Raw genomic sequence first — 750,996 nt, forward strand, 5'->3', positions numbered from 1 at the left:
CGCGGTGGCCGCGATCGCCGACGCCGATGCCGTCGTGGTCACCTCACCGGTCTACAAAGCCGCCTACAGCGGGCTGCTGAAAGCCTTTCTCGACCTGCTGCCGCAGACCGCGCTGGTCGGCAAGCAGGTGCTGCCGCTGGTCACCGGTGGCTCCCCGGCCCACGTGCTGGTCGTCGACTATGCGCTGCGACCGGTGCTGGAGTCGCTGGGTGCCGATCACATATCCTCCGGCCGGTTCGTGCTGGCGCGGGCGATCGTGAAGGCCGAGCAGGAGCAGCGCGGCCACCTCGAGGAGGGCGCCGCCGCCGAGGTGGACGCGGTGACCGGTGCCTTCCTGGACTGGTTGCACGCCCAGCTCGCCTGGCGCTCCCGCGGCGAACGCGCCGGTGGTGAGGTGGTGCCGCAGCCGGAGGTCGCGCCGCGGCGCACCCCCTCGGTGGTCTTCGTCGGCGGCGGGCCGCGGACCCTTGGTGTGCTGGAACGCATGGGCGCCAGCCTCGGCGATGATGCACAGCTGCAGGTACACATCGTCGATCCGCACCGCCCCGGTACCGGACGGATCTGGCGCGGCGATCAGTCCCGACTGCTGTGGATGAACTCGCACGCCGCCGACATCACGGTGTTCACCGATGAGTCGGTCGACTGCGCGGGCCCGGTACGATCCGGACCCTCGCTGGGGGAGTGGATCACCGGTGCGGGGCGCCCGGTGCTGGTCGACCAGGGCTGGCTGGCCCCCGACGACGAACCCGACCCGCAGGCATTCCTGCCGCGCGCGGTGCTCGGTGAATATCTGGGCTGGGCGTGGGACCGGATCCGTGGACAGCTCCCGCCGGGGGTCGAGGTGATCCTGCACGCCGACCGGGCCGTCGACGTGATCGACCAGGCGGGCCGTCAGGTGGTGGTGCTGGCGGGCGGTGAACGGGTGCTGGCCGACGCCACCGTGCTCGCCCAGGGGCACCTGGACCAGCTCCTCACCGACGCCCAGCGTGAGCTGGTGGACGAGGCGCGCCAGCAGGACCTGACCTACATCCCGCCCGGGTACACCGCCGATCTCGACCTGAGCGCCCTGCAACCCGGTGAACCGGTGATCGTGCGCGGGATGGGGCTGGCGTTCATCGATCTCGCGGTGCTGCTCGCCGGTGGCCGCGGTGGCAGCTTCGTCGAGGAGAACGGTGAGCTGACCTATCGGCCCTCCGGGTTGGAACCGATCCTGTACGCCGGTTCGCGCCGGGGTGTGCCCTACCACGCCAAGCTGGGGTACGCGATCGCCGACGGGCCGGCACCGCTGCGCCACCTCAGCCTCGATCGGTTGGGTGAGAGTGGCCAGCTCGACTTCGACAGCCAGGTGTGGCCGCTGATCGAGACCGAACTCGCCGATGCCCACTACCGGCGGCTGTTCACCGCCCACCCCGAACGCACCCGCGGCGGGTGGGCCGACCTGGAGCAGGCCCTGAAATCCCACCGGGCAACCGATTCCCGGGTCACCGCGCTGGTGGACGAGCTCGTTCCCGACCCCCGGGACCGCTTCGATCTGGCCGCCATCGACCGGCCCCTCACCACCGACCGGGTCCCGGCGGCGGGGGCCGAGTCGGCGGTGGTGGCGCACATCACCGACGATCTGGCTCGGCGCCGGGACCGGGCGTACTCTCCCGACCGCGCGGTCTTCGACGCCTTCGTCAGCATCCACGGTTTCCTGTCCGGGCTGCTGGCGGAGGGGCGGTTGGCGGTCGGGGACCGGATCACCCGTGTCGAGGACGGCTGGCGGGGGCTGTTCTCGTTCGTGTGCAGCGGCCCGCCGCCGCGGCGGCTCGCCGAACTGCTGGCCCTGCACCGAGCGGGCGTCGTGCACTTCCTGGGGCCGGAACTGAGCGTCGAACTCGCCGGCGATCACTTCGTGGCCCGCTCACAGGGCCACGAGACCGGCGTGCGGACCCGCGCCCTGGTGGACGCCTTCCTCGCCAGGGTCGACATCAACGAGACCGCGGACCCGGCGATCCGCTCGCTGCTGGCACGAGGCCAACTGGCCACCGAGCGGATCCCGGGACCGGATGGTGGCCGGCTGCCCGGGGGGCTGTTGCGCACCGACCGGGAGGCCCGGGCGCTGCGCCGCGACGGGAGCGTGCACCCGAACCGCTACCTGGTCGGGCCGTCGGTCTCCGGCAGTGCCGGTGCCGGCGGGTTGGCGCGACCGGGTTTCAACGCACCGGCATTCCGGCAGAACGATCGGCTGGCCCGCACCCTGCTCGGGGGGCTCGGCCTGGGCACCGTACCCGACCGGCGCACCACCTCGATCACCCCGGAGGCCGCCGCATGAACCGGGTGAGCCGGATGGCCCGGATCGAGAACTGGCTCCGCAGCGCCGCCGTCGTCTCCGGGGTGGAGGGTGCCTGGCACTGCCTGGCACCGGTCGAGCAGGCGGTCGAGCTGGCCGCCGAGTGCCGATCCGGCCACCGCAGCACTCGAATTTCGCTACCAGTGAAGGAGAATCACCGATGAGCACCATCGGAACACCGGGCACCGCGCCGCTGCAGATCGCCGTCGCGCTCGACGGCGCCGGGTGGCATCCCGCCGCCTGGCGGCTGCCGCAGGCACGACCCGCGGACCTGTTCGGGGCACGGTACTGGACCGACCTGGTGACCGAGGCCGAACGCGGCGGTGTCGACCTGGTGACCTTCGAGGATGCGTTGCGGCTGCAGTCCCACGACCGATTCACACCCGACCGGCGCACCGATGAGGTGCGCGGTCGGCTGGACGCGGTGCTGGTCGCCACCCGGGTGGCGCCGGTCACCGATCGGATCGGGCTGCTGCCCACCGTCGTCACCTCGCTGACCGAGCCCTTCCATGCCGCCAAGGCGATCGCGACCCTCGATCACATCTCGCACGGCCGCGCCGGGGTCCGGGTGCAGGTCGGCGGGCGGAGCGACGAACTGGGCCATCTGGGTCGGGACCGGCCGACCAGCATCGAGGAACTGTTCGCCGAGGCGGGCGACTACGTCGAGGTGCTGCGCCGGTTGTGGGACAGCTGGGAGGACGACGCCGAGATCCGCGACGTGGCCACCGGGCGGTTCATCGACCGGAACAAGCTGCACCACATCGATTTCTCCGGCGCGACGTTCTCGGTGAAGGGCCCGTCGATCACCCCCAGACCGCCGCAGGGACAGCCACTGGTCGGCGCACTCGGGCACGTCCCGGTGGCGTACCGATTGATCGCCCAGGCGGCCGATCTGGCGTTCGTCACCCCGCGGGACGCGGTGGCCGCTGCCGCCATCGTCGACGAGCTCGAGGCGGAGCAACCGGTCCGCGCGCCCACGGTGTTCGCCGATCTGCTGGTGCTGCTCGAGGACACCCCGCAGACGGCCCGGGCGGCGCTCGACGAACTGGACTCGGCCAACGGCGCACCCTTGACCAGCGACGCGCTGATCGTCACCGACACCCCGGCCGCGGTGGCGGACCTGATCGAGGACTGGCGGGACGCCGGCATCGACGGGGTACGCCTCCGGCCGGCCCGGTTGCCACCACGGGACCTGGATCGGATCACCAGCGAGCTGCTGCCGCTGCTGCGCCGGCGGGGACTGCATCGCGGAGTCGAGGAACCCGTCACCCTGCGCGAGCGGCTCGGGCTGATCCGGCCGGCGAACCGGTACGCCCTGATCTGACCGATCAGCGAATCCCCACCAGCACAGCGAAAGACGTGAGAGGACCATCATGACCACGGCAAAGCAACTGCACCTCGGTGCGCACTTCCCGGGGGTGAACAACACCACCGTGTGGAGCGATCCGGCGTCGGGCAGCCACATCGACTTCGACTCCTTCGTCCGCTTCGCCCGCGACGCCGAGCGGGGCCTGTTCGACTTCCTGTTCCTGGCCGAGGGACTGCGGCTGCGGGAGCAGGGCGGCGAGATCTACGACCTGGACGTGGTGGGCCGGCCGGACACCTTCCCGATCCTGACCGCGCTGGCCGCGGTCACCGAACGGCTCGGCCTGGTCGGCACGATCAACGCCACCTACAACGAGCCCTACGAGGTCGCCCGCCAGTTCGCGAGCCTCGACCACCTCTCCGAGGGCCGGGCGGGGTGGAACGTGGTGACCAGCTCCGATGCGTTCACCGGCGAGAACTTCCGTCGGGGTGGATATCTGGAGCATTCGCTGCGTTATGAGCGGGCCCGCTCCTTCGTCGAGGCGACCCGGGTGCTGCAGGACTCCTGGGTCGACGGGGACGTCGTCGCCGACCGGGACACCGGCCGTTTCCTGGCCACCGAGCGGGCCGGGGAGTTCAGCTACACCGACCAGTTCTTCGACATCGCCGGCCGCTTCAATGTGCCGCGCAGCCCGCAGGGCCACCCGGTCCAGTTCCAGGCGGGTGACTCGGACCAGGGCCGGGAGTTCGCCGCCCAGACCGCGGAGGCGATCTTCACCCGGCACAGCACCCTGGCCGACGGGCAGGCGTTCTATGCCGATCTGAAGGGTCGCCTGCCCCGCTACGGCAGGAATCGCGACGAGCTGCTGGTGCTGCCGGGGGTGACCTTCGTGCTGGGAGACACCGACGAGCAGGCCCGGGAGCTGGCACACCAGGTCCGGCTGGCGCAGGTCAGCGGACGGACCGCGATCGCCTTCCTCGAACAGGTCTGGAACACCGATCTGTCGGCCTACGATCCCGACGGACCACTGCCCGACATCGACCCGCTCCCGGGGGACCTGATCAGCAAGGGCCGGGCCAGCGTACGCCGATTCCGTGACCCGCTCGCCACCGCCGCCGAGTGGCGGGAGATCGCACAGGCGAAGGGATTGTCGATCCGTGAGCTGATCATCGAGGTCACCGAACGGCAATCCTTCGTCGGCTCCCCGGAAACCGTTGCCCGGGAGATGAACGAGTTCGTCCAGGCCGACGCCTGCGACGGGTTCATCCTGATCCCGCACCTCAGCCCCGACGGGCTGGCCCCGTTCGTCGATCAGGTGATCCCGCTGCTGCAGGAGTGGGGCGTCTTCCGCACCGGTTACGAGCACGACACGCTGCGCGGGAACCTCGGACTCCCGGCGCCGCGAGCCGGCCACGAGCACGCCGCGCTGACCGGCTGAGACCGGCTGGGGTCAGTCGGTGGTGATGTCGGCGGGGGTCGGCCACTGCCGGTCCGCGCCCGGTGTCCACTCGACCTGCATCGAGGACAGCAGACCGTCGGTGACCTTGACCACCACCTCACCGCGCCGGTCGCTGCCGACCCAGTAGCGCCCGATCAGCGGCCCGTCGGACAGCGCCACCGGCGGCGCATCGTGCACCACCAGCGGGACCAGCCACTCGTCGTCGGAGGGCAACCGCCGGATGCCCATCAGCTGGCTGTTCAACCCGATCGTCGCCGACGGTTCGTTGCCGTCGAAGGTGCGCTCGGTCTCCAGCGCCACGATCGCCGCCAGCAGGCTCTCCTGGGCGGGGGAGAGGGGAATGGATTGCTCGGCTGTCATCGCGCCAGCGTATCCCCGGAGCGGGCGTTCCTCTCGGTGCTCCTGGGTGATGCCCGCGGGGTCATGGTCGGCATCGGGTTAGTGAAGCTGCGCGGTGTGTACGGCTGGTGATCCGGACAGGTCTCCCGACCCGGGGCACGGAGGTGTCCGATTCACCGGTTGAGTTCGCCGGGTGATCGGGACGGCCTCGCGGACGCGTTTCCCGGTGCGCCGCCCCCGGGGTGGGCTCGGTTCATCTCGACACGCCGCCCCATTGCTCCGCTTCGCTGCGCATGGCCGGCTACTCGATGAACGTGCGGGGTGGGTTCATCTCGACACGCCGCCCATTGCTCCGCTTCGCTGCGCATGGCCGGCTACTCGATGAACGTGCGGGGTGGGTTCATCTCGACACGCCGCCCATTGCTCCGCTTCGCTGCGCATGGCCGGCTACTCGATGAACGTGCGGGGTGGGTTCATCTCGACACGCCGCCCATTGCTCCGCTTCGCTGCGCATGGCCGGCTACTCGAGGAACGTGGGGACGGGAACAGCCCCGGGTCCGCCTTCGCGGAACCGGGGCTGCTCTTCGTCAGACGACCGGCGGGTCAGGCGCCGGCGCCCTCCTGCTCGACATTGGCGACGGCGGTGGGGTCGTCCACCTTGTAGCGGCGGAAGGCCTCGGCCGGGGCGTCCTTGCGGTATTCACCCTTGCGGGCCAGGGCGTCCAGGGTGGCCACCACGATCGACTCGGCATCCACCCGGAAGTAGCGGCGGGCGGCCGCGCGGGTGTCCGCGAAGCCGAAGCCGTCGGTGCCCAGGGAGCGCCACTCGTGCTTCACGTAGGGCCGGATCTGGTCCTGGACCGCTCGCTGGAAGTCGCTGACCGCCACCACGGGCCCGTCGGCGTCGGCCAGCTTGCTGGTCACCCACGGCGTCTTGTTCGGCTCATCGGGGTGCAGGAAGTTGTCGTCCTCCACCGCCATCGCCTCGCGGGCCAGCTCGTTCCAGCTGGTCACCGACCAGACGGCGGCGTCCACCGACCACTCGTCGCGCAGCATCTGCTGGGCCTTGAGCGCCCACGGCACACCGACGCCGGAGGCCAGGATCTGTGCCTTGGCCATGTTCGGATCGCCCTTGGCCGGGGAGAACAGATACATGCCCTTGAGCAGCCCCTCGACGTCCAGGTCCTTCGGCGGGCCGGGCTGGTCGGTCGGCTCGTTGTAGACGGTGAGGTAGTACATGATGTCCTCGCCGTTCGGATGCTGCTCATCCGAGCCGTAGCCATACATCCGGCGCAGGCCGTCCTTGACGATGTGCGCCACCTCGAAGGTGAACGCCGGGTCGTAGTGGACCACCGCCGGGTTCGAGGCGGCCAGCAGCGGCGAGTGCCCGTCGGCGTGCTGCAGGCCCTCACCGGTCAGCGTGGTCCGACCGGCGGTGGCGCCGATCAGGAAGCCACGGGTGAGCTGGTCGGCGGCCGCCCAGATGAAGTCACCGACGCGCTGGAAGCCGAACATCGAATAGAACAGGAAGACCGGGATCATCGGCTCGCCGTGGGTGGCGTACGAGGTGCCCGCGGCGGTGAAGGAGCTCAACCCGCCGGCCTCGGAGATGCCCTCGTGCAGCATCTGGCCGTCGGTCGCCTCCTTCCAGGACAGCAGCAGCTTGCGGTCCACCGACTCGTAGGTCTGCCCGCCGGGGTTGTAGATCTTGGCGGTCGGGAACATCGAGTCCATGCCGAAGGTGCGGTACTCATCGGGGGCGATGGGCACGAAGCGGGCACCGATCGACTTGTCCTTGATCAGATCGCGGAGCAGGCGTACGAACGCCTGGGTGGTGGCGACCTTGGGGACCTTCTGACCCTCACCGGGGCTCTGCATCAGCGGCGCGTACGCCTTGTCACCGGGCAGTTCCAGCTTGCGCGGCTTGACCCGGCGGACCGGGGCGAAGCCGCCGAGCTTCATCCGCCGATCGACCATGTACTTGATCACCTCGGAGTCCTCGCCCGGGTGGTAGTAGGGCGGGTTGTAGGCGTCCTCGAGGTCCTTGTCGGCGATCGGGATGTGGATCCGGTCGCGGAAGGCCTTGAGGTCGGCCGAGGTCAGCTTCTTCATCTGGTGGGTGGCGTTACGCGCCTCCAGGGCGTCGATCGTCCAGCCCTTGACCGTCTGCGCCAGGATCACCGTCGGCTGCCCGTGGTGGTTCACCGCCTGGTTGAAGGCGGCGTACACCTTGCGGTAGTCGTGGCCACCGCGGGACAGCATCTCCAGATCCCGGTCGGTCATGCCGGAGACCATCTTCTGCAGCCGCGGATCGTCGAAGAAGTGGCTGCGGATGTACGCGCCGTCCTCGGCGGTGTAGGTCTGGAACTGCCCGTCGGGGGTGGTGTTCATCTTGTTCACCAGGGCACCGTCGGTGTCCTTGGCGAGCAGCGGATCCCAGTCCCGGCCCCACAGCACCTTGACGACGTTCCAACCGGCGCCGCGGAAGAACGACTCCAGTTCCTGGACGATCTTGCCGTTGCCGCGCACCGGGCCGTCCAGCTGCTGCAGGTTGCAGTTGATCACGAAGGTCAGGTTGTCCAGGCCCTCGCGGGCCGCGACGCCGATCGCACCGAGCGACTCGGGCTCGCCCATCTCGCCGTCACCGAGGAAGGCCCAGACATGCTGCTGGGAGGTGTCCTTGATGCCGCGGTTCTGCAGGTAGCGGTTGAAGCGGGCCAGGTAGATCGCGTTCATCGGGCCGATGCCCATGGACACGGTCGGGAACTCCCAGAAGTCCGGCATCGACCGCGGGTGCGGATAGGAGGACAGGCCACGGCCGGGGCCGCGGGAGTGCTCCTGCCGGAAGCCGTCGAGCTGGTCGGCGTTCAGCCGGCCGAGCAGATAGCTGCGGGCGTAGATGCCGGGTGCGGCGTGGCCCTGGACGAAGATGTGGTCGCCGCCACCGGGGTGGTCCTTGCCGCGGAAGAAGTGGTTGTAGCCGACCTCGTAGAGGGAGGCCGCCGAGGCGTAGCTGGCGATGTGACCGCCGACCTCGAGGCCCTTGCGGTTGGCCTTGGAGACCATCACCGCCGCGTTCCAGCGGATGGCGCGGCGGATCTCCCGCTCCAGGTCCTCATCGCCGGGGAACCAGGGCTCGTCCTCGGGGGCGATCGTGTTGATGTAGTCACTGCTGCGCAGCGACGGCAGGCCGACCTGTCGTTGGCGTGCGCGGTCCAGCATCTTCAGCATCAGGAAGCGGGCGCGGTTCTGGCCGTCGGCGTCCAGCATCCCGTCGAAGGAGTCGAGCCATTCCTGGGTCTCCTCCGGATCGATGTCGGGAAGCTGGAAGGCCGTGCCCTCAGCAGTGATAGCGGGACGTTCTCCTGGCCTGGCCAATGCAGATCTCCTTCTGAGCTTGCTCGTCAGGCCCATTTTGCACCCCTTCGCCACACCTCACCAGCCGAGGGGTTGCGATGGGACGTGCGTCACCAGGCGCCACCGGTCTGTTCGCGGGGTACCGCCCACGCGCGGGTCATGGCACGATTCTGCACAAGGCAGAGTTCGACCTCAGCGAATGTCCGGATCAGAACAGGAGTCAGTGGGTGGCGAGTACGGCCGGGGGCAAGGCAGCAGCCGTTGCCGAGCAGTTGGGACTGTCCAAGGGGATGGTCGTCCAGGAGCTCGGCTGGGATGACGATGTGGACGACGACCTGCGCATCGCCGTCGAGGATGCTTTGGACGCCGAGATGGTCGAGGAAGCCATGGAGGCCTGTGATGCGGTGCTGCTGTGGTGGCGGGAGGACGACGGCGACCTGGCCGACGGGCTGGTCGATGCGCTCACCGATCTGGCCGACACCGGCTGGATCTGGCTGTTGACGCCGAAGGTCGGCCGGGACGGGCACGTCGATCCCGCCGAGGTCGCCGAGGCCGCGACCACCGCCGGCCTGCAGCACACCAGCACCGCCCCGATCTCGGAGGACTGGGTGGCCAGCAAGCTGGTGCGCCCCAAGGGCTCGCGCCGGTGACCGTCCCGATCGCGGACGGGGACCGGGTCGGGATCGTCGAGGCCACCAACCAGTTCGGCCAGCAGGTACGCCTGGGTGCGGGCGAGTGGGCGCTGCTGTTCTTCTATCCGTACGCCTTCACCGGCATCTGCACCGGTGAGCTCGGCCAGCTGGAGACCGACCGGGAGGCGTACGCCGCCGCGGGCTGTCGGATCGCGGGGGTGTCCTGCGATTCGATGTTCTCCCAGCGGGTCTTCGCCGAGACCGAGGGGCTGAGTTTCGACCTGCTCGCCGATCACTGGCCGCACGGCGCCCTGGCGCAGCGGTTCGGGGTCTTCGACGCGGAGCGGGGGTGCGCGGTACGCGGGTCGTTCCTGCTCGACCCCGACGGGGTGCTGCGCTGGAGCGTGGTGAACCCGATCGGCGAGGGCCGCGACCTGGCCGCCCACCTCGCCGCGGTGCGCGAGCTCGCCGCCTGACGCTCATCGAGTAGCAACCCCGACGCAGCGAATCGGAGCCGGGGTTGCGTGTCGAGATGAGTCAAGTCAGCTCGCGTCATCTCGACACGGCAGGCATTGCTCCGCTTCGCTGCGCATGCCTGCCTACTCGATGAGCGGGCGGGATCAGTCCACCTGCGTACCGCGCACGTAGGCCTTCAGCGTGCCGTACTCGGCCGAGTCACCGGCGGGCACGATCCGGTACGCCCCCACCGCCGCCGGGACCACGAAGGTCTCGGCGTAGTGCACCTCGTAGGGCTCGAACGCCCTCGTCGGCGACTCCACCCGCACCACGTCCCCCTCGACCAGGTTGAGCACATTGACCGTTCCCGCGGTGTCGTGCTCGACCGGCCCGGTGAACCAGTGCCGGCGGGTCTCGATGAACTCGAGCTCGTGCAGCCCGGTCCGCTCCTCCCGCCAGCCCTCACCCTTGTCGACCGGCTGCACCTGGTCGACCAGGTTGGCCGTCGTCCAGGCGGTATCGCGGTCGAACTGGATGTTCTTCGAACCGTGCTCCAGGTGGATCGGGCGGGGCTTGCCGTCCAGGCCGAGCCGGCCCCAGTCCCAGAGCTTGAAGGTGAAGATGTAGGGCGTCGCGGAGATCTCCAGCACCATCGACCCCGACCCGGAGGCGTGCACCGTGCCGGCCGGGATCAGGAAGTGGTCGTGCTTGGCCGCGGGGAACACGTTGACGTAGGCCTCCGCGTCGAACAGCTCCTCGCCCTCCTGGGCGCGGGCCAGTGCCGCCAGCATCGCCTCCGGTTCGACGCCCTCCTTCAGCCCCAGATAGACCTTCGCGTCGGCATCGGCGTCGAGCAGGTAGTAGCTCTCGTCCTGGGTGTAGTGCATGCCGAAGGTGCGCTGGATGTAATCGGTCAGCGGATGCACCTGCAGGGACAGGTTGCCGCCCTCGACGGTGTCCAGGAAGTCGAAGCGGATCGGGAATTCCGCGCCGAAGCGGGCGAAGGTGAGGGGGCCCAGCAGCTCCCGCGGATGGGTCAGCACCAGGTCCATCGAGGGGATCTCCACCACGGTGCCGGAAACCTCCAGCAGCAGGCTGTTCTCCTCCGGGACGCAGTCGAAGCACCAGGCGTACTTCTTGCCCTCGATGTGCTCCAGGCCGACGGTCTCCTCCATCCACACCCCACCCCAGGGGCCGGGATCGAAGAACGGCACCAGCCGGAACGGCTGCCGGGCGGCGGTGGCGAGGCCGGCGCGGACCGCGGCCCCGCTGATCAGTTTCGGCTCGTGCGTGGTGTCCAGCAGGAAGTCGATCCGCTCGATCAGCGGCCGCTTGTGGTTGTCGGCGACCCGCCACTCCACGAAGAAGCCGCGCTTGTATTTGCGCAGGATGTCCTCGTCGGGGTTGTGGGTACGCCAGTTGCTGGCACCGGCGCGGTAGCGCTGCTGGATCTCCCAGCGGGGGAGATCGGCGAGCACCAGGGCGTCGGCGTGCACCTCGGCCAGCGTCGCGCCCCAGCCGACCAGGGCGATGTCCTGTTCGGCGTCACGGACATCGGCGGCCAGGCTGCTCAACTCGCTCGAGCGATAGAAGTCCCGCAGCTGGTGATGGCTCATGATCCCGAACACCCGGTCGTCGGTGAGGTTCTGGGCGATCAGGGCGGTCAACTCGGCCTCACCGAGGGCGGCGCGTTCCTCCACGTCGATCACCCGGGCGGTCGGGTTGGCCTGCTTCAGGCCGTCGATGATGGCGGCGTTGTCGACCCCGGGGTAGCTGTCCACGACCACCAGCGCGGAGCGATCGCCGGCCGCCTCGTGGGCGTACTGCCAGATCGCCGGGTAGACCTCGGCGCCCTGGCTGGTGGCCCGCTGCTGCTCGGTGAGCGTGTCGAGCGGGACCTGGACGATGGGGGCCCGGTCGTAGTTGCCGGGAGCATTGATCTGCATGCGTGCTGTCCTCTGGATTCTCGTGTGGGCAGGATTTCAGGCTGTGGCGTGCTCGGCGAGATAGGCCATGCCGAGGGTGGCGGAGGCGTACACGTCGGCCGCCACCTCGATCCGTGGGCGACCCCAGATCGCCCAGATGCGTTCGTCGACCTCTTTGCGGATGGTGTCGATCATCAGGTCGGCGGCGTTCATCAATCCGCCGCTGAGCACCACGACGTCGGGGTCGAGGACGTGCACCAGGTTGACGATCCCCACCCCCCAGACGCGGGCGCAGTGCTCGGTGATCTCCAGGGCCAGCGGGTCTCCGGCGTACGCCTGGCTGGCGACATCGGAGAAGGTCGCCTTGTCCAGCGTGCCGAGGGGTGAGGCCTCGATACCCGGCCATTCCCGAACCACCGCCGGCATCGACCAGCCACAGGCCTCGGCCTCCAGGCAACCCCGGGCACCGCAGGTGCAGATCCGGCCAAGGAACGGGTTGATCTGCTGGTGCCCACCGAGGATGGCGCCGTGCTCGTGCGGGCCGTGCAGCGCCTTGCCGTCGACCAGGGCGGCGACACCGATACCGGTGCCGAAGGTGAGCACGAGGATGTCCTTCTCACCCCGCCCGGCGCCATAACCGACCTCGCCCCACAGGGCTGCCCGGGCGTCGTTCTCCACCGCCGCGGGCATGCCGAAGGTGTCGCTCATCCAGGTCCGCAGATCCATGCCCAGCATGTAACCGACCTTGTCGTGCGCCGACACCATCGCACCGGTGCGCTGGTCGATGATGCCGGGCAGGCTCATCCCGACCGTGGTCGGCCGCTGGTCCGGGTCCACCCGATCCATCAGTCCGTTGCAGAACTCGGTGAGCCGGTCGAGATCACCGGGTTCGGAGGTGTGGGACAGTCGGTCCTGGATGAGGATCTGGCCATCGGCCACGATCGCCACCTTGAAGCTGGTGCCGCCGACGTCGATCGCGAGCGCGCTCACTTGCCGACCTCCTCGGCCTCGGCCTCGGCCTCGGCGTGGGCGATGGTCCGCTCGCTCAGGTCCTCCAGGGTGCGGCCCTTGGTCTCCGGGACGAAGAAGTAGGCGACGAAGAAGAACACCACGCCGAAGAAGCCGTAGATGAAGTAGGGCAGGGCGCCGTTCATGACATCGACGTTGAAGCGGGCCTCGTTGATCATCGGGAAGGTCTGGGCGACCAGGACGTTGGCGAGCCAGAGCACCATGGTCGCGAAGGCGACGACCTTGGCGCGGGCCAGCGACGGCGGCAGCTCGGCGATCACCAACCAGGCAAGGGATCCCAGCGTCGCGGCGAACAGCACGATGTAACCGATGATGAAGATCATCACCCAGGTGCCGGTGCTCTGGGTCAGGTTGGCGATGCCGACCACCGAGATCATCGCGGCCACCCCGAGGGTGCCGATGATCAGCAGCGGGCGACGGCCCCAGCGGTCCACCACGAGCATGCCGAGCACGGTGGCGGCGACGTTGACCGAACCGATCAGCACCTGCTGCAGGAAGGGGTCGGCGATGTTCATCTGGGCCATCATCTCGGTGCCGTAGTAGATGATCACGTTGATGCCGACAAGCTGTTGCAGAGCGGCGATCGCCGAGGCGAGCAGGACGATCGGCAGCAGCGCCTTGGTGAAGATCTTGACGGCGTGGGCACGCTGCTCGCGGGCCAGGTCCTCCTTGATCTGCGGTACCCGGGTCGGGTCCTCGACGCCCTCCAGGCGGGTCAGCAGTGCAGCGGCCTGCTCCTCGCGGCCGCGGGCGACCAGCCAGCGCGGGCTCTCGGGGAGGAAGAGGATCAACACCAGGAAGAGCACCGCGGGGATGCCCTCGGAGGCCAGCATGATCCGCCAGGCGGTGGAGACCTGCCACGCCGGATCACCGGCGTTGGCGACCACGTTGTTGACGATGTAGACGAGCAGGATGCCCACGGTGATCGCGAGCTGGTAGACGCTGGTCAACCGGCCGCGGATGTGGGCGGGGGAGATCTCGGCGATGTAGGCAGGCACGATCGCCGACAGCCCGATACCGAGTCCGCCGACCACACGGAGCACCCAGAACGAGGTGAAGTCCCAGGCGAGCGCGCAACCGATGGCGCTGGCGGTGTAGAGGATCGCGGCCAGGAACAAGGTGGTTCGCCGGCCGAGCCGGTCGCTGATCCAGCCGGAGAGGGCGGCGCCGATGACGCAGCCGATGAGCGCGCTGGAGACCGCGAAACCGGTCTGGACCGCGTTCAGGGAGAAGTAGTCACCGAGGAAGCCGATGGCTCCTGCGATGACGGCGGTGTCGTAGCCGAAGAGCAGACCCGCGAGGGACGCGATCACCGAGATCGCGATGGGATATGCGGAACGAGTGGGCATGTGCGTGTCCTAGGTGCCAGGAGGTCCCCGATGACCTCGTGGTGATAACGTTAACATCAGGAGTGGGGGCTGGCAAGGATGGAAATTGTGATGACGCTCTCGTTACCGGTCAGGCAGGTTCGTGGCGGTGCAGGGTGACCGGCCGGACCAGCTGTCTGGGCCGGCCGCCGGGCCGTGCCAGGACCTTCAGCAGCAGGTTCGCCGCATCGGCGCCGAGGGCCACCGGGTCATAGCTGACCAGGGTGGTCGGGATGCGCAGCAGGTCGGCCAGCTCGAGATCGTCGAAACCGGTGATCAGTGGCGGGTCGGCCGTGTCGCCGTACGCCTGCAGCGCGCCGATGGTGGTCTGGTTGTTGACGCAGAAGAGGGCATCGGGGGACGCCGTGCCGCGCAGCTCCAGCACCGCCGAACGGGCATCGGCGACCGTGCGGCAGCCCAGGCGTACCAGGCCCTCATCGGCGTCGAAACCGGCATCGGCCAGCGCCGCGCGGTAACCGGCCAGCCGGTCGATGGTGGTCGGGATCCGGTCCTCGTTGCCGATGAAACCGATCCGCCGCGCACCGCGGTCGATCAGATCGGCGGTGGCGAGCCGGGCACCCTCCTCGTCATCCACGGTCACCTGGTTGATCGACCTCGTCGCGGCCCGGCGGCCGGCGAGCACCGTCGGGGTGCCCGCAAATCGTTCCTCGGCAGGGATCTCGGCCAGTGCCGGTACCGCGATCAGGCCCTCGACCCGCCAGGACCGCATATCGGCGATCAGTGCTGCCTCGCGCGCCGCGTCGTCCTGGGAGTGGCCGAGCAGCATCCGTCGCCCGTTGGCGGTGAGCACCTGATCGATGCCCTGGGCCAGCTTGGAGTGGAACGGGTTCTCGATGTTGGTGACGATCACCCCGACCAGCCCCGACTGCTGGGTCCGCATGGCGGCGGCGAGCGCATTGTGCCGATAGCCAAGGGAATTCGCGGCCGTGATCACCTTCTCCCGGGTGCTGGGGGAGACCAGTTCTGGCCGCGCGAACGCCCGGGAGGCGGTCATCACCGCGACGCCTGCCGCGGCGGCCACGTCCTTCAGGGTTGGGGCGCGCTCGCTCACCCGATGAGGATAACCGGGTGCGGGCGATCACTCAGGCATCCGGCGCGCCGATGCCCTGCACGTCGGCGGCCCCGGAAAGGGAGCGGTCCAAGGGATCCGACCACTGGCTGGTCGCGCGGTCGAGGGCCTCGAGACGAATCCGCAGCGGCGGGTGCTGATCCGGCGGGCAGATCGACAACAGGGTCTGGAAGAGGGCCCGGAGCCGACGTTCGATCTGCATCGAGGTGGTGCCGAACTGGCGGATCTCATCGGTCGCCGCCGACACCCAGACCTCCCAGGGCCGCCACCAACCGCGGGACAGACTGGCGTCGTCGGCGGTCTCACCGGCCAGGGTCTCACCCTGTTCGCGGACCAGCGGGGCGACCCGGGCCAGGATGTCCTCGATCGCGTCCAGGCACTGCACCGCCCGGGTGGGATCGTTGATCGCCGGGGAGAGTGCCTTGAGTGCGATGTCGACGATGGCCCTGATCGTGCCGTAGAGGCCGTTCGCGGGGGAGTAGGTGTCGCCGAACGCGACCGCGTTCTCGAGATCGGCCGCCCGATCCCGATCCAGGGGTGCGCTGGTGCGGAACAGTGTTCCGCCGAAGGCCACCGCGGAACCGAGGCGGGGTACGAGTTCGAGCTGGATGCCCCACTCGTTCTCCAGGTCGTAGACCCGGCGGGCATTGATCGCCTGCACCGTGTCCCCGTGCCTGACCGGGGTGGTCCGGGTGACGGGGTGCGGCAGCGGCTCGGGTGGGATCCGCAGCGGCGGTTGGTCCTGGTGGAAGGCGATCAGATCGGTCGCCAGACCGCGCTGGCCCGCGGCGACCAACCGGTGCAGCAGCATCGCCGGATTGAGGTGCTGGCAGACTCGAGCGATCAGCGCGAGCAGCATCACCGCGCACAGCACGCTGAGGAGGACCGCCAGCGCGGTCGCGGCCACCGGCTGGTAGCCGTCCTCACCGGCCGCCACGCTCACCGCGATCAGTAACACGTAGGCGAAGGTGCCGAGGAAGGTCCCGATGCTCCAGCGCACCACGTTGTCCTGTTGCAGCAGCGGCACGATCCGCACCGACATGTTGGACAGCCCGATGCTCATCGCGGTGGCGAGCGCGCTGAACGCCAACCCGGTCAGCGTCATGGTCGCGCCGGCGACGATGCCGAGGATCCCCGCGATCGCGCCGGAATCGATGCCCGGATAGGGCTGGAGGACCCGGGCCAGCAACCGGTCGACGATCGGCAGGGCCAACCCGAGAGCCAGGCCCGCCAGCAGCAGGATCAGCGGGACGCCCCACATGGTGCGGATCCGCAACCGACCGACCAGCCGTTGCCATTCCTTGCGATGTTCCTCGGATTCGGTCGCCATCGTGCACCGTCGCTCTCGCCACTGGGTCTCCTCGGAGTTGTCACCCTAACGGCCACCGCGCAGCGCTCGTGGTGTCCCCGCTCGTCGAGTAGCTCGCGCAGCGCTCGTGGTTTCCCCGCTCATCGAGTAGCTCGCGCAGCGAGCGTGTCGAGATGAGCCTGCGACGCTCAGGCCGACTCGGAGCACCCGTCGACCACCGGCCGGGTGGGTACCGAGCGGGTGGCCACCGCCAGGTTGAGCGCAGCCAACCCGGCCAGCAGATAGGTGGCGGCGACGATGGCGACGGCGAGGTGCAGGCCGGCGTACCAATCGGTGCTGGCCTGCAGCACCAGACCGATGATGGCGATCCCGATCAGTACGCCGACCTGCCGATTGGTGTTGAGGACCGCGCCGGCGTAGTTGGCGTACCGATCCTCCGCAGCGCCGACCGTGGCGGCGGTCATCGCGGCGGTGACCAGACCCGCCCCGCTGTTCGCGACGCCGAGGGCGAGGGCCAGATACCAGTAGGGGGTCGCGGGATCGACCCCGATCAGCAGCAGCGTCGCCGCGCCGGCCAGCAGCAGGCAGGCGGTCATGATGACCGGATTGCTGACCCGGTGATGGATGCGGGTGTAGAGCACGTTGCCGAGCGGGAAGCAGATCGTCATCGGCAACAACTGCAGACCCGCCTCCAGAGGGCCGGCCTGCCGGGCGTTCTGGAAGAACAGTCCCATCAGGTAGAGGCCTCCGTAAAGTGCTGCGCTGTAAAGGAATCCGATCAGGTTGGGGGTGGCGAACGCCCGGTTGCGGAACAACCGCCACGGCATCACCGGATGGGCGGTCCGCCGCTGCTGGAGGGTGAGCACGACCGTGCCGAGAACCAGGACGCCGATGGCACCGAGGATGAGCGGGGTCCCGAAGCCGCTGCTGTGTCCCTGGATGAGGACGAAGGCCGCGGCGCAGACCACCACGAGCAGGGTGAGATGCCCGCTGGGGGAGATGCGTTCGCGGCTGCCCGGATCCTGCGGGATGCAGGTCAGGGTCAGGGCGATGCCGGCGACGACGACCGGGATGTTGATCAGGAAGATGCTGCGCCAACCGAAGGTGCTCACCAGCACGCCACCGAGGGTCGGACCGATCGCCGCCGACATCGCCACCATCGCCGACCACAGGCCGAGCATCCGGGCGCGCTGGCCGGGGTCGGTGAACTGGGTGACCAGCAGAGACAGTGAGCTGGGCATGAACATCGCCGCCCCCGCGCCCTGGACCGCGCGTGCCGCGATCAGTACCAGCTGAGCCGGCGCGAGCGCACAGACCAGTGAGGCGGTGAGGAAGACGACCATCCCGATGAGATAGAGCCGTCGGCTGCCGTACGCCGTCGCCAGGCTCCCGCCGAGCAGCAGCAGGGAGGCGAAGGCCAGCACATAGACATCCACGACCCAGGTGAGCGCGGACAGGGAACTGCCGAAGTCGGTGCCGATCGAGACGGCCGCCACGTTCACGACGGTGGAATCGATCGAGGCCATCACGAACCCCGAGGCCAGAGCGGCGAGGACGAGGGCCGGATGACGCGGTGTGTTGCTCACGACAACTCCTAAGCGGACGGATGCATTCCGCTTGAACGGTACGCCAAGCGGACGGAGATCGTCCACTTGCTAGGATGGAGTGCATGACCGAGTCCTCGCATGCGCTGACGCTGCTGCTCGGGGACACGCCCCCCCGCGCGGATGCCGAGCGCAATGTGGAAGCCCTGCTGACCGCCACCCGGGAGTTCGTGCTCGCCGGGGAGCTGAACCCGTCGGCGGCTCAGCTCGCTGCCGCCGCCGGGGTCGGTGTGGGCACGCTCTATCGGCGGGCACTCGGCAAGGAGGCGTTGCTGGCTGCAGCGGTGATCGACCTGCTCGACGAGGTCAGTGCCCGCGCGAGCCGGGAGGCTACCGGTGCATCCTGGCCGGCATTCGAGGAGTTCGCCGTCGATTACCTGCGGATCCGGGAGATCACCTGTTCGCTCACCCATTCCCTGGATGGCGAGTTCGACGGCGGGGTGGCCGGGGCGAAGCGGCGCGCCCGGGCGGCTTTCGAGACCCTGACCGCGCGGCTGCATGCGGCCGGGCTGCTGGCCGAAGAGGTCGACGCCGCCGACCTGATGGTGCTGCTCGCCTCCATCGACATCACCGATGACACCCTCGGGCTCAGCCCGAACCGGAAGCGGCGGGAGCGGGTGGCGCGGCGGATGCTCGCCAGTCTGCGGGCGGGCGGCTGATCAGACCGGTTCTGCGGTCGCGATACTGGAGGGATGCCGGATCGATCCGAACTGCTGGAGTGGTACCGCCGCTATCTCGATGCCTGCAACCGCAGAGTCTGGGACGAGCTCGGTGGCCTGGTCGCGGACTCGGTGCTGGTGAACGGGGTCCCGCGCACCCGCGCCGAGTACATCGAGGACCTCACCGGGTTGATCGCGGTCTTCCCCGACTACGTCTGGGAACTGCGCCGCAGCGTGATCGAGGGGGAGTGGCTGGCGGTTCACCTGCGCAGCACCGGTACCCGGGTGGGTGAGTTCATGGGCGTACCCGGGGACGGGTCCCGCGTGGAGACCGACGAGTTCGACATGTACCGGATCGTCGACGGCCGGATCGTCGAGGTGGAAGGGACCGCCGACAACGCACGGCTGTGCCGCTGAGCGTGGTGGAGGTAGCGCGACAGTGCTCTAACCTTGCCCCATCCTTGCAGTCGGCCGTTTCCGCGCATCGCGAGATCCGTCGTCGGCACAGGACAGCAGCGGTTTCGCAGGGTTCCACGCGGCCACTCCCGAAGCCGGTTCCGCGGTTGACGGAGGAGATGCTGGATGAGGCAGAGCGCCGGTACAGGGGCGGTGAGATCCTGCGGGCGATCGCAGGCGACCTGGGCGTGAGTCGTCAACGCCTCGCTGAGCGGCTGCGAGAGCGAGGAGTACGGCTGCGTCGTGAGAAGCCATCATCGGAACAGGTACTCGAAATGTGCCGCCGCTACGAGCAGGGCGAGTCCTTAGCGAGGATCGGCGAGAGGCTTGGCTTCAATCCAAGCTCAGTTCGCCTGTACCTGCTGCGTGTGGGAATGCCGCTCCGTGATCCCCATGGCCGCGGTCGCTAGGTGGGATGAGCCCCCACCGTTGCTTCCGGTTAGCTTTCGGTCGCCAAAGTGTGGGCGGTCTCCTCGCCATCGACGACCGGTAGGAACCCGTACCGTCCCAGGTCATCGCGCTTCGTGAATCGGATGTCGCGCGCGTCGGCCCCGAGTGGGTCTAGAGGGTCAGTGTTCTCCATGACGATGACCTGACCGTCAAAGTTGGCCTGAATATCACGGTAGAACGCCCGCACAACACCTTCCGGCGGCTGATCCCCTGTCCCCGTGGACTGGTCGGGTGGGCGGTAGGTGACAAGCGGCGAGTCAAGCACAACGAAACCGGGGTGTGGCAGCTCCCGGTCAAAGCAGTATTGGGCGAGGGCGAGCGTGAATGCGGCGTGGAGGACCGCGCGTACCCCTTTGCCGTGCGCCGAGCGACGTTGGTCGCCAGCGATGATGTCGAGTTCTTTCCGGTCGTACCGTACAGACGCCGCGGACGGGTAGTCCCATTCGGCCAGGCGCTTGGAGATCTCGGCTGAGAACTCCCGTACGGCGGTGAGGCTTAGACCCGCAACTGCTGTTGCCACCTCCGCCTCAGTCTCGTCCGCGATCCGTCGGATCATGTCCTCAAAGGTCTTGACTTGTTCGTAGAGGCCCAGGTGCTTCTCGATCTCACTGCGCTTGGCAAGAAGTTCGCGGAGGTTCCCCTTTTCTGGGTCCATCTTCGCGTCGAGCTTTTCGATGCTCTCTTGCAGTGCCAGGGAGTCTCGCCGTGTTGTTCTGATCGATGTACGGAGGTCCTCGGTTCGCGCGTCCAGGCTCTCGATTGTCACGCGGAGGTCTTCTAGGAGACCCCGGGTTTTCTGAGACTCGTAGTCGGCGGAGACGCCAAAACTGGTCGTGTCTCCTTCGCACTCCAGATTTAGATGTTGGCTAGCCGGCTCCGCGCCGCAAAAGACACAGGTCCCCCGCCGAAAGTATCCGAGCAGGTTCCCGGCTTCTGCGATCATTTCGAGGCGTGCCAGATCACTCTCGTACTGCTTCTGCAAGAGGTTGAACCGCTGGCGGAGCGCCGCCGCATCCGAGTACTCGGACCGCTGGGCACTGCCCGCAGACTGAAGTTTGTTGTGATCTAAGAGGAGCTGGCCGCGCTGTTGCGTGAGGCTCCCGATCTTTGTGCTGTGCTTGTCAATCGTGTGGTTCAGTTTGCCGAGTTGCGTCGTAAGTTCTGCTGGCTCAGCAACGTCCTGGAGCTGCGACTCAAGCTGGCTGAGCATCCTCTCAACGACTTCCTGCCGGGCACCTCGCAACCGCTTCTGTTCTTGTGTCGAGGGGACCGCTGTCAACGCGGAGTCGTCTTCGCCAGACAGGAGGAGCTTGAGGACCGAGACCTCTTTGGTCTTGTTGACCACCTTGCCGCTGAGACCAGGAGCATCCTCGGCCTGCATTTCCGTTTCGCCGATGAGACACAGACGGGTCAGGTCCCGGAAGCTGAGCATGTGAGTCACGTTCTGCGCATTCTTCCTCACCTGCTTCTCATCGAGGCCAACTTGGTCGAGCAGGTACCTGGAGACGTTCTTCACGTTCGCCGCGTTGTGCTTCCAAGCGAGCGTCTCATCCGCAGGTATCGAGGGCTCAACACGGACGTCGGATCGGTAGAGGGAGACACCGCCACCATCCACCGAACGTGCGAGGGTAATGCGATCACCGCTGGGGAGCTCAAGGCCGAGCAAGACACGGCTGTACCCCTCTCGCTCCGGGATCTCCTTGAGTTCCTTGGCGCCGAGGACGAAGTCGATTGCATCGACGATGAACGATTTTCCTGTGTCAGAGGGGCCGTGAATGACGGTGACATGCGGGCTGAAGTCGACCGAGGCCGGGGCGACATTCGTGCCGGTGAACGTCAGGTGCGAAAGCGTCAGTCGTCCCATCAGATGCCATTCCCGCTCTCGTGTTGCATGACTTCGAACTCCTCGGACCAGTGTGAGGAGACCTCCCGCATCCGCTCGCGCAGACTCGCGTCAGTTACGGCGCCAAGTTCCTCAACGACCCAGTTCGCGCGGTCATGCAGGGCGTGCGCATAGTCACTTTCGAGCAGTTTCAGGAAGCCCTCGGAACTCTCGTTGGCCCAGAACTCGATACCGGATTCCTCAGCCGACATCTCGGCGAGTCCGGCTCGGATCATGACCTGGAGACCGTCTTCGATGTGCTGTCGTTTCACCCCGAGTTCGCCGACCCGTATCGGGATCGGCGGATGGAGACTCTCGGGGCCGTCGAGGTCCGCACTATGCAGCAGTCCGTGGTCGAGGAGCACCAGTCGATTGATATCAAGGTGTGCGGGGAAAGCTTCGACCAAAATCATCAAGACACGCATTCCCACTTCGAGGGGGCTATTGAGGGGGTTACTCATCAGTGGTCACCCACTTCAGTTTGTCTGAGTTGGCGAGCTGATGACAGATGCCTTGACGGTCCTTGAGGTTCGACATTGAGATGAGAGTGTGAGCGCTCAAGTCGAGTTGGCCAGACTGCGTGAGGACAGCGCGGAGTCGGTCCAGACCGCTGGGGTGGTTCGCTTCTACCGTGTCGATTACGCCAGTGTGGACGTCGTCCTGGAGCAGCTCATACGTACCGTCAGGCACCGAGTCTCTCGCGTACAGGCGCAACGCTTCGGCGGAGTAGAAGGCCTCTCGTTGCCTCTGGAGGTGGGGGCCGTGCTTGGCGTGTGCGGCGACCGAGCCGACATCGGAGCAGGACACGGGGTCTTGCTCGTTGTAGACGTCCACGAGTTTTTTGACATAGGTTGCTTCGCCCGCCGAAGGAGTCTCCGGAGTTTGTCCGACGGGAGGCCGGGCAGGGAGTGAAGTTCCGAACCTTGCGCTGTAGTACGACGTCTTGCGGTGTGTGTCGAGCATCTCGTTGAGTTCGAGTGACCGGAAGATCGAGAAGTCAGAGGATTCGGCGAGTAGACGTATAGATTGTAGTGTTTGCTCGTCGTACTGCCGCGTGGCGGGGCCTCGCGCATCGAGCAGTTCGAGGAACTTCTTCCGAAACTCAGTGGGCTTACTCAGCAGCCGGTTGAGCGTGGGACCGCACCCCTTCGGCGCGACGAACACGTACCGATCGGGAAGACAATAGAACGCATCCACCACACCGTGGAAGATCTTCAACATTTCGGGGAACGCGTCTGACATGGTGAGCGATCCATCGTAATGTTTGGCCTGGAAGCAGTCCCATGCATCTTCAAGGCCACGATCGGTCTTAAAGGCGGCAACATCGACACCGCGGTCTCCAGAGCCTCCGAGTTGCTTGATCTGTCGATACAAGACGGCGACTCCGGTTGCCCACTCGGTGATGAAAACTTCCCATTCGTCCGGCGAATAGAAGTAGATGCGATGGGCCGGGGGCACGGGTGCCCCCGGGAGTGCTGGGGCCGGTGAGTCCGAAGCAACAGGAACGGGAAAATCGATGAGTTCGGGGGCACCGCTGCTAGCGTTCGGCTGGGTTGCCAAGGACACGCGGCACCTCCTCGTTCGAGCGTCGTCTCACCCCCAATCCTACGAGACAACGCCCCTCTCCTCTGCGATCGTCAGCCAGTGCGTCGTGAGGTACCCCGCTCAGTAAGGGGTCCGGGCGGCGGGGGCTTGGCGGAGTGCACCGCGACGACCAGGCGCTACCAATAGATAAGGCCCCGCTCCAAGGGTTGGGAGCGGGGCCAATGTGACGAGTGGGCTCGGTCAGTCGTCGGGGCCGTTGCTATGCGAGTAGTCGGCAAGGTGCGAGTCGGCTTCGGCGTAGGCCTGCATGACTCCGACGAGGAGCGCACCCCGCACGTCGGTGGTCTTCTCGTTCGCGACGTGGATCGTCACTCCGGCCTCGTGGAGGCGCCGCATCGTGGCGAGGTGGTCGTTCATCTTCTCTCCGAGTCGTGCGAGGTCGTTGACGATGACCGCGCTGACCTCTTCCTGCTGGGCGAGGTCGAGCACGGTGGCGAGGCCGTCGCCGGTGCGTCCGATGTCGTAGTAGGAGCCGTCTACGGTCAGTCCGAGCTGGCGTGCGTACTGGCGGCAGTTGGTCTCCTGATCGTCCAGCCATTGGAGATTGTGGACTGCGCTGCGTCGGTAGATCAGGGCGTTCATGATGCGCCTCCCGTCAGTGCCAGGTCCGCGTCGGCCTGCTCGCTCGATGCTGCCGGGTGCCGGCGGGCGTTGCGGCGCTGGACGTGCTCGCGGTGTCGGACGCGGACGAGAGCGATGAGGCTCATCGGGCCGAGCCAGAGCATTTTGAGCGCGTTCCATGCGCACAGCAGGACGACCAGGTGGAGCCATCCCCACTCGGAGCCGGCCTGGTCGATGAAGTCGCTCAGGAGCTTGCAAGCCCCAATGTAAGGAGCGGCGAGCAGCACCGCGGGAACGCCCCATTTGAGTCCGCGGCGGGTGTAGACGGCATCGCGGATGCGGTTCGTCGGGAAGGACCGGCGGGTCTCTTCCAGGTTCTGCGCGGTGTTCTCGCTCTGACGCCAGCGGCGTCGGACGCGGTCGCTGAGGAACATCGTGGGCCTCCTTCAACACGGTCGAATGATCGAAGCGGCGTGTTGGTGGTGGCCCCTGGAAGGGGGGGCGATCCCGAAGGACCCTACAGATTGGAAGCCTGCGCTTCACCTCCTAATTTACGTCCGCGGTGCGCCAAGTGGAAGGGGCTCATCGTGGCGCCGGTGCACCTGGTCGGTAGTACCTGCGAGTAGAAGGACCCCGATCATGGTTTCTCTGGCTGACTACGCCCGCGACGAGCGGACGGCCCGCGTGATGCTCTCGATGATCGTCGAGCCCGATGACGCCAACGTCGGCCGCCTGCTGCGACGCGAAGGCGGCATCGAAACCCTCCGGCTGCTCCACACGGGCGGTCCGATGCCCGGCATCCGGCCCGAGGAAGCGGAGATCCTGCACCACACCGTCCAGCAGACCGGTACGCGGGTCGGCTTCGAGAACGATCTGGCCCACGTCCTCGACGGCTCGTATACGCCGCTGATCCCCGGCGATGCTCACTGGCCGGTCTCGGTCGACGCGCTGGGAGAACGCGCCCCCTACGTGCTGTGGGCGAGAGGGGCGACCTCGTTCCTCGCGACCCGGCGCGATGCACGGTATTGGTAGTGCGCGTTATTTGATTTGGCGCTATTTGGCGGACGGGGGATTCTGCGCGACTTTCCGTTCTCGTCGCTTGGGAGAGCCGAGAGGATTTTCCGTGAGCTACAGGTACCGGCAGACCTGGTCCGCGCTGCACGAGTCGGGGTCGGGCTGCGCGGCGTCGTGCCTGAGCTCGGCGATGGTGTCTCGGAGCGCTGTGAGCTGGGCGATCTGCTGCTCGATCTCGGCGAGGCGCGCGTCGAGGAGATCGCGCACGTGCTCGCAGGGAGCAGCGCCGCCGTCGCGGATGTCGAGGATCTGGCGGATCTGGGCGAGGGTGAGGCCCGCGGCCTGGCCGCGGTGGACGAAGTCGATCCGGGCGGCCGTCTCGGGCGCGTAGTCGCGGTATCCGGACGGCGTGCGCTCGGCCGGGGGCAGCAGGCCCTGCTCCTCGTAGAACCGCAGCGTCTTCGCCGTCGTTCCCGCCCGCTCGGCGAGTTCCCCGATGCGCATCGCAGGCCCCCTTTTCTTTCGGCAGAAGCCTTCTTGACCTTCCCCTGCACTGGAAGGTCCAGTATGGCCGAGAAAGAAGAGAAACCCAAGTGACGGGAGCTGCGATGCCCACGAAGTACGACCTCGCCATCATCGGATCGGGCGGTGGTGCGTTCGCCGCCGCGATCCGCGCGACCACGCTCGGCAAGTCGGTGGTGATGATCGAGCGCGGGACGCTCGGTGGCACCTGCGTGAACACCGGCTGCGTGCCGTCGAAGGCCCTGATCGCCGCGGCCGACGCACGGCACTCCGCGGCCGACGCCGCCGACCGGTTCCCGGGGATCGCGACGACGGCGGGGCCAGTGGACATGCCCGCCCTGATCGCCGGGAAGCAGGCGCTGGTCGAGTCGCTGCGGGGCGAGAAGTACGCCGACGTCGCCGACTCCTACGGTTGGGCCGTCCGCCGCGGCGACGCCGCGTTCGCCGGCACCCCCGACGCACCGGTCCTCCAGGTCGCCGGGGACGACGGGAGCACCGAGACGATCGAGGCCGGGCACTACCTGGTCGCGACCGGCTCTCGGCCGTGGGCCCCGCCGATCGACGGCCTGGACCAGACCGGGTACCTGACCTCGACCACGGCGATGGAGCTGACCGAACTCCCTGAGTCCCTGCTCGTGCTCGGCGGCGGCTACGTCGCCCTGGAGCAGGCGCAGCTGTTCGCCCGGCTCGGCTCCCAGGTCACCGTGCTGGTCCGGTCCCGGCTCGCGTCGAAGGAGGAGCCGGAGGTGTCCAGGACGCTGCAGGAGGTGTTCGCCGACGAGGGCATCCGGGTGGTCCGCCGCGCGCTGCCGACGCGGGTGTCCCGCGACGCCGCGACCGGGCAGGCCGTCGTCACCGCGGACGTCGCCGGCGGCCGGGAGGAGTTCCGCGCCGACCAGGTGCTCGTCGCCCTCGGACGACGACCGGCCACCGATGGGCTCGGCCTCGACAGGGTCGGGGTCAAGACCGGGGACCTCGGCGAGGTGGTCGTCTCCGACCGGATGCAGTCCTCCCACCCGCGGATCTGGGCCGCGGGCGACGTGACCGGCCACCCCGAGTTCGTCTACGTCGCCGCCCACCACGGCACCCTCGTCGCCGAGAACGCGTTCGCCGACGCCGATCGGGCCGTGGACTACGCCCGACTGCCGAGGGTGACGTTCACCGGCCCGGCGATCGGCGCGGTCGGGATGACCGAGAAGGACGTCGTCGCCGCCGGGATCCGCTGCGACTGCCGCGTCCTGCCCCTGCACCACGTGCCCCGCGCACTGGTCAACCGCGACACCCGCGGCTTCGTCAAGATCGTCGTGGACGCCGACACCGGGAAGATCCTCGGCATCACCGCCGTCGCCAAGGACGCCGGCGAGCTCGCCGCCGCCGGGGTCCACGTGCTCGGCAAGACGGTCGCCGAGGTCGCCGACGCCTGGGCCCCCTACCTGACCATGGCCGAGGGCATCCGGATCGCCGCCAAGGCCTTCACCACCGACCCGTCGCTCCTGTCGTGCTGCGCGTGAACGAACTGGAGGAACCCACGATGTCTGACCTCAGCATGCAACTGCCCGAGCGGCTCAGCCGACTGGGAGAGACCGGCCTGCTCATCCCGCTGCTGCGGCTGCTCGCCGACGGTGACCCCGTCACCGTCCAACAGCTGTCCGTGGCTGCGGGCCGCACGATCGACGAGGTACGGCTCGGACTGGCCGCGATGCAGGACACCGAGTACGACGACCAGGGCCGAATCGTCGGCCAGGGCCTCACGCTGCGCCCTACACCGCACCGGTTCACCGTCGACGGTGAGGAGCTCTACACCTGGTGCGCCCTGGACACCCTCATCTTCCCGGCCCTCCTCGATCGCCCAGCGCGCGTGGAGTCCGTCTCCCCGGCCAGCGGAGAGACGATCCGCGTCACCATCGATCCGGTTGCCGGTGTCACCGGCGTCACACCCCCGAGCGCCGTGGTGTCGCTGGTGAACCTGGAGCAGATCACCTCGATCCGCTCGGCCTTCTGCAACCAGGTGCACTATTTCGCCTCCGTCGACGACGCCACCGGGTGGCTCTCTGAGCATCCCGGTGCCGAGGTGGTGTCGGTGGCCGAGGCCTACCGGATCGGCAACGAGCTCACAACGAGCCTGCTCGACCTGCTTCAGGACGACACCCCGGTGGCCGACGACTGTCCCCGCTGCTGTTGACCCGCGACACAGAAGGATTCGAGAACGCTATGACCTCCAAACACGACGACCGAACGCGAGGCGGTGGCCTACTCCTGGGAGCCGGTGCCGTGCTCCTCATGACGATCTGCTGCGCGCTGCCCGTGCTCATCGCCGGCGGAATGCTTACTGGCATCGGCGGGCTCCTTCTCGGCAACCCGTGGGTGATCGGCGTGGGCATTGCGCTCCTCGCGATCGTGCTGCTCGTCGTCGTCCGCCGCCGAACCCGCCGCGGCCGTGTCGAACCTGACTGCTGCCCGCCCACCGAATCCGCTCACCGCACCGACCCGAAGGGCGAACAGAACCAATGATCAGCTCCCGCGCCCGTCGTTCGCTCGCCACCCTCCTGCTCGCAGGCTCGCTCATCCTGACCGCCTGCGGCACCGTTGATAAGGATCCCGTCTCTGCCGAGACTGCCACCGCCGCGACGGTGACCAGCATCGACGCTCAGCGGATCAGCCTGCCCGCCGCCGGGAAGCCCACCGCGGTGTTCTTCTTCTCCGTCGGCTGCGGCGAATGCGTCGGCGGAGTCCGATCCCTCGGTCAGGCGGCAGCCGCGGCCGAGGAGGCCGGCATCGATGCCCAGTTCCTCGCCGTCGACATGGATCCGCGCGAACCTACCGAGACCATTCAGAGGTTCATGGAGTACGTCGACGCCGTGCATGTCCCCGCCGCCATCGACGAGGGCGCGGCGCTGTCCCAGCGCTTCGGGGTCGCCGCGCTGTCTACACTGATCATCGTCGACAGTGACGGACAGGTGACCTTCCGCGCCACCGACCCCGACGCCGATACGATCGTCTCCGCGCTCCACAAGGCCGGGGCCTGAGCGATGGGCGGACTCCTCGCCCTTGCCTTCGCCGCCGGGATGATCGCCCCCGTCAATCCCTGCGGCTTCGCGCTGCTCCCGGCCTGGATCACCCATGCGCTGGGCGACGCCGCCTCTTCCTCAGCCCCGGTGCGCCTGCTGCGCGCCCTACGGGCTGGCCTCGCGCTGACGATCGGGTTTGCGGGCACGCTCGCCTTGGCTGGCGTCGCGGTAAGCGCCGGCGCACGGGGCCTGATCCAGGCCGCCCCAGCCCTCGGCCTCGCCGTCGGGATCCTGTTGGTGCTGCTCGGCGGGGCGATGCTAGCCGGACGCTCTATGTCCCTCCGGCTTCCCGGCATACCCGGCCGCGCAATCGAACGGCTGCCCAGCGCCGTGCGCATGGTCGTCTTCGGCGTCGGCTACGCCGCGGCCTCGCTGTCGTGCACCTTCGGCGTACTCCTCGCGGTCATCGCCCAGGCCCAGGCGACAGCCAGTTTCGTCGGGCTGCTCCTCGTCTTCGCCATCTATGCCGCCGGCTCCGCCACCGTCCTGCTGCTTGTCGCCGTGGTCGCCGCCGTAGCCGGTTCTGTGCTGTCCAGGCGGATCGCCGCACTGACACGATTCGTTCCCAAGGTCACCGCCGCCGTCCTGATCCTCACCGGCGTCTACCTGGCTTGGTACTGGTTTCCAGTTGTCGTCGGCGATGCCCCTTCCGCAGGGCGCACCGACGTCGCCGCTGTCTCGGCGACGATATCGAACTGGCTCCAAAGCAACACCGGCGTCATCGCCGGCCTGTCTACCACCGTGGTGCTCATCGTGCTACTAAGCGGATTCCTTCATCAACGCCGTCGGAACTCCGGACGGAGGACCGAGGAGGACTGCTGCGACCCTCAGTCGACGCACTCTCCCGGGGACCGGCCGAGCGTGCCGACCGAGCGGCATTGAGCGGCTCCTGCACGTCAAGGTCATACGACGTGGTTGACCGGAACGACGAACTCGGACACCAGACGCCCTCCCACCCGACGCCGATCATCGGACACGGCGTGGGTGTTGTTCGTGGCCTATGTCGAAGGAGAGCGCGGCCACGATCAGGACGAGTTGACCGCCGAGCAGAATCGGTGCCGCCCGATTCTCACGACGTGACATCCCTGGAAACGTCATCGTCAGATTTCAGTGCAGGACGACTGGGAGGGGCATGCCGACGCGCTCGACGACCGCGGCGGCGTAGGCGGTGCTGTTCGCGCCGATCGCGTTGGACCAGGCGATCGCGGAGGAGATGTCCAGGCCAGTCAGCCGGCTGAGAACGACGGGTGGGAGTTCCTGCGCGAGCGCTATCAGCGCGCCGGTGCGGGCAAGTCGCGGCGGGATGCCGGCAGCGCGGAGCCGGGTATTCAGCGTGTCGGGGGCCATGTGATGCCCGGCCCGGGTTCCGGGATAGACCCACTCCTGTTCGATGCTCTCCACGAACATGCGAGGCGCGGTGCGGTTGCTGGCGGCTCCCGCGGCCGCCGGCGCGAGCTCGGCGGGGAGCACGAGAGGTTCCTGGCCGAGGCGGACGACCACGGCCTGGTCCGTGACGGTGACGTCTTCCGCGCGCAACTGGACGATCTTCGCCGCCCGGACGCCGAACATGAGCATCAGCCCCGCGGCGAGCTTCGTGTGCGGGTTGATGGACGGGTCGGAGGTGACATCGGCGAGCAGCCGCCAGCGTTCCTCGTCGCTCATGGCTTGCGGGCTCAAGGCTCCTGATGGCGGGCGTGGAGCGGTGAGCGGTCGGGATGCGCCGGCCCGTGCGGTCCAGGTCAGGAAGTGGTGCAGGAACGGGCGTCGGCCGCCGGTGAGCCATTCATCGACATCCGCCTGGGTGAGGGACACGAGAGAACCTCCGCGGGTATGGATCCATTCCAGCAGTTCGATGATCCCCGCGATCTCGAGCCGCCGCCAGGACAGCTGGCCTGATCGGGACGGCATCGTGTTGCGGCGCAGTGCGCGCAGGTGTCGCCATCGCGCGTATTGGGTGACGGTGCGCTGTTCACCCGGGTCGGGGATCTCGGCAAGTGCGCTGTCGAGCCAGAGCTCGAACCGGGCGAGCAGCTCGTCCCGCGGTGGGAGCAGCCCGTGGTCGATGAGCACGGACCGAACCGCTCGGGTCTGATACTCCGAGCCGGCCTGGTCGAGGTAGGCGTGAGTGCGCAGGGATGGGGCGGTGAGCACTCGGGTGATCAGCGTGCAGGCGACGGTGCCGCGTTCGAAGGCGTAGACGATCTTCGACGGAGCACCCTGGAACCACCGCTCTCGCAGATGCGCGATGCGTGCATCGGAGGCGGCGAGCTCGTCGGGCACCATCTCCCGGATCATCTGATCGGCTCGGCAACGGGGGCAGAGCTTCGCGATCAGCCGTGTGATGGTCCCGCAGCTGGTGCAGGGGCGGAACGACTCCGGTTGGCGGGGATAGCAGAGCGGGCAGAACGGCCGGCCCTCGATCCGGCCGTTCACTATCCGAGCGTCTCCGCAGCTTGTGCAGGTCTCGATGATCGGCGGAACGCAGGCCCAGCAGAGATAGCCGGAGCCGTCTTCGGTGCGCTTGTGGCGCAGCCGGACCTCCCCGCAGCTCACGCAGGGCTGGCGAGGGTTGGAGCACTGCTCGCAGGCGGCGCGCGCGGTTCCCGGCCAGCGGCATTGCCGCTCGTTCCCGCAGATCGTGCAGGTGTCGACGCTGGCCTTGTCGGAGCAGGGTTTGCAGATCGCTTTCTCGCTGCCGTGGAACAAACAGGGCGCAAGCTCCCCGCAGTCCGTGCAGGTGTCCAGCCGGGAGGAGCTCCGACACGTTGAACACAGCGGGCCCTCCGGGCTGCGGTAGGCGATCAGTCGATGGTTGCCGCAGCTCACGCAGACGGCGTTCTCGTCGGGGAGCTTGTTCGTGCAGCGTTGGCAGAGTCGCCGCCCGTCGGAGAGCACCCGCTCCAGGTTGGTGACGTCGTCGCAGCCATCGCAGGGGGCATGGTGCGCGATCCGGTAGCAGCGTCGGCAGCTCACTCGTCCCTCGACGCGTTCGGTGAGCGTGCGCGTGGTGCCGCAGCCTCCGCAGCGTCGTTCGGGCAGACGCGCGCCGTCCGCGTGGAGAAGGTCGTAGAACGTGCCGAACAGCACAGAGCCCGCGGCCGGGTCGGAGAACCACTCCGCGCCGTGGGCCTGCAGCTCGAGCATCAGCCGCACTCGGCGGTCCCTCCCGTCCGCCGCCATCTGCTCCACCGCTCGAAGGATGGTCGCGGTCGCGACACGGCGATGGCGGCGGACTTGCTCGACGATGCGCTCGGCCGCTTCGGTTTCATGTCGACCCAGCATCGTTTGCAGTACGCGCTCTCACCGGGCCCTGTCTGCACGCGGCGGGTGTGCCCGCAACGATCACAGAGTCCGCTCCTGGAAGCGAGACGGCGACCGCATGGAGCGCAGATCCGCCCGGTCGGCGTGCGCTGCAGCAGCTTCCGCAGCCCGCCGCAGTGTGCGCAACGCGGCGGTCGGACAGTCCGCGCTCCAGCCTCGTGGAGGCGAAGCAACAGACTTGCCAGAGCCGGCGTGGTCTGCGGATCCGCCGCGGTGAGCAGCCCGGGTGCCTGCGTGACCAGGTCGAGCGTCCGGCGGGCAACCGGCAGCTGCCGGAACGAGCCGTTCACGATCTCGGCGATCCGCTCACGCGGAAGAGCCTGCTCGACGGCGGCGATCTGCGTGGTCAGCGCGGCGAAGACCGGGTCAAGCATCCGGCGGGAGAATCTGCGCCCTACGCGGCTTCAGGCCCGACTCCCGGAGTCGGTTCGTCGCCGAATCGCCCCGCTCCGGCCCAGGATCGGTCGTCCCGGTCGCTGCGACCGCGCTGCCGAGGACCACCCGCGGCGCGAGCTCCTCGAACGTGCAATCGAAGATGTCCAGCAGCGCGACCAGCGCCTGCATGTTCATCCGCTCCGGCTTCTCCGCGGCGAGCCGATATACCTGGCTCGTCGACAAGTAGACGCCCCGCTCTTCCAGCAGCGGGACCAGCTTCGTCGTGGAGAACATTCCCGCCGCCGCCATCACCTCCCGAAGCCGCCACTCAAACCCGATCAGTCTCATCGCCCGCTCTCTTCCTCATCGCGCGGCCTGTGCCGCGTCTTCTCGATCGCCTGACTCATCATCGTGTTCATGTAGTCCGCGCTCACGCCCGTATAGATCGCCGTCGTCGACTGGTGCAGGTGCCCGACCTGACGTTGCACGAACGCGGGATCGACCCCGGACTCGATCAGGTGGGTCACGTAGGAATGACGCAGCGCGTGCGGCGTCAACACCTCATCCAGCCCCAGCGCCGTCCGGTAGACGGCGAACCTCGACGCCAGCTCCCGCGTGCGCAGCCTCGTCCCGCGTTCCGAGACCCAGAGCGCCGGCGACCCGTCCCGGACCATCAACGGACGCACCTGCTCGACATACTCCTGAAGAGCCTCAACCGCCCAGCCGAACAACGACACGACCGCCCGCCGTTTCGGCGGCCCGCCCCGCGACGACTTCCCGTGCCGGATCTGCATCACACCGAACTCCCCGAACTGTGGAGCCTTCGAATTCCTGTAGAAGTCGGTCACATCAAGCCCAACCGCCTCGCTCGCCCGCATCCCCCATGCGTAGACGACCTTGAACAGCGTCGCGTCCCGGAACGCAGGCAGAGCACCCTTGCGGCGCTCGTCCAGCAACCGCGTCACCTCGGCGTCAGCATGATCCAGCAAGCGCTGCAGCTCCGACCGCGTCAACGGGCGTCGCCCCGGCTTGCCCTCGTAATCCTGCAGGTGCGCGAGCGTGTTCCATTCATGGCAGACCTGAACCGGGTGCGTCCCGAAACGCTCCATGCACTCGTCAACCCAGCCGTAGTGCGGCGAGCAGATGTAATCGCAGAACGCGCGCACCGCCCCCTGGTACGACCGGATCGTCGACGCTTCGACCTTCCGTTGCGACACCAGCAGCGCCATCCACTCGTCAAAGTCGCCCGCGGACCACTCCCACGGCTTCTTGCCCGCGTACGACTCGAACCTCCGGACCACGCCCAAAGCGCGCGACACCGAATCCTCCTTGAGATGTCGGCCACCGATCTGCTGCATCCGCCAGCCCTCGATCATCGCCTCAAACACGGCCTCATGAGCGTTGAGGAACGACACCCCGCCCGCAAGATACAGTGACGACGCACCGTGTGGAACTCGTCCCATCAACCACCCAATCCATCCACATAACGCGCTAATCGTGCATTAGATGCGAATCTATCAGCCCGTCAGACCTCGTCGCGCGGAAAATCGCGGGGCTATCGAAACGACCGATAGCCTTTCTGACGCAGACGCCCGTTCGGATCTCGCATCTGATGCAATACCGCGGGGAAGTCACGATCACCGGGTCTCGGGCCGCGACCGCCTATGGGGATCATGTCGCCGGTGAGCTCGCCGCGGATGCGTCGATAGCCGAGCAGATCGTCGTCTCCGGCGGTGCCTACGGCATCGACGGCGCCGCACATCATGGGGCGCTGGCAGCCGATGGTGACACGATCGCGGTGATGGCCAGCGGCCCGGACCGCCTCTACCCTGCGGGGCATCGCGACATGCTCGAACGGGTGTCCGATCTGGGGCTGCTGATGAGCGAGATGCCACCGGGATCGACCCCGACCCGGCACCGGTTCATCGCCCGCGGCCGACTCCTCGCGGCGCTGTCCTCGGCGACGGTGATCGTGGAAGCCGGGGCACGATCCGGCGCGCTGAACGTCGCCCGCGAAGCACACGCGCTCGGCCGTGGCGTCGGGGCGGTGCCAGGCCCGATCACGTCCGCGGCGAGCACCGGCACGCATCTGCTCCTGCGCGAGGGCACCGCTACCCTCGTCACCGGCTCCCACGACCTCGCCGCCCTCAGGACCGGCCGGCAGCAGGCTCCGGCACGAACTCAGGGTCTTGGCACCGGGCAGGACCTCGATGCCCTCGATCAGGAGCGGCCCGGCCGTTCCCTCTAATGCCGAGGTTCGCTGATTAGAGCGTGCGTCCCTGCCGGGCCTCCACCGTGAGGTCCGGCTGCTCGGTGTCCGGGGCCTGCTGGCTGAGCTGCTTCGCCCGGTTGAGGGCGGCGGCGGCGCGGGCGGCGTCGATCTTCTGCGCATCCGACCCTCCCCCTGCACCAAGGGGCTGGTCGTCGGTGATCTGGTAGCGGTCGCGGTAGGCCGCGACGACCTGCCCGGCCCGGCGCCACCGCTGCGCCGTCCGCGCGTCTACTGGCTTCGTTCCGAGCGTGGCCGTCCACGGTGCGCCCTCGTTCGTGTCCCGGTCGAAGACCGCGACCGCACGCCGCTCGATCAGGTCCTGCCGCTCCACGAGGGTGCGGTGCATCTCGGGGTCGGTGACGCCGGAGGCATACGGGATCAGCCCGGCGATGAGCCGCGGTGCCTGCCGGGTGCGCCCGGAGCCGGCGGGCCGGGCGGTAGCGCGGGTGAGCCGGTGGTGCAGGACGGAGGCGATGTCGTCGGCATCGGAGAATCCCCGCGCCCGCACCAACCTGGGGAACAGCTCGTCGAGGTCGTGATGGTTCGCCTCGGCCCGGCGCAGCTCGGCAGACAGGGCACCGTAGGCGTCGGAGCCGAGCACCACGTCGACCTGCCCCTCGGTGAGGCCGGAGACTTCGAGGAGGGTTGCCCAGCGGTCGTGCTGGCCGGCTTGCGCGATGGTCTCGTACTCCGCGGCGAGCTGTCCGATCGACCCCCACCGTTCCTGCTCGGCGGTGATGGTCTCGTGCGCGGACAGCTCCGCGCCGACGTGCTGCAGCACCCCGTACAGGACGCTGCGGGCGGTCGCGTCGGGGTTGTCGGAGGGGTGCGGGGCGACATGCGCGTCGTCTGTGGTGTCGGTGGCGACGTAGGCGAAGTTCCCGTGCCGGCCGCGTGTCATCGCGACGTAGAAGTTCTCCCGCGTCGTCGTCGCCGTGGTGACCACGTGCGAGGTGTCGACCGTCACGCCCTGGGCACGGTGCCCGGTGATCGCGTACCCCAACTCGACCTGCTCGGCCACATACGCAGCGGGGAGCACCATCGACCCGCCGAAGCGTCGCCCCTCCGGGCGGACGGTGATCGACCCGTCCTCGCCCACGGCGGTGATCGTCCACCGGTCGCCGTTGCGCACCCAGGCTCTCCCGTTCTTAGAGCGCAGACGCCGGTTGTTCTCGCGGGTGATAACCCGATCCCCTGGCGAGGCGGCCGTGCCATCGTGCAGGTCGACCTCCCGGCCCGGCGTGATCGCGCCCTCCATGATGAGGTCGGCGCGGGCACGCTCGTTCAGCTGCGTGACCGTCTCCCGCGATTCGGCCAGCAGGATCGACGCCCGACCGCTCTGGGTGTCGTGCCGCCAGGCGGCGTAGGCGGCGTCGACCATCTCCTCCAGGTCCCCGCCGCGCACGCGCTGGTGCTCGATGAGGGTGTCGATCGCGCTCGTGCGGCCGTGGCGCAGGCTCAGGGAGTTCGTCTTCTCCCACCGGGCGGAGAACCGATGCACGTCGGTGAGCTCCGGGGCGTCATCGCGGTCGTGCACGAGCATCCCGAACGCGCCGCCGGCGTCGACCGCCTGCAACTGCGACCAATCGCCCACGAGCAGCACCTTCGCGCCGGCTTGTTCGGCGAGGCCGGTGATGCGGTCGAGCGAGCCGGTGCCCGCCAGCGATGCCTCATCGAGGATCACAAGCTGCCCCCGTTCGAACGTGCGTCCCTGGAAGAGATGCATCTGCCACCAACGGGCCGTGTTGTCGGTCTCGATGCCCAACTCCTCACCGAGCACCTGCGCCGCGTTCTCCGACGGAGCAAGCCCCACCACAGAGCCGCGGCCGTGCTGCTTCTCCCACGACCGCTTCAACGCGCTCATCGTCGTCGTCTTGCCCGCACCTGCCGGCCCGACCAACACGTCCACGACCCGACCCGAGACGCAGATGCGCTGCAACGCCTCGGCCTGATCCGCCCCGAGGCGGCGGCCCTCCATGTCGGGTCTGCTCGTGATCCGCTCCACTGTCGCGAGGTCGACGGTCGGTCCAGTCGTCGTGTGAGAGCGGTCGAGGAGACGGTCTTCTGCCGCCAGCAGCTCCTCCGTCGAATACAGCACCGCCCCCGAGTGACGGAACCGGCTCGACCCGTCCGGGCGGCGGAACAACAGCGGGCTCGACGCCAGCTCCGGCGGGGTCAGCCGCAGCGACGCATTCTCGGCGGCGTCGGTCACCATCGCGGTGATCGCCTCCCGATCCTCCGCGGACGCGAACCGGACACCCATGAGCTGCCGGGAAGTCTCGGCGTGCAGGTTCCATCTCCGCCACGTCGAACGCTTCTCACCCGCCATCGCGACGACCGAGCGGCCGAGATCGGCGATCGTGTCCAATGGCACGTCGTCGGCACGCAACAAGGCCGCCGGCTCCCCGATCGCGGTGATCGTGCGCGCCCAGCCGGTCGCATCCTCACCGAGCAGGGCACTGGCACGGTTCCGCCATTCGGAGGTGAGGTCGGCGAGGGAATGCGCCTGCTTCTCCGGGCGGGTGGCGAGCGTCGCTTGCGCCCGCAACTTCACCACGGTCGTCGCCGACGGCTCCCGGCCGTGCTTCTCGACGTAGGCGTCGATCAGTCGGGTCTTCTCCTCCTCGATCTGCCGGGTCCGTGAGGAGAACTCCGTCACCAGCTCCTCCGGCACAGGGGCGAGCTCCCATGCCGGGTTGCGGTCGCGGCCGCGTTCCCGGGCTTCCCATTCGATGCCGAACGTGCCGGTGATCCGGTCGGCAAGGGTCGCGTTGTACAGCTCGGACAGAGCGACGACCGAGGCATGCACGGGCCGCCCGGCGAGAGTGCGCCACTTCTGGTCCTGCACCGTCAGCACCTTGTTGCTCACAACCACGTGCGTATGCAACTGCGGGTCTGCCCTGCGCGAGTCGTGGTGGTCGAACGCGGTTGCGAGGACACCGGCGACATCGACATGGGCGACCGCCCCCTCGGGGCCTGCGGCACCCACGCGGGTGGTCGCGACCTCTCGTTCGAGGAACGCGATCACCTCTGCAACCGCCTGATGATGCGCGTCCGCAATCAGGGATTGCGTGCCCGCGTCCGCAACTCCCCACAGCGCCGACAGAGACTTCGGCACCGAGAACGTCAAGTCATAGCCGGCGACCGCCCGGCGGGTGCCGCGCTCGGCCTCCTCCGCCTCGATCGCCGCGACCTGCTGTGCACGCGAGACCGGCCCCAGCTCGGGGTCGAGGCCGGCGACGCGCTTGTCGACGCGCTCCTGCACACTCGCGTACTGCCGGTACGCCTCACCCAAGGCCTCGCCCGTGATCGGATCGCGGCCCATGCCGACCAGGAGCTGAAGCTGCGCCTCGGACACCTGCCCGCCCTCGGCGAGCTCGCCAGTACCGAGGTATGGCAGGCCCGAGCCCATCCAAGAGCCGGGAGGAGTTCCCTCTTCCGTGTAGTACCTCGTCAACGGCGTGGACAGCGAGCGGTCGCCATCGCCCGCGGCGACCGTGCGCAGGAGGTACTGGTAGCCGTCGCCGGCCGACATCACACGCAGGGAAACCGTCATGTAGGCCAGGTGAACCGTCGGCATCTCGCATCGGTGACGCGGACGATCCCCGACGTGTCAACTTAGGTTGACGCGGCAGGCCTCTCTTGAAAGACGTGTGGCGGCTCATGAGACGGTCGGAGACGGGCACAGATCCGGGCGCGGTCTGCGGATGGCGGTCGTCTGATCAGCGGCGATCCTGGGAGGGTCGTCCAGGTTGGATGCTGGTGGTGCCGGTGGTCGTGCACCTGGCAGGTGATCCGCCCGGCGTAGGACTCCGAGAGGGGTTCGGGACCGGGTTCACCGACCTGCCGGAGCCCTCATGCACGACATCCCTTCTCCTGGCGACCGCCCGCTCAGGGTCGGCTCGCTATTCAGCGGCTACGGCGGCCTCGACCTCGCCGTCGAACACCACTTCAACGCAGAGACCATCTGGTACCCCGAACTCAACGAACACGTCGCCCGCGTCTTCTCCCACCACTGGCCCGACGCCCCGAACCTCGGCGACATAAGCACCATCGACTGGAGCACGGTGCCGCCAGTCGACATCCTCTGCGGAGGGTTCCCATGCCAAGACGTGAGCACCGTCGGCAAGCAAGCCGGCCTCGCACCCGGGACCCGCTCAGGCCTGTGGTCCTACATGGTCGCAGCGATCGAGGCACTGCAACCCCGGTACGTGGTGATCGAGAACGTGCGCGGGCTGCTCTCGGCACCTGCTGTCCGCCCCGAGAAGCCAGGAGCAACCCATGATGAACGCGACCCCCACCCCGCAACCCTCGGTGATGCAATCCACGCGACCGCAACCGTTCGCGATCTGGAACCCGACCTTTGGGGCTTGGGAGACGAGTCAGCTCGACCTCTTCGGGCACTCGGCGCCGTTCTCGGAGATCTGGCCGACCTCCGGCTCCATGCACGATGGATCGGCCTACCGGCATCCCTCGTCGGCGCTCCCCACCATCGCTTCCGCATCTTCATCATCGCCCACCGCCAAGACCCTGTTCCGAACACCGCTGGCGACGGACGCCTCTCGGGGCGGCGAGACCCTGGACCAGGTGCGAGCCCGGCGGGGCACGATCGCACTGTCGCATCAGATCATCGACTTCACCCTGCACGGGCCGACTGGCTCACCGACCAGGCGGAACGACGCGGAGACGCTGTTCAGCCTGGTCGAGAGCATGTTCGCCGATGGGGACGCTACGCCGACGCCATCGCCCGCTGGGAACACATCACCGGACGAGAAGCGCCCGCCCCAGCCCTCCTGAACGACCAGACCGGGCCACGACCGGCGCCCGCGTTCATCGAATGGCAAATGGGCCTCGAACCCGGTTGGGTCACCGACCCCGCGCACGGGCTCACCCAGAACCAGATGAGCACCGCTCTCGGCAACGGAGTCCTCCCGCTCCAAGCGATGCTCGCTCTCACCGAGATGGAGACTACGGCCCGGAGCGACCGGGGTGACCAAGGCTGTTGATCCGCGAGGGGTGCTGGAGGAGTGAGTGCGCTGCCAGGCTCAACTCGAATGGACTACCCCTGGGGTATATCGCTGGGGTTGCAGCAAGTAGTCCAGGCGTTCAGGCGGATTCAATGCGTTTGTGCTCCTAGCGCCGCGTGTTCGTCAGATGCCGGTTGCTGCTTCGTTCGAGGGGGATACCGACCTCACGGTGATCGGTCAGCCCATGCTGTATAGTTCAGTGCATGCTGACCATTGCCTCGCGCCTCGACGTCATGAACCGGCTCGGCCGGGCCATGGCAGATCCGACGCGCTCCCGTATCCTGATGACCCTGCTGGACGCTCCGAGCTATCCGGCCGTGCTCTCGCGCCAACTGGAGCTGACCCGCTCGAACGTGTCGAACCATCTGACGTGCCTCCGCGATTGCGGAATCGTGGTGGCCGAGCCCGAGGGGCGGCAGACGCGCTACGAGATCGCTGACCCGCACCTCGCTGCCGCTCTCGTCGCGCTGGTGGACATGACGCTGGCCGTCGACGAGCACGCGCCGTGCGTGGACTCGGCGTGCACGGTCCCTGGCTGCTGCGGAACTGGGGCTGACGCGTGAGCGCGGCGTGCGGTTGCGAGCACGAGCCGGTGACCAGGGTAGATGAGGAGTCCGAGGAGGCGGAACGTCCGTGGTGGCGGGATCGCGGGATCATGGTCCCGGTCTTCTCTGGTGCCGCCTTCCTCACCGGTCTGGTTCTTGAATGGTCCAACCTGGATGTCCCAGCGCTGGTGCTGTTCTGGATCGGTCTGCTGCTGGGTGCGTCGACGTTCACCCCGGGCGCGATCCGGAAGCTGTTCAAGGGCAAGCTCGGTATTGGGCTGCTGATGACGATCAGCGCGGTCGGCGCGGTGATCCTCGGCTATGTTGAGGAGGCGGCCGCGCTGGCGTTCCTGTACTCGATCGCCGAGGCGTTGGAGGACAAGGCGATGGACCGGGCCCGCGGCGGCCTGCGCGCGCTGCTGAAGTTGGTCCCGGAGACGGCGACGATCCGTCGCGACGGGGTGTCGGTCGAGATCGGGGCGAAGGATCTCGCCGTTGGCCAGATCATGCTCGTCCGCCCCGGTGAGCGGATCGCGACGGACGGGATCGTGCGCTCGGGCCGATCCAGCCTGGACACCTCCGCGATCACCGGTGAGTCGATTCCGGTCGAGGTCGAACCGGGGGATGCGGTGTCAGCCGGTGCGATCAACACTGCCGGGGCGCTGGAGGTCGAGACGACCGCGGCGGGCACGGACAACTCACTGACCACGATCGTCGAGTTGGTCGAGCAGGCGCAGACGGAGAAGGGCGAGCGGGCACGTCTCGCGGACCGGATCGCCCGCCCGCTGGTTCCGGGCGTGCTGGTCCTCGCCGCGCTGGTCGCTCTCATCGGCTCGCTGTTCGGGGACCCTGAGCTGTGGATCACCCGCGCTTTGGTCGTGCTCGTCGCGGCCTCACCCTGCGCGCTGGCGATCTCGGTGCCGCTGACGGTCGTCGCTGCGATCGGCGCGGCCAGCAAGTTCGGCGTGATCATCAAGTCCGGTGCGGTGTTCGAGCGCTTCGGTACGGTCCGGCATGTCGCCGTTGACAAGACCGGCACCCTGACACGCAACGAGCCGGCGGTCACCGCGGTTCTCACAGCGGACGGCGTGACGGAGGTTCAGGCGCTGGCATGGGCGGCGGCGCTGGAGCAGCACAGCACGCATCCCCTCGCTGCGGCGATCACTGCCGCCGCGCCGGGTGTTCCCGCAGCTGCGGGCGTGACGGAGCAGGCCGGACATGGTGTTGACGGCACCGTCGACGGGGTGGGAATCACCGTCGGCAGCCCCCGTTGGCTCGACCCCGGCAGGCTCGGCGACCGGGTTGCGGGTCTGGAGGAGCAGGGCATGACCGTCGTGATCGTTCACCGTGACGGGTCACCGGTCGCCGCGATCGGCGTCCGCGACGAGCTGCGCCCGGAGGTCCCCGAGGTCGTGCGTACCCTGGCGGCGCAGGGTATCGGCATGACGATGCTGACCGGAGACAACGCCCGCACCGCGCGCGCCCTTGCCGCGCAGGCTGGCATCGGCGATGTGCGAGCCGAGCTGCGCCCTGCGGACAAATCGACGGCGATCGGCGAGCTGTCCCAGGCGGGATCGGTTGCGATGATCGGTGACGGCATCAACGACGCCCCGGCTCTTGCGGCCGCGGACATCGGGATCGCGATGGGAGCGACCGGCTCCGATGCAGCGATCGAGTCCGCGGATGTCGCGTTCACCGGTCACGATCTGCGCCTCATCCCGCGGGCGTTCGACCATGCCCGCCGAGGGCGACGGATCATCAACCAGAACATCGTTCTGTCGTTGCTGATCATCATCGCGCTGCTCCCGCTCGCTCTGTTCGGGGTACTGGGACTCGCCGCCGTCGTCCTGGTTCACGAGGTCGCGGAGGTCATCGTGATTCTCAATGGACTCCGCGCCGCCCGTACTCGCACGCCACGGTTGGAGAGCTGATGCTTGCGACCATCGGGTCAGCGATCGGACTGTTCGCTGCGACCAACATCGACGACATCGTCGTGCTCACCGTGCTGTTCCTCGCCTCCAGCCGGGGGAAGCCGCGGCCCTGGCAGATCGTCGGGGGCCAGTACCTCGGATTCATCACTCTCGTTGTGATCAGCGTGATCGCCGCGCTCGGCCTGACGGTCGTCCCGGACGAGTGGGTGGGCTTCCTCGGCCTGATCCCTCTCGGCATTGGCATCTGGACGCTCATTCGCGGTTTGCGCCGCAACGGCGACGATGACGACCAGATCACCGCAGTGGGACTGTGGGGCGTGGCGGGAATCACGATCGCCAACGGGGCCGACAATATCTCCCTCTACACGCCGATCTTCCGCACTAGCACCCCCGGCGACGTCACGATCATGATCGTCGTTTTCCTGATCCTCGTTGCCGTGTGGTGCGCGGCCGGACGCCTGATCGGAACGCACAAGGCCGTCACCGAGATGCTCGAACGCGTCGAGCACTGGCTCGTCCCGGTTGTGTTCATCGGCCTGGGCCTGTTCATCCTGATCGAGTCCGGCGTGATTGTCCGCCTGTTCGAGGTCCTCGCATGACCCCGGATGCGGCTACCGACGTTGAGCCGGCGTCGGGAGAGCGGCTGAAGAGAGTGCGCTGGCGGCTCACGGGCTGGGCGTTCCTGATCGCCGTGGTCGTCGTCCTGATTGATCAGGGAACGAAAGTATGGGCCGAGGCCACCCTGGCGGAGCACGAGCGCATCCCGTTGGTAGGCAACCTGCTGGGCCTGCAACTCGCCTACAACCCCGGCGCGGCGTTCTCCTTAGGCGAGGGTTCCACCTGGGTGTTCGCGTTGGTCGCCGTAGCTGCCACCGTAACCGCGATCGTGTTCGCGTTCCGCGTCCGAGGCCCTGGGTGGGCGATCGTGATCGGTGCGCTCGGCGGGGCTGCCGCCTCACACGCCGGCGACAGGCTCTTCCGCGCACCAGGATTCGCCCGGGGGCACGTCGTGGACTTCCTCGCCTACGGCACCTGGTTCATCGGAAACCTCGCAGACATCGTCATCGTCACCGCCGCGATCGCCGGAGCACTTCTGATGATCCGTGGCAACGAGAGCTGAGAGGACCATCGTGGAGATCACACTGCGGTATCCGGCACTGATCCCGACGACCGCTGTTCGACCCCGACCGTTACGCCAATGCCGCCGAACGGTATACGGTTCCATACTTCCATCGACCAGGCGCACGCGGGAGCACGGAACCTCCGCCCCGGTCTCCTCAAACCGAGAGTCGCCGATAGCCGTCGGTGCTGCCCCCGCTCCAGGCCGCACAAGATCGCTGGGGCCGATATGGCGTTTTACGACCCCTTGATCGCCCGGACACGCACGATCCATCACCCAATTGGCCCGCTCGCATACGACTGCGTGAAGCTCATCGTTGTCCGCTCCGGGTCAGCCATCCTGTTCAGTGAGTTTGGCGAGCAGCCCGTCAAGTCCGGCGACGTCATTCTCCTCGGAGCCAACGTGCTGTGCGGCAGCGAGCCCGAGGGGCATATCACCATCACGACGCTCTACGCTGACACCGACTTCCTGCTGGACCAGTTGTTCTGGCAATACGCCGATGTGCTCCGCGATCGTTTCGACGCCCAGGGATTCGCCGACACGATCTACACCGAACCCGCCCAGGTGCTACACCTCGGGGAAGACCGCTCAGGGTTGTTGTTGCCCTGGTTGGATGAGCTCGTCGCGCTCAGCGTCGATGGTGCCTACCGGGATCGGTTCCATCGGATGCAGGCGTTGTGGCATGCGATCATCGACCAGGTTGCCCCGTTCATCCGTATCTCGCCGTGTCGGACCTCGCCGAACCAGCGTGCACGGGTCAGACCGACCCTGCCCCGTTATCGGCGGTTTGCGCCGCTGCGGGCCGAAGCCAGGCAGGTTCGCGATGTCCTGCGCAGTGACATCGCACGGTGCTGGGAGCTGCCGGAGTTGTCTAGGATGGTGCATCTGTCGACGAAGCAACTCGGTCGAGTGTTCGTGGATGCCTACGGGAAAACGCCGTTGACGTATCTGACTATGCTGCGGGTCGAGGAGATGGCCCGTCTGCTGCGCGAGACAGATCTGACGATCGCGCAAGCTGGGCGACGGGTCGGGTGGCGCTCTCGCAACCGTGCGTCGGCGGCGTTTCGCGAGTGCGTCGGGATCACGCCGAGCCGGTACCGAGCGATGCGCTCAGCGGGCAGCAGCATGCACACGAATGAGACATCGGTGCTCACCTAAACGACTCCATCCCGGGGCGACGCGCCCGCGGGCGCGGGTTTGCTGGTAGGCCGTTGTTCTACGTCAGGTGCCTCCGCGTTCCTGTCGGCCAACTTACCGCTCCACTGTTCGCTGACCGTCTCGACACTCTCCGGATGCACCTGGCTCACCTCGCAGGTGCAGGACCAGCCACCAACACCCCGGGTGGCTGGTCTACCGGGAGGAGGCCAGACCATGGCGACGAGGGAAGAGGCCCGCCAGAAGCGGGAAGAGAAGCTCGACGAGCTGCACGAGAAGCTGACCGGTGCGGTCGAGCGGCTCGTCACGGGTGAGGACTGGGCTGACGCGTTGCGTTTCGCCGCCCGGTTCCGGTCTCGCTCGTTCAACAACGTCCTGCTGATCTGGGAGCAGCATCAGGCGGCGTTCGAGCAGGGCCGGGTGCCCGAGCCGTTCCCGACCTATGTCGCCGGGTACAAGCAGTGGCAGCAGCTCGGCCGGCAGGTCGAGAAAGGCCAGCCCGGATATCAGATCCTCGCCCCCGTCACGGGGAGGTTCGCGTCCGCGAACCCCTCGGACCCGGCGTCCTGGTACGGGCTGAATCGGGGTGAGAAGCCGAAGCCGGGCGAGGTGGTGCGCTCGCGGATGGTCGGCGTGCGCCCCGCCTACGTCTGGGACGTCTCCCAGACCGCCGGGGAGCCGATCCCGGAACCGCCGTCTCCGGTGCTGCTGGCGGGCGATGCACCCGACGGGCTCTGGGACGGGCTCGCGCAGCAGGTACGGGCGGCAGGGTACGAGCTGATGCGAGTGCCGCATGAGGGCATGATCCACGGCGCGAACGGTCTGACTGATTTCGAGGCGAAGACGGTCGCGGTGCGGGAGAACATGGACCCCGCCGCCCAGGTCAAAACCCTCGCTCATGAGCTTGCGCATGTGCTGATGCACGACCCCGACCAGGAGGATGCCCGCCAGCATCGCGGGATCGGCGAGGTCGAAGCCGAGTCCGTCGCGCTGATGATCGGCGCCGCCCACGGAATGGACACCACCGGGTACACGATCCCGTACGTGGCCGGGTGGGCGGCGAACGTCGACGGCAAGGAACCCGTCGAGGTCGTCAAAGCCACCGGCGAGCGGGTGCGAAAGACCGCCGCGGGGATCCTCGACCAGCTCGACACCGCTCAGGTGCCCGACGGCACTCCGCCGGGCCTTGACCGTGATGCGCCACGGCCTGCGCGATCGAAGGATCGCACCGCCGCGACCGTGGCCGAACCAGAGCACAGCCGAGCCCCGGAGCCGGCGCGTGCACGGGGGCTGTGATGGCTGCCCGGACCGCGTTCACCACCGCCCTCGCCGGGTTCGGTGAGGACGCGTCGTTGCCGGTGGCTGCGCGCCTGTTCGCCCAGGCGGGGGTGCCGGTGTTCCCGTGCGCGCCGGGCGGCAAGCAGCCGATCACCGCGCATGGCTTCCACGACGCCACCACGAGCCTCGGGCAGGTGGAGTCGTGGTGGCGACGGTTCCCGGCAGCGAACATCGGAATGCCCACCGGTGTCGCCTCCGGCGTGGTGGTCGTGGACGTCGATGTGCACGGCGTCAACGGCTACGATGCCTTCCGCCAAGCGCGCCGGGCCGGGCTGGTGAATGGGTGGGAGGCGCTAGTGCGCTCACCGACCGGTGGCCTGCACGTCTACTACCCGGCCGGTGGCAGTGAGCAGCCGTCGTGGCAGGCCGGGCGTGCGGGGATCGACTTCCGTGGGGATCGCGGGTACATCATCGTGCCGCCCTCACGCCGCATCATCGACGGCGAGACGAGCCTGTATCGCCTGGCGTCGCTGAGTCCGACACCAGGCCGGGCATTGGATGCGTCAGCGCTGCGGACGTTTCTGGACCCGCCGCGTCCGCCGCGCCAGCTTCCCGAGCGGGGCCACTCGCCGGGGCGGACTGATCCGATGAAGCTGGCGCAGTGGCTGGGCGAGGAGCGCACGGATCGCAATCACAAGTTGTTCTGGGCGTCCTGCGTGCTCGCCGAGGAGGGCGTGCCCTACCGGGATGCGCTCGATGCGATGCTCACCGTCTCCCAGCCCGACTTCGGGCAGCACGAGATCGCCCGCACCGTCACCTCCGGCTACAAACGCATCCACGGCGACACACCCCGCCCCAGAGGAGCCGACGCGGCACGAGCCGGTCCCGCCCGTGATCTCGATGTGGCGCCTGAGGGTCGTGTCCCGTCGAGGGGGCTGCGATGAACCCGGTGCAGCGTCGCGGGTGGGCGGTGGTCACGGCCGCGTCGGGCACCGTGCTCATCGGTGCGGGGGCGTTCTGGTTGAGCTTCACCGCGCTGGCCGATCTCGCCATGCGGTCGGGCATCGCGGCCAGGCAGGCGTGGATCTGGCCGCTGCTGGTGGACGGGCTGATCGTGGTCGCCACGGTCGCCGTCGTCGCCCTCGACGGACACCGGACGGCCTGGTATCCCTGGGCGCTGCTGATCGCCGGAGCCATGGTGTCGGTGACCGCGAACGCCGCCCACGCCCTCGTCACCGCCGAGGCGACCGTGCCCGGCGTCCTCGCCGCGACGGTCGCCGCAGTCCCACCCCTGGTGCTCCTGGCATCCACTCACCTCACGGTCGTCCTGATCCGCTCCACCCGTATGGCCGAGACATCGACCGCCGAACAGTCGGCACCGGTGCTGCTCCGGGCGACCAGTTCCGAGGACGAGGCTCCCCACCTGTCGACTCCGGAAGCGCTGACGCTGCTGGAGCCACCGGAGACGGAGGAGCTCGCCGCCTCTGTCGCGCCTGATTCTGTTCCGTCTGAGCCGGTCGCTCCCGAGCTATCCGAGGCCGATGCGCCGCCGGCGGTGGAGGTCGGTGTGGGGCGGCGTGAGCGTGCGGCGCGGTTGCGGGGTGAGGGGTGGTCGAACAAGCAGATCGCCCGCGCCATGGGCGTGCATCCCTCGACCGTGGGCCGGTGGCTGCCGCGCCCACCTGACCCCGAACTCGACCCCGATTCGCAGGGGTCGTCTGAGTCGTCCGACCCGACAGGGGTCGGCATCCCATCCGATCGCTCCGAGGAGGAATCATCATGAACGCCGAACAGCATCCGCACGACCCGCACCAGCAGCGGCCGCCGGATCCGTCCCCGACGCCGGAGCGGCCCGAGACGTCGGCGGGGATGGCTCCGGAGGCGATCCAGGCCGCCGACGTCGACCGCGACCAGCAAGCCGAGCTCGACACGGAGAAGCCGACCCGTGGGGTCGACTGGGTGCGCCCCTCGGAACTGATGTCGCGCGCCGGCGGCGCCCTGTCGCGGCGCGGGATCGATCTCCAAGCCGACCTCTCCCACCGCGCCCGGGCCGGTATCGCCGCAGGTGCCAAGCACCTCGTCGCGTCCGCGAAGCGGTTGCCGCCGCTGTCCGCGTTCGGCCGGGAAGAGCCCGCGGTCGAGACGCGAAGCCTGAGCCGGGAATGAGGAGGGGTGATCGATCATGCACACGATCCGAGGTGCTTTCCCTGACCGCCCACCCTGTCGTGGGAGGCGCGGTGCATCTGTCTGCCAGGAGGTGCCGTGATGATTCCGCACACGATGACCGCCGATCCGGGCGGCGAGGACTACACGACCGGTGAAGGGCTCCGCGCTCTGCTAGGCCGGCTGCACAAGGACGGGCCGGGCGCGTGGCGCACCGACCCGACCGCCGCACGGCTCATGACCTACGCGGCCGACAAGTACGCGGCTCTGGCGAGGAAGCATGGGCTGGATCCGTGGGAGGCGGCGTCTGCGGCGTTCGATGTGATGCGCACCCGCTCGGCGCGGGAGGCGGAGGACCCGTGGGCGGTGGTCACGCACGCGGTGCGGATCACCTGCATCGCCGAGGAACGCGGCCAAGGCCTGCTGTGCTCGACGCATCAGGCCCGCCGCCCGCACTACTCGGTCTTCCACGACGCCGAACGCCTCTCCGACCGCGAGAACCCCCTCGATGACTACCATCCCGCGTTCCACACCACCGACCCCGACCCCGGAAACGATGACGAGGAGTCGCGGCCGGAGGCGGCGGAGCCGACCGGGGTGCGGCCTTCGGCGTTGAGTGCGGTGGAGGATGCGATCGCGTTCATCACCGTGCTGGGGTGGCCGCCGCAGACTGCCCGCGCAGCGGTCGAGCACGTCTGCCAGGCGCTGGCTCGGGCGGGGTCGCGGCAGTCGGCGTTCGAGGTGCTGCGCCGCGACCAGCACTCCCGCGCCCTGCTCGACCTCCCCGGCACCTCATGGACCGCGTTGCTGCGGGTCCTGCTCGGCAACCCCGCCCCGGGAGTGTCCGTGACGAGCGCGGGTCGGGGCATCCTGCTGCGCCTGCTGATCGGTGAGACGTTGCCGGTGCTGCTGCACGACGACGACCTCGTGCTCACCGTTTCGTTGGCGGCCCCGAAACACGGTGGTGGGCGATGACTGGCGGGCATATCGAGTTGGAGCGGGCGGTGTCCTCGATCATCATCGGCACCCGGCACCGCACCGACCTGGGCGACATCGACGCCCTGGCCGCGTCCATCGACCGCGACGGACTGCTCCAGCCCCCGACGATCACCCCGGACGGGGTACTCGTCTGCGGCAGGCGCAGGCTCGCCGCGATCCAGAAGCTGAACTGGCGAGTGGTGAACGTCTGGGTGCGGCAAGGGATCTCGACCCGGCTCGGGCATCTCCTCGCGGAGCAGGACGACAACCTGCTCCACAAAGACCTCACCCCGCTGGAAGCCGCCCTCTACCGCGAACTCAAAGCCCTCCTCGCCGAGGACGCCGCACGCCGGCAGGAAGCCTCGCGGTTCTCTACCGACCGCCAGCCCGAGGAGGAAGGGGACGGTGGCGGAAATTTTCCGGCACCGTCCTCGTCACCTGCGGGTGAGGCGAGGCAGCAGGCGGCGGCGATGATCCCCGGCGCCGCGTCGTACCGGACGTTGGACAAGATCGAGTACGTCCAGCAGGCCGCCGCCCGCGACGACCTCCCCGACGACACCCGCAGCCAGGTCTCGGACGCGCTCGCACGGATCGAGACGGGCGCACCGGTGCACCCGATCTTCGAAGAAGTCCGGAGCCTGATCGGTGACCCGGGGGCGTCGCGGGATGCGCAGTTGGACGAGCTGGCGAAAGCCGCGATCGCCCGCGCCAAGTCCAAGCCGCAGCGCCGCAAGACCGCACCGGCTCCGGTGGCGGGGCCGACGGTGTGGACCACCCGGTCGTTCCTGGTGATCTGGGGCGAACTCACCGACTGGTGGACGCACTACGACCCCACCCAGCTCGCACGAGAGCTCACCGATGAGCAGATCGAGATGTTCTTGACGATCGCCGCCGGCACGACCGCGTTCGCCGCCGCTCTCTCCACGGCGCGGAGCACCGAGCCCAGCGATGATGCCGATCCCGCCGAAGTTGCGGATGGGGAGGGCGAGGTGCGACACCTACGCGCCCTCTGACCTCTCTGGTTGTTCGCCGCCCCGGACCCTTCGTGGGTGTCGGGGCGGAGGTGTGTCTGGTGCACCTGGTGGCATGAACCCGACAGATGCTTCTCGTTCCCGTCGCCGCCTGGTCGTGATCGTCACGGCCGCCGCCCTCGTGCTGATCCTCGTCGGTGTCGGCGTCTACGGCCTGGTCACCGGCCCCCGCACTCCCGACCCACCGCCCGCCACGCCGTCGCCATCCGCGCCGGTCACTCCCGGCGGCGACCCGCGCGAGCTGGCCCCGATCCTGGAGACGGATGATCCGGAGGAGTTCGCCCGCTCCGTCGCGACGGCCCTGTTCGCGTGGGATACCGCCAGCGGGTTGATGCCGTTGGACTACACGAGCGTGCTGCTGGAGGTCGCAGACCCGACCGGGATCGAGCAGGCCGGCCTCGCCTCCGATATCGCCGGCTACCTCCCGACCCGCGACACCTGGACCGAACTCCGCAAATACGGCACGACCCAGCATCTGGAGATCACAGGAGTGTTCGTGCCCGAGGCGTGGGCGGACGCCGTGGAGCAGGCGCAGCCGGGGCAGCTGCAGCCGGGCACGACCGCGTACACGATCGAGGGCATCCGCCACCGCGCCGGGGTCTGGAACGACGAACCCACGACGAGCGCGCATGAGGTGGCGTTCACGATCTTCCTGACCTGCCCGCCCGACGGCGACCCCTGCCACCTGCTGCGGCTGTCGATCCTCGACCAGCCCCTCCGCTAACGGGCAGGCCATGATGCGGAAGGTCATCGCGGCAGTCGCCGCCCTCGTCCTGCTGGCCCCTTTGGTCGGGCTGGTGTCGGTCGGGCTGCTCATGAACCCGGCCACCGTCTCCTGCGCCGCCCCCGCCGGCGGGTTCCAGGTCGGGAATGTGCCGGAGGAGTTGACGGCGACGACGTGGAATGGGGAGACGATCACGCTCGGCCGTGCCGAGCTCACCCACGCGGCGACGATCATCGAGACCGGATCGGGCATCGAGGGGGTGGGGCGCGACGGCATCCTGGTCGCGCTGATGGCCGCGCTCACGGAGTCGCGCATGCGGATGCTCGCCAACACGAGCGTCTATCCCGAGAGCGGTGACTATCCCAACGACGGCAACGGGTCGGACAACGACAGCCTGGGGTTGTTCCAGATGCGCCCGCAGGCGGGGTGGGGCACGGTCGCCGAACTCATGGACCCCGACTACCAAGCCGCCGCGTTCTACGGCGGTCCCGGCGGCCCGAATCAGGGCTCGCCGCGTGGGCTGCTGGATATTCCGGGGTGGGAGCAGATGGGCAAGGGCGAAGCCGCCCAGGCCGTGGAAGTGAGCGCGTATCCGGAGCGGTACGACAACTACGAACCCGTCGCCGAACAGATCCTCACCACCCTCACCAGCACTGGCGCGGGCGGCCCTGTGACAGCCGACCCGGTACCGGTGCTCGCCGCGGGGCCGGTGACAGAGTCGTCGCGGGTGGTGTTCCCGCTGCCCGAGGGAACCTGGGTGGCCACCAGCCCGTTCGGACCGCGCACGCACCCGATCACCGGCGAGGAAGAGTCCTTCCACACGGGCGCGGATTTTTCAGCGCCCGATGGGACGCCGATCCTGGCCGCCGCCGACGGCACGGTGACGGTGTCGGAGTTTTCCGGTGGGTACGGCGGCCTCGTCGTCATCGAACACCAGCTCGGCGGGCAGACGGTCGCGACGGCGTATGCGCATTCGTGGGAGGACGGTATCCATGTCCAGGCCGGCGACCAGGTGCGGGCCGGGCAGCACATCGCCGACGTCGGCTCCAGCGGCATGTCGACGGGGCCGCATCTGCATTTCGAGGTCCGTCAGGGTGGCACCGACGGCGAGTACATCGACCCCGCGAAGTGGCTCAACGACCATGACGCCGCCGACCTCCCCGAAGCCGACGTGCCGCCGGCCGGGTCCGAAGACTGTGACACCGGAGCTGGGGCGCCGGGTGATCCGGTGCCGGTGGAGGGCGACCCGGATGAGCTGGTGGACGATCCGACGTCGGATGGGCAGATCACGGTGCGGATGCTCAGCGTCTACGAACAGACCTCTACGGGGTTTCCGGAGTCGACGTGGGCGTGCTACTCGCCCCGGCCCGGCTCGAAGTCGGAGCATCCGATCGGTCGCGCGTGTGATGTGGCGTTCGGGAACGCGATCGGCCAGCATCCGACCCCCGGGCAGCGCGAGTACGGGTGGCAGGTCACGAACTGGCTGAAAGACCACGCCGAGGTGCTGGGGGTGGAGTACCTGATCTGGCAGGGCAAGATCTGGTCCCTCGCCCGCGCCGACGAGGGATGGCGCGACTACACCGGCGGCGGGATGCACGACCCTACCGATGTCACCGGCGGCCACTACGACCACCTCCACATCACCGTGAAAGCGTAAGGTCCGAAGTTACATCTAATGTAAGATTCGTACCTTAGATGTAAGCCGGAATCACGCTGTTCCGCGGAACCAAAGCCGTCTCCAACCTAGCAGCGTCACCGCCGCCTGACCAGGGGTTTCGCTACTCATCTTACATCTGATGCATGATTCTTACATTTAATGTAAGGTCGTGGCATGGTGTTCTCAGACGATCAGGTACCCGGCACGGGGGTCTTGTCGTCTGGCAACGTGTCGCTTTTGCGGCCGGCGGAGCAGTTCTTCGATGAGATGGTGGCGGGCTGGTCGGCACAGCAGACCTCGCGGATGCTCGCGGTGCAAACCATCAAGACCAGGGCCTCGCAGGTACGCCGGTTCGCGGACTTCTGCAACGCCCCGCCGTGGGAGTGGTCACCGGCTGACGTGGAGGAATGGACAACCTCGCTCGTCTCCGGACCGCGGCCGCTGTCTGTGTCGACGGTGCGGGCCTATCAGAACTCCGTGGCGCTGTTCTGCGACTACCTGGTCGATCACCGCTACGGCTGGGTCGATCGCTGCGTCGATCTGTTCGACACGCATCCGGTGCAGGTCTGCCACGAGTGGAACACGGTCATCCATACCAGCGACCACGAGGCACGGCCGGACGTGCGACCGCTCTCGCGGGATGAGCTGCAGATGTTCTTCGACTACGCCGATGACCTGGTGGATCAGGCCCGCTCCTCCAAGCGCAAGGGATGGCTGACGCTGTTCCGCGACGCCACGCTGTTCAAGATGATCTATGCGTTCGGGTTGCGTCGGCGCGAGGCAGCGATGCTCGATCTGCCGGACTTCACCCGCAACCCGCAGGGCTGGGAGTTCGGCCGGTTCGGGGTCTGCAACGTCCGCTGGGGCAAAGCGATGCGCGGCTCGCAGCCGCGCCGCCGGGCGGTGCTGGCCGTGTTCGGGTGGACCCGGCCGGTGATCGAGGAGTACGTGAGCGAGGTTCGGCCTCGGTTCGACCTTGCCGACAAGACGATCCTGTGGCCGACCGAGCGACAAGGGCGCATCCGGCTCAAGCACATCGACGACCGGTTCGCCGAGTGGCGCGATGATCTCGGCCTGGACCCGTTGCTGCACCCGCACTGCTTGCGGCACTCGTATGTGACGCATCTGATCGAGGACGGCTACGACCCGTTGTTCGTCCAGCAGCAGGTCGGGCACCGCTGGGGCTCGACCACCGCCCTCTACACCGGGGTCTCCGGTGACTACCGCAACCGCACCCTGCGCCGCGCTCTCGACGGCGCGTTCACCCCACCGACAGCGATCGAGGGAGGATCACGATGACGAAGACCGTCGCCTATCACTGGCACCTACGCAAGGTGATGAACGAACACGGCATGCAGGTCACGACCGATCTGGTGCCGCTGCTGGCCGACCGGGGCGTGGTGATGACCTCCACCCAGGTCTACCGGATCGTGGTCGGCCAACCCGAGCGGCTGAACATGCAGTTCCTCGCCGCGCTCTGCGACATATTCGGCTGCACACCGGCCGACCTGATCGAGCCCTACGTCGAGTCGGCGTCGCGGCGGGGCCGCAAGACCGGCACCGCGGGTGCGGTCAAACCGCCGACGGGCGGGAGCAAAAACCGCCCGACCCGAGCGGTCATCACCCCTGCGGACGAATGACCGGCGCCGGTGGCGAACACGATCGTCCAGGGCATCTGCTTTCGCTGCGGCCGGCTGAAGTCTCTGCGCTGGAACCACACGCTGGATCGGGGTGAGTGCCGCGCCTGCCGCGCTCACCGGTCACCGATCGAGACCTGCACCGGATGCGGACGCCAGCGCAGGGTCAACGCCCGCACCGACGACGGCGGCGCGGTCTGCGTGACCTGCTATGCCCGCGACCATCACCCTGAGGATGCCTGCGACGAGTGCGGCATGATCGGCCCGCTGGCGACCAGAGCTGGCGGGAAGCGACCCGGCGCGGCGAACCTCTGCGGTCGCTGCTATCGGAACCCGTGCCGGGTCTGCGGCGTCTGCGGCAGGCTCAAACGAGTCGCCTTGAAAGCCACCGCGACCAGCCCGGACGTCTGCCCGACCTGCTACCAAGCGCCCGTGATCGACTGCTCTATCTGCGGGCAGCAGGCTCTCGGGCGACGCACGACGAATCACGGCCGACCACGCTGTTTCGCTTGCCAAGCAGCCCAGCAGATCGACGCCGCTCTCACCGGCCCGGACGGGGTGATCCGGCCAGAACTGAAACCCGTCCGCGACGCCCTCACCGAGCTCGAACGACCCCGATCGCTGCTGACCAACTGGCACGATCTGGCATCCTTGCGTCTGCTGACCTCGATCGCCCGCGGCCAGGTCGACCTCAGTCACGACGCGCTCGATGCGCGGCCACAGATGTTCTCGGTGACCTATCTGCGCGCGATGCTCGTCGCCGCGGGCACCCTGCCGCCTCGTGATGAGAACGCCGCCCGACTGCACCGATACGCCGCAGACGTCGTCGCCGAGGTGAGCGATCCCGAGATGCGCGGCGTGCTCACCCGCTACGCCCGCTGGCACGTCGTCGGCCGCGCCAAGACCGACCGGCACGACCGGATCGCGCCGAACGCGGCCGCCCGCTGCCGGGGCGACATCGACACTGCCCGCGCGTTCCTCGACCATCTCAGCTCCAGCGGCTACGACCTCGATGACTGTCCGCAAGACCACCTTGACGCCTGGATTACCACCGACCGGAGCCACCGCCTCGGGTTCGTCCGCTGGCTCAAACGAGGCGGCTACCTCCGGCACGTCTGGCTCCCTGAGCCGGTTCCGGCGAAAGACCCGGCCCACGACGTCGACCCCGAAGAACAGCTCGCCCTGGTTCGCCGGCTGCTACACGAGCCCGGTAGCGCCAGCATCGAAGACCGTGCCGCAGCCTGTCTGATCCTGCTCTACGCCCAGCCGGTCGCGAAGATCACCGCCCTGATCACCAGTGACATCGAGGTCTGCGATGGTGAAACCTACCTGCGTCTGGGCTCCGAGCCGGTGTTGCTCATCCCGCCGCTGGATGCGCTGGTGACCGCCTTGCCGGTCGCCAAGCCATTCGGGGCGGCGAGCAGGCTGGCTGATTCCCGGTGGCTGTTCACCGGCAAGAACGCCGGCACCCACTTGCATCCCGCCTCGCTCCTACGCCGGATGCACCAGCTCGGGGTGACTTCCAGAGCAAGCCGGAACACCGCCCTGCTGCATCTGGCCTCGACCACACCACCGGCGGTGTTCGCCTCACTGATCGGCGTCAGCATCGGCACCGCGACCCGCTGGGCCGGTCTCGCCGGAGCCTCCTGGAACCGTTACGCGACCCTGCCGCGCTGAACCCGTCTCAGCACGACGAGGCAGGGCCACCGTCGGTCAGGGCCTGCGGGTCGAGGGCGCTGCTGAGCATGGACAGGATCTCGGGCACGATTGCGTAATAGGCCCACTTGCCGCGCTGCTCGCGGGTGACCAGGCCGGCGTCGACGAGCTGCTTCATGTGATGCGAGACCGTGGGCTGGGAGAGCCCGACCGGTTCGGTCAGGTCGCACACGCACGCCTCCCCGCCGGACTGCGCCGCGATCATCGACAACAACCGGACCCGGGTCGGGTCACCGAGCGCCTTGAACATCCGCGCCAACCGCTGGGCATCCTCGACCGCGAGCACCCCGCCCGTGACCGGAGCACAGCACCCACCCGCATCGGCGGCGATCAGTGGCAGCGAAGTCGTCATGGCCCTGATCCTACGCCACGCATTGACAACTGTCGATGCATCGACGAACATCAATACGTAGATGACGAGTCCACCCGACCGAATGGAGCGCGCCATGAGTGAGAACACCGAGCTGCGCGAGCAGGTCCGCGCCCGCTACGCGCAGGCCGCGACCGCCGTGACCCGCGGCACCCGCAACGCCGACTTGCTGGCTGAGGAGACCCCCGCGGGCTCGTGCTGCACCAGCACGCCCGCCGTGGAGGAGGCCGATTCGGGTTCGTGTTGTGCTCCGACCGAGCGCAGCTTCGGCGCGGGCCTCTATGACGAGGCGACCGCCGCCGGCCTGCCCCTCGAAGCGATCGAGGCGAGCCTCGGCTGCGGCAACCCGACCGCGGTCGCTGAGCTGCATGAGGGTGAGCGGGTGCTCGACCTCGGCTCCGGCGGCGGCATCGACGTCCTCTTGTCGGCCCGCAGGGTCGGCCCGACCGGGTTCGCCTACGGCGTGGACATGACCGACGAGATGCTCGCGTTGGCCGAGAAGAACAAGACCGAAGCCGGGGCGGAGAACGTCGAGTTCCTCAAGGGCACCATCGAGGACGTGCCGCTGCCCGATGGGTCGGTGGATGTGGTGATCTCCAACTGCGTCATCAACCTGTCCACCGACAAGCCGGCGGTGCTCGCCGAGATGTTCCGCGTCCTCACCCCCGGTGGGCGGATCGGGGTCTCCGATGTCGTCGCCGAAGACCGCCTCACCCCCGAGCAGCGGGCCGAGCGCGGCTCCTACGTCGGCTGCATCGCCGGAGCCCTCTCCAAGACCGAGTACCTCGACGGGCTCGCCAAGGGTGGTTTCGCGGATGCGAGCGTGGAGTTCACCCACGAGGCCGCCGACGGGATGCACGCCGCGATCGTCCGCGCCACCAAGCCTGCCAACTGATCCCGAGCTGACGAGGAGACTGAGCAGCACGATGCCCGCACCCCAGAACATCACCAGCATCGCGACCCCGACGCAGGCCCCGGCCGCGAAGCGCCTGTCCACGTTGGACAAGTGGCTGCCGGCCTGGATCGGCCTGGCCATGATCGCGGGTCTCCTCCTGGGCCGGTTCGTGCCCGCCCTCTCGGACCTGCTTGCTCGGATGGAGGTCGGCGGGATCTCGGTGCCGATCGGCCTGGGACTGCTGGTGATGATGTACCCGGTGCTGGCGAAAGTCCGCTACGACAAGATCGCCGCCGTCACCGGAGACAAGCGCCTCCTCGTCTCGTCTCTGCTGCTGAATTGGCTGCTCGGCCCGGCGGTCATGTTCGCCCTCGCCTGGCTCTTCCTACCGGACCTGCCCGAATACCGCACGGGCCTCATCATCGTCGGCCTGGCCCGCTGCATCGCGATGGTCGTGATCTGGAACGACCTCGCATGCGGCGACCGGGAAGCCACCGCCGTGCTGGTCGCGATCAACTCCGTATTCCAAGTCGTGATGTTCTCGGTGCTCGGCTGGTTCTACCTCACCATCCTCCCCGGCTGGCTCGGCCTCGACACCCAAGGCCTGGACGTCTCGGTCGGGCAGATCGCCCTCAACGTCCTCGTCTTCCTCGGCGTGCCCCTGGTCGCGGGGTTCGCGACCCGCTGGATCGGCGAGAAACGCCGCGGCCGGGCCTGGTACGAAGAGCGCTTCATCCCGAAGATCGGGCCGTGGGCGCTGTATGGGCTGCTGTTCACGATCGTGCTGCTGTTCGCCCTCCAAGGCGACGCCATCACCTCCAACCCGCTCGACGTCGCCCGGATCGCTCTGCCGCTGCTGGTCTACTTCGCGCTCATGTGGTTCGCGGGCCTCCTGCTCGGCAAGGCACTGGGCCTCGGCTACGCCCGCTCGACCACGCTGGCGTTCACCGCGGCAGGCAACAACTTCGAGCTCGCCATCGCCGTCGCCATCGGCACCTTCGGCGCCACCAGCGGCCAAGCCCTCGCCGGGGTCGTCGGCCCGCTGATCGAGGTGCCCGTCCTCGTCGGCCTCGTCTACGTCTCCCTCTGGACCGCCAGAAGCTGGTTCCACACCAACCCCTACCAGACAGAAACCGAGGCATCATGACCACCCCGCAGCTCCCGATGGTCTTGTTCGTCTGCGTCCACAACGCCGGACGATCGCAGATGGCCGCCGCCTACCTCAATCGCATGGCGGCGGGTCGCATCGAGGTCCGTTCCGCCGGCTCCGAACCCGCCGACCAGCTCAACCCCGCCGTAGTCGAAGCTATGCGCGAGGTCGGGATCGACATCACCGCCGAACGCCCGAAGCTGCTCACCCCCGACGCGGTGAAGACCTCGGATGTGGTGATCACGATGGGGTGCGGGGATACCTGCCCGATCTTCCCCGGCAAGCGCTACGAGGACTGGCAGCTCGACGATCCTGCCGGGCAAGGACTCGACGCCGTGCGCACGATCCGCGACGACATCGAGAACCGCGTCCGCGCCCTCGTCGCTGAACTGACCTGACCCTGGGCCGCCCGGCGCACCTGCCGGGCATGGACCTCTCCCTCTTCACACATAGCCCCGGCCAGTCCTGGCCGGGGCTATTCCGTCATCTCCATCATCGGACCCTGCCGGTAGGTGAGGCGTGATGGACGTGTTCCCGGATTTCGACGGTCTCTCCGGCATCAGCGAGCTGCGTGAGGTCGCCGGCGCGCTGCTCATGTTCGTGCTCGTGGTGGCGGTGCTGATGCTGATCGTGTCCGCGATCTGCTGGGCCATCGGTGCGGCGAACGGCAACTACCAGGTCGCGACAAAGGGCCGCATCGGCGTGTTCGTCGCCCTCGGCGGCGCGGTCCTCGCAGGAGCCGGGGTCGCCTGGCTGAACTGGCTCGTCACCATCGGCGGACAACTCTAACGGCCTGCGCGCGGCGGCTCGGCGGGGCTCGTCACGGGTGCTTCGGCATCCCGGGGCGGGCCTTCTTTTTGTGCCCGATGGGGGCGGGGTGCACCTGGCGGTCGGAACTGTCTTCCGTCTTCTGAAAGGGCACTCATCGTGATTGACATCGACCCCAACTCCTCCGGGCTTCCGGGCATCGAGCAGCTGCGCACGATCGTCGGCGCCGTGATGACCGTCGGCCTCATCCTGTCCGTCCTCGCGCTGATCATCTCCGCGATCATCTGGGCCTACGGCTCCAACAGCAGCAACCCTCACCTCGCGGGGAAGGGGAAGACCGGCCTGCTGATCTCCTGCGGCGCAGCGATCATCTGCGGCGGATCGGTCGCGCTCATCAACTTCTTCTGGGGCGTCGGCCAGCAGGTCTGATCTCTTCTGCGTGTGAAAGGAGGGGTCTGCCGTGAGCGTGTGCGACATCCCCGTCATCTCCAACGTGTGCGATGCGGTCGGCGAGGGCACCGCGTCCCTGATCGCCGCCCCGTTCGACTGGCTCGCCTCCTCGATGGCCGGGGCGGCGGCCTGGCTGATGGAGACCATGTGGACCGTCTTCGACACCACCACCCTGGTCGACCTAACCCAGCCCGGGTTCGTGTCCGTCTACAACCTGCTGTTCGGGATCGCCTTGTTCATCGTGGCGATCTTCTTCTTCCTCCAGCTCATCACCGGGATGATCCACCGCGACCCGACCGCCCTGTCCCGCGCCGCGCTCGGGGCGGGAAAGTCGATCCTCGGATCGTTCGTGGTCATCACGCTGACGACGGTGTTGCTGGAGATCGTCGACCAGCTCTGCATCGGCCTCATCCAAGCCGCCGGCGAGACCACCGAGTCGATGGGCAACCAACTCCTGCTCCTCAGCCAGGCGCTGGCCGGGCTGAACATCGCTGCCCCAGGGGTGGGTGCGATCGTGTCGATCTTCCTCGCCGGTCTCATGATCGCCGCGATCGGGATCGTCTGGTTCTCCCTGTTGATCCGGAAGGCCTTGATCCTCGTCACCGTCGTCCTCGCCCCGCTCGCCCTCTCCGGTGCCTCTTGGGATGTCACGAAGGGGTGGATCGGGAAATGGGCGACGTTCCTGATCGCGCTCATCGTCTCCAAGCTCGTGCTGGTCGTGGTGTTCCTGGTGGCGATTACGCAGGTCGCGACACCGATTGACTCGGGACTGACCGCGGTGACCGAACCGATCGCCGGCATCGTGCTGCTCGGGATCGCGGCGTTTGCGCCGTACATGGTTTACCGGCTGATCAGCTTCATCGGCTTCGACCTCTACAACTCGATGGGTGCCGAGCAGGACGCGAAGAGTGCGATGAACCGGCCTCTCCCGATCCCGTCCAAGCCGAACACCGACGGCACCCAGAAGATCCTCGACGGCGCAGGCGACGACGGTGACTCCGGCGGCGGTGGCGGTGGCGGTGGGACGCCGCCGACCACGCCACCGCCCGCGGGGACTGAGGCCGCCGGCGCGGAGGCGGGAACGGAGGCCGCAGCCGGGGCGGGTCCCGCTGCCCCGGTCGTGGTCGGCGCGGTCGTCGTCAAGGAAGCCGCCGAAGCAGGGTCGGAGGCCGGCGCCGAGGTCGGGCAGCAGGCCGATGCCGCCGCCAGCGGCGCACAGAACGCCGGCACCACCGCACCCGGTGACAGCAACCCCCGCGACGGAGGTTCGCGTGGGGCACCGCCTCCGCCGTCGCCTCCGGTGCCGAACACCCCGCCCGACCCGAACCCGGCCCCGCCCACCGGAGGGAAGGAGTAGCTCATGTCTCGCACCGACACCACCACGGGGGCTGAGTTGGTCCCGGTGAAGTTCTCCCGGCTCACCCGCCGTGGCCTCATCCTGGGCCTGTCGCTGTCGCAGGTGATCGCTCTCGGCATCGGCGGGGCGTCCCTGGTCGGGGCGCTCTACGCCGGCGGCGGCATCCTCGTCCTCTACTCCGCCCCGATCTGGCTGCTTGCCATCACCCTCGTCTGGGTGAGGATCGGCGGGCGAGCACTGATCGAATGGCTCCCGATCTGCTCCTGGTGGCTGTGGCGCACCACCGGCGGACAACTCCTGTACCGGCGACGAATCGTCGCCCCCAGGCCGGCGGGCACCCTCGCCCTGCCCGGTGACATGGCCCGGCTCCGCGAGTACGCGGACCCGGAGACCGGGGCGGGCATGATCCACGACCCGACCGGCAACACCTTGACGGTCGTGGTTCGGGTCACGCATCCGGCGTTCGTGCTCCTGGATCCGTCCGAACAGAACCGCCGCGTCACCGCCTGGGGCCGGGTGCTTGCCACGATCTGCCGCTCCGGACGGATCAGCGCTCTCCAGGTGTTGGAGCGCACGCTGCCCGATTCCGGGCAGGGGCTGGCGGAGTGGTGGGCCGAGCACGGCACTCACGACGGCTCCTGGGCCTCGACCACCTACGCCGAACTCATCGAGCGGGCCGGCCCCGCCGGGGAACGCCACGCCACCACGCTGTCACTCTCGCTGGATATGCGGGCGGCGGCCCGGCAGATCCGCACCGCCGGCGGCGGTCTGAAAGGCGCGGCGAACGTGCTCCGGCAGGAGATGGCAACCCTGCTCGCCGCGCTCCGGGCCGCGGACCTCACCCCGTCGGGATGGCTGACGACGGGTGAGATCGCGGTGATGCTGCGCACGGCCTACGACCCCGCGATCGGCCCCACCCTGGAACGCCACGGCCAGCTCGGGCAGGACCTCGCAACCGCAGGCCCCGTCGCGGTGACCGAGACGTGGGGTCGGCTGCGCACCGACTCCGGCCACCACGCCGTCCTCTGGATCAGCGAGTGGCCGCGGTCCATGGTGTACCCAGGATTCCTTGCCCCGGTGGCGCTGTCGACGGGGATTCAGCGGTCGATCTCGCTGATCTGCACCCCGCTGCGCACCGACCAGGCGGTGCGCGACATCCGCAAGAGGAAAGTCGAGCACATCTCCGACCAGGCCCAGCGGCGGCGGATCGGGCAGATCCAGGACGCCTCCCAAACCGCCGAGTACGAAGACGTGCTCCGCCAGGAAGCCGACCTCACCGCCGGTCACGGCGTGCTCCGTTACACCGGCCTGATCGCGGTCACCGCCCCGACGGTGGAGGAGCTGGATACGGCGGTCGCCGCGATCGAGCAGGCCGCGATCCAGGCCTCCTGCGAAACCCGGCTGTTGGCCGGTCAGCAGGCCGTCGCGTTCACTGCCGCGGCACTCCCGTTGGCACGCCGCATCTGACCGGCGGTTCGTGCGCCGGTGGGTGCACCTGGGAGCACAGCGCCCCGACCCCTCTTCACCTCCGCGGGGTCGGGGCGTTGCCGCGATCCCATCCCGCGTATCGAAAGAGACCTGATCATGCCCACGTTCAACGACCCTGCCGCCGATGCCCGCGAAGCATATGAGGCGGTCCGCGGGCTCGCCCACGCCACCCAGCGCATCGAGAACCCCGAGGTGCTGTATCCGGTGATCGGCGAACTCATGGCGACCACACGGAATCTCTCGCAGGTGCTCGACCAGCTCGCCCGCGCCCAGCAGCAGCACACCGGGCGAGCGATGACCGATTCCGGTGACCGGGAGGCGGGCAGCCAGCTCACCTTCGAGGCCGCCGCCGCGCTCCACGAAGCGGCGGCGCACATCGGGCAGGCCGACACGGTGCTCGACCGGGCGTCGAACCGGGCCGGGCAGATCGCCTGGCTGCCGGAGGACCCGCGGTACCGGTGGGTGAGCGTCGTGTTCCTCCAAGGGAGCGAGGCGGAGCCGGTGATGGAGATCATCGACCGGCAGGGTCCGGATGCCGCGATCGCATACCTCGCCGGCTGGGATTACGGCGCGGAGACGGTGAGCGCTGCGATGGAGAACGGGTACGTCTACGAGACCGCCCCGCAGACTCCCGCGGATCGTCTTGTCACCGACGGCGATTACGCCCTCACCTACAGTCCCGACCTGGGTTACGTCGGCCTGTCCCGCCGCATCGACGCCCCCGACCCCGAGCCCGAGAGGCCGACCGCCGAAGCATCTCCTGCCTGGCCGGGTGCGGGGCGGCATCGCGGGTCGGAGCGTCCGGAGGGGGCGTCGTGGTTCCTGCCGGATGTGATCGCGGAGGTCGCCGAGAACCGAGGACTGTCGCTGTGACCCGGCAGCCGGAGGCCGAGCGCCTGCACACCGCCGTCCTTGTCGCCCCGTCGAAAGAACGCCGGCGTCTGCGCGCGCAGCGCCGGCGGGCCGCCGCCCGGCTCGTCGCCGAACAGCGCCAGCGCGAGATGGCCGAGGCGAAAGCGAAGAAGACGGCGGAGCGTGCGGAGCGGAAGGCGACCCGGTATCTGCCCTCTGTCGGCGAACCCGGCCCCGCCGCGCTCAGGTCACCGGGCCGGTTCCGGTTGCCGCGGCACCAGGACACCAGCGCCATGTTGGCGGGTGCGTATCCGTTCCTCGCCGAAGGCGGCCTCGGCTCCCAGGGCGTGTTCATCGGCCAGGACCTCTACTCGGGCGGCAGCTTCGTCTACGACCCGTGGGTGCTGTACGCGAACGGGATCATCACCGCCCCGAACCTGGTGGTGGCGGGCATCGTCGGCAGCGGGAAATCGTCGCTCGCGAAAGCGCTCTACACCCGCTCGTTGGGGTTCGGGCGGCGGGTCTACATCCCCGGCGACCCGAAAGGCGAGCACACGGCGGTCGCGGAGGCGGTTGGGGGTCGTGCGATCAAGCTCGGCCACGGCCTCCCGACCCGGTTGAACCCGCTCGATGAGGGGTACCGGCCGGCCGGGATGAGCGATCAGCAGTGGACCGCGACGGTCATTTCCCGACGCCGTGACCTGATCGGCGCGCTCACGGAGACGGTGCTGGCGCGGCCCATGTCCCCTTTGGAGCACACCGCGATCGATACGGCGCTGGCGGTGACGATGCGGGACAACTCGGTGCCGATCCTGCCGATGGTCGTCGATCACCTCCTCGATCCCGCCGACGACCCCGACGGCAGTCTCCGGGAGGACGGTCGCATGGTCGGGCATGCGCTGCGTCGTCTGGTGCACGGCGATCTTGCCGGGCTCTTCGACGGGCCGTCGACGGAGGTGTTCGATCCGTCGTTGCCGATGATCTCCCTCGATCTGTCGCAGGTCACCGAGAATTCCACGCTGATCTCGGCGCTGATGACGTGTTCGTCGGCGTGGATGGAAGCGGCGCTCCTGGACCCGGCCGGTGGCCAGCGCTGGTGCATCTACGACGAGGCCTGGCGGCTCATGTCCCAGCCCGCGCTGTTGCGGCGGATGGATGCGCACTGGCGGCTCGCGCGGGCGTACGGGATCGCGAACGCGATGATCTTCCACAAGATCAGCGATCTCGACAATGTGGGCGATCAGGGATCGGCCATGCGCGGCCTCGCCAACAGCCTGCTCGCGAATGCGGAGACGCGGGTGATCTACCGGCAGGAGTCCGATCAGCTCGGCCCCACCTCCGCCGCTCTCGGCCTGACGGGCACTGAGCAGGGGCTGCTCCCGACGCTCGGGGTCGGGCAGGGGCTGTGGAAGATCAAGGGTTCTTCCTACGTGGTCCAGCATCAACTCCATCCCGCCGAAAATCGGCTCTTCGACACCAGCTCGCGCGCGGCCGCGCGCACATAGGCCGGGGTGCGGTGGGTGCACCTGGCGGCATGAGACACGCCCCTGCTTCTGCCGCTGTTCCTTCGTCTGTCCCGGTTTCGGTGCCGCATCTCGTGCTCGACGTGCACGACGACGGCACCCTCACCGCCACCCTCGACACCCGCCCCGTCGACCCGCCCGACGGTGTGAGCGCGTGGCGGCGGGCCATGTTCGCGCAGATCATCGACCACGCCACGGGCGACCGGACCATCGCCGTGCGGGTGACCGTCCACGAGAGCGACGGCACCACGTTCACCGACATCCTTCCCGCCGCGAAACGCCCCGCCCCGGAACCTGTGGCCGAGGAGAAGTCGGAGCCGCGGCGGGCGGTGAAGCGTCAGCGGGGTGCTGATCCGATATCAGTGGACGGCGGCGACGGGTTCATCGCCGGGGAAGACGTCGCCGTCGCCCTCATCGCCGCACACACCGACGCGACCCCGGACGGGCGCGCACGGGCCCTCCTCGACCCCGCGGTCGTCGCGGCGGCGCGGGCGGGTGAGGTGGTGCTGGTCGGGCGGGTCTCCGGCACGATCGCTGTGCGGAGCTTGTCGTGATCGGGCCGCAGGGCCGTCCCGGCGGCAGCGGGGCGATGGGTGACGAGCTCACCAACCTGATCCTCATCGCCGTCGGCGGCCTCCTCGGGGTCGCGTTCGTCCTCCGCGCCTCCGGTAGCGTGGCGGCGTTTCTCACGGGCGCCCCGCAACCCACTGCCGGAGCGGCTGGCGGGGTCGCGGTGTTCTTCAAACCGGGTGATCCTGGCGGGCAGCTCGGCGCGGACGGCCTGAACCCGTTCGTGTATTGGGTCGTCGCCGCTCTCATGCTCGGCGCTCTCGTCACGGCCGGGTTCTGGGCGTGGGGTCTGCTGCGGCGCACGATGCGGCAGGCCGCACTGGATCCGCACCGGCAGGAGGGCACCGCGACCCGGCACGAGATCGCCCAGACCGCCTCCACCAAAGCGTTGATGCGCCGCGCCAGCACCCTGCGCCCCACGCTCGACAGCCCCGTACCGGGTGATGTCGGTTACCGGCTCGGCACCGCGCACCGACACGAGGTCTGGGCCTCCGTGGAAGACTCGATCCTCCTCGTCGGCGCCCCGAGGAGCGGCAAGGGCCTGTTCCTCGTGATCCCGGCGATCCTCGATGCCCCTGGCGCGGTGGTCACGACCAGCACGCGTCCCGATAACGTCACCGCCTGCCTGCGCGCGAGGAAGCGCATCGGACCGGTGGCGGTGTTCGATCCGCAGCACCTCGCCGAAGGTCTCCCTGCCGGGCTCCGCTGGTCGCCGATCCGGGGGTGCGAGTCGCCGCAGACCGCGATGATCCGCGCCGCCGGCCTCGCGTCGGCCACCGGCCTCAGCGCGGGTGGCGTCGAAGGCGGTGACTTCTGGGAAGGGAAAACCCGCGCCGCGCTCCAAGCGCTGCTCCACGCCGCCGCCCTCGACCGGCGCACCCCGACTGAGCTGTTCCGGTGGACGCTCGACCCCACGAGCGCGGCGGATGCGGTCGCGATCCTCACCAACCATCCGGATGCGGCGACCGGGTGGGCGGACTCGCTCGCCTCGATGATCGACGCCGACCCCCGCACCCGCGACTCCATCTGGCAAGGCGTCTCCCTCTCACTCGCAGCCCTCGCAGACCCCCGGGTGCTCGACGCCGTGTCCCCGGGAGAGGGCGAGGAGTTCGATCCGGAAGCGTTCATCCGACAGCGGGGCACCCTGTTCCTCCTCGCCACCGGTGCCGGGGCCGGGAACAGTGCCGCCCTGGTGGCGGCGCTGGTGGAGGATCTGGTCGAGACCGTCCGCCGCCTCGCGGCCCGCTCCGCCGGCGCCCGCCTCGACCCGCCGATGCTGCTCGCGTTGGACGAGATCGGGAACCTCGCGCCTCTGCCGTCCCTGCCGACGTTGATGGCCGAGGGTGGCGGGACCGGGATCACGACACTCGCGGTGTTGCAGTCGCTCGCGCAGGCGCGGGACAAGTGGAACGAGCACCAGGCCGGGGCGATCTGGGACGCCTCGATCGTGAAGATCCTCCTCGGAGGCGCCTCCAACAGCCGCGACCTGCAAGACCTCTCCACGCTGATCGGGGAACGCGACGAACTGACCGACTCCACGACAGTCGGCGACTACGGCTCCCGCTCCAACCAGCGCTCCGTCCGCAGGGTCGCGATCCTCCCACCAGACCGAATCCGCACGCTCCCGTTCGGCACCGCCGTCACCCTACTCCGCTCCGCGCCGCCGATCATCACCGACCTGCGCGCCTGGCCCAACCGCCCCGACGGCACCACGTTGAAGGCCGACCGGGCCGAGGTCGAACGCCTCCTCCACGATCCCCACGGGGACTGATCCACCGCGGGAGGACGGGTGCACCTGCCTGACCCAGCGGCCCCGACGAGAGGTGGCCGCCTGAGCAGACCGTCAGGAGCACACGATGAACGAGCAGCCACGCGACCCGGACCCGGAACTGGATAGAGCCTTCTACGGGTTCGTCGCTTCCGATCCGCAGCCGTCAGGCAGCGAGGGCAAGAAGCGTCTGTACTTCAAGGCCGGGCAAGAGCACCACGACTTCGCAGCCGACGGGTCCCGGATCAAGCTCCCCACGACCTTCCACGATGTGGTGGCGTTCCGAGGCGCTGCCGAGAGCGGCGAAGTGAAACTCGCCAAGGGCGACTGGTTCCTCGCGATCGGACGCACCCAGACAAGCACGAACCCCAACACCGGCGTCGAATCGACGGAGTTCATCGCAAGCCGGTTCGGACACGACCTCGCCCGCATGAACACCCAGGTCGGCACCCCGCGCCGCCGCTCCCAGATGGAATCCCCGGACCGTCAACGACCGGCGCGGCAGGTCGCGTTCGAGCCGCCCGTGCAGGACCAGCCCGACTATGAGCAGCCCGCACGGGCCATGTGAGAGGGGGCGAAGCATGATGAACAACGACGCCACGCTCCCACCCGACGACCTGGGCTCCGAGCCCGAGGAATGGGAGGAGGAGGACTTCGGGCGACTCGACCCTGACGATGACATTCCGGGGCCGCCGCGGCCGGTGAACTGGAACCTGCTGCTCTCCCACGACCTGGAACAGGAATGGCTCGCCCTCAACCGCTGGGTCGAATGGCTCCGCCACACCTACGCGCTGCCCGCGTCGGTCATCCCGCCGTACTGGCACCGCCACCCCGAGCTGCAATGGGAGCTGTCCGCGCTACACCTGCACTGGCTCGGCGCCTACGACCCCGAGCAGAACGCGTCCGCCGCGATCGGCTGGCACCGCGACTTCGCCGCCGCCCGCCAGCGCCTCCGCGACTGGGTCGCCGCCTCCGGCACCCGCCTGGACCGCGACCGTCCCAGTCGGCAGACCGCCTGGCCCGGCGAACCACCCGCCCCACCGGTCGAAGACACCCCGATCACCGAACGACGCGCGGACTTCGTGGCGTTCGTGATCACGCAGGTCGCCCGCCGCAAGGCCGCCGAAGACGCCGTCTTCGCCCGCCTCGATGACGCCGCGCGCTCAGACGATGGGTAGGTGACGAGCGGTGGTGCGGAACTATCAACGCAAGACCCAGCGGCCCTCCGCCGACCGGAACCTGCGAGTCACCTTCACCCGGCGCGAGCAGATCGACGTGGAGAAGGTCGCCGAAGTCCTCATCCGCGTCGCCCTGCGAGAAGCCGGCACGGGCACCAAGGCCGGGCAGGCCGGCACCCGACTCCAGGCGCTGCTGAGCAGCGAGCGGTAGAATCCCCGGTACGTAGTACGTCCATCAGGGCGCTACCGGCTTACCCCTTGTTGCCCGAACCCGTCGCGGTTCGGCAGGCCTCCCCATCTGTGTCGTGACAGCCCAACGGCGCCCGCACCCATCCCGACTGGGAATGGGTGAGCGCCCGAAAGGCAGTCACGACCATGACGCTCCTCGACCTTCCCGCCGGCCTCGACCTCAGCGCCCTGCGTTCCCTCGCCGGCCCCGCGACCCAGGCCCTCGACGTCGCCCTTCCCGATGGGAAAGTGCCGGCGATCTCCTACCTGCGGGTCTCCACCAAGGACCAAGCCACCCGCAACGGCCTCGAAGAAGGCCTGTCCATCCCCGCGCAGCGCGAGGCCGCGCAGCGTAAGGCCGACCAGCTCGGCGCGGTCATCGTCGCAGAGTTCATCGAGCCCGGCGAGTCCGGCAAGACCGCCCGCCGCAAAGCACTCCAGGAGATGCTGGACTACCTTGCCGAGCACCCCATCCGGTACTGCATCATCAACAAGGTCGACCGCATCGCCCGCAACCGGCTCGACGACGCGATCATCCACGCCACACTCCGCCAAGCAGGCGTCACCCTCGTCTCGGTGATGGAGAACATCGACGAGACCCCCTCCGGGATGCTCATGCACGGCATCATGGCCTCGATCGCGGAGTTCTACTCCCTGAACCTCGCCCAAGAGGTCACCAAGGGTCTCGTGCAGAAAGCGTCCATCGGCGGCACCCCGCACAAGGCGCCCATCGGCTACCTCAACGTCCGCCTCACCGATGCGAACGGGCACGAGGTGCGCGACGTGCAACTCGATCCCCACCGGGCCGACCTGATCCGGTTCGCGTTCACCGCCTACGCCACCGGCGACTGGTCCCTCTCCAAGCTCGCCCGCGAGCTAGAGACCCGCGGCCTTGCCACCCGGCCCACGCCGACGTTCCCCGCGAAGCCGGTCACGACCACGGGGCTGCACAAGATCCTCACGAACCCCTACTACCAGGGCATCGTCACGTTTCGCGAGGTCACCTACCCCGGCACCCATCAGCCACTCGTGACCCCGGAGACGTTCGAGCAGGTGCAGACGATCCTCCAGCAGAACCACGTCACCGGCGACAAGCCGCAGAAGTACGACCACTACCTCAAAGGCTCGATCTACTGCGGCTGCGGGAAGAAGCTCATGTTCGAACGGCCTCGCAACCACCAGGGCGTCGCCTACGACTACTTCACCTGCACCGGCCGCCGGTTCAAGCGCAACGACTGCCAGCGCACCGCCGCCCTCGTCCACCGCATCGAGCAGAGCATCGAGACCCGCTACCAGCACGTCTCCGTCACCGAGGACGAGGCCGGACAGATCCAGGCCGTCCTCGGGCAGGTGTTCGACGCCCTCGCCGAGTCAACCAGCGATGAACGGACCCTCCTCGAAGGACAGAAGATCAAGCTTGAAGCCGAACAGGTCAAGCTCCTCCAAGCCCACTACGCCGACGCGATCCCCATCGACCTGCTCAAAACCGAACAGGACCGCATCCGCGCGAGCCTCCACGCCATCACCGGCAGGCTCGACACCCTCACATCGACCTACGACAACGCGAAGGTCGGGCTCGACGCGATCCTCGGCCTCCTCACCGACATCGGTGATGTGTACGCGAAGGCCGAACCCGCCGAACGGCGGATGCTCAACCGGGCACTGTTCGACCGCATCACCATCGATGACGACGACCAAGCCGCCCTCGAACCAGCCCAGACGATCGCGACGATCCTCGACGCCATCCCCAGGCCACACAACGAAAGAACCTTGCCCCGCGATCAAGCGGGGCAAGGTTCGAACGTTCAACTTTACGTGGTCGCAGAGGGACTCGAACCCCCGACACCCTGCTTGTAAGGCAGGTGCTCTAACCAACTGAGCTATGCGACCTCGACGGTGCATGGTAGCCGAGCAGGCGGGTCCGGCACCACTTCGTTAGGGTCGGAGGCGTGACTGACAGCTACCGTTTCGGCGCCCTGACCCTGACCGACCACACCCTCACCGTTCCGTTGGACTGGGACGCGCCCGAGGACGGCCGCACGATCGAGGTGTTCGCCCGCGTGATCAGCCGCGAGGGCGGTGACGAGCTGCCCTATCTGGTCTATCTGCAGGGTGGTCCGGGCTTCGAGGCGCCGCGGCCGGGGGACGCGCCGGCAGAACCGGCCTGGCTGCCGGTGGCCCTGGAGCACTATCGCGTGGTGATGCTCGATGAGCGGGGTACCGGGCGGTCCACCGCCGTCGGTGATCGGCTGCTCGAGGGCCGCACCGCCGACGAGGTCGCTGACTACCTCACCCACTTCCGGGCCGACTCGATCGTCCGCGACTGCGAAGCGATCCGCGAGCACCTCGGCGTACCGCGCTGGAACGTCCTCGGCCAGTCCTTCGGCGGCTTCAGCACGCTGACCTACCTGAGCCGGTACGCCGACTCGATCGACCAGGCGTACATCACCGGTGGGCTGTCGGCGGTCGGTCGGCACTGCGACGAGGTGTACGCCTCCTGCTACGACCGGATGCGGGAGCTGTCGCAGGCCTACTATCGCCGCTTTCCCAACGACCGTGACAGGTTCCGGGCGATCGCCGAGCAGGCGGCCGCCGGTGAGATCGTGCTGCCGACCGGCGAAGTCCTCTCGGCGAGCCGGCTGCGCAGCCTCGGCATGCAGCTCGGCGGGGATCACGGCTGGAAGACCCTGCACTGGCTGCTGGAGCAGGACCCGACCAGCAACGCGTTCCGCCACGACGTGGCCGCCACGCTGCCCTTCTCGCCGCGGAACCCGATCTATTACGTGATGCACGAATCCTCCTACGCCGACGGCGTCGTCACCGACTGGTCGGCGATGCGCACCATGCCCGAGGACTTCGTGAGCGACCCGAGCCTGTTCACCGGTGAGCATGTCAGCAGCGAATGGTTGGACACCGTGCCGGCCTACCGCCCCTGGGCCGAGGTCACCCAGAAACTGGCCGCCCACCAGTGGCCGAAGCTCTACGACGCCGATGCGCTGGCTGGCAGCGGCGCTCGGGGCGCGGCCTCGGTCTATCTGCGCGACGCGTTCGTGCCCTTCGACTTCTCCATGCAGACCGCCGCACTGCTGCGGGGCGTGCAGGTGTGGGTCACGAGCGAGCACGAGCACAGCGGCTTGCGGACCAGCAACGGTGCGGTGCTGGACCACCTGATCGGGTTGGCGAAGGGGCATCGCGTCCGCTGAGCTCTACCGTCCGCGGGGGCCCGGTCGCGCTGTGATCTGGGTGCAACATTGCCGACCCGCGGCTGAAACAGAGCGCTGCAAGGCTTCCTGCCACACCGGGTGAACCCACCCGGAGGCAGGAGGCGCAGGATGCTGCTCACCCCACGGGAGCAGGAAAAGCTGATGATCGTGGTGGCCGGCGACCTCGCCCGGCGGCGCCGCGATCGGGGCCTGGTGCTCAACCACCCGGAGGCGATCGCCTATCTCAGCGCCGAACTGCTGGAGGGCGCCCGCGACGGTCGGTCGGTGACCGAGCTGATGTCCTGGGGTGCCACCCTGCTCAGCCGCGACGACGTGATGCCGGGCGTACCCGAGATGATCCACTCGGTGCAGATCGAGGCCACCTTCCCCGACGGCACGAAGCTGGTCACCGTGCACGACCCGATCCGGTGACGCGATGATCCCAGGAGAACTGATCCTCGGCGACGGCGAGATCGAGATCAATCCCGGCCGCGAGACCACCGAGGTGTGGGTGCGGAACACCGGCGATCGGCCGATCCAGGTCGGCTCGCACTACCACTTCGCCGACGTCAACCCGGCCCTCGAGCTGGATCGGCAAGCAGCACACGGATTCCGGCTCGACATCCCCGCCGGCACCGCCGCCCGCTTCGAACCCGGCGACGCCCGCAGCGTACGCCTGGTCGCGCTCGCCGGCACCCGGGGAGCGCAGCGGTGAACCGCCGGTTGAGCCGCGCCGAACACGCGGCGCTCTACGGTCCCACCACCGGAGACTCGGTGCGCCTGGCCGACACCGATCTGTTCGCCCGCATCGAACACGATCTCACCGCGCCGGGGGAGGAGGTCGTCTTCGGCGGCGGCAAGGTGATCCGCGAAGGCATGGGCATGAACGGCCGACTCACCCGCGCCGACGGGGTACCCGACACCGTCATCACCAACGCGCTGATCCTCGACCACACAGGGATCTACAAGGCCGACGCGGCCCTGCGCGACGGCCGCATCGACGCGATCGGTCGGGCCGGCAATCCCGACATCACCGACGGTGTGGACATCGTCATCGGTGCCGCCACCGAGATCATCGCCGGGGAGAACCGAATCCTCACCGCCGGCGGTGTCGACGCACACATCCACTTCATCTCCACCGATCAGGTGTTCACCGCGCTCGCCTCCGGGGTGACCACGATGATCGGTGGCGGCACCGGACCGGCCGAGGGCAGCAATGCCACCACCGTCACCCCGGGCCCCTGGCACCTGTCCCGGATGCTGCAAGCGGTCGACGACCTGCCGATGAACATCGGTTTCCTCGGCAAGGGACACGCCGAGCGGGTCGAACCGCTGGCCGAGCAGCTGCGCGCCGGCGCGATGGGGCTGAAGATCCACGAGGACTGGGGTGCCACGCACACCAGCATCGACACCGCGCTCCGGGCGGCCGACGCATTCGACGTGCAGGTGGCGATCCACACCGACACCCTGAACGAGAACGGCTTCGTCGAGGACACCATCGCCGCGATCGCCGGCCGGGTGATCCACACCTACCACACCGAGGGCGCCGGTGGCGGGCACGCACCCGACATCATCCGGCTCGCCGGACTCCAGCACGTGCTGCCCTCCTCCACCAATCCGACCCTGCCCTACACCGTCAACACCATCGAGGAACATCTCGACATGCTGATGGTCTGCCACCACCTCAACCCCGACATTCCCGAGGACGTGGCCTTCGCCGACTCCCGGATCCGCCCGGAGACCATCGCCGCCGAGGACGTGCTGCACGACCTGGGCATCTTCTCGATGGTCTCCTCCGACTCCCAGGCGATGGGTCGGGTCGGGGAGGTGGTGCTGCGCACCTGGCAGGTCGCCGATCAGATGAAGAAGGCGCGCGGCCCGCTGGCGGGCGATGAGGCGTACGCCGACAACGAGCGGATTCGCCGCTACGTCGCGAAGTACACCATCAACCCGGCCATCACGATGGGCATCGCCGACCAGGTCGGATCGGTCGAGGTCGGCAAGCTCGCCGACCTGGTGCTCTGGGAACCGGCCTTCTTCGGTGTGAAACCGCACCTGGTGCTCAAGGGTGGTCAGATCGCCGCCGCGGTGATGGGTGACCCGAACGCCTCCATCCCCACCCCGCAGCCGCAGACGATCCGGCCCCAGTTCGGCGCGCTCGGGCAGGCGGTGCACGAGGGGTCCCTGCGGTTCGTCTCCCGAGCGGCGTTCGAGGATGGGGTCGGGGAGCGGCTCGGCCTGCGGATGCCGGTGGTGCCGGTGGGGAACACCCGCACCCTGACCAAGTCCGACCTGGTGCACAACGGCAACACCGGCCGGATCGAGGTCGACCCGCAGACCTACCAGGTGCGCGTCGATGGCGAACTGGTCACCTGCGAACCCGCCGAGCAGTTGGCGATGACGCAGCGCTACTTCTTGTTCTGAGAAAGGAATCCCCATGCTGGTTGAGGAGATCACCGCCACCCTGGCCGAGCTGGAGCTGGCCGACCGGCACCTGGAACGTGTCCGGCTGCCCGCGACCGACCGCACCCGGGCGGTGCAACGGGTCGTCACCGACCACGGCACGGTGCTCGGGTTGCGACTGCCGCGCGGGACGGTGCTGAGCGACGGGGACGTGCTGCACGCCGACGACACACGGGTGATCGTGATCAGCTCCGAGGCCTCCCCGGTGATCGTCATCCGTCCCCGCACGATGCTGGACATGGGGCAGGTCGCACACACCCTGGGCAATCGCCATCTGCCGGCCCAGTTCGAGACGCGCGGCCCCGAGGGACTCGCCGAGATGATCGTGCCCGACGATCACACCGTCGTGCAGCACCTGGCCGCCCACGGCATCCCGCACGAGCGCACCGAACGTGTCCTCACCGTCCCGTTCCGCCATGCCGAGCACAGCCACTGACGGCTGGTGGCTGCCGCTGCAGCAACTCGCCGACTCCGCGGCACCGACCGGTGCGTTCAGCCACTCCTTCGGCCTGGAGACCGCGATCGTCGACGGCCGGGTGACCGGAGCCGAGGAGACCCTGGCCTGGCTACGCCGGGAGCTGCTCCCGGGGTTGGCCCGCAGCGATGCGCTGGCGATCCGGTTGCTGGTCGAGGATCCGGAACAGCTGGCCTGGTTGGATCGGCGGCTGCACGCGGCGATCGCGCCGGAGGCGATACGCCGGGCCACCACCACGATCGGCCGCCGGGTGCTGCGGATCGCGAACGACTGCTTCGCCGGACCGCACACCAGGGCGTACACCGTCGGTGTCGAGGCCGGCGAACTCACCGGGCACCCGGCACTCGCCCTCGCCTGCTGCGGGCTCGACCTCGGCGCGCCGTGGCAGCAGATCGCCCGGTTCTCGTTGCTGGGCACGGTCTCCAGCCTGGTGCAGAACGCCGTCCGCGCCGTCCCGCTCGGCCAGGACGCCGGGCAGCGGGTGCTCGCCGGACTGCACCGGCCACTGGAGGAGGCGATCGAGTACGCCGCGGCCGCCGAACCCGACGAGCTCGGTGCCCTGGTGCCGTTGCTCGAACTCGACCAGCTACGGCACCGCCGGCTGCACAGCCGGATGTTCATGTCCTGACCCATCACCACCGCGAGGAGCAACCATGACCAGCACGCAGACCAGGACCAGCGACTCCACCGACCGACGCGGGCCGGTGCGGATCGGTGTCGGCGGACCGGTCGGGGCCGGCAAGACCCAGCTCGTCGAACGGGTGACCCGCGCGCTGGCGGGGGAGTTCTCGATGGCGGCGGTGACCAACGACATCTACACCGTCGAGGATGCCCGAATCCTGGCCCGCAACGGAATCCTGCCGACCGACCGGATCATCGGCGTCGAAACCGGCGGTTGCCCGCACACCGCGATCCGCGAGGACACCTCGATGAACGAGGACGCGATCGCCGAACTCACCGCACGCCATCCCGACCTGGAGCTGATCTTCGTCGAATCCGGCGGTGACAATCTCTCCGCCACCTTCAGCCCGGAACTGGTGGACGCCTCGATCTATGTCATCGACGTCGCCCAGGGGGAGAAGATCCCGCGCAAGGCCGGCCAGGGGATGATCCGCTCCGATCTCTTCGTGATCAACAAGATCGACCTGGCTCCGCACGTCGGTGCCGACCTGGCCGTGATGACCGAGGACTCCAGGCGGTTCCGCGGGGACCGGCCGTTCTGCCTCACCAATCTGCGCACCGACGAGGGGCTGGATGCGGTGCTCGACTGGATCCGCAACGACGTGCTGCTGGTCGACCTCCGGTGAGCACCGGCACCCTGTGGCTCCGCCTCGGGGGAGGGGAGCGGTCGGTCACCGAGGACCTCGCGCACTCCGGGGCGTTGCGGCTGCTGCGGCCGCACCGCGGGCCCGGGGCACGCTGGCCGACCTGGACCGTGGTCAATCCCGGTGGCGGTTATCTGGCAGGAGATGACTACCGGATCCGCGTCGAGGTCGGTGCGGGCAGCGGGGCGGCCCTGGTCGGCCAGTCGGCCACCAAGATCTATCGCAGCGATACGGAGGCGACCACCACCCAGCACACCCAGGTGCGGCTGGCCGAGAACTCCTTCCTGGATTGGCGTGCCGAACCGGTGATCGCCTATGCCGGGGCGCGGTACCGACAGCACACCCGCGTCGAACACCACCGGGACGCGACGCTGCTGCTCGCCGAGATCGTCACCCCGGGGTGGGCCGCCGACGGCGGTGAGTTCGGATGGCGACAACTGCAGCTGTGCACCGAGGTCTGGCGAGCCGATCGGTTGCTGACGCTGGACAACCTGGTGCTCGACCCGCTGCCGTTCGGTGACCTGATGCTGCCGGGTACGCACCTGGGCAGCCTGCTGGTCTTCGACCGGCGGATCGACGGCGAGCTGGTCGATTCGCTGCCGCTGCCCGCGGACGGTACGTCGGTGGCGGGGGCGTCGCTGGTGGAGGGGCCCGGACTGGTGGTACGCGTGCTGGCCGACTCCACCGAGGCGGCCCGAAGCGTGCTGGACACTATCGCCGACGACCTCCGGCAGCGTTGGGGCTTCGGGCCCCGCGGATACCGCGGCCAATGGTGATCCCTCCGTTCCTCGAGTAGGTCGCGCAGCGACCCCCACACGTTCCTCGAGTAGGTCGCGCAGCGATCGTCCCATACGTTCCTCGAGTAGGTCGCGCAGCGACCGTGTCGAGAGGAACTGGTTCATCTCGACACGCAGCCCATTGCTCCGCTTCGCTCCGCATGGGCTGCTACTCGATGAACGTGAGGGAGGGCTTGAGAGGTGACCGTAACGGGGGCGTCACCTGACGGGCTTTCCTTTCACACCGGTGAAACCCGGCGGACAACCCGCGAAACACAGCAGCCATAGCTTCGTAGTCGCCGCGCAGGGACCGCGGCATTCGCCCGGTACGAAGGGAAACAACAGCTATGACGACCAGCAAGCGTCGCGGCCTCGGGCTGCTCACCGTCGCCTCCATCGCGGTCACGTTGACCATGACGGCCTGCGGGGGAGCCAAGGTGAACCAGGCCGGAGCCGCCCCGCAGGCCGCCGCGACGTGCGTGGACACCAGCGGCAGCGAGATCAAGATCGGCTTCCTAAACTCGCTGTCCGGCACGATGGCGATCTCGGAGAAGACCGTGAACGACTCGCTGAACCTGGCCGCCGAGGAGATCAACGCCGCCGGCGGCGTACTCGGGAAGAAGCTCCAGGTGGTCACCGAGGACGGCGCCTCGGAGCCGACGAAGTTCGCGGAGAAGGCGCAGAAGCTGATCACCGCCGACTGCACGGCCGCGGTCTTCGGTGGTTGGACCTCGGCCTCCCGGAAGGCGATGCTGCCGGTCTTCGAGCGCAACAACTCGCTGCTGTTCTACCCCGTGCAGTACGAGGGCTTGGAGGCGTCGAAGAACATCTTCTACACCGGCGCGACCACCAACCAGCAGATCATCCCGGCCCTGGACTACCTGCGGGAGCAGGGCAAGAAGTCCCTCTATCTGGTCGGCTCCGACTACGTCTTCCCGCGGACGGCCAACAAGATCATCAAGGCCTACGCCCAGCAGTACGGCATGGAGATCAAGGGCGAGGAGTACGCCCCGCTCGGGCACACCGACTTCTCCACCATCGTCGGCAAGGTGCGCAGCGCCGACGCGGACGCGGTCTTCAACACGCTGAACGGTGACTCCAACGTCGCCTTCTTCAAGGAGTATCGCAACGCCGGCCTCACCGCCGAGGCGATGCCGGTGATGTCGGTGTCGATCGCCGAGGAGGAGGTCGGCGGCATCGGCGTCGACAATCTCCGCGGGCAGCTCACCGCCTGGGACTACTACCAGACCGTCCAGTCCCCGGAGAACGAGAAGTTCGTTGCCGCGTTCAAGAAGAAGTACGGCGCCGACCGGGTCACCTCCGACCCGATGGAGGCGGCGTACACCTCCCTCCATCTATGGAAGGGGATGGTCGAGAAGGCCAACTCCTTCGACGTGCCGGCCGTACAGGCCGCGGCCGGGGGAGTGACCTTCGACGCCCCCGAGGGCAAGGTCACCGTCAACGGTGAGAACCACCACATCACCAAGACCGCGCGGATCGGCCGGATCAACGACCAGGGCCTGATCGACACCGTCTGGGACTCCAAGCAGCCGATCGACCCGGATCCGTTCCTGAAGACCTACCCGTGGGGTGCGAGCCTCAGCTGATCGCGCGACGGAATCCAACCCAGGAAGGAGATGCGATGGACATCATCGTCTCCCAGCTCTTCGCCGGGGTGAGCATCGGGTCGGTGCTGCTGCTCGCCGCGCTCGGTCTCTCCCTCACCTTCGGGCAGATGGGCGTGATCAACATGGCGCACGGTGAGTTCATGATGGCCGGTGCCTACACCGCCTTCGTGGCGCAGTGGTTCCTGCCACCCGGCATCTCGTTGCCCGTCGCGCTGCTGCTGGGCTTCGGCGTCGGCGGCCTGCTCGGGCTGCTGCTCGAGGTCACCCTGATCCGGCGGATGCACCAGCGCCCCCTGGACACCCTGCTGGTCACCTTCGGGGTCTCGCTGGTGCTGCAGCAAGTGGCCCGCGACATCTTCGGCGCCCCGAACGTCGACGTCGCGGCCCCCGGCTGGCTGGCCGGTCCGTTGATGATCGGCCCCTACGCCTTCCCGAAGGCGCGGTTGTTCATCACCGTGTTGGCGATCGCCTGCGTGGGGGCACTGATGCTGGTGCTGTCCCGGACCTCCTTCGGTCGGCGGATCCGGGCGGTCACCCAGAACCGTGACCTGGCAGAGGTTTCCGGGCTCTCGGCGGTGCGTACCGACCAGCTCACCTTCTTCATCGGCTCCGGCATCGCCGGGGTCGCCGGGGTGGCGCTCACCCTGCTCGGGTCGATCGGCCCCACCCTGGGCCAGAACTACATCGTGGACGCATTCCTGGTGGTCGTCGTCGGCGGCCTGGGCCGGCTCAAGGGCGCGGTCGCCGCCGCCCTCGGGCTCGGCATCATCCAGGCCTTCGTCGAGCTCAGCCTCGGCGCCTCGTTGGCCAAGGTCGCCGTGCTGCTGCTGATCGTCGCCTTCTTGCAGTTCCGCCCGCAGGGCCTGGTGCAGGTCCGGACAAGGAGCCTGGCATGAGCTGGCAACGTTTCTGGAGCCATCCGTACGCCCGGCTCGCGGCCGGTCTGGTGGTCGCCGCGCTGCTGCTGTTCGTCGTTGCCCCGTTGGCATTGAGCGACTTCCGGCTGGTGCTGCTGGCCCGCTACCTGTGTGTGGCGATGGTCGCGGTCGGGATCGGGCTGGCCTGGGGGCAGGGCGGCATGCTGGTGATGGGCCAGGGAGTCTTCTTCGGCCTCGGCGGCTACCTGATGGCGATGCACCTCAAGCTCGCCGATGCCGGCCCGGGCGGGGTACCGGACTTCATGCTGCTCTACGGCACCGGCGACCTGCCGATCTGGTGGGAGCCGTTCCGCTCACCGGCGCTCACCCTGGCGGCGATCATCGTGCTGCCGGCACTGCTCGCCGCGGCGATCGGTTACCTGGTGTTCCGCCGCGCCGTGCGCGGGGCATACTTCGCGATCCTCTCCCAGGCGCTCGCCGCGGCCTTCGCGATCCTGCTGATCGGGCAGCAGCAGACCACCGGCGGCACCAACGGGTTGAACGGATTCGTCGGCTTCCTCGGCTTCGACCTCAACGATCCGGTGAACAAGCGGATGCTCTACCAGATCTGCGCGGTGGTGCTGCTGGTGATGGTCGTCATCGTCTGGCAGCTGCGCCGCTCCCGCTTCGGCGAATTGCTGGTCGCCGTCCGCGACCAGGAGAACCGGGTCCGTTTCCTCGGCTACAACCCCGCACTGGTGAAGACGGTCGCCTTCGTCATCGCGGCGGTGTTCGCTGCCATCGGCGGCGCGTTGTTCGTACCGGTGGTGGGCATCATCTCGCCCTCCGACGTCGGGGTGGTGCCCTCGATCCTGTTCCTGGCAGGGGTGGCGATCGGCGGCCGGGCGACCCTGCTCGGGCCGGTGCTCGGTTCGATCGGGGTCTCCTGGGCCGGTACCGCGCTGTCGGAGAGCCTGCCGGGTGCGTGGACCTACCTCCAGGGCGCGCTTTTCATTCTGGTGCTGGGATTCCTGCCCGGTGGGCTGGCCCAGCTGCTGGGTTCGGTACGCCGACTCATCGGCCGCCGTGCCCAACCGGCCGCGGACCCGCCCGCGACCGGGCCCGCGGTCGGCGTACCCGAACGAGCCGAGCGAGGCGAACCGGAACGGACCGAGGAAAGGATCGAGGCATGAGCGAACTGGCGAAGGTGATCGCACCGGTCGATGTCCGGCACGACTATCTGGAGGTCCGCGACCTGACGGTCAGCTTCGGTGGTTTCGTCGCCGTCGACTCGGTCGACCTGACCGTCACCCAGGGCGACCTGCGGTTCCTGATCGGACCCAACGGGGCCGGCAAGACCACGCTGGTCGATGCACTGACCGGATTGGTACCGGCCACCGGGTCGGCCCGCTTCGGAGGGGTCGACCTGATCGGCCGGCCGGCCCATCGGATCGCCCGCTCGGGGGTCGGGCGAACCTTCCAGACGGCCAGCGTGATCGCCGAGCTGAGCGTGCTGCAGAACCTCGACCTCGCCGCCGGCGCCGGCCGCGGTCCGCTCACCATGCTGCGGGCCCGGCGAGGCGTTCCGGAGCGGATCGAACAGACGCTGGAGGCCATCGGGCTCGGTGCACACCGGGACCGGCCCGCCGGTGTGCTCGCGCATGGGCAGAAGCAGTGGCTGGAGATCGGAATGCTGCTGGTACAGGATTCCCGGCTGCTGCTGCTCGACGAACCCGTCGCCGGGATGACCGCCGAGGAACGCCAGCAGACCGGTGAACTGCTGCAACGGATCGGCGACCTGCGCACCGTCATCGTCGTCGAGCACGACATGGAATTCCTGCGCAGCTTCGCCGATTCGGTCACCGTGCTGCACCGCGGCCGGGTGCTGGCCGAGGGCAGTGTCGCCGAGGTGCAGGCCGATCCCCAGGTGATCGAGGTCTATCTCGGTCATCCCGCAGCAGAAGGAGCAGCAGATGCTTGAACTCGACGACGTCTCGGTCGGCTACGACCGCACCACCGTCGTGCACGGGGTCAGCCTGCGCACCGCGGCCGACGGCATCACCACCGTGCTCGGCCACAACGGCGCCGGCAAGACCACCCTGCTGCGCGCGGTCCTCGGCCTGCTGAAGCCGACCACGGGCCGGATCCGGCTCGACGGCGAGGACATCACCGCGCTGCCCACCCATCAGCGGGTACGCCGCGGCCTCGGCTTCGTGCCCCAGGGCCAGCAGTCCTTCGGTGACCTCAGCACCGAGGAGAACCTGCGCGTGGTCGCCGACTCGGTGACCGGTGGACGCAAGCGGATCGCGGAGGTGCTGGAACTCTTCCCGGCGCTGGCCGAGCTGCGGAACCGGTCGGCGGGCCTGCTGTCCGGTGGTCAGCGGCAGCAGCTGGCGATCGCCCGGGCGCTGCTGCGCCGGCCGCGGGTGCTGCTGCTCGACGAACCCACCGAGGGCATCCAGCCCTCGGTGGTCGCCGAGATCGAACGCACCGTGCTGCGGCTGGTCACCGAGCAGCAGGTGGCGGTGCTGCTGGTGGAGCAGCAGGTCGGCTTCGGGCTCGATCACGCCGCACGGTACGCGGTGCTGGAATCCGGGCGGATCACCCGGCACGGCCGGGGCGGCGCGGGTGCCCGGGACGAGGTGCGCGGGGCGCTGATGCTCTGAGTTAGGTTGGGCCCATGACCGACGTATGGGCCCATCGCGGCGCCTCGGCGTACGCCCCGGAGAACACCCTGGAAGCCTTCCGGCTCGCCGCGGAGCAGGGCGCCGACGGGATCGAACTCGACGTCCATCTCAGCGCCGACGGGGAGCTGGTGGTGATCCACGACGAGACCGTCGACCGGACCAGTGACGGTTCCGGCGCGGTGTCGGCGATGTCGCTGGAAACGCTGCGTGGGTTGGATTTCAGCAATGGCAAGGAAGGCTACGCCGAGGTCCCGATCCCCACGCTCGCCGAGGTCTTCGAGCTGGTCCGGCCCACTCGGATGCTGGTCAACGTCGAGCTCAAGACCAACCTGAACTTCCAGCCCGGGATCGAACCGAAGCTCGCGGAGCTGGTGGCCGCCTCGGGGATGGGGGAGCGGGTGCTGATCTCCTCGTTCAACCACCTGACGCTGAAGACGCTGCAGCAGATCGCACCCGGACTGCCGGTGGCGCTGCTGTTCGACGAGATCATGTATCTGCCCTGGGAGTACGCCCGCGACTTCGGCGCGGTCGCGATCCATCCGGCGTACAGCTATCTGCAGGTCAACGGCGCGGTCGAGCTGGCGCACGCGGCCGGGGTACGCATCAATCCGTGGACGATCGACGACCCGGCGCATCTGCGCTGGGCGCTCGGGCTCGGGGTCGACGCGGTGATCACCAACACCCCCGATGTGGCGGTACGGCTGCGCTCCGAACTCGTCGGGGAGACCTCATAGTCCTCGGGGGTTGCCAGGGTGCATAACCCCTGACATGTTCAGGACTGGAGGCGGGATTTCACCAATCCGGCGATCTTGCCGCCATCGGCGCGGCCGGCGGCCCTGGCGTTGACGGCCTTGATGATCTGGCCCATCTGCTTCATCGACACCTCGGGGCCGGCGGCGGCGACCTCCGCATCGACCAGGGCGGCGAGTTCGTCGTCGGTCAGCGGGGCGGGGAGGTAGACCTGCAGGATCTCGGCCTCGGCGAGCTCGACATCGGCCAGGTCCTGGCGGCCGCCCTTGGCATATTCGGCGGCGGAATCGCGGCGCTGCCGGACCTGCTTGGTGACGATCTTCAGCTCGGCGTCGGCATCCAGCTCATGGGCCTCATCACCGGCGACCTCCTCGGTCTGGATCGCCGTCAGCACCGCACGCAGCACCTTGGTGGTGTCCTTGTCGCGGGCCTTCATCGCGGTCGTCATATCGGCGCGCAGCCGGTCCTTGAGCTCTGCCATGGTCCTCTCCTGAAACTGTGATCCGGTCCATGGTCCCACGCCACTCACGATCCTGAGCGAGGAGCGGCCTGCGGAATCTGCGGCTCGATCGTTGAATCGGCCGATCTGGGCGCCGATCGGGCAACGAGCCGCAAATTTCGGTGGCCGAGGGCGCCGCGCTCGGGAGGCGGGGCTTCGACTCGCTCGTTCCTCGCTCGCTCAACCGGCGTGGGGTGGGTCGTTCCTCGCTCGCTCAGCCGCCGTGTCCTCGCTCAGCCGCCGTGTCCTCGGTCAGCCGGCGTCGGCGCGCAGGGGGCCGAGGCCGCGCAGGGCGAGGCCGACGGCGGCGGCGCCGAGCAGGCCGGCGTTCTCCAGTTCGGCGCGGCGCAGATCGATCTCGGGCACGAACAGGGTGCCGGTGAAGTCGGCCAGGTGGGCCCGCAGCGGATCGAAGATCACCTCACCGGCCTTGGACACCCCGCCACCGATGACGAAGACCCGGACATCGAGTTCCGCCGACAGGGCAGCGATTCCGGCCGCCAGCGCCCGCATCCCGCGATCGATCGCCGCCTCGGCCGCCTCATCACCCTCGGCCGCATCCATCGCCAGCTTGCGGGCGTCATCGCCACCGGTCCAGCCGAGCTGGCGGGCATAGGCGACCATCGCCGGCCCCCGGGCGTACATCTCCACGCAGCCGCGCGAACCGCAGTCGCACTGGGCGCCGAGGAAGTTCACCGAGGTGTGCCCGACGTGCACCGCGTTACCGGTGTCACCGCGGAACAACCGGCCGTCCAGCACCGCACCGCCACCGACCCCGGTGGAGACGATCATGCCGACCATCGAGTCGACGTCCCGGGCCGCACCCAGCCAGTGCTCCCCGAGCGCGATGCAGTGCCCGTCACCGGCCAGCCCGACCCGCACCGGCCGGTCGAGCAGGTCGGTGACCACCTGGCGTACCCGATCGGCGACCGGGAAATCGCGCCAGCCGGGGATGTTGATCGGGGAGATGGTGCCGTTGGGTTCGTTGATCGGCCCGGCCGACCCGATCCCGACCAGCACCTCGTCGGTGGCACCCCAGCCGTCGACCAGTTCGCCGAGCCCGTCGGCGATCTGGGCGAAGAGCTCCTCCGCGGCGCCACCGGGCACCGTCGGGCGGAGCACTTCACGGCGGATGCCACCGCTCTCGTCGATGATGGCCAGGGCGATCTTCGTGCCGCCGATGTCCAGGGCCAGGGTCTCCACCATCGCCTCCATGCAGGTGTTGCCGGTTCCACGTTTGGGCCATCCTGCCACCCGCTGATACTCTTGCGCGGTTGCCGTCACGACGGCCGCGGATCACCAAGAGCCCCAGCACCACCGACGCCGGGGCGCCGCGCAACGGGAAACCGGAAGGAGAGCGTCATGGACGCCGACACCAAGCAGAAGATCATCGAAGAATACGCGACGAAGCCCGGCGACACCGGCTCTCCGGATGTGCAGATCGCGCTGCTCACCAAGCGCATCTCGCACCTCACCGAGCACCTCAAGGAGCACAAGGGTGACCACCACTCCCGTCGTGGCCTGATGCTGATGGTCGGCCAGCGCCGCCGGCTGCTGAACTACGTCGCCAAGCAGGACGTCGAGCACTACCGTGCGCTGATCAAGCGCCTCGGCCTGCGTCGCTGACGTTCCACCTGCGCGGTACGCCGCTGAGGAGCCGGTCCCCATGGGGCCGGCTCTTTTCGTTGCGCGGGCGTGCAAACCGGTTTGCGCAAACCCTTGGTACCGGGCCCCTCGGCTGCCTACCCTCACCGCATCCCCAACGAGGTGGAGGTGCAGATGGCCGTCACGATCAGCGATGTGGCCGCCCAGGCCGGGGTGTCGAAGACGACGGTCTCGCACACCCTGAACCGGCCGCACCGAGTTTCGGCCAAGACCCGGGCGAAGGTGCTGGCGGTGGTGGACGCGCTCGGCTACTACCCGCACGAGCTGGCCGAACGCCGGCAGCGGGCGAGTACGCCACGGATCGCGGTCGTCGCCCCGTTCACCAGCTATTCGTCCTTCCACGAGCGGCTGGACGGTCTGCTCAACCGGGCCCGGCACGGCGACGGCGCCTGTGAGGTGGTGCTCGTCGACCACGGCTCCGCCGCCCGCAGCGCCGACCCGCAACTGTCGGTGCTGCCGCTGCAGGGCCGGGTGGACGGCATCGTGGTGATGGGGCTGCCGGTCGACGACGCCTGGGTGGAACGGGTGCAGCAGCACCGGTTGCCCGCGGTGCTGGTGGACAGCCGGCACCCGGAACTGGACACGGTCACCATGAACGACGAACTGGGCGGGAAACTGCCCGCCCAGCACCTGCTCGCCCGCGGGCTGACGGAGTTCGTCTATGTCAGCGAGGGGCAGGTCTCGAGCTATCCGTCGGCGGCGCAGCGGCGGATGCTGGGCTTCCAGCAGGCGCTGGCCGAGGCCGGGATGGGTCGCCAGCAGTTCCGGCACCTGAAGGTGCCCGACGGGCTGGCGGCCGCGGAGGAACGCGGGCTCGCACTGGCCCGCCGCGGCCGCGACGGCCTCGGCATCTTCGCCCACCACGACCGGGTCGCGGTGGGCCTGCTGAACGGGTTGCGGGCCGGCCGGGTCAAGGTGCCCGGTGATCATCATCTGGTCGGATTCGACGGCCGGGAGCTGGCCCGGGCGGCCAAGCTGACCACCATCCGGCAGCCGCTCGCCGAATCCGGCACGCTCGGGATGGAACTGCTGCTGCGCCGGATCGCCGACCCGGACCTCCCGGTGACCCACACCATGATGAACGTCGAGCTGATCGAAGGAGAGACCACATGAACCCGCTCGCCGGGCTGGTCGACCGCGTGCAGGAGGTGTTGCGGGCACGGGACCTGCTGGAACCCAGCCCGGTCCCGGTACGCCCGGCGCCCGGCCAGGGCGTACCCGAGTGGCTCGCGGCGGTGGCCGAGATCCGCGAGGAGCACAACGAACGCGCCCTCGTCGCGATCGACGCGGCCGAGGAGTTCGGCGCTGAATTCTTCGGCGGGCCACCGCGACCTGCGGGCCCCGGGGCGGGACGGGTCCGCCGGCGCAGCGTGCGGGTACCGGTGGACGACCGGTGGCTGCCGCGCGGGGAGATCGAGCTCGCCCCCGGCGTACCCGCCGCCGCGCTGACCCCGGTGCCGTCGCTCGCCCCGGCCGTCAACACGTTCCGGATGGTGGTGCACGAACCGGTCGATGGCCCATCGGTGGGTGCGGTGGTGGTGCTGCACGGCGGCGGATTCTGGATGGGTGGGGGGTCCTTGCTCGATGCCGTCGGCGACGAGTTCGCCGCCTTCCTGGTCGACCGGGCCGGGCTCACCGTCGTCACCCCGGACTACCGGCTGGCCCCCGAACATCCCTTCCCCCGTTCGACATCCGACGCCCTGGCCGCGGTGCGCTGGCTCGCCGAGCAGGGCTTCGGGCACGACCGGATCGTGCTGCAGGGCACCTCCTCGGGTGGCAACTGCGCGGCCGCCGCCGCCATCCTGGCGCGAACCATCCCGGGGTTCGCGCCGCTGGCCGGACTGATCCTCTCGATGCCCGCACTGGACCTGCCGGAGTCCATCCGGATCTCCGACGACCCCGGGTCGCGCCGCGACCTGCTGACCGCCTGGGCCGGGCCGAATCCGTTGCACCACCCGGTGCTCTCACCCGCGCTGGCCCCGGCCCTGGCCGGATTGCCGCCGAGCCTGGTGCAGCTCGCCACCGATGACGAGATCGCCCGCGGGGGAGCGGAGTTCGCGGCGGCGGTCCGTTCGGGTGGTGGCCGGGCGGAGGTGGAGTCCCATCCGGGTACGCACACGGTCGCGGCACCCGGGGTGCAGACGGCGCGCTGGGAGTCGTGTGCGGTGTTCGCGCGGCGGGTCTGCGCAGCGGCGTAGGGCTCAGCTGCTCTGGATGCCCGTCACCACCCAGCCGTCCTTCAGCCCGGGCAGATACTTCACGGTGAGCACCGTCGGGCGACCGGTGCGGCTCTGATCGACCAGCTGCCCCCACCAGTTGTTGTTGGTCCGCAACACCCCGAGCAGGTCGAGATTGTCGGTCTTGGTGGTGCCGTCGGCGTACCGGATCGTCACGTCGTAGTAGAGCGAGGCATTCCGGCGGGTCGCGTAACTGCCGGTGTTCGCGCCGACGGTGACGGTGGCGTCCTGGCCGTACGCCGCCACGGTGCGGCCGCGCAGGTTGTCGGTGAACTTCAGCTTGTCGGTGAGGAAGAGCCCCACCGAGGCCAGGAACGGGATCAGCAGGACCAGCGGGATGAACCGCAGCCGGCGTACCGCTGCTGGTCGCTTCCGGTTCGACAACACGCCCCACAGGGCGAGCAGTGCCAGCCCCAATCCGAACCCCAGAAGGAAATTCGCCTGGAACCAGGCGATGACGTAGGCGAGTACGACCATGGCGAGAACGGTATCCAGACCCGGGTTCATCGCGGTTTGTGTCAGGATGCCGGGGCGAGCAGAGGAGTGATGTGACCAGCCAGCAGGACCCCACCCAGCAGGACCCCGCCCAGCCCGGGAACGAGGCGCCGGTGATCGCCTTCGGCGCGCTCGGCGGCACCATCTCGATGGTCTCCGGGGACGAATCCGGGATCCGGCCGAGCCTCGGCGCGGAGGATCTGGTGACCTCGGTGAGTGCGGCGGCCGGGGTGCGGATCCGGACCGCGACGCTGCAGCGGGTCGGCTCCTCCTCGCTGACCGCCCGGCAGCTCGTCGAGACCCTCGCCTGGGCCGAGCAGGAGGTCGACGCCGGTGCCGCCGGGGTGGTGATCTCGCAGGGCACCGACACCCTCGAGGAGACCGCCTATCTGTGGGACCTGCTCTGGCAGCGCAGCGAGCCGCTGATCGTCACCGCCGCGATGCGCGGGCCGGAACAGCCCGGTGCCGACGGGCCCGCCAATGTGCTCGCCGCGTTCACCGTCGCCGCCTCACCCGGTGCCCGGGACCGCGGCGTACTGACGGTGCTCGATGACCAGATCCATGCCGCCCGCTGGGTCCGCAAATCCCACACCGTGCGTACCGGTGCCTTCGCCAGCCCCGGTGCCGCTGCCCTCGGCCTGCTCGTCGAGGGTGAGGTCGCCTGGACCGCGACCACCCCGCGGGATCCGGCGGTGCCCGCCCCGGACCGCGCCGCGCTCGCTGCCGCCGACTGGCCCTGGGTGCCGCTGCTGGAATTCCACCTCGGCGACGACGGCCGACTCGCCCGGGCCGCCGTGGACGCCGGCGCCGCCGCCCTGGTGGTGGCCGGCAGCGGTGGTGGGCACGTCAGCATCCCCGCCTCCGACGTGTACGCCGAGTTGGCCCGGCGGGTGCCGGTCGTCCTCGCCGGCCGGACCGCCGCCGGGCCGGTGCTGCAGCGCACCTACGGCTACCAGGGCGCGGAGATCGACCTGATCGCGCGCGGCCTGCTGCCGGCCGGCTGGCTCGCCCCGCTCAAGGCCCGCACCCTCACCCAGCTGCTGCTCGCCGCCGGGGCCGATCGCGACCAGCTCGCCGCCGAACTGGCCCGCCGGGGGAGGCTGCCGCGATGACCCAGGAGCCCCAGCAGCGCCCCACGCCCGAGCCCGAGTCCGAGCCCGAGGAGGAGTTCAAGCTCATTGATTTCGGCCGGATCCTGCGCTACATGGGCCTGGCGCTGCTGGCCATGGCGGTCCTCGGCGGACTGATCGTCGCCGTGGCGTACCTGCTCGTCAAATAGGGGAGCGCGGGTCGATCCGCTAGCCTGAGTGGTACAACCGAACAAGTATTGATCACACCAGATCGCCCGCCCGGCCGTTTCCGGGAGTCCTCGGTCCTCGGTAGTGGTCCTCGGGAGCCGCCCAGCCCATCGCTGCGCGTGAGTGACCCGCGGACCTCGATCGAAGACCGGCCTCCATCACAACGGGTCGGCTGTGTGCGGCTGCGATCGCCCACACGAAAGGAATCCCTGTGGAGGGACCTGACCTCAAGTTCACCGAGGCCATCATCGACAACGGCAAGCACGGCAAGCACGTCGTGCGCTTCGAGTCGGGACTGCTGGCCCGTCAGGCGGCCGGCTCGGCCGCCGTCTACCTGGACGGCGACACCATGCTGCTGTCCGCCACCACCGCGCAGAAGACCCCGCGCGATGCCATCGACTTCTTCCCCCTCACCGTGGACGTGGAGGAGCGGATGTACGCCGCCGGCCGCATCCCCGGCTCCTTCTTCCGCCGCGAGGGCCGCCCGTCCGAGGGTGCGATCCTGGCCTGCCGGCTGATCGACCGCCCGCTGCGCCCGTCCTTCGTCAAGGGCCTGCGCAACGAGGTCCAGGTCGTCGTCACCGTGATGGCGCTGAACCCGGACGTGCTCTACGACGTGGTGGCCATCAACGCCGCCTCGATGTCCACCCAGCTCGCCGGGCTGCCCTTCTCGGGCCCGATCGGCGGTGTCCGGATCGCGCTGATCGACGACCAGTGGGTCGCCTTCCCGACCGTCGAGCAGCTCGAGGACGCCACCTTCGACATGGTCGTCGCCGGCCGGGTGCTGCCCGATGGCGATGTCGCGATCATGATGGTCGAGGCCGAGTCCACCGAGCAGACCTGGAACCTGGTCTCCGCCGGCAAGACCGCCCCGACCGAGGACGTGGTCGGCAAGGGCCTGGAGGCCGCCAAGCCGTTCATCAAGACCCTCTGCGACGCGCAGGCCGAACTCGCCGCCCAGTTCCCCAAGGACACCGCGGACTTCCCGGTCTTCTCCGACTACGCCGACGACGTGTACGCCGCGGTCGAGGCCGAGGCCGCCGACCGGGTCAAGCAGGCCATGCAGATCCCCGGCAAGGAGGAGCGCAACGAGGCCACCCACGCGATCCGCCAGGAGGTCACCGAGAAGCTCGCCGACCGCTTCGAGGGTCGGGAGAAGGAGATCTCGGGCGCGCTCAAGGCGCTGACCAAGAAGATCGTGCGGCACCGCACGCTCACCGAGAACATCCGGATCGACGGCCGCGGGCTGGCCGACATCCGCACCCTGTCCGCCGAGGTCGGCGTACTGCCGCGGGTGCACGGTTCGGCACTGTTCCAGCGCGGCGAGACCCAGATCCTGGGTGTCACCACGCTGAACATGCTGGGCCTGGAGCAGAAGCTGGACACCCTCTCCCCGGAGACCAGCAAGCGCTACATGCACCACTACAACTTCCCGCCCTACTCCACCGGTGAGACCGGCCGCGTCGGTTCGCCGAAGCGCCGCGAGATCGGCCACGGTGCGCTCGCCGAGCGCGCCCTGGTGCCGGTGCTGCCGGACCGCGAGGAGTTCCCCTACGCCATCCGCCAGGTCTCCGAGGCGCTCGGCTCGAACGGCTCCACCTCGATGGGCTCGGTCTGCGCGTCCACGCTGTCGCTGCTGAACGCCGGTGTGCCGCTCAAGGCGCCGGTCGCCGGCATCGCGATGGGCCTGATGAGCGAGGAGATCGACGGCACCACCAAGTATGTGGCGCTGACCGACATCCTCGGCGACGAGGACGCCCTCGGTGACATGGACTTCAAGGTCGCCGGCACCAAGGACTTCGTGACCGCGCTGCAGCTCGACACCAAGCTCGACGGCATCCCCGCCGAGGAGCTGTCGAAGGCGCTGCTGCAGGCCCGCGAGGCCCGGCACACGATCCTCGAGGTGATGAACGAGGCCATCGATCGCCCCGACGAGATGAGCATCTACGCACCGCGGATCATCACCGTGAAGATCCCGGTCGACAAGATCGGCGAGGTCATCGGCCCCAAGGGCAAGATGATCAACCAGATCCAGGACGACACCGGCGCCGAGATCACCATCAACGACGACGGCACCATCTACATCGGTGCGGTCGACGGCACCTCCGCCGAGGCCGCCCGGTCGACGATCAACGCGATCGCCAACCCGACGATGCCGGAGAAGGGCGAGCGCTACCTCGGCACCGTGGTCAAGCTGACCAACTTCGGTGCCTTCGTCTCGCTGCTGCCCGGCAAGGACGGCCTGCTGCACATCTCCAAGCTGCGCGCGCTCGCCGGCGGCAAGCGCGTCGAGTCGGTCGAGGACGTGCTCTCGGTCGGCCAGAAGCTGCAGGTGGAGATCTCCGAGATCGACGACCGCGGCAAGCTGTCGCTGATCCCGGTCGTCGAGGAGTCCGACGAGGAGTCCGGCGACCAGGGCAGCGACGACCAGGTCGAGGCCGGGTCCGAGGCCTGAGTTTGGCCAGTAGCAACCGCGCAGCCGCCCGGCAGCACTACCTCGGTGGGAACTCCCGCCGCAGTGTGCTGCCGGGCGGCCTGCGTGTGGTCACCGAGGACATGCCCGGGACGGGCAGCTTCAGCATCGGCTGCTTCGTCGGTACCGGCTCCCGCTTCGAGGCACCGCACCTGCACGGGGTCTCCCACTTCCTCGAACACGTGCTGTTCAAGGGCACCCGGCGCCGCGGTGCGGAGGAGATCTCGGCCGCCATCGAACAGGTCGGCGGTGACCTGAACGCGTACACGGCCAAGGAGCACACCTGCTTCTATGCCAAGACCCTCGCCGACGACGCCCCGATCGCGGTCGACGTGCTCACCGACATGCTGTCCGCCTCACTGCTCCGCGAGGCCGACATCGACGCCGAGCGGGCGGTGATCCTGGACGAGATCGCGATGCACCACGACGACCCGGCCGACGCCGCCGGAGAACTCGTCGCCAGCCGGCTGTTCGCCGGCACCCCGCTGGAACGCAGCGTGATCGGCTCCGACGCCTCGATCTCCGCCCTCAGCCGGGACCAGATCAACAGCTTCTGGCGGCGGCACTACCGCGCGCCCAGGATCGTCGTGGCCGCCGCCGGCCGGGTCGATCACGACCGGCTGGTCGACCAGCTCGCCGAGTTCGACGAACGGCTGGCCGGCAACGGCGACCAGCCCCGGCAGCGGCCTGCCCGCCCCAAGATCGACCCGGGCAGCGTGCTGGTCCGCAGCCGGCCGCTGGAACACGCCCTGGCCGTGCTCGGCTTCCCCAGCCCCGGTGTGTTCACCGACGGACCGGGCAGCGCGGTCGACCAGCGCCGCTACCCGCTCAACCTGCTCTCGGTGGTGCTCGGCGGCGGGATGAGCTCCCGGTTGTTCGTCGAGGTGCGCGAGCGCCGCGGGTTGGCGTACGCGATCGACGCGGGGGAGTCGGCGTACGCCGATGCCGGCAGCTTCACCATCGAATGGGGCAGCGTGCCCGAGCGGGTCGCCGACGTCACCGCGGTGGTCCGCGGCAGCCTCGCCGAACTGCTCGAGAACGGCATCGGCGAGGCCGAACTGGCCCGCGCCCGCGGCCAGCTGCTCGGCCAGACCCTGCTCGCCTTCGAGGGGCCGACCGCCCGGATGAACCGGCTCGGCACCGCCGAACTCTCCGGGGACACCCGGCGGATGAGCGAGATCCTGGAGCACTACGAACAGGTCACCCCCGACGAACTCGCCACGGTCGCCGAGGAGTTGCTGACCGTGCCACCGGTGCTGTCGGTGGTCGGCGGCCGGGTGAACCGGAACCGGCTCACCGGACTCGTCGAACGGTGGCTCTGACCCGCGCCGCCCGAGGTGCCCGCACCTCCTAGAGTGGGGGCGTACCCCTGCGATGAGACCCGAGAAGTGGAGTGAGCAATGGATATCGCTGTCTTTGGAGCCAACGGCCGGATGGGCGCGGAGGTGTGCCGGGCCGTTGGTCGTGCCGAGGGACTCGATCTGGTCACCGGGCTCGACTACGGCGACTCCAAGGAGGACGCCGGCCAGGCCCAGGTGATCGTCGACTTCACCCACCCCGAATCGGTGATGGACAACCTCAAGTGGGCCATCGAGAACGGCATCCACGCCGTGGTCGGCACCACCGGTTTCACCGAGGACCGGATCGCCCAGGTCCGGGAATGGCTGGCCGACAAGCCCGAGGTCGGGGTCGTGATCGCCGCCAACTTCTCCATCGGCGCGATCCTGATGATGGACTTCTCCAAGCGCGCCGCCCGGTTCTTCGACTCGGTCGAGATCGTCGAACTGCACCACCCGACCAAGGCCGACGCCCCCTCCGGCACCGCGACCAGCACCGCCCGGCAGATCGCCGCCGCCCGGCAGGCGGCCGGGCTCGGTCCGGTCCCCGATGCCACCGAGCAGGAGGTGCCCGGTGCCCGCGGCGCCGACATCGACGGGATCCGGGTGCATTCGGTCCGGGTGAAGGGCCTGATCGCCCACCAGGAGGTGCTCTTCGGCACCGAGGGGGAGACCCTCACCATCCGGCACGACTCGCTGGACCGGGCGAGCTTCATGCCCGGGGTCATCGAAGCGGTCCGCGCGGTCCCGAACCGGCCCGGACTGACCATCGGCATCGAGGGCATCCTCGGCCTCGAGGACCCGACCCCGAACGCGTGAGTCAGCAGGTACCGCAGTCCCAGCAGACCAGGGCGCAGCGGCGGCCGCGCCGCCGCGGCCTCGGCTGCCTGATCGCCTTCCTGGTCGTCTTCGCGCTGCTCCTCGGCGTGCTGGTGGCCGCCGACCGGATCGGCCGACGGTACGCCAACGACCAGGTCGCCCAGCAGGTGCAGACCCAGCTCGGACTGGCCCAGCAACCGACCGTCGACATCACCGGTTTCCCCTTCCTCACCCAGGTGGCCGCCAACCGCTTCGACCGGGTGGTGGTGGATGCCGCCGACGTCTCCACCGGTGGTTCGAAACCGATGACCGTGCAGCGGCTGCGGCTGGATCTGGGGCAGGTCGTCACCGGTGACAACTTCAGCCGGGCCACCGCCAGCACCCTCACCGGCAGTGCCGAGATCGCCTGGCCGGAGGTGCAGCGCGCCGCCGGCGTACCGGTCACCCCGCTGCCCGACGGGCGGGTCGAGCTCAAGGTGTCCCCGCGGGTGCTCGGGCAGCAGGCCACCGTGCTGCTGCGCGGCCGGCCGGCGCTCGATGTGGCCGCGCAGTCGCTGCGGGTCACCGATGTGCAGGCCGAGGTGGCCGGGTACCAGCTGCCGGATTCGGTGGTCAGCCGGGTCGTCGAGGAGTCGGTACCGGCGGTGCCGCTGCAGCTCCCGCTCGGGGTGCGGGCCGGCGGCCTGCAGGTGGACGCCCAGCAGCTCACCCTGGACCTGTCCGGGCAGAACATCGTGCTGGCCGGCTGACACCTTCGTACCGGGGTCATCCCAACTTTCTTACCACTTGGTATTAGAAATTTCTGATACCTCCATCTGTCCCCGATTCGTATGACAGACTTTCTCTCGCAGCCCGTGATTGCCAGATCCCCCGAGCCGGCAGTCACGGGCTGTTCCACGCCCGCGCCCCGCCCCTTGCGCCCTCGATAGGCTGATCCGGTGAGTGAACCGCGCCCCGATTCCGTCCGCCTGGCCCTTCCCCGGGAGGCCCCCGAACTGGCCGCCCTGCAGCGCCGTGTCTGGGCCGCCGAGCTGGGGGAGCGGGCCGACGCCGTGCTCGGCCAGCTCGACCTGGACACCATGACCGAGGCCTGGCAGCTCTCCATCACCCGCCCGCCGCTGGCCAGCTACCGGGTGCTGGTGGCGGTCGCCGCCAATGACGGGCAGGAGCCGGATCGGGTGGTCGGGATGGCGACCACGATGCCCAGCGACGACCCGGACGCCACCCAAGGCGTCGACGGACTGGTCGGGGAGTTCCTGATCGACCCGCTGGCCCGCGGCCGCGGCCACGGCTCGCGGCTGTTGAACGCCTGCGTGGACACCCTGCGCGCCGACGGGTTCGGGCTGGCCACCTGGTGGGTGAACTCCACCGATGACGACCTGCGCGGTTTCCTGACCGGGGCCGGCTGGGCGGCCGACGGCTCACACCGAGAGATCGGCACCGAGGACGAGAGCGTACGGATCAAACAGGTCCGCCTGCACTCCGACATCTCCGGTGGTCCGGCGGACGCCGCGGAAACCGGGTCGCCGGCCGCCGACTGAGGTGGCAGGCTGCCGCCATGACTCTCCTGCACCTGCGCCCCGGCCGCGGCGCGGTCGACCAGCCGGACCTGGTGCGGATCTGGCGTCGGGCCGTCGACGCCACGCACGACTTCCTGGCCCCCGCGGACCGCGATGAGATCCAGGCGAAGCTGGCCACCGACTACCTGCCGGCGGTGACCCTGACGGTCGCCGAACGCGCGGGGGCGCCGGTGGGGTTCTCCGGGGTGGCCGGGGACGGACTCGAGATGCTGTTCGTCGACCCGGACAGCCGCGGCAGCGGGGTCGGTACCGCGCTGCTGGAGCAGGCGATCACCGAGCAGGGAGTCCGGCGGGTCGAGGTCAACGAACAGAACCCGGCGGCGACCGGCTTCTATCTGCATCGAGGATTCGAGATCGTCGGACGCAGCGACACCGATGCCGACGGCCGGGCGTATCCACTGCTGCGACTGCGCCTGCGCGGCTCCGGTCCGCTAGCCTGAAACCCATGTCTGCTGCCGGTCTGCGAATCCCCCCGAAGCTCAAGCCCGACACCCTGCGGGTGATCCCGCTGGGCGGTCTCGGCGACGTCGGGCGGAACATGGCCAGCCTGGAGATCAACGGCAAGATCCTGCTGATCGACTGCGGCGTACTGTTCCCCGACGAGGCACACCCCGGTGTCGACCTGATCCTGCCCGGCATCGAGGCGATCCGGGACCGGATCGACGACGTGGTCGGCCTGGTGCTCACCCACGGCCACGAGGACCACATCGGCGCGGTGCCCTATCTGCTGCGGTTGCGCAACGACATCCCGGTGTTCGGCTCCCGACTCACCCTGGCGCTGCTGCGGGAGAAGCTGAAGGAGCACCGGATCCGCAACACCGACCTGCGCGAGGTCGAAGAGGGTTCGATCGTCACCGTGCCGGAGTTCGAGCTGGAGTTCCTCGCGGTCAACCACTCCATCCCGGACGCGCTGGCGGTCTTCCTGCGGACCGCCGCCGGGACGGTGCTGCACACCGGTGACTTCAAGATGGACCAGCTGCCGCTGGACGGCCGGCTCACCGATCTGCGGGCCTTCGCCCGGCTCGGCGAGGAGGGCGTCGACCTGTTCATGGTCGACTCCACCAATGCCGAGGTACCGGGTTTCACCACCCCGGAGAAGGACATCCAGCCGGCCCTGCAGCGGGTCTTCGCGACCAGCAGGCAGCGGCTGATCGTGGCCTGCTTCGCCTCCCACGTGCACCGGGTGCAGCAGGTGCTCGACGAGGCGGTACGCCACGGTCGCAAGGTCGTCTACGTCGGCCGCTCGATGGTGCGCAACATGTCCATCGCCCGCGACCTGGGCTATCTCAAGGTGCCCGGCAACACGCTGATCGAACTCAAGGACCTGGAGAAGTACAAGCCGGAGGACGTGGTGATCATCTCCACCGGCTCCCAGGGCGAACCGCTCTCGGCGCTGTCACGGATCGCGAACCGCGAGCACCCGGTGATCGAACTCAAGCCCGGCGACACCGTGCTGCTGGCGTCCTCGCTGATCCCCGGCAACGAGAACTCGGTCTACCGGGTGATCAACGGGCTGACCAAGCTCGGTGCCCGGGTGGTGCACAAGGGCAATGCGATGGTGCACGTCTCCGGGCACGCCTCGGCCGGTGAGTTGCTCTACTGCTACAACATCGTCAAGCCCAGGAACGTGATGCCGGTGCACGGCGAGGTACGCCACCTGGTCGCCAACGCCGAACTGGCGCAGGCCACCGGCGTACGCCGCGACCACACGGTGATCGTCGAGGACGGCGACGTGGTCGACCTGCACGACGGCAAGGTGTCGGTGGTCGGCCGGATCGACGCGAGCTACGTCTTCGTCGACGGCTCCAGCGTCGGCGACATCTCCGAGACCGAGCTCACCGACCGCAAGATCCTCGGCGAGGAAGGCTTCATCTCGGTGCTGGCGGTGGTCAACGTGCACACCAACCAGATCGTCTCCGGACCCGAGATCAACGCCCGCGGCTTCGTCGGCGACGACGCGGTCTTCGACGGCATCCGCGGGGAGATCTCCGAGGCGCTGGTGCAGGCCATGCAGGAGGGCGTCGATGACTCGCACCGGTTGCAGCAGGTGATCCGTCGCAAGGTCGGCCGCTGGGTGAACAAGACCCACCGCCGCCGCCCGATGATCATCCCCATCGTCGTCGCGACGTGACGCTCATCGAGTAGGCCGCCATGCGTAGCGCAGCGGAGCAATGGCGGCCGTGTCGAGATGAACCCCCGATCTCTTGCGGGAGATCCCACGGTGCGCGTGCCTGGGACGGTGCATAACCCCTGACATGTTCGGAGCGGGTGTCGGGGAAACCCGACACCGAGACACCAGCCTGCGGGATACTGCGCGGTGTGACCGACGAGCAGGCTGGAGCCATGAGCACACGCCCCGCCTCCAGCCCCGTCGAGGACCAGCCCACCGAATCGCCGAAACCCCTGCCGGTACGCCATTTCCGCGGCGTGGCCGCCGGGTCGGCGTACCTGCTGCTGAGCTTCCCGATCGCGCTGATCGCGTTCGTCCTGGTCGTCAGCATCGCCCTCCTCGGCGTCGGCATGTCGATCGTCTGGGCCGGGCTGCCGATCCTGGTGCTGACCGTCCTGATCGCCCGCGTCTTCGCGGCAACCGAGCGCCGGATGATCGCCTCGGTGGACGGCCGGCAGGCCCCCGAACCGGCGTACCTGGCGCCTGGGGGTGGCATGGTCGGGCGGTTGCTGACCCCGCTCCGGGATCCGCAGTCCTGGCTCGATGTGACCTGGGTGCTCGTCCGGTTCCTGTTGTCGATCATCACCTTCTCGGTCGCGCTGACCTGGCTGGTCGGCGCCGCCGCGATCGTCCTCGGCCCGCTGTCGGCGCTGGTCCTGGACGCGGTGCTGCCGCCCGGGGACTACAATCCGGCGCTGCGCGCGCTCGGTCTGGCCGACTCGATCTGGGCCGACGCCGCCCTGCAGGGTCTGGTCGGGCTGATCTTCCTGCTCACCCTGCCCTGGGTGATCCGCGGGCTGGCCACCGCCCAGGTCGCCCTCGCGCGCGGACTGCTCAGCTCCCGCGCCGAGCACCAGCGCGAGGTCGGTGAGCTGCGCAGCTCCCGGGCGGCGGTGCGGCAGGCCGAGACCGATCAGCTGCGCCGGTTGGAGCGCGACATTCACGACGGGCCGCAGCAGCGGCTGGTCCGCCTGAACATGGATCTGGCCCGGGCCCGCCGGATGGCCGCCACCGACCCCGAGAACGCCCAGATCGTGCTCGCCGGCGCGATGGAGCAGACCCAGGAGGCGCTCGGCGAGCTGCGGATGCTGAGCCGCGGGATCGCGCCGCCGGTGCTCGTCGACCGTGGCCTGGCCGCCGCCCTCGGGGAAGCCACCACCCGATCCCTGGTGCCGGTCCAGGTCGAGATCGACGTGCCCCGGTTGCCCGCCCACGTCGAGACCGCGGCGTACTTCGTCGTCAGCGAGGCGCTGGCCAACCTGAACAAGCATTCTGGAGCCAGCCAGGCCCGGGTGCTCGCTGGTGTCGAGGACGACTGGCTGTTCGTGACCGTGATCGACGATGGGGTCGGCGGTGCCGATCCGGCCAAGGGTCACGGCCTGGCCGGGCTCGCCGAACGGCTCCGCGGGGTCGACGGGCGGCTGGAGGTGGATTCGCCGGTCGGTGGTCCGAGCATGGTGCAGGCTGTCATCCCGTGCGCATCCTGATCGCCGACGACTCGGTCCTGCTCCGCGAAGGGCTCGGGCTGATCCTCGGCGACGCCGGTCACCAGGTGGTGGCCGGCGTCGACAACGGCGAGAGCCTGTACGCCGAGGCGCTGGCGCTGCGGCCGGACCTGATCATCACCGACATCCGGATGCCGCCCTCGCACACCGACGAGGGGCTGCGGGCGGCCGTCCGGATCCGCGCCGACTGGCCGGGCGCGCCGATCCTGCTGCTCAGCCAGTACGTGGTGCTCTCCTACGCCCAGGACCTGCTCGCCGCAGGGGAGGGCGCGATCGGCTATCTGCTCAAGGACCGGGTCTCCGACATCGACGGATTCCTGGATGCGGTGCAACGGGTCGCCGGGGGCGGTTTCGCGATCGATCCCGAGGTGGTGCAGCAGGTGTTCGCGCAGCGGCGTACCAATGATCCGATCGACGAGCTCACCCCGCGCGAACGGGAGGTGCTCGAGCTGATGGCCCAGGGGCACTCGAACGCCGGGATCGCCGCCGACCTGGTGATCACCGAGGGTGCGGTGGAGAAGCACACCCAGCGGCTGTTCGCCAAGCTCGGGCTGACCAGCGAGGACGGCCGGCACCGCCGGGTCAGCGCGGTACTGATGCTGCTGAACGGATAATTGTGTCTCGCCGGCCGAGCTCATCTCGACACGCACGAGCGTGGGTGGGACGCTGCGCACGGCGTGCTGCTCGATGAGCGGGGATCAGTCCTCGTCCTCGACCCAGTTCAGGGTGCGCTCGACGGCCTTGGTCCACTTGCCCATCAGGCGCTTGCGCTCCTTCTCATCCATCGTGGATTCCCAGCGCTTGTCCTCGGCCCACTGCTTGGTCAGCTCGGCCTCGTCGTCCCAGAAGCCGACCGCGAGCCCCGCGGCGTACGCCGCGCCGAGCGCGGTCGTCTCGGTGACCTTGGGCCGGATCACCGGCACATCGAGCAGATCGGCCTGGAACTGCATCAAGGTGTCGTTGGCGACCATCCCGCCGTCGACCTTCAGTTCGCTCAGGTCGACCCCGGAGTCGGCGTTCATCGCATCGACGACCTCCTTGCTCTGGAAGGCGACCGCCTCCAACGCCGCCCGGGCGATGTGGCCCCGGTTCGCGAACCGGGTCAGCCCGACGACCGCGCCGCGGGCATCGCTGCGCCAGTGCGGGGCGAACAGCCCGGAGAAGGCCGGTACGACGTAGACGTCGCCGTTGTCGTCGACCGACTTGGCCAGCTCCTCGACCTCGGGTGCGTTCTTGATCAGCTTCAGGTTGTCGCGCAGCCACTGCACCAGCGAACCGGTGACCGCGATCGAGCCCTCCAGGGCGTACACCGGCTTGTTCTCGCCGATCTGGTAGCAGACCGTGGTGACCAGCCCGTTCTTGGACAGCACCTTCTCCTCGCCGGTGTTCAGCAGCAGGAAATTCCCTGTCCCATAGGTGTTCTTCGCCATTCCAGGCTCGAAGCAGACCTGGCCGAAGGTGGCCGCCTGCTGGTCGCCGAGGATGCCGGCGATCTCGACACCGGCCAGCACCCCCCGCTCACGCACCTTGCCGTAGACCTCGGAGGAGGGCACGATCTCGGGCAGCATCGATTTCGGCAGGCCCATCGCCTCGACGATCTCGTCGTCCCAGTCCAGGGTGTCCAGATCCATCATCAGGGTGCGGGAGGCGTTGGTGACATCGGTGGCGTGCCGGCCGCCGTTGACCCCGCCGGTCATGTTCCACAGCACCCAGGTGTCCATCGTGCCGAACAGCAGGTCACCGGCCTCGGCCGCCTCCCGCGCACCCTCGACGTTGTCCAGGATCCAGCGCGCCTTCGGGCCGGCGAAGTAGGTCGCCAGCGGCAGTCCGGTGGTCTCCTTGAACCGGTCCGCACCCTGGTCGCCGCCGAGCTCGGTGCAGATCTTGTCGGTGCGGGTGTCCTGCCAGACGATCGCGTTGTAGACCGCCTTGCCGGTGTTCTTGTCCCACACCAGCGTCGTCTCGCGCTGGTTGGTGATGCCGACCGCGGCGATGTCGGATGCCTTCAGGTCGAGCTGGGCCAGCACCTCGGCGCACACCTTGCGGGTGTTGTCCCAGATCTCCTGCGGATCGTGCTCCACCCAACCGGCCTTCGGGAAGATCTGCTCGTGCTCCATCTGGGACACACCCTTGATGGTGCCGTCGTGGTCGAAGACGATGCACCGCGTGCTGGTCGTGCCCTGATCGATGGATGCGATGTAGTTGGTCATGTCCGGATCCTCTCTGATTCCGTGCCGAGTCGGGGTGATGGACGCGTTCAGCCGCCGTACCAGTGGAACAGTAGGCCACCGAGCACACCGCCGATGATCGGGCCGACGACGGGGATCCAGGCATAACCCCAGTTGCTGGAGTCCTTGTGCGGGATCGGCAGCAGCGCGTGGGCGAGTCGCGGACCCAGGTCGCGGGCCGGGTTGATGGCGTACCCGGTCGGTCCGCCGAGGCTGGCGCCGATGCCGACCACCAGCAGGGCCACCGGGATGGCCTCCAGCATGGTTCCCCGGCCGCCGTCCCAGGCGCCGAAGCTGAGCGCGCCGAAGACCAGCACGAAGGTGCCGATGATCTCGGTGATCAGATTCCACGGCACGCTGGCGACCTGGGGTGCGGTGGCGAAGATCAGGCTGGGCGCGTCCCCGCGGGTGTCGAACTGTTTCTTGTACGCCGCCCAGGTCAGGATCGCGCCACCGAAGGCGCCGACCAGCTGAGCGATCAGGTAGACCCCGATCGTGGGCGCGGTGACCGGGACGCCGGGGGCGAACTCGGTCGCACCGGAGGCCCAGACACCGAGGGTGACCGCCGGGTTCAGGTGACCGCCGGTGCGTGCGGCGGCGTACACCCCGGCCATCACGCCGAGGCCCCAGCCGAAGTTGACCATCAGGTTGCCGCCGCGATAGCCGTAGCTCTTCGGGAAGGCATTGTTGGCGACCACGCCCGCGCCGAGGACGATCAGGATCGCGGTGCCGATCAGTTCACTGGTGAAGATGCTCCACAGGCTCATCGATGGGTGCCTCTCAATCCGGGGGTGAGGTGTGAGGGCTGTCTCGGATGTGTGACTGTATCAGTGATCCAGAGTGTTGGATCGATGATCCATTCATACCCGGGTGGGCCGATCCGAACCCCGGTCCCGAGGATTTGGATGGGGGAGTGGGCGTCGGCTATGCTCTACCGGTTGCCGATCGCGTGATCGGACCCCAATCAATGAAGTTCTGACGAGGAGACACTCCAGTGGCTGCCGTATGTGACGTGTGCGCCAAGGGCCCGGGCTTCGGCCACAACGTGCCCTGGTCGAAGAAGAAGACCAAGCGTCGCTGGAACCCGAACATCCAGCGCGTCAAGGCCGTGATCGGTGGCACGTCCAAGCGTGTGAACGTGTGCACCTCCTGCCTGAAGGCCGGCAAGGTCGCTCGCTGACCCGGCCTGCGCCTGAGGACCTGTCCCATCCGGGGCAGGTCCTTTTTGCGTGTCCCGGGGTGGCTTCGACTCGCTCGTTCCTCGCTCGCCCAGCCGACGTGGGACGTCACAGGCGGTTCAGCACCTCATCGAGCATCGCCTCGGTGAGCCGGCCGGTGAAGGTGTTCTGCTGGCTGACGTGATAGCTGCCGATCAGGCGTACCGGCCGATCGCCGGGAGCCAGCAGCGTCGCCTCGGCGCCGTGCCCGAACCGCGGTTTCGGGCGGGGTACGCCCCAGCCGAGCCGGCGGGCGGCGGCCAGGGTGGCGTCCCAGGCGAGTGAGCCGAGCGCCATGATCGAACGCAGCCGCGGTGCCGAGAGCTGCAGTTCCCGGTCGAGCCAGGGCGCGCAGGCGTCCCGCTCCGCGGTGGTCGGCTTGTTCTGCGGCGGGGCGCAGTGCACCGACGCGGTGATCCGGATCCCGGTCAGCTCCAGCCCGTCGCCGGCGTGCACCGCGGTGGGCTGGTTGGCGAACCCGGCCCGATGCAGGGCGGCGTACAGCCAGTCCCCGGAACGGTCCCCGGTGAACATCCGCCCGGTTCGGTTGGCGCCGTGCGCGGCCGGTGCCAGGCCGACGATCAGGACCGGGGCCTGCGGGTCGCCGAACGCCGCCGCCGGCCGTCCCCAGTAGGGCTGATCGCGATAGGCGGCGCGGCGTTCGGACGCCACCTGCTCCCGCCAGGCGACCAACCGCGGGCAGGCCCGGCACACCGTGACCCGGGCCTCCAGCTCGGTGACATCACCCGCGGCGGCCGCCAGCTCGACCACCTCGGCAGGATCGTGCGCCACCGGCGTACCGGCCGTCGCCGGATCACCCGGCCACCCGCTGCCCGGCGGTACCGGGGAGGCGAACTCATGGCCGGTGATCGGGTGCGGGTCCATGGTCGGCAGCGTAGGGCCAGACCCGTCGGGGCAGGTCGCTAGGGTGTGGCCCATGTGGCAGACCCCGGCGTACCGCGTCCAGGCCACCCGGCTGGAGACCGTGCTGGGGGACAAGACCGCCAAGGCGTTCGAGCAGCTCAAGGTGCGCACGGTCGGCGACGCGCTGCGGCACGTGCCCCGGCGCTATCTGCGCGGCGCCGAGTCGACCAGCCTGCGCGATCTCAAGGTGGGCGAGGATGCCGCGTTCATCTCCCGGGTGATCAAGAGCGAGACCAAGGGCAACCAGCGCTCGCTGCGGCTGGAGGTGATCGTCGGCGACGGCACCGGGACCCTGCGGCTCACCTTCTTCGGCCGCAGGCACCTGATCGACTTCTGGCAGCGCACCCTGCCCGAGGGTGCGCGCGGGCTGTTCGCCGGCAAGATCGGGGTCTTCAACGGCCAGCTGCAGCTCACCCACCCCGATTTCGTCACCCTCGACGAGGCCGGCCACATCACCGGCGGGGCGCAGCGCAACCAGCAGATGGGTGAGCTGGCCTCCCGGGTCGGCGGGCTGATCGGCATCTATCCAGCGACCGCGAAGCTGCCCACCTGGACCATCGCCCAGTGCATCGACCTGGTCCGCGAGCAGACCGGTGAGCTGCCCGAGCCGCTGCCCGCCACGGTCCGCGAGGCGGTGGATCTGGTCGCCCTGGCCCGCGCCGACCGCGCCATCGACTTCGAACCGGCCGCCGACGAGCGGTTGCCCGAGTTGGCGGCCGCGGTGCAGTACGTGCATCGCCCCGACGACCTGGCACAGGCCTGGCTGGGTCGGCAGCGGTTCCTGTTCGACGAGGCGTTCGCGGTGCAGGCGGCGATGGCCTACCGGCGCGCCGCCGCTCGGTCCCAGCCCGGTACGCCGCGGCCGCGGCAGCGCGACGGGCTGCTCGCCGCCTTCGACGCCACCCTGCCGTTCGAGCTGACCGCGGGCCAGCAGCAGGTCAGCGAGGAGATCTTCACCGGCCTGGAGCAGACCCATCCGATGCAGCGGCTGCTGCAGGGTGAGGTCGGTTCCGGCAAGACCCTGGTCGCGCTGCGGGCGATGCTCACCGTCGTCGACAATGGCGGCCAGGCGGTGCTGCTGGCACCGACCGAGGTGCTGGCCCAGCAGCACCACCAGACGATCAGCCGGATGCTCGGCCCGCTCGCCGAGGGGGAGGGCGGCCTCTTCGACGCTGGTGTGCTCGGTGACGGCCCGCGGACGAAGGTGGTGCTGCTGTCGGGGTCGATGACCGCCGCGCAGAAGAAGAAGGCCCTGCTGCAGATCGCCTCCGGGGAGGCCGGGATCGTGGTCGGTACCCATGCGCTGCTCGCCGACCGGGTGCAGTACGCCGACCTGGGCCTGGTGGTCGTCGATGAGCAGCACCGCTTCGGCGTCGAGCAGCGGGCGGCGCTGAACGACCGCGCCGAGGCCCGGCCGCACGTGCTGGTGATGACCGCCACCCCGATCCCGCGGACGGTCGCGATCACCGTCTTCGGCGACCTCGAGGTGTCCACGCTGACCGAGATCCCGGCCGGCCGCAGCGAGGTCAGCACCCAGGTGGTCCCGGAGAACGTCCGCCCCGAATGGGTCGAGCGGGCCTGGCAGCGGATCACCGAGGAGGTCGCCGCCGGCCGGCAGGCGTTCGTGGTCTGCCCGCAGATCTCGGCGGGGGAGAAGAACAGCGAACTGGTACCGCCCGATCCCTCGTTGGAGGGCAAGGACGCGCCCGCACCGCGCAACGTCACCGACCTGTACGCCGAACTGACCGACCCCGGCGGACCGCTCGAGTCGCTGCGGGTGGCCGCCCTGCACGGCAAGCTGTCGGCCGACGAGAAGGACCGGGTGATGGCCGCCTTCGCCGCCGGTGAGCTGGACGTGCTGGTCTCCACCACCGTCGTCGAGGTCGGGGTCGATGTGCCGAACGCCTCGGTGATGGTGATCTGCGACGCGGACCGCTTCGGCATCTCCCAGCTGCACCAGCTCCGCGGCCGGATCGGCCGTGGCGCGCACCCCGGGCTCTGCCTGCTGCTGACGCGTACCCCCGGTGACTCCCCGGCCGCCGAACGGCTCCGCGCCGTCGCCGGCACCCGCGATGGGTTCCAGCTCGCCGAGGTCGATCTGGCCCAGCGCCGCGAGGGCGATGTGCTCGGCGCCAGCCAGGCCGGTGCCCGCTCCTCGCTGAAGCTGCTGCGGGTGCTCGATCACGTGCAACTGCTGGAACAGGCCCGCGCGATCGCCGAGGACTGCGTCGCCCGCGACCCGGAGCTGAAAGAACCCGGCATCGCCGACGCCATCACCCAGGTGGAGGAGCAGGCCGCCGCCGAGTGGCTGGAGCGGACCTAGGTGCCGTGAGCCGGCCCTCTCCGATCCTCGAGCAGGTCGGCGCAGCGACCGACGGTCCCAACGATCCTCGAGCAGGTCGCGCAGCGACCGACGGTCCCAACGATCCTCGAGTAGGTCGCGCAGCGACCGACGGTCCCAACGATCCTCGAGTAGGTCGCGCAGCGACCGTGTCGAGAGGCCGTGACCCGCCCTCAAAACCTATCCACAGATTCCGAGAATTCCTGCCAGGGCGGCAGATCCGGGCGGAAACTGTCAGACCCTGTCTGTTGAATGACGGGTATGGATGGCAGTGCGGCCAGGTTCGTCGAGACCGTGGAGACGGTCGATGAACTGCTGCGCCAACTCGTCCTCGACGCCGATGATCGGCTGCTCACCGACGAGCAGCGTCTCCGCGTTGCCGAGGCGAACGAGCGGATCGCCGCACGGCTCCACGCGCTGTCCACCCGCACCCTGGCCGGCATCGACGCCGGTGACGCCAGCCAACACGTCCACCGAGTCCGCACCACGACCTGGATGCGGGAACGCCGGGGGTATGCGGGCAGCCAGGCCTCCGGGGTGCTGCGGGATGCGATCCGCACCGTGCGTGCTCCGGTCGTCTGGCACGCCCTCGCCGAGGCCGCCATCTCGCCTCGCCAGGCGGCCGTCATCCTGCAGTCGTTGCAGCAACTGCCGCCGGACCTCGCTCCGCAGCAGGAGATCGCGGCGCAGCGATCCATGATCGAGCAGGCGCAGCGGCTGGACCCGCGCGACCTGGCCGCGGTCGGTGAACATCTGGTCGAGGTCGTTGATCCCGACCATGCCGACGCACTGCTGGAGCGACGGCTCGAACAGGAGGAGCGTGCGGCCCTCCGCAATCGTGGGTTGCATCTGCACCACGACGGTCACGGCTCCACCAGGATCAAGGGTCAACTTCCCGCCGCCGAGGGTGAGCGGCTCAGCGCCCTGCTCGACTCCCTGGCCGATACCCATCGCGACGACGAACCGCCCCTGTGCGGGAGCTCGTGCACCGGCCCATCCTGCGGGCTGTGTGGTGGCCGTCCCTCACGAGCGATGCGCCGCGCTGACGCACTGCTGGAGGTGGCCCAGGCGTACGCCGATGCCAGACGCGCACCGGCCCGCGGCAACGACCGGGCGCGGGTGCACGTGACCGTCGATCTGGACACGCTGCGCCGCGGGATCGGTTTCACCGAGACGACCTTCGGACCGCTCTCCGCGCAGCAACTGCGGCTGCTGGCGTGCGACGCCGAGATCATCCCGATCGTCCTCAATGGCTTCGGGATCCCACTCGACGCCGGCCCGGCGCACCGGTTGTTCACCGGTGAGCTGCGCGCCGCCCTGGTGGCTCGTGATGCAGGGTGCGTCTTCCCCGGTTGCTGTCAACCTGCCCGACGCTGCGAAGCGCACCACATCAAGCCGTGGTGGGCGCAGGGTCCGACCAGTCTGGACAACGGCGTACTGCTCTGCCCACACCACCACGCCCTCGTCGAACCCGCCAGAGCCAACCTGCACAACGAAAACCGCTGGGAGGCCCGTCTCAACCCCGCCGATCGGTTGCCGGAATTCCTGCCACCACGGGGATTGGATCCGAACCGCCGCCCGCGACGCCACCTACGTCACCGAATCAGGACCAGACCGTCGGACGATGATGGGCATTGACGACCCTCGCCGCTTGGGACTCGCTCAACCGTCCGAGCAGGGCAATCTCATCTCGACACGTCGGCCATTGCTCCGCTTCGCTGCGCATGACCGACTACTCGATGAGCTCGATGAGCGTCACAGGGGCGCAGGGCCGACTGCTCGATGAGCGTCAGAGGCCCGCAGCAGGGCGTCGATGGTGGTCGCCGTGCTCAGCCCTGCCAGTGCTCCTGCTCGTAGGCGGTCACCTCACCGATCCGGCGGATGTGCCGTTCACCTTCGGAGAACGGGGTGTCCAGGAAGGTCCGCACGATCTCCCAGTGCTGTTCGGGATCCTGCATCCGGGCGCCGAGGGAGAGCACGTTCGCGTCGTTGTGCTGCCGGGCCAGGCTCGCGGTCGTCGTGTCATAGGCCAGCGCGGCGCGGATCCCGCGCACCTTGTTGGCCGCCATCTGCTCACCGTTGCCGGAACCGCCGATCACGATGCCCAGCGACCCCGGGTCGGCCGCGACGGCCTCGGCACCCGGGATGATCCAGCGTGGATAGTCATCCTCGGGATCGAGGGTGTGGGCGCCGTGGTCGATCACCTGGTGACCGGCCTCGTGCAGCCGATCGGCGAGCAGATTCTTCAGTTCCAGACCGGCATGGTCGGTGGCGAGGTGGACGCGCATGCCCTCATCGTCGCACGCGCGATAATGGCCGGGTGAGTCGGATCATCACCGGAACCGCCCGCGGCCGCAAGCTGGCCACCCCCGATCATCAGCGCACCCGGCCCACCTCCGACCGGGTCCGCGAGGCACTGTTCTCGGCGCTGGTGTCCTGGGCCGACGGGCAGGACGAACCACCCGATCGGGCACTGCGCGGGTTCAGCCTGCTCGACCTGTACGCCGGCACGGGCGCGGTCGGGCTGGAGGCGGCCAGCCGCGGCGCCGACCCGGTCCTGCTCGTCGAGTCCGACCGGAAGACCGCCGACCTGGCCCGCCGCAACGCCACCGACACCGAACTCGAGGTGGGCGTACGGACCGCCAAGGTGGAGCAACTGGCGGCGACCCCGGCCCCGCAGGGGTTCGACATCGTCTGGCTCGACCCGCCCTATGACCTGCCCGCCGAGCGGCTGGACCGGGTGCTCGCCGATCTGGTCGGCCACGGCTGGCTGGCCACCCACGGTCTGCTGGTGGTCGAGCGCGGCAGCCGCGGCGCGGCACCGCAGTGGCCGCCCGGCGTCGGCGACGGCTGGCAGCGACGCTACGGTGAGACCACCCTGCACTTCGCCGAGGAACTGACCGCGGCGGCGACCGAGGAGGTGACGCCAGGGTGAAGGCCATCTGCCCCGGCTCGTTCGACCCGTGCACCCACGGGCACCTGGACATCATTCGACGGACCGCGCACCTGTTCGACGAGGTGGTCGTCGGCGTCGGCACCAATACCGCCAAGAACAGCCTCTTCAGCCCCGAGGAGCGGGTGGAGATCCTCGACGAGGCGCTCGAGGGACTGCCGGGGGTGCAGGTGATGACGATGTCCGGTCTGCTCGTCGATTTCGCCCGCGAGCACGGTATCGGCGCGATCGTGAAGGGTCTGCGGTTCGCCTCCGACTTCGACTACGAGCTGCAGATGGCCCAGATGAACACCCGGCTCAGCGGGATCGAGACCATCCTGCTGCCGACCGCGGCCCAGTGGTCCTTCGTGTCCTCGACCCTGGTCCGCGAGATCGCGCTGATGGGCGGCGACGTGTCCGAGTTCGTACCGCCCGCGGCGGCCGCCCGGATCAGGGCCCGCGCCGCCGATCGAGGGGAGAGCTGATGAGCGCGGATCAGTTGACCGAGTCGCTGGCCGCGCTGCGGCAGGCGGTCAGCCAGGCCAAGGGCGTACCGATGTCGGCGTCCTGTGTGGTGAACCGCGCCGAGATGCTGGAGCTCCTCGACCGGATCCAGGCCGCGCTGCCAACCGAACTGGAGCGGGCCAACCGGGTGCTCGCCGACTCCGAGGGGCACCGCGATCAGGGGCGTACCGATGCCGAACAGATCGTCGCCGACGCCCGGCAGCGCGCGGAGCAGCTCGCCACCGAGCACGAGATCACCCGGCAGGCCCGGGAGCAGGCCGAGCGGTTGCGCAACGAGGCCGAGGAGGAGTGCCGGGCGCTGCGGCGGGAGACCGACATCTTCATCGACTCCCGGATGGCGTCCTTCGAATCGGTGCTGCACAAGACCTCCAGCCAGGTGGCCGTGGCCCGGCAGCGGCTGGCGGAGCGCTCCGGCCTCGACGCCGAGACCGCCGAACCCCTGCCGCCCGCCTGAGCTCCAGGTGCTGGTCAGCTGACCAGATTTTCTGGCCCGGTGGCTGTTGGGATTTAGTTGAAAGCGGTAATGTAGTCGACTGATTACAGAGTTCTCACCCACGAGCCGAGGGATTCACCGATGCCTGCCTCCCGCGCCACCACCACCGTGGTGGGTGTCGCCGTCGCCATGACGGTGACCATGGGTGCGATCAACTACGGGCTCTTCCCGGGTTCGCAGGAGCTCGGCGGGATGCTGTTCGGCCGGCAGCTGCCGCACTCGGTGGCCGACGGCCCGGTACCGGGCGGTGCGGGTCCCGGTGGGACCGCGCCCGGTGAGCTGCCCCCGGGGGAGCCGACGGGTACGCCCGAGGCGCCGTCCCCGTCCGCGCAGCCCAGCGACCGCGCGCTGGCCACCCCGCGGCCGGCCGAGGGTGTTCCGGGGGCCACCGTGGGAACCGTTGTTCCCCAGCGGCGCGCCGGCGCAGCCCCGGACGCGCGCAGCGGTGCCAGCGCCGGTGCCCCCGCGGCCGATGCCCCTGCCCCCGGTGCCGCTCCGGCGCGGCCGGGTTCCGTCCCGCAGGCCGGGACCGGGACGCGGACCGGGGGAGGGCAGCAGCCCGTGGCGCCCAGCTCGGCCCGGCAACCCGCCCCGACCCAGGCACCCACCACGACCGGCTCGACCGGTGCGGCCCCGACCGCCGCCGCACCGACGGCCGGTTCCACCGGTTCGGGTGGCGGCCGTATCGAGCGCGGTCAACCCGCCCAGGGCCTCCGCCCACCCACCAGCTCGACCATCGAGCAGGAGACGATCACCCCGCTCCCGGAGGACGAGCAGGGCGATGATTCAGACGGTGGCAGGAAGGGCGACACCGAACGGGGTTCCGGCAGCGGTGAGCCGACCGCGAAGCCGCGCCCGAGCACCGGTGCGCTGAAACCCGGCCCGAGTCACATCGACGCCCGGGAGAAGCCGAAGAAGACCCGCGTCGGGACGAGCTCGGCCATGCCGACTCCGGCACCGACGGCACCGGCGACCCCGGACCAGCAGGGTCAGCAGGACCAGCAGGGTCAGGACCAGGACGGTCAGGCCAACCGGTAGCCGCGGCCCCGCACGGTCTGGAAATACTGCGCGCCGATCTTGCGGCGCAGGTAGCGCACATAGACCTCGAGCACGTTCGAGCCCGGGTCGAAGTCCAGCCCCCACACCATCGACAGCAGCTGCTCGCGGGTCAGCACCTCACCCGGGTGCCGCAGGAAGGCCTCGGCCAGCGCGAACTCGCGGGCGGTGAGCTCGACCTCGTGCTCCCCGGCGCGGGCCCGGCGGGTCCGCACATCCAGGCTCAGGTCGCCGTGGCTGAGGACCAGCGGTTCGGTGTCGGCGGGCCGCAGCCGCAGCCGGACCCGGGCCACCAGTTCGTCGACGCTGAACGGCTTGGCCATGTAGTCATCGGCCCCCGACTCCAGCCCCGCGACGGTGTCGGTGACCGAGGTGCGGGCGGTGAGGATGATCACCGGCACCCGCGAGCCCGACTCGCGCAACCGGCGTACCACCTCGAAACCGTCGATGTCGGGCAGCCCGACGTCCAGCACCATCAGGTCGACCTCGCCCGCCGACACCCGCTCGATGGCCGCCTGCCCGGCACCGACCGTCTCGGTCTGGTGGCCGGCGGCGCCCAGGCCCCGGGCGATGAACGAGGCGATCTCGGCCTCGTCCTCGACGATCAGGATGCTGCTCATCGTTCGTCCTCGTTCTCGTTGGAGAGTTCTGCGTCGAAGGGGCGTGCTGTGGTCGCGGGTGGGCGTCTCGGCAGGATGAGACTAATGGTCGTACCTACCGAGTGGGGGGATTCGATCGTCAGCGTGCCCCGGTGTCCCGCCGCGATCTCGGAGACGATCGCCAGTCCGAGCCCCGACCCCTCGGCCTGCGCACGCCCGCGGACGAACCGCTCCCGGACCCTGGCGGCCAGCTCGGGCGCGATCCCCGACCCCTGGTCGCGCACCCAGAACCGGACCTCGGTGCCCTCGGCGCGCGAACCGATCGCGATCATCGATCCGGGTTCGGAGAACTTGACCGCATTGCGGGCCAGTTCCAGCAACGCCTGGGAGACCCGCTGCGGATCCAGCTGGGCACGGACATCGGCGACCTCGGCGAGCTGCCACTGGCGATCGCCCAGCGACCGCGCCTTCTCCAGCACCTCATCGGTCAGCGTCCCGACATCGACCGACTGCAACCGGATGAAGTCCGGCCGCTCGGCCTTGGCCAGGGTCAGCAGATCCTCGACCAGCCGGGCCATCCGGTCCACCTCGGAGATGCCGCGGGCGCGGACCGCGCGGACATCGTCCGGGTCGTCGGGGTCCATCACCTCCAGGTGGCCGCGCAGGATCGTCAGCGGCGTACGCAGCTCGTGGCCGACGTCGTCGTAGAGGTCGCGCTGCGCCGCGAAGGTGTGCGACAACCGGTCCAGCATGGCGTTGACGGTGTGGGTGAGCTGGGCCAGGTCGTCGTTGCCGCGGACCGGGATCCGGCGGGAGAGGTCGGTCTCGGTGATCTCCCGGGTGGTCCGCCGCAGCAGCGAGATCGGCTCCAGCAGTTGCCCGATCAGCAGCCAGGAGGCGAACCAGATCAGCAGCAGCGAGCCCGCGCCGACCAGGAAGTAGTTGCGGAAGTTGCGGTTCAGGGAGGCGTACTCGGCACGCGAATCGATGGTGACGACCAGCAGCCCGACCTGGCTGTCCCCGGTCATCCGCACCGGTGCGACCAGATAGCGCAGCTGCGGGGAGGTGGTCGGTACGGTGCCGAACCAGCTCGCCAGGCTCACCCGGTCGGTGGGCTGGCCGAGCACGGCGGTCAGGAAGGCGGGATCGGTGTAGGTCCTGCCGGTCGGATCGGGTGCGGACCAGGTGATCATGCCGTTGATCAACCCGAGCCGGCTCTCGTGATCCTGGGTCGGGGTCTCCAGCACCGCCGCCTGCAGCAGCTCCGCGGTGGTGGTCAGCGGCTCCCCGGTCCGCAGATCCCGGGCCCGCTCGGTGAGCGCGGTGGTGTCGGAGAGCCGGCGGCGCAGCAGGTCGTCGATGTCGCGGTCGATCCGCTGCCGCTCCAGGGCGTACGCCACCACACCGGCCAGGCTCATCGCCAGCAGCGAGAGCACCGCGACGGCGAGCAGCACCCGGGCGCGGACGGTCAGACCGATCCGCGTTCCGGCGGCGGAATCGGGCTGCGGCACCCGCACAGCCTAAGCCCAGCGGGCCGGCGGGGCCCGCGTTTGCATGGGTCTCCGGCTGGCAGGTAGTCTGGGACGTCGGTTATGGCGACGCCATGCCGTCGTGCGCGCGAGGGGGTTGGCATGAGCTCAGCAACACGCCCGCTGGACCGGAGGGATCCTCTGGTCATCGATACCCATGATCTGGGTCGTCGAGCGGGTGCGATGAGGGAGCTGCGGACCAGCACCGAGGCGCCCGAGGGCATTGGCAGCGACGTAATCGGAGTACCCACCGGATCGCCGATCCGGCTCGATCTGAAACTCGAGTCGGTCGTCGAGGGGGTGCTGGTCACCGGGACCGCCGAGGTCGAGGTGGCCGGGCAGTGTGGACGCTGCCTGGAGCCGATGGAGCAGCAGCTCGAGATCGACATCCAGGAGCTCTATCTCTACCCGGACGCCGAGCCCGACGACACCGAGGCCAGCAGGATGGAGGGCGAGCTGCTCGACCTCGAACCCCTGGTCCGCGACGAGGTGGTGCTGGAACTGCCGTTCATGCCGCTGTGTCGGCCGGACTGCGCGGGACTGTGCCCCGATTGTGGGGCCAATCTCAACGCCGATCCGGAGCACACCCATGAGTCGGCCGTCGACCCGCGCTGGGGTGAACTGGCCGGGTGGCGCGCCGATGGCGAGCCCGGCAGGAGCTGAACCGCAAGACCACCCCGCACCCGCGGGAAAGAGCCGGAACGCCCGGCGTACGACCGACACAGGAGAGAATCGTGGCCGTCCCCAAGCGGAAGATGTCCCGCAGCAACACTCGGCACCGCCGCGCCCAGTGGAAGACCCAGGCCCCGACCCTGGTCACCTGCGCCAACCCGGCCTGCCGGCAGAAGCACCTGCCGCACACCGTCTGCCCGTCCTGCGGCCAGTACGGTCCGCGCGCGGCGCGGCGACAGGTCCTCGAGTCCTGATCCCGCCGCCGGGGCGACGCCCCGGTCGGCCGTCGAGCGGCGGCCGCTGACGCGATGGCGGGTATCGAGCAACTCTGCACCGAGCTGGGGGTCCCGATGGACCCCCAGCTCTTCGTGCTTGCCCTGACCCATCGCTCGTACGCCTATGAGAACGGCGGCCTGCCGACCAACGAACGGTTGGAGTTCCTCGGCGACTCGGTGCTCGGGCTGATCGTCACCGAACACCTCTATCGGGTGCATCCCGAGCTGAGCGAGGGTGAGCTGGCGAAACTGCGCGCCGCGGTGGTGAACGCCCGCGCGCTGGCCCAGGTGGCCCGCTCGCTGGGCATCGGCCCGCAGATCCGGTTGGGCCGCGGTGAGATCACCACCGGTGGCGCCGACAAGTCCTCGATCCTGGCCGACACCATGGAGGCGCTGATCGGCGCGGTCTATCTGGCCCACGGCATGGACGGCGCCCGGCTGCTGGTGCACCGGCTCTTCGACCCGCTGATGGAGCGGGCCGCCCAACTCGGTGCCGGGCTGGACTGGAAGACCTCACTGCAGGAGCTCACCTCGACCCTGGGGCTGGGCGCGCCGCGTTACGAGATCACCGAATCCGGGCCCGACCACGACAAGCGCTTCGAGGCGGTCGTGGTGCTCGGCGAACTGCGCTTCGGCCACGGCCGCGGCCGGAACAAGAAGCAGGCCGAGCAGGAGGCCGCCGGCAGCGCCTTCGCCGAACTGCGGGAACGCCAGCAGCCGACAGCCGAGCCCGGTACGCCCGAGGCCGGCGAGGTCGGCTGAGGTGCCGGAGCTGCCCGAGGTCGAGGTGGTCCGTGCCGGGCTCACCCCATTGATCGCCGGCCGCCGGTTGAGCGCGGTCCAGGTGCTGCATCCCCGCCCGGTACGCCGGCATCTGGCCGGCCCCGACGACTTCGCCACCACCCTGGTCGGGCGCACCTTCGACACCCCGCGACGGCGCGGCAAATACCTCTGGCTGCCGTTCACCGACGGCGACGCGCTGCTGGTGCATCTCGGGATGAGCGGCCAGTTCCGGACCGCAGAACCGGGTCTGCCCGATGCCCGCAACACCCGGATCCGCTTCTCCTTCGACGATTCCGGGCACGAGCTGCGCTTCGTCGACCAGCGGATGTTCGGTGGCGTCTCGCTGTCGCTCGACGGGGCCGAACTGCCCGCCGAGATCGCCCACATCGCCCGCGACCCGTTCGATGCGGCGTATGACGTCGCCGAGACCGCCCGCCGGTTGCGCCGCCGCCGTGGCGGGGTGAAGCGGGCGCTGCTCGACCAGACGCTGGTCTCGGGGATCGGCAACATCTACGCCGACGAGGCGCTCTGGGCCGCGCGGATGCACTACGACCGGCCCGGCGAGCGGCTCAGCCAGGCCGCCGCCGTCGGCGTACTCGATGCCGCGCGGGCGGTGATGGCCGAGGCGCTGGCCGTCGGCGGTACCAGCTTCGATGCGCTCTATGTCAACGTCAACGGCGAATCCGGCTACTTCGACCGGGCGCTGCACGCCTACGGTCAAGAAGGTCTGCCGTGTGAGCGCTGCGGTACGCCGATCGTGCGGGAGGCGTTCATGAACCGCTCGGCGTTCCGCTGCCCACGATGCCAACGCGCGCCACGCGCGGCCGCTGGTTCGGTGAACGGCGGGCGCGCCGTTAGGGTGGTCCAATCGTGAAGAGAGCCGCCCACTACGTCTTCGTGCGTCACCGCCACAACTGGCTGCAGTTCCTGCGTTTCGGACTGGTCGGTGGCTCCGGCGTACTCGTGAACCAGATCGTGGTGATCATCCTCAACAAGCTGCTCGGGGGCGATTACCGCGACGTGGCGTTCCCGCTGCCGTTCTCGGATTTCAACATCCGTTGGTATGTGGTGATCACCACGGTCGCGTTCCTGGTCGCCAACGTCTGGAACTTCCAGCTCAACCGCACCTGGACCTTCAAATCCGGCAAGCATGCCGGCTGGTGGCGCGAGTTCTTCCCCTTCCTGGCGGTCGGATCGGTGGCCTACCTGGTCGGTCAGGTGATCATCCAGCTGCTGCTCTGGCACGGCTCACCGGTCGAGCTGGCGAAACTGTTCCCGGTGCTGGACGACAGCTCCGGGCTGCGCAAACCGCTCTACTGGGCCAACCTGATCCAGATCACGCTGACCATGCCGATCAACTTCGTGGTGAACAAGCTCTGGACCTTCCGGGCGGTCCGCGGCAAGCGGCTGCATCCCGAGCAGGAGCTGCCGATGGTGGCCGCGGTCGTCGCCCCCGAGGTGGTCGACGAGGAGGGCAACCCGATCCCCGAGGGCACGGTGCACGAGGACACCATCCACGACGACTCGGTTCGCGACGGTTCTGGGGACACGGAACGGGGCTGAACCGTGTACCTGAAGAGCCTCACCCTGCGCGGCTTCAAGTCCTTCGCCTCCGCCACCACCCTCAACTTCGAGCCCGGCATCACCTGTGTGGTCGGCCCGAACGGCTCGGGCAAATCCAACGTCGTCGACGCGCTCGCCTGGGTGATGGGTGCCCAGGCCGCCAAGTCGCTGCGCGGCGGCAAGATGGAGGATGTCATCTTCGCCGGCACCTCCGGCCGGGCCCCGCTGGGCCGGGCCGAGGTGGCGCTGACCATCGACAACACCGACGGCGCGCTGCCGATCGAATACACCGAGGTGACGATCTCGCGGACCATGTTCCGCAACGGCGGCTCGGAATACGCGATCAACGGCAACGCCGCCCGGTTGCTCGATGTCCAGGAGCTGCTCAGCGACTCCGGTATCGGCCGGGAGATGCACGTCATCGTCGGCCAGGGCCAGCTCGACTCGATCCTGCAGGCCACCCCGGAGGGCCGGCGCGGGTTCATCGAGGAGGCCGCCGGCGTCCTCAAGCACCGCAAGCGCAAGGAGAAGGCGCTGCGGAAGCTGGAGTCCACCGAGGGCAACCTGAACCGGCTCAACGACCTGATCGCCGAGATCCGCCGGCAGCTCAAACCGCTCGGCCGGCAGGCCGAGGTGGCGCGCCGGGCCGTGGTGATCCAGGCCGAGGTCCGCGACGCCCGCGCCCGACTGCTCGCCGACGATCTGGTGCAGGCCACCCTGGCACTGGAATCCGAGCTCGCCGACGAGCAGGCGCTGCGCGATCGGCGAACCAGCGTCGAGAACGCGCTGGCCGCCGCCCGGGACACCGAGGCCGAGGCCGAAGAGCAGTTGCGGGAGGGTACGCCACGGCTGACCGCCGCGCAGGAGACCTGGTACGCCCTGTCCGGGCTGCGCGAGCGGGTCGCCTCGACCATCTCGATCGCCGCCGAACGGGTCCGCAACGCTGACAACCAACCCACCGAGGACCGCCCGGGCCGCGACCCGGAGCAGCTCGAAGCCGAGGCCAAGGAGGTCGGCCGCCAGGAGGAGCAGCTGCGCGCCGAGGTGGCCACCGCCGACGCCGCGCTCGCCGAGGCGACCCAGCGGCGTACCGACGCCGAACAGGCCCATGCCACCGAGGAGAAGCGGCTCGCCGCCCAGCTCCGCGCGATCGCCGACCGGCGGGAGGGCCTGGCCCGGCTCACCGGCCAGGTCAACTCCGCCCGCTCCCGCGCCGAGGCCGTGGTCGAGGAGATCGGCCGACTGACCAGCGCCCGGGAACAGGCACTGGAACGCGCCCAGCGGGCCCGCGCCGAGTTCACCAGCCTGGAGACCAGGGTCGCCGGGTTGGACGCCGGCGAGGTCGACCTCGACTCCGAACACGAACAGGCCGCCGACGAACTCGAGGTGGTCGAGACCGAACTGCGCGAGCTGCAGCGCCAGGAGCAGACCGCCAACCAGGAACGCGCCGCCGCGGCCGCCCGGTTGGAGGCGCTCAAGCTCGGCCTGGAACGCAAGGATGCCTCCGCCGCCCTGCTCGCCGCCACCGACCGGGTCGGCGGCCTGCTCGGCTCGGTCGCGGCCCTGGTGCAGGTGGAACAGGGCTACGAGGCCGCGGTCTCGGCGGCCTTCGGCTCGGCCGCCGACGCGGTCGCGGTGACCGGGCCGGATGCCGCGGTCGGGGCCTTCGACCATCTCAAGGCCGAGGACCTCGGCCGAGCGGGGCTGCTGCTGCGCGGGGCGGTCACCGACGGCGAGACCTGGCCGCGGCTGCCGGACTGGGCCCGGTACGCCGCCGACGTGGTCGGCTGCGACGACGAGCTGCGGCCCTCGGTGCTGCGGGTGCTGCGCAAGGTCGCGGTGGTCGACGACCTCCCGGCCGCCCGCCGGCTGATCGGCGACCTGCCCGATGTCACCGCGGTCACCCGCGACGGGGACATCCTCTCGGCCTGGTTCGCCGCCGGCGGCTCGGGCTCGAAGCAGTCGCTGATCGAGGCCCAGGCCGCGGTCGATGAGGCCGAGAAGCGACTGGTGGCCGCCGACCACCAGGTGGAGCGGCTGCGGTTCGCGCTCGGCGAGGTGCGCAACCGGCACGAGGAGGCGCAGGGCCGCCTCGACGTGGCACTGGGCAAGCTGCACGAATCCGATGCGGTGATGGCCGCCCTGGCCGAGGACCTCGGCAAGTGGCAGAACCTCGCCAAGCAGGCCGGTGACGAGGCCGGCCGGCTCGCCGACTCGGCGCAGAAGGCCGAGGCCCAGCAGGCCGCGGACGCCGAGAAGCTGACCGAGCTGGAACAACGGCTGGAACTGGCCTCGGCCGAGGAGATCGACGAGGACGCCGACACCGGCGAACGGGACCGGTTGGCCGAGCAGGCACGCGGTGCCCGACAGGCCGAGATGGACGCCCGGCTGGCCCTGCGTACCACCGAGGAACGGGTCCGCGGGCTGGCCGGTCGCGCCGACTCGCTGCGCCGCGCCGCCGAGAACGAACGCCGCGCCCGGGCCCGCGCCGAGGCCCGCCGGATCCAGCTGCAGCGCGAGGGCGAGAATGCACGCGCGGTGCGGACCGCCGCCGAGTGGCTGCTCAAGCGCGTCGAGGCCTCCCGCGAGATCGCGGCCGCCGAACGCGCCGCCGCCGAGCAGGTCCGCGCCGCCGCCGACCGGGAACTCGCCGATGCCCGGCGCCGCTCCCGGGAGCTGGCCGGTGAACTGCAGCAGCTCGTGGACACCGTGCACCGCGACGAGCTGGCTCGCGCCCAGCAACGGATGCGCGTCGAATCGCTGACCGAGAAGGCGATGGAGGAGCTCGGCCTGGAGGCGGAGACGCTGATGGCCGAGTTCGGGCCGGAGAACGCCATCCCGGTGCTCACCCGGGCGGACGGGTCGGCGCTCACCGAGGACGACGAGCAGCCCGAGCCGGTCCCGTTCGTGCGTGCCGAGCAGGAGAAGCGGCTGCGCAAGGCGGAGAAGAATCTGCAGGTGCTCGGCCGGGTGAACCCGCTCGCGCTCGAGGAGTTCGACGCGATGACCGAGCGGCACCAGTTCCTGTCGGAGCAACTGGAGGATCTGCGGCGTACCCGCAAGGACCTGACCGACATCATCGCCGAGGTCGACAACCGGGTGCAGGAGGTCTTCGCGCAGGCGTACGCCGACGTCGAGACCGCCTTCGAACAGGTCTTCGCCAAGCTCTTCCCCGGCGGCGAGGGCAAGCTCGTGCTCACCGAACCGGGGGAGTGGCTGACCACCGGCGTCGACGTCGAGGCCCGCCCGCCCGGCAAGAAGGTGAAGCGACTGTCGCTGCTGTCGGGTGGCGAGCGCTCACTGGTCGCGGTCGCCTTCCTGGTCGCGCTGTTCATCGCCCGGCCGAGCCCGTTCTACATCCTCGACGAGGTCGAGGCGGCCCTGGACGACACCAACCTGGGCCGGCTGCTGGAGATCTACGAGCAGTTGCGGGAGAACTCCCAGCTGCTGGTGATCACCCACCAGAAGCGGACCATGGAGATCGCCGACGCGCTCTACGGGGTGACGATGCGCGGCGACGGGGTGTCCACGGTAATCAGCCAGCGGATCCGGGACTGAACCCTCGACTCCTTGATGAGATCGTGATCCGGACAACTGGAATCACACGAGTCACAGGTGTAACACTGGTCCCGCCGGAGTGGTCGACCGGCGCCTTCCCCAGTTGGACCTTGAGAAAGGTGTGCCGTGAGCAGCATCGTCCTCTTCACCCTCCTCGCCCTCGTCATCGCCGCCTTCGTCTGCGGCGCCGTGGCGATGGGCATGGCCGGGCACGGCCGCAGCCAGCACCCGAAGGTCGCGCACGGCTTCGCCCGCGCCGCCCAGGCGCTGAACGGCGACGGCGAGCCGCCGAGCGGACTGGTCAAGCTCTTCCGCTGATGCACCTGGAGAACCTGGTCGTCGACGCCCGGGATCCCCGTGGGCTGGGCGGCTTCTGGGCCGCGGCGCTCGGTGCCGAACCGATCACCGAAGGGCCCGACATCTTCGAGGCCCGGTTGCGGTATTCCGACGACCAGTTTCTCGATCTGTGCTTCCCGTTGGTCGATGAGCCGGCGGTCGGTACGCCGCGGCTGCATCCCGATCTGGCCGGTGGGGTACGCCAGGGCGAGGTCGTCGAGCGGCTGCTCGGGCAGGGCGCCGCGCGGTTGGATATCGGTCAGGGTGACGTGCCGTGGGTGGTGCTCGCCGACCCCGAGGGGAATCCGTTCTGCGTGATGGAGGAGCGGGCCGAGTACGCCGACCGCGGGCCACTGGCGGCGCTGCCGTTGGACTCGGCCGATCCGGCGCGGGACCTGGAGTTCTGGGCGATGCTCACCGGCTGGGAACAGCTGGTCGGCGGCTCGGTGCCGGCGACGCTGACGCACCCGTCCGGGCTGGGCCCGCTGCTGGAGCTGTGCCCCCAGGTCGAGCCGAAGGTACGCAAGAACCGGATGCACCTCGACCTGCGCTACGTCACCGGCGACGATCGGGACGACTGGGCGCGCCGCATCGAGGCCGCCGGCGGCAGCCGCTACGACCCCGGCTGGGGCGAACTGCCCTGGGAGCTGTGGCGCGACCCCTCCGGCAACGAGTTCTGCCTGCACGGCTGACCGCGCACCGGCCCCGGGCCACTTTCCACGATTCTCCTGGCCCACTGCTCCCGACTGATACAGGTTTGATGCTCGAGAGGCATCAAGGATTTCCTTGATGCCCGGTGAGCATCAGAGATCGTCCTGATGCCCAGGAAGCATCAAAGATTTCCTTGATGTCGGCTGGGCATCAAACATTTCTTTGATGCTTCTCGGGCATCAAACCCGTATTGGTCGACAGCTACCCGGTATGGGGAGCGCGATGGTCGGACGCAATGGGGGTGCGCCACGTGTGGGCCGGGGCCCGGTTCAGTAGGTGATCGGTTCGAGGATCAGGACCGGGATCTGGCGGTCGGTCTTCGTCTGGTACTCGGCGTAGGGCGGGTAGGCCGCGACGCAGCGTTCCCACCATTCCTCGCGCTCGCTGCCGCTGAGTTCGCGTGCCCTCACCGCGAAGGTCTCGGTGCCGTCCATCAGGTCGAGAACCGGGTTCTTCTTCACGTTGGCATACCACTTGGGGTTCTCCGGGGCGCCGCCCTTCGACGCCACTGCGGCATACGAGCCGTCGTGCTCGACGCGCATCAGCGGCACCTTGCGGACCTTGCCGGAGACACCCAGCATCGTCAGCATCACCACATCGCGATCCATCACCTGGGCGGCGCGGGTGTCGCCAGCGGCCTCGATCGCCTCAACCTGCTTGCGGACCCACTCGGTGGGGCTGGGGACATATTCACCCTTGATCGTCATGGCCCCGAGCCTAGCCCGGGACCATGACGATCACCGGTTGTTCAATCGGTGGTCGGGCGGAGCTGGCCGGGCCGCGTACCACCGCCACCGAGCCCACCCCCGCCGCCACCGGGGCGACGGCCGGCGGGTCGGGACAGCACCCCCGGTACGCCACGGCCGCGCAGCGAGGCGCCCTTGGTCTCGATCACGAAGTGCAGGGCCACCATCGCGACCGCGCAGGCGGCCATCATGTAGAACGCCGGGATCAGCGGGTTTCCGGTGGCGCCGATCAGCGCCTCGTTGATGGCCGGAGCCGTGCCGCCGAAGGCGGCTGTGGCGACGTTGTAGGAGATCGCCATCCCGGCGTACCGGACATGCGAGGGGAACATCGCCGGGAAGGTGGCCGAGATCGTACCGAGCTGCAGCACATAGATCGCGCCCAGCACGGTGAAGCCGATGACGGCCAGCACCATGCCCTTGCCCATCAGCCAGAACATCGGTACCGAGAGCACGAACAACCCGATCAGCGAGATCCACCAGCACGGTTTCCGGCCGATCCGGTCCGACAGGGCACCGGCCATCGGCAGCAGGATCATCATCACCACCTGGCCGATCAGCACCATGATCTCGGCATTGCCCTTGGACATCCCGACGGTGTTCGGCAGGTAGGTGGGCATGTAGGTGAGCAGCAGGTAGTTCGCCACGTTCAGCGCGATGACCAGGCCGAAGAGCTGCAGGATCGGCTTCCAGTGCTCCTTCAGCAGATTCTTCAGTGCGCCGGTGGCCTCGTCCTCGGACTCACCGGATTCGGACAGCTCCTGGAAGACCGGGGTGTCCTCCATCTTCATCCGCAGATACAGCCCGATGCCGCCGAGCGGCCCGGCGACCAGGAACGGGATCCGCCAGCCCCAGTCCTGCATCGCGGCGTCACCGAGGAAGAACCGCAGCACCGCCACGATGATCAGGCCCGCGGTCAGCCCGGCCAAGGTGCCGAACTCGAGGAAGCTGCCCCAGAATCCGCGCTTCTTGTCCGGCGCGTACTCGGCCATGAAGGTCGCCGCGCCGCCGTACTCACCGCCGGTGGAGAACCCCTGCACCACCCGGAGCAGGATCAGCAGGATCGGTGCCCAGATACCGATCTGGTCGAAGGTCGGCAGCAACCCCATCAGGAAGGTGGCGCTGCACATCAGCAGGATCGTGGTGGCCAGCACCTTCGATCGGCCCAGCCGGTCGCCGAGCGGGCCCCAGACCAGACCGCCGAGCGGGCGCAGCACGAAGGAGACCGCCAGGCCCAACAGGGCGCCGAGGGCCTCATGCTCACCGGGGAAGAAGTTCGCCCCGATCTCGGTGGCGAGGTAGGCGTACACACCGTAGTCGAACCATTCGGTGGCGTTGCCCATCGCCGAGGCGGTGACTGCCCGTTTGAGCAGTTTTGGACTTGCTTCTTTTGGTGCGTCGTCGATCAGCGGGACGCTGGGGGACACCCCAGCAGAGTTGGACTCCATCGTCGCTCCTTCGCGTGATCCGTCGGATCACTCGATCTCTGTACTCGCTCTGTACTCGGCCGCGTCGCTCGATTGTACTTTTGTAGACAATCGGACACGTTACATGAGTTCCTTGGGGTCTGACCACCCCTACCCGCAGTACCCCTCGGGTGCAACCGGTACGCGCCGAACCTCCTAGGATGGCGGCCGTGGACCCACTGATTCTCAGCATCATCATCGGCGCGGTCGTGCTCCTCGCCGCCGGGATCGGCATCGGGGTCGCGGTCGGTCGGCGACGTGCCCTGGAGCGGCAGCACCGGGCCGAGCTGGAGGCCGAGCAGCGGGGCGGTGCCGGTGCTGCCGGCGGCGGCGGTGATGACGACCGGGAGGGCGGCGGGGTCGCCACGCTCGACCCGGACCTCGACCCCGGTGCCGGTACCGCGGCAGGCGCGGGCCCCGACCTGCTGGACCGTCCCGAGGCACCGAGAACCCGCCTGCAGCGGCTCCGGGCCCGCCTGGCCGGGCAGAACAACGCCCTGTCCCGCGGCCTGCTGAACCTGCTCTCCGGCGGCACCATCGACGAGGAGACCTGGGAGGACTTCGAGGCCACCCTGATCTCCTCCGATCTCGGGGTCGGTCCGACCACCGAACTGGTCGACCGGTTGCGTACCCGGTTCAAGGTCGAGGGCGTCACCGACGGTGCCGAGGCCCGTCGGATCCTGCGCGAGGAACTGCTCGCCCTGGTCGACCCGAATCTCGACCGGACCCTGCACGACCAGCGGGTCGGTGACGATCCCGGCGTGGTGATGGTGGTCGGGGTGAACGGCACCGGCAAGACGACCACGGTCGGCAAGCTGGCCCGGGTGATGGTGGCCGAGGACCGCGACGTGCTGCTCGGTGCCGCCGACACCTTCCGCGCCGCCGCGGCCGACCAGCTGGAGACCTGGGGTGCCCGGGTGGGTGTGCCGACGGTCCGCGGGGCCGAGGGCGCCGATCCGGCTTCGGTGGCGTACGAGGCGGTGACCGCCGGGGTCGATCTGGAGGTCGACTGCGTGCTCATCGACACCGCCGGCCGATTGCACACCAAGACCGGTCTGATGGACGAGCTCGGCAAGGTGAAGCGGGTGATCGAGAAGAAGGCGCCGGTCACCGAGGTGCTGCTGGTCATCGATGCCACCACCGGCCAGAACGGGCTGATCCAGGCGCGGATCTTCCGGGAGGTCGTCGATGTCACCGGCATCGTGCTGACCAAGCTCGACGGCTCCGCCAAGGGCGGCATCATCGTCCAGGTGCAGCGCGAACTCGGCGTACCGGTGAAACTCGTCGGACTCGGCGAGGGCCCCGACGACCTGGCCCCCTTCGACGCCGAGGAGTTCGTGGACGCCATCCTGGGCTGAACAGGCTCCCCGCGGGGTGAAACAGGTCATACTTTGCCCGTGGGGTTGCGAAGTGGCGGACTGGCGGTGCTGCTGGTCGCGCTGACGGTGCTGATACCGCTGTTGGTCCTGGTACGCCTCGACCGCAGCGGTGCCGGGGGCCGGCGCTGGGCCGTGCACCGCTGGCGGTTGCGCGGCCGCGAACGACCCCGCAACCTCGGCTGGCTCGGGGTGCGCTGGGTGGCCATCCTGCTCGCGCAGACCCTGGCCGTGTTCGCGGTGCTGGTGCTCGCCAACCGGGAGATGCGCTTCTACATGACCTGGGGCGATCTGCTCGGCACCCGGGAGGCCAGCAACGACCTGCAACCGCGGCAGGTCGGCCCGCCGTTGGCCCCGGATCCGGCCCGTCCCGAACCGCCGCCGACCAGCACCCGGCCCACCCCCTCGGGGGCGACCCTGGTGCGGATGCTGGTCCGCGGGCAGGCGTCCGGGGTGAACAGCGAGATCCTCATGTGGCTGCCACCGGCCTATTTCAGCGCCGGCCCGGACGCCGAGTTCCCGGTGCTGTTCATGATGTCGGGGTCTCCCGGTACGCCGGAGGGTGTCTACAACCAGTTCGAGTTCGACAAGGTGGCCAGCGAGTCGATCGCCAGCGGTGACACGAAACCTTTCATCGCGGTCTTCCCGACCGTGATGACCCATCCGCCGCGCGACACCGAATGCCTCGACATCCCCGGCGGCCCGAAGTCGGAGACCTGGCTGGTCACCGACGTCCCGGCGGCGGTGAACGCCGCGGTCCGAGCCAGCGGTGATCGGCGGCAGTGGAATCTGGCCGGCTATTCCACCGGCGGCCTGTGCGCCACCAACCTGCTGCTGCGCTACCGCGACCAGTTCGGGGCGGCCGCCTCGATCGGCGGCTACTACCATCCGTGGGTGCAGCCCAGCGAGGGTGATCTCTTCGGCGGCTCGGAGGAATTCCGCCGGTCGGTGACACCGCTGTGGCAGTTCCAGAACGCCACCCCGCAGCCGACGAAACTGCTGATCGTCACCTCCGCCCGCGACAAGATGTCCTGGGACGGCAACACCTACGGCGACGGCGACTCCAAGGCGATGATCGAGGCGGCCCGACGGTGGCCCGGTACCGCCAAGATCGTGCTGGGCACCGGCGGCCACGGATTCAAGACCTACGTCCCGGCATTTCCGCAGGCACTCGCCTGGCTGGGCCGCACCAACGGCCTGTGACGGCCTCCATCTTGTAAAGTTGGTCCGCAGCGCACGCACCCGTACGCCCTCGACCGCTCGATCCCGCCCAGAACCCATTTGACCGAGGAACCGCCTTGTTCGACACACTGTCCGATCGCCTCTCCGCCACCTTCAAGAATCTGCGGGGCAAGGGGAAGCTGAGCGACGCCGACATCGACGCCACCGCGCGCGAGATCCGGATCGCGCTGCTCGAGGCCGACGTGAACCTGGCGGTGGTCAAGGAGTTCATCGCCGCGGTGAAGGAGCGCGCCAAGGGCGAGGAGGTCTCCCAAGCGCTGAACCCGAGCCAGCAGATCATCAAGATCGTCAACGAGGAACTGGTCAACATCCTCGGTGGCGACACCCGGAACGTGCGCTTCGCCAAGAAGCCGCCGACTGTGATCATGCTCGCCGGCCTGCAGGGTGCCGGTAAGACGACGCTGGCCGGCAAGCTGGCGTACTGGCTGAAGTCCGAGGGTCACTCGCCGTTGCTCGTCGCGGCCGACCTGCAGCGACCCAATGCGGTCACCCAGCTGCAGGTGGTCGGCCAGCGCGCCGGCGTACACGTCTTCGCCCCGCACCCCGGGGCCTCCTCCGCGGCCGAGGCCGCCAACCCCGGTGGCGTCGGCGACCCGGTCGCGGTGGCCCGGGACGCGCTGGTCGAGGCCGACCGCAAGCTCTACGACGTGGTGATCGTCGACACCGCCGGCCGGCTCGGCGTCGATGAGGTGCTGATGCAGCAGGCGGCCGACATCAAGGCCGCGGTGAATCCCGATGAGGTGCTGTTCGTCGTCGACGCGATGATCGGCCAGGACGCGGTGAACACCGCCCAGGCCTTCGCCGACGGTGTCGGCTACGACGGTGTGGTGCTGACCAAGCTCGACGGTGACGCCCGCGGCGGTGCGGCGCTGTCGATCGCGCGGGTGATCGGCAAGCCGATCATGTTCGCCTCCTCCGGCGAGCAGATGAAGGACTTCGACGTCTTCCACCCCGAGCGGATGGCCTCGCGGATCCTCGGCATGGGCGACATGCTGACCCTGATCGAACAGGCCGAGAAGACCTTCGATGAGGAGCAGTCGCGCAAGGCCGCGGAGAAGATCTCGTCCAAGGGCGGTTCCCAGTTCGGCCTGGGCGACTTCCTGGAGCAGATGAAGGCGGTACGCCGGATGGGGCCGCTGTCGAAGATCTTCGGCATGCTGCCCGGGATGGGCGAGATGAAGGATCAGATCGCCAACATCGACGAGCGGGAGGTCGACCGGCTGGAGGCGATCATCCTGTCGATGACCCCGGCCGAACGCGACGACCCGAAGATCCTGAACGGCTCCCGGCGGGCCCGGATCGCCAAGGGCTCGGGCACCGAGGTGTCGGAGGTCAACCAGCTCGTCGAGCGGTTCTTCGAGGCCCGCAAGATGATGTCGGCGCTGGCCAACGGGCAGATGCCGTCGGGAATGCCCGGCATGCCGGGGATGCCCGGTGCCGGCGGCGGCAAGAAGAAGCAGCAGCAGACGAAGAAGGGCAAGAACCGCAAGGGCGTCTCCGGCAACCCGGCCAAGCGCAATGCGCCGGTCATGCCCGAGCCGCCGCAGCCGGCGGCCGATCCGGCGGCCGCCTTCGGCGGGCACGGTTTCGACATGGGACAGTTCAAGGGCAACGGGGCGGGCTCCGGCAGCGAGTTCGAACTGCCGCCGGAGCTGCAGAAGATGTTCAACAACGACAAGAACGACAAGAACGACAAGAAGGACTGATGACCCCGTGAGATCGATCCTGCTGATCATCGTCATCCTGGTGGTGGTGCTGCTCTTCCTGGGTGTGGCGGTGCTGCTGCTGGTGAACCGCATCGGGCGGGCCCGGTTCCGCAAGGAGGTCGCGGCCGACGGGCACAGCTACACCGCCGACGACCCGGCGATGCTGGAGCGGTTCCAGGCGCCGCCCTTCGGCCTCGGCGGGGAGAAGCGCGCCTACGACGTGGTCCGCGGGCAGCGCGACGGCCGGCCCTTCAGCTACTGGACCCAGGACTGGTGGGCCTCCCGGGCCCTGCCGCAGTCCGGCCGGGACCGCAGTCTCGGTGACAAGCACGCCATCGCGGTGGCGGCGGTCGATCTCGACGGGCAGCGCCCGGTGCTGGACATCGTCACCCACCGGATGGGTGACGACGAGTTCGTACCGATCGGCCAGCAGCTGCCGGATCATCCCGGCCTGCCCGGGGTGTCGATCTTCGGCGACGACCCGGCGTACGCCGCCCAGGTGCTCACCGACGACCTGGTCGCCCGGATCGCCGCCCAGCCCGTGGAGGACCGGATCAATCTGCGGGTCGCCGAGGGGGCCGCGATCGCCTGGAGCGACCCGGCGAACAAGGGTTCCGCCGAGTGGCGTGACATCGTCGACGCCGCCCAGGTGCTGGCCACCCGCGCCTGAGCCGAGCCCCGCGCTCGCGGGCGGGTCGGCCCGGGGCAGACTGAGCCCATGGGACACGACCACAGCCACGCCCAGCCGCATCGCCGCATCGATCCGAACGCGCCCGCGCCGCGGCTGCACCTGGACGGGGTGCTGCTGCCCGAGGGGGAGCGCCGTGAGCTGTGGGTGGTCGATGGGCTGATCCGTTTCGAACCGGTCGCCGATGCGGTGACGATCTGTGCCGGCGGTCACATCCTGCCCGGTCTGGTGGACGCGCACTGCCACATCGGCCTCGATGAGGCGGGCGCGGTCGATGACGCCACCAGCGAGGAGCAGGCGTACACCGACCGGGACGCGGGCACCCTGCTGATCCGCGACGCCGGGTCACCGGCCGACACCCGCTGGATCGACGACCGGGAGGATCTGCCGCGGCTGGTCCGGGCCGGCCGCCACATCGCCCGGCCCCGGCGCTACATCCGCAACTATGCCGCCGAGGTCGAGCCCGACGACCTGGTCGCCGAGGTGGAGCGGCAGGCCGCCCGCGGCGACGGCTGGGTGAAGCTGGTCGGCGACTGGATCGACCGGGAGACCGGTGACCTCGGCCCGCTCTGGCCGGCCGAGGCGGTGGCCGCCGCGATCGCCCGCGCCCATCAGCTCGGCGCCAAGGTGACCGCGCACCAGTTCGGGGAGGCGGGGCTCGCCGAGCTGATCGCCGCCGGCATCGACGGCATCGAGCACGGAACCGGGCTGACCGACCAGACCATCACGATGATGGCCGCCCGCCAGGTCTCCCTGGTGCCGACGCTGGTCAACCTGGAGACCTTCCCCGACATCGCCGCCCGCGGGGAGGGCAAGTTCCCGGGTTATGCGGCACACATGCGGGACCTGTACGCCCGCCGCTTCGAGACCATCGGTGCCTGCATCGACGCCGGGGTGCCGGTGTTCGCCGGTACCGATGCCGGCGGGGTGATCCCGCACGGCCTGATCGGCCGGGAGGTCGAGCTGCTCGGCCGGGTCGGCAGCGCCGAGCACGCCCTCGGCGCCGCGAGCTGGCGGGCCCGCGACTGGCTCGGTTTCGCCGGCATCGCCGACGGCGCCCCCGCCGACCTGGTCGTCATCGACGGCGACCCCCGCGAGGATCTGTCTCTGGTGCGTACGCCGATCCGCGTCGTGCTGCGGGGCCGCGTCGTGCTCTGATCCGCGCATCATGGCAATCTTGCGACCATGAACTTCTGGTCAGCCGTCGAGCACGGTTTCGCCCGCGTGGCGGCCTGCACCCTGGGCGTACAGATCGCCGATCCGCACGCCAACGCCACCGCCACCATCGAGGTGCTGCGCGAGTGCCACCAGGAGAGCGTGTCGCTGGCGGTGTTCCCCGAACTCGGGCTGACCGGGTACGCGATCGACGACCTGCTGCTGCAGGACCCGTTGCTGGATGCCACCCTGGCGGCGATCGACGAGGTGGTCGCGGCGAGCGCCGAACTCGACCCGGTGGCGGTCGTCGGCGCGCCGCTGCGCCGGGGGACGCGGGTGTTCAACTGCGCGGTGGTGATCCACCGCGGCCGGATCCTCGGGGTGGTGCCCAAGGCGTACCTGCCGAACTACCGGGAGTTCTATGAGCGCAGGCATTTCGCGCCCGGTGACGATCAGTGGGGGCAGTCGATCCGACTCGGTGGGCAGAGCGTGCCGTTCGGTCCGGACCTGATCTTCGATGCGGTCGATCTGCCCGGATTCGCTGTGCACGTTGAGGTCTGCGAGGACCTGTGGGTACCGGTGTCGCCGAGCGCCGAGGCCGCGCTGGCCGGTGCCTCGATCCTGGTGAACATCTCCGGCAGCCCGATCACCGTCACCAAGGCCGACGCCCGGCACCTGCTCTGCCGGGCCGCCTCGGCGAGTTGTCTGGCGGCCTACGTGTACGCGGCGGCGGGGATGGGGGAGTCCACCACCGATCTGTCCTGGGACGGGCAGACGATGATCTATGAGAACGGCCTGCTGCTCGCCGAGACCGACCGCTTCGGGATGGAGTCGCTGCGCTCGGTCGCCGATGTCGATCTGGATCTGCTGCGCCAGGAGCGGATGCGGCAGGGCACCTTCGACGACAACCGGCGTACCCATGCCGATCGGCTGAATCGCTTCCGACACGTGGAATTCGAGCTCGGCCCCGACCGCGGTGACATCGGCCTGCGGCGCGAGATCGCCCGCTATCCCTTCGTCCCCGCCGATCCCAGCCGGCTCGCCCAGGACTGCTATGAGGCGTACGCCATCCAGGTCTCGGGGCTGGAGCAGCGGCTGCGCGCGATCGGTCAGCCCAAGGTGGTGATCGGCGTGTCCGGCGGTCTCGACTCCACCCATGCGCTGATCGTCGCCGCTCGCGCGATGGATCGGATGGGGCGCCCGCGCAGCGACATCCTCGCCTTCACGATGCCCGGATTCGCGACCACCGAGCACACCCGCAACAACGCCACCAAACTCTGCGAAGCCCTCGGGGTGAGCTTCGAGACGATCGACATCACCCCGGCGGCGAAGCAGCTGCTGCTCGACATGGGGCATCCCGCCGGCCGCGGCGAGGAGGTCTATGACGTCACCTTCGAGAACGTGCAGGCCGGGCTGCGCACCGATTATCTGTTCCGGTTGGCGAATCAGCGCGGTGGCATCGTGCTCGGCACCGGTGATCTGTCGGAGCTGGCGCTGGGCTGGTGCACCTATGGCGTCGGCGACCAGATGTCGCACTACGCGGTCAACGCCGGCGTACCGAAGACGCTGATCCAGCACCTGATCCGCTGGGTGATCTCCGAGGGCCTCTTCGAAGACGAGGTGGCGACGATCCTGCGTTCGATCCTCGACACCGAGATCACCCCCGAGCTGGTACCGACCCGAGAAGGGGAGCAGCCGCAGGCCACCGAGGCGACGATCGGCCCGTACGCGCTGCAGGACTTCAACCTCTTCCACGTGCTGCGCTTCGGGATGCGGCCGGACAAGATCGCCTTCCTCGCCTGGCACGGTTGGCACGACCCGCAGCAGGGGCAGTGGCCGGCGAACATCGAGCACGACGAGCGCTCCGGTTACGACCTGGCCACCATCCGCAGGTGGCTCGAGGTCTTCGGGAAACGCTTCTTCGCCAACCAGTTCAAGCGATCCGCGCTGCCCAACGGCCCCAAGGTGCTCTCCGGCGGCGCCCTCTCCCCGCGCGGGGACTGGCGGATGCCCTCCGACGCCAGCCCGGCTGCCTGGCTGAAGAACCTGGAGCAGGTACCGAAGGAGTGAGGCCATGACCGAACCACGCGATGTCCGACCCGAGCTGATCGCCGAAGCGCGCCGCACCCTCTATTCCCCGGTGATCGGCGACGTGCTGGATCAGCTGGGGCGCCTGCATCAGTTCCTGCCCCCGGACATTCGTGGACTGACCGCGGAACATCGGCTGCTCGGTCGGGCGATGCCGGTGATCGTCGGGGACGTGTTCGGTGCCAACGACCGGCCCTTCGGCAAGTTGACCCAGGCCCTCGACCAGCTGGAACCGGGGGAGGTCTATGTGGCCGCGACCGGGGTGTCCTCGGCGGCGGCCTGGGGTGAGATCCTCACGGCGGCTGCGCGGACCCGCGGGGCCGTGGGTGCGGTGATCGACGGGTATCACCGGGACACGCCTGCGGTGCTGGAGCAGAACTGGCCGGTGTTCTCGCGCGGCTCGTACGCGCTCGACTCCCGACCACGATCCGCCGTCGTCGACTATCGGGTACCGATCGAGGTGGGCGGTGTCGCCGTGCGGCCGGGTGACCTGATCTTCGGGGATGTGGACGGTGTCGTCGTGATTCCGCAGGAGATCGAGTCCGAGGTGCTCGAGCGAGCCCTGCAGAAGGCCAGTGCGGAGAACACCGTGCGAAGCGAGATCGAGGCGGGTGCCAGCGCCACCGAGGTTCTTGCTCGGCACGGGATTCTCTGATCACACGGCATTCCAGCCGGGGTCAGTCCCACCAGTGGGCCCAGTGGTGGGACCTCACCACCGGTACCCAACCCCACAGTCCGTTGGGTTCGACCGAGTCCGGGGCCAATACGCCGTGTTCCGCTGCCACCGCGAGCGCCTCGGCGTCGTCGCTGGGAGGGGTGCCGACCTCCAGCGCCCAGTCGGACGGGCCGATGATCATCAACCGTGCCTCCCAGCGCTGCTCCCAGATTCGCAACACCTCCGCGAGCTCGTCGGCCTCGATGCCGAGATTGACCGGGCCGAGATAGTCCATCCACAACGGGATGAGCCACCGACGGGGGTCGGGGAAGATCGCCACGTAACCGGAGGAAGGCGCCAACTCGGTCGATTGCGTCAACGGATCACCGGGGCGGCCCACGTCCAGGGCGACGGGGACTTTCTCGCGCAGGCGGTCGAAGATGTCGTCCGTGTCCGTATCCATGGACGCGAGCCGATCGATGCGGGCGTGGTGATCCACGAGGTCCCGATCGACCGTGAGGATGCCGAAGTAGTCCTCCGCCAGATCGTCAGCGTCGGCCACGATCACCGCACTGATACCGTCGAGCGAGGACAACTGCCGCCACACCCCCTCTGCTTCACCGGGTGCGACAGGGGTCACCCAGATCGTGCCGAGCCCGGGTACGTCCGCCAGCGGGAACACTGCGCGCTCGCCGAGCAACTGGGTGACTTCAGCGGCCAGGGGCACCGGCGCGGTCGAGGTCGCCGATTCCGGCGGTCCCGGGCGGGTGGATTCCGCAGGCTCGGTTGGAGCAACCGATCGACGCGTTTCGCTGGATTCTTCGGTGGTGGAGTGTTTCGCGCGGCCGGTCAGTCGATCCCAGAGTCCCATGATCAGACCCTATGGGCACTGATCCGACTCAACCCGCGTATCGGGGGTCGGTCGGCTCGACCCATTGGACGAGCTGGAAGATGACGCCGTTCGGATCGGCCATCTGGAAGTAGCGCTCGCCCCACGGCTCGGTCTCGATGGGGGTGACCACGTCAACGCCCTCGGCCCGCAGGCGCGTGTATTCGGTGTCGATGTCATCGACGGTGAACACCACCAGCAGTCCGTCCGCCGTGCCCGCCACCGATGCGGGCTTGAACGTCGAGAGCCCGGTGCGAAGGAAGATGAGGTTGATGCCCGCGTCCGGGTGGGCCAGCGAAGTGAACCCGTCCGCGGCCATGGCCGCAGTGAATCCGAGGTGTTCGATCGCCCACGTGGCCGATGCCTCGACATCGGGCACATTGAGGGAGATGGCGGTGCTGGTGATCTGCATGGCGCTCCTTCGGTGACCTGGCGTTGTACGTCGTACAGTGTACGGGGTATGGAGAAGCGTGGCAGACTCGTTCCCGTGACCAGGGAGAGGACCGGAGTCGGTGAGCCGAGCCGTACCCTGGCGCTGCTGTGGGGTGAGGAATCCGCCGAGCCACGCCGCAAGGGGCCGAGCCGGTCGGTGACCGTGGCCCAGATCGTGCAGGCCGCCCTGGCCATTGCCGATGAAGAGGGGCTCGGCGGTGTCACCATGCGCAGCGTCGCGGAACGGGTCGGAGTCTCGACGATGTCGGTCTACACCTACGTGCCCGGCAAGGTCGAGCTGCTCGACCTGATGGTGGACGCCCGGTATCTGCAGATGTCGCGCAAGCCGTGGCGCAGCAGGTCGTGGCGCCGCCGCGTCACCGCCGTTGCCGAGGCCAATCGCACGTTGCTCACCGATCATCCCTGGCTCACCGAAGTCGCAGCGCTGAGCCGCCCGCCGCTCGGCCCGGGGCTGCTGGCGAAGTATGAGCACGAGCTCGCGGCCTTTGACGGCACCGGGCTCGATGACGTCACCGTCGACGCGGCGCTGACGTTCGTGCTCGGCTTCGTGCAGTCGCTGGTGCGATCGACCCACGACGCCGTGCGGGCCGCCACCGATGGCGCGGTCAGCGATGCCGACTGGTGGGCCGCGAACGAGCCGGTGCTGGCGCGCGCCTTCGACCCCGCCACCTATCCCCGCGCGGTACGCATCGGTGCCGTGGCCGGCGCGGCGCAGGGCAGTGCGTGGGATCCCGAGGCCGCCTGGGCATTCGGGCTCGCGCGTACCCTCGACGGCCTCGCCGCACTCATCGATGGCCCCGGCGGTCGCGAATCGCGCGGTGTGGACAGCCGGTGAATCGGACGGTCAGAGATCGACCCGCTCGAAGCGGGTGGCGGCGATCCGGTAGGTGAGCCAGTTGCCGAGGGTGAAGACGAGTACGCCGAGCAGCAGGACTCCGAGCTGCGGGGGAAGGGCCGCCCGATCGGTGGCGGCGAGCACGGGTGCCAGCGAGGGCAGGTTGGCGGCGGCTTCGGCAACACCGAGGTAGACCATGGTCGCCAATCCCGCGCAGAGGAAGGGCAGGCCCAGGGCGTACCCGGTGCGGAAGTGCATGGTGAAGAAGATCGCGTTGAACAGGGTGTACATGATCAGCGCCGATCCGAAGAGCGCCGGGTTGGCCTCGAAACCCACCGGTGCCCCGGGGTCGAGCCAGCGGCGCAGCATCGCGAACGGTACCGCCACCAGCAGTTGCAGCACTTCCACCAGGCAGCAGAACAGCACCCGACCGCGCACCAGGTCGCGCTTGCAAATCGGCAGCAGCATCGAGAAGGAGACATCGTTGGACTCCCGGAAATGCAACTGGGTCTGGAAAATCGCCAGACAGACCCACATCAGCGCCACGTGCAGGGGATAGGTGGGGACCAGCAGCAGGGCATCCATCGCCAGGAAGATCGCGAACAGCGGCCGGTTCGCCAACCGCAGGTCCTTGCCGACCAGGACCGACATCTCTCTCATTCCCGCTCCAGATTGATCATGATCGATTCGAGGTCAGCGGCCCCGCCACCGGCTGGGCGATGGTCGGCCAGGAAGTCGGCCAGGCCGGGTGCTGGCCAGCACCCGGCCCTGCTTGATGTAGGTGATCGTGTCGGCCGACCGCTGCAGATCCGACAGGATCTGGGTGGAGAACAGGATGCTGGTCCGCCCATCGGCGACCAACCCGCGGAACAGCCGTAGCAGCTCGTCCCGGGACACCGGGTCCAGCCCCGAGGTCGGTTCATCGAGCACCAGCAGCTCGGCGCCGTGGGAGAGGGCGAGCGTCAGGGCGTACTTCACCCGCATTCCCTGGGACAGTTGGCCGAGCTGTTTGGTCGCGACGAGTTGGAAGCGCTCCAGATGGGCACGGTAGGCATGCTCGTCCCAGCCGGCGAAGAACGGTCGGTATGCGTCGGTGACCTGGCGGATGGTCTTCTTCAGATAGAAATTCACCTCACCGAAGGTGAACGAGATCCGCTCCTTGATCTCGAACTCGTGTTCCCGCATCCTCATCTCGAAGAACTCCACCTCACCCGCATCGGGATGCACGAAGCCGAGCATCGACTTCAGCGTGGTCGTCTTGCCGGCCCCGTTCCGCCCGACGAAACCCATGATCGTGCCGGGGGCCATCTCGAAGGAGACCTCGCGCAGTGCGAAGGAGGGATAGGCCTTGCTCAGCCCGCGGACACTCAGGACTGCTGCCATGGTCGCTCCATCTCGGCGCGCCGGGCGAGCTCGCGGAGCAGGTCCACGAACCGTTTCGGATCCGCGCCGTGGAAGTCGTGTCCGGTGTCGGCCTTCACGAATTCCACGCGGTCGATCGACGAACGGGCCCGCGCGGCTTCCGCATCACCCATCGCGGCCATCAGGATGCCGTCGGCGTCGTGGCGGACTCTGGTGTGCGCCAGCGTGGCCGGTACGCCGATCGCACGCAGGCTGGCCTCGAGGTCGAACCCGGAATCCCAACTCGTGGTGAAGAAGGCCTCGCCGAAGCGCGGGTCGTAGGCGGGGATCGCCCGGGTGACCTCGTCGAGCTGGGGGAGGAACCAGAGCCGGATCGGGCGGTCGGGATTCCTACGGTGATAGGAAAGGCCGGCCCTGATCAGCCGCGGGGCGGCCTTCCCGAAGAAGTGCCACATCCGCTGATGGCGCCAGTGGTACGCCACCCAGTCCTGCTCCGCGCTGGTCAGGAAGCCGTGGCAGGTGGTCGCCAGGTCGACGAAGTTCCAGGTGGTCGCCGCCCGCGGCAGCGTGGTGGTGAACAGTGGCGGATCCTCCAGCAGGACCGCATCCACCCAACCCGGTGCGTTGCCGGCCAACCAGGCCGCCAGCAGGCCGCCGGAGGAGTGACCGCTGGCCACGGCCGGCCGGCCGATCACCGTCTCGATGAACTGCGCCAGCAGCTGCCCGTGCGCGTGCGCCGAATAGCGCCCGGGATCACGGGCGGACCGGCCGTGCCCGAGACAGTCCACCGCGAACACCTGGAAGTCCCGCGCCAGCTCGGGCAGCACCGCGGCATAGGACCGCCAGTCGGTGGACTGGCCGTGGATCAGCAGCAGCGGTGGCCGCCCATTGGCCGGGCCCGCGGCATAGTGGATCGACGCACCGTCGATCGCCACGTCGTGTTCGGCGTACCCGGCCGCCCGGACCGCGGCCATCCGCCGCCGGAACCGGTGGGGTGGGTTATCGTGCGAGTGCATGACAACACGGTAGCACTATTTCGTGCGATCGCATGAGAAAGGGGGCGGGGTGCCCAAGGTGGTGGATCACGACGCGCGTCGGCGGGAGATCGCCGACGCGGTGCTGCGGCTGGTGGTGCGCGAGGGCGTCGAGGCCGTCAGTCTGCGCAAGGTCGCCGCCGCGTCCGGGATGGCGATGGGCACCACCCAGCACTACTTCACCGACCGCGAGGAGATGCTGACCTTCGCCCTGGCGACGATGAACGAGCGCCGCAGCGCCCGGGTGCAGGCAGCCGTTGCTGCGCTGGGGGAGCGTCCCGATGAACGCCGACTGCTGCGCACGATCATCACCGAGGTGCTGCCGCTCACCGAGGAATCCCGATTCGAGGCGGCCGTCGGGGCGGCGTACTACATCCGCGCCCTCGGCGACCCCGAGACCCGGGCCCTGCTCTCCGCCGGCCCACGCCAGGTGATCGACCTGCTGCGGGGCCTGCTGACCGGTGCCGCCGCCCGCGGCCGGTTGGCCGCCGGGGTCGACCCGGCGCAGGAGGCCCGGTTCATCTGGGCCCTGCTCGAACCGGCGCCGGTGATGGGTGGCTACTGGGATGCCGAGGAGGCCGTCGCGCTGGCGGACTACCAGCTGGACCGGATCTTCACCGCGGCTGACTGAGCCTGGCGCAGATTTCGCCGGTACCGGGCCCCTGTGGCAGAATGAGTCCGCTTCTGTGCCCGGTCGCGCCCTCTCATCGCGCCGGGTGTGGATCCGAACCCGAGCCCGGGTACGCCTGCCCCACAGGTCCGCCCGTGCTCACCCGCCCGCCCCGGAACGACCTGAGAATCCAGGACCGGGGCAGTCAACTAGGAGAACCACCCAACGTGGCTGTCAAGATTCGTCTGAAGCGCCTCGGCGCGATCCGCTCCCCGCACTACCGCATCGTCGTCATGGACTCGCGCGCCAAGCGCGACGGCCGGGCGATCGAGGAGATCGGGAAGTACCACCCCAAGAACGACCCCTCGGTGATCGAGGTCGATTCCGAGCGCGCCCAGTACTGGCTCGGCGTCGGCGCCCAGCCGACCGAGGCCGTCGTCGCGCTGTTCAAGCGCACCGGTGACTGGCAGAAGTTCAGCGGCGACAAGAGCCCCTCGGGCGTCGACCCGCAGAAGGAGAAGGCCGACAAGACCGAGCTGTTCAACGCCGCGCTGGCCAACAACGACGACTCCGCCAAGGTGTCGGCGTTCAGCAGCAAGCAGCAGGCCGAGGCCAAGGCGGAGGCCAAGTCCGACGATGGCGAGGCGGAGTCCACCGACACCGCCGACGAGTCCACCGAGGCCTGAGATGCTGGCCGACGCACTGGAGCACCTGGTCCGCGGCATCGTCGGCAACCCCGACGACGTCCGGGTCAGCGACAAGGACCTGCGCCGCGGGCGGATGCTCGAGGTGCGGGTGCACCCCAGCGACATCGGCAAGGTGATCGGCCGGCAGGGCCGGACCGCCGGTGCCCTGCGTACCGTCGTCGCCGCGCTGGCCGGCCGCGAACAGGTCCGGGTCGACTTCGTCGACGTCGACCGGCGCGGCCGTGGCGGCCGCCGCTGACGCGGTACCGCACCCACTGCACCCAGAACCGCCCCGCTGCTTCGGCAGTGGGGCGGTTTTCTGTCTGTGGGGTGGGGGTTCATCTCGACACGCGCCCCCGGCTCCGCTTCGCTGCGCCGGGGGCGCTACTCGATGAACGGTGCGGGCGTGTGACGGGTGACATCGGACACCAACATGGAATAGGGTTTCACAACTGCTGGGGACGGCGGTGGGTGGGCCGGGGTGGTGCGGGCACGGCAACGGTCTCAGGCGCATTACAGGTCGGCGGGAAAGGTTGACAGGCCCTGGGGGCTGACCCAGAGTGATTGCAGTTCTTGGACCTCGCGTCCGGGGAAGTGAAACGGCGTTCTGCCAGAACAAGGAGGATCTCGTGGGCGTTTCGAGGAAAGTGGCAGTCGCAGCAGCGCTGACCGCTGCGCTGCTGGCCCTGCCGGGCTGCGCGCCGGCCGGCCAGTCGGGGGGCGCCGGTGGCCAGGGCGGCCAGGGCGGCGAGGCGAACAAGAACTTCAGCTTCTACCTCTACCAGAAGGCCACCGGGATCAACCCCTACGACGCCGGTGGCGGTGCCGACCAGACCCTGGTGCACCTGGTCTTCCAGCCGCTGCTCACCTGGGCCAACGGCAAGTACGAGGGCCGGCTCGCCGAGTCCTGGGACTTCGCCCAGGACGGCAAGACGTTCACCTTCAACCTGAAGAAGGACGGCAAGTGGAGTGACGGCAAGCCGATCACCGCACCCGACCTGAAGTGGGCGCTGGAGAGCCACCTGGACAAGAAGACCGGTTCCTACATCAACGGCTACCTCGGCTCGGTCAAGGGCGCCCAGGAGTTCCGCAACGGTCAGGCGCAGGAGGTCACCGGCATCACCGCGCCCGATGACACCACGCTGAAGATCGAGCTGAACACCCCGAACGTCGGCTTCCCGGCGCTGCTCACCGAGGCGGCGCTCGCGCCCAAGCACGTCTACGAGTCGATCCCGCGGGACCAGTGGAAGGGCAACCAGGCCTTCCGCGAGCCCAAGGTCGGCAGCGGCCCGTTCCTGTTCAGCCGGTGGATCTCCGACGATCAGACCGAGTTCACCGCCAACCCGGGTTACGTCCCCAAGCCGAAGATGGACAAGGTCTACGCCAAGTACCTGACCGGGGACGTGGCGGCCGCGCAGCTCGGCACCGGTGAGATCGACGCCGCCGAGATCCCGGCCGCCGATGTGAAGTCGATGAAGTCCGACCCGAACATCACCGTGGTGCAGAAGCCGGGCAACCGGGCGATGACCCTGCACACCGTGGTCACCCCGACCAGCAAGCTGAAGGATCAGAAGGTCCGGCAGGCGATCATGTACGCCATCGACCGGCAGGGCATCGTCGACTCGGTGATCGGTGGCGAGGGCAAGGCCCTCGATGCCTACCTGTTCGCCCCCGACTGGGTGGTCCCGCCGAACAAGAATCCCTACAACCGGGACGTGAACAAGGCCAAGCAGCTGCTCCAGGAGGCCAACTGGGATCCGAACACCGAGGTGAACCTGCAGATCGTGCCCGGGCAGGCGGACCGCGACGCGGTGATGCGGATCGTGGTCGGCAATCTGACCGAGGCCGGTATCAAGGCCAAGATCACCCCGGTGACGGCGGCCGACAGCGGCAAGCTCGTCACCGACGGCACCTTCGATGTCCTGATCAGCCCGCTGACCATGGCCGTCCCCGAACCGTCCCTGCTGGCCACCCGCGTCACCTGCGCACAGCGGTCCCCGAACGGGGCCAACATCGCCCGCTACTGCAACCCGGAGCTGGACGCGCTGATGGCCGAGGGGCAGTCGACCGACGACCAGGCCAAGCGGCAGCAGGCGTACCAGAAGGCGTACATGATCCTGAACACCGACGTGATGAACTTCCCGCTCTATTCCCCGACGCTGAACTGGGGCACCGGGAAGTCGGTCAACGGTTTCGACCCATCGGCGAACCCGATCACCGCCACCGCCGCACAGTGGGGCAAGTGACCGCCTGACCCGATAACCATGATCGGCCGGCTCTGAACGGGGCCGGCCGATCACGGCCGAAACCGACCGCGGAGAAGGAGACGGATGCTCCGGTTCGTCCTGAAGCGCCTCGCCGTCAGTGTGGTGACGCTGTTCCTGATCAGCATCCTGCTGTTCCTGCTGATCCGGAACGCCCCCGGCGACCCGATCGAGATGTACTACGACCCGATCACCTTCACCGGCCCCGACCGGGAGGAGATGATCGCGATGGCCCGGGCCCGGCTCGGCCTGGACCAGCCGCTGGTGGTGCAGTATTTCGTCTGGCTCGGTGACGCGCTCACCGGCAACCTCGGCCGCTCGTTGGCCGACGGCCGGGCCGTGGCCACGGTGCTCGGGGAGCGGCTGCAGAACTCACTGGCACTGATCATCCCGGCACTGCTCCTGCAGGTGGTGATCGGCCTGCTCAGCGGTGTCTGGTCGGCGCTGCGCCGCAACAAGCCGGTCGACTACGTGATCTCCTTCGCCTCCCTGCTCTGGCTCTGCGTCCCGCCCTTCTTCGCCGGCCTGATCGCGATCTACGTCTTCGGCCTCAAGCTGCGCTGGCTGCCCACCTCGGGGATGAACGCCCCCGATCCGACGGTCTTCGAGGGCCTGCGGCACCTGATCCTGCCGGCGCTGCTGCTCGGCATGCAGGGCGCGGCGGTCTATCAGCGCTACACCCGCTCCTCGATGCTGGACGTGCTCGGCCAGGACTTCATCACCACCGCCCGCTCCAAGGGCCTCAGCAACCTGCGGATCACCTGGCGGCACGCGGTGCACAACGCGCTCATCCCGATCATCGCGGTGATCGCGGTGAACGTCCCGACGATGTTCGGCGGCGCGGTGATCATCGAGCAGATCTTCGCCTGGCCGGGCCTCGGGCGACTCGCGGTGGACTCCATCACCGGCCGCGACTATCCGATGCTGATGGGCTTCGTGATGTTCATCGCGATCCTGGTCGTGATCGCGAACCTGGTCGCCGACCTGCTCTATGCCGTCATCGATCCCCGGATCCGGGTCTAGGAGGCCGAACCGATGAGTGAACCGATCACCGGTGCGTCCGGCATCAACGACCCGACACCCGCGGTCGCCGGCGCGAGTGGCGATGCCGACGGCAGCGAACTCACCCCGCGCCAGCTCGCCTGGCGCCGCTTCCGCAGCCACAAGATGGCGATGGTCGGCGCGGTCGTGCTGATCCTGTTCCTGCTGGCCGCCTTCCTCGGCCCGCTGCTCTATCGCGTCGACCCGTACGCCGTGGACACCGCCTCCTATCGGTTGCCGCCGGCCCCCGGGCACCCGCTGGGCACCGACTCGGCGGGCCGCGATGTGCTCGCCCGGCTGCTCTCCGGCGGCCGGATCTCGCTGACCATCGGGTTGGCCGCCTCCTTCATCGCGACCGTGCTCGGCATCATCCTGGGCATCGTCGGCGGCTACTTCCGCGGCTGGATCGATGCGCTGCTGAGCCGGATCGCCGAGGTCTTCCAGAGCTTCCCGCTGATGATCGTGATCATCGTCATCGTGGCCTTCTTCGGCTCCGGGGTGCTGCGGATGATCCTGATGCTCGGCCTGCTGCTGTGGACCCAGTCCTTCCGGGTCACCCGCAGCGTCACCCTGCAGCTGCGGGAACAGGACTCGGTGCAGGCCGTCGAGGGGCTCGGCGGCACTCCCTTCCACATATTGCTCAAACACATGGTGCCGGCGGTGCTGCCGCACGCCTCGGTCACCTTCACCCTGCTCACCGCCCAGGTGATCGGCACCGAGGCCGCGCTGTCCTTCCTCGGCCTCGGCGTACCACCACCCACCCCGAGCTGGGGTTCGATGATCTCCGAGGCGCAGAGCCTGCGGATCCTGCAGTCGATGCCGTGGATGTGGCTGCCGCCGGGGTTGGCGATCGCGCTGACCGTGCTCGCGGTGAACTTCGTCGGCGACGGCCTGCGGGACGCCTTCGACCCGAAGCAGGTGCGCTGATGAGCGCGGCAGCCAACTCCGACGCCCTGCTGCGGCTGGAGAACATCACCACCGAGTTCAGCACCCTCAACGGCCTGGTCCGCGGCGTCAACGGCGCCAGCTATCAGGTACGCCCGGGGGAGACCCTCGGCGTGGTCGGCGAATCCGGCTCCGGCAAATCGGTCACCGTCATGTCGGCGCTCGGGTTGCTGCCGGAATCGGCGAAGGTCGTCGCCGGGCACGCCTGGTTCGACGGTGCCGACCTGCTGACGATGTCGCAGCGCCGGCGGGCCGAGGTGCGCGGCGGGGAGATCGGGATGATCTTCCAGGACCCGATGACCGCCCTCAACCCGGTGATGACGATCGGCGCCCAGATCGATGAGACGCTGCGCCGGCACTCACCGGATCTGCGGACGAAGGCCCAGCGTCGGGACCGGATCATCGAGCTGCTCACCGAGGTCGGCATCCCCGCCCCCAGACAGCGCATCGACCAGTACCCGCACCAGTTCTCCGGCGGCATGCGGCAGCGCGCGATGATCGCGATCGCGATCGCCAACCGGCCTAAGCTGGTGATCGCCGACGAACCGACCACCGCGCTCGACGTCACCGTGCAGGCGCAGATCCTGGAACTGCTGCAGAAGCTGCAGGACGACTACGGTGCGGCGCTGGTGATGATCACCCACGACCTCGGGGTGATCGCCGAGGTCGCCAGATATGTGGTGGTGATGTACGCCGGCCGGGTCGTCGAGGAGGCACCGGTCGACGACATCTTCCACGCCCCCCGCCACCCCTACACCGTCGGGCTGCTGGAATCCCTGCCGCGGGTCGACGACCGCCGCGAGCAGCTGCACGCGATCGCCGGCCAGCCGCCGGACCCGCGGTTCCTGCCCGAGGGGTGCGCGTTCCAGCTGCGCTGCCGACTGAGCAACGGGCGCACCGAATGCCAGACCCAGCCGCCGCTGGCCGAGGTCGGGCCGGCCCACCGCTCGGCCTGCCACTTCCACGCCGAGCTGGACGGATTGGACCCCAGCCTGATCACCCCGACCGGGACAGCACGGGAGGACGCGTCGTGAGCACCAGTGTGGCCGAACAGACCCCCACCGAGGGCGCGGGCGGGCGTACCGACGACCTGCTGCTCAGGGTCGATCATCTGGTCAAGCATTTCCAGGTCGGCGGCGGATTCATGAAGAAGCCGACAACGGTGTACGCGGTCAACGACATCTCCTTCGACCTGCGCCGCGGCGAGACCCTGGCGCTGGTGGGGGAGTCCGGCTGCGGCAAGACCACCGTCGGCAAGACGCTGATGGGCTTCTATCAGCCCACCTCCGGCTCGGTCCGCTTCGACGGCCGCGAGATCGGCGGCCTGTCGCGGCGCGAGCTGCGCAGCGTACGCCGGGACATGCAGTTCGTCTTCCAGGACCCGTACGCCTCGCTGCCGGCCCGCTCCACGGTGCAGGACATCCTCACCGAACCGCTGGAGATCCACGGCATCGGCGACCGTTCCGCGCGGATCCGCCGGGCCCGGGAACTCCTGGAGCTGGTCGGGCTGCGTTCGGCACTGGCATCGCGCTATCCGCACGAGTTCTCCGGCGGTCAGCGGCAGCGGATCGGGATCGCCCGCGCGCTCGCCCTGGAACCGAAGATGCTGGTGCTCGACGAACCGGTCTCCGCGCTCGACGTGTCGGTGCAGGCGCAGGTGGTGAACCTGCTGGAGCGGCTGCAGCAGGAGCTGGACCTGGGGTATGTCTTCATCGCCCATGACCTCGGCGTGGTCCGTCACATCTCCGACCGGATCGCGGTGATGTATCTCGGCTCGATCGTCGAATACGGCGCGGCGGGCGACATCTTCACCGACCCGCAGCACCCCTACACCCAGGCGCTGCTCTCGGCGGTCCCGATCCCCGACCCCCGCCGCAAGGGGATGGCGCGCCGCCGGCTGCTGGTCGGCGACCTGCCCTCGCCGACCACCGAGCCCGCCGGCTGCCCGTTCCGGGGACGCTGCTGGCGCGCCCAGGACATCTGCGCCACCGACAAGCCGCCGCTGGAACTCTCGGAATCCGGTGCCGAGGTCGCCTGCCACTTCCCGGGGCCGGAGCGGCCCGCCGCCTGAGGCGTGGCCCTCGGGCGTACCCCCCGACCCGCGATCCATCGAATCCAGGGTGCATCCCCCTCACCCTGCAGGATGCGCGGGGTGTACGCAGGATTCGATGGATCGCAGCAGGGGGTGGGAGGATGACCCCCATGCCGCAGGCATCGACCAACCCACCCAGCGAGGAACCGACCGTCGAGGTACGCGTCGGCCGGATCGGCCGCGCCCACGGGATCCGCGGCGAACTGACCGTGGAACCGCTCACCGACGAACCCGACCGCCGCTTCGCCACCGACACCCGGTTGCGGGAGGAGGGCGCCCGGCGCGAGTTCACCGTGACCGGCTCGCGCTGGCACTCCGGCCGGCTGCTGATCCGGCTCGCCGAGGCCGCCGACCGCAACGCCGCCGAGGCGCTGCGCGGGGTGCTGCTGGTCGCCGACGTGCCGACCGATCAACCGCCGGCCGCCGACGACGAGTTCTGGGACCGCGACCTGGTCGGCCTGCAGGTACGCCGCCACGACGGCACCCCCGCCGGCCGGATCACCCGGGTCCAGCACGGCCCCCAGGACCTGCTGGAGATCCGCACCGACAGCGGTGCGACCCGGCTGGTGCCCTTCGTCGAACAACTCGTCGTCGAGGTCGACCCGGCCGCCGGGTTCTGCCGGCTGGCCGATGTCGACGGGCTGCTGGAGGACCTCGATGAGTGAGCCGAGCCCGGACCCCGGGCTCCGCCTCGATCTGGTCTCGATCTTCCCCGACTATTTCGCGCCGCTGCAGCTCTCCCTGGTGGGGAAGGCGATCCAGACCGGCATCGTCTCGGTCGGCGTACACGATCTGCGGCAGTGGACCACCGACCGGCACCGCACCGTCGACGACACCCCCTACGGCGGCGGCGCCGGGATGGTGATGAAACCCGAGCCCTGGGGTGAGGCCCTGGACGCGCTGGCGACCGCGGGCAGCACCCTGGTCGTGCCCAGCCCGTCGGGGGAGCGGTTCAGCCAGCCGGCGGCGTACGAGCTCGCCGACGCCGGCCACCTGATCTTCGCCTGCGGACGCTACGAGGGCATCGACGCCCGGGTGATGGCGTACGCCCGGGAACGGATGCCGGTGCGGGAGCTGAGCCTGGGCGACTACGTGCTGAACGGCGGCGAGGTCGCCAGCCTGGTGATGATCGAGGCCATCGTCCGGCTGCTGCCCGGGGTGATCGGCAACCCCGAGTCGCTGACCGAGGAATCGCACAGCGCCGGCCACGACCGGCTGCTCGAATACCCCGTCTACACCAAGCCGCCGAGCTGGCGCGGCCTCGCGGTGCCCGAGGTGCTGTTCTCCGGCCACCACGCGCAGATCGCCGACTGGCGCCGCCAGCAGGCGGTCGAACTCACCCGGCGCCGCCGACCGGATCTGCTGGCCGATGGCCCCTAGGATGGCAGCGGCCCGGATCGGGGACACCGGCCAGCACCGGGAAGACCGAACCCGGGCAGACACAGGGAAGGAAGCCCAGAACCGATGCGGGAACCCATGCGCGGCCGGTTGATGCTCGCGGCGGTCGTCGCGCTCCTGCTGACCGTGGTCGGCTGCGCCCCGGTCTCACCGGAGGTGGCGGCCCGGGCCCGCGCCCCCAAGCAGGGACCGGTCGGGCAGATGGCCTTCCAGTTGCCCGAGCGGGCCACCTCGTTCAACCCCTTCGCCGGTGCCGACACCGCCGAGGGAATGCTCGCCGCGGCCCAGTTCCAGCCGCTGCTGAGCAACATCGACGGCAAGATGATGCCGCGGATGGCCGACCGCTGGCAGGTCACCGACGACGGCTCCGGGCTGGTGGTGACGCTGCGCCGGGACTGGTGGAGCGATGAGATCCGGATGTCGGCCAATGACCTGATCTGGACCATCGAGCAGCACCTGAAGCCGGAGAACCGGTCGCCGCTGGCCCCAGCCCTGATGCAGCTGGCCGGCGCCGCCGATTTCGCCACCGGGCGCAGCGAGCGGATCTCCGGCCTGGTCGCCCAGACCAACCGGGACGTGGTCTTCACGCTGACGGCGCCGAACCCGCAGTTCATCGACAACCTCACCCAGCTGGTGGTGCTGCCCGAGCACGTCTACCGCGGCAAGGATCTCAGCGACCCGGCGACCTTCGCCGAACCGAAGGTGGGCTCGGGGGCGTACCTGTTCGACCGCTGGGAGAGTGACGGCCGGGTGGTGCTGCTGCCCAACCCGCGGGTCCAGCCCTACACCCGGATGAACCAGGTGATCGGCGTCCCGGTCACCCCCGACAAGGCGACCGAGAAGCTCCGCGACGGCACCCTGCAGCTCGCCACCGCGCTGCCCGCCCCCGAGGTGGGCCGGCCGGTCGAGGGATTCCGCAACCAGCAGGCGCCCGGCAACCGGGTGCTGGCGCTCACCGGCCTGCACGGCCGGCTCGCCGACCCGCGGGTCCGGCAGGGCATGATGTACGCCCTGGACCGCGCCCAGCTGATCGAGCGCTACGCCGGCGGGAACGCTCGGGTGGTCGACTCGCTGATGTTCGCCCCCGACTGGGCGACCACCGGCGGCGACCGGTACCGGCCCGACCAGAACCGGGCCCGCGACCTGCTCCGCGCCGGTGGCTGGAAGACCGACGCGCCCTTGCGGATCACGGTGCTCTCCGCCGACCCGGATCCGGCGATCTGGGAGGCGATGGCCGACCAGCTCAGCGCCGTCGGGGTGCGCGCCAGCGTCGAGGTGCGCTCGCCGAGCCGGCGCGCGGCGGTGCTCGCCGATCCCAATGTGGACGCGGTCGTGCAGGCGTACCCGATGCCGGTCCCCGACCCGTCGATGATCACGCCCTGGGTCTCCTGCGCCACCGCCGGCGACCCGCTCGGCCCCAACCCGGGCGGATACTGCAACCCGAAGGTCGATCAGCTGCTGACCAAGGGGGCCGCCGAGATCGACCCGGTCGCCCGCGCCGAGAACTACCACCAGGTGGCTCGGTTGCTGACCGAGGAGGTACCGGCCCTGCCGCTGTGGGTTCCCGACGCCGGGCTGCTGGTCAGCACCCAGTACTCGGGGGTCAATCCGCTGCTGATGCCGGCCACCTCGATGATCGACTTCTGGGGAGTCGGCTGAGCCGAACCGACCGGGCGCGGAGCGGTTTCCGGGTCGTCACCGGGCGCCTCCGCGTGTCGGCCGAATCCGGGCGCCCGGCGCACCTAGCATGACGGCAGCGTGGGGAGTTGGTTCCACGCGGTTGGGCCAGGAGTCGGGGGATTGCGGATCGTGCGGAGGCGGCGCCACTGGTTGATCGGAGCACTCGCTCCGATCCTGATCGTGCTGACCCTGGTCACCGCCGGTTGTATCGGCGGAGACGGGGTACGCCCCCGCGGTTCCGGTGCGCAGCCGCCCAGCGTGGCCACCAGCGACCTGCCCGGGCGTTACAGCAAGGCCGACGGGGCCCTGGTCGTCCAGATGTCCACCGACACCTTCAGCGATCCCGCCCGCGGCATCCGCGCCGAGGTGCCCACCTTCGGCACCGCGCGGCAACTGACGCTCGCCGCCGGCGTGCTCCGCGACCGGGCGCTGCGGGAGGCGGCCTGGGCCGGATCCACCGACACCAGGGTCAACTGGCAGCTGCTCGCCGCCGGACAGGGCATCCTCGGCGTACTCGTCACCGCCCAGCACACCGCCGCCGACGGACCCGCCGGGGTGTCCTCGGCGATCTGGTACGACGCCCGCAGCGGCCGGGTGGCGTCCTCCCCGGTGCTGATCGAGGCCAACCAGTGGGGTGCGTTCAAGAACCAGGTCGCCCAGGTCGCCGGCGCGGTTGACCCGATCCGGCTCTCCCGCGCCCTGGACGACGCCCCCGCCCCGCAGGGCGGCGGGCCGGCGCTCGGCTTCGCGGCCAACGGTGACCTGGTCGCCACCTTCCCGCCCGGCGGTGCCGCCGATGGCCAGCTGGTGCTGCAGGTGCCGGGCCGGGCCGTGCAGCCGCTGCTCTCCGAGGTCGGGCAGCGGGCGCTGGCCGCCTCCACCAACCCCGGCGCCTTCGACGGCACCGGCCGCCCCGACGCCCAGTCCGCGCCCGGGGCCGCAGCGGCCGCCGGCGGCGACCAGCAACAGCCCGCCGGCAACCAGGTGCCCCGCCCCACCACCACGGTCGGGGTGGACTGCAGCCGGGCGACCTGTGTCGCGCTGACCTTCGACGACGGCCCCGGCGCCGGCACCCAGAAGATCCTCGACGACCTGGCCGCCGCCCGTGCCCCGGCCACCTTCTTCCAGCTCGGCGGCATGCTGCAGGCCTCTCCCGAGCTCGGCCTGCGGGTCGCCGCGGCCGGCAACGAGATCGGCTCGCACACCTGGTCGCACCAGACGATGACCTCGATGTCCACCAGCAAGCTGGGGCAGCAGGAGATCGGGCGGACCGCCGACGAGATGGCCCGGGTCTACGGGCGCCGGCCGCTGCTGATGCGCCCGCCGAGCGGGGTGCACACCAAGGCCACCGACAAGGTGATCGGGGCGGCGGGGCAGTCGCTGGTGCTGTGGAACGTCGACACCCGGGACTGGCAGACCCGCGACACCGCGAAGACCGTCGCCGAGGCGGTCAAGGGCGCCGACGAGGCCGGTTCGATCGTGCTGATGCACGACATCCACCCGAGCACCGCCGCGGCCACCGCGCAGATCATCGAGCAGCTGCGGGCCCGCGGGGTGACGCTGGTGACCGTCGGTGAGCTGGCGCTGAACACCGCCGGATTCGAGGCCGGTCAGGCATACTGCTACGTCCCGCAGACCGGTCAGCCCACCTCGGGTTGCAAGTGAGCGACACGCCCGGGACGTGACGTCTGTCTCGGTGGGCGCGTGCGCTTGGACGAGCCTCTGTCAACAGGAATATGGTGCTGTTGTGGCGACAACGACGACTCCGACCCTGACCGTGAAACAGCGGGCCGCCCGCTCCACGGTGATTCGTAAATACTGGATGGCGGCCAGTGGCCTGGTGATGATCGGTTACCTGGTCCTGCACATGTACGGCAACCTCAAGATGTTCGCCGGCAAGGTGACCGGCACCGACGTCTACGCGTTCGACGAGTACGCCGAACACCTGCGCACGATCGGCGAGCCGATGCTCCCGTACGCGGGCCTGCTCTGGGTCGTGCGGATCGTGCTGCTGGCCGCGATCCTGGTGCACATGTGGGCGGCGTTCACGCTCTGGGCCCGGGACCGCAAGGCCACCGGTGGCGCCAAGCGGTACGCCAACCAGCGCGCCATCCAGCGCTCGTACGCCTCCTACACGATGCGCTGGGGCGGGGTGCTGATCCTGCTCTTCGTGATCTACCACATCCTGAACTTCACCGTCGTGGTGATCGACACCGCGCCGGGCGCCACCTCGCCGTTCGTGCGGGTCTACAACAGCTTCCAGAACCCGGCCGTGCTGATCAGCTACGCCGTCGCGATGATCGCGGTCGGGCTGCACGTGCGGCACGGTTTCTGGAGCGCCTTCGCCACCCTGGGTGCGAACACCAGCCCGAAGACGCGCGCCTTCTGGAACACCGTCGCGGTGCTGCTCGCCCTGATTCTTGTGGTCGGATTCCTCTCCGGCCCCGTTGCCATCGCCCTCGATTGGATCAAGCTGTGACAGATGAGAACGTGATCGACGAGCCCGAGACCAGCGAGCAGACGCAGGTCGAGGCCACCTCGGAGCTGATGAACGACGCCGCCGACGACTCCTCGCGCAGCGTGCCGGCCGGCCCGGGTGCCAGCCTCGACGGTGACGACCTGTTCCGGCAGGGTGTCGACATCGCCGACACCCGCGCCCCGCTCGACGTGCCCATCTCCCAGATGTGGGAGCAGCGCAAGTTCGAGGCCAAACTGGTCAACCCCGCCAACCGACGCAAGATCTCGGTGATCATCGTCGGCACCGGCCTGGCCGGTGCCGCGGCGGGCGCCACCCTCGGCGAGGCCGGTTACCAGGTCAAGTCGTTCTGCTACCAGGACAGCCCGCGCCGCGCCCACTCGATCGCCGCCCAGGGCGGCATCAACGCGGCCAAGAACTACCGCAACGACGGCGACTCGGTGCACCGGTTGTTCTACGACACCGTCAAGGGCGGCGACTACCGCTCCCGGGAGACCAACGTCTACCGGCTGGCCGAGGTGTCCGCGAACATCATCGACCAGTGCGTCGCCCAGGGCGTACCGTTCGCCCGCGAATACGGCGGCCTGCTGGACAACCGCTCCTTCGGCGGTGTCCAGGTCTCGCGCACCTTCTATGCCCGCGGCCAGACCGGCCAGCAGCTGCTGCTGGGTGCGTACCAGGCCCTGGAGCGGCAGATCAACGCCAAGACCGTCACCATGTACACCCGCCACGAGATGCTCGAGCTGATCGTCATCGACGGCGTGGCCCGCGGCATCGTGACCCGCGACATGGTCACCGGCCGGATCGAGGCGCACACCGCCGACGCCGTGGTGCTGGCCACCGGCGGCTACGGCAACGTGTTCTTCCTGTCCACCAACGCGATGGGCTGCAATGTGACCGCCACCTGGCGGGCGCACCGCAAGGGCGCGTACTTCGCGAACCCGTGCTACACCCAGATCCACCCGACCTGCATCCCGCAGTCCGGCGACACCCAGTCCAAGCTGACGCTGATGTCGGAGTCGCTGCGCAACGACGGCCGGATCTGGGTGCCGAAGAGCGGCGAGGACGCCGACAAGGATCCGCGGGAGATCCCCGAGTCCGACCGCGACTACTACCTGGAGCGGATCTACCCCTCCTTCGGCAACCTGGTGCCCCGCGACATCGCCTCCCGGCAGGCCAAGAACGTCTGCGACGAGGGTCGCGGTGTCGGCCCGGAGCTCGCCGGGCAGGGCCGGCGCGGGGTCTACCTCGACTTCGCCGACGCGATCGCCCGACTGGGCCGCAAGGCGGTCGAGGCCAAGTACGGCAACCTCTTCGACATGTACCAGCAGATCACCGGGGAGAACCCCTACGAGGTGCCGATGCGCATCTACCCGGCGGTGCACTACACGATGGGTGGGCTGTGGGTCGACTACGACCTGATGTCCAACCTGCCCGGGCTGTTCGTCACCGGTGAGGCCAACTTCGCCGACCAGGGCGCCAACCGCCTCGGTGCCTCGGCGCTGATGCAGGGGCTCGCCGACGGTTACTTCGTGCTGCCGAACACCCTCGCCAACTACCTGGCCGACGCCGGGCACCGGGCGGTCGGGGCGGACAGTCCCGAGGTCGCCGAAGCGGTCCAGGCCGTGCAGCAGCGGGTGGACAAGCTGATGTCGATCAAGGGTTCCCGCACCGTCGACTCCTTCCACAAGGAACTCGGCCACATCATGTGGGAGTACTGCGGCATGGAGCGCAACGAGGAGGGCCTGCGCAAGGCGATCGGCCTGATCCGGGAACTGCGCGAGGAGTTCTGGCGCGACGTCAACGTCGTCGGCGACGCCGATGAGATCAACCAGACCCTGGAGCGGGCCGGTCGGGTCGCCGACTTCCTGGAGCTGGGCGAGCTGATGTGCCTGGACGCCCTGCACCGCCGCGAATCCTGCGGTGGGCACTTCCGCTCCGAGTCGCAGACCGAGGACGGCGAGGCGCTGCGCCACGACGACCAGTTCCTCTATGTGGGTGCCTGGGAGTTCGGCGGCGAGGGCCAGCAGCCGGTGCTGCACAAGGAACCGCTGGAATACAAGTTCATCGAGCTGAAGCAACGGAGTTACAAGTGAAGGTCACTCTGCAGATCTGGCGCCAGAAGAACACCGAGTCGAAGGGCCGGATGGTGCCCTACGAGGTCGACGGCGTCTCCGATCACATGTCGTTCCTGGAGATGCTCGACCTGCTCAACGAGCAGCTCACCGTCGCCGGCGAGGAACCGGTCGCCTTCGACTCCGACTGCCGCGAGGGCATCTGCGGCATGTGCGGTGTGGTGATCAACGGTGTGGCGCACGGCCGCGGCCAGACCACGTACCAGACCACCACCTGTCAGCTGCACATGCGGGAGTTCTCCGACGGCGACACGATCACCGTCGAGCCGTGGAAGGCCGAGCCGTTCCCGGTGCTGAAGGACCTGGTCGTCGACCGGTCCTCCTTCGACCGGATCATCCAGGCCGGCGGTTACATCTCCGCCCCCACCGGTACCGCGCCGGACGCGCACGCCGTCCCGGTGAACAAGGTGGACGCCGACCACGCCTTCGACAACGCCACCTGCATCGGCTGCGGCGCCTGCGTCGCGGCCTGCCCGAACGGCTCGGCGATGCTGTTCACCTCCGCCAAGGTGACCCAGCTCGGGCTGCTGCCGCAGGGCCAGCCGGAGCGCTGGACCCGGGTGCTGGGGATGGTCGCCGAGCACGACGCCGAGGGCTTCGGCAACTGCACCAACATCGGCGAGTGCACCGCGGTCTGCCCCAAGGGCATCCCGCTGGAGAGCATCTCCCAGCTGAACCGGGACCTGTTCAAGGCGGTCACCACCCGGCACTGAGGCGTACGCCCGATGCCATCCATCGAACCCGACGTCCACCCATCGCGCCCTGGAGCAGGCGCGGGGTGGAGGTTGGGTTCGATGGATCGCGCCGGTGGGTACGCCGGGGCGGTAGCCTCGTCGCCATGCGCATCCCCGCCCTGTTGATCGTGCCCTGCCTGCTGGCCGTCGCCGCCTGCAGCAGCGGCCCCGGTGCCGGCGGGCAGCCGTCACAGCCGATCGCTCCGACCGATGCGGGCGGGATCTCCCAGGCGCCCACCGCCCCGGGCACGCCCGGGGCGGTGCAGACCCCGGTGTCCGGCAACGCCAGCCCGGCACCGACGACCCGGCCGCCGGCCGGCGCGGTGACCGCCGCGGCGCTGCCCACCGGAGCCGATCTGGGCGGCTGGAGCGAGGGCCGGACCGATACCGGTGGCGGCACCGAACAGCTCAGCGTCTGCCAGCAGAACCGCTGGGAATCCACCGGCGCGACCGGCATCGTACGCCGCAGCTACAGCAGGGGCGCCGATTCGGCGGCCGCGGTGGCGATGAGCTTCGACACGCCCGAACTGGCCGACCAGGCGTACCAGTCGACCCAGCGCTGGTTCGCCGACTGCACCGCCACCTTGCAGGCCCGCGGTGGGCAGGCCAGGCAGCAGAACCGGGCCCGGCCGGTGCCGGTGCCGGGTGGGAAGGCCGAGCTCACCGAATGGGGCTGGGCCGGCAACGAGCACGAGGCGCAGGCACTGATCCAGATCGGCAACCGGGTCGAGGTGCTGGCGATGCGCGCCCCGCAGCCCTTCGACCCGCTGGAGCGGGCCGTCCCGACGGCCGCCGAGAAGCTGCCCGGCTGACCCCCTGCCCCGATTGGGCAGGCGTACGCCCGGTGTGGCAGACTGTGTCGCTGTTGCCCGCATCGCGGCTCCTGCCACAGGGGGATCGACCGCGACGGGAGACATCCAAGACATACCCACGCGACGGGTGACCTGTGGCACCGGCAAGGACACATCATGAACAAGCTGATCTCCGAGGTCAACCAGGGCGCCCTGCGCGAGCACCCGGCCTTCCGCGCCGGCGACACCATCAAGGTGCACGTCCGCGTCGTCGAGGGCAACCGCTCCCGGATCCAGGTCTTCACCGGCGTCGTGATCGCCAAGAACGGCGGCGGCATCGCCGAGACCTTCACCGTCCGCAAGGTCAGCTTCGGCGTCGGCGTGGAGCGGACCTTCCCGCTGCACAGCCCGATCATCGACAAGATCGAGGTCGACCGCCGCGGTGATGTGCGCCGGGCCAAGCTCTACTACCTGCGTGGGCTCTCCGGCAAGGCCGCCAAGATCAAGGAAAAGCGCGAGAACTGATCGCATCCGCGGGCTGGCCGCGCGGGCGGGTACCGTTGCCTCGGTGCCGCCCCACGCGGCCGGCCGGCCGATCCCGAGCTGATCGGTTCGGCCGCCATTGCGCCGGAGAGGAAGTCAGCCGTTGAGCCAGTGGTCCGATGGTTCCGGCTGGGCGGGAGATGATCCCGATCGGACCGCGCTGCGTCCGAGCAGCCCACGGCGGGCGGCCGCCGATTCCCCGTACGCCCCCGCGATGCGCGGCGGCGGTGGATTCGACACCGACGACACCCAACCGCCGCCCTGGCCCGAACAGGCCAGTCCCCGGCGGGCGCTGACCGGCGGATCCGCCGACCTCGCCGATGCGACCCGGGAGAGCCCGCGGCCCTTCGAGCCCGCGGAGATCGACCGAACCACCCGTCGCGACCAGACCCAGCCACGCGGCACCGACGGCTTCGCCCCGGGCGGTCCGGCCGGCCCGCAGGCCCCCGATCCGTGGCAGCGGCCGATCCCGAACCCGCCGACCGGTGCCCCCACCTCCCCGCCGGTGCACGGTGCCCCGGCCGCGCCGGTGGGCGGCCCGCCGCCCGCACCGGCGCCCGCTGGGGCGTACGCTCCGAGGCGGCTGGACCCGGCACCCGCGCCGCGTCCGATCGGCCAGCCCGCACCCCGGCACTCCGCCGACGAACCCGACGACAGCACCCTGCCCAGCCGCACCGACACGGTGGCGGACCGGACGGCCGGCGCGAAGTCCGACAAGAAGGCCGACAAGAAGGCCGGGAAGCGGGCGAAGGCGGAGGAGAAGGACCAACGCCCGACCAGTGCCAAGGTGCTCGGCATGGTCCGCGAGATCGGTGTCATCGTCGTCGGTGCGCTGATCATCACCACCTTGTTGCGCAGCTTCGTCTTCCAGCCCTTCGAGGTGCCCTCGGGGTCGATGGAGAACACCCTGCAGATCAACGACAAGATCATCGCCCAGCGGGTGCTCGACTTCCGCCGCGGCGACATCGTGGTCTTCTCCGATTCCAACAAGTGGCTCGACGACGGCAGCGGAAAACCCGCCCCCGGACCGGTCCGCAAGGCGCTGGAGTTCGTCGGGCTGCTGCCAGACTCGGCCGATGAGCACCTGGTGAAGCGCGTGATCGGCATGCCGGGGGACCGGGTGAAGTGCTGCGACAAGCTCGGCCGGGTCAGCGTGAACGGCTATCCGCTCGATGAGGAGAGCTACCTGTACGCCGACTCCGGTGGCCGCAACAAGCCCGCCGAGAAGCCCTTCGAGGTGGTCGTACCGGCCGACCGGATCTTCGTGATGGGCGACCACCGCGCCAACTCCGGCGACTCCCGCTGCCACCTGCAGGACGTCACCGCCGCCGGTGGCAAGGCGGGCAGTTCGGCGTTCATCCCGATCTCCGACGTGGTCGGCTCGGTCGCCCTGATCGCCAGTCCGTTCTCCCGGTTCCAACGCCTGGAGACACCGCAGATCTATGCCGGCATCCCGCCACCGCAACAGGTGCCACCCCCGGAGCCGGTGATCGTGCAGGTCTCGGAGGGCTGCTGAATGCCGCGCTTCGTGGTGCGCCGCGATGCCGGTCTCTACGGCTATGAGCGGGCGCTGGGCCGGGCCGGGCTGGCGCCGGTGGCGGGTGCCGACGAGGCCGGCCGGGGCGCCTGCGCCGGGCCGTTGGTGGCGGCCGCGGTGATCCTCGGTGAGGGCCGCTCCCGGCAGATCACCGGGTTGCGGGACTCCAAGCTGATGACCCCGCTGGCCCGCGACCGGGCGTACGAGGAGATCCGCCGCAAGGCGCTGGCCTGGGCCGTGGTCGAGGTGTCCCCGGGCGAGTGCGATCGGCTCGGGATGCATGTGGCGAACATCTCCGCGCTGCGCCGGGCGCTCAGCCGATTGGCGGTGCCGCCCGGGTTCGTGCTCACCGACGGATTCCCGGTCGACGGGCTCGGCGGACCGGGGCTGGCGGTCTGGAAGGGGGACCGGGTCGCGGCCTGCGTGGCGGCGGCCTCGGTGCTGGCGAAGGTGACCCGGGACCGGATCATGACCGCCATGGATCAGGTGCATCCGGGATACGAGTTCGCGGTGCACAAGGGCTACTGCACGCCGCTGCACCAGCAGCATCTGGACGCCCTCGGGCCCTGTCCGGAACACCGGATGATCTTCGACAATGTGGCTCGGACGGTGGGGGTGGCTCGCACGGCACCCGGTGCCGGCGGCGCTAGAGTGGCCTCACCATGAGCGCCGATGACCTTGAGCAGTACGAATCAGAGCTGGAACTGCAGCTGTACAAGGAGTACAAATCCGTCGTCGGGATCTTCACCTATGCGGTGGAGACCGAGCGCCGGTTCTATCTCTGCAATGCGGTCGATCTGAAGGTGCGCACCGAGGGCGGCGACGTCTACTACGAGGTCTCGATGGGCGACGCCTGGGTCTGGGACATGTACCGCCCGGCCCGCTTCGTGAAGAGCGCCAAGGTGCTCACCTTCCGCGACGTCTCCATCGAGGAGATCGTGCACAACGACCTCGAGGTCCCCGAGCGCTGACCCCCGCGGCGAGCGACGAGTCGAAGGGTTGTCCACAGCTCGTACCCGCCCGAAGATCCATCCACAGACCCGGCCTCGGCGCTGCACGATATCGGCGGGTCCGCACCATCGTGCGGACATGACAGGCATCAAGCAACGACTCGGCTCGCGCGGGGAGGGCCTGGCCGTGGAGCACCTCACGGCCGCCGGACTGGTGATCCTCGACCGCAACTGGCGCTGCCGCCACGGTGAACTCGACATCGTCGCACTGGACGGCCAGGGCGCCGACGCGACACTGGTGTTCTGCGAGGTCAAGCTGCGCACCGGGACCGGTTTCGGTACGCCCCTGGAGGCGATCACCGCGTCCAAGGTGCGCCGGTTGCGGGTGCTCGCCGGGGCCTGGCTGAGCGCCCACCCGGCCCATGCGGTCCGGATCCGGCTCGATGCGATCGGCATCCTGGATCGGCCCGGTCAGCGCCCGGAGATCACCCATCTGCGAGGGATCGGCTGATGGGGTTGGCACGGGCCTGCTCGGTCGCCCTGCTGGGGATGGACGGCGAGCTGGTCGAGATCCAGGCGCACACCGGTGCGGGTCTGCCGCGGACGGTGCTGGTCGGCCTGCCCGACACCTCCCTCTACGAATCGCGCGACCGGTGCAAGGCCGCGGTCGCCAGCGCCGGCTTCCGCTGGCCGGATTCGCTGCTGACCATCAACCTCACCCCGGCCACGCTGCCCAAGGCCGGCAGCCACTACGACCTCGGCATCACCGCCAGCGTGCTCGCGGCCGCCGAGGTGGTGCCGGCCGATGCGCTGGAGGGGGTGGTGCTGATGGGCGAGCTCGGCCTGGACGGACGGGTACGCCCGGTCCGCGGCGTGCTGCCCGCGCTGCTGGCGGCCCGGGCCCGACAGATCCGACGGGCCATCGTGCCCAGTCAACAGCTCGGCGAGGCCCGCCTGGTCGCCGACATGACCTGTCGCGGGGTGGCCTCGGTGGGGGAGCTGGTCGACCTGCTGCACGGCAACCCGGTGCCCCAGCCCGACCCCGCCGAGGAGCCCGTCGACGACCCGGCCGCGCCGGGGAAGGACCTCTCCGACGTGATCGGCCAACCCGAGGCGCGGTGGGCGCTGGAGGTCGCGGCCGCGGGCCGGCACCACATCTATCTGCACGGGCCGCCGGGGGTGGGCAAGACCATGCTCGCCGAACGATTGCCGGGTCTGCTGCCCGAGCTGAGCGTCGTCGAGGCGCTCGAGGTCGCCGCGGTGCGCAGCCTGGCGGGTGCCGAGCTGCCCGCCGAGCTCAGCCTGCGCGCGCCGTACGCCGACCCGCACCATTCGGCGTCCGAGGGCAGCCTGATCGGCGGCGGTGGCCGGATGCCGAAGCCGGGAGCGATCTCGCTGGCCCATCGCGGCGTGCTCTTCCTCGACGAGGCACCCGAGTTCGGCAAGAAACTCGACTCGCTGCGCACCCCGCTGGAGTCGGGGTCGGTGCTGATCGCGCGCACCCAGCACCACATCCGGTTCCCCGCGATGTTCCAGCTCGTGCTGGCCGCCAATCCCTGCCCCTGCGGGCAGGCCGACACCCCCGGCGGCAACTGCCACTGCCCGCCCCAGGTGGTCCGCCGCTACCGGGAGCGGATCTCCGGCCCGATCATGGATCGGGTCGACATCCACCAGCAGCTGATGCCGGTCCGGCGCTCCCTGGTCAGCGACGGACCGGGGGAGAGCTCGGCGACGGTGCTGCAACGGGTCATCGAGGCCCGGGATCGGCAGCAGCGGCGGCTGTTGGGCACCGGCTGGCGGACCAACGGTGAGGTGCCCGGCCCCTATCTGCGCACCCGGCTCCCGGTCCCGCCCGGCCACGAGGACCTCGACGTGGCGGTGCTGCGCGGCCGCCTCTCCTCGCGTGGGGTCGACAAGTGCCTGCGGCTGGCCTGGACGCTGGCCGACCTGGCCGGGCTCGACGTGCCCACCCGCACCGAGGTCCGGCGCGCGCTCGCGCTGCGCCGCGGGGAGATCCTGCCGACCGCGGAGGTGGCCTGATGACCGAGACCGTCACCCCGACACCGGGGACCGTCACCGATGTCGAACGCTGGGCCCGGATGGGCCTGGCCTGTGCCAGCGAACCCGCCGATCGTGCGCTGACCCGACTGGTCACCGACGAGGGGGCGGTCGCGGTCTGGCAGTCGCTGTCCGGGGCCCGCCGGGACACCGTGTGGGGCCGCCGCGCGGTCGGCGTACGGCTGACCAGGGTGCAGCGGGCCACCGACCAGTGCGGTGCCCGATTCATCGTTCCCGGTGACCCGGAGTGGGCGGACCAGCTGGGCGATCTGGCCGAGGCCGAGTTGACCATCTCCGAGAAGACGATGGGCGGTGCCCCGCTGGGGTTGTGGCTGCTCGGCCCCGGACACCTGAAGCTCTGGGCCGCCGATTCGGTCGCGGTGGTCGGGTCGCGGGCCGCCACCAGTTACGGTGAGACCGTCGCCGCCGACCTGTGCGCCGAACTCGCCGGCCGTGGCCGCACCGTCGTCTCCGGTGGGGCCTACGGCATCGACGCGTACGCCCATCGCGGTGCGATGGCCGGCGGCGGGCAGACCATCTGCGTGCTCGCCAACGGGGTCGACGTCGGCTATCCGCGCGGCAACAACCGGCTCTTCGACGCACTGCGCAGCGAGCAGCTGATCTGCTCCGAGCTGCCCCCGGGTGATCATCCGACCCGGACCCGGTTCCTGGGCCGCAACCGGGTGATCGCGGCCCTGGCCGCCGGCACCGTGATGGTCGAGGCGGGGATGCGCTCGGGTGCCCGGAACACCCTCAGCTGGGGTGAGGAGCTGAGCCGGCGGCTGATGGCGGTGCCCGGTCCGATCACCTCGGCGCTCTCGGCCAATCCGCACAAGGTGATCCGAGACCGCACGGCCGAACTGGTCACGACCGCCGCCGAGGTCTGCGAACTGGTGGCACCGATGGGCCAGGATCTGCTGCCGCTGCAGCGCGGCCGCTCCCGGGTGCTGGATGGTCTCGATGAGGTGCAGCGGTCGGTGTTCGAGGCGGTCCCGGGCCGTGGTGGATTGAGCGCGGGGGAGCTGTCGGCGCGCTGTGGGCTGGATCTGATGAGCGTGCTCGACGCCCTGACCGAGCTCGAGGACACCGGTCTGGTTCGGCGTACCGACCGCGGTGGCTGGAAACTCGAACCGGGCTCGGTCGGGTGAGGCGCATGGGTAGGCCACACTGGGGCCATGGCCCTCTATGCGCGTCCGTCGTGGAAGCTGGCCCGGCAGGTGTCGGCGGACCTCTTCGTCGTGGCGTGGACGATCGCCTGGTGCGTGGTGTCCTGGTTCGTGCACCGCACGATCTCGGCGGTCGCCCAACCGGCCCGCGACACCGCGGCGGCGGCGATCAAGGCCCGCGACGGCTTCCTCTCCGCCGGCAACAGCGCCGCCGGGGTACCGCTCGCCGGCGCGGAACTGCGCAAACCCTTCGACACCGCGGCGGCCTCGCTCAACGACGTGATCACCGCCGCCAACCAGCAGGTGACCACCATCGAACAGGTGGCGAGCGTGGTCGCGATCGTCGTCGTGGTGATGCCGGTCTCGGTGCTGCTGGCCTTCTGGCTGCCGGCCCGCTGGCGGTTCCACCGGACCTCCAGCGCCGCCAAGCGGTTCATCGACAGCGACGCCGATGTCGACCTGTTCGCGCTGCGGGCGATGGCCAATCAGCCGATGGCCGAACTCGGCCGGATCTCCGACGACCCGGTCGGCGACTGGCGGGCCGGCGATCCCGAGGTGATCCGGGCGCTGGCCGATCTCGAACTGCGCCGCAGCGGGCTGTCGCTACCGCCGCCGCGGTCCGGGTAGTACGCGCTCAGGCCAGCAGGTCGGCGTACTCCGGATGCCGATCGACCCAACTGCGGGTGTAGGGGCAGCTGGGGATCAGCTTCCAGCCGCGCTCGCGCACGTCGTCCAGTGCGTAGCGGGTGAGCTGACCCGCGATGCCCTGTCCCTGGGTCTCCGGGTTGACCTCGGTGTGGGTGAAGTCGGCGACCCCGTCGGTCAGGGTGTAGCCGATCAATCCCACCGGCTGCCCGTCGAACGAGACCAGATACTGATGGGTCTCGGGGTCGTGGTCGAACTCCAGCATTCGCCCTCCTTGGGCTGGTCGGACCGAGTTGCTCGGTCGGTCGATCGTGCCGCATCGGGCCCGCCGACCGCAATCGGCCGGCGGGCCCGATGGGGCCGTCACCGGTCAGCCGACCCAGGCACCCCGATCCCGGTTCCACAGGATCCGTCCGCCGGTGAACTGCTGCTGGCAGTTGTTCGCATCCGAGCAGATCTCATCGGTGGTGGGGTAGCCGAGCGAACTCGCCCCGCCGCCCAGGGAGAAGTACTTCTCCCGGATCGTGCCGCGGACGAACTTCGCCCCGGTCGGCGCGGAGTACATCAGGCTGCCACCGGTGAAGTCCTGCCGGCAGCCGCCGTTGGCGCAGCGCTCGTCGGTGGTCGGGTAGCCCAGGAAGCTGCGCGGGCCGTTCATCTGCAGATAACGCGCCTGCACCACGCCGCGGGTCCAGTGGCTCGCGGTGGGGAAGGAGTACCAGATCGTGCCGCCGACGAACTCCTGCCGGCAGCCGGTGCTGTCGCACTGTTCACCGGTCCGCGGGGCACCGAGGAATCCGGTACGCCCGCCCGCGGCGCGGTAGCTGTCCAGGATCGACCCCCGCACCACCTGCGCACCGGTCTGCGGGCTCCACACGATGCTGCCGCCGGTGAAGTCCTGGTGGCAGCTGTTGTTGCTGCACACCTCGTCGGTGGTCGGGTAGCCCAGGAAGCCCTGTTCGTACCCCACGCTGGCGTACTTCTCCCGGATCGCGCCGCGGTTGAAATGCGCACCGGTGTTCGCCGACCAGAGGATCACCCCGCCGCTGGTGAACCCGTTGAAGCAGCCGGTTCGGCCGTCGCAGATCTCATCGGAGTTCGGGAAGCCGAGAAAGGAGTTCGCGGTGCCCAGCGAGCGGTACTTGTCCCGGATCGTGCCCTTGGTGAAGCTGGTCCGCACGCCGGCGGCGGAGAAGATGTCGTAGTTCTCGAACTCGGTCACCCGGCCGGTGGCGACCGGCGCCTCCCCGACCCGGGGTTCACCGGCGGGCCCGCGGGCCCCGCCGAGCTGTTCCCAGCGCGTCTTGATCGGGGTCTCGAAGGAGCCCATGGCGTCGGCGACCCGCTGCCGGAAGGTGGGTAGGTAGGCGTACAGCGCATTCCCCGGACAGTCGGTGCTGTAGACGTCGCGGTGGCCGTTGATCACCTCGGAGGTGATCCCGTTGATGGTGATCCGGGCCCACGGGTTGCGGTAGTAGGCCGCGAGCCGCCAGGCGATCAGCCGGACCGTGGCATCGAGCTGCACCTCGGTCGGCATCGTAGAGGTGTAGCTGCCCATCAGCGAGACACCCATGGTGTCGGTGTTCCAGTTGTACGCGTGGGCGCCCTTGACCGGCTGGGTGATGCCGCCGCGGCGGCCCTCGAAGATCTGGCCGTACTTGTCGACCAGGAAGTTGTAGCCGACATCGCACCAGCCGTTGCTCTGCACGTGGTAGGCGTAGATGCCGCGGACGATGCCGGGTGACTGTTCCTTGGTGTAGTTGTTGTTGCCCTCGGTGTGGTGCACCGTCGCGGCCCGGACGGTGCGGTTGTAGGAGCTGTCGCAGGAACCGGGGAGCGACTCGTCGGCGCCCCAGCCGGCCCGGGTGATGATGCCGGGCGGCATCGGGGCCTGGGCACGGGGGCTGGCCGGCTGGACGGTTTCGGGATTCGCGTCGCTGGCGAGCAGCTTCGGATCGATCAGCGCGACCTTCAGATCCTGCGGCTGGGCGGCACCCTCGTCGACCAGTGCCCGGACCTCGACACCGGCGGAGTCGCCGACGAAGGTGGGCGCGGTGCCGGGGCGGGCCGTGGGGTCGTCACTCTGGGTGTCCGGATCGGCGGCCAGTTCGCGCCAGTCGCTCCAGGCCCCGTTCTGCAGCAGCCGCACCTCGATCCGCGGCGCGGTCCTGGTGCCCGGTGCCCAGGTGACCCCGAGCATGGTGAACGGTTCGGTCTCCCGGGCGGGCAGGGCGGCGGCCTGCCGGCCGGGTCGGCCACCGGATTCGATACGCGGGGCGTTGGCGCGCTCGAGCGCGGGGACCGGCAGCTGGGTCAGCGCGGTCCTGCCCGATCGGCCGCTGGCCGGCGTACCGGACCTTCGGGGGCTGGGCGTGGCGGTCGGCTTGCCCGGGGTCGGTGTGGCCGAGGCCGCGGGGGTGGCGGTCTTCGTCGGGGTGGGGGTCTTGGTGGGGGCGGCGTACGCCGGTGTCAGGCCGGCGAGCAGGATCAGCCCCGAGAGCCCGGCAAGGGGGGCGAGTCGGCGGGAGAGCATGGGGTGGAACCCTTCGGGTGGAGGAAGAAACTCTGGCCGCGCGTCAGTATGGCCGCCGGAACCGCAATTCGTCACCTGTTGACTTGAGGTTGAGGCTGAGCCTCCCGCCCGCGTCCCGTCCGTGCACCGTCAGGCGAATTCCTCGCCGGTGTCCTCGGTGATCCGGCCGCGGCGCAGCACCACGAAGGGCCGGTGGTGCAGGTCGAGCCGGACCCGGACGTTCTCGGTGCGCGCCAGGTAGATCGCGATCGCGATCCAGGTGATCGCCATCGCGATGCCGCCGATGCCGAGCGTCCAGCGGGCGCCCAGATGCTGGCCGACCCAGCCCAGTGCCGGTGCGCCGATCGGTGTGGTGCCCATGAACACCAGCATGTAGAGCGCCATCACCCGGCCCCGGTAGCGCGGGTCGGCGGTCAGCTGGAGCAGCGAGTTGCAGGTGATCATCACCGTGATCCCGGCCAGCCCGGAGGGGATCAGCAGCAGCACGAAGATCCAGAAGTTGGGTGCGATCGCGCTCAGCAGGGTGCTCACCACGAAGATCGCCAGCGCCCCCATCAGCAGCCGCAACCGCGGCCGGGCCCGGCGGGCGGCGAGCAGCGCCGCGGTCAGCGAGCCGATCGCCATCACCGACCCGAGCATGCCGTATTCGGCGGCACCCCGGCCGAAGACCATCGTGGACATCATCACGTTGGTCAGCTGGTAGTTCATCCCGAACAGCCCGACCACCGCCGCGACCACCATGATCAGCAGCAGATACGGTCGCTGCCGGACATAGCGCAGCCCCTCGCGTACACCGCCGCGCCCCTTCGCCCGGGGCGCGGGGGAGAGTTGGTCGGTGCGCAGCGTGGCCAGCGCCAGGATCACCGCGATGAAGGTGCCGGCGTTGATCCAGAACACCGGACCGGTGCCGAAGGCGGCGATCAGCAGCCCGGCCAACCCGGGGCCGACGAGTCGCGCCGCGTTGAACGAGGCCGAGTTCAGCCCGATCGCGTTGGACAGTTGCTCGGTCGGTACCAGCTCGGAGACGAAGGACTGCCGGGCCGGGTTGTCGATCGCGGCCGCGGTGCCGTCGATCATCGCGCAGACATAGACGTGCCAGAGCTGGACGTGCCCGCTGAGCACCAGCGCACCCAGCAGCACCGCGTTCAGCGCCATCGTGGTCTGGGTGCAGATCATCAGCAGCCGCTTGGGGAAGCGGTCCGCGAGCGCCCCGCCGAGGGTGCTGAACAGCAGGATCGGCAGGAACTGCAGCCCGGTCACCACCCCGAGCGCCTGGGCGTCGTGATCGGTGAGCACCACCAGCACCAGCCAGGCCTGCGCGGTACGCGCCATCCAGGTGCCGGCATTGGAGGTCAGGATGCCGAAGAAGTACTGCCGGTAGTTGGGGACGCCGAGGGAGGAGAAGACGGTCACCGGCCACCTCCGGCCGACTGCGTGGTCGCGGCGGGCCGTTCGGTCATCCGGGTCAGGATCGCGGTGGCGGCGGTGAGCACCTCGAGCTCCTCGGCGGTGCAGTCCTCGAGCTGCCGGTTCATCCAGCTGGTACGCCGGCGCCGCGACTCGGCGATCGCCTCGCGTCCGGCGGGGGTCATGGTCAGCACCCGCTGCCGGCCGTCGGTGGGATGCTCGCTGCGCCGGAGGAAGCCGAGCGACTCGAGTTCCTTGACCGTCCGCGACATCGAGGCGTTGCTGACCTGCTCACGGGCCGCCAGCCAGGTCGCCGTCCGCGGTTCGACCTCCAGCGGTGCCAGCGCGGCGAACAGGTGCGGGGCGAGGCCGCCGGACTCCTGCCGCGCCCGCCGGGCGATCCGCATGCACGCCACTCGCAGTTCATGGGCCAGTCGTGGTCGCTGTGGCACCGTTCCCTCGTCAATCGCACCCGGAATGATAGTTAGCGTAACTAACCATATCACCCGGGTGCTGCGATCCATCGAACCCTGGGTGCATCTCCCCAGTGCTGCAGGGGGAGTGGGATGCAGCGAGGATTCGATGGATCGCGGGTGGGGTCAGGAGGTCGCGCCCTCGTGGGTGCTGGCGATGAGCTGCTCGAGCTCGGCCAGGTCGAGCCCGTTCCGGCTGAACACCGCGACCGAGCGCAGCGGGGAGCCCAGCAGCATCGCCGCGGCCGCCTCCTCGTCGGGGACGATCGCCGACAGCTCACCCAGATCGGCCATCAGCGGGGTGAGCAGCTCCTGCATCCGCTCGCCGGCGACCGGATGGTCCAGCGCCTCACCGATGGTGGAGTTCCGGGTCAGCGGCAGCACCACCTCGTCACCGGCGACGGCCACCGTCACCGCACCGCGCAGGTCGCGGCTGGATGCGCCGACCTCGAGCAGGTAGTCACCGCCCTCGACGACCCAGCGATCGGCGAGCACGTGCCAGTACGCCAGGTCCGCGCGCCGGATCGTCAGCCTCACCTCCTGCGACTCACCGGCTCCCAGCGGCACCGAGGCGTACGCCTTCAGCTCCCGCGGCGGGCGCTGCACCGCCGAACCCGGCAGCGAGCTGTAGACCTGCACCACCTCGCGGCCGGCGACCGGGCCGGTATTGCGCACGCTCACCCGCACCGCGAGATCGCCCTCGGCGGTCACCTCCGCGGTCGGTGTGCCGTGCTCGAAGGTGGTGTAGGACAGTCCGTGCCCGAAGGGGTAGGCGACCTCGAGGCCCTTGGCGTCATACCAGCGGTAACCGACGAACAGCCCCTCGCCGTAGCGGACATGGGAGAAGTCACCGCCGAAGTCCAGGTACGCCGGGGTGTCGGCGAGCCGCACCGGGATGGTCTCGGTGAGCTTGGCCGAGGGGTTCACCCGGCCGAAGAGCACATCCGCGGTCGCGCCACCGCCGGCCTGGCCGAGCAACCAGCCCTCCAGGATCGCCGGTACCCGGTCGGCGAACGGCAGCGCGACCACACCGCCGTTGGACAGCACCACCACCACGTTGGGATTCACCGCCAGCACCGCATCGAGCAGCTCCAGCTGGTCGGCCGGCAGATCGATGTCGGTGCGGTCGTAACCCTCCGACTCCAACCGGGCGGGCAGTCCGAGGAAGAGCACGACGGTCTCCGCCTGTTCGGCGGCGGCCACCGCCTCCTCCCGCAGCGCGGTCCGCCGGCCGGTGTCGGCCTCCCCGGCCAGGTCGAAACCGGGTGCATATCCCACCTCGCCGGTGGCCAGGGCGCGGATCTCCGCCAGCGCCTTGTCCAACCGGGTCGGGTTGATCAGCGAGGAGCCCGCGCCCTGGTAGCGCGGCTGCTCGGCGAAGGCGCCGATCACCGCGAGCTTCGCGTCGGTGGCCAGTGGCAGCAACCCGCCCTCGTTGCGCAGCAGCACGATCGAGCGGCCGGCGGCCTCGCGGGCCAGCGCGTGATGGGCGTCGACATCGAGCGGCCCGGTCGCCGCGCCGGCACCGGCCCGGGCGCGGCGGATCAGTTCCAACACCCGGTCGGCGGCCAGATCGAGGGCTCGCTCGTCCAACGAACCGTCCCGCACGGCGGCGACGAGCTGGGCATCGGTACGCCCGCCACTGGCCGGCATCTCCAGATCCAGCCCGGCCGGCAGTCCCACCACGCGGTCGTTGACCGCGCCCCAGTCGGAGACGACCAGCCCGGTGAAACCCCATTCGTCGCGCAGCACCTCGGTGAGCAGCCACGGGTCCTCCGAGGCGTACACGCCGTTGATCCTGTTGTAGGAGCACATCACCGTCCACGGCTGCGCGTCGGTGACCACCCGCTGGAAGCCCCGCAGATAGATCTCGCGCAGCGGGCGCGGGTCGACATCGGAGCTGGAGCGCAGCCGGTCGGTCTCCTGGTTGTTGGCCGCGAAGTGCTTGAGCGAGGTGCCGACACCCTGGGACTGGATGCCCCTGACCAGCGCGGTCCCGTAACCCCCGGAGACGATCGGGTCCTCCGAGGCGTACTCGAAATTGCGTCCGCACAGCGGGGAGCGCTTGATGTTGATGCCGGGACCGAGCAGCACCGCGACGTCCTCGATCGAGGTCTCCACCCCCAGGGCCCGGCCGACCCGTTCGATCAGCTCGTCGTCCCAGGACGAGCCGAGCCCGACCGCCGGCGGGAAGCAGGTGGCGGGCACGCTCTGCCCGAGCCCGAGGTGGTCCCCGCGGCCGGCCTGCTTGCGCAGTCCGTGCGGCCCGTCGGTGACCATGATCGACGGTACGCCGAGGCGTTCGATGCCCTTCAGGTGCCAGAAGTCGAGGCCGCTGGTCAGCGACGCCTTTTCTTCCAGGGTGAGATCTGCGGCGGTCACGGGGTGCTGCTCGGTGGTCATCGTCATCCTCGGCGTCGGTGCATGGACGCCCACCAGTCAAGCAGCACCCCGTGCCGCCGGGGCACCGGCATCAGGCGACGGCGGTGCCCTCCAGCTCGACGAGCTGCCCGGGGATCGCCAACCGGGTCACCTCGAGCATGGTGGTCGCCGGTGCCACCCCGGCGGCACCGAGCCGGGCGGCGAGCACACCGTAGTGCGGGAACAGCCCGTCGACATCGGTGGTGTAGACGTTCAACCGCACCAGGTTCGCCAGGGACATGCCGGCCTCGGCCAGCACGGCCTCCAGATTGTCGGTCGCCAACCCCAGCTGGGCGGCCGGATCTCCTTCGTGCATGGGTTTTCCGTCACTGCTCATGGCGGTCTGCCCGGAGCAGTGCAGGGTGCGGGTCGGTCCGGTGACCAGCTCGCCCTGGTTGAAACCCAGCTCGAGGGACCAGCTCACCGGGTTGATCGCGGTACGTTCCATGGGAAATCTCCATTCGTGGTTCGCAGTAGTGCTGGACCCGAGCCTGACCGCGAATCACGCCACCTGTTGTCGTGATTGCTGAGAGGAAGTCCGGATGCGCGCCGATCGGTTGGTCTCCCTGGTGCTGCTGCTGCGCCAGCGCGGGCAGCTCTCGGCCGCCACCCTGGCCGACGAGCTGGAGGTCTCCACCCGCACCGTGCTGCGCGACATCGAGGCGCTCTCGGCCGCGGGTGTGCCGGTGTACGCCGAACGCGGCCGCTACGGCGGGTTCGCGCTGCTGCCGGACTTCCGCACCGACCTGACCGGGTTGACCCACGACGAGGCGCTCGCGCTGCTGGTCGCCGGTTCGCGCCGCGGTGTCCAGTCCCTGGGGCTCGGCTCCGCACTGGCCGCGGCGATGCTCAAGGTCGTCGACGCCCTGCCCGAGGCGCAGCGGGGCGCCGCGGTCGCCGTCGCCGAGCGGTTGCTGATCGACCCGGAACACGATCTGCTGGCCCGCCGCCAGGCGGTGGAGGAGGTCGACGAGCGCATCCTCGCGGCGGTGCGCCGGGCGGTGCTGGCCGGGCTCCGCCTGCAGATCCGGTACGCCGCAGCGGCGGACCGGGCGCCCGGTTGGCGCACCGTCGATCCGATCGGCCTGGTCACGGTCCGGGGACAGGGCTATCTGCTGGCCACCCGCGACGGGGCCGATCGCACCTACCGGCTGGCCCGCATCGACGACGCCCGCGCCCTCGACGAACCGGCCCGGCGCCCCGAACGGGTCGACCTGGAACGTGCCTGGGCCGAACGCAGCGAACGGTTCCGCACCGGTGGGGAGCAGCTGGTGGTCCGGCTGCGGCTCGATCCCGGGTGCCGCGACCAGCTCGCGGCCACCGCGTCGTCGGTCACCGAGTGCGGCGAGGCGGAGCTGGCGGCGAGTTTCTCCGACTTCCGGCACGCCGAATGGGCGCTCTGGCAGCTCGGCGCCGCGGCCGAGATCCTTGCCCCGACCGAGATCCGGGCGCGGCTGGGGGAGCGGGCCGCCGCGCTGGCCGCCCGATACGGCGCGGGCTGAACCGGGCAACCACGCCGCCGCCAGCAATGATCATGGAATGGTCATTCCTGGGCCGCGCGTCGCTCCACCATCCGCAGCACCAACGAGGCGAACGCCCGGGAGGCCCACTCCAGCGGCCCCTTGCCGAGCCGACCGGGTACCCAGCGATGCCAGGCCCACAGCCCCGCGGTCAGCAGGATCACCTGGGCCAGCCAGTGCAGCAGTGGGCTGCCGGGCAGCAACCCCGCGCGGACGCCCCAGCGGCCGGCCCGGACCAGCAGCACGTGCACGAAATAACCGGTGAACGTCATCGATCCGGCGATCGCCGCCACCCGCACCGCCGGACTGGCCGCACCGAGCCACCGGCAGACCGCCGCGATCCCGGCGGTGAGCACCAGCACCACCCCGGTGGAGAACAACAGGCTGGGCACCGACGGCAGATAGGGCCCGATCACCAGCAACCACTGCCAGGTCTGGGTGAGGGTGGGGAACTCGCCGTCCGAGACCCCGGGCAGCGTGTAGGGATCGGGCCGGCCGAACAGGCTCACCAACACCGCGGTGACCAGCAGCGCGGCACCGGCCAGCAGCACCCCGCCGACCGCCAACCGGCGCAGATCCGCGGGGTCGTCGAAGCGCAGCCGCCGCCCGAGCCAGACCCCGAGCACCGCGATCGCGAGCCAGGGCAGCACCGGATAGTAGGGGTGGAACAGCAGATACGGCCAGGTGCCCGGGTGCAGCACCGCCGACCAGCCGCCGGTGGCGCTGGCGGTGTCGAACCAGCCGGGCCTGTTGCGCATCAACCACCAGCCGACGGCGGTGCTGCCGAATCCGATCGCCAGCGCCACCGGCGGCAGCCAGCGATCCGGCAGCAGCGAGATCGGGGCGACCAGGGCGGTGATCAGGGCCAGCCGCACCAGCACCACCGCGACCGCACCGGCCTGCAGGTCCTCCAGGGTCCACCCGGCCGCGGCCAGCACCACCGCGCGCAGCACCGCCGCGGCGACGGCCCGGCCCCGACCGGGCCGACCGGGACCGGGAATGGCATAGGAGGAGCCGACCCCGATCAGCCAGACGAACGCGATCGCGTGCAGATCCCACAGCGCGCCGACGACCGGGCCGACGGCCCAGACATGGTTGGCCATGATGCCCAGCAACGCCAGATAGCGGGTCACGTCGATCGCCGGCACCCGGCCGTCGACCCGCCCCGCAACCTGCCGGCCGCCGTTGGTCATGGCCGCATCATGCCGCACGGCCGCGGCGGCGCGCTGAACTGCTGGGCGTAGTTTTGACCCATGAGCGAAAAGACCCGCACCGAACGCGACTCCATCGGCGAGATCGAGGTCCCCGCCGACCACTACTGGGGCGCGCAGACCGAACGCAGCAAGGAAAACTTCGACATCGGCGTACCCGCATTCGTCTGGGGACGGCCCATCATCCGTTCCCTCGGCATCCTGAAGAAGAGCGCCGCGAAGGCGAACGCCGAGCTGGGCGAGCTGGACGGTGAGCTGGCGACGTGGATCGAGCGGGCGGCCGATGAGGTGATCGCGGGGGAGCGGGACGAGGAGTTCCCGCTGGTGGTGTTCCAGACCGGTTCGGGCACCCAGTCCAACATGAACGCCAACGAGGTGATCGCCAACCTGGCCAGCGAGCTCGCCGGCGGCCGGCGCGGTGAGAAGTCGCCGGTGCACCCCAACGATCATGTGAACCGCGGCCAGTCCAGCAACGACACCTTCCCGACCGCGATGCACATCGCGGTGGTGCTGGAACTCAACGAGCGGCTCTATCCGGCGGTCCAGCGGCTGCGGGACGTGCTCGCCGCGAAGGCCGAGGAGTTCACCGACGTGGTCAAGGTCGGGCGGACCCACCTGCAGGACGCCACCCCGATCACCCTGGGCCAGGAGATCTCCGGCTGGGTGGCCCAGTTGGATGCGGCGCTGGAGGCGGTACGCCGCAGCGAGGACGGGGTGCGGGAGCTGGCGATCGGCGGCACCGCGGTCGGTACCGGGCTGAACGCGCATCCCGACTTCGGGGCGAAGGCCGCGGCCGAGATCTCCGCCGAGACCGGTTTCGAGTTCCGGCAGGCGGCCAATCTGTTCGCCGCGCTCTCCGCGCACGACGGGCTGGTCGGGGTGAGTGCCGCGTTGCGGACCCTCGGCGGGGCGGCGATGAAGGTCGCCAACGACGTCCGCTGGCTGGCGTCCGGGCCGCGCAACGGGATCGGTGAGCTGATCATCCCGGCCAACGAGCCGGGTTCCTCGATCATGCCGGGCAAGGTCAATCCGACCCAGGCCGAGGCGTTGACGATGGTCTCCACCCGGGTCTTCGGCAATGACGCCACGGTCGCCTTCGCCGGCAGCCAGGGCAACTTCGAGCTGAACGTCTACAAGCCGGTGATGGTGCACGCGGTGCTGGAGAGCATCCGGTTGCTGGCCGACGGTTGCCGCTCGTTCACCGAGCACTGCGCGGTCGGCATCGAACCCAATCACGAGCGGATCCAGCAGAACCTGGACTCCAACCTGATGCTGGTCACCGCCCTGAACCCGCACATCGGCTACGACCGGGCCGCCAAGATCGCCAAGCGCGCCCACGCCGAGGGCAGCACCCTGCGCGAGGCCGCGCTGGCCGAGGGGCTCAGCGGTGAGGACTTCGACCGCTGGGTGGTACCGGCGCAGATGACCACCAACCAGCGCTCCTGACCGACGGCCGGCGTACCCCCCTCGCGCGATCCCGCGATCCATCGAACCGTCCGTGCATACCCCTAACCCTCCAGGGGGAGCGGGATGCACCGAGGATTCGATGGATGGCGGAGGGGCGTCGCGGGAGCACCCCAAAGAACGAGAAAGCCCCGCCCGACCAGTGGTCGAGCGGGGCTCATCGATGGTGTCCGAGAGAGGACTTGAACCTCCACGCCCTATAACGGGCACTAGCACCTCAAGCTAGCGCGTCTACCTATTCCGCCACCCGGACAGGGTGTCCGCCGACTCGTCGGCACAGCGCAGAAACTATAGCAATCTTTGGACCGTGCGTCGAAGCGATAGCCGCACGCGGCAGACTGGGGGGATGAGCGATGCGATGATGCCGACCTTCTCCCTGCAGGTGCCGATGCGGTTCGCCCCGGACGAGGTCCCGCGTCCCACCCCGGACGATGTGGGTGAGGGTGAGGTGCTGCTGAAGATGGTGACCGGCGGCATCTGCGGCAGCGACATCCCCTACTTCCGCGGCAACATCGGCACCGTGGTGGTCGGCGGCCGCGACTTCGGCAAGCCCAATCCCGGTTACGTCTCCACCCCCGGTACGCCGATGCACGAGGTGCTCGGCGAGGTCGTCGCGAGCCGGCACCCGCAGCACCGGCAGGGCGATCTGGTGGTCGGCTGGTCGCTCAACTTCCAGGGGCTGCGGCCCTACCTGATCACCGAGGGTGACGAGGTGTTCGGCTACGACCGGCGCTGGAGCCCGGATGTGGCGATCAACCTGCAACCGCTGGCCTGCGTCCTGTACGCCGTCGAGCGGCTCGGCGATCTCCGCGGCAAGCGCGTCGCGGTGCTCGGCCAGGGACCGATCGGGCTGATGTTCGCCCGGTTGATCTCCGAGGCCGGTGCGGCCCACGTGACCGGTGTCGACCCGATCGACCACTCCCAGGCCGCCGCGGCCTTCGGGGTCGATGAGTTCCTGCAGCTGAACAGCCACTACTGGGCCACCCGGATCGACGACGCGGACCGCCCCGATCTGATCGTCGAGGCGGTGGGCCACAACTCCTACACCCTCAACGACGCGATCACCGCCGTCCGCAGCGGCGGCCTGGTCTTCGGCTTCGGCGTACCCGATGATCCCGCCCAGTCGCTGAACTACTTCGACTTCCAGCACAAGGATCTGACCCTGGTCTCCGGGCTGACCCGGGAGCACCAGCGGATGCTGAAGGCCGCCGATGACTACCTGGCGGCCGACCCGGAGCTGGCGACCAATCTGACCACCGACAAGTTCTCCATCGACGATCTCGAGCAGGTGCAGACCGCCTATGATCGCGCCAATGTCCCGCAGACCGGACGGCTCAAGGTCGTCCTGAGCCGCTGAGGAGCACACCACCACCGATGAACAACCAGAACCGGGCCCCCGAGGCCGAGGTCGTGCAGCTGTGCCACGAACTGATCCGCATCGACACCACCAACGACGGCACCGGCTCCGGACCGGGGGAGCGGGCGGCGGCCGAATACGTCGCCGGCAAGCTCGACGAGGTCGGCATCGGTTGTGAGTTCTACGAATCCGAGCCCGGGCGGACCACCCTGGTCGCGCACTGGGAGCCCGAGGGCTGCGATCCCAGCCTGCCACCGCTGCTGGTGCACGGGCACACCGACGTGGTCCCGGCCAATGCCGCCGACTGGCAGGTCGACCCGCTCTCCGGGGAGCTCCGCGACGGTTGCATCTGGGGCCGTGGTGCGGTGGACATGAAGGACTTCGACGCGATGGTGCTCAGCGTGGTCCGCGACCGGGTCCGCACCGGCCGGCCGACCCGGCGGCCACTGCGGCTGGTGTTCACCGCCGATGAGGAGGCGGGCGGGTCGCTCGGCGCGCTCTGGCTCGCCGACAGGCATCCCGACACCGTCGCCGACTGTTCCGAGGCGATCGGTGAGGTCGGTGGTTTCTCGCTGACGATCCGCGACGACCTGCGGCTCTATCTGGTGCAGACCGCGGAGAAGGGGCTCTCCTGGCTGCGGCTGATCGCCGACGGGGTCGCCGGCCACGGGTCGATGCGCAACGACCAGAACGCGGTCACCGAGCTGGCCGCCGCGGTCTCCCGGATCGGCGCCCACCGCTGGCCGCACCGGATCACCCCGGCCCAGCAGGGTTTCCTGGACGCCGTCTCGGAGGCGCTGGAGATCCGGATCGACACCGACAACGTGGAGGAAACCCTGTCCCGGTTGGGATCCATCTCCCGGATGGTGGGTGCCACGATGGGCAACACCACCAACCCGACGATGCTGGAGGCCGGTTACAAGGTCAACGTGATCCCCGGGCAGGCGACCGCCGGCGTCGATGGCCGGGTGGTGCCCGGTGCGGAGGAGGAGTTCCTGGCGACGATGAAGGAACTGCTCGGCGACAAGGTCCGGATGGAATATGTGATCCACGAGCCGGCGATCGAGACCGAGTTCGCCGGCGATCTGGTCACCGCGATGCAGAAATCCTTGCAGAGCGAGGATTCCGGCGCCCGGGCGGTGCCCTATCTGATGAGCGGCGGCACCGATGCCAAGGCCTGGACGAAGCTCGGCGTACGCTGTTTCGGGTTCGCGCCGCTGAAGCTGCCGCCGGAGCTGGACTTCGTCGGCATGTTTCACGGGGTCGACGAGCGGGTACCCACCGAGTCGCTCGAGTTCGGCGCCAAGGTGCTGGACCACTTCCTGGAAATCGCATGAGCCTGGAGATCGCATGAGTCTGCGTACCCCGGTCGAATACGAGGAGCAGAAGGTACGCCTGCCCGCGGATCTGTCCCGCAACGCGGTGCGCCGGTTGCTCACCGACCGCGCCGAATACGGCGGCTGGGAGCTGGTCCGGCTGCGCCGTTACCGCGACGGCACCCGCGATGTCTGGGTGCGCCGCAAGATCATCCGGGTGCGTCCGACGATCTGAAGCCCCGGCGCAGCGCCCAGCTCGCCGCCACCACCGCGAACACCGCCAGCAACCCCACACCCCACCACTGGGTGTCCACCTCGGCCAGCGCCGTGACCACCCCGCCGGCCCACCCGTGTTCGGCCGCGATCCCCGCCAGGGTGAGGATCGCGACGGCCAGTGCCGCGCCGATCGAGATCGCCGTGACGACCAGGTTGAGCCGGGCCCGGGAGCGATCGGCGACCGCGGCGGTGTAGAGCCGCAGCATCAGCAACTGGTTCACCGAATCGCCCAGGGTCATCCCCGCGGCGAACAGCAACGGCAGCGCGAGCAGCGTCAGCGGTGGGGCCCCGGCCACCCCGGCGGCCGCGGTGAGCATCAGGATCGACAGCGTCGAGGCGGTGTCGAAACCCAGCCCGAAGAGCACCCCGAACCAGTAGATGTGCCCCGCATGCCGGACCCGCGCCAGCGGCGCCCGCAGCACCCGGCCCATCAACCCCAGCGGCCGCGGGCCGGCGGCGGCTGAGGTCCGACGGTCCCGCCAGGCGGTGATCAGCGTCGGCAGATTGGCGGCGGCCACCAGCAGCAGGTAACCGGCCGACACCAGGCCGCCGATCAACCCCAACCGCCCGGCGAGCGCGCTACCCGGATCGGCGGCCTCTCGGATCCAGCCAACCCCTGCCACCACGGCGATCCCGGCGATCACCACGACCGTGGAGTGGCCACCGGAGAACGCCAGCCCGACCGCCGCCGGGCGGTGCCCCTCGGCCAGGAACTTGCGGGTGGAGTTGTCGATCATCGCCAGATGGTCGGCGTCCAGGCTGTGCAACCAGCCACGGGTGTAGGCGAACCCGGCCATGCCGAGGGTCAGCACCCCGGCCGGGGTGGTGGCCAGTCCGACACCGAGCAGCGCCAGTCCGAGCAGATGCAGCAGCGCCACCACCGACAGGGCGGCGGCAGCCCGCAGCCGCAGGGGCGCCGACCGGCGGCCGCGGCGGGTCAGCAGCGACCGCCAACCCACCGCCGGCGCCCCGGCGCTCATTCCGGATTCCGGTCGCGGCCCTGGGCCGGTCCACCGGAGACGTCGTCCAGGGCGCCGGCGATCTCGGCGGGCAGGCGTACCTCGACGGTGGTCAGGCACTCCTGCAGCTGCCGCGGGGTCCGCGCACCGAGCAGCGGTGCGGTGACCCCCGGCGCATCCCGCACCCAGGCCAGGGCGACCTGGGTCGGGCTCAGCTCGAGGCCCTCGGCGGCCCGGGCGACAGCTTCGACCACCGCCCGGGATCGCTTGTCCAGATAGGGTTCGGTGAACCAGGCGAAGTGCGAGGCGGCCCGGGAATCCTTCGGGATGCCGTGCCGGTACTTGCCGGAGAGCACCCCGCGGCCCAACGGCGACCAGGGGAACAGCCCCATCCCCGCCGAGCGCACCGCGGGTGCGATTTCGACCTCCGCACGCCGGGCCAGCAGCGAATACTCGACCTGGTTGGACACGATCGGCGTCCGGCCCGGCACGGCCCGCTGCCAGGTCGCGGCGGTGGCGGTCTGCCAGCCGATGAAGTTCGACACCCCGACATAGCGGACCCGGCCCGAGGAGACCGCGAAATCCAGTGCCGCCAGGGTTTCCTCGATCGGCGCGGTGCCCCAGGCGTGCACCTGCCACAGGTCCAGATGGTCGGTACCGAGCCGGCGCAGCGAGCCGTCGAGGTCGGCCAGCAGGGCCCGGGCGGAGGTGTCCACCGTCCGCTGTCCGTTGCGCAGCACGAATCCCGCCTTGGTGGCCAGCACCAGCCGCTCCCGGCGTACCCGGTCCCGCAGCAACCGGCCCAGCATCCGTTCCGCCTCACCGGCGCCGTACGCCGCCGCGGTGTCGATCAGCGTGCCGCCGGCCTCGACGAAGGAGTCGAGCAGCTCCGCCGCCTGCTCGGGTGAGGTGTCCCGGCCCCAGGTCATCGTGCCCAGACCGAACTCCGAAACCTCCAGCCCGGACCGGCCCACCGTGCGCGTCTGCATAGCAGTGACCCTAACGAAGTCGCCCGCGCGTCACCCCTGCGCCATCGGCTGCAGCACCCCGGCGAGCAGCAACCCGGCGACCACGGCGGCCAGCACCAGCCGGTAGATCACGAAGATGGTGAAGTTGTGCTTGCTGACGTAACGCAGCAGCCAGTGGATCACCGCCAGGCCGATCACGAACGCCAGGATGGTGGCGACGATGATCGGGCCCCAGGGTGCGGCGGGCTCGGCGAAGACGTCCTTGAGCTTGAACAACCCGGACAGGTAGACCGCCGGAATGGCCAGCAGGAAGGAATAGCGGGCGGCGGCCTCGCGGGTGTAGCCCATGAACAGGCCGCCGGCGATGGTGCCACCGGAGCGGGAGACACCGGGGATCAACGCCATCGCCTGGAAGAGGCCGTAGAGGATGCCGTCGCGCCAGGTCAGCTGGTCCAGGGTCTTCTCGTTGCGGGCAACCCGGTCGGCGACCGCGATCACGATCGCGAACCCGGCCAGCATCGCCACGGTGATCCACAGGTTGCGCAGATTCGAGTCGATCGCGTTCTCGAACAGCACACCGAGGATGCCGATCGGGATCGACCCGATGATGATCAGCCAACCCATCCGGGCGTCGGGATCCGACCGCGGCACTCGCCCGATCAGCGACAGCGCCCAGTGCTTGATGATGCGGCCGATGTCGCGGGCGAAATAGATCACCACCGCGGTCTCGGTGCCCAGCTGGGTGATGGCGGTGAACGCCGCCCCCGGATCGACGCCGCCGAGCAGCTGTCCCACGATCGATTGGTGCGCGCTGGAGGAGATCGGCAGGAACTCGGTCAGTCCCTGCACGATGCCCAGCACGATCGCGTCCAACCAGTCCATATTCGTCTGCTCCTCGATCCGGGTGTGGGCCGTCGGACACACTAGGGCCCCGTGACCACCCGGTGACCGCCATTCGGGGTTGTGGCGCGCCGAATCCGGCCCGTGGTCGCAGCAGGATCGGACCCTGGGCGGAGCGTCCTTCGCGACGGCGGGTCAGGATGGGGCCATGACGATCCACGATGAGCACCCCTTCGCCACCCCGGAACCGGACCGTGATCCGCTGCGCCGGCTGCGCGGCCGGCTGGCCGCCCCGGTGACGGTCTGGACCACCGGCTCGGGCACCGGTCGGGAGGGCTGGACCGTGTCCTCGATGCTGATCGCCGATGGGGCGGCACCCGGCGCGAGCGGACGCCCGGCCGAGGTGCTCGGCCTGTTGGACGAGGAATCCGAACTCGTCGACGCCCTGCGGCGTACCGGGACGGTGTCGGTGAACCTGTTGCCGGCGGGTCAGGAGCCGCTCGCCGAGGCGTTCGCCCGGACCATGCCGGCACCGGGCGGGCCGTTCCGAATGGGGGAGTGGCGGGACACCGAGTGGGGGCCGCGGCTCGCGGGGGTGCCGTGGCTCGGTGCCCGGGTGATCGGCGAGCCGACGTACGCCGGCTGGGCGCTGCTCGTGCGCGCGGCGATCGAGCAGCTCGACGTGGCCGGTGCGGAGCCGGCGATCCATCTGCGCGGGCAGTACCTCGACCCGTCGGTATTGTCGAAACCATGACCACGCTCTTCCTGGTCCGCCACGGCCGCTCGACCGCGAACACCGCCGGTGTGCTCGCCGGCCGTGCCGAGGGGGTCGAACTCGACGACACCGGACGCGAGCAGGCCCGCGCGACCGCCGCCCGGCTCGCCGGCGTACCGCTGGCCGCCGCCGTCAGCTCGCCGATCACCCGCTGCGTGCAGACCGCCGAGCTGCTGCTCGCCGGCCGCGAACCGGCCCCGGAGCTGATCCCGCAGCTCGAACCGGGGCTGACCGAGTGCGACTACGGCGAGTGGACCGGGCACAAGCTCTCCGAGCTCGCCGGCAACGAGCTGTGGACGACCGTGCAGCGGCACCCGTCGGCGGCCGTCTTCCCCGGCGGGGAGGCACTCACCCAGATGTACGCCCGGGCGGTCGAATCGGTGCGCAGCTGGGACCGCCGGATCGCCGCCGAGCACGGCGAGAAGGCCGCCTGGCTGGCGGTCTCGCACGGGGATGTGATCAAGTCGATCCTCGCCGATGCGCTCGGGCTGCACCTGGATTCCTTCCAGCGGATCATGGTCGACCCCGCCTCGGTGTCGGTGATCCGCTACACCGCCAGCCGGCCCTATGTGGTGACGATGAACTCGACCGCCGGCGAGCTGGCACCCCTGGTGCCCGCCGAGGACGACGACAACAACGCCGATGCCGCCGTCGGGGGTGGTCTCGGCGCTCGGGCGAGCACCCCCGAGACCGGTGAGTAGGCTTGTCGCATGGCCATCGTCGAGCATCGCTACGAGTCCCCCGACCGGTTCGTCGCCGGCACCGTGGGCGAACCGGGTGACCGCGCATTCTTCCTGCAGGCCCGCGAGGGGAACCGGCTGACCAGCGTCTCCTGCGAGAAGCAGCAGGTGTCGGTGCTGGCCGAGCATCTGGACCGGGTGCTCGGTGAGATCGGCCGGCTCTCCGGTGGCATGGTGCCGGTCCCGCCGCAGCGCGAGGTCGCCCACGACAACGAGCCGCTGGACGCGCCGATCACCGAGGAGTTCCGGGTCGGCACCATGACCATCGCCTGGGACCCCTCCGACCAGCGGATCGTCATCGAGATGTTCTCGGTCACCGACGGTGAGGAGGAGATCGAGCTCGACGACGAGACCTCCGCCGAACAGGCCGCGCAGGCCGAGGCCGAGCGCGCCGGTGAGGTGCTGGTGGTGCGGATCCGCCCGACCGTCGCCCGCGACTTCGTCGCCCGCAGCCAGGCACTGGTGGCCGCCGGCCGGCCCGCCTGCCCGTTCTGCCTGCAGCCGATCGATCCCGAGGGACACATCTGCCCGCGTGCCAATGGCTACCGTCGACCGCTCTTCTGAGGCCGGGTTCGCCGACCGGCTCGCCGGCGCCGAGCTGACCGTCACCGGCCGGCTGGTGCAGGCCTCCAACGCGACCTTCCTCTGCGAGCTGACCCCGGCCGGCGGCGAGGCCGAACTGTGCGTCTACAAGCCGGTACGCGGGGAGCGGCCGTTGTGGGACTTCCCCGACGGCACCCTGGCCCAACGTGAGCTGGCGGCGTACAAGATCTCGGCCGCGGCCGGATTCGACCTGGTCCCCGAGACCGTGGTGATCGAGGGACCGCTCGGTGCGGGCTCCCTGCAGTGCTGGATCGAACAACCCGACCAGCTCGCTGATCTGGTCGACCTGGTGCCCGAGGACGAGGTGCCCGAGGGCTGGTTCGAGGTGGTCGAGGGCGTCGACCCGCACGACCGGCCGGTGGTCGTGGTGCACGCCGATGACCCGGCGCTGCGGCGGATGGCGCTGTTCGACGCGATCATCAACAACGCCGACCGCAAGGGCGCGCACATCCTGCGTACCCCCGGTGAGGTCTGGGGCGTGGATCACGGCGTCAGCTTCAACACCGAACCCAAGCTGCGGACCGTGCTCTGGGGCTGGGCGGGGGAGGAGCTGACCGCTGCCGAACGGGAGCTGGTGACCGCCGCGCTGGACGCCTCCGGGGAACTGGAGGGACTGCTCACCGACGACGAGGTCGCCGCCTTCGAACTGCGCTGCGAGGAACTACTGTCCGAGGGCCACTTCCCGCTGCCGCACGGCGGCTGGCCGTCGATCCCGTGGCCGCCGGTCTGACGGGAGCCCGGACTCTGAGCGAATAGGTGACAGTCGCCACCCCTCGCTAGGCTCGTGCCCATGCGTGCGTGGACCGTCCCGGAGCTCCCCACCCTGCCCCCGGCGGCGGATGGACTCCCACCGATCAGCCTTCATGACACCGCCTCCGGTGAGGTACGCCCGGTCGGGCCGGAGACCGGCACCGCCCGGCTCTACGTCTGCGGGATCACCCCCTACGACGCGACGCACATGGGTCATGCCAACACCTACGTCGCCTTCGACCTGCTGAACCGCGCCTGGCGGGACCGCGGGCTCGCGGTGCGCTACGTGCAGAACGTCACCGATGTCGACGACCCGCTGCTGGAACGCGCCCGCGCCACCGGCGTCGACTGGCGCGACCTGGCCGAGCAGCAGACCGAACTGTTCCGCACCGACATGACCGCCCTCAACGTGCTCCCGCCGGCCGACTACATCGGTGCGGTCGAGTCGATCGACCTGGTCACCGAACTGCTGCAGCGATTCACCGACGAGCAGGTCTACCAGGCCAGCGAGGGGCCCGCCGACTGGTATTTCGCGGTGCACTCCGACCCGGAGTTCGGGCAGATCTCCCACCTCGACGAACGCCAGGCGCTGGCCACCTTCGCCGAACGCGGTGGCGACCCGGAGCGGGCGGGCAAACGGCACCCGCTGGACTGTCTGGTCTGGCAGCAGGCCCGTCCCGAGGAGCCGAGCTGGCCCAGCCCCTTCGGCGAGGGCCGGCCGGGCTGGCACATCGAGTGCGCCGCGATCGCCGAACGCTACCTGGGCACCGAATTCGACGTCCAGGGCGGCGGTTCCGATCTGGCCTTCCCGCACCACGAGATGAGCGCCGCCGAGGCCTTCGTCGCCACCGGCAAACGATTCGCCCGGGCCTACGTCCATGCCGGTATGGTCGGCCTGGACGGGGAGAAGATGTCGAAGTCGAAGGGCAACCTGGTGCTGGTCTCGCGGCTGCGGGCCGCCGGTGTCGACCCGATGGCGATCCGGCTGGTGCTGCTCGGCAACCACTACCGCAGCGACTGGTCCTGGACCGACGGCCAGCTGGCCGAGGCGACCGCGCGGCTGGCGACCTGGCGGCAGGCGGTCGCGCTGGAGGTGGCCCTGCCGGCCACCGAGGTGCTCGCCGAGGTGCGCCGGGCGCTCGCCGACGATCTGGACGCCCCCGCCGCCCTGCGCGCCATCGACGACTGGGCGGCCGCGTCGATCGACGCCGACGGCGACGACACCGAGGCGCCCGGTCAGGTCGCCGAGCTCGCGGATGCCCTGCTCGGCGTACGCCTGCGCCGCGAACCGGTCGCCCAGCCGGAGTCCCGATGAGCGCCACCACCGCCGGGCGGCGTACCGGCCTGCCGCGGATCCTGATCATCCTGCTCGGCCTGGCCGCCGCGCTGGTGCTGCTGAACCAGCTCGAGGGATTCCGCTCCTTCGCCGCCCCGGTCTTCCTGGCGCTGAACCTGGTGCTCGCGGTCTCCCCGCTGCAGCAGCTGCTGGTCCGGGTGCACGTGCCGCGCTGGCTGGCCGCCGTGATCGCCGGGATCGTGGTGCTGGTGATCCTGTGCGCGTTCTTCTACGCCATCGGCTGGTCGCTGACGCTGCTGGTCACCGAGCTGCCGAACTACCGCGACCAGTTCCTCGATCTCTACCAGGAGATCATCTCGCTGCTGGCGCAGTTCGGGGTCTCGGAACAACAGCTCGCCGAGCAGGCCAAGGCGATCGACCCGCAGCAGGCCGTCGGCGTGCTCACCGGGTTGCTGAGCAATCTGCAGGGTGCCTTCTCGCTGCTGCTGATCGCGGTCACCTCGGTGTTCTTCCTGATGATGGATTCGGTCGGCTTCGGCGACCGGCTCAAGCGCGCCGGGGCCTACCACCCGCAGCTGACCGACGCCCTGGTCTCCTTCGGCAACGGCGTTCGGCAGTACTGGATCGTCACCACCATCTTCGGCCTGATCGTCGCGGTCATCGACTGGTTCGCGCTGGTCGTGCTCGGGGTGCCGCTGGCGCTGGTCTGGGCGGTGCTGTCCTTCCTGACCAACTACATCCCCAACATCGGCTTCGTGATCGGCCTGGTCCCGCCGGCGCTGATCGCGCTGCTGGCCAAGGGGCCGACCACCGCGCTGATCGTGGTCGCGATCTACTGCGTCGCCAACTTCGTGGTGCAGTCGATCATCCAGCCCAAGTTCACCGGTGACGCGGTGGGACTGACCCCGAGCGTGGTCTTCATCTCGCTGCTCGTCTGGGCGGCGGTGCTCGGCCCGATGGGTGCGCTGCTGGCGCTGCCGGCGACCCTGCTGGTCAAGGCGATCCTGGTGGACGCCGATCCGGGCGCCCGTTGGGTGAACGCGCTGATCGCGGCCAACCCGGCCACCGCCGACGCCGACACCGCCGAGGATTCCCACCGCGGTGAGGACGCCGACCCCGAGGCGGCCGAGGAGCAGACCACCGCCGACCCGCGCCCGCCGGTTGAGCGAGACGAAGCCACCGAGGAGCGATCATGACCGAGCCCGCGAAGACCTTCGAGGGACTGTTCGCCGAACTGACCCGGATCGCCAGGGAGCGCCCCGAGGGGTCCTCCACGGTGCGCCGGTTGGACGGCGGGGTGCACGAGATCGGCAAGAAGGTCGTCGAGGAGGCGGCCGAGGTCTGGATGGCCGCCGAGTACCAGTCGCGGACCGAGGCGGCCGAGGAGATCAGCCAGCTGCTCTACCACCTGCAGGTGATGATGATCGCACTCGACCTCGACCTCGAGGATGTGTACGCCCACCTGTGAGCACTCCGACTACGCTGGCCGCCGTGAGTTCTGAGAACGGCGCCGACCGTCCGACCCTGAAGATCGCCGTCCCCAACAAGGGTGCGCTGTCCGAGGCGGCCACCCAGATGCTGCGCGAGGCCGGTTACCGGCAGCGTTCGGACAGCAAGGAGCTGGTGCTCACCGACGCCGCCAACCACGTCGAGTTCTACTATCTGCGTCCCCGCGACATCGCGGTCTACGTGGGGGAGGGCACCCTCGATGTCGGTATCACCGGCCGCGACATGCTGCTCGATTCCGGTGCCCGGGCCGATGAGGTGCTGTCACTGAACTTCGGCGGCACCCGATTCCGGTTCGCCGGCCCGGTCGGTCAGGGCCTCACCGTCCCCGGGCTGGCCGGTCGCCGCGTCGCCACCTCCTATCCGGGTCTGGTGGGGGCGTACCTCACCCAGCAGGGGATCGAGGCCCGGTTGATCAAGCTCGACGGGGCGGTGGAGAGTGCCATCCGGCTCGGTGTGGCCGACGCGATCGCCGATGTGGTGGAGACCGGGCGGACCCTGCGGCAGGCCGGGATGGAGGTGTTCGGCGAGCCGATCATGGTCAGCGAGGCGATCCTGATCAAGCGCGCCGAGCTGCCCGAGCCGGCCGGCCTGGACCTGCTGGTACGCCGCCTCAGCGGCGTACTGGTGGCGCGCAACTACGTGATGATGGACTACGACTGCCCCTCCGCGCTGGTCGAGCAGGCGAGCGCGGTGACCCCCGGGCTCGAGGCCCCGACGGTGTCGCCGCTGGCCAAGGACGGTTGGATGGCGGTCCGTGCGATGGTGCCGCGGGGGCAGGCCCAGCAAGTGATGGACGATCTGTGGGAGCTCGGCGCCCGCGCGATCCTGGTCACCGACATCGCCGCCTGCCGACTGTGAGCGCGCGCGACATGACCGGGAAGCAGCAGACCACCGGGCCGCGGGAGGTGTTCCGACCGCAGGCCCTGATGTATTGGGCGGTCAGCCTGTCGGCGCTGATCGTGATCGGCCTGGTCGCCGCCGGATTCGGGCTGTCGCCGACGATGCGGGTGCGGTTCACCCTGTTCCAGCTGTCGACGCTGTTCGTGATCGCCGGCGGCGGAATCTTCATCATGATGTCGCTGGCGTTGAGCCGGGTGGTGGCCGATGCGGACGGGCTGACCATCCGCAACTCGGTGCACACCCGCAGGCTGCGCTGGGACGAGATCCGCGACGTGCGCTGGGGCCCGGGTGCCTCCTGGGCGCAGCTGATCCTCGACGACGACCCGACCCATCCCAGCCGGTGGCCGATGCTCGCCCTGCAGACCGTCGATCGGCGGCGTACCGACCGGGCCGTGCGGCGGCTGCGCGAGATGCTGCGCGAGCACCGGGGAGATCAACCGAACGGTTGATGGATCGCGCCGTGGCGCGGCGTTGACTGGTCGGCATGAAGAAGTTGTACGCCTCAGCCGCCCTCTACACCGTGCTCGGCCTCGCCGCCGGCCTCTACTACCGCGAACTCACCCGCAGCCACGCCTTCACCGGTGACTCCCAGCTCGGCCTGGCGCACACCCACTTCCTCACCCTGGGCACGCTGGTGCTGCTGCTGGTCCTGGTGCTGGAGCAGGTCTTCCGACTCTCGGGCAGCCGCGCCTTCGGCTGGTTCCTCGGGTTGTGGAACGCCGGGGTGCTGATCACCGGCGGGATGATGTTGGTCCGCGGCACCTTCACCGTGCTCGGCGAACCGCTGACCAGCAAGGCCTTCGCGGGCATCGCCGGACTGGGCCACATGCTGCTCACCGCCGGTTTCGTGCTGCTGTTCGTCGCGCTCTGGCGTCGGCTGCCCGACCGGTCCCTCCAACCGGCCGATCGCGGTGCGGCGATGGCCGCGAGCGTCACCGGTCGGCGCTGATCGCGGTTCTCGCATCGGAGTTCGGTTCTCGCATCGCATACCGTGCGAGAACCGAAGTGCCGTGCGAGAACCGAAATCATTCATCGAACCCTGTGGATAACCCAGGGATCTCGGCGGCACGGGTCACCGGATTTCGCTTGGCTGGCAGCATGATCGAAACCACCGAGCAGCTCCTCGCCCGCGGATGGTCGTACGCCGAGATCCGGCAGCGGGTCCGCGACGGTGCACTGCATCGGTTGGCGCGCGGTAGCTACTCCGATCAGAACCCGGCCCGATTGAACGCCGATGAACGGCATCTGCAGCTGGTGACCGGTCTGTACGCCGGGCTGACCGAGGGCTCGGTGCTCAGTCATGCCAGTGCGGGTGTCCTGCACGGTCTCTGGCTCCCGGCCGAGCAACTCACCCGCGTACATGTCGCTCGGCCCGGCGCCCGGGACTCGCAGGGGCGACGGGTCCACATCCATCCGCTGCCCGAATGCGCGGTGGTGGACCCGGTGCAGCGACTCGGGAGTGAACCCGCCCGGATGACCGACCTGTGCACCACCACCCTGGCACTGGTGTCGACCCTGGAACTGCCGGCCGCGGTGGCGGTCGCCGACTCGGCGCTTCGGCAGGGCCTCGATCCGCAGGCCGCGCTGGACGTTGTCAGCGGATGGAAACCGCGACCGGGTCGCCGCCGAGCCCGCCTCGCCCTGGAGTTCGCAGACAAGCTGAGTGAGAGTGCGGGGGAGTCCCGGTCCCGATGGTTGATGCATGAGCTCGGCCTGCCCGCCCCGGTGCTGCAGCAGGAGTTCGCCAACGACGACGGGGAGTGGATCGCGCGGGCCGACTTCTGGTGGCCGGAGCAGGGCGTGATCGGGGAGTTCGACGGCAAGGTCAAATACGGGCGGCTGCTGAAACCGGGCCAGCGGATCGAAGACATCATCGAGGCCGAGCGAGAACGGGAGCGCGCACTGCAGAACCTCGGCCACTGGGTGACCCGCTGGACGTGGCGGACCCTCGATGCCCCGAGCGAGTTCGCCAAGCAGCTCCGGCGGGCGCTCGCGCGAGGTCGACGCTGACCTGGTTCTCGCATCGGACTTCGGTTCTCGCATCGCATACCGTGCGAGAACCGAAGTGCCATGCGAGAACCGCGGGGATCGTGCCCTACTCGATCCCGCGGTTCTTCAGGATGGCCTCGATCTCGTCCATCTCCGGGTCGGACTCGGCGGCCTGCTTCTTGCCACCTCGGGCGGGTGTGCCGGACTGCTTGCCCGCCACCGTGCTGCCGGTCGCACCAGCGGCACCGGTCGCACCGGCCGCACCGCTCGCACCACCGGCCGCCGCACCCCGCGTACCCCGCCCGACCGCCGGCCGGCCGCCCGGCTGCTCAGCACCGCGGGCCTTCTCCACCGCACGCCGGGTGCGGTTGCGGGAGGCGATCATGCCACCGACGATCCAGAGCACCACGGCCAGCGCGATCAGCCCGAAACCGGTCCAGATGGTGGTGTTGAACACCACCGACCCGGCCCAGCGGATCACCGCGACGACCGCATCCCAGATCATCCGCAGCAAGCCGGTGAGATAGAGCCCGACCGGGAGCGCGGCGAAACCGAGGGCCTGCACCGCGCGACCGCGCCGATCGCGGACCCAGAGCAGGACCGCCAGGATCAGACCGAGGACGCCGATCGCGATGCAGAGCGGGAGCAGTGCGGTGTCGGGATTCATGTCGCCATTCTCCCACGCGACCCCGCATCCGGGCCGATGCCGCGGCCCGGGTCGACCCCGGAGAAGAACCCGAGACGAATTTTCCCGGCGATCGGGGAATAGCCCCACCCGGGTGCTGGTTGCAGCAGTCGTCCCGGCTGGCGAGGAAGGCAGTCCTGCCCGCACGCTCCCCGAAGGACCCCTTCATGACCACACCCACCATCAACCGCGCCGCCCTGCGCCGCCGGCTCACCCCGCCGGCGCCCGGCACCGACCCGACGACCCTGTCCCGGCGCCGGGTGCGGGCCGCCGAGCTGGCGCTGATCATCGGCGGCGTCGCCATCGGCACCGCCGAGTTCGTCAGCATGGGCCTGCTGCCGCAGATCGCCGCCGGTGTCGGGGTCGACATCCCGACCGCCGGACACGTGATCTCGGCGTACGCGATCGGCGTGGTCGTCGGCGCCCCGCTGTTCGCGATCTTCGGCGCACGCCACCCCCGGCACCGGATGCTCCAGCTGCTGATGGGCATCTTCATCGTCGGCAATCTCGCCGCGGCGATCGCCTCCGGCTACGGGCTGCTGGTCGGCTCCCGGCTGCTGGCCGGCCTGCCGCACGGCGCCTTCTTCGGCCTGGCCGCGCTGGTCGCGGTCGACCTGGCCCCACCGGGCCGCGCCGGCCGCGCCGTCGGTCGGGTGATGCTCGGCATCCCGCTCGCCAACATCGTCGGCGTCCCGGTCGCCACCTGGCTCGGCCAGGCGCTGGGCTGGCGCAGCGCCTATCTGCTGGTCGCGCTGGTCGGGCTGATCTCGCTGGCGATGGTCGCCTGCTTCGTCCCGCGCAGCCACTCCGATCGCAGCCGCACGGTCCGCCGCGAGCTCGGCGACTTCGCCAACTGGCAGGTCGCGCTGACCCTGCTCACCGGCGCCGCCGGCTTCGGCGGCATGTTCGCGATGTACTCCTACATCGCACCGACCGTCACCGAGCTGACCCGGCTGCCCGAATCCCTGGTACCGGTCTTCCTGCTCGTCTTCGGCGTCGGCATGTTCGTCGGCACCAGCCTCGGCGGCCGGCTCACCGACTGGTCGATCGGCCGGACCATCGTGATCGGCCTGGCCGCGGCCGGGGTGCTGCTGGTCGCGTTCACCCAGCTCGCTGCATATCCGATCCCGGCCCTGCTGACCGTCTTCGGGATCAGTGTCTCCACCTCGCTGTTCGTGGTCGGGCTGCAGCTGCGGTTGATGAACGCCGCCGGCGACGCCCGCACCCTCGGCGCGGCCAGCAACCACGCCGCCCTCAACCTGGCCAACGCGCTCGGCGCCTGGCTCGGTGGTGTGGTGATCAGCGCCGGTTGGGGGTGGACCGGTCCGAGCTGGGTCGGCGCCGGGCTGTCGGTGCTCGGCCTGGCCGTCTTCCTGGTCGCGCTGCTGGTGCAGCGCCGCGGGCTGCGTACCGGCCATTCCGCTCGCTAGGCTGAACCGCGATGACTGCCGACGACCAGACCAGCGGAACCGGGCGCGACCTGGGCGGCTACTCCGAGCGCTACGCCAGCGACGACGGCGCCGCCGACCAGGGCGTACGCCATGCCATGGGGGTCGCCGAGGAGACCGGGGACGGCACCGACTACCTGACCGCCGTCGTCGCGCTCTGCGGCGCCCGGCTGCTGGTGCCGCTGCTGGCCACCGGTGACGAGACGATGAGCCCGGACCCCGGCCGACAGGCGGAGATGGCGGCGGTGCTGCTGCGCCACCCCGAGCGCGGGACCGCGATGCTCGCCTTCAGCGGCATCGACGCGCTGCAGCGCTGGAACGCGAAGGCCCGGCCGGTGCCGGCCACCCTCGACGTGGTCGCCCAGACCGCCCAGCAGTCCGGGGCGGGCACCCTGCTGATCGACTTCGCGGGGCCGCATCCGCTGGTCATCGACGGGGAGGTGCTGGCCAATCTGGCCCAGAGCCGGCGATTGGTACGCCTGCCCGACGGCTTCGGTTGGATCGCCACCGGCTCCTGAGGCGGGATTTCGCCTCCGGGGCGGTGTCGACTATCATGGATCGCGATTGATCCGCCCTCGGGTGGATCCGCTTCAAGTGGGGACCTGGTCTCCCACCCGCACGACTTCCGGTCGTCGGGTCCGAACGCACCGCCTACGCCTCCCGGCGTACGCCTCCGACGTTCCTTCCAGGCCTCCGCTGCGCGGGGGCCTTTCTGTGTTCCGGTGCACGATGCGGATCGGTCACCGAGAGCGGCAGGACAACCCAGGAGGACACATCAGCACCGAACCGCGCATCAATGAGCGTATCCGCGTTCCCGAGGTCCGCCTCGTCGGCCCCGCCGGCGAGCAGGTGGGCATCGTCAGGATCGAGGACGCCATGCGGCTGGCCCGGGAGGCTGACCTCGACCTGGTCGAGGTGGCCCCGATGGCCCGCCCGCCCGTGGCCAAGCTCATGGACTACGGCAAGTTCAAGTACGAGGCCGCGCAGAAGGACCGCAGCAGCCGTCGTAACCAGACCAATGCCGTGATCAAGGAGATGAAGCTCCGACCCAAGATCGACGGGCACGACTACGAGACCAAGAAGGGTCACGTCGTGCGCTTCCTGAAGGCCGGGGACAAGGTGAAGATCACCATCATGTTCCGTGGCCGCGAGCAGTCGCGCCCCGAGCTCGGCTTCAACCTGCTCAAGCGGCTGGCCGACGACGTCGAGGAGTTCGGCTTCATCGAGTCCGCGCCCAAGCAGGACGGCCGCAACATGCTGATGGTGCTCGGCCCGACGAAGAAGAAGACCGAGGCCCGCGCCGACGTGCAGGCCGAGAAGGACGCCCGCGCCGCCGCTCGCACCGACGAGCAGGAGGCCGAGGACGCGTACCTGGCCGAGCGCCGCCGGCAGGCGGAGCAGCAGGAGAAGAAAAAGAAGAAGAAGGGTCCGGCCGACAACATGGACCCCGACGTCGACCTCTGATCCACTCGCGATCGGAGTTCACCCGACGGCCAGGCAGCCGACCGGGACATCACGACCGCACGGTGGGATCGCCGTGCGCAGAAGGAGCGGCACAATGCCGAAGATGAAGACGCACTCCGGTGCCAAGAAGCGCTTCAAGATCACCGGATCGGGCAAGGTCATGCACCGCAAGGCCGGCAAGATGCACCTGAACGAGCACAAGCCCAGCACCCGCACCCGCCGCCTCGACGGCGATGCCGTGCTCGTCAAGGGCGACGCCAAGAAGGCCAAGAAGCTGCTCGGCAAGTGAGCATCACCGCTGGCTGAGCGAGCGCAGCGAGTCGAAGCCAGACCTACCCACCGAACCACCCGGCCGAGAGATCCCCGGCCGCAGAACAAGGAGTTATACCCATGGCACGCGTCAAGCGTTCTGTGAATGCGCAGAAGAAGCGCCGCGAAGTTCTCGAGCAGGCCTCGGGCTACCGCGGTCAGCGCTCCCGCCTCTACCGCAAGGCGAAGGAGCAGATCCTCCACTCGAACGTGTACGCCTACCGCGACCGCCGTCAGCGCAAGGGCGACTTCCGCAAGTTGTGGATCCAGCGCATCAACGCCGCCGCCCGCGCCGAGGGCATGACCTACAACCGCTTCATCAACGGCCTGAAGAACGCCGGCGTCGAGGTGGACCGCAAGATCCTGGCCGAGCTGGCCGTCTCGGATTCGACCGCGTTCGCCGCACTGGTCGCCGTCGCCAAGGCCAACCAGGGCGAGTCGACCGCCGCCTGATCTCCGCGTGAGCACAGGAGAATCATCGACCGAGCCGATCGGTGACCGACCCGGATCATCACGATCCGTTGGTCGGCTCCGGTCGGCTCGACGGTTGTTGCAGCGCAAGCAACGCCTGGCCACCGGGCTGTTCCTGGCCGAGGGGCCGCAGGCGGTCCGGGAGGCGCTGAGCGAACCCGGCCGGGTCCGCGAACTCTTCCACGTCGCCGACAACGACCGGATCGAACCGCTGCTCGCCACCGCCCGCAGCGCCGGCGTCCGGGCGTACCAGGTCACCGCCGCCGAACTGGCTCGGATCACCGAAACCCAGCACCCACAGGGAATCGTCGCGGTCTGCGAGGCCCGCGAGGGCTCCCTGGACGAGCTGTCCGCGGACGCGAAGCTGGTCGTGGTCTGCGCCCAGGTTCGCGACCCCGGCAACGCCGGTACCGTGATCCGCTGCGCCGACGCCTTCGGTGCCGATGCGGTGGTGCTCACCGCCGACTCGGTCGAGGTGACCAATCCCAAGGTGGTCCGGGCCTCGGTCGGCTCGGTCTTCCACCTGCCGGTGATCACCGGTGCGCACCTGGCCAACACCCTGGATTTCTTCCGGGACAAGGGATTCCAGGTGCTCGCCGCCGATGGCGGCGGTGCCGACAGCCTGGACGAGCTGGCCGCCCGCGGCGAGCTGGATCGGCCGACGGTGTGGCTGATGGGCAATGAGGCCTGGGGTCTGCCGCCCGAGCACGCCGTCCTCGCCGACCGGCAGGTGTCCGTCCCGATCTTCGGCCGCGCCGAGAGTCTCAATCTCGCCACCGCTGCCGCCGTCTGCCTCTACGCCACCGCGACCGCCCAGCGTTCCTGACGCTCGTCGACCAGCTCGCGCAGAACCTCAGGGCAGGTTGGGTTTCTCGTCGGGCTGGGTACGTTCGTCGTCCGAGGACGGCTCGGCACCGGCCGGCGTACCCGCCGGTGCCGTCTCGGGCTCCTGCCGGCGCCGCCGCCGGCGCAGCAACGAGTCCTGTTTGGTGGCGCGGGTGAGGGAGTGCTCCTCCACGTTCACCACGTCGTAGGGGCGGGTCTCCACCAGCAGTCCGGGGGAGCGGATCCCGGCCTCGCGCAGCACCGTCATCGCCCGTGCCCGGATCTCCCGCTCGACGCTCCACTGCTCGTTGCCCGGTGACTTCGCCATCACGGTGAAGTTCATCACCCGGTCGTTGAAGTTGCTCAACCCCAGCACGGTCGGTGTCTCCAGCAGCTGCTCGCGCCACTCGGGTTCCGCGTCCAGGCTGGCCACCACCTCCTCCAGGATCCGGACCACCTTGAACGGATCCTCGGTGATCCCGACCGGGATCTGCACATAGCTGCTCGACCAGCCCTGGGTCTGGTTGCCGACCTTGGTCACCTCGCCGTTGCGGATGTACCAGATCTCACCGCTGGCATCCTGCAACTGGGTGACCCGGAAACCGACCTTCAGCACCGTGCCCTGGACACCGTTGATCGTGACGTAGTCACCGACACCGAACTGGTCCTCGAAGATCAGGAAGACACCCGAGATCAGGTCCTTCACCAGGCTCTGGGCGCCGAAACCCAGTGCCAGGCCACCGATACCCGCCGAGGCGATCGCCGGGCCGACCGACAGGCCCAGGGTGCTCAGCACCATCAGCGCCACCACGATCACCAGCACCAGATCGAAGACCGAGGCCAGCACCGACCCGAGGGTCTCGGTACGCTGCCGGGCCCGGTCCTGGTTGCCCTGCTGGGCCTTGGCCAGCACGGCGACGGCCCGATCGGCCAGCCCGGCCCCGGCCAGCTTCCGACGGCTCGCGGCCGCGGTCTGGATCGCCTTGTTGATCGCCTTGTGCACGACCCAGCGCAGGATCAGTGCACAGACGATCGTGACCAGGATGTAGAGCGTCTTCTCGGTCAGGATGGCCTGCCAGTTCTCAGGGATCACGGCGGGAGTCACCTCTCGGTCTCGGCTTCGGCCGCCATGATGTCAGGCCCGGGCAACCCGGCCGCGACCGTGACCTGCGCACCGCGACGGTGGCACCTGTCAGTGGCGGGGGTCACACTGGAGGTATGACAGCGAATCGAGTGCACACCCTCCTGCCGCCCTATCTGCTCGAGAATCTCGCCCAGCGGGCCGACGGGCCCACCGCCGAGCGGGCCCGCGCCACCCTGGCCATCGACGCCGGATTCCGCGGTGCCCGGGCCCGGGCCGGCGCCCGGCCGACGGCCACCACCCGCCGCTCCGCGACCACCCCCAAGGGGCCCAGGCGCACCATCTCCGACGCCCAGAACACCGAGACCCTGCCGGGGGAGACCGTGCGCACCGAGGGGGCGCCCGCCACCGGCGACGCCGCCGTCGACGAGGCCTACGACGGGTTCGGCGTCACCTGGCGGTTGTACGCCGAGGCGTACGCCCGGGACTCGCTGGACGGCAACGGGCTGCCCCTGCTCGGCACCGTGCACTACGGCCAGGACTACGACAACGCCTTCTGGGACGGCACCCAGATGGTGTTCGGCGACGGCGACGGGGAGCTGTTCAACCGGTTCACCGTGAGCCTCGATGTGATCGGCCACGAGCTCACCCACGGCGTCATCGAGCACACCGCCAACCTGACCTACCAGGGCCAGTCCGGTGCGCTGAACGAGTCGATCGCCGATGTCTTCGGCATCCAGGTCAAGCAGTTCCTGGCCGGGCAGACCGCCGAACAGTCGGACTGGTTGATCGGCGCCGGGTTGTTCACCGCCAAGGTGAAGGGCCGGGCGCTGCGCTCGATGCGCGAACCGGGCACCGCCTACGACGACCCGACGCTGGGCAAGGACCCGCAGGTGGGCGACTTCGCCGACTATGTCGAGACCACCGAGGACAACGGCGGGGTGCACATCAACTCCGGTATCCCGAACCGGGCCTTCTGCCTCACCGCGTTGGCGCTCGGCGGCCGCTCCTGGGAGGCCGCCGGTCAGGTCTGGTACGCGGTGCTCACCGGCGGGAAGGTTCCCACGGACTGCGATTTCGCGACCTTCGCCGCCCTCACCATCGCCGAGGCCGAGGCCCGCGACGTGCGCACCGCGGCCGCGGTCACCGACGCCTGGCAGCAGGTCGGCGTCACCCCGGCGACCACCCCGGCACCGGCCCCCGGCACCCCCGAGCGGCCGGCCCCCAGCCCGACGGTCGACCCGCGGACCCGGATCGAGGTCAGCCGCAGCGGCGGCATCACCGGCCGGCAGCAGCGCCGCGAGGTGCGCCTGGACGACCTGCCGGGCTCCGACGGCGAACGCTGGCAGCAGCTGCTCGCCGGTGACCAGCTGCGGCAGCTGGCCGACCGGCCGGCCACCGGTGCCGACCGCTACGTCTACGGGTTGCGCTGCCCGGATGCCGATGTGGATCTGAGCATCCCCGAGCCCGACCTGCCCGATCAGGTGCAGCAGTTGTTCCGGCGCACCCTGGAGGGCTGAGGGCTCGCGGTCCGAACGCGTTCGCGCGGGCGGTGCGGACTTCCTAGACTGACCCCCGGCAGGGAGAAGGACTGCCGCACCGCCGAGCCGAGGGGAGCCCATGTCCGGGCCGAACACCAACTTCGATCCAGTCCAGGTGACACCGCTGAACGCCGACCAGGTCGACGGCTTCGTCACCGAGGCCCTCGCCGCCTTCGCTGCCGCGACCAGCAGCGCGGAGTTGAAGCAGGCCCGGATCGAACACACCGGCGAGCGGTCCCCACTGGCCCTGGCCAACCGCGAGATCGGTGCGCTGCCGCCGCAGGCCCGCAAGGATGCCGGCAAGCGCGTCGGCCAGGCCCGCGGCCGGGTCAACCAGGCGCTCAAGGCCCGTGAGCAGGAGGTGAGCGCCGCCGAACTCGAGCAGCGGCTGGCCGCCGAGACCGTCGACGTCAGCCTGCCGGTCGAGCTCACCCCGCGCGGCGCGATCCACCCGATCACCGGGATGATGGACATCGTCTCCGACGTCTTCCTCGACATGGGCTGGGAGATCGCCGAGGGCCCGGAGGCCGAGTCTGAGTGGCTCAACTTCGACGCGCTGAACTTCCCGCCCGACCATCCCGCGCGCTACCTCCAGGACACGCTGTTCCTCGACCCGCCGCAGAACCACCTGGTGATGCGCACCCACACCTCACCGGTGCAGATCCGCGCCCTGCTGGAGCGGGAGCTGCCGGTCTACATCGCCTGCCCGGGCAAGGTCTACCGGGCCGACGAGTTCGACGCCACCCATCTGCCGGTCTTCCATCAGGTGGAGGGTCTGGTGGTGGACAAGGGCATCTCGATGGCCGATCTGAAGGGGACCCTGGACCACCTCGCGAAGGCGCTCTTCGGACCGGAGGTGGAGACCCGGTTCCGGCCGCACTTTTTCCCGTTCACCGAACCGAGCGCCGAGGTCGACATCAAGTTCAACCTGGCCGGTGCCGGGGACGCCGACGGCTGGATCGAGTGGGGTGGCTGCGGCGTGGTGAACCCGCGGGTGCTGATCGCCTGCGGCATCGACCCCGAGGTCTATTCCGGTTTCGCGTTCGGCATGGGCATCGATCGGGCGGTGATGTTCCGCAATGGCGCCACCGACCTGCGCGACATGGTCGAGGGCGACGTGCGGTTCTCCCGGTCCCTGATCGGCGAGGCCCGATGACGCCCCGTCGCCACCACCCGCTCCACCAGATCAAAGGAATCGTTCGATGAAGGCCCCGCTGTCCTGGCTGCGTGAGTACGCCGAAATCCCTGCCGACATTGACATCGCGACCATCTCCGAGGCGTTCGTGCGCGCCGGCATCGAGGTCGAGGATGTCGAGGCCGGCACCGAGGTGACCGGCCCGGTCGTGGTCGGTGAGGTGTTGGAGCGCACCCCCGAACCGCAGAAGAACGGCAAGACCATCAACTGGTGCCTGGTCGACGTCGGCGAACTCAATCCCAGCGACGAATCCGGTGCGCCGCTGCGCGGCCGCGGCATCGTCTGCGGTGCGCACAACTTCGAGGTCGGCGACAAGGTCGTGGTGGCGCTGCCCGGTTCGGTGCTCGCCGGCGGCTTCGAGATCTCGGCGCGCAAGACCTACGGCCATCTCTCCGACGGGATGATCTGCTCGGCCACCGAGCTCGGCCTGCCCGAGGACGGCACCGACGGAATCATCGTGCTGGAAGGGGATCCGGCGATCGGTGAGCCGGCGATGCCGCTGCTCGGTGCCGACGAGGTGATCTTCACCCTCGAGGTGACCCCGGACATGCCGCACTGCCTGTCGATCCGCGGGCTGGCCCGCGAACTCGCCCAGGGGCTCGGCGTCGACTTCTCCGATCCGGTGACCGAGGACCACGATCCGGTCGACGGGACGGTCGGGGTCGTTCTCGACGACCCGCGCAGCAGCCGGTTCGTCGCGGTCAAGGTGACCGGTTTCGACCCCACCCGGCCCAGCCCGGCCTGGCTGCGCCGCCGCGTCGCCGCCGGTGGCATGCGCTCCATCTCGCTGGCGGTGGACATCACCAACCTGGTGATGCTGGAGATCGGCCAGCCGTTGCACGGCTACGACGGCGACAAGCTGTCGGGGCCGATCACGGTCCGCGCGGCCCGGCCGGGGGAGCGCCTGACCACCCTCGACGACCAGCAGCGGACGCTGGCCGAGACCGATCTGGTGATCGCCGACGACTCCGGTGCCATCGGCCTGGCCGGGGTGATGGGTGGTGCGGCCACCGAGCTGTCCGACAGCACCAGCACCGTGGTCATCGAATCGGCGCACTTCGACCCGGCCTCGATCTCGCGGACCGCGCGCAGCCACCGGTTGCCGTCGGAGGCGTCCCGCCGCTACGAACGCGGTGTCGACCCGGGGGCGGCGTACGCGGCCGCGATGCGCGCCGCCCGGCTGCTCGAGGGCCTCGGCGGCGGCACCATCGACGAGGCGGTGACCGTCGTCGGTGAGGTGCCGCAGCTGCCGTCGACCACGCTGCCCGTCGGCCTGCCGGACGCGATCCTCGGCATGCCGGTCGGCGCGGATCGGGTGGTCGAGTCACTCAGCGGCGCCGGCATCGAGGTGCAGCAGAACGGTGACACGCTGACCGTCACCCCGCCCAGCTGGCGGCCCGACCTGCGCGACCCCTACGACTACGTCGAGGAGGTCGGCCAGAAGGTCGGCCTGGACAAGATCGTCGGGACGCTGCCGCCGGCCCCCGGTGGCCGGGGCGCCACCGCGAGCCAGCGCGGCCGCCGCGCCGTGGCCCGGGAGCTCGCCGCGCTCGGCCTGGTGGAACTGCTGACCTTCCCGTTCGCCGCCGAGGCCGAGCTGGACCGGCTCGGCATCCCGGCCGACGACCAGCGTCGCCGGCTGGTCCGACTGGCCAACCCGCTCGCCGAGACCTCGCCGTATCTGCGCAGCACCATGCTGCCGGGTCTGCTGGCCGCGGCCGCCCGCAACGCCAGCCGCGGGCAGGACGACCTGGCCCTGTTCGAGGTGGGCGCGGTCTTCCGGCAGCGTCCGGATGCCGGCCCGGCCCCGATGCCGCCGGTGGACCGGCGACCCAGCGACGCCGAGCTGGCCGCGATCGAGGCCGCCCTGCCCGAGCAGCCCCGCCACCTCGGGGTGCTGTTGACCGGGAACTGGCTGCCGCAGGCCTGGGACCATCCGGCGCAACCGGCCGGCTGGCAGCAGGCGATGGGCATCGTCGACGCGGCCGGCCGCACCCTGGGCGTACGCCTGGAGCGCCGGCAGGCGCAGCTGCCGCCGTTCCATCCCGGCCGCTGCGCCGAGGTGCTGCTCGACGGAGCCGTGATCGGCCACGCCGGCGAGCTGCATCCGAGCGTGGTCGCCGAGTTCGCACTGCCGCACGGCGCCGCCGCGGTCGAACTGGACCTGGACGCCGTGCTGGCCGCGCAGCCCGGACCGGGGCGGATCGCACCGCTGTCGGGTTATCCGGTGGCCAAGGAGGATGTCGCGGTCGTCGTCGACGACCAGGTGCCGGCCGCGGAGGTGCAGCGGGCATTGACCGCCGGCGCGGGGAATCTGCTCGAGTCGATCCGGCTGTTCGACATCTACACCGGTGACCAGGTCCCGGCCGGCAAGAAGTCGCTCGCCTACGCGCTGCGGTTCCGGGCCCCGGGCCGCACCCTCACCGATGCCGAGGCCGCGACCGCCCGGGATGCCGCGGTCGCCGCGGCCGCCCAGGCCTGCGGGGCCGTGCTGCGCTCCTGAGCGGGCCCTCGGTCGATGCTCACCCGTCGGCCGGCCGGCTCCGTCGACCGCGGATCGCCAACCCGATCCGTTCGGCGGAGCCGACCAGCACGAACACCAGCAGGGTGAGCACCGCCGTGGCGATCGTAGAGGCGATGCTGGAGCGCTCCGGGTTGAGGAATGCGTAGGGGATCGGCGTACCCCACAGGGCACGGGCGATCAGCAGGAAGGCACCGTAACCGAGCGGGAACACCAGGGTGAGCGCGGTCTGCCGCCAGCTCAGCGGGGTCATCGGGGTACGCCGGTACCAGATCGCCAGCAGGGTGACGACCGGTGCGACCAGATGCATCGACACGTTCGCCCAGACCTGTGACTCGTCGTGGCCGAACCCGTTGTCGGGGAACACCAGCAGCCAGAATCCCAGCGAGGACACGATGATCCCGGCCACACCGGCCCGCGCCAGCACCGTACCGCCCCGCCAGCGGAACGGCCGGGTGAGCGCGGTGAGCGTGATCAGCGCCGCGCTGTAGACGCTGAAGTAGAGCCAGGCCGGGGTCGGATCGGTGGGCTGGTTGGCCTGCAGCCAGATCCCGGCCAGACCCGCCATCGGCACCCAGATGTTGATCTTGTAGCGCGGGGTGAAATAGCTCATCGCGCTGTCGGCGAAGATCGACCAGAGCACCAGGCTGAGCAGGATCGGCAGCACCACCGTCCAGGTCCGGTTCGGATAGTCCGGGTTCAACCGGGCCGCCTCCGAGCCGAGGAACCAGGTGTAGGCGACACCGATCGCGTACAGCCCGAAGAACGGCAGCCCGGCGGCGACGTAGCGGGAGATCCAGCGATCGCCGCGCTGGGTGATGATCGCGTAGGGGTTGACGATGGGGCTGCGCGCCGGGGTGCCGAGCAGGCCCCGGGCGTACGGTGCCGCCAGTCCGGCGATCTCGACGAGTTCGGCCTCCACGATGGCCGCGGACCGCGCCCGGCGCGCCATCGCCGCCATCTGCACCATCTGGAAGAACATCAGCAGCACCACCGGCAGCGGCAGGTAGGCGAGCACCTCGCGGCCATAGCCCTGGTAGACCGCGAACAGCGACACCGGCAGATAGGCGGCGATGATCCCGATCAGCGCCATCGAGGTCTGCCCGGCGTTCTGGATGCCGGTGTCCTCGGCCGACAGCAGCGCGGCGAGCGCCTCGGTCCGTTCGCGCTCGGGTTCGGCCTCCGCCGCCGGCTGCTCGGTCATGACGGCAGCCTAGGGGTGCGTGGGACGGCGCGCGGTGAAATAGATGGCGTAGGTATTCCGAGTGTGGCATAGTTATGCGCATGGTTGTGAGAGTTGCGGTGGCCGGATGCACCGGGTACGCGGGCGGCGAGGTGCTGCGCCTGCTGCTGGAGCACCCGGGTGTGGAGATCGGCGCGTTGACGGCGGGGTCCAGCGCGGGTGGCCGACTGGGTGAGCACCAGCCGCACCTGTGGCCGCTCGCCGACCGCGAGATCCAGCCCACCGACGCCGGCACGCTGGCCGGCCACGACGTCGTCTTCCTGGCGCTGCCGCACGGCACCTCCGGCCCGATCGCCGAGCAGCTCGGCGACGACACCCTGGTGATCGACTGCGGTGCGGACTTCCGGCTCACCGATCCGGCGGCCTGGCAGCAGTTCTACGGCAGCGAGTACGCCGGCAGCTGGCCCTACGGTCTGCCGGAGTTGCCCGGCCAGCGGCAGACCCTGGCGCGGACCACCCGGGTCGCGGTCCCTGGCTGCTACCCGACCTCGGTCACCCTGGCCCTGATGCCTGCGGTGACCACCGGGCTCATCGACGGCCACGATGTCGTGGTGGTCGCCGCCTCCGGGCCCTCGGGTGCCGGCAAGTCGCTGAAACCCCATCTGCTCGGTGCCGAGCTGATGGGCTCGGCCAGCGCCTACGGCGTCGGCGGGGTGCACCGGCACACCCCCGAGATCCTGCAGAACCTCGCGCTGCTCGGTGCCAGCGAACCGACGCTGTCCTTCACCCCGGTGCTGGTGCCGATGAGCCGGGGCATCCTGGCCACCTGCACCGCGCCGTTGGTGAACCCGGGGATCGGCATCGAACAGGTCCGCGCGGCGTACGCCGAGGCGTACGCGGGCGAGGAGTTCGTGCACCTGCTGCCCGAGGGGCAGTGGCCGCAGACCCAGGCGGTGCTCGGCAGCAACGGCGTCCAGGTGCAGGTCGCCGTGGACGCCGCCGCCGGCCGCCTGGTCGCGGTCGCCGCGATCGACAACCTCACCAAGGGCACCGCCGGTGGCGCCGTGCAGTGCATGAACCTGGCCCTCGGTCTCGACGAGACCACCGGCCTGCCCCGGATCGGAGTCGCCCCATGAGCAGCGGAATCACCACCCCGCAAGGATTTGCCGCCGCCGGCGTGACCGCCGGGCTGAAGCCCTCGGGCAAGTCCGATCTGGCCCTGGTGCAGAACCTCGGGCCCACCTATGCCGCCGCCGCGGTCTTCACCAGCAACCGGGTCCAGGCCGCCCCGGTGCGCTGGTCCCGGCAGGTCGCCGACGGCACCCTGCGCGCGGTGGTGCTCAACTCCGGCGGGGCGAACGCCTGCACCGGGGAACCAGGCATGGCCGACGCCGCCCGGATGGCCGAACTGACCGCCGCCGCCCTCGACTGCCCGGTCGAGGGGGTCGCGGTCTGCTCCACCGGCCTGATCGGGGAACGGTTGCCGATGCCGCTGCTCGAGGTCGGCATTCCGGCGGCCGCCGCGGCGCTCTCCACCGACGGCGGGGCCGCCGCCGCGACCGCCATCATGACCACCGACACCGTCGCCAAGCAGGCCACCCACACCGGATCCGGCTGGCGCATCGGTGGCATGGCCAAGGGTGCCGGCATGCTCGCTCCCGGACTGGCGACCATGCTGGTGGTGCTCACCACCGATGCGGTGATCGACGCCGATGCCTTGCAGGGCAGTCTGTCCGCGGCCTGTCGGCGCACCTTCGACCGGATCGACTCCGATGGGTGCATGTCCACCAACGACAGCGTGCTGCTGCTCTCCTCCGGTGCCTCCGGGATCGCCGTCGGCGCTGAGGAGTTCACCGAGGCGCTGACCGCCGTCTGCCACGATCTCGGTCAGCAGCTGCTCACCGATGCCGAGGGTGCCGCCCACGACATCGCCGTCGAGGTGGTCGGCGCGGAGTCCGAGACCGATGCGCTGGAGGTGGCCCGCTCGATCACCGCCAGCAACCTGTTCAAGTGCGCGATCTTCGGCCGCGATCCCAACTGGGGCAGGGCATTGGCCGCCCTGGGCACCACCGATGCGGCCTTCGATCCCGACCGGGTCGATGTCAGCTTCAACGGGGTGATGGTCTGCCGCGCCGGGGGGATCGGTGAGGACCGCGGGCTGGTCGATCTGGCACCCCGCGCGGTGCATGTGCTGGTGGACCTGCACGCCGGCAGCGAAGCCGCCACCGTCTGGACCAACGACCTCACCTATGACTACGTCAAGGAGAACGCGGAGTACTCCACATGAGCGAACCCGGCAGCGAACCCACCACACGGGGCGATCTGGGCCCCAGCGAGAAGGCCGCCGTCCTCACCGAGGCCCTGCCCTGGCTGGACTCCTACGCCGGCACCACGATCGTCATCAAATACGGCGGCAACGCGATGATCGATGAGGACCTCAAGCGGGCCTTCGCCGAGGACATCGTCTATCTGCGCCGCAGCGGGGTGCAACCGGTCGTCGTGCACGGTGGCGGCCCGCAGATCTCGGCGATGCTGAAACGCCTGGACATCAGCTCCGAGTTCCGAGGCGGCCTGCGGGTGACCACCCCGGAGGCGATGGATGTCGTCCGGATGGTGCTGATGGGGCAGGTCAACCGGGAGCTCGTCGGGTTGATCAACACCCATGGGCCGCTCGCGGTCGGATTGTCCGGTGAGGACGCCGGCCTGTTCACCGCCGCCCGCAAGGGATTGCTGCTCGACGGGGAGGACGTCGACCTCGGTCTGGTCGGCGAGGTCGCCCACGTCCGGCCCGAGGCGGTGCACGACCTGATGGAGGCCGGCCGGATCCCGGTGGTGGCCACCGTCGCACCCGATGAGGACGGCACCGTGCACAACGTCAACGCCGATACCGCGGCGGCCGCGCTGGCCGTCGCGCTCGGTGCCGAGAAGCTCGTCGTGCTCACCGACGTCGCGGGGCTCTACCGCAACTGGCCCGAGGATCCCGAGGTGATCACCGGGATCACCGCCTCCGAACTGCGGGCCATGCTGCCCAGCCTGGAATCGGGGATGGTGCCCAAGATGGAGGCCTGCCTGGCCGCCGTGGACGGGGGACTGAGCCGGGCCACCGTGCTGGACGGCCGCGTACCGCACGCCCTGCTGCTGGAGATCTTCACCAACGCCGGTGTCGGCACCCAGGTGGTCGCCGACCCGATCGGTGACATCCCCGCCACGCCCCAATTCGTACCGCAGAAAGGAAACCGGCCATGAGCGAGCTCGCCGAACAGCTGCCGGAGGGCTCAGGCAGCGAGCTGGTCGAGCGCTACCAGCACGCGGTGATGAACACCTTCGGGCCACCCAAGCGGGTCTTCGTCCGTGGTGAGGGTGCCCACGTCTGGGACAGCGAGGGCAACCGCTACCTCGACCTGCTGGCCGGCATCGCGGTCAACGGTCTGGGCCACGCCCACCCGGCGGTGCTGGCGGCGATCACCTCCCAGCTCGCCACCCTCGGCCACGTCTCGAACTTCTTCGCCACCCCGGCGCAGATCGCGCTTGCCGAACGGCTGGTCGCGATGGTCGGCGGCACCGGGGGCGATGCGAAGGTGTTCTTCGCCAACTCCGGTACCGAGGCCAACGAGGCCGCGTTCAAGCTCACCCGGCGTACCGGCCGGACGAAGCTGATCGCGATGGAGGGTGCCTTCCACGGCCGCTCGATGGGCGCCCTGGCGCTCACCCACAACGCGAAGTATCGCGAGCCGTTCGCACCGCTGCCCGGTGAGGTCACGTGGGTGCCCTACGGTGACACCGACGCGCTCGCCGAGGCGGTCGACGACACCGTCGCGGCGGTGGTGATCGAACCGATCCAGGGCGAGAACGGCATCATCGTGCCCCCGGACGGCTATCTGACCGCGGCCCGCGAGATCACCCGCAAGCACGGCACGCTGCTCTGGTTCGACGAGGTGCAGACCGGGGTCGGACGCACCGGGCGCTGGCTGGCCAGCCAGCACGAGGGGGTGGTCGCCGATGTCGTCACCCTGGCCAAGGGGCTCGGCAACGGCTTCCCGATCGGCGCCTGCGTCGCGACCGGCACGGCGGCCGACCTGCTGCAACCCGGCATGCACGGCACCACCTTCGGCGGCAACCCGGTCGCCGCGATCGCCGGATTGGCCGTGCTGCAGGTGATCGAGCGCGACGGCCTGCTCGAGCACGCCACCGCACTCGGCGAGCGACTCGAACAGCGGGTGGCTGCGCTCGAGCATCCGCTGATCGACCACGTCCGCGGCCGTGGCCTGCTGCGCGGCATCGTGCTCACCGAGGACATCGCGCCGGCCGCCTACGATGCGGCGCTGCAGGCCGGGTTCGTGATCAACGCGCCGCGGCCGAACGTGATCCGTCTGGTCCCGCCGCTCAACCTCAGCACCGAACAGCTCGACTCATTCATCGACGCCCTGCCCGCCATCCTCGAGCAGGCCCGCGGAACCAGCAAGGAGAACGCATGACCCCCCGGCATTTCCTGGCCGACGACGACCTCACCCCCGACGAGCAGGCGCAGGTGCTGTCACTGGCCGCCGAGTTGAAGGCCGCACCGTTCGACCACCGGCCGCTGGCGGGCCCGCGGTCGGTCGCGGTGCTCACCGACAAACCGACCCTGCGCACCCAGGTGTCCTTCAACGCCGGGATCGCCGAACTCGGCGGCAACCCGATGTTCGTCGACGGCCGGCTGGCCGGGGTCGGGGTCCGCGAGACCATCCCCGATGTGACCCGGGTGCTGTCCCGCCAGGTGGCGGCGATCGTCTGGCGCACCGGCGCCCAGCAGCGGATCGTCGAGATGGCCGAATACGCCTCGGTGCCGGTGATCAACGCACTCACCGATGACTACCACCCCTGCCAGATCCTCGCCGATCTGCAGACGCTCACCGAGCGGAAGGCCGCCCAGAACGGCGGATCCCTTGCCGGGTTGCGATTCGCCTACGTCGGCGATGGGGCCAACAACATGGCCCAGTCCTATCTGCTCGGCGGTGCGGTGGCCGGCCTGCGGGTCCGCATCGGCGCGCCCGCGGCGTACCACCCGAGCCCGGAGGTGGTGGCCCGCGCCGAGGCGATCGCCGCCCGGACCGGTGGGGAGATCCTGATCACCGACCAGGTCAGCGAAGCGGTCGCCGACGCCGACGCGGTCGCCACCGACACCTGGGTGTCGATGGGTCAGGAGGGCGAGGATTCCGAACGCCTGCAGGCTTTCGGGCCGTACGCCGTCACCGACGAACTGCTCCGCCACGCAGATGCGGAGGCGATCGTGCTGCACTGCCTGCCCGCCTACCGCGGCAAGGAGATCACCGCCGAGGTGCTCGAGGGTCCGCGATCGGTGGTCTGGGACGAGGCCGAGAACCGCCGGCACGCCCAGAAGGCGATCCTCAGCTTCCTGCTCGAGCAGTCCGGCGATCCGCAGCGATGAACGCCGTGGTCAGCAAGGCTGCTCGGCAGGGCGCGATCGTCGATCTGATCAGCGCCGGGCTGGTCCGCTCGCAGACCGAGCTGGGTGACCTGCTCACCGAGCGCGGCATCACCGTCAGCCAGGGCACGCTGTCGAAGGACCTGCTGGAGCTGGGCGCGACCCGGATCCGCACCGGGGAGGGACAGTTGGTCTATGCGGTGCCGGGGGAGGGCGGTGACCGCAGCGCGGTCGCCGGTGAGTCCCGTTCCGCGGACCAGAAGCTTGCCCGGCTGGCCAACGAGCTGCTGGTCTCCGCCGACGCCTCGGCCAACCTGGCCGTGCTGCGCACCCCGCCGGGTGCCGCGCAGTATTTCGCCTCCGCCATCGACAAGGCTGCCTGGGACACGATCCTCGGCACCATAGCCGGTGACGACACCGTCCTGGTGATCACCCGCGACCCCACCGGTGGACCCACCGTCGCCGAGCGGATGCTCCAGCTCGGCACCCACACCCGCACCGACCGATAGATTGGCCCGCATGCCTGAGCAGACCAGCAACCGCCACAACAGCAGCGATTCCAAACAGAACAGGGATTCAGGCCAGACAAGCGATTCAGGACGCAACGGCGATTCAGGCGAGGGCCGGCTCTGGGGCGGCCGGTTCACCGGCGGACCGAGCGAGGCGATGTTCGCGCTCAGCAAGTCGACCCAGTTCGACTGGCGACTGGCCCGCCACGACCTCCTGGGCTCGCTCGCCCATGCCAAGGCGCTGCATGCCGCGGGCCTGCTCACCGACGACGAGTACGCCGGCCTGCGCGACGGGCTGTCGGGGATGCTCCGCGATGTGACCGAACCGGGCCGCGCCGATGCCAGCCCGATCGGTCCCGCACCGAGCGATGAGGACGTGCACGGGGCGCTGGAGCGGATCCTGATCGAGCGGATCGGCCCGGAGCTGGGTGGCCGGTTGCGCGCCGGCCGGTCCCGCAACGACCAGATCGCCACCCTGGTGCGGCTCTATCTGCGCGAGGAACTGCGCCAGCTCGCCGGGGCGGTGGCCCAGGTGGTGCAGGCCCTGCTGCAGCAGGCCGCCCGGCACCTGGCCCTGCCGGTGGCCGGGGAGCAACCGCTGGACCGGCCCACGGTGATGCCGGGGCGCACCCACCTGCAGTCCGCGCAGCCGGTGCTGCTCTCCCACGCCCTGCTCGCCCACGCCTGGCCGCTGCTGCGCGATGTCGACCGGATGCGGGATCTGGACGCTCGGCTCGCGGTCAGCCCCTACGGTTCGGCCGCACTGGCCGGCACCTCGCTCGGCCTCGACCCGGAACTGGTCGCCACCGAGCTCGGCTTCGACACCAGCGTGGCGAATTCCATCGACGGCACCGCGGCCCGCGACCTGGTCGCCGAGGCGGCCTATGCGCTCGCCCAGGTGGGGGTCGACCTGTCCCGGATCGCCGAGGAGGTGATCCTCTGGTCCACCGTCGAGTTCGGCTTCGCCACCCTCAGCGACCAGTGGTCCACCGGCTCCAGCATCATGCCGCAGAAGAAGAATCCCGATGTGGCCGAGCTGGCCCGCGGCAAGTCCGGGCGCTTCATCGGCAACCTGACCGGGCTGATGACCACGCTGAAGGGTCTGCCGCTGGCCTACAACCGGGACCTGCAGGAGGACAAGGAACCGGTCTTCGACACCATCGATCAGCTGCAGGTGCTGCTGCCGGCGATGGCCGGGATGCTCGCCACCCTGGAGTTCCATCCCGAGCGGATGGAGTCCCTCGCCCCCCGCGGGTTCTCGCTGGCCACCGATGTCGCCGACTGGCTGGTACGCCAACGCGTCCCGTTCGCCAGTGCGCACGAGATCGCCGGCGCCACCGTGCGCTACTGCGAGCAGCAGGGCACCGAACTGTCGGAGCTCACCACCGAGGACCTGCCGCGGATCGCGCCGGAGCTCGGCCCCGGGGTGCTCGAGGTGCTCACCGTCCGCGGATCGGTGGACAGCCGCGCCGGGAAGGGCGGCACCGCGGTGGCCCGGGTCACCGAACAGCTCGAGCAGGCCGAGGCGGCGCTGCGGCGGGCAGGGGAGTGGAGCGACTCCCCGCTGCGGAATCCGCAGCCCTGAGGCGTACCGGATCGCTAAGGTTGTCGCCGTGAACGCTGTCCTTGATGAACTGCTCTGGCGTGGCCTGGTGGCCGACTCGACCGATCGGGAGGCGCTCTCGGCGCACCTGGATGCGGGGCCGGTCACCAGCTATGTGGGCTTCGATCCCACCGCGCCGAGCCTGCACATCGGGCACCTGGTCCAGCTGATGGTGGTTCGTCACCTCTACGCCGGTGGACACCGTCCCCTGCTGCTGGTCGGTGGTTCCACCGGGCTGATCGGTGATCCGAAGCAGACCGGGGAACGGGTGATGAACGGTCGCGAGGTGGTGGCCGGCTGGGTGGAACGGCTGCGCGAGCAGATGAGCCGCTTCGTCGAGCTCAGCGGCCCGAACCCGGTGCGGTTCGTGAACAACTACGACTGGACCGCCGAGCTGTCCACCCTCGACTTCCTGCGGGAGGTGGGCAAGCACTTCTCGATCAACCGGATGCTGGACCGCGACGTGGTCGCCCGGCGGTTGGATTCGGGGATCTCCTACACCGAGTTCAGCTACGTGCTGCTCCAGTCGTTGGACTACCACGAGCTCTTCAAGCGTTACGGCTGCACCCTGCAGAGCGGTGCCCAGGACCAGTGGGGGAACATCACCGCCGGGATCGACTACATCCGGCGCACCGAACGCGCCACCGTGCACGGGCTGGTCACCCCGCTGCTCACCAAGGCCGACGGCTCCAAATATGGGAAGACCGAGAGCGGCACGGTCTGGTTGGACCCGCAGCTGACCAGCCCGTACGCCTTCCACCAGTTCTTCCTGAATGCCGAGGACGCCAAGGTGGCGGAATACCTGAAGGTGTTCAGCCCGCGCAGTCGGGAGGAGATCGACGATCTCGCCCGGCAGGTGAGCGAGGCACCGCAGCTGCGGGCCGCCCAGCGGGCGCTGGCCGACGACATCACCGACCTGGTGCACGGGGAGAGCGAGCGCCGGGCCGCGGTGGCGGCGGCGGCCGCGCTCTTCGGACGCAGCGAGTTGAGCGAGTTGCCGGTGTCCACGCTGTCCCAGGTGGCCGGTGAGGTCGGTGGCGGCAAGGTCGAGGCCGGTGCGGAGCTGCCGCTGGTGGTGGATGCCCTGGTGACGGGTTCGGTGACCGACTCCAAGGGAGCCGCCCGGCGCGCGATCACCGAGGGCGGGGCTTACCTGAACAACCAGAAGGTGACCGATGTGGAGCAGCGGGTGACCGACGCCGATCTGTTGCACGGTCGCTACCTGGTGGTACGCCGGGGGAAGAAGACCGTCGGCATGGTCGAAGTGGTCCGTTGACGCTCGTGTGGGGCCCCGGGAACGGGGTCCGACCGGGTGTGACCGAGGCCACGCCGTCTCGATTTGACCCACGGCCCGCACATCCGTAATGTTCTCTGAGCCCCGAGGGTGCAAGGGACGCAGGAGAGCGGCGAAAGCCAGCCTCACGGCCCGGCCCAGGTGGGCACTCCACTGGTGCACAGGACGACCGGACGGATGTGTGTTCAAGAAGAACCCATCCACCCGGCGGCTGAGTGCTGGCTGGATCCGGAACTGACCGGTCGGTTTGACGCCGACCAGCCGGCCCGGTACGGTTGATCGAGTTGCTCCGAGCTCCGGTTCAGAGCGGCAAGTCACCCCGAATCCCCGGTTTGACAAGGGGAAACGCGGTAACTAAGATTGATCGAGTCGCTCGGGAAGCCGAGGCGGAACAGCGACTCAGGTGTGGCCAAGGTCACACCGATCGCCCCGGAAGCGGAGTTGACACCGCGGAAGGAAGCGAGTAAAGTAAGACAGGTTGCCCCAAACGAGGCCGAGAGGCTCCGGGCGGTGTGCGAACGAAACTTGAGAACTCAACAGCGTGCTTAAAAGTCAATGCCAAAGATGCACAGAAACCCCGTGCTCTGGCGACTGATCGGATCACCGATCCGTCAACGGAGGATGGATTTCTTTGAGTTGATTATTGATAGATCCAGCAATGGATCCTGTCAGGAATCAGACTCGTTGATTTTGAGGCGGACTTCGGTCTGCCGAATTTTTTCAACGGAGAGTTTGATCCTGGCTCAGGACGAACGCTGGCGGCGTGCTTAACACATGCAAGTCGAACGGTAAGGCTCTTCGGAGTACACGAGTGGCGAACGGGTGAGTAACACGTGAGCAACCTACCCTTGACACTGGAATAAGCGCTCGAAAGGGCGTCTAATACCGGATATTACTTCTTCAGACATCTGATGAAGTGGAAAGCTCCGGCGGTCAAGGATGGGCTCGCGGCCTATCAGCTAGTTGGTGAGGTAACGGCTCACCAAGGCTTCGACGGGTAGCCGGCCTGAGAGGGCGACCGGCCACACTGGGACTGAGATACGGCCCAGACTCCTACGGGAGGCAGCAGTGGGGAATATTGCACAATGGGCGCAAGCCTGATGCAGCAACGCCGCGTGCGGGATGACGGCCTTCGGGTTGTAAACCGCTTTCAGCACCGACGAAGCGAAAGTGACGGTAGGTGCAGAAGAAGGACCGGCCAACTACGTGCCAGCAGCCGCGGTGATACGTAGGGTCCGAGCGTTGTCCGGAATTATTGGGCGTAAAGAGCTCGTAGGCGGTTTGTCGCGTCGGAAGTGAAAACTCAGGGCTTAACTCTGAGCCTGCTTCCGATACGGGCAGACTAGAGGAAGTTAGGGGAGAACGGAATTCCTGGTGGAGCGGTGGAATGCGCAGATATCAGGAGGAACACCGGTGGCGAAGGCGGTTCTCTGGGACTTTCCTGACGCTGAGGAGCGAAAGCGTGGGGAGCAAACAGGCTTAGATACCCTGGTAGTCCACGCCGTAAACGGTGGGCACTAGGTGTGGGTCACATTCCACGTGATCCGTGCCGTAGCTAACGCATTAAGTGCCCCGCCTGGGGAGTACGGCCGCAAGGCTAAAACTCAAAGGAATTGACGGGGGCCCGCACAAGCGGCGGAGCATGCGGATTAATTCGATGCAACGCGAAGAACCTTACCTGGGTTTGACATATACCGGAAACATCTGGAGACAGGTGCCCCGCAAGGTCGGTATACAGGTGGTGCATGGCTGTCGTCAGCTCGTGTCGTGAGATGTTGGGTTAAGTCCCGCAACGAGCGCAACCCTCGTCCTATGTTGCCAGCGGATAATGCCGGGGACTCATAGGAGACTGCCGGGGTCAACTCGGAGGAAGGTGGGGATGAGGTCAAGTCATCATGCCCCTTATGTCCAGGGCTTCACGCATGCTACAATGGCTGGTACAAAGGGCTGCGAAACCGCAAGGTTTAGCGAATCCCAAAAAGCCAGTCTCAGTTCGGATTGGGGTCTGCAACTCGACCCCATGAAGTCGGAGTCGCTAGTAATCGCAGATCAGCAACGCTGCGGTGAATACGTTCCCGGGCCTTGTACACACCGCCCGTCAAGTCATGAAAGTCGGCAACACCCGAAGCCGGTGGCCCAACCTTTTGGAGGGAGCCGTCGAAGGTGGGGCTGGTAATTAGGACTAAGTCGTAACAAGGTAGCCGTACCGGAAGGTGCGGCTGGATCACCTCCTTTCTAAGGAGCCCATGGCACTCACTCATAGCAGTGAGTGTCCAGCGTCCGGTTCCGAGACAAACGTTCTCGGTCGGACAGGCTACGGAATGTGGAACATTGACCATTAAGCCGACCGGCGAAGCCGGCTCAAGTACAACCAGCGATCACATCAACGGAGTGGAACCAGCCAGGTGGAGCGGCCGGCCCGAGCACGCTGTTGGGTCCTGAAGGGTCGTTCGCGAAAGCGACAACTCTTCTGCGGACCACCGATCAACACCCAAGGGTGTTGGTCCTGGTACCGCCCGTATCTTGAGAACTTCACAGTGGACGCGAGCATCTTTGTAGTAACAACAAGCTACTAAGGGCAATCGGTGGATGCCTAGGCACCAAGAGCCGATGAAGGACGTTGTAACCTGCGATAAGCCCCGGGGAGCTGGTAAACGAGCTTCGATCCGGGGATCTCCGAATAGGGAAACCTCGAAAGAAACCGGAGTAATGTCCGGCGACCCCTGCCTGAACACATAGGGCAGTGGTAGGGAACGTGGGGAAGTGAAACATCTCAGTACCCACAGGAACAGAAAACAACCGTGATTCCGTAAGTAGTGGCGAGCGAACGCGGAAGAGGCCAAACCGCATCTGTGTGATAGCTGACAGGCGTTGCAGTTGCGGTGTAGTGGGGCCGCTCCGACCAGGCTGTTGACTGGTCAAAGAGTCAAAAATGATCACCGAAGACGAAGCACTTTGGGATAGTGCGGCACAGAAGGTAACACCCCTGTAGTCGTAACGTGATCACTCTTGAGCGTCACCCCAAGTAACACGGAACCCCTGAAATTCCGTGTGAATCCAGCGGGACCACCCGCTAAGCCTAAATACTCCTTGGTGACCGATAGCGGACAAGTACCGTGAGGGAAAGGTGAAAAGTACCCCGGGAGGGGAGTGAAATAGTACCTGAAACCGATTGCCTACAATCCGTCGGAGCCCGTAAGGGTGACGGCGTGCCTTTTGAAGAATGAGCCTGCGAGTTAGTGGTACGTCGCGAGGTTAACCCGTGTGGGGAAGCCGTAGCGAAAGCGAGTCCGAACAGGGCGAGTGAGTGGCGTGCTCTAGACCCGAAGCGGAGTGATCTATCCATGGCCAGGTTGAAGCGACGGTAAGACGTCGTGGAGGACCGAACCCACCTAGGTTGAAAACTGGGGGGATGAGCTGTGGATAGGGGTGAAAGGCCAATCAAACTCCGTAATAGCTGGTTCTCCCCGAAATGCATATAGGTGCAGCGTCGCATGTTTCTTGCCGGAGGTAGAGCACTGGATAGTCTAGGGGGCCCACAAGCTTACCGAAATTAACCAAACTCCGAATGCCGGCAAGTGAGAGTGCGGCAGTGAGACAGTGGGGGATAAGCTTCATTGTCGAGAGGGAAACAGCCCAGATCACCAACTAAGGCCCCTAAGCGATAGCTAAGTGGAAAAGGATGTGGAGTTGCGCAGACAACCAGGAGGTTGGCTTGGAAGCAGCCACCCTTGAAAGAGTGCGTAATAGCTCACTGGTCAAGTGATTCCGCGCCGACAATTTAGCGGGGCTCAAGCTATCCGCCGAAGTTGTGGCATTCACACAATAACCTGATTTCGATCCAGGTGTGTGGATGGGTAGGGGAGCGTCGTGTGCGCGACGAAGCGGCGGGGTGACCCAGCCGTGGAGAGCACACGAGTGAGAATGCAGGCATGAGTAGCGAATGACGGGTGAGAAACCCGTCCGCCGAATAACCAAGGGTTCCAGGGTCAAGCTAATCTGCCCTGGGTAAGTCGGGACCTAAGGCGAGGCCGACAGGCGTAGTCGATGGACAACGGGTTGATATTCCCGTACCGGCGTACAAACGCCCCTGCCGAATCAGGTAATGCTAAGCATGGAAGGTCGTGGACGTCTTCGGACTGAAGCGACTGACTCTGTGACCCAAACTTGTACTAGGCAAGCTGCGGAGGGACGCAGGAAGGTAGCTCATCCCGGGCGATGGTAGTCCCGGGCTAAGTGTGTAGGGCGAGACGTAGGCAAATCCGCGTCTCATGTGCCTGAGACATGACGGCTGGGTGGGATACGTCCCATCGAGTGAGTGATCCTATGCTGCCTAGAAAATCTTCGTGAGCGAGTTTGTAAGCCGCCCGTACCCCAAACCGACTCAGGTGGTTAGGTAGAGAATACCAAGGCGATCGAGATAATCGTGGTGAAGGAACTCGGCAAAATACCCCCGTAACTTCGGAATAAGGGGGGCCTGACACGTGACGAGACTTGCTCTTCGAGCGTTGAGGGCCGCAGAGACCAGGGGAAAGCGACTGTTTACTAAAAACACAGGTCCGTGCCAAGTCGCAAGACGATGTATACGGACTGACTCCTGCCCGGTGCTGGAAGGTTAAGGGGAAGTGTTAGCTTCGGCGAAGCACTGAACTTAAGCCCCAGTAAACGGCGGTGGTAACTATAACCATCCTAAGGTAGCGAAATTCCTTGTCGGGTAAGTTCCGACCTGCACGAATGGAGTAACGACTTTCCTACTGTCTCCACCACGAACTCGGCGAAATTGCACTACGAGTAAAGATGCTCGTTACGCGCAGCAGGACGGAAAGACCCCGGGACCTTTACTATAGTTTGGTATTGGTGATTGGTGCAGCTTGTGTAGGATAGGTGGGAGACTTTGAAGCATTCACGCCAGTGAGTGTGGAGTCAACGTTGAAATACCACTCTGGTTGCTCTGGTTATCTAACCTCGATCCGTTATCCGGATCAGGGACAGTGCCTGATGGGTAGTTTGACTGGGGCGGTCGCCTCCCAAAAGGTAACGGAGGCGCCCAAAGGTTCCCTCAGCCTGGTTGGCAATCAGGTTTTGAGTGTAAGTGCACAAGGGAGCTTGACTGTGAGAGAGACATCTCAAGCAGGGACGAAAGTCGGGACTAGTGATCTGACGGTGGCATGTGGAAGCGCCGTCACTCAACGGATAAAAGGTACCCCGGGGATAACAGGCTGATCTTGCCCGAGCGTCCATAGCGACGGCATGGTTTGGCACCTCGATGTCGGCTCGTCGCATCCTGGGGCTGGAGTCGGTCCCAAGGGTTGGGCTGTTCGCCCATTAAAGCGGCACGCGAGCTGGGTTTAGAACGTCGTGAGACAGTTCGGTCCCTATCCGCTGCGCGCGTAGGAGTCTTGAGAAGAGCTGTCCTTAGTACGAGAGGACCGGGACGGACTAACCTCTGGTGTGCCAGTTGTTCTGCCAAGAGCACGGCTGGTTGGCTACGTTGGGAAGTGATAACCGCTGAAAGCATCTAAGCGGGAAGCACGCTTCAAGATGAGGGCTCCCACTCTTTGTGAGTTAAGGACCCCGGAAGACCACCGGGTGATAGGTCGGATGTGGAAGTGCAGCAATGCACGGAGCTGACCGATACTAATAGTCCGAGGGCTTGTTCCTACAAAGGTGCTACGCGTCCACTGTGAGGTTCCCGAGATACGGTCGGGAAACCGCCGCCACAACTAGTTTGTGGCCTGGTCGGTCCGACACATCTCAATAGAGTTTCGGTGGCCATGGCGAGGGGGAAACACCCGGTCCCATTCCGAACCCGGAAGTTAAGCCCCTCAGCGCCGAAGGTACTGCACACGGGAGTGTGTGGGAGACTAGGACGTCGCCGGACAACACAACACCTCTGGGTGGCTCATTCGTGAGCCACCCAGAGGTGTTTTTGCGTCTCCGGACGCTTTGCACACAGCCGGGCGCTCCGGCAGGATTGGCAGGTGGCAGAAAATGAACGCCGTGGATCCGGCGGCAGCAGCGACCGGCCCCGAGGCCGCGGAGGGCGGCCCGGTGGGCCGCAGGATCGGCGGTCCGGTGGTGGTCGACCTGGCCGCGACGGTGATCGCCGGCCCGCCGGCCGCGGTCGCATAGACCGCCGGGAGGACGGCTCGGACGGACGCCGGGGTTCTGGTCGCCCGAGCGGGGAGCGTCGCCAGGACGATCGCCGTCGTGATGACCGCGGGCGGGACGATCGCCGTCGAGATGATCGTGGCCGGGACGATCGCCGTCGTGATGATCGTGGCCGGGACGATCGCCGTCGAGACGACCGCGGGCGGGACGATCGCCGTCGAGATGACCGCGGGCGGGACGATCGGCGTCAAGACGACCGGCGTCGGGATGACCGGGGTGACCGACGGCAGGGTGGCCGGCCGCAGGGCGACCGGGACTACCGACGCGGTGCTGATCGCCCGGACCGATTCCGCGAGGGCTCGCGCCCCGAAGCTGCCGAGAACGATCGGATCACCCGCGGTCTCGTCCGTACCCCGGAGAACGAACCCGACCTCCCCGAGGATCTCGATCTGCGTCAGCTCCCGCGCGGGGTGAAGGCCGAGCTGCGGGGTCTGCCGGCCGATCTCGCCGACAGGGTCGGTCCGCGACTGCTCGCCGCCGGGCTGCTGGTCGATGAGGACCCGGAACTGGCGTACGCCCATGCGAAGGTCGCTCGCCGGCTGGCCTCCAGGTTGCCGGTGGTACGCGCCGCGGTCGCCGAGACCGCCTACGCCGCCGAGGATTACGCCGCGGCCCTCAGCGAATATCGGGCGCTGCGCCGGATGAGCGGGGACGATGAATACCTCGCGGTGCTGGCCGACTGCGAACGTGCCCTCGGCCGCCCCGAGGAGGCGCTGAAGCTCGCCCGCCAGGGCGCGGAGGCCGACCTGGATCCCGGGACCCGGATCGAGTTGCGGATCGTCGAAGCCGGGGCCCGCGCCGATCTCGGTCAGGACGCCGAGGCGCGGCGGCTGCTGCAGAGTGAGATCGCCGCCTCCCGGGGACGGCGGGTTCCCGCCGACAGTGCGGCGCGGTTGCGCTACGCCTATGCCGACCGGTTGCTCGAAGCCGGGGACCGGGAGGCCGCGCACACCTGGTTCGCCGCCGCGGCGAAGCTCGACACCGACGGGGTCACCGACGCCGACGAGCGCGTCGCCCGGCTCGAGGGCCTGGTCATCGACTTCGACGACGCCGAGGAGGCTGACCCCGAGCCCGGGACCGGCGAAACCGGGACCGGTGATGCGGAGGATCGGCCCACGGAGACCGAGGAGTGAGCGCACTCGTCGACGGCCACGATGCGGCGCTGTTCGACCTCGACGGAGTCGTCTATCTGGGCCCGCAGCCGATCCCCGGTGCGGCGGAGGGGATCGCCGCGCTGCGCGAGCGAGGGGTGCAGATCGGCTACGTCACCAACAACGCCGCCCGCACCCCGGCCGCGGTGGCGGCCCACCTGCGCGAACTCGGCGTACCGGCCGAGACCGGTGACGTGGTCACCTCCTCCCAGGCGGGTGCCCGGATGCTCGCCGATCGCCTTCCCGCCGGTTCCCCGGTGCTGGTGGTCGGCACCGACGCGCTGCGCGATGAGGTGCTGGCGGTCGGCATGACACCGGTCACCAGCACCGCCGACCGGCCCGCCGCGGTGATCCAGGGTTATCACCCCGAGTTGCCCTGGCAGCTCATCGACGAGGCCGGCTTCGCCATCCAGGCGGGTGCGCTGTGGGTGGCCACCAATACCGACAGCAATCGGCCCACCGACCGTGGTCTGGTCGCCGGAGCGGGCGCCCAGATCGGTGCGCTCCGGCAGGCCGTCGCCGTCGACCCGGAGGTCGCCGGCAAACCGCACCCGCCGCTGCTCACCGAGACGGTACGCCGACTGGGCGCCACCGACCCGATCTTCGTCGGGGACCGGCTGGACACCGACATCGACGGCGCGGCCGCGGTCGGCATGACCAGCCTGCTGGTGTTCACCGGCGCCCACGGCAAGACCGATGTGGTCGCCGCGACCACCCGCCCCGATCACCTCGGCCTCGGCGTCGGTGCCCTGCTCGAACCGGCCGCCCGGCTCGAGACCGGCGAGGGATACGCCCGCTGCGGCGCGCACACCGCCCGGCGCACCGGTGACACGCTGGAACTGGAGGGGCCGCTGCAGAGCCCGCAGCAGCAGCTGGACGCACTGCGCGCGCTGCTGGGCGTACTGCCGCCGGGCAGCGATCCCACCGAACCCGCGGTGGCCCGGGCCCTGGCACGACTGGACCGGCTGCCATGACCGGAGGAGACGGAGGCGAGATGTCCGACGACGAAACGACGCGGCCCGACCCCACGGTGCCGCCCGCGCCGCGGACCGGGCACGACCAGGTGGACGGGGTGCTGGCCGAGCTGGACGGCCTCGCCGACCAGCCGGTCGCCGAACACCACGACCGGCTGGCCCGCGCCCACGAGGCCCTGCACGGCGTACTCTCCGACGAATCCAGCGATTCCGGGGCGCAGGGAAGCGCCTGAGGCGTGCGCCTGGATGCCGAACTCGTCCGCCGCGGGCTGGCCCGCTCCCGCGGCCACGCCGCCGAACTGATCCGCGACGGCCGGGTCAGTCTGGCCGGTGAGGTGGTACGCCGCCCCGCGGCGATCGTGCCCCACGGCATCGACCCCGTCATCGAGCACGGGGCCGGCGACCATTACGTCTCCCGGGCCGCCGAGAAACTGCTCGGCGCCCTGAACGACACCGGTGCCCGGGTCCCGCCGCGGGTGCTGGACGCCGGATCCTCCACCGGCGGGTTCAGCCAGGTGCTGCTCGAGCGCGGCGCGGAACGGGTCTATGCGATCGACGTCGGCACCGATCAGCTGCATCCGATGCTGCGCGCCGACCCACGGATCAGCGTCCACGAACAGACCAACCTGCGCGACCTCACCCTCGACCACGTCGACGGCGAACCGGTCGACCTGGTGGTCGCCGATGTCTCCTTCATCTCGCTGAAACTGCTGCTCGCCCCGCTGTTCTCGGTGCTCGCACCGGCCGGGGAGGCGCTGCTGATGGTGAAACCCCAGTTCGAGGTCGGTCGGGAACGGCTCGGCAAGGGCGGGGTGGTCCGCGACGAGGCGTTGCGCGAGCAGACCGTCGCCGCGGTGGAGTCCGAACTGGCGGCGTACCGGCGGCGCAGCCGGGGCCGGTTCCGCAGCCGGCTGCCCGGACCCTCGGGCAATGTGGAGTACTTCGTATGGGTGTCCGGAACCGTCGGGGCCACGCCCTATGCTGAGGGCCGTGACTGAGCCCGCAGCCGACCAGCCGACCCGCAGCGTCGCCGTGCTCACCCACATCCACCGCCGGGAGGCGATCGAGGCCGCGGCACGCTGCATCGCCGGGCTGACCGCCCGCGGCATCGTCAGCCGGGTGCCGGCCGAGGACCTGGCCCAGCTCGGTGAACTGCTCGCCGGTTGTGCGGTGCAGGAACTCGACCAGTCCGCCTTCGAGACCGACTGCGAACTGGCCGTCGTCTTCGGCGGCGACGGCACCATCCTGCGCGCGGCCGAATGGGCCGTGCCCCGCGATGTGCCGCTGCTCGGGGTCAACCTCGGCCACGTCGGCTTCCTCGCCGAGGCCGAATCGCACGAGCTCGACCAGGTCGTCACCGCGGTGGTGACGCGCTCCTATTCGGTCGAGGAGCGGATGACCGTGCAGGTCACCGTCCGTGACCGGCCACGCAGCGAGAACGGGCAGACCGTGTGGAGCTCGTTCGCGGTCAACGAGGTGTCGTTGGAGAAGGGCTCGCGGGAGCGGATGCTCGAGGTGCTGGTCGCGGTCGACGACCGGCCGCTGCACCGCTGGGGCTGCGACGGGGTGCTGGTCGCGACCCCGACCGGCTCCACGGCGTACGCCTTCTCCGCCGGCGGCCCGGTCATCTGGCCCGGCGTGGAGGCCCTGTTGGTGGTGCCGCTGCAGGCACACGCCCTGTTCGCCCGCCCGATGGTCCTCGGCCCGACCTCCGACATCACCATCCAGCCGCTGGTCAGCTACGACAACCGCGGGGTGGTCTGGTGCGACGGCCGCCGCTCGGTCGACATCGTCGGCGGGATGGAGGTCGAGGTGCTGCGCAGCGAACACCGGCTGCGGCTCGCCCGGCTCTCGATGGCACCGTTCACCGATCGACTGGTGCGCAAGTTCGACCTGCGCGTCGAGGGCTGGCGCGGTGCCGCGGAAGCCCGGACGCCGTGATCGGCGAGCTGCGGATCGCCGACCTGGGCGTGATCGACGACGCCGTCATCGAACTGGCCCCCGGGCTCAGCGTGGTGACCGGCGAGACCGGTGCCGGCAAGACGATGGTGGTCACCGGGCTCGGGCTGCTGCTCGGCCAGCGCGCCGACTCCGGTGCGATCCGCCGCGGCGCCCGCAGCGCCCGCGTCGAGGGCGTCTTCTCCCGGCTGCCCCAGGGCCTGGCCGACCAGGTCAGCGAGGCCGGCGGGGAGCTCGACGACGGCGAACTGCTGCTGGCCCGCCAGCTCGGCGGCAGTCGCTCCCGCGGATTCGTCGGCGGTGCGGGCGTACCGGTGGCGCAGCAGCAGGAGATCGCCGAACAACTCGTCACCATCCACGGCCAGTCCGAACAGGTACGCCTGGCGGCGCCGGCGCGGCAGCGGGAGATCCTGGATCGGGCGGCCGGGCCGAAGCTGGCGAAGGCGCTGGCCTCGTACCGGGCCGACCACGCCGCCCGCGAAGCGGCCGCCGCCGAACTGGCCGATCTGCGCGACCACGCCCGCGAACGCGCCCGTGAGGCCGACCTGCTGCAGTTCGGCCTGGACGAGATCGAGAAGGTCGATCCGCAACCGGGGGAGGACACCGCGCTGGCCGCCGAGGCGGAGCGACTGCAGGCGGTCGACGATCTGCGGCTGGCCGCGCACACCGCCGTGGTGGCGCTGGCCGGCGATGAGGACTCCATCGACCAGGGGTCCGCGCTGACCGCGGCCGCGACCGCCCGCAAGGCGCTCGAGGGGGCCGCCGCCCAGGACCCCGAACTCGCCGGCCTCGCCGACCGGTCCGGGGAGGTGATGGTGCTCGCCGCCGAGCTCGCCCAGGATCTCTCCGGCTATCTCGCCGGGTTGGAGGCCGACCCGAACCGGCTGGAATGGATCGCCGAACGGCGGGCCGCGCTGCAGGGGCTGACCCGCAAATACGGCGAGACCGTCGATGAGGTGCTCGCCTGGTCCGCCGACGCCGCCGGCCGGCTCGGCGGACTCGCCGCCAGCGACGACCGGATCGAGGCGCTCGCCGCCGAGGTGGCCGCCCTCGACGAGCGGCTCGCGACCCGGGCCGCGGAGTTGACCGCGCTCCGCACGAAGGCGGCCGAACGGCTCTCCGCGGCGGTGTTGACCGAGCTGGCCGCGCTGGCGATGCCGCACGCCCGGTTGGAGTTCGCGATCACCCCGTTGGACCGGCTCGGTCCGCACGGCGCGGACCAGGTGGTGCTGCAGTTCACCGCGAACCCCGGTTCGGATCCCCGGCCGCTGGCCCGGGTCGCCTCCGGTGGTGAGCTGTCCCGGGTCCGGCTGGCCCTGGAGGTGGTGCTGGCCGATGCGGCCGAGCGCACCACGCTGGTCTTCGACGAGGTGGACGCCGGCGTCGGCGGCCGGGTCGCTGTGGAGATCGGCCGCCGGCTGGCCCGGCTGGCCGAGCACCATCAGGTGCTGGTGGTCACCCACCTGGCCCAGGTCGCCGCCTTCGCCGACCGGCATCTGGTGGTGCAGAAATCCTCCGACGGCCAGGTCACCACCTCCGGCGTACGCCAGCTCGACGGCGCCGAACGGGAGGCCGAACTGGCCCGGATGATGGCCGGCATCGACACCAGCGACAGCTCGCTCGCGCACGCCCGCGAACTGCTCACCGAGGCCGGTCAGGCCCGGCCGGTGAAGAAGAAGCGGAGCCGGAGCGCGCGCGATGCGGACGAAATCGGCGATCCGAGATAGGCTGGAACCCCGTGGGAGCCGCCAAGAAAACCAAGCACGTATTCGTCACCGGAGGCGTCGCCTCCTCGCTCGGCAAGGGCCTCACGGCCTCCAGTCTGGGCAGCCTGCTGATCGCCCGCGGGCTGCGGGTGACCATGCAGAAGCTGGATCCCTATCTGAACGTCGATCCGGGCACGATGAACCCCTTCCAGCACGGCGAGGTGTTCGTCACCGAGGACGGCGCGGAGACCGATCTTGACATCGGCCACTACGAGCGCTTCCTGGACGTCAACCTCACCGGCGGCGCCAACGTCACCACCGGCAAGGTCTACTCCCAGGTGATCGCCAAGGAGCGGCGCGGTGACTATCTCGGTGACACCGTGCAGGTGATCCCGCACATCACCGGTGAGATCAAGGACGAGATGCTCGCCATGGAGGGTCCCGACATCGACGTGGTGATCCACGAGATCGGTGGCACCGTCGGCGACATCGAATCGCTGCCGTTCCTGGAGGCCGCCCGGCAGGCGCGCCGCGAGGTCGGCCGGGAGAACGCGTTCTTCCTGCACGTCTCCCTGGTGCCCTACATCGGCCCCTCCAAGGAGCTGAAGACCAAGCCCACCCAGCACTCGGTGGCCCAGCTGCGCCAGGTCGGCCTGCAGCCCGATGCGATCGTCTGCCGCGCCGACCGGGATCTGCCCGAATCGGTGAAGCGCAAGATCGCGCTGATGTGCGATGTCGAGGAGGAGGCCGTCGTCACCGCCTTCGACGCCCCCTCCATCTACGACATCCCCAAGGTGATCCACGCCGAGGGCCTGGACGCCTACGTGGTCCGCAAGCTCGATCTGCCCTTCCGCGATGTCGACTGGACCCGTTGGAACGACCTGCTGGACCGGGTGCACAACCCCACCGACGAGGTCACCATCGCGCTGGTCGGCAAATACATCGACCTGCCCGACGCCTACCTCTCGGTGGTCGAGGCGCTGCGCGCCGGCGGTTTCCACCACAAGGCCAAGGTCAACGTCCGCTGGGTCGCCTCCGACGAGTGCGCCACCCCCGAGGGCGCTCGTGCCAACCTCAGCGACGTGGACGGTGTGCTGATCCCCGGCGGCTTCGGAATCCGTGGCGTGGAAGGAAAACTCGGCGCCCTCCGGTACGCCCGGGAGAACCGGACCCCCACCCTGGGACTGTGCCTCGGCCTGCAGTGCATGGTGATCGAGTACGCCCAGAACGTCGCCGGGATGCCGGACGCCGCCTCCACCGAGTTCGACCCGCAGACCGAGCACCCGGTGATCGCCACGATGGCCGAACAGATCGACATCGTCTCCGGCGAGGGCGACCTGGGCGGCACCATGCGGCTCGGCTCCTACCCGGCCGACCTGGCCCGCGGCTCGATCACCGCCGGCCTCTACGGGGTGCACCGGGTGGAGGAACGGCACCGGCACCGTTACGAGGTCAACAACGCCTACCGCGAGCAGCTGGAACAGGCCGGGTTGCGGATCAGCGGCACCTCTCCCGATTCCACCCTGGTGGAGTTCGTCGAACTGCCCGCCGAGACGCATCCCTTCTACGTCGCCACCCAGGCGCACCCCGAGCTGAAGTCGCGGCCCACCAAGGCCCACCCGCTGTTCGCCGGCCTGGTCCGGGCCGCGATCCGCAACCAGCGCAGCACCCGGTTGTGGGACGAGCCGGAGCACCCGGCCACCGAGCCCGGGACCGAGGAGAGCGACGGCGCGGAGCAGACCGCCGACCAGCAGCAGACCGAGCAGGTGGGAGCCGGCAGCGGTGAGTGAGGACTGGATCCAGCGGTTCCCGCTGCGGCGCGGCGCCGAGGTCGCCGATGTCGGTGAGCACTGGCCGGTCCGCGAGCGCCGGCTGCTCGGCAAGGGGCGCCTGTTCGACTACGTCGGCGATGTCGTGGAGACCCCGTCGGGGGAGACGATGACCCGCGACTGGCTCGACCATGTCGGTGCGGTCGGTGTGATCGCGGTCGACGACGAGTTCAACGTGATCGTGATCGGGCAGTACCGCCACCCCCTCGGTCAGCGGCTCGTCGAGCCGCCCGCCGGACTGCTGGACGTGCACGCCGAGGCGTACCAGCTGGCGGCGGCCCGCGAGCTCGCCGAGGAGGCCGGTCTGGCCGCCAGCGACTGGCGGGTCCTGGTCGACATCACCACCACCCCCGGCGGGGTGAGCGAGACCCTGCGGATGTATCTGGCCACCGGGCTGAGCGCCGCGCCGGCACCGGAGGGGTTCACCCTGCAGGGCGAGGAGGCCCACCTCGACCACTACCGGGTGCCGCTGGCCGACCTCGTCGACGGCATCCTCGCCGGCCGGCTGCAGAGCCCGTCGCTGGTCTCGGGGTGCCTGGCGCTGTGGGCCGCCCGCGACCGCCTCGACGCCCTGCGGCCCGCCGACGCGCCCTGGCCGGCCCGTGACCAGGTCGCCGAACTCCGCGCGGCCGCACCGATCGAGCGCGCCCCCGATGGCGAACACCGCGGTTGAGCGGCTGATCCACGGCTACCTGGACCATCTGGTCGTGGAACGCGGCATGTCCACCCACACGGTGGCCAGCTATCGCCGCGACCTGTTCCGGTACGCCGATTTTCTCACCGAGCGGGGGATCGGTGACCCCGGCCAGGTCACCGCGGCCGACATCACCGCCCATGCCGCCGAGCTGAGCACCGGTGCCCCGGATCGGGCCGCGCTGGCCCCGGCGAGTGTGGCCCGCGCGGTGGTCGCGATCCGCAGCCTGCACCGGTTCGCCGCCGAGGAGGGGATCACCGCCGACAACCCCGCCGCCCAGGTGCAGCCACCGCGCGCCGGCGCCCGGTTACCGAAAGCGCTCAGCCTCAGCCAGGTCGAGGCGCTGCTGGCCGCCCCGGACACCGAGACCCCGACCGGGTTGCGGGATCGGGCGCTGCTGGAACTGCTCTACGGCACCGGTGCCCGGATCTCCGAGGTCGTCGGACTCGACGTCGACGATGTTTCCCGGCTCCTCGGCCCCGACGCCGACGAGGATCTGGGGCTGCGGCTGATCGGCAAGGGCAACAAGGAACGGATCGTCCCGCTCGGCGGGTACGCCCGGCAGGCACTGGACGCCTGGCTGGTCCGCGGCCGCCCCGAGTTCGCGCGCCGCGGCAAGGGGAGCGGGCCCGCGCTGCTGCTGAACGCCCGTGGCAACCGGTTGTCCCGGCAGAGTGCCTGGGCGGTGCTGCAGGCGGCCGCGGCGGCGGCGAAGCTCGAGGTCGAGGTGTCCCCGCACACCCTGCGGCACTCCTATGCCACCCACCTGCTCGACGGCGGCGCCGATGTCCGGGTGGTGCAGGAGCTGCTCGGCCACGCCTCGGTGACCACCACCCAGATCTACACCCTGGTCACCGTCGACCATCTCCGGGAGACGTACCTGACGGCGCACCCACGCGCGTACTAGGCTCGATCAGAACAGCAGTCGCACCACAGTCACGACCAGCAGGAGGAAACCGGGTGTCTTCGCTCGACCAGGATCGGCACGACCCACGGCGGGACGAGCCCGGCTTCGGCGTACGCCCGCAGCCCGTCGACGAACCGGAGACCCTCTTCGACGGAGGCGAGTCGCCCAGCGCGCCGGCCGTCGTCGCCGCCGAGGCCGCCGAGTTCGAACCGGCCGAGACCACCACCGAGATGGCCGAGGAGCAGCGGGAACGCAGCTGGCCCGAGCGGGCGGCGGACGAGCCGACCCCGCCGCGCGTCGAGGACGAGGACTCCGCGGACGAGCAGTCCGAGGACCGCGACACCGGCGCCGAGGAACCACTCGGCCCGACCGGTCGGCCGTTCCCGCAGCTGCCCGAACCCGCCCCGCCGGCCGCCGGGCCGAAGCACGCGCAGATCATCGCCATGTGCAACCAGAAGGGTGGCGTCGGCAAGACCACCACCACGATCAACCTCGGTGCCGCGCTCGCCGAGACCGGCCGCCGGGTGCTGCTGGTCGACTTCGACCCGCAGGGCTCGCTGTCGGTGGGGCTGGGGGTCAACCCGCACACCCTGGAGACCAGCGTCTACAACCTGCTGATGGACCGCGGCACCGACATCGACGAGGTGATCGACGAGACCGTCGTGGAGGGCATGGACATCCTGCCCTCCAACATCGACCTGTCCGCCGCCGAGCTGCAACTGGTCAGCGAGGTCGCCCGGGAACAGATCCTGGCGCGGGTGCTGGACCGGGTCCGGGACCGCTACGACGTGATCCTGATCGACTGCGCGCCGAGCCTCGGGCTGCTCACGATCAACGCGCTCACCGCCAGCGATGGGGTTATCATGCCGCTTGAGTGCGAGTTCTTCGCATTGCGGGGGATCGCGCTGCTCACCGATACTATTTCCAAGGTTCAGGAACGCCTGAATCCCCGACTCCAGGTCACCGGAATCCTCGGGACCATGTACGACGCCCGGACCCTGCACAGCCGCGAGGTGCTGGAACGGGTCGTACAGGCCTTCGGTGACACCGTCTTCCACACGGTGATCCGCAGGACCGTGAAGTTCCCCGAGACCACCGTGGCGGGAGAACCGATCACCACCTACGCATCCTCCTCACCGGGGGCGGAAGCGTACCGAACACTCGCGCGTGAGGTGCTGACGCGATGCCACGCAAAGTAGCAATGCCCGGATCTGCCGAGATCCTCAAGGGGAACGAGCCGGCCGACGGTGAGATGTCGGGCGACTCGCCCGACACGACCCCCCGGCGTACGCCGAAGTCCCGCACCCCGGCCCAACGGGGGAGCGGCCGGGTCCGCCATGAGGACAAGATCACCGTCTATGTGAGCCGCGAGGAACTCGTCCGGCTGGAGCAGGCCCGATTGACGCTGCGGGCCGAGCACGGTCTGGCGGTGGATCGTGGGCGGCTCGTCCGGGAGGCGGTGGCGGCCGCACTGGACGACCTGGCCGAGAGCGGGCCGGATTCGGAGCTGTTGAGCCGGCTCACCGAATCGTGACCGGACCCGCCCCGGGATCGGTCGACGAGAGCACGCCCCCCGCGCCCGAGCGGCCGCAGGACGGATTCACCCTGCGCCTGGACAACTTCGAGGGCCCCTTCGATCTGCTGCTGCAGCTGATCGCCAAGCACAAGCTGGACATCACCGAGGTCGCATTGTCCCGGGTGACCGATGAGTTCATCGCGCACATCAAGGCCGGCGGCGAGGTCTGGGATCTGGAACAGACCAGCCAGTTCGTGCTGGTCGCGGCGACCCTGCTGGACCTGAAGGCGGCCCGGCTGATCCCCAGCGGCGAGGTCGACGACCCCGAGGACCTGGCGCTGCTGGAGGCGCGGGACCTGCTGTTCGCACGCCTGCTGCAGTACCGGGCGTTCAAGGAGGTCTCCGGCTGGCTGGCCGAGGTGCTGGCCGGCGAATCGCTGCGGCATCCGCGTCCCGGCGGGTTGGAGGACCGGTACGCCGGCCTGCTGCCCGAGGTGCAGCTGACCATCACCCCCGAACAGCTGGCCGCGCTGGCCGGGCGGGCGATGGCACCCAAGCAGGCCGTCGAGGTCTCGCTGACCCACCTGCACGCGCCGACGGTCAGCGTCGTCGAGCAGGCCCAGGTGGTCGTCGACCGGCTGCGCCGCTCGCGTACCCTCACCTTCCGCGCGCTCACCGGGGATTCACCCGACCGCGTCACCACCGTGTGCCGGTTCCTGGCGCTGCTGGAGCTGTTCCGCGAACGCGCGGTCTCCTTCGAGCAGCTCACCCCGCTCGGCGAGCTGACGATCCGCTGGACCGGTAGCGATTCCGGCGATCTGGACATCTCCGCCGAGTTCGACGAACCGCCGGGGGAGCAGACCGATCAGCCGGCAGATTCCGAAGCACAGAAGGAGAACGATGACTGACGCCCCCGAGACCGTCACCGAGCAGGACGCGGCGGCCACGGAGACGGACCCCGCAGAGACCGCGCCGGAGGAGACCGCACCGGAGAACCTGAGCGGGGCGATCGAGGCGCTGCTGTTGATGGCCGAGGAGCCGATGGCGGCCGCCACCCTGGCCGAGGCGACCCGCGCGCCGGTGGACCGGGTGATCGAGGTGCTGTCCGAACTGGCCGCGTTCTACGACAGCAGCGGACGCGGGTTCGAGCTGCGGCACGTCGGCGGTGGCTGGCGCTACTACACCCGGGCCGAGCATGCCGAGCTGATCAACCGCTGGGTGCTGGACGGCCAGCAGGCCAAGCTCTCCCAGGCCGCCCTGGAGACCCTGGCGGTGGTGGCCTACCTGCAGCCGATCTCGCGGACCCGCGTCGCCGCGGTACGCGGGGTGAGCGTGGACGGGGTGATGCGTACCCTCACCGCCCGCGGCCTGATCGAGGAGGCCGGCCACGATGAGGAGACCGGTGCGCTGCTGTTCCGCACCAGCGACCTGTTCACCGAGAAACTCGGCCTCACCTCGCTCAACGAGCTGCCCGCGCTCGCGCCCTACCTGCCGGAGGCCGCCGAGCTGGAGGCCGAGCTGAGCACCCTGGTCGAACAGCCCACCGTGCCCGCCGCCAGCACCGAAACCGCGCCGGATACCGAAACCGACCCGGATACCGAAACCACCCCAGATACCGAAACCACCCCCGAGACCGAGGAGACGCCGTGAGCGAGAAGGACGAGGACGGCGTACGCCTGCAGAAGGTGCTCGCCCAGGCCGGGGTCGCCTCCCGACGGGCCGCCGAACAGCTGATCGCCGACGGCCGGGTCGAGGTGAACGGCAAGCTGGTGATCGAACAGGGCGTCCGCGTCGATCCGGAACGCGACACCATCCGCGTCGACGGGTCCCGCATCCCCTCGGCGCGCCGGCAGGTCTATCTGGCGCTGAACAAGCCGCGCGGGGTGATCTCCACCATGGAAGACCCCGAGGGCCGGCCCGATCTCACCGAGTACCTGCCCCGCGGGGTTCCGCGACTGTTCCACGTCGGGCGACTGGACGGTGAGACCACCGGGTTGCTGCTGATGACCAACGACGGGGAACTGGCCCAGCGGCTGTCCCACCCCTCCTACGAGATCGCCAAGACCTACCTGGCCGAGGTCGAAGGTGTGATGGACAACCACGCCCTGAAGCGCCTCGAGAAGGGCGTCACCCTCGAGGACGGCAAGGTCAGAGCCGACAAGATCAAGCTGGTCTCCCGCAGCCCGCACACCGAACGCACCCTGCTCGAGGTCACCCTGCACTCGGGTGCGAATCGGGTGGTACGCCGGATGCTGGACTCGGTCGGGCATCCGGTGCGCAAGCTGTCCCGGATCGCCTTCGGCCCGGTACGCCTGGGGCGGCTCCCGCTGGGGGAGACCCGCGAGCTCACCCGCGAGGAACTCGGCAAACTCCTCGACGCCGCGCAGATGTAACACCCCTTCCGCGATCCAGCGAACCTTGAGTGCATCCCGCGGGCCCTGCAGGGAGAGGGAAATGTACGCGGGATTCGATGGATCGCGGACGGGCCGCGGGGCACCTCCTGCGTAGACTCGCGGGATGGAGCAACCCTTCCTCACCCGGCGGATCTACGGTCTGGAGACCGAATACGGCGTGTCCTGTTCCACGCCGGGGCAGCGCCGGCCCAGTCCCGAGGAAGTCGCGCGTACCCTGTTCCGCTCGGTCGTCGCCTGGGGCCGCTCCAGCAATGTCTTCCTGCGCAACGGGGCTCGGCTCTACCTCGATGTCGGCTCGCATCCGGAGTACGCCACCGCCGAGTGCGATGCGCTGGCGGATCTGATCGCCCAGGACCGGGCGGGGGAGACCCTGGTCGACGACCTCGGCGTACAGGCCACCGAACGGATGCGGGCCGAGGACGCGCCCGAGGCGCAGGTCTATCTGTTCAAGAACAACACCGACTCGCACGGCAACTCCTACGGCTGCCACGAGAACTACCTGATCGCCCGGAACCGCGACTTCGCCCCGCTGGCCCGGGTGCTGATCCCGTTCCTGGTGTCGCGGCAGCTGATCTGCGGGGCCGGGAAACTGCTGCCCGGCGGCAGCTATGTGCTCTCCCAGCGGGCCGCGCACATGTGGGACGAGGTGTCCTCGGCCACCACCCGGATGCGGCCGATGATCAACACCCGCGACGAGCCGCACGCCGACCCCTCCAGGTTTCGCCGGCTGCACGTCATCGTCGGCGACTCCAATCCGTCGGAGACCACCACGCTGCTCAAGGTCGGCGCCACCGAACTGGTGCTGCGGCTGGTCGAATCCGGCGCCGCACTGCGCGACTTCAGCGTGGAGAACCCGACCCGGGCGGTCCGCGAGCTGTCCCGCGACCTCTACGGGCGGACCCCGGTGCCGCTGGCGAACGGTCGCACCATCACCGGACTCGAGTTGCAGCGGGCCTACCTCGACGCGGTCACCGACCAGGTCGAACGCACCGGTGACCCGGGCCCGGCGTTGACCCGCGTCCTGGAGCTGTGGCGCCGGGTGCTGACCGCGCTGGAGGCCCGCGACACCGACGACCTGGCTCGCGATGTGGATTGGGTGATCAAGCAACGACTGTTGCAGCGGTATGCCGACCGGCACGGACTGTCCTGGGACGACCCGCGGATCGCCCAGCTCGACCTGGCGTACCACGATCTGCGGCCGGGCCGCGGCCTGCACCAGATCCTGCGGGAACGCGGCCAGGTGAGCACCGTCGTCGACCCGGACACCGTCCGCCGCGCCCGGAGCGTCGCCCCGCAGACCACCCGGGCCCGGTTGCGCGGCGAGTTCGTCACCGCCGCCCAGGAGGCCGGCGCCGACTACACCGTCGACTGGACCACCTTCAAGGTCAACGAGCCGCCGGCCCGGAGCTGGCAGACACCCAGCCCGGTCACCGGGGCGCCGCTCTATTCACCGGTGCTGTGCACCGACCCGTTCGCGGCCGCCGACGACCGGGTGGAGTCGCTGCTCAGCGCGCTCCGCCCGCCCGCCGAATCGCCGGCGAGCTGATCGGCGCCGCGTCGGACTTCGGTCCGGGCCGGATTCTGGCTCCGATCGGGTACCGTTGGCCGCCGGGTGCCGCCGTGCGCCCAGCCGTTGCAGAGAACGACCGAAAGCCCGAGGAACTGTGATCCGTCGTCCGCGTGGACTCACCCCCGCCAAGCTGTTCGCCGCCCCCGCGCTCGCCGCGCTGCTGGTGCTGTCGGCCTGCTCCGGAAACCAGCCCGCCGATCCGGCCAGCGCGAGCCCGTCCGCGGCACCGAGCGCAGAGGCCACGCCGACCCCGGCGACCGAGCCGACGCCGACCCCGAGCGCCAGCCCGACCCCGGATCCGGTGAAGACCACCCCGGCCACGAACCTGGACGCGATCAAGGTCGAGGGTGAGCCGAACAAGGAACCGAAGGTCACCTTCCCGGCGCCGTGGGGCATCGCGGAGACGACGACCAAGGTGCTCACCCCGGGCAACGGGCCGAAGCTCAACGACAACAGCACCGTCGAGGTCAACTACTACGGCGTGAACGGCCGGACCGGGCAGAAGTTCGACGACTCGTTCTCCCGCGGCCAGACCGCCACCTTCCCGCTCGGCCAGGTGGTGCCAGGCTTCAAGAAGGGCCTCAGCGGCCAGCAGGTCGGCAGCCGCGTCCTGATCGCGATGCCCGGCAAGGACGGTTACGACCAGGCCGGCGGCAGCCAGCAGGCCGGGATCGAGGTCGGTGACACGCTGATCTTCGTCGTCGACATCGTCGCCACCCCGCTGGAGGCCGCCCAGGGTGAGCCGGTGCCGCCGAAGGAGGGCCTGCCGACCGTCGAGATGGTCGACAACAAGCCGAAGGTGACCATCCCCGCCGGCGCCCAGCCGCCCGCGCAACTGGTCACCCAGCCGCTGATCAAGGGCACCGGCAAGCCGGTCCAGCCCAGTGACACCATCACCGCTCGCTACCAGGCCGTCACCTGGGACGACGGGAAGGTCGTCGAGGACACCTACGGCAAGGACCCCGAGCAGGGGCCGCTGACCAGCCTGGTACCAGCCTGGCAGGAGGGTCTGGCCGGGCAGCCCGTCGGCAGCCGGGTGCTGATCGTCTCCCCGCCGGACAAGGCGTACCCGGCCGATCCCTCGGCCGCCACCCCGAACCCGTCCGCCGGCAAGACCGTCGTCTACGTCGTCGACATCCTCTTCGCCACCGCCGGTCAGTAGGGGGCGCGCACCCCTCGTCGACACGCTCGCTGCGCGAGCTACTCGGGGAACGTGGGGTTCAACCCGGTGAAGACCACCGGATCCAGTGGCGTGCTGGCCGGGTCGAAGCGGTCCCGCAGCAGGGCCAGGTCGACTCGGTCACCCGGTGCGGCCAACCCCAGCGAACGACCGATCCAGGCGAGCACCTCGGCGGTGTCATGGCCCTCGGCCGCCAGCTCGGCGAGCCCGACCGCGCCATCGCGCTTGGCCAGGCGTACGCCGCGGGCATTGACCACCAGCGGGACGTGCGCATAGTCCGGCACCGCACCGCCGAGGCGTTCGGCCAGCCAGGCCTGCCGGGGCGCGGAGGAGAGCAGGTCGTCGGCGCGCACCACCTGGTCCACGCCCATCGCCAGATCATCGACCACGACCGCGAGGTTGTAGGCCCATACGCCGTCGGCCCGGCGCAGCACGAAGTCGTCGACGACCCCGGAAACCTCACCGTGCAAGAGATCGCGGACGCTCATCCGCACCCCGTCGGCGCGTACCCGCAGCGCCGCCGGGCGCTCTCGGCGTCGCGCGGCGCGTTCGGGTTCGGTCAGCTCCCGGCAGGTGCCCGGATAGGGCCGGTACCCGTCCGCGTGCGGGGCGCTGGCCGCCTCGGCGATCTCCCGGCGGGTGCAGAAGCACTCGTAGACGGCCCCGCCGAGCCGGTCGGCCGCGTTGGCGTACGCGGTCAGCCGCTCGCTCTGCCGCACCACCGGGCCGTCGAACCGCAGCCCGAGCGCGGCCAGATCGGCCAGTTGCTGTTCGGTCACCCCGCCGGCGGCGCGGACCCGATCGGTGTCCAGATCCTCGACCCGCAACCGCAACGCGCGCCCGGAGGCGTGCGCGAACAGATCGGCCAGCACCGCGGTCCGCAGATTGCCGACGTGCAGCTGGGAGGTCGGACTGGGTGCATAGCGGCCCGCCCCGGACGCTGCCTCAGGCACCGCGCTCACCTCCCGGATTCGTCGCTCCACCGCTGGTAATCTCCACGATGGCGCAGGCCGGCAGTGGAGAGGGGGAACGGTCCAGCATGGCACCTCGCAAGACCGAACGCATCCTCAACCTGACCATCTGCCTGCTCGCCGCGCCCCGATTTCTCAGCAGGGAACGGATCCGCCGCACCGTCGAGGGTTACAGCGGGCTCACCGACGGCGCCTTCGAGCGTACCTTCGAACGCGACAAGGACGAGCTGCGCCGACTCGGGGTACCGGTCGAGGTGGGCAGCAACTCCGCCTTCGAGGACGAGGTCGGCTACCGCATCTCGCGCACCGACTTCGAGCTGCCGCCGGTCGAGTTCACCGCCGAGGAGGCCGCCGTGGTCTCGGTCGCCGGGCAGGTCTGGCAGCAGGCCAACCTGGCCGAGTCGACCCAACTGGCGCTGGCCAAGCTGCGCGCCGCCGGGCTCGCCACCGATACCGGCCGGCTGGCCGCGCTGGCGCCCACGGTGACCGCGCGGGAGGCCGCCTTCGAACCGCTCTACCAGGCCGTCGTGGACACCACCCGGGTCAGTTTCGGCTATCGCCGCGGCGGCGCCGGTGAGGTCGTCGAGCGGACCGTCGAACCCTGGGGAATCGTTTCCCACAAGGGAAACTGGTATCTGATCGGGCACGATCTGGATCGGGACGCGACCCGGATGTTCAAGTTGGCCCGGATCACCGACACCCCGCGCCTGGTCTCGGCCGCCGGGGCGTACACCGTGCCCGAGGTGGACCTGCGCGAGCTGGCCGGCACCCTGGAGCCGGCGCCGGCGACCCACCGGGCGGTGCTCGCGATCCGCGCCGAGCAGGCCCCCGGGCTGCGTCGCGGCGCCGAGCCGGCCGAGGTGGACGCCGCCCTGGCCGGCCGGCTGCCGACCGGTTTCGACGTGCTGGCGGTCGGGTACGCCGCTGCGGACGATTTCGCGGCCCAGCTTGCCGGGTACGGTGCCGATGTGCTGGTCCTCGAACCGGCCGAGCTGCGGGACCGGGTCCGCGGGCTGCTGGCCGCGGTCGCCGACGGGGGAGCGTCATGAGCAGCGGCACCGCGCTGGAACAGCTGACCCGCCTGCTGTCGCTGGTGCCCTATCTGCAGCGGCACCAGGGGGCCAGGCTCGACGATGTGGCGGCGGCGTACCGGGTCACGCCCGAACAGCTGCGCGCCGACCTGGGCGTGCTCTACATGTGCGGACTGCCGGGATTGCTGCCCGGGGACCTGATCGAGATCGACATGGAGGCCGTCGACGGGCGCGGTGTGATCTATCTGAGCAACGCCGACTACCTGTCGCAGCCGCTGCGGCTGGCCGCCGATGAGGTGCTGCCGCTGCTGCTCGGGCTGCAGACGCTGCGCGAGGTGGCGACCACCGAGGTGGCCGGCACCATCGATGCAGCGCTGGGCAAACTGCAGGGCCTGGCGGGGGAGTCGGCCGCGGCCGCCGACCGGGTCAGCGTCCGGGTGCAGACCGCGGCCGAGGAGATCCGGCAGGCGATCAGCGACGCGCTCGCCGAGGGCCGCCGGCTGCGGCTCGGGCACGATTCGACCAGCCGCGGTCGCAACCTGAGCCGGGTGGTCGACCCGGCCCGGCTCCGGGTGGACAACGGCTACGCCTATCTGGACGCCTGGAGCGAGGCGCCCGCGGGGGAGCCGGGGGCCGAGCCCGGGTGGCGCAGTTTCCGGCTCGACCGGGTGACCTCGGCCGAACTGCTCGACGACCCGGTGCGTGAGCATCCCGGGGAGCCGGACGGCAACGACTGGCTCGCCCGCCTCGGCGCGGCGCCCGAGGTCACGCTCGCGCTGAGCCCGGCCGCCGCCTGGGTCGCGGAGTACCACCCGGTGGAATCGGCGACCCAGACCGACGACGGGGGTGTCGAGGTACGCCTGAAGGTCGCCGACCCGACTTGGTTGCGTGGGCTGCTGCTGCGCCTCGGCCCGGACGCCCGGGTGCTCGCCCCCGCCGAGGCCGCCGACGGCGCCCGCGCCGCCGCCCGCGAGGCCCTGGACCGGTACGCCGACCTCTTCGACTGACGTCCACGCTCCTCGATTAACCCGGCATGCGCAGCGAAGCGGAGCAATGCCGGGTGTGCCGAGAGGTGTGGGGATTCCCGGTTCTCGCATCAAACTTCGGTTCTCGCACGGCACACCATGCGAGAACCGAAGTCCGGTGCGAGAACCGGCGGGCAGTGGAGTGTGGCGCTCATCTCGACACGCTGGCCCGGCTCCGCTTCGCTCCGCCGGGCCAGCTACTCGATGAGCGTCAGTTCAGCGCGAGCCAGACGGCGAGGCCGAGGCCGCAGAGGGCGACGCCGACCCGCAGCACCCGCTCCGGGAAGAGCTGCTGCACCAGCGGCCCGAGGTTCCCACCGAGCAGGCAGCCCAGCCCGAGGGCCAGCGCGGCCAGCCAGTTCACCGGGGCGACCAGGGCGAAGGTGATCGCCGCGACCAGGTTCGAGACGCCGAGCAGCAGCGACTTCCACACCATCGCCCGATGGAAGGGCATCGTGGTCAGGATCGCGGTCACGGCGAGATAGATCGTGCCCGCCCCGGCGCCGAAATAGCCGCCGTAGACCGAGATCGCCAGCATCGTGACCAGGTACACCACCGGGCGCGGCCGGTCGCCGCTGAGCCGGCGCAGCCACGGCTGGGCCAGCAGGGCCAGCGAGGCCGCCACGATCAGCAACGGCACCACCCGCTCGAAGGTGCCCTCCCCGGCGTACAACAACAGCAGTGCACCGCCCAGCCCGCCGATCGCCACCACGACCACCTGCGCAACCAATTGGCGCCACTGACCGGAGACCTGCCGTCCCGCCCGGGCGGTGGAACCGATCCCGACGCCGACCAGGCCCAGGGTGTTGCTGACATTCGCGGTCAGCGGCGACAGCCCGGCCGCCAGCAGGGCGGGGTAGCTGACCAGCGACGCCAGGCCGGTGAGATAGCCGACCAGGCCCGCACCGACCCCCGCCAGCAGCAGCCAGCAGAAGGTGGCGATCGTCATCACCCGCCGACCCTAGGCCGCCGCGCATCCGGCGGCTCGCGGTGGTCGTGGGTTGGGACGCCACACCGGCGTGTCTAGGATTGGCGTGTGGTCCCCAGGCGGGGCACGATGGGGATGCCCCGCAACGGGGCATCCGACGATGCGGGGTCGCAAAGGATCCCGCCGAACGCAAGGATGTGCGATGACTCCCATGGCCCTGTTCGGGCTCGGCGTTCCCGAGCTGCTGATCATCCTCGCGGTGGTGCTGCTGCTCTTCGGCGGCACCCGGCTGGCCGGTATCGGGCGCAGCAGCGGCCGTGCGATCCGCGAGTTCAAGGAAGAGACCAAGGGTCTCAGCGAGGACGAGAAGGCCGGCAAGGGCGGTGCGACCGCCGCGGGCGCCAGCACGCCGAAGGCGGGCCCGACCGAGCCCCGCGGGCTCGACAAGCCGGCCACCGGCCAGCGGGACGAGGTGGTCGACGCCGAGGTCGTGGACCGCAACCCGGATGACCTGCGCTGATCGGTGGCGATCAACGTGGCCGGCCGGCGGCTGAGTCTGGCCTGGCTGAAACCACCTCCCGTCCCGCCGGACGGGAACATGACGCTGTTCGAGCACCTGCGCGAGTTGCGCTACCGGTTCGTGGTGGCCGCGGTCTGGATCGTGCTCGGGATCGCGATCTGCGCGTTCTTCTACCAGACGCTCTATGAGTTCCTGCTGCAGCCGTACAACCTGGCAGCCATCGATCTGAAGGCGACCCGCCCGGACGCCAACACCGAGGTGGTGAACATCGGCGTCGCTGCTCCGATGACGCTGGCGATGAAGATCGTCGGGATCGCGGGCCTGGTGCTCACCGCGCCGTTCTGGCTCTATCAGCTCTGGGCGTTCATCGCCCCGGGTCTGCTGGCCAAGGAGAAGAAGTGGGCGGTCATCTTCGTCGGCGCCGCCACCCCGCTCTTCCTGTCCGGGGTCGCCATCGGCTACTGGGTGATGCCGAAGGGCATCTCGGTGATGCTCAGCTTCACCCCGCAGAGCGTGCCGGTCACCAACATGCTCGACATCCAGTATTTCCTCACCTTCCTGATCCGGCTGATGCTCGTCTTCGGCATCGCGTTCCTGCTGCCGGTGGTGCTGGTGGTGCTCAACCTGGCCGGCATCCTCAGCGGTGCACAGCTCGGCAAGGCGCGGCAGTACGCCATCTTCGGCTGCTTCGTCTTCGGTGCGGTCGCCACCCCCTCCACCGACCCGTTCTCGATGCTGGCCCTGGCGCTACCGATGGCCGTGCTCTACCTCATCGCCGAACTCATCTGTCGGGCCAACGACCGGGCGCGACGCCGGCGCGGTGATGTGGCCCCCAGCGACGCGGCTCCGCGCGACGCGGCCTGACAGCGGTTCCCACCCACCGACACCGACCAATAGGCTCACCGACATGCCCGCTCTGACGCGCTACGACGGCTCCACGCTGACCCTGGTGGTCAACCCGACCGCCGGCCGGGGGCGGGCCGCCAAACTGTTGCCCGCGGTCTGCCGTGAACTGCTCCAGGGTCTGCCCGGGGCCACCCTCCGCGTACACCAGACCGCCGACTTCGCCGAGGCCCGGCAGCGCACCATCGCCGCCGCCGAGCAGGCGCGGCCGGCGCACGACGGCGTACCCGCGGATGCGCTGCTGGTGATGGGTGGCGACGGCATGATGACCCTGGGGGTGAACGCCTGCGCCGGGACCGAGGTGCCGCTCGGGCTGATCCCGGCCGGCACCGGCAACGACATGTGCCGCGGCCTCGGCATCCGGGTGTTCAACCCGATCCAGGCGGCGCACTGGGTGATCGGCGGCCAGACCCGGCGCGTGGACACCCTCCGGGTGGAGGGGGATCTCGTCGGTGGCGCCGAGGTGCGCCACGTCGGCACGGTCGTCGCCACCGGTTACGACTCCCGGGTCAACCGGCGCGCCAACGGGATGCGACTGCCGATCGGCAATCTCCGTTACGCCGCCTCCGCCCTGGCCGAGCTGGCCACCTTCGAACCACTCACCTACCGGTTGCGGATCGACGGCCGGGAACGCACCCAGCCGGCGATGCTGATCGCGGTCGGCAACGGCGCCTACTTCGGTGGCGGGATGAAGATCTGCCCGTCCGCCGATGTCACCGACGGCCTGCTCGATGTCACCGTGATCCACCCGGTCAGCCGGGCCACCCTGCTGCGGTTGCTGCCGGCGATGTTCTCCGGCAGCTTCGTCCGCGATCCCGCGGTGGAACGCTTCACCGCCCGCGAGGTCACCGTCGACGGCGACGGGCTGTTCGGGATGGGTGACGGCGAGGAGCTCGGTCCCACCCCGCTGCGGATCAGCGTCGAACCCAGCTCGCTGACCGTGTTCGGAACACCGCCCGCGAAGTGAGCCGGCGTGAAACACTGCCCGGGTGAGCGAACCGACCAACCTGCCTGATCGCAACGATCGGCCCGGGGCGGCCTGGGACCGGTTCCGGCAGGACCCGCGCCGGGACGCCGCGCTGCGCGCCTCGGACAGCGACCGGGACGTGGCGCGGGAGGTGCTCGCCGAGGCGTACGCCGACGGGCAGCTGGACCACGACGAATACCTGCAGCGGCTGGAGGTGGCCGGTGCCGCCACCCGGCACGGTGAGCTGGTGCCGCTGGTCGGCGATCTGACCGTGTCGCCCACCGGATCCGAGACCACCCCGCGCCCCGCGGCGAGCGCACCGGCACCGGGCACCGAGCGCCGGCGGCGCCGCGGTCTGGACCATGCCGTCACCGCCACCATGGCGAGCTGGTTGTTCGTCGCGATCGTCACCAACCTGGTCTGGTTCCTCACCTCGGTCGGCGACGGCGAGGCCGACTACTACTGGCCGATGTGGCCGATGCTCGGTGTCGGCATCGGTGTGATCGGCACGATCATCTCCCGCGGCGCGATCCGGAACAGTCAGGACCCCGACGATCCCCGCGAGCTGGATCGGTGAGCAGACGTGACCCGCTGATCCGCAGCCGCACCGCCGGGTGGGTGCTGTTCGGCCTGCTGGCGGTGGCGCTGCTGCTGCGGGCCCCGATCACCGGGGTGCCGCCGGTGCTGCGCCAACTCAGCGAGACCCTGCAGCTCAGCCCCGCACAGGCCGGGCTGGTGTCCACCCTGCCGCTGCTCTGCTTCGGCGTCTTCGCCTTCCTCACCCCGCTGCTGGCGGCCCGCTTCGGCCTGGAATCGACGCTCTGGGCAGCCGGGGCCCTGATCGTGATCGGCATCGTGGTGCGCTGGTGGATCACCGTGCCGACCTTCTTCGGCGGCACCCTGATCATCGGGCTCGGGATCGCCATCGGCAATGTCGTCGTACCGGCCCTGGCACGGCCCTGGTTCGCCCACCGGTTGCCGCTGGTGATGGGGCTCTACTCGGTGATGCTGCAACTGGGCGGCGCCGCCGGGCCGTTCACCACCTCGACCCTGGTCGGCGCGGGCGTGGACTGGTCGGTGGCGATCGGGGTGTGGTTGTGGCCCGGGCTGATCGCGCTGCTGCTGTGGACCTTCGTCAGCCTGCGGGTCCGCCGCGACCCGGCGGCCGGTGAGCACCGCGCGGCGGTCCCGACCGGTCTGCTGCCGCTGCTGCGCCGACCGCTGGTCTGGCTGATCACTTTCGTGATGGGCACCCAGTCCCTGGTCTTCTACACCATGCTCACCTGGCTGCCGAGCATCTTCCAACGAGCCGGGCTGAGCGAGCACGCCGCCGGACTGCTGCTCTCGGCGTACTCCCTGCTCGGCCTGCCCGGAGCGCTGCTGGCCGGCTGGTTCGTCGGCCACCGGCACGCGGTCCGCAATCTGATCGCGATCTGCACCGTCTATCTGTGCGCCCTGCTCCTGCTCGCCGCCGGAACCCTGCCGACGGTGCTGCTCGGCGCCGTCGTCGGCGGGATCAGCCAGGGCGTCCTGCTGCCGATCGCGCTCACCTTCATCGCCCACCAACCGCGCCCGGCGGACGTGCCCGGGGCGTCGGCGATCGCCCAGGGCGGTGGCTATCTGTACGCCGCAGCGGGCCCGGTGCTGCTCGGCTGGCTCTATTCGGCGACCGGCGGATTCACCGCTGGACTGTTCGTGCTGGTGGGGTTGATGGTGCTGTTCGCGGTGGCCGGTGTGTTCGTGTCGCGGGCCCAGCAACCGGGCACGCCGATCACCCGCCGGTAGCGTGGGAGGCACCATGACTGAACCCCTGAACCCCGCCGACCGGTCGGACCCCGCAGCCAGCCTGCATCCGAGCGACCCCGACGCCGAGCTCTCCCCGAGCCAGCGGATGGCCCGTTTCCGTGAACAGCAGCGCAATCCGCAGCTGACCGAGTTCGCCGCCGTCTACGGTTTCGAGTTCGACGACTTCCAGCGGGCGGCCTGCCGGGCCATCGAGGGCGGCTCCGGTGTGCTGGTCGCCGCGCCGACCGGTGCCGGCAAGACGATCGCCGGCGAATTCGCGGTGTTCATGGCCGTGCAGACCGGTCGCAAGGCCTTCTACACCACGCCGATCAAGGCGTTGTCGAACCAGAAATATGCCGATCTGGTTCGCCGCTATGGAGCGGACCAGGTCGGGCTGCTCACCGGTGACTCCTCGATCAACTCCGAGGCACCGATCGTGGTGATGACCACCGAGGTGCTGCGCAACATGATCTACGCGCAGTCCTCGACGCTGGACAACCTCGGTTACGTGGTGATGGACGAGGTGCACTACCTGGCCGACCGGTTCCGCGGCGCGGTCTGGGAGGAGGTGATCATCGGGCTGGCCGAATCGGTGCTGCTGGTCGCGCTGTCGGCGACGGTGTCGAATGCCGAGGAGTTCGGCGACTGGCTGCGCGAGGTCCGGGGCGCGATCGAGGTCGTCGTCTCCGAACGCCGCCCGGTGCCGCTCTACCAGCAGGTGCTGGTCGGCCGCCGGCTCTACGACCTGTTCGAGGACGAGGCACCGACCGCGATCGTCGGCGAGGCCAGCGCCGCCGGGGGCCGGCACGAGGTCAATCCGGCACTGGTCCGGATCGCCAAGGACGAATCCCGCACGGTGCGCGACGACTCCCGCCGTCCGCGTGGCCGGTCCGGGCGTGGCAAGCGCGGTCACGGGCACGGCTCCGGCGGTTACGGCGGGGCCGCGCATCGCGATCACCGGGAGCGTTCCCGCTACCGCCCGCCGAGCCGGGCGCAGATGGTGGAGACCCTGGAGCGGGCGCGGCTGCTGCCGGCGATCGTGTTCATCTTCTCCCGGGCCGGCTGCGATGCGGCGGTGGGTCAGGTCGTCGGGGCGGGGGTACGCCTGACCAGCGCCGAGGAGCGCGAGGAGATCCTGGCGATCGCCGGCCGGCACACCGCCGGGTTGAGCAGCAGCGACCTGAACGCGTTGGGGTACGCCGATTTCCTCGACGCCCTGCTCGCCGGGGTGGCGGCGCACCACGCGGGCATGCTGCCGGCGTTCAAGGAATGTGTGGAGGAGTGCTTCGTCCGCAACCTGATCAAGGTCGTCTTCGCCACCGAGACGCTGGCGCTGGGCATCAACATGCCGGCGCGGTCGGTGGTGCTGGAGAAGCTGGTCAAGTTCAACGGCGAGGCGCACGTCGACATCACCCCGGGTGAGTACACCCAGTTGACCGGCCGGGCGGGTCGGCGGGGGATCGACGTCGAGGGGCATGCGGTGGTGCTGTGGCAGGCCGGCATGGAACCGCGGCAGGTCGCCGGACTGGCGTCGAAACGCACCTATCCGTTGCGCTCGTCGTTCGCCCCGACCTACAACATGGCGGTCAATCTGGTCGGGGCGGTCGGTCAGGATCGCGCCAGAACCCTGCTGGAGCAGAGTTTCGCGCAGTACCAGTCAGACCGTTCGGTGGTCGGGCTGGCCCGGCAGCAGCAGCGCAACAATGATGCGATCGCCGGTTTCCTGGCGCACGCCGAGTGCGACCGCGGCGACTTCACCGAGTACGCCCGGATCCGTGAAGAGATCTCCCAGCTGGAGGCCGACGCGGCCCGCGACCGCAAGGCCGACAAGCGCGCCGAGGCCTTCGAATCCCTGCTGCAGTTGAAAGCCGGCGACATCGTGCACGTGCCCAGCGGCCGGTTGCAGGGCTGGGCGGTGATCATCGACCCGGGTGTCCGCTCGCACCGTGAGGAACCGCATCCGCTGGTGATGGGGGAGGACCGGCAGACCAAACGCCTCACCCTGAACGATTTCCCGACCCCGGTGCAGGCCGTCGGGCGGATGCGGATCCCGAAGAAGTTCCACGTCAAGGAGCCGCACTCCAGGCGCTCGCTGCACGCCGCGTTCATGTCCCGGCTGAACGAGATCGACCGGTCCCCGAGCCGCTGGCGGCCCGGTGCGGTGGACGCCGAGGTGGCCGCCCGGATCACCGAACTGCGCAACGAGTTGCGCCACCATCCCTGCCACGACTGCCCGGAACGCGAGCAGCATGCCCGCTGGGCGGAGAAGGCGATGCGGTTGGAGCGCGAGAACGCGCAGATCGAATCCCGGATGCAGCGCCGGACCAACACCATCGCCACCGAGTTCGACCGGATCTGCCAGGTGCTGCAATCGCTGCACTATCTGGAGGGGGAGCCGCTGCGGGTGAGCGCCGACGGCCGGATGCTGGCCCGGATCTACAACGAGCTGGACCTGGTCGCGGCCGAGGCGTTGCGGCGCGGGGTCTTCGACGGCCTGTCCGCACCCCAGTTGGCGGCGGTGCTGTCCACGCTGGTGTTCGAGGCCCGGCGCACCGATCACCGGGCCCGCCCACCGCGGATGCCCGATGCCGAGACCGACGCGCGGATGACCACGCTGCGCCAGGTGCATCGCGAGATCTCCTTGCTGGAGCGGGATTTCCGGGTGGAGCGCGGTCCGGATCTGGAGATCGGTTTCGCGCAACCGGTGTTCGCCTGGGCGGCCGGCCGACCGCTGGCGACCGTGCTGGCCGAGTCCGGGATGACCGCCGGCGACTTCGTCCGCTGGGTACGCCAGGTCATCGACTTCACCGATCAGATCGGCGATGCGGCGAACCGGGAGGCGGCCGAGGACGAGAGCCGGGCGGCGCTGCGGCGTACCTGCCGGGAGGCGACCCGAGCGATGCGGCGCGGTGTCGTCGCCTTCGTCGCCGACGACACCGAACCCTGATCAGCGGGTGGGTCAGGGCCGCGCACCGACCGTCGGGTGGGGCGTCTCGCACTGTGACATGGCGGCCGGATGACCCCATCCCCGGCGGGGTGTTTCGTGCTTGACTGAGGCGAATCTGTCCAGCGACGGAAGGTTCTTGCCATGGCGGACGTGCGGAACACCGGCGGCAGGCTGGAGGCCGGGGCCACCCGGCAGCTCGACGAATCCGAGGCCCGGAAGGTCACCTGGGGTGCGCTGGTCGGCACCGCGATGGAGTGGTACGACTTCTTCCTGTTCAACACCGCCGCGGCGCTGGTGTTCAACAAGCAGTACTTCACCGGTGGCCCGGCGGCGGCGACCATGGCTTCCTTCGCCACCCTCGGGGTCGGCTTCGCGGCCCGGCCGATCGGTGGGCTGATCTTCGGCTGGCTGGGGGATCGGATCGGCCGGCGTTCGGTGCTGCTGACCACGATCGTCGGGATCGGCATCTTCACCGGTGTGATCGGCCTGCTGCCGAACTTCGCCAGCATCGGCGTCTGGGCCCCGATCGCGCTGGTCATCCTGCGGGTGCTGCAGGGGCTGTTCGTCGGCGGCGAGTGGTCCGGGGCGATGACGATCGCGGTGGAGAACGCGCCGCTGGCCAAACGGGCCAGGTATGCGGCGATGCCGCAGATCGGATCACCGATCGGCACCATCCTGTCCTCGGGTGGCTTCTTCCTGGTGTCCTATCTGCTCGGCCCGCAGACCTTCGACGCCTGGGGTTGGCGGATTCCCTTCCTGGCGGCGATTCCGCTGCTGCTGGTCGCCCTGTGGATCCGGGCCAAGCTGGAGGAGTCGCCGGTCTTCCGGGAACTCGAGGAGACCGGTGGGTTGGAGAAGTCGCCCCTGCTCGCGGTGCTGCGGCAGTCCTGGCTGCAGATCCTGATCGGCTCCGCGGTCGCCTTCCTCGGGGTCGGTGGCTTCTATCTGGTGACCACCTTCGTCGTCTCCTACGGCACCAACACCCTCGGCATGTCGAAGAACCTGCTGCTGCTCGGCACGATCATCGCCGCGGCGGTGGAGATCGGTGTGCTGGTCTCCGGTGGCCGACTGGGGGAGCGCTTCGGGGCCAGCAAGGTGGTGATCTGGGGTGCGGTCGCCTCGATCGTGCTGGCCGTGCCGTCCTTCCTCATGGTGGTGTCGAAACAGCCGGTCCTGGTGGTGCTCGGGATGACCATCGCGGTCGCCGCACTGTCCTATCCGTACGCCGCCAGCGGGACGGTGATGACGGGTCTGTTCCCGGCCGCCACCCGCTACTCCGGTGCGGCCATGTCGCAGAATCTGGCCGGTGTGGTCTCCGGCTTCGTCCCCTTCATGGCCACCGCCTGGGTCGCCGCCGCCGACCGGCACTGGTGGCCGGCCGCGGTGCTGCTCGCGGCGATCTCGCTGATCACCCTGATCGGCGGTGTGGTCGCCCCGCGCAACAGCGTCGACCTCCCCGGCTTCAAGCACTGACCTCGACCCACGGTCCGCATGCAGCTCGGCAGGCGCAGCGAAGCGAAGCCGCGCCGCGCCACGTGGCTGAGCGAGCGAGGTACGAGCGAGACGAAGCCATGCCCCGGCCGTGAAACCCCTCTACGGTGTGCGAAACCCCCACTGCAGTGGGGGTTTCACGGCGCCCAGGGGGGTTTCACCGACGAGCTCATCTCGACACGGTCGTTTCGCGACCTACTCGATGAGCATGGGTCGGGGGTCGTACTCGGTCAGCGCCCCGGCGGCATCGAGCCCGATGAAGCGGTCGATTCCCAGCCGGGACAGGAAATGGTGGTCGTGGCTGACCACCAGCAACCCACCGCGATAGGACTCCAGCGCAGCCACCAGTTGGTCGACGGTGTCCAGATCGAGGTTGTTCGTCGGCTCGTCGAGGATCAGCAGCTGCGCGGGTGGCTCGGCGAGCAGCAACGCCGCCAACGCCACCCGGAACCGTTCCCCACCGGACAGTGAGCCCACCGGTCGTTCCACCACCGCACCGCGCAAAAGAAACCGCGCGAGCCTGCCACGGACGTCCTGCACGCTCACCCCGGGGAGCCGATCGCGCAGATTCTGCACCGCACTGGAGTCGTCGTCGAGTCCGTCCAGTCGCTGCGGCAGATAGCCGATCCGGGCCAGGGGAGTGCCGTGGGCCGGCAGCCGGTGCGGTCGGTCGGGGTGGACCAGGGTCTCCACCAGGCAGGTCGTGCCGACACCGTTCGGGCCGGTCAATGCGATCCGTTCCGGTCCCTGGATGACGATCCGCGAGTCCGTGCCGGTGAGCTCGGCGAGCCGACGGCTCTGCGGCACGCCGGGATCGGGCAGGTCGACCGCCACCCGCTCGTCGGTGCGGACCCGTGCCTCGCTGTCGCTGAGCGCCTCGGTGGCGGAGGCGACCCGGTCGTCGAGCTGACCGCGCAGCTTGCCGGCGGAGACCTGCGCCTGGAACTTCCGGGTGTTCATCACGATCTTCGGCATCCGCTTGTTGGCATGGTCCTTGTCCGCGGCACGGCTGCGCCGAGCCAGCTTCGTCTCCGCCTCGACCCGTTCCCGCTTCTCCTTGCGCAGTTGCTGTTCGGCGTCGCGGACCGCACGCTTCGCCGCCTGCTGCTGCCCCGCCAGCTGGCGCTGCCAGTCGCCGAATCCGCCACCGGTGAGGGTGAGCCGGCCGGCGTACACCTCGGCGATGCAGTCCATCTCCTCCAGCAGCAGCGGGTCGTGGCTGGCGACCACCAGGGTGCCGCGCCAACCGCGGATCAAGGCGTACAGGTGTTCCCGGGCGGTGCCGTCGAGGTTGTTCGTCGGTTCGTCGAGCAGCGCGATCGGCACCCCCCGAAGCTGCACGCCGGCGATCGCGGCGAGCATCGTCTCACCACCGGAGAGGGTGCCGATCCGCCGGTCGAGCCCGACCGCGCCGAGCCCGATCGTGCCCAGCGTCTGCGCGCAGCGCGCCTCGAGATCCCAGTCGTCACCCAGGATCTCGTAATCGGCGATCTCGGTGCTGCCGTCACTGATCCGTCGCCAGGCCCGCAGTTTCTCCGCGACCCCGAGCAGGTCCGCCAGGCTGCGGTCGGTGTCCAGGGTCAATCGCTGCGGCAGGTACGCCACCTCGCCACCGACCTGGCAGCTGCCGCTGCTCGGGGCGAGTTCACCCGCGATCACGCGCAACAGGGTGGACTTGCCGGATCCATTGCGGCCGACCAGGCCGGTACGCCCGGCGCCGAAGGTGGCGTCCAGGTGGGAGAGTGCGGTGCTGCCGTCCGGCCAGTCGAAGCCGAGATCGGCGAGGGTGATGGGTGCGTGGGATGACATGGTGGCTCCTCGGAATCGGTGTGGGTACGCCGATCCGGAGCCGGGCTCATCGGGGAGCCGTTCGCTCGACGGGTCAGCGCGTGGGCGACACCGGGAGGTACACCAGTCGATCCTCTCGCAGGGAATGCAACGTCATCCATGATGCATCCACACCGTCACCGCGGCAAACGGGTTCTGCACCGCTCATCGAGCAGGTCGCGCAGCGACCGTGTCGAGATGGGCACAACCCGGGCGGCTCATCTCGACACGCACGCCATTGCTCCGCTTCGTTGCGCATGGCGTGCTGCTCGATGAGCGTGGGGGATCAGTGCGCCTGGGAGACGGTGGACATGTTGAAGTCCGGGACGCGGACCGGTGGCATCACGGTGAGGGTCAGCCAGTCGTTCCACTCGCGCGGGAGCGTCTGCTCGCTGCGGCCGGCCTCGGAAATCCTGCCCAGCAAGGAGATCGGGGATTCGTTGAAGCGGAAGTTGTTCACCGCACCGACCACCTCGCCGTCCTCGATCAGATAGACCCCGTCGCGGGTCAGCCCGGTGAGCAGGAGGGTCTCGGGGTCGACCTCGCGGATGTACCACAGGCAGGTGAGCAGCAGCCCGCGGCGGGTGTCGGCGATCATCTCGTCCAGTCCCTGGTCACCGCCGCCGGTGAGCAACAGGTTCCAGGTGGCCGGCCGCGCCGACAGTCCCTGGTCGGCGGCGACCCGACGATCCCGGACCAGATCGGTGAGCACGCCGTCGGCGACCCATTCGGCGCGTTCGACCGGCGCACCGTTGTCGAAGACCGACTGCTCACCGCCGGCGGAGGCGTGCGCGATCACGAACGGTGCCCGTTCCAACCCGGGCGCGGCCGGATCGCTGGCCAGGGTCAGCGGCAGCTCGCTGAGCCGCTGACCGATCCGGGTCCGGCCCACCGCGGCCGGGTCGGCGAAGGCATTGCGCCCCTCGGCGGCATCGCGCGCCGACATCGACCAGTAGGCATAGATCAGCAGATCGGCGATCGCCGAGGGTGGCAGCAAGGTCTCGTACCGGCCCGCGGGCAGATCGATCCGGCGCGCGGACCAACCCAGGCGACGCCTGGCCTCGGCGTACAACCCCGGCACCGAGACGTCGGTGAAGTCGAGGGTCGCCACCCCGACCCAGGCCGATCCGATCAGGTCCGGCAGTTTGGCGTTCAGCTCGACCCGGCCCATCGGCTGCACGTGCCGGCGCCGGGTGCCGGTGCTGGCGGCCAACCAGGTCGTCGTCAGCCGGTGCTCGGCGAACCCGAACAGCAGCTGCCCCTCGGCCACGGCCAGTTGGAACGCATCCCCCAGTTCGGCCGCGAATCCTGCCAGCACGGAGAAATCAGCCGCATCGGCAGGTTCGGCGAAGTCGGTGTCCCGGCCGCCGTCCAGCAACGGCATCGCATCAGGGGCCGCCACGGCGTCCACCAGCGCGGCCTCCGCCCGCCCGACCAGGGCGATCAGCTCCGCGGCATCGGCCAACGGGCCCGAGACCGCGGCCGTCCGCGGACCGTCGAAGGCGATCACGGTCGCGGATCGATCGTGGGTGTCCCCGTTGCTGGTGACGGCGTTGTTCGCCCAGCGCAGGTTGGCCTCCCGGGATTCGTCGACGATGATCGTGCAGTCCGGGCTCCGTGCAGCCCCCAGCGCCGCCTCGATCCAGTCGGCCACCCGCTCGCTCACAGCGCACCTCCCTCGGCATTGGTGTTGAGCACATTCACCTCGCGGAACAGGCACGCCGGCGCACCGTGCGACACCGAGGCGATCTGACCCGGTTGTCCCTTGCCGCAGTTCATCGCCCCGGCCAGCAGATAGGTCTGCGGCCCACCCACCGCCGCCAGCGAACCCCAGAAATCGGTCGTGGTCGCCTGGTAGGCCACATCGCGCAGCTGCCCGACGAGTCGGCCGTTCTCGATCGCGAAGAAGCGCTGTCCGGTGAACTGGAAGTTGTAGCGCTGCATGTCGATCGACCAGGAATTGTCTCCCTGGACAAGGATTCCGCGCTCCACCCGGGAGATCAGCCCGGCCACGTCCGGGCCCTGCGGGTCGGGCCGGATCGAGACGTTCGGCATCCGCTGCAGGGGGATGTGGGATGGCGCATCGGCGAACGCGCAGCCGTTCGAGCGGCCGAGTCCCCGTTCGGCGGCCATCTGCCGGTTCAGCTGGTAACCGACCAGCACCCCGTCGCGGATGATCTCGAACTCCTGCGCGCCCACCCCCTCGTCATCCCAGCCGACGCTGGCGAGCCCGTGCTCGGTGACCCGGTCCCCGGTGACCTGCAGCAGCGGCGAACCGTACTGCAGCGACCCCAGCCCGTCGACGGTCGCGAACGAGGTGCCGGCGTACGCCGCCTCATAACCGAGTGCCCGGTCCAGTTCGGTGCCGTGCGCGATCGACTCGTGCACGGTCAGCCAGAGATTGGTCGGCTCGATCACCAGGTCGTAGCGGCCCGGTTCGACACTCGGTGCCGCCGCGTGCTCGGCGAGCAGTCCTGGGAGTTCGGCCACCTCGGCATCGAAATCCCAACCCTCCCCGGTCAGGTACTCCCAGCCACGACCCACCGGGGGCGCCAGCGTCCGCATGGTGGCGAAGCCGTGCTCACCGACCGTCACCGCCGTCAGTGCCGGCGCGATCCGGACCCGCTGCTGGGTGGTCTCGGTGCCGGCGGAATCGGCATAGAACTTGTTCTCCCGCACCGCGTCGACGGCGGCCTGCACATGGTCGACCCCGGACCCGGCGAGCAATGCGGCGGACAGCTCGATCAACCGGGCGTCGCGTTCGGGGGCCGGCACGCTCAGCGGATCGATCCGGTACGCCGACACCCAGCTGCCGCGGTGCACCGGTTCGGGCGCGAGCTCCACCGGCCGGGAACCGGCGGCCGCCGAGATGCGGGCCACCTCGACCGCCTGTTCGGCGATCCGCGCCGCGGCCTGCGGGGTCAGCGTGATCCCGGCGGCGAATCCCCACACGCCCTGCCAGAGCAGGCGTACCCCCAGACCCAGCACCTCGCTGTCGCTGGCCGATTCCAGGGCCGCATCCCGGTAGGTGCGGTGGTCGCTGCGGGTCCGTTCGATGCGCACCTCGACGTGCCCGGCACCGAGCGCCGCGGCGCGGTCCAGGGCGGCATCGGCGAGAGCCCGCAGCGGCAGGGCGGTGAAGGTGGGGTCCAGCTCCGGCATGTGCCCACCCTAGGCCGGTAGGGTCGGTGCCCATGAGCCTGGCTGTCCGCATCATCGCCTGCCTCGACGTCCACGACGGGCGGGTCGTCAAGGGCGTCAACTTCACCAACCTCCGCGACGCCGGCGATCCGGTGGAGCTCGGACTGGCCTATGACGCCGCCGGTGTGGACGAGCTGACCTTCCTCGACATCTCCGCCTCCCACGAGGGCCGGGCCACCACCCGGGAGGTGGTCTCGCAGACCGCCGAGACCGTGTTCATCCCGCTCACCGTCGGCGGTGGGGTGGGGTCGGTCGCCGACGTGGACGACCTGCTGCGGCACGGTGCCGACAAGGTCGGGGTGAACACCGCCGCGATCCGCCGCCCCGAACTGATCCGCGAGATCACCACCCGGTTCGGCAACCAGGTGCTGGTGCTCTCCCTGGACGCCCGGCGCGAGGCCGGCCAGCCCTCCGGATTCGGTGTCACCACCCACGGTGGTCGCACCTCCGCGGGTCTGGACGCGCTGGAATGGGCACGCCAGGCGGTCGATCTGGGGGCGGGGGAGATCCTGCTCAACTCGATGGACGCCGACGGCACCAATGCCGGCTTCGACCTGGAACTGATCGAGGCGGTCCGCCGGGTGGTCGAGGTGCCGGTGATCGCCTCCGGTGGTGCCGGCACCGCGGAGCACTTCGTCGACGCCGCCCGGGCGGGGGCCGATGCGGTGCTCGCCGCCAGCGTCTTCCACTTCGGTACCGTCTCGGTGGCCGAGGTGAAACAGAAGATGGCGGCCGCGGGCTTCGAGGTCCGCGCCGAGACCGACGCCTGAGGACCACCCGACCCACACACCGGAGGTGACGATGACCGGCAAGCTCGCCTGGCTCCCGTTCCGCAGCCGCGCGGAGGCCGAGGAGAAGCTCGGTGGTCTCCCCGAGGGCGTCGAGATGGCGCCGTTCGTCGACCCCGGTGAGCCCTGGCCCGACTCGATCGCCGAGGTCGGGTTCCTGGTCGTGCCCTACCTGAGCGGGAACGCGGCGCTGCAGCGTACCGAGGAGATGACCGGCCTGGAGGTCGTCCAGCTGAACATGGCCGGGTTCGACGGGGTGCCCGAGCTGATCCCCGACGGCGTCGCGCTCTGCAATGCCGCCGGGGTGCACGACACCGCGACCGCCGAGCTGGCCATCGGGCTCGCGCTGGCCCAGGGCCGGCGGCTCGACCAGTACGCCCGGAACATGCCGTCGGGCAGCTGGGATCGCGGGCCGATGGGGCAGTCGCTGGCCGATCAGCGGGCCCTGATCCTGGGATACGGGGGAATCGGCAAGGCGATCGAGCGGCGGCTGGAACCGATGGAACCGGCCGCCATCACCCGCGTCGCCTCCCGGGCCCGCGATGGGGTGCACGGCATCGACGAGCTCGACGAGCTGCTGCCGCAGGCCGATGTGGTCTTCGTGATCGTGCCGCTCAATGACTCCACCCGTGGGCTGCTGGACGCCCGCCGGTTGGCGCTGCTGCCCGACAATGCGCTGGTGGTCAACGTCGCCCGGGGCCCGATCGTCGACACCGACGCGCTGCTCGCCGAGACCTCGGCCGGCCGGTTGCGCGCGGCGCTGGATGTCACCGACCCCGAACCGCTGCCCGCCGAGCATCCGCTGTGGCGCAGTCCCGGTGTGCTCATCTCCCCGCACACCGGTGGTCCCGCGACCGCGTTCTGGCCGCGGGCCAATGCGCTGATCGCGCGGCAGCTGCGGCACTGGGCGGCCGACGAACCCCTGGAGAACCGAGTCCGTTGAGCCCGCCGACTCGCCTCACCGACGCCGAGCGGGCCGAGGCCGCGCTGGACCGGCCCCACCGGGCGGTCCGCTGGCTGATCGAATTCCTGCCGGCGTTCGTGGTCGCGCTGATCCTGCTGCCGTGGATCATCGCGACCGGCACGGCGAGCCCGTGGCGCCCCGCCACCATCGACCTCGACGTCTATGTGGCCGCGGTCCGCGATCTGCTGGCCGGCAAGGACATCTACGCCACCCGCACCCCCGGTTGGGACCTGCCCTACATCTATCCGCCGATCGCCGCGATCCTGCTGGTGCCGTTCGCGCTGCTGCCGATGCTGGCGCTGCAGCTGGTCTGGACCGCGCTCACCGTGCTCGCCCAGCGGCTGATCCTGGCCCGGGCGCGGGTGCCGCGCGGGCTGACCCTCGGTCTGGTCAACGTGGTGCTGGTGGTGGCGTTCGAACCGTTCCGGACCACCATCGGCTACGGCCAGGTGAACACGCTGCTGATGGCGCTGGTCGTCGGCGACCTGCTGCCGCGCGCGGTCGGCGAGCGCCGTTGGCTGCCGCGCGGTGTGGCGACCGGGCTGGCCGCGGCGATCAAACTCACCCCGCTGCTCTTCCTGGTCTTCGCCTTCCTCACCGGGCGGCGCAGGGTCGCCATCATCGGGCTGCTCGCCACGGCCTTCTTCACCGGCATCGGTTATCTGCTGCAACCCGCCGCCACGGTCCGGTTCGCCGAGAAGGTGCTGCGCGGTGACACCTACGGAAACCCTGTCTATGTGGGAAACCAGTCGCTGAACGCCGTCTTCGCGCGCACCCTGGGAACCGACCCGTCCACCGTCCGGCTGGGCCTGGTGGTGAGCATGCTGGCCGCTCTGATCGGGTTGCTGGCGGCCGTCGGACTGTGGCGGATCGAGGAACGGGTGCTGGCGGTCGGGGTGGTCGGCCTCGCCACCTGTCTCGCCTCGCCGCTGTCGTGGACCCATCACCACGTCTGGGCGCTGCTGGTCGGCCTCGGGGCGCTGCAGGCCGCCCGGCAGTACCGGGATCGGGTGGCGGGCACCCGCGGGCGGGGGCGCCGCCCGGGACTGCCGAGCTGGTTGACGATCCCGTGCCTGGTGTACGCCGGCTGGGTGGCGCTCTGCCCGGTGCTGGCCTTCCTGCCCTACGGCTACGACGTCGAGCGCCGCTACACCCCGCTGCAGGCATTGGCCGGCAATTTCCTGCCGCTGTGGGGGACCGCGCTGTCGATGGCGCTGCTGGCGTACGTGATCCGGGTGCGGCCGCGGGCGGGCAGCGCTGGACGCTGACGGCTCGGATGCTGGGCGCTCATTGGGTACGCCGACCGGTGCGGGTTACGCTCGGGAGAGTCGTCCGTCCGCGAAGGAGCCGTCATGCCCGCACTGCGTTCCCGCACCACCACCCATGGCCGCAACATGGCCGGGGCGCGCTCGCTCTGGCGGGCCACCGGCATGGTGGATGAGGACTTCGGCAAACCGATCGTGGCGATCGCCAACTCCTTCACCCAGTTCGTACCCGGCCACGTGCACCTGAAGGACATGGGCCAGCTGGTCGCCGGCGCGGTCGCCGAGGCCGGCGGGGTCGCCAAGGAGTTCAACACCATCGCGGTCGACGACGGCATCGCGATGGGCCACGGCGGCATGCTCTATTCGCTGCCCAGCCGTGAACTGATCGCCGACGCGGTCGAATACATGGTGAACGCGCACTGCGCCGACGCCCTGGTCTGCATCTCCAACTGCGACAAGATCACCCCCGGGATGCTGATGGCCGCACTCCGGCTGAACATCCCGGTGGTCTTCGTCTCCGGCGGTCCGATGGAGGCCGGCAAGGCGGTCATCGCCGATGGGGTGGCGTTCCCCAGCACCGATCTGATCTCGGCGATGTCGGCCTCGGCCGACGACTCGATCGGCGAGGCGGGGATGAGCGAGATCGAGCGGTCCGCCTGCCCGACCTGCGGTTCCTGTTCGGGCATGTTCACCGCCAACTCGATGAACTGCCTGACCGAGGCGCTCGGTCTCTCGCTGCCCGGCAACGGCACCACTCTGGCCACCCACGCCGATCGCCGGGAGCTGTTCCTGGAGGCCGGTCGCCGGGTCGTCGATCTGGCCCGCCGCTGGTACGAGAAGGACGACGAGGGCGCGCTGCCGCGCAACATCGCGAACAAGGCGGCCTTCCGCAACGCGATGTGCCTGGACATCGCCATGGGTGGTTCCACCAACACCGTCCTGCACACCCTGGCCGCGGCGATCGAGGGGGAGATCGACTTCACCCTGGCCGACATCGAGGACCTGTCCCGGCAGGTCCCGTGCCTCAGCAAGGTGGCTCCGAACTCGCCGAAGTACCACATCGAGGACGTCCACCGCGCCGGCGGAATCCCTGCCATCCTTGGCGAACTGCGACGCGCCGGGGTGCTGGACGAATCGGTGCACACCATCCACTCCGACGACCTGGGTTCCTGGCTGGACGCCTGGGACGTGCGCGGCGGCAAGGCGACCCCCGAGGCCGTCGACCTGTTCCATGCCGCGCCCGGTGGGGTCCGCACCACCGAGGCGTTCTCGACCCAGAACCGTTGGGACTCCCTCGACCTCGATCAGGCCGAGGGCTGCATCCGGGACTTCGAGCACGCCTACACCGCCGACGGCGGATTGGCCATCCTGTATGGAAATCTCGCCACCGAGGGCGCGGTGATCAAGTCGGCCGGCATCGATGAGGAGCTGTTCAACTTCGTCGGCCCCGCGGTGGTGATGGAATCCCAGGAGGAGGCCGTCGAGAAGATCCTGAACAAGACCGTCAAGGCGGGCGATGTGGTGGTGATCCGCTACGAGGGCCCCAAGGGTGGACCGGGGATGCAGGAGATGCTCTATCCGACCTCCTTCCTCAAGGGGCGCGGCCTGGGCAAGAAGTGCGCGCTGATCACCGACGGCCGTTTCTCCGGCGGCACCTCGGGCCTGTCGATCGGACACATCTCGCCCGAAGCCGCCGGCGGTGGGGTGATCGGGCTCGTCCGCGACGGGGACGAGATCGAGATCGACGTGCACAACCGCAAGCTGCACCTCAACGTCGACGACGCCGAGCTGGAGCGGCGCCGGCTGGCTCAGGGCGATCTGCCCTGGCGGCCGGCGAACCGGCAGCGCGAGGTCTCCAAGGCGCTGCGCGCGTACGCCTCGATGGTGCGGCCGGCCTCCTACGGGGCCGTGCGGCACGTGGACTGAGCCGAACGAGGAGGCAACGACCTAGTCGGAGCCACCCGCGAGGCGCGGGTGGCTCCGACTCGCTGCGCTCGCTCAGCCGACGTCCGGATTTCCTAGGACGCCAAAGAATCTCACCGCCTGAGAAGATGCGTCCATTCGTTGACACAACTGGAACGATGCGACATTGTGAAGACGTGCAGCAGTACCGGATTCTCGTAATCACCTAGCGTGTCGGCCGGGGAAGACCCCCCACCACCGACACGCTCCCTCGTGCGCCTCCCGGCGGCGGGGGTTTTTTGTTGCCGGAGATCCCGGCGGCAGGAAGCGACGAGAAGCCACCAACTGTTGACCTCGATACCGCGCGGTGCGGATCGAACGTCACGATGTGTGGAGGAGACAGATGAGGGTCACTGACGAGGCGGCACCCAAGCCGCCCCGGCCGGAAGCTCAACCGCGGCCGGCTGCCCCCAGCCAGCGCGAGAACGGGGCGGAGCCGAATGCGCCGCTCCGGATGACCGGATCGCAGGCGCTGGTCCGTTCGCTCGAGTTGATGGGGGTGGAGGTCGTCTTCGGTATCCCCGGCGGCGCGATCCTGCCGGCCTACGACCCGCTCTTCGATTCTTCGGTACGCCACATCCTCGTCCGGCACGAACAGGGCGCGGGCCATGCGGCCGAGGGGTACGCCGTGGCCACCGGCAAGGTCGGTGTGTGCATGGCGACCTCCGGCCCGGGCGCGACCAACCTGGTCACGCCGATCGCCGATGCGCACATGGACTCGGTGCCCATCGTCGCGATCACCGGTCAGGTCGGCAGCCGGTCGATCGGCACCGATGCCTTCCAGGAGGCCGACATCCGCGGCATCACGATGCCGATCACCAAGCACAACTTCCTGATCACCCGGCCCGAGGACATCGCCGAGGCGATCGCCTCCGCATTCCACATCGCCGGCACCGGCCGCCCGGGCCCGGTGCTGGTCGACATCACCAAGGATGCGCTGCAGGCCGAGTTCGACTTCGTCTGGCCGCGGACCGTTGAGCTGCCCGGTTACCGGCCCACCACCAAACCGCACAACAAGCAGGTCAAGGAGGCGGCCCGGCTGCTCGCCGAGGCGCAGCGCCCGGTGCTCTACGTCGGTGGCGGTGTGGTGAAGGCCCAGGCGGCCGAGGAACTGCGTGCCCTGGCCGAGGCCGCCGGGATCCCGGTGGTCACCACCTTGATGGCGCGCGGTGTCTTCCCCGACAGCCACGAACTGCACATGGGGATGCCCGGCATGCACGGCTCGGTGTCGGCGGTCGGCGCCCTGCAGCGGGCCGACCTGCTGCTGGCGATCGGCACCCGCTTCGACGACCGGGTGACCGGTGACCTGGATTCCTTTGCTCCGTTGGCAAAGGTCGTGCACGCCGACATCGATCCGGCCGAGATCTCCAAGAACCGGGTCGCCGATGTGCCGATCGTCGGTGACTGCAAGGAGGTGCTGCGGCTGCTCGGCGATCTGGTCGGGGACGGCACCCAGTTCGACTTCAGCGCCTGGCGGGCGTACCTGGACGGGGTCAAGGCGAAGTACCCGACCGGATACGACGAGCCGGTCGACGGCAGCCTCTCGCCGCAGTACGTGATCCAGCGCATCGGTCAACTGACCGGCCCGGACGCCTACTGGGCGGCCGGCGTCGGACAGCACCAAATGTGGTCGGCGCACTTCCTGCCCTTCGAGAAGCCCGGTCGCTGGCTGAACTCCGGTGGCCTGGGCACGATGGGCTACTGCGTCCCGGCGGCGATGGGCGCCAAGGTCGGCCAGCCCGACTCGGTGGTCTGGGGGATCGACGGCGACGGCTGCTTCCAGATGACCAACCAGGAGCTGGTGACCTGTGCCCTGGAAGGGATTCCGGTCAAGATCGCGGTGATCAACAACGAGTCGCTGGGCATGGTGCGACAGTGGCAGACGCTGTTCTATGAGGGCCGCTATTCCAACACCGACCTGAAATCCTGGCGGGTGCCGGACTTCCGCAAGCTGGCGGAGGCGATGGGCTGTGTCGGGCTGCGCGCCGAATCGAAGGACCAGGTCGACGAGGTGATCAACCAGGCGCTGGCCATCAACGACCGCCCGGTGGTCGTCGAGTTCGTCGTGCACAAGGACGCCATGGTGTGGCCGATGGTCGCCGCCGGCACCAGCAACGACGCCATCAAGATCGCGCGCGACATGGCGCCGGAGTGGGACGAGGAGGTCCTGTGAGCACCGCACCCCGAACCCTGTCGGTGCTGGTGCTCAACCAGCCCGGTGTGCTGACCCGGATCGCCGCCCTGTTCTCCCGCCGCGGCTACAACATCGAGTCGCTCGCGGTGGGCCCGACCGAGCATGCCGACCTCTCCCGGATCACCTTGGTGGCCAATGTCGACGACACCTCCCTGGAGCAGCTCACCAAGCAGCTGAACAAACTCGTCGAGGTGCTCAAGATCGTCGAGCTGGAGGACAAGTCGGTGCGCCGGGAGCTGCTGCTGGTGAAGGTCCGGGCGACGCCCGAGACCCGCAGCCAGGTGCTGGAGATCGTCCAGCTCTTCCGCTGCAAGACCGTCGACGTGGCGAACGACTCGATCACCATCGAGGCGACCGGCGGTTCGGACAAGGTGGACGCCCTGCTGCGGATGCTGGAGTCCTATGGCATCAAGGAATTGGTGCAGTCCGGTGTCGTCGCGCTGAGCCGCGGCAGCCGCTCGCTCAGCGACCGCACCAGCCGGGGCGAGCGGTCCCGGCCGATCCGCATCGTCTGATGCGCTGAGACCGGGCACCCGGTGTCGACCGACCTACTACTGTCAGACCTGAATACGAAATCCAGCAAGGAGAACCAACGATCGTGGCCACCGAACTTTTCTACGACGACGCCGCCGACCTGTCGCTGCTCCAGGACCGCCACGTGGCGATCCTCGGCTTCGGCTCCCAGGGACACGCGCACGCGCTGTCCCTGCGGGACTCCGGAGTCGATGTCCGGGTCGGACTGAACGAGGGCTCGAAGAGCCGGGAGAAGGCCGAGGCCCAGGGCCTGCGCGTGGTCACCCCGGCCGAGGCCGTCGAGGAGGCCGACCTGATCATGATGCTGGTCCCCGACCAGCACGCGGCCAAGCTCTACAAGGAAGCGGTCGAGCCCAATCTGGTCGACGGTGACGCGCTGTTCTTCGCCCACGGCTTCAACATCCGCTACGGCTTCATCAAGCCCCCGGCCGGTGTCGATGTGGCCATGGTCGCGCCGAAGGGCCCGGGCCACCTGGTGCGCCGCGAATACAGCGAGGGCCGGGGCGTACCGGTGCTCGTCGCGGTGGAGCAGGACGCCACCGGCAAGGCCTGGGATCTGGCCCTGGCGTACGCCAAGGCGATCGGCGGGCTCCGCGCCGGCGGCATCAAGACCACCTTCACCGAGGAGACCGAGACCGATCTCTTCGGTGAGCAGGCGGTGCTCTGTGGCGGCGCGTCGGCGCTCATCCAGGCCGGTTTCGAGACCCTGACCGAGGCCGGCTACAAGCCGGAGGTCGCCTACTTCGAGTGCCTGCACGAGCTCAAGCTGATCGTCGACCTGATGTATGAGGGCGGCATCGCCAAGCAGCGCTGGTCGATCTCCGACACCGCCGAGTTCGGTGACTACGTGTCCGGCCCGCGGATCATCGACGACCACGTCAAGGAGAGCATGAAGGCGGTGCTCGCCGATGTGCAGAACGGGTCCTTCGCGAACCGCTTCATGGCCGACCAGGAGGCCGGCGCGCCGGAGTTCAAGAAGTTCCGGGCCGAGGCCGAGCAGCACCCGATCGAGAAGACCGGCAAGGAGCTGCGCGAGTTGATGGCCTGGGTCAAGTCCCACGACGACGACTACGTCGAGGGCACCGCCGCCCGCTGACCGGGCGGCACCGAGAAGGTCACCAGAACCACGAAACCCCTGCCTCGGCAGGGGTTTCGTGGTTCTGCGCTGTCGGGTCAGCGGCTGCGGATGTCCATGTGCACCAGGGTCGATCCGTCGGCCTGGGTGGCGCTGGAGATCTGCCACAACCGGTCCGGCGGCAGGCCACCCTCCATCCGGGTGAACTCGTTGCTCATCACGCACAGGGCGGTCAGATCGGGCACGGTGGCCAGCGGGCTCGGCTGGTTCTGCCGGCACTCGCCGAACTTCTGCTGCAGGGCCTCGTAACTGGCCTTGGCGCTCTCCTTGGGGAACACCAGCCGCGCGGTCAGTTGGAAGTCATGGGTCTGGCGCCAGGTGCCGAGCAGCACCTTGGTGTCGGCGGCCAGCGGCACGTCCGCCCGATAGGAGATGTCCTCCAGTGTCATCGGGTTGCAGCTGTGGCCGAAGAAGTCGTTGCGGCACTGGGATCCGCGCTCATTGGTGAAGCTGAACATCGGTACGCCCCAGCGGCCCGCATTGGCCGCGATCACCAGCCAGGCGATCAGCAGCACCAGCACCATCACACAGACGCCGATCAGGATCCGCAACCGGCGGCTGCGTCGGGTCCGGACCACCTCATCGAGGTGCGGGTGCGTGGTTGTCATGGCCACATGATGCCGGATGGCTGTGCCAGATCAAGTCGGACCCGGCCGGATCAGCCGACCGGGGAACTCACCGGGGCACTGCGGCGTACCGCCACCAGCACCGCGGTGTCGGGTGCCACCATCGTCTCCACGCTGGCCAGCCGCGGGTCGCTGAGCCAGTCCTGGCGCCGGGTGTTCACCCCGCTGCGATCGCAGGGCGGCCAGCTCGCGCAGGGCACCAGATCGTCGATGACGATGATGCCGCCCTCGGTCACCAGATCGATCAACTGCTCCCGCTCGGCCCGCTTCGCGGCCCCGGCGTCCAGGAACAGCAGCGAGAACGGCGCCAGCGACTCCAGCTTGGTCCAGTCGGCCTCGAAGACCTCGATGTCGTCGGTGGCGAAGACCCGTTGCGCGCACTCGGCGAGCTGCGGATCGGTCTCCGCGGTGACCACCCTCGTACCGGCCGGTGCGCCGCTGCGCAACCAGGCCGCGCCGACACCGCAACCGGTCCCGCACTCGGCGATGGTGCCCTGGCGGGTGGCCGCCAGCGCCGCGAGCAACCGTCCGGTCTCGGTCCGGGTCGACTCGACGAACCCCTGCGACAGCGAGGCGCGCAGCGCGCGGGTGACCAGCTCCGGCACCTCCGGCGGCATGCTCATCGTCGGCTCAGAACCGGGCGGCGATCGCGTCGCCGACCTGGCTGGTCGGGCGGTGGCCGGAGCGCTCGGCGATGTCCTCGGTGACCGCCTTCTCGATCCGGCGGGCATCCTCGGTCCGCCCCAGGTGATCCAGCAGCAGTGCGGTGGACAGGATCGCCGCGGTCGGATCGGCCTTCTGCTGACCGGCGATGTCGGGGGCCGAACCGTGCACCGGTTCGAACATCGACGGGTACGCCCCGGAGGGGTTGATGTTGCCGCTCGCCGCCAGCCCGATGCCACCGGTGACCGCACCGGCCAGGTCGGTGATGATGTCACCGAAGAGGTTGTCGGTGACCAGCACGTCGAAGCGTGCCGGATCGGTGGCCATGAAGATGGTGGCCGCGTCGATGTGCAGATAGTCGGTGGTCACCTGGGGATACTCGGCGGCGACCTCCTCGAACAGCCGGCGCCACAACCCGCCGGCGTTGACCAGCACGTTGTGCTTGTGCACCAGGGTGACCTTGTTGCGGCGCCGGGTGGCCCGCTCGAACGCGTCCCGGATCACCCGCTCCACCCCGTAGGCGGTGTTCACGCTGACCTCGGTGGCGATCTCCTGCGGCGTACCGGCGCGGACCACGCCGCCGTTGCCGGCGTACAGGCCCTCGGTGCCCTCCCGGACCACCACGAAGTCGACCTCCCGGCCGGCGATCACCTCGTCGGCGAGCGGGACCGGGATGCCCGGATAGATCTTCGACGGGCGCAGATTCACGTAATGGTCGAAGAGAAAACGCAGCTTCAGCAGCAGGCCGCGTTCCAGCAGCCCGGACGGGATCCGGGTGTCCCCGGGTGCCGCGCCGACCGCGCCGAGCAGGATCGCGTCCGCGCTCTTCAGCTCCTCGATCACCGAGTCGGGGAGGACCTCACCGGTACGCAACCAGCGATCGGCACCGAGGTCGTAGTCGACGGTGGTGAACGCATCGGGTCCGACCGCGGCACCGAGGACCTTCAGTCCCTCGGTGACCACCTCGGGTCCGATTCCGTCACCGCCGATCACCGCGATGGTTGGCTTGCTGGGGTTCTGATTAGTCGACACGGCCGACACCCTAACCAGCCCCGTGCTGCGGGCGGTGGCGTCTCAGATCCGTGCCGGTGGACCCGATGCTTTGGCCACCTAGCAACTGATAGATTCGCGTCCATGAGCCTGATGTTCGACGTCCGCCCGAACCCCAATCCGCTCCCGGCCGAGAAGCGCGCCGCGATCCTCGAGAACCCCGGTTTCGGCAGCCGCTTCACCGACCACATGGCGGTGGCGACGTGGACCCGCAACGACGGCTGGCACGATTCGGCGATCGTGCCCTACGGCCCGCTCACCCTCGATCCGGCGGCGGCGGTGCTGCACTACGCCCAGGAGATCTTCGAGGGCCTGAAGGCGTACCGGCATGCCGACGGGTCGATCTGGCTCTTCCGGCCGGAGCAGAACGCCGAGCGGATGCAGCGCTCGGCCCGCCGGCTCGGGCTGCCGGAGCTGCCGACCGAGGACTTCATCGGCAGCATCGAGGCGTTGGTCCGCGCGGATCGGGACTGGGTGCCGGATCCCGAGGGTGGTGAGTCCAGCCTCTATCTGCGGCCGTTCATGTTCGCCTCCGAGGCGTTCCTGGGCGTCCGTGCCGCCGAGCATGTGACCTATGCCTGCATCGCCAGCCCGGCGGGGGCATACTTCTCCTCCGGTGTGGCACCGGTGGCGATCTGGATCACCACCAAGTACTCCCGCGCCGGCGCCGGGGGCACCGGTGCGGCCAAGTGCGGCGGCAACTACGCGTCCTCGCTGGTCGCCCAGCAGGAGGCCGCCGAGCACGGCTGTGCGCAGGTGCTCTTCGCCGATGCCGGGGGCCATGAGTTCGTCGAGGAACTCGGCGGGATGAACGTCTATTTCGTCAACGCCCAGGGCGAGCTGGTCACCCCCGAGCTGAGCGGGTCGATCCTCGAGGGTGTCACCCGCGACTCGATCCTGGCACTGGCCAAGGACCAGGGCCTGACTCCGGTGGAACGGCAGGTGAAGCTGAGCGAGCTGCTCGAGGGCATCCGCTCCGGGGACATCCGCGAGGTCTTCGCCTGCGGCACCGCCGCGGTGATCACCCCGATCTCGGAGTTCAAGGACGAGCAGGGTGAGGTCTACCGGGTGCAGAACGACAGCCCCGACGGCGTCGGTGAGCACACCGCCGCGCTGCGCAAGGAGCTGCTCGACATCCAGTACGGCCGCGCCGAGGACCGTTACGGCTGGATGTACAAGGTCGCCTGATCTGCGCTCCTCGCTCAACCAAGGGGGGCGCTGCGCTCCTCGCTCAACCAACGTGGGGGCGATGTGCGTCGGCGTTCTCACCGGCTGAGACCTTTTGGCGTACGCCGATGCGGTTGCCAGACTCGAGGGCGTGACGCACGCCCAGCACACGCCGTTGTCTGCACCCGGTACCGGTTTCGCGATGACCGATCATCCCGGTCCGGAGCACTTCCACGTCTATGACACGACCCTGCGCGACGGCGCGCAGCAGGAGGGCCTGCGGCTCTCGATCGCCGACAAGCTGCGGATCGCGGCCAATCTCGACGAGCTCGGGGTGACCTTCATCGAGGGCGGCTGGCCGGGTGCCAACCCGAAGGACACCAACTTCTTCGAAGCGATGCGGCGCGGTGAGCTGAGGCTCAAGAACTCCACCCTGACCGCATTCGGCTTCACCCGCCGAGTGGGCCGCAGGGCGGCCGATGATCCGATGATCGCGGCGGTCCGCGACAGCGGCGCGAGCGTCGCCTGCCTGGTGGCGAAGAGCCACGACCAGCACGTGGAACGCGCCCTGCGGGCCAGCCTGCAGGAGAATCTGGCGATGGTGGCCGACTCGGTCGAGCACCTGGTCGCCGAGGGCCAGCGGGTGTTCCTGGATGCCGAGCACTTCTTCGACGGCTACCGTGCCAACCGCGAATACGCCCTCGAGGTCGTCCGCACCGCCGCCGAGGCCGGGGCCGAGGTGGTGGTGCTCTGCGACACCAACGGCGGCATGCTGCCGAGCTGGATGCACGACATCGTCGGCGACACCGCCGAGATCGGCGTCGACCTGGGCATCCACTGCCACAACGATTCCGGCTGCGCGGTGGCGAACACCCTGGCCGCGGTCGAGGGTGGCGCGATGCATGTCCAGGGCACCATCAACGGTTACGGCGAACGGACCGGCAACGCCGACCTGCTGCAGGTGGTGGCCAATCTCGAGCTGAAGTTCGGCTGGTCGGTGCTCGCCGACGGTGCGCTCGCCGAGGCCACCCGGATCTCGCACGCGATCGCCGCGATCACGAACGTGCCCGGTTCCCCGCGCCAGCCCTATGTCGGGTCCTCGGCGTTCGCGCACAAGGCCGGGCTGCACGCCTCGGCGATCCGGGTCGACCCGAATCTCTACCAGCACATCGATCCCGCGGTGGTCGGCAACGACATGCGCACCCTGGTCTCGGACATGGCCGGGCGTGCGAACATCCAGCTCAAGGGCGAGGAGCTCGGTTTCGACATCTCCGACCGGGAGCTGGCCGCCAGGATCACCGACACGGTGAAGGAGCGCGAATCCCGGGGTTACTCCTACGAGGCCGCCGATGCCAGTTTCGAACTGCTGCTCCGCAACGAGCTGGGTGAGCTCGCGGAACCGTTCACCGTGCATGCCTGGCAGGTGCACACCGACTACGGTGACGGCCGGACCCGCACCGGGGCGAGCGTGCGGCTGTCGGCCAAGGGTGCGGAGCAGGAATACCGTGGCGAGGGCAACGGTCCGGTGAACGCGCTCGACGAGGCACTGCGGAGGGCCCTGCTGCCGGCGTACCCCCAGGTGGCGGACTACCAGCTCACCGACTACCGGGTGCGGATCCTCGACCAGGGGCACGGCACCGATGCCTCGGTCCGGGTGCTGATCGACACCGACGACGGGGAGCGGTCCTGGACCACCGTCGGGGTGGGGGAGAACGTCGTCGAGGCCTCCTGGGAGGCGCTCAGCGACGCCTATCTCTATGGCCTGATCGCGCGTTGATCAGCGGCTGATCCGCTCCAGCACCACCGGGCCCGGCGCCACCGGTTCGTCCCCGATCGTGTACGCCCCGGTGAGCTGCTCGGTCGCCGAGGCGATCCGTTCCGGGGTGTCGGTGTGCAGGGTGAACAGCGGTTCGCCGCGGCGCACCCGATCACCGGGCCGGGCATGCCACTCCACCCCGGCCGCGGGCTGCACCGCATCCTCCTTGCGTGCCCGGCCGGCGCCGAGCCGCCAGGCCGCCAGGCCGACCGGGAGCGCGTCCAGCGTCTGCAGCACCCCGTCGGCCGGCGCGGTCAGCTGCTCGGTGTGCCGCGCGGTCGGCAGCGGGGCGTCCGGATCGCCACCCTGGGCGGCGATCATGGCCCGCCAGCTGTCCATCGCCCGCCCGGAACGCAGCACCTCCGCCGGGTCGATGTCACCCTTCCCGGCCGCAGCGAGCATCTCGGTGGCCAGTGCCAGCGTCAGCTCGACCACATCGGCCGATCCGCCACCGGCCAGCACCTCGACCGCCTCGGCGACCTCCACCGCGTTCCCCGCGGTACGCCCCAGTGGCGTCGTCATGTCGGTGAGCAGGGCGGTCGTCGTCAGCCCCGCCGATTCCCCGAGCCGGACCATGGTGCGGGCCAGCTCACGGGCACTGTCGAGATCCTTCATGAAGGCCCCGGAGCCGACCTTCACATCCAGCACCAGCGATCCGGTGCCCTCGGCGATCTTCTTGCTCATGATCGAGGAGGCGATCAGCGGGATCGAGTCGACGGTCGCGGTGACATCGCGCAACGCATAGAGCTTCTTGTCCGCCGGCGCCAGCCCGGCGGTCGGTGCGCAGATCACCGCACCGACCTCGGCCAGGATCTGCATCAGTTCGGCGTCGGTCAGCTCCGCCCGCCAGCCGGGGATGGCCTCGAGCTTGTCCAGGGTGCCGCCGGTGTGGCCCAGCCCGCGGCCCGACAACTGCGGCACGATCACCCCGCAACTGGCCACCAGGGGCGCCAGCGGCAGGGTGATCTTGTCCCCGACGCCGCCGGTGGAGTGCTTGTCGGCGGTCGGCCGGCCCAGCGAGCCGAAGTCCAGGCGCACCCCACTGTCGATCATCGCCGTCGTCCAGCGATCCAGCTCCCGTTCGGTCAACCCGCGGAAGAAGATCGCCATCGTCAGCGCCGACATCTGCTCCTCGGCGACCCGGCCGTCGGTGTAGGCCGCGATCAGCCAATCGAGCTGGTCATCGGTCAGCTCGCTGCCGTCCCGCTTGCTCCGGATCAGGTCGACGACGGCGAAGGGCTCGGTGCTCATGGGGCTCAGTCTGCCAATCCGGTGGCATCGCCGGTGCACGCTAGGCTGAGGCAATGCGTGTCGCACGGTTTTCAGTCGGGGGAGACCCCCGTTACGGCATCGTCGAGCTGGCCGAGGACAACGGCCCCCACCCGGACACCATCGGTGTCATCAGTGGGGACCCGCTGGCGATGGCGGTGCAGTTCACCGGTGAGCGGGTGCCGCTGGCCGAGGCCCGATTGCTGGCCCCGGTCATCCCGCGGTCCAAGGTGGTCGCGGTGGGCCGCAACTATGCCGCCCATGCCGCCGAGCTCGGCAACGAGGTGCCAGAGACCCCGCTGACCTTCTTCAAGCCGAACACCGCGGTGATCGGGCCGAACGAGCCGATCATCTATCCCTCGTTCTCCGAACAGGTCAGCTTCGAGGGTGAGCTGGCGGTGGTGATCGGGCGGATCTGCAAGGAGGTGCCGGCCAGCCGCGCCCAGGAGGTGATCTTCGGTTACACGATCGCCAACGACGTCACCGCCCGCGACAAGCAGGGCCCGGACAAGCAGTGGGCGCGCGCCAAGGGTTTCGACACCTCCTGCCCGTTGGGGCCGTGGATCACCAGCCACTACACGATCGAGGAGGCCGGTGATCTGATGATCACCACCACCCTGGACGGTGAGCAGAAGCAGCACGGCTCGACCGCGCTGATGATCCGCCCGATCGCGGAGCTGATCGAATACATCACCTCCTACACCACCCTGCTGCCGGGTGATGTGATCCTCACCGGCACTCCGGAGGGTGTCGGCCTGATGACCCCCGGCCAGCAGGTCAGCATCAGCATCACCGGCATGGGAACCCTGACCAACAAGGTGATCGCGGCCGATGCCGGCACCGATGACGAGAACGCCCAGCAGAACCAGGAGCAGCAGTGAGTGTCGACAACCCCGGCGCCGATTTCGACGTCCTCGGCGGGATCGAGCCCAGCCAGGTGCGGGTCCGGTTCCCACCCTCGCCGACCGGCAACCTGCACGTCGGCAATGTGCGCAGTGCCCTGTTCAACTGGGCCTTCGCGCGGCACTACGGCGGCACCTTCGTGCTCCGCATCGAGGACACCGATGCCGCCCGCAGCACCGAGGAGTCGCTGCGTGGGGTGCTGGATTCGCTGCGCTGGTTGGGAATCGACTGGGACGAGGGACCCGAGGTCGGTGGCCCGTACGCCCCCTACCTGCAGTCCGAGCGGCGCGACAAGTACGCCGAGGTGGTGCAGCGGCTGATCGAGGGTGGGTACGCCTACCGCGACCACTACACCCGCGAGGAGATCGAGGCACTGGGGGAGCAGGCGATCCACCGGGATCCGGCCAACCCGTGCCCGACGCTGTCCACCGAGGAGATCGAGATCCGGGACCGGGCGGGGGAATACGTGATCCGGATGCACGTCCCCGATCACGACATCAGCTTCGACGACCTGGTCCGCGGCCGGGTCACCTTCACCGCCGAGAACGTGCCGGACTATGTCATCGTGCGCACCGGTGGCGACCCGCTCTACACCCTGGTCAACCCGGTCGACGACGCGCTGATGGGCATCACCCATGTGCTGCGCGGGGAGGATCTGCTGAGCTCCACCCCGCGCCAGCTGGTGATGTACGCCGCCCTCGCCGAGCTCGGCGTGGGCTCTGGGCGTACCCCCATCTTCGGGCACCTGCCGATCGTGATGGGGGAGGGCAACCGCCGCCTTTCCAAGCGGGACAAGGGATCCGGGCTGGCCGAATACCAGGAGCTCGGTTATCTGCCGGAGGGCCTGCTGAACTATCTGGCGCTGCTCGGCTGGGCGATCGCCGAGGACCGGGACGTGTTCACGAAGGCCGAGATGGCCGAGGCCTTCGACATCCGTCGGGTGTCGGGGAATCCGGCGCGGTTCGATCCGCGGAAGTGTCTGGCGATCAACGCCGCCCACATCCGGATGCTCGACGACGACACGCTGGCCGCCGCGATCGTGCCGTTCCTGGTCCGGGCCGGGTTGGTCACCGACCCGCCGCAGCCGGAGCAGTGGGAGCTGGTGCGCGGGGCGACCCCGCTGATCAAGGAGCGGTTGAACACCCTCTCGGAGGCGGTGGACAAGCTGCGCTTCCTGTTCACCGCCGACGATGCGGTCGAGATCGAGGAGAAGGCCACCCTGAAACCCGAGGAGGCGTCGGTGCTGGATGCCGCGATCACCGCGGTGGAAGGGCTTCCGGAGTTCACCGATGCGCAGGTGGAGCAGGCGCTGCGGGGTTCCCTGGTCGAGGGGCTCGGGCTGAAACCCAAGCTCGCGTTCGGCCCGGTGCGGACCGCGATCACCGGATCCAAGGTCTCGCCGCCGCTGTTCGAGTCGATGGCGCTGCTGGGTCGGGAATCGTCGCTGACCCGGTTGCGGCGGGCCCGGGCGACGGTGGCCTGACCCGGTGTCGAGCACGGTGCGGGCCGACCAGCCGCCGTTCCCGACCCCGCCGCCGGGGGTTGCCTATCCGCAGCTGCTGCGGACCCCGGCCGCGACCTGGTGGCGCGCGGTGGCGGGCATCCTGCTGGCCCTGTGGGCCTGGCTGCTGCTGGGTGCGCTGGTCAGTCAGGTGGTGCTCGCCGCGGCCTGGCGACTCGGGCACAGCCAGTTGCCCCGGGAGGAGTTCTTCGCCGCCGCGCGGCGCTACGAATACTGGGAGGGGATGCTCGCCTCCCACCTGTCGATCATCACGATGATCCCGATCGTGTTCACCGTGCTGCGATTCGTGCACGGGGTCCCGGCCCGCCGGATCTGGTCGGTGGCCGATCGGATCCGCTGGCGCTATCTGGCCGCCTGTTTCGGGATCGCGGTGGTCGTCTTCGCGGGTTACGTCGCGACCATGCCGCTGCAGGGGATGCCGCTGCGGTGGCAGCCGCAGCCGGGTCTGCTGCCGTTCGTGCTGCTGATCTTCCTGCTGACACCGTTCCAGTCGATGTCGGAGGAGATGATGTTCCGCGGTTATCTCAGCCAGGCCGTCGGCAGCATGTTCCGCAATCCCTGGCCCGGGGTGATCGGCTCCTCGTTGCTGTTCGCCTTCTTCCACGGCTCGCAGAACCCGCAGCTGTTCATCAGCCGGTTCGCCTTCGGGATGGTCGTCGGCTGGCTGGTGGTCCGCACCGGCGGGCTGGAGGCCGCGATCGGGGCCCACGTCACCAACAACGTCTTCTCGTTCCTGCTGGCCGGTCTCACCGGCAGCATCGCCGGGGTGCGCCAGGTCACCGAGGTGGGCTGGCTGAAGTCCTTCTCCGATGTGATCACCTTCGCCGTCATCGCGGTGCTGGCGGCGCTGCTGGCGAAGTGGATGAAGGTGCCGGATCGCACACCGGGCGATGCGGAGGAGACCCGCGTCACCACGGCGTAACCGGTTTGGTGCGGGGGCCGCCGATACGGTAAAGTCTCTCGTCGTTGCCGGAGCGCGAGCCGAGGCGGCACCAGCACTGATCAGGTCACCGACCAGATGGTCAGTATTGGGGTATGGTGTAATTGGCAGCACGACTGATTCTGGTTCAGTTAGTCTAGGTTCGAGTCCTGGTACCCCAGCGCAGGAGCGATTCGCCCCGGCCCTCCGGTCGTGGTAATCTCATCCGGCCGCGGCCCCGTTGTGTAGCGGCCTAGCACGCCGCCCTCTCAAGGCGGTAGCGCGGGTTCGAATCCCGTCGGGGCTACAACTGCCCGGATTCCTTTCACGCAGAGGAATCCGGGCTTTTTCATCTCCGGTGCCACCCAACTTTTCGGTCGGCTCGCCACTCTCCACCGGTGTCAGCGAAGAACACTCGATGAGGAGAGAAGATCATGGTGCGACCCATTGCGCTGCTGTCCGCAGCCGCTGCCGGGCTGGCCCTGGCCGGTTCGATCGTCACCGCCGCACCGGCCGGCGCCACCGAGCCCTACGTCCCGCCCTGCACCTCGGACACGGTCAACGTCCAGGCGGTCTACAACGACGGCGGGATGAACAAGGCGAACTACCGGATCCAGGTGGGCAACCCCGAGAACGCACCGCGGTCCTGCTCGATGGTCGGCTTCCCCGGGGTCGACCATGCCGGGCCGGGTGCGGAGACCATCGGGGCGCCGGCCGGGCGGAAGACCTGGCAGCCCGTGCAGCGGCTCATCCTGGCACCCGGGGAGACCGCGTACGCCGAGTTGACGATCACCAACACCGGCCCGTTCGATCCGGAATCCTGCCAGGCCGTCGAGAGCCGCGGGTTGCAGGTCTGGCTGCCGAACACCTACGACTACACCCTCGTCGACCTGCCGCACCGCGCCTGCGCCAACCCGGAGCTCACCCTGATGAGCGTGGGACCGATGCAGCACGCCTGATCCGCCGCGCGCCCGGCTGGATGGGGGCAGACTGACACCATGCGCCAGCTCGCCCTGCAGGACCCCGGACAGCTCAACCCGCCCGCCACCGACGCGGCCGCGTTCCACCGCAGCATCCCCGGTCATGCGGCCACGCCGCTGGTCGAGCTGCCCGGGCTGGCGGCGCAGCTGGGCATCGGCCGGTTGCTGGTCAAGGACGAATCGGACCGGCTCGGGCTGCCGTCGTTCAAGATCCTCGGGGCATCCTGGGCCGCCGCGCGGGCGGTCGGGGAGCACCGGGGCCGGGCGATCGGCAGCTGGCCCGAGCTGCTCGCGGCGTCCGCCGGCCAGCGGCTCACCCTGGTCACCACCAGCGACGGCAACCACGGTTGGGCACTGGCCAAGGTGGCGCACGATCTCGGTGTACGGTGCCGGGTGCACCTGCCCGACGGGGTCGGATCGCTGGCCAGGCAGGGAATCCGGGCCCTCGGTGCCGAGCTGGTCGAGGCCGGCGGTGACTATGACGAGGTGGTCGCACGCACTGCGGCCGGCCTGGATCCGGCTGCCGGGGAGCTGCTCGTCCAGGACACCAGCTGGGCCGGTTACGCCACCATCCCGCGGGCGATCGTCGACGGCTATCGCACCCTGGCGGCGGAGGCCGACGAGCAGGCCGCCGCTCTCGGCACCCGGCCGGAGCTGGTGCTGGTGCCGATGGGGGTCGGTTGTCTGGGCCAGGCGATGGTCGAGCACTTCCGGGCACCGGGCAGTGATGCGCAGGTCGTCGCGGTCGAACCCGCGGTGGCCGCCTGCGTCACCGCCTCGCTCGCCGCCGGTGCGCGGGTCACCGTCGACACCGGGCGGGCCACCACGATGGCCGGGCTGCGCTGCGGTACGCCGAGTGCGGACGCCTGGCCGGTGCTGGCGGCCGGGTTGTCGGCCGGGGTCGCGATCACCGATGCCGAGTCCGCCGCCGCGGCCGCCGAACTCGCCGTTGCCGGCATCGCACTCGGCCCCTGCGGGGCCGCACCGCTGGCCGGATTGCGTGCCCTGCTGGCGGATCCGGGCGCCCGGGACCGGCTCGGCCTCGGCCCGGAGTCGGTGGTGCTGCTGATCGGCACCGAGGGCGCCGCCGCGAACGCCGGTCAGTGACCCGGCCGCAGCACCTCGGCCAGCTGTCCGAAGGTGGCCGGCGTGCCGAGGTCGGCCGGCGACAGCTCGGCGACCGACCCGTCGACGGCGGCCAGGTCCAGCCCGTGCGGGTGGCGATCCGGGTACGCCGCCAGCGCGGCCAGGCTGCGCTGCCGCAGCCGATCGGCGCCGGTGGCGTTGCCGCGGGCGGCATGGGTGAGCGCCACCATCAACTGGGCCAGCGGTTTCCAGAGCTCGCGTTCGCTGTCCGGGCCGGACTTCCAGGCATCCTCGAACACCTCGTGGGCGTGGAAGGGCCGACCCGCGAGGAGCTGCTCGGAGGCCTCGGACAGGCTTTCCCGCGGGCTCCGGATCACCCCTTCGCCGAGCCGCGGAACGCCCTCGGCGCCATGCGGCAGCGGCCGGCCCAGCCCGTCGCGCGGGCGGGCGTTGCGGGCGCGGCCCTGCTCGTCGCGGTCCCGAGCTCCCGACGCCCCGCTGATGATCCGATCCCTACTTGCCGGCGCGCTTCTGGATGTTGGCCCATTCATCACGCAACCCGACCGTGCGATGGAACAGCATCGGCTCCCGCGGATCGTGGGCGAAGTAACCGAGTCGCTCGAACTGCACCACCGCACCGGGCTCGGTGTCGGCGAGCGCCGGCTCGACCTGGGCATCGCGCAGCAGTTCGACCGAATCCGGATTCAGGTCGTCCATCGGGTCACCGGTCTCCTCGCCCGGTGCCTCGGCGGTGAACAACCGGTCATAGAGCGCGACCGTCGCCGGCACCGCATGCGCGGCGGAGACCCAGTGCATCGTCGACTTCACCTTGCGCCCGTCGGGAGCGTTCCCGCCGCGGGACTCGGGATCGTGGGTGGCGTGCACCGCGACCACCGCACCGTCGGCGTCCTTCTCCACCGAGGTGGCGGTGACCAGGAAGGCGCCGCGGAGGCGTACCTCCCGGCCGGGGGAGAGTCGGAAGAACTTCGGCGGCGGCACCTCGGCGAAGTCGTCGCGCTCGATCCACAGCTCGCCGGTGAACGGGACCTGGCGGGTGCCGTCGGCGGGGTTCTCCGGATTGTTGGTGAGCTCGAACCATTCCACGACAGGGTTTCCGGCCTCATCGACCGGCCAGTCGTCGAGGATCAGCTTGATCGGCCGGGTCACCGCCATCCGGCGCTGCGCGGTGGCGTTCAGCTGGCGGCGGACGAAGGACTCCAACAGTTCGATGCTCTGCCGGGCATTGGTCTTGGTGACCCCGATGTAGTTGCAGAACTCGACGATCGCCGAGGCGGGATAGCCGCGCCGGCGCAGCCCGCGCAGGGTCGGCATCCGCGGATCGTCCCAGCCGTCGACCACACCGTCTTCGATGAGTTGGCGCAGCCGGCGCTTGGAGGTGATGGTGTGGGTGAGCTCCAGGCGGGCGAACTCGATCTGCCGGGGCTGGTCACCGGGCAGCGGGAGCTGATCGAGGTACCAGTCATAGAGCGGCCGATTGTCCTGGAACTCCAAGGTGCACACCGAATGCGTCACCCCCTCCAGCGCATCGCTCTGGCCGTGTGCCCAGTCGTAGGTCGGGTAGATGCACCAGTCGTCACCGGTGCGGTGATGGTGCCGGCGCCGGATCCGATACATCACCGGATCGCGGAGCTGCATGTTCTCCGCGTCCATGTCGATCTTCGCGCGCAGCACCCGGGAGCCGTCGTCGAACTCGCCGGCGCGCATCCGGCGCAGCAGGTCGAGGTTCTCCTCGACCGGGCGATCCCGATACGGGCTGGCGATGCCCGGTTTCCCGTAGCCGCCGCGCTGCTCGGAGATGGTGTCGGTGTCCTGGTCGTCGACGTACGCCTTGCCCTGGCGTACCAGTTCCTCCGCCCACTGGTAGATCTGCTCGAAGTAGTCCGAGGCATGCCGGACCGAGGCCGGGGTGAAACCGAGCCAGGCGAGGTCTTCCAGGATCGCCTCGCCGTATGCCGCTTCCTCGGTGTCGGGGTTGGTGTCGTCGAGGCGGAGGTTGCAGATCCCGCCGAAGTCCTGGGCGACACCGAAGTCCACCGAGATCGCCTTGGCGTGGCCGATGTGCAGGAACCCGTTCGGCTCGGGCGGGAACCGGGTCTGCACGCGCCCGGAATAGGTGCCCTGCTCGTTGTCGGAGCGAACGAGTCCGTGGATGAAGTCGTCGGTCGGCCCGGGCTGCGTCATGGGCGTCAACGTAGCACGCAATCCATGGTGCCGAGCCCCGCCGGACGGCCGTCAGCGGGCGGCGGGGTCAGTCCTTGTGGGCGACGATGTTGAGCACGTTGCCGTCGGGGTCGCGGACGAAGAATCGGCGGACGCCCCACTCCTCCTCGGTGAGCGGATGCACGATCTCGAAACCCCGGCGGCGGGCCTCGGCGTAGGCCTCGTCGACGTCGTCGACCTTGACCGAGATCACCGCGTCCTCGGTGGCCGTCGCATCACGGGTCACCACCTGCAGATGGGCGCCGGTCTCGGGGGAGGTCAACCGGGTGACCCAGCCGAGATTGAATTCCTCGACGGTCAGGCCGAGGTAGTCGGCATAGAAACGTCGGGCTGCTGCCAGGTCGGCCACGGGCAGATCGGCGATGATCGAGTGCACGCGCATGGCATCAAGCCTGCTGCGGTTGTTCGACCCTGTCCAGACCTGCCGTGCGGGTCCTGCGGTCCCAGTACGCCCAGGCGAGGGCCGGGATCGCGGCCAGCGGGACCGAGATCGGCGGCGACAGATACTCCTGCAGGATGCCGGACAGCAGGAGCAGCAGCACCACGGCCAGACAGACCCGGACCACCCGTGCCGAGGGTCGGGCGAAGGGGATCACCGGTCCGCCCCACAGCACGTACCAGGGTTGCACCGCCGGCCCCAGCAATCCGAACACCAGCAGGGATCCGGCAGTGAAGGCGATCGGGCGGTGGGGGCCGAAACGGCGCAGCACCCAGATGAACGCGGCGAGCATCAGCAGCGCGCTGACCACGGTCAGGGTGCGGTCGACGATCCCGAAGCGGACCCCCCAGCGCAGCGCCAGCTGGGCGAACCAGCTCAACGGCGAGTGGTTGATCACCAGGCTGGGCGAACCCGCGTACCGACCCAGCCAGCCGAACATCAACCGGTCGGGCAGGGAGAGCAGGACCAGCACCGCACCGCCGACGGCGCCGCCGACCAGCAACCCCCCGATGGCCCGTCCCCAACGCACCGGCAGGGCGGGGGTGCGGGCGGAATGGTCGCCGAACAGGGCGAACCAGACCACCCCGGGGCCGGCCAGGATCGCGGGTTGCTTCACCGCGGCGGCGACCCCGATCATCGCGGCCCCCCAGAACAGGCCGCCGCGCAGCCGGGCCACCCATAGCGCGATCAGGATGAACCCAAGCATCAGCGCATCGTTGTGCATGCCGCCGATCAGTTGCACCTGCAGCAAGGGATTCAGCCCGATCGCCCAGAGGGCGCCGGTGCCGCTGACCCCGACCAACCGGGCCAGCGGGACGGCGGCGATCAGCATCAGCGCGACCCCGGCCAGCGCGATCAGCCGCATCGCGACGACCGACCAGTAGGGGTCGTCACCGGTGATCCAGACCAGGAAACCCTGCAGCTGCAGCGACAGCGGGGGATAGACCGCAGTGGTCTCCAGCCAGGCGGGGTAGACCCCTTCGGTGAACGGGCTCGGGAAGCCCATCGCCACCTGGTAGGGATTTCTTCCCTGGTTGAGCAACCAGCCCTGAGCGGCGTACGCGTAGGGGTCCGCGGTCATCACCGGCGGTACCGGCCAGAACGGCAGGCTCCAGAGCAGGGCGATCAACCGCCAGGGCCGCCGATGGCTGGCCTCCTCGCCGTGCCTCGGGCGCAGCGCCAGCCAGGAAGCGAAGAGCAGTACCGATCCGAGCACCGCCAGCACCCGGCTGAGGTAGCGCCCGAAGGCGTGCCGCAGCCAGGGCAGGTTCCGCTCGACGAGCCCCTCGGCGCCCTCGGGCAGATAACCGACCGCGAAGGGGAGGACGGCCACCAGGGCCGACCCGAGCATCCCCACCGCCACCCAGACAGGGGTGGGCAGGCGGCGGCTCGGCATGCCGCAATCCTAGGGGGATCGGCGCGTTCGGCGCGTACGCCGAAGCCGGCCGGGTCGGGTCAACCTTCCTGGCCGGAGTCGCGCAGCACCTCGGTCAGCCGATCGGCCGCCGCGATCACGGCCCGGGCGTGCAACCGGCCGGGCTGGCGCGAGAGTCGCTCGATCGGCCCGGAGACGCTGAGCGCGGCGATCACCTTGCCGGAGGGGGAACGCACCGGCGCCGACACCGAGGCCACCCCGGCCTCCCGCTCGCCGACCGACTGGGCCCAGCCGCGGCGGCGTACCGCTGCCAGGGCGACCGCCGAATAGCGCGAACCGCGCAGGCCGCGCTGCATCCGTTCCGGTTCCTCCCAGGCGAGCAGCACCTGGGCGGCCGAACCGGCCGACATCGTCAGCTGCGACCCGACCGGCACGGTGTCGCGCAGACCCGACATCCGTTCGGCGGCGGCGACGCAGATCCGGACATCACCCTGGCGGCGGAACAGCTGCGCGGATTCCCCGGTGATGTCGCGCAGCCGGGCCAGCACCGGTCCGGCGGTCGCCAACAGGCGGTCCTCACCGGCGGCCATCGCCAGCTCCGCGAGCCGCGGGCCGAGGACGAAGCGGCCCTGCAGGTCACGACCGACCAGGCGGTGGTGTTCCAGCGCCAACGCGAGTCGGTGTGCGGTCGGGCGGGCCAGCCCGGTGGCGCTCACCAGACCGGCCAGGGTGGTCGGTCCGGTTTCCAGGGCGCTGAGCACCAGGGCTGCCTTGTCAAGAACGCCGACTCCGCTAGAGTTGTCCATAACTTGATATTGCCGTCTCGAATCCTGGAACGCAAGTCTGTGGCCGGGGCTGCTGGCAACGATGGCGGAGACGCACCGAGGTGCGGCGATATCGACTCGGACCTGGATGGAGTCATGGCTGATAACGAAGAGATCCCCTCGACCACGAACGAGCGTGCCGACGGGCCGCTGACACTCAGCGAGAAGCTGTGGCGCGACCATCTCGTGCACAGCGCACCGGGTGAACCGGACCTGCTCTACATCGATCTGCATCTGGTGCACGAGGTGACCAGTGCGCAGGCCTTCGACGGGCTCCGGTTGGCGGGGCGGTCGGTGCGCCGCCCCGATCTCACCATCGCCACCGAGGATCACAACACCCCGACCCTGGACATCGACAAGCCGATCGCCGACCCGGTCTCCCGGCTGCAGGTCGACACGCTGCGCAAGAACGCCGAGGAGTTCGGCCTGCTGCTGCACAGCCTCGGCGATCCCGATCAGGGCATCGTGCACATCATCGGCCCGCAGCTCGGTCTCACCCAGCCCGGGATGACGGTGGTCTGCGGGGACTCGCACACCGCCACCCACGGCGCGTTCGGTTCGATCGCCTTCGGCATCGGCACCTCCGAGGTCGAGCACGTGCTGGCCACCCAGACGCTCCCGCAGGCACGGCCGCGGACGATGGCGGTCAATGTGGACGGCGACCTGCCCGAGGGGGTCACCCCCAAGGATCTGGTCCTGGCGCTGATCGCCCAGGTCGGTACCGGTGGTGGTCAGGGCCACATCGTCGAATACCGCGGCAAGGCCATCGAGGACATGTCGATGGAGGGCCGGATGACGCTGTGCAACATGAGCATCGAGTGGGGAGCGAAGGCCGGCATGGTCGCCCCCGACGAGAAGACCTTCGAATACCTGAAGGGGCGTCCGTACGCCCCCGAGGGTGCCGACTGGGATGCCGCGGTCGAATATTGGAAGACATTGCGGACCGATGAGGGGGCCACCTTCGACGAGCAGGTGGACATCGACGCCAGCGCGCTGACCCCCTTCGTCACCTGGGGGACCAACCCGGGGCAGGGCATCGAGCTGGGCGGTTCGGTGCCCTCACCGGAGGACTACGACGACCCGGCGGACCAGCAGGCCGTCGGTCGGGCGCTGGAATACATGGGTCTGGTCGGCGGTACGCCGATGCGCGAGATCGCCGTGGACACGGTGTTCCTGGGTTCCTGCACCAACGGCCGGATCGAGGATCTGCGGCTCGCCGCCCAGGTGATCAAGGACCATCAGGTGGCCGACGGGGTGCGGATGCTGGTGGTGCCCGGCTCGGCCCGGGTCCGCCTGCAGGCCGAGCAGGAGGGGCTGGACCAGGTCTTCCTGGCCGCCGGTGCGGAGTGGCGGGCGGCCGGGTGCTCGATGTGCCTGGGCATGAACCCGGACCAGCTCAGCCCGGGGGAGCGCAGCGCCTCCACCTCGAACCGCAATTTCGAAGGACGGCAGGGGAAGGGCGGACGGACCCACCTGGTCTCACCGGCCGTCGCCGCCGCCACCGCGGTCCGCGGCACCCTCTCCGCCCCCAGCGATCTCGAAGGAGCCAAGTGATGGAGAAGTTCACCACCCACACCGGGACCGCGCTGCCGCTGCGGCGCAGCAACGTGGACACCGACCAGATCATCCCGGCGGTCTATCTGAAGCGGGTGACCAAGTCCGGCTTCGAGGACGGGCTGTTCGCCGCCTGGCGCACCGATCCGGAGTTCGTCCTGAACAGGCCCGAGCATGCCGAGGTGAGCATCCTGGTGGCCGGCCCCGATTTCGGCACCGGCTCGTCGCGGGAGCATGCCGTCTGGGCCTTGCAGGACTACGGATTCCGGGTGGTCATCGGTTCCCGCTTCGGTGACATCTTCCGGAACAACGCCGGGAAGGCCGGGTTGCTGATCGCGCTGGTCAAACAGTCCACCGTCGAGGAGCTCTGGGAGGCGATCGAGCTCGATCCCAGCCTGGCCGTCACCGTCGACCTCGAGGCCCGCAGCATCACCGCGGGACAGAAAGTCTGGGAATTCGAGATCGATGACTACACCCGGTGGCGACTGATGGAGGGTCTCGACGACATCGGCCTCACCCTGCGGCAGGCCGACGCCATCGACGACTACGAGTCCCGGCGGCTCCCGTTCAAGCCGAAAACCATCCCTGCAAGGGTTTCCAGCTGATTCCACCTGTCGCCCCGGATGCTCCTCGCCGAGCATCCGGGGCGCTTTTTCATGGGGTGGCCCGGACCCCGGGGCACCGGGTCACGGGCCGTCGGCGTACCCGGAAATCGTTGCGACACGGCAGATCCGAGTACTTGACATGTTTGTGATTGCTCTCATCTTTCCCTAGCGTGGTGCCTGCAGCCACCGGTTGGCTGCGGCCAAGACCTCGACAGGGCTTGGGCACACAGGCGTCCCGAACGATCGGGACAGTTCGGAGAGAGTGACTGTGAACAAGGCTGAGTTGATCGAAGCGCTGTCGGTGAATTTCGATGGCAACAAGGCAGAGGCAGGCCGAGTCCTGAACCTGGTCGTCGACACGATCATGGTCGAGACCGCCCGCAACGGGAAGGTGTCGATCACCGGATTCGGCGTCTTCGAGAAGCGGCACAAGGCTGCCCGGATGGTTCGCAACCCCCGCACCGGTGAGCGCAAGCGGGCCAAGGCGACCAACGTCCCGGCGTTCCGCGCCGGCACCAAGCTCAAGGACTACATGTCCGGCAAGGAGAAGCTGCCGCGGGCCACCAAGGCGACCGCCGCCAAGAAGTCCGCGGCCGCCGCCACCAGCACCGCGACCAAGAGCGCTGCGAAGAAGGCGACCGCGACCAAGTCCGCCGCCAAGAGCACCGCCAAGAAGGCCAGCACCACCAAGGCCGCACCGGCCGCCAAGAAGAGCACCGCCAAGAAGTCCACCACCAAGGCGACTCCGGCGAAGAAGGCGACCACCCGCGCGACCCCGGCGGCCAAGAAGAGCACCGCCAAGAAGACGGCCACCAAGGCCGCCACCACCAGGGCCACTCCCGCGAAGAAGAGCACCGCGAAGAAGTCGACCGCGCGTCCGGCGGCCAAGAGCACCGCCAAGAAGTCGACCACCCGCGCGACCCCGGCGGCCAAGAAGAGCACCGCCAAGAAGGCGCCGGCCAGCAAGGCGACCGCGAAGAAGAGCACCGCCAAGAAGGCCACCCCGGCAAAGAAGGCGCCCGCGAAGAAGAGCACCGCCAAGAAGGCCAGCACCCGGCGTACCGCCAAGAAGGCCTGACCGCAGCACCTCACTCGATGGGGCCCGGAGCACTCGCTCCGGGCCCCATCGGTGTCTCGGGGAAAGCCGGAAGAGGCCGTGCTCAGGGCCAGAGCTGGCGGATCGTGCCGTCGCCGGCACGGGCCAGCTGGACCCGCTGCCCGGGATGCGGCCGGGGGAAATCGGGGGGCACCGCGGCGGCGCCGGCGGTGACCGCGGTGCCGTCGTCGAGCAGCAACCGCACCCCGTCACCGGTCACCTGGGCGACCACACCGGTCTGCTGCCGCACCGGGCGACCATCCTCGAGCAGGGCCGCCAGTTCCGGCGCCAGGCCCACCCCGGCGGCGGCCTCCGCCAGCTCCCCGACGGTGTCCACGTCGCGGCGCAGACCGGCCGGCGCGGCCAGCTCGGTTGCACCGGACTCCCGGTGGCGGGCCGCCGAATCCTTGCCGAACAACGGATCCAGGGCCATCCCGCGGGCGGCCAACAGGGTCGTCCCGGTGCCCTCGGCATCGGGGACGAACCAGCGTCCCACCGGTGCGGCGCATTCCGCCAGGACGGTCCGCAGCTCGGTGTCGGTGATCGCCGGCAGGTCGGCCATCGACGCCACCACCAACTGCCCGGTCGGCGCATTCACCGCGCCCGCTCGGAAAGCCGCGTTCAACCCCTCACCGGGGTCGGGGAGCACCAGCGGATGCAATCCGTTGCTGGCCAGAAAACGCGCCGACCCGGGGGATGCGGAGACCACCACGACCTCCGCGCCGGTCGCCGACCAGGTGCGGACGGTGTGCAGCAGCATCTGCTGGGCGATCCGCGCGCGCAGCGCCGGCGGCACCTCGACCAGCCGTGACTTGGCGGACGCCAGATCCTTGAACGGCAGCACCACCCGCGGGGCAGCGGTCGAATCACCAGCCATGGGGGCGATGCTGCCATACCGCGAGGAATCCCTGCCGCGGGTGTGGTCACCTCGCTACAGTGGCTGCGTCGGTCCGGTGGCCGGCACCCCCGACCAGCGGAGGATCCATCCATGGCCGACGTCAGCCCGTCCCGCGGCATCGCCGCTCGCCCGCTGCGTGCAGTGATCGACGAACCCGCCGAGCCCGTGCTGCGGCGTACCGTCTGGGCGGTCGCCGGGATCCTGCGCCGGATCACCCATCAGGACTGGCGGAACATGGAGAAGGTCCCGCGGACCGGTGGGTTGGTGATCGTGATCAACCACATCTCCAACTTCGACCCGGTGGCCTACGGCCACTACCTGACCTGGGCCGGGCGTTGGCCCCGGTTCCTCGCCAAGGATGCGATCTTCCGCGTTCCGTTGCTCGGTTGGGTCGCCTCGCATGCCGACCAGATCCGGGTACGCCGGCACGGGCCGCGGGCCAACGAGGCCGTCGCCGCCGCGGTGCAGGCCATCAACGACGGCAAGGCCGTCAGCGTCTATCCCGAGGGCACCATCACCGCCGACCCCGACACCTGGCCGATGACCGGGCGTACCGGGGCCGCACGGATCGCCCTCGCCACCGGCTGCCCGGTCATCCCGATCGCCCAGTGGGGGGCCCAGGAGGTGCTGCCGGGCAAGAAGCTGACCTGGCCGAGAATCCTGCCGCGCAAGACGATGCGGGTGATCGCCGGTGATCCGGTCCCGCTGGATGACCTGCGTGGCCTGCCATTGCGGGCACCGGTGCTCGAGGAGGCCACCGACCGGATCCTCGATGCGCTCACCGCACTGCTCGCCGAGCTGCGCGAGGAGACGCCACCGCCGGGCCGGTGGGATCTGAAACTGGGTCGCCGGGTGCCGATCAAGGAGTGGAACCGATGAGCCGGGTCGCGGTGATGGGAGCCGGTGCCTGGGGGACCGCCTTCGCCATGATCATGGCCGATGCCGGCAATCCGGTCACGCTCTGGGCGCGCCGGGCGGCGGTCGCCGAGGGGATCAACAGCGTGCGGCGCAATCCCGACTATCTCAGCGATGTGCCGCTGCCGGCCGGGCTGACCGCGGTCACCGACCCGCAGCAGGCACTCACCGATGCCGAGCTGGTGGTCCTGGCGATCCCGGCCCAGCAGCTGCGTGCCAACCTGCTGGATTGGCGACTGCCGAACGACTCGTTGCTGATCAGCCTGGCCAAGGGAGTGGAGAACGAGACCCTGCTGACGATGAGCCAGGTGGTCACCGACATCGGTGTCGACGCCGAACGGGTGCTGGCGGTCAGCGGTCCCAACCTGGCCGGGGAGATCGGGCAGCGACAGCCCGCGGCCGCCGTCGTCGCGGCACGCAGCACCGGGACCGCGGACCGCGTCGCCGCCGCCTGCCGGACCGGCTACTTCCGGCCCTACACCAGCGTCGACGTGGTCGGGTGTGAGATCGGCGGAGCGACCAAGAACGCGATCGCGCTCGCCGTCGGCATGGGGCAGGGGCTCGGCATGGGGGCGAATTCGCTGGCCTCGTTGATCACCCGCGGGCTCGCCGAGACCAGCCGCCTCGGCGAGGCACTCGGTGCCGACCCGCACACCTTCGCCGGCCTGGCCGGGATGGGCGACCTGGTCGCCACCTGCATGTCCCCCCTGTCGCGGAACCGCACCTTCGGTGAACTGCTGGGCCGCGGCCATGACGTGGCGCAGGCCAGGGCACTGTCCCGAGGGGTCACCGAGGGCGTCCGTTCGGCCGCCTCGATCCAGGCGCTGGCCGAACGGCACGACGTCGACATGCCCATCGTCGGCCACGTCGTCGACGTGCTGGCGGGCCGGCAGACGCCACGCGACGCGATCGGCACCATGATGGCGCGACAGACCCGACCCGAACGGTAGGGTCGCCCACGTGAGTGAGCCGATCCAGAGCACCGAGCCCGACCAGCGGCCCACCGTCGCCCTCGTCTTCGGCGGTGATTCCAGTGAGCATCAGGTTTCCTGTCTCACCGCGGGCAGCGTTGCGCGCGCCATCGACCCCCAGCGGTACCGGGTCGTCGGCATCGGCATCACCCGGTCCGGTCGCTGGGTCCGGGTGCCGCTGGAGCAGATCCAGCAGTTGCAGATCGTCGACCGCCAGATGCCCAGCCTGACCGAGGATCACCCGGACGCCGAACTGGTACGCACCCCCGAGGGCGTCCAGCTGCTGACCCGCGACGGGGGAACGCTGACCGACCCCGAACGGGTCGATGTCGCCTTCGCCCTGCTGCACGGACCCCACGGTGAGGACGGCACGATCCAGGGATTGTTCGAGCTGCTGGGGTTGCGGTATGTCGGCTCCGGGGTCGCCGCGTCGGCGATCGGCATGGACAAGCATCTGATGAAGCTGGCGTTCGCGGCCAGCGGCATCCCGATCGGGCCGTTCGTGGTGATCCAGCCGCACGAGTGGGAGAAGGACCCGGCCGCCAGCCTGGATGCCGTGGCAGCGTTGGATTTCCCGGTCTTCGTCAAACCCGCCCGCGGTGGCTCCTCGGTCGGGATCACCAAGGTGGACGACAAGGAGGCGGTCGCCGCGGCGATCGAGGAGGCCCGGCGCTGGGACCCGAAGGTCCTGGTGGAGCAGGGATTCGTGGACTGCCGCGAGGTCGAGTGCGGGGTGCTCGGCGGGCGCACGGGTGATCCCGGGCGGGCCAGCTCGGTGGCCGAGATCCGGATGCACAACGAGAGCGGCTTCTACGACTTCGAGGCGAAGTATCTGCCCGAGGACCAGGTCAGTCTCGATGTGCCGGCGAGGATCGATCCGGAGACCACCGAGGCGCTCCGCGCGCTCGCCGTGCGGACCTTCGACACCCTCGGCTGCGAGGGACTGGCGCGGGTCGACTTCTTCGTCGCCCGGATGGGCCGGATCTATGTCAACGAGATCAACACGATGCCCGGATTCACCGCCACCTCGATGTTTCCGCTGGTCTGGCAGCACGCCGGTCTGGAGTACCCGCAGCTGATCGATGAGCTGCTGCAGCTCGCGCTGAACCGCCCGCTCGGGCTGCGCTGAGCCCCCCGTTCATCGAAAAGGTCGCGCAGCGACCGTGTCGAGATGAACCCCCGGTGCAGCTCAGCTCATCTCGACACGCGATCCATTGCTCCGCTTCGCTGCGCATGCTCGCTACTCGATGAGCGTGGGCAGGGGCCGGCTCATCTCGCTACTCGATGAGCGTACGAAGGCTAGAGACAGGGTTTCTGGGAGGGGTTGCCGGTGGCGACGGCGGCGGCCAGGTCGACCAGGGCGTCGGCCTCGGGGGCGTACTTGTTCGGGACGCCGACCTGGATGGTCGCGGTCCGGCCGATGGTGGTGAACAGCCAACCGCCCTGGCCCTGTTCGGCGTACCAGCCGACGCCGTTCACCTCGAAGCAGCGGGTGTCGCGCTGCATCGCCTCGGGCTCGGCGATCCCGCAGACCACGGTGATCGGCGGTTCACCCCAGGCACCGCTCAACGAACCGCTGGTACCCCGCCGCTGTTTGCCGAGCACCTTGTCCGGGAGCGCGGTGATGACCTGGTCGCAGGCGGTCCGCACGTCGGCCGCGACGGGTGGATCGGTGACCTGGACGGTGCTGCCGCAGCCGGCGAGTGCGCCGACCGCGACCAGTGTGGTGAGCGCGAGCGGGAGTGGGGGAGTGCGGCGGGGGCGCACCTCAGATGTTGACGACCGGGCAGGTCACGGTGCGGGTGATCCCGGCGACGACCTGGACCTTGGCGACCACCAGGTTCCCGAGCTCGTCGACATTCGGCGCCTCGGCGCGCACGATCACGTCGTAGGGGCCGGTGACATCCTCGGCGAGCGTGACCCCGGGAATGGTCCGGATCTCCGCGGCCACTTCCGCGGCCTTGCCGACATTGGTCTGCACCAGGATGTACGCCTGGACTGTCATCTCCTGCTCCTAGCCGTCCTCGGGGACCCGGTCCGGGTGGTGCCGGGTACGCCGCTGCTCACGGTACCGTGTCGCGCAAGGTCCGCACCACTGCCGTCGGCGGCGGACCCATCGCCCACCCGACCGCCGCTGGAGGCCCGATGACCGCACCCGAGCAGCCCGCCGGAACCCTTTCCGAGGTTGGAGAATTCGCGCTGATCGACCAGCTCACCGCCGACCTGGAGACCTCCGACGCGGTCCGCCTCGGACCCGGTGACGATGCCGCGGTGATCACCCCCGACGGTGATCTGGCCGTCTCCACCGACACCATGGTCGCCGGGGTGCACTTCAAGACCGACTGGTCCCTGCCGCACGAGGTCGGCCAGCGTGCGGTGGCCGGCGCCCTCGCCGACCTGGAGGCGATGGGTGCCCGCCCGGTCGCGCTGGTGGTCGCCTTCACCGCTCCCGGGGACCTGGCCGCCAACTGGGCCAAACAGTGCGTCCAGGGGATGCGGCTGGAGGCGGCCCGCGGCCGGTGCGTGCTGGTCGGCGGCGATGTCACCTCCGGGCGCGACGTCACCATCACCGTCACCGTGCTCGGCGACCTGCAGGGCCGCCCGCCGGTGACCCGCGCCGGCGCCCGGCCCGGGCAGCTGCTGGCGCTGCGGGGCCGGGTCGGCTGGTCCGCCGCCGGGCTGGCGGTGCTGCGCCGCGGATTCCGCTCACCCCGGGCGGTGGTGGATGCCTACAAGGTGCCCGAGGTGCCCTACGGCCAGGGCGTCGTCGCCGCCGACGCGGGTGCCAGCGCGATGATCGACGTCTCCGACGGGCTGCTGGCCGACCTGGGGCACATCGCCCGCGCCTCCGGCGTACGGCTGACCGTGGACCGTGCCGATCTCGAGGTGCCCGAGGCCATCCAGGCCGTCGCGGCCGCCACCGGCGCCGATCCGTGGACCTTCCTGCTCACCGGGGGAGAGGACCATGCACTGGCCGCCGCCTTCGACGAGGGCGCCGTCCCCGAGGGCTGGCGGGTGATCGGCCGGGTCGAGGCGGTTGCCGACGGCGACGAGCCCGGCGTGCTCGTCGACGGTACGCCGTGGGACGGCGAGGCCGGCTGGGATCACTACCGGCGCTGAGCGCCGCGGGGCGCATCTCGGCTTGGTAACGGGCCCGGTGGCGGCGTGTGGGGGAGGCCCATCGGGAGCCGATTCGCTAACCTGTGGGACATGGCGAGCCGCGCGTCTTCCCCGGCGCGGACCCGAAGCTCGACTGCGAACTCGCAGTCGGGCTCCCGTCCGCGTTCGTCCGGAACGAAGAAGAATCAGACCACCCGCCCCCAGACCCGGGGCGGCAGTTCCGCTACCCGTAAGAAGGCGCCCGCGAAGCGCCCCACCGGCAAGCGTCCCCCGCAGCGGCGCGGTCCCGCGCCGCGGCCGTCGCTGCTGGAGCTGATCGGCCGCGGCCTGGCCGCCGCCTGGAACGGCCTCGCGCACGGCACCGGCAGTGCCGCCCGCTCGATCGGCAACGGTGCCCGCGACGTCGACCCGGCACTGCGCCGCGACGGGGCCGGGCTGTTCCTGCTCGGTGTCGCGATCGTGCTGGCCGCCGCGTTCTGGTGGTCCATCCCGGCGCCGGTCGGCCCGGCCATCGTCACCGGGGTGTCCACCCTGGTCGGCACCCTCGGCTTCGCCGCGCCGCTGCTCGTCGGCTGGATGGCCTGGCGCACCCTGCGGCACCCGGATCGCAACGGCCCGGCCGGCCGCCAGGTGGTGGGCTGGCTCGCCCTCGCCCTCGGCCTGCTCGGGTTGATCAACATCGCCAACGGCCTGCCGCGGCCCGAGAGCCCCGAACGGCTGCGCGCCGCCGGCGGCATGCTCGGCTTCATCTCCTCCAGCATGCTGGCCGACCTGCTCACCGTCTATGTGGCCGTCCCGCTGCTGGTGCTGCTGATGCTGTTCGGTGCCCTGGTGGTGATCGGCATCCCGCTGCACGAACTCGGCGAGCGGGCCTCCGCGCTCATCCCGCAGCGCCGCGAACGCTATGAGGACGAGGACCTCGAATACGGCGTCGATGAGGCCTACGACACCCCGCTGGTGAAGGACAAGCCACGCAAGGGTGCCGCCGTCGACCCGGTCGACGAGGATGCGGACGCCGCGCCGCCGGCAAAGCCGGCCGCGAAGCAGAGCGCGAAGAAGCGGCGCAGCTTCGTCGACGAGCAGCCGCTCGCCGGTGACGACGAGGTGTTCGATGTGGACGCCCTCGACCCCGCCGACGACGCGACCGCTGGCGACGTACCGGACAAGAAATCGAAGGGTACGCCGAACCCGTCGGCCGAGGCGGCCGAGCAGGGTGGCGACAAGAAGGTCACCGCCGGGCTGCCGCCCGAGACGGCCGGTGCGGTCGAGGCGCCTTCGGTGGAGGCCCCGAACCACTCGCCGATCCCGCAGCGGGTCGAGCAGCTGCAGCTCTCCGGCGATGTGCAGTATGTGCTGCCGGACGCCGAGTCGCTGAAGCCCGGTTCGGTGCCGAAGTCGCGGACCCAGGCATCCGACAACGTGGTCCGCGCGCTGTCGGAGGTGCTGGAGCAGTTCAACGTGGACGCCCAGGTCACCGGTTACACCCGCGGGCCGACCGTGACCCGTTACGAGGTCGAGCTCGGCCCGGCGGTGAAGGTCGAACGGGTCACCGCGCTGAGCAAGAACATCTCCTATGCGGTCGCCTCCCAGGACGTCCGGATCCTCTCGCCGATCCCCGGCAAGTCCGCGATCGGCATCGAGATCCCGAACACCGACAAGGAGGTCGTCTCCCTCGGCGACGTGCTGCGCTCCAACCGCGCCCGCAACGACCACCACCCGATGACCGTCGGGCTGGGCAAGGACGTCGAGGGCGGTTACGTGATCGCCAACATGGCGAAGATGCCGCACCTGCTGGTCGCCGGCGCCACCGGCTCGGGCAAGTCGTCGTTCATCAACTCGCTGATCACCTCGGTGATGATGCGCGCCACGCCCGATGAGGTGCGGATGCTGCTGGTCGACCCGAAGCGGGTGGAGCTGAACGCCTACGAGGGCATCCCGCACCTGGTCACCCCGATCATCACCAACCCGAAGAAGGCGGCCGAGGCGCTGCAGTGGGTGGTGAAGGAGATGGACCTGCGCTACGACGACCTGGCGGCCTTCGGTTTCCGGCACGTCGATGACTTCAACAAGGCGGTACGCGCGGGTCAGGTGCAACCACCGGAGGGGTCGGAGCGGGTGCTCTCGCCCTACCCGTACCTGCTGGTCGTGGTGGACGAGCTCGCCGACCTGATGATGGTCGCCCCGCGCGACGTCGAGGACTCGATCGTGCGGATCACCCAGCTCGCCCGCGCCGCCGGCATCCACCTGGTGCTCGCCACCCAGCGGCCCTCCACCGATGTGGTCACCGGCCTGATCAAGGCCAATGTGCCGTCCCGGCTGGCGTTCGCGACCTCCTCGATGACCGACTCCCGGGTGATCCTCGATCAGCCGGGTGCGGAGAAGCTGGTCGGCCAGGGTGACGGGCTGTTCCTGCCGATGGGTGCCGGCAAGCCCATCCGCGTGCAGGGCTCCTGGGTCACCGAGGCCGAGATCCGGCAGGTCGTCAAGCACGTCACCGAGCAGCTGCAGCCGACCTACCGCGAGGACGTCACCGCCCCGGCCGCCTCCACCAAGGTGGCCGAGGACATCGGCGACGACATGGACCTGGTGCTCGAGGCGGTGCAGCTGGTGGTGAACCTGCAGCTCGGCTCGACCTCGATGCTGCAGCGCAAGCTGCGGGTCGGTTTCGCCAAGGCCGGCCGGTTGATGGACATCCTGGAGACTCGCGGGATCGTCGGTCCCTCCGAGGGCTCCAAGCCGCGCGAGGTGCTGGTCAAGCCCGACGATCTCGATGAGGTGCTGACCAACCTGCAGGCCTCGGGCTGAGTCTGCCCGCGCCTCTCGGCACGGCCGCGGGCGGCCTACTCGAGGTGCGGTGGGTCGGTGTGGATGGTGCGGGCCTGGTCGGCGATCTCGACCATCAGGGCGCGCAGTTCGGGTGGGTCGAGGACTTCGAGCCAGTCGCCGAAGCCGAGCAGGACGCCGACCGCGCCGCGCAGCGAGGTGACCTCGGCGCTGACCCGCTCGTGTTCGGGGCCGTCCGGGCGGCGGGTAGGTTCGCCGGCCAGGGCCAGGCCGAGCTGGCGGATGACCAGGTCCGCCTGACCGCGCAGCACCCGCAGTTCGATCGGGTACGCCTCCCGCTCCCGCCAGGCGGCGCGGAGCTGCTGCCAGACCGCTGCCAGATCGAGCCCCGGTGGGCGGTGCGCGCGGGCCGAGAGCACCTCGAGTCGCTGGATCCGATCCAGCCGATAGGTGCGTGGCGAGCCGCGATGGGCGGCGATCAGATACCAGGTGCCGGCGGCCTGGACGAGGCCCCAGGGGTCGATGGTCCGGGTCCGGACCTGCTGGGCACCCCGGGAGCGGTAGCCGATCCGCAGTCGGCGGTCCTGCTCCACCGCGGCCAGGGTGACCGGCAGGTGTACCGGGCCGCCGGGGCGTACCCGGCCCCAGCCCTCGGGGTCGAACAGCACCCGGTCGAGGGTGTGGCCGACCGAGCGGACGTGCTCCTCCGGCAACCCGCTGGACAGCTTTCGTAACGCCCGTTGGAAATCCCGGTCCACCCCGAGGCTGGTGCTGAGCTGCCCGCCGACCGCCAGGAACAGGGCCCGGGACTCCTCGGCGGTGAGCGTCTCGGCCGCCGGTCGATAGCCGGGCAGCAGCGCATAGCCACCGCGCCGGCCGCGCTCGGCATAGACCGGTACGCCGGCGGTGGACAATGCGTCGATGTCGCGGACCACGGTCCGCGGGGTCACCTCCAGCCGGCGGGCGAGCTCGCTGGCACTCAGTCGCTGGTGCTGGCGCAGCAGCGCCACCAGCTGCAGCAGACGATCGGCGCGCATGAGGACGGCACCTGGCTCACGGTGCGGAGATCATCAGGGTGAGCTGGCGCAGCCGGTCGCTGCCATCGAACTCCAGATGCAGATACCGACCCTCGACCAGATAGCGCAGGAAGGTCGGCCCACTGCGTTCGGGTCGCCCACCCAGCAGGGTCTGCACCGTCGACCGGTCGGCGGCGGTGCGCAGGCCGTGGATCAACGCATCCGGGCGGGGATGGTCCTCCAGCCGGATGAAGACCGTCTGCAGCACTCCCGCACCGAATCGCAGTTCCAGCCCGGAGCGCCGCAATCGCGCCGCGCTGCGATGGGCACCCCGGGGTCCCCAGTCCGCACCCGGATCGGCCACCAGCGCGACCAGCCGCCGCAGCCGTTCGTCGCCATCGGGTGCGCCGAGCGCCGCCAGCAACGTGGTGATCTCACCCTCGACGGAGACCGGACCGGCCGCCGCAGCTGCCGTGGCCGGGGGCCCGATCGGCTCCGGCACACCCGGCGCACCGGTGGCCTCCGCGGTGCGCGCCTCGACCCAGGCGGTGAACGCATCGGATTCGTCGACGTCGTTCCACTCGTCGGGGACGGTCACCTCGAAGGTTTCCTCCACCCAGGCACGGAAATCACTCACCGCCGCGATGGACTCCTCGTCCTCGGGAGGCCCGGCGAGCTCGTAGGAGACCAGCTCCAGGTAGCCGATGGCGATCAGCCGCAGGAAGTCGATCGCGGACTCGGCCAGGATCAGCGCCTCCCCGTCGGAGCCGAGTTCCACCACCCGCAACCCGTCGGACTCATCGAGCCAGAGCGCCGCCATCGACCCGTCGCCGGCGGCCTGCGCGATCGGCAGCAGCCGGTCCTGGCCCGGCGTACCGGGCTCGAACCAACCCTCCAGGGTCTCGGTGTCGCTGAACACGATGCCCAGCTGCCGGTCACCCGGATAGGGGGTGAGGAAGTAGCCGTGTTCGGTGCGCTCGCCGAAGCCCTGGCCCTCCATCCACTGCCAGGCCCGTTCGAGCTCGTCGGGGATCCTCATCCCGACGGGGAGCCGGGGCTGCAGCAACTGGGAGAACGTCGACATGGGCCGAAATCTAGCCGTCGGATGGCCGGAAAACCATGACATCGGGTGTCTGATATCGGCCCCCAGGATGGGGGACAACCGCACCGACGAAGGGAAACCCGATGAACCTCCCCGATCTCCGACCGCAGCTCACCACCGCCCAGACCCGGATCTGCGAGCTGGTCGCGGCGACCGATCCGGAGCAGCTCGACCTGCCCACCCCGTGCAGCGAGTTCACCGTCACCGGGCTGGTCGAGCACCTGTTCGGCGTCCAGCTGCGGATCATCTCCTACGCCACCACTCGCCGGGTGGGCGACAGCCCGGCCGGCGTGCCGCTGACCAGCACCGACCCGGCCGCGATCGCCGACCAGCTCCGCGACCTCGCCGCACAGGGGCAGCGGGCCTGGGCCGACTGGTCCGCCGCGGACCTGCAGACCCAGACCGTCACCGGCCCGTTCGGCACCGTACCGGGCGGGGTGGCGCTGGCGATCATGACCAGTGAGAACGTCGTGCACGGCTGGGACCTGGCCGTCGCCACCGACCAACCCAGCGAGGGCGACCCGCAGACCGCCACCCTGCTGCTGGTGATGATGCAGCGGGCGCTGCCCGCCGAACCGCGCGGCGGGGCGGAGATCCCGTTCGCCGCCCCGGTCACCCCGGCCGCCGATGCCGGCCCGACCGAACGGCTGGCGGCCTGGACCGGGCGTGTCCGGCCGATGCCGCTGACCGGTTGAGGCCGGATCGAGACCTGCGCAGGGTTCGGCGCGGCGGCGCTGGCCGGATACGCTGGTGGGGACATGACTGAGACCACTCCCGTTCATCTGGTCAGCCTCGGCTGCGCCCGCAACGACGTCGACTCCGAGGAGCTCGCGGCACGTCTGGAGGCCGGCGGTTTCCGGCTCGTCGACGAGGCCGAGAACGCCGAGGCGGTGCTGGTGAACACCTGTGGCTTCATCGAGGCCGCCAAGCTCGACTCGATCAACACGCTGATGGCGGCCGCCGATCTCAAGGAGCAGGGCTCCGCGCGGGCGGTGGTCGCCGTCGGCTGCATGGCCGAGCGCTACGGCACCGAGCTCGCCGAGGAACTGCCCGAGGCGGACGCGGTGCTCGGCTTCGACTCCTATGCCGACATCGACGAGCGGCTGCGCGCCATCCTCGACGGGGCCCGTCCCGCCGCGCACGTGCCGCGCGATCGGCGTACGCTGCTGCCGCTCAGCCCGGTGGACCGGCAGGCCGCCGCCCAGCAGCAGGCCGCCCCACCGAAGGAATCGCCGGAGGTCACCGGCTCGATCGCCAACACCGGTGCCCGGGTGCTGCGCCGCCGGCTCGGTTCCGGTCCGATGGCGCCGCTCAAGCTCGCCTCCGGCTGCGACCGACGCTGCGCCTTCTGCGCCATCCCCGCCTTCCGCGGGGCCTACCTCTCCCGCCGGCCCGAGGAGATCGTCGCCGAGGCCCGCTGGCTGGTCGACCACGGGGTCCGCGAGGTGTTCCTGGTCAGCGAGAACTCCTCCTCCTACGGCAAGGATCTCGGCGATCTGCGCAGCCTGGAGAAACTGCTCGGCGAGCTGTCCGCGGTCGAGGGGTTGGACTGGATCCGGGTCTCCTATCTGCAACCGGCCGAGACCCGACCCGACCTGGTCAAGGCGATCTGCAGCACCGACAAGGTGGTGCCCTATTTCGACCTCTCCTTCCAGCACGCCAGCAATCCGGTGCTGCGCCGGATGCGGCGCTTCGGCGACCCGGACTCCTTCCTCGGGCTGATCGACCAGGTCCGCGGCCTCGCCCCGACCGCCGGGATCCGCTCCAACGTGATCCTCGGTTTCCCGGGTGAGACCGAGCAGGATGTGCAGGTGCTCAGCGACTTCCTCAGCGCCGCCCGACTCGATGCGATCGGTGTCTTCGGCTATTCCGATGAGGAGGGCACCGAGGCCGCCGGGATGGGCGACAAGGTCGACCCCGACGAGGTCGAGGCCCGTCGCGCGGCCGTCGCCGACCTGGCCGCCGAGCTGGTCGACCAGCGGGCCGAGGAGCGGATCGGCGAATCGGTCCGGGTGCTGGTCGAGGAGATCGACGAGGAAGGCCGGTTGCTCGGCCGGGCCGCGCACCAGGGGCCCGAGGTGGACGGTTGCAGCGAACTGGTCGGCTCCAGCGCGGCGGTCGGAACCTTCGTCTCCGGTACCGTCGTGGCCAGCGAGGGAGTCGACCTGATCGTGGAGGTGACCCGATGAACGCCCAGCCGACCCCGGCCGATGCGACCAGGTCCCAGATCAACGGCCCCAACGTGCTGACCGCGATCCGGTTGCTGGCCGTCCCGGTCTTCGCGGTGCTGCTGCTCAGCTATCCGCACGACCCGACCTGGCGGCAGATCACCACCGCCGTCTTCGTGGTCGCCATCCTGACCGACTTCGTGGACGGCTGGTGGGCCCGCCGCTACAACCTGGTCACCGACTTCGGCAAGATCGCCGACCCGATCGCCGACAAGGCGCTCACCGGGATGGCCTTCATCGGGCTGAGCATCCTCGGGGAACTGCCCTGGTGGGTGACGATCCTGGTGCTGGTCCGCGAGTGGGGCATCACCGTGATGCGCTTCGTGCTGCTGCGCCGCGGAGTGGTGCTGGCGGCCAACAAGGGCGGCAAGTTCAAGACCACCGTGCAGGCGATCGCGCTGGTTCTCTATCTGCTGCCCCTGCCCGGGTACCAGTGGGGCCAGCCGATCTCGACCGAGGTGATCCCCGAGATCGTCTCCTGGATCCTGATGGCGGTCGCGGTGATCGTCACCGTGTTCACCGGGATCGACTACGTGCGCGAGCAGCTCACCGGTCCGCGACGCGATGACGAATGAGCCCGCTCCCGGTCCGGTGGGCCTGCCCGAGTTGGTACGCCTGGCCGAGCCGGTGATCGCGGCCGCGGTGCGCTCCGGGCGTAGCGTCGCCACCGCCGAATCGCTGACCGGTGGGCTGCTCGGGGCTGCGTTGACCGGGGTCTCCGGGGCGTCGGCGGTCTATCGCGGCGGACTGATCCCCTATGCCACCGACCTGAAGGCCAGCCTGGGCGGGGTGGATGCGGAGGAGCTGGCGCGTCACGGCGCCGTCTCCGCGCAGACCGCCCGGGGGATGGCCGCCGGGGCCGCGGCACGCTGCGGCGCCGACATCGGGATCGCGCTGACCGGGGTCGCCGGCCCGGACCCGCAGGAGGGGCATCCGGCCGGCACCGTGTTCTGCGGCTGGTACGCCGCAGCGGGCGCCGAGCACCGGGAGCTGCGGTTGGCCGGGGATCGGGCCGAGATCAGGTACGCCGCAGCGGCCGCCGCCCTCGGCGTACTCACCGAGCTGCTCGATTCGGAATAATCCTGCGCACACAACGGTTCTGCTGAGGGCGGACCAGCGTGCCGGGTCTGTGCACCGCTACCCCCATTGGGTAGAGTCGGATCCATGGCCGAGGAGGAAGGCAAGCCGATGCTCTTGCGTGAGTTGCTCGGTGAGACCCTGCGCGAGGAGCGGGTCCATCAGGGACGCACGCTGCGTGAGGTCTCCGGCATGGCCCGGGTCAGCCTCGGTTATCTCTCCGAGGTCGAGCGCGGCCAGAAGGAGGCCTCCAGCGAGCTGCTGGCAGCCATCTGCACCTCGCTCGATCTGCCGCTGTCGTCGCTGTTGTCCACGGTGAGCGACAAGCTGGTCATCTCGGAGCGGCCGATTCGCCCGGTGGCCGAGGTGCGCGCCGCGGCCTGAGGCCGCTCACCCACGCAGCCGCAGCCCCTGCGGTGTCATCGTGAAGCCCGCCTGTTCCAACGCGGCGCGCAGCGGATGATCGAAGATGTGGCCGCCGTCGGCCTTCTCGATGGTGAGCCCCGGCATCCGGCGCGCCCGGATCACCTCCGCCAACGCCGTCGCGGCGGCGCCCAGGTCCGCGGCCGGATCATCGCCGGGAAAGGTGAGCACCGTGCGTACCCCGCGTTCCAGATGCAGCACCAGCCGCCCCTCCACCAGCACCACCACCGCACCGGCCTTCCGGCTGGGCCGATGCCCGTCGCGTTCGGGCCAGGGCAGCGCCGCACCGTAAGGATTGGCGGGGTCGCTGGCGGCCAACACCACCGCACCGACCGGACCCTGACCGCGGAGTCGGTCGACGGTCGCCGAGGTGGCGAACTGGGCCGCGCCCAACCCATCGATGAAATAGCCGCGCAGGCACTGGCCGGTCTCCTCCAGCCGGGACAGCGCGCGATAGCTCGGCCCGAAGGAGGCTCCGGGCTGCTCGGCGAGGACACTGCCGCGGGTCAGCACGCCGTAGCGGTCCAACTGCAGCACCAGCCGCTCGGTCGCCGCCCGCTCGGCCGCCTCGGGTGAGAGCGGGGGCGCCGCCCAGCGGCCCACCGTGGTCGGCGCGGTCGGCGGGCGCAGCTGCCGGCGGGCGGCGCGCAACGTCCCCGAGCGGGACCGGACCCGCGGCGTACGCTTCGATTTCAGCGCCCCGCCGGTGGCCAGTGCCCGCACCGGGGCAAAGGTGTCCGCACGGGCCCGGCCGGCCCAGACCAGCTCCCACAGCGCCCGCTCCTGGTCACCGCGGGACAGCTCCGGGTCGAGCAGATCGTCGAAGAACCAGCCGCCGCCGCGCTCCAGCCGGGTCAGCATCCCGGCCGCGGCGGGGGTGAGGTCATCGCCCGGTGCGATGGGCGGTGCGATCGCCAGGTCGGCCGGCCAGAACCGCACCCAGCCGTCGTTGCCACCGATCGCACCGTCCCCGGTCCAGCTGAACTCCCCGGCAGCCAGCAACTCATCGAGCATCGCCGGCTGGTAGTCCCGGACTCTGGCCGGCAGCACCATCGTCTCCAGCATCGACGCCGGGATCACCGCACCCGCGAGCTGGTCGAGGGTCTGGGCGACCGCATCGATGCCGTGGGCGTCCCCGCCGACCCCCTGCCAGGCCGGCAGGAAACGGCCGTAGCTGGCCTGGTCGACCGGTTCCACCGCGGCCCGCAGCGCCGCCAGGGTGCGCCGCCGGATCAACCCGAGCACCCGGTGATGGCACCACTGCCGCAGGTGTTCGGCACCCGGGCTCGGGTCGAAGCTGCCCTGCACCAGGGTGCCGCGGCTGGTCAGCTCGCGCAGTTCGGCGGCGACCACCGACACCCCCAGGCCGAGCCGGTCGGCGACCTCGCGTTCGGTGAACGGACCGTGGCTGCGGGCGAAGCGCAGCACCAGATCCCGCAGCGGGTCCCCCTCGGCGACGGTGACGCCGAATCCGGGCGGGGCTGGTACGCCGAGGGCGTCGGCGAGGCGGGGGAGATCCTCGACCACCGCCAACCGCTCGGCGCCGGCGACCCGCACCGGCACCACCCGCCGCTGGTCGATGAGCGCGGTGATCGCCGGTTCGGCGACGCCCTCGGCGCTGCGCTGGGCGACCTCGGCGGCCGACAGTGGGCCGATGGTGCGGATCAGGTCGAAGACCGACTCGGTGCCGGTGGCCTGCCGGCCGGCTGCCAGCCACTGCAGCTCGGCGGCGACCTCGGCGATCACCTCCGGGTCGAGCACTTGGCGCAGCGCATCGTTGCCCAACAACTCGGCCAACAGCCCGCTGTCCAGCGACAGCGCTGCCGCGCGTCGCTCGGCCAGCGGGCTGTCGCCCTCGTAGACGAACTGGCCCACATAGCCGAACAGCAACGACCGCGCCATCGGCGAGGCACGCGGGGTCTCCACCTCCACCACCCGCAGCTGCCGGGCGGCGATCTGGCGTTGCAGGGTGAGCAGCCCGGGCAGGTCGAAGACGTCGTGCAGGCATTCGCGCACCGTCTCCAGCACGATCGGGAAATCGGGATGCCCGGCCGCCACCTCGAGCAGCTGTGCTGCCCGCATTCGCTGCTGCCACAGGGGAGTGCGGGCCCTGGGGTCGCGGCGCGGCAGCAGCAGCGCCCGCGCGGCGCACTCCCGGAAGCGGGCGGCGAACAGCGCCGACCCGGTGACCTCGGCGGTGACGATCTGCTCCAGGTCCTCGGGGTCGACCACGACCAGATCGGCACCCGGCGGGGCGCCGTCGGAGTCGGGTACCCGGATCACGATGCCGTCGTTGGTGGCGGTGGCGTGCACCTCGACACCGAGCCGCTCCCGGGCCTGCCGGCCGATCGCCAGCGCCCAGGGCGCGAGCACGGGTGTACCGAGGCCGGCGTGAAGGCAGAGCTGCCAGTCCCCGAGCTCGTCGCGGAATCGTTCCAGCACCACGGTGCTGTCGGTCGGCAGGACCCCGGTGGCCTGTCGCTGCTCGTCGAGATAGGCCATCAGGTTGTCGCGGGCGCGGCGATCCAGGCCGATGCCGTTGAGCCGCTCGGTGGCCGGTTCGTCCGCACCGCCGAGGGCGCGGACCAGCTCGCCCTGGGCCAGCCCCAGCTCCAACGGCCGGCCGGGGGAATCGCCCTTCCAGAAGGGCAATCGGCCGGGTTGGCCGCCGGCGGGGGAGACCTGCACCTGGTCGTGGGTGATCGCCTCGATCCGCCAGGCCGTGGTGCCGAGGGTGAACACGTCACCGACCCGGGACTCGTAGACCATCTCCTCATCGAGCTCGCCGACCCGCCGGCCGGCGCCGCCGCGCTCGTCGCCGCCGACCAGGAAGACGCCGAACATGCCGCGGTCGGGGATGGTGCCCCCGGAGGTCACCGCGAGCCGTTGCGCACCGGGGCGGCCGGTGAGCAGATCCCGCTCCCGGTCCCAGGTCAACCGGGGCCGCAGCTCGGCGAACTCCTCGCTCGGATAGCGGCCGGCGAGCATGTCCAGCACCCCGGTGAAGGCGCTGCGCGGCAACCGGGTGAAGCCGGCGCTGCGGCGTACCAGATCGAACAGCTCATCGACCGCGATCTCTTCCCCGGCACAGATCGCGACGATCTGCTGGGCCAGCACGTCGAGCGGATTGTGCAGCTCGGCGACCTCCTCGATCAGCCCGGCGCGCATCCGTTCCACCACCGAGGCGGTCTCGATCAGATCGCCGCGATGGGCGGGCAGGAAGAGCCCGCGGGAGATCGCGTCGACCTGGTGGCCGGCGCGGCCGACGCGCTGCAGGCCGCTCGCCACCGAGGGCGGGGATTCGACCTGGACGACCGCGTCGACCGCGCCCATGTCGATGCCCAGTTCGAGCGAGGAGGTCGCCACCACACAACGCAACCGCCCTGACTTCAGCTCGTCCTCGACGATGGCCCGCTGGTCCTTCGACACCGAGCCGTGGTGGGCACGGGCGATCACCGGGGCGTCTTCGTCGGAGCCGTCGATTCCCTTGCTGACACCGGATTGCGCGAGCACGGCGGCCGGTGATTCGACATCACGGGGCACGTCGGCGCCGAGGCGTTCGGCGTACGCCTCGTTGAGCTGGGCGGTGAGCCGCTCCGCGATCCGGCGGGAGTTGGTGAACACGATCGTGGAGCGGTGGGCCAGCACCTCATCGAGGATCTGGTCGGTCAGGTGCGGCCACATCGAGCGGCGCTCGGCGGTCTCGCTGCCGGCCCCGGGATCGGCCATGTCCTCGACCGGCACGACGACCTGCAGATCCCAGCGCTTCTCGTTGGCTGGCAGCACCAACCGGACCGGGGCGCTGGCGGTCAGGAACTCCGCGACCCGCTCCGGCGGACGCACCGTCGCCGACAACCCGATCCGCTGGAAGGGGTGGTCGGTGAGCCGGGCCAGTCGCTCCAGCGACAGGGCCAGATGGGCACCGCGTTTGCTGCCGGCGAGCACGTGCACCTCGTCGAGGATGACCGTGCGGACCCCGCGCAGCGTCTCCCGGGCCGCGGAGGTGAGCATCAGGAACAGCGATTCGGGGGTGGTGATCAAGATGTCCGGCGGTGTCGCCTGCAGCCGGCGCCGGTCGGTGGCCGAGGTGTCGCCGGAGCGTACGCCGACCCGCACCTCGGGAACGTCGAGGCCGAGCCGCTCACCGGCGCGGGTGATGCCGCGCAGCGGGGCACGGAGGTTGCGCTCCACATCGACCGCGAGCGCCTTCAGCGGGGAGACGTAGAGCACCCGCGGGCCGTCGCCCGGCTCGGGGGGATCGGTGACCAGGTCGTCGAGCGCGGCCAGGAAGGCGGCCAGGGTCTTGCCGGAGCCGGTGGGCGCGACGACCAGCGCGTGCTCACCGCCGGTGATCGCCTGCCACGCCTCGGCCTGGGCCGGGGTCGGAGCGGCGAACGAATCGGTGAACCACGCCCGGGTCGCCGGCCCGAAGCCGGCCAGCGGATCGTCGGCCATGCGGGCATTCTGCCAAGGGGGACCGACAGTCACGCCAATCGTGGGATGCCACCTACACTTGCCGGGTGCGGGAGACCGAGTTGTGGGCGCGAATGGGGCAGCATCTGGGCCCGGCGTACGCCCAGGTGTGGGCCGACCAGACGACCCTGGCCGAGCTCGGGGGGCGGACCGTGCGGGAGGCGCTGGCCGCCGGGGTGCCCTGCAAGACGATCTGGCGGGCGGTCTGGTCCGCCCTGGAACTGCCGCCCGTCGACCGCTGAACCGGGTGATCCGGTGATTCCCGAGGTAATTGGCGTGTCGGCTTCGTTCGAACAGATGTTCGGGTAAGTTATCCACCGAGCTGAACGACCCGAAGCACTGTCCACAGGTCCGGGGTCACGGCCGACCGATTGTCGGTGGTGGTCCCTAACGTGTGGATGACGACTCACCCGATCCGGACCTGGTCCGGCCCAGAAAGGAAACACCATGGCTGTGGCAGATCGCGAGAAGGCGCTTCAGGCGGCACTGGCCCAGATCGACAAGCAGCACGGCAAGGGCTCGGTGATGCGACTGGGCGAGCAGACCGCCGCGCCCATCGACGCCATCCCGACCGGCTCGATCGCCCTGGACATCGCGCTCGGCATCGGCGGGATCCCGCGGGGCCGAGTGGTCGAGATCTATGGCCCGGAGTCCAGCGGTAAGACCACGGTGGCGCTGCACGCCATCGCCAACGCCCAGACCGCCGGTGGCATCTGCGCGTTCATCGACGCCGAGCACGCCCTCGACCCGGAATACGCGAAGAAGCTCGGTGTCGACACCGACTCGCTGCTGGTCTCCCAGCCCGACAACGGTGAGCAGGCGCTGGAGATCGCCGACATGCTGGTCCGCTCCGGTGCGCTCGATCTGATCGTCATCGACTCGGTGGCCGCGCTGACCCCGCGCGCCGAGATCGAGGGCGAGATGGGTGACTCGCACGTCGGCCTGCAGGCCCGGCTGATGAGCCAGGCGCTGCGGAAGATGACCGGTGCGCTGAGCGGCGCCGGCACCACCGCGATCTTCATCAACCAGCTGCGCGAGAAGATCGGCGTGATGTTCGGCTCGCCCGAGACCACCACCGGCGGTCGGGCGCTGAAGTTCTACTCCTCGGTGCGCCTGGACGTGCGCCGGATCGAGACCCTCAAGGACGGCCAGGACATGGTCGGCAACCGCACCCGGGTCAAGGTCGTGAAGAACAAGGTCGCCCCGCCGTTCAAGCAGGCCGAGTTCGACATTCTCTACGGTCAGGGCATTTCCCGCGAGGGCAGCCTGATCGACATGGGTGTCGACCAGGGCATCATCCGCAAGGCGGGTGCCTGGTTCACCTATGACTCCGACCAGCTCGGTCAGGGCAAGGAGAACGCCCGCAACTACCTGAAGAACAACCCCGAGGTCGCGCGCGACATCGAGCAGAAGATCAAGGACAAGATGGGTCTGGGCGCCAAGGACGAGGTGCCGGACGGTGTCGATCCGGTCACCGGTGAGGTGGCCTTCTGAGCCGCCGACGCGGGCGGGGGGAGGCCCCGCCCGATGACGGGCCGGACGCCGACCCGGAGGAGGTGGCCCGCCAGATCGTGCTGCGGCAGCTGACCATGCAGGCCCGCAGCCGGCACGAATTGGCGGAGATCCTGCGCAAGAAGGGGATTCCGGGCGAGGCGGCGACGGCCGTGCTCGACCGGATGACCGAGGTCGGACTGGTCGACGATGCCCGGTTCGCCGAGGCCTGGGTGGATTCCCGGCAACAGCGCCGGCATCTGTCCCGGGCCGGGGTACGCCAGGAGCTGCAGCGCAAGGGCCTGGACCGCGACCTGGTCAACGAGACCGTCGCCGAGATCAGCAGCGATGACGAGTACGCCGCAGCGCACGCGCTGGCGGAGAAGAAGCTGCGCTCGGTGCGGAACCTCGAGCCGGTGGTCCAACGCCGCCGGATCGCCGGCGCCCTGGCCCGCCGCGGCTTCGGCCCCGGCATCGCCAACCAGGTGCTCACCGACGTGTTGGACACCGATCCCGCCGAGTTCGACTGATCGCTGGCCGTGGCGCGAGCTCGCGATCGGCTTGCGATCCATCGAACCCTGGGTGCATCCGTCGCGTGCTGGAGCACTCCACGGATGAATCCACGGTTCGATGGATCGCGACGTGGGCGCGATGAACCCTGAGCATGGGTCAGTCTGGCCATCTGTTGCACCCTGAGGCGGGCCAGTCGGCCATCAGTGAACCGTGAGTTTGGGCCAGCGTGGCCATTCATGAACCTTGAGACGGGCCAGTAGGCCATTCATGAACCTTGAGACGGGCCAGTCGGCCATTCATGAACCTTGAGACGGGCCAGTAGGCCAAGCAGCGAGCCACATCTCGGGCTCCTCGTGCGATCCATCGAATCCTGGGCCCATCCGTCGCGTGCTGGAGCACTCCACCGATGAACCGACGGTTCGATGGATCGCGCGGTGGGCGCCATCACCTGCGAATGGAGCTGGATCCATGGAACTACCACGCATATTCGCCACCGCGGAGTTGGCCGCGCTCGGGGTCGGCGCCAACACGATCCGCACCCTGGTCCGCGGCGGCCGCCTGATCCGGTTGCGGCGGGGAGGGTACGCCTGGCCTGCGGACTGCGGGCCGGACGACGTCCTCCGATCGGCGGACCCGATTCCGGAGCCGGCCTGCCGGGCGAGTGATGACCCGGCGAGCGATCCTGGGTGGGCACGGCAGCCCGAGCCGCTACCGGAGGAGGGGACGCGTGCCGCCCCCTCCCTCGATATGGATGCACCCCTGCCGGTCGACCCGGAGGCCATGGTCGCGTTGCCAGGTGAAGCGCTCGGGCCAGGCTGTTACGCACCGGGGGAAGCGGAACTGCAGCACCTGAAGGAGATCGTGGCCACGGCCCGTGAGATTGACGAGGGCACCCTGTTCTGCCAGGTCAGCGCCGGTGTTCTGCACGGATTGCCGCTGCCACCCGGTTCGCTCGGCCTGGTACACCTGCTGCGCCCCGGCAGCGGTTCCGGGCATCGGACCCGGAGGGCGTTCCATCATCGTGCCCGTATCACTGCGCGGGACCGCACCACGATCGCGGGCCTGCCGTCCACCGGACTGGCGCGTACCGCGGTCGATCTTGCCCGGACCCTGTCGTTCCGCGACGGTCTGGCGGTCGTCGACGCGGTGCTCGCCCGGGGCGTACCCAAAGAAGAATTGTTCAGTCGACTCACCCGGCACCCGGGCAACCTGCGAGCGCGGGCACTGATCGAACTCGGCAATCGCCGTTCCGAGTCACCGGGTGAGTCCCGGTGCCGGGCCACGATGGCGCTGGCCGGCATCCCGGAACCCGTGTGCCAGTTCAAGATCGTGCTGCGGAGTGGGCGTGTCGTATGGGCCGACTATGGCTGGCCGGACCTCGGGCTGGTCGGCGAGTTCGACGGGCTCACGAAGTACGGCCGGCTGCTGAAGCCGGGGGAGACGGCGACCGGTGCGATCGGCAGGGAGCGGCGTCGGGAGACCGAGATCCGCGATACCGGGGTGTGGGTCACGCGTTGGATCACCAGCGACTATTATGACCTCGATCAGTTCCGGCGTGGCTTCAACGACGCGGCGCGCGCCGCAACGTCGTTCCGCGCGGCCTGACCGCTACCTACTGCGATCCATCGAGTCTTCGGTGCATTCCGCGAGCCCTGGAGGGGTAGGGGAGTGCACGCAGGATTCGATGGATCGCGAGCTGGGTTGCGATCGCGAGACTGCGGTCAGACGGCGGTGGGCAGGCCCGCCTGCTCGGTGATCTGCTGCACCGACCGGCCACCGCGCTTGGCCATCCGGCGCTGCACGAACGAGGCCAGGGTGGTCAGTGCGAGGTTGATGAGGATGAACAGGATCGCCGCGACGGTCAGGGAGGCGATCGTGTTGCCGTAGTTGGAGGCCAGCGTGTTCAGCGAGCGCAGCAGCTCCGGGTACAGCACGATCGAACCGAGCGCCGAGTCCTTGAGCACCACGACGAGCTGGCTGACCAGCGAGGGCAGCATCGCCGTGATGGCCTGCGGCAGCAGGATCGAGGTTCGGGTCTGGCTGGGTGTGAGGCCGACAGCGAGACCGGCCTCGCGCTGTCCGCTGGGCAGGGAGTGCATGCCGGAGCGGATCAACTCGGCGATCACCGAGGCGTTGTAGAGGGTCAGGCCGGTGACCACGGCGACCAGCGAGACCAGCGGGCCCTGCAGCGGTACGCCGGCGGGGATCAGCACATAGATCACCAGGCTGTAGGTGAAGAACATCATCACCAGCACCGGCACGGCCCGGAAGAACTCGACGATCACCGTGCACAGTCCGCGCAGCGGGGCGAACTCCGACAGCCGACCGAGACCCAGCAGCGTGCCGAGCAGGGCTGCCAGCACGATCGAGATCACCGCCGCCTGCAAGGTGTTCACGATGCCGGGCAGGATGGCCGAGGTCCAGGTCGTCGGATCGGCGAAGATCGCGAGCTTCTCCGGGGTGTACTGATCCCGCAACCCCCACAGGATGCCCAGGGCGATCAACACGAGCACCGCGGTGGCGATCACGCCGACGATCAGATTGCGGCGCCGGGTCTTGGGCCCGGGCGCGTCGAAGAGGACGTTCGCGGTCTGGCTCATCGCTGCACCGTCAGCTTTCGGGAGAGATTGGTGAACATCACGCCGACCGGCAGGGTCAGGATCACGAAGCCGAGCGCGACGATGCCGAAGATGGCGAACATGTAATCGGGGTTGAACTCGATCATGTTCTTCATCATCAGCGCGGCCTCGGCGACCCCGACGGCGGCGACCACGGTGGTGTTCTTGGTCAGCGCGATCAGCGTGTTGCCCAGCGGGGCGATGGCGCCTCGGAAGGCCTGCGGCAGTACCACCTGGCCGAGCGTCTGGCCGAAGTTGAGCCCGATCGCGCGGGCGGCCTCGGCCTGCCCGACCGGCACGGTGTTGATGCCAGAGCGGATCGCTTCGGCGACGAAGCTGGCGTGATAGATCGACAGGGCCACCACACACCAGGCGGCGTTCTGCGCCATCAGGCTGGAGGATTCGGGCAACAGGCGGACACCCATGAAGTTGAGGAAGCCGAAGGCGCAGAAGACGACGATCAGCGTCAGTGGGGTGTTGCGGACCAGGGTGACATACGCCGTCCCGAAGAACCGCAGCGCGGCCACCGGGCTGACGCGCAGGATCGCGACGATCGTGCCGATCAGCAGCGCACCGATGGCCGAGAAGACGGTCAGAATCAGCGTCATCCCGAAGGCTGCCAGGACGTTGTACTCGGAGAACAACTCGGCGAAACCGGACATGGACTTCCTTCCTCAGGCTTCCTCAGGCACAGCAGAACCAGCGAGACCCGGTGATCGACCACCGGGCCGTCGATGGCCCCGACCCAATCAGGATCGGGGCCATCCACGTGCGGGCTCAGGCGCCGCAGTTACCGGCCGGGGTCGGCGGGTTCAGCTTCGCGTTCGGCTTGAAACCGGCCGGGCCCAGGTTGTCGTCCAGGGCCTTCTGCCAGGAGCCGTCATCGATCATCTTCTTGATCGCGGCGTTGATCTTGGTGCACATCTCGGTGTCGCCCTTCTTGATACCGACGCCGTACTTCTCTTCGGTGAAGGGATTCCCGACGACCTTGAACTTGCCCTTGTACTGGTCCTGGGCGGCGTAGCCGGCGAGGATCGTGTCGTCGGTGGTCAGCACGTCGACGGTGCCCGAGGCCAGCGCCTCGGCGCACTTGGAGTAGGTGTCGTAGTCCTGGAGCTGGGCGCCCTGGGCGTACTGGTCCTTGATCTTCTTCGCCGAGGTGGAGCCGGCCACCGAACAGACCTTCTTGCCGTTCAGCGACTGCGGGCCGGTGATGTCGGTGTTGTCGGCACGGACCAGCAGGTCCTGGCCGGCGATGTAGTAGGGACCGGCGAAGTCGACCTTCTTCTTCCGCTCGTCGGTGATCGAGTAGGTCGCCAGGATCATGTCCACCTGACCGCCCTGGATGGCGGTCTCGCGGGTGGCCGAGGGGGTCTCCACCCACTGGATCTTCGCCGGGTCGTAGCCCAGTTCCTTGGCGACGTACTTGGCCACGTCGACATCGAAGCCCTTGTAGGTGTCGCCGACCTTCTGGCCGAGACCCGGCTGGTCGAACTTGATGCCGACCTTGACCGAGCCGCCCTCTCCACCCTGGGCGCCCGGCTGGGCGCTGGTGCCGGACTCGCCGGCGACACAGCCGGTGAGCGCCAGGGCGAGCACGGAGCCCGCTACCGCGAGAGTCGTGATTTTCATGGGAATGCCTTTCTGGATGCGGATCCTGGTGTTCAGGCGTCAGTGGCTGAGGATCTTGCCGAGGAAGTCCTTGGCGCGATCGCTCTGCGGATTGGTGAAGAACTGGTCGGGGGTGTTCTGCTCGACGATCTGACCGTCGGCCATGAACACCACGCGGTTGGCGGCCTTGCGTGCGAAGCCCATCTCGTGGGTGACCACCACCATGGTCATGCCCTGGCGTGCCAGGTCGACCATCACGTCGAGCACCTCGTTGACCATCTCCGGGTCGAGCGCGGAGGTCGGTTCGTCGAAGAGGATCATCTTCGGCTTCATCGCCAGCGCGCGGGCGATGGCCACCCGCTGCTGCTGGCCGCCGGAGAGCTGGGCCGGGTATTTGTCGGCCTGGTTGGCGACACCGACCCGCTCCAGCAGGGACATCGCCTCCTCCTTGGCCTTGCCGGCCGACAGCTTGCGGACCTTGGTCGGGCCGAGGGTGACGTTCTGCAGGATCGTCTTGTGGGCGAAGAGGTTGAACGACTGGAACACCATCCCGACCTCGGCGCGCAGTTTCGCCAACCCCGGCCCCTCGGTCGGCAGCGTCTGACCGTCGATGATGATCGTGCCGTCGTCGATCGTCTCCAGCCGGTTGATGGTGCGGCACAGCGTCGACTTGCCCGAACCGGACGGGCCGATCACCACCACGACCTCACCGCGGCCGATGTCCAGGTTGATATCGCGCAACACGTGCAGCGGACCGAAATGCTTGTTCACCGCCTGCATCTGCACCAGCGCATCGCCCGTCGGAGCGAGCTGGGACTGGGCGAGCTGCTGGTCGGTCGGTTGAACCGGGGTCTCCGCCTGTTCGGAACGCTCGACCTCACCGGGCTCGACGTTGCTCAAAGGTCCTCCTCCTTGCGGACGGGCGCGATCACGTGCTGACGCACCTTGGCAGGAACAGTAGACGACCGGCAAGCGGGCCGTGTGGGGCGAGGACGCCGACTGTCCGAATTGGTACATGTCCGTAATCGAATCGCGATCTGGCCATCCCGGTGGCCCGTCGCCGATGGCCCGCGGAGGTAGAGTTGGTCCGCCCTGTCACCGAGTGGATCGAAGGACATGTCGAGCACCGCAGAAGCCACGCGCACCTATCAGGTGCGGACCTACGGCTGCCAGATGAACGTGCACGATTCCGAGCGGATCTCGGGATTGCTGGAGCAGGCCGGGTACGCCCGGGCGGCCGAGGGTGGCGATGCGGATGTGGTCGTCTTCAACACCTGCGCGGTCCGCGAGAACGCCGACAACCGGCTCTACGGCAACCTCGGGCATCTGGCCGAGGTGAAGCGGCACAAGCCCGACCTGCAGATCGCGGTCGGTGGCTGCATGGCCCAGAAGGACCGGGACACGGTCGTCGAACGGGCGCCATGGGTGGACGTGGTCTTCGGCACCCACAACGTCGGCGCCCTGCCGGTGCTGCTGGAGCGGGCCCGGATCGAGCAGGCCGCCCAGGTCGAGATCAAGGAATCCCTGGAGACCTTCCCCTCCAACCTGCCGACCCGCCGCGATCAGGCGTACGCCGCCTGGGTGTCGATCTCGGTCGGTTGCAACAACACCTGCACCTTCTGCATCGTGCCCTCGCTGCGCGGCAAGGAGACCGACCGCCGCCCCGGTGACATCCTGCGCGAGATCGAGACCCTGGTCGCCGACGGGGTGCAGGAGATCACCCTGCTCGGCCAGAATGTGAACTCCTACGGCGTCGAGTTCGGCGACCGGCAGGCGTTCGGCAAGCTGCTCCGCGCCTGCGGCGAGATCGACGGCCTCGAGCGGGTCCGGTTCACCTCACCGCATCCGGCCGCGTTCACCGACGACGTGATCGCCGCGATGGCCGAGACGCCGAACGTGATGCCGCAGCTGCACATGCCGCTGCAGTCCGGGTCGGACCGGGTGCTGCGCGCGATGCGCCGCTCCTACCGTTCCGAGCGGTTCCTCGGGATCCTCGACCGGGTCCGCGAGGCGATGCCGGAGGCGGCGATCACCACCGACATCATCGTCGGCTTCCCCGGGGAGACCGAGGAGGATTTCGAGCAGACGCTGGAGGTGGTACGCCGGGCGCGGTTCTCGGCGGCGTTCACCTTCCAGTATTCGATCCGCCCCGGTACGCCGGCCGCGACGATGCCCGACCAGATCGACAAGGCCGTCGTCACCGAGCGCTACCAGCGGCTGGTGCCGCTGGTCGATGAGATCGCCTGGGCGGAGAACAAGAAGCTCGTCGGACAGCCGGTCGAGGTGATGTTCGCCGACCACGAGGGCCGCAAGGACGACCGGACCCGGCGGATGTCGGGCCGCGCCCGGGACAACCGGCTGGTGCACGTCGCGGTCCCGGAGGATCCGGCGCTGCGGCCGCGGCCGGGCGATGTCGCCACCGCGGTGATCGACCACGCCGCACCGCACCACCTGACCAGCGATTCCGGGATCACCGGGCTGCGCCGAACCCGTGGGGGAGACGCCTGGCAGGCGCGCACCGCACAGCCCACCGCCGCCGGGGTGTCCCTCGGGATGCCCGGGATCGGTGTGCCGACGGTGCGGCCCGCGCCGCAGACCGGCTGCCGCTGAGGCGCACCGGGGTCAGTCGCGGGGAGCCTCGCGGCGCGGGGCCGGCGGCTCATCCATGCCGGGCGTCCCGCTCGTGCCGCCGGGGGCCTGGCGGCCCGGGGTGCCGTTGGTGCCGGGGAACTGACCGCCCGCCGTGCCGTTGGTCCCGGGGAACTGACCGCCAGGGGTGCCGTTGGTGCCGGGGGCCTGACGGCCCCGGTCGCCATAGGTCTTGCGGGCCATGTCACGGCCCCGGTTGATCTGGTTGCGGTACTTGCCGCCGGTCCGGCGATCGACGGCGTCACCGACCTTGTTGACGACCCGGTCGACCTTGTCGGGGTTGCGTCGGATGAACTGCATGATCTTGTCGAGGATGCGCATTCGAACCTCCTGCTGGGACCGCGGGTCCGCGTCGTCGTGGATATCCATGTCTACCAAGTCGGGCAAACATATCCCTCGGCACCCCCTGTTCCGGACACGGCAACGCCGCCACCGGTGACCGGTGGCGGCGCATGCCTGCGGGGTGGGTGTCAGAACCCCCTGGCGCCGGTATTGGCCAGACCGCCGACGCGCTCCTTCCCGTTGTCACTCGGGGTGGGCGTCGTCGGTGCCGTGGTGACCGGTCCCGGTGTGGGCATCGGGCTCACGGTGGGGCTCGGGCTCACCGTCGGGGTCGGGCACACGGTCGGGCCCGGCGTCGGGGGCCCGGTCGGCGTCGGCGTACCTGTCGGTGTCGGCGTACCTGTCGGGGTCGGAGTGCCCGTCGGGGTCGGAGTGCCGGTCGGCGTGGGGGTACCGCTCGGCGTCGGCGTAGCCGTGGGGGTCGGCTTCGGCGTACACGTCGGGGTCGGGGTCACGGTGGGCGTCGGCGACGGGGTGGGCGTCGGGGTCGGGCTCACGGTCGGGGACGCGGTCGGGGTCGGCGTCGGCTTCGGGGTGTCCCCATCACCGTCACCGCCGGCCCTGGCGATTTTCACCGTCTGCTTGGACTCCTTGCCGGCGATCACCGCGGAGTTGTCGAAGGTGTCGCCGACCTTGGTGTCCTCGGGGGTCAGCATCTTGTACTGCATCACGAAGGTCGAGTTCGGCTCGGGATCCTTCAAGAAGGTCAGGGTGAACGCCTTGCCGGTGTCGGTGAAGGTGTAGTCGACTCCCTCGACCAGCGGCTTCGCCTGCGACAGATCCGGATTGCCACCGCGCACCGGCCATGCCGAATCCGGGACCCACCCGATCCAGAACGGGCGCTCCAGGGTGAGCCGGTCGTCGTAGTCGTCGACGATCGTCGAGCCCTTCTTCAGGGTGTCGGAGGGGGCGACGATCCGGTAGGTCAGCTTGCCGCCCTCGAGATCCTCCCAACCCGATTTCGCGGATTCGGTGGGCCGCGGAAGGTCACTGCCGATCACACCGCCGCCACCGGGCAGCGTGATTTCGATCTCATTTCCGTCGGAAATCCAGGTGACCTTGTCACCGTCATAGGCCTGGTTCGCCTGCCCCTCGAAAAACAGGGTGCCCTGCACGTTGTCATGCGTGGCGACGTAATCACCGAGCGTGCAATCGATCTGGTTCGTGGTCGCGGTGCAGGTGCCGACGACGTTCCCGTCGGGATCGCGCATGTCGAAGGTGCTGGTGTACGCCTTGATGTCGGGTCCACCCTCGGGGATGGTCAGGCTGAACGTGTCACCCGGTTGCGCGGTGTCCGGGACCGCCCAGGTGGCATCCACGCGGAGCCGGTTGTACTGCCGCAGCGGGCCGTCGGCGCCATCGGAGCGGGTGATGGTGACACCGGTGATCGCATTCGGGATGACTGCCGCATTGGCGGTGGGTGGAGCCATCAGCAAGACGCCGGCGAGCACACCGAGTGCCGCCAGCAGAGAAAGGATGCCGCGCAATGGAGTGCGCGCAGAGATCGACATTGTTGCTGTTCCCCCGGGGGTAGACGGTCGGACTGCCGTGTCGAAACTACGGCATTCCGTCGATCCAAGCAAATCTGCCCACCATTATGCAAATGCAGACATAGATTCCGTGCAAACCCATTTTCTGCACCTGCAGAATCTCTTTGCAGAAGTAATTTCACTGTCAGAAGAAGAATGCGGATCGACCCTGGTGGATTGTGCACTGCGCACAAAAAGACCGGGCCACGGCTGGTGCCGTGGCCCGGTCGGTGGATCCGGGTGGATCAGAACTGGCGCTGCTCGCCCTCACCCTGCGGGGCGTCGGGGCCCTGGTCCTGCTGCGGGGCGTCGAAGCCCGGCTGCTGATCCTGCTGCTGCGGGGCATCGAAGCCGCCCTGCTGCTCGGGCTGACCGGGAGCGTCGAAGCCACCCTGCTGCTGTTCGGGCTGACCGGGCTGACCGGGCTGGCCGGGCTGACCGGGCGCACCGGCCTGGTCCTCGGGGGCGGCGCCCGGAGCGGCCTCACCCTGCTGGCCGCCGCCGTACTGGCCGCGGGCGAAATCCTGGCCCTTGTCGACCTGCGAGGAGTACTTCCCGCCGGTCTTCTGATCGAGCATGTCGCCGGCCTTGTCGACCGCCGAATCAGCCTTGTCGGGGTTGTTGGAAGCGAAGTCCTTGGCCTTGTCGAAGATTCCCATGGATCCTCCTTGGGTTTGGGATCGGGGTGTCAACCCCCTTGGTGGGCGCCGCCGCAACGGCGCCGAGACCTTTCTACCAATGCTCAGCCGCCGCACGAAAGGGGGAGGCCGCCCCCAGTTCTGTGGGTTTGCGCGCCGACGCCGGTTCAACCCTCGAGCAGGGTCGCCACCGCCACGGTGCCGGGATCCAGACGCAACTCCACCTGGCCATCGAGCCAGGTCGTCCGGGCATCTCGCAGTGGGTCGGCGCCCGGCATCGACACCTCGCCCCGGATCGCCGTCAGCACCGTGTGTCCCGGCACTCGTACCCGGCCCGGAGAGTCGAACCGATAGGTCACCGAGCGCTCGGACGCGCACTCCAGGCGTACCCCGCGCTGGTCCCGGAGCCGGGGGGCCGGCCCGGTACCGCGCAGTTCGACCCCCAGCATCCGGATCGGCTCCCGGTTCGCCGCCGAGACCCGCACCCGATGGATCACCGGATGTTCGCGGTGGGGTTGCCACAGCACCGTCCCCGCGGGCATCCGGAGCCACCCGTTCAGCAACCGGCCCGCCAACCAGCCGGCGGTCCGCAGCGCACCGGTCGAGGCGCCGGGCCGGGTGGGGGAGGAGGTGGCGTACAGGTTGTCGCTGCGGAACCGCCCACCGCGCACGATCAGATAGACCGTGTCCTGGTGGTGCAGGTGATCCAGGGTCACCTGGCCGGGTGTCAGATCCACCTGATAGACCCGGCACCACCGGTTGGCGAAGAGCTCACCGTGGGCCGGTTCCGCCGCGACCGGCACCCAGGCCGTCCCGGTCATCGGGCCGCCGTCGGCGCCGGCAGCAGGTCGATCTCGCGCAGCCAGTCGATCGTCTGGGCGAGCATCTCCTCGATCGAGGTACGCCCCAGCCCGAGCGTGCGCCGCGCGAGCGCGTCGTCGACGACCAGATTGCCGGTCGCCCGGCGGTACTTGGCCAGGCTCAGCTCCGGCTCGGTGCGGGTCAGTGCGGCCTTCGCCGCCGATGCCGCGAACAGTGCCGCGAGCCGCGGGCGCGGGGTGGCCGCGGCGGGGACGGGCTCGCCGAGCAGGGTGGCGATCGTCTGCACGACCTCCAGGAAGGACGCCTCGGGGCCACCCAGAATGACATTCGTCCCGGTCAGCGGCGCATCGACGGCGGCCAGGTGGGCACTGACCACGTCCTGCACCGCGATCCAGGTGGCGTGCCCGGGCGGGACCACCCGCAGCGAGTCGGTGGCGATCGGCCGGAGCAGTTGGCGGGCCCAGTTCGACGCGTCCCCCGGGCCGAGGATGTTGACCGGGTTCAGGGTGATCGTCGACAGTGCCCCCGTCCGGGACGCGCGATGCACCAGGTGTTCGGCGGCGCGTTTGGAGCGGCCGTAATTGTCACCCTTCGACTGCACGTTCGAGGCGCTGTCCTCCCGGAGCCGGACGCCCGGCTGCCAGCCGTAGCTGCTGATCGAGGAGGTGTAGACCAACCGCCGCGCGCCGGCCCGGGTGGCGGATTCCAGCAGCGTCGCGGTGCCACCGACATTGTCGCGCCACTGGGCCGCCCGCTGTCTGGCCCAGGTGGTGGTGTTCCCGGCCAGGTGGAAGATCACCGGCCGGTCGAGTCCGGTGAGGGCGGTGTCGATGGAGGCCTGATCGAGCAGGTCGCCCATCGTGACGCGTACGCCGGCGGGCAGCAGGTCCACCCGATCGCTGGCCCGGCAGAAGGCGGTCACCGACCAGTCCTCGTCGCGCAGACGGGTGACCAGGTGCCGGCCCAGGAAGCCGGCGGCCCCGGTGACGAAGGCGGTGCGTGGTCCAGTCATCAACATCGTTCCTCTCGATACCGACGGTATTCAATACTTCCGGTATCGTACGCGGGTGACCGCTCGACGCAAACCAGCAGCCAGCAGACCGACCAGGGAGCAGACCCGCGAGCAGGTGCTCACCGCCGCCGCCGAGGTCTTCTCCACCAGCGGCTTCACCGGCGCCACCCTGGACCAGATCGCCGCGGCCGGTGGCCTCACGAAGGGGGCGATCTATTCCAGCTTCGGCGGCAAGGAGGACCTGTTCTTCGAGGTCCTCCGGGCCCGGACCCGGGAACGGCTGCTGGCCGCCCGGGAGATCCGCGACACCTCGGCACCCTTCTCCGGCACCGAGGTGGGCCGGTTGCTGGAGCGCTTCACCGTCGACGATCCGACCTGGCACCTGGCACTGATCCAGTTCTGGGCCACGGTGACCAACGCCCCGGACCCCGCGCGCCATGCCGAACTGCGGCGGATGCGGGGCGAACTGCGGGGCGACATCGAAGCCCTGTTGGTCGAGGGGGGAGTCCCCGCCGAGCGGGCGCGATGGCTGGCGGTCGCCATCCTCGCGCTCTCCAACGGGTTGGCCATCGAGCGCGCGATCGACCCGGAGGCGACCGAAGGGGTGTTCGGCACCGCGCTCGATGCCTGGACCAGCGACCCGACCCCGCCGGGTCCACCCGAGTGACCACGAAGGTCTGCGGCAGACTGGAGGGCGTGTCCACTCCCGCACCGCGCACCCTGGTCCTGGTCGGCGCGACCGCCAGCGGCAAGTCGGCGCTCGCGGTGGCGTACGCCCTGTCCAGCGCCGCGCAGGGCCGGCCGGCCGAGGTCGTCAACGCCGACTCGATGCTGGTCTATCGGGGGATGGACATCGGCACCGCCAAACCCACGATGGCCGAGCGCGGCGGCGTACCCCACCATCTGATCGACATCGCCGAGATCACCGAGACCGCCTCGGTCGCGGATTTCCAGACCCTCGCCCGGGCCGCGATCGCGGACTGCCACGCCCGCGGCGTGCTGCCCATCGTCACCGGCGGCTCGGCCCTCTACACCCGGGCGATCACCGACGAGTTCAGCTTCCCCGGCACCGATCCGCAGCGCCGGGCGTACTGGGAAGCCGAACTCGACCGGCTCGGCGCCCCCGCCCTGCACGCCCTGCTCGCCGAGCGCGCGCCGCAGGCCGCCGCGGACATCCTGCCCGGCAACGGGCGCCGGATCGTGCGCGCGTTGGAGGTGATCGACCTGACCGGCGAGTTCACCAGCCAGCTGCCGAGCTGGCGCTACGCCCTGCCCGGGACCGTGCTGCAGGTCGGGCTCGAACTGGATCGGGCCACCATGGACGAGCGGATCGCGCAACGGGTCGAGCGGATGTGGGCCGACGGCTTCGTCGAGGAGGTACGCCGCCTCGAGGCCCGCGGCCTGCGGCAGGGCCGGACCGCCTCCCGCGCGCTCGGCTACCGGCAGGTGCTGGCGTACCTGGCGGGGGAGAGCAGCGAGGACGAGGCCCGGCGGGCGACCATCACCGGTACCCGTCGCTTCGCCCGCAAACAGCTCTCCTGGTACCGCCGCGACGAGCGGATCCGCTGGCTGCCCGCCGGCGCCCCGGACCTGGTCGAACGACTGGCCGGAATGCTCGCCGAGCCACCGGTGTTGCCTGTCCCGGAACGGGATTGGACACCGTCTGGAGGGGGTGAAAGCCTGTGAGCATGCGGAGCTGGAGCATCGCCAAGGGCCACGGGACGGAGAACGATTTCGTCATCATGGTGGACCGGCACGGCATGCTCGATCCCAGCGATGACGACATCCGCTTCCTCTGCGACCGGCGCAGCGGCATCGGCGGCGACGGCCTGCTGCGGGCGATCAAGGCCCAGCACATCCCCGAATGGGACGGCGACCCGGACATCTGGTTCATGGACTACCGCAACGCCGACGGTTCGATCGCCGAGATGTGCGGCAACGGGGTGCGGGTGTTCGCCCGCTACCTGAACGAGGAGGGCCTGGCCAACGAGCCGGTGATCCCGATCGGGACCCGCGCCGGCCTGCGCACCGCCTATCTGGACCGCGAACTGGTGCGGGTCGACATGGGCGCCGTCGCGGTCGACCAGACGCCGACCACGATCCGGCTCGGGGAGCGCGAGTTCACCGCGATGCCGGCCGATGTGGGCAACCCGCATGCTGTGGTCGAGGTCGAGGACGTACGCTCCCTCGACCTGTCCCGCGCCCCGCAGTTCGATCCGGAGCGTTTCCCCGACGGGGTGAACGTCGAGTTCGTGCAGCGCGTCGGTGACCGCGAGGTGGCGATGCGGGTCCACGAGCGCGGGGTCGGTGAGACCCGCTCCTGCGGCACCGGAACGGTGGCCACGGCGGCGGCCGCCAGCCAGTGGTACGGCGGCGACGAATGGCAGGTCGACGTGCTCGGCGGCCAGGTGCAGGTGGAGCTCGGTGAGGTGGCCTGGCTGAGCGGTCCGGCGGTCATCGTGTTCCGCGGTGAGGTGCTGCTGCCCGACCGCGAGACCGTCGACGCCTGAATCCGGGCGAGGCCGGAGGCGTACCCGGAACAAACCACTCGCCCCGGTTGGCCGGCCGTGGGAAACTGGTGGGACGATGACAGTACGCCGCCAGGAATACTTCGACGACTCCGAGGATCCGATCGCCGTCGACGACCAGACCGTCGACCCGATCGAGGAGGAGCTCGACTTCGACGGGGACCAGCTGGAGCTGGCCGAACGCAACTCGTTGCGCCGCGTGGTCGGGATGTCCACCGAGCTGTCCGACATCACCGAGGTCGAGTACCGCAAACTGCTGCTCGAGCGGGTGGTGCTGGTCAGCGTCTGGACCACCGGCTCCCAGGTCGACGCCGACAACTCGCTCGCCGAGCTGAAACAGCTCGCCGAGACCGCCGGCTCCCAGGTCCTCGAAGGCCTGGTGCAGCGGCGCCGCAAGCCCGACCCGGCGACCTACATCGGCTCCGGCAAGGTCGACGAGCTGCGGGAGGTCGTCGTCGCCACCGGTGCCGACACCGTGATCTGCGACGGCGAACTCGCCCCCGCCCAGCTGCGCAACCTGGAGGACCGGGTCAAGGTCAAGGTCGTCGACCGGACCGCGCTGATCCTCGACATCTTCGCCCAGCACGCGAAATCGGTGGAGGGCAAGGCGCAGGTCGAACTGGCCCAGCTCAACTATCTGAAGCAGCGGCTCCGCGGCTGGGGCGGCAACCTGTCCCGGCAGGCCGGTGGCCGCGCCGCGGCCGGTGCCGGTATCGGTGGCCGTGGCCCCGGTGAGACCAAGCTCGAGACCGACCGGCGCCGGATCCATCACCGGATCTCGCAACTGCGCACCAAACTCCGCGAGATGGACTCCACCCGTGAGGCCAAGCGCGCCGAACGGCAGCGGCACCGGGTCCCGTCGATCGCGATCGTCGGCTACACCAACGCCGGCAAATCCTCCCTGTTGAACCGGCTCACCGGCGCCGGGGTGCTGGTCGAGAACGCGCTCTTCGCGACCCTGGACCCGACCACCCGACGCTCCCAGACCCCCGACGGCCGCGTCTACACGCTCACCGACACCGTCGGCTTCGTCCGCCACCTGCCGCACGACCTGGTCGAAGCATTCGCTTCCACGCTGGAGGAATCGGTCGCCGCGGACCTGCTGGTCCATGTGGTCGACGGCTCCGATCCGGACCCGCTCGGCCAGATCGCCGCGGTCCGGACGGTGCTCAACGACATCGGTGCCGGGGACCGGGCCGAGCAGCTGGTCATCAACAAGGCCGATCTGGCCTCACCGGAGAATCTGCAGCTGCTGCGTACCCATGCCCCCGACGCGATCGTGGTGTCCGCGCGGACCGGTGCCGGCATCGACCGGCTCAAGGAGGTCATCGACTCCCGGTTGCCGCGGCCCGAGGTCGAGGTCCGCGCGCTGGTTCCCTACGAGCGTGGGGATCTGCTGGATCAGGTGCACCGCAGCGGTGAGTTCCTGACCACCGAGCACACCGCCACCGGCACCCGGATCGTGGCCCGGGTGCATCCCGAACTGGCCGCGGAGTTCGAGCCGTACGCCGACGTGGAGAACGACGCGACCCGCTGAGCGGACCACCTGCCGCGGCTGCGGTGGCAGGGCTTAGATTGGCCCGGTGCAGAGCACCCTGTTGGTCCAGGCCGCCCGGCTGACGATCTTCCCGGTCCTGGTGACCATCGTCGGCACCCTCGTCGCTGTCTGGCGCCCACCCGGCACCCGGACCGTGGCCGCCATCCAGCATTTCGCGGCCGGGGTGGTGATCGCCGCACTGGCCGGTGAGGTGCTCCCGGACCTGAAGGAGCGGGAGGACCACAAACTGGTCTGGACCGCGGTCGGGTTCGCGCTCGGTGTCGCGGTGATGCTCGTCCTGGGCGCCTGGGAACGACGCCGCTCGGCCGCCGAGAAGGCGCGGGCGGCCAGTGCGACCGGCGGAGCCGGCACGGCCGAGGGGCCACGGAGCCTGCCGATGGGCATGCTCATCGCGATCGGCATCGACCTGGTCATCGACGGCATGCTGGTCGGGCTGGGCGTCACGCTGGGCTCGGCGACCGGCCTGATCATCACGATCGCGCTGACCATCGAGGTGCTCTTCCTCGGGGTGTCGGCCGCGCTCGAGCTGCTCGGCGAGGGCTTCGGGCGCCGCACCGTGATCTGGGTGGGCGTGGTGCTGGCCCTGCTGGTCGGCGTCGGTGCCCTCGGCGGCGTACTGCTGCTGGGTGGCGCATCGGCCACCGTGCAGGTCGCCTTCCTCGCCTTCGGCGCCGCGGCGTTGCTCTTCCTGGCCATCGAGGAGCTGATCGTCGAGGCCCACGAGGTCGAGGAGAAGGCCTGGATGTCGGCGATGCTGTTCGCCGGATTCTTCATCATCTGGCTGCTCGAGGCGCTCGTCGACTGATCACAGACCGTGGTCGTACGCCGCAGCGCGGCCAGTGGCCCGCCGGCGGGTGATCCTTGTCCGGTGAAGCGACGACTGCCCTGGTGGGGCTGGACGCTGGCCGGCTGCGGTGGCCTGGCGCTGGTGCTGGTGCTCGGCGTGGCCGCGGTGATCGGCTGGCAGTTCATCCCGCACCGCACCGACTACGGCGAGCGGTGCACCACCACGCTCGGGATGAAGTGCGAGCGCGTCCACCCGGAGGTGATCGCACGGCTGACGCAGATGCGGCTGCCCGCCGGCACGACGGTGCACGAGTCGCAGTACGAATCCTTCCAGGACTGGCGCGTGCGGGCACGGTTCAGTGTTCCGGCGGATCGGGTCGCCGAATGGGAGCAGTCGCTGGCGGCGTACCCACCGGCCGGTACCACCGACTGCACCGAGCTGACCGGCGAGGGCACCGACCGCCGCTGTGCCAGCGCGAACGACCCGCAGCAGCCACCGATCCGCACCTACACCCGGGTCACCCGCCCCGACAGTTCGGTGCTCATCGAGGTCGAGGCCTTCACCACCTGATCGCGGCCGAGCTCCGGCGCTGATCAGGTCAACGCTTCATGGTGCGTTCGTTCCGGGCCAGAGCGGATACCGCTTCGGCGTCGAGCAGGATCGAGTGTGGCCGCGCGATCACGATGACAAGCGGGTCATCAGTGCCGCGACCTCGTCCTCATCAACGGGACCGTCTGGAATCGCCTGTGCACAACCCCGCCCGGCGCCTCGAATCGGTGGCCTCCGGCGACTAGATTGCTTCGGTGACCTCGCACGCCGCTCGCCCCGCAGCAACCTCCCGGCCGGACCCGCAGCAGGTGCTGGATGCCGCCGTCGAGGCGCTCGGCGGGAGCCCGCGGGAGGGTCAGCAGCAGATGGCCGAGGCGGTCGCCGAGGCCTTCGAGACCGGGCAGCACCTGCTCGTCCAGGCTGGTACCGGCACCGGCAAATCCCTCGGTTATCTCGCCCCGGCGCTGACCCGACTGGCCCGCGGCCGGGAGCGGATCGTGATCGCGACCGCGACCCTGGCGCTGCAGGCCCAGCTCGCCAACAGCGACATCCCCCGCGCCCTGGACGCCTGCGAGCAGGCGATCGGCAAGCGGCCCCGCGCCGCGATCCTCAAGGGACGCAGCAATTACGCCTGCCTGCTGCGGATCCGCGACCAGGCCGTCGAGGACCAGGACACCCTGCTCGGCTCCAGCGAGGTCGTCGAGGCGTTGCGGGCCAGCGCGCCGAGCACCGACTCGGTGGTCGGCGCCGAGGTGGTCGCACTGCGCGAGTGGGCCGAGCAGCAGGCCAGCGACGGTGGCCTGGCCGACCGCGACGACGCACCGACCCACACGACCAGGGCCTGGGCGCAGGTGTCGGTACCGGTCCGTGAATGCGTCGGCGCGCAGCGCTGCCCCTACGGCACCGAATGTTTCGTGGAGAAGTCCCGGGAGCAGGCGCGCTCGGCCGATCTGGTGGTGACCAACCATGCGTTGCTGGCGATCGACGCGATGCATGGCGGCACGGCGCTGCCCGAGCACGACCACGTGATCATCGACGAGGCCCACGAGCTGGTCTCCCGGGTCACCGGTGCCGCCTCCGCCGAGCTCAGCCCGCAGCAGATCGAACGCGTCGGCCGCCGCGCCCTCGGTTGGCTGGATGACGAACTGGGACTGGAATTCCTGGAATCGGCCGATGTGCTCCGCGAGGGGCTGGAGGCGGCGCCGCTGGAGCAGGTGCCGGGCACCGACGCCCCGGTGGTGCGCGCCTTCGAAGCGGTCCGCGACGTCACCCGCCGGGTGGTCAGCGCGTTGACCGGCAAGGACGCCGACAACGAGCAGCGGCAGGCCGCCGCGGCGGTCAAGGAGGTCTTCGACGTCGCCGAGCGGATGGCCGCGCTGGCCGACCACGACGTCGTCTATGTGGCCGACCGGGAACGCTTCGGCCGCGAGGCCCGGGTCTCCCCGCTGAGCGTGGCCGCGCTGATGCGTGAGCGGGTGCTCGGCCAGGTGACCACGGTGCTCACCTCGGCGACCCTCAAGCTCGGTGGCGAGTTCGAACAGGTCGCCGGCAGCGTCGGCCTGCGGCGCGACGAGCGCCGGGACCGCCCGGAGGCCGCGCCGAAACTCACCGGGCCGGACGAGGTGGACGCGGTCGAGCAGGCCGACGACCCCGAGGAGCTGGAGAGCGACACCGTCGCCGATTTCGGTGACGGATCGGAGACCGGCGGCGGGCGGCGCAAGGCCGGTCCGATGACCTGGCGCGGTATCGACGTCGGCTCCCCGTTCTCCTATGCCAAGCAGGGGATTCTCCATGTGGGCAAGGATCTGCCGAAACCCGGTCGGGACGGGATCGCACCCCAGGTGCTGACCGAGGTCGCCGAACTGGTCTGGGCCGCGGGTGGGCGTACGCTCGGTCTGTTCGCCTCCCAACGCGCCGCCGAGGCCGCTGCGGCGTACGTCCGCAAACAGCTGCCCAAGCACACGATCCTGTGCCAGGGGGATGCGCAGCTCTCCGAGCTGACCCGCCGTTTCGCCGACGAACCGGAGACCAGCCTGTTCGGCACCGTCTCGCTGTGGCAGGGGATCGACGTGCCCGGTGACACCTGCCGGTTGGTGATCATCGACAAGATCCCGTTCCCGCGGCCCGACGACCCGCTGATGCAGGCCCGGCAGCGGGCGGTCGCCGAGGCCGGGGGCAATGGGTTCATGACGGTGGCGGCGGGGCATGCGGCGCTGCTGCTCGCCCAGGGCGCCGGCCGGTTGATCCGCCGGCAGAGCGATCGGGGGGTGGTCGCGGTGCTCGATCCGCGCCTGGTCACCGCGCGGTACGGGTCGTATCTGCGCGCCGGGATGCCGCCGATGTGGATGACCACCGACCGTGAGGTGGCCGTGCAGGCGCTGCGCCGGTTGGCCGAGGACGACTGAGCGGGCGCCGGGGAACGCAGCGCGGCCGGCCCGGGAGGCTGACATCCCGGACCGGCCGCTGCGGCGTATCTGCGTGGTTCAGACGCGGCGCAGCACCGCCACCACCTTGCCGAGGATGGTCGCGTCGCTGCCGTCGATCGGGTCGTACGCCTCGTTGTGCGGCAGCAGCCACACCTTGCCCCTGGTCTTGGAGAACGTCTTCACGGTGGCCTCGTTGTCCAGCATGGCGGCCACGATGTCCCCGTTGACCGCGGTCGGCTGCTGACGCACCACGACCCAGTCGCCGTTGCAGATCGCGGCGTCGATCATCGAGTCACCGCTCACCTCGAGCAGGAACAGGGTGCCTTCACCGACGAGCTGTTTGGGCAGCGGGAAGACGTCCTCGACGCGTTCCTCGGCGAGAATCGGGCCGCCGGCGGCGATCCGGCCGACCACCGGCACCCGGACGGCGTCGGGGTAGCTGTCCCGGATCCCGGTCTCGTCGTAACCCGGGTCCATCGGCTGCATGTCGGCGGGCAGCAGCACCTCCAGGGCACGCGGCCGGTTCGGATCCCGGCGCAGGAAGCCCTTGGCCTCCAGGGTGCGCATCTGATGGGCCACCGAGGACGGGCTCGCCAGCCCGACCGCCTCACCGACCTCGCGGATGCTGGGCGGGTAGCCTCGGTGGTCGACCGCGTGCTTGATCACCTCGAGCACCCGGCGCTGCCGCGGGGTCAGCCCGTGCGCATCGGCCGGGCCGTCCGGCAGCGGGGTCACGGTGCCGCTGGTGCGATCCATCTCGGCGGCGACGTCCTCATTGCGCGGCCGGCCGCGGCGGCGCGGAGCGGATGCGGCGCTGGGGGAGTCGGTGGTGGACTTGGTGGTCTTCGGGTCTTTGCTGTCAGCCATGGCATCAGGGTAGGACGAATCGAACATCGAATCAAACAACTGTTCGAGCGTGTCGCGTCGGCCTGGAAGCGGACCGGACGGACTGTCAGTGGCCTCTGTTTGAGTGATCTCTGCAAGATCACGATTCGAACACGAGTCCACGATTCGGGTTTGTGTGCGAATCGGTTCCGAGGTAACAATGGTCCGTGTCGAACACCTGTTCGACCACTTCCCGAGGAGGCAACCATGGCCCAGCAGGTCAGCAGCACGATCGCCCGCCCGGCCCCGCGCCACTCCGTCACCCCCGGCGGCCGGCGGCCGAGCACCCGGCGCCCCGAGGGGCAGCGCCCCGCGCGCGGTCCGCGGGTGCAGCGTGCCGATCGCGATCGCGGTTTCGAGACCCGCGGCGTGTCCGCCGGATGCCGGGTGCAGCGCCCGGTCGTCCAGCCCGCCGCCCGGCGCAGTCCCGTGCGCCCCGCCGGTGTTGAGATCCGGCTGACCGACCGGGGGATCGCCGTGGTGCTCGCCCTCGGCGCCCTGCTCGGGCTGGCCGCGATGCTGTGCATCGGGGTGACCGCCGCCCGCGTCACCGCCGAGCCGCCGGCCCCGCAGGCCGCTGTCGCACTGACCCAGGCCCCGCCCGCGGCCGCCACCGGTGGCGCCCCGCTCCGCTGAGGTCGGCATGGACCGCGACCGGCGACAATGGGGGCATGCATCCCGTCGCACCGACCGCAGGGCACGCCCGCGGCACCGCGGTGCGGCGCTTCGGCTGGCTCACCCTGCTCGGGGCCAGCTGCGCACTCGCCGGCGGGGTCTACGCGCTGACCGGCCGGGGGATACCGTGTCCGGTGCTGCTCGCCACCGGGTGGCAGTGCCCGCTCTGCGGTGCCTCCCGGATGGGCGCGGCCCTGCTCCGGGGCGATCCCGCCGCGGCCTGGGTGGCCAATCCCTTCGTCCTGGTGCTGGGTGGGCTGTTGCTGGCTGTCTGGGCCTGGTCCGGTGTCCGCCTGCTGACCCGTCGGTCGGCCGGTTTGCCGACCTCGCTGGGTCGTTGGCTGGAGCGCGGGGCGCCGCTGCGGGCGCTGCTGCTGATCCTGCTGCCGGCGCTGGTCTGGATGCTGGCCCGCAACCTGATCTGAGGGCCGCGAAACGCCGGTTCGCGACGTCTTGCTCCGCTGCCGGATGCGACGTAGGATTCCCATATCTAGTAGTTACAGGCTTGTGGTTCATCCACAGGTTGTGGTTCTTTTCCACAGGATGTCCACACCGGCACCCACAGGGTCATCCCCAGCAGGGGCCGGTCGGCGAGCGAGCGGAGGTGGGTCGGGTGCACTGCCCCTACTGCAAGCACACCGACTCCCGGGTGCTCGATTCGCGGGCCGCCGATGACGGTGCGAGCATTCGCCGCCGGCGGCAGTGCCCGGCCTGTGAGCGCCGGTTCACCACCATCGAGCAGATGCAGATCGTGGTGGTCAAGCGCTCGGGGGTGATCGAGCCGTTCAGCCGCGACAAGGTGATCAAGGGGGTCCGGAAGGCCTGCAAGGGCCGGCCGGTGACCGACGAGCAGCTGGCCCGGCTCGGCCAGGCGGTCGAGGAGGCGCTGCGCGCCTCCGGGCAGCCGGAGGTGCCGGCCGATGAGGTCGGCGTGGCGATCCTCGGCCCGCTCCGCGCGCTGGACCAGGTGGCGTACCTGCGCTTCGCCTCGGTCTACAACCAGTACGCCTCGGTGGACGACTTCGAGGCCGAGATCGCGCGGTTGCGTACCGAACGCGCGCTCACCGATCAGACCCAGTGAGGTCTGCCGGCCCGGGCCCGGGCCACCACACCATTCAGCATCCTCAGCAGTGACCATGCCGATCCCGAGAGGTTCACGATGACCGAGACCACCCGATCCTCATCCCGGAGCAGCGAGTCCGCACCCCGTGGGCTGACCATCGAGCGGGTGCACACCACCGAGGGCGTGCACCCCTACGACCAGGTGACCTGGGAGCGTCGTGACATCGTCCAGACCAACTGGAAGACCGGGGAGAGCGTCTTCGAGCAGCGCGGGGTCGAGTTCCCCGACTTCTGGTCGATGAATGCCTCGACGATCGTCACCACCAAGTACTTCCGCGGCGCGCTCGGCACCGAGGCCCGCGAGCAGGGGCTCAGGCAGCTCATCGACCGGGTCGTGCGGACCTACCGCGCCGCGGGTGAGGAACACGGATACTTCGCCACCGAGCAGGACGCGGAGATCTTCGAACACGAGCTGATCTGGATGCTGCTGCACCAGGTGTTCAGCTTCAACTCCCCGGTCTGGTTCAACGTCGGCACGAAGTCGCCGCAGCAGGTCTCGGCGTGCTTCATCCTCTCGGTCGACGACTCGATGGACTCGATCCTGAACTGGTACAAGGAGGAGGGGTTCATCTTCAAGGGCGGTTCGGGCGCCGGGCTGAACCTCTCCCGGATCCGGTCGTCGAAGGAGCTGCTGTCCTCCGGGGGCACCGCCTCGGGGCCGGTCTCGTTCATGCGCGGCGCGGACGCCTCGGCCGGCACCATCAAATCCGGCGGTGCCACCCGCCGCGCGGCGAAGATGGTGGTGCTCGACGTCGACCACCCCGACATCGAGGAGTTCGTCGAGACCAAGGCGCGCGAGGAGGACAAGATCCGCGCGCTGCGCGATGCCGGCTTCGACATGGACCTGGGCGGCAAGGACATCACCTCCGTGCAGTACCAGAACGCCAACAACTCGGTGCGGGTCTCCGATGAGTTCATGACCGCCGTCGAGGACGGGGCCGAGTTCGCGCTGCGTTCGCGGACCGACGGCTCGGTCGTCGAGACCGTCGATGCCCGCGAGCTGTTCGACAAGATGGCCAAGGCCGCCTGGGAATGCGCCGATCCCGGCATCCAGTACGACGACACCATCAACGACTGGCACACCAACCCCGAGACCGGCCGGATCACCGCGTCCAACCCCTGCTCGGAATACATGTCGCTGGACAACTCCTCCTGCAACCTGGCCAGCCTCAACCTGCTCAAGTTCCTCTCCGCCGACGACACCTTCGACGCGGAGAAGTTCGCCAAGTCGGTCGAGCTGATCATCACCGCGATGGACATCTCGATCTGCTTCGCCGACTTCCCCACCGAATCGATCGGCGAGACCACCCGCAACTACCGTCAGCTCGGCATCGGGTACGCCAACCTGGGTGCGTTGCTGATGGCGACCGGTCACGGTTACGACTCCGAGGGCGGGCGGGCCTTCGCGGCCGCGATCACCTCGCTGATGACCGGCACCTCCTACCGCCGCTCCGCCGAACTGGCCGCGGTCGTCGGCCCCTACCAGGGCTATGCCCGCAACGCCGACGCGCACCAGCGGGTGATGCGCAAGCACCAGGCCGCCAACGATTCGCTGCGCACCCTGTCCGCGATCGACGGTGACGTGCACCGGCTCGCCACCCGCGAATGGGACCAGGTGGTGAAGCTGGGCGCCGACAACGGTTTCCGCAACGCCCAGGCCTCGGTGCTCGCGCCGACCGGCACCATCGGTTTCATGATGGACTGCGACACCACCGGGGTGGAGCCGGACTTCTCGCTGGTCAAGTTCAAGAAGCTGGTCGGCGGCGGGTCGATGCAGATCGTCAACCAGACCATTCCGCGGGCGCTGCGTCGACTCGGGTACGCCGACGAGACCGCCGAGGCGATCGTCGAGTACATCGCCGAGCACGGTCATGTGATCGACGCCCCGGGTCTGAAGACCGAGCACTACGAGGTCTTCGACTGCGCGATGGGGCAGCGGGCGATCCGCCCGATGGGCCACGTGCGGATGATGGCCGCGGTGCAGCCGTTCCTGTCCGGTGCGATCTCCAAGACCGTCAACCTGCCCGAGACCGCCACCGTGGAGGAGATCGGCGAGGTCTACCGGCAGGGCTGGAAGCTCGGCCTCAAGGCACTCGCGGTCTACCGCGACAACTGCAAGGTCGGCCAGCCGCTCTCCGACGGCAAGAAGAAACCCGAGGAGAAGAAGTCCGAGGCACCGGCACCGGTGGTGGAGTACAAGCCGCGCCGCAAGCGGCTGCCGAAGAAGCGCCCGTCCTCGACCACCTCGTTCTCGGTCGGTGGCGCCGAGGGTTACCTGACCTCCGGTTCCTACCCCGACGACGGCCTGGGCGAGGTCTTCCTCAAGCTCGGCAAGCAGGGCTCCACGCTGGCCGGGGTGATGGACGCCTTCTCGATCGCGATCTCCATCGCGCTGCAGTACGGCGTCCCGCTGGAGACCTACGTGCAGAAGTTCACCAACATGAAGTTCGAGCCGGCCGGGATGACCGACGACCCGGACATCCGGATGGCGCAGTCGATCATCGACTACGTCTTCCGCCGGTTGGCGCTGGACTACCTGAGCTTCGACGAGCGCGCCGAGCTGGGCATCTACACCGCCCGGGAGCGGGCCCGCTACGTCGAGACGGGTTTCTACCTGGAGGAGCAGTCCGAGTCCGGTGCGGGTGAGTCGGAGCCGGCCGTCGAGGACGAGGGCACGGTCGAGGCGGCCGCGCCGGTGAAGACCCAGAGCCCGAAGGCGGCGGTCGATCCGACCACCTCGGCCTCGGTCCGCCCGGCCCCGCGGGAGGCGCACACCTCGGCGGAGCTGCTGGAATCGATCACCGGCAACACCGTCGACGCGCCGCTCTGCTTCACCTGCGGCACGAAGATGCGCCCCTCGGGTTCGTGCTACGTGTGCGAGGGCTGCGGTTCCACCAGCGGCTGCAGCTGAGTCGGATCTCCGCACGACGGGAGGCGCCCCGGTCCGCTCGGACCGGGGCGCCTCCCGTCGTGGGGCGGTACCGGTGCATCGGGCTGCCCCCACCGGGCACCCGGAACCGCCACCGGGCACCCAGGAGTGCGTGACCGCATCGGGTGCCCGGTGTCACTCCCGGGTGCCCGGTGCGCAGTCCTGGCCGGTCACCCCGAGGCGGTGAGGAATCGGTGCAGCAGCTCGCGTACCGGGCCCGGCCGTTCGATCCACGGCAGATGCCCGGCCCCCGGCAGCAGCACCCACTCGGCGTCCTGGACGTGACTGGCCAGTGCGTGGGCGCATGACCAGGGCCGCGGATCGGCCGCGCCGTGGAGGAACAGGGCGGGGCAGGTGACCTGGCGCGCGGCCCCGATCATGCCCGTGTCACCGAGCGCATCGAGCTCGGACATCAGCGCGCGGTAGGCCCCGAAGTTGATCGGGCCATCATGATCCGCCATCCTCGCGGCCTCGCGTGCCCCGACGTCCGGATCCGCGTAGTCGGTGAACCAGCTCAGGATCCGGAATTCCCTTTCCTGATGCGGATCCCGGCGGGGGAGTGCGTCCAGCTCGCGAAGCCTCGCCGTCTGTGCGGCCGATCGGAGACGCGCCAGTTCGGTGCGCAACGGTGTACGCCAATCACCGATACCCACCCCGCTGAGGTGGATCATCCGGGCCGCCCGCTGCGGATACCGCGCCGCGTACAACAGGGCCAGCGCCGCGCCGTAGGAGTGTCCCAGCACGGTCCACCGTTCGATGCCCAGCCCGCCTCGCAACTCGTCGAGGTCGGCCAGTGCCCGATCCAGAGTCTGCTCCTCCGATGGGTCGGAGGCGCCACAGCGAAGGTGGTCGTAGCGGTGCACCGGCCGGCCTTCGATCATCTCGCCGAGCGGTCCCAGGTAGTCCCAGAGCCCCGGTCCGCCGTGGATCAGCACCACCGGCGTTCCGGGCGCCGAGGAATCCGCGCTGCGCACTGCGATCCGGACGCCATCGGACAACCGAAGCAAGACAGTTCCGGGCGAGTGCGGGTCAGCTGAAGACGACGGCCGGTTTGCCGTCGGCGAGCTTGACGGTCACATAGGCGGTCCGGGTGCGGGTCTCGGGGATGATGTTGCCGCGGCGGCCGCTGACGGTCGCCGAGGCCTGCAGCTCGGAGGCGACCGGAACGGAGGTCGTCGCGGTCATCGTCGAGTCACTGAAGCGCCAGTTCACCCCCGCCATCGGGTCGTTCTTCAGATTCCACCGGATCGTGCTGTTGTCCAGCTGCACGTTCGACTCGACCCGGCCACCGATGAACGGGCAGTCCGGCGGGTTCAGCTCCCGCTTGCTCATGCAGGCGTCGATCGCGGCCCGGGTCGCGGCGGAGGCCTGTTTCGTACCCTCCTCGCTCAGCACCGCATCGGCCTCCCAGGAGACCCCCGGGTTGGCGGGGTCGGTGAACGCGAATTCGGTGCTGGTGAAGGAGATCAGCGGGTTGGTCGAGGTGACCGAGTAGCTGCCGGGGAACATCTCATAACTGCCCGGCGGCACCTTCGCCCCGTTGACCAACCGCTCCGGGCCGTCCAGCCCCAGATCGATCTTCGCCGTCGGCTTGTCCAGCTTCCAGTCCGCACCGACCCGGCTGACCGCGAACTCGACGGTCTGCTCCTTGTCGCCGACGGTGACGGTCGCCGGCACCTTGCCGGTGTCCCACTCGCCCTGGGAGTTCTCGGTGACCCGTGCCGGTTCGAGCTTGCCCACCTTCAACGCGGCGCGCTTGTTGGCCTCGATCAGCACATCCCGGGTGAGCAGCTGCGCGTTCTCGGTCGGCTTCTCCTTGGCGTACCCGAGTGCCTTCTCCGCATCCGAGTCAGCGAGCGCCTGCAGGAAGGTCTGCACCGCCCCGGTCGCCGCCTCGGACTGCTTCTTCTCCTCGTTGCGCCGGTTCTCCTCGGCGACCCTGGCCGCCTCGGCGGCGCGCGCCTGCTCCTGCTTGGTCTGGTAGTCGTTCCACAGCACCACACCGCCGATGATCAGGATCAGCGCGAGCACCGCCGCCCCGGCGCCGATCAGGATCTTCTTCCGCTTCGGATCGGCCGGCTGTTTCGGCTGCTTCGGCGGCTGCTGCGGATTCATCTGTTCCGGCGGCTGCTGCGGCCCCCGCCAGCCGCCACCGGCGCCACCGGTGAGGGGCTGGCTGGGCTGCCCGAACGTGCCATCCGGTCGCCACTGCGGGTTCGCGCCCTGCTGCGGACCGGGACCGTACGCCCCGGGCGGGCCCTGCGGTCCGGGTCCCTGGGGGCCGGGTCCCTGCGGCGGGGGTCCCTGCGGTCCGGGTCCCTGAGGACCTCCCCACGGCCCCTGATTCGGCCCATGGGGTCCCTGCGGGCCCTGTGGTCCCGGACCGCCGGCGGGCGGGTTCGGCTGGCTCATGGACTTCCTTTCGCCTGGAACTTCGCTCCAGTGTCCCAAGGAAGCAAGGCCAACGCACGCCGAACCGCGCCGGGATCGCTGCCTATGCTTGGCCCATGCAGCCGTTTCCCGAGGTACGCCGGTCCGCGATCGACCTGCCCGAGCAGGTGACGGTCTTCGAGGTGGGGGCGCGCGACGGGCTCCAGGCCGAGAAGCAGACCGTGCCGACCGAGGTGAAGGTCGAACTGGTCACCCGGTTGATCGAGGCGGGCCTGACCCACGTGGAGGCGACCAGCTTCGTCTCGCCCAAGTGGGTACCGCAGCTGGCCGACGCCGCCGAGGTGATGGCCGCCATTCCGCGTCCCGAAGGCGTCCGCCTGCCCGTGCTGGTACCGAACCAGCGCGGCCTGGAGCGGGCCCTGGCCGCCGGTGCCCGGGACATCGCGGTCTTCGTCTCGGCGACCGAGAGCTTCGCGAAGGCCAACCTGAACAACACCGTCGAGGGCGCCCTGGCGCTGGCCGAGCCGGTGGTCACCGAGGCCCGCGCGGCGGGCGTACGGGTCCGCGGCTATGTCTCGATGTGCTGGGGCGACCCGTGGGAGGGCCCGGTACCGGCCGAGCAGGTGGCCGGGGTGACCGGCCGGCTGCTCGAGTTCGGCTGCGACCGGGTCAGCCTGGGCGACACCATCGGCGTCGCGACCGCTGGCGGCGTACGCGACCTGCTCGCCACCCATGCCGACGCCGGTATCGGGGTGGACCGGCTGGCGCTGCACTTCCACGACACCTACGGGCAGGCGCTGGCCAATGTGTACGCCGGACTGGAGTGCCAGGTCAGCGAGTTCGACTCCTCCGCCGGCGGCCTCGGCGGCTGCCCCTACGCCCGGTCCGCGACCGGCAACCTGGCCACCGAGGATCTGCTCTGGCTGCTGCACGGCCTCGGGATCGAGACCGGCGTCGACCTGCAGTCGCTGGTCGGGACCAGCACCTGGCTGGCCGGCCGGCTGGGGCGGCCCAGCCCCTCCCGGGTGGTCAACGCACTGGCCGGTGCGCAGCAGTGACCGGGGCACCCGTTCCGCCTGCCGGGGCCACCTTGGACACCATCGGGCCCCGGCGCTAGGTTCGTCACAGGCCGCTGCCCGTGGCCGCATCCAGTGCGGAGGAATCTGACGACGTGCCCGACTACGACGACTTCGATCTCGACCGGAGCACGGCCGAGGCGTGGCACAACTTCGGCGAGCGACTCGCCGAGGTGGTGTCGGTGATGGACGACACCTCCGACCTGACGATCGGGTCGGTCGCCAGCGACTCCGAGACGGTGCCGTTCGTGCGTTTCCACTCGCTGACTCGTGACGTGGTCCGCGCCGAGGCGGCCAGCAACAGCGTGCTCGGGGAGCATTACCAGCTGATCCCCGAGCAGCTCGAGCAGATGGAATGCCTCGGCTGGCAGGCGCCGACCAGCGAGGGGGAGCGGCCGACCGGGAACTTCTGGGTCGAGGTACCGCAGGAGGACTCCGACCGGCTCGCCCAGCTCGCCGTCGGCGCGCTGCGCGATGTCTACGGCATCCAGCACCCGGTGTTCCTGGCGCCGGATCAGCTCGCCGAGATCCTGCAGCCCCGGCCCGAACCGCTGGAGGGCTATTCGGAGTTCGACCCCGAGGACGTGGTGGCGACGATCCCGGTCAGCCACGAACACCTCGACGACATGATCGAGGTCGAGCTGGCCGAGATGTTCGGCCACCAGCCGCTGCGCGACGCCGAGGGCGACTTCGCGATCCGGGTCGGCTCGACCATGCTGTTCCTGCGCACCTCCGCCGATCACCGCGAGATCATCGTCTTCGCCGCCGTCGTGCACGATGTCGAGGGACGCTCACGGGCGATGGAGATCCTCAGCGACCTGAACACCGAGGTCCGGCTGGTGAAGTTCCAGTTGATCCGGGATCGGGTGTTCGTGAGCACCTCGGTGTTCGCCCACCCGTTCGTCCCGGCCCACCTGCACCAGGCGGTCCGGATCATGAGCGAGGTCGCCGACGGCATCGACAACGAGCTCGCGGTCCGACTCCGCGGGCGCACCACGTTCGAGGAGGGCGCATGAGCGCGGGCGAAGGACACAGCGAGGGCGGAGCGGGCCGCTTCTCCGCGCTGGCCGAGGACGAGTGCCGCGACCTGCTGCGCACCCACACCATCGGGCGGATCGGTTTCGCCGCCAGTGAGGGGCCGACGATCCTGCCGGTCAGCTACGCGCTGCACGCCAACCGGATCGTCTTCCGCACCGCCGCCGGCGGGATCCTGGCCGAGCTCGAACAGGGCCGACCTGTCGCCTTCGAGGTCGACGACTTCGACACCCAGACCCAGACCGGCTGGAGTGTCCTGGTCCGCGGCACCACCGACGCGCCGGTCGATCTGCGCGAGATCACCGGCCCGCTGCCGATTCCGTGGGCCAACGGCATCCGCGATCAGGTGATCTGCCTCTCGATCGACTCGATGAGCGGCCGGATCGTGGCCCGCGAGGACTAGAATCGCAACCAGCGAATACATTGCCGCCGGTGAGGCGGACCCGGAGGTGCGAGATGACCGATGAACTGGCCAAGGGACGCGTCGTCGTCGGGGTGGACGGCTCCGAGGACGGCAATCGGGCCGTCGAATACGGGGTCCGCGCGGCGCTGAGCAAGGGCGCCGATCTGCTGCTGGCGCACGCGGTCGACGATGCCGTGCTCGCCGGCGCCTGGGGAGTCGTCTACGATCCCGGCCTGCTGCAGGACGCCGGTCATGAAGCGGCCGAGGGTGCCCGCCGACACGCGGTCGAGATGGGCATGCCGGAGGACCGGGTGCAGGCCGACATCTTCATGGGCAATCCGGCCGCGGTGCTGACCCGGCTGTCGGAGGATGCGCCGCTGGTGGTCGTCGGCCGCCGCGCGATGTCGGGCCTGGAGCGGCTCTTCGTCGGCTCCACCTCCGTCGGGGTCGCCGCCTCCGCGAGCTGCCCGGTGATCATGGTCTCCGCGGCCTCCCACAAGCCGAAGACCGGTGACCTGGGTGTGATCGGCGTCGGCCTGGACGGCACCGAGCGCTGCTCCGACGCCCTCCGCTTCGCCTTCGTCGAGGCATCCCACCGCGGGGCGCGGCTGCAGGTGATCCACGCCTTCGAACTGCCCACCGGATTCTTCGCCGACCGGCAGGATGTGGACGCCCGCCGGGAATCCGCGCTGCAGAACGCCCAGCAGGGGATCGGCCAACTGGTCGAACCGCTGCGCGCGGAGTTCCCCGATGTCGTCGCCGAGATCGAGATCGTCAACGCCCACCCGGTCAACGAACTCACCCGCCGCTCGGGCGATCTCGACCTGCTGATCCTCGGCGTGCACGGTTTCGCCTTCCCCGGTCTCTCGCCCGGTGCCACCATCCGCGCGATCATGGCGCACGGCCTCTGCCCGCTGGGCCTGGTCCGCAACAAGAAGAAGCAGTAGCAGCAGCCCGGCCGCCGATCAGCGGTTCAGCACGATTCCCCGCCCACGCAGGGATTCCGGCTGCGCACCCAGTGCCGGCCGACCGGCCAGCCAGACCTGACCGACGCCGTCGGCGAGCTGCCACGGGTCGTCGAAGGTGGAACGGTCGGTGATCCGTGCCGGATCGAGGAGCACCAGATCCGCGACCGCACCCACGGCCACCACACCGCGATCGGTGAGCCCGAGCCGGGACGCCGGCAGGCTGGTCATCCGGCGTACCGCCTCGGTCAGAGGCAGCAATCCCTGCTCCCGCACGAAATGTCCGAGCACCCGGGCGAAGGTGCCGAAGCTGCGCGGGTGCGGCCGCCCGTCACCGGCGGCGGAGAGCACCCAGCCGTCGGAGGCGACCGAGACCCACGGGTGCCGCAGCGCCGACTCGAGATCGGCTGCCGACATCGCGTGGTTCACGATCGCCACCGTGCCCCGGTGCTCGCGCAGCACGTCGAGGGCCACGGCGGCCGGGTCCCGCCCGGTGCGCTCGGCGATCTCGACCAGCGAGCGGCCGAGCTGGTCGCTGTACGCCCCGGCGGGCAGGTTGGCGAGCACGATCCCGCCCGGATCGATCTCGCCGTCGAACCGCTCCGCCAGCGCCTGCTCGATCCGGGCCGACTCGTGCTCGTCGGCGAGCCGCTCCAGCAGTGCCCGTACCCCGCCGGCCAGGGCCCAATCGGGCAGCCGGGAGGTCAGCGTGGTCGAGGAAGCCGTGTAGGGGTAGACATCCGCGGCGACGTCGATGCCCTCGGCGCGCGCGGCGTCGATCCGTTCCAGGATGCCGGCGACCTTGCCGTGGTTGCGCGGCCCCATCGCCTTGATGTGGGAGATCTCCAGGCGTACGCCGCTGCGGCGGGCGGTCTCGATGGCCTCATCGACCGCGTCCAGCACCCGGTCGGTCTCGTTGCGCAGGTGGGTGGAGTACAGCAGCCCGTGCTCGGCGGCGACCGCGGCGAGTGCCTGTACCTCGGCGGCGTCGGCATAGCTGCCCGGTGCATAGATCAACCCTGTCGAGAAACCGACCGCACCCTGGTCCGCGGCCGCAGCCAGCATGTCACCCATCCGTGCCAGCTCGGTGGCCGTGGCCGGCCGGTCGGCGTATCCCAGCACGGCGATCCGCAACGCACCGTGGCCGACCTGCAACCCCAGGTTGACCGCCGGCCGACGGGTGGATATCGCCTCGGCGTACTCGGCCAGATCCCGCCACTGCCAGCTCAACTCCGGCCGCAGGAACGCCGAGGAGTCGCGCAGCGCGGCCAGGTCGGTCACCGGGAACGGTGAGGTGCCGCAGTTGCCGGTGATCAGGGTGGTCACGCCCTGCGCCAGCTGGGTGATCGCCGCAGGTTCTTCCTCGATGGAGAAATCGGCGTGCGAGTGCAGATCGATGAACCCCGGTGCCAGGACCTGGCCGGTGCCGTCGACGCGCTGCCCGCCGCGCAGCGAGCCCGGCTCGCCGATGGTCGCGATCCGCCCGTCACCGATCCCGACGGCCGCGCGCCGCGGCGGTGCACCCGTGCCGTCGAGCAGGTCCACCTCGTCGATCACCAGTTCCAGCATTCCTGTCTCCTAACGGGTCTGGACGAACATGATCACGCCATACATCAGGCAGGCCGGCACCAGCAGCAGCCAGCCGGTGATCAGCATGTTCTTCAGGTTCTCCGAGCGTGCGAGCCCCATCACCCCGACCATGTTGCCGTTCGGGAAGGGGCCGTAGGTGTCGGTCTTGGAGGCGAACAGCAGCACCACGATCCAGGTCGAGACCGGGACCCCGATCGCCTCGGCGAGCGGCCCGAACACCTTGTCCAGCAGGACGACCTGGGCGGCCGTGGCACCCGGTACGCCGACCCAGCCGAGCAGGGCGACGATCACCGCGAACACGAACGCCGAGGAGGCGGCCAGGCTGGTCTGGTAGTGCGCCAGCACCACCTGGAAGGGCGCGAGTCGGTCGATCAGCAGGAACAGTCCCGCCAGCAGCCAGAACAGGATGAAGATCGGCACCAGCTTGGCCGCGCCGCGATAGAGGAGCACGGCGATCTCGGTGACCGGCAGCCGGCCCGCCAGACCGGTGGCGATGCCGATCGCCGGCAGCGCGATCAACGGGAACGAGGTCCCCGCACCCTGCCAGGTCGCATAGACCACGCTGGCCAGCAGCACCACCGCGAAGGCGGCCGTGGCCGCGCGGGCCCGGGGCGGGGTCTCGGCATCGGCACCGGTGAGCTCCGCGGCATCGTAGCGTTCGGCGGGGATCGCTTCGGTGCGGCGCTGGATGAACCGGACCACGAACGGTCCGAGCACCAGCGACAGCAGCGCCAGCGGTCCCGCACCGTGCAGCAGATAGCTCAGATATCCCGCGCCGGCGGCCTGCATGATCGCCACATTCGACCCGGCGAAGGGCGCCAGGGCCAGTCCGGCGCACCCGCCGATGAACATCATCGCGGCGGTCGCGGAGCGGGTGAAGCCGAGCCGGGCGGCGATCGGCAGCAGGATCGGCGCCGAGATCGCCAGCGCCCCGGCCAGGGTGCCCAGGCAGGCGACGAGCACCAGGGAGGCGAGCATGATGCCGAGGATCACCGCCGTCGGGTTGCGTCGGCCGACCAGATGCATCACCCCGTGCACGATGGTGCTGGCGACACCGGTGACCCGCAGCACCTCACCGACACCGGCGCCGAGCATGATGATCAGTCCGATCATCGTGATCGAGTCGGCGACGGCCTTGCCCATAAACTCCCCGAAGGCGAGCGGAGTGGGTTGCAGGACGAGTACGCCGGACAGCACCGCGACCAGCGTGGCGACGTTGATGTCCATGCCCAGCAGGGCCAGCGCCGCGTACAGGACGATCGGCAGCAACCCCCACAGGGTCGGTCCGTCCACGAGGAAGCCGGCCACCAGGCCGGCCAGCAGGCCGAGCAGAGCGAGGATGTTCACCAGCCGTTGCCGCCCGGTGCTCAACCGCACCGCATAGACGTTCTCTTTCGAGGTGGATCCGTCAGACATCGCACTTCCTTGTGGCCGGCAGTCCGGTCGCACCCGGACCGCGGAAGCGCCAGCCTTGCACATCGGCATCCCGACACCCGGGATCTCACCGCGGTCGGGGTTGCCGAGGCTGGCTATCGTGGGCGGGTGCAGATCACCTTCGACGAGGCGCTGCCGATCACTGAGCGGGTCGACGACATCGCCGCCGCCATTCGCGACAACCAGGTCGTCGTGGTCGCGGGTGAGACCGGTTCGGGCAAGACGACCCAGCTGCCGAAGATCGCACTGCAGCAGGGGTTGACGCGGATCGCGCACACCCAGCCGCGGCGGATCGCGGCGCGCTCGGTCGCCGAACGGGTCGCCGAGGAGCTGCACGTCGAGCTCGGTCAGGAGGTCGGCTACCAGGTCCGGTTCACCCGCAGGGCGCGCACGGATTCCCCACTGGTGCTGATGACCGACGGAGTGCTGCTCGCCGAGATCGCCCACGACCGGGACCTGCGCAGCCACGACTGCATCATCATCGACGAGGCCCACGAGCGCAGCCTGAACATCGACTTCCTGCTCGGCTATCTCAAGCAGTTGCTGCCCCGGCGACCGGAGCTGAAGGTGATCATCACCTCGGCGACCATCGACACCGCCCGCTTCGCGGCCCATTTCGACGATGCGCCGATCATCGAGGTGTCCGGTCGCACCTACCCGGTGGAGATCCGGAACCGGCCGCTGCAGCCCGAACCCGAGGACCCCGAGGCGCCGCTGCCGGAACCGCGGGACCAGGTGGATGCGATCTGCGAGGCCGTCACCGAGCTGAGCACCGAGGGGCTGGGGGACATCCTCATCTTCCTCAGCGGTGAACGCGAGATCCGCGACACCGCGGACGCCCTGGCTGCGATGAAGCTGCCGAACACCGAGATCGTGCCGTTGTACGCCCGGTTGTCGGCGGCCGAACAGCACAAGGTGTTCACCCCGCACACCGGACGACGGATCGTGCTGGCCACCAACGTCGCCGAGACCTCGCTCACCGTGCCCGGAATCCGTTACGTGATTGACCCCGGGACTGCCCGCATCTCCCGCTGGTCGGCCCGCACCAAGGTGCAGCGGTTGCCGATCGAACCGATCTCGCAGGCCTCGGCGAATCAGCGGGCCGGTCGGTGCGGCCGCGTCGCACCGGGCATCTGCATCCGGCTCTATTCGTCGGAGGACTATCTGGCCCGCCCCGAGTTCACCGAACCGGAGATCCTGCGTACCAACCTGGCCTCGGTGATCCTGCAGATGGCGCAGGCCGAACTCGGTGACATCGCCGACTTCCCGTTCGTCGAACCCCCCGAGGCCGGTCAGATCACCGACGGGGTACGGCTGCTGGTCGAGCTGGGCGCCCTCACCGACGGGAAGAAATCGCGTCAGCACAAGGAAAACGGGCCTCGGCTGACCCGCATCGGGCACCAGCTCGCCCGCATCCCGGTGGACCCGCGGCTGGCCCGGATGCTGGTGGAGGCCGCCCGCCGCGACTGCCTGTCCGAGGTGCTGGTGATCGTCGCCGGGTTGACCATCAACGACCCGCGGGAACGACCCGCCGAGCACCAGCAGGCCGCCGACGAGCTGCACCGCCGGTTCTGGTCCGCACCTCCGCCGGTTGAGCGAGCGAGGAACGAGCGAGGCGAAGCCAAGGCAGCCGACGGGGAGGAGCGAATCCTCGACGGCTCGGACTTCATCGCCTGGCTGCGATTGTGGGACCACCTCGCCGAACGCCGCGAGGCCCTGTCCGGCAACGCATTCCGGCGGATGTGCCGCGATGAGTTCCTGCACTATCTGCGGATCCGGGAGTGGCAGGATCTGGTCAGCCAGCTCCGGCAGGTGTGCCGGGAGCTCAAACTGGAACGCAATGCCACCCCGGCGAAACCCGATGCGATCCACACCGCAATCCTGAGCGGCCTGCTCTCCCAGATCGGGCTCGCCGACCTGAAGGCGGAGAAGAAGAGCCAACCGCGGCAGGGCAGACGGCGCCGCCCGGGACCGCGCGAATACCTGGGTACCCGGGGTTCGAAGTTCGCGATCAATCCGGGATCCTCGGTGGCCCGCAGCCAACCGGAACTGGTGATGGCCGGTGAGCTGGTCGAGACGACCCGGTTGTGGGCCCGCACGGTCGCCGGGATCGATGCTGCCATGGTGGAACAGGTCGGCACGCATCTGTTGACCAGACAGTATTCCGAGCCGCACTGGTCGGCCCGGCAGGCCCGGGTCGTGGCCAATGAACGGGTGTCCCTGCTCGGGGTACCGATCATCGCGAATCGCACCGTCGGCTACGCCCATGTCGACCCCGCCGCCGCCCGGGAGATCTTCATCCGTTCCGCCCTGGTCGAGGGTGACTGGCGGACCAGGCACCACTTCGTGGCCCGCAACGCCCGCACCCGGGCCGAGGCGGAGGAACTGGAGGAGCGCACCCGGCGCCGGGACCTGCTCGTCGATGACCAGGCGATCTTCGACTTCTATGATGCGCGGCTGCCCGCCGACATCGTCTCCGGCGCGCACTTCGACACCTGGTGGCGGAAGAAGCGCCACCAGGACGACGGATTCCTCGACCTCGGTCTCGCCGATCTGGTGGCGGGGGAGCGGCCCGACCTGACCGGCTTCCCCGACCGATGGCCGGTGGCCGGGTTCGAGCTGCCGGTGGACTACGTCTTCTCACCCGGAGCGGCGAACGACGGTGTCCAGGTGAGCATCGACCTGGCCCAGCTCAACCAGGTGCCGGCCGAACCGTTCGGCTGGCAGGTCCCCGGGTTGCGGGCCGAGCTGGCGACGGCCCTGATCCGCGGCCTGCCCAAGCGGCTGCGGACCCGGTTCGTCCCGGCCCCCGACTTCGCCCGGCGGGCACTCGACGAGATCGGGCCCGAGGCCCGGGATGCCGAACCGTTCCCGGTCGCGTTGGGTGCCGCGCTGCGCCGGCTGACCGGTGAGCTCGTGCCCGCCGACGCCTGGGCGCCCGGGACGGTCGATGACCACCTGCGGGTCACCTTCGTGATCCGGGACGGGGATCGGGAGCTGGGCCGCGGCAAGGAGCTGGCCGACCTGCAGCGCCGGTTCGCACCGAGACTGACCGCGACCCTGACCAGGGCGGTGGCCCGACCGGGGATGCGTGGTGCCACCGACTGGAGCTTCGGGGAGCTGACCGATGAGCAGCGCGTCGGCGGCGGGGTCGGTTATCCGGGACTGGTCGACGCCGGCGATGCGGTCGATCTGGTGCTGCACGAGAGCCGGACGGCGCGCGATGCCAGCCATCCCGCCGGGTTACGCCGGCTGGTGCAGTTGAACACCCCGGATCCGACCAAGTGGGTGATCGCGCACCTGTCGAACACCGACAAGCTGGCGCTGGGCAACAGCCCCTATCCGAGCGTGCCCGCGCTGCTGGCCGATGCCCGGCTGGCCGCGGTCGGTCGGTTGATCGAGGCGGCCGGCGGGGTCCGCAGCACCCGCGATGCGGCGGCCTTCACGCGGCTCTGTGACACGGTCCGCGCCGAGCTGGCCGACACCATGCGCACGGTCGTCGGTGAAGCCGCAGAAGTGCTGCGGCGCACCCAGGCGGCGCGACTGGCCATCGCCACCGTCGGCGATGCGGAGGTCGCCGCCGATGCAGGCGAACAGTTGGACGGCCTTGTGCACAAGGGATTTCTCTCCGGTACGCCCCGGCCGTGGGTGGATCGGCTGGGTCGCTACGTTGCCGCGATCGGCGTACGCCTGGCCAACCGGGAACGCAATCCGCGCCGCGACGACGAACTGCTGGGCACGATCTGGCCGCTGGAGGCCGAATACGCCGAACTCCTCGCCGAGCAGCCCGACGGGCCGCTGCCCGCAGCGCTCACCGAGCTGGGCTGGAAGCTCGAAGAGCTGCGCGTCGGGCTCTTCGCCCAGCAGCTCGGCACCGCCGAACCCGTGTCCGTGCAGCGCATCCGCAAGGCACTCGACGCGGCCCGTCGTTAGTCCTGGGTGAGGAAACCGCGCACGATCCGGACGAACTTGTCGGGCCGCTCGACGTTGCTCAGATGCACCACCGGCAGCTCGACGAGGCGGGCGTCCCGGACGGTGGCCGCGATGAGTTCCCCGTGGGCCGGCAGGCAGACCTGGTCGTCGGCCCCGGTCAGCACCAGAGTCGGGCTGGTGATCAGCGCGTCGGTGCGCCGCAGGTCGGCGTCACGGACGGCGGCCAGGCACCCGACCAGGCCACGCCGGTCGAGGCTCATCAGGTCACGGCGGAACGGTGCGACGATCGACTCATCGGTGAGCAGGGAGTCGGGAAACCAGTTGTGCAGAAAGGATTCCGCAATGGCCGAGAGATCGTCGGCCGCCAGCACATCGGCGATCCGGGCGTCCCATCGGGGGGCGGGTCCGAGGTAGGGGGAGGTGTTGGCGAGGATCAACCGATCCACCCGCTCGGGGACATGGATACCCAGCCACTGACCGATGAAGCCACCGAGGGAGAGCCCGCAGAAATGCACCCGGTCGATCCCCAGGGCGTCCAGCAGTTCGACCACATCGGCACCGAGACGGTCCAGTGAGTAGGCACCGGCAGGGGCCGACGAGCCCCCGTGCCCGCGGGTGTCATGGCGCAGTACCCGGAAGTCCTTGGCCAGCTGGGGGATGACGCCGTCCCACATGGCCAGGCTGGTGCCGATCGAGTTCGACAGCACCAGGGTGGGTGCCCCGGCCGGCCCGTCGAGGCGGTAGCTGATCCGGGTGCCGTCACCGGTGGTGAAACTGGAGTGGTCGTCCATGAGGTGTTCCTCTCGTCGTGTGCGGACGAGCCACCGTAGAATGTGACATCAATGTCAGAATCAAGGGGCGGATGCGGATGCGGATCGGGGAGTTGGCCCGGCGGACCGGGGTGAGCGTGCGCTCGCTGCGCTACTACGAGCAGCAGGGACTGCTGGTCTCCGAGCGGACCGCGGGTGGGCATCGGGAATACGCGGAGGCCGCGATCGATCGGGTGGTGCTGATCCAGCAGCTCTTCGCGGCCGGCCTGCACAGCCGCAAGATCGCGGAGATCCTGCCCTGCATGCGCGCACCGGAGGGGGACGCCAATGAGCGCGCGACCCGCAGGCTGGCCCAGGAGTTGATCGCCGAACGGGATCGCATCGACGAGACGATCGGCGACCTGGCCCGTTCCCGGGCACTGCTCGACGACATCATCCGGATGGCGTCGACCGCCGGTGATCGGTGACCGACCTGACCGAACAGTGAGCCCCTCTTGCAGGACCGCGAACCTTCGGCTACTTTCTTTCTGCCGGAAAGTAAACCATGGAGGTTTTGATGAGGCGTCAACGACGACTGATGTTCGGGGTGGCTGCGGCGGTTGCGATGGGACTCGCGGTCTCCGGTTGTGGCACCAAGCTGCGCGGGGACAGTGGCGGGGCCGATCAGACGCTGACCGTCTGGTCCTCCTGGGCGGAGGGGACCTCGCAGCAGAAGGTCTATGCCCAGGCGTTCACCGACTTCACCGCCCGGACCGGGATCAAGGTCGATGTCCGCTTCCTCGGCAGCGACGTCTGGTCAACCCTCAAGACCGCGGTCCCCGCCGGTCAGGGGCCCGACGTGCTGCCCGCCGACGCCTCCCGGATCGGCGACTACGACTTCCTCGAGGACGTCACCCCGGTGCTGGACGCCAAGACCCCCGAGGGCGCGACGGTCCGTGAGGGCCTGAACGCCAACCTGCTCACGATCTCCTCCGGCGCCGACGGCGTACCCCGCATGGTTCCCGACAGCATGCTGTCCTACGGGATCTGGTACAACCGGGCGACCAACCCCGATCTGGCGAGCAATCCGCCGCAGACCTGGCAGAACTTCCTCGACACCGCGCAACGGTCCAAGGCCAGCGGCACTCCCGCGATCTCGCTGGACGGCACCCAGGCCCGGCAGTCCTCGCGCTGGTTCTCCTGGCCGCTGCTGCGGCTGGCCGGCCCCGGCGCCTTCCGCGACCTCGGTGCCGACCGGACCGGTGCCGCCTGGGACCGGCCGGAAACCCTGCAGGCGGCGAAGATGACCCGCCAGCTCGTCGATCAGGGGCTCTTCCAGCCCGGGTTCGAGGGGTCCAAGTCACCGGCCGCGCAGAACGCCTGGGCCGACAACAAGATGACCTTCCTGCTGCAGGGCAGCTGGGTGCCCGATGAGACCGGAACACTCCAGGCGCCCGGCTTCCAGGCCAGCTACTTCCCCTTCCCCGACGTCGAGAACGGCCAGGGCAACTCGATGGTCCAGCTCGGTGCGCTCGGCTGGTCGATCAGCAAGCGGGCCAAGAATCCCGAAGGTGCCCAGCAACTGCTGACCTACCTGCAGGGCGCCGAGACCCAGGGCCGGCTCGCCAGCCAGGCCAACAGCATCCCCGCACAGTCGAAGGTCCCGGCACCCGAGGGGCTGGCCGGGTTCCGCAGCGAGGCCGAACAGGCCCAGCAGGTGACGATCACCGACGACAACGCGCCGGCGGTGGGGCAGTGGTGGGACAAGGTGATGACCCCCTCGATCACCGACCTGCTGAACAAGAAGGTGACCCCCGAGGAGTTCGTCGCCCGCGGCAAGGAACAGACCGTCCAGTACTGGAAGAACCAGTGACCACCACCAGCAACGACACCGTCGCCACCGGCGCCGAGCAGGAGGCCGCACGACTGCTCCGCGGCCCCCGGGCAGGCCGCCGTCGACCGGCCCGCGACGATCACCGGCCCGCGGCCCGGCGGACCACCGCGCCACCGTTCTGGCCCTTCGTCGCACCCGCGCTGGTGGTCTACCTGGTGCTCTACGTCGGCCCCGCGCTGTTCGGCCTCGGCGCCAGCTTCACCCGCTGGCAGGGACTCGGTTCGCCGATGAGCTTCGACGGGCTCGGGAACTACGTGCGGATGCTGCGCGACCCGGGTGTGGGGCGTGCCCTGCTGAACACCGGGGTGCTGATGGTGGTCGGGTTGCTCGGCGTGCTGGCGGTCAGCATGGTCGCCCTGCTGGTGCTGCAGCGGATGCGCGGCCGCCGCTTCGTCCGGGTGGTGATCTTCATTCCCTACCTGATCTCACCGATCGCGATCGGGGTGGCCTTCGGCTTCCTGCTGGACCCGGAGGGGCTGCTCAACTCGCTGCTCAGCCTGGTCCGACTGGACGGGCTGCGACAGTCCTGGCTGGGCCCGGATCTGGTCTTCCAGTGCGTGATCCTGGCCGTCATCTGGTCGCTGTCGGGGCTGGCCATCGTGCTGCTGATGGCAGCGGTCGACAACATCCCGCATTCCCTCTACGAGAACGCAGATCTGGCCGGCGCGACCGCCCTGCAGCGGCTGACCCACATCACCGTCCCGCTGTCCCGGGGCATCCTCGGCGTGGTGGTCACCCTCTGCATGATCCAGCTGATGAAGGTGTTCGACCTCGTCTACACCCTCACCGGCGCGACCGGCGTACCGCCCTATGCCGCCCGCACCTTCGCGGTCGAGCAGTACGTCACCCTGGCACCGGTCGAGGGCCGCCCCGACTTCGGCTACGGCGCCGCGATGGGTGTCGCCTTCGTGATCCTGGTGACCGTGCTGGTGGTGGCGATGCGCCGGATCATGCGCTCCGAGACGATCGAGTACTGAGATGGCCGAGATGACGATGACACGACAGGCCCCCCAGCAGCGGCAACGGAACCGCTGGACCCCGGGCCGGATCTTCGGTGACGTGGCGCTGCCGACCGCCGCCCGGATCGTGCTGTGGGTGTGGGCCGCCTTCAACGTGGCCCTGCTGATCTGGGTGATGATCACCGCACTCAAACCCGACCGCGAGGTGTTCGACTTCCTCGCGCTGCCCAGCCGGCTCGCCTGGTCGAACCTGGCCACCGCCTGGACCTCGGCCGGTTTCGGCACCGCCTTCTGGAACACCGTCGTCTACGCGGTGCTCACCGCGGGCCTGTCGGTCGCCCTGGGCGCCCCCGCGGCGTACGCCATCGCCCGCTCCGGCCATCGGTTGAGCGGCTGGATGCTGGTGCTCTTCTCGGCCGGGATGACGATCCCGCACCAGATCGTGCTGGTGCCCTATGTGGTGATGAACGCCTCGGTCGACACGTTGATGGTCGACTGGGTCACCGGCTGGTGGGATCCGCGGATCTTCGTGCTGCTGGTCTCGATCGCCTGGCAGATCCCGTTCAGTGTGCTGGTGCTGGAGGGCTTCTTCCGCACCCTGCCCGGTGAGCTCGAGGAGGCCGCCTCCATCGACGGTGCGGACCGTTGGCAGATCTTCCGCAAGGTGATGCTCCCGCTCGCCTCGCCCGGTCTGCGCAGCGTCTTCGTGCTGAACCTGATCACCGCCTGGAACGAGACCCTGCTGATCCTGGTGCTGATCACCGACCCGGCCAAACGCACCCTCGGGCCGGCCCTGCTGACGACCTTCGGCGCACTGCAGAACCAGAGCAACTGGGGTGTGCTCTTCGCCGGGGTCGCCATCGTCACTTTCCCAATCCTCGTGGTCTTCGCATGGGCCGCGGGCCGAATCCTCGAAGGAGTCACAGCCGGTGTCGACAAGTAACGATCCGCGCGGTCTCGTACCGGTCATCCAGACGCCGTTCCAGGCCGACGGAACGATCGATCTGCCCAGCTTCGACCGCTTGGTCGACCACACCCTGTCCGCGGGCGTCGGGGGGGTGTTCTTCCCCGGCATCGCCTCGGAGTTCTACCAGCTGGACGACGCCGAGCGCGGCGAGCTGACCCGGCGGCTGCTGCGGCGTACCAACGAACTCCCCGAGGTGCCGGCGATCGTCAGCATCACCGACCAGTCGGCGATCGTGGGGGTACGCCGGGCCAGGGAGGCGCTGGAAGCCGGCGCCGACATGATCAACATCATGGCCCCGCGGTTCTGGCGGCTGCCGGCCGAGGCGGTCGATGAGTACTTCCAGACGATGCTGGCCGAACTCGCTCCGGCACCGATGATGATCCAGTACGCCAGCGATGTCAGTTCGGTGGGGCTCACCCCGAACGGGTTGCGCGGCTGGGCCGAGCAGTATCCCAACCTGAGCTGCGTCAAGGTCGAGGTCGACCGGCCCGGGCCGTTCATCGCCGACCTGGTGGAGGGTACGCCGGCGCTCGGCGCCTTCGTCGGCCGTTCGGGTCTGCACCTGATCGACGCGCTCGAGCACGGCACCACCGGGGTGCAGCCGGTGACCGGGTTCATCGAGGTCTTCGGTGACATCCTCACCGCCTGGGATGCGGGCCGCGCCGAGGACGCCCGCCGGATCTTCGAACGGTTGCTGCCCTATCTGGTGATCGGGGAATCCGAACCAGGGTTGATGATCGCGGTGGCCAAGACCATCACCGCACGCCGCGGGATCATCGACACCGACGTCTGCCGCGCCCCGTCGGTCCGGCTCGCACCCGACATGCTGCGCCTGGTCGACTCGTTGCTGGACGCCTTCCCCGCACTGCTCCGGGAGACCGCCGGGGTGAGCGCATGAGTGCCGCGATCGAGACCCTCGACCTGTTCCGGGTCGACGTCAGCTGGCGGACCAGCTGGGCACTGGTGCGGATCCAGCTCGACGACGGCAGGATCGGCTGGGGTGAATCCTCCGATGCCCACATCGCCCGGATCGCGGTCGATCGATTCTCCGAACTCGCCGCGGAGTATCGCGGGCTTCCCTTCGACGAGGCGCATTCCCGCCTGGATGCCGCGATCGCCGAGGCCGCAGCGGCACTCGGGGACTCGGCGGCGTGGCCGGCCGAACCCACCCTGCTCGGCGGGATCGAACAGGCCTGCTGCGACCTCGCCGCCCAACAGGCGGGGCAGAGCCTGGCCAGCTATCTGGGCGGGCCGGACACCTCCTATGCGATCCCGTTGTACGCCAACATCAACCGCGGCCTGCGGGAGCGGACGCCCACCGAGTTCGCCCGGCTGGCGCGGGCGGCGGTGGACAGCGGCTTCACCGCGATCAAGTGCGCACCCTTCGACTTCCTGGTCGGCGATCGCCGGGTGGAGACCGGGCTGCGGCTGATCGAGGCGGTGCGGGCCGAGGTCGGGGAGAAGGTCGATCTGATGATGGACGCCCACCACAACCTCTCCCTGGCCGAGCTGACCGCCTACCGCCAGGGCATCCTGGATCTGAACCTGCGCTGGATCGAGGATGTCGCCCGGGTGGAGAATCCGGTGGAGGTGCAACAGGTCAAGGAGGTGCTGGACGTGCCCCAGGCAGGCGGTGAGGCCGCGACCCGGCCCGATCAGGTGGTGGCCGCGATCGAGTCCGGTGCGCTCGATGTGTTCATGCCCGATGTGAAGCACGCCGGTGGTGACCGGGTCGCGGTGGCGCTCGGCGCGATCGCCGCGGAGGCGGGCCTGGAGGTCTCGATCCACAACCCCACCGGACCGGTCGGTACCGCGCACTCGGCGGCCGCGTCGGCGGCGATGCCCACCGCGCGGATCCTGGAGTTCGCCTTCGGAGAGGTGGACTGGCGGGCCGACCTGCTGACCGATCCGGAGATCGAGTCGGGCGCCTATGCCCGTGCCACCACTCGGCCGGGTCTCGGTGTCGGCGTCTCGATGCCGACCCTCGTCAAGCATCTCGGCGAGCCGGTGCCGGTCGGTTCCGCACATCCGGGGTCGCAGCTGTGGGCGAGCGGGCAGTGACCCGCAGCGTTGTCGTCACCGGAGCCGCGCATGGCATCGGGGCGGCGGTGGCCCGGCGGTTGTCCGGCGCCGGTGCCCGGGTGCACGCGGTCGACGCCGCCGGTGATCCGGAGATCACTGCCGTGGTGGCGGATCCGGCGGCCGGTGGGGTGTCGGTGGTCACCGGGGACGTCACCGATCCGGCCCTCCCGGCTGCCGTGATCGAGCGCGCCGGTGCGGACGGTGACCTGGATGGGTTGGTGATCTCCGCGGCGCTGCAGAGCGGGGACACGCTCACCGATTTCGATCCGCAGCACTGGCAACGGGTGCTCGAGGTGAACGCCGTCGCTGCCGCGGCCTGGGCGGCGGAGTTCGCCCGTTCCTGTACGCGGCCCGCCGCGATCGTGCTGGTCTCCTCGATCCACGCCGGGGTGGCCGGGACCGGGGGAGCGGCGTATGCCGCCTCCAAGGCGGCGCTCACTTCACTGGGCCGCCAGCTGGCCGTCGAGCTCGGCCCGCTCGGCATCCGGGCCAACGTCGTCGAGCCCGGATTCGTCGCCGTGCAACGGAATCGGCACCGCTGGGAGCCCACCGAGGCGTACGCCGAGCGACGCCGCGACAATCCGCTGGGCCGGGTCGCCGAGGCGGACGACGTGGCCGCGGTGGTCGAGTTCCTGCTCTCCGACGGCGCCCGGCATGTCAACGGCGTGGCGCTGCGCGTCGACGGTGGCCAGAGCGCCGGTATCGGCCCCTTCGGTCAGGAGTGAACCCGATGAGTGGAACCGAGGCGGACCCGCTGATGGCCCGCGTCCTCGACCCGGCGCACCGGTTCACCGGTGAGGGTGCCTGTTGGGATCCGATGACCGATTCTCTTGTCTGGGTGGACATCTGGGCGGGTCAGGTGCTGCGGACCGGGCTCGAGGGGGAGACCGAACTGGTCTGGGCGACGATGCCGCCGGTCGGCTTCGCCTGCCCGACAGCGGATGGTCTGCTCGTCGGCGCCGGGCTCGATCTCTGGTTGCTGCCGCCGAGCGGGATCGCCGAGCACGTGTGCCGGGTGGACGGTGTGCCGGCGGGCTCGCGGATCAACGACGGGGCGATCGACGCGCACGGCCGGGTCTGGTTCGGCACCGTCACCCCGCAGGGCATGGATTCGATCCTCTTCCGGTACGCCGACGGCCAGCTCGAACCGGTGCTCCAGGGCCTGTCGGTGGCCAACGGGATCGACTGGTCACCCTCGGGGGATCGGATCTTTCTCGCCGACACCGGAACCGGCATCATCCATGCCGCCGCCTACGACCCGGGCAGCGGGGAAACCGGCCCCTTCGAGACCTGGGCACAGCGCGATCCGGGCGCGCCCGACGGTCTGTGCGTCACCCCGGACGGAGCCGTCTGGGTCGCCGAGATCTTCACCGGGCGGGTCGTCGAACTGGTCGACGGCCGGCCGCGGCGGGAGCTGCTCGTCCCCTGCCCGCGGGTCACCAGCGTGGCCTACGGTGCCGGCCGGCTCTTCGTCACCACCGGCACCAAGGACCTCACCGACGAGCAGTTGCGGCAGTACCCGGACGCCGGATCTCTCTATTTCACGAGGGAGATCTAGAAACCCTCGGCCTCGGCCAGGGTCGGCTCGGCGGCCAGCGGGTCGGCGTAGTAGGACAGCATCACCGGTGCGGCGGCGGCCAGCACCAGTGGATGCTCACCCAGTCGAGAGCCGACGATCCGGCGCTCCCGCTCGGCGACACCGGCCACCGGGCGGGCAGCCTGCTCGCGGACCTCGGGCAGCAACTCATCCCAGGCACCGGTGATCCCACCGGCCAGCACCAACAGCTCGGGATTGAGCACGTCGAGCAGGTAACCGGCCAACCGGCCCACCATCTGCATCCGGTCGCGTACCAGCCGACGAGCGGTCCGGTTCCCCTCGTCGGCCAGCGCGAGCAGCGCGGCCCCGGAGCCGACCTCCAGCCCGGCGGACCGTGCCTCGGTCACCAACCGGGTCTCCGACAGCTCCACCTGGGTGCAACCGCTGCGGCCACAGGAACACGGTGCGGCCCGTGATCCGAAGCGCACCGGCAGATGCGCGACGGTGCCGGCGGCCGAGGACGGGCCGAGCAGCAGCTCGCCGTCGATGACGATCGCGGCATCGGTCACATTGCCGATGTGCAATTCCACCAGGCTGTCCGCCTCCCGCGCCGCGCCGAAGGTGGATTCGGCCAGGGCCAGGCCCCGGACGTGGGAATCCACGAGCAGGCCCTCGGGCGCCGCCGTGCGCAGGGCCTGGGCCAGATCGACCCGCTGCCAGGGCAGGTGCGGATGATCCAGCACCACACCCTGATCGACCGTGCCGCCGATCCCGATCCCGGTGCCGATGATCCGGGTGTCCGGGCTGACGACCGACCGGAGTCGGCGGAGCTGACCGCGGACCTGGCGCAGCACCGCGGCTGCCGTCAGCTCGGCGTACGCGACCTCGCGGACGGCGCTCACCCGACCGGAGAGGTCGACCAACCCGGCCGTGATCCGGTTGGCACCGAGGTGCACACCGAGCGCGGTCCGCTGGTTGCTGCGCAGCGCGAGAGGGGTGAGTGGCCGCCCGCGGCCGGAGGAGGTCGCCTGACCGTCGAGCAGTTCGACCAGGCCGGCACCGATCAACCGACTGCTGAGTCGGGAGACCGCGCCGGCGCTCAGGCCGAGTCGATTGGCGAGCTGGGACCGGGCGGAGGGGCCGGCGCGCAGCGCGATGAGCATGGCCGAGACGTTCTCCCGGCTCAGGTCGGACGCGACCCTCGGGCTCATCGGGACCTCCCTGCAGCGTCGCCGGCACACCTGGGCACCGTGGTCATGATCATCTGTGAACCTATCCCAGAAGGGGTCGGCGGGCCCGGTGGACCCGCCGACCACCGATCACAGTCCGGGACCCTCGTAGGCCCCCAGGTTGGGTGCACCGGTCGCAGCGACCGGATTGCCGAAGTAGTCCCGGCCACCGTTGTTGGTGATCACCTTGCCGGCATCGAGTGCCGGGCTGCCGGTACGCAGCTTGATGCCGGGCGGTGTCGTGGTCGCCGGGTCGACGAAGCGCGGATCGGCGACGATCGAGTTCGTCGAACCGCTGGGCGGCGTCACGTTCTGGAACAGGTTCGTGTCGAAGGTCGCCGCCGGTGCGCCGGAGGCGCGATAGACCGTGTCCACGGTCCCGTTGCGGTTGGTGATCACGTTGTTGCGGAACGCGATCGGGGTGGACGCACCTTCGTCGGTGAGGAAGCGGATGTTCTGGCTGAACGGGCTTCCGGTCCGGTCGATGATCACCGTGTTGTTGTAGACCGCGGAGTCGGTGAACGATCCGGGGCAGAACCGGATGGTCCGGTTGTAGTCCTGGATCGACACGTTGTAACGGAAATTGGCGTTCGATCCACTGCCGCAGTACATCCAGGCGCCACCGTCGTTGCGATAGCTGTAGTTGTACTGCACGGTGACGTTGTGGCTGTCGTTGTCGATGTCGTAGGCATTCGCGTCGTTGGCGTAGTCACCGCCGGCATTGCCGTAGGAGACCGAGTTGCCCTGGATCAGCGCGTTGTCGGCGCTGGTGGTCCAGAAGGCAGCCGAGCCGGTGTAGGGGGAGTTGCCCCAGTCGGTGACGACATTGTTCAGCATCTGTGCGCCGTCGGTGATGAACGGGGTGACCGCACCGGCGCCGAGCCGGGTGAAGGAGTTGTTGGCGACCACCACACCGGTGGACGCGGCGTAGTTGGCCAGGCACTGGGTGGTGGTGTTCCACCACTGTCCGGGGCGGCGACAGTTCGAGTTCCAGGTCTCCACGCCCATCCCGCCGATATCGGTGAAGGTGTTGTTGCGCACCTGCACGTCGGCGAACCGGGTGAGTCCGTCGGCCTTGTTGTTGCGGACGATGATCCCACCGGTGGCGTTCTCCAGCACGTACCGCTTGCCGTTGTAGTTGTTCGCCCAGACGCCGTCGACGTTGCGGATCGTCAGGTTCTCGAAGACGAAGTGGTTGGCGACCGTGCCGCTGAAACCGTTGTCCAGGAAGACGAAGATGCCCTTCTGGCCACCGGGATCCGTTGTGGGGTTGGTGATCGTGAGATCGCGCAGTTCCCAGCCCTGCACGTTCTTGAGCAGCACGGCGCTGTCCAGACCGGATCCGGAGATGACCGGTGCTTCCCCGGTGCCGTAGGCGCCGACCTTGATCGGGGCGGTGGTGGTGCCGGAGCCGCGGGGTGCGAAGGTGGCCGGCTGGCCCGAAGTGCCGTTGCAGGTGCTGCCGCGGGCGAACAGCAGCGTGTCTCCGGCGGCGAAGGTGCGCGCATTGACCTGGCTGATGTTGGTCCAGGGGTTCGTGGCGCTGCCGTTACCGGTGCTGCCGCCGGTGCACTTGACGTAGTAGGTCGTGCCGGCGGCATGGGCCGCCGGGGTCGCGGCGAGGAGCGGGACCGCCCCACCTGCCAGGACCATCGTCACGGCCAGGGCCGTGTTGCGGATTCGAGAACTCTGCATGGGGGATGCCGTCCTTCACCTCGTCGTGATGATTATCTTGCCGGATGCAAGATAATCAGACCAATGTCGGCATGGCAATGGTCGAACCGAAGTTCGGAACGATTTCCGGCCGATCAGCGTGGGGTGAGGACGCAGAACTCGTTGCCATCCGGGTCCACCAGCACCACCCAGGGAACCGCGCCCTGACCGATGTCGACGCGTCGCGCACCGAGGGAGAGCAATCGTTCGACCTCGGTGAGCTGATCGCCGTCGGCCGGGGGAGCGAGATCGAGGTGCAGTCGGTTCTTGCCGAGCTTCTCGGCGACCGGTGGGCCGCCCCAGGTCAGCTTGCTGCCGCCGGCGGGGGACTGGATCGCGGTCTCGGAGTCCTGGTCCCAGACCAGCGGCCAATCGAGCACCGCGCTCCAGAAGTGGCCGACGGACCGGGTGCCGTCACCGGACAGTGCGCCGATCGCATCGGTGTCGGCGAGGAAGTTGTTGCCGGCCTCGATCACGCAGAACTCGTTGCCCTCGGGATCCGCCAGCACCACATGCGTGACCTCCGGCCCCTGACCGATGTCCAGGTGCCGGGCGCCGAGATCGAGTGCGCGTGCCACGGTCTGCTGCTGATCGTCGGGGCTGGCCGAGGTGAGGTCGAGATGCATTCGGTTCGCACCCCGCTTCGGTTCGGCGGTGGGTGCGAACTCGATCCGGAACTGCACCGGGCGTACCGGTGGTAGCACGACGATGCCATCCTCATCGGGCAGCACCCGGCGATCGAGGACACCCGCCCAGAAGCCGGCGAGCGCCTGGGGGTCGTGGGCGTCGATGGTGAGTGCCGTCAGCTCAAGGCTCATGGCTGGACGTTAGGCCGCAGAACTGAACCCGGCAACGGATTTCCGGCCGAGCGGCCCGGTCAGCCAGGAAACCTCGACCGGGCAGGGACGAGCGACTCGACAACCTGCCGATCCGCATCCGGCCACCACGCGTCCTCGGGATCGGGTTCCGCGATCGCCCGCTTGGCACGACCGATCACCGCCTCGGCGAGCCGTCGCGGCACTCGATCGCCGCTGGTCACCGGCCAGCCGGCCAGCCAGCAGAACACCGGGACCGGGCGGCTGATCGCCACCGTGCGCAGGCCCGGTGGCGGTGCTGCCATGCCCGCGCCGTAGAGGCTGATCCGGTCGTCGCTCGCCGCCAATCGGTCGAAGAACCGCGGCAGGCCCATCGTCGACCCGACCGGGTCGAGGAGCAGCCCGCACCGCTCGGCCAGGTCCTCGACCAGGCCCCGCCACTCGCGTGGGGCACCGGTCATCGGGAACCACAACCGAAGACCCCGCAGCGCCTCGAAGTCGACCTCGTCGTCACCGGCGAGCGGATGACCGTCCCCGACCAGCAGCACGATCGGCTCCAGCACCGGACCGGCCAGCGCGATCGGCGCCGGCGCACCCTCGGTGAACGCGGAGGCGCGGCCGAACGCCAGGTCGGCGTACCCGGAGCGGAGCACCTCGCGAGCCGTGCGGGTGTCGCCACGGGTGACCAGCGAGATCGACAACCTGCTGCGCGACGCGTGGTCGGCCGCCGCGCCGGCGATCGACAGTTGCTGATCGAGGACATCGATCCGCAGTTCGCGCTGCTCGGGTCGCGCCCGGGTGACCAACCGGTCCACATCGGCGACCAGTTCGGCCGCCTGCGGCAGCAGTTCGATACCGACCCGGGTCGGGCGGAGCCGGCGCCCGTCCCGCTCGAACAGCACGGTCCCGAGTTGTTGCTCCAGGCGTGCCAGCCGCTTGGAGACCGCCTGCTGGGAGATCTGCAGTCGCTGCGCGGCCCGGCCGGTGTGCTGCTCCTCGGCCAGTACGCACCAGGTGCGCAGCAGCGCGGTGTCCAGGTCCATGCCGACCACCGTCAGCCAACAACCAACGGTTGTCAATCGTTGCCGGATCATTGTTGGACCGGCCCCGGACCGCCGGCCGAGGCTGGGTCACATGGCGACCACAACCACCACCCGCCGCCGTCGGACCATCTATCTGCTCACCGCGATCGCGACCGTCTTCTCCCTCGGTCACCATGTCGATCACGTGATCCGTGGCAACCATGTCGGCTGGCCGATCACCGATCAGGTCACCGTCTTCACCATCAGCCTCGGCATCTACCCGATCCTGCTCGCGGCGGTGCTGCTCTACCGCGCCGGTCGCATCGGCCCCGGCGTGTGGGCCTTGCTGTCCGGCAACGGGGCCCTGTTCGTGGCGGGCGTCCACTTCGGCCCGCTCGCGGTGGAGTCCCCGCGCGACATCCGCGATCCGTACCCCACCCTGCTCGGCTGGTTCTGGTTCGGCTGGCTGATCATCTTCGTCGGGGTGCTGGTGGTGACCTGTGTGGTCGAGACCCGGCTCTGGCTGCGGCAACGCTCGGTCCGGGCCCGCTCGGTGTCGACCGGGTGACCGGTCGGTGCGATGTTCCTCGGGCACTACGCGGTCGCGGTCGCGGCCAAGGCCTACCAGCCGCGTTTGTCACTGGGTGGATTGTTCGTTGCGGCCCAGGTTGCCGATGTCGGCGCGTCGGTGCTGATGCTGTTCGGTGCCGAATCGATGGCCGACCCGCGGATCAGCCACGGGGTGGCCGCGATGCTGGTGACCGCGATCGGCGCCTGGTGGGTGGCCCGGGGCCGGCCGGAGGTGTTCAGCCGGACCGGTGATCGGGCCCCGGTGCTGATCGCGCTGGTGGTGGCCTCCCACTGGTGGCTGGACTGGCTCGGCCGCGCCTTCGACCTGGCCCCGGCCACCCGGTTCGGTGCGGAGGTAGCGCTGTTGCTGGCCGCCACGGGGGCGTACCTGTGGTCGCATCGAGCGATCCGGAACCGCTGGTTGCTCGCGGGCCTGGGAGCTGCGCTGATCGGATTCCAGGCGCTGGTCAGCTTCGGCAGTCCACCCGCAGGGGTCCAGGCGTACGCCGCATCGAGCCTGGCGGTGTACCAGGTCTTCGCCCTGCTCGCCGGGTTCGTCTGCGAAGCTGGATCGCATGGCGAGCCGATGGACGACGATCAAGGTCGAGCTGCTGGGCGGTCGGGGCGAAACCCTCGATCCACCTCCGGGACGGGTGCTGATGCTGCCGCCGCGGTTGACCTTCGACCAGCTCGGCGAGGCCATCGACCTGGCGCTCGGCCGCTGGGACCTGGCCCATCTCCGGCTGTTCCAGCTCGCCGACGGCACGATCGTCACCGATGACGAATCCGCCGCCGAGCTCAAGGCGTCCCCGCGCGGTGCGGGCATCGGCCAGACACTGTCGCTGGAGAGTTCGATCGCGCGCCGGATCCACAAGGGTGAGGAGTTCGGCTACGTCTTCGATCTGGGTGACGACTGGACCCATCGCTGCACCGTCCTCGGCACGCGCGATCCGTTCGACGAGGTCGGTCACCTGCCGACCGAACCGGTGGCGATCTGGGGGTGGGGCAGCCTGCCGGATCAGTACGGCCGGGTGACCAGCGACCTGGACGACGAGCCGGACGCGCCGTCGAGGATCACCGACCCACCTGGCACCCCGCTCGCGGAGCCGACGGAGCCGATCGATCTGCGCGAGGTGCGCCCGGCGATCGCGCAGGCGGATGTGCCGGCGCTGATCGCGGCGACCACCGGCGTACGCCTGGACCATGCCCTTCAGCAGCTCGGCTCGGGGCTGCTCACCATGTGGCCGAAGGTGACCGGGCGGCAGTGCGAACCGTTCGAGGAGCTGGCGTTCGCGATCCACAACCGCCTGCAGAATCGCCAGCAGCTCGGGGATCGGGAGCTCGCCGCCGAACTGCTGGCCGCCCTGCGCGGCGCCGATCCCACCGAGGGGGTGATGGTCTCCCTCGATGAGCTGAACAATGCGCTGTCAGACGACTCACAGTACGAGTCCGCCGCCTTCCTCAACGTGCAGACCGGGGAGGCGGTCCACCCCGCGCTGACCGATCCAGGCATGATCGGTGAGGATGACGCCGTCGATGTCGAGAGCGGGGAGTGGGTGCAGATCGACCTGGAGCGAGCGCAGAGCGACTGGCAGGCGATGGCCGACTTCGTGGGAACCGTCGCCGACGACCCCATCAGGCGCCGACTGCAGGATGCGATCGAGGGCAAGGGGGCCTTCTCGCGATTCCGGAGGAGCCTGCCCGAGGAGCTGTTTCCCGATTGGCAGACCTTCCACACCGATCGACGCTGGGGCCGGTTGCGCGCCGAACTCGCGTACCTCGACAAGAATCTGCACGGACGTTGAGGTCCTCGTCTCGACCGGATTCATCTCGACACGCCCGGCGCTGCCTTGCTTCGCTGCGGCACCGCCGGGCTACTCGATGAGCGGGGTGCGGCACCGCCGGGCGACTCGATGAGCGGGGCTGGGGTGGACCGATAGAGTCGCACCCATGCTCGATCCCCGGCTGCTCTACCAATTCGACCCCGCGCTGTGGGAGAGCATGCGCGGGACCCGGCCGGTGCTGCTGCACCTGCTCGACGGCTACATCGACGCCGGTCAGGTGGGCCGGACCCTGGTCGAGCAACTGATGGCCACCTGCGAGTCCGAGGTGCTGGTCGAGTTCGACGTGGACCAGCTGCACGACTACCGCAGCCGCCGACCGCTGATGGTCTTCGACACCAACCGTTGGACCTCCGCCGAGACCTTCCAACTCGCGCTCTACAAGATGACCGCGCCCAACGGGAAGGTCTTCGTGCTGCTCGCCGGACCCGAACCGGACACCCAGTGGATGCGGGCGCTGGCGGCGGTCACCGGGCTCGCTCAACGCCTGGACGTCCGGCTGGCGGTGACCGCACACGGCATCCCGATGGGCGTCCCGCACACCCGGCCCAGCCTGATCACCGCGTACGCCAGCAGCGAGCGGTTGATCGATGAGGACAACCCGGTCTGGGTCGGCCGGGTGGAACTGCCGGGCAGCTTCGGCGCGATGCTGCAGCTGCGCCTCGGCGAGTTCGGCACCGATGCACTCGGGCTCGCGGTGAATGTGCCGCACTATCTTGCCCAGGCACCGTTCCCGCAGGCCACGATCGCTGCCCTGGAACGGATCAACGCCGCCACCGGGCTCGATCTCCCGCTGGACGGCCTGGCCGAGCGGCGGGCCACCAACCTGGCCGAGATCAACACCGAGATGCAGGCCTCCGACGAGGTGCAGGAGGTCGTCGGCCAGCTCGAGCAGCAGTACGACGAGGCCCGCCAGCGCACCGATCGGCGGGTGCCTTCGGCCGACGAGATCGGTGCCGAACTGGAGCGATTCCTCGCCGAGCGGGACCGCAAGGACAAAGACGATGAGTGACCGGAACGACGAAGGACGCTGATGCCCAGTACCGCACAGGAGTTGTTGGAGCTGCTGGAGTTGGAGGAGATCGAATCCGGTCTCTACCGCGGCCAGAACCCGGTCACCAAGCGGCAGCGGGCATTCGGCGGACAGGTGCTCGCCCAGGCCCTGGTGGCCGCGTACCGGACCGTGCCGGATGAGCTGACCGTGCACTCCCTGCACGCGTACTTCCTCCGCCCCGGACGCACCGACCGGCCGATGATCTATGACGTCGAGGTGATGCGCGACGGGCGCTCGTTCGCCACCCGGCGGGTCGTCGCCCGGCAGGACAACCAGATGATCTTCGCGGTCACCGCCTCCTCCCAGGTCGCCGAGCCCGGGTTGGAGCATCAGGACGCCTTCCCCGATGTGCCGCCGCCGGAGGACTGCCCGCGGATGAGCGAGGTGCTCGCGGCCCAGACCGGGCAGTCGGCGAGCTTCTGGGAGAGCGAGTGGGGCGCGCTGGATTTCCGTTGGATCGGCTCGGCCACCCCCGAGGGCCCGACACCGGGCAGCGTGGTGGCGCTCGACGCGGGTGACCACTCCTCGGTGGCGCGGGCCTGGGTGCGGGTCGAGGACCGGCTGCCCGACGACCCGCGGCTGCACCAGGCCGCGCTGGCGTACGCCTCCGATCTCACCCTGCTGGCGGTCAGCACGGTGCCGCACGGCCGGCCCCTGGACAGCGTGCAGGCCGCCTCGCTCGATCACGCGATGTGGTTCCACCGACCGGTCGCCGCGGACCGCTGGTGGCTCTATGACCAGGCGTCCCCGTCGGCCACCAACGCGCGCGGCTTCGCCACCGGCCGGATCTTCGCCGAGGGCCAGCTGGGCGCCTCGGTCGCCCAGGAGGGCCTGATCCGGGTGATCGACAAGCAATGAGCCAGCCGCCGTTCCCCGAGCCGCGGGGCAACAAGCCGCCGGCCGAGCTGTTCGCCGACTACCTGGACTTCTACCGCGCCACGATCGAGTGGAAGCTGCGCTCGCTCGATGAGGCGGCGCTGCGGACCTCGCGGCTGCCCTCGGGGTGGACGCCGATCGAGCTGCTCGGTCACCTGGTGGCGATGGAGCGGCGCTGGTTCGTCTGGGGATTCGCCGGGGAACCGGTCGCCGAGCCCTGGGGTGACAACCGGGGCGGGGAGAAGCACGCGCCGTGGCAGGTGCCGGAGTCGGTCACGCTGGACGACCTGCTGGGGCCGTTGCATGCCGGCGGTCGGCGTACCCGGGAGATCATCGCCTCCGCCTCGCTGGACGACCTCGCCCCGCCCGGGCTGCGGTTCTCCGGTGAACCGGCCTCGCTGGGCTGGATCTGCTTCCATGTGCTGCAGGAGTACGCCCGGCACGCCGGTCATCTGGACATCGTGGTCGAGCTCGCCGGCGGCCAGCTGGGGGAGTGACCCCACCCCGGCCAGGTGGGCCGGGACCAGGTGTGCGGGCCGTTCACCTGCGGGACACCTTGGTGAAACGCGGCAGCGCTGAACCGGTCGTCGGCGCTGCCTAGGGTCCCGACCGTGATTCGAGCACTACCCTCCACAGCCACCATTGCCCGTCCCCACCGCACCCTCGCGCGCATCCTTGCCGGTGTCGCGGCCCTCGGCCTGCTGACCGTCCTCCTCGGTCTGCAACCGGCCCCGGCCCGCGCCGCCGAACCCGATCCCGATCCCGCTGCGCGGTTCTCGATCGGGCTGCTGCCCGACACCCAGTTCTACTCCCGGTACGCGACCGAGGAGACCGGCAATCCGTTCGCCGCCCGTTACGGCTCCGAACCGTTCGATGTGCAGACCCGCTGGTGGGCCGAGAACGCCGAGCGCCTCGGCACCCAGATCGTCGTCGGCCTCGGCGACATCGTCGACCGCGGCAGCGTACGCGCCGAATGGGAGGTCGCCGACGCCGCGCTGGCCAACCTCGACCGGGCCGGTGTCGCCTACACCGCACCCGCCGGCAACCATGATGTCGGAACGAACTTCGCCGAGTACCGCGAGTTCATTCCCGCCGCCCGGACCGCCGCGAACGCCGACAGCGCGCAGCGCGATCCGTCCGGGTTGCACGAATACCAGCAGTTCGACGTCAACGGCCAGCGGTACGCCGTCCTGGCACTGTCCTGGAATGCCAACGACGCCGCGCTGAGCTGGGCCGATCAGGTGCTGAAGGCGAACCCCGGCGTACCGACGATCGTCACCGCCCACCAGATCCAGAACCTCGACGGGGAGGGCGGGACCGACGGGACCGACTTCGGCGACCGGGTCTGGGACCGGGTGATCAACAACAACGACCAGGTGTTCATGACGCTCAACGGTCACTATCACGGCGTCGGGCGCTCGGTGCGCACCAATGCCCGGGGCAATCCGGTGATGCAGGTCGTGATGGACTACCAGATGGACTACATGGGCGGCAACGGGGAGATGGGTCTGCTCGAGTTCGATCTCGACAACAACACCATCACCCAGACCGCGTTCTCGCCGTGGGTGACGCAGAAGCCGGCCGAGACGCTGACGCCCTACGACCGCGCGCTGCTGGACCGCGACGCCGAGACCTACACCGTGCCGTTCAACTTCGCCGAACGGTTCGCCGGGTTGCAGAAGCCGGAGGCGCGCGCCTCGGCCAGCCTGGCGGTGCGCGCCGAGTTCGCCGACTTCACCCCGCCCGCAGCGGTGACCCCGACCCCGGCACGCAACTCCGAGGACTACCCGAAGGTCGACGGTACGCTCGCGCACTGGCGGGCGCCCGAAGACGCCGAGGGGGTCGTCGAGCCCGGTACGCAGTTGCCGGACCTGACGGGTGCGAACCCGATGCGGCGAGCCCCGCTGAACACCGAGGGGGTCACCGGGGCGAGTGCGGACCAGGTGCGGTTCAGTACGCAGCGTCCACCGGGTTCGGCTGGGGGCAGCATCTGCTTCACCGGGGCCGGTGACGATGCCGCGAACTGGTTCGCGACGGTGGCTGATGCGCCGGTGAACGGTGCGGAGTTCGCCAACGGCTACACCTTCGAGACCTTCGTCAAGATCGATCCGTCGTGGACCGTCGAGGACAACGCCTGGATGGCGTGGCTGTCTCGGGACGGGGTACGCGGGAAGATCGACGGTTATGCCGGTGGCGACGCCGAGGAACCCCCGATGAGCTGGGCGTTCTCGACGCTGCAGGAGACGCAGTTCACCTCGGCCGGTGCGAACGGTGGTGGGGACACCTCGTGGTCCAGCGAGATGCCGCTCGGGCAGTGGATGCATCTGGCCGCCGTCAACGATCCGGCGACCCGGACCACGACGACCTATGTCAACGGGATCCCGATGCTGCGCACCGCGGTCGGTGTCAGCGGCGTCGCGACCGCCGACCTGCCGTGGGTGCTCGGTGCCGGCTCCTGGAACGGTGAGCGCGGGTACGGATTCGTCGGCTGTGTCGGTGAGACCCGACTGGTCGACCGCCCCCTCGGACAGGATCAGTGGTCGACCGCACGCGTCGCCGATCCCGGTCCGGAACCGAGTGTGAGCCCGACGCCGAGTGCGAGCCCGACGCCGACGGTGAATCCGACGCCGACGGGGAATCCGACGCCGACGGGGAGCCCGACGCCGACGGGGAGCCCGACTCCGGGCGTGAGCCCGACCCCGGTGGGTGATCTCACCCCGACTGCAGACCCGGTGCCGTCGGGATCACCCGAACCGAGCCCGTCGGCGACCACCACCCCGACACCGAGCGCCGCCGCAGCGGGCGGGGATGACGGCACCTCGGGTCCGCGTTCACCGCTCGCCGACACCGGTGGCCCGACCCTCGCGCTGCTCATCGGTGCGTTGGCCGCGCTGGCGACAGGCGGGGTGATGCTGCACCGCGGCCTCCGCCGCTGACCCGGGGCCCCGCGCTCGCTCACCCAGCGTGATGGGGCGATCGCGAACCCATTGCATCCACCGCGAACCCACGCCACGCCGGATGCAATGGGTTCGCGGTGGAGCCAATGGGTTCGCGATCGTTCCGTGCGCGGCCCGGTCCACGGTGGCTTCGACTCGCTGGCGCTCGCTCAGCCAGCGTGGGCATAAAAAAGCACCCACCGCGGCTCGGGGATTCCACGGTGGGTGCTGTTCTTGGGAGGGGTGGGTCAGGCAGCCAGCTCCTGGTTGGAGCGCAGCTTGGCCAGGGCGTGCCGCTCGATCTGGCGGACCCGCTCAGCGGTGATGCCCCAGACCCGGCCGATATCGGCCAGCTTGGCCTGGCGGCCGTCGAGCAGGCCGTAGCGGCGGCGTACGACATCGGCGGAACGCTCGTCGAGGTCGGCGAGCATGGCCTCGAGCCGGTCGCGCTCCTGGGCGTCGATCACCATCTCGTCGGGGCCGGGCATCGGCTCGCGGGCGATCAGATCACCCAGCGAGGTGTCACCGTCCTCCTCGACCGGGGCGTCGAGGGAGATGTGGTCGCGGCCGTAGCGCAGCAGGTCGACGACCTTCTCCGGCTCCAGCTCCATCTCGGCGGCGATCTCCTCCAGCTCCGGCTCGCGGCCCAGCCGGCGCTCCAGGGTGCGGCGCACCGCGCCGACCTGGTTGACCTGCTCGGCGACGTGCACCGGCAGCCGGACGATACGGCCCTGCTGGGCGATACCGCGGCTGATCGACTGGCGGACCCACCAGGTGGCGTAGGTGGAGAACTTGAAGCCCTTGGTGTAGTCGAACTTCTCGACCGCGCGGATCAGACCGGTGTTGCCCTCCTGGACCAGATCCAGCAGCGGCATCTGGGCCCGGCCGTACTTGCGCGCGACCGAGACGACAAGCCGCAGGTTGGCCTGGGTGAACCGCTCCTGGGCGGCGTGGCCGAGGGCGGCCAGCTGCTCCAACTCCTCCCGGCTGGCGCGCTTGGCGCTCTTGCCGTTCTGCCGCGCGGCGGCGGTGCGCTCGGTCTGGCTGATCTCGCCGGACAGGATCTGTTCGGCGTACAGCCCGGCCTCGATCGTCCGCGCCAGCTCGACCTCATCCGCCGCGGTCAGCAGCGGCGTCTTGGCGATCCCGTCGAGGTACAGACCGACCGCATCCTTACCCTCGATGCCGTCGTTGGTACGGGCTCGGGGCGTGGTGCTTGTTGCCATGGGCGCTAATCCTTCGCGTCGATTCGGACACTGCAAGCAAGTCATTGCCTTGCGTTCATCAGACACAACGTCCAGATGCCCCAAAAGGATTCCGCCACAACCCTGAACGATCCCTGATCGCGGTCCCTGAAGGACCACGGGGCTAGCTGGAGCCCGCGGCATCAGACCATGGTCGTACGCGTCGGTGGTACGCCGGTGATGGGCTCAGCGGGTCCCTACACGATCGATTATCCACGCGTACTCAAATGCGGCCTCCCGCCAGGCCTTGTAGCGCCCGGTGACACCGCCGTGGCCGGCCACCATCTCGGTCCGCATCAGGATCTCGGCCGGGTCGTTGGTCGCATTCGCCCGCAGCGCCGCGATCCACTTCGCCGGCTCGGTGTAGTAGACGCGGGTGTCGTTGAAACCGGTGGTCGCCAGGATCGCCGGGTACCTGGTGGCGCGCACGTTCTCATAGGGGGAGTAGGTGCGCATGTAGGCGTACACCTCGGGGTCGTGCAGCGGGTCGCCCCACTCCTCCCATTCGGTCACCGTCAGCGGCAGTTCGGGGTCCAGGATGGTGGTCAGGGCGTCGACGAACGGCACCGCGGCGTGCACCGCGGCGAAGTCGGTCGGTGCCAGATTCGCGATCGCGCCGATCAGCAGGCCACCCGCCGAGCCGCCCTGGGCGGCGAGCCGGTCGGCGGAGGTGTAGCCGTCGCTGACCAGTTGTCGGGCGCAGGACACGAAATCGGTGAAGGTGTTCTTCTTGGACAGGGTTTTCCCGTTGTCGTACCAGCTGCGACCGAGCTCTCCGCCACCGCGGACGTGCGCGATGGCGTAGACGAACCCCTTGTCCAGCAGGGAAAGCCGGAACATCGAGAACGACGGATCGATGCAGATCTCGTAGGCCCCATAGCCGTAGAGCAGTGCCGGGGCGGTGCCGTCCACCGGGGTGTCGGCGCGCCGGACCACCGACATCGGCACCTTCGTGCCGTCCTCGGCGGTGGCCCAGATCCGTTCCTGGACGTAGTTCTCGGGCCGATATGGGCCATGGTCCGGGTGATCGAGCACAGGGGTGGTGCGCAGGGTCTGCACCTCACCGGTGTCCATCGCCACCTCGAGCACCGAACGCGGGGTGAGCAACGAGGTGTAGCCGAGCCGCAACCGGTCGGAGTCGTAGTCCTCGGCGCCGGTGGTGCCGACGGTGTAGAGGTTCTCGGCGAACCGGACCGGATAGCTCTGCCCGCCGTCGCGGGGGTGCACCTCGACCCCGGTCAGCCCGTCGCGACGCAGCTCGATCGCCAGGAATCGGGCGTACGCCTCCACATCGGTGTAGCGCACCCCCTCACTCGGCGGCAGGAACTCGCGCCACTCGGCGGGGCTGTCGACACGTGCCCGGGCGACCTCGAAATCGGGGGAGTTCTCGTTGTGCAGCACGAAAAGCTCGTCCCCGGCAACGGTGATGGAGTACTCGACGCCTTCGCGGCGCTCGCGGACCAGCACCGGATCCGCCTCGGGCGCGGCGGCATCCAACAGCCACGCCTCGGTGGTCAGCTTGGAACCCAGCAGCAGGATCACCCGGTCCCGCTCGGCGGACTCGTCGGCACCCAGCCAGAAGCGCTCGTCGGGTTCCTCGAGCACCAGGGTGTCCCCGGTGACCGGAGCGCCGACCCGGTGCCGCCAGACCTGGTGGGGCCGCCAGGACTCGTCGACGCGGGTGTAGACGAGGTGGTCATCGCCGAGCCAGGCGACCCCGCCGCCGACGTCGGGGATCGGTTCGCCGACGGGCTCCCCGGAGCCGAGGTCGCGGACCTGCAGCAGATATCGCTCGTCACCGGCGTTGTCGACCGAGTATGCGAGCCGACGACCGTCGGGGGAGACCGCGAAGGCACCGAGGGAGAAGAACTCCTGCCCCTCGGCCTCGGTGTTGCCGTCCAGCAGCAGCTCCTCACCCGGGATCGGCTGCTCCGGGTCCGGTCGCTCGTCGCGCGAGGTGGCCGGGGCCCGGTGGAAGGCCGGGTAGTCGAGCCCCTCGGTGGTGCGGGTGTAGTACCACCACGTCGAACCGTCGGTGTGGCTGTGGAAGGTGGGCACACTCAGGTCGGTCTCCTGGGTGCGTGCCTTCACATCGGTGAACAGCTCCTCGACCAGCGGTTCCAGATGGGCGGTGGTCTGCTCGGTCCAGGCGTTCTCCGCCTCCAGGTACGCCCGGACCGCGGGATCCTCCTTGTGCCGCAGCCAGGCGTATTCGTCGACGAAGGTGTCGCCGTGGTGGGTCCTGGGTTCTGCTCGCCGGTCCGCGGTGGGTGGGTGTGCCTCTGCCATGCCCGCGAGGCTATCGCCCAACGCTCCGCGAGCAGCAGCCCAGGCGGAACCGGGGTGTCAGGACAACCTCCGCTTCGCGAGCACCGTGGCCACGCCCGCACCGACCAGCAGCAGGGCACCCAGCAGACCGCGGCCCAGGCTGGCCCCGTCGGCACCGTCGGCGCCCCGGATCTCCAGCGAGTAGGCGGTCAGGCCGATCGCTCCCTGGGGGGCACCGACCGGCATCGCCTCGGCATCGGCACGCTGGGCGCCGGCCTGCAGGGCGGCGTACTTGACCCCGTAGTCCACGGCGGTCTTCTTGCCGGCGTCGAGGATCTTGCTGGATCCCTGCTCGTGCAGCTGATTCGCACCGTCGGGGATGGCCGGCGCCTTCTCCGCCGCCTGCTTGGTGCCGTCGGCCACCTTGCCGGCTCCCTCGTCGATCTGGCCCATGCCGCGGTCCAGGTCCCCGCTTCCGGTCACCAACCGGCCGGTGCCGTCGACGAGTCGGCCGGTGCCGTCGGCCAGCTGACCGGTGCCGTCGCTGAGCTGCCCGGTGCCCTCGGTGAGCCGGCCGGTGCCGTCGACCAGCTTGCCGGTGCCGTCGCTCAGCCTGCCGCTGCCGTCGACGAGCTGCCCGGTGCCGTCGCGCAACCGGCCGGTGCCGTCGGCCAACTGACCCGCGCCGTCGTCGAGCTTCCCGGCACCGTCGGCGAGCTGGGCGCCACCGCCCTGCAGCTTGCGCATGCCACCGCGCAGCGTGGCCGGGTTCTCCCGGGCAGCATCCGCGGCGATCTGGTCGGGATGGCCGATGCCCTGCTGGACCTGGCTGACGACACCGTTGACGAGCTGCTGCACGCCGTTGTCGACCAGCCCCAGACCCTGTTGCAGGCCAGGCTTCGCTGCACCGGAGGAGTCGACCTTCGGGCACTCCTTCCCGCTGGAGCGGGTCGCGGTGTTGTCCAGACCACACAGCAGTTCGTCGATCCCCGGCACCGCACGGTTGGTGATCCGGCCGCCGATGTAGCTGAGCGCCTGCTGGAGGGTCGCGGTGTTCGGATCGGGTTTCGGGCCGTCGATGTAGCTCGAATCCCTGGGGTCGCCGAGGTTGTCCGGATCGGCCAGCTGGTCGCGACCCCTGGCCAGTTCGGCGGCCAGATTGGTCATGATCTGCTTCTTCACCGGGTTGGATTCGGGCAGCCCGGAGATCAGACCGGCCGCCTTGAGCTGGGCGGCGTTCTCCTCGCCGTAGCAGTAGTCGTCGAAGTCGGTGCCGCCGTTGTTCAGCTGGTTGATCACCTGCACCGCGCAGTTGATCTTCTGGTACGCCCCGGACTCCTCCTTGGTGGCGCCCTGGCGGTAGATCTTCTTGTCCAGCAGCAACAATCCGTTGCCGCCGTCATTGAGCTGCTTCTGCAGTGCGGTCAGGCCGCCGAGCAACTTCTTCGGGTCGTCCTGGCTGCCGATGCCGTCCTTGAGCTTCTGGATGCCCGCATAGAGCTCCTTCAGCCCGGGGTTGTTCGGCAGCTCGCCGACCTTGCCGTACATCTGGACCAGGCCGGCGTCGATCTTGTCCAGTCCGTCGCGGATCTGGGTCACACCGCCGACGAGCTGACCGGTGCCGTCCTTCAACCGGCTCGCCCCGTCATCGAGCTGGGTCGCACCGTTGTTCAGCGCGCCCGCGCCGGTGTTGAGCTGCTTGGCGCCGGTGTTCAACTGGTTGGCGCCGTTGTCGAGTTCCCTGGCGCCGTTGTCGAGCTGCTTGGCGCCGTTGTCGAGCTTGCCGGCGCCCTGGTCGATCTGGTTGGCGCCGTTGTCCAGTTCGCCCGCACCGTTGGCGAGCTGGCGGGTGCCGTCCTTCGCCTTCGCGGTGCCGTCCTTGAGTTGCTGCGAACCGTCGCGGAGCTGCAGCAGACCGGCGACCAGGGTGTTCGCCCCGTCGCGCAGCTTGATCAGGTTCTCATCGATCTTCGCCGCACCGTTGGCGAGCTCGCGGCCGCTCTCGGCGCCGCCGGCATAACTCGCCGCGCCGCCCTTGAAGGAGGGGCTCTGCAGCGGGTTGACCGGCAGCCCGGACAGGGACGCCGGCGGGATCACACCCTCGGAAATCCTTGCCCGGTAGCCGAATTCGGCGGTGGGGGCGCCGATCGGCCCGAACAGGGTCATGGTGTAGGACAGCTTGGTGCCACCGCGGCCGTCACCGGCCATGTTCGCCTCGCCCGAGCGGACGTCGGTAAAGCCGGGCGGCAGGGTGGTCTGCAGCTGGCCAACGAAGGGGATCACCACGCGTTCGGTGCGGGTCGCCTTCCCGCCGGCGCCGTCGTCGACGGTGAAGGTCTGCTCCCGGCCGGTGATGTTCTCCACCCGGTAGCGGACCTCCAGCTCACCGCTGCGGCCGACGACCTGGTTGGCCGTCACCGGCTTGCCGTCGAGGAAGTAGCTGGCGCGCACGCTCGGCGGCAGCTTTCCCTTGTCCCAGTTGGAAACCGTGCGCAGCCGTTTCTGGCCGTCGACCTGTTCGCTCTCCGCCAGCCGGCCATCGCGGACCGGCAGATCGGTGAAACCGTCCAGGTTGCGCAGGCCCTCGGTGGCGACCGGGTTGGCGAGATCGATGCGGCCGCGGCCCTCCATCGCCACCTGCTCATAGATCCGCGCCTCGGTGACCGTGCCGTCGGGGTTCAGATAGGCCTGCACGGTCTCGGTGTTGGTGACACTGACCGGCCCCTCGGCGAGGGCACTGGTCGCGCCGAACGGGCCACAACCCAGGGCCAGGGCGGTCGCCGCGGCGGCGGTGGCGGCGAACCGCCGACGGATTCGGGTGCGGGGGGTGCGGGGGTTCATGCCTTGTCTCCCAACAGGTCGTCCATGGATTCGGTCGGCTCGGTGTCGCGGCTGCGCAACCGGTCGCGGAGCGCGCGGATCGGCGTACGCCCGGTCTCGGCCTCGCGGGACCGGTCGGGCAGCACGACGTGCGCCAGGCTGGTGAGCAGGACCCCGACCGCGGCGGCCACGCCGATGGTGGTGGCGGCGCGCGGCGACTCGGTCAGGAAGAGGGCCGGGGCATTGCGATAGGTGGCCTCGTAGGCCGCGATCAGCGCCGCGCCGCCGAGCAGCATCGACCAGAGCGGCAACCGGTTGCGGCTGAGACCGGCCACCAGCGCGCAGATCAGCAGCACCGCGGCGGCGGCGACCGCCCGGCCGGCGGTGGTGTCCGGAAGCACGGCCGCGCGGAGCGCGAAACCGGCCCAGGCGACCAGGAAGCCGAGCACGGCGCCGGCCAACCGGCCGACTCCCTGTTCGGGGTGGACCAGGCCGAGTACGCCGCCCAGGGCGGCGCCCAACAGGGCCGCGTGCTCGAGATCGGAACCTTGTCCGAGGGTCAGAACGAGCGCTGCGGCGACCGCCAGCAGCACGCCGGTGACAAGTGGTTTCAGCATCCCTACTCCGTTGTGGGGGTGGTACATGGGGTGGCCCGTCATCGGGGTTACGGCACAGTAACGATACTGGCGAGTAATTTGGTAGGGGTGAGCCCGGATCCGCGTGTCACGGGGTTGGTTCTCCGGTTGCGGAAACCGCCGGACGGGCCCGGTGGAGCTGAGCGCCGACGGCTGAGCCCCGCTTGCCTAAAGTGTCCGGATTCTGGACGCCCCCGCGATCCATCGAACCTTCAGTGCATATCCCCAGTGCTCCAGGGGGAGTGCAATGCACCCAGGATTCGATGGATCGCGAGGGTGGCGGGAGCAGGGAGTTGGGGGAGCCGGGGTCAGCCCAGCGGGCGGACGGTGAGGATCTGCTCGGCGCGGCCGACCGGGCCCTCGACGTCGTGCAGGATCGATGAGGTCAATCCCACACCGGTCGGGCCGAAGCTGACGCTGGTGTCGAAGCCGACCCAGTCACCGACCGGGGTCCGGTAGAGATGCACCGTCAGGTCGGTGTTCGGGAACATCCACACCCTCGGGTCCTGCCGGGTCGCCACGCCGTTCGCGGTGTCCACCAGGCGCAGGAAGTGCGCGACCGAGGTGGTCGGGGACCCCGCCACCAGCGCCTTGTCCGAGCGCACCCACGTCCGGCCGCGTCCGGGCCTGGTCAGCGGATCGCGACGCAGCTGCAGCGAGGCGATGTAGCCACCCGGCCACGCCTGCGTACCGTCCCAGTCCGGAAAATCATCCGGGCCCGGCATCGGCTCGTCCTCGGTGCCGGCGACCGCGCTGGTGTCACCGCGCAGCAGCCGCCACGCGTTCGCCCGGACCACCACCCGGCCGTCGATCTCGGCGGTCGCCTGCACCAGCTCGATGGTCCGCCCCGGGCGTACCACCTCGACCCGCACGGTCGTCGGCGCGAGCCTGATCTGGCCGAGGATCTCGTAGTTGATCCGGGCCAGCTGCAGCTCCGGGCGGGGCTCGTGGTTCTCGATCGCGTGCGCGAGCAACCCGCCGACCGGTGACATGTGCTGCTCGACCTGGGCCCAGGCGCCCTGCACGTGCTCGGTCGGTTCGAACTCGTTCGCGGCCAGCTGCCGGTAGTACGCATCGCTCACGGCGGTCACTCTAAAGGCCCCCCGACGTGCAATGTCGACAGTCTCCGGACAGGATGGGGTCATGGGTGAGGACATCTCCCGCACCGACTACAGCGACGCCGACTTCAAGGCGTACGCCGACCGCGTCGCGGGGCAACGCGAGGAACTCGAGCGACTGCTCGTGGAATGGCCGTTCGATCTCGCGCACCCGCGTGCCGGGATGGAGGTCGAACTCAATCTCGTCGATGCCGAGCAACGGCCCGCGCTGGTGGCCAAGGAGGTGCTCGGCGCGATCAACGACCCGCAGTTCGTCCATGAGCTCGGCAAGTTCAACATCGAGCTCAATCTGCCGCCGCGGGCGCTCGGCCCGACCGGATTGAGCGCCTTCTACGAGATGCTGCGCAGCACCCTCAACGACGCCGATCAGCGCGCCGGTGGGCTCGGCGCCCGGCTCGCGGTGATCGGCATGCTGCCCACGCTGACCGAGGACGATCTGGGCCCGGACTCGCTGGTGGAGAATCCCCGCTACACCATGCTGGACAGCGAATTGCGGCGCCGCCGCGGTGGCCCGGTCCGGATCCAGCTGCCCGGTACCGAGCTGGCCGACGGCATCGACTTCACGACCATCGCACCGGAGGCGGCCTGCACCTCGCACCAGATCCACCTGCAGGTCGCTCCCGAACAGTTCGCGGCCTACTGGAACGCCTCCCAGGCGATCGCCGGGGTGCAGCTGGCGATGGGGGCGAACTCGCCCTTCTTCGCCGGCCGGCTCGGGTACGCCGAGAGCCGGATCGCGGTCTTCGACCAGGCCACCGACGACCGCTCCGCCCAGGAGCAGGCCGAGGGCGCCCGTCCGCGGGTCTGGTTCGGTGACCACTGGATCGGCTCCCCGCTCGAACTGTTCGACGAGAACACCGACTGGCGGCCCCTGCTGCCCGATCTGGAGGAGGAGCGGGCCGGCGACGGACCGCCGCCGCTGCGTGCGCTCTGCCTGCTCAACGGCACCATCTACCGCTGGAACCGGGCCGTCTACGACGTCGCCGGGGGAGCACCGCACCTGCGGATCGAGAACCGGGTGCTGCCCGCCGGGCCGACCTCGCTCGACATGGTCGCGAACCTCGCCCTGTACGCCGGGTTGACCCGGGCGCTGGCCGATCAGGAGCATCCGGCCTGGTCCGAGGAGGGGTACGCGATCGCCCGCGACAACTTCACCGCCGGCCAGATCCACGGGATGGCCGCCGAGCTCAGCTGGCCCGGGATCGGTACGGTCGCCGCGGCCACCCTGGTCCGCGAGCAGCTGCTGCCGTTGGCGGCCGCCGGGCTGCAGTCCTACGGGGTGGAGGCGGCCGAGGTGTCGCGCTATCTCGGGGTGATCGAGAACCGTGCTGCCGCCGGAGTGAACGGGGCCACATGGCAGACTGCCGCGGTAGCCGCCCGGGAACGGGCCGGAGAGGACCGCTCCAGGGCACTGCGCGGCATGGTCGAGGACTATCTGACGCTGCAGCGCAGTGGATTGCCGGTCCATGAGTGGGAGAGGTAGCGATGACGATCGTGGTGGGATTCTCCGCGCGGCCCGAGGGAGAGGCCGCGCTGGCCCACGCCGCCGCCGAGGCGCAACTGCGGGGGTCGCGCGTCCTGGTGGTGCCGAACACCGACGCCGACGACCCGGCCGCGGTGCTCGCCCTGCTGGACGGGGTGGCGTACGAGGTGGTGGCCCCGAGTGAGACCGGGCTGCTGGCCGAACGGCTGATCGAGGTGGCCGAGGCCGAGAACGCCGAGGCGATCGTGATCGGACTGCGCCGCCGCTCACCGACGGGCAAGCTGCTGCTCGGGCTGAACGCCCAGCGCATCCTGCTGGACGCCAGCTGTCCGGTCCATGCGGTGAAGGCGCCGGAAGAGCCCCGGGAAAGGGATTAGGGCCATTTGGCATACCGTGCCAGAATGTCCGAGGAGTGCAAGCATTGACACCGGCGTGGTTTGTTGCGCCCTGAATCGAGCGCACGCGTTCGAGACCGAACCGACCGACGATACAAGGCAAGAGGTATTTGGGTGACGCCCTCAGCAGAACGAGTCCCTTCCCAGGTGGTTGCGGCACAGGCCGCTCGAGCCAGTGAGGTCAAGGCGGACAGCGACTCGGGCGCGACGAAATCGTCCACCCGGGGACAGGCCGCCAAGAAGGCCCCCGCCCGTAAGACCGCCGCCCGGAAGGCGCCCTCGGCTGATGCCAAGAAGGGTTCGGTCAAGGCCGTGCCCGAGGCGGACAACAAGAAGGCGGCCAAGAAGGCCCCGGCCCGCAAGAGCGCCGGCAAGGCCGGCAAGCCGGGCAAGGGCGAGCCGACCACCGAGGAGGTCGTGACCCAGCTCGCCGGCGGCGAGGTGGAGGCCAAGCTGGACGGCTCGGATCTGGTGCTCACCGTCGGCAAGAAGCGGACCCTCGATGATGTCGACGAGTCCGACTTCAAGCCGGAGGAGACGGCCAAGGAGGAGAAGGAGCTCACCGAGGAGCAGCAGGGCTTCTCGCTCTCCGACGCCGACGACGCCGACGAGCCCGAGCAGCAGGTGATGGCCGCCGGCGCCACCGCCGACCCGGTCAAGGACTACCTGAAGCAGATCGGCAAGGTCGCCCTGCTGAACGCCGAGCAGGAGGTCGAGCTCGCCAAGCGGATCGAGGCCGGCCTGTTCGCCGACGAGCGGATCGCCGACGACGCGGTCAAGATCAAGGTCGCCGAGCAGGACGACTACGAGTGGATCGCCGAGGACGGCCGCCGCGCCAAGAACCACCTCCTCGAGGCCAACCTGCGACTGGTCGTCTCGCTGGCCAAGCGCTACACCGGCCGCGGCATGCTCTTCCTCGACCTGATCCAGGAGGGCAACCTGGGTCTGATCCGGGCGGTGGAGAAGTTCGACTACACCAAGGGCTACAAGTTCTCGACGTATGCGACCTGGTGGATCAAGCAGGCGATCACCCGCGCGATGGCCGACCAGGCCCGCACCATCCGCATCCCGGTGCACATGGTCGAGGTGATCAACAAGCTGGCCCGGGTGCAGCGCCAGATGCTGCAGGATCTCGGCCGCGAACCCACCCCGGAGGAGCTCGCCAAGGAGCTCGACATGACCCCGGAGAAGGTCGTCGAGGTGCAGAAGTACGGCCGCGAGCCGATCTCGCTGCACACCCCGCTGGGCGAGGACGGCGACTCCGAGTTCGGTGACCTGATCGAGGACTCCGAGGCCGTGGTGCCCGCCGATGCGGTCAGCTTCACGCTGCTGCAGGAGCAGCTGCACGACGTGCTGGACACGCTGTCCGAGCGCGAGGCCGGGGTGGTGTCGATGCGCTTCGGGCTCACCGACGGCCAGCCCAAGACCCTCGACGAGATCGGCAAGGTCTATGGCGTGACCCGCGAGCGGATCCGCCAGATAGAGTCCAAGACGATGTCGAAGCTGCGGCACCCCTCCCGCTCCCAGGTGCTGCGCGACTACCTCGACTGAGTTCCGGCGTTCGACGCCGACGCACCGAGACCCTCACCCAGGTGGGGGTCTCGGTGCTTTTTCGTCTGCCCCGATCTTTCATTAGAGTCGTGTCATGTTCTCTCGGACGTCTGATTCCCCCGCCCGGAGACTGACGGTGGGCGTACGCCTGGCCGCGGTGCTGATCCTCGCCCTCGGGCTGCTGCTGCCGGCGGCCCCCGCACACGCGGAGGACACCCCGGAATCCTGGGCGATCACCGACTACCGGGTCGATGCCACCCTGCAGCGCGACGGCGAGGTGCGGGTCCGGCTCGATCTGGCCTTCGACTTCGCCGACGAGCCCGGGCGCGGCCCGTTCCTCACCTTCCCGCTGCGGCAACGGGTGGCCGACAACCCCGATCTGTGGCGGCAGTTGAGCGTGACGGTCGACGGGGTGAGCAGCCCGACCGGGGCCAACACCAATCTGGCACGCGAATCCGACAGCGACGGCCTGACGCTCAAGGTGGGGGAGAAGAACACCAGATTCACCGGGGTGCAGCGCTATGTGGTCGACTACACGCTGCGTGGGGTGACCACCCCGAACAACCCCGTCAGCGGCCTGGACGAACTCAACTGGAACCTCGTCGGACCGGCCTGGCAGGTGCCGATCCGCAATGTCCGGGCGAGCGTCACCGGGCCGGTGGACACCGAACGGGTCGCCTGCTTCACCGGGAAGGACTTCACCCGGCCCTGCACGGCGGAATCGGCCGACGGTGTGGCCTCCTTCGCGGCCTCCGACCTGGCCACCGAGACCGGCGTACAGATCGTGGCCGGTTATCCGGCCGGCACCCTGGTCGGTGCCGAGCCGCGGTTCAGCAAGCGGATGCACCCGGGCAACATGTTTCCGCTGACCCCGGCCACCGGCACGGTCACCGCGCTGCTGTCGGCGGTCGCGCTCGGGCTGGTGGCGCTGCGGGTACGCCGCTCCGGTGACCGGGCCTATGCCGGGCTGACCCCGGGACTGCGCCCGGCCGCGGGTGCGGAGGATGCGCCGACCGTACGCCGCGCCCGCACCCCGGTGGCGGTGCGCTTCACCCCACCCGAGGGCGTACGCCCCGCCGAAGCCGGGACCCTGATCGACCACACCGTGGACAGTCGTGACATCACCGCGACCGTCATCGACCTCGCCGTCCGCGGCCATCTGGTCATCACCCAGGTGGGGAAGAAGGACTGGCGCCTGGACCGTGTCGAGTCCGCCGACCCGCTGAGGGATTACGAGGCCGGCATCCTGGAAGGCCTCTTCCAGGACGGTCCGGAGGTGACCACCAAGCAACTGCGGGACAAGGCGTACGCCGAGGTGCTGAACGACGGCCGCTCCGATCTGCAGGCACTGGTCGCCAGCAACGGCTGGTACCCGCGCTCGCCCGCCAGCACCAAGGCCCGGATCGGTGTCGGGGCGGTCGCGCTGATCGTGGCCGGCGCCGCCGGCGGTGCATTCATCGCCGGCCTCTGGGGCTGGGGGCTGCTCGGTCTACCGCTGGTGCTCGCCGGATTGGCGCTGCTGGCCACGATGAACCGGCAGGTCGGGCGGACCGCCGAAGGGTCCGCGGTGCTGGCCCAGGTGCAGGGCTTCGAGCAGTTCCTGCGGACCGCGGATGCCGACAAGCTGCGCTGGGAGGAGGGGGAGGACATCTTCTCCCGCTACCTGCCGTGGGCGATCGTCTTCGGCGTCGCCGAACGCTGGACGAGGATCTTCGCCGAACTGGCCGAACAGGGCCGCTACGACGGCGGGGCCGCCGGCTGGTACGTGGGCAGCACCCCGGGCTTCCAGGCCGCCACCCTGGGCGCATTCGCTGCCACTGATGGATTCTCCGCCGCCATGTCCAGTTCGTTGAGCGCCTCGGTCTCGGCCGCGAGCTCGAGTTCGGGGTCGGGCTTCTCCGGTGGCGGTGGTGCCGGTGGAGGTGGCGGCGGCGGGTGGTGAGCCGCGCCGCCGGGGGCGTCGCTAGTCTGCGGGCCATGGTTCGCGTCGTCGATACGCAGTTGCTGCACAAGATCACCGGGGTCGACTCGATCAACGCTACCGGGGAACGGTTCGGGATCCACGGCACCGACCTGGGCATCATCTGGGATGCCGGGCCGGACGCCGACGGCGCCGACCGGGTGTTCGTGATGTTCGGCGACACCTACGGCCCGGACTGGGGCGGCCGGGGCGCCGGCCCGTCGAAGGCCCAGTGGCGGACCAACACGCTGATGTCCTCGACCAGCCGCGACCTCGACGCCGGTCTGCTGCTGGACAGCACGCTGGTCCGCCCCAGCCGGCCCGGCGGCGCCACCCAGGTGATCCGTCGCAACCGGCTGAACGTGCCGACGAAACCGTTCCCCGAACACACCCTGATCCCGAACAGCGGCATCACCATCGACGGTGTGCACTACGTGCACTGGATGTCAATCCTGATCTGGCTGCCCGGCGGTCGCTGGCGGACCTTCCAGTCCGGGATCGCGGTCTCCACCGACGATGCCCGCAGCTGGAGCAAACCGATCACCGGGCGGTGGCCGAATCTGCTGGGCCGCAACCGATTCCAGATCGGTGCCTTCACCACCGACCCGGCCGACCCGGAGTGGGTCTACCTGTTCGGCACCACCAACGGCCGCTGGGGCCCGGCCTATCTGGCACGTACGCCGCGGGACCAGGTCGCGCACGTCGGTTCGTACCGCTACTTCGACGGCACCGATTGGGTACGCCGCAGCGGCCGCGCCGCACCCGTACTGGGTGGCAATGTGGGGGAGCTCTCGGTCGCCTACCACCCGGGGCTCGGCTGCTGGCTGGCGGTGCATCTGGACGAGGCGCAGGCGGCGATCCTGGTGCGCACCGCGCCCACGATCACCGGGCCCTGGGACGATGGCGTACCGCTGACCACCGGTGCCGAGCATCCCGGTCTCTACGGCGGATTCCTGCACCCGTGGGCGCTGGACGGGGATTCGATCTACTGGCTGATGTCGCAGTGGGACCCCTACAACGTCTACCTGATGCGCAGCCGGCTCACGAACGCCGGTTGAGCGAGCGAGGCGCGAGCGAGTCGAAGCCGCGCGCGTGGAATAGCGCGGGCCGCGCGGAGGTTGCCTCCGATATGGCAATCCCCCTTTCCGTACTGGACCTCGCCCATGTCTGGCAGGGCGCCAGCTCCGCGGACGCGCTGCGGCGTACCGTCGATCTGGCCCGCCGCGCCGACGCCGCCGGTTACCGCCGGTTCTGGGTCGCCGAGCACCACAACATGGCCTCGGTGGCCTCGACCAGCCCGCCGGTGCTGATCGGCGCGATCGCGGATGCCACCGAGCGGATCCGGGTCGGTTCGGGTGGGGTGATGCTGCCCAACCACGCCCCCTATGTGGTCGCCGAGCAGTTCGCGATGCTGGAGGCGCTGCATCCCGAGCGGATCGATGTCGGCATCGGCCGCGCGCCCGGTACCGACCAGGTGACCGCCCGCGCGCTGCGCCGCGATCCGGAGGGGCTGGGGGTGGACGAGTTCCCGCGGCACCTGCTGGAGCTGATGTCCTGGCTCGGGGACAACCGGCTCACCGAACCGCTCTCCGCGCATCTGGCGGCCACCCCCGCCGCGACGAGCTCCCCCGAGGTGTGGTTGCTCGGTTCGTCGGGGTACGCCGCCCAGCTGGCCGGGATGCTGGGGTTGCCCTACGCCTATGCCCACCACTTCGGGCAGCTGGACCCGGTCGAGGTGTTGGACGCCTACCGGTCCCGGTTCGAACCCTCGCCGGTGCTGAGCGAGCCCTATCCGATGCTGTGCACCTCGGCGATCACCGCGGACACCGCCGAGGAGGCCGAGTTCGAGGCCGGCCCGGCGAAGGTGATGGCGCTCGGCATGCGTGCCAACAAGCGCGAGCCGCTGGTGCGGCCCGAGCAGGCCGCCGAACGGGGATTCAGCGAGCTGGAGGAGGCGATGTTGTCCCAGCTGCCGGCGACCAAGTTCGTCGGTGCCGCCGACGAGGTGGTGGAGCGGCTGCAGAAACTGGTCGCCGCCAGCGGTGCGGCGGAGCTGATGATCGCCGCCGCCACCTATGGCGCCGAGACCAAGGCCCGTACCCTGGAGCAGATCGCCGACCGCTGGTAAAGCCACCCCTGGCTGAGTGTCAGGTCCCGCAACGCAAGAACCCCGCACGCCTGAGGCGTACGGGGTTCTCGTCGTTGGAAGTCTCAGCTGAGCTTTTCGGACTCGTCGTGGATGTTGAGCGCCACCTGGCGAAGCTTGTCGCCGTGCTGCTTGCTGTGGTGGTTGCAGAACAGGAGTTCGCCACCGCCGGAAAGCGTGACGCGGACGTAGGCCTGGGCGCCGCAGCGGTCGCAACGATCGGCCGCATTGAGACTGTTGTCGATCACAGTGGTGGTCACGGGGGCCTCTCTTTCATGTCCGTGGTCGGGCACTCGGTACAACACCTGGACGGAGCTGTTTTGTTCCGCGGTTCCCGGCCGACTTCTCGGACCGGTTTCCCCGGAGGCCCCGCTCCCGCCGGGGCCTGATTCGAGACTACCCGCCCACTCGGTCAGATCCAGGACGATTCCCACCCAGTGGGCGCGTCGACTTCCGTTTGTTACCTGGGCTCGCCGCCCGATTCGGCGCGTTCGGTACGCGCGGCGTGGGCGAGCAGGTCGAGGCCGGCCTGGCTCGGCGATCCGGGTTCGGCCGAGAGCAGCAACAACCGCTGGCCCGGGTGGGTCGAGAGTTCGAAGGATTCGAAGCGCAGGTCGAGATCGCCGAACTCGGGGTGCCGGAACTGCTTCATCCCGCCGGTGCAGCGACGCACCATCCGCCGCGCCCAGCGCGTCGCGAACTCCTGGCTGCTGGTGGACAGTTCGCCGACCAACTCGACCAGGGCGCGATCATCGGGGTATTCCCCGGCGGAATAGCGAAGCGCCGAGACCGTGTAGGCCGCCTGTTGCTCCCAGTCGCGATAGAGATCGCGGCCGTGCGGATCGGTGAACAGCAACCGCACCATGTTGGGCCGATCGCGCACCTGGTCCGGTGCTTCGAAGGGGAGATGGGCGGCGAACAGCCGATGCCCTTCGGGATTCCAGGTGAGCACGTCCTGGAAGCGCCCGAGCACCAGGGCTGGAGTCGAGACCATCCCCGAGATCAACGACGCCACATGCTTCGACGCCCGCTCGGTCGGGGTCGCGGTCCGCGGTCGTCGCGGTGGCCGGGCCAGCAGCTTCAGGTGTCGTCGCTCGTCGGCGTCCAGACGAAGTGCACCGGCAAGGGCATCCAGCACTGGCTCCGAGGCGGTGCGCGCCACACCCTGCTCGAGCCGGGTGTAGTAGGCGACCGACACCCCGGCCAGGTGGGCGAGCTCCTCGCGCCGCAGCCCGTCGACTCGTCGTTGACCGTAGCTGGCGATGCCCAACTCGGCCGGGGTCAACCCCGCGCGGCGTGAGCGCAGGAACTCGGCGAATTCGCCACGATTCTCCGCATCCATGGCGCCAAGTATGCGTCCCGGGAGCCGAGCGAGCCTGACCCAATCGTTGGTAGGAGCACCCTGCCCAGGCAGTTCTGGTGCTGGCGGACTGCATGCGGGCGCCGTTCGATGAGTGGTGTCAATCTCCAATCCGGAAGGAAATGCTGCATGTCGACACCCACAGTCGAACTCACCGTGACCCGACGCCGGCTCGCGGTCGGCAGTCTGGCCGGGGGCGCGTTCGGGATCGGGTTGACCGAATTCGCCCCGGCCGGCCTGTTGCCCGCGATCGGTGCGCGGTTCGGTGTCACCGACGGCACCTCGGGAATGGTTGTCGGGGCGTACGCGGTCGCCGTGGCGATCGGTGCGATCGTGATGTCGCTGCTCGCCGCCCGGTTGGATCGAGCCATCGCACTGCGGCTGCTGGTCGCGCTGTTCATCCTCGGCAACCTGCTCAGCGCGCTGGCGCCCACCTTTGGATCGTTGTTGCTGGGCAGGGTGATCGCGGCGCTGTGCCACGGTGCCTACATGGGAATCGCGGTTGCGGTGGCCGCCGATCTGATGCCGCGTGGGAAGGCTCAGGCGGCCGCCGCAACGGTGTTCTCGGGCATCACGCTGGCCATCGTGCTCGGTCTGCCGGTCGGTACCTTTCTCGGCCAGCAGCTCGGTTGGCGGATCACCTTCGGCATCATGACCGGACTGGGGGTGCTGGTGCTGATCGCGCTCACCGCGTGGGTGCCGCGCGAGAGTGGGCGGCGACCGAGCAATCTGCGCGCCGAGACCCATTGGCTGGGCACCGCTCAGGTGTGGGCCACGCTTGCGGTCAGTGTGCTCGGATTCGGTGGTGTCTTCGGGGCCTTCTCCTACCTGGCGTACACGCTCACCGACGTGACCGGGTTGGCTCCCTGGGCGGTCACGCTGGTCCTGTTCGGTTTCGGGCTCGGCACCGCGATCGGCAACCTGATCGGCGGCGGGTCGTGGGCGCGTCGACTCGGTGATCGTTTCCTGGTCGGGGTGCAGCTCGGGAGCGCCGCAATCATGATCGCGCTCGGACTCAGCGCGCAGCTGCCGCTCTGCGCGGTCCTCGGGGTGCTGCTGCTCGGGGCGGTCGGGTTCTCGCTGACACCGGGCACCCAGGCCCGGGTGCTGGGTTACGCCGGTGGTGCGGCCCTGGCCTCCAGCGCCAATATCGCGGCCCTGAACCTCGGCAACTGGTTCGGCGCCTCGCTGTCGGGAATGGCCATCGATGCCGGCTACGGCGCGACCGCTCCGTTGTTCGTCGGTGCAGCGCTGAGCATGGTCGGTGCGGTGGTCGCGGCACTCGCGGCGCGGCGGGCCGGGCGCCGGTGAGCGCACCGCTCGGCGCGCGTCCCGGGCGTACGCCCACCCGGCGGGTAACCTGCCGGGGTGTCCGAAACCGCAGCTACTCGTACCGCCAAGAAAGCGGCCGCATCCGGTCATGACTACGAGGCCCGGCACCTGCTGGTGCTCGAGGGCCTGGAGGCCGTCCGCAAGCGGCCCGCGATGTACATCGGCTCCACCGACACCAAGGGGCTGATGCACTGCCTGTGGGAGATCATCGACAACTCCGTCGATGAGGCGCTGAGCGGCTTCGGGACCGAGATCGAGGTGGTGCTGGGTGCCGACGGCAGCATCCATGTCACCGACCATGCGCGCGGTATCCCGGTCGACATCGAACCGCGGACCGGGCTGTCGGGTGTCGAGGTCGTCTACACCAAGCTGCACGCCGGCGGGAAGTTCGGCGCCGGTTCCTACAACGCCACCGGCGGCCTGCACGGTGTCGGCGCCTCGGTGGTGAACGCGCTCTCGTCCCGGCTCGACGTCGAGGTGGACCGCAACTCCGCGACCTGGGGGATGTCCTTCAAACACGGTGTTCCCGGCACCTTCGACGGGGACGGTCCGAATGCCCCGTTCACCCCCGGCGGCGGCCTGCAGAAGCTGCGGAAGGCCAAGCGCGGGGTCACCGGGACCCGGGTCCGCTACTGGCCGGATCGCCAGATCTTCCTCAAGGACGCGAAACTCTCCCTCGAGCAGCTCTCCGGCCGCGCCCGGCAGACCAGCTTCCTGGTGCCCGGATTGACCATCGCGGTCCGCGACGAACGCAACCCCGACGAGGTGGTCGAGGAGGTGCACCGCCACGACGGCGGCATCTCCGAGTTCTGCGAGTATCTGGCGCCGGATCCGTCGGTGACCGAGGTGATCCGGTTGCAGGGCAGCGATGAGTTCACCGAGACCGTGCCGATGCTCGACGACAACGGTTCGCTCACCCCGACCGATGTGGACCGTGACCTCGAGGTGGACATCGCGCTGCGCTGGGGGACCGGGTACGAGACCACCACCCGCTCCTTCGTGAACATCATCGCCACGCCCAAGGGCGGCACCCACGTCACCGGTTACGAACGGGCGCTGACCAAGGCGATCAGCAAGGCGCTGGAGGGCAAACGGCTGCTCAAGTCGGGTGAGGAGATCACCAAGGACGACGCGCTGGAGGGCCTCACCTCGGTGGTGACGGTACGCCTGGCCGAGCCGCAGTTCGAGGGCCAGACCAAGGAGGTGCTCGGTACGCCGGCGGTGTCCCGACTGGTCACCAAGGTGGTCGAACGCGAGCTCGGCGAGTTCCTCGGCTCCAACAAGGCCGCGGTGAAGCAGCAGGCCCGCACCGTGCTGGAGAAGGTCGTCGCGGCCTCCCGGACCCGCGTCCAGGCCCGCGCCCACAAGGAGGCCCAGCGGCGCAAGAACGCGCTGGAATCCTCAACCCTGCCGGCAAAACTGAAGGACTGCCGGTCCAACGACGTGGACCGCTGCGAGCTGTTCATCGTCGAGGGTGACTCCGCGCTCGGCACCGCACAGCGGGCCCGCAACTCCGAATACCAGGCACTGCTGCCGATCCGCGGCAAGATCCTCAACGTGCAGAAGGCCTCGGTCGGTGACATGTTGAAGAACGTCGAGTGCTCCTCGATCATCCAGGTGGTCGGCGGGGGATCGGGACGCACCTTCGATCTGGACTCGGTGCGCTACGGCAAGATCATCTTCATGGCCGACGCCGACTCCGACGGGGCGCACATCCGCACCCTGCTGGCGACGCTGTTCTTCAAATACATGCGGCCGCTGCTCGACGCCGGGCGGGTGTTCACCGCGGTCCCGCCGCTGCACCGCTTCGAGATCACCAACCCCCGCAAGGGGATGGACAAGTACATCTACACCTACTCGGATGCGGAATACCAGCGCAAGGCCGCCGAGCTGGCGAAGAAGAACATCGCGTTCAAAGAACCCCAACGCTACAAGGGTCTGGGCGAGATGGACGCCGACCAGCTCAAGGAGACCACGATGTCGCCGCAGCACCGGATGCTGCGCCGGATGACCGTCGACGATGCCGCGATCGCCGAGGCCACCTTCGAGATGCTGATGGGCAACGATGTCGCCCCGCGCAAGGAGTTCATCGTCGAGGGCGCCTACACCATCGACGCCGAACAGATCGACGCGTAATTCTGTCGGCTCGCGCGCGGCGCGCGTTGATCCCCGCTCTTCGGCCCAGTCGTCGAAATCCCCGCGGGTGCTCGGCTGCCGGTTTGGTCGGGTGACGCGGGGGATTTCTCCTTGATGGGCCTGCATCGCGGGGGCGCGCCGCTGGACGCTCGCCTCCGGTTCTGCGGTGGCCGCGGTGCGCTCAGGGGAGTTCGACCTCGGGTCCGGTGCGGTCGCGGGTGACCCACGCGCGCACCGGGTCGGCGGTGATCGCCAGCAGCACCAGCACCGACACGCTGGCACCGAGCAGGGCGCTCGCCGAGAGGTCGGTCACCGCACCCCACAGGGCCTGCACGGCATCACCGGCGCAGACCAGCATCAGCAGGATCCGAGCCCACGGCCAGCGCGCCAGCGTACCCAGCCAGAGCAGCGTGGCCAGTACCGCGCCGATCGCGCTGCCCAGCAACTCCACCGAGTCATCGGGCGACAGTCCGGTCGCGGTCGGGCCGCCGGCGATCGCGATCCCGATACCAGCGAACAGCAGCGCGAGGATCTGCAGCGCCAGCAGAAATCCGATCACCAGCAGCTGGATCGGCGGCAGGGCGTGCTCGTGCTTCTGCGGCACCGCAGGCAATGCGGGGGAGTCGCTGCGGGCGGCCACTCCGCTGACATCGAGGATCGGCAGGTGACCATCGGTGTGCACCTGGTCGCCGCCACCGTTGCGGTGGTGGTAGGCGGTGGAGAAATCGTCGATCATCCGCACCGGGATCTGCGGGTCGGCGAAGCGGACGGTGTCGATGATGTAGTCGCGTTCGATGTCGATATCGGCATCGATCTTGTGGGTGATCTGGCCGGTGAACGCCGACAACCCCACCGAGCGGTCGTAGGTGCCGGCGGCCAGCCAGTCGACCCGCTGCCCACCCGGCAGCACCCAGCCCTGGGGCGTACGCCAGAACCGCACGTGATGCCGCTGGGCGGGATTGCCGTCCACCTCCTGCTGATAGGCGAACGCATGCCGTCGGCCGAACAGATGCAATCCCGACACCGGTGCGGCGGGATAGGAGCGGCCGGTGATCGAGGAGATGATCATCCCCCAGGCCGAGCGGGCGGTGATCTCATCGGCCTTCGTCCAGCCGGCGGCCAGCATCGCGGCGTGGATGTCGGCCTCGGTGCCGTCGACGGCGAGATTGATCGGATCGCCGAGCACCCCGTCCCCGGTCCGGGTCCGACCGATGAAGTAGTCCGGGACATAGAGGGTGGTGAACAGCTGATGCAACCGGGGCAGCGCCAGATAGGCCACCAACCCCCAGAACACCAGCAGATAGAGCACCGTGACCCAGGACCAGTTGAACCCCCGCAGCAGCACCACCGCCGCCAGCCAGAGCGTCAGACCCAGTGCGACCACCGCGACGATCACATCGATCAGGGTGTACAGCGAGATCCGCCGGGTGCTGTTCAACTTCACCGGGGGATGGCTGTAGCGCGGCGGCTCCAGCGGCACCGGGTACCGCTCCTGGGTCATTCACTCATCCTGACAGACCTCTCATCGGTCAGCCAGCATGGTGAGGCAGATCAGGTGCCGGGGGTGTCGAGGTTGAACGCCCAGGTGAGCCCGAACCGGTCGGTGAACTGGCCATAGACCGAACCCCAGGGCTGTTCGGCCAGCGGCACGTGCACCTCGGCACCGTCCGCGGAGAGCTGCTCGAACCAGCCGCGGGTCTGTGCGGTGTCGTCGGCGAAGATGCACACCTCGAAACCCTGCATCGGGGTTTGCGTGCCCATGCAGTCATCGGAGCCGTAGAGGGTGAAGTCGTCGGTCTTCAGCTGGGCGTGCACGACCAGCTCCTCCGCTCCGGGCGGGGTGCCGCCGGGCATGTCCGTGCCCCGCAGGATCACCGGTTCGGCGCCGAACACCTTGCCGTAGGCGGCGAACGCCTCCGCGGCGCAGTTGGTGGTGTAGTGGACATAGGGGGCGAGGTAGGTCTGCATGGTCGGGTCCCTTCGTGCGGCTGACTGCTGGGGTTGACGCTAGTCGGTGCCCGCGGCGGCCCGCTTCTCCGATCTTGCGCCGCGTCAATGGAAAGTCCGGCGTTACCGGAGGGTGCCCGCTAGCCTGTCGCCGTGAGTACCGTCACCTCGGCACCGGCGCACGGCGATCGGCGTACCGTCATCTCCTGGTGTCTGTGGGATTTCGGGTCGAACGCGTTCAACACCGTGATGCTGTCCTTCGTCTTCTCGGTCTATGTGACCTCGGCGGTGGCGGAGAATCCCGAACGTGGCCAGCAGGTGTTCGCGAACTGGCAGACGGTGGCCGGCATCGTGGTGGCGCTGGCGGCGCCGGTGGTCGGTGCCTGGGGGGATCGGGTACGCAACCGCAAGGCCGTGCTCGGCGTGCTCACCCTGATCGTGGTCGCCTGCGTCGCGGCCTGCTGGTTCGTCCGGCCCGAGGATCAGTACCTGTTCCTCGGCGCGGGACTGATCGCCGGGGCCCAGGTCGCCCAGGGGATGGCTGAGATCTTCTACAACGCCATGCTCAGCCAGATCTCCACCCCCACCACGATCGGGCGGATCTCGGGACTGGCCTGGGGGCTCGGCTACTTCGGCGGGGTGATCTGTCTGGTGGTCGCCGCGGTCGGCTTCGTGCAGAACGCCTTCGGATTGCCGACCGCCGACTCGATCAACATCCGCGGGATCGCGCTGTTCTGCGCCGCCTGGTTGCTGTTGATGTCGATCCCGGTGATGTTCTTCGGCCCGCCGGCGTTGCCGCGGCAACGCAGCAACCGGTTCAGCCCGCTGCGGGCGTACGCCGAGGTGGTGCGGATCCTGCGCGGTCGGCCGAAGCTGGCGCATTTCCTGCTCGCCTCGGCCATCTATCGCGATGGATTGACCGCGGTGTTCACCTTCGCCGGGGTGATCGCGGCCACCTCCTACGGCTTCGCCCCCACCGAGGTCCTCTATTTCGGGCTGGCCGCCAACATCGTCGCGGCGGTCGGCACCTGGGTCTTCGGCAGCCTCGACGATCGGCTGGGTCCGCGGCCGGTGATCGTCGGCACCCTGATCGCGATGGTCATCACGGGGCTGATCATCGTGCTCTTCCCGGCGAAGCTGGTCTTCTGGATCGGTGGCATGGTGATCTCCTCGATGGTCGGTGCGGTGCAGTCCGCCTCGCGCACCCTGCTGGTGCGGATCCTGGAACCCGGTGAGGACAACGAGATCTTCGGGTTGTACGCCACCGTCGGGCGGGCGGTCAGCTTCCTGGCACCCGCCCTGGTGGCGTTGTTCACCGCGATGTTCGGGGTCCGGCTGGGGTTGCTGGGGATCATCGTCACGCTGCTGCTGGGGCTGGCGGTTTTCTGGCCGTTGCGGATCACCGGGGTGACCCACGACCGGGTCAGCTCGTCTCCGCCAGCACCCTGATCAACGCCTCCGCCTGCTCGGCACGGGTCGTCGCGATCGCTGCCTGGGCGGAGAAAACCTGCGCCTTCACCCGGGTGATCCGGTCGTGTTCGGCGGCCGGCCGGTGGGTCAACCGTTCCCGGATCAGCGGGGTGATCCCGGCCGCCAGCTCGGTGGCGTGCGAGGTGGCGCGCAGGGCCGCCTCGCGCTGCCCGTCGGCGTAGGCCCGCAGCACGCCCCGGGCACGCTCCGGGTCGACCTCATCGAGGAACACCGCCTGCAACCAGAACGGGTCCTTCTCCGCCGAGGTCGGATGTGCGGTCCCCACCCAGTCGAGGAATTCCGCGCGGCCGGCGTCGGTGATCGCATAGGTCACCCGACGCTGGTGCTGACCGCGGGTGCCCTCGCTGCCCGAGACCAGGCCCTCGTCGACCAGTTTTCCCAACAGGGGATAGATCTGCGAGTGCCGGGCAGACCACAACCAGCCCATCCCGGAGTCGAAGAACTGACTCAGGTCGTAGCCGGTCATCTCCCGGGCGGCGAGGACGCCGAGGATCGCGTGCCGAAGGCTCATGCCCCAATCGTAGGGGTCTGCGTGTGCCTCAGCGGTGCTGCTCCGATGAGGGTTCGCTGATCGCGCTGGGGGTGGGGGACTTCGGCACCAGGGCGGCGGCGATCGCACCGAGCACGGCCACCACCGCGAACAGATAGAAGTTCCACCCGGCGCCGAGCGAGGAGGCCAGCACCAACCCGCCGAGCAGCGGCCCGCAGATCGCACCGAGCCGGCCGATGCCCAGCGACCAGCTGATGCCGGTGGTGCGCAGCGCGGCAGGGTAGTAGCGGGTGACGAACGGGTTGATCAGCGTCTGGGTGCCGATGGCACCGTAGCCGCCGATCGCGACCAGCAGGTAGAGCACGATCACGTTCGGGTTGAAGCTGAGGATCACCGCGCTGATCGCGGCCAGCGCGAAGGAGACGGCGATCACCGGCTTGGAGCCGATCCGGTCGGCGATGGTGGCACCGACCACGAGTCCGAGAATCGAACCCAGGTTGAAGACCAGCAGGAAGGACAGTGCGGAGCCCAGCGGGTAGCCCTGTTTGCGCATGATCTCCGGCAGCCAGGTGTTCAACCCGTAGACCAGCAGCAGCGCACAGAAGGTGGAGACCCAGAACAGCACGGTCGGCAGCGCCAGCCCGCCGCTGAAGAGCCGGCTGAGGCGGACCTTGCCGGGGCCTTCGTCGTGGGTGGTCGGCTCGACCAGGCCGAGCCGGTCGGCGAGCCGGTACGCCTGGTCGCGGCGTCCCTTCGCCATCAGGAACTCGATGGACTCCGGCAGCCACTTCAGTGCCGGCAGGCAGACGATCAGCAGCGGCAGCGCGCCGATCCAGTACATCGCGCGCCAACCGAAGGCGGGCATCACCAGGATGCCGAGCAGGGCGGCCAGGATGCCGCCGACAGCGAAACCGGACTGCATCATCCCGTAGATGAAGTTGCTGCGTTCGCGGGGTGCGTACTCGACGACCACCGCGGCCGCGGTCGGCATGCAGGCCCCGAGTCCCAACCCACACAGGAAACGGGCGACGGCGAAGAGGGTGACGCTCGGGGCGATCGCGCAGACGATCATCCACAGCGAGAACCAGGCGACGGAGGCGATCAGCACCTTCCGCCGCCCGACCCGGTCGGCGAGGGAACCGATCACCAGGGCGCCGATCATCATGCCGATCAGGGAATAGGAGCCGATCGCACCGGCCTGCGCGGGGCCGATGCCCCATTCGGCCATCAGCTTGGGAATCGTGGTGCCGTAGACCACCAGGTCATAACCGTCGAAGGTGATCGAGAGCCCGCAGATCAGCACCAGGCCGATCAGCCGGTTGCCGGTGAGTCCCTCGGTCCGCGTACCCGTCGCTGCCTGCGTCGTGTTCGCCGCGGTCACTTGTTGCGCTCCGACCAGGGCGTACCGGCCTTGGGCAGCAGTCCCTTCCACATGTCGATGAAGTCGATCTCGCTGGGCTCGAAGTCGCGCGGCACCCAGGGCTGGTCCTCGGGAATCTCGCGGACACCGAAGGAGTACTCCCAGGTGACGTCCTCGGGGCCCTTGAAATAGAGGAAGACCGCGGTGGACTGGGGGTGGCGGCCCGGGCCGGCGATGATCTTGATGCCGTGGTGCTCCAGGAAGCGCCAGTTGCGCATCAGGTCGTCGATGCTGGCGACCTGGAAGTTGACGTGCCCGAGACCGGTCTGGTCGGCGAAGACGGCCAGCTTGTGGTGCACCGGGTCGAACCGCATCAGCACGGCGTTCGCGCCGATCCGGTCGGAGACCTTCAAGTTGAAGTGTTTGGTCCAGAACTTCTCGGCCTCCTTCACATCGGGGGCCTCCAGGCCGAGATGGCCGAACTCGGTGATGCCGACCGGGCGGGTGAAGGCGACCGGTCGGGACTCGGTGTGGGTCTGGCCGGAGACCAGTTCGACGACATTGCCGGCCGGGTCGGAGAAGGAGATGAACGCCAGCACGTGCCGCTCCGCGCACTCGTCGGCAGTTCCTTCGTGCACGTCGATTCCGGCGGCCCGCAGCTCCTCGGCAGCCGCGGCCAGTGCGGCCTCGTCGGCGAGGCTGAAGGCGCTGGAGAGCGCCCGCGGTTCACCGGGGACGAACTGGACGCAGTGCCGCCGGTTGTCGGCGCGGAAGGTGGCGACCTGGTCGGTGTGCTCCACCAGTTCGAGTCCCACGATCTCGGTGGCGAAGGCGACCTGGGTGTCGAGGTCGCGGGTGCCGATCCGCACGTAGGCCAGATCCTGCAGGTTGATCATCGGTTGTTCTCCTCATCGGTGTGGTCCAGATGGGCCCAGATACGGCCCAGCAGTTCGGTCTCGGTGGCCCGCCAGGCGGCCTGCTCGGTTTCGCTGAGTGGGGTGGGATTCCCGGCGGCAGCGGCGGTGGTGTTCATCCGGGCGGAGGCCTCCAGCACCCACATCCGGGCGACGGCCCGGCCGGGGTCGGCGGCCACGGTGAGCGCACCGTTGCCTTTCAGGATCAGGGCGGGATCGTCACCGAGGGCCCTGGCCAGGCGTACGCCGCGATCGCTGTCACGGACCAGTTCGGCCTCGGTGAAGACCGGCACGGGTACGCCGCAGAAGGTGCCCTGGCCGTGCAGGGGCTGGATCGCCACTCCGGCGGAGGCGAGCGCGGTCGCCACCTCGGGCTGGGCTCGGCAGATCGCGGCCACATCGGGACGGGCGCGATAGATGGCCAGATGCAGCCAGGCCTCCTTGGGAATGCCGGGCGGCAGTTCGTCGGCGTCCAGCGGGATGCTGCGACACAGGTCGGAGCGGGCCTGGCTGAGCGGCAGTGGTGGGGTGATCACCAGCTCCTTGCCGGCGCGCATCGAGACGTGACCGAACGCGGTCGCCAGGTTGTTGCGGGCGACGGCATGGGCGGCGCGGCAGAGCGTCTTGGTGGATCCTTGTCGAACCATGAGCCGAGTCCACCACGCCTATCCAAACATGTCAACTATGACATAGTTGGGTCCAGGTATGGCCGGCCCGGTCGGGGGCCGGGCCGGCCGGGCTCGTTGTGCTGGGTGTGTTGGTTGTGCTGGTCCGTCGGCTCAGAGCACCTGGGTCAGTCGCCCGGTGTCCACGTCGTAGAGGAATCCGCCGATCTCGACCCGGTTGTCCTGGAGCAGCGGATGGGTGCGCAGTCGGCGTACGTCGTAGCTGAGGCCGGCGCGCTGGTCCGGGCTGGAGCCCAGCACCATGCCGTGGATGTCCACTCCGGTCGCCTCGAGCACCTTGTCCGCGATGGCCGCATCGTCACCGGAGGCCATCGCGCACCGGGTGTGCGGGACGACCATGATCCGCTGCACGTTCAGCAGGTGGACCCCGAGGATGCAGCCCACCAGCGCGTCCGGGGTGATCCGGCCACCGGGGGTACGCATGATCTTGGCATCACCCAGCCCGAGACCGAGCAGCTGCAACGGCTCGATCCGGGAATCCATGCAGGTGATGATTGCCACGCCCGCCCGGGCGATGCCGTCGAACCCGCCCTCGGTGAAGTTGGCTGCGTATTCGGCGTTTGCGGCAAGAAGATCGTCGAAGCCTTGACTCATGGGTGCAGCCTAGGGCTCGCGAGCGTTGTGATTGGACTGGTCACGCGATCTGGGCACCGGCGGAGGCCAGGATCTGGCGCCAGGGGTCGATCGCCTCCTTGGCTGCGGCACCGTCGGCGGCCATCTTGGCGCTGGCCTCGGCGCCGAAGCGGAACACCGACCCGCGGGCGACCTGGAGCAGGGTGACGTAGTTCTGATCGGCGGGATTCTCCCCGTGTCGGTTGGCGATCTCACCGGCGGTGCGTTGCAGATAGTCGACCATCACCGGCGGGAACTCCGGGGACAGCGAGGTCCCGATCCCGCTGATGGCGTACTTCTCGCCGTTCACGGTGAGGTGCAGGATGTTGGTGATCGAGAACTTCGCCTGCACGCTCGTCGCCGGGACGGCGAAGATGATCCCGTCGGCCACCCCGAGGCGCAAGGTGTTCGAGTCGAACAGCTCCAGGATCACCGGGACCGTCTTGCGGCCGTTCCACTTGCTCTGCTGCCAGTAGAGACCCGCCGCGGTGAGCGGGATGCCGATCTGGTCGGGCGGAACCATCGTCATGGGGGTGACGATACCGCCGGGTGCCCACGCTCATCGTCGGTCGGCTCTCGGGGCTCTTATAGTTGTGTCCCTACTCGGGGAGGTGGCCATGAGGACCGCAACGGCTGTGATTGCGTCGACCCTGCTGCTGAGTGGGTGCGGCATGGTGGGTGGGAGCCAGCAACAACCCGCACCGACAGTCAGCGAGCCGGCGGGCGCTCCATCAGCGGGGGCGTCGTCGGCGGGCGGTGGCCAGCCGGTGGCAACGCCCAGCGTGTCGGGCACCATTCCGCCGCTGGGCGATCCGATCGGCAGTCGGAACATCAAGGTCGGCGGGAACAGCTACGATCTCGATCTGTACCCGTTGCGACGCGGTGAGGGCGTGGTCACCCTGAACGCCCGGGTGCGCTACACCTCGGTGACGGGCTCGCCGTCGAAGGAGCTGCTCAGCGCGAGTGGCGCTTTCAACGAGGTGACCGGGGAGACCAACGGCTTCACCCTGATCGACGCGGCGAACAAGAAGCTCTACCGTCCGGCCAAGGGCCAGAGCGACAGATCCCTGTGCGCTCCGCAGATGCCGTCGTCGGCGAAGACCGGTGACGAACTGTATGTGAGTTGTGTTTTCGGCGCACCGCCACCTGGGGTGACGACGGTGGCGGTGGGCGCGTCGAGGTTCGGGAGCTTCGACAATGTCCCGCTCGGGTGAGCGCCGGGGCCCACACCGGGTCGTCGCCATCGGATTGGCCGGCCTGGCCGGTCTCGGGCTTGCGGTGAACGGCGGGGGCCTCGGGGCAGCGGCACCCAGTGCCACGCCGTCGGTGAAGTCGGTCTGGGCACCGACCCCGATGCCGGCGCCGGTGCAGAAACCGGTGGAGGACATCCAGGGCGGCGAGCCGATCGACATCCTGGCGGTAACCGAGGACACCGAGGGCACCGCGCAGGTTGCCGAGGGCCCACGGACCACCGACGTCACGTTGAACAGCAATGTGTTGTTCGCCAAGGACAGCGACGTGATCCGGCCCGAGGCGAAGGCACGGTTGAATGAGGTGACCGCTCAGCTCAAGCAGCAGGGCCCCGGGCGGCTGGCGATCGTCGGCTACACCGACGATCTGGGTTCCAGCGAGCACGGCCTGGACCTCTCGCGGCGCCGGGCGGCGGCGGTGCGGGCCATCGTCGAGCCCGGCCTGCCGGGGGTGACGATCACCACCGAGGGCCGGGGGGAGGCGGATCCGGTGGTTCCCAACACCAGCGAGGAGAACCGGGCCAAGAACCGGCGGGTGGAGCTGCACTACACCAAGAGCTGAACGTCAGGCCGAGGCGATCGCCGCGATCGACTGGGCGGCCGGCGTACCGGACCCGTCGCGGCGCGGATCGATCTCCGGCAGCTCGATCGCGGTGCCCGAACCGGCGCTGGCGATCGCCGGGGCCGCACCGGCCCAGGCGAGCTGCAGCCGGTCTTCGCCCTTCAGGAAGCGGTGGCAGCGCATCCCGCCCGTGGCGCGGCCCTTGCTCGGGTACGCGTCCAGCGGGGTCACCTTCACCGAACCGGAATCGGTTCCCGGCAAGGAATCCCCGGACCCGGCGACCGTCACCACGACCGACCCGTCGGCCGGGGCAGCGCCGAAGAACACCGCCTCGGCGCCGGCGCCGAGCTTGATCCCGGCCATCCCGCCGGCGGTGCGACCCTGCGGGCGTACCTTGTCGGCACCGAAATGCAGCAGTTGCGCATCGGAGGTGATGAACACCAGCTGCGCGGTCTCATCGGTGAGTTCGACGGCTCCGACCAGCTGATCCTTCGGCGCCAGGGCAATCACCTCCCACTCGTCGCGGCCGAGCACCTCGGGACGGACGCGCTTCACCACACCCTGGGCGGTGCCCAGTGCCAGCCCGGGGGATTCCGGGTCGAGGGTGGTCAGGCAGAGCACCCGCTCGTTCCGCTGCAGGGCAACGAGTTCCTTGAGCCGCGAACCACCGGACAGGTTCGGTGCGTTCGCGGTCCGCGGCACGGTCGGGAGGTCGATCGCGTTCAACCGGATCAACCGGCCCGCCGTGGTGATCACCCCGAAGTCGGCCCGCGCGGTGGCCCTGATGCGGGAGCTGATCACATCGTGCTTGGAGCGGGATTCCCTGTCCGGCAAGGGATCCTCGCCGTCCAGCCGGGCGATCAGGCCGGTCGCCGACAACAGCAGCCAGCAGGGGTCGTCGGCGACCTCGAGCGGTCCGGCGCTGGTCACCTGACCAGAGGAGGCGAGCAGCACGGTCCGCCGCGGCGTACCGAATTTCTTGGCGACCTCGGCCAGTTCGTCGTTGACCACCTGCCGCAGCCGGTCGTCGTTGTCGATGATCTCGGTGAGCTCGGCGATCCGCTTCTTGAGCTCCTCGCGTTCGGACTCCAGCTCGATCCGGGAGTACTTGGTCAGCCGGCGCAGCTGCATGTCCAGGATGTAATTCGCCTGGGTCTCGGTGAGTTCGAAGACCTCGATCAACCGGGAGCGGGCGGCCCCGGCATCGTCGGCGGCGCGGATGATCGCGATCACGTCGTCGATGTCCAGGATCGCGATCAGCAGGCCCTCGACCAGGTGCAGCCGGTCCAACGCGCGGTCACGGTTGTAGGTGGTGCGGCGCAGCACGACCTGCAGTCGGTGCTCCAGATAGACGGTGAGCATGTCGTGCAGGGTCAGCGTGCGCGGCTGCCCCTCGACCAGTGCGACCGAGTTGATCGAATAGGAGTCCTCGAGCTTGGTCTGCCGGAAAAGCTGCTCCAGCAGGGCTTCGGGGTTGATGCCGTTCTTCACCTCGATCACCAACCGGGTGCCGGAATCCAGGTCGGACAGATCCTTGACGTCGGCGATGCCCTGCAGCTTCTTGTTCTGCACAAGGGTTTTGATCTGTTCGATGATCTTTTCGGGCCCGATCGTGTAAGGCAGCTCGCTGACCACGATGCCCTTGCGCCGGCCGAACTGCTCGATCCGGGTGGTGGCGCGGATCTTGAACGAACCCTTGCCGGTGGCGTACGCGTCCGCGATGCCGTCCAGGCCGACGATCTTGCCGCCGGTCGGCAGGTCCGGGCCGGGGATGAACCGCATCAGCGTGTCCAGCTGGGCGTTGGGATGCTTGAGCAGGTGACGCAGCGCCTGCACCACCTCGACCAGATTGTGCGGCGGGATGTTGGTGGCCATGCCGACCGCGATCCCGGTGGTGCCGTTGACCAGCAGATTCGGGAAGGCGGCCGGCAGGACGACCGGTTCGGATTCCTTGCCGTCGTAGTTGGGCCGGAAGTCGACGGTGTCCTGGTCGAGTTCGGCGGTCATCGCCTCCGCGGGCGAGTCCATCCGGCACTCGGTGTAACGCATCGCGGCGGGGCCGGCATCGGGGGAGCCGAAGTTGCCGTGCCCGTCGATCAGTGGCAAGCGCATGGTCCACGGCTGGGCGAGGCGAACCAGGGCATCGTAGATCGCGCTGTCACCGTGCGGGTGGTACTGACCCATCACCTGGCCGACCACGCGGGCGCACTTCACGAACGCCCGGTCCGGTCGCAGATTCATCTCATCCATCGCGAACAGGATTCGCCGCTGCACCGGCTTGAGGCCGTCGCGGGCATCGGGCAGCGCGCGGGCGTAGATGACCGAGTAGGCGTACTCGAGGAAGGACGTCTGCATCTCCGAGGAGACGTCGATGTCGATGATCTTCTCGCTCACCTCGTCATCGATCACTTCGGTCTTCTTGCGCGCCATGCCTCGTCTCTCCGGTCGGGGCCCGTTCAGCCGGGCAGCGCCCATTGTCCCACCGCGGACCAGCGGCGCCCCGCTGCGGCCCGGCGTGTCGGGGTTCCCGGGGTTCAACCCTCGCGGAGCAACCGGTAGTCGCGCTTGCGGAGCAGGCGCAGCAGCAGCCGGGCCGGGGCGGGGAAGGCCCGCAGGCCCTCGTCGGCGCTCATCGGTTCGATGGCGACGATCCGGTGCTCGCGACCTCGCACCAGCACGGTGCATTCACCGGCCGCGACGATGTTGCGGTACCAGTCGACCCTGTCACCCCAGGTGAGTTCGGCGACGAAACCACCGGGGACCGGTGCCAGGATCAGCGGGGTCTCGAACCGTCGCCCGGATCGGCGGCCGACGTGGCGGACCAGCGAGAACGGGCCGCGGCCGGCGTACGCCATCCGGAGGGTGAGCGGGTTGAGGCGCTTGCCGACCAGGGCGAGTGCGCGCTGTCGGACGGACTTCGTGGACATGGTTGACCTCCGCTTGTTCATGAGACACCGCTGGCCAGGGCGGCCGCTCGGCGTTGCACCAGGCTGCTGCACCCGGCCACCCGGAGCGCACCCGGCAGGGCTCGGCGTACCCAGGACCGCCGGTTGGTCGCCAACCCGAACAGGACACCGGTGCCGCGGACCACCCGGCGAGCGGCGGCGCGTCGCCTGGTACGCCACAGGGCGACCGCCTCTGGCCCGTCGACCAGTGCCGGGCGAGCTCGATGCCATCCCGGATGCCGAGGTTCATGCCCTGGCCGCCGACGGGGGAGTGCACGTGAGCCGCATCCCCGATCAGGTTCAGCGGGCCGTCGCCGAAGGAGGCCGCCAGCCGGTGCTGGGCGGTGAAGGTCGACACCCAGGCCACCTCGGTGATCCGGGGCCGGGTCGGGGTGCGTTCGTCGAGCAGCTGCTGGAGCCGGGCTCGATCCGGTTCCCGATCCGCCGGCACGTCGGCGATCACCCTGGTCAGCCGATCGGGCAGCGCACCCAGCACGATCATTCCGGCCTCCTCCAACCGCACCGTCAGACCGGTCGGTGGCTCATCCAGCCGGACGTCGGCGACCACGAAGTGCTGCGGATCGCTGGTACCGGGGAAGCCGATACCGGCCGCCCGGCGCAGCACGCTGCCGATCCCGTCGGCCGCCACCACCTGCGGTGCCGCACACACCGAACCGTCGGCCAGGCGTACCCCCTCCTCGGCCAGCCCGGCCACCGTCACCCCGGTCCGCAACTCGACGCCCAGTTCGCTGGATCGCCGCCACAGCAGGGATTCGGTGACCTCCTGGGAAACCAGCAGAGCATAGGGGAAGCGGCTGTCGATGTGCTGGAAATCCACGCGCAGCAGGGTCCGGTCACCGTGCTCCATGGTCAGCGACCGGGCCGGTTCACCGGCGGCGATCAGCGGCTCGGCGACGTCGATGGCATCGAGCTGCTCCAGGGTGCGGGCGTGCACCACCAGCGCGCGGGAGTGCCGACGGGGCTCGGTGCGCCGCTCCAGCACCTGGACCCGCAGGCCGAGTCGGGCGGCGGCCGCCGCGGTGGCCAGACCGGCGGGTCCGGCACCGACGATGAGGAGATCGGGAGTGTTCATGGGTCAACGATCCACCGGTGCAACCGCTATATTCAACGATGATGAATAAATCGCGGGGCCGCCCCCGGGGCGGTGGCAACAGTGCGGAGGCGATCCGGGCCGCCGCGCATCGGTTGTTCCTGGATCGCGGTTATCGCGGCACCACCCTGCGCGCGGTCGCCACCGAGGCCGGGGTGGATGTGGCGGCGATCGGCTACCACTTCGGTTCCAAGGCGGGCCTGTTCGCGGCCGCGATGGCGCTGCGGATCAGTCCCTCCGGGATCATCCGCGGGGTGCTCGCCGCCGAACCGCGGCAGCTCGGGCCTGCCCTGGTCGCGGCCGCGGTGGACGCCTGGGAGGACCCACGGGCGCAGGCCGGTATCGCGGCGATGATCGGTGCGGCGGTCAGCCAGCCGGAGGTGGCCGCTGCGGTCGCGGCGTATCTGGAGCAGGAGCTGATCACCCCGCTCGTTGAATATCTGCGCGCTCACGGTGCCGGCGAGTCGGCCCGCTCCCGCGCCGTCGGACTGGTCACCCTGGCCGCCGGTGCGCTGGTGACCCGCTATCTGATCGAGGTGCCCTCGGTGGCCGCCCTGGATCGTGATCAACTGGTCCGCGCGCTGGCGGTACCGGCGCGGGCCGTGCTCGATGGGCGGTGAGGGGCTCCCACTGATCCCTGGGTGCCAATGTGCCCGTCCGGGCGGCGACAACCGGCCATAGTGGCTGACAAAGTCGTATCGGGTCAGGCGGGGGAGACGAGCAGGACGCCGCCGAGGGCGATACCGGCGACGGTGATCGTGGAGAGGACGCCGAGCAGCAGGGGGCGCGGGCCGACCCGGACGAGTGCCTTCAGGCGTACGCCCAGGCCGAGTGCGAACATCGCGGCGGCCAGCAGTGCGGTCTGGGCCCAGCTGGCCGCGGTCAGCGCCGGTGCCGGTACCAGGCCGGTCGAGGCGAGCAGCATCATCGCGATGAAGCCGAGCACGAACAACGGGACCAGCGGCGGCCTCTTGCCAGCACCGCCGGCATGGCTGAGGCCGGGGTGCCGGCGGACCAGCAGGGCCATCGCGGCCATCACCGGCGCGAGCATCAGCACCCGGGCCAACTTCACCAGCACCGCCTGATCGACCGCACCCGGGCCGAGGGCACCCGCGGCGGCGACCACCTGGGCGACCTCGTGGATCGACCCGCCGGCCCAGAGTGCGGCGCGCGGGTCGCCGAGCTGGAGTGCCGAGGCGCCCAGCGGCACCAGGACGATCATCAGCGAACCGAAGAGCACCACCAGTCCGACCGCGGTGGCGACCTCCTCCTCGTCGGTCTCCATCACCCCGTCCACCGCGGCGACCGCCGCGGCACCGCAGATCGAGAACCCACAGGCGATCAGCAGGGTCTGGGTCAGTGGCAGCCGCAGCAATCGCCCGATCCCCACGGTGGCGAGGATTCCGAGGCCGACGATGGTCACCACGACCAGAATCATCCCGGGGCCGAGGCCCGCCACCTGGCCGAGCGAGAGTTGCAGGCCGAGCAGCACGATGCCGATCCGCAACAGCTTCTTCGCCGCCACCTGGATCCCCGGCTGCCAGCCGGCGGGCACGGTGATCACGTTGGTGAGCGCCGCGCCCAGCACGATCGCGACCAGCAGCGGGCTGACCACCGGCCAGATCCGGTTGACCAGCACCGCCACCACGGTCGCCGCCGCGCACACCGCGAGCCCCGGCAGATACCGGGCGACCCCGCGGCCGGAACCGGGCACCGGGGCTGTCGGCTGGGTGCTGAGGTCGCGGTCGGCATGCGTGGTCATGCTGCTCAGCCAATCGCCATCGCCGTCGGTCCGGTAGCCGTCGAATCGGCACCAGCCCATATCATCGTGATATGTCCAAGCCGTCCCTGCCCGACCTCGCCGCGGTCGAACTGCTGATCGCGGTGGTCGACCAGGGCAGCCTCGGCGCCGGCGCCAGAGCGGTCGGCATGGCCCAACCGAACGCCAGCCGGATCCTTCGCCGGCTGGAGGCGCGGGCCGGCGTACCCCTGCTGGAAAGGCGCCCCCGCGGCTCGCGGGCCACCCCGGCCGGTCTGGAACTGGCCGCCGAGGGCCGGTTGCTGCTGGCCCGCGTCGACGACTTCAGTCGAACCCTGGCCGGGCTGGTGGATGCCGAGAGCCTCACCGTCGCCGCCAGCCAGACCATCGCCGAGTCATTGGCGGGCGGCTGGCTGGCCGAGCTCTATGCCGACCACCCGGCGATCGAGGTGGGTCTGCAGGTCTGCAACTCCGACCAGGTGACCGCCCGGGTGCTGCGTGGCCAGGTGCGCCTCGGTTTCATCGAATCCGGCCGGGTCGACGACCGACTGCAGTCCAGCATCGTCGCCGCCGACCGGCTGGTCGTGCTGGTCGCCCCCGAACACCCGTGGGCGCAGCGGGAACGCCCCCTGGAGGCCGACGAACTCGCCGCCACCTCGCTCGCGGTCCGCGAATCCGGGTCGGGCACCCGGGAGGTGCTGGAACGCCAGCTCGCCGGGCGGACCGTCGCCCGGCCGGCGATCGAGCTGACCAGCAATGCCGCCCTGCTGGGTGCGGTGGCCGCGGATCTGGCCCCGGCCGTGCTCAGCGAGCTCGCCGCCGCCGCGCCGCTGGCCGCGGGCACCGTGGTCAGCGTGCCGGTCCGTGGGCTGGACCTGACCAGGCGGCTGCACGCCATCTGGGCGACCCGGTTGCAGGGGATCGCGCACGATCTGGTGCGGATCGCCGCGGCAACCGGTACCCCCCATCCGAGACGACGGGCGGACTCACCCGGTGCGCGCTGACAACCCGGCCAACCGGGCCAGCCGCAGACCGGTGTCGAGCTCCCGGCGTACCGCACCGTCGGCGAGGTCGACCTGCAGCACCGAACGCAGCCGGTCCAGCCGGTAGTAGAACGTCGAGCGGTGGATGCTCAGCCGACGGGCCGTGGCGCGGGCATCGCCGCCACGGTCCAGATAGGTCTGCAGGGTCTCCACCAGCACCTCATCCGGGCCGGTGTCCCAGAGCCGGCGTACCGGTGTCGGCAGGTCACCCACCCCGAGCGTCTCCAACGGCAGCATCGCCAGCACGCCGTCGATCCCGGCCGCATCCCAGGTCAGCACCGTCGGGTGCCGATCCGCGCCCAGGTACGCCGCCCGCCAGGCCGCGCGGGCGCGGGCGAAGGAGTGCGGCAGGTCCTCCAGGGCGGGCACCAGGGGACCGATCCCGGCGCGCAGTCCCGGCCCGAGCAGGCGGGCCAGCCGCTCCACCACGACGGGACGGGGGAAGACCAGCACACCCACACCCTCGTGCGCCCCGCCGACCACCGACGCGGTCGACGACCGGGTCACGAAATCGAGGATCAGCGACACCCCGTGGGTGTTCTCCGCACCGTTCAGGGTCGCCGGATCCTGACCGACGGCGACCGCCGCATACTGCGTGGCGGCGCCGAGCAGACCCTCCTCGATCAACGACCGCGCCGCCCGGGTGCGGTGCCGGGCATTCGAACCGAGCAGGTGACCGACCAGCTCCGCGGCACGGGTCCGCCGACTCTCCTGCCGGAAATCGCGGACCAGCAGCTGCCTGCCGAGCTCGGCGGTCGCGGCCCGCAGGCGGTCTCGAACCGCCGGCACCGGGTCGGTGTCGGCGGGTGCCACCATCAGGTATCCCATCGGGCGATCGACATCGGCGACCGACAGGAAGAGCGCCGAGCCGAGCTGGGGAAGCGGGACCGTGGCGTACCCGTCGGACGGGATCGCCGGGCGCGGCCAGTAATCGCTGTGGGCGAGGACGTGGCCCAACCGGATCCGGTCCGCCTCGGTCTCGTGGATCGAATAGCCGACCACGCGCAGTGCGGTGTCCAGCAGCACCAACCGGTGGCCGGACTCCTCCGCGAGATCCTGCAACAGGTCGTCGAGGCTGACATCTCTCGGCACGGCGACCTCCACGCGACGTTCCGACACAGTGTCGGAATGCCCGCCCTCATCTTCCCACAATTCGCCGACGCGGGACAGGCGCGCGGCGTCTAGCGTTCTGGATGACCACAACGGTGTGCGGGAAGGCAGGATCATCATGGCGCGCAGGATCGCGATCATCGGCGGCGGAATCGGTGGGTTGACGCTCGGCATCGACCTCAGGCAGCGCGGTTTCGAGGTCGACATCTACGAATCGACCAGCGAACTGCGAGAGGTCGGTGCGGCCGTCGGCCTGTCGGCCAACTCGCTGCGCTACTACCAGGGCCGGATCGGCATCGGTGACAAGCTGGCCGAGACCTGGGCCGACATCGGCGAACTGATCTTCCGGCACGGCGAGGACGGTTCCGAGATCGCCCGGATCGGACCCGAGGTGCAGTATCAGCAGCGCTACGGATCGCCGTGGGTCGGCATCCACCGCGCCGAGCTGCAGGCCGCACTCGCCGGGGCGTACGGGAACGAGGGGCTGCACCTGAGCCGTCGGCTGACCGGGATCCGCGAGACCGACACCGAGGCGGTGCTCGACTTCGCCGACGGCAGCACCGAGACCGCCGACCTGGTGATCGGGGCCGACGGGGTCCGCTCCACCACCCGCCGGTTGATGCTCGGCTACGACGATGCGCTGTTCTCCGGCTGCAGCGGTACGCGGGGGATCGTCGCGCCGGAGCTGTTGAGCGAACTGCCCGATCCCGAGGCGATCCAGTTCTGGATCGGCCCGCAGGGGCATCTGCTGCACTATCCGATCGGCGGCGGGGCGCACAACTTCCTGCTGGTACGCCGCGACGGCGGCCCCTGGGCGCACCAGCAGTGGGTGACGCCGATCCCCGACGGCAGCCATGTCGCCGACTTCGCGGGCTGGCATCCGGCGGTGCAGCAGATGATCACCGCCGTCCCGGTCACCGAGCGCTGGGCGCTGTTCCACCGGCCGCCGCTCTCGCGCTGGAGCCGGGGCCGGGTGACCCTGATCGGGGACGCCGCCCACGCGATGGTGCCGCACCACGGCCAGGGCGCCAACCAGTCGATCGAGGACGCGATCGTGCTCTCGGACCAGCTGGTCGCCAATGCTGACTGGGATGCCGCGCGGGCCGAGTACGAACGGCTGCGGCGCGGGCGTACCCGGCGGGTGCAGGTCGCCTCGATCACCACCGCCGATGTGCTGCACCTGCCGCCCGGCCCGCGGGCCGACGAACGGGATGCCCGGCTCGGTGCGGCGGAGGCCTTCGATCGGCACCTGGCCTGGATCCACAGCTACCAGGCCGAGCAGGAGCCGGCCGAGACCTCGGGTGGCACCTGGCTCTGAGGCGTACACCCACCCGGCGATCCATCGATCCTTACGTGCACCCGTGGCGTGCTCGAGCGCTCGACGGGTGCACGGTCAGTTCGATGGATGGCGAGGGGCCGGCACTCAGCGAGGGTTGGCGTTCGCGCGGGCGGCGCGGGTGTCGAGCTGGCCCTCGATGGCCTGCTGCAGCAGGGGTTGCAGCTCGTAACCGTCCTCGGCGCGGACCTCCGGCACCTCGGCGTCGGCGTCATCGAGCTCGTCGGCCGAGATCGGCGCCAGGGTGCCGTGCGCGAGCACCTGCTCACCCGGGGTCAGCTGGCGGATCGCGACGACGTTGACCCGGTCGGGGTGCGCCTCGGCGAACTCGCCGTAGATCGACGGGTCGTGCTGGCCGTCGTCACCGATCAGGATCCACTGGATCTTCGGGAAGTCGATCGCCAGATCCCGCAGCGCCATCCGCTTGTGCTCCTGCCCGGAGCGGAACCAGCCGCTGTTGGTCGGGCCCCAGTCGGTGAGCAGCAGCGGCCCGATCGGGAACCGGTGGTGCTTGAGGAAGCGGATCAGCGTCGGCGCGGTGTTCCAGGCGCCGGTGGAGACGTAGATGATCGGCGCCTGCGGATGCTCGGCCATCAGCGAGCGGTACATCTCGCTCATCCCGGCCACCGCCTGTCGCGCCGACTCGTGCACCACGAAGGTGTTCCAGGCCGCCAGCAGCGGACGCGGCAGCGAGGTCGAGATCACCGTGTCGTCGATGTCACTGACCAGGCCCCAGGTCTGCTCCGGGTCGACGACCATGATCGGTGCCTCCACCGGCTCCGAATCGCCACACTGCAGGCGGATCTCATGCCAGCCGGGCTGCAGGCCGCGGACCGGCAACCGGGAATCCACATAGCCGTTGCGGTCGGTGGCGACCTGGTAGGTGTGGCCGTCGATGGTCGCATTCACCCGGTGGTTGACCGCCGGGGCGGTGAAGAAGTTCCGCCAGCCGCGCCGCTGCAGCAGGGTGTCGGCCAGGTCGGGGATGATCCGGTGCTCGTCGTCGCTGCCGTCCATCGGCGGGGTGAAGACCACCCGGGCCAGCACCCGGATGAACTTCGATGATCCATAACCGGTGTAGGCGATCACGCGTTCGTTCCAACCACGCGAGCGCACCACGTCACCCAGCTTGGTGTTCAGCCGGTCCTCGAGCCGAGCAGCGAAGAAGGGGCGTGCCATGCGGGAGACCCTATCGAGCGGGGTCACCGCCCCCGCCACCACCCGCCACCCGCCGTCACCCGACACCCGCTCAGTAGGCTGGGGTCGTGAACGCACGCGAGGAAGCCGGCACCGACGAGTCCGGTACCGGCTACCCGGCGGAGTGGGAGGCCGACGTGCTGCTGTCCGACGGCAGCACCGCGCACCTGCGCCCGATCCGTGCCGAGGACGAGCAGCTGCTCATCGACTTCTATGCCCGGGTCTCGCCCGAGTCGAAATATCTGCGCTTCTTCGCCCCCTACCCGGTGCTCTCGGCCAAGGACGTGGTCCGCTTCACCCACGTCGACTACCGCGACCGGGTCGCGCTGATCCTCACCGTCGGGGAGCGGATGGTGGCGGTCGGGCGCTACGACCGGTTGAACGCCTCCGATGCCGAGGTCGCCTTCCTGGTCGAGGATTCGGTGCAGGGCAAGGGGGTCGGCCAGCTGCTGCTGGAACACCTGGCCGAGGCCGCCCGCGAGCGCGGCCTGTCCCGGTTCGTGGCCGAGGTGCTGCCGCAGAACCGGCGGATGGTGCAGGTCTTCGCCGACGCCGGTTACACCGTCTCGCGGGAGTTCGAGGACGGGATGATCCTGGTCGAGTTCCCGATCTCACCGACCGAGCAGTCCCGGGAGGTGATGCTGCGCCGCGAGCACCGCGCCGAGGCCACCTCGGTACGCCGGCTGCTGCAGCCGCGGTCGATCGCGGTCGTCGGTCCGGCCCTGCTCGCCCAGCGCGGGGTGGAGACGCTGATCGCCGGCGGTTTCACCGGTGAGGTCTGTGTCCTGGTCACCGACGGCGGTGAGGTCTCCGGCGTACCCGTCGTCGGGGACTGGGGCGACCTGCCCGCCGACCTCGACATCGTCGCCACCCTGCTGCCGCCCGACCAGGTCGGTCGCGCCATCGTCGCCGCCGCGGGCAAGGCGTTCGGGCTCTATCTGATCCATGCCGGCGAATTCGGCGGATCGCAGAACGAATCGCTGGTCACCCTGGCCCGCGCCCACGGCCTGCGCGCCCTCGGCCCGGACGCGCTCGGGGTGATCAACACCGACCCCGCCTTCTCGCTGAACGCCAGCCCCGCGCCGATGCCGCGGGCCGGTGTGGTGAGCATGTTCTGCCAGTCCTCGGCGGTCGGGGTGATCCTGCTGTCCCGGGTGATCGACCAGCACATCGGGATCCTGTCGTTCATCTCCTCCGGCATGTACGCCGATGTGACCAGCAACGACGTGATGCACTACTGGATCGACGACGAGGCGACCAAGGTCTGTGTGCTGTCGCTGGACCGGATCGGCAACCCGCGCAAGTTCACCCGGATCGTGCGCCGGCTGGCGATGACGAAACCGGTGGTGCTCTTCTCCCCGGGCCGCTCGGAGCGGGCCCGCAACCAGGGCGCCGCCTCCAGCCTGCACGATGCGCCGGAGAATGCGATCGATGCGATGTTCCGGCAGTCCGGGGTGATCGTCACCAACCGGCGCGATGCGATGTTCGACATCGCCCAGATCCTTGCCAGGCAACCACTTCCGGCCGGTGAACGGTTGCGGGTGGTGACCAACTCGCGGGCGATGGGCGGCCACATCCAGCGGATGGGGGAGCGCAGCGGGTTGATCTGCGAACCGGTGCTGCTGGCCGGTGACTCGCGCCCGAAGACGTACGCCGAGGTGGCGCGGGTCGCGCTGCGCCAGCCCGAGGTGGACAGTGTGATGGTGGCCCTGGTCGACCCCTTCGACACGGTCGCCACCAAGACACACGCCGCGCTGCTGGAGGTCGCCGCCGAGGCGACCAAGCCGCTGATCGGCGTCTTCGCCGACTTCGTCGAGCTGGAACCGCAGGGTGAATCGCGCGACGAGATGGGCCGGTTGCCGACCTTCAGCAGCTACGCCGACGCGCTGCAGGCATTGTCCGCGGTGACCGCGTACGCCCGCTGGCGCCAGGGCGAGCACGGCGAACTGATCGACCACCCCTCGGACCGGCGGGCCGCGAAGGAGTTGCTCGCCGAGGTGCTCGCCGACAGCCCCGCGGGCCGGGAGCTGACCGGGGAGGAGAGCGCGCGACTGCTGGCGGCGTACGGGATCGAGCTGGTGCCCCGCACCCCGGTCCGCAGCCTCGGCGAGGCGATCGAGGTCGCCGAACGGCTCGGCTGGAATGTGGTGCTGAAGGCGACCGCCGACGGTGTCCGCGGCGGACCGGACCTCGGCACCAGCGTCTTCCGGCACCTGGACAGCGCCGAGGAGATGACCGAGGCCTGGCGCGACCTGGGACAGCTGGTCACCGATCTGGGGCTCGGCGAGGCCGACGCGGAAGCCCAGCTGGCGGCGGCGCCGGTGGTGCAGCAGATGATGCCGCCCGGCGTACCGCTGCAGATCGGCTCGGCCGAGGACGCCTCCTTCGGGCCGATCATCTCGCTGGGGGTGGCCGGGATCGCGTCCGGACTGCTCGGCGACCTGTCCTACCGGGTACCACCGCTGTCCACCACCGATGCGGCGGCGATGGTCCGCGACCTCGGCGCGGCCGAGATCCTCTTCGGTGGCGGGGGTACGCCACCGGCCGACGTCGCCGCGGTCGAGGAGCTGCTGCAACGGGTCGCGCAGCTCGCCGACGACCTGCCGCAGGTGGCGGCCCTGCACCTGGCACCCTGTATCGCCGCCCAGATCGGCGTCGCGGTCCTCGGGGCCCGGATCACCATCGCACCCACCGCCGAGGAGCGTGACGAACTGAGCCGGAGCCTGGGATGACACGGGTTCTGGGATGACACGGGGTCTGGGATGACACGGGGCCGACCGGGGGCCCGCGAGCTGATCGCGGCGGCCGTCGATGCCGACAGCTGGACCAGCTGGGACGAGCCCATTCCCGCGCGCGCCCATGGCACCGATCCGGACTATCTGGCGGCCCTGGACCGGGCCCGGGCGAAGGCCGGCACCGACGAGGCCGTGCTCACCGGACGGGCCCGGATCCAGGGGCACCCGGTGGCACTGGTGGTCAGCGAGTTCGCCTTCCTCGGCGGCTCGGTGGGCCGGGCGACCGGGCAACGGATCACCGCCGCGGTGCGCCGCGCCACCGCCGAAGGACTGCCGCTGATCGCGGCCACCGCGTCCGGTGGCACCCCCGGATGCAGGAGGGCACCCCGGCCTTCGTCACCATGATCGACATCTCCCGGGCGGTGGTCGCGCACAAGGCGGCCGGGCTGCCCTACCTGGTCTACCTGCGCCACCCCACCACCGGCGGCGTGTTCGCCTCCTGGGGATCGCTGGGCCACATCGCGGTGCCGAACCCCGTGCGCTGATCGGACTCCTCGGGCCGGTGGTCTACGAGGCCCTCAACGGCCGACCGTTCCCCCCGGGCGTACAGGTCGCGGAAAACCTGCGGGCGAAGGGAATCATCGATGCGGTGGCGCCGGTCGAGGCGCTGCCGACGCTCGCCGCCCGCGCCCTCACCCTGCTCACCCCCGCCGAGGACCGGACACCCGAGCGACCACCGTGGGCGGCCACCGGGTCCGGACCCCGCCCATCGGGTGTGTCCCGGGCACACACCAATCGGCCCGGCACGTTCGTCCCCGACCCCGATCAGGACGCCTGGCGGGACATCGAGCTGACCCGGCGCCCCGACCGACCCGGCGTACGCGACCTGCTGCGCGTCGTCGCCGACGACGTGATCCCGCTGACCGGTACCCAGGAGGGGGAGGCGGGTGACGCGCTGTTCACCGCCCTGGCCGCCATCGATGGCCGTTCCTGCGTGATCGTCGGGCAGGACCGGCGTACCCAGCTCGCCGATGTCCCGCTCGGCCCGGCCGCCCTGCGCAGCGCGCGCCGCGGAATGCGGATGGCCGATGAGCTGGGCCTGCCGCTGGTCTGTGTCATCGACACCCCCGGTGCCGACCTGTCCGCCGATGCCGAGGAGGGGGCGCTGGCCTCGGAGATCGCCCGCTGCCTGGCGGATCTGGTCGCGCTGCGCGTACCCACCGTCTCGGTCATCCTGGGGGAGGGCTGTGGCGGTGGTGCACTGGCCCTGCTGCCGGCCAGACGGGTGATCGTCGCCGAACACGGTTGGCTCTCCCCGCTGCCGCCCGAGGGGGCCAGCGCGATCCTGTTCGGCGACACCAGCCACGCCCCGCAGCTGGCACGGCAGCAGCGGATCCGTTCGGTGGACCTGCTCGCCGGCGGTACCGCCCACGTGATCGTCCCCGAGCGCCCGGCCGCCCACCTGGACCCGGAGGGGTTCTGTCGCGCGGTCGGCGCCGAGATCGGCCGGCAGATCGGCGTTCAGACCTGAGCCGTCGCGGTTCATGTGAGAATGGCCGAATGGACTTCATGCACGCCAGTGGGGACACGCGGCAGGCGCTGCGCGCGGACCTCGCCTCCTGCGGATACTTTCCCGAACTCGTCGAGGACACCGTCCTGCTGGCGGTCGGGGCGGAGGAGGTCATCGACTTCGTCGTGCACCACGAGCCGACCTTCAACCACGACGAGGTGCGCCGCCACCTCACCGTGCTGGTGCTGACCCCGACCCGGCTCGTCGTCGGGCACACCGACGAACAACCCGCCGACACCCCCGGTGGGGCACCCGCGGCGGCCACCTCCGCGGAATCGATCGGCCTGGCCGCGGTGCACACGGTCGCACTGACCCGGGTGATCACCCAGCCGGAGAAGTACCACCAGGGCGACCCGGCCTACGAGGCCTGGCTCTCGGTGGCCTGGGGTGCGATGCATCGGGTCGAACTGGAGCCCGCCGGGTGCGCCGACCCGACCTGCGAGGCCGACCACGGCTACACCGGCACGATGGTTCCCGACGATCTGGTGGTCCGGATGAGCGTGGCCGCTGACGGTGCCGAGCGGGTCGGCGGGCTGGTCGGCTTCGCCACCACGCTGCAGCAGGCCACCGGCCGCGGTTCGGTCTCCACCCGGATCGGCGGCTGAGGATGGGGGTTGCGCCGCAGCCGATGCTGCGGCCGGCATACGGGCGCGCCTCGTTGTCGGACCTGCTGCCCTCGGTCGGGGCCCAACTCGGCGTCCCCGGTGCGGAGAACGTGCTGCAGTTGCCGGCCTCGGAACGCTGGGTGGTGCTGCTGGTCGACGGCCTGGGGGACCTGCTGCTCGCCGATGCCGCCGCCGAGGCCCCCTATCTGGCCGGTCTCCGCGGCCGGACGCTCACCTGCGGCGTACCCTCCACCACGGTCACCTCGCTGACCAGCCTCGGTACCGGCCTGCCACCCGGCCAGCACGGCATGGCCGGCTACATGTGCCGGGTGCCCGAGACCAATGAGATCCTCAACGCGCTGATCTGGAACTCGGCGGTCAAACCGCGGGACTTCCAGTCCGAGCCGACCGTCTTCGAACGCGCCCGGGCCGCCGGGATCCGCACCTCGAGCGTCTCCCCGGCCCGCTTCGAGGGCTCCGGGCTGACCTCCGCCGCACTCCGCGGGCCAGACTTCCGCGGGATCGACGAGGCCGATGAGGACCAGCGGATCCGCGAGATCATGGCCGCGGCGACCGCCGGCGATCGAACGTTGGTGTACGCCTACGAGCGCGAACTGGACCACACCGGCCACGGCCGGGGCGTGGCCTCGCCGCAGTGGCGGGAGCACCTGCGCCGGATCGATGCGTTCTGCGCCCGGCTGCGCAGCGAACTGCCCAGCGATGTCCGGCTCGTGCTCACCGGCGACCACGGCATGATCGACGTGCCGGGCCGGAACTTCCTGATCGTGGAGGAGGAACCGTCGCTGCTCGCCGGGGTCACCGGGCTGGCCGGGGAGGGCCGGCTGCGGCAGCTCTACACCGACGAGCCGCGGCCCCTCGCAGATCGTTGGGCCGACCGGCTCGGCGACCATGCCTGGGTCCGGACCCGCGACGAGGCGATCGACGAGGGCTGGTTCGGACCGGTCTCGGATCGGGTACGCCGCCGCTTCGGCGATGTGCTGATCGCGATGCGCACCGACTGGGCCGTGATGACCAGGACCCTGCCCCGCGAACTCGACCTGGTCGGCATGCACGGCAGCCTCACCCCGGTCGAGATGACCGTCCCCCTCCTCGTCGACTGACCCACACCCGTGCCCCACACGCGCTTCGAGTAGGTCGCGCAGCGACCGTGTCGACCACGCTCTTCGAGTAGGTCGCGCAGCGACCGTGTCGAGAAGAGCCCCGCCCCCACACGCTCTTCGAGTAGGTCGCGCAGCGACCGTGTCGAGAAGAGCCGCACTGGTCGCTGCTGGCCTGCCAGAATCTGGGGGCTCATCTCGACACGCCGACCATTGCTCCGCTCCGCTGCGCATGGTCGGCTACTCGATGAGCGGGGGTGGGGGCTGCGCATGGTCGGCTACTCGATGAGCGGGGGTGGGTGGCTGCGCATGGTCGGCTACTCGATGAGCGGGGTGGGTGGCTGTTCGATGGGCGTGCGTGTCCGGGAATCCCACTAGGATGGCCCCTCGTGGCTGACCTCGTCTTCTTCACCGGTCCGATGGATTGTGGCAAGTCCACGCTGGCGCTCCAGTTGGACCACACGCAGCGGGTCGGCGGCCGTGCGGGGCTGCTCTGCACCAGCCAGGATCGCTCCGGTGCCGCGCAGATCTCCTCCCGGCTCGGGCTCGTCGAACCGGCGGTCGAGGTCTCGGCCGATCTGGACTTCTGGACCCATGTGGTGCACGCGCTGACCGGCGGGGCGCGGATCGACTATCTGATCTGCGATGAGGCCCAGTTCTACACCGCCGTCCAGATCGACCAGCTCGCCCGGATCGTCGACGAGCTGAGCATCGACGTGTACGCCTTCGGCATCCTCAGCGACTTCCGCACCCAGCTGTTCCCCGGATCGAAACGGCTGGTCGAGCTCGCCGACCGGATCGAGACGCCGCAGGTGCAGCCGCTGTGCTGGTGCGGCCAGCAGGCCACCCACAACGCCCGCACGGTCGATGGCCGGATGGTGACCGAGGGCAGCCAGGTCGTCGTCGGGGACACCACCAGCGAGATCGCCGCAGCGGGGGAGCCGGCCCCCGAGGTCGGCTACGAGGTGCTCTGCCGCCGACACCATCGCCGCCGGATGACCCGCGCCGTCGCGCAGGCCACGTTGAGCCCCGAGCCGCTGCCGTTCGGCTCGGACGAGGCGGATGAGTTCGAAGCGGAGCAGTCGGCGTTCTAGGCTGACAGCCCCAGCCGACCGCGGAGGTGCCCGTGTCCCCGAACGTCTTGATCCAGTCCGACGAACTCGCCACGCTGCTGGCCACCGAGCAGCCGCCGGTCGTGCTCGAGGCGCGCTATCCGGGCCCGGCCGCGACCGGCAACGGGCTGCCCGCCTTCCGCGAGGGACACATCCCCGGTTCCCAGTGGATCGACGTGAACACCGAGCTGTCCGGTCCCACCCGCCCCGACGGTGCGGGCGGGCGGCACCCGCTGCCGGATCCGGCCGCGCTGCAGCAGACCCTGCGCCGACTCGGCGTACGCCAGGACTCGCGGGTCGTCGTGCTGGACGGCGGCAACGCGATGGCCGCGGGCCGCTTGTGGTGGCTGTTGACCGATGCCGGGGTGTCCGGCGTACGCGTTCTCGATGGCGGATTCGCTGCCTGGCAAGGAAATGGGGGAGCCGTGGCGACCGGCGACCCGGACCCGGTCCGCGAGGGCGATGTGGAACTGCGGCCCGGGCAGCTGCCGTCCGTCGACGCCGACCAGGTGGCGGCCGCGACCGGGCAGGTCTGGGACGTGCGGGCCGCCGAACGCTACCGCGGTGAGTCCGAACCGATCGACCCGGTCGCCGGCCACATCCCCGGTGCGGGCAACCTGCCCTCGACCGAGGCACAGCAGCCCGACGGCCGGTTCCGGGACCCGGCCGAGCTGGCCGAGTTCTATGCCGAGGTACGCCCCGGCGACATCGTCTACTGCGGGTCCGGGATCACCGCCGCACAGACCCTGCTGGCGCTGACCGCCGCCGGCAGGGCCGACGGCGTCGCGCTCTATCCGGGATCCTGGAGCGACTGGATCGCCGGCGACCGTGAGGTCGCCACCGGCTAGTCCAGGGCGGTCGAGACCTGCCGCGGGTGACGAGGCGAGGTCACTCCTTGGTGTTGGGCGGGGGGCCGCCGAACATGATCTCGTCCCAGGACGGCACCGAGGCCCGACGCTTGCGGCTCTTGCGCTGCTTGGCCGCCGGTTTCTGCTCCGGCTCCTTCGAGTCCTGTTCCTTGGACTCCTGCTGCTGGTCGGCAGCCGGGTCGGCCGGCTCCGGTTCCGGCGTCTCGGTCTTCCCTGCCGGGGCAGCCTTTCCGGCCGATTCCTGCTCGTCCAGGTGATCCACCAGGGACGGCTGCTCGGGTTCGGCGACGGGCCGGGCCTTCGTTGCGCCACGCTGGTTCCGGGCCGGCCTTCTGATCGGCTGTGCCGGTTCGGCGTCCTCATCCTCGGTGGCGTCGTCCTCGGTCGCATCGTCCTCGCCGCGGTCCACCACGGTCGGCCCCGGTTCGGCCGCCTCGGGCCGGCCGGCATCGGGATCCGTCGCGGCGGCGGGCCGCGGGATCCGGACATTGGTCGGCTCGTCCTCGTCCTGCTCGTCGTCCAGCTCGACCTCGGTGACCTCGACCACCTCGATCTCGGTCACCTCGACGATCTCCTCCTCGCGCGGCGCATCCCCGCCCGGGGCCGCACCCTGGCGCGGCGCCTCGTCGAGCACCGGTTCGGACAGCCCGGCATAGATGTTGATCGAGTCCTCGGCCATCCCGCCGAGCATGTCGTAGAGCACGTCCAGCTCGGAGCGGCCATCGGGGACCACGCCATAGCTGTCGATCTCGGCCTCGACCTCGCTGGCGATCTCCTGCGGGGTGGCCGCGCTCGTCGGCAGCGACTCCTCGTCAGCCAAGTCCTCGTGCGACGCGTCCTCGTCCGAGTCGTCCTCGTCCGAGTCGTCCTCGTTCGAACCGGGCTCGCCGACCCCGCTCCTGCGGCTGTCCGTGGCGCGGTCGGCGATCGGCTGGGTCACCTCGTCCGAGCCCTCGGGCTCGTCCTCGACCTCGTCGAAATCCCCCTCGTCGACATCATCCGCGTCGACGTCCTCGACCTCCTCGGGCGAGGACACCGCGCGGACCAGGGCCAGCTCGTCGCTGTCCTCCTGCTCCTGGGTCGCCTCCCCGATCAGCCACCGGGCGTCATCGTTCAGCGCCACCGAGAAACGGCCCGCCTGGTCATAGCGGAACAGGCCCTCGCGCTCGCTGCCCTTCGCCTGGTAGCGGGCGCGTACCGTCCAGCGCCGATCCTCCTCGCGCCAGGCGTCCCAGTCCACCCCATCGGGGTCGACACCGGCACTGGTCAGTCGCTGCTCGACCACCGGCCGCAGATTGCGATGGGTCGAGGTCTCGCCGCGTCGGCGTACGGTCGCCGCCAGCGCCGTCCGGGCGATGTGGTCACGTTCGGCGATCACCGGGGCGGCGTACGCCTCGATCCGCTCGGCCGGGACGCCGGCCTCGCGGGCGACCTCCTCGAGAGATTGCCCGGAACGGATCCGGGCCTGGATCTCCCGAGGTCTCAGTGCGCTGTCCATGTCCTCGCTCTCCAGAGGTCCCACCGGTAGTCGGACGTGGTGCGGCACCACGTCCCCCTGACGTTACAGGTATCGCGCAATGAGTGTTCCCGACACGCTGTCCCCGACGCTGGGCCTCTGAGGCAGACTTCTCGGTATGAGCGATTCGGACCTCGGGCCGTACCAGGCCGTCGTAGTGGTGAGCTTCGGTGGGCCCGAGGCCCCCGAGGAGGTGCGCCCGTTCCTGCGCCGGGTCGTCGGCGGGCGCCCGATCCCCGAGGCCCGGCTCACCGAGGTGGCCCAGCACTACTTCGACCGGGGCGGAGTCAGCCCGATCAACGCCGAGACCAGGGCCCTGGTCGCCGGGCTGGAGGCGGAGCTGCGCCGGCGGGGGATCGAGGTGCCGGTGGTCTGGGGTGCCCGCAACACCGCCCCGTTCCTGGCCGACACCCTCACCGAGCTGAGCCGTTCCGGCATCCGCCGGGCGGTCGCGCTGACCACCAGCGCCTACCCCTCCTACTCGTCCTGCCGGCAGTACCGGGAGAACCTGTGGGACGCTCGCGAGCAGGCGATCGAGGCGACCGGCGGCGAGCTCGAACTCGACCGGATCCGGCAGTACGCCCACCATCCCGGTTTCGTCACCGCGAACCTGACCGCCACCCGGGAGGCGCTGGCGGACCTGGAGCGGAGCACCGAGGGGGAGGACATCCCGCATCTGGTCTTCGTCACCCACTCGATCCCGGTCCCGATGGCCGAGTCCGCCGGCCCGGAACCGCGCTCGGCGGAGGGCTCCTATGTGGATTGGCATCGCACGGTGGCCGAGGAGATCGTGCACCAGCTCGCCACCGAGCGCGGCCTGGCGGACACGCCCGCCTGGGAGTTGGCGTACTGCTCGCGCAGCGGCCGGCCGCAGGATCCGTGGCTGGAACCCGATGTCAACGATCTGCTGGAACATCTGGCCGGGCAGGGAGTACGCCGGGTGGTGCTGGTGCCGATCGGGTTCACCAGTGACCACATGGAGGTCGTCCAGGATCTCGACACCGAGGCGGTGCGGACCGCCGGCCGGCTCGGGATCAGCATCCGCCGCGCCGCGACCGCACGCACCGATCCCGCCTTCGTCGGCGGACTGGTGGATCTGCTGGAGGAACGGGCCCGGGTGGCCCGCGGTGACCAGGTGCTGCCCGAGGTGATCGACCACGGCAGCCCGGGCCGCTACGAGTGCCCCGCGAGCTGCTGTGTGAACCTGCGCGAACCCGGTCGCCCGGCCCTCTGCGAGGCCCCCGGGGAACCGGATCACAGCGGCGAGGCCCGCCGCCGCTCGGGTCAGGTCTGGCGGAGCTGACCAGCGGCCCGCGCACCGGCCTCGGCCAACCAGCGGGCCGGGTCGGCGAAGGAGGCCGCCGGGGAGCCGGCCAGGTCGGCGAGCGCGAAGGTGTCCACACCCAGTACCTCGGTGGCCACCGCCCCGGCGACGACGACCTTCATCGGTGCCCCGGGCAGCGACAGCGCATACCCGACGACCTTGCCGGACAGGGAGGTCTGATCGAACTTCCCTTCACCGGTGATCAGCACGTCGGCGCCGGCGACGGCCTCGGTCAGCCCGCTGGCCGAGGCGATATAGGGGGCCCCGGGTTCGATCCGGCCACCGAGCACCGCGGCCAGGGCGTACCCGGCCCCACCCGCGGCACCCATCCCGGGCCGGTCGGAGTCGATCCCGACCACCTCGGCCAATCGCCGCAATCCCTGTTCCAGAACGGAGATGTTGTCGGCGTCGGCACCCTTCTGCGGGCCGAACACCGCGGCCGCACCCTGCGCACCGAGCAGCGGGGACTCGACATCGGTGAGCACCACGACCTCATCGGGCCGCCGCATCGCCGAGGTGTCCAACCGGGCCAGGTTCCGCAGCGCCGCCCCACCCGGGGGCAGATCGTTGCCGCCGGCGTCCAGCAACCGGGCGCCGAGACCGGTCAGGATGCCGGCCCCGCCGTCGGTGGAGGCCGAGCCGCCCAGCCCGACCAGGATCCGCTGCGCCCCGTCGGCGAGCGCCGCCGCCATCACCTGGCCCAGGCCGATGCAGTTGGCGCCCAGCGGATCGGGGCGGCGCATCAGCGGCAGACCGGACATCTGGGCCAGCTCGAGCACCGCGTCCTGGTTGCCCAGCCGCAGCCAGCGACCCGGCGTACCGCGGCCGTCCGGTCCGGTGACGGTGCCCGCGTCCCGGTACGCCGACCGCTCGTCCCCGGCTGCCAGGGCCGCCATCGTGCCCTCACCGCCGTCGGCCTGGGGGAGCAGCAGCAGGTCGTCGTCGGGGCGCACCCGGTGCCAACCGGCGGCCAGCGCCTCGGCGGCGGGCAGCGCGTCCAGGCTGCCCTTCAACGAATCCGGGGCGATCACGACGGTCACGGCGGAGCTGGTCGACACGGGCGTCCTTCCTGAGCTGTGACCAACACCCTTCCATGAATTTCTCCGTCGGGGTTTCACGTGTCCCGGCTTGTGGTATTCATACGCGCAGGCCACAATCAACACCCCCCGGGACACGCCGCACGGCACCGGGCTGAGGTTCGGGGAATATCACCGGTCTCGGCTTCGTTGAGCGGCCGAATATGCCGAGGCCTAGTTAGTTGGAGAAGGGAACGATGGCGACAGACTACGACGCACCGCGCAAGTCCGATGAGGAGATGAGCGAAGACTCGATCGAGGAGCTCAAGACCCGTCGCAATGACAAGAATTCGGGCAAGGTCGACGAGGACGAGGTGGAGGCCGCGGAGGCCTTCGAGCTGCCCGGTGCCGACCTGTCGCATGAAGAACTGACCGTGCGCGTGCTGCCCCGGCAGCAGGACGAGTTCACCTGTGCCAGCTGTTTCCTGGTACGCCATCGCAGCCAGATCGCGGAGGAGCGCAACGGGAACTACTACTGCATGGATTGCGCCGGCTGAGCGAACCGACGACCACATGCAACAGGGGCCCCGGAAGATCCGGGGCCCCTGTTGTCGTCGCTGGCGATGCTCAGATCTTGAAGCTCATCTTCTTGCCGGGCAGGGCATCGTCACCAAGCGCGGCACGCATCCGGCGCAGCGTGGACCGGTTGGTGAGCAGCTGCACGACCCCGATGCCGACCGCGCTGGCGATCGACCAGGTGACGGCCAGGTGGAGCGGGGTGTCGGGGTCACCGGGCTCCGGCGGCTCCTCCCCGGTGACGATCTCCCAGCTCTTGCTGACGAGCTTCTGGGCAGCGATGGTCGACACCGTGCCGATCACCGCGGTGTAGATCTTCCACAGTCTGGACTGCATCCGGATCTCCTTCAAGGTCTGGGTGTGCTCGCGGGCACGTGCTCCGCTCCAGCCCATAGTAGGGCGAACGCCTCGGCTAGGTTTGACTGGTCACGGGCGGGCCCCGGATCCAGCCCGGCCGCCGTCTGATCGCAAGGAGTGTCGATGTCGCAGGGCCAGTCGGAAGCGCCGGACCAGCCGGAGACCCGCAGCGGGCCGGAGCAGCAGCGGGCGGACCGGCAGTCGTACGCCGAACGGCTCACCGCGCCGCTGTCCTGGTGGTTGATCGCCGGTTTCTTCCTGGCCACCTTCTGGCTGGCGATGGGTTTCTATCTCGGTTGGTTGCAGGGTCTGGCGGGGACCGCGGTGCTCGGCGGACTGGCCGCCTGGGTGCTGATCGACTACGGATCGGTGCGGGTGGCCGCGGGTCCGGACGGGCTGCGTGCCGGCCGGGCGCGGATCGAGTGGCAGTGGGTGTCCGGGGTGACCGCCCTCGATGCGGCCGCGACCCGGGACCGGCAACGGGTGAAGGCCGACGCCCGGGCGTACCTGCTGCTGCGCTCCTATCTGAAACGCGCCGTCGAGGTGACCATCGACGACCCGGCCGACCCGCATCCCTACTGGCTGGTGTCCTGCCGGCGTCCCGACGAACTCGCCCGGGTGGCCCAGGGCTATCTGGGAAAGCGGCGGCAGTAGGCTGCCCGGCGTGACTGACACGCTGACCGTTCCGCTGCAGCAACTGGATCCCGAGCTGCCGGTGCCCCGCTACGCCCACCACGACGACGCCGGCGCCGACCTGCTCGCCGCCGAGGACGTCGAACTGGCCCCGGGGGAGCGCCGCCTGGTGCCGACCGGGGTGGCGATCGCGCTGCCCGAGGGGTACGCCGGATTCGTGCATCCGCGGTCCGGGCTGGCCGCCCGGCACGGCCTCACGATCGTGAACGCACCGGGCACCGTCGATGCCGGTTATCGCGGTGAGATCAAGGTCTGCCTGCTGAACACCGACCCGCACGAACCGATCCGGTTGAACCGTGGTGACCGGATCGCCCAGCTGGTCGTCCAACCGGTGATCCGCGCCGAGTTCCAGCTCGTCGACACGCTCTCCGAGTCGGTGCGCGGCGCCGGTGGTCACGGGTCCACCGGCCGCTGAATCGCGGTTCCGGTTCTCCATGGGCCGGGGTTGGTGCCAAGATGGACGGCGGTGCCCCAGGGCGTACGCCGAACCGAAAACGAAGCGGAGTGGACGACACGATGATCTTTGGCCGGAAGAAGAAGCAGGCCGAGAAGGACGCCGACGAGAGCGTCGAGACCACCACGGTCGACGAGACCTCGGTCGACGACACCAGTGCCGATGCTGCCGACACCGAGACCGACGCCGCCGATCCGGATGCGGACCTGGACACCGCCGAGGACGACGACGAGTTGGATTCCGGTGAGGACGACGACGAGGACGATGACACCGACGCCGAGGACGCCGAGGACGAGTGGGCGGCCCTCGACCTGAGCAAGGACTGGCGCGAGGACGGGCCCTTCGACATCAACGAGGTCGACCTGGAGGCCGACGACATCGAGCGGCTGGACTTCGGCGCGCTGGTGATCACCCCGATCCCGGAGTGCGAGCTGCGGCTCCAGGTCGCCGAAGAGACCCAGCAGATCGTCTCCGCGCTGATCGTCAAGGACGAGTCCGCACTCGAACTCTCCGCCTTCGCCGCACCGCGCAGCCCGGGCATGTGGGCCGAGATCCGCGAGCAGATCGTCGAGCAGACCGAGGCCGCCGGCGGCACCGCGGACAGCGTCGAGGGCCCGTTCGGCACCGAGCTGGTGCGCAACGTCCCGGTGCAGACCCCCGACGGGCAGGTGGCCTTCCAGCCGTCCCGCACCTGGGTCGCGCAGGGGCCGCGCTGGCTGCTGCGCGGGGTGCTCTTCGGGCAGGCCGCGCTCAGCGACCAGAGCGACGACGAACTGGTCGGGCCGTTCCTCGACGCGTTCAGCGATGTGGTGGTACGCCGTGGCGACGACCCGATGCCGGTCGGTGACGTGCTCGCCCTCACCCTGCCGCCGGAACTCCAGCAGGCGGAGCCCGAATCCGCGCAGTGACGCGGCGTACGCTGGGAAGAAGTCGGATGTCGAACTCGTTCTACCGAATTGAAGTGGGGGATCGACGATGAGCGGGAGCACCGGAAGCACGAAGAGCACCGAGTCGCGCCGTGGCCTGGGTGGCATGCTGCGCCGGATCGTCCGCTCCAACGAGGAGTTGGAGTCGGAGGACCTGCGCCGGCAGTCCGAGGAGGCCGGCGCGGCGCTCTGCGGCAGCTGCAACGATCGGCAGAAGGTGCGCCTGCGCGGCACCGTCAGCTCGGTCACCATCAACCCGCAGGACGATTCGCGGCGGCTCGAGGTCGACTTCCGCGACGGTACCGGCCAGGTCACCCTGGTCTGGATGGGACGGCGCAGCATCCCCGGCATCCAGGCCGGCACCACGATGCTGGTCGAGGGCCGCCTCTCGCGGCACGGCGGCCAGGCGGTCGTCTACAACCCGCGTTACGAGTTGCTGAACGTCCCCGGCATCTGAGGCATCTGCCCCGACACCACCCGACCGGAGGTGCCGCGCGGGGAGAGCACGTCGGCGAGCTCCTGCTCGTGATCGGGGCTGGTGACGAACAGCAGCTCGTCCCCGGCCTCCAGGGAGCCGTCGGGGTCGGGGGCGCTGGCCCGGCCGTCCCGGATCACCGCGACCAGCACGGTCTCCCCGGGCAGTCCGAGCTCGCCGATCCGCATGCCGACGCAGGTGCTCTGCTCGGGCAGGGTGAACTCGACCACATTGGTGTCGCCGTTGCGGAAGGTGAACAACCGCACCAGGTCGCCGACGGCCACCGCCTCCTCGACCAGGGCGGACATCAGGCGCGGGGTGGACACCGACACGTCCACCCCCCACACCTCGTCGAACATCCACTCGTTGTAGGGATGGTTCACCCGGGCCACCGTGCGCGGCACCCCGAATTCGGTCTTGGCCAGCAGGGAATGCACCAGATTGACCTTGTCGTCACCGGTCGCGGCGATGGCCACGTCACAGCTGTCCAGACCGGCCTCCTCGAGTGAGGAGAGCTCGCAGGCGTCGGCGAGCAGCCACTCGGCGTCCGGCACCGATTCGGTCTTGATGGCCGCGGGCTGCCTGTCGATCAGCAGCACCTGGTGGCCGTGTTCGATCAGCTCCCGGGCGATGGAGCGGCCCACATGGCCGGCCCCGGCGATTGCGACGCGCATGAAACTCCTCCTGGTCCCGGATCAGTTCTTGGCCGGCGGCTGGCCGAGCACGGTCTCGACGTCACCGACGCGGTCGGCCTCGCAGGCCACGTACGCCAGGTCGCCGTCCTGGAAGATGGTGTCGGACTTCGGCACCATGCCGGTACCGAGCCGGAGCAGGAACGGGATCGGGAACCGTGCGGCCTCCTGCATGGTGCCCACCGTCCGTCCCACCCAGCCCGGATCGACATGCACCTCGACCAGGCGTACCGAACCCGACTGGTCCCGCCACACCGGCTCCGAGCCCTCCGGCAGCAGCCGGCGCAGCACCTTGTCCGAGGCCCAGCGCACGGTCGCCACGGTGGGGATCCCGAGCCGCTCATAGACCTCCGCGCGACCCGGGTCGTAGATCCGGGCCACCACGTTGTCCACGTCGAAGGTCTCGCGCACCACCCGGGCGGCGAGGATGTTGGAGTTGTCACCGCTGGAGACCGCGGCGAAACCGTCGGCCTCCTCGATGCCCGCGCGGCGCAGCACGTCCCGGTCGAAGCCGACACCCTTGACGGTGCGCCCGGAGAATCCCGGCCCGAGACGGCGGAACGCCTCGGCATTGCTGTCGATGATCGCGACCGAGTGGCCCCGTTTCTCCAGGCTGCGGGCCAACCGGGAACCGACCCGGCCGCAACCCATGATGACGATGTGCACGCGCTCTCCTTCCAGTGCCGAGAAAGTATCGCACCACGCCGCCGGCGCGCTGTCCCGGGCAGGGGCACCGAACCGATCCCGCCCGCGCCGCGACCGAGTGGCATCGTTCCCCCGGATCAGGCATAGAGTGCCGCCTGTGAAACTGTCCGACAGCATCAAACGACTGCTGCTGGGGCGCAAGCTGGCATCGGCTCAGCTGGGGGAGACCCTGCTGCCGAAGCGGATCGCGCTACCCGTCTTCGCCTCCGATGCGCTGTCCTCGGTGGCGTACGCCCCGGACGAGATCCTGCTCACCCTCTCGCTGGCCGGCATGGTCGGATTCGTCTACTCCTGGTGGATCGCACTGGGTGTCGCGGTCGTGATGCTGGTGGTCGTCGCCTCCTACCGGCAGAACGTGCACGCCTATCCCTCCGGCGGTGGTGACTACGAGGTGGCGACGGTCAACCTCGGCCCGAACGCCGGCCTGACGGTGGCCTCGGCACTGCTGGTGGACTACGTGCTGACCGTCGCGGTCTCGGTGTCCTCGGGCGTGCAGAACGCGCGCGCCGCAATCCCGTTCATCGCCGGCCACGAGGGGCTCATCGCCGCGGTCATCATCGTCGTGCTGATGGCGATCAACCTGCGCGGGGTCCGCGAATCCGGGTCGGTCTTCGCCATCCCCACCTACTGCTTCATGGCCGGGGTCATCCTGATGACCCTCTACGGCCTGTTCCGGATCCTGGTGCTCGGGGAGGACCTGCGCTCACCGACCGCGCAGTACGAGGTGGTCGGCGCCGAGCAGTACACCCCGCTGGTCGGGATCGCGCTGGTGGTGCTGCTGGCGCGTACCTTCTCCTCCGGCGCCGCCGCGCTCACCGGTGTCGAGGCGATCTCGAACGGCGTACCGGCGTTCAAGCAGCCGAAGAGCAAGAACGCCGCCACCACCCTCGCCCTGCTGGGCGGGATCGCGGTGTCGATGCTGATCGGGATCATCACCCTGGCCAACCTCACCCAGGTCCGGTTGATCGACTCACCGGAATCGCACTTCACGCTGAACGGGCAGCCGGTGGACGTCTCCCCGGACACCGTGATGGGTCAGCTGGCCGCCACCGTCTTCGACAACTTCCGACCCGGGTTCTACTTCCTGATCGCGGCCACCATGATCATCCTGTTCCTGGCCGCGAACACCGCCTTCAACGGATTCCCGGTGCTCGGCTCGATCCTGGCCCGGGACGGATTCCTGCCGCGCCAGCTGCACACCCGCGGCGACCGGTTGGCGTACAGCAACGGCATCATCCTGCTGGCCGCCGCCGCGGCGGGGCTGGTGCTGGCGTTCAACGCCGATGTGACGAGCCTGATCCAGTTGTATGTGGTCGGGGTCTTCGTCTCGTTCACCGTCTCCCAGACCGGCATGATGCGGCACTGGACCCGGCACCTGAAGACCGAGCGGGATCCGGCGGTACGCAAGCAGATGAAGCGATCCCGGGTGATCAACGCGATCGGGCTGAGCTGCACCGGCACGGTGCTGGTGATCGTGCTGCTGTCCAAGTTCATCTACGGCGCCTGGATGGCGATCCTGGCGATGGCGGTCGTCTTCGTGCTGATGAAGCTGATCAACCGGCACTACAAGCTGGTGGCCCGCGAGATCGCCTGGAGCCCGGGCGATGAGCGGGTGCTGCCGAGCCGGGTGCATGCGGTGGTGATGGTGTCGAAGGTGAACAAGCCGACCCTGCGCGCGCTGATGTTCGCGAAGGCGTCCCGGCCCTCCACCCTGGAGGCGATCACCGTCGACGTGGACGATGCCGAGACCGAGGGGCTGATCGGGGCCTGGGACCGGGCCGATCTGCACATCCCGCTGAAGGTGATCGCCTCGCCCTACCGCGAGGTGATAGGCCCGGTGGTCAAGTACGTCAGCGAGTTGCGCAAGAAGAGCCCCCGCGATGTCGTCGCGGTCTATGTGCCCGAATACGTCGTCGGGCACTGGTGGGAGGGTGCCCTGCACAACCAGACGGCGCTGCTGCTGCGGGCCCGGTTGCACTTCACTCCGGGTGTGATGGTCACCTCGGTGCCCTACCTGCTGAAGTCCTCCGAGGCCGCCCGCGAGCGGCTGGCCCGGGAGGACCCGATGGCCTTCCGGATGGTCGGCACCACCGACGCCACCGACGGGCATCGCGACGAACAGCGATCCGATGGCTGAGCCCCCCACGTCGGCTGAGCGAGCGAACGACCGAGTCGAAGCCACGTCCCCAGAAACCACCGCCCCCGAGGTCACCGTCGGCCCGATCGCGCACGGCGGGCACTGCATTGCCCGGCACGAGGGCCGGGTGATCTTCGTCCGCCATGCGCTGCCCGGGGAACGCGTCCGGTTGCGGATCACCGATACGAGCCAGGACCGGTTCTGGCGAGCCGATGCGATCGAGGTGCTGGAGGCCGCGCCGGACCGGGTACGCCCGGACTGCCCGGTCTCCGGTCCCGGTGGCTGCGGCGGCTGCGATTTCCAGCATGTCAGCGATTCCGGCGAACTGGAACTGAAGCGCAGTGTCGTCGCCGAGCAGCTCGCCCGGCTGGCCGGCATCGACTGGACCGGTGCGGTGGAAGCGGTGCCGCCGGTGCGGAACTGGCGGCACCGGATGCGCTATCTGGCCGACGCCGACGGTGAACCGGCGCTGCGCGCCCACCGCTCGCACGAGCTGATCCGGATCCCCGACGACGGCTGCCCGATCGCCAGCGTCGACCCGCGCGCCCTGGGTGTCCCGGAGGTGGCGGAGCAGACCCCGCTGACCGTCGTCGACGCGGCCGAGGAGCAGTTGCTGCTCGTCGGTGATGCCGACGAGTCGGTCGTCGAGGAGGCCGCCGGGCGACGATTCGAGGTGCAGGGACAGGGATTCTGGCAGGTCCACCCGGCCGCTGTGGACACCCTGGTTGGTGCGGTGCTCGAGGGCCTGCGGCCCGCGGCGGGGGAGCGGGCGTTCGATCTCTACTGCGGGGTCGGGGTGTTCGCCGGTGCGCTCGCCGATGCTGGGGTGACCGTCTGGGGTGTGGAGTCCGACAAGCCCGCCATCTCCCACGCCCGGCGCAATGTGCGGGAGGCGAAGTTCAGCTCCGGCCGGGTGGACCGGGTGCTGCCCAAGCTGCCGCGGCGTACCGATCTGGTCGTCCTCGATCCGCCGCGCGCCGGTGCGGGCCGCAAGGTGCTGGAACAGGTCACCGCCCGCGAACCGCGCGCGATCGCCTATGTGGCCTGCGATCCCGCCGCCCTGGCCCGCGACCTGGCGTACGCCGCAGAGCTCGGTTACACCCCCGACTCGATCCGCGCCTTCAACCTCTTCCCCCGCACCCACCACATCGAGGCCGTCGCCATCCTCACCCCGAACTGAGTTCCTGGCGCATCGTCTGCACTGACCGGTCAGCCGGCCAGGTCGGCGGGGGCGATGCGGTTCAGCAGTGGACGTCCGGCGAGCAGGCGTTCGGTGTTGCGGGCCAGCAGATCCCACAGCCGGGGCAGGAAGAAGGTGCTGTCGGAGGAGCCGGAGACGTGTGAGGTGATGATCACCCTCGGCAGCTCCCAGGTCGGGTCATCGGCGGCCATCGGGCTGCGGTAGTGCACGTCCAGGGCGGCCCCGGCCAACCGCCCCTCGACCAGCGCGGATCGCAGCGCCTGCTCATCGACCACGCTGGCCCGGGCCGGGTTCAGCAGGTACGCGGTCGGTGGCAGGGCGCGGAACGCCGCGTCGTCGATCAGCCCGTCGGTGGTCGGCGTGGCCGGGACGGTGATCACCAGGAAGTCCAGTCCGGACAGGAAATCCGGCAGTCGGTCCAGGCCGAAGGACCGATCCGGGATCGGCACCTCCTCCGGACCGCGGTCGAGGGGGTCATAACGATCGGGCCGAAAACCGGGCGCTGATCGGGACGCGACCCACACCTCGAGCCCGAGCGCCCGGACGGTGCGGGCGACCTGCTGGCCGATGTTGCCGAAGCCGAGGATGCCGACCCGCAGCCCGCGCAGTTCGGCCTGGTGCACCGGGGAGCGGTCCCAGCGGTGTGCCTGCTGGTCGGCGAAGGTGCCCGGCAGGTCGCGGCGCAGGGCCAGCATCATCATCGCGCACCACTCGGCGATCGGGATGTCGTTGACGCCGCTGGCGTTGGTCACCGCGACCGTGTCGGGTACGCCGGCGCCGATCGCCTGCCGGAACCCGGCCGACGCCAGCTGGATCCAGCGCAACCGGGGGAGTTCGGTGAGATTGCTGGGCACCGAGTCTCCGCAGAATCCGGTCACGGTGCCGGCCAGCTCGGCGGGCACGGTCAGCGCACCCGGTTCGAGCAGCGCGATTCGGGTGTGCTGGACGATGCCGCGCAATCGCTCCAGGCCGGCGGCGTCCTGGGGCAGGGCGATCACCAGCTGGTGGTCGGTGCTCTCCGGACTCATGTGCGCAACACCTTCCCGGGCACGCTGACGAACTCCTCGTGCCCCTTGCGATAAGGAAAGTCTGCCAGCAGCCGATCGTCGACGCGGACCCCGAACCCGGGCGCGGTCGGCGGCAGCAGCTGCCCGTCCTCGAGCATCAGTTGATCACCCCACAGGCGGGTGTGCAGCGGACCGGCATCGGGCAGCAGTTCGACGATCAGGGTGTTCGCACAGGCGAAGGCGCAGTGCACGTTCTGCATCACTCCCGCGCCACCGCACCAGTTGTGCGAGGCGATCCGGGCGCCACGAGCGGCCGCATTCGCCGCCACCGTGAGGAATTCGCTCGGGCTGAGCCAGGCGGCGTCCGGTTGCGCCACCCCGAACGCGTCCCGGTCCAGCCAGAGCGCGAACTCGGCCGCGCTGCTCAACTGCTCCCCGCCGGCGATCGGGATGCTGGTACGCCGCCGCAGCTCGGCGTAGGCGTCCGGGTCGGTGTAGGGGAGCGGTTCCTCCACCAGGATCGGGTCGAACTCCTCGATCGCGCGCAGCACCCGGGTGGCCAACTCCAGATCCCACACCTCGCTGCGTCCACCGCCCATGTGGCCATCCAGCAGCAGTCCGAACTCCGGACCCAACCGGTCCCGCAGCAACCGCAGCTTCTCGACCTCCCACTCCGGTGCCGCATCCCGACCGCCGGGAACGGGCAGGTCCCGGCGGGTCTGCTGGTCCATGCCGCCGGTGGCCACCTTGAGCGCGGTGAAACCCAACTCGGCGTACCGTTCCGCCTTCTGCAGCAGGAACTCCGCCGGCCACGGGCTCGGACCACCGGTGGCGTACGCCGGTAGCCGCTGGTGCTGCAATCCGCCCATCAGTTGATAGGCGGGCACCCCCTCGGCCTTGCCGCGCAGATCCCACAGGGCCGCCTCGACGGCACCGATGGCGGCGCGCACCACCCCGACCCGGGCGGCGTATCCCAGGCAGAGCCGCATCCGATCGCCGAGCGTCACCGGGTCGGTGCCGTCGCCCTCGGTGAGGATCGGCCGGATCAGCTCGACCACCGGATCGACCAGCTCCGGCGCGAAATAGCCGCAGTAGGTCTCCCCGATCCCGGTCAGCCCGCTGTCGCTGGTCACCCGGACCAGGGCGACGGTGCGGGTCTGTTTGGCGAAGGTGATCCAGGGATCGTTGCTGGACGGGCCGGTGAGCAGGATCGTCTCGACGGCGGTGATGCGCACTGGGTGGTCAACTCCCGGGTTTGATGACGACGTCGTCGATGAGGTAGAAGCCACCGTACTGCGCCGGGTCACCGGTGCTGAAGTCCAGCGAGCTCATCGTGGTGGCGGCACCGGCCCGCACCGTGGTGGTGAAGCTCTGCGAACCGATGGTGATGTTCGCGCGGTCGGCGGTCAGGTCCATCGACACCGGCAGGTAGGTCCTGGTCGGCAGCGCCTCGGCGAGCTTGCCGATCTCCACCCAGGCGGCTCCGTTCCAGGCCTGCAGGCTCGCCGGCTTTCCCTGTACCAGCCGGAAATTCCAGGCATCGGCGCGGGCACCGTCGGCACCGGTGCCGCGGGCGCCGAAGGTGAACATCGCCCGGAAATCGGAGCCACCGAGCTGCATGCTGGTCTGCACCCGCGGGCTCGGGGCGAACGGCCGGCTGATCCGGGCGTTGTCGTCGGTCCACTTGTCGAACAGGCGCAGGGCGGTGCGGCTGTGCGACCCGCCGAACTCGGCGTACGCCGGGTCGTTCGGTATGTCGGTGACCCAGGCCTTGTTGGCGTCGGCCCACCCGCGCGGGATCGCGAACGGCAGCTCGTTCTCGAAGGTGTCGGTGTCGGCGGTGTAGAGCTCCAGCTCGGTCACCGTAGTCTCCACCCCGGGCGCCCCGGTGACCTTCAGATAGCGGGCGTCCTGCGGTGCCGGCAGGTCGGTGTAGCGGAGCGCGCGGTCGCTGCGGTTCACCGCATCCACCACCGGCGCGGACCACTGCTGACCGTCGGCGGAGAACTGCACCTTCGCCGACTGCGGTTCGCCGTGGCCGAGCATCAGCCCGATCCGGTTGATCGGATAACTGCGGTCCAGGGCCAGCACGAGTTCCCCGTCGCGGCTGTCCAGCTTCGCGACCGCGTCCCGATCGCTGAGGCCGTCGAAGGCGCCCTCCGGGCGTACGGTCGGGAATTTCTTGTCCGGCTTGGCGAAGCGGCCGGAGACGGTGGCGGTCTTGTCCAGTAACCGGGATGCCACGTCGATCCGCCCGGTACCGCCGGGGGTCACCGCGCCGACATAGGTCGCACTCACCCCGAACTGCTCGTTGTAGGCGCCACAGCCCCAGACATGGCACTGGTCGAAGAACAGCACCGACCGGTTCGCGCCGACCGATTCCATCGTGTTGTTGCCGCTGGTGCCGTCGTAGCGGCCGTTGTTGCCGGTCGAGGGGTAGTTGGCGAAGACGGTGTCCTGAATCTGCCAGCTGCGGCCGGTGCCGTCGAAGCTGGCCAACATCCGCACATCCGGCCGCCCGGTGGTGAGCAGCAGGGCCCCGTTCGGTTGCAGCAGCAGATCGGGGTAGATGCCGCGGACGACCGTGCCGTCGGGGCCGATCAGCTCCCGGGCCTCGGACCAGCTGCGGCCCTGGTCATCGGAATAGGCGTAGACCAGTTTCGTCTCCGGGCTGTCGGTGGTCCGCAGCACCGCCAGCAGCCGGCCGTCGCTGGTCCAGGACCAGCCGACCTCGTTGGTACCGACCGCATTGGTCGCCGGAATCACCGAGCGCAGGCTCCAGCTCCGGCCACCGTCGCTGGACTGCAGGATCGCCGAGCGCTGCTTGGTGGTGCCCTTGAAGACGGTGTAGATCGGCACCATCAGGGTGCCATCGGGCAGCTCCAGCACCCGGCGATGCACCCGAAGCCCCTCCGACATCGGGCCGAGCTGGTACTCCGGGGGCATCGCCACCGGTGCGTCGGTGAGCTGCCACTGTTGCCCGTCTTTGGAGGTGCGCACCTTCAGGTTGGTGAAGGTCCTGGCGGCATCGCCCCACTGCGGGATGAAGTCGATGGCCAGAAAACTCCCGTCGGACAACCGGATCTCGTTCAGCGCGGTCGCCGGATAGTTGCGCTCGGTGGTCAGGAAGCTCCGGCCGGAATCGGTGGAGGTGGAGGCGTTGATGACGCTCTTCGCGCTGCCGAAATCGGGGTTGGCCTGGGTGGTCAGGGCGACCCGCTTCTCGGTCCGCCCGTCCGGGCCGAGGATCGGGAAGCTGGCCGAGGCCGGTACCGCGGCCGGGTTGCCAGGGCCCCAGTTGAGGACGTTCCAGTGCGATCCGGTGCCGTACGCCGGCTGGTCGACCGCGGCGCCGGCACCGGTGGGCATCCGGTCGCCGACGAGCGGCAGCGAGCCACCCTGGGCGGCCGCGGGCGAACCACCCGGCGCGTTCGGAGCGTTCGGCGTACCCCCGGCGACCGCGGAGACGACCAGTGCGGAGGCGACGGCACCGGCGCCGGCGGCGAGCAGCCGGATGGAGGTTTCGGAGCGGCGTGCCATGTTCATGAACCCCTTTGTTCGGTGCGCCCGACCGCGACCTGGGGGTGGGTGGGCAGATAGTGAAATGGCGTTTCAGATCGCTCTGACGCTAGGCCAGCCGATGAGCGGCGTCAAGAGGTGGACGTTGAGGTCGACCCCGCCGCCGGATCCGGATGTGGCGCGGCGGACAATGAGGGTGTCGCGGTACGCAACCGGGCGGAGCGTGGTATCTTGACATCAAGAGACTTCGTGGGCTCGACGGGCGCACGGCACGCACAACCCAAACAGCACGGGAGCTGATCAATGAGTGTGAACAGTTTTGGAGCGAAGGCGGACCTGGCGGTCGCCGGCAAGAACTACGAGATCTTCAAGCTCGACACGGTGCCGGGCTCGGAGACCCTGCCCTACAGCCTGAAGGTGCTGCTGGAGTGCCTGCTGCGGACCGAGGACGGTGCCAACATCACCGCCGACGACATCCGCGCCCTCGGCGACTGGGACCCCGATGCCCGTCCCGACAAGGAGATCCAGTTCACCCCGGCGCGGGTGATCATGCAGGACTTCACCGGCGTGCCCTGCATCGTCGACCTGGCCACCATGCGCGAGGCCATCGCCGATCTCGGCGGTGACGCCGCCAAGGTGAACCCGCTCTCGCCGGCGGAGATGGTGATCGACCACTCGGTGATCGTCGACTTCTTCGGCACCCCCGACTCCTTCCGCCGCAACGTGGACGTGGAGTACGAGCGCAACCGGGAGCGGTACCAGTTCCTGCGCTGGGGCCAGACCGCCTTCGACGACTTCAAGGTCGTCCCGCCGGGCACCGGCATCGTGCACCAGGTCAACATCGAGAACCTGGCCCGGGTGGTCTTCCCCCGCGAGGTCACCGAGGCCGACGGCAAGACCGTGCTGCAGGCGTACCCCGACACCTGTGTCGGCACCGACTCGCACACCACCATGGTCAACGGCCTCGGCGTCGTCGGCTGGGGCGTCGGCGGCATCGAGGCGGAGGCCGCGATGCTCGGCCAGCCGGTGTCGATGCTGATCCCGCGGGTGGTCGGCTTCAAGCTCTCCGGCGCGCTCAAGGACGGCGTCACCGCCACCGACCTGGTGCTGACCATCACCCAGATGCTGCGCGAGCACAAGGTGGTCGGCAAGTTCGTCGAGTTCTACGGCCCGGGCGTCTCCGAGGTGCCGCTGGCCAACCGCGCCACCATCGGCAACATGAGCCCCGAATACGGCTCCACGATCGCGGTCTTCCCGATCGACTCGCTGACCACCGACTACCTGCGGCTCACCGGGCGCTCCGAGGAGCAGATCGAGCTCGTCGAGGCGTACGCCAAGGCGCAGGGTCTGTGGCACGACGACGAGCGCGAGCCGCGCTACTCCGAGCACCTGGAGCTCGACCTGGCCACCGTCGAGCCGTCGATCGCCGGCCCGAAGCGGCCGCAGGACCGTGTCCTGCTGAAGAATTCCAAGAAGCAGTTCCGCTCCGACGTCAAGGACTACGCCGACGAGAGCAAGCTGGACCCGACCGACGAGGCCGCCGCCGAGTCGTTCCCCGCCTCCGATTCCCCGGCCGCACCGGACCCCGCGCTCGACGAGCCGGTCGGCACGCCGCAGGTGAGCATGCTGCAGAAGGCGAAGGGGTTGGTCTCCGAGGTGGCCGAGAAGGTCACCGAGACCGTCTCCGAGGTCAAGCAGCAGGTCCACCCGACCCGGCCCAGCAAGCCGGTGCCGGTCACCCTGGAGGGTGGCGAGACCTTCGAACTGGACCACGGCTCGGTCGCGGTCGCCGCGATCACCTCCTGCACCAACACCTCGAACCCGAGCGTGATGATCGCCGCCGGCCTGGTCGCCAAGAAGGCGGTCGAGCGCGGCCTGACCCGCAAGCCGTGGGTGAAGACCTCGCTCGCGCCCGGTTCCAAGGTCGTCACCGACTACTACGCCAAGGCGGGTCTGCAGCCCTACCTGGACAAGATCGGTTTCGACCTGGTCGGCTACGGCTGCACCACCTGCATCGGCAACTCCGGACCGCTGATCCCGGAGGTCTCCCAGGCGGTCAACGACAACGACCTGGCCGTCACCGCGGTGCTCTCGGGCAACCGCAACTTCGAGGGCCGGATCTCGCCCGATGTGAAGATGAACTACCTCGCCAGCCCGCCGCTGGTCGTGGTGTACGCCCTGGCCGGCACGATGGACATCGACCTCGAGTCCGAGCCGCTCGGCCAGGACGAGCAGGGCAACGACGTGTTCATGAAGGACATCTGGCCGACCACCGCCGAGATCGAGGGCCTGGTCAACACCTCCATCAACGCCGAGATGTTCGCCACCCGGTACGCCGATGTGTTCGCCGGTGACGACCAGTGGCGCGAGCTGCCCACCCCGGAGGGCAAGATCTTCGAGTGGGACGACGCCTCGACCTACGTGCGCAAGCCACCGTACTTCGAGAACATGCCGGCCACCCCGGAGCCGGTCGGTGACATCACCGGCGCCCGGGTGCTGCTCAAGCTCGGCGACTCGGTGACCACCGACCACATCTCGCCGGCCGGTGCGATCAAGGCCGACACCCCGGCCGGGCAGTACCTGATGGGCAAGGGGGTGGAGCGCAAGGACTTCAACTCCTACGGCTCGCGGCGCGGCAACCACGAGGTGATGATGCGTGGCACCTTCGCCAACATCCGGCTGCGCAACCAGATCGCCCCGGGCACCGAGGGTGGCTACACCCGCGACTTCACCCAGGCCGACGGTCCGGTGACCTTCGTCTACGACGCCTCGGTCAACTACCAGAAGCAGGGCACCCCGCTGGTCGTGCTCGGCGGCAAGGAGTACGGTTCCGGATCCTCGCGCGACTGGGCCGCCAAGGGCTCGGCGCTGCTCGGCATCAAGGCTGTCATCACCGAGAGCTTCGAGCGGATCCACCGCTCGAACCTGATCGGGATGGGCGTCCTGCCGCTGCAGTTCCCCGAGGGGGATTCGGCGGAGTCGCTGGGCCTGACCGGCGAGGAGACCTTCGACATCACCGGAATCACCGAGCTGAACCAGGGGCGTACGCCGGAGACGATGCACGTCAAGGCGACCGCCCCCGACGGCAACGTGACCGAGTTCGACGCGGTCGTCCGCATTGACACCCCGGGGGAGCGCGAGTACTACCTCAACGGCGGCATCCTGCAGTACGTGCTGCGCCACATGGCCCAGCGCGCCGCCTGAGCACTTCACCGCTCACCGCACGGCCCCGTCCGGCTTCGGCCCGGCGGGGCCGTGTGCCGTCTTGCCGTGGGTCGCACGTCGCGACCGAGTCGCACGCCGTGGACAACCGGTGAATTGGACGGCTCGTCCGGCTTGGGCGAGCGAGTCGTGCAATTCACCGGTTGTCCTCACCGCGCGATTTGCATTCGCGAGCCGACGCCCCATGAGTCGGATCGGCTCAACCCGAGCTCGCCGAATCCCTTGTGTGTTGGGACTTGTCAGCGCGGACCCCGGTACGCAACGGTGTGGGGACGGCGTACCCCCGCCGCAACAAATCGACACCCGACAGGAAGTGTGTGCAGATGTCTCAGTGGCCCCTTGGTTCTGGATCCCCTTTCGACGACATGTTCAACCGCTTCTTCGGTCAGGCCTCGGGGCAGCAGCCCCCCGTGCAGCGCGTGGACGTGAACCGGTTGCTCACCGATGACGCCCGCCGGATGCTCTCCGATGCCGTGGACGCGGCCGAGGAGCGCAACAACCCCGAGGTGACCCCGGAGCACCTGCTCTATGCCGCGGCCTCGGCCGACCCGGCGAAGGGCATGCTGGCGACCCTCGGCCTCGACCCCGACGCGGTCGCGGCGCAGATGGCCGACCTGCTCGAGCAGCTGCCGACCGGTGAGGGCGAGCCCCGGCTCGGCCCGCGCCTGCGCGCCGCGATCCGGGTCGCCCAGCAGCAGGCCGCCGAATCCGGTACCGGCTACATCGGCCCGGTCCAGCTGCTCGTCGGTATCGCCGCCAACCGGGAGAACCCCGGGTCGAAGCTGCTCACCCAGGCCATCCAGGATCCGGGCCGTGGCCAGGGCGGCCAGCCGGGTCAGGGCGGCCAGCCGGGTCAGGGCGGCCAGTCCGACAGCGACACCCCGACCCTGGACGAGTTCGGCCGCGACATGACCGCCGATGCCCGGGCCGGCAAGCTCGACCCCGTCGTCGGCCGTGACCAGGAGATCGAGGAGACCGTCGAGGTGCTTTCCCGGCGCCGCAAGAACAACCCGGTACTGATCGGCGATCCCGGCGTCGGCAAGACCGCGATCGTCGAGGGCATCGCCCAGCGGATCGTCAACAACGACGTCGCCAGCTCGCTGGCCGGCCGCAAGGTGATCGCGCTGGACCTGGGCGCGCTGGTCGCCGGGTCGAAGTACCGCGGCGAGTTCGAGGAACGGCTCAAGAAGGTGCTCGATGAGGTCAAGGAGCACTCCGACGAGATCATCCTGTTCATCGACGAGCTGCACACCGTGATCGGTGCCGGTTCCGGCGGCGAGGGCGCGATGGATGCGGCCAACCTGCTCAAGCCCGCCCTGGCCCGCGGCGAACTACACACCATCGGCGCCACCACCATCGACGAGTACCGCAAGTACATCGAGAAGGACGCCGCCCTGGAGCGCCGCTTCCAGCCGGTGATGGTCTCCGAGCCGAGCGTCGACGACACCATCGAGATCCTGCGCGGGCTCGCCGATGTCTACGAGACCCACCACGACGTGGTCTACGACGACGAGGCCCTGGTCGCGGCCGCCGAGCTCTCCGATCGCTACATCACCGACCGGTTCCTGCCGGACAAGGCGATCGACCTGGTCGACCAGGCCGGTGCCCGCGCGCGGCTGAAGCACAAGACCCCCGACGCCGACACCAAGGCGATGGAGGAGGAGATCGGCCGGCTGAAGCGGGAGATGGACGCCTCGGTCGCCAACGAGGACTACGCCCAGGCCGAGCAGCTGAAGAAGGAGCGCGAGCTGGCCGAGCAGAAGCTCGACCAGGTCAAGGCGGAGGAGACCCCGCATGTGGGCGTCTTCGACATCGCCGAGGTGGTCTCCCGGCGTACCGGCATCCCGGTCTCCGATCTCACCGCCGAGGAGCGCACCCGCCTGCTGGCGCTGGAGAACCTGCTGCACGAGCGGGTCATCGGGCAGGGCGAGGCGGTCACCGCGGTCGCCGAGGCGGTACGCCGCGGGCGGGCCGGGCTGTCGGACCCGAACCGGCCGCTGGGCTCGTTCCTGTTCCTCGGCCCGACCGGCGTCGGCAAGACCGAGCTGGCCAAGGCGCTCGCTGCCGCGGTCTTCGGGGACGAGGGCCGGATGATCCGCCTCGACATGAGCGAGTTCCAGGAGAAGCACACCGTCTCCCGGCTCGTCGGCGCGCCGCCCGGGTACGTCGGCTACGACGAGGGCGGCCAGCTCACCGAGCGGGTACGCCGCCAGCCCTATTCGGTGGTGCTTTTCGACGAGGTCGAGAAGGCCCACCCGGATGTGTTCAACACGCTGCTGCAGCTGCTGGACGACGGCCGGCTCACCGACTCGCAGGGGCGTACGGTCGACTTCACCCACACCATCGTGATCATGACCAGCAACATCGGCTCGCAGCTGATCCTGAAGACCGACGACCTCAGCGCGGTCGAGCCGGAGATCCAGGAGATGCTGCGCAGCCACTTCCGGCCCGAGTTCCTCAACCGGATCGACCAGACGGTGATCTTCCACCGGCTCACCCAGGACGAGCTGCGCGAGATCGTCGACCTGATCCTGCGCAGCACCGAGCGGCTGCTGCGGGCCCAGGACGTCGGCATCGAGGTCACCGACGAGGCCAAGGACTGGATGGTCAAGGAGGGCTTCGAGCCCGAGTTCGGTGCCCGGCCGCTGCGTCGTACCGTGCAGCAGGAGCTGGACAACCGGCTCTCCACGATGCTGCTCGGTGGCTCCCTGGGCGCCGGTGACCTGGTCACCGTCGGGGTCGCGAACGACGACCTCGATTTCTCGGTGAGTGCCGAGAAGTCCAACGAGGACAAGGATTCCGACGATTCGGATTCCGGCTCCGGGGACGCGGCGAAGGCGCCGGCCAAGAAGGCAGCGAAGAAGGCGCCCGCCAAGAAGGCCGCCGCGAAGAAGGACGACGACAAGAAGGACTGAGCCCCACGTCGGCTGAGCGAGGAGCGCAGCGACGAGTCGAAGCCACTGGCGGTAGCGATCCGCCGGTGGCTTCGTCTCGTTCGTCCCTCAACTCGCTCAGCCGGCGTGCTGTTCGTCGAGTGCTTCGCGGATCAACTTGCCGTACGCCTGGGCCTCGCCCTCGGCGTACTTCACCCGCGGCCAGAAGAAGCCGCGCAGCCCATCGCCCTTGGTCCTGGGCACGACGTGCACGTGCAGATGCGGGATCGACTGCGAGACGACGTTGTTGATCGCCACGAAGGTGCCCTGACAGCCGAGCGCCTCCGGCAGTGCCGCCGCGACCCGTTGCACGGCCTCGAAGAGCACCGGGATCCGGTCGGCGGGCAGGTCGATCAGCTGATCGACGTGGGGGAGCGGGCAGACCAGGACGTGGCCCTTGAACACCGGCCGGTGATCGAGGAAGGCAATGATGTCGTCGCTCCGCAGTACCGTCTCGGCGGGCAGCTCGCCGGCGGCGATCTGGCAGATCACATCGGTCATGGGCCTCATCCTGCCAGCGCTCTTGCGCGCTGTCGGAGCAGCGCCCTATCATCGAACACACGTACTAATCACTGGAGGTGTTCGATGCAGACCTCGATCTACGTCCCGGCCGGCTGGCCCGAGTCGGTGCGGCCCCCGGGTGCCCCCGATTGGGAGGCGACCGCGGTCGCGTGGCTGCTGGACCGCTGCCCGGCCGACTACCGCGGCTACCCGGTGCTGCGCCGGCATCCGGTGGTGCTGGCCCGGTTCGCCGCGCAATACGTGGAGAGTCAGCTGCGCGCCAGTCAGACCGGGCTGGCCGGGGTACGCACCAGCCTCGGCGACCGGGTCTCGCCGCAGGTGCTCGAATCCGCGGCCGACGCCTGGCAGGAGCAGACGGCTCAGCTGATTCGGGTACGCCGGGGGGTCGCCCTGGTCGAGGAGGCGTTGCGCGGGAAGGTGTTCATCGCCCGGCTGTGAACCGGTCGAGCACGCCGCGGATCACGGTGACCTCCGCGCGGACCGGATCGGCGGCCGCGCCGTGCCCGGCCCGCTCGAACTCGGCGATCGAGTCGGCGCGTTCGGCCAGCTCGGTCTCGACCACCGCCCGCACGTCGGCATCGGTGAGTTCGCGGCGGGCCGCCTCCGCGGCGCCGACGCCGATCGCGGAGGCTTCGACCGCGCCGGCCCGGGGTGCGGCCACGCCATCGGACTCGGCGTTGTCGATCGCGCCGAGCACCGACCGCAGCACGCGGACGGTGTCCCGGTCCCGATCGCGCATGGCCTGCCGCAGTTCGGTGCGCAGGCCGTCCCGGAGTTCGCTCATGGGCGCAGGCTAGCGATCCGGGGTGGGTGCCGCAGCCGGATATTCGTGCCGGCCCGGGATCGGGGACCGACGCGCGAGCCGGGCGTGGGTCGGGTCATCGTCCGGGACGACCCGGAGCTCCCGCGTTTCGGACCCCGGGGTGACACCACGGGCGCCTACCGAGCCGTAAACTGGTCGCCATGGCTCTTTTGGATCGGATCAAGGACCCGCGCGACCTCCGCGACCTCTCGCGGGCCGAGCTGGACCAGCTGGCCGGGGAGATCCGCGCCTTCCTGGTCAGCAACGTGAGCCGTACCGGCGGGCACCTCGGACCGAACCTGGGCGTGGTCGAGTTGACCATCGCCCTGCACCGGGTCTTCGACTCCCCGCACGACCCGTTCATCTTCGACACCGGCCACCAGAGCTACGTGCACAAGATCCTGACCGGCCGCCAGAACGACTTCCCGACCCTGCGCCAGCTGGGCGGGCTCTCCGGCTACCCGTGCCGCGCCGAATCCGAGCACGACTGGGTGGAGAGCTCGCACGCCTCCTCCTCGCTGTCCTGGGCCGAGGGGATGGCCAAGGGCTTCCGGCTGCAGGAGAGCGGCCGGCGGGTGATCGCGGTGATCGGCGACGGCGCGCTCACCGGCGGGATGGCCTGGGAGGCGGTCAACAACATCGCGGTGCAGAAGGATCTGCCGCTGATCATGATCGCCAACGACAACGGCCGCTCCTACACCCCGACCGTCGGCGGCCTCGCCTCGCACCTGACCGCCCTGCGCACCGACAAGCGGTACGAGCAGGGCCTGGACTTCCTGAAGCGCTCGATCAGCGGTACGCCGCTGGTGGGCCGGGCGGCGTACGAATGGCTGCACGGGGTGAAGATTGGGCTCAAGGACGTGCTCGCCCCGCAGGGGTTGTTCGCCGATCTCGGGATGAAGTACGTCGGCCCGATCGACGGTCACGACGTCGGTGCGCTGGAGCGCGCGCTGCAGCAGGCCAAGGGCTTCGGCGGCCCGGTGATCGTGCACGTCATCACCGAGAAGGGCCGCGGCTTCAAGGCCGCCGAGGAGCACGAGGAGGACCGCTTCCACTCGGTCGGGCAGATCGACGAGATCACCGGCGAGCCGCTCTCCTCCAGCTCCAGAGCGAACTGGACCGACGTCTTCTCCACCGAGCTGGTCGACATCGGCCGGGAGCGGCCGGATGTGGTCGCGGTGACCGCGGCCATGCTCTACCCGACCGGGTTGCACCGGTTCGCGGCCGCCTTCCCCGACCGCACCTTCGATGTCGGGATCGCCGAGCAGCACGCGCTCACCTCGGCGGCCGGGTTGTCGGCGACCGGGCTGCATCCGGTGGTCGGGCTCTATTCGACCTTCCTGAACCGCGCCTTCGACCAGCTGTTGATGGATATCGCGCTGCACAAGGAGAATGTGACGCTGGTGCTGGACCGGGCCGGGGTGACCGGCTCCGACGGCCCCAGCCACAACGGCATGTGGGATTCCTCGATCCTGTCGGTGGTGCCCGGGCTCTGGCTCACCGCACCGCGCGACGGCACCCGGCTGAAGGAGGCGCTGCGCCGAGCGGTCGAGATCGAGGGCGCGCCGAGCGTGATCCGCTACTCCAAGGACAAGATGCCGGCCGACATCGAGGCGGTCCGCCATCTCGACGGTGTGGACGTGCTCTCCGAATCCGAACGACCCCAGGTGCTGGTCGTCGCCCACGGCCAGTTCGCCGGCATGGGCATCGAGGTCGGCGAACGGCTCAGCCAGCAGGGGATCGGCGTCACCGTCGTCGACCCGGTCTGGGCGCTGCCGGTCAACCCGGCACTCATCGAACTGGCGCGCCGGCACGAGCTGGTGATCACCCTGGAGGACTCCGGCCTGGTCGGCGGCCTGGGTTCCCGGCTCTCCCAGGAATTGCGGGCCAACGACGTGTGGGTACCGCTGCGCGAGTTCGGCATCCGGCAGGAATTCCTCGATCCGGGGTCCCGCTCCGAGGTGCTCGAGGACCTCGGCCTCACCTCGCAGCAGGTGGCCCGGTACGCGGTGGAGTTCGTCGCCCGCGCCACCGACCAGTCGGTCGCGGGTACCAGCGGGCGCTCCGAACGCTGACGGGGACCCACGCCGGCTGAGCGAGCGACCCGAGCCACGCCGGTTGAGCGAGCGCCAGCGAGTCGAAGCCAAGTGGCTTGACCCGTTGGCTTCGACTCGCTCGTTCCTCGCTCGCTCAGCCGACTTGAGTGGGGCTCAGGCCGGGAGGCTGGCCACCCCCGGCGGCAGGAATCGCTTGCCCCGCACGGCTTCCGAGGCGCCCCGGCGATCCAGGTAGGGGGTGATGCCCCCGTCGTGGAACGGCCAGCCGGCGCCCAGGATCAGGCACAGGTCGATGTCCATCGGGGCCGCGACGACCTCTTCGTCGAGCATCAGCCCGATCTCGGTGGCCAGCGCCTTCTCACAGCGCTCCAGCACCTGCTCCGGGGTGCTCGGATTGTCACCCTGGACGAGCGCGGCGCGGCCGGCGTCGGTGAGGAACGGCCGGCCCTTCTCGTCGCGGTCGTAGACGCCGGGCAGCTTCTGCTCGACGATCTGCTGCAGCGACTTCGACACCGGGAACCGCTCGCCGAAGGCGTCGTTGAGGGTCTCGTTGACGTGCAGCGCGACGGCCGGGCCGACCAGCTGGAGCAGCGTGAACGGCGTCATCGGCAGCCCCATCGGCGCCAGCGCGGTATCGGCCACCTCCAACGGCGTACCCTCGTCCACACAGGCGAAGACCTCGCTCATCAGCCGCAGCAGGATCCGGTTGGCGACGAACGCCGGGGCGTCCTTGACCAGCACCGCGTTCTTCCGCAAACCCTTCGCCACAACGAAAGCCGTGGCCAGGGTCTCCTCGTCCGTCCGCTCCCCGCGGATGATCTCCAGCAGCGGCAGTACCGCGACCGGGTTGAAGAAGTGGAAGCCCACCACCCGCTCCGGATGCTGCAGGCCGGCGGCCATCTCGCTCACCGACAGCGAGGAGGTGTTGGTGGCCAGGATGCAGTCGGGGCGGACGTGCTGCTCGAGCGCGCCGAACACCTGCTGCTTGACCCCCATCTCCTCGAAGACGGCCTCGATGACGAAGTCGCAGTCGGCGAAGTCGGCCTGGTCGGTGGTACCGGTGACCAGCGCCTTCAGCCCGTTCGCCTTGTCCGGCGAGATCCGCTTCTTGGCCAGCAGCTTGTCGACCTCGGCGTGCACATAGCCGACGCCCTTGTCCACCCGCGCCTGGTCGAGGTCGCTCATCACCACCGGTACGCCGAGCCTGCGCCCGAACAGCAGCGCCAGCTGGGAGGCCATCAGCCCGGCGCCGACGATGCCTACCTTGGTGACCTTGCGGGCCAGCTGCTTGTCCGGGGCGCCGGCGGGCCGCTTGGCTCGCTTGTTGACCAGATCGAAGGCATAGAGCGAGGCCCGGTGCTCATCGGTCATCACCAGATCGGCGAGTCCCTGGTCCTCGGCCAGGTACGCCTCCTCGCGAGTCGCGGTGCGTGCGGCCGCCAGGCAGTCCAGCGCCCGATAAGGCGCCGGCGCGGCACCGGAGACCTTGCTGTCGGCGTACCTCTTGCCGGCCTTGATCGCCGCTGCCCAGGTCTCCTCCGAGCGGTCGATCTCCGGGCGCTCGACACTCACTTCACCCTTGACCACACCGGCCATCCAGTCGATCGAGCGGGCCAGGTAGTCGGCGCCGTCGAAGACCGCATCGGCGAGCCCGAGCTCGGCCGCCTGCAGCCCGCCGAGCATCTTGTTCTGGTTCATCGAGTTCTCGATGACCAGCTTCACCGCGGTCTCGATACCGACCAGATTCGGCGCCAGCCAGGTACCGCCCCAGCCGGGCAGGATGCCGAGAAAGACTTCCGGGAAAGCGATTCCGGCGGCTGTGCTGTTCACCGTCCGGTACTGGCAGCTGAGCACGATCTCCAGGCCGCCGCCGAGCGCCAGTCCGTTGATGAAGGCGAAGGTGGGGATCTTGGAGTTGGCGAGCTTGTGGAAGGTGCCGTGTCCGATCCGGGCCACGTCGAGGGCCTGGTCGTGGTCGGTGATCTTGCTGATCAGCGACAGATCGGCACCGGCCGCGGTGATGAACGGCTTGCCGGTGATGGCGATCGCGACGATGTCGTCACGCGCCTGCACCTCGTCCAATACGCGGCTCAGCTCGAGCAGGGTACCCGGGCCGAGGGTGGAGGGCCGGGTGTGGTCGAGCCCGTTGTCCAGGGTGATCAGCACCGCCTTGCCGGCACCGCGCGGCAGCTCGATGTCACGAGCCAGGGAATGGGTGATCACCTCACCCTCGGTCACCTTCGCGGTGCGCTCGAGGATCTGATCGAAGTTCTCATACATGGTGTCGGTCACTTGGCATTTCCTTCCCAGGCAGGGTTCTCCCAGATCACGGTGCCGCCCATACCCAGGCCGATGCACATCGTCGTGATGCCGTAGCGCACCTGCGGACGGTCCCGGAACTGCCGGGCCAGCTGGATCATCAGGCGTACGCCGGAGGAGGCCAGCGGGTGCCCGATGGCGATCGCACCGCCATAGGGGTTGACCCGCTCGTCGGTCTGCTCGATGCCGAAGTGGTCGAGGAAGGCGAGCACCTGGACGGCGAACGCCTCGTTGATCTCGAAGGCGCCGATGTCGTCGATGGTGAGTCCGGCGCGCTCCAGCGCCTTCTCGGTGGCCGGCACCGGGCCGACCCCCATCACGGCGGGATCGACGCCGGCGAAGGCGAATCCCACCATCTTCATCGCCACCGGCAGGCCGAGCTGCTCGGCGGTATCGGCGGAGGCGAGCAGGCAGGCGGTGGCGCCGTCGTTGAGGCCGGCGGCATTGCCCGGGGTGACATTGCCGTGCGGGCGGAACGGGGTCTTCAGCTCCGCCAGCGCCGCCATCGTGGTACCGGGGCGGGGCGGTTCGTCGACGGTCGCCAGGCCCCACCCGAGCTCGGTGGAGCGGACCCCGACCGGGACGAGCGCCTCGGGAATGATCCCGTCGGCGTACGCCTGCGCGACGCGCTGCTGGCTCTGCACGGCGTACTCGTCGCAGCGCTGCTTGGTGATGGCGGGGAACCGGTCGTGCAGGTTCTCGGCGGTCTTGCCCATCACCAGCGCGGATTCGTCGACGATCTTCTCGGCGATGAAGCGCGGGTTCGGGTCGGCGCCCTCACCCATCGGATGGTGGCCCATGTGCTCGACGCCGCCGGCGATCACCACGTCGTAGGCACCGACGCCGATGCCGGAGCCGGTGGTGGTGACCGCGGTCATCGCGCCGGCGCACATCCGGTCGATGGCGAAGCCGGGCACCGAGCGCGGCAGGCCGGAGAGCAGCGCGGCGCTCCGGCCGATGGTCAGGCCCTGGTCGCCGGTCTGGGTGGTGGCCGCGATGGCCACCTCATCGATGCGCTCCGGCGGGAGCTCGGGGTGGCGCCGCAGCAGTTCGCGGATGCAGTGCACCACCAGGTCGTCGGCCCGGGTCTCGGCATAGAGCGAGCCGGCCTTCCCGAAGGGGGTTCGTACGCCGTCGACGAAGACGACGTCGCGGATCTCACGTGACATGGCCGCCACGTTACCCGCTAGTAACTAGGTTGGCGAGCCCCCTCGCGAAGATGTCAGGGGTTATGCACACTGCGATCGAGAAACACTGTGTGATCGGCCGCAAGAGATCCGGATGCGGGTGGACGTGGCTTCGACTCGGTCGTTCCTCCCTCGCTCGGCCGACGTGGCGCTCAGCCGGCGAGGGCGGCGGTGAGCGGGGCGACGACGAGTTCGCGCTGCCAGGGCCGCGCGCCGAGGTCGGCGAGGAAGGTGTCGACGGTCTGCTCGTCGGCCGGGGTGGGCGGCTGCCAGGCAAGGCGGCGCCAGTACTCGGGGGTGCAGATGTTCTCCGCCGGCACGTCGTACTTCTCCGACAGCTCGGTCATCACCGCCCGCATCCGCTGGTGCCGGGCGAAGGCCTCTGGATCACGGCCCTCCCAGGACCGCGGCGGGGGCGGGGCGTCGGAGGCGACATGGACCGGCGGCAACTGGGCCTTCGACAGCGACTGCGCGGTCTCCAGCGCGGTCAGCCAGTTGGCCTCGTACCGCTTGGCCGAGCGTCGCTGGAAACCGGCCACCGCATGCAGTTCCAGGCGCCCCGGCTTCGGTCGGGCAGCCAACTCCGACAGCGCCTTGTCGGGCACGATCCGCCCCGGCGCCTTGTCCAGCCGGCGGGCGATGGCATCGCGGGCCGACCACAGTTCCCGCAACGCGGCCAGGCCGGCGGCCGTGCGTACCGCATGGATGCCGGAGGTCTTCCGCCAGGGATCGGTACGCCGAACCGGCGGCTGGGCAGCCCGCCGGGCGAGGTGGGCGAACTCCTGCGCGGCCCACTCCGCCTTGCCCGCGGCCGCCAACTCGTCGGCCTGCCGATCCCGCAGCTCGATCAGCAACTCGACGTCCAGGGCCGCGTAGGTGAGCCAGTCGGCGGGCAGCGGCCGGGTCGACCAGTCCGCCGCGGAGTGCTCCTTGAGCAGCTTCAGCCCGAAATAGTGCTCGATCAGCGCGCCGAGCCCGACCCGCGGGAAGCCGAGCAGCCGGCCGGCCAGCTCGGTGTCGAACAGCGTGGTCGGGATCAGCCCGAGCTCGGCCAGGCAGGGAGTGTCCTGGGTGGCGGCGTGGATGATCCACTCCTGGTCCTGGATCGGCGCGGCGAGCGCGCTCAGGTCGGCGAGTGCGACACCGTCGGGGGAGAGCGCGATCGGATCCACCAGCAGGGTGCCGGCACAGGCACGGCGGAACTGCAGCAGATAGGCCCGCGCGCTGTAGCGGTAACCGTGGGCCCGTTCGGCGTCCACCGCGATCGGCCCGGTACCACCGGCCAGCGCATCGATGGTGGCCTGCAGGGCGGCTGCGTCGGCGACCACCGGCGGTACGGGATCGGCCGGGGCGGCCAGCACCGGCAACTCGGGCGCCTCGGTCACCTCGACAGCCGGCTGATCCGGGCTGGCTGGGGACACTGACTGGCGCTGCACGGTCGCAGACTACCGGCTCCGCCGGGCTCCACCGCCGCGCCGAGACGGCATCATCACCACACCGCTGGGCACCGGCGGCAGCCCGGCTACGGTGCACAGCAGATCCGACCAGGCGGCCAGCTGGGCCTCGATACCGGAACCGTCGGGCGCCAGGATCGGCGTCCAGGAGGCGCGGATCTCCAGTTCCGCCTTGCCCGGGTCGTCGGCCATCGCGCCGAAGGTCTCGCTGTTCACCGAGGTCACGGTCCCGCTCGGCGCGGCGTGCTCGGCATCGTGGCCGGCGAGGGCGTCGGTCAGCCAGGACCAGCCGACGCTCGGCAGCAGCGGATCGGTGACCATCTCGGTCTCGATCTCGGCCCGGACATAGCTCACCAGCCGGAATTCGCCCTGCCAGGAGTCGTTGCCGGCCGGATCGTGCAGCAGCACCAGCCGGCCGCTGCCGAGTTCGTCCTCGTCGATGACCACATCGGCGGTCAGGGCTACCGAGAACGGCGCGATCCGCTGCGGCGCGGGAATCTCCTCGACCTGGATCTCGGCGCGCCACGGGTATCCGCTGATCCCCGCGACGGCCGCACGGAACGGCTCGGGGAGCGGAAGCTGACTCTTGCTGGCGGCCACCCCTCGAGCCTAGGCAATCCGGCCGCCAAGTGGGCGTACCGACGCGCCGATGTCAAACCGGGGGCCGGCTCCGGTCGGTGGCGACCGGTCAGGGTGGGGCGTGGAAGAATGGCGAGGTGATCGCACAACCCGTCTCCTCGTCCTCGGATCTGGTCAACGCCGCTCGCGGGGTGCAGGGGGATCGGTTACCGGTCTGGTTCATGCGGCAGGCCGGCCGGTCGCTGCCGGAGTACCGCGAGGTACGGGCCGGCAGCACGATGCTCGAGGCCTGCTTCGACCCCGAACTGGTCCGCGAGATCACCCTCCAGCCGGTACGCCGCCACGACGTCGACGGTGCGGTCTTCTATTCCGACATCATGGTGCCGCTGAAGGCGGCCGGGGTGGAGCTGGACATCGTGCCCGGGATCGGGCCGCAGATCGCCGACCCGATCCGGACCCGCGCGCAGGTCGCCGCGCTGCCGGGCCTCGACCCGGCCGCGCTGGAGCCGATCCGGCAGGCCGCCGAGCTGGTGGTCGCCGGTCTCGGTGGTCCGGACGCGGCCAAGGCCCTGATCGGGTTCGCCGGCGCGCCGTTCACGCTGGCGAGCTATCTGGTCGAGGGCGGGCCGAGCAAGGATTACGCCAACACCAAGGCGCTGATGGTCGGCGATCCGGAGCTGTGGCACGAGCTGTGCGCGAAGCTGGCGCAGATCTCGGCGGTCTTCCTGCGGGTGCAGGTCGAGGCCGGCGCGCGGATCGTGCAGCTCTTCGACTCCTGGGCCGGTGCGCTGTCGGCGCGGGACTACCGCGAGTACGTGCTGCCGCATTCGGCGGCGGTGCTCGCCGAGGTCGGCCGGCTGGGCGTACCCCGGATCCATTTCGGCGTCGGCACCGGCGAACTGCTGCCGTTGATCGGCGAGGCCGGTGCGGAGGTCGTCGGTGTCGACTGGCGGATCCCGCTCGATGAGGCGAGCCGACGCCTCGGCGGGGCGTACGCCGTCCAGGGCAATCTCGATCCCGCGCTGCTCGGCGCGCCGTGGCCGGTGCTGGCCGATCGGGTACGCCGGGTGGTGCGCGAGGGCGCGGCGGCACCCGGCCACATCTTCAATCTTGGCCACGGCGTACCGCCGACGGCCGATCCCACGGTGCTCACCCGGATCACCGAACTGGTGCACACCGAGGGACCCCAGCTGCGCGCCGAGGCGCGCGCCGACCAGCAGCAGATGCAGGAGGTAAGCCAGTGACACTCAAGGCCCGCGACATCAACCAGATGCAGCGCTACACGATGTGGTCGGTGTTCCGCCGCAACCCCGAGGCTGCTGCCTCCGGGACCGGGACCGACGCGGAAACCCTTGCTCAGCAAGCGATTGCGGCGGTCGAGGCGGCCACCGAGGGTGAGGATCTGGTGATCCGTGGCTGGTACGACGTGGCCGGCCTGCGGGCGGATGCGGATCTGATGGTGTGGTGGCACGCGCCGGACTACGAGACCCTGCAACAGGCGTACCACGCCTTCCGCGCCAGCGAACTCGGCCGCACCCTGGAGCCGGTCTGGTCGCAGCTGGCCGTGCACCGCCCGGCGGAGTTCAACAAGTCGCACGTGCCGGCGTTCATGGCCGACGAGCGGGTCCGTGACCATCTGGTGGTGTACCCGTTCGTGCGTTCCTACGAGTGGTATCTGCTGCCCGATGACGAGCGGCGTGCGCTGCTGGTCGAACACGGCACCCTCGGGCGGGGTTATCCCGATGTGCGCGCGAACACGATGCCGGCGTTCGCGCTCGGGGACTATGAGTGGATCCTGGCTTTCGAGGCCGACGAGATGGGCCGGATCGTGGACCTGATGCGTGACCTGCGCGCCTCGGAGACCAGGCGGCACGTCCGGGTGGAGATCCCCTTCTATTCCGGCCGCCGGCGCGAGCTGGTCGACCTGGTCCGCGCCTGGCAGGGATCGGTCCTTTCCAAGCAGGCTTAGATTCTTCGGCAGATTCGAGCAGGCGAGAGGAGCAGGTGATGAGGCAGGCGCGCATCGATCGGTTCGGCGGTCCCGAGGAGCTCTATCTGACCACCGAGGCCGAGATCCCCGAGCCGGGGCCCGGTGAGGTGCAGGTGAAGGTCCGGGCCGCCGGGACCAATCCGCTGGACTACAAGATCCGCGACGGCTCCTCGGGATTGGCGAAGAAGCTCACCGAGGCCGATTTCCCGCTCGTGCTGGGCCGCGAGTGCAGCGGCACCGTGACCGCCGTCGGTGGCGGGGTCGAGGGATTCGGGGTCGGCGACCAGGTCTTCGGGATGCCGCCGCTCAGCCACCCCGGCCGGTGTTGCGCCGAATACGTCACGCTGCCGGCGGATGCGATGGTGCATGTCCCCGAGGGGGCCGACCCGGTGGTGCTCGGCGGGACCGCGCTGGTCGCGCTGACCGCGTGGATCGCCACGCACGAGCTGGGCAAGGTGCAGGCGGGGGAGACGGTGCTGGTGCACGGTGGTACCGGCGGGGTCGGCCAGCTGGTCGTGCAGCTCGCCAAGCAGGCCGGTGCCGAGGTGTGGGCGACGGCGTCGACCCGCAACCAGGACCGGCTCGCCGAGCTCGGTGCCCATCCGATCGACTACACCAAACAGGACTTCCGCGAGGTGGCGCCGAAGGCCGACCTGATCGTGGACGGGGTCTACTTCGACACCTATCTGCCGAGCCTGGACCACCTCACCGACAAGGGACGGATCGTCTCCCTGCCGACGCTGACCGACAAGACGCCCGCCGAGGAGCGCGGCATCCCGGTGTTCGTGCCGATGGCGCGGCCACTGCCGGCCGAGTTGGCGCAGATGGCAGCCGACATCGCCGCCGGGAAGCTGTCGGTGGAGGTGTCGGAGGTGCTGCCGCTGGAGCGGGTCGCCGAGGCGCACGAGCAACTGCAGTCCGGGCACACCCGCGGCAAGATCGTGCTCGACCTCGAGGCCTGAGTTCTACGTACCTCGAGTAGCAATCCGGGTAAGGCGAAGCCGAACCCGGATTGTGTGTCGAGAGGTACTCACGCTCATCGAGTAGCCCGGCATGCGCAGCGAAGCGGAGCAATGCCGGGCGTGTCGAGATGAGACCTTCACGCTGGCTGAGCGAGCGAGGTACGAGCGATCGATCTTGCACCCGTTCGGTCGACCTTGCACCCAGTTCACGCCCAAGGACCGGGTGCACATTGGACCGAGTGGGTGCAAGATCGCCGCTGACCCGTGGCGAACCGTCCAGTTCGCCCGGCCACTCGACCACCGAGCAGGGCGTGCTTGTGAGCTCACGCATCCGACGCCGGCCGCGACTGCGGGACATGGAGTTCACGATCAAGCCCATCGAGGCGTCGGAGTTGACCAGCATTCGCAGCACCGGTGTCGGCGCCGGCGGCGTACCCAACGAGAACGTCACCCTGTCCGCCGGGCAGCAACTGCGCTGCTGCCTGCGCCGCAGCGAGGAAGGTGAGCGATTGTTGCTGATCTCGTACGCCCCGCTGTCGGCCGAGCGGCCGTGGCGGGAGGCCGGGCCGGTCTTCGTGCATGCAGAGGAATGCCCCGAGCCGTTCGAGGAGGGGTTCCCGGAGTGGCTCGATGACGGCCCCCGCGTGCTGCGGGCGTACGACACCGACGGCTCGATGCTCTATCACTACAACCGGATCGTCCCGGCCGGGGCCGGCGTACGCGCTGCCCTGGCGGAGCAGTTCGCCGCGCCCGAGGTCGCGGAGGTCCATCTGCGCAACGAACTCGCCCAGTGCTACATCGCGAAGGCGGTACGCGGGTGAGCCCCTCAGCTCTCGGCGGGCTCCAGATCGAGCGCGATCGAGTTGATGCAGTAACGCTGATCGGTCGGCGTACCGTAACCCTCGCCCTCGAAGACGTGGCCGAGGTGGGAGTCGCAGGTCGCGCAGCGCACCTCGGTACGCGGGTAGCCGAGCAGGTGGTCGGTGTTGTAGATGACCCGATCCTCGGCCAGCGGGGCATAGAAGGACGGCCAGCCGCAATGGCTGTCGAACTTGGTCTCGCTGCGGAACAGCTCGGTGCCGCAGGCCTTGCAGCGGTAGACACCGACGGTCTTGGTGTCAGTGTATTCGCCGACGTGCGGGGGCTCGGTCGCCGCCTGGCGCAGCACCTTGTACTCGAGGTCGTTGAGCTGGGCACGCCACTCCGCCTCGGTCTTGAGCACGCGTACCTCATTGGCCTTTTCGCTCATGAATCCTCCTCGTCGGCAACGCTCCCAAGTCTAATCCGAGCGCCAAGGGCTAGGTTGGCCCCATGGCCAAGACACCAGCGGCGCAGGTCACGGCGGGGGAGCGTGAGGTCCGTGTGTCCAGCCCGGACCGCATCATCTACGAGGCGACCGAGCGGACACCGGAGATCACCAAACTCCAGGTTTGTGAGTATTTCGCCGCGGTCGGTGAGGTGATGCTGGCCAGTATCGGCGACCGGCCGACAGCGATGGAACGCTGGCCCGACGGTTGGCGGGAGGGGATGCGGTTGGCCACCGGGCCGACCGACCGGGAGGGTGACGGTTTCTACCAGAAGCGGCTGCCCAAGGGCGCCCCGGACTACATCGAGACCGTTCCGATCACCTTCCCCAGTGGGCGTACCGCCGAGGAGCTGTGTCCGAGCGAGCCGGCGTCGCTGGTCTGGGCCGCACAGATGGGCACCCTGACCTTCCACCCCTGGCCGGTACGCCGACCCGATGTCGACCATCCCGACGAGCTGCGCCTCGACCTCGACCCGCAGCCGGGTACCGGTTTCGCCGACGCCCAGCGGATCGCGAACCTCACCAGGGAACTGCTGGAGGAGCTGGGGATGCGCGGATATCCCAAGACCAGCGGCAATCGCGGCATTCACATCTACGTCCGGATCGAGCCGCGCTGGGGTTTCGACGAGGTACGCCATGCCGCAATCGCGCTCGGTCGCGAGTTGGAGCGCCGTGACGACGGCGTCACCACCGCCTGGTGGAAGGAACAGCGCGGGGAGCGGATCTTCCTGGACTACAACCAGAATCTCCGCGACCGCACCATCGCCAGCGCCTGGTCGTTGCGGGCCCGCCCGGGCGCTCCGGTCAGTACGCCGATGAGCTGGGAACGGCTCGCCGAAATCACCGATCCCCGCGAATTCAACCTGACAACGATTCCTGACTATCTGGGCGACGGCGACCCGTGGGCCGGGATGGACGATCAGGAGTTCTCGATCGAACCGCTGCTGCAGCTCTGGGAGGAGCTGCCCGGTGGTGAACTGAACTGGCCGCCCGACTACCCCAAGCAGCCCGGTGAACCGCCGCGGGTGCAGCCCAGCAAGAAGGTCGCCGCGCACTGGGACGAGGCCGGGAACCGGGTGGAGAAGTAGGGCCGACGGGTGGGGGCCAGGTACCCGCGGATTGAACGGTTCACGTAACCGGACGTGCAGTGGTCCAGGAATGCCGTCTCGAAGCCCAGTCAGAAGGGCTTTGATCATGGACCGCGGGGAGTACTGCACGTCCGGCTACGCGCATATCTCGACACGTTCATCTCGACACGCTGCCCCGGCCCCGCTGCGCTTCGCCGGGGCAGCTACTCGATGAGCGTGGTCGGTCCAACGCTCCGCCGGGGCAGCTACTCGATGAGCGTCGTCACCGTCCGATCGGCGCCAGCTTGTTCGGGTCGAGGTCGAGCTTGCGCAGCAACTGGGCGTTCAGTGCGACCACCACGGTGGAGGCCGACATCAGCAGCGCGCCGATCGACATCGGCATCACGAAACCGATCGGTGCCAGGACACCGGCGGCCAGCGGGACGGCGATCAGGTTGTAGCCCGCACCCCAAGCCAGGTTCTGCATCGACTTGCGATAGCTCGCGCGGGACAGCTCGATCACCGACAGCACCGACCGGGGATCGTCGGAGGCCAGGATGATCCCGGCCGAGGCGATCGCGACATCGGTACCGGCGCCGATGGCGATGCCGACGTCCGCCGTGGCCAGGGCCGGGGCATCGTTCACCCCGTCGCCGACGAAGGCGACCTTGCGGCCCTCGGACTGCAGCTCGGCGACATGGGTGGACTTGTCCTCCGGGCGTACCCCGGCGAAGAAGCGTTCGATGCCGAGCTCGCCGGCCACCGTCGCCGCGACCGCCTGAGCATCACCGGTGATCATCACCACCTCGATGCCACGATCCCGCAGGGCTTTCACCGCTGCCCGCGACTCGGGCCGGATCTCATCGGCCAACCGCAGCGCGCCGGCGACCCGACCGTCGACGACGACGTGCAGCACGATCGCGCCCTCGTCATTCCAGGGCTCGGCGGCCGCCAGCGGGCTCGCGCCCTCCTCGGCAAGCATCGCCGGGCCACCGACCCGGACCCGCTTCCCGTCCACGGTCGCGGTGACACCGACCGCGGGTGAGGAGGAGAAGTCACCCGGTTTGGGCAGCTCCAGCGAGCGTTCGCCGGCGGCCCGGACGATCGCTCGGGCCAGCGGGTGCTCGGAGTCCGTCTCGGCCGCTGCGGCGTACCGGAGCAACTCCTCGGCACCGATGCCGGCATCGGCCGGTTCGATCCCGGTCACCACCGGCTCACCGCGGGTCAGCGTGCCGGTCTTGTCGAACAGCACGGTGTCCACGGTCCGCATCGATTCCATCTCGACGCGGTCCTTGACCAGTACGCCGGCCCTGGCGGCGCGCTCGGTGGCGATCGAGATCACCAGCGGGATGGCCAACCCGAGGGCGTGCGGGCAGGCGATCACCAGCACCGTGATGGTGCGGACGACGGCCTCGCTGGGCATGCCGAGCAGGGACCAGACGATCGCGGTGACCACCGCCGCGCCGACGGCGAACCAGAACAACCAACCGGCCGCGGTGTCGGCCAGCCGCTGCGCGCGGGAACCGGAGGCCTGGGCGTCGGTGACCAGCTTCTGGATGCCGGCCAGGGTGGTGTCGTCACCGGTGGCGGACACCTCGACCCGGAGCCCGGAGTCGGTGGCGACGGTGCCGGCCACCACCGGGTCGTCGACAGTGCGCCGCACCGTGCGGGATTCGCCGGTGATCATCGACTCGTCCATGGCCGCGGTGCCGTCGACCACCCGGCCGTCGGCGGGGACGCGCCCGCCGGGGCGTACCAGGACGATGTCACCGACGCGGAGCTCGGCCGGATCGACCTGCACCACCTCGTCACCCTCGACGCGCTCCGCCCGGTCGGGCAGCAGCGCGGCCAGCGAATCCAGCGCGGAGGTGGTCTGGGCCAGCGACCGCATCTCGATCCAGTGCCCCAGCAGCATGATCACCACCAGCAGCGCCAACTCCCACCAGAAATCCAGATGGTGCGGCAGTACGCCGAGGGTGGCCAGCCAGGACGAGACGAAGGCAACGGTCAGGGCCAGCGTGACCAGCAGCATCATGCCGGGCTTGCGGGCCCTGATCTCCGACCAGGCACCGGTCAGGAACGGGCGCCCGAACCAGAGATAGAGAATCGTGCCCAGAATGGGGGAGACCCAGCCGAGCAGTGGGAGCTGCGGCAACCGGTAGCCGATCAGGTCGGCGAACATCGGCGACAGGAAAACGGTCGGGATCGCCAGGATCAGCGAGCCCCAGAAGAGCCGCCGGAACATCGCCACGTGATCACCATGACCACCGTGACCGCCATGACCGCCGTGACCACCCTGGCTGGCTGACTGCTGATGGCCCTGGTGGTCGCCGTGTTCATCGTGTGCGGCGTGGTCGGTCTGCTGCATGTCGTGCTGCTGATGAGTGTTCATCTCGCCCCCTTCGCCACCGACTATACCCCCAAGGGGTATAAGTCGGCGAGGCGTTCCGAGAACTTCCTGCCGACCCCGGCAGACTGTCGCCCATGTCGCAGAAGAAGACCGCAGCAACGATCGCCGACCAGCTCAGGGTGCGCCCCGGATCCACCGTCACCGTCGACGACTTCGATCCCCGCGCCACGCCCGGCTATCCGGGTGCGGGCAAGAAGGACGCGCCGGAGCTGGTCCAGGGGATGGCCGACGAACTCTCCGACCTGCAGGAGCGGTTGTACGCGAACGGCCGCGACAACCCGGAGGCGCAGCGGGTGCTGCTGATCCTGCAGGGGCTGGACACTTCCGGCAAAGGCGGAGTGATCCGGCACAGCGCCGGCATGGTGGATCCGCAGGGCATCCAGCTGCACGCCTTCAAGGCGCCGACCGAGGAGGAGCGCAAGCACGACTACCTCTGGCGGATCCGGCGCGAGCTGCCGACCGCGGGCATGATCGGCATCTTCGACCGCTCGCAGTACGAGGACGTGCTGATCGCCCGCGTGGACGACCTGGTCCCGGAATCGGTGTGGAGCAAGCGATTCGACGAGATCAACGCCTTCGAGGCCGAGGTCGCCGCGCAGGGCACCACGATCATCAAGTGCTTCCTCAACGTCTCCCACGACAAGCAGAAGGAACGCCTGCTGGAGCGCCTGGACAACCCCGAGAAGTACTGGAAGTACAACCCCGGTGACGTCGACACCCGCAGCAAGTGGTCGGCCTACATGGCGGCGTACGCCGACGTGCTGACCCGCTGCTCGACCGAGGTCGCACCCTGGTACGTGATTCCGGCGGATCGCAAGTGGTACCGCAACTGGGCGGTCGCCACGCTGCTGTTGGAGCACCTGCGGAAACTCGACCCGCAATGGCCGCCGGCCGACTTCGATGTCGCCGAACAGCGCCGGCGGGTCGAGGAGAGCTGATCAGCGCACGTAGTGGGCCGGCGGGGCCGGATGGGCCGGGCAGGGGCCCAAGCGCACGGACATGCAGTAGTCGGAATCGACCGCCTGGTAACCCCAGTCAGAGGGGGTTTGATCATGGACGGTCGGGACCACTGCATGTCCCAGCGCACCGAGCGCGGGCCGAGGGCCGTGCGGGTCAGCCGGCGACGACGCTGAGGTGCCGGTCGGTACCGGTCTCGGGCTGCTCGCGCTCCAGGCCGACATCGACCATGCCCATCGCGGCGACGGCGTATCGACCCCAGGCGATCTCGAGCAGTTCCTGCTGAGCACCCAGCGGCTCGGAGACCGCGACCGCACCGGCGCGGAGAGCCTGGTCGGCCTGGGTCTGCCAGGCCTCGTCGGGGGCCAGGAAGAGCGAGCCGACCGCGATGTGCCGACGGCCCTGGGCGCGCAGCGAGGCGATCGCTGCGGCCGTGCCGGGGCCGGTGCCATTGGCGTTCGCGGTGATCACCGGCAGCTTGTGGTGCATCGACCACTGCCTGGCCCGCCGGGCCAGCAGCGACTGGCTGCGCTGATCGGCGGCACCCTCCGCCGCGAGCACCAGGCCATCCAGTTCGGCGATGTGGGCACTGGCCAGGGCGGCCCGCAGCTTTCGGTCCACCAGGCCCAGCAGGGAGGCCTCGGGGCCCACCGGTCGGGCGATCGAGAAGCGCAGGCGGGGGTGGGAGGCGCGCACCTTGTCGACCATCGTCTCCACCCGCTCGTCCGGCACGAAGGTGGCCGAGAGGTTGGTCGAGATGAAGACGACCTCCTCGGTCCGGGTCCGGGCGATCCGGGAGATCACCTGCGGTCCGGACGGGGGACAGTGGTCGAGAAAGGCGGTGTGGACAGAAATCTCCGGCTTCATCTCCTGCATCCGCACACGCATCTCATGCGCCACCTCGGCGACCAGGGGGCTGGTGCTGCCGTGGGCCAACAGGACGAGGGCTGGAGCTGCCATCTCAGTGCCTTCCAGAGATCGGGGGAGCAGGTCCCCGGGCGGCGCCCGGGCGTACCCACCCCTGAGCGGGTTCGGCGGCGATGCCGGGGACCGAGGGGCTCTTCGTTGTCGTGGTGGACAACGAACCCATCCGCGCGGGATTGCCGTGCCGATGGAACCTTGTCTCGGTATCCGGGCCCCACTAAATCGCCTATAGGGGTATGCCCACAACCTATTTCTCAAATAATGAGATCGAAATCCAGAATATGGACAAGATGTGCCGAGTGGTCAGATCGACGGCCCCTCGGGGTCGTCATCCCGCTCCAGCACGTGATCGGCCTGTTCCGGGGTGATGCCCGCGAATCGCGGGGTGACCTTGGCGATCGCGGCGTTCAGCGCGCCACCGACGAGCACCGCGAAGGCCACCAGATAGAGCCAGGCCAGCAGCGCGATGGGCGCGGCCAGCGGCCCGAAGATGGTGGCGCTGCCGGAGATCACCAGGATCACCCAGCGCAGTGCGGAGGACCCGATCACCCAGATCAGCACCGCGACCACCGCGCCCGGGAGGTGGGCCCGCCAGCGGTTGCGTACCGGGGTCGCCAGATAGAGCAGTGAACCGAGCACCAGGACCGACGCCAGCAGCACCACCGGCCAGTAAGCCATGCCGAGCCAGCCCACCACGTCCGGCAGCACCCGATCGACCAGTCCGGGTCCGGCCACCACCAGCGGCAGGGTGATCGCGCCACCGATGAGGAAGGCCACGTAGACCCCGAAGGACAGGATGCGGGTCCGGACGATGCCGCGCTGACCGGCCAGCCCATACATGATCGTGATCGTGTCGACGAAGACCGCCATTGCCCGGGAGCCGGACCACAGGGCGACCAGGAAGCCCAGTGAGACGATTTCGAAGCGGGGTTGGCCCAGCACGTCATCCAGCGTGGGGGCGATGATCTGCTGCACCGCGTCGGGAGTGATGAACCGGGATGCGTAGTGCAGGATCTGTGCCCGGAATCCTTCCACGGTGGTCACCGGGACACGGGCCGCGATCACACCCACCGCGCCGGCCAGGCCGAAGATCAGCGGCGGCAAGGAGAGGATGGCGAAGAAGGCCACCTCGGCGGCCAATCCGGTGACCCGATAACGCAGGCACGCGGTCACCGTGTGCCAGACGATCCGGCCGAGGGCGCGGAGACGTCCGGCAGCACCTCGGGTGCCGCGGGACTTGGCGATCGGGTCGGGCATGTGCAGAACGATCCCTGTCAGCATGGGGGAAGGACTCTCGACTCGGGACTAACTGCCCACATGGTGACAGTCGGCCATGCCGGGGGCCGGTTTCCCACGCCGACCGTTTCCGATCGGTTACCGGAGGGCAGCGTTCTGCGTGGGATTCACTGCTGGACGTACGCCTCCAGCTGGTCGCGTTCGTCGGTGAGCTGGTTGATCCGGTGCTTGACGACGTCGCCGATGCTGACGATCGCGGTCAGTCGATCCTCGACGAGGACCGGGACGTGGCGGATCCGGCGCTCGGTCATCTGTTCGGCCAGGTCGGCGATGTCGTCGTCCGGGCCGCAGGTGTGCACCTCGACGGTCATGATCTGCCCGATCGGCTGGTCGAGCACGTCGGCACCGGTGTCGGCGAGCCGGCGGACCACGTCGCGCTCACTGACGATGCCGTTGACCGAGGTGCCGTCGGAGGAGACGACGACGGCTCCGATGCGATGGTCGCGCAGCAGTTCGACCAGGGTGCGGACCGTCTCGTCGGGGGTGATGGTGACGACATCACCACCCTTGCGTTGCAGAACGTCGTTGACTCTCATGACCCCACGTTAGTGGGCTGGGTCACACCTGGCCAGAGCGCCGCGCGAACTGGCTCATCCCAGTGCGGTGATGCTGTCCGCGACCCAACCGATCACCGCCGGCGCGTCACCCGAGCGGACGTGGGTGACCACTGCCCGGCCGTCGAGCTCGGGGCGATCCCGCGGGTCCAGGAAGGTCGCACCCCGGCCCGCGCCGTGCTCGTGGTCCACCTGTACCCGGACCTGACGGGTGGAGAACAGCTCGGGGCGGACCAGGGCAGCGACCGCGACGGCGTCGTGCAGCGCCATGCCGGTGCGCCCCCGTGCCCGCTGCTCGGCCAGATAGGACCGGGCGATCCGCGCGGCCAGGTCACCGGTCTGCGAGGACGCCGCCAGCTCGGCGAGCCACGAGTCGTCGAAGGTGATGCTCTGGGTGAGATCCAGACCGACCATGGTGACCGGCACCGCATCGGAGAAGACCCGTTCGGCGGCCTCGGGATCGCAACTGAGGTTGAATTCCGCGGCGGCGGTGGTGTTGCCCCGGCCGTCGCCACCGCCCATCATCACGATCCGTTCGATCCGTTCGCGCAGGTCCGGCCGGGCGGCCAGTGTGATGGCCACGTTGGTCAGCGGGCCGAGCGCGATGATCGTGACCGGGCGGTCGGTGGACTCCAGCACCCGGGCATGCACGGTGCTGGCCGGTACCGGTGCCGGCAACCGGTCCGGGAGGGGCAGCAGGTCGGCCGCGCCACCGAGACCGTCGGTGCCGTGGATGTCGTGGATGGGGTCCGCACCGGGCTCCACGAGCGGACGCTCCGCGCCCCGGCCGAGCAGGGTGTCGGCGCTGCGCTCACCGAGCCGGGTCAGCGCGCGGAGGGCGTTCTCCCGGGTCATCGAACCAGGCACGTTGCCGTAGCTGGTCGTCACCGCGCGGACCTCGAGGCGGTCACAGCCGTACGCCGCCCAGAGGGCGAGCAGATCGTCGACTCCGGGGTCGGTGTCGATGATCACCGGAGTGCGGGTGGGGTCGTCGGTCACGTGTCCTCCTGGTGAACAAGGGAATCCGCGAACTCCACCGCGACCGGCCAACGGTCGGTCAGCGCCGCAGATCTCGCGGGTCGATGCCACCCCGGCGCCTGCGGGACTGCGGGCGCTCCTCGGGGCCGCTCTCGGCCCAGCCCTCCAGGAAGCCGCTGGCGAGCACGTGACCCGCCACCCGCGGCAGCACCTCGGCCAGCCCGCTGAGGGTGCCCGGCAGCACCACGTCGAGGGCATAGAGGTGGAAGCCATAGCGGTGCACACCGTGGTTCGGGATCGGGCGCGGGCCCTGGTAACCGCGGCGGTTCAGTGTGCCGGGCAGCAGGCGTACCTGGGCCGAATCCGCACCCAGCGCACCCTGCGGCAGATGGGTCAGCGCCGGGTCGAGCAAGGCCAGGGCATGCACGATCGGCTTCTTCAGCGGAGCATCGATGTCCTCAATGATCAGCAGCAACTGCTCGGTCCCCTCGGGTGCGCCGTGCCAGGCGAGGGCGGGGGAGAGGTTCTCACCCTGCGGCGCCGCGCGATGCGGCGCGGGAATCGTGCCCTGATGCGAAAAATCCGGGCTGACAAGGGAGATCTCGGCGGGTGCCTGCAGCTCGGGAGCCTGTCGCACGCTGTGGCGTACGCCCGCCCGCCGGTTGCGCAGGGCACGGCCGAGCACGGGCATCAACTGCTCTTTGAGCTTCGGTGCGATCGCCATCGGGCCAGTTTACCGAGCAGGCTGCGGTCACACTCACCGGTGACGCCGCGTCAGGCCATTAGTCTGACCGCAGATCGAGGAGAGGAAGACGATGGGCCACCCCGCCGACAGCCACGAACTGATCCGCGTCCAGGGGGCGCGGGAGAACAACCTGAAAGACATCAGCGTCGACATCCCCAAGCGGCGCCTGACCGTCTTCACCGGGGTGTCCGGATCCGGCAAGAGCTCGCTGGTCTTCGGAACCATCGCCGCCGAATCGCAGCGGATGATCAACGAGACCTACAGCGCGTTCGTGCAGGGGTTCATGCCCAACGTCTCCCGACCCGAGGTGGACCGCCTGGAAGGGTTGACCACCGCGATCATCGTCGACCAGGAGCGGATCGGCGCCAACCCGCGCTCCACCGTCGGCACGGTCACCGACGCGAACGCGATGCTGCGGATCCTGTTCAGCCGGCTCGGCAAGCCCTACATCGGTTCCTCGCAGGCGTTCTCCTTCAACGTCGCCTCGGTCAGCGGGGCCGGCGCGGTGACCGTCGAGAAGCACGGGGAGAAGGTCAAGGAACGCCGTGAGTTCAGCATCACCGGCGGCATGTGCCCGCGCTGTGAGGGGCTGGGCAGGGTGTCCGACTTCGACCTGACCGCGCTCTACGACGAGGAGAAGTCGCTGAACGAGGGCGCGCTTACCATCCCCGGCTATTCGATGGAGGGCTGGTACGGCCGGATCTATCGCGGTGCCGGATTCTTCGACCCGGACAAGCCGATCAAGAAGTTCACCAAGCGGGAGCGCAACGACCTGCTCTACAAGGAGCCCACCAAGATCAAGGTGGAGGGCGTCAACATCACCTACGAGGGATTGATCCCGAAGATCCAGAAATCCATGCTCAGCAAGGATCGCGATGCGATGCAGCCGCACATCCGGGCCTTCGTCGACCGGGCGATCACCTTCGGTGTCTGCCCCGACTGCGACGGCACGCGGCTCAATGAGTCGGCGCGATCCTCCAAGATCAAGGGAATCAGCATCGCCGACGCCTGCCAGCTGCAGCTGACCGATCTGGCCGAATGGCTGCGCGGGGTCTCCGACGCGCAGGTGGCTCCGCTGATCAAGGGCCTGCAGCACACCCTCGACTCGTTCATCGAGATCGGGCTGGGCTATCTGAGTCTGGACCGGGCCTCCGGCACGCTGTCGGGTGGTGAGGCGCAGCGGACCAAGATGATCCGCCATCTCGGATCGTCGCTGACCGACGTCACCTATGTCTTCGACGAGCCGTCCATCGGACTGCATCCGCACGACATCGAACGGATGAACAAGCTGCTGGAACAGCTGCGGGACAAGGGAAACACGGTGCTGGTGGTCGAACACAAGCCGGAGATGATCGAGATCGGCGACCACGTCGTCGACCTCGGACCGCGGGCCGGCACCGCCGGCGGCGAGGTGGTCTTCGAGGGTACGGTCGCGGGCCTGCGGAAGAGCGACACCCTGACCGGGCGGCACCTGGACGACCGGGCGAAGCTGAAAAACGAGGTGCGTACGCCGACCGGTGCGCTCGAGATCCGCGGTGCCGATGAGCACAATCTGCAGAACGTCGACGTGGACATCCCGCTCGGGGCGCTGGTCGTGGTGACCGGGGTGGCCGGCTCGGGCAAGAGCTCGCTGATCAACGGGTCGGTGAGCAGTCGCGACGATGTGATCACCGTGGACCAGACCGGGATCAAGGGCTCGCGGCGCAGCAATCCGGCGACCTACACCGGGCTGCTCGACCCGATCCGCAAGGCGTTCGCCAAGGCCAACGGGGTCAAGCCCGCCCTGTTCAGCGCCAACTCCGAGGGCGCCTGCCCGAACTGCAACGGTGCTGGCGTGATCTACATGGACCTGGCGATGATGACCGGGGTGGTCAGCGTCTGCGAGGTCTGTGAGGGCAAGCGGTTCGCGCCGGCGGTGCTGGAGTACCAGCTCGGCGGCAAGGACATCAGCGAGGTGCTCGCCATGCCGGTGGCGGACGCGCAGGCGTTCTTCGCCGAGGGGGACGCGAAGACCCCTGGGGCGTACAAGATCCTCAGCCATCTGGTGGATGTCGGGCTGGGATATCTGACCATCGGCCAGCCGTTGACGACGCTGTCCGGTGGCGAGCGGCAGCGGCTGAAGCTGGCGACGCACATGGGGGACAAGGGCGGTATCTATGTGCTGGACGAGCCGACCACCGGTCTGCACCTGGCCGATGTGGAGCAGTTGCTCGGGCTGCTGGATCGCCTCGTCGATTCGGGGAAGTCGGTGATCGTGATCGAGCACCACCAGGCCGTGATGGCGCATGCCGACTGGATCATCGACCTGGGCCCGGGTGCGGGTCACGACGGCGGTCGGGTGGTCTTCGAAGGTACGCCGCAGCAGCTCGTCTCGGCGAAGCGGAAGACGCTCACCGGTCAGCACCTGGCGGCGTACCTGGGAACCTGAGCCACGCACCTCGAGTAGGCCGCTTGCGGCCGCCAGCCACGCACCTCGAGTAGGCCGCTCGCGGCCGTGTCGAGAGGTACCCCCGGACCACACGAATGTCGTTTTGCGTGGGGTGGGGAAGTCGGCTATGATTTTCCTCGCGCTTGAAACGGGTGAGAATCCGGAGCAAGGGCGTGCGGACGTGGCTCAGCTGGTAGAGCATCACCTTGCCAAGGTGAGGGTCGCGGGTTCGAATCCCGTCGTCCGCTCGGAGCGTGGGGTCTCCACCCCTTCGAACGTGCGGGGGTGCATCCCCACACCAGGGTGGGTTGGCCGAGAGGCGAGGCAACGGACTGCAAATCCGTGTACACGGGTTCAAATCCCGTACCCACCTCGGGCGGTTGGCGCAGTTGGTAGCGCGCTTCCCTGACACGGAAGAGGTCATCAGTTCAAATCTGGTACCGCCCACCAGCACTACCCATAGTTAGACTGGGTTCACCGTTACCTCTCGTATGGCAGCCGAGGCGCTGCTCACAATCTGCTACACAACGCGATCAGAGCGTGGCGGATCGGACGTCCGGAACAGGGATTCATCCCGTCCGCGCCAAGACGCAGCACCGGACGAAGTTCGCGCAGGTGAACTTTCTCGGTGGTGCGGCTCGTCGCGTGCCCAACCAGGTGCGGGATCTCCTCGACCGCAACCCTTAACCTCGGAAAGAAGCGACACGAACGAGTGACGAAGCTCCTTCGGTGTCCACCCAGAACCGGTCATGCCGTCGACCTGATCAACCACCGACCGGAAGGATCGGCGGACATTGGCGGAGCCTGACCCGATAACCCGGATCAGGCTCCTCGCACGGTTCGGCGACCATTGCGATAAACCAGCCCCCGCGCCATCGCCGTCGCAAATGTGGCGCAGCAACGACAAGATCCGTTGCATGCTGGACCCAGCCGAGCTCGCCGAGCGCTTCTGCAATCACCGTTGTCCACCGTGCTTGGAGCCCGACCCGGTAGCCCCGAATCCAGCGACGCCATCGCCGCATCACCCGCTGTTGCCAAACGGCCGGCCACGTGCCCAGATTCGACCTGACGGAGGACCTTGCGGACCTTCGCCTGCGCGTGTGCCCTAATCGGCATCGGCCAACCCGCTCGCGCGAGTGCCACCCACTTGCGCTCTGATTAAGGCTAAACCCCAAGTTGCGGCCAGGGTTAGATCAGATTCAACAATTCTATGGGCTCCCGAATTAGTCCCATGATTTCGGCGGATGCTGGTATATACGAAGGAATGGGTCTGGTGTCTGGTGAAGCTGCCATTGCGCAGCTGGACGATTGAATGCCCAACGTAGGACCTCGTCCTTATCTCCGCTAAGAGAGTCCCAGAAGGGGCCGTTTTGCCATGAGGCATGCCACAGTTCGTCACCATCATGCTTCGCAACGTGGACTGTCCCAGTCCCTGCAGCTGGGGCCCCTGGGCCACCGGTTCTATCCATACGGCGTCCACCCATGCTCGCTCGCACCCCATGGTAGTTCATCCTCGTTTCCAAACCACCAGTTGTCTCCTTGGGGACGTGTCTTTATGGACTTAACAGTCCACCACCAGAAGCCCTGAATGTTCGGGTCGGGATCCTCGTCCATCCGGAAGCGCACGACGTGTTCACCGGGCTTCTCTGGCACGTACACCTGCTGCCATCCCGTCCCGTCGAGGGCCGAGGCGCCTAGCGGATCGAACAGTTCGAGCACACCCGCATCCCGTTCGGCAGCCGCCCAATACGAGTCAGAGTCGAAATCCTCGACGAGGATGGTGACCTCGCCGGAGTCTTCGGGCAGCTGCACGCGGGCCCAGGCCACCGAGTCGTCACCGGGTTCGTTGCTGGCAAGCGCTGCCTACTCGACGAACCACGGCTTTCTCGGCAACTCGGCGAGGTTCGCGGCTCCTGTGGGATGCTCACGACGAAACAGGAGTTGGTGGTAGTCGTAGGAGACCTGAACGGGCATGTCATCCTCTCGTTCCGGTGACCGAGTCCCAAATGATCGGACCCCACGGGAAGTTCTGTGCACGACTCGTTGGATGTCGGGTAGCCGAATCGTCCCGTTTTCCGGTGATTGTGGAGTGTAGTAGTCCAAGATGCGGCCCGCACCGGCCAGCTACCCACACCCGGCGACCAATAGATCATTCCACCCCGGAAGCGCTGGGCGCAGAGACATGTCGCGCCACAGCCGCTTGTCCACGGCCACGCCGTGGGAGACGCTGATCAGCATGTCGAGTGCTGCCCGATCCCTCGTCCTTGTCGATCCACCGGGGAAATCCGCCTTGATGGACCGGCGCGCGCTTGAGAGGGTGAGTCATGCGCACCCCTGACCTGCCCAGTCTCGCCCTCGTCGCCCCACCGGATCTCCCGCCCGAGCAGATCATCCGCGTCGCGCAGACCGCCGAGTCCGGCGGCATCGACGAACTGTGGTTCTGGGAGGACTGCTTCGCCAGCAGCGGCCTCGGACCGGCAGCGGCCGCCCTGGCCGTGACCGACAGGATCAAGGTCGGCATCGGGCTGCTGCCGGTACCGCTGCGCGCACCGACCCTCACCGCGATGGAGATCGCCACCCTGGCGCGGATGTTCCCCGGCCGGTTCCGCCCGGGTCTCGGGCACGGCGTACGCGACTGGATGAAGCAGGCGGGGGTCGCGGTCGGGTCACCGCTGACCCTGCTCCGGGAACACACGGCCACCATCAGCGCGCTGCTCGCCGGGGAGACGGTGACGTACGCCGGGCGCTACGTCGCGCTGGACGAGGTGAGGTTGCGCTGGCCACCGGAGGCATTCCCCGACCTGCTGATCGGCGGCCGTGGTCCCAAGACCCTCGCGCTGGCTGGGGAGCTCAGCGCGGGCGCGATCCTCGACGATGTCGCGCCCGCCGGCGTACCGGATCTGGATCGGATGCGGGACGCGGTCGAAACCGTTCGGGCCGCCCGGGCCGAGGCCGGCCGCCAAGGAGACCCCGAGATCGTCGCCATCCTGCCCGTTCCCGGCGGGACCAGCACCGACGAGCTGCGGGATCGCCTTGCTGCATTGGGAGCTGCGGGCGCCACCACGGTGACCGCGGTCGCGGAGTTCGTCGACGGTCCGCCGGCCGGTGACGATCGGGTGTTCGCGCTCGCCGAGCAGCTCGCGGCGATCTCCAGGACCTGACGCCCTTACAGAAAAGTGCCGGGTCGCCCCGAAGGGCGACCCGGCACCGGACCCAGAGTGTCAGGAGTGCTCGATCAGAGACCGAGGCCCAACGCCGAGAGCAGACGGTTCAGCAGAGCGCTGATCCCGTTGAGCGGGCCGCCGCCGTCGAGCAGACCGGCGATGGCGCAGACCAGGTTGCCGAGCAGATTGCCGGCACCCGGTACGGCGGTGATGTCGAGGCTCACCGGAGCCAGATCGACCACCAGGCCGAGCAGGTTCAGGTTCAGCGGACCGAGATCCAGGTTCAGCACCTGGCACCCCTGCGTGGCGGCCATGCTGGTCACCGGAGCGCTGAAGTTCTGAGTGACCTGCTGGGTGCTGCCGTCGGGGTTGGTCACCGTACCGGTGAGCGAACCGGTCAACTGGACGACACCGTTGACGACCTGCGAGGTGAGGCCGGACAGCGAGCCGGCGAAGCTGCCACCGTTGTTGGTGGTACCGCTCACCGGCAGCGTGGTGGTGGCGGCGGAGTTGCCCTTGCCGGGCGGCGGGGCGGCCTCGGCGGCGGTGATGGTTGCCGGGAAGATACCCACGACACCAATGACTGCGCCGGCGGCGATCAGGGACGTGAGCTTGAGGGGCTTCTTCATCTCATTCTCCTTCAGGCGTGGCCCGCTCCGGCTGTTCCGAGGCAGGCAGAAATCGACTTCCTACCCAAGTGTCAGGGACCTTCTCGGGCAGTTGGAAGACCCAATAAAACAGGGCCGGAAATGGCAGATTTCTAAGCCAGGACGAAATTGCGGGCGATAGACCCCTCAAATTTCAGGGCAGACGAGTTCCGCGTATCGAGTCCGCGCGTAGCATCGAGAGATGACCAATCCGCTGCAGCGAGGACTGGGGCAGTTGCTGCGTTCGAAGGTCGCCGGGACCGACGCCACCACCCGGGCCGCCGAGATCTGGGGTACGCCGGGGGAGCGCTGGTTCGCGCCGACGGACCCGATCTGGCGGGTGCACGATGACGCCTCGATGTATTGCGGTGGGATCGCGGCGCTGCTGCTGCAGTCCCTGCATCCACTGGCGATGGCGGGTGTCGCGGGGCACAGCGGCTATCGCTCGGATCCGTGGGGTCGACTGCAACGCACCAGCGACTACATCGCGGCCACCACCTTCGGCACGGTCGAGACGGCCGAACGGTCCATCGAGACGGTACGCCGGGTGCATCAGCGGGTGCGTGGTCGCGACGAGCGCGGCCGCGCGTACCGGGCCGACGACCCCGATCTGTTGCGCTGGGTCGCGATCGCCGAGGCGTACGCCTTCCTGCGCAGCCATGATCGCTATGGCCGCCAGCCGCTGGGCCCGGCCGAGCGGGACCGATATGTCGCGCAGGCCGGCACCCTGGCGGATCGTCTCGGCGCGGACCCGATGCCGACCGACTGGGCCGGACTGCTGGACGCGCTGCACGACTACCGGCCCGAGCTCGAGGTCACCGACGCGGCCCGGGACGCGGCCGAGTTCCTGCTCACCGAACCGCCGCTGCCCGGGATCGCCCGCCCCGGATATGCGCTGATCGCCGCCGGCGGGGCGGCGGTGCTGCCGGTCTGGGCCCGCCGGCAGCTCCGGCTCAGCGCAACGACCGGCTGGGGGCGCGCCGCGGGGCGGGTGGCGACCGGGACGGTGCGCTGGGGGCTCGCAGGCCTCCGCGACGAGCCGGACCGCGACCGCTTGCGCCGGGACCGTCCCGAGGAGGGCGCTGCGGTGGCAGACTGAAGCCATGGCTGAGCAGACTGATGATCTCCGCGTCTGGGTCGACGGCGAGCTGTACGCCCAACCGGATGCCGCGACGGTGTCCGCGACCGATCACGGGCTCGTGGTGGGTGACGGTGTCTTCGAGGCGTTCAAGGCGATCGACGGCAAGGCGTTCACCCCGAGCAGGCACCTGGCGCGGTTGCAGCGCTCCGCCAAGGCGATGGGACTCCCGGCACCCGACCTGGCGTACGTGACCGAAGGCATGGACGCGGTCCTGGAGGGCTTCGACCACCCGCTCGGGCTGTTCCGGATCACCTACACCGGCGGTCGCGGCCCGCTCGGCTCCGGGGCGGCGTACGGTCCGCCGACCCTGGTGGTCGCGGTCCGCCCGGCCCCGGAGCTGCCGCCCACGACGAGCATCGTGACCACCCCCTGGACGCGGAACGTCGAGGGTGCGCTGGCTGGGGTCAAGTCGACCTCCTACGGCGAGAACGTCCTCGGCCTGGCGTATGCCGCAGAGCACGAGGCGACCGAGGGCATCTTCGTCAACAGCGACGGAAATCTGTGTGAGGGCACGGGAAGCAACATCTTCTGCGTGTTCGAAGACGAGGTCATCACCCCGCCGCTGAGCGCCGCACCGCTGGCCGGCATCACCCGCGCACTGACCATCGAATGGGGCCTGGAGGCCGGGCTCGCGATGGTGGAACGGGACCTCGATCTGACCACCGCCAAGAGTGCCGACGAGGTCTTCCTCACCTCCTCCTCCCGCGACGTGCAGGGCGTCTCGCGGTGGGATCAGACCGAGTGGGAGGCGCCGGGCCGATACACCCGGCAGCTGCAGGAGCTGTTCCGGACCAGGATGGCGCAGAACCTCGACCCGCAGTAGCCGGTCGCCCTGAGGCGGCACCCGCGGTTCGGATGCGACAAAGCCGCGGGGTCTCGGCTATAGTCGTTCCTCGCACGGGCGGTTGGCGCAGTTGGTAGCGCGTTTCGTTCACACCGAAGAGGTCGCTGGTTCGAGTCCAGTACCGCCCACCAGTTCAGACCGGCTGCTGATCGAGAATCCCGATCAGCAGCCGGTCTTGTTGTTTGTTCGTGAATGTCCGCCATGTCGCCTCTTGCCAGGCCGGGTGAGATAGGTCACACTATTGGAAACGTTTCCAATGGAGGTGACGTGGCGACCATCAAGGAAGTGGCAGCCCGCGCGGGTGTCGGTCTGGGGACCGCATCCCGCGTGCTGAACGACCGTGGTGGCACCTCCAGTCAGGCTCGTCGCCGCGTGCTGGACGCCGCCGAAGAGCTTGGCTACGTCGCTCACGGTCCGGCCCGAGCATTGCGTTCGACCCGGACGCGAGTGCTGGGACTTGTGGTTTCGGATGTCAGCAACCCCTTCTTCGCCGAACTCGCACACGCCGCGGCAACCGCTGCCCAGGAGCACGGCTATGCGCTCCTGCTCGCCAACTCTGATGAAGACCCCGCCAATGAACGGGCGCACCTCAAAACCTTCGCGACGCAGCGAATCGACGGGCTGATGATCACCCCGACCGGGCGCGATGCCGGGCCATTCGCTTCGCTGGTGGCCGAGAGATTTCCGCTGGTCTTCCTGGACAGAGAGATTCCTGGGCTGGACGTGCCGTCCATCACGGTGGACAACGCAACTGGCATACAGCAGGCCGTGAACTGGCTGGCCCAGCGCGGACGACGATCGATTGCCTACGTCGGCGGTCCGGTGAGTGTGACCACCGGCACCGAACGACTGGCCGCCTTCCGGCAGAGCATGACCGCAGCGGGCCTCGAGGTCGACGAGACGCTGCTGGCGGAGGGCGACTTCCGAGTCCATAGTGGCGTCGCGGCAGCACACCGGATCCTCACCCAGGGTGCCCCCGACGCCTTCTTGTCGGCCGACGGCCTGATGACCCTCGGCATCCTGCAGGCCCTGCAGCAATCCCAGCCACGGGCCGGTGGATTGGATCTCGTCTCCTTCGACGACTCACCGTGGTTCGAGTTCACGACCCCGCCGATCTCGGCAATCGTCAACGACGCCACGGCGATCGGCCGATCGGGGGTGACGGCTCTGATCGCGCTGCTGGGCGGCGGGACGGCGGACTCGATCCGCGTACCCGCCCGCTTTCGCGCACGAGTGGGACCCGAAGCTTCCCAACCCGCGGAGGGATTTGAACCGGTGCACGAGAAAGGGGCGAACGATGCGAGTGGCGATCGGAGCTGATCACGCAGGTTTTCCGGCCAAGGCGGCGGTGATGCGGGCCGTCTCCGAACTGGGACACGAGGTGCTGGACTGTGGCACCTCCGACACGACCCCCGTCGACTTCCCCGACATCACCATGGCCACCTGCCAGCCGGTCCTCGATGGGCAGGCCGATCGGGCGATCCTGGTCTGCGGTACGGGGGCGGGCGCCATCATGGCCGCGAACAAGATCCCCGGAATCCGTTGTGGGCTGGCGAATGAGCCGTACTCCGCCCATCAGGCGGTCGAACACGACGACGCGAACGCGATCGCGCTCGGAGCGTGGCTCGCACCCCGGGCGTTCATCCCGGAGATCGTCGCCAACTTCCTCAACGCCACCTTCGACGACGACGAGGACACCCGCCGCCGAGTGACGAAACTCAACGCATTCGACGATCTGCTTCCCAACCGGGGGGATTGACCCGAAAACCGGACCGATCAAAGGAGATCCGATGTCCACCGCACCTGAACATCACGCACGATCTGCACCGCTGGGATCCAAGGACCGCGTCAAGACAGCGGTCGCCGCCGCGTTCGGCACCAGTATCGAGAACTACGACTTCATCTCCTACGGAACGGCGGCCGCGCTGTACTTCGGCGCGGTCTTCTTCCCCAAAGGCGATCCGTTCGTCGGCACACTGCTGGCATTCGCCACGCTGGCGGTGGGTTTCGTCATGCGCCCGGTCGGTGGTGCCCTCGGTGGATACCTCGGCGACAGATTCGGACGGAAACCGGTCCTCGTCGGCGCCATGCTGGTCATGGGTTTCGCGACCTTCCTCATCGGATTGTTACCCACGTACGCCACGGCGGGCGTGGTGGCGCCGCTTCTGCTGGTGACCGTTCGGATCATCCAGGGATTGGCGTTCGGTGCCGAATGGGGTGGTGCGGTGACGATGGCGTACGAGCACGCACCGTGGAACCGGCGCGGCATGTTCGCCGCCATTCCGCAGTCGGGGAACCCGGTCGGCATCGCACTGGCCAGCGCGATGTTCCTGGTCTCGTCCAACCTCGAGGGTGACCTGAAGTGGCGAGTGCCGTTCCTGGTGAGCGCGATACTGGTGATCGTGGGCCTGATCGTGCGCAGTCGGCTGTCGGAGTCTCCGGAGTTCACCGAGGCGGTCGCCCAGGGCCGGACCGAACGGAACCCGCTGCTGGCAACCCTCCGTAAGGACTGGCGCAGCATCCTCAAGGTCATCGGGTTGCGGGTGGTGGAATCGTTCGCCTACTACTCGACGGCCACCTACCTGCTCTCGTATGTATCCAAGAACAATCCGGAGGCGCGCCCGCTCGCGCTCGGGGCCATCACCGCCGCCAGCATCCTGGCGATCTTCGTCACGTTCATCGCCGGTACCTTGACCGACCGGGTGGGCCGGCGGCCCCTCTATATCGCCGGGTGCATTGCGGCCGTGCTCTTCGCGTTCCCGATGTATCTGCTGGTCAACACCGGTCTGCCCGTGCTCATCGCCGCGGTGTTCATCATCGGTATCGGCGTCATCCACGCCACCCTGACCGGGGTCCAGGGATCCCTGCTCACCGAACAGTTCAAGACCGCCACGCGGACCTCGGGAGCGTCGCTCGGGTATCAGCTGGCGGCCACCATCGGAGGGTTCGCTCCCTTCCTGGCTGCCGCCCTGGTGGGTGTGATGGGTTGGCCCGGAGCGGCCCTGCTCTACCTGGCGGCCGCGCTCATCGGCCTGACGGCCATCGTGGTCACCAGGGAGACCTACGGTGCGGACGAGCGGCGGCGTGTCCAGGAGGCCGTGACCGCGGCCCGGGGGGGAGGAGTCCCTCGCGCGCTGACGCCCTGGCTGCGCGAGGGCGTGAGTCTCAGGTGGGGTAACGCATCACGAGGACCGTGCTGCTGTGGTCGGCAATCCCCTTGTAGTGGTGGGGTTGATCACCGGCGAAGGTGTGACTCTGTCCGGTCCCGAGGTGGGCCGGGTCGCCGGTCGCGCCCACCCGTACCTCTCCGCTGATCACCGTCACGGTTTCGAGCACGCCCTGAGTGTGCGCTTTGGAATCCCGCCGCCCCGCGCTGATCGTCATCCGATAGACCTCGACCACTTGGCCAGGATCGGTCCACCGCCCAATCAGCTCGGCCTGCACGCTCTGCCCCTGCGCCCGTTGACCGCCAGTTGTCTCGCCGTCGGTCACCAGCAGTTCGCTCAGTGGGACCGACAGGGTGGTCGCGATCGCGAACAGTGTGTCAAGGGTCGGATTGCGCCGCCCGCGCTCCAACTCCGAGAGGGTGCCCTTGCCGAGCCGGGTAGCCGCCGCCAGTGCGGACAGTGAGACCCCGTGTCGGGTCCGCAACTGCTTCACCCGGTTCCCGATGGCCATCGAGAGGCCCGGAAAACCGTCGGGGTCTTGACGTCTAGGCATGGCAACAGCTTATCGTTCTGTAAACAGAACGACTACGGAAGAGGGAGCCATGCCAGTCACGCGTCTGCAGCACATCCCGGGAATCGGCGTCGACGAGATGGGGGACCGTGCGGATCGAGAACGCGACGCTTCCTTGCTCAGGTTGGAGAATCTCGACACCGACCTGCGGCCGCCGGCCGTCGCTCTCGAGCGTACCCGTGTCGCTGTCGACGAGGACTCGGCGAACAGCTACCTCCCCTTCCAGGGATCCGTCGCACTGCGGGAAGCCGCCGCCGCACACGTCAGCAGGTGCGCAGGCCACGAGTACGACCCGTACCGGGAGTCACTCATCACCGCCGGCGGACTCAACGGGATCCTGAACACCCTGCTCGCGGTCGTCGAACCCGGGGACGAGGTGGTGCTCGTCGATCCGATCTATGCCGGCTTGGTCAACCGCATCCGGATCGCCGGCGGCGTACCGCGGTTCGTGCCGCTCGTCGCGGGGTCATCCGGGTGGACGGTCGACCCCGAGGAGCTCGCTGCCGCGATCACCGACCGTACCGCGGCGGTGCTGATGATGTCGCCGGCGATGCCGACCGGATCGGTGCTGGGCCGCGCACACTGGGAGGCCTTGGCCGGTGCACTCGAGGGGCACCGCGCCTGGTTGATCGACGACGCCGCGATGGAACGGATCCGCTTCGATGACGGGGAACGCCTCCATCCTGCTCGGGTGGCCGGACTGACCGAGCGGACCATCACCGTCGGCGCGGCGTCCAAGGAGCTCCGGATGATCGGTTGGCGCGTCGGCTGGGTCGTCGGCCCCGCCGAGATCATCGCGGACATCAATCTGGTCGGCCTCAGCAATGTCGTCTGCCAGGTCGGGCTCGCCCAGGAAGCGGTCGCCGCGGCACTCAGGGCCCCTGACGCCGACGAGGATGTGCGACGTGCGGTCGACACCTGGCGCGCCCGGAGAGACCTGATCGTGCAGCAACTCACTGACTATCCGGTGATTCCGCCGGACGGCGGCTGGTCGGTGCTCATCGACACCGCGCAACTCGGCATGGCGCCGGGAGAGGCGGCGGAGCTGCTGTTCGCTCGCGGGCGGATCGCGGCAACACCTATGGACGGCTGGGGACCGTCGGGGGAGAAGTATCTGCGGCTGGTGTACGCGAACGAGCCGGTCGAGCGACTGCACGATCTGCGCACCCGGTTCGCGGCCGCCTGGGGCTGATCAACTCCAGGTGATCCGATCTCCGAAGTCGGCGGGTGCGTAGGTCAGCCCGTTCCACTGCAGATCCGGATTCTCGTGCTTCACCGGCAACCAGCCCTCCTGGCACTCGCCGAGAGCCAACCGGGTCTCACGGAACTCCGGTACCCAGCCGGCATCGCGGGGGAGACTGCTGATCGGCACCGTCTTCGCCTGACCACCGCCCTCGCCGTCGCGGACGCGTACCGACCACGGATTGTTGCTGACCCGGGTTCGCCCGTCACTGCCGGCCTCCGGGTGTGGGGCGGCGTAGCAGACCCGGACCTTCCAGCCGATCGAGATCTGGTCCTTGCCGAACTCCTGGCGCAGTGCGGTGACATCGAAGTAGCGCAACCGCGCGGTCTGTCCATAGCTGAGACGCAGCGTCTGCGGACCGGCCGGTCGAACTTGCTCGGTGGTGGGTGCCGCGGTGGGTGGGGGAGTCGTGGTTGGCGCACCGGTCGGTGTCGGTGATGACTCGGGCGACCGGCTCGGCGGGGAGGTGCTGATCGGTGTGCCTGCCGGGGCCGGCAGGTTGACGTTCACCGTCGGGGCGCATGCGCAGAGCAGCAACGACCCGATCCCCAATGCAGCCCAGCGCATGGATCGATCATGGCAGGCGGGACCGCTGGGCGAGAAGTCACACGTGGGCTGTCAATCGCGGGGCGCCCCTTGGTTTCGACTCGCTCGTACCTCGCTCGCTCAACCGGCGGGGGGACTCGCTCGTACTTCGCTCGCTCAACCGGCGGGGGGACGCGCTCAACCGGCGGGTTCCCTCGGGGCGTGTGATCCGGGCCTCATAGGGAACGCACAGCGAGCACCCACGAGTTTCACCGACGGTGACGCGAGAGTCCTGTCATGACCACGCGCGCCGCAACCCACGCCCTCCCGCTCAGCCAGGCCGAGCTGGGGGCCGCGCTGCGGTTCGTGGCCGTCGGCACCAGTGGTACCGCCCTGCAGGTCGCGCTGTTCGCGCTGGCCCAGCTGACCCTCTCCACCACCGCCGCCAACCTCGCCGCGTTCGCGGTCTCCACGGTGATCACCAACCTGGTGCACCGCCGCGTCACCTACGGGGTACGCCGGGCCCGCGGCGCCGGGCTGGATTCGGTCGTCGCCTTCGCGACGACGCTGATCGGGCTGGCGCTGAGCACCGTGCTCACCAACTGCGTCGAGGGCTTCGGCACCGCCTGGCAACTGCCGATGATCGTCCTGGGCACCGCCGTCGGCGGCGTGCTGCGCTACCTGTTGATGAAGTGGTGGTTGGCCCGGCGGGCGTATATGGCGGCGTGAGCCCGGCGCTGCTGGCAGAATGGACGCCGCGCCCCGCACCCGGTGGGGCCGGGAAGGGAAACGTGTCCATCACCATCGACCTCGTCGGCTCCGAGAACCAGCGACAGGTGGATACGGGCACTACCGGGCTCGATCTCTTCGGTGAGGACCGCAGCATCGTCGCGATGCGGGTCAACGGCACCACCCGTGACCTGGCCCACCCGCTCACCGAGGGTGACGCCGTCGAGCCGGTCGGCATCGACTCCGAGGAGGGCCTGTCCATCCTGCGCCACTCGGCCGCCCACGTCGCCGCCCAGGCCATGCAGGACCTGCACGCCGACGCGAAGCTCGGCATCGGCCCGCCGATCACCGACGGTTTCTACTACGACTTCCTGCTCGAGGAACCGCTCACCCCGGACGACCTCAAGGCCGTGCAGAAGAAGATGGTCTCGATCATCGGGGAGAAGCAGCGCTTCGTCCGCCGCGCGGTCAGCGACGAGGAGGCGGTCGCCGAACTCGCCGACGAGCCGTTCAAGCTCGAACTGGTCCAGCTCAAGGGCAACGCCTCCGACGACGACGGGTCCGCGGTCGAGGTCGGCGCCGGCGAGCTGACGATCTACGACAACGTACGCCGCAACGGCGACCGGGCCTGGGGAGACCTGTGCCGGGGCCCGCACGTCCCGCACACCGGCTACATCAACAAGGCCGCCTTCGCGCTCACCCGCACCTCCGCGGCGTACTGGCGAGGGGATCAGCAGAACCCGCAGCTGCAACGGCTCTACGGCACCGCCTGGGCGACCAAGGAGGACCTGCAGGCCTACCAGCACCGGCTCGAGGAGGCCGCCCGGCGCGATCACCGCAAGCTCGGCGTCGAGCTGGACCTCTATTCCTTCCCCGAGAACATCGGCCCCGGGTTGCCGGTCTTCCACCCCAACGGTGGCGTGATCAAGCGCGAGATGGAGGACTACGTCCGGCGGCGGCACCTGGAGGAGGGCTTCAGCTACGTCGGCACGCCGCACATCGCCAAGGAGGACCTGTTCTACACCTCCGGGCACCTGCCCTACTTCGCCGAGGGCATGTTCCCGCCGATCGACGACGACGGGCAGCTCTATCGGCTGAAGGCGATGAACTGCCCGATGCACAACGAGATCTTCCGCTCCCGGGGCCGCTCGTATCGTGAACTGCCGCTGCGGTTCTTCGAGTTCGGCACCGTCTACCGCAACGAGAAGTCCGGTGTGCTGCAGGGCCTGACCAGGGTCCGCTCGATCACCCAGGACGACTCGCACTCCTACGTCACCGGTGAACAGGCACCGGCGGAGATCAAGCACCTGCTGAACTTCGTGCTCGGGCTGCTCCGCGACTTCGGCCTGGACGACTTCTATCTGGAGCTGTCCACCCGCGACGACGCGAAGAAGGACAAGTTCATCGGCAGCGACGAGGAGTGGAGCACCGCCACCGAGGTGCTGCAGCAGGCTGCCGAGGAGACGGGCCTGGAGCTGGTCGCCGACCCCGGCGGCGCCGCCTACTACGGCCCCAAGATCTCCGTGCAGGCGCGAGATGCGATCGGCCGGACCTGGCAGATGTCGACCATCCAGTACGACTTCAACATGGCCAAGCGGTTCGGCCTGGAGTACACCGCGGCCGACGGCTCCCGGCAGACGCCGGTGATGATCCACTCGGCGAAGTTCGGCTCCATCGAGCGGTTCATCGGCGTGCTGGTCGAGCACTACGCCGGCGCGTTCCCGGTCTGGTTGTCACCGGTGCAGGTGGTCGCGATCCCGGTCGCCGACGAGTTCAACGACTACCTGTTCGACGTCGCCGACCAGCTGCGGAAGGCCGGGGTGCGGGTCGAGGTGGACACCTCCGACGACCGCTTCGGCAAGAAGATCCGCACCGCCAGCAAGCAGAAGGTGCCCTATGTGCTGATCGCCGGCGGCGAGGACCGGGACGCCGGTGCGGTGTCCTTCCGCTACCGCGACGGCAGCCAGAAGAACGGGGTGCCGATCGCCGACGCGATCACCGAGATCACCGCCGCGATCGCCGACCGCGCCCAGGTCTGAGGACCGGGAATCCCCATGACCGAAGAGAAAGAGCCGATCCAGGTCGAGGACCCGGAGGGCTTCGCCCGGGTGCCCGACTCGTTCGAGCGACTCTGGACCCCGCACCGGATGGTCTACATCGGCGGCGAGAACAAGCCACGGGATTCCTCCGAACCGGAGTGCCCGTTCTGCCGCGCGCCCCATCAGGACGACGCCGAGTCGCTGATGGTACGCCGCGGCAGCGCGGCCTACGTGGTGATGAACCTGTATCCCTACTCGCCGGGGCATCTGCTGGTCTGCCCCTACCGGCACGTCGCCGACTACACCGACCTGACCCCCGAGGAGGCCGTCGAGGTCGCGGTGCTCACCCGGCAGGCGATGCGGGTGATCCGGGCGGTGTCGAAACCGGCCGGTTTCAACCTGGGGATCAATCAGGGGCAGGTCGCCGGTGCCGGGATCGCTGCCCATCTGCACCAGCACATCGTGCCGCGCTGGGTGGGCGACATGAACTTCCTGCCGGTCATCGGCCACACCAAGGCCGTCCCCCAGCTGCTCGAGGACACCCGACAGCTGCTGGTCGCCGCCTGGGACGCCAACGCGGGCGACTAGAGGAATCGCTGTGCTGGAACGGTTTCGCGGAGTGCAGGCGGTGGTGATGAAGCCGCTGGCCAGGGCGCTGCTGCGGGCCGGTGTCGGCCCCGATGCGGTGACCTGGTTCGGCACCGTCTCGGTCGCGGTGGTCGCGCTGGTCTGCTTCCCGCTGGGCTGGCTCTGGCAGGGAGCGGTGCTGGTGGCGGTGTTCTCCTGCACCGACATGATCGACGGCCACATGGCCCGCGAGGTGGGTCGGCCGTCGCGCTGGGGCAGCTTCCTGGACTCCACCCTCGACCGGTTCTCCGATGCCGCCCTGTTCGGCGGGATCGCGGTGTATCTGCTGCTTTCGCACGCCTGGTGGGGCTGGCTGGCGGCCGCCCTGCTGGGACTGGTCACCGCCCAGGCGACCTCCTATGTGAAGGCCCGCGCCGAGGCCGTGGATTGCCACGCCGACGCCGGGCCGCTGACCCGGGCCGACCGGGTCGCACTGCTGGTCCTGGGCACCCTGCTCGCCGGCCTCGGCGTACCCCATGCCCTGGAAGTGATGCTGGTCGCGCTCGCCGCCGGCGGCCTGCTCACGGTGGTACGCCGGATGCGAGAGGTGCGCCGGCAACTGGTCGGACCGGGTGAACCGCGGCGGATCGGGCGCGGCTGGCGGCAGCGCTCCCGGGCACGCCTGTGAGCACCCGCTGGACCCGGTTCCGGGATGCGGCCAACCGCCAGATCTTCCAACGTGGGCAGGCCATCGCGCCACACCTGTCCGCGCGCGCCATCGACCGCGTCGCAGCCGCGGCGGCGTACCCGGCGGAGCGGCTGGACTGGTCCCATCTGCGGACCTACCGGGAGAACCTGACCCGCACCCTGGGCCGGCCGCCGAGCCGGGCCCTGGTGCGCGCCGGGATCGCCTCCTGGCTCCGCAACTTCGTCGAGGTGCTGGCCCTGCAGCGCTGGAGCCGCGAGCGGATCATCGGCAGCGTCACCGTGCTCGGGGAGGACCGGTTGCGCGCCGCCCATGCCGACCGCGGCGCGGTGGTCGCCCTGGCACACCTGGCCAACTGGGACCTGGCCGGCGCCTGGGCCTGCTCCACCGGACTGCCGGTGAGCACCGTCGCCGAGAATCTCGGTGCGCGGGAATTCGAAGCCTACAAGAGAATCCGGGCCCACCTGGGCATGGAGGTGCTCGCCCACGACGACACCGGGGCGCTGCGCCGGCTGACCCGGGCGATCGGCGAGGGCCGGGTGGTGTGCCTGCTGGCCGAACGCGACTTCACCCGCGCCGGCATCGAGGTCGACTGGGCCGGCAACACCGTCCGGATGCCGGCCGGGCCCGCGATGATCGCCCGCACGACCGGCGCGGCGCTGTTCGGTGCGGTCACCCATTACGTGCCCGGGGGCATCGTGCTCGAACTCACCGAGATCGAGCATCGCCCCGGCCGCGAGGGCCTGGTCGCGATGACCCAGGACCTCGCCGATCAGTTCGTCACCGGGATCCGCGCCTATCCGCAGGACTGGCACATGATGCAACCCTTCTTCGACCTCCCGGCGCGGGGCCCCGCACGTTGATGCGGATCGGCCTGGTCTGCCCCTACTCCCTCGACGTACCCGGCGGGGTGCAGCAGCAGGTGCTCGGCCTGGCCGACTGGCTGCAGGAGCGGGGTCACCAGGTATCGGTGCTGGCGCCCGGCCGGTCGGCGCCACAGCCCTGGGTCCGGGTCACCGGTGCCGCGGTTCCGGTGCGGTGGAACGGATCGACCGCCCGGATCGCGGGTGGCGGACTCACGGCACGGCGGGTACGCCGCTGGCTCGCCGAGTTCCGCCCCCAGGTGTTGCATCTGCACGAGCCCTTCACCCCCTCGGCCGCCGGCTGGGCCCTCGCCCTGGCCGGTCCAACACCGGTCGTCGCGACCTGCCACGCCGCCGTGGACCAGGCCACCCGACAGGCCGCGGTGGCCCGCGCGGCCGGGCGGCTGCTCACCCCGCTGCACCGCCGGATCCGGGTGGCGACCGCGCCCTCGAGCGCGGCCGCCGCGACCGCCCGGGCACACTGGGGCCTGGATCCGCGGATCGTGCCGAACGCGATCGACACCGGTCACTACGCGGGTCAGCGGGTCCCCGGTGACCGGCCCCGGCTCACCTTTCTCGGCCGCCTCGACGAACCACGCAAGGGACTGCCCGTGCTGCTGGCGGCGCTGCCCGAACTGCGCCGCCGGATCGGTGTGTTCGAACTGCAGCTGATCGGCCCCGGACACGCCCCGAACGCGCCCGAGAGCAGGCCGTTCGGCCGCGTCGATGAGGCGACCAAGGCCGCGCTGCTGCGGCGTACCGATGTGCTGATCGCGCCCAACACGAGCGGCGAGAGCTTCGGCATCGTGCTGATCGAGGCCCTGGCGGCCGGGGCCCGCGTGGTGGCCAGCGATCTGCCGGCCTTCGCCGAAGTGCTCGCCGACGAACCCGGGGGACGCACCTTCACCACCGGCGATCCCGAGGCGCTGGCCCGGGCGGTCGCCGAGTCGCTCACCGGGCCCGGATCGCGCCCCGCGGACCGCTTCGACTGGGACCGGGTCGGCAAGGACTTCCTCACCGCGTACGCCGATTCGGGGATTCGTCGGGACCCCACCGGTTCCGGTTAGGGTTGCCCGGTGAGTCCACGCCTGCACCTGACGCCGTCCGCGCGCCCGGACGCCAGCATGGACCTGCTGAACCAGATTCTGCGGCAACCGGTCGACCCGGACTATGCGATCGTCGCCGACCGGGAGCGACGCCGCGCCGAGAGCCGCACCGACGCCGTCCCGAAGCGCCACCGCCCGCACCTGCGGCTCGCCGCGGTCGCCGTGGTGATCGGCACCCTGTTCAGCCTGGCGGCGGTGCAGACCTTCCGGTCCCGACCGGTGGCGACCGCCGAACGCGCCCAGCTGATCGCCCGGATCAAGACCGAGGACCAGCGCCAGGAGGATCTGCGCAACCGGTTGGTCGAGCTGCGCGCGGGCAACGACCAGCTACGGCGTACCGCGCTCGCCGGTGACACCCAGGCCCGTCAGCTGCAGACCCAGGTCGATGACCTGGCGCCGATCGCCGGCGATGCCCCGGTCAGGGGCCCCGGTGTCACCGTGATCGTCGACGACGCCCCGGTCACCCGCGAGGACCGGTTGAACCGCGTCCTCGATCGCGACCTGCAACAGCTCGCCAACGGGCTCTGGTCCGCGGGCGCCGAGGCGGTCGCCATCAACGGCCACCGGCTCACCACCCGGACAGCGATCCGCTCCGCCGGCGATGCGATCACCGTCGACTACCGCTCTCTCACCCGGCCCTACCGGGTCGAGGCCATCGGCGACCCCCGGCGGCTGCCCGCCGCGTTCGCCGAGAGCCAGGGCGGACGGTTGTGGACCAGCCTGCAGCAGAACTACCAGCTGCGGTTCGAGGTCTCCCAGGCCAAGGAGCTGACCCTGGCCGCCGACCCCGGCTTCGGGACCCGCGAGGCAAGGAGGATGCCGTGATCCCCATCATCGGACTGGCCGTCGGCATCGGGCTCGGGGTCTTCCTGCAGCCGACCCTGCCGCCGGTGCTGCAGCCCTATCTGCCGATCGCGATCGTCGCCGCGATGGATGCGATGTTCGGCGGTCTGCGGGCCTATCTGGAGGGCAACTTCACCGACAAGGTGTTCGCCGTGTCATTCGTTTCGAACGTGTTGATCGCCGCGCTGATCGTGTGGGTCGGTGACCAGATCGGGGTCGGTTCGCAGCTGTCGACCGCCGTGGTGGTGGTCCTCGGCATCCGGATCTTCACCAACGCCGCCGCGATCCGAAGGGCGCTGTTCCGTGCCTGAGAACGAGACCCCCGAGCAGCCCGAGACCGCGGACACGTCCTCCGTCGACGAGCAGCCGAAGCGCGCGGCGACCGCGGAGCCCTCGGGCTGGGCACGGCTCGGCCGGGCCTTCCTGCGCCCGGGCCGCGGCCAGCTCGTGGTGGCGGTGATCTGCTGTGTGGTGGCGATGGCGGTGGTGATGCAGATCCGTGCCCAGCGCACCGACGACACCTACGCCACCGCCCGGCGGGCCGACCTGGTGCAGCTGGTCGACGGGCTCGGTCAGGAGTCCCGACGGCTGGAGGCCGAGGTCAACGACCTGGAACGCTCCCGCCGCGACCTCACCTCCGGCGCCGATTCCCAGCGCGTCGCCCGCGACGAGGCCCGGCGACGGCTGGACGCGCTCCAGGTGCTCTCCGGTACCGCCCCCGCCGAGGGCCCCGGCGTACTGATCACGATCACCGACCCGAATCAGAAGGTGACCGTCGGGGTGGTCCTCGACGCCATCGAGGAGATGCGGGACGCCGGCGCCGAGGTGATCGAGGTCAACGACCGGATCCGACTCGTCGCCTCGAGCTCGATCACCGGCAACCCCGGCGCACTGCAGATCGACGGCCAACCGGTCACCATGCCGCTGAAGTTGAAGGTGATCGGCGAGCCCAACGCCCTCGACGAGGCGGCCCGATTCCGCGGCGGCCTGGCCTCGGAGATCACCTCCACCCAGATCGGCGGCCAGATCACCATCGAGCGACAGGATCGGCTGCAGGTGCGCTCCTTGCACGTGCCTCAACCGCACCAGTACGCTCAGCCCGCACGCTGAACCGGCACCGGATCGGCGGCACAGACCAACAGACCAGGGTCCGACCCCCGAAGGAGAGTCATGGCAGAGTTTCCCGAGGACCTGAAGTACAGCACCGAGCACGAGTGGGTCCGCCCGGGGAACGGCACGACCGTCCGTGTGGGCGTCTCGGAGTACGCCACCGAGCAGCTCGGGGACATCGTCTACGTCCAGCTGCCGGATGTCGGCCAGGAGGTCTCGGCCGACGACTCCGTCGGTGAACTCGAGTCCACCAAGAGCGTCTCGGACGTGATGTCGCCGGTCAGCGGGGTGGTCAACCAGGTCAACGAGGCCGTCGTGGATTCCCCGGAGACCATCAACTCCGACCCCTACGGCGACGGCTGGCTGTTCGAGGTCGAGGTCGCCGGCGAGGAGGCGTACGCCGACCTGATGGACGCCGACGCGTACGCCGAGCACGTGGGGGAGTGATCGCGGGCGGGTGATACCCACTCGCTCACCGACTACCCCCTAGACTTGCTCAACCAGGGTGGAAAAATCACCCCCGGACAGGGAGGCGCCCGAATGCCTTACTGCACCAAGTGCGGACACAACAATCCCGAGGGCAGCAACTACTGCAGCCAGTGCGGGGAGCCGCAGGTGCGCACCGAGCACATCCGGGTCGAGCTCGACCAGACCGCCGGCAGCGACACCACCAAGGTCATCCCCTCGGTGGCGGAGGAGAATCCGGCGGCGGGGGAGCTCTCCGCCGAGGACGAGGCGGCCGTCGGTTCGCTGCCCGAGGGGCATGCGCTGCTGATCGTGCACCGCGGGCCGTCCGCCGGCGCCCGATTCCTGCTCGACTCCGATGAGGCGACCGCGGGGCGGCATCCCGATTCCGACATCTTCCTGGACGACATCACGGTGTCCCGCCACCATGTGCGGTTCACCCGGACCGCCGAGGGCACGACGGTGGCCGATGTGGGCAGCCTGAACGGCACCTACGTCAACCGGACCCTGATCGACGGCGAGGTGCTCCTCAAGCCCGGCGATGAGGTCCAGATCGGCAAGTTCCGCATGGTCTACTTCGCGAAGCCGGCGCGCGGATCGGACTGATGGCCCCAGGAATGCGCAGCATCGGGCAGGTCCTGACCATCCTCAAGACCGAGTTCCCGGACATCTCCATCTCGAAGATCAGGTTCCTGGAGAGCGAGGGCCTGGTCTCGCCGGAGCGCGCCCCATCCGGTTACCGCCGCTACGCCGACACCGACGTCGAGCGGCTGCGCTACATCCTGTCGGTGCAGAAGAACCATTATCTGCCGCTCAAGGTGATCCGCGAGCACCTGGACATGATGGACCGCGGGATGGCACCGCCCCGGTTGGAATCACCGCGGCCCACGGTCAGCCCCGAGCAACCGAACGGGGCTCCGCCGTCGGCCGGTGTCGCACCCGCCCCGCCGCGGCCGCCGGCCGGGCAGCCACCGCGTCCGCTGCGGATGTCGCGTCGGGAGCTGCTGGAGGCCAGCGGGCTCACCGAACCGGCCCTGGTGGAGCTGGAGAAGGAGCACATCATCGCGCCCCGGCGCGGGACCACCTTCTACAACCGGGACGCGGTCACGATCGCGATCGCCGCCCGCCGGCTCGCCGAGTTCGGCATCGACGCCCGGCATCTGCGCCAGGTGAAGAGCTTCGCGAGCCGCGAATACGGGCTGATCGAGCAGGCGGTCGCCCCGTTCCAGCGCCGCGCCGGTGCGAACCGCAACGTCGCCCGGGACGCCACCCAGCTGATGATCCACGTGCACGCCGCGATGATGCGGATCGCCGCGGACCGCTGAACCGGGCGCCAGGTGGGCGTTGTGGAATGATCATGGAATATTCGTACTTATATTTGAATAGTGCGGATGAAGAGTCGAATTGTCCATGATCATTCGTGATGCTCGGCTTCGGAGTTGGCCGGGGTGGTTTCGGCGATCTCGCGCAAGGCTGCCAGGTGCTCGTCGAGGGCGCGGCGCCCCGACTGCGTCAGGCTCAGCCAGGTGCGGGTGTGTCGGCCATGGGCGGCCTTGCTGATCGTGAGATAACCGGCGTCGGCGAGTTGGGTGAGCTGCTTGGAGAGCGTCGAATCGGAGACCTCGACCGTCTCCCGGATCACCCGGAACTCGGCCTTCGAGACCTGGGCGAGGGCTGCGACGATGGACAGCCGAATCGGTGAGGTGAACCGGTCGTCGAGTCGGTGCCGGGGATGACTCATCGGCCGACCCGCTGACCGAGCGCCCAGAAGCCCGCGCCGGACAGGATGCCGGCCCCCAGCCAGGGTGTACCGCTGATCCACCAGGGCTGGCCGGCCGCATGCAGCTGCCCGCTGAACCACATGCCGAGATAGAACACCACCATCACCGCCACCGTCGCCAGGACCTCACGCACGGCGGCCCGTGGGTAGGCGAGGTGCCCGTAGTAGTCGAAACAGCTGGCGATCGTCCCCACGATGAGCGATCCGAGCACCACCAGGATCCACCAGCGTGGCAGCGCCCAGTAGGGATACATGGCCAAGGCGGTGCCGAGCAGCAGGAAGGCGACGATCCGGAAGGAGCGGGTCGCATGGGACAGGTTTCGTGTGATGGCCTGTCGCTGCCGTTCGGCATCGGCGAGCCGGTCACGTGCTTCCTTCGGACTGACCTCGTTCATGTCGGGACAATAGCAAGTACTTGCTCCGATGGAAAGTAGTTGCCGGTGTTCGCGGTGCGGACGCGACGAGTAGTCTTGAACCATGCGGGAACTCGATCTCATGGGCGTCCGGGTGGAGATGCCCTCAAACATCCCGATGGTGCTGCTGCGGGAGGTCGGCGGGCACCGCTACCTGCCGATCTGGATCGGCGCCAACGAGGCGTCCTCGATCGCCGGGGCGCAGGAGGGGCTGGTGCCGCCGCGGCCCCTCACCCACGACCTGATGCTCGATGTGCTGAACGCCCTCGGGCACCGGCTCACCGAGGTGCACATCACCGAGCTGGAAGAGGGAGTCTTCCGGGCCAACCTGATCATCGACGGCGTCGAGGTGTCCTCGCGGCCCTCGGATGCGATCGCCCTGGCGGTCCGCAACGGTGCCGAGATCCTCTGTGCCGAGGACGTGCTGGATGCGGCCGGCATCGACGTCCCCGAGGAGGAGGACGACGACGAGGTGGAGAAGTTCCGGGAGTTCCTCGATCACGTCAACCCCGACGACTTCGTCACCGGCGACGAACCGCCGGAGAACTGAGCCGGGACGCCGGGGGAGTCGAGCGATGCGGCGTACGGGGCAAACCTCAAGTGCCACTCGACCCGTGCCCGGGTGCCGCCCAGACCTGGCGCCGCTGCGGCGTAGCGTCGCAAAACCCCTAGTCAGCACCGCTTTGCCCGGAAGGTCTCGGGAAGGCAACGGTTTCACCCCGACGCGCGACACCAGCGGGGTGTCGTTGACCGGGTGCGGAGCGGGGCCTAGCGTGCTGGTTAATCCCAACCGGGTAATCCCTCCGATGGAGTTTGCGCCCGGGCCGATTGCCGGTCAGCCATGACCGACTTCCCCCTGAGTGAGGAACAGTGAACAGCAGCCGCGAGGTGCAGCCGGAGAAGCAGCCGCAGGTCGGTCAGGACCTGCTCTTCGACGGCGACTTCTCGCCGGTGCCCGAGGACGTGGGCTTCCGCGGTCCGGTGGCCGGCAACGCGGCCGGGATCACCTACCGGCAGCTGGACTACTGGGCGCGTACCGGACTGGTCACCCCCACCATCCGCGACGCCACTGGCTCCGGCAACCCGCGCCTCTACTCCTTCCGCGACATCCTGATCCTCAAGGTGATCAAGCGGCTCATCGACGCCGGCATCTCGCTGCAGCAGATCCGCAAGGCGATCGAGCACCTGCGCGCCCGCGGCATCAACGACCTGACCGAGGTCACCCTGATGAGCGACGGCGTCTCGGTCTTCGAGTGCACCACCGACAACGAGGTGATCGACCTGCTGCGCGGCGGCCAGGGCATGTTCGGCATCGCGCTCGGCTCGGTCTGGAAGGACCTCGAGGGCAGCCTGCTCGAGCTGCCCGCCGAGCGCAGCGAGGCAGCCGCCGCCGTGGACGAGGAGCCCGGGCAGCCGGCCCTGCTCGACGACGAGCTCTCCCGCCGGCGCCGCGCCCGCGACGCCGGCTGAGTCTCAGCCCTTCACCGACCCGGCGGCCATCCCCTGCACGATCAGCCGCTGGAAGATCAGCACCAGGATCAGCGGCGGCAGCACCGCGAGTACGCCGGCGGCGGACATCAGCGTGAACGAGGTGTTCAGATCGGTGGCGAAGTTCGCCGCCACCACCGGCATCGTCTTCGCCGCCCGGGTCGAGGTCATGAACAGCGCGAACATGAACTCACTCCACGCGGTCATGAACGAGAACACCGCGGCCGCCACCAGACCCGGTGCCGAGACCGGCAGCAACACGTGCCAGACGGTCTGCAACCAGTTCGCCCGATCGACCCGGGCCGCCTCCTCGAGTTCCCGCGGTACGGTCCGGAAGAAGTCCTTGAGCACCCACACCGTCACCGGAAGCGTGAACGTCAGATAGGACAGGATCAGCGCCCCGTAGGTGTTCAGCAGCCCGGCCTGTTTCATCATCAGATAGAAGGGGATGATGATCGCCACACTGGGCACCATCCGGGTCATCAGATAGCCGATCAGCAGCGCCTTGGAACCGCGGAACTCCAGCCGCGCGAAGGCGTACCCGGCCGGCACCGAGATCACCAGATTGAGCAGCGCCGTCGCCAGCGCCACGATCATCGAATTCCTCAGTGCGAAAGGGGTTTCCTCGACCGCGCGGCCACCGACCAGGCTCTGGTTGCCCTGCGGGTCGATGAAGCTCAGGTAGTTGCTCAGCGTCGGATTCTGCGGAATCCAGTGCGGCGGCACGGCGATCGCCTCCGCCTCGGTCATGAAGCTCATCGCCACGATCCAGTAGAACGGCAGGATGAACCAGGCCGCGAACAGCAACGCCAGCACCCACAGCAGGATCCGCTGGCCCAGACCGCGCCGCCGGCGCCGCGGAGTCGGGGCACCCGACCGGGGTCCCGCGGGTGGCGTGCCGGTGGACGGGGTGGAGGTGGCGGTGCTCATGACTCGAAGTTCCCCCGTCGATAGAGGATGCCGACATAGATCACCGAGATGACCAGGGTGAAGATGGTGATCATCCAGGAGTACGCGCTGCCCATCCCGAAATCGGTGTAGAAGAGCGCGGTGCGCACGTTCAGCACCGCGATCACCTCGGTGGCGTTGCCCGGTCCGCCACCGGTCAGCACATAGATCGTGTCGAAGGCCCGGAAGGAGTTCATCGTCTCCAGGATCAGCACGATCAGCAGCGGATGCAGCAGCCACGGCAGGGTGATGTTGGTGAACCGGCTGACCACCCCGGCACCATCCACCGCGGCCGAGTCGTGCAGCTCCTTCGGAATCGTGGAAAGCCCAGCCAGCAACAGAATCGTGGCGAACGGCATCGTGTTCCAGACCTGCGCCAGCGCGGTGAACCAGAACGCGCTGACCGGGGAGGAGAGCCACGCCTGATAGGTGTCGATGATGCCGAGCTGGGTGAGCAGGCCGTTCAGGGCGCCGGTCTTGGCGTCGAAGATGGTTCGCCACATCAGCCCGTTGACCACCCCGGGCATCGCCCACGGCAGCAGCGCCAGCGAACGCAGCACCCCGCGCCCGGGGAAGCTCTGGTGCAGCACGATCGCCAGCGTCAAGGCCAGCACCACCGTGGCCGCCACGACCACCACCACGAACGCCCCGGTCACCGCCAGCGAGTGCAGGAACGCCGGGTCCTGCCACAGCGAGACATAGTTCTCCAGCCCGATGAAGCGGATCGCCCGCGGCCGCCGGACGTTGTAGCGGTGCAGGCTGACCCAGAACGAATAACCGATCGGGTACGCCACCAGCAGCGCCAGGATGACGATCATCGGCAGGTTCAGCAGCCAGGCCCGGCGGGTGCTCGACCGGGTGGCGGTGACGACCTCAGGCATAGCGCTGCACCAGGGTCTGCGCGGTCTCATCGAGCTGGCGGCAGGCGTCGGCGGGGGACACCTGGCCGATCAACACCTCCTGGGTGCGCCGCTGCAGCGCCGCCTCGAACTCGGCGTACCAGGGCACCGCGGTGATGCTGCGCGGCCGGGCCGCATCGGCCAGCTCGGCGTACACCACCGGATCGATCCACTTGGCCAGGTCGGCCTGGATCTGCGGGTCACCCGCCAGTTCCCGGAACGGATAGCCCAGCCCCTGCTGGTCGAACCAGAACTTCGCGGTGTAGGGATAGTTCTCATCGCCGAAGCCGCCGAGATAGTTCAGCAGCGTCATCGCCTGGTCGCGGAGCTCGGTATCGGCCTTGATCACATACATCCGGGTGCTGCCCGCGGTGCCCCGGGTGTCCGGATTCAGCCCCGGGATCAGCGCCGCGGCCAGATTGCCGGCCTCCTTGGACTTCTTCGGATCGTTGTACTTCCGCAGCGAATAGCGGGCGCCGAACATGAACGCGTACTGGCCGGCCATCATCGCGTTGTCCAACGGGATCGCACCGGTCTGCACGGCGGCCGGGTCGACGACCTGATTGCGCGAGGCCTGCTGCAGCCACTCCAGGATCCCCGGCAGCGGGGAGGACGGTGCGGCCACCGCCGGGGCCAGCTCCGGGGTGAAGATGTCGGCCTCGTTGGCGTACACCAGCGACCACCACCAGCTCCACGCGGTGTCCTGCAGCTGGGCGCTGATCCCCACCGGCGAACGCATCCCGGTCCGGTCCCGGATGGTCAGGCACTGCGCCTCCAGCTCCTCGAGGCTGCGCGGGGGCGCCTTGATCCCGGCCTGGTCGAGCATCCGGCGGTTGTAGGTCAGGCAGGTGCTGTCGGTGTAGTAGGGCACCCCCCAGCGCCTGCCGGCATAGCTCATCGCCTGGGCGTTGACCGGATAGATCGCCTCGTAGATCCGGTCGACCCCCGGCAGTCCGTCGATCGGCTGCAACCATTCGGCCTCGACGGCGCTGGCCAAGTAGTCGTCGTACATGTACATGGCGTCCGGGCCGGAGCCACCCATGAACTCCGCGGTGATCTTCTGGATGAACTGGGCGCTGGTGATCGGGGTGTACTCGACCCTGATCTGCGGATTCCGCTGCATGAACCGGGCCAGATTCTGCTCCACCAACTGTGGTTCGAAATCCCAGCCCTCGAAGCGCAGGGCGCCGCTGTCGCTCGCGGTGCACCCCGACAGCGTCGCCGCGGCCGTGCCCCCGGCCAGGGCGAGGAAGGTGCGTCGTCGCATCGGGGTCTCCCTCTCTCGGGGGCCCTGAATCTAGAGCCGTTGTCGACAAGCCGTCAACGGTTCTGAGATGGGTGCGGCACCGTGCGCCCCCTGGCGGGGTGCCCGCATCGCGAGACGGCACTAGGATCGCGGATGGAGCAGGACGAGGGCGCTCGAGAGGCGGGCGCACCGGGAAGCCTGCGAGGAGTACGCCTGATGTCCGACCCCCAGCCCGCCGGATTCGCCGCCCGCCACATCGGCCCGGACGCCGCCGAGACCGCCCGGATGCTGGAGTCGCTCGGCCTCGGGTCGCTCGATGAGTTGATCGAACGCGCCGTCCCGGCCGCCATCCGCTCCGCGGAGCTGCCCGAGCTGCCGGAGCCGGTCAGCGAGCAGGCCGTCGAGGACGCGCTGGCCGGGCTGGCCGCGTTGAACAATCCGCTCACCGCGATGATCGGCCTCGGCTACCACGGCACGATCACCCCCGCGGTGATCCGCCGCAACGTGTTGGAGGATCCGGCCTGGTACACCGCGTACACCCCCTATCAGCCGGAGATCTCCCAGGGTCGGCTGGAGGCGCTGCTGAACTTCCAGACCGTGGTCTCCGACCTCACCGGGCTGACCGTGGCCGGCGCCTCGCTGCTGGATGAGGGCACCGCCGTCGCCGAGGCGGTGATGATGGCCCGCCGCGCCACCCGCAAGGGCGATGTGGTGCTGCTCGATGCCGACACGCTGCCGCAGACCGTCGAGGTGGTCCGTACCCGGGCCCGCGCGATGGGCTTCGAGGTCGTGGTGGCCGAGGGTGACCTGGTCACCGCACTGCAGACCCATGAGGCGTTCGCGGTCGTCGTGCAGACCCCCGGTGCCTCCGGGCGGCTCGCCCCGGTGGCCGAGCTCGCGGCGATCGCGGACAAGGCGCACGAGAACAATGCACTGGTGATCGCCGCGGTCGACCTGCTCGCCCAGACGATCACCGAGGCGCCGGCGAGCTGGGGTGCCGATATCGCTGTCGGCTCCTCCCAGCGCTTCGGCGTGCCGCTGTTCTACGGCGGGCCGCATGCCGGCTTCATCGCCGTCGGCACCCAGCTGCAGCGCAACCTGCCGGGCCGGCTGGTCGGGGTCTCCAAGGACGCCGACGGCACGGCGGCGTACCGGCTCGCCCTGCAGACCCGCGAGCAGCACATCCGCCGCGAGAAGGCGACCTCCAACATCTGCACCGCGCAGGTGCTGCTCGCCGTCGTCGCCGGCATGTACGCCTGCTACCACGGCCCCGCGGGGCTCACCCGGATCGCCGAGCAGGTGTCCCGCAACGCCCGCCGGATCGCCGCCGCGGCCACCGCGACCGGTGCCGAGCTGGTGCACGACACCTTCTTCGACACCGTGCAGCTCCGCGTCCCCGGCCGGGCCGCGGAGATCGTCGACACCGCGCGCGAGGGCGGCGTGCACCTGCGACTGGTGGACGCCGACACCGTCGGTATCGCGGTCGGTGAGGACGCCACCGAGGCCGACCTGGCCGCCGTCGCCGAGGCCCTCGGCGGCACGTTGTCCGACAGCGAACAGGGGGACCTGGCCGGTCGCTCGCGCGAGCAGGACTTCCTCACCCACCCGGTGTTCAACACCTACCATTCGGAGACCGAGATGCTGCGCTACCTGCGCGCGCTCTCGGACCGCGACTTCGCGCTGGACCGCGGGATGATCCCGCTGGGTTCCTGCACGATGAAGCTGAACGCGACCGCCGAGCTGGAGCCGATCTCCTACGACGGCTTCGCCAACCTGCACCCCTTCGCACCGGTCGACGATGCCGCCGGCTATCTCGAGCTGATCGGCTCCCTGCAGGACTGGCTGGCCGCGATCACCGGGTACGCCAGGGTCTCCATCCAGCCCAACGCCGGTTCCCAGGGCGAGTTCGCCGGGTTGATGGCCATCCGCGCCTACCATCGCGCCAACGGCGACGACCAGCGCATCGTCTGCCTGATCCCGTCCTCGGCGCACGGCACCAACGCGGCCTCGGCGGCGATGGCCGGGATGAAGGTGGCCGTGGTCAAGTCCGATGAACACGGGTCGGTCGATCTGGAGGACCTGCGGGTCAAGATCGATCAGCACCGCGACCAGCTCGCCGCGATCATGATCACCTATCCCTCCACCCACGGTGTCTACGAGCGGACCGTCACCGAGTTGTGCGAGCTGGTGCACGAGGCCGGCGGTCAGGTCTACATCGACGGTGCCAACCTGAACGCCCTGTGCGGGGTCGCCCAGCCCGGACAGTTCGGTGGCGATGTCTCGCATCTCAACCTGCACAAGACTTTCTGCATCCCGCACGGCGGCGGTGGGCCCGGTGTCGGACCCGTCGCGGTGGCCGAGCATCTGGTACCGCATCTGCCCAGTCACCCGCTGCTGCCCGAGGCGGGCCCGGACACCGGGGTGGGCCCGATCTCGGCCAGTCCGTTCGGCTCGGCCGGCATCCTGCCGATCTCCTGGGCCTACATCGCGATGATGGGGGCGGCGGGGTTGCGACAGGCGACCCAGCACGCGGTGCTGGCCGCGAACTATGTCGCGCATCGACTGACCGAGCACTATCCGGTGCTGTACGCCGGTGACGGCGGCCTGGTCGCCCACGAGTGCATCCTGGATCTGCGACCGCTCACCAAACGGACCGGGATCACCGTCGACGATGTCGCCAAGCGGCTGATCGACTACGGCTTCCACGCCCCGACGATGAGCTTCCCGGTGGCCGGCACCCTGATGGTCGAGCCGACCGAATCGGAGAGCCTGGATGAGCTGGATCGCTTCTGTGACGCGATGATCGCGATCCGCCGCGAGATCGACCAGGTCGCCGCGGGGGAGTGGCCGGCCGATGACAACCCGCTGGCGAACGCGCCGCACCCGCTGCTCCGGGTGACCGCCGACGAGTGGACCCATCCCTACTCGCGGACGATCGCCGGTTACCCGGCGGGTCGGCATGCCGGCCCGATCGAGGCTATCGGCCACGACAAGTACTGGCCGGCGGTCTCCCGGATCGACGGTGCCTACGGCGACCGGAACCTGATCTGCTCCTGCCCGCCGCCGGAGGCCTTCGAGGACTGATCCCGCTGCGTCAGCGAAGACCGTTCGCGGTGCGCAGTTGCGGTGACGCGAGGATCCGGCTGGTCAGCCGGGCGCCCTGCTCATCGCGGATCGTGCTCGGGTCCACCGACGGTTGCGGAAGACCCAGGGCGGTCACCCGGTTCCGGGTGTCGGCCGTCATCGGCATCCCCCACCGGTCGAAGAACTGCAGCAGGTTCGCACCGGCGGCCTTCGAATAGTAGAAGACGAGCTGACCGAGTCGGTACGCCTCGTCGTCGTAGGCACCGGGATCGGGCCGCTCATCCCGGATCAGCTTGTGCACCTTCGGCTGGAAGTCGTCCCCGAAGGCCAGGCGCAACTGCTCGAACATGACGACCTTCTCGAAGGCGGTGAAGGTGGTGAAGAAGTCCACCCCCGGCGATCCGATCTTCGGGAAGGCCCGCTCCCATTCGCTCTGCCCGTCGGCCTGCGGTGAATGCAGCCGCGGCAGCTGCCCGTACTTGACGGCGAAGGCCGCATTCACTGCCAGGGCGTAGATGTTCACCGTGACCTCGGTCAGCGACGACGGCTTGTAGACCGTCTGCTGATGCTGGTGCCCGAGCTCGTGGTAGAGGCCCCAGCCGCGCATCCGCACCCCCTCGACGGTGAGCAACCGGTCCTGGATCGGGGTGGGGAAGGACATGTGACCGTGGGTGGCGTACGCCCCGACACCGGCGATGCCACCGGGGAAGGTGATGAAGTGATACTTGTGCGCCAACCGGGCGTGGGTGGGCGTCGTGCCGTCCATGCCGGCCACGGCATCCTCGATGCCGATGATCTCCTCGTAGAGGCTCATCAGTTCGTTGTGGTCCTCACCGCGGTACTGCGTCATCGACTCGCGGTGCACGGTGAGCATGGCGTGGGCACTCACCAGTTCGACGAACGGCGTCGGGCGAGAGTCGAGCTGGCGCTGGAACTCCAGCTCATTGGTTTCGCCGTAGACGAAGTACGGCATGGGTTGGGCGGTCTCGCCCAGGGTGGCGCGCAGGTAGCCCTGCGACCCGATCACCTTCCAGTAGAGGACCCCGCCGATCGGGTCGGTGATCTTCTGTGATCCGGTACGCAGGGGGTAGCTGCGCGGCGCGCGCTTGCTCGGATCCGGATGGGTGTCCGGGGCGCCGACGACCAGTTCACAGCGTTCGGCGGTGGCGGCGGCCACGGTCACCCGGAGTTCGGTGTTCGGTGGCAGGTAGTAACCGGTGGAGCGCAGATCGCTCGCCGTCAGCACCTGGAAGGTTCGATCCTGCTCGGTGGGCCGGGCCGCGATGCAGGCGGTGGTCAGCTGGGTGCGTTGCTGGGTGACCGCGGCCGCCGGTCGGGTGCCGGCGAGCGCGCCGCCGAGACCCAGGGCGCCGGCGGCCCCGAGGGCCGCCGCGCCGCCCAGCAGGGTGCGACGGCTCAGACCCGCACGGTCGGATGGATGGGGTTCGTTGCAGAGGTTCGACGTCGACATTGAGTCTTCCACTCCTCGTCATTGGGGGTGGACTGAATGTAAACGCATACTGTGTTGATCGGCAAGAGCTCTGCGGAAAATCTCAACGACAATTGCGATATCGGGCGGACTACCCCCAGTGGGTCACTCCTCGCTCATCGATCAAGAGTAAGCGATTACTACCGTTCGGGCGGTGAGCGGGTTCGGCGGTGCGCCCGCTGAGTTGCGGGTGGGTCAACCCCAGATCGCGCGGGCGAACTGCGGGTTGTCGATGAACGGGTTCCGATTGCCCTGCCACTTGGTGAAGATGACCTCGTTGCGGCGACGTTCGGTCTCGGAGACCGGGTCCTGGTCGTTCCACTGCAGCAGCACCGACAACTTGCCCATCTCGGGTGCGGTCCCGGTGCCGACGCGATCGACGGCCTCCAGATCGGGCCTGCCGTCCCCGCCCTCGTAGCGCACGTCCATGTAGAGGATCATCCGGGCCACATCGCCCTTCACCTCATCACGCGGTTCGAACGAGTCCGCATCGGTGCGGTTCGCCGGTGCCTCGGTGAGCGGGTCGCCACCCAGGTCGAAATCCTTGTTGCTGCGGGTGGAGTTCACCGTCACGTCGGTGGCGCGCAGATGGTGCAGATCGGTACCCGGTCCGTTGGCCGTGCCGAAGTCACCGTGCGACTTGGCCCAGACGTGCTCGCGGTTCCAGTCATCGACATCACCGCCGCGCTCGGACTTCGCCTGGGACCGTCCGGTGTAGAGCAGGATGACGTTGTTCGGATTGGCCGGATCCTCATCGGTGTCGGCGATTCCGTCCCACACCTGGTCATAGGACAGCACCGTCTGGCGGCTGATGATCTGGTTCAGCTTCTGCTTCAGCGGCTCGCCGGTCAGGCCGGCCGTGCCGGCGTAATAGCCGGTCGGATCCGGCCCCGGGGTGGCGGTGCTGGTGGGGGTGGGCTTCGGCGTCGGGGAGCTGGTCGGGGTGGCCGTGGGCGAACCGGTGGGTGTCGGCGTACCGGATCCGGTGGCGAACGCGGTCGGTGATTTCAGTCCCGGATGGGAGAAGTACGCCTGCAGGGTGCCGGTGACCCTGATCCGGGTGCCGAGGAGTTCGGGATTGGACTTCAGTCCCCACTGGGCGCGGTAGGCGGCGGTGACCTGGACGACAGCATCTTCGATGGGTTGGTCTCGGTCGCGGAGTCGGCCAGTGCCAGGGAGTAGTTGTCACCGGCGGTCCGGGTGATCGTGTCGCTGCCGGTCGGCTGGCCGACCACGTAACCGGTGACCTGGGCCGTGCCGGTGTTGTCGGCCATCGCGCCGGCGACGTCGACGGTCCGGGTGGCCGCCCGTGCCGGCAGGGTGCCGATCGCGACGGTCAGGGTCAGGAGTGCGGTGAGCAGAATCGTCGTACGGGCGAGGAAATTCCTGCTGTGCATGATGTGAGCCTCGGGGTGGGGGGATGGGCCACCGCCGAGGCTAGCCAGCCGCCGCGTGCTCCGTCAGCGCCGCCCGGGCCGGAAGGTTCCGCTGACGAACTCGTGGGCCACGTCCTGCAACTGCCGCAGCCCGGGCTGCTCCAGCGGATAGTGTCCGGCACCATCCAGCAGCACGGTGTGCACCGGCACCTGGGTGATCGCCGACAGCACCGGTTCGCTCAGCTCCAGCGGCGACCAGCGATCCGCCGCCGGCTGGGTGAGCAGCACCGGGCAGCGGTCGAAGTCGGCCGGTTCGAGGGCCGGCTGGTAGGTGAGATAGCTGTTCAGGAAACGCAAGGACACCTTGTTGGCCGCGGAGGTCTCATCGGCCATGAAGACCTGCATGGGGCCCGGGTCGTTGGCCAGGGCGCTCATCTTCGCCGCCCAACTCATTGGGATCCGGCGCGTGCCCAACGGGCTCGCCGCGATCGGGGCGAGCAGACCGGCGGTCGCACCGACCAACGGTGTGCGCGCGGTCTCCCGGCGTACCCGGGGGTCGCGCTGGTCGAGGAAGGTCATCCCGATGATCCCGCCCAGGGTGCCGCGCTCGAACCGCGCGGCGACCTGGTAGGTGAGCATGCCGCCGGCGGAGAGGCCGTAGAGGAAGATGGGCCGGTCATCGCGGTCCAGCTCGGCGGTGACGAAGTCGACCATCAACTCGACCCAGTCGGCATAGCTGATCGGGTCCCGGGGATCGACGGGGGTCAGGCCGTATCCGAGATTGTCGATCGCGACCGTCTCGATCCCGCGCTCGGCCAGCGGCCGGCCGAGGATCAGCGACAGCTGCCGGCCGTTGGTGCCGACTCCGTGGTGCAGGATCACCTTCACCGGCGAGTCCGGGCGGGCATAACGCTCCAGGTGCACCTGGTGGCCCTGCCACTGCCAGAACTCCTCGGTGGGCGCGGTCTGTTCGTCGATCCGGTACTCGGCCGGCAGGAACTGCTGCAGTTCCTGCCAGGCTCGCTGGTCGCGGTAGTAGCGGTTGGGGCCGGGTTCGGTCACGGTCGTCATGGTCGAGCTCCTTGGTCGATCGGGTCGGCGCGTTCTCCGATCACCAGTCGCACCGCCGACGCCAACCGCGCATGGGTGGTCGCCGGGTCGGCCAGGTCGGATTCCAGGCCGCGGGCGTAGGTGAGCAGAACGTCGACAAGGCCGGGGATGTCGGGATTCCCCGTGGGGGTGAGGATTCCGGTGAGCAGGTCGCCGAGGCCGCCGACGAACTCCTGGACGGCATCGGCCTGGCGCACCGAGGTACCGGCAAGGAACTCCTCGGCGTGCCGGGGGCTGTCGGCCTTGAGCCGCAGGGCCAGATCGATCTTGGTGCCGAGTACGCCGCAGACCCGGTCCGCGATGCCGGTCTCGGCACTCGCCGCCGTCCGGGCCAGGGCCAGCTGATGTTCGAGGATTCGCTGTATCAACAGGGTTTCGGCCTGTTCCTTGCCGCCGACATGCCGATAGATCGTCGGTCGGGACAGGCCCGCCTCCTGGGCGATCTCGGTGACCGAGGTGGCGGCGAAGCCATGGGTGCAGAAGCAGCGGTACGCCGCCCTCAGCACCTCCTCGATGTTCGCCTCGCGCATGGATACACAGTAACGAAAAGTGTCAAAGTGTAAAAATCACCGCGAACCCGGCCCGGCGGTCACAGTTCGGTGCCGAGCACCCAGAGGTGTCCGAACGGATCGCGTACCCGGCCTTCGCGGCGGCCGTAGGGGCGGTCCTCGATCGGGATCACGATCTCGGCCCCACCGGTCACCATCCGCGCGGCGGTGGCGTCCGGATCGGGCACGGTGAGCAGGATCAGCACCGGGGACCCGCCGGTCGAACCCGGATCCTGCCAGCCCCACTCGGCGACGCTCTGCCCGAGCGCGAAACCGCCGCCCTCGAGCTCCAGCTCGGCGTGCACCACCACACCCCGGTCGTCGGCCATCCGGAACGTGAGGTCGGCGTCGAATGCCTTGGTGTAGAAGGTGATCGCCGCGTCGGGGTCGTCGAGCAGCAGCTTGGGTGTCAGTCGCAGATCCATGCTCCGAGCCTGCCGGACCCGGGGCGTCCGGTCTTGAAGGTTTGGGCACTCCCGGATCGATCGAGTCAGGCGGTACGCCGCAGCCGCGAGCGCTGGGCGATCGGGTCGGGCAGCGGCACCGCATCGAGCAGTGCGCGGGTGTAGGGCTGCTCGGGACGCGTCAGCACCCGGCGAGCCGGGCCGTGTTCCACGACCGAACCGCCGCGGAGCACCAGCACCTCGTCGCTGACCTCACCGACGACCGCCAGGTCGTGGCTGATGAACAGGCAGGCGAAGCCCATTTCCTGCTGCAGCCGTTGGAAAAGGGCGAGCACCGAGGCCTGCACGGTCGCATCGAGAGCGCTGGTCGGTTCGTCGGCGATGAGCAGTTCCGGGCCCAGGGCCAACGCGCGGGCCAGGGCGACCCGCTGCCGTTGACCACCGGACAACTCGTGCGGCCGCCGGGCCGCGAAGGCCGCGGGCAGGCTCACCTGCTCCAGCAGTTCCGCGACCCGTTTCCGGGCCGCCCGCGGCGGCAGAGCCCGATGCACCTGGATCGGTTCGGCGATGCTGTCACCGACGCTGAGCAGCGGATCCAGGGTGCTCGCCGGATCCTGATGCACCACACCGATGCGGCGCAACAGGCCCCGCCTGGTCGCCCCGGTCGTGCGGGCGAGGTCGGTCCCGGTCACCAGCACCACCTGACCGGCCGCCACCGGGATCGCTCCCAGCGCCGCCCGAGCCAGGGTGGTCTTGCCCGATCCGGACTCGCCGACCACGCCCAGCACCCGACCCCGGGGCACGGTGAGGCTCACCCCGGACACCGCGCGGACCGGCGTATGCCCCCAGCGGCCGGTGTGGTCGATGCTCACCTCCCGGTACGCCAGGATCGGGGTCTCGGTGTCGGTCGGCTCGGTCACGGATTCGGCCGGCCCCTGGTCGACCGGCAGCCGCGGTACCGCCGACAGCAGGGAGCGGGTGTAACCGTGCTCGGGTGACTCGAACAGCGGGACCACCGCACCGGTCTCGACCAGCTGCCCGGACCGCAGCACCAGCACCCGATCGGCCAGCTCGGCGACGACCCCCATGTTGTGGGTGATCAGCAGCACCCCGGTGTCCAGTCGATCCCGCAACTCTGCCAACAGGGCAAGGATTTCCGCCTGCACGGTGACATCGAGCGCGGTGGTCGGCTCGTCGGCGATCAGCACCGCGGGGTCACCGGCCAGGGCCAGGGCGATCACCACCCGCTGCTTCTGGCCACCGGAGAGCTGGTGCGGATATGCCGCGGCCAGTCGTGCGGGTTCGGGCAGGCCGACGGTCTCCAGCAGCTCGCTCGCCCGGTGTGACGCGGCCCGGCGACCCACCGGTCGATGGGCGCGGATCGCCTCGGTGAGTTGCCACCCGATGGTGCGGACCGGGTTGAGCGCGGTCTGTGGCTCCTGGAAGATCATCGCGACCCGTCGCCCCCGCACGGCCCGCCAGTCGACCCCGGACCCGGCCAGCAGCTCCATCGCGGGTTCGTCATCGGCGGCGAGCTCGATCGAACCGGTGGCGCGGGCGCTGCTCGGCAGCAGTCCCAGGATCGCCTGCCCGGTGATGGTCTTGCCCGATCCGGATTCACCGACCATCGCCAGCACCTCGCCGCGGGCGAGGCCGAAGCTCACCCCGTCGACGGCAGCGGTATCGCTGTCACCGAAGCGGATCCGCAGATCGCGGACCCGCAGCACCTCCGCGCTCACCGGGTGATCCGTCCGGTGCCGACGAGCGCCTGGGCGAGCAGCTGGAGGGCGAGCACGAGCACCACGACGACGGCGAGCGGGCCGACGGCGTACGCCGGATTGAAGCTGACGTAGTTGATGCCGTCGGCGATCAGACTGCCGAGCGAGGGCTGCGGCGGGCGTACCCCGATCCCCAGGAAACTCATCGCACTCTCCACGAAGACGGCCAACGACAACGAGATCGCCAACTGCACCCCGAGCGGCTGGGACGCGTTCGGCAACACATGGCGACGCAGCACCCAACCGGAGCCCGCGCCGATCGACCGCGATGCGTCCACATAGGCCAGCGCGGAGACCCGGAGGATCGAGGCCCGCAGCAGACGAGCGAAGATCGGGGTCTCCACCACCGCGATCACCACGATCACCGTCCAGGTGCCGGGGCCGATCACCGCGGTGAGACCGATCGCGAAGATCAGCGTCGGGAATGCCAGCAACACATCGAAGAATCGCTGCAGGGCGATGTCCACCGCACCGACCAGGGTGCCCGCCAGGGCGAGCAGGGTGCCGAGGACCGCCCCGATCGGGACCGCGACGAAGACGATCAGCAGATCGGTGCGCAACCCGTGGAGGGTGCGGGAGAAGACATCCCGGTTCACCTGGTCGGTGCCGAGCAGATGGGCCGGGTTCGGGCCGAGCAGGTTGGCGCGCGGGAGCTGCTGGGTGGGTGAGTAGGGGGCCAGCACCGGTGCCAGCAGCGCCACCGCGATCAACGAGGTCAGCAGCACCAGGCCGAGCAGCCCGCGGCCGGACAGCCACGCGGTTCGCCAGCGGTGCGCCGCGGTCACCGGGCGGGTCACCTCGGCTCCCGCGTCGGCCGCAGGGGTCAGCTCGGGTCGGCCGGTGGTGACGGCGAGATCGACCGGTTCGTCGCGGGTGGTGGTGTCGATGGTCATTTCAGGCTCCGATCCGGATCCGCGGATCCAGGTAGGCGTGCAACAGGTCGGTGGCCAGCTGGATGACCACGAAGAGTGCCACCGAGAGCAGCAGCAGGACCTGCACGACGGGGTAGTCGCGTCGGTCGATCGCCTGGGCGGCGAGCTGGCCCAGACCGGGCCAACTGAAGATCGCCTCCACCAGCACGGCGCCACCCAGCAGGGCGCCGGCCTGCAGGCCGAGGGCGGTGAGATAGGTGGGCAGGGCGGCCGGCAGGGCATGGGCGAGCAGGATCCGGCGTTCCGGAACGCCGGCGGCCCGTGCGGTCATCACATGGGGCGCGGAAAGCTCGCTGCGCAAGGATTCGGCGAGGAAGCGGGCCAGGCTCGCCGAGCTGGGCAGGGCCAGGCAGACCGCCGGCAGCAGCAGGTATTGGGCTGCGATGTCGGGTTCGGCGAGAAAGCCGTTCGGCGGTACGCCACCCGAGGGCAGGATCGGCAGCCAGACCCCGAAGACCAGCACCAGCAGTACGCCGGTGACGAAGGTCGGCAGGGCGACCGCCAGGGTGTTGCTGGCGGTGAGGAGGGCCTCCAGGAAGCGCGACCGGGAGCCGACCCAGAGCAGTGCGGTGGCCAGGCTGAGCAGCACCGCGAGCAGGATCGCCGCACCGGAGAGCACCAGGGTGTTCGCCAACCCGCTGAGCACCAGCTCGCTGATCGAACCACCAATCAGATACGAGCGGCCCAGATCGAAGCGGAGCAGATTGCCCACCCAGACCAGGTACTGCTCGGGGACCGACAGATCCAGACCGAGACTGTGCCGGATGGCGGCGACGGCCTCGGGGGTGGCGTCCGGACCGGCGAGGGTGGTGGCCGGATCGCCGGGTACCAGCCGCAGGATGCCGAAGATCAGCATCGAGGCCAGCACCAGGACCAGCAGCGCGGACGGCAGCCGCCGCAGCAGGTATCGGGTCATGGTCGGTCTCCTGTCAACCAGGCATCGGTGAGCAGCACCTCGGACCGCTTCGTCCACCCGGTCCCCTGGAGCCGGGTGGAGCGGGCCCACTGGGGCAGCGCGATCGCGATCTCGGACAGGAACAGTGAGTCGAGCAGGTTGTCCGAGACCTTCGCGTACGCCTGCCGCGCCTGCGGTGAGTCACCGTCGGGGATCGACCAGGCGGCGTCCGCGGCGGCGATGTAGCGCTCCGAGGTGAACTGCGATGCGTTCTTGTGTGCATTGAACGGATAGGCGCTGACCGTCAGCGTGGACGGGGTGTACTGCGCCCAGGAGTGGATGGCCAGCCACAGCCCGGGGAACTTCGCCCCGATCAGCTGTTTGGCGAACTGGGAGTTGTCGATGGGCTGCAGTTCCACCGCGATGCCGACCTCGGCCAGATCGGCCTGGATGATCGCCGCGGTGGGATCGAGCAGCGGCTGCGGACTGGTGTAGGTGAACGGGATCGTCGGCAGCGTACCGACCTGCGCCACCAACTCCTTGGCCCTGGCGAGATCTCGTGTGTAGGTGGAATTCCGGGCCGCGTCGAAGGCGGGGGAATAGCGCGGCCAGGGCAGGTTGATCGGGTATCCGACCCCGCGCAGCACCTCCGCCACGATCCGGTCGCGATCCAGGGCGTACGCGATGGCCTGGCGCACCCGCGGATCGTCCAGGGGTTTCGCCCGGACGTTGGAACCGACGTAGAGCTGCTTCTCCGCACCGGTCAACTGCAGATCGGCGAACCCGGACCGGCTGGTGACGGTGGCGGTGTCCAGATAGCTGAGCCCCTCGGCGAAATCGATCTGACCCGAGCGCAGGGCCGACAGCAACGCCTTCGCATCGGGAATCACCGTCACCTCGACGGCATCGGCATAGGGCCGGCCGGGCACCCAGTAGTCGGGGTTGCGTTCGAAACTGAGCCGGGAGTTGGGCGTCCAACCCGTCACCCGGAACGGGCCGGTGCCGATGAACCGGCTGCCGTTGCGCAGGTCGCCGAGAGTCTCGGAGTCGACGATCGGGACGGTGTCCAGCAGATCGAAGATGTTGCCCAACGGGTGGGCGAAACCGAGCACGATCCGATACGGGTCGGTGGTGTCGAAGCTGGTCACCGCCGCCGCGGTGCTCTTCAGCTGCGCGGTCCACAGCGGGTCGGCGTAGGTCCGGATCGAGAACTCCACATCCTTCGTGGTGAACGGCCGACCGGAGTGGAAGCGGACGTCGTCGCGGAGGTCGAGGGTGAGGCTGCGGCCGTCGTCGGCGAGCTGCCAGGACGTCGCCAGCCACGGGGTCGGGGTGATCGAGTCGGCGCGGTAGCGGATCAGGGTGTCGAAGGCGAGCCCGATCAGGACGGTGATGCCCTCGGTGGTGTTGGTGAAGAAGTTGCCGGGGATCAGGTCGGTGGTGATCCCGGCGTTGATGGTGCCGCCGCGGACCGGTCGACCGGCCTCACCGGTCGGCCCTGCGGCGCGGCTGACTGCCGAGCGGCAGCCGGCCGCGCCGAGCACGGCGAGTGCGGCACCGCCGCCGGCCGCGGTCTGCAGCAATCGGCGTCGGCTCAGTGGCGGGTTCGCGGTCATCGGCCGTTCTTTCCTTGTGGGGTTGGGAATCAGTCGACGGGGTCGACGGGGGAGAAGGCGGAGGCGTCGCCCTGGCGGGGTGTGGACCGGACGCCGTCGATGCTCACCGGGACGTCGCCGGCGACCGTGATCCGGTGCAGCACCCGGTGCTGGTCGCCATAGTCGGCGACCCCGTAGTGCTGGGTGGCGCGGTTGTCCCAGACGGCGATGTCGCCATCGGACCAGTTCCAGCGGACGGTGTTCTCCAGCCGGGTGATGTGGTGTTGCAGCAGATCGAAGATCGCCTTGGAGTCGTTCGAGCTGAGCCCGACGATCCGCTTGATGAAGTGGCCGGCCAGCAGGGCCCGCTCACCGGTCTCGGGGTGGACGCGGACCAGCGGGTGCTCGGTCTCGAAGACCTGGGAGCGGAACTCCTCGCGATACGCCTGCTCGCGCACGTCGACGCCACCGATGCGGCGTTCGTCGCGGTCGGCCACGTAGTCGTAGAGGTTGGTGTGCACCGCCCAGAGCCGGTCGGCCAGTGCCCGCAGGGCCGGGTGCAGCCGCTGGTAGGCGGTGACGGTGTTGGCCCAGACGGTGGTGCCGCCCCACTGGGGCAGTTGCACCGCGCGCAGGATGCTGATCGCGGGGATGCGGTCCACGAAGGTGACATCGGTGTGCCAGCTGTTCGCCTTGCCGTGTTCGGAGTTGATCTGCAGCACCGAGTGCTCGCGGCCGCGGACGGTCGGATGGGGTGAGGTCGGAGTACCGAGCCGCTCGGCGAACTCGTACTGCTCGGCGTCGGTGACGTGCTGCTGGCCGGGGAAGAAGATCACCTTGTGCTCCAGCAGGGCCCGGCGGATCGTGTCGACGGCGTCGGGGGAGAGGTCGTCGCCGATCCGGACCCCGTGGATCCGGGCGCCGATGGAGTCGGTCACCTTCTCGACGGTGATCTCGGTCGTTTCGGTGCGGGTGTTGTTGTTCTCGATGATGGTCATCTGCTGTTTCCTTCGAATTCGATTTGATTTCGGGCAGGGTGGAACCGGCTTCTGGGGTGGAAAGCGCGATCGGGTACGCGAAATTGCCCGGTCGGGGCGAAATGCGCGTCACGAACCGGTCACCGGTGATATCTGATGATGGACCCGCGCCGACTCAGGTGCGGACGGTGCGGCCGGGCGGTCGAACGGGCGCCGGCCCGGGCGGGAAATGGTCGCGGGTCAGCGACCGCACATACACATGCACCAACAACGAGGCATGGCGAGCTGGATCAGCCAGCGGGCGGGATGCGTCGCGTTGAACATGGCCGAAACTCTAAACAGGTCGGCGCGAGTGGTGCAAAAGGCTGTCCATTACGTGAGACAATGGAGCCATTGGTCCACGCAATGGGGCAGATTCCATCCATCGAACCAAAAGGCCACCCATCGATTGCCGCAGCAATCAATGGGTGGCCGGAAGGATCGATGGATCGCGAATCGGGCGATCAGCTGGCGCCGACGAACCCCTGCAGGTCGGCGAGGATCGCCTGCGCACCGGTCGGGCCGAGCCCGAGGAACCAGGTGTCGTCGCTGACGCGATGGGCCCGGCCCTGCTGCACCGCGGGCAGCGCCTTCCAGCCGGCGCCCTCGATGGTTGCGGTCTCACCGGTGGCACCCGGATCGCCGTAGCTGCTCCAGAAGACCAGATCGGCATCGGCCTGGCTGATGTTCTCCGGGGAGATCTCGACCGCGAGCTCGTCGACGTTCTGGTTCTCCGGGCGCTGGAAACCGGCATCGGCCAGGATCACGCCGATGAGCGACTTGTTGGCGTACAGACGCAACTTGCCGGGCATGAACCGCACCAGCGAGACCTTGGGCGGATTCGCACCCACCTTGGTCTTCAGGGCCGCGGCCGCATCGTCATAGGACTTCATCACCGCATCGCCCCTGGTCTCCTCGCCGAGCGCATCCGCGGCGAGCCGGAAGTTCTCCTTCCAGGTGTAACCGGGGCGCACGCTGAAGACGGTGGGCGCGATCTGGGAAAGCTGCGGATAGAGCTTGTCGTGGCGCAGCTTGCTGCTCAGGATCAGATCGGGCTTGAGTGCCGCGATCGCCTCCAGGTTGAGGTTGTTCATCTCCCCGACCCGTCGGGCATCGATCACCTGCGGCGCGAGATAGCTCGGCACCGGGTTGGCCCCCTCGTTGGTGGACAGGCCGACCGGGATCACGCCGAGGCTGACCGCGGCGTCCAGCTCACCGGTGTCCAGCACCACGACCCGCTGCGGCTTCTGCTTGATCTCGGTGGTGCCGTTCGCGTGCTTGATCGTCCGCGGGAAGACCCCCGGTGCCGCGTCCGAACCCATGGCCGCGGTCTGCTGTTCGGCACTGCCGAAGCCCTTGCCGCCAGTCGCCACCTCGGTATTGCCCGCCCCACCGGAGGGCCGGGCCTCGCCGGCGGCGCAACCGGTCAGCCAGAGCATCAGCACGGCGAGCAGGACGGGTACGCTGCGGCGCGTCACAGATCGAAGAGACATGAAGGGAAGGCTAGCCTAACTGCTAGCCTTGTCCAGTTGCCGCCGCATCGCGCCGGCCCGCCATCGCCGAGGAGGAGCGTGCCGAGCACCACAGCCGAGCCGTTGCCGACCGAGCATCGGCGCGCGGATCGCCCGGCAACGCTGCGGCCACACCATCGCCGCAATGGCCTGCTCGCGCTGGCCCTGCTGATCCTGCTGCTGGCCTCGCTGCTCGCCAGCCTGGCCGTCGGCGCCCGGCCCATCCCCATCCCCGTGGTCCTCGATGCCCTGACCGCACCCGATCCCACGCTGCCGGACCACGCCGTGATCTGGGACGGTCGGCTGCCCCGCACGCTCACCGGACTGCTCGCTGGCGCCGGTCTCGGGGTGGCCGGTGCGCTGATGCAGGCCGTCACCCGCAATCCGCTGGCCGATCCGGGACTGCTCGGCGTGAACGCCGGTGCCGCCTTCGCGATCGTGCTCGGCGTCGGTTTCCTGGGCAGCACGACGACACTGGTCACCATCTGGTTCGCGCTGGTCGGCGCGATCCTGGCGGCTGTCGGCGTCTATCTGGTCGGGGGCGGGGGACGCGGTGCGGCCGATCCGGCCCGGCTCACCCTGGCCGGGGTGGCGCTGGGTGCGGTGCTGCTCGGCCTGGGCCAGGGACTCGCCCTGCTCCGGCCCCGTGCCTATGACCAGCTGCGCGCCTGGCAGCTCGGCACCCTGGATGTGCGGTCGATGGAACCGGTGCTGGTCGCCGCCCCGTTCATCGTCGTCGGCCTGCTGCTGGCCCTCGGGCTGACCCGCGGGCTGAACGCGATCGCCCTCGGTGACGACCTGGCCCGCGCGGTCGGCGCGCGGCTGGGGCGTACCCGGGTGCTCGCGGTGCTGGCCGTCACCCTGCTCGCCGGCGCCTCGACCGCGGTCGCCGGTGCGATCGCCTTCGTCGGGCTGATCGTGCCGCACGCGGTACGCCGGGTCGCCGGCCCGGACCAGCGCTGGGTGGTCGGGCTCAGCGTGCTGGCCTCACCCACCCTGCTGCTGGTCGCCGATGTGATCGGCCGCCGACTCACCTCCGGCGAGGTACCCGTCGGAGTCGTCACCGCCTTCATCGGTGGCCCGGTGCTGGTCGCCGTGGCCCGAGCCCGACGGGTGCGCACACTGTGACCCGCAACGACACCCTGGTTCCCCGCGATTCCCTGCCCACGTTGCGTTTCGGGCAGGTCAGCGTACGCCTCCGCCCGCGGCAGCTGATCGTCTCCGCGCTGGTGCTGGCTGCCGCGCTGGTGCTCGGTGTGCTCGCGCTCGGCACCGGGGAACTGCCGATCCCGGTGCCGGAGGTGTTGCGCGCCCTGGTCGGTCAGGGTGACGGACTGTCCGGGATCGTGGTCACCCAGTGGCGGTTGCCCAGGGTGGTCGCGGCGCTGGTGTTCGGGGCCGCGCTCGGTGTCTCCGGGGCGATCTTCCAGTCCCTCACCCGCAACCCGTTGGGCAGCCCGGACGTGATCGGCTTCTCCACCGGCGCCTACACCGGAGCGCTGGTGGTGCTGCTGGTGCTCGGCGGTGACCAGTTCGGCGCCACCCTGGGCGCCCTGATCGGCGGACTCGCCACCGCACTGGTGGTGCAACTGCTGGCGGCACGGCACGGATCGGCTGGCCTGCGGCTGGTGATCGTCGGCATCGGCATCTCGGCGATGCTCAGCGCGGTGAACCACTGGTTGCTGCTGTCGGCCGAACTGGAGGCGGCGATGGCGGCCGCCATGTTCGGCGCCGGCACCCTGAACGGGTTGCGCTGGGCCCAGGTCGCGCCGGCGGTGCTGATCACCGGCGCGCTGCTGCTGGTGGCGGTGTTCGCCGGCCGCTCACTGCACCTGCTGGAACTCGGTGACGACACCGCCGCAGCCCTCGGCGCCCGCCCCGATCGGTGGCGGTTGTGGCTCGTGGTGCTCGGCGTCGCTCTGGTGGCTGCGGTCACCGCGGTCGCCGGGCCGGTCGCCTTCGTCGCGCTGGTCGCGCCCCAGCTGGCGCGCCGGCTGACCGGTACGCCGGGGGCCGATCTGCTCGGCGCGGCCGCGCTCGGTGCGCTGCTGCTCACCGGTGCCGACCTGTTCGCACTGCGGGCCTTCGCGCCCACCCAGGTCCCGGTCGGCGTGGTGACCGGCTGCCTGGGCGGGGCGTACCTGATCTGGCTGTTGACACGGGAGGCGAGACGCCGATGACGAACCGACTGCTGACCAGCACCGTCGACCTGGGTTATGACGGGCGGCCGATCTCCCACGGCCTCACCGTCGAGGTGCCCGACAACGCGTTCACCGCGATCATCGGTCCCAATGCCTGCGGCAAATCGACGCTGCTGCGGGCCCTGTCCCGGCTGCTGCGGCCGACGGCGGGGGAGGTGGTGCTGGACGGCCGGGACATCCACACCCTGCCGGCCAAGGAGGTTGCCCGCCGGCTGGCGCTGCTGCCACAGACCTCGATCGCACCCGACGGGATCACCGTCGCCGATCTGGTCGGCCGGGGCCGCTATCCGCACCAGTCGTTCCTCAAACAGTGGTCGGAGGCCGACGAGGCCGCGGTCGCCGCCGCATTGGCGGCGACCGGGATCGAGGAGCTCGCGAATCGCTTGCTGGACGAGCTTTCCGGCGGCCAGCGGCAGCGGGTCTGGATCGCGATGACACTGGCCCAGGACACCGAACTGCTGCTGCTCGACGAGCCGACCACCTATCTCGACATCGCCCACCAGATCGAGCTGCTGGAACTGTTCCGGACGCTGAACCGCGAGCACGGGCGTACCCTCGTCGCCGTCCTGCACGATCTCAACCAGGCCTTCCGCTATGCCGATCACGTGATCGCGATGCGCGACGGGGCCGTGGTCGCCGAGGGCGCACCCAGTGAGATCGTCGACGCCGAGCTGGTCCGCCGGGTGTTCGGCTTGGCCTCGCGGGTGGTGCCGGACCCGGTCACCGGTACGCCGCTGGTGGTACCCGAACTCGGCCGCCCCAGCGAGGTGGCGAGGTGACCGGTGCTCAGACGGGGTCGAGCTGGCCGGCGGAGACCTCCCGGTGCGCCAGCAGCGGAATGATCTGGCCGACGGCGATCTCGTTGAAGTGCTCGGTCTCCCGATGCGTCGCCAGATCCTCGGCGGTGCGGTAGGTCTCGACGATCACGAAGCGTGCGGTGTCCTCGAGGTCCCGGTTCACCGTGTACGCCTGGCAGCCCGCCTCGGTGCGGGAGGCGGCGGCGAGCCGGGGCAGCAGCTCCGCGACCTGATCCGCGGTGTCGGGCCGGGCCCGGTACTGGGCGATCACCTGGTAGCTCATCGGACTCCGTCCTGATCGTGGGGGACCAGTCTGACACCGTGGGCACGCCGATCGAGGCGGGGGTGCAGTTCCCGCGGAGCGGGTCGGCGATACATTCGCACCGACAGCACAGCGCGAGGTGGAGTGGATGAAGAAACTCATGAAGCACCCGACCGTGGCACATCTGCTGCGGGCCAACACCCGGTTCGGCAACCGGCTCGGCAACCAGTTCGGCGGCGCGATCACCTACTTCTCGGTGCTCGCGATGGTGCCGATCCTGATGTTCGCGTTCGCCATCGCCGGGATGACGCTGACCACCCTGCGCCCGGATCTGCTGACCAGCCTCCAGGACAGCATCAGCGCCCAGCTGCAGGGCGCCCCCGGGGACACCAAGGACAAACTGCTCGCGGTCATCGACAACGCGCTGCAGAACTGGCCGGCGATCGGCATCATCGGCATCCTGTCCGCCGCGTACGCCGGCGGCGGATGGATCGGCAACCTCAAGTCCGCGGTCCGCGCCCAGTGGCGACCCGACTTCGAGATGGCCGAGAACAAGGGCAACTTCATCGTGGAAACCCTGAAGAACATGGGAATCCTGATCATGCTGCTGGTCGCGGTGCTGCTCACCTTCGGCATCGCCTCGGCGGCCACCTCGCTGACCGGCACCCTGATCTCGCTGGTCGGATTGCAGGACGTCCCCGGGATCACGCTGATCACCCGATTGCTGTCGATCGTGGTGTCGATCCTGGCCGGCTGGCTGCTGTTCCTGTTCCTCTACCGGGTGCTGCCCGAGCACCGGCCGGTGATCAAGGCGGTGCTGATCGGTTCGCTGATCGGCGCGGTCGCGCTGGTCCTGCTGCAGTATCTGGCCGGCATCCTCACCAGCTCGTTCCTGAAGAACCCGGCCGCCGCCCTCTTCGGGCCGGTGATCGTGCTGATGCTGTTCTTCAACCTGTTCGCCCGGCTGATCCTCTTCGTCGCCGCCTGGATCGCCACCTGGAACCAGCCGGCGATCGCCCGCAAATGGACCCCGGCCGACGAGCCGCTGCTCGACCAGGCCGATGTCGAGACCGTACCCGGGCACTGGGAGGCGGCCGAGGAGGACCGCCAGGATCAGCAGATCGAGGCGGCGGATGCCAAGCTGCACCGCACCGAGACGATCAACCGGGTCAAGGACACCCTGCCCGGGCTGGAGGCCGACCCCGACGCCGAGCGGGAGGCGACCGCCGAGGCGGTCCAGGTGCGCCTGGACGTCACCGGCCAGCGGCAGCTCGATCACGCCGGCGCCGACCCCGCCCGGTACGCCCATGTCGACGCCCAGCACCTGTTCACCGAGGAGCAGGCGCCGGTGCTGGCCTCCGACGCGGACCGCCGGGCGCAGGCGAGCATGCGCAAGGGCTACACGGCCGGGCTGCTCACCGGCTCCGGCATCGGGGCGCTGATCACCGCCCTGCTCGGCCGGCGCCGCCGCTGAGGCGTACCGGTCGTCCAGTCAGCGCCGCAGACCCGTGCCCGCACGGAACGGCCACCGCCAGTCACCGGCCAGGAAGCCGAACAACCAGGCACACCCGCCGAAGACGACGACCAGACCGGCGGTGAACAGGGCCCAGAACCGCCAGGTCGGCACCCAGCCGTCCCCCTCGCGCGACGAGGCGCTGACCACCTGCGGGTCATCGGCGTCATAACGGATCGGGACGCTGTCCCCGACATCGTGCTCGAGGTAACCGGTGGTGGTCGTCGGGTCGCGGACCTGATGGGACCTGCCACGGTCGTCGGTGAATTCCAGCACGGCCTGGTAACGCAGCTGATAGCGGTCGTAGCTCGGCGCCCCGCGGCCGCCGTAGCCGACCTTGGTGCTGGTCACCTCGATGACCGTGGCGTCCGCCTCCCGCCAGTCCGCCTTCGCATCGGACCAGGCGAGCCAGCCACCCACCACCGCGGTGCCGACCAGCAGCAGGATCATCAGTCCGGTGAGGGCCCGGAACCCCCATTTCCAGAGCATCCCCGAGTCCTGTCGGTCTGTCAGCCCTTGACCGGTTGCGGTTGCTGCTGGCCGATCTCGCGCAGCATCTCCTGGTACCAGTCGGTGTCCAGATCGAACGGCTTGCCACCGGCGATCCGGTCGAACTCGATCACCCGCAGCTCGTCCCCGCGTTCGGTGTCCTCACCGGTGACCCCGGACTCGCCGCGCAGCGCGCTGTCCACGGCCAGATCGGTGCAGCGCTGGATCAGCGCCAGATCGGCCTGGTTGGCGGCGGCGGACCGGGAGAAGTAACCGGACTTCTGCACCAGCACCTTCTCCGCACCGAGCCGCTCGGCGAATTCCTTGCCGAAGTAGGCACCCGGGTTGATCTTGTCCAGCTTGACGTGCCCGAAGGGATCCCGCGGCACCTCCTGACCGCTGGCCTCCAGTTGGGCGACGATCGAGTCCACTCCGGCGCCCTCGGACAGGAACACCGTCACGTTGCCGACGGTGTCCATCACGCCCCGCAGCCGCTCGGCCTCGGCGTCCAGATCGAGGCGGGCCTCGGGCACATAGACCCCGTGCACATCCCAGGCCTCCCGGGAGAGACCGATCTCCGGCACCCACTGGCGCGTCGCCAGCCACTTCCGGTACGCCCGGGCGGTGGCGGCGGTGAGCCAACCGCAGTTGCGGCCCATCACCTCGTGCACGATCAGCATCCGGGAGCTGGAGTTGTGTTCGGCGACGACGTTCTCGGCGAACAGCGCGCCCTGATCGGCCGCGGTCCAGGCACCCAGCGACTGCTTGATCGGCACCACGTCGTTGTCGATCGTCTTCGGCAGGCCGACCACGATCAGCGGATGGTTCTGCTCGGCCAGGTACGCCGCCAGATCGGCGGCGGTGGTGTTGGTGTCGTCGCCGCCGATGGTGTGCAGCACATCCACCCCGTCGGCGGTCAGCCGTTCGGCGGCCACCTGCAGCGGGTTGTCACCGGGCTGCACCAGGCCGCGCTTCACCAGATCCTCGGCATTGGTCAGCTTCACCCGGGAGTTGCCGATCGGGGAGCCGCCGAAGTCGCGCAGCACACCCGCGTTGCGGCGTACCTCGTCGGTGACGGTGAAGTAGTCACCGCTGAGCAGGCCCTGATATCCGTGCTTGTAGGCGATGATCTCGGTATCGGGGGACAGAGCGGTGTAGCGCTCGATCAGCCCGCCGATGGCGGCGGACAGGCAGGGGGCGAACCCGCCGGCGGTGAGCAGGGCGACCTTGTTGACCATGGGGGAGACCTCCGATTGGTGACGTGCTGGACCAGCCTATTTGGCAAGGCCCGCCCGAGGGAAAGTGACCTGTGGAAAAGCGGGAGGCGGCTCTGGTGGCGGGGGTGGTGGGTGCGCGATGCTGGTCGGGTGCGATGGGTACGCGGCCTGCGGCGGCCGGACGAGCGGGGGATGTCCACCTCGGTGCTCGTGCTGTTCTGGGTGCTCGCGCTGCTGATCCTCGCCGGCCTGGTCGTCGACGGCGGACAGCAGGTCACCGCCGCCCGCCGTGCCGAGGCGGTGGCCGCGGGTGCGGCGCGGGCAGCGACCGATGCCGGGGCGCCCAGCCGGGTCGCCGGGCGCAGCGACCCCGGTGCCGCCCTGAGCGCCGCCAACCGCTATCTGGCCGCCTCCGGCCCGGTGACCGGATCGGCGAGCCTGGACGCGGGCACGGTGCGGGTCACCACCAGCCATCGGGCACCGACGATCTTCCTGTCCCTGCTCGGGATCCGGGAGGTACGCGCCAGCGCGAGCGCTCGCGCCGACCTGCTCGAAGCCGACTGACCTCTTCCCGCTGGTTCAGCCGCGTACCTTCGCCATCCGCCGGACGCCCTCGGTGATGATCTCCGGTGAGGTGGCCAGGTTCATCCGGACGTGCCCGGCGCCCCCGGTGCCGAAGGCCACACCGTCGTTCAGGGCGACGCCGGCGGCCAGGAATTCCTTGTGGGGATCGGAAAGATCGAGTTCGCGGCAGTCGAGCCAGGCGAGATAGGTGCCGGGCTGGGCGACGAACCGGACCCCCGGCAGCTGATCGGCGAGCAGCTCACCGAGCAGCCGCTTGTTGGCCTCGATCTCGGTCAGCAGCTGCTGCAGCCAGTCCCGGCCGTGCCGCAGGCCGGCGACGTGCGAGACGATGCCCAGATGGCTGGCGGAGTGGGTGACCTGATCGGGCATGGTGCGCAGCCGGTCGGCCACCGCCGCCCCGCCGATCGCCAGCCCCGCCTTCAGCCCGGCCAGATTCCACGACTTCGAGGCCGAGGTGACGATGATCGCCTCGTCGCTGCCGGGCAGCGCCAGGATCGGGGTGTGCCGGGCCGGCGTGGCGACCAGGGGTGCGTGGATCTCGTCGGAGACGATCCGCACGCCGTGCCGGTTGGCCAGCTCCAGGACCGCGGTGAGCTCCTCGGGGGTGTGCACGGTGCCGTGCGGATTGTGCGGGTTGCAGAGCAGGTACGCCTCCGGCCGCGGCCCGTCGCTGCGGGTGAACGCGGCCTCCAGGGTCGCGAGATCGATCCGGCCGTCCTCGGTCAGCGGAGCCTCGATCACCTCGCGCTGGGCCCAGCCGAGGTACTTGTAGAACTGCGGGTAGACCGGGGGATTGATCACCACCGGCGCACCCCGGGTGCCGAGCAGATCGAGCACCTGCACGATGCCCTGCATCACATCGGGCACGATGATCGCCTGCCGGGCCGGATCGAACCGCCAGCCCCAGACATCGGCCGCGAACTCGGCGTACGCCTGCTCGTAGTCGGTGCCGATCGGGTAACCGGTGTCGCCCTCATCGATCGCGGTATGCAGCACCTCGGCGACCGCGGGGGCGGGCCGGCAGTCCATCTCGGCGACCCACATCGGCAGCACGTCGGTGGGGTAGGCGCGCCACTTCATGCTGGTGCGCCGACGCAACTGGTCCAGACCGATGTCGAAGATGCTCACGAAGCGACTCTAGTAGGGGGTTGCCCGCCCCGGAGGCGGCATGTCTAGACTCCGGACATGGCAAGGTATTTCGACGTCCACCCCGACAATCCCCAGCCGCGCGCGCTCGGCCAGGTGGTGCAGATCCTCACCGACGGCGGCCTGGTCGCCTATCCCACCGACTCCGGTTTCGCACTCGGCTGTCGATTGGGCAACAAGGACGGACTGGACCGGATCCGACGTATCCGCCAGCTCGACGACAAACACCATTTCACCCTTGTCTGCAAGGACTTCGCGCAACTGGGCCAGTTCGTCCAGATGGACAATGACGTGTTCCGCGCGGTCAAGGCCGCGACACCGGGGCAGTACACCTTCATCCTGGAGGCCACCAAAGAGGTGCCCAAGCAGATGCTGCACCCGAAGAAGAAGACCGTCGGCGTGCGGATCCCCGACCACCGCACCACGCTGGCGCTGCTGGACGCGCTCGGTGAGCCGCTGATGTCCTCCACGCTGATCCTGCCCGGGCGCACCGAGCCGATGACCGAGGGCTGGGAGATCAACGAGGAGCTCGGCAACCAGGTCGATGCGGTGCTCGATTCCGGTGATGTCGGCACCGATCCGACCACCGTGGTGAACTTCGTCGGCGACGAGGTGACCGTCGACCGTGCCGGTGCCGGGGACCCCAGTCCGTTCCAGGAGTGAAGCTCCCGCTCCGGCTCATCGGGTAGCTCGTACGGCCCCGGCTGCAGTCGCGCCCCGATGCGCAACTGCAGCCGCCGGCCGCGAGGCAGCATCGAGATCCGCGGCCCGGGGCCGGGCCGCCTGACCGCCTGCCTTCGGAATCTGCGGCTCGATTCGCGATCGGCGACCAGAACGGCCGATTCCTCGATCGAGCCGCAAATTCCGCATGGCCCAACCGAAACGACCGTCCTCCCTGAACTGCCGTTCCCACTCTCCGGCTCAATTCTCATACCGCGGGCCGCATACAAGCCGCAGAGTGAGAGTTGGGTCGCGCAGTCGGCCCGTGCCCCGATCAGGTCCGGCCACCAAGCAGCCCGCGCCCGGGGAGACGACAACAGGAGCATCCAGATCGACCGGCGCGATCGATCCGACCGCGCGAATCGGCAGCAGTGGCCGCCGAGCTACTCGATGAGCGTGGGTGACACCGGGGCTCGCCGGCCGCCGATCATCCGGGTGATGCGTTCGGCGGCGGTGCGCACGGGGTCCACCCAGTCGTCGGGGGAGAGCCGGAAGGCCGGACCCATCACCGTGACCGCGCCGACCAGATCGCGATGCGCGTCGAAGACCGGTGCGCTCAGCCCGGTGGCACCGCTCTCCCGCTCACCGCTGCTGACGGCGTACCCGAGCTCCCGGGTCTCGGCGAGCAGCCCGCGCAGGGTGTCGCCGTCGGTGATCGTGCGGTCGGTCAGCGAGTCCAGGCCGCCGGACAGCACCCGGTCCGCCAACCGCTCGTCGAAGGCCATCATCACCCGCCCGGCCGAGCCGGCGTGCAGCGGCAGCACCTGCCCCACCCGCATCGGCCGACGCAGGTCGTGCCGGGTCTCCGCGACCGCGGTGCAGACCCGCAGATCGGCCGAGGGCTGATAGAAGCAGGCCGTCTCACCGGTCAGATCGCGCAGCTCCTCCAGCACCGGCCGGACCACTTCCAACAGGTCGATCCCACCCGACGCCCCGGCGGCCCAGTAGGCCAACCGCGCCCCGATCCGGTATCCGGTGCCGGCCCGATCCAGGAACCCCTCCTCGACCAGGCTGGCGACCAGCCGCTGCAGGGTGGAGGCGGGCAGCCCGGTACGCCGCCGGAGCTCGGTCAGGCCGAGCTCCGGTCGGTCCAGCGAGAAGCTGTCCAGAATTCGGCTGATCTTGGTCAGCACCAGCAGTTGCCCGCCGCGTTCCTCGCTCATCGGTGCCGCCTCCTGGGGGTTCCGGTTTCTCGGGATGGCCCGGGTCAGGACGCGGCGGCGAAGGTCCAGTCGAACGCCGTGGCCCGGGACCGGGATCCCTGACCGGCGCGGGAACGGCTGACCTCACCAAGGGTGCCGAGCACCTGCTCACCCAGCTCCACCAGGGACCGGAACGACTCCGGCCGGACCCCCTCGGGACGGATCGCGAAGGCCAGATCCTCGGTGGCGGTGTTGCCGGAGGCGCCGGGGGCGAACGGGCAGCCGCCCAACCCACCGAGGGCCCCGTCGACGGTCTGGGCACCGGCCTCGATCGCGGCGAGCGCATTGGCCACGCCCATCCCCCAGGTGTCATGGCCGTGGAAGGTGACCGGCCGGGTGCCGGCCTCGGCGACCACCCGGCCGGTGAGGCTGGCCACCTCACCGGGGCTGGCCTGGCCGAGCGTGTCGGCGATGACCACATCGCTGCAACCCTGACCGCGTGCGTCGGCGACCAACGCCAGGACGCGTTCCGGCGCGACGGGCCCGGTGAACGGGCAGGTGAACGAGGTCGCCAGGCACAGCTGCACCGCAACGTCATGTTCGGCGGCGATCTCCAGCGCCTCGGGAAGGGCCGCCATCGAGGTCTCGGTGTCGCGGCCGATGTTGGCGCGGTTGTGCTCATCGGTGACGCTGAGGCAGTACTGCACCCCGCGCACCCCGGCCTCGGCGGCCCGGCGGACCTGTTTCGGTGTCGCCACCCAGATCCAGCAGTGTGCCAACTCCTCGGGGGTCAGCGCGGCGACCACATCCATCGAGGGCGCCATCGACGGAACCAGGTCGGGGCGGGCCATCGACCCGATCTCGAGACTGTCGAAGCCGAGCTCCAGCAGGGCCCGGACCAGGCGTACCCGGTCCTCGGTGGGCAGCTGCCCGTCGCTGAGCTGCAGCCCGTCGCGCAGCGTGACATCCCTGATCTTCGCGGTCATCAGGCCGCCTCCTGTCCACTCGCCAGTTGACCGGCCAGTGCCGCGGCCTGGTCGGGACCCAGCCCGAGCAGCTCCTGCAGCACCGGCACCGTGTCGGCACCGAGTTCGGGGCCGAGATTGCGGATCGGCAGGGACCGCCCGCCGATCACCGGTGTGATGCCGGGGAACGCCACCTTCCCCAGGTCCTGCTCGCCGTCGCTGACCGGCAGGTACTGCACCATGTCCCGGCTGGCGTACTGCTCGTCGGCGACGATGTCGCGGGCCCGGTAGATCGGCCCGGCGGGCACCCCGACCTCGCTGAGCGCGGTCAGGGCCTCGGCTGCGGTCCGCTCACCGGTCCAGGCCGCGATCGCCGCGTCCAGTTCGTCGGCGCGGACCACCCGCCCCTCGTTGTCGGCCAGGGCCGGGTCCTCGGCCAGCTCCGGTCGCCCGATCACCCGCATCAACCGACCGAAGATGGAATCCCCGTTGGCGGCGATCACCACGCTCGCACCGTCGCGGCACAGGTAGGCGCTGGTCGGTGCGACCCCCTCGATCCGCGGGCCCATCCGGACCCGTTCGGTGCCGTAGGCGCTGTATTCGGGGATCGTCGCCTCCATCGCGGAGAAGATCGCCTCGTGCAGGGCCACGTCGATCGTGCGTTCGCTCACCGGGACCGGGGTCTGCTCGCCTCGGCCGAGGCCCAGGGTGGCGCGCTGGTAGAGGGCCATCACGGTGCCGAAGGCGGCGTACATGCCGGCCATCGTGTCGCCCAGGCTCACCCCGACCCGCACCGGTGGCCGATCCGGATAGCCGACCAGATCCCGCAACCCGCCGAAGGCCTCCGCCACCGACCCGAATCCGGGCCGTTTGGACAATGGACCGGTCTGCCCATATGCCGAGACACGGGTGAGGATGAGTCCCGGATTGGCCTCCTGCAGCACCTCCGGGCCGAGACCCCAGGCCTCCAGGGTGCCCGGCCGGAAGTTCTCCACCACCGCATCGACCCGGGCCACCAACCCGAGCACGGTGCGCCGGCCGAGCTCGGAGCGCAGATCGATGACGACCGACTTCTTGTTCCGGTTGATCGTGCGGTGCAGCAACGAGGTGCGGCCCGACAGCAGCCGCCAGCGCCGGATCTCGTCCCCGCCGCCGGGGCGTTCCACCTTGATCACCTCGGCGCCGAAGTCGGCGAGCAACCGGCCCGCGGTGGGGGCCGCGATGTAGTTGCCCAGCTCCAGGACCCGGACGCCACGCAGCGGGGCGATGACCGGCCCCGGTGACGGGGTGTTCGACGCGTCGGTCATGGGTCCGCTCAGCTCACGTACTCGTTGGTGTAGGTCTTGGACAGGTCGATCTTCTTGTCACCCACCTCGGGATTGGCGACGCGCTGGGTGTCGAGCACGGCATTGACACCGGCCTCGGAGAACTTGCCGTCCTTGCTCATCGTGAGCTTCAGTTCGTCGATCACCCGCGCGTACTGGGCACGGTCGCCACCGGCGTACGCCTCGGGCATCTGGGCGGCGATCTCCTCACCGGAGTGGGTCTGCACCCACTGCAGGGTCCTCGCGATCGCGGTGGCCAGCTTCTTGGCCTTCTCCGGGTTCTTCTCCAGCCACTCGGTCTTGGCATAGAGGCAGGAGGACGGCCAGGTGTCGGAACCGTAGAGCGCCTTGACCTGGTCGCGGGTACGCAGATCGCCGAGCATCGGCAGTGGCGTACCGGCCCGCTTGTTCAGCACCGTGATGTCGGGCTCCAGCATCACCGCGGCATCGACCTGGCTGTTCTCCACCGCGGCGACGGCCGAGGAGCCGGCGCCGATGGCGGAGACCGAGGCGGCATCCTTGCCGAGCCCTTCCTTGTTCAACAGGTATTTCACGTACATGTCGGTCGACGACCCGGGCGAGGTCACGCCGATGTTCTTGCCTTTGAGGTCGGCCACCGACTTGATCGTGTCGCGGTTCTTCGGTGCGACCAGCAGGGCGACCCCGGAGGACTCGCCCATGTCGACGAAGGCCTGGATGGACTGGTTCTTGGCCTGCATCTGGATGGTGTGCTCGTAGTAGCCGCTGGTCACCTGGGTGGAGCCGCCGATCATCGCGGTGAGCGCCTTGGAACCGCCCTGGAGGTCCTGCAGTTCGACATCCAGACCCTCCTCCTTGTAGTAGCCGAGCTGGGCGGCGAGGGTGGTCGGCATGTAGGTGAGCAGGGTCTGTCCGCCGACGCCGATGATGATCTTGTCACCGGAACCGCCCTGACCGGCCGGGGCGCCGTTCTGCCCGGGTGGTGCGGACGCCGGCGCCCCACAGGCCGCCAGGCCGATGGTCAGCGCCAGCAGGGCGGCGGCTGGGAGGAGTCGTTTGCGAGTCATGGGATTTCCCTTTCTCCGTTGAAAGATCTGCGGGTCTGGCGGTGGGTCTGTGGTGTGCCCGGGTACGCCGGATCAGAGCTGCTGGGCCTGCGGACGCCAGCGCAGCAGGTAGCGCTCGACCCGGTTCACCAGCAGGTCGATGAACAGCACGACGATCATCAGGATGAACATCCCGGCGAAGACGCCCTTGGTGTCGAAGACGCCCTGGGCCTGGGCGATGGCGTACCCCACACCCGCCGAGGCGCCCAGATACTCACCGACGACCGCACCGGTGATGGCGAAGCCGACGCTGATGTGCAGGGATGAGAAGATCCAGGTCAGTGCGGAGGGGATGAACACGTGCCGCAGCAGGTGGCTCTCCTTGGCACCGAGCATCCTGGCGTTGTCGATCAGCACCCGATCGACCGAACGGACGCCCTCGAGGGTGTTGAAGAAGACGATGAAGAACACCAGGGTGACGCCGAAGGCGACCTTCGACCAGATCCCCAGCCCGAACCAGAGCAGGAAGATCGGTGCCAGCACCACCCGGGGAAGCGCGTTGAACATCTGCAGGAAGGGATCGAGCAGGCGCTCCAGGAACCGCACCCGGGCCAGCAGGAAGCCCAGCAGCAGACCGAGCACGACGCCGATCACGAACGCCAGCAGGGATTCCTGCATGGTCACCCACAGGTGCGGGAAGATGTAGCCGCTGGAGATCCAGGTCCACATGGTGAGGAAGATGTCGCTGGGCAGGGGGAAGAAGAACTCATCGATCACCCCGGCCCGACCCAGGAGCTCCCAGATCGCCAGCACCACCGCGGCGAGCAGCAGTTGCAGCAACCGCATCACCGGTTGCGGGGTCTCCCGGGGCCGGCGTGGCTGTCGGCCGGTGGCCTGGGATTCCGGCGCGTCGGTGGCGCGCTGCGACCGACGGGTCTCGGTGTTCTCGGCGGTCATGATGCCTCCTGGGCCTTGCTGGCATAGGTTTTCTCGACCTCGAGCTTGAGCCGGGACCAGATCTCGCGGTGGATCTCGACGAAGCGCGGATCGTCGCGGATGTCGAGCAGGTCGCGCGGCCGGGGGAGGTCGATCTGGTAACTGGCCACGATCTGCGAACCGGGGCCGGCGCCCAGGATCACCACCTCGTCGGAGAGCGCGATCGCCTCGTCCAGGTCGTGGGTGATGAACACGACCGCCTTGCCGGAGTCGGACCACAGTTGCAGCAGCTCGTTCTCCATGATCTGGCGGGTCTGCACGTCGAGCGCGGAGAACGGCTCGTCCATCAACAGGATGTCGGGGTCGACGATCCACGCCTGGGCGACCGCGGTGCGTTTGCGCATGCCGCCGGAGAGCTGGTGCGGGTAGCGGTTCCCGAAGTCCTTCAGGCCGACCCGGGTCAGCCACTCGCGGGCCCGCGCGCTCGCCTCGGGTTTCGGCGTACCGGCCATCGTCAGCCCCAGCGCGACGTTGTCGACGACGCTCTTCCAGGGCAGCAGAGCGTCCTGCTGGAACATGTACGCCGCCCGGCGGTTCACCCCGGCCACCGGGCTGCCGAAGGATTCGACCGTGCCCTGGCTGGGGGCGAGCAGGCCGGCGGCCATGTTCAGGATCGTCGACTTGCCCGAACCGGTCGGGCCGACGATCGACACGAATCGGCCCGGCGGCACCTGCAGGGTGATGTCGCGGACGGCATCGTAGGTGCCGCCGTCGGGAGTCGTGAAACTGCGTGTGCAGCCGTGCAGCTCGATCGCGTACGCCTCGGAGTTCGTCGTCATTGACCCGTCCACCTCGCCCCACAATGTGGGTTGGAAACCGATATGTGGGAATCCTAGGTGGTCAAACCAGCTGTGAACACACGTTGTACACATTCTGAGATGGGAATTCGTCAGGGGTTATGCACAGTCCCTGGCGCGCGGACTGTGCATAACCCCTGACATCTTCGGCTAGGGGCAGCCGGCGGACTCAGCAGTGGTAGGTGTCGGTGGGCGGGGGGAAGTGCATGTCGTAACCCGCCGGGGGCTGCAGCCCGTACGCCTGGGCGAGGCCGATGATCTTGCGGGCCCGCGCGAGCCGCGGCAGATCCGAACCATTGCGGATCTCACCACCGTCGGCGTCGAACTCGGTGAGGAAGTCCAGCGCCCAGCTCATGTCCTCCACCGCGGGGGAGAGGATCTCGTTCACCGTGGCGCACTGCTCGGGCATCAGGCAGATCTTGCCGGTCATCCCGAACTGGGTGGTGACCCCGGCCGAGTCCGCCAGCTTCACCCCGAGCGCCCCGACGGCCGGCCCGTCGATCGGACCGGGCAACCCGGCCGCGCGGGCCGCGATGGTGAACTGCGACCGGGCGTACGCGAGCGCCATCGGATCGTCGGAAAAGCCAGTGTCACGACGGAAATCGCCGAGACCGAAGGCGAGACGGAAGGTGTGCCCGGAGGCCGCGATCTGGCCCAGGTGTTGGACCCCGCGGGCGGTCTCCACCAGCGCGACGATCGGCCGGTCGCCGAACAGTTCGGCGGTCCGGGTGACGTGCTCGGGGGAGTCGACCATCGCCAGCATCACACCCTGCACACCGTCGCGGCGGGACAGCTCCCGCAGGTCGTTCTCCCACCATTCGGTGCCGAAACCGTTGACCCGCACCCAGGCCCGGCCACCACCGTCGAAGAAGTCGAGCACCTGGGCGCGGGCGCTGAGCTTGTCCTTGGGGGCCACCGCATCCTCGATGTCGAGCAGCACCACATCGGCGGCGCTGCCGACGGCCGGTGCGAACCGGTCCGGCTGGCTGGCATTCACCAGCAGCCAGCTGCGCGCCAGCTCCGGGCCGATCGCGGGGGTGGGGGTCTCGGTATCGCTCGGGTTGGTCCGGGTGTCGGTCATCGGTGTCTCCGTGGATCGTCGTGCCTGGTCGGTTGGTCGGGTCTGGAAATGGTGAGGGGCCCGGGCAGGTGCCCGGGCCCCTCGCGATCTGCGGCTGGTCGTCAGCAGCAACGAGTCTTGGGATTGCGTTCCGCGTCCTCGTGCTTCTGCCGCCAGAAATCACGCTCGGTGGGGATCGGGGCATCGGGGTGATGGAGCTGCTGATGGCGTACGTACTTCTCGTACGCGTTGTCACCCATCACGCTGTGCACGTACCACCGTACGGAGCGTGCGATGTCCACCATGGTGGTCATCCGTGCCCCCTTCCGTCCGGTGCGGGCTCCAGACCCGCCTCCTTCCACTCAGCGTAGACCTCTTTCTCCAGCTTCGTCGGGACGAAGCTCTTCGGAGCGAAGATCTTGCTGGGCACCGCTTCCGACTCATCGGTCGGCAATCCGCCGTTGCGCAGCGCCTTCACCGACACCATCAGGGCGACGATCACCACGATCGCGACCAGCAACGCATAGATGATCGACAGGGTGCCCTGCACGAAGGTGTTGCGGATCACCGCCTCCAGCTGTTCCTGACTGGTCGCGGTCTGGTAGCGACAGGGCTGGCCGGCCACGCATCGTTCCAGGGCCGCGCGGGCCTGGGTGTGCTGGGTCCAGTAACCGATCTGCGGGTTGCTGGAGAAGATCTTCTGCCAGGACGCCACCATCGTCACCAGGGTGTCCCAGAACAGTGGGATGCCGGGAATCCAGGCCCACTTGAACAGCCCCTTCTTCATCACGATCGCGAACACCACGGCCAGCGCGATCGCCGCCAGCAGCTGGTTGGCGATGCCGAACAGCGGGAACAGCATCCGGATGCCGCCGAGCGGGTCGGTGACACCCATGTAGAGCAGCGAACCCCAGGCGAGCACGACGATCGCGGTGCACAGCCAGGCACCCGGCCGCCACGAGGTGTCCTTGAACTTCCGCATCCCGGGGATGTTGCCCAGGGTGTCGGAGAGCATGAACCGGGCCACCCGGGTGCCGGCGTCGATCGTGGTGAGGATGAACAGCGCCTCGAACATCACCGCGAAGTGGTACCAGAACGCCTTGATGTGCCCGATCACCGGGATCTGGTTGAGCACCTCGGCCATCCCGAAGGCGAGCGTCGGCGCACCACCGGTCCGGGAGATGATCGTCTTCTCACCGACGTCCTGGGCCGCCTGGGTGAAGTACGCCGGATCGATCGGCGGCAGCGGTTGGCCACCCGGTGCGAGCAGACCCAGTCCGTTCGTGTACGCCGCAGCCGACTCCGGCGTACCCCCGGTCAGGCCGGCCGAGGCATTCATCGCGAAGTAGACGTGCTGGTCGATGACCGACGCCGCCACGATCGCCATCACCGCGACGAAGGACTCGGTGAGCATGCCGCCGTAACCGATCAGCCGCGCCTGCGATTCCTTCTCCAGCAGCTTCGGCGTGGTACCCGAGGAGATCAGCGCGTGGAATCCTGACAGTGCGCCGCAGGCGATGGTGATGAACAGGAACGGGAACAGCGAACCGGCGAAGGACGGGCCGTTGCTGTTGAACGCGAACTGGCTCACCGCCGGCTGCTGGATCACCGGCGCGACGATCAGGATCGCCACCGCCAGCAGGATGATCGTGCCGACCTTCATGAACGTGGACAGGTAGTCCCGGGGAGCCAGCAGCAACCAGACCGGCAGCACCGCGGCGGCGAAACCATAGACGGCGAGCCAGATCGCCAGACTGGTGCCGGACAGGGTGAAGATCGGCGCCCACGTCGCCGAATCGTTGACGAACGACCCCGCGGCGATGGCGGCCACCAGCAGCACCACACCGATCAGCGAGACCTCGGAAACCTTGCCCGGTCTGAGGTAGCGCAGATAGACACCCATGAACAGCGCGATCGGAATGGTCAGCGAGATCGAGAACACCGCCCACGGGCTCTCCGCCATGGCACCGATCATCACCACACCGAGCACCGCGATCAGGATGATCATGATGGTCAGCACGCCGATGATGGCGGCCCAGCCGCCGACCGGACCGAGCTCGTCGCGGGCCATCTGGCCGAGCGACCGCCCCTTCCGCCGGGTGGACAGCGCCAGCACCATGTAGTCCTGCACACCACCGGCGAGCACGACACCGACGATGATCCAGATGGTGCCGGGCAGATAACCCATCTGCGCGGCGAGCACCGGGCCGACCAGCGGTCCGGCGCCGGAGATCGCCGCGAAGTGGTGCCCGAACAGCACCCGCCGGTCGGTCGGCATGAAGTCCTTGCCGTTGCTGAACTCCTCCGCCGGGGTGGCGCGGCGATCATCGGGCTTGATGATCTTGTTCTCGATCAGCCTGGCGTAGAAGCGCAGCGCGAGCAGATAGCTGCCGACCGCGGCCAGCACGAACCACAGCGCGTTCACCCGCTCGCCGCGGACGATCGCGATCATCGTCCAACCGATCGCGCAGAGCACGCCGATGATCACGAAGGTCACCTTGTTGATCGGTGAGGAGCCCTTCGCTTCGATCACTCCGACCGGAGGCAGATCCGGGTCGGTACGCAGCTTGTGCGGCCCGTCTCCCTGGGCCACTGCGTCATCGTTGACACTGGTACTCATCTGAGGTCCCTTTCAGGTCACAAACTCCCGTCAAGGTATTACCCCGCGGCGCTGGGGTGGAACAGGTATCGGGTTCGGCGCGGTAACGATTTGGCGACCACCGCTGGTTAGGATCGCCGCAATCACCGAGACAGGAGCCCCGATGCCACCGAGTGCCCGATTGCGGGTCGCGGTACCGACCGACCTGGCGTTCGCCGAGGCGTACGCGGTGCTGCGGTTGCGGGAGGCGGTCTTCGTGGTCGAACAGGACTGCCCCTATCCGGAGCTGGACGGCCGCGATCTGGAGCCGGACTGCCGCTGGCTCTGGTACACCGACGACGATGGCGCGGTGCTGGCGAGTCTGCGGGTGCTCACCGAGGACGACGGGGTACGCCGGATCGGGCGGGTGGTGACCGCGCCGGCCGCCCGCGGACGCGGGTTGGCGGCGGAGCTGATGCGCGAATGTCTGCACCTGATCGGCGATCGGGCCGAGGTGGTGCTGAACGCCCAGGTGCAGCTCGTCGGCTGGTACGAACGATTCGGTTTCCGCGGCGACGGTGCGGAGTTCCTCGAGGACGGCATCCCGCACCGCCCGATGCGCCGCCCGGTAAGCGGATGAATTCTGTCAGCGGATGAGTTCGGTCAACGGGTGAGCCGGGTCAGCTTCATCAGGGCGCGGCGCCACCCGGTCACCGGGGGATAGACCAGCTCCAGGGTGTCGGGGCGCGTCGGTTTGCTGAGCACCGAGCGCTGGTGCGAGAAGGTGTCGATCGAGGCCCGGCCGTGATAGTTGCCCATCCCGGAATCACCGATCCCGCCGAACGGCAGGCCCGGCACCGCCAGATGCAGCATGGCCGCATCCAGCACCAGCGCACCCGAGTGGCTGCGCCGCTGGAACGCCTCCCGGGTGTCGGGGTCACCGGAGAAGAGATACAGCGCCAGTGGATGCGGCCGGGCGGCGATGAAGTCCAGCGCCGCCTCGGCATCGGGCACCTCGAGCACCGGCAGCACGGGCCCGAAGATCTCCTCGGTCATCACCGGCGCGTCGCTGTCCACATCGACCAGCACGGTGGGTGCCAGATAGCGTGCGTCGGCATCGCTGGCACCGCCGATGACCACCCGGCCATCGCCGAGGAATGCCTCCACCCGTTGGAAATGCCGGTCATCGACGAGCCGGCCGTAGTCGGTGGAGCGGCGGGGATCGGTGCCGTAGAAGGATTCGATGGCGGCCGCCAACTCGCGCACCAACTCCTCCCGCGCACCCGGGGTGACCAGCACATGGTCGGGGCTGACGCAGGTCTGGCCGGCGTTGGTGAACTTCGCCCAGGCGATCCGGCGGGCGGCCACCCGCAGATCGGTGTGCTCGTCGACGAAGGCCGGGGACTTCCCGCCGAGCTCGAGGGTGACCGGGGTGAGCTGCTCCGCGGCGGCCCGCAGCACCACCTTGCCGACCTCGGCCGATCCGGTGAACAGGATGTGGTCGAAGCGCTCCCGCAGCAGTTCGGTGGCCTCGGCCACCCCGCCGGTGCGGACCGCGACGAGCTCCGGATCGAGATGACCGGGTACCAGCTCGGCGACCAGCGCCGCGGTCCGCGGCGCCAGCTCGCTCGGTTTGAGCAGCACCGCATTGCCCGCGGCCAGCGCACCGATCGCGGGGGAGAACAGCAGCAGCAGGGGATAGTTCCAGGGGCTGAGCACCAGCACCACGCCCTTGGGCTGGGGGTGCACCTCGGCACTGGCCGGTTGCGCGTTCAGCGGTACGCCGACCCGGCGCGGCACCAACCAGCCCGCCAGATTGGCCAGCACGTGGTCGATCTCATTGACCAGCAGCTGCAGCTCGAAGGCGCGGACCTCGGTCGCCGGCTTGCCGACATCGGCGCGCACCGCTTCGGTGAACGCATCGGCCTGCTCGGTGAGCAGCCGCCGCAACCCGGTCAGCTGCGCCTGGCGCCAGTCCAGCTCCAGGCTGCGGCCGGTGGCGAAACCGCGCCGCAGCCCGGCGACCAGCTCAGCGGCCGACCCGGCGTCCCCCATGGATCCAGCGTCCCACCGGGGGTGGGCCGCTTCAACCGATCCGTACCTGCCAGGGCAGGGCGAGCACACCGGCCGGCTGCGGCAACCCGGCGAGCCGGGCCAGGGCGGCGAGCCGGGCCTCCGGGCCACCGGTGAGCAGGCCGCCGGGGAACAGCGGCTCGGACTGGGCGCCGATGCCGAAGGATTCGCTGGACTCCGGGGGCCGCACCTGATCCAGCCACGGCAGCACCGGCACCCCACGCAGGGTGAGGTCGTCGCGCTCGTGACCGGAGCGCCGGGCGGCCTCGTCGAGGGCGGTGCCCATCCCACCGAGGGTGTCCACCAGGCCCCGCTGCTGGGCGGCCGAACCGGTCCAGACCCGACCGCGGGCCAGCGGTTCGAGCTGCTCCAGCGGCATCCCGCGGTCGGCGGCCGCCTTGCTGGTGAAGTCGGCGTACACCTCATCCAGCCAGGCGTCGAGCTTCTCCCACTGCCGCTCGCTGAACGGCTCGGCGCCGCCCATCATGCCGGCGTTGGCACCGGCGATGATCTGCTCGCGGATCACCCCGATCTTGTCGAACAGGCCCTGGGTGACGAACTTGCCGGCGAGGACGCCGATCGAACCGGTCAGGGTGGTCGGGTTGGCGACGATGGTGTCGCAGCCCATCGCGGCGAAGTAGCCACCCGAGGCGGCGACCTGGCCCATCGAGGCGACCACCGGCTTGCCCGATTCGCGGAGCCGCTGCACCTCCCGGCGGATCAGGTCGGAGGCGACGTAGGAGCCACCGGGGGAGTCGATGCGCAGCACCACGGCCTTCACCGAGTCGTCGCGGCCGGCCTCGCGGAGGTGGGCGCTGACGGTGTCGGAACCGGCCCGGTTCGCACCGGGCTGGCTGATCCCGGACACGATCGCGCCGTGCAGGGTGACCACGCCGATCGAGGGCTTGTTCTTGTTCAGCAGCTGCTCGAAGTTCTGCAGCGGCCCGCCCGCGTGCCGGGCGTAGCGGTTGGCGTACTGCAGGGCCAGCTCTGGCTCGTCCTGATTGACTCCGTCGACGCTGCGGTTGGCCGCCGGCTTCTGCTTGCCGTAGCGGCGGCGCAGCTCGGCGTACACCTGATCCCGGTAGCCGATCCGGTCGACGAGCTTGGCCTGCTGGGCGTCGTGCGCGGTGAGCGGGGAGTTGTCGACCGCCAGCCGGACGGCTTCCGGGTCCAGGTTGCGGCGTTCGGCGACGATCCGCACGGTGTCGTCGAGGATCGAGTCGGCGATGCCCTGCATCATCTCCCGGTTGGCCTCGGTGACCTCGGTGGCGGCGAACTGGTCGGCCGCGGTCTTGAACTCCTTGCGCTGGCCGAACTCGGGATCGATGCCGAGCTTCTCCAGGCCGCCGCGGAGCAGCAGGATGTCCAGCTGCACGCCGTGCAGGCCGACCGCTCCGGAGGGCTGCACCCAGATCTCCTTGGCCGCGGTCGCCAGCCGGTAGCCGAGCATGCCGTTGCCGAACTCGCCGAAGGTCTCGCTCCACGCGATGGTCGGCTTGCTCCGGCCGAACTCGACGATCAGCTCGGCGAGCTCGTCGAGCTGATCGCTGGTCAGGGTGCTGGCGCCGATGTGCACCACCAGGCCGGCGACATCGGAGTCCTTCGCGCCGCGCCGCAGGCCGTCACGGATCTCCCGCATCGTCGCGGCCTGCCGGGTGCGCAGGGCCTGCAGCGGGTTGTCGGCGGGGGTACTGACCACCCCGCGTGGCAGGTCCAGCTCCAGCAGCAGCGGCTGTCCGGGGAGCTTCGGGCGAAGGGTCTTCAGCAGGTCGGAGAGCATGTACCGAGCCTACGTGGGTGGGTGGTCACGCGGGCTGGTCGGCGCCGTTTTCAGGGTCGGGATGGGGGACTCGTCGGGGTCGGGTACGCACCCGGCCGGTGCGCAGCGCGGCCAGCGTGTCCCGGTTCAGCAGGGTGTCCCCGCCGATGATCCGGCCCGCCTGCTCGGCCTGCCACTGGGCGCGGTCGGCGGCCCGCGCGACCGGGTCGAGCAGCTCCAGCATCGCCTCGATGCTGTGCAGCACGGTGCCGCGGAGCAGCCAGCCGTCGGCGTCGTCGTGCGGGTCGACCAGCATCAGCTCGGTCAACCGGGCGCGGGTCTCGCGCAGCGTTTCGATGGTGTACGCCAACGAGTCGTGCACCTGCTCGGCCTGGCCGTTGGCCTCGGCGTGCACCAGGTCACCGAAGGCGTCCAGGCAGTCGGCCACATCGTTCAGCACCACCGCGAAGGCCTCGCGGAGGTCGTCGTCGAGGTAACCGCTGCGGTCGCGGGGACCGCCCGGTGCCTCGCGCTCCATCACCCAGAACAGGGTGCGCAGTGCCACCTGGCTGCGTTCCAGGATGTCCAGTCCGGAGCGCAGCACCGGGGAGAGGTCGGCGGTGCCGATGGCCCGCGGATTGAAGCGCCGGGCGTCGGTCAGGTCACCGACCTGCTGGGAGGCCCGGCCGAGCTGTTCACCGACCTGCAGCGACTGGTCCAGCCAGCCGGTCACCTCGCTGCGGCGCAGCGGATGATCGGCGATCGCCTCCCCGGCGCGGCGCAACAGCGTCGCCTGCACCGCCGCCACCCGGCGTACCGCATGCGCGGCGACCCGGGTCGGTACCGGCGGCGGCAGCAGCACCGCGAACGCGATCCCGATGCCGGCACCGACCAGGGTCGTCACCACCCGGGTCTCGACGGCGATCTGCTGCCCCGCGGTGGCCAGGATCAGCATCGCGCTGATCGGCGCCTCGAGCGCCTGCGGACCCAGCCGGAAGACCCGGCCCAGGATCAGCGCGCTGCCGATCGCGAGCGCCAGGCTCCACCAGGTGAGCCCGACCCAGGTGGTCACCGCCAGGGCCACTCCGACCCCGGTGAGCACCGCGCCGATCCGGACCGCGCCCATCTGCAGGGTGGTGTAGGTGGAGGCCTGCAGCACCAGCAGGGCGGTCAGCGACCCGGTCAGGTCGATCGGCCCGGTGGTCACGACCAGGGTGATCAGATAGGAGAGCACGGCCCCGGTGGTCAACCGGAGCAGGTGCACCGCGGTCGGATAGATCCGCAGCGGGGCCTCCCGCAGGGTCTTCGGATGCCCGGGCCAGGCCCAGTCGAGGTAGCGGACCCCCAGGCCGCGGAGTCGAGCGGTCAGCGGCCGGCGGCTGCGGTCGCGGCGGCGGAGGCGTGCCGGGACGGCATGCATCAGCGTGCTGTGGGTCATCGGTGCTGCTCTTTCGGGACGTCGTTGCTGGCCCACGTCACTGTCGAGCGCTTCAGAACCGTCCACGGTGCCACCGAAACCGGGCCGGATCAACGCCCGCGCGCGTGGGCGCGCAGAAACAGACGGCGGTGGTACGCCCGAGCGGATGCGATGCGACCACGGACCGAGGCGTTCGGGGGTGCAGGCCCGGTTGTCGGGCGGGTCGGCACCACCGCGAGCCGGGCCTCGGGCATGCTGGGGGCATGAGCCAGCGGCCCGCCGACGACGATCCCCATCCGGCCCGGGCGCTCCCCGACGTCGAGGAGCGATCCGAGACCGCCGAGCCGGTACGCCCGCATCGGGCGCTGCCGCCCGAGGATCCGGCGTCCGCGGCCTCCCCGGACACCGCCGTGCTCCAGCCCACCGAGGCGGCTGCCGCTGCCGGGCCCGGGTCACCGGTCTCACCGCAGACGACGGTGATGGGGGCCACGGCCGCCCGCGCCGCCTCGCCCGCCTCCCCGAGCACCACCGTGCTGCCGGCCGCCGCGGCGCCCCGCCCCGGGGACGGTGACGATCCCGTCGAGCTGTCGGCCTGGCAGCAGCCCTGGGTGCGAAAGCTGGCCAATGCCCGTCGGGTGCTGCCGATCATCGCGTTGATCGTCGGCGTGCTGGCGGCCGTCGGCTGTGTGCTGCTGGTGCTGCGCGGCGGGTTGGAGCAGGTCTGGGGGCTGCCGGTGCTGGTCGTCGGCGCCGGCCTGGCCGGTGGCTGCCTGGCCGGTGGCGTACTCGGCCTGGTGGCGTACCAACGGCTGCGCACGGTGCTGCAGGCCGGCCCGTGGCGCCCGGCGGCCATCGAACTCGGCCGCGGCAACCGCGCCTCGCTGCTCGCGGACGACCCCGGGGCCGAGCCCCGCTCCCTGGAACTCGACGTGCGCGCCACCCGGCTGGGGGACCGCGGTGCCCGGGTACCGGTGCAGTGGCTCGCCCAGGACGACCGGATCGTGCTCGCCACCACCGACCAGTCCCGCCTGATCCGCACCTGGCCCGGCCGCTGACCCTCGCCCGCCGCACCCGGTCCATCATCCGGAACGGATTTCGGGTATCGCCAATGGAGCCATTAAGGTCTCCTATATGACATTGAGGGATGTGCCGTTCGTGGTACGCCGCCACGTTGACCTGCTTCTCGTGGCCAGCAACCTGATGTGTTCGTGACCGGGCGCCGGAACTCCTGACGCCTGCCGGCCGGCGGCCTGCGCCGGCCCGTGCCGCTCGTTCGGCACCGCACCCCCTCCCGCCCGCGCCATTCGGCGTACCTGCACGCACACCGTGATTGGAACGAGATGACTTCGACCACCAACGCTGCCCGCCCCTCGCGCGCCGCCAGCAAGCCCCAGGGCCAATGGGCCGTCGACGGGAAGGCGCCGCTGAACCACAACGAGGAGTTCAAGGCCGCGGACAACGGGCTGAACGTGCGCCAGCGGATCATCGACGACTATTCGGTGAACGGCTTCGACTCGATCCCCAGCGACGACCTGCACGGCCGGTTCCGCTGGTGGGGGCTCTACACCCAGCGCAAGCAGGGCATCGACGGCGGCCGGACCTCCAAGCTGGAGGCCGACGAGCTGTCCGACAAGTACTTCATGATGCGGGTCCGCCTCGACGGCGGCGCGATCACCACCGACCAGCTGCGGGTGCTGGCCGGCATCTCCCGGGAGTTCGCCCGCGACACCGGCGACATCTCCGATCGCCAGAATCTCCAGTACCACTGGATTCGCGTCGAGGACGTGCCCGAGATCTGGCGGCGGCTCGATGAGGCCGGGATGGACACCGTCGAGGCCTGCGGTGACACCCCGCGGGTGATCCTCGGCAGCCCGGTCGCCGGGATCGCGGCCGACGAGATCATCGACCCGACCCCGGTGATCCAGGAGATCAGGTCCCGCTACCTGAACCAGCCCGAATACTCGAACCTGCCGCGCAAGTTCAAGAGCGCGGTCACCGGCCACCCGAGCCTGGACGTAGTGCACGAGATCAACGACATCTCCCTGGTCGGTGTCGAACACCCCGAGTTCGGGGCCGGTTACGACCTCTGGGTGGGTGGCGGTCTCTCCACCGTGCCGCGGCTGGCGGAGCGGGTCGGGGTGTTCGTCCGCCCGGAGGAGGCCGCCGAGGTGTGGGCCGGTGTGGTGAGCATCTTCCGCGACTACGGCTATCGCCGCCAGCGGACCCGCGCCCGGCTCAAGTTCCTGATCGGTGACTGGGGTGTGGCGAAGTTCCGCGAGGTGCTGGAAACCGAATACCTGCAGCGAAAGCTGCCCGATGGGCCGGCACCGGCGCCGGCGCGTGCCGGCGCCGACCACCTGGGTGTCAACGAGCAGCGCGACGGCCGGGTCTGGGTAGGCGTGGCACCGACGGTGGGCCGGGCCTCCGGCACCCTGCTCGACAAGGTCGCCGACCTGGCCGAGCAGGCGGGTTCGGGGCGGATCCGCTTCACCCCGCACCAGAAGATCCTGATCCTCGACGTCGAACCGGACAAGGCCGAGACGCTGGTCGACCAGCTCGCCGAGATCGGCCTGTACGCCCGCCCGAGCGTCTTCCGGCGCGGCACGATGGCCTGCACCGGCATCGAATACTGCAAGCTCGCCTTCGTCGAGACCAAGGGACTGGCCGCCGACGTGATCGACGAGCTGGAGCGCCGACTGGCCGACCTGGAGCTGACCGAACCGCTGTCGATCAACATCAACGGCTGCCAGAACTCCTGCGCCCGCATCCAGGTCGCCGACATCGGGCTCAAGGGCCAGCTGATCGCCGGTGAGGAGTTCGGCTTCCAGGTGCACCTCGGTGGTGGCCTGGTCACCGCAGACCGGGAAGCCGGGGAGCTGGGGCGTACCGTCCGGGGACTCAAGGTCACCGCCGCTGACCTCACCGACTACATCGAGCGGGTGGTGCGCCGCTGGCACACCGACCGCGCCGACGGTGAGACCTTCGCCGCCTGGGCGCACCGGGCTGATGAGGAGGCAGTGGCATGAGTGTCGACCTGATGAACGGCCCCGGTGGCGAATCCCAGCAGAGCAGGGATCCCGAGGAGGCCGCCGAACTGCAGAGGCTGGCCGAACAGGGCGCCGCCGACCTCGCCGACGCCAGTGCCGAGGAGGTGCTGGCCTGGGCCGGGGAGAACTTCGGCCGGTCACTGGCGGTGGCCTGCTCGATGGCCGGCGACACGGTGCTCGCGCACCTGGCCTCGACCGTCGTCCCCGGGGTCGACGTGCTGTTCCTGGACACCGGCTACCACTTCGACGAGACCTACGCGACCCGCGATGAACTTGCGGCGGCGCTGCCGATCACCCTGGTCGATGTCACCCCGAAGCTGACCGTGGCCGAGCAGGACGCCCAGTTCGGCGCGAAGCTGCACGACCGCGATCCCGGGCTGTGCTGCGGCATGCGCAAGGTCGAACCGCTCAATGCGGCGCTCGCCGGGTACCACGCCTGGGTCACCGGCGTCCGCCGCGAGGACAACGCGCTGCGCGCCAACACCCAGCACGTCGAATGGGACGCACGCCACCAGATGGTCAAGCTGAATCCCCTTGCCGGATGGAGCTTCGACCAGCTGTTCGACTACGCCGAGGCCAATGTGGTGCCGATCAACCCCCTGCTGGCCGACGGCTACCCGTCGATCGGCTGCGCCCCCTGCACCCGCCGCGTCGCCCCCGGCGAGGACCCCCGAGCCGGCCGCTGGGCCGGACTCACCAAGACAGAATGTGGGATTCACCTGTGAGCACTGAGATCGCGACCGACACCCAGCCCGTGCAGACCGGCACCAGCGCGCCGGCCGACACCAGCGCGCCGGCCGACACCGGCCGCCGGCTGGACCAGCTCTCGGCACTGGAGAGCGAGGCCATCCACATCTTCCGCGAGGTCACCGCGGAGACCGAGCGGCCGGTGCTGCTCTTCTCCGGCGGCAAGGACTCGGTGGTGATGCTGCACCTGGCCAGCAAGGCCTTCTGGCCCGCACCGATCCCGTTCCCGGTGCTGCACGTCGACACCGGGCACAACTTCGCCGAGGTGCTCGACTTCCGCGACGAGACCGTACGCCGCCTCGGCGTCCGGCTCGAGGTCGCCTCGGTGCAGGAGTGGATCGACGACGGCCGGCTGACCGAGCGCCCCGACGGCACCCGCAACCCGCTGCAGACCCAGCCGCTGCTGGAGGCGATCGAGAAGGGCCGCTACGACGCCGTCTACGGCGGCGGCCGCCGCGACGAGGAGAAGGCCCGCGCCAAGGAGCGGATCGTCAGCCTGCGCGACGACTTCGGCCAGTGGGACCCGCGGAACCAGCGGCCCGAGCTGTGGAATCTCTACAACACCAGGCATCGCGCCGGTGAGCACGTGCGGGTCTTCCCGCTGTCCAACTGGACCGAACTCGATGTCTGGCGCTACATCGAGCGGGAGCAGATCGAGCTGCCCACCCTCTACTACGCCCACCAGCGTGAGGTCTTCTCCCGCGACGGGATGCTGCTCGCGGTCGGTGAGTTCAGCCAGCCGCGCGAGGACGAGACGGTGACCACCGAGACGGTCCGCTACCGCACCGTCGGCGACATGTCCTGCACCGGGGCGGTCCGTTCCGACGCCGCCAATGTCGCCGCGGTGGTCGCCGAGGTGGCCGCCACCCGGGTCACCGAACGGGGCGCGACCCGCGCCGACGACCGGCTCACCGAGGCCGCGATGGAAGACCGCAAGAAGGAAGGCTACTTCTGATGAGCACGACCACCCAGGAGACGCCGACGCTGCTGCGGCTCGCCACCGCCGGCTCGGTCGATGACGGCAAGTCCACGCTGGTGGGCCGACTGCTGCACGACTCCAAGTCGATCCTCGCCGACCAGCTCGACGCCGTCGAGCGGGTCAGCCGGTCCCGCGGCCTGGCAGGCCCGGACCTGGCACTGCTCACCGACGGCCTGCGGGCCGAACGGGAGCAGGGCATCACCATCGACGTGGCCTACCGCTATTTCGCCACCGCGCGGCGCTCCTTCGTGCTGGCGGACTGCCCGGGCCATGTGCAGTACACCCGCAACACCGTCACCGGTTCCTCGACCGCGGATGCGATCGTGCTGCTGGTCGATGTCCGGCACGGGGTGCTCGAGCAGACCCGGCGGCACCTGGCCGTCGCGGGCCTGCTGCGGGTGCCGCAGGTGATCGTCGCGGTGAACAAGATCGACCTGGTCGGCTTCGATTCCGCGGCCTTCGACCAGGTGGACGCCCAGATCCGTGAGCTCGCCGAGGACCTCGGAATCCCTGCGCTGACCGTGATCCCGGTCTCCGCACTGCTCGGGGACAATGTCGTCGACCACTCGGCGAACACCCCCTGGTATCACGGCCCGGCGCTGCTGGAACTGCTCGAGGAGCTGCCCACCGCCGACCACCCGGAGACCGAGGCGTTCCGCTTCCCGGTGCAGTATGTGCTGCGTCCGCAGGCGGCGGCGCTGTCACCGGAGTTCGTCGAATACCGCGGGTACGCCGGGCAGGTCGCATCCGGTGTGGTGCGGGTCGGCGACGAGGTGGTGGCCCTGCCGTCCGGACGCGGTGTCCGGGTCGAGGGGATCGACACCGCCGACGGCAGCCGCTCCGAAGCGTTCGCGGGGGAGTCGGTCACGCTGCGGCTCTCCGACGACATCGACCTGGCCCGCGGCGATCTGATCGCGGCCGCCGAGGACGCCCCGGTACCGGCCAAGGAGCTCGACGCTTTCGTGTGCTGGTTGAACGAGCGGCCGCTGCGGGCGGGGGCGAAGGTGCTCCTCAAGCACACCACCCGGACCGTCCGCGCCCAGGTCCGCGAGATCGACGGGCGCCTGGATCTGGACACGCTGACCAGCGAACCGGGGGAGTCGCTGGAGCTGAACGACATCGGCCGGGTGAAGATCCGGCTCGCCGGTGAGATCGCCGCCGAGCCCTATGCCCGGTCCCGGCGTACCGGCTCCTTCCTGCTGGTGGACGCCGACAGCGGGCAGACGCTGGCCGCCGGCATGGTCACCGGGGCGCGCGCCGAGCAGCGCAGCGACGCCGACTGGGTGATCTGATGTTCCCGCTCTCGCTGGAGCTGCGCGGCCGCCGGGTGCTGGTGGTCGGTGGCGGGCGGATCGCTGCCCGCCGGGTCCGGGATCTGCTCGCCGCGGGTGCGCGCGTCGACCTCGTCGCCCCCGAACTGTGCCCCGAACTCGCTGAGCTGGGGGAGCGGATCGGCTGGCAGGCAAGGGAATTCCGCGACAACGACCTGGATGGTGCGTGGCTGGTGCATGTCGCCACCGGTGACCAGGTCGTCGATGCCCGGGTGGCCCGGCTCGCCGAGGAGCACCGGATCTTCTGTGTCGCCGCCGGCGCGCATCGGACCGGCACGGCCAGTGTGCCGGCCCATACCAGCGTCGAGCTGCCCGATACCCGCGTCCAGCTCGCCGTCAGCTCGGCCGACCCACGCCGTTCGGTCGCGATCCGCAACCGGATCGCCGGCCAGCTCGCCAGCGATCCCGGCGATCTCCGCCCGCAGCGCGAGCACCCGGGTTGGGTGGCGCTGGTCGGCGGTGGACCCGGTGACGACGGCCTGCTGACCCGGCGCGGGGTGCAGCTGCTAGCCACCGCCGATGTCGTCGTCGTCGACCGGCTCGCCCCGCACGGTGTGCTGGCCGATCTGCCCGACGAGGTCGAGGTGATCGACGTCGGCAAGACCCCGGGTCATCATCCGGTGCCACAGCACGAGATCAATGCGCTGCTGGTCGAGCATGCCCAACAGGGCAAGGGCGTGGTCCGGCTGAAGGGCGGTGATCCGTTCGTGCTCGGCCGCGGCGAGGAGGAGCGTGCCGCCTGCCAGGCGGCCGGCGTACGCGTCGAGGTGGTGCCCGGAATCTCTTCCGCCATTGCCGTTCCGGCCGCTGCTGGGATCCCGGTCACCAGCCGCGGGGTCTCGCGGGGCTTCACCGTGGTCACCGGTCACGAGGAGTTGGCCGAGGTGCCGAGCCGCAGCGATCACACCGTCGTCGTGCTGATGGGCGTCAAGGGCCTGGCGCGGACCGCTCGGACGCTGATCGCCGGTGGCCGCGCCGCCGACTGCCCGGTCGCGATCGTCGAACGGGGGTGTACGCCGCAGCAGCGCGTCACCGTCGCCCCGTTGGACCGGATCGCCGAATCCGCCAGCGCGCGCGGGGTCACCTCCCCGGCGGTGGTGGTGATCGGCGAGGTGGTCCGGCTCGGACCCGACTGGTCCGAGGCGTACCCCGATGGCCGGGGTGCCGACATCCCCGCAATCCTCACCCCGCAAGGAGAAACCGCATGAAGAAGCTGATCGTCGTCGGCCTGGTCGGGCTCGGCGCCCAGCTCATCGACGGTGCCCTCGGGATGGGTTACGGCGTCACCTCGACCACCCTGCTGCTGATCGCCGGGCTCTCGCCGGCGGCCGCGTCGGCGTCGGTGCATCTGGCCGAGATGGGCACCAACATCGCCTCGGGTGTGTCCCACCACAAGCTCGGCAACACCGACTGGAAGCTGGTGCTGCGCCTCGGCGTACCCGGCGCCGTCGGCGCCTTCGCGGGCGCCACCTTCTTGTCCAAGCTCTCCACCGAGGGTGCGGAACCGGTGATGGCGATCATCCTGGGTCTGCTCGGCCTCTACATCCTGGTCCGCTTCGCGCTGCGGCCGCCGGCCCAGTCCCGGGCCCGGGTGTCGCCGCACCGGGGCCGCTTCCTGGCCCCGCTGGGTGTCGTCGGAGGTTTCGTGGACGCGACCGGTGGCGGCGGCTGGGGACCGGTCACCACCACCTCGCTGCTCAGCGCCGGCAAGACCGCGCCGCGCACGGTCGTCGGCTCGGTGGACACCTCGGAGTTCCTGGTCTCGGCCTCGGCCAGTCTCGGTTTCCTGATCGGACTGGGCACCGCAGGCATCAACCTGGGCTTCGTCGCCGCCCTGCTCATCGGCGGCCTGATCGCCGCACCGATCGCCGCCATGCTGGTCAGCAAGCTGCCGGCGCGGGTGCTCGGCACCGCCGTCGGCGGGCTGATCCTGCTGACCAACCTGCGTACCCTGCTGAAGGCCTTCGACATCGAGGGCGCCACCAGCACCGTGGCCCTGATCGCGGTCGCCGTCCTCTGGGTCGTGGCCGTGGTGGTCGCCATCGGCAAGCACCGCAGGAATCCCCAGCCGGCGAGCGAGCCCGAGAGCGAACTGGCCAGCCGCTGAGCCGGGTCGGGTTGCTCGGGGAGTCGCTCCGCCTCTGCGGTCGAACGCTGGGACATGCAGTAGGTGCCGAGTTCCATGATCAAACCCGCTCTGACTGGGGTTGCCAACCGGTCAATTCTGACTACTGCATGTCCCAGCGTTCGGGCCGAGCCGGCGATCTCGCAGCCCTTGACCAATCGGTGCCGTGCGCTTGACTGGGGGCGTACCGATCGGAGGAACCATGTGTCGCAACATCCGCACCCTGCACAACTTCGCCCCGCCCGCCACCGATGACGAGGTGCAGGCGGCCGCGCTGCAGTACGTCCGCAAGATCAGCGGGTCCACCAAGCCGTCCCAGGCCAACCAGGACGCCTTCGACCGGGCCGTCGCCGAGGTCACCGAAGCCACCCAACGGCTGCTCGACACCCTCGTCACCACCGCCCCGCCGAAGGACCGGGAGGTCGAGGCGGCCAAGGCCAGGGAGCGCAACCGGGTCCGCTTCGGCTGACGCCCCGATCAGCAGACGGCCCCGCGCGTCGGGTTGCCGGAAGCGTGCTAGACATGGGCCATGGCGACTACTGCTTTCAAGGGAAATCCCGTCAACACCGTGGGTGACCTGCCGGCCCAGGGCCAGGCGGCACCCGACTTCACCGTCACCGGCCAGGACCTCTCGGAGGTCAAGCTGAGCGACTTCACCGGCTCCCGGCTGGTGCTCAACATCTTCCCGAGCGTCGATACCCCGACCTGCGCACAGAGCGTGCGGAAGTTCAACGAACTCGCTGCCGGGTTCGACAACACCAAGGTGCTCTGCGTCTCGGCGGATCTGCCGTTCGCGCTGGGCCGGTTCTGCGGCGCCGAGGGCATCGATAACGTGGTCACCGGATCGGTCTTCCGGTCCAGCTTCGGCTCCGACTACGGCGTGACGATGACCGACGGCCCGCTGCAGGGTCTGCTCGCGCGCTCGGTGGTCGTGCTCGACGAGCAGGGCAACGTCACCTACAGCGAACTGGTGCCCGAGATCGGCCAGGAGCCCGATTACGACTCCGCCTCCGCCGCGCTGAGCTGAGCGGCGCCACTCACCGAACGGGTCGGCCGCCGGTGCCTTCGGGCCCGGCGGCGCCCGTTCGCTGTGTCCGGCGCCGGTGGTCGTGCGGGCGCAGCAGGGCGTACGCCGCCACCCCGGCCAGCAGCCCCCAGAACGCGGACACCACTCCGAACGGCTGGATCCCCGACAGCGTCACCGCCAGGGTGATCAGCGCCGCCTCGATCACCGACCGGTGGTGCGGCCCTTCGTGCATCGAGTCGAACAGCGAGTTCTGCAGCGGTGCGAGCAGGGCGACGCCCGCCAGCGCGGTGATCATGCCCGCCGGGATCGCCGAGAACAGCGAGACGATGAAGGTCGCCAGGAAACCACCGATGATGTAGAAAACCCCGCACGACATCCCGGCCACATAGCGCCGGTCGTGATCGGGATGGGATTCCCGGCTGGTCGCGATCGCCGCCGTCACTGCCGCCAGATTGAGCGCATGGCAGGCGAACGGTGCGAAGATCGCCGAGGCCACCCCGCAGCTGCCGAGCAGCAGCCGGTCGTTCGCCTCGTAACCGGAGGTGTGCATCACGATCAGCCCGGGCGCGTTCTGTCCGGCCGCGGTGACGATCAGCAACGGGATCCCGAGCCCGAGGATCGCATCCAGCGAGAACGCCGGAGTGATCCAGACCGGGGTGGTCAGCGCGAACCGGACCTCGAGCGCCTGCGTCGACCCGCTGGCCACCGCGAGCACCGCCCCGATCGCCATCGCGACGAACACCGCGTACCGTGGCAGGAATCGACGGCCCAGCAGGTAACCGAGCAGCAGCCCACCGGCGACCAACGGCGCCGCGATCACCGCATTCGCCACCTTGATCGCGAACGGGAACAGCACACCGGCGAGCACCGCTGCGGTGATCGGCCGCGGAATCGCGGCGATCAGTCGGCCGAACAATCCGGTGACGCCGAGCAGCGCGGAGAGTACGCCGACGACCAGATAGGCGCCGATCACCTCACCCAACCGGTTCTGTGCGACGTAACCGGGCAGGACGGCGATCAGCAGGGCGGCGCCCGGGATCGACCAGGCGACCATGACCGGCTGCCGGGTCGCCCAGGACAGCGCCAGGCAGCACAATCCGGACCCGACCGAGATCGCCCACACCCAGGAGGCGGTCAGCTGCGCCGACAATCCGGCCGCCCGGGCGGCCTCCAGCACCACCAGCAACGGCCCGGCGTACGAGACGACCACCGCGACGAAACCGGCGATCACCGCCGACCAGCTGGCATCCCGGAGCACGTTCGGGCGCTGGTGGGAGCCGTGCGCGGCGGTCGTCGATGGCACCTGTGGATGCTAGCGGTGAAACCGGGTACGTGGCCGGGGGCCTTGGTCAGCACTGGGAATAGCCCTTGGTCCGCTGGTGGGAACCGTCACCCGGGGGCAGACTGGCGCCATGGAACCCATCGGCGCGTTCAAGCGACAGGCACTGCTGCCCGGCGACCTCAATCGGCTCGACCGGGAGACCGGGATGCTGCTCGCCACCGTCGACAGCCTCGCCGAGGACGAACTCCGCGGACCGTCGCTGTGCGAGGGCTGGAGCCGCGCCCAGGTGATCGGCCATCTGATCGGCAATGCCGACGCGATGGCCAACCTGGCGCACTGGGCGCGGACCGGTGAGGAGACGCCGATGTACGCCTCCAAGGAAGCCCGCAACGCCGCGATCGACGAGCGCGCCGCCCTGCCACGGCAGCAGCTCAAGGAGGAACTGCACGCCGCCAGCGACCGGCTCCGGGCCGCGCTGGATGAACTCTCCGGTGGTGTCGACACCGAGGTGGTGCAGGCGACCTTCGGCCCGCTCAATGCCTGGGCGGTACCGGCGCTGCGGATCACCGAGGTGATCCTGCACCACCATGACCTGGACACCCTGTGGACGCTGGCGGAGGCCGACATGGACGCCCAGGAGGACGGCCTGCTGCTCTGCGTCGGGATGAGCAGTGGCAAGGACTGGGGGAGCGGGGTACGCCTGATCACCGACGAGGGTGAGGACCTGGTGCTCGGTGCGGGGGAGACGACGCTGCGTGGTGGCCGGGATGCGCTGCTCGCCTGGCTGGCCCGCGGGCAGACCGATGGGGTACGCGGTGAGCCGCCCGCACGGCCCGATCCGGCGCTCGGCTGAGCCTGTCGATCAACCCCCGCTCCGGGTGATTCGGTTGTTAGGCTCGAGCCATGCACCTGGGCGTTGACTTCGGGACCACGCGCACGATCGTCGCCTACGTCGATCGCGGGAACTATCCCGTGGTCAGCTTCACCGATCAGTGGGGTGACCCGCAGGACCATTTTCCTTCCGTGGTGGCGATCCAGGACGGCCGCCTGGTGCACGGATTCGATGCGCTGGCGGCCGCCGAGCAGGGTGCGCCGGTGCTGCGCTCGTTCAAGCGTGCGCTCGCCGCGGCCGAGGTCGGGCCGCAGACCACGATCGAACTGGACGGCGCACCGATCCCGCTGCTGGAGCTGCTGGTCAGCCATCTGCAGGCGCTGCGGGAGGCCATCACCGAGGCGTCGTCGGTGAGCGCCGAACCACTGGAGAGCTGCGCCATCGCGGTACCGGCGCATGCCCACTCCGCGCAGCGATTCCTCACCCTGGAAGCGTTTCGACGGGCCGGCTTCACCGTGCACGGGATGCTCAACGAACCCTCGGCGGCCGGTTTCGAATACACCCATCGGCAGGCCCGCACGGTTACATCGAAGCGTCGCCGGGTGATCGTCTATGACCTCGGCGGTGGCACCTTCGACGCCTCCCTGGTCCGGGTCGACGGGACGGCGCACGAGGTGCTCGACTCGCTGGGGTTGAACAATCTCGGCGGCGACGACTTCGATCGGATCCTGGTCGACCAGGCGCTGGCCACCGCGGGAGCCGATGTCGCCGCCCTGACCGCCCGCGAGCTGGACACCCTGCTGGCCGACTGCCGGGAGGCGAAGGAGCGGCTGTCCCCGCAGTCCCGGCGGATCGCGCTGGACGTCCCGGACGGCTCGGGTGGGACCGCGGAGGTGACGCTGAAGGTCGCCGACTTCTATGCGGCCGCGGCCCCGCTGGTGCAGACCAGCATCGAGGCGATGGCGCCGCTGGTCGGTGGGCTGGACGGCGCCGACGAACTCGCCGATGTGGCCGGGATCTATCTGGTCGGCGGCGGGTCCGGGCTGCCGATGGTGCCCCGGTTGTTGCGGGAACGCTTCGGCCGCCGGGTGCACCGGTCACCGTATCCGGCGGCATCGACCGCGATCGGGCTGGCGATCTCGGTCGACGAGCAGTCCGGTTTCTCCCTCACCGACCGGTTGAGTCGCGGCTTCGGGGTGTTCCGGGAGGGCAGCGCGGGCCAGCGGCTGCAGTTCGACCCGATCCTGGACCGCGCCGCCGCCCTGCCGGAGGGCAGCGAACTGATCGTCACCCGGCGCTACCGGGCCGCGCACAATCTGGGTGTCTTCCGCTTCGTCGAGTACGCCGCCCTGGACGAGGCGGGTGAGCCGCGCGGGGATCTGGTGCCGTTCGGGCAGGTCGCCTTCCCCTTCGATCCCGACCTGCAGCGCGCCGAGACCCTCGACCCGGGTGCGGTCTGGCGGCGGGAACCGGGACCGGAGGTCGAGGAGCGCTACGTGATCGACCGCAATGGCATCGTCACGGTGCACATCACCGACCTGGACACCGGGTACCGGCGCACCGAGGCACTCAGCGCGGGTTGATGTCGGTCAGCCACCCTGTCGCTGATTGCCGCTGCTACCGCCACGGGTGAGGTCGGCCGGTGGGGTGGCGAACCGGGTCGCCGGTTCGCCGCGCAGATAGGCGCGCATCGCCGGGGCGTACACGTTGCGACCGACGTCGCCGCCGCCGGAACCCTCCATCCAGAACCCGGAGGCCGGCAGGCGGATCCCCTTCAGCGAGGGGGTGCTGCGGTTGTACCGGTTGGATTCCCAGTAGGAGTTGGTCTTGTCGATGGCGATCATCGCGGCCCCGGCGACCTCGGGGGTGTAGCCGGCGAACCAGACGGCCTGGTTGTCGTCGGTGGTGCCGGTCTTGCCGGCCTGCGGGTAACCACCCGGAATCCGTGCCGGGCTGCCGGTTCCGTTCATCACCTCGCCGAGCAGCGCGTTCATCGCATCAGCCACCTGCGGTTCCATCACCTGCTTGCAGTTGGCGCTGGGCACGGGGATGTCCTTGCCGTTCTTGTCGGTGATCGACTTCATGATGATCGGTTCGCAGTGCTTGCCGCGGGCGGCGAAGGTGGCGTACGCCTCGGCCACCGACAGCGGTGTCACCTCGGCCGAACCGAGCACGAACGAGGGCTTGTCGGCGAACTGCTCGACCACATCACCCGAGGAGCCGAGTTCGATCCCGGTGTCGCGGGCCATCGTCGTCGCCGCACAGCCCCCGACATCGCGGATCAGCTGGACGTAGTAGGTGTTCACCGACCAGGAGGTCGCCTCGACCAGGTTCATGGTGCCGTTCCGGCTGGTTGAGTTGCTCACCCGCCAGTCACCGGGAAGTCGGAAATCCCCTTCACAGCTTGAGAAAGTCTGGCCACCGAAGTCCATCGTGTTCGGTGCGTTGTAGGTGGTCCCGAAGCCCCGCCCCTGTTGGAGTGCGGCGGCCGCGGCGAACACCTTGAAGGTGGATCCGGCCTGGTACCCCTCGGCACCGCCCATGGGGTCGTCGCTGTTCGGGCCGCCGACGGCATAGTTGTAGTAGGTCTCACCGGCGGCCGCGTCACTGCCCATCACCGGTCGGGACTGGGCCATCGCCAGGATCAGCCCGGTTCCGGGCTGGATCATGCTCATCGTCGAGATGACCGGATCGCGCGGGTCGATGTTGTCCGAGATCGCCCTCTCGGCGGCATCCTGGGTCGTGGGATCGATCTCGGTCTGGATCGTCAACCCGCCACGGTTCAGGGTGTCCAGACGTTCGGAGGGGGTGTTGCCCAGCGCCGGCATCTTCTCCAGCGAACGCTTCACATAGTCACACAGGAACGGATAGCGGGTCCCGACACACCCGTTGGGATAGTTCTGCACCTTCGACGGGTCGAACTGGACCTTCTTGGCCTCATCGGCATCGGCCTGGGTGACGATGTTCAGCTCCGCCATCCGGTTCAGCACCACGTTGCGGCGCTCGGTCGCGATGGTCGGGTTGTTCACCGGGTCGGTCGCGGCCGGGTTCTGCACCAGCCCGGCCAGCATCGCCGCCTGGTCGAGGGTGAGATCCTTCGCGGTGGTGTTGAAGTAGTGCCGGGCAGCCGATTCGACGCCATAGGCACCGTCGCCGTAGTAGGCGATGTTCAGATAGCGCTCCAGGATCTGATCCTTGGTGAGCCGCTTCTCCAGCGCGACCGCATAGCGCAGCTCCTGGATCTTGCGGGACACCGTCGGTGCCTGGGCAGCCGCGATCCCGGCCTCGTCACCGGCCTGCTTCGCGATCCCGATCTGGACCTGCTTCACATACTGCTGGGTGAGGGTGGAACCACCCTGGGTGTTGTCGGAGGAGGTGTTGGTCACCAGCGCGCGCAGCGTGCCGCGGATGTCCATCGCGCCGTGTTCATAGAACCGGTTGTCCTCGATCGCGATCTGCGCCTGCTGCATCAGCGGGCTGATCTCGGAGAGAGGTTTGTAGATCCGGTTCTCTTCCCAGAAGGTGGCCAACACCTCGCCGTTGGCCATCAGGACCTTCGACTGCTGCGGTTGCGGTGGCGTCTCCAACTCGGCCGGCAGGGTGTTCATGCCGGTCGCGGCCGCCCTGCTCGCCGCGCCTGCCATTCCGGCGAACGGGACCACCAGGCCTGCCACCAGCAACCCTGCGAACACACTCACCATGACGAAGGCCAGCATCCGATTGGTGAACATCAGCGCACGCATGCGGCGAGCGTAGTCGGCGGGTGGAAATCCAAACCAGGAATGTGATCCGCGCCATGCAGTGCCGAATACGATCGATCAACGAATGCGATCAGTCGTCGGAATCTCTGCGGCGCAAGGCATTCACAGCCAATCGCGCGGTCTCACCGATCGCCCAGTCCCACCGATGGTGCGGTGTCTCCTGCTGCAACCGGGTGAACACCGCGACGGCATAGCGGCGACCGTCGGGATAGGAGACCACGCCGATCTCGTGCCGGTGATCACCGGCGGTACCGGTCTTGCCCGCCACCTCCAGGTCGGCCGCCGGGAAGCCGCTGGCCAGCCGATGCGCCCACACCTGGCGCCGCATCAGATCGCGGATGGCGGCGCAGGCAGCGGGCGAGGCGGCCTGGTCGGACCAGATCAGCTCCAGCATCCGGGTGGCGCCGGCGGCAGTCGCGCGACAGGCGTACGGGCCGTCCAACGACCCGCCGAAGGTGAGCCGGTCGTAGAGGTCCCTGGTCGCCTCGCCCAGGCGTACCTGATCCGGCGGCAGCACCTGGCGCAGCAGGTGCTGCACGCGGTCGGCACCGAGGGTGTCCCAGATCGCGTCCGCCGCGGCGTTGTCGCTGATCGTCAGCGCGAGGTAGAGGGCGTCGCGCAGCGACAGGCGGACCGGATCGGCCATCGCCGAGATGCCGGTGGTGCCGCTGGTCCGGCCGTCGGGTCGCAGGGTCAGCGCCTGGTCCAGGCCGAGCAGGCCGGCGTCGGCGGCCCGGTGCAGGGCGATCCCGAGCGGTACCTTCGCCACCGAGGCCATCGGCCAGGCATCGTCGGCGTCGACCGCCAGCATCGCACCGCTGCGCAGATCGCGAGCGTGCAGCCCACCGACGACGTCCACCGCCCGCCAGACATCGCGGATCTGGGCGACGGTGGCGGCCGGTTGGCTGGGCCGGGGTGTGCTGCGTGGTGCCACATCGCCCTCCAGGGTGGCCGCCAGCGCCGCGACGGCACGGCTCGGTTCACCGGGCCCGGTACCGGCACGCCAGACCAGGTTGAGCCGACGCCGCAGGTCGAGGCCGACCAGCGGGATCCAGTGCAGGCCGCCGTCCAGGGCGTGCCGGGGATCGGTGAGGCAGGGTTCACCGGCGAGCGCGCGGGCCAGCGCGGCGGTCGGTGGGGTGTCCCAGACACAGCCACCGGGGTCGTAACCGTGCCGGTCCAGTTCGGCAGTGAGCACCTCCCGGAGCCCGGCATCCTCGTCCAGGATCAGCAACCGGTGCTCGCTCAGGTCGCTGGGATGCAACGCCGGCATCCCGGCCAGCGGATGCCGCGGTGGCAGCGCGATGCCGAGCGGCAGGCTCAGATCACCGGCCGCGGGGGTGGGCAACAGGGCGGCCGCGATCCGGCCGGCACGCAGGGCGGCGCCCCGTTCGGCGGCCGGAATCGGTTGCAGGACACAGTTTCGCGGCGTCAGCGCCTGGTCGAGCGCGGTCGCCATTGCGTGCAAGCGGGCCGGGGTGAGGGTGGCCGGTACGCCGACCGGGATCGCATCGGCGTCGACATCGACCAGCCCGTTGGCCAGACCGTCGGCGGAATCGACGACGGCCGCGGCGCGCTCGGCGACCCGGTGCCCGGCGTCGGTGAGCCGGATGCCCCGGCCGGCCTTCTCGACCAGCGGTACGCCGAGATGGGCCTCCAGGGCCTTCACCCGCTGGCTCAGCGCCGGCTGCGCCAGGTCGAGTTCCTCGGCGGCCCGGCCGATGTGCTCGGTCCGGGCCACCGCCACGAAATAGCGGAGATGCTTGAGCAGGTCCACGGCGTCAGTGTCGCACGGGGTCTGGGTGGTGATTCATCGCGTTCTGATCTGGTTTGTGGGTCGGAAGCAGATGGATCGCGCGGGGCGACCCTGTGGATAAGGGGGTACCGCGGGGTGACGGACCTTGGCAGGATGTGATTCGACCCACACCCTCGGGGGGCTCTTGTGATTGCTCGTTCCACGCGCACGGCGCTCGCTGCGCTGGTGTTGTTGCCGCTGGCTGCGGCCTGTACGCCGGACCGTCCACCGACCGGTACGAGTGTGCCGCCGCCGGTCACCAGCGTCGCACCGGACCCGCCCACGCCGAGTGCCTCACCGACGCCCAGTCAGGAGGAGCTGTCCGCACAGGCGGAGAAGGCATATCGGACGGCCTTCGATGAAATGGAACGAATGGCTGTTGCCGGTGGCGCGGATGACGTGAGCGATGTGATCAAGGGGGTGGCTGCGGAACGCTTCTTGGTGAAGTACCGAACCGGCCTTCAGGACCAAAAGAAGCGTGGTTACACGGTAGAGGGGCGCGGTACGACCCGAGTCAAAGCGACTCCTGGTTTGGTGAGTCTGGACTATGACCCCCAGCTCACCCTTCGTATCTGCGAAGACCGAACCAAAACCACGTGGACAGAGGGCGGTGTCACGGAGAAGGGCACTCGAACAGTGGGATACGTGTACGGCCGGGTTATTGACTCTCGCGTCAAGGTCGTCGACATTGTCAGCGAAGTAGTTGACTCATGCGACTTCTGATCGCAGCCGTCCTCGCGATCGTGTTGATCGGCGCAACCCAAGTATCGCAGACGCACGCCGGCCCCCCTCCACCGCCGTGCCCCACCACCGACCCGCGATGCAGTTCGATGAATCTCGGTCGAGGAAATACGAACATTCAGACTGATCAAAGCGGCATCGTAGGTCTGTCCGAACTGGTCAAAAAGGTCATAGGCGGACCTGCTCCCGGCATCGGAAGGAAGAACGGCCAGCCGTCCAATGGCAATCCCGTCATCGATCGGCCGTTGAGCCCGCGGGATCAGGCGCGGGTGGCTGCTGGGATACCACCGGTGGAGAGCTGCGGTGGGTTGATCGGTGGGCCGCCGGTCGATTGTGGGGGACCGGCGCCGGCGCCCGTACCGGTAGCGGGGCCGCCACCGCCCCCGGATCCGCGTGTGGTCGCGCAGCAGGTGCTGGCCCGGCTGGAGATTCCGGCGCCCACGGCGTACACCGGTCCCGACCACACCAGGAACGAGTGGCAGATGATGGTCGTCGGCTACCCGGTCTGGCTGTGGACCACCGGACCCGACTCGTACACGACCACGGTCACCGAGCAGGGGCTGACGATGACCCTCACGGCCCGCCGGACAACCACAGAGTTCCGCCTCGGCGACGGCACGACCAAGTTCTGCGGGCGGACCACCCCCTACAACAACGCCGTCCAACCAGGTGCCCGATCGCCGAGCTGCGACCACGTCTACCAGAAGCCGTCCAAGCCCGGCAGCTACCAGATCAGCGCCACCACGCACTGGCAGGTCACATGGTCCGCGCTCGGGCAGACCGGCACGCTGCCGTTCCAGCGCACGGGCCCGACGACCGAGTTGCCTGTCGGGGAACTCGTCTCGGTGCGCGTCCGCGACTGACGCACGGCGGTGCGCTGGGACATGCAGTAGTGCTGAAGATCCATGATCAAACCCAGTGGGACTGGGTTTGCAATCGTCAAGAACCGGACTACTGCATGTCCTAGCGCAGGGGCTCATCTCGACACGCGCGGCATTGCTCCCCTTCGCTCCACATGCCGCGCTACTCGATGAGCGTGGTGGCTTCGACTCGCTGCGCTCGCTCAACCAACCTGGTAGCGGTACTAGGCGAGGTACCTGAGTACCGCTTCCAGTGGTCAGGAGTTATGCTCGTCGGCGAACCGTTGGCCACTCAAGGAGGAGCACCCGATGACTCAGACCCCGCAGCGTCCCCGCCTGGAGGATCGTTACGAGGCGACGAGTGGACGGGTGCAGCTGACCGGCATCCACGCCCTGACCAGGCTGCCCATCGAGCAGCATCGCCGCGATCTGGCGGCCGGCCTGGATGTCGCCACCCTGATCACCGGTTACGAGGGCTCGCCACTGGCCGGTTACGACCTCGAACTGCTGCGCAACAAGAAGCTCCTCGACCCCAATCAGATCGTCGTCCAGCCGGCGCTCAACGAGGAGTCCGCGGCGACCGCGCTGCAGGGCAGCCAGCTGGTCAACAACTTCGAGGGTGCGAAACACGACGGAGTGGTCGGGCTCTGGTACGGCAAGGCCCCCGGCCTGGACCGGGCCGCCGACGCCATCCGGCACGGCGCGCTGATGGGCGCCCACCGCTATGGCGGCGCGGTGCTGTTCGTCGGCGATGACCCGGCCGCCAAATCCTCGACCCTGCCGTGCTCCTCGGAGTTCGCGATGGCGGACTTCAACATCCCCTTCCTCGACCCCGCCGACTCCCAGGACGTCATCGACCTCGGCCTGCACGCCATCGAACTCTCCCGGATCACCGGGCTGTGGACCGGGGTCAAGATCGCCACCGCCGTCGCCGACGGTTCCTCCCCGGTCGACCTGGACCGGGACCGGCCCGCACCGATCGAACCGCAGGGCGGGCGTACCCACCAGCCCACCTCCCGCCTGCTGCAGCCCCATCTCACCCCGCTGGAACAGGAGCAGTACGGCCGGAAAACCAGGCTGGCAAAGGAATACGCCCGTCTCAACGGGTTGAACCGGATCATCGGCGCCGCCCCCGGTGACCGGATCGGCATCGTGGCCTCCGGGCGTACCTTCCTCGAACTCACCGAAGCACTCCGCCGCCTCGGCATCGACGCCGACGACCTCACCGGGACCCCGATCCGGCTGCTGCGGATGGGCATGGTGTTCCCGGTCGAGGAATCGGTCATCGGCGAGTTCGCCGACGGCCTGGACGAGATCCTGGTGGTGGAGGAGAAGCGGTCCTTCCTGGAGGCTGCCATCAAGGACATCCTGTACGCCGCAGCGGTGCGCCCGCGGGTGACCGGCAAGCAGGACCCGGCCGGCAGACAACTCGTGCAGTCCTGGGGCGAACTCGACTCCGACGCCATCCTCGCGCCACTGCGTCGCCGGCTCACCGACACCGGTGCCCTGGCTGAACAGCCCGACCCCGCCGAGGTCACCGCCGCCGCGCGGGCCGCCGCGGTCGAGTCGACCCCGGCAACCAGCCCCGGTGCGGTCCGCACCACCAGCACCCGGATCGACCTGCCGCTGGTGCAGCGCGCGCCCTACTTCTGTTCGGGTTGCCCGCACAACAGCTCCACCCGCCCGATCGAGGGCAGTCTCACCGGTGCCGGCATCGGTTGCCATGCACTGGTGCTGATGATGGATCCGCGCCAGGTCGGTGAGGTGACCGGCCTCGCCCAGATGGGCGGCGAGGGACTGCAGTGGGTCGGCATGGCGCCGTTCACCGAGCGCGACCACTATGTGCAGAACCTCGGTGACGGCACCTTCGACCACTCCGGTTCGCTGGCGATCCGCGGCGCGGTGGCCTCGGGTGCGAACATCACCTACAAGCTGCTCTACAACTCCGCGGTCGCGATGACCGGCGGCCAGCGTGCCGTCGGCGGGATGGGCGTACCCCAGATCGTCGACGTGCTGCGCGCCGAGGGCGTCGCGAAGATCATCGTCACCACCGAGGACCGTTCCCGCTACCGCGACGTCCGGCTGCCGGCCGACGTGCCGGTCTGGGACCGCAGCCGGCTCGAGGAGGCCCAGCGGGTGCTCGCCGACACCCCCGGGGTGACCGTGCTGGTGCACGACCAGCAGTGCGCCACCGAGAAGCGCCGCGGCCGCAAGCGCGGCACCATCCCCAGCAGCAACACCCGGGTCTTCATCAACGAGCGGATCTGCGAGGGCTGCGGTGACTGCGGGGTGAAGTCCAACTGTCTCTCGGTGCACCCGGTGGACACCGAGTTCGGGCGCAAGACCCGCATCCACCAGTCCTCCTGCAACCTCGATCTTTCCTGTCTGGAGGGGGATTGCCCGGCTTTCATGACCGTCACCGTGCCGGACGGCAGCAAGCCGCAGGGCAGCAGTTCCTCCGGCCCGCTGGACGCCGACGCCTTCACCGATCCGCAGCCGCTGGTGGGTGCCGACGAGTTCGCCGTCCGGCTGATGGGCATCGGCGGTACCGGCATCGTCACCGTCTCCCAGCTGCTCGCCAACGCCGGTCTGATCGCCGGTTGGCAGGTGCGCTCGCTCGATCAGACCGGGCTCGCCCAGAAGGGCGGTGCGGTCGTCTCCGATGTGCGCTTCGCCCGCCGCGGTACGCCGACCAGCAGCAAGATCGGCCAGGGGGAGTGCGACCTCTACCTGGGTTGTGACCACCTGGTCTCCGCCGATCCGCGGAACCTCACCGTCACCGCCACCGAGCGCACCATCGCGGTGCTGAACACCTCGCGGATTCCCACCGGACAGATGGTTTCCGATGTCGCGGCCGACAACCCGAGCGCCGAGGTGGTGCTCGCCCCGGTCGTCGACGCCACCCGTGCCGAGCATGCCGTGCAGCTCGACGCCCGGGATCTGTCCACGCGGTTGTTCGGCAACGACCAGTACGCCAACGTGCTGATGCTCGGTGCCGCCTACCAGCAGGGAGCCATTCCGCTGCCGGCGGAGGCGATCGAGGAGGCGATCCGCCTCAACGGGGTCGCGGTCGAGGCCAACCTGCAGGCGTTCCGCCGTGGCCGCCAGGCCGTCGCCGAACCGCAGGCACCGGCCCTGCACGCCGCCGAACGCCGCACCGGCCCGCGGACCCTCGACGAGACCATCGCCCTGCGGGTCGACGAGCTGACCGCCTACGCCGACCAGGCGTACGCCCGCCGCTTCGCCGACCGGGTCGCACGTGCCCGAGCCGCGGAATCCCAACTGGGCAACGGATCCACGGCGTTCACCGAAGCCGTCGCCCGGCACCTCTACAAGCTGATGGCCTACAAGGACGAGTACGAGGTGGCCCGGCTCGCGCTGCTCCCCGATCTCGATGCCGACCTGGAGCGCACCTTCGGCCCCGGGGCGGAGGCCAGCTGGAAACTGCACCCGCCGATGCTGCGGGCCCTCGGCATGGACGGCAAGATCACCCTCGGCCCGAAGTTCGCGCCGGCGTTGAAGGCGCTGCGATCGATGAAGCGGCTGCGGGGCACGAAACTGGACGTCTTCGGCATCGGTGAGGTCCGTCGGGTGGAGCGCGAGCTGATCACCGAGTACGAGCAGGTCATCGACGCGTTGATCGATCAGCTGACCACCGAGAACCTCGACCTCGCGGTCCAGATCGCCGAGCTGCCCGACGTGGTCCGCGGCTACGAGGAGATCAAGCTGGACAACGTCCGCCGGTACCGGGAGCGGCTCGCCGAGCTGCGGCTCGAGTTCGAGCGGGTGGGGCGGCGCGCGCGGCAGTCCTGAGGTCATCTCGACACGGTCGCTGCGCGACCTACTCGATGAGCGTGGGGAGCATCAGCGCGGCATCCGCCGCCAGACCCGCCGCGGGACGAACGGGGCCACCGAGAACATCGCCCGCAGCTGCCAGGGGATCCACAGCTCGACCTCGCGGCCGCCGTCGATCGAGCGCACCACCGCGTCGGCGACCTGGGCCGGGGTGGAGGAGAACGGTGCCGGGTCCATCCCGGTGGTCATCCGCCCGATCACGAAACCGGGCCGGGCGATGATCAGGCGTACGCCACTGCCGTGCAGCGCGTCCGCCAACCCGGAGGCGAAACCGTCCAGCCCGGCCTTGGCCGAGCCGTAGACATAGTTGGCCCGGCGTACCCGCACCCCGGCCACCGAGGAGAACGCCACCATCGTGCCCCGGCGCCGCGGCCGCATCCGCTCGGCGAGCACCGTCAGCAGGGAGGCCTGGGCGACGAAGTCGGTGTGCAGGATCGCCACCGCCGCATTGTTGTCGCGTTCGGCCCGCTCCTGGTCGCCGAGTACGCCGAAGGCCAGCACCGCGATGTCGATCGGGCCAGCCAGTGCCTCGACCTCATCGATCAGTTGCTGGTGACCGGCGGTGTCGTCGGCGTCGAATTCGACGGTCTCGACCCGCACCGCCCCGGCCGCCAGACATCGGTCCCGAGCCCCGCTCAGATCCCCCGGTCGGGCCAGCAGCACCACGGTCCGGCCGGGGGAGAGCCGCTCGGCGATCGCCAGACCGATCTCGCTGCGGCCACCGAAGACGGCCACCACCTCACCCGCACCACTGCTCGCGTCATTCCTGTCAGCCACGGTCCCATCGTGCCAGCAGTGCGACCGGGTCACGCCGAACCCCACTAGGATCGCCCGAGAGCCCCGATCCCGGCCCGTGCAGGAGGTGCGTCCGTGAGTCCCGACGTCATTGCGTCGATCGTGACCGGAATCCTTTGCCTGATAGGCATCATCGGCATCATCGTGCCCGTGCTGCCCGGCAGCATCACGGTGATCGCCGGTCTGCTGGTCTGGGCGATCGTCATCGGCGGACAGGTCGGTTGGACCGTGTTCGGGATCGGCACCGCCTTCTGCGTGGCAGGCATGCTGGCCACCTACTTCATCACCGGCCGGGTGCTGCGCCGGGAGAAGATCCCCAACCGCTCGATCGTGATCGGGCTGATCTGCGGGATCATCGGCATGTTCGTGATCCCGGTCGTCGGGTTGCTGATCGGCTTCGTGGCGGGTCTGTTCGCCAGCGAGTACTCCCGGTTGAAGAGCGCGCGGACCGCGTGGGGGGCGTCCTGGCAGGCCATCAAGGCGACCGGCGCCGGGTTGCTGGTCGAGTTCGGGTGCGCGGCGGCCGCGATCGCGACCTGGGCCGGTGGCCTGATCATGCATTTCTGAGGCCGGATGGGCATCCTGCTGGCCCTGGCCAATGTGATCGTCCCGGTGCTGGTGGTGGCCGGTGCGGGGTTCGCGCTCGGTCGCTTCTTCGAGCTGGATGCGGGCACGATCAGCAAGATCAGCCTGCATGGCCTGGTACCGGCGATGGTGCTGGACTCGCTGCTCACCACCGAGGTCTCCGGTGCGGTCGGCGTACGCCTGATGCTCGCCTATCTGGTCGCCGCCGTCGTCGGCGCGCTGCTCGCCGCGGTCCTGATCGGCCGGGTCCCGCCCGCCACCCGGCGCGCGGTGATCGTCAGCGTGGCCATCTCCAACTCGGGGAACATGGGCCTGCCGATCGCGCTGTTCGCCCTGGGGCAGGCGGGTTTCGACCAGAGCGTGCTGCTGTTCCTGGTGTCGATGATCCTCGGTTTCATCGTCGGGCCGCTGCTGTTCGGCTCCGCCGGCGGGGCTCGGTCGGCGATGCTCGGCCTGCTCAAGCTGCCGGTGATCTGGGCCGTCGTCGTCGGGCTGGGGATGCGCCTGCTCGGCCTCCAGTTCCCCACCGGTGTGATGCGCGGGGTGGAGATGCTCGCCACCGCGACCCTGCCGATGGTGCTGCTCGCCCTCGGCATCCAGCTCGGCGCCAGCAAACGGGTCCGCCTGACCCGCGCGGTCGTCGTCGGATCGGCCGTGCGGGTCCTGGTGATGCCGCTGATCTCGCTGGGCGTCGGACTGCTGTTCGGGATGTCCGGCGTACCGCTGCAGGCCCTGGTGCTGTCCGGTGCGATGCCCACCGCGGTGAACGCCTTCCTGCTCGCACTGGAATACAGGGGCGATGTCCGCACGGTCGCCGACACCGTGACCGTGACCACCGTGCTCAGCTTCCCGGTGGCAGCGCTGGTGGCCGCAGCCCTGCCGTACCTGGTTTGATGGATAGGGTGGCGTCATGTCGGACGAGATGACCTACTTGTTGCCCAACCACAACCTCGGCCTCGATCTGATGCGCGCCACCGAAGCCGCGGCCCTGGCCGCCGCCCCCTGGGCCGGTCGCGGGCAGAAGGAGTCCGGCGATCAGGCGGCCGTCGACGCGATGCGGGCGGTGCTCAACGCGGTCCGGATGTCCGGCACCATCGTCATCGGCGAAGGCGAGAAGGACGAGGCGCCGATGCTCGCCAACGGGGAGAAGGTCGGTACCGGTGAGGGCCCGGCGGTGGACATCGCGGTCGACCCGGTCGACGGCACCCGGCTGCTGGCCTGGGGCATGCGGAACTCGATCGCGGTGCTCGCCGCCGCCGACGCCGGCAGCATGTACAACCCGACGATGTGTTTCTACATGGACAAACTCGTCGTCGGCCCCGAGGCCGCCGACCAGATCGATCTGGATGCGCCGATCGCGGACAACATCGCCAAGGTCGCCCGGGCCAAGAGCAAGTCGGTGGGGGACACCGTGGTCGCGGTGTTGAACCGGCCGCGGCACGAGCAGCTGGTCGCCGACATCCACGCCGCCGGCGCCCGGACCCTGATGTTCACCGACGGCGATGTCGCGGCCTCGGTGGCGGCCGCCTCCGACGAGCTGCAGGACGTCGACATCATGGCCGGTATCGGCGGCTCGCCGGAGGGCGTGGTCAGCGCCTGCGCGATGAAGGCGATGGGCGGGCGGATCCTGGCCCGGTTGCAGCCGACCAGCGATGAGGAGCGGCAGCGCACCATCGACGCCGGCCTCGACGTCGACAAGGTGCTGGACACCAACGACCTGGTCTCCAGCGACAACACGCTCTTCGTGGCCACCGGGATCACCGAGGGTGATCTGGTCAACGGCGTCCGGCACTCCGACCGCGGCGCCCGTACCCACTCGGTGGTGATGCGCTCCACCTCGGGCACGATCCGCTACATCGAGGCCTACCACCATCTCGACAAGGTGGAGGCGTACGCCAAGGCGCACGGCAACCAGGTCGGCGACCGGCTCTGAGCCGTACGCCGCAGCGGGTCAGAGCGGCAGGCCGAGGATCGGCGCCAGCATATCCAACCGTTCGGTCAGGCTCGCATCGGCGGCCGCCCGGACCGCGGGCTTGGCGTTGAACGCGATGCCCAACCGGGCGAGCGCCAGCAGGTCCAGATCGTTGGCGCCGTCACCGACGGCGACCGTCCGCTCCAGCGGGATCCCCGCGGTCTCGGCGTACGCCCGCAGCCGGCGTGCCTTCTCCGCCCGGTCGACCACCGCCCCGGCCACTCGGCCGGTCAGCCGGCCGTCGGCGACCTCGAGCCGATTCGCGTGGGTGTAGGTGATGCCGAGGTCGGCGGCCAGCGGTTCGACGATCTCGGCGAAGCCGCCGGAGACCACCCCGACCGGGCAGTCGGCGGCGGTCAGGGTGCGGATCAGCTCCGGTACGCCGGGGGTGGGGCGGACCGCGGCGCGCACCTCGGCGAACACCGAGGTCGGCAGCCCTTCGAGCACCGCGACCCGCTGGTGCAGGCTCTGCGCGAAGTCGAGCTCGCCGCGCATCGCCCGTTCGGTGACAGCCGCGACCTCGGCCTCGCGGCCGACGCGGGCGGCGAGCAACTCGATCACCTCGGCGGTGATCAGGGTGGAGTCGACATCCATCACCACCAGCAGCGGCGCGTCGACGCTCAGGTCGGCGGGACGGACGACGACCTGCTGACCGGCCGGCTCGGCCAACCGACGGAGCCTCCTGCCGAGTTCGCGCCAGTGCGCCCCGGCGACCTCCACCTGGTGCAGGCCGATCGGTCGCGCCCCCTCGATGGCGGGGAGAGTGCCGAGATCGCTCACCTCGGCAACCCGACCGCCCAGCTCCGCCGCGCTGCGGCGTACCGGTTCGAGGTCGGGATCGGTGCCGGTGGAGGAGATCAGGACGGCGATCGCGGGCTCAGTCACTCGCCACAGGCTAGCGATCCTCAGTTCTTGCGGTTGAGGTTCTCGTCCTCGGGCGCATCGCCCTGGGGCGGACGCAACATCTCGCGGGCGACGTTGTGATAGCCGAAGTTGTCCAGCACCCGGGCCGCGGTCTCCGGCGGCAGGCCGTAGGCCTCGGCGAGCATGCGGACATTCTCGGCATAGAAGGCGTGCGGCTTCGACACGCCCTTGAGGAACTCGATCTCGGGAGCTGCCATGGTCGCCTCTCGTGGGGGTCGGTCCATTGTGACAAACGACGCCCCGTTGACAGTCGTGGGTCGCCGCGGATGACAACTAGGCTGCCATCATGTCCCAGACCAGCGATGCCCCCACTCGTCAGGGCAGTGGCCATGATCGAGGTCCTGCCGTCGCCGCGGTACGAGCCGGTGCGATCCTGGCAGCGATCGGTGTCGGCCTGGGTGCCTTCGGTGCGCACGGGCTGTCCGACCGCCTCGCACCGGACCTGTTGGCGGTCTTCGAGACCGGGGTGCGCTACCAGATGTACGCCGCCCTGGCGATGCTCGCGCTGGGTGCGATCGGGCAGCGACGAGCCCCGATGCTGCTGCTCGCCGGGGCGGTGGTCTTCGGTGGATCGCTCTACGTGCTGGCGCTGAGCGGGGTGCGCTGGCTGGGTGCGATCACCCCGATCGGTGGGGTGCTGATGATCATCGGGTTGATCCTCGCAGCGGTCGATGCCGGGCGGGGCCGTTTCGGCTCTCGCTGAGTCGACTTCCGTGGCAGGATGCTGCCACGGGAGGTGCCATGGGACAGTCAGCGCAGGAACACATGCATCGCGCAGGGGCTGCGGTGCAGGAGAATCGCGGCTATCAGCTGCTGGTGACCGTTGGTCTGATCTGTTACGGATTCATCCACATCGTGATGGGCTGGATCTGCGCGCAGGTCGCACTGGGCAGCGGTGGCGGGGACACCTCCACCAAGGGTGCGCTGTCGCAGCTGGTGTCCAAGCCGTTCGGCAATGTGCTGATGATCATCGTCGGCGTCGGGCTGTTCGCGCTGGTGGTCTGGCAGCTGATCGAGGCGATCGTCGGTTACGGCTGGCTGGACACCAAACAGCGCGTCATCAAGAAGCTCGGTTCGGGCGCGCGGGCACTGGTGTACGCCGGTCTGGGTGTCACCGCACTCCGGTTGGCGCTCGGCGGTCAGTCGCAGGATTCCAATGCTGGTGCGAAAAGCGCGACCGGTACCCTGATGGCCGCCCCCGGTGGTCAGCTGCTGGTCGGGCTGCTGGGCGCGGTGGTGATCGGGGTCGGCGTCTCCCAGATCGTCAAAGGTGTCCGCCGCAAGTTCGTCAAGGAGGATCTCGACGGTTCGGTACCGCAGTGGGCGACGCGGCTGGGCAGCATCGGCTGGTGCATCAAGGGTCTGTCGATGGCCCTGGTGGGTGTGCTGTTCGGTTGGGCCGCGTTCACCTTCGACCCCGAGCAGGCCGCCGGCGTCGACGGTGCGCTGAAAAAGCTCGGTGAGCAACCGTTCGGGATGTTCCTGCTGCTGTTCATGGGGCTGGGTTTCGTGGCCTTCGGCATCTACTGCTTCGTCTGGTCGCGGAACGCCCGGCACAGCAAGGACTGACCCCCGCACGCTCTCGCCCGCTCAGCCCCACCGAAATCTGCGGCTCGATTGCCAATCGGTGCCCAGATCGGTCGATTCTGCGATCGAGCCGCAAATTTCGCAGGCCGCCCTCTCAGATCGGTACCGAGCCCTCACCGACGCCGTCCAGGGATGCCCCTCTGCGTTCCGGGACCAGGAAGATCGTGACGATCAGGTCGAGGACGTAGATCAGCGCCAGCAGGCCGATCGCGAAACCGAAGGACCAGGCGCCGGCGACCAGGCCGATCAGCCAGGGTGCGAACCCGCCGACACCGCGACCGACGTTGAACAGCACGTTCTGCGCGGTGCCGCGGGCGTGGGTGGGGAAGAGCTCGGCGGTCAGCGCGCCATAACCGCCCATCATCCCGTTGACGAAGGCGCCCATGATCGCGCCGCCGATCAGCAGCGCCATCGGGGAGGACAGCTGGGCGTAGGCGACCACGGTGATCGCCGCACCGAGCTGATAGATGATGAACATCGGGCGTCGTCCCACTCGGTCGGCCAGGAAGCCGAAGACCAGGATGCCGATGATCATCCCGATCACGGTGACCGCGGTCCACAGCGCCGACTTGGTGACCGAGAAACCGTGTTGTTTGGACAGGAAGCTCGGCAGCCAGACCATCAGGCCGTAGTAGCCGAAGTTCTGCACCGAGGTGAGCACCACGATGGCGACCGAATATCTGGTGCGCTCGGGTGAGTTGAACAGTTCGCGCAGCGGGTTGCTGCTGCGCTTCATCTGGGTGTACATCTCCGGTTCGTCGACGTGCCGGCGGGTGAAGAAGGCAAGCACCGCAGGGATCGCGCCGATCAGGAAGAGTCCGCGCCAGCCGATCGCCGGGTTGCTCAGTGCCCAGGCGGAGACGGCGGCGGCGAGCAGTACGCCGACCTGCCAGCCGACGGCGACGAAGGACGCCGCCCGGGCCCGCCATTTGGCGGGCCAGGCCTCGGTGGCCAGCGTCATGCCGACCCCGTATTCGGCGCCCAGACCGATACCGGAGAGGAAGCGGAAGAGCACCAGCAGACCGTGGTTCGGTGCCAGTCCGGTGGCCGCGGTGAAGATCGCGAACACCAGGATCGAGATGGTCAGCACCTTGACCCGGCCGATCCGGTCCGAGGCGATCCCGCCGATGAAACCGCCCAGCACCGCACCGATCAGGGTGACGGTGGCAAGCATCCCGGACTGGCCGGTGTTCAACCCGAAGGTCGCGGCGATCGCGGCGAGCGAGAAGCTCAGGATCAACAGATCGAAGCCGTCCATCGCGTACCCCACCGAGGACGCCATCAGCGCCTTGGCGGCGTACCGACTGGGGCGGGTCTGGGAACGGGTGCTGGTGTCGCTCACTGGACTCCTCGCGTTGCCGGGCAAAATCGCTCCAGCATACCGTTCATCGAGTGGTCGGCCCGACACCGCGGCAGCGGTACCGGTGCGCCCTTCATACGTTCATCGAGTAGTCGTGCCGGCACCGCGGCAGCGGTGCCGGCACGACGTGTCGAGATGAACTCAGCCGTTCGCCCCGGTGTTGGCCAGGCCGCCGACGGACTCCTTGCCGGAGCCACCGTCGACCGGGACGGTCGGAGACGGAGTCGCGTTGACCCCGGGGGTGGGGGACGCGGTGGGTGTGATCGTCGGAGTCGCCGTCGGGGTACCGGTGGGTGTGATGGTGGGGGTCGGCGTAGCCGTCGGGGTTGCAGTCGGCGTCGGGGTACCCGTGGGTGTCGCCGTCGGGGTACCCGTGGGTGTGATGGTGGGGGTCGGCGTAGCCGTCGGGGTTGCAGTCGGAGTCGGCGTCGGGGTACCCGTGGGTGTCGCGGTCGGGGTAGCCGTCGGCGTCGGCGTACCCGTAGGAGTCGGGGTCGGCGTAGGTGTAGGAGTCGGGCACACGGCGTCCGGCAACAACGTCAGCGTGGCCCGGCCATCGCCGAGATTCCCTTCGCCAGCGACGGTTCCGACCGGACCGCGGCTGCTGCCGCCGCCACCGCCACCACCACCGGATCCGCGCCAACCGGCCCCCGAGCCACCGCCACCGCCGACGACACCTCCGCCGCCGCCACCACCGCCACCGGAATCGAAGGAGGTGTTGCCACCGTCACCGCCGCGGCCACCGACGCTGTCGGTGCCGCTCTCACCCATGGGGGGATACTCGGTGGTGCGGACGATGCCACCGGCGCCCCCGTTTCCACCCGACTTGCCGCCATTCCCGGGCGCCGGCGGCCAGAACAAGTCGTAGTCGCCCGAGTGGCCGTCCATGCCGGCGAGACCGCCGGCCCCACCGGCACCATCGGAGGCCGGTGGCACCGCCCGGGCCGCGCCACCGCGGCCGATCTCCGACCCACCGTCGGGCTTCGTCGGGGCGGCCAGAGTGATGACGAACATGCCCGCGCCACCGCCACCGCCAGCGGTCGCGATCACCGTACCGTTGACGGCCAGCGTGCTCCGTCCGCCGCCGCCGCCGGCTCGCTCTCGCGGGTACTCCTGGTTCTCGTCATCGACGAACACACCACCGGTGCCGCCGCCGCCGTAGCCGCCGACGGAGTTCAGACTCTCGTCCTGCGCCCGGCCGGGGCCACCCTGCTGCCCGATGTCGAAGCTGAGCAGATCACCCGGGGTGACCGGCAGCGTGAACGCGAGGCTGGCCCCCGCACCACCGGGCACGGTCCGATGAAGGTTCGTGATCGGCGCCCCCTCGCCACCGGCCAGGGTGACCCGCACGCTGCACACGGCTTCGGGAACGGTGAAGCTCTCCGCGCTGCCGCGGTAGTCGAACGAATGGCTGCTCGGTTCGGCTGCTGGCGCGGCGGAGGCGGGCAACGTCGACCCCGCGACCACCGCGCCGAGGGCCACCGTTCCGATCACCGTCCATGCCAGCGGGCGTCGGTCACGCATCGAACATCTCTCCTTCACCGAACCTGACTGTGCCATAAGTGAGAAACCTATAAGGTTCAGCGGCCGGGCTGCCAATCGGGGTGCTCGGATACCCGCGGCGTACCACGGGTAACGTCGGCCCATGGAACTGATCGAGTTCACTCCCGGCCGCAATGAGTACGCCTACACCTTCGGCGGCGTGGCTCCGATCCGGCGGATCAAGCCGGGTACGGCGCTGCGGCTGTGGTCCGACGACGCGTTCGGCGGCGCACTCACCTCCACCGACGACGTATCGGCCGACAAGGTCGACCTGCGGTTCGTGAATCCCCAGACCGGTCCCTTCCACGTCGAGGGCGCCGAGCCGGGGGACACGCTGGTCCTGCATCTGGTCGACCTGGTACCGGCCCGGGATTGGGGTGCCTCGGCGGTGATGCCGTTCTTCGGCGGGATGACCAGCACCGACCGCACCGTCACCCTGCAGCCGCCGCTGCCGGACACCACCTGGATCTATCACCTCGAGCGGGAGCGTGGCACCGTCGTCTTCCGGGCCCGCAACAGCGATCACACCGTGGAGCTGCCGACCAATCCGATGCTCGGCACCGTCGGTGTCGCGCCGGCCGCCGGTGAGGTGCGCACCTCCCTGGTGCCGGACCGCTTCGGCGGCAACATGGACACCCCGGAGATGCGGGCCGGGTCGACGGTCTATCTCGGTGTGAACGTCGAGGGCGCGCTGTTCTCGATCGGTGACGGTCACTATCGCCAGGGTGAGGCGGAGGCCTGCGGCACAGCGGTCGAGGGGGCGATGACCTCCACCCTGATCGTCGAGCTGATCAAGGGCCACGCCCCGGGCTGGCCGCGGATCGAGCACGACGACGCGATCATGACGATCGGCTCCAGCCGGCCGCTGGAGGACTCCTGGCGGATCGCCAATGCCGACCTGATCGGCTGGGTGGGGGAGCTGACCGGAATGGACGCCCTCGACACCTATCAGCTGATCACCCAGATCGCCGACGTGCCGATCGCCAATGTCGTGGACGCCAACTACAGCGTGGCGGTCAAGGTGGCCAAGGACCATCTGCCGCGCGCCGGCAAGCCCTTCGACGGCATCCACGAGCATCTCCGTGACCTCGCCCGCGGGCTCGCGGGCGCCTGAAATCCCTGCAGCAGCACACATTCAAGGAGGAATGCATGGAACTCGGACTGGACGGTGCCAATGTGCTGGTCACCGGTGGCTCCCGCGGTATCGGCCGCGCGATCGTCGCCGGCTTTCTGGCGGAGGGTGCCAGGGTCGCCTTCTGCTCCCGCGACGCCGAGGTCGCCGCCCGGGTCGCCGGTGAGTTGGGTGCCGGCGAGCGGGTCCGCGGCAGCGGGGTCGATGTCGGCGACGCCGCGGCACTCACTGCCTGGGTCGATGACTCGGCCGAGCAATTCGGCGGGATCGATTGTGTGGTGGCCAATGTCAGCGCGTTGGCCATTCCGGACACCGAGGAGAACTGGGAGGCCAGTTGGCGGGTGGATGTGATGCACACGGTACGCCTGGTCAAGGCCGCGATGCCGCACCTGGAGCGCAGCGACAATCCCTCGATCATCGGGGTCTCCAGCGTCTCGGGTCGCGAATCCGACTTCGCCTCCGGGCCCTATGGCACGGCCAAGACCGCCCTCATCGGTTATCTGCACGGGCTGGCGTTCTCCCTTGCCGAGAAGGGAATCCGCGCGAACGCCGTCTCCCCGGGCAACACCTATTTCCCGGACGGGGTGTGGTCGGGCATCGAGGACCAGGACCCGGATCTCTATCGCTCCGCGCTGGAGCTCAATCCGAGCGGGCGGATGGGTACGCCGGAGGAGATCGCGGCGCCGGTGGTGTTCCTGGCCAGCCGGGCGGCGAGCCGGATCTCGGGGACCAACCTGGTCGCCGATGGCGCATTGACCCGCGGGATCCAGCTCTGAGCAGCTGAGCAGTTGCCGCGGACTTGGTTTCGACTCGCTGGCGCTCGCTCAACCGGCGTCCCGTTGGCTCAGGCGTCGCCGGTGGTGACCGCCTCCGCCTCGATCTCGCCATGTTCGGCGGGGGCGCCGTGCTCGGGCTCGGCATCGATGCTGGCCAGCAGGCGGCGCTGGGAGGCGAGCAGGATCAACCCGGCCACCACCGCGGCGGCGCCGACCAGGAAGGGCAGCTGCACGCTGACCTTCTCACCCAGGGTGCCGGCCAGGAACGGGGCGATCGCACCACCCGAGAACCGCACGAAGCTGTACGCCGCAGAGGCCACCGGGCGCTCCACCGGCGCGGCCTTCATCACGGTCTCGGTGATCAGGGTGTTGTTGATGCCGAGGAAGCCACCGGCGACGACCACTCCGGTCGCCAGCACCCACTTGTGCGAGGTGAAGATGCCCATCAGCAGCAGGATCACCGCGAACCCGGTGAGCGCCAGCAGAATCCCTGCGGTGGTGCCGATCCGGCGCTGCAGCCACGGTGCGACGACGACCGAGGTGAAGGCGAGCAGGATGCCCCAGCCGAAGAAGATCAGCCCCACCTGCAGGGCGGGCAGATCGAGGGGGAACGGGGTGAAGGCGAGCAGGGTGAAGAAGCCGAAGTTGTAGAGCAGCGCGGTGATGGCCACGGTCAGCAGCGCCGGATGCTTCAGCGCCCGCAGCGGTGCGCCGATCGAGGACGGCTTGCCGGTGACCGGGGTCGCCGGCAGGAAGGCGGCGACCCCGATCAGGGCGATCGCCATCAGAGCGGAGACGCCGAAGAACGGGAAGCGCCAGGAGAAGGAACCGAGCAGTCCGCCGAGCAGCGGCCCGGCCGCGATGCCGACCCCGAGCGCGGCCTCATAGAGGATGATCGCCTGGCCGACCGAACCCTTGGCGGCCTGGGTGATGGTGGCCAGCGCGGTCGCGATGAACAGTGCGTTGCCGAGGCCCCACAGGCCGCGGAAGCCGACGATCGCCGTCACCGAGTCCATGCTGCCGGCCAGCCCGGCGCCCACGATGATGATCACCAGGCCCGTCATCAGGGTGCGCTTGGCGCCGAAGCGGCTGGAGACCCATCCGGTGATCAGCATCGCCACCCCCATCACCACCATGTAGCTGGTGAACAGCAGCGACACCTGGCTGGCGCTCGCGCCGAGCTCATCGGCGATCGGCTTGAGGATCGGATCCACCAGGCCGATGCCCATGAATGCGATCACACAGGCAAAGGCCACCGTCCACACGGTCCGGGGTTGACGCCACATCGTTCTCAGGATTCCCTTCTGTCGTTCGATTCGTCGGTCGTGGTCCGCTCTTCGTCGGAGAGCTCCACCATCAGTTCCTCCAGCAGCGCCACCGCATCGGCGAGTCGGCGCCGCCGCTCCTCGGGCCATTCGGCGAGCGCGGGCGCGAGGGCCTCGGCGCGCCGGGCCCGGATGTCGTCCAGCTCGCGGCGGCCGGCGTCGGTCAGGCGTACCACCTGGGCGCGGGCGTCCGCGGGGTCGGGGGAGCGCTGGGTCCAACCGGCCCGCTCGGTGCGGTTGAGCTGACTGGTCATCGTCGGTTGCGAACTGTGGTCGGCGGCGGCCAGGACACCGACCCGCGCCGGCTCCATGTCCTGGATCAGCGCGAGCAGCCGCATCTGGGCCGGTGGCACGACGAAATCGGTGTGATGACTGGCGTACCGATTGAGCCGGCCGACCAGGCGCAGCAGGCGATAGCCGAGGTCGGTGGGGGAACTCACCCGCCCATCATGGCACAGCTTACATAGAAAAGCTATATAAAGACGGTCAAGGCGGTCACACCCGGGTCAGCAGCGCGCGGATCTCGGCGTACGCCCGATCTCCCGAGACCGGACGACACCCGGCCGCCACCGCGTGCGCGACGATCGCCCGCTGTTCGCGCATCAGCGCCAGACCGCGGCGCAGCAGCACCAGCGGTGGCTTGCGCGCCTCCCGCAGATCGCGCAGCAGTCGTCGGGTGAAGGTGACCAGGGGATGCTGGGTGAGGCAGTACGCCTCGACCAGGACGCCGGCACGCCGACAGGGTTCGACGATCTCGGCGGCGAAGATCCCCTCCGCGAGCAGGAAGCGGTGCTCGCCCAGGCGTACCGGATGGGAACCCACCCGCGAACTCGACGACAGGTCGTAGGTCGGAGCCTCCAACTCCCCGGTGTGGCACAGCTCGACCAGCCCGGCCAGTGCCGCCGCGCCGTCCCAGGAGGCCGGATCGTCCCAATCGATCAGCCCCGCATTGGCGCCCACCGCGATCCGCGGCAGACCCGGATCGGCACCCTCGCGGTAGTAGTCGTCCAACCGCAGCACCGGCAGGCCCAACCGCTCGGCCAGGCGGGATTTCCCGGAGCCGGAGGGGCCGGCGATCACGATCACACGGGCACGGGGAGGGGACTCGGGCATCGGTTGATCATAGGGCCGTGACGGCATGGAATACTCATCGCGGAGCTGTTGTTGAAAGGTCAACTAACCAGCGAAGGGAGATCGCCAACCATGACCAACGAGACCCGTACCCAGCCGCAGATGCAGTTCGGTGTCTTCACGGTGGGCGACGTGACCACCGATCCCACGACCGGTCGCACGCCGACTGAACACCAGCGCATCAAGAACACCGTGGAGATCGCGCGCAAGGCCGAGGAGATCGGACTGGACGTCTTCGCCACCGGTGAGCACCACAACCCGCCGTTCGCCGCGCCGGGTAACCCGCCGGTGCTGCTGGCCGCCATCGCCGCGCAGACCAAGCGGCTGATCCTGTCGACCGCGACCACGCTGATCACCACCAACGACCCGGTACGCCTGGCCGAGGACTACTCCTACCTGCAGCACCTCGCCGACGGCCGCGTCGACCTGATGCTGGGCCGCGGGAACACCGGGCCGGTCTATCCCTGGTTCGGGCGTGACATCCGCGACGGCATCGAGCTGGCGGTGGAGAACTACGCGCTGCTGCACCGGCTGTGGCGTGAGGAGGGCATCAACTGGGAGGGCAAGCACCGCACCCCGCTGAACAGCTTCACCTCCGTGCCGCGCCCGCTGGACGGCGTCCCGCCGTTCGTCTGGCACGGTTCGATCCGCAGCCCGGAGATCGCGGAACAGGCCGCCTACTACGGTGACGGCTTCTTCCACAACCACATCTTCTGGCCGGCCTCGCACACCAAGCGGATGGTCTCGCTCTACCGTCGGCGCTACGCCCACTACGGGCACGGCACCGAGGAGCAGGCGATCGTCGGTCTGGGTGGCCAGATCTTCATGGCGGAGAAGAGCCAGGACGCGATCAACGCCTTCCGTCCCTACTTCGACAACGCCCCCGTCTACGGCGGTGGGCCGAGCCTGGAGGACTTCATGCGGGAGACGCCGCTGACCGTCGGCAGCCCCCAGCAGGTGATCGAGCGCACCCTGTCGTTCCGCGACTACGTGGGCGACTACCAGCGCCAGCTCTTCCTGCTGGACCATGCGGGCCTGCCGCTGAAGACGGTGCTCGAGCAGCTCGACCTGCTGGGCGAGATCCTGCCCACGCTGCGTGCCGAGTTCGCCAAGGACCGCCCCGCGACCGTGCCGGATGCCCCGAACCACGACGATCTGGTGATCGCCGCCCGGGCCGCCGGACTGGAAGAGATGACCAACAACACCCCCGCGACCGATCACTGGACCGGTACCCGGGCCGAGGAAGGGAACAGGAGCCACGCATGACCACGCTGAACACCTCGAAGCTGAACACCCCGAAGCTGATCACCGTCGTGAGCGCCGGACTGCGCTCGCCCTCGTCGAGCCGGCTGCTCGCCGATGAGATCGCCACGGCCGTCACCCGGCTGAGCGGGGAGCGGGTCGAGGTGCGTCACGTCGAGGTGCGGGACCATGCCCACGCCATCGCCGATGCCCTGCTCACCGGTTTCCCGACCGGGCAGCTCAAGACCGACCTCGAGTCAGTCCGCGAGGCCGACGCGCTGGTGATGGTCAGCCCGACCTTCCAGGCCTCGGTGGCGGGACTGTTCAAGTCCTTCATCGACCTGGTCGAGCCGGACTCGCTGCGCGGCACCCCGGTGCTGCTGGCCGCCACCGGTGGCTCGGAACGGCACTCGCTGGTGATCGATCAGGTGCTGCGCCCGATCTTCGCCTACCTGGGCGCGGTGACGGTCCCGACCGGCGTGTACGCCGCCACCGGCGACTTCGGTGGCGAGTACGCGAGCACCCTGTCCGCCCGCATCGAGCGGGCGGCGGGTGAGCTGGTCACCCTGGCCGGGTTGAGCGGGGACTCCTCGCGGTCGGTACGCCGGGCACCGGTGGACGACTTCGACGAGGTCACCCCGTTCGAGAACCTGTTGGCCGGCGTGCAGCGCTGACCGAGCGCACGCACCCCGAGTAGCCAGCCCGGAGCCGCGCGAGCGGCTCCGGGCTGGCGTGTCGAGGGGTGAATGTCTTTGTACGCTCAGCCCGTGACGATCCTCGGAATCGACCTAGGCACGACCGCGGTGAAGGTGGCGGTCTTCGGCGCCGATGGCAGCATCCTCGGTACCGGGGAGGCGGCCTACCCGACGCTGCGCCGGGGACCCGGCTGGTCGGAGCAGCGACCCGAGGACTGGTGGTCGGCGGTGACGGCGGCGATCCGTGCCAGCGGCGCCGACGAACGGGTCGAGGCCGTCGGGCTGACCGGGCAGATGCAGGATCTGATCTGTCTCGATGCGCACGGGGAGGCCGTGCGGCCGGCGATCCTCTACAACGACGTCCGGGCCGGTGCCGAGGCGGTCGAGCTCGATCGGCGATTGCCGGATTGGTCTTCCTGGACGGGGAATGAGCAGGATGCCACCAGCGTCCCGGCGAAACTGTGCTGGCTCCGCCACCGTGAACCCGAGGCCCTGGAGCGCACCGGACAGGTCCTCCTGGGTGCCCCGGCCGCAGTGCTGCGCCGGGCGGGCGGCGACCCCGTGGTCGACCTGACCACCGCCTCCACCACCGGACTGCTCGACGTGCGCACCCGCGGCTGGTCCGAGCCCCTGCTCGCTGCGGTGGGGCTCGCGTCGGCGGCCCTGCCGCGGTTGATCGATGGCCCCACCGTCAGCGGCTCGCTGAGCGACACGGCGGCCCGCGAGCTCGGGTTACGGGCCGGCATCCCCCTGGTGCACGCACTCGGCGACGCGGGCGCGGCGACCCACGGAATCGTCGGCCTCGCGCCCGGATCGGCGTACCTCTATCTCGGCACCTCCGGCTGGATCGCCGAGGTCCGCTCGGAGGATCCCGCGTGGATGCCGGGCCCGGTGCATAGTCTGGTGCTGCCGGGCTGGACCGATCGGTTGCTGATCGGCGCGGTGCTGTCGGCCGGGGGTGCGGCGGACTGGGCGCGCCGGGTGCACCTGGGGGATCGTTCCTTCGAGGCCGCCGATCGGGTGGCGGGGGAGCGGTTGGCGCAGATCGATCCCGCCGCCCTGCCGTTGTGCCTGCCGAGCCTGCAAGGGGCGCGCACGCCGATCCGGGACAGCGCGGTGCGCGGCACGCTGATCGGGATGACCCCCGACACCACCGCCGAGGATCTCTATCTGGCCGTCCTGCTCGGGGTGGCGATCGACCTGCGGCTCGCCGCCGAGCGGATCGGATCGGTGCCAGACACCCTGCCGGTGATCGGCGGCGCGGCGCGTTCACCGGTGTGGCGACAGTTGCTCGCGGATGCCTTCGACGCCGAGATCCTCACCAGCACAGCAGATCCCGCGCTCGCCGGGGTCCGCTCCGCGGCCAGCTGGGCCGCCACCGCGACCGGTGGTGCGCTGGAACTGCCCGCCATGTTCGAGACCGATGCCGGGTGCCGCACCCTCCCGCGCAACCCGATCCCGCACGCACGCCTGCACCGGCACCTCGAGCTCTACCGATTGCTGCGCCCCACTTTCGCCGACCTTGCTCACTGACCGATGCTGGGATCAACCGAGCAGAGGAGTCAGGTCAATGAGCAAGGTCGCCGTCGTCCAGGCAAGCAGTGTTCCCTTCGACACCCCGGCCACCGTCGCGAAGGCGATCCGGCTGATCCACGAGTGCGCCGATCAGGGAGCCGAGCTGGCGGTCTTCCCGGAGGCCTTCATCGGCGGATATCCCAAGGGCGCGGACTTCGGCGCGGTCGTGGGCAGTCGTACGCCGCAGGGCCGCAAGGCGTACCGCCGCTATGTGGAGGCCGCGGTCACGCTGGATGATCCCTTGATGGCCGAGCTCGGTGAGGCGGTCCGGGAGGCCGGGGTCACGGTCGTCACCGGGGTGATCGAGCGGCTCGGCAACACCCTCTACTGCACGGCGGTCACCTTCGCTGCGGACGGATCGATCGCAGGACACCACCGCAAGCTGATGCCGACCGGGAGTGAACGGTTGATCTGGGGCTTCGGGGACGGGTCGACCATCGGAACCGTGGACACCCCGATCGGCCGGCTCGGCAGTGTCATCTGCTGGGAGAACTACATGCCGATGCTGCGTCAGGCGATGTACGCCCAGGGCACCGAGATCTACTGCGCACCGACCGCTGACGACCGCCCGACCTGGATCTCGAGCATGATCCACATCGCACTCGAGGGGCGGGTGCACGTGCTCACCGCCTGCCAGGCGATCCGTTGGGACGAGTTTCCCGACGACTATGAGCGCGAGCAGCGCGACCGCGACACCTGGGCGATGCGTGGTGGTTCCGCCATCATCGCCCCCAGTGGTGCGGTGTTGGCGGGCCCGGTCTTCGACGAGAAGACGATTCTCTGTGTTGACATCGATCCGGGCGCCAAGACCGATGGACATCTCGACTTCGACCCGGCCGGTCACTATGCGCGCCCGGATGTGTTCCGACTCCAGGTCGACACCGGGGCGAAGAATGCGGTGACCCTGGATCCCGGCACGGGCCACTGACGCGCAGGAGACGTTGTTACTTACCCGACTGGTCGGTATAGTAAGGGTCATGACCGAGACCCGCCCCGCACACCGCCCGTCCAGCAGGGATGCCATGCTGGATGCCGCTGCGGCATACCTGGGGGAGCACGGCACGATCTCCCTGGAGACCGCCGCCCGAGCCGCCGGGGTGACCAAGGCCGGCCTGATGTACCACTTCGGCACCAAGGCCGAACTGCTGACCGCGGTGCTGGATCGGATCCTCGACCAGCAGCTGGCAGACCTGCGGCGGCGGGTCGATGATCCCGATTCGATCACCGACCGGCTCGCCGCCTACGTGGACTGGGCCTGCGGCACCGAGTTCGGCACCTGCGATCTGGTGATGTTCACCGATCCCCGGTTGCGTGAGGAGATGACCGAGCGCTGGGTCGAACGGCTCGAACCCTGGCTGGCCGTCCCGGACCGGCTGCCGGCCGCCGAGCGACACCGGTTGCTGTCGGCCCGATTGCTGGCCGACGGCGTCTGGTTCGCCGGCGCCAGCGGCACCCTGCCCCTCACCGCCGCGCAGCTGCGGGGCGTACGCCGGGTCGCGCACGAACTGCTGGGAGTTGAGCGATGAGGGCCTGGTACTGGCTGCTCGCCGCGGTGACCAGCGAGGTCACCGCCACCCTCTCCCTGAAGGCCGCACTCGGCCATCCCGGTTGGTATGGCGTCGTGGTCGTGGGCTATCTGCTGTCCTTCTTCTTCCTCTCCCGGGCGCTGGTGGCCGGCATGGCCATCGGGGTGGCCTACGGCATCTGGGGTGCGCTCGGGGTGGCTTCCACCGCCATCGCTTCGGCGCTGCTGTTCGACGAGGCGCTCACCCCGTTGATGGGCTTCGGAATCGCCCTGGTGATCAGCGGTGTCCTGGTGGTCGAGGTCGGCGCCGCCCGCGCCGTGAAGGAGGCGAGATGAGCTGGGTGCTCCTGATGGGAGCGATCCTCAGCGAGGTCACCGGCACCTTGTCGCTGCGCGTCGCCTCCGGCGGACGCCATCGTTGGTACGTTGCCGTGGCGGCGGGGTATCTGATGGCCTTCACCTTCTTGTCGCTGGCCCTGCACGGCGGAATCCCACTCGGGATCGCCTACGGGATCTGGGCCGCAACAGGGGTCGCGCTGACCGCACTGCTCGCCAAGCCCCTCTTCGGAGAACCCCTCACCCCGGTGATGGGACTCGGTATCGGACTGATCATCGCCGGCGTGCTGGCCGTGGAGCTCGGCGCGGCTCACTGACCTTCGCGCTGGAATCCAACCAGCACGAGAATCGCGCCAAGACCCCACCAGGCGCCGGCCAGCAGTCCGGTGCGTTGCAGCAGGGCCGGTCCGCTCCAGGACGCGGAGAGTACGCCGCCGAGGGCCACCCCGACGCTGGTACCGGTCTGCCGCAGTGCATTGTTCAACCCGGCCGCCATACCCGGCCGGGCGGGCCACGCGGCCATCGACTCACCCACGATCGCCGAGGTCATCAGCCCGAGGCCGAAACCGATGCCCAGCAGGGCCGGAACGGTCGAGATGACGCCGGAACCCAGCCAGCCCAGGCAGATGTAACCGACTGAGCCGAGACCGAATCCCAGGGCAGCGGTGACCCGACGCCCGATCCGGGTGACGAGCACCCCCGATACCGGCCCGAGCAGGGCGAACGGCACGGTCGCGATCAACAGCACCAGGCCGGCGGTTCCGGCGCTCAGCCGCAGATCGCGTTGCAGGTGCACGGTGAGCACCTGCAGGCTGCCGTTGGCGCCGCTGGTCATGATGGCCGCCGCGGCGACCGAGGCGATCAACCAGCGCAGTCTCGCCGGCCGCGTACCCGAACTGGTCTCCGGGCGATCATCCCGGACGAGTGCGACCGAGCCGATCAGCGCGGCGAGCACCAGCGGCACGTTGATCCAGAACACCGCCCGCCAGGAGATCGCCTGGACCAGCAGGCCGCCGACGGCCGGTCCGAGGGCGGTCGCGACCGCGCTGACCGCTGACCAGATGCCGAGGGCGCGAACTCGTGCCGTGGGGTCCGGCCAGGCCGCAGTGAGCGCCGCCAACCCGGCCGGCAGCATCAGTGCCGCCGCAGCACCCTGCACCGCCCGGGCGATCAGCACCGAGGTCCAGTCCCAGCCGAGACCCCCGAGTGCCGAGGCCGCCAAGAACCCTGCCAGGCCGGCGAGCAGGGTACGCCGGGCACCGACACGGTCGACCAGCACTCCGGCGGGCAGGAGTCCGACGGCGAGCGGCACCGTGTAGGCGTCGACGAGTTGTGGCCAGGCTGCTGTCGGTACGCCGAATCTGCTGCCCAGGGTCGGCATCGCGACGTTCATCGCGAGCACATCGAGCAGCACCAGGAACATCGGGATGCACAGCACGGTCAGCAGGTATCGGTTGCGGGTCGGGGCCGGTGTGGTGCGGGGGAGGAAGGACATGCCTCGAGCCTGCCGCCGGGATGTTTCGCCCGACACCGAAGTGTTCCTGGCGCAGACTGGATGCCATGGATACCGAACCGGACGTCTCAGGGGTCGCGGCGCACTTCGCCGATCGCTCGCGGGCGCGGATCCTGCAGGCGTTGATCGATGGTCGATCGCTGCCTGCGGGGCGATTGGCGGAGGCGGCCGGGGTGTCGCCGTCGACGATCAGCGCTCACCTGGCCCGGTTGCGCGACGCCGGGTTGATCGCGGTGACCGAGCACGGCCGCAGCCGCTGGTTCCGGATTGTCGACGACCGGGTGGTGATCGTCCTGGAGGCCCTGCTCACCCTCGCCCCGCGCAGCGCCCCCACCGGGCTGACGGGTCACAACCGGTTGCAGCGGCTGCGGGTGGCCAGGACCTGTTATGACCACATCGCCGGCGCCCTCGGCACCGATCTGCTCGCCGGGCTCGTGGAGGGCGAGGTGCTGCGGCGTACCGACGGCAACGTCGACGGGTCACCCGGTGCGGGCGATCGGGTCAGCGCACAGAGCACCAACACTCCCTATGAGTTGGGGCCGGACGCCGGTGCGCGCCTCGCTGAACTGGGTATCGATCCGGTTCGGCTGCGGGCCGAGCGCCGTCCGGTGCTCCGGATCTGTGTCGACTGGACCGAGCAGCGGCACCATCTCGGCGGGGGACTCGGCCGTGCCCTGCTGGATTCCTTCCTGGACAGGGATTGGGTACGCCGCAGAGCCGGCCGGCGGGATCTCGAGGTGCGCGAACCCGAGCGGATCGGGGTCTGGCTGGGGCGTACCCCCGTGGTGAAACAGGCATGATGGGAGCGGCAACCCCTCGGCAAGGAGCAGCACCATGGCCCGGCACCGGATCTTCGGCACCAGTTTCGCCAGCATCTACCCGCACTATCGGCAGAAGGTGGAGCGCAAGGGCCGTACCGTCGAGGAACTGGACGCGGTCATCGAATGGCTGACCGGTTATGACAAGGCCGGACTCGACCGGGTCCTCGCCGCCGCGGTAGACTTGGAGACCTTCTTCGCCGAGGCGCCGCGGCTCAATCCGAACCGCTCGCTGATCACCGGCTCGATCTGCGGCTACAAGGTCCAGGAGATCGAGGATCCGCTGATGCAGCAGATCCGCCAGCTGGACAAGCTCGTCGACGAACTGGCCAAGGGCAAGGCGCTGGAGAAGATCCAGCGCTCCTGACAGGCGACCCAACCCACGTCGGCTGAGCGAGCGAGGAACGAGCGAGTCGAAGCCTCACGGATGGAGTCGACTGCCCTTGACGATCTTGTCGACCGCGTTCTTCGGCCCGTGCAGGGCGATCCCGACCAGGTCGAGATCCTCACCGGCGACCTCGGCGACGACGGCTCGGTTGGCGGAATCGAAACCGGTGGCGAACATCTCGCGGGTGTAGACCGCGAGCGGGACCTCGCGGCGCAGGGCTCGCTGGCGCGCCGCCTGCAGGGTGTCGGTGTCGGCCTGGAAGACCAGGACCGGCATGCCGAGCAATGGCAGATAGTTCGCCTCGTCCGCGTCGGTGTAAGCCTGCCCGATCAGCTGCGGATTGGCGGCGGCGATCCCGGCGGCGAGGAAGGCGGTGACATTGAGCTCCTGCCAGGCCTGCAGGCCTTCGCTGAGAACGACGGCGATCTTGGTGTCGAACGGGGGAGTGAGTGCCTGGTCGGCGACGGCGTCAGTCATTTCCCCAGCGTGGCGCGGCGAGGCAGGCGCGTTCTTGGACGGAATTGATCAGCGGCCGGCGGATCGCTGATAGCGGCGGGGCGTGGTGCCCAGGAAGCGGCTGAAGTGCCGAGTGAGATGGGACTGGTCGAAGAATCCCGCCCGGGTGGCGACCTCGGCGGCCGGAACCTGGTCGAGCAGCAGAGCGCGGGCCAGATCCAGGCGCCGCCCGATCAGATACCGGTGCGGCGAGATCCCGTACGCCGCGGTGAACGTGCGGATGAGATGCGGGACGCTCACCCCGAGCGCGTCGGCCGGCTCCGCCAGGCCGGCGTTCGACAGCGGATCCGCGTCGAGACGTTCCCGGACCAGAGCGGCCAGCCGCGGGGCCGGAGTCGCGGTGGCGTGGCCGTGCTCCGGGCGGCCGGCGAGGTGCCAGCCGAGCCGCTCGATGACCAGTGCCAGGCGCTCGGCCGCCTCCAGGTCATCGTGCCCACCCAGGGCCCGGTGGATCCGGCCCACCTGATCCCGCAGGGCCGGATCCTCGATCAGCGGGGCATCGACCAACCGGCCGATCCGGGCCGGGTCGAGTTGGTCCTCCTCCAGATAGAGCACCCGTTTGGCGAAACCACGATCGGTGAGCGCGTGGCCGTCATGCGGGACGTGCGGTGGCAGCACGGTGACCCCGGAACGCGGCGGCGCCAGCGCGTGCCGGCGGTCGACGTCGTAACCGATCGCACCGGCATCGACGATCAGCACCGTCCAGGTCGAGTGGGTGTGCGCGGGATAGGAGTGCGCCCGCCAGCGGGCATGCAGCACCTCGGCCACGCCCGCGATCTGCGGGCGGAAAGCCAGCACCGCATCCGTCGGTCCGCCACTCACGACTCCCACTCTCCCATGGCCGTCGACGGCGTAAGTATCCTTCCGCTCCGGATTGCTGGCGAGCTGCACCCCGGACGGGAATCGTGTGACCCACGACCACCCGTGACCAAGGAGTTCTGATGACCAGCCACACCGTTTCCCGCCGCGTGGTCGCCCTGGCCGCGGCGGCCGTCCTGTCCACCGGGATCGGTGGCGTCGCCATCCTCGACCAGGCGAACGCCACCTCGACCTCCGTCAGCCAGGCCCGCGCGTACCCCGTGCTGCAGTTCGGCGCCACCGGCCGTCCGGTGGTGCTGCTGCAGAGATTGCTTTCCTACAACGGAATCAAGACCGATCCCGACGGCTCCTTCGGTCCCGCGACCCTGGCCGGGGTGAAGGAGTACCAGCGGCGGCAGAAGATCGCCGTCGACGGTTCGGTCGGCCCCGAGACGTGGGCGAAGCTGCTGCCCGAACTGCGTTATGGGCAGCGGGGCGGCACCGTCTCGGTCGTCCAGCTGACGCTGCGCGACAGCGGTGTTCAGCTTGCGGTGGACGGTTCCTTCGGTCCGGACACCCGGGTGAAGCTGAAGGCCTTCCAGCAGGCCAATCGGCTGCCCGCCAGCGGCAAGGTGGACGCGGCCACCTGGCGCGCTCTGATGAACGCCCGGGCCGCTCAGGCGGCTCCGGCACCGGTACGCGCACCTGCGCCGAAGGCCTCGCAGGCATCCGGTCAGCGCGAGATCGTGCTGGTGAACCAGCTCGAGACCGGACCGAACAGCAAGAACAACTGCGGTCCGACGAGTGCGGTGATGGCGCTGATCGCCGACGGCAAGCAGCCGGCCGGCTACCAGCGGAATCCCTCCTACGCGACCAAGCGGTCGATGGTGGTGACCATGCAGCAGCGGATGGGGATCAGGACCGGCAATGGCGTGAGCGTCGAGGGGATGCGCCGCGGGCTCAGCGCCTCGGGGGCATCGACGACCCAGACCAACACCGATCAGGCGTTGGCCGCCGTCCGTTCCGGGCGCCCGGTGCTGCTCAACGGTCACACCCGCAATCTGGAGTGGATGAACTCCAGCCGGGGCGTCGGGCACTGGATCGTCGTCGTCGAGCACAAGGGTGGCGACAACTACGTGGCCCTGGATCCGTGGGGTGGCAAGCGCTTCGACACCACCGGTGCGGCGATGAAGAAGTTCACCAACACCTATGTGGACAAGGATCGCTCGCAGAACGCGCTGGTCATCCGCTGACCTGATCGGTGTCACCCAGGTGCTCAACCACCGCGTCGGCGGCCGTCCGCAGGGCGGCGACGAAACGGGGCAGATCCTTCTTGTCGTAGCGGATCCTGGGCATCGAGACCGACAGCGCTGCGGCGTACGCCTGATCCTCGATCGGCAGGCGTACGCCGACAGCGACCACGCCACGTTCGGAGCGTCCGTCGTTCACCGCGAAACCGTTGCGGCGCAGGGTCGGCAGTTCCCGCCGGAGCTTCCGCAGATCGGGTGACTCGGCTGCCTGCTCGCCGGACTGCTCCTGCGCATAGAGCCGATCGAGCTCGGCGGCGGAGAGCTCGGCGAGCAGCAGCAACCCGCCGGAGGTGCGGTGGGCCGGGAAGACCATGCCCTCCCGGGTGCTGACCCGCAGCGATTGGTCGGTCTCGACGCCCGCCACGAAGCGGACGGTGGTGCCGGTGCGCACGATCAGGTTGGCCGATTCGCCGAGCACATCGACCAGCCAGCGCAACCGGGGGAGTGCGGCGGCGCGCAGCCTGGACACCGCCGACTGGGAGTGGGCCGCGAGCTCGAGCACGGGGCCGACGCGATAACTGCGATCCTCCTGCTGCACGGCGTAGTCGCGGTAGACCAGCGTCTGCAGCAGCCGGTGTGCGGTCGATCGGGCGACACCGACGCGTTCGGCCAGTTCCGCGACGGTCAGCGGCCCCTCGAGCTGCAGCATGGTGGCGATTCGCAGGGCATGGTCGACGCTCGCGACGGCGTACGCCGGGGGACGCTTCTCCGCTCTGTCCATGGTGACCTCATGTTCTGCACAACAGAATCTTGCGTTCCGCTCTGCGGATTGGGTTCAGTCTAACGGTATGGACGATGGAGTTGACCAGACACCCGACGTGATCGTCGTCGGCGGTGGCATCGGCGGGCTGGGCGCCGCGTACGCCCTCAGCCGGGCGGGCCTGCGGGTTCGGGTGCTGGAACGCGGTGCGAGCTTCGGTGAGGTCGGCGCGGGGATCCAGCTCGCCCCGAACTGCACCCGCATCCTCAACGACTATGGACTTCTGGACGAGGCCCGATCGCTCGGGGTGGTGCCGGATGCGATGGTGATGCGGGATGCGCTGGACGGTGACGAGCTGACCCGGCTCGACCTCCGCGACCTGGAACGCCGTTACGGCTTTCCCTATCTGGTCATCCATCGCAGCGACCTGCACGCGATGCTGCTGCGCGCCTGCGAACGCAGCGGGGTCGAGCTGGTCACCTCCGCGCGGGTGATCGGCTACGACTCGGCGGGGGAGCGGGCGACGGTGACGCTCGCGGACGGTACCGAACAGCAGGCACCGGCGGTGATCGCCGCCGACGGGTTGCACTCGGTGGCCCGCCGGCTGCTGGTGGACGATCAACCGGTCAGTTCGGCCTACGTCTCCTATCGCGGCACGGTCCCGACCAGTGAACCGCGCGGGGCCGCGGTCGACCTGTCCGAAGTGGTGGTGCACGTCGGGCCACGCTGTCATTTCGTGCACTACGGACTGCGGGGCGGCGAACTGCTCAACCAGGTCGCGGTCTTCGAATCGCCCAAGGCGCTGGCGGGGGAGGAGGAATGGGGGACGCCGGACGAACTCGACACCGCCTTCTCCCACACCAGTGAGTTCATCCAGGAGGGGCTGCCCTACATGTGGCGGAACCGTTGGTGGCGGATGTATGACCGGGACCCGATCATGACCTGGGTGCACGGAGACATCGCCCTGCTCGGGGATGCGGCACATCCGCCGCTGCAGTACATCGCCCAGGGCGCGATCATGGCGATCGAGGATGGCTGGGTGCTCGGTGAGCACGTCCAGCGCAATCGGCGGACCGACGGGTCGGTCGACTGGCCGACGACCCTGGCGGCGTACCAGGCCGTCCGTGCCGAACACTGCCGACGGGTGGTCAGCACCTCCCGGGAGTGGGGCCAGTTGTGGCACCTCGATGGCCAGGAACGTGAACTGCGCAACGAGATCCTGCGCGCCCGCGACACCTACGACTATTCGATGACCGACTGGCTCTACGGCCCCACCGCACTCTTCCCCGACGACGAACCCCCGATGTTCAAGAAGATCCCGATCACCTAGCCAACGTTCATCGAGTAGCCGGGCATGCGGAGCGCAGCGGAGCAATGCCCGGCGTGTCGAGATGAACCACGCGATGCAGATCCGCTTCAGTCAACCATCCGCACACACGCCGGGCTGGATACCTCGAAGGTCTCCACGAGCCGCCAACCGTCTCCGCGGGGCTCGAAGACCGTCACCGAATCGGAGTTCTGGTTGGCGATCCAGAGGCGCCCGTCGGACCAGGTCAGGTCGCGAGGCCACCTGCCTCCGGTGGGCCGCTCGTCCACCAGCCGCAGCGTGTTCTGATCGCGATCGAGGCGGAAGGTTGCGATGGTGTCGGCACCGCGGTTGGCCACCACGATGCGGTCATCGGCCCACGCGATTCCCGACGGATATACGGCTTCCCCGGTATCGATCGCCGTCGACGGGACCAGTGCCGCGCCCTCCCAGCCATCGCCATCGCGGCGGGCCAGCCAGAGCTCGGCGGACAGTTCGCAGGCCAGGACGAGGGCGTCCCCGTCGATGATCAGGTGACGGGGTCCGACACCGGGCGGGGTCACGATCTCGCGCACCCGGCCGATCCGGCCGTCGTCGTCGAGACTCAGCCGGTGGATGCGGTCGGCGCCGAGATCGGCGATCAGCCAGTCGTCTCCGTCCCGGATCGCCATGTGGGCATGGGAACCGTCCTGCCGCTGCGGATCCGGGCCCTGCCCGGTGAACCGGTGGAAGTCGGTGACCTGGCCCAGCGATCCGTCCTCGGCGACCGAGCAGATCGCCACCGACCCGTCGGTGTAGTGCGCGACGACGAGGAGATCGCGTTCGGCATCAAAGGCCAGGTGGCAGCCGGCGTTCCCACCGGTGTCGAGGGCGTTGAGCAACTGCAGTGTGCCATCGTCGCGAATCTGGTACGCCGTCAGCGCGCTGGATTCGCGTTCGGAGAGGGCGTACAGCACCGGAAGCCTGGGATGAGCGATCAGGAAACTGGGATCGACCGCGGGGGTGGGTTCCAAGGCGGTGCCATCACCGGTCCGCAGTGGCTGGATGCCGATGCCGTGCCCGTCGGCGGTCGAGGTGTAGCAACCGACGTAGGCGACATCCGGGGTGCGTGCGCCCGTCATCAGCCGCGTCCCAACAGGTTGCCGCCGTTCACCTGCAGGATCTGTCCGGTCGTCCAGCCGGCATCGGGCGAAGCGAGGTACGCCACGGCCTCCGCCACCTCGTCCGGCGTACCGGGCCGACCCATCGGAATGGACTTCAGCCGGTTGTCCGCCAGGTCGGGATCGGCGGCCAATCGCTCGGTCCAGAACTCGGTGTCCGGGACGAACCCGGGAGCCACCGCGTTGGCCGTGATTCCTTCTGTAGCGAGCGAATTCGCCAGATCGAAGACCCAGGCGTTCATCGCAGCCTTGGCCGCTCCGTAGGAGCCGGAACCACGCAGCGCGGCGATGGAACTCATGGCGACGATCCGGCCACCGGGCCGGGTGAAGTGGGGGAGCAGCGCCTCGGTGAGCAGCACCGCCGACAGCACGTTGCCCTCGAAATCGGCGCGCCAGCCATTCGCGACAGTGGTGAGATCACCCTTGGCGCCACGGCCATAGTTCCCGCCCGCATTGGCGACCAGGACGTCGATCGCCGGTCCAGCAGAGAGTTCGTCGGCCAGCTGCTGAACCGCCGCCGGATCGGTCAGATCGCAGCTGCGGGTGGAAACCTTGGCCAGTTCGTCGACCGCGCGCAGCTCCTCGGCGGCCTGCTCCAGCACCTCGGTGCGCCGGCCGATCAGGATCAGGTCGGGTTCCTCGGCCAGCATGCGGTGGGCGACGGCGCGGCCGATACCGGTGCCGCCGCCAGTGATCAGGATGCGTCGCGTCATGCGCCCAATCTAACGAGGCCGTAACCCGGCCGGCACATGGCCTCGCTAGCGTCCGGACCGTGGTGACCATCTCCCGGGCCGATTTCGGCGATCCGGCGCTGCGGAGCTTCCTGCAGGCACATCTGGACGACCTCGCACCGACCGCGCCGGCGGAGAGTCGGCATGCGCTGGAGCTGGGGGAGTTGCAGAAGGACGGCATCCGGCTCTGGGTGGCGCTGCGCGCCGGCGTACTCGTCGGAACCGGTGCCCTCGCCGCGCTCGAGCCCGGGCATGAGGAGCTGAAGAGCATGCGTACCGATCCCGCACACCGCGGTGCGGGCATCGCCTCGGCGTTGCTCCGGGTCCTGCTCGCCGATGCCCGGGGCCGGGGGATCGAACGCATCTCGCTCGAGACCGGCAGCATGGAGTTCTTCGCGCCGGCGCGTCGGTTGTACGCCCGGCACGGCTTCGTCGAGTGCGATCCGTTCGGCGGTTATGTCGAGGACCCGAACAGCACCTACCTGACGCTGAGCTGGTAGGTCGTTTCGAGGCCCTCGACGCTGGGTATATTTGTCGACATGAGCGTCCTTACTCCCGGATTGCCAGGTCCGCGGGGTGCCTCCTCGCAGCATCTTTTCGATGTGCTGCGCAGAGATGCCCGCGATGTCGATACCAACGAGCTCGATGAGTTGGTGGCCGCCGCGTCCGCACCCGCGCCAGCGATCGTGGACGACGAAGATCGACTGATCATGTTGTGGGTTCTGCAGGAGTTGGGATACCACGGCTTCCAGGATGTCGATGATCGCTGGGAGGTCGACCACCGGGCCGTCTGGTTGCGGGTGACGCTGGAGGACGCTCTCGAATCGGCGCTGCGTCCGATCATCGATCCGGTTGTCGAGCGCACCCTGACCGAGGCCCGAACCGATCTCGCCGAAACCCTGTTCTCCCTGCCGGAGCGCGAGTTCGCCGACACGCCGTCGCTGGCGGCGTACGCGCGTCGGAAGATGTCGATCGAGCAGTGGCGCGAGATGCTGGTCCTGAAGTCGGCATATCAGCTCAAGGAGGGGGACCCGCACACCTTTGCGGTGCCGCGGTTGTCCGCCGAGGCGAAGCTGGCGATGGTGGAGATCCAGTTCGATGAGTATGGCAGCGGTCGGTTGGCCGACCTGCATTCGGAGCTGTTCGCCCGCGCCATGGTCACGGTCGGCCTCCGCGACGACTTCGGGGCGTACGCCGACTGCTGGCCGGCGCCGGTGCTGGCGGCCAATGTCGCGCTCAACTGGTGGTCCTCGCGGCGCGAATGGGCCGGGGCAGTGGCGGGCCACCTGGCCATGATCGAGACGACGAGTTCATTGCCTTGCCGGAAGTATGTGGCCGGCGCCCAGCGACTCGGTCTTCCCGAGGATGGGTGGCGCTACTTCGATGAGCACGTCGAGGCCGATGCCGCCCACGAGCAGATCGCCATCCGCCAGATGTGTCCGGCTGCCGCCGAGGCGGATGGACCCGGCAGGGTGATCTTCGGCTTCGTCGCGGGGCTGTATCTGGACGGGCGGATCGCCGAGTACGCCTTGCAGCGTTGGGAATCCGGGGAGAGTGCCCTGCGGCACCCGCTGTCCGAGAGCGCTGACGACCCGACAGGTGACCCTGAACTGGAGCCGGCGTACCGATGAGGCAGCGCCGTAGCGAATCCGCGGAGCTGCCGGTGGAGGCGTATCCCGCCGAGGCCGTTCGCGTCACCGAGTGCCCAGGCGGTCCTGCCCTGATCCGCGGTGCCTCCCACGTGGTCGATGCCGACGGTGAGACCCATCCGGTCCGACGAGCCGTGGTTGCCGTCTGTCGCTGCGGCTATTCGGGTCGCTTGCCCTGGTGCGACGGGATTCACAAGGTCGCTGGCGGGGGAGCCTGAGCATCTGTATCATCTGATACATGATTGCGGTCTCGCAGCAAACCAGCGCATCAGTCGATGAGGTCTGGGCCGTGCTCAGCGATCTGGAACGCTGGGGCGATCTGCTGCCGACGTTCAGTTCGGTCACACACTTGGCGGGTCCGGAACCCACGGGGGTCGGAACGCGATTCGAGGTGAGGCAACCGGGTCTCCCGACCGCTGTCTACGAGGTCTCATCCTGGGAGCCGGGGCGAGGTTTCACCTGGGCCGCACGGACGAGGGGAGCGACCACCGCGGCGACCCACGAACTCACGTCTTCACCCACGGGGTGCACCCTCACTCAATCCATCACCTGGACCGGGCCGCTCGCCCGGGCCATCCGACTACTGCTGGCCGCGAAAGTTCGACGGATGGTGGCGGCTGAGACCGCATCGCTGCTGCGGCTGGCCGAACGGGCATGACAGGGGAGAGCCCTCGGGATCTGCTGCTGCACAAGGCGGTTCAGCACTTCGCCACCCACGGCGTCCGGGACACCAGTCTGCGTACGCTGGCCTCGAACATCGGCACCAGCCAGCGAATGCTCAGCTATCACTTCGGGTCGCGGGAGGGCCTGCTGGCCGCGGTGATCGAACGGATCGCCGCAGCGAACGCGGACGCGCTGGCGCAACTCTTCGCCGACCATCAGGACCCCTTCGACGCGGGCGCCGAGAACTGGCGGCGTACCGCCGATCAGGCCCAGCTGGTCGGGCCGCTCTACTTCGAACTGTCCGCGCATGCGATGTACGGCAAGGAGTACGCCGAGAGCCTGCGTGCCGCGGTGCTCGACCAGGCGCAGGAACGGTTCGCCGAGGCGTACGCCCAACACACCGACGAGACGACCGCACGCACGCTGGCACGACTCACCCTCGCTGTGGGTCAGGGATTGCTGTTCGACATGTTGCTGGACGGTGATCGTGCCGCATCGGATCGGGCGGTGGAGGAGTTCACGGCCATGATCCGGCAGCGGCTCGCCGGTTGAGGACGGTGCGGGCACTCGGCGCCGTACGCTGGTATTTCACATTGGGCCGAAAGATACCTCGATGGCTCTGAACATCAAAGGATGAAGGTGTCCATCGGATGGCGAAGGTCTCGCCCGACGTTCGGCCTGCGGGGCCGAGGCAGCGTCAAGACGTGGGTTGGCCAAGGGCCTTGCGGAGAAGCTCGGCCAGCTGGTTTTGCTCGCCGTCGCTGAGGTTGGACGTCGCCGTTCGGGCAAACTCGAAGCTCTTCTCGAAGGCCGCGTTGAGGTTGTCGCCCGCCGTTGTTCGATTGACTTGGCGTGATCGTCGGTCGTTCGGGTTGGCGTGCCGCTCAGCCAGGCCTCTGGCCTCAAGCCGAGTAACGACCTGTGTGATGTTGGAGGCGTCGCAGCCAAGCTCGTCGGCCAACTCTCCCATTCCTCGCGGCTTGGCGATCCTGCCCAGCACACAGGCATGGGCGACGCTCATGCCGTGCTGTGCTGCCGCGATCTCGTAGGCGCGGTCGTAGGCATCGACGAAGTCAAACATCGCACGTTCGGCCTCAGTCGCCGGAGAGACGGGACCGGAAGGAGCAGCCATGCCCCGCACCCTATCACTTGATTCGCTCAAACAAGTGTGTGATGATGCTTGAGCCAATCAAGCATCCTTAGGAGAGTACGTCGTGCCGAACCTTTTTGAGCCTCTAGCGGTTGGGAAACTCCAACTGCCGAACCGTCTGCTGATGGCCCCGATGACGCGGAGCCGCGCATCTGTCGATGGGGTCGTCAGCGCGCTCACTGCCGAGTATTACCGGCAACGCGCCAGTGCGGGTCTGATCATCAGCGAGAGCATCCAACCCAGCGTGATCGGCCAGGGCTACATCCTCACCCCTGGCCTACACGCCGGTGACCACGTGGAGGCGTGGCGGGATGTCACCGACGCTGTCCATGAGGCCGGCGGGCGCATCTTCGCCCAGCTCACTCACACCGGGCGGATTGGCCATCCCAGCCTGTACCCGAACGGGGAACTCCCGGTGGCCCCGTCACCGGTGGCTTCGGGCGAGCAGCTGTTCAGCCTTGAGGGGATGCTTGACCATCCAGTACCGCGCGAGATGACGACGGATGACATCCGAACCACCGTCACCGACTTCGCCACTGCGGCACGCAACGCTATCGACGCCGGCTTCGATGGCGTGGAGCTCCACGGTGCCAACGGCTACCTGATCCACCAGTTCCTCGCCGACAACACCAATCTGCGCACCGACTCCTACGGCGGCGCAGCGGACAACAGAATCCGATTCGCCATCGAGGTCGTCACAGCGGTTGCCGACGTCATCGGAGCCGACCGCACCGGTGTTCGACTCTCCCCGGGCAGCCCGTTCAACAACATCGAAGAGCCCGACCCGGCACCGGTTTATCTTCGGCTGTTGGAGTCGCTCGCCGATCAGAACCTGGCCTATGTGCACCTGGTCGAGGTCGGCAACCGGGAACTGACAAGGCAACTGCGCGCTGCCTGGCCCGGCATTCTCATCCTGAATCCCCACCCCGCGCCAGAGGCCTTCCCAGCATCTCCCGCCGCTGCCACCGAAGCCGTCGAGGCCGGAGTCGCAGACGCCGTCTCACTGGCGACCATGTGGCTTGCGAACCCGGACCTTGACGCCCGCATCAAGGCCGGTGGGCCGTACAACACCCCCCACCCCGACACGTTCTACGGCGGCGATCACCGCGGATACACGGACTACCCGACCATTGAGGGCGGCCGGGCGGCATGAGCCGATCCGTCTTCGTCACCGGCGCACGGGGCAAGACCGGCCGCGAAGTCATCGCCCAACTTGGCCAGCGCGCCGACGCCATGGTCCGTGGCGGGTCCTCGCTGGACTCAACGGCCGTGGCTGACGTCGTCAGGTTCAGCTGGGATGATCCGTCGACCTGGGGTAGGGCAGTAGAGGGGATGGACGCGATCTATCTCATGCGCCCGGATGTCCCGGACGCGCCAGACCTCATCACTCACCTCGTCGCGCTCACTCCGGGGTCACACATCGTCCTGCTGTCTGAGCAGGGCGCACACACCCTCGCCGACGATGAGTGGGTTCGACAGGTGGAACTCGCGGTCACCAGCGGCGCGGGCAGCTGGACGATTCTGCGACCGTCCTGGTTTCAACAGGTGTTGATCGATCCCCGCTACTTCCTGACCACCATCGTTGAGGAACGGATGATCAGCCTCCCCACGGGTGGTGCGCCGATTGCCTGGATCGACACCCGCGACATCGCCGCCGTCGCCGTGCAGGCACTCGTCGAGCCGGACCTGCACCACGGCAAGGCCTACACGTTGACCGGACCGGAAGGAGTCACGCTCGCCTCACTGGCAGAGGACATTTCGTCGGCCATCGGGGACCACGTCAGGCCGTTCGACCCGCCCTTGGAGGACGCACTGAGCGGCGCTGACCGGTGGACGCGCGAGGTCGTCGGAGGAATGTTCGGTCGGGTCCGCGAGGGCATCTTCGCCGAGGTCACCACCACCGTCGAGGAGGTCACCGGCCAACTCCCTCGAGGGATCGGGAGGTTCATCGCCGAGAACCAGGCGTCATGGGCAGGGCAGGCGACTGCGCCATCGGACACTCAGATGGGACGGACACGGTGAAGGCGCTCGTTCATCACCGGGGGAGTCGACACCTGCTGCGTCTGGATTCCGTGCCCGAGCCCACGCCGTCTCCATCAGAGGCCCTGGTTCAGGTTGCCGCCTTCTCGTTCAACTTCGGCGAGGTCGCCTTTCGCACTCCGGATCTTCCCGACGGCACTGTTCCTGGGTGGGACGCCAGCGGGGTGGTGATCACTCCGGCAGCGGACGGTTCCGGGCCGGTGGCGGGTTCGCGGGTCATCACGTTCGGGTGGGCCGGGGCCTGGGCCGAGTTGCGTGCGGTCGACACCGATCAGCTGGCTCTCGTTCCCGATGACGTCGACCTGGAAGCCATCGCCGCGTTGCCCGTCGCCGGAGTCACCGCGCTCCAGGCGGTCCGGCGACTCGGGTCCATCCTCGGACGGCGTGTGCTGGTCACCGGTGCATCCGGCGGCGTCGGCCGGTACGCAGTCCAGCTGGCGAGTCTTTCCGGCGCTGAGGTTGTCGCATCGGTCGGTTCCCCCGGTCGCGGCGAGGGCCTGGAAACACTCGGCGCAAGGGAGGTCATCATCGGCCCGTCCAACCTCGCTGAACGCGTTGATGGCGTGATCGACAACGTTGGTGGACAGCAGTTGGCCGACGCCTACAGCCGACTGGTGCCCGGCGGCGCAGTCGTCGCGGTGGGTATGGCCTCCAAGGAGCCGACCACGATCGATTTCGAGGCGGCGCGGATCCGTCACGACCGCGGGCGGATCGAGACCTTCAACCTGACCGTCCCGCTCGGGCCCGACCTCGAACGGCTGGTAGGCCTCACCGCTCGGGGCCGACTCATGACCCCGATTGGCTGGCGCGGAGGTTGGCGCCGGTACGACGAGGCCATCCAGTCGCTGACACAGCGCCAGGTGCAGGGTAAAGCCGTACTCGATGTTCGAGGGGAGTGAGGCTTGCTTGACTAGAGTAGCGGCTCTTCGAAATGACATAATGTCGCTTATCGGACCAAGGTGACGGATCGTCCGAAAGCGAGCTCACCTGCGTGCTCGTGCCTTGATCTCCTCGATCACGTCGGTCTTCGCGTCGGCGTACGCGTTCATGTCAGGCCAGTCGCGTGTCAGCAGCTCGCGTTTCGTGCTCTCGTAGAGCTGGCGGTCCGATTCGTCGGCGCGCAGATGATCACGCAACAGCAGGTATTCGGGCGCTGCCAGGTCATCGGTCTCGAAGATGTGGATGTGCACGTCCTGCTCCACGGTTCGGACCAGTCGATGTCCGGGCTCGCGCACGCGGAGAACGTAACCAGCGGCGATGAGTGGCTCCAGGTAATCCTCTTCCGCGGTGATGTCGGGCACCGTGACCAGGATGTCGATGATCGGCTTGGCCGCCAGGCCGGGTACCGCAGTCGATCCGATGTGCTGGATGTCGACCGCAACCTTCTCGATTGCCTTGCTGATCCGTGCCGCGTGCTCGGCGTACCCCGTCGCCCACGCCGGATCATGGTCCACCAGGAAGAGCTCGCGCTTCTCGATCCCACCAATCAACTCGACATCGGTCACGTCGTCACGACGACGCGTGCGGCGCTCATCAGGATCGTTCATGACGTGCAGGTTAACCGGCGCGAACCCCTGAGTCCGCGTTCAGGGGGCGATCCGGGCACCACCCGGTGTCAGCGGCTCCTGCCTCGATGACACGCTGATCACGTGGTTGTCACACCCCCAGCTCAAGGATCAAGACAAATTTCCCGGGCCATCATTCCATTCGCGATCGCTGCGGTCGCCGGCGTCATACACGGCATTTTCAGTGTGTACTGGGGTTTCGGCGGCAACTGGCTGCTGGAGACGATCGGCGCGCGGCTCGTCAACGCCTTCGAGGGTCGGCGGTGGCTGCTGCTGATCGTCGCCGCCGTGAAGCTCGGTTTCGCCGTGGTGCCGCTCGCCTGGACCCTGCGCGGATGGCCGCGCCACTGGATCTGGCGTATCGGGTGCGAGCTCGGTGCGCTCAGCCTCATCGTCTGGGGCGGTGCGAATACCGTGGTCGGCCACCTGGTGCTCGCCGGAGTGATCCGGCCCGACGACGGTTACGACCGGGCGGCCATGATCGGCCATGGCTGGCTGTGGGATCCACTGTTCGTGCTCTGGGGCGTCGCCCTGCTCGTGGGCCTCATCCGCCTGCGGCGCCCTCGTTCGATCTGACATAACGTGCGCCACCTCATGCGGAGGCATCACCTGTCTCGGCCAGCCGCTGCTGCCACCGATCTGCGACCTCGCTGAACGACAGCTCCGGGTCCTCGATGGACTCGTCGTTGAAGTCGGCCTCCAGCCGCTCGGCCTGAGCATCGAAGCTGACGATGATCCGCGTCGGCACTTCACCCGACGCAGCGAGAAGGCTGCGTACCTCCTCCGTCTCGTCGAAGAAGGTACGCCAGAGTGCCTGCAGCTCGGACACATCCAGCTCGGTGCCGAGGTGCTGATCAAGGTCTTCGGCGCCGGTGACGATGCCGTCAACCCGATAGATCGGCGTGGCCACGACGACGCCGTCCTGCATCGACAGGTACAGCCAGATCCACTCAACGGAAGGATCCCCGTCGGCGAACTCCCGGGCTTCCCGCACCATGGTGGCGAGGTGGTTCTCGATCGCCTGCAACCGTCTCTTCTGATCCATGGGTCTCCCGATCATCCGGATGGGGATCTTCAGCCTATGCGGCATAAGGGCAACGCGTCGCTCTGACATAACGTGCAGGACCCGTTTGAGCCCTCGGTCGTCGGGTAATCGTTCTGTGACTGAGGATTCGCGATCTCTGGGAGTACACATGAGCGAGCTGCTGCAGACCTACCTGCAGGATCATCACGCCGGTGCCACGTCCGGCGTAGCCCTGTTCCAGCGGGTGGCCAAGAGTCACGGCGTACCCGAGATCGCTGCCGCGGTGCAGCGCCTGAGCACAGAGGTCGAATCCGACAAGAACAGCCTGGAAGCGCTGATGGTCGATGCCGGCGTACGCCCCTCGGTCGTCAAGGATGGGACTGCGCGCGTCGCCGAGCTGGCTGGCCAAATCAAAACCAACCAGCGCCTCCGGGAGCGCTCTCCCCTGTCGGACCTGCTGGAGCTGGAAGCGCTGACCGCTGCCGTGTTCGCCAAGCGGCTCGGTTGGGCGACCCTCCTGGAACTGAACGATCCGCGTCTCCCCCGCGCCACGCTGGAGAATCTGCTCGCGCGGGCCGATGCCCAGGGACGCGAGCTGGAGCAGCTGCATCGCCGGTGTGCGAGCGTGCTGCACCAGTCCTGAGGGTTGGGGGCGCGTGGCTTCGACTCGCTCGTTCCTCGCTCGCTCACCCGACGTGGTGGGTGGTCGTTCCTCGCTCGCTCAACCGACGTGGGTACGGCCGGCCAGCCACGTCCCGTAGCGCCGCAATGCGCCCCGCTGCAGCAGCATTTCCTTCACCAGAGCGATTCGCGGGCTCCTTCCCGGGCGGGTATGCCGACCCGCGCCAAGCCGACGCAACTGCTGGCGTACCCGTGCCATGCTCGCCGCCGAGGCGATCGCCTTGTCCTTGAAGCGCACCGGGGCCAGCACGACCTTGACATCGGGGTCCCGGCGCCAGGTGTTCGGCAGATCGGGGTCGACACCGAGGGCGCTGCCCATCCCGACCAGGTCGATGCCGCTGGCGAGCACCTCTTCAGCGACGCGAAGCCGGACGGGGACCGGACTGCTGGTGGCCAGTTCTTCAGCCAGGCTCAGAAAGTACGCCTCGCGGGTGCTGCTCCGGGCATCTCGGGCCTGACCGGTCATTGCCGGCGCCTCATAGCTGCCGCCGGACAGTTCCACGACGTCGACCCCGAGGGGGGCGAGCATCCCGATGACCGCCGCAGCATCAGCGGCATCGAATCCGCCGCGCTGGAAATCGGCGGAGTTCAGCTTGACCGCGACCGCGAAACCGGGGCTGACCACAGCCCGGACGGTGCGTACGATCTCCACCAACAGTCGAGCACGGTTCTGCAGGCTGCCGCCCCAGTGATCGGTACGCCGATTCGCCAATGGAGACAGGAATTGCGAGAGCAGATAACCGTGGGCGGCGTGGATCTCGACACCGTCGAAACCTGCTTCCTCAGCACGTTGCGCCGTGACCCGGAAACGCTCGATGGTCTCGGCGATCTGCGCCTCGGTCATCTCGGTCGGTTCGGCGAACCGCTTGCTGTTGCGGCCGAGGTCCACCCGGATCGCCGATGGCGCCCAGGCGACTCCCGGCATATCCGCGAGCACCTGGCGGCCCGGGTGGTTGATCTGCATCCAGATCTTCGCCCCACCGCTCCGGCCGGCACTCGCCCACTCGCGGAACGGCTCGAGCGGCGCCGCGGCGTCGAGCACCACACCACCGGGTCCGGTCAGCGCCTCGGCATGCACCATCACGTTCCCGGTGATAAGCAGCCCCGCTCCCCCGCTGCTCCAACGCCGATAGAGCCGGACCAGCTGCTCGTCCGGCAGTTGCCCCGGACCGGCCATGTTCTCCTCCATGGCGGCCTTGACGAGGCGGTTCGGCAGCACCGAGCCACTCGGCAGCACGAAGGGCTCAAATACCGCCGAGACCGGCTCGGAGGCGGCAGAGTGGGTGGATGCGGACGCGATGGATGGCATCGGTGCTCCTGGATGAGGTATGTTTACGTTGCTCACATGAGCATAGAAGGGGATGTTAGCAGTGTCAACTCCGGCGAAGAGTGCGTACCACCACGGCGACCTGCGCGCGGCGTTGCTGACGACCGCGATGCGGATGCTGGAGGCCGGGGAGCCCTTCTCATTGCGAGCCATCGCCCGCGAGGCCGGCGTCTCGCCGACGGCCCCCTATCGGCATTTCACCGACCGGGATGCCCTCGAGTCCGCGCTGGCCGCTGTGGGGCTGCGGGATCTGTTGGCCGAACTCACCGAGGGTCGCGAGCCACCGTCCAGTCCCGCAGAGCTGAGCGAGTTCGCGGTCGCCTATGTGCGCTTCGCGATGAGGCGCCCGGCCCTCTTCCGACTGATGTTCGGCAATGCCTGCGACGAGGGCAACGCGGAGCGCGTCGAGGCCGCCGGGCGCATCCATCAGGCGCTCCAGGCGGCCATGGCCCAGGTGTTCCCGGATGCCGATGCCGACTCGCTGGCCTCCGCAGGCTGGGCACTCGCGCACGGCCTGGCGTACCTCCATCTGGACGGCAAGCTGCCGGCCGACTCCCAGGAGATGATCGACGACCGGGTACGCGCCGCTTTCGCGGCCATCCTGGACGTACGCAACTGAAGCTGAGACCGCGTCAGGCGTCGCAGGTCTTGACCAGGGTCATCTGCTGGAATCGCTGCCAGGTCTGACCGCCGTCGAGGCTGACCTCGCCGTATTCGTGCCAGGCGCGCCAGTTGTCGGTGAAGTCGGTGACGTAACGCACCGTGACCCCGGGTCCCGCCGGGAACTGCCAGTACCAACCGGTCGGGGTCACCACCAGGTCGGTGACCAGTTGATTGCCTTCGTTGTACGCCGTCCAGCTGATGCCGCCGCCGGCCTTCGGTTCCGCGATCGCATACGCCGAGAAGACCGTCACCGACGGATCGGTGGGCGAGGTGCCGGTGCCCTTCACCTCGAGCCGGGTGCCGCCCGGCAGGAACCGGATCTCCTCGGTCTGGACGTAGTAGGAGCGCCCCTGCTGACCGTCGTTCCAGCCGTATCCGACCCACTCCCCTGCCATGTAGTCCAGGGTGCGCATCGCGGGCGCCGCGGGCGCCGAGGTCAGATCGTCGCACTGCGGCAGATTCCGGTTGGCGAGCCCCTGGCCGCGCAGCGCGGCGTTGGTCTTCTGCTCGACCTTCGCGTAGTGCGAGCCACGTGGCGGCGTGCTGTCGGCGGCGTACGCCACACCACTGCCGGTGACGAGAGTGGCCGCGAGCGCGGCCACGGTGATTCCGATCGAGCGGATGAACATCTGGTCTCCCCGGATAGTCGTGCCGTGGTCAGCACGCTAGCGACGCCGAAGGTGAGTCGGCCCGCATCGTGGCATGACATTTGTCATCGGTTCGTGGGGTTCATCTCGACACGGCAGCCATTGCTCCGCTTCGCTCCGCATGGCTGCCTACTCGATGAACGTGGGAAGGCTCCGCTTCGCTCCACCGGGCCAGCTACTCGATGAACGTAGACTTTGCTAGGTTCGACGCCTTGTCACCCAGTGCAAGGAGTTGACCTCCATGTCAGCACGGCTACGAGCCGTCGCTTCCGCCTTGTTGGTCCTGGTCATCGGGCTGATCTCCGGATGCGCGAGCCCCGGCAACACCGAATCCGACAAGCCGAAACTCATCCGCGAGGGCGAGTTGGTGGTGGCGATGAGCGGCGAATACCGCCCCTTCAGCTACGTCGACAACGGCCAGCTCACCGGTTTCGATCTGGACATCGCGCAGGCTCTGGCCGATCAGATGGGCCTCAAGCTGGTTCCCGAGACCGCCGGATTCTCCACCCTCGTTCAGGGAACGGCGAGCGGTCGCTACGACATGCTGGTCGCCTCCACCTCGGCGACCCCGGAACGGGCGCAGATCGTCGACTTCGCCGATGGTTACTACTCCTCCGGTGCCCAGCTGTTCGTCAAACGGGGCCAGGCCTGCACCTCGGTGCAGGACGTCCGGGGTCAGGAGCTCGGTGTCGCCTCCGGCACCTCCTACGAGAAATACCTGAAGGACAACCAGATCACCGATCGGGTGAAGACCTACGAGTCCGACATCACCGCCCTGCAGGATGCCGCGACCGGCCGGTTGCAGGGTGCGGTCACCGACCAGCTCGTCGGGCAGAACCAGATCAAGGAGGCCGGCCTCGACCTCGTACCCTGCGGTGACCGGCTCTACAACGAGACCCAGGCTCCGGCGATCGCCAAGGGCAACCCGCTGCGCGGTGAGGTGAACAAGGCGCTCGCAGAGATCATCCGCAACGGCAAGTACGCCGAGATCTCCACCAAGTACTTCGGCCAGGACATCTCCGGCCAGATCGACAACGCGCCCGTGCGCGAGGTGATGGACGCGGCCCCGACCGAGCAGGGCGGGCCCAGCTTCGGCGAGCTGTTCGTCAAATACATCCCGGTCTTCGTCAAGGCCGCCGGGCTGACCCTGGCGATCACGGCGGTGGCGCTGGCGATGGCGCTGGTCGCCGGTGCGGTGATCGCCGCGATGAACATGAGCTCGATCGCCCCGCTGCGTTGGCTGGCCGCCGCCTGGATCGGATTGATCCGAGGTACGCCGCTGATCGCGCAGCTGTTCGTGCTCTATTTCGGTCTCACCCAGCTGGTGTTGCTGTCCGGTTTCTGGGCCGGGGCCATCGCGCTCGCGGTGCACAACTCCGCCTACATCGCCGAGATCATCCGCTCCGGTTTCGGTTCGGTGCCCAAGGGGCTCGTCGAGGCCTCCCGCTCACTGGGCATGTCCCGGGTGCAGACCCTCCGCAAGGTGCAGATCCCCCTGGCCACCCGGGCGATCCTGCCGGTGCTCGGCAGCCAGTTCATCATTGCGGTGAAGGATTCCTCGCTGGTCGCCTTCATCGGCATGGGTGAGCTGTTCCGCACCGCGCAGAACATGGCGGCGGCCGAATACTCACCGCTCAATGCCTACCTGACCGTCTCGGTCTACTACCTGATCATCGTGCTGGTGCTCACCGGCGGTGTGCATCTGCTGGAACGCCGAATGAACGCCGACCGGAAGGCGGTGCACTGATGCCCGAGGAGATCGAGATGTCCGAGGAAGCGGTGACGAACCCCGGTCCCGAGCAGACCGGCAACATCGTCGAGATGCGTCAGGTCACCAAGAAATTCGGCGAGACCGTCGTCTTCTCCGACGTGGATCTGGATGTCGCCGCCGGTGAGGTCGTGGTGCTCGTCGGGCCCTCCGGGGCCGGCAAGTCCACTCTGCTGCGCTGTGTCAACGGCCTCGAGCGGATCACCAGCGGCACCATCGAGGTCGCCGGCGAAGAGCTGCGCTACCAGGAAAAGACGCTGAACCACCTGCGCTCCCGGGTCGGGATGGTGTTCCAGCAGTTCAACCTGTTCCCGCACATGAACGTGCTGCACAACATCACCGTCGCCCAGCGCGAGGTGCTGGGGCGCAGCCAGGACGAAGCGGTCGCCACCGCCCGCCGGATGCTCGACCACGTCGGGATGAGCCACAAGGAGGATGCCTACCCGGCCAGCCTTTCCGGCGGCCAGGCCCAACGTGTCGCGATCGCCCGCGCGCTGGCGATGGATCCGGCGATGATGCTCTTCGATGAACCGACCTCCGCGCTCGACCCCGAACTGGTCAACGAGGTGCTGTCGGTGATGCGCGATCTCGCCGATGAGGGGATGACGATGATGTGCGTCACCCACGAGATGCGGTTCGCCCGCCGGGTCGCCGACCGGATCGTGCTGATCGCCGACCAGGGCATCGCCGAGGAGGGTGCACCGGATGCCTTCCTGGACGACCCGAAGTCCGAACGGGGCAAGGAGTTCCTCGCCTCCCTCAGCGAGGGTTGAACAGCTCCGCAGCGTACGCCGGCGGCTATGATCCGCGCTATGTCGAGTGCCGAGGCAACCGATCCCGACGAGTCGATGGCCGTCAGCGCGACGCTCAAGCTGGCGCGCACCCGACTCGGACTCTCGGTCGCCGCCCTGGCCGAGAAGTCCGGGGTGAGCATGGGCCAGATCTCCCAGCTCGAACGCGGCCGGGCCAATCCGTCGCTGCGTACGCTGACCAAGCTCGCCCGGGCGGTCGGCGTACCGCTCACCCAACTGCTCTCCGGTGCGCGCCCCACCAAGGTCACCTTCGTCGCCGCCGGCGCCGGGATCGACCTGCCCCACCACGAGAACTCTCCCGGTTATCGCCGCGAGCTGCTGACACCGTCCTGGCTCACCGACCTGCAGGTGATCCGCACCGAGCTGCCCTCGGGTTACAGCAACGAGGGGTTGGCCTACCGGCATCTCGGGTATGAATCGGTCACGGTGCTGTCCGGTCGGCTGCGCGTCGTCGTCGGATCGGATGCGTTCGTCCTGCAGACCGGTGACACCGTCAGTTACGAGTGTTCGGAGCCGCACTGGTGGGTCAACGAGAACCGGGGCACCACGGTGGTGCTCGGGTCGGTCATCCCGGTGTCGTCCTGACCGGCGTCTCATTCCTGACGGCCCGCCGCTTCCCCTCCCACCACACGGGCCATAGTGTGCTTAAAGTGAATGACTGAGCAATATATTGAAGCCAGGAGCGCAGCAAAGGGTGGTTTGCCATGGCTGATCTGTCTCGTCGAGTATTCCTCGCCTCCTCGGTCGGTGTGATCGCCGGCATCGCCGCCGGATGTTCCACCGGGGAGAGCGTCCAGGTGCCCGGTGGCGGTGCCGGTGGGCAGGGCCCGCAGGGTGCGCTGATCGCCGCGATCAGTGGCGAACCGGACAAACTGGATCCCAACTCGACCACCTCCTACAACTCCTTCCAGGTGTTGGAGAACGTCTTCGACACCCTGGTGGAACCGGACGAGAACCTCGTCATGAAGGGCGCGCTGGCCGAGCGCTGGGAGAACAGTCCCGATCAGCTCACCTGGACCTTCTTCCTGCGCGACGGCGTCCAGTGGCACGATGGCAGTCCGTTCACCGCCAAGGATGTGGTCTACACCTACCAGCGGCTGCTGGGGCAGAAGCTGTCCAACTCCTGGCGCTTGTCGGCGGTCACCGATGTGTCGGCCCCCGACGAGCGGACCGTGGTCATCAAGGTCAAGTCTCCCTCCCCCAACCTGCTGGCCAATCTCGGCAGCTTCAAGGGACTGGCGATCGTCCAGCAGGCCAACGTCGAATCCGGTGCCATCAACACCAAACCGATCGGCACCGGCCCGTTCAAGCTGGACAGCTACACCCAGGGTGACACCATCCAGCTCAGCGCCAACGAGAACTACTACGGCGGTGCGCCGAAGGTGCCCGGGGTCACCTTCCGCTTCATCAGCGAGTCCTCCACCGCGCTCGCCGCGCTGAAGTCGGGCGAGATCCAGTGGACCGATGTGGTGCCGCCGCAGCAGGTCGACGCGCTCGCCGCCGACCGGAGTGTCGTCCTCGGCCAGGCAGGTTCCAACGACTACTGGTATCTGGCGGCCAACGAGGCCAAGGCACCCTGGCGGGATGTGAAGGTGCGCCAGGCGCTCGCCTTCGCGATCGACCGGGCCGCGATCACCCAGGCGGCCAAGTACGGCAAGGCGACGGTGAACCAGCTCGCGATCCCGAAGTCCAGCGAGTTCTTCGTCGAGTACGCCCCCTACACCACCGATGTCGCGAAGGCGAAGGCCCTGATGGCCGAGGCCGGCGTACCGAATGCCACCATGCAGTTCCTTGCCACCAGTGAATATCCGGAGACCGTGACGATCGGCCAGCTGCTCGCCGACCAGCTCAAGCAGATCGGTGTCACCGTCGAGATCAAGACCGTCGACTTCTCCACCTTCCTCGACGAGCAGGGCAAGGGGAACTTCGATCTGCTGATGATGGGCTGGCTCGGCAACATCGATCCCGACGACTTCTACTACGGCCAGCACCACACCGACGGTGCGAACAACTACCAGAAGTATTCGAATCCGGCGGTGGACGCCCTGCTCGAACAGGGCCGCACCGAGATCGACAAGGCCAAGCGGAAGGACATCTACGCCCAGGCAGCGAAGACGATCGCCGACGAGGGCAGCTACATCTACCTCTACAACCCCGAAGTGATCCAGGCGTCCTCGCCGCGTCTGCAGGGTTACACCGTGCGCGGCGATCGCGCGATCCGGTTCCGGACCGCGTCGCTGAGCTGACCGCGAAGGCGCCCTGCGGTGTTCATCCTCAAACGGTTGCTGCATGCACTCCTGGTGCTGCTGGGAGTGAGCGTGGTGGTGTTCGCGCTGATCCACCTGGTACCGGGTGATCCGGTCCGGCTCGCCCTCGGCACGCGTTTCGACCAGGCCAGTTACGATGCGCTGCGACGCGCCTCCGGATTGGACCAACCCCTGCTGCAGCAGTACTTCTCCTACATCGGCAAGGCCGCCACCGGCAATCTCGGGGTCAGTTTCCGCTCGGGCCAACCGGTCACCGTGCTGCTGCTCGGCCGGCTCGGCGCGACCGCCTCGTTGGCGATCACCGCGATCATCATCGCCCTGCTGATCGCCTTCCCGCTCGGTACGCTGGCGGCCCTGCACCGCGGCAAGCCGATCGACATGATCAGCCGTTTCTTCAGCCAGGTAGGGGTTTCGGTGCCGGACTTCTGGCTGGGCATCCTGCTCATCCTGGTGTTCAGCAGCACCCTCGGCTGGTTCTCCTCCAGCGGTTACGTGCCCATCACCCAGGATCCGGTCGCCTGGGCACGCAGCGTGCTGCTGCCGGCGATCACCGTCGGCACCGGCTCGGGCGCCATCCTGACCCGATACGTCAGATCCTCGGTGCTGGAGACGCTGGGCGCCGACCACGTCCGCACCGCCCGTTCGGAGGGGCTGCGCGAACGCACCGTGCTGTTCGGCCACATCCTGCGCAACGCCCTGGTGCCGGTGATCACCGTCGGCGGCACCCAGCTCGCCACCCTGCTCGGCGGGGTCGTGGTCGTCGAGGTGGTGTTCGCCTGGCCCGGTCTCGGGCGGCTGGTCTATGACTCGGTCGCGGCCCGCGACTATCCGGTGATCCAGGGTGCGGTGCTGCTCATCGCCACCTTGTTCCTGGTGATCAGCTTCCTCGTCGACGTCCTCTACTGGCGGGTCGATCGGAGGATCGCCCTGTGAGCGGGGGTGTGCGTCGGATGCTGCGCAATCCGGTCGTGGTGGGCTGCCTGATCGTGTTGCTGGCACTGGTGATCGGGGCCCTGTTCGGCGGCTACCTGACCCCCTACGGTCCCAATGAGACCGACATCCCCGCCGCCCTGCAGGGACCGAGCGCGGCGCACTGGTTCGGCACCGACGAACTCGGCCGGGACGTGTTCACCCGGGTGATCGTCTCCTGCGGCGCCACCCTCAAGGTGAGCGTGCTGTCGGTCGCGATCTCGGTGCTGCTCGGCGTCCCGCTCGGACTCTTCGCCGGTTATCTCCGCGGGGCGGTGGACAGCACCATCATGCGGCTGGTCGATGTGATGTTCGCCTTCCCGGTGATGCTGCTCGCCATCGCGATCGTGGCCGTCCTCGGCCCCGGATTGAACACCGCGATCATCGCCATCGGCGTCGTCTACACCCCGATCTTCGCCCGCGTCACCCGCGGCAGTGTGCTGCAGATCCGCGAGGAGCCCTTCATCCGGGCCCAGCAGGCGCTCGGGGCCGGCAGCCTGCGGATCCTGTGGCGGCACGTGCTGCCGAACGTCAGCGCCCCGATCATCGTGCAGACCTCGCTGTCGTTCGCGTTCGCGATCCTGTCCGAGGCCGCGCTGTCCTTCCTGGGCCTCGGCGTGCAGCCACCGGCGCCGTCCTGGGGCCGGATGCTCTTCGACGCCAAGGGATTCTTCAACATCGCGCCCTGGCTGGCGATCTTCCCCGGCCTGGCGATCTTCGTCACCGTGCTGGCGTTCAACCTGCTCGGCGATTCACTGCGGGACGCGCTGGATCCGCGATTCGTGAGCGCGAAGGAGGCCGCATGACTCCGTTGTTCGCCCTCGACGATCTGACCGTGCGCATCGGCCCGGCGCAGATCGTCTCCGGGGTCAGCTGGTCGGTCGAACCCGGGCAGACCCTCGGCATCGTCGGCGAGTCCGGATCGGGCAAGTCGATGTCGGTGCTGGCGGCCACCGGCCTGGTCCCCCGCCCGCCGGCGGTCATCGGCGGCCGTGCCCTGCTCGGTGCCGGTGAGCAGCAACTCGACCTGCTGTCGATGAGCGCGCGCCAGCTGCAGCAGGTCCGCGGCCGTCGGATCGGTTTCGTCTTCCAGGACCCGGCCAGCTCGCTGAACCCGCTGTTGACGGTGGAGAAGCTGCTCTCCGAACCGATGCGCGCCCACCTCGACCTGGACCGGACCGCGCTGCGCCGGCGGGCCCTGGAGCTGCTCGAACTGGTCGGCATCCCCGACCCCGAGCGACGGCTGAAAGCGTACCCACATGAGCTTTCCGGCGGGATGCGGCAACGGGTGATGATCGCGATCGCGCTGAGCTGCGACCCGGAGGTGCTGATCGCCGACGAGCCGACGACCGCCCTCGATGTCACCATCCAGGCGCAGATCATCAGCGTCGTCAGGGATCTGCAGGAACGCCTGGGCACCGCGGTGGTCTGGATCAGCCACGACCTCGGCGTGATCGGCGGGATCGCCGACAACGTGGTGGTCTGCTATGGCGGTCAGGTCGTCGAAGAGGCGCCCATGGATGTGCTCTATCGACGCCACCGGCATCCCTACACCCGTGGTCTGTTCGCCGCCCGGCCGACGCTGGGTGAGTTCGACCAGCCGCTGTCCACCATTCCCGGATCACCGCCGGATCCCAGGAACCTGCCGCCCGGCTGCATCTTCTGGGACCGCTGCGAGGTGCGCACCGATCCGAGCTGTGAGACCGAGCGCCCCGCACTGGTCGAGGTCGCCCCGGACCACCGGGTACGGACCCGCTGCGTCCTCCCCGACCTCGGGCCGATGAGCGGAGGTGCCGGATGAGCGAGGATCGGAAAACCCTGCTGGAGGTACGGAATCTGCAGATCCAGTTCCCGGTCCGCCTCGGCGACCTGTCGGTACGCCAGGCGCTGCGCGGTCGGCGGGAGCGACCGGTGGTGCACGCGGTGGAGGATGTCAGCTTCACCATCGCAGCGGGTGAGACCCTCGGGCTGGTCGGCGAATCCGGTTCGGGCAAGTCGACCATCGGCAACGCGCTGATGCGGCTCGTGGAGGCCACCTCGGGAGAGATCACCCTCGACGGGATCGACGTCCGCGCCGCCAGCGGCGCCGAGCTGCGCCGGGTCCGGCGTACCGTCGCGATGGTCTTCCAGGACCCGCTGACCTCCCTCGACCCGCGCCGCACCATCCGGCGGGCCCTGCTCGATCCGCTGGAGATCCACGGCCTGCATCCGGGTGACCGCGATGCGCGGGTGCGGGAGCTGATGGGCCTGGTCGGCCTGCCCGAGGGGCTGCTGGACCGTTACCCGCACCAGCTCTCCGGCGGCCAGCGGCAGCGGGTCTGCATCGGTCGTGCACTGGCCGTGGAACCGAAGCTGATCATCCTGGACGAGGCCACCGCCTCGCTCGATGTCAGTGTGCAGGCACAGATCCTCAACCTGCTGAAACGGTTGCAGGCCGAGCTCGGACTCTCCTACCTGTTCATCGCCCACGATCTCGCCGCGGTGGAATACATGAGCCACGAGGTGCTCGTCCTCTATCTGGGCCGTGCCATGGAGCGGGCCACCCGTGGTGAGCTCTACGCCGACCCTGCGCATCCCTATTCGTCGGCGCTGCTGTCGGCGATCCCGGAGGTCGATCCGGAGGCCGAACGCAACCGCGCGCGCACGGTGCTGGTCGGTGATGTGCCGTCGCCGGTGAACCCGCCGAGTGGCTGCGTGTTCCGCACCCGCTGCCCGATCGCGATCGACGACTGTGCGGCCGCGATCCCTGACCCGGTGGAGCTTTCGGCCACCCACCGGGCCGCGTGCATCCGGATCAGCCGACGCTGACGCGCTCGGCCTGGCGGTGCTCCTCGGCCACCTGGCGGCGGAACTCCGCGCGCTGGGCGCGATGATCGGGCGTACGCCGAACCACCAGATAACCGACGGTGACCAGCACGAACCAGACCGGGGTCGCCAACAGACCGGCCAGCGTGTCCGGGTCACCGGTGAACGCCCAGATCAGGAAGCCGAAGAAGGCGAACACCACCCACGGCATCACCGTGCCCAGCGGCATCCGGAACCGGCTTGCGGCATGGTCCTGCGGGCGCCGGCGGCGATACACCAGATAGCTGGCCAGGATCATCGTCCACACGAACATGAAGCAGAGCGAGGAAACCGTGGTCACCACCGAGAATCCGGCCGACTCCCCCAGCCCGGAGGCGAGCAGCACCACCGAGGACAGCAGCACCACGGCGGTGAGGAACAGCGCGTTGCGGGGCACGTGCCGGCTGGACAGTCGCGCGAACATCCGCGGCGCGTCGTTCTGGGTGGCCAGCCCATAGACCATCCGCGAGGTCGAATAGATGCCGGAGTTGGCCGAGGACATCGCCGAGGTGAGAACGACCAGGTTGACCACGGCCGCGGCGGCCGGTAGCCCCGCGGCATCGAAGACCTGGATGAACGGTGAGTTGTCGGCGTCGTAGGTGGTCCACGGCATCACCGACATCAGCACCACCAGCGAACCGATGTAGAACAGCAGGATCCGGATCGGGATCGAACGCACCGCACGCGGCAGGTTGGTGTCCGGGTCCTTGGTCTCGGCCGCCGTCGTGCCGACCAGTTCGATCCCGACGAAGGCGAAGGTGGCGATCTGGAAGGCCGCGACGAAGCCCAGGAACCCCTTGGCGAAGAAGCCGCCGGCGTCCCACAGGTGGGTGAAGCTGGCGGTGCCCTGCGCGGAGGTGAAACCGGAGAGGATCAGCACCACACCGACCACGATGAGCGCCAGGATCGCGACGATCTTGACCATCGCGAACCAGAACTCGGTCTCCCCGAATGCCCGCACCGTCGGCAGATTCAGCCCGATCAGCGCGGCGATCACCAGCAGCGCGATCACCGGGGTCGACCAGGGCGGCAGGTTCGGCAGCAGATGGGTGACATAGACCGATGCGATCACGATCACATCGGCGACCGCGGTCACCACCCAGCAGAACCAGTAGGTCCATCCGGTGAAGAACGCGGCCCAGGGGCCGAGCAGGTCGCCGGTGAAGTCGGCGAAGTTCCGGTACTCCTTGCGGGACAACAGGATCTCCCCCATCGCCCGCATCACGAAGTACAACATGAAGCCGATGATCAGATAGACCAGCAGCACCGACGGGCCGGCGACCGAGATCGTCTTGCCCGAGCCCATGAACAGGCCGGTGCCGATGGCACCACCGATCGCGATCAGCTGGATGTGCCGGTTGCCGAGGGCGCGTTCGAGCTTCGGCGATTCGGGGTGCTCGGGGATGGCGGGAGATTTCATCAGGTGGCACCTTAGTGAGAAGTTCCCACAGAGAGCGGGAAATTCCGCCCGCGTGTACGCGTCCGGCTTTGGCGGCAGCGGCATGATGGATGCCGTGACCGCCGCCATGCTCGTCGACCTGACCCTGGTCCTGTTGCTGGTCATCCAGGTGCTGATCGGATGGCAGCGGGGACTGGTCAGCACGGTGTTCGGGGTGATCGGTTATCTGGGCGGCGCGGTGCTGGCCCTGTGGGGGCTGTCCTCGCTGCTGGCGCTCACCTCGATCGGGCCGGACTCGACGGCCCGGGCGATCATCATGCTGGTGGGTGTGCTCGGCCTGGCCTCTGCCCTGCACGGTCTGACCGCCCAGCTCGGTACCCGGCTGATGGCCAGGCGCCGCGCCGACGGCGGCGGCCAACTGGATTCGGCCGGCGGGGCCGTGGTGAACGTGCTGGTCACCGCCATTGTGATCGGACTCGTCGGGATGGCGCTGCTCCCGGTCGTACCGGACGCCTGGCGGCGTACCCTCAACGATTCCCGGGTGGTCACCGCGACGACCGATCGGATGCCGCCCGAGGTCGTCACCGCCACCTCCGAACTCACCCGCGCCCTCTATGACGCCGGTTTCCCGCCGGTCTTCGGCAACCCGCTGGACGAACCGCGGATGGAGGCGGCCGCTCCCGATGACGGCGCGGTCACCACGCCCGGCATCCAGCGTGCGGCGGCCAGCGTGGTGAAGATCCGGGCCTCGATACCGGGCTGCAATCGGGTCGCCGAGGGCTCCGGCTGGGTGGCGCAGCCGCGCCGGGTGGTCACCAATGCCCACGTGATCGCCGGTGCCGACCGGATCACCCTGCAGGTCGGCGGCACCGGGGCCCGGTTGCCGGCCACCGTGATCCAGTTCGACCCGAATCGCGACCTGGCGGTGCTCGACGTCCCCAGCCTGCGGGCGCCGGCACTGCAGACCGCACCGGCGCTGGAGAACGGCACGTCGACGGTGGTGGCCGGGTTCCCGCTGGACGGCCCCTATGACCTGGAGCCGGCGCGGATCCGGGGCACGGTGCACGCCACCGGGCGCGACATCTATGGTTCGTCGATGGTCACCCGGGAGATCTATTCGATCTATGCCGACGTGAACCCGGGCAACTCCGGCGGCCCACTGCTCACCGAGGACGGCCGCGTCGCCGGGACCGTCTTCGCCCGCTCCACGGTCACCCCGCAGACCGGTTTCGTGCTCACCAACGACACCGCGGAGGCCGCGCTGACCGCCGCCAGCAGCACCAACCGGACGCCGGTCGGAACCGGCAGCTGCGCCACCGACTGAGCCCAGGGGTCGCGTACCCGCCGATGTGAGATTGCCGACATCGGGCTCGTCCACCCCTTCGAGAACTACATTGTGTAGTACTACGTGTCATAATAGACATGTCGGAGCAACCACAACAGAATCGAAGGAACCGCTCATGCGACGCAGCGCACTCGACAAGCTCATCTCCGCCGTCGGCCTCTCCCTGGCCGCGATCCTGGTGGTCGCCGGTGGGTTGCTGACCTGGGCGTCCAGCTTCGTCAATGCCCAGGTGCACGACCAGCTCGCGGCACAGCGGATCACGATGCCCTCGGGCGCCTCCCTGGAAGCGCTGCCGCCGGCCGACCGCGAGATCCTCGCCCCCTATGCGGGACAGGAGATGACCAACGGCACCCAGGCCAAGGCCTTCGCGGACAACTACATCCTCGTGCACATGAACAAGTCCTCGGGCGATCGCACCTACGAGGAGGTGTCCGGTGAATACCAGAAGCTGCCGGACAAGACGACCGACGAGGCCAAGGCGATGGGTGAACTGCGGCAGAGCCTGTTCATGGGCAACACCCTGCGGGGCATGCTGCTCAACGCGTACGCCTTCGGAACCATGGGCATGATCGCCGGAATCGCTGCAGTGGCAGCATTCGCGGGCGCCGTGCTGATGCTCTTCCTGTCCCTGCTCGGCTTCCGGCACGCCTCGCGTGCCGGTTCGGCAACGGTCTGACACGCACCTGACGGACCGTTGTTCGCCCCCTGACCTCCGCAAAGGTCAGGGGGCGCTCTAATTCTGTCGGCTCGCGCGCGGCGCCAGACGCTCGCCTCCCGCATTGTCGGCTCGCGCGCGGCGCCGAGCCGCGCGCCCCACCGAACTCTTGGGGACTATCTCACCGTGTCGGGCTCCGCGACGGTGCATAACCCCTGACAAAATCGGGGCCGGGCTGGTCAACCGAGTGGTCAGCCGGGCAGGGATTCCACGACGCGCACCGGCTCACCGCCGGTGTCCGGGTCGGGCAGCATCTGTTCCGGATCGACCAGCGTCAGGGGGTGGCCATCGAGGCCGAGGCGGCGCATCCCCTCGAGGACCATCCGGCGGCCCACGTTGTCGATCGAGGCCACCCGGGAGACGTCCAGGATCACCTCCTGGCCGCCGGGCGACAGCTCGACCAGCTGGCGCAGCACCTGCTCCGCGCCGGCGAAGTTCACCGCCCCCTGCACCACCACCAGCCGGGCATCCGGCCCGTCGAGCCCGGGTACCAGCTCGACCTGATCGCGCAGCACCGACAGCGCATTGGGCGGCGTACCCATCAGATGCATGCCCATGTCTTCGGAGAGCCGCTCGAAGAGTTGTACGCCGCGGGTGCTGTTGCCGAAGGAATCCAGACGGGGTGAGAAGGTGCCCAGCCCGCACTGCCCCGGCAGGGCACCGATGATGCCGCCGGCGACACCACTCTTGGCAGGGATGCCGACATGGGAGACCCAGTCACCGGCCGCGTCGTACATGCCACAGGTGAACATCACGCTCATCACCTGCCGGGCCGCCCGCGGCGAGACGACCTGGACGCCGGTCACCGGATTCGTACCGCCATTGGCCAGCGTCGCCGCCATCACCGAGAGGTCCCGCACGCTCACCAGCAGCGAGCACTGCCGGGTGTACTCGCGGACCAGGATGCCCGGGTCCTCGGAGATCTTGTCGCGGGCCCGGACCAGATAGGCCAGCGCGGTGTTGCGGTACCCGGTGGCGACCTCGGACTCGAAGACCGCGTCATCGACCTCCAGCTCCCGACCGGCGAACGCCGACATCCCGCTGCGCGCGCGTTCGAAGCGGGCCGCCACATCCAGTCCGGGTGCGCCGACCAGCGAGTGCGTGGTGATCGCGCCGATGTTGATCATCGGGTTCCGCGGGCGGCCGGTGTCGGGTTCCAGGGAGATCTCGTTGAACGCATCACCGGTGGGCTCGTCGCCGACCACCTCGAGCACCGCCTCCAGGCCGCGGTCCTCGATCGCCAGGGCGTACGCGAAGGGCTTGGAGATCGACTGGATCGAGAACTGCACCTCATCGTCACCGGCGGAATAGGTCACCCCGTCGAGGGTGGTGATGGCGACACCGAGCTGGTTCGGATCGGCCTGGGCCAACTCGGGGATGTAGTCGGCCAACTCCCCTCCGTCATTGCTGTTGCAGTCGTTCAGGATCTCGGCGAGGTAGTCAGGCACGGGGGTCTGCATGGCGGCAAGGCTAGCTCAGGGCCAGGGCCGCTCGGCGAGCAACGCGGCCACCGCCACATCGGCCGGTACCCAGGCCGGGTCGGTGAGTTCCGCCCGCCGCAACCAGCGGACCGCGTCATGGGCGTCACCGGGATGCGGCTCGTCCCCGCTGGCCACCCAGAAGACCCGCATCCGCAGCGTCTCCGAGATCGGCCAGGATCCCTGTGCGGATTCGATTTCCGCTCCGACCGTGACCCCGATGCCGAGCTCCTCGGCGAGTTCGCGGGCCAGCGCCGCGACCGGGGTCTCCCCCGCCTCCACCTTGCCCCCGGGGAACTCCCAGAATCCGGCCAGTGCGGCGGGTCGGGTACGCCGGGTGGCGAGGATCCGGTCGTCGCGCACGAGCACGCCGGCGACCACCAGCCGCACACCCGGCGGCAGGGGTGGGGTCACGCCTGGGCGGCCTTGTCGGCGGCCGCCTTCTTGGCCGCCGCCTTGACCTGCTTCTTGGTCTCGCGGACCTTCTGCAGGGAGCTGTTGTCGGTGATGTCGGCGACCGAACGGAAACCGTCCTTGCCGTAGTCGCCGGCGGCCCGCTGCCAGCCACTCGGCGTGATACCCCACTGCTTTCCCAACAGGGCAAGGAAGATCTTCGCCTTCTGATCACCGAAACCGGGCAACGCCTTGAGCCGTTTGAGCACCTCGGCACCGTCGTCGACACCGGCCCAGATGTTCTCCGCGTCACCGTCGTAGTCATCGACCAGCGCCCGGCAGACCTGCTGCACCCGCTTGCCCATCGACCCGGGGAAGCGGTGGATCGCCGGCTTCTCGGAGCAGAGGGCGACGAACTCCTCGGTGTCCATCGCCGCGATCTTCGCCACGTCGAGGGTGCCGCCCATCCGCTGCGCGATCACCGCCGGCCCGCTGAACGCCTTCTCCATCGGCACCTGCTGATCCAGGGTCATGCCGAGCAGCAGCGCGTTGGCATCGGTGCTCAGCAGGCGATCCGAGGCGGCATCACCGGTGAGCCAGAGGTCGTGGTCCTTCTCCGTCATGGGGTCATCCTGCCAGAGCGGAAAATGACCATGGAATATTCGTACTTATATTTGAATAGTTCGACTGAAGGGCCGGATATTCCATGATCATTCCTCGGACTCATCCCGCACGTGCCGCCGGCTCAGCCGAGGGAGCGGCTGCGCAACCGCAGGCTGTTCGCCACCACGAAGAGCGACGACAGCGACATCGCCAGGCCGGCGATCAGCGGGTTCAGCAGACCGGCGGCGGCCAGCGGGATGGCCGCACAGTTGTAGCCGAAGGCCCAGATCAGGTTGCCGCGGATGGTCCGCAGGGTGGCCCGGGACAGATTGATCGCATCGGGCACCACGTTGAGGTTCTCCCGGACCAGGATCACATCGGCCGACTTCATCGCGATATCGGTGCCCGAGACCATCGCCAGGCCGAGGTTCGCGGTGGCCAGTGCGGCGGCGTCGTTGATGCCGTCGCCCACCATGGCGACCTGGTGGCCGGCGGCCTGCAGCTCGGCGACCGCCTCGGCCTTGCGGGCCGGCAGCACCCCGGCCACGAAATCGTCCATGCCGACCTGGGCCGCGACGGCCGCGGCCGCCTGTTCGTGGTCACCGGTGAGCAGCACGGTCCGCAGACCGCGCGCCTGCAGCCGGCGAACCGCCTCGGCCGCGGACGGGCGTACCCGGTCGGTCAGCACGTGCACGCCGACGACCGCGCCGTCGACGGCGACCAGCACCGGGGTCGCGCCCCGGTCCCGGGCGGCCCGGACGATCTCCGCGGCCACCTGGGGGACCTCGGCCACCCGGTAGTCGGCCAGCATCGCCTCGTTGCCGACCACCACCCGCTGCCCGTCGACCACCCCGGTGGCGCCCTGCCCGGTCGGGGTCTCCACCTGGCTCACCACCGGCAGCTCCCCCACCGTCGGATCACCGGCGATCGCCCGGGCCAGCGGATGGTCCGACTGGCCCTCGACCGCGGCCGCGAGCAGGCGTACCCGAGCCTCCGGGAGCTCCCCCACCGCGTGCACCGACTCCAGGGTCAGCGCACCCTCGGTGATCGTGCCGGTCTTGTCGAAGACGACCGTGTCCACCGCACCGCTGGCCTCCAGCGCCTCCTGGGTCTTGATCAGGATGCCGAGCTGGCCACCGCGGCCGACCCCGACCATCAGCGCGGTCGGCGTCGCCAGACCCAGCGCACACGGGCAGGCGATGATCAGCACCGAGAGCGCTGCACTGACCGAGGACCGCACCCCATGGCCGGTACCGAACCAGCCGATCAGGGTGATCGCGGCGATCAGCAGCACCGCCGGGACGAACCAGCCGACGACCCGGTCGACCAGCTGCTGCACCTTCGCCTTGCGCAGCTGGGCCTGTTCGGCGAGCGCCGCCATCTGGGCCAGCTGGGTGTGTGCACCGACCCGGGTCGCGCGCACCACCAGCGGCGCGGTCACGTTGACCGTGCCACCCAGGACGGCCGCCTCCGGCCCGACCTCGACCGGTACCGGTTCACCGGTCATCATCGAGGTGTCGACCGCCGAGCTGCCCTCGAGAACGGTGCCGTCGGCGGCGAACCGTTCCCCGGAGCGGGTCCGGAACCGATCCCCGGCGCGCAGGGTGGCGACCGGTACGAGTTCCTCGGTGCCGTCGTCGGCGAGCCGGCGCACCTGCTTCGGCGCCAACTGGTTCAGCGCGCCGAGCACCCCCTGGGCGCTGCGCCGGGCGCGTGCCTCGAAGTAGCGGCCGGCGAGCAGGAAGGTGGTGACCGCGGCGGCCACCTCGAAATAGATCGCATCGGCACCGGCGGGGGTGATCCCGTAACCGAGCCAGTAACCCTCGGTGTCCGGGGTCCGCCAGATGATCGAGATCAACGACCAGCTGAACGCCGACAGCACCCCGAGCGAGACCAGGGTGTCCATGCTGAACGAGCGGTTGCGCAGATTGCGCCAGGTGGCGACATGGAAGGGCCAGGCGCTCCAGAACACCACCGGGACCGCCAGCGCCACGCACAGCCACTCCCACATCGGGAAGCGCAGGCTCGGCACCAGGGCGAGCACGATCGCCAGGTTCCCCAGCGGGATCGTCAGCACCGCCGCCACGGCCAGCCGCAGCCGCAGCGTACGGACCCGTTGCTCGGAGATCCGGCCCAGCTCGGAGTCGTCGCCGGTGGCCTCCATCGCGGTGTAGCCGGCCTTCTTCACCACCGCGATCGCGTCCTCGGCGGAGGCGCCCTCGACCAGCGCGCGTTCGGAGGCGTAGTTGACCGTGGCGTGCACGCCTTCGAGCTTGTTCAGCTTCTTCTCGATCCGGGTCGCGCAGGCGGCACAGGTCATCCCGCCAACCAGCAGCTCGACCCGGTCGGTCTGCTGCTCGGGCAGCGTGCCATCCAGCGTCGATCCGGGCGTGCTCATCGGTCCGCCCGATCGGAGAGCTTCTTCAGCATTTCGTTGTACGCCTCATAGGAATCGTCGAGTCCGGTGTCCATCGCCCGGTCCTTGCGCTTCGCCTCGCGGGAGTCCTGCAGGAACCACTGCACGAGCAGCGCGACCACCACGACCAGCATCGGCAGCTCACCCAGGGCCCAGGTGAACTGGCCGCCCAGCTTCTGGTCCTCCAGCAGATCGGTCATCCACGGCAGGGCCAGGGATCGATAGTAGTTCTCGGCGATGATCCCGTCGGTCGACAGCAGCGCCACCGCGAAGAACGCGTGGAACGGCATCACCGCGAACAGCATGCCCAGTTTCGCCAGGTGCGGCAGTTCGCGCGGCATCCGGTCCACCCCGGCGACCATGCCGAAGAAGATCAGGCCGCTGAGCATGAAGTGCACCGTCATCAGCTGGTGGCCCCAGTGGTACCGCATCAGATAGCCGAACAGGTCGGAGAAGTAGACCACGTAGAACGAGCCGACGAAGAGCAGCCCGACCAGCACCGGATTCAGCAGGTATTCCAACGGTTTCCAGCCGATCATGCCGGTGACCAGCTCCCGCACGCCGGCGGGGGTGTTGTCCCGGCTGCTCGGCAGCACGCGGAGCAGCATGGTGATCGGCCCACCGAGCACGATCAGCGCCGGGGCCAGCATGTTCACCGTCATGTGCACCAGCATGTGCTTGGAGAAGGTGCCACCGGAGAACGACCACATGCCCGAGCTGACCGCCCACAGCATGACCAGCCAGCCGGCCACCCAGGCACCGACCCGCACGATCGGCCAGGCGATGCCCCGGCGCCGCAGGATCGCGTAACCGACCAGATAGATCACGATCGCCAGCACCGACACGGTGGTGAGCAGCATGTTGGGCCGCCCGGGCAGCACCAGCGCGGCCAGTGTGGGCGGATTCGGCAGGTCGTAGCCGAGATAGTTGATCGCCGTGGATTCCTGTGTGATCAGGAATCGCGGCGGTGCCATGTGCGCGGTGGCGACCTGGCAGCCGACCGCCAGGATCGCGATCGCCAGATCCACCCCGACGGCCAGCCGGTTGCGCGGCCGACGCAACAGCAGGCTCGCCAGCAGGCGTACGCCGACCAGCAGCCACAGGGCCAGCGCCATCACCTTCAGCATCCCGTAGAAGGTGGCCAGCGGTGCGGTGCCGGCGAGCTCGTACCAGGTGACGACCGCCCATCCGGCCAGCACGAACGGCAGCGCCCAGCCGGCGAACCGCCGCTGGCGGCGTAGCAGCATCGGCTCGTCGGCCGCCGCCGCGGGCGCGGCCAGCAGCGCGCCCGAGGCGGCGATCACCACGGTCTGGGCCAGGGTGGCGATGATCGCGGCGTCCGAGCCGAAGTCGTGGTCGGCACCCACCGACACGTTGCCGGTGAGCACCGGGGCGAGCTGCCAGACCGCACCGACGATCAGCAGCGTCAGCGTGGCACCGATGGTGCGGACCCGGCGGGCGCAGAGCAGCGTGATCAGCGCGATCGCCGCCGGTACCAGCCAGGCCGCGGCGGGCTGGGTGGCGGACAGGAAGGGCCCCAGCGCGCGGACCGCGACCAGCAGCGAGACCCCGTTGTTCTCCCCCGCGGTGAGCGGCACCATCAGCAGGCTGGCCGCGAACCAGACCGCCGCGGTCCGACCGGCGAGCCGGGCGAGGCCCCGACCGGTCTCCGACAACCGGTGCTGCCGGCGTCGGCTCGGGGTGAACGCGACCGCCGCCAGCAGCAGGCCGAAGGTGATCAGCATCGCCAGCTGGCTGATCAGATCGAGCAGCCCGGCGAGCTGATTGGTCACCGGATCGGCGAACTCCCGGCCGCGCAGCGGCGGCAGCAACCCCTGCAGCACCACCCCACCGGCGACTACCAGCACCGCCAGGCCTGCGGTGAACCAGACCGGGAACCAGCCGGTCCCGGTCTGCAGCACCTCCCGGTGTTCGCTGGGTGCGGCTGATCCCGCGGCGTCCGGTGGGGCGTCGCTCTGACCGGTCTGGTCGGTCTCGGCGGTGTCGGTGGGGTCGGTGTCCATCAGCAGGTCGGGCTCCAGGGGGTTCGGATCAGAGGTTGATCATGTGCCCGGCGATACCCTCGACGGCTTCCTTGAGGGTCTCGGTCAGCGTCGGGTGCGCGTGGATGCTGCGGGCGACCTCGTCGGCGGTGAGGTCCCACATCTGGGCCAGCACCAGCTCGGGCAGCAGCTCGGTGACGTCGGGGCCGATCATCGAGGCGCCGAGGATCTCGTTGTACTTGCCGTCGGCGACCACCTTGACGAAACCGGCGGTCTCGCCGAGCCCGTTGGCCTTGCCGTTCGCGGAGAACGGGAACTTGGCGACCTTGACGTCGTAGCCCTTCTCCCGGGCCTGCTCCTCGGTGTAGCCGAAGGAGGCGACCTGCGGCTGGCAGTAGGTCGCGCGCGGGATCATGTCGTAGTTGATCGGCATGGTCTCGGCCCCGGCGATCGCCTCGGCGGCCACCACACCCTGCGCCTCGGCGGTGTGGGCCAGCATCAGCTTGGCGGTGACGTCGCCGATCGCGTAGATGCCGTCGACATTGGTCTTCATGAACTCGTCGATGTCGATCGCACCGCGCTCGGTCAGGCGTACCCCGGTGTTCTCCAGACCGTAGCCCTCGGTGCGCGCCGCGAAGCCGATGGCCGACAGCATCTTGTCGGCCTTCAGGACCTGCTGGTCGCCACCCTGGGCCGGCGCCACGGTGACCTCGACGCCGTCGCCGTTGTCGACCACCGACTCCACCTTGGTCGAGGTCATCAGCTTCACCCCGAGCTTCTTGTACGCCTTGGCGAGCTCCTTGCTGATCTCGGGATCCTCGGTCGGGACGATCCGGTCCAGGAACTCCACCACGGTGACGTCGACGCCGTAATTCGCAAGCACGTAGGCGAATTCGATGCCGATCGCACCGGAGCCGGCGATCACGATCGAGGACGGCACCTCGTCGGCGAGGATCAGCTCCTCATAGGTCATCACGTTCTTGCTGACCTCGACCCCGGGCAGCATCCGGGTCACCGAACCGGTGGCGATGATGCAGTTGTCGAAGGTGACCTGGCCCTCGTCCTTGCCCCCGGTGATGTTGAGCGTCTTCGCGTCGACGAAGTCACCCCAGCCGTCGATCTCGGTGATCTTGTTCTTCTTCATCAGGTAGTGCACGCCCTTGACCATCTTGTCGGCCACCTGACGGGAGCGGGTGTAGGCGGTGGGGTAGTCCATGGTGACGTCGCCATGGATGCCGAAGGTCTTGGCCTCCTTGGTCACGATGTGCGCGATCTCGGCGTTGCGCAGCAGCGACTTGGTGGGGATGCAGCCGACGTTGAGACAGACGCCACCCCAGTACTTCTTCTCCACCACGGCGACCTTCAGACCCAGCTGGGCGGCACGGATGGCGGCAACGTAGCCGCCCGGGCCGGCGCCCAGGACAACGACATCAAAGTGTGAGCTCATGGGCCCAACTCTAGGGTTCAGTACCGAACTGCGCCCACTCGCGCCGACACGCGGGCAACCCGAGTTGCAATATCTCTTATATGAGTTACGGTATTCCGGTGACTGAGACCTCACTCGACCGCATCGGCACGATCATCCGGGACGCCCGCAAGCACCGCGGGTTCACCCAGCAACAGCTGGCCGACCACATCGGCACCAGCCAGAGCGCGATCCATCGTATCGAATCCGGAAACCAGAACCTCAGTGTGGACATGATCAACCGGATCGCCGCCGCACTCAACTCCGAGCTGATCTCGGTGGGCGCGACCGGGACCGAGCATCTGCGGGTCAACGGCCCGACGACACTGTCCGGTTCCATCGAGGTGCGCTCCTCCAAGAACGCCGCCGTGGCGCTGCTCTGCGCGTCACTGCTGGTACCGGGCAAGACCGTGCTGCGCGGCATCGCCCGGATCGAGGAGGTGAACCGCCTGCTCGAGGTGCTCACCAGCATCGGCGTCGAGGCGATCTGGTCCGAGGACCGCCGCGACCTCACCCTGACCCGGCCCGCCGAGCTGCGGCTGGACCAGATGGATGTCGAGGCCGCCCGGCGTACCCGCTCGATCATCATGTTCCTCGGCCCGCTGATGCACTACTACCCCACCTTCCAGTTGCCGTACGCCGGTGGCTGCGACCTGGGTTCGCGGACCGTCGAGCCGCACCTGCAGCTGCTCCGCCACTTCGGCCTCGAGGTGACCGCGACCGAGGGCTACTACCAGGCGACCAGCGACAAGCGGGCACCCGAGCGGGCGATCGTGCTGATCGAACGCGGTGACACCGTCACCGAGAACGCGCTGATGGCCGCCGCCCTCACCCCCGGTACCACCGTGCTGCGCAATGCCAGCTCCAACTACATGGTCCAGGACCTCTGCTACTTCCTGGAGGAGCTGGGTGTGCAGGTGGAGGGCCTCGGCTCGACCACTCTGAAGGTGACCGGCATCGACCCGAACGAGGTGCCCGACTCGGTCACCTACGCCCCCTCGGAGGATCCGATCGAGGCGATGAGCCTGCTCACCGCGGCCATCGTCACCGAGTCGGAGCTGACCATCACCCGGGTGCCGATCGAGTTCCTGGAGATCGAGTTGGCGATCCTGGAGGAGATGGGCCTGCGCTTCGACATGTCCGAGGAGTACACCTCGGGCAACGGCCGGACCCGGCTGGTCGACCTGACGGTGCACCCCTCGCAGCTGACCGCACCGATCGACAAGATCCACCCGATGCCGTTCCCGGGCCTGAACATCGACAATCTGCCGTTCTTCGGGGTGATCGCCGCGGCCGCGGAGGGCCAGACCCTGATCAACGACTGGGTCTATGAGAACCGCTCGGTGCACATGCTGCCGCTGAACCAGCTCGGTGCGAACATCCAGCTGCTCGACCCGCACCGGCTGAGCGTCAACGGCCCGACCCGCTGGCGGTCCCACGAGATCGTCTGCCCGCAGGCGCTGCGTCCCGGTGTCTGCATCCTGCTGGCGATGCTGGCCGCCCGCGGCACCTCGACGCTGCGCAACGTCTACATGATCAACCGCGGGTACGAGGACCTGGCCACCCGGCTGAACAAGATCGGCGCCGACATCCAGGTCTTCTGGGATTGAGCACCGACCGAACGATCCCCGAGTAGCCGAAACCGGGCGCTGCGCAGCAGTGCCCGGTTTCTGCGTGTCGAGGGGTCGTACGCGTCGTTGGCTGAGCGAGCGCCAGCGAGTCGTACGCGCCGCTGGCTGAGCGAGCGCCAGCGAGTCGAAGTCATCGGCGCGTGGCTTCGACTCGGTCGTTCCTCCCTCGCTCAGCCGACGTGGGAGGGGTCTCGTTCCTCCCTCGCTCAGCCGGCGTTGGGAGGCGCCTCTCAGCGGACCTGGCGGACCTCGAAGGTCTCGGAGGGGTCGGCGATCTCGTCCTGGGCGTCGACCAGGCGGAGTTCGTCGTGGCCGAGTTCGGCGGTCCGCCGCAGCACCCCGAAGACGATGGCGGCGGTACGCCCCAGCGCCTGCGGCGTACCGACTCCGTCCAGCAGCGCGGTCAGGAACATCGCGGTGGTCAGATCCCCCGAACCGGTGAAGTTGCGTTCCAGCAGGGGCGTGGTGACCAGCCAGGCCCCGTCGTCGTCGACGGCGAGCATGTCGAGGGTGCCGGGCTGCTGGCCGGCGTGGGTCACCGAGGTGACCAGCACCGTCTTCGGGCCACGGGCGCGCAGCGCGTCCACCGCCGCCAGCACCTCCTCCAGGGAGCCGGATTCGGTGCCGGTGAGGAAATTCAGCTCGAAATGGTTCGGGGTCATCACATCGGCCTGGGGCACCACCTGGTCGCGGAAGAACTCCGGGATCCCCGGCCGGGCATAGAAGCCGCGGCCGATGTCACCCATCACCGGATCGCAGCAGTAGAGCGCCTGCGGGTTGCGGTCGCGGACCAGCCGGACCGCGTCCAGGATCACCGCGCCGACCGCTTCACCGCCCTGGTAACCGGACAGCACCGCATCCACCTGGCCGAGCACCCCGCGCTCGTCGATCCCCATCACCACATCGGCGATGTCTTCGGCGGCCAGCAGCGGCCCGCGCCAGGCACCGTAGCCGGTGTGGTTGGAGAAGGTCACCGTGTGCACCGGCCAGACGTCGACACCGCGCCGCTGCATCGGGAAGACGGCGGCGGAGTTGCCGGCATGGCCGTAGGAGACCGAGGACTGGATCGAGAGAATGGTGGTCACCGGAGGAATCCTGCCATGGGACCGGGAGACCTCATCTCGACACGCGGTCCCGGCTCCGCTCCGCTACGCCCGGCCCGCTACTCGATGAGCGTGGTGGAACGCGGTCCCGGCTCCGCTCCGCTACGCCCGGCCCGCTACTCGATGAGCGTGCTAATAGGGTTGGGCCATGCGCACCGATCGGGGCCCGCACGGGGAGGATGATGCCGACGCGATCAGCGACCCCGGGGCGGAGCCGGCGACCGGTGCCCATCGGCACCACGACCGGCATCCGCACCTGATCGATGCCGATGAGGATCGCTGGAAGTGGCGGGCGAAGATCCGCCGCGACCCGCGCAAGCTGTTCTTCTACCGGATCGGGGTCGCCGTCCTCGGCGTGCTGCTGATGATCGCCGCCATCATCACCGGCCCGCTTCCCGGACCGGGCGGGATCCCGCTTTTCCTTGCCGGGTTGGCGGTCTGGGCCAGCGAGTTCGAGTGGGCGCAGGACCTGATGTACTGGTTCAAGGCCCGCTTCGATGACTTCCGCAAGTGGCCGCGGCGGCGCAAGGCGGTGTTCTGGTGCATCGTCGCGATCTGTGCGCTGACCGGCCTCTACAGCTCGATGCTGATCTTCGGCGCCCCGGGGTGGCTGCCCGATTCGGTCCTGGCCGTGCTGCGCCAGCTCCCGGGCGTACGCTGACCGCCATGGCCCCACGCGCCGCCGATTACCGCTATTTCGACGCCCCCTTCATCCCGCTGGCCCACCGTGGCGGCTCGCTGCTGCCGGAGAACGTCGGCCGGGAGAACACCGTCTTCGCCTTCGCGCAGGCCGTCGCGCTCGGCTACCGGTGGCTGGAGACCGATGTGCACGTCACCGCTGACGGCGTACTCGTCGCCTTCCACGACGACCGGCTGGACCGGGTCTGCGACGGCGACGCCACCGGACTGATCGCCGACCTGCCCTGGTCGGAACTGCAGCAGATCCGGGTCGGTGGTGAACCGATCCCGACACTGGCCGAGCTGCTCGACACCTTCGACGAACAGTTCTTCAACATCGACATCAAGGCCCCCGGTGCGGTCGAACCGCTGGCCGGTGTGCTCGCCGCCCTGCACGCCCAGGACCGGGTCTGCGTCGGCTCCTTCTCGCGCGAGCGGCTGTCCGCCTTCCGCCGGTTGATGGGCACCCAGGTCGCCACCTCGGTGAACCCGCCCGGGGTCGCCTGGTCGGCATTCCTGCCGGTCCTCCCCCGTTACCTGCACGACGACGGTGTCGCCTTCCAGGTGCCGGTCCGGTGGCCGATCGCCGGTCGTGAGGTGCCGATCGTCAGCCGCGGGCTGATCGCCCGCGCGCACGCGGCCGGTCAGCAGGTGCACGTCTGGACGATCGACGACCCGGCCGAGATGGAGCGGTTGATCGATCTCGGGGTGGACGGCCTGGTGACCGACCGCCCGGACCTGCTCAAGGAGGTCTGCCGGGCCCGCGGCCTGTGGACCTGACTCAGGCCTTCAGGAAGGCTTCGGCCAGTTCCTCGGGCCGGGTGAACAGTGCCTCGTGGGTACCCGGTACCTCGACCGCGGACACGCCGAGCCGCTCGGGGAAGCGCTCCCAGCCGTACTCCCCCGGCGGCAGGGCGATGTCGTCGGCCCCGAGCAGATAGGCCGCATCGATGCCGAGCTCGGCCGGTACGACGGGTTCGACCGGGGTGGTGAAATACTGCATCGGCTGCGGGACGAGCAGCTCGTGGATGACCTGCTGCACCGGCTCGTCGGCGTCCTGCATGAACGCCGCCTGCCAGACCTCGAACGGCAGCATCACCGAGTTGTTGCCCGAGGCCGCCGACAGGCCCTCGAACAGTTCCCGATAGTGCGGCGGCACCTCATCCAGCAGCGGGCGGCCGGCCGCGGGGACGAATGCGCTCCAGTAGACGAGCTTGCTCAGCCGCTGCGAGACCCGCGGCGCGGCACCGGTGATCACATACCCACCCCAGCTGTGCCCGACGAGGGTGACCTCGCGCAGATCCTCGCCCTCGATCATGCCGACGACATGGTCGACCACATCGCCCAACTCGTAGTTCCGTGGCTCGTCGCCGTCGCGCAGGCCGGGCAGCGTCGGGGTGAGGACCCGGTGTCCCGCCTGCCGCAGATGCTGGGCGACCGGGCGCCACGCCCAGCCACCGTGCCAGGCACCGGTGATGAGAACGAACGTTGCGGCCATCGTGAACTCCTTTGATCGCATCCGACGGCGTGGCTTTGACAGTACGCGAGGGCTCAGGCGAGCGGGAGTCCCGATTCGGCGCGGGTGACCCGGTCGTGGGTGGTCAGCAGCAGCCGTTCGGCCTCGGTCGCCGGGCCGGGCCCGCGCCGCTCCTCCAGCCGGCAGGTGGCGTACGCCGCAGCGGCCCGGTTGTACCGGGCGAGCCAGTCGCGGTAGCGCCGCTCCCGTTTCGGGTCGCCCGGTGGCCAGCGCACCAGCGCACCCAGCTTCTTCTCGGCGCGCCACGGTTTCGGGGTGAGCCGCGCCCGGTAGGTCTGGTGGCTGGCGCAGAGCCGGGCGTACACCTCATCGCTGCCCAGCTCGGCCAGCACCGCGGCCGCCACCGGTCCGGCCGGTTCGGCGCCGCTGCCGGTGACCAGCAGCCGGAAACCGGCCGCCGTGCGATACAGGTGTATGCCCCAGTCGGGTCGCCGGGCGACCAGGGCAGCGACCCGGGCCCGGATCGGTTCCTCCGCCGCGGCCACCGCGGCCGGATCAGGACCGCGGCCGAACAGCCCGCGCCAGAAGGTCCAGCCCGTATCCAGCGGCAGATCCAGATCGGCGATCAGCAGCGCATCGGTGTTCAGCACCTCCGCTCCGTAACGGATCCGGGTGACCACGCCGACCAGGGTGCCGTCGCCGGTGGTCAGATCGCCGAGCACCTCCTCGCGCAGCGGGATCCGCGGATAGTACTCGTCCCAACGCCGGCCGAGCCGCCAGGTCTCGGCGAGCCGGGCCACCCGCTCGCCCGCGACCCGGGTCGCATCGGCCAACGAATCGGTCGACCAGCCCCACATCCGGACCAGTTGATCGCGGGCGTCGGGACCGCGGACGGTGTCCTCGCGGACGGCCCAGAATCGTGGCAACGGTCGCATGGCCGACACCGTAGCGAAGCGGCCCCCACCACCCGGAGAAGTCGTTGTGACCCGCGCTACATTGGGGGAACAGAACGCGTCCCGCAGGCGTTGCACGGGGGCAGACACACTGGAGGTTGCCATGGCAGATCGTTCACTGCGCGGGTCCGGTCTCGGCGCCAAGAGCTTCGAGGACGAGACCAGCATCGAATTCGCCCCCCGGACCGAGATCGGTTTCGATTGTCCACAGGGGCACCACTTCACCCGCACCTTCGCCGAGGAGGCGGAGTTGCCGACCAGCTGGGAATGCCCCCGCTGCGGTCAGGAGAGCGTCCGTTCCGACGGCGTACCGATGACCGTGAAGGAGGAGAAGCCGGCCCGCACCCATTGGGACATGCTGCGCGAGCGGCGGTCCATCCCGGAGCTGGAGGACCTGCTCGCCGAGCGGCTCGACCTGCTCCGCGGCAAGGACTGACCGACCGCGTCAGCGGCGGCGGTGATCGGGGTCGGGATCGTCGTCGATGACCTCACCCTCGATCACCACGCCCTCATCCCCGTAACCCGATGCCCGGCCTCCGGACGGATCCTGCCAGGATCCGTTGCGCGGTCGGGCATCGTCGTCCTCGGGGTACGCCCCCGGTCCCGACCGGAGGAACGGACCCGCCGCGCCCATCCCGGAGAGCGGGTTGGGCGGCTGGTAGTTCCGCAGTTTCGCCCCGACCACCTTACCGAGCAGCCAGCGGGCCGCCGGCCGGGTGAACGGGATGAGGAAGATCAGCCCGACGGCGTCGGTGATGAAGCCCGGGAAGAACAGCATCAGGCCGCCGGACAGCACCAGGGCGGCGTCGGCCAGTTCCCCCTGCGGCATCTGCCCGGAGGCGAGGGCCTTGTTCAACGCCCGCCAGGCCCGCACCCCTTCGCGCTTGGTGAGCCAGGCGCCGGCCACCGAGGACAGCACCATCAGCAGCAGCGTCGGGATCAGCCCGAGCAGCCCGCCGAGCTGCAGGATGACCCACAGTTCGGTCATCGTGACGACCAGGAACAGCACCGCCAGCAGCGGTACCAGCCAGGGTCGGCGACGCGGCGCGGCAGCCATCACGCCCGCTTGCCGGCCTCGGGCTGATCCATCCCCGCCTTGCCGCTGGTCTGGCCGCGGCCGAGCAGCCGGCGGACCTGCCGGCCGCGGTGCTGCAGGCCCATCACGGTGGTCTGCTTCAGCGCCTCGACGAAGACATCCTTGCCCAGCTTGGAGTTGCCGCGTTCCCGTTCCTTGAAGTCGATCGGCACCTCGACGACCTGGTAACCGTTGCGGTAGGCGTGCCAGGTGAGGTCGCGCTGGATGCCGAAGCCCTTGGCGTCGATGTCACCGATGATCGCGCGGAGCAGCTCGGCGCGCATCGCGTTCAACCCGCCGGTGACGTCCTTGACCGGGATGCCGAGCATCAGCCGGGTGTAGAGGCTGCCGCCGCGGGAGAGGAACTCGCGCTGCTTGGGCCAGTTGATCACCGAGCCACCCTTCACCCAGCGCGAGCCCTTGACCATGTCGGCGCCCTGGGCGAGCCGATCGAGCAACCGGTCCAGCTGCTCGGGCTGGTGCGATCCGTCGGCGTCGAACTCTACGAGCACGTCGTAACCCTGCTCCAGGCCCCAGCGGAAGCTGGCCAGATAGGCCGCGGACAGCCCCTCCTTGCCCTTGCGGTGCAGCACGTGCACATGGTCGTCGGCGGCGGCCAGCTCGTCGGCGATCTGCCCGGTGCCGTCCGGAGAGTTGTCGTCGGCGACCAGCAGATGGACCTGGGGCACCGACTTCCGCAGCCGCTCGGTGATCGGGCGGATGTTCTCCGCCTCGTTGTAGGTCGGGATGATCACCAGTACGCGCCCGAGCCCGGGGTAGGTGTCGGCGGCGGTGGGGTCCTGGGTCATGCGTCTCTCTCCGGGTCGATGGGTGCCGCGGGTGCGGCCGTCCGCCCCATTTTGTCCTATTCCGCCAAGGGTAGGTCGCTGCCGCGACCGCGTGCCGCGTTTCCGGCGGTCTCGGTCGCCGGTTCGGTGGTCCGATCCGGGCCCGCGGGCGTCCGCCGCCGGGTGACCAGGCGTACGCCGATCCCCGCCAGCAGCGCGCCGATCGCGCCGAGGTTGATCAGCAGGTCGACCGACCCGCCCCACCGCATCGCCGGGGTGAGTGCCTCGCGGCGGGGAATGGTGTAGCTGTTGGAGGCCGAGGTCAGTTCCTCGGTCTGCTCGATCACCCGGCCGTCCCGGTCGATCAGCCCGGACACCGAGTTGGTGGTCGCGACCACGATCTCGCGGCGCGCCTCCATCGCCCGGACCCGGGTGATCGCGAACTGCTGATAGATCTGCGGGGTACGCCGGTAGGTGGCGTTGTTGGACTGCACCACCAGCACCTCCGAACCGTTGATCGCCTCGCGCACCGTGCGGTCGTAGGCGAGCTCGAAGCAGATCACGTCGCCGACCCGAATGGTGCTGCCGTCGTTCAACCGGCCCTGGATGACACCGGGGTCGGTGCCGGGAATGGACTGGGCGCCGACGAGCTGCAGCAGCGGAATCAGCGGCAGCAGCTCGTTGCGGAACGGGATGTATTCACCGAACGGCACCAGGTTGCGCTTGTTGTAGCGCGCGGTGATCGTCTGGTCGGGGTTCCACCACAGCGCACTGGTCTGCCGCTCGTCTGGACCGGGCCCCTCCATCACCGCGCCGACCAGGATCGGTACGCCGGCGATCTGGCTGGCGGCGGAGACGACCTGCCGGGTCTGGAAGTCGGTGGTCGGATCGATGTCGGTCGAATTCTCCGGCCAGAGCACGAAATCCGGCATCGCTACCGTGCCGGTGCGGGCCCGGGCCATCAGGTTCACCGTCTCGGAGAAGTGGTTGTTGGTGACCGAGCGGGCCCGGCCCATGCCGCCGATCCCGACCCCGTCGACATTGCCCTGCACCATGCCGATGGTGACGCTGCCGGTGCCCGCGGCCGGTTCCACCTGGTAGCTCTTCCCGGCCATCCCGAGGCCGCCGAGCACCGCCAGCACCGCGACGAAGGTGACCAGTCGGCGCACCCGGCGGGCCCGCAGCAGCCACCAGGCGAGCAGGGTGCCGACCAGCGCGGCCAGCACCGACACCCCCGAGACGCCGAGGAATGGCAGCAACCCGGCGAGCGGGGAGTCGACCTGGGCGTACACCAGCCGGATCCAGCCGAAGCCGCCGAACGGGACCCGGCCGTAGATCCACTCGCACAGTCCCCAGCACAACGCCATCCAGACCGGCCAGCCGGGCAGCCGCCGGACCAGCACCAGGGCCATCCCGAGCAGCCCGAAGAACAGCGCCTCGAAGGCGATCAGCGCGGCCGCGATCGCCGGCCCGGCGCCGGGTACCAGCACCCGCAGCCAGTTCAGGCTGACCGCACCGAGCCCGAGCCCGAACAGATAGCCGGCGCCGAAGCCACGCTTGCGGTAGCCGGTGCGGCGGTCCAGGAGCAGCACCAGCGCGGCGACGCCGAGGGTCTGCAGCGGCCACCAGGCGGTGGGCTGGAAGGACAGGCCGGTGACCGCACCGGCGGCCAGCAGCGCCACCGCCCGGAGGCCACGCGGCCAGCGCTTCGGATCCCCGTGTTCGGCCCGGCTACTCATCGGCTCACCTCCGCGAACAGGCCCCGCTCGTCGAAAACCGGTACCCCGTCCACCAGGGTCGCCAGACAGGTCGGCAGCGGGGCGTACGCCGACAGTTCGGGCCAGCCGTCGACCAGCGGTTCGGGCAGTACCCACAGCGCCAGGTCGGCGGCCTGCCCGACCTCGAGCAGGCCACGGTCGGCCTGCCGGACGGCCCGGTGCCCACCGACGGTGGTCGCCGCGAACGCCTCCGCGACCGGCAACCGCTCCCCCGCCACCCAGTGCTGACCGGCGGCCGAGACGACCTCCCAGCCGGAGAACGGGGTGACCGGGGTGTCGGAGCCGAAGGCCAGCGGGACCCCGGCCCGGTGCAGCGAGGCGAACCGGTTCATCGGCTCCCGGTCGACGCCCAGGCGCTGTTCGTAGAGCCCGCCGGGGCCACCCCACCAGGCCTCGAACATCGGCTGCATGCTGGCCACCGCGCCGTTGCGCGCCATCAGCGCGATCGCCCGGTCACTGGTCATCTCGGCGTGCTCCAGCCGCGGCCGCATCGCGCGGATCCGGTCGACGCCGAGCTGGTCGGCGGCCGCCGCGACGGCGTGGGCGGCGGTGGTCACCCCGGTGTCACCGATGCAGTGGAAGCCGGCCTGCAGCCCGGCCGCGGTGCAGTCGACGATGTGCCGGGTCGCGGTTTCGGTGTCCAGATAGAGGAATCCGCTGGAGCCGTGATCGTGGTAGCCGCCGGTGACGCAGGCGGTCCGGGATCCGATCGCGCCGTCCAGGTTGAGGTCGCCGCCGAGGCCGACCAGGCCCTCGGCCCGCGCCCAGTCGAGCAGCTCGGGGGTGGCGAGTTCGCCCCACCAGGCGGGCAGGCGTACGCCCAACCCGGCGGCCACCTGCCGGGTCAGCTCGAGCTCGGCCAGGGTGTTGATGTGCGGGGCGGACATCTCCTGCACCGAACCGATGCCGTTGCGGGCGGCCTGGCCGAGCGCCAGGGCGACCTGTTCGCGGCGCTGGTCGTCGGTGAACATGCCGGCGATCGACTGCGAGGCGAGTGCGAACGCGTCCCGGTTGATCCAGCCGCCGGGGTCGAATCCGTCGGCGTCCGCCAGCCCCGGTACCCGGTCGACCAGCGCGCTGGAGACCAGCGCGGAGTGCATCTCGACCCGGGTCAGGAAGACCGGTGCGCCGGCGGCGGCCCGATCCAGTTCGGCCATCGTCGGCGGCCGGCCTTCGGGCCAATGGGTGTGGTCCCAGCCCTGGCCGTGCACCAGCGCACCGGGCCGGGCGGCGACGGTCTGGGCCAGCGCACCGAGCAGTTCGGCGGCCGATTCCTTGCGGCCAATCTGCAGTCCGGCCAGGCCGCGGCCGGTGAGCAGCACGTGCGCGTGGGCATCGACGAAGGCCGGGGCGAGCAGCAGCCGCTCCCCCGCCTGGTCGCCGAGGTGGCGCACCGGCAGGCCGAGGGAGCCGGCCCGTTCGCTCGGGCCGAGCCAGGCGATCCGGCCACCGATGACCGCGAGTGCGTCGGCGCCGGGGCGCTGCAGCAGCGGTACGCCGGTGAGCACGAAACCGGCGCCGGTCGAGGCGACGCTCTCAACGGTCACGCGGGCTCCCGGTCATGGCTGGCTCTGGTCGACGGCGATGTGCTGTCGGTCGCTGAAGGGTACCGACAGCACCAGCGTGGTGTGCGTCGCGGCGCGGGCGGTGGTCCGGATCCGGGTCAGCAAGCGCTCCAGATCGGTCGGGCTGTCGCACTGCACGACCAGCAGATGGCTGGCATCACCCGCGACGGTGTAGCAGGAGACGATCTCGGGGATCTCGGTGAGCCGCTGCGGGATGTCGTCGGCCTGGCTGGCGTCGTTGGGGCGGACCGCGACGATCGCGGTGATCAGCTGGCCGAGGGCGGCCGGGTCGATCCGGGCGGTGTACCCGGTGATCACGCCCCGCTGTTCGAGGCGGCGTACCCGCTGCTGGGCGGCGGAGGTGGAGAGGCCGGTCTCGCGGCCGATATCGGTGTAGGACATCCGGCCGTCGGCGGCGAGCAGCGCCAGGATTCTGCGGTCGGTGTCCTCCATGGCGTCAATCCTGCCAGCCGAGGGGGAACGGTTTCTGACACGATGGCGGGCATGGTCGAGACCGCGCCCGCCAAGCTGATGCTGCTGGACACCGCAAGCCTCTATTTCCGTGCCTTCTACGGGTTGCCGGACAGCATCCGCACCCCCGACGGGCAGCCGGTGAACGCGGTCCGTGGGTTGCTGGACTTCATCGCCCGGCTGGTCACCGACCACTCCCCGACCCAGCTCGCCGCCGGCTGGGACAACGACTGGCGGCCGCAGTGGCGGGTGGATCTGCTGCCCTCCTACAAGACCCATCGGGTCGCCCCGGAGGTGTCGGCGGAGCAGGGCTCGGTGGTGGGGGCCGGTGGGGTCGGCGCCGAGACCGGGGTCGCCGAGGAGTCCCCCGACGGGCTCTCCCACCAGGTGCCGTGGATCGAGGAGACGCTGACCGCGTTGGGCATCGCGATCGTCGGCGCGGACGGTTACGAGGCCGACGACGTGATCGGTTCGCTGGCCACCCAGAGTGAGGTGCCCTGCGATGTGGTCACCGGGGACCGGGATCTGTTCCAGCTGGTCGACGATGCCGCCGGGGTGCGGATCCTCTACACCGCGCGCGGGATGTCGAACCTGCAGGTCGTCGACGGCGCCTGGGTGAAGGCGAAGTACGACATCGACGCCCGCCACTACGCCGACTTCGCGGCGCTGCGCGGCGACACCTCCGATGGGATCCCCGGGGTGAAGGGCATCGGCGAGAAGACCGCCGCCGGGCTGGTGAACCGGTTCGGCGATCTCGATCAGCTGATCGAGGCGGCGCTCGATCCGGAGAGCGGGATGACCGGGACCCAGCGCAAACGCTTCGACGAGGCCGCCGACTATCTGGCGGTGGCCGGTGAGGTGGTCCGGGTACGCCGGGATCTCGACCTGGGCGTACAACCCGGTGATCTGGAGCTGCCGTCGGCCCCCGCCGACCCGGACGCCTTCGCCGAACTCACCACCCGGTTGGGGCTGGGCTCCAGCGCCGAACGCGTCCTGAAGGCCCTCGCCAGGTAGCACTCCACGCTCATCGAGTAGGTCGCCATGCGCAGCGAAGCGGAGCAATGGCGACCGTGTCGAGATGACCCAGCCCACCATCGGAATCTGGGAGCGGATGGGCTGGGCCCACGCTGGCCGATCGGATCGAGGTCTGGATCGATCCCGAAATGTTGCTGACAGTTTTCCGACCCGCAACTATCCTGTTTACGGGTCAGTACCCGCTTGCGGGGAAACTGGTCCGCGACCGACAAGAACTTCCGGGAAGGAGGAGCACCGAATGATCAGCCTGTGTCCGATGGCCTACGCCGAAGAGCACGATCGGGGTGTGCTCGCTCGCCCCTGCCTGCGCCGCCGCACCATCGACGGGTGTCCGGGTTGATCCCTGAGGTCCATGCCTCGGGGTCAGCATGTGTCCACCGTCCTGCCTGCGCGCAGGGCGGTTTTTGTTTGTCCACAGCTGAATCGATGTGACCGGAGAGGAGGAGAACCAATGAGCGGAGTACTGGTGTTGAACGCGGACAACACCGCGTTGCACACCGTGTCGGTGAAGCACGCGATCGGCATGCTGGTGCGTGAAGTGGCCATCGTCGAGGAGGCGCGTGAGGGTCACGAGATCGGCCCCTACCCCTGGCCGTTGGTGCTCCGCCTGATCCGCTACGTCAAGACCACCTTCCTCTACACCCGCCCGCCGGGATGGACGAAGCGTGGTGTGCTGAAGCGTGACCGGCACGTCTGCGCCTACTGCGGTGGCTACGCCAACACGGTGGACCACCTGGTGCCGCAGTCGCGCGGTGGCCCGAACTCGTGGTTGAACACGGTTGCCGCGTGCAGCCCGTGCAACCTGAACAAGGCCAACCGCACGCCGAAGGAAGCGGGGTTGGAGCTGCGGTACAAGCCGCACGTCCCGACCCGCGTCCAACTGGTCCGCTGACCCCGGGACCCACGTTCATCGAGTAGCAGCGCCCCGGCTTCGCCTGCGAAGCCGGGGCGCTGCGTGTCGAGATGAACTGGGCCGCAGGGTTCCTCTCGACACCGGGCGCTGCGCGCCCTACTCGAGGAACGTGGGAACGTCAGGCGCGGGTGAGCACGTACACGGCCGAACCCGCGAGCAGGTTCGCACCCCGTTGCCAGCGCAACGGTCGACCGTCGTCGGTGAGCGCGATCCGTTGCTCCACGGCGAATCCGGAGGCGGCGAAGAACTCCTCCAGGTCGGTCAGGGTGGTGTAGCGGACGTTCGGGCTGTCGTACCAGGTGTAGGGCAGGTCCCGTGAGATCGGCATCCGGCCGCGGACCACCGACACCCGGTTCCGCCACCAGCCGAAGTTGGGCACCGAGACGATGCAGCGGTGTCCGATCCGCGCCATCTCCGGCAGCACCCGGCCCGGGTGGCGGACCGCCTGGATCGTTCGGGACAGCACCACGGTGTCGTAGGAGTCGTCGGCGAAGTGGTCGAGTTCGGCATCGATGTCGAGTTCGATGACCGGTACACCGCGGCGGATCGCCTGCAGCACCTGTTCGTCGTCGCTGTCCACCCCGGTCCCGGTGCAGGCCTTCTCGGTCATCAGATGCCGCAGCAACCGACCCTCGCCACAGCCGAGATCGAGCACCCGGGACCCGGGCGGGATCAGCTCGGCGACCAGCGCCAGATCGGCGCGCAACTGATCGCTCATCGCTGCTCCCCGGCCGACCCGGCCAGCGAGAGGAATGCCCGCAGCGTGTCGTGGTAGGCGGGGATCGGCAGCAGGAACGAGTCGTGCCCCCACGGCGAGGTGATCTCCCGGAAGGTGGTCGGGCACCCGGCCCGCTCCAGGGTGCTCGCGATCCGCCGCGAATGGCTGGTGTCGAACCGCCAGTCCGAATCGAAGGACAGCACGCAGAACCGGGTCCCGGCGGCCGCGACCTTCGTCAGCGACTCCCCCTGGGCGAACGCGTCGAAATAGTCCATCACCCGGGTCAGATAGAGATAGCTGAGCGCGTCGAAGCGGTTCAGGAAGGTCTCGCCCTGGTGGTTGAGATAGCTCTCCACCTCGAAGTCCACGCCGAAACCGTGCCGGGGGGTCGTCGAGTCCTGGAATCGGCGACCGAACTTCTCCGCCATCGCCTCCTCGGACAGATAGGTGATGTGCGCCATCATCCGGGCGATCGACAGCCCCACCTCGGGCAGCGTGCCCTCATCGAGATAGTGACCGGCGCGGAATCCGGGATCGCGCATGATCGCCTCGCGGGCCACCGCGGAGAAGGCGATGTTCTGTGCGCTGAGCCGGCTGGAGGCAGCGATGATCACCGCATTCTCCACCTGCTCAGGAAAAGCGAGCGCCCACTGGAGCACCTGCATCCCGCCGAGCGAGCCGCCGACGGCGGCCGCCAGTCGGGACACCCCGAGGTGGTCGAGCAGCGCCCGGTGCACGGTGACGAAGTCGATCATCTGCAGCAGCGGGAAATCCAGACCGTAGGCCCGGCCGGTCTCCGGGTTGGTCGATGCCGGCCCGGTGCTGCCGCTGCAACCGCCGAGCAGATTCGGCGCGATCACGAAGAACCGGTCGGTGTCCACCGGCCGGCCGGGGCCGATCAGGTTGTCCCACCAGCCCGGTTTCTTCGCCCCGTCGTGGAATCCGGCGGCGTGGGCATCACCGGTGAGCGCATGGCAGATGAACACCGCGTTGCTGGCGTCGTCGTTCAACGTGCCATAGGTCTCGTAGGCGATCTCCACCTCGCCGAGTGTTGCCCCGCTGGCGAGCAGCAACGGGTGGGAGGCGTCGAACAGGCGTACCCGCTGGGTGCCGACCTGCCCGACGCCGCAATCAGTTGGTGCCACCGGTTGCCTTCTCCAGCGCCTGGTCCAGATCACCGATCAGATCGTCCACCTGCTCGATCCCGATCGAGAGCCGCACCATGTCCGCCGGTACGCCGGCCGCTTCCAGCTCCTCCTCGGTGAGCTGGGAGTGGGTGGTGGAGGCGTTGTGGATCGCCAGCGACTTCGCATCACCGATGTTCGCCAGATGCGAGAACAGCTGCAGTCCTTCCACGAAACGAGATCCGGCCGCCCGGCCATCCTTCAACCCGAAGGAGATCAACCCCGAATATCCGTGGCCGGTGAACATCCGGTCCGCGACCTCCTTGTAGGCGTTGTCCGGCAGGCCCGGGTAGTTGACCCAGGCGACCGCCGGATGCTGCTGCAGGTGCTGTGCGATCGCCAGCGCGTTCTCGCTGTGCCGCTCCATCCGCACATGCAGGGATTCCAACCCCTGCAGGAAGAGCCACGAGTGCATCGGGGCCAGGGTGGCACCGGTGTTGCGGAGCAGCACGGTCCGGGCCCGGATGATGTACGCCGCCTCGCCGACCGCCTCGGTCCAGACCACACCGTGGTAGGCACCGTCCGGGCCGGTCAGCCCGGGGAACCGGTCGGCGTTCGCGGCCCAGTCGAAGCGACCGGAGTCGACGATCACGCCACCCATCGAGGTGCCGTGGCCGCCGATGTACTTGGTGGCGGAGTGCACGGCGACATCGACACCGTGGTCGAACACCCGGCACAGGTGCGGGGTGGCCGAGGTGTTGTCGACGATGAACGGCAGGCCCTGGGCGTGCGCCGCCTCGGACCAGGCGTCCAGGTCGAGCACGTTGACCTTCGGGTTGCCGAGTGTCTCGCCGAACACCAGCCGGGTCTTGTCATCCACCTGTGCGGCCAGGTCCTCGGGGCGATCCGGGTCGACGAAACGGACCTCGATCCCATACTGCGGCAGGGTGTGCGCGAAGAGCGCGAAGGTGCCGCCGTAGAGGGTGGCGACCGCGACGATGTTGTCACCGGCGTAGCAGAGGTTGAGCACCGAATAGGTGACCGCGGCCGCCCCGGAAGCGGTCGCGAGCGCGCCGACGCCGCCCTCGAGTGCGGTGATCCGCTCCTCGAACACCGAGGTCGTCGGGTTCATGATCCGGGTGTAGATGTTGCCCGGCGTCTTCAGTGCGAACAGGTCGGCGGCGTGCTCGGTGTCGTCGAAGACGTAGGAGGTGGTCTGGTAGATCGGCACCGCACGCGCATTGGTGGCGCTGTCCGGTTCCTCCTGCCCGGCATGCACCATCAGCGTCTCGGGACGGTAGTCGGGGGTGGGCTGATCGGCGGGCTGCTCGGACATCTGTTCCTCTCCTTCGCTCGGGCGCGTCACACGCTAGCCAGCACCCCCACCGGTCCCGTTCCATCTCAGGTGGTGAACCCGCTCAGTTCCTGGCTGCCGAGTGGTAGGCGTAGCAGGATCTCGTAGCGGGATCGCCCACCCGGTCCCTGTCGGCGGTGGCTCTGCACCACCACCAGTTCGTCGGCGGTCAGCTCGAAGGAGCCGAAGGAGTCGATCACCCGCAGCCACTTGGTGGCCTCGAACCGGCGCCGGGCTCGCGCCATCGTCAGGTGCGGGGTGAACCGGGAGCCGTCCGGTTCGGCACCCACGGTGCTGGCGGCGGCCCGCCCGGTCCGGCTCAGTGCGGCGAGTTCGTCGGCCCCCTCCGCGACCTGCAGATAGAGCACCCGCACCGAGGTCGGGTCCGGGAAGCAGCCGGCGCCACCGAGGCGTACCCGGAACGGGGCGGTCCGGGCGGCGATCTCGCCGAGCCGCTCCAGCAGCGGTTCGATGCTGCGTTCGGGGCAGTCGTCGATGAACAGCGTGGTCAGGTGCCACTGCTCGGGCAGCACCCAGTTCAGCCGGTGGTCGACCTCGCGGCGCGGGCCGACATATTCCTCCAATCGTTCGATCAGCTGCGGCGGCGGAAAGATCGCCGCGAAGATTCGGGTTGTCATGGTTCGATGGTCCCAGTTGAGCAAAGGAGAGTCATGCCCGTTTCCGGTCCGGTCCAGCCCCCGGTCAAGCCGATGCTGGCCAAATCGGTGCCCAGCATCCCCGCGGGACGCTGGTATGAGCCGAAGTGGGACGGTTTCCGCTCGATCGTGTTCGTCGGTGATGACGAGGTGGTGTTGGGCAGCCGGAACGAGAAGCCGCTGACCCGCTACTTCCCGGAGCTGGTCCAGACCTTCACCGAGCAGCTCGGCACCTCCTGTGTGCTGGACGGTGAGATCGTGGTCGCCGACCCGGAGCAGAACCGGTTGGAGTTCGAGGTGCTGCAGCAGCGCATCCATCCCGCGGTCAGCCGGATCACCAAGCTGGCTTCGGAAACGCCGGCGAGCTTCGTCGCCTTCGATCTGCTCGCGCTGGGTGATCGGGATCTGATGGGTGAGCCGTTCCGGGTACGCCGGGAGCTGCTCGTCGAGCTGTTCACCGATCTGCAACCACCGCTGCATCTCACCCCGCTGACCACCGATGGGCAGACCGCCGAGCGCTGGTTCGAACTCTTCGAGGGGGCCGGGCTGGACGGGGTGATCGCCAAGGATCCCGAGCAGGCGTACCAGCCGGACAAGCGGGTGATGAACAAGGTCAAGCATGTCCGCACCGCCGACTGCGTGGTCGCGGGATATCGCGCCCACAAGAACGATCCGGAGGCGATCGGTTCGCTGCTGCTCGGCCTCTATGACGATGCCGGCAACCTCGCCTCGCTCGGGGTGATCGGCGCGTTCCCGGCAGCGCGGCGCAAGGAGTTGTACGCCGAGCTGCAGCCATTGGTCTGTGGTTTCGAGGAGCATCCGTGGGCCTGGGCCGAGCAGCTGGCCGGGAACCGGACCCCGCGGGCCGGTGAGGGGTCGCGGTGGAACAACGGCAAGGATCTGTCGTTCACCCCGCTGCGCCCGGAGCTGGTCGTCGAGGCGAAATATGACTATCTGGAAGGGAATCGCTTCCGGCACACCGCCCAGTTCGTCCGCTGGCGCCCCGACCGCGATCCACGCTCGTGCACCTTCGACCAGCTCGAGCAGCCGGTGCGGTTCGACCTGGCCGAGGTGCTCGGTTCCTGAACCCGAACGGTTGCCGGATCCCGGCCGATCGATCCTGATCTGCATACCGCACGTAGGCAGAACCGAATCGTTGTAGCGGGACCCCTGGCAGGCCAACGAAGGGCGATCCGCGGGCCCGGTGTTCAGCCGGCGCTGGGCACACTCAACCCGGCGGGCAGCAACGGTTCCAGCACCGCCAGGAGTCGCCGGTGCACCGTCGGCATCGCCTCGGCGGTGAGCCGTTCCGCGGGCGCCGTCAGCGAGACCGCCGCGATCGGCGTACGCCCACGCAGCAAGGGAATCGCGAGGCAGGCGACCCCCGGCTCGTTCTCCCGGATCTCGGTGGCGTACCCGGTCCGCCGGGCATCGCAGATCACCCGCCAGATGTGCTCCTCATCCGGGCTGAGCCGCCCGGGCAGCACGGCCAGGTAACCGGTCAGCATCGAGCGGTCCACATCGGAGAAACCGAGCATCGCCCGGCCCATCGCCGACACCGCGGCGGGCACCACGCGGCCGACCGCGGACCAGACGCGCATCGCCCCGGCCGGTTCGACCTTGTCCAGATAGACCACTTCGGCGCCCTGCAGGGCCCCCAGGTGCACGATCTCCCCCAGCTCCTCGGCCACCACGGTGAGCGGATCGTGCAGCAACCCGGCCAGATTCTCGGTCGCCAGGAACCGCTCACCCAGGCGAACCGCGGCCGGGCCGAGCCGATAGAGCCCGTCGACCTGGGCGACGAACCCGTGCGTCTTCAACGTGCTCAGCGCCCGGTAGGCGGTGGACTTGTTGATCTCGGCCCGCTCGGCGAGGGCGGCCAGCGAGGCACCGTCGGGTCCGACCGCGGACAGCTCGACCAGCAGCAGCATGGCGCGCGAGATCGCCTCGATCGGTGCGGGAGCGGCGGTGCTCATGGGGCCTCCTCGATGTGGACGGGATTGCGCTCAGCCGGGACGCCATGCACAATCATTCCGCTAGGAGAAGCTAGCATTTTGCTCTGCAAAATGCAAGACCAACGATGTTCTGCCAGGAGCGACCATGAGCCAACCCACCGCAGCACCGACGACCGAACCTCGGGTCGATGAGAAGAACGTCCGCCGCGCCGCCTTCGCCGGCCTGATCGGCACGATGCTGGAGCAATACGACTTCGTCATCTACGGCACCGCCTCGGCGCTGATCTTCAACAAACTCTTCTTCCCCGACGTCTCCCCCGCGGTCGGCGTGATGGCCGCGATGAGCGCCTATGCCGTCGGGTTCATGGCCCGCCCGCTCGGCGGCCTGTTCTTCGCCCGGTTCGGGGACCGACTGGGCCGCAAGTGGGTGATGATCTCCACCCTGTTCCTGATGGGCATCGCCACCTTCGCCATCGGCCTCATCCCGAGTTACTACACCATCGGCGTGCTGGCCCCGGCGCTGCTGGTGATCTGCCGGATCCTGCAGGGTTTCGGGGCCGGCGCCGAGCAGGCCGGCGGCGTCACCCTGCTGGCCGAGACCGCACCGACCAGGCGCCGGGGTTTCTATGCCTCATTGGTTTTCGTCGGCGCGGCCCTCGGTTCGGTGCTCGGTGCACTGGCCTGGGTGTGGGCGCAGTCGCTGCCGACCGAAGACCTGCAGTCCTGGGGGTGGCGGGCGGTCTTCTTCACCAGCGCCTTCGTCACCATCGCGGCCTACATCCTGCGCCGCAAGCTGAACGAGTCCCCCGTCTTCGCCGAGACCCAGGAGGCCCGGATCGGCCAGCAGGACACGCCGATCGGCGATGTGCTGCGCAACGGCCGACCCAGTCTGTGGCGGGTCTTCCTGGTCAACATGGGCTCCAACGGGCAGAGCTACATCTACCAGGTGTTCATGGGTTCCTATCTGGTCACCTGGCTCGGCGTGCAGGCCAGGTTCATCCCGCAGCTGCTGCTCTACGGTGCCCTCGGTGCCTGCCTGGCGGCCTTCGGGACCGGCTGGTTGACCGACCGGATCGGGCGCCGGCCGGTGATCGTCGGGGTGCTGATCTTCCTGTTCTGCTTCCCGATCCCGGCCTTCCTGCTCCTCGGGACCAAGAACACCCTGGCCATCGGTTTCGTCGTCGTGATCGGCTTCATGGTGGCCGGGTACGCCACGGTGGGCAGCCAGGGCGCCTGGTACGCCGAGATGTTCGGTTCGCGCTACCGGTACGCCGGCATCTCGCTGGCCCGGGAGTTCTCCTCGGTCTTCGGTGGCGGCATGGCGCCGCTGGTCAGTTCGGCACTGATCACCTGGGCCGCGGGTTCCTGGTGGCCGGTCGCGGCGTACATGATGGTGATGATCGGCCTGTCGTTGTTCGGGGCGATCAAGTCGCCCGAGACCCGCGGGCGTGACCTGCGACTGACCGAGGATGCCGTCCGATGAAGGTATTGCTGCCCGACACCCTGACCCTCGACCCCGAGCTGCCCGCCGGCTGGGAGGCGGTCGGCTATTCCCGGACCGAGCCGATCCCCGACGAGCATCGCGACGCCGAGGCGCTCGTCACCTGGGGAGTGTCGGCCGACCTGCTCGCCGAGCACGCCCGCACACTGCCCCGGTTGCGGCTGGCCCAGTCCCTGGCGGCCGGCCCGGATTCCCTGCTGCGGGCGGGATTCGCCGACGAGGTGGTGCTCACCGGTGGAGCCGGGCTGCACTCGGCCACGGTCAGCGAACACGCGCTCGCGCTGCTGCTGGATCTGGTCTGCCGGCTGCCGCAGGCCGCGGCGGCCCAGCGGGAGCATCGCTGGGCCGCCGAGCTCGGCGGGGTGCGTGCACTGCATCCCGAGGGGCCGATCGCCACCCTGCTGCAGGCCAAGGTGCTGATCTGGGGCTTCGGCCAGATCGCCCAGCATCTCACCCCGCTGCTGCAGGCGCTCGGCGCCGAGGTCCGCGGAGTGGCCCGCTCGGCCGGCACCCGCACCGGGGTCGATGTGGTCGCCGACAGCGAGGTCGAATCGGCGCTGGAATGGGCGGAGGTGCTGATCATGATCCTCCCCGACACCCCGGAGAGCCGGCACGCGCTGAACGCCGATCGGCTCGCCCGCCTCTCCCCCGACGCGTTCCTGATCAACGTCGGCCGCGGCAGCACCGTCGACGAGGCGGCGCTGGCCGAGGCACTGGTCACGGGCCGACTGGCCGGCGCCGCCATCGACGTCGCCGAGACCGAACCGCTGCCCGCCGACTCGCCGCTGTGGGAGGTGCCGAAACTGGTGATCACCCCGCACGCAGCGGGTGGCCGCCCGGTCGGTGCGGACGAGCTGATCGCGGCGAACCTGCGGGCACTGAGCGACGGGTCGGCGTACCGGAATCAGATCGAACGGAGCGGGTAAGACTCCCCGCATGCCGACAAACAAGCGAGTTGCATTTCTGGTTGCCCCCGAAGGAATCGAAGAGCAGGAGCTGGTCGACCCGCGCAAGGCCGTGGACGATGCCGGATACCAGAGCGATCTGGTGAGCACCGAGTCCGGCAAGGTGCAGGCGTTCCAGCACCTCGACAAGTCCCAGGAGTACCCGGTGGACCGCACCGTGGCCGAGGTGAGCGTCGACGACTACGACGCACTGGTGCTGCCGGGCGGGGTCGCCAACCCGGACGCGTTGCGGATGGATGAGCAGGCGGTGGGTTTCGTCCGTGATTTCGTACGCTCCGGCAAGCCGGTCGCGGCGATCTGTCACGCCGCCTGGACGCTGGTGGAGGCCGATTCGGTCCGTGGCCGCCGGTTGGCGTCCTGGCCGAGCCTGCAGACCGACATCCGCAATGCCGGTGGCGAGTGGGTGGATGAGGAAGTGGTGGTCGATGAGAACCTCATCTCCAGCCGCAATCCCGATGACATCCCGGCGTTCAACAAGGCACTGCTGGACGCGCTCGCCGCCGAGCGCTGACCCGCGCGCCCGGCGGCGTCAGGCGACCCTGGTCGACTGGCGCCGTCGGCGGCCGCGCAGGCTCGACCAGGCGTTCCGGAACCGCTCCGAGGCGTGCTCTGGGAACACCCACAGGTTCATCAACAGATAGATGTAGACGCCCTCGATGCAGGCCGCGACCACCCGCGCGACCTGGTACTGGACGCCCAGATGGTCAAGCAGGGTTGAGAATCCGAGGATCCAGATCACGTAGTTGCTGACCACCACGACCAGCTGCTTGCTCGACTGGCTGGCGACGTGACCATGGCTGCGGAAGTTCAGCCACTTGTTCAGGATGAAGTTCAGGATGCTCGCGCCGAGATAACCCAGAGTGACCGCGAGCGGGTAGCTCATGTGCAGCCAGCTCTTGAAGATGCTGAGCAGCACCAGGTCGAAGGCGAAGGTCGTCAGTCCGAGGATGCAGAATCCGAGGCCGGTCGCCGGGATCCAGCGCAGCCCGCGCGGCAGCGACCGGTGCATGCGCGCGGTGAGCCGCGCGAAGGTGTTGGCGGCCGTGGTGCGCCGGGGGCCCGGGGACATGCCTGCCATCATCGCAGGTCGAGCCAACTCGCGCAGGCCGGTCAGTGCGGTTGCCGCCGCCGCTCCTGGGCGGCCTCCCGCCGCAGCCGCGCCCACTCCTCTGCCAGATCCGGATCCTCGCGGACCAGCAGGACCAGGCCGCAGTCCTGCGGGCCGGACGCGCCGGGGAAGCAGAGACTGCACGGATCCGTCGGCCGGATCGGGCATCGCGGTTCGGGATGCTTCATGCCCACATTCTACTACGTCGCGTCGTAGCTCAATCCGTGGCGCGCTGCCACTCCCCGGCACCACCTCGATCGGCCATCTGACGGAGAACACGGGGGCCTCGACGATCCAGCTGGCCCCGGAGCAGTTCGCTCGAATCGGGTGCTAGTTTGCGAAGGCGACCGGTAGACCCCACCGGCCGTCGACGTCGACGGGAGGGCACCCCGTGTCAGAGCTCGGCAACACCTCCGGCCAGGAACCCCCGGCCACCCCGCCGGCTGCACCGCCCACCAGACACCGACGCAATATCGCGATCTGGTTCTTCGGTGCCCTCGGCGGCATCCTGTGGGGTTATGACACCGGGGTGATCGGCGGGGCGCTGCTGTTCATCGACAAGGACATCATCCCCAACCCGCTGATCGAGGGCATGGTGGTTTCCGGGCTGCTGCTCGGCGCGATGATCGGCGCGATGGGTTCGGGCCGGTTGTCCGATCGGCTCGGCCGCAAGAAGCTGATCGTCGCCGGCGCGGTGGTGTTCATCGTCGGTACCGCGGGGGCGGCACTGGCGGTCAACTCGGCGCTGCTGATCCTCTTCCGAATGGTGATCGGGCTCGGGGTGGGCATCGTCTCGGTGGTGGTGCCGATGTACCTCTCGGAGCTGGCGCCGAAGAACATCCGCGGCGCGCTGTCCTCGTTGATGCAGCTGATGGTGACCACCGGCATCTTCCTCGCCTACCTGGTCGATCTAGCCTTCCAGGAGGCCGGCCTGTGGCGCTGGATGATCGGCCTCGGCGCGGTGCCGGCGGTGGTGCTGCTGTTCGGCATCCTGACCCAGCCGGAGAGCCCACGCTGGCTGGTGGCCTCGCACACCAGCGAGGAGCACGCCCTGTCCACCCTGATCAAACTGCGCGGCAACCACACCGAGGCCGAGCGGGAACTCAACGAGATCAAGGCATCGGTGCAGGCCGAGGAGGATGCGCCCGATCCGATGAAGCTGGGTGACCTGCTCACCTCCAGGCTGCGGATCCTGCTGGTCATCGGCGTGCTGCTGGTGTTCTTCCAGAACTTCGGCGGGATCAACACGATCATCTACTACGCACCGACCCTGCTGGCCAACATCGGCTTCACCCCGTACCAGTCACTGCTCGCCAATGCCGCGATCGGGTTGCTGAACATGCTGATGACCCTGCCCGCGATCCGACTGATCGACCGGATCGGTCGCAAACCGCTGCTGATCGGCGGCGCCATCGGGATGTGCTTCGGGATGTTGTTCCTCGGCACGGTGTCGGTGCTCGGGCTGACCTCCGGTCGTGGTGCGCTGTCGATCGCGGTCACCCTGATCGGTATCGGGATCTACATCGCCTCGTTCTCGATCTCCTGGGGCCCGGTGCAGTGGGTGATGCTGCCCGAGCTGTTCCCGCAGCGGATCCGCGCCGGCGCGATGGGCATCACCACCACGCTCAACTGGTTGTTCAACCTCACCGTGGCCCTGATCTTCCCCACCTTCCTGGCAATGTTCGGTGCCGCGCCGAACTTCTACTTCTTCGCGCTGACGACCTTCCTGGCCCTGATGTTCGCCTGGCGGTTGCTGCCGGAGACCAAGGGCAGGAGCCTGGAGGAGATCGAGGCCCAGCTCGTCGGCTCCCGGATCCGGGGCTGACCAGCCCACGGGCAGCGTCCGCCGCCGGCGTACCAGACCCCGGTGCAGAATCCGTCGCGCATTCCGGATAGCGCCGCGCCAAAGCGGATGGCATGTCCGCGGGGCCCGCCATAGCGTCGCACCACTCGCGAGTGCCCCCGAGTATGGCCCGGCACTCGCCACGGTGCCAACCTCAGGAGCGACCAATGACGACCGCAACCGAATCAACCGGCCGGACCACCCCGGAGTGGCTGAGTGCGCTCAGCGCGGATGAACTCGATCGACAGCTCACCGCGGATCCCTATCCCATCTACGCCCGGCTCCGCAACGAGGCGCCGGTGACCTGGGTGCCGCAGATGCAGGCCTGGTTCGTCACCCGCTACGACGACCTGCGCGCGGTCGCCTCGGACAGCGCGACCCTGCACGGTGCCGCCGATCCGGCCCAGCTCGCCACCTTCGGCGAGGGCAATGTGCTCACCGCCGAGGGCGAACCGCACACCGAGCAGCGGGCGTTCATCGACCCGCAGCTGCGCAAACGCAAGGTGGCCGGCTACATCGATCCGCTGGTCCGGCCGACCGCGAAGCGCCTGATCGCCGAGCTGAAGGACAAGGGCCGGGCCGACATCATCCCGGACTACTTCGAGCCGGTCAGCGTGCGCGCGCTCGGGGACCTGCTCGGTCTGGAGTCGGTGGACTCCGACACGCTGCAGCGCTGGTTCCGGGTGCTGGGCGAGTGCCTGGCTGCCAAGAATGTCGATGCCTCGGGCAATCTGACCAACAAGGATGTGATCGCCCGCGCCGATGTCGTCAAGGAGGAGATCCGCGGCGTCGTGCTGCCGATCATCGAACGGGTCACCGTCACCCCCGACGAGACGAGCATCTCGCACTGGGTGCACGACGGAACCGACACGCCGCGGACGGCCGAGGAGCTGTGGCCGACCATGTATGTCTTCCTGCTCGGCGCGATGCAGGAGCCCGGGCACAGCGCCGGCAACACCCTGACCGGTCTGTTCACCCGCCCCGAGCAGCTGGCTGCGGTGTACGCCGACCGGTCGCTGCTGCCGGCCGCCATCGAGGAGGGGATCCGCTGGATCTCCCCGATCGGCGCCCTGGCGCGGGTCTGCGTCGCCCCGGTGACGGTGAACGGCAAGGATTTCGCCCCCGGTGATGTGGTGTTCGGTGCGATGGGCTCGGCGAACCGCGACGAGAGCCGCTGGGAGGATGCCGACAGCTTCGACCTGAACCGTCCCGCCCAGCCGCACATCGGGTTCTCCGCCGGCATCCACACCTGTGCCGGCAGCCACTTCGGCAAGGCGGTGGCCGAGGTCGCGCTCGATGAGTTGCTGACCTCCTTCCCCGACCTCGCCCAGGACGGTGACGCCGTCGCCCACGGCTGGTTCTTCCGGGCCGTGCAGTCGCTGCCGGTGCGGTGGTGAGCACCATGACCACCTTCGCCACACCCGTTCGCACGGAGGACCTGATGTTCGATCTCGAACCCGCACTGGAGCTGGTCGTGCAGCGGCGTACCGATGTCGCCGACGACACCATCACCCTGACCCTCGCCGCCCCCGACGGCAGCGACCTGCCGGCCTGGGAGCCGGGCGCGCACATCGATCTGGAGCTGGGCTGCGGGCAGACCCGGCAGTACTCGTTGTGCGGTGATCCGAGTGATCGGAGCAGCTACACCGTCGCGGTGCTGAACGAGCCGGCGAGCCGCGGTGGGTCGCGGTTCATCCATCAGGAGGTGTACGCCGGGGTGCCGATCCGGGTGCGCGGGCCGCGGAACCATTTCCGCCTCGAGCCGACCGAGCGGTACACCTTCGTGGCCGGCGGGGTCGGGATCACCCCGATCCTGCCGATGATCGCCGCGGCCGAGGCCCGCGGAGCCGATTGGGAGCTGCACTACGGTGGTCGGACCCGTAGCTCGATGGCCTTCGCCGCCGATCTGGTGGCGCGGTACGGGGATCGGGTACGCCTGCAGCCGCAGGACGAGGTGGGGCTGCTGGATCTGGCCGCGGTCCGCGACCGCGGGCGTAGCGGCGGGTTGATCTACTGCTGCGGACCCGAACCGCTGCTGGTCGCCCTGGAGGAATCCTGCGCCGGGGTGGCGGGCCAGGTGCGCCTGGAACGGTTCCACGCCAAGGAACAGGATTTCGGACCGGACTCGCCCTTCGAGGTCGAGCTCGCCGAGAGCGGGATGACCGTCCAGGTCCAACCGGGTGTCTCGATCATGGAGACGCTGCGCGGTGCCGGGGTGCAGGTGCCATCCTCCTGCGAAGAGGGCACCTGTGGCACCTGCGAGACCGGCGTACTGTCGGGAGAGGTCGACCACCGCGACAGTCTGCTGACGCCTGCCGAGCAGGCCGAGAACGACTGCATGATGATCTGCGTCTCGCGGGCGAAGTGCGCACGGCTGGTCCTCGAGCTGTAAGTTCCCGGCTCCGGCTGGCTTCACCGAACGGAGGTCGACGATGACCGCCAGGCTCCCCCTGCAGCGCTTCACGCTGTGCGCGAGCAATGAGTTCGAGCCGTTCTCCGAGCTGCTGGACCGGGTCTACTACCCCACCCGGATCCGGCAGCCGGTGCGCGGCATCATCACCCCGGACACGGCGATCCTCAACGCGGTGCATCGGCGCGACTTCACCATCGGTTATGTGCGTCCGCCGCACGACATGCAGTTCCTGCCCGAGAACGACCGCACCACCTTCCATGTGAACCTGGCCTGGACCGGATCGCTCAGTGCGATCTCCGGGGACAGTGAGGTGCGCGTACGCCCGGGGGTTGCGGTCGTGCACAGTCCCGGGGAACGGCACGCACTGCACCGCTGGCAGCACGGGACCGGTGTCGTCGGTCTCAAGTTCTCCCGCGAGCTGGTGGAGAGCGAACTGACCGCGCTGCTGGGTCATCCGCCGGACGAGCCGCTGCGGTTCGCACCGGAATTCCAGCTCAGCAACGGGCTCGGCGCCACCTGGTTCAACCTGGCCCGCACCCTACTGAGCGAACTGGATCAACCGGGGTTGCTGGAGGCACCGGGAATGCTGCAACCATACGTCCGCACCCTGGTGGTTGCGCTGCTGAATGCGCAACCACACAACTATTCCGAGGAACTCCGCGAACCCGACGGGCCACCTCGACCGCGCATTCTGCGGCTCGCCGAGGAGTCCATCGAACTCCGTTTCGCCGAGCCGTTGACGGTCACCGATCTGGCCCGGGATGCGGGGGTGAGCGTACGCCGGCTGCAGGAGACCTTCGCCCAGTTCCACGGCACCTCACCGAAGGCGTTCCTCACCGACTTCCGGTTGGACCAGGCGCGGCGCGCATTGCTCGCCGGACAGGGCACGGTGACCGAGGTCGCCCAGGACTGCGGGTTCACCCATCTGAGCCGGTTCGCGGCCAGCTACCGGGATCGCTTCGGCGAACTTCCCTCGGAGACCCGTGCCCGCGTGGTGCTCTGATCAGCTGGGATCGGGCAACACCGGAGGGGTTGACCTCAACCAAGGTTGAGGCGCTGGAGTCGTCACTGTCCGGGGCGCACGGCCCTGGCCGGGAAGGACGCTCGCCATGGATTCCAGCAGCACCTCGACCGAAACGCCGCCGATCGGCGCCACCGCCACCCCATCCAGATTGACCCTGCCGGTCGTGCTGGTCGGCGTCGCGCTGGTGGCGATGTCGATCTCGGGGACCGCGATCGCGTTGCCGAACATCGGCCGGGATCTCAACGCCTCCGGCTCGCCGCTGAACTGGGTGGTCGCCGGTTACAACCTCGCCTTCGCCGCGATGACCCTGGTCGCCGGTGCGACCGCGGACCGGGTGGGCCGGCGCCGCGTCTTCGTTGCCTCGGCGACCATCTTCGCGCTGGGCTTCCTGGTGATCGCGCTCGCCGGGTCGATCGTCGTCATCGATATCGCGCGCATCGTCTCCGGGATCGGTGGCGCGGGGGTGCTGGCTGCCGGCGGGGCGCTGCTCGCGTCCAGTTACGACGGTGCGGCCAGGAATCGCGCGTTCGCGTTCATGGGGACGATGGCCGGCGTCGGCATCGCGATCGGTCCGACCCTGGTCGGTGCCTTGATCGCCGCCAGCGGCTGGCGGGGCAGCTTCGTGGTGTTCGCGGTCCTCGGCGCGCTGATCGCCCTGGGAGCAGTGCGGCTGGCCGAATCGCGGGCCCGCGATGGGCGTACCGACTGGCTCGGCAGCGTGCTGTTCGTGGCCGCCCTGAGTGCGCTGATGTTCGCGCTGCTGGAGGGCCCGGAGATGGGTTGGGGGCATCCGGGGGTGCTGATCGCTCTCGGTGGTTCGCTGGTGGCGTTCGTCGTGTTCGGTGTCGTCCAGCGGCGGAGCCCGGCACCGGTGCTGGCACCCGAGCTGATCGCGAACCGCCGGTTCATGGGCTGGTGCCTGGCGACGCTGACCACCTCGATCGGATTCCTTGGAGTACTGGTTTTCCTGCCGACCTACCTGCAGTCGGTGGCCGGGTACGCGCCGGTCGTCTCGGGGGTGGCGATGCTGCTGCTGACCGCACCCGTGCTGGTCGCACCGATGCTGGCGGTGACCCTGGTCAATCGTGGGGTTTCGGCGCGGATGCTGATCATGATCGCGCTGCTCATGGTCGTGGTCGGCAACTTCGGTCTGCTGCTGCTGGGTCCGAGGAACACCGTCGCGCTGATCGCGGTTCCGCTGCTGCTGGTCGGGATCGGCATGGGGTCCTCGTTCGGCATCACCGATGGGCAGGCGATGTCGCTGGTTCCGGTACGCCTGGTCGGCACGGCGGCAGGGTTCCTGAACACGCTCCGGGGAGCTGCCGAGGCGCTGGTGATCGCGGCATTCAGCGCGGCCCTGTTGGGATTCCTCACTGCGCGCCTGGGTGAGCCCGGTGGTGCGGCCGGTGTCGCCGCGGGCCGTCTCGACGCGGCGCCGGGTCCCGTCCGAGGCGTACAGATCGAGGCGTTCACCGCAGCCTGGCATCTCACCCAGATCGGTGTCGGCGTGGTCTGTCTGGTGCTGTCGGTGGTGGTCGGTGTCCTGCTGTTCGCGAAACCGGGACGCGCCCGGTGAGCCCTCCGGTGCGCCGCATCGATCCGTCCCAGCCGTTGACGATCGGCGAGGTGATCCGGCGGAGCGGAGTGCCGGCGTCCGCGCTGCATTTCTATGAACGCAAGGGACTGATCCGCAGCACTCGCACCTCGACGAACCAACGCATGTACGAACGGCACATGCTGCGCCGCATCTCGCTGATCCTGGTCGCGAAACGGCTCGGGATCCCGCTCGCCGACGTGGCCGAGGTGTTCCGCGGTCTGCCGGACGACCGTGCACCCAGTCACGCCGACTGGCAGCGGGTGTCCCGGGCGTGGAAGCGCCAGCTCGAGGAACGCCGCCACCAGCTCGAGGCGCTGGAACATGAACTCACCGGCTGCATCGGGTGCGGCTGCCTGTCGATGAAGGCCTGTCTGCTGTTGAACCCCGACGACGCGCTGGGTGCACGGGGGCAGGGGCCGGTACGGATCCAGGGCTGAGGATCGCGGCCGACGGGGTGGTCGTAGGGTGGCCGGACGAGGCACGCGAGCGAGAGGACTCCGATGAACAGCAAGTTCGACAAGATGCGCGAGAACCGCGAGGAGCAGGGCGAGCGCAAGCAGGAGCGGCTGAGCGAGACCATCGACGAGGTCGAGGGGCCCAGCGAGGGTTCCCAGGACGAGCGCCGCAAGGAGGGTGATGCTGAACACCATCATGGCGAGGAACGGCGCTGACGCCGATCGGCGCGGCATGATGGCGGGATGACCCCCGCAGCACCGCATCACTCCACGCGACACTCCCCCGCCGCCGCGACCGCAGCGAGTACGCCTCGACGGATCCTTGGCGTCGTCGAGATCCTGGCCCTTGCTGGCGTGCTGTCGGTGTTCGGGTTCGCGTTCAATCTGATCGGGTTGCTGCCGCTGATCGCTGCGGGCGTCACCGACCCCCAGCCGTGGACGGTCGCGGATTCGGGTGCGCGCCTGGTCGGTTATCTGGTGGGCGTCGGCGCCACCGTCGGCATCATCGCGCTGTATCTGAAGTTCCGGCTCGGCGTGGGCCTGGTGTCGCTGGGGTTGAGCCGGCCACCACGCTGGGCCTCGCTGGTTGTCGGACTGGTCGCGGGCGCGGCGATCAGTGCTGCGGGGATCGGGATCGCCTGGTCCACCGGCCGGGTGGCGCCCGTGGAGCCGGCCGTGCGGCCCGGTGTCGGGCTCCTGCTGCTGATCGGGTTGCTGTATCTGCTGACCTATCTGATGCAGGGTGCCGGCGAGGAGATCGTCGCCCGCGGCCTGCTGCTGCGCGGCCTCTCCTGGTGGATCGGACTGCCGGTCGCCGTCGCCGTGCAGGCACTGTTCTTCGTCGCGATCCACCTGGGCAACCCGAACCTGACGCCGACGTACGCGGTGTTCGTGCTCGCTTTCGCCGTCTTCGCTGCGTTGCTGGTGCTGGTGCAGGGGCATCTGTGGGGTGTGATCGGTCTGCACGGCGGGTACAACGCGATGTTCTTCGCCGGCGCCCAGCGCGGGCTCGGCCTGCGGGACGTCGGCGACGTGGCCAATCTGAACGGTCCCGACATCGCGACGATCCCGTTGTTCGTGGTGGGGATCATCGTGCTGGCGGTGCTGCTGTGGCGCCGCCGTACGACTTGAGGCGCGTGATGATCAGCAGCATTACGCTTCGGCGCGCGGCCTACGTCACCGTAGTCTCGGGCGCACCAGGACTCTCGACCTGCCGCCGCTCAGACAGAGCCTCGCTGAGCTCCGGGCCGAGGTGGGCGACCCGGACGTCGCGGCGCTCGGTGTCCGCGAGGAAGGGACCCCGGAGACGCGGGAGATGCAGCTCTTCACCGGTGAACACTCCGTCGCGCGAACATCCGCCTGTACGAGCGCAGCGGGTACGCCGAGACGGGAAGGACACCCGCAGGTGACTACTCGATCGTCCACCTCACCAAGACGCTCCCGTAGCCAGCCGAGGGGCACGGCGTGAGCTCCCGCAGCAGAGGGACGAACAGGCGGCAGCCCACGATCCAGCGGTGACTCAAGCGGTCACATTTGACCCAGAAACGATAGTGCCCAGGTGAGAAGCCATCTCTCACCTGGGCAGACGTCGGGCTGACAGGATTTGAACCTGCGACCCCTTGACCCCCAGTCAAGTGCGCTACCAAGCTGCGCTACAGCCCGTTCTTCAGTTGTGTGCCGCCCGCGGACAGCCAGAGAGACTTTACACGAGTTTGGGGCTGGGCTGCGAATCCCCTCGACTCGTCGCTACGCTCCTCGCTCGGGGAACGTGAGTGACCGTCGCTGCGCTCCTCGCTCGGGGAACGTGAGTGACCGTCGCTTCGCTCCTCCCTCGGGAACGTAGGGACCCTTGCCGCGGGCCTCGCGCGGGGAACGTGGGGACCGTCGCTGCGCTCCTCGCTCGGGGAACGTGGGCGGTGGCCTCAGTCCCCCGTTCGGCTCCAGTGCTCACCGGAGCCGACGAGGGCTGCGGCGTACTCCGCCACCTCACGCTGGGAGGCGAACCGCTGGGCGATGGCCGCGATCAGGTCCTCGCCGAGGTCGGCGCGCAGGCGGGCGGTCTGCTCGACGGAGAAGGTGGTGAACGACTCGTACTCGAAGCAGCCGAAGAAGTCCTCCACCACCGGGCCCAGGTCGTGGATGCTCAGCACCAGCCGACCGTCCCCGTCCAGATACGCGTCTGCATAGCGCCGCGAGCCGCGCTCATCCTGCGAGTCCTCGAAAACGTGCCGATCCCCCATGGGATCAGCGTGCCACCTTTCGGCGCCCCAGGAACCACGATTGCGTCACCAGGGCGGCCAGCATCACCAGCAGCGCCCCGACCAGCTGCGGCCACTGCAGCCGCTCCCCCAGCAGCACCACGCCGAGCAGCACCGCCACCACCGGGATCACATAGGTGACCATCGTGCCGATGATCGGCCCCGCCGCACGGATCACGTTGTAGTGCAGCAGCGTCGCGATGCCGGACCCGACAATCCCCAGCACCAGGATCGCCAGCACCCCGACCAGCCGTTCGTGCCCCGTCCCACTCAACTGGTACACCGGCGGTGCGAATCCCAACCCGGAGACCACCGCATACAGCACGACCATCTGCGCCGAGGCGAGCAGCAACTGCACCGTCGGCTGCGCCAACCCGCCGAGATCGCGCCCGCCGAGATACCGCCGGTTGTAGACCCAGCCGATCGCGTAGCACGACGACGCGCCGAGCACCATCGCGAAACCGACCGGATCGGGCCGGCCCACCGCATGCCAGGGCTGCAGGATCACCACCACGCCGATCAGCCCGACGACGACCGCGATCAGCTTCCGCGCGGTGACCCGATCGCTGCGCAGGAACAGCATCGACAGCACCACGGTGAACACCGGCGTCGACGCATTCCCGATCCCGGCGAGCGCCGAGGAGATCCGCTGCTCCGCCAACGCGAACAGGGTCCACGGGATCGTGCACAGGAACAGTCCGGTGACCGCCAGATGCAGCCAGGTCGACACCTCCCGCGGCCACCTGGTACGCCGCAGCGCCGCCAGCATCAGCAGCACGGCCGCACCCGACACGATCCGCAACCCGGAGAGCTGCAGCGGGGTCATCACCACCAGGCCGTACTTGATCAGCAGGAAGCTGGATCCCCAGATCAGTGCGAGCAGCCCGAACTGGAGCTGCCAGGGGAGGCTTCGACTCGTACCTCGCTCAGCCGGCGTGTGGTGGCTTCGACTCGCTGGCGCTCGCTCAACCACCGTGGGTTCAGCGATTCTTGCGTTTTGCCCGCGCCCGGACCTCGACGTGCACCGGCGTACCGGTGAAGTCGAACTCTTCGCGCAGCCGGCGGGTGACGAAGCGGATGTAACCGGGTTCGAGGTCACCGGAGGTGAACAGCACGAAGGTCGGCGGGCAGTTCTGCGCCTGGGTGCCGAACAGGATCCGGGGCTGCTTGCCACCGCGCACCGGGTGCGGATGGGAGGCCACGATCCGGCCCAGGAAGGCATTCAACTTGCCGGTGGAGATCCGGGATTCCCAACCCTCCAAGGCCTTTTCGATGGCCGGGCCGAGCTTCTGCACGTTCCGCCCGGTCTCGGCGGACACGTTGACCCGGTCGGCCCACTCGAAGGCGTACAGCTCCCGCTCGATCTCGCGCTCCAGATAGTGCCGCCGCTCCTCATCGGTGAGGTCCCACTTGTTGTAGGCGATCACCATCGCGCGGCCCGCATCGGCAACGCTGGAAAGGATTCGCAGGTCCTGCTCGGCGATCGGCTCGGAGGCGTCGATCACCACCACACAGCATTCGGCGCGCTCGATCGCGCCGTGGGTGCGCAGCGAGGCGTAATACTCATGCCCCGAGGCCTCCTTGACCCGGCGCCGGATGCCGGCGGTGTCGATGAAGTTGTAGACCTCACCGTCAAGCTCGATCAGCTCATCGACCGGATCGACCGTCGTCCCGGCCACATTGTCGACGACCACCCGCTGCTGCCCGGCGAGCCGGTTCAGCAGGGAACTCTTGCCCACATTGGGTTTCCCGACGAGCGCGACCCGGCGCGGACCGCCGACCGGTTCGAAGTCCTCCTCGGGCGCGGTGGGCAGTGCCTCCAGGATGGCGTCCAGCAGATCGCCGGTACCGCGGCCGTGCATCGCCGACACCGGCCACGGTTGGCCGAGGCCGAGATTCCACATCGCGGCGGCCTCGCCCTCGGTGCGCTGGTCGTCGACCTTGTTGGCCGCCAGCACCACCGGCTTGTTGGAGCGGCGCAGCACCTGCACCACGGCCTCGTCCTCATCGAGGGTGCCGACGGTGGCATCGACCACGAACAGCACCGCGTCGGCGGCGTCGATCGCGAGCTCGGCCTGTTCGGCGATCTGGCCGGCCATCCCCTTCGCATCGGAGGCCCAGCCGCCGGTGTCCACGACGACGAACTCGCGGCCGTTCCAGATCGCGTCATAGGAGACCCGGTCGCGGGTGACGCCGGGGGTGTCCTGGACGACGGCTTCGCGGCGGCCGATGATCCGGTTCACCAGGGTCGACTTGCCCACGTTGGGTCGCCCGACCACCGCTACGACCGGCTTGATCGTGCTCTCGGACATCGACACCTCACTCTGCTGGAACGCGCGCCCGCGCTACCGGGCAAGGAAACCGGTCCAGACTATCCGGTCGGTCCAACCGGTGCGGGGTCAGGACACCCCGGGTACGCCGGGCAGTGGCATCCCGGTCGCGGCCTCGCTCGCGCGCAGGTGCTGGACCAGGTGCTGGCGGACGCGTTCGGTGGCCTCGGCGAGCGGCACCCGGCGGCGTGGCCAGAGCACCCGATTCAGCTCCAACGGTGCACCGAAGCTGACATGGATCGTGCTCCCCCGCGGCGGCACCTCCTTGACGCCCTGTCCGGGCAGCCTGGTCCCGAGCAGCGACACCGGCACGATCGGCGCCCCGGTCACCATCGCCAGATACGCCACCCCGGGCCGGATCCGCGCGAGGTCGCCGAGATCGCGGCCGCCCTCCGGGAAGATCGTCAGCGCCTCCCCGGATTCCAGTACGCCGACGGCGCGGCGCAGTGCCCCGTGGTCGGGGTGGTACTGGTCGATCGGGATCTGACCGGCCGCCTCCAGCAACCGGCCCAGGGTCCCGACGAACAGCTCGTTCTTGGCCAGCGCCGACGCCGGCCGCGGGGTGACCGCGACCAGCAACGGCCCGTCGATCACCGCGAGATGGTTGGCGGCCAGGATCACCGGGCCGGTGGCCGGCACGTTGGCAAGCCCGTGCCGCTTGATGTTCCAGACCCGGCCGAAGAGGAAGCCGCCCATCGGGCGTACCGCCCGGAGCAGCCCGATCCGTGGTCGAGGAAGATCCGTGAGGTTCGGCAGGACGGGGGCCTCGGGGGCCGATTCGGCGGGGGTCCGGATGTCCAGGCTGTCGCTCACGGGGGTCCTCTCAGCTGGTCGGTGGTTCGGTGAGTCGGCTGATCTCATCGATCACCTCGGTCAGGCCCAGGTGGGTCGAATCGATCACGGCGACGCCATCGGCGGCCTCGGTGAAGGCGGCCACGGTGGAGTCGTCGCGGTCGCGGCGGACGATCTGGTCGGTGACCTCGGCGGTGTTCGCGGCACCCGCCAGTTCGGCCTCGCGGCGGGCGATCCGGGCCTGCGGGTCGGCGACCAGCAGCACCCGGACGGTGGCATCGGGGGCGACGACGGTGGTCAGATCGCGACCCTCGGCGACGATGCCGCCGGTGGCGGCGGCGATCAGTTCGCGCTGCCGGGCGATCAGGATGTCGCGGACCGGCTGGATGGTGGCGACGGTGGAGACGAACTGCGAGATCCGGGGTTCGCGGATGGCGGCGGTGACATCGTGGCCGTTGATGCTGATCCGGAACGCCTTCGGGTCGGTGGAGATGTCCAGTTCGGCGGCCCCGATCAGCTCGGTGATCGCGGCCGGGTCGGTGACCCCCTGCTCGGCGACCAACCAGGCCGCGGCACGATACATCGCCCCGGTGTCCAGATAGGCCAGCCCGAGCCGCTCGGCGACGCCTCGCGCGGTGCTCGACTTGCCCGATCCACTCGGGCCGTCGATCGCCACCACCAGGGGCCGGTCGGTCTCCACGTCGCTCACAGTAATCATCCCTTCCCCGCGCCCCGGGCCGCGCGGCGCGCCGGGACGCAACATGTCATGCAGCGTTCACCGGTGGTCACCGGTTGTTCGATGCGGGTACGCCGCGGGTCAGTCTGGCACGGCGCTGTTCGCGGCGCCCCTGGACCGCGCTGACGACCCGGTCGACGATCACCCCGAGGATCAGCGCGACGACCACGGCGATCGCCGCACCGAGCAGTGGGTTGTCGTGCATCCAGCGTCCCGCGAGGGTGCCGATGACCACGGCGTACGCCGACCAGGCCAGCCCGGCGAGGACGGACAGCGGCACGAAGCGACGCAGCGGATAACCGGAGGCACCAGCGGTCATGTTCACCGCGACCCGGCCGACCGGGATGTGCCGACCGACCAGGATCAGCACCGCGCCGCGGCGTTCCAGGGCCTGGGCGGCCCAGGCGAAGGTGCGCGTCATCCGCGGTCCGCGCAGCCACCGCGGGCCGCGATCACCCCCGGGGTGCAGCAACCGGCCGAGCTGATAGGCGATGTTGTCCCCGATCGCCGCCGCGACCGCCGCGACCAGGAAGAGCGCCCACAGCGGTGGCTGGCCGCTGGTCACCGCGATCGCGGCCAGTGCGACCACGATGGATTCCGACGGCACCGGTGGGAAGAACGAGTCGATGATCGTGAGGGCCGCGATCACCACCAGCACCAGTGGACTGCCGGACATGGCGATGATCTGATCGGTCAGTTGCTGCAACAGCGCGCTGAGGTCCACACCGGCAGTCAAGGCGGTACCGGCGCCGAAGGCGAGGGTTTGCACCGGCTCGGAGGGTGATCTCCGGGTCGCGGTGGGTGATGCCCCTCAGCCGGCGTGGGTGGGTACGCCGAGCAGGTCGGCGTACCGGGTGTGCAGCTGCTCCCAGCCGTAGTCCAGGGCCAGTGGGCCGACGGCGCGGCCGACCTCCTGGTGGGCCAGGGCCGCGGTGAGACCGCCGAAGCAGACGTGCCAGCCGGCGCCGAAGCTGGGCGCCTCCGCGCGCTCGGCGAACCAGTGCTCGAGCCGCAGCCGGGTACCGTCACCCTCCTCGGTGAGCCGCCACGTGAGCCGGTGCGGGCCCCAGCGGTGCACCAGCAGGGTGGGCGCGGAGACCTCCAGCACCTCGACGTCCACCGGCTCGTCGTCCGGGTTCTCCCGTGAGCTGGCGGGGCCGGTCGAGTCCAGTGCGCGGTCGGGCACGATCGGCGACCAGCGCTCCAACTGGGCCGGATCGGTGAGCATCGCCCACACCCGGTCCACCGGGTGGTCGAGCTGGCGTTCCATGGTCAGCGTGTAGCCGTCGGCGGCCGGGTCGAGGGTCGCGGCGACCGGTTCGCCGTCGATGGCTGCGGTGATGTTCGGGTCCTTGGTGGTCATGATGAGCCTTCCTGTCCGCCCCGTCGGGCGTCGGTGTCGAGGGCGGCCGTCAGGCGATCAAAGCTGCCGCTCCACAGCTCGCGCCAGGGCGCGAGCCAGTCGAGAACGTCGTCGGGACGCCGCCCGGTGAGGTGGTAGATCCGCCGCCGCCCGTCGGTGCGGGAGTCGACCAGGCCGGCCTCCCGGAGCACCTTGAGGTGCTTGGAGATCAGCGGTTGCGACAGGGCACAGAGCTCGACGAGCGCGGCCACGTCGCACTCCCCCTGGCGCAGCCGGTCCATGATCCGGCGGCGGGTCGGGTCGGCGATCAGCGTGAATCCATCCACGCCCAATACATTCCCCCACATTCATATGAATGTCAAGGCATGCTTACCCCTCGTGCAGGTGCCAGCCCCGATCGGACATCGCCGCACTGAAGTCGGGCGCCAGCTCCGGGCGTACCGAGACCTGCAACCAGCCCACCTCGCGGACCGGGTCGTGCTCGATCGAGATGTCCTCCACGTTCACCCCGGCCGCGCCGGCGTCGGTGAAGAAGCGGGCCAGCGAGCCGGGGGCATCGGGGATCTCGATGATCAACCGGGCGTATTCGGTCTGCACCCGGCCGTGCTTGCCGGGGATCGCGCGGGTCCCGGCGACGCCGGTGGCGAGCAGATCGTCGACCGGCCGCTGCTCGGCCAACCGCTCGGCCAACTCCCCCAGCCGGGTCGACAGCGCGGCCAGTTGATCGGCGACGGCGGGCGCATTGGCGGTGAGGATCTGATCCCACAGGTCCGGGTCACCGGCGGCGATCCGGGTGACATCGCGTACGCCCTGACCCGCGAGTTGCAGGTGGGCCGGCTTGGTCTCGGTCAGCCCGGCGGCCAGCATCGCCGACACCGCATGCGGCAGATGGGAGACCGCGGCGACGGCCAGATCGTGCTCCTCGGCGTCCATCACCACCGGGTTGGCCCCGCTGATGGTCGCCAGCCTGGTCACGGTCTCGATCGCCCCCGGGGTCGCCGTGGCGTGCGGCGCGATCACCCACGTGCGATCGGTGAACAGGTCCGGCCGCGCGGTGACCGGACCCGCCAGATGCGAACCGGCCATCGGATGCGAACCGACGTAACGCCGCAGCTCCAGCCCGCGGGCCGCCAGATCCCGCAGGACCGAACCCTTCACCGAGCCGACATCGGTGACGACGGCATTGCCGAACTCGTCCAGCGCCGCGGACACCACCGGCGCCAGCACCCGCGGCGGCACGGCCACCACGACCAGGGCGACCGCCTCCGGGTCGATCGGCTCGACGCTGCCGGCGCCCCGGCCGGCGGCGACCCGGGCATGGCTCGGCACCTGATCGCGCAGATGCACCTCGATCCCGGCCTCGGTCAGCGCGCACCCCACCGAGGCACCGACCAGCCCGGCCCCGATGATCAGGACCGGGCCGAAATCGCTGCCAGAAAAGGGATCCGGCTCGTCACTCACTGTGCGTCGCCGAGTGCTTCGGCCACCTGCGCCCGGGTGAGCCGGCGGAACTTGCGCGGCTGCGGCCGGGAGCGGTCGAGCACCGCGACCTCGAGCGCGTCCACCCCGAGCCGTTCCCGGTCCTGGCTCAGTCCGCGGACGGCGTTCTGGACACAGGCGGAGAGATCGGCGTCGTCGGAGTACTGCTCCCCGATCAGCTTGGCAATCTCCTCGGCGTGCCCGCCCATCACCGCGTAGTGCTCCTCATCACCGACCGAGCCGTCGTAGGTGAGCCGGTAGATCTGGTCCTCTTCCGGGGTCTGTCCGAGCTCGGCGACGACGATCTCCACCTCATAAGGAAGTTCGGAGTTGGAGGAGAAGATCGTACCGAGCAGCTGGGCGTACGCGTTGGCCAGGCCGCGGCCGGTGACATCGACGCGGTCGTAGGAGTAACCGCGCATGTCGGCGTGCCGGATGCCGGCGATCCGCAGATTCTCGAACTCGTTGTAGCGCCCGACCGCGGCGAACCCGATCCGGTCATAGATCTCGGAGATCTTGTGCAGCGCCTGGGAGCGGTTCTCGGCGACGAAGCAGATCCCGCCGGCATAACGCAGCACCACCGCCGAACGTCCGCGCGCGATGCCCTTGCGGGCGAAATCGGCACGGTCCTTCATCTGTTGTTCGGGTGCCACGTACATCATGCTCATCGCGGGAACTCCTTGTGGGTCAGCAATCGTGGGGGTCTGGGGCCCGGGTCAGAGCAACGGTGCCGAGGGGCCGTCGGGGCGCACCCGCCGGGCGGCGACAATCCGGTCGACGACCTCACCGATCCGGTCCTCGTCGAAGGTGTCGATGCCGTCGGCGGTGGCGACCATGACGACCGGGAAGATCCGGCGCTGCATGTCCGGACCGCCGGTCGCGGAGTCGTCGTCGGCGGCATCGTAGAGCGCCTGGACCACCGCGGTGGCGCAGCCGAGGGCGTCCAGATCCGGTTCGTAGAGCTTCTTCAGCGAGCCCTTCGCGAACACCGATCCGGAGCCGACGGAGTGGAACGCGGTCTCCTCGTAGCGGCCGCCGGTGGCATCGTAGGAGAAGATCCGGCCCTGGTTCTGGGTGTGGTCCCAGCCGGCGAACAACGGCAGCACCGCCAGCCCCTGCATCGCCATCCCGAGGTTGCCGCGGATCATCGCGGCGAGCCGGTTCGCCTTGCCGTCCAGCGAAAGCGGCGCTCCTTCGATCTTCTCGTAGTGCTCCAGCTCGACGCGGAACAACCGCACCATCTCGACCGCCAGACCGGCGGTGCCGGCGATGCCGACCATCGAGTACTCATCGGCGGCGAAGACCTTCTGGATGTCGCGCTGGGCGATCAGGTTGCCCATCGTGGCCCGCCGGTCACCCGCCATCACGACCCCTTGGGGGAAGGTCGCGGAGACGATCGTGGTCCCGTGCGGGGCGAGATCCCCGGCGCTGTTGCCGGCCATCCCCTGGTGCCGGCGCCCGGGCAGCAGCTCGGGTGCGGTGTCGGCGAGGAACTCGGTGAACGAGGACGAACCGGCCCGCAGGTACGCCGGGGGAAGCCCGGCCGCGCCTCTCACTGGCCGCCCTTCTGCACGAAGGAACGCACGAACTCCTCGGCGTTCACCTCGAGCACCCCGTCGATCTCATCCAGCAGCGAGTCGAACTCCTCGTCCGACTGCTGGGGCCGAGCCTGCGCGGCAGGACCCACATCGGGCTCGCCGCCGTCGTCGGGCCGGCGGCTCTCATGCTGTGACTGGCTCATCTCTCCTCCTCGCCCGTTGGCTCGGATTTCCAGCCTAGCGCTAGCACCCGCCACGCTCAGCCGCCCCTGCGCTCATCGAGTAGCAATCCCGGCAGAGCGAAGCGCCGCCGGGATTGCGTGTTGAGATGATCAGGCCCCCTCGACACGCTCGCTGCGCGAGCTACTCGGGGATCGTGGGAGGAACCGCGCTCAGTAGCCGAGGGCGGTCACCAGCTGGCCGATGTCGGCGCTGGCGTCGAGCTGGGCGCCGATGTGCTCGCGGGTGCCGCGCAGCGGGTCGAGCATCGGGATCCGCAGCAGCGAACGGCGTTTCGGCACGTCGACGATCAGCGAGTCCCAGGAGGCGGCCACCACCTGGTCGGCGTAACGGCGCATCACTTCCCCGCGGAAGTAGGCCCGGGTGTCGGTGGGCGGGGTGAGCCGGGCCTGTTCGACCTGCTCGTCGGTGAACATCCGGCGCATCCGGCCCTTGGCGACCAGCGCGTGATAGAGGCTGCGCGCCGGGTCGAGTTCGGCGTACTGCAGGTCGATCAGGGCGAGTTTGGGGGCGTCCCAACCGATCCGGTCCCGGGTCCGGTAGGACTCCAGCAGTTTCAGCTTGGCGACCCAGTCGAGCCGATCCGCCAGCTCCATCGGATCGCGCTCCAGCGCATCGAGGCAGTCCCGCCAGGCGGCGAGCAGTTCGGCGGCCTCCTCGGGGTGGCCGACGAGGTCGGCGCGGGATTCGAGCAGGTCGGCGACCGCGTCGGCGTACGCCCGTTGCAGGCCGAGCGCGGTGCTGGTGCCGGCGTCCTCGGCCAGCGGCAGCGGTGCGCTCAGCGCGAGATCGTGGGAGACGGTGTGCATGGCGGCGACCGGGTCGGCGAGCCGCGGCAGGTCGGCGCACAGACCGGCCTCGATGGCGGCCAGCACCAGGGCCGCGGTGCCGACCTTGAGCCAACCGGCGTACTCGCTGCGATTGGCGTCCCCGGTGATGACATGCAACCGGCGGAACTCGCGGGCCCGGGCGTGCGGTTCGTCGCGGGTGTTGATCACCGGTCGGTTGAGGGTCGTCTCCAGCCCCACCTCGGCCTCGAAGAAGTCGGCGCGCTGGCTGATCTGGAAACCGGGCTCCTCGCTGTACTGGCCGAGCCCCACCCGGCCGGCCCCGGTCAGCGGCTGCCGGGTGACCAGAAAGGCGCTGAACTGCTGCACCACGCGGTGGAACGGCGTCTGCCGCGACATCAGATAGTTCTCGTGGGTGCCGTAGGAGGCGCCCTTGCCGTCGGTGTTGTTCTTCCACAGCCGCAGCGGCTGGCCGAGCCGGGCGGAGGCGTTCTGCGCGGCGAGCCAGACCAGCCGGTCCCCCGCGGTGTCCCAGAGCACCGCATCCCGGGCGCTGGTCACCTCGGGCCCCGAATACTCCGGATGGGCGTGGTCGACGTAGAGCCGGGCGCCGTTGGTGAGCACCAGGTTCGCCATCGTGTCGTCGTCGGTGAGCTGATCGGGGTGGGCGATCCGGCGGTCGACGGTGAACCCGCGGGCATCGGCCAGCGGATCCTCGGTCTCGTAGTCCCAGCGCTCCGCGGCCCCGGCGAGCTCGCCATAGCTGCGCACCAGCAGGTTCGCCCAGTGCATCGGGTGCAGCCCGGTCGCCGGGCCGTGCCCGCTCACCGCAATGCCGTACTCCGTCTCCAGTCCGAACACCTGTTGCGTCACGGCGCGAGCCTATACTCGCCCCGTGCGTGCCCTGATCAGCCTTCTCGTCGACGTGCTGCTGGTGCTCGGGTTCACGCTCGCGATGCGCGTCTCGCACTCCCAGGCGATCACCCCGCTGGGGCTGATCCAGACCGCCTGGCCGTTCCTGGTCGGGCTGGCGATCGGCTGGCTGGTGTCGCGTTCCTGGCGCACCACCTTGACCCTGTACGCCGCCCTGGCGGTCTGGGCGTGCACGGTGGGGATCGGGCTGGTGATCCGCCGGATCACGATGGTCGGCGTGCAGCCGTCATTCACCATGGTGGCCGCCTCGGTGCTCGCGGTTTTCCTGCTGGGGTGGCGATTGATCGTGTTCCTGGTGCGCGAGGTGAACCGCCGCCAGGGTCCGATCCCGGGCGCCCGTCCCAGCGCCTGAGCTCCGAGGAACGCTCATCGAGTAGCTCGGCATGCGCAGCGAAGCGGAGCAATGCCGAGCGTGTCGAGATGAGCCTCAGAGGTACTGGCCGGTGTTGGTCGCGGTCTCGATGCTGCGGCTGCTGACCTGCTTGGAGGTGAAGAGCGGGCGGATGTAGACGATCCGCTCCCCCTTCTTGCCCGAGATCTTCGCCCAGTCGTCGGGATTGGTGGTGTTCGGCAGGTCCTCGTTCTCACCGAACTCGTCGTTGCAGGCCTGCAGCAGATGCTCCATCCGCAACCCGCCGGAACCGCCGCCGATCTTCTCCTTGATCGCCGACTTCTTCGCCCGGCCGACGATGTTCTGGATCATCGCGCCGGAGGAGAAATCCTTGAAGTAAAGGATTTCCTTGTCCCCGCCGGCATAGGTGACCTCGAGGAACTGGTTGTCGGTGTTCTCGGCGTACATGTGCGCCACGGTGGCATCGATCATCTCCGCGCGGGTCCGTGCGGCATCACCGCCGAAGCGCTTCAGGTCGGCCTCGGCCAGCGGCAGCGCCTCGGTGAAGTAGCGGGCGAAGATCTCCCGGGCCGCCTCCGCGTCGGGCCGATCGACCTTGATCTTCACATCCAACCGCCCGGGTCGCAGGATCGCCGGATCGATCATGTCCTCGCGGTTGGAGGCGCCGATGATGATCACGTTCTCCAACGACTCGACACCGTCAAGCTCGCTCAGCAGCTGCGGCACGATGGTGTTCTCGACATCGGAGGAGACACCCGACCCGCGGGTGCGGAAGAGCGAATCCATCTCGTCGAAGAAGACGATCACCGGCCAGCCGTCGCTCGCCTTGGCCCTAGCCCGCTGGAAGATCAGCCGGATGTGCCGCTCGGTCTCACCGACGTATTTGTTCAGCAGCTCGGGGCCCTTGACGTTCAGGAAGAAGCTGCGGCCCTCTTCACCGGCCCGCCCGTCGCTGCCGTCCTTGGCGGCCACCTTCTTGGCCAGCGAGTTCGCGACCGCCTTGGCGATCATGGTCTTGCCGCAGCCGGGCGGGCCATAGAGCAGCACCCCCTTGGGCGGGGTCAGCTCGTAGGCCGCGTAGAGGTCCTGATGCAGGAACGGCAGCTCGACGGCGTCGGTGATCTGCTCGATCTGGTTGGACAGGCCGCCGATCGCGGCATAGTCGATGTCTGGCACCTCCTCCAGCACCAGCTCCTCGACATCCAGCTTCGGCACCACCTCGAAGGCGAACATCGAACGCCGATCCAGCAGCAGCAGATCACCGGCCCGCGGCCGCGCCTCGACCAACGCGCCGGACAGGCGTACCACCTGCTCGTCGTCACCGTGCACGACGACGACCGCGCGCTGACCGTCGGGCAGCAGGTCCTTGAGTACGCCGATGTCACCGGCGGCGGAGCCGTCGGCGATGCCGACGACGAGCAGCGACTCGTTGACCAGCAGTTGGGTGCCGGGGACCAGTTCGTCCTCGTCGATCTCCTCCATGGCGATGGCGGTGCGCACCTTGCGGCCCTGGGTGTGGATCTCGGCCAGCCGCAGCTCCGCACCGGGTTCGGGCGGCAACAGCCGCTCCAGGGTGCCGAAACCGACCGGCGGTTCGCCGAGCGCATCCATCTGGGCCTTGAGCGCGACCAGCCGGTCCCGGGCCTCGCGCAGCGTCAGCGAGAGCCGTTCGTTCTGGGCGGCCACCTGCCGGCCCTCGGCGCGCGCATCCGCGAGCCGCCTTTCCAGCGCCGACAACTCGCGGGGATGCCGGGAAACCCGGTCCCGCAGGTCGGCGATCTCCGTGGTCAGAGCGTCCAGCCGGTCCTGGTCGAAGCGATCCTCGGTCACGAGCCACCTCCTAGACGAACGAGCCTAGCGCGGCGCCCCCGGGGCCCCGGACGGCACGTCCGCTCTCCGAACGCGGGTCGGCATCCCGGATCCCGGTGGCTTCGACTCGCTGCGCTGGCTCGGCCCACGGGTGGGCGCGGCGCTCAGCCGGCGTCCGGGGCGCTGGGGTTCTGCTCGACCCAGGGCGGGCGCGGGCCGGTGTAGTCCGGACCGTACGCCCCGGGGGCGGGCCGGCGCTTGCGCAACGGGCTGGTCACCCCGGGAGCGAGCCGGCGGGCGGTGACCAGGAACCCGGTGTGGCTGGAGGCGCCGTGGGCCGGCCGGATCGCCAACCCCTCGGCGTGCCAGCCGCGCACGATGGTCTCGGTGCCCTCCGGTTCGGTGAAACCGGTATGGGTGCGGATCTGATCCATCACCCGGCCCAACTGGGTGGTGGTCGCGACGTAGCAGCAGAGCACCCCACCGGGTACCAGCCGGGTGGCGACCGCGTCCACGCACTCCCAGGGCGCCAGCATGTCCAGGATCACCCGGTCCAGCTCCGGCGCCAGTTCGGGTTCGGCCTCCAGCCGTTCCACCAGGTCCCCGACCTCGACCGACCAGCCGGGATGCTCCGCACCCAGCCAGGTGGTGACATTGCGCTGGGCGATCTCCGCGAAGTCGGCGCGCCGCTCGAAGGACCAGAGTCGCCCGGTCGGGCCGAGCGCCCGCAGCAGGGTCAGGGTGAGCGCGCCGGAGCCGACCCCGGCCTCCAGCACCCGGGCACCGGGGAAGATGTCGGCGCCCATCACGATCTGGGCGGCCTCCTTCGGATACACCACGGCGGCACCGCGCGGCATCGTGACCGTGTAGTCACCGAGCAGCGGCCGCAGCGCGAGGAACTGCATGCCGCCGACCGAGCGCACCACGACCCCGTCGGGGCCGCCGATCAGGTCGTCGTGGCTGACCCCGCCCTTGGTGGTGTGGAAGGACTTCCCCGGTTCCAGCAGGACCGACTTCTTCTTGCCCTTGGGGTCGGTGAGCAGCACCCATTCCCCCGCCTGCAGCGGGCCGGAGCGCACCCCGGAATAGTCGGGTACGCCGGTGGGCTCGGGCTGTTCGATCGGCTCGCTCACGTGGTCCACCCCCAGACACCGAGCTGGAATCCGGGACCGAGCCAGTTCTTGTACTGCTCGTCGACGGTGATCGCCGGAATCAGATAGATGGTCCGGTCGGCCTGGGTGAGCGGCAGCACGGTCGCATCGGCGGTCGCGGCCTCCTGCATCGCCCGGGAGGCACGGTTCCGCGCCGGCACGTCGGGCGCGGTGCGGTAGGCCTGCAGCAGCTCCTTGTTGCGCTGCTCCTGGCCCGGCAGCGGGTTGTCCCACCAGTCCTGCAGCCAGGCGACCGGGGTGTTGGTGTAGGTGCTGCCGGCATCCAGCAGCAGATCGGCGGCCCCGGGATTCTCCACCACCGAAACCCGCAGTCCGGCCTGCTCGAGCGCCTGCTGCACCTTCGGCAGCAGCGACAGCGCGAGATCGTTGCGGCTGGCGACCGCCAGGCTCACCTGCTGCGCCGGGCCCTCGGGCGCGGCGACCGGCCCGGCGGGGAAGGTGTCGACACCGGAGTCGACGCCGGCGGGCAGCAGCCGACGCAGGGTCCGCAGTTCGGAGGTCGCGGCGACGACCCGCTGCCGCAGCCCGGCATCGGTGCGCTGCGGCGAGGTCGGGTTCCAGACCAACCGGGAGACATCGGCGCCGGGCAGCACCTTCGGCACATAGGTGGTGCTGGCGGTCTGCGGCGGGGCGCCGACCCGCCAGAGCAGGTCGACCGTGCCGGTGGCGATGGCGCGGTTCATCAGCTCCAGGCTGCTGTAGGTCTTGACGGTGACCTCGTTGAAGTGGCCCCCGTTGGCGCCGCCGTAGCGGCCGTTGCGCTGCAGCACCAGCTCATCGAGCGAGCGGGCCTTGGGGATGTAGGGGCCGGATCCGACCGGGATCTGGTTCTGCGCCAGCAGCTCATCCGCCGGGAACGTCCGGGAGTCGACGATCGAGGCCGCCGGCGAGGCCAGGGCGTACCCGATGTTGCTGTCGGGGTATTTGAGCTTGATGTCGACCCGCAGCTCCTCGGGCGTCTCGACGCTGGCGATGCTGTCCAGCATCCGAGCCGAGGATCCGGGGACGCGGTCGGCGAGCCGCATCGCCCGGTCCAGGGAGAACTTCACATCGGCGCTGGTCAGCGTGCGGCCGCTGGTGAAGCTGCGGTTCCGGCCGACGGCGCAGGAATAGGTGAGCGGGTCGATGTACCAGCATTCGGAGGCCAGGTCGGGTTTCAGCGCAGCACTGCCGATCTGCACGGTCATCAACCGCTGGAAGACGTTGTAGGCGTACATCTGCGAGCCCTCGTCGACGGCGGCGACCGGGTCGATGTCGGTCACCCGGGCCGTGGTCGCGAAGGTCGGCGGCCGGTCGGTGGGGCCGGTCGGCGCGGCCTTGGTCTCGGTGGCGGTGCACCCGGTGGCCAGCAGTACGCCGCCGGCGGCGAGCAGCGCGCCGAGTCGGCGCCCCCAGCTGCTCAACGCTCCCCCCGCGCCCGGGCCAGGTGGCCGGCCAGCTCGGCGGGTCCGACGCCGGCCAGCGTGTCCAGCAGCACCCGGCGCGGGGCGGGCGGCACCTGGACGTGGTTGCGGATCACCAGCACCACCGCGCCGGCGGCATTGCCCGAATCGGCGCCGGTGTTCGAGTCCTCCAGCACCACGCAGTCCTCCGGGCGTACGCCCAGGCGCGCGCACGCGGTCAGATAGGGCTCGGGGTGGGGCTTGCCGTGGGTGACGTCGTCCCCGGCGACCACATCGACGAACGGGTTCGCCGGCAGCCGGGTCAGCATCGCCTCCAGCACCTCGCGATAGGAGGCCGAGACCAGCGCGCAGGGCACCCCGGCCGCGGCCAACTGCTGCAGCAGCTCCCCCGCACCGGGACGCAGCTCCAGCATCGGGCCGTCGCGCAGTTCGGCGGCGACCCGGGAGACCAGCGCGGCGACCACACCGTCGATGGTCAGGTCGTCGCGGGCGCTCGCGGCGATCAGGTGCCGGGCGCTCTCCCGCAGATCGTTGCCGACCATCTGGTACGCCTGCGCGTCGCTCCACTGCCCGCCCCACTCGGCGACCAGCTCGTGCTCCATCCGCATCCAGATGGGTTCGGAATCGACCAGGGTGCCGTCGAAATCCCACAGGACGGCGGCGGGCAGCGGATCGGTCGAGGAGTCGCGGGAACCGGCGGCGGGGGCCTCGGTCGGCGTCGGGGCGTCGTTCGTCATGGCGCCGCCAGTTTTCCAGAGAACCGAGGCCCGGCAAAGCCGGCGCGGGCGCGGGTCGCAACCCGGTCGCGCAGCTCGGCCCGGCTAGCGTGCCGTGATGCGCACCTCCGCCACGGTCGGCTGGTGGGTGTGGTGCGCGGTGATCGGTTGTGCACTCGGCGCGTTGAATTCGCTGGTGAACGTCTTCGGCGCCCAGTACGGCGGGCACCCGCTGCGGCCCGGCGGGGTGCCGGCCCTGCGGCTGCTGGGCGCCCTGCTCGGCACCCAGTGGGCGTGGGCGCTGCTGGCGTTCTGGATCGGCGGGCGCACCGATGACTTCGCCCACGGCTTCCTCGCCGTCTGGATGATCCTGGCCATCCCGGCCGCGCTGGCCTTCGGTTCGGCCGGTCACCTGGGCCGTCGCCCCGATCCCTGGAGTCTGCTTCCGCTCCTGGCGGCACCGGCGGTGGTCGCTCTGGACCGTCGTGGCGGCGGCACGCTCGACATCCAACCCTGGCCGACCATCCTGCAGAACCTGATCGCGGCTCTGCTCCTGATCCTGGTGCTCGGGCTCTGGTTCACCCGGGATCGGCGACGGCCCGATTCGGACGCGGGCCGAGATGACTGACCCGCTCACCTAGAATCGCTCCGATCTGCGCAAACTCCTGTGAAGGGAAACCGAAGTGAGCAGCCGCTCCGACCTTGCGCGTGTGACACCCGAGACACGCGACCAGTCCTTGATCCGCCCCGATGCCACCGCCGCCCTGACCGCGGCGATGGCCGAGCAGGTGTTGATGCTGGACGGGTCGATGGGGGTCTTCATCCAGCGGCAGAAACTGTCCGAGGAGGAGTTCCGCGGCGACCGGTTCGCCGACTGGGAGTCCGATGTCAAGGGCAACAACGATCTGCTGTCGATCACCCGGCCCGAGGTGATCCGCTCCATCCACGACGAATATCTCGCCGCGGGTGCGGACATCATCGAGACCAACACCTTCAGCGCCCAGCGGATCTCGATGGCCGACTACGGGATGCAGGAGCTGAGCTATGAGCTCAACTACGAATCCGCCCGGTTGGCCCGCGCCGCCTGTGACGCGGTGGCCACCGAGGACCGGCCGCGCTACGTCGCGGGCGCTCTCGGGCCGACGAACCGGACCGCGTCGATCTCCCCCGATGTGAACGACCCCGGTGCCCGCAACGTCAGCTTCGACGAGCTGGTCGGCGCCTATCTCGAACAGGCCGAGGGGCTCGTTGACGGCGGCAGTGACCTGCTGCTGGTCGAGACGATCTTCGACACCCTCAATGCCAAGGCCGCGGTCTTCGCCCTGGAAACCCTCTTCGAGCAGCGCGGCCGGCGCTGGCCGGTGTTCATCTCCGGCACCATCACCGACGCGTCGGGGCGCACCCTCTCGGGTCAGCTGACCGAGGCGTTCTGGAACAGCATCCGGCACGCCCGCCCGTTGGCGGTGGGTTTCAACTGTGCGCTCGGTGCGGCCGACATGCGTCCGTACGCCGCCGAGCTCGCCCGGGTCGCGGACTGCTTCACCTTCTGCTACCCGAATGCGGGGCTGCCGAACGCGTTCGGTGAATACGACCAGACACCGGAGGAGATGGCCGAGGTGCTCGCCGGGTTCGCCGCCGACGGGTTGGTCAACGTCCTCGGCGGCTGCTGTGGCACCACCCCCGAGCACATCAGCCAGCTCGCCGAACGCGTCGTGGACACCGACCCCCGGGTGCCGCCGACCATCGGCCCGGCACTGCGGCTGTCCGGTCTGGAACCGCTGAACGTCACCGAGGACTCCCTGTTCGTCAACGTCGGCGAGCGCACCAACATCACCGGGTCGGCCCGCTTCCGCCGCCTGATCAAGGAGGGTGACTACGCGACCGCGTTGAACGTCGCCCGCCAGCAGGTGGAGGCCGGTGCGCAGATCATCGACATCAACATGGACGAGGGGATGATCGACGGCATCGCCGCGATGGACCGGTTCTGCAAGCTGATCGCCTCCGAACCCGACATCTGCACCGTGCCGGTGATGATCGACTCCTCGAAGTGGGAGGTCATCGAAGCCGGATTGCGTTGCGTACAAGGAAAATCGATCGTCAACTCGATCTCGATGAAGGAGGGTGTCGACGCCTTCGTCGAACATGCGAAACTGTGCCGCAAATACGGCGCGGCCGTGGTGGTGATGGCCTTCGACGAGGAAGGTCAGGCCGACACCCTGGAACGCCGCGAGGAGATCTGCGGGCGGGCGTACAAGATCCTCACCGACGAACTCGATTTCCCGGCCGAGGACATCATCTTCGACCCGAACATCTTCGCGGTCGCGACCGGGATCGAGGAGCACGCCAACTACGGCCTCGACTACATCGAGGGCACCCGGTGGATCAAGGAGAACCTGCCCGGTGCGCTGGTGTCCGGCGGGGTCTCCAACGTCTCGTTCAGCTTCCGCGGCAACAATCCGGTCCGCGAGGCGATCCACGCGGTCTTCCTCTACCACGCGATCGCCGCCGGGATGGACATGGGCATCGTGAACGCCGGTGCGCTGGCGGTCTACGACGAGGTCGACGAACGGCTCCGGGAGCGGATCGAGGACGTGATCCTGAACCGTCGCCCGGATGCGGCGGAGCGGTTGCTGGAGATCGCCGAGGAATTCAACCGCAGCGGCGAGAAGGCCGACGAGTCCGCCGCCGAGGAGTGGCGCGGCCAGCCCGCCCGGGAGCGGATCACCCACGCCCTGGTCAAGGGCATCGACGAGTTCATCGTCGACGACACCGAGGAACTGCGGGTCGAGCTGGCCGAGGCCGGGGAGCGGCCGCTGGCGGTCATCGAAGGTCCGCTGATGGACGGCATGGGTGTGGTCGGCGACCTGTTCGGGGCGGGCAAGATGTTCCTCCCCCAGGTTGTGAAATCGGCCCGGGTGATGAAGAAGGCGGTCGCCCACCTGATCCCGTTCATCGAGGCGGAGCGCCGGCCCGGTGATGCCGAACGCACCAACGGCAAGATCGTGATGGCCACCGTCAAGGGCGATGTGCACGACATCGGCAAGAACATCGTCGGGGTGGTGCTGCAGTGCAACAACTACGACGTCATCGACCTCGGGGTGATGGTGCCGGCGCAGAAGATCATCGACACCGCGAAGGCCGAGAACGCCGACATCATCGGATTGTCGGGGCTGATCACGCCGTCATTGGACGAGATGGTCAACCTGGCCGCGGAACTGGAGCGGCAGGAGTTCGACATCCCGTTGCTGATCGGCGGGGCGACCACCTCCAAGGCGCACACCGCGGTCAAGATCACCCCGAAATACCACGCGCCGGTGGTCTGGGTGAAGGACGCCTCCCGTTCGGTTCCGACCGCGGCCGCGCTGCTGTCCGACGAACGTCGCCCGAAGTTCCTGGAAGGCATCGAGGCCGATTACGAGACGATCCGGAAACGCCATGCAGCCAAGGGAAACGAGCGGCCGCTGCTGCGTTACGCGGACGCCGTGGCCGGGCGTACCCCGATCGACTGGAGCGAGCATCGTCCGCCCCGGCCGCGTTTCCTGCTGCAGCAGGCCCGCGATGTCGCCAACGACGGCGCGCTCGATGAGCATCTGGGTCGGATCACCTCGTTCACCCGGACGTTCACCGAGTATCCGCTGGAGATACTGCGCGATTACATCGACTGGCAGCCGTTCTTCAACGCCTGGGAGCTGAAGGGCCGATTCCCCGACATCCTGAACAATCCGGCGAGCGGGGAGGCCGCCCGCAAGTTGTGGGACGACGCGCAGGCGATGCTGGATCGGCTCATCGAGGAGCGCTGGCTGCACGCCAACGGGGTCGTCGGTTTCTGGCCGGCGAATGCGGTCGGTGACGACATCGAGGTGTACGCCGACGAGTCGCGTCAGCAGGTGCGCACGGTGCTGCACCACCTGCGCCAGCAGGGCCATCACCGCGACGGCGTACCGCATCGTTCGCTGGCCGACTACGTGGCGCCGAAGGAGACCGGGCTGCCCGATTATGTCGGCGGGTTCGCGGTGACCGCGGGGCTCGGGTCGGCCGAGAAGATCGCCGAGTTCAAGGAGGCGCTGGACGACTACAGCGCGATCCTGCTGGAGTCGCTGGCCGACCGGCTCGCCGAGGCGTTCGCGGAGCGGATGCATGCGGTGGTCCGGGAGGAGCTGTGGGGATACGCGCCCGATGAGAAGCTCTCCAACGAGGAGCTGATCGCCGAGAGCTACCGCGGCATCCGGCCGGCGCCGGGTTATCCGGCCTGCCCGGATCACACCGAGAAGCTCACCCTGTTCGATCTGCTCGATGCGACCGGCCAGACCGGGATCGAGCTGACCGATTCGATGGCGATGTGGCCGGGTGCCGCGGTCAGCGGCTGGTACTTCTCCCATCCGGAGTCGCGGTACTTCGTCGTCGGCCGGCTCGGCAAGGATCAGGTGGAGGCGTACGCCGAGCGCAAGGGCTGGACGCTGGCCGAGGCGGAACGCTGGTTGTCGCCCAACCTGGGTTACGAACCGGAGGACTGAGCCATTCGCACTGGCACTCGGCAGTACAGTGGTCGGCATGCCGGCACGTGACCACAACGCCATCTCCAACCTGCGGGAGTTGCAGGATCCCGTTGCCGTGCTCGCATTCAGCGGCTGGAACGATGCAGGCTCGGCGGCCACCGACGCGGTTCTCCACCTGATCGAGGTGTCCGATGCGGATCTGCTGTTCAGCCTGGACGGCGAGGACCACTACGACTTCCAGGTGAACCGGCCGATGGTCTCCCGGGGCGAGGACGGCGACCGGATCAGTTGGCCGCGTACCGATGTGTGGATCGGGCGGATCGGTGAGCGCGATCTGGTGCTGATCACCGGGCCGGAGCCGAACATGCGCTGGCGCTCGTACGCCGCCCAGATCGTCTCCGCGCTGCGGTCGGCGCACCCGTCGCTGGTGGTCGTGCTCGGCTCCCTGCTCGCCGACAACGCGCACACCCGGCCGGTACCGGTGTCGCGGAGCAGCGCCGATCCGCGGGTGCGGGAGCGGCTCGGCCTGTCCCGGTCGACCTATGAGGGGCCGACCGGGATCACCGGTGTCCTCAGCGCCGCCTGCACCGACGCCGGGATGGACGTGGCGAGCCTGTGGGCCGCGGTCCCGCACTACGTCGCCCAGCCGCCGAACCCCAAGGCGACGCTGGCGCTGCTGCACCGGCTGGAGGATCTCGCCGAGGTGACCATCGATCCGGGCGAGCTCCCGGAGCTGGGCCGGGCCTGGGAACGCGGGGTCGCCGAGCTCATCGACGACGACGCCGAGCTGAGCTCCTACGTCGCCTCCCTGGAGGCCGACCAGGACGAGACCGAACTCCCCGAGGCCTCCGGCGACGCCATCGCCGCCGAGTTCGAACGCTACCTCCGCCGCCGCAACGACCCGTAGCGCTCATCGAGTAGCAGCCCATGCGGAGCTTGCGGAGCAATGGGCTGCGTGTCGAGATGAACCAGCCCGGCCTGTCTTCTCGACACGGTCGCTGCGCGACCTACTCGATGAACGTCGAACCCTCAGTGGCAGGCGGCGACGGCCTTGTCCCGCAGGGCGTTGACCATCGCGTCGGGGTTCTCGGCGGAGAAGACCGCGGACCCGGCGACGAAGGTGTCGGCACCGGCCTCGGCGCACTGCGCGATGGTGGACTCCGAGACTCCCCCGTCGACCTGGATCCAGATGTCGGCGCCGGTGGCCTTGACCGCCTCCCGAGTACGCCGGATCTTCGGCAGCATCGCATCGAGGAACTTCTGCCCGCCGAAACCGGGCTCGACGGTCATGATCAGGATCTGGTCGAACTCGGTGAGCAGATCCAGGTAGGGCTCGATCGGCGTCGCCGGTTTCAACCCCAGTGAGGCCCGCGCACCCTGGGCACGCAGCTCGCGCGCCAGGCGTACCGGGGCTTTCACCGCCTCGGCATGGAAGGAGACCGAGCGCGCACCCGCCTCCGCGTATCCCGGTGCCCAGCGGTCCGGATCGTCGATCATCAGATGGATGTCGAGCGGCTTCTCGGTGATCTTGAGCAGCGAGTCGACGACCGGCAGACCGATGGTCAGATTCGGTACGAAGTGGTTGTCCATCACGTCGATGTGCAGCAGGTCGGCGTCGGGAATGCGCTCGATCTCGCGCTGCAGGTTGGCGAAGTCGGCGTTCAGGATGCTCGGCGTGATTCTCACAGGCAGCAAGGCTACTGGTGGCGAGCCCTCCGTTGCCACCGGCGAATGGTGTGATGAACTGTCTCGGCTGACACCGCAATGACGCCAACAGAAAGCCAGGCTCGACCCATGCTGATCAAGAATCCGGCCAAACAGCTCCCGGACGGATATCTGGACAAGATCCCGTTGTTCCAGTTCCTGCTGCTCTCGCTGCTGTTCCCGATGTGGGGCGCGGCGGCTGGGTTGAACGACATCCTGATCACCCAGTTCAAGCACGTCTTCGCGCTCTCCGACGCGGCCAGCGCCTTCGTCCAGTCGGCCTTCTACGGCGGCTACTTCGTGATCGCCATCCCGGCCTCGCGGATCATCCGGCGGACCTCCTACAAGGTCGGCGTGCTGATCGGTCTGGCCGTCTACATCATCGGCTGTGCACTGTTCTTCCCGGCCAGCACGCTCGCCACCTACGGGATGTTCCTGTTCTGCATCTTCGCGATCGCGATCGGCCTGAGCTTCCTGGAGACCAGCGCCAACACCTACTCCTCGATGCTCGGCCCGAAGCAGTCCTCCACGCTGCGGCTCAACATCTCCCAGACCTTCACCCCGATCGGCAACCTGCTCGGCGTGATCATGGGCAAGTACCTGATCTTCAGCTCCGGTGACTCGATCCAGGCGCAGATGGATGCCGCACCGGACCCGGCGGCCAAGAAGGCGCTCGGCGAGCAGCTGCTGCAGAACACCCTGCTGCCCTACAAGTACATCCTGGTCGTCCTGATCTGCCTGTTCATCCTGTTCCTGATCACCGAATACCCCAAGGCGCGGCCGACCCAGGAGGCCGGCGCCGAGAAGACCCAGGCCGGACTCGGTGAGACGCTGCGCTACCTGAGCCGGAACAAGCCCTATCTGAGCGGAATCGTCGCCCAGTTCCTCTACGTCGGTCTGCAGACCGCGGTCTGGTCCTTCACCATCAGGCTCGCGCTCACCGTGGACCCGACGTTGAACGAGCGGTCCGCCACGAACTACATGATCGCCGGATTCGCCTGCTTCCTGATCGGCAAGCTGCCGGCGAACTTCCTGATGGCGAAGTTCTCCGCGGCCCGGGTGCTGATCGTCTACTGCATCATCGGTGCGATCCTGCTGTTCGCCGCCTCCTTCGCCCCGTCCTCGATCGCGATCTGGTTCGTGGTCGCCTCGAACCTGCTGATGGGCCCGGGTTGGCCGACGATCTTCGGCAAGACGCTGGACACCATCGAGGACAAGCGTTACCAGGAGACCGGTGGCGCGGTGCTGGTGATGGCGATCGTCGGTGGCGCGATCGTCCCGGTCATCCAGGGCTGGGTGTCCGATCAGCTCGGATCGCTGCAGCGCTCGTTCGTCGTCTCGGCGCTCTGCTTCCTCGGCATCATGGTCTATTTCGTCTTCCAGAACCGCTTGGATCGGGCGAAGGAGGCCCGCGGCGAGGTGCACGCCTGATGGCCACGGTCGCGGTGATCGGGTCGATCATGACCGACCTGATCACCTATCTGAACCGGATGCCCGAACGCGGGGAGACGATCGCCGCACCCTCGTTCGCGATGGGACACGGCGGCAAGGGCGCCAACCAGGCGACCGCGGCGGCCCGGCTGGGTTCGGAGGTGGTGATGGTCGCCAAGGTCGGCACCGATTCCTTCGGCGAGCAGACGCTGGCGAACTTCCGGGCCAACGGCATCGACACGAGTGATGTGACGGTCACCGAGGGGCCGTCGGGGGTGGCGCCGATCTTCGTCGAACCGGACGGTTCGAATCGCGTCGTCATCGTGCCCGGTGCCAACGAGGCGCTCACTCCCGGTGACGTGCAGGCGGCGCGGTCGCGGATCGCACAGGCGGCGATCATCGTGCTGCAGTTGGAGATCCCGCTGCCGACGGTGTACGCCGCGATCGAGCTGGGCGCCGAACTGGGCGTACCGGTGCTGCTCAATCCGGCACCGGCCAACGCCGAGCTGGACTTCGACCAGGTGGCCCGGTGCGCCTTCTTCGCACCGAACGAGAGCGAGCTGGCACTGCTCACCGGAATGCCCGTGGAGACCCTCCAGGAGATCGAGGCGGCCGCGCAGACCCTGCTCGCCAAGGGGGTACGCGAGGTGCTGGTCACCCTCGGTGAGCGCGGCGTGCTGCGCTGCACCGCCGACGGTGTCGAGCACATCGCCGGAATCACCGTGCAGGCAGCGGATTCGACCGGTGCGGGCGATGCCTTCATCGGCGCCTTCGCGCACCGGTACGCCGCCGACGGTGACGTCGGCGGTGCGATCGAGTTCGCCAACCGGTACGCCGCCGATTCGGTGACCAGGCGCGGTACGCAGAGTTCCTTCGCCACCGCGGAGGAGTTCGCCGGCTGAGCCCTGTGCTCATCGAGTAGGCCGCCATGCGCAGCGGAGCGGAGCAATGGCTGCCGTGTCGAGATGAGCCGGCGCCACACCGGGCCACCGCTTCGTGCCCGGCCGGTCAGTGGGTCGCCTTGAAACGGGCCTTCTTCTGCTTGTTGCCGCAGGTGTTCATATCGCACCAGCGGCGGGTACGGCTCTGACTGGTGTCGAAGAAGGCGGCGCGGCAGGTCGGTGAGGCGCACAGCGCCATCCGACCGTCCCGCTCGCCGCTGATGATGCTCACCGCGTCGGCGGCCACCACGCTCAGCGCGTCCGCGACGGAGCCCGATTCGAGCCGCCAGTTCCGCTCGCCGGCGTCGGTGAGCACCGGCGCGCCTCGGCCGCGAATGCTGTGCTCGTTGATGATCCGGACGGCGGCCTCGGGGAGGTCGTCCCGGTTGGCGGCCGCCGTCGCGGCGGCATGGATGGCTTCGCGGAGTTCTCGGGCGTGTGTCAGCTCGGTGGCGGTGCAGGAGTCGACGGTCAACCCGTACACCGCGAACCAGTCGATCAGTCGCCCCGGTGTCGGAATGCGCTCCACCGGATCGCCCTGTCGCTCGCTGAGGGTCCCGGTGAAGCTCGTGGCCAGCACCGTACCGAGGCGGAAGTCGGGGAACTCGGACATGGAACCAGCTTAGCCGGTTGTCGGTTCCCCAGAGCCGTGATAGAACCGTTTTAGCCGGTTCACAATTCAGGGGGACCCGATGACCGCAACGACCGACCAGGTGCACATGTTCGAGGCCAAGATCGCCGACGCCGACCTCGACGACCTGCGTACCCGACTCGCGGCGGCGCGCCTCCCCGAGCGCGAGACCGTCCCCCGGGCCACCGGCCGGCAGCGCTGGAGCCAGGGTGTTCCGCTCACCGACCTGACAGACCTGCTCGACTACTGGCGCTCCGGATACGACTGGCGGCGGTTCGAGCAGCGACTGAACGACATCGGCCAGTTCCGCACCAGGATTGACGATCTGGGGATCCACTTCCTGCACCGCCGGTCACCGCGCACCGATGCCACTCCCCTCGTCCTCACCCACGGCTGGCCGGGCAGCGTCACCGAGTTCGTCGACGTCATCGATGAGCTGGCCGACCCGACCGACCCCGCTGCGCCGGCGTTCCACGTCGTGGCGCCGTCGCTGCCGGGCTTCGGTTTCAGCGATCGACCGGTAACGGCCGGCTGGGGCACCGAGAAGATCGCGGCCGCCTGGGTCGAGTTGATGGGCCGGCTCGGATATGGACGATTTCTGGCCCACGGCGGCGACTGGGGCGGCCCGATCACCACGATTCTCGGCGGCCGGTTCCCCGAGCAGGTGCTCGGCATCCACACCACCTTCGCCGAAGGGCCGCCCGGGTTGTCGACCGATGGACTCACCGCCGACGAGCGCCGCTGGGTGGACGAGCACACCGACTTCTGGCGCAACCGTTCGGCGTACGCCAAGCAGCAGTGGTCCCGCCCGCAGACGATCGGCTACTCGCTGGTCGACTCACCCGTCGGGCTGCTCGCCTGGATCCTGGACAAGTTCGCCGAGTGGTCCGACACCACCGACAGCCCGTTCGAGCGCGTCTCCCGGGATCGGTTGCTGGACAACGTCACCCTCTACTGGCTGACCGGAACCGGTGCCTCGGCGGCCCGGATCTACCACGAGAGCCACAACTCGCTGGACCCCGAACTGCGCGTCGACGTGCCAGCGGCGATCACGATGTATCCCGCCGACGCCGGCTCGAAGACCCCGCGCCCGTGGGCCGAACGGCGCTATCGGCAGCTCGTTCGCTGGCGGGAACCCCAGGCAGGTGGGCATTTCGCCTCGCTGGAGGTGCCCGACCACTTCGTCACCGACCTGCGGGAGGGCCTGGCCGCCGTCCTCGCTGCTGCGGGCCGGTCACGCGTCTCGGCATAGCGGCGTCAACCCGATTCCGCCGTATCAGCCGACCGACTCCTCCAGAGCCCGGATCCGCAGCTCGAAGTCGCTCAGAATGCCGACCAGATCACCGACCAGGGTCTCCGCGGTGGTCCCGGGCCCGCCTTCGCCAGTGCGGGCGATGTGCCCGGCCCGAACACCCTCGACGAACATCCGCACCGAGGGGGTGGGTTCCCCGAGTCGGTCCACCAGCAGGTCGAGGAAGCGTCGGAATTGCTCGTCGGTGATGTCCATACGGTCGATGCTAGGCGCTGCGGCGCAGCAGCGCGCAGAACATCGCGTCGGTGCCGTTGCGATGCGGCCAGAGCTGGACATCCGGCTCGATCCGGGTGACATCGTCGCGTTCGGCGAGCACGGCGTCGACGATCTCGGTGGTCTCCCGGCGGTGCGGGGAACAGGTCACGTAGGCGATCACCCCACCGGGCCCGGTCGAGCGGATCGCGTTGTGGAGCAGGGATCGCTGCAGCTCGATGAGACCGTCGAGATCGTCGGGGCTGCGGCGCCAGCGGGCCTCGGGGCGACGGCGCAGGGCGCCCAGTCCGGTGCACGGCACGTCGGCCATCACCTTGGCGAAGCTCGCCTCCGGCCAGGCCGGTCGGGTGCCGTCGGCGCAGATCGTCACCGGCTGGTTCTCCCCGGTGTACGCCCGCAGCGCCTGCGCGACGAGTTTCGCGCGGTGCGGTTGCAGCTCGCTGGCCAACAGGCGCTGCTCCTGCTGGATCGCCAACCCCGCCAGCAGGGCGGCCTTGCCGCCGGGGCCCGCGCAGCAGTCCAGCCACGGCCCGGCCGGCGCCTCGGCCTCGGCGAGCCGCAGCGCCACCCGCTGCGAGCCGGGATCCTGGACGCCCGCGCGGCCCTCGCGTACCGCCGCCAGGTCACCCGGATTCCCCTTCCAGTACGCCGCAGTCGGCACCTCGGGGTTCGGCTCGGCACCGGCCCCAGCGAGTTCGTCGACGGTCGCGAGTCCCGGCCGGATCGCCAGGCTGGTGATCGGCGGTTCGTTGTTGGCCCGCAGCGCCGCCTCGAGCTCGTCGGCCGGCAGCACCGCGGCGTACGCCTCGACGATCCAGCGGGGATGGTGGGTGCGCAGTGCCAGCGCACCGAGCTCGTCGGAATCCTTGCTGAGGAAGGTGATCCAGTCATCGAGATCCCGTTCGGCGACCCGGCGGCTGATCGCGTTGACCAGGCCGGTGACCCGCTCCCCCACGGTCGCACGAGCCAGGTCGACGCTGGCGGCGACCGCGGCATGGGTCGGTACCCGCATCGACAGCACCTGGTGGGCGCCCAACCGCAGCACGTCGACGACGGCGGGCTGCAGGGTCTTCAGATCGCGTCCGGAGGCGGCGGCGAGGATCAGGTCGTAGCTGCCCATCAGCCGGCAGGTGCCGTTCAGCAGTTCGGTGGCGAAGGCGGCGTCGCGCCCGGTGATCCGGCGTTCGGCGAGCAGGGCCGGGCCGACCAGGTTGGCGTACGCGTCGGATCCGGTGACCTGGCGCAGCGCGTCGTAGGCCGCCCGACGGGCGGGATCGACACGGGGTCTGCGTTTCTGCTGGACGCCGCGGGGTCCGCGCCGGCCACCGCTCATCGCGCCGCTCCCCCGCCCAGGGTCTCGCCGGGGGTCAGGTTGGCGCCGCGGGCCCAGTCGGTGGCCCGCATCGCCTTCTTGCCGAATGCCTGCACCTCAAGGAGTTCCAGCGGGCGGCCACCGGTGCCGACCTGGACCCACTTCTTCGCCACCGCCAACTGCCCGGGCGGCAGCGGGCTGCCCCCGGCGGGGCGGGCGGTGAGGATCTTGAACCGCTCACCGCGGAAGGTGCTCCAGGCGCCGGGGGCCGGTGTGCAGCCGCGGATCTGGTGGTCGATCAGGGCATCGGATTCGCCCCAGTCGACCTCGGCCTCGGCGACCGTCAGCTTCGGGGCCAGCGTGATCCCCGCGGTCGGCTGCGGTTCGGCGATCGCGGTCCCGGCGGCCAGCTCATCCATCACGCGGACCAGCAACCCGGCACCATCGACGGCGAGCCGACCCAGCAGGTCACCGGCGGTCTCCTGGTCACCGATCTCGGTACGCAGCGAGGCGTACACATCACCCGCGTCGAGTTCGGGAACCAACCGGAAGACGCAGGCACCGGTCTCGGTGTCGCCGGCCATGATCGCCCGCTGCACCGGGGCGGCGCCCCGCCAGCGCGGCAGCAGCGAGAAGTGCAGATTGGCCCACCCCAGGCGCGGGATCTCCAACACCTGTTGGGGAATCAGCGCACCGTAGGCGATCACCGGGCAGCAGTCCGGCGCGATCGCGGTGAGGCGTTCGATGAAGTCCGGATCGCGGGGACGTTCGGGTTTGAGCACCTCGAGGCCGAGCTCGGCCGCGCGCTGGGCGACCGGGCTGGGGGCGAGTTTCTTCCCGCGTCCGGCGGGTGCGTCGGGCCGGGTCACCACGGCCGCCACCTCGTGCTCGGAGGCGACCAGGGCTTCCAGGCTGGGCAGGGCCACCTCGGGGGTACCGGCAACGACGAGACGCATTCCGGTGAGTCTAGTCGCCCGCCGCGACGACCCGGCGGCTCCGACTCGCTGGGCTCGCTCAGCCAGCGGTACGAACGGCGTCCAGATCCGCCTTGGTGAGAACGCTCAGCGTGCGTACGCCGACCTCGGCGAGCCGGTTCCCACCGGGTTCGCTGCGATCGATCGCGCAGACGACGGTATCGACCAGACCACCGTCGGCACGCAGCGCCTCGGTCGCGTCCCGGACCGCGCCGCCGGTGGTGATCACATCCTCGATCAGGGTGATCCGCCGGCCATCGACCTCGGCGCCCTCGGCGAGCCGGCAGGTGCCGTAGGTCTTGGCCTGTTTGCGGACGAACAGCACCGGCAGCCCGCTGAGCTGGCCGACGACGGTCGCGATCGGTACGCCACCGAGCTCGAGGCCGCCGAGCAGGTCGGTGCCGTCCGGCAGCAGCGGCAGCATCGCCTCCGCGACCCGGCGCAGCAGCACCGGATCGGATTCGAAGCGGTATTTGTCGAAGTACTCGGCGGTGCGCTGCCCCGAGCGGAGCAAGAAATCGCCGTGCACGCGGGCGATCCGGTCGATGTCGGCGGCAAGCTGGTTCGTCACGACGCCAGTGTCCTACAGACGCTCATCGAGTAGCGCACCATGCGCAGCGAAGCGCAGCAATGGCGCGCGTGTCGAGATGAGCCCGCTGCGTGCGAGCCCTGCCGGGATCCCCTGACGGGATCCTCTCGACACGGTCGCTGCGCGACCTACTCGAGGATCGTGGGGGTTACACGGTCGCTGCGCGACCTACTCGAGGATCGTGGGGTGAAGATCGTGGGGAGGTCAGCCGATGGCGACGGGGTCGACCTTGACGCGTACCGCACCGGGGGACTTGCGCGCGGAGCGTACGCCCATCGCGGCCCGCACGGCGGCGACCAGGTCGGCCCCCGACGCGGGCGGGCAGCGCAGCGTGAGCCGGGCCAGAGGTTCGGTGCCGGGGCGCTCCACCGGGCCGAGCACCTCGGTGTCGGCGGGCAGTTCGGCCAGCTCGTGCAGCTCGTGCACCGCCTCCGGCGGGCCGTCGATCTGGATCAGCTTCGCCACCGGCGGCAGATGCGCCTCGGCGCGCTCGGCCAGCTCCCGGCCGGCGAAGCTGGCGGGATCGCTGCGTACCAACGCCTGCAGCGGGGCCGCATCGGTCGGGCCGACCGCGACCACGCTGCCACCGCGCTCCCCCGGGCGGACCAGGGCGACCGCGTTCAGCCAGCGCCGCAGCGCCTCCTCGCCGGCGCGCAGATCGGCCCGGGTGAGCAACAGTTCGGCATCGAGCAGCAGCGCCGCCGCATATCCGTCGTCGGCGACCGGTTCGGCCCCCGGCGTGGCGATCACCAGCGCCGGTTCGTCGGCCACCCGCGGCAGCACCTTCTCCCCCGAGGACTGCACCACCGGCGTACCGGGGAAGGCCCGGCCCAGCTCCTCAGCGGTCCGGGTCGCCCCGACCACGGGTGCCCGCCAGCGCCGGCCGCCGCACTCGGGGCAGTGCCAGTCGACGATCGGCCGGCCGCACCAGTCACAGCCCGCATTCCGGGAGCCGGCGCGGATCGGGCCGGCACAGTGCGGGCAGCGCACCGGCTCCCGGCAGGTGTCGCAGACCAGCACCACCAGATAACCCGCGCGCGGCACCTGCACCAGCACCGGCCCCTGAGCCAGCCCCGCCCGGATCGTCTCGAAACTCTGGTGCGGCAACCGGACCGCGCGCGCCATCGGGTCGCGCTCCAGCTCCCAGTCGCTGTCGGCGGCCAACCGGACACCCGGGGCGCGGCGGCGCTGGGCGGCCGGGGTGAGCGCCAACGGCAGCAACCACCCCCGTTCGATCAGCTGCTCGATCTCGGCCGAACGCCCATAGCTCGCCGCCAGGAACGCCGCACCCTCCGCCGCGGCCCGCAGGGCGAGCACCTCCCGGGTGTGCGGATAGGGGGCGCGCGGTTCGGCATAGAGATCGTCGCCGTCGTCCCAGATCGCGACCAACCCGAGATCCCGGACCGGGGCGTACGCCGCGGCGCGCGTCCCGATCACCAGCCGGACCTCGCCCCGCAACACCGCCAGGAAGGCCCGGTAGCGGGCTGCGGGCCCGCTGTCGGCGCTCAGCACCACATAACCGGCGCTGCCGACGACCCGGTCGCAGGCGGCCCGAAGTCGCTCCAGGTCACGGGCGTCCGGCACCACGATCAGCGCACCGCGGCCTGACTCGAGCGTCGCCCCGGCGGCGACCGCCAGGCCCTGCGCCCAGTCCCCGGCCGGTGCGGCGGCCGGCGCCAGCTGCCAGCAGGCCCGTGGGCTGTGCCCGGCCCGCAGCGCCGCGATCAGCTCCGACCCGGTCGGATAGGCGTCGAAGGGGTGCGCGGTGAGCTGCGGGGTGACCGCCTCCCGCTCCGGCGGGGTCGCCCGCTCGGTGGCGGCGTGCCGGGGCGGCACGGCCAGCCGGACCACATCGGCGAAGCTCCCCGCATAGTGGTCGGCGACCTGGCGGACCAGGCCGGCGACGGCCGGGGTGAGCACCTGTTCGGTGGAGACCACCTTCTCGATCGGCGCCAGGTTCCGGGTCTCATCGGACTCGGTGCCGAGCTCCAGCACGAACCCGTCCCGCAACCGGCCGGCGAACCGGACCCGGACGCGCACCCCCGGGCGTACCTGCTCGGCGAGCTCATCACCCACCAGATAGTCGAAGGGCCGATCCAGGTGCGGCAGCGGCATGTCGACCGCCACCCTCGCGACCGGCCGCGGGGCGCGGGTCGGCTCGGCGAGCGGAATCAGCGCTTCGGGATCGGACACACGCTCGATCCTAGGAGCCCGGTCCGACAGTGCCGCATCCGGCGATAACCTGCGCTGGTGACCGAAGTCCCGCAGCCGCCCGAGGATCCGGGGATCGACCTGGTCCGCCGGGCCCGGGACCGGCGGTTGCTGGCCTACTTCGGGTTGGCGCTGATCGCCGGTGGGCAACCCGCCCACGAGGCCGAGGAGGACGTCCGTCAGGTCGCGGCCACTCTCGGCCACTCCGACTGCCAGGTCGCGGCGCTGCCGACCTCGATCAGCGTGGCGCTGACCGGTGGGGCGCCGGCGACCGTCGAGGTGCTGGCAGTTCGCTCACCCTTGACCAGCTCGCCGCGGTCCACGAACTGCGGCAACGCATCCTGGACGGCAGCACCGACCCGGACACCGCGCTGGTCGAATTGACCAGCCTGCGCAGGATTCCCCGCCGCTACGGCCGGTGGGGGATGCCGCTCGGCGGGCTGCTGGTGGCGGCCGGGATCGCGGCGATCATGCAACCCGATGTGACCACGATCGTCTTCGCCGCCGTGGCATCGCAGCTGGTGATCGCGCTGCTGCTGCTGGCCCGCCGACATCCGCTGATCGCGCCGCTGCTGCCCACGGTGGCGGCGTTCCTGGTGTCGGTACCGGCGTTCTGGCTCGCCGGTCGGATCGTGCTGACCGGTCCGCTGCTGGCGATCCTGCCGCCGCTGGCGGTGCTGCTGCCGGGATCGCTGCTGGTCACCGGGATGTCGGAGCTGGCCGCCGGCGCGATGGTCGCCGGCGCCTCACGGCTGGCGCACGGCGCGGTGAAGCTGCTGCTGTTCGCCCTCGGCGTGGTCGCCGCGATCCAACTGGTGCGGCCACCGGAGGCGTTGATCTTCAGCACCGGCGCCGCGTTCCGCTGGCCCCACGCGCTGGCCGGGATCCTTGCGGTCGCGCTCGGCATCCTGTTGCTGGAGTCGGTGTCACCGCGGTTGTGGGGCTGGGTGATCCTGGTGCTGCTGGCGACCTTTCTGGCGCAGGTGCTGGCCGGTACCGGGCGGGGTGTCGGCTCGGCACTCGGTGGGTTCGCCGGTGCGGTGGTCGCGAGTGCCGGTGCGACGCTGGTCGAGCTGGCCCGGCCGGCCCTGCCGCGGCTGGTGGTGTTCCTGCCGTCGTTCTGGTTGCTGGTACCGGGCACGATCGGTCTGCAGTCGATCACCCGATCGCAGGCGAGTGAGTTCGTCGCCGGCCCCAGCCTGACCCAGGTCGGGCTGCTGGTGCTGGCGATCGCGCTCGGTCTGCTCGTCGGGGCGACCCTGGTACGCCCGGTGCAACGGGCGGTGGCCCGCCGTCGGGCCCGCGTCAGTCCGTGAGCCTCAGCCCTTGACCGCCGCGGCGAGGGCGTCGGCCCGGTCGGTACGTTCCCAGGTGAAGTCGTCCAGCTCGCGGCCGAAGTGGCCGTACGCGGCGGTCCGGGCATAGATCGGGCGCTTCAGATCCAGCGCGTCGACCAGTGCGGCGGGGCGAAGGTCGAAGGTCGCCAGCACCGCATCGGCGATCTGGTCGACCGGGACCGTCTCGGTGCCGAAGCACTCGAGATAGAAGCCGACCGGATGGGCGCGGCCGATGGCGTACGCCACCTGCACCTCGCAGCGCTTTGCGAGCCCGGCGGCGACGACGTTCTTGGCGACCCAGCGCATCGCGTACGCCGCGGAGCGGTCCACCTTCGACGGATCCTTGCCGGAGAAGCAGCCGCCGCCGTGGCGGGCCATGCCGCCGTAGGTGTCGACGATGATCTTGCGGCCGGTCAGCCCGGCATCCCCCATCGGGCCGCCGATGACGAACTTGCCGGTCGGGTTCACGAACGCCTTGTAGTCGTCGTGGGCGAGGTCGTAGGCCTCCAGCACCGGCTGGATGACGTGCCGGCGGATGTCCTCGCTGAGCATCTTCTCCGGGTCGACGTCCTCGGCGTGCTGGCAGGAGACCACGACGGTGTCCAGGCGGACCGGGGTGATGCCGTCGTATTCGATGGTGACCTGGGTCTTTCCGTCCGGGCGCAGGTAGGGCATGGTGCCGTCCTTGCGGACCGCGGAGAGCCGTTCCGCGAGCCGGTGCGCCAGATCGATCGGCAGCGGCATCAGCGAATCGGTGTCGTCGCAGGCGTAGCCGAACATCAGGCCCTGGTCGCCGGCACCCTGCAGGTCGTATGCCTCGGCGGAGGATTCCAGCCGCTTCTCCCAGGCGGTGTCGACACCCTGGGCGATGTCCGGGGACTGCGAACCGAGGGAGACCTGGACGCCGCAGGAGCCGCCGTCGAAGGACTTGTGCGAGGAGTCGTAGCCGATGTCGAGGATCTTGTTGCGGACCAGGCCGGGGATGTCGGCGTACGCCTCGGTGGTCACCTCGCCGGCGACGACGACGAGCCCCGTGGTGACCAGCGTCTCGACCGCGACCCGGGACTGCGGATCCTGGCGCAGCAACTCATCCAGCACGGTGTCGCTGATCTGGTCCGCGATCTTGTCGGGGTGCCCCTCGGTGACGGACTCCGAGGTGAACAGGCGCTTGGCCACGGCGGTGCTCCTAATGGTGTGAGTGGTTGGCCGACATTAGTTGGCGCGACGCCGCTCGCGCACGGCGTCCAGAATCCGGTGCGCGACCGTCGGCTTGCTGCCGCTGTGCTCGGCGACCAGCTGCGCCCCGCCCCCGGGGGTCGCGCCGAGCAGCAGCACGTGGTTGTCCGCCGCGCCGAAGACCGCGCCGGCGCTGACGTCGTTGAGGACGAGCAGGTCGCAGCCCTTGCGGGCCAGCTTGGCCTGGCCGAGTTCGAGCAGCGCGGTCTGGTCCCCGGCGGTCTCGGCGGCGAACCCGACGATCACCTGGTCGGGGTCGCGGTCCGGCAGGTGCGAGATGTGCTTGAGCACATCGGGGGTCTGCACCAGGTCCAGGCTGAGCCCGGTGCTGTCGTCGGCCTTCTTGATCTTGCCCTCCGACACCTCGGTCGGGGTGAAGTCGGCGGCCGCGACGGCCATCACGATCACATCGGCGCTCGGCGCGAGCTCGGTCATCGCCTCGTCCAGGTCACCGGTGGAGACGATCCGACGGATGGTGGCGCCACTGGGCAGCGGATGTTCGACATGGGCGGCGACGACGGTCACCTCGGCGCCGCGCAGTGCGGCGGCGCGGGCGATGGAGAGCCCCATCAACCCCGAGGAGGAGTTGCCGAGGAAGCGGACCGGATCGAGGTGCTCCCGGGTACCGCCGGTGGCGACCACCAGGCGTACGCCTTCGAGGTCGCGGTCGGCGGCGGCGGTGACGGTGCCCGGGTCGTCGAGCAGGCTGGCGGCGACGGCGTGGATGTCGATGGCGTCGGGCAGCCGGCCGGGGCCGGTGTCGGCGCCGGTGAGCCGCCCGGAGGCCGGATCGAGCACCACCACGCCGCGCTCCCGGAGGGTGGCGACGTTGGCGGTGGTGGCCGGGTGCAGCCACATCTCGGTGTGCATGGCCGGCGCCATCAGCACCGGACAGCGGGCGGTGAGCAGCACATTGGTGAGCAGGTCGTCGGCGCGGCCGGTGGCGGCCCGGGCGAGCAGGTCGGCGGTGGCCGGTGCGACGACCACCAGATCGGCCTGCTGGCCGAGGCGGACGTGTGGCACCTGCTCGGCGTCGGTGAACACGCCGGTGTGCACCGGGTTGCCGGACAGCGCGGCCCAGGTGGTGGCGCCGACGAACTCGAGCGCGTTCGCGGTCGGTACGACGGTGACGTCGTGGCCGCCCTCGGTGAACCGGCGCAGCAGCTCGCAGGCCTTGTACGCCGCGATGCCGCCGGCGACGCCGAGCACGATCCGGCTCATCGACCAGACCTCATCAGCGGGGGCTCAGCGGGTGCTCGGTGCGGGAATCAGGCCGGGAAATCCGGATCGCTGAACTCGGGATCGGCCAGCTCCTCGGTGGCCTTCTCCTCGGGCTCGGCGTTCGGGTCGATCTCCTGGATCTCCAGCACACCCGCGTTCACCTCGCGCAGCGCGATCGACAGCGGCTTCTCCTGGATGCCGGTATCGACCAGCGGGCCGACATTCTCCAGCAGGCCCTCGCCGAGCTGGGAGTAGTAGGCGTTGATCTGGCGGGCACGCTTGGCCGAGAACAGGACCAGACGGTACTTGGAGTCGACCTTGGTCAGGAGGTCGTCGATCGGCGGGTTGGTGATGCCCATGTTCGGGTTGCTGCTCAAGATCAGCCTTCTCGGGTAGACGTCGTGAAAGGGAAGCCGCCAGGTCGGCGGGCTACAGACCGAGCAAGCTTACCAGTTCGTCCGTGGCCTGTCCCAGATCGGCGTTCACGATCACGTGGTCGAACTCGGCCTGGGCGGCCAGTTCGCCACGGGCGGTCTGCAACCGGCGTTCCCGCTGGGCCGCGGTCTCGGTGTTCCGGCCGGCGAGCCGATTGACGAGCTCGTCCCAGCTCGGCGGGGCGACGAAGATGAACGCCGCATCCGGCCAGGTCCTTCTGATCTGCCGGGCACCCTGCAGTTCGATCTCCAGGACCACGGTGCGGCCCTCGGCGACCGCCCGCTCGACCGGTTCACGCGGCGTACCGTAGCGGGCCGAGCCGTGCACCAGCGCCCACTCCAGCAGACCGTCGGCGGCCAGCAGCTCGTCGAACTGCTGCTCGCTCAGGAAGTGGTAGTGCACCCCGTCGATCTCCCCCGGTCGTGGGGCGCGGGTGGTCACCGATACCGACAGCCAGACCTCGGGGTGGCGTTGCAGTACGCCCGCGACGAGGGTTCCCTTACCGACTCCGGCGGGACCGGAGACCACATTCACCTGCGCCATGGCTCAGCGTGGCCTCAGCCCAGGTTTCCGCGGTCGGCGCCGGGGAACTCGTTACGGAGCCCGGCGATCTGGTGCGGACCCAGCCCCCGCAGCCGGCGGTTGGTGGCGATGTCGAGACGTTCCATCACCTCGGCGGCCCGCTTCTCCCCCACCCGGGGCAGGGATTTCAGCACGTCGACGACCTTGGTGTGCGCCACCACGTCGTCGCCGCCGGCCAGCTCGATCACCTCGGCCAGGGTGAGTCGGCCCTCCCGCAACTCCGCCTTGATCTCTGCTCGCCGCCGCCTGGCAGCGGTCGCCGCCCGGCGCGCAGCCTGCAGCTGTTCCTCGCTGAGTGGTGGGATGGTCACAAACGCTCCACGGTCGTCCGATCTGGTTCCCGACAACCTACTCAATGCCTCGTCGCTACGCGAACGGCGGGATCCGACGCGCATCGAGTAGCGGATCTCGGCGTAGCGGAGCGAGCCGCGGGAAGCGTGTCCCCCGTTCATCGAGTAGCGGAGCTGCGCGATCGCGGGACACCGTTGGTCATCGACGTGGAGTTGATCCGCATGCGGAACAGTTGCGCGTCCGGGTTGTGCAGCCCGCGGTCCAGCTGACGCCTGAACTCGTCGCAACTCATCGGCATACCGCTTTCATGAGACGGTCCTCATCCTCGGGGTGTCCGACGGTAGCGCACGGGCGCGAGCGCTGGGACATGCAATGGCCCGCAGCGTCCATGATCAAACCCAGTCCGACTGGATTTCCAGACGGTCAGTTCTGGACTACTGCATGTCCCAGCGTCGGGGACTCAGCGGGCCGTCGCACCCAGCCGTACCGCGGCGGCGCGCAGGGCGTCGGGGTTCGGGCCGGCGGAGAGCACTTCGCGGCTGGCGGCCGGCAGCACCCGGGGGTACGCGGGGCCGAAGAGCGCGGCGAGGGAGTCCACGGTGCCGCCCTGGGCTCCGATACCGGGCACCAGGATCGATCCGGTGAACCCGCTCAGGTCCAGGCCGAGCTCGGTCAGCGTGCCGCCGACAACCAGGCCGAAGGAGCCCGGATCGGCACCATCGTTGGCGGCCTGGCACTCATCGGCCATCAGCTGCGCGACGCTGCGCCCATCACTGGTCGCGAGCTGCACCTGACCGCCCTCGGGGTTGGAGGTGCGGCAGAGCACATAGAGGCCCTTGCCGGTGTCCCGTGCCACCTCGATCGCCGGGCCCAGCGAACCGAAGCCGAGGAACGGCGAGACGGTCAACGCGTCGGCGGCCAGCGGCGAGGAGTCGTCGAGATAGGCCCGGGCGTACCCGGCCATCGTCGAACCGATGTCGCCCCGCTTGGCGTCCAGCAGGGACAACGAGCCGGCGGCGCGGATATCGGCGAGAACCCGTTCCAGGACGGCGATTCCGGCCGATCCGAAAGCTTCGAAGAACGCCGACTGCGGTTTGAAGATCGCCACCGTGTCACCGAGCGCCTCGACGGTGCCTCGGGCGAACGATTCCAGCCCGGCGGCGTCCTGGGTCAGACCCCAGGCAGCCAGCAGCTGCGGATGCGGGTCGATGCCGACGCACAGCCGGCCCCGCTGCTCGATCGCGGCCGCCAGGCGTACCCCGAATGTTTCGGTCATCGCTCCCCCAACTGGTTCATCGTGAGCTGGTTGATCCGGCCCACGAGTGCGGGTCCGCCGTAGATGTAGCCGGTGTAGAGCTGCAGCAGTGCCGCACCGGCGTCCAGCATCGCGCGGGCATCGTCGGCGGACATGATGCCGCCGACCCCGATGATCGGCAGCTCGGTGCGTTCGGCCAGCCAGCCGACGACCTCGCGGGATCGCTGGGTGAGCGGGGCACCCGACAGACCGCCCGCCTGGTCGGCCAGCGCCCGGTCCCTCCCGACCAACCCGTCGCGGGCGAGCGTGGTGTTGGTGGCGATCAACCCGCTGGCACCCTGTTCGGTGCAGACCGTGAGCACATCCTCGAGCGCATCGAAGGTCAGATCCGGCGCCACCTTGACGAAGATCGGGACCGGTCCCTTCGACTCGTCGCTGCGCTCCTCGCTCAGGAAACGAGTGGCGGCGGCCGCAGTGGTCAGCGCACCGAGCAGGTCACGGAGGGCCGAGGCATCCTGGAGGGTACGCAGGCCCGGGGTATTCGGGGAGGAGACGTTGATCGCGATGTAGTCGGCGTAGGGCGCGAGCAATCCGAAGCTGGTCAGGTAATCGGTGACCGCCTCCGCCAACGGGGTCACCTTGGATTTGCCGAGCGAGATGCCCAGCGGGATCCCGGCGACCCGGTTGCCGCGGCGTACGCCGAAACGCTCCAGACTCGCCGCCATCGCGGCCGCCCCGGGGTTGTTGAAGCCCATCCGGTTGACGATCGCGCGCGATTCGACGGCACGGAACAACCGCGGCTTCTCGTTGCCGGGTTGGGCATGCGCGGTCACGGTGCCGAGTTCGACGTGCGAGAAACCGAGCGCAGACCAGGCCGGTACGCCGACCGCGAACTTGTCCAGGCCGGCGGCCAGCCCGACCGGTCCGGGAAAGTCGATCCCCGCCACCCGGACCCCGCGCGTCGGCTTGGGATGCAGGGCACCGACCAGGCCGCGCAGCGGCGCCACCCGCGCCAGCGTCGCCACCTGCCGCAGCGTCCGCTCGTGCGCGACCTCGGGGTCTCCCCCGCCGGACGCGAACAGCGCCGGCCGCAGCAAACGCCGGAATCCGTTGTCCAGCAGGGGAATCCGGAGATCGGTCACGACCGCGCGGCTCCCTGCGGCTCCCGGTCCGAGGAGCGGTCCGGTTCAGTGTCCCCCGCCGCTGCCGCGGCATCGGCGACCGCGTCGTCGGCGACCGAGCGTTCCGCGGCGGCCGCCCAGTCCTGCAGGGACCGCACCTCGATGCCGCCGACGCGCAGCGCCTCGATGCCCTGCACCGCAGCGCCGAGGCCCTGCACGGTGGTGATCGAGGGCACGTTGTGCCGGACCGCGGCGGTCCGGATCTCGTATCCGTCGGCGCGCGGTGCCCCATCGACGGTCACCGCACCGTGCGGGGTGTTGAAGATCAGGTCGACCTTGTCCTCCCCGATCAGCTGGGTGATCGTCGGTTCGCCGTTCGGACCCGGGCCCTGGGTGTGCTTGCGCACCTCGGTCACCTCGACCCCGTTGCGACGCAGCACCGAGGCCGTGCCGGCGGTGGCCAGGATCGTGAAGCCCAGATCGGCGAGCCGCTTGATCGGGAAGATCGCGTGCCGCTTGTCCCGGTTGGCCGCCGACACGAACACCGTGCCGCCGTCGGGCAGCGGGCCGTTGGCCGCCGCCTGGCTCTTGGCGAAGGCGACACCGAAGTTCTCCGCCAGCCCCATCACCTCACCGGTGGACTTCATCTCCGGGCCGAGGATCGTGTCCACCGAGCTGCCCTCGGGGGTGCGGAACCGGTTGAACGGCATCACCGCTTCCTTGACCGCCAACGGTGCCCCGGGGCGGACCACCGAGCCGTCGTCGTCGGCGCGCAGCACGCCCTCGGCGCGCAGTTCGGCGATCGTGGTGCCGAGCATGATCCGGGCGGCGGCCTTGGCGAGCTGGGTGTTGGTCGCCTTGGAGACGAACGGCACCGTCCGCGAGGCCCGCGGGTTGGCCTCCAGCACATACAGCGTGTCACCGGCCAGGGCGTACTGGATGTTCAGCAGTCCGCGTACGCCGACGCCGCGGGCGATCGCCTCGGTCGAGGTGCGGATCTTGTCCACCACCTCCTCGCCGAGGGTGATCGGCGGGAGCGCACAGGCCGAGTCGCCGGAGTGCACGCCGGCCTCCTCGATGTGCTCCATGATCCCGCCCAGATAGAGATCGGTGCCGTCATAGAGCGCGTCCACGTCGATCTCGACCGCGTCGTCGAGGAAGCGGTCCACCAGCACCGGGTGCTCCGGGGAGATCTGGGTGGAGCGGCGGATGTAACCGGCCAGCGACTCCTCGTCGTAGACGATCTCCATGCCGCGTCCGCCCAGCACATAGGAGGGCCGGACCAGCACCGGATAACCGATCTCGGTGGCGATGTGGCGGGCCTCGTCGAAGGTGCTCGCCATCCCGTGCTTGGGGGCGGGCAGCGAGGCCTCGTCGAGCACCCGGCCGAAAGCACCGCGCTCCTCGGCCAGGTGGATGGCCTCCGGGCTGGTGCCGACGATCGGTACGCCGGCGTCCTTGAGTGCCTGGGCCAGGCCGAGCGGGGTCTGCCCACCGAGCTGGACGATCACCCCGGCGATCGGGCCGGCCTGCCGTTCGGCGTGCACCACCTCGAGCACGTCCTCCAAGGTGAGCGGCTCGAAGTAGAGCCGGTCGGAGGTGTCGTAGTCGGTGGAGACCGTCTCGGGATTGCAGTTGACCATGATGGTCTCGTAACCGGCGGCGGACAGCGCCATCGACGCGTGCACACAGGAATAGTCGAACTCGATGCCCTGGCCGATCCGGTTCGGACCCGAGCCGAGGATCAGCACCGCCGGCTTCTCCCGCGGGACGACCTCGGTCTCCTCGTCGTAGCTGGAGTAGTGGTAGGGCGTCCGGGCGGCGAACTCGGCGGCGCAGGTGTCCACGGTCTTGAAGACCGGGCGTACGCCCAGCGCCCAGCGGACACCGCGGACCACGTCCACCGGCAGGTGCCGCATGGCCGCGAGCTGGGCATCGGAGAAGCCGTGCCGCTTGGCCTGCCGGAGCAGCTCCGGGGTCAGTTCGTCGGCGGCGATCACCTCGTCGGCCACCTCGTTGATCAGCACCAGCTGGTCGCAGAACCAGGGGTCGATACCGGTGGCCTCGTGCAGCTGCTCGGCGGTGGCGCCGGCGCGCAGCGCCTTGAACAGCAGGATCAGCCGGCCGTCGTGCGGCCGGGATGCCCGCTGCAGCAGGGATTCCACCGATTCGGTGACCGGGGCGGCGAAGTCGAACCGGGCCCGGGGATCCTCCAGCGAGCGCAGCGCCTTGCCGAGGGCCTCGGTGAAGTTGCGGCCGATCGCCATCGCCTCACCGACCGACTTCATGTGCGTGGTCAAGGTGTCCTCGGCGGAGGGGAACTTCTCGAACGCGAACCGCGGGATCTTCACCACCACGTAGTCCAGCGCGGGTTCGAAGCTGGCCGGGGTCTCCTGGGTGATGTCGTTGCGGATCTCGTCCAGGGTGTAGCCGATCGCCACCTTGGCGGCGATCTTGGCGATCGGGAAACCGGTCGCCTTGGAGGCGAGCGCGCTGGAGCGGGACACCCGCGGGTTCATCTCGATGACGATCATCCGGCCGTCGTCGGGGTTGATCGCGAACTGGATGTTGCAGCCGCCGGTGTCCACACCGACGGCGCGGATGATGCCGATGCCGACATCGCGCATCCGCTGGTATTCGCGGTCGGTCAGCGTCATCGCCGGGGCGACGGTGATCGAGTCACCGGTGTGCACACCCATCGGGTCGAAGTTCTCGATGGAGCAGACGATCACCACGTTGTCGCTGGTGTCGCGCATCACCTCGAGCTCGTATTCCTTCCAGCCCAGAATGGATTCCTCGATCAGCACCTCGGTGACCGGGCTGGCGGCCAGGCCGGTGCCGGCGATCCGCCGCAGCTCGTCCTCGTCGTGGGCGAACCCGGAGCCGACCCCGCCCATGGTGAAGCTGGGGCGTACCACGCAGGGATAGCCGAGCTGATCGGCGGCGGCGAGCACCTCGTCCATGGTGTGACAGATCAGCGAGCGGGCCACCTCGGCGCCACCGCCCGGGATATCCAACGCCTGAACGATCTCCTTGAACTCCTCGCGGTTCTCACCGCGCTGGATCGCCTCCACCGAGGCACCGATCAGCTCGACCCCGTAACGCTCCAGCACCCCGTTGTCGTGCAGGGCCACCGCGGCGTTCAAAGCGGTCTGCCCGCCCAGGGTGGCCAGCAGCGCATCCGGCCGCTCGGTCGCGATCACCTTCTCCACGTATTCGGGGGTGATCGGCTCGACGTAGGTGGCGTCGGCGAACTCAGGATCGGTCATGATCGTCGCCGGGTTGGAGTTCACCAGGATCACCCGGTAGCCCTCCTCGCGCAGCACCCGACAGGCCTGGGTCCCCGAGTAGTCGAACTCGCAGGCCTGACCGATCACGATCGGCCCGGAGCCGATCACCATGATCGACTTGATGTCGTCCCGCTTGCCCACGTCAGGCCCTTCCCTCGTTCAGCGCTTGGTTGGTGGACAGCACGTCGGTGAACCGGTCGAACAGGTACGCCGCATCGTGCGGACCGGCGGCGGCCTCGGGGTGGTACTGCACCGAGAACGCCTTCAGGTGGCCGTTGGCATCGCGCAGTTCCAGGCCTTCCACGACGTTGTCGTTGAGCCCGATGTGGCTGACCCGGGCGGCACCCCAGCGGGTCTCGGTGTCCCGACCCAGCGGCGCGTCGACCGCGAAGCCGTGGTTGTGGGCGGTGACCTCGACCTTGCCGGTGGAGCGGTCCAGCACCGGCTGGTTGATGCCCCGGTGACCGTATTTCAGCTTGTAGGTGCCGAAGCCGAGCGTGCGGCCGAAGACCTGGTTGCCGAAGCAGATCCCGAAGAACGGCATCCCATCGTCCAGCGCCTCGGTGAGCAGGGCGACGGCATCGTCCATCGTCGACGGATCGCCGGGGCCGTTGGAGAAGAACAGCCCGTCCGCGCCGGTCGCGCGCACCTGGGCGTACGTGGCCGTGGCGGGCAGCACGTGCACATCGATGCCTCGCTCGGCCATCCGGCGCGGGGTCATCGTCTTGATGCCCAGGTCGATGGCGGCCACGGTGAACCGCTTCGTGCCCTCGGCCGGGATCACATAGGCCTCGGGGACCGTCACCTCGCCGACCAGGTTCGCGCCGGCCATCGACGGCTGCTCCTTGACCCGGCGCAGCAGCGCCTGTGGATCGGTCTCGGTGCTGGAGATGCCGACCCGCATCGCGCCGCGCTCGCGCAGGTGCCGGGTCAGCGCGCGGGTGTCGACGTCGCTGATGCCGACGATGCCCTGGCTGGCGAGTTCCTCATCGAGGGAGCGGCGGGAGCGCCAGTTCGACGGCATCCGGGCGGCGTCGCGGACCACGTAACCGGCGACCCAGATCTGGCTCGATTCGTCGTCCTCGTCGTTCCAACCGGTGTTGCCGATGTGCGGCGCGGTCTGGATCACCACCTGGCGGCGATAGCTGGGATCGGTGAGTGTCTCCTGATAACCCGACATCGCGGTCACGAAGACCGCCTCGCCGAAGGTCTCCCCGGCTGCGCCGTAACGGCGCCCGGTGAAGGTCCGACCGTCCTCCAGAACGAGGATCGCGGTGGCAGAGTTCTGCTGTGTCATGCGTGTGTGACCGTCCTTTCCTGCCTCACGGGACAGGACTTAAAGGTTGGCTCCAAATCTGCCCCAGCCTAACGTACTCACCTCACCCGAGGCGCATCCGCGACGCCCGCTGGACGGCGTACCCGGGTGTGAGTCCGCTCACGCACGGGGCCCTCTACGGTGAAACCCATGCGGATCTGGGTGAGTGGTACCAGCGGGAAGCTCGGCGGCGAGGCGGCCCGGCAGCTGCGGACGGCGGGGCACGACGTGGTCGAGGCCGATGTGCGCAGCGGTACGCCGGTGAACCTGCTCGATGCCGCGGCGGTCGCGCGCTCGATGCGCGGCTGCGAGGCGATCGTGCACTGCGCCGCGATCCCGAGCCCGGAGGGTCAGCAACCCGAGCACCTGGTGCACAACAACGTGATGTCGACGCTCAATGCGCTGGAGCAGGCCTGGCGGGCCGGGATCCGGACCGCGGTGCTGGCCTCCAGCGGGTCGATCTATGGCACAGCATGGGCGCCGGAGCCGATCCCGCACGCCTACGTCCCGGTCGACGAGGACACCCCGCTGGACTATGTCGACCCCTATGCGCTGAGCAAGGACGTGCTGGAGCGGATGGGTGAGATGTACGCCCGGCGCGGCATGACGGTGACGGCGCTGCGGTTCCAGTGGATCATCACCGCCGAGGAGGTACGCCGATTGCGCGGCGAACCGGTCGGTCCCGACGACGCCCGGAATCTGTGGGGCTATGTGGAACTCGGTGATGCCGCCCGGGCCTGTGTGCTGGCCCTCGACCCGAAACCCGGCCATGGCAGGTACCAGGCGTTGCTGATCACCGCCGCCGACACCCGCGCCGGCCAACCCATCGAGGAACTGCTGGACACCTGGTGCCCCGATGTCCCGCGGCGCCGGGAGTTGCGCGGAAATCAGGCCGCCTTCGACTGCTCCCGCGCCGCCGAGGTCCTCGGCTGGTACCCCACGCCCATCGAGTAGCAATCCCGGCAGAGCGAAGCGGCGCCGGGATTGCGTGTCGAGATGAACCCGTTCCTCTCGACACGGCCGCAAGCGGCCTGCTCGAGGAACGTTGCAGAGACGGCCGCAGGCGGCCTATTCGAGGAACGCGCAGGGTGTCAGCTCCAGCGCGGGTGGGAGAGCCAGTCGATGGCGGCCATCGCGGACCAGGACTGCTGCGGGCTGCCCAGGGTCTCCCCGGTGCGGGGTTCGTAGTATTCGCCGAAGGTGAGGTCGCGGAGCTGGTCGAGGCCGGCGGCCCGCCAGCGCAGCGCGTCCTCGCGGTGCCCGGAGCGCAGCGCGGTCCAGGAGAACAGCCAGTTCATCACCGGCCACACCGGGCCGCGCCAGTACTCCCGCGGTTTCAGCTCGGGCGAATCGAGGCTGACCGTCGGCGGCAGCCAGAACGCCATCTCCGGATGCCCGCACCAGCGTTCCCCGCGCAGCAGGTCGCGCTGCCGGACGGTCGCCGGGTCGTCCCCGCCCATGAGCACCGCGGCGAAGCCGCCCATCGTCTCGGTGTCCAGCCAGCGGTTGGCGCGGATGTCGAAGTCGCGGCACAAGCCGGTGTCGGGGTCGATGGTGGCCAGTACGCCGGCTCGGGTGCGTTCGGCGCGGGCGCGTTCCACCTCGGCCACCTCGGGGTGCCCGAGATCGGTGGCGATCCGGGCCAGCGATTCGGCGGCCAGCACCAGGATCGCGGAGAGGAAGACGTCAGTGACCCGGAAGTCCAGCACCTCCTTGACCCGGGTGTCGTCGAATCGGACGCTCTTCATCTGCTCGATCAGGGTGATGTAGCGCTGGTATTCGTCGTCGGTGGGCCGCTCGGCGGCCGCCGCGTGGTTCAGGTCGAGGCGTTCGAACTCGAGGCGCCTGGAGGTGTCCACCGCGGCGTACACCTCATCCCAGCGGGGCGAGTTGTCCATCCCGGATTCCCAACCGTGGTGGATCTCGACGACGTCGTCATAACCGCGGGCGGTGGACAACCACTCGTGCCAACGGGCCAGTCTGGGCAGCGCCTCGGCGGCGAACTCCTCGGCGATCCGCCGGTTCGCCCCGCCGGCCCGGCGGGCCTGATCCAGCACCAGGTCCAGGGCGATGGCGTGCACCGGCGGCTGGCAGATTCCGGAGCTGCGTACGCCCGGTGGCAGCCCGACCGCGTTGGCGGTCCCCCAGTCGTCGAAGTCGGGGAAGTAGCCGGGCTGGTCGGAGAAGATGATGTGCGGCAGCATCCCGGTGGTCCACTGTCCGGCGAGCACGGTGCCCAACTCGGCCAGGGCGCGCGGCACCGACAGCTGCGCCAGGCCGATGGCGACGAAGGCCGCGTCCCAGGACCACTGGTGCGGATAGAGGCTCGGCCCGGCCTTGATCATGGAGCCCAGGTCGTTGTCCCGCAGCACGGCGGAAGCGGTCTCCAGCAGCTCGGTGTCGCTGGTCAGGCGGGCCGGGGCAGAGCTCACGAGGCCGCTCCCTGGGTCACGGTGCGGGTGCCGCCGGCCCCGCTGAGGTCCCAGCCCATCCCGGATTCGGGATCGTAGAGCCGGATGGCCTCGGGGGCGAGCGCGAGGGCGACCTGCTCCCCCGCCTGTACGCGCACGGTCGGTTCGGTCTGCACCTTGATCGTCGCGGGCGCGGCGTCACCGCCGGCACCACTGGCCACCTCGACGGTGAGCAGATTGTGCGAGCCGAGGGGTTCGGCCACCAGCACCGTCCCGGCCAGCGCACCCGGTGTGCCGGGTTCGGTGATCCGGATCGCCTCCGCACGGACACCGAGCCGGACCGGGCCGCTCAGTCCGCTGCCGGCGGGCAGTTGCAGGCCGTGCTCGCCGATCTGCACCGACTGCCCGTCCCGGGTGACCTGGCCGTCCAGGAAGTTCATCGGCGGCGAACCGATGAAGCCGCCGACGAAGGTGTCGGCCGGGTGGTCGTAGATGTTCAGCGGGGTGTCCAACTGGACGATCCTGCCCTTGCGCATCACCGCCACCTTGTCACCGAGCGAGAGCGCCTCGGACTGGTCGTGGGTGACGTAGACGGTGGTGGTGCCGAGCTCGTCGACGATCCGCTTCAGCTCGGCCCGGAATTCCAACCGCAGCAGGGCATCCAGGTTCGACAGCGGCTCGTCCATCAGCAGCACATCGGCGTCCACCACGATCGCGCGGGCCACGGCCACCCGCTGCCGCTGGCCACCGGAGAGCTGGGCGGGGAATCGGTCCAGATAGGGCGTGAGCTGCAACAGATCCGCCGCCCAGGCGACCTTCTTCTCGATCTCATCCTTCGGCATCTTCTGCTGGACAAGGCCGAAGGCGATGTTGTGCCGCACCCGGCGGTGCGGGAACACCGCATAGGACTGGAACACCATCGACAGGTTCCGCTTGTGCACCGGCATGTAGGTGACGTCCCGGCCACCGATCGCGATCGCACCCTCGGTGGGCAGTTCCAACCCCGCGATCATCCGCAGCAGCGTCGTCTTGCCGCAGCCCGAGGGACCGAGCAGCACCATGAAGTCGCCGTCGGTGATGTGCAACGAGACGTTGTCGGTGGCCCGCTCGGTCGAGCCGGGGTAGACCTTGACCAGGTCCTCGATCTGGATGTCAGCCATCTCATCCTCCGTGTTTCGGGTACGCCTCCGCGTCAGCGGATGGTCGTGCCCCACATGTTGAGCAGGTACTTGCGCATGATCGCGATGAAGATCAGCGCGGGAATGACCAGGAACAGGCCGCCGGCGAAGCGGAACGCCAGCGGCGAATCCGACAGCGAGCTCAGCACCTGGGCCGGCAGCGTGCGCTGGGTGAAGGTCAGGATGGTGGCACCGAGGACCTCGTTCCAGGAGCCGACGAAGGTGAAGATCGACGCCGCCGCCATGCCCGGCAGGGCCAGCGGCAGCACCACCTTCAGGAACGCCTTCACCGGGCTGCAACCGAAGATCCGGGCCGCCTCCTCCGCGTCCACCGGCACCGCCAGGAAGACGCTGGAGGTGATCAGGATGGTGGTCGGCAAGGACAGCGCCGAGTGCAGCAGGATCACCGCGAGCGGGGTGTCGTAGATGCCGACGGTGAGGAACAGCTGGGCCAGCGGCACCGAGAGCACCACGATCGGCAGTGCCCGGGTGAACAGCAGGAACAACTGGTAGGGATCCTTGCCACGGAAGGCGAAGCGGGCGATGGCGTACCCCGCCGGAGCACCGACCACCGAGGAGAGGATGAGCGTACCGATGCCGACGTAGAGCGAGTTGATCAACCCGCCGATGATGCCCGAGGAGGCCAGGAAGGTGCTCATCGTCTCGGTCGAGAAATACTTCGGCCAGAGCGCCTGCGGGAAGGTGTTCAGCCCTTCCCGGGAGCTGAACGCGGCCACCGCGATCAGATAGATCGGCACGAACATGAACAGCGACACCGCGATGCAGGCGACCTGCAGCCAGGCCCGGCGCCGCTTCAGTGCCTGCAACGGCTTCTTGTCGACCTGGATCCGCCCGGCGCCACCACCGGCGGCGGGATTCGGTGCCTGTGACTGGGTCGTGCTCATCGGGTCACCTCCCGGGACTGGTCCCGCAGCGCACGCAGATAGATGACCGCGGTGAGCATCGAGATCGCCATGATCACCAGGGCGTACGCCGAGGCCACATTGGGATTCTGCAGGCTGGCGTACCAGCGATAGGTCTCCCCCACCAGCAGCGGGAAACTCTCCCCGGTGAGCGCCTGGGCGACCGCGAAGGTCTGGAAGGCCAGGATCGTCCGCAGGATCAGCGCCACCTGCAGCGAGGGGCGCAGCAGCGGCAGGGTGACCTGCCGGAGCCGGGTGAAGTAGCCCGCCCCGAAGACCGCGGCCGCCTCGTCGTAATCCTTCGGAATCCCTTGCATACCGGAGACGACGATCACCAGCACCAGCGAGGTGGCCCGCCATATCTCGGCCAGCACGACCGCCAGGAACATCGTCGAGGTGCTCTGGTAGTTAAGCCAGGACACCGTCGGCAACCCGAGGTTGGTGAGCACCGAGTTGAGGTAGCCACGATCGGCGAAGATCGACAGCCAGACCAGACCGGCGGCCAGATCGGAGACCGCCAGCGGCACCGCCCAGAGATAGAAATAGAAGCCGCTGAACTTCGGGCGGGCCTGCAGCAGCAGCGCCATCGTCAGGGCGAACACGAACTGCAGCGGGATCACCACAACGATCAGCAGCAGCGTGTTGCGCACCGCGGGCCAGAACTTGGCGTCGCTGACCATCCGCTGCCAGTGGTCCATGGTGAACCCGTCGGAGCCGGTGAAGGCGGCGACGATGCCCATCACCATGGGATAGGCGAAGAGCAGCAGCATGTAGAGCACCGACGGCAGGATCAACAACCAGGCCGAGGTGCTGCGCGAACGGGGCCGTCCGCCGCGACGCGGTGCTGCTGGTTGCGTCGATCGGCTGACGGTTGCGGTCGAGGCCATCAGCCCACCTTGCAGGGCTGACCGTTGCTGCTCGGATCGGGCGCCCAGCAGGGCACCTTGACCTCATCGAGGATCTTCTGGATCACGTTGGCCTGGTTCGCGATCACCTCGGGGATCGGCTTGTTCTGCAGGCAGATCTGGGTGAACGTGTCCTTGAAGGCCTGACCGAGCTCGGCGTCCTTGGCGCCGACACCGACCGGGGGCAGCGCGACGATCGCCTTGGGGTTGTTCTGCTGCGCGGTCACCGCGGCGGATTCGAGCTTGACCGCCGGCGGCAGGTCGGCGGGCGGATCTCCCTTGATGACGGGGAAGAACGCGTTCTCCTTCAGGGTCGCGTTCTGGACATCGGCCTTGAGCAACGACTCGATGGTCTTGTTGGCCTTGGTGCGGTCGCCACCCTTGGGGATGGCCAGGCCGGCCACGATCAGCATGTAGCCGAGACCCTTGGGCCCGGTCGGTGCGGGCACCATCACCCAGTCCTCCGGCTTGGCCTTGGGTGCGCCGACGAGCCGCGCGACGTGGTCCCAGGCGACCAGCACCTCACCGCTGGCCAGCGGGTCCTGCATGTTGTCGTAGTTGGTGGAGGCCGGGTTCATCGCCGCCCAGAGTTCCTTCATGTACGACCATGCCTGCTGGGCATCCGGGCCGGCGAAGGTGGTGATCTGGCCACCGGTGAAGCTGGGCAGCAGGTAACCCTGGAAGAAGCGGTGGTAGAGGCCCTTCGGCCCGCAGGGCAGCCCGAACACGCCCTTGCCACCGTTCGCGGCCTGGGCCGCCTTCGCCCACGCCAGGAACTGGTCGTAGGTCAGGTTGTTGACATCGGCGCCGGCCGGCAGCCACTGCAGCGCCTTCTTGTTCACCGCGACCACATAGGTGGCCTGCATCCAGGGGATGAACTTCTGGGTGGACCCGTTCAGCTTGCCGAGCTGGATCAGGTCCTCGGGTACGCCGGCAGCGGTCGCGGCGCCGGTCAGGTCGCTGACGTCCTCCAACTGGTCGGCGACCGGCGCGAGGTCGCCGTAGAGCCCGCCCACCAGGTCGAAGGCGACCTTGTTGGCCTGCACCTGGGTCTTGATCTGGGTCAGGAACTCGCTGGTCGACGGGGCGACGTTGTAGCTCACCGGCGGGTCGGTCAGGAACTGTTTGACGATCGCCTCGTAGCGCTGCTTCTCCTCGACCTGGCTGAACTGGGTGCCGTAGAACTGCATCGAACCGGCACCACCGCCACCGCCGGTGGTCGAGGCGCCGGCACAGCCGGCGAGCGCGCCCGCGAACGGGATGGTGGCGGCCGCGCCGAGGCCGAGGCCGAGAACGCGCCGACGGGAAAGACTGGCGGGATTCGACATCTTTGTCTCCTGACGTAGTTGGTGCCCCTGCAACTTCTGTCTTGCGCTGAAACATAAGCAGGTGGAGGATGGATCGTCAATCCCCGTGGCCTGCGTGTGCACGATCGTTACCCACGGGGGAGACTGTCCAACGACCGAGTTCGCACTCGGTCGGGCCGAGGGAGGTTGCCGGTGGGCGAACGAGGGATCGAGCCGCGCGGCGCGGCGAGTTGTGGCGCGCTGCTGCAGGAGATCCGCGAGGCCGACGGCATCACCCGCCAGGATCTGCTGCAGGTCACCGGGATGTCGCGGTCCACGCTGTATCAGCGGCTGGACCTGTTGGAGCGTGCCGGATTGATCCACGAGGCCGGCCAGGAGTCGTCGTCGGGCGGGCGGCCGCCGAAGCTGGTGCGGTTCGACGACCGGGATCGGTTGGTGCTCACCCTCGACGTCGGCCAGACCCGGGCGACGGTCTCGGTGTGCCGGTTGGACGGGACCGTGCTCGCCGGCACGGAGGTGACACTCGAGCATCCCGGCCCGGCCGAGTTGCTGGCCCGGTTGTCCTCGGTCGCCGATCCCCTGCTCGCCGAACAGAGTGGGCGGCTGATCGGCGTCGGGCTGGGCATTCCGGCGCCGGTGCAGGCACCGGGGGATGTGCGCTGGCCGACGGTGGCGATGCCCGATGCGGGCTATCCCCTGGTCGATGATCTGGTGCGACGCTTCAAGGTGCCGACCTGTGTCGAGAACGACGCCCGGGTGCTGACCCTCGGCGAGTACGCCGCGGCGGGCGGTCGCGACGGGATCTTCCTCGGCATCAAGTACGCCTCCGGCCTGGGGGCCGGGGTGGTCACCCACGGCCAGATGCTGCGCGGTTCGATCGGCGCGACCGGGGACATCGGACACCTGCGGCTCTCCGACGGCGGGCCGCTGTGCACCTGCGGGAACCACGGCTGCCTGGCGGCGTACACCTCCGGGAATGCCTTGTTGCGCGACCTTTCCGGCCGGGTGGACACGCTGACCGATGCGATCGAGTTGCTCGATGCCGGGGATGCCGAGGTCACCGAGTGGTTCGACACCGCGATCCGCACCTTCGGGCACACGCTGGCCGGGTTGGTGCAGACGCTCAACCCCGACGAGGTCGTCTTCGGTGGCTACCTGGGGCGGCACCCATGGATCAGCGATCGGCTGGCCACCGCGATCCGCGACTTCACGCTGCACCGGGTGAACGAGAACACCGTGCTGCGCCCGGGCTCCCAGGGCGCGCTCGCCGGCACCCTCGGGTTGGTCTGGCTGGTGAACAAGACCGTGTACGCCCCCGAGCGCGTCAACGAACTGATCGCCGACCTCCCCTGACCACGTTCATCGAGTAGCCAGCCATGCGCAGCACAGCGGAGCAATGGCTGGCGTGTCGAGATGAACCCACCCCTAAAAGTTGTCCACAGATTTCAGAATCTCTCTGCTGGACGGGAAATCCGGGCGAAAACTGTCAGACCCCCTCTGTTGAATGGGGAGCATGAACAGCACCGCAGCTGATCCGATCACCACCGCCGAAGCGGTCGACGATCTGCTGCGCCGACTCACCGCCATGGACACCCGCCCGCTCACCGACGAACAACTTCTCCACCTCGGTGAGATCAGCGAACGCATCACCGCCCGCGCTCACGCCCTCGCCATGCGAACCCTGGCCGACATCGACACCTCCGGGGCCAGCCAACACGTGCACGGAGTCCGCACGACGACCTGGCTGCGGGAACGCCACGCCTACGCCTCGAACCACACTGCCGGCATCCTGCGCGAGGCCATCCGCACGGTGAACGCACCGGTGGTCTGGCAGGGCCTCGCCGACGCCACCGTCTCACCCCGCCAGGCAACCGCCATCCTCGGTGCCATGAAGCACCTCCCGCCGGAACTCCCACCAGGCAGGGAAACCGAAGCGCAGCGGACCATGCTCGACCACGCCGATCGGCTCGACCCGGCCGAGCTCACCGTCGTCGGTCACCGCTTGATCGAGGTCATCGACGCCGAGCACGCCGACGCCCTCCTCGAGCACCGGTTGGAACTGGAAGAACGCACCGCTCGCCGCAACCGCGAACTCCACCTGCACCCCGACGGCATGGGCTCCACAATCATCAAGGGCCGAGTCCCGATCGCCGAAGGCGAGAAGCTGGCCGCACTACTCGACTCACTGGTCGACACACACCGCAAAGACGAACCACCATTGTGCGGGACCTACTGCACCGGTCCGTCCTGCGCGCTGTGTGGCGGCCGCCCATCGCGGGCGATGCGCCGCGCCGACGCACTCATGGAACTCGCCCAGGCCCACGCCGACGCGAACCACGCACCCGCCCGTGGCTCCGATCGCGCCCGGGTGAACGTCACCGTCGACCTCGACACCCTCCGCCGCGGCATCGACTGCACCGACACCCCCACCGGACGCATGTCAGCCCAACAGCTACGCCTGCTCGCCTGTGACGCTGAAATCATCCCGATGGTCCTCAACTCCTTCGGCATCCCCCTGGATGTGGGGCAGCTCCACCGGTTCTTCGATGGCGAGCTCCGCGCCGCCCTCGTCACCCGCGACGGCGGCTGCATCTTCCCCGGTTGTGACCATCCCGCCCGCCGCTGCGACGCCCACCACATCCGACCCTGGTGGTGCGGCGGACCCACCAGCCTCGACAACGGCGTACTCCTCTGCCCCTACCACCACGCCCTGGTGGAACCCTCGCGTACCCAACTCCACAACGAGAACCGCTGGGAGGTCCGCCTCAACCCCGAAGACCACCTACCGGAGTTCCTGCCACCACGCGCACTTGACCGGAACCGTCGACCCCGACGGCATCTGCGGCATCGCCTGCGGCAGCGTCCGATCGGCGATGACGACCATTGACGAGTATCGATGGCCGGAAAGGTGGGTTATTCGACGTTGTGGTCATCATCCGGGTGGGCCAGCATGAACGGCATGCGAACCCGCACGGTGCACCTGGTCCTGTTCGAAGGTGTGCAGAGCCTGGATGTCACCGGGCCGCTCGAGGTGTTCGCCGGTGCCAACCAGTGGCAGACCGCCCAGGGTCGCGAACCGGCGTACGCGCTGACGACCGCGAGTCTCGGCGGGGAACGGGTGCGCACCTCGAGCGGTCTGCAGATCACGCCCGACCGCGACCTGACCGAGTTGGACCCACCCGACCTGCTGGTCGTCCCCGGAGGCCAGGGCACCCGGCGACCGCCGCCCGCGCTGATCGACTGGCTGACGAGGCACGGGTCGGCCGCAACCCGGATCGCCTCGGTCTGCACGGGTGCGTTCCTGCTGGCCGAAGCGGGCCTGCTCACCGGTCGGCGCTCGACGACGCACTGGAGCCACTGCGACGTGCTCGCCGAGCGCTACCCCGATATCCGGGTCGAGTCGGACCCGATCTACATCCTGGATGGCCCGATCGCGACCTCGGCCGGGGTGACCTCCGGCATCGACCTCGCGTTGGCGCTGGTCGAGCAGGACCTTGGTCGCGTCGCCGCACTGGACATCGCCCGACACCTGGTCGTCTTCCTGCGCCGCCCCGGCAACCAGGCGCAGTTCAGCGTCCAGCTCGCCAACCAGATCGCCGAACGCGAACCACTGCGCGAGCTGCAGCAGTGGATGACCGAACACCCGGAGGCCGATCTATCGATCGACGCCCTCGCCGCACGCGCAAACCTCTCACCGCGGCACTTCACCCGCGCCTTTACCGCCGAGGTAGGCGTCTCCCCGGGACGTTACGTCGACCAGCTCCGCCTGGAGGCCGCCCGCCGCCGCCTCGAGGACTCCGACGACGACGTCGGCACCACCGCACGCCACTGCGGTTTCGGTACGCCCGAAGCGATGCGGCGCGCATTCCTGCGCAGTCTGGGCGTGGGGCCGGCCGAGTACCGGTGTCGATTCCAGACCCGTCAGATCCCAACCACCATGGAGAATCATGCAGATCGCGATCCTGTTGTATGACCGTTTCACCGCGCTCGACGCAGTCGGCCCCTACGACGTGCTGAACAACCTCCCAGGCGGGGAGGTCCTCTTCGTCAGCGAGCAGACCGGCCCGGTACGCAACGAGAGCGGCAACCTCGCACTGGTGGCCGACGCCACCCTCGAGGAGGTCACCAGCCCGGACATCGTCCTCGTACCGGGTGGGCCAGGAGAGGCGGATCAGCTGACCGATGGTCCCCTGCACGAATGGTTGCGCTCGGTCGATCGCACCAGCAGCTGGACCACCTCGGTCTGCACGGGTTCGCTGATCCTGGCCGCGGCCGGGCTGCTCACCGGTCGCCGCGCGACCTCCCACTGGCTCGCCGTCGACCAGCTCCGGAAGTGGGATGTCACCCCCGTCAGGGAGCGGGTCGTGGTCGACGGCAAATACGTCACCGCCGCCGGGGTGTCCTCCGGCATCGACATGGCACTCACCCTTGCCGGGAAGATCACCGGCGACCGGGTCGCGCAGTCGATCCAGCTCAAGATCGAGTACGACCCACAGCCGCCCTATGCGGCCGGCTCCGCGGACAAGGCACCCGGAGACATCGTGGCCGAGTTGCGGGCCCGGAGCCGGTTCATCCTGCAGGGGCCGAACGCCTGACCCGGGGTGGGTTCGGGGTCGGGCGGGTTCATCTCGACACGGTCGCTGCGCGACCTACTCGATGAACGGGAGCGGCGCTACTCGATGAGCGTCCAATCGCCGACATCGCACTGGCCGTCGGCGTTGTCACCGGTGGCAAGCACCGTCCCGTCGGCGCGCAATCCCAACGAGTGCAGGGAACCGGCGGCGATCGCGACGATTCCTTCCCAGTCCCCGACCTCGCCCTGACCACAGTCGTTCGAACCCGCGGCCAACACCTGGCCGGCGGCCGTCAGCCCGAGGGTGTGATAGCTGCCCGCGGCCACCGCCACGACGTCGCGCCAGCCGGTCACATCCCAGGCTCCGGGATTGGTTGCGACCACGGTGCCGTCGCGGCGTACGCCGACCGTGTGCAGATAACCGGCGGCCACCCCGACCAGCTCGCGCCACTCATCGACGCGGCACTGGCCGCGCTGATCGCTGCCCACCGCGACCGCCGTCCCGTCCGCCCGCAGACCCACCGAATGCCAATCACCGCAGGAAACCTGGACGATCTCACGCCACCCGGAGACCTCGCACGCCCCCTCGGCGCCCCGGCCGGCCGCCAGCACCCGGCCATCAGCGAGCACGCCGAGCGTACGCCGCCAGCCCGCAGCCACCGAGGTCACACCGCGCCAACCCGCCACCTCGCACTGCCCGTCGCCGTTCCAGCCGGTGGCCAGCACCGTCCCGTCCCCGCGTAACCCGACCGTGTGTGAGCGGCCGGTGTTCCGGGCGGTGTGCACGTTGCCGGCGGCGACCCCGATCACCCCGCTCCAGTCGTCGACCCGTAACTCCCCCGCCGCACCGTTGCCGACGGCGACGAGCGTGCCGTCGGCACGCCGACCGACCGAGTGCCGCCGGCCGGCTGCGATCACAGTTCGCTCCCGCGGATCCGCGGCAACCGGGTGGCCAGCGCGAGGATCGGCAGCAGGCAGATCAGCGAGACCACGCTCAGCCAGGCGAACCCGAAGCCGGCCATCACCGGCCCGGCGGCCCCCGCACCGAGCGCGGCGAACAGGCTCATGAAGGTGTCGGTGGCACCCTGCGCCTGGGTCCGTACCTCCGGATCGACCGTCCGGGTCAGCAGCGCGGACCCCGACACCATCCCGAACGACCAACCCAACCCCAGCAGGAACAGCCCGACCGCGATCAGCGTCATCGACCCGCCGGCCAGGAAGCACAGCGTCAGCGCGACGGCGTTCAGCCCCTGCCCGAACAGCAGACAGCGCACCATCCCGAACCGTTCGGCGAGCCGCCCGACGAGCGGGCTGAACGCGTACATTCCCAACGTGTGCAGTGAAATCGTCAGACCGATCAGGGTCAGCGCGTGCTGCTGATTGGTCAGATGCACCGCCGACATCGTCATCACCACCACCATCACCATGTGGTTCAGCACGGTCGCCCAGAACGCGAACCTGGGCAGCGGGTCGGCCATCACCCGCCCCAGCACCACCCGCAACGGCAGCCCCGGTCCGCGGCCCCCACCGGCGTGCACTCCCCCGGCCCGGACCAGCGGATCGGGCCGCAGCCGGAACCACACCACCAGCGTCGCGGCGAGCATCGCCGCCGCGGTGATCACATAGGGTCCACCGATCGGCGGCAGCCCGAGCACCCGGCCGAGCGGCTCACCGGGCAGCACGAGATTCGGTCCGAGCACCACCCCGACCGTGGTCGCCCAGACCACCAGCGACAGCGACCGGGTACGCCGATCGGGCGCCTCCAGATCGGTGGCGGCGAACCGGGCCTGCAGCGCCGCGGCCTGGCCGGCACCGAAGATCGCCAGCCCGAGCACCAGGATCACCAGGCTGCTGCGGGCGATCGCCAGCACCTGCAGCACCGCACCCAGGAACGACAGCCCATAACCCAGGGTCAGCGCCGGCCGCCGCCCCCGGCGTACCGCCAGCATCGCCAGCGGTACGCCGAAGGCGGCCGTGGAGAGCAGCGCGACGGTCCGCGAGATCCCGGCCAGCGCCTCGGAACTCGTGACCTGGTAGGCGATGATCGAACCGAGCGAGGTGGCCGCCCCGGTACCGAGGCTGCCGAGCACCTGCGAGGTGAGCAGCGTGCGCAGGATCCGCGGCTGCTCCTGTGAGCGCTCCGCGCTTCCCTCGCGCCCCTCGCCGGTCTCGCTCACCGCGCCTGCATCACATCCAGTGCGACACCGATCCCGGCCGCGAGCCGCCAGTCCAACCGGTGGCCGCCGTTGAACGCCGGCAGATCGATCGCGTACATGTCCCGCAGGCTGGTGGCCCGCGACTGGTGCAGCACCGGCTGCCCGTCGGGGGCGGTGAAATCGAAGTGATAGAAGTTCGCGAAGAAGCCGAGATCGATCACCCGGCGAAGGATCGCGAAGAACTGGCTCCGCTCGGTCCCGGTGTACTCATTGCCCCAGGCGTCGGCGGCGGTCCAGGTGCTGCGCATGAAGGAGGCGCCGAACTCCTTGCGGATCCAGCCCAGCGGCTGACCGGAGGCGTCGGCGATGTCCAGGGTCGGTGCCACGTCGAGGATCTGGCGGGCGTTCATGGTGAACACCGGCCGCTGCTTGGTCTCATCGCTGAAGAAGGTGATCTGCTCCTTCATCTTGAAACGCTTCTGCTCGGCCAGTGCCAGCAGCGCGCCCTCCTGACCATTGGCATCCAGCACCCGGACCTCGTAGCGATTGATGGTCATCGCGATCCGCTGGCGGATGGCGATCCGGTCCAGCTGGGCGGGCGGCCCGGGCTGGGGCTGGCCACCGAAACCGGGGTCGTAGGGGTGATTGCCGGAGGGATGGTTGGAAGACATGCGGCCGAGGCTACCGAGCGGCGGGGCCGATGACCCCATCGACGCGGAGAATGCTCACGATGCAGGAGATCGCCGAAACCCCAGCAGCCCGGGCCGCCGCCGAGCAGGCCGACCTCGGTGCCCACGTCATCGGGTGGGCCTCCGACCCGATCGGGAAGACCGTCACCACCCTGGTCAGCGGCCTGGTGCTGCTGCCACTCGGTCTGGTGGCGGGATATCTGCTCTACAGCAATCTGCGTGGCATGGGCACCGGGTGGGTGATCGTGCTGGCCATCGTGGCGGCGGTGCTCTGCATGGCGGGGTTCTATCGTCTCGTCGGTGGCCTGTGGTCGCTGCCGTTCACCGGCCGCGGGATGCAGCTCTATCGTGACGGGCTGGTCACCGTCCGCGGGGACACCGTCGGCAAGGTCATTCCGTTCGTCGGTGCCCGGTGGCAGGAACGCCACTACCGGAAGGGGACGAAGCAGCTGGTCTCCATCGCCCTGGGTGACGACCGGGACCGCTACACCTTCCCCGGCAACTACGACCGCGGTGTGGTGACCGACCGGGTCGGGACGCTGTGGCTGGATGCCAATCTGCCGCTGATGCAGGAGCTGCTCGCCGACGGTGAGAGCGTGCACTTCGGCACCGTGGTGCTCACCGCGGAGGGCATCCAGCAGGGCAAGAAGCTGGTCCCCTACTCCGAGATCACCGGCCTGCGGTTCATCGGCAACGGCGAGTGGATGGCCCAGCTCTCCGACGGCGGGATCGGTGCCGCCGTCAACTCGACCAGCGGCTTCCGTGCGCTCGCCGCGATCCTGTCGGCCCGGACCGGGCTCAGCTGGACCTGAACCGCCCGTGGGTGCTCACGACTCGTCGGGGGTGGCGTCGGCGAGGATCGCGGCCAGGTCGAAGCGCACCGGCGGTTCGAGCTGGTCGAAGCGGCAGCCGAGCGGGTCCTTGTCGACCCGCCAGCGCAGGAAGCTGGTGTTCGAGCGGAACCGCACCTCATCGTGCAGCTGGTCGAAGCCGACCTCGGCGACCAGCGGCGGCCAGATCAGATGTGCCTGGTCGCGGGGCCGGCTCCAGCGGGTCACATGGTCCGGCACCCGGACCCCGGTGCGGGCAGCCGACCGCGGGCTCCACGGATGCCCTTCGTACGCGGGATCACCGGGATGCTGCTCCAGGGCGGCGAACATCTCGGCCAGCTCACCGCGGATCGCACCCGGGAAACCGGCACAGACCCCGACCGCATGCAGCTGGTCCTGCTCGTCGAAGAGCCCGAGCAGCAGCGACCCGAGCTGCGGGCGTTCCGGGGTCGAGGTCCGGTCCAGCCGGTACCCGGCCACCACCACATCCGCGGTCCGGCGGTGCTTGATCTTCAGCCAGCCGCGCTGCCCGGGGGCGTATCGGCCACCGAGCGGTTTGGCCACCACCCCATCCAGTCCGGCCCCCTCGAAGCGGTCGAACCAGTCGTGTGCCAGTTCCTCGTCGCGGGTCACCGGGGACAGCAGCAGCGGCGCCTGCAGTCCGTCGCCGATCTGCTCCAGCAGCTCGCGGCGTACCTCCCAGGGCAGATCGAGCAACTGGTGCTCATCGAGTGCCAGCAGATCGAAGATCAGCAACGTGCCGGGTGATTCCCGGGCCAGCGTCGCGGCCCGGCTCACCTCCGCCAGCCGCCCGGCGAGCCGGGTGTAGTCCAACCGGTCGCCGGCGATGATGATGATCTCCCCGTCGACGACGCAGCGTTCCGGCAACTGCTCCGCGGCGGCCGCCACCAGCTCGGGGAAGTGTGCGGTGAGCTCGGTACCGTGCCGGCTCCAGAGCCGTACCTCGCCACCGTCGCGGGCCAGCACACAGCGCCAGCCGTCCCATTTGGGTTCGTACGCCATCCCCGCCGGAATGTGCTCCGCAACCCGGGCCAACATCGGCGTCAGCGGCAGGTCCATCGACAGCATGCCGGTCAGCGTAGACCGTCACCGCAGGCTCAGCCTCCAGTCGCTGACCAGGCCGCGCCGCGGGACGCGATTTCCTTGACCCGGGCGGAGGCCGGCCCGGTGAAGTACACCGGTAGCGGTGAGTCATCGAAGTCGCTGACCTGGGTCAGCCCATGGCCCGGCCCGAGTGCCAGATTGGTTCCCACGTAGCGCATCCGGAACCGCTGCACCGGGCGGCCATGGACGATCCGCAGAGCGTTGCCTGCCGCCCGCGCACCCATCGGCACCGCCGTCTGACAGGCCATCCGCAACGGCCGCCCTGCCTGATCGACCACCCCTGCCGAATCGCCGGCCACCAGCACCTCGGGATGGCCGGGGACCCGGAGCGCCCGATCGACGATCAGCTGCCCACGCTCGTTCAACTGGCCGCAGTCGCCCAGCAGATCCGGCGGCACGAACCCCCCTGCCCAGACGGTCAGGGCACTCCGCAGCTCACCGAGGTCGGTCTGGAGCAGGCCCGCTTCGACACCGCGCACCGTCGTCGCCACCAGCTCGACCCCGAGCCGGGGCAACTCCGCACGCAACCACCTCCGCGCTCGGTGGTGTGCCCAGGCGGCGAGAGTGTCACTCTCCAGCACCCGGACCCGATGTCCCACTGCGCTGAGCTCGGTCGCGAGTTCGAGTCCGGTCAGCCCCGCCCCGATCACGGTCACCGGATCGCCGACGACGGTGCTGGCGACGGCGGCGCGCAAGCGCAGTGCTTCCTGGTGGGTCGCCACCGAATGGAGTGGACCGGAGACCTCGAAGCCGGGTTGCCGGGCCGCGCTTCCCGGGGCCAGGATCAGCGAGTCATAGGACACCGTGCCCCCGCCAGCGAGCAGAACCCGGCGATCCGCCGGATCGACCCGTTCCACCCGGCCCACGATCAGGCGGACCCGGGCGCTCAGCTCCGCCAACCGACGCGTCGGGAGCATCTTCCCGCTCGCCAACTGATGCATCCGCACTCGCTCGCTGAACTCGGCACGTTCATTGATCAGGGTCACTCTGCTTCGCTGGCGGCCAAGCCGGGCGAGCCAATGTGCCGCAGTCGCCCCTGCGTAACCGCCGCCGACGATGACGATGTGTTTCACCATTTCCTCCAGTCTCGTGCGCCTTCGCGCCGTCATCGATCAGGAGTCGTCCCGGGGCGAAAGTGTGACATCGCGGCGCCACCCGGCCGAACCAGGGACAGGCAGAATGGCCGGCATGGATCCGACCTTTGCCCAGCATCATGGTCTGTTGCTCGCGATCGCCCGGCGAATCACGGGCAGTGCCCTGGATGCCGAGGATGTGGTCCAGGGCGCGTGGTTGAGTTGGACCGCTGTGGATCACCGCGCCATCGAGAACCCCAAGGCGTATCTGGTTCGGATCGTGACCAACGGCGCGTTACGCCTCCGCAAGCAGACCGAGCTGCGTAGCGAACGGGAGAAGCGGATCCAGCTGTGGGATCCGATCGTGCAGGACGCCCGGCTCTCCCCCGAGGATCACGCGGTGGCCCGCGACGACCTGTCGTTCGCGCTGATGAAGGTCGTGGAAACCCTCTCTCCGTTGGAACGAGTCGTGTTCGTGCTGCACGAGGGGTTCGGCTATCCGCTGAGCGAGATCGCCACGATCCTCGATCGCGAGCCCGCCGCCGTCCGGCAACTGGCCAGCCGGGCACGGAACCATGTCCGGGCCGGCCAGCCGCGGTACGAGACGACCGAGGTCGACCGGCGGGCGCTGGTCGAGCGGTTCGTGGACGGCGTGGCGGGCGGCGATCTCGACCGCCTGTTCGATCTGCTTGCCCCCGAGGTCTCGGTGTGGACCGATGGCGGCGGCCTTGCCGGTGTCGCACCCGCCGGTCTGCACGGTCGGCGGCGCGTGCTCGGCCTGCTGGAGGGTCTGCGCCGAGCCGGACGGATGCCAGCATTCACCCACCGCCGCTCGGTGCTGCTCGATGGCGCGGCGGGTGTTGAACTCCGCTTCGACGACCAGCAACTGTGGCTCACCGCGGATCTCGACGAATCAGCCTCGACGATCACCCAGGTATGGGTGGTGATCCGGCCTGTGGGAACTCTCAGCCAGTCGGCTCGGTGAGCGTACCGAGCAGACCGTTGACGAAACTCGCCGAGTCGTCGGTGGACAGCTCCTCGGCCAGCGCGACCGCCTCGGCGACCGCGATCTTGTCGGCCAGGTCGGTGTGCAGCACCTCGAAGAGCGCGATCCGGGCCAGGTTGCGGTCGATGCGCGGCATCCGCTGCAGCGTCCAGCCCGGGCGCAGTGCACCGGTGATCGCGGTGTCGATCTCGTCGCGGTGGTCGACCACGCCGTGCACCAGTTCACTGGTGTAGACCCGCACCGGCGGGGTGTTCTCCTCGCTGCGCCGCTCGGTGAGCAGCTCCAGCGGGTCGATACCGCGCAACTCGGCCTCGAAGAGGATGTCCAGGGCGCGCTTGCGGGCCTTGGTGCGCGTGGACGGCTGGCGGGCCGGCCCCTGGTTCGGGGCCGGCCCGATCAGCTCGAGTTCGAGACCGTCGTGCTCGATCCGTCCGTTCTTGCCGGCCACGGCCCGATCAGTTCCCGACACGGCCGAGATAGTCACCGGTGCGGGTGTCGACCTTGACCTTCTCGCCCTGGGTGAGGAACAGCGGCACCTGGATGGTCTTGCCGGTCTCCAGGGTGGCCGGCTTGGTGCCACCGGTGGACCGGTCGCCCTGCAGGCCCGGTTCGGTGTAGGTGATCACCAGCTCCACCGAGGCCGGCAGATCGATGAACAGCGGGTTGCCCTCGTGGGTGGCGACGGTCGCGGTCTGCTCCTCGAGCAGGTAGTTCTTGGCGTCGCCGACGACATCATCGGGCAGGCTCAGCTGGTCGTAGGTGGTGGTGTCCATGAACACGAACCCGGCGCCGTCGTGGTAGAGGTACTGCATCTCCCGACGGTCCACGGTGGCGGTGTCGACCTTGGAGTCGGAGTTGAAGGTTTTGTCCACCGTCTTGCCGGTCAGCACGTTCTTGATCTTGGTGCGCACCACGGCATTGCCCTTGCCCGGCTTGTGATGCTGGAACCAGAGCACCTGCCACAGCTGCCCGTCGAGATTGAGCACCATGCCGTTCTTGATGTCGTTGGTGGATGCCACGCGCCTGCCTTTCGTCTGTACCGCGATTTACGACTGGGCGTGCGAGACGCCGACCGACGAGACAGTCTAGCGGCTATCGTCCGGCACGCCGCTATCGTCGGACCAATCCATCCGGTGGCGCCGGCATGGCCGAAGAACCCGACCCACGATTCGAGGAGAGCCATGGAAAACCCACTCGTCCCCCGGCTGCGCGGTTTCGGTGAGACGATCTTCGCGCCGATGACCGCGCTCGCCGTGGAGCACGATGCGATCAACCTGGGTCAGGGCTTTCCCGATATCGACGGACCACGGGAGGTCCTCGACGCCGCGGCCGAGGCGATGGCCGCCGGGCACAACCAGTACGCCCCCGGGGTCGGCATCCCGGCGCTCCGCGAGGCGGTCGCCCAGCACCAGCGCGAGTTCTATGACATCGAGCTGGACCCGAAGGCCGAGGTGATCATCTCCGCCGGTGCGACCGAGGGGATGACCGCCGCGATCCTGGCGTTCTGCGACGTGGGCGATGAGGTGATCGCCCTGGAGCCCAGTTACGACTGCTACTCCGGCGCGGTGGCGATGGCGGGCGGGGTGTTCAAGCAGGTCCGACTGCACGAACCCAGCTACTCGCTCGATCTGGACGAGCTGCGGGCCGCCATCACCTCGCGTACCCGGATCCTGGTCGTGAACTCCCCGCACAACCCGACCGGCCACGTGCTGAGCGCCGACGAGCTCGCCGGGATCGCCGCCCTGGCACAGGAATTCGACCTGCTGGTGCTCGCCGACGAGGTCTATGAGCACCTCACCTTCGACCGCCCGCACATCCCGATCGCCACCCTGCCGGGCATGGCCGAGCGCACCGTGACGATCTCCTCGGCCGGCAAGACCTTCGCGGTCACCGGCTGGAAGATCGGTTGGCTGAGCGGGCCCGCGAGGCTGCTCAAGGACGTGCTGATCACCAAGCAGAACATGACCTTCACCAACGGCACGCCGCTGCAGTTCGGTGTGGCCGCCGGCCTCCGGCTGCCGAGGGACTGGTTCGAGGGGCAGCGGGTGCGCTACCAGCAGGCCCGCGATCAGCTGATCTCCGGGCTGGAGGCGGCCGGCATGCAGGTGCACCCCAGCGAGGGCACCTTCTTCGTGATCGCCGACATCTCCGGTCACGGTTATCGCGACGGAATCGACTTCTGTGAACGGATTCCGGGTGAGATCGGGGTCGGCGCGATCCCCTCGCAAGTCTTCTACACCGATCCGGAGAGTGCCAAGAACTACGTGCGCTTCTGCTACGCCAAGCGGGCCGATGTGCTCACCGAGGCCGCCCGCCGGCTCGCCACCCTGGGGGAACGCCGATGACCGAGATCTCCCGGCTCACCCGGGCCATCCGCACCGGGTTGGAGTGGGACACCTCCGTCGGTGCGGTCGTCCCACCGATCCATGTCAGCACCAACTACCGCTTCGAGACCCCGGACCGGCGCGGTGGTTACGACTACTCCCGGTCGGGCAACCCGACCCGGGACCTGCTCGGCACCGCGCTCGGGATCCTCGAGGGCGGTCAGCCCGCGGTGATCACCGGGACCGGGATGGGTGCGGTCACCACCGCGGTGCTGGCCTGCACCGAACCCGGGGACACCGTCGCCATCCCGCACGACTGCTACGGCGGCACCTGGCGGCTGTTCGCCCGGCTCGCCGAGCGTCAGCACCTGGAACTGGTCGTGCTGAACTTCACCGACACCGCGGCCGCGGCGGCCCGGTTGCGCGAACTGCGGCCCACCCTGGTCTGGCTGGAGACCCCGTCGAACCCGCTGCTGCGGATCACCGACATCGCCACGCTGACCGAGGCCGCCCACGCGGCGGGTGCGCTGGTCGCCGCGGACAACACCTTCTGCTCCCCCGTGCGGCAGCAACCGCTGGATCTCGGCGCGGACCTGGTCATCCACTCCACCACTAAATACGTCAACGGGCACTCCGATGTCGTCGGTGGCGCCGTGGTGGCCCGGGAGCCCGAGCTGGCCGAGACCATCGGTTACTGGGCGAACACCCTCGGCACCACCGGCGGGGCGCTGGATGCCTGGCTCACCCTGCGCGGGCTGCGGACGCTGCCGCTGCGGATGCGTCAGCACGAGCAGAACGCCGCCGCGGTGGTCGAGACCCTGATCGGCCACGAGGCGGTCGGCGCGGTGCACTATCCCGGTCTGCCCGAGCATCCCGGCCACGAGCTGGCGGCCCGGCAGCAGCAGGGCTTCGGCGGCATGCTCAGCTTCGAGCTGTCCGGAATCCCTGCGGTGGAAGCATTCCTGGACGGTCTGGCCTGTTTCAGTCTGGCCGAGTCGCTGGGTGGTACCGAGTCGTTGGTCTGCCATCCCGGCCTGATGACGCATGCGGCGATGCCCCCCGAGGTGCAGCGGGAGGCCGGCATCACCCCCGGCCTGCTGCGCCTCTCGGTCGGTATCGAGGAGACCGACGATCTGGTCGCCGACGTCCGTGCCGGATTGGCCCGCGCCGCCGCGGTGGACGCATGAACCGCGCCCGCGGCCGGGCCCCGGGCCCCGGGCGTCCGCGGACCCCAGCCGCACCACGACCGGCCGAGACCACGCCGCGCCGGCTGGTCGCCGACGAGCTCCAGTCGGACGGCTATCTGAACGACCTGCAGGTCGATGGGGCCGCCCTGGATGAGGCCGACACCGAGAACACCGACATCGGTGGCTGCACCTTCACCGGTGGCAGCCTGGCCGATTCCCGCTGGCATCGGTCCCGCTGGGTCGACTCCACCTTCACCGGGGTGGATCTGGCGAACACCGAGCTGGTTCGCGGGTCGATGGAGCGGGTCGTCTTCAGCGACTGCCGGATGATCGGCGTACGCCTGGCTGCGGCCACGCTGACCGACATCGAGTTCGTCGGCTGCACCCTGCGGATGGCGAATCTGCGGCAGGCGGTGCTGCGCCGGGTCCGCCTGGTCGACTGCGTGCTGGTCGGCACCGAGCTGTCCGAGGCGCGCTGCACCGATGTCGAGTTCCTCCGCTGCGATCTGAGCGAGACCCAGTGGGGCAATCCCGGTCCGCGGGAACGGCTGCGGTTGGCCGGCTGCGAACTGCAGCGGATCAGCGGTCTCAGCCAGCTGCGCGGCGCCGAGGTGACCGACAGCGACCCGGTCGTGCTCGCGCACGTGCTCGCCGCCGATCTGGGGATCTGGCTGTCGGACTGATCTGGCTGCCGGACTGATCTGGCTGCCGGACTGGCCGTCACGCTTCCACCCTGCGGAACGGATTGGCATCCGCTCACATTCTCGGGTTAGGGTCGCCTTACCTAATTTATTTAGGCAGAACTAAGCCCCCGCACGACCCGAGGAGTTCCCTTGACCCGACTGATGTCCCTGCTCGCCCTGATCGGGGTGCTCCTGCTGAGCGCCTGCGGGCAGTCCACCGGCGGCAGCGCCGCCGGCGGCGCTGAGACCCAGACCATCACCCACGCCCAGGGCAGCACCGAACTCAAGGGATCACCGCAGCGGATCGCCGTGCTCGACTTCGGCGCCCTGGACACCATCAAGGCACTCGGCTTCGCCGACCGGGTCGTCGGCCTGCCCAAGCAGGCGCTGCCGGGCTTCCTCGGCGAGTTCCGCGACGAGAAGTACACCGACCTGGGCACCCTGCAGGAGCCGAACCTGGAGGCCCTCAACCAGGCCAAGCCGGACCTGGTCGTGATCGGTTTCCGCTCGGCGAAGAAGTATCCCGAGCTGACCAAGTTCTGGCCCACCATCGACGTCACCTACCCCCAGGAGCTCGACTTCGTCGAGGGCAACGCCAAGGCCGCCGGCATCATCGGCCAGGCCCTCGGCGCCACCGACGCGGTGAACACCCGGATCGAGGCGCTGCGGCAGCGCGCCGACGCGCTCAAGCCGGCCGCCGCCCAGGCGGGCCGGGGCCTGATCGTGATGACCTCGGCCGGCAAGGTCACCCTGCAGGGGCCGGCCTCCCGCTTCGGCATCATCCACAGCCGACTCGGCGTACCGCAGGCGGTCGACGGCATCGAGAACATCTCGCACGGCCAGCCGGTCAGCTTCGAGCAGCTCGCCCAGGCCAACCCCGACGTGCTCTTCGTCGTCGACCGGGATGCCGCGATCGGCAAGGAGGGCCAGAACGCGATGCAGGTGCTGGACAACGAACTGGTCCGCGGCACCAACGCCTGGCGCAACCAGAAGGTGATCCAGCTCGACGGCGGCCGCTGGTACATCGCCATGCACGGCCTGGCCAACGCCGAGGCGCAGCTGGCCGAACTGGAGCAGGGACTGCGCACCTCGTGACCCTGCTCGACCTGACCAGCCCGACGGCGTCCGCCGAGGCGGCCCCGGCAACCAGCCGGGGCCGCCTGGTCGGCGTACTCGCCGCTGCCCTGCTGCTCACCGCCGGGCTCGCGGTGCTGTCGCTGTTCGTCGGCGCCGCCGAGCTGAGCGGGCAGATCCTGGTCGTCTCGCGGATCCCGCGCACCGCCGCGGTGCTGCTCGCCGGTGCGGCGATGGCGATGTCGGGCCTGCTGATGCAGCTGCTGGTCCGCAACCGGTTCGTCGAACCGGCCACCGTCGGCACCACCGAGGCCGCCGGCGCCGGCCTGCTGATCGCCACCGTGCTCACCCCGTCGATGCCGGTCGCCGGGAAGATGGTGATCGCCGTCGGTACCGCACTGCTCGGCACCGCCCTCTTCCTGCAGGTGCTCAAGCGCATCCCGCCGGCCGAGGGCACCGTGCTGGTACCGCTGGTCGGGATCATGCTGTCGGGGGTGATCTCGGCCGCGACCACCTTCGTCGCCTACCGGCTTGATCTGCTGCAGACGTTGACGACCTGGCTCACCGGTGACTTCTCCGGGGTGCTGCGCGGCCGCTTCGAACTGCTCTGGCTGGCCGGCGCCGCGCTGGTGGTGACCTGGTTCTACGCCGACCGCTTCACCGCGGCCGGCCTTGGCCGCGACCACGCCACCAACCTGGGCCTGAACCACCGGGCGGTGGTCCGGCTCGGGCTGGTGCTGGTCTCGGTCTGCTCCGCGGTCTGCGTGGTCGTCGTCGGCGCCCTGCCCTTCCTCGGGCTGGTGGTGCCGAACGTGGTCTCGCTGCTGCTCGGGGACAACCTGCGCCGCTCGCTGCCGGTCGTCGCGCTGGCCGGTGCCAGCCTGGTGCTGGCCTGCGATCTGCTGGCCCGCACCCTGAACCACCCCTACGAGATCCCGGTCGGGGTGATCGTCGGGATCGTCGGCGCCGCCGGTTTCCTGGCCCTGCTGCTGCACCGCAAGGGGCCTCGATGACCGCGCTGCGCACCTCCGCGTCGACCGGATCGAGCGTACGCCGCGGCCCGCGGCCGGGTGTCCGGATCGCGAGCGTGGCCGGGCTCACCGTCGCGGCCGCTGCGGCGTACCTGACGATCGGCACCTCGGGCAATGTGGCCTTCGCGATGGCCTACCGCGGTCCGCAGCTGGCCGCGATGGTGCTGGTCGGCTGGGCGATCGCGCTGTCCACCGTGCTGTTCCACACCATCACCACCAACCGGATCCTGACCCCGGCGATCATGGGTTTCGACGCGCTCTATGCCCTGTTGCAGACCTCGCTGGTGTTCTTCCTCGGGGTGCTGGGTTCGCTGCAGCTGCCACCGGTGGGCCAGTTCCTGGTCACCACGGTGCTGATGGCCGGGCTCGGCATCAGCCTGTTCGGCTGGATCTTCGGGCGGCTGCGTCGCTCCATCCATGTCACCGTGCTGGTCGGGCTGGTGCTGGGGACCCTGCTGCGCTCGGCGACCTCGTTGCTGCAGCGGGTGATGGATCCGAATGCCTACCTGGTGCTGCAGTCGCGGCTCTTCGCCTCCTTCAGCGGGGTCGACCCGCGGTTGCTCGCACTGACCGCGGTCGTGGTCGCGGTCTGCACGGTGCTGGCCTGGCGGCGGCGGGCCGAACTCGATGTGATCGCCCTCGGCCCGGACCTGGCCAGCTCGCTCGGTGTCGACCATCGCCGCGCCACGATGCGGCTGCTGGTGCTGGTCGCGGTCCTGGTGTCGGTCTCCACGGCGCTGGTCGGGCCGATCCTCTTCTTCGGTCTGCTGGTGGCCAATCTGGCGTACCAGCTGGCCGGTACGCACCGGCACGCGGTGACGCTGCCGCTGGCCGGGTTGCTGGCGGTGCTCACCCTGGTCGGTGGGCAGACCCTGCTGCAGCAGGTCTTCGGGCTGGGCACCGTGCTCAGCGTGGTGGTCGAGTTCATCGGCGGGCTGGTGTTCCTGGCGATGTTGATCGGCGCGGGACGAAGGAAGTACGCATGATCCAGCTGGAATCGGTGACCAAGAGCTACGGCACCTCGGTGGTCGTGGACGGGGTCACCCTGACCCTCGCCCCCGGCGGCATCACCTCGCTGATCGGCCCGAACGGCGCCGGGAAGTCGACCCTGCTCGGCATCATGGCCCGGCTGCTGTCCGCCGACCACGGTTCGGCGCGGGTCGCCGATCTGGATGTGGCGCAGTGCGACTCGCGGGAACTGGCCCGGATCCTGGCCGTGCTCAAGCAGGACAATCATCTGACGGTACGCCTGCGGGTGGGTGAGCTGGTCGCCTTCGGTCGCTATCCGCACAGCCAGGGTCGGTTGACCGGGCACGACCGGCAGGTCGTGGAGGCCGCGCTCGCCTATCTGGACCTGACCGGGCTGCGCGATCGCTACCTGGACGAGCTGTCCGGCGGTCAGCGGCAGCGGGCGTTCGTGGCGATGGTGCTGGCCCAGGACACCGACTATCTGCTGCTCGACGAACCGCTGAACAATCTCGACCTGTCGCATTCCCGGGCGATGATGGCGCAGCTGCGCCGGGCCGCCGACGAGCTGGGCAAGACCATCGTGGTGGTGGTGCACGACATCAACTTCGCCTCCTGCTGGTCCGACCGGATCGTCGCCCTGCGCGACGGCCGGGTGCTGGCCGAGGGCCCGCCGGCGGAGATCGTCACCGACGAGGTGCTCAGCGAGGTCTTCGGTACGCCGCTGCGGGTGCACCAGATCGACGGTCAGCGGCTCGCCTGGCAGTGGACCTGACCGCAGGCACCACGACTGGTTCCAGAGAGCAGAATCTCCCGCGCCGACCGGCTGGGACGGGAACCGCGGCGGTGGGGTCGGAGTTGTTCGGCTGAGAGGAGTCCCCACATGTCGAAGAAGTCCCAGCCGCCGCTTCCCCGGAACGCTCGGCGCCGCGCCATCCTGCTCGAGGCCCGCCAGAGACAGCGCGCCGCCGTGCGCCGCAACATCATCATCTCGGCCTCGGTGATGGTGGTCAGCGCCCTGGTCATCGGCGTCGTCGTGCTGCTCGGCAACACCGCCCGCGAGCGGCGACTGGCCGCCGGGCCGCCGGCCGAACTGGTCCGCGCCGACAGCGTCTTCCTGAACCGGGTGCCGGACGCCGAGGTGACCGTCGTCGAGTTCCTGGACTTCGAGTGCCCGGCCTGTGCCGCCCTCTACCCGACGATGGAGCAGACCCGGGCCAGCTACGGCGACCGGGTCAACTTCGTGATGCGCTACTTCCCGCTGGATGGGCATTTCAACGCGATGCCCGCGGCCCGGGCCGTCGAGGCGGCCGGCCGCCAGGGCCAGTGGGAGGGCATGTACAAGCTGATGTTCGAGAACCAGAACCGGTGGGCCGGCCAGCAGGTGCCGATGGATGAGGTGTTCCGCGGCTTCGCCCGCGAGCTCGGCCTGGACATGATGAGCTGGGAGGCGGCGTACAACAATCCGGCGACCCGGGAGCGGGTGGCCGCCGATCAGGCCGACGGGGAGAAGCTCGGGGTGAGCGCCACCCCGACGGTGTTCGTCAACGGTGAGCAGCTCCAGCTGCGCAGTCACAGCGACCTTCCGGAGGCGATCGAGGAGGCCCTCGGCGAGCAGTGAGAACCGGCCGCCGAAGTCGGGAACCCGGGCGCTCTCCCAGGAGTTGACCTTCAGGAGAGGAGAACCCCCATGCCCAACAAGCCCCCGTTGCCCCGCAACGCCCGACGGCGTGCGGCCGCGATCGAGGCCGAGCGGAAGCGCAAGGCCGCCATCCGCCGCAATGTCATCATCTCGGGATCGGTGCTGGCGCTCGCCGCGATCGTGATCGGGATCGTCGTCGCCGTCGGCAACACGGTCAAGGACCGCCAGGCCGAGGCCGCGGGTCCGGCGCAGCTGGTCCGCGACAACAGCGTCTATCTGAACCGCCCGGCGGACGCCAAGGTCACCGTCGTGGAGTTCCTGGACTTCGAGTGCGAGGCCTGCGGTGCGCTCTATCCGACCATGGAGAAGGCCCGCGAGACCTACGGCGACCGGGTGAACTTCGTGGTCCGCTACTTCCCCATCGAGAGCCACTTCAACGCGATGCGGTCCGCCCGGGCGGTCGAGGCGGCCGGCCAGCAGGGCAAGTGGGAGCCGATGTATCAGAAGATGTATGAGACCCAGACCCAGTGGGCCGAGCAGCGGGTGCCCCAGGACGAGGTGTTCCGCGGCTTCGCCCAGGAGCTCGGTCTCGACATGGCCGCCTGGGATGCGGCGTACAAGGATCCGGCCACCGAGGCGCGGATCAAGGCCGACCAGGCCGACGGCACCGCGCTCGGGGTGCAGGGCACACCGACCGTGTTCGTCAACGGTCAGCAGCTCCAGCTGCGCTCCAGTGCGGATCTGACCGGGGCCATCGACAAGGCGCTGGCCGGCGGATGAGCACGATTCCTGACCGGGCGGCCGCCCCGACCGGGGATCCGGAGGGCGGCCGGCCCGAGGCTGGGGAGGACCGGTTCGACGAGCAGGACCAGCTCGACGAACTGGACCAGTTCGATGAGCCCGAGCAGCCGGCCGGTCTGAGCCGGCGCACCGGCGGGATCATCATGGCCGCCCTCGCCGGGGTCGCCTGGGTGGCCGCGCTGGTGCTGATGCTGGAGAAGATCCAGGTGCTGCGGGACCCGAACTACGAGCCGAGCTGCAGCATCAACCCGGTGCTGTCCTGCGGTTCGATCATGAACTCCGCCCAGGCGGAGGCGTTCGGCCTGCCGAATCCGCTGATCGGGATCGCCGGGTTCGCGGCGGTGATCGCCCTCGGTGTGGTGCTCGCCGCCGGTGTCGCGCTGCCCCGCTGGATCTGGTGGGGTCTGCAGGCCGGGGTCACCTTCGGCCTCGGATTCATCTGCTGGCTGGCCTTCCAGTCGCTCTACCGGATCGGCGCCCTGTGCCCCTACTGCATGGTCGTCTGGGCGATGATGATCCCGCTGTTCTGGTTCGTCACCAGCGACAACCTGGTGAAGGGCCGGATCCCGGTGGGTGCCGGGGTACGCCGGGTGATCGGTGCGGTGGGTGCGCTCCCGATCGTGCTCGGCTATGTGGTCATCGGGCTGCTGATCCTGGTCCGCTTCTGGGACTTCTGGATCTCCTGAGTCCGCCCGCCGGCCGAGCGGGCGCCAGCGGGTCGAAGCCCTCGGCCGGCCGCTAGAGTCCCCGCCATGGATCAGGTCACGATCGTCACCGGCGGCTCCCGCGGCATCGGTGCCGGCATCAGCCGCGAGCTGGGCCGCCGCGGGCATGCCGTCGCGGTCTGCTATCGCAGCGCCACCGAGGAGGCGGAGCGGGTGGTCGCCGAGATCACCGCGGCCGGTGGGCGGGCGTACGCCCAGCAGTGCGATGTCACCGACAGCGCGGCGATCACCCACCTGTTCGCCGGCACCGCCGAACGCCTGGGTCCGGTGACCGGGCTGGTCAACAATGCCGGCGCGACGCTGACCAGTGCCGACCTGGCCGATACCGACGAGGAATCGATCCGGGCGGTGCTGGAGCTGAACCTGACCGCCGCGATCCTGTGCGCCCGCCGCGCGGTGCAGGTGCTGAGCACCGCGCGCGGCGGCCCGGGCGGCAGCATCGTCAACATCTCCTCCGCCGCGGCGACCATCGGTTCGGCGCACGAATACGTGCACTACGCGGCCGCCAAGGCCGGGGTGGACGCGCTCACCATCGGCCTGGCGATCGAGGTCGCCGGCGAGGGCATCCGGGTGAACGCGGTGGCTCCGGGCACGGTACGCACCGATATCCACGTCCCGGGCCGGATCGAGCGGGTCGGCCCGAACGTGCCGCTCGGCCGGGTCGGCGAACCGGAGGAGATCGCGCCCGCGGTGGCCTACCTGATGTCGCCGGAGGCCTCCTACACCACCGGCAGCATCATCCGCGTCGCGGGTGGCCGCTGACCTCGGCGTACGCCGCAGCCAGCGCCTCCTCATCGGGACCGGCGACGATCTCGGCGGAGGCCAACCCATTGAGCAGCACGAACCGCAGCTGCGCACCGCGGGTCTTCTTGTCCAGGCTCATCGCCTCCCGCAGCTCCGGCCAGGCATCCGGATCGTAGGCGGTCGGCAACCCGAGCAGCTCCAGCACCGCACGGTGCCGCTCGGCGGTCGCGGCGTCCAGCAGCCCGAGCCGGCGGGCGAGGGCCGCGGCGTACATCATGCCGACGCTGATCGCCTCCCCGTGCCTCCAGCGGTACTGCTCGCGGCGCTCGATGGCGTGCCCGAGGGTGTGGCCGTAGTTCAGCAGCTCCCGGCCCACCGACGCACCGACCGAGGTCGCCTCGCGCAGGTCGCCGGAGACCACCTCCGCCTTCACCCGGATGCCGCGGGTGATCAGTCCGGCCAATCGGTCGCTGGTGGGGTCGAGCGCCTCGGCCGGCGCTTCCTCAACCAGGGTGAGGATTGCGGGATCGGCGATGAAACCGCACTTGACCACCTCGGCCAGCCCGGCACGCAGATCGGCCGCCGGCAGGCTGGTCAACAGGGACAGGTCGCAGAGCACCCCGGCGGGTTCGTGGAAGGCGCCGACCAGATTCTTGCCGGCGGCCAGATTGATCCCAGTCTTGCCGCCGACCGCGGCGTCGACCATGCCGAGCACGGTGGTCGGCACGGTCACCAGGCGTACCCCGCGCAGCCAGCTCGCCGCGACGAACCCAGCCAGGTCGGTGGTCGCTCCCCCGCCGAATCCGACCACCGCGTCGCTGCGGGTGAACCCCGCCGCCGCGAGCCGGTCCCAGCAGTCGGCGAGCACCTCGGCGGTCTTCGCCTGCTCCGCATCCGGCAGCTCGATCGACAACACCTCGGCGTCGATGGTCTCGGCCAACCGGGCCGCCTGCGCACGCAGCGCCGGGGCGTACAGCACCGCCACCCGCTGACTGCCGGCAACCAGTTCCCCGAGCCCGTCGAGCACCCCGTACCCGATCTGCACGGCATAGGGACGCTCGGCCGCTACCTCGATCACCGAGCCAGCTCCGCGCGGATCAGACCGACGACCTCATCGGGCTGCCGGTCATCGGTGCTGACGGTGATCGTCGCCGCGCCGCGATAGAGCGGGGTACGTTCGGCCAGCAACTTGATCAGCGTGCCGCGGACGTTGCCGAGCAGCAGCGGCCGCGAGGAGTTCAATCCGATCCGGCTCACCGCGGTGCTCACCGAGGTCTCCAGCCAGACCACATGATGCCCGACCAGCGCGGCCCGGATCCGCTCGTTGTGGATCGCACCCCCACCGAGCGCGACCACCCCGGGCCGGTTCAACGCGTCGATGGTGTGCGCCGCCTCCAGCTCCCGGAACGCCGCCTCACCGCGGGTCACGAAGATGTCGGGGATCGAGGTGTTCTCGCTGCTCTCGATCAGCGCGTCGATATCGGTGAAGGGCTCGTCGAGGGCGGCGGCGAGCGCCACCCCCACGGTCGACTTGCCCGACCCGGGCGCACCGATCATCACGATGTTCTTTCCCGCGCTCACCGAGCCATTCCTCTCCGCGCTCACCGAGCGATTCCTTTCCGCGCTCACCGAGCGACCCCCAGTCCCCGCGCCTCGACATCGGCCAGGTACGTCTCGGCGTTCCGCTTCGTCTCCCCCACCGAGTCGCCGCCGAACTTCTCCAGGCAGGCGTCGGCGAGCACCAGCGCGACCATCGCCTCGGCGACCACACCGGCCGCCGGGACGGCGATCACGTCGGAGCGCTGGTGGTGCGCGACGGCCTCCTCGCCGGTGCTGGTGTCGACGGTGCGCAGCGCCCGCGGGACGGTCGCGATCGGCTTCATCGCGGCGCGGACCCGGAGCAGCTCACCGGTGCTCATCCCGCCCTCGGTCCCGCCGGCGCGATGGCCGGCCCGGGCGATCCCATCGGCACCCGGCACGATCTCGTCGTGCGCGGCCGAACCCCGGCTGCGGGCCAACTCGAACCCGTCGCCGACCTCGACCCCCTTGATCGCCTGGATGCCCATCAGCGCGCCGGCGAGCCGGGCGTCGAGGCGCCGGTCCCCCATCGTGTGCGAGCCGAGCCCCGGCGGGGCTCCGTGCACCAGCACCTCGACGACACCACCGAGGGTGTCGCCGTCCTTGTGCGCCTGGTCGATCTCGGCGACCATCGCGGCCTCGGTCTCCGGGTCGGCGCAGCGCACCGGCGACGCGTCGATCCGTTCCAGGTCGGCGAATGCGGGCAGCAGCCCCGCCGGTGCCCGGACCGTACCGATCTCGACCACATGGGAGAAGACGGTGATCCCGTATGCCTGCTCGAGGAAATTCTGCGCCACCCGGCCGAGCGCCACCCGGGCGGCGGTCTCGCGGGCGGAGGCCCGTTCCAGGATCGGCCGCGCCTCGTCCCAGTCGTACTTCTGCATGCCGACCAGGTCGGCGTGCCCGGGCCGCGGCCGGGTGAGCGGCTTGTTGCGGGCCTGCTCGGCGAGCACCGCCGCATCGACCGGGTCGGCCGCCATCACGGTCTCCCACTTGGGCCACTCGGTGTTAGCGACCTGGATCGCGATCGGGGAACCAAGGGTCTCGCCATGGCGTACGCCACCGAGAATCGTCACCTGATCGGCCTCGAATTTCATCCGGGCCCCGCGGCCGTAACCGAGCCGGCGCCGGGCCAGCGCCGCCGCGATCTCGGCGGAGGTGATCCGGACATGGGCCGGCATTCCCTCGATCGTCGCGACCAGGGCGGGGCCGTGGGACTCCCCGGCGGTCAGCCAACGCAACATGCAAGCACTCCTCGTGTTCGATCTCGACATGCCAGTCTCCCAGATTCCGGCGCTGCCCCGCGTCCGGTGCGGATCGTGAGAGTGTCAGTGCCGGGTGGAACCGGCGGAACCGGTGCAACCGATGAGGGGAGGCGGTGCCGATGGTGGACGGGGCTGCCGGATCGCGGCCACGGATCTGGCCGATCTATCTCGGCGGCTTCCTGGGACCCTTCGGCGCACCGGTGGTGACCACGATGCTGCCCGAGCTCGGCGCCTCCTTCGGTGTCGACATCGCCGCGGCGGCCGCCTCGCTGACCGCCTATCTGGTCCCGTTCGCCGCCCTGATGCTGATCTCCGGCACGCTGGCCGAGCACTGGGGTCGGCGGCGTACCGTGCGGATCGGCTATCTGGTCTTCGCGCTGGCCTCGATCGGCTGCGCGCTGGCCCCGTCGTTCGGGGTGTTCATGGCGGCCCGGGTGCTGCAGGGCGCCGCCAACGCGTTCACCACCCCGGTGCTGGTGGCCGCGATCACCGAGCTGGTGCCGGCGCACCGGCTGGGTCGCTCGCTCGGCATCTTCGGGTCGATGCAGGCGACCGGGCAGGCGATGGCCCCGCTCGCCGGCGGGCTGGCCGCGGCGGTCGACTGGCGGCTCGGTTTCGCCGCGATCACCCTCGTCTCGATCGGACTGGCCCTCGCCCCGCCACCGGATGCGGCCACCCCGAACACCGCCCACGGCTGGGCCCAGTGGCGGGCGCTCGGCAACCGGCAGCTGGCGACCGCCTGCGTCACCGCGGCGCTGTCCTATCTGACGATGATGGGGGTGGTGATCCTGGCCGCACTGCACGCCGATCTGCGGTTCGGGCTGGGTCCGACCGAGCGCGGTCTGGCGGTCGCGGTGCTCGGGGTGGCCGGTCTGGCCTCCGGGGCGGCCACGGGTTCGCTGCTGGACCGGTATCAGGCCCTGGTCGTCGGTGCGGTGCTGAATGTGGTGATGGGGCTGGGTGCGATGGCGGCCGGGCTGTCACCCTGGCTGGCGGGGCTGATCGTGGCGATCGCGGTGGCCGGCGCGGCCGCCACCGGGACCCGGACCATCTCCCAGCAGCTGGCGGTGACCTCGGTACCGGGCAACCGGTCCGGGGCGACCTCGGTGATGCTGGCCTGCCAGTTCACCGGTGCCGCCCTGGCGCCGCTGATCTGGGTGCCGCTCTATCTGGGTCGGCACGGGATGGCGCTGGTGTACGCCGGGTTGCCGGCGATCGGCGCGGCCCTGGTGCTGCTGCTGGCCTGGCGGCTGCGCTGGGTGGTCAATCCCCGCTGAGCCCGGCCCGGGCAGCACTCCGGGCGACCTCGAAGTCGATCGGCCGGCCGGTGAACCAGCGCACCTGATCGACGGCCTGCCCGGCGAGCAGGTCGAGGCCGTTGAGGACCGGCCGGCCGGCGCGTTCGGCGGCGGCGGCGAGCGGGGTCGGCCACGGATCGTAGACGCTGTCGAAGATCACCTCGGCAGCTGCGGCCAGCGCCTCGGCGGCACCGACCACCCCGTCGGCGGGGACGGTGGAGATCACCAGAGCGGCGGGGGTCGGCTCGGTTCCGGGTGGGCGGACGGTCGCGGCCAGGCCGAGCGATTCGGCGAGCTGGACCACCCCGCGGGCCCGCTCGGCGCTGCGGACCACGAACTGCACCTCGCGCGTACCCAGGCCCGCCAGCGCGGCGACCGCGGAGCGGGCGGTCGCGCCGTTGCCGATGATCACCGCGGTGGGCACCTGGTCGATGCCGTGGGCGGCGAGCGCGATCCGGAAACCGGCCACATCGGTGTTGCGGGCCGCGATCGCGCCCTCGTCGAAGATCAGCGTGTTCGCGACCCCGGTGAGGGCGACCGGTTCGTCGCCGACACCGAGCCGGGCGGCGTCCTCCTTGTGCGGCATGGTGACGCTCAGCCCGCGCCAGCTGGCATCCAGCCCGGCCACGAACTTCGGCAGCCCGCCGGGCGCGATGTCGTGGCGCTGGTAGTCCCAGTCCAGCCCGAGCCGGGCGTACGCCGCCCGGTGGATCGCCGGGGACAGCGAGTGCCGCACCGGATGACCGACCACGGCGCACTGTCTCCTCGAGCCGGCCGAGCCTGTGGGCCGGGCCGGCCCCGCACTCAGCACTTGCCGGGGTTCGCCTGACACCAGTCCTGGAACTTCTTCACATTCGCCTGGTGGCCGTTGAAGTCGTCGGCGAACAGGGTCTCACCGGTGTCCAGGTTGACCGCGACGAAGAACTTCCAGTTGCCCGGTACCGGGTTGGCGGCGGCCTCCAGGGCCTGCTTGCCGGGGGCGCCGATCGGGCCGGCCGGCAGGCCGGGCACCACATAGGTGTTGTAGGGCGAGGGGTTGGCGCGTTCCTCGTCGCTGGTCGTCGCACCGGCACCGCGGGGCTTGTTGTTGGCGTATTCGACGGTGGTGTCGAGCTGCAGCTTCATCCCCGAGTCGAGCCGGTTGTAGAGCACCCGGGCGACCTTCGCGCGGTCCTCGGGGCGGCGTACCTCGGCCTCGATGATGGAGGCGACGATGACCACATCGCGCGGGCTACGGTTGAGCTGCTTGGCCTTGCTCTCCAGCTGCACCTCACCGGCCTTGCGGTTGAAGTTCGCGGTCATCTGCTTGAGCGCGGCGTTCGGATCGTTGCCGGACATCTCATAGGTGTCGGGGAACAGGAAGCCCTCGGGGTTGCCGTTGGCCCACGGGCTCAGCCCGTACTGGTCGGGCTTGGCCAGCGCCTCGCGGTACTTCTCCTCGGGGATGTCGGTCTGCCGGGACAGTTCGCTCACCTGCTCACCGATCCGCAGCCCCTCGCGGATCAGGAACTTCTTGCCGCCCTTGACGCCGGCGTCCAGCATCGCCTGGATGGCGTCGCGGGCCCGCATGTGGGTCTTCAGCGCGTAGCTGCCGGCCTGCAGCTGCTGGATGTTGGGGAACTCGACCTTGGCCTTGTCGAAGGCGTCGGTGGAGGCGATCACCTCGTTGTCCTTGAGGATCGAGCCGATCTCGTCGACCGTGGACCCCTGCGGGATCTCGATCGACACATCGGCATTGCCCGGTCCCGGGTAGTCCTCGACGGCGAAGGCGCTGGTCACCACCCCGGAGACCTTGTTGTAGGCGAACAGTCCCCCGCCGACCAGGACGGCCAGGGAGAGGAGCACGGCGAACGCGCTCTTGGCGTGCCGGGCCACCTCGCTCCAGTTCCGGCGCTGGTGCTCCGGATCCATCAGACTGCTCAAGCCTCGTCTCCTCGTTCGCTCGTCTCGGCCAGCAACTCGCCGGGCGGGCGGCCGGTCCGCCGTTCCGCCTCCAGCGCCTGCTCGAGGATCGTCACCGCGGCGACCTGGTCGATCACTGCCCGCTGCTGCTTGGCCTTCCGCCCCCGCTGCGACAGCGTACGCGCGGCGGTGACGGTGGTCAGCCGTTCGTCGAGCAAGCGTACCTGAACGCCCGAAAGCCGCCCGGCGAGCGCGAGCGCGTGTTGGCGGATCTTCGCCGCGGCCGGGCCCTCGCTCCCGGACAGCGACCGGGGCAGTCCGACGACCACCTCGAAGGGCTCGTACTCGGCGACCAGCGCGGCGATCCGGTCCAGGCTCTGCTTGTTCCCGGGCACGGTTTCGACCGGGTACGCCAACGTGCCGGCCCCATCGCAGGCCGCCACCCCGATCCGGGCGTCCCCCCAGTCGAGCGCCAGCCGTACGCCGGTTCTCACCGGGTGGCGACCCGGCCCACGGCGTGCTCGATCGCCTCCAGGGCCTGCGGGATGCGGCTCGCATCGGAGCCGCCGCCCTGGGCCAGGTCGTCCTTGCCGCCACCCTTGCCACCGAGTTCGGCGGTACCGAGGCGGACCAGCTCACCGGCCTTGAGCCCACGCTCCCGGCCGGCCGCGGTGGTCGCGACGACCAGGGCCGGCTTGTCCGGCGTACCGCCGGCGAGCGCGACCAGACCGGCACGGTCGCCGAGCCGTCCGCGTACCTCGACCGCCAGGTTGCGCAGGTCGCCGCCGCTGACACCCTCGACGTGCTTGCCGACGAAGGCCAGCCCGTAGACGTCCTTGGCGGCGTCGGCCAGACCCTTCGCATTGCCCATCACCTCGGCGGAGCGGTACGCCTGGATCTGGCGTTCGGCGTCCTTGAGCTGGGCGAGCAGCTTCTCCACCCGATCGTTGAGCTGATCCGGCTGGACCTTGAGCATCGAGGTCAGGTTGTTGACCAGGGCCCGCTCGGCGGCCAGGTGCTGGAAGGCGTCGGTGGAGACCAGCGCTTCGACCCGGCGTACCCCCGAGCCCACCGAGGACTCCCCGAGCAGGCTGAGCAGGCCGATCTGCGAGGAGTGCTGGACGTGGGTGCCGCCGCAGAGCTCGCGCGACCAGGCGCCGCCCATCTCGACCATCCGCACCATCTCGGGATACTTCTCGCCGAACATCGCCATCGCGCCGAGCGCCTTGGCCTCGGCCAGCGGCAGCTCGGTCTGGGTGACGCCGAGGTCGTCGCGGATCGCCTCGTTGCTGCGGCCCTCGATGTGCTCGCGCTGGGCCTGGGTCAGCCCGGAGCTGGCGTTGAAGTCGAAGCGCAGGTAGCCCGGCTTGTTGTAGGAGCCGGCCTGCACCGCGGTCGGGCCGAGGGTCTCGCGCAGCACCGCGTGCACGATGTGGGTCGCCGAATGCGCCTGGCAGGCACCCATCCGGTGGAAGGCGTCGACGCTCGCCAGGGCCTGGTCACCGGTGCGCACCTCACCGCCGGCGACCTTGACCTTGTGCACCACCAGGCCCTGGATCGGGCGCTGCACGTCGAGCACGTCGAGCCGGGTCTGGCCGAGGTCGATGGTGCCGCGGTCGGCGTCCTGGCCACCGGACTCGGCATAGAACGGGGTGTCGGCGAGGACCAGTTCGACGGTGTCGCCGGGCTTGGCCTCGTTGACGAGCTCGCCGTCGGAGACCATGCCGAGCACCTTCGACTCCAGCGCCAGCTCGTGGTAGCCGTGGAAGCGGGTCTCACCCAGGTGGCGCAGCGACTTGTACGCCTCGGAGCTGGTCGTGCCGCCCTTCTTGGCGCGCGCATCGGCCTTGGCGCGGTCGCGCTGCTCCTGCATCAGCGTGGTGAAGCTGTCGCGGTCCACCTGCAGGCCCTGCTCCTCGGCCATCTCCAGGGTCAGGTCGATCGGGAAGCCGTAGGTGTCGTGCAGCTGGAAGGCCCGGTCACCGGAGAGCGTCTGCTGGCCCTGGTTGCGGGTGTCGGCGACGGCCAGGTCGAAGATCCGGGTGCCGTCGGCGAGGGTCCGGCGGAAGGCCTCCTCCTCGGCGTACGCGACGGTGGAGACGCGCTCCCAGTTGTCGATGATCTCGGGGTAGGAGTCGCTCATCAGGTCCTTGCTGACCGGCAGCAGCTGCGGCAGCACGGGCTCATTGACCCCGAGCAGCCGCATCGAGCGGACGCTGCGGCGCAGCAGCCGGCGCAGCACATAGCCGCGGGCCTCGTTGCCGGGGGTGACGCCGTCGGTCATCAGCATCAACCCGGAGCGCACGTGGTCGGCGACCACCCGCAGCCGCACATCGTCCTCGGCGTCGGCACCGTAGCGCTTCCCGGACAGTTCGGAGGCGCGCTCGATGACCGGGTAGACCTCGTCGATCTCATAGAGGTTGTCGACGCCCTGCAGCAGGTAGGCGACGCGCTCCAGGCCCATCCCGGTGTCGATGTTCTTGGCCGGCAGGTCGCCGGCGACGGTGAAGTCATCCTTGGCGCGGACCGCGGACAGCTCCTGCTGCATGAACACCAGGTTCCAGATCTCCAGGAACCGGTCCTCATCGGCCTCCGGGCCGCCGTCGGGCCCGTATTCGGCGCCGCGGTCGATGTAGATCTCCGAGCACGGGCCGCCCGGGCCGGGTACGCCCATGTTCCAGTAGTTGTCCTTGAGGTTGCGCGGCTGGATCCGGTGCTCGGGTACGCCGACCTTCTTCCACAGCTTGACGGCCTTGGTGTCGCCGTCGGGGAAGTCGGGGTGGAACCCGGGGCCGAGCACGGTCACCCAGACCTTGTCCGGGTCGAAGCCGAGTCCGCCGTTGTGCTGTTCGCTGGTGACGAGTTCCCAGGCGTAGGAGATCGCATCGGCCTTGAAGTAGTCGCCGAAGGAGAAGTTGCCGTTCATCTGGAAGAAGGTGCCGTGCCGGGTGGTCTTGCCGACCTCCTCGATGTCGAGGGTGCGGACACACTTCTGCACGCTGGTGGCGCGATCCCAGGGCGCCTCCTCCTGCCCGGTGAAGTAGGGCTTGAAGGGCACCATGCCGGCATTCACGAACAGCAACGTGGGGTCGTTGTGCAGCAGCGGAGCCGACGGCACGACCTCGTGCCCGCGCTTGGCGAAGAAGTCGAGGAAGCGGCGCCGGATGTCGGCAGTCTTCATGGGTTGCCCTGTTCTCGTGCTGGATGTGGGACGCAACCACCCAGTCTAGCGGGGCACACCATCTATGTTCATCGAGTAGCCCCGGGGTGCCGCAGCGCAGCAAGGCACCCCGACGCCCCACGTTCATCGAGTAGCCGTGCGCTGCCGAAGCGAAGCAAGGCAGGGCACGGCGTGTCGAGATGAACCCACCCGAACCGCCCGAGCCTCAGGGCCGGGTCGACGGGTGATCCGTTGGCGTGTACTCGGCCTTGCGCAGTTCCTCGCGCCGCTCGTCGGCGCCCTCCTTGACCGCACCGGCGACATCGCCGACCTTGGTGCTCACCCTGACCGTGGTGTCGACGAGTTCGCGGCCGAGCTGCTTGGCCACCGCCTTGGGCGCCTGGTTGGCGTACTCCTTGGCCTTCTCCTTGCCGCGCGCCACGAACCACGCACCGGTGACGAAGCCGAAGAGGAACCAGGAGAATCGACGCAGGAACCGGAACATGGCAGCCAGCCTAACGAGCCGCCGCGGGGCGATCGGACCGGGCCTTGCTAATGATCATGGAATATTCGTACTTATATTTGAATACTTCAGATGAAGGGCCGAATTTTCCATGGTCATTTTCGTCGGCCGGGTCATCCGTATCGTGGAGCACGTGCTGATCTGGATCAACGGTGCCTTCGGCGCCGGGAAGACCCACACCGCCTTCGAACTGCACCGCCGACTCCCCGATGCCCACGTCGCCGATCCAGAACTGATCGGCTTCGCGCTGCGCCGCGCCCTGCCACCCGAGTGCCAACCCGATTTCCAGGACCTGCCGCAGTGGCGTGCAGGGGTCGTCGAGACCGACAACCGCAGCACCGATGAGGTGGTGGAGTGGATCGCCGCCGATGCCGGGTTGCACCTCTCCCGCCCCTGTCTCTCGCCGATCGCCTACCAGTTCCGCCGGCTCGCCGTCGGCGTACGCCATATCCGCTGACCTGGAGGCGCCCGATGTCCACCGCGCTCGACCTGGCGTACCCCTTCGAAGGCCGCTGGCTGGTGCAGAACAGCCCAGCGAACCGGGTACCGAGTCATGGCACCACCCGCTTCGCGACGGCGTATGCGATCGACTTCGTCCCAGTCGACGAGCACGGTCGCACGGCCCGGTTCGGGCTGAGCTCACTGCTGCGCCCGGAGTCGCCCGACCACTTTCCCGGTTTTGGCCGACCGATCCTGGCACCGATCGCCGGGACCGTCGTCGCCACCCATGGCAGCGAACCCGACCACCCGGCGCACCGCGGTCTCCCGTCGGTGGGGTACGCCCTGAGCCAGGGTCGGCGCGCGGCCGCGGGCTGGCTCGCGCTGGCCGGGAATCACGTGTTCATCCAGACCGACCGCGGGCCGGTGATCGCGCTCTGCCACCTGCAGCGCGACAGCATCTCGGTCGCCGTCGGTGATCTGGTGACCGCCGGCGAGCCGGCCGGGCGTTGCGGGAACTCCGGCAACAGCACCGAACCGCATCTGCACCTGCAGGCGATCTCGACCGCGGAGATCGCACGCGCCCAGGCGGTATCGATCACGATCGGTGGTGGACTCCCCCGCAACGGCGAGTTCGTGCGGGCCTGAGGACTGAACCCTCCCGTGACTACCGTCTCATCATGGGACTCTTTGAAGACAAGCAGAACGCCACGGTCGACGGTCGCCCGGTACGAGTGGTTGGCAAGACCGGCCCGGTGCACTCGAACTGGACCCTGTTCGAGGCCGACGAGGTGCTCGATGAGAAGAAGGCCGACAGCTCGCCGATCACGCTGACCGGCACCCTGTCCACCGGGACCCCGGTATCGGCCGAGGTGGCCCAGGGAACGTTCGGTCCGACGACCGTGCGGATCTCCGCCAACGGTGAGACCGTCGCCGAGTTCGACGGGTTCGTCGCCTGACCGATCGCAGCGAACCGATCCGGGTCAGTCGCCGGAATCCTTGCCCAGCAGCTCGTTGATGATCTCCAGCCGCTGCCGCATGGTGGCCTCGTGGCCGTGGTCGGTGGGTTTGTAGTAGCGGGCGTCGACGAGTTCGTCGGGCAGGTACTGCTGCTTGGCGACCCCGCGGTCGTGGTCGTGGGCGTACTGGTAACCCTTGCCGTGGCCGAGGCCCTTCGCGCCGGCATAGTGCGCATCGCGCAGGTGCATCGGTACCAGCCCGATCCGGCCGGCCTCGACATCGGCGGTGGCCTTGTTGAGACCCATGTACGCCGCATTCGACTTCGGCGCCATCGCGCAGGCGACCACCGCATGGCCGAGGTTGATCCGGGCCTCCGGCATCCCGATCAACTGGACCGCCTGGGCGGCGGCGATGCAGGTCTGCAGCACGCTGGAATCGGCCATCCCGATGTCCTCGCTGGCGAGGATCACCAGCCGGCGGGCGATGAACCGCGGGTCCTCCCCCGCCGCGATCATCCGCGCCAAGTAGTGCAGCGAGGCGTCCACATCCGAACCCCGCATGGATTTGATGAAGGCCGAGATGACGTCGTAGTGCTGGTCGCCGTCCTTGTCGTAGCGGACCGCGGCCTTGTCCACCGCGCGCTCGACGCTGTCCAGGTCGATCTCGGTGCCGCCCGCGGCCTCGGCGCCGGCGGCGGCCTCCTCGAGGAAGGTGAGCACCCGGCGGGCGTCGCCGCCGGCCATCCGGATCACCGCGTCCCGGGCGTCCTGGGTGAGGGTGTACGCCTCCCCCGCGCTGGTGCGCAGGCCGCGCTCGTCATCCAGTGCGCGGTCGATGAGGGTGTTGATGTCGTCTTCGGTGAGCGGTTTCAGGGTGAGCAGCAGCGACCGGGACAGCAGCGGAGAGATCACCGAGAAGCTCGGATTCTCCGTGGTGGCAGCGATCAGGGTGACGATCCGGTTCTCCACCGCCGGCAGCAGCACATCCTGCTGGGCCTTGGAGAAGCGGTGCACCTCGTCGACGAAGAGCACCGTGCGCTGCCCGCGGGCCAGGTCGCGGCGCGCGGTGTCGAGGACCTGGCGGACGTCCTTGACTCCGGCGGTGACCGCGGAGATCTCGACGAATTTGGCGTCGTTGGAACGCGACACCACCGAGGCGATGGTGGTCTTGCCGACCCCGGGAGGCCCCCACAGGAAAACGCTCATCGCGGCCTGCCCACCGGCCAACCGCCGCAGCGGGGATCCCTTGCCCAGCAGGTGTTGCTGGCCGACGATCTCATCAACGGTCCGCGGCCGCAGCCGCACCGCCAGCGGCGCCCCGGCATGGTCGGTCCCGCTCAGGCTGCCGCCCGTCGTCCCGCTCGCCGCCTTGGGCTCGCTGACGTTCCCGAAGAGATCCTCTGTCACCCGACGAGCCTACCGCCAGGCACCGACAGCAGGCGCCCCCACGCTCCTCGGATCGAGGTCATCTCGACACGCTGCCTCGACTCCGCTTCGCTACGCCGAGCCAGCTACTCGATGAACGTCAGAAGTCCCAGTCCTCGTCCTCGGTGTTCACGGCCTTGCCGATCACGTAGGAGGAGCCGGAGCCGGAGAAGAAGTCGTGGTTCTCATCGGCGTTCGGGGACAGCGCGGAGAGGATCGCCGGGTTGACGTTGGTCTCGTCGGCCGGGAAGAGCGCCTCGTATCCCAGGTTCATCAGCGCCTTGTTCGCGTTGTAGCGCAGGAACTTCTTCACGTCCTCGCTCAACCCGACCTCGTCGTAGAGCGCCTCGGTGTAGTCGGTCTCGTTGTCGTACAGCTCGAACAGCAGCTCGAAGGTGTAGTCCTTCAGTTCCTGCTGCCGCTCCGGGCTGGCCTGCTGCAGACCGCGCTGGTACTTGTAGCCGATGTAGTAACCGTGCACGGCCTCGTCGCGGATGATCAGCCGGATCACATCGGCGGTGTTGGTCAGCTTGGCGTGCGAGGACCAGTACATCGGCAGGTAGAAACCGGAGTAGAACAGGAACGACTCGAGCAGCGTCGAGGCGACCTTCCGCTTCAACGGATCGTCGCCACGGTAGTAATCCATGACGATCCGGGCCTTGCGCTGCAGGTGCTCGTTCTCCTCCGACCAGCGGAACGCCTCGTCGATCTGCTTGGTCGAGCAGAGGGTGGAGAAGATCGAGCTGTAGCTCTTCGCGTGCACCGATTCCATGAACGCGATGTTGGTCAGCACCGCCTCCTCGTGGGGGGTGACCGCATCCGGGATCAGGCTCACCGCGCCGACCGTGCCCTGGATGGTGTCCAGCAGGGTGAGGCCGGTGAAGACGCGCATGGTGAGCTGCTGCTCGTGCTCGGTCAGGGTGTGCCAGGACGGGATGTCGTTGGACACCGGAACCTTCTCCGGGATCCAGAAGTTCCCGACCAGCCGGTCCCAGACCTCGGCGTCCTTCTCGTCGGGTACCCGGTTCCAGTTGATCGCCGACACCCGGCTGACCAGCTTGATCGGCGCCTCGTCCGCGGGGCTGTGCGTTTCGGTGGTGGTCATCGCGCTCTCACTTCACAACTTGGTTCGTTCGTTTCGCAGGGGTGGCTTCGACTCGCTCGTTCCTCGCTCGCTCAGCCATCGTGGGTAGGGCTCGCTCAGCCATCGTGGGGTCAGAGCATGCAGGAGACGCAGCCCTCGACCTCGGTGCCCTCCAGGGCCATCTGCCGCAAGCGGATGTAGTAAAGGGTCTTGATGCCCTTCTTCCAGGCGTAGATCTGCGCCCGGTTCACATCGCGGGTGGTGGCGGTGTCCTTGAAGAACAGGGTCAGGCTCAGGCCCTGGTCCACGTGCTGGGTCGCCGCGGCGTACGTGTCGATGATCTTCTCGTAACCGATCTCGTACGCGTCCTGGAAATACTCCAGGTTGTCGTTGTCCATGTAGGGCGCCGGGTAGTAGACCCGGCCGATCTTGCCCTCCTTGCGGATCTCGACCTTGGACACGATCGGGTGGATCGAGCTGGTCGAGTGGTTGATGTAGCTGATCGACCCGGTCGGCGGCACGGCCTGCAGGTTCTGGTTGTAGATGCCGTGCTCCTGCACCCGCTGCTTCAGTTCCCGCCAGTCGTCCTGGGTGGGGATGTGTACGCCGGCATCGGCGAACAGCTGGCGGACCCGGTCGGTGGTCGGCGCCCACTCCTTCTCGGTGTAGGTGTCGAAGAACTCACCGCTGGCGTACTTGGAGTTCTCGAAGCCGACGAAGGTACGCCCCCGCTCCTGGGCGAGCTTGTTGGAGGCGGCGATGCAGTGGAACAGCACCGTGTAGAAGTAGATGTTGGTGAAGTCCACACCTTCTTCGGAGCCGTAGTGGATCCGCTCCCGGGCCAGGTAACCGTGCAGGTTCATCTGGCCCAGGCCGATCGCGTGCGACTCGTCGTTGCCCTTCTCGATCGAGGGCACCGACACCATCGAGGTCTGGTCCGACACCGCGGTCAACCCGCGGATCGCGATCTCGACGGTACGCCCCAGATCGGGCGAATCCATCGCCTTGGCGATGTTCAGCGAACCCAGGTTGCAGGAGATGTCCTTGCCCAGATGGGAATAGCTGAGATCGGGGTTGAACTCCGAGGGGGTGGAGACCTGCAGGATCTCCGAGCACAGGTTCGAGTGGGTGATCTTGCCGGCGATCGGGTTCGCCCGGTTCACCGTGTCCTCGAACATGATGTAGGGGTAACCGGACTCGAACTGCAGCTCGGCCAGGGTCTGGAAGAACTCGCGCGCCTTGATCTTGGACTTGCGGATCCGGCCGTCCTCGACCATCTCGTGGTACTTCTCGGTGACGTTGACGTCGGCGAAGGGTACGCCGTAGACCCGCTCCACGTCGTAGGGCGAGAAGAGATACATGTCGTCGTTGCGCTTGGCCAGCTCGAAGGTGATGTCGGGGATCACCACACCCAGTGACAGGGTCTTGATCCGGATCTTCTCATCGGCGTTCTCCCGCTTGGTGTCCAGGAAGCGGTAGATGTCGGGGTGGTGGGCGTGCAGGTAGACCGCACCGGCACCCTGGCGCGCGCCGAGCTGATTGGCGTAGCTGAAGGAATCCTCGAGCAGCTTCATGATCGGGATGACGCCCGAGCTTTGGTTCTCGATCTTCTTGATCGGGGCGCCGTGCTCGCGGATGTTGCTCATCAGCAGCGCCACGCCGCCGCCGCGCTTGGACAGCTGCAGGGCGGAGTTGATCGAGCGGCCGATCGACTCCATGTTGTCCTCGATGCGCAGCAGGAAGCAGGACACCGGCTCGCCGCGCTGCTTCTTGCCGGCGTTCAGGAAGGTCGGGGTGGCCGGCTGGAAGCGGCCCCCGACGATCTCGTCGACCAGCTGCACCGCGAGCTCGGTGTCACCGTCGGCAAGGGCCAGCGAAACCATGCAGACGCGGTCCTCGAATCGTTCCAGGTAACGCTTTCCGTCGAACGTCTTCAGCGTGTAGGAGGTGTAGTACTTGAACGCGCCGAGGAAGGTCGGGAAGCGGAACTTCTTCGCGTACGCGTGGTCGAAGAGGTCCTTGACGAAGGCCCGCGAATACTTGTCCAGCACCTCGGGCTCGTAGTAGTTGTTCTCGACCAGGTAGTCCAGCTTCTCATCCAGGTTGTGGAAGAAGACGGTGTTCTGGTTGACGTGCTGGAGGAAGTACTGGTGGGCCGCCTCGCGGTCCTTGTCGAACTGGATGTGTCCCTCGGCGTCGTAGAGGTTCAGCATCGCGTTCAGCGAGTGGTAGTCGAGCTGGCTGGACATCGACTCGTCGGCGCCGGGGGCGCGGTGGGTGCTCTGTCCCTGGACTGCGGTTGCCGTGGGCGACATGGTCTCTCCTGCTAGCCGGCGAGATCCGCCGGATCGACTGTGTTGTTCCAGAATTCGGCCAGTCCGCTGCGTACGCGGGCGACCTCCCAGGGCGTACCCATCAGCTCGAAGCGGAACAGGTAGGGCACCTGGCATTTGGCGGCGATGACGTCGCCGGCCCGGCCGTATTCCGGGCCGAAGTTGGTGTTGCCGGCGGCGATCACACCGCGGATCAGACTGCGGTTGTCGGGATCGTTGAGGAAGCGGATCACCTGTTTGGGCACGTAACCCGCCGGGCGGCCCTCCATCGCTTCCCGCCCGCCGCCGTAGGTCGGGCAGATCAGCACGTAGGGGCGATGCACCCGGAGCCGGTCGAGGCGGTCATGGACCGGGATCCGGGAGGCCGCCAGGCCCAGCTTCTCGATGAACCGGTGGGTGTTCCCCGAGGCGCTGGAGAAATAGACGATGTGCGGCTCACCGGGCAGCATGCGGCGGTCCCGGTACGCCGGTCAGGCGGCGCTGGTGACGAGCTGCTTGATCCGGTCCGGGCGGAAGCCGGACCAGTGATCGTTGTCGGTGACCACGACCGGGGCCTGCAGGTGCCCGAGAGCCATCACGTAGTCGCGCGCGACCTCATCGGTGCTGATGTCGATGACGTCGTACTCGACGCCTTCCTTGTCCAGTGCGCGGTAGGTCGCCTTGCACTGCACGCAGGACGGCTTGGTGTAGACGGTGACGCTCATGCGGGCGGGTCCTCTCCGGTGCGGGTTCCTGGGGCTGACCACCAGATCTAGTGGCTAGAGAAGACACTACACACAACCAGTGGGTGGTTACAAGCGTGTAGTTCAACCTTTGTGATTCTTCTGGGCAGCCCCTCCCGGGGCCGTCCAGCGGCCCACAAAGACCCCCATCGAGCAACCTCGGGCGTGTCGCGAAATCCCCACGCTGGAGCCTCCCCACGGTCATCGAGTAGGAGACTCGGCGGAGCTTGCGGAGCCGGGGTCTCCGTGTCGAGATGACCCGGCCTCGACGGTTCCGCTGCATCTCGACACGCCGACCATTGCTCCGCTTCGCTACGCATGGTCGGCTACTCGATGAGCGGGGATGCCAGCGCGCTGCGCGCGAGCCGACCTCAACGGGAGGCGAGCGTCCAGCAGCGCGCCCCCGCGATGCAGGCCCACCAAGGAGAAATCCCGCGTCGCATACCCACCCGAACGCCAACTCTCCGCGCGGGATTTCGACGACTGGGCCGAAGAGCGGGGATGCCAGCGCGCTGCGCGCGAGCCGACATCAAAACGCCCAGGTGTGCACCGGTTCGTTGGTGTGCATGTGCTCGATGTAGCGGCGGGTCATCTCGGCCAGGGCCTGTTCGCGGTCCATCCCCTGCTCCTCGAGGGCGGCGACGGTCCGGGTCTGCCAGACCGCGCCGTTGACACCGGTCTTGCAGCGCGCCTCGATGACCCCCAGATAGCGGTCGATCACCGCCTGCGAGACGCCCCAGTCCTGCAGCCCCTGGTGGGCCAGCGGCAGCAGGTGGCGCAGCACCAGCTCATCGACGCCGAGTTCGCCGTAGGAGGGCCAGTAGACTTCGGCCTCCAGCCCCTCCCGGGCGCAGGCCAGGAAGTTGTCCTCGGCGGCGGCGAAGCTGAGCCGCGACCAGACCGGTCGATCGGAGTTCACCAGCGAATGCACCGCGCCGTAGTAGAACGCCGCATTGGCCATGGTGTCCATGATCGTCGGGCCGGCGGGCAGCACCCGGTTCTCGACCCGTAGATGCGGCTGGTCGCCGACCACCGCGTAGATCGGCCGGTTCCAGCGGTAGATGGTGCCGTTGTGCAGATTCAGTTCCGACAGCTGCGGTGTACCACCGGCCTCCAGCACCTGGAGCGGATCCTCGCCGTCGACCTCGGCGAGCAGCGCGGGGAACCAGCGGACGTTCTCCTCGAACAGGTCGAAGATCGAGGTCACCCAGCGTTCGCCGAAGAAGACGCGCGGGCGTACGCCCTGGTTGGTGAACTCGATCGGGCGGGTGTCGGTGGCCTGCCGGAACAGTTCGATCCGGGTCTCGGCCCAGAGCCGTTTCCCTTCGAAGAAGGGCGAATTCGCCGCCAGCGCGACCTGCGGTGCGCTGATCGCCTGGGCGGCGTTCCAGTGCGAGGCGAAGTCTGCCGGGGAGACCTGCAGGTGCAGCTGCACCGAGGTGCAGGCCGATTCCGGGGCGATCGAGTCGGCGGTGGCGAGCAGCTGCTCCCCCGCCGGGCCCTCGATGTCGAGCTGGATGTCTTCACCGCGGGCGGAGAAGATCGAGTCGTTCAGTGCGGTGTAGCGGATGTTCTCGCTGATCCAGTCCGGCCCGTAGTCGCTGATCTTCAACGTGGGCAGGATCCCGACCATCACGATCCGCGAGCCGACCCCGGCGGCCCGACGGTCGGCCTCGTTCAGTGAGTCCCGCAGCGCCGTCTCCAGCTCCATCGCCGAATCCCCCGGCAGCGGCCGCGGATCGACGTTCAGCTCGATGTTGAAGCGGGCGAGTTCGGTCTGGTAGTCCGGGTCGGCGATCTCGGCCAGCACCTCGGCGTTGTGGAAGTTGGGGCGGGCGTCGTCGTCGACGAGATTGAGCTCGATCTCCAGCCCGGTCAGCGGTCGCTCCGCCTCGAAGTGCCGGTCGACCAGCATCTGTTCGAAGGCGTCCAGGCCGCGCTTCACCTTCCGCCGGAACTGCTGTCGCTGCTCGCGGCTGTACTGGGTCTGATCGACGTCCTTGCCCATCCTGCCTCCGTCGTCGGCACCGGCTCCGGTCCCGACAGCCTAACCAGCCGAAGGCCAGCCGGTGGCTGCGGGCGGGGGTGCGCCGATGACCTGGTCCTGATCGCGGGTGATCCGGTCCAGGATCTGCAACCAGGCGTGCAGGGCGACCCCGAGGCAGGCGCTGGTGATGATCGTGAACAGCACGGCCCGCCCGGCCATGCTCGGGTCGGCGACGTCCTGTCGGGAGGTGAGGATCCCGACGATCGTGCCCGCCACCCAGAAGCCCCACCAGCGATTCACCAGGCGGCGGGCCGGGGTCGCCGGCGCCGGGTCGGCCCAGACGTCCAACACCACCCGGCGCGGCCACCACCAGGAGACGATCGGCACGATCCAGGACCACCAGACCCATGCCGAGGAGAGGCGCTGCGGCTGGAACGGCGGCAGCAGTTCCGCGTTCCGGCGGGCCTGCGCCAACCAGCGACACCCCCCGACCAGCGCCAGCACGGTCCCGACGAGCACCAGCACAAGGACCGGGATCGCCCAGATGTCCAGCAGGGTCAGGGTTTCCAGGTCGGCCTGCATGGTCGACTGCCAGTAGGCAACGGTCCACCCGGTGTCCAGCAGTTGCCCCGCCATCATCGTCCACGCACCGGCGCGGGCGAGGCCGATCAGGGGGCGCAGCGGCCGCAGCGTCGCCTGCGCATAGGGGTTCTGCTGCGGGGCCCCATAGCCACCGGGGTGCGGCTGGTTGGTGTAGCTGGACATCGGCTCTCCCTCGTTCAGCTCGGAGTCTGGGGCAGCCGGCGTACCCCGACAAGCGAAGAAGCCGAACCGTTACCCTCGGTCTAGACGCAAGGTCGAGATCCGCCAATGGAAGGTGTTTGCGATGAGCCAGAACGATCCCTTCGCCGGACTGCCCGAGGTACCGCGCTTCGAGCTGACCAGCACCGACGTCACCGAGGGTGAGCAACTGCCGGCCGCCCAGCTCTCCGGGGCGTTCGGTGTCGAGGGCGGCCTCGATCGCTCGCCCCAGCTGTCCTGGTCGGGTTTCCCGGAGGAGACGAAAAGCTTCCTGCTCACCTGCTACGACCCGGATGCCCCGACGATGTCGGGGTTCTGGCACTGGGCGGTCTACAACCTGCCGGCCGACACCACCTCGGTCCCGACCGGCGCCGGTTCCGGCGAGGGGCTGCCGTCGGGTGCGGTGACCCTGCCGAATGATGCCTCGATGGAGGGCTTCCTCGGCGCCGCTCCCCCGCCCGGGCACGGCAGCCACCGCTACTACTTCGTGGTGCAGGCACTCGATGTGGACACCGTCGACGGCGTCGAGCCCGGTGACACCCCGGCCAAGCTCAACTTCATGGCGCTGGAGCATGTGATCGGCCGCGCCTGGCTGGTACCGGTCTTCGGTCGCTGAGCCTCCGGTCGCAGGGCGCCTCCACCCCGGGTCGGAGGCGCCCGCGGCCCGGACCCGGGCGAGGTCAGCGGACCCCCGGATGGTGTGATCGCCCCCGCCCCACGATCATGGAACTGTGATCGCCCTGTTCGTCATCCTCCCGGTGGCCGTCGTCGTCGCGCTGACGGTCTCCGCCATCCGCCGCGACCCGCGCTGGCTCGGCAATGCCTACCTGCTCGGCCTGTGCGTGCTGCTGGTGCTGCCGCTGCTCGCCCTGATGATCCCGGTGGCCGGTGCTCTGCTGGCCGGGATCGTGTTGATGGTGCTTTTCCTGGCCCCGCTGGGTGCGCTGGTGCTGGTGGCGTTCCTGATCGCCAACGGGCTCACCATGCTGCGCCGCGAACGGCGGTCACTGGCCAACCTGCTGTCGCTGCTGGCCGGGATCGGGATCGCGGTCGCGATGGTGCTCAGCCTGCAGATCCTGCTGCGGCCCGAATCGGTGCTGACCCCGTTCGCGCTCGCCGCGGTGCTCGGTTTCGGCTATCTCGGCGGCGAATTCGCGTTCTATCTCGGCTATTCCTGGGTGTACGCCCGGATCGCGCGCCGGGTGCCGGCCGACTACGTGGTCGTGCTGGGCGCCGGGCTGCGCGATGGGCGTACCGTCGGCCCGCTGCTCGCCGGCCGGGTCGATGAGGGCATTGCCCGCTATCGGGAGCTGCGCGCCCGGGGCCGGGACACCAGACTGGTGATGTCGGGCGGCAAGGGCGACGACGAGCACGTCCCGGAGGCGCAGGCGATGGCCGAATACGCCATTGGACAAGGGGTTCCGGCCGATCACGTGCTGCGTGAGGACCAGTCCCGCAACACCTTCGAGAACCTCACCTTCACCCGGCAGCTGATCCTCGGTGAACGGGTCGGCGAGCTGGCCGGCAGCTCCGCGGCCGCCGTCACCCGCGCCGGCGATCCGGTCGATGCGGACACCGGTTCGGCGACGCCGGCCACGGCCGTGCTGCCCGCACCGCCGCGGCCGCCGCTGCCCTGGTTCGCACCGCCGCTGCGGGCGACGATGCTGATCGTGACCAGCGACTTCCACGCCATGCGCGCCGCGATGTACGCCCGCCGGCTCGGCCTGCCCGCCCAGGCGGTGGGTTGCCGGACGGCGCGCTACTACTGGCCGAGCGCGGTGCTGCGGGAGTTCGTCGCAGTGGTCAACGAGCGGCGGATCAAGCACCTGGTGCTGCTGTTGCTGATCGCCGTCCCGTTGCCGCTACTGGTCGCCGTCCTGCGCTGAGGACTTCGCCGCGTCCTTGTCCGCGTCCTTCTTCTCGGCGTCCTTCTTCTCCGGCTTGGCGTCCACCCCGGCCTCCTTGCGCTGCTGCGCGGTGATCGGGGCCGGTGCCTGGGTGAGCGGGTCGTATCCGCCGCCGGACTTCGGGAACGCGATGGTGTCGCGGATCGAGTCGGTGTCGGCGAGCAGGGACACGATCCGGTCCCAGCCGAAGGCGATCCCGCCGTGCGGCGGGGCGCCGTAGGCGAAGGCGTCGAGCAGGAAACCGAACTTCTCCTGCGCCTCCTCCTGGCTCAGCCCCATCACCTTGAACACCCGCTCCTGCACGTCGCGGCGATGGATACGGATCGACCCGCCACCGATCTCGTTGCCGTTGCAGACCAGGTCATAGGCGTAGGCCAAGGCGTTGCCCGGGTCGGTGTCGAAGCTGTCCATCCACTCCGGCTTGGGCGAGGTGAACGCATGGTGCACCGCGGTCCAGGCACCGGAGCCGACCGCGACGTCACCGGCGGCGACCGCATCGGAGGCCGGTTCGAACAGCGGCGCGTCGACCACCCAGAGGAAGCTCCAGGCCTCCTCGTCGATCATCCCGGTGCGCTTGGCGATCTCCAGCCGGGCGGCGCCGAGCAGCTCCTGGGAGGACTTGCGCTTGCCGGCACCGAAGAAGATGCAGTCACCGGGGTTCGCACCGACCCGCTCGGCCAGGCCCGCGCGCTCGGCCTCGGAGATGTTCTTGGCGACCGGGCCGCCGAGCGTACCGTCCTCGGCCACCGTCACATAGGCCAGACCCTTGGCGCCGCGCTGGCGGGCCCATTCCTGCCAGGCGTCGAAGGTACGCCGTGGCTGGGAGGCGCCACCGGGCATCACCACCGCGCCGACATAGTCGGCCTGGAAGACCCGGAACGGGGTGTCGGCGAAGAAGTCGGTGACCTCGACGATCTTGTTGCCGAAGCGCAGATCGGGCTTGTCCGAGCCGTAGTCGTTCATCGCCTCGGCGTAGGTGATCCGCGGGAACGGCGGGGTCAGCTCGACACCACGCAACCGCCAGATCTCGGTGACCAGTGCCTCACCGAGTTCAATGATGTCGTCCTGGTCGACGAAGCTCATCTCGATGTCGAGCTGGGTGAACTCGGGCTGCCGGTCGGCGCGGAAGTCCTCGTCGCGGTAGCAGCGGGCGATCTGGTAGTAGCGCTCCATGCCACCGACCATCAGCAGCTGCTTGAACAGCTGCGGGGACTGCGGCAGGGCATACCAGGATCCGGGCGAGAGCCGCGCCGGGACCAGGAAGTCGCGTGCCCCCTCGGGGGTGGAGCGGGTCAGCGTCGGGGTCTCGATCTCGATGAAATCCCTGTCCCCAAGGACTTTCCGGGCGGCGGCGTTGACCTTGGAGCGCAGTCGGATGACATCGCCGGAGGCCTTGCGGCGCAGGTCCAGGTAGCGGTACTTGAGCCGGGCCTCCTCGCCGACGGTGATCCGCTCGTCCAGCTGGAACGGCAGCGGCGCGGAGGGGTTCAGCACCTCCAGCTCGCGGATCACGATCTCGACCTCACCGGTCGGCAGGTTCGGGTTCACGTTCTCGGGGCTGCGCGCCTCGACGACGCCGACCACCTTGACGCAGAACTCGTTGCGGAGATCGTGGATGCCGGCCGATTCGAGGTATTCGTCGCGGACGACGACCTGGCAGACACCCGAAGCGTCACGGAGGTCGATGAAGGCGACGCCGCCGTGATCGCGGCGTTTGGCGACCCACCCGGCGAGGGTGACGGTCTCACCGATGTCGGAGGCGCGGAGGGTACCGGCAAGATGGTTACGAATCACGTGACGATATTCCTTTCTGGTGGATCCCGCATCGACGGTGCGGGCCCGAACAACGCCCTCCAGCCTAGTTGAGGGTGTACGCCGGTGCGAACCGTTTGCGCTCAGCCGGCGTCGGGGTTGCGCTTGTCGGGTTCCTCATCCCAGTCCATCTCGATGAAGGCCTCATCGATCGGGTCGTCGTCGGGGTCGATGTGGGCGTGCAGCAGATCCCGCAGCTCGTCATCGAAGGCGGTCTCGGTGAGCGGCAGCACGATCGTCATCGCCGGCTGCCGCGGGATCCGGGAGATCACCATGAAATCGGTGTCGTTCTCCTGCCAGCGGGTGAAGCGCGGCCAGGCGTAGGAGACCGGCGGGCCCTGCTCCCCCGCGACGGCCAGCCCGCGGTCGTCCAGCACCACCTTGCGCCGCTGCACCCTGCTGGTCGCTGCCCGGGCCCGGACCAGCGCGATGGCGTACACCACCACGCAGAGCAGCATCACCACCAGCGCGATCACACTCGGACGGACCGAGAACAGCAGCTGGACCGCGACCAGGAACAGGCAGGCGCAGAAGATGAGCCCGCAGACCACACCGGTCAGCGGGTTGACCTGGTGCCGCATCCGGGCGGCGAACTCGCGGCGCGGGTCGGTCTGGTAGCGCAGTACCAGCGATCCGTCGGCGGTGATCTCACCGGTCGCGGTGCTCATGCGGTGCCCACCCGCGGGTGCAGGTCGGCGGCCGGTGGCTGCCAGCTGTCGGCATCGGCGTCCACCTGCTCACCGGAGCGGATGTCCTTCACCTGCGCGGATTGCGGGCCGTCGGCGCCGTCACCGGTCTGGCCGCCGAACCAGACGAAGGGGATGCCGCGGCGGTCGGCGTACTTGATCTGTTTGCCGAACCGGTCCGCCTTCGGCGCCACCTCGGTGGGGATGCCGCGGGCGCGCAGCTTCCCGGCGGTGGCGATCGCGGCGGCGCGGGTGTCCTCGGAGTCGACGGCGACCAGCACGCAGGTGGGTACGCTGCGGGTCGCGGTCAGTTCACCGCGGTTCAGCAGCGGGGCCAGGATTCTGGTGACGCCGAAGGAGAATCCGACGCCGGGATAGGTGACCTTGCCGTCGCTGGCCAGCGAGTCGTAACGCCCACCGGAGGCCACCGAGCCCATCTTCTCGTGGCCGACCAGTTCGGTCTCGTAGACGGTGCCGGTGTAGTAGTCCAGGCCGCGGGCGATCTTCAGATCGGCGACCAGTCGGCCCGGTACCGCCGCACCGGCGACCCGGACCAACTCCGCCAACTCCCCCAGACCCTCATCCAGCAAGGGATTCTCGACGCCGAGGGCGCGCACCTGGTCGACGAAGGAAGTGTCTCCGGTGCAGATGCCGGCGATCGCCACACACTTCGCGGCCACCTCGTCGCTGAGGCCGAGTTCACCGGTGAGCAGGTCGGCGACGGCCGGCCCCCCGATCTTGTCGAACTTGTCGACCCGCTGCAGCGCACCGGCGGTGTCCTCGATGCCGAGTCCCTCGTAGAAACCCTGCAGCAGTTTGCGGTTGTTGACGTGCATCACCACCGGCGGCAGGCCGAGTTCGGTGTGCAGTCGCTCGAAGGCCTCGAGCGCGACGAGCGGGATCTCCACGTCGTGGTGCGCGGCCAGGTTCTCGGCCCCGACGATGTCGATGTCGGCCTGCAGGAACTCGCGGTAGCGGCCCTCCTGCGGCCGTTCACCGCGCCACACCTTCTGCATCTGGTAGCGGCGGAACGGAAAACTGAGGTGGCCGCCGTGTTCGAGGACATAGCGCGCGAACGGCACGGTGAGGTCGAAGTGCAGGCCGAGCTGGTCACCGGCCGGGCCGGGGGCGTCGTCGTCGGCGTGCAACCGGCGCACGGTGAAGATCTCCTTGGTGATCTCACCCTTGCGGGCCAGCACGTCCATCGGCTCGACGGCCCGGGTCTCGATCGAACCGAAACCGTGCAGTTCGAAGGTCTCCCGCAGCACGTCGAGCACCTGCTGCTCGACGATCCGCCCAGCGGGCAGGAACTCGGGATAGCCGGAGATCGGCTTGGGTCGGCTCACGCTGTCTCCTCGGGCGTTCCGGCGTCCGCGGCCAGCATCGCCGGCTGCAGATAGGGGTTGGTGGCCCGTTCGCGGGCCATGGTGGTCTGCGCGCCGTGCCCGGGCAGCACGGCGGCGGTGTCGCTGAGCGGCAGGACGCGGGTCCGCAGGGTGTCCAGCATCGTCGGATGGGATCCACCGGGCAGATCGGTCCGGCCGATGGAGCCGGCGAACAGCACATCACCGGAGAACACGATCCGGTCGACCTGCGGTCCGGCCTCGGCGTACGGGGTCGTCAGCAGCGTGGAGCCCGGGGTGTGCCCGGGCGCATGGGTGAGGGTGAGCGGCAGACCGGCGAGCTCCAGCACGGTGCCGTCGACCAGGTCGTGCACGCGCTGGGGCGCGGTCAGCGCGTCGGTACCCATCAGCTGACGCAGCATCTCGGCCGCACCGGGGATGCCGATCCGGTCGAAGCGCTGGGCGAGCATGTCGCGGTCGGCGGGATGGATGTATGCCGGGACATCCCATGCGGCGCACAGTTCGGCCACCGAGGCGACGTGGTCGATGTGGCCGTGGGTGGCGATCACCGCGACCGGGCTCAGTCGCTGCGCGGCGACGACCTCCAGCGCGCGCTCGGCCGCACCCATGCCGGGGTCGATGACGATGCACTCTCCCCCCTCCTCGGCGGCCACGACATAGCAGTTCGTCTGGAACGGCCCGGCCGGGAAGGATGCGATCAACACGAGGGGTGAGTCTAGTGGTCGGCCGGCACCGGGGCCGAGAGGAATGTGCCGCGGGGCGCGTACCCGTGTCGGGGTGGGGTGTGATGAGGCAAACTATGGCGCATGAGTGAAGCAGCAGGTCCCGCCTCCTTCGGCCGGGTCGATGATGACGGCACCGTCTATGTCCGCACCTCCGACGGGGAGCGGGCCGTGGGGCAGGTGCCCGACGTCTCCGGCGACGAGGCGCTGGCGTTCTATGTACGCCGGTTCCAGAGTCTCGAGGTGGAGGTCGACCTGCTGGCCTCCCGGGTGCGGGCGGGCACGATGTCGCCCGACGACGCCCGCAAGGCGGTCGCCACGCTGCACGAATCGATTCCGCAGGCCAATGCGGTCGGCGACCTCGCCGCCCTGGACGCCAAGCTGGAGGGGCTGACCGGGCTGATCGGTGAGCAGGCCGCCGCCCGCAAGGTCGAGAAGGCCCAGCAGAACGAGCAGACGAAGGCCACCAAGGAGAAGATGGTCGCCGAGGCCGAGAAGCTCGCCGCCGGCAACGACTGGCGCGGCGGGGTGAACCGGTTCCGCGCGCTGCTCGATGAGTGGAAGGCGCTCCCCCGCATCGACCGGCGGACCGATGACGAGCTGTGGCACCGCTTCTCCAGTGCCCGCACCCAGTACACCCGGCGCCGTAAGCAGCAGTTCGCCCAGCAGGCCAGCAAGCGCGAGGAGGCGCGGGCGGTCAAGGAACAGATCATCGCCGAGGCCGAGCCGCTGGCCTCTTCCACCGAGTGGGGCCCGACCGCGGGCGCGTTCCGGGAGCTGATGCAGCGCTGGAAGGCCGCCGGTTCCGCACCCCGGGATGTCGATGAGCAGCTGTGGCAGCGGTTCCGCGGCATCCAGGACCAGTTCTTCGCCGCCCGCAGTGCCGCGATGAGCGAGCAGGACGCCGAGTTCCGCGGCAACCAGGAGGCGAAGGAGGCGCTGCTGGTGGAGGCGGAACAGACCGTCGTCCCGGTCAAGGACCTGGCCGCGTCGAAGGCGGCGTACCGGGATTTCCTGGAGAAGTACGCCGAGATCGGCAAGGTCCCGCGCGATGCCATCCGCCCTCTCGACAACCGGGTCCGAGCGCTCGAGTCGGCGATCCGCGAAGCCGAGGACGAGCAGTGGCGGCGGACCAACCCCGAGGCCCGCCAGCGCGCCAGCGACACCGCGATCAAGCTGCAGGCCCAGATCGACCAGCTCGAGGACAAGGCCGCCAAGGCCGAGACCCGCGGCGACGCCCGCAAGGCCAAGGAACACCGCGACGCCGCCGAGACCTACCGCACCTGGCTCGAACAGGCCGAGAAGGCGGTCGAAGACTTCAGCGGCTGACCGTCCCCGCACGCCGCACCCCGGCGCGGTGCCTTTGCTCCGGCACATCCTGTCCAGACCCACCCTCAAACCGGTGCGGGTTTGATGCCCAGGAGGTATCAAACATTTCTCTGATGCCACGAAAGCATCAAAGATTTTCTTGATGCCATGGAGGCATCACGGCGCCGCTTGATGCCGACAGCGGATCAAACATTTCCTTGATGCCCGAGTGGGATCAGGCGAATCTTTGATACCTCTTGGGCATCAAAGGTGCATTGGTTTTATCCACAGGCCAGGAGGGGCAGCGGGAGCCTGTGGACAACCGGGAGCGGCGTGCTCGATTCGCGGGAAAAGAACCATGGTGGGGCATGACCGACAGCGATGCCGCGGACACCGCGGCCGACGAACCGATCGGGGGCGTGTCGGCCGAGGAGGGTGCAGTGGGCGGTGAGCCGGCCGCGCAAACAGCTCCACGGCCGTTGCGGGCCGAGCGCTATCACGCCGTGGTCGCTCCTTTCGACCTCGGCGGGCACCTGCGCCGGTTGCGACGAACGTTCGATCTGAGTCAGCGCGACCTGGCGGCCCATCTCAACGTCCCCCAGTCGGTGGTCGCCAGATGGGAGACCGGTGAGCGCAGCATGTCGATCGAGCAATGGGACGCCGTGTGCGAGCTGGCGGGCTGGCGGATCGTCATCGAGGATGCCAACGGTGCGACCGTGCGGCCGATGGCCGGAGCCGACCTGGCACGAGACGCCGCCCGGCGGTTGTTCCCCGCGCATCTCGACGTCGATGTCCATGACCCGGACGCGATGCCGTGGCGGCCCGATCTCACACAGCCGGTGGCGGGGGCCGCGCGGCGCGAGCGCCGGGATGCGAATCGCGCAGCGGACGGGGTCGTGTTGCCGCATCCGAGCGCGGAGGAACTGGAGATGCGCGTATGGCTTCGGCAGGCCGCAGCCAAGGAGCGACGGTCCCGTCGATCCGCGGAGCTGCTGAAGTTGATCCGCACCGAGCCTTCGGAACCGTGTCTCTGCGCGGTCGAGTGCGAGGAGGCCCGGGTGTGTGCACCGGAATGTCCGTGCCAGTGTGTGCCGGCGGCCTGACCGCCCAACCGGCGGAATCGCCCTACTGCTTGACCCGGAACACGTCGAAGACGCCGGGCACCCGGCGGACCGCCTGGACCAGCGCGTCGAGATGGGTCGGGTCGGGCGTCTCGAAGGTGAGCCGCGCCTTGAAGACCCGGCTGCGGGTGGTGTTCACGGTCGCGGAGATGATGTTGACATGGTGGTCCGACACCGTGCGGGTCACCTCGGAGAGCATCCCCTGCCGGTCCAGACCCTCGACCTGGATCGCGACCAGGAACGAGCTCTCCGCCGTCGGTGCCCAGGACACATCGACCAGCCGCTCGGGGCTGGCCAGCAGCGCCGCGGCATTCGTGCAGTCCCGGCGGTGCACCGACACCCCGTTGCCGCGGGTGATGAAGCCCAGGATGTCGTCGCCCGGCACCGGCGTACAGCACTTGGCCAGCTTGACCCACATGTCGGTGTCACCGGCGACCGCGACACCGGGCCCGCTGACGGTCGAGACGGTACGCCGCCGCCGGCCGGCCAGCGGCTGGTCCTCCGCCGCCTCGTCGGCCGCGGACTCCTGGCCGCCCTCGATCGAGATCAGCCGGTGCACCACCGCCTGGGCGGACACATGCCCCTCACCGATCGCGGCATAGAGCCCGGACACGTCGGCGAGCTTGAAATGGTCGGCCACCGCGGTGAGGTGCTCGACGGTGAGGAAGCGCTGCATCGGCAACCCCGCCTTGCGCAGCTGCTTGGCGAGCGCCTCGCGGCCCTGTTCGATCGACTCCTCCCGGCGCTCCCGGGTGAAGTAGTGCTTGATCTTGTTGCGCGCCTTCTGGCTCTTCACGAACGACAGCCAGTCGCGGCTCGGGCCCGCACCCTCGGCCTTGGAGGTCATCACATCGACCACGTCGCCGTTGTTCAGCTCCGATTCCAGCGGCACCAGGCGGCCGTTGACCCGAGCGCCGATACAGCGCTGCCCCACCTCGGTGTGGATGGCGTAGGCGAAGTCGACCGGCGTCGCACCGGTCGGCAGGGTGATCACATCCCCCTTGGGGGTGTAGACGTAGACCTCACCGGAGTTGATCTCGTAACGCAGCGACTCGAGGAACTCCTCGGGATCGGTGGTCTCCTTCTGCCAGTCGTTGAGCGAGCGGACCCAGTTCAGGTCGGTGTCGTCACCGGCCCCACCGGCGCGGGCGGTCTCCTTGTACTTCCAGTGCGCGGCGACACCGTATTCGGCGCGGCGGTGCATCTCGTTGGTGCGGATCTGCAACTCCACCGGCTTGCCGTCCGGGCCCAGCACCGTGGTGTGCAGCGACTGGTACATGTTGAACTTCGGGATCGCGATGTAGTCCTTGAACCGCCCGGGCAGCGGATTCCAGCGCACATGCATCACGCCGAGGGCGGCATAGCAGTCCTTGTCGGTGTCGACCAGGATCCGCAGCCCGACCAGGTCGTAGATGTCGGAGAAGTCGCGGCCGCGGACCACCATCTTCTGATAGATCGAGTAGTAGTGCTTCGGTCGGCCGGTGACCGTGGCGCGGATCCGGGCCGCCTTCAGGTCGGCGTTCACCTGCTCGGTCACCTTGCGCAGGAAGGCCTCACGCTGCGGTGCCCGCTCGGCGACCAGCTGGACGATCTCGTCATAGATCTTGGGCTGCAGGATCGAGAACGACAGGTCCTCAAGCTCCCACTTCACCGCGTTCATGCCGAGCCGGTGCGCCAGCGGGGCGAAGATGTCGAGGGTGTCGCGGGCGATCCGGGTCTGCTTGTCCGGGCGCAGGAAGTGCAGCGTACGCATGTTGTGCAGCCGGTCGGCGAGCTTGATCACCACGACCCGGATGTCCTTGGCCATCGCGATCACCATCTTGCGGATGGTCTCGGCCTGCGCGGAGTCACCGTAGGCGATCTTGTCGAGCTTGGTGACCCCGTCCACCATCACCGCGACCTCGGTGCCGAAGTCGGCGGTGAGCTGCTCGATGGTGTAGGAGGTGTCCTCGACGGTGTCGTGCAGCAGCGCCGCGCAGAGCGTCGCCTCGGTCATCCCCAGCTCGGCCAGGATGGTGGCCACCGCCAGCGGATGGGTGATGTAGGGATCGCCACTCTTGCGCAGCTGGCCGCGGTGATAGTGCTCGGCCGTCCGGTACGCCCGTTCGACGACCGCGGTGTCGGCCTTGGGGTGGTTGGCCCGGATCACCTTGAACAGCGGATCCAGCACCGCGCTCTGCGGCTGCCTGGCGCCGAGGCGGGCGAGCCGGTGCCGCATCGACATCCGCGGCTGCTCCGGCCCGCTGCCGAGCCGGTTCGGCGGCGGTGCGGGAGTGGCTCCGGCCGATTCGGAGGCAGGCGCGGGCGCGGGCGTTGCCGGGCTGAGCCTCGGTGCCTCGCTCATCTATGCCTCCTCAATGACTGACCACCCAGTTTAGTCGGGATCGGTCGTCACCGGCCCGGTGCCTCAGTCATCGTCGAGGGCACCGCCCCGGTCGTAACGCTCCCGACGCTGCGGCCGCTCCCGTTCCCGGGGCGGATTGGTCTTCGCATCCGCACCGCAGCGGCGTACCACCACCAGCTCGTCACCGGCCTGCAACTGCTCCACTGTGCTGTCGTAGAAGCGGCGCATGCTCTTGTTCCGGACCACCGCGATCACCCGCTCGTGGGTGATGTCCCCCGGCTTCAGCCCGACCTCGTCGGAGTCGACCTGCCGCTCGGCGACCTCCAGGCCCTCACCGCTGCTCAGCAGATCGTCGATCGCGGTGCCGATGTTCGGGCTGACCGCGGACAGGCCGAGCAGCCGGCCGACCGCATCGGAGGAGGTGACCACCGAGTCGGCGCCGGACTGGCGCAGCAGGGACACGTTCTCGTGCTCGCGGACCGCGACCACCACATGGGCGCTCGGATTGAGCTGGCGCACCGTCAGCGTCACCAGGATCGCGGAGTCGTCGCGGTCGAGGGTGATGATGATCTCGCGGGCCTTGGTGATCTCCGCCCGACGCAGGATCTCGCGGCGGGTGGCGTCGCCCTCGATCGCGGCCACCCCGTCCAGGTTGGCGTCGGCGATCGCCGAGGACCGGTCGTCGATGACGACCAGCTTGGACAGGTCCCGCTCGTAACGCGCCAGGGTCGTGACCGCACTGCGGCCCTTGGTGCCGTAGCCGATGATCACGATGTGGTTGCGCATCCGTTTCCTCCAGTGGTTGTCGATCATCGCGCGCCGGCCCTCGGTGGCGAGCACCTCGAGGGTGGTACCGACCAGCAGCACCAGGAAGATGATGCGCAGCGGGGTGATCACCAGAGCGTTGATCAGTCGCGCATGCGGTGCTACGGGGGTGATGTCGCCGTAACCGGTGGTGGTCACGGTGACCGTCGCGTAGTAGAGCGCGTCGAGCAGGCTGATGCCGTCCTCGTTCACGTTGTCGGCGTACGCGTTGCGGTCGACGTAGACGATCAGGGTGATCAGCACCAGCAGGCCGACGCCGATCAGTGAGCGGACCAGCAGTTCGCGGCTGGCCGAGGTGCCCCGATTCGGCATCGAGACGAAGATGGCCCGGCGTTCCCGGCGGCCCGCGGGATCGGGGATCAGGCTGGTCACGGCAGGAACCTCACACGGCGTCCACGGGCGGGTTCGCGATGACCGCGGAGACGGCGTCGATACCGGCCTCGGCGAGCCGCTGCCGGCCCTCGAGGAAGGACAGCTCCAGCAGCACCGAGACGTGCACGAGCTCGGCGCCGAGCCGGTTCACCAGGGCCGCGGTGGCCGCGATCGTGCCGCCGGTGGCGAGCACATCGTCGATCACCAGCACCCGCGCGCCGGGCAGGATCGCGTCGGCGTGCACGGCGAGGGTCTCCGAGCCGTATTCCAGCGCGAAGGTCTCCTGGACCGTCGGCCCGGGCAGCTTGCCGGGCTTGCGGACCGGTACGAAACCGGCACCGAGCGCGAGCGCCACCGGGGCGCCGAAGATGAAGCCGCGAGCCTCCATTCCCACAACGATATCGATACCGTCCGGGGAGATCGCGACCAGTTCATCCACCGAGGCGGCGAAGGCCGTCGCATCGGCGAGCAGCGGCGTGATGTCCTTGAACACCACTCCCGGTTTCGGGAAGTCGGGTACGTCGCGGATCCGCTCGGCGATCAGCTGCCGCTGGGTTCGCGTCTCGGCACCGGCCACGGGGTTCACTTCTTCCGCTGGCTGCGACTCGTGTTGCGCGGCTGCGGTCGGCGGGCCGACCCGGAGTCGCCGACCTCGCGGGTCCGCCCCCGGTCCCCATCACCCGAGCCGGAACCGGACCCCGAACCGGACCGCGACGCACCGCTGGTGCGTACCGTGGTGATCCGGGTCCGCGACAACGGCCCGGCCAGCTCACCCTCGGACCGCGAACCGTCCTCGTCGCCGTCGTAGGTGTCCCACTCGTCGTCGCGGGAACCCCGCAGATCGGCCGGCGAGTCCGGGTCCTGCATCGCATTGACCTCGGCCTCGGCCGCGGCCAGCTCGCTGTTGCTGGGCTCGCGATCCTTGCCGCGGCGCCGACCCTCGCGGCGGGCGATCCGCTCGCGGTGCTCCTTCATCCCGGACTCGCGCTCCTTCATCCCCACCAGCAGCGGGGTGGCGATGAAGATCGAGGAGTACGCACCGGCGAGCATGCCGACGAACAGCGCCAGACCGAGGTCCTTCAGCGGGCCGGTGCCGAGGATGAACGCGCCGGCGACCAGCAGCGCGGCGATCGGCAGCACCGCGATCACGGTGGTGTTGATCGAGCGCACCAGCACCTGGTTGACCGCGTCGTTGGCGGCCACCGAGTAGGTCCGCTTCGTCTTGCGCAGATCCTTGACGTTCTCCCGCACCTTGTCGAAGACGACCACGGTGTCATAGAGCGAATAGCCGAGGATGGTGAGCAGACCGATCAGGGTGGCCGGGGTGAACGTGAAGCCCACCAGGGCATAGATGCCGACGGTCACCAGCAGGTCGTGGATCAACGCCACGATCGCGGCGATGGACATCTTCAGGTCCCGGAAATAGATCCAGATCATGATCATCACCAGGGCGAGGAAGACCGCCAGCGCGATCAGGCCCTGCTGGGTGATCTGTTTGCCCCAGGACGCACCGATCAGGCTGTACGCCACCTGGTCGGGATTGATGTTGAGCTCACTCGCGATCGCCTCGCGGACCTGCGGCACCTCGGTCTGCGCATCCAGGGTGCGGGTCTGCACCCGGACCGTGTTGTCGCCGATGGTGGTGACGCTCAGGCTGTCCATCTCGGGCAGGTTGGTGTTGCGGACCGCGGTCCGGACCTCATCGACCGTGGTCGAGGTGACCCGGGTCGGCGCCTGGAAGTCGGCGCCGCCGGAGAACTCGATGCCCAGGTTCAGCCCGCGGACCAGCAGGGCGAGCAGCGCGATCCCGATCAGCACCGCCGAGACCGTGTACCAGCGCTTGCGGGTGCCGACGAAGTCGTAGGACACCTGGCCGGTGTAGAGCCGGTGGGCCAGCCCGTTCTTCTTCTTGGTCGCCATCAGGACTCCTTACCGGCGGTCGCGGTGGCGGTGGCGGTGCTGGTCCGGCGACGACCGGTACGCCCACCCACCGAGCGTACGCCCAGGTGCTCGGCGTCCAGCCCGGACCAACGCTTGCCCTGGCCGAAGAACTTGGTCCGCACCAGCAGGGTCATCATCGGCTTGGTGAACCAGAACACCACCGCGATGTCGATCAGGGTGGTCAGGCCGAGGGTGAACGCGAAGCCCTTGATGCCGCCGATGGCGAGGATGAACAGCACCAGCGCCGAGAGCAGCGAGACCGCGTCGGCGATCAGGATGGTGGAGCGGGACTTCTGCCAACCGGTCTCCACCGCCGAGCGCAGCGATCTGCCCTCGCGTACCTCGTCTCGTATTCGTTCGAAGAAGATGATGAACGAGTCCGCTGTCACGCCGATCGCCACGATGGCGCCGGCGATACCGGGCAGGTTCAGCGCGAAACCGACCGAGGCGCCGAGCAGCACCATCATCGCGTAGGTGAACGCGGCCGCGATGGCCAGCGAGGCGACCACGACGATGAACAGGCCGCGGTAGTAGAGGATCGCGTACCCGACGACCAGCGCCAGGCCGATGATGCCGGCGATGATGCCGGCGCGCAGCTGCTCGCCACCGAGGGTGGCGGAGACGTTGCTGACCTCGGAGACCTCGAAGGCCAGCGGCAGCGCACCGAACTTCAGCACATTGGCCAGCTCGGTGGCGGTCTGCTGGGTGAACGAACCGGAGATCTGCGCCTGGCCGCCGGGGATGGCCTGGTCGACGCTCGGCGCGGAGATGGTCTTGCCGTCCAGCACGATCGCGAACTGGTTCTCCGGCGGCTGCTTCGCCGCCAGCGCACCGGTCGCATCGTTGAACACCGCGCCGCCGGCCTGGTTGAACGTGAGGTTGACGACCCACTGGATCTGGTTCTGGGGTACGCCGGCCTGGGCGTCGGTGACGTCGCTGCCGGGGATCAGCGTCGGGCCGAGGAGGAATTTCTGGGTGCCGGTGCGGTCGCAGGTGATCAGCGGCTGGTCGGAGACATCGATCACCCGATCGGAGCACTTGAAGTTCTGGTACTCCATCATCTCGGCCTGCGTCGGCTGCCACTCCATCGCCTTGTCGGGCGGGGTGCCCTGGCCCGGCGCGGTCGGCTTGGGCTTCGGCGGGGCGGTCGGCAGCTGCGGGGCGGGCCGGTTCTGACCGGCCGGCGTGGTCGCCGCCGGGGCCGGCGGGGCGGCCTCGGTCGGCTGACCCGCCTCGGTCGGCTGACCGGCCTGGGTGGGCTGACCGGCCTCGGCCGAGGGGGCGGCACCGGGGCTGGACTCAGCGCCCGGAGTGGCCTCCGGCGCCGGCGTCCCGGCGGGCTCGGGCGGCGCCTCGGGGGCGACCTGCTCGGTGGCGTACACGGCGCGGAAGCTGAGCACCGCGGTCTGGCCGACCAGGCGTACCAGCTCGTCCTGCTGCACGTTCGGCACCGTGACCACGATCTGCCGGTCACCGGAGGTGGTCACCTCGGTCTCGCCGACGCCGAGGGAGTCGACGCGCTGCTGGATGATGGTGCGGGCCTGTTCGAGGCTCTCGGTGCTCGGCGCACCGCCGCCGGTGGTGTTGCTCGCGGTGAGCGTGATCGTGGTGCCGCCGCGCAGGTCCAGACCCAGTTTGGGGGTCCAGGCCTTGCTGAACGCCATGATCCCGACCAGCGCCACCAGGGCGGCCATCAACAGGATCAGGGTGCGCACCGGATGTCCGTGCCGTGCTGCCACAGTGTTGCCTTATGCCTTGGTGTTGGAATCGGGGCCGTCGGAATCGGGCTTGTCGTCGGGGCCGAGGTCGCGCTCGTCGGCACCGCTCTCATCGGACTTCGGCCGGTAGGGCTTGAAGTCGGTCGGTTCGGAATCCGTGGGATCCGGCTCGGCGCTGGTCGCGCCGCCGACGGCGGGCGTGCTGCCCTCCTCGGCGTACGGCGAATCGGGGGTGACGACCTGCATGATGACCTGCTTGAGCACGGTCACCTGCACCCCGGGGGCCAGTTCGACCACGGCCTGCTTGTCGCCGACGCTGACCACGGTGGCGTAGAGACCGGAGGACAGCATCACTCGGGTGCCGGCCTGCATCTGCTTCTGCATCTTCTGCTGTTCCTGCTGCCGGCGGCGCTGCGGCCGGATCATGAGGAAGTAGAAGACAGCCACCATGGCGACCACGAGGATCCCGGTGGTAAGGGTGTTCCCTTGCATTGCTCCCTGCGTTCACGCGTGGATGTCCCGGTGCGGGCTGACTGCGGGAGTCTACCCACGAAAAGGTGAAAATCCCGATTCGGCGCACGCGGGGTGTCGGCTCAGCTGAACAACTCGCCCTGGCCGGCCGGCGGGGCGAGGCCGAGGTGCTGCCAGGCGGCGCGGGTGGCGACCCGGCCGCGTTGGGTGCGCATCAGCAGGCCCTGTCGGACCAGGAAGGGTTCGGCCACCTCCTCGACGGTCTCGGCCTCCTCCCCCACCGAGATCGCCAGCGTGGACAGTCCGACCGGGCCGCCGTCGAAGCGCTTGCAGATCGCCTCCAGCACACCGCGGTCCAGCCGGTCCAGGCCGAGTTCGTCCACCTCGTAGAGCTCCAGCGCCTCGCGTGCGGCGGTCAGATCGACCTGGCCGTCACCGCGGACCTGGGCGTAGTCGCGGACCCGGCGCAGCAGCCGGTTCGCGATCCGCGGGGTGCCGCGGGAGCGGCCGGCGATCTCGGCGGCGGCGTCGGCGGACAGGCGTACGCCGAGCATCTGGGCGGAGCGGCGCAGGATCTTCTCCAGCGCGTCGGCCCGGTAGTAGTCGAGCTGGGCGGTGAAGCCGAACCGGTCCCGCAGCGGGCCGGGCAGCAGGCCGGCGCGGGTGGTGGCGCCGACCAGGGTGAAGCGCGGGATCTCCAGCGGGATCGCCGTCGCGCCTGGGCCCTTGCCGACCACCACGTCGACGCGGAAGTCCTCCATCGCCAGATAGAGCATCTCCTCGGCCGGCCGGGACATCCGGTGGATCTCGTCGAGGAAGAAGACCTCGCCCTCGACCAGTCCGGAGAGGATCGCGGCCAGGTCACCGGCGTGCTGGATGGCCGGGCCGGAGGAGACCCGGATCGGGGCGCCGAGTTCGGCGGCGATGATCATCGCCAGGGTGGTCTTGCCGAGCCCGGGCGGGCCGGAGAGCAGCACGTGGTCGGGCACCGCCTCGCGCTGCCGGGCCGCGGCGAGGACCAGGCCGAGCTGGTCGGCGACCCGGGGCTGCCCGCCGAATTCGGCCAGGCTGCCGGGCCGCAGCGCGGTCTCGGCGGCCTGCTCGTCGGCGTACGCGTACGGGTCGAGCGGGCTGTGGTCGGCGGGGCTGGGGTCGGCCGGATCGTGGTCGGGCTGGGTCACGGGGCGCAGCCTACTTGCGGGCCAGCGTCTGCAGCGCGGCCCGCATCAGGACCGCGACCGAGGTCTCGGATTCGGCGAGCGGTGCGACCCGGTCGCAGGCGGCCTCGGCGTCCTTGGCCGACCAGCCGAGGCCCTGCAGGCCCTGGGAGACCTGCTCCCGCCAGGCCGCGACCGGCGCCTCGGGCTGACTGTCGGTGGCGGCCGGCAGGTCGGTGACCGCACCGAGGGCGTTCACCTTGTCCTTGAGTTCGAGGACCATCTTCTGTGCGCCCTTGGTGCCGATGCCCGGCACCCGGGTGAGGGTCTTGTGGTCGCCGCTCGCGATCGCGGTGCGGAACTCATCGGGGCTGAGCACCGACATCATCGCCTGCGCGATCTTGGGACCGATGCCGGAGGCGGACTGGGCGAGCTCGAAGCAGTCCCGTTCGTCGGTGCCGGCGAAGGCGTAGAGGGTGAGCGAGTCCTCGCGCACCACCAGCGAGGTGTGCAGTTCGGTCGGCTGATCGAGGCGTACGCCGGAGGCGGTGGCCGGGGTGCAGAGCGCCTTGACCCCGAAGCCGCCGAGGTCGACCACCACCCAGGTCGCGCCGATCGCGGTCACGGTGCCCCGGAGGTGGGCGATCATGCGTTCTTCCTCTCGGTCGGTCGTGCCGCGCGTTCGCTCGCGCGGCGGGTGGCCTCGGCCAGGACGGCCTTCTGCCGGGCAGCCAGTGCGGCGGCCCGGTCGGCGAGTTCGTCGGTGTCGGCGCGGGCCCGCTGGTCGCGCCGGACGGCTTCGGTGAGCCGGTTCTGGGTGCCGCCGCGCCAGACCTGGCAGATGGCCAGTGCGACCGCGTCGGCGGCGTCGGCGGGTTTCGGGGGCTCGGCGAGTCGCAGTACGCGGGCGACCATGGTGCCGATCTGCTGCTTCTCGGCGCGGCCGGATCCGGTGATCGCGGCCTTCACCTCGCTCGGGGTGTGCTGGGCGACCGGGATCCCGCTGCGGGCGCCGATCAGCATCGCGACCCCGGCGGCCTGGGCGGTGCCGATCACTGTGTTCAGGTTGTGCTGGGCGAACACCCGCTCCACCGCGACCACATCGGGCAGCCAGGCGGCGACCAGCTCGGCGAGCTGCTGTTCGATGGTGACCAGCCGGGATGCGGTGTCCAGCGTGGCTTCGGTACGGATCACGCCGACGTGCAGCAGGGCCGGCGGCCGTCCCGGCGTACCCTCGACGACCCCGACGCCGCAGCGCGTCAGACCGGGGTCGATCCCGAGGACCCGCATGCACCCTCCTCCACTGCTCGAACAGACGTTCGACAGACTAGTGGGCGGATCCGGGTACGCCGACGAGCGACACGGCCCTCGGTCAGGACGCTCATCGAGTGGGCCGCCCTGCGCAGCGAAGCGGAGCAAGGGCGGCCGTGTCGAGATGAGACCCAGTCACGTGCCCGGCTCGAGCAAGCCGTTGCCGGCGCTCTGGATCCTTCCCTCGGCCAGGGCCCACCGCAGCACCGCGGTCAACCGGGCCCGGATCTGCGGACCCATCCGCGCATATCCGAAGGTGGCCATCGTTTCCCGAAGCACGGTGTCCTGGTTCATCGGCCCCTGCGTTCCCAGGATGTCGGTCATGGCATTGGCGATCTCGACATGGTTGAGCTCGTCGATCGGGATCGTGCTGGTTCGCGGCCGATATCCGCGATAGCTGTCACCGCTGAGGCCGGCCGGCCAGAAGAACCTGCCGAACTCCGGATGCCACTGCGGATCGGTCGTCGCACAGCGCAGGATCTCGCCGACCCGGTTCAATCTGATCCGGCCATGGCCGAACCTGCCGGCGACGATCTTCGCCGCCCGGACCGCCTCCACCGGGCCCTCGGTCTCGATCACCTCGGTCAGCTGGGCGGCGACCAGTGCGCGCTGCTCCGCGTCGCCAAGATCGTCCAGGACCGCGGGCTCCCCCACCACACCGGTGTCGGCGGCCACGAACGGATGAGCTCGCGTGCGATCCACCGTCGCCGGCACCGCCGGTTGCTCGGTGACCGCCTGCCCGCGGATGGGTGCCAACGGATCGATCTCATCGATGCGTGGGACGAGGGCGAGGTCGTCGGTATCGGCCGGAGCCCGCGCCGCGGTCGGTTCCGCGGCCAGCGGCTCGGGCACCTGCTCCCGGGGCGGGGTGGCCGCGACCGGCTCCGGTCGCAACGATTCCGCCCGTTCCACAACCATCGCGAGCACGGCGGCGGGGTCCTGGATCCAGGCCGGCAGCAGCACCTGCACGGTGTCCCGCCAGCCCATCACTCCCTGCAGGATCTCCCCCGGGAGCGATTCACGGTCTGCGGTGATGGCGCGCCCGGCCCACTCACGAGTGTCCAGCACCAGCGCCAACCATCCGTGCTCCGCGCTCGCGCGCACTGCGAGGTCGACCCGGAATCGGGACGTGCCGACATCGGAGATCACCTCGAGCCCGCAGCTGCGGAGCGCGGTGGCGAGTTCCTCGCGGTAGAGATCCTCGGCATCGAACTGCTGGGTGCCACCCAGGGCCGCGTGCGCGGTGCCCTCGGCGTAGGCGAGATATTCCTTGAGATGCTGCAGACCCTCGGCCCGGGTCTTGGCGAGGTCGATGTCGGTCGATCGGATCGAGGTGTAGAGGATCACCGTCGACCGGGCGCGGGTGATGGCGACATTGAATCGGCGCTCGCCACCGACGTTGTTGAGTGGGCCGAAGTTGTGACTGAGTACGCCCGTTTCGGGGTTGCGGGAGAAGGCGATCGAGAACAGGATCGCGTCGCGCTCGTCACCCTGGACATTCTCCAGGTTCTTCACGAACAGCGGTTCCTGCTCCCGCTCGAGTGCCTGTCGGATGAGCGGATCCTCCGATTGCTCCAGCAGATCCAGGATCAGATCCCGCTGCTGGGTGTTGAAGGTGACCACCCCGATCGAGACCTCCGGCTGGTTCGCCAGTCGGCTGCCGATGTCGGCGACGATCCGGTCCGCCTCGGCGCGATTGGTGCGGGTGGCGCCGCGGTCGAAGACACCGCCGACGAACTCGGCACGGATCCCCAGCTCCGGGCGATGCTCCGGCGGACCGGGGAACACCTGGAGCTGGCCGTTGTAGTACTTCATGTTGGAGAAACTGATCAACTGCTCGTGCTGGGAGCGGTAGTGCCAGCTCAGCCACTTCTGCTCCAACCCGGATCCGACCGCTTCGGAGAGGATCGATTCCTGGTCCGGGCTCATCGCCTCGAGCTGACCAGCACCCTCCCCCGCCACCGCGGTGCCGATGGTGGCCGGGGGATCCTCGTCGGAATCGGTCGTGCTCTGCCGAAACATGTTGGTCGGCGGCATCTGCTTCGAGTCGCCGACGATGATGGCCGCGTCGGCGCGGCCGAGCGCGCCGACCGAGTCGGCCACCCGCACCTGGGAGGCCTCGTCGAAGATGACGGTGTCGAAACGGATCCCGTCGGCGGGCAGGAATCGGGCCACCGAGGCCGGGCTCATCAACACCACCGGGGTGAGACCGAGGATCTCGCCGCCGTGCGCGTCGAACAACCTCCGGATCGACCCACCCCGTTTGCGATCGATCTCCTTGCGCAGGCCGACGCTCACCGCCCCGGCATTGCGGCGCTGCAGCAGCCGAGCAGGCAGCTCACTCCAGGTCTGCCGCTTCAGCTCCTTGGCCACCCGCACATAGTCACCGACCTGGCTGGCTCGGGTGGCGGAATCGAAGACGTCCAGATCTTCTGCTCGCAACTGGTCTGCGAGACGACGGCGCTCCACGGCGAGCTCGATCGCATCCGTCAGCGCCGCTGCCGGCCCCCGTCGGATCTGGTCGGCGACCGGGGCCAGACCGTATTCGGTGAGGGTCTGGAGCGCATCACCGAACTCCAACCGGCGCCGGAAATCGGCCACCGTCTGGTCGCTGGCGGAGTCGGAGCGCCAATGCTGTGCACACTGGCTGATCCGCTGCAGCAGGCGCTGGCCCGCCAACCAGGCAGTGAGCGAGCGCTCGGTGCTGTTCGCGACCTGGCGCAACCGCGACCAGGCCTCGTCGAATGCCCGCAGGCTCGCCCCCGGTCGGCCCGCCTCCGCGCCGTCCGGGTCCCGCTGGACGAGGGCATCCAGTCGTGGCGCGACATCCGGGAGCCGCGCCACGAGATGCCTGGTCAGTTCCGCGTGCTGCTCGTACTCGCGCTCGGTGGTCAACATGGCCCCAAGGATCTGGAGCGCCTCGTTGGCGCGCAGGTCCTTGCCCGCCAGCTGCGGGATGCCCGCCGAGAGCCGCCTCCCCAGTTCCTGATGCTCCTGCCGGTACATCCGCAGCGATGCCAGGAAGCGCAGCGGATCCGCTCGAACGGCCGCCTCGTGCGCCGGCTCGGCGTACGAGGCGATCTTGCCGAGGGCCAGCTTGGTCAACCGTCCGCGCTGCATGATCCCGCTGCGCTGCGCGGCCTCGTATTCGGCCTGCAGCGACTCGCAGTCGGCGAGGGCCGCGGCCCGGGTGAACGGAACCTGTGCGGGATCCCAGCGCTGCCGGAATGACTGCAGGTCGGCGACCCGACGAGCAAGGTCGGCGGCGGGTAGCCGGGGCTGACCGAGTTGGCCCGGGAGCACCGCGCGACGACTGGGCAGATCCGCCAGCCAGGCCTCCAGAACGGTCGCCTGATCGGGATCGAGGTCACCCACCGTGGTGGCCAGCTCCGGGGGCAGCGCCTCGGCCGCATCAGCCAGTGCCCGCGCCGCCGCCAGGATCGGGGCGGCGCGGTCGCCGTCCGGCCCGGCTGCGGGCGGGCCGATCAGGTCCCATTCCGGTGGCAGCGTCTGTCCCCTGCTGCGCAGGGCCGCGTCGGACACGGCGCCGACGATGGCATGCAGGCGGGCGGGGTCGAGGTCCAGCAGTGCCGCGGTGACGGGGATCTCGGCCGCTTGCCAGCCCTCGGCAGCCGGCAGCCGGCGCTGCAGCAGCAGACACCGCTGGTACCGCTCCCAGATGGATTGCCCCGGCTCGCCCCGATGCAGCAGCCCCGGGTAGGCGGCCAGGTGTTCGATCGATCGCCGCAGGCGGGTCCGGTTCTCCTCGAACACCACCTCGTTGCCCTTGCGTACCTGATCGATGGCCGAGCGGAGCTGCTGGCGCACCTGGGCAGCCGACTGGTCCTTGCCGTGCACGTTCAGCACCAGCGGTTCCAGCCCGATCCGCTTCAACCGGTCGTGCACGACCGTCAGCGCCGCCTGCTTCTCGGCGACGAACAGGACCGTACGCCCGGCGGCGAGCCCGTCGGCGATCATGTTGGTGATGGTCTGCGATTTGCCGGTCCCCGGTGGTCCTTCCAGCACGAATGTGCGCCCCTGGGACGCGGCGACGACCGCTTCCAACTGGCTCCCGTCCGCGGGCACCGGCAGGTAGGCGTCCGCCTCGTCGGTCGGCAGCACCGGGCGATCCTGCACCGGATCGGAGAAGAGTTCGCCCCCGCTGTGGATCAGGTGGTCGACCACCTTCGAGGAGGTGAAGCGTTCCCAGTTCTCGCTCAGGTCGCGCCACATGTCCAGGGTGGCGAACTGCAGGATCGCCAGATGACTGCGGGCGTCGACCGCGAAATCGAGACGGTTCTCGACGAAGCTCTCGCGCAACTCCCGGAACACCCGCGGCAGGTCGATGCCCGCATCGTCGGTGGGCGGCTGTTCGAGCTGCGGCAGCGAGAGGTTGAACTCCTGACGCAGCTTCTCGATGAGACAGTGATTCGGCTGGATCTCTGCGTTCGGCTCGAGTCGGATCTCATAGGGCCGGGTCCTGCTGCCGGTCAGCTCCACGGGCAGCAGGAACAACGGACTGCGCGCGATCTGATCGCGCCCGGCCCGCCAGGTCAACAGCCCCAGGCTGACGAAGAGCGCGGTTGCGCCGGTCTCCTCCTTCAGCGCCTTCGCGTCGCGGCGCAGCTGGACCAGTTTGCGCTCCGAACTGCCGCGCACGCTGCGGACGAAGGTGCGCCCCTCTTCACGGAACAGCCGGGACAAGGTGGCGGAGTCGAACTGGGCTGCGGAGACCAGACCGCGCTCGCGGTCGATCGCGTCCACCTGGTGATCGGGTGTCAGCCGCACGGCGGCGTTCTGCGCGAGACGGTCTTCGAGTTCGCCGAGGTCCTCCCCGGGCACCAGCAACTCCAGCCCCCGGGAGTCGGCCAGCTTGAGCAACGGGTTGCGCAGGGACAGATCGAGCAGGTCCGAACGCCACCGCTGGACCCGGAGCGGGAATCCGCTGGCAGTCAGGTCCTTGGTGCCACCCGAGGAATGGGAACCGTCGGCGAGCGGGGTCCGGATCGCTGGCCGGGACTGTTCGACGACGACGATCGTGCGTACGCCCTCACGGTCCACCAGGGTCGGAAGCGGCCGGACCCGGCGATGTGCGGCGCTGATGTTGATCAGCCGGGTGGCGCCGGGATGATCCGCGATCGTCTGGCTGGCCCGGGTCACGGCCTCCACGAAGCCGAGCTGCGAGCCGGCCGTGGCCGCGGTCGTCTCGATCGGCACGAAGATGCCGCTGCCCACCAGGTTGCTCACCTCCTCGGTCCCGGCCAGGACCATCTCGGTGCCCAGGTCGCGACGGGTGTAGGCGACCATGGCGTGCCCGGGCACGAAGACGATGAACGGCTGGAGACCAGCCTCCTCGAGCGTCGCGGCGAACAGCACCGCCGTGTCGATGCAGGTGCCCATCAGCGATCGCACCACCACATCGGCGGTGCGGACCTTCTGCCCGTCGTGCTCGAAGTTCGCTGGTGGTTCGGCGTAGCGGATGCCCAGTTCGTGGATCGCGTCATAGATGGCGCGGGCGGTTTCATCCACCCGCTCGGGGGTGTCCTGATATCCCACCAGGGAGGGGTTGCCGGTGCGGCGCCCCAACAGATCCGATGCGGTCGACAGGATCCGGGTCACCGCCTCCGCCCGCGGGCGGACGAACGCGGCGATCAACTCGGGGACCGCCCGCGCGGCCCACTGGTCGTGCGCCAGGATGCGGATCGGGATCGACTCCCGGACGGTCTCACCGCGATGGGTGAAGGAGAACTCGATCGAGTCCGCTCTCGCCTCGTCGACCTCGATGAAGTGATCCACCGGCAACTGCCAACTGAGCTCCGCGGGACTCGCCCACCAGCTCGACCGGCCCCGCAAGGGGCCGGCGAGCGACCATCCGGCGTCGGTTCGATCCGGCAGACTGCCCAGGTGGGCCCGCAGGTCGCGCACCTCCAGGTCGCTGTCCTCGCCGGCGACCCGCGCCACCGCGACACCCGCCAAGGGACTGACCCGGTTGTGCACGAGTGCGAAGTTCAGGTCCTGGCGGAAGAAGACGATGACCCTGATGTCACCGTGGGTGATGTAGCGATAGTCGAGGCCGAGGAAGCTGCCGGGGATCTGCTGGCCGAATCGGGTGACGAGCTCGATCAGCAGCGCATTGTCGTCCTGTTGCGGGACAGCCCCCTCGACCGTATCCGCGCGGACCTCCTCCTCGTCGGCGGGTGGTGCCGCCGGCACGGACGCCGGTTGTGCAGGGGCCGGCTGCGCAGGAGCCGGCTGCGGTGGCGCGGGCTGGACCGGCGGCGCATCGGTCGAGGGTTCGGGGGCCGGCGCCTCGACCGCGGTCGGTTGCTCGTTCAGCAATTCCCGCATCAGGTCGACATGCAGCTGCTCGAGCCGCGCACCGACCGCCTCGTCGGCGTCGACGCTGAGGGCGTACTCGTGCGCGATGCCGAGCAACCGCACCGCCTCCGCCAGCCCGAGTCGATCGGGTTCGTGCGCCGCCTTGTTCAACCCCTGGAGCAGTTCTTTGGCCCAGGCGGTCTGCTGGGGTCGGGTCGGGTATCGGAAGGTCTTCCAGTATCGGGCCTGGACCTGCAGCAGGACCCGGGGATCGCGCATGCTGCGCCGCACCGGGGGGCGTCCGCTGACCCGATCCGATTCGGCGAACACCGCCAGCCAGGAGTCGATCTCACCGCCACGGGGTGCGTTGGCCGTGGTCAGCGGGGCCAGTGCCTCGGCGACGAGTGCGGCGGCGCGGTTGATCCGCTCGGCGGGGGTGAGCACGGCCAAGGTGCTGGTCCTTCGAACAGGAGCGAAGACTCCTCAGGCCCCGCTCGATCCAATCTCGAGTTCACCCTATCGGCAGCGACCGACATCCGTCGCGACGATCTCGGTCACCTCGGGCACGGGGATCGCGGGGTTTCGACTCGCTCGTACCTCGCTCGCTCAACCGCCGTACAACGGACCGCACTCATCTCGCCACGGGCGCGGGGCGCCCTACTCGATGAGCGGGGTTCGATGCGGGCGCGGGGCGCCCTACTCGATGAGCGTTGAGATCAGGACTCGTCGGCGGGGGGCTCGTAGTTGGCGTACACGTTCTGCACGTCATCGGAGTCGTCGAGGGCGTCGATGATCCGCTCGATCTTCTCGGCGGTCTCGGCGTCCACCGGGTTGTCGTAGTCGGGGACCATCTGGACCTCGGCCGACTCGTAGTCCAGCCCGGCGGCCTGGACGGCCTTGCGGACCTCGACGACATCGTTCGGCTCCGAAGTCAGCGTGAAGCCCGGGCCCTGGTCGGCGACGTCCTCGACACCGGCCTCCAGGGTCGCCTCGAGCAGCGCGTCCTCGGTGACGACCTTGCCGTCCTGGTCCTTGGCGACCTCGACGACACCCTTGCGCTGGTAGAGCCGCGAGACCGACCCGGCATCGGCCATCGAGCCGCCGTTGCGGGTCACCGCGACCCGGACGTCGGAGGCGGACCGGTTCCGGTTGTCGGTCAGGCACTCGATCAGCAGGCCGACACCACCGGGGGCCATCGCCTCGTACCACAGCGTCTCGTACTGGGCGCCGCCCGCCTCGGCGCCGGAACCGCGCTTGACGGCGCGGTCGATGTTGTCATTGGGGACCGAGGACTTCTTCGCCTTCTGGATCGCGTCATAGAGCGTCGGGTTGCCGGCGGGGTCACCGCCACCGAGCCGCGCCGCGACCTCGATGTTCTTGATCAGCTTGGCGAAGAGCTTGCCGCGCTTGGCGTCGATGACGGCCTTCTTGTGCTTGGTGGTCGCCCACTTGGAATGACCGCTCATCGGCCCGATCCTTTCTGCCTGCTGTCCCTCATGTCATCGCGCTCGAAGTCCTCGGGTGCGATGCACTCGTACTGGATGATGGTGTCGGTGGCCTCGTACCCGATCGAACGGTACAGCTCCACCCCGCCGCCGTTGTGCGAGTCCACGCCCAGCCCGCCGCCGTCCAGGCCGGCGGTGCGGAACGAGTCCAGCGAGCGCGCCAGCAGGATACGGGCCAGGCCGAGTCCCCGCCAGCCGGGGCGTACGCCGAGGTGATCGGTCCAGCCCTCGAGGTCGTCCTCACCGTAGCTGGCGTTCAGCGCGTAGCCGACCACCTGGTCGTCGTCATCGAGCGCCACCCAGGACCACTCGGGCCGGGACTGGCTGCGGGCCAGCGACTCCGCCCAGGCGATCTCGTCGATCGGCTCGGACCCCCACACCGAGCCGAAGGCCTCGTTGTGGCAGACCCGGGTGGACTCGGCGTACTCGGCCGCGAAGGGCATCACCCGCACCCCGCGCAGGCCCAGGGTGAGGGCCCGGTCGAGCCGGTCCCCCATCTCGGCGAACGAACAGTGCATGTCGATGAACCAGCGCACCTCACGCATCCCGGAGTGCAGATAGAGCCCGCGTTTGCCGGAGAGCTTCTCATCGACCTGCGCGATCATCGTCAGCGGCCGGTTCGGATGCTCCAGCTGCCACCAGTCCCAGGCGGCCTCGCGCTGCCAGGCGAACATCTTGCGGCCGATCTTCTGGTGCCGGTACGCCGGATGCACCTCGCCGATCAACCGGACCCGATCCCCGGGGTAGTCGATGAAGTTGTGCCAGGCCAGCGCCACGATCGAATCCTGGTCGCGGCCGACGAAGATCGTCTCCTTCACCGCCGCACCGGCGCGGGTGAAGGCATCCTCCAGGTCCTCGACCGACCAGCGTTCGGCCGGCTCGTCGAAGTAGTAGATCGCGGTCAGCAATCCGTGGATCGACTCGATGTCGTCGAAGGTTGCGGGGGTCCAGGTCAGCGGAGTCAGGTCGTCCAGTGGATGCGCCATCATCCCCCTCCGCCGTCTCCCATGCGCTCGTGATGCCCTTGTGGGCACAAGGAGACACTCTATCGTCATCGAGGGGCTACCCAGCGGGACGATCGTCCAACCTCGACCCCCCGGTCACGGGCCTTCACCGCCAGATGCGGGGCGCATCCTTCATGCCGCCGCGGCGGGCGGGCGCGGTCTGTGCCCAGGTCTGCCGCCAGCCGTGCGGCTGTTCGGCCGGTACCGGGTCGCTGCGCCGCTGCACCTGCCACCAGGTCTCGGCATCCTCGGTGAGCAGCGCCTGCACCGCGGCGCGCTGTTCGGCGGCCCCGGTCAGCCCGGCACCGGTGAGCGGGTCACCGAGGCGTACGCCGACCCGGGCGCGGCCGTCGACACCGCGCCGTTCCCGACCGCCGGCGCTGAGCGCACCACGGATCCCGACGGGTACCACCTGGGCGCCGCTGCGGGTCGCCAGCCGGACCGCGTCGTCACCGAACTCCCCGAGCCCGCCGTCGGCGCTCGGCGGGCCCTCGGGGAAGACCAGCACGGTGCCGCCGTCCCGCAGCCGCTGCGCGAGCCGGTCGAACCGACCCGCCGGGATCGGGGCCGCGACCACACTGGTCCGCACCCGGCGGGCCCACGGCAGCCGGGCCAGCACCAACCGGGCGGCGGCCGCGGTGGGATGGTTCGCGACCAGCAGCACGCCACCGCTCGGCAACTGCGCGGGATCGCCGCCCTCGGCGCGCAACCCGCGCGGGTTGGTCAGGCTGCCGACCGCCTGCACCACCGCGGCCGGGGTGGGCAGCGGT

705 protein-coding genes, 9 tRNA genes, 3 rRNA genes and 6 pseudogenes (1 of these 723 running past the window's edge) are annotated in these 750,996 nt (G+C 69.3%); 430 read left to right on the forward strand and 293 right to left on the reverse strand.

Annotated elements, in window-relative coordinates; all coding sequences use genetic code 11:
- The 4 genes in view from ssuE to BI335_RS00305 are tightly spaced (at most 49 nt apart) and all read left to right on the forward strand, a layout consistent with a single transcriptional unit that may run on beyond the window.
- Positions 1-2,314 carry the 3' portion of an NADPH-dependent FMN reductase gene (gene ssuE, locus BI335_RS00290; protein WP_094429365.1) on the forward strand. Its footprint begins 179 nt before the window's first position, so 2,314 of the gene's 2,493 nt are visible here — the last part of the coding sequence; its start codon lies beyond the left edge, outside the window; its stop codon occupies positions 2,312-2,314.
- Entirely contained in the window at positions 2,311-2,496 is a 186-nt protein-coding gene (locus BI335_RS00295) for a hypothetical protein (protein ID WP_094429366.1), read from the forward strand. The genes ssuE and BI335_RS00295 overlap by 4 nt, the downstream gene beginning before the upstream one ends.
- Positions 2,493-3,656 (forward strand): LLM class flavin-dependent oxidoreductase, encoded by a 1,164-nt coding sequence (locus BI335_RS00300; protein WP_094429367.1) that lies wholly within the window; start codon positions 2,493-2,495, stop codon positions 3,654-3,656. The genes BI335_RS00295 and BI335_RS00300 overlap by 4 nt, the downstream gene beginning before the upstream one ends.
- A 49-nt stretch (positions 3,657-3,705) precedes the next feature.
- The gene (locus BI335_RS00305; RefSeq protein ID WP_094407171.1) at positions 3,706-5,076 is read left to right on the forward strand and encodes an NtaA/DmoA family FMN-dependent monooxygenase; all 1,371 of its coding nucleotides are present in this window, start codon (positions 3,706-3,708) and stop codon (positions 5,074-5,076) included.
- Positions 5,077-5,088: 12 nt separating this feature from the next.
- Here the strand turns inward: BI335_RS00305 and BI335_RS00310 are convergent, their stop codons facing one another.
- Together BI335_RS00310 and aceE are read right to left on the reverse strand one after the other, a co-directional pair.
- On the reverse strand, positions 5,089-5,457 hold the full coding sequence (locus tag BI335_RS00310) for a hypothetical protein (RefSeq protein WP_094424748.1): 369 nt from the start codon (positions 5,455-5,457) through the stop codon (positions 5,089-5,091).
- A 582-nt stretch (positions 5,458-6,039) separates the two neighbouring features.
- Positions 6,040-8,814 (reverse strand): pyruvate dehydrogenase (acetyl-transferring), homodimeric type, encoded by a 2,775-nt coding sequence (aceE, locus tag BI335_RS00315; RefSeq protein ID WP_229118170.1) that lies wholly within the window; start codon positions 8,812-8,814, stop codon positions 6,040-6,042.
- Between the two features lie 269 nt (positions 8,815-9,083).
- On the opposite strand from aceE, the gene BI335_RS00320 reads away from it, so the two are divergent.
- Positions 9,084-9,443 (forward strand): DUF3052 domain-containing protein, encoded by a 360-nt coding sequence (locus tag BI335_RS00320; RefSeq protein ID WP_229118197.1) that lies wholly within the window; start codon positions 9,084-9,086, stop codon positions 9,441-9,443.
- Positions 9,440-9,901 (forward strand): redoxin domain-containing protein, encoded by a 462-nt coding sequence (locus tag BI335_RS00325; protein ID WP_166646628.1) that lies wholly within the window; start codon positions 9,440-9,442, stop codon positions 9,899-9,901. The genes BI335_RS00320 and BI335_RS00325 overlap by 4 nt, the downstream gene beginning before the upstream one ends.
- A gap of 144 nt (positions 9,902-10,045) precedes the next feature.
- Here BI335_RS00325 and BI335_RS00330 read toward each other — a convergent pair whose 3' ends face one another.
- The 6 genes from BI335_RS00330 to BI335_RS00355 form a co-directional block, all read right to left on the reverse strand.
- The gene (locus tag BI335_RS00330; RefSeq protein WP_094429369.1) at positions 10,046-11,827 is read right to left on the reverse strand and encodes a class I mannose-6-phosphate isomerase; all 1,782 of its coding nucleotides are present in this window, start codon (positions 11,825-11,827) and stop codon (positions 10,046-10,048) included.
- 36 nt (positions 11,828-11,863) lie between these two features.
- Complete coding sequence (locus BI335_RS00335; RefSeq protein WP_094404135.1) at positions 11,864-12,796, reverse strand: ROK family protein; 933 nt, start codon at positions 12,794-12,796, stop codon at positions 11,864-11,866.
- Positions 12,793-14,184: a sugar porter family MFS transporter gene (locus BI335_RS00340; protein WP_094429370.1), complete on the reverse strand. Its 1,392-nt coding sequence runs from the start codon at positions 14,182-14,184 to the stop codon at positions 12,793-12,795. Before BI335_RS00340 ends, BI335_RS00335 begins: the two co-directional genes overlap by 4 nt.
- A 109-nt stretch (positions 14,185-14,293) precedes the next feature.
- The gene (locus tag BI335_RS00345; protein WP_094429371.1) at positions 14,294-15,274 is read right to left on the reverse strand and encodes a LacI family DNA-binding transcriptional regulator; all 981 of its coding nucleotides are present in this window, start codon (positions 15,272-15,274) and stop codon (positions 14,294-14,296) included.
- Positions 15,275-15,305: 31 nt separating this feature from the next.
- A complete protein-coding gene (locus tag BI335_RS00350; protein WP_094429372.1) occupies positions 15,306-16,622 on the reverse strand; it encodes a DUF2254 family protein in 1,317 nt (438 codons plus the stop codon).
- Between the two features lie 167 nt (positions 16,623-16,789).
- A complete protein-coding gene (locus BI335_RS00355; RefSeq protein ID WP_094429373.1) occupies positions 16,790-18,187 on the reverse strand; it encodes an MFS transporter in 1,398 nt (465 codons plus the stop codon).
- Between the two features lie 83 nt (positions 18,188-18,270).
- Between BI335_RS00355 and BI335_RS00360 the strand changes: the two genes are divergently transcribed.
- Both BI335_RS00360 and BI335_RS00365 read left to right on the forward strand, forming a co-directional pair.
- Complete coding sequence (locus BI335_RS00360) at positions 18,271-18,864, forward strand: TetR family transcriptional regulator (RefSeq protein ID WP_094429374.1); 594 nt, start codon at positions 18,271-18,273, stop codon at positions 18,862-18,864.
- Between the two features lie 33 nt (positions 18,865-18,897).
- Positions 18,898-19,281 carry an ester cyclase gene (locus tag BI335_RS00365; protein WP_094429375.1) on the forward strand — a complete coding sequence of 128 codons (384 nt, stop codon included), beginning with the start codon at positions 18,898-18,900 and terminating at the stop codon, positions 19,279-19,281.
- A gap of 478 nt (positions 19,282-19,759) precedes the next feature.
- Here BI335_RS00365 and BI335_RS00370 read toward each other — a convergent pair whose 3' ends face one another.
- From BI335_RS00370 to BI335_RS00390, 5 genes are all read right to left on the reverse strand, one after another.
- Positions 19,760-21,634: a coiled-coil domain-containing protein gene (locus BI335_RS00370; protein WP_094429376.1), complete on the reverse strand. Its 1,875-nt coding sequence runs from the start codon at positions 21,632-21,634 to the stop codon at positions 19,760-19,762.
- Positions 21,634-22,113 carry an ABC-three component system middle component 2 gene (locus BI335_RS00375; protein ID WP_144009046.1) on the reverse strand — a complete coding sequence of 160 codons (480 nt, stop codon included), beginning with the start codon at positions 22,111-22,113 and terminating at the stop codon, positions 21,634-21,636. The genes BI335_RS00370 and BI335_RS00375 overlap by 1 nt, the downstream gene beginning before the upstream one ends.
- Positions 22,106-23,218, reverse strand: a complete 1,113-nt coding sequence (locus BI335_RS00380) for an ABC-three component system protein (RefSeq protein WP_144009047.1) — start codon at positions 23,216-23,218, stop codon at positions 22,106-22,108. The genes BI335_RS00375 and BI335_RS00380 overlap by 8 nt, the downstream gene beginning before the upstream one ends.
- Positions 23,219-23,437: 219 nt before the next feature.
- Entirely contained in the window at positions 23,438-23,839 is a 402-nt protein-coding gene (locus BI335_RS00385; RefSeq protein ID WP_094429379.1) for a recombinase family protein, read from the reverse strand.
- Positions 23,836-24,252: a sulfate permease gene (locus BI335_RS00390; RefSeq protein WP_229119375.1), complete on the reverse strand. Its 417-nt coding sequence runs from the start codon at positions 24,250-24,252 to the stop codon at positions 23,836-23,838. The genes BI335_RS00385 and BI335_RS00390 overlap by 4 nt, the downstream gene beginning before the upstream one ends.
- A 205-nt stretch (positions 24,253-24,457) precedes the next feature.
- On the opposite strand from BI335_RS00390, the gene BI335_RS00395 reads away from it, so the two are divergent.
- A complete protein-coding gene (locus BI335_RS00395; RefSeq protein ID WP_144009048.1) occupies positions 24,458-24,850 on the forward strand; it encodes a DNA processing protein DprA in 393 nt (130 codons plus the stop codon).
- Positions 24,851-24,946: 96 nt separating this feature from the next.
- Here BI335_RS00395 and BI335_RS00400 read toward each other — a convergent pair whose 3' ends face one another.
- Positions 24,947-25,336: a heavy metal-responsive transcriptional regulator gene (locus BI335_RS00400; protein ID WP_010155367.1), complete on the reverse strand. Its 390-nt coding sequence runs from the start codon at positions 25,334-25,336 to the stop codon at positions 24,947-24,949.
- Positions 25,337-25,440: 104 nt separating this feature from the next.
- Between BI335_RS00400 and merA the strand changes: the two genes are divergently transcribed.
- The 5 genes from merA to BI335_RS00425 all read left to right on the forward strand — a co-directional run bounded on the left by merA (position 25,441) and on the right by BI335_RS00425 (position 29,304).
- A complete protein-coding gene (gene merA / locus BI335_RS00405) occupies positions 25,441-26,865 on the forward strand; it encodes a mercury(II) reductase (protein WP_010155368.1) in 1,425 nt (474 codons plus the stop codon).
- Between the two features lie 20 nt (positions 26,866-26,885).
- Complete coding sequence (gene merB, locus BI335_RS00410; RefSeq protein ID WP_010155369.1) at positions 26,886-27,536, forward strand: organomercurial lyase MerB; 651 nt, start codon at positions 26,886-26,888, stop codon at positions 27,534-27,536.
- An 89-nt stretch (positions 27,537-27,625) separates the two neighbouring features.
- Positions 27,626-27,865, forward strand: a complete 240-nt coding sequence (locus BI335_RS00415; RefSeq protein ID WP_010155370.1) for a hypothetical protein — start codon at positions 27,626-27,628, stop codon at positions 27,863-27,865.
- Positions 27,862-28,380 (forward strand): TlpA family protein disulfide reductase, encoded by a 519-nt coding sequence (locus BI335_RS00420; protein WP_006947551.1) that lies wholly within the window; start codon positions 27,862-27,864, stop codon positions 28,378-28,380. Before BI335_RS00415 ends, BI335_RS00420 begins: the two co-directional genes overlap by 4 nt.
- A 3-nt stretch (positions 28,381-28,383) precedes the next feature.
- Entirely contained in the window at positions 28,384-29,304 is a 921-nt protein-coding gene (locus BI335_RS00425) for a cytochrome c biogenesis CcdA family protein (RefSeq protein WP_006947554.1), read from the forward strand.
- Between the two features lie 225 nt (positions 29,305-29,529).
- Here BI335_RS00425 and BI335_RS00430 read toward each other — a convergent pair whose 3' ends face one another.
- The 3 genes from BI335_RS00430 to BI335_RS00440 all read right to left on the reverse strand — a co-directional run bounded on the left by BI335_RS00430 (position 29,530) and on the right by BI335_RS00440 (position 33,533).
- Complete coding sequence (locus tag BI335_RS00430) at positions 29,530-31,704, reverse strand: hypothetical protein (RefSeq protein ID WP_144009049.1); 2,175 nt, start codon at positions 31,702-31,704, stop codon at positions 29,530-29,532.
- Between the two features lie 405 nt (positions 31,705-32,109).
- A complete protein-coding gene (locus BI335_RS00435; RefSeq protein WP_010155374.1) occupies positions 32,110-32,466 on the reverse strand; it encodes a helix-turn-helix domain-containing protein in 357 nt (118 codons plus the stop codon).
- Positions 32,463-33,533: a tyrosine-type recombinase/integrase gene (locus BI335_RS00440; RefSeq protein ID WP_229119376.1), complete on the reverse strand. Its 1,071-nt coding sequence runs from the start codon at positions 33,531-33,533 to the stop codon at positions 32,463-32,465. The genes BI335_RS00435 and BI335_RS00440 overlap by 4 nt, the downstream gene beginning before the upstream one ends.
- A gap of 197 nt (positions 33,534-33,730) precedes the next feature.
- Here BI335_RS00440 and BI335_RS00445 point away from each other — a divergent pair, with 197 nt between their 5' ends.
- The gene (locus BI335_RS00445) at positions 33,731-34,366 is read left to right on the forward strand and encodes a DNA-processing protein DprA (RefSeq protein ID WP_094429382.1); all 636 of its coding nucleotides are present in this window, start codon (positions 33,731-33,733) and stop codon (positions 34,364-34,366) included.
- Between the two features lie 16 nt (positions 34,367-34,382).
- Here the strand turns inward: BI335_RS00445 and mobF are convergent, their stop codons facing one another.
- Positions 34,383-37,946 carry a MobF family relaxase gene (gene mobF / locus BI335_RS00450; RefSeq protein WP_094429700.1) on the reverse strand — a complete coding sequence of 1,188 codons (3,564 nt, stop codon included), beginning with the start codon at positions 37,944-37,946 and terminating at the stop codon, positions 34,383-34,385.
- Between the two features lie 301 nt (positions 37,947-38,247).
- On the opposite strand from mobF, the pseudogene BI335_RS21685 reads away from it, so the two are divergent.
- From BI335_RS21685 to BI335_RS00535, 18 genes and pseudogenes are all read left to right on the forward strand, one after another.
- Positions 38,248-38,625: pseudogene (locus BI335_RS21685) on the forward strand (DNA cytosine methyltransferase); the annotation flags it as partial.
- A gap of 46 nt (positions 38,626-38,671) precedes the next feature.
- On the forward strand, positions 38,672-39,187 hold the full coding sequence (locus tag BI335_RS21690; protein ID WP_229119434.1) for a hypothetical protein: 516 nt from the start codon (positions 38,672-38,674) through the stop codon (positions 39,185-39,187).
- A 433-nt stretch (positions 39,188-39,620) separates the two neighbouring features.
- Entirely contained in the window at positions 39,621-39,980 is a 360-nt protein-coding gene (gene cmtR / locus BI335_RS00460; protein WP_094429384.1) for a Cd(II)/Pb(II)-sensing metalloregulatory transcriptional regulator CmtR, read from the forward strand.
- Positions 39,977-41,893, forward strand: coding sequence for a heavy metal translocating P-type ATPase (locus BI335_RS00465; protein WP_094429385.1), 1,917 nt, complete (start codon positions 39,977-39,979; stop codon positions 41,891-41,893). Before cmtR ends, BI335_RS00465 begins: the two co-directional genes overlap by 4 nt.
- Positions 41,893-42,492: a cadmium resistance transporter gene (locus tag BI335_RS00470; RefSeq protein ID WP_094429386.1), complete on the forward strand. Its 600-nt coding sequence runs from the start codon at positions 41,893-41,895 to the stop codon at positions 42,490-42,492. Before BI335_RS00465 ends, BI335_RS00470 begins: the two co-directional genes overlap by 1 nt.
- Entirely contained in the window at positions 42,489-43,013 is a 525-nt protein-coding gene (locus BI335_RS00475; protein ID WP_094429387.1) for a signal peptidase II, read from the forward strand. Before BI335_RS00470 ends, BI335_RS00475 begins: the two co-directional genes overlap by 4 nt.
- A gap of 228 nt (positions 43,014-43,241) precedes the next feature.
- Positions 43,242-44,171, forward strand: a complete 930-nt coding sequence (locus BI335_RS00480) for a helix-turn-helix transcriptional regulator (protein WP_094429388.1) — start codon at positions 43,242-43,244, stop codon at positions 44,169-44,171.
- Between the two features lie 213 nt (positions 44,172-44,384).
- Positions 44,385-45,464, forward strand: a complete 1,080-nt coding sequence (locus BI335_RS00485; protein WP_094429389.1) for an ArdC-like ssDNA-binding domain-containing protein — start codon at positions 44,385-44,387, stop codon at positions 45,462-45,464.
- Entirely contained in the window at positions 45,464-46,390 is a 927-nt protein-coding gene (locus BI335_RS00490; protein WP_094429390.1) for a bifunctional DNA primase/polymerase, read from the forward strand. Before BI335_RS00485 ends, BI335_RS00490 begins: the two co-directional genes overlap by 1 nt.
- Positions 46,387-47,229: a DUF2637 domain-containing protein gene (locus BI335_RS00495; RefSeq protein WP_172421659.1), complete on the forward strand. Its 843-nt coding sequence runs from the start codon at positions 46,387-46,389 to the stop codon at positions 47,227-47,229. Before BI335_RS00490 ends, BI335_RS00495 begins: the two co-directional genes overlap by 4 nt.
- Positions 47,226-47,612: a hypothetical protein gene (locus BI335_RS00500; RefSeq protein WP_094429391.1), complete on the forward strand. Its 387-nt coding sequence runs from the start codon at positions 47,226-47,228 to the stop codon at positions 47,610-47,612. The genes BI335_RS00495 and BI335_RS00500 overlap by 4 nt, the downstream gene beginning before the upstream one ends.
- Before the next feature lie 99 nt (positions 47,613-47,711).
- Positions 47,712-48,584, forward strand: a complete 873-nt coding sequence (locus BI335_RS00505) for a hypothetical protein (RefSeq protein ID WP_094429392.1) — start codon at positions 47,712-47,714, stop codon at positions 48,582-48,584.
- Positions 48,581-49,600, forward strand: a complete 1,020-nt coding sequence (locus tag BI335_RS00510; protein WP_094429393.1) for a ParB N-terminal domain-containing protein — start codon at positions 48,581-48,583, stop codon at positions 49,598-49,600. The genes BI335_RS00505 and BI335_RS00510 overlap by 4 nt, the downstream gene beginning before the upstream one ends.
- A 73-nt stretch (positions 49,601-49,673) precedes the next feature.
- Complete coding sequence (locus BI335_RS00515; RefSeq protein ID WP_094429394.1) at positions 49,674-50,342, forward strand: hypothetical protein; 669 nt, start codon at positions 49,674-49,676, stop codon at positions 50,340-50,342.
- 10 nt (positions 50,343-50,352) lie between these two features.
- Entirely contained in the window at positions 50,353-51,999 is a 1,647-nt protein-coding gene (locus BI335_RS00520; RefSeq protein ID WP_094429395.1) for a M23 family metallopeptidase, read from the forward strand.
- Between the two features lie 228 nt (positions 52,000-52,227).
- A complete protein-coding gene (locus BI335_RS00525; protein ID WP_229119377.1) occupies positions 52,228-53,298 on the forward strand; it encodes a tyrosine-type recombinase/integrase in 1,071 nt (356 codons plus the stop codon).
- Positions 53,295-53,639 carry a helix-turn-helix domain-containing protein gene (locus BI335_RS00530; protein ID WP_094364327.1) on the forward strand — a complete coding sequence of 115 codons (345 nt, stop codon included), beginning with the start codon at positions 53,295-53,297 and terminating at the stop codon, positions 53,637-53,639. Before BI335_RS00525 ends, BI335_RS00530 begins: the two co-directional genes overlap by 4 nt.
- Positions 53,640-53,648: 9 nt before the next feature.
- The gene (locus BI335_RS00535) at positions 53,649-55,313 is read left to right on the forward strand and encodes a hypothetical protein (RefSeq protein ID WP_094429397.1); all 1,665 of its coding nucleotides are present in this window, start codon (positions 53,649-53,651) and stop codon (positions 55,311-55,313) included.
- Positions 55,314-55,320: 7 nt separating this feature from the next.
- Here BI335_RS00535 and BI335_RS00540 read toward each other — a convergent pair whose 3' ends face one another.
- Positions 55,321-55,704 carry an ArsR/SmtB family transcription factor gene (locus BI335_RS00540; protein ID WP_094429398.1) on the reverse strand — a complete coding sequence of 128 codons (384 nt, stop codon included), beginning with the start codon at positions 55,702-55,704 and terminating at the stop codon, positions 55,321-55,323.
- Positions 55,705-55,798: 94 nt separating this feature from the next.
- Here BI335_RS00540 and arsM point away from each other — a divergent pair, with 94 nt between their 5' ends.
- The 15 genes and pseudogenes from arsM to BI335_RS22430 all read left to right on the forward strand — a co-directional run.
- A complete protein-coding gene (gene arsM / locus BI335_RS00545) occupies positions 55,799-56,617 on the forward strand; it encodes an arsenite methyltransferase (protein ID WP_094364498.1) in 819 nt (272 codons plus the stop codon).
- A 31-nt stretch (positions 56,618-56,648) separates the two neighbouring features.
- On the forward strand, positions 56,649-57,764 hold the full coding sequence (gene arsB / locus BI335_RS00550) for an ACR3 family arsenite efflux transporter (protein WP_094364330.1): 1,116 nt from the start codon (positions 56,649-56,651) through the stop codon (positions 57,762-57,764).
- The gene (locus BI335_RS00555) at positions 57,761-58,165 is read left to right on the forward strand and encodes an arsenate reductase ArsC (RefSeq protein ID WP_094364331.1); all 405 of its coding nucleotides are present in this window, start codon (positions 57,761-57,763) and stop codon (positions 58,163-58,165) included. Before arsB ends, BI335_RS00555 begins: the two co-directional genes overlap by 4 nt.
- Positions 58,166-58,289: 124 nt before the next feature.
- Positions 58,290-58,556 (forward strand): DUF6112 family protein, encoded by a 267-nt coding sequence (locus BI335_RS00560; protein ID WP_094429399.1) that lies wholly within the window; start codon positions 58,290-58,292, stop codon positions 58,554-58,556.
- A gap of 138 nt (positions 58,557-58,694) precedes the next feature.
- Positions 58,695-58,964: a DUF6112 family protein gene (locus tag BI335_RS00565; RefSeq protein ID WP_094429400.1), complete on the forward strand. Its 270-nt coding sequence runs from the start codon at positions 58,695-58,697 to the stop codon at positions 58,962-58,964.
- Positions 58,965-58,995: 31 nt separating this feature from the next.
- A complete protein-coding gene (locus tag BI335_RS00570) occupies positions 58,996-60,342 on the forward strand; it encodes a conjugal transfer protein TrbL (protein WP_094429401.1) in 1,347 nt (448 codons plus the stop codon).
- 3 nt (positions 60,343-60,345) lie between these two features.
- Positions 60,346-61,809 carry an SCO6880 family protein gene (locus tag BI335_RS00575; protein WP_094429402.1) on the forward strand — a complete coding sequence of 488 codons (1,464 nt, stop codon included), beginning with the start codon at positions 60,346-60,348 and terminating at the stop codon, positions 61,807-61,809.
- 117 nt (positions 61,810-61,926) lie between these two features.
- Positions 61,927-62,703 carry a hypothetical protein gene (locus tag BI335_RS00580; protein ID WP_094429403.1) on the forward strand — a complete coding sequence of 259 codons (777 nt, stop codon included), beginning with the start codon at positions 61,927-61,929 and terminating at the stop codon, positions 62,701-62,703.
- Positions 62,700-64,187 (forward strand): ATP-binding protein, encoded by a 1,488-nt coding sequence (locus BI335_RS00585; protein ID WP_094429404.1) that lies wholly within the window; start codon positions 62,700-62,702, stop codon positions 64,185-64,187. The genes BI335_RS00580 and BI335_RS00585 overlap by 4 nt, the downstream gene beginning before the upstream one ends.
- A gap of 80 nt (positions 64,188-64,267) precedes the next feature.
- A complete protein-coding gene (locus BI335_RS00590) occupies positions 64,268-64,759 on the forward strand; it encodes a hypothetical protein (RefSeq protein WP_229119378.1) in 492 nt (163 codons plus the stop codon).
- Positions 64,756-66,546, forward strand: a complete 1,791-nt coding sequence (locus BI335_RS00595) for a type IV secretory system conjugative DNA transfer family protein (protein ID WP_229119379.1) — start codon at positions 64,756-64,758, stop codon at positions 66,544-66,546. The genes BI335_RS00590 and BI335_RS00595 overlap by 4 nt, the downstream gene beginning before the upstream one ends.
- An 85-nt stretch (positions 66,547-66,631) precedes the next feature.
- Positions 66,632-67,111, forward strand: coding sequence for a single-stranded DNA-binding protein (locus BI335_RS00600; RefSeq protein ID WP_094429406.1), 480 nt, complete (start codon positions 66,632-66,634; stop codon positions 67,109-67,111).
- Positions 67,112-67,124: 13 nt separating this feature from the next.
- Positions 67,125-67,721, forward strand: a complete 597-nt coding sequence (locus BI335_RS00605; RefSeq protein WP_094429407.1) for a hypothetical protein — start codon at positions 67,125-67,127, stop codon at positions 67,719-67,721.
- A 13-nt stretch (positions 67,722-67,734) separates the two neighbouring features.
- On the forward strand, positions 67,735-67,932 hold the full coding sequence (locus BI335_RS00610) for a hypothetical protein (protein ID WP_229119380.1): 198 nt from the start codon (positions 67,735-67,737) through the stop codon (positions 67,930-67,932).
- 164 nt (positions 67,933-68,096) lie between these two features.
- Positions 68,097-68,966: pseudogene (locus BI335_RS22430) on the forward strand (recombinase family protein); the annotation flags it as partial.
- 354 nt (positions 68,967-69,320) lie between these two features.
- Here BI335_RS22430 and BI335_RS21700 read toward each other — a convergent pair.
- Positions 69,321-69,743: a hypothetical protein gene (locus tag BI335_RS21700; protein ID WP_229119382.1), complete on the reverse strand. Its 423-nt coding sequence runs from the start codon at positions 69,741-69,743 to the stop codon at positions 69,321-69,323.
- Between the two features lie 22 nt (positions 69,744-69,765).
- Positions 69,766-69,839 (reverse strand) — tRNA-Val (locus BI335_RS00620).
- Positions 69,840-69,898: 59 nt separating this feature from the next.
- Between BI335_RS00620 and BI335_RS00625 the strand changes: the two genes are divergently transcribed.
- The 14 genes from BI335_RS00625 (at position 69,899) to BI335_RS00690 (ending at position 82,097) form a co-directional block, all read left to right on the forward strand.
- Positions 69,899-71,152, forward strand: a complete 1,254-nt coding sequence (locus BI335_RS00625; RefSeq protein ID WP_094429409.1) for an alpha/beta fold hydrolase — start codon at positions 69,899-69,901, stop codon at positions 71,150-71,152.
- 129 nt (positions 71,153-71,281) lie between these two features.
- A complete protein-coding gene (locus tag BI335_RS00630) occupies positions 71,282-71,584 on the forward strand; it encodes an urease subunit gamma (RefSeq protein ID WP_094429410.1) in 303 nt (100 codons plus the stop codon).
- A gap of 4 nt (positions 71,585-71,588) precedes the next feature.
- Complete coding sequence (locus tag BI335_RS00635; RefSeq protein ID WP_094429411.1) at positions 71,589-71,867, forward strand: urease subunit beta; 279 nt, start codon at positions 71,589-71,591, stop codon at positions 71,865-71,867.
- Entirely contained in the window at positions 71,864-73,576 is a 1,713-nt protein-coding gene (gene ureC / locus BI335_RS00640; RefSeq protein ID WP_094429412.1) for an urease subunit alpha, read from the forward strand. The genes BI335_RS00635 and ureC overlap by 4 nt, the downstream gene beginning before the upstream one ends.
- Before the next feature lie 13 nt (positions 73,577-73,589).
- Complete coding sequence (locus BI335_RS00645; RefSeq protein WP_094429413.1) at positions 73,590-74,051, forward strand: urease accessory protein UreE; 462 nt, start codon at positions 73,590-73,592, stop codon at positions 74,049-74,051.
- Entirely contained in the window at positions 74,032-74,718 is a 687-nt protein-coding gene (locus BI335_RS00650) for an urease accessory protein UreF (protein ID WP_094429414.1), read from the forward strand. The genes BI335_RS00645 and BI335_RS00650 overlap by 20 nt, the downstream gene beginning before the upstream one ends.
- Positions 74,719-74,743: 25 nt before the next feature.
- Positions 74,744-75,397 (forward strand): urease accessory protein UreG, encoded by a 654-nt coding sequence (gene ureG / locus BI335_RS00655; RefSeq protein ID WP_094429415.1) that lies wholly within the window; start codon positions 74,744-74,746, stop codon positions 75,395-75,397.
- Positions 75,394-76,191: an urease accessory protein UreD gene (locus BI335_RS00660; RefSeq protein ID WP_172421660.1), complete on the forward strand. Its 798-nt coding sequence runs from the start codon at positions 75,394-75,396 to the stop codon at positions 76,189-76,191. The genes ureG and BI335_RS00660 overlap by 4 nt, the downstream gene beginning before the upstream one ends.
- Before the next feature lie 347 nt (positions 76,192-76,538).
- Positions 76,539-77,798 carry an urea ABC transporter substrate-binding protein gene (urtA, locus tag BI335_RS00665; RefSeq protein WP_094429417.1) on the forward strand — a complete coding sequence of 420 codons (1,260 nt, stop codon included), beginning with the start codon at positions 76,539-76,541 and terminating at the stop codon, positions 77,796-77,798.
- A 35-nt stretch (positions 77,799-77,833) separates the two neighbouring features.
- A complete protein-coding gene (gene urtB, locus BI335_RS00670; protein ID WP_094429418.1) occupies positions 77,834-78,715 on the forward strand; it encodes an urea ABC transporter permease subunit UrtB in 882 nt (293 codons plus the stop codon).
- Positions 78,712-79,869 carry an urea ABC transporter permease subunit UrtC gene (urtC, locus tag BI335_RS00675; protein WP_094429419.1) on the forward strand — a complete coding sequence of 386 codons (1,158 nt, stop codon included), beginning with the start codon at positions 78,712-78,714 and terminating at the stop codon, positions 79,867-79,869. The genes urtB and urtC overlap by 4 nt, the downstream gene beginning before the upstream one ends.
- Positions 79,866-80,657, forward strand: coding sequence for an urea ABC transporter ATP-binding protein UrtD (gene urtD, locus BI335_RS00680; RefSeq protein WP_094429420.1), 792 nt, complete (start codon positions 79,866-79,868; stop codon positions 80,655-80,657). Before urtC ends, urtD begins: the two co-directional genes overlap by 4 nt.
- Entirely contained in the window at positions 80,650-81,342 is a 693-nt protein-coding gene (locus tag BI335_RS00685; RefSeq protein WP_094429421.1) for an ATP-binding cassette domain-containing protein, read from the forward strand. Before urtD ends, BI335_RS00685 begins: the two co-directional genes overlap by 8 nt.
- A 14-nt stretch (positions 81,343-81,356) precedes the next feature.
- The gene (locus BI335_RS00690) at positions 81,357-82,097 is read left to right on the forward strand and encodes a glycerophosphodiester phosphodiesterase (protein WP_094429422.1); all 741 of its coding nucleotides are present in this window, start codon (positions 81,357-81,359) and stop codon (positions 82,095-82,097) included.
- A gap of 38 nt (positions 82,098-82,135) precedes the next feature.
- Here the strand turns inward: BI335_RS00690 and BI335_RS00695 are convergent, their stop codons facing one another.
- On the reverse strand, positions 82,136-82,594 hold the full coding sequence (locus BI335_RS00695; RefSeq protein ID WP_094429423.1) for a GatB/YqeY domain-containing protein: 459 nt from the start codon (positions 82,592-82,594) through the stop codon (positions 82,136-82,138).
- A gap of 270 nt (positions 82,595-82,864) precedes the next feature.
- Entirely contained in the window at positions 82,865-83,866 is a 1,002-nt protein-coding gene (locus BI335_RS00700; RefSeq protein WP_229118119.1) for an ROK family protein, read from the reverse strand.
- 108 nt (positions 83,867-83,974) lie between these two features.
- On the opposite strand from BI335_RS00700, the gene rpsO reads away from it, so the two are divergent.
- The 3 genes from rpsO (at position 83,975) to BI335_RS00715 (ending at position 86,475) form a co-directional block, all read left to right on the forward strand.
- Positions 83,975-84,238, forward strand: coding sequence for a 30S ribosomal protein S15 (rpsO, locus tag BI335_RS00705; RefSeq protein ID WP_094360578.1), 264 nt, complete (start codon positions 83,975-83,977; stop codon positions 84,236-84,238).
- Positions 84,239-84,391: 153 nt separating this feature from the next.
- On the forward strand, positions 84,392-85,390 hold the full coding sequence (locus BI335_RS00710) for a LacI family DNA-binding transcriptional regulator (protein WP_144009050.1): 999 nt from the start codon (positions 84,392-84,394) through the stop codon (positions 85,388-85,390).
- Positions 85,387-86,475 (forward strand): alpha/beta hydrolase fold domain-containing protein, encoded by a 1,089-nt coding sequence (locus BI335_RS00715; RefSeq protein WP_094406718.1) that lies wholly within the window; start codon positions 85,387-85,389, stop codon positions 86,473-86,475. Before BI335_RS00710 ends, BI335_RS00715 begins: the two co-directional genes overlap by 4 nt.
- Before the next feature lie 3 nt (positions 86,476-86,478).
- On the opposite strand, the gene BI335_RS00720 is transcribed toward BI335_RS00715, so the two are convergent.
- Positions 86,479-86,991, reverse strand: coding sequence for a hypothetical protein (locus BI335_RS00720; protein WP_094360584.1), 513 nt, complete (start codon positions 86,989-86,991; stop codon positions 86,479-86,481).
- Between the two features lie 71 nt (positions 86,992-87,062).
- On the opposite strand from BI335_RS00720, the gene BI335_RS00725 reads away from it, so the two are divergent.
- The 11 genes from BI335_RS00725 (at position 87,063) to BI335_RS00770 (ending at position 98,805) form a co-directional block, all read left to right on the forward strand.
- Positions 87,063-88,121 carry an asparaginase gene (locus BI335_RS00725; RefSeq protein WP_229118118.1) on the forward strand — a complete coding sequence of 353 codons (1,059 nt, stop codon included), beginning with the start codon at positions 87,063-87,065 and terminating at the stop codon, positions 88,119-88,121.
- Positions 88,118-88,288: a hypothetical protein gene (locus BI335_RS21280; RefSeq protein ID WP_172421661.1), complete on the forward strand. Its 171-nt coding sequence runs from the start codon at positions 88,118-88,120 to the stop codon at positions 88,286-88,288. The genes BI335_RS00725 and BI335_RS21280 overlap by 4 nt, the downstream gene beginning before the upstream one ends.
- 230 nt (positions 88,289-88,518) lie before the next feature.
- Positions 88,519-90,762 (forward strand): polyribonucleotide nucleotidyltransferase, encoded by a 2,244-nt coding sequence (locus BI335_RS00730; protein WP_094404113.1) that lies wholly within the window; start codon positions 88,519-88,521, stop codon positions 90,760-90,762.
- Between the two features lie 2 nt (positions 90,763-90,764).
- Positions 90,765-92,102, forward strand: a complete 1,338-nt coding sequence (locus BI335_RS00735) for a M16 family metallopeptidase (protein ID WP_229118924.1) — start codon at positions 90,765-90,767, stop codon at positions 92,100-92,102.
- A gap of 78 nt (positions 92,103-92,180) precedes the next feature.
- Complete coding sequence (dapB, locus tag BI335_RS00740; RefSeq protein ID WP_094360588.1) at positions 92,181-92,936, forward strand: 4-hydroxy-tetrahydrodipicolinate reductase; 756 nt, start codon at positions 92,181-92,183, stop codon at positions 92,934-92,936.
- Positions 92,933-93,685, forward strand: coding sequence for an LmeA family phospholipid-binding protein (locus tag BI335_RS00745; RefSeq protein WP_094404111.1), 753 nt, complete (start codon positions 92,933-92,935; stop codon positions 93,683-93,685). Before dapB ends, BI335_RS00745 begins: the two co-directional genes overlap by 4 nt.
- 189 nt (positions 93,686-93,874) lie before the next feature.
- Positions 93,875-94,477, forward strand: a complete 603-nt coding sequence (locus BI335_RS00750; protein WP_094360592.1) for a GNAT family N-acetyltransferase — start codon at positions 93,875-93,877, stop codon at positions 94,475-94,477.
- 17 nt (positions 94,478-94,494) lie between these two features.
- Complete coding sequence (locus BI335_RS00755; RefSeq protein WP_094429425.1) at positions 94,495-94,956, forward strand: acetyltransferase; 462 nt, start codon at positions 94,495-94,497, stop codon at positions 94,954-94,956.
- Positions 94,957-94,961: 5 nt separating this feature from the next.
- Positions 94,962-96,647, forward strand: coding sequence for a ribonuclease J (locus tag BI335_RS00760; RefSeq protein ID WP_094360596.1), 1,686 nt, complete (start codon positions 94,962-94,964; stop codon positions 96,645-96,647).
- Positions 96,648-96,859: 212 nt separating this feature from the next.
- Positions 96,860-98,173, forward strand: a complete 1,314-nt coding sequence (locus BI335_RS00765) for a sensor histidine kinase (RefSeq protein WP_094429426.1) — start codon at positions 96,860-96,862, stop codon at positions 98,171-98,173.
- Positions 98,161-98,805 carry a response regulator gene (locus tag BI335_RS00770; RefSeq protein ID WP_094424791.1) on the forward strand — a complete coding sequence of 215 codons (645 nt, stop codon included), beginning with the start codon at positions 98,161-98,163 and terminating at the stop codon, positions 98,803-98,805. Before BI335_RS00765 ends, BI335_RS00770 begins: the two co-directional genes overlap by 13 nt.
- Before the next feature lie 84 nt (positions 98,806-98,889).
- On the opposite strand, the gene glpK is transcribed toward BI335_RS00770, so the two are convergent.
- Together glpK and BI335_RS00780 are read right to left on the reverse strand one after the other, a co-directional pair.
- Positions 98,890-100,401, reverse strand: coding sequence for a glycerol kinase GlpK (glpK, locus tag BI335_RS00775; protein ID WP_094404107.1), 1,512 nt, complete (start codon positions 100,399-100,401; stop codon positions 98,890-98,892).
- Positions 100,402-100,448: 47 nt separating this feature from the next.
- Complete coding sequence (locus tag BI335_RS00780) at positions 100,449-101,186, reverse strand: MIP/aquaporin family protein (protein WP_094360602.1); 738 nt, start codon at positions 101,184-101,186, stop codon at positions 100,449-100,451.
- 227 nt (positions 101,187-101,413) lie between these two features.
- Between BI335_RS00780 and rpmB the strand changes: the two genes are divergently transcribed.
- Positions 101,414-101,599, forward strand: a complete 186-nt coding sequence (rpmB, locus tag BI335_RS00785) for a 50S ribosomal protein L28 (protein WP_094360604.1) — start codon at positions 101,414-101,416, stop codon at positions 101,597-101,599.
- A 106-nt stretch (positions 101,600-101,705) separates the two neighbouring features.
- Here the strand turns inward: rpmB and BI335_RS00790 are convergent, their stop codons facing one another.
- A complete protein-coding gene (locus BI335_RS00790) occupies positions 101,706-102,521 on the reverse strand; it encodes a uracil-DNA glycosylase (protein ID WP_229118923.1) in 816 nt (271 codons plus the stop codon).
- Between the two features lie 52 nt (positions 102,522-102,573).
- Between BI335_RS00790 and BI335_RS00795 the strand changes: the two genes are divergently transcribed.
- Both BI335_RS00795 and BI335_RS00800 read left to right on the forward strand, forming a co-directional pair.
- Positions 102,574-104,883, forward strand: coding sequence for an ATP-dependent DNA helicase RecG (locus BI335_RS00795; protein ID WP_094429428.1), 2,310 nt, complete (start codon positions 102,574-102,576; stop codon positions 104,881-104,883).
- Positions 104,884-105,162: 279 nt separating this feature from the next.
- Complete coding sequence (locus tag BI335_RS00800) at positions 105,163-106,539, forward strand: HNH endonuclease signature motif containing protein (protein ID WP_172421663.1); 1,377 nt, start codon at positions 105,163-105,165, stop codon at positions 106,537-106,539.
- Between the two features lie 191 nt (positions 106,540-106,730).
- On the opposite strand, the gene BI335_RS00805 is transcribed toward BI335_RS00800, so the two are convergent.
- A complete protein-coding gene (locus BI335_RS00805) occupies positions 106,731-107,189 on the reverse strand; it encodes a ribose-5-phosphate isomerase (RefSeq protein ID WP_094360610.1) in 459 nt (152 codons plus the stop codon).
- A 32-nt stretch (positions 107,190-107,221) separates the two neighbouring features.
- Here BI335_RS00805 and rsmD point away from each other — a divergent pair, with 32 nt between their 5' ends.
- The 4 genes from rsmD to BI335_RS00825 all read left to right on the forward strand — a co-directional run bounded on the left by rsmD (position 107,222) and on the right by BI335_RS00825 (position 109,889).
- Complete coding sequence (gene rsmD, locus BI335_RS00810) at positions 107,222-107,836, forward strand: 16S rRNA (guanine(966)-N(2))-methyltransferase RsmD (protein WP_094360612.1); 615 nt, start codon at positions 107,222-107,224, stop codon at positions 107,834-107,836.
- Positions 107,833-108,318: a pantetheine-phosphate adenylyltransferase gene (coaD, locus tag BI335_RS00815; RefSeq protein ID WP_094429430.1), complete on the forward strand. Its 486-nt coding sequence runs from the start codon at positions 107,833-107,835 to the stop codon at positions 108,316-108,318. The genes rsmD and coaD overlap by 4 nt, the downstream gene beginning before the upstream one ends.
- The gene (locus tag BI335_RS21285) at positions 108,318-108,812 is read left to right on the forward strand and encodes an ATP synthase subunit B family protein (protein ID WP_094360616.1); all 495 of its coding nucleotides are present in this window, start codon (positions 108,318-108,320) and stop codon (positions 108,810-108,812) included. The genes coaD and BI335_RS21285 overlap by 1 nt, the downstream gene beginning before the upstream one ends.
- A gap of 120 nt (positions 108,813-108,932) precedes the next feature.
- Entirely contained in the window at positions 108,933-109,889 is a 957-nt protein-coding gene (locus BI335_RS00825; protein ID WP_094429431.1) for a hypothetical protein, read from the forward strand.
- Here BI335_RS00825 and BI335_RS00830 read toward each other — a convergent pair.
- Together BI335_RS00830 and BI335_RS00835 are read right to left on the reverse strand one after the other, a co-directional pair.
- On the reverse strand, positions 109,874-110,527 hold the full coding sequence (locus BI335_RS00830) for a response regulator transcription factor (RefSeq protein WP_094359043.1): 654 nt from the start codon (positions 110,525-110,527) through the stop codon (positions 109,874-109,876). The two genes, BI335_RS00825 and BI335_RS00830, sit on opposite strands and share 16 nt — an antisense overlap.
- Positions 110,524-112,017 carry a sensor histidine kinase gene (locus tag BI335_RS00835; RefSeq protein ID WP_094429432.1) on the reverse strand — a complete coding sequence of 498 codons (1,494 nt, stop codon included), beginning with the start codon at positions 112,015-112,017 and terminating at the stop codon, positions 110,524-110,526. Before BI335_RS00835 ends, BI335_RS00830 begins: the two co-directional genes overlap by 4 nt.
- A gap of 120 nt (positions 112,018-112,137) precedes the next feature.
- Between BI335_RS00835 and BI335_RS00840 the strand changes: the two genes are divergently transcribed.
- From BI335_RS00840 to BI335_RS00875, 8 genes are all read left to right on the forward strand, one after another.
- On the forward strand, positions 112,138-112,698 hold the full coding sequence (locus BI335_RS00840) for a YceD family protein (RefSeq protein WP_094404099.1): 561 nt from the start codon (positions 112,138-112,140) through the stop codon (positions 112,696-112,698).
- A 71-nt stretch (positions 112,699-112,769) separates the two neighbouring features.
- On the forward strand, positions 112,770-112,961 hold the full coding sequence (gene rpmF / locus BI335_RS00845; protein ID WP_094359049.1) for a 50S ribosomal protein L32: 192 nt from the start codon (positions 112,770-112,772) through the stop codon (positions 112,959-112,961).
- A 96-nt stretch (positions 112,962-113,057) separates the two neighbouring features.
- The gene (gene rnc, locus BI335_RS00850; protein WP_229118922.1) at positions 113,058-113,744 is read left to right on the forward strand and encodes a ribonuclease III; all 687 of its coding nucleotides are present in this window, start codon (positions 113,058-113,060) and stop codon (positions 113,742-113,744) included.
- Position 113,745: 1 nt separating this feature from the next.
- Positions 113,746-114,639, forward strand: coding sequence for a bifunctional DNA-formamidopyrimidine glycosylase/DNA-(apurinic or apyrimidinic site) lyase (gene mutM / locus BI335_RS00855; RefSeq protein ID WP_094429433.1), 894 nt, complete (start codon positions 113,746-113,748; stop codon positions 114,637-114,639).
- Positions 114,636-115,328: a GtrA family protein gene (locus BI335_RS00860; protein ID WP_094429434.1), complete on the forward strand. Its 693-nt coding sequence runs from the start codon at positions 114,636-114,638 to the stop codon at positions 115,326-115,328. Before mutM ends, BI335_RS00860 begins: the two co-directional genes overlap by 4 nt.
- Before the next feature lie 3 nt (positions 115,329-115,331).
- Positions 115,332-118,886 carry a chromosome segregation protein SMC gene (smc, locus tag BI335_RS00865; RefSeq protein ID WP_094429435.1) on the forward strand — a complete coding sequence of 1,185 codons (3,555 nt, stop codon included), beginning with the start codon at positions 115,332-115,334 and terminating at the stop codon, positions 118,884-118,886.
- Positions 118,887-119,012: 126 nt separating this feature from the next.
- Positions 119,013-119,204, forward strand: a complete 192-nt coding sequence (locus BI335_RS00870; RefSeq protein ID WP_094359059.1) for a hypothetical protein — start codon at positions 119,013-119,015, stop codon at positions 119,202-119,204.
- Positions 119,204-119,914 (forward strand): VOC family protein, encoded by a 711-nt coding sequence (locus BI335_RS00875; RefSeq protein WP_094429436.1) that lies wholly within the window; start codon positions 119,204-119,206, stop codon positions 119,912-119,914. The genes BI335_RS00870 and BI335_RS00875 overlap by 1 nt, the downstream gene beginning before the upstream one ends.
- A gap of 288 nt (positions 119,915-120,202) precedes the next feature.
- On the opposite strand, the gene BI335_RS00880 is transcribed toward BI335_RS00875, so the two are convergent.
- Both BI335_RS00880 and BI335_RS00885 read right to left on the reverse strand, forming a co-directional pair.
- Positions 120,203-120,640, reverse strand: coding sequence for a nitroreductase family deazaflavin-dependent oxidoreductase (locus tag BI335_RS00880; protein WP_094424811.1), 438 nt, complete (start codon positions 120,638-120,640; stop codon positions 120,203-120,205).
- Between the two features lie 41 nt (positions 120,641-120,681).
- Positions 120,682-122,124 carry an MFS transporter gene (locus BI335_RS00885; protein WP_094424813.1) on the reverse strand — a complete coding sequence of 481 codons (1,443 nt, stop codon included), beginning with the start codon at positions 122,122-122,124 and terminating at the stop codon, positions 120,682-120,684.
- 179 nt (positions 122,125-122,303) lie between these two features.
- On the opposite strand from BI335_RS00885, the gene ftsY reads away from it, so the two are divergent.
- From ftsY to BI335_RS00920, 7 genes are all read left to right on the forward strand, one after another.
- Positions 122,304-123,500: a signal recognition particle-docking protein FtsY gene (gene ftsY / locus BI335_RS00890; RefSeq protein ID WP_094424815.1), complete on the forward strand. Its 1,197-nt coding sequence runs from the start codon at positions 122,304-122,306 to the stop codon at positions 123,498-123,500.
- A 39-nt stretch (positions 123,501-123,539) separates the two neighbouring features.
- Positions 123,540-124,721, forward strand: coding sequence for an alpha/beta hydrolase (locus BI335_RS00895; RefSeq protein ID WP_133625464.1), 1,182 nt, complete (start codon positions 123,540-123,542; stop codon positions 124,719-124,721).
- Positions 124,722-124,816: 95 nt separating this feature from the next.
- Positions 124,817-126,466 (forward strand): signal recognition particle protein, encoded by a 1,650-nt coding sequence (gene ffh, locus BI335_RS00900; protein WP_094429438.1) that lies wholly within the window; start codon positions 124,817-124,819, stop codon positions 126,464-126,466.
- Between the two features lie 7 nt (positions 126,467-126,473).
- The gene (locus BI335_RS00905) at positions 126,474-127,136 is read left to right on the forward strand and encodes a hypothetical protein (protein WP_094400706.1); all 663 of its coding nucleotides are present in this window, start codon (positions 126,474-126,476) and stop codon (positions 127,134-127,136) included.
- A gap of 48 nt (positions 127,137-127,184) precedes the next feature.
- Entirely contained in the window at positions 127,185-128,312 is a 1,128-nt protein-coding gene (locus BI335_RS00910) for an amidohydrolase family protein (RefSeq protein WP_094429439.1), read from the forward strand.
- Positions 128,313-128,339: 27 nt separating this feature from the next.
- Complete coding sequence (locus BI335_RS00915; protein ID WP_094359077.1) at positions 128,340-130,379, forward strand: NAD(+) synthase; 2,040 nt, start codon at positions 128,340-128,342, stop codon at positions 130,377-130,379.
- 4 nt (positions 130,380-130,383) lie between these two features.
- A complete protein-coding gene (locus tag BI335_RS00920) occupies positions 130,384-131,052 on the forward strand; it encodes an RraA family protein (RefSeq protein ID WP_094406679.1) in 669 nt (222 codons plus the stop codon).
- A 22-nt stretch (positions 131,053-131,074) separates the two neighbouring features.
- On the opposite strand, the gene BI335_RS00925 is transcribed toward BI335_RS00920, so the two are convergent.
- Positions 131,075-131,923, reverse strand: coding sequence for a DUF4253 domain-containing protein (locus tag BI335_RS00925; protein ID WP_094400716.1), 849 nt, complete (start codon positions 131,921-131,923; stop codon positions 131,075-131,077).
- A gap of 28 nt (positions 131,924-131,951) precedes the next feature.
- On the reverse strand, positions 131,952-132,353 hold the full coding sequence (locus BI335_RS00930) for a VOC family protein (RefSeq protein ID WP_094424825.1): 402 nt from the start codon (positions 132,351-132,353) through the stop codon (positions 131,952-131,954).
- Between the two features lie 75 nt (positions 132,354-132,428).
- Here BI335_RS00930 and BI335_RS00935 point away from each other — a divergent pair, with 75 nt between their 5' ends.
- Positions 132,429-133,229, forward strand: a complete 801-nt coding sequence (locus tag BI335_RS00935; RefSeq protein WP_172421665.1) for a TetR/AcrR family transcriptional regulator — start codon at positions 132,429-132,431, stop codon at positions 133,227-133,229.
- Between the two features lie 9 nt (positions 133,230-133,238).
- Here the strand turns inward: BI335_RS00935 and BI335_RS00940 are convergent, their stop codons facing one another.
- From BI335_RS00940 to BI335_RS00950, 3 genes are read right to left on the reverse strand one after another with little or no spacing between them, the layout of a single operon-like run.
- A complete protein-coding gene (locus BI335_RS00940; protein WP_166646633.1) occupies positions 133,239-133,880 on the reverse strand; it encodes an ABC-2 transporter permease in 642 nt (213 codons plus the stop codon).
- Positions 133,881-133,922: 42 nt separating this feature from the next.
- A complete protein-coding gene (locus tag BI335_RS00945; RefSeq protein ID WP_094424831.1) occupies positions 133,923-134,612 on the reverse strand; it encodes an ABC transporter ATP-binding protein in 690 nt (229 codons plus the stop codon).
- Positions 134,597-135,607 carry an alpha/beta fold hydrolase gene (locus BI335_RS00950; RefSeq protein ID WP_094429440.1) on the reverse strand — a complete coding sequence of 337 codons (1,011 nt, stop codon included), beginning with the start codon at positions 135,605-135,607 and terminating at the stop codon, positions 134,597-134,599. The genes BI335_RS00945 and BI335_RS00950 overlap by 16 nt, the downstream gene beginning before the upstream one ends.
- Positions 135,608-135,656: 49 nt before the next feature.
- Here BI335_RS00950 and BI335_RS00955 point away from each other — a divergent pair, with 49 nt between their 5' ends.
- The 24 genes from BI335_RS00955 to BI335_RS01070 all read left to right on the forward strand — a co-directional run bounded on the left by BI335_RS00955 (position 135,657) and on the right by BI335_RS01070 (position 159,358).
- A complete protein-coding gene (locus tag BI335_RS00955; protein ID WP_166646634.1) occupies positions 135,657-136,256 on the forward strand; it encodes a TetR/AcrR family transcriptional regulator in 600 nt (199 codons plus the stop codon).
- A 206-nt stretch (positions 136,257-136,462) separates the two neighbouring features.
- Positions 136,463-136,921: a 30S ribosomal protein S16 gene (gene rpsP / locus BI335_RS00960; protein ID WP_094406665.1), complete on the forward strand. Its 459-nt coding sequence runs from the start codon at positions 136,463-136,465 to the stop codon at positions 136,919-136,921.
- 1 nt (position 136,922) lies between these two features.
- Positions 136,923-137,180 (forward strand): RNA-binding protein, encoded by a 258-nt coding sequence (locus BI335_RS00965; RefSeq protein ID WP_094359095.1) that lies wholly within the window; start codon positions 136,923-136,925, stop codon positions 137,178-137,180.
- A gap of 388 nt (positions 137,181-137,568) precedes the next feature.
- Positions 137,569-139,167 (forward strand): ABC transporter substrate-binding protein, encoded by a 1,599-nt coding sequence (locus tag BI335_RS00970; protein ID WP_166646635.1) that lies wholly within the window; start codon positions 137,569-137,571, stop codon positions 139,165-139,167.
- Positions 139,168-139,251: 84 nt separating this feature from the next.
- Complete coding sequence (locus BI335_RS00975; protein ID WP_094424837.1) at positions 139,252-140,208, forward strand: ABC transporter permease; 957 nt, start codon at positions 139,252-139,254, stop codon at positions 140,206-140,208.
- Between the two features lie 12 nt (positions 140,209-140,220).
- Entirely contained in the window at positions 140,221-141,153 is a 933-nt protein-coding gene (locus tag BI335_RS00980) for an ABC transporter permease (protein WP_094424839.1), read from the forward strand.
- Complete coding sequence (locus BI335_RS00985) at positions 141,153-142,205, forward strand: ABC transporter ATP-binding protein (RefSeq protein ID WP_094406663.1); 1,053 nt, start codon at positions 141,153-141,155, stop codon at positions 142,203-142,205. The genes BI335_RS00980 and BI335_RS00985 overlap by 1 nt, the downstream gene beginning before the upstream one ends.
- Positions 142,202-143,242: an ABC transporter ATP-binding protein gene (locus BI335_RS00990; RefSeq protein ID WP_229119383.1), complete on the forward strand. Its 1,041-nt coding sequence runs from the start codon at positions 142,202-142,204 to the stop codon at positions 143,240-143,242. Before BI335_RS00985 ends, BI335_RS00990 begins: the two co-directional genes overlap by 4 nt.
- 131 nt (positions 143,243-143,373) lie before the next feature.
- Positions 143,374-143,928, forward strand: coding sequence for a ribosome maturation factor RimM (gene rimM / locus BI335_RS00995; protein ID WP_094429441.1), 555 nt, complete (start codon positions 143,374-143,376; stop codon positions 143,926-143,928).
- Complete coding sequence (trmD, locus tag BI335_RS01000) at positions 143,921-144,643, forward strand: tRNA (guanosine(37)-N1)-methyltransferase TrmD (RefSeq protein WP_094359107.1); 723 nt, start codon at positions 143,921-143,923, stop codon at positions 144,641-144,643. Before rimM ends, trmD begins: the two co-directional genes overlap by 8 nt.
- Positions 144,644-144,727: 84 nt before the next feature.
- Complete coding sequence (locus BI335_RS01005; protein ID WP_094429442.1) at positions 144,728-146,320, forward strand: ABC transporter substrate-binding protein; 1,593 nt, start codon at positions 144,728-144,730, stop codon at positions 146,318-146,320.
- 150 nt (positions 146,321-146,470) lie between these two features.
- Positions 146,471-148,006, forward strand: a complete 1,536-nt coding sequence (locus BI335_RS01010) for a polysaccharide deacetylase family protein (protein ID WP_144009051.1) — start codon at positions 146,471-146,473, stop codon at positions 148,004-148,006.
- Between the two features lie 82 nt (positions 148,007-148,088).
- A complete protein-coding gene (locus tag BI335_RS01015) occupies positions 148,089-148,820 on the forward strand; it encodes a succinate dehydrogenase cytochrome b subunit (protein ID WP_229118918.1) in 732 nt (243 codons plus the stop codon).
- Between the two features lie 68 nt (positions 148,821-148,888).
- A complete protein-coding gene (locus tag BI335_RS01020) occupies positions 148,889-150,913 on the forward strand; it encodes a fumarate reductase/succinate dehydrogenase flavoprotein subunit (RefSeq protein ID WP_094425578.1) in 2,025 nt (674 codons plus the stop codon).
- Positions 150,910-151,665, forward strand: a complete 756-nt coding sequence (locus BI335_RS01025; protein WP_094424847.1) for a succinate dehydrogenase/fumarate reductase iron-sulfur subunit — start codon at positions 150,910-150,912, stop codon at positions 151,663-151,665. The genes BI335_RS01020 and BI335_RS01025 overlap by 4 nt, the downstream gene beginning before the upstream one ends.
- 125 nt (positions 151,666-151,790) lie before the next feature.
- Complete coding sequence (locus tag BI335_RS01030) at positions 151,791-152,498, forward strand: hypothetical protein (RefSeq protein ID WP_094429444.1); 708 nt, start codon at positions 151,791-151,793, stop codon at positions 152,496-152,498.
- A 156-nt stretch (positions 152,499-152,654) separates the two neighbouring features.
- A complete protein-coding gene (rplS, locus tag BI335_RS01035; protein ID WP_094359119.1) occupies positions 152,655-153,002 on the forward strand; it encodes a 50S ribosomal protein L19 in 348 nt (115 codons plus the stop codon).
- A gap of 121 nt (positions 153,003-153,123) precedes the next feature.
- The gene (gene lepB, locus BI335_RS22245) at positions 153,124-154,536 is read left to right on the forward strand and encodes a signal peptidase I (protein WP_267489518.1); all 1,413 of its coding nucleotides are present in this window, start codon (positions 153,124-153,126) and stop codon (positions 154,534-154,536) included.
- Positions 154,537-155,223, forward strand: a complete 687-nt coding sequence (locus tag BI335_RS01045; RefSeq protein WP_094356253.1) for a ribonuclease HII — start codon at positions 154,537-154,539, stop codon at positions 155,221-155,223. It abuts the gene before it with no gap.
- Positions 155,220-155,528 carry a DUF2469 domain-containing protein gene (locus BI335_RS01050; protein ID WP_094356252.1) on the forward strand — a complete coding sequence of 103 codons (309 nt, stop codon included), beginning with the start codon at positions 155,220-155,222 and terminating at the stop codon, positions 155,526-155,528. The genes BI335_RS01045 and BI335_RS01050 overlap by 4 nt, the downstream gene beginning before the upstream one ends.
- Positions 155,529-155,646: 118 nt before the next feature.
- On the forward strand, positions 155,647-156,018 hold the full coding sequence (locus tag BI335_RS01055; protein WP_094356251.1) for a YraN family protein: 372 nt from the start codon (positions 155,647-155,649) through the stop codon (positions 156,016-156,018).
- On the forward strand, positions 156,018-157,547 hold the full coding sequence (locus tag BI335_RS01060; RefSeq protein WP_094424851.1) for a YifB family Mg chelatase-like AAA ATPase: 1,530 nt from the start codon (positions 156,018-156,020) through the stop codon (positions 157,545-157,547). The genes BI335_RS01055 and BI335_RS01060 overlap by 1 nt, the downstream gene beginning before the upstream one ends.
- Complete coding sequence (locus BI335_RS01065) at positions 157,547-158,713, forward strand: DNA-processing protein DprA (RefSeq protein WP_094424853.1); 1,167 nt, start codon at positions 157,547-157,549, stop codon at positions 158,711-158,713. Before BI335_RS01060 ends, BI335_RS01065 begins: the two co-directional genes overlap by 1 nt.
- Positions 158,714-158,740: 27 nt before the next feature.
- Positions 158,741-159,358, forward strand: a complete 618-nt coding sequence (locus BI335_RS01070) for a hypothetical protein (RefSeq protein WP_094406643.1) — start codon at positions 158,741-158,743, stop codon at positions 159,356-159,358.
- A gap of 7 nt (positions 159,359-159,365) precedes the next feature.
- Here BI335_RS01070 and BI335_RS01075 read toward each other — a convergent pair whose 3' ends face one another.
- From BI335_RS01075 to BI335_RS01100, 6 genes are all read right to left on the reverse strand, one after another.
- Positions 159,366-159,641 (reverse strand): GNAT family N-acetyltransferase, encoded by a 276-nt coding sequence (locus tag BI335_RS01075; protein WP_094356239.1) that lies wholly within the window; start codon positions 159,639-159,641, stop codon positions 159,366-159,368.
- Positions 159,642-159,746: 105 nt separating this feature from the next.
- On the reverse strand, positions 159,747-161,909 hold the full coding sequence (locus BI335_RS01080) for an N-acetylmuramoyl-L-alanine amidase (RefSeq protein ID WP_094356238.1): 2,163 nt from the start codon (positions 161,907-161,909) through the stop codon (positions 159,747-159,749).
- A 129-nt stretch (positions 161,910-162,038) separates the two neighbouring features.
- A complete protein-coding gene (locus tag BI335_RS01085; RefSeq protein ID WP_094356237.1) occupies positions 162,039-163,322 on the reverse strand; it encodes an MFS transporter in 1,284 nt (427 codons plus the stop codon).
- Positions 163,319-163,723: a MarR family winged helix-turn-helix transcriptional regulator gene (locus BI335_RS01090; protein WP_166646636.1), complete on the reverse strand. Its 405-nt coding sequence runs from the start codon at positions 163,721-163,723 to the stop codon at positions 163,319-163,321. The genes BI335_RS01085 and BI335_RS01090 overlap by 4 nt, the downstream gene beginning before the upstream one ends.
- 192 nt (positions 163,724-163,915) lie before the next feature.
- Positions 163,916-166,192: a glycoside hydrolase family 3 C-terminal domain-containing protein gene (locus BI335_RS01095; protein WP_094356235.1), complete on the reverse strand. Its 2,277-nt coding sequence runs from the start codon at positions 166,190-166,192 to the stop codon at positions 163,916-163,918.
- A gap of 70 nt (positions 166,193-166,262) precedes the next feature.
- Positions 166,263-166,658: a RidA family protein gene (locus BI335_RS01100; RefSeq protein ID WP_094356234.1), complete on the reverse strand. Its 396-nt coding sequence runs from the start codon at positions 166,656-166,658 to the stop codon at positions 166,263-166,265.
- 94 nt (positions 166,659-166,752) lie between these two features.
- On the opposite strand from BI335_RS01100, the gene BI335_RS01105 reads away from it, so the two are divergent.
- A complete protein-coding gene (locus BI335_RS01105; RefSeq protein WP_094356233.1) occupies positions 166,753-167,712 on the forward strand; it encodes a helix-turn-helix transcriptional regulator in 960 nt (319 codons plus the stop codon).
- Between the two features lie 41 nt (positions 167,713-167,753).
- On the opposite strand, the gene BI335_RS01110 is transcribed toward BI335_RS01105, so the two are convergent.
- Positions 167,754-168,923 (reverse strand): DUF418 domain-containing protein, encoded by a 1,170-nt coding sequence (locus BI335_RS01110; RefSeq protein ID WP_094356232.1) that lies wholly within the window; start codon positions 168,921-168,923, stop codon positions 167,754-167,756.
- Positions 168,924-168,983: 60 nt separating this feature from the next.
- On the opposite strand from BI335_RS01110, the gene fumC reads away from it, so the two are divergent.
- Entirely contained in the window at positions 168,984-170,387 is a 1,404-nt protein-coding gene (fumC, locus tag BI335_RS01115; protein WP_094356231.1) for a class II fumarate hydratase, read from the forward strand.
- A gap of 182 nt (positions 170,388-170,569) precedes the next feature.
- Here the strand turns inward: fumC and BI335_RS01120 are convergent.
- Positions 170,570-170,658, reverse strand: a tRNA-Leu gene (locus BI335_RS01120).
- Between the two features lie 93 nt (positions 170,659-170,751).
- On the opposite strand from BI335_RS01120, the gene BI335_RS01125 reads away from it, so the two are divergent.
- The 3 genes from BI335_RS01125 to BI335_RS01135 are packed head-to-tail and all read left to right on the forward strand — an operon-like array spanning position 170,752 to position 173,313.
- Entirely contained in the window at positions 170,752-171,762 is a 1,011-nt protein-coding gene (locus BI335_RS01125) for a zinc-binding dehydrogenase (RefSeq protein WP_094424861.1), read from the forward strand.
- Positions 171,763-171,779: 17 nt separating this feature from the next.
- Entirely contained in the window at positions 171,780-173,099 is a 1,320-nt protein-coding gene (locus BI335_RS01130; RefSeq protein WP_094424863.1) for a M20/M25/M40 family metallo-hydrolase, read from the forward strand.
- 13 nt (positions 173,100-173,112) lie between these two features.
- Positions 173,113-173,313 carry a DUF5703 family protein gene (locus BI335_RS01135; RefSeq protein ID WP_094356228.1) on the forward strand — a complete coding sequence of 67 codons (201 nt, stop codon included), beginning with the start codon at positions 173,113-173,115 and terminating at the stop codon, positions 173,311-173,313.
- On the opposite strand, the gene BI335_RS01140 is transcribed toward BI335_RS01135, so the two are convergent.
- The 3 genes from BI335_RS01140 to BI335_RS01150 are packed head-to-tail and all read right to left on the reverse strand — an operon-like array spanning position 173,288 to position 176,163.
- The gene (locus tag BI335_RS01140) at positions 173,288-174,334 is read right to left on the reverse strand and encodes a HoxN/HupN/NixA family nickel/cobalt transporter (protein WP_094424865.1); all 1,047 of its coding nucleotides are present in this window, start codon (positions 174,332-174,334) and stop codon (positions 173,288-173,290) included. The two genes, BI335_RS01135 and BI335_RS01140, sit on opposite strands and share 26 nt — an antisense overlap.
- Positions 174,331-175,302, reverse strand: coding sequence for an aldo/keto reductase (locus tag BI335_RS01145; RefSeq protein WP_094424867.1), 972 nt, complete (start codon positions 175,300-175,302; stop codon positions 174,331-174,333). Before BI335_RS01145 ends, BI335_RS01140 begins: the two co-directional genes overlap by 4 nt.
- A gap of 30 nt (positions 175,303-175,332) precedes the next feature.
- A complete protein-coding gene (locus tag BI335_RS01150) occupies positions 175,333-176,163 on the reverse strand; it encodes an undecaprenyl-diphosphate phosphatase (RefSeq protein ID WP_094424869.1) in 831 nt (276 codons plus the stop codon).
- 166 nt (positions 176,164-176,329) lie between these two features.
- Here BI335_RS01150 and BI335_RS01155 point away from each other — a divergent pair, with 166 nt between their 5' ends.
- The 11 genes from BI335_RS01155 to BI335_RS01205 all read left to right on the forward strand — a co-directional run bounded on the left by BI335_RS01155 (position 176,330) and on the right by BI335_RS01205 (position 184,705).
- Positions 176,330-176,875 carry a flavin reductase family protein gene (locus tag BI335_RS01155; RefSeq protein WP_094424871.1) on the forward strand — a complete coding sequence of 182 codons (546 nt, stop codon included), beginning with the start codon at positions 176,330-176,332 and terminating at the stop codon, positions 176,873-176,875.
- A complete protein-coding gene (locus BI335_RS01160; RefSeq protein ID WP_094424873.1) occupies positions 176,872-177,597 on the forward strand; it encodes a histidine phosphatase family protein in 726 nt (241 codons plus the stop codon). The genes BI335_RS01155 and BI335_RS01160 overlap by 4 nt, the downstream gene beginning before the upstream one ends.
- A gap of 9 nt (positions 177,598-177,606) precedes the next feature.
- Positions 177,607-178,200 (forward strand): DUF3090 domain-containing protein, encoded by a 594-nt coding sequence (locus tag BI335_RS01165; protein WP_094356222.1) that lies wholly within the window; start codon positions 177,607-177,609, stop codon positions 178,198-178,200.
- Positions 178,175-178,969 carry an SCO1664 family protein gene (locus BI335_RS01170; protein ID WP_094356221.1) on the forward strand — a complete coding sequence of 265 codons (795 nt, stop codon included), beginning with the start codon at positions 178,175-178,177 and terminating at the stop codon, positions 178,967-178,969. The genes BI335_RS01165 and BI335_RS01170 overlap by 26 nt, the downstream gene beginning before the upstream one ends.
- 60 nt (positions 178,970-179,029) lie before the next feature.
- The gene (gene mshC / locus BI335_RS01175; RefSeq protein WP_094429445.1) at positions 179,030-180,304 is read left to right on the forward strand and encodes a cysteine--1-D-myo-inosityl 2-amino-2-deoxy-alpha-D-glucopyranoside ligase; all 1,275 of its coding nucleotides are present in this window, start codon (positions 179,030-179,032) and stop codon (positions 180,302-180,304) included.
- Positions 180,301-181,482 carry an AI-2E family transporter gene (locus BI335_RS01180; protein WP_094356219.1) on the forward strand — a complete coding sequence of 394 codons (1,182 nt, stop codon included), beginning with the start codon at positions 180,301-180,303 and terminating at the stop codon, positions 181,480-181,482. The genes mshC and BI335_RS01180 overlap by 4 nt, the downstream gene beginning before the upstream one ends.
- Positions 181,479-181,754: a phosphoribosyl-ATP diphosphatase gene (locus tag BI335_RS01185; protein ID WP_094356218.1), complete on the forward strand. Its 276-nt coding sequence runs from the start codon at positions 181,479-181,481 to the stop codon at positions 181,752-181,754. Before BI335_RS01180 ends, BI335_RS01185 begins: the two co-directional genes overlap by 4 nt.
- A gap of 23 nt (positions 181,755-181,777) precedes the next feature.
- The gene (gene hisG, locus BI335_RS01190) at positions 181,778-182,653 is read left to right on the forward strand and encodes an ATP phosphoribosyltransferase (RefSeq protein ID WP_267489519.1); all 876 of its coding nucleotides are present in this window, start codon (positions 181,778-181,780) and stop codon (positions 182,651-182,653) included.
- Positions 182,650-183,144: a PH domain-containing protein gene (locus BI335_RS01195; protein WP_094458750.1), complete on the forward strand. Its 495-nt coding sequence runs from the start codon at positions 182,650-182,652 to the stop codon at positions 183,142-183,144. Before hisG ends, BI335_RS01195 begins: the two co-directional genes overlap by 4 nt.
- A 35-nt stretch (positions 183,145-183,179) precedes the next feature.
- Positions 183,180-183,644, forward strand: coding sequence for a DUF2871 domain-containing protein (locus BI335_RS01200; RefSeq protein WP_094356216.1), 465 nt, complete (start codon positions 183,180-183,182; stop codon positions 183,642-183,644).
- Between the two features lie 149 nt (positions 183,645-183,793).
- Complete coding sequence (locus tag BI335_RS01205) at positions 183,794-184,705, forward strand: type IV toxin-antitoxin system AbiEi family antitoxin domain-containing protein (RefSeq protein WP_094424883.1); 912 nt, start codon at positions 183,794-183,796, stop codon at positions 184,703-184,705.
- An 85-nt stretch (positions 184,706-184,790) separates the two neighbouring features.
- Here BI335_RS01205 and BI335_RS01210 read toward each other — a convergent pair whose 3' ends face one another.
- Positions 184,791-185,351 carry a hypothetical protein gene (locus BI335_RS01210; protein ID WP_094424886.1) on the reverse strand — a complete coding sequence of 187 codons (561 nt, stop codon included), beginning with the start codon at positions 185,349-185,351 and terminating at the stop codon, positions 184,791-184,793.
- Positions 185,352-185,536: 185 nt separating this feature from the next.
- On the opposite strand from BI335_RS01210, the gene BI335_RS01215 reads away from it, so the two are divergent.
- The 6 genes from BI335_RS01215 to BI335_RS01240 all read left to right on the forward strand — a co-directional run bounded on the left by BI335_RS01215 (position 185,537) and on the right by BI335_RS01240 (position 189,887).
- Positions 185,537-186,799: an MFS transporter gene (locus BI335_RS01215; protein ID WP_094356213.1), complete on the forward strand. Its 1,263-nt coding sequence runs from the start codon at positions 185,537-185,539 to the stop codon at positions 186,797-186,799.
- An 11-nt stretch (positions 186,800-186,810) separates the two neighbouring features.
- Positions 186,811-187,335 (forward strand): SseB family protein, encoded by a 525-nt coding sequence (locus tag BI335_RS01220; RefSeq protein WP_229119384.1) that lies wholly within the window; start codon positions 186,811-186,813, stop codon positions 187,333-187,335.
- Between the two features lie 211 nt (positions 187,336-187,546).
- Positions 187,547-188,281 carry a translation initiation factor IF-3 gene (gene infC / locus BI335_RS01225; RefSeq protein ID WP_094356268.1) on the forward strand — a complete coding sequence of 245 codons (735 nt, stop codon included), beginning with the start codon at positions 187,547-187,549 and terminating at the stop codon, positions 188,279-188,281.
- A gap of 94 nt (positions 188,282-188,375) precedes the next feature.
- On the forward strand, positions 188,376-188,570 hold the full coding sequence (rpmI, locus tag BI335_RS01230; RefSeq protein ID WP_094356211.1) for a 50S ribosomal protein L35: 195 nt from the start codon (positions 188,376-188,378) through the stop codon (positions 188,568-188,570).
- Between the two features lie 101 nt (positions 188,571-188,671).
- Entirely contained in the window at positions 188,672-189,043 is a 372-nt protein-coding gene (gene rplT / locus BI335_RS01235) for a 50S ribosomal protein L20 (RefSeq protein WP_094356210.1), read from the forward strand.
- 37 nt (positions 189,044-189,080) lie between these two features.
- The gene (locus BI335_RS01240) at positions 189,081-189,887 is read left to right on the forward strand and encodes a TrmH family RNA methyltransferase (RefSeq protein WP_094429706.1); all 807 of its coding nucleotides are present in this window, start codon (positions 189,081-189,083) and stop codon (positions 189,885-189,887) included.
- Between the two features lie 27 nt (positions 189,888-189,914).
- Here BI335_RS01240 and BI335_RS01245 read toward each other — a convergent pair whose 3' ends face one another.
- Positions 189,915-190,979, reverse strand: a complete 1,065-nt coding sequence (locus BI335_RS01245) for a mechanosensitive ion channel family protein (protein ID WP_094356209.1) — start codon at positions 190,977-190,979, stop codon at positions 189,915-189,917.
- Positions 190,980-191,104: 125 nt separating this feature from the next.
- Here BI335_RS01245 and BI335_RS01250 point away from each other — a divergent pair, with 125 nt between their 5' ends.
- From BI335_RS01250 to pheT, 3 genes are all read left to right on the forward strand, one after another.
- A complete protein-coding gene (locus BI335_RS01250; RefSeq protein WP_094429446.1) occupies positions 191,105-192,487 on the forward strand; it encodes a protealysin inhibitor emfourin in 1,383 nt (460 codons plus the stop codon).
- A gap of 100 nt (positions 192,488-192,587) precedes the next feature.
- Positions 192,588-193,664, forward strand: a complete 1,077-nt coding sequence (gene pheS, locus BI335_RS01255) for a phenylalanine--tRNA ligase subunit alpha (protein ID WP_094429447.1) — start codon at positions 192,588-192,590, stop codon at positions 193,662-193,664.
- A 46-nt stretch (positions 193,665-193,710) separates the two neighbouring features.
- Positions 193,711-196,206, forward strand: coding sequence for a phenylalanine--tRNA ligase subunit beta (gene pheT, locus BI335_RS01260; protein ID WP_094429448.1), 2,496 nt, complete (start codon positions 193,711-193,713; stop codon positions 196,204-196,206).
- Positions 196,207-196,225: 19 nt separating this feature from the next.
- Here pheT and BI335_RS01265 read toward each other — a convergent pair whose 3' ends face one another.
- The gene (locus BI335_RS01265; RefSeq protein WP_094429449.1) at positions 196,226-197,428 is read right to left on the reverse strand and encodes a Pr6Pr family membrane protein; all 1,203 of its coding nucleotides are present in this window, start codon (positions 197,426-197,428) and stop codon (positions 196,226-196,228) included.
- 80 nt (positions 197,429-197,508) lie between these two features.
- Between BI335_RS01265 and argC the strand changes: the two genes are divergently transcribed.
- The 29 genes and pseudogenes from argC (at position 197,509) to BI335_RS01405 (ending at position 228,291) form a co-directional block, all read left to right on the forward strand.
- Positions 197,509-198,543: an N-acetyl-gamma-glutamyl-phosphate reductase gene (gene argC / locus BI335_RS01270; protein ID WP_094429707.1), complete on the forward strand. Its 1,035-nt coding sequence runs from the start codon at positions 197,509-197,511 to the stop codon at positions 198,541-198,543.
- Positions 198,540-199,694 carry a bifunctional glutamate N-acetyltransferase/amino-acid acetyltransferase ArgJ gene (gene argJ / locus BI335_RS01275; RefSeq protein ID WP_094429450.1) on the forward strand — a complete coding sequence of 385 codons (1,155 nt, stop codon included), beginning with the start codon at positions 198,540-198,542 and terminating at the stop codon, positions 199,692-199,694. The genes argC and argJ overlap by 4 nt, the downstream gene beginning before the upstream one ends.
- Entirely contained in the window at positions 199,691-200,653 is a 963-nt protein-coding gene (argB, locus tag BI335_RS01280; protein ID WP_094356204.1) for an acetylglutamate kinase, read from the forward strand. The genes argJ and argB overlap by 4 nt, the downstream gene beginning before the upstream one ends.
- Positions 200,650-201,882: an acetylornithine transaminase gene (locus BI335_RS01285; protein WP_094429451.1), complete on the forward strand. Its 1,233-nt coding sequence runs from the start codon at positions 200,650-200,652 to the stop codon at positions 201,880-201,882. The genes argB and BI335_RS01285 overlap by 4 nt, the downstream gene beginning before the upstream one ends.
- Complete coding sequence (gene argF, locus BI335_RS01290) at positions 201,879-202,835, forward strand: ornithine carbamoyltransferase (RefSeq protein WP_094429452.1); 957 nt, start codon at positions 201,879-201,881, stop codon at positions 202,833-202,835. Before BI335_RS01285 ends, argF begins: the two co-directional genes overlap by 4 nt.
- On the forward strand, positions 202,832-203,341 hold the full coding sequence (locus BI335_RS01295; RefSeq protein ID WP_094429453.1) for an arginine repressor: 510 nt from the start codon (positions 202,832-202,834) through the stop codon (positions 203,339-203,341). Before argF ends, BI335_RS01295 begins: the two co-directional genes overlap by 4 nt.
- 10 nt (positions 203,342-203,351) lie before the next feature.
- Positions 203,352-204,926 (forward strand): argininosuccinate lyase, encoded by a 1,575-nt coding sequence (gene argH, locus BI335_RS01300; RefSeq protein WP_094429454.1) that lies wholly within the window; start codon positions 203,352-203,354, stop codon positions 204,924-204,926.
- 28 nt (positions 204,927-204,954) lie between these two features.
- Positions 204,955-206,220: a tyrosine--tRNA ligase gene (tyrS, locus tag BI335_RS01305; RefSeq protein WP_094429455.1), complete on the forward strand. Its 1,266-nt coding sequence runs from the start codon at positions 204,955-204,957 to the stop codon at positions 206,218-206,220.
- 738 nt (positions 206,221-206,958) lie between these two features.
- Positions 206,959-208,473, forward strand: a 16S ribosomal RNA gene (locus BI335_RS01310).
- Between the two features lie 327 nt (positions 208,474-208,800).
- Positions 208,801-211,899, forward strand: a 23S ribosomal RNA gene (locus BI335_RS01315).
- A gap of 103 nt (positions 211,900-212,002) precedes the next feature.
- Positions 212,003-212,119: ribosomal RNA gene (rrf, locus tag BI335_RS01320) — 5S ribosomal RNA — on the forward strand.
- The 16S, 23S and 5S rRNA genes sit together here, the layout of an rRNA operon.
- A 110-nt stretch (positions 212,120-212,229) precedes the next feature.
- Positions 212,230-212,370: a hypothetical protein gene (locus BI335_RS21290; RefSeq protein ID WP_172421667.1), complete on the forward strand. Its 141-nt coding sequence runs from the start codon at positions 212,230-212,232 to the stop codon at positions 212,368-212,370.
- Between the two features lie 78 nt (positions 212,371-212,448).
- A complete protein-coding gene (locus tag BI335_RS01325) occupies positions 212,449-212,823 on the forward strand; it encodes a hypothetical protein (protein ID WP_144009052.1) in 375 nt (124 codons plus the stop codon).
- Positions 212,820-213,542 (forward strand): hypothetical protein, encoded by a 723-nt coding sequence (locus BI335_RS01330; protein WP_094356197.1) that lies wholly within the window; start codon positions 212,820-212,822, stop codon positions 213,540-213,542. Before BI335_RS01325 ends, BI335_RS01330 begins: the two co-directional genes overlap by 4 nt.
- Positions 213,539-214,534 (forward strand): HAD-IIA family hydrolase, encoded by a 996-nt coding sequence (locus BI335_RS01335; protein ID WP_094356196.1) that lies wholly within the window; start codon positions 213,539-213,541, stop codon positions 214,532-214,534. The genes BI335_RS01330 and BI335_RS01335 overlap by 4 nt, the downstream gene beginning before the upstream one ends.
- Before the next feature lie 20 nt (positions 214,535-214,554).
- Complete coding sequence (locus tag BI335_RS01340) at positions 214,555-214,767, forward strand: hypothetical protein (RefSeq protein WP_094356195.1); 213 nt, start codon at positions 214,555-214,557, stop codon at positions 214,765-214,767.
- Between the two features lie 3 nt (positions 214,768-214,770).
- On the forward strand, positions 214,771-215,532 hold the full coding sequence (locus BI335_RS01345) for a TlyA family RNA methyltransferase (protein WP_094356194.1): 762 nt from the start codon (positions 214,771-214,773) through the stop codon (positions 215,530-215,532).
- Positions 215,513-216,475: an NAD kinase gene (locus BI335_RS01350; protein ID WP_094356193.1), complete on the forward strand. Its 963-nt coding sequence runs from the start codon at positions 215,513-215,515 to the stop codon at positions 216,473-216,475. The genes BI335_RS01345 and BI335_RS01350 overlap by 20 nt, the downstream gene beginning before the upstream one ends.
- Positions 216,472-218,220, forward strand: coding sequence for a DNA repair protein RecN (gene recN / locus BI335_RS01355; protein ID WP_094356192.1), 1,749 nt, complete (start codon positions 216,472-216,474; stop codon positions 218,218-218,220). Before BI335_RS01350 ends, recN begins: the two co-directional genes overlap by 4 nt.
- 11 nt (positions 218,221-218,231) lie before the next feature.
- A complete protein-coding gene (locus BI335_RS01360) occupies positions 218,232-219,989 on the forward strand; it encodes a CTP synthase (RefSeq protein ID WP_094429456.1) in 1,758 nt (585 codons plus the stop codon).
- On the forward strand, positions 219,982-220,701 hold the full coding sequence (locus BI335_RS01365) for an NUDIX domain-containing protein (protein ID WP_229119385.1): 720 nt from the start codon (positions 219,982-219,984) through the stop codon (positions 220,699-220,701). Before BI335_RS01360 ends, BI335_RS01365 begins: the two co-directional genes overlap by 8 nt.
- Positions 220,682-221,629 carry a site-specific tyrosine recombinase XerD gene (gene xerD / locus BI335_RS01370; protein ID WP_094356190.1) on the forward strand — a complete coding sequence of 316 codons (948 nt, stop codon included), beginning with the start codon at positions 220,682-220,684 and terminating at the stop codon, positions 221,627-221,629. The genes BI335_RS01365 and xerD overlap by 20 nt, the downstream gene beginning before the upstream one ends.
- A gap of 347 nt (positions 221,630-221,976) precedes the next feature.
- A pseudogene (locus BI335_RS01375) lies at positions 221,977-222,828 on the forward strand (ParA family protein); the annotation flags it as partial.
- 2 nt (positions 222,829-222,830) lie between these two features.
- Positions 222,831-223,163, forward strand: a complete 333-nt coding sequence (locus BI335_RS01380; RefSeq protein WP_407644061.1) for a hypothetical protein — start codon at positions 222,831-222,833, stop codon at positions 223,161-223,163.
- On the forward strand, positions 223,160-224,053 hold the full coding sequence (locus BI335_RS01385; protein ID WP_172421668.1) for a segregation and condensation protein A: 894 nt from the start codon (positions 223,160-223,162) through the stop codon (positions 224,051-224,053). The genes BI335_RS01380 and BI335_RS01385 overlap by 4 nt, the downstream gene beginning before the upstream one ends.
- Positions 224,046-224,795, forward strand: a complete 750-nt coding sequence (scpB, locus tag BI335_RS01390; protein WP_094356187.1) for an SMC-Scp complex subunit ScpB — start codon at positions 224,046-224,048, stop codon at positions 224,793-224,795. The genes BI335_RS01385 and scpB overlap by 8 nt, the downstream gene beginning before the upstream one ends.
- Positions 224,792-225,538, forward strand: coding sequence for a pseudouridine synthase (locus tag BI335_RS01395; RefSeq protein ID WP_094356186.1), 747 nt, complete (start codon positions 224,792-224,794; stop codon positions 225,536-225,538). The genes scpB and BI335_RS01395 overlap by 4 nt, the downstream gene beginning before the upstream one ends.
- Before the next feature lie 124 nt (positions 225,539-225,662).
- Positions 225,663-227,105 (forward strand): Pup--protein ligase, encoded by a 1,443-nt coding sequence (pafA, locus tag BI335_RS01400; RefSeq protein WP_094356185.1) that lies wholly within the window; start codon positions 225,663-225,665, stop codon positions 227,103-227,105.
- Between the two features lie 118 nt (positions 227,106-227,223).
- Positions 227,224-228,291: an FKBP-type peptidyl-prolyl cis-trans isomerase gene (locus BI335_RS01405; RefSeq protein ID WP_094356184.1), complete on the forward strand. Its 1,068-nt coding sequence runs from the start codon at positions 227,224-227,226 to the stop codon at positions 228,289-228,291.
- A 38-nt stretch (positions 228,292-228,329) separates the two neighbouring features.
- Here BI335_RS01405 and gluQRS read toward each other — a convergent pair whose 3' ends face one another.
- Positions 228,330-229,262: a tRNA glutamyl-Q(34) synthetase GluQRS gene (gluQRS, locus tag BI335_RS01410; protein ID WP_094356262.1), complete on the reverse strand. Its 933-nt coding sequence runs from the start codon at positions 229,260-229,262 to the stop codon at positions 228,330-228,332.
- Positions 229,263-229,348: 86 nt separating this feature from the next.
- Between gluQRS and BI335_RS01415 the strand changes: the two genes are divergently transcribed.
- On the forward strand, positions 229,349-230,329 hold the full coding sequence (locus BI335_RS01415; RefSeq protein ID WP_094356183.1) for a helix-turn-helix transcriptional regulator: 981 nt from the start codon (positions 229,349-229,351) through the stop codon (positions 230,327-230,329).
- Positions 230,326-231,318: a helix-turn-helix transcriptional regulator gene (locus tag BI335_RS01420; RefSeq protein WP_094356182.1), complete on the forward strand. Its 993-nt coding sequence runs from the start codon at positions 230,326-230,328 to the stop codon at positions 231,316-231,318. The genes BI335_RS01415 and BI335_RS01420 overlap by 4 nt, the downstream gene beginning before the upstream one ends.
- A gap of 229 nt (positions 231,319-231,547) precedes the next feature.
- On the opposite strand, the gene BI335_RS01425 is transcribed toward BI335_RS01420, so the two are convergent.
- Positions 231,548-232,285: a sulfite exporter TauE/SafE family protein gene (locus BI335_RS01425; RefSeq protein WP_094356181.1), complete on the reverse strand. Its 738-nt coding sequence runs from the start codon at positions 232,283-232,285 to the stop codon at positions 231,548-231,550.
- A 181-nt stretch (positions 232,286-232,466) separates the two neighbouring features.
- On the opposite strand from BI335_RS01425, the gene tatA reads away from it, so the two are divergent.
- The 7 genes from tatA (at position 232,467) to BI335_RS01460 (ending at position 240,859) form a co-directional block, all read left to right on the forward strand.
- Complete coding sequence (gene tatA, locus BI335_RS22435) at positions 232,467-232,784, forward strand: twin-arginine translocase TatA/TatE family subunit (RefSeq protein ID WP_407644062.1); 318 nt, start codon at positions 232,467-232,469, stop codon at positions 232,782-232,784.
- 3 nt (positions 232,785-232,787) lie between these two features.
- Positions 232,788-233,648, forward strand: coding sequence for a twin-arginine translocase subunit TatC (gene tatC / locus BI335_RS01435; protein ID WP_094356179.1), 861 nt, complete (start codon positions 232,788-232,790; stop codon positions 233,646-233,648).
- Positions 233,649-233,691: 43 nt separating this feature from the next.
- On the forward strand, positions 233,692-234,654 hold the full coding sequence (locus tag BI335_RS01440; RefSeq protein ID WP_094356178.1) for a diacylglycerol/lipid kinase family protein: 963 nt from the start codon (positions 233,692-233,694) through the stop codon (positions 234,652-234,654).
- A gap of 22 nt (positions 234,655-234,676) precedes the next feature.
- On the forward strand, positions 234,677-235,231 hold the full coding sequence (locus tag BI335_RS01445; RefSeq protein WP_094406549.1) for a DUF1707 SHOCT-like domain-containing protein: 555 nt from the start codon (positions 234,677-234,679) through the stop codon (positions 235,229-235,231).
- Positions 235,228-236,439: an MFS transporter gene (locus BI335_RS01450; protein WP_172421669.1), complete on the forward strand. Its 1,212-nt coding sequence runs from the start codon at positions 235,228-235,230 to the stop codon at positions 236,437-236,439. Before BI335_RS01445 ends, BI335_RS01450 begins: the two co-directional genes overlap by 4 nt.
- A 106-nt stretch (positions 236,440-236,545) precedes the next feature.
- Positions 236,546-239,386: a DEAD/DEAH box helicase gene (locus tag BI335_RS01455; RefSeq protein ID WP_411266743.1), complete on the forward strand. Its 2,841-nt coding sequence runs from the start codon at positions 236,546-236,548 to the stop codon at positions 239,384-239,386.
- A 141-nt stretch (positions 239,387-239,527) separates the two neighbouring features.
- Entirely contained in the window at positions 239,528-240,859 is a 1,332-nt protein-coding gene (locus BI335_RS01460) for an MFS transporter (protein WP_094356174.1), read from the forward strand.
- Positions 240,860-241,072: 213 nt separating this feature from the next.
- On the opposite strand, the gene BI335_RS01465 is transcribed toward BI335_RS01460, so the two are convergent.
- The 3 genes from BI335_RS01465 to BI335_RS01475 form a co-directional block, all read right to left on the reverse strand.
- Positions 241,073-242,686 carry an ABC-F family ATP-binding cassette domain-containing protein gene (locus tag BI335_RS01465; RefSeq protein WP_094429459.1) on the reverse strand — a complete coding sequence of 538 codons (1,614 nt, stop codon included), beginning with the start codon at positions 242,684-242,686 and terminating at the stop codon, positions 241,073-241,075.
- Between the two features lie 304 nt (positions 242,687-242,990).
- Positions 242,991-244,370: a metallopeptidase TldD-related protein gene (locus tag BI335_RS01470; protein ID WP_094356172.1), complete on the reverse strand. Its 1,380-nt coding sequence runs from the start codon at positions 244,368-244,370 to the stop codon at positions 242,991-242,993.
- Complete coding sequence (locus BI335_RS01475; protein WP_094400421.1) at positions 244,367-245,866, reverse strand: TldD/PmbA family protein; 1,500 nt, start codon at positions 245,864-245,866, stop codon at positions 244,367-244,369. The genes BI335_RS01470 and BI335_RS01475 overlap by 4 nt, the downstream gene beginning before the upstream one ends.
- Positions 245,867-245,898: 32 nt before the next feature.
- Here BI335_RS01475 and hisF point away from each other — a divergent pair, with 32 nt between their 5' ends.
- From hisF to ilvC, 7 genes are all read left to right on the forward strand, one after another.
- Entirely contained in the window at positions 245,899-246,675 is a 777-nt protein-coding gene (gene hisF / locus BI335_RS01480; protein ID WP_094406537.1) for an imidazole glycerol phosphate synthase subunit HisF, read from the forward strand.
- 31 nt (positions 246,676-246,706) lie between these two features.
- Entirely contained in the window at positions 246,707-247,636 is a 930-nt protein-coding gene (locus tag BI335_RS01485) for a 2-hydroxyacid dehydrogenase (protein ID WP_094356170.1), read from the forward strand.
- Positions 247,633-248,925: a glycosyltransferase 87 family protein gene (locus BI335_RS01490; protein ID WP_166646641.1), complete on the forward strand. Its 1,293-nt coding sequence runs from the start codon at positions 247,633-247,635 to the stop codon at positions 248,923-248,925. Before BI335_RS01485 ends, BI335_RS01490 begins: the two co-directional genes overlap by 4 nt.
- A gap of 84 nt (positions 248,926-249,009) precedes the next feature.
- Positions 249,010-250,848, forward strand: coding sequence for a dihydroxy-acid dehydratase (gene ilvD / locus BI335_RS01495; RefSeq protein WP_094356168.1), 1,839 nt, complete (start codon positions 249,010-249,012; stop codon positions 250,846-250,848).
- Positions 250,849-251,338: 490 nt separating this feature from the next.
- Positions 251,339-253,057, forward strand: a complete 1,719-nt coding sequence (locus BI335_RS01500; RefSeq protein ID WP_229119426.1) for an acetolactate synthase large subunit — start codon at positions 251,339-251,341, stop codon at positions 253,055-253,057.
- Positions 253,054-253,593 (forward strand): acetolactate synthase small subunit, encoded by a 540-nt coding sequence (gene ilvN / locus BI335_RS01505; RefSeq protein WP_094356166.1) that lies wholly within the window; start codon positions 253,054-253,056, stop codon positions 253,591-253,593. The genes BI335_RS01500 and ilvN overlap by 4 nt, the downstream gene beginning before the upstream one ends.
- Before the next feature lie 83 nt (positions 253,594-253,676).
- Positions 253,677-254,708 (forward strand): ketol-acid reductoisomerase, encoded by a 1,032-nt coding sequence (gene ilvC / locus BI335_RS01510; protein WP_094356165.1) that lies wholly within the window; start codon positions 253,677-253,679, stop codon positions 254,706-254,708.
- A 77-nt stretch (positions 254,709-254,785) separates the two neighbouring features.
- Here the strand turns inward: ilvC and BI335_RS01515 are convergent, their stop codons facing one another.
- From BI335_RS01515 to BI335_RS01525, 3 genes are read right to left on the reverse strand one after another with little or no spacing between them, the layout of a single operon-like run.
- Positions 254,786-255,355, reverse strand: a complete 570-nt coding sequence (locus BI335_RS01515; RefSeq protein ID WP_094356164.1) for a hypothetical protein — start codon at positions 255,353-255,355, stop codon at positions 254,786-254,788.
- 50 nt (positions 255,356-255,405) lie between these two features.
- The gene (locus tag BI335_RS01520) at positions 255,406-255,996 is read right to left on the reverse strand and encodes an O-methyltransferase (RefSeq protein ID WP_094356163.1); all 591 of its coding nucleotides are present in this window, start codon (positions 255,994-255,996) and stop codon (positions 255,406-255,408) included.
- A 7-nt stretch (positions 255,997-256,003) separates the two neighbouring features.
- A complete protein-coding gene (locus BI335_RS01525; protein WP_172421670.1) occupies positions 256,004-257,068 on the reverse strand; it encodes a 3-isopropylmalate dehydrogenase in 1,065 nt (354 codons plus the stop codon).
- Positions 257,069-257,170: 102 nt separating this feature from the next.
- On the opposite strand from BI335_RS01525, the gene BI335_RS01530 reads away from it, so the two are divergent.
- Together BI335_RS01530 and cimA are read left to right on the forward strand one after the other, a co-directional pair.
- Positions 257,171-258,274, forward strand: a complete 1,104-nt coding sequence (locus BI335_RS01530; RefSeq protein WP_094356161.1) for a branched-chain amino acid aminotransferase — start codon at positions 257,171-257,173, stop codon at positions 258,272-258,274.
- 181 nt (positions 258,275-258,455) lie between these two features.
- The gene (cimA, locus tag BI335_RS01535; protein WP_094356160.1) at positions 258,456-260,030 is read left to right on the forward strand and encodes a citramalate synthase; all 1,575 of its coding nucleotides are present in this window, start codon (positions 258,456-258,458) and stop codon (positions 260,028-260,030) included.
- Here the strand turns inward: cimA and BI335_RS01540 are convergent, their stop codons facing one another.
- Entirely contained in the window at positions 260,031-261,320 is a 1,290-nt protein-coding gene (locus tag BI335_RS01540) for a thymidine phosphorylase (RefSeq protein ID WP_094356159.1), read from the reverse strand.
- Positions 261,321-261,373: 53 nt separating this feature from the next.
- Here BI335_RS01540 and BI335_RS01545 point away from each other — a divergent pair, with 53 nt between their 5' ends.
- The 7 genes from BI335_RS01545 (at position 261,374) to BI335_RS01575 (ending at position 266,769) form a co-directional block, all read left to right on the forward strand.
- Positions 261,374-262,219 carry a fumarylacetoacetate hydrolase family protein gene (locus tag BI335_RS01545; protein ID WP_094356158.1) on the forward strand — a complete coding sequence of 282 codons (846 nt, stop codon included), beginning with the start codon at positions 261,374-261,376 and terminating at the stop codon, positions 262,217-262,219.
- The gene (gltX, locus tag BI335_RS01550) at positions 262,216-263,724 is read left to right on the forward strand and encodes a glutamate--tRNA ligase (protein ID WP_229119386.1); all 1,509 of its coding nucleotides are present in this window, start codon (positions 262,216-262,218) and stop codon (positions 263,722-263,724) included. The genes BI335_RS01545 and gltX overlap by 4 nt, the downstream gene beginning before the upstream one ends.
- Positions 263,725-263,728: 4 nt before the next feature.
- Entirely contained in the window at positions 263,729-264,685 is a 957-nt protein-coding gene (locus BI335_RS01555) for a CPBP family intramembrane glutamic endopeptidase (RefSeq protein WP_094400435.1), read from the forward strand.
- Positions 264,686-264,792: 107 nt separating this feature from the next.
- Positions 264,793-264,864: transfer RNA gene (locus tag BI335_RS01560), tRNA-Gln, on the forward strand.
- A 52-nt stretch (positions 264,865-264,916) separates the two neighbouring features.
- Positions 264,917-264,989 (forward strand) — tRNA-Glu (locus BI335_RS01565).
- Between the two features lie 127 nt (positions 264,990-265,116).
- Complete coding sequence (locus BI335_RS01570) at positions 265,117-265,641, forward strand: DUF4232 domain-containing protein (protein WP_094356156.1); 525 nt, start codon at positions 265,117-265,119, stop codon at positions 265,639-265,641.
- A 39-nt stretch (positions 265,642-265,680) separates the two neighbouring features.
- Positions 265,681-266,769: a diaminopropionate ammonia-lyase gene (locus BI335_RS01575; RefSeq protein WP_094356155.1), complete on the forward strand. Its 1,089-nt coding sequence runs from the start codon at positions 265,681-265,683 to the stop codon at positions 266,767-266,769.
- On the opposite strand, the gene BI335_RS01580 is transcribed toward BI335_RS01575, so the two are convergent.
- From BI335_RS01580 to BI335_RS01600, 5 genes are all read right to left on the reverse strand, one after another.
- Positions 266,763-267,299, reverse strand: coding sequence for a DUF309 domain-containing protein (locus BI335_RS01580; RefSeq protein ID WP_094356154.1), 537 nt, complete (start codon positions 267,297-267,299; stop codon positions 266,763-266,765). The two genes, BI335_RS01575 and BI335_RS01580, sit on opposite strands and share 7 nt — an antisense overlap.
- Entirely contained in the window at positions 267,262-268,950 is a 1,689-nt protein-coding gene (locus BI335_RS01585) for a glutamine--tRNA ligase/YqeY domain fusion protein (RefSeq protein ID WP_094356153.1), read from the reverse strand. Before BI335_RS01585 ends, BI335_RS01580 begins: the two co-directional genes overlap by 38 nt.
- A 67-nt stretch (positions 268,951-269,017) precedes the next feature.
- A complete protein-coding gene (locus BI335_RS01590; RefSeq protein WP_094400443.1) occupies positions 269,018-269,371 on the reverse strand; it encodes a VOC family protein in 354 nt (117 codons plus the stop codon).
- A 4-nt stretch (positions 269,372-269,375) separates the two neighbouring features.
- On the reverse strand, positions 269,376-270,824 hold the full coding sequence (gene mptB / locus BI335_RS01595) for a polyprenol phosphomannose-dependent alpha 1,6 mannosyltransferase MptB (RefSeq protein WP_094356152.1): 1,449 nt from the start codon (positions 270,822-270,824) through the stop codon (positions 269,376-269,378).
- A 59-nt stretch (positions 270,825-270,883) separates the two neighbouring features.
- Positions 270,884-271,609 carry an IclR family transcriptional regulator gene (locus BI335_RS01600; RefSeq protein WP_094429460.1) on the reverse strand — a complete coding sequence of 242 codons (726 nt, stop codon included), beginning with the start codon at positions 271,607-271,609 and terminating at the stop codon, positions 270,884-270,886.
- A gap of 114 nt (positions 271,610-271,723) precedes the next feature.
- Between BI335_RS01600 and leuC the strand changes: the two genes are divergently transcribed.
- The 3 genes from leuC (at position 271,724) to BI335_RS01615 (ending at position 274,864) form a co-directional block, all read left to right on the forward strand.
- Complete coding sequence (gene leuC / locus BI335_RS01605; RefSeq protein WP_094356150.1) at positions 271,724-273,181, forward strand: 3-isopropylmalate dehydratase large subunit; 1,458 nt, start codon at positions 271,724-271,726, stop codon at positions 273,179-273,181.
- The gene (gene leuD, locus BI335_RS01610) at positions 273,181-273,786 is read left to right on the forward strand and encodes a 3-isopropylmalate dehydratase small subunit (RefSeq protein WP_094356149.1); all 606 of its coding nucleotides are present in this window, start codon (positions 273,181-273,183) and stop codon (positions 273,784-273,786) included. The genes leuC and leuD overlap by 1 nt, the downstream gene beginning before the upstream one ends.
- Positions 273,787-274,054: 268 nt before the next feature.
- Entirely contained in the window at positions 274,055-274,864 is an 810-nt protein-coding gene (locus tag BI335_RS01615) for an HU family DNA-binding protein (RefSeq protein WP_094356148.1), read from the forward strand.
- An 82-nt stretch (positions 274,865-274,946) separates the two neighbouring features.
- Here BI335_RS01615 and cofC read toward each other — a convergent pair whose 3' ends face one another.
- Entirely contained in the window at positions 274,947-275,759 is an 813-nt protein-coding gene (gene cofC, locus BI335_RS01620; RefSeq protein ID WP_094356147.1) for a 2-phospho-L-lactate guanylyltransferase, read from the reverse strand.
- A gap of 111 nt (positions 275,760-275,870) precedes the next feature.
- Here cofC and BI335_RS01625 point away from each other — a divergent pair, with 111 nt between their 5' ends.
- From BI335_RS01625 to BI335_RS01635, 3 genes are read left to right on the forward strand one after another with little or no spacing between them, the layout of a single operon-like run.
- Positions 275,871-276,659, forward strand: coding sequence for a lysophospholipid acyltransferase family protein (locus BI335_RS01625; RefSeq protein ID WP_094356146.1), 789 nt, complete (start codon positions 275,871-275,873; stop codon positions 276,657-276,659).
- A complete protein-coding gene (locus tag BI335_RS01630) occupies positions 276,656-277,645 on the forward strand; it encodes an NAD(P)H-dependent glycerol-3-phosphate dehydrogenase (RefSeq protein WP_094356145.1) in 990 nt (329 codons plus the stop codon). Before BI335_RS01625 ends, BI335_RS01630 begins: the two co-directional genes overlap by 4 nt.
- A gap of 10 nt (positions 277,646-277,655) precedes the next feature.
- Positions 277,656-278,795, forward strand: coding sequence for a D-alanine--D-alanine ligase family protein (locus BI335_RS01635; RefSeq protein WP_229119387.1), 1,140 nt, complete (start codon positions 277,656-277,658; stop codon positions 278,793-278,795).
- Positions 278,796-278,965: 170 nt separating this feature from the next.
- Here the strand turns inward: BI335_RS01635 and BI335_RS01640 are convergent, their stop codons facing one another.
- Entirely contained in the window at positions 278,966-279,433 is a 468-nt protein-coding gene (locus BI335_RS01640) for a DUF3515 family protein (RefSeq protein ID WP_229119388.1), read from the reverse strand.
- Position 279,434: 1 nt separating this feature from the next.
- Positions 279,435-279,671 carry an Lrp/AsnC family transcriptional regulator gene (locus BI335_RS01645; RefSeq protein ID WP_094356144.1) on the reverse strand — a complete coding sequence of 79 codons (237 nt, stop codon included), beginning with the start codon at positions 279,669-279,671 and terminating at the stop codon, positions 279,435-279,437.
- A gap of 140 nt (positions 279,672-279,811) precedes the next feature.
- Between BI335_RS01645 and BI335_RS01650 the strand changes: the two genes are divergently transcribed.
- A complete protein-coding gene (locus BI335_RS01650; protein ID WP_094356143.1) occupies positions 279,812-280,786 on the forward strand; it encodes a thiamine-phosphate kinase in 975 nt (324 codons plus the stop codon).
- Between the two features lie 90 nt (positions 280,787-280,876).
- The gene (locus BI335_RS01655; RefSeq protein ID WP_172421671.1) at positions 280,877-283,591 is read left to right on the forward strand and encodes an FtsK/SpoIIIE family DNA translocase; all 2,715 of its coding nucleotides are present in this window, start codon (positions 280,877-280,879) and stop codon (positions 283,589-283,591) included.
- Positions 283,592-283,626: 35 nt separating this feature from the next.
- Here the strand turns inward: BI335_RS01655 and BI335_RS01660 are convergent, their stop codons facing one another.
- Positions 283,627-284,607 (reverse strand): helix-turn-helix transcriptional regulator, encoded by a 981-nt coding sequence (locus tag BI335_RS01660; protein WP_094356142.1) that lies wholly within the window; start codon positions 284,605-284,607, stop codon positions 283,627-283,629.
- A gap of 16 nt (positions 284,608-284,623) precedes the next feature.
- Positions 284,624-285,670 (reverse strand): hypothetical protein, encoded by a 1,047-nt coding sequence (locus BI335_RS21710; RefSeq protein ID WP_176455589.1) that lies wholly within the window; start codon positions 285,668-285,670, stop codon positions 284,624-284,626.
- Between the two features lie 101 nt (positions 285,671-285,771).
- Between BI335_RS21710 and BI335_RS01670 the strand changes: the two genes are divergently transcribed.
- From BI335_RS01670 to BI335_RS01690, 5 genes are all read left to right on the forward strand, one after another.
- Positions 285,772-286,383: a TIGR03086 family metal-binding protein gene (locus BI335_RS01670; protein WP_094356141.1), complete on the forward strand. Its 612-nt coding sequence runs from the start codon at positions 285,772-285,774 to the stop codon at positions 286,381-286,383.
- Between the two features lie 63 nt (positions 286,384-286,446).
- Entirely contained in the window at positions 286,447-287,877 is a 1,431-nt protein-coding gene (rimO, locus tag BI335_RS01675) for a 30S ribosomal protein S12 methylthiotransferase RimO (protein ID WP_094356140.1), read from the forward strand.
- A complete protein-coding gene (gene pgsA, locus BI335_RS01680; protein WP_094356139.1) occupies positions 287,874-288,491 on the forward strand; it encodes a CDP-diacylglycerol--glycerol-3-phosphate 3-phosphatidyltransferase in 618 nt (205 codons plus the stop codon). The genes rimO and pgsA (BI335_RS01680) overlap by 4 nt, the downstream gene beginning before the upstream one ends.
- On the forward strand, positions 288,481-288,996 hold the full coding sequence (locus tag BI335_RS01685; protein WP_094356138.1) for a CinA family protein: 516 nt from the start codon (positions 288,481-288,483) through the stop codon (positions 288,994-288,996). The genes pgsA (BI335_RS01680) and BI335_RS01685 overlap by 11 nt, the downstream gene beginning before the upstream one ends.
- Before the next feature lie 84 nt (positions 288,997-289,080).
- Complete coding sequence (locus BI335_RS01690) at positions 289,081-289,377, forward strand: helix-turn-helix domain-containing protein (protein ID WP_179251222.1); 297 nt, start codon at positions 289,081-289,083, stop codon at positions 289,375-289,377.
- Positions 289,378-289,383: 6 nt separating this feature from the next.
- Here BI335_RS01690 and BI335_RS01695 read toward each other — a convergent pair whose 3' ends face one another.
- Positions 289,384-293,871: an ATP-dependent helicase gene (locus tag BI335_RS01695; protein WP_094356137.1), complete on the reverse strand. Its 4,488-nt coding sequence runs from the start codon at positions 293,869-293,871 to the stop codon at positions 289,384-289,386.
- Positions 293,872-293,936: 65 nt separating this feature from the next.
- Between BI335_RS01695 and BI335_RS01700 the strand changes: the two genes are divergently transcribed.
- The 4 genes from BI335_RS01700 to BI335_RS01715 all read left to right on the forward strand — a co-directional run bounded on the left by BI335_RS01700 (position 293,937) and on the right by BI335_RS01715 (position 297,498).
- The gene (locus BI335_RS01700) at positions 293,937-294,131 is read left to right on the forward strand and encodes a DUF3046 domain-containing protein (protein ID WP_094356136.1); all 195 of its coding nucleotides are present in this window, start codon (positions 293,937-293,939) and stop codon (positions 294,129-294,131) included.
- Between the two features lie 205 nt (positions 294,132-294,336).
- The gene (recA, locus tag BI335_RS01705; protein ID WP_094356135.1) at positions 294,337-295,383 is read left to right on the forward strand and encodes a recombinase RecA; all 1,047 of its coding nucleotides are present in this window, start codon (positions 294,337-294,339) and stop codon (positions 295,381-295,383) included.
- Between the two features lie 62 nt (positions 295,384-295,445).
- Positions 295,446-295,910: a regulatory protein RecX gene (locus BI335_RS01710; protein ID WP_094406496.1), complete on the forward strand. Its 465-nt coding sequence runs from the start codon at positions 295,446-295,448 to the stop codon at positions 295,908-295,910.
- A gap of 451 nt (positions 295,911-296,361) precedes the next feature.
- Complete coding sequence (locus tag BI335_RS01715; RefSeq protein ID WP_144009053.1) at positions 296,362-297,498, forward strand: type IV toxin-antitoxin system AbiEi family antitoxin domain-containing protein; 1,137 nt, start codon at positions 296,362-296,364, stop codon at positions 297,496-297,498.
- Between the two features lie 116 nt (positions 297,499-297,614).
- On the opposite strand, the gene BI335_RS01720 is transcribed toward BI335_RS01715, so the two are convergent.
- The 4 genes from BI335_RS01720 to BI335_RS01735 form a co-directional block, all read right to left on the reverse strand.
- A complete protein-coding gene (locus tag BI335_RS01720; protein WP_094429462.1) occupies positions 297,615-298,493 on the reverse strand; it encodes an amino acid ABC transporter permease in 879 nt (292 codons plus the stop codon).
- Positions 298,490-299,173, reverse strand: coding sequence for an amino acid ABC transporter permease (locus BI335_RS01725; RefSeq protein WP_094406490.1), 684 nt, complete (start codon positions 299,171-299,173; stop codon positions 298,490-298,492). Before BI335_RS01725 ends, BI335_RS01720 begins: the two co-directional genes overlap by 4 nt.
- A gap of 115 nt (positions 299,174-299,288) precedes the next feature.
- Positions 299,289-300,143: a glutamate ABC transporter substrate-binding protein gene (locus BI335_RS01730; RefSeq protein WP_094400471.1), complete on the reverse strand. Its 855-nt coding sequence runs from the start codon at positions 300,141-300,143 to the stop codon at positions 299,289-299,291.
- A gap of 39 nt (positions 300,144-300,182) precedes the next feature.
- A complete protein-coding gene (locus BI335_RS01735; protein ID WP_094356256.1) occupies positions 300,183-300,902 on the reverse strand; it encodes an amino acid ABC transporter ATP-binding protein in 720 nt (239 codons plus the stop codon).
- A 336-nt stretch (positions 300,903-301,238) separates the two neighbouring features.
- On the opposite strand from BI335_RS01735, the gene miaB reads away from it, so the two are divergent.
- The gene (gene miaB / locus BI335_RS01740) at positions 301,239-302,732 is read left to right on the forward strand and encodes a tRNA (N6-isopentenyl adenosine(37)-C2)-methylthiotransferase MiaB (protein WP_094429463.1); all 1,494 of its coding nucleotides are present in this window, start codon (positions 301,239-301,241) and stop codon (positions 302,730-302,732) included.
- A 12-nt stretch (positions 302,733-302,744) separates the two neighbouring features.
- Here miaB and BI335_RS01745 read toward each other — a convergent pair whose 3' ends face one another.
- From BI335_RS01745 to BI335_RS01765, 5 genes are all read right to left on the reverse strand, one after another.
- Positions 302,745-303,092, reverse strand: coding sequence for an antitoxin (locus tag BI335_RS01745; protein WP_166646642.1), 348 nt, complete (start codon positions 303,090-303,092; stop codon positions 302,745-302,747).
- 149 nt (positions 303,093-303,241) lie between these two features.
- Positions 303,242-304,624, reverse strand: a complete 1,383-nt coding sequence (locus tag BI335_RS21295) for an Ig-like domain-containing protein (protein WP_172421673.1) — start codon at positions 304,622-304,624, stop codon at positions 303,242-303,244.
- A gap of 263 nt (positions 304,625-304,887) precedes the next feature.
- Positions 304,888-305,301 (reverse strand): antitoxin, encoded by a 414-nt coding sequence (locus BI335_RS22340; protein ID WP_094429465.1) that lies wholly within the window; start codon positions 305,299-305,301, stop codon positions 304,888-304,890.
- A gap of 146 nt (positions 305,302-305,447) precedes the next feature.
- Positions 305,448-306,101 carry a hypothetical protein gene (locus tag BI335_RS01760; protein ID WP_094429466.1) on the reverse strand — a complete coding sequence of 218 codons (654 nt, stop codon included), beginning with the start codon at positions 306,099-306,101 and terminating at the stop codon, positions 305,448-305,450.
- The gene (locus tag BI335_RS01765) at positions 306,098-307,114 is read right to left on the reverse strand and encodes an NAD-dependent epimerase/dehydratase family protein (protein ID WP_172421675.1); all 1,017 of its coding nucleotides are present in this window, start codon (positions 307,112-307,114) and stop codon (positions 306,098-306,100) included. Before BI335_RS01765 ends, BI335_RS01760 begins: the two co-directional genes overlap by 4 nt.
- A 55-nt stretch (positions 307,115-307,169) precedes the next feature.
- Here BI335_RS01765 and BI335_RS21720 point away from each other — a divergent pair, with 55 nt between their 5' ends.
- The 7 genes from BI335_RS21720 to BI335_RS01800 all read left to right on the forward strand — a co-directional run bounded on the left by BI335_RS21720 (position 307,170) and on the right by BI335_RS01800 (position 314,941).
- Complete coding sequence (locus tag BI335_RS21720) at positions 307,170-307,781, forward strand: TetR/AcrR family transcriptional regulator (protein WP_229119389.1); 612 nt, start codon at positions 307,170-307,172, stop codon at positions 307,779-307,781.
- A gap of 29 nt (positions 307,782-307,810) precedes the next feature.
- Positions 307,811-308,800 (forward strand): tRNA (adenosine(37)-N6)-dimethylallyltransferase MiaA, encoded by a 990-nt coding sequence (gene miaA / locus BI335_RS01775; protein WP_229119390.1) that lies wholly within the window; start codon positions 307,811-307,813, stop codon positions 308,798-308,800.
- A gap of 2 nt (positions 308,801-308,802) precedes the next feature.
- A complete protein-coding gene (gene dapF / locus BI335_RS01780) occupies positions 308,803-309,624 on the forward strand; it encodes a diaminopimelate epimerase (RefSeq protein WP_094429470.1) in 822 nt (273 codons plus the stop codon).
- Positions 309,625-309,700: 76 nt separating this feature from the next.
- Positions 309,701-311,179 carry a GTPase HflX gene (gene hflX, locus BI335_RS01785; RefSeq protein ID WP_094429471.1) on the forward strand — a complete coding sequence of 493 codons (1,479 nt, stop codon included), beginning with the start codon at positions 309,701-309,703 and terminating at the stop codon, positions 311,177-311,179.
- Between the two features lie 46 nt (positions 311,180-311,225).
- On the forward strand, positions 311,226-312,005 hold the full coding sequence (locus tag BI335_RS01790; protein ID WP_094429472.1) for a ZIP family metal transporter: 780 nt from the start codon (positions 311,226-311,228) through the stop codon (positions 312,003-312,005).
- A gap of 63 nt (positions 312,006-312,068) precedes the next feature.
- Positions 312,069-312,557: a hypothetical protein gene (locus tag BI335_RS01795; RefSeq protein WP_094429473.1), complete on the forward strand. Its 489-nt coding sequence runs from the start codon at positions 312,069-312,071 to the stop codon at positions 312,555-312,557.
- Between the two features lie 344 nt (positions 312,558-312,901).
- Entirely contained in the window at positions 312,902-314,941 is a 2,040-nt protein-coding gene (locus BI335_RS01800) for an ATP-dependent DNA helicase (RefSeq protein ID WP_094356255.1), read from the forward strand.
- Between the two features lie 78 nt (positions 314,942-315,019).
- Here the strand turns inward: BI335_RS01800 and lexA are convergent, their stop codons facing one another.
- Positions 315,020-315,829, reverse strand: a complete 810-nt coding sequence (gene lexA / locus BI335_RS01805; protein WP_411266619.1) for a transcriptional repressor LexA — start codon at positions 315,827-315,829, stop codon at positions 315,020-315,022.
- A gap of 225 nt (positions 315,830-316,054) precedes the next feature.
- Here lexA and BI335_RS01810 point away from each other — a divergent pair, with 225 nt between their 5' ends.
- The 4 genes from BI335_RS01810 to BI335_RS01825 all read left to right on the forward strand — a co-directional run bounded on the left by BI335_RS01810 (position 316,055) and on the right by BI335_RS01825 (position 320,555).
- Positions 316,055-316,483: a hypothetical protein gene (locus BI335_RS01810; RefSeq protein ID WP_094429474.1), complete on the forward strand. Its 429-nt coding sequence runs from the start codon at positions 316,055-316,057 to the stop codon at positions 316,481-316,483.
- A gap of 35 nt (positions 316,484-316,518) precedes the next feature.
- Positions 316,519-316,947 carry a DUF2752 domain-containing protein gene (locus BI335_RS01815; protein ID WP_094429475.1) on the forward strand — a complete coding sequence of 143 codons (429 nt, stop codon included), beginning with the start codon at positions 316,519-316,521 and terminating at the stop codon, positions 316,945-316,947.
- Between the two features lie 188 nt (positions 316,948-317,135).
- Entirely contained in the window at positions 317,136-317,603 is a 468-nt protein-coding gene (nrdR, locus tag BI335_RS01820) for a transcriptional regulator NrdR (RefSeq protein ID WP_094358743.1), read from the forward strand.
- A 78-nt stretch (positions 317,604-317,681) separates the two neighbouring features.
- Positions 317,682-320,555 carry a vitamin B12-dependent ribonucleotide reductase gene (locus BI335_RS01825; RefSeq protein ID WP_094429476.1) on the forward strand — a complete coding sequence of 958 codons (2,874 nt, stop codon included), beginning with the start codon at positions 317,682-317,684 and terminating at the stop codon, positions 320,553-320,555.
- A 188-nt stretch (positions 320,556-320,743) separates the two neighbouring features.
- On the opposite strand, the gene BI335_RS01830 is transcribed toward BI335_RS01825, so the two are convergent.
- Complete coding sequence (locus BI335_RS01830; RefSeq protein WP_172421677.1) at positions 320,744-321,571, reverse strand: alpha/beta fold hydrolase; 828 nt, start codon at positions 321,569-321,571, stop codon at positions 320,744-320,746.
- A 31-nt stretch (positions 321,572-321,602) separates the two neighbouring features.
- On the reverse strand, positions 321,603-322,985 hold the full coding sequence (locus BI335_RS01835) for a hypothetical protein (RefSeq protein ID WP_172421653.1): 1,383 nt from the start codon (positions 322,983-322,985) through the stop codon (positions 321,603-321,605).
- 95 nt (positions 322,986-323,080) lie between these two features.
- Here BI335_RS01835 and BI335_RS01840 point away from each other — a divergent pair, with 95 nt between their 5' ends.
- The 4 genes from BI335_RS01840 to BI335_RS01855 all read left to right on the forward strand — a co-directional run bounded on the left by BI335_RS01840 (position 323,081) and on the right by BI335_RS01855 (position 326,425).
- Entirely contained in the window at positions 323,081-324,022 is a 942-nt protein-coding gene (locus tag BI335_RS01840; protein WP_094429478.1) for a hydroxymethylglutaryl-CoA lyase, read from the forward strand.
- 80 nt (positions 324,023-324,102) lie between these two features.
- On the forward strand, positions 324,103-325,056 hold the full coding sequence (locus BI335_RS01845; RefSeq protein WP_094429479.1) for a T3SS (YopN, CesT) and YbjN peptide-binding chaperone 1: 954 nt from the start codon (positions 324,103-324,105) through the stop codon (positions 325,054-325,056).
- On the forward strand, positions 325,053-325,478 hold the full coding sequence (locus tag BI335_RS01850; RefSeq protein WP_094429480.1) for a pyridoxamine 5'-phosphate oxidase family protein: 426 nt from the start codon (positions 325,053-325,055) through the stop codon (positions 325,476-325,478). The genes BI335_RS01845 and BI335_RS01850 overlap by 4 nt, the downstream gene beginning before the upstream one ends.
- Positions 325,479-325,531: 53 nt before the next feature.
- The gene (locus BI335_RS01855; RefSeq protein WP_094399832.1) at positions 325,532-326,425 is read left to right on the forward strand and encodes a universal stress protein; all 894 of its coding nucleotides are present in this window, start codon (positions 325,532-325,534) and stop codon (positions 326,423-326,425) included.
- Between the two features lie 18 nt (positions 326,426-326,443).
- Here the strand turns inward: BI335_RS01855 and BI335_RS01860 are convergent, their stop codons facing one another.
- Together BI335_RS01860 and BI335_RS01865 are read right to left on the reverse strand one after the other, a co-directional pair.
- Entirely contained in the window at positions 326,444-328,012 is a 1,569-nt protein-coding gene (locus BI335_RS01860; RefSeq protein ID WP_094429481.1) for an N-acyl-D-amino-acid deacylase family protein, read from the reverse strand.
- A 9-nt stretch (positions 328,013-328,021) separates the two neighbouring features.
- The gene (locus BI335_RS01865) at positions 328,022-329,449 is read right to left on the reverse strand and encodes a Na+/H+ antiporter NhaC family protein (RefSeq protein WP_094429482.1); all 1,428 of its coding nucleotides are present in this window, start codon (positions 329,447-329,449) and stop codon (positions 328,022-328,024) included.
- Between the two features lie 9 nt (positions 329,450-329,458).
- On the opposite strand from BI335_RS01865, the gene hrpA reads away from it, so the two are divergent.
- Positions 329,459-333,400 (forward strand): ATP-dependent RNA helicase HrpA, encoded by a 3,942-nt coding sequence (hrpA, locus tag BI335_RS01870; protein ID WP_094429483.1) that lies wholly within the window; start codon positions 329,459-329,461, stop codon positions 333,398-333,400.
- On the opposite strand, the gene BI335_RS01875 is transcribed toward hrpA, so the two are convergent.
- Positions 333,397-334,191, reverse strand: a complete 795-nt coding sequence (locus tag BI335_RS01875) for an alpha/beta fold hydrolase (RefSeq protein ID WP_094429484.1) — start codon at positions 334,189-334,191, stop codon at positions 333,397-333,399. The two genes, hrpA and BI335_RS01875, sit on opposite strands and share 4 nt — an antisense overlap.
- 71 nt (positions 334,192-334,262) lie before the next feature.
- Here BI335_RS01875 and BI335_RS01880 point away from each other — a divergent pair, with 71 nt between their 5' ends.
- From BI335_RS01880 to BI335_RS01915, 8 genes are all read left to right on the forward strand, one after another.
- Positions 334,263-334,637 carry a MerR family transcriptional regulator gene (locus BI335_RS01880; protein WP_229119392.1) on the forward strand — a complete coding sequence of 125 codons (375 nt, stop codon included), beginning with the start codon at positions 334,263-334,265 and terminating at the stop codon, positions 334,635-334,637.
- A gap of 89 nt (positions 334,638-334,726) precedes the next feature.
- A complete protein-coding gene (locus BI335_RS01885) occupies positions 334,727-336,022 on the forward strand; it encodes a sugar ABC transporter substrate-binding protein (RefSeq protein ID WP_172421678.1) in 1,296 nt (431 codons plus the stop codon).
- Positions 336,019-337,020, forward strand: a complete 1,002-nt coding sequence (locus tag BI335_RS01890) for a carbohydrate ABC transporter permease (protein ID WP_094429487.1) — start codon at positions 336,019-336,021, stop codon at positions 337,018-337,020. The genes BI335_RS01885 and BI335_RS01890 overlap by 4 nt, the downstream gene beginning before the upstream one ends.
- 10 nt (positions 337,021-337,030) lie before the next feature.
- Positions 337,031-337,945 carry a carbohydrate ABC transporter permease gene (locus BI335_RS01895; protein ID WP_172421679.1) on the forward strand — a complete coding sequence of 305 codons (915 nt, stop codon included), beginning with the start codon at positions 337,031-337,033 and terminating at the stop codon, positions 337,943-337,945.
- Entirely contained in the window at positions 337,932-338,867 is a 936-nt protein-coding gene (locus BI335_RS01900; protein ID WP_172421680.1) for a dihydrodipicolinate synthase family protein, read from the forward strand. The genes BI335_RS01895 and BI335_RS01900 overlap by 14 nt, the downstream gene beginning before the upstream one ends.
- Entirely contained in the window at positions 338,864-340,030 is a 1,167-nt protein-coding gene (locus BI335_RS01905) for an enolase C-terminal domain-like protein (RefSeq protein WP_094429490.1), read from the forward strand. Before BI335_RS01900 ends, BI335_RS01905 begins: the two co-directional genes overlap by 4 nt.
- Positions 340,027-340,776, forward strand: coding sequence for an SDR family NAD(P)-dependent oxidoreductase (locus BI335_RS01910; protein WP_172421681.1), 750 nt, complete (start codon positions 340,027-340,029; stop codon positions 340,774-340,776). Before BI335_RS01905 ends, BI335_RS01910 begins: the two co-directional genes overlap by 4 nt.
- Before the next feature lie 5 nt (positions 340,777-340,781).
- Positions 340,782-341,609 (forward strand): SMP-30/gluconolactonase/LRE family protein, encoded by an 828-nt coding sequence (locus BI335_RS01915; protein WP_094429492.1) that lies wholly within the window; start codon positions 340,782-340,784, stop codon positions 341,607-341,609.
- Here BI335_RS01915 and BI335_RS01920 read toward each other — a convergent pair.
- From BI335_RS01920 to BI335_RS01935, 4 genes are all read right to left on the reverse strand, one after another.
- Positions 341,606-342,799 carry an ROK family transcriptional regulator gene (locus tag BI335_RS01920; protein ID WP_094429493.1) on the reverse strand — a complete coding sequence of 398 codons (1,194 nt, stop codon included), beginning with the start codon at positions 342,797-342,799 and terminating at the stop codon, positions 341,606-341,608. The two genes, BI335_RS01915 and BI335_RS01920, sit on opposite strands and share 4 nt — an antisense overlap.
- Before the next feature lie 108 nt (positions 342,800-342,907).
- The gene (locus BI335_RS01925; RefSeq protein WP_094429494.1) at positions 342,908-344,512 is read right to left on the reverse strand and encodes a right-handed parallel beta-helix repeat-containing protein; all 1,605 of its coding nucleotides are present in this window, start codon (positions 344,510-344,512) and stop codon (positions 342,908-342,910) included.
- A 113-nt stretch (positions 344,513-344,625) separates the two neighbouring features.
- Positions 344,626-345,348, reverse strand: coding sequence for a VOC family protein (locus BI335_RS01930; RefSeq protein ID WP_094429495.1), 723 nt, complete (start codon positions 345,346-345,348; stop codon positions 344,626-344,628).
- A gap of 59 nt (positions 345,349-345,407) precedes the next feature.
- Entirely contained in the window at positions 345,408-346,388 is a 981-nt protein-coding gene (locus BI335_RS01935; protein ID WP_172421682.1) for a LysR family transcriptional regulator, read from the reverse strand.
- Positions 346,389-346,479: 91 nt separating this feature from the next.
- Here BI335_RS01935 and BI335_RS01940 point away from each other — a divergent pair, with 91 nt between their 5' ends.
- Positions 346,480-346,935, forward strand: a complete 456-nt coding sequence (locus BI335_RS01940) for a hypothetical protein (protein WP_094429497.1) — start codon at positions 346,480-346,482, stop codon at positions 346,933-346,935.
- A gap of 53 nt (positions 346,936-346,988) precedes the next feature.
- Here BI335_RS01940 and BI335_RS01945 read toward each other — a convergent pair whose 3' ends face one another.
- Positions 346,989-347,315 (reverse strand): hypothetical protein, encoded by a 327-nt coding sequence (locus BI335_RS01945; RefSeq protein WP_094429498.1) that lies wholly within the window; start codon positions 347,313-347,315, stop codon positions 346,989-346,991.
- Between the two features lie 197 nt (positions 347,316-347,512).
- Here BI335_RS01945 and BI335_RS01950 point away from each other — a divergent pair, with 197 nt between their 5' ends.
- The 5 genes from BI335_RS01950 (at position 347,513) to BI335_RS01970 (ending at position 353,644) form a co-directional block, all read left to right on the forward strand.
- Complete coding sequence (locus BI335_RS01950; protein WP_094429499.1) at positions 347,513-348,742, forward strand: IS1096 element passenger TnpR family protein; 1,230 nt, start codon at positions 347,513-347,515, stop codon at positions 348,740-348,742.
- A 145-nt stretch (positions 348,743-348,887) separates the two neighbouring features.
- Positions 348,888-349,790, forward strand: a complete 903-nt coding sequence (locus BI335_RS01955; protein WP_094429500.1) for a proteasome assembly chaperone family protein — start codon at positions 348,888-348,890, stop codon at positions 349,788-349,790.
- A 21-nt stretch (positions 349,791-349,811) separates the two neighbouring features.
- Complete coding sequence (locus tag BI335_RS01960) at positions 349,812-350,690, forward strand: acyl-CoA thioesterase (protein WP_094429501.1); 879 nt, start codon at positions 349,812-349,814, stop codon at positions 350,688-350,690.
- Complete coding sequence (locus BI335_RS01965) at positions 350,687-351,205, forward strand: DinB family protein (protein WP_094429502.1); 519 nt, start codon at positions 350,687-350,689, stop codon at positions 351,203-351,205. Before BI335_RS01960 ends, BI335_RS01965 begins: the two co-directional genes overlap by 4 nt.
- 114 nt (positions 351,206-351,319) lie before the next feature.
- On the forward strand, positions 351,320-353,644 hold the full coding sequence (locus BI335_RS01970) for a LamG-like jellyroll fold domain-containing protein (protein ID WP_094429503.1): 2,325 nt from the start codon (positions 351,320-351,322) through the stop codon (positions 353,642-353,644).
- 248 nt (positions 353,645-353,892) lie between these two features.
- Here the strand turns inward: BI335_RS01970 and BI335_RS01975 are convergent, their stop codons facing one another.
- From BI335_RS01975 to BI335_RS01995, 5 genes are all read right to left on the reverse strand, one after another.
- Positions 353,893-354,870 (reverse strand): sigma-70 family RNA polymerase sigma factor, encoded by a 978-nt coding sequence (locus BI335_RS01975; RefSeq protein ID WP_094358093.1) that lies wholly within the window; start codon positions 354,868-354,870, stop codon positions 353,893-353,895.
- Between the two features lie 204 nt (positions 354,871-355,074).
- Positions 355,075-357,177 carry a S9 family peptidase gene (locus BI335_RS01980; RefSeq protein ID WP_094429504.1) on the reverse strand — a complete coding sequence of 701 codons (2,103 nt, stop codon included), beginning with the start codon at positions 357,175-357,177 and terminating at the stop codon, positions 355,075-355,077.
- Positions 357,178-357,234: 57 nt separating this feature from the next.
- Entirely contained in the window at positions 357,235-359,997 is a 2,763-nt protein-coding gene (locus tag BI335_RS01985) for a hypothetical protein (protein WP_094429505.1), read from the reverse strand.
- Positions 359,994-360,593: a hypothetical protein gene (locus BI335_RS01990; protein WP_094429506.1), complete on the reverse strand. Its 600-nt coding sequence runs from the start codon at positions 360,591-360,593 to the stop codon at positions 359,994-359,996. Before BI335_RS01990 ends, BI335_RS01985 begins: the two co-directional genes overlap by 4 nt.
- A 326-nt stretch (positions 360,594-360,919) precedes the next feature.
- Entirely contained in the window at positions 360,920-361,693 is a 774-nt protein-coding gene (locus BI335_RS01995) for a thioesterase family protein (protein ID WP_208109080.1), read from the reverse strand.
- Positions 361,694-361,754: 61 nt separating this feature from the next.
- Between BI335_RS01995 and BI335_RS02000 the strand changes: the two genes are divergently transcribed.
- The 6 genes from BI335_RS02000 (at position 361,755) to BI335_RS02025 (ending at position 369,246) form a co-directional block, all read left to right on the forward strand.
- A complete protein-coding gene (locus BI335_RS02000) occupies positions 361,755-363,212 on the forward strand; it encodes a glutamate-cysteine ligase family protein (RefSeq protein WP_094429508.1) in 1,458 nt (485 codons plus the stop codon).
- A gap of 2 nt (positions 363,213-363,214) precedes the next feature.
- The gene (locus BI335_RS02005) at positions 363,215-363,589 is read left to right on the forward strand and encodes a universal stress protein (RefSeq protein ID WP_094358105.1); all 375 of its coding nucleotides are present in this window, start codon (positions 363,215-363,217) and stop codon (positions 363,587-363,589) included.
- A gap of 132 nt (positions 363,590-363,721) precedes the next feature.
- The gene (locus tag BI335_RS02010; RefSeq protein WP_324252372.1) at positions 363,722-365,158 is read left to right on the forward strand and encodes an RNA polymerase sigma factor; all 1,437 of its coding nucleotides are present in this window, start codon (positions 363,722-363,724) and stop codon (positions 365,156-365,158) included.
- Positions 365,159-365,252: 94 nt separating this feature from the next.
- Positions 365,253-367,100, forward strand: coding sequence for a DUF2207 domain-containing protein (locus BI335_RS02015; protein ID WP_094429509.1), 1,848 nt, complete (start codon positions 365,253-365,255; stop codon positions 367,098-367,100).
- A 35-nt stretch (positions 367,101-367,135) separates the two neighbouring features.
- Positions 367,136-368,176 (forward strand): DUF4185 domain-containing protein, encoded by a 1,041-nt coding sequence (locus BI335_RS02020; RefSeq protein WP_094358111.1) that lies wholly within the window; start codon positions 367,136-367,138, stop codon positions 368,174-368,176.
- A gap of 71 nt (positions 368,177-368,247) precedes the next feature.
- Positions 368,248-369,246: an LLM class flavin-dependent oxidoreductase gene (locus BI335_RS02025; protein WP_094406436.1), complete on the forward strand. Its 999-nt coding sequence runs from the start codon at positions 368,248-368,250 to the stop codon at positions 369,244-369,246.
- Positions 369,247-369,329: 83 nt separating this feature from the next.
- Here BI335_RS02025 and BI335_RS02030 read toward each other — a convergent pair whose 3' ends face one another.
- Both BI335_RS02030 and BI335_RS02035 read right to left on the reverse strand, forming a co-directional pair.
- On the reverse strand, positions 369,330-369,524 hold the full coding sequence (locus BI335_RS02030) for a DUF7455 domain-containing protein (RefSeq protein ID WP_094358115.1): 195 nt from the start codon (positions 369,522-369,524) through the stop codon (positions 369,330-369,332).
- A gap of 200 nt (positions 369,525-369,724) precedes the next feature.
- The gene (locus BI335_RS02035) at positions 369,725-370,606 is read right to left on the reverse strand and encodes a helix-turn-helix domain-containing protein (protein ID WP_094406435.1); all 882 of its coding nucleotides are present in this window, start codon (positions 370,604-370,606) and stop codon (positions 369,725-369,727) included.
- A 147-nt stretch (positions 370,607-370,753) separates the two neighbouring features.
- On the opposite strand from BI335_RS02035, the gene BI335_RS02040 reads away from it, so the two are divergent.
- Together BI335_RS02040 and BI335_RS02045 are read left to right on the forward strand one after the other, a co-directional pair.
- On the forward strand, positions 370,754-371,935 hold the full coding sequence (locus tag BI335_RS02040; RefSeq protein WP_094358119.1) for an MFS transporter: 1,182 nt from the start codon (positions 370,754-370,756) through the stop codon (positions 371,933-371,935).
- A 57-nt stretch (positions 371,936-371,992) separates the two neighbouring features.
- Positions 371,993-374,092 carry a DNA gyrase/topoisomerase IV subunit B gene (locus tag BI335_RS02045; protein ID WP_094358121.1) on the forward strand — a complete coding sequence of 700 codons (2,100 nt, stop codon included), beginning with the start codon at positions 371,993-371,995 and terminating at the stop codon, positions 374,090-374,092.
- A gap of 181 nt (positions 374,093-374,273) precedes the next feature.
- Here BI335_RS02045 and BI335_RS02050 read toward each other — a convergent pair whose 3' ends face one another.
- Both BI335_RS02050 and BI335_RS02055 read right to left on the reverse strand, forming a co-directional pair.
- Positions 374,274-375,593 (reverse strand): LssY C-terminal domain-containing protein, encoded by a 1,320-nt coding sequence (locus tag BI335_RS02050; RefSeq protein WP_094406434.1) that lies wholly within the window; start codon positions 375,591-375,593, stop codon positions 374,274-374,276.
- A gap of 50 nt (positions 375,594-375,643) precedes the next feature.
- The gene (locus BI335_RS02055) at positions 375,644-376,060 is read right to left on the reverse strand and encodes a VOC family protein (RefSeq protein ID WP_094406433.1); all 417 of its coding nucleotides are present in this window, start codon (positions 376,058-376,060) and stop codon (positions 375,644-375,646) included.
- 132 nt (positions 376,061-376,192) lie between these two features.
- Between BI335_RS02055 and BI335_RS02060 the strand changes: the two genes are divergently transcribed.
- Positions 376,193-377,488 (forward strand): MFS transporter, encoded by a 1,296-nt coding sequence (locus tag BI335_RS02060; RefSeq protein ID WP_094406432.1) that lies wholly within the window; start codon positions 376,193-376,195, stop codon positions 377,486-377,488.
- Here BI335_RS02060 and BI335_RS21725 read toward each other — a convergent pair.
- The 6 genes from BI335_RS21725 to BI335_RS02090 all read right to left on the reverse strand — a co-directional run bounded on the left by BI335_RS21725 (position 377,463) and on the right by BI335_RS02090 (position 382,121).
- Positions 377,463-378,041: a PadR family transcriptional regulator gene (locus tag BI335_RS21725; RefSeq protein ID WP_094406431.1), complete on the reverse strand. Its 579-nt coding sequence runs from the start codon at positions 378,039-378,041 to the stop codon at positions 377,463-377,465. The two genes, BI335_RS02060 and BI335_RS21725, sit on opposite strands and share 26 nt — an antisense overlap.
- A gap of 28 nt (positions 378,042-378,069) precedes the next feature.
- Entirely contained in the window at positions 378,070-379,401 is a 1,332-nt protein-coding gene (locus BI335_RS02070) for an MFS transporter (protein ID WP_229118096.1), read from the reverse strand.
- On the reverse strand, positions 379,398-380,276 hold the full coding sequence (locus tag BI335_RS02075; protein WP_094406430.1) for a VOC family protein: 879 nt from the start codon (positions 380,274-380,276) through the stop codon (positions 379,398-379,400). The genes BI335_RS02070 and BI335_RS02075 overlap by 4 nt, the downstream gene beginning before the upstream one ends.
- Complete coding sequence (locus BI335_RS02080; protein WP_094406429.1) at positions 380,273-380,941, reverse strand: class II aldolase/adducin family protein; 669 nt, start codon at positions 380,939-380,941, stop codon at positions 380,273-380,275. The genes BI335_RS02075 and BI335_RS02080 overlap by 4 nt, the downstream gene beginning before the upstream one ends.
- Before the next feature lie 132 nt (positions 380,942-381,073).
- On the reverse strand, positions 381,074-381,574 hold the full coding sequence (locus BI335_RS02085) for a beta-class carbonic anhydrase (protein WP_094399904.1): 501 nt from the start codon (positions 381,572-381,574) through the stop codon (positions 381,074-381,076).
- A 40-nt stretch (positions 381,575-381,614) separates the two neighbouring features.
- Positions 381,615-382,121: a hypothetical protein gene (locus BI335_RS02090; RefSeq protein ID WP_094399906.1), complete on the reverse strand. Its 507-nt coding sequence runs from the start codon at positions 382,119-382,121 to the stop codon at positions 381,615-381,617.
- An 88-nt stretch (positions 382,122-382,209) separates the two neighbouring features.
- On the opposite strand from BI335_RS02090, the gene BI335_RS02095 reads away from it, so the two are divergent.
- Complete coding sequence (locus tag BI335_RS02095; RefSeq protein WP_133625533.1) at positions 382,210-382,806, forward strand: hypothetical protein; 597 nt, start codon at positions 382,210-382,212, stop codon at positions 382,804-382,806.
- Positions 382,790-383,404 carry an OmpA family protein gene (locus BI335_RS02100; RefSeq protein WP_094406427.1) on the forward strand — a complete coding sequence of 205 codons (615 nt, stop codon included), beginning with the start codon at positions 382,790-382,792 and terminating at the stop codon, positions 383,402-383,404. The genes BI335_RS02095 and BI335_RS02100 overlap by 17 nt, the downstream gene beginning before the upstream one ends.
- 3 nt (positions 383,405-383,407) lie before the next feature.
- Here BI335_RS02100 and BI335_RS02105 read toward each other — a convergent pair whose 3' ends face one another.
- From BI335_RS02105 to BI335_RS21730, 3 genes are all read right to left on the reverse strand, one after another.
- Positions 383,408-385,834, reverse strand: a complete 2,427-nt coding sequence (locus BI335_RS02105) for a DNA gyrase/topoisomerase IV subunit A (protein ID WP_094406426.1) — start codon at positions 385,832-385,834, stop codon at positions 383,408-383,410.
- 104 nt (positions 385,835-385,938) lie between these two features.
- The gene (locus tag BI335_RS02110) at positions 385,939-386,229 is read right to left on the reverse strand and encodes a nitroreductase/quinone reductase family protein (RefSeq protein WP_229119427.1); all 291 of its coding nucleotides are present in this window, start codon (positions 386,227-386,229) and stop codon (positions 385,939-385,941) included.
- Entirely contained in the window at positions 386,129-387,442 is a 1,314-nt protein-coding gene (locus BI335_RS21730; protein ID WP_094406425.1) for an FAD-dependent monooxygenase, read from the reverse strand. The genes BI335_RS02110 and BI335_RS21730 overlap by 101 nt, the downstream gene beginning before the upstream one ends.
- A 41-nt stretch (positions 387,443-387,483) precedes the next feature.
- On the opposite strand from BI335_RS21730, the gene BI335_RS02120 reads away from it, so the two are divergent.
- Positions 387,484-388,080 (forward strand): TetR/AcrR family transcriptional regulator, encoded by a 597-nt coding sequence (locus BI335_RS02120; protein WP_166646649.1) that lies wholly within the window; start codon positions 387,484-387,486, stop codon positions 388,078-388,080.
- A gap of 83 nt (positions 388,081-388,163) precedes the next feature.
- Here the strand turns inward: BI335_RS02120 and BI335_RS02125 are convergent, their stop codons facing one another.
- Positions 388,164-389,222, reverse strand: coding sequence for a YeiH family protein (locus tag BI335_RS02125; protein ID WP_094406756.1), 1,059 nt, complete (start codon positions 389,220-389,222; stop codon positions 388,164-388,166).
- A gap of 71 nt (positions 389,223-389,293) precedes the next feature.
- Between BI335_RS02125 and BI335_RS02130 the strand changes: the two genes are divergently transcribed.
- Positions 389,294-390,223: a LysR family transcriptional regulator gene (locus BI335_RS02130; RefSeq protein ID WP_094358152.1), complete on the forward strand. Its 930-nt coding sequence runs from the start codon at positions 389,294-389,296 to the stop codon at positions 390,221-390,223.
- On the opposite strand, the gene BI335_RS02135 is transcribed toward BI335_RS02130, so the two are convergent.
- Positions 390,206-391,354 carry a PucR family transcriptional regulator gene (locus BI335_RS02135; protein WP_144008494.1) on the reverse strand — a complete coding sequence of 383 codons (1,149 nt, stop codon included), beginning with the start codon at positions 391,352-391,354 and terminating at the stop codon, positions 390,206-390,208. The two genes, BI335_RS02130 and BI335_RS02135, sit on opposite strands and share 18 nt — an antisense overlap.
- 136 nt (positions 391,355-391,490) lie before the next feature.
- Between BI335_RS02135 and BI335_RS02140 the strand changes: the two genes are divergently transcribed.
- The gene (locus tag BI335_RS02140) at positions 391,491-392,690 is read left to right on the forward strand and encodes an FAD-dependent monooxygenase (protein ID WP_094406422.1); all 1,200 of its coding nucleotides are present in this window, start codon (positions 391,491-391,493) and stop codon (positions 392,688-392,690) included.
- A gap of 105 nt (positions 392,691-392,795) precedes the next feature.
- Here BI335_RS02140 and BI335_RS02145 read toward each other — a convergent pair whose 3' ends face one another.
- Positions 392,796-393,887 carry an App1 family protein gene (locus BI335_RS02145; protein ID WP_094399923.1) on the reverse strand — a complete coding sequence of 364 codons (1,092 nt, stop codon included), beginning with the start codon at positions 393,885-393,887 and terminating at the stop codon, positions 392,796-392,798.
- 86 nt (positions 393,888-393,973) lie between these two features.
- Between BI335_RS02145 and BI335_RS02150 the strand changes: the two genes are divergently transcribed.
- The 8 genes from BI335_RS02150 (at position 393,974) to BI335_RS02175 (ending at position 401,893) form a co-directional block, all read left to right on the forward strand.
- Positions 393,974-396,637, forward strand: coding sequence for a GNAT family N-acetyltransferase (locus tag BI335_RS02150; RefSeq protein WP_094406421.1), 2,664 nt, complete (start codon positions 393,974-393,976; stop codon positions 396,635-396,637).
- Between the two features lie 30 nt (positions 396,638-396,667).
- Positions 396,668-397,045 carry a carboxyl transferase domain-containing protein gene (locus BI335_RS21735; protein WP_229118095.1) on the forward strand — a complete coding sequence of 126 codons (378 nt, stop codon included), beginning with the start codon at positions 396,668-396,670 and terminating at the stop codon, positions 397,043-397,045.
- Positions 397,012-397,185, forward strand: coding sequence for a hypothetical protein (locus BI335_RS21740; RefSeq protein ID WP_229118094.1), 174 nt, complete (start codon positions 397,012-397,014; stop codon positions 397,183-397,185). The genes BI335_RS21735 and BI335_RS21740 overlap by 34 nt, the downstream gene beginning before the upstream one ends.
- 17 nt (positions 397,186-397,202) lie before the next feature.
- Complete coding sequence (locus BI335_RS21745) at positions 397,203-398,171, forward strand: carboxyl transferase domain-containing protein (RefSeq protein WP_229118093.1); 969 nt, start codon at positions 397,203-397,205, stop codon at positions 398,169-398,171.
- A 29-nt stretch (positions 398,172-398,200) separates the two neighbouring features.
- Positions 398,201-398,815 (forward strand): DUF5998 family protein, encoded by a 615-nt coding sequence (locus BI335_RS02160; RefSeq protein ID WP_208109082.1) that lies wholly within the window; start codon positions 398,201-398,203, stop codon positions 398,813-398,815.
- 2 nt (positions 398,816-398,817) lie between these two features.
- Positions 398,818-399,936, forward strand: coding sequence for an alkaline phosphatase family protein (locus tag BI335_RS02165; protein ID WP_229118092.1), 1,119 nt, complete (start codon positions 398,818-398,820; stop codon positions 399,934-399,936).
- Positions 399,937-400,322: 386 nt separating this feature from the next.
- Positions 400,323-401,027: a thymidine kinase gene (locus BI335_RS02170; RefSeq protein ID WP_094399931.1), complete on the forward strand. Its 705-nt coding sequence runs from the start codon at positions 400,323-400,325 to the stop codon at positions 401,025-401,027.
- A gap of 32 nt (positions 401,028-401,059) precedes the next feature.
- Positions 401,060-401,893, forward strand: coding sequence for a sulfurtransferase (locus BI335_RS02175; protein ID WP_172421683.1), 834 nt, complete (start codon positions 401,060-401,062; stop codon positions 401,891-401,893).
- 40 nt (positions 401,894-401,933) lie between these two features.
- Here the strand turns inward: BI335_RS02175 and sepH are convergent, their stop codons facing one another.
- On the reverse strand, positions 401,934-403,412 hold the full coding sequence (gene sepH / locus BI335_RS22250) for a septation protein SepH (protein ID WP_094429511.1): 1,479 nt from the start codon (positions 403,410-403,412) through the stop codon (positions 401,934-401,936).
- A 136-nt stretch (positions 403,413-403,548) separates the two neighbouring features.
- Between sepH and BI335_RS02185 the strand changes: the two genes are divergently transcribed.
- Positions 403,549-404,733 carry a ferrochelatase gene (locus BI335_RS02185; RefSeq protein WP_094406207.1) on the forward strand — a complete coding sequence of 395 codons (1,185 nt, stop codon included), beginning with the start codon at positions 403,549-403,551 and terminating at the stop codon, positions 404,731-404,733.
- On the opposite strand, the gene BI335_RS02190 is transcribed toward BI335_RS02185, so the two are convergent.
- Positions 404,715-405,812, reverse strand: coding sequence for a glycerate kinase (locus BI335_RS02190; RefSeq protein WP_229118039.1), 1,098 nt, complete (start codon positions 405,810-405,812; stop codon positions 404,715-404,717). The genes BI335_RS02185 and BI335_RS02190 overlap by 19 nt on opposite strands.
- Before the next feature lie 215 nt (positions 405,813-406,027).
- Between BI335_RS02190 and BI335_RS02195 the strand changes: the two genes are divergently transcribed.
- Positions 406,028-406,327 carry a DUF4193 domain-containing protein gene (locus BI335_RS02195; protein ID WP_094358168.1) on the forward strand — a complete coding sequence of 100 codons (300 nt, stop codon included), beginning with the start codon at positions 406,028-406,030 and terminating at the stop codon, positions 406,325-406,327.
- A 70-nt stretch (positions 406,328-406,397) separates the two neighbouring features.
- Here BI335_RS02195 and BI335_RS02200 read toward each other — a convergent pair whose 3' ends face one another.
- Entirely contained in the window at positions 406,398-406,682 is a 285-nt protein-coding gene (locus BI335_RS02200) for a DUF4235 domain-containing protein (RefSeq protein WP_166646652.1), read from the reverse strand.
- Between the two features lie 144 nt (positions 406,683-406,826).
- Between BI335_RS02200 and BI335_RS02205 the strand changes: the two genes are divergently transcribed.
- From BI335_RS02205 to BI335_RS02220, 4 genes are all read left to right on the forward strand, one after another.
- Positions 406,827-407,357 (forward strand): DUF3093 domain-containing protein, encoded by a 531-nt coding sequence (locus BI335_RS02205; protein ID WP_094406208.1) that lies wholly within the window; start codon positions 406,827-406,829, stop codon positions 407,355-407,357.
- A 10-nt stretch (positions 407,358-407,367) separates the two neighbouring features.
- Entirely contained in the window at positions 407,368-407,811 is a 444-nt protein-coding gene (gene dut / locus BI335_RS02210) for a dUTP diphosphatase (RefSeq protein ID WP_172421684.1), read from the forward strand.
- Between the two features lie 89 nt (positions 407,812-407,900).
- Entirely contained in the window at positions 407,901-408,758 is an 858-nt protein-coding gene (locus BI335_RS02215; protein WP_229118040.1) for a DUF3710 domain-containing protein, read from the forward strand.
- Positions 408,759-408,825: 67 nt separating this feature from the next.
- Complete coding sequence (locus tag BI335_RS02220; RefSeq protein WP_229118041.1) at positions 408,826-409,233, forward strand: OB-fold nucleic acid binding domain-containing protein; 408 nt, start codon at positions 408,826-408,828, stop codon at positions 409,231-409,233.
- On the opposite strand, the gene BI335_RS02225 is transcribed toward BI335_RS02220, so the two are convergent.
- Positions 409,203-409,925, reverse strand: coding sequence for a potassium channel family protein (locus BI335_RS02225; RefSeq protein ID WP_094358174.1), 723 nt, complete (start codon positions 409,923-409,925; stop codon positions 409,203-409,205). The two genes, BI335_RS02220 and BI335_RS02225, sit on opposite strands and share 31 nt — an antisense overlap.
- Before the next feature lie 21 nt (positions 409,926-409,946).
- The gene (locus BI335_RS02230) at positions 409,947-410,624 is read right to left on the reverse strand and encodes a potassium channel family protein (protein WP_407644067.1); all 678 of its coding nucleotides are present in this window, start codon (positions 410,622-410,624) and stop codon (positions 409,947-409,949) included.
- A 121-nt stretch (positions 410,625-410,745) separates the two neighbouring features.
- On the opposite strand from BI335_RS02230, the gene BI335_RS02235 reads away from it, so the two are divergent.
- Both BI335_RS02235 and BI335_RS02240 read left to right on the forward strand, forming a co-directional pair.
- On the forward strand, positions 410,746-412,785 hold the full coding sequence (locus tag BI335_RS02235) for an APC family permease (protein ID WP_094429512.1): 2,040 nt from the start codon (positions 410,746-410,748) through the stop codon (positions 412,783-412,785).
- Positions 412,778-413,965, forward strand: coding sequence for a class I SAM-dependent RNA methyltransferase (locus tag BI335_RS02240; RefSeq protein ID WP_144009055.1), 1,188 nt, complete (start codon positions 412,778-412,780; stop codon positions 413,963-413,965). The genes BI335_RS02235 and BI335_RS02240 overlap by 8 nt, the downstream gene beginning before the upstream one ends.
- A gap of 29 nt (positions 413,966-413,994) precedes the next feature.
- On the opposite strand, the gene BI335_RS02245 is transcribed toward BI335_RS02240, so the two are convergent.
- From BI335_RS02245 to BI335_RS02255, 3 genes are read right to left on the reverse strand one after another with little or no spacing between them, the layout of a single operon-like run.
- Positions 413,995-415,014 carry a D-2-hydroxyacid dehydrogenase gene (locus BI335_RS02245; RefSeq protein WP_094429513.1) on the reverse strand — a complete coding sequence of 340 codons (1,020 nt, stop codon included), beginning with the start codon at positions 415,012-415,014 and terminating at the stop codon, positions 413,995-413,997.
- Complete coding sequence (locus BI335_RS02250) at positions 415,011-416,228, reverse strand: mandelate racemase/muconate lactonizing enzyme family protein (protein ID WP_172421686.1); 1,218 nt, start codon at positions 416,226-416,228, stop codon at positions 415,011-415,013. Before BI335_RS02250 ends, BI335_RS02245 begins: the two co-directional genes overlap by 4 nt.
- Positions 416,229-416,235: 7 nt before the next feature.
- Positions 416,236-418,539, reverse strand: coding sequence for an exo-alpha-sialidase (locus tag BI335_RS02255; protein ID WP_094429515.1), 2,304 nt, complete (start codon positions 418,537-418,539; stop codon positions 416,236-416,238).
- A gap of 276 nt (positions 418,540-418,815) precedes the next feature.
- Between BI335_RS02255 and BI335_RS02260 the strand changes: the two genes are divergently transcribed.
- Together BI335_RS02260 and BI335_RS02265 are read left to right on the forward strand one after the other, a co-directional pair.
- The gene (locus BI335_RS02260; protein ID WP_094429516.1) at positions 418,816-421,716 is read left to right on the forward strand and encodes an aconitate hydratase; all 2,901 of its coding nucleotides are present in this window, start codon (positions 418,816-418,818) and stop codon (positions 421,714-421,716) included.
- A 428-nt stretch (positions 421,717-422,144) separates the two neighbouring features.
- Positions 422,145-424,649, forward strand: coding sequence for an ATP-dependent Clp protease ATP-binding subunit (locus BI335_RS02265; protein ID WP_229119393.1), 2,505 nt, complete (start codon positions 422,145-422,147; stop codon positions 424,647-424,649).
- Positions 424,650-424,745: 96 nt separating this feature from the next.
- Here the strand turns inward: BI335_RS02265 and BI335_RS02270 are convergent, their stop codons facing one another.
- Entirely contained in the window at positions 424,746-425,168 is a 423-nt protein-coding gene (locus BI335_RS02270; protein WP_094429518.1) for an HIT family protein, read from the reverse strand.
- Between the two features lie 84 nt (positions 425,169-425,252).
- Between BI335_RS02270 and BI335_RS02275 the strand changes: the two genes are divergently transcribed.
- Entirely contained in the window at positions 425,253-425,627 is a 375-nt protein-coding gene (locus tag BI335_RS02275) for a hypothetical protein (RefSeq protein WP_094429519.1), read from the forward strand.
- Here BI335_RS02275 and BI335_RS02280 read toward each other — a convergent pair.
- Positions 425,611-425,973, reverse strand: a complete 363-nt coding sequence (locus BI335_RS02280) for a GatB/YqeY domain-containing protein (RefSeq protein ID WP_094429520.1) — start codon at positions 425,971-425,973, stop codon at positions 425,611-425,613. The two genes, BI335_RS02275 and BI335_RS02280, sit on opposite strands and share 17 nt — an antisense overlap.
- Before the next feature lie 179 nt (positions 425,974-426,152).
- Here BI335_RS02280 and dxs point away from each other — a divergent pair, with 179 nt between their 5' ends.
- Positions 426,153-428,066 (forward strand): 1-deoxy-D-xylulose-5-phosphate synthase, encoded by a 1,914-nt coding sequence (gene dxs, locus BI335_RS02285; RefSeq protein ID WP_094429521.1) that lies wholly within the window; start codon positions 426,153-426,155, stop codon positions 428,064-428,066.
- A 135-nt stretch (positions 428,067-428,201) separates the two neighbouring features.
- On the opposite strand, the gene BI335_RS02290 is transcribed toward dxs, so the two are convergent.
- From BI335_RS02290 to BI335_RS02305, 4 genes are all read right to left on the reverse strand, one after another.
- The gene (locus tag BI335_RS02290; protein ID WP_324252815.1) at positions 428,202-430,340 is read right to left on the reverse strand and encodes a 3-hydroxyacyl-CoA dehydrogenase NAD-binding domain-containing protein; all 2,139 of its coding nucleotides are present in this window, start codon (positions 430,338-430,340) and stop codon (positions 428,202-428,204) included.
- Positions 430,337-431,536, reverse strand: coding sequence for a thiolase family protein (locus BI335_RS02295; RefSeq protein WP_172421688.1), 1,200 nt, complete (start codon positions 431,534-431,536; stop codon positions 430,337-430,339). Before BI335_RS02295 ends, BI335_RS02290 begins: the two co-directional genes overlap by 4 nt.
- 170 nt (positions 431,537-431,706) lie before the next feature.
- Complete coding sequence (locus BI335_RS02300; protein WP_229119394.1) at positions 431,707-432,990, reverse strand: HRDC domain-containing protein; 1,284 nt, start codon at positions 432,988-432,990, stop codon at positions 431,707-431,709.
- Positions 432,991-432,999: 9 nt separating this feature from the next.
- Positions 433,000-433,608, reverse strand: a complete 609-nt coding sequence (locus tag BI335_RS02305) for a DUF3000 domain-containing protein (RefSeq protein WP_094429522.1) — start codon at positions 433,606-433,608, stop codon at positions 433,000-433,002.
- Between the two features lie 116 nt (positions 433,609-433,724).
- Here BI335_RS02305 and hemE point away from each other — a divergent pair, with 116 nt between their 5' ends.
- From hemE to BI335_RS02325, 4 genes are all read left to right on the forward strand, one after another.
- Entirely contained in the window at positions 433,725-434,831 is a 1,107-nt protein-coding gene (gene hemE / locus BI335_RS02310) for a uroporphyrinogen decarboxylase (protein ID WP_094429712.1), read from the forward strand.
- Between the two features lie 26 nt (positions 434,832-434,857).
- Entirely contained in the window at positions 434,858-435,556 is a 699-nt protein-coding gene (hemQ, locus tag BI335_RS02315) for a hydrogen peroxide-dependent heme synthase (RefSeq protein WP_094425611.1), read from the forward strand.
- A 38-nt stretch (positions 435,557-435,594) separates the two neighbouring features.
- Entirely contained in the window at positions 435,595-436,539 is a 945-nt protein-coding gene (locus BI335_RS02320) for an NADP-dependent oxidoreductase (RefSeq protein ID WP_094429523.1), read from the forward strand.
- A gap of 356 nt (positions 436,540-436,895) precedes the next feature.
- Entirely contained in the window at positions 436,896-437,360 is a 465-nt protein-coding gene (locus tag BI335_RS02325) for a DUF1203 domain-containing protein (protein WP_094429524.1), read from the forward strand.
- Positions 437,361-437,365: 5 nt separating this feature from the next.
- Here BI335_RS02325 and msrB read toward each other — a convergent pair whose 3' ends face one another.
- Positions 437,366-437,788 (reverse strand): peptide-methionine (R)-S-oxide reductase MsrB, encoded by a 423-nt coding sequence (gene msrB / locus BI335_RS02330; RefSeq protein ID WP_094399964.1) that lies wholly within the window; start codon positions 437,786-437,788, stop codon positions 437,366-437,368.
- A gap of 62 nt (positions 437,789-437,850) precedes the next feature.
- Between msrB and BI335_RS02335 the strand changes: the two genes are divergently transcribed.
- Complete coding sequence (locus BI335_RS02335; RefSeq protein WP_094425082.1) at positions 437,851-438,933, forward strand: DNA polymerase domain-containing protein; 1,083 nt, start codon at positions 437,851-437,853, stop codon at positions 438,931-438,933.
- 262 nt (positions 438,934-439,195) lie between these two features.
- Here the strand turns inward: BI335_RS02335 and BI335_RS02340 are convergent, their stop codons facing one another.
- The gene (locus BI335_RS02340) at positions 439,196-441,304 is read right to left on the reverse strand and encodes a heavy metal translocating P-type ATPase (RefSeq protein ID WP_094429525.1); all 2,109 of its coding nucleotides are present in this window, start codon (positions 441,302-441,304) and stop codon (positions 439,196-439,198) included.
- Positions 441,305-441,396: 92 nt separating this feature from the next.
- Between BI335_RS02340 and BI335_RS02345 the strand changes: the two genes are divergently transcribed.
- Entirely contained in the window at positions 441,397-442,260 is an 864-nt protein-coding gene (locus tag BI335_RS02345; protein WP_094429526.1) for a polyphosphate kinase 2 family protein, read from the forward strand.
- Positions 442,261-442,435: 175 nt separating this feature from the next.
- Here BI335_RS02345 and BI335_RS02350 read toward each other — a convergent pair whose 3' ends face one another.
- The 5 genes from BI335_RS02350 to BI335_RS02370 all read right to left on the reverse strand — a co-directional run bounded on the left by BI335_RS02350 (position 442,436) and on the right by BI335_RS02370 (position 446,755).
- Positions 442,436-443,239 (reverse strand): sirohydrochlorin chelatase, encoded by an 804-nt coding sequence (locus tag BI335_RS02350; protein ID WP_094399970.1) that lies wholly within the window; start codon positions 443,237-443,239, stop codon positions 442,436-442,438.
- A gap of 267 nt (positions 443,240-443,506) precedes the next feature.
- Positions 443,507-444,460: a YihY/virulence factor BrkB family protein gene (locus BI335_RS02355; protein ID WP_094358218.1), complete on the reverse strand. Its 954-nt coding sequence runs from the start codon at positions 444,458-444,460 to the stop codon at positions 443,507-443,509.
- 146 nt (positions 444,461-444,606) lie between these two features.
- The gene (locus BI335_RS02360) at positions 444,607-445,035 is read right to left on the reverse strand and encodes a CBS domain-containing protein (RefSeq protein WP_094358220.1); all 429 of its coding nucleotides are present in this window, start codon (positions 445,033-445,035) and stop codon (positions 444,607-444,609) included.
- Positions 445,036-445,089: 54 nt separating this feature from the next.
- Positions 445,090-446,052, reverse strand: a complete 963-nt coding sequence (locus tag BI335_RS02365) for a nucleoside hydrolase (protein ID WP_172421690.1) — start codon at positions 446,050-446,052, stop codon at positions 445,090-445,092.
- A 58-nt stretch (positions 446,053-446,110) separates the two neighbouring features.
- Positions 446,111-446,755: a YbhB/YbcL family Raf kinase inhibitor-like protein gene (locus BI335_RS02370; protein WP_208109085.1), complete on the reverse strand. Its 645-nt coding sequence runs from the start codon at positions 446,753-446,755 to the stop codon at positions 446,111-446,113.
- 91 nt (positions 446,756-446,846) lie between these two features.
- Between BI335_RS02370 and BI335_RS02375 the strand changes: the two genes are divergently transcribed.
- The 4 genes from BI335_RS02375 (at position 446,847) to BI335_RS02390 (ending at position 449,654) form a co-directional block, all read left to right on the forward strand.
- Entirely contained in the window at positions 446,847-449,204 is a 2,358-nt protein-coding gene (locus BI335_RS02375; RefSeq protein WP_094429528.1) for an ATP-binding cassette domain-containing protein, read from the forward strand.
- Positions 449,205-449,379: 175 nt separating this feature from the next.
- Positions 449,380-449,452: transfer RNA gene (locus BI335_RS02380), tRNA-Gly, on the forward strand.
- Between the two features lie 54 nt (positions 449,453-449,506).
- A tRNA-Cys gene (locus BI335_RS02385) sits at positions 449,507-449,577 on the forward strand.
- A gap of 1 nt (position 449,578) precedes the next feature.
- Positions 449,579-449,654 (forward strand) — tRNA-Val (locus BI335_RS02390).
- Positions 449,655-450,665: 1,011 nt separating this feature from the next.
- Here the strand turns inward: BI335_RS02390 and BI335_RS02395 are convergent.
- Together BI335_RS02395 and BI335_RS22440 are read right to left on the reverse strand one after the other, a co-directional pair.
- Positions 450,666-451,016: a hypothetical protein gene (locus BI335_RS02395; protein WP_133625552.1), complete on the reverse strand. Its 351-nt coding sequence runs from the start codon at positions 451,014-451,016 to the stop codon at positions 450,666-450,668.
- Positions 450,899-451,372, reverse strand: a pseudogene (locus BI335_RS22440) (LGFP repeat-containing protein); the annotation flags it as partial. The pseudogene BI335_RS22440 and the gene BI335_RS02395, both read right to left, overlap by 118 nt.
- Before the next feature lie 156 nt (positions 451,373-451,528).
- Here BI335_RS22440 and BI335_RS02400 point away from each other — a divergent pair.
- A complete protein-coding gene (locus tag BI335_RS02400; RefSeq protein ID WP_094429530.1) occupies positions 451,529-452,365 on the forward strand; it encodes an LLM class flavin-dependent oxidoreductase in 837 nt (278 codons plus the stop codon).
- A gap of 74 nt (positions 452,366-452,439) precedes the next feature.
- Here BI335_RS02400 and BI335_RS02405 read toward each other — a convergent pair whose 3' ends face one another.
- A complete protein-coding gene (locus tag BI335_RS02405; RefSeq protein WP_094429531.1) occupies positions 452,440-452,997 on the reverse strand; it encodes a hypothetical protein in 558 nt (185 codons plus the stop codon).
- Between the two features lie 220 nt (positions 452,998-453,217).
- Between BI335_RS02405 and BI335_RS02410 the strand changes: the two genes are divergently transcribed.
- From BI335_RS02410 to BI335_RS02435, 6 genes are all read left to right on the forward strand, one after another.
- Positions 453,218-454,114 (forward strand): oxygenase MpaB family protein, encoded by an 897-nt coding sequence (locus tag BI335_RS02410; protein ID WP_094429532.1) that lies wholly within the window; start codon positions 453,218-453,220, stop codon positions 454,112-454,114.
- Positions 454,115-454,118: 4 nt separating this feature from the next.
- Entirely contained in the window at positions 454,119-454,979 is an 861-nt protein-coding gene (locus tag BI335_RS02415; protein ID WP_094429533.1) for an aminotransferase class IV, read from the forward strand.
- Positions 454,980-455,055: 76 nt separating this feature from the next.
- Positions 455,056-455,131 (forward strand) — tRNA-Val (locus BI335_RS02420).
- A gap of 136 nt (positions 455,132-455,267) precedes the next feature.
- Positions 455,268-456,320, forward strand: a complete 1,053-nt coding sequence (locus tag BI335_RS02425; protein WP_166646656.1) for a LacI family DNA-binding transcriptional regulator — start codon at positions 455,268-455,270, stop codon at positions 456,318-456,320.
- A gap of 31 nt (positions 456,321-456,351) precedes the next feature.
- Positions 456,352-456,759, forward strand: a complete 408-nt coding sequence (locus tag BI335_RS02430) for an RpiB/LacA/LacB family sugar-phosphate isomerase (protein WP_229119395.1) — start codon at positions 456,352-456,354, stop codon at positions 456,757-456,759.
- Between the two features lie 31 nt (positions 456,760-456,790).
- Positions 456,791-458,314, forward strand: a complete 1,524-nt coding sequence (locus BI335_RS02435) for an MFS transporter (protein WP_229119396.1) — start codon at positions 456,791-456,793, stop codon at positions 458,312-458,314.
- On the opposite strand, the pseudogene BI335_RS22345 reads toward BI335_RS02435, so the two are convergent.
- A pseudogene (locus BI335_RS22345) lies at positions 458,262-458,720 on the reverse strand (helix-turn-helix domain-containing protein); the annotation flags it as partial. The gene BI335_RS02435 and the pseudogene BI335_RS22345 sit on opposite strands and share 53 nt — an antisense overlap.
- A gap of 49 nt (positions 458,721-458,769) precedes the next feature.
- On the opposite strand from BI335_RS22345, the gene BI335_RS02445 reads away from it, so the two are divergent.
- Positions 458,770-459,930, forward strand: coding sequence for a pyridoxal phosphate-dependent aminotransferase (locus tag BI335_RS02445; RefSeq protein ID WP_094429536.1), 1,161 nt, complete (start codon positions 458,770-458,772; stop codon positions 459,928-459,930).
- Here the strand turns inward: BI335_RS02445 and BI335_RS20935 are convergent, their stop codons facing one another.
- Positions 459,931-460,548, reverse strand: coding sequence for a hypothetical protein (locus tag BI335_RS20935; protein WP_133625553.1), 618 nt, complete (start codon positions 460,546-460,548; stop codon positions 459,931-459,933).
- Between the two features lie 255 nt (positions 460,549-460,803).
- On the opposite strand from BI335_RS20935, the gene BI335_RS02455 reads away from it, so the two are divergent.
- The 12 genes from BI335_RS02455 (at position 460,804) to ftsR (ending at position 470,259) form a co-directional block, all read left to right on the forward strand.
- The gene (locus tag BI335_RS02455) at positions 460,804-461,235 is read left to right on the forward strand and encodes a GtrA family protein (protein WP_094429537.1); all 432 of its coding nucleotides are present in this window, start codon (positions 460,804-460,806) and stop codon (positions 461,233-461,235) included.
- 62 nt (positions 461,236-461,297) lie between these two features.
- A complete protein-coding gene (thrS, locus tag BI335_RS02460; protein ID WP_094429538.1) occupies positions 461,298-463,274 on the forward strand; it encodes a threonine--tRNA ligase in 1,977 nt (658 codons plus the stop codon).
- A gap of 15 nt (positions 463,275-463,289) precedes the next feature.
- Complete coding sequence (locus BI335_RS02465) at positions 463,290-463,862, forward strand: HIT family protein (RefSeq protein ID WP_094429539.1); 573 nt, start codon at positions 463,290-463,292, stop codon at positions 463,860-463,862.
- A gap of 10 nt (positions 463,863-463,872) precedes the next feature.
- On the forward strand, positions 463,873-464,529 hold the full coding sequence (pgsA, locus tag BI335_RS02470) for a phosphatidylinositol phosphate synthase (RefSeq protein ID WP_094429540.1): 657 nt from the start codon (positions 463,873-463,875) through the stop codon (positions 464,527-464,529).
- A complete protein-coding gene (locus BI335_RS02475) occupies positions 464,526-465,410 on the forward strand; it encodes a phosphatidylinositol mannoside acyltransferase (RefSeq protein ID WP_172421692.1) in 885 nt (294 codons plus the stop codon). Before pgsA (BI335_RS02470) ends, BI335_RS02475 begins: the two co-directional genes overlap by 4 nt.
- Positions 465,410-466,477: a glycosyltransferase family 4 protein gene (locus BI335_RS02480; protein ID WP_094429542.1), complete on the forward strand. Its 1,068-nt coding sequence runs from the start codon at positions 465,410-465,412 to the stop codon at positions 466,475-466,477. The genes BI335_RS02475 and BI335_RS02480 overlap by 1 nt, the downstream gene beginning before the upstream one ends.
- A 9-nt stretch (positions 466,478-466,486) precedes the next feature.
- The gene (locus tag BI335_RS02485) at positions 466,487-467,341 is read left to right on the forward strand and encodes a DUF881 domain-containing protein (RefSeq protein ID WP_144009058.1); all 855 of its coding nucleotides are present in this window, start codon (positions 466,487-466,489) and stop codon (positions 467,339-467,341) included.
- The gene (locus BI335_RS02490; protein ID WP_094358290.1) at positions 467,338-467,670 is read left to right on the forward strand and encodes a small basic family protein; all 333 of its coding nucleotides are present in this window, start codon (positions 467,338-467,340) and stop codon (positions 467,668-467,670) included. Before BI335_RS02485 ends, BI335_RS02490 begins: the two co-directional genes overlap by 4 nt.
- The gene (locus BI335_RS02495) at positions 467,663-468,469 is read left to right on the forward strand and encodes a DUF881 domain-containing protein (protein WP_229119397.1); all 807 of its coding nucleotides are present in this window, start codon (positions 467,663-467,665) and stop codon (positions 468,467-468,469) included. The genes BI335_RS02490 and BI335_RS02495 overlap by 8 nt, the downstream gene beginning before the upstream one ends.
- Before the next feature lie 60 nt (positions 468,470-468,529).
- Positions 468,530-468,916, forward strand: a complete 387-nt coding sequence (gene gcvH, locus BI335_RS02500) for a glycine cleavage system protein GcvH (RefSeq protein ID WP_094358292.1) — start codon at positions 468,530-468,532, stop codon at positions 468,914-468,916.
- Between the two features lie 93 nt (positions 468,917-469,009).
- The gene (locus BI335_RS02505; RefSeq protein ID WP_094358294.1) at positions 469,010-469,540 is read left to right on the forward strand and encodes an FHA domain-containing protein; all 531 of its coding nucleotides are present in this window, start codon (positions 469,010-469,012) and stop codon (positions 469,538-469,540) included.
- Positions 469,540-470,259 (forward strand): transcriptional regulator FtsR, encoded by a 720-nt coding sequence (gene ftsR / locus BI335_RS02510; protein ID WP_094429544.1) that lies wholly within the window; start codon positions 469,540-469,542, stop codon positions 470,257-470,259. The genes BI335_RS02505 and ftsR overlap by 1 nt, the downstream gene beginning before the upstream one ends.
- A gap of 89 nt (positions 470,260-470,348) precedes the next feature.
- Here ftsR and BI335_RS02515 read toward each other — a convergent pair whose 3' ends face one another.
- Positions 470,349-470,675, reverse strand: coding sequence for a winged helix-turn-helix domain-containing protein (locus BI335_RS02515; protein WP_094425133.1), 327 nt, complete (start codon positions 470,673-470,675; stop codon positions 470,349-470,351).
- Entirely contained in the window at positions 470,672-471,109 is a 438-nt protein-coding gene (locus tag BI335_RS02520) for a hypothetical protein (RefSeq protein WP_094429545.1), read from the reverse strand. Before BI335_RS02520 ends, BI335_RS02515 begins: the two co-directional genes overlap by 4 nt.
- Positions 471,110-471,191: 82 nt before the next feature.
- On the opposite strand from BI335_RS02520, the gene BI335_RS02525 reads away from it, so the two are divergent.
- Together BI335_RS02525 and BI335_RS02530 are read left to right on the forward strand one after the other, a co-directional pair.
- Positions 471,192-471,677 carry a bifunctional nuclease family protein gene (locus tag BI335_RS02525; RefSeq protein WP_094358302.1) on the forward strand — a complete coding sequence of 162 codons (486 nt, stop codon included), beginning with the start codon at positions 471,192-471,194 and terminating at the stop codon, positions 471,675-471,677.
- A 320-nt stretch (positions 471,678-471,997) separates the two neighbouring features.
- Positions 471,998-472,597, forward strand: coding sequence for a MerR family transcriptional regulator (locus tag BI335_RS02530; RefSeq protein ID WP_094358304.1), 600 nt, complete (start codon positions 471,998-472,000; stop codon positions 472,595-472,597).
- 3 nt (positions 472,598-472,600) lie between these two features.
- Here BI335_RS02530 and BI335_RS02535 read toward each other — a convergent pair whose 3' ends face one another.
- From BI335_RS02535 to BI335_RS02545, 3 genes are read right to left on the reverse strand one after another with little or no spacing between them, the layout of a single operon-like run.
- Positions 472,601-473,545 (reverse strand): carbohydrate ABC transporter permease, encoded by a 945-nt coding sequence (locus BI335_RS02535; protein WP_094429546.1) that lies wholly within the window; start codon positions 473,543-473,545, stop codon positions 472,601-472,603.
- Complete coding sequence (locus BI335_RS02540; protein ID WP_166646658.1) at positions 473,542-474,444, reverse strand: carbohydrate ABC transporter permease; 903 nt, start codon at positions 474,442-474,444, stop codon at positions 473,542-473,544. The genes BI335_RS02535 and BI335_RS02540 overlap by 4 nt, the downstream gene beginning before the upstream one ends.
- Positions 474,437-475,729, reverse strand: a complete 1,293-nt coding sequence (locus tag BI335_RS02545) for an extracellular solute-binding protein (protein WP_094429548.1) — start codon at positions 475,727-475,729, stop codon at positions 474,437-474,439. The genes BI335_RS02540 and BI335_RS02545 overlap by 8 nt, the downstream gene beginning before the upstream one ends.
- A gap of 195 nt (positions 475,730-475,924) precedes the next feature.
- Here BI335_RS02545 and gcvP point away from each other — a divergent pair, with 195 nt between their 5' ends.
- Positions 475,925-478,792: an aminomethyl-transferring glycine dehydrogenase gene (gene gcvP, locus BI335_RS02550; RefSeq protein WP_094429549.1), complete on the forward strand. Its 2,868-nt coding sequence runs from the start codon at positions 475,925-475,927 to the stop codon at positions 478,790-478,792.
- 10 nt (positions 478,793-478,802) lie between these two features.
- On the opposite strand, the gene BI335_RS02555 is transcribed toward gcvP, so the two are convergent.
- The 12 genes from BI335_RS02555 to BI335_RS02605 all read right to left on the reverse strand — a co-directional run bounded on the left by BI335_RS02555 (position 478,803) and on the right by BI335_RS02605 (position 491,428).
- Positions 478,803-480,263 carry a M60 family metallopeptidase gene (locus tag BI335_RS02555; RefSeq protein ID WP_094429550.1) on the reverse strand — a complete coding sequence of 487 codons (1,461 nt, stop codon included), beginning with the start codon at positions 480,261-480,263 and terminating at the stop codon, positions 478,803-478,805.
- Positions 480,264-480,476: 213 nt separating this feature from the next.
- Positions 480,477-481,079, reverse strand: coding sequence for an endonuclease I family protein (locus BI335_RS21755; protein WP_229119429.1), 603 nt, complete (start codon positions 481,077-481,079; stop codon positions 480,477-480,479).
- Between the two features lie 287 nt (positions 481,080-481,366).
- A complete protein-coding gene (locus BI335_RS22350; protein ID WP_411266740.1) occupies positions 481,367-481,678 on the reverse strand; it encodes a DUF6359 domain-containing protein in 312 nt (103 codons plus the stop codon).
- Between the two features lie 63 nt (positions 481,679-481,741).
- Complete coding sequence (locus tag BI335_RS02565) at positions 481,742-482,728, reverse strand: alpha/beta hydrolase (RefSeq protein WP_094429551.1); 987 nt, start codon at positions 482,726-482,728, stop codon at positions 481,742-481,744.
- Complete coding sequence (locus BI335_RS02570; RefSeq protein ID WP_094429552.1) at positions 482,725-483,297, reverse strand: TetR/AcrR family transcriptional regulator; 573 nt, start codon at positions 483,295-483,297, stop codon at positions 482,725-482,727. Before BI335_RS02570 ends, BI335_RS02565 begins: the two co-directional genes overlap by 4 nt.
- Before the next feature lie 59 nt (positions 483,298-483,356).
- Positions 483,357-483,740 (reverse strand): VOC family protein, encoded by a 384-nt coding sequence (locus BI335_RS02575; protein ID WP_094358322.1) that lies wholly within the window; start codon positions 483,738-483,740, stop codon positions 483,357-483,359.
- 65 nt (positions 483,741-483,805) lie between these two features.
- The gene (locus BI335_RS02580; protein WP_094429553.1) at positions 483,806-485,458 is read right to left on the reverse strand and encodes a dipeptide ABC transporter ATP-binding protein; all 1,653 of its coding nucleotides are present in this window, start codon (positions 485,456-485,458) and stop codon (positions 483,806-483,808) included.
- Positions 485,455-486,390 carry an ABC transporter permease gene (locus BI335_RS02585; protein ID WP_094429554.1) on the reverse strand — a complete coding sequence of 312 codons (936 nt, stop codon included), beginning with the start codon at positions 486,388-486,390 and terminating at the stop codon, positions 485,455-485,457. Before BI335_RS02585 ends, BI335_RS02580 begins: the two co-directional genes overlap by 4 nt.
- A gap of 1 nt (position 486,391) precedes the next feature.
- Positions 486,392-487,345: an ABC transporter permease gene (locus BI335_RS02590; protein ID WP_094358328.1), complete on the reverse strand. Its 954-nt coding sequence runs from the start codon at positions 487,343-487,345 to the stop codon at positions 486,392-486,394.
- On the reverse strand, positions 487,342-488,940 hold the full coding sequence (locus tag BI335_RS02595) for an ABC transporter substrate-binding protein (protein ID WP_094429555.1): 1,599 nt from the start codon (positions 488,938-488,940) through the stop codon (positions 487,342-487,344). Before BI335_RS02595 ends, BI335_RS02590 begins: the two co-directional genes overlap by 4 nt.
- A 29-nt stretch (positions 488,941-488,969) precedes the next feature.
- Positions 488,970-489,917, reverse strand: a complete 948-nt coding sequence (locus tag BI335_RS02600; protein WP_094429556.1) for a TauD/TfdA dioxygenase family protein — start codon at positions 489,915-489,917, stop codon at positions 488,970-488,972.
- A 482-nt stretch (positions 489,918-490,399) separates the two neighbouring features.
- On the reverse strand, positions 490,400-491,428 hold the full coding sequence (locus BI335_RS02605; RefSeq protein WP_208109087.1) for an ABC transporter substrate-binding protein: 1,029 nt from the start codon (positions 491,426-491,428) through the stop codon (positions 490,400-490,402).
- 78 nt (positions 491,429-491,506) lie between these two features.
- Here BI335_RS02605 and BI335_RS02610 point away from each other — a divergent pair, with 78 nt between their 5' ends.
- From BI335_RS02610 to BI335_RS02620, 3 genes are read left to right on the forward strand one after another with little or no spacing between them, the layout of a single operon-like run.
- Complete coding sequence (locus BI335_RS02610) at positions 491,507-492,574, forward strand: iron chelate uptake ABC transporter family permease subunit (RefSeq protein WP_229119398.1); 1,068 nt, start codon at positions 491,507-491,509, stop codon at positions 492,572-492,574.
- Positions 492,571-493,626 carry a FecCD family ABC transporter permease gene (locus BI335_RS02615; RefSeq protein ID WP_094429557.1) on the forward strand — a complete coding sequence of 352 codons (1,056 nt, stop codon included), beginning with the start codon at positions 492,571-492,573 and terminating at the stop codon, positions 493,624-493,626. Before BI335_RS02610 ends, BI335_RS02615 begins: the two co-directional genes overlap by 4 nt.
- Positions 493,623-494,426 (forward strand): ABC transporter ATP-binding protein, encoded by an 804-nt coding sequence (locus tag BI335_RS02620; protein ID WP_094358336.1) that lies wholly within the window; start codon positions 493,623-493,625, stop codon positions 494,424-494,426. The genes BI335_RS02615 and BI335_RS02620 overlap by 4 nt, the downstream gene beginning before the upstream one ends.
- A gap of 7 nt (positions 494,427-494,433) precedes the next feature.
- On the opposite strand, the gene BI335_RS02625 is transcribed toward BI335_RS02620, so the two are convergent.
- The gene (locus BI335_RS02625) at positions 494,434-494,727 is read right to left on the reverse strand and encodes a putative quinol monooxygenase (RefSeq protein WP_094358338.1); all 294 of its coding nucleotides are present in this window, start codon (positions 494,725-494,727) and stop codon (positions 494,434-494,436) included.
- A 127-nt stretch (positions 494,728-494,854) separates the two neighbouring features.
- Here BI335_RS02625 and BI335_RS02630 point away from each other — a divergent pair, with 127 nt between their 5' ends.
- On the forward strand, positions 494,855-496,180 hold the full coding sequence (locus tag BI335_RS02630; protein WP_094358340.1) for a YhjD/YihY/BrkB family envelope integrity protein: 1,326 nt from the start codon (positions 494,855-494,857) through the stop codon (positions 496,178-496,180).
- 18 nt (positions 496,181-496,198) lie between these two features.
- Here BI335_RS02630 and BI335_RS02635 read toward each other — a convergent pair whose 3' ends face one another.
- Complete coding sequence (locus BI335_RS02635) at positions 496,199-496,708, reverse strand: DUF3592 domain-containing protein (protein WP_094429558.1); 510 nt, start codon at positions 496,706-496,708, stop codon at positions 496,199-496,201.
- 20 nt (positions 496,709-496,728) lie between these two features.
- On the reverse strand, positions 496,729-497,946 hold the full coding sequence (locus tag BI335_RS02640; protein WP_094358344.1) for a pyrophosphate--fructose-6-phosphate 1-phosphotransferase: 1,218 nt from the start codon (positions 497,944-497,946) through the stop codon (positions 496,729-496,731).
- A gap of 129 nt (positions 497,947-498,075) precedes the next feature.
- On the opposite strand from BI335_RS02640, the gene BI335_RS02645 reads away from it, so the two are divergent.
- Positions 498,076-498,489, forward strand: coding sequence for a pilus assembly protein TadG-related protein (locus BI335_RS02645; protein WP_208109088.1), 414 nt, complete (start codon positions 498,076-498,078; stop codon positions 498,487-498,489).
- 15 nt (positions 498,490-498,504) lie between these two features.
- Here BI335_RS02645 and BI335_RS02650 read toward each other — a convergent pair whose 3' ends face one another.
- Positions 498,505-499,638 (reverse strand): MalY/PatB family protein, encoded by a 1,134-nt coding sequence (locus BI335_RS02650; protein ID WP_229119399.1) that lies wholly within the window; start codon positions 499,636-499,638, stop codon positions 498,505-498,507.
- A gap of 57 nt (positions 499,639-499,695) precedes the next feature.
- On the opposite strand from BI335_RS02650, the gene BI335_RS02655 reads away from it, so the two are divergent.
- Positions 499,696-500,319 (forward strand): L-threonylcarbamoyladenylate synthase, encoded by a 624-nt coding sequence (locus tag BI335_RS02655; protein WP_094358348.1) that lies wholly within the window; start codon positions 499,696-499,698, stop codon positions 500,317-500,319.
- Positions 500,320-500,759: 440 nt separating this feature from the next.
- On the opposite strand, the gene BI335_RS02660 is transcribed toward BI335_RS02655, so the two are convergent.
- From BI335_RS02660 to BI335_RS02700, 9 genes are all read right to left on the reverse strand, one after another.
- Positions 500,760-501,539, reverse strand: a complete 780-nt coding sequence (locus tag BI335_RS02660; protein ID WP_094429559.1) for an IclR family transcriptional regulator — start codon at positions 501,537-501,539, stop codon at positions 500,760-500,762.
- Positions 501,540-501,583: 44 nt separating this feature from the next.
- Positions 501,584-502,504 carry a beta/alpha barrel domain-containing protein gene (locus BI335_RS02665; protein WP_094358352.1) on the reverse strand — a complete coding sequence of 307 codons (921 nt, stop codon included), beginning with the start codon at positions 502,502-502,504 and terminating at the stop codon, positions 501,584-501,586.
- Positions 502,504-503,790, reverse strand: coding sequence for a CaiB/BaiF CoA transferase family protein (locus tag BI335_RS02670; RefSeq protein ID WP_094429560.1), 1,287 nt, complete (start codon positions 503,788-503,790; stop codon positions 502,504-502,506). The genes BI335_RS02665 and BI335_RS02670 overlap by 1 nt, the downstream gene beginning before the upstream one ends.
- A gap of 8 nt (positions 503,791-503,798) precedes the next feature.
- Positions 503,799-504,854, reverse strand: a complete 1,056-nt coding sequence (locus tag BI335_RS02675) for an ABC transporter substrate-binding protein (protein ID WP_094429561.1) — start codon at positions 504,852-504,854, stop codon at positions 503,799-503,801.
- A gap of 72 nt (positions 504,855-504,926) precedes the next feature.
- Positions 504,927-505,790, reverse strand: coding sequence for an ABC transporter permease (locus BI335_RS02680; protein ID WP_229118051.1), 864 nt, complete (start codon positions 505,788-505,790; stop codon positions 504,927-504,929).
- Complete coding sequence (locus BI335_RS02685; RefSeq protein ID WP_094401416.1) at positions 505,787-506,608, reverse strand: ABC transporter ATP-binding protein; 822 nt, start codon at positions 506,606-506,608, stop codon at positions 505,787-505,789. Before BI335_RS02685 ends, BI335_RS02680 begins: the two co-directional genes overlap by 4 nt.
- Positions 506,609-506,795: 187 nt before the next feature.
- Positions 506,796-507,707, reverse strand: a complete 912-nt coding sequence (locus BI335_RS02690) for an HpcH/HpaI aldolase/citrate lyase family protein (protein ID WP_094429562.1) — start codon at positions 507,705-507,707, stop codon at positions 506,796-506,798.
- 101 nt (positions 507,708-507,808) lie between these two features.
- Complete coding sequence (locus tag BI335_RS02695; RefSeq protein WP_094358362.1) at positions 507,809-508,000, reverse strand: YbdD/YjiX family protein; 192 nt, start codon at positions 507,998-508,000, stop codon at positions 507,809-507,811.
- Entirely contained in the window at positions 507,997-510,306 is a 2,310-nt protein-coding gene (locus BI335_RS02700) for a carbon starvation CstA family protein (protein WP_094358364.1), read from the reverse strand. The genes BI335_RS02695 and BI335_RS02700 overlap by 4 nt, the downstream gene beginning before the upstream one ends.
- Before the next feature lie 142 nt (positions 510,307-510,448).
- Here BI335_RS02700 and BI335_RS02705 point away from each other — a divergent pair, with 142 nt between their 5' ends.
- A complete protein-coding gene (locus BI335_RS02705) occupies positions 510,449-510,904 on the forward strand; it encodes a GNAT family N-acetyltransferase (protein ID WP_094429563.1) in 456 nt (151 codons plus the stop codon).
- Positions 510,905-510,927: 23 nt separating this feature from the next.
- Here BI335_RS02705 and BI335_RS02710 read toward each other — a convergent pair whose 3' ends face one another.
- The 3 genes from BI335_RS02710 to BI335_RS02720 are packed head-to-tail and all read right to left on the reverse strand — an operon-like array spanning position 510,928 to position 515,537.
- Positions 510,928-512,319, reverse strand: coding sequence for an aldehyde dehydrogenase family protein (locus BI335_RS02710; protein ID WP_094429564.1), 1,392 nt, complete (start codon positions 512,317-512,319; stop codon positions 510,928-510,930).
- A gap of 31 nt (positions 512,320-512,350) precedes the next feature.
- Positions 512,351-514,120 (reverse strand): signal peptide peptidase SppA, encoded by a 1,770-nt coding sequence (gene sppA, locus BI335_RS02715; RefSeq protein ID WP_094401410.1) that lies wholly within the window; start codon positions 514,118-514,120, stop codon positions 512,351-512,353.
- 25 nt (positions 514,121-514,145) lie between these two features.
- The gene (locus BI335_RS02720) at positions 514,146-515,537 is read right to left on the reverse strand and encodes an FUSC family protein (protein ID WP_094429565.1); all 1,392 of its coding nucleotides are present in this window, start codon (positions 515,535-515,537) and stop codon (positions 514,146-514,148) included.
- A gap of 242 nt (positions 515,538-515,779) precedes the next feature.
- On the opposite strand from BI335_RS02720, the gene BI335_RS02725 reads away from it, so the two are divergent.
- The 9 genes from BI335_RS02725 (at position 515,780) to tpx (ending at position 524,772) form a co-directional block, all read left to right on the forward strand.
- The gene (locus BI335_RS02725) at positions 515,780-516,571 is read left to right on the forward strand and encodes a hypothetical protein (protein ID WP_094429566.1); all 792 of its coding nucleotides are present in this window, start codon (positions 515,780-515,782) and stop codon (positions 516,569-516,571) included.
- Between the two features lie 285 nt (positions 516,572-516,856).
- On the forward strand, positions 516,857-518,542 hold the full coding sequence (locus tag BI335_RS02730) for a nitrite/sulfite reductase (RefSeq protein ID WP_094429567.1): 1,686 nt from the start codon (positions 516,857-516,859) through the stop codon (positions 518,540-518,542).
- Positions 518,539-519,288, forward strand: a complete 750-nt coding sequence (locus BI335_RS02735; protein ID WP_094429568.1) for a phosphoadenylyl-sulfate reductase — start codon at positions 518,539-518,541, stop codon at positions 519,286-519,288. Before BI335_RS02730 ends, BI335_RS02735 begins: the two co-directional genes overlap by 4 nt.
- Positions 519,270-520,265: a sulfate adenylyltransferase subunit CysD gene (cysD, locus tag BI335_RS02740; protein WP_094429569.1), complete on the forward strand. Its 996-nt coding sequence runs from the start codon at positions 519,270-519,272 to the stop codon at positions 520,263-520,265. Before BI335_RS02735 ends, cysD begins: the two co-directional genes overlap by 19 nt.
- The gene (locus BI335_RS02745) at positions 520,265-521,581 is read left to right on the forward strand and encodes a sulfate adenylyltransferase subunit 1 (RefSeq protein WP_094429570.1); all 1,317 of its coding nucleotides are present in this window, start codon (positions 520,265-520,267) and stop codon (positions 521,579-521,581) included. The genes cysD and BI335_RS02745 overlap by 1 nt, the downstream gene beginning before the upstream one ends.
- Positions 521,581-522,828 carry a uroporphyrinogen-III C-methyltransferase gene (cobA, locus tag BI335_RS02750; protein WP_094429571.1) on the forward strand — a complete coding sequence of 416 codons (1,248 nt, stop codon included), beginning with the start codon at positions 521,581-521,583 and terminating at the stop codon, positions 522,826-522,828. The genes BI335_RS02745 and cobA overlap by 1 nt, the downstream gene beginning before the upstream one ends.
- Entirely contained in the window at positions 522,825-523,727 is a 903-nt protein-coding gene (locus BI335_RS02755) for a sulfite exporter TauE/SafE family protein (protein ID WP_094429572.1), read from the forward strand. Before cobA ends, BI335_RS02755 begins: the two co-directional genes overlap by 4 nt.
- 220 nt (positions 523,728-523,947) lie before the next feature.
- Complete coding sequence (locus tag BI335_RS02760; RefSeq protein WP_094429573.1) at positions 523,948-524,214, forward strand: DUF2277 domain-containing protein; 267 nt, start codon at positions 523,948-523,950, stop codon at positions 524,212-524,214.
- Between the two features lie 60 nt (positions 524,215-524,274).
- Positions 524,275-524,772: a thiol peroxidase gene (gene tpx / locus BI335_RS02765; RefSeq protein WP_094429574.1), complete on the forward strand. Its 498-nt coding sequence runs from the start codon at positions 524,275-524,277 to the stop codon at positions 524,770-524,772.
- Positions 524,773-524,782: 10 nt separating this feature from the next.
- On the opposite strand, the gene BI335_RS02770 is transcribed toward tpx, so the two are convergent.
- Positions 524,783-526,075, reverse strand: coding sequence for a benzoate/H(+) symporter BenE family transporter (locus tag BI335_RS02770; RefSeq protein ID WP_229119400.1), 1,293 nt, complete (start codon positions 526,073-526,075; stop codon positions 524,783-524,785).
- 109 nt (positions 526,076-526,184) lie between these two features.
- Between BI335_RS02770 and BI335_RS02775 the strand changes: the two genes are divergently transcribed.
- Both BI335_RS02775 and BI335_RS02780 read left to right on the forward strand, forming a co-directional pair.
- Positions 526,185-526,907, forward strand: a complete 723-nt coding sequence (locus tag BI335_RS02775) for a maleylpyruvate isomerase N-terminal domain-containing protein (RefSeq protein ID WP_094429575.1) — start codon at positions 526,185-526,187, stop codon at positions 526,905-526,907.
- 50 nt (positions 526,908-526,957) lie between these two features.
- A complete protein-coding gene (locus tag BI335_RS02780; RefSeq protein WP_094429576.1) occupies positions 526,958-528,469 on the forward strand; it encodes an Hsp70 family protein in 1,512 nt (503 codons plus the stop codon).
- Positions 528,470-528,475: 6 nt separating this feature from the next.
- On the opposite strand, the gene BI335_RS02785 is transcribed toward BI335_RS02780, so the two are convergent.
- Both BI335_RS02785 and BI335_RS02790 read right to left on the reverse strand, forming a co-directional pair.
- A complete protein-coding gene (locus BI335_RS02785) occupies positions 528,476-530,629 on the reverse strand; it encodes a transglycosylase domain-containing protein (protein ID WP_094429577.1) in 2,154 nt (717 codons plus the stop codon).
- An 88-nt stretch (positions 530,630-530,717) separates the two neighbouring features.
- Positions 530,718-532,424 carry a serine hydrolase gene (locus BI335_RS02790; protein ID WP_094429578.1) on the reverse strand — a complete coding sequence of 569 codons (1,707 nt, stop codon included), beginning with the start codon at positions 532,422-532,424 and terminating at the stop codon, positions 530,718-530,720.
- A gap of 165 nt (positions 532,425-532,589) precedes the next feature.
- On the opposite strand from BI335_RS02790, the gene BI335_RS20940 reads away from it, so the two are divergent.
- The 3 genes from BI335_RS20940 to BI335_RS02800 all read left to right on the forward strand — a co-directional run bounded on the left by BI335_RS20940 (position 532,590) and on the right by BI335_RS02800 (position 537,856).
- The gene (locus BI335_RS20940) at positions 532,590-533,165 is read left to right on the forward strand and encodes a hypothetical protein (RefSeq protein WP_144008543.1); all 576 of its coding nucleotides are present in this window, start codon (positions 532,590-532,592) and stop codon (positions 533,163-533,165) included.
- Between the two features lie 413 nt (positions 533,166-533,578).
- A complete protein-coding gene (locus BI335_RS02795) occupies positions 533,579-534,046 on the forward strand; it encodes a hypothetical protein (RefSeq protein ID WP_094358415.1) in 468 nt (155 codons plus the stop codon).
- A gap of 306 nt (positions 534,047-534,352) precedes the next feature.
- The gene (locus BI335_RS02800; RefSeq protein ID WP_094429579.1) at positions 534,353-537,856 is read left to right on the forward strand and encodes an indolepyruvate ferredoxin oxidoreductase family protein; all 3,504 of its coding nucleotides are present in this window, start codon (positions 534,353-534,355) and stop codon (positions 537,854-537,856) included.
- 51 nt (positions 537,857-537,907) lie between these two features.
- Here the strand turns inward: BI335_RS02800 and BI335_RS02805 are convergent, their stop codons facing one another.
- Positions 537,908-538,675, reverse strand: coding sequence for an SDR family NAD(P)-dependent oxidoreductase (locus tag BI335_RS02805; protein ID WP_229119401.1), 768 nt, complete (start codon positions 538,673-538,675; stop codon positions 537,908-537,910).
- A gap of 93 nt (positions 538,676-538,768) precedes the next feature.
- Here BI335_RS02805 and BI335_RS02810 point away from each other — a divergent pair, with 93 nt between their 5' ends.
- The 3 genes from BI335_RS02810 to glpX are packed head-to-tail and all read left to right on the forward strand — an operon-like array spanning position 538,769 to position 541,211.
- Complete coding sequence (locus tag BI335_RS02810; protein WP_094429580.1) at positions 538,769-539,260, forward strand: DUF456 domain-containing protein; 492 nt, start codon at positions 538,769-538,771, stop codon at positions 539,258-539,260.
- A gap of 6 nt (positions 539,261-539,266) precedes the next feature.
- The gene (locus BI335_RS02815; protein ID WP_094429581.1) at positions 539,267-540,172 is read left to right on the forward strand and encodes an AEC family transporter; all 906 of its coding nucleotides are present in this window, start codon (positions 539,267-539,269) and stop codon (positions 540,170-540,172) included.
- Between the two features lie 16 nt (positions 540,173-540,188).
- Positions 540,189-541,211, forward strand: a complete 1,023-nt coding sequence (gene glpX, locus BI335_RS02820; protein ID WP_094429582.1) for a class II fructose-bisphosphatase — start codon at positions 540,189-540,191, stop codon at positions 541,209-541,211.
- A gap of 18 nt (positions 541,212-541,229) precedes the next feature.
- Here the strand turns inward: glpX and serB are convergent, their stop codons facing one another.
- Together serB and BI335_RS02830 are read right to left on the reverse strand one after the other, a co-directional pair.
- Positions 541,230-542,135: a phosphoserine phosphatase SerB gene (serB, locus tag BI335_RS02825; protein WP_229119402.1), complete on the reverse strand. Its 906-nt coding sequence runs from the start codon at positions 542,133-542,135 to the stop codon at positions 541,230-541,232.
- A 20-nt stretch (positions 542,136-542,155) separates the two neighbouring features.
- Positions 542,156-542,371 carry a hypothetical protein gene (locus BI335_RS02830; RefSeq protein ID WP_094429720.1) on the reverse strand — a complete coding sequence of 72 codons (216 nt, stop codon included), beginning with the start codon at positions 542,369-542,371 and terminating at the stop codon, positions 542,156-542,158.
- An 89-nt stretch (positions 542,372-542,460) separates the two neighbouring features.
- On the opposite strand from BI335_RS02830, the gene BI335_RS02835 reads away from it, so the two are divergent.
- Entirely contained in the window at positions 542,461-542,877 is a 417-nt protein-coding gene (locus BI335_RS02835) for a DUF423 domain-containing protein (RefSeq protein WP_094429583.1), read from the forward strand.
- A gap of 83 nt (positions 542,878-542,960) precedes the next feature.
- Positions 542,961-543,743, forward strand: a complete 783-nt coding sequence (locus BI335_RS02840; protein ID WP_172421694.1) for a DUF1206 domain-containing protein — start codon at positions 542,961-542,963, stop codon at positions 543,741-543,743.
- A 112-nt stretch (positions 543,744-543,855) separates the two neighbouring features.
- Here BI335_RS02840 and BI335_RS02845 read toward each other — a convergent pair whose 3' ends face one another.
- Positions 543,856-545,103, reverse strand: a complete 1,248-nt coding sequence (locus BI335_RS02845; RefSeq protein WP_229119403.1) for an MFS transporter — start codon at positions 545,101-545,103, stop codon at positions 543,856-543,858.
- Between the two features lie 159 nt (positions 545,104-545,262).
- Positions 545,263-546,645: a hypothetical protein gene (locus tag BI335_RS21770; protein ID WP_229119436.1), complete on the reverse strand. Its 1,383-nt coding sequence runs from the start codon at positions 546,643-546,645 to the stop codon at positions 545,263-545,265.
- A 121-nt stretch (positions 546,646-546,766) separates the two neighbouring features.
- Between BI335_RS21770 and BI335_RS02855 the strand changes: the two genes are divergently transcribed.
- Together BI335_RS02855 and BI335_RS02860 are read left to right on the forward strand one after the other, a co-directional pair.
- On the forward strand, positions 546,767-547,777 hold the full coding sequence (locus BI335_RS02855; RefSeq protein WP_094429585.1) for an acetamidase/formamidase family protein: 1,011 nt from the start codon (positions 546,767-546,769) through the stop codon (positions 547,775-547,777).
- 35 nt (positions 547,778-547,812) lie between these two features.
- Positions 547,813-548,571: an SDR family NAD(P)-dependent oxidoreductase gene (locus tag BI335_RS02860; RefSeq protein ID WP_094429586.1), complete on the forward strand. Its 759-nt coding sequence runs from the start codon at positions 547,813-547,815 to the stop codon at positions 548,569-548,571.
- A gap of 68 nt (positions 548,572-548,639) precedes the next feature.
- On the opposite strand, the gene BI335_RS02865 is transcribed toward BI335_RS02860, so the two are convergent.
- From BI335_RS02865 to BI335_RS02875, 3 genes are read right to left on the reverse strand one after another with little or no spacing between them, the layout of a single operon-like run.
- A complete protein-coding gene (locus BI335_RS02865) occupies positions 548,640-549,857 on the reverse strand; it encodes an MFS transporter (RefSeq protein ID WP_094429587.1) in 1,218 nt (405 codons plus the stop codon).
- Positions 549,858-549,862: 5 nt separating this feature from the next.
- Entirely contained in the window at positions 549,863-550,336 is a 474-nt protein-coding gene (locus BI335_RS02870; protein ID WP_229119404.1) for a MarR family winged helix-turn-helix transcriptional regulator, read from the reverse strand.
- Between the two features lie 55 nt (positions 550,337-550,391).
- Entirely contained in the window at positions 550,392-551,009 is a 618-nt protein-coding gene (locus BI335_RS02875) for a uridine kinase family protein (protein WP_094429588.1), read from the reverse strand.
- Positions 551,010-551,129: 120 nt separating this feature from the next.
- Here BI335_RS02875 and BI335_RS02880 point away from each other — a divergent pair, with 120 nt between their 5' ends.
- The 7 genes from BI335_RS02880 (at position 551,130) to BI335_RS02910 (ending at position 556,717) form a co-directional block, all read left to right on the forward strand.
- Positions 551,130-552,293: an LLM class flavin-dependent oxidoreductase gene (locus BI335_RS02880; protein WP_094429723.1), complete on the forward strand. Its 1,164-nt coding sequence runs from the start codon at positions 551,130-551,132 to the stop codon at positions 552,291-552,293.
- On the forward strand, positions 552,290-552,943 hold the full coding sequence (locus BI335_RS02885; RefSeq protein ID WP_094429589.1) for an FMN reductase: 654 nt from the start codon (positions 552,290-552,292) through the stop codon (positions 552,941-552,943). Before BI335_RS02880 ends, BI335_RS02885 begins: the two co-directional genes overlap by 4 nt.
- A 93-nt stretch (positions 552,944-553,036) precedes the next feature.
- A complete protein-coding gene (locus BI335_RS02890; RefSeq protein WP_172421695.1) occupies positions 553,037-554,497 on the forward strand; it encodes a xylulokinase in 1,461 nt (486 codons plus the stop codon).
- A gap of 37 nt (positions 554,498-554,534) precedes the next feature.
- Positions 554,535-555,467, forward strand: a complete 933-nt coding sequence (locus BI335_RS02895; RefSeq protein WP_094429591.1) for a carbon-nitrogen hydrolase family protein — start codon at positions 554,535-554,537, stop codon at positions 555,465-555,467.
- 49 nt (positions 555,468-555,516) lie between these two features.
- The gene (locus BI335_RS02900; RefSeq protein WP_229119405.1) at positions 555,517-556,065 is read left to right on the forward strand and encodes a TetR/AcrR family transcriptional regulator; all 549 of its coding nucleotides are present in this window, start codon (positions 555,517-555,519) and stop codon (positions 556,063-556,065) included.
- On the forward strand, positions 556,062-556,400 hold the full coding sequence (locus BI335_RS02905; protein ID WP_094429593.1) for a DMT family transporter: 339 nt from the start codon (positions 556,062-556,064) through the stop codon (positions 556,398-556,400). The genes BI335_RS02900 and BI335_RS02905 overlap by 4 nt, the downstream gene beginning before the upstream one ends.
- On the forward strand, positions 556,397-556,717 hold the full coding sequence (locus BI335_RS02910; RefSeq protein ID WP_094429594.1) for a DMT family transporter: 321 nt from the start codon (positions 556,397-556,399) through the stop codon (positions 556,715-556,717). The genes BI335_RS02905 and BI335_RS02910 overlap by 4 nt, the downstream gene beginning before the upstream one ends.
- On the opposite strand, the gene BI335_RS02915 is transcribed toward BI335_RS02910, so the two are convergent.
- The gene (locus BI335_RS02915; protein ID WP_094429595.1) at positions 556,711-557,895 is read right to left on the reverse strand and encodes an MFS transporter; all 1,185 of its coding nucleotides are present in this window, start codon (positions 557,893-557,895) and stop codon (positions 556,711-556,713) included. The genes BI335_RS02910 and BI335_RS02915 overlap by 7 nt on opposite strands.
- 65 nt (positions 557,896-557,960) lie before the next feature.
- Here BI335_RS02915 and BI335_RS02920 point away from each other — a divergent pair, with 65 nt between their 5' ends.
- Positions 557,961-558,713 carry an ArsR/SmtB family transcription factor gene (locus tag BI335_RS02920; RefSeq protein WP_172421696.1) on the forward strand — a complete coding sequence of 251 codons (753 nt, stop codon included), beginning with the start codon at positions 557,961-557,963 and terminating at the stop codon, positions 558,711-558,713.
- Between the two features lie 34 nt (positions 558,714-558,747).
- Positions 558,748-559,098, forward strand: coding sequence for a DUF2200 domain-containing protein (locus tag BI335_RS02925; protein ID WP_094429597.1), 351 nt, complete (start codon positions 558,748-558,750; stop codon positions 559,096-559,098).
- Between the two features lie 54 nt (positions 559,099-559,152).
- On the opposite strand, the gene BI335_RS02930 is transcribed toward BI335_RS02925, so the two are convergent.
- On the reverse strand, positions 559,153-559,596 hold the full coding sequence (locus tag BI335_RS02930) for a DUF2000 family protein (RefSeq protein ID WP_094429598.1): 444 nt from the start codon (positions 559,594-559,596) through the stop codon (positions 559,153-559,155).
- A 48-nt stretch (positions 559,597-559,644) separates the two neighbouring features.
- Positions 559,645-560,457, reverse strand: a complete 813-nt coding sequence (locus BI335_RS02935) for an AraC family transcriptional regulator (RefSeq protein WP_094358803.1) — start codon at positions 560,455-560,457, stop codon at positions 559,645-559,647.
- A gap of 119 nt (positions 560,458-560,576) precedes the next feature.
- Between BI335_RS02935 and BI335_RS02940 the strand changes: the two genes are divergently transcribed.
- Positions 560,577-561,686, forward strand: coding sequence for a peptidoglycan-binding protein (locus BI335_RS02940; RefSeq protein WP_094429599.1), 1,110 nt, complete (start codon positions 560,577-560,579; stop codon positions 561,684-561,686).
- Here the strand turns inward: BI335_RS02940 and BI335_RS02945 are convergent.
- Positions 561,676-562,464 (reverse strand): IclR family transcriptional regulator, encoded by a 789-nt coding sequence (locus BI335_RS02945; RefSeq protein ID WP_094429600.1) that lies wholly within the window; start codon positions 562,462-562,464, stop codon positions 561,676-561,678. The genes BI335_RS02940 and BI335_RS02945 overlap by 11 nt on opposite strands.
- Before the next feature lie 67 nt (positions 562,465-562,531).
- On the opposite strand from BI335_RS02945, the gene BI335_RS02950 reads away from it, so the two are divergent.
- Positions 562,532-563,773, forward strand: a complete 1,242-nt coding sequence (locus BI335_RS02950; RefSeq protein ID WP_172421698.1) for an FAD-dependent oxidoreductase — start codon at positions 562,532-562,534, stop codon at positions 563,771-563,773.
- A gap of 86 nt (positions 563,774-563,859) precedes the next feature.
- Here the strand turns inward: BI335_RS02950 and BI335_RS02955 are convergent, their stop codons facing one another.
- Both BI335_RS02955 and BI335_RS02960 read right to left on the reverse strand, forming a co-directional pair.
- Positions 563,860-564,870 carry a lactonase family protein gene (locus BI335_RS02955; RefSeq protein WP_094429602.1) on the reverse strand — a complete coding sequence of 337 codons (1,011 nt, stop codon included), beginning with the start codon at positions 564,868-564,870 and terminating at the stop codon, positions 563,860-563,862.
- Entirely contained in the window at positions 564,870-565,622 is a 753-nt protein-coding gene (locus BI335_RS02960; protein WP_094358465.1) for an SDR family NAD(P)-dependent oxidoreductase, read from the reverse strand. Before BI335_RS02960 ends, BI335_RS02955 begins: the two co-directional genes overlap by 1 nt.
- Positions 565,623-565,681: 59 nt before the next feature.
- Here BI335_RS02960 and BI335_RS02965 point away from each other — a divergent pair, with 59 nt between their 5' ends.
- The 5 genes from BI335_RS02965 to BI335_RS02985 are packed head-to-tail and all read left to right on the forward strand — an operon-like array spanning position 565,682 to position 568,504.
- Positions 565,682-566,140 (forward strand): GNAT family N-acetyltransferase, encoded by a 459-nt coding sequence (locus BI335_RS02965; RefSeq protein ID WP_094429603.1) that lies wholly within the window; start codon positions 565,682-565,684, stop codon positions 566,138-566,140.
- 39 nt (positions 566,141-566,179) lie between these two features.
- A complete protein-coding gene (locus tag BI335_RS02970; RefSeq protein WP_229119406.1) occupies positions 566,180-567,271 on the forward strand; it encodes an iron-containing redox enzyme family protein in 1,092 nt (363 codons plus the stop codon).
- On the forward strand, positions 567,268-567,507 hold the full coding sequence (locus BI335_RS02975) for a CDGSH iron-sulfur domain-containing protein (protein ID WP_094429604.1): 240 nt from the start codon (positions 567,268-567,270) through the stop codon (positions 567,505-567,507). The genes BI335_RS02970 and BI335_RS02975 overlap by 4 nt, the downstream gene beginning before the upstream one ends.
- Before the next feature lie 20 nt (positions 567,508-567,527).
- Positions 567,528-567,947 (forward strand): SRPBCC family protein, encoded by a 420-nt coding sequence (locus tag BI335_RS02980; RefSeq protein WP_094429605.1) that lies wholly within the window; start codon positions 567,528-567,530, stop codon positions 567,945-567,947.
- A complete protein-coding gene (locus BI335_RS02985; protein ID WP_094429606.1) occupies positions 567,944-568,504 on the forward strand; it encodes a TetR family transcriptional regulator in 561 nt (186 codons plus the stop codon). The genes BI335_RS02980 and BI335_RS02985 overlap by 4 nt, the downstream gene beginning before the upstream one ends.
- Before the next feature lie 145 nt (positions 568,505-568,649).
- On the opposite strand, the gene BI335_RS02990 is transcribed toward BI335_RS02985, so the two are convergent.
- Complete coding sequence (locus tag BI335_RS02990; protein ID WP_094358475.1) at positions 568,650-569,084, reverse strand: MarR family winged helix-turn-helix transcriptional regulator; 435 nt, start codon at positions 569,082-569,084, stop codon at positions 568,650-568,652.
- 82 nt (positions 569,085-569,166) lie between these two features.
- Between BI335_RS02990 and BI335_RS02995 the strand changes: the two genes are divergently transcribed.
- The 3 genes from BI335_RS02995 to BI335_RS03005 are packed head-to-tail and all read left to right on the forward strand — an operon-like array spanning position 569,167 to position 572,041.
- Entirely contained in the window at positions 569,167-570,255 is a 1,089-nt protein-coding gene (locus BI335_RS02995) for an alkene reductase (protein WP_094429607.1), read from the forward strand.
- Positions 570,252-571,124, forward strand: a complete 873-nt coding sequence (locus BI335_RS03000) for an NAD(P)H-binding protein (protein ID WP_094429608.1) — start codon at positions 570,252-570,254, stop codon at positions 571,122-571,124. The genes BI335_RS02995 and BI335_RS03000 overlap by 4 nt, the downstream gene beginning before the upstream one ends.
- Positions 571,121-572,041, forward strand: coding sequence for a zinc-binding dehydrogenase (locus tag BI335_RS03005; RefSeq protein WP_094429609.1), 921 nt, complete (start codon positions 571,121-571,123; stop codon positions 572,039-572,041). Before BI335_RS03000 ends, BI335_RS03005 begins: the two co-directional genes overlap by 4 nt.
- An 84-nt stretch (positions 572,042-572,125) precedes the next feature.
- Here the strand turns inward: BI335_RS03005 and BI335_RS03010 are convergent, their stop codons facing one another.
- Positions 572,126-572,689, reverse strand: coding sequence for a GrpB family protein (locus tag BI335_RS03010; protein ID WP_094425244.1), 564 nt, complete (start codon positions 572,687-572,689; stop codon positions 572,126-572,128).
- Between the two features lie 102 nt (positions 572,690-572,791).
- On the opposite strand from BI335_RS03010, the gene BI335_RS03015 reads away from it, so the two are divergent.
- Positions 572,792-573,283: a DUF3995 domain-containing protein gene (locus BI335_RS03015; RefSeq protein ID WP_267489854.1), complete on the forward strand. Its 492-nt coding sequence runs from the start codon at positions 572,792-572,794 to the stop codon at positions 573,281-573,283.
- A 16-nt stretch (positions 573,284-573,299) separates the two neighbouring features.
- On the opposite strand, the gene BI335_RS03020 is transcribed toward BI335_RS03015, so the two are convergent.
- Complete coding sequence (locus tag BI335_RS03020) at positions 573,300-573,734, reverse strand: hypothetical protein (RefSeq protein ID WP_144009059.1); 435 nt, start codon at positions 573,732-573,734, stop codon at positions 573,300-573,302.
- A gap of 166 nt (positions 573,735-573,900) precedes the next feature.
- Here BI335_RS03020 and BI335_RS03025 point away from each other — a divergent pair, with 166 nt between their 5' ends.
- On the forward strand, positions 573,901-574,374 hold the full coding sequence (locus BI335_RS03025; RefSeq protein WP_094429611.1) for a hypothetical protein: 474 nt from the start codon (positions 573,901-573,903) through the stop codon (positions 574,372-574,374).
- 78 nt (positions 574,375-574,452) lie between these two features.
- Here the strand turns inward: BI335_RS03025 and BI335_RS03030 are convergent, their stop codons facing one another.
- Positions 574,453-575,721, reverse strand: a complete 1,269-nt coding sequence (locus BI335_RS03030; RefSeq protein ID WP_094429612.1) for an NADH:flavin oxidoreductase/NADH oxidase family protein — start codon at positions 575,719-575,721, stop codon at positions 574,453-574,455.
- A 61-nt stretch (positions 575,722-575,782) separates the two neighbouring features.
- Between BI335_RS03030 and BI335_RS03035 the strand changes: the two genes are divergently transcribed.
- The gene (locus BI335_RS03035; RefSeq protein ID WP_094429613.1) at positions 575,783-576,358 is read left to right on the forward strand and encodes a TetR/AcrR family transcriptional regulator; all 576 of its coding nucleotides are present in this window, start codon (positions 575,783-575,785) and stop codon (positions 576,356-576,358) included.
- Between the two features lie 13 nt (positions 576,359-576,371).
- Here BI335_RS03035 and BI335_RS03040 read toward each other — a convergent pair whose 3' ends face one another.
- The gene (locus BI335_RS03040) at positions 576,372-577,031 is read right to left on the reverse strand and encodes a hypothetical protein (protein WP_094429614.1); all 660 of its coding nucleotides are present in this window, start codon (positions 577,029-577,031) and stop codon (positions 576,372-576,374) included.
- 292 nt (positions 577,032-577,323) lie between these two features.
- Here BI335_RS03040 and BI335_RS03045 point away from each other — a divergent pair, with 292 nt between their 5' ends.
- The 8 genes from BI335_RS03045 (at position 577,324) to BI335_RS03080 (ending at position 585,673) form a co-directional block, all read left to right on the forward strand.
- Entirely contained in the window at positions 577,324-578,796 is a 1,473-nt protein-coding gene (locus BI335_RS03045) for an ABC transporter substrate-binding protein/permease (RefSeq protein ID WP_172421699.1), read from the forward strand.
- The gene (locus BI335_RS03050) at positions 578,796-579,590 is read left to right on the forward strand and encodes an amino acid ABC transporter ATP-binding protein (RefSeq protein WP_456151926.1); all 795 of its coding nucleotides are present in this window, start codon (positions 578,796-578,798) and stop codon (positions 579,588-579,590) included. The genes BI335_RS03045 and BI335_RS03050 overlap by 1 nt, the downstream gene beginning before the upstream one ends.
- Before the next feature lie 39 nt (positions 579,591-579,629).
- A complete protein-coding gene (locus tag BI335_RS03055) occupies positions 579,630-580,214 on the forward strand; it encodes a helix-turn-helix domain-containing protein (RefSeq protein WP_094358491.1) in 585 nt (194 codons plus the stop codon).
- Between the two features lie 119 nt (positions 580,215-580,333).
- Positions 580,334-581,875 (forward strand): ABC transporter substrate-binding protein, encoded by a 1,542-nt coding sequence (locus BI335_RS03060; RefSeq protein WP_094429615.1) that lies wholly within the window; start codon positions 580,334-580,336, stop codon positions 581,873-581,875.
- An 18-nt stretch (positions 581,876-581,893) separates the two neighbouring features.
- On the forward strand, positions 581,894-582,829 hold the full coding sequence (locus BI335_RS03065) for an ABC transporter permease (protein WP_094358495.1): 936 nt from the start codon (positions 581,894-581,896) through the stop codon (positions 582,827-582,829).
- Positions 582,826-583,671, forward strand: a complete 846-nt coding sequence (locus BI335_RS03070; protein WP_229118063.1) for an ABC transporter permease — start codon at positions 582,826-582,828, stop codon at positions 583,669-583,671. Before BI335_RS03065 ends, BI335_RS03070 begins: the two co-directional genes overlap by 4 nt.
- Positions 583,668-584,666: an ABC transporter ATP-binding protein gene (locus BI335_RS03075; protein WP_094429616.1), complete on the forward strand. Its 999-nt coding sequence runs from the start codon at positions 583,668-583,670 to the stop codon at positions 584,664-584,666. Before BI335_RS03070 ends, BI335_RS03075 begins: the two co-directional genes overlap by 4 nt.
- Positions 584,663-585,673 carry an ABC transporter ATP-binding protein gene (locus BI335_RS03080; RefSeq protein WP_094425391.1) on the forward strand — a complete coding sequence of 337 codons (1,011 nt, stop codon included), beginning with the start codon at positions 584,663-584,665 and terminating at the stop codon, positions 585,671-585,673. The genes BI335_RS03075 and BI335_RS03080 overlap by 4 nt, the downstream gene beginning before the upstream one ends.
- On the opposite strand, the gene BI335_RS03085 is transcribed toward BI335_RS03080, so the two are convergent.
- The gene (locus tag BI335_RS03085; RefSeq protein WP_094425394.1) at positions 585,660-587,129 is read right to left on the reverse strand and encodes an amino acid permease; all 1,470 of its coding nucleotides are present in this window, start codon (positions 587,127-587,129) and stop codon (positions 585,660-585,662) included. The genes BI335_RS03080 and BI335_RS03085 overlap by 14 nt on opposite strands.
- A gap of 94 nt (positions 587,130-587,223) precedes the next feature.
- On the opposite strand from BI335_RS03085, the gene BI335_RS20950 reads away from it, so the two are divergent.
- The gene (locus BI335_RS20950) at positions 587,224-588,432 is read left to right on the forward strand and encodes a MarP family serine protease (RefSeq protein WP_166646666.1); all 1,209 of its coding nucleotides are present in this window, start codon (positions 587,224-587,226) and stop codon (positions 588,430-588,432) included.
- 136 nt (positions 588,433-588,568) lie between these two features.
- Entirely contained in the window at positions 588,569-589,129 is a 561-nt protein-coding gene (locus BI335_RS03105) for a hypothetical protein (RefSeq protein ID WP_094358507.1), read from the forward strand.
- Between the two features lie 230 nt (positions 589,130-589,359).
- On the opposite strand, the gene BI335_RS03110 is transcribed toward BI335_RS03105, so the two are convergent.
- The 6 genes from BI335_RS03110 to lpdA form a co-directional block, all read right to left on the reverse strand.
- Positions 589,360-590,628: a glutaminase gene (locus BI335_RS03110; RefSeq protein ID WP_094429617.1), complete on the reverse strand. Its 1,269-nt coding sequence runs from the start codon at positions 590,626-590,628 to the stop codon at positions 589,360-589,362.
- A gap of 15 nt (positions 590,629-590,643) precedes the next feature.
- Positions 590,644-591,060 (reverse strand): (deoxy)nucleoside triphosphate pyrophosphohydrolase, encoded by a 417-nt coding sequence (locus tag BI335_RS03115; RefSeq protein ID WP_229119408.1) that lies wholly within the window; start codon positions 591,058-591,060, stop codon positions 590,644-590,646.
- A complete protein-coding gene (locus BI335_RS03120) occupies positions 591,057-591,662 on the reverse strand; it encodes an HhH-GPD-type base excision DNA repair protein (RefSeq protein ID WP_094425402.1) in 606 nt (201 codons plus the stop codon). The genes BI335_RS03115 and BI335_RS03120 overlap by 4 nt, the downstream gene beginning before the upstream one ends.
- Before the next feature lie 122 nt (positions 591,663-591,784).
- Complete coding sequence (locus tag BI335_RS03125) at positions 591,785-594,040, reverse strand: heavy metal translocating P-type ATPase (RefSeq protein ID WP_094429618.1); 2,256 nt, start codon at positions 594,038-594,040, stop codon at positions 591,785-591,787.
- Positions 594,037-596,082, reverse strand: a complete 2,046-nt coding sequence (locus tag BI335_RS03130; protein ID WP_094429619.1) for a cytochrome c oxidase assembly protein — start codon at positions 596,080-596,082, stop codon at positions 594,037-594,039. Before BI335_RS03130 ends, BI335_RS03125 begins: the two co-directional genes overlap by 4 nt.
- A gap of 28 nt (positions 596,083-596,110) precedes the next feature.
- Entirely contained in the window at positions 596,111-597,508 is a 1,398-nt protein-coding gene (gene lpdA / locus BI335_RS03135; protein WP_094358516.1) for a dihydrolipoyl dehydrogenase, read from the reverse strand.
- An 80-nt stretch (positions 597,509-597,588) separates the two neighbouring features.
- Here lpdA and BI335_RS03140 point away from each other — a divergent pair, with 80 nt between their 5' ends.
- Entirely contained in the window at positions 597,589-599,136 is a 1,548-nt protein-coding gene (locus BI335_RS03140) for a helix-turn-helix domain-containing protein (protein ID WP_094429620.1), read from the forward strand.
- Between the two features lie 251 nt (positions 599,137-599,387).
- Here the strand turns inward: BI335_RS03140 and pdxY are convergent, their stop codons facing one another.
- On the reverse strand, positions 599,388-600,242 hold the full coding sequence (gene pdxY / locus BI335_RS03145; RefSeq protein ID WP_094358520.1) for a pyridoxal kinase PdxY: 855 nt from the start codon (positions 600,240-600,242) through the stop codon (positions 599,388-599,390).
- Between the two features lie 166 nt (positions 600,243-600,408).
- On the opposite strand from pdxY, the gene BI335_RS03150 reads away from it, so the two are divergent.
- Together BI335_RS03150 and BI335_RS03155 are read left to right on the forward strand one after the other, a co-directional pair.
- Positions 600,409-600,921: a PGPGW domain-containing protein gene (locus tag BI335_RS03150; protein ID WP_094358522.1), complete on the forward strand. Its 513-nt coding sequence runs from the start codon at positions 600,409-600,411 to the stop codon at positions 600,919-600,921.
- A 5-nt stretch (positions 600,922-600,926) separates the two neighbouring features.
- A complete protein-coding gene (locus tag BI335_RS03155) occupies positions 600,927-601,718 on the forward strand; it encodes a glycerophosphodiester phosphodiesterase (RefSeq protein ID WP_094358524.1) in 792 nt (263 codons plus the stop codon).
- Between the two features lies 1 nt (position 601,719).
- Here BI335_RS03155 and BI335_RS03160 read toward each other — a convergent pair whose 3' ends face one another.
- A complete protein-coding gene (locus BI335_RS03160) occupies positions 601,720-602,436 on the reverse strand; it encodes an alpha/beta fold hydrolase (RefSeq protein WP_094429621.1) in 717 nt (238 codons plus the stop codon).
- A 53-nt stretch (positions 602,437-602,489) separates the two neighbouring features.
- Entirely contained in the window at positions 602,490-603,350 is an 861-nt protein-coding gene (locus BI335_RS03165; protein WP_094429622.1) for a hypothetical protein, read from the reverse strand.
- 121 nt (positions 603,351-603,471) lie between these two features.
- On the opposite strand from BI335_RS03165, the gene BI335_RS03170 reads away from it, so the two are divergent.
- A complete protein-coding gene (locus tag BI335_RS03170; RefSeq protein ID WP_094358530.1) occupies positions 603,472-603,804 on the forward strand; it encodes an RNA polymerase-binding protein RbpA in 333 nt (110 codons plus the stop codon).
- A gap of 9 nt (positions 603,805-603,813) precedes the next feature.
- Here BI335_RS03170 and BI335_RS03175 read toward each other — a convergent pair whose 3' ends face one another.
- From BI335_RS03175 to BI335_RS03195, 5 genes are read right to left on the reverse strand one after another with little or no spacing between them, the layout of a single operon-like run.
- Positions 603,814-604,425: an FxsA family protein gene (locus tag BI335_RS03175; protein ID WP_094429623.1), complete on the reverse strand. Its 612-nt coding sequence runs from the start codon at positions 604,423-604,425 to the stop codon at positions 603,814-603,816.
- Positions 604,425-605,252 (reverse strand): polyprenol monophosphomannose synthase, encoded by an 828-nt coding sequence (locus BI335_RS03180; RefSeq protein WP_094429624.1) that lies wholly within the window; start codon positions 605,250-605,252, stop codon positions 604,425-604,427. Before BI335_RS03180 ends, BI335_RS03175 begins: the two co-directional genes overlap by 1 nt.
- A gap of 56 nt (positions 605,253-605,308) precedes the next feature.
- Positions 605,309-606,970, reverse strand: coding sequence for an apolipoprotein N-acyltransferase (gene lnt, locus BI335_RS03185; protein ID WP_094429625.1), 1,662 nt, complete (start codon positions 606,968-606,970; stop codon positions 605,309-605,311).
- Positions 606,967-608,556 (reverse strand): amidohydrolase, encoded by a 1,590-nt coding sequence (locus BI335_RS03190; protein WP_094429626.1) that lies wholly within the window; start codon positions 608,554-608,556, stop codon positions 606,967-606,969. Before BI335_RS03190 ends, lnt begins: the two co-directional genes overlap by 4 nt.
- Positions 608,557-608,568: 12 nt before the next feature.
- Positions 608,569-609,027, reverse strand: a complete 459-nt coding sequence (locus tag BI335_RS03195) for an Lrp/AsnC family transcriptional regulator (protein ID WP_094358540.1) — start codon at positions 609,025-609,027, stop codon at positions 608,569-608,571.
- A 51-nt stretch (positions 609,028-609,078) separates the two neighbouring features.
- On the opposite strand from BI335_RS03195, the gene BI335_RS03200 reads away from it, so the two are divergent.
- The gene (locus BI335_RS03200; protein WP_229119409.1) at positions 609,079-610,059 is read left to right on the forward strand and encodes a 5'-3' exonuclease; all 981 of its coding nucleotides are present in this window, start codon (positions 609,079-609,081) and stop codon (positions 610,057-610,059) included.
- Positions 610,060-610,531: 472 nt separating this feature from the next.
- A complete protein-coding gene (locus BI335_RS03205; protein ID WP_094358542.1) occupies positions 610,532-610,972 on the forward strand; it encodes an HNH endonuclease in 441 nt (146 codons plus the stop codon).
- 139 nt (positions 610,973-611,111) lie between these two features.
- On the opposite strand, the gene metW is transcribed toward BI335_RS03205, so the two are convergent.
- The 4 genes from metW to thpR form a co-directional block, all read right to left on the reverse strand.
- The gene (metW, locus tag BI335_RS03210) at positions 611,112-611,711 is read right to left on the reverse strand and encodes a methionine biosynthesis protein MetW (protein ID WP_094358544.1); all 600 of its coding nucleotides are present in this window, start codon (positions 611,709-611,711) and stop codon (positions 611,112-611,114) included.
- Entirely contained in the window at positions 611,708-612,856 is a 1,149-nt protein-coding gene (gene metX, locus BI335_RS03215; protein WP_094429627.1) for a homoserine O-acetyltransferase MetX, read from the reverse strand. The genes metW and metX overlap by 4 nt, the downstream gene beginning before the upstream one ends.
- Positions 612,843-614,171, reverse strand: coding sequence for an O-acetylhomoserine aminocarboxypropyltransferase/cysteine synthase family protein (locus BI335_RS03220; protein WP_094429628.1), 1,329 nt, complete (start codon positions 614,169-614,171; stop codon positions 612,843-612,845). Before BI335_RS03220 ends, metX begins: the two co-directional genes overlap by 14 nt.
- Positions 614,172-614,236: 65 nt before the next feature.
- The gene (gene thpR, locus BI335_RS03225; protein ID WP_094429629.1) at positions 614,237-614,827 is read right to left on the reverse strand and encodes an RNA 2',3'-cyclic phosphodiesterase; all 591 of its coding nucleotides are present in this window, start codon (positions 614,825-614,827) and stop codon (positions 614,237-614,239) included.
- Between the two features lie 33 nt (positions 614,828-614,860).
- Between thpR and BI335_RS03230 the strand changes: the two genes are divergently transcribed.
- On the forward strand, positions 614,861-615,931 hold the full coding sequence (locus BI335_RS03230) for an ATP-dependent DNA ligase (RefSeq protein WP_094429630.1): 1,071 nt from the start codon (positions 614,861-614,863) through the stop codon (positions 615,929-615,931).
- Between the two features lie 122 nt (positions 615,932-616,053).
- Here the strand turns inward: BI335_RS03230 and BI335_RS03235 are convergent, their stop codons facing one another.
- Positions 616,054-616,821: an IclR family transcriptional regulator gene (locus BI335_RS03235; protein ID WP_094406326.1), complete on the reverse strand. Its 768-nt coding sequence runs from the start codon at positions 616,819-616,821 to the stop codon at positions 616,054-616,056.
- A gap of 124 nt (positions 616,822-616,945) precedes the next feature.
- Between BI335_RS03235 and BI335_RS03240 the strand changes: the two genes are divergently transcribed.
- Genes BI335_RS03240 through BI335_RS03250 form a run of 3 tightly spaced genes read left to right on the forward strand, consistent with a single transcriptional unit; the run spans position 616,946 to position 619,777 of the window.
- Positions 616,946-618,283: an MFS transporter gene (locus tag BI335_RS03240; protein ID WP_094429631.1), complete on the forward strand. Its 1,338-nt coding sequence runs from the start codon at positions 616,946-616,948 to the stop codon at positions 618,281-618,283.
- On the forward strand, positions 618,280-619,227 hold the full coding sequence (locus BI335_RS03245) for an NAD(P)-dependent oxidoreductase (protein WP_094429632.1): 948 nt from the start codon (positions 618,280-618,282) through the stop codon (positions 619,225-619,227). The genes BI335_RS03240 and BI335_RS03245 overlap by 4 nt, the downstream gene beginning before the upstream one ends.
- Before the next feature lie 10 nt (positions 619,228-619,237).
- Positions 619,238-619,777: a type 1 glutamine amidotransferase domain-containing protein gene (locus BI335_RS03250; protein WP_094429633.1), complete on the forward strand. Its 540-nt coding sequence runs from the start codon at positions 619,238-619,240 to the stop codon at positions 619,775-619,777.
- A gap of 18 nt (positions 619,778-619,795) precedes the next feature.
- On the opposite strand, the gene BI335_RS03255 is transcribed toward BI335_RS03250, so the two are convergent.
- Together BI335_RS03255 and BI335_RS03260 are read right to left on the reverse strand one after the other, a co-directional pair.
- The gene (locus BI335_RS03255) at positions 619,796-620,335 is read right to left on the reverse strand and encodes a GtrA family protein (RefSeq protein ID WP_166646667.1); all 540 of its coding nucleotides are present in this window, start codon (positions 620,333-620,335) and stop codon (positions 619,796-619,798) included.
- 41 nt (positions 620,336-620,376) lie between these two features.
- Positions 620,377-620,562: a DUF6767 domain-containing protein gene (locus tag BI335_RS03260; RefSeq protein WP_094358564.1), complete on the reverse strand. Its 186-nt coding sequence runs from the start codon at positions 620,560-620,562 to the stop codon at positions 620,377-620,379.
- Between the two features lie 203 nt (positions 620,563-620,765).
- Between BI335_RS03260 and BI335_RS03265 the strand changes: the two genes are divergently transcribed.
- The 8 genes from BI335_RS03265 to BI335_RS03295 all read left to right on the forward strand — a co-directional run bounded on the left by BI335_RS03265 (position 620,766) and on the right by BI335_RS03295 (position 628,837).
- On the forward strand, positions 620,766-622,199 hold the full coding sequence (locus BI335_RS03265; RefSeq protein ID WP_094429634.1) for a sugar porter family MFS transporter: 1,434 nt from the start codon (positions 620,766-620,768) through the stop codon (positions 622,197-622,199).
- Between the two features lie 185 nt (positions 622,200-622,384).
- Positions 622,385-623,614, forward strand: coding sequence for a cytochrome P450 (locus tag BI335_RS03270; protein ID WP_172421700.1), 1,230 nt, complete (start codon positions 622,385-622,387; stop codon positions 623,612-623,614).
- A 5-nt stretch (positions 623,615-623,619) separates the two neighbouring features.
- Entirely contained in the window at positions 623,620-624,609 is a 990-nt protein-coding gene (locus BI335_RS03275) for a PDR/VanB family oxidoreductase (RefSeq protein WP_229119410.1), read from the forward strand.
- A 40-nt stretch (positions 624,610-624,649) separates the two neighbouring features.
- The gene (locus BI335_RS03280; protein WP_094429636.1) at positions 624,650-625,633 is read left to right on the forward strand and encodes a helix-turn-helix transcriptional regulator; all 984 of its coding nucleotides are present in this window, start codon (positions 624,650-624,652) and stop codon (positions 625,631-625,633) included.
- A gap of 106 nt (positions 625,634-625,739) precedes the next feature.
- Complete coding sequence (locus BI335_RS03285; RefSeq protein ID WP_229119411.1) at positions 625,740-627,230, forward strand: MFS transporter; 1,491 nt, start codon at positions 625,740-625,742, stop codon at positions 627,228-627,230.
- Between the two features lie 8 nt (positions 627,231-627,238).
- Positions 627,239-627,688 carry a redox-sensitive transcriptional activator SoxR gene (gene soxR, locus BI335_RS03290; protein ID WP_094429637.1) on the forward strand — a complete coding sequence of 150 codons (450 nt, stop codon included), beginning with the start codon at positions 627,239-627,241 and terminating at the stop codon, positions 627,686-627,688.
- 63 nt (positions 627,689-627,751) lie between these two features.
- Entirely contained in the window at positions 627,752-627,922 is a 171-nt protein-coding gene (locus BI335_RS21305; RefSeq protein WP_172421702.1) for a hypothetical protein, read from the forward strand.
- Positions 627,923-627,949: 27 nt separating this feature from the next.
- A complete protein-coding gene (locus BI335_RS03295; protein WP_094429638.1) occupies positions 627,950-628,837 on the forward strand; it encodes a CPBP family intramembrane glutamic endopeptidase in 888 nt (295 codons plus the stop codon).
- A gap of 457 nt (positions 628,838-629,294) precedes the next feature.
- On the opposite strand, the gene BI335_RS03300 is transcribed toward BI335_RS03295, so the two are convergent.
- The 14 genes from BI335_RS03300 to dop all read right to left on the reverse strand — a co-directional run bounded on the left by BI335_RS03300 (position 629,295) and on the right by dop (position 640,103).
- A tRNA-Pro gene (locus tag BI335_RS03300) sits at positions 629,295-629,368 on the reverse strand.
- Between the two features lie 260 nt (positions 629,369-629,628).
- A complete protein-coding gene (locus BI335_RS03305; RefSeq protein ID WP_094429639.1) occupies positions 629,629-629,946 on the reverse strand; it encodes a hypothetical protein in 318 nt (105 codons plus the stop codon).
- A gap of 4 nt (positions 629,947-629,950) precedes the next feature.
- Positions 629,951-630,937, reverse strand: coding sequence for a DMT family transporter (locus BI335_RS03310; RefSeq protein WP_172421704.1), 987 nt, complete (start codon positions 630,935-630,937; stop codon positions 629,951-629,953).
- A gap of 7 nt (positions 630,938-630,944) precedes the next feature.
- Positions 630,945-632,276, reverse strand: a complete 1,332-nt coding sequence (gene der, locus BI335_RS03315) for a ribosome biogenesis GTPase Der (RefSeq protein WP_094358582.1) — start codon at positions 632,274-632,276, stop codon at positions 630,945-630,947.
- A gap of 87 nt (positions 632,277-632,363) precedes the next feature.
- Positions 632,364-633,107 (reverse strand): lysophospholipid acyltransferase family protein, encoded by a 744-nt coding sequence (locus tag BI335_RS03320; RefSeq protein WP_172421706.1) that lies wholly within the window; start codon positions 633,105-633,107, stop codon positions 632,364-632,366.
- Positions 633,108-633,117: 10 nt separating this feature from the next.
- Entirely contained in the window at positions 633,118-633,804 is a 687-nt protein-coding gene (gene cmk, locus BI335_RS03325; RefSeq protein WP_094429642.1) for a (d)CMP kinase, read from the reverse strand.
- A 67-nt stretch (positions 633,805-633,871) separates the two neighbouring features.
- A complete protein-coding gene (locus tag BI335_RS03330; RefSeq protein WP_229119413.1) occupies positions 633,872-634,591 on the reverse strand; it encodes a DedA family protein in 720 nt (239 codons plus the stop codon).
- 42 nt (positions 634,592-634,633) lie between these two features.
- A complete protein-coding gene (locus tag BI335_RS03335; protein ID WP_094358586.1) occupies positions 634,634-635,185 on the reverse strand; it encodes an SRPBCC domain-containing protein in 552 nt (183 codons plus the stop codon).
- Positions 635,182-635,511 (reverse strand): ArsR/SmtB family transcription factor, encoded by a 330-nt coding sequence (locus BI335_RS03340; RefSeq protein ID WP_094358588.1) that lies wholly within the window; start codon positions 635,509-635,511, stop codon positions 635,182-635,184. The genes BI335_RS03335 and BI335_RS03340 overlap by 4 nt, the downstream gene beginning before the upstream one ends.
- A 43-nt stretch (positions 635,512-635,554) precedes the next feature.
- Complete coding sequence (locus BI335_RS03345; RefSeq protein ID WP_094429643.1) at positions 635,555-636,646, reverse strand: prephenate dehydrogenase; 1,092 nt, start codon at positions 636,644-636,646, stop codon at positions 635,555-635,557.
- On the reverse strand, positions 636,643-637,332 hold the full coding sequence (gene prcA / locus BI335_RS03350) for a proteasome subunit alpha (protein WP_094358592.1): 690 nt from the start codon (positions 637,330-637,332) through the stop codon (positions 636,643-636,645). Before prcA ends, BI335_RS03345 begins: the two co-directional genes overlap by 4 nt.
- A 48-nt stretch (positions 637,333-637,380) precedes the next feature.
- Entirely contained in the window at positions 637,381-638,220 is an 840-nt protein-coding gene (gene prcB, locus BI335_RS03355; protein ID WP_094358594.1) for a proteasome subunit beta, read from the reverse strand.
- On the reverse strand, positions 638,217-638,405 hold the full coding sequence (locus BI335_RS03360) for a ubiquitin-like protein Pup (RefSeq protein WP_094429644.1): 189 nt from the start codon (positions 638,403-638,405) through the stop codon (positions 638,217-638,219). Before BI335_RS03360 ends, prcB begins: the two co-directional genes overlap by 4 nt.
- A 189-nt stretch (positions 638,406-638,594) precedes the next feature.
- Positions 638,595-640,103, reverse strand: coding sequence for a depupylase/deamidase Dop (gene dop, locus BI335_RS03365; protein ID WP_094429645.1), 1,509 nt, complete (start codon positions 640,101-640,103; stop codon positions 638,595-638,597).
- 22 nt (positions 640,104-640,125) lie between these two features.
- Here dop and BI335_RS03370 point away from each other — a divergent pair, with 22 nt between their 5' ends.
- Positions 640,126-640,515 carry a DUF3054 domain-containing protein gene (locus BI335_RS03370; RefSeq protein ID WP_229119414.1) on the forward strand — a complete coding sequence of 130 codons (390 nt, stop codon included), beginning with the start codon at positions 640,126-640,128 and terminating at the stop codon, positions 640,513-640,515.
- A 75-nt stretch (positions 640,516-640,590) separates the two neighbouring features.
- Here the strand turns inward: BI335_RS03370 and arc are convergent, their stop codons facing one another.
- From arc to BI335_RS03390, 4 genes and pseudogenes are all read right to left on the reverse strand, one after another.
- Complete coding sequence (gene arc, locus BI335_RS03375; RefSeq protein WP_144008758.1) at positions 640,591-642,345, reverse strand: proteasome ATPase; 1,755 nt, start codon at positions 642,343-642,345, stop codon at positions 640,591-640,593.
- Positions 642,346-642,488: 143 nt separating this feature from the next.
- Positions 642,489-643,394 (reverse strand): annotated as a pseudogene (locus tag BI335_RS03380) (tRNA (adenine-N1)-methyltransferase); the annotation flags it as partial.
- Between the two features lie 59 nt (positions 643,395-643,453).
- Entirely contained in the window at positions 643,454-644,899 is a 1,446-nt protein-coding gene (locus BI335_RS03385) for an ABC transporter substrate-binding protein (RefSeq protein ID WP_094429647.1), read from the reverse strand.
- Positions 644,896-645,636, reverse strand: coding sequence for an HAD family hydrolase (locus tag BI335_RS03390; RefSeq protein ID WP_094429648.1), 741 nt, complete (start codon positions 645,634-645,636; stop codon positions 644,896-644,898). The genes BI335_RS03385 and BI335_RS03390 overlap by 4 nt, the downstream gene beginning before the upstream one ends.
- A gap of 97 nt (positions 645,637-645,733) precedes the next feature.
- Between BI335_RS03390 and BI335_RS03395 the strand changes: the two genes are divergently transcribed.
- The 3 genes from BI335_RS03395 to BI335_RS03405 all read left to right on the forward strand — a co-directional run bounded on the left by BI335_RS03395 (position 645,734) and on the right by BI335_RS03405 (position 651,018).
- Positions 645,734-646,243: a hypothetical protein gene (locus BI335_RS03395; RefSeq protein ID WP_094429649.1), complete on the forward strand. Its 510-nt coding sequence runs from the start codon at positions 645,734-645,736 to the stop codon at positions 646,241-646,243.
- Positions 646,244-646,325: 82 nt separating this feature from the next.
- Positions 646,326-650,129 (forward strand): methionine synthase, encoded by a 3,804-nt coding sequence (gene metH, locus BI335_RS03400; protein ID WP_267489855.1) that lies wholly within the window; start codon positions 646,326-646,328, stop codon positions 650,127-650,129.
- 37 nt (positions 650,130-650,166) lie between these two features.
- The gene (locus tag BI335_RS03405; protein WP_094358833.1) at positions 650,167-651,018 is read left to right on the forward strand and encodes a PAC2 family protein; all 852 of its coding nucleotides are present in this window, start codon (positions 650,167-650,169) and stop codon (positions 651,016-651,018) included.
- A 122-nt stretch (positions 651,019-651,140) separates the two neighbouring features.
- Here BI335_RS03405 and rpe read toward each other — a convergent pair whose 3' ends face one another.
- Complete coding sequence (rpe, locus tag BI335_RS03410) at positions 651,141-651,803, reverse strand: ribulose-phosphate 3-epimerase (RefSeq protein ID WP_094358835.1); 663 nt, start codon at positions 651,801-651,803, stop codon at positions 651,141-651,143.
- Positions 651,804-651,905: 102 nt separating this feature from the next.
- On the opposite strand from rpe, the gene fucP reads away from it, so the two are divergent.
- Complete coding sequence (gene fucP, locus BI335_RS03415; RefSeq protein WP_094358608.1) at positions 651,906-653,246, forward strand: L-fucose:H+ symporter permease; 1,341 nt, start codon at positions 651,906-651,908, stop codon at positions 653,244-653,246.
- On the forward strand, positions 653,246-654,148 hold the full coding sequence (gene rbsK, locus BI335_RS03420) for a ribokinase (protein WP_094429650.1): 903 nt from the start codon (positions 653,246-653,248) through the stop codon (positions 654,146-654,148). Before fucP ends, rbsK begins: the two co-directional genes overlap by 1 nt.
- Before the next feature lie 106 nt (positions 654,149-654,254).
- Here the strand turns inward: rbsK and BI335_RS03425 are convergent, their stop codons facing one another.
- Positions 654,255-654,800, reverse strand: a complete 546-nt coding sequence (locus tag BI335_RS03425; RefSeq protein ID WP_094429651.1) for a CGNR zinc finger domain-containing protein — start codon at positions 654,798-654,800, stop codon at positions 654,255-654,257.
- Positions 654,801-654,879: 79 nt separating this feature from the next.
- Here BI335_RS03425 and BI335_RS03430 point away from each other — a divergent pair, with 79 nt between their 5' ends.
- Positions 654,880-656,070 (forward strand): epoxide hydrolase family protein, encoded by a 1,191-nt coding sequence (locus BI335_RS03430; RefSeq protein WP_094429652.1) that lies wholly within the window; start codon positions 654,880-654,882, stop codon positions 656,068-656,070.
- 24 nt (positions 656,071-656,094) lie between these two features.
- On the opposite strand, the gene BI335_RS03435 is transcribed toward BI335_RS03430, so the two are convergent.
- The 5 genes from BI335_RS03435 to BI335_RS03455 all read right to left on the reverse strand — a co-directional run bounded on the left by BI335_RS03435 (position 656,095) and on the right by BI335_RS03455 (position 661,411).
- Positions 656,095-656,325, reverse strand: coding sequence for a hypothetical protein (locus tag BI335_RS03435; protein WP_094429653.1), 231 nt, complete (start codon positions 656,323-656,325; stop codon positions 656,095-656,097).
- Positions 656,326-656,335: 10 nt separating this feature from the next.
- Complete coding sequence (locus BI335_RS03440) at positions 656,336-657,676, reverse strand: RsmB/NOP family class I SAM-dependent RNA methyltransferase (protein ID WP_094429654.1); 1,341 nt, start codon at positions 657,674-657,676, stop codon at positions 656,336-656,338.
- Positions 657,673-658,611 carry a methionyl-tRNA formyltransferase gene (gene fmt / locus BI335_RS03445; protein WP_094429655.1) on the reverse strand — a complete coding sequence of 313 codons (939 nt, stop codon included), beginning with the start codon at positions 658,609-658,611 and terminating at the stop codon, positions 657,673-657,675. The genes BI335_RS03440 and fmt overlap by 4 nt, the downstream gene beginning before the upstream one ends.
- Positions 658,612-658,669: 58 nt before the next feature.
- A complete protein-coding gene (gene pyrE / locus BI335_RS03450) occupies positions 658,670-659,200 on the reverse strand; it encodes an orotate phosphoribosyltransferase (protein ID WP_229119415.1) in 531 nt (176 codons plus the stop codon).
- Between the two features lie 222 nt (positions 659,201-659,422).
- A complete protein-coding gene (locus tag BI335_RS03455; protein WP_094429656.1) occupies positions 659,423-661,411 on the reverse strand; it encodes a primosomal protein N' in 1,989 nt (662 codons plus the stop codon).
- Between the two features lie 57 nt (positions 661,412-661,468).
- On the opposite strand from BI335_RS03455, the gene BI335_RS22255 reads away from it, so the two are divergent.
- Positions 661,469-661,813, forward strand: a complete 345-nt coding sequence (locus BI335_RS22255; protein ID WP_267489857.1) for a threonine/serine exporter family protein — start codon at positions 661,469-661,471, stop codon at positions 661,811-661,813.
- Positions 661,771-662,745, forward strand: coding sequence for a threonine/serine exporter family protein (locus BI335_RS03460; protein ID WP_267489858.1), 975 nt, complete (start codon positions 661,771-661,773; stop codon positions 662,743-662,745). The genes BI335_RS22255 and BI335_RS03460 overlap by 43 nt, the downstream gene beginning before the upstream one ends.
- A gap of 3 nt (positions 662,746-662,748) precedes the next feature.
- Here BI335_RS03460 and metK read toward each other — a convergent pair whose 3' ends face one another.
- From metK to carA, 9 genes are all read right to left on the reverse strand, one after another.
- The gene (gene metK / locus BI335_RS03465; protein ID WP_094429658.1) at positions 662,749-663,942 is read right to left on the reverse strand and encodes a methionine adenosyltransferase; all 1,194 of its coding nucleotides are present in this window, start codon (positions 663,940-663,942) and stop codon (positions 662,749-662,751) included.
- 36 nt (positions 663,943-663,978) lie between these two features.
- Complete coding sequence (gene coaBC / locus BI335_RS03470) at positions 663,979-665,223, reverse strand: bifunctional phosphopantothenoylcysteine decarboxylase/phosphopantothenate--cysteine ligase CoaBC (protein ID WP_094429659.1); 1,245 nt, start codon at positions 665,221-665,223, stop codon at positions 663,979-663,981.
- Between the two features lie 47 nt (positions 665,224-665,270).
- The gene (gene rpoZ / locus BI335_RS03475; RefSeq protein ID WP_094358630.1) at positions 665,271-665,582 is read right to left on the reverse strand and encodes a DNA-directed RNA polymerase subunit omega; all 312 of its coding nucleotides are present in this window, start codon (positions 665,580-665,582) and stop codon (positions 665,271-665,273) included.
- A gap of 70 nt (positions 665,583-665,652) precedes the next feature.
- Positions 665,653-666,201: a guanylate kinase gene (gene gmk, locus BI335_RS03480; RefSeq protein ID WP_094358632.1), complete on the reverse strand. Its 549-nt coding sequence runs from the start codon at positions 666,199-666,201 to the stop codon at positions 665,653-665,655.
- A gap of 14 nt (positions 666,202-666,215) precedes the next feature.
- Positions 666,216-666,551 (reverse strand): integration host factor, actinobacterial type, encoded by a 336-nt coding sequence (gene mihF, locus BI335_RS03485; protein ID WP_094358634.1) that lies wholly within the window; start codon positions 666,549-666,551, stop codon positions 666,216-666,218.
- 440 nt (positions 666,552-666,991) lie between these two features.
- The gene (pyrF, locus tag BI335_RS03490; protein WP_094429660.1) at positions 666,992-667,807 is read right to left on the reverse strand and encodes an orotidine-5'-phosphate decarboxylase; all 816 of its coding nucleotides are present in this window, start codon (positions 667,805-667,807) and stop codon (positions 666,992-666,994) included.
- Positions 667,804-668,928, reverse strand: a complete 1,125-nt coding sequence (locus BI335_RS03495) for a quinone-dependent dihydroorotate dehydrogenase (protein WP_229119416.1) — start codon at positions 668,926-668,928, stop codon at positions 667,804-667,806. The genes pyrF and BI335_RS03495 overlap by 4 nt, the downstream gene beginning before the upstream one ends.
- Positions 668,925-672,338, reverse strand: coding sequence for a carbamoyl-phosphate synthase large subunit (carB, locus tag BI335_RS03500; protein WP_094406351.1), 3,414 nt, complete (start codon positions 672,336-672,338; stop codon positions 668,925-668,927). The genes BI335_RS03495 and carB overlap by 4 nt, the downstream gene beginning before the upstream one ends.
- A 1-nt stretch (position 672,339) precedes the next feature.
- A complete protein-coding gene (carA, locus tag BI335_RS03505) occupies positions 672,340-673,494 on the reverse strand; it encodes a glutamine-hydrolyzing carbamoyl-phosphate synthase small subunit (protein ID WP_094429661.1) in 1,155 nt (384 codons plus the stop codon).
- 168 nt (positions 673,495-673,662) lie between these two features.
- Between carA and BI335_RS03510 the strand changes: the two genes are divergently transcribed.
- A complete protein-coding gene (locus BI335_RS03510; protein WP_094429662.1) occupies positions 673,663-674,466 on the forward strand; it encodes an NAD-dependent epimerase/dehydratase family protein in 804 nt (267 codons plus the stop codon).
- Positions 674,467-674,603: 137 nt separating this feature from the next.
- On the opposite strand, the gene ggh is transcribed toward BI335_RS03510, so the two are convergent.
- From ggh to BI335_RS03535, 5 genes are read right to left on the reverse strand one after another with little or no spacing between them, the layout of a single operon-like run.
- Positions 674,604-675,944, reverse strand: coding sequence for a glucosylglycerate hydrolase (ggh, locus tag BI335_RS03515; protein WP_229118075.1), 1,341 nt, complete (start codon positions 675,942-675,944; stop codon positions 674,604-674,606).
- Positions 675,941-677,083 (reverse strand): ABC transporter ATP-binding protein, encoded by a 1,143-nt coding sequence (locus BI335_RS03520; RefSeq protein ID WP_094429663.1) that lies wholly within the window; start codon positions 677,081-677,083, stop codon positions 675,941-675,943. The genes ggh and BI335_RS03520 overlap by 4 nt, the downstream gene beginning before the upstream one ends.
- A gap of 32 nt (positions 677,084-677,115) precedes the next feature.
- Positions 677,116-678,006 (reverse strand): carbohydrate ABC transporter permease, encoded by an 891-nt coding sequence (locus BI335_RS03525; protein WP_094429664.1) that lies wholly within the window; start codon positions 678,004-678,006, stop codon positions 677,116-677,118.
- On the reverse strand, positions 678,003-678,911 hold the full coding sequence (locus BI335_RS03530) for a carbohydrate ABC transporter permease (protein ID WP_094358651.1): 909 nt from the start codon (positions 678,909-678,911) through the stop codon (positions 678,003-678,005). The genes BI335_RS03525 and BI335_RS03530 overlap by 4 nt, the downstream gene beginning before the upstream one ends.
- Positions 678,911-680,257 carry an ABC transporter substrate-binding protein gene (locus tag BI335_RS03535; RefSeq protein WP_094425481.1) on the reverse strand — a complete coding sequence of 449 codons (1,347 nt, stop codon included), beginning with the start codon at positions 680,255-680,257 and terminating at the stop codon, positions 678,911-678,913. Before BI335_RS03535 ends, BI335_RS03530 begins: the two co-directional genes overlap by 1 nt.
- 171 nt (positions 680,258-680,428) lie before the next feature.
- Between BI335_RS03535 and BI335_RS03540 the strand changes: the two genes are divergently transcribed.
- From BI335_RS03540 to BI335_RS03555, 4 genes are all read left to right on the forward strand, one after another.
- On the forward strand, positions 680,429-681,589 hold the full coding sequence (locus BI335_RS03540; protein ID WP_144009060.1) for an ROK family transcriptional regulator: 1,161 nt from the start codon (positions 680,429-680,431) through the stop codon (positions 681,587-681,589).
- A 160-nt stretch (positions 681,590-681,749) separates the two neighbouring features.
- Positions 681,750-683,123 (forward strand): HNH endonuclease signature motif containing protein, encoded by a 1,374-nt coding sequence (locus BI335_RS03545; RefSeq protein ID WP_172421708.1) that lies wholly within the window; start codon positions 681,750-681,752, stop codon positions 683,121-683,123.
- A 72-nt stretch (positions 683,124-683,195) separates the two neighbouring features.
- A complete protein-coding gene (locus BI335_RS03550) occupies positions 683,196-684,209 on the forward strand; it encodes a GlxA family transcriptional regulator (protein WP_094429667.1) in 1,014 nt (337 codons plus the stop codon).
- Positions 684,184-684,831, forward strand: coding sequence for a DJ-1/PfpI family protein (locus tag BI335_RS03555; protein ID WP_094358659.1), 648 nt, complete (start codon positions 684,184-684,186; stop codon positions 684,829-684,831). Before BI335_RS03550 ends, BI335_RS03555 begins: the two co-directional genes overlap by 26 nt.
- Before the next feature lie 77 nt (positions 684,832-684,908).
- Here the strand turns inward: BI335_RS03555 and BI335_RS03560 are convergent, their stop codons facing one another.
- Genes BI335_RS03560 through BI335_RS03570 form a run of 3 tightly spaced genes read right to left on the reverse strand, consistent with a single transcriptional unit; the run spans position 684,909 to position 687,636 of the window.
- Entirely contained in the window at positions 684,909-685,727 is an 819-nt protein-coding gene (locus BI335_RS03560) for an RCC1 domain-containing protein (protein WP_094429668.1), read from the reverse strand.
- On the reverse strand, positions 685,724-686,986 hold the full coding sequence (locus tag BI335_RS03565) for an MFS transporter (RefSeq protein ID WP_172421710.1): 1,263 nt from the start codon (positions 686,984-686,986) through the stop codon (positions 685,724-685,726). The genes BI335_RS03560 and BI335_RS03565 overlap by 4 nt, the downstream gene beginning before the upstream one ends.
- Positions 686,983-687,636 carry a hypothetical protein gene (locus BI335_RS03570; RefSeq protein ID WP_229118870.1) on the reverse strand — a complete coding sequence of 218 codons (654 nt, stop codon included), beginning with the start codon at positions 687,634-687,636 and terminating at the stop codon, positions 686,983-686,985. The genes BI335_RS03565 and BI335_RS03570 overlap by 4 nt, the downstream gene beginning before the upstream one ends.
- 59 nt (positions 687,637-687,695) lie before the next feature.
- Here BI335_RS03570 and BI335_RS03575 point away from each other — a divergent pair, with 59 nt between their 5' ends.
- Positions 687,696-688,466, forward strand: a complete 771-nt coding sequence (locus BI335_RS03575; protein ID WP_144009061.1) for a DUF6585 family protein — start codon at positions 687,696-687,698, stop codon at positions 688,464-688,466.
- Between the two features lie 15 nt (positions 688,467-688,481).
- Here BI335_RS03575 and BI335_RS03580 read toward each other — a convergent pair whose 3' ends face one another.
- The gene (locus tag BI335_RS03580) at positions 688,482-689,573 is read right to left on the reverse strand and encodes an ATP-dependent DNA ligase (RefSeq protein ID WP_229119417.1); all 1,092 of its coding nucleotides are present in this window, start codon (positions 689,571-689,573) and stop codon (positions 688,482-688,484) included.
- Between the two features lie 29 nt (positions 689,574-689,602).
- Positions 689,603-690,718, reverse strand: a complete 1,116-nt coding sequence (locus tag BI335_RS03585; RefSeq protein ID WP_094429671.1) for an NAD(P)/FAD-dependent oxidoreductase — start codon at positions 690,716-690,718, stop codon at positions 689,603-689,605.
- Here BI335_RS03585 and BI335_RS03590 point away from each other — a divergent pair.
- On the forward strand, positions 690,672-691,667 hold the full coding sequence (locus BI335_RS03590) for a sigma-70 family RNA polymerase sigma factor (protein ID WP_172421713.1): 996 nt from the start codon (positions 690,672-690,674) through the stop codon (positions 691,665-691,667). The two genes, BI335_RS03585 and BI335_RS03590, sit on opposite strands and share 47 nt — an antisense overlap.
- Here BI335_RS03590 and nusB read toward each other — a convergent pair.
- Both nusB and efp read right to left on the reverse strand, forming a co-directional pair.
- Positions 691,648-692,157, reverse strand: a complete 510-nt coding sequence (gene nusB / locus BI335_RS03595; protein WP_229118078.1) for a transcription antitermination factor NusB — start codon at positions 692,155-692,157, stop codon at positions 691,648-691,650. The two genes, BI335_RS03590 and nusB, sit on opposite strands and share 20 nt — an antisense overlap.
- The gene (efp, locus tag BI335_RS03600; RefSeq protein WP_094358670.1) at positions 692,144-692,707 is read right to left on the reverse strand and encodes an elongation factor P; all 564 of its coding nucleotides are present in this window, start codon (positions 692,705-692,707) and stop codon (positions 692,144-692,146) included. The genes nusB and efp overlap by 14 nt, the downstream gene beginning before the upstream one ends.
- A gap of 162 nt (positions 692,708-692,869) precedes the next feature.
- Here efp and BI335_RS03605 point away from each other — a divergent pair, with 162 nt between their 5' ends.
- From BI335_RS03605 to BI335_RS03655, 11 genes are all read left to right on the forward strand, one after another.
- Positions 692,870-694,033 (forward strand): aminotransferase class I/II-fold pyridoxal phosphate-dependent enzyme, encoded by a 1,164-nt coding sequence (locus BI335_RS03605; protein WP_094429673.1) that lies wholly within the window; start codon positions 692,870-692,872, stop codon positions 694,031-694,033.
- A complete protein-coding gene (metB, locus tag BI335_RS03610) occupies positions 694,030-695,199 on the forward strand; it encodes a cystathionine gamma-synthase (RefSeq protein WP_094429674.1) in 1,170 nt (389 codons plus the stop codon). Before BI335_RS03605 ends, metB begins: the two co-directional genes overlap by 4 nt.
- Positions 695,196-695,882 (forward strand): pentapeptide repeat-containing protein, encoded by a 687-nt coding sequence (locus tag BI335_RS03615; RefSeq protein WP_094429675.1) that lies wholly within the window; start codon positions 695,196-695,198, stop codon positions 695,880-695,882. The genes metB and BI335_RS03615 overlap by 4 nt, the downstream gene beginning before the upstream one ends.
- A 150-nt stretch (positions 695,883-696,032) precedes the next feature.
- Positions 696,033-696,977: a siderophore ABC transporter substrate-binding protein gene (locus tag BI335_RS03620; RefSeq protein WP_133625635.1), complete on the forward strand. Its 945-nt coding sequence runs from the start codon at positions 696,033-696,035 to the stop codon at positions 696,975-696,977.
- Positions 696,974-697,969 (forward strand): ABC transporter permease, encoded by a 996-nt coding sequence (locus BI335_RS03625; protein ID WP_229119418.1) that lies wholly within the window; start codon positions 696,974-696,976, stop codon positions 697,967-697,969. Before BI335_RS03620 ends, BI335_RS03625 begins: the two co-directional genes overlap by 4 nt.
- Positions 697,966-698,973, forward strand: a complete 1,008-nt coding sequence (locus BI335_RS03630) for an iron chelate uptake ABC transporter family permease subunit (protein WP_094358680.1) — start codon at positions 697,966-697,968, stop codon at positions 698,971-698,973. Before BI335_RS03625 ends, BI335_RS03630 begins: the two co-directional genes overlap by 4 nt.
- Complete coding sequence (locus BI335_RS03635) at positions 698,970-699,728, forward strand: iron ABC transporter ATP-binding protein (protein WP_094358682.1); 759 nt, start codon at positions 698,970-698,972, stop codon at positions 699,726-699,728. The genes BI335_RS03630 and BI335_RS03635 overlap by 4 nt, the downstream gene beginning before the upstream one ends.
- Positions 699,729-699,836: 108 nt before the next feature.
- Positions 699,837-700,574 (forward strand): DsbA family protein, encoded by a 738-nt coding sequence (locus tag BI335_RS03640; RefSeq protein WP_208109110.1) that lies wholly within the window; start codon positions 699,837-699,839, stop codon positions 700,572-700,574.
- Between the two features lie 69 nt (positions 700,575-700,643).
- Positions 700,644-701,375, forward strand: a complete 732-nt coding sequence (locus BI335_RS03645) for a DsbA family protein (RefSeq protein ID WP_094358684.1) — start codon at positions 700,644-700,646, stop codon at positions 701,373-701,375.
- Positions 701,372-702,082 (forward strand): vitamin K epoxide reductase family protein, encoded by a 711-nt coding sequence (locus BI335_RS03650; protein WP_208109111.1) that lies wholly within the window; start codon positions 701,372-701,374, stop codon positions 702,080-702,082. The genes BI335_RS03645 and BI335_RS03650 overlap by 4 nt, the downstream gene beginning before the upstream one ends.
- A gap of 66 nt (positions 702,083-702,148) precedes the next feature.
- Complete coding sequence (locus tag BI335_RS03655) at positions 702,149-702,883, forward strand: SDR family NAD(P)-dependent oxidoreductase (RefSeq protein ID WP_094429676.1); 735 nt, start codon at positions 702,149-702,151, stop codon at positions 702,881-702,883.
- Here BI335_RS03655 and aroB read toward each other — a convergent pair.
- From aroB to aroC, 3 genes are read right to left on the reverse strand one after another with little or no spacing between them, the layout of a single operon-like run.
- Positions 702,858-703,943, reverse strand: a complete 1,086-nt coding sequence (aroB, locus tag BI335_RS03660) for a 3-dehydroquinate synthase (RefSeq protein ID WP_094429677.1) — start codon at positions 703,941-703,943, stop codon at positions 702,858-702,860. The two genes, BI335_RS03655 and aroB, sit on opposite strands and share 26 nt — an antisense overlap.
- Positions 703,940-704,446 carry a shikimate kinase gene (locus BI335_RS03665; protein WP_229119419.1) on the reverse strand — a complete coding sequence of 169 codons (507 nt, stop codon included), beginning with the start codon at positions 704,444-704,446 and terminating at the stop codon, positions 703,940-703,942. The genes aroB and BI335_RS03665 overlap by 4 nt, the downstream gene beginning before the upstream one ends.
- A 44-nt stretch (positions 704,447-704,490) precedes the next feature.
- A complete protein-coding gene (aroC, locus tag BI335_RS03670) occupies positions 704,491-705,687 on the reverse strand; it encodes a chorismate synthase (RefSeq protein ID WP_094429678.1) in 1,197 nt (398 codons plus the stop codon).
- A 140-nt stretch (positions 705,688-705,827) separates the two neighbouring features.
- Here aroC and BI335_RS03675 point away from each other — a divergent pair, with 140 nt between their 5' ends.
- Positions 705,828-706,985, forward strand: coding sequence for an MFS transporter (locus BI335_RS03675; RefSeq protein WP_144009062.1), 1,158 nt, complete (start codon positions 705,828-705,830; stop codon positions 706,983-706,985).
- On the opposite strand, the gene BI335_RS03680 is transcribed toward BI335_RS03675, so the two are convergent.
- The 5 genes from BI335_RS03680 to BI335_RS03700 all read right to left on the reverse strand — a co-directional run bounded on the left by BI335_RS03680 (position 706,972) and on the right by BI335_RS03700 (position 712,573).
- Entirely contained in the window at positions 706,972-707,814 is an 843-nt protein-coding gene (locus tag BI335_RS03680; protein ID WP_094429735.1) for a shikimate dehydrogenase, read from the reverse strand. The genes BI335_RS03675 and BI335_RS03680 overlap by 14 nt on opposite strands.
- A complete protein-coding gene (gene mltG, locus BI335_RS03685; RefSeq protein WP_144009063.1) occupies positions 707,811-708,929 on the reverse strand; it encodes an endolytic transglycosylase MltG in 1,119 nt (372 codons plus the stop codon). Before mltG ends, BI335_RS03680 begins: the two co-directional genes overlap by 4 nt.
- Positions 708,926-709,402, reverse strand: a complete 477-nt coding sequence (gene ruvX / locus BI335_RS03690; protein WP_094425511.1) for a Holliday junction resolvase RuvX — start codon at positions 709,400-709,402, stop codon at positions 708,926-708,928. Before ruvX ends, mltG begins: the two co-directional genes overlap by 4 nt.
- On the reverse strand, positions 709,399-712,089 hold the full coding sequence (alaS, locus tag BI335_RS03695; protein WP_094429681.1) for an alanine--tRNA ligase: 2,691 nt from the start codon (positions 712,087-712,089) through the stop codon (positions 709,399-709,401). Before alaS ends, ruvX begins: the two co-directional genes overlap by 4 nt.
- A 205-nt stretch (positions 712,090-712,294) precedes the next feature.
- Positions 712,295-712,573 (reverse strand): hypothetical protein, encoded by a 279-nt coding sequence (locus BI335_RS03700; RefSeq protein WP_094358701.1) that lies wholly within the window; start codon positions 712,571-712,573, stop codon positions 712,295-712,297.
- Between the two features lie 109 nt (positions 712,574-712,682).
- Here BI335_RS03700 and BI335_RS22355 point away from each other — a divergent pair, with 109 nt between their 5' ends.
- The 3 genes from BI335_RS22355 to BI335_RS03715 are packed head-to-tail and all read left to right on the forward strand — an operon-like array spanning position 712,683 to position 713,988.
- Entirely contained in the window at positions 712,683-713,048 is a 366-nt protein-coding gene (locus BI335_RS22355; protein WP_324252817.1) for a hypothetical protein, read from the forward strand.
- A gap of 14 nt (positions 713,049-713,062) precedes the next feature.
- On the forward strand, positions 713,063-713,677 hold the full coding sequence (locus BI335_RS03710; protein ID WP_094429682.1) for a M23 family metallopeptidase: 615 nt from the start codon (positions 713,063-713,065) through the stop codon (positions 713,675-713,677).
- 32 nt (positions 713,678-713,709) lie between these two features.
- The gene (locus BI335_RS03715) at positions 713,710-713,988 is read left to right on the forward strand and encodes a hypothetical protein (RefSeq protein ID WP_094429683.1); all 279 of its coding nucleotides are present in this window, start codon (positions 713,710-713,712) and stop codon (positions 713,986-713,988) included.
- A gap of 24 nt (positions 713,989-714,012) precedes the next feature.
- On the opposite strand, the gene BI335_RS03720 is transcribed toward BI335_RS03715, so the two are convergent.
- From BI335_RS03720 to BI335_RS03750, 7 genes are all read right to left on the reverse strand, one after another.
- On the reverse strand, positions 714,013-715,395 hold the full coding sequence (locus tag BI335_RS03720; protein WP_094429684.1) for a replication-associated recombination protein A: 1,383 nt from the start codon (positions 715,393-715,395) through the stop codon (positions 714,013-714,015).
- 118 nt (positions 715,396-715,513) lie between these two features.
- Entirely contained in the window at positions 715,514-716,518 is a 1,005-nt protein-coding gene (gene nrdF / locus BI335_RS03725) for a class 1b ribonucleoside-diphosphate reductase subunit beta (protein ID WP_094425525.1), read from the reverse strand.
- A gap of 110 nt (positions 716,519-716,628) precedes the next feature.
- Positions 716,629-718,812, reverse strand: a complete 2,184-nt coding sequence (nrdE, locus tag BI335_RS03730) for a class 1b ribonucleoside-diphosphate reductase subunit alpha (RefSeq protein ID WP_094429685.1) — start codon at positions 718,810-718,812, stop codon at positions 716,629-716,631.
- A gap of 11 nt (positions 718,813-718,823) precedes the next feature.
- Complete coding sequence (nrdI, locus tag BI335_RS03735; RefSeq protein WP_094358715.1) at positions 718,824-719,279, reverse strand: class Ib ribonucleoside-diphosphate reductase assembly flavoprotein NrdI; 456 nt, start codon at positions 719,277-719,279, stop codon at positions 718,824-718,826.
- A gap of 21 nt (positions 719,280-719,300) precedes the next feature.
- A complete protein-coding gene (nrdH, locus tag BI335_RS03740) occupies positions 719,301-719,534 on the reverse strand; it encodes a glutaredoxin-like protein NrdH (protein ID WP_094358717.1) in 234 nt (77 codons plus the stop codon).
- A 547-nt stretch (positions 719,535-720,081) separates the two neighbouring features.
- Positions 720,082-721,560 (reverse strand): glutamate-cysteine ligase family protein, encoded by a 1,479-nt coding sequence (locus BI335_RS03745; protein ID WP_094429686.1) that lies wholly within the window; start codon positions 721,558-721,560, stop codon positions 720,082-720,084.
- Positions 721,561-721,599: 39 nt separating this feature from the next.
- Positions 721,600-722,304 carry a DUF4328 domain-containing protein gene (locus BI335_RS03750; protein ID WP_094358721.1) on the reverse strand — a complete coding sequence of 235 codons (705 nt, stop codon included), beginning with the start codon at positions 722,302-722,304 and terminating at the stop codon, positions 721,600-721,602.
- A 121-nt stretch (positions 722,305-722,425) separates the two neighbouring features.
- Between BI335_RS03750 and BI335_RS03755 the strand changes: the two genes are divergently transcribed.
- Together BI335_RS03755 and BI335_RS03760 are read left to right on the forward strand one after the other, a co-directional pair.
- Positions 722,426-722,956: a YbhB/YbcL family Raf kinase inhibitor-like protein gene (locus tag BI335_RS03755; protein WP_094429687.1), complete on the forward strand. Its 531-nt coding sequence runs from the start codon at positions 722,426-722,428 to the stop codon at positions 722,954-722,956.
- Between the two features lie 115 nt (positions 722,957-723,071).
- Positions 723,072-724,226, forward strand: a complete 1,155-nt coding sequence (locus tag BI335_RS03760; RefSeq protein ID WP_094429688.1) for a YdcF family protein — start codon at positions 723,072-723,074, stop codon at positions 724,224-724,226.
- On the opposite strand, the gene aspS is transcribed toward BI335_RS03760, so the two are convergent.
- The 4 genes from aspS to BI335_RS03780 form a co-directional block, all read right to left on the reverse strand.
- Entirely contained in the window at positions 724,203-726,041 is a 1,839-nt protein-coding gene (gene aspS, locus BI335_RS03765; RefSeq protein ID WP_094429689.1) for an aspartate--tRNA ligase, read from the reverse strand. The two genes, BI335_RS03760 and aspS, sit on opposite strands and share 24 nt — an antisense overlap.
- A gap of 101 nt (positions 726,042-726,142) precedes the next feature.
- Complete coding sequence (locus BI335_RS03770; RefSeq protein WP_094401150.1) at positions 726,143-726,727, reverse strand: hypothetical protein; 585 nt, start codon at positions 726,725-726,727, stop codon at positions 726,143-726,145.
- On the reverse strand, positions 726,724-728,091 hold the full coding sequence (gene hisS, locus BI335_RS03775; RefSeq protein WP_094425535.1) for a histidine--tRNA ligase: 1,368 nt from the start codon (positions 728,089-728,091) through the stop codon (positions 726,724-726,726). Before hisS ends, BI335_RS03770 begins: the two co-directional genes overlap by 4 nt.
- Entirely contained in the window at positions 728,088-728,813 is a 726-nt protein-coding gene (locus BI335_RS03780; protein WP_094358733.1) for an MBL fold metallo-hydrolase, read from the reverse strand. Before BI335_RS03780 ends, hisS begins: the two co-directional genes overlap by 4 nt.
- Before the next feature lie 102 nt (positions 728,814-728,915).
- Between BI335_RS03780 and BI335_RS03785 the strand changes: the two genes are divergently transcribed.
- Positions 728,916-730,160, forward strand: coding sequence for a DUF349 domain-containing protein (locus BI335_RS03785; RefSeq protein WP_094358735.1), 1,245 nt, complete (start codon positions 728,916-728,918; stop codon positions 730,158-730,160).
- 347 nt (positions 730,161-730,507) lie between these two features.
- The gene (locus tag BI335_RS03790; RefSeq protein ID WP_094429690.1) at positions 730,508-731,242 is read left to right on the forward strand and encodes a helix-turn-helix domain-containing protein; all 735 of its coding nucleotides are present in this window, start codon (positions 730,508-730,510) and stop codon (positions 731,240-731,242) included.
- Between the two features lie 22 nt (positions 731,243-731,264).
- On the opposite strand, the gene BI335_RS03795 is transcribed toward BI335_RS03790, so the two are convergent.
- The 13 genes from BI335_RS03795 to BI335_RS03855 all read right to left on the reverse strand — a co-directional run.
- Entirely contained in the window at positions 731,265-733,604 is a 2,340-nt protein-coding gene (locus BI335_RS03795; RefSeq protein WP_094358739.1) for a RelA/SpoT family protein, read from the reverse strand.
- 63 nt (positions 733,605-733,667) lie between these two features.
- Positions 733,668-734,801 (reverse strand): potassium channel family protein, encoded by a 1,134-nt coding sequence (locus tag BI335_RS03800; protein WP_411266742.1) that lies wholly within the window; start codon positions 734,799-734,801, stop codon positions 733,668-733,670.
- Positions 734,802-734,811: 10 nt separating this feature from the next.
- Positions 734,812-735,378 carry an adenine phosphoribosyltransferase gene (locus tag BI335_RS03805; RefSeq protein ID WP_094429738.1) on the reverse strand — a complete coding sequence of 189 codons (567 nt, stop codon included), beginning with the start codon at positions 735,376-735,378 and terminating at the stop codon, positions 734,812-734,814.
- A gap of 5 nt (positions 735,379-735,383) precedes the next feature.
- Positions 735,384-736,721 (reverse strand): protein translocase subunit SecF, encoded by a 1,338-nt coding sequence (gene secF / locus BI335_RS03810; RefSeq protein WP_094429691.1) that lies wholly within the window; start codon positions 736,719-736,721, stop codon positions 735,384-735,386.
- Positions 736,721-738,445 carry a protein translocase subunit SecD gene (gene secD / locus BI335_RS03815; protein ID WP_411266746.1) on the reverse strand — a complete coding sequence of 575 codons (1,725 nt, stop codon included), beginning with the start codon at positions 738,443-738,445 and terminating at the stop codon, positions 736,721-736,723. The genes secF and secD overlap by 1 nt, the downstream gene beginning before the upstream one ends.
- 45 nt (positions 738,446-738,490) lie before the next feature.
- On the reverse strand, positions 738,491-738,952 hold the full coding sequence (gene yajC / locus BI335_RS03820) for a preprotein translocase subunit YajC (protein ID WP_094429693.1): 462 nt from the start codon (positions 738,950-738,952) through the stop codon (positions 738,491-738,493).
- Between the two features lie 101 nt (positions 738,953-739,053).
- Positions 739,054-740,112, reverse strand: coding sequence for a Holliday junction branch migration DNA helicase RuvB (gene ruvB, locus BI335_RS03825; RefSeq protein ID WP_094429694.1), 1,059 nt, complete (start codon positions 740,110-740,112; stop codon positions 739,054-739,056).
- 10 nt (positions 740,113-740,122) lie between these two features.
- Positions 740,123-740,737 carry a Holliday junction branch migration protein RuvA gene (gene ruvA / locus BI335_RS03830; RefSeq protein WP_094405113.1) on the reverse strand — a complete coding sequence of 205 codons (615 nt, stop codon included), beginning with the start codon at positions 740,735-740,737 and terminating at the stop codon, positions 740,123-740,125.
- On the reverse strand, positions 740,734-741,378 hold the full coding sequence (gene ruvC, locus BI335_RS03835) for a crossover junction endodeoxyribonuclease RuvC (RefSeq protein WP_094425545.1): 645 nt from the start codon (positions 741,376-741,378) through the stop codon (positions 740,734-740,736). The genes ruvA and ruvC overlap by 4 nt, the downstream gene beginning before the upstream one ends.
- A 156-nt stretch (positions 741,379-741,534) precedes the next feature.
- Positions 741,535-748,161 carry a DUF4011 domain-containing protein gene (locus BI335_RS03840; RefSeq protein ID WP_229119433.1) on the reverse strand — a complete coding sequence of 2,209 codons (6,627 nt, stop codon included), beginning with the start codon at positions 748,159-748,161 and terminating at the stop codon, positions 741,535-741,537.
- A gap of 272 nt (positions 748,162-748,433) precedes the next feature.
- A complete protein-coding gene (locus BI335_RS03845; protein ID WP_094359330.1) occupies positions 748,434-749,183 on the reverse strand; it encodes a YebC/PmpR family DNA-binding transcriptional regulator in 750 nt (249 codons plus the stop codon).
- Positions 749,180-750,208, reverse strand: coding sequence for a GNAT family N-acetyltransferase (locus BI335_RS03850; protein ID WP_166646675.1), 1,029 nt, complete (start codon positions 750,206-750,208; stop codon positions 749,180-749,182). The genes BI335_RS03845 and BI335_RS03850 overlap by 4 nt, the downstream gene beginning before the upstream one ends.
- 124 nt (positions 750,209-750,332) lie before the next feature.
- The coding region (locus BI335_RS03855; protein WP_144009064.1) for a lysophospholipid acyltransferase family protein at positions 750,333-750,996 on the reverse strand (664 nt) is incomplete at its 5' end.

It is taken from the genome of Enemella evansiae (assembly GCF_002250705.1).
GTDB lineage: Bacteria > Actinomycetota > Actinomycetes > Propionibacteriales > Propionibacteriaceae > Enemella > Enemella evansiae.

Excerpts from the sequence above, each read along its gene's own strand:
- BI335_RS01530 (WP_094356161.1), top strand. The coding sequence starts at position 257,171 with ATGAGCCTGATGTTCGACGTCCGCCCGAACCCCAATCCGCTCCCGGCC.
- BI335_RS01880 (WP_229119392.1), top strand. The coding sequence starts at position 334,263 with ATGCGGATGCGGATCGGGGAGTTGGCCCGGCGGACCGGGGTGAGCGTG.
- BI335_RS02865 (WP_094429587.1), bottom strand. The coding sequence starts at position 549,857 with ATGTGGCGTCAACCCCGGACCGTGTGGACGGTGGCCTTTGCCTGTGTG.
- argJ (WP_094429450.1), top strand. The coding sequence starts at position 198,540 with ATGAGCAGCGGAATCACCACCCCGCAAGGATTTGCCGCCGCCGGCGTG.
- infC (WP_094356268.1), top strand. The coding sequence starts at position 187,547 with ATGCGGATCGGTCACCGAGAGCGGCAGGACAACCCAGGAGGACACATC.
- BI335_RS00305 (WP_094407171.1), top strand. The coding sequence starts at position 3,706 with ATGACCACGGCAAAGCAACTGCACCTCGGTGCGCACTTCCCGGGGGTG.
- dapF (WP_094429470.1), top strand. The coding sequence starts at position 308,803 with ATGCGGAGCTGGAGCATCGCCAAGGGCCACGGGACGGAGAACGATTTC.
- BI335_RS02035 (WP_094406435.1), bottom strand. The coding sequence starts at position 370,606 with ATGGATGCGGAGAATCGTGGCGAATTCGCCGAGTTCCTGCGCTCACGC.
- BI335_RS00470 (WP_094429386.1), top strand. The coding sequence starts at position 41,893 with ATGCTTGCGACCATCGGGTCAGCGATCGGACTGTTCGCTGCGACCAAC.
- BI335_RS21290 (WP_172421667.1), top strand. The coding sequence starts at position 212,230 with ATGAACGCCGTGGATCCGGCGGCAGCAGCGACCGGCCCCGAGGCCGCG.
- BI335_RS02075 (WP_094406430.1), bottom strand. The coding sequence starts at position 380,276 with ATGATCAACCTGCAGGATCTGGCCTACGTGCGGATCGGCACCCGCGAC.
- pafA (WP_094356185.1), top strand. The coding sequence starts at position 225,663 with ATGGAGCAACCCTTCCTCACCCGGCGGATCTACGGTCTGGAGACCGAA.
- BI335_RS02665 (WP_094358352.1), bottom strand. The coding sequence starts at position 502,504 with ATGACCGCGAAGATCAGGGATGTCACGCTGCGCGACGGGCTGCAGCTC.
- BI335_RS00500 (WP_094429391.1), top strand. The coding sequence starts at position 47,226 with ATGAACGCCGAACAGCATCCGCACGACCCGCACCAGCAGCGGCCGCCG.
- BI335_RS02095 (WP_133625533.1), top strand. The coding sequence starts at position 382,210 with ATGAGGACCGCAACGGCTGTGATTGCGTCGACCCTGCTGCTGAGTGGG.
- leuD (WP_094356149.1), top strand. The coding sequence starts at position 273,181 with ATGGAGAAGTTCACCACCCACACCGGGACCGCGCTGCCGCTGCGGCGC.
- BI335_RS03280 (WP_094429636.1), top strand. The coding sequence starts at position 624,650 with ATGACCGCCAGGCTCCCCCTGCAGCGCTTCACGCTGTGCGCGAGCAAT.
- BI335_RS02280 (WP_094429520.1), bottom strand. The coding sequence starts at position 425,973 with ATGAGCGAACTCCGGGACGGCCTGCGCACCGAACTGCGGCAGGCCATG.
- BI335_RS01205 (WP_094424883.1), top strand. The coding sequence starts at position 183,794 with ATGATCGAAACCACCGAGCAGCTCCTCGCCCGCGGATGGTCGTACGCC.
- BI335_RS03130 (WP_094429619.1), bottom strand. The coding sequence starts at position 596,082 with ATGGACACCGACCCCACCGACACCGCCGAGACCGACCAGACCGGTCAG.
- secF (WP_094429691.1), bottom strand. The coding sequence starts at position 736,721 with ATGGCGACCAAGAAGAAGAACGGGCTGGCCCACCGGCTCTACACCGGC.
- BI335_RS00645 (WP_094429413.1), top strand. The coding sequence starts at position 73,590 with ATGCTGGTTGAGGAGATCACCGCCACCCTGGCCGAGCTGGAGCTGGCC.
- BI335_RS01135 (WP_094356228.1), top strand. The coding sequence starts at position 173,113 with ATGAGTCTGCGTACCCCGGTCGAATACGAGGAGCAGAAGGTACGCCTG.
- BI335_RS03025 (WP_094429611.1), top strand. The coding sequence starts at position 573,901 with ATGAGCGAGCTGCTGCAGACCTACCTGCAGGATCATCACGCCGGTGCC.
- cimA (WP_094356160.1), top strand. The coding sequence starts at position 258,456 with ATGACCGATCATCCCGGTCCGGAGCACTTCCACGTCTATGACACGACC.
- BI335_RS03140 (WP_094429620.1), top strand. The coding sequence starts at position 597,589 with ATGAGTTACGGTATTCCGGTGACTGAGACCTCACTCGACCGCATCGGC.
- BI335_RS02025 (WP_094406436.1), top strand. The coding sequence starts at position 368,248 with ATGGCAATCCCCCTTTCCGTACTGGACCTCGCCCATGTCTGGCAGGGC.
- BI335_RS03250 (WP_094429633.1), top strand. The coding sequence starts at position 619,238 with ATGCCGACAAACAAGCGAGTTGCATTTCTGGTTGCCCCCGAAGGAATC.
- BI335_RS01145 (WP_094424867.1), bottom strand. The coding sequence starts at position 175,302 with ATGCAGACGCGCACGGTGGGCCGGTCCGGGCTGGAGGTTTCGGAGTTC.
- BI335_RS01575 (WP_094356155.1), top strand. The coding sequence starts at position 265,681 with ATGCGCCAGCTCGCCCTGCAGGACCCCGGACAGCTCAACCCGCCCGCC.
- BI335_RS01655 (WP_172421671.1), top strand. The coding sequence starts at position 280,877 with ATGGCGAGCCGCGCGTCTTCCCCGGCGCGGACCCGAAGCTCGACTGCG.
- BI335_RS00295 (WP_094429366.1), top strand. The coding sequence starts at position 2,311 with ATGAACCGGGTGAGCCGGATGGCCCGGATCGAGAACTGGCTCCGCAGC.
- BI335_RS02685 (WP_094401416.1), bottom strand. The coding sequence starts at position 506,608 with ATGACGACGAACTCCGAGGCGTACGCGATCGAGCTGCACGGCTGCACA.
- BI335_RS02055 (WP_094406433.1), bottom strand. The coding sequence starts at position 376,060 with ATGCAGACCTACCTCGCCCCCTATGTCCACTACACCACCAACTGCGCC.
- BI335_RS01170 (WP_094356221.1), top strand. The coding sequence starts at position 178,175 with ATGGCTACCGTCGACCGCTCTTCTGAGGCCGGGTTCGCCGACCGGCTC.
- BI335_RS01515 (WP_094356164.1), bottom strand. The coding sequence starts at position 255,355 with ATGACAACCACGCACCCGCACCTCGATGAGGTGGTCCGGACCCGACGC.
- BI335_RS03050 (WP_456151926.1), top strand. The coding sequence starts at position 578,796 with ATGCCCGAGGAGATCGAGATGTCCGAGGAAGCGGTGACGAACCCCGGT.
- carA (WP_094429661.1), bottom strand. The coding sequence starts at position 673,494 with ATGACACAGCAGAACTCTGCCACCGCGATCCTCGTTCTGGAGGACGGT.
- BI335_RS00930 (WP_094424825.1), bottom strand. The coding sequence starts at position 132,353 with ATGCAGATCACCAGCACCGCCATCTCCCTCAATGTGCCCGATGTCGAG.
- cobA (WP_094429571.1), top strand. The coding sequence starts at position 521,581 with ATGTTCCCGCTCTCGCTGGAGCTGCGCGGCCGCCGGGTGCTGGTGGTC.
- BI335_RS01915 (WP_094429492.1), top strand. The coding sequence starts at position 340,782 with ATGAGTGGAACCGAGGCGGACCCGCTGATGGCCCGCGTCCTCGACCCG.
- argF (WP_094429452.1), top strand. The coding sequence starts at position 201,879 with ATGACCCCCCGGCATTTCCTGGCCGACGACGACCTCACCCCCGACGAG.
- BI335_RS02985 (WP_094429606.1), top strand. The coding sequence starts at position 567,944 with ATGACAGGGGAGAGCCCTCGGGATCTGCTGCTGCACAAGGCGGTTCAG.
- BI335_RS02710 (WP_094429564.1), bottom strand. The coding sequence starts at position 512,319 with ATGGGGGACGCCGGGTCGGCCGCTGAGCTGGTCGCCGGGCTGCGGCGC.
- BI335_RS01005 (WP_094429442.1), top strand. The coding sequence starts at position 144,728 with ATGCGGGAACCCATGCGCGGCCGGTTGATGCTCGCGGCGGTCGTCGCG.
- BI335_RS01745 (WP_166646642.1), bottom strand. The coding sequence starts at position 303,092 with ATGCGCATCCTCGACAAGATCATGCAGTTCATCCGACGCAACCCCGAC.
- BI335_RS03655 (WP_094429676.1), top strand. The coding sequence starts at position 702,149 with ATGGATCAGGTCACGATCGTCACCGGCGGCTCCCGCGGCATCGGTGCC.
- BI335_RS21690 (WP_229119434.1), top strand. The coding sequence starts at position 38,672 with ATGATGAACGCGACCCCCACCCCGCAACCCTCGGTGATGCAATCCACG.
- fumC (WP_094356231.1), top strand. The coding sequence starts at position 168,984 with ATGAGCGAAAAGACCCGCACCGAACGCGACTCCATCGGCGAGATCGAG.
- BI335_RS02225 (WP_094358174.1), bottom strand. The coding sequence starts at position 409,925 with ATGCGCGTCGCAATCGCCGGGGCCGGCCATGTGGGCCGCTCCATCGCC.
- sppA (WP_094401410.1), bottom strand. The coding sequence starts at position 514,120 with ATGCTCTCCGACCTGCTGAAGACCCTTCGCCCGAAGCTCCCCGGACAG.
- BI335_RS03615 (WP_094429675.1), top strand. The coding sequence starts at position 695,196 with ATGAACCGCGCCCGCGGCCGGGCCCCGGGCCCCGGGCGTCCGCGGACC.
- BI335_RS03845 (WP_094359330.1), bottom strand. The coding sequence starts at position 749,183 with ATGAGCGGTCATTCCAAGTGGGCGACCACCAAGCACAAGAAGGCCGTC.
- sepH (WP_094429511.1), bottom strand. The coding sequence starts at position 403,412 with ATGGACAGCGCACTGAGACCTCGGGAGATCCAGGCCCGGATCCGTTCC.
- BI335_RS03055 (WP_094358491.1), top strand. The coding sequence starts at position 579,630 with ATGTCGAGTGCCGAGGCAACCGATCCCGACGAGTCGATGGCCGTCAGC.
- BI335_RS01105 (WP_094356233.1), top strand. The coding sequence starts at position 166,753 with ATGCGCGCCGATCGGTTGGTCTCCCTGGTGCTGCTGCTGCGCCAGCGC.
- BI335_RS02445 (WP_094429536.1), top strand. The coding sequence starts at position 458,770 with ATGCCAGTCACGCGTCTGCAGCACATCCCGGGAATCGGCGTCGACGAG.
- aroC (WP_094429678.1), bottom strand. The coding sequence starts at position 705,687 with ATGTTGCGTTGGCTGACCGCCGGGGAGTCCCACGGCCCCGCCCTGGTC.
- BI335_RS03530 (WP_094358651.1), bottom strand. The coding sequence starts at position 678,911 with ATGGCCTCGACCGCAACCGTCAGCCGATCGACGCAACCAGCAGCACCG.
- BI335_RS03395 (WP_094429649.1), top strand. The coding sequence starts at position 645,734 with ATGCGCACCTCCGCCACGGTCGGCTGGTGGGTGTGGTGCGCGGTGATC.
- BI335_RS03260 (WP_094358564.1), bottom strand. The coding sequence starts at position 620,562 with ATGAAGCATCCCGAACCGCGATGCCCGATCCGGCCGACGGATCCGTGC.
- BI335_RS00940 (WP_166646633.1), bottom strand. The coding sequence starts at position 133,880 with ATGTCGGTCCTGGTCGGCAAGGACCTGCGGTTGGCGAACCGGCCGCTG.
- BI335_RS03435 (WP_094429653.1), bottom strand. The coding sequence starts at position 656,325 with ATGGACATCACCGACGAGCAATTCCGACGCTTCCTCGACCTGCTGGTG.
- BI335_RS00420 (WP_006947551.1), top strand. The coding sequence starts at position 27,862 with ATGATCAGCTCCCGCGCCCGTCGTTCGCTCGCCACCCTCCTGCTCGCA.
- BI335_RS21740 (WP_229118094.1), top strand. The coding sequence starts at position 397,012 with ATGCAGGAGGGCACCCCGGCCTTCGTCACCATGATCGACATCTCCCGG.
- BI335_RS22355 (WP_324252817.1), top strand. The coding sequence starts at position 712,683 with ATGGTCATTTTCGTCGGCCGGGTCATCCGTATCGTGGAGCACGTGCTG.
- BI335_RS03605 (WP_094429673.1), top strand. The coding sequence starts at position 692,870 with ATGGAAAACCCACTCGTCCCCCGGCTGCGCGGTTTCGGTGAGACGATC.
- BI335_RS01735 (WP_094356256.1), bottom strand. The coding sequence starts at position 300,902 with ATGCAGGCGGTGAACAAGCATTTCGGTCCGCTGCACGTGTTGCGCGAT.
- BI335_RS02125 (WP_094406756.1), bottom strand. The coding sequence starts at position 389,222 with ATGACCACGCATGCCGACCGCGACCTCAGCACCCAGCCGACAGCCCCG.
- BI335_RS20935 (WP_133625553.1), bottom strand. The coding sequence starts at position 460,548 with ATGCGCTGGGCTGCATTGGGGATCGGGTCGTTGCTGCTCTGCGCATGC.
- BI335_RS02090 (WP_094399906.1), bottom strand. The coding sequence starts at position 382,121 with ATGACGATGGTTCCGCCCGACCAGATCGGCATCCCGCTCACCGCGGCG.
- BI335_RS01215 (WP_094356213.1), top strand. The coding sequence starts at position 185,537 with ATGACCACACCCACCATCAACCGCGCCGCCCTGCGCCGCCGGCTCACC.
- BI335_RS01965 (WP_094429502.1), top strand. The coding sequence starts at position 350,687 with ATGAGCCAGCCGCCGTTCCCCGAGCCGCGGGGCAACAAGCCGCCGGCC.
- BI335_RS01690 (WP_179251222.1), top strand. The coding sequence starts at position 289,081 with ATGGCCGAGGAGGAAGGCAAGCCGATGCTCTTGCGTGAGTTGCTCGGT.
- BI335_RS03520 (WP_094429663.1), bottom strand. The coding sequence starts at position 677,083 with ATGGCTGACATCCAGATCGAGGACCTGGTCAAGGTCTACCCCGGCTCG.
- BI335_RS01815 (WP_094429475.1), top strand. The coding sequence starts at position 316,519 with ATGCATCCCGTCGCACCGACCGCAGGGCACGCCCGCGGCACCGCGGTG.
- dapB (WP_094360588.1), top strand. The coding sequence starts at position 92,181 with ATGGATATCGCTGTCTTTGGAGCCAACGGCCGGATGGGCGCGGAGGTG.
- BI335_RS00555 (WP_094364331.1), top strand. The coding sequence starts at position 57,761 with ATGACCACCCCGCAGCTCCCGATGGTCTTGTTCGTCTGCGTCCACAAC.
- BI335_RS02535 (WP_094429546.1), bottom strand. The coding sequence starts at position 473,545 with ATGAGCACCGCCACCTCCACCCCGTCCACCGGCACGCCACCCGCGGGA.
- urtB (WP_094429418.1), top strand. The coding sequence starts at position 77,834 with ATGGACATCATCGTCTCCCAGCTCTTCGCCGGGGTGAGCATCGGGTCG.
- BI335_RS03110 (WP_094429617.1), bottom strand. The coding sequence starts at position 590,628 with ATGCAGACCCCCGTGCCTGACTACCTCGCCGAGATCCTGAACGACTGC.
- BI335_RS02960 (WP_094358465.1), bottom strand. The coding sequence starts at position 565,622 with ATGACGCGACGCATCCTGATCACTGGCGGCGGCACCGGTATCGGCCGC.
- BI335_RS00650 (WP_094429414.1), top strand. The coding sequence starts at position 74,032 with ATGCCGAGCACAGCCACTGACGGCTGGTGGCTGCCGCTGCAGCAACTC.
- BI335_RS02660 (WP_094429559.1), bottom strand. The coding sequence starts at position 501,539 with ATGAGCGAGGAACGCGGCGGGCAACTGCTGGTGCTGACCAAGATCAGC.
- BI335_RS02620 (WP_094358336.1), top strand. The coding sequence starts at position 493,623 with ATGACGAACCGACTGCTGACCAGCACCGTCGACCTGGGTTATGACGGG.
- BI335_RS02570 (WP_094429552.1), bottom strand. The coding sequence starts at position 483,297 with ATGCGCGAGGCGAACATCGAGGAGGTGCTGAGGGCGGCGTACCGCTGC.
- BI335_RS03245 (WP_094429632.1), top strand. The coding sequence starts at position 618,280 with ATGAAGGTATTGCTGCCCGACACCCTGACCCTCGACCCCGAGCTGCCC.
- BI335_RS01875 (WP_094429484.1), bottom strand. The coding sequence starts at position 334,191 with ATGGACGACCACTCCAGTTTCACCACCGGTGACGGCACCCGGATCAGC.
- BI335_RS22340 (WP_094429465.1), bottom strand. The coding sequence starts at position 305,301 with ATGGGAATCTTCGACAAGGCCAAGGACTTCGCTTCCAACAACCCCGAC.
- BI335_RS21295 (WP_172421673.1), bottom strand. The coding sequence starts at position 304,624 with ATGTCGATCTCTGCGCGCACTCCATTGCGCGGCATCCTTTCTCTGCTG.
- BI335_RS00365 (WP_094429375.1), top strand. The coding sequence starts at position 18,898 with ATGCCGGATCGATCCGAACTGCTGGAGTGGTACCGCCGCTATCTCGAT.
- BI335_RS00800 (WP_172421663.1), top strand. The coding sequence starts at position 105,163 with ATGGATGGCAGTGCGGCCAGGTTCGTCGAGACCGTGGAGACGGTCGAT.
- BI335_RS03440 (WP_094429654.1), bottom strand. The coding sequence starts at position 657,676 with ATGAGCGGTGGCCGGCGCGGACCCCGCGGCGTCCAGCAGAAACGCAGA.
- BI335_RS01075 (WP_094356239.1), bottom strand. The coding sequence starts at position 159,641 with ATGCTGGAGTTCGACCACGACCCCGAGACCCATCAGTATCTGGTCTCG.
- glpK (WP_094404107.1), bottom strand. The coding sequence starts at position 100,401 with ATGACCAACTACATCGCATCCATCGATCAGGGCACGACCAGCACGCGG.
- BI335_RS00755 (WP_094429425.1), top strand. The coding sequence starts at position 94,495 with ATGACTCTCCTGCACCTGCGCCCCGGCCGCGGCGCGGTCGACCAGCCG.
- BI335_RS00425 (WP_006947554.1), top strand. The coding sequence starts at position 28,384 with ATGGGCGGACTCCTCGCCCTTGCCTTCGCCGCCGGGATGATCGCCCCC.
- BI335_RS02480 (WP_094429542.1), top strand. The coding sequence starts at position 465,410 with ATGCGGATCGGCCTGGTCTGCCCCTACTCCCTCGACGTACCCGGCGGG.
- BI335_RS01250 (WP_094429446.1), top strand. The coding sequence starts at position 191,105 with ATGACAGCGAATCGAGTGCACACCCTCCTGCCGCCCTATCTGCTCGAG.
- BI335_RS00480 (WP_094429388.1), top strand. The coding sequence starts at position 43,242 with ATGGCGTTTTACGACCCCTTGATCGCCCGGACACGCACGATCCATCAC.
- BI335_RS01460 (WP_094356174.1), top strand. The coding sequence starts at position 239,528 with ATGGCGGACGTGCGGAACACCGGCGGCAGGCTGGAGGCCGGGGCCACC.
- BI335_RS03755 (WP_094429687.1), top strand. The coding sequence starts at position 722,426 with ATGAGCCAGAACGATCCCTTCGCCGGACTGCCCGAGGTACCGCGCTTC.
- rpoZ (WP_094358630.1), bottom strand. The coding sequence starts at position 665,582 with ATGGGCATCACCAACCCGCCGATCGACGACCTCCTGACCAAGGTCGAC.
- BI335_RS03770 (WP_094401150.1), bottom strand. The coding sequence starts at position 726,727 with ATGAGCACCGCGACCGGTGAGATCACCGCCGACGGATCGCTGGTACTG.
- BI335_RS02675 (WP_094429561.1), bottom strand. The coding sequence starts at position 504,854 with ATGACTCGCAAACGACTCCTCCCAGCCGCCGCCCTGCTGGCGCTGACC.
- BI335_RS03180 (WP_094429624.1), bottom strand. The coding sequence starts at position 605,252 with ATGACCCAGGACCCCACCGCCGCCGACACCTACCCCGGGCTCGGGCGC.
- BI335_RS03230 (WP_094429630.1), top strand. The coding sequence starts at position 614,861 with ATGCCCGTTTCCGGTCCGGTCCAGCCCCCGGTCAAGCCGATGCTGGCC.
- BI335_RS00630 (WP_094429410.1), top strand. The coding sequence starts at position 71,282 with ATGCTGCTCACCCCACGGGAGCAGGAAAAGCTGATGATCGTGGTGGCC.
- BI335_RS02910 (WP_094429594.1), top strand. The coding sequence starts at position 556,397 with ATGAGCTGGGTGCTCCTGATGGGAGCGATCCTCAGCGAGGTCACCGGC.
- BI335_RS00395 (WP_144009048.1), top strand. The coding sequence starts at position 24,458 with ATGGTTTCTCTGGCTGACTACGCCCGCGACGAGCGGACGGCCCGCGTG.
- BI335_RS02735 (WP_094429568.1), top strand. The coding sequence starts at position 518,539 with ATGAGTGTCGACCTGATGAACGGCCCCGGTGGCGAATCCCAGCAGAGC.
- BI335_RS02085 (WP_094399904.1), bottom strand. The coding sequence starts at position 381,574 with ATGAGTCAAGGCTTCGACGATCTTCTTGCCGCAAACGCCGAATACGCA.
- BI335_RS02355 (WP_094358218.1), bottom strand. The coding sequence starts at position 444,460 with ATGCCCGACCCGATCGCCAAGTCCCGCGGCACCCGAGGTGCTGCCGGA.
- BI335_RS22350 (WP_411266740.1), bottom strand. The coding sequence starts at position 481,678 with ATGCACAGCAGGAATTTCCTCGCCCGTACGACGATTCTGCTCACCGCA.
- BI335_RS01110 (WP_094356232.1), bottom strand. The coding sequence starts at position 168,923 with ATGACCAACGGCGGCCGGCAGGTTGCGGGGCGGGTCGACGGCCGGGTG.
- BI335_RS03795 (WP_094358739.1), bottom strand. The coding sequence starts at position 733,604 with ATGAGCGAGGCACCGAGGCTCAGCCCGGCAACGCCCGCGCCCGCGCCT.
- BI335_RS03405 (WP_094358833.1), top strand. The coding sequence starts at position 650,167 with ATGCCGGCACGTGACCACAACGCCATCTCCAACCTGCGGGAGTTGCAG.
- recA (WP_094356135.1), top strand. The coding sequence starts at position 294,337 with ATGGCTGTGGCAGATCGCGAGAAGGCGCTTCAGGCGGCACTGGCCCAG.
- BI335_RS01350 (WP_094356193.1), top strand. The coding sequence starts at position 215,513 with ATGCTGAGGGCCGTGACTGAGCCCGCAGCCGACCAGCCGACCCGCAGC.
- BI335_RS02130 (WP_094358152.1), top strand. The coding sequence starts at position 389,294 with ATGTCCAAGCCGTCCCTGCCCGACCTCGCCGCGGTCGAACTGCTGATC.
- BI335_RS03630 (WP_094358680.1), top strand. The coding sequence starts at position 697,966 with ATGACCGCGCTGCGCACCTCCGCGTCGACCGGATCGAGCGTACGCCGC.
- BI335_RS03125 (WP_094429618.1), bottom strand. The coding sequence starts at position 594,040 with ATGAGCACGCCCGGATCGACGCTGGATGGCACGCTGCCCGAGCAGCAG.
- BI335_RS01095 (WP_094356235.1), bottom strand. The coding sequence starts at position 166,192 with ATGACCACCGAGCAGCACCCCGTGACCGCCGCAGATCTCACCCTGGAA.
- BI335_RS01485 (WP_094356170.1), top strand. The coding sequence starts at position 246,707 with ATGACCGGCAAGCTCGCCTGGCTCCCGTTCCGCAGCCGCGCGGAGGCC.
- rbsK (WP_094429650.1), top strand. The coding sequence starts at position 653,246 with ATGGCCACGGTCGCGGTGATCGGGTCGATCATGACCGACCTGATCACC.
- arsB (WP_094364330.1), top strand. The coding sequence starts at position 56,649 with ATGCCCGCACCCCAGAACATCACCAGCATCGCGACCCCGACGCAGGCC.
- BI335_RS01800 (WP_094356255.1), top strand. The coding sequence starts at position 312,902 with ATGGCCGAGGCGGTCGCCGAGGCCTTCGAGACCGGGCAGCACCTGCTC.
- BI335_RS03590 (WP_172421713.1), top strand. The coding sequence starts at position 690,672 with ATGTGTTTCACCATTTCCTCCAGTCTCGTGCGCCTTCGCGCCGTCATC.
- cofC (WP_094356147.1), bottom strand. The coding sequence starts at position 275,759 with ATGGCTGGTGATTCGACCGCTGCCCCGCGGGTGGTGCTGCCGTTCAAG.
- BI335_RS00340 (WP_094429370.1), bottom strand. The coding sequence starts at position 14,184 with ATGCCCACTCGTTCCGCATATCCCATCGCGATCTCGGTGATCGCGTCC.
- BI335_RS01960 (WP_094429501.1), top strand. The coding sequence starts at position 349,812 with ATGCCCAGTACCGCACAGGAGTTGTTGGAGCTGCTGGAGTTGGAGGAG.
- ftsY (WP_094424815.1), top strand. The coding sequence starts at position 122,304 with ATGGCGGCCGTGGACCCACTGATTCTCAGCATCATCATCGGCGCGGTC.
- BI335_RS01080 (WP_094356238.1), bottom strand. The coding sequence starts at position 161,909 with ATGCTCTCCCGCCGACTCGCCCCCCTTGCCGGGCTCTCGGGGCTGATC.
- yajC (WP_094429693.1), bottom strand. The coding sequence starts at position 738,952 with ATGCAAGGGAACACCCTTACCACCGGGATCCTCGTGGTCGCCATGGTG.
- BI335_RS02100 (WP_094406427.1), top strand. The coding sequence starts at position 382,790 with ATGTCCCGCTCGGGTGAGCGCCGGGGCCCACACCGGGTCGTCGCCATC.
- BI335_RS02785 (WP_094429577.1), bottom strand. The coding sequence starts at position 530,629 with ATGCGTGCGCTGATGTTCACCAATCGGATGCTGGCCTTCGTCATGGTG.
- BI335_RS01855 (WP_094399832.1), top strand. The coding sequence starts at position 325,532 with ATGACCGATGAACTGGCCAAGGGACGCGTCGTCGTCGGGGTGGACGGC.
- BI335_RS03510 (WP_094429662.1), top strand. The coding sequence starts at position 673,663 with ATGCGGATCTGGGTGAGTGGTACCAGCGGGAAGCTCGGCGGCGAGGCG.
- BI335_RS02875 (WP_094429588.1), bottom strand. The coding sequence starts at position 551,009 with ATGCCCGAGTCCCCTCCCCGTGCCCGTGTGATCGTGATCGCCGGCCCC.
- BI335_RS02275 (WP_094429519.1), top strand. The coding sequence starts at position 425,253 with ATGCAGACCTCGATCTACGTCCCGGCCGGCTGGCCCGAGTCGGTGCGG.
- BI335_RS01180 (WP_094356219.1), top strand. The coding sequence starts at position 180,301 with ATGAGCGCCACCACCGCCGGGCGGCGTACCGGCCTGCCGCGGATCCTG.
- BI335_RS00600 (WP_094429406.1), top strand. The coding sequence starts at position 66,632 with ATGAACGAGCAGCCACGCGACCCGGACCCGGAACTGGATAGAGCCTTC.
- BI335_RS00880 (WP_094424811.1), bottom strand. The coding sequence starts at position 120,640 with ATGACGATCAAGGGTGAATATGTCCCCAGCCCCACCGAGTGGGTCCGC.
- BI335_RS02950 (WP_172421698.1), top strand. The coding sequence starts at position 562,532 with ATGGACGATGGAGTTGACCAGACACCCGACGTGATCGTCGTCGGCGGT.
- BI335_RS02050 (WP_094406434.1), bottom strand. The coding sequence starts at position 375,593 with ATGACCCAGGAGCGGTACCCGGTGCCGCTGGAGCCGCCGCGCTACAGC.
- BI335_RS00825 (WP_094429431.1), top strand. The coding sequence starts at position 108,933 with ATGCCTGCCTCCCGCGCCACCACCACCGTGGTGGGTGTCGCCGTCGCC.
- BI335_RS03255 (WP_166646667.1), bottom strand. The coding sequence starts at position 620,335 with ATGTCCCCGGGCCCCCGGCGCACCACGGCCGCCAACACCTTCGCGCGG.
- BI335_RS02700 (WP_094358364.1), bottom strand. The coding sequence starts at position 510,306 with ATGAGTACCAGTGTCAACGATGACGCAGTGGCCCAGGGAGACGGGCCG.
- BI335_RS01950 (WP_094429499.1), top strand. The coding sequence starts at position 347,513 with ATGGCGAGCCGATGGACGACGATCAAGGTCGAGCTGCTGGGCGGTCGG.
- BI335_RS01140 (WP_094424865.1), bottom strand. The coding sequence starts at position 174,334 with ATGAGCGCCGGGGCGCCGGCGGTGGGTTGGCGGTCGCTGCTGACCCGC.
- cysD (WP_094429569.1), top strand. The coding sequence starts at position 519,270 with ATGTGGGATTCACCTGTGAGCACTGAGATCGCGACCGACACCCAGCCC.
- BI335_RS01760 (WP_094429466.1), bottom strand. The coding sequence starts at position 306,101 with ATGACCGGGACGGCCTGGGTGCCGGTCGCGGCGGAACCGGCCCACGGT.
- BI335_RS02400 (WP_094429530.1), top strand. The coding sequence starts at position 451,529 with ATGCGCACCCCTGACCTGCCCAGTCTCGCCCTCGTCGCCCCACCGGAT.
- BI335_RS01730 (WP_094400471.1), bottom strand. The coding sequence starts at position 300,143 with ATGAAAATCACGACTCTCGCGGTAGCGGGCTCCGTGCTCGCCCTGGCG.
- BI335_RS02545 (WP_094429548.1), bottom strand. The coding sequence starts at position 475,729 with ATGCGACGACGCACCTTCCTCGCCCTGGCCGGGGGCACGGCCGCGGCG.
- BI335_RS01840 (WP_094429478.1), top strand. The coding sequence starts at position 323,081 with ATGCAGCCGTTTCCCGAGGTACGCCGGTCCGCGATCGACCTGCCCGAG.
- BI335_RS01810 (WP_094429474.1), top strand. The coding sequence starts at position 316,055 with ATGGCCCAGCAGGTCAGCAGCACGATCGCCCGCCCGGCCCCGCGCCAC.
- urtA (WP_094429417.1), top strand. The coding sequence starts at position 76,539 with ATGACGACCAGCAAGCGTCGCGGCCTCGGGCTGCTCACCGTCGCCTCC.
- BI335_RS01600 (WP_094429460.1), bottom strand. The coding sequence starts at position 271,609 with ATGGACAACTCTAGCGGAGTCGGCGTTCTTGACAAGGCAGCCCTGGTG.
- BI335_RS00635 (WP_094429411.1), top strand. The coding sequence starts at position 71,589 with ATGATCCCAGGAGAACTGATCCTCGGCGACGGCGAGATCGAGATCAAT.
- BI335_RS01465 (WP_094429459.1), bottom strand. The coding sequence starts at position 242,686 with ATGTCATCCCACGCACCCATCACCCTCGCCGATCTCGGCTTCGACTGG.
- BI335_RS02970 (WP_229119406.1), top strand. The coding sequence starts at position 566,180 with ATGAGCGTCCTTACTCCCGGATTGCCAGGTCCGCGGGGTGCCTCCTCG.
- alaS (WP_094429681.1), bottom strand. The coding sequence starts at position 712,089 with ATGAAGACTGCCGACATCCGGCGCCGCTTCCTCGACTTCTTCGCCAAG.
- BI335_RS02435 (WP_229119396.1), top strand. The coding sequence starts at position 456,791 with ATGTCCACCGCACCTGAACATCACGCACGATCTGCACCGCTGGGATCC.
- BI335_RS01420 (WP_094356182.1), top strand. The coding sequence starts at position 230,326 with ATGAGCAGCGGCACCGCGCTGGAACAGCTGACCCGCCTGCTGTCGCTG.
- BI335_RS01720 (WP_094429462.1), bottom strand. The coding sequence starts at position 298,493 with ATGAGCCAGACCGCGAACGTCCTCTTCGACGCGCCCGGGCCCAAGACC.
- ruvA (WP_094405113.1), bottom strand. The coding sequence starts at position 740,737 with ATGATCGCCCACCTCCGGGGCACCGTGACCGCGATCGGCGCGACCTGG.
- rpsO (WP_094360578.1), top strand. The coding sequence starts at position 83,975 with ATGGACGCCGACACCAAGCAGAAGATCATCGAAGAATACGCGACGAAG.
- BI335_RS03175 (WP_094429623.1), bottom strand. The coding sequence starts at position 604,425 with ATGGCTGCCGCGCCGCGTCGCCGACCCTGGCTGGTACCGCTGCTGGCG.
- BI335_RS00430 (WP_144009049.1), bottom strand. The coding sequence starts at position 31,704 with ATGCTGGGTCGACATGAAACCGAAGCGGCCGAGCGCATCGTCGAGCAA.
- BI335_RS00910 (WP_094429439.1), top strand. The coding sequence starts at position 127,185 with ATGGGACACGACCACAGCCACGCCCAGCCGCATCGCCGCATCGATCCG.
- BI335_RS02855 (WP_094429585.1), top strand. The coding sequence starts at position 546,767 with ATGGAACTGATCGAGTTCACTCCCGGCCGCAATGAGTACGCCTACACC.
- BI335_RS02670 (WP_094429560.1), bottom strand. The coding sequence starts at position 503,790 with ATGACCGACGCGTCGAACACCCCGTCACCGGGGCCGGTCATCGCCCCG.
- BI335_RS02565 (WP_094429551.1), bottom strand. The coding sequence starts at position 482,728 with ATGACGACCGTGACCGAACCCGGCCCCAACCGCTACTACCGCGACCAG.
- BI335_RS03555 (WP_094358659.1), top strand. The coding sequence starts at position 684,184 with ATGCAGATCGCGATCCTGTTGTATGACCGTTTCACCGCGCTCGACGCA.
- BI335_RS03785 (WP_094358735.1), top strand. The coding sequence starts at position 728,916 with ATGAGTGAAGCAGCAGGTCCCGCCTCCTTCGGCCGGGTCGATGATGAC.
- BI335_RS00685 (WP_094429421.1), top strand. The coding sequence starts at position 80,650 with ATGCTTGAACTCGACGACGTCTCGGTCGGCTACGACCGCACCACCGTC.
- der (WP_094358582.1), bottom strand. The coding sequence starts at position 632,276 with ATGTCCGAGAGCACGATCAAGCCGGTCGTAGCGGTGGTCGGGCGACCC.
- BI335_RS01590 (WP_094400443.1), bottom strand. The coding sequence starts at position 269,371 with ATGCGCGTGCACTCGATCATCGCCGATCTGCCCGTGGCCGACCTGGCA.
- BI335_RS01955 (WP_094429500.1), top strand. The coding sequence starts at position 348,888 with ATGCTCGATCCCCGGCTGCTCTACCAATTCGACCCCGCGCTGTGGGAG.
- BI335_RS01340 (WP_094356195.1), top strand. The coding sequence starts at position 214,555 with ATGTCCGACGACGAAACGACGCGGCCCGACCCCACGGTGCCGCCCGCG.
- BI335_RS02220 (WP_229118041.1), top strand. The coding sequence starts at position 408,826 with ATGAGCGGGAGCACCGGAAGCACGAAGAGCACCGAGTCGCGCCGTGGC.
- BI335_RS01625 (WP_094356146.1), top strand. The coding sequence starts at position 275,871 with ATGGCCGACGTCAGCCCGTCCCGCGGCATCGCCGCTCGCCCGCTGCGT.
- BI335_RS00310 (WP_094424748.1), bottom strand. The coding sequence starts at position 5,457 with ATGACAGCCGAGCAATCCATTCCCCTCTCCCCCGCCCAGGAGAGCCTG.
- BI335_RS02695 (WP_094358362.1), bottom strand. The coding sequence starts at position 508,000 with ATGACCACCATGGTGGACATCGCACGCTCCGTACGGTGGTACGTGCAC.
- BI335_RS03170 (WP_094358530.1), top strand. The coding sequence starts at position 603,472 with ATGGCAGATCGTTCACTGCGCGGGTCCGGTCTCGGCGCCAAGAGCTTC.
- ruvC (WP_094425545.1), bottom strand. The coding sequence starts at position 741,378 with ATGCGGGTCCTCGGGATCGACCCCGGTCTGACGCGCTGCGGCGTCGGG.
- BI335_RS02730 (WP_094429567.1), top strand. The coding sequence starts at position 516,857 with ATGACTTCGACCACCAACGCTGCCCGCCCCTCGCGCGCCGCCAGCAAG.
- argC (WP_094429707.1), top strand. The coding sequence starts at position 197,509 with ATGGTTGTGAGAGTTGCGGTGGCCGGATGCACCGGGTACGCGGGCGGC.
- BI335_RS02540 (WP_166646658.1), bottom strand. The coding sequence starts at position 474,444 with ATGCCTGAGGTCGTCACCGCCACCCGGTCGAGCACCCGCCGGGCCTGG.
- BI335_RS01220 (WP_229119384.1), top strand. The coding sequence starts at position 186,811 with ATGACTGCCGACGACCAGACCAGCGGAACCGGGCGCGACCTGGGCGGC.
- BI335_RS01660 (WP_094356142.1), bottom strand. The coding sequence starts at position 284,607 with ATGCGCGCCGATCGTCTGCTGCAGCTGGTGGCGCTGCTGCGCCAGCAC.
- BI335_RS02590 (WP_094358328.1), bottom strand. The coding sequence starts at position 487,345 with ATGACCCGATACCTGCTGCGGCGGCTGCCGTCCGCGCTGCTGGTCCTG.
- BI335_RS21770 (WP_229119436.1), bottom strand. The coding sequence starts at position 546,645 with ATGCGTGACCGACGCCCGCTGGCATGGACGGTGATCGGAACGGTGGCC.
- BI335_RS00695 (WP_094429423.1), bottom strand. The coding sequence starts at position 82,594 with ATGGCAGAGCTCAAGGACCGGCTGCGCGCCGATATGACGACCGCGATG.
- BI335_RS01725 (WP_094406490.1), bottom strand. The coding sequence starts at position 299,173 with ATGTCCGGTTTCGCCGAGTTGTTCTCCGAGTACAACGTCCTGGCAGCC.
- BI335_RS01045 (WP_094356253.1), top strand. The coding sequence starts at position 154,537 with ATGCCGCGCTTCGTGGTGCGCCGCGATGCCGGTCTCTACGGCTATGAG.
- BI335_RS21725 (WP_094406431.1), bottom strand. The coding sequence starts at position 378,041 with ATGAGCCTTCGGCACGCGATCCTCGGCGTCCTCGCCGCCCGGGAGATG.
- BI335_RS02915 (WP_094429595.1), bottom strand. The coding sequence starts at position 557,895 with ATGTCCTTCCTCCCCCGCACCACACCGGCCCCGACCCGCAACCGATAC.
- BI335_RS02900 (WP_229119405.1), top strand. The coding sequence starts at position 555,517 with ATGACCGAGACCCGCCCCGCACACCGCCCGTCCAGCAGGGATGCCATG.
- metW (WP_094358544.1), bottom strand. The coding sequence starts at position 611,711 with ATGAGCGATCAGTTGCGCGCCGATCTGGCGCTGGTCGCCGAGCTGATC.
- BI335_RS03585 (WP_094429671.1), bottom strand. The coding sequence starts at position 690,718 with ATGACGGCGCGAAGGCGCACGAGACTGGAGGAAATGGTGAAACACATC.
- BI335_RS21305 (WP_172421702.1), top strand. The coding sequence starts at position 627,752 with ATGAACAGCAAGTTCGACAAGATGCGCGAGAACCGCGAGGAGCAGGGC.
- BI335_RS21710 (WP_176455589.1), bottom strand. The coding sequence starts at position 285,670 with ATGTCGACGTTCTCCCAGTTGCTGCAGCCCCGGCTCCCCGTCGGGATG.
- BI335_RS00875 (WP_094429436.1), top strand. The coding sequence starts at position 119,204 with ATGCACCTGGAGAACCTGGTCGTCGACGCCCGGGATCCCCGTGGGCTG.
- BI335_RS03335 (WP_094358586.1), bottom strand. The coding sequence starts at position 635,185 with ATGACCACCAAGGACCCGAACATCACCGCAGCCATCGACGGCGAACCG.
- BI335_RS02375 (WP_094429528.1), top strand. The coding sequence starts at position 446,847 with ATGGGCCACCCCGCCGACAGCCACGAACTGATCCGCGTCCAGGGGGCG.
- BI335_RS00385 (WP_094429379.1), bottom strand. The coding sequence starts at position 23,839 with ATGAACGCCCTGATCTACCGACGCAGCGCAGTCCACAATCTCCAATGG.
- xerD (WP_094356190.1), top strand. The coding sequence starts at position 220,682 with ATGGCGAACACCGCGGTTGAGCGGCTGATCCACGGCTACCTGGACCAT.
- BI335_RS00885 (WP_094424813.1), bottom strand. The coding sequence starts at position 122,124 with ATGGAGTCCAACTCTGCTGGGGTGTCCCCCAGCGTCCCGCTGATCGAC.
- BI335_RS02350 (WP_094399970.1), bottom strand. The coding sequence starts at position 443,239 with ATGGCAGCTCCAGCCCTCGTCCTGTTGGCCCACGGCAGCACCAGCCCC.
- BI335_RS03085 (WP_094425394.1), bottom strand. The coding sequence starts at position 587,129 with ATGAAATCTCCCGCCATCCCCGAGCACCCCGAATCGCCGAAGCTCGAA.
- BI335_RS00945 (WP_094424831.1), bottom strand. The coding sequence starts at position 134,612 with ATGGCAGCAGTCCTGAGTGTCCGCGGGCTGAGCAAGGCCTATCCCTCC.
- mshC (WP_094429445.1), top strand. The coding sequence starts at position 179,030 with ATGCGTGCGTGGACCGTCCCGGAGCTCCCCACCCTGCCCCCGGCGGCG.
- pheS (WP_094429447.1), top strand. The coding sequence starts at position 192,588 with ATGTCCGGGCCGAACACCAACTTCGATCCAGTCCAGGTGACACCGCTG.
- ftsR (WP_094429544.1), top strand. The coding sequence starts at position 469,540 with ATGGCCCCAGGAATGCGCAGCATCGGGCAGGTCCTGACCATCCTCAAG.
- BI335_RS00965 (WP_094359095.1), top strand. The coding sequence starts at position 136,923 with ATGCTGGCCGACGCACTGGAGCACCTGGTCCGCGGCATCGTCGGCAAC.
- BI335_RS02360 (WP_094358220.1), bottom strand. The coding sequence starts at position 445,035 with ATGAGAGTCAACGACGTTCTGCAACGCAAGGGTGGTGATGTCGTCACC.
- BI335_RS02975 (WP_094429604.1), top strand. The coding sequence starts at position 567,268 with ATGAGGCAGCGCCGTAGCGAATCCGCGGAGCTGCCGGTGGAGGCGTAT.
- cmk (WP_094429642.1), bottom strand. The coding sequence starts at position 633,804 with ATGATTACTGTGAGCGACGTGGAGACCGACCGGCCCCTGGTGGTGGCG.
- BI335_RS00435 (WP_010155374.1), bottom strand. The coding sequence starts at position 32,466 with ATGAGACTGATCGGGTTTGAGTGGCGGCTTCGGGAGGTGATGGCGGCG.
- BI335_RS02340 (WP_094429525.1), bottom strand. The coding sequence starts at position 441,304 with ATGAACACTCATCAGCAGCACGACATGCAGCAGACCGACCACGCCGCA.
- BI335_RS00350 (WP_094429372.1), bottom strand. The coding sequence starts at position 16,622 with ATGGCGACCGAATCCGAGGAACATCGCAAGGAATGGCAACGGCTGGTC.
- BI335_RS03205 (WP_094358542.1), top strand. The coding sequence starts at position 610,532 with ATGAGCGGAGTACTGGTGTTGAACGCGGACAACACCGCGTTGCACACC.
- prcA (WP_094358592.1), bottom strand. The coding sequence starts at position 637,332 with ATGAGCATGATGTACGTGGCACCCGAACAACAGATGAAGGACCGTGCC.
- BI335_RS01905 (WP_094429490.1), top strand. The coding sequence starts at position 338,864 with ATGAGTGCCGCGATCGAGACCCTCGACCTGTTCCGGGTCGACGTCAGC.
- BI335_RS03285 (WP_229119411.1), top strand. The coding sequence starts at position 625,740 with ATGGATTCCAGCAGCACCTCGACCGAAACGCCGCCGATCGGCGCCACC.
- BI335_RS01185 (WP_094356218.1), top strand. The coding sequence starts at position 181,479 with ATGACCGAGCCCGCGAAGACCTTCGAGGGACTGTTCGCCGAACTGACC.
- BI335_RS00980 (WP_094424839.1), top strand. The coding sequence starts at position 140,221 with ATGAGTGAACCGATCACCGGTGCGTCCGGCATCAACGACCCGACACCC.
- BI335_RS01765 (WP_172421675.1), bottom strand. The coding sequence starts at position 307,114 with ATGACTGGACCACGCACCGCCTTCGTCACCGGGGCCGCCGGCTTCCTG.
- BI335_RS00560 (WP_094429399.1), top strand. The coding sequence starts at position 58,290 with ATGGACGTGTTCCCGGATTTCGACGGTCTCTCCGGCATCAGCGAGCTG.
- BI335_RS02955 (WP_094429602.1), bottom strand. The coding sequence starts at position 564,870 with ATGACGGGCGCACGCACCCCGGATGTCGCCTACGTCGGTTGCTACACC.
- BI335_RS01540 (WP_094356159.1), bottom strand. The coding sequence starts at position 261,320 with ATGAGCACCGAGCCCTTCGCCGTCGTCGACCTGATCCGGAGCAAGCGG.
- BI335_RS02880 (WP_094429723.1), top strand. The coding sequence starts at position 551,130 with ATGCAGTTCGGTGTCTTCACGGTGGGCGACGTGACCACCGATCCCACG.
- BI335_RS00390 (WP_229119375.1), bottom strand. The coding sequence starts at position 24,252 with ATGTTCCTCAGCGACCGCGTCCGACGCCGCTGGCGTCAGAGCGAGAAC.
- BI335_RS02415 (WP_094429533.1), top strand. The coding sequence starts at position 454,119 with ATGGCTGAGCAGACTGATGATCTCCGCGTCTGGGTCGACGGCGAGCTG.
- BI335_RS02815 (WP_094429581.1), top strand. The coding sequence starts at position 539,267 with ATGGGCATCCTGCTGGCCCTGGCCAATGTGATCGTCCCGGTGCTGGTG.
- BI335_RS01885 (WP_172421678.1), top strand. The coding sequence starts at position 334,727 with ATGAGGCGTCAACGACGACTGATGTTCGGGGTGGCTGCGGCGGTTGCG.
- BI335_RS00360 (WP_094429374.1), top strand. The coding sequence starts at position 18,271 with ATGACCGAGTCCTCGCATGCGCTGACGCTGCTGCTCGGGGACACGCCC.
- BI335_RS02625 (WP_094358338.1), bottom strand. The coding sequence starts at position 494,727 with ATGAGCTACCAGGTGATCGCCCAGTACCGGGCCCGGCCCGACACCGCG.
- gcvP (WP_094429549.1), top strand. The coding sequence starts at position 475,925 with ATGTCCGACCCCCAGCCCGCCGGATTCGCCGCCCGCCACATCGGCCCG.
- hisF (WP_094406537.1), top strand. The coding sequence starts at position 245,899 with ATGAGCCTGGCTGTCCGCATCATCGCCTGCCTCGACGTCCACGACGGG.
- dxs (WP_094429521.1), top strand. The coding sequence starts at position 426,153 with ATGGCTCTTTTGGATCGGATCAAGGACCCGCGCGACCTCCGCGACCTC.
- BI335_RS01520 (WP_094356163.1), bottom strand. The coding sequence starts at position 255,996 with ATGAGCATGCCGCCGGAGGTGCCGGAGCTGGTCACCCGCGCGCTGCGC.
- BI335_RS03295 (WP_094429638.1), top strand. The coding sequence starts at position 627,950 with ATGACCCCCGCAGCACCGCATCACTCCACGCGACACTCCCCCGCCGCC.
- BI335_RS03550 (WP_094429667.1), top strand. The coding sequence starts at position 683,196 with ATGCGAACCCGCACGGTGCACCTGGTCCTGTTCGAAGGTGTGCAGAGC.
- BI335_RS21285 (WP_094360616.1), top strand. The coding sequence starts at position 108,318 with ATGAGCGCGGATCAGTTGACCGAGTCGCTGGCCGCGCTGCGGCAGGCG.
- fmt (WP_094429655.1), bottom strand. The coding sequence starts at position 658,611 with ATGCGTCTCGTCGTTGCCGGTACCCCCGAGGTGGCCCTGCCCAGCCTG.
- BI335_RS01695 (WP_094356137.1), bottom strand. The coding sequence starts at position 293,871 with ATGGCCGACGATCCGCTGGCCGGCTTCGGGCCGGCGACCCGGGCGTGG.
- BI335_RS00925 (WP_094400716.1), bottom strand. The coding sequence starts at position 131,923 with ATGGGACTCTGGGATCGACTGACCGGCCGCGCGAAACACTCCACCACC.
- BI335_RS01210 (WP_094424886.1), bottom strand. The coding sequence starts at position 185,351 with ATGAATCCCGACACCGCACTGCTCCCGCTCTGCATCGCGATCGGCGTC.
- rimM (WP_094429441.1), top strand. The coding sequence starts at position 143,374 with ATGCCGCAGGCATCGACCAACCCACCCAGCGAGGAACCGACCGTCGAG.
- BI335_RS01475 (WP_094400421.1), bottom strand. The coding sequence starts at position 245,866 with ATGCCGGAGCTGGACCCCACCTTCACCGCCCTGCCGCTGCGGGCTCTC.
- BI335_RS00605 (WP_094429407.1), top strand. The coding sequence starts at position 67,125 with ATGATGAACAACGACGCCACGCTCCCACCCGACGACCTGGGCTCCGAG.
- BI335_RS01125 (WP_094424861.1), top strand. The coding sequence starts at position 170,752 with ATGAGCGATGCGATGATGCCGACCTTCTCCCTGCAGGTGCCGATGCGG.
- ureG (WP_094429415.1), top strand. The coding sequence starts at position 74,744 with ATGACCAGCACGCAGACCAGGACCAGCGACTCCACCGACCGACGCGGG.
- scpB (WP_094356187.1), top strand. The coding sequence starts at position 224,046 with ATGACTGACGCCCCCGAGACCGTCACCGAGCAGGACGCGGCGGCCACG.
- BI335_RS03000 (WP_094429608.1), top strand. The coding sequence starts at position 570,252 with ATGAGCCGATCCGTCTTCGTCACCGGCGCACGGGGCAAGACCGGCCGC.
- BI335_RS01835 (WP_172421653.1), bottom strand. The coding sequence starts at position 322,985 with ATGAGCCAGCCGAACCCGCCCGCCGGCGGTCCGGGACCACAGGGCCCG.
- BI335_RS02000 (WP_094429508.1), top strand. The coding sequence starts at position 361,755 with ATGGGTGAGGACATCTCCCGCACCGACTACAGCGACGCCGACTTCAAG.
- BI335_RS02105 (WP_094406426.1), bottom strand. The coding sequence starts at position 385,834 with ATGGCGCGCAAGAAGACCGAAGTGATCGATGACGAGGTGAGCGAGAAG.
- BI335_RS01570 (WP_094356156.1), top strand. The coding sequence starts at position 265,117 with ATGGTGCGACCCATTGCGCTGCTGTCCGCAGCCGCTGCCGGGCTGGCC.
- BI335_RS02520 (WP_094429545.1), bottom strand. The coding sequence starts at position 471,109 with ATGAACGAGGTCAGTCCGAAGGAAGCACGTGACCGGCTCGCCGATGCC.
- BI335_RS01580 (WP_094356154.1), bottom strand. The coding sequence starts at position 267,299 with ATGAATGGGCCAACATCCAGAAGCGCGCCGGCAAGTAGGGATCGGATC.
- BI335_RS02015 (WP_094429509.1), top strand. The coding sequence starts at position 365,253 with ATGTTCTCTCGGACGTCTGATTCCCCCGCCCGGAGACTGACGGTGGGC.
- BI335_RS03235 (WP_094406326.1), bottom strand. The coding sequence starts at position 616,821 with ATGAGCACCGCCGCTCCCGCACCGATCGAGGCGATCTCGCGCGCCATG.
- BI335_RS00780 (WP_094360602.1), bottom strand. The coding sequence starts at position 101,186 with ATGAGCCTGTGGAGCATCTTCACCAGTGAACTGATCGGCACCGCGATC.
- BI335_RS03430 (WP_094429652.1), top strand. The coding sequence starts at position 654,880 with ATGACCGCAACGACCGACCAGGTGCACATGTTCGAGGCCAAGATCGCC.
- BI335_RS00520 (WP_094429395.1), top strand. The coding sequence starts at position 50,353 with ATGATGCGGAAGGTCATCGCGGCAGTCGCCGCCCTCGTCCTGCTGGCC.
- BI335_RS03575 (WP_144009061.1), top strand. The coding sequence starts at position 687,696 with ATGCAGGAGATCGCCGAAACCCCAGCAGCCCGGGCCGCCGCCGAGCAG.
- miaB (WP_094429463.1), top strand. The coding sequence starts at position 301,239 with ATGTCGAGCACCGCAGAAGCCACGCGCACCTATCAGGTGCGGACCTAC.
- BI335_RS02635 (WP_094429558.1), bottom strand. The coding sequence starts at position 496,708 with ATGCTCTGGAAATGGGGGTTCCGGGCCCTCACCGGACTGATGATCCTG.
- BI335_RS00575 (WP_094429402.1), top strand. The coding sequence starts at position 60,346 with ATGTCTCGCACCGACACCACCACGGGGGCTGAGTTGGTCCCGGTGAAG.
- BI335_RS03390 (WP_094429648.1), bottom strand. The coding sequence starts at position 645,636 with ATGACGAACGACGCCCCGACGCCGACCGAGGCCCCCGCCGCCGGTTCC.
- pheT (WP_094429448.1), top strand. The coding sequence starts at position 193,711 with ATGAAGGCCCCGCTGTCCTGGCTGCGTGAGTACGCCGAAATCCCTGCC.
- BI335_RS02345 (WP_094429526.1), top strand. The coding sequence starts at position 441,397 with ATGTCGCAGAAGAAGACCGCAGCAACGATCGCCGACCAGCTCAGGGTG.
- BI335_RS02920 (WP_172421696.1), top strand. The coding sequence starts at position 557,961 with ATGGATACCGAACCGGACGTCTCAGGGGTCGCGGCGCACTTCGCCGAT.
- nrdI (WP_094358715.1), bottom strand. The coding sequence starts at position 719,279 with ATGCTGCCCGGTGAGCCGCACATCGTCTATTTCTCCAGCGCCTCGGGG.
- hemQ (WP_094425611.1), top strand. The coding sequence starts at position 434,858 with ATGCAGCGCTACACGATGTGGTCGGTGTTCCGCCGCAACCCCGAGGCT.
- BI335_RS00400 (WP_010155367.1), bottom strand. The coding sequence starts at position 25,336 with ATGCGCATCGGGGAACTCGCCGAGCGGGCGGGAACGACGGCGAAGACG.
- BI335_RS03010 (WP_094425244.1), bottom strand. The coding sequence starts at position 572,689 with ATGAACGATCCTGATGAGCGCCGCACGCGTCGTCGTGACGACGTGACC.
- BI335_RS02160 (WP_208109082.1), top strand. The coding sequence starts at position 398,201 with ATGGACTTCATGCACGCCAGTGGGGACACGCGGCAGGCGCTGCGCGCG.
- BI335_RS00760 (WP_094360596.1), top strand. The coding sequence starts at position 94,962 with ATGTCTGCTGCCGGTCTGCGAATCCCCCCGAAGCTCAAGCCCGACACC.
- BI335_RS03150 (WP_094358522.1), top strand. The coding sequence starts at position 600,409 with ATGCGCACCGATCGGGGCCCGCACGGGGAGGATGATGCCGACGCGATC.
- BI335_RS01455 (WP_411266743.1), top strand. The coding sequence starts at position 236,546 with ATGGCCCGTTTCCGTGAACAGCAGCGCAATCCGCAGCTGACCGAGTTC.
- BI335_RS03645 (WP_094358684.1), top strand. The coding sequence starts at position 700,644 with ATGCCCAACAAGCCCCCGTTGCCCCGCAACGCCCGACGGCGTGCGGCC.
- arsM (WP_094364498.1), top strand. The coding sequence starts at position 55,799 with ATGAGTGAGAACACCGAGCTGCGCGAGCAGGTCCGCGCCCGCTACGCG.
- pgsA (WP_094356139.1), top strand. The coding sequence starts at position 287,874 with ATGAACGCCCAGCCGACCCCGGCCGATGCGACCAGGTCCCAGATCAAC.
- cmtR (WP_094429384.1), top strand. The coding sequence starts at position 39,621 with ATGCTGACCATTGCCTCGCGCCTCGACGTCATGAACCGGCTCGGCCGG.
- BI335_RS00720 (WP_094360584.1), bottom strand. The coding sequence starts at position 86,991 with ATGGTCGTACTCGCCTACGTCATCGCCTGGTTCCAGGCGAATTTCCTT.
- tpx (WP_094429574.1), top strand. The coding sequence starts at position 524,275 with ATGGCGACTACTGCTTTCAAGGGAAATCCCGTCAACACCGTGGGTGAC.
- BI335_RS02515 (WP_094425133.1), bottom strand. The coding sequence starts at position 470,675 with ATGAGTCATCCCCGGCACCGACTCGACGACCGGTTCACCTCACCGATT.
- BI335_RS00495 (WP_172421659.1), top strand. The coding sequence starts at position 46,387 with ATGAACCCGGTGCAGCGTCGCGGGTGGGCGGTGGTCACGGCCGCGTCG.
- BI335_RS01065 (WP_094424853.1), top strand. The coding sequence starts at position 157,547 with ATGACCGAGACCGTCACCCCGACACCGGGGACCGTCACCGATGTCGAA.
- BI335_RS02980 (WP_094429605.1), top strand. The coding sequence starts at position 567,528 with ATGATTGCGGTCTCGCAGCAAACCAGCGCATCAGTCGATGAGGTCTGG.
- BI335_RS02720 (WP_094429565.1), bottom strand. The coding sequence starts at position 515,537 with ATGACCCACAGCACGCTGATGCATGCCGTCCCGGCACGCCTCCGCCGC.
- BI335_RS02585 (WP_094429554.1), bottom strand. The coding sequence starts at position 486,390 with ATGACCATCGACACCACCACCCGCGACGAACCGGTCGATCTCGCCGTC.
- BI335_RS03060 (WP_094429615.1), top strand. The coding sequence starts at position 580,334 with ATGGCTGATCTGTCTCGTCGAGTATTCCTCGCCTCCTCGGTCGGTGTG.
- BI335_RS00370 (WP_094429376.1), bottom strand. The coding sequence starts at position 21,634 with ATGGGACGACTGACGCTTTCGCACCTGACGTTCACCGGCACGAATGTC.
- BI335_RS03710 (WP_094429682.1), top strand. The coding sequence starts at position 713,063 with ATGTCCACCGCGCTCGACCTGGCGTACCCCTTCGAAGGCCGCTGGCTG.
- BI335_RS01545 (WP_094356158.1), top strand. The coding sequence starts at position 261,374 with ATGCGTGTCGCACGGTTTTCAGTCGGGGGAGACCCCCGTTACGGCATC.
- BI335_RS02630 (WP_094358340.1), top strand. The coding sequence starts at position 494,855 with ATGAAGAAACTCATGAAGCACCCGACCGTGGCACATCTGCTGCGGGCC.
- BI335_RS01980 (WP_094429504.1), bottom strand. The coding sequence starts at position 357,177 with ATGGCAGAGGCACACCCACCCACCGCGGACCGGCGAGCAGAACCCAGG.
- BI335_RS02655 (WP_094358348.1), top strand. The coding sequence starts at position 499,696 with ATGGCAAGGTATTTCGACGTCCACCCCGACAATCCCCAGCCGCGCGCG.
- BI335_RS02455 (WP_094429537.1), top strand. The coding sequence starts at position 460,804 with ATGACCACGCGCGCCGCAACCCACGCCCTCCCGCTCAGCCAGGCCGAG.
- BI335_RS01985 (WP_094429505.1), bottom strand. The coding sequence starts at position 359,997 with ATGAACCCCCGCACCCCCCGCACCCGAATCCGTCGGCGGTTCGCCGCC.
- BI335_RS01155 (WP_094424871.1), top strand. The coding sequence starts at position 176,330 with ATGACGATCCACGATGAGCACCCCTTCGCCACCCCGGAACCGGACCGT.
- BI335_RS00950 (WP_094429440.1), bottom strand. The coding sequence starts at position 135,607 with ATGCACTCGCACGATAACCCACCCCACCGGTTCCGGCGGCGGATGGCC.
- BI335_RS03535 (WP_094425481.1), bottom strand. The coding sequence starts at position 680,257 with ATGTCGAATCCCGCCAGTCTTTCCCGTCGGCGCGTTCTCGGCCTCGGC.
- BI335_RS01670 (WP_094356141.1), top strand. The coding sequence starts at position 285,772 with ATGAACCTCCCCGATCTCCGACCGCAGCTCACCACCGCCCAGACCCGG.
- BI335_RS00975 (WP_094424837.1), top strand. The coding sequence starts at position 139,252 with ATGCTCCGGTTCGTCCTGAAGCGCCTCGCCGTCAGTGTGGTGACGCTG.
- pyrF (WP_094429660.1), bottom strand. The coding sequence starts at position 667,807 with ATGACCGAAACATTCGGGGTACGCCTGGCGGCCGCGATCGAGCAGCGG.
- urtD (WP_094429420.1), top strand. The coding sequence starts at position 79,866 with ATGAGCGAACTGGCGAAGGTGATCGCACCGGTCGATGTCCGGCACGAC.
- BI335_RS03275 (WP_229119410.1), top strand. The coding sequence starts at position 623,620 with ATGACCACCTTCGCCACACCCGTTCGCACGGAGGACCTGATGTTCGAT.
- BI335_RS03105 (WP_094358507.1), top strand. The coding sequence starts at position 588,569 with ATGCGACGCAGCGCACTCGACAAGCTCATCTCCGCCGTCGGCCTCTCC.
- BI335_RS01160 (WP_094424873.1), top strand. The coding sequence starts at position 176,872 with ATGACCACGCTCTTCCTGGTCCGCCACGGCCGCTCGACCGCGAACACC.
- BI335_RS03745 (WP_094429686.1), bottom strand. The coding sequence starts at position 721,560 with ATGGGCAAGGACGTCGATCAGACCCAGTACAGCCGCGAGCAGCGACAG.
- BI335_RS01825 (WP_094429476.1), top strand. The coding sequence starts at position 317,682 with ATGACCGAGACCACCCGATCCTCATCCCGGAGCAGCGAGTCCGCACCC.
- BI335_RS03425 (WP_094429651.1), bottom strand. The coding sequence starts at position 654,800 with ATGTCCGAGTTCCCCGACTTCCGCCTCGGTACGGTGCTGGCCACGAGC.
- merA (WP_010155368.1), top strand. The coding sequence starts at position 25,441 with ATGCCCACGAAGTACGACCTCGCCATCATCGGATCGGGCGGTGGTGCG.
- ilvD (WP_094356168.1), top strand. The coding sequence starts at position 249,010 with ATGCCCGCACTGCGTTCCCGCACCACCACCCATGGCCGCAACATGGCC.
- BI335_RS01380 (WP_407644061.1), top strand. The coding sequence starts at position 222,831 with ATGCCCGGATCTGCCGAGATCCTCAAGGGGAACGAGCCGGCCGACGGT.
- BI335_RS02800 (WP_094429579.1), top strand. The coding sequence starts at position 534,353 with ATGACTCAGACCCCGCAGCGTCCCCGCCTGGAGGATCGTTACGAGGCG.
- BI335_RS03850 (WP_166646675.1), bottom strand. The coding sequence starts at position 750,208 with ATGGCGCATCCACTGGACGACCTGACTCCGCTGACCTGGACCCCCGCA.
- BI335_RS03675 (WP_144009062.1), top strand. The coding sequence starts at position 705,828 with ATGGTGGACGGGGCTGCCGGATCGCGGCCACGGATCTGGCCGATCTAT.
- BI335_RS02600 (WP_094429556.1), bottom strand. The coding sequence starts at position 489,917 with ATGACCATCATCGAGAACAACAACACCCGCACCGAAACGACCGAGATC.
- BI335_RS00840 (WP_094404099.1), top strand. The coding sequence starts at position 112,138 with ATGAGCTCAGCAACACGCCCGCTGGACCGGAGGGATCCTCTGGTCATC.
- BI335_RS00710 (WP_144009050.1), top strand. The coding sequence starts at position 84,392 with ATGGCCGTCACGATCAGCGATGTGGCCGCCCAGGCCGGGGTGTCGAAG.
- BI335_RS00515 (WP_094429394.1), top strand. The coding sequence starts at position 49,674 with ATGAACCCGACAGATGCTTCTCGTTCCCGTCGCCGCCTGGTCGTGATC.
- BI335_RS03030 (WP_094429612.1), bottom strand. The coding sequence starts at position 575,721 with ATGCCATCCATCGCGTCCGCATCCACCCACTCTGCCGCCTCCGAGCCG.
- rplS (WP_094359119.1), top strand. The coding sequence starts at position 152,655 with ATGAACAAGCTGATCTCCGAGGTCAACCAGGGCGCCCTGCGCGAGCAC.
- BI335_RS02725 (WP_094429566.1), top strand. The coding sequence starts at position 515,780 with ATGAGCCAGCGGCCCGCCGACGACGATCCCCATCCGGCCCGGGCGCTC.
- coaBC (WP_094429659.1), bottom strand. The coding sequence starts at position 665,223 with ATGAGCCGGATCGTGCTCGGCGTCGCCGGCGGCATCGCGGCGTACAAG.
- argB (WP_094356204.1), top strand. The coding sequence starts at position 199,691 with ATGAGCGAACCCGGCAGCGAACCCACCACACGGGGCGATCTGGGCCCC.
- BI335_RS03200 (WP_229119409.1), top strand. The coding sequence starts at position 609,079 with ATGGTCGAGACCGCGCCCGCCAAGCTGATGCTGCTGGACACCGCAAGC.
- BI335_RS00830 (WP_094359043.1), bottom strand. The coding sequence starts at position 110,527 with ATGAGCAGCATCCTGATCGTCGAGGACGAGGCCGAGATCGCCTCGTTC.
- BI335_RS01860 (WP_094429481.1), bottom strand. The coding sequence starts at position 328,012 with ATGCTGGAACTGGTGATCGACGAGGTGGACCTGCTCGACGGCACGGGT.
- lnt (WP_094429625.1), bottom strand. The coding sequence starts at position 606,970 with ATGAGTAGCCGGGCCGAACACGGGGATCCGAAGCGCTGGCCGCGTGGC.
- BI335_RS00795 (WP_094429428.1), top strand. The coding sequence starts at position 102,574 with ATGTGGCAGACCCCGGCGTACCGCGTCCAGGCCACCCGGCTGGAGACC.
- rnc (WP_229118922.1), top strand. The coding sequence starts at position 113,058 with ATGGACCCCCAGCTCTTCGTGCTTGCCCTGACCCATCGCTCGTACGCC.
- BI335_RS02860 (WP_094429586.1), top strand. The coding sequence starts at position 547,813 with ATGGAACTCGGACTGGACGGTGCCAATGTGCTGGTCACCGGTGGCTCC.
- BI335_RS00715 (WP_094406718.1), top strand. The coding sequence starts at position 85,387 with ATGAACCCGCTCGCCGGGCTGGTCGACCGCGTGCAGGAGGTGTTGCGG.
- BI335_RS00765 (WP_094429426.1), top strand. The coding sequence starts at position 96,860 with ATGAGCACACGCCCCGCCTCCAGCCCCGTCGAGGACCAGCCCACCGAA.
- BI335_RS01060 (WP_094424851.1), top strand. The coding sequence starts at position 156,018 with ATGGGGTTGGCACGGGCCTGCTCGGTCGCCCTGCTGGGGATGGACGGC.
- BI335_RS02120 (WP_166646649.1), top strand. The coding sequence starts at position 387,484 with ATGAATAAATCGCGGGGCCGCCCCCGGGGCGGTGGCAACAGTGCGGAG.
- BI335_RS02205 (WP_094406208.1), top strand. The coding sequence starts at position 406,827 with ATGTCGCAGGGCCAGTCGGAAGCGCCGGACCAGCCGGAGACCCGCAGC.
- BI335_RS02505 (WP_094358294.1), top strand. The coding sequence starts at position 469,010 with ATGCCTTACTGCACCAAGTGCGGACACAACAATCCCGAGGGCAGCAAC.
- BI335_RS01895 (WP_172421679.1), top strand. The coding sequence starts at position 337,031 with ATGACGATGACACGACAGGCCCCCCAGCAGCGGCAACGGAACCGCTGG.
- BI335_RS03650 (WP_208109111.1), top strand. The coding sequence starts at position 701,372 with ATGAGCACGATTCCTGACCGGGCGGCCGCCCCGACCGGGGATCCGGAG.
- BI335_RS01645 (WP_094356144.1), bottom strand. The coding sequence starts at position 279,671 with ATGACAGTCCAGGCGTACATCCTGGTGCAGACCAATGTCGGCAAGGCC.
- trmD (WP_094359107.1), top strand. The coding sequence starts at position 143,921 with ATGAGTGAGCCGAGCCCGGACCCCGGGCTCCGCCTCGATCTGGTCTCG.
- BI335_RS02325 (WP_094429524.1), top strand. The coding sequence starts at position 436,896 with ATGGAGTTCACGATCAAGCCCATCGAGGCGTCGGAGTTGACCAGCATT.
- BI335_RS03570 (WP_229118870.1), bottom strand. The coding sequence starts at position 687,636 with ATGTCTTCCAACCATCCCTCCGGCAATCACCCCTACGACCCCGGTTTC.
- BI335_RS01650 (WP_094356143.1), top strand. The coding sequence starts at position 279,812 with ATGACCGCACCCGAGCAGCCCGCCGGAACCCTTTCCGAGGTTGGAGAA.
- BI335_RS02370 (WP_208109085.1), bottom strand. The coding sequence starts at position 446,755 with ATGGCGATCGCACCGAAGCTCAAAGAGCAGTTGATGCCCGTGCTCGGC.
- BI335_RS01500 (WP_229119426.1), top strand. The coding sequence starts at position 251,339 with ATGACCGGATCGCAGGCGCTGGTCCGTTCGCTCGAGTTGATGGGGGTG.
- BI335_RS00475 (WP_094429387.1), top strand. The coding sequence starts at position 42,489 with ATGACCCCGGATGCGGCTACCGACGTTGAGCCGGCGTCGGGAGAGCGG.
- BI335_RS02005 (WP_094358105.1), top strand. The coding sequence starts at position 363,215 with ATGACGATCGTGGTGGGATTCTCCGCGCGGCCCGAGGGAGAGGCCGCG.
- BI335_RS01070 (WP_094406643.1), top strand. The coding sequence starts at position 158,741 with ATGGCCCTCTATGCGCGTCCGTCGTGGAAGCTGGCCCGGCAGGTGTCG.
- BI335_RS03165 (WP_094429622.1), bottom strand. The coding sequence starts at position 603,350 with ATGCGACCGTTGCCACGATTCTGGGCCGTCCGCGAGGACACCGTCCGC.
- urtC (WP_094429419.1), top strand. The coding sequence starts at position 78,712 with ATGAGCTGGCAACGTTTCTGGAGCCATCCGTACGCCCGGCTCGCGGCC.
- BI335_RS01935 (WP_172421682.1), bottom strand. The coding sequence starts at position 346,388 with ATGGACCTGGACACCGCGCTGCTGCGCACCTGGTGCGTACTGGCCGAG.
- BI335_RS02195 (WP_094358168.1), top strand. The coding sequence starts at position 406,028 with ATGGCGACAGACTACGACGCACCGCGCAAGTCCGATGAGGAGATGAGC.
- BI335_RS03220 (WP_094429628.1), bottom strand. The coding sequence starts at position 614,171 with ATGTCCGAGCAGCCCGCCGATCAGCCCACCCCCGACTACCGTCCCGAG.
- BI335_RS03525 (WP_094429664.1), bottom strand. The coding sequence starts at position 678,006 with ATGAGCACGACCCAGTCACAGGCACCGAATCCCGCCGCCGGTGGTGGC.
- BI335_RS00375 (WP_144009046.1), bottom strand. The coding sequence starts at position 22,113 with ATGAGTAACCCCCTCAATAGCCCCCTCGAAGTGGGAATGCGTGTCTTG.
- nrdE (WP_094429685.1), bottom strand. The coding sequence starts at position 718,812 with ATGTCGCCCACGGCAACCGCAGTCCAGGGACAGAGCACCCACCGCGCC.
- BI335_RS02905 (WP_094429593.1), top strand. The coding sequence starts at position 556,062 with ATGAGGGCCTGGTACTGGCTGCTCGCCGCGGTGACCAGCGAGGTCACC.
- BI335_RS02240 (WP_144009055.1), top strand. The coding sequence starts at position 412,778 with ATGGCTGAGCCCCCCACGTCGGCTGAGCGAGCGAACGACCGAGTCGAA.
- BI335_RS00805 (WP_094360610.1), bottom strand. The coding sequence starts at position 107,189 with ATGCGCGTCCACCTCGCCACCGACCATGCCGGTCTGGAACTGAAGAAT.
- mobF (WP_094429700.1), bottom strand. The coding sequence starts at position 37,946 with ATGACGGTTTCCCTGCGTGTGATGTCGGCCGGCGACGGCTACCAGTAC.
- argH (WP_094429454.1), top strand. The coding sequence starts at position 203,352 with ATGCCTGAGCAGACCAGCAACCGCCACAACAGCAGCGATTCCAAACAG.
- mptB (WP_094356152.1), bottom strand. The coding sequence starts at position 270,824 with ATGCCGAGCCGCCGCCTGCCCACCCCTGTCTGGGTGGCGGTGGGGATG.
- BI335_RS21735 (WP_229118095.1), top strand. The coding sequence starts at position 396,668 with ATGACACGGGGCCGACCGGGGGCCCGCGAGCTGATCGCGGCGGCCGTC.
- BI335_RS02430 (WP_229119395.1), top strand. The coding sequence starts at position 456,352 with ATGCGGGCCGTCTCCGAACTGGGACACGAGGTGCTGGACTGTGGCACC.
- BI335_RS02575 (WP_094358322.1), bottom strand. The coding sequence starts at position 483,740 with ATGGATCTGCGACTGACACCCAAGCTGCTGCTCGACGACCCCGACGCG.
- BI335_RS02255 (WP_094429515.1), bottom strand. The coding sequence starts at position 418,539 with ATGAACATGGCACGCCGCTCCGAAACCTCCATCCGGCTGCTCGCCGCC.
- BI335_RS01150 (WP_094424869.1), bottom strand. The coding sequence starts at position 176,163 with ATGGACTGGTTGGACGCGATCGTGCTGGGCATCGTGCAGGGACTGACC.
- BI335_RS02245 (WP_094429513.1), bottom strand. The coding sequence starts at position 415,014 with ATGAGTCCGGAGAGCACCGACCACCAGCTGGTGATCGCCCTGCCCCAG.
- BI335_RS01925 (WP_094429494.1), bottom strand. The coding sequence starts at position 344,512 with ATGCAGAGTTCTCGAATCCGCAACACGGCCCTGGCCGTGACGATGGTC.
- BI335_RS01200 (WP_094356216.1), top strand. The coding sequence starts at position 183,180 with ATGAAGAAGTTGTACGCCTCAGCCGCCCTCTACACCGTGCTCGGCCTC.
- BI335_RS02260 (WP_094429516.1), top strand. The coding sequence starts at position 418,816 with ATGAGTGTGAACAGTTTTGGAGCGAAGGCGGACCTGGCGGTCGCCGGC.
- BI335_RS03545 (WP_172421708.1), top strand. The coding sequence starts at position 681,750 with ATGAACAGCACCGCAGCTGATCCGATCACCACCGCCGAAGCGGTCGAC.
- merB (WP_010155369.1), top strand. The coding sequence starts at position 26,886 with ATGTCTGACCTCAGCATGCAACTGCCCGAGCGGCTCAGCCGACTGGGA.
- fucP (WP_094358608.1), top strand. The coding sequence starts at position 651,906 with ATGCTGATCAAGAATCCGGCCAAACAGCTCCCGGACGGATATCTGGAC.
- BI335_RS00485 (WP_094429389.1), top strand. The coding sequence starts at position 44,385 with ATGGCGACGAGGGAAGAGGCCCGCCAGAAGCGGGAAGAGAAGCTCGAC.
- BI335_RS02940 (WP_094429599.1), top strand. The coding sequence starts at position 560,577 with ATGACCAGCCACACCGTTTCCCGCCGCGTGGTCGCCCTGGCCGCGGCG.
- BI335_RS03360 (WP_094429644.1), bottom strand. The coding sequence starts at position 638,405 with ATGAGCCAGTCACAGCATGAGAGCCGCCGGCCCGACGACGGCGGCGAG.
- BI335_RS03240 (WP_094429631.1), top strand. The coding sequence starts at position 616,946 with ATGAGCCAACCCACCGCAGCACCGACGACCGAACCTCGGGTCGATGAG.
- BI335_RS02200 (WP_166646652.1), bottom strand. The coding sequence starts at position 406,682 with ATGCAGTCCAGACTGTGGAAGATCTACACCGCGGTGATCGGCACGGTG.
- BI335_RS03270 (WP_172421700.1), top strand. The coding sequence starts at position 622,385 with ATGACGACCGCAACCGAATCAACCGGCCGGACCACCCCGGAGTGGCTG.
- BI335_RS03160 (WP_094429621.1), bottom strand. The coding sequence starts at position 602,436 with ATGGCCGCAACGTTCGTTCTCATCACCGGTGCCTGGCACGGTGGCTGG.
- rimO (WP_094356140.1), top strand. The coding sequence starts at position 286,447 with ATGACTGAGACCACTCCCGTTCATCTGGTCAGCCTCGGCTGCGCCCGC.
- BI335_RS01585 (WP_094356153.1), bottom strand. The coding sequence starts at position 268,950 with ATGACGCAGCCCGGGCCGACCGACGACTTCATCCACGGACTCGTTCGC.
- BI335_RS02690 (WP_094429562.1), bottom strand. The coding sequence starts at position 507,707 with ATGACCGACACCCGGACCAACCCGAGCGATACCGAGACCCCCACCCCC.
- BI335_RS00445 (WP_094429382.1), top strand. The coding sequence starts at position 33,731 with ATGCAATACCGCGGGGAAGTCACGATCACCGGGTCTCGGGCCGCGACC.
- BI335_RS02945 (WP_094429600.1), bottom strand. The coding sequence starts at position 562,464 with ATGGACAGAGCGGAGAAGCGTCCCCCGGCGTACGCCGTCGCGAGCGTC.
- gcvH (WP_094358292.1), top strand. The coding sequence starts at position 468,530 with ATGGCAGAGTTTCCCGAGGACCTGAAGTACAGCACCGAGCACGAGTGG.
- BI335_RS02410 (WP_094429532.1), top strand. The coding sequence starts at position 453,218 with ATGACCAATCCGCTGCAGCGAGGACTGGGGCAGTTGCTGCGTTCGAAG.
- BI335_RS00580 (WP_094429403.1), top strand. The coding sequence starts at position 61,927 with ATGCCCACGTTCAACGACCCTGCCGCCGATGCCCGCGAAGCATATGAG.
- BI335_RS03040 (WP_094429614.1), bottom strand. The coding sequence starts at position 577,031 with ATGTTCATCCGCTCGATCGGAATCACCGTGGCCGCGCTCGCGGCCACT.
- BI335_RS00320 (WP_229118197.1), top strand. The coding sequence starts at position 9,084 with ATGGTCGTCCAGGAGCTCGGCTGGGATGACGATGTGGACGACGACCTG.
- BI335_RS02990 (WP_094358475.1), bottom strand. The coding sequence starts at position 569,084 with ATGGCTGCTCCTTCCGGTCCCGTCTCTCCGGCGACTGAGGCCGAACGT.
- BI335_RS01850 (WP_094429480.1), top strand. The coding sequence starts at position 325,053 with ATGAGCGCGGGCGAAGGACACAGCGAGGGCGGAGCGGGCCGCTTCTCC.
- BI335_RS02335 (WP_094425082.1), top strand. The coding sequence starts at position 437,851 with ATGGCCAAGACACCAGCGGCGCAGGTCACGGCGGGGGAGCGTGAGGTC.
- gmk (WP_094358632.1), bottom strand. The coding sequence starts at position 666,201 with ATGGCGCAGGTGAATGTGGTCTCCGGTCCCGCCGGAGTCGGTAAGGGA.
- BI335_RS01130 (WP_094424863.1), top strand. The coding sequence starts at position 171,780 with ATGAACAACCAGAACCGGGCCCCCGAGGCCGAGGTCGTGCAGCTGTGC.
- BI335_RS01050 (WP_094356252.1), top strand. The coding sequence starts at position 155,220 with ATGAGCGCCGATGACCTTGAGCAGTACGAATCAGAGCTGGAACTGCAG.
- BI335_RS01030 (WP_094429444.1), top strand. The coding sequence starts at position 151,791 with ATGCGCATCCCCGCCCTGTTGATCGTGCCCTGCCTGCTGGCCGTCGCC.
- BI335_RS01940 (WP_094429497.1), top strand. The coding sequence starts at position 346,480 with ATGGCGACCACAACCACCACCCGCCGCCGTCGGACCATCTATCTGCTC.
- rplT (WP_094356210.1), top strand. The coding sequence starts at position 188,672 with ATGGCACGCGTCAAGCGTTCTGTGAATGCGCAGAAGAAGCGCCGCGAA.
- BI335_RS01020 (WP_094425578.1), top strand. The coding sequence starts at position 148,889 with ATGAACGACGCCGCCGACGACTCCTCGCGCAGCGTGCCGGCCGGCCCG.
- BI335_RS00540 (WP_094429398.1), bottom strand. The coding sequence starts at position 55,704 with ATGACGACTTCGCTGCCACTGATCGCCGCCGATGCGGGTGGGTGCTGT.
- BI335_RS02145 (WP_094399923.1), bottom strand. The coding sequence starts at position 393,887 with ATGGCACGCCCCTTCTTCGCTGCTCGGCTCGAGGACCGGCTGAACACC.
- BI335_RS01685 (WP_094356138.1), top strand. The coding sequence starts at position 288,481 with ATGACGAATGAGCCCGCTCCCGGTCCGGTGGGCCTGCCCGAGTTGGTA.
- BI335_RS21280 (WP_172421661.1), top strand. The coding sequence starts at position 88,118 with ATGACCCAGGAGCCCCAGCAGCGCCCCACGCCCGAGCCCGAGTCCGAG.
- leuC (WP_094356150.1), top strand. The coding sequence starts at position 271,724 with ATGGCTGATAACGAAGAGATCCCCTCGACCACGAACGAGCGTGCCGAC.
- tatA (WP_407644062.1), top strand. The coding sequence starts at position 232,467 with ATGACTCCCATGGCCCTGTTCGGGCTCGGCGTTCCCGAGCTGCTGATC.
- BI335_RS02595 (WP_094429555.1), bottom strand. The coding sequence starts at position 488,940 with ATGACCGCGAACCCGCCACTGAGCCGACGCCGATTGCTGCAGACCGCG.
- BI335_RS01295 (WP_094429453.1), top strand. The coding sequence starts at position 202,832 with ATGAACGCCGTGGTCAGCAAGGCTGCTCGGCAGGGCGCGATCGTCGAT.
- BI335_RS03580 (WP_229119417.1), bottom strand. The coding sequence starts at position 689,573 with ATGCTGTCGATGGACCTGCCGCTGACGCCGATGTTGGCCCGGGTTGCG.
- BI335_RS01415 (WP_094356183.1), top strand. The coding sequence starts at position 229,349 with ATGGCACCTCGCAAGACCGAACGCATCCTCAACCTGACCATCTGCCTG.
- BI335_RS01715 (WP_144009053.1), top strand. The coding sequence starts at position 296,362 with ATGGAACTACCACGCATATTCGCCACCGCGGAGTTGGCCGCGCTCGGG.
- BI335_RS00490 (WP_094429390.1), top strand. The coding sequence starts at position 45,464 with ATGGCTGCCCGGACCGCGTTCACCACCGCCCTCGCCGGGTTCGGTGAG.
- BI335_RS03120 (WP_094425402.1), bottom strand. The coding sequence starts at position 591,662 with ATGACGGAGAAGGACCACGACCTCTGGCTCACCGGTGATGCCGCCTCG.
- BI335_RS03790 (WP_094429690.1), top strand. The coding sequence starts at position 730,508 with ATGACCGACAGCGATGCCGCGGACACCGCGGCCGACGAACCGATCGGG.
- BI335_RS01100 (WP_094356234.1), bottom strand. The coding sequence starts at position 166,658 with ATGGAACGTACCGCGATCAACCCGGTGAGCTGGTCCCTCGAGCTGGGT.
- BI335_RS03635 (WP_094358682.1), top strand. The coding sequence starts at position 698,970 with ATGATCCAGCTGGAATCGGTGACCAAGAGCTACGGCACCTCGGTGGTC.
- BI335_RS02775 (WP_094429575.1), top strand. The coding sequence starts at position 526,185 with ATGGAACCCATCGGCGCGTTCAAGCGACAGGCACTGCTGCCCGGCGAC.
- lpdA (WP_094358516.1), bottom strand. The coding sequence starts at position 597,508 with ATGAGCTCACACTTTGATGTCGTTGTCCTGGGCGCCGGCCCGGGCGGC.
- BI335_RS00330 (WP_094429369.1), bottom strand. The coding sequence starts at position 11,827 with ATGCAGATCAATGCTCCCGGCAACTACGACCGGGCCCCCATCGTCCAG.
- BI335_RS00505 (WP_094429392.1), top strand. The coding sequence starts at position 47,712 with ATGATTCCGCACACGATGACCGCCGATCCGGGCGGCGAGGACTACACG.
- BI335_RS01990 (WP_094429506.1), bottom strand. The coding sequence starts at position 360,593 with ATGCTGAAACCACTTGTCACCGGCGTGCTGCTGGCGGTCGCCGCAGCG.
- BI335_RS02185 (WP_094406207.1), top strand. The coding sequence starts at position 403,549 with ATGAGCGATTCGGACCTCGGGCCGTACCAGGCCGTCGTAGTGGTGAGC.
- BI335_RS02640 (WP_094358344.1), bottom strand. The coding sequence starts at position 497,946 with ATGGTCAACAAGGTCGCCCTGCTCACCGCCGGCGGGTTCGCCCCCTGC.
- BI335_RS02040 (WP_094358119.1), top strand. The coding sequence starts at position 370,754 with ATGTCGACACCCACAGTCGAACTCACCGTGACCCGACGCCGGCTCGCG.
- BI335_RS02295 (WP_172421688.1), bottom strand. The coding sequence starts at position 431,536 with ATGTCACGTGAGATCCGCGACGTCGTCTTCGTCGACGGCGTACGAACC.
- BI335_RS01285 (WP_094429451.1), top strand. The coding sequence starts at position 200,650 with ATGAGCGAGCTCGCCGAACAGCTGCCGGAGGGCTCAGGCAGCGAGCTG.
- BI335_RS02680 (WP_229118051.1), bottom strand. The coding sequence starts at position 505,790 with ATGACCGCCGAGAACACCGAGACCCGTCGGTCGCAGCGCGCCACCGAC.
- BI335_RS02895 (WP_094429591.1), top strand. The coding sequence starts at position 554,535 with ATGAGCAAGGTCGCCGTCGTCCAGGCAAGCAGTGTTCCCTTCGACACC.
- BI335_RS02140 (WP_094406422.1), top strand. The coding sequence starts at position 391,491 with ATGGCGCGCAGGATCGCGATCATCGGCGGCGGAATCGGTGGGTTGACG.
- BI335_RS02760 (WP_094429573.1), top strand. The coding sequence starts at position 523,948 with ATGTGTCGCAACATCCGCACCCTGCACAACTTCGCCCCGCCCGCCACC.
- BI335_RS01055 (WP_094356251.1), top strand. The coding sequence starts at position 155,647 with ATGACAGGCATCAAGCAACGACTCGGCTCGCGCGGGGAGGGCCTGGCC.
- BI335_RS02080 (WP_094406429.1), bottom strand. The coding sequence starts at position 380,941 with ATGGTTCGACAAGGATCCACCAAGACGCTCTGCCGCGCCGCCCATGCC.
- BI335_RS02555 (WP_094429550.1), bottom strand. The coding sequence starts at position 480,263 with ATGTCGACGTCGAACCTCTGCAACGAACCCCATCCATCCGACCGTGCG.
- BI335_RS01975 (WP_094358093.1), bottom strand. The coding sequence starts at position 354,870 with ATGGCAACAAGCACCACGCCCCGAGCCCGTACCAACGACGGCATCGAG.
- BI335_RS03640 (WP_208109110.1), top strand. The coding sequence starts at position 699,837 with ATGTCGAAGAAGTCCCAGCCGCCGCTTCCCCGGAACGCTCGGCGCCGC.
- BI335_RS03305 (WP_094429639.1), bottom strand. The coding sequence starts at position 629,946 with ATGGGGGATCGGCACGTTTTCGAGGACTCGCAGGATGAGCGCGGCTCG.
- BI335_RS02605 (WP_208109087.1), bottom strand. The coding sequence starts at position 491,428 with ATGTCTCTTCGATCTGTGACGCGCCGCAGCGTACCCGTCCTGCTCGCC.
- BI335_RS00915 (WP_094359077.1), top strand. The coding sequence starts at position 128,340 with ATGAACTTCTGGTCAGCCGTCGAGCACGGTTTCGCCCGCGTGGCGGCC.
- BI335_RS02165 (WP_229118092.1), top strand. The coding sequence starts at position 398,818 with ATGGGGGTTGCGCCGCAGCCGATGCTGCGGCCGGCATACGGGCGCGCC.
- rpmI (WP_094356211.1), top strand. The coding sequence starts at position 188,376 with ATGCCGAAGATGAAGACGCACTCCGGTGCCAAGAAGCGCTTCAAGATC.
- BI335_RS01165 (WP_094356222.1), top strand. The coding sequence starts at position 177,607 with ATGGCCATCGTCGAGCATCGCTACGAGTCCCCCGACCGGTTCGTCGCC.
- BI335_RS02780 (WP_094429576.1), top strand. The coding sequence starts at position 526,958 with ATGCACCTGGGCGTTGACTTCGGGACCACGCGCACGATCGTCGCCTAC.
- glpX (WP_094429582.1), top strand. The coding sequence starts at position 540,189 with ATGTCGGACGAGATGACCTACTTGTTGCCCAACCACAACCTCGGCCTC.
- BI335_RS21730 (WP_094406425.1), bottom strand. The coding sequence starts at position 387,442 with ATGAACACTCCCGATCTCCTCATCGTCGGTGCCGGACCCGCCGGTCTG.
- BI335_RS03080 (WP_094425391.1), top strand. The coding sequence starts at position 584,663 with ATGAGCGAGGATCGGAAAACCCTGCTGGAGGTACGGAATCTGCAGATC.
- lexA (WP_411266619.1), bottom strand. The coding sequence starts at position 315,829 with ATGGCTGACAGCAAAGACCCGAAGACCACCAAGTCCACCACCGACTCC.
- BI335_RS02745 (WP_094429570.1), top strand. The coding sequence starts at position 520,265 with ATGAGCACGACCACCCAGGAGACGCCGACGCTGCTGCGGCTCGCCACC.
- msrB (WP_094399964.1), bottom strand. The coding sequence starts at position 437,788 with ATGAGCGAAAAGGCCAATGAGGTACGCGTGCTCAAGACCGAGGCGGAG.
- BI335_RS00530 (WP_094364327.1), top strand. The coding sequence starts at position 53,295 with ATGACGAAGACCGTCGCCTATCACTGGCACCTACGCAAGGTGATGAAC.
- BI335_RS03750 (WP_094358721.1), bottom strand. The coding sequence starts at position 722,304 with ATGTCCAGCTACACCAACCAGCCGCACCCCGGTGGCTATGGGGCCCCG.
- BI335_RS02405 (WP_094429531.1), bottom strand. The coding sequence starts at position 452,997 with ATGAAGAAGCCCCTCAAGCTCACGTCCCTGATCGCCGCCGGCGCAGTC.
- BI335_RS00300 (WP_094429367.1), top strand. The coding sequence starts at position 2,493 with ATGAGCACCATCGGAACACCGGGCACCGCGCCGCTGCAGATCGCCGTC.
- BI335_RS01090 (WP_166646636.1), bottom strand. The coding sequence starts at position 163,723 with ATGCGGATCGCCCGGCGGGCGCGGCAGGAGTCCGGCGGCCTCGCCCCG.
- BI335_RS01425 (WP_094356181.1), bottom strand. The coding sequence starts at position 232,285 with ATGACGATCGCCACCTTCTGCTGGCTGCTGCTGGCGGGGGTCGGTGCG.
- BI335_RS00920 (WP_094406679.1), top strand. The coding sequence starts at position 130,384 with ATGACCGAACCACGCGATGTCCGACCCGAGCTGATCGCCGAAGCGCGC.
- thpR (WP_094429629.1), bottom strand. The coding sequence starts at position 614,827 with ATGACAACCCGAATCTTCGCGGCGATCTTTCCGCCGCCGCAGCTGATC.
- BI335_RS01920 (WP_094429493.1), bottom strand. The coding sequence starts at position 342,799 with ATGAGCCCGAGGGTCGCGTCCGACCTGAGCCGGGAGAACGTCTCGGCC.
- BI335_RS02925 (WP_094429597.1), top strand. The coding sequence starts at position 558,748 with ATGGCCCGGCACCGGATCTTCGGCACCAGTTTCGCCAGCATCTACCCG.
- BI335_RS00985 (WP_094406663.1), top strand. The coding sequence starts at position 141,153 with ATGAGCGCGGCAGCCAACTCCGACGCCCTGCTGCGGCTGGAGAACATC.
- BI335_RS02835 (WP_094429583.1), top strand. The coding sequence starts at position 542,461 with ATGTCCCAGACCAGCGATGCCCCCACTCGTCAGGGCAGTGGCCATGAT.
- BI335_RS02930 (WP_094429598.1), bottom strand. The coding sequence starts at position 559,596 with ATGACTGACGCCGTCGCCGACCAGGCACTCACTCCCCCGTTCGACACC.
- BI335_RS02705 (WP_094429563.1), top strand. The coding sequence starts at position 510,449 with ATGCCACCGAGTGCCCGATTGCGGGTCGCGGTACCGACCGACCTGGCG.
- BI335_RS00690 (WP_094429422.1), top strand. The coding sequence starts at position 81,357 with ATGACCGACGTATGGGCCCATCGCGGCGCCTCGGCGTACGCCCCGGAG.
- BI335_RS02525 (WP_094358302.1), top strand. The coding sequence starts at position 471,192 with ATGCGGGAACTCGATCTCATGGGCGTCCGGGTGGAGATGCCCTCAAAC.
- BI335_RS01865 (WP_094429482.1), bottom strand. The coding sequence starts at position 329,449 with ATGTCTGACGGATCCACCTCGAAAGAGAACGTCTATGCGGTGCGGTTG.
- BI335_RS02270 (WP_094429518.1), bottom strand. The coding sequence starts at position 425,168 with ATGACCGATGTGATCTGCCAGATCGCCGCCGGCGAGCTGCCCGCCGAG.
- BI335_RS01440 (WP_094356178.1), top strand. The coding sequence starts at position 233,692 with ATGCCCGCTCTGACGCGCTACGACGGCTCCACGCTGACCCTGGTGGTC.
- BI335_RS03075 (WP_094429616.1), top strand. The coding sequence starts at position 583,668 with ATGACTCCGTTGTTCGCCCTCGACGATCTGACCGTGCGCATCGGCCCG.
- BI335_RS02885 (WP_094429589.1), top strand. The coding sequence starts at position 552,290 with ATGACCACGCTGAACACCTCGAAGCTGAACACCCCGAAGCTGATCACC.
- BI335_RS01265 (WP_094429449.1), bottom strand. The coding sequence starts at position 197,428 with ATGACCGAGCAGCCGGCGGCGGAGGCCGAACCCGAGCGCGAACGGACC.
- BI335_RS03155 (WP_094358524.1), top strand. The coding sequence starts at position 600,927 with ATGGCCCCACGCGCCGCCGATTACCGCTATTTCGACGCCCCCTTCATC.
- BI335_RS03700 (WP_094358701.1), bottom strand. The coding sequence starts at position 712,573 with ATGTTCCGGTTCCTGCGTCGATTCTCCTGGTTCCTCTTCGGCTTCGTC.
- BI335_RS02465 (WP_094429539.1), top strand. The coding sequence starts at position 463,290 with ATGACCGAAGAGAAAGAGCCGATCCAGGTCGAGGACCCGGAGGGCTTC.
- BI335_RS03715 (WP_094429683.1), top strand. The coding sequence starts at position 713,710 with ATGGGACTCTTTGAAGACAAGCAGAACGCCACGGTCGACGGTCGCCCG.
- metB (WP_094429674.1), top strand. The coding sequence starts at position 694,030 with ATGACCGAGATCTCCCGGCTCACCCGGGCCATCCGCACCGGGTTGGAG.
- BI335_RS01930 (WP_094429495.1), bottom strand. The coding sequence starts at position 345,348 with ATGAGCCTTGAGCTGACGGCACTCACCATCGACGCCCACGACCCCCAG.
- nrdH (WP_094358717.1), bottom strand. The coding sequence starts at position 719,534 with ATGAGCGTCACCGTCTACACCAAGCCGTCCTGCGTGCAGTGCAAGGCG.
- BI335_RS02755 (WP_094429572.1), top strand. The coding sequence starts at position 522,825 with ATGAAGAAGCTGATCGTCGTCGGCCTGGTCGGGCTCGGCGCCCAGCTC.
- BI335_RS00790 (WP_229118923.1), bottom strand. The coding sequence starts at position 102,521 with ATGGACCCGCACCCGATCACCGGCCATGAGTTCGCCTCCCCGGTACCG.
- BI335_RS03195 (WP_094358540.1), bottom strand. The coding sequence starts at position 609,027 with ATGGAGGACACCGACCGCAGAATCCTGGCGCTGCTCGCCGCCGACGGC.
- BI335_RS02320 (WP_094429523.1), top strand. The coding sequence starts at position 435,595 with ATGAGGCAGGCGCGCATCGATCGGTTCGGCGGTCCCGAGGAGCTCTAT.
- BI335_RS02830 (WP_094429720.1), bottom strand. The coding sequence starts at position 542,371 with ATGGCAGCTCCCGAGATCGAGTTCCTCAAGGGCGTGTCGAAGCCGCAC.
- BI335_RS01630 (WP_094356145.1), top strand. The coding sequence starts at position 276,656 with ATGAGCCGGGTCGCGGTGATGGGAGCCGGTGCCTGGGGGACCGCCTTC.
- BI335_RS00510 (WP_094429393.1), top strand. The coding sequence starts at position 48,581 with ATGACTGGCGGGCATATCGAGTTGGAGCGGGCGGTGTCCTCGATCATC.
- BI335_RS02020 (WP_094358111.1), top strand. The coding sequence starts at position 367,136 with ATGGTTCGCGTCGTCGATACGCAGTTGCTGCACAAGATCACCGGGGTC.
- nrdF (WP_094425525.1), bottom strand. The coding sequence starts at position 716,518 with ATGACCACCACCGAAACGCACAGCCCCGCGGACGAGGCGCCGATCAAG.
- hflX (WP_094429471.1), top strand. The coding sequence starts at position 309,701 with ATGACAGTACGCCGCCAGGAATACTTCGACGACTCCGAGGATCCGATC.